Genomic DNA, 906,801 nt, shown 5'->3' on the forward strand with positions numbered 1-906,801 from the left:
GCCCTGGCCGTGGGCGGCGTGGTCGCCGGCTCGGCGCTCACCGCCGCCTACAGCGCTCGCTTCGCCTGGGGCCTCAGCGGGCGAGGGGCCACGGCACCGTTCGACGTGGTGCCCGCTGCGGTCCGCCCGGCGCCGGGGTTCGTGGCGCCGGCTGCCGTCCTGGCCGCCGCCACCGTGCTGCTCGGCGTCGTGCCCGGCGTGGCCGACCGCCTGGTCGGTGCGCACCTGGCGGTGTGGCACGGCGCCAACGCCGCGCTCGGCCTGTCGGCGGTGGCCATCGCCTCTGGCGCCGCCCTGTTCGTGCTCCGTCGCCGGGTCGGCCGCGCCCTGGCCACCGGCCGGAACCTGCCCGACGGCGGCCGGGCCTACGTCGGCGCGCTGCGCGGCCTCAACGTCCTCGCCGACCGGGTCACGGCGATCGCCCAGCCCGGCTCGCTCCCGATCTACGCCGGGGTCATCCTCCTCACCGCCGCCGTGCTCCCGCTGTGGGCGCTCACCACCGGCGCCTCGTGGCCCGGGCTGCCCCGGTGGGTGGAGACCCCGGCGCACGTCCCGGTGGCGATCGTCCTGGTCGGCGCCGCCCTCGCCGCCTCGGTGGTGCGCCGCCGCTTCTCCGCCGCGCTGTTCCTGGGCGTGGCCGGCTACGCCATGGCCGCGCTGTTCGTGGTGCAGGGAGCGCCCGACCTCGCCCTCACCCAGGTGGCCATCGAGACCCTCTCCACCGTGCTCTTCGTCCTCGTCCTACGGCGCCTGCCCGACCGGTTCGGGTGGGCCGGCGGCGCCGCAGCCGGGAGCGGCGATCCCGCTGACGGCACGACGCCGCACGACTCGCGGATGACGGGTCGCCAGCGGGCCCTGCGGGTGGGCGTGGCGGTGGCCGTGGCCGGCTCGGTGTTCGTGCTGGCCCTGGTGATGGCCGCACCGGAGCACCCCACCCCCACCACCGAGCAGGTGGTCGCCCGGGCCGAGCCCGACGGGCACGGGCGCAACGTCGTCAACGTGATCCTCGTCGACTTCCGCGGCTTCGACACCCTCGGGGAGATCTTCGTGCTGGCCTCCGCCGCCATCGGCACGGTGGCCCTGGCCCGCGCCGGCCGTCGGCCGGGCACCGCGTCGTCGCCCTCGGCCGCCAGCACCGCGGCGGCCACCGGGCCACCGGGCAGGGGCGGCGACGGCGAGCCGGGCGACCGCACCGCGCCCGCCATCCGGCTGGGGCGCCTGGTGACCCTCGACGTCTCGGTTCGGGTGGTGTTCGCGGCGGTGATGGTCGGCTCGGTGTACCTGCTCTTCGCCGGCCACAACCAGCCCGGCGGCGGCTTCGTGGGCGGCATCCTCGCCGGTGCCGCGGTGGCCCTGCGCTACGTGGCCGGCGGCATCGGCGACGTGCGCCGCCTGTCCCGCGCCCGGCCGTGGACCGTGCTGGGCGCTGGTCTGGTGACCTCGGTGGGCACGGCCGTGGCGCCGCTGCTGCTCGGCGACCCCGTGCTCTCCAGCGCCTACCGCAAGGTCGACCTGCCCGTGCTCGGCTCCGTGTCGCTGTCCTCGGCGGCCATCTTCGACATCGGGGTGTACCTCGTGGTGCTGGGCCTGGCCCTCATGGTCTTCGAGTCCTTCGGCGACGACCCCGTCGACGAGGCGTTCGAGCCGCCCGTCTCGCCCACCGGCGAGGTCCCCGTCGGCGCCGATCCCATCGACGTCGTCGGCGCCACCGCCCTCGGCCAGCAGGCCCCGTCGTGAGCGTCCTCCTCGCTGCCACCGCGGCCGCCCTGTTCGGCATCGGCACCTACCTCGTGCTCCAGCGCAAGCTGTCGCGGGTGATCGTCGGCGTCGGCCTCATGGGCCACGGCGCCAACGTCCTGCTCATCACCGCCGGGCGGCGGGGCCGCTCGCCGATCATCGGCTCGAGCGACCCGTCGGGCTTCGCCGACCCCGTGCCCCAGGCGCTGGCGCTCACCGCCATCGTCATCAGCTTCGGCGTCACCGCCCTCCTCCTCGCCCTCGCCTACCGCAGCTGGCTGCTCACCCACGACGACGAGATCGCCGACGACGCCGAGGACCGCGAGGTGGCCCGCCACGGGCACCGCGACGCCGAGCTGGTCGACGCCGCCGCCGTCGAGCCCGTCGACCCCGAGGGCGACCCGACGCCGGGCGAGGGCACGCCGTGAACGTCCTCCTCGCCCTGCCCGTGGTCCTGCCCCTGCTCGGCGCCGGCGTCTCGATCCTGGTGGGTCGGTCGCGCCTGGCCCAGCGGGTGGTGGGCATCTCGGTGCTCACCGCCGTGACCGGCGTGGCGGTGGCGATCCTGGTCCACGTCGACCGCCACGGGCCCACGTCCACGCAGTCCGGCGGCTGGCCCGCACCGCTGGGCATCACCCTCGTGGCCGACCGCCTGTCGGCCCTGCTGCTGGTGGTGGCGTCGTCGATGCTGCTGGCGGTGCTGCTCTACGCCATCGGCCAGCCCGGCGCCGAGCGCAGCCACGTGGGCTTCCAGTCCGTCTACCTGGTGCTCGCCGGCGGCGTGGCCGCGGCGTTCCTCACCGGGGACCTGTTCAACCTGTTCGTGGCCATCGAGATGATGCTCACGGCCAGCTACGTCCTCATCACGCTGGGCGGCCGGCTCGAGCAGGTGCGCTCCGGCATGACCTACATCGTCATCAGCCTGCTCGCCTCGATGCTGTTCCTGGCCGCGCTGGCCTTCACGTACTCGGCCACCGGCACGGTCAACCTGGCCGAGCTGGCCCGCCGCGTGCCCGAGCTCCCCTTCGGCACCCAGGCGGCGCTGGCCGCCCTCTTCCTGGTGGTGTTCGGCATCAAGGCCGCCCTGTTCCCCCTCTACTTCTGGCTGCCCGACAGCTACCCGACGGCGCCCTCGCCGGTGACGGCGATCTTCGCCGGGCTGCTCACCAAGGTCGGCGTCTACGCCATCATCCGCACCCAGACGCTGCTGTTCCCCCACGTGCTGCCGGCCGGGCTCTTCTACGGCATCGCGGCGGCCACCATGGTCGTCGGCGTGCTCGGCGCCATCGCCCAGGACGACGTGAAGCGGATCTTGTCCTTCAACATCGTCGGGCAGATCGGCTACATGGTCATCGGCATCGGGCTGTTCGACGTGGCCGGGCTGGCCGCGGTCATCCTCTCGCTGGTGCACCACATCGTGGTCAAGACCTCGCTGTTCCTGACCGAGGGCCTGATCGAGCTGCACGGCGGCAGCAGCCGGCTCAACCGCCTCGGCGGCATGGTCCGCACCGCCCCCGGGATCGCCGTGCTGTTCGGCGTCGCCGCCCTCGCCCTCGCCGGCATCCCGCCGCTGTCGGGCTTCGTGGCCAAGTTCTCGCTCATGGCCGCCATCACCGCCCAGCACGAGTGGTGGGTGCTCGCCGTGGCGATCCTCGTCAGCCTCCTCACCCTGTTCTCCATGGTGAAGATCTGGGTGGGCGTGTTCTGGGCGCCCGCGGGGCCGGCCGGCGGCGAGGGACCGGCCGAGGTCGAGGTCGCCCCGGGGCCGAGCGCCCCGCTGCTCATGCTGGCGCCCACCGCCGTGCTGGTGGCCGGCACCGTGGCCATCGGGGTGTTCGGCGGGCCGCTGTACGAGCTGGCCGGCCGGGCCGCCACCGACCTGCTGCACCCGCAGCCCTACCTCGACGCGGTGGCGGGACGGTGACCGCCGTGGGCCTCGGCGGCCTCCTCCTCGCCATCTGGCTGCTCCTCTGGGGGTCGGTCACGCCGGCCAACGTGCTCAGCGGCGTGGTGGTCATCGCCCTCGTGCTGCGCTTCATCCCGGACGCCCGCTTCCGGTTCCGGCGGCCGACCGTGCGCGTGGGCCCGGCCCTGCGCTTCGCCGGCCTGGTGCTGGTCGACCTGTTCCGCGCCAACCTCGTCGTCACCCGCGAGATCCTGAGCCGCGAGTCGTCCATCAACACCGGCGTGGTGGCGGTGCCGCTCCCCCTGTGCTCCGACGGGCTGCTCACCCTGGTGGCCAACGTCCTCTCCCTGACCCCGGGGACCATGCCCATCGAGGTCACCCGGGAGCCGCCGGTGATCTACGTCCACGTGCTGCACCTGCGCGACGTCGAGGCCGTGCGCCGGGACGTGCAGCGGCTCAGCGCCCTCGCCATCCGCGCCTTCGGCTCGCCCGAGGCCGTGGCCATCCTCGACCACCCCGACTGGACCCGGCCCACCGAGGTCACCGACCGCCTCGTCGACGCCGGCCCGTCGGCCGGTCGCCCCGAAGGCGAGGACCAGCCGTGATCGTCGCCACCCTCGTGCTCCTGGCCCTCGCCTTCGTCCTGTTCGCCTTCCGCCTCCTCGTCGGCCCATCCCTGGCCGACCGGGTGCTGGCGCTCGACGGGATGATCGTGAGCGGCATCGCCACCCTGGTGGTGCGCGCCGTCGACACCGGTGACGGCACCTTCCTGCCGGTGGCCGTCGTGTTCACCCTGGTGGGCTTCATCGGCACCGCCGTGGTGGCCCGCTTCATCGAGGGGCAGGGCGGGTGATCGCGGCCCGGATCCTCATGCTGGCCGGCGCCGCGCTGGTCCTGCTCGCTGCGGTGGGCGTGGCGCGGTTCCGCGACGTGCTGGCCCGCATGCACGCTCTCGAAGGCGTCGACGCTGGGCCTGGTGCTGGTCCTGGTGGGCGCGGGCATCGCCCTCGACCACCCCAACGACGTCAGCTTCGTGGTGCTCGCCGGGCTGCTCCAGGTCCTCACCTCGCCGGTGGGCGCCAACCTGATCGCCCGGTCGACCTATCGCGCCGCAGGGATCCGCCACCGGCTCGACGGCATCGACGAGCTGGCCAGCCCGCCCCCGCGCACCGAGCCGGGAGCCCCAGCGGCGGACGACCGGACCCGAGCCGTTCAGGGTGACGAAACCGTTGCGTAACGGACGGCAACTACGCTCGCCCCTCGTGGAGCACCTTCGCCTCGACCGTGAGCAGGCCCGTCGCCTCCTCGCCGCGGGGCTGGCGCTGGCGGTGCTCGCCGCCTTCTGGACGCTGGTCACCACCACCCCGCTGGTACGCACCATCGCCGACCACACGCCGCACGCCCGGTCGATCGAGCTCCCCGCCGGCGCCCAGGACAGCGTGCAGTACCGCAGCGGCGCCCTGCGCACCGGCCCCCGCCTCACCCTCCGCAACGATCTCGACCAGCTGGCTTCGCGCCTGCTGGCCACCTGGGCGGCGGCGGCGTTCCTGGTGCTGGCCGGGAGCTGGTGGACCCGCCTGGGCCGCATCGACGTGGTGCGCACCAGCGTGGTGCCGCGCGTCGGTCTGCGGCTGCGCGGCCCTCCGGCCTGACGCGCGCCGACCTCGCCCCTCCCCACCGGCGAACCTGCGCTCCTCGACGCGCCCGTCCCGTCACCGCCGCCCACGCGGCGCTGACCGGCGCACCTCCGGCGACGGCCCGATCCGTCGCCCGACGTCACGAGCACGCCCGGCCGCCCCGCGCCGCCCGGCACCCCCGAGCGCCCGCGCGACGCGGCGCCGACCCAGGAGCACCCATGAGCCTCTCCACCAGCCCCTTCTCCCTGTCCGACCACCTCGAGCTCGACCGCCACCGCTACACCGACGACGACGTCCTGGTCATCCACCTCCCCGAGCAGAACGAGCTGCGCTTCTCCCTCGACGGCAGCGACCGCGCCCGCCTGCTGGTGATCGCCGCCGACGCCGCCCCGCCGGTCTGTCCCGATCCCCTCGAGGACTGGGTCCGGGCCGACGCCGGCGACCTCGAGCTGTCGGCCCGCGTGGCCTCGCTGCGCACCCGGCTCCAGCGCCGGGTGGAGCGCCCGTGCATCGACGAGTGGGACCTGCTCACCTTCCGCGACGACTGGATCGCCCTGTCGCCCACCGAGGCTGCCGCCGCCCGCGTGCTGCTCGCCAACTTCGGCGAGCTCACCCTCTACGAGCAGCTGCCCGACACCGACGAGTCGGGCGACCGCAGCACCCGCGCCGCCCGCATCAAGCGGCTCCGGGCACGGTTGCTGCCGATCGGCCTGTCGATCACCACCGTCCGCGGCCGCGGCCTGGTGCTGCAGGCGGGCTAGCTACCCCTGCGGGTCGCCGGTCCGGCGCACCGGATCGGCGACCACCGTGGGGGCGCTGACCACCATCCCGTAGGGCAGCTCGAGGCGGTGGGCGGCCATCAGGTCGCGGTTGGCCAGCAGCGCGGCGGTGGGCCCGTCGGCGGCGATCCGGCCGCGGTCGAGCACCACCGACCGGGGGCAGAGCTCCAGGGCGAGCGGCAGGTCGTGGGTGACCACCACGGTGGTCACCTCCAGCCCCCGCACCACCTCCACCAGGTCCCGACGCGACGCCGGGTCGAGGTTGGCGGTGGGCTCGTCGAGCACGAGCACCTCCGGGTGGGTGGCCAGCACGCCGGCCAGCGCCGCCCGGCGACGCTCGCCCAGGCTGAGCTGGTGCGGGGCGCGGTCGGCGAGGTCGGTGAGGCCCACGACGTCGAGGGCCCGCTCCACCCGCTCGGCCAGCTCGTCGCCGGCCAGCCCCTGGGCCGCCGGGCCGAAGGCGACGTCGTCGCGCACCGTCGGCAGGAAGAGCTGGTCGTCGGGGTCCTGGAAGACCAGGCCGACGCGCCGGCGGACCGCGGCCAGGTTGGGCCTGGTGACCGGGAGGCCGCCGACGGCGATGGTGCCCCCGGCCCGCTCCAGGGCGCCCACCAGGTGGAGCACGAGGGTGGTCTTGCCGGAGCCGTTCGGGCCGAGCACCGCCACCCGCTCGCGGTTGGCGACCGTGAGGTCGACGCCGGCCAGGGCGACGGTGCCGTCGGGCCAGGCGTGGCGGAGGCCGACCACCTCGATGGCCGGCGCGCCGCGGTCGGGCGACGGCGGGGCGCCGAGGCGCCGACCGAGCCCGACGCGAGGCCGTTCGCGGCGCTCGGAGGCCTTGGACGCCGCCTGGTTCGCCGCCCGCCGGGCCCGCCAGCCGCGCGCCTCCCGCTCGGGCGGGGCCAGCGACAGCGGGGTGCCGACCTTCTCCTCGAACCCGGGGAGGCGCACGCGGTAGGCGCAGACGTCGCAGTTCATGCGCACGTCCCCCTCGCGGGCCTCGCGCTGGCGCTCCACCACCAGGGCGGCCAACCGGGGGTCGACGCCGAGGTGCTCGGCGAGGGTCACGGACAGCCCGTCGTGCTCGGCGGCCCAGGCGGCGGCCTTCTCGCCGATGCGCTCCACCAGCACGCCGGTGAACAGGAACAGGGGCAGGACCGAGATGTCGGTGGCGCCGAGCCGGCGGCAGCGCTCCAGCGCCTCCTCCAGCGACGGCGTGCTCATGGCCTGGAACGCCGGCTCGACCAGGCCGAGGCCGCGCCCGTCGGCGAGCAGCCGCACCAGCTTCACCTGGTCGGCGCAGGCGTCGGGGTCGGTGGAGCCGCGGCCGATGGCCACCACCGCCTCGGTCCCGGCCTCGTCGTCGGCCCAGCTGGGGCCGCGCGACTCGCGCACCCGGTCCTCGGCCACATCGAGCACCGCCGGGTGGACGCCGAGGTCGCGGGCCAGGCGGAAGGTGACGCCGGGGTGGCGGCGGCGGGCCCGGTCGAGCACGGCCGGGCCGTCGTCCTTGAGGTGGCCGGCGCCGAAGAGCACGTAGGGCACGGCCACGACGTCGGTGGCGCCGTCGGCCACCAGGGCATCGACCGCGTCGTCGATGGGCGGGTCGGCCAGCTCCAGGAACCCGCCCCGCACCGGCTGGTCGCCGGCCGCCACCCGGACCAGCTCGAGCAGGGCGCCGAACTCGGCGGCGGCCCGGGGGTCGCGGCTGCCGTGGCCGATGATCACGAGGCCCGGGCGGCCGGCGGCGCCGTGGTCGTGGCGGTGGTCGGCGATCGGGGCGGTCACCGCAGCACCCCGGCGAGCAGCGCAGCGGCCGCCAGCAGCGCCGGGACGGACGCCACCGCCCACTGGCGCGAGGTGGCCACGGGCGACGCCGCGCCGCCGGCGGGCGCCAGGACCAGCGGGCCGTCGCCGCCGCCGGAGCGGACGGCCACCGACGTGGCGAGGCGCTCGGCCCGGGCGGCGCCCTGCACGAACAGGGTGCCGAGGCTGCGGGCCACGGCCCGCCACGTGTCGATGCGACCCGGACCGCCTCGGAGCTCGGCGGCCAGGCGGACACGCGCCGCCTCGGCGCGGAGCACCTCGACCTGGCGGGCCGACAGGGCGACGAGGTCGCAGAACCAGGTGGGGACGCGGAGGCGGGCCAGGCCCCGGACCAGCTCGGTGGCCGTGGTGGACGCCGCCACCACCGACACCGCCACCACGCCGATGGTGGCCTTGGCCAGGACGCCGAACGCCACCACCAGCCCGGGGCGGGAGAGGGTGAGCCCGGCCAGGACCTCGACGCGCGGCGCCCGGCCGAAGGCGGCGTAGGTGGCGGCCAGGGCGAGCACCGGGATCTCGAAGACCAGGCGGGTGGCGAGCGTGCGCAGCGGCACCAGGGCCACCACCGCCACGGTCAGCACCACGGCGGCGTGCGCGGCGAAGGCCCAGGGCCGCTGGGGCGGGGTGAGGGCCACCGCCACCAGGAAGGCCACCAGGGCCACGACCTTGACCTCGGGGGCCAGGCGGGTGAGCGGCGACTCCAGCCGCTCACCGGCCGGCTGCGCGCCGTGGGCGCTGCTCACCGGGGGCTCCGGTCGACCGGGGCCGGGGGCTCGATCGGCTCGGGCTCGGCGGTGGGCCCCGAGCCCCGGGGACCCGGCTCGGCGACGGCGACGGCGTCGGCCGCGGTGTCGGCCTCGATCGCCGTCGCCGCCGGGCGGGCCAGCAGCACGAGATCGGGGCGGAGGCGGAGCACGGTGGCGACGATGCCGGTGGTGAGGACGGCCTCGATGACCGCCACCACCACGTGGGCGCCGCCCAGGGTGGCCACGACGGTCCGGTGGGACACGACGTCGGTGCCGCCGAGCACCAGCACCAGCGCGGCGGCCAGGCCGCCGGCCAGCGCCGCCAGCCCCGAGGCGAGCCCGGCGAGCGGGGCGAAGCGATCCCGGCGACGCCCCACCAACGGCCAGAGCAGCTTGACCACCGCGGCGGTAGCGAGGGCCGGGACCAGGCCGTCGTTCACGATGTTGAGGCCGATGGCGGTGACCCCGCCGTCGGCGAACACGAGGGCCTGGAGCACCACCACCGTGGCCACGCACACGATGGCCACCGCCGGGCCCACCAGGACGGTGGCCAGGCCGGTACCGATGAGGTGGGCGCTGGTGCCGAAGCCCACCGGGACCACGAGCAGCTGGCCGACCAGCAGGTAGGCGGCGACGACGGCGGGGAGGGTGGTGACCTTCTCGCGCACGACGATGGCGGCGCGGCGGGCGGCGACGCCGACGCCGGCCGCGGCGAGCACGCCGCCGGCGACGGAGGTGGGGAGGTCGACGTAGCCGTCAGGGATGTGCACGGGCACCTCCCACGACGAGGGCGGCGGGGGGCGGGAGCCGGGTGGTCCCGGCGGCGGCCAGCGCGACCGCGACGACCTGCTGGTCGGGTCGGCCGGCACCGTGGACGACGGCGGCGTGGGCGTCGGACGAGCGGCCGCCGGCCACCAGCCCGTCGGCCACCTGCTGCTGGTGTGCGCGCCCGGTCAGCACCACCACCGCGCCGCGCCCGTCGGCCTGGGCGGCGACCTCGGCCCAGCCGACCTCGGGGCCCGCCGGGTCGTGGTTGCCGGAAGCGACGGTGAAGGCTGGGCCCCGGTCGAGGCCGCTGGCGGCGCCGGCCACGGTGGCCGAGGTGACGCCGGGCGTGACGTCGACGGTGATCCCCTCGGCGGCGAGGGCCAGCGCCTCCTCGGCCCCGCGGCTGCACAGGAACGGGTCCCCGCCCTTGAGCCGCACCACGACCGCACCGGCCCGCGCCCGGTCGGCGAGCAGCGAGACGACCTCGGCGGTGGACCAGCCGGCCGCCTCGCCGCGGACCAGGCCCACGTGCACGCGCTCGGCCGAGGCCGGGGCAAGGGCGGCGACGGCGTCGAGGGACGGCCGGTCGAGGACCACGACGTCGGCGGTGGCGAGCAGGCGCGCGGCTCGGCGGGTGAGCGACCCGAGGTCGCCCGGCCCGGCGCCGACGAGGTGGACGACGGGCGCGGTCATGCCTCGACCGAGGGGACCTGGGCCAGGCGCCAGAGCGCGTTGAGCGCCGCCGCGGCGACGGCCGACCCGCCGCGCTCGCCCACGTTCGAGATGGCGGGCAGGCCGCTGGCGCGCAGCGCGGCCTTCGACTCGGCGGCACCCACGAAGCCGACGGGCAGACCGATCACGGCCACCGGGGCGAAGCGGCCGGCTTCGGCCAGGCGGATGGCCTCCTCCAGCGCGGTGGGGGCGTTGCCGACCACCACGACCGCGCCCGAGGGCCACCGGTCGGCGGCCTCGCGCATGGCGGCGGCCGAGATCGTGAGGTCGGGCTCCCCGGCGGCGCGGTCCCGCGCGGCCCGGCCCCGGCCCTCGCCGAGCAGGCTCACCGTGCCGGCCCGCTTCGAGGCCACGGCCACCATCTCGACGTCGGACACCACCGAAGCGCCGGCCCGCAGGGCGCGGACCACCGCAGCGCAGGTCTCCTCGGTGAGCACGAGCGACTCGGCAAAGGAGAGGTCGGCGCTGGCGTGGACGACCCGGGCCACCACCGCCCGGCTGAGCGTGGGCCAGCGAGAGAGGTCGAGCCGCTCGCCGAGGATGCGGTAGCTCTCGGCCTCGATGGGGTGCACGGCGGTGCCGTCGACGGTGCTCTGGGGATCGGTCACGGCTGCGGCTCGTCTCGGGCGTCGGGGTGGTGGCGGGAGGTCACGATGCGGCCGACCTCGTCGACCACGGTGTCGGCGGTGCCCACCAGGACCACCGAGCGCATGCCGGCCACGGTGGGGTCGAGGGTGGCGAGGGTGGCGGCCACCACCACCTCGTCGGGGTCGCCGGCGCCGGTGACCACGGCGACCGGGGTGGCGGGGTCGAGCAGCTCGCCCAGGACGGCCAGCGCCTTGGCCAGGTGGTCGGGACGGCCCTTGGAGCGGGGGTTGTAGAGCGCGAGGGCCAGGCCGGAGCCGGCGGCGGCGCGCAGCTGGCCCTCGATGCGGTCCCACGGCACGAGGATGTCCGACAGCGTGACGCTGGCGTGGGCGCCGGCCAAGGGCGCACCCGCCGCGGCAGCGCCGGCGTGGGCGGCGGTCACGCCGGGCACGGCCCGCACGTCGATCGGTGCGCCGGCGTGGTCGACGATGCCAGCAGCGGCGTCCAGGGCGGTGGAGGCCATGCCGAACACGCCGGCGTCGCCGGAGGACACCAGCGCCACCTGCCAGCCGGCGGCAGCGAGGGCGACAGCCGCGTCGGCGCGGTCGGACTCGGCGCCCATGGTGGAGCGGACCAGGCGCTGCCCGGGCCGGACCAGGTCGGCCACGGCGTCGACGTACGGGCCGTAGCCCACGATCGCGTCGGCGGCGCGCACGGCGTCGACCGCCGCCGGGGTGCGGTGGCGGGCCGCACCGGGGCCGAGGCCGACCACGGTGACCCGCCCGGTGGTGCGGGGCCGGTCGCTCGCCGCGATGGCCGCGGTGGCGGTGGGGCCTCGCTGCTTGGTGACCAGCAGGCGGGCGCCGGGGCCGGCGGCGAGCAGGGCGGCGGCCTCGGCCACGCTCGGCGTGCCGATGGCGTGGTCGACCACCTGGCTCGGGGTCGGCACGTCGACGGTGGCGAGCAGGCTGGAAGGGAAGGTGAGCAGCCCGGCTGCGGCGAGGCCGACGACGGCGAGGTGGTCCCGACGCCGGTCGACGGTGGCAACGAGCGCAGCACCGGCGTCGGCGTCGGAGCCGGTGTCCTGCTCGGCCCAGGCGTCGCGGGCCTGGTCGACCACGGCCCGGACCTCGGCTGCGGTGGCGTGGCTGGAGCAGCCGACGCCGATGGCGACGCGGCCGGTCGCGGTGGCCGTCGAGGGGGCCGGCTTGGTCCCCCACGCCACGAACACGGGGTTGTCGGCGGCGAAGCGGATGCCGCCGTCGGGCAGGGTGCCGGCCTGGTCGACCGACACCTGCACCAGCGAGCCGAGGCGGCGGTAGCCCTCGGCCGCCCGGTCGATGGCGGCGAAGGTGGCCACCACCACGCCACCCGGGGCCACGGCCGCCCAGGCGGCGTCGAGCACGTCGAGGCCGCCGCCACCGACGAACACCCGGTCGGGCCGGGGCAGGTCGGCCGCCACCGTGGCCGCATCGGCCACCACGACCTCGACCAGCGCGCCGAGCGCTGCGGCGTTGGCCACGGCCCGGTCGGCGTCCTGGGCGTTGCGCTCGACGGCCACGACGCGCAGGCCCGGCGCCGCGAGGGCGGCCTCGATGGCCACGCTGCCGCTGCCGGCGCCGAGGTCCCAGAGCACGCCGTCGGCCGGGAGGTCCAGCTTGCCCAGCACCACCGAGCGCACCTCGGGCTTGGTGATCATGGACGCCCGGTGGGCGAAGGTGGCGGTCGGTCGGCCGCCGAGGCGGGCCCCGCGGCGCTGGCCGTCGTGCGGCCGTCGGCCGGGGCGGGGTGGGCCACCACGAGGATCGAGCGGTGGGGGAAGTCGCCGGCGGCGATGGTGGCCAGGGTGGCCGCGGTGACCTCCTCGTCGGGCTCGGCCAGGTGGCTGGCGACGACGGCGAGGGCGTGGTGCGCGCCGTGGGCCAGCAGGGCGGCGGCCACCACCTGGGGCGGGGCGTCGGGACCGCACAGGACCGCAGCCGTCGGGGCGACGGCGACCTCGGCGGCGATGCGCTCGACGTGGCCGGTGTGGGCCGAGCGGACGACGGCGTCGTCCCAGGGCACCCCGGCGGCGGCGAAGGCGAGCGCCACCGACGACGGCGCCGGGAACACGTCGAGCGCGGCACCGGGGTCGAGGCGGGCGCGGAGGGCGCGGGCGATGCCGAAGAAGCCGGGGTCGCCCGAGGCGAGCACGCACGCCGGGCCGTCGTGGGCCAGCACGTCGTCGAGGGCGCCGAGGCCGGCGCCGACGACTGCGGTGCGGGCGTCGGCGCGGCGGCAGGCCACGGTGGCGGCGAGCTGGTCGGGGCTGCCGGCCACCAGGGTGGCGGCGCGCAGGGCGGCCTCGGCGGCCTGGCCCACGGGTCGGCCGCCGAGCAGGCCGACGACGGCGATGCGCTCGGTCACCGGGAGGCCCCTTCGAGCGGGGTGGGGCGGGCGGCGAGGTCGAGCTCGGCGACCGACCCGACCACCACGAGGCCCGGGCCGCCGCCGAGCAGGGGCTGCGCCGCGAGGGCGCCGAGGGTGGTGCGCAAGGCGGCGGCGCCCGGGCCGGCCGGCACCAGCGCGACGGGGCGGTCGGCCGCCACGGTGCCGTCGGCCGTCGGTGCGGCGAGACGGGCGGCGGTGCGGGCGAGGTCGTCGGTGCGCACGACCAGGCCGTGGGCCGGGTCGTGCGGTGGCGACGCCACGGTGGGGACGGCGGCGGTGTCGACGGCGAACGTGGTGGCCACCGAGCGGTCGCGGACCTGGAGCGGGATGCCGACGGCGCCGGCGGCCGCCAGCTCGGCGAGGACGCCGGGCAGGACCTGGCAGGCGACCCCGGCGGCCTGGAGGGCAGCGCGCTCGTCGTCGCCGGCCGGGTGGCCCCACGGGTCGCCGCGGTAGAGCCGCACGACGACGCCGGTCGTCGCGGCCGCCGAGGAGGCCAGCTCGAGCAGGGCCTCGGCGGCGGGCAGGTCGTCATCGGTGAAGCCGATGGCGGTGGTCGGGCCGAGGGCGCGCTCGGCGGTGAGCGCGCCGAGCAGCGGCTCCAGGGAGCGATCGGCGAGGATCGCCGAGGCGGCGGCCAGGGCTGCGTAGGCGTCCAGCGTCAGCAGCTCGGGATCGCCGGGCCCGGCGCCCGCCAGGAGCACCACGGGTGCGTCGCTCATCGGGGCCCGAGCTTCTCGGCGGTGCCGCCGCGCCGCCGATCAGGGGCGATGGGTCGTCCCTCGGTGGTCCCGGCCACGGAGCGCTTGCGGTGGCCGTGGGCGTAGGCGGGGTCGTAGAGCAGCGAGCGGGTGCCGCCGGCGGCGAGGGCCGGGCCGACCAGCACGAGGATGGTGGTGCGGGCGCCGGTGGACCGGATGGCCTCGGGCAGCTCGGCCACCGTGGTGGCCACCACCTGCTCGTCGGGCCACGAGGCGCGCACCACGACGGCGGCCGGGGTGGACGGCGGGTAGCCGGCGCCGTCGGCCAGGAGCTCGTTCCGCAGCGCCTCGGGCCGGGCGCCGGAGAGGTAGATCGCCATGGTGGTCTGGTGGGCGGCGAAGCCGGCCACGGTCTCGCGGTCGGGCATCGAGGCCTTGGTGCGCCCGGCCAGCCGGGTGGCCACGATCGACTGGGCCACCTTCGGCACGGTCAGCTCGCGGCCGACGGCGGCCGCGGCGGCAGCGAGGGAGCCGACGCCGGGCACCAGCTCGAACTCGCGCCCGTGGGCGACGCACCAGTCGACCTGCTCCTGGACCGCGGAGTACAGCGAGAGGTCGCCGGAGTGGAGCCGCACGATGCGGGCGTCGGGGTGGGCCTCGTAGAGGGCGAACACGTCCTCGAGGGTCATGCCGGCGGAGTCGTGGACCACGGCGTCCGGGCCGGCGTGCTCGAGGACCTCGGCGGGCACCAGCGACGACGCCCACAGCACGAGGTCGGCGTCGGCCAACCGCTGCGCGCCGCGCAGGGTGAGCAGGTCGGCGGCGCCGGGACCGGCGCCCACGAAGCAGATCACGGCGCGCCGACCGTGGGATCAGCCGGCGTCGAGCCAGCCTGGCCGTCGGTTGCGGGCGCCGCTGCCGGGCGGCGGGGCGGGACGATCACGGTCGACAGGTAGGTGACGGGGCGCCCGTCGGCCACGACCTCGGCCAGCGGGGCCAGCCGCTCGCCGGGCAGCCCGAGCAGCTCGCCGAGCACCGCGCCGTCGAGGCGGCCGTTGGCCTCGGCCTCGGCGGCCAGCTGGGCCATGCGGCGGCCGCCCTTGTAGATCACGACGGCGGCGTGGGGGTCGGCCAGCGAGCCGGTGGTGGTGGGGCCGACCTCGCGGTGGGCGGGGACCAGCACGAGGTGCTCCTCGCCGTCGACCACGACGGTGCCGGAGCGGGCGGCCAGCTCCTGGAAGGCCATGATCCCGGGCACGGTGGTGACCACGGCCTCGGGCCGGGCGGCGGCCACGCCCTCGGCCACCGACGAGAACGTGGAGTACACGTTGGGGTCGCCGAGGGTCACGAAGGCCACCCGCTCGCCGCCATCCAGGCGGGCCACCACGCGCTCGACCACCGCGGCCAGGGCGGCGTGGCGGGCGGCGGTGTCGACCTCCATGACGAACACCACGCGCTCGCAGTTGGCGCGGGGTGCCACCTCGCGCACCACGGCCTCGGCGCGGCCGACGGAGGCCTCGGAGGTCGACGGGGCGATGACGACGTCGGCGGTCTCGAGGACCTGCACGGCGCGGAGCGTGACGAGCGACGGGTCGCCGGGGCCGATGCCCACGCCGACGAGGGCGGCGCCCTCGGCGGGCCACAGGGAGCCGAGCCCGGTCATCGTCGGCCCTCGGCGCTCGAGCTCGCGCCGATGCCGATGCCGGCGCCGGTGCCGGTGCCGGTGCCGGCGCCCAGGCCCACGCCGCGCAGCACGGCTTCGAGGCGCTCGGCGGTGAGCGACCCGAGCGGCACGTGGGCGGCGCCGAGCGCGTCCGACAGGCGCTGGGCCAGGCCCATGCGGGGGCCGTTGGGGTCCTCGACGTCGACGACCACGAAGGGCAGGGTGCCGGCCACGGAAGCAGCCACGGCGAGGGCGTCGGCGACGGCCTGGGCGGGATCGAGCCCGCGGTCGGCCACGGTGGCGCGCCCGTCGGTGACCAGGACCACGACCGGCTGGAGGTCGTCGGCGGCGTGGCGGCGGGCCAGGTCGGTGGCGGTGCGCAGGCCGGCGGCCAGCGGGGTGGTGCCGCCGGTGGCCAGACCGTCGAGCCGGCGGCGGGCCAGCTCGACGCTGGCGGTGGGCTCGAGGGCCACGTGGGCCCGCTCGTCGCGGAAGGTCACCAGGGCCACGCGGTCGCGGCGCTGGTAGGCGTCGACGAGCAGGGCGAGGAGGGCGCCCTTGGCGGCGGCGAGGCGGTCGCCGGCCACGCCCATGGAGCCGGACGCGTCGACGGCGAGGACGATCAGGTGGCCGACGCGGGCCTTGCGGACCGGCTCGCGGAGGTCGGCGCCGGTGATGCCGGCGGCCGAGGTGGGGTCGGCGGTCCGGCGCTCGGCGGCGGCCTGGGCGGTGGGCACCACGGCGAGGGAGCCGGCCGGGCCCCCCGATGGCACCGGGCGGTGGCCGATGGTGCGGCCGCGGGGCCGGGGGGCGGCCTTGGTGCTGTGGTGGACGGCGGTGGGGCGGGTGGCGACGGCGGCCACGGCGCCGATGACGGCCTGGCCGGCGGGCTGGCCGTCATCGGCGGACGGGGCGACCGCCTCGCGCTCCTCGCTCGGCCCCGACCCCGGCGACGACCCCTCACCCCCGGGAGCACCTCGGCGGCGAATCGACGTCGATTCGCCGCTGATCGCACCGTCGGTGCCACCTGTGGGACCGCCGGTGGCGGGATCGGGGGCGTCGGGGTGAGCGCTGCCGTCGGCGGGGCGAGGCGCGCCGGCCGACGGGGTGACGTCGTCGACGGGTGGGGCGGCGCCCTGGCCGCCCGGGCCGGCCTGGCCGCCGTCCGCAGCGGCGCCCTGGCCGCCGCCGGGCGCCCCGCCCTCGGGCGCCCCGCCCTCGGGCGCGCCGCCCTCGGGCGCGCCGAGGCCGGCGTCGAGCACGTCGTCGAGGCCGTCGAGCCCACCGGAGGAGCCGTCGAGCGGGTTGCGCCGCCCGCGGTGGGCCAGCACCAGGTGGGCCACCGCCCGCACGTCCTCCGCGGTGGCGTCGGCGCGCCCGTCCCACCCGGCGTGGGCGGCGGCCGCCCGGGCCAGGGTCAGGTCGGCGCGCAGCCCTTCGGCGCCGGCCGCCGCGCACACCGTGCTGGCGGCCAGCAGGAGCTGGTCGGAGAGCGCGGCCGGGCGGGCGGCAGCGAGCCGGGCGGCCAGGGCCTCGGTCTCGGCGGCCCAGCGAGCGGTGAACGCCGCCGGGTCGTCGTCGAACGCCAGCCGACGGCGCACGACCTCGGCCCGGGTGGCCGGATCGGCGGGCGAGCGGACGTCGACCGCGAGGCCGAAGCGATCGAGCAGCTGCGGCCGCAGGTCGCCCTCCTCGGGGTTCATCGACCCCACCAGCACGAACCGGGCATCGTGGCTGTGCGACACGCCGTCGCGCTCCACCCGGTTGCGGCCCGAGGCCGCGGCGTCGAGGAGGAGGTCGACGAGGTGGTCGGCCAGCAGGTTGACCTCGTCGACGTAGAGCAGTCCCTCGTGGGCCAGGGCCAGCACGCCGGGCGAGAACCGCACGCCGCCGCCGCCCAGGGCCGAGGCCAGGTCGAGCGATCCGGCCACCCGCTCCTCGGTGGCCCCGAGGGGCAGCTCCGTGAGGCCGCCGCCGTCGGGCAGCAGCGCCGCCAGCGACCGGACGAGCGTGGACTTGGCCGAGCCCTTGTCCCCCCGCAGCAGGACCCCACCGAGCCGGGGGTCGACCACCGACAGCAGGAGGGCGAGCTTGGCCTCCTCGGTGCCGACCACGGCGGCGAAGGGGAAGACCGGCGCCTCGGGCGCGGCCGCAGCGGCCGGTGACGGCGGCAGCGCGACGTTGGCAGGGCGATCGGCTCGCACCGGATGGGCTCCAGGACCTCGTGGACTCTCGTTGCGCAGCCGGTCTCCTGGCTCCCGGATCGACGCTCGCCCCGCCTTCCCAGGCCGGGGCCCAGTGGCTGAAGAGGGGCTCGCTCCCCGGTCACAGTGGCGAGGGCCGCGCCGGACCTTCACCGGCTTCCCGAGCACTGCGCTGTGGGGCCGAGGGTACTCGCCCCTCCGCCGCCGCCCCCAACGGGCCGAGGCCGCGCTGGGGAGCCCTACCGGTTCCGCCGGGCCCGGCCCGCCCGTAGAACGGACGCCATGGAGATCGCCGCCCAACCCGCAGAGCTCATCACCGTCGGCCACCGCCTCCACGCCCTGTCCGGCACCATCAAGGGCACCGTCGGCGCCGCGTCGCTGAGCGGCGGCGGCACCGGCGACCCCGAGGCCGACGCCGCCCTGGGCGACTTCCAGCGCCGCTGGTCTCGCGGCCTCGAGGTGCTGGCCATCCAGGTCGCCGCCTACGGGACCACCGGCCAGGTCGTGGCCGCCGCGTTCCAGCGGGCGGGTGGTTGACGTGCCCGGCCCCGACGGCGATCCCGATGCCCTCCGCCTCGCCAGCCGGTCCTACGGCAAGGCCAGCGCCACGCTCTCGACCGCCCAGCTCCAGACCGGCAACCTCAACTTCCAGCTGGCGGCCCCCTACGCCTTCGTCGGGCCCACCGCCGAAGGCTTCAAGCACGCGGTGGCCGACGCCGCCCGCCGCCTGAACGACGCCACCGTGGCCTTCGACGTCGTCTCGGCCGCCCTCCACGACCTGGCCGATCCCATCGAGGAGTACAACGACGCCAAGCAGGCCCTGGCGGAGGCCCGCCGCCGCCTCGCGGCGGCCAAGGCGGCCTACGAGGCCAAGCAGCGCGAGGTCCTCCCCGCCCAGCTGGCCGACCCGTTCGCCGCCGTCCGCTCCCTCGGGGGCCTGCCCGCCACGGGCTCGAAGGTGGCCGGGCCGCCGGCCCCCGCCGCCAGCGCGGCCGCCGAGCAGCAGGCCTACGAGGAGGCGCAGCAAGCCGCCAGCAAGGCCGCCCACCGCTTCGAGGTGGCCGAGACCCGCAAGCGGTCGGCCGTCCGCACCTTCGTGAGCGCCTGCCAGGACGCGTCGTTCATGGCTCCGCCGCTGCCCGAGGCCCCCAAGCCGAAGTCCGGCCCGTACGGGAGCTCGACGGTCGGGAAGTTCCTCAACGGCTGGGCCAAGGTCGGCGAGGCCGAGGTCCACGCCATCACCAACCCGCAGAAGATCCCCGGCAGCGTGGCCAACGGCCTGGGCGACGCCGGCAAGGGCATCGTCGGCGGCCTCGGCTTCCTGGGCGAGCTGGCCGTCGAGAACGCCAAGGTCACCCAGGACCTCGGCATCGACGGCGACCACGACAAGACCAAGCAGCTGGCCGCCGCCGCCGACTTCGCCTACCGCCACCCCGGGAAGTTCGCCGCCGCGGTGGCCAACGTCGACGTGCTGCAGGAGGACCCGGTCCGCTGGCTGGTCAACCTGGCGCCGGAGACCGTGATGGCCGTGGCCACCGGCGGCTCCACCGCGGTGGCCACCCGCTCCGCCCGCGCCGCCGACGACGCCAAGGACGCCGCCCGCGTGGCGCGCCGCTCGGGCCGACGCCAGCAGCGCCGTGGGCACCAGCCGGGCTCGCGCCGCCAACGTCGAGGCCGCAGCGGCCAAGCGCCGGGGCGAGCTCGACGCCAGCGGCACGCCGTACGCCAGCGACGCCCAGCTCGCCACCCTCAACGCCTCGCTCGTCACCGCCCGAGACCAGATCACCAGTGCGGTCGACGCCTCCCGGGACGCCAAGCGGGCGGCCGACGCCGCCCACGCCCGGGCCACCCAGGCCCGCGATCGCTCGACCTCCGCCACCCGGGCCAAGGACCGCACCAAGGCCTTCGACGAGCGGATCTTCTCGCCCGCCTTCGGGATCGCCGACCCGCTCCGCCCCAACCCGGTCGACCCGCCCCAGGTCGCCGCCGGCAAGGACGCCCTCAACAAGCTCTTCGGCGGCACCGTCGGCGCGGTGGCCAACCCCCAGCTCGAGGGCGACCCGCCCCGGAAGTAGCCCCGGCCGGCGACCTCAGCGGGTCTCGTCGAACGACTCGGCGGCGAGCATCGCCCGCTCGATGGTGGCCCGGGCCTCGGCCGACGGGTCCTCCCACAGGCCGCGGTCCATGGCCTCGTGCAGCCGCTCGGCCATGGAGCGCAGGGCCCACGGGTTCGAGGCAGCGTAGAAGTCGAGCATCTCGGGGTCGTCGAGGTAGGCCCGGGTGACCCGCTCGTACATCCAGTCGGCCACCACGCCGGTGGTGGCGTCGTAGCCGAAGAGGTGGTCGACGGTGGCCGCCACCTCGCTGGCGCCCTTGTAGCCGTGGCGGCGCATGGCGGCCAGCCACTTGGGGTTGAGCACCCGGGTGCGCACGACGCGAGCGGCCTCCTCGGCCAGCGACCGCAGCTGGGGCCGGGACGGGTCGGCGGAGTCGCCGAACCACGCCAGCGGGGTGTGCCCGTCGGTGCTGGCCGCCCCGACGGCGGCCACGAGGCCGCCGTGCTCCTCGTAGTAGTCGGACCCGTCGAACAGGTCGTGCTCGCGGTTGTCCTGGTTCTTGACCGCCACCTCGATGGCGGCGAAGCGGCGGCGCACCGCCTCGCCGGCCGGCGCACCGTGGACGTCGCGCCCGTAGGCCCAGCCGCTCCACTGGAGGTACAGCTCGCCCAGGTCGGCGCGGTCGCGCCAGCCCTGGGTGAGGATCGCCTGCTGCACGCCCGAGCCGTAGGTGCCCGGCGCGGGGCCGAAGATGCGGGGGTCGGCCAGGCCGGTGGCCCGCACCGGGTTCTGGTCCTCGGCCTCGTCCAGCTCGCCCACCAGCCGCACGGCGTCGTCGAGCAGCGAGACGACGTCGGGGAAGGCGTCGCGGAAGAAGCCCGAGATGCGCAGCGTCACGTCGACGCGGGGCCGGCCCAGGTCGGCCAGCGGGATCACCTCGAGGCCCTCCACCCGGCCCGAGCGGTCGTGCCAGCGGGGGCGCACGCCGAGCAGGGCCAGCGCCTCGGCCACGTCGTCGCCCTGGGTCCGCATGTTGGCGGTGCCCCACACCACGAGGCCGACGGTGCGCGGGAAGCGCCCGGTCTCCGCCAGGTGCCGCTCCACCAGCCGGTCGGCCAGGGCCACGCCCACGTCCCACGCCAGCGGCGACGGGATGGCCCGCGGGTCGACCGAGTAGAGGTTGCGGCCGGTGGGCAGCACGTGGGCGCCACCCCGGGTGGGGGCGCCGCTGGGCCCGGCGGGCACGTGGCCGCCGTCGAGGCCGAGCAGCAGGTTGGCGAGCTCGTCGGGCGTGCGGGCCAGCGCCGGCACCAGGGTCGACGCCACCCACCGCAGGGTGGGGTGGTCGCCCGCCGCCTCCACGGCCCAGTCGGCAGCAGCCAGGCCCTCGACCAACCGGCGGCACTCGGCCTCCACGTCGTCCAGCTCGCGGACGCCGGCGGTGGCGACGTCGACGCCCTTGTCGGCCGCCACGGTGGCCCGCAGCGCGGGGACGGTGCCCTGCGGCTGGCGGGTGATGGCCAGCACCGTGTCGACCAGCAGGCCGCCCACCGGCGGCTCGCCGAACACGTGCAGCCCACCACGGATCTGGGCGTCCTTGAGGGCGCACAGGTAGCCGTCGACGTGGCCGATCATGGCGCCGAAGTCGTCCGGGTCGGGCATCTCCTCGACGCCCAGGTCCTGGGCCAGGTCGCTGGTCACCAGCAGGTCCCACACCTGGCCCTGGATGGCCGGGAGCTTGCCGGGGTCCAGCGCCTCGATCTGGGCGTAGGCGTCGAGCAGGGTCTCCAGCCGGGCGGTGTCGTCGTAGCTCTCGGCCCGGGTCATGGGCGGAGGCAGGTGGTCGACGATCACCGCGTGGGTGCGGCGCTTGGCCTGGGTGGCCTCGCCCGGGTCGTTGACCACGAACGGGTACAGGAACGGCAGGTCGCCCAGGGCGGCGTCGGGCACGCACGACCCCGACGGGCCGGTGGCCTTGCCCGGCATCCACTCGAGGGTGCCGTGCTTGCCGAGGTGGACCACGGCGTCGGCGCCGAAGCCCAGCTCCAGCCAGCGGTAGAACGCCAGGTAGTGGTGGGGCGGGGCCAGCTCGGGGTCGTGGTAGGTGCCGATGGGGTCCTCGCCGAAGCCCCGGGGTGGCTGCACGGCCACCACCACGCCGCCGAGGTCGATGCCGGCGAACACCAGGTGCCCGTCGTGCACCGTGACCTCGCCGGGCGCCGGGCCCCACGACTCGGTCACCAGGTCCTGCAGGTCCTGGGGCAACGTGGCGAACCACGCGGTGTAGTCCTCGACGGGCAGCCGGCCGGCGGCCAGCGCCTGCTGCTCGGGCGAGAGCGTGGGCTGGTCGTAGGTGAGCCCGTCGGCCAGGCGGGCCATGACGGCGTCGGCCAGGGCGTTGCCGGGCGCGCCGACGTCGTTGCCGTCGTCGTCGAACGTGGCCGGGGCGTCGGCGGGCCAGGCCGCCTCGGTCCGACCGGGGATGCTGCCGACGGGTGGGGCCACCGGGTAGCCGGCGCCGTGCAGCGAGGCGAGGATCCGCACCAACGTGGCCGGCGTGTCGAGGGCCACGGCGTTGCCGATGCGGGAGCGCTCGGTGGGGTACGCGCTGAGCACCAGCGCCACCTTCTTCTCGGCGGCCGGCGTTCGGCGCAGGCGGGCCAGCCGCACGGCCTGGCCGGCCAGCCGCTCCACCCGGTCGGGCACGGCGCGGTGCGCGGCCACGCTGACGCCGAGGTCGCCGCCGTCGTCGACCACCTCGGTGAAGCTCAGCGGCCCGGCGATGATCCGCCCGTCGAGCTCGGGGATGGCCACGCCCAGCGCCACGTCCAACGGCGACAGCCCGTCGCCCTCGGCCCACGTCTCCACCGACCCGGTCGACGCCTGGGTCTGCACCACCGGCACGCCCAGCTCGTCGAGCGGCGAGGCCCACCCCTTCGCCGCCCCGTCCGGTCCGGCCCCACCCACGAACCGGGCGGACTTCTCGGGGCCCTGCCCCTGCAGATCCCACCCGGTTCGAGCGGGGTCGGCGAAGCGGGTGGCGGTGGCGTCCACCGCGTCGCCGGCGTGGACGGAGCCGCCGGCGGCCCAGGTGGTGGTGACGATCACGTCGACGTCGCGCAGCAGGGCGAGGGCGGCCGGCGGCGAGCCGTCGGCCTCGGCGCGCAGCGAGTAGCACCAGACGGCGCGGGCGTTGGCGCCGCGGGCCTCGATGGCGTCGCACAGCTGCTCGATCGGCAGGGTGTCGCCGGCCAGCACGCCGGCGCGGTAGGTCACCACGGCGACGGTGGGCCGGGCCGGGTCGTGGGCCCGGTCGCCCAGCACGCCGACGGCCGGGATGTCGGCGGGCGGCTCGAAGCCGAACCCCTCCAGCAGGATCGTGTCGGCCAGGAAGCGCAGGAGGTGGGCCAGGTTCGCCGGCCCGCCGCGGGTCCAGTAGTCGTGGGCCTGGCCCACGATGCCGGCAGGCACGGTGGAGGCGCCGGCCAGGTCGGCGTCGAGCGCCGCCTCGCCGCCGGTGGCCACCAGGGCGATGCCCTCGGCACGGCACCGCTCCACCAGCTCGCCGAGCGGTCGCTCCCAGCCGGCCCGGCCCTTGAGCAGCCGCACCAGCACCACCCGCACCCCGTCGAGCTCGGGCAGGGCGCCCTCGGGATCGAGGTGGACGCCACCGTGGGCCCGCACCGGCGGGAACCCCTCGGGCAGCTCGTCGACCGCGGCGCGCAGCGCCAGCAGGTCGAGGTCGTTGTTGGTGACGACGAGGAACACGTCGACCTTTCGGGATCGCAGGATGGGTGCCGGCGACCGCTGGTCGCCCCGGTGGCGACGAGGTCGGGCTCCCGGCCGACCCAGGGGTCGATGCCGGTGACCGTGGCCTGCGGGCCGCCCTGGTCTCGCACCAGGTTCCCGTCGCAACGTGACCGCCGACGGTAGCAGCGGCCTCCGAACCCCCGCCTCAGCGGGCGGCGAGGCAGGCGCTGGTGAAGCGCTCGGCGGGGGACGGGTCGGCGCCGAGGTGGAGGTGGAGGTAGCTGGCCAGGAGCGTGGGTGAGGCGTGGCCGGCGTCGCCGCGGCCGAAGCGGCCCTCGAGGTGGAGGGCGGCGCCGGGCGGGGTGAGCTGGGAGTAGTGGAACTCGTGGCCGCGCAGCCACGAGCCCACCGGGGCGACGGGGGTGTCGACGAGGACCTCGGCGGTGCGGTAGCCGAGGCTGAGGCGGTCGGTCATCACGCCGTCGGCGGCGATCACGCCGGCCATGGCGTGGCCGTCGAGCGAGCGGGCCAGCCACAGGAGGCCCCCGCACTCGGCCCAGGTGGGCAGCCCGCCGCCGACCCTCGAGGCCACGTCGGCCAGCAGCGGGCGGTTCTCGGCCAGGGCGGCGCCGAACACCTCGGGGAAGCCGCCGCCCACCACCAGGCCGGCCACGCCCTCGGGCAGCGCCGGGTCCACGAGCGGGTCGAAGGAGACGACCTCGGCCCCGGTCTCGGCCAAGCGCTCGACGTTGTCGGGGTAGCTGAAGCTGAAGGCCGGGCCGCCGGCCACCGCGATGTGCAGGGGTGCCGCGCCGGCGGGCACCACGCGCTCGGCGGCCGGCAGCGGCGCGCCGACGACCGCGGCGGGCGCCGTGCGGGCGAGGCGCACGACGGCCTCGAGGTCGCAGCCCGCGGCCACGGCGGCGGCCAGGCGATCGACCGAGGCCGCCACCTCGTCGCGCTGCTCCACCACCGGCACCAGGCCCAGGTGCCGGTCGCGCCACGAGAAGGCATCGTCGCGGCGGAGCACGCCGAGCACCGGCACGCCGAGGGGCTCGATGGCGTCGCGCAGCAGCTGCTCGTGGCCGGCGCTGCCCACCCGGTTCAGGATCACGCCGGCCACCCGCACGTCGGGGTCGAAGGCCACGAAGCCGTGCACGATGGCGGCGACGGAGCGGCTCATCGACGCAGCGTCGACCACCAGCACCACCGGGGTGTCCAGCAGGCGGGCCACGTGGGCGGTCGAGGCGTCGTCACGCGCCGGATCGACCGCGCCGGGCACCGCCGACGCCGCACCGTCGAACAGCCCCATGACGCCCTCGACCACCAACACGTCGGCATCGCCCGCGGCCCGCTCGGCCAGCGCCGGCACCGCGGCGGCGCCGCTCATCCAGGCGTCGAGGTTGCGGCCCGGCCGGCCGGTGGCCACCGCGTGGTAGCCGGGGTCGATGAAGTCGGGCCCGACCTTGGCGGTTGCCACCCGGTGCCCGGCCGCCACCAGCGCGGCGGCCAGCCCGGTGGCCACCGAGGTCTTGCCGGCACCGGAGTGGGTGCCGGCCACCACGAGGCGCGGCGGCAGCGCCACGGTGCCCGCCACGGTCAGTACTCGATGCCCTTCTTGGCCTTGATGCCCTGCTCGTAGGCGTGCTTGACCTTCACCATCTCGGTGACGGTGTCGGCGATGTCGATGACCTCCTGCGGGCAGTCGCGCCCGGTGAGCACGACGTTGGTCTTCGGCGAGCGGGCCTGGAGGCCGGCCACGACGTCGGCCACCGGCACCCAGCCGTACTTCATGGCGTAGGTGGCCTCGTCGAGGATGAGCAGGTCGTAGTCGCCCGAGGCCAGCATCTCGTTGGCGACCTCCCACGCGTGGCGGCCCTTGGCCGCGGTCTCGTCGAGGTCGGTGGACTCCCACGTGAAGCCGTCGCCGAGGGTGTGCCACGTGATGTCGAGCTGGTCGGCCAGCTTGCGCTCACCGGTCTTCCACTTGCCGCCCTTGACGAACTGCACCACGCCGACGGTCCAGCCCCGCATGGCGCCACGGGCCATGACGCCGAACGCGGCGGACGACTTGCCCTTGCCGTGTCCGGTGTTGACGAGCAGCAGCGAGTCCGAGGCCATGGGCCGACCGTAGCGCCCACCCCCGCGGCCGCCGCTCGCCGCCCCTCAGCAGGAAGACCGCCGCGCTCTGGTGCGAAGATGGCGTCGTGGACCAGCAGGCGGAGGACGCAGCGCTCGATCGGCGGCTGTTCATCGCCATCATGCAGGCGGCCTACAGCGGCGAGCTGGCCGCCGCCCACGCCTACCGGGGCCACTGGCGGTCGCTGTGGCAGAGCCGTCGGGCCACCGTGCGGCTGGGCATCCAGGCCATCGAGTTCGAGGAGTGGCACCACCGCCGCCAGGTGGGCGAGATCCTGGCCGAGCTCGGCAGCGGCCCGCAGCGCTGGCGGGAGGTGCTGATGTGGAGCATCGGGCGCTTCTTCGGCTCGCTGTGCTTCGTGGGCGGGTGGTTCGGCCCGCTGTACGCCGCGGGACGGTTGGAGGCCGCCAACGTCGGCCAGTACGAAGCCGCCGCCCACCACGCGGCGCGCTGCGGGCTCGACCGCTTCGTCCCGCAGATCGAGGCCATGGTCGCCGTCGAGGACCGCCACGAGCGCTTCTTCGGCGACCTCGTCCGCGGCCACCCGCTCCTCCCGCTGGCCGCCTCGGTCGGCGGTTGGCGACCCCCGCCGCCGGCGGCGAGGTCGCTCCGGCGAGCTGAGCCGGTCTGCTGCCTGCTGCTACCGTCACGGCCGCAGCGCAGGGAACACCGGTGCGAGTCCGGGGCTGTCCCGCAACTGTCACCGGGTAGCCGGACCCCCACGATGGCCACGACCCCCGCCGGGGGTGGGAAGGCTCGGGGCGAGGCGCTGATCCGGGAGCCAGGACACCTGACTGCACCGGCCCCGGCCGGTCCACCTCGCCAGGACGAAGCCATTGGAACCCAAGATCCGCCTCCGCCGTGAGGGCCAGCGCGACCTCCCCGTGCTGTGCTGGCGCTTCGGCGCGCCGCAGCAGGTCATCGCCTCGTCTCCCCACGGCGGCGGCATCGGCCTGCGCCGCTGGGTGCTCAACGCCACCGTCCCTGCGTCCTACGGCCGCAAGGACCCCGACCGCCACCTCGGCAAGCTGGGCGTGTCGTTCGGCCTGCCCGGTCGCGGGGTGGGGCTCATGACCGCGGTCGACGTGAAGCTGGTGCAGCGGGCCTCCGACGGCGACGTCCACGCCTTCGCCACGGTCGGGGTGACCCGACCCACCTGGGCGGCCGAGCCCGCCGAGCAGGCCACCACGCGCGACGTCCACCAGGTCGGCACCATCAACGTCGTGGCGTTCCTGCCCGAGCGGCTGGTCGACGCCGCCCTCGTGAACGCGGTGGCCACCGTGGCCGAGGCCAAGGCCCAGGCCCTGCTGGAGCTGGGCATCGCCGGCACCGGCACGGCGTCCGACGCGGTGTGCCTCGTGTGCCCGCCCGAGGGCCGCACCCACCACTTCGGCGGCCCCCGCTCCGGGTTCGGGGCCCGGCTCGCTCGAGCCACCCACGCCGCCGTCCTCGCCGGCGCCCGCTACGCCGCCGAGCCGGGGCCGACCGAGGCCCGACCGTGACCCAGCCGCAGATCGCCCTCGTGCTCGGCGGCGCCCGCTCGGGCAAGTCGGTCGAGGCCGAGCGCCTCGTCACCGAGTGGGCCGACGGTGGACCGGTCACCTACGTCGCCACCGCGCTGCTCGACCTCGACGACCCGTCCCTGGCGGATCGGGTGGCCGCCCACCAGGCGCGGCGACCGGCGAGCTGGACGACGGTCGACGCCGGCGCCGACCTGGCCGGCGTGCTGCGGGCCACCACCGGGCCGGTGCTGCTCGACTCGCTCGGCCCCTGGGTGGCCGCCGCCTTCCCCGAGGCGCCCGACCCGGCCCCGCTGGTGGCCGCCCTGGTCGAGAGGGACGGGCCGACCGTGGTGGTGAGCGACGAGGTGGGCCTCGCCGTGCACCCGGCCACCGAGGCCGGGCGCTGGTTCGTCGATGCCCTCGGCACCGCCAACCAGGCCATCTCGGCGGTGGCCGACGACGCCCGCCTCGTGGTGGCCGGCCGCGTCCTGGTGCTCCCTCCGCACCCGTCCGCCGGCGGGCCGGCCTGATGCGCCGCGCCCTGGCCTTCCTCACCGTCGCCGGCGCCGGCGCCACGCCCGACGGCCGCACCATGCGCTGGTTCCCGCTGGCCGGCGCCCTGGTCGGCCTGGTGGTCGGCGGGTCCTGGTGGCTGGCCGCCGAGGCGTTCCCGCCCCTGCTGGCCGGCGCCATCGTGGTGGCCGTCGACCTGGCCGTCACCGGCCTGCTCCACGTCGACGGCCTCGCCGACAGCGCCGACGGGCTCCTCCCCCACCTGCCGCGCGAGCGCCGGCTCGAGGTCATGGCCGACCCCACGGCGGGAGCGTTCGCGGTCGCGGCGGTCGCCGGGGTGCTGGTGCTGCGCGCTGCCGCCCTGGGCTCCCGGCCGGTCGACGTCGGGCTCATCGTGGGCATCTGGTGCGCCAGCCGCTCGACCATGGCCCTGGTGGCGCTCACCCGTCCCTACGCCCGTCCCGGTGGCCTGGCCTCCTCGTTCCTGGGCGATCGCCTGGCGCCGGGCCTCGCGGCGGCCGGCATCGTGGCCGGGGCCGCCCTCGCCACCGCCACCGACGGCCGGGCCGGGCTGGCGGCGGTGGTGGCCCTGCTGGTGGGGGCCGCCCTCGTGGTGGCCCTGGCCCAACGCCGCCTCGGCGGCTTCACCGGCGACGTGCTGGGCGCGCTCGGCGTGGTGGGCGAGACGCTGGCCCTCGTGGTGGCGGCGGCCAAGTGGTGAGCGCTTCGACCTGGCCCGGGCGCTCGGCCGCCGCGGCCGCCGGCATCGTGGCCGACCGGTTGCTGGGCGAGCCGCCGGTCCGGCCCCACCCGGTGTCGCTGTTCGGGCGGCTCATGCGGGCCTCGGAGGCCCGCCTGTGGGCCGACCGCCGGGGCCCGGGCGTGGCCCACGCCGCGTTCGGCGTCGGGGTCGGCGCGGCGGTGGGTCGCTCGTCGCACACCGTCGCCGGCTCGACGTACCTGGCCGTCGCGGGACGGGCGCTCGACGAGGCGGCCGCCGATGTCGAGGCCGCCCTGCTGGCCGACGACCTCGACCGCGCTCGTGAGCTCCTGCCGGCGCTCGTGGGCCGGGACCCGTCGACGCTCGACGCCGGCGAGATCGCCCGCGCCGTGATCGAGTCCCTGGCCGAGAACACCATCGATGCCGTGGTGGCACCGGCCTTGTGGGCCGTGGTGGCCGGGGGCGCCGGGGCGCTGGGCTACCGCGCGATCAACACGCTCGACGCCATGGTCGGCCACCGCAACGAGCGCTACGAACGCTTCGGCTGGGCCAGCGCCCGCCTCGACGACGCGGCCAACTGGGTCCCGGCCCGGGTCGGCGCAGCGGTGGTGGTCCTGGTCCGCCCGTCGTCGGCGGCGGCCGTCGCCCGGGCCGTGCGCCACGACGCCCCCGGCCACCCGTCGCCCAACGGCGGCGTCATCGAGGCGGCCTTCGCCGCCGCCCTCGGCCTGCGCCTCGGGGGCGAGAGCCGCTACGGCGAGCGGGTGGAGCTGCGGCCCACGCTCGGCGACGGCAAGCCGCCGGCGCCCGGCGACATCGCCGCTGCCCGCCGCCTGGCCCGCGACGTCGACCTCGCCCTCGCCGCCCTCCTCGCCGCCCCCGCCCTCGCCCGAGCCGCCCGCCAGCCCGCCCGAGCCGGCGCCCGGGCTCGGCCGCCGCACCGTTCTGTCGGGAAAGCACGTCGCCCCACGACACGATTCCCCGACAGAACGGGACCAGCGCCGAGCCCTTCCGTTCTGTCGGGAAGGCACGTCGCCCCACGACGCGATCTCCCGACAGAACCGTCGCCGCGCTCGACCGGCGAGGGGCCGACGTGAGCGGGTCGACCACGCCCGGCCTCCCGGCCCCGGGCGCCCACGGGGGGTGACGGGGCGCGGGTCGCGGCCGCGCTCGGCATCCCGATCGAGGACGTGCTCGACCTGTCGGCGTCACTCAACCCGTGCGCCGCCGCCACCGGGCCCATCGTCGCCGGCCACCTCGGCGCGCTGGGCCGCTACCCCGACCCCACCCGGGCCACCGCGGCGCTGGCCGAGGCCATGGGCGTCGATCGCGACCGCTTGCTGCTCACCAACGGCGGCGCCGAGGCCATCGCCCTGGTGGGCGCGCTGCTCGGCGGCACCGTCGACGAGCCGGACTTCTCGCTGTACCCCCGCGGCCCCGCCACCTCGACCGCCCTCGCCGCGCCCGCCGGCACCACGACCACCCCGCCGCGCTGGCGGAGCAACCCGCACAGCCCGTCGGGCGTCCTCGCCGCGCCCGACGACGTCGCCGGCGTCTGGGACGAGGCGTTCTGGGCCATGGCCACCGGCACGTGGACCCGGGGCGACCACCGGTCCGGGTCCGTCGTGGTCGGGTCGCTGACCAAGCTGCTCGCCTGCCCCGGCCTGCGGATCGGCTACCTGCTCGCCCCCGAGTCCGACCTCGGCGATCGCCTGCTGGCCGCCGCCCGTGCCGCCCAGCCCGGCTGGTCCGTGGGCGGCCTGGCCTGCGAGGCGCTCCCCGACCTGCTGGCCACCGTCGACCTGGACGGGTGGCACCACGAGCTGGGCTGCCTGCGGCGCGAGCTCGTGGACCTGCTCGCCGCCTTCGGCTGGCGCAGCGAGGCCGCCGACGGCCCGTGGGTGCTGGTCCCCGACGCCGCCGACCTGCGCGACCGCCTCGCCCCCCACGGCATCGTGGTGCGCGACTGCACGAGCTTCGGCCTGGCCGGCACCGTCCGCATCGCCGTGCCCAGCGACGCCGACCGCCCCCGCCTCGGCGCCGCCCTCGGAGCCATCTCGTGAGCCCCGCCGACCGCATCGATCCCGCCGTCGTCGACTGGGCCGGGCTGCGGGGCGGCCTCACGGTCTGCGGCACCACCTCCGACGCCGGCAAGAGCCAGGTGGTCACCGGGCTGTGCCGGCTGCTGCGCCGCAACGGCGTGTCGGTGGCCCCGTTCAAGGCCCAGAACATGGCCAACAACAGCTTCGTGACCCGCTCGGGCCACGAGATCGGGCGGGCCCAGGGCGTGCAGGCCCTCGCAGCGGGCGCCGAGCCCGAGGTGGCCATGAACCCGGTGCTGCTCAAGCCCACCGGCGACCGCACCAGCCAGGTGGTGGTCCTGGGCCGGCCCCTCGGCCACCTCACCGCCGCCGAGTACCACGAGCACAAGCCCCACCTGCTGGCCACCGTGCTCGACGCCCTGGCCGACCTGCGCCGCCGGTTCGACGTGGTGGTCATCGAGGGCGCCGGCAGCCCCGCCGAGATCAACCTGCTCGACCACGACATCGTGAACCTGCGCATCGCCCACGAGGCCGACCTGCACGCCGTGGTGGTCGGCGACATCGATCGGGGCGGCGTCTTCGCCGCCCTGCACGGCACGGTCGACCTCCTGCCGCCGCGCTACCGACGGCTGGTGGGCGGCTTCGTCATCAACAAGTTCCGCGGCGACCCCGCCCTGCTGCTCGACGGCACCGACCAGCTGGAGGCCCGCAGCGGCGTGCCCACCCTGGGCGTGGTGCCGTGGCTGCGCGACATCGCCCTCGACGCCGAGGACTCCCTCGCCCTCGACGGGCTCCGGCCCCGCCCGGCCGGGGAGCCTCCGGCCGGGTCCGATCGGCTCGACGTCGCCGTCGTCCGCTTCCCCCGCCTGTCGAACTTCACCGACCTCGACGCCCTCGCCATCGAGCCCGGCGTCGGCGTGCGCTACGTCGACACCGGCGCCGCCCTGGGCGCCCCCGACCTGGTGGTGCTGCCCGGCAGCAAGGCCACGCTGGCCGACCTGGCGTGGCTGCGCGCCCAGGGCCTGGCCGACGCCGTCACCGCGGCGGCCGGCGACCCCGCCGGCCCGGTCGTGCTGGGCATCTGCGGTGGCTACCAGGCCCTGGGCCGCACCATCACCGACCCCCACGGCGTCGAGTCGACCGGTGGCGAGGCCACCGACGGCCTGGCGCTGCTCGACGTGGCCACCACCTTCGATCCGGTCAAGGTCACCCGCCGCCGCTCGGGCACCGCCCTCGGCCAGCCCATCGAGGGCTACGAGATCCACCACGGCCGCGTCGCGCGCGGCCCGGCCGCCGAGGCGTGGGTCGCCCTCGCCCCCGACCCGCTCGGCCCGGTCGACCCGACCGCTTCGACCGACACCGACACCGACACCGACACCACGGCCGATACCTCGCCCGGATCCGAGGCCGAAGGCGCCCAGGCCGCCGACGGCCGCGTGCGGGGCACCACGGTGCACGGGCTGTTCGAGGAGGACGCGTTCCGGGCGGCGTTCCTGGTCGACGTGGCCCGCCGCCGGGGCAAGCGGTTCGTCCCCGCCGGGGTCAGCTTCGCCGCCGCCCGCACCCACCAGTTCGACCGGGTTGCCGACGCCCTGGAGGCCCACGTCGACCTCGCCGCCGTCGCCCGTCTGATCACCACCCGCCCGCCGCCCGAGGAGCCCTCGTGACCGCCGCCCTGCCCCTCCCCTTCGACGCCGTCGTGTTCGACATCGGCGGCACCCTCGTGGTGGAGGCCGCCCCCGGCACCCCGGTGGACCGGCTCCAGGTCACCTACCTCGACGGCGCGCCCCGCACCCTGGCGGCGCTGGCCGCCGCCGGCCTCGCCCTCGGCGCCGTCACCGACACCTCGGTGATGACCGAGGCCCACGTGCGCGGCCTCATCGAGCTCGACGGCGTCTCCGCGCTGCTCACCGAGCTGGTCACCTCCTTCGACCTCGGCGTGGCCAAGCCCGAGCCCGACGGCATCGTCGAGGTGCTGCGCCGACTCGGCGTCACCGACCCGGCCCGAGCCCTGTTCGTGGGCGACCGCGACGTCGACCGTGACGCTGCGGCCGCCGCCGGCTGCAGCTTCGCCCGCGTCCACGCGGACGAGCCGGTCCCGGAGGCGCTGCGCCGGGCCTTCGTGGTGGCCGGCGCCTCCCCCACCGCAGCCGCGGCGGCCCTCGTCGCCCCGGTCGACGCCGAGGCCGCCGCGGAGGCCGACGCCCGCCAGCTCCGCCTCACCAAGCCCGCCGGTGCGCTGGGCCGGCTCGAGCAGCTGGGCACCCAGCTGGCGGCCATCGCCGGTGCGGTGCCGCCCCCGGTGCCCGAGCCGGTGGCGCTGGGCGTCTTCGCCGGCGACCACGGCGTGCTGGTCGAAGGCGTGAGCCCGTGGCCGCAGGAGGTGACCGCCCAGATGATCGCCAACGTCGCCGGTGGCGGCGCCGCCGTGAGCGTCCTCGCCCGCCAGGTGGGCGTGGCCGTGACGGTGGTCGACGTGGGCGTCGCCACCCCCTGGCCGGAGGGCGCGGCCGTGCTCGACCGGAACGTCCGGCGGGGCACCGCCAACCTGGCCGACGGCCCGGCGATGACCCGGGACGAGGCCCTCGCCGCCCTCGACGTGGGCGCCCTGCTCGCCGCCGACCTGGTGGCCGAGGGCGCGCGGGCGCTGGCCACCGGCGACATGGGCATCGGCAACACCACGCCGTCGGCCGCCCTCGTGGCCCTGTTGGCCGACCAGCCGGCGGCGGCCGTGACCGGTCGCGGCACCGGCATCGACGACCCGACCCTCGCCAAAAAGGTCGCCGTCATCGAGCGGGCCGTCGCCCGCGTCCGCCAGCAGGGCGTCGAGGGCCCGGTCGACGCGCTGGTGGCGCTGACCGAGGTGGGCGGGCTGGAGCACGCCGCCCTCGCCGGCTTCGTGATCGGCGCGGCCGCCGCTCGGGTGCCGGTGGTCATCGACGGCGTCATCGCCGCATCGGCGTTGCTCGTGGCCCACGGCCTCGTCCCCGGCGTGCTGCCCTACGTGGTGGCCGGCCACCGGTCGGTGGAGCCGGGCGCCTCGGTGGCGCTGGCCCACCTGGGCCTCGAGCCCCTGGTCGACCTGGGCCTGCGCCTGGGCGAGGGCACCGGGGCCGTGCTGGCGGTCCCCATCGTGCAGGCCGCGGCCCGCATCCTGGGCGAGATGGCCACGTTCGACGAGGCCGGCGTCACCGACGAGGACCCCGCCGGCTGAGCCCGGCCGACCGACGGCAGCCGACCGGCACCCGGGCGGTCAGCCGGCCGGCGGGTCGTCCGCCTCGACGGTGGGACCGGCGAGCAGCTCGAGGCGCGCCATCCCCTGGGCCACCTCGCCTCGCCCCTTCTGCTCGTACATGGCGGCGTCGGCCCGGCTGAGCAGGTCCCACGGCTGGTCGCCGGGCAGCGACCGGGCCAGGCCCACGCTGACGCCCACCAGCTCGCGCCGGGCGACGGGGACCGTGGCCACCGCCAGGTGGATGCGCTGGCTGAGGTCGGCGCTCTGGTCGTCGTCGACGTGGGGGGCCACGACCACGAACTCGTCGCCGCCCACCCGGGCCACGCACTCGCCGGGGTGGAGGCTGGCCTCGATGCCCTCGGCCACCGCGGAGAGCACGGCGTCGCCGGCCACGTGGCCGAGCCGGTCGTTGACCGCCTTGAACCGGTCGAGGTCGATGAACGCCACCACCAGGTCGTCGTCCTGCTCGAGCCGGACGTGCAGGTGGTCGAGCAGCCACGCCCGGTTGGCCAGCCCGGTGAGCAGGTCGTGGTTGGCCTGGTGCTCCAACCGCTGCTCGCGCTCCTGGCGGTGGGTGACGTCCTGGATGGTGAGCACCACCAGCTGCACCTCCAGCCCGCCGGACCCGGCGCGCGAGGTGAACGCAGCCTCGATCAGCCGCTCCCCGGCATCGGCGCCGTCGACCGCCAGGGTGAAGGTGTCCTGGCCCGGACGGCGCGAGAGGTCCTCGACCGTCGCCGCCACCCGGTCCCGGTCCGCTGGGGCCATGGCCTCGATGAGCGGTCCCGAGCACAGGGTGGCCACGTCGGTGCCCAGCAGCTCCGCGGCGATGTCGTTGGCGAAGACGGGACGGCCCTGGGGCGACAGCACGGCGACGCCGATGGGCAGGTGCTCGGCGAGCAGCGCGGCGCCCATGTCGGCCGGGAGCTCGGGCGAGATCGGGCCCACCGTGCCGCTCCACGGCCGGGTGCACAGGACCATGCCCTGGATCACCGGGTCGTCCTGGCGGTTGTGCACCTCGAGGTCGAAGGGGCGGAAGGAGCCGTCGGGCAGCTGGAGCCGCACCGACGTCGCCCCGCTCCAGCCCGGCTCGGTCTGGAACACCTGGCTGCCGGCCTCGAACAGGCGCAGCGCGTCGTCGGGGTGCACGTAGGTCATGGCGTGGTCGCCGGCGCGCTTGGGCCGGCCGGTGACCCCGTCGGGCGAGGTCAGGTTGGCGACCACCTCCCACCCGGCGCGCACGACCATCACCGACTCCTGGAGGAAGGGCACCAGCTTGGCCAGCATCTCGGGCGTGGCCTCGGTGCCGGGCCCGGTGGCCAGGCCGACGGCTTCGTCGTGGCGCACGTGGACGCGGGGCCCCACGGGGCCGGTGACGTGCTCGGTTCCGTCTTGCACCTGGTGCAACGCTCCTCCTCCGACACCGGCGCGCTCCGGAGGTGGTGCGCTGGTGCTCCCTTCGAGCGCCACCCCGCCCGGGGTCGTCCGAAGCGTGGGTCCTTCGACAGGGACCCCCGCTCCTCCTGCCTCGTCGGTCGGATCGGGCCCTGACCAGGACGTCACCGGGCGCTCGGGCCGGCGGCGGCCAGGAAGGACAGGACCTCGGCCTGCTGGTCGGTGCAGCAGACGTAGCGCTCGAAGTCGGCCTCGCCGAACAGGGTGCGGAGCAGGGGCAGGACCGGCAGCTGCTCGCTCCAGGCCGCCCCCGTGTCGAGGAACGCCATGGGGCTGAAGCGGTCGTGGAAGACCCGGTAGAAGTTCTGGGCGGCGTCCTGGAAGACCTCCTGCACGGTGCCCGCCCAGCCGGGGGCGAACACGATGCCGTCGCCGGCGATGGCCAGCAGCCCGTCCTCGCGCAGCGAGTTCGAGAAGTACTTGGCGATGTCGGTGGCGAACGGCGTGGGCGGCTCGTGGCCGTAGAACCAGGTGGGCACGGCCAGGCTGCGACCCCGGTGCTCGGGCGCCACCGTGTCGAGCACCTCGAACGCCGGCCGCTGCCAGGCGTGGAGGGCGGCGAGCACCTTCGGGTCGACGGCGCCGTCTGGCCCCACCAGCGGCGCCTCGTCACCGGGGAAGCGCGGCACCGTGGCCAGGTGGTCGATGGCGGCGCTCCGGGCGGCCGGGTCGGCGGGGGCCAGCAGGGCACCGAGGTGGGTGGCCTCCATGGCGCCCGGTCCGCCGCCGGAGACGACCAGGTCGCCCCGCGCCGTGAGCGCCGCCGCCAGCTCGACCACGTCCCGGTACGCCGCGTCGTCGCGTGCGAGGGCGTGGCCGCCCATCACCGCCACCACCCGCCGGTCGACCAGGAGCTCGTCGCGGGCGTCGGTGATGCACTGGTCGTGCAGGGCGCGGAGCATGCCCACCTCGCGGCTGGGCGCCGACCGGGTGGACGCGTAGGTCCGCAGGTCGAGGGTCGAGGCGTACGACGACGGGTCGTCGCCCCGGAACCCGGAGAAGAGCTCCTCAGGCGTGTAGAGCGTGGTCCGGAACGGCAGCACCGGGAACTCGGCGGTCATGGGCCGAGTCCAGCAGACTGGCCCCATGGAACCCGCCGCCGACCACCCCCTGGCCGCCGACACCGCCGCCGAGGCGGCCCACTTCGCCGAGCACGGGTGGGTCCTGACCCGGACCGTCGACCCCGACGGCGTGGCCGAGCTCCAGGGCTGGCTGGACGAGGTCGCGGCCTGGCCCGACGACGGCGACGGCTGGATGCACCACCGCGAGCTCACCGACGACGGCCCCAAGCTGTGCCGCAGCGAGAACCTGATCCCCTTCCACACCGGCATCCGGGAGCTGCTCACCACGGGGTCGATGCTCGCCACCGCCTCGGCGCTGCTGGGCGAGCCGGCGGTGCTCTACAAGGAGAAGGTCAACTACAAGCTGGCCGGCGGCGCCGGCTACGCCCCGCACCAGGACGCGCCGGCCTACCCGTTCATCGACGCCCACGTCTCGTGCATGGTCGCCGTCGACGACTCCACCGTCGAGAACGGCTGCCTCGAGGTGGTCGACGCCTGCCACCAGGAGGTGCTGGCCGTCGATGCCGGCGGCTGCATCCACCCCGACCTCGTGGCCACCTACGACTGGGTTCCCGTCGAGGTGCCCGCCGGGTGGACCCTGTGGTTCCACTCCCGGACGCCCCACCGCAGCGGCCCCAACCGCTCGGCCACGCCCCGCCGCGCCCTCTACCCCACCTACAACGCCCGCTCCGAGGGCGACCTGCGCGCCGACTACTACGCCGAGAAGCTGGCCCGCTTCGCCGCCGGCGGCCGGGCCGACGGCAAGGTGCAGGTCTCGCTGATCGACGACTTCCAGGGCCGAGCGGTCTGATGCCCGCCGCGCCGGTCGACGACGTCCTGGCGCTCTTCGACCACTGGGGCCGCGAGCGCTACGACGAGGCCGTCACCCAGCTCGACCACGCCCTGCAGACCGCCGCCCACGCCCAGGAGCAGGGGGCGGCGCCGGCCCTGGTGGCCGCCGCCCTGCTCCACGACGTCGGCCACCTGCTCGAGCTGCGCGACGGCGGGGCGGCCGACGGCGAGGTCGAGGCCGACCTGGCCCACGAGGCCCGAGGCGCCCGCTGGTTGGCCCCCGTCTTCGGCGCCGACGTGACCGGTCCCATCGCCCTGCACGTGGCGGCCAAGCGCTACCGCTGCGCCGTCGAGCCGGCGTACCACGCCGGCCTGTCGCCCGGCTCGGCGCGCAGCCTGGTGCGCCAGGGCGGTCCGATGGGGCCCGAGGAGGTCGCGCGCTTCGAGCGCCACCCCGCCCACGTCGACGCCGTCCGGCTCCGCGGCTGGGACGACGCCGGCAAGGTCACCGAGGGCGTGGCGGTGCCCGACCTCGACGCCCACCGGGCCCTGCTCGAGCAGCTCGCCCGCCGCTGACCGCACCCGCCCTCCGGCGTTCACCCCTTCGCGAAGGGACCACCCCTTCAGCACCAGCCCCTTCGGGCCGATGGAAGGACCATGAACACGCCGGGCCGCACCGCGCTGACGTGGCTGGGCCGGATCTTCCTGCTCGCCATCCCCTACGTGCTGGTGGCCAACCTCCTCTTCCCCGCCGGCATCGCCCCGCTCAGCCCGGTGCTGTGCCCGGACGGCCTCACCGTCGAGACCAACGGCGACCGCGTCGAGGTCGCCCGGGACCTGACCTCGCCGGTCGCGGTGATCTGCACGTCGGAGAACCGGCTCGCCGAGGGCACCAACCGCCTCTACGGCACCGTCGGCGTGTTCTTCCTGGTGGCCGTCGCGGCCTACGCGGTGCGCAACCGGCTCACCCCGAAGGTGACCGGTCCGGGCACGCCCGCGCGCGCCTGAGCGCCCGCCACCCGTGCGGGTGACCCCCGTCGCACCGGCCCGGGCCGCCGCTACGGTCCCGCCATGGCCCGAGCGAACGTGAGTGGATGGTGCTGGCCCCAGTCGGTGGTCCCCGGCGAGGCGGTCGACCTCCACCTGTCGGCCACCACCGGCACCGTCGACGTCGAGATCGCCCGCGTCGGCGCCACCCGCGAGGTGGTGTTCCGGGCCGAGGCCGTGCCGGTCCAGGACCTCCCGGTGCCCGAGGACGCGTCGGCCCACGGCTGCCGGTGGCCGGTCGCCCTCACCGTCGGCGTCGACCCGGACTGGGCGTCGGGCTACTACGAGGTGCTGCTGACCGTGGAGGCCGACGGCCGCCAGGTGCAGGACCGGGCCTTCGTGGTGGTGCGCGGCGCCGCCGACAGCGACCGCCGGGCCCTGCTGGTGCTGGGCACCAACACCTGGCACGCCTACAACGACTTCGGCGGGTTCAACCTCTACAACGGCGGCACCCAGGTGTCGCGCCAGCGCCCCATGGCCGCCGGCTACCTCCACAAGCCGCCGGGGCTGGGCCGGCGGGTGTCGTCGGTCCACCCGCCCGACCCGCAGATCGCCGCCCACATCGGCTACCTGGCCATCAACCGGCTGTCGCAGTGGGCCGGCTCGGCGGGGTGGCCCAACTGGGAGCAGCCGTTCGTCGAGTGGGCCGAGCGCGAGGGCTGGGCGTTCGACGTCGCCACCAACAGCGACCTCGACGCCCACCCCGAGCTGCTCGACCGCTACGCCCTGCTGCTCTCGGTCGGCCACGACGAGTACTGGAGCGGCCCGGAGCGCGACGCCGTCGAGGCGTTCATCGCGCGCAGCGGCAACGTCGCCTTCCTGTCCGGCAACACGTCGTTCTGGCAGGTGCGCTTCGAGGGCGACGACCACGAGACCATGGTCGGCTTCAAGCAGCGCTACGAGCGGGACCCGGTGTTCGGCACCGACCGGCAGGGCGAGCTCACCAGCATCTGGAGCGACCACCTCCTCGGCCGGCCCGAGAACGAGATGACCGGTGTCAGCTTCGCCCGCGGCGGCTACGCCCGCATCGGCCGCCGGGTGCCCAACGGCTCCGGCGGCTACACCGTCCACCGGCCCGGCCACTGGCTCTTCGAGGGCACCGGCCTGGAGTACGGCGACCTGCTGGGGGCCAAGGCCACCGTCGTCGGCTACGAGTGCGACGGCTGCGACTTCACCTACCGCGACGGCCTCCCGTACCCCACCCACGCCGACGGCACGCCGGAGGGGTTCGAGATCCTGGGCACCTCGCCGGCCGCGTCGTTCACCCGGGAGACCGCGGCGCGGCCGCCCAAGCCGGGTGAGCGCTCCGAGCTCGAGTTCCACGCCTACCGCCTCTTCGACGACGACGGCCCCGAGTCCCTCGCCCGCCTCGCCAACGGCCACGCCGTGCTCGGCACCTACACCCGTCCCGGCGGCGGGACCGTCGTCACCAGCGGTTGCACCGACTGGGCGATGGGCCTCGCCGAGCGCGACCCCCAGGTCGAACAGGTCACCCGCAACCTCTGGGCCCGCCTCGGCTGACCGCCGCTCTCCTCGCCCGCACGGGCACGACGACGGGCGATGGGGCAGGATCGCTCCGACGGCGGTCGAGCAGCACCAGCAGCAGGAGCCGGCCATGAGCGATGCCGTCGAGCAGCACTACTCCAGCGGGACCCTGCAACAGCGGGTGCTCGATGCCCTGGTGGCCTCGGGCCTCGACCCCGACCACCTGGCGCCCGAGGCCCTCGGTCCCATGGAGGAGTTCCACACGTTCGGCCCGCTGGCCACGATCGCCCTGGCCGATGCAGCGGGCATCACCGCCACCGACCGCGTCCTCGACGTCGGCAGCGGCCTCGGCGGGCCCGCTCGGCTGCTCGCCCGCCGCCACGGCTGCCACGTCACCGGCATCGACCTCACCCAGGAGCTGGTCGACGTGGCGGTCGACCTGACCCGGCGGGTGGGCCTGGTTGACCGGGTGGAGCTGCAGCAGGGCGACGCCCTCGACCTGCCGTTCCCCGACGCCGCCTTCGACGTGGTGTGGACCCAGCACGTGACCATGAACATCGCGGCGAAGGCCGACCTCTTCGCCGGGATGCGCCGGGTGTGCAAGCCCGGCGGCCGCCTCGCCTTCTTCGACATCCTCGCCGGCGACGTCGCCCCCATCCACCTGCCGGTCCCGTGGGCCGAGGAGCCGTCGGTGAGCCACCTCGCCACCAGCGCCGAGACGCAGCGCCTGCTGGTCGACGCCGGGTTCACCGTGCGCGCCTGGGACGACCTCACCACCGAGGCCCGCGCCTTCTACGACGAGCTCGCCGCCACCCCGCCCGCCCCGCCCCAGCCCCTCGGCCTGCACCTGCTCATCCCGGACATGGCCACCAAGGGCGCCAACCTGGCCCGCAACGTGGCCGAGGGGCGCATCGCCCTGGTCCGCTGCATCGCCGACGCCACCTGAGCCTGCCGACCGGCCCTTCCCGCCAGCGCGGGTCAGGGCGAGCGGTCGACCCGGGTGAAGCCCCAGCGGTCCGCCAGCCAGGCCGGCACGAACGCGTCGAGCGCCGCTTCCAGCGGGCCGCCGACGTGGGCGTCGACCACCCACCACGAGCACACGACCTGGGCGCCCGGCGCCGAGCGGTCGTCCGGCGGGTCCAGGTAGACGCAGCCGAGCAGCTCGGTCTCGCCCTCGTCGAACACGGCGTAGTTGAACGTGACGTGGTCGGCGATCTCCTGCTCGTGGTGGGCCAGGTCCTCGCGGTCCTGCTCGCGGGTCATGGTGGCCGGCGGCCACCCCCACGCCTCGCCGTACCGGGCCCACAACCGCTCGCGCGAACCCATCACCGCCGGCAGGTCGAGGTCGACGTCGTCGGCGCGGATGGGCCGCAGGTGGTGCCCGGTCGACAGGTCCTCGCGACGGGGGTGCTCGAAGCCCTCCGGCAGCCAGCCCACGGTGGCGGCCTTCAGGACACGCCGGCGAGCGCCACCGGCTCGCCCTTGCGGGCGTTGCGCTCGTAGGCCCAGCCGGGGCCACGGAACGTGAAGGACAGGCGCTCGCGCCACGTGCTCGCCCCCTCGACGTCGCCCAGGATGTCGGCGAGCTCGTGGGTGGCGATGCGCACCGGGTTGAACGTGTGGATGTTGCGGGTGAGCCCGTAGACCACCGGCTCGTCCTCCAGCTCGTGGGTGCCGAAGATGCGGTCCCAGATGATGAAGATCCCGGCGTGGTTGCGGTCGAGGTACTGCTTGTTCGAGCCGTGGTGCACGCGGTGCAGCGACGGCGAGTTCATGATCTGCTCGGCCGGGCCCAGCGTCCGGATGGTCTCGGTGTGGACCCAGTACTGGTAGAGCAGGTTGACGTCACGAGCGGTCTGGATGACCTCGGGCCGGAAGCCCAGGAGGGCCAGCGCCGCGAAGGGCATCGACACCGTGAAGGCGTCGGCCACCGGCTGCCGCAGCGCGGTCGACAGGTTGTAGTGCTCGCTCGAGTGGTGCACCACGTGGACCGCCCACAGGTACCGGCTCTCGTGGGCGAAGCGGTGGTTCCAGTAGTAGAGGAAGTCCCACGCCACGATGGCGCCGGCCACCACCAGGGGGCCGCTGCCCAGGTCCTTGCCCGGCCGCTTGGCGAACAGCTTGCGGGCGGTGGTCTGGTTGGCCCACGTGGTGGCCGCCGCGATGCTGCCCGCCACCAGCGCCGAGGCGGCGGCCGAGCCGGCCACCTTGCGGGCCAGCGCCGCAGCGCGGCGCCGCTTGGCCCGGTTCGAACCGGCCGGGCCCTCCGGCTGGCCCGTGACCGCAGCCGTCTCGTCCGGGTCGCCGACCGGGGGCAGCAGGGAGCGCGGCACCACGCCGGCCGGCGGCAGCGGGGCGTCGCCCTTGCGGGCCAGCACGTCGGCCACGGTGGCCACGGCCGCTGCGCCCAGCGCGCCGGCCACCAGCGCCTTGCCGTAGCGGCCCTTGCCCGGCGTGACCGGCTTGAGGACCTTGTCCCACACCACGGGGGCCAGCAGGCTGGCCGTGCCCATGGTGAGCGAGGCGATGGTGTCGCGCCGCTCGTAGTCGCCGGCGATGGGCGCGCGGCCCGCCGCGACCTGCTTCTTGAGGTACAGGTGCTCGGCGCCCATGCTCCCGAAGAACCACGGGATGGCCACCACCGTCAGATCCACCACGGTCCGGTTCCCCCCTTGCGACGTGGACCGCCATGGTGCCACCTGCCCCCACCCGACGCCCATCGCAAGCGAGCCGAGCAGGCCGGCGGCGGCCCGTCTACGTTCTCGGTCGCGCTGCGGGACGACCGTGGCCGCTGCGACCAGGGGGTCTCGAGATGGATCGATTCGTGGGCAAGGCCGTGCTCGTCACGGGGGCGGCGTCGGGGATCGGCGCCGCCACCGCCGCCCGGCTGGTGGCCGAGGGCGCGGCGGTCGTGGGCGCCGACGTGCACGAGCCGGCGGCGCCGGACCTGGGCAGCAACGGCGGCTCGTTCGTCCCGCTGGTCACCGACGTGCGCGACGACGCCGCGGTCGCCGCCGCCGTGGCCCGCACCACCGAGCTCACCGGCCGGCTCGACGGCGTGGTGAACGCCGCCGGCGTGGCCGGCGGCTCGCCGGTCCACCTGCTCGAGGCCGACGAGTGGGACCGCATCATCGCCGTGAACCTCACCGGCACCTACCGCGTGTGCCGCCACGCCCTCGTCCAGATGCTCGAGCAGGAGCCGGTCGACGGCGAGCGGGGCTCGATCGTCACCCTGGCCAGCATCGAGGGCATCGAGGGCACCGCAGGCGGCAGCGCCTACAACGCCTCGAAGGGCGGCGTCGTGCTGCTGACCAAGAACATCGCCATCGACTACGGCCGCCAGGGCATCCGCGCCAACGCCATCTGCCCCGGCTTCATCGACACCCCGATGATGAGCGCGGTCATGGACCTGCCCGGCATGGAGGACGTGCTGGCCTCGTTCGTCGACGAGCACGCCCTGCGCCGCAAGGGCCGCCCCGAGGAGATCGCCGCCACCGCGGCGTTCCTGCTCACCGCCGACGCCAGCTTCACCACCGGCCAGGCCGTCGTGGTCGACGGCGGCTACACCGCCGGCCGCGACCACGGCATCACCCAGCTGATGGGCCTGTAGCCCGCAGCCATCCGAACGGGGTGTTGGCGGGGCCGCCGGGGCGGCGCAGGCTGGGACCATGCTCCGACCGCAGCGCATCGAGCCCGGGCCCGGCCAGGAGTCGGTGTGGGACTACCCCCGCCCGCCCCGCCTCGAGCAGACGTCCCGCCGGATCCGGGTGGCGTTCCACGGCACCGTGGTGGCCGAGTCCACCCGGGCGCTGCGCGTGCTGGAGACCAGCCAGCCGCCGGCGTACTACCTGCCGCCGGACGACGTCGACCTCGACCTGCTCCGCCCCACCGCCCAGCACACGTTCTGCGAGTGGAAGGGCACCGCGTCCTACGCCGACGTCGTGGTCGGCGAGCACGTCGCCCTCGGCGCCACCTGGTGGTACCCCGAGCCCACGGCGCCGTTCGCGCCGCTCGTCGGCCACCACGCGTTCTACGCCCAGCAGCTCGAGTGCTCGGTCGACGGCGAGCCGGTCGAGCCCAACGACGGCAACTTCTACGGCGGCTGGATCACCAGCGACGTCGTCGGTCCGTTCAAGGGCGCACCGGGCACGTCCTACTGGTAGGTCCCGAGCGCGCCGACGCCCCGCCAGCGGGCGGGGCGTCGTGGTCTACTGCGTGGCAGGCCCGTCGCGGCGGGCCGGTGTCGATGGTGGGCCGGCAGGTCAGCCGGCGAGCGGCAGGGCCGGTGTGATGTTCCCCAGCTCGGCGAGGGTGCGCTCGATCTCGGCGTCGAGGGCCTCGGACTCGCCGTCGTAGGTGTCGACCATCGACTGGCGGCGGGCGACCAGCTCGATGAGCTCGAGCTCCAGGCCGACGGCCCGGTCCTCGGGGGCGGCGTGGGCCACCTCCCAGGCGAACGGGCCGTGGTCGGCGGTGGTGGGGCGGGGGGACCGGGTGGAGCGGGCGTGGATGGCGTGCATCGGAGCCTCCTGTCGGCGCGTCGTGCGGTGCCCCAACCCTGCCCCTGCGAGGTGGCGCCCAGACTTCCAGGGCGTTGCGGTTCGGCGACGATCACCCGCACGGCGGGGGTCGCCGTGATCACCAGCAACACGAGCAACACCAGCCACGGCGCTGCAGGTCACCCCGTACGCTGCACCGGTGACCGACGCCGACCTGCGGATCCTGGGTGACCGGGTCCCGGCCGAGCCGGAGCCCGAGGCCATCATCGACGCCTTCATGGGCTGGGTGGCCGACCGGGGCCTGGAGCTGTACCCGGCGCAGGAGGAGTCGCTGCTCGAGATCGTGGCCGGCTCGCACGTGATCGTGAACACGCCCACCGGCTCGGGCAAGAGCCTGGTGGCGATGGCCGCCCACTTCACGGCGCTGGCCGAGGGCCGCCGCAGCTTCTACACCGCCCCCATCAAGGCGTTGGTGTCGGAGAAGTTCTTCGACCTATCGGCCACGTTCGGCGCCGACAAGGTCGGGATGATGACCGGCGACGCGTCGGTGAACCACGACGCGCCCATCATCTGCTGCACCGCGGAGATCCTGGCCAACCTGGCGTTGCGCGAGGGGCGCACGGCCGCCGTGGGCCAGGTGGTCATGGACGAGTTCCACTACTTCGCCGACCCGGACCGCGGCTGGGCGTGGCAGGTGCCGCTGCTCGAGCTGGTCGACGCCCAGCAGATCCTCATGTCGGCCACCCTCGGCGACGTCTCCCGCTTCACCGAGGACCTGCCCCGCCGCACCGGCCGACCGGTCGCCGTCATCACGTCGGTCACCCGCCCGGTCCCGCTGTTCCACCAGTTCGAGCTGCGCCCGCTCACCGAGGTGCTCGAGGAGCTGCTGGCCACCCACCAGTCGCCGGTCTACGTGGTGCACTTCACCCAGGCCTCCGCCGTCGAACGGGCCCAGGCCCTGCTGAGCGTCAACCTCTGCACCCGCGAGGAGAAGGACGCCATCGCCGAGGCCATCGGCGGCTTCCGCTACGCCGCCGGGTTCGGCAAGGTGCTGTCGAAGTACCTGCGCCACGGCGTCGGCGTGCACCACGCCGGCATGCTCCCCAAGTACCGGCGGCTCGTGGAGCGGCTGGCCCAGGCCGGCCTCCTCAAGGTGATCTGCGGCACCGACACGCTCGGCGTCGGCATCAACGTGCCCATCCGCACCGTGGTGTTCACCGCCCTGGCGAAGTACGACGGCACCTCCACCCGGCTGCTCTCGGCGCGCGAGTTCCACCAGATCGGCGGTCGCGCCGGGCGCGCCGGCTACGACACGATGGGCACCGTCATCGCCCTCGCGCCGGACCACGTGATCGAGAACCACCGATCGGCGGCGAAGGCGGCGGCCAAGACCGCCGCCGACAAGAAGGTCCGCAAGCTGGTCAAGAAGAAGCCGCCGCCCGGCCAGATCTCGTGGGGCCAGCCCACGTTCGACCGGCTGGTGGCCGCCGACCCGGAGCCGCTCACCTCCAGCTTCCAGGTGAGCCACGGCATGCTCATCAACGTGCTCGACCGCGCCGGCGACGGCCGGGCCGCGCTGGCCGAGCTGCTGGAGGACAACTACGAGACCGAGGCCAACAAGGCCAAGCACGTGGTGCGGGCCGCCGAGATCGAGCAGGCCCTGTTCGACGCCGGCGTGGTGGAGGAGCTGGCCGAGCCGGACGACCAGGGCCGCACCATCCGCGTCACCATCGACCTGCAAGCGGAGTTCGCGCTCGACCAGCCGCTGTCGCCGTTCGCGCTGGCCGCCTTCGAGCTGCTCGACCGCGAGGCCGACACCTACGCCCTCGACATGCTCTCCATCGTCGAGTCGGTGCTCGACGACCCCCGCCCGGTGCTCGCCGCCCAGGTCTCGAAGGCCAAGGGCGAGGCCGTCGCCCAGATGAAGGCCGCGGGCATGGAGTACGAGGAGCGCATGGCGGAGCTCGAGAAGATCACCCACCCCCAGCCCCTGGTGGAGCTGCTCGAGCCCATGTTCGAGGTCTACCGGGAGGGCCACCCGTGGGTGGCCGAGTTCCCGCTGCGGCCGAAGTCGGTGGCCCGCGACCTGTTCGAGCGGGCCATGGACTTCTCCGACTACGTGCGCCACTACCAGCTCAACCGGTCCGAGGGCACGGTCCTGCGCTACCTGACCGACGCCTACAAGGCGCTGTACCGGCTCATCCCGGAGGAGGCCAAGACCGAGGACCTGCTCGACATCACCGAGTGGCTGGGCGAGCTGGTCCGCCAGGTCGACAGCAGCCTGCTCGACGAGTGGGAGGAGCTGCGCAACCCCACCGACCCCACCGTGCCGCCCGGCGAGGCGCCCCTCGACGTGGCACCCCCGCCCGTCACGGCCAACCGCCGCGCCTTCCTGGTGCTGGTGCGCAACGCCCTCTTCCAGCGGGTGGAGCTCATCGCCCACCGCCGCTGGCACGAGCTCGAGGCCCTCGACGGCGCCGACGGCTGGACCGGCGAGCGCTGGTTCGAGGCCATGGCCCCGTACTTCGAGAGCTACGACACCGTGGGCATCGGGCCCGACGCCCGCAACCCGGCCTGGCTGCTCATCGACGAGCACGCCGACCGCTGGGACGTCCGCCAGGTCATCGACGACCCCGCCGAGGACCATGCCTGGTCGATCGCCGCGGTGGTCGACCTGGCGGCCTCGAACGCCGAGGGCACCGCGGTCGTGCGCATCACCGGCGTCGGCGAGACCGGCACCCTCCCACCGCCGACCTGACCGGTCCGCCGGGAACCCCGTCGGCGCCGGCGGTCGTCGGACCGGCGCTCGATCGGTCCCGGCTGCGGGGGTGTCGACCCGCCCGGTGCCGGGCAGGCTGGCCCCTCTGCCAGCATTGGGCAGCACCCGACGGCGGAGGCCACGTGACCCAGACCTGGAACCCAGACCCCGGCCCCGGCGAGCCGCCGACCGCACCGCCCTCCGCCGTTCCCGGCTCCGGGCTGGCGGGCGGTTCGCAGGCCTTCCGGGCGCTGGTGGACCAGGTCTCGGGCGTGGTCCTCGGCAGCCCCGGGCCCATCCGCACCGCGGCGGCGGCGTTCCTCGCCAGCGGCCACGTCCTCTTCGAGGACATCCCCGGCGTGGGCAAGACGCTCCTCGCCAAGGCGCTGGCCGCCTCCATCGGCGGCACGTTCGGCCGGGTCCAGGGCACGCCGGACCTCCTGCCCTCGGACCTCACCGGCGTCACCTACCTCGACGACGACCGCCGCGAGTGGATCTTCCGCCCCGGGCCGCTGTTCAACAACGTGGTCCTGGTCGACGAGCTCAACCGGGCCACGCCCCGCACCCAGTCGGCGCTGCTCGAGGCCATGGCCGAGGGCCAGGTCACCGTCGACGGCGTCACCCACCCCCTGCCCGACCCGTTCTTCGTGGTGGCCACCCAGAACCCGCAGTCCGGCGACCTCGGCACCTTCCCGCTCGTCGGCGGCCAGCGCGACCGCTTCTCGGTGTCGCTGTCGCTCGGCCTGCCCGGCCGCGAGGCCGAGCTCCAGGTGCTGGCCGGCACCGGCGGGGACCACGCCCTCGACGCCCTGGCCCCCACCTCCAGCCTGGCCGAGTGGCTGCGCCTGCGGGCCGGCCTCCAGGAGGTGTACCTGCACCCGGTGGTCGCCGCCTACGCCCTCGACGTCATCGACACCATCCGCAACGGCACCGGCTCGCGCCAGCCGCTCTCCACCCGGGCCGGGCTGGCCCTCGTGCAGCTGGCCCGGGCCAAGGCCGTGGCCGACGGCCGCTCCTACGTCGAGCCCGACGACGTGCAGGCGGTGGCGGTGGCCGGCCTCGCCCACCGGATCATCGACGTCACCAACGACGACCTCCCCGCCGCCCGGACGTGGGTGGGCCAGCTGGTGCGCCAGGTGGCCGTGCCGCCCATGCCCACCGGCCAGGGCCGCTGAGCCCGTGGCCCTCGCTGCGCCGGGCGCCCCCGCCCCCGCCGGGCCACCGCCCGGTTGGGTGCCGGCGGTCGGGCCCACCGGCGCGACCCCGTGGCCCGGCGGCGGTCCGGGTGGGGCGGTCGGCGCCACCGGCGCGCCGACGACGTTGCGGCGCGAGCTCCCGCCTCCCGAGGCGTCCACCCGTCCCTACGTGCGCCCCACGGGAACCGCGTGGGGGCTGTTCGTCCTCGCCGTGCTGGCCGCGCTGCTCTCGCTGGCCACGAGGTCCGAGGCCCAGCTGGCGGTGGCGGTCGCCCTCCTCGCCGGCATCGTCCTCGACGCCCTGACCGCCCGCTACGCGCTGAGCGCCCTGGCCATCCGCGTCGACGGCGCCGCCGATGCGGTCGCCGGACGGCCCACCCGCTGGCAGCTGCACGTCGACGGGCTGCGCCGGCCGGTGGCGCTCAGCCCCACCCTCCTGCCCCGCCCGCCGGGCGTCCTGGTCGACCGGGGAGAGCCCGGCCTCCTGGTGCTGCCGGCCGCCTCTCGCGGCGTGCTCCACCACTTCTACCTGGACGCCCACGCCACCGGGCCCATCGGCCTGTTCGAGGCCGGCCGCCGCTTCCGGGTGTCGCCGCCCACCCCGGTGCCGCTCGGCCCCGGCCCCCTGCCCGTCGACCACGAGTGGCCCACGCCCAAGGCGGTGGGCTTCGGTCTCTCCCCGGTGGCGCCACGCGGCGACGACCTCTTCCGAGCGGTGCGCCCCTACCAGCGCGGCGACGAGCGCCGCCACATCCACTGGAAGGCCAGCGCCCACCACGGCGAGCTGATGGTCCGCGAGAGCGACGGCGTGGGCGTGGTCGGCCTACAGATCGTGGTGGACCTGGGCCAGCCCGGACCCCGCGCCGAGCTGACGGCGAGCGTGGCGGCCTTCGTGGCCGAGGAGGCCGTCCGCAAGGGCTGGCTGGTGCAGCTCGTGACCCTCGACTCCAGCTCGGCGCCACCGCCGCTCGTGCAGCTCGGTTCGCCGTTCGGCGCGCCGCCGATCCAGCCCCCGGCGCCGGTGCGCCGCCTCGAGACCCAGGCCCTGCGGGTCTCCTCGCCCACCGCCATCCGCCACCAGCTCGCCACCGCCGCCTACGGCACGCCCCAGGCCCCCGAGTGGAGCGGCCTCGTGTGCCGGATCACGCCCGACGGGGTGGTGTGGCCGTGAGCAGCCCCCCCCGATCGCCCCACCTACCCCGCCTCCCGCGCCGGCCTGGGCAACCCAGGCCAGCCAGCTGGCGGCCCGCGCCACGGTCGCCAGCCAGGTGGCGGTCTTCGCCGCCGCCGTGCTGGCCATGGCGCTGGTGTGCACCTCGGCCGGCCAGGCCCCCTACGCCGTGCTCGGTGCGGCGGCGTTGGCCGTCGGCATCCTGGTGGGCCTGAGCACGCGCCTGGGTGCGCTCGCCGAGCGGGTGCCGGGCCTGCTGCTCGCGCTCATGGCCGTGGTCCTCGTCACCGTCCTCCTCGGCGTGGCGGCGTCGTCGGGCATCGTCGTCCCACCCGCGGCCGTCCCGCTCGCCGGCCTGGCGGTCCTGGGCCTCGACTGGCGCCTCGTGGCCCGGCTCCGGCTGGTGCCGTTCCTGTCGGGGCTCGTCGTCGTGGTGGTGGTGGGCACCCGGACCGACGAGACCTGGGCCTACCCCGCCGCGGTGGTCTGGTTCGCCCTCGCCATCGGTGCCCTCTGGCTGCTGGAGAACGACCGCCGGCGCTCCCTCGACCGCCCCGAGCCCCTGGCCCACGCCGTCGGACCGCCCGAGGAGCCCCACACCGGCGACGTCCTGCGCACCATCGGCGTCGGCCTGGTGATCGGCCTCGCCGCGGCCTTCCTGCTCGGCAACCCGTCGTGCTCGCCGCACCCGAAGACGCCCAACCCGCCCGTCGACAAGCTCCCGGACCTGGGCAACCTGCCCTCGGGCGGCGAGCGGGCCCAGCCCGGCGAGGTGCCGCCCGACCGTCGCCTCGACGGTGACGCCCAGGAGCGCACGTTCGACATCGACGAGGCCGGCAACCGCTCCTTCACCGACCCGGCCACGGGCGAGCGGTTCACCGTCACCGACGAGGGCGGCCGCGACGTCGTGCGGGGCGAGGACGGCCGGGAGGTGGCCCAGATCGACCCCGACGGGGTGGTGGCCGGCAGCGGCGGGGCCGGCTCGGCCCGCTACCGGGTCGACGGTCAGGGCCGCACCTACACCGAGGACGCCAGCGGCAACCGCTACTACCTGGAGCGCTCCGGCGGCCGCACGGTGCTGCGCGACCGAGACGGCAAGGTCGTGGCCGAGGGCCGGGCCGGCGACGACCACCTGGTCATCCGCGACCCCGACGGCTCCACCCTGGTGCCCGACCCCGATGGCGACGGGCGCATCCCCGTGCCCGGCGCCGGGCTGAGCGAGCGGACGCTCGGCGACGGCGCGGGCCGCACCGTCACCCACGAAGACGGCAAGACGGTGATCACCGACGCCGACGGCGACCGCCGCACCTACGACACCGATGCCCAGGGCCACCCCCGGGTCAAGGTCGAGGAGAACGGCCGGCCCACCCGCAGCTACTCCTACGACGACTCCGGCCCCTACACGGTCGTCTCCGAGTTCGACGAGGACGGCAAGCTGCTCCGCCGGTACCGCTACGACCCGAACGGCGTGATCGTCGAGCCGGGCGGCGCCGTCGGCTCGAGCTCCGACCCGGGCGCCAGCTCCGGCTCGGGCTCCAGCGGGTCGGGCTCGAGCGACCCGGGCTCGGCCGACCCGCCCGACCAGAAGGCGGAGCACGACGTCCCGTGGGGCCCGATCGGCCTGGGAGTGCTGGCCCTGGCTGCCGTCGCCGCCCTGGTCTGGTGGCTGTCGCGCCGGCCCGGCCCCGAGGGCGAGCGCCCGTGGGCCGAGGCCCAGGTCCGCCGCATCGACGACTTCGGCACGGCCCACGGCCGGCCCCGAGCGCGCGCCACCACGGTGGTGGAGCACACCCGGGACCTCGCGTCATCGGTGGCGCCCGACGAGCGCCTCGTCGAGGTCGGCCGGGAGCTCTCCGTCGCCCTCTTCGGTCGCGGCGGGCTGGGCCCCGACCGCCAGGCCGAGGTCGAGGCCATGCTCGACGCCGTCATCGAGGCCCACCCACCGCCCAGCTGGACCGACCGCTTCCACCGCAAGAAGGACGACGCCGCTCCCGCCGCAGCCGCTGGCGGCGCCGACCCCGACCGCTCGGGAACGCCCGTCGCGTAGCGAGGCAAGGTGGTCGCCTCCGTCCGCTGACCCCGGGTCCACGGCACCGAATGGCACAGATCGGGGATGACAGCGACCGGTCCCGTCCCTACCGTGAACCGGCCCGACGGGGCGCATGGGGAGGACGGGCCGATGTCGGGTGCGATGGGTCGGAAGAGCGCCGGCAGCCGGGTGGCGAGGGTGTCGGCCGTCGTGCTCGCCAGCGTGGTCGCGGTGGCCGGGTTGCCTGGAGGTGCGCTGGCAGCGCCGACGGCGCCCGCTGCGCCCCCACCCACGAGCATCCCCTCGGCGCCGCCGGCCGCCTCGAAGGGCACGGGCCCGAGCCCGACGGTCCACGGGATCGACGCGGTCGACGACCAGCCGGCGGTGGTGGCGCAGGTCGCCGCCACGAACCACCTGACCACGTCAGCCGCCAGGAAGCTGCTCTCGGACCCCACGGTCTGGGTCCACCCCGACGGCCACCTGTACTTCGCCGACCCACCGCAGGCCCACCCGGCCACCGCCACCGCGGCCGAGGCGAACGCCGTGGCGCCGTACTCGACCACGTTCCGGCTCCACAGCCGGCCCGGCTCGAAGCGCACCATCTACCTGGACTTCGACGGCGCGACGGTGACCGGGACCGCGTGGGCCCAGGGTGCGACGATCGTCGCGAGCGCCTACGACAGCGACGACGAGGCGGGCTTCAGCGTCACGGAGCTCGACGAGATCCAGACGATGTGGCAGCGCGTGGCGGAGGACTACGTCGCGCTGGACGTCGACGTCACCACCGAGGAGCCCGCAGCCGGGGCGCTGCGGCGCGACACCGCGGCCGACGACTCCTACGGCACCCGGGTGGTCGTCACGGAGCTGGATGCCTCCGTCGTCACCGACGTGTCCGCGACCGGCGTGGCGAACTACGACGCCTTCGACGCCGTCGGCGCCCAGTGGGACGCGCTCCAGCCTGCGTGGGCGTTCCCGGACGGGCTCGGCCACAACCCGAAGTGGGTGGGTGAGGTCATCAGCCACGAGGTGGGCCACACCCTCGGGCTGTCCCACGACGGGGGTGGGAACGATGGCGAGTACTACCAGGGCCACGGCGTGTGGGGGCCGATCATGGGGGCCGCCTACACCCGCCCCGTGAGCCAGTTCAGCAAGGGCGAGTACACCGACCCCAGCAACACCGAGGACGACTTCTCGGTCATGGCGAGCCACGGCGTGACGGCCCCGGCCGACGACCACACCAGCGTCCTCGCCAGCGCGACGCCGTTGGCCTCGACGGCGACGGGCACCATCACCGCCGGCACCGACAAGGACCTGTTCTCCTACGTGGCCACGGCCACCGGGACCTGGACGTTCCGGGCGGAGCCGACGAGCTCCGCCACCAACCTCGACATCAAGCTCGCGCTGCTCTCCGCCGGGGGCACCCAGCTGGCCACTGCCGACCCCGCGGCCGTCGGCGTGGACGACGGCCACGCCGACGGCCTCGCAGCGTCGATCTCCTACGCCGTCACGGCCGGGACCACCTACTACGTCCGGGTCGAGCCTGCGCCCTACCTCACGCCCGGCACGGGGTACTCGACCTACGGCACCGTCGGCTCCTACGTGGTCTCCGCGTCCAACCAGCCCACGTGCTCGAGCCTCGACGTGGGAGAGCCCGACAGCTCGCCTGCCGAGGCCCGGGTGGCCACCTCGGGACAGGTCGCGAGCGCACGCATCTGCCGTGGCGACGTCGACTACGTGGGGCTCCCGGTCAAGGCCGGCCAGCAGGTGAGCCTCTCGCTGGGCTTCTCGCACGCAGCCGGCAACCTCGACCTCGCCTTGGTCGGGCCCGACGGGACCGTGGTCGCCTCGTCGACGTCCACCGACGACGACGAGGCCATCAGCCACACGGCCGCAACCTCGGGGATCTACGTGGCCGAGATCGCCGGCGCCACCAGGTCCGTGGCCAACACCTACGCCTTCACGATGACGGCACCCCTGTGCCCCGGCGACGACAGCCTTGAGAACAACGACAGCCTCGGCACCGCTCGTGGGCTGCAGCCGGCGACGACCTACGCCGCGGTCGCCTGCGCCGGAGACGACGACTTCTACTCGATGCCGGTGGCCGCCGACTCCGCGTACCGCATCACCGTGACCAGCGCGAGCCGCTACGGCCGCCTGGTGCTCGAGGACTACGACGCGTCCGGCGCCATCGTCGACACGCAGGGCGCGGACTTCCCCGAGGACGAGCTCACCACCTACGGCTACGCCAGCGGGCGCAGCGCCGTGCGGTTCCGCGTGCGCTCGGGCGAGGGCAAGCCGAACCTGTACTCGGTGCGGGTGACCCGGGTGCCCGACGTGCCCACCGGCATCGCCGCCACGCCGGGCTACCGGTCCGCCACGGTGTCGTGGACCCCGCCGGTCCAGACCGGCGGGGAACCCGTGACCTCCTACGACGTCGAGGCCTCCGTCGGTGGCGAGGTGGTGGGCTGGGCCTCGTCGACCGGCTCGCCAGTCACCGTCGGCTTCCTCCAGCCCGGCCAGGTGCACACCATCCGGGTCCACGCCGTCAACAGCGTGGGCCAGGGACTGGCGTCGTCGGCGGTCACCGTCACACCGTCGGCCTCGCCGTCGGTGCCCGGGATCCCCGGCGACGTCGCCGCCTTCGACGACTCCGGGACCGTGGTCCTGTCCTGGTCCGAGCCGCCCACCGACGGCGGGTCCCCCCCTCACCGGCTACGTGGTCACCCCCTACGTCGGCGGCGTGGCCCAGCCCGTGCGCCAATACCCCACGTCGGAGACGGCGCAGGCGATCACCGGGTTGGCGCCCGGCACGACCTACACGTTCCGCGTGGCCGCCAAGAACGCCCTCGGCACCGGCCTCCAGAGCGCCATGACCCAGCCGGTCCTCGCGGCGGCGACCGCCCCCGGCCCGCCCACCGGCGTGACGGCTGCCGCGTCCAACGCCGCAGCGCTCGTGTCGTGGGCGGCACCCGCTTCGAACGGCGGCTCGGCGATCACCGGCTTCGAGGTGACGACCCGAGCGGGGGGCGTGGACCTGTTCACGACCACCTACGGCGCCACGACCACGCAAGCCACGATCGCGCCGCTCGCCAACGGGACCACCTACACCTTCCAGGTGGCCGCCGTGAACGCCATCGGCACCGGCGCGCTCCGCGACATCGAACGCCGTGACGCCACAGGCGCCGGGAGCGCAGGGTGCCCTCTACGTGCCGATCACCCCGTGCCGCACCTTCGACACCCGGGTGGCCGGCGCGGGAGGGCGCCTCACCGGGGCGCGCTCGATCGCGATCACCGGTGCCGACCTCGCCGCCCAGGGCGGCAAGAGCGGCGGCTGCGGCATCCCGGCCGGAGCGGTGGCGGTGGAGGCGTCGGTCACCGCCGTCGCCCCCGCAGCCGCTGGGCGGCTCCGGGCGTACCCGGTGGGCGGTGCGGTGCCCACCTACGCGTTCCTGGAGTGGACCGCAGCCCAGAGCATCACGAACACCGGGTTGGTGAACCTCGCGACCGGCGGCTCCTCGCAGCTCGTCGTGGCGAGCGAGAGCGGCAGCGTGCACGTGGTGGTCGACGTGCAGGGCTACTTCGTGCCCAAGGCCACCGCTCCTGCGACGGCCGCCAGGTACGTGCCGCTGACGCCGTGCCGCATCGTCGACACCCGGGTGGCCGGCGGGCCGTTCTCCGATCAGGCCACGCGCTCCTACGCCGTCCGCGGCGGGAGCACGGCGTTCGCCGCCCAGGGCGGCCGGTCCGGAGGCTGCGGCATCCCGTCGGGGGCCGTCGCCGTCGAGGCATCGGTGACCGCCGTGAGCCCGGCGTCGGGCGGCTACGCCCGAGCCTGGCCCAGCGACGCCTCGCCGCCCGCCGCCACCTTCCTGAACTTCCAGGCGTCGCGCAGCCTCACCAACACCGGCACGTTCTCCCTCGCCGGCACCGCCAGCGCGAAGCCGTTGACGTTGCGGAGCTACGGCACCAAGACCCAGTACGTCATCGACGTCCAGGGGTACTTCGTGCCCCAGGCGACCGCCCCCGCCTCGGCAGCCGCCTACGTGCCGCTCGCGAACTGCGCCCTCGTCGACACCCGGGCGGCCGGCGGCGCGCTGGCCACCGACGAGGCCCGGTCGTACGTGGTCAAGGGGACCGGCGCGGCGTTCGCCGCCCAGGGGGTCTCCGGGGGCGGGTGCAACATCCCCGCCGGCGCCGTGGCCGTCGAGGTGACCCTCACCGCCCGCAGCCCCGGTGGCACGAGCTTCGCCCGGCTGTGGCCGGTGGGCGCCGCGACACCGACGGCGACGTTCCTCAACGCCCAGACGGCGCGGGACATCGCCAACACCGGCACGGTGGCCATCGCCGCCGCCGGCAGCCCGCAGCTCACCCTGCGCAACTACGGCAAGGCCACCCACTACACCCTGTCGGCCCAGGGGTACTTCGCCCCGCTGCCCTAGCGCCCCGCTGCCCTAGCGCCCCGCTGCCCTAGCGCCCCGCTCCGGGACGACCGATCGCGCTGGCCTACGATCGTCCCGCCGTGAACGGCTGCGAGAGGGTCCGCCCTCCCACGGACCTCCCGGCTCCGCCCTGCCCGCCCGCGTAGCTCAGTTGGCCAGAGCAGCCGCCTTGTAAGCGGCAGGTCGTCGGTTCGATTCCGACCGCGGGCTCCGATCGCCGTGCGCGCCAGGGACCGGCCGAAGCCGGGCCCCGACGGCGGTGCTGCTCGTTCAGCTGCGGGCGGCTTGGAGCGACTTGATCTGGTCCCGAGCGCCTCGGACCTGCTGCGCCATGGGCTGGAGCTGGGCCTTGAACTCCGGCGAGATGTCGGCGTCGAGCGCCTTCTCGAACTCCGCCACGGCGTGGTCCTCACCCTGCGCCGCGGCGTCGAGGACGCCGTCGGGGTCGGAGCCGGCGATGGCGTCCTTCACGGCCATCCAGCCCCGGTGGACCTTCGCCGCCACCGATCCGGAGTCGCTGATCTGGTCGCCGTAGCTGGCGGCGATCGCCTGCAGCTCGGTGATCAGCTTCGACCGCTGCGCGCCGAGCTCGCGGAAGGACGAGGCCAGTTCGGTCTCCCCGTCCTTGTCGAGCTTCTCGGCGGCGGAGGTGAAGCCGTCGCTTCCGTCCTGGAGGGTCTCGATGAGCTCTTTGGTCACTGCGGCGTCGTTCGACATGGGGTCCTTCGCGATCGTGGATGTGGGCAGGCGCCTACCCGGCGCCCGCCGACCACCCCGGCTCCGAACGGGTGATCGCGCGAGGCGGGCGCGTCAGGCCAGGAGCAGGCGGACGAAGTCGGCGCGGGCGGGGGCGATGCGCCAGTGGACCCAGCGGCCTCGCTTGTCCCCGGTGATGAGCCCGGCCTCGGCGAGGACCTTGGTGTGGTGGCTGACGGTGGGCTGGCTCTTGGCCAGGGGCTCGAGCAGGTCGCACGAGCAGATCTCGCCGGAGGCCGCGATGAGGCTCAGCAGCCGCAGCCGGACCGGGTCGGCCAGGGCGGCGTAGGTGTGGGCCAGGGCCTCGGCGTCGGCCTGGTCGAGCGGGGCGTCGGTGACCGACGGGCAGCACACGTCGGGGGCGTCGACCGGGATGCGGGCGGAGCTCATAGCGGAACGGTCCTCCAACACATTGACAAGGATCGATGCATGCGGCACGCTGCTCACATCGACGGCGGTCAATCTACCAGGAGCACCCCGATGTCTCGTGTCCAGCTCGCCCTGAACGTCTCGGACCTCGATGAGGCCGTGGCCTTCTACTCGAAGCTCTTCGCCACCGAGGTGAGCAAGCGCAAGCCCGGCTACGCCAACTTCGCCATCGCCGAGCCACCCCTCAAGCTGGTCCTGATCGAGGCCGCGGACGGCGGCACCCTGAACCACCTCGGCATCGAGGTCGAGACCGCCGAACAGGTCGAGGCGGCCGAGGGCCGGCTGGCCGCCGAGGGCCTGGCCACCACCGGCATCGACGACACCACGTGCTGCTACTCACTGAAGACCGAGACGTGGGTCAACGACCCCGACGGCGCGCCGTGGGAGGTCTACGTGAAGACCGGCGACGCCGACGAGATGGGCAGCGGCGCCTCGGGCGTGCCCACCGCCGAGGGCACCGGAGCCTGCTGCAGCGCCACCGCGATCAGCGCCTCGGTCGCCCTCGGCGCGGCGCCCGGCGCACCGTCGGGCTGCTGCTGAGCGTGGGCGACCGCAACCGCCGGCTGGTGGCCGAGGCCCTCGGCACCGGCTTCCTCGTGCTCACGGTCGTGGGCTCCGGCATCACCGCCAGCCGCCTCTCCCCCAGCGACGTGGGCCTGCAGCTGCTCGAGAACGCGACGGCCACTGCAGCAGCCCTCGTCGGCCTGATCCTCGTGCTCGGCCCGGTCTCTGGCGCCCACCTCAACCCGGTCGTGACCCTGCTCGACCGGCTCCACGGCGGCATCGGCACCGGCGACGCGGTCCGCTACGCCGTGGCGCAGACGGCCGGTGGGTGCCTCGGCGCCGTCACCGCCAACGCCATGTTCGAGCGGCCGGCCTTCGAGCTGGCCACGCTCGTCCGGTCCTCCGGGGCGCTCTGGCTGTCCGAGGTGGTCGCCACCGTCGGGCTCCTCCTCGTGATCCAGGGCTGCGTCCGCAGCGGCCGGGCGGCGGCGGTCCCCTACGCCGTCGGGCTGTGGATCGGCGGCGCCTACTTCTCCACCTCGTCCACCAGCTTCGCCAACCCGGCGGTCACCGTCGCCCGCACCCTCTCGGACTCCTTCGCCGGCATCGCACCGCGCTCGGTGCCCGCCTTCGTCGCCGCCCAGCTGGTCGGCGCCGCCATCGCCCACGCCCTCGGCCGCACCCTGTTCCCTGCGGCCGACGGTGCCCCCGTGCCCGCCCGGACCCAGGAGCCTGCATGAACCCCGAGTCGACCGGCCGCCCCACCGTGCTGTTCCTGTGCGTCCACAACGCCGGTCGCTCGCAGATGGCGCTCGGGTTCCTCACCAACCTCGCCGGCGACCGGGCGGTCGGCCTCTCCGGGGGCTCGGAGCCAGCCGACGCGGTGAACGCCGTCGCGGTGGCCGCCATGGCCGAGGTGGGCATCGACCTGGCCGGCCGACGGCCACAGCGCTGGACCGACGAGGTCCTCGGCGCGGCCGACGTCGTGGTCACCATGGGTTGCGGGGACTCGTGCCCGTTCGTGCCGGGCACCCGCTACGAGGACTGGCCGCTCGACGACCCGGCGGGCCGGGACCTCGACGCGGTCCGCCCCATCCGGGACGAGATCGAGCGTCGCGTGCGCGCCCTGCTGGCCGACCTCGGCATCAGCGTGGAGTAGCTGGGGCGGCTCGCCGAGAGGCACCGCCGACGCGCCAGGGCCAGGTGGTGGCGTCGCCGGGGAAGTCGGGCGTCTGGGGGCGGACGACGCAGAAGGGCTGGCCCGACGGGTCCTGCATGATCCACCAGGTCTTGACGGCCTGGAGCCGGGTGGCGCCCAGCGCCTCGAGGCGGGCGACCTCGGCCTCGACGTCGTCGGTCTCGATGTCGAGGTGGACGCGAGCCGGGCCGTCGATGCGCTGCACGAACACCTCGCGCCCGGCCACGTGGCCGACGCCGACGTAGGTGCCGTCGTCGTCGAAGGGCCCGGCGGGACCGATCAGGGCGCCGGCCCAGAAGGCCGACGTGGCCTCGTGGACCTCCGAGGGGCAGTCGATCCCGATGGCGGCGAGGCGGCTCCGGTGCACGTCGGGGACCGTACCCCCGGCCCGGGCCGCCTGCCCGGGGCTCAGGGCTGAGCGTCGAGCGGGCCGGTGGCCACCAGCGCCGGATCGACGGCGCCGGGCACGATCGGCTCGTCACCCGCGAGGGCGGCGAGGGAGGCGGTGCGGTCCTCGGCGGGGCCGGCGCGGCGGGCCTCGGCCACCAAGGCCGCCACCACGAGCAGCGCCAGCGCCGCCAGGTACCACGCCGTCACCGTGCCGAGCCCGATGCGGTCGGCGATCACGCCCGCCACCACCACCGGCAGGCTCATGGCGACGTAGCAACCGGTGAGGTACGCCGACGTCACCCCGCCTCGGGCGTGGACGGGAGCGATGCGCTGCACGGTGGCCATGGTGTGGCGCTGGGAGATGCCGGCGCCGGCGCCCGCCACCACCGCCCCGACGATCGCCACGGCCAGCGATCCCACCAGGGTCGAGCCGGCCATGAGGGCCATGCCGACCACCACCAGGCCGAGCGCCAGCCGCAGGGCCGTGGCGGAGTCCGAGCGGCGGGACGCCAGCTGGGCCGACCCGTTGGCCACCACGGCCAGGGCGGCGAAGAGCCCGGCCACCACGGGCTGGGTGATGTGGACGCCGAGCTCCTCGTGCAGGAACGAGGGCGACAGGCCGAACACCCAGCCGAGCAGCATCCAGCCGGTGGCCCCGGCCAGGGCCGTGGCCACGAAGGCCGACCGGATCTCGGCCGGCACGTGCAGCACGGGCACCCGGTGGCGGGGCGGGGCGACGTCGGGCCGCGTCTCGGGGATGCGGGACAGCGCCCCCACCAGGACCACGGCGAGGACGACGTGCAGGGCGTAGGGCGCCACCGTCGGCCACGGGGTCACGGTGGCCAGCAGGCCGCTGACGAGCGGGCCGAGGGCCAGGCCGGCGGCGGCCGACAGGGTGGCGGCGAGGGCACCGCCGGCCGTGTCCTGCTTCGGGTGCAGCTCGCGGATGGCCACCGCGACGCACGACATCACCAGCCCCCCACCGATGCCGTAGGAGACCTCGCCGGCGAAGAGCCAGCCGACGTTGCGGGCCGACGCGAACACCAGCGAGCTGGCGATGGTGACCGCGATGCCGGCCAGCAGCACCGGGCGACGGCCGACCTTGTCGGCGAAGCGGCCCAGGGTGAGCAGCGTGGGCACCAGGGCCAGCACGTAGACGGCGAAGAGCATCGTGACGGTGCTCGACGAGAAGCCGTAGCGGTGCTCGTAGGTGGGGAACAGCGGCGTCGGGAAGTTGCTGGCCGCCAGCAGCAACGCCTGGGCGCTGATCACCACCCAGAAGCTGGTGCGCCGGGACCACGTCCGCCGGGCCGTGGCCGTCGCCGCGGCGTCGAGGCAGGGCTCGTCGCAGCCGGCCGGGGTGCTGAGGGGGAGGTCGAGGGTCGACATGGAGGCTCCGAACGTCAGAACAGACAGGTCTGTCTAGGTGGCCGCACACTAGACAGACCGGTCTGTTATCGTCAACCACATGCCCGCCACCGACACCGCCGCCCGCCCATCGGCCCGAGACCGGTTGCTCGCCGCAGCCGACGAGCTCTTCTACGCCGAGGGCGTCCACACCGTCGGCATCGACCGCGTCATCGAGCGGGCCGGGGTGGCCAAGGCCACCCTCTACAGCACCTTCGGCAGCAAGGACGGCCTGGTGCGGGCCTACCTCGAGGGCCGCCACGCCGAGCGCCGGGACCGGGTCCTCGCCCACGTCGAGCGCCACACCGACCCGCGCGAGCGGGCCCTTGCCCCGTTCGACGCCCTCGACGACCGCATCGCCCAACCTGGCTTCCAGGGCTGTGCGTTCGTGAACGCCAGCGCCGAGGCCGACGAGGGGACCGCCGCCACGGAGGTGTCCCGCGAGGTGCGGGCCTGGACCCGGGCCCTCTTCACCGAGCTGGCCACCGCGGCCGGGGCCGCCGAGCCGGCCGCGGTCGGCCGCCAGCTGCACCTGCTCTACGACGGGGCCACGCTCAGCGCCCGCATGGACCGCGAGGCCGACGCCGCCCGTGCCGCCCGGGCCGCCGCCGCCGGGATCCTCGACGCCGCCATCGTGGCGGGCGCGGTGGCGCCCGGCTGACGACCGACCCCGGGTCGGTCAGCGGCGCACCCAGGCTGCGGTGTCGGCCGGCGACTCCACCTGGGGCAGGCCGTCGGCCACCTCGGTCACGGTGGCCCCGGCCGCCCGCCAGCGATCGGGGTCGCTGGCGTCGACGAAGCCCTGGCCCGAGCCCCACAGGACGTGGGGCGCGGTGGAGGCGACCTCCTCCGGATCGAGGCCGAGCGCCAGGCGGTTGGCCACGAAGGCCAGCTGCAGGTGCTTGGCGTTGCCGAGGCGGGCCACCCGTCGGGTCTCGGCCACCTCCGCCTCGGTGAGCACCGACGGGTCCCGGTAGGTCTGGTTGCGCTGGAACCAGCGCACGCTCGGCCCGGACGACAAGGCTCGCACGAAGGCGTCGCCCACTGGGGTGTGCCGCCCGAGCGAGTACGCCACGCGACCGAGCGCACCGGACGGCGCCGCCTGGGCCTCGCCCAGCCCGGTCGGCGTGATGAGTAGGAGGCGGGCCACGGGCGCGCCGGCCGCCACCGCCCGCACGGCGTGGGCCCCGGTGAGCGACGAGGCCACCACCACCGGCGGCCGCCCGTCGACGGTGGCCCCACGGATCAGCCCGTCGACCACGCCGGCCAGCACCGACGGCGACCACTCGAGGTCCGGGCGATCGCTCTCGCCCGCCCCGAGCAGGTCCGGCACGCGCACCCGCTCGTCGGCCGCCAGCAGGGGCGCCAGCTCCCGCCACTCGTACCCGCTCGCCCCGGCATAGACGCCGTGGAGCAGCAGGTGCACCGGACCGCCCGACGGTCCCGCCTCGCGCCAGCGGGCGGTGAAGGGTCCGATCGCCGTCGAGCCCTGCTCGGTGCCGAGGGTGGTGGGATCCCAGGAGGTGGCCATGGCCGGCGCCTACCCAGCCCTCGACGGAGGTCGCCTTTCCCCGCACCGCCGACGTGGGCCATGCTTCTTGTTGACCCAGGGTAAACAAGCGGGTCCCCGAGCAAGGAGCGCTACGTGAAGGACTTCTCCGGCAAGGTCGCCGCCATCACCGGCGCCGCCTCGGGCATGGGCCGCAGCCTCTCGATCGAGCTGGCCAAGCGGGGCTGCCACCTGGCCATCTCCGACGTCGACGAGGCCGGCCTGGCCGAGACCGTCGAGCGCGCCGCCAAGCACGGCGTGACCGTCACCAGCCAGCGCCTCGACGTGGCCGACCGCGAGGCGGTGCACGCCTGGGCCGACCAGGTGGTGGCCGATCACGGCCGGGTGAACCTGATCTTCAACAACGCCGGCGTGGCGCTGGGGGCCTCGGTCGAGGGCATGTCCTACGAGGACTTCGACTGGCTCATCGGCATCAACTTCCACGGCGTCGTCAACGGCACCAAGGCGTTCCTGCCCCACCTCAAGGCCTCGGGCGAAGGCCACGTCATCAACATCTCCAGCGTGTTCGGGCTGCTCGGCATCCCGTCGCAGTCGGCCTACAACGCGGCCAAGTTCGCGGTCCGGGGCTTCACCGAGTCGCTGCGCATCGAGCTCGACATGGAGGACGCCGGCGTGTCCTGCACCACGGTCCACCCCGGCGGCATCAAGACCAACATCGCCCGCAACGCGCGCATCGACCACAGCCTCGGCGACGTCGACATCGACCCCGAGGAAGCGGTCAAGGGCATGGAGAAGCTGTTCATCACCAGCGCCGACAAGGCCGCCAAGGGCATCCTCCGCGCCGTCGAGCTCGACAAGCGCCGGGCCATGATCGGCCCCGACGCCCACGTGCTCAACCTGCTGGCCAAGCTCCCGCCCAACGCCTACCAGCGCCTCATCGCCTTCGGCGTGAAGCGCCAGAGCGGCCCGATCGTCTGACGCCGCAGGCCCTTGCCCCGTCCGTGGCGTGCCTCCCGGTGATCCGGGCCTGACCGACTCCCCCGGGCCCGTCGGCGGGCGTGCCTACGCTGCGGTGTGCCCGCGCTCACGCTCTCGGACTACCTCCAGAAGATCCTGACCGCTCGGGTCTACGACGTCGCCCAGGAGACGCCCCTCGACCCGGCGCCGGTGCTCTCGGCCCGCCTCGACAACACCGTCCTGCTCAAGCGGGAGGACCACCAGCCGGTCTTCAGCTTCAAGCTGCGTGGGGCCTACAACCACATGGTCCAGCTGTCCGCGGAGCAGCTCGCCCAGGGCGTGATCTGCGCGTCGGCCGGCAACCACGCCCAGGGCGTGGCCCTCAGCGCCCAGCGGCTGGGCTGCACCGCGGTCATCGTGATGCCGGTCACCACGCCGCAGGTGAAGGTCGACGCCGTGCGGGCGCTCGGCGCCGAGATCGTGCTCCACGGCGACAGCTACTCCGACGCCGCCGAGCGCGCCGGGGAGCTCCAGGCCGAGCACGGCTACGCCTACGTCCACCCGTTCGATGACCCGGACGTGATCGCCGGCCAGGGGACCATCGCCATGGAGGTGCTGCGCCAGCACCAGGCACCCATCGACGCCATCTTCGTGGCGGTCGGCGGCGGTGGGCTGGTGTCGGGCATCGCCGCCTACCTCAAGGCGGTCCGGCCCGAGATCCGCGTCGTCGGGGTCCAGGCCGCCGACTCCGACGCCATGGCGCAGTCGGTGGCCACCGGCGAACGGGTGGAGCTGAGCGACGTGGGCCTGTTCTCCGACGGCACGGCGGTGCGCCAGGTCGGCGTCGAGACCTTCCGCCTGGCTCGCGACCTGGTCGACGAGTTCGTGCTGGTGGACACCGACGAGGTCTGCGCCGCCATGAAGGACGTGTTCCAGGACACCCGAGCGGTGCTCGAGCCGGCCGGAGCCCTGGGCGTGGCGGGCATCAAGCGGTACGTGGCCGACCACGGCACCAGCGGCGAGACCTACGTCGCCATCGCCTGCGGGGCCAACCTCAACTTCGACCGCCTGCGCTTCGTGGCCGAGCGGGCCGAGGAGCGCGAGGCGGTGTTCGCGGTGACCATCCCCGAGGAGCTGGGCAGCTTCCGCCGCTTCGCCGACCTGGTCGGCGCCCGCTCGGTCACCGAGTTCAACTACCGGATCTCCGACACCGAGGACGCCCACGTGTTCGTGGGCATCAGCACCGCCGACCGCCAGGAGGGCGCCGCGCTGGCCGCCGAGCTCACCGCCGCCGGCTTCGCCACGCTCGACCTCACCCACGACGAGCTGGCCAAGGAGCACGTCCGCCACATGGTCGGCGGCCGCTCCGCCCTGGCGGTCGACGAGCGGCTCTACCGGTTCCTCTTCCCGGAACGGCCCGGGGCCCTGGGGCGGTTCCTGGCCAGCCTCCACCCGGACTGGAACATCAGCCTGTTCCACTACCGCAACCAGGGCGCCGACTACGGCCGGGTCCTGGTGGGCCTCCAGGTCCCGCCGGGCGACGACGACGCCCTGCGCGAGTTCCTCGACGCGCTCGGCTACCCGTACGAGGACGAGACGGCGAACCCCGTCTACCGCCTGTTCCTGCGCTGAGGGGCCCGACCGCGTCAGCGGCCGAGAGCCGCCAGCAGGTGGGCGTGCGCGGCCGCCACGCGCTCGCGCCGGTCGGCCGCCAGGCCCAGGTCCCAGAGCGGGCCGGCGCCGAGCTTGCCCACCAGCCGCAGCACCTGCGGGACGGCCGCCGGCCACATGGCGGCGAACGAACCGGCCACCAGCTGGCGGCCGACGGGCGCAGCGTCGGCTGGCGCCAGGCGCGCAGCCCCTGGTGCGTGCCGCGGCAGCACCACGCCCACGAGGGGAGCCCGGCCCGGCCACAGCCACCCCGGCGGGGAGACCCGGCCCCGCCGGTCGACCGGCAGCGACGCGCCGTCGTGGGCCTCCAGCTCGGCCGGCACCCACACCGGACGTGGGATGCCCTGGACCCAGCGGGTGCCCCCGTCCTCCCAGACCAGCACCAGGTCGTCGGCCAGGACGTGCAGGCCGGCGGCGCGCGCCGCCACCGTGGTGGTCGACTTGCCGGCGCCGCTGGGGCCCACCACCAGGAGCGCGCCGCCCGCGTCGCCCACCGCCGCACCGTGCACCAGGTGCACGCCGGCCCCGAGCAGCGGCTGAGCGAGCACCGGCGGCAGCAGCCGGTGCAGGTCGGGCTCGAGGCCTGGCGGGCCGTCGGCCAGCCACGCTCCCGCACCGGTCGAGCCCCCGGAGCAGCCGCTGGCGTCGTCCCGGACCACCAGCTCCGGCCCCGACCGCCAGACCGAACCGCCCGGGTACGCTTCGTCCCGCTCGCCGACGGGCGCCGGTGGAGCAGCCAGCCGACGCAGCGCCACCGTGGCCGGTCCGGCGTGGACGGGCAGCACGCCGAGCGAGCGCTCCAGCGCCGCCACCCAGCGAGGGGTCAGGTCGATGAGCGACAGCGCGAGCGGACCCAAGGCCCGGATGTCGGGACCGGCGCTGGCTGCTGCGCTGCGTCCCGAGGGGGACGAGGGGCGCTGGCTGCCGGTCGAGGGGAGCTCCATGGGTCGGTCCATCCGGTCCGGGGCGAAGGTCGAGGTGGGTCGAGCGGTGGGCCCGCCGCGGCCGGGCGAGGTGTGGGCGTTCTGCACGCCGTCCGGTGAAGTGGTGGTGCACCGCTGCACCGCCGACGGCGGGCCACCGTACCGGTTCCGGGGTGACCGACGGCCCCGAGGCGACGGTCCCGTCGACCTCGATCGGCTGGTGGGCCCGGTTCGCGCGGTGCGTGGTCCGGGTTCGGCGCCCCTTCGGCCCGTTCCCGGCCTCGATCGGCGAGACGTGCTGGTCAGGGCCCTGTCACACCCGTCAGCCAAAGGGATGATCTTGGCGCGGAAGGCGGGCCGACGACTGCGCAGGGTGTTCACCTGAGCCGCCGGGTGCACTACCTTGCCGGCGATGGAAGCCACCCCCGCCACCCCCGCCACCGCCGACCTGGTCGCCTACGAGGCGCCGGCCATCGCCGAGCGCGAGTCCATCCTCGGCCTGCTCAAGAAGGACCCCTCCTGAGCTGAGCCCTCCGGCCCTCGGCCGGGGAACCGATCTTCGAAGGAGCGCCGGGCGGGCGGCCCGGCGCTGCTTCGCCCGTTCAGCGACGGCGGCGCTCGAGCCGGCGGTCGAGGGCTCGAACCGCCCGGGTCCGCAAGCGCTGCGCCGGCTCGGGCAGGCGGGGGCGCAGCCGGACCGAGACCCACTCGTCCACCGGGCGACCGGCGGCGTCGGCGTGGGCCACCGGATCCATCGGGTTGGAAGCGACGGGGCTGCCGCAGACGGCGAGGCCCTCGTCCCGGGCCAGCACCACGAAGGCAAGCACCATGGGCCAGGAGAGGCCCTGCCCGCGGTGGTCGGGTCGGATGGTCCCATCGGCGAGGAAGACGTGGTCCCGTCCGGCGGCGTCGCCGAACGCGGCGCCGACCACCTCGCCGTCGAGCTCGACCACCACGGCCAGCCGGTCTCGGGCCACCCGCTCGAAGTGGCGGCGGCGCGACCGCCGGCTCGGGAGGTGGCTGAGGCCGTACGACGCGAAGAGGTCGGCCAGGGCCGGTGCGTCGGCCGGCACGGCTCGTCGCGTGCGGGGGTCGACCGGCGGCAGGCCGTCGATCGCCATCGAGCTGTGGAACGGCAGGCGCACGACGCGCTCCACCCGGGTGAGCCGGTCGGCCACCGGGTCGACGTGCTCGGCGGTGCCGTAGACGCGGGTCGCGCCGCTCACCTGCGCCAGACGGGCGATCCACGGCGCCGCCTCGACATCGAGCAGGAGGGGCAGGGCGTCCCAGCGCCCCACCCCGGAGCGCTCCACGGCAAGCGCGCCGAGCAACCGCCCGCCGCCCCCCTCGACGCACGCCACGAGCAGGGTCCCCGGCCGCCGAGGCGCCCGCAGGGCGCTCGACACCGGCAGCGTGCGGGGCTCGCCGTCGGCGGCGATCCCTTCGAGCTCGGGGTGGCGGCCCAGCCGCAGCCAGCGCCCCGAGCCGATCGGCAGGCGCACCGTCACGGCCGGCGGAGCGTCGGAGCCGGCCGACGAAGGCGGGGACCGCGCTGTTCCAGCGCATCGACCAGGCGGTGTGCCCGACGGACCTGGTGATCGCGCCACTTGGCCGGACCGAGCACGCGTCGCGGCCGGAGCTGTGCCGCCACCCACTCGTCGACCGGCTCGCCCGGGCCTGCGCCGTGGATGGCGACGTGCGGCGAGACGTTCATGGGGTTGGTGTCGTCCTTGCTGGCGCACAGCCCGATGTCCAGCTCCAAGGCGAGGTCTCCCAGGCGGACGATCATCGGCCAGGCCAGGCCCTGGCCCCGGAAGTCGGGGTGCACCGCCATGTCGGCGAGGTAGGCGTGGTCGCGCCCGAGGGCATCGAGCAGGACCGCACCCACCACCCGCCCATCGACCTCGACGACCACGGCGAAGCGCTCGGCGATCGTCCGCTCGACGAAGCGCCGCTTGGCCCGTCGGCTGGGCAGCGACAGGTAGGGATACGTCTGGAGCACGTCGAGGATGGCCGGCACGTCGCCCGGTCCGGCCACGCGGGTGCGGGGGTCGACCTGCGGGCGGTCCACGCCGGCCAGCCGGTTGGCGAAGAACGGCAGCCGAGTCGTCCCGTTCAAGCGGGACAAGCCGGCCAGGAGGGGGTCGACGTGGTCGGGCATGCCGAACACGCGGCGAGCCGGTGAGCGGTCTGCCAGCCAGGCCAGGACCGGCGCCGAGCGCGCGTCGAGCACCATCGGCAGGGCGTTCCAGCGGTTGGCCGCCACCCGCTCCACCACCAGTGCGCCCAGCAGGGCACCGGACCGGTCCTCGATGCAGGCGACCAAGGTGCTCCCGGGCCGGCGCCGCTCGCGCAGCGCGCCGGACACGGCGATCGTCCACGGCTCGAAGTCGGCCGCCACCTGCTCGAGCTCGGGGTGGCGCCCGAGCCGGAGCCAGGTGCCCGCCCCGATCGGCACCCTCACCGCCGCCACCGCTTCACGGTGCGGCGGGCCTTGCGGCGGGCGCGTTGCAGGTTGCTGGGCGGCGCCGGGGGCAGCCCCCGCTCGATCCAGTCCTCGCCGGTGTAGAACGACGCGGGGTACGGGATGGGGTTGGTGGGGGCGGTGACGCCCGCCATCCGGTGGCCCAGCGAGAACGACACGCCCTGGGCCTGGCGCTCCAACGCCCGACCGATGCCGCGGCGCCGGTGCTCGGCGGGGACCGTGTAGCCGCTCCACCAATCGTGTCGCCCGGTGCGCAGCTCGCAGCGCATGGCGCCCACCAGCACCCCCTCCTCTTCCACCACCACCACCCGGCGGCTCGCCAGCAGGACGGCCAGCGCCCGGCGACGGGCGGCCCCGGCGGGGAGGAACTTCGAGCTCGAAGCGGTCGTAGAGCGCGTCGAGCGCATCGAGGTCTCCGGGCACGGCCACCCGCGCCCGGGGGTCGGGCTCGGCGAGCGGTTCGAGGTCGGCGGGGCCCACCACCGAGAGCGGCAGGCGCACCTCGGCGGCGGCCGGGAGGTGGCGCACCACGGCGTCGAGGTGCGGTGCCCCACCCGACAGCCGACGGGCCGGCGAGGCCACGAGCAGGTCGGCGACGGTGGCGCCGGCGTCCGGCTCGAAGCAGACCGCCGATGCCAGCGAGATGCCCAGCCGGGCGGGAGCCAGCACCACCACGGCGGCGGGCGCATCCGCTCCTGGCCGCTCGACGATCCAGGCCCGCAGGTGTCGAACCAGCTCGGGGGCGCTGAGCAGGCCCGTCACCATCATCGAGGCCGGTTCGAGCGGCTCGGCAGCCGCGAGGACCTCGTAGGGGTCCCGGGCCGCTCGCACCTCGAAGCCGTCCACGGGCTGACCATAACGGTCATTCGGGACCCCCCCTCGCCGTGCGCGGGCCCGGGTCACCCGTTCGGGCCCGGACCCCCTCCGTCACGCGTTCGTCATGTACGGTTTGTCGGAGTCGAACCGCCATGGGGCGGACGTGGGAGGAGCCCCGTGGCGAGCAGACCATCCAGGATCCGGAACCGCGCGCTCGCGCCGGCCGCCGCCCTCCTGCTGGCCGCCGCCACGCTCGCCTCCGGCGCCCGCCCGGGCGCCGCCGACCCGCAGCCGCCCAAGGTCGTCCCGGAGGCGGTGCCCGCCACCCCGGTGCCGTCGACGCCCGCCGGCCCCGCACCCAGCGGCCCGGTCTGGCTGCCGCTGCGTCACGACGCGAACGGCGGCGAGGTCAAGATCGGCTGCACGTATGACTCGCACGGCTCCCAGTTCGGCTACGAGTGCAGCGGCCACCACGACCGCTGGGCGCTCGACCTCATCGCCGACGCCGGCACCCCCGTCTACGCCTCCGGCGCCGGCTTCGCCACGGACGGCACCGGCGCCGCAGGCGGCAGCGGCTACGGCAACAACGTGCGCGTCGACCACGGCAACGGCGTGCAGACCATCTACGCCCACCTGTCGAAGGTCCTGGTGCCCGCCGGCGGCGCCTGGGTCGACGAGAACACCGAGATCGGCCTGGTGGGCTCCACCGGCTCGTCCTCGGCCAACCACCTCCACTACGAGGTCCGCAAGACCGCCCCCGACGGCTCGGTGAGCTCGGTCGACCCTGGCCCGCTCAAGGCCTGCGCCCTCGGCACCGTCGTCGAGTACCCGGCCATCCGTGGCTACGACTCCTGGAAGGGCCTGCCCTGGGGCGCCTTCACCCTGTTCAGCGACGGCACCGACTGCGCCCAGCCCGACGCCGCGGCACCCGCGCCGACGGACGAGGCCGCGGCCTCGGATGCCGCCTCCGGCCTGGCCGGTGGGCTGCCTTCGAACTTCCTGCTCCTCGCCCTCGCCGAGCTGGGCCACCGCCCCACCGGCGGCTGAGCGGCCGTCGCCCCGGTGGGGTGACCGATGCCTCCGGCCGGCCAGTTGCGTCTCGCAACTGAGCGTGGTTGGGTTCGGGTCCCCGCCCGATCCCCAGGAGCAACCCGTGGACCTCGCCACCCTGTCCGGCCTCGAACTGATGCAGGCGTTCCAGCAGTCGAACGCCAGCGCCGGCATCGGCGCCTTCCTCGGCATGCGCCTCGAGGAGGTGAGCGACGGGCGCGCCGTGTTCGTCCTCCCCACGCGCCCCGAGTTCTCGAACCCGCTCGGCACGCTGCACGGCGGCCTGCCGGCCACCCTGCTCGACTCCGCCATGGGCTGCGCGGTCCACGCCACCCTCCCGGCCGGCACCGGCTACACCACCGTCGACCTGAACGTGACCTTCCTGCGCCCCGGCGCCCTCGACGGCAGCGAGCTCCGCGCCGAGGGGGTGGTGGTCCACCGGGGCCGGCGCCTGTCGACGGCCACCGGCACCCTCTGGAACGCCGACGGCAAGGTGCTCGCCACCGCCACCACCAGCTGCCTGGTCCTGCCGCCGACCTGAAGCCGGCGCGAGCGGCACCGGCCCGCCCGCCGGCTCAGTCGACCGGCGACGCCTCGGCGGGGACCGCCGCTGCGGCCGCGGAGCCGTCGGGCCCGGCGGTGGTGCCGGCGTCCGCCGGGTCGGGGGCCACGGCGCCGCGGTGGCGGCCCTGGAACGTCCAGACGATGGCGGCGTTGACGAAGATCACCGCGGTGGCCAGCAGCATGGTGCGCCCGAACGCGGTGCCGAACGCCTCCTTGCCCTGCTGCACCAGCAGCTGCGCGGTGGACGAGTCGCCCCGCTTCCCGGCGGCGTCGGCGGCGTCGAAGGTGGCCACGATCGACGAGTGCGCCTTGGCCTGCACCGCCTGGGGCAGCGAGGTCAGCCGACCGCCGATCTCCGAGCGGTAGATCGACGACATCACCGAGCCCAGCACGGCGATGCCCAGCGCGCCGCCGAGCTCGCGGGACAGGTCGTTCACCGCCGAGCCCACGCCGGACTTGGCGCGGGGCACCGAGCCCATGATCAGCGTGGTCGACGGTGCCGTGGTCTGGCCGTTGCCCAGGCCCACCAGCGAGAAGCCCACGATGATCACCAGCACCGACACCGTGGCCGACGACGTGAGGCCCAGCACCAGCAGGCCCGAGCCCGACACCAGCAGACCGGTGCCCACCACCCGCCGCGGCCCGAACCGGGCCACGTTCTTCGCGCTCAGCGGGGCGCCGACCATGGCGAAGATGCCGATCGGCAGGCCGATCAGCGCCGTCTCCAACGCCGAGTACCCGTGGGCGAACTGCAGGTACTGGGCCAAGGCGAAGTACAGCCCGAACATGGCCATGTACTGCAGGGTGATCGTCGACGAGCCGATGGCGAAGGACCGGTTCTTGAACAGCCGCACGTCGAGCATCGGGTGGTCGCAGCGCAGCTCCCACCACACGAACGCCGCCAGCAGCACCACGGCGATGCCGACGGTGCCCAGGGTCTCGGGGCTGGCCCAGCCGTGGCCGGGCGCCTCGATGATCCCGTAGAGCAACGTGGCCAGGCCGGCCACCGCCAGCACCGCGCCTGGCGGGTCGAGCACCGCTTCGCTGGGGTCCGAGGAGTTCGGCACCAGCCACAGGCCGGCCACCAGCGCCACCAGGCAGATCGGCACGTTCACCAGGAACGTCGACGCCCACGAGTAGTGCTCGAGCAGGAAGCCCGACACCAGCGTGCCGAGGGCGCCGCCCAGCCCGGCGAACCCGGCCCAGATCGAGATCGCCTTGCGCCGCTCCAGGGGGTCCTTGAAGACGTTGGTGAGGATCGAGAGGGTGCCCGGCATGATGAACGCCGCCCCGACGCCCATGACCGCCCGGGCCAGGATCAGGTGCCACGTCTCGGTGCCGAAGGTGGCCACCATGGCCGCCACCGCGAACAGGACCAGGCCGCCCTGCAGAGCCGTCTTGCGGCCGAACCGGTCGGCGAAGGCGCCGGCGGGCAGCAGCAGGCCGGCGAACACCAGGCCGTAGACGTCGGCGATCCACTGCAGCGAGCTGGCGCTGGACCCGAGCCGGGTCTGGATGTCGGGCAGGGCCACGTTGAGCGACGAGTTGCCGGCCACGATGAGCAGCAGGCTCAGGCACAGCACGCCCAGCGTCAGCCACCGCCGCTCGTGGATCCGCGCCGCCGCCGGGTCGTCGACCAGGACGGCGGGACCTCCGGCGATCGGCGTGGCGGGGTCGGCAGCGTTGCCCACGGGGCTCCTTCACAGCGCTCGGTCCGGCGGGGGGTGCCGGGCCGATGGGGGGGTGGGCGCGCCGGACCGGGTCCAGGGCACGCCAAGTCAACCGAACCGTTGACAGGTGGCCGACATTCCCAGGTGCCACCCCCCGACGTCCAACCGGTTCCCGGCCCGGGTCAGGTCAGGGCGTCGGCCGCGCGCTCGAAGCGGACGACGATGCCCTTGGAGGTGGGCGTGTTGCTCTCGTCGGCCACCGAGGTCAGCGGCACCAGGACGTTGGCCTCGGGGAAGTACGCCGCGCAGGTGCCAGGGGCGACGTCGTAGGCCACCAGGCGGAACCGGGGGGCCCGACGCTCGCCGTCGGTCCACTCGCTGACGATGTCGACGTGGTCGCCGTCGGCGAAGCCGAGCTCGGCCAGGTCCTTGGCCCCGGCGAAGACCACCCGGCGCCCGTCGTGGATGCCGCGGTAGCGGTCGTCCAGGCCGTAGATGGTGGTGTTGTACTGGTCGTGGGACCGCAGGGTCTGCAGCAGGAGGCGGCCCTCGGGCACCTCGGTGGGGTCGAAGTCGTTGCGGGTCAGGTGCGCCTTGCCGCTGGGCGTCGGGAACGTGCCGTGGTCCCGTGGCGGGTGGGGCAGGGCGAAGCCGCCCGGCTCACCGATGCGGCGGTTGAAGTCGGTGAAGCCCGGCACCACCGCCTCGACGTGGTCGCGGATGCGGTCGTAGTCGGCCTCGAGGGCCGCCCAGTCGACGCCGCCCCCGTCGGGCAGCGCCCGCTGGGCCAGGCCGCAGACGATGGCCACCTCGCTGCGGACCTCGTTCGACGGCGGCTCCAGGCCCCCGGCCGACGCGTGGACCATGGTCATGGAGTCCTCGACGGTGATCCGCTGCTCCTTGCCGCCGGTGCGGTCGAGGTCGGTGCGCCCGAGCGCCGGCAGGATCAGCGCCGCCTGGCCGCCGGTCACGTGCGAGCGGTTCAGCTTGGTGCTGACCTGGACGGTCAGCTTGCAGGACGACAGCGCCTTGGCCGTGGCCTCCGTGTCGGGCGCGGCCATGAGGAAGTTGCCCCCCATGGCGAAGAACACGTCGACCTCGCCGCGCTGCATGGCGTGGATGGCCTTGACGGTGTCGAACCCGTGCTCGCGCGGCGGCTCGAAGCCGAACTCGGCGCCGAGCGCGCCGAGGAACGCGTCGGGCATCTTCTCGAAGATGCCCATGGTGCGGTCGCCCTGGACGTTGCTGTGGCCGCGCACCGGGCACACGCCCGACCCTGTCTTGCCGATGCTGCCGCGCAGCAAGACGGTGTTGACCACCTCGCGGATGGTGGCCACGGCCTGCCGGTGCTGGGTGATGCCCATGGCCCAGCAGACGATGATGCGCTGGTTGGTGGCCACCAGCTCCACCAGGCGCTCGGCCTCGCGCCGCGACAGGCCGGTGGCGCCGAGCAGGGCGTCGGCGTCGAGGGTCTCCAGGTGGGCGACCAGGTCCTCGTAGCCCTCGGTGGACCGGGCCACGAACTCGTGGTCCACGACGCCGCCGCGCTCGCGCTCGATCTCGAGCAGCCGGCGGTTCACGTACTGGAAGAGGGCGAGGTCGGCGCCGACCTTGATCTGCAGGTACTCGTCGGCCAGCTCGGTGCCGCGGCCCACCACGCCGACGGGCCGTTGCGGGTTCTTGAACCGCAGGAGGCCCGCCTCCTTGAGCGGGTTGATCGCCACGATCGTCGCCCCGTTGCCCTTCGCCTTCTCGAGCGCGGTGAGCATCCTCGGGTGGTTGGTGCCCGGGTTCTGGCCCATCACGATGACCAGGTCGGCCTCGTAGACGTCGTCGAGGGTGACGGACCCCTTGCCGATGCCGATGGTCTGGCCGAGGGCCACGCCGCTCGACTCGTGGCACATGTTCGAGCAGTCCGGCAGGTTGTTGGTGCCGAGCAGGCGGACGAAGAGCTGGTAGACGAACGCCGCCTCGTTGCTCGTGCGGCCCGACGTGTAGAAGACGGCTCGATCCGGATCGGCCGAGGCGACCAGCTCGTCGGCGATGATGCCGAAGGCGTCGTCCCAGCTCACCGGCCGGTAGTGCTCCTCCCCCGCCGCCCGGTGCATCGGCTGGGTGAGCCGGCCCTGCTGGCCCAGCCAGAAGTCGGTGCGCCCGGCCAGCTCGCCCACCGGGTGCTCGGCGAAGAACGCCGGCGTCACCCGCCGGACCGTGGCCTCCTCGGCCACCGCCTTGGCCCCGTTCTCGCAGAACTCGAAGGCCGAGGTGTGGTCGGGATCGGGCCAGGCGCAGCCCGGGCAGTCGAACCCGGTGGGCTGGTTGAGGGTGAGCAGGGTCTTGGCGGTGCGCACCGGGCCCAGCTGGGCACGGGCGTGGCGCAGGGTGGCGATCAGCGCCGGGATGCCCGCCGCCGACGACTTCGGCCGCGTCACCCGCAGGTCCGCTTCGTCGTTGTTCTCCTCGGGCGGCGGCGTCGGCATGGCGACCGTTCTACCCCCGCCTCCCCGCCCCGGGCACTCGGGCGCGATCGACCCCGCTGCCCTGGGCCGCCTTCGTGCTACGTTTCCGTAGCACCTGCCGAGAAGGATCGGCACAACCCGAAGGGAGCCAGGATGACCACCACCGATGACGCGACGGCTCGACCGAGGAGCCGGCCCGCCCGCCGCCGAGGGCTGGTGCTGTTGCTCGGCGCCCTCCTGCTGTCGAGCTGCACCTACCGGAGCGGCCAACAGATGGAGGTCGACTACCTCGGATCCCGCTACCGCTTCTACATCTACGAGAAGCCCTCGTGGTTGCTCCTGGGGCTGCGGGACGTGTGCAAGAAGCAGGCGGGCACGGGCACCGAGCGGTGGGGCCGCTGCTCGTTGACCTACCTCCGAGACCACGTCTCGGTGCCGGCGGTCGGCGCCGTCGACTGGAACCACTTCACCGAAGGGGGGCGGTGGGCCGACTACGCATCAGCCATCGGCGACGTCGGCCTGGGCGCCCGCGGGACCGACTCGTCGGGCCAGACCTACGTCACCCGGTGCCTCACCGGCGACCACCCGGCGTTCGGCAGCTACAACTGGACCTACCGCACCACCTCGGATGCGCACTGCAAGCGTGGGTCGTACCCGTCGTGAACGGTCGAGCACGTCGGCTGGCAGCCGGTGCCGCGGTCGCCGTCGTCCTGGTGATCGGGGTGGCCGCCTTCGTCCATGCACGAGGTGGCGATGGTGACGGCAGCCGGGGTGGGTCGGGGTACTGCCTGGTGCTCGCCAGACCGAGCGCCACCACCGCCACCATCCGCCACGCCGTCGCTGGGTCGCCCGACTCGCCGACGCTCGACCTCGCCGGGCTGCGATCCCTTGCCGACACGTTCTACGGCGACGACGTGATCGAGGAGGCCCCTGCCGGAGCCGAGTCCGACACGGCCGTTGCGCTGCGTGCGTTCCGAGCCGCCGTCGAAGAGGGCTCGGTCGCTCCGCTCGACCGGTCACCGGTCCGCGCCGCGCTCCGCCGGCTCGAGGCCCGGGCCCCCGAGGCCTGCCCCGACGCACCGGCGCGGTGAACGGGAGGAGCGACCGGCCGGCGATCGCCGTCTCGCACCTCACCAAGTCCCACCGCCGGAGGGGCGCCGTCGTGCACGCGCTGCAAGACGTGTCCTTCTCCGTGGCCGCCGGTGAGGCCGTGGCGCTCGTCGGACCGAACGGGGCCGGGAAGTCCTCCCTGCTCCGGGTGCTCGCCGGCCTGTCGACCCCCGATCACGGTTCGGTGGAGATCGCCGGGCACGGCCTGCCGCAGCAAGCTGCGCAGGCCGTGCTCGGCCTCGGGTGCCTGGTGGATCGACCGGGACTCCTCGGCGGGCTGAGCGGCCACGCCAACCTGGAGGTGATCGCGCGTCGGCACGGGCTCGGCGGCCGACCGGTGACCACGCTGCTCGAGCGGTGCGGCCTGGACCGCTCGGCGTGGGGGCGGCCGGTCTCGGGCTACTCCCTGGGGATGCGCCAGCGCCTCGGGCTGGCGGTGGCGCTCCTGGGCTCACCGTCCACGTTGCTGCTCGACGAGCCGACCACCGGGATCGACGTCGCCGGCACGGGTTGGCTCCGCTCGGTGCTCGAGGAGCACGTGGCCGGCGGCGGATCCCTGCTCCTCGCCAGCCACCACCTGGAGGAGGTCGAGCGGGTGTGCGGATCGACCATCGTCCTGGCCGAGGGCCGAGTGCGCTCCACCGGCTCGCTCGCCGCGATCCGCGCCGCCACGAGGCTGGCCCACGAGCTCCACCCCACGGGAGCCGTCGAGGCTGCCGCGGCGATCCTGCGCGCAGCCGGATGGCTCGTGCGCGCCCACCCCACGCACCTCGAGCTCGACCTCACGCCGTCCGAGGCGGGGGCGGTCAGCCTCGTGCTGGCCGCCCACGGCATCGGCACCACCCGGCTCGCCAGCAGCGAGGCGCTCCTCTCGCGCCTCATCGCCACGGACGAGCGGTGAAGCACCGCCCCTCGCTCGCGGCGCTGGTCGCCGCCGAGTGGACGCGCGTGCGGTGCCGTCCCGTCGTGGGCCGCCTGCCGCTCCTCCTCGGCGCCGCGACCGGCGGGAGCGCCGCGCTCCTGTTCGCCGGCGGCATCGACCTCCACGCCGCCCAGCAGCTGGACGCGGTCTCGGGCACCGTGGCGATGGCCCTCGTGGTCCTGTCGTTCGGGATCGGTGCCGCCACCGTGCAGGACACCTTCACCTCGGGCACGGCCGCCACGGACCACGCCCTCGTCGGGCGCCGCCGCGCCGAACTGGTCGCCCAGCAGGTGGGCGCGGCGGCGTGGCTCGCCGTCCTCGGCCTCGCCGTGCAGCTCGGGCTCGCCACCGGGTTCGTGCTCGGCCATGCGGCGCAGCGGGGGGCGGCCATCAGCGCCGGCGCCTGGCAGCACGCCGTCGTCCTGGCCATGCCCCGGACGGTCGCTGCCGCCGCCCTGGCCGGCGGCCTCGGCGCCAGCACGGTGCAGCTCACGAGGTCGGCACCCGCCGCCCTCGGCGCCCTCGCGACCTGCTTGCTCGTGCTCGACGGGCTGGTCGCCACCCTGGCTCCCGCCGCGGTGGGCCTGATCCTGCCGGACCACCTGTTCGCGCTCGGCAAGGGGTCCACCACCGGTCTGGCAGCCGCCGACTGGTCGGTGACCAGCTCGTCGGTGGCGGCGGTCCTCGGCGTGGTCGCCGTGGCAGGCGTCGCCGCCCTCGTGGAGGGCGCGCGAGACCTGCCCTGAGCGACGGCCGAAACCGTGGGTGCGAGCGGGAGGCCCGTGGGCCACCATGGTCGACCCATGGCCGTCATCAACGTCTCCGGCGCGGCCTACGCGCACCCCGGCGGGTCGACCCTGTTCGAGGACGTCTCCTTCAAGGTCCGCTCGGGCCAGCACGCGGCGCTGGTGGGGGCGAACGGGGTGGGCAAGTCGACGTTGCTGGGCTGCGTGCTCGGCGAGCTCCCGCTGGAGGCGGGGACGGTCAACGTCGACGCCCAGGTCGCCCTGATGCCCCAGGCCATCGGCACCGGACAGGATGCCGCCACCACCGTGCACGAGCTGCTGGTGCGCTACGCCCCCCGCCCAGGTCCGCGACGCCGGCCTGGCCCTCGCCGCGGCAGAGGCCGCCAACGCCGCGTCGCCCACCGACGCCACCGGCATGGCCCTCGCCACCGCGGTCATCGGCTGGGGCGAGGTCGGCGGCTACGACCAGGAGAGCCGGTGGGACGCGTGCTGCGTGCGGGTGCTCGGCAAGCCGCTGGCCGAGGTGGCCGAGCGGCCGATCTCGAAGCTCTCGGGCGGCCAGCGCAAGCGCCTGGTGCTCGAGTCGCTGCTCGGCTCCGATGCCGAGATCCTGCTGCTCGACGAGCCCGACAACTTCCTCGACATCCCCGGCAAGCGGTGGCTCGAGCAGCGCCTGATCGAGTCGAAGAAGACCATCCTGCTCATCAGCCACGACCGGGAGCTGCTCGCCGCCGCGGCCGACGCGGTGATCACCATCGAGGGTCGCGGCGCCTGGACCCACCCCGGGAGCTGGGCCACCTACGACGACGCCCGCACCGCCCGCAACGAGTCGCTGGGCGACGCCCTCGCCCGCTGGAACGCCGAGGAGCGCCGCCTCTTCCACCTGTTCAAGGAGATGAAGCAGCGGGCCTCCTACGCCGAGTCCAGCGCCCGCAAGGCCGAGGTCATGGAGGCCCGCTGGCAGCGCTTCGTCGACGCCGGCCCGCCGCCGCCTCCGCCCACCACCAAGACCGTCCGCATGCGCCTCGACGGTGCCGACAGCGGCAAGATCGCCCTGCGCTGCGAGGGCCTCGAGCTGCTCGGCCTCACCGACCGGTTCGACCTGGAGGTCCACCTCGGCGATCGGGTGGCCGTGCTCGGGCCCAACGGCACCGGGAAGTCCCACCTGCTCCGCCTCCTCGGCGGCGACGCCACCGTGGAGCACGAGGGCGGGTTCCGCCTCGGCGCCCGGGTGCTGCCCGGGCTGTTCCACCAGACCGACGAGCACCCCGAGTTCGCCGGCCGCACGCCCATCGCCATCGTCGGCGACCACGACCTCAACGAGCAGGCCGCCCTCGCCGCCCTCGGCCGCTACGGCATCGCGGAGTGCGGGCCCCGGCCCTACGAGACCATGTCGGGCGGCCAGCGGGCCCGGCTCCAGGTGCTGCACCTGGAGCTGCTCGGCGTGAACCTGCTCCTGCTCGACGAGCCCACCGACAACCTCGACCTCCAGTCGGCCGAGGCCCTGGAGGCGGCGCTGGCCGAGTTCACCGGCACCGTCCTCGCCGTCACCCACGACCGGTGGTTCCTCCGTGGCTTCGACCGCTTCGTGATCCTCGACGCCGATTGCTCGGTCGCCGAGGCGCTCGATCGCGACGCCGCCCTCCACGTCATCACCGACGACGCCGCCTACCCCTTCTCCCCCGCCAAGCTCGTGCCCCTTTCGGCCTGACCAGCGCCCGCCCCGCTGCCGTTCTGTCGGGAGATCCGGGCACCGAGGGGCTGCACCCCCCGACAGAACCGCACCCCTCTGGTTCTGTCGGGAGATGGGGGCGGAAGGGCCCACGTCCCCCCGACAGAACCGGGATGTGGGCAGGCTCGGGCTGTTCAGCGGTCCGACGGCGGTCCGCTCAGGCCTCGGTGTAGAGGTTGAGGCGGCCGGGGCGGGCGAAGCCGGCCAGGGAGATGCCGGCCCGGCGAGCAGCCTCGATGGCCAGCGACGACGGGGCGCTCACCGCCACGATGGTGCCGAAGCCGGCCGCCCACGCCTTCTGCACGATCTCGAAGCTGGTGCGGCCGCTGACGAACAGGCCGAGGCCGGCGGCGGGGAGCGCCCCGTCGAGCAGGAGGCGGCCCACCACCTTGTCGACCGCGTTGTGGCGGCCGATGTCCTCGCGCACCAGCAGCACCTCGCCCTCGGGGGTGAACGCCGCCGCGGCGTGGACGCCCCCGGTGGCGTCGAAGAGCTCCTGCGAGGGCGCCACCCGGTCGGCCATGGCCATCAGCACCTCGGGCTCGATGGCGGGCGCCTCGGCCAGCGGGGTGAGGCGCGCAGTGACCGCGTCGATCTCGTCGGTGCCGCACCAGCCGCAGGACGACGTGGTGGTGGTCAGCCGGGGCGTGGGCTCGGGCGCCTGTCCGCCGGTGTCGACGGTGACGACGTTGAACTTGGTGTCGACCGCGGAACCGGTGGCGCAGTAGCGCACCTGCTGGACCGGCGCCCCGGCCAGCAGCCCGTCGGTGAGGCAGAACCCGACTGCCAGCTCGTAGTCGTGGCCCGGCGTGCGCATGGTGGTGGTCACCCGCACGCCGTCGAGCCGGATCTCCAGCGGCTCCTCGACGATCACCTGGTCCGGTGCGCGCGAGCTGTCGGTCCCCGAGAAGCGCCGCACCAGCTGCTTCGACGTCCGACCCCGAGCCATGCCCGCCAACCTACCGACCACCTCGCCCGGCTCCCCAGGGCCGAACTGGTGAGGGTTCGGGCCCGAACCAGGCGCCCGCACCCACCGGTCCGCGAACCACGCCGAACTGGTGAGGGTTCGGGCCCGGAGCGGGGCCCTGAGCTACCGGTTCGGCGGGCGGCGCGGCTCGCACGCCGTAGCGTCGGGCCGATGTGGTTCTGCGACCAGTGCGGGCGGGAGGCGGCCGGCGGCGATCCCTTGGCCGGCACCGCTCCCACCTGCCCGGAGCACGGGCCGCGCTGGCGGCTGATCCGCAACGCACCGTGCGCCGGCGTCGTCATCGAGCGAGGCGGGCTGCTGCTGCTCGGGAAGCGGGCCAAGCAGCCGTTCCAGGGATGGTGGGAGGTGCCCGGCGGCTTCGTCGAGCGCGGCGAGCACCCCGCCACCGCCGCCGTCCGGGAGGTCCGGGAGGAGCTCGGCATCGACGTCGTGCTCACCGGGCTGGTGGGCATCTACCTCGAGGACAGCGCCCGGGGCGAGAGCCTGCAGGTCACCGTCTACGCCGGCACCACCGACGCCACCACGTGCGTGCCCGACCCCGCCGAGGTCAGCGACTGGGCCTGGTTCGCCCCGGCCGACGTGCCACACGAGCTGGCCGGCCGCCACCGGATCCGCATCGACGACTGGCTCGCCGGCCGCACCGTGCCGCTGCCGGCCGACGGCCTCAGCTGAGCTCGCGCACCTGGCCGGCGGCCACGTCGAGGCGGCGGGTGATCTCGACTCGCTCCAGGAACTGGCGGTCGTGGGTGACCAGCAGCAGGGTGCCGACGTAGCGGCCCAGCGCCTGCTCGAGCTGCTCGATGGCCACCAGGTCGAGGTGGTTGGTGGGCTCGTCGAGCACCAGGCAGTTCACGCCCTCGGCCATGAACAGGGCCAGGTTGGCCCGGGTCCGCTCGCCGGGGGAGAGCAGCTCGGAGGGCCGGCGCACGTGCTCGGCGCCGAGCCCGAACTTGGCCAGCAGCGAGCGGACCTCGTTGAGGGGCTGGCCGGTGGCGTCGAGCACGACGTCGAGCAGGCTGCGCTCGGTGCTGAACCGGTCCCGCCGCTGGCTCAGCTCGCCGATGACCACGCCGGGCCCGAGGTGGGCCTCGCCCGCAGAGAGCTCGGCCCGTCCGAGCAGCGCGTCGAGCAGCGTGGACTTGCCGGCCCCGTTCTCGCCGAGGATGGCCACCCGCTCGGCCCAGCCCACCTCGAGGTCCACCGGCCCGAGCCGGAACGAGCCCCGCTGCACCTCGGCGCCGCGGAGCGTCGAGACGACGTCGCCGCTGCGCTCCGCGGTGCCGATCTCGAACCGGAGCTCCCAGCCCTCCCACGGCTTGTCGACCTTCTCCAGGCGCTCCATGGCCCGCTCGGTGGCCTTGGCCTTGTGGGCCACCTTCTCCGAGTCGGCGCTGTTCTTGAACTTGATGAACTTGTCGGTCTCGCCGCTGTTCTTGGCCTTCTTGACCCCCTGCACCGACCACTCCCGCTGGGTGCGGGCCCGGTCGGTGAGCTCGGACCGCTTCGCCTGGTAGGTGGCGTAGCCCTCCTCGGCGTGGCGACGGGCCGTGGCCCGGGCCTCCTGGTAGGCGGTCCAGCCGCCGGCGTAGAGCGTGCCGGTGTGGTCGTGCTCGTCGAGCTCGTAGACGTGGGTCACCACCCGCTCCAGGAAGGCGCGGTCGTGGCTGACCACCACCGTGGCGGCGCCCAGGCCCAGGAGGAACTCCTCGAGCCGGGCGAGGCCGGCGAAGTCGAGGTCGTTGGTGGGCTCGTCGAGCAGGAACACGTCGAAGCGCGACAGCAGCGTGGCGGCCAGCGACACCCGGGCCGCCTGGCCGCCCGACAGCGTGGCGGTGGGCTGGTCGGCGGTGGCGGCGTCGAGCCCGAGGTCGGCCATCGTGGACCCGATGCGGGCCTCCAGGTCGGGACCGCCCAGGGCCAGCCACCGGTCGAGGGCGTCGGAGTAGCGGTCATCGGCACCGGGCGTCCCGGCCGCCAGGTCGGCGGTGGCCGCTTCCATCTCGGCGGTGGCGGCGGCCACGCCGGTGCGTCGCTCGATGAAGCCGACGACCGACTCGTCCGTGCGACGGTCCGGCTCCTGGGGCAGCAGCCCGACGGTGGCCGCCTTGGGTGCGGTGGCCACCGATCCGGCCTCGGGCGCCAGCTGGCCGGCCAGGACGCGCAGCAGGGTCGACTTGCCGGTGCCGTTGGGGCCGACGACGCCCACCCGCTGGCCGGGGGCCACCGTCAGGTCGAGGTCGGCCAGCACCGGGGCGGCGCCGAAGGAGAGGCTCAGGCCTCGAGCGTGGACGGTTGCCATGGGGTGGCGAGCCTCCCGCGCCGACGGCGTCGGGGCCAAGCCGGTTCCGGGGCGGGACGCCGAACGGGCCACCCGTCCGCCGCCACGAGGGGGTCGTGGCTGCGGGGACGGATGGCCCGGGTGGAGGGAACGGTGCCGCTCGCCGGTGCCAGCGAGGAAGGGGGTCGACTCAGCCGACGGCGTCGAGCACGGCCTGCTCGGCCAGGTGCTGGGACAGCTTGCGCTTCACCCGCTGGAGGGCGTTGTCGACCGCCTTCACGTGGCGCCCGACCTCCTCGGCGATCGTGTCGTACGAGGCGCCAGCCACGTAGCGGGTCAGGACCTGGACCTCGAGGTCCGACAGGTTGGCGGCCAGCACGGCGTGCGTGGCGGCCACGTCCTCGCGGTCGACGAGCTGCTCGAGCGGGTCCGACAGGGGGTCGGCGGCGATGAGCAGGTCCTCGTCGGAGCGGTCGTCGTTGTCGTCGGCCCGGGTGGCCGAGAAGGAGATCGACTGGTTGAGCGGCACGTGCTTCTTGCGGGTGGCCGTCTTGATGGCGGTGATCAGCTGGCGGTTGATGCACAGCTCGGCGAAGGCCCGGAAGGAGGCCTGCAGCTCGGGGCGGAAGTCGCGGACCGACTTGTAGAAGCCGATCAGCGCCTCCTGCTCGAGGTCGTCGCGATCGCCGCCCACCAGGAAGAAGCCCCGGCTGCGGGAGCGGACGAAGCGCCGGTAGCGCTCGACCAGCACGTCGAAGGCGTCGCTGTCGCCGGCCTGGGCGGCGGCGACGAGCTCGAGGTCGGTCGCGGTGGCGGTGATGGCCCGACGGGCCCGGCGTGCGGTCATGGGGTGCTCCTGCGAAGGCTGCGTCGTTGGGGGGTGACGATGGGGTGTGGTTTGAAGGAGTTCGTCCGCTTGGTGCGGAAGAACTAGTTCTTATCAACCACGACCGGCTTCAGGTGTCAAGCGTCACCGAGGCTCCGATTCCCGTGACCGAGCGTGGCCGAAAGGGCGCACAGCGTCACCGAAACAGCATCTGACCTGCGGAGACGCGTCAGGTCAACGACACTGACGAACCCATCAGTACGGCCAAAAGAATTTTGCAGGAATCGGCGCGCGTGGAGAAGGGGTGCCCGCCGCCGCTACGGGCCACCCGGACGGGTGACCGGCCTCAGCGACCCCGGGCGACCTCGAAGCAGGCCAGCGCGCCGGCCGTGCCCACGTTCAGGCTCGAGAGCCGGCCCCGCATGGGGATCGACACCAGCTCGTCGCAGCGCTCGCGCACCAGCCGGCTGATGCCGGGCCCCTCGGCGCCGAGGACGAGGGCGACGGCACGGGCGCCCAGGTCGAGGTCCCAGATGGGCTTCTCGGCGCGCTCGTCGAGGCCGATCACCCACACGCCCTCGGCCCGCAGGTCTCGGATGGCGGTGGGCAGCCCGCCCACGGTGGTCATGGGGATGTGCTCGACGGAGCCGGCGGCCGCCTTGGTGACCGCCGGGGTGATGTGCACGGCGCGGTGCTGGGGCAGCACGATGCCGGTGACGCCGGCGCACTCCGCCGAGCGCAGCAGCGCCCCCAGGTTCCCGGGGTCGGTGATGCCGTCGCTCAGGATCAGGAACGGGGCGGGCAGGCCCGGCTTGGTGTGGATCAGCTCGTCGAGCGACACCTCGGGGATGGGCCGGGCGAAGCCGAGCACCCCTTGCGGCGCGCCGGTGCGGGCCGCGGCGTCGAGCTTGCCCCGACCCACCAGCTTCAGCAGCACCCGGGCCTCGGCCGCCAGCTCGCGGATGTCGTCGAGCACGGGGGCCGGGTCGAGGTCCGACGCCATCCAGATCTCGCGCACCTCGCGGCGGTTGGCCAGCAGCAGCTCGCGCACGGCCTGGCGCCCCTCGACCTGCTCGCCGCCGAGGCCGAGCTTCGTCGACTGGCGGGGCTTGGTGGCCTGGGGGCCCATGGGGCTGAGCGCGTTGCGCGCCTTGCCACCGGGGCGCGGCGGCCGGTTCCGGCCCCCGCCGGCCGGTGCCGCGCTGCGGCCCCCGGCGCTGGCCCCGCCCCGCCCGGCACCACCGCTGCGACCGCCGGCGGCGGGCTTGCCCCGGCCACCAGCCGGCGCGCCCTTGCCACGGCCGCCACCACCCGCGGGGCCCTTGCCGCGACCCGACCCGCCCCGGCCACCACCGGCGGGGCTCATCGCCCGGCCTCGTTCGCGCTCGGGCACGGCGTGCTCACGGTCAGCTCCATCACGGTCTCCATCAACCTCTCGTCACGACGGCGACGGCCCAGCAGGCCACGCCCTCACCTCGGCCCAGTGCGCCGAGCCCTTCGGGCCGACGGCCCTTCACGGTGACCGGCGCGCCCACGGCGGCCGACAACCGGTCCTGCATCTCCTGGCGCACGGGCGCCAGCTTCGGGTGGTCGGTGACCACCGAGGCGTCGATGTTGCCCGGTTCCCACCCCTCCTGGCGAACCCGACGGGTGGCCTCGGCCAGGATCTCGATGCTGTCGGCGCCCGCCCAGGCCGGATCGGTGTCCGGGAAGTGCTGGCCGATGTCGCCCAGCCCGGCGGCCCCGAGGAGGGCGTCGGCGCAGGCGTGGGCCACCGCATCGGCGTCGCTGTGGCCCTTCAGGGCCCGGTCGCTCTCGAACGTGACGCCGCCGAGCACGAGGGGGCGCTCGGCGTCGTCGACGAACGGGTGGACGTCGAAGCCCTGGCCCACGCGGATCTGCACGCCGCTACCGGCTCTCGAGGAGGGCTTCGGCGACCAGCAGGTCGTCGGGCTCGGTGATCTTGAGGTTCCAGCGCTCGCCCTGCACGAGGCGCAGCCTCCCACCTCCGGCGGCCACCAGCGAGGCGTCGTCGGTGGCCTCGGGCCGGCCGGCGTGCACGCGCCGCAGCGCCTCGGCCCCGAACCCCTGCGGCGTCTGCACGGCCCGCAGCCCGTCGCGGTCGACCGGTCCGCCCTTGCTGTCGCAGACGGTGTCGACCACCGCGGTCACCGGGACCGCTGCGTCGGCCCCGGCCAGCACCGCGTCGACCACCGCCCGGAAGAGGGCGTGGGTGGCGAGCGGCCGGGCCCCGTCGTGGACCAGGACCACGGCGGCGTCGGCGGGCACGGCGGTCAGGCCGGCGCGCACCGAGCCCGAGCGGGTGTCGCCCCCGGCCACCACCACGTCGACGGCCGGCTCGGGGTCGCCGGCGTCGGCGTGCGGCACCACCAGCACGATCCCGTCGGCCACCGAGCGGGCGACGTCGATGGACCAGTCGAGCACCCGCCGGCCGGCCAGCGGGGCGTACTGCTTGGCGGCGCCGAAGCGCTGGCCGGAGCCGGCGGCGACGAGGACCACCCACACCGGGGCAGCAGGCTGGAGCGGGGCACCGGACATGGCGAGAGGCTACGGCCTGGCCCGCCGCAAGCCCGCCGAACGCCCTCCGCGCGGGGGGCTCGGCGACGCCGGTCACCAGAGACCTCCGTCACTCGGTACCATCCCTCCCGTGGTGGACATCGACCTCCTGCAGGATGTGGAGCTCTTGGCTGAGCTCACCGACGACGAGATGGCCCGCGTGGCCGCCTCGGCGATGAGCGCCCGATACCTGCGGGGCGACGTGGTGTTTGCCGAAGAGGACGAGCCCGACCGCCTGTGCGTGGTCGCCTCGGGCCGCATCGCCATCGCCAAGCGCTCCGTCGACGGGCGCGAGTCCATGGTCGCCCTCATGGAGCGAGGCGACGTGTTCGGCGAGATGGGCCTGTTCGACGGCGGCAGCCGCTCGGCCGAGGCTCGGGCCCTGGAGCCCTCCGAGCTCGTCGAGCTGCCGTACGCGCCGCTCAAGGCCGTCTACGAGAGCCGCCCGGCGCTGCTGTGGGGCGTGGTGCGCCTCCTGGCCGGCCGCCTCCGCAACACCGACTCCGCCCTGGCCGACAGCGTCTTCCTCGACGTCACCGGCCGCACCGCCAAGCGCCTGCTGGAGCTGGCCGGCGAGGCCGACGAGTTCGCCCTGCCCATCACGCAGGAGGAGCTGGCCGGCATGGTCGGGGCCTCCCGTGAGCGGGTCAACAAGGCCATCGCCAGCTTCGTCCGCCTCCGCTGGATCGAGCAGCAGGACCGCCGCTACCGCATCACCAACCGCGAAGAGCTCGAGCGCCGCGCCCGCTAGGGCTGCTCGCTAGTAGCGGTCGAGGATGGCCGACTCGGCCAGCCTCGAGAGGCCGTCCTTGATGGCCTTGGCCCGGGTGGCACCCACGCCCTCGACGTCGTCGAGGTCGTCGATGGTCGCCCGCATGACCTTCTGCAGGCTGCCGAAGCGAGCCACGATGTTCTCGGTGATCTGGTCCGGCAGCCGCGGGATGCGAGACAGGAGCCGGTAGCCCCGAGGCGCCACCGAGGCGTCGAGCGCCGCGGTGGGCAGGCGCAGGGCGTTCACCAGCTCGGCGGGATCGATGAGGTCCTCGGTGGTGAGCGCCGAGAGCGCGCCGAGCACGGAGTCGAGCGGGACGGAGCGGTCGTCGCCGCGGTAGTCGCGCACGATGTGGCGGCGGTCGTGCTCGACGCCGCCCATGAGCTCCACCAGCTGGAGGCGGACCATGCGGCCCTCCTCGCCCAGTTCGATGATGTAGCGCTCGATCTCCTCGGCGATGCGCTCGACGCCCTCGATGCGCTGGAGCACGTTCACGACGTCGCGGATGGTGACGAGGTCCTCGACCTCGAGCTGCGAGAGCGAGCCGGCGTCGACGTCGAGCCGGTTGCGGTAGCGCTCGAGGGTGGAGATGGCCTGGTTGGCCCGGTTGACCACGCGGGGGATGGGCTCGATCTCGTGCTTGTCGTCGCCGACGTAGACCGAGATGGTGTTCATCCGCTGCGACACCGTGACGACGGGGACGCCGAGCGAGCGGGCCACCCGCTCGGCGGTGCGGTGGCGGGTGCCGGTCTCGGAGGTGGGGACCGAGGAGTCCGGCACCAGGTGGACGTTGGCCCGGGCGATGCGGCTGCCGTCGCGGGCGAGGATGATGGCGCCGTCCATCTTGGCCAGCTCCGAGAGGCGCTGCGGGCTGAACGCGGCGTCGAGCAGGAAGCCGCCCGAGCAGATGTTGAGCACGTCGGGCCCGTCGCCCACCACCAGCAGCCCGCCCATGCCCGCCTGCAGGATGCGGTCGATGCCGTCCCGCAGCATCCGGCCCGGCGCGACCTGCGCCAGCGCGGCGCGGAGCTCGGGACCGTAGCGGGACTGCATCTCCAGAGGGTACTGGCCGACCCCGCTGGTCAGCTCGGATGGCCCCCGCCGTCCGTCACGCCGATCTGTCCCCTCCGCTCCGCCCGGTCACGCCTCCCCCTCCCCCGTCGACTCCCCCTCCCCCTCCGAACTTGTGGGCCCAGAGCGCCGAAAACGGAAGCGTGGGCCCACAAGTTCGGGGGGGAGGAGCGGGGCACGTCGAAGGTGCAGGGCGACGAAGGTCGGGCGCGACGGCGACCCATCGAACTTGTGGGCCCAGAGCGCCGAAAAGGGAAGCGTGGGCCCACAAGTTCGAGGGGGTGGGGCGGGGCGCGACGAAGGGGGGCGCGACGAAGGGTGGGGCCGCGGCGGCGGTGGGGCGCGACGGGCGGCGGGAGGTCGCCGGCCAGGCGGCGGGGTCAGCTCGGGAGGAGGCCGAGGCGGGACACGGCCTCCGCCAGGGTGCCGACGCGGATCTCCTGGACGCCGGCCGGCGCCGCCGGGGCCGAGATGGGCACGACGGCCCGGTGGAAGCCCAGGCGGGCCGCCTCCGACAAGCGACGGGGCGTGTGGGCCACCTGGCGCAGCTCGCCGCCGAGGCCGACCTCACCGCACGCCACGAGGTCCCCCGGCACGGGCACCCCGGTGAGCGAGGACACGATGGCCAGGCCCAGGGCGAGGTCGACGCCCGGCTCCACCACCTTCACACCGCCGACGGCCAGGGCGTAGACGTCGTGCTTGGTGGTGGACACGCCCACCCGCTGCTCCAGCACGGCCAGCAGCAGCGACAGGCGCCCGTTGTCGAGCCCGGTGGCCGAGCGGCGCGGGGAGGGGAGGTTCGAGCTCGCCGCCAGCACCTGGAGCTCCACCAGCAGCGGCCGGTGGCCCTCGATGGTGGGGACCACCACCGAGCCGGCGATGCCCACCCGCCGGTCGGCCAGGAACAGGCCGCTGGGGTCGGGCACGCCGATGAGGCCCTTCTCGGTCATCTCGAACAGGCCCAGCTCCTGGGTGGAGCCGAAGCGGTGCTTGACCACCCGCAGCAGCCGCAGGGCGTGGTGGCGATCGCCCTCGAAGGCGAGGACCGTGTCGACCACGTGCTCCAGCACCCGGGGACCGGCCAGGTTGCCGTCCTTGGTGACGTGGCCCACCAGGACGATGGCGCAGCCCCGGGCCTTGGCCTCCTGCACCAGGCGGTGGCTGCACTCGCGCACCTGCCCCACCGAGCCGGGCGCCGAGGTCAGGTCCGGGTTCACCAGCGTCTGGATGGAGTCGATCACCACGAGGTCGGGCTGGACCTGGTCGATGGCTCCCACCACCTGGGCGATGCCGATCTCGGCGGCCAGCCACAGCCGGGGGTGCAGCGCGCCCAGTCGCTCGGCCCGCAGGCGGATCTGCTGGGGCGACTCCTCCCCCGACACGTAGAGCACCTTCCGCCCCGACGACGCCACCTCGGCGGCCGCTTGGAGCAGCACGGTGGACTTGCCGATGCCCGGCTCCCCGCCGAGCAGGGTGACCGAGCCGGGAACCAGGCCGCCGCCGAGCACCCGGTCGAGCTCGCCCACGCCGGTGGGGCGGGCCACGAACTCGGTGGGGTCGACCTCGGCGATGGGGATCGGCGCGCTGGTGGGCGCCAGCAGCGAGACCCGGCCGACGGCGGGACCGTCGGTCTCCTCGACCAGGGTGCCCCACGCCTCGCACCCGTTGCAGCGGCCGGTCCACTTCGGCTCGGACGCGCCGCACTCGGAGCAGCGGAAGACGGAGCGGACCTTGGCCATGGGCACCACCGTACCGAACGGGGATGACAGGAGAACGCGTGTTCGCTCCCCGGGCGCGACGAGGCCCCGCCGGCGGGTGGCGGGGCCTCGTGAGCGCGCGGCCTGCGGGTGGGGGGGACCCGGGCTGCGGCGGTGCTGCGGCGGTCAGCTGCTGATGTTGCCGCTCTTGTCCTCGAGGTGGGCCCGGACGAACCAGTGGAACAGCTCCAGCTGGTTGGTCTGCCCGATGAGGAGGTCCTCGGTGACGGGATCGATGTCGCCGGAGATCTTGATCGCCTTGCGGTGGTCCTCGATGAGGCCGACGTAGACGTGGTCCAGGGCGGCGAGGTGCTCGTGGGTGAGCGCCCGGTCGAGCTTGTAGTCGTCCCAGGTGCGCTCGGACACGACGGCGCCGGGGGTGCCCTTGGGCGAGCCGCCCAGGGTGGCGATGCGCTCGGCCACGGCGTCGACCATGGCGGCGACCTCGGCGTACTGCGGGTCGATCATCTCGTGGACGCCGATGAAGTTCGGGCCGACCACGTTCCAATGGATGTGCTTCAGGGTGAGCTGGGTGTCGAGCAGGGCCACGAGCCGGTTCTGGAGCGCGTCGCGCACCTTGGAGGCCTCGGCTTCGTCGAGTCCAGGAGCGGTGTACGAGCTGGGCATCGGGGGTTCCTTCCGTGCGGAGGGTTGCGGGTGCAGGTCCCCCTTCCCCCCTCGCGCCGAGACATGCCTCCCGTCGCCGACTGGTCCGGGCGCGACGGGGCCCCGCTTCGCAGCGGGGCCCCGTTCGGTTCGTTCGTGCTCCAGCGGTCGGTGCGACCGCCGACCGGGGTCACTCCGGGGCGGCCTCGGCGAGCTCCGGCGTGGCCGGGGGCTCGAAGCCCTCGACCGAGCGGAACACGATCTCGTCCTTGCCGGTCTCGGCGTCCGGCTCGGCGTCGACGATGATGATCTCGCCGGCCCGGAACTGCTTGTAGAGCAGGCGCTCCGAGAGCGGGTCCTCCACCAGCCGCTGGATGGCCCGGCGCAGCGGACGGGCGCCGAGGGTGGGGTCGTAGCCCCGGTCCACCAGCACCTTCTTCGCCGCCTCGGTCAGCTCGATGCCGATGCCCTGCGCCTCGAGCTGGACGCTCGTGCGCTTGATGAGCAGGTCGACGATGACGGTGACCTCGGACTTCGACAGCTCGTGGAAGACGATGGTCTCGTCGATGCGGTTCAGGAACTCCGGCCGGAAGTGGTTCTTCAGGGCGTCGTTGACCTTCTCCTTCATCTTCTCGTAGGAGACCGCCTCGTCGTTCTTGCCGAAGCCGACGTTGGCCTTGCGCAGGTCCTGGGTGCCCAGGTTCGAGGTCATGATCAGCACGGTGTTGCGGAAGTCGACCGAACGGCCCTGGCTGTCGGTGAGCCGGCCCTCCTCCAGGATCTGGAGCAGCGTGTTGAAGACGTCCGGGTGGGCCTTCTCGATCTCGTCGAAGAGGACCACGGAGAACGGCTTGCGGCGGACGGCCTCGGTGAGCTGGCCGCCCTCCTCGTAGCCCACGTAGCCGGGGGGCGAGCCCACCAGGCGGCTGACCGTGTGCTTCTCCATGTACTCCGACATGTCGAGGCTGATCAGGCTGGACTCGTCGCCGAAGAGGAACTCGGTGAGGGTCTTGGCCAGCTCGGTCTTGCCCACGCCCGAGGGGCCCAGGAAGATGAACGAGCCGCTGGGGCGCTTCGGGTCCTTGAGGCCGGCCCGGGTGCGGCGCACGGCCTGGGAGACGGCCTTGATGGCGTTCTCCTGGCCGATGACCCGCTTGTGGAGCTCGTCCTCCATGCGGAGGAGCTTGGCGGTCTCCTCCTCGGTCAGCTTGTAGACCGGGATGCCGGTCCAGAGCGAGAGGACCTCGGCGATGGACTCCTCGTCCACCTCGTCGAACAGGTCGACGCCGGAGGCCTTGATCTCGGTCTCCTTGGCCTCCTTCTGGCCGAGGAGCTCCTTCTCCTTGTCCCGGAGGCGCCCGGCCTCCTCGAAGTTCTGGGCCTCGACGGCTTCCTTCTTCTGCTGGACGACCTGGGCGATCGAGTTCTCGAGCTCCTTGTAGTCCGCAGGGGTCTCCATGCGCTTGATGCGCAGGCGGGAGCCGGCCTCGTCGATGAGGTCGATGGCCTTGTCCGGCAGGTGCCGGTCGGCGATGTAGCGGTCGGCCAGGTTGGCCGCCGCCACGAGGGCCTGGTCGGTGATGGTGACCCGGTGGTGCGACTCGTAGCGGTCGCGCAGGCCCTTCAGGATCTCGATGGTGTGGGCCACCGTGGGCTCCTCGACCTTCACCGGCTGGAACCGTCGCTCGAGGGCGGCGTCCTTCTCGAGGTGCTTGCGGTACTCGTCGAGCGTGGTGGCGCCGATGGTCTGCAGCTCGCCCCGGGCCAGCATGGGCTTGAGGATCGAGGCGGCGTCGATGGCGCCCTCGGCGGCACCGGCGCCCACGAGGGTGTGGATCTCGTCGATGAACAGGATGATGTCGCCGCGGGTGCGGATCTCCTTGAGCACCTTCTTGAGGCGCTCCTCGAAGTCGCCCCGGTAGCGGGACCCGGCCACGAGGGCGCCGAGGTCCAGGGTGTAGAGCTGCTTCTGGTGGAGGGTCTCGGGCACGTTGTCCGCGGCGATGGCCTGGGCCAGGCCCTCGACGATGGCCGTCTTGCCGACGCCGGGCTCGCCGATGAGCACCGGGTTGTTCTTGGTGCGGCGGCTGAGGACCTGCATGACCCGCTCGGTCTCGCGGGCCCGGCCGATGACCGGGTCGAGCTTCTTGTCCTTGGCGAGCTGGGTGAGGTTGCGACCGAACTGGTCCAGCACGAGCGAGCCCGAGGGCGTCTCGCCGCTGGCCCCGCCGGTGGCGGCACCGGCCTTGTCGCCGCTGGCGCCGCCCTGGCCCGGCTGGCCGGAGCCGGAGTAGCCGGAGAGGAGCTGGATGACCTGCTGGCGCACCCGGGACAGGTCGGCTCCGAGCTTCACCAGCACCTGGGCGGCCACGCCCTCGCCCTCACGGATGAGGCCGAGGAGGATGTGCTCGGTGCCGATGTAGTTGTGGCCGAGCTGCAGCGCCTCGCGGAGCGACAGCTCGAGGACCTTCTTGGCCCGCGGGGTGAAGGGGATGTGGCCGCTGGGCGACGAGCCGCCCTGGCCGATGATCTCCTCGACCTGGCTGCGCACGCCCTCCAGCGAGATGCCGAGGGACTCGAGGGCCTTGGCGGCGACGCCTTCGCCCTCGTGGATCAGCCCGAGCAGGATGTGCTCGGTGCCGATGTAGTTGTGGTTGAGGAGGCGAGCCTCTTCTTGGGCCAGGACCACCACACGGCGGGCCCGGTCGGTAAAGCGTTCGAACATGTTGTCCTGCCTCCCAGACTTGGCGGGAAATCGTAGAGCGATCCTACCGCCCCGCCTCCCCCACCCGGTCGGCACACGTGACCGCTTCGTGAACTCCCGGTCACCTCGCTGCAGATGACCTGCTCACGGACCTGGCCGCTGGCGGACGCGCCGCCGGCCGGCCCCGATCGGTGCGGTCCGAGCGGGCCGCCGGGCCGCTCGGACCGCCCGACCCGCCGGGACCCGCCGGGGTGGGGAGCGCTCCGAAGGTAGGAGCCGCCCGGCCGGCGTCGCATGGGGGAAACCACGGAACCGGCCCCTCGGCCCGGGCGGGGTGGGGGCCGGGCGGGCGCGGCCCGTAGCCTCGCCGGATGGCCGAGAACCCCCTGCTGGCGCTGCCGCACGTCGAGACCGACCGCCTCCGGGTGGAGGAGGAGCTGCGGGCCGCGGTCAGGGCGCCCACCGAGGCCATGACCGAGATGGCGAGCCACCTCATCGGGGCCGGCGGCAAGCGGGTGCGGCCCCTGTTCGCCGTGGCCGCCGCGGCCTGCGGCGCCGGCGGCGACGGGCCCGCCTCGCTCGAGGTGGTGCGTGGCGGCGTGTCGGTGGAGCTGGTGCACCTCGGCTCGCTCTACCACGACGACGTGATCGACGAGGCCACCACCCGGCGCGGCGTCGAGAGCGTGAACTCGCGCTGGGGCAACCTCCGGGCCATCCTCGCCGGCGACTTCCTGCTGGCCAAGGCGTCGGAGATCGCCGCCTCGCTGGGCACCGAGGTGGCCGGCCTGCTCGCCGCCACCATCGGCCGCCTCTGCGAGGGCGAGGTCATGGAGCTGCAGGACGCCTACCAGGTCACCCGCACCGAGGCCGCCTACCTGGCCTCCATCGACGGCAAGACCGCGTCGCTGCTGTCGTCGGCCTGCCGCATCGGCGGCATCGTGGCCGAGCTCCCCCGCCCCGAGATCGACCGGCTCACCGAGTTCGGCACCGCCTACGGCATGGCGTTCCAGATCGTCGACGACATCCTCGACGTCATCGCCACCGACGAGCAGCTCGGCAAGCCCGCCGGCCACGACCTGGTGGAGGGCGCCTACAACCTCCCCGTGCTGCGGGCCCTGGCCGGCCCCTCGGGCGCCGAGCTGGGCGACCTGCTCGGCACGCCCATCCAGGGCGAGACCTGGGAGCGGGCCCGCACGCTGGTGCGGGAGAGCTCGGCCATCGACGAGTCGGTGGAGGTGGCGGAGCAGTACGTCGCCCAGGCCATCGACCTGCTGGCGCCGCTGGAGGACCGGCCGGCCGCGGTCGCCCTCCAGGGCGCCTCGCGCCACCTGCTCGAGAGCCTGGCCGCCGTCCGGGGCTAGGGCTTGGGGGCGAGGGCCACGCCGGGGTTGGCGGGGGTGTCGAGGACGGCTGCGGTCCGGTCGTAGGACGCCGAGAGCTCGGCGCGCAGGCCCGCCGGCGTGGCGGGGTCCTTCAGGGTGTCCACCACCGGCAGCACGCGGAACGAGCCCGGCTCCACCCAGGTCGGGATGCCCTCGACGCCGGAGACCTTCCAGCGCCCGTCCTGTCGGGTGGCGGTGACCCGCACCGTGAGGCCGTCGCGCCGCGATGCCTGGCTCTGGTTCGAGAGCTGGTTGCCCATGCCCCACACCACGAAGGTTCCTTCGACCTGCTGGATGGGCTGCACGACGTGGGCGTGGGCGCCGATGATCACGTCGATGTCGGTCGACGGCAGGAGCTGCGCGGCGACGTCGCGCTGGTACTGGTCCGGCTCGGCGTGGTACTCGGTGCCCCAGTGGAGGCTGACCACCACCAGGTCGGCCCCTTCGGCCTTGGCTCGTGCGGCGTCCGCCTCGATCATCGGCACGTCGATCTGCTTGACCGACCAGGGGGCGTCGGCCGGGATGGCGTAGCCGTTGAAGCCGTAGGCGTAGCTGAGGTGGGCCACCCGCACGCCCTGCACGTCGTAGGTGGTGATCGTGTTCGCCTCGTCCTGGGTGCGGGCCGTGCCGGCGTGCTTCAGGCCGTCCTGGTCGAAGCGGTCGAGGGTGGCCTGGATGCCGGCCCGCCCCCGGTCGAGGGCGTGGTTGGAGCCGTTCGAGCAGCCGTCGTAGCCGGTGGCGCGGGCGGCGTCGGCCAGCTCGGGCGGCGAGCCGAACGACGGGTAGCTGCTGACCGCCTGGCCCGGCGGGGCGATGGGCACCTCCATGTGGCAGATGGCGACGTCGGCCCCGCTGACGATCGGCTTCATGGGCGCCAGCATCGGGTCGTAGTCGTACGGCTTGCCGGACTGCCGCCCGTAGCGGGCGGCCTCGGCGTTGACCGGGCCGTGGGGCAGGAGGTCGCCGGCGAAGACCAGCGAGATGGCGCCCGACTTCGGCCCCTTCGACCCCTTGGGCGGCTTCGTGGTCGTGGTGGCCTTCGGCCCCGTGGTGGTGCTGGCGCCGACGGCCGACGTCCCGGGCGCGGCGTCGGTCGGTGCGGAGCCCTGTGTGGGTGGGGCGGCGGTGGTGGAGGTCCCCCTTCCAGAGGCCACCGAGGAGCCGTCGTCGTCCTGGGCGAAGGTGGCCACGGCGAGCGCCAGCAGGACCACGGCCAGCACGGCACCCACGACGACGAAGATGCGGCGGTCGTGCGGGTGCGGCTCCGTCGCGCCGCCGGAGTTCGGTCCCTCGTCGCTCCCGGCCATCGGCGATCCACGCTAACGGTGACGCTGCCGCCGAACCGGACATGGCGGTCGGCGAGGCTCGCTGCACCGACGCCCGGCCGCCGAGGCCCGGGGAGCCGTACGATCCGCCCATGGCGCTGACCAGCTCCCGGCGCACCGGCGCGGCCTCGGCCCCGACCTCGGCCCACGCCGGCCCCACCGACCTGGAGTGGGGCGTGGCGCGGGGCATCGCGGTGTTCCGGGCCCTCGCCTGGGCGTGGGCCGTCGCCGTCCTCGGCATCACGCGGGCCGACCTCTCCCACCGGCTGGTCGCCGTGGCGCTGCTGGGCGTCGCCCTGGTCTTCACCGTGGTGGGCTTCGAGGGGTCGATCCGGCGCCGTCGGTGGCTGTTCCACCCGGCCGTCGTGGCCACCGAGGTGGCCTTCGGCGCCGTGCTGCTGGTGGCCGACGGCGGGGTCTACGACCAGTTCCACGGGCAGACCTTCGGGTCGGCGTGGCCCGTGGCCGGGGTGCTCATGGCCGGCGTGGCCGCCGGCGGGTCGGGCGGTGCGGCGGCGGGCATCGTGCTCGGCTTCGGCCGGTACTACGGCAACCGGATCGCCCCGTACCCCTGGGCCTCGGCCCTCGGCCTGTGGTCGAGCGCCGTGCTGTTCACCATGGCAGGCGCCGCCGGCGGTGCGGTGATGACGTCGGTCCGCCGAGCAGAGGACGCGGTGGCCCGGGCGCGGGCCCGGGAGGAGTTCGCCCGCACCCTCCACGACGGCGTGCTCCAGACCCTGGCCGTCGTGCAGCGCCGCTCCACCGACGACGAGCTGGTGGCGCTGGCGCGCGACCAGGAGATCGACCTGCGGGCCTTCCTCGCCGGCGACCGCCCGAGCACCGACGACCTCGGCACGGCCCTGCGCGCCGCCGCCGCCCACGTCGAGCGGCGCGACGGGTTGCGGGTCTCGGTGCTCTTCGTCGACGAGGACCACGCGCCCGTCCACCCCGACGTGGTGGGGGCCCTGGCCGGGGCCGTGGGCGAGGCGCTCACCAACGCCGCCAAGCACGGCGCGGCCGCTCGGGCGACGGTCTTCGTCGACGTCGACGACCACGTCTTCTGCTCGGTGAAGGACGACGGGCGGGGCTTCGACCCGGCGACGGTCACCGAGGGCATGGGCACGGTGGGCTCCATGCGCGGCCGCCTCGCCGAGGTGGGCGGCACCACCGAGGTCGACGGGCGCCCGGGCCACGGCGTCGAGGTCCGCCTGCACGCCCCGCTCAGGCCCCGCCGAGCCGGCTGAAACCGGCTGCCGGCCGCAGCGGCACCGGGTCTACGGTCACCCGGCCGACAGGAGGCACCACCATGACCAAGATCTACCGGGCCGTGGTCCGCGGCCAGTTCCACGACCTCACCCCCGAGGCCCGGGCCACCCTGGCCGCGGAGGCCGAGGACCACACCGTGTTCCGCTCGGCCTTCACGCCCGAGGGCACCCTGACCTACGACGAGCGCCTGCACTTCTTCAACGTGCGCCACGAGCTGCGCGAGCGCGGCGACGACGGGCCCGGCGCGCTGGCGGCCGCGGCCACCGAGCGGGCCCTCGCGCTGGTGCGCGAGCGCCTCGATGCCCGAGGCTTCGGCTACAAGGACCTGAAGGTCACCCTCACCGACATGGCGTCGGTCTGGGAGTGAGCCGTCAGGAGACGGGGTCGGCCTCGCGGACGTCGGGCTCGGGGGCCGGCTCCGGGGCCAGCACCTGCAGGGCACCGGGCCGGCACCGGTAGCGCAGCGGCAGGTCCATCCACCGCACCTCGCCGTCGAGCGCCACCCGCAGCCGCCGGGCCTTGCTGGTGACGGTCACCTCGGCCAGCTGGGCGACGTCGAGGTCGCGGGCCCGGCTCGTGCCGGAGACGAGCGAGCGGGCCGCCATGGCGATCAGCCCCCACCGCGACACCACCCGGGCGACCGACAGGCCGAGCAGCCCGTCCTCCAGGCTCTCGCGGACCACCAGGCCGCCGTCGGCGTTGTCGAACACGCCGTTGCCGATGAACACGAACGGCGTCCGCACGTGGCGGCGCTCGAACCCCTCGCCCACCAGGTCGAGGCGGTGGACCGGCAGGTCGCGCAGCACGCGGTAGACCGCCACCGGCACGGCTCGCACCTTGCCCCAGCCCCGGTGCTCGCGGATGTGGTCCCGCACCGCCACCATCGCCGGGTAGACGCCCAGCGCGGAGTTGTTGACGAAGGCGTGGCCGTTGACCTCGGCGACGTCGACGGGGCGGACCGCGCCGCCGACCAGGGCGGCCGCCGCCCCTTCGAGGTCGGCCGGCAGCCCGAGGTCCTTGGCGAAGTGGTTGAACGTGCCCAGCGGCAGGACGCCGATCACCAGGTCGGTCCCGGCGGCCACGCCGGCTGCGCAGTTCACGGTGCCGTCGCCACCGGCCACGATCACCGCGTCGGGTCGCTGCGGCCCGTCCCAGCTGCGCCGCATGACGGTGGGGATCTGGTCGGCGGGCACGACCTCGACCTCGGCGTCGGCCCCCGCTGCGGCGAAGGCGTCGCGGATGGCGGCCACCTGCCCGCCCTCGTCGGACTCGTCGACCGAGCCGGCTCCTCCGTTGACCAGGACGTGCACGCGCATCGCCCCGCACTACCCGGACGGGTGACCGGCGATGCCTCGGCGCCCGAAGCCCCGCTCCCCCCGGTGGCAGACTGCACCGATGGCGGAGCTCCGTGCCCTACGAGTGGTGGTGGCCGACGACCACCAGATCTGGCGGTCGGGGCTGCGCGCCGACCTGGGCGAGAACTTCGCCGTCGTCGGCGAGGCCGGCACCGCCATCGAGGCCATCGAGGCCATCCGGCGCGAGAAGCCGGACCTCGTGGTGTGCGACCTGAACATGCCCGAGGGCGGCGGCATCAAGGTGGCCCGCGAGTGCGGCGCCGACGTGCCGATCGTGATGCTCACCGTGTCGGAGTCGGAGCGGGACCTGCTCGACGCGGTGGCGGCCGGCGCGGTGGGCTACCTCGTGAAGTCCACCCCGGTGGAGGAGCTGCGCCGGGGCCTCTGGCAGGCGGCGCAGGGCGAGCCGGTGTTCTCCCCCAGCCTCGCCGCCCTGGTGCTCGGCGAGTTCCGTCGCATGCACAAGGGCTCCGGCGGCGGGCAGGCCCTCTCCGAGCGCGAGCGCGAGGTGCTGCAGTACGTCGCCCGCGGCCACACCTACCGGGAGATCGGCGAGCAGCTGTTCATCGCCGAGAAGACGGTGGAGAACCACGTCCGCAACATCCTCGGCAAGCTCCACCTCAACCGGAAGCAGGAGCTGATCCGCTACGCCCTCGACCACGGGCTCGAGTAGCGCTCGCTAGGGGGTCACGGCGCTGCTGAGCACGCCGGGCCGGGCCTGCACCCGGGCCAGGAAGTCCGACACGAGGTGGTTGAACGTCTTGGCCTGCTCCACCTGGAACAGGTGGGCGCCGCCCCGCACGATGGCCAGCTCGGCGCCCGGGATGAGCGAGGCGATCTCCTCGCCGTCGCCCTGGGTGGTGAGCACGTCCTGGCTGCCCACCAGCACCAGGGTCGGCACCGCGATCGTGCCCAGCTCCCCGCGCAGGCCGTCGTCCATGTCGAGGATGGCCCGGATCTGGGCCACGAAGGACGAGACCGGCACGCTGAACGCGAGCGGCCCGAGCACGGCCAGCGCCGGGGCCAGGCGGCGCAGCGAGCGGGGGCCCACCAGCCAGCGCAGGTTGCGGCGCACGAACTCCCGCATGCCGTAGCCCTGGGCCTGCTCCGCCCACTCGCTGAGCAGCTCGCGACGCCACTCGAAGTGGTGGCAGGCGGTGCAGGCGAGCACCAGCGAGCGGACCCGGTCGGGGAAGCGCACGGCCAGCACCTGGCTGATGATCCCGCCCATGGAGGCGCCGATCACGTGGGCCGAGCCGTAGCCGGCGTGGTCGAGCACGGCCACTGCGTCGGCGGCCATGACCTCGAGGTCGTAGGGGCCGGGCGGGCGGTCCGAGTCGCCCACGCCGCGGTTGTCGACGAGGATCAGCCGGAAACGGGACAGGGCCCGCTTCTGCAGCGTCCAGCCCCGGGAGTCGGCGCCCAGGCCCTGGATCATGAGCAGCGGCTCACCGTCGCGGTTGCCGGACAGGTGGTAGGCGATGCGGGTGCCGTCGGCAGCGTCAGCGAAGGGCATGGGGTCGTCTCCGGTTCCGGCTCACAGCCACCACGACGCCGGGAGGGCGTCGTCGAGGAGGGTCTGGACGGCGTGGCGGGTGGTCTCGGCCAGCTCGGCGGCGGCCAGCGGCCCGCCGGCCGCCGGGATGGCCACCGGCTCGCCGATGGCGATCCGCCACGCCCGACCGGTCTCGCGGCCCACCAGGGCGACCGGCACCACGGGCGCACCGGTGGCGAGGGCGGCTTCGAGGCGGGCGACCTCGAGGGTGCCTGCGTCCACCCGGCTGCGCAGCGAGCGCGAGGTGGGCAGGCCCACCAGCTGGCCGGCGCGCAGCAGGCCGGCGATCTCGTCGGTGCGGTCGAGCACGCCGCCGAAGCGGCGCACGAACGGCCCGACGGGCGCCACGTCGGGCACCCCGACCGTGCGCACGAAGCGCCCGGTGGCCTGGCGGACGCCCCGGGCCAGCACCCACGGCTCGCTGATGCCGAAGCGGCGGTTGCAGACCAGGACGGCTCCGCCCACGGCGGGCAGCTGCTCCGCACTGGAGACCTCGATGTCCCAACGCGCCGCGAAGATCGGGTCGGCCAGGGCGACCAGGTCGGGGTCGAGGCCCCACTCGTCGATGTCGAACTCGCCCCGCGCTCGCCGCTGCAGCAGGGCGAGCGCCTGGGCGCCCGGGATGCCCCGGCGGATGGCGTCGACGTTCACGCCGCCGCCCCCTTGGAGCTCGGCGTGAGGTGGGCGACCGACGCCCACTCGTAGAGCTGGGCCACGACGTCGTCGGTGGCCCGGGGCTCGATGCCGAGCACCCGACGGGCCTCGGCGCCGTCGGCCACCCCGCCGCGCACCAGCAGCTCGCGGGTGTGCTCCGGGAGGGGGGCGCCGAGCAGCTCGGCGGTGGCGGCAGCGAGGAGCCAGCCCGGGCCGACGACCGGGACGGGGATGCGCCCGCCTCGGCGGATGGCCTGGCTGGCGGTGATGGCGCCGGGGCCGACCACGTTGAGCGGGCCGTCGTGGAGGGCGCCGGCCGCTGCGACGATGGCGTGGGCCGCGTCCTCCTGGTGCAGGAGGCAGAAGGGCAGCTCGGCCAGCGGCGGCGGGGTGGCCACCAACGGCAGCCGCAGGAAGCGGCCGAGCGGGCTGGGGAAGCTGGGCCCCACGATGGGCCCGCAGCGCAGGCCGGTGACGGGCACGCCGGCCACCTGGCCGGCCTCGACCGCCACCTGCTCGACGTGGGCCAGCGAGCGGCCGAACGGCGTGGTCGGGTCGATGCGGGCGTCCTCGTCCGGGCGCGACGGGGCGCCCCGTCGGCGGCCGTAGACCTCGATGCCCGAGCGCACGACGATGCCGCGCAGCGACGGGCACGAGGCCGCCGCGCCCAGCACGGACACCGCCGAGGCGGCCGTGCCCAGCCGGGCCTCGGTGGGCTCGAAGCGGGCGTTGGGCTCGTACACGCCGAGGTGGAGGATCACCTCGGGGTCGAAGTCGCGCACCAGCAGCACGGCCTTGCGCCGGTCCCGGGGGTCGATGCGGTGGAACTCGGCCCGGGTGGTGCGCCGCCGCGGCGGGTACCCGTCGATGCCGACGATCTCGGTGAAGCGCTCGTCGGCCTCCAGCAGGTTGGCCACGCGCGTGCCCAGCTCCCCGCCCATCCCGGTGATCAGCGCACGCATCAGGCCTCCCCTCGGTTCACGACGGCCGGCCGCCCTCTACCCCGTCGCCCTCGGTCCGGTCCGTGTCGTCCGCCACGGCGGCGCTCAGCTGTTCGGGGCGCAGCGTGGGGAACAGCACGACGTCGCGGATGGTGCCCACGTCGGCCAGCAGCATCACCAGGCGGTCGATCCCGATGCCGAGGCCGCCGGTGGGCGGCAGGCCGTAGTCGAGCGCCCGGAGGTAGTCCTCGTCGACAGCCATGGCCTCGTCGTCGCCGGCCTCGCCGGCCTTGACCTGGTCCTCGAAGCGGGCCCGCTGGTCGTCCGGGTCGAGCAGCTCGCTGAAGGCGTTGCCGAGCTCGCGCCCGGCGACGATGGCCTCGAAGCGCTCGGTCATCCCGTGCAGCTCGCGGTGGGGGCGGGCCAGCGGCGACACCTCGATCGGGTACTCGGTGGCGAACACCGGGCTCCACTGGGCGGCTTCGGCGGTCTTCTCGTAGAGCTCCAGGATGAGCTTGCCGGGGCCGTAGCTGTCCTGCCACGGCACCTCGTGCTCGTCGCACAGGGCGCGGAGCTCGTCGACGGGCGTGTCGAGGCCGACGGTGACGCCGATCTGCTCGTGGATCAGCTCGGCCAGCGACGCCCGTCGCCACGGCACCGACAGGTCGAGGTCGCGGCCCTGGTAGCTGACCGTGGTGGAGCCGGTGAGCTCCTCGGCGAGGTAGGCCACCAGCTCCTCGACCAAGGCCATGATGTCGGTCCAGTCGGCGTAGGCCTGGTAGAGCTCGAGCATCGTGAACTCGGGGTTGTGCCGCGGGGACAGGCCCTCGTTGCGGAACACCCGGCCGATCTCGAACACCCGGTCGAAGCCGCCCACCACCAGCCGCTTCAGGTACAGCTCGGGCGCGATGCGCAGGTAGAGCTCCTGGTCGAGGGCGTTGTGGTGGGTGGTGAACGGCTTGGCCAGCGCACCACCGGGCACCGGGTGGAAGATCGGGGTCTCGACCTCCATGAAGCCGCGGTCCTCGAGCCAGCGCCGGGTGAGCGACACCAGCTTCGAGCGCAGCTGGAAGGCCCGGCGCGACTCGTCGGTCACCCAGAGGTCGACGTACCGCTGGCGGTAGCGGGTGTCGGGATCGCTCAGGCCGTGCCACTTGTCGGGGAACGGGCGGCGGGTCTCCGCCAGGGTGGTCCACTCCAGGACCTTCACCGACAGCTCGCCCTTGCGGGTGGTCATGACCTCGCCGCGGACGCCGATCCAGTCGCCCAGCGACAGCTTGCCGAAGGCCTCGAAGTCGGCCGTCTCGTTGGCCGGGGCGAACAGCTGGATGCGGCCGGTGGCGTCGGCCAGCTGGCCGAACACCAGCTTCCCCTGGCCCCGGCGCAGCAGCAGCCGGCCGGCGACGGTGACGATCTCACCCGTCTCGACGCCCGGCTCCAGGTCGCCGTGGGCCGCCTTGAGCCCGGCCGCCGTGGCATCGGGATCGAAGCGGTACGGGACGGACGGGCGGTCGGGCAACGAGGACTCCGGGATCGGGCGCTGGCGGCGCAGGATCAACCAGCCTGCCGCGTGGTGCCACGTCGGACCCAACTCTTCCGGGCGACGCCGAGCGTTGGGCGAGACTCGCCGCCATGACGTTCCGCATCCGACCGCTGCAGCCTGGCGACCGCACGGCCTGGGAGCCGCTGTGGGCGGCCTACCTCGACTTCTACGCCACGGAGCTGGCCGAAGGCGTCACCGACGAGGCGTGGCGGCGCCTCGCCGACGCCCTCGAGCCGGTGGGCGCGCTGGGGGCGTTCGCCGCCTCCGACCTCGGCGACGGCGACGGGGCGCTGCTGGGCTTCGCCCACCACACGTTCCACCGTGCCACCTGGTCGCTCACCTCGTACTGCTACCTCGAGGACCTCTACACCGACCCGGCGGCACGGGGCCGGGGCGTCGGCCGGGCCCTGGTGGAGGCCACCGCTGAGCTGGCCGTCGCCACCGGCAGCGACAAGCTGTACTGGCACACCGACACCACCAACGCCACCGCCCGCTCGCTCTACGACCAGCTCGCCACCCACGACGGCGTCATCGTCTACGAGCGCACGCTCCCCTGACGCTCAGCCGTTCCGGGCGAAGACGAGGCGGAGGCCGTGGAGGGTGAGCCACGGCTCCACCCGCTGGATGCTCGACGTGTACGGCGCGATCAGCTCGGCCAGGCCACCGGTGGCCACCACGGTGGGGGCGCCGAGCTCGTCGGTGAGGCGGCGGCAGATGCCGTCGACCTGGCCGGCGAAGCCGAAGATGGCGCCGGCCTGGATCGACTCGACGGTGGTCCGCCCGATGATGCTGCGGGGCTCCACCAGCTCCACCCGGCGCAGGGCGGCAGCCCGGGTGTAGAGGGCGTCGAGGCTGATCTCGACGCCGGGGGCGATCACGCCACCGAGGTACTCGCCCTTGGCCGAGAGGGCGTCGTAGGTGGTGGCGGTGCCGAAGTCGATGACGATCGCCGGCCCGCCGAACAGGTCGAGCGCGGCGACGGCGTTGGCGATGCGGTCGGCACCGACCTCCCGGGGGTTCTCGGTCAGGATCGGCATGCCGGTGCGGACGCCGGGCTCGATCACCACCGGCCGGAAGCCGAAGTACTTCTCGGTCATCTCCCGGAAGGCCGCCGTGCTGCGGGGCACCACCGAGGAGATGGCGATCCCGTCGATGTCGTCGTCGAACGAGAAGCCGTGGAAGCCCAGGAACTCCTGCACCACCAGGGCGTGCTCGTCGGAGGTCCGCTCGGCGTAGGTGGCGATGCGCCAGTGGTCGACCAGGTCCGCCTCGGCCCGGCTCCCGCCCTCGACGTCGTCGGGACCGAAGCCGTCGTCCACCTCACCCGGCGAGCGGAACAGCCCGATCACCGTCTGGGTGTTGCCGATGTCGATGGCCAACAACATGCCCGACAGCCTGCCCCGTCCCCCCCACCCCGTCCGAATCACCCCGGCACCCAGGCGAGCCGCGAAGCCGAGGCGCCCTCTCTCCCACCAAGAAGGCGGTCACGAAGGGCAGGAGCCTGGCCCTTCCGAGCGAAGCGAGCTCGGGGGGTGTCGGGGGCGGAGCTTGCGGAGCCCCCTGACGACCAACGACGGCGGCTCCGCCGCCGTCGTTGCGAGAAGCGCCGGGCGTCAGCCCGTCAACCAGGAAGCTCGGAGGAAGGGACGGAGCGCAGCGACGTCCCTGACGACGAAGTGACCTCGATGTCCAGCCCGATGTCGAGGACGGGGGACGAGTTGGTGAGCGAGCCGCTGGAGACGACGTCGGCGCCGGTGTCGGCGTAGCTGCCGACGGTCTCGAGGGTGATGCCGCCCGACACCTCGAGCAGGGCTCGCCGCGTGCCGGCGATCGCCGCGTGCTCGTCGGCCACGGCGACGCAGGCCCGGACCTCGTCGGGGCTCATGTTGTCGAGCAGCAGGGCGTCGGCCCCGGCCTCCAAGGCCTGCACCACCTGGTCGAGCCGCTCGCACTCGACGTGGACGGTGCGGCCGGGCCACACGTGCGCGCCCGGCGGACGGCTTCGTCGATGCCGAGGGCCGTGAGGTGGTTGTCCTTGAACATCACCCAGTCGCTGAGGTTGCCGCGGTGGTTGCGGGCACCGCCGGCGCGGACGGCCGCCTTCTCCAGCGACCGCAGGCCGGGCGTGGTCTTGCGGGTGTCCCAGACGCGCAGCGGGGCGGCGGCGTCGGCGAAGGCGCGGGTGCGGGTGGCGATGCCGCTCAGGTGCCCGAGGAAGTTGAGGGCGGTGCGCTCGGCGGTGAGCACCGAGGCCAGCGGCCCGGTGACGGTGCCGAGCACGGCGCGGGGTTCGACGCGGTCGCCGTCGGCCACCGCCCACGTGCAGGCGATGGCCGGGTCGACCTGGGCGAAGGTCTCGTCGACGCACGCGGTGCCGGCGATGACGCCGGCCGTGCGCACCACGAACTGCGCCTCGGCGCGCGCCTCCGGCGGCAGCAGGGCGGCGCTGAGGTCGCCGAGCGGGGTGAGGTCCTCGGCCAGCGCGAGGGTGACCGCGGCCCGGATGGTGAACGCCGGGACCGGCGCCAGGGCGGGCGCATCGCTCACCGGGCCGCGCTCAACGGCTGTCGTCCTGCTTCAGGGCGGTGTCGACGCTGACCGCGGCGGCCACCACGAGGCTGAGGAGCGGGCCCTCGAGCGGGCGGTGGATCTGCACGACGTAGTTGTCGGCGGTGGTGAACATGGCCCGGGCCAGGCCGGCGAAGGTCTTGGTGATGCGGGCGACCTCGGTGCCGCTGGCGTCGTTGATGGCGAAGTTCCAGGCCCGCCAGTTCTCGGCGTTGATGGAGCCGACCGGCTGGCCGCCGGCCACCAGGCCGAAGCGGATCTTGCCGATCATGTTCTCCTGCAGGATCTGGCCGATCTCGGCCCCCTGGCCGTCCTGCACCAGGATCTTCGACTTCATCACCTTGGCCGGGCGGGTGAGCTGCAGCTGGATCTGCCCGTGGATGTCGACCACCTGGTACTTGTGGGTCAGGAACTGGTCGACGTTGGTGAGGACCCGCAGCACCTTCTTGGCGGTGCTCTGGCCGATCTCGCGCACGGCGCCGATCTGGGTGCCGTGCTGGTCGAGGATGGCGTACTCGTTGTTGACCTCGATGAGCTTGGCCTTCTGGTTCACCACCAGGACCGGCTCGGTGAACAGCGTGCCGCCGCCCTGGACGGCGCCGGCCTCGATGCCGGCCTTGGCCAGGCCCTTCTGCACCCGCTCCTGCTTGACGTCGCTGAGCGGCACGTGGCCCGGCCCGGTGATGGGGTCGACCGACTGCTTGCCGTGCGAGCTGACCTGGTCGGTCCAGTTGGTCCCGTCGAACCAGCGGTACTCGTGCTTGCCCATGGGGTCCGGGTACCAGTTCGGGCCGTGGCTGCCGGTGTCGCTCATCTCGGTGTTCGCTCCTCGGGGGGTGTGCTCGATCCCGCCGGAGGTTAGTGGGCGGCGAACGTCGCGCTGCCCGGGACCGACGCCGCTACACGAAGACGGTTCGGTGGGCCTGGGCGGGGTCGGTGGCGGGGAAGTCGTCGCGGGTGTGGGCGCCGCGGCTCTCCTCGCGGCGGCGGGCGGCGTCGACCACGGCCCGGCCGACGGTGGCGAGGTTGCGCAGCTCGTAGTCGGCCACCGTGTCGGCCCGGGGCGCGGCCAGGGCGGCGGCGACCACCACGGCGGCGGCGTCGAGGCGGGCGGCGTCGCGCAGGACGCCGGCGTTGTCGGTGAGCTCGCGCTGCAGGACGAGGCGGGCCTTGGCGGGGTCCTCGGGCAGCAGCGACGGGTCGGCCTCGACCGGGTCGAGGTGCACGAAGCGCCCGCCGATCACGCCGGCCGGCACGGTGTCGGGGCGGTCGGGGTCCATCCCGAGGACGGTGCGCATGGCGCCCGAGGCCTCGGGGCCCGACACCCCGGCCTCGATGGCCTCCACGGCCCGGGGGCCGAAGACCATGCCCTCGAGCAACGAGTTGGAGGCGAGCCGGTTGGCGCCGTGAACGCCGGAGCACGAGGCCTCGCCGGCGGCCCAGAGGCCGGGCAGCGACGACGCGCCCTGGAGGTCGGTCACGATGCCGCCACAGGTGTAGTGGGCGGCCGGGGCCACCGGCAGCCAGTCCTTGGCCGGGTCGAGGCCGGCGCGGGTGAGCTCGGCGGCGATGTTCGGGAACCGCTGGTCGAAGTCCTCCAGGCCGGTGGCGTCGAGGAACACGTGGTCGGTGCCCAGCTCCTGCATGCGCCAGGTCTCGGCGCGGGAGACGACGTCGCGGGGCTGGAGCTCGTCGACGAAGCGCTCGCCGTTGGTGTCGCGCAGCAGGGCGCCGTGGCCGCGCAGGGCCTCGGTCAGCAGGGGCCGCGGCATGGAGTCGACCGACAGGGCGGTGGGGTGGAACTGGATGAACTCGATGTCGGCGACCGCCACCCCGGCGCGCAGGGCCATGGCGATGCCGTCGCCGGTGGCCTCCAGCGGGTTGGTGGTGACGGCGTAGAGCTGGCCGGCGCCGCCGGTGGTGACGAGCACGTTGCGGGCCCGCACCTCCTGGATGGTGCCGTCGGGGAAGAGGGCGGTGACGCCCCGGCAGCGGCCGGCCTCGACGATCAGCTCCAGCGCGAAGGCGTGCTCGTGGAGGGCGGCGGCGGTGAGCTGCACGGCCTCGACCAGCGCCCGCTCGACCTCGGCCCCGGTGGCCGAGCCGCCGGCGTGGACGATGCGGGCCAGGGTGTGGCCGCCCTCGCGCGCCAGCTCCAGCTCGCCGCGGCTGTCGCGGTCGAAGATCGCCCCGAGGGTGATGAGGTCGTTGACCCGGGCCGGGCCCTCGTCGACGAGCACCCGCACGGCCTCGGCGTCGCACAGGCCGGCGCCGGCCTTGAGGGTGTCGGCCAGGTGGAGGTCGGTGGAGTCCGGGTCGCCGCCGAGCACGGCGGCGACGCCGCCCTGGGCCCAGCGGGTGGTGGCCTGGGGCAGCTCGCCCTTGGTGAGCACGCCCACCCGCATCTTGTGGGTGTCGGCGGCCCGCACGGCGGCGGAGAGCCCCGCCACCCCGGACCCGAGGACCAGGAGGTCCAGTTCGGCATCGACCATCTGGTCAGTCTGGCCCGTCGCTCCCCCACCCCGTCGAACCGGACACCCGTGGGCGATCGGCTCAGCGGATGGCGTCGACCTCGACGTAGCGGCGCGGCGCCGGCGTGTGCAGCGCGGCGAGCGCGGTGGCGGTTGCCTCGTCGACGATGGCGTTGGCCGTGTCGACGTGCACGATGCGCGGCTCGTAGGTGGCCAGCTCGGCCTGCTCGTAGTCGGCGTAACTGATGAGGATGACCTTGTCTCCGGGCGACACGAGGCGGGCCGCCGCACCGTTGAGGCAGACGTCGCCGGTGCCGCGCGGCCCCTCGATGACGTAGGTCTCGAGGCGGGCGCCGTTGTCGATGTCGACCACCGCCACCTGCTCGAACTCCACCAGGTCGGCGGCGTCCATCAGGTCCCGGTCGACCGTGACCGAGCCCACGTAGTGCAGGTTCGCATCGGTCACCGTGGCGCGGTGGATCTTGGACTTCATCATCCGTCGGCGCATGGCTGACGTCCTTTCGTGGTGGGCGCCGGCGAGCCGGTCGCCCCCGTCTCGGAGCCCCGCCATTGTGCCCGTACAAACCTGCCCTGCGGCAAATCGGCGCCGGTCAGGGGAGATCGACGGCGAGGTTGTCGAGGAGCCGGGTGGTGCCGAAGCGGGCGGCCACCAGGAGGCGCTGCTCGGTGCCGCCCACCACGGTGGCCGGCTCGAGGGTGAGGGCGTCGACCAGCTCGGCGTAGTCCAGCGTCGCCTCGGGCTCGGCGGCCACCGCGTCGGCGAGCGCGGCGCGCACCCGGTCGACGTTGCGCTCGCCGTCGGCGGCCGCCGCGGCGGCAGCCTGCAGGCCCCGGTGCAGCGCCGGCGCCGCCGCCCGCTGGGCCGGCGTGAGGTAGACGTTGCGACTGGACATGGCCAGCCCGTCGGGCTCGCGGACGATGGGGCACCCGACGACGTCGACGGGCATCGAGAGGTCGGCGACCATGCGGCGGACCACGGCCAGCTGCTGGAAGTCCTTGTCGCCGAAGTACGCCCGGCACGGCCCGGCGATCGAGAACAGCTTGGCCACCACGGTGGCCACCCCGGCGAAGTGCTCCGGCCGCGACGCCCCCTCGAAGCGCTCGGTGACGCCGCCCACCGAGACCGTCGTGAGCACCGGCACCGGGTACATCTCGGCCACCGACGGCGTGAACACGTGGGCCACGCCGCACTCGTCGGCCAGGGCCAGGTCCCGCTCCAGGTCGCGGGGGTAGGCACCGAGGTCCTCGTTGGCGGCGAACTGCAGCGGGTTCACGAAGATGCTCGCCACCGCGGTCTCGTTCTCGGCCGACGCCTGGCGCATCAGCGAGGCGTGGCCCTCGTGGAGGTACCCCATGGTCGGCACGAAGCCGATGCCCCGCTCGTCCTCGCGGGCCAGCTCGAGCGCCGCCCGGAAGCCGGCGATGGTCTCGTGCACCTCGGGCATGGCCGACAAGCTAGTCAGAGGCCGGGAGGGAGCCCGTGGCCGTCGACCAGGCGGCGGGCGGCGGCCGCGAGGGCGCGGTAGGCGTCGTGCTCGGAGGCGTCGAGGGCGGCGAGGTGGCGGGCGACGGTGGGCCAGTCGCCGCGAGCGACCGGGCCGGTCAACGCAGCCTCGGGGCCCAGGGCGGCGACGTTCTCGAGGGTGGCGCGGGCCAGGTCGAGGTAGGCCTCCGCCGGCACGCCGATGCCGCCGGCGATGCGGGCGACCTGGCCCATGAGGGCCACCAGGTGGTTCGAGGCCACCGCGGCAGCGGCGTGGTAGGCGGCCCGGTCCGCATCGGCCACCTCGAACCACCGACCGTCGAGGTCGGCGACGGCCCGCACGGCCAGCGGGTCGCCGGCCACCGCGAACCAGGCGCCGGCGGCCAGTCGCCGGGCGCCCACCTCGGCGTCGGGCAGCGAGACCAGCGGGTGCAGCGCGGCCACCCGCCGGTGCGGGGCCAGGACGTCGAGGCCCAGGCTCCCGGCCAGGTGCGCCACCACCGCCCGCTCGTTCGGCTGGACCCTCGACGCCACCTCGGCCACGGTGGCATCGGGCGTGGCCACCACCAGCAGGTCGGTGCCGTCGAGCGCGCCGGCCACGTCGTCGTCGCGGCCCAGGAGGCCGACGAGCTCCCACCCGGCTCGTTGCAGGGCGGCGGCCAGCGAGCGGCCGGCCCGCCCGGGGCCGATCACCCGGAGGCGGGGCGCGACCGTCACCCGTCGGCCGGCTCCCAGCCCTCGAGGTGGCCGGCGGGGTGGACCTGGCCCTGGGCTCGGTCCATGACGTCGGCGTCCACCAGCTCCGGAGCGAGGTCGGCCAGCGGCGCCAGCACGAAGAGGCGCTCGAACATGCGCGGGTGCGGGACCTCGAGGTCGGGCTCGGCGACGGTGGTGCCGTCGATCCAGAGGATGTCGACGTCGAGGGTGCGCGGGCCCCAGCGCTCGAGCCGGACCCGGCCGGCGCCCGACTCGAGGCGGTGGCAGGCCGCCAGCAGCTGGCGGGCGGTGAGGTCGGTGTCGAGCTCGACCACCAGGTTGAGGAACCGGCCCTGGTCGGGCCCGCCCACGGGATCGGTCTCGTAGACGGGCGAGACGGCCACCACCGCGGTGCCCATGGAGGCGCCCAAGGAGCCGACGGCCTCCTGCAGGTACTTGCGCCGGTCGCCCAGGTTGGAGCCCAGCGAGAGGAACGCTCGCGTCATCGGGCGCGGTGGATGCGCACGCCGGAGGTGGCGAGGGCGTGGGGCACCGGGGGCCGGAGCTTGCGCAGCCAGACGGTGACGGCGTCGATGCGGGGATCGACGGCGAGCACGGCGTCGGCGATCACCGCCGAGAGGTGCTCGAGCAGCTGCGGGGTCCCGGCGGCGACGACCGCCGCGACCGCGTCGCAGAGGGCGCCGTAGTCGACGGTGTCGGCCAAGGCGTCGGAGGCGCCGGCGGCCGAGAGGTCGGCGTGGACGTCGAGGTCGACCTGCAGGGGCTGGGCCCGCACGCGCTCCTCGGGGAGCGCGCCGCAGATGCCGACCAGCTCCAGGCCGCGCAGCTCGATGACGTCGGGCGCCGCAGGGCTCAAGACGACGCCCGGGGCAACCCGAGGGCGATGGTCACCAGCTCACGGCCCTGGGGGCCGAGCTGGCGCTGCACGAGGCGCTCGGTGAGCGAGATGGCCTTGGGCCCGGTGGGCAGCAGGCCGGCCCACACGAGGTAGCCGGCGATGATCCCCGACAGCCGGTCGCCCAGCTCCTCGCCGTGGATCAGCACCTTGTTGCCCGCCGCCAGCAGGTCGCGCAGCTCCGGGTAGAAGGCCAGGAGGTAGGTGGCGGCGTCGTCGTGGTTGCCGAACGGGCGGTGCTGCCAGTTGACGCCCAGCTCGTCGTAGTTGTGCAGGTTGGCCGGCGACGGCACGATCGAGATCACCGGCGCGAAGCCCTGCTCGCGCACCCAGATGATCTCCTCCTGGCGCCGCACGCGGCGGTGGTTCGAGCCGTAGCCGCCCGGCCGCTCGCACACCGCCAGGGCGTCCTTCATGACCCATCGGAAGTTCCGGGGCTCGATCCCCTGGGCCCACTTGCCCTTCACCGCCACGTCTGCGTCTCCTCGTTCACGTCATCGACCTCGTTCATCGGGGGCGTCGTCGCCCCTCGCGGATGCGGACCTCGTGGGGCGCTCACGCCGCCACCGTCCGCAGGGCGGCGACGGTCGCCGCCACGTCGTGGACCCGCACCAGGCCGACGCCGGCGGCAGCGGCCGCCACCGCGGTGGCCACCGAGCCCTCCAGGCGATCGCCGGCGGGGATCGGCTCGGGGGCGCCGTCGGCCTCGGCCAGCACCGCCGCGAGGAAGCCCTTGCGGCTGGTGCCGACGGCGACCGGCCAGCCGGTGGCCACCAGGTCGTCGAGGCCCGCCAGCAGGGCCCAGTTGTGCGCCGGGGTCTTGCCGAACCCGATGCCCGGGTCGATCCACACCTCGGCCACGCCGGCCTCGAAGGCCGCCTCGGCCCGCTCGACCAGGTAGGCGAGCACCTCGACCAGGACGTCGTCGTAGGTGGGCGCCACCTGCATGGTGCGCGGCTGGCCCTGCATGTGCATGGCGACCCACCCGGCCCCGGTCTCGGCGGCGACCTCGTGCAGCGAGGCGGTGATGTCGTTGACCAGCGAGGCGCCGGCCGCGACCGCAGCCCGGGCCACGGTGGGCTTGGCGGTGTCGATCGAGACCCGCACCTCGCCGGCGAGGGCCTCGATCACGGGCAGCACGCGAGCCAGCTCGTCGGCCTCGGCCACCGGGTCGGCCCCGGGCCGGCTGGACTCGCCGCCCACGTCGACGATGTCGGCGCCCTCGGCCACCAGGGCCCGGCCGTGGGCGATGGCCCGCTCGGCGTCCGAGAACCGTCCCCCGTCGGAAAACGAATCGGGGGTGACGTTCAGGACCCCCATGACCAACGGATGCACGGGAGGAAAGGTTACCGGCCCCGTCAAATCGAGCATCGGGGCAGGTCAGGGACCTGTGGCCCGCGCCCGGATCAGCGGTTCTGGACGAAGCGCATGGCCTCTTCGCGCGTGGCCACGTTGGTGCGGAACAAGCCCCGCACCGCCGAGGTCACCGTCGACGAGCCGGCCTTCTTCACGCCCCGCATGGACATGCAGAGGTGCTCGGCCTCGATGACCACCATCACGCCCTTGGGCTCCAGGCTGGCCTGGAGGGCGTCGGCCACCTGGCTGGTGAGGCGCTCCTGGACCTGGGGCCGCTTGGCGTAGCCGTCGATCAGCCGGGCGAACTTCGACAGGCCGATCACCCGGCCGTCGCCGTTGGGGATGTAGGCGACGTGGGCCTTGCCGATGAAGGGGGCCAGGTGGTGCTCGCAGAGCGAGTACAGCGGGATGTCGCGGACCATGACCATCTCGTCGTGGTCGGCCTCGAAGGTGGTGCGCAGGTGCCGGGTGGGGTCCTCGTGGAGGCCGGAGCAGATCTCGGCGTACATGCGCGCCACCCGGCCCGGCGTGGCCAGGAGGCCGTCGCGCTCGGGGTCCTCGCCGATGGCCTCGAGGATCTCGCGCACCGCGGCCTCGATGCGAGCGGTGTCGACGGTGGTGGTGGGCTCTTCGGCGTCGGTCACGATCCCGCTCCCGTGTAGGCGGCGATGTAGGGCAGGTTGCGGTAGCGCTCGCTCACGTCGAGGCCGTAGCCCACCACGAAGTCCGGCGGGATCTCGAAGCCCACGTAGCGCAGGTCGGTGTCGGTCTTCTGCAGGCCCTCGCGCACCAGCAGGGCGCACACCTCGACGCTGTTCGGGTTGCGGGCCAGCAGGTTCTTGCGGAGGTACGCCAGCGTGAGGCCGCTGTCGATGATGTCCTCGACGATGAGGACGTCCCGACCGCTGAGGTCGAGGTCGAGGTCCTTCACGATGCGCACCACGCCGCTCGACTTGGTGGCGTTGCCGTAGGACGACACGGCCATGAAGTCGAACTCGACCGGCAGGTCGATCTGGCGGGCGAGGTCGGCCATGAAGAGGAACGCCCCCTTGAGCACGCCCACCAGCAGGGGCGCCCGCCCGGCGTAGTCGGTGGTGACCTGCGCGCCGAGCTCGGCGATCCTCGCCTGCAGCGCCTCGGCGCTCACGATCACCTCGCCGATGTTCGGATCGTCGGCGTACGGGACGGCACCATCAGCCATGGCGGGCAGCATTGCAGAAGCGGCCACGGTCCCCAACCCGACCGGGGAGGCTCACGGCGCCGTCGGGCCTGGTCAGGCCGGTCAGGCCGGGCGGTCCGGCGGTTCGAGGCGCAGCCGTCCGGCGGTGCGGGCCACCCGCCACCCGCCCGCCACCTGGCAGGCCACTGCGTCGCCTGCCGCGACGGCGAGGACGCGGTCGACCGCCGCGGCCTCCGCCGGGTGGCCGTCGCCGACGCCTGCGGCCAGCAGCCAGGCCCGGATCGCCGCCCCGGCCACCGGCCGGGCGGCGGCGCGCAGGTCGGCCGCCGAGGTGGGGTCGACCAGCACCGCCAGGGCCACGAGGGCGTCGTCGACCTCGGCGAAGAGCTCGGCCTGGCGCACCAGGAGCGGCACGGGGTCGCGGCGGCCGAGGTCGGCCAGCAGCGGGAGCAGCTCGTGGCGCACCCGGTTGCGCAGGAACGCCGGGTCGAGGTTGGACGGGTCCTGCACCGGGAGCAGGCCGAGCGCCGCGCACAGCGCCTCGGTCTCCTGGCGGCGCACGTCGACCAGCGGGCGCCGCGGGCTGCGCCGGATGCCCGCCATGCCGGCCGGGCCGGCGCCGCGCGCCAGGTTCAGCAGCACGGTCTCGGCGCGGTCGTCGGCGGTGTGGCCGGTGAGCACGTCCGCCGGGAGCACGCCGTAGCGCGCTGCACGGGCCCGGGCCTCGAGGTTGGGGCCCGGGGCGACCACGACCTGCTCGGCGCGGAACCCGGCACCCAGGCGCCCCGCCACGTCGGCCACCACCTCGGCCTCGGCCGCGGAGCCGGCCCGGATCCCGTGGTCGACGTGCACCGCCACCACCTCGCACCCGGCGGCCACGGCCAGGACCAGGAGCGCCAGCGAGTCGGCGCCGCCGGAGACCGCCACGGTCACGGGCGTGCCCGGAGGCGGGAAGGGGCAGCGGGCCGCCAGCGCAGCCACGAGCGGCGCGCCGAGGTCGAGGGTGCCGGACGTGCGGGGCTCGACCGGGGAGCTCACGGTCGGCGGCGGCGCGCCGGGCTCAGGCGGCGACGACCGGGCCGACCCGGGCGATCCACAGGTCGGGGTCGCGGATCTCGGCGATGCTCGGCAGGTTGCCGGGGTCGACCCAGGCGACGTCGAGCAGCTCGGTGCCGCCGTGCTTCTCGACGACCTCGATGAACGCCTCGCCCTGCTCGTACTGCTTCATCTTGGCGTCGAGGCCGATGAGCTTCTGCAGCAGCTTGGCCGCCGGGTTGCCCTGCTGGCGCCGCTGGCGCAGCACCTGGCCGAAGCGCTCGGCGCTGGGGATCTGGTCGGCGCCGGCGCGGTCCATGGTGACGTCGCCGTGGCCCTCGAGCAGGCTCATGAGGCCGGCCACGCGGTCGAGCACCAGGCGCTGCTCGGGCGAGGCGAGGATGGCCATGATGCCGCCGTCGTCGAGCGGGTTCTTGCCCGAGCGGAGGTCGCCGGCCAGGCGGCCCAGCGCATCGGTGAGGTGCTTCGGGTCCGGGTCGACCGAGCCGACGGTCTCCTGGACGAGGCCCAGGAAGTGCTGGCGCATCCAGGGGATGCCGGTGAACTGGGCGCGGTGGGTGACCTCGTGCAGGGCCAGCCAGTGGCGGAACTCCCGCGGCGGGAAGGCGAAGCGCTTCTCCAGCCCGAGGATGTTGGGCCCGACGTAGTACACGATGTCCTGGTCGTCGGGGTTCTCGTCCTCGACCACCAGCAGGTCGTACTGGCCGAGCACCCGGCTCGACATCCAGCCGAGCATCATCCCCATCTCGGCCCCGGCCACCCGGCTGGCCACGGGGGCGAGCGGGCTGGTGGAGAGGGCGTCGAGCTTGTCGGTGATGGGTCGCAGCAGGCGCTGGAACGAGGCGATGTTGGCCCGCACCCAGCCCTGGCGGTCGGTGACGCGGGCCCGGGCGTTGCCCGACAGGCTGCGCAGGCCGGTGGCGGCGGCGACCTGGTCCTCGGCCAGCGAGGTCAGCTCCTCGAAGTCGGTGGACAGCGAGGCGTAGTGGTACGAGTCGGCGAAGGGCTCACGGCCGGCGGCGCGCACGGCCACCTTCTCGGCCAGGCCCCAGTCGACCGCACCCACGGTCAGCTCCGGCCGCGGGGCGGGTACTTGGGGCGGACGACCTTGTTCAGGTACCCGACGATCGTGGCGAGCACGAAGAGGACGGCTCCGAACACGAGCGGGAGGGCGATCCAGAAGTGCCAGACCTGGGCGAACAGCATGGGGGGCATCCTATGGTCGGGTGGACCTGCCCCCGCCAGTCGGGGCGGCCGGGCCGGCGGGCGGTGGGATCAGCCCTCGGCCTCGATGGCCTGGGCGATCCGGTTCCGCAGCGCATCGGGCACCTGGTCGGTGCACCGGTTGCGCACCACCGTGCGCAGCTCGGCCTCGAAGTCGAACGCCTCGAGGCACGGCGAGCAGTCGTCCAGGTGGTGCTGGATGTGGCTCCGGTCGTCCTCGGTGAGGTGCCCGTCGAGGTACTGGTAGAGCTCTCGAAGCGTCTTGTTGCAATCAGCCATGGGAGGTTCCTGGTCAGCGTTCGGTCGCCGGAGCGGCCGTCACGGGCTCGGGATCGGAGGGCTCATCGGCAAGCCCGTGGGTGACGGCATAGTCGAACAACCCCTTCTGCAGCGCCTTTCTTCCCCGGTGCAACCGGCTCATCACGGTGCCGATCGGGATGTCGAGGATCTCGGCGATCTCCTTGTAGGAGAAGCCCTCGACGTCCGCGAGGAGCACGGCCATGCGGAACGACTCCGGCAGGGCCTCCACCGCGGCCTTCACCTCGGCCTCGCTGAAGGTGTCCATCAGCTCGTCCTCGGCGCTGCGCCCGAGGCTCGCCGCCTCCAGGCCGCCGAGCCGCTTGTAGAGGTAGAGGTCCTCGACCTCGTCGAGCTCGGACTCCTCCGGCCGGCGCTGCTTGGCCCGGTAGGAGTTGATGTAGGTGTTGGTGAGGATGCGGTACATCCAGGCCTTGAGGTTGGTGCCCTCCTGGAAGCCCTTGAAGCCGCGGTAGGCCCGGAGGTAGGTCTCCTGGACGAGGTCGTCGGCGTCGGCCGGGTTGCGGGTCATCCGCAGGGCGCCGGAGTAGAGCGAGCTCATGAGGGGCATCGCCTGCTCCGCGAAGGTCGCTTGGTCGGCCATCGGGCCAACCTACCGGGTGCGGGCCGTGCGCAGCACCCGGTTCGGCAGGCGACGACAGGCCCCGAGAGGCGTATCGTGGCGCCGGGGTCACCACCCCTCGGGTCGGGAGAGGGCCATGGAGCAGGTGCCGGGCAACACCGAGAGCGACGGCACGCCGATCCCCCTCGGCGGCTGGGAGCAGGTGTTCGCGCGGTCCCCCATCCCGATGGGCGTGGCCCAGGGCTTCCGGTGGGTCCGGGTCAACGAGGCGCTCGCCGAGCTGATCGGCCTGCCGGCGTCGGAGATCGTCGGCCACGACTCCCGCCGGTTCCTGGGTGCCGACATCCTCGACGGGATCGCCCAGGCGATGGTGGCGGCCGCCGAGGGGGCCCGCCGCCTGCACCTCGAGGGCACGGTCGTCACGGGCGACGGCACTGAGCGGTGGGCGTCGATCGACGCCGTGATCATCTTCGGCACCGCCACCGACGGCGACGTCGACGCCGTCACCGCCGTGGTGCAGGCCACCGACCTCACCGACCTCCACGCCGCCCGCGAGTCGGTGGCCGCTTCCGAGCGGCGCTACCGCAGCCTGCTCGCCAACATCAGCGACACCGTCTCGCTCACCGATGCCGACGGCAACCTCCTGTTCTCCACCGGCCGGCAGAACCGGGCGCTCGGCTACACGGCGGCGCACTGGGAGGACCTGCACCCGCTGTCGCTGATCCACCCGGACGACCTCGAGCGGGCGACGGCCGCGTGGCAAGCCGGCCTCGAGCGACCGGGGGTCGAGCTGGGCGAAGAGGTGCGCATGCGAGGCGCCAACGGCTCGTGGGTCGACGTCGTGGTGACCGGCGTGAACCTCCTGCACGATCCCGACGTCGGCGGGATGGTCATCACCACGCGCAACATCACCGCGCTGCGGCGGGCCGAGCGGCTGGCGTCGAGCCAGGCGGCGGTGCTCGAGCTCATCGCCCGGGCGGCGCCGTTGGCCGACGTGCTCGATCGCTGCGTGGAGCTGGTGGAGGAGAACGGCATCGGCGGCCAGTCCTCGATCTACCTGCTCGACCAGGATCGGCTGGTCATGCGGGCCGGGCGGGCGCCGGAGGTGCTCAACGCCTTCATGGCCCCGCCGCCGAGGACCCCGCCGCGCTGCCTGTGCGACGTCGCCATCGCCTCCGGCGCCGCGGCCTACCTGCCGGACCTCGACCACCACCACGGGCACGGCGAGAGCCTCGATGAGCTGCTGGAGCTGGGCCACCAGCTCGGCGTCGGCGCCGCGTGGAGCCAGCCCATCGTCTCCATCGGCACCGGCGAGCCGGTGGGCACGCTCTCCACCACCTACGAGCGCCCCCACGTCCCCGACCGCCACGAGCAGCGGGTGGGCGAGCTGGCGTCGAGCCTGGTGGCCATCGCCCTGGAGCGGGTGGAGAGCGAGGCCCGGCTGGCCCACCAGGCGCTCCACGACGCCCTCACCGGGCTGCCCAACCGGACGCTGCTGCTCGACCGCCTCGACCACGCGCTGGCCCGGCGGGACCGCCACGACGAGGGCCTGGCCCTGCTCTTCTGCGACCTCGACCGGTTCAAGGTCGTGAACGACAGCCTGGGCCACGGCGTGGGCGACCAGCTGCTCGTGGCCTTCGCCGATCGCCTCCGGGCCACCCTGGCGGTCGGCGACACCGTGGCCCGCTTCGGCGGCGACGAGTTCGTGGTCCTGCTCGAAGGCGTCGAGGACCGCGCCGAGGCGACCGAGGTGGCGGCCCAGGTCGCCGCCTCACTGGAGCAGCCCTTCGTCCTGCCCGGCGGCCAGGAGGTGTACCTCACCGTCAGCATCGGCCTCGCCCACGCCGGCAGCCACGAGGGCGGCGACGCGTGGCTGCGCGACGCCGACGCCGCCATGTACCGGGCGAAGGAGCGGGGCCGGAACCGCATCGAGCGGTTCGACACCGACATGCGCGAAGCGGCCACCAAGCGCCTCCAGGTCGAGACCGACCTGCGCCGAGCCGTCCCGCTGGACCAGCTCGCCGTGCACTACCAGCCGGTGGTCGACCTCGGCTCGGGTCGCATCGTCGGCGCCGAGGCCCTCGTGCGCTGGCACCACCCCGAGCGCGGGCTGCTGGCGCCCGACGACTTCATCGCCATCGCCGAGGAGACCGGTGCCATCGAGGCGCTCGGCCGCCACGTCCTCGATCGCTCCATCGGCGACCTGAGCGGCGTCCTCCGACGCCTCGGCCCTCGGCCGTTCCAGCTCGGCGTGAACGTGTCGGCCCGCCAGCTCAGCGGCCCCGGCCTCGACCTCGTGGTGCAGGAGCTGTGCATGCGTCACGGCTGGGACCCCCACGACCTGCTCCTGGAGATCACCGAGTCGGCCCTCACGGTCGGCATCAACGGGCCGGTGGACCTGCTCGACCGGATCACCGCGCTCGGCGTCGAGGTCGCGCTCGACGACTTCGGCACCGGCCACTCGTCGCTCACCCGCCTCGGCCGCATGCCGGTGGGCCAGATCAAGATCGACCGCAGCTTCGTGGCGGCCATCGACCACGCCGGCGGGCGCCTGGTGAAGATCGTCGACGCCGTGGTCGCCATGGCCCGGGCGCTCGACCTGCGCATCTCCGCCGAGGGCATCGAGAGCCAGGAGCAGCTCGACCACCTGCGCCGGGCCGGCTGCGAGCTGGCCCAGGGCTACCTCTTCGCCAAGCCGCTCCCGCTCGACGAGTTCGAGCAGCTCCTGGCCGCCGACCCCCGCTGGTAGCCACCCGCCGCGCCGCCAGGCTCAGGACGACGGCCGCCAGCCGGGTGGGGGGTCCTCGCCGGTGCGACCGTCGACGGCCTCGCGCAACAGGTCGGCGTGGCCGGTGTGGCGGCCGTACTCCTCGATCAGGTCGCAGAGGAGGCGGCGGAGGCTGGCGTGGGTGCCGTCCGGGGCGGTCAGGTTCGTGGGCTGGTCGATGCCGCCCGCCGCGAGGGCGACAGCGAACCGGGTACGGGACCGGGCCACCGCGCCGTCCCAGAGGGCGTAGAGCTGCTCCGGGGCGTCGTCGGCGGCGGAGGTGAGCTCCCAGTCCTCGTCGTCGTCCCACGGGGCGCTGGCCCACGGTTCGCCCACCGGGTCGCCGCGCAGGCGGGCCGTGGACGCGTGGTCCTCCTGCAGGGCCAGGTGCTTGAGCAGCCCGCCCAGGGTCAGGGTGGAGGCGCCCACCCGCGCTGCGAGCCCGTCGGCGTCGAGCCCGTCGGCCTTCCAGCGGAACGTGGTCCGGAGCCGGTCCAACGCCCCGAGCACGTGGTCCACCTCGGTCCCGGCGAAGGGCGGCTCCCAGGGCCTGGCGTCGTCGTCGTCGTCAGCCATGCCGGGACCGTAGACCGGTCGCCTCCCGATGACGAGGGTGGCCTCAGCGGCCGATCTGGTCGTCGTAGACGTGGTCCAGGGGGTTGCCGTCGTGCTCCTTGTCGGAGTCGTCGTTGAGCTCCATGTCCGGGTCGAGGCTCAGGTGGCCCTCGCCGTGCTCGTCGCCCAGGCCGCTCTCGTGGTCGACGATCGTGGTGCTCAGGCCCCGGTCGTCCCGGGCCTCGATCAGGTCCTGGATGGAGTCGTCGCCCGGCTCGGCCTCGCCGAGGGCGTGGATGGTGCCGTAGTCGAAGTACTTGTTCAGGGCGTCGTCGCCGTCGTTGACCGTGACGGTGAGGGTCTTGATGCGATCCGACACGAGCGCCCCGAAGTCGTTCGCATCCTCCTCGTAGCCGTAGCGCGGGATGGCCGGCTCGATGGCGAGGTAGTCCACCTGGAAGCCGCCGTCGTCGGCCATGTCCGTCAGCGCGTTGAGGGCGACCTTGTTACCGAGGCTGTGGGCCGAGAGCTTCACGTCGGCATCGGGGTTCGACGCGTTCAGGGCGTCGAAGATCCGGGTGAGCGCCGCAGCCGCCGGGTCGGCGTTGCCCCGGGCCTCGTTCCAGTCGGTCGGGCCGCTGCCGGAGTCCCAGTCGACGGTGACGATCGTGGTGTCGTCCTCGCCCCGCTCGTGGTAGCGGGTGGCCACGTGGTGGCCGGCCGACTCCAGCGGGTCGGTGCCGGTGGTGAAGCCGTGGACCAGGAAGTGCAGCGGGCCGTCTTCGCCGTCGATGCCGTGCAGGCGGAGGATCTCCTGGACGTCCTCCTGCGAGTAGCCCTCGAGGATGCCGGGGTCGTTCAGGTTCAGCCGGATCTCCCGGGGCTCGCCGTTCGAGCCGTCGTTGTTCACGTCGACCAGGTCCTTGGAGAGCTCGTAGAGCCGATCGGTCTCCCGCTTGAGGTGGGCCAGGCGCTCGGCCGGGGTCTCCGGCGCGGTGCTGAGGAAGAACGGCGAGCTCAGGTCGAGGTGGACGGTGTCGTGGGGCTGGTGCTCCTGCCGCAGCTGCAGGAACAGGTCGAGGTAGGTCAGGTCGGGCAGCTCGCCGCTGTCGAGCTCGCCATCGGCGTCGGCATCGAGGGCCCGCAGCGCGTCGGCGTAGCCCTGGACGCTCGTGGAGGCGGCGCGGAGGTCCGAGACCGCCGAGCTGACCCGCCCCTGGATCGAGCACGGCGCACCGAGCGGCGGCGACGCCGGGGCCGTGGTGAGCGCCAGCCAGGCCACGCCGTACGCGGTGGTCGAGTGGTCGGTCAGGTCGAGCACCCCGCTGGCGTCCACGGCGTAGGCGTCGAGCACCGCCGGGTCGGCGCCGAGCACGCCGCCGTCGGTCATGCCGCCACCACCGGCTCGGGCGCGTCCCGCTTCGCCTTCCAGCGGGCGAGGTCGGTCTCGTACTGGTGCTGGCGGAGGTCGGCGGCGGCGATGGCGTGGACGAGCCAGTCGCGGTCGACCTGCAGAGCGGCGGTGCAACCGGGTGCGACCTCCTGGCCGGCCTCGATCACCCGGTCCTCGAACCGGCCCCGGGCGGTCCCGCTGAACGTGCCTCCCAGGATCAGCTCGCCGGTGAGGTGGCGGTGCTGGGTGGACGCCCGGTGCAGGTCGTCGAGGAGGGCGTCGATCGCCCGGATCGCCGCCCGGGCCTCGGCGTAGGGGAACACCGGCTCCGTCGGGGGCGGGCCCAGTGGCGGGGTCGAGTGCGGCATGGGCACCGGGCCGGGGCCCGGCCCGGGGCGGACGGGCGGCATGGGGACCGGGCTCGGCTCGGGCATGGGGTCGACCGTACGGACGCCGGGCGCCGGCGTCTCTGGGGCGCGGACCCCAACGGGGGCGGGAACCAGCCCGCCAGGTAGGTTCCCCACGGTGAAGGAGCCAGTTGGAGATGCCGCTCGACTGGCCGCCCTCAGCGCCTGCCGGGTCATGGACGGCCCGCCGCGGCCCCACCTGGACCGCATCGCCGAGCTCGTCGTCTCGTTGACCGGGGCGCCCGTGTGCCTCGTCTCGCTGGTCGACGAGCGGCGCCAGTTCTTCGCTGCCCAGATCGGGATGCGGGGCCAAGCGGCCGACGACCGGGGCACCCCGCTCTCGCACTCGCTGTGCCGCTACGTGGTCCTGTCCGACGACGCCCTGGTGATCGACGACGCTGCGGCCGACCCCGAGTTCCGGGACCACCCCGCGGTCACCGACCTGGGCGTGGCGGCGTACTGCGGTGTGCCGATCCGGGACCCGGCCGGCCACACGCTCGGCAGCCTCTGCGCCATCGACACCGTTCCGCACGCCTGGACGGCCACCGACGTGACCACGCTGCGCGCCCTGGCCGAGGCCGTCAGCGCCGAGATCGAGACCGACGTGCGCTACCGGCGGCTCACCGTCGACCTCCACCGCCGCCTGCTCCCCGCCACCCTGCCGGCGAGCACCCGGTGGGACCTCGGCGCCGCCTACCGGTCCCTCGACACCGACGTCGGCCTCGGCGGCGACTTCTACGACGCCATCGAGGGGCCCGACGGCTGCCTCACCCTCGTGATCGGCGACATCGTCGGCCACGATGCCGACGCCGCCATCGCCATGGGCCAGCTCCGTGCCGCCACCATCGCCCTCGTCCACCAGGGCGCCTCGCTCGCTGGCGTGGCCGGCACGCTCGACCGCACGTGCGCCTCCCTGCCCAACGTCTTCTGCAGCGCGTGGGTGGCCGTGCGGCTCGACGCCGACGCGCGGGGGGGCCACCTACCTCTCGGCCGGCGCCATCCCGCCGCTGCTCGTCACCGCGGCCGGTGCCAGCCGGTACCTCGAAGCGGCATCGGGCGGCCCCATCGGGGTGCGCGAGCCTCGGTCCGAGGCCCCGATCGAGCTCGGCCCCGGCGACACCCTCGTCCTCTGCAGCGACGGCCTCGTCGAGGAGCGGCGGGCCTCCATCGACCTCGGGCTCGAACGGCTGTCGGGCACCGCCGCCCGGCGCCGGACCGACGCCGCCCAGGACCTGGCCGACGCCCTGCTGGCCGACCGCACCGGCTCGTCCGATCCCGGCGACGACATCGCCGTGCTCACCTGCCGCATCGCCTGACCGCAGTGCAGCTGGGCAGAGGATCCTTGGAGCCCGAGAGGAGCACCGAGCTCCTCACCCCACCTCATGACGATGAGCCCGCCGCAGAGCAGCTGGGCAGAGGACCTTTGGAGCCCGAGAGGAGAATCGAGCTCCTCGGCCCACCTCATGACGATGAGCCCGCCGCAGAGCAGCTGGGCAGAGGACCTTTGGAGCCCGAGAGGAGAATCGAACTCCTGACCTGCTCATTACGAGTGAGCTGCTCTGCCGTCTGAGCTACCCGGGCGTGGGAACGGTCACCGTACCCGACGGCACCGGCCCCAGGCCAAGCTCGTTGGTGGGCGTCGCCCCTAACCTGCCCCGGTGCCCGTACCGCCCGCCCCGGCTCCTGCTGAGGCCCCGGACCGACGGTGGCTGGTGCAGCTGGGCCTGCTGGTGGCGCTCGGCGTGGCGCTGCGGGCCGCCTACGTGCTGCTGGTGGTGGCCCACACCAAGCCGGGCCTGGACGCCGTCTGGTACACGCTGCAGGGCGGGGCCATCGGTGACGGCAAGGGCTACGTGGTGCCCACCAGCCTGTTCGCCGAGCGCACGGTGCCCACCGCCGGGTTCCCGCCCGTGTACCCGGCGTACCAGGCGGCGTGGCAGTGGCTCTTCGGCGGCGGGCCGACCTCCGTGCGGCTGGCCGGGGTGGTGCCCGGGGCGGCCACCGTCGCCCTCGCCGGCGTGCTCGGTCGCCGAGCCCTCGGCGCCCGGGCCGGGTTGCTCGCCGCCGCCATCGTGGCGGTCGACCCGATCCTGCTGGCCGTCGACGGCGCCGCCATGAGCGAGAGCGCCACGGTGCCGCTGGTGCTGGCGGCGGTGGTGGTCGGCCACCGCATCGCTACCGACGGCGTCCGGGCGGGTCGCGTGGTCGCCCTCGGCCTCCTGTGCGGCGTGGCCGCGCTGAGCCGCCAGGACCTCCTGCTCCTGCTCCCGCTCGTGGCGGTGCCCGCCCTCGCCTGGGCCCCCGACGTGGCGCGGCTCCGCCGGGTGGCCGCCGGTGCCGTCGTGGTGCTCCTGGCGGCCGTCGTCGTGGTGCCGTGGGCGTGGCGCAACCACCGGGAGGTCGATGCCTTCACGGTCTCGACGCTCTCCCCGAGCAGCGTCCTGGCCGGCTCGAACTGCGCCCAGGTCTACGGCGGCCCGGACCTCGGCAGCTGGTCGTTCCCCTGCGTGGCCGCCGTGGGCGTCCCCGCCGGCGCGCCGGAGGCCGAGCTCGCCTCGGCCCAGCAGCACGCCGGCCTGGCCTACGCCCGCCACCACGCCGGCCGCCTCCCCCTCGTGGTGGCCGCCCGCCAGGCTCGGGTGTGGTCCCTCTGGGATCCGCGCGACCTGGCCCGGCGCGACGCCGAGGAGTCCCGTCGCTACGGCTGGCAGCTCGTGGCTCGGCCCATCGAGGCGGGCATGGCCCTCGTGGGCGTGACCGGGCTGGCGCTGCTGGTGCGCCGTCGGGGCCGGGTGGCGCTGCTCGCCCTGGTGCCGGTCGCGCTGGTCGTGGTCACGGCCACGATCACCTACGGCAACCCCCGCTTCGCCTCCATCAGCCACCCGGTGCTCGCCCTGGGCGTGGCCTACCTGGTGAGCGTGGGCAGCTTCAGGGCGAGGGCCAGCAGGTAGAGCTCTTCGCTGGGGTTGAACAGCAGGTCCTCGACGGCCTGGTGGACCGCCTCCAGCCCGGCCAGCGCGGCCGAGGGGTCGTCGGCGGCCGCCAGCTCGTCCCGGTAGGTGGCAGCCAGGGAGCCGAGGCCCATGCGCAGCTCGTCGGTGCGGAGGCGCCGAGCCTCGCGGCGGTGGCGCTCCTCGAGCACCTTGGCCCCGGAGCCGCGCTGGCCGTAGCGCTCGATGCGCTCGGCCATCTCCAGGACCTCGGCCTCGTGGCGGTCCTTGAGCGGGGCCTGGGCGTCGTCGATGGTGGCGCGCAGGTCGCTGACGGCGGCGGCGGCGGTGGCGCCGCTGCCGTCGAGGCGGCGGGGCAGGTCTCGCCACGCCGCCAGGCGCAGGGCGAGGCGCTCGTCGGTGGCCAGCAGGCGGGCCCGGTCGAGGTCGCCGCCAGCGAAAGAGGCGGCCTCGGCCGCCCGCTCCGGGTCGATGCCCTCGGCCTCCAGCCGAGCGGTGATGACCGCCGGGGCCACGGCCACGAAGTCGACACGGATGCACCGCGAGGCGATGGTGATGAGCTCCGGGGGGAGCGAATCGGCCAGCACGATGAAGAACGTGCCCGCCGCCGGCTCCTCGATGGTCTTGAGGAGCTTGGCCGCGGCCGCCGGCTGGACGAGGTGGAACTCGTCGAGCACCAGCACCTTGCGGCGGCCCTCGATGCCCGAGCGGCTGGCCCGCTCGACGATCTGCTGGGCCTGCTCGGCCGAGATCGAGGGGCCGGTGCGCTCGGCGACGATGAGGTCGGGGTGCTGCTCGGCGCGGGCCAGCGCCCGGGTGCGGGTGGCGCCGTCGACGTCGCCGGCCTCGTCGAGGTCGATGGCCAGCAGGTCCCCGGCGAACGCCCGGGCCGCCGCCCGCTTGCCCGAGCCGCGCGGCCCGACGAAGAGCCAGGCGTGCACGGCGCCGGCGCCCGAGGCACCCTGCAGGAGGGCCACCGCCGGCTCCTGGCCCACGACGTCGTCCCACGCGCTGGCGCGCCCGAGGTCGACGGAGCTCACGGGCCGGCCACCGGATCGGGCAGGCGGGCGTTGACGACCGCGGTGGCGCGCTCGGCCACCTCGTCGACCGAGCCGTCGCCGTCGACGACCACCCACCGCTCCTGGTCCTCGGCGGCCTGGTGGAGGAAGCCGGAGGCCACCCGACGGTGGAACTCGTCGCCCGCGGCTTCGAGGCGATCGGGCGCACCGGCGGCGGCCAACCGAGAAGCGGCCACCTCGGGCTCCACGTGGAGCAGCACCACCAGGTCGGGGACCAGGCCGTCGGTGGCGAAGGCCGAGAGGGCGCCCACGGCGTCGGCGCCGAGCTCGCGCCCGTAGCCCTGGTAGGCGATCGACGAGCCGACGTAGCGATCGCACACGACGTCGCGGCCCCGGTTGAGGGCGGGGCGGATGCGGGTGGCCACGTGGTGGGCGCGGTCGGCGGCCATCAGCAGCGCCTCGGCCCGGGGGTCGAGGTGGCCGGTGGCCGGATCGAGGAGGATCGACCGGAGCCGGGCGCCGACCTCGGAGTCACCGGGCTCGAAGGTGAGCTCGGCACCCCAGCGCCGGGCCAGCAGGGCGGCCTGGGTGGACTTGCCCGACCCCTCGCCCCCCTCGAACACCACGAACCGACCCATGGCGACCGACGTTACCCATCCGCTCGCGGCCGCCGGACCGACGGGACCGAGCGGCCGGCGGTCAGAACGGGGCGTCGTCGTCGGGCAGCGCGGTGGCCTCGGCCACCGCGTCGACGGCCGCCGCCGCCTTCTTGGCCGCCGCGCTCTTCTTGGCCGGGGCCTTCTTCGCCGTCGCCTTCTTGGCGGGGGACTTCTTGGCCGGCGCCTTCTTGGCGGCTGCCTTCTTCTTCGCCGGCGCCTTCTTCTTGGCCGCCTTCTTCTTCTTGGCGGGACCGGCGTCGCGACGGATCTGCAGCAGCTCGCTGGCCCGCTCGTCGGTGATGGTCTCGACCTCGTCGCCCTTGCGCAGGGAGGCGTTGGTCTCGCCATCGGTCACGTAGGGCCCGAAGCGGCCGTCCTTCAGGACCATGGGCTTCTCGGACACGGGGTCGACACCGAGCTCGCGCAGCGGGGCCGCCGCGGTCTGGCCCCGGCGCTGCTTGGGCGTGGCGAGGATGGCGAGGGCCTTCTCGAGGTCGACCTGGAAGATCTGCTCCTCGGTCTCGAGCGAGCGGGTCTCGGACTTGGTGGCCCCCCTTGTCGTCGATGAAGTCCTTCTTCAGGTACGGCCCGTAGCGGCCGTTCATGGCCAGGATCTCGTTGCCGTCGGACGGGTCGGTGCCGACCACCCGAGGCAGCGACAGGAGCTGGAGGGCGTCCTCGAGCGTGATGCGCTCGACGGTCATGGTCTTGAACAGCGACGCCGTCTTCGGCTTGTCCTCGGGCTTGATCTTGCCCTTGCCCTCGGGCATCTCGCCGACCTGCACGTAGGGCCCGAACCGGCCGGCCTTGGCCAGCACGTCCAGCCCGCTCTCGGGGTCGGTGCCCAGCACGCGGTCGCCGTTGCCGGCCGCCAGGAGCTCGATGGCCTTGAACACGTCGAGCTCGTCGGGGGCCAGGTCGTCGGGGATCGACGCGGAGTCGTCGCCCTTCTTGAGGTACGGGCCGAACTTGCCCGGCTTCACCAGGATCTCTTCGCCGTCGGGCGTGACGAACCGGCCCACCACGTTGATCTCGGCGGGGTCGATGTCCTCCTTGCCCTGCTCCACCAGGAGCTTGAGCCCCGGGGCACCGGGCGAGACGTCGGCCAGCTCGGCGGGCTGCTCGCCGGCCTCGTCGCCGAACCAGAACTGGTTCAGCCACGGCTCGCGGTCGAGCGTGCCGCCGGCGATGCCGTCGAGCTCGTCCTCCATGCGGGCCGTGAAGGCGTAGTCGACGAGGTCGCCGAAGTGCTGCTCGAGCAGGTTGATCACCGCGAAGGCCGTCCAGGTGGGGACGAGGGCCGAGCCCTTCTTCCACACGTAGCCGCGGTCCTGGATGGTCTGCATGATCGAGGCGTAGGTGGAGGGCCGGCCGATGCCGAGCTCCTCCAGGCGCTTCACCAGCGAGGCCTCGGTGTAGCGGGCGGGCGGCGAGGTGGTGTGGCCCTTGGCCTCGAGCTCGGGCGACGGCAGGTCCTGGCCGACGGTGAGCACCGGCAGCAGCGTCTCGCGGTCGTCGAGGGCGGCATCGGGGTCGTCGGTGCCCTCGACGTAGGCCCGCAGGTAGCCCGGGAAGGTGATGGAGCGGCCCGAGGCGCCGAACTCGGCGTCGCGGCCGTCGGCGGCAGTGGCCCCGATGCGCACCGAGACCGACTGGCCCCGGGCGTCGACCATCTGCGAGGCGACGGTGCGCTTCCAGATCAGCTCGTAGAGCCGCAGCGCGTCGGCGCGCAGCTCGCCGGCCAGCTGCTCCGGCGTGCGGAACGACTCGCCGGCCGGGCGGATGGCCTCGTGGGCCTCCTGGGCGTTCTTGACCTTGCGGTCGTAGGTGCGGGGCGCGGCCGGCACGTACTCCGGGCCGTAGAGCTCACGCACCTGGGTGCGCGCGGCGTTGAGCGCCGTCTCCGACAGCGTGGTGCTGTCGGTCCGCATGTAGGTGATGTAGCCGTTCTGGTAGAGGTCCTGGGCCACCCGCATGACCTGGGCCGAGGTCATGCGCAGCTTGCGACCGCCCTCCTGCTGGAGGGTGGAGGTCATGAACGGCGGCTTGGGCCGCGAGGTGAACGGCTTCTCCTCGACGCTGCGCACCGCGAAGCTCGACGACCCGAGCGCCGAGGCCAGGCCCCGGGCGGTGGGCTCGTCGACCACGGTGACGTCGCGGACCAGGTTGCCGGCGTCGTCGAAGTCGCGGCCGCTGGCCACCCGCTTGCCGTCGAGCTGCACCAGGGTGGCACCGAAGGCGGGGTCGGTGGCGAAGGTGGCGCCGAGGTCCCAGTAGTCGGCGGGGTTGAAGGCGATGCGCTCGCGCTCGCGCTCCACCACCAGCCGCACCGCCGGGCTCTGCACCCGGCCGGCGGACAGGCCGGCGTTGACCTTGCGCCACAGGACCTCGGACACCGGGTAGCCGAAGAGCCGGTCGACGATGCGCCGGGTCTCCTGGGCGTCGACCAGGCCCTCGTCGATGTCGCGCCAGTTGTCGACCGCGTGCTCGATGGCCGAGCGGGTGATCTCGTGGAACACCATGCGCTTGACCGGGACCTTGGGCTGCAGGACCTGCAGGAGGTGCCAGGAGATGGCCTCCCCTTCGCGATCCTCATCCGTCGCGAGGTACAGCTCGTCGGCGTCCTTCAGCAGCGCCTTCAACCGCTTGATGACGTCCTTCTTCGGCGCGTGCACCTCGTAGGTGGGCGTGAAGTGGTGGTCGACGTCGATGCTCAGGCCCTTGGAGGGCAGGTCGCGGATGTGGCCCACCGACGATTCGACGTGGTAGTCGTCGCCGAGGAAGCCCGCGATGGTGCGGGCTTTGGCCGGGCTCTCGACGATCACCAGTGGCTTGGGCACGCGCAGTAGAGAAAGCCATCGCAACGCCCCCTGTCAACACGTCCCCCCACGGGCCACCACCGTGGGTGACTCGCAGGAGGCCGTGGCGCGCTGCAGAATGCGCACGGACCGATCGGGTTCCACGAGCACGGGAGCGGGCGAATGCGGGCAGGGAAGAAGCAGATCGTGGCAGCGCTGTGCGCCGTCGTGGCGCTGGCGGTCGGCGCCGCGGCGCCGGGGGCCGCCTCGTCGGCGGCGCCCACCGGGACCAAGGGCCCCTACGGCGACGGCCAGATCCGCTTCACCAACGCCGACGGCACCGTCACCGCCGGTCCCGGCTTCACGCTGCCGGGGGCCCAGGTGCTCACCGGCGACTTCGTGGGCAGCGACTTCGACGACATCTTCTTCTACACACCCGGCGCCGGCGGCGACCTCATCTCCCGCTCGAACGGCGACGGCACCTTCAGCTCGATGGCCGTCTCGGTCTCGGGCACCTACACGCCCCTCGTCGGGTCCTTCGCGGACAACGACGGCAAGGACGACATCCTCTGGTACGCCCCGGGGACCGCTGCCGACTCGCTCTGGGACTTCAACGAGGACGGCACCATCACCACCACGTCGCTGACGATCAACGGCACCTACACGCCGCTGGTGGGCGACTTCTCCGACGACGTGGCCCAGGACGTCGTCTGGTACAGCCCCGGCACCGGCACCGCCTCGTGGTGGAAGGTCACCAGCTCCGGCGACGACTTCCTCTACAAGGCCATCCCACTGTCGGTCCCCAAGGACGCCCGCACCGCGGTGGCCTTCTTCGCCGGCCAGGCCTCGCCGTCGTTCGACGGCATCAGCGACATCCTCTTCTACGGGCCCGGCGCCGCCGCCGACTCGCTGTGGGACTTCAACGACGACGAGTCGATCACCAAGAGCCCCCTCACCATCGACGGCGACTACACCCTCGTGCCCGGCGACTTCAGCCACGACGGCTACAACGACGTCATCCTCTACACGCCGGGCACCGGCGCCGACCGCCTGTGGAACTTCACCGGGGCCGGCGGGGCGCACACGTCCACGGCGCTCACCATCGACGGCCGCTTCACGCCCGTGACGTGCCGGTGCATCGGCCAGAGCCCGCAGGAGACCGACATCGCCTGGTTCGGCGCCGGCTCCAGCCCCGACCGGCTGTGGGACTTCAACTACGGCACGGCCTACACGTCCCGACCGCTGACCCTCACCGGCTCGCGCCGACCGGCCGTCGGCTCCTTCAAGGGCGCCGTGGCGCCGGTGGCCGGCGACGGCACCCACTACGAGGCCGGCGACGACTTCGTGGACGTGGGCGTCAGCTGACGAGCGGCGGGTCGGCGAGGTCGAAGCCGGCCTCGTCGACCGCCTCGCGCACGGCGTCGAGCTCGAGCGGCGCGGCGCTCGTCACCGTGGCGGTGCCCGCGCCGAGGTCGACGTCGACCTGGGCCACGCCATCGAGCTTGCCGACCTCGGCGGTGACGGAGTCGATGCAGTGCTGGCAGGACATGCCGGAGACGGCGTAGGTGGCGACGGTCGACATGGCGAGCTCCTCGGCGTGGCGGACCGGGCCAGGCTATACCCCCAGGGGGCATGTCCCAACGGGGCGCCGAGCCCCGGTGGACCGGAGCCCGACCGCTAGGGTCGGGCCACGGCGATGGGGCTCGCCGCAACCGCCCACCCCCGGGCTGACGGTCCCTACCAGGTCGATGTCACCGTCGAGACCGAGGTAGCGCCATGTCCCCGAACACCCCCGAGCCCACCGCCGCAGCACCCCGCACGCTCGAGTCGCTCCGGGCCCTGCCCCGCTGGGCGGCGCTCGGCGCCGCGTCCGGCGTGCTGGCCGGCCTGGCCTGCTGGGCGTTCCTCACGGGCCTCGACGCAGCCACCGACCTCCGCCTCGACCACCCGGCGCTGCTCTACCTGCTCCCGGTCGCCGGGCTGGCCATCGGCTGGGCGTACCAGCGCTTCGGGGGCCGGGCGGCCGAGGGCAACGCCCTGCTCCTCGACCAGGTCCACCAGCCGACCGCGTGGGTCCCCCGCCGCATGGCCCCGATGGTCGCCGTCGGCACGGTCGCTTCGCACCTGTTCGGGGCCTCGGTCGGGCGCGAGGGCACCGCGCTGCAGATGTCGGGCTCGCTCACCGACGCCCTGGCCCGCCAGCTCGGCTTGCGCCACGAGGACCGCCGGGTGCTGTTGACCGCCGCCATCGGTGGCGGCTTCGGTGCCGTGTTCGGCGTCCCGCTGGCCGGCCTCGCCTTCGGCCTCGAGGTCCAGCGCGTCACGTGGCACCGCCCCTCCGGCGAGCGACGGTCGCGGCCGCTGCTCTTCGCCGGCTTCCGCGACCCAGCAGCCCTCCATCGCGTGCTCGCCACCGGCGCAGCGGCGCTGGTCGGCGATCGGGTGGTCCGAGCGCTCGGCCACCACCACCCCCGCCGACCCCAGCTGCACGTCGGCATCGACGCCGCGCTGCTCGGCCGCGCCGCCCTCGCCGGGGTGGCGTTCGGCCTGGCGGCGGTGGCGTTCGTGGCGGCCACCGACCTCGTCCGCGCCGGCGCCCGACAGCTGCCCTGGCCGCCGTTGCGCCCCGCCGTGGGCGGCGCCCTCGTCGTCGGTGCCGTCGCGCTCGTGGGCCGGAGCTACCTGGGGCTGTCGCTGCCGCTCATCGACCACGCCCTCGCCGGCGACCCGGTCGGCTGGAAGGTGCCCCTGCTCAAGCTGGCGTTCACCGCGCTCTGCCTCGGCTCGGGCTTCATCGGCGGCGAGGTGACGCCGCTGTTCGTCATCGGCACCACCCTCGGCGGCGCCCTGGCGCCGACCCTGGGCCTGCCCCCGGCGGCGGGCGCCGCCATCGGCTTCGTGGCCGTGTTCGGCGGGGCCACCAACACCCCGGTCGCGTGCACGGTGATGGCGTTCGAGCTCTTCGGCCGCGGGGCCGTGGCGCCCGCCGGGGTGGCCTGCGCGGTGGCCTACCTGTGCTCGGGGGACCGGGGCATCTACCCCACCCAGCTGCGGCCCGACGGCTGGCCGGTCAGTGCCCGTCGGGCCGGCGAGCGGTTCCGGGGTCGAGGAGCCGGCCGGGCTCGGTCGGGCCCTGGCAGCCCATCTCCGCGGTGAACGCCGGCCAGGCCACGGGGTCGTGGCCGGGGATCACCCGGTAGCCCTTCTCGGCGGCGATGGCCTTGAGCCGGCGGATCGACTCGACCGCCTCGGCCACGTCGCCGGTGGCCACCGAGCCCGGGGCCAGCTCGCCGTCGAGGTTCTCCTGGAGGTCGGCGGCGTCGAAGGCGAACACGAACCCGCCGCCGTCGGCCAGGTCCACCACGAAGCTCTGGTGGCCGACCGTGTGGCCGTAGGTGGCCACCGCGGTGATGCCGGGCGCCAGCTCCACGTCGCCGTCGCCCAACCGCCAGTCGATCCGGTGGTCGTCGAAGTCCACCCGGCACAGGGCCTGCGGCTCGGGCGCCCGCTGGGCCAGGGCGTGGTCGAGCTCGCGCTGCTGGCAGTGGATCGGCGCGTGCTCGGCGAACCAGCGGATGCCGCCGGCGTGGTCGTAGTGCAGGTGGCTCACCGCGACCTCGACCACGTCCGCCGGGTCCACGCCGACGTGCTCGAAGGCCCGCTCGATGGTGTCGCCCACGGTGCCCACCAGCTCGTCCTCGATCCCCATGTGGACCATGCGCCGCCGCAGCTGCTCGTCGAGCAGGATCGGCGTGTTGAACCCGGTGTCGAGCAGGAACCAGCCGCCATCGACCTCGAGCAGGATCCCCGGCACCGGCTCGCGCAGCCGCACCGACTCCGGCGCCCCGTGCACCGAGATGCTCTTGGGGATGTGCTCCCACCCGAAGGTCAGGGGGACGATGCGTCGGACGCCTGGTCGAGCCACGGCGGCGAACCTACCGGTGCCCCGTGTCGGCCCGGAGGCCGGTCGGTGACGGGCGCGTTGCCGGTGACCGCGATCGCCGGCTGCGGGTAGGGCCGGGCCCATGGCCAAGTACCGCATGCGCGTCCGCACCGACCAGAGCCCCGACGAGGCGTTCGACTACCTGGCGGACCTGCGCAACTTCCCCGAGTGGGACCCGGGCACGAAGTCGGCGAAGCAGGTCCGGGGCGACGGGCCGGGCGAGGGCGCCAGCTACGAGCTCGACGCCTCCGGACAGACCTTCACCTACACCGTCAAGGCGTACGACCGGGTGGGGCGACGGGTGCAGGCCGAGGCGCCCAAGAGCTGGGTCACCTCGCAGGACACCATCACCGTCGTCCCCGAGGGCACCGGCAGCGTGGTCACCTACGAGGCGATCCTCACGCTCACCGGTCCGCTCAAGCTGGGCGACCCGATCCTGCAGGTGCTGTTCAACCGCATCGGGTCGAAGGCCGCCGACGGGCTCACCGAGCAGCTCGCCGGCACCCGCCTCGAGTAGGTCAGGCCACGGCCCGCAGCTTCGGCGTGGGCACGGTGCCCACCGAACCGGGCCGGGGCACCTCGACCACCGGCTGGACCGCCGGCTCCACCGCAGGGCGGCCGGTGGGCGACCCGCTCCACGGCAGGGCCAGCTTGCAGATCTTGGCCACCACGGAGCCGAACTGCTGGGCGAGGCCGCCGGAGTTGTAGGGCAGGCCGTAGCGCTCGCAGATCTCCTGGACCTCGACGGCCATCTCCGGGTACCGGTGGGCGGGGATGTCGGGGAAGAGGTGGTGCTCGATCTGGTGGCTCAGGTTGCCGGTCATGACGTGGAACAGCTTCGAGCCGGTGATGTTGGCCGAGCCCAGGAGCTGGCGGAGGTACCAGCCGCCGCGGCTCTCCTCGTCGGCCTCTTCCTGGGTGAACGTGGCCACGCCGTCGGGGAAGTGGCCGCAGAAGATGATGGTGAAGGTCCACAGGTTGCGGGCCAGGTTGGCGGTCATGTTGCCCATGAAGGTGAGCGGCGCCGACGGGCCGGTCAGCAGCGGGAACAGCACGTAGTCCTTGAGGGTCTGGCTGCCCAGCTTCTTGCCCATCTCCGGCAGCAGCTCGGCGGTCTCGGACCAGTCCTTCTTGCCCGCCACGACCTGGTCGAGCTCGAGGTCGTGGGCCATCACGCCGTACTGGAAGAAGGTGGCGAGGAGGAAGGCGTAGACCGGGTTGCCCAGGTCGCTCGCCTTCCACTTCTGCTCCTCCGTCATCCGCAGGATGCCGTAGCCGATGTCGCGGTCCTTGCCTCGGATGTTGGTGAAGGTGTGGTGCTGGAAGTTGTGGCTGTGGCGCCACTGGTCGGCCGGGCAGGCGGTGTCCCACTCGAAGGTGTTGCCGTCGAAGGCCGGGTCCTGGAGGAAGTCGTACTGGCCGTGCATCACGTTGTGGCCGATCTCCATGTTGTCGAGGATCTTCGACAGGGAGAGGGCGGTGACGCCGCCGACCCAGGCCGGCGGCAGGAAGCCGGCGAACAGCAGGGCGCGGCCGGCGAACTCCAAGCCGCGCTGGGCCCGGACGACCTTCTCCAGGTACTCGCGGTCGCGCTCGCCGAGGTCGGCGACGGTGCGGCGGCGGAGGTCGTCGAGCTCGGCGCCGAAGGCGTCGATCTGCTCGGTGGTGAGGTGGGTGACGGGGCTGGGCACGGGTTCGGGCTCCTCGTTCGGGGCGATCAGGGGGGCGGGTCGTGGCGGGCGGCGTCGCTAGAGGGCGACGGCGACCTCGCCGCAGGCGACGGACACGCAGAGGCGGATGGGCTCGGCATCGGCTGCGGACGCCTCGCCGGTGACGACGTTGCGCACGACGCCGGCGGTCTTGGTGGTGGTGCAGGTGCCGCAGATGCCGCGGCGGCAGCCGAAGGCGGGGCTGAGGCCGGCCGCTTCGGCGGTCTCGAGCAGGGTGCCGCTGGCAGCGACCCGGGTGCCGGAGCGCTCGAAGGCCACGATGCCGTCACCGGCGTCGAGCGACGGGTCGACCGGCGGGAGGCCGAAGCGCTCCAGGTGCACCCGGTCGCTGAGGCCGAGGTCGGCGTGGTGGGCCTCGACCGATGCCATCAGCGGGGCCGGGCCGCACAGGAAGATCCGGGCATCGGCGGGGTCGTCGACGATGGCGGCGAGGTGCTCCGGGCCGTAGAAGCCCACCAGGTCGGTGCGCTCGTCGTCCTCGGTGAGCCCGAGCAGGAGGCGGCCCTGGGGCAGGGCGGCGGTCAGCATCCGCAGCTCGTCGAGGTAGCAGACGCTTCCCTCGGTGAGCCCGTAGTGGACGAACGTGACCGGTCCGGCGTGGCCCTCGTCGACGAGGGTGCGCAGCATCGAGAGGACGGGGGTGATGCCGCTGCCGCCGCTGATGAAGACGAGGTGGTCGCGCCGGTCGTCGGGCTCGGGGAGGGTGAAGTCGCCCTTCGCCTCCGACAGGCGCAGCACCATCCCGGCGCGGGCGTGGCCCACCAGGTGGCGGCTCACCCGACCGTCGGGGTTGGCCTTGACCGTGAGCTCCAGCGAGCCGTCGGCCCGGTGCGGGGAGCCCGCCAGGCTGAAGCAGCGCTGGTGGACCACGCCGTCGATGTCGACGCCCACCACCACGTGCTGCCCGGCCCGGAAGCCGGCCCAGGTGTCGTTGGGGCGCAGCGTCAGGGTGACGGTGCCATCGGTCTGGCGGACGGCGGAGGTGACCTCGGCCCGGGTCTCGCGCACCACCCAGCGGGGGTCGACCAGCTCGAGGTAGCGGTCGACGCCGTGCGGCGCCGTCAGCTTGTCGACCAGGTCGGAGGCGAGGGCCCGGCGCACGAGGCCTCGGGGCCGGGCGGGGGTCAGCGTCTGCACCATCTTGCGCTCCTCGGAGTGAGTGAACAACTGTTCACCACAGTACGGATCACCTTGCGGCGCAACAAGAGGCAAGGGTCACATCGGGTGAACGAGCGTCCACCGGAAGGGATCGTCGCCGAGCGGGGCGCCTACCCTGGAGCCGTGCCCCGGCCCCCACGATCGAGCAGCAGCGCCGGCCGCACGCCGCGCACGGTCGACAAGAGCCGCACGCGCCGGGCCCTGCTCGACGGGGCCTTGGCGCTGCTCGAGGACCGCAGCCTGGACAACCTCGGCATCCGGGAGGTCACCCGGGCCGCCGGCGTGGCGCCTGCCGCGTTCTACCGCCACTTCGCCAGCATCGACGACCTCGGCCTGGTGCTGGTCGAGGAGGCGTTCGCCACCCTGCGGGGCCTCATGCGCGACGCCCGGGACGACGTCAACGCGGCCGACGACATGATCAAGGGCTCCGTCGCGGTGCTCGTCACCCACATCCACGACAACCCGGGCCACTACCGCTTCATCGCCCGCGAGCAGTACAGCGCCGTGCTCTCGGTCCGGCTGGCCATCCGTCGGGACCTGCGCCTCTTCGCCACCGAGCTGGCCACCGACCTCGCCCGCCTCCCGCTGGTGAACACCTGGCCGACGGCCGACCTGGTGATGCTGGCGGAGCTGATCGTCGGGCTCATGGTCGACACGTCGAAGCGCCTGCTCGACGTGATCGAGGAGGGCCCCGAGCGCGAGCCGGAGCTGGTGGCCGACACCGAGCGCCGGCTCCGCTACCTCACCTTCGGGGCCACGGCCTGGAAGCCCCGGGGCAACCGCCGCACCTGAGGGCGCTCAGGCCACCGGCACGAGGTGGAAGACCCGGATGTTGCGGCCGCTCGACTCGACGTAGTCGTCGTAGGCGGGCCACACCGCGGTGAGCCGGGGCCACACCGCCGCCTTCTCGTCGTCGTCGAGCAGGTCGGCCCGCACGGCGGTGGTGGCCTTGCCGTAGGAGACGGTGGCCGACGGATCGGCCACCAGGTTCCCGGTCCACGCCGGGTGGTGCTCCTGGCCGAAGTTCGACCCGACCACCCACCAGCCGCCCTCGTCGTCCGGCACGCAGGCCAGCGGCGTCTCGCGGGGCTGGCCGCTCTTGCGACCGGTGGAGGTGAGCAGGAGGCTCGGCACCAGCATGCGGCTGACGATCACCCGACCGCCGGTGAGGCGGTGCAAGGCCTTGTCGAGCGGCGGCACCACCTTGGGGCCGACCTTGCGGAACGCCGAGCTGGTGGCGACCTTGCGGGTGGCACGCCCGACGGGACCATCGACGTCGAACACGGCCATGGCCCGAACCCTACCGAGGCTCAGTCCTTGCGGCGGCGACGGATGAGCGCCGCGATCAGGGCGCCGACCACGGCGGTGGCGAGCAGGACGACCACCAGCGGGGCCCGCACCTCGGCCACCACGAAGCTGACCTTGGTGGTGCGGGTGTTGGCCAGGGCGAAGGCCAGGAGGACCACGCCGAGGATGACCGGGGGGCGCGATGTGGGCCCAGTTGGGCCCCGACGAGTCGACCTTCTTGCCGCTGTCGTCGATCGTGTTCCCTCGTCCGTCGTCCCAAGCCATGGGGCGCTCCGTTCACTCGTCGCTCGTCCGCCCGCTCTCGTACCCCGTTCGAGGTGCGACGATGCGGGCATGGACTGGCAGGGCGCGCACGTGGTGGTCACCGGTGGGTCGAGCGGGATCGGCGAGGCGGTGGCGCTGGAAGCGGCACGCCGCCGCGCGCGGGTGACCCTGGTGGCCCGCACGTCGAGCCGGCTCGACGAAGCGGCGTCGCGCATCCGAGCCGGGGCGCGGGGCTCGGTGGTGGGCGTGGTGTCGGCCGACGTGAGCGACCAGGCCGCCATCACCGCAGCCCTCGACCGGGCCGCGGCGGAGCGAGGGCCCGTCGACGTGCTCGTCTGCTCGGCCGGCGTGACCCGGCCCGGCCGGTTCCTGGAGCTCGACGACGACGTCTTCCGCTCGATGATCGACATCGACTACTACGGCACGCTCTGGCCGGTGCGCTGCGTGGCCCCGGCCATGGTCGAGCGAGGCTCGGGCTCCATCGTCGGCGTCTCGTCGGCTGCCGGCCTGGTGGGCGTCTACGGCTACTCCGCCTACGGCGCCGCCAAGTTCGCCGTCCGTGGTCTGCTCGAGTCGCTGCGCACCGAGCTGGCACCCCACGGCGTCCACGTCGGCTGCGCGTACCCGCCCGACGTCGACACGCCGATGCTGGCCGAGGAGGAGCCGTTCAAGCCGGCCGAGACCAAGGCCATCGCCGGCGCCATCAAGCCGATCTCCGCCCAGCAGGTGGCCGCTGCCATCCTCGCCGGCATCGACGGTCACAAGGCCGAGATCTACGCCGATCCGCAGACGCGAGCGCTGGCCCGCACCGTCGCCGCCGCACCGGCGGTGTACCGCCGCCTCTTCGATCGCCGGGTGCGCCAGACCCCACTCTGACCATCGAAGGGGTCACCCGGACGGGTGGATCGGCGGCGGCGATGGGGGCCGTTCGGCCCCTTCCCGGTCGTCTTCCTTGCGGCACGGCATCCTCCGCCCGATCGAGGGGGTGCGGCCAGCCGTCGCAGGAACCCCCATGCCCACTCGCACCGAGCACCGATCCGCCGCGATCGCCGCCACCGTCGTGGCGGTCTTCGCCGCGCTCATCTTCGCCAAGGTGCCGTCGGCCCGGGCGGCGGTGCTGCTCTCGAACGTGGGCCAGTGCCTGGCTCCCGCCCTCGCGGCGGCGGCCGGCGTCCGCGCCTCGACCCGGGCGACGACCGTGCGCCTGCGCCGCGGCTGGCTCCTGCTCGGCGCCTCGGCGGCGTCCTGGTCGCTCGGCCAGGTCGTGTGGACCTACTACGAGGTGAGCGGAGCCGCCGCCCCGTTCCCGTCGCTCGCCGACGTGGGCTACCTGGCCGCGGTGCCCCTGGCCATGCTGTCGGTCGGGTTGCTCGCTGCCTCTCCCACCCGCTCGGCCCGCCTCGTGGCGGGGCTCGACGGGCTGCTGCTCGCCGGGTCGCTCCTGGCCATCAGCTGGCCGCTGGTGCTGGGCCCGAGCTGGGACGCCGGCGGCGACGACCCGCTCACCTTCGCCCTCAGCCTGGCGTACCCGGTGGGCACGCTGGTGGTGGCCTCCACCGTGCTGCTGGCCCTCATGCGCGCCGGCGGGCGGGGCTCGGTGCCCCTGGGGCGCATCGCCGCCGGCCTGCTGGTCCTGGCCGGGGCCGACAGCATCTTCGTCTGGTCGACCCTCAAGGGGACCGAGCAGCAGATCTCGCCGTCCGACGTCGGCTGGGTGGGCGGCTACGTCTGCATCCTCCTGGCCGCGCTGGCGTTCCCGACGTCGAAGGCCGACCACGAGGAGCAACCCCAGGTGCAGGAGCGAGCGGCGGAGGCGCCTTCGCTCTACCGCGCCCTTCTGCCCCTCGGCACCGCCGGGTTGGCCCTCGGCGTCCGGGTGGTGCTGCTCGTGGCCGGCCACCACGACGATCCGTTCCTCGACGGCGTGAGCGTGGCGGTGGTGGCCCTCGTGCTGGCCCGCCACCTCGTGACCATGCGGGAGAACCAGGACCTCACCCGCTCGCTGGAGGAGAAGATCCACCAGCTCACCGCTCGCGAGGAGCAGCTCAGCCACCAGGCCTTCCACGACCCGCTCACCGGCCTGGCCAACCGCCGGCTCTTCGGCGACCGCGTCGACCACGCCCTCGCTCGCAGCCGCCGGACCGACGAGCGCACGGCGGTGCTCTTCATCGACCTCGACGACTTCAAGGTCGTCAACGACAGCCTCGGCCACGCCGCCGGCGACCGCCTGCTGGTGGCCGTCGGCTCCCGCATCAGCGGCTGCGTCCGGCCCGGCGACACGGTGTCGCGGCTCGGCGGCGACGAGTTCGGCGTCCTGCTGGAGGAGCTCGAGACGCTCGACCGGGCGGTGACGGTGGCCAACCGGATCCTGGAGGCCCTCGAGGTCCCGTTCCCGGTGGACGGCCGCCAGGTGTTCACCCGGGCGAGCATCGGCCTGGCCCTCGCCGAGCAGGGTGACCGGCCCGACGGCGACCACCTGCTCGCCGACGCCGACGCCGCCCTCTACGCCGCCAAGGCCGCCGGCAAGGCGACGTTCCGCCGGTTCGAGACCGAGATGCGCTCGACGGCCATGGCCCGCCTGGAGCTGGGCCAGGACCTGCGCCGCGCCGTGCAGGAGGAGCAGTTCCTCTGCCACTACCAGCCCATCGTCGACCTGGTGAGCGGGCGGGTGGTGGCCATGGAGGCGCTGGTGCGCTGGGACCACCCGGAGCGGGGCCTGCTCAGCCCGGACACGTTCATCCCCCTCGCCGAGGCCACCGGCGGCATAAACGCCATCGGCGCCCACGTGCTGCGGACGGCCACCGGGCACGCCGCCGCGTGGCGCCGATCCGGTGCGGCCAAGCCGGACCTGGAGCTGCACGTGAACCTCTCGGGCCGGCAGCTCGAGGAGGCCGACCTGGTGGCCCAGGTCCGGCGCGAGCTCGAGCGCTCCGGCTTCCCGCCGGACCTGCTGGTGCTCGAGATCACCGAGAGCGTGGCGGTCGACGTCGGCGCCCGCCACCTGGAGCGCCTCGTGGGCTTGCAGCAGCTGGGCGTGCGGCTGGCCATCGACGACTTCGGCACCGGCTACTCGTCGCTCAACTACCTGCGCACGCTGCCCGTCGAGGTGCTGAAGATCGATCGGGCCTTCGCCCAGACCATCGACGGTGCGACCGACCCGGTGCTGCTCGAGGCGATCGTGCAGCTGGGCCACTCGCTCGGGATCGACGTGGTGGCCGAGGGCATCGAGCGCGAGGACCAGGCCGCCACGCTGCGGCGCATGGGCTGCCGCCGGGCCCAGGGCTACCTGTTCCGGGCGCCCGTCCCGGCAGCCGAGGTGCCGGCGCTGCTGGCGTCGGGCTCGCTGCTGCCGCCGCCGGCGTCGTCAGGTGGGGCGAACCAGGTGGTCACGCGGCCGTAACCACCCCGACCGGGATGGCACCGGGCTCGGGCGCGAGGATGGTCCGGTGAGCGGACCTGGCGGGCTCAAGCGACGACAGCACGCGCCCGGGCCCCCGGCGGAGGCCCCGCAGCGCCCCAGGCGCACCGCCCGGGCCGTGGGTGCGGTCGACCGCGCCACGCTCTCGCCGGGCCCACCGCCGGCTGGCGCTGGCCGGCGTGGTCACCGCGCTGCTGGTGGTCCCGGTCGCGCTCCGCGTGGAGCTGGCGGCGGCCCGGCACCAGCGGGACCGGGCCGAGCAGGCCGCCCGCCGGGCCCAGCGCGCCGAGCGGGCCGAGCGCGAGGTGCTGGCCAACGGCGCCGCCACCCTCGCCGCCCACCAGGAGCGCGCCGAGGTGGCCGCCACGGCCGTCGAGGCCGCCCGCGCTCGGCTGGCCGAGGCCGGGGTGTCCGAGAAGGCGCTGCGCGAGGTGTTGAACGAGACCAAGGGCAAGGTCGCCGGCGTCGAGGCCCAGAGCAGGGGCCTCAGCAAGGACCTCGATCGCCAGGCCGCCCAGCTGCCCGCCGCCATGGGCTGCGTCGACGAGGTCGTGCGGGTGGTGGGCCGGGCCGCCCAGGCCGCGTCGACCGGGGACGACTCGCCCGGGCTCAGCGCCGACTGCGTGGCCCTCGGCCGGGCGGTGCTCGACGAGAGCAAGCGGTGAGCCGCCGTCGCCCGTGGGCCGCACGCGTCGGCCTGGCTGCGCTGGTGGTCGCATCGGTCGCCACGAGCGTGGTGACCGTCCGGCAGCTCGAGGAGGCCCGCACCGATCGCAGCGCCGCCTTCGAGGCCCAGGCGGTGGCTCGCACCGATCGCGCCGGCATGGCCGACGAGCTCGCCGCCCTCGAGCGCTCGCTGGCGGTGGCCGACGACGATGCCGAGCGGGACGGCACGACCGCCTCGGCCCTCGACGATGCCAGCGACCAGCTGGCGCTCATGCGGGCCCGCATCGAGCAGGTGCGCAAGCAGGTCGCGGCCAAGACCGCCGAGGTCCGCAAGCGCCAGCAGCCGCTGGACCTGCTGGTCTCGTGCCAGCGGTCGCTCGACTCGGCCGCCGGCGCCCTGCGCGATCGGGCTGCGCCGGACCGGGCCTCGGCCGCGGTGGGCGCCCTCGAGGCGGGGCGGGGCACCTGCCAGCGGGCGCTGTCGCTGGTGCGGGGCGTCGGCTCGGCCGTGCACCCCTACGACTTCCCTGACCCGTTCGTGCTGCGGCTCGACGGGCTCGGCTACCTGGCCTACGGCACCAACGGGCCCGGCGGCTCGATCCAGGTGCTCGCCTCCACCGACCTGAAGGCCTGGAAGGTGCTGCGCCCGGCCCTGACCTCGGTGGCCGCCTGGGCCGAGCCCGGCTACACGTGGGCGCCGTCGGTCATGCGCTTCGGCGACCGGTGGGTGCTCTACTACGCCGCTCGGGTGCGGGGCTCCAAGCGCCAGTGCATCTCCAGCGCCACCTCCACGTCGCCGGCCGGGCCCTTCGTCGACGACACCATCCTCCCGCTCGTGTGCCAGGCCGACCTCGGCGGGTCCATCGACCCGAGCCCCTATCGGGACGAGCTGGGCTTCGCCCACCTGGCCTGGAAGAGCGAGAGCGAGGTCGGCGGCGGCCGGGCGGGCATCTGGACCCAGGTGGTGGGGGGCGACGGCCGGACCCTCTTCGGCCCGCCCCGGCGGTTGCTGCTGGCGGACAGGGGCTGGGAGTCGCGCATCGTCGAGAACCCCTCGATGGCCAAGGTCGGCGACCAGTGGGTGCTGCTCTACTCCGGCAACCGCTGGAACAGCGCCGACTACGCCATGGGCTACGCCACCTGCGCCAGCGCGATGGGGCCGTGCACCCGAGCCCGCCCCGACCCGGTGGTGCGGACCGACGCCACCATGCAGGGTCCCGGCGGTGGCGAGCTGTTCCGGGTGGGCGACGGCTCGCTGCGCGTGGCCTTCGCCGCCTGGGACCCCGGCGTGATCGGGTACCCCAACGCCCGGCGGCTCCACGTCGCCACGGTCACCGCCACCCCGCTCGGCCTCGTCATCGGCTGACCGGTCGGTCCCCCGTTCAGGTGGCGTTCAGGTCCGGACCGTACGGTCCCGGGCGGCGCCCCAGGGGGGTGCGCCGCATCCGGGGAGGACCCACATGACCACCGTTCGATCGCGCCCGACCTCGAGGGCCCGGGCCGCGCTGGCGGCCGCCGCCGTGGCGGTCGCGGCCACCGCCGCCGCGAGCAGCCTCCTCGTGCCCACCGCCGACGCGGCGACCAACGCCTACGCCGGCACGACCACCTCGGGCTCGATCGTGCTCAAGCAGGGCGACGCCACCAACGAGCGGACCTTCGCCAACCCGGCCGTCACCATCGACGGCACGGTCGACGACGTGACCGGCGCCCTCAGCGCCACCACGACCTTCGCCCCGTCCTACACCGACGTCTTCACCGGTCCCTTCAACCTCAAGCTCTACGTGGCGGCGTCGATCACCCAGGTCACGCCGGTCACCGGCACCGTCGACCCGAGCACGGGGGCGGTGGCCGCCACCTCGAAGATGAAGCTGGCGATCACGGTCTTCAACACCACCTCGGGCACGCCGAACCCCGCCACCGACGGCAAGCTCACCAACCCCGCCACCTGCTTCGTCACGCTGGACCTCGACCTCGCCGGCACCTACGACGGCGTGGGCGGCCTCTCGATCGCCGATCCCAAGTTCACGGTCCCGACCTTCCCGGCCGGCACCACCGGCTGCAACCTGGGCACCGATTCGCTGAACACCCAGCTCGCCGGGCCGAACAACGCCGTCTCGCTGGTGTTCGCCGGCACCGTGACGGCCCCGACCACCACCACCAGCACGTCGACCACCACGAGCACGACGGCACCGGCCACCACGTCCACCACGGTCGTCGACGGCTCGACGACCACCACGACCGCGGTGCCCGAGACCACCACCACGCTGGCCGGGCAGACCACGACCACGGCCGCTGCCACCGAGCCGACCCCGGTCGCGCCGACCACCACCCCGCCGGGCGGCCTCGTCTCCGGGGCCGGGGCGTCGAACGGCGGCACCGGCAGCGGTGGCACCGCCTCGCCCGTGGCCGCCGGCTCGCTCCCCCGCACCGGTGCCGAGAGCCGGTTCCCGGTGGCGCTCGGCCTCGGCCTGCTCGCCGGCGGAACCGTGCTGGTGGCCGGCAGCCGGCGCCGCCGCCTGTCGGCCTGAGCGGCGATCGATCCGTGCGCACGAGCTGGGCCATGATGCCGTCATGGCCCACCGGCGCGCCCCTGCCCTCGTGCCGTCGACGGTGAGCGGCGCCCGATGAGGGTCCTGCTGGTGGAGGACGAGCCCGGGGTGGCCCAGGCCGTGGGCCAGGCGCTGGCCGAGGAGGGCCTGGCGGTGGACGTGCGGGCCGACGGCCACGACGGCCTGGTGGCCGCCCGCGGCGGCTCCTACGACGTGATCGTGCTCGACATCATGCTGCCGGGGCTCAACGGCTTCCGGGTGTGCCGGGCGCTGCGCGAGGCGGGCGACTGGACGCCGATCCTGATGCTCACGGCCAAGGACGGCGAGCTCGATGAGGCCGAGGCGCTGGAGCTCGGCGCCGACGACTACCTCACCAAGCCCTTCCACATGGTGGTGCTGGTGGCCCGCATCCGGGCGCTGCTGCGCCGCCCCCGCTACGCCGGCTCGGCGCCGTTCACCGTCGGCGACCTGCGCCTCGACCCGGTGCGCCACCAGTGCTGGCGGGGCGAGGAGCCCATCGCCCTCACGGCGCGAGCGCGACGTGCTCGCCTACCTGATGGCCCGCAGCGGCGAGCCGGTGTCGAAGGTCCAGCTGCTCGACAACGTGTGGGGCGAGGACTTCGCCGGCGACCCCAACATCGTCGAGGTCTACGTGCGCCACCTGCGCCGCAAGGTCGACCTCCCCTTCGGCCGGGCCTCGATCGAGACCGTGCGCGGCGTCGGCTACCGCCTGCGATCAGCGCCGGCGGCGCCGTCGACGCCCTCGGTGGCCTGAGTGGGCGCCCGGCCCCGCCGCCTGCGATCGCTGCGCTTCCGCATCAGCGCGGTGGCCACGCTGGCGGTGGCGGTGATCCTCGGCGTCGGCGCCTGGTGGCTGGCCGCCTACACCGACGCCCGCCAGACGGATCAGATCGACGCCTCGCTGCGCACCGACGCCAAGGTCACCGTCCGGTTCCTCCAGTCGAAGGAGCCGGTGCCGGACTTCGGCCCCACGGGGCGGATCGTGCAGGTGGTGCTCGACAACGGTCGGGTGGTCGGCTCGAACGAAGAGAGCCAGGGCTACGCCCCGGTGCTGCGCAAGCCCTTCCCGTGGGTGGCGCACCCCGACGGCGGGTCCCTGTCGGTCGACCACCCCGACCTCGGGCCGCTGCAGGTGCACTACACCCCGTTGAAGGGCACGTCGGGGCCGTGGATCGTGGTGGCCCGCTCGTCGGAGCAGCTCGACCGGTCGATCCACTCGCTGCGCAACACGCTTCTCGCCGTCGTGCCGTTGCTCACGCTGGTGTTCGGGGCCTTGATCTGGGTGGTGGTGGGGCGGGCGCTGCGCCCGGTGGAGGCCATCCGCTCGACGGTGAGCGAGATCACCGAGCGCGACCTCGCGCAACGGGTGCAGACCCGCGGCAACGGCGACGAGGTCGACCGCCTGGCGGTGACGATGAACGCCATGCTCGCCCGGCTCGAGCGCGCCGCCGGGCGCGAGCGCCAGCTGGTGGCCGACGTGAGCCACGAGCTGCGGAGCCCGCTCGCCTCGGCCCGTGCCCTGATCGAGACCCGCCCGGCCGATCCCGCCGACGCCGCCGAGCACGACGCCGCCGCGCTCGACGCCCTGGCCCGCCTCCAGGCCCTGGTCGACCAGCTCCTGGAGCTGGCCCGCCACGAGCTGCCGACCCCGACCCCGAGCCGCTCGGTCGACCTCGACGACCTCGTGCTGCAGCACGCCGACATCCTCCGGCGCACCACCGCGCTGGCGGTCGACACCTCGGCGGTCTCCGGTGGCCAGGTGCTCGGCTCGGCCGAGGCTCTCGGGCGGTTGGTCGACAACCTGGCCTCCAACGCCGCCCGCCACGCCCGCTCCGCCGTGCAGTTCGCGGTGGCCGAGGCCGACGGGATCGTGGAGCTGGTGGTGGCCGACGACGGGGCCGGCATCCCCGTCGAGCACCGCGAGGCCGTCTTCGACCGCTTCACCCGCCTCGACGACGCCCGCGCTCGCGCCGCCGACGAGACGGGCGGCCTCGGGCTCGGCCTGGCGATCGTCGCCCGGATCGCGGAGCGCCACGGCGGCACCGTCCGCGCCGGCGCGAGGCCCGATGGCACCGGCGCCACCATCACCGTGCGCCTCCCCGTCGCTGCGCCACCCGGCCCCGACGAGCCGCTCCCCAGCGCCTGACGTCGTCGAGGCGACGGGTCCCGGCGACGGGCTCAGGCGTCGGCGCCGGCCGGGACGAGCTGCGGGTAGAGGCCCTCGATCGGCCCGGCGAGACCGGCCTTCACGAGGCGGGACACGTCGTCGGCCAGGATCTCGAAGTCGCCGGCCGCCAGGCCGTCGTAGGCCTGGGCCACGACGTCGGCCGGATCGTTCTTGGGGGCGTCGACCCCGGCGGTCATCGGCGTGTCGGTGTAGCCGAGGTGCAGGGCGCTCACCAGCGTGCCCTGGCCGGCGAGCTCCAGGCGCTGGGTGTTGGTGGCCGACCAGAGGGCGGCCTTGGTGGCGCTGTAGCCGTCGCCGATGCCGATCCAGCTGAGCACCGAGAGCACGTTGAGCAGGGCACCCCCACCGTTGGCGGCCAGGGCGGGGGTGAAGGCGTTGGCCACGTCGATCGCCCCGAAGAGGTTCACGTCGAACAGGTCGCGCAGTGCCTTGGCGTCGGTGTCGCCGAGCCGGGCGCCGTTCGACGCTCCGGCGTTGTTGACCACGATGGTCACGTCGCCGGCAGCCGCCGCGGCCGCGGCCACCGAGGCCGGGTCGGTCACGTCGAGCGCCAGCGGCACGATGCGCTCGTCGCCCCACTCCTTCGGCGTGCGGGCCGAGGCGTAGACCTTGGCCGCCCCCCGATCGAGCGCCTGGCGCACGAACTCGGTGCCCAGCCCCCCGTTCGCTCCGGTGACCAGGACGACGGACCCTTCGATGGCGACCATGGCGTGCAACTCCGAGTGCTCAGGCCCCACCGACGTTCGGCGAAGCGTGCGCCGGACGGTAGCGAAGCGAGTTGCGTGACACAACCCACGGTCCTCGTCGCCTTGCCCTCCTCCTGCGTCATGGTTCGTGCCGAGCGGGCTCCTCTTCCGACTGCTCGTGGCGCCCGCCGCGCCGCAGGCCGTCACCCCGAAGCCGGATCACCTGGAGCACGCCCATGCACGCCACCTACCGACACGCCGAAGGCGAGCGCCTCGTCGAGCGCATCGGCGACGAACTGGTCGCCTACGACGTCGCCTCCCACGAGATCTACCGGCTCGACCCTGCCGCCACCGCGGTGTGGGATGCCTGCGCGGACGGCGCCGACGAGCTCCAGGTCCGGGCGGCCACCGGCCTCGGCCCGGCAGCCACCGCCCAGGCGGTCGAAGCGCTCTGCGCCGCTGGGCTGCTCGAGAGCTCGGCCCCGGAGGCGATGAGCCGCCGGGCGTTCGGCGCCAAGGTGGCGGTGGGAGCCGCCGGCTTCGCCGGGTTGGCACTGGTCACCGGCCTCGCCGCCCCCAGCCCCGCGGCCGCGCAGAGCACGCCCGGGCCGGGCGGTGGCGGCGGCCAGTCCGGCGGCGGCTGCGAGGGCCCGGAGTGCGGCGGGTGACCCCGGACGCCGCCCACCCGGCTCGCGACCGACCGGGTGCTTCGAGAGCGCTGGTGCTGGCGATCGCGCTCGTCGCGGTGCTCGGCGCCCTGGCCGTCGGCGCCGCCCCCGCATCGGCCCACCGGTCGGGGTTCGAACGGCCGGCGCAGTACCGACCCGGCCCGCTCCCCACCACCACGACGGCGGTCGCCGTCGCCCCCGCGGCGCAGGGCCGTGGCGTCGACGCACCGAGCGGCGGCGCCCTGGCCACCACCGGCGCCGACTCGCGCACCTGGGCCGGCCGCGGCCTCGCCCTCCTGCTCGCCGGCATCGGCGTGGTCCTCATGACCCGCCGCTCCACCCGCCGCACCATCCCCACCCACCGCTGACCGCCGGCGGGCAACGGCGGGGATGGCACGCCCTCGGTTCCGGGTCTCACGGCCACCGTTGCGTTCGACGAGCTTGCGACCGCGACCTGACCCTCCCGGCGACGTCCCCCATCGCCCGCGTCCGTCTTCGATCAGGGCGACACAGCCGGCCCGTTCCGATCGACGGTGGGACGCACCTCAGGGCGCGACGAGCTGCGTGCACCGCATCGGAGCGTCCGGCACGGGTGGGAAGGTTCCGCAGCGTCCCGCAGGACGGCGCTCCACCGATCGGTCGCGTGCCGCAGAGGGCTGACATTCGACGGATCGGCTCGGCCGTGGGATGCTCCTTGGAGCCGCCGTGCGGGGGCTCGTGAGGGGGCCAGGACCATGGAGTCGGCTGGAGCGCACGGGTTTCCCCGGATCTGTGGTGAGCTCGAGTTGCCGCTCGTGCTCGTCGATCTGTCGACGTTGCACGTGCTGGCCGCGAGCCGCGTGGTCCTGAGGAGGCTCGACCTGACGCCCGAGGAGGTGCTCGGCCGTCCGGTGCTGGACCTGCTGCTCCCCGAGGACCAGCCGAAGGCGATGGCGGCCCTCCAAGCGCTCGCCGCAGGAGTCGTCGACTTCTACCGGGTCCACCGCCCGATCCCGGCCGCACCGGGCACCGAAGGCCTCGGGACGCAGTGGGTCCGCGCGGTCAGCTTGGACGGCACGCGGCAGGCCCTGATCGAGTTCGGCGACGGGTCGGCTCCGGAACCGAGTCCGTTGAACCGGTTCCTCGGTCAGGAACCGGTGCGGATGGCGATCGGGCTCGTCGGACCGGACTGGGTGGTCCGGTCGATCAGTGCCGACATCTCCGACATCATGGGTCTCGCTCCCGAGGACATGGTGGGGCGCCGCCTGATCGGCGCCGTCAGCGAGCCCGACGTCCAGCACCTCCTCGAAGCAGCGCAGAGGTCCGGGACCGACGATTCGGTCGCCCTGCGCATCGAGGTGCGCAACGGATCCGGCGACTGGCAGCTCGTGTGTTGCGCGCTGTCCTCGATCGCCGGCGAGGCCGGCCGGTTGTTCATCTTGATGCCCGAGCCTGCCCTCGCCCTGCGACCGGGACCCGGCGCAGACGAGGTCGACGCGCACCTCCAGGTGATCGCCTCCGAGTTCGGTGCCAGCGGACTGCTGGAGCGCATGGGGGTCACCCCGGAGCTGGTGCCGCTGCCCGAGATGGCGAGGCTCACGTCCCGCCAGTGGCAGGTCTTGAGCCGGCTCCTGGTCGGAGACCGGGTGCCCGAGATCGCCTCGGACCTCTTCATCAGCCAGAGCACGGTGCGCAACCACCTCCACGCGATCTACGAGCGGTTCGGCGTGCACTCCCAGGCGGAGGTCATCAACCTGGTCCGCAAGCGCTCGGCCCCGGCGTAGCGCCACCGGCGGCGCGCAAAGGGACGAAACGTCCATTCCGATCGGCGGCCGGCGTCACCAGGCTCGGACCATGGTTGCTGCAGCCGACGATCGACCGGCCCTCCGGGGCGACGGGCTGGTCCCGCTCCTCGGTGCGCTCGGCCGCGGCGATGGTTGGGCCGGCGAGGTGACCTTCGTCGGTGCTGGTGGGATCCGGGTGCCTGCGACGATCACCGCAGCTCCGATCGAGGCGAGCGAGCGGCACCGAGGGCAGCGGCCATCGCCCGGTCCTGCCGGACCCACGGAGGGCGACGGATCGAACCACGGACTGGTCCCCCGCCAGGTGTTCTTCGACGCCGTGGACGACGCGGTCGCCGCAGCGCCTGCGGTGCTCGGGGTCCGCAGCATCATCCTGCTGGAGATCTCCTCGTTCGACCTGGTGAACGAGGCGTTCGGCCCCGAGGTCGGAGAGGGGGTCATCCAGTGCTGCGCCGACCAGCTCGTCGACAGCACGCACCCCGGCGACCTGGTGGCCCAGATGTCCGACCACACGTTCGCGGTGTGGTGCCCTCATGCGCCCGGAGCGGCCGACGCCCAGACCGCTGCCGACCACCTCCGGAGGTGCCTCAGCCGGCCGAGCGGTCTCCGCCACGTCGGCGGGGCCCTGCAGGTGTCGGCCGGTGTGGCGGTGGCGACCGCCGAGGTCCACAGCGCCGCTGACCTGCTGCAGCGGAGCCGCACCGCCCTGTTCGAAGCACGATCCGAGTGCACGACCAAGCTGTACGAGGCGGCCATGCGCGACGTGCTCATGCGCCGGGTCGAGCTCGAAGCCATCGCGTCCGCCGTGATCGACCGGGGAGCCGTCGAGCTGGCCTACCAGCCGATCGTGCGCCTCGTCGACCAGCGGACCGTGGGGGCCGAAGCCCTCCTGCGCGTCACCGACAGCTCCGGGTCGCCCGTCCCCCCCCGGCGAGCTCATCGAAGCAGCCGAGCAGAGCGGCCAGATCGACGAGCTCGGCGACCTCATCCTGCAGACGGCCTGCGCCGCCGCAGCGCATTGGCGCGACCAGTTGCCGGATCTCCCGATCCAGCTCGCGGTCAACGTGTCGGGCCGGCAGCTCGACGACCCGACGCTTCCGAGCCGGGTGGCCGCCGCCCTCGATGCGTCCGGGCTCGATGCGGCCTCGCTCTGGCTGGAGATCACCGAGAGCGTGCTCATGCGCAACCCGACCAGATCGACGGCGCTGCTCGCCGAGCTCAAGGCTCGAGGGGTCCGTCTCGCCGCAGACGACTTCGGGACCGGCTACAGCTCGCTCGCCTACCTCAAGACCTTCCCGCTCGACGCGCTCAAGATCGACCGCTCCTTCGTGTCCGCCATGCCGACCGGTCCGCAGGAGGTCGCCATCACCCGCGCGGTCATCGCCGTCGCCGACGCGCTCGGCCTCGAGGTCATCGCCGAAGGCATCGAGCGCGGCGACCAGCGGGACTGCGTCACAGCACTGGGTGCTGCACTGGGGCAGGGCTACCTGTGGAGCCCCGCCGTGACTGCAGACGCGTTCGCAGCCCGCCTCTCGGCCGAGGACGACGGTGCCTCGGTCTGGTCCGAGCCAGAGCCGACCTCGTCTGGCACCCGGCTCGAACCCGGCCCTGGGAGCGAAGCCTCGGCCGACGAACGTGTCGACGCCCTCCTCGAGGAGCTCGCGCACGAGATCCGCAGTCCCCTCGCCGTCGTGTCCGGCTACGCCGGGCTCATCCAGACCAGTGATCTGGCCGAGGCCCGGATCGGAGGCGCGGCGATCCAGCGCGCCGCACATCGAATCGACGCCATCGTCGGGCAGGTGACCGGTGTGGGTCGTCGCATCGGACGATCTGACCCTGCTGCTCGACAGCCGGTCGACCTCGGTGCGCTGGTGGACGGGATCGTTGCGGACTTCGGCCTCATCACCTCGGGCGAGCTCCGATGGGTCGAGCCCGCCGGGCCAGCCATCTCCGTCTCCGCCGATGCCACCCAGATCGAGCGGGCCATCACGAACCTCATCAGCAACGCCGTGCGCTTCGGTCCCCGCGGAGCCCCCGTGGTGGTCGCGCTGCAGGCGGACAACGTCTGGGCTGACGTCGAGATCTCGGACGAAGGGCCCGGCGTGGACCCCGCCGACCTGAGCCTGCTGTTCTGCAAGTACGGCCGTGCCGATCGTGCTGGCCCCGGCTCCGGTCTCGGCCTCTACCTGGCGCGACGGATCGCCAGAGCGCACGGGGGCGACATCCTCGTCCGTCCCCGCACCGTCGGCCGAGGCTCCACCTTCACCGTGCGCCTACCCGTGGTCGCCGACCGCGCACCGCAGGCGAGGTCTCGTCCCCCACGTTCCGGGTAGGGTGTGACCGTGGCCACTCGGGTCGCGGCACTCTCTCGAAGCAGGAGCCCGTCCCATGCTCACCAAAGCCCTTCTCGTGCGTCTCGAAGCCCTGCCAGGCAAGGAAGCGGAGCTCGCCGAGTTCCTCACCGGCGCTCGGTCGATCGTGATGGATGAGCCAGGCACGGTCGCCTGGTTCGCCATCCAGTTCGGCCCCTCCACGTTCGGCGTGTTCGACGTGTTCCCCGACGACGAAGCCCGTGATGCGCACCTCGCCGGCGGGGTGGGCCAAGCGCTCGGACCGAACACCGGCGTGCTCTTCTCCGAGCCGCAGATCGAGAAGATCGACCTCCTCGCGGACAAGGTTCCGGCGTAGCCGACACCTCTCGGGGCCTCCGCCGGGGCGTCGTCACCCGAACCAGCGCTCCTGGTCATGACGAGCCGAGGACGGCCCGGGAGGCCACCGCCCAGGGCCGGGTAACGTCTTCCCTCCGGCCGACGCACCCGTTCCGAACCAGGGTTCACGCCGTTCCCGGGGCCACTAGCTCAATTGGCAGAGCATCGGACTTTTAATCCGCCGGTTCAGGGTTCAAGTCCCTGGTGGCCCACCAACGAAACCGCAGGTCAGAGGTCATGGGCACCACGTCCACGGCAGACCAGCACGGCTCGCGTCCCACGCCCGTCCCACGGGAACTGTCAGGGGGTGGGCGTAGCGTCTCGCCGCATGAAGGGGACGAAGCGCCGCCGGCCAGACCGAGGAGCCGACGCCTGGGAGCTGCGGGTGGAGCTCGGGCTGGACCCCCTCGACGGACGACGGCGGCAGCGGTCCGAGACCTTCCGGGGCACCGAGCGGCAGGCCGACACCGCGCTGGCCCAGCTGGTGGCCAAGGTGGCCGAGAATCGCCACGGCCCGGGCACCGACGCCACGCTCTCCGTGCTGCTCGACCGCTGGCTCGAGATGGTCGGCGACGACCTCTCCCCCACCACGCTGGCCGGCTACCGCTCCACCATCAAGGTGCAGATCGCCCCGGCGCTCGGCCACCGCCCGGTGGGCTCGATCACCACGCCGGAGCTGGACAGCTTCTACCGGGCGCTCCTGGCCGGGCCTGCCGGTGGCAAGGCCCGGAAGCCGGCCACGGTGCGGCAGACCCACGCCATCCTGCGCAGGGCGTTCCGGCAGGCGGTCCGTTGGGGCTGGCTCAGCACCAACCCCGCCGTCGAGGCGACACCGCCTCGGAACCGCAAGGTGCAGCTGCGCATCCCGACGCCGGCCCAGGTGGCCGCGCTCATCACCGCGGCCGACGCCAGCGACCCCGAGCTCGGATGCCTGCTCCGGCTGGCGGTGGCCACCGGCGCGCCGGGGCGAGCTGTGCGGGCTCCGCTGGTCCCGGGTCGACCTGGCCGGGGCGGCGGTGCTCATCGACCAGGCCGTCGTCGAGGTGGCCGGCGTGGTCACGGAGAAGGACACCAAGACCCACCAGGCCCGCCGGGTAGCGATCGACGCCGGCACGGTGGCCGCCCTGAAGCGGCAGGCCCAGCGCACCGCCGAGACCGCCCTCGCTGCCGGTGCAGGCCGGGACCCGGACCCGTTCGTCTTCGCCGGCCGAACCGACGGCGGGGCCCCGCTCTCACCCGACGTGGTGACCGGCCGGTTCCGCCGGCTGGCCAAGGTCCACGCGCCCGGCACGCGCCTGCATGACCTCCGGCACTTCGCCGCCACCCAGCTCCTGGCCGCCGGCGTGCCGGTGAAGACGGTGAGCGGGCGGCTCGGGCACGGCTCGGCGGCGATGACGCTCGACGTCTACGCCCACCACATCGCGGCGGCCGACCAGGTGGCCGCCGATGTGCTCGGCGACATCCTCGGGGCCTGATGGTCGAGGTGTGGGTGGAGCCTGACGGTGACGGCTGGCGGTGGGGCGTCGACGAGCAGGAGCGCGGCCGCATCGTGCGCACCGCCGACGGGCTGGCGCCGACCACCGAACCCGACCCAGCGACCGGCGGGGTGCGGCCCGGCTACGAGGTGACCGCCATGCTGATGATCCGGCAGGGCTGGGCCAGGTACGACCCGGCGAACCCTCCGGCACCGCGCCCGATGGCACCCCGGCCAGCACCGGAGCCGGCCAGGCCGTCGCCCACCCTGGCCCAGCGGGCGGCACGGGGCCGGCAGGGGTCGCTGTAACCTCCACGGCCATGAACCACGGGGGGCGGCCGCCCGCCTCTTCCCTTGCGGGTGCTCGGCAGGTCTGGACCACCCTGGCCACATCGGGGCAGCCTGCGCGACGCCTGGACCGGGCCATCGCCGACTCGGACGCTGATGGCGACCTGGTCCGCGCCACGGTCGGCCCCGTCCGGCGCTCGACGTGGCGGCAGCTGGGGCCCATGATCGTTGGCCTCACCTACGGGGCCGCTGAGCTGCCGCCGCACCCGCTGGCGGCCGATCTGGAGGCCCCCGAGATCAGCGAGATCGGCTACCTGTTCGACCCGCTCGGCGTCGAGTCCTGGGAGGCCGTGACCTTCCTGCTCGGTGTGGTGCTGGCCCGCCGCGGCCAGCCGATCCCGGTTGCAGTCGAGGCCTTGTTCGCCTCGGACGCCGGCGAGATGAGCTCCACGGAGAAGGCCCTTGTCTCGATGCTCGGTGCTGCTCTCGCTCCGTCGGTGGCGATCGAGGCTGGCACGTTCTACGGGGCCGCCACCGCTCGCCTGGCGAGGTTCTCGGATCGCGTCGTGACGATCGACTGGACGGCCGAGAACGCCCGACACGTGGAGCACCTCGCCAACGTGGCGTTCGTGCATGGGCGCGCCGAGGAGCAGCTCGTACCGGTACTCGCCGCCAACCCAGAGGCGACTCTCGTCCTCCTCGATGCCGACCACGAGGCCGAGGGCGTGGCCGCCGAGGTGCGCGCAGTCCTCGATGCGCCGACGCCTGGGGTGCGTGTCGTCGCCGTGCACGATGCGGCGGCAGCGCCGTGCTGGGCCGGTCTGACTTCAGTCGACTGGGACCGTGCTCCGGTGGTCCGCTCGACGCTGGGCACCATCGGGCACTGCCCCGTGAGCAACGGCTGGGGCGGCATGGCACTCGCGCTGCTCTCAAGCCGCCCGACCGGTGATCGCCGCATCGACCTCAGTCGATCCCCCGGGGAGTGGTGGCCGACCCGTGGGCTAGGTCCGCGCCGCCGGCGAGCTCCCGCCTGGGTGGCCGCGGACTGAGCGGCGGCCCCCGAACGCGAAGAAGCCCCCGGCACCGCTTGGGGCGCCGGGGGCTGGTCATGCTGCTGTTGTCGCTTCGTCAGCAGGTGGGCGGCGGGAGCTCCTTGTAGACCCGCTCCGAGACGTGCTGGCCGATCGCCACGCGCTGACTGCCGTCGGCGCCCAGCTCGATGGCGCCCTGGTCGACGGCGGCGTTGATGGCCCGGCGGATCGACTGGCGGGACTCGACCCGGATGGAGCACCTCTCGCCCTCGGTGCGGATCAGCGTGTAGGCGGAGAGCAGCGAGGAGCTGGCGAAGGCCAGCATGCCGACGAGGCGCCAGGCCCGCTCGGAGCGGACGAGGGCCCGGAACCGGAACCAGGCTCGGAGCCGCCACGCCGGGCGCGGGTAGAGGTGGGGGCGCCGGTGCCACCAGCGGCGGCGTTCAGCGTTCACGGTCGGGCCCGCAGTTCGTCGCGCAGCTCTTGGAGCTCGGCGGAGAATGCCTTGCGGTCGCGGTCGCGGCCGATCTCGCACTCGGCCACGTCGGCTTCGAGGGCGTCGATGCGGGCGTAGGCCCGGTCGAGCATGTTGCGCTGCTCGAGGAGCCCGGCTTGCATCTCGGTGACGGCGACGGCCCGCTCGGCCGGTGCAGCCCCGACTGCGGCGGTGCGCTCGGTGGCTTTGCCGTTGAGCCGTGCGGCGATGATGGTGGCGGCGGCGCCGATGGCGATGCCAAGGACGGGGACCCAGAGGCCTTCCACATCAGGCCCTCGCTCGGCCGGCGTTGCGGACGAGCAGCGCGACGTAGCCGGCGACGAAGACGAAGCCGCCCGGGGACTGGGAGGTGCCGTTGATGGTGGCGGCGAGCAGCCCCGCGGCCCATCCGCCGAGCAGGGCGGCGACGGCGAGCACGGCGTGGACGGACCGGGTGAGGAGCATGGCGAGCGCGGCGACGCTGAGGGCGATGCCCCACCACCGGAGCGGAGCGAGGGCGGTCACGGAGTCGTAGGTGCCGGAGGTGTAGCCCGTGGGGTAGCAGGCGACGTGCCCGAAGAACGCCAGCACCATCGCGGCCATGATCCGCCGGTTCGCCAGCATGGGTCAGGCCTGCTTGAAGCCGTCGGCCTTGTCGAGCTCCATGGCTCGGGCCCGGAGCTGGTCGACGGGGTGGCCAAGGGCCTCGGCCAGGGCGAAGAGGTAGCCGCGGGTGGAGCCGTCGCGGTCGCGCTCGTCGCGGTCGGCGCGCTGGTCGGTCTGCTCGTCGATGAGGATGCCCTTCTCGATGCGCTCGAGGCGGCTGTCCTGCTTGGCGAGGTGGTCGAGGATGTCCTGGGCGTCGGCCATGGTGAGGTCTCCTGGCGTGGTGGTGGTCGGGGGCTTGGCCGGCTTGCTGCCGGTAAGGAGGCTGGCGTAGAGGTGGGCGGGGACGACGTTGCGGTCGAGGCGGCCGCCGGAGTCCGTGTACTGCCAGATGGTGATCTCGGCCCACGGCGCCGGCGGCTTGGTGGAGCCGAACCCGGAGGGCGGCGTGGTGGCGTTGCGGTTGGGGTACCGGGCGAGCCACAGGGGGTAGCGGGCGAAGCGCTCGTCGAAGCCGACGTTGGCGCGCCACCAGAACGAGCCGGTGTAGACGATCGGGGTGCGGCCGGTGCCGGCTTCGACGAGGTCGAGGAAGCGGAGCAGTTCGGCGGCGACTGCCTGCTGGCCGAGGGTGGGGAGCCGCTTCGACGGGCCGCCGGTGAGCACGTCGGGGGTGTCCTCGGCGTCGAGCGCGTGCGGCAGGTCCCACGGGAGGCCGGCGGTGGCGGCGAGGAAGGTCTCGGCGTTGCGCTCGGGGCTGCTGTCGAAGTCGTAGTAGCAGTAGGCGCCCCGGTCGAGCCCGGCGCGGGTGAAGGCGGCGTGGTGGGTGGCGAGCTTGCTGTCTCGGCTGCCGCCCTGGCTGGCCTTGATGATCCCGAACCGGGTCCCGGCCGGCGGCGGGCCGGGGGTCTGCCAGCGCGAGACGTCGATGCCCTCGACCCAGTTCATGCGGCCCTCTCCAGGGCCTTCGGGTTCTCCCGCCCGATGGGGTGGCGGCGGCCGTGGAAGTCCTCGTTGGCGCTGCTGGTGTGCTGCACCTGGCAGTCGATGGGCAGGCCGGTGGCCTTCTGGCCCCAGAGGCTCAGCGAGAGGTTGAGCGTCTCCAGGTCGATGACCTTGGCGAGGTCGTCGTAGTGCTGGTCGTCGAGCATGATGCGGACGTCGACGTCGCGGTGGTCCCGGCGCTCCAGCGCCGAACCGACGAGGTAGGCCGTCTCGCCGAAGGTGCGGCGCAGCTCGCGGCCCCAGCCGTTGAGGAGCGACACTTCGGACTGGAGCAGGTAGGTGGCTCGCCAGGCGGCATCCTCAGCCGCGCCCATCAGCGCTTCGCTCCGGCGGCGGCGAGGATCTCGGCCTGGGCCTCGCGGATGTGCGGGCCCGAGGCGTGCAGGTCGATGATGTTCACGGCCTCGCTGGCAGGCAGCACCGGCGTCGGGTCGCCGCCGAGCGTCGGGATCAGCCCGGCCTGCTCCAGCAGGTTCTGCACGCCCACGACGAGGGCCAGCGCAGCAGCAGCGACCGCCAGCAGACCGGGGCCGCTGATCGACTCGACGCCGAGCACGTGGAGCACCTGCACCAAGGCGGGGACGATCGCCGGGAAGGCGACGAGCAGCTGCACGAGCGTGCGCAGGATGCGGAGGAACGGCGGGATGGCGGGGGTGATCATGATGACCTCCTGGGTCGTGGTTGCCTCTTCTGGCCCCTCATCTGAGGGAAGAAAATCGGTACGGGTGCTGCGTTCGCCCTGGTCAGGGAGCGGTCGGGTCGTTGATGACCCAGACGCCGGTGGACTCGTCCTCGAGGAAGATCGAGGGGCCGCCGCGGATCGTGGTCCCGGACCGGTAGCTCATGAAGACGCCCATCGCTCCGGAGCGGCAGAAGATCTTCGACCCGCCCGTCACCACGTTCGTGGAGATGGAGTTGGTCCAGTCGGCGGCACCGACCGGCGTCGACGGGCCGGTCGACGGGACCCAGCCCCACTGGCCAGTCGCGGAGTCGACCACGGCGATCCAGTGGAAGGGGTCGTCGTCATCGACCACGTTGCCGAGCGTGGCCACCAGGTCGCCCTTGACGATCTGCTGGCCGTCGTCGGTGACCGGCTGGTCCCCGTCGTCGACCGGCCCAGCGAACAGGGTCGACGAGACCGGGGCCTGGAAGTAGCCGCGGACGTGGCGCTCGTTGTCCAGGTAGCTCTCGATGTTGCCGAACGCCTGGTCGACGTTGACGATGCCGCCCATCACGCCGTGGCCGATGTAGCCGATCCGGTCAGCTGTGGCCCACTGGAAGGCTTCGCCGTCGCTGAGGGCGAACGCTCCGTCGCCGGTGAACACCACCTCTGCCGACGCCACCGCGAACGGCTCCGTCATCCCGTCGGCGGTCAGGAAGCAGACCCGCTGCTCCCCGCCGGCCAGCACGAGGAAGTCCCCACCGTCCGGGTAGTAGGCGCCGAGCAGCCCTTGCATCGACGCCAGGTCGAGCGTCGTCACCGCTCGGTAGCCGTCAGGGACGACGCCGGCCCCCGATTCGCCGGGGTCCACGGCGCACACGGTGAACGAAGTGGCGGTCCCGTCGAACGTGGTGGTGGCGAAGACGCCACCGATGTTGCGGGCCGTGTAGCCGCCAGCCCCGCCCCCGCCTTCGAGGTCGGCGAGGTCGTTCCACGCCGTGGTGCCGTCGCCGATCTTGAGAACGCCGGTGTCGGTCTCGTAGCCGGGCTCGCCTGCAGCCAGCACCGGGTTCGATGAGGCGGCCGCTGCCGCTGTGGCGCGCCGGAGTCGGATGGTCTGGGTCACAAGGTGCCTCCGTCGATGGTGGAGCTGGTGGTGGACACGGTCACCGTCGATGCCTCACCGAGCACCACGGTGACGGTGTCGGGGCCGGGGGTGGCCTGCGGGGCGGCGGGGCGGAAGGTGCCGCCGATGCGGTCGGCGCCGTTCTGGCGGATCCGGTAGCTGCCCCAGGCGAGCGCGCTGGTCACCTGGTCGCCGGTGAGCGCGACCGTGAGGTTGGCGCTCGCAGCCACCAGCGGCGCGACGACGGTGCGGCCGAGCCCGAAGTGGATGGTCCAGGCGCCGCCTGGGGCGTCGTCGAACTCGAGGCGGATGGTGCGCGACTGGCCGGCGATGGCCTCGATGTCGAGGGCGCCGATGTGGTCGTCGAGGATCACAGCGAACCCCCATCGATCACGGCTTCGAGGATGGCGAGACGGGCCTCGAGGTCCAGGCTGTTGCCGGCGATGGCGATGGTCCCGCCCAACGGCGGAGCGATGACCATGCCGGCGTGGCCCACCTGTGGAGCGGCCACGCCGCCGTCCTCGTAGCGCAGCAGCGAGACGACCTTGCCGGTGAGGGTGTCGGCGAACTCCCAGCCGGCCACGTCGGGCTCGCCGGTGGCGTCGACGGTGACGGTGGCCGGGGTGATTTTCAGCCGCTTGGTGTCGTCGTCCCAGGCGAAGGTGGCCGACGCCCGGGCGACCACCGCCGACTCGGCGCCGGGCGCCAGGGCGCCGAGCGTGGTGTCGTCGTCGGTGTCGGCGTAGGCCGAGGTGATCGCGGCGATGGTGCAGGCCCGCCCGTCGAGGGACTTCTCGTCGCCTCGGTAGTTGGCGAACAGGCGGCGAAGGGCCATCAGCGGGTCTCCAGGGGGTCGGTCACGGGGTCGGGTTCCCGGTGAGGCAGACGGCGTAGATCTGGTAGCCGGAAGTGTTGAGGGGGATCGCCGCTCCATCACGGTCCCGGCACTGCAGCGACACCTCGAAGGTCAGCGGGTCCGCATCGGTCACCACGAGGAACGTGCGCACCAGCCCGACGGTGAAGTACTTCGTCCCCGACAGCTCGTCGGGGTTGGTGACGGGGTCGTAGTTGAACGACGGCCACGACTCGAACACCGAGCTGCCCTGCAGCGGCCACGAGGTCTGATCGAAGGTGATGTTGGACTCGACGCGAGCACCCTTGACGCCTTCGTAGGTGACCCGGATGTCGCCCCACACGTCCCACGTCCCGGCAAACGGCAGCGCCAGTAGCGCCGGGTCCTCGCCCGACAGTTCCCCACCGAACGTGGTGACGTATGGATCGGGCGGGATGTAGGGCGTGGCGGTGTCGTCCGGTGGCCGCTGCCGGGGCGGGACCTTGGCGTCCACCGCTCGGATCTGCGGACCCACCGGGCCGATGAAGCCCTTCGTCAGGCCGAACTCGCGCTCCGACCATCGCTTCGTGGGGTCGCGGCCGCTCACGGCGTCACCGCCGGGTCCAGGCCCACCGTCAGGGTGCACGTCCGGGCGGCCTTCGTGAACTTCCGGTTCGCCACCCGCACCCAGCCCACCCAGCCGTGCCGCCCCGACGACAGCGCCACGGGCAGGCCGTCGCCGGTCACCACCTGGCGCCCGAAGGCCTCGTCGACGAGCAGGTCGGCGTAGCGGGCCTCCCGGGACTCCTGCTGCGCCGTCCAGAGCCCCCAGATGTAGAGCTGCAGCCACGACAGGTTCGTCGGGCCCGTCATGATCTGGCGGTTGATGCGCACCCCATCGGGCAACGGCTGGTCGTAGGCGAACCCGATGCGGCCCGGCCCGGTGCCCCACGGGGTCAGCACCCGCAGCTGGTCGATGATCGCCCCGGGGTTCGTCTCCCACGATGGGCGCAGCACGGTGTCGTTGTTCAGCGCCAGGTCCGTGCGGTTGCTCCCCCGACGCGGGGCGACCCGGACCTGGAAGTTGGGCAGCACCCAGACGTCGGCGCCGAAGATCGTGTCGTTGACCTGGGACAGCATGTCGACGGCCCGGACGTCCTCGTAGTCCTCCCACGCCAGCTGACCCAGCGAGCCGGTGAGCGCATCGACGTGCACCGAGAGGCCCAGGGCCTGGCCGTCGGGGTTGGTGGTGGCCTCGAGGCGGTCCACGATCCGGCTCGGGTAGTAGGCCCGGTCGATCGGCGAGCGCGACCCGGTGAAGCCGTCCTTCGGGTAGCGGACCTCGTCGATGTCGACCCACCCGGTGATCGAGTAGATGCGGAACGCCATGCGGATGAACGACACCCCGGTGCCGCGAGGCAGGATCCCGGACGAGGCCACGTTCTGCCAGGTCTCGTCGTCCTCGTTGGTGGCTGCGCCCTTGGCCCGGGTCTGGTCCTTGTTGATCTGGGTGGCGCCGTCGGCGTACACCTCCGTCTCGGCGACGATGTAGGACTCGGTGTGCTGCACCATCGCCGTGGTGACCCGCTCCCGGGCGAAGTGCTCATGCTGGGCCACCGGGATCACCGGGGCCCGCAGCACGCCCTTGCCTCGCACCTGAAGGCTCCGGGAGCCCGAGAACGGGGTGTAGGGGTTCCAGCGCGCCTCCAGGAGGCCGTCGGTCGGCTCCAGGCCGTCGTTGATGCTCCAGCCGTGGGCCCGCAGCCACGCGATCGGGTCGCCGCTGGCGCCCTCGAAGCTTCCAGCGCCGCCGAGGTCGTCGCTGGTGCCGGCGTCACCGATCGTGCGCTGGAAGGCCAAGGCGATGCCGGTCGCGTTCAGGCTGATCCGGTCGTCGCCGATGGTCACCGGGTCGTCGAGGTAGCCGGCGGCGACCAGCTCGCCGTTCTCCCACACCTGGAGCTCGTAGCGCCGCCAGTCGGGGTCGACCACGGTGAGGTCGTCGATGGTGGTCGACGGGGCGCCGATCACCTCCCAGCAGGGGTCCCAGGCGGACGCGCTGGCGGTGATGTGACCAAGGGTGTCGATGGTGAGCGGGTCGTCGTAGTCCTCGACCACGGCGGACTCCACGGCGGTGAGGGGGCGGTGGCTGCCGGCCTCGGCGATCACCAGCACCAGGTCGGCGGCAGCGACAGCCGGCGCCGGCGGGGACCACGGCGTGTCGGGGTCGCCTGGACCGGGGTCGGGTGGGAGCGGGGTGAGGGTGAGCAGCCCGGTGCCGGGCGCGTGCAGCGACGTCGGCGGGGCGAGTGCCGAGGGGTCGAGCGGCGGGAGCAGTTCGACAGTCACCGGGTGCTCCGGTGCTTGGCCACCACGGTGAAGGTGCCGAACTGGGCGCCGACGGTGACAGTGGACTCGCCAGGCGGGATCCTGGGCCAGCGCGGCGCCTTCGACGCCATGAGGCCGGCCAGGTTGTTGCCCCGGAGCTTGCCGTCGATGCGCTGGGACCCGATGCGCGAGATGCGCCCGGCGTCGAGCGTGAGCGTCTGGCCGGCGAGCAGGTACTCGTTCCAGGTGGTCCGCCGGCCACCGGCCTCGATGTAGACGTTGGCGCAGTTCGTGACCGCGGTGATCGCCAGCGTGAGCGCTCGACCCGGCTTGGTGGTGCGCGACCCGACGTTGTCCAGCGGGAGGGTCTGCGTCCCGGCCGGGGTGGCCCGGGTGATGACCGTCTCGGCGGAATAGAGCACCGGGTCGACGGCCGTGAAGGCGATGTCGCAGGGCGTGTTCTTCTCCGGACCCGGCCACGACGGGTCGTAGTCCGGCTGGCAGCTCGCCACCTGAGCCCACATCGACCACCCGCCGATGGTGAGCGGCAGCGGGGCCATCGACTCGGGGAAGGCCCGCTCCACGGTCAGGATGAGGTCGTCGAGCTGCGCCCGGCTCTCGGCGTGGAGGTTGAGGCCGAGTCGCGGCCCCTTGACCGGCACCCGCACCGTGCCAGCGGTGGCGCCGATGTCCCACCTGTCCGTCGTCGGGATGTCGGCCGCCTTGCCGAAGAACCCACTGAGCGACCGCACCGAAGCGCCAGGTCGGGCGCTGTTGCCGAAGACCCAGTCGTTGTAGGACCCGAGGTAGGCGTTGCTCATCGGAGATTCCTGGAGTACTGGCGCAGGGCCTCGTTGATCATCCGCCCACCCGCCTTCTCGAACTCGGCGATCGTGGCGGCGTCGGGGTTGCCGAGCACCTGGACCGGCATGTTGATGACCGGGGCCACGCCAGGGGCCTGGCTGCCCTGCACGATGCGGCCCGGCACGTCCGGCACGAACACCTCCGACGGCACCCCGTAGCGGGCCATCTCGTTCACCGAGTAGGCCCGCCCCGGGTACACCGGGCCGCCCTGGGCCCGGCCACCGTCAAGGCGCTTCGGGTTCTTCTGGGTGAGCGCGGCCTGGCCGAGGGCGACAGCCGCCACCACCGGGTCGCTGCCGTCGTAGGCAGCCCGAAGAGCCAGCAAGTCCGTGATGAACCCGCCGAGCCGCTGACGGAGCGGGTTGGCCGGATCGAGCGACACGGCCAGCCGGAAGAGCCCGTCGAGCAGGGCCTGGTTACCGGCCTCGGCGCCGAACACCTTCTCGGTGAGCTCGGCCTGCTTGTCGATGTTGTCGAGCTGGGCCTCGGTGAGCTTCGCCGTGGCCGAGCGCACCTTGTCCGCAGCATCAGCCCGAACCTTGGCCACCTGGTCCGAGGCGTCGGCCAGGCGCTTCTGGGCCTCACGCTCACCGTCGTAGGAGTCGCGGATGCGCTTCTGGGCAGCGACCACGGCGTCGGAACCCTCGATGCCCTTGGCCCGAGCGTCGGCCAGCTCCTGGGCGGTGTCGCCCTTCTTCGTCTGGGCCTCGGCGAGCGCTTGGCGGGCTTCGGCCACCTTCTGGGCGGCCTCGGCGTCGGCGAAGAAGTCGGTCCCGGGCTTCACCAGGAACTGGTCGCGCAGCGCTTCTTTCAGGGTGAGCTTTGCCCGCCCTTCGGCCACCGCGGCGCCGGCGGCGGCTTCCTCGAGGTGGCGCAGATCGTCGGCCGCCTGGGACCGGGCCTCCGAGAGCGACACCTCGGCTTCCCGGCTGGCCCGCTTGGCGTCGGCCACCGCCTTCTCGGCGCCCTCCACGCCGTCGAGGGCGTTGCGCATCTCGTCGCTGTCGCCGGCGGCAGAGCGGCGGGCGTCGGCCAGTTCTTGCTCGGCGGAAAGCACGCCGGCGGCGCTGGCGGCGGCAGCCTGCCGAGCGTCGAAGAGTCCTCGGGCCGCTGAGGCCTGGTCCTCGAGCGCCTTGGTGGCCTCCTCGCTCCGATCGGTGACCTCACCGGTGGCGCCCGCCTGGTTGCCCAGGGAGCCGGCGGCCTTGTCGCTGTCGACGCTGAGCGCCTTGTTGGCGGCGTCCAGGTCTGCCTGCCCTTGGGCGGCGCCGAGCGACTGGTCGCGGATGAGGCCGAGACTGGCGGCGAACTCGGCGTAGCCGGTGATGATCCGGCGGCGGTTCTCGGCGGAGCCCTTGCCGCCCTGCGCGTCCTCGAACCCCTGGCGCGCCCGCTCCTGGAAGGCCTTAAACTCGGCCTCGGTCCCGGCGAGGGCCTTGGCCACGTCGGCCGGATCCAGGCCCATGGCCTTCAGCACGCCGCGGAAGGCGTCGCCGGAGCCGATCAGGTTCAGCCCCCCCGACGCGCCCCCCCCAGGGTGCGGGCCAGGCGGCGGTTGAACGTCTCCTCCAGCGACTCGCCCGTGCGCTCGGCCTCCTCCCGCAGCGCCTCGGCCCCCTCCTTGGCCAGCTTGGCGCTGTTGGCCGCATCGAGGTACGACGCGATCAGCACCGCCAGGCCGGCAGCGGCGACCCCGGCGATCGGACCGAGCCCGCCGACCGCGTTGATCGCGTTGCCAGCTGAGGCGGCGAAGCCCTGGCCGGCCCCGGCCCCTTCCTTCAGCGCGGTGGAGAAGCTGAACAGGGCGTCGGACTTGGCCGCCTTCATCAGCAGGCTCACGGCGTTCGTGGCGAAGCCGGCGGTCTTGGCCACGGGCCCGATGGCCGCAGCGAGCCCGACGAAGGCCAGGAGCGAGGTCTGCACCGGCTCGGGCAGCCGGGCGAACCAACCCACGACGTCAGCCGTGTTGGCGGCCAGGTCGGCGAGCAGCGGGACCAGCTTCTGGCCGAGGGCGATGCCCTGGGCCTGCAGCTCAGCGAGGTCCCGCTTGAAGTTGGTGGCCGGGTCGTCGTCGAGCTTCTTGTAGGCGTCGGCCAGGTAGTTGGTCGAGCCGGTGACGTCGTCGATCACCTTGGCGGCGTCTGCGCCGTTGTTGCGCAGCAGGCCGAGCACGCCGTTGACGGCCTCGGTGTCCTGGAACACGGCCCGGAGCGCCTCGCGGTTGCCCCCGAGCTTGTCGTTGAGCATCTGCAGCGTGGCGATCAGGCCGTTTTCCGCCAGGAACTTCCGCACCCCATCGGAGGTGAGCCCGTACTTCTCGAGGGTGTCGTTCGCCGTGCCCACCGGGGCCAGCAGCTTCTGGAACACCCCGGCCACCATGGTGGCGCTCTGAGCGACGTCGCCGTTGGTCTGGGTGAGGAACGACACGGCCCCGGCCACCTGGTCGAAGCCGACCCCGAGGTTCTGGGCGATCGGCAGCAGCCGGCCGAGCTGCGGGGCGAAGTCGGCGGCCTCGCCCTTGCCGGCGGCGACCGCAGCGGCGAGCTGGCTGGCGGCGTCCGCAGCCGACAGGTTCTCGGCGCCGTAGGTGTTGATCGCCGAGGTGAGCACGTCGGCCACCGAGGCGGCGTCGCCGAGGCCGATCGCTGCACCCTTGGCCGAGGCGTCGAGCACGTCGAGCGCCGTCGCTCCGTCGATGCCGGCCGAGCGGATGAAGTACAGGCCCTTGGCGAGCTCGTCGGGGCTGCGCCCGGTCTCCTTGGCCAGGTCGAGGACGTGCTGCTTCAAGCCCTCGACCTCGTCGCCGGTCACGCCGGCGAGGGTCTGCATCTGGGTGAACGACGACTCGAAGTCCACGGCCAGCTTCGTCGCCGCGGTGGCGCCGGCGAGCACCGGGAGCGTCACGTTGCGGGTGAACTTCGAGCCGAGCTGGTCGGCCTTGTTGGCGAAGTCGTCGAGGGACTTCGTGTCGATCTTCGTGGAGTTGAGCCGGGTCACGAACCGCTCGGCCGCGCCCTGGGCGCGGGTCAGGTCCGTGGTGTCGAGGCGGAGCCGGGAGCGCAGCTCGGGAAGTTCACGATCGCCCACGGTCCACCTCCTTCAGCGCATCGCCGCGAGGGCGAGCAGGTCGTCGGCCGTGCCCTGTTCGGGCTTCGGCGCTTCGGGTGTCGGGGGCAGCAGGGCGGCGAGCTGGGCCACGGTCGAGGCCCAGAAGCGCTCCTCGGTGAGGTGCGCTTCGACGATGGCGAACCGCCACCAGTCGTCCCAGCGGAACGGCTCGGCCGCCCCTACGCTTTTCCCGGGTCACCGCTGGGGGCCGGGAAGGCCTCCATCCAGGCCTCGAGCAGCGCTTCGATGCACTCCGCCGGGGTCGAGCCGGCGTCGACCGGGTCAGCCGCTCCGAGCACGTGCTGGAGCATCGCAGCCACCCGGGCAGCGGTCGGCTCCGGGAACTGCAGCACCATCTGGCCCTGGAGCCAGGACAGCTCCTCGATCGTGGCGGCCCAACTGCCGTAGGCGGCCTCGCACCGAGCGATCGCCAGCAGGCTGAACCGCAGCCGGCGCTCCTCGCCCTCGACGCCCACGATGGGCATGCCGAGGGAGAGGAGCCGGTCGGCGTCGCTGGTCACGCCGAGGCGAGGGCTTCGGCGGTCTCGTGCGGGATGATGCCGAAGAGCTTCCCGTCGGCCAGCCGGAAGTTGCAGCGGGCCGTGGCGTTCAGGAGCTGGTAGTCCTCGAACGCGGTGCCCAGGTTGTGGGCGGTGACCTTGGCCTTGCCGACCTCGAAGTGGACGTCGCCGCCGATGTCGGAGCCGCCGTTGGTCGGCGTCTTCCAGGTCATGCGCCACGACGGCAGGTAGTCGCTCTGGCTGCGCGTGTACTCGGTCCCGTCCCAGGTGCCGCCGATGAACACCTCGAGCGCGGCGTAGGACAGCTTGGCGTAGTCCCAGCCGATCGTGGCGGCCACCATGACGGTGTCGCTGTCGAGCTCCTTGTTGTCGCCGCGGAGCTGCTTCGACTCGAACTCGGGGGTCAGCGTGACCTGGCGGATGCCGGGCACGTCGATCATCGGCCCGTAGGTGGGCGAGCCGCCCTCGGGGTCGGTGAGCAGGCGCTGGATCTTGCAGTCCTCCGTGGAGAACAGCTTGGTGGTGGGGGCGAGTGCCATGGTGGGGGTCTCCTGTGTGTACGGGCCGGTGGTCCCGGCCAGAACGGTCGTGGCCCGGGTGGGGCGGGCTTCAGGCCTCGCGCCGGAGGCGGAGGGTGAAGGCGTGGTGCACGGTGTTCGCCTCGCGCTCGACCAGCCGGACGACGTCGTCGACGGTGCAGGACCTGACGATCATCGGGGCGGCGGTGAGGCGGGCGCCGTGCAGAAGGGTGCGGAGCGAGCGGGGCAGGGCGTAGTCCTCGGCGGGGTCGCCATCGGTCTTGGCCCGCCACGGCTGCCAGAGGTCGAGCTGCACCAGCTCGGTGACGGGATCGCCGTCGTGGTCGCCGCTGAGCCGCTCGGTGGTGGTCGAGATGCCCTCGGCCACGGTGACGTACCGGGGGCCGGTGGGCTGGCCGGTGGCGAGGTCGTCGCGCCACACCGACAGGCCGAGGCCGGCCGGCTCGATGAGGGCCTTCAGGGCGCCGGTGAGCGAGGCGGCCATCAGCGTCGGCTCCCCGAGGTGCCCCAGCCGGCCACGGCCCGCTCGATCGACGGGCGCAGGAACGGGCGACCCGGGAAGTGCAGGGTGCCGTACTCCTGGAAGGCCAGGTAGAACGCCTTGCGGCTCGGGCCGACGTCGACGTAGAAGCCCTCGCGGTCGTGGCCTCGGACGTAGCGGATCGTCGCTCGACCAGAGGTCTTGCGCACCGGGTCGCCCGGGTTGGCCAGGCGGCGGGCCCGCTCCTCCTCGGCCATGGTCGGCGCCGAGTCGCGCATGTTCTTCGAGATCGTGGCGGCCAGGGTGGCCACCTCTTCCTCGGACTGCAGTTCCAGGCCGGCGAACGCCCGCTCGACGTCGCGCAGCCACGAGGACCCGTTCTCGACCTTCAGCGAGCCGCTCACGCCGGCACCTGCCGCACCACGACCAGTTCGATGTGGTCGTTGCTGGAGCCGACCCACCAGTCGTCCGGGTCGCCCTGGACGTCGTAGGTGGCACCCCGGAACGTGATCGTGGACCGCAGGCTGACCACGGTGTCGAGCGGGAGCCAGACGAGGCGGGCCCGCTCCCCCACCGCGACCGGTACGGCCCGGTCGGCGGCGGTCTTGGCGGTGAGGGGCTGGACGTGGCCCATCGCCTCGATGGTGGCCACCTCGGTGGTCGGGTTGCCCTCGGCGTCCGAGGTGGTGGCCCCGGTGGGCGTCTTGATCGTCACGGGCACGGTGAAGAACCGGTCGATGCTCACGACGGGACCGGCGTGGTGGTCCGCTCGAGGTCGGCGCGCAGGCCGTCGACGAGGCGCCGCATGGCCACCGGGTTGCCGGCGGCGTCGGCGTAGAGCGCCTGGCGGCCCGGGAAGACGTCGTCGGCGTCATGCGGGGCGCCCGGGTGCCAGAGGTGCCACACCGGGCCGGGGATGCGGTGCATGCCCCCACCGAAGGTCTCCAGGGCGTGACGGAGGGCGAAGTCCTCGCCGCCCCAGCCCACGAAGCCCTCATCTGCGCCGCCGAGCTCGGCCCACAGCGCAGCGGGCACGACGACCATCGACGAGCAGGTCCAGTCGAGCGACCAGGCGACGCCCGGCTCCCAAGAGCCGTCGAAGCCCTCGACCACCCGGCGGGACATGGCCTCGTCGAGGTAGCAGAACCGGTCGTAGGCCAGGGTCAGCTGGCCTGTCCGGGCGGCGGTGGCCACGGCTCGCTCCAGCTGGAGCGGCGCCACGAACGAGTCGCCGTCCGCGATGACCAGCACGTCGAACGGGCCGCCCTCGGCCACGCCGGCGTTGATCGCCGCCGAGCGGTTGAACGGGCCCTCGTCGTGGTGGCCCTCGACCAGGCGGTAGGTCGGGTGGGCGTGCTCCCAGCGCTCGCGCAGCCAGGCCCAGAGCCGGTCACGGTGGCCGCCGTCAGCCCGGCGGGGCACCACGACGAGGACGTCAGTATCCGGTGCCACGGCGCTCCCCCACGTGCTCGACCAGCGGTGCGTCGCTGCTGTGCCCCCAGAACGCCGAAGCCCGGCCGCCGACCAGCACCTCGGCCCCGAACCTGGACTCTGACCAGGCGCCCGTCGGCCACTCGTGGGTGGCCAGGAACTCCCGGGCCACCAGGTGGGGGTTCGACCAGTGGCCCTCGGTGTGCTCCACCCACTGGTGGGTGCCGTCGGACCGGTCCCTGAAGGCCTCGGGGTTGCACTCGATGATCCCGCCGGCGGCCACCTCGTTGCCCCACCACGGCTGGCGCTTCAGCACCAGCTGGGTGAGGTGCGGCTGGCTGGTGAGCACCTCGGCCATGGCGGCCAGGTCGACGGGGCGCTCCACGATGAAGTCGTCCTCGAGCCAGAACACCCAGGGCGTGTCGGCGTCGAGCGCCGCGGCCCAGGCCCGGCGGACGGCCTCGGCGTAGCCGGTGCGGTCCGGGCTGGTCACCAGGGTCGCTGCGGGGAAGGTCTCTGCCAGCCAGGCCCGGTACTCGGGCACGCCGGAGTCGTCGCAGATCACCAGCGGGCCGACGTCGAGGCCCTTCAGGTTCTCCAGGGCGGCGGGCACGGAGCGCTCGATGCACTCGCGTCGGCCGTCGGTCATCACGACCAGGGCGGCGGCGGTCATGCTGCAGCCCTCGCCGGCACCAGGGCCTCGATGGCCGACGCAAAGCGAGCCAGATCGGCGGCGGGGTCGAGTTCTGCGGCGCGCGCTGGCCCGGGCTGAGGCGGCGGCCCAAGACGGGGCGTCGAGCAGGGAGCGGATGGCGGAGCGCCAGCCCTCGACATCAGCGCGGTCCAGGAAGATCCCAGCATCGCCCAGGGACTCGCGGAGGCCCGGCGTGGGGTGAGCGATCACCGGGATGCCCGAGCACATCGCCTCGACGCCCACCATGCCCCAGGTCTCTCGCTCGGAGGGCATCAGCAGGATGCGGGTGCGCCCGTAGACGTCGTTGGCCATGTCCATCGTCGGGGCGATGACGGTGGCGTTCTTGCTCTTGTTGCTGACCTGGAGGCCGTAGCCGCCACGCACGCCGAGGAACTGCGCCTCCGGCATCGACCGGGCCAGCTCCCAGAACAGGGCGCCACCCTTGGCCTCGGCCAGGTTGACGAGCGTGACCATCGGACCCGGCGTGGTGCGCACGTCCTCCGGGTCGAACGGGGGGCGCACGACGATGCCCGGGTGGCCGACCTCGCAGGCGAGGCTCTCGGAGTTGTAGACGGCCAGGGCAGGTCGAGTGGCGGCGAGGTGGGCGGCGTTCTCGGGGCTGGATCCGTGGACCATGCGCACCGAGGGGACCAGCCGCTCGAAGGCCCAGCCGTCAGCGGCGTGGTCATCGCCGAGGTGAGAGAGCACCACATCGGGGCGGTCGAAGGCGTCCATGCTGGCCCCTGGGTGCACGTGGACGCCGTCGAGGTCGTAGGCGTAGCCCGTGCTGAGGCGGGTCACGACGTCGACATGGTGGCCGCGCTGAGTCATGTGGCTGAGGCAGGCGTGGGTGGCCAGCCAGGCGCCGACCCGGGAGGCGGGCGGGTACAGGGGCAGGGCGGCGAGGATCCTCACGCCCAGGACTCCGGGTCGAGCTGCGCTGGGCGGAACCACGGGGTGGTCGAGATGGTGCCGGGCTGTCGACCGGTGCGGTAGCGGTCGAGTGTGGCCTGCTCGGCGGGAAGCAGGCCGACCGCACCGGCCGCGGCGATGGTGCCGACGGTGAAGCCGTAGGCGCCGAGGTGCTCCTCGGAGTTCGCCCCCTGTGCGGCGTTGGTGCCGGAGGCGCGGCCGGCTACCTGGCAGACGACGGCCACGACGTCGCCCGGGATCTCCGCCCACCCGTAGTTGTAGGTGGCCGTCACCGGGGCCGAGGTCCGGACGTGGACCTTGCGGCCGCTCGACCAGCTGAACGGCACCGGGTTGCCGTCGCCGTCCAGCACCGAGGCGACGGAGACCACGGGCCCGTCAGGCAGGGTCAGGACCCCGCAGCAGGGTCGGGCGGTGAAGGTGGCGTTGGCCGTGAGGGTGAACGGCCGGCCGGCGTAGGCGCGGACCGTTGCTGAGGCATCGGCCAGCAGCGCCTCGATCCGAGGGAGCTGGTCGTCGGTGAACTCGACGCCGAGGCGGACCCCGAGGTCGGTGGACGTCGCAAGCTGTGGCAGGGGCATCACACCTCCCTTGAGGTCCGGTCGGGCATCGGCTGGATCAGCTCGAGGTGACGGGGCTGTTGCCCACGTTGGTGAGCTTGATGAAGGCGCCCGGGTCGTTGACCAGGAAGCCGTACTCGGCCTCGGCCAGGACGGCGACGAGGTTGTTCTCGAAGAGCGAGACCAGCGAGCCGTTGATGGTCACGGTGGCCTCGGTCGAGATCCGGTAGGAGATGCCGCCGACTGCGCCCCAGGCCGCCTGGGACCAGTCGCCGCCGTAGCCGACCACGGAGGTCAGGTTCGGGGAGGCGACACCCTCACCCATGAACGAGGGACGCCCGATCAGACGGCCACCGCGAGCGCTCGTGGTGTCCTCCAGCGGGGTGTCGATGTAGATGGGCCGGCCGTTGGTGTCGACCGACTGGAGCAGGGCGGGCTCCATGACGTCGTCCATGGCCCAGCCGGTGAGCCGGTAGCGCCGGTTGGCGGCGTCGTGGGACGAGACGATCTTGCCGATGGCCGACACCAGGTCGCCGTAGGTGCCGCCGCTGCCCTGGGCGGTGGCGCCGATCTCCTGGGTCTTGGTGGTCTGGTCGACGTAGGTGTCGAAGGGGCCGGCACCGGCGGTGCCGTCGGGGCCGGCGTCGTGGAGGGCCGCGTAGTCGAACGCCACGGCGAAGGTCTCCGCGAAGGAGCCCTGCATCTTGGTGACGAACTGGCCGGGGTTGAGCCGGGCGACCTCAGCCGAGACCACGAAGATCGAGGCCAGCTTCTTGGGCTGGATGACCTTCTTGTCGATCGAGCCGCTGGAGGCGGGCTTCTGGGCGGCCTCACCGACCCACCCGGCGCTGGGGCGCCCGGTGATGACGGGGATGGCGGCACCGGAGGCGCCGAGTGGGACCCGCTGGGCGAGACGCTGCACGACCGACTCGCGCGGCGCGGTCGAAGATGGGGGCCGCCTCGGCCGGGGTGATGAACCCGGAGAGGTCGCTGGTCTTGGTGGGGGCGGTGATCGCCATGGTCTGGTCTCCTTGGGAGGGTGGGCGCCGACGGCTAGATGCCGAGGGCGGACTTCAGGTCCCGTTCCAGCTGGGTGCTGTTCAGGGGAGCGGTGCTGGTGGCCCCCTGGCCGAGGTCGGGCCACGGCGTGGCGAGCTCGGCGGCGGCCTTGGGGGCGATGCGGTCGACCCATGCGCCGATGCCGGCCGTGTCGGGCTGGCCGTCTTCGGCGACGAACCGGCTCGGGTCGAGACCCTCAAGGAGGGCCTCGACGTCAACGGCTCGGCCGGCGGTGGCCACTCGGATGGCGTCGCGCACGCGGTCCCCGCCGACCTCGGCGAGAACTTCGGCGCGGGCCGCGGCCTTGGCTTCGGCGACGAGGCGCTCCTGCTCGGGCAGCGACTCGCGCTGCACGCGCTCGAACTCCTTGGCGGCGGTGGCGTTGGCCTTCGCCCGCTCCTCCCACTTCCGAGAGGCCTCGAGGCGGCCGACGATCTGCTCGGGCGTCAGCCCGAGGTCGGCCAGCGACGAGAAGTCGGGGGCGTCCGTGGCGGGCGCCTGGTCTGCGGGTGCGTCGGTGGTGGGGGCCGTGTCGGCCGGTGCATCGCTCATTGCTGGGTGCCTCCCGTGGCGGGATGGTTGGTGGTGGCCCGTGGCGGGCCGTGGTTAGGCGGGGATCTCGGAGGGTCCGGTGAAGTGCTGGCCCGCTGGGGTCAGGACTGGTCCGAGCTCGCCGTGGTGGTGGACCGTGACGTCGATGGGCGCTCGATTGCGCCAGTCGGTGTCGGGTCCATCGATCGATGAACCGAGGGGCTCGGCGGGCTTCTTGGTGAAGACGTCGCCGTCGGCGGTGACTCCGAAGCCGCGCTGGTCCCAGTACCGGGGCCCGCGTGCAGCCATGTCGGCGAGCAGGCTCCGGTTGGCGATGTCGCCGGGGTCGAGGTAGGCGCTGGGCTCGGAGCCGGTGCGGTAGATCGGCGCCATGCCGCAGTCGCAGTGCGAGTGGATCGGCATGAGGGCGTACGGGCCGTAGTCCCGGGTGGCGGCAGACGCGCAGAGGGCGCAGGAGGCGCCGGTGAGCACCCGCCGGTAGCCGGTGATCGCCGGCGTGCGCTTAGCCACCTCGGAGATGGCGGCCCGCTGGGCGAGTAGGACGTCGGTCTCAGCCAGGGTCCGGGCCCGGGTGAGCCCGGCCGTCATGGCCTCGTCGAAGGTCGAGCCGCTTGCGATAGCCACCCTCGCCTCGATGACGGCTCGGGCGTAGACGTCAGCCGGGTCGACCCCTCGAAGTGCGGTGCCGGTCAGGGCCTTCACGTCGAGGCCGACCGGCTGCGAGGAGCCGGCTTCCCGACCCAGGGTGGTGGTGAAGCCGTCCACGAGGACCACGGCTGCCGCCTCGGCGCCCTGGACGAGCGGGAGTGCGGTGCGGAGCCAGGAGTTCTGTGCTTCGTCGGTCAGGCCACCGTTGAGCGACCAGGCCTTGGTGATCTGGTCCGTGGTGGCGGCCCGGAGGCGGGCGTAGGCGCCCTGGTAGGCGGTGAGGACCGCCAGGGCGCTCACGGGACGGCTGGGGCTGCAGATGCGGCCAGGAACTGCTCCTGGGCCCGCTCGGTCTCCATGCGGTCGATCAGCTGCGGTGAGAACTGCAGGGTGTCTGCCATCCGGGTGCGCCACGGCACGCCGGCGGCCTCGGCCTTGGAGGCAGCGTCGTAGCGCTCCGAGAGCGAGACACGCTCGGGCGGCTGCCAGAGCACCTCCATGTCGGTGCGCGAAGCGCGCTGGGCGTCTCCGTTGAACAGGAAGGCCAGCGAGAGGGTGGCTTCGAGGGGGTCGGAGTCCCCGTGGATGCGGTCCCAGACCTTGAAGATCGAGCCCTCACGCATGGTCGAAGCGCCCTCGGCTGAGCCGTTGGCGGCGTCCGGGAAGAGGTAGTAGAGCGGCGTGAACGTGGTGGCGGCGACGTCGCGGATGTCGGCCTTCACCGACTCGAGCAGCGGGGTGAGGTCGACGCCGGCGGACTCCCACATGTCGACGCCCTGCGGAAGCCGCCAGAGGGCGCCAGGGTCGCTGGCGAAGACGTCGTTGTAGTCGATCGCCTCGCCGTCCTCGTCGGTGTCGGGGAGGTCGCCCTTGACCGCGCGCTGGCGGAAGGCCTGCATGACCGCGACGGTGAGCCGCTGGAGGAGCATCAGGTTGATGCGGTCCAGGTCGTCGATGACGTCCTCGAACTCGCCGAGGCAGTTGCCGGCCAGGTCCGCCCGGTTCGAGAACTTCACGACCGGCACCAGGCCCCGGCCCACCGGGATCTTCTGCGGGGCCGTGCGCCACTCCCAGCCCTCGAGCTCGAAGCTGACGCCGCTGCCAACGGCCAGTCCGTTGCGCTTCCGCTGGGCCACCAGCACGTAGCCGTCCAGGTACAGGTACGCGAGGTCGGCATCGATGATGTCGTTGGTGAAGACCTTCACGGCGGCCACCACCTTGCGGCGATTGGCGGGGTCGTGCGCTGTGTGGACCTGGCGGGGGTCCTCGAAGGTGATGAGCGGGGCGCCGATCGACGGGTCGGGCCCGCCGACGATGGCATAGCCCTCCGACATGGAGCGCGTCGACCGGGAGTGGATGGGGTACAGCCCGTCGAGGCCGTTGGCCTGCCAGATCCGCCACGCCTCACGGTCGCCGTTCTCGTCGCCCTCGGCGCCGGTCCGGAACCCGGTGGGCACCATGCGCTGCCGGGTGGCCTCGGTGATGAGCGACGCGAAGTTGGCCCGGGCCTTCTTCTGGAACTGGCGCACCACCTCGCGGCAGTTCGCCGGGCCCCAGGGCATCGGGGGGTCGCCGCGCTGGTAGGCGTCGAGCAGGTTGAGCCGCTCCTGCTTGGCTGCGAGCTCGCCCATGAGGCGCTTCAGCCACCAGCCCGGGGAGAGGGCCGTCGTCGTGTCGATCGTCAACGAGGCCCCCTTCCGGTGGGTCAGCGGATGCGGGAGGGCGCCCGAGCAGTGCGGCCGGTGATGCCGGCGGCGACCGCAGCCAGCCGGCCCTGCCAGGCGAGGGTGGCGGCCACGGCGGCATCGATCTTGTTCGGGGAGTCCTTGTGGGCCTTGCGGATCTGCATGCCGCTACGGGACGGCTCGCGGCGGGCGTTGAGCATGTGGCGGGTCAGGCTCGACTCCCCGGAGTGGGTCATCTCGCCGTCGAGGACTGCGGAGTGGAACTGCTCGAGCGCCCGGGGCATCGCTTGGGAGCGGCTGCCCATGTTCCAGCTGATCGGGTGCTCGCGGGTGGCCTTCACCCGGAGCTTCGAGCCGTAGGTGGCCTCCCAGCGGGCGATGGTGTCCCACCACAGCGCCGGGTCAGCGAAGAAGCCGACGACTCGGAGCCGGCGGAAGGCGTCGGCCACCGCCGCTTCGATCTCGGCCATGGGCGGCTTCCAGTCGGGCCAGGTGGCCGGCACGTCGGCCGCCTCCCACACGCCGAGCTCCCAGACGTGGCCGTCGGAAACCCGGCAGGCGATCAGGGCAGTGGCATCCGGCTTGCCCTGGCCTCGACCACGGGAGCCGTCGAAGCCGAGCGTGACGACATCGCGGTCGGCCACCACCTTGGAGAGGTCGACCCGGCCGGCCCACTCGGGCTGGCTGATCCACGAGTCGGAGGCGTGGGTGACCTGGTTGAGGAAGTCGGCCCGGGCGGTCTGAGGGTCGATGTCGGGGTCCCAGATGGTCGCCCGGATGACGTCGAGGTCGACGTGGCCGCCAGCACTGGCAGCGGAGTCGCCGTAGACCAACTCGAGGCCGGCCATGAGCGAAGCCTCGTCGGCCATGTCGGTGTCGGGCGGGGCCTCTCGGTGGTCGTAGAAGAGCCCGTCATCACGCGCTCGCCCGGAGACGATGGCGTCCCAGAAGGCGGCGGAGTGCTCGGCGACGGAGTCCTCGCCAGGGATGAAGGCGTTCGGCGACTCGATCGTCGAACCGCCCACCTTGGCGGCGTTGATGCGGAGCACCTCGGCCAGGCGTAGGCCGCCGTTCGAGCGCACCCACTCCTCGGTCTGATCCAGCACCACGAAGACGGGCTTGTTGCCCTTCACGGTCCGCGCCGAGCTGGTGAGCGGCTCGATGCGGCCCCGGGGCAGGTTGACGAAGGTGTCCAGGGGTTCCAGGCCCGGGTAGGCGTCGAGCACCGGGCCCTGCAGCATCTCGAGCAGCGGCGCCCAGGTGTTCTTGGTCTGCGACTCCGACACGGCGGCGACCTGCACCAGCGGGGTGCGGACCCGGTCCCAGGACATGCCCACCGGCTGCCCATCGGCGTCCCACCCGTCCGGCACCACCGGCCCGAGCGCCTCGGCGATGGCCAGCGCTCCGAGGAAGGGCGACTTGCCCCAGCCTCGAGGCCTGGAGATCACCCCACGGCGACGGCGGCGCTTCCCGGTGCGCGGATCGAGCTCGTAGAACCGCAGAACGAAGTCCTCCTGCTCGGGATAGAGCACGAACGGCTCGTAGTCGCCGCGGTCGGGCGCAGCCAGGAACTCGCTGATCCAGTCGATGACCACCCAGCCGAGCGTCGGGACCTCGCCCGGCTCGGAGGGCTTCCACGGCACCTCAGGCCTCGGCGGCTTTGGGGCCCTCGGACGGAAGCCCGTGCAGTGGGCCACGGCGGGCCTTCGCTCCGGCCGCCGGCTTCGGCGCGTTGCCCTCGGCCTGGTCGGCCTGGGCGAAGGTGATCCGCAGCCGGGCCCGGTCCTCCGGGGTGGCACCGAACTTGGCCACCCGCAGTCGCAGCTCGGCCGCCAGCGACAGGCGGCCCGACCAGAACTGAGCGTGGAGCAGAGCGGTGTCGAGCAGCTCCGACCAGTCCGTCGAGGTGAACTCGGCCGACAGCGGCGAGGCCGCCCACATCGCCCACCACTCCTCGGTGCGAGCCGGCCAGGTGAACTCGACGAGCTCGCCGTCCTTCTCGACGTGGATGCTGGGCAGCTCGGGCTGCGCCACCGGCTCGGCGGCGATCACCCGGAGCGGGATCGGGTCGGAGTTCTTGCGGGCCCGACGATCGGGTCGCTTCGGTGCTGGGCCTTGACCAGGCATGGCGTGCCTCCCGTGGCGGGAACGTCCAGGCGGCCCCGTGGCGGGTCCGACTGGCTGGATGCTCTGCATGGCTATGCAGGCCCCGGAAGTCCCAGACCCGTACGGACGGCGATCGCCAGTGCCGATAGGGGTCCTGGACCCCCCCGGGGGGAGGGTAGACCCCCGGGTCATGCAGGCTTCATGCGGAGACCTGGATGCTGCTCTCGAGGTCGAGACGCTGTGCCTCGCCGTGCTCGACCTCGGGCTTGTTCGGCTCGGGTCTTGGCCTCGTGGCAGGGCTTGGCGTGGATGGCTGCGAGGTTGGCGTCGGTGTCGCTGCCACCTTCGGCGAGGGGCACCACGTGGTCGGCTTCGGTGGCGCCGGGCTTGCCGCAGACGTGGCAGATGCCGTGGTCTCGGCGGATGATGCGGGCGGTGCGGGCCTTGCGTGCTGAGCCGCTGAGGGTGCCGGCCCTGCGCTGGTCCCTGTCGGCCCAGGCTGTCATGGCCGGGAACGAGAACGACCCGCAGCCGGGGGCCACGGGTCGCATCGAAGTCGAGCCGTACCATGCCCCAGGTCAGCGGGCATGTCAAGCACCCCGCTTGCGTCGAGCCCTGGACTGACCCTGCGCCTTCGCTTCGAGCACCATGCCGGGCGTGACCCGGTTGAGTCCGGCGTGCCAGGTGCGGATGATCCGCTCCGTGGGCAGGCAGCCGTGGGCCTGCTGGAAGTTCCCGCAGTTCCGGCACCGGTCCCGGTAGTGCTCGACGTCGACCTCGAGGCCGAAGCGGCTGCAACTGGTGCAGAGGCGCCGGGCCCGCTGCACCGGCTGGTCGCGGTCCTCGGGTCGGGCGTCGGCAAGGATCCCGGACGCCTTGGCGTGGAGCCACGCTGCAGTCTCGGCGAGCTGATCCCGCACTAGGTGCTCGACGTCGGTGTGCTGGGCGGCGCTGAGCCCGGCGAGGTACGCGTCGAGCACGGGGGCGGCGCGGTGGATGCGGGCCTCGACGGTGCGCAGGCGACCGCAGCGGCCGGTGCCCGCAGGCGGGTGCCAGCGGTCGAGGCCGAGGGCGTCGTCGACCTGGTGGCCGAGCGTGCGGCCGGCGTCGAGCAGCAGCGCGGTGGCGGCGTCGATGGACCGGACGGCTTCGGCGGCGGACTGGGCGATGCCGGCCACGGCCTGGTCGCCGGTCGGGTCGCTGTGCCCGCTGGGCCGGCTGCCGCCACCGGTGGCTGCAGCGCTGGCCATGGCGGCCTGGCGGCGGTCGCGCTGGTCGAGCTCCTGGGCGACGACGACGACGTGGTCGAGGGTGTGCGGGATGGTGCAGAGCCAGGTCAGGTCGCGGGTGGTGGCGGTGAGGGCGGCGGCGAGGGTGGTCATGCGGCGGGATCCTCGAGGTGGGCGATGGCGAGGTGGATGACGTGCTGGCGGATCACGACGGGCTTGGCGTCGGGGTGCTCGGCTCGGGCCTTGGCGGTGAGGTCGGCTTCGAGTTGGGGCTCTCGGCCGAGCAGCTCCAGGGCAGCGGTGCGCTGGGCGCGCTGGGCCTCGGCGTCGGCGGCTTCGGCGTCGAGGTGTGCCTTGTCGGCGTGCCAGGCGGCGTCGGCTCGGGCTGCGCCTCCGTCGAGCGGGCCGCAGGTCGGGTCGAGGCGTTCGGCCAGGTCGACTGGGCTGGCGGTGGGGCTCTGGCGGGCGAGCTCGGTGAGCCGGTCGAGGTTCTCGATGCGGCGACTCTCGGTGAGCTTGGCGAGGTACGGGGCCTCGGTGCGGATCGGCACGCCGTCGGCCCGGGCCCGGGCCAGGTCGCAGGCAGCCATGTGGGCGATTGCGGCCTCCGCGGTGGTCTGGGGGTTGGGCGGTTGATCTTCCTCGGTCGGCGCTCCTGCGCCGGCCACATCGGGCGGGGTGCGATCGGTTGCCCGCGGAGGACTTGAGGAGGAACTCCCATCCCATCCCATCCCATGCGATCCCTCCTGCGACGGTTCGGGATCGCACTTGCGATCGCTGTTGGGAGCGGCGCAGAGGTCGCACTCGGGGTCGGTGACGCCTCGGGCGACGTGCCAGCGGGTGTGGTTGCCGAGCGCTCCGGATCGGGACTTGGCCTCGTTGTAGGCCTCGACCTCGGCGGTGGTGGGGTTGTGCTCGGCCCAGTTCCGGATGGCGATCTCCCCGCTGTCGGTACGGGACAGGGCGCCACGATCGAGGAGCGGGGTGAGCGCCTTCTTCACGGCGCTGGCCCGGAGGCCGAGGGCGGCGGCGAGGTCTTCGTGGTGGCCGGGCATGGTGCCGTCGGTGGCGTGCTCGGTGCAGTACCCGACGGCGGCCTCGAAGACGAAGAGGGCATCGGGGGTGAGGCCGGCGAACCGCGGGTGGCGGTACCAGCCGCAGTCCATGTAGTAGCGGGGCAGGCCCTTGACCTGGCGGCTGAGCGATGGGGCTGGGCGGGGCATCAGGGGTTGGCTCCTGAGAGGTTGGCGAACTGCTTGGTGCGGGGCAGGTAGCCGACCCGGACGACGATGCCGTTCGGGCCGGTCCGGTTCTTGAGGAGGCCGAGCTCGAGCACGCCTGCGTCCTTGGTGTTGGTGTCGTAGACCTCGTCGCGGTAGAGCCCGATGACGACGTCGGCTTCCTGCTCGATGGCGCCGGACTCCCGCAGGTCGGCGAGCTGGGGGCGCTTGTCGAGCCGGCCTTCGACGCCGCGGTTGAGCTGGGCCAGGGCGACGACGGGGATGTCGAGCTCACGGGCGAGGCGCTTCAGGGCCCGGGCGAGCCGGGTGACCTCGATCTGACGGGACTCGGCGGAGGCGGTCTCGATGATCTGGAGGTAGTCGACGATGACCATGCGGGCCCCGGAGCGGCGGACGTCGGCGCGGATGGTGGCCATGGAGGTGGCTGGGTTGTCGTCGATCCAGATGGGCAGGTCCTGGAGGTCGGTGAGGGCGTCGGTGACGAGGGCCCAGCCGTGATCGCCGAGGCTGCCGTGGGTGATGGAGGTGGAGCTGAGCCCGGAGCCGTGCGCGATCCAGCGGTCGAGGAGCTCGTTCTTCGGCATCTCGATGGAGGTGACGAGCACGGCGGCGTGCTCAGCGGCAGAGCGGCCGAGGTGGATGGCCACGTCGCTCTTGCCCATGCCGGGTCGGCCGGCGATGACGTAGAGGCGGCCGTTCTGGAAGCCGCCGATGGCCTTGTCGAGGTCGAGGAACCCGGTGGAGATGCCGGCGAGGGGCTGGTCTTGGCGGAGGGCGAGCTCTTCGAGGTACTGGTCGACGACATCGCCGAGCACGTTGAGCTGGCTGGTGCCGGCGGCGGCGGCGTCGTGGACTTCGTCGAGCAGCGTCTGGGCGGCTGAGGCGGCGTCGGTGGGGCTGGTGCCGGGTGCGGCCACCATGGCGGTGATTTCGGCGCCGAGGGCTCCGAGGCGGCGGAGCTGGGCGAGGTCGCGGACGATGGTGGCGTAGCGGCCGGCGGCGCTGGTGGAGGGAGCTTGCACGAGGAGCGACATGAGCCGGTTCTTGGCGGCGCGCTCAGCCGGCACGGGCTCGTTGGGGTCTGGCGGCCCAGCGATGAGCTCGAGGAGGTTCCGGCGGCGGAGGTGGTCGGCGACGGTGAGGTAGTCGACGGCCTGCCCTTCGGCGTGGAGGTGCTGGATGGCGTCGGCGATGTGGCCGTGGGCGGGGTCGCCGAAGGCTTCGGGGGCGACGGTGGCGAGGAGGTCGCGGGCGGCGTTCGACTGGAGGGCGGCGCCGAGGAGAGCGGCTTCGGTGTCGGTGTCGTAGAGGGTGATGCGGTCGGGCACGGAGCGCAGGCGGCGCGGGGCGGTCCGCGGCGGCTCGGCCTGCTGGGCCTGGTCGGCCAGTGCGGCGGCTTCCTCCTCGGCGGTGATGGGTGGCTCTTCGTCGGTGGCGGTCACGATCGCTGGCCGGCCTCCTGTTCCCCGCTCGTGGTGGCCGGGGCGTCTCCCTCTCCCGGCTCAGGAACAGGCGAAGCGGGGCCGTGCGGGCATGTGACGCACTCGGGGTCGCTAAACGTGAGCATCACGCACCGATCGCAGGCTGCGCCGTCGTCGGTTGGCTCGCCGCGGCCGCAGACGGTGGCGGTCGGTTCGTTGCAGCAGGAGACATGGATGCTCACGGCGCCTCTTCCTCCGTCGGGGCTGCCGGCTCCGGGGCAGGACGAGCAGCGGCGGGGTCGACGCTGGTGTAGTGCGATCCAGGGCGACACCACCACAGCGAAGAGGTGATCGGCATGATCGGAACGATGATCTCGCTCGGCTTGTGACCGCACGGCAGCACCTCGTCTCGTTCCTCTGGTACGGCAGCAGCCGGAGGGGCGGCGGCGGGTCGCGGCGGGGCGTAGTCGTCGTCGGTCATGTGGCCATCGGTGTGCATCCCGAATAGCGGGCCGCCGGGCTTGTACGCCGGGTGGTCGGGGACCAGGCGCTTGCCGCTGCCCTCCCGCCCTTCGTCGGCTGGGGCCGGGGACGCAGCGAGGGCGGCGTGGAGGTGCCGCAGCTTCTCGACCTCCGCGGCGTCCATGGCCGCGATCACGTCGGGGGTGTACGGCGCGTCGGGGCCGAGGTTGATCCACGAGCGGCGGCCAGCGACCCATTCGCCCATGAGGGTGAGCACGGACTCAGCGGTCGACAGGTCGTCCACGGGTGGGCCTGGCTGCTCCACCTCCGTCGCTCCCGGTTCGGCAGGGGCAGCAGGGACGGGGCGGGCGACGATCTTGAAGCCCCTCGCTCCCATGCTCGCCTGTCGAAGCGTGGTGGACTCCCAGTCGTCGCGTCCGGGGCCGACGTAGCGCAGCCCGTTCACGGTTCGCATGTAGAGGCTGCCGAGCGAGATCACCGTGAACGGTGGAAGCGCCTTGATCTCGGCCCGCAGTGCATCGGTGTCCACGGTCGGGGTGGACGGTTCGGTGGTCACGAGGCGGCTCCGAGGTCGAGGGTGGGCTGGGTGACGGCTGTGGTGCGCACGAAGACGAAGAGCGTCGAGAGGTTCCGGGCGCGTGCAGCTGGCGGCGGGCCGAGCCGTCGAGGTTCACCGAGGGCTGCGGGCCCGGGCGGCCGACGTGCTCGATCCGGTCCTCGCAGCGGAACCCCAGCTCGAGCGCGGTGGTGAGCGTGTGGTGGGTGCCGAGGAAGAGCTGGCCGCCGTTCACGTAGTCCATGCACTTCACGAGCACGATCCCGCCGCGGCGGACGACGCGGTGGCACTCGGCGAGCCCGGCGTCGATCTGGGCCTGGTTGGTGTCGGGCCGCGCTGGGGTGGCGTGGAGGCCGAAGCGGTCGTTGAAGTCGGCCACCGAGGTGGTCTTGCGGCCGCCGGGCGCCATGTAGGGCGGGTCGAAGGTGACGGCGTCGAAGTGGCCGTCGGGGTACGGGAGGTCGGTGAAGTCGGCAGGGCCGTCGGGGGCCTTGGCCGGGTCGAGGTCGTGGGCGACGAGGCGCTCGGGGCGCCACCGGGACCACCAGACGCCGCGGCCGTGGGTGGGGTCGAGGGTGAGCCAGTCGGCGCGCAGGTAGCCGAGGCGAGCGACGTCCTCGATGAGGTGGCCGTTGGTGGGCCAGGTGCCGGCGGCGAGCACCGGGGCGGTGGCGGTCACGAGGCGGCCGCCTGGGGCACGAGGGCGATGGTGAACCGGCGGCGCTCGGGCGGCGTGAGGCCCCCGAACATGCCGTCGAGGATGCGGTTGGCGAGCGCGAACCGGAGGCAGTCGGATGCGACTGTGCACGCCTGGCAGATCGTCCGAGCGTCGGCGTAGGCCTCGTGGCTGGTCTCGAAGGGGAACCAGGGGTCGGGCGTCAGGCCGAGACAGGCAGCACGGTCGCGCCAGCCGGTGACGTCGACCAGGCTCACCTTCACCCTGGTGGCGTTGTGGCGGAACGCCGAGCGGGTGGCCTCCTGCGATCGGTGCTCGGCGCAACGAGGGCACGGGCACTCCCACCGGACGCCCATGGCCGCCATCTCGGCGAGCGAGGGCCGACCGGGGCCGCGGTCGTAGCCGTCGACTTCTTGGCGGAGGCGCCGCACGGCGCTGGTGGAGCGGCCGGACCAGATGGCGGCGACGGTGGTGCCGTGGGCGCGGGCGACCTGGAGCGCCTGTTCGTCGGGGTCGACCGGCTCTTGGTCGAGGTATCCGTCGACCTGCGGACTCACGCGGCCGTCTCCGTGGTCAGGTCAGCGCCGCAGTCGAGGCAGCGGCCGGGGTCGAGCACCGACGGGTCGTGGCCGAGGGTGCGGCAGGTCCAGTCGTCGCGGATCGGACCGGGTTCGGGAGCGAGGGTGCAGTCGCCCCAGTGGTGGAGGTCGCAGGCCGGGCAGGCGGGCCCGGTGGTGGGCAGGTCGAGGCCGACGGCGGCGGTGATCTGGCGCCAGGTGTCGGCGGCGTCGTCGAGGAAGCGGGCGAGGCGGGTCACGCGGCCAGCTCCCGGCGGATGATGGCGGTGGCCATGCCGAAGAGGTCCACCAGGGCGCTGGCCAGCACGTCGGCGTCGGCCTTCACGAACATCTGGAAGATGCCGTCCTGGTCCTTGTTGCCGGCGGCGGCCATGACGGCGGCGGCGAGCTGCATGTGCTCGGGGACCGGCATGCTCGGGTCGGTGGGGTTGTCGACCTCGACCATGAACGGGCCTGGCTGGGCGGCGAGGTCGGGGTCGGCCTGCATGGCGATCAGGCGGCCCAGGGCGACCATGGTGGAGAACTGCTCCGGGCCGGTGGTGATGCACGAGTCCAGGGCTGCGGCTGCGCCCTGGTGATCGTCCTGGGCGGCGAGCACGAGAGCGCCGAGGAGGGCGTCGGTGGCTTCCTGCGGGGTCACGCGGCCGCTCCCCCGGCCGCGGTCCGCTGCCAGCCGTACCGGGCGATCAGGGCCGCCTCGGCGCGGTCCGTGTGCTTCACCAGCTTGAACAGCTCCGAGTGCGCCGGCCACAGCTCGATGGCACGGCGGCGGCTGGTCGCCTTGTCGGCGGTGACCCGCTGGTTGGCCTTCCACTTCCCGGCCGTGGCCAGCTCGTAGGGGATGCGCAGCGCGCCGAGCACACCGAGGATCAGGCCGTAGCCGGTGCCGAACTTGAACATGGCCGAGGAGGACTGGCCGGGGCGGCCGACCTGCAGCTCGACCATGGCGGCGACGACGACCTCGTTGGCGAGGAGGTCGGCCACCAGGGCGCCGGTGAGCGGGTCGGGCATGTCCTCGACCCAGATGAGCGCGCCGGTGGCGGCGTCGAGGGCGGCGAGCGCGCCTTCCTTGCCCGGGTCGATGCCGAGGATGACGGGCGTGTTCACGGCTTCACCCGCTCGCCGCCGAGCATCAGCACGACGGCGAGCGCGGCCAGGCCCAGGCACACCCCGACGGGCCACAGGGAGGTCCAGGCCACGGCCATCAGCCGGCCGGCGTGCCGTAGAGGACGGCCAGGTCGGTGGCCTTCTCGACCTCGGCCACGATGTCGCCGAAGGCGTTGCGGAGCACGTCCTCCAGCTGGTCGAGGACCACGCCGAGGGTCAGCGTGCCGTTGGTCAGCCGCCAGCGCAGCCGGGCCGTCACCTTGTACGGGTCGCCGCCCTCGAACGGGGCCAGGCCGAGCGCGATGCGGGTCGGGATCTCCAGCTCGCCGGCCTTCCCGGCCGAGCCGTCGATGGTCTCCTCGTAGCGGACCTGGACCTGGCCGTTGTCGAGGCGCACCGCGGCCTTCATGGCGGCGCCGACGCTGGCCTGGATGCTGGTGGCCACCTCCAGGAGGTGGGCGCCGTCGGGCTCCTTCACGTCGGGGAGGTGGTCCTCGAGGAAGTCGGCGAACTCGGCCTGCGGGAGCTGGCGGCCGTTGATGCCGAGCCAGGCGGCCCACGCCGGGGTGTGCTTCAGCGCGAGGGTGGCGCGGTGGTCGCCCCGGCCCGCGGTGTCGTCCTCCTGCATGTGGCCGTTGAGCACGGCGGTGATGCGGCCGGCGTCGCGGTCGGCCCACAGCTCGGTGCCGAGCTGCTGGCCGTGGTGCCGGACGTACCGGCTGAACGAGGCGTGCTCGGTGAGGGTGAAGCGGCCGGTCTTGCGGACGGGGTCGACGCCGTTGCGGGCGTCGAGGGCGTCGAGCTGGGCGAGGTGGGCGGCCGTGGTGAGGTCGATGACCTTCACGGAGCCGTCGGCCTGGGGGGCGAGGTGGATCGTGCCCAGCTCCACCGGCGTGGTGGTGACGCCGAGGCGGGCGGCCTCGATGATGGCGTCGGTGTCGAAGCGGTTGGCGGTGTCGTACTCGGTCATCGGGCTTCCTTGAGGGTGGTGGGGCGTGCGGGCACTTCCTGGAGCGGCAGCTGGGGCTGCAGCGGGTCGTTGCGGGACAGCGAGCCGGTCTCGGCGTCGAAGAAGAAGATGGACTCGGTGCGCTTCGCCTTCGGGGCCTTCACGACGACCTCGTCGGCGACGAGCATCTGGTGGCCGCCCGACTTGGAGGCGGGCTGGATGGCGATGCGGAGCGTGAGGGTGCCGCCCTTGCCGGTCTCCATGACCTGCTCGGCCAGGGCGGCCATGCCGTCGGTGAGCTCGGCGTGGGTGGCTCCGCCGCGCTGGGCGAAGAGGAACTCGGAGAAGGGCCGGGGCGTGGGGATCGCCTGCTCTTCGGGGGTGGGCTCGGTCATGGGTCAGGACTCCTTGGTGGTGGTGGTCGAGCGGCGGGCGCGGCCGGCCGGGATCGGCTTCAGGACCCAGGTGCCGTGCGAGTCGAGGTGCAGCTCGTTCGACTTCAGCTCGAGCAGCTCGAGCGAGTCGTCCAGGTCGCGCCACTCCTCGTCGCTCAGCTCGCTGGACGAGTCGGTGCGGCCGTTCGTGATGAGCAGCAGCAGGCCCTTGCGGCGGGCCTCCTGGCCCTGCCGGTCCTCGCCGTCCCAGATCTTGGCGGTGCGGGCGAACATCTTCCGCTGCTTGGCCCGCACCTCGTCGGAGACGGGCTCGGCGCCGGCCGCCTCGATCGGGTCGCCGTGCTCGGCGGCCGAGGCCGGGGAGGATCTGTCGTCGCCGGACGTCTCGGCCTCGGCGGGCGGCAACACCTCCCCGGTCTCGGGATCGGCGGCGGCCGCGAGGGCCGGCCGCTCGGCCTCGGCATCGGGGGTGTGGGTGGCCTCGATCACGTCCTGCGGGCGCACCTGCCCGCCGAGCGGGGCCAGCACCGCCTGGCCGTCGAACTCCATCGCGGATGACTGCTCAACCGACTTCGGCAGCCACTTCGCCAGCTTGAGGAACACCGTCTTCTGCGCCATGGCGTCGAAGTGGTCGACCCACGGCCCGTAGACCTGGCCGTCGCGCTTCTTCGGGGCGAAGGCGTCACGGTGCCGCTCGGCGTCGGCCACCGACAGCACCTCGAACGACTCGGTGCCGTCCTTCTGGAGGGCGTAGGCGTACCAGCCGATCACCGGGCCCCGGTCGCCGAACCAGTCGGGCTCGTGGCGGAGCCCGCCGGCGGACCCGAGGCGGGCCTCGAAGAAGTCCTCGCGGTGGACCGGCTTCACCTCGATCTTGGCGAAGCGGCCGGTGCGCATGGCCAGCTCGAGGTGGCCGCGGTAGCCGACCTGGAAGGTGGCGACCTCGGCCCACCGTTCGCGGCCGCCCTCGACGATCTTGGTGCGGCGGGGCACCAGCCACATCTGGCCGAGGGCCGGGTCGGGGTCGAGGCCGAGGGCGGCGCCGCGGACGATGCCTTGGGCGACGGAGGTGGCTTCGCACTCCATGAGCTTCGGGGTCTGCTTGACGAGGGTGATGGCGTGGCGCTTGAAGGCGCCGGGGTCCATGCCGCGGGGCAGGGACTCGGCGATCTGCTGGACCATGTCGGGGCTGTTGAGCAGGCCGACGGGCGTCCGGGGGGCCGGCTGCTGGTCGACGTCGGTGGTGGTGGGCTGCACGGCGGCAGCGAGGGCGGCGGATGGCATGGTCAGGTCTCCTTGGCGATGAGGGTGAGGCCGGGGGCGGTGCGCAGGGTGCGGGCGCCGGGCTTGGTCGTGCTGTGGCTGGCGAGCAGCTCGTCGACGGTGACGCCGAGGGCGAGGGCGGCGTCGTGGACGGCGGCCCGGTGGTCGACGGTCTGCTTGTCCTTGGCCTGGCGCCAGGTGGCCCAGGTGCGGCCGTCGGCATCGACGAGCTCGGTGGCTTCGCCCATGAGCTGGCGGACCCGGTTCTTGGCGGTGTCGACGGCCTGCTCGGCGTCCTTGGCGACGGCGGTGTCGTGGGCGAGCTGGAGGTACATGGCTTCGACGTCGGCCTGCTCGTCGGGGTCGAGCTGGCGGGTGACGCCTTGGCGGGCCTCGATGAGCTTCAGCAGGTCGGTGGTCGGCTTGGACCCGTCGGCGGTGGGCTCGTGGCCGTCGACCACGTGGCGCTCCCACCACTCGACCTCGCGGGCGACCAGCTGCTCGATGAAGGCGTCGTCGCGCTCGATGAAGTAGGTCGGCAGGTCGTCGTACTGCTGGGTGTCGGCGGCGACGACGGCCCAGTCGAGGCCGAGCACGGCCATGTAGTGGAAGACCTGGGCCTCGTAGTAGATGGGCGGGCCGTCGGCCCAGTCCTTGGCGGCGTAGCTGTTGACGTTCTTGGCCTCGAAGATGCCGCGGCCGCGGCGGTGGTCGTGGACGGCGAGCCCGTCGACGTTGGCGAGCAGCTCGGGGTGGTCGGGGTGCCGGAGCATGTAGGGCGCCCGGTCGACGTGGAGGTGCGGCTCGGCGGCGGCGGCCTCGCGGAGGATGAACTCTTCGGCGTGCTGGCCGCGACGCATGGCGAGCACGGACTCGTCGTCGTCGGGGATGGTGCTGGTCTTCTCGGTCCAGAGCTTGTAGCTGCTGCTGTAGCTGGTGATGCCGAGGGCGGCGGCGGCGTCGGAGCCGCCGAGGCCGGTGCGGCGGAGGGCGAGCCAGTCGGGGCGGGTCAGCTCGTCGGTGTTGGCGATGATGGGGGCGGCGGTGATGACGGCGAGGTCGGCCTCGGTGAGCGTCACGGGGTGCCTCCGGGGTTGGCCGGGTCGGTGTTGGCGCAGGTCGTGCAGAGCCGAGTGGGATCGGCCCAGTCGGGGCCGGTGGGCAGTTCGGTCAGCTCGGTGACCTCGCCGCAGGACTCGCACGGGCCGGTGGTGGCGGTCCGCTCGCGCAGCGCCCGCTCGGTGGCAGCGATGACGAAGCGGAGCGACTCGCCCTGGTTCTGGAACCCCATGGCTGGGCCGCGACCGCACACGCAGTCGTCCGGCGCCGACGGGAAGTTGGTGACGCCGGAGTGGGCGACCACAGAGCGCAGCGTGCAGAGCAGAAGCAGCGCCTCGTCGACGGATGCGAGAGGCCGGTCGCTCCCCATGAAGGCGTTGAGCCGGTCCACGTCGGCCTCGAGGACCTGCGGCGAGACGATGGGCTGGAAGCCGTCGGTCACGGCCGTCCCGCCTTCGCTCGGCTGGTGGCCCGGGCCAGGGCGTCGGTGGCGTCCTGGTGCTGGGTGACCGTGGGGCACGGGTCGGGCTGGCGGCCACGGACCGCGGCGGCGAGCCGCGCGCGGGCCTCGGGGAGCCAGCGGCGGCCGGTGGCGATGTACGGCTCACCGATGGGGCTGAAGGTGGCGGCCATCAGTTGTCGAACCAGAACACGAGGCGCACCGGGGTGCGGACGGAGGCCAGAGCGTCGGTGAGGCGGGCCAGCCACTGGGCGGGCTGGCGCTCGGCGAACCTGTCCCAGTCGTAGGCGGTGACCTCGCCGAGCGAGAGCCACGAGTAGGAATGGCCATCGCCGAGCCAGCCCGCGGCGTCGGCGGCGACCGCCTGCGACAGGTCACCCGGCAGGCCCCGGGGGCTGGCGATCGGCTCGACCTCGTAGCTGTTCCGCACGCCTGCGAGGGCGGCAAAGATCAGGTAGTCGCGGCCGGTGTCCCAGCCTCCGTCGTACTGCTCGAAGCCGTCGTCATCGTTCCAGCCCCTCGGCTCCAGACCGACGTCGGCGGGCCGGACGACAGCCCATGCGTCGTCCTCGCCGAAGGTCTCGACCCACATGTGGATGTCGCACCCCATCAGGCGGCGCTCCCGATGCGGGCGCAGCCGCGGGCCTCGCCGTCGTGGCGGTCCAGGTGCAGCAGCCGCCCGGCCATCCAGAGGCGCCGGGTGGCGACCCGGTCGGGACCGGTGTCGCCCAGGGCCACCGCGGTGCGGCCGAAGGCGTAGGCGGCGCCGTTCTCGGACGGCTCCGTGTCGAGGTACTCGGCCACGGCCTCGGGCGTGGTGGGGGTCGGGAGGGTCACGGTGCGACCGCCTCGGCGTCGGGCTTGGCCCCGGTGCCACCGCAGGTCCGGCAGACCCGGTGCGAGTCGGGTCCGTCGTGCTTGTGCTGGCACCGGCCGCAGCCGTGCTCGCACCCATTGCCTCCGCAGGTGGTGCAGAGGTTGTCGCCGGTCGGCTCGTCCTCCATCACCGGCTGGTCGAAGGCGGCGAGCAGGTCGTCCACCATGAGGCCCGAGACGGCGGTCAGGGCGTTGGTGAGGGTGGCGGCCAGGTCCTCGAAGCGGCCGTGGAAGGCGAGGTTGCCGACGAGGACGTAGCCGCTCCCCTCGCGGTCGTGGTGGTGGGCGTGGGCCTCGGGCCGTTCGCCGTCGTCGAGGTGGAAGCCGATGGTTCCGTTCTGCATGTCGTACGCTCCTGCTGTTGGGCGCCCGCCCCCGGATCTGCCAGGACCGAGGGGGTGGGCGTTCTTCGTGTGCGGGGTGGGTGAGGATCGGGCCGCCATGACCGGCGGCTGACGGGTGCACCTGGCCGGATGGCGTCAGGTGCCGGGCTGAGAGGGGGACGCCCGGAGTGCCGTGGACCGACTTCACCGGGTGCCTGCACCAGCTCGACCGGGGCGGGATCCGGGAGCCGATGCAGGCGCCGAGTGCTTCGGGCCGTGGTGGTGGAGCGGGTCAGGGGCCGGTCACGCCGCGCTCCCCTGCTGCGGCTCGAACGGCTCGCCCTCGATGTACGCCTCGAGGTGCCGACGGCTGACCCGCTTCGACGTGCCGATGGTCAGCACCGGCACCGGGAAGGCGCCACGGGCAGCGAGCTCGTAGGCGGTCGAGCGGCCGATGCGCAGCTCGGCGGCGGCCTCGGCCAGCGTCAGCACGGCGGGGTCCTTGGAGGCCATCAGGCCGGGACCGCCTCGGGCTCGACCTCGACCGCCGCGAGCGAAGGGAAGAGGGTGGCCGGCTGCACCGGGATGCACCCGGCGATGCGGTGGGCCATCGGCACGGAGGCCTTGTGGTGTCCACCGAGCAGGCCGGAGAGGGTCGCCCTCGGGACCTCGGACATCTCGGCCACCTGGGTGAGCGAGAGGCCGGCGAGCCGGAGGACGTCTTCCCAGGCCGCTCGGTTGAGGGGGTGTCCTGCTGGGCGGGCCATGCCGATGACCCTACGTACGTTTACAAACGCTTGCAAGCGATTAGTAAACAAACCCATTCTTGCAGGTCAGGGCGGCTATTGCCCTGCTAATCCCACCCTTGTAGTTTTCCCTACGTTGGTAAACTCTGGTGGACGTTTGTATTGGAACCTGTGAGGGTCCACGCCATGCCCGATGAGCGCAACACCGAGGTGGTCCCCGGCATGGCCGAGGCCATCGAGCAGCGACGCAAGGAGCTGGGCATGAGCCCCGGCGACTTCACCGCGGCCACCGGGCTCACCGGCCCCGGCGTCATGCCGGTCCGCAAGGGCTACCGGCGCCAGTACCAGGACCGCGTGAAGCTCGGCGTCGCCCGCGCCCTCCAGTGGCCGCCCGACGCCATCGACCGCCTCATGGCCGGCGAAGACCCCGACCCCCGCCCACCGGGGCCCGCCCTCGCGCTCGACTCGGACGTCATCGGCCTGGCGGCGCGTGCTGGGAAGCTCAGCCCCGAGCAGCGGGCCAAGGTCGAGGGCTACATCGAGGCCCTGCTCGACGAGGACACTCCGACCTGAGCTACGTCGAGAACGGCGAGGCCTACACCCTGTTCGTCCGGCGAACCGAAGAGCTCCTCGGTTGCCGCGTAGTTCGCAGCGGCAACCTGCGAGCCGGCTTCAACATCACGGCGAACGAGACCGCCGTCGCGCTCGGCACCATCAACCCCGACGAGGAGGACTTCCGCTCCTTCATGTTGACCTTCCGCCACTTCGTCGCCGAGAAGGAGCCCGTCCTGGTGACCGGAGTGTCGAAGCGGCTCGAAGCGCGAGCTAGAAGGTGATCGCCGGCGGGCGATCCTCACCGATCGGCGCAAGGCCTACAACCAGGCGATGAAGGCTGGGCCCCTCGCGCTGAAGATCAACCACCAGACCTACTCGCCAGAGCGGGTTCTGGACCTGTGGATCAACGGCAGGTACTTCCACAGCGAGCGCTCGAAGGCCGCCGCACTCGACGCCCTGGATCCAACGTCGACCATCTTCGTACGCCACCTGCTCATGGACACCGTGGTGGAGGTCACCAGGTACGCGATCTTCTTGGCCAACGTCATCCTGACCTGCCGCCGGGAAGGCGTCCTGCAACCCGACTGAACCGTCACCCCCCTGCGTAGGTTCTCGGGGATGGAGGGCGGCGACGAGCGGCAGGGGCCAGGGCGGCAGCACCCGTTCCGCGAGTTGCGCCACCGGGACCACATCACCCTCCGCTTCGACCCGGTGGCCGACGAGGCCGGCGGCGCCATCTACGCCCGACGCGGCCGGCGCGCCGTGATCGTCCTCTCCCCCGGGCTCGACCAGGTCGAGCGTGAGGACTCCCTCGCCCACGAGCTGGAGCACGACGAGCTCGGCGTCGTGCAGCCGCCGGCCAGCGACCTCACCATGGAGCGCATCGAGAACATCGCCGACCGGCGCACCACCGCCTGGCTGGTGCCCCGCCCAGGCCTACTGGCCTTCGTCCTAGGCCGGTCCGAGGTGGAGCCGATCACGGCCGCCGTGGTGGCCGCCGAGTTCCGGGTCACCGAGGCGCGGGCGCAGGCGGCGCTCGACGACCTGCAGCGCCACCTCCTCGACCTCGAGCTGCGCCGCGCCGCCCGGGCCCACCCGGCCAATCCGTCCCACGATCCGTCCCACGGAACAGACGGACCGCTTCCGAGTTCGCCGGACGTGCCGGACGATCCCGCCGCCTGACCCCAGACGTAGCGCCGAGGGCCAGACGGACCGGACTTCTCGGACCCCTGTCAAGGCCCTTTTAATCCGCCGGTTCAGGGTTCAAGTCCCTGGTGGCCCACCACCCCGCACCCGCCTCATCGCTCGCCGAACCGGCTGCACTGGCGATCAGTCTGCGGGCGGCGCGGTGAGGATGTCGAGGTCGCGGACGGCGAAGCGGTGGTGCTCCCACTCCTCGCCGCCGATGATGCGGATGCAGTCGAGGGCGGTGACCGGGGAGCTGCACCAGGGCGGGCCGTCGTTCTCGACGGCGAGCTCCTCGGGGGTCACGGTGGCGAGGTAGTCGCGGATCTGGGCCACGCGGTCGGCCCGGACGGCGAGGACGTCCTCGAAGGGCGGGGTCGTGTCGACGGCCAGCCCCGCGGCGACCGCTTCGTCGTGCCACTCCCAGAACGGCATGCCGAGCGGGTGGAGGGCGTCGGGGTCGCCGCGCACGCCCAGGCCGAACCAGCTGTCGGTGGCCATGACCAGGTGGCGGAGGGTCTGGGCGAAGGACCACTCGTCGTCGACCGACTCGTCGACCGTGCCGGGCGGGAGGGCCGCCACCCGCTCCATGGTCGCGGCCCACATCGCTTCGAGGGCGGCCCAGCCGGCCCGGAGCTCCTCGGGCTCGGTCGCCCGGAGGATGGCCCGCTCGGGGTGCCGACGGTCGAGCTCGGCGAGGATCAGCGGCTTCACCTCGACTCCGTTGATGGTGAGACCCTCGATCTCCCCGTCGATGTCGGCGCGCCAGAGGTAGACGCCGCGCATGCGGGCCTGTGACAGGTCGACGTCGCGCAGCACGGCCTCGGCCATCCCGGTGCGGGTGATGGCGATGCCGCGCAGGTCCTCGTCGGTGATCGATCGAGCCATGCGGTCAGGGTAGGCAGCCGTGGATCGGGCCGCTGGAGGTCAGTAGGTGAGGCTGGGGTGCCAGTCGGTGCCGCGGCCCTCGGGCGTGGCGTCGAGGACCAGCCAGAGGGGGTCCATCTCGATGGCGCTGCGCGGGTCCTGGCCGGGGTCGGCCATCTCCGGGGTGATCTCGTCGGACCAGAAGTGGCGGACCACGCCGTCGCGGCGGGTGAACACGTTGAGCGCCGGGCTGTCGCCGTCGTCGGCCGAGACGTAGGCCCGGGTGTAGGCGCCGGTCGGGTCTTGGAAGATGGGCAGGTCCGTCCAGCCCCGATCGGCCTTGGCGGCGGCGAGGCGCTCGATCGGGGCACGGGCGGTGAAGGCGAGGCCCACCCGCTGGCCGACGTCGGCGACCTTGTGCTCGAACCCGCCCATGAAGGACGTGCACATCGGGCAGGGCGCCTCCCGCTCGGGGCCGAACATGTAGCTGTAGACCACCAGCGTGTCATGGTCGCCGAACAGGTCGGCGAGGGTGACCGCGCTGCCGTCCTCGGCCACGAACCCGTAGTCCTCGGGCACCTCCCCGCCCTCCGGCAGGGCCCGCCGCAGCTCGGCCACCCGCTCGGACCGTCGGCGCAGCTCCAGCTCCTCGACCAGCAGCTCCTGGCGGGCGGCTCGATATGCCTCGGACTCGTTGGGGTGGCGGGCGGCGTTGGTCGCCGCCAGCTCGGCCGCGGGCGTCAGCTCGGACATGGGGTGCAGCTCCTCGATCGGGATCGGTCCACCCATGCAGACGCCGGCGCGGTGCCCGACTCATCGGTGCCCGCCTCATCGGTGCGCCTGGTCGACGCCTTGGGTCAGAACTCGAAGCGGGTGAGCCCGCCGGGCTCGACGCCCAGCACCACCACGGAAGAGCGCGGCTCGATCCGGTAGACGTGCCACGGCGGCGGGCCCTGCGCCGGTGCGTTGAAGGGGGCGGTGATCCCGGTGCCGCTGGCATCGGGCTCGGCCGGCCAGCCGCTCTCGGCCCAGGCGTGGGCGGCCTTGGCGATGTCGGCGGGGTCGGTCACCCGCGAGGCGTGGCCGTCGATGACGACGTCGGCGTCGAGGATCGACAGCGCGATCGAGCAGCGCGGGTCGCGCTCGACGTTGCGGTGCTTCTTGGTGCCGGGCCCGGTCTGGAACCAGAAGGCACCGTCGATCCAGATCGCGCCCACCGCCGTCACGTGCGGGCTGCCGTCGCCGTTGAGCGTCGTGAGCCAGGTGGTCCGGACGTTGTTGGCGTCGGGGGCAGGCGCCGATGGCGATCCGCTCGACGATGGCGTTCCAGTCGATCGGCGGCAGGTCGTCGCCGCGTCCGAGGTTGGTGGTCTCCATGGTGGTTCCTTTCGTCAGTGGTGGAGACGAAGGACCTGCCGAGAACTCATCGCGCCGACGTCATCGGGCGCGGGTGGCGGCGAGCTCGTCGAGGGCGACGGCGGCGTGGAGGGCGACGCCGGCGGCCATGGCGCCCTCGTCGATCACCATGCGGTTGGAGTGGTTGGGGGCGGCGTCGTGGAGGGCGATCTGCGGCGGGCACGTGCCCAGGAACGCCATCGCTCCCGGGACGGCTTGGAGGACGTAGCTCCAGTCCTCGGCGCCCATCACCGGGGTCGGCATGTCGATGACCATGTTCGGGCCCACCACGCCGCCGGCGACCTGGCGGACCCAGGCGGCGGCGTCGTGGTCGTTCACGGTGACGGGGTAGCCACGCTCGATGTCGACCTCGGCGGTCATGCCGTGGGCCTCGGCGTAGCCGGTGGCGATGCGGGTCAGCTCCCGTTGCACCAGCTCGCGCGCCCGCTCGCTGGTGGTGCGGATGGTGCCGAGCAGCTCGGCCGTCTCGGGGATGACGTTGTTGGTGGAGCCGGCCCGCACGCGAGCCACGGTGACGACCGCGGGGTCGAAGACGTCGACGCGGCGCGTGACCATCGTCTGGAAGGCACCGACCATGGCACAGGCGACCGGCACCGGGTCGTTGCCGTGGTGGGGCATCGAGGCGTGGGCTCCGGCGCCGCGCACGGTCACGGTGAACACGTCGGCGGACGCCAGGATCGGGCCGCCGCGGGTGGCGACCATCCCCGAGGGGATCGACGGCGACTGGTGGATGGCGAAGGCGCGCGTCACGTCGAGCCCGTCGAGCAGGCCCTCCTCGAGCATGACCCGGGCGCCGTGGTGGCCCTCCTCGCCCGGCTGGAACATGAAGACGACCTTGCCGGTGAGCTGGTCGGCCCGGTCGACGAGGAGGCGGGCGGCCGAGACCAGCATCGCCGTGTGGGCGTCGTGGCCGCAGGCGTGCATGGCGCCGGCCACCTCCGAGCGGAACGGCTCGTCGGTGTCCTCCTCCATGGGCAGGGCGTCCATGTCGCCCCGCAGGAGCATGGTGCCACCGGGCCGGCCGGTGTCGAGGGTGGCGATCACCGACGACAGCGACTCGCCGGTGCGCACGTCCAGCCCGAGCGGGCCGATGGCGTCGAGCACCACGCCCTGGGTCCGGGGCAGGTGGTTGCCCAGCTCCGGGTGCCGGTGCAGCTCGCGCCGCAGCTCCACGGTGGCCGGCAGCTCGGCGCCAGCCGCATCGATCAGGTCCGTCTCGTCGCCCATCGCGGCGAACCTAGCGGCGGCCCGATCGCCTCGTCCGGCGAGAGGAGCGGTCAGGCTTCGCCGGGCTCGGACATGGCGGCTTGGGCGCCGTCGAGGAGCTCGTCGCGCCAGCGTCGGTACTCGTCGGGCTCGATCCCGTGGCGGACGCACACGTCGTCGACGTCACGGTCGTGGCGCAGGGCGTCGAGCACGATGGCGACCTTGTCGGGAGCGGCGAAGCGCTGGTCGCCCGGGCCCTCGGTGGGCTTGGCCGACCGGGCGCCTCGCACGAGGTGTCCGCCGCGGACCGTGGAGGACACGACCATGCCCGCCGCCACCAGCACGACGTCCTTCAGGACGTACTGCCCCTCCAGGGTCGGGACGTGGTGCGGCCCAGAGAACAGGCGGGACGTCAGCACGACGAGCGGGGAGAGCACGCCGATCAGCATGAAGGTGAGCAGCCACACCGCCGCCCGCATGTAGCGCCCGGTGGTGAACGTGAGGCCGACGGTGATCTCCGCCAGGGCGGTCGCCACCATGGCCACCCGACCAGGGACGACGCCGGAGGTGATCGCATCGGTGGTGGCGACGACGATGCTCTCGGCCGGGCTCACGCCGGGGAACAGCTTCAGCACGCCGAAGCCGAGGAAGACCACGCCGAGGCTGACGCGCAGCACGGTGATGCTGTACGCCACCAGCCAGCGGTGGATGGCGGCGTCGGCGTGGTCGATGCGATCCATCCACCTCACCACCCGATCGGTGGCGCCGCGATCGGCCAGCCGGCGAGCGGGCCCGGCGACAGGCATGTCGGCACGCACCCCGGTCGGCCCCGGGGGCTCCCTCACCGGTAGGTCGTCGTGCGCAGTGGGCCCATGCCAGGTCTACGAGGCCGAGACCGACCTCGTACGGCAGAACGGGGTTGCGAGCCGGACTCGCTGCTCAGTCGAGGACGTCGAAGCGGAGGCCGGCGTGGGCCTCGAGCCGCTCGACGAGGGCGTCGCCGAGGACGGTCGACGGGGTCCAGAAGCCGCCGGCCACGTCGTCGCCCAGCTCGCCGAGGGCGACTGCGGTCTCGCCCAGCACCTTGGCGGTGCTGCCGTAGCCGGGGTCGCGGTCGCCGGTGACCCGGGTGCGGATGGTGCGGCCGTCGGCGGTGGTGCCGTGGAAGCGTATGTCGAAGCCGCCGGCTTCCTGGGCCTGCGGGCTGGGGCCGGTGCCGGGCTTGGGCACCACCTTGCCCACCAGCTTGCGGGCGGGGCCCAGCGCGGTGAGCCCGAGGCCGGCGGCCAGTCCACCCGAGACGGCGGTGGCCTTGGCGAGGCCGAGCGGGCCCGAGCCCATGCTCATGGCCTCGTCGTAGGTGAAGGCCGGGCCCCACGGGCGACCGAGCAGGGCGTGGCTGCGCTGCACGACGCGGGTGTTGACCGCCGCCATCACGAACGGGGCCAGCCACTCGCCGGTGACCCGGTCCTTGGTGGGGCGGGTGGTGTCGGGCTGGGGCGGACCGGTGCGCAGGTCCGCCGGGGCGAGGGCGTAGGGGTCGGCCAGGAGCTTGCGCAGCTCGGGGTCGGCGGCCGCCTCCTCCACCAGGTTGAGCATCGAGGCGATGGTGCCGCCGCTGGCCCCGCCCTTCATGGTCTCGACCCGCATGGCGATGGCCGTGCACGGCTCGCCGAGTGCCTCCTGGGCCCGCTGCTGGGTGAACCACACGCCGAGGTCCGACGGGATGGAGTCGAACCCGCAGGCGTGGACGATGCGGGCGCCGCTGGCCTCGGCGGCGGCGGCGTGGGCATCGATCATCCGCCGCATCCACTGCGGCTCGCCCGTGAGGTCGGCGTAGTCGGTGCCGGCGGCGGCCACGGCTGCCACCAGCTCGGACCCGTGGAGGGCGTAGGGCCCGACGGTCGACACCACCACCCGCGTCGACGCCGCCAGGTCGGCGAGCGCCGCCGCATCAGAGGCGTCGGCCACGATCCGCTCGACGTCGGCACCGGTGTCCGCCGCCACCTGGTCCAGCTTCGACGCGCTCCGCCCGGCGATGGCCCACCGCAGCGGTCCGTCGGCGCCGTGCCGCTCCACGAGGTGCCGGCAGAGGATCTGGCCCACGAAGCTGGTGGCCCCGAACACCACGAGGTCGTACGGGCGGTCGGCGTGGCGGCGCATCCGCCGAAGGTACCCGTGACCGGACGACCCGGCGGCCGCTGCGGCCCGCCCGGCGGGCCCGAGCGTTCGTCATGGAGGCCGCCACCCGAGGTCCGTCCTGCATGCACGCCGAACGGACCGCCGAGCCACCACCCGCCATCGCCCGACCGGGAGGTGGGCGCTGATGGCGAGGCACTGGACCGACGGGGAGCTGCTCGACCACGTCCGTGCGGCCGCCGAGGCGTGCGGCCAGCCCCTGCGCATCGTCCAGTACCGCGCCTGGGCCCGCCAGTCGAAGGCCCGACCCAGCGAGAGCGCGGTGGTCCACCACCTCGGCCCGTGGGGCTCGGTCCTCGAGCAGGCCGGCCTCGTCAACGACCGCCGGTACCGCGTCTGGCGCTAGCCGTGCCGGGTACCCTCGCCCGCATCCCTGCGGACGAAAGCGACGAAACGGCCATGTCAGACGTGGACGACGAGCCCTCGGTCGACCTCCTCGCCGAGCGGCTCGGTGCCCCGCAAGGGGCCGAGGTCCGGGCGATCCTCGAGCACCACGACCTCGCGGTGCTCGACGCCGCCGACCTCGCCCGACTGCGCAAGATCGAGCGGGCCTACCAGCGCCTGGCGGCCCTGGTCACCGCGCCCGACGACCTCGCCACCTGAGCGGCTCGGGCCCGTAGGGCCCGAGCCCGCCTGCTCGGGCTGCAAGAGGACGACGAAGGGGCCGGCGCGGCCGCCGGCCCCCTCATCGATCACCGCCGCCGGCGCTCAGGCGGCACCCCGCCGGCGCCGAGCGCCGACGAGGACCACACCGCCGAAGACCAGGGAGGCGCCGGCCAGGGCCAGGCCCAGGACCGAGGCGCCGGTGACGGGCAGCGAGCCGATCCGCACCGTGGGCTTCGCCGACGAACGAGGCGCGGGCGGAGCGGCGTGGCGGTGCTCGATGGTGACCGGGACCGGTACCGGCGCGCCGACCGGGACCGTGGGCGGGGTGGTCACCGGGCCCGTGGGCGGGGCGGTGGTCGGCACGGTGGGCGGGACGGTCGTCGGGACCGTCGTCGGCACGGTGGGCGGCTCCTCGATCGGCACCCTGACCGTGCTGGGCGGCGAGGTGGCGGGCGGGCCGGTGGGCGGGACGCCGGTCGCCGTCGCCGTGTTGACGACCTGGCCAGCGGCGGTCTCGGGCCGGGTGATCACGTAGGTGACCGGGCCGCAGGTGACGCTGGCCCCCGGGGCGAGCGCCCCGGTCGGGCAGGTGACGTCGATCTTCGGGTCGTCGACGGTGATGTGCGCGAGGGTGACGTTGCCGGTGTTGGTGACCTCGAACCGGTAGTCGATCGTGTCGCCCGGGTTGCCGACGATGCCGTCGCCGTTGGCGTCGACGATGGCGCTCGCCGACTTGTCGAGCGCGATGGCGGGCGACGCCGTGCCGGTGATGGTCTTGGTGTCGGAGTCGGTCACCGTGCCGCCGGACAGGTCGGTCCCCTTCGTGGTGGCGACGTTGACGACCTTGCCGGCGTCGACGTCGGCCTGGGTGGTCTCGTACGTCGCGGTGCAGGTCATGGTGGCGCCCACGGCGAGCGACGAGGGGGCCGCCGGATCGCAGGTGAGGGCGGAGAGGCCCGGCAGCGGGTCGGTGATCGTGACGTCGGCCAGCGGGTCGCGGCCCGTGTTGGTGGCGGTGAACGTGTAGGTGATGGTCTGGCCCGCTGCGGTGAACGTGGTCGGCGAGGCGGACTTCACGAGGTCGATGGCCGGGTCGATCACGCGCAGGGGCGTGTCCGCCGGCGGGTACAGGCCGATGAGGCTGGTCATGTTGCCGGGACCGTTGACGTAGGAGCCCGCGGTGTCGGACGTGACGTCGACGGTGATGGTGCACGAGGCCTGATCGAGGCCGAGGTCACCGCCCACGGCCGAGACCTGGCCGGAGCCGGCGGCGGCGGTCACCGCGAACGAGCTGCCGGCGAGCTGGCCGCAGGTGCCGCCCACGTTCGGGGTGGCGGCCACCCGGACGTCGGCGGGGAGGGCGTCGGTGAAGGCCCAGTCGGTCTTGGCCTCGAGCTCGGCGGTGTTGGTGACGGTGAAGGTGAGCGTGGACGGGGCCCCGGCCCGGATCACCGGCGGGGAGAAGGACTTGTCGAGCTGCGGGGTGATGTCGACGATCTGCGGCAGGTCGAAGGCACCGTCGTTGCCCGTGCCCGACGCCGTCGTGTTGCGGAGCCGGAGCCCAACGACGCTGTTGGTGCCGATCGGCATCTGGATGGCGCGCGACTGGAGCTTGGCCACCCGGACGTTGCCCATCTGGACCGAGCTGGGGTCCGTGCACGGGTTGAGGTCGGTGCCGAGGACGACGGGGCTGCCGTCCACGACCAGCTCGAAGGTCAGCTTCGGCTGCGAGGCGAAGCAGTTCTGGGCGCCGAAGATGGCGGACACCGCGTAGTAGTGGCCCGGGATCGTGGCGATGCTGCCGTTCGAGGACAGCAGGACGCCGGCCGCCTGGGTGCCCCCGACGCTGTTCGTGTACGCCGACAGGATCTGGTTGGAGGCGGCTTGGGCGGGGGTCATCCCCTGGTAGGTGCCCATGTCCACCGCCATCTCGCCGAGGTTGCCGAACCCGTCGTTGCGGTCGCACTCGTCGTTGTCGGTCACCGCGGGCGTGCCGCCGTTGGCGGGGAGGGGGGTGCCCTTGGCCATGATCCAGCCGTTGCAGGCCGAGGCCCCGGGGCTCCACGCGGCATCGGCGGAGTAGGTGAGGCCCTCGGCGTCGGGCCCGCCGGTGTAGCTCCCGATGCGGATCGGTGCGCCGGAGGCGCTCTGGTTGGAGAAGTCCTCGCTGTAGATCGGGATGCCGGCCGAGGGGACACCGGGGTTGCCCGGTGCGGCGGCAGCCACCGTCGGCGCCGTGGCGTCGGTGGCCAGCGCGAAGGTGCACGCGGCGAGCACCGCCAGCGTTGCGAGGACGGCGCGTCCGCCTCGGCGCCAGGCGGCGGCGAGCCGAGGTCGGCCGGAGCGGACGGGAAGGCGCCGGGAGGCCCGGCGCCCGTGGGGTGGGGTAACGCTGTTGGTCTGCACGGGGGAGGCAACGCAGCGTGCTGGCCGTCATGACGAAAACCCCCCGATTTCGGTCACGATGTGCCCACTGTCCCACCAATCGACCACCCAGCGTGGCATCGGTCACCACCGCAGCTGGCGCTGCCGACGCACGTGTCGGCGGCCGTCCGTCATGGCGGGGCGTCGGGCTCGTTGACCACCTCGAGGGACGCGAGGGGCCCTCCCGCCCGCTCCTCGCCCCGAAGCTCGGCGCCGGGCGGCCGTCTCCCCCGACGGCTGCCCGGCCCGGGTGGACGACCGAGGCGCGCTCGTCGACCGTGGACGCCCGTGGGTGCCGGCTCGACCTGCCCCTCGCCGCCGACCACGGTCCGCGAGAACTTGACCGGCGGGTCAAGTTAGGGTCCGGCCATGGCCACCACCGACACCGCTGCCCCCGTCGATGCCGAGACCACCGTCGCTGCCCAGGTCGATCGCCTGCTCCGCGAGCACCCGCCGGAGACCACCGACGCGGTCGCCTTCCTCGGCGCCCAGTTCGACCTCGGCCTGGCGTGGGTGAACTTCCCCGCGGGCCACGGCGGCCTCGGCCTGAGCCCCAGCCTCCAGCCCGGCATCCAGGGGCGCATCGCCGAGGCCGGCGGCCCGCAGCCCTACGGCCGCAACCCCATCGGCTACGGCATGGGTGCGCCCACGGTCGTCACCCACGGCAGCGAGGAGCAGAAGGCCCGCTACCTCCGCCCGCTGTTCACCGGCGAGGAGGTGTGGTGCCAGATGTTCAGCGAGCCCGGCGCCGGCTCCGACGTCGCCTCGCTGGCCACCAAGGCCGTGCGCGACGGCGACGAGTGGATCGTGAACGGCCAGAAGGTCTGGACCACGCTGGCCCACCTCGCCCGCTGGGGGATGCTCGTCACCCGCACCGATCCCGACCAGCCCAAGCACAAGGGCATGACGTACTTCGTGGTCGACATGCAGGACCCCGGCGTCGAGGTCCGCCCGCTGTTCCAGATCACCGGCGAGGCCGAGTTCAACGAGGTGTACCTCACCGACGTCCGCATCCCCGACGCCGAGCGGCTCGGCGAGGTCGGCGAGGGCTGGCGGGTGTCGCTCACCACCCTCATGAACGAGCGCGTGTCCATCGGCGGACAGGTCCCGCCCCGCGAGGGCGGCTTCATCGGCGAGCTCATGAAGGTCTGGCGGGGCCTGCCCGAGGATCGCCGCGGCCCCGTCGAGCGCGACCGCATCACCGGCCTCTGGATCGAGGCCGAGGTCCTGCGGCTCACCAACATCCGGGCCGGCCAGAACCGCGCCGTGGGCACGCCCGGGCCCGAGGGCTCCATCGGCAAGGTCCTGTCCGCCACGCTCAACCAGCGCATCGGCGAGGCCGCCGTCGACCTGCTCGGCGCCGAGGGCCTGCTCAAGCCGGGCGGCTACCCCATGGAGCGGCCCAAGCACGCCGCCATGTGGGTCGACGCCCACCAGGCGTTCCTCCGGGCCCGCGCCAACTCCATCGAGGGCGGCACCACCGAGATCGCCAAGAACATCATCGGCGAGCGGGTGCTCGGCCTCCCCGGCGAGCCGAGGGCCGACAAGGCCGCGGCCTGGAAGGACGTCCCCCGCTCGTAGGACGCAGGCGGCGCGGCCCTCCCGGCGCTCATCATCGGCGCCCTCCCGCCGACGGAGAGGGCGTGGAGGCGGATCGGATGGACCAGCACCGGACGGGCGCGGCGGCTGCCGGCGAACGGTGGCGGGCGAGGTGACGCCGGCCGTGGCGGTGGATGCGGAGCGGGCCAACGGGCTCGGGCCGTTCGAGGACCCGGAGATGGTCCGGCGGTTGATCGACGACGGCATGGTGCTGTTCCTCGGCATCGGCGGCGACGGCCGGATCAGCTGGATCGGCCAGTCGAGCGAGGCCGTGCTCGGGCGACCGGCCGCCGAGCTGCTCGGCGCGCCGGCGCTCGCCCTGATCCACCCCGACGACCAGGACCTCGTGGTCTCGACGTTGGCCGAGTCGGCCCGCAATGCGGACGAGCGCATCCTCGCCGTGCTGCGCATCCGCCACGCCGACGGTCGCTGGCTGAACCTCGAGTTCGGCGGCATCGACCTGCGCGACGACCAGGGCCAGGGCACCTTCCTGGTCTGGGCCGCTCCTACGAGTCGGCCCACCGGCTCACCGCCTTCCTCGACTCGCTCCTCACCGCCGCCGACCGGGACGACCTGTTGCGTCAGGTGGTCGAGTGGTGCGACGCGCTCATGCCCTACAGCTCGAGCCTGGTGCTGGCCCGCTCCGACGACGGCACGTACCGGACCGCGGCCTCGGCCCCCGGGCTCCCTCTCGAGCTGGGCGCCGGCCTGGTGGTCGACCGCGACGCCCAAGGCCCGTGGGGCGAGGCGCTCGCCCAGCGCACGCCGGTGCAGGCGCCGGCCGGCGCGCTGTCGGAGGTGCTCGCCGCCGCTGCCGACGAGGCGGGGATCGCGGCGGTGTGGGCCATCGCCGTGCCGGGCGGCGACCCGGCCGAGCCCGACGGCCTCCTCGTGACCTGGCGGCTGCGGCCGGGCCCGCTGCTCGCCACCCACCTGCGCCACGTCCAGGAGGCGTCGCGGCTGAGCCAGCTGGCCTTCGACTGGGCGCGCAGCCACTCCGACCTCGTGGTGGCGGCCACCACCGACTCGCTGACCGGCGTGGCCAACCGGGCCCAGCTGCGCACCTCGGTGGACGCCGACCACTCCGCGGTGGCCGCCCTGCTCTTCTGCGACCTCGATCGGTTCAAGGTGCTCAACGACCGCCACGGCCACGCCGTCGGCGACCTCGTCCTGCGGGCCGTGGCCGACCGGCTCCAGGGCGCCGTGCGCTCGCGCGACCTGCTCGTGCGGCTGGGCGGCGACGAGTTCGCGGTGTGGTGCCCCGAGCTGCGCAGCGCAGATGACGCCACCTACGTCGCCGAGCGGATGCTCGCTTCGCTGGCACCGCCGATCCGCATCGCCGGCCGCGTCCACCGCGTCACCTGCAGCATCGGCATCGCCGTGGCCACCAGCGCGCCCGACGCCCCCGATGCCCACCCCGACCTCGAGGTCCTCCTGCGTCGCGCCGACCAGGCGCTCTACCAGGCCAAGGCCGCCGGCGGCTCCCGCTTGGAGCAGGCCCTCAGCTGAAGCGGCCGCGGCTGCGGTCGGGGCGGGGACCGGCGCCGCCCCGAGCCCAGGGCTCGGGACGGCGCACGGCGCTCAGAGCTTCGACAGGTCGAGCCAGATGAAGCGCGGCCGGTAGAGGGTGTTCTGCGGCAGGTCGGCGAACGTGCCGCCGACGCGGTCGTTGCTCCAGCCCACCAGGATCCGGTTCGGGTTGGCCGGGTCGTGCACCGCGGGGTGCGCCTGGGGGAGGTACGACGAGTAGCGGCCGACCGCACCGATGGAGGGGTCCTCCGGGATGTCGTAGGCGGCCACGGGCTGCGGGTAGTCGAACGTGTTCCACGGCCCGGTGGGGCTGGACGCCCGGTACACGACCAGCTGGTTGTTCTGCACCTGGTCCGGGTTGTAGGCGGGCAGGTTGGTGGGCCCGGCCGGCGCCATCGGGTCCGTCGCGGGGTCCAGCCCGACGGCGGGCACCACCACGAAGGTGAGGTAGCCCTGGTCCGACTTCACCACGCTGTCGATCGGGTGGTCGGCCACCGAGACCGGGTTCGCCGCGCTGGCGCTCCAGGTGGATCCCCCCGAGTAGTAGCGCCACGACGTGAAGTTGGTGAGGTTGCCGGTGGTGGTGCGGGCCACGAAGGTGCGCGAGGCGGCGAGGAAGCACTCGATGTCGGTGCAGTCCGGATCGCTCCACTGCCCGTAGACGTAGGTGTACGAGCCGTCCTCGAGGATGGCGTTGCCGAACAGGATCCGGGCCGCATGACCCGTGCTCGGATCGGTGTACAGCGGCGAGGGCGGGGTGAGGGTGGGACCCACCTGGGCGAGCGTCGAAGGGTCGAGCGAGCGGATGAGCCGCCGATCGGGGTTGGCGGCGTCGCCGTAGCCGACGTCCATCAGGAACGACCGCAGCACCGCGCTGCTCCCGGTCCCCTCCACCACGGCGGCCGCAGGCCAGAACGAGTGGCCGGCCGGCAGCCCGCTCGGCGGGAAGAAGTCACGGGCCTCCCCGGTGGCGGGGTCGGTCTTGTAGAAGCTCTGGAAGCCGGCGGTGCCGCCCGTGGTGACGACCGTGTTGTGGAGCCACGTCATGTCGAAGGAGCCGTCGGGCTTCACCCGTCGGTAGGTCCCGTCGGAGCCGGGCCACGTCTTCGTCAGGGTGCCCACGTTGGAGTCGCCCATCGACCAGTAGACCCGTCCGTCCGGGAGCAGGGTCGACCGCGCCCCGTCCCCCTGCGTGACCCCGACCGGCTTCTCGTAGCGGGTGAAGAGGTCGTCGTAGGCCGCGGCGCGCACGACGGGTGCGACCACCTGCACCCGAGCCTCGTAGGACGCCCCGCCGAGGAGGGCCACGATCACGACGGCCCGGGGCGTGGTGCCCCAGGAGGTCGCCTCGGCGGCGGTGGGCGTGCGGCGCAGCAGCCCGGTGTAGATGTTCACCAGGTCGACCTGGACGGCCGTGTCGTTCTTGAACTCGTTGCTCTGGCTCAGCGTGAGCATCATCTCGGAGCGGCTCGTGCCGGTGTTGAGCTTGTTGAGCCAGTAGGCGCCGCCGCTGGGGTCGGGCGCCCGGTGGAACACGTTCTGGTACGCCAGGTCCACGAACTGGCCGTTGTTCAGCGGCCCGTAGGTGTTCTGGAACTCCGAGGACCCTGCGAAGTTGGCCGAGACGGTGGCGAGGGTCGTGCCGGTGCGGGTCCGGTTGGTCCAGTAGGTCAGCCCGCTCGGGTCGGGCAGCCGCCCGAAGTAGGCGATGTAGAGCCGCGTGACCGGGCTCTGGACCTGCCAGTAGGCGCTGTCGATCAAGGTGCCGATGGCGGCCGCCGGCGTGAGCGTGCCGTTGGTGATGGACGTGCGCCAGGAGGTGAGCTGCGCCGACGACGGCGCCGAGCCGGTGAGGTCCTGGTGCTGCTGGGTCGTGAAGGCATCGACCGTCGTGAACGGCGGGGTCGCCGCCAGGGACTTCGGCGAGGTGGCGCTGGCCCAGGTGCTGTTCGAGGCTCGGACCGTGAACCGGTAGACCGTGCCGGCGCTGAGCCCGGTGAAGGTGGCCCGGGGCGAGGCCACCGGGAGGTCCTGGTAGGACGCCGCCGTCGTGGCCGTCCCGACGAAGAGCGAGACCCGATACGAGCTGGCGACCGGGACCAGGCTGCAGGGCTGGAGGTCGACGGTGAGCGTCGACGCCGAGGCGCCGACCACCTGCGGGGCGACCGGGCTGCACGGCGGCGGGATGGGCACCGCCGCGCCGGCGGGAGCGCCGGCCGCCGCCACGCCGAGGGCCAACGCCGCCGTCGCCAGGAGCGCCGCAGCCTTCCTCGCCCTCGTCGGACCGCCGTCCGGACGTCGTGAAACCAACATGCTGCGCATGTGCGGAACCCCCTGGTGCTCGCCGTGTCGCCTGTTGGCCCGGGTCTAACACCGCTCACCCGACCGGGCGAGGAACACCCGTTCCAACGCCGTGTCGTCGGTCGAGGGCGGCCCCTCAGCTGAAGCGGCCGCGGCTGCGGTCCGGGCGGGGACCGGCGCCGGCGTCGTCGAGCAGCGCCTCGAGCGTGCCCTGGCGAGACTCGATCGACCGCGTGGCGCCGCACGTCCTGCCAGGGGTCGCCGTCAGCCTCCAGGCGGGCGGGCACCGATTCGATGGTGAAGGTGTCGGGCCGGAGCGCGCCGTCCTCGAGCTCGTCCCACGTGATGGGCGTGGCCACCGGCGCACCCCGGCGGGGCCGCACGGAGTACGGCGCCACCACCGTCTGGGCCCATCCGTTGCGGTTGGTGTCGACGAACAGGCGGTCGCCCCGCTCGGCCTTGCGGAACTCGGCGGTGAGGGTGTCCGGGTGGCGGGTGGCCAGCAGCCGGGCCACGTCGTGGGCGAAGGTGGCCACCGCCTCGGTGTCGGCTCCGCGGTCGAGCGGCGCCACCACGTGCAGGCCCCGGGACCCGGTGACCTGGAGGTAGGCGGGCAAGTCGAGCTCGTCGAACACCGCACGGGTCTGGCGGGCCGCCTCGCGCACGTCGTCGAAGTCGTCGCCCGATGGATCGAGGTCGACGATGAGCAGGTCCGGGTGGTCGAGCTCGTCGATGCGGCTGGGCCAGCGGTGGAACGACACCGTGCTCAGGTTGGTGAGGGCGAGCAGCGCGGCCTCGTCGCCGACCAAGGGGTGCAGGACCGTGCCGCCCTCCTTGTCGACCTCGAACAGGGGGGATCCACTTGGCCACGCCTCGGCCACCGGACTTCTGGTAGAAGCCGCTCTCGCCGATGCCCTCGGGGAAGCGCTGCAGCATGAGCGGCCGATCGGCCAGGTGGCGCACCAGGTGCGGCGCCACCGCGTGGTGGTACGCCGCGAGGTCGGCCTTGGTGTAGCCGTCGCCGGGGAAGAGGACCCGCTCGGGGTGGGTGATGGTGACGGTCCGGCCGTCGACCTCGTAGGCGGGCACCCCCTCACTCCAGCACAGCGGCTCGTTCCCCGCGCCGCTCCTGCTGGTCGGCGCCCTCGGGCTCCACCTCGATGCGGACCAGCTCCACCGTCGCAGCGTCGGCGGCCGCTACGTGCTCGGCGGCCCCCGTGGGCCCGGCGAACTGGGTGCGGTGCAGCTCGGCGTAGCGGCCGTCGGCCGCCAGCAGCTCGGCGTGGGTGCCCCGCTCGACGATCCGGCCCGCCTCGACCACGAGGATGGCGTCAGCCTGGCGGATGGTCGAGAGGCGGTGGGCGATCACGATGGCCGTGCGGCCCCGGAGCGCGTGCACCAGGGCGGCCTGCACCGCGGCCTCCGAGGTCGAGTCCAAGGAGGCGGTGGCCTCGTCCAGGATGACCACGCGGGGCTCGGCCAGCAGGATCCGGGCGATGGTGAGGCGCTGGCGCTCGCCGCCGGAGAACCGGTAGCCACGCTCCCCCACCACGGTGTCGAGCCCCTCGGGCAGCGAGCGCACGAGGTCGCCGAGGCGAGCCTCGTCCAGGGCGTGCCAGATCTCGGCGTCGCCGGCTGCCGGCTGGGCGAAGCGCAGGTTCTCGCGGACCGTGTCGTGGAACAGGTGGCCGTCCTGGGTGACCAGGCCCACCGTGGCCCGCAGGGCGTCGAAGGTGAGGTCCCGCACGTCGGTGCCTCCGACCCGCACCGTGCCGGAGTCGACGTCGTAGAGCCGGGGCACCAGCGAGGCGATGGTCGACTTGCCGCTGCCGGACGTGCCCACCAGGGCCACGAGCTGGCCCGGCTCCACGGTGAAGGAGATGCCGTGCAGCACCTCGTCCCCACCTCGCCGGTCGAGCGTCGCCACCTCTTCGAGCGAGGCGAGCGACACCTTGTCGGCCGAGGGGTAGGCGAAGCGCACGTCGTCGAACGCCACCGCCACCGGTCCGGCCGGGACCACCGGCGCGGCGCCGGGGCGCTCGGTGATGAGCGGCTCGAGGTCGAGCACCTCGAACACCCGCTCGAAGCTCACCAGCGCCGACATGGTGTCCACCCGGGCCGAGGCCAGCGCGGTCAGCGGCGCGTAGAGCTGGTTCAGCAGCAGGGCGAGGGTCACCACGGTGCCGGCCCCCAGCCGCCCGCGGAGCGCCAGCCAGCCGCCCAGGCCGTAGACCAGCGCGAGCGCGAGGGCCGACACGAGGGCCAGGGCGGTCATGAACACGTACTGCCCCATGGCGGTGCGCACCCCGATCTGGGCCACCCGCTCGGCGCGGGAGCCGAACTCGTCGGCCTCACGGTCCGGGCGGCCGAACAGCTTCACGAGGGTGGCGCCGGGGGCGTTGAACCGCTCGGTCATCTGGGTCGTCATGGCCGAGTTGTGGTCGGCCGCCTCCCGCTCGAGGTGGGCGAGCCGGCTGCCCATCCGTCGGGCCGGGAGCACGAACACCGGCAGCAGGACCAGCGCCAGCAGGGTGATCGCCCACGAGAGCTTCAGCATCACCACGAGGGCCAGGGCGAGGGCGATCACGTTCGAGACGACACCGGACAGGGTCCCGGTGAAAGCGCGCTGGGCGCCGATCACGTCGTTGTTGAGCCGGCTCACCAGCGCGCCGGTGCGGGTGCGGGTGAAGAAGGCCACCGGCTGGCGCTGCACGTGCCCGAACACGGCGCGGCGCAGGTCGAGGATCAGGCCCTCGCCGATCCGGGACGACTGCCAGCGCTCGGCGATGCCGACCACCGCGTCGACCACCGCGATGAGGGCGATGAGCACCGCCAGGGTGAGGACCCTGCCCTCCCGCCGGCCGTGGGTGAGCTCGTCGACCACCTGGCCGGCCAGCACCGGGGTGGCGACGGTGAGCACGGCGCCGGCCACGCTCAGGGCGAGGAACGCGGCCAGGCTCCGGCGGTGCGGGCGGGCGAAGCCGGCGATGCGCCGCAGGGTGGCCCGGCTCACCCTCCGGTGCGGCTGGTCGCCCTTCTTGGCGCTCTCGAGGGCCATCCAGTGGTTGAAGTCCATCTGCATGGGGCCCACCCAACACCCTCAACCTCACTTGAGGTCAAGTGCGAGCTTCCGCGAACTTGTGGGCCCAGGCTGCCGCTTTCGGCGCTCTGGGCCCACAAGTTCGGAGAGGGGGGTCGTCGCTCGAACGGGTGGGCCCGCTCGGGGTGCTCACCTCGGCGCCCGGGCTGCCGACCGAACGGGGTGGACCGACGACGGGTGGTGCGACAGGTGGTGCTGGCCGGGCCCGTGCTCGCGCCCGTCGCCCTCCTGTTCCTCCTGCGCTCGGTGCCCCGCCTCGACATCGGGTACCAGGACGCCGACTTCCACCTGGTCTTCGTCTCCGCCATCGCGGCGTGCGCCCTCGCGGTGGCGGTGGTGGCCGGCTCTGCCGGTGCTCGCTCGGCGCACTACGGCCCGGTGTGGCTGGCGGTGGGGTGCCTGGCCGTCGGCACCCTCATGGTCGGCCACGGGCTCACCACGCCCGGGGTGCTCGGCCAGCCGCCGAACCTCTGGGTGGCCCGGCTCCCGTACCTCGCCATCCTGGCGTTCGCCGCCGCCCTCGCTCTCGCCAGCCGGCCCCGCAACGCGGCCTCGTCCCGCCTCGCCACGCGCTACCCGCGAGCGGTGATCGTGGTCGCCGCGGCGGCCTGCAGCACCCTCGTGGCGGCCGTCGTGTCCGACCCCGCCCGGCTCTCGGGCCTGCAGCCGCTCGGCGCCGAGGACGCGCTGCACTGGGCGGCGGTCATCCTCGGGAGCGCGGCGTTCCTGGTCCTCGCCGTCGTCCACTGGCGCCGGTGGGTCCTCGGCACCGATCCGGTGCAGGTGGCGCTGATGCTGGCCGCCAGCATGTCGGCCGCCGCCCTCTGGTCGCTGCGCTTCGGCGAGCTCTGGCAGCTCTCGTGGTGGGACTACCACGGCTTCCTGCTCGCGGGCTTCGCCGGCGCCGTCTACGCGATCACCGTGCGGTACCGGCGCACCCTCGCCGTCGAAGGCGTCCTGGCGGCCACCTTCGAGACCGACCCCATGGTCCACATCGTCGACGGCTACCCCGATGCGCTGAAGGCGCTGGTGCGATCCGTCGAGGTCAAGGACCGCTACACCCACGGCCACTCCGAGCGGACGGCTCGCTTCGCCGTGCAGCTCGGCATCCGCCTGGGGCTCCCCGAGGACCGCCTCCGGGCCCTGGCTCGGGGCGCGTACCTCCACGACGTCGGCAAGATCGCCATCCCGGACGAGATCCTCAACAAGCCCGGTCGGCTCAACCCGGAGGAGCGGACGATCATCGAGACCCACCCCGAGGTCGGGCACGGGCTGGTCGAGCCGGCTGCGTCGCTCGCCGAGGCCCTGCCGGTGGTGCTCCACCACCACGAGCGCTGGGACGGCACCGGCTACCCGCACGGCCTCGCCGGGTCGGACATCCCCCTCATCGCCCGGGTCGCGGCCGTCGCCGACGTCTGGGACGCCCTCACCTCCGATCGCAGCTACCGCGCCGGCATGGCCCCGCGGGTCGCCCTCGCCCACATCGTGGCGGGGCGCGGCACCCACTTCGAGCCCCGCGTGGTGGACGCCCTGGTCTCGCTGGCCGCCGACCTGGGCTACCGGACGGCCGACGAACCGGGCGACGTCGAGGTGGCCGAAGCGGCCACCGAGACCTGCCACGAGGCCACCGCCACCCGGGCCTGACGGTCCGCGATCCGAGCAGGTGCTCGGATTCTTCCGGCGAAAGGCTGCAGAACCCGAGCGCCCTGCCGATGGAGCGGGACCGAACGGCGACCGGGGAGGGGTCAGCGCATGAGCACGAGGAACGCACGCGCCCGGCCCCAGCGCTCCGGGCTCCGCCCCGCCCGCCGGCACGACCAGCGGGGGTGGCCCTCGTGGAGTTCGCCTTCATCGCGCCGGTCCTGGTCGTCCTGCTGCTGGGCATCGTCGACTTCGGGATCAACCTCAGCAACCAGATCTCGCTCCGCCAGGGGGCGCGCGAGGGCGCCCGCCAGGGTGTCGTGGCCAACTTCGGCACCACGACCTCGTGCGGCGCCACCTTCACCACCCCCGGCTCCACGAACATGCAGAAGCTCATCTGCCTCACCAAGGCCCGGTCGGACCTCACCGCCACCAACGTGTCGGTGGCCATCCGCTTCGACCCCGGCAGCAGCTCGTACCCCGCCGGCACCAGCACGCCGCCGGTGGGCAACGGCCTCCTCGTCTGCACCGCGGCGCCGCTCCAGAGCCTCAGCAAGCTGTTCTCGCCCGCCCTCGACGGCAAGTACTTCAAGACCAAGACCGTCATGCGCATCGAGAAGGCCTCCGGCGTCGCCGAGAGCCAAGCCAACGAGGCCGACCCGACGGGCGCGAACTGGAGCTGGTGCACGCCGTGATCGGGAACCCGCCCCGAGCCCGCCACCCCCTCGGCCACCGGCGGGCGGACCCGGGCCGCGAGCGGCGCCGCGACGAGCGCGGCGCGGTGCTGGTGCTCGCCGTCACGTTCATGCTGGCGCTGCTGGCCATGGTGGCCCTCGTGGTCGACATCGGCTACGCCAAGCAGTACCGCCGCCAGGCCCAGAACAGCGCCGATGCCGCGGCCCTGGCCGCCGCGCAGGACCTCACCGGCACCGCCAGCGGCGCCACCACGGCGGTGGCCACCGCCAAGGCCTGGGCCCTCAAGAACGACAGCCAGATCTCCGCGGCGTCCTGGGCGGGCTGCCGCGACGCGGGCGCCCTCCCCGTCACGCCCGACACGGCCAGCGACAACCGGTGCATCTCCTTCTCGGCCGACTACCTGTCGATCCGCGTCCGCGTCCCCCCTGCGCATCCAGCCGATCTTCTTCGCCCGGTCCATCGGCCGCACGAGCGGGCTCGAGGTGGACGCCGCCGCCCGCGCCGGCAAGGTGCTCGGCAACAGCACCACGGCCACGGCGGGCCCGTGCGGGCTGTGCCAGATCGGGCCGAACAACACCCTCAAGCTGGGCGGCGGGCCCACCATCACCGTCACCAACGGCGCGGTGCAGGCCCACAACCTGGCCCCCGACGGCATCAACTCCGTCAGCCCGCTGCCCATCGGGTGGTTCAACCAGCTCCAGAACGGCGGCAACTGCTCGCGCTGCACCTACACGAAGTTGGCCAGCGCGGTGCCGAACCCCTTCGCTGCGGTGACGGTCGACTACACGGGGCTCGTCGTCGACGACAGCAACATCAACCTGCCGGGCTCGATCCCGCTGCAGCCCAACCGGATCTACCGGCAGAGCGTGACGATCAACAGCGGCACCGTCACGCTGGCCCCGGGCACCTACTACTTCCGCAACGGCTTCAACGTGAACGGCGGGACCCTCCAGGGCACCGGCGTGACGCTGGTGCTGGCGTGCGAGGCGAAGTGCAACGGCTCCAGCGCCATCGGCAACTTCAACTTCAACGGCGGCACGGTGAACCTCTCGGCACCGACCACCGGCCCCTACGCCGGCCTCTCGATCGTGGCCGACCCGACCTCCGGCGACCCCGGCGTCCCGAGCCGCTTCAACGCCAACGTCACCTTGGCCGGTGGGGTGTACCTCAAGAACACCGGCTTCGAGACCGGCACCTCCGGGCGGGGCCTCACGTCCTGGACGGTGGTCAGCGGCGGCCAGGTCAACCTGAACCAGGGCTACGTGACCATCGACAACCAGGCGTACCACGACGCCGTCGGCGGCAGCTCCAGCTCGGGGTCCGCCACCGGCAGCATCGCCCTGCTCGACTGAGGCCGGGCGCGGCACGGCCCGCCCCGGAGGGCGGGCCGCAGGCGCCGGAGGTCAGGTGGGTCGGCGATCAGCTGCCGACCATCACCCGGCCCTTCATGTAGGTGTGGAAGTGGCACTCGTACTCGTAGGTGCCGGCCTTGTCGAAGGTCACCGAGTCGGAGTCGCCCTTGCCGAGGTCCTTGGTGTCGAACTCGGTGGGGCCGTCGGTGCTCTTCGCGTCGTGCATGGCGCTGTCCTCGTTCGTCCAGGTGATGGTGTCGCCCACCTTGATCGAGATCTCCTTGGGCCCGAAGGCGAAGTCGGCGATGTCGACCTTCTGGTCGCCGCCCTTGGCGTCGCCCGAGCCCTTGTCGTCGCTCGAGCCCTTGCCGCTCGAATCGTCGCCCGAGCTCGTGTCGTCGCCCGAGCCCTTGCCGCTGCTGTCCTCGTCGCCCCCGCCGCCGGCCGGCAGCTTGGAGTAGCCGATCTGGCCCTCCCAGGTGGCCTTCGAGCCGGCGTCGCCGGTGCGCGCCACCCAGGTGGTGGCCAGCCCGCCGGACAGCACGAGGAGCACCGCCAGGGGCAGGGCGGCCTTGGCGAGGCGGGCCTGGAGGTCGCCGCCGCCGCTCTCGCCGTCGACCTTGGCCTGCCGGCGGTCGACGTAGAGCGCCGCTGCGGCGAGGAGGAAGAACACGATGACCATCGGCCGCGTCTGCAGCGCGAGGTGCTCGTGGCGCTCGATGAAGTCGCTCTCCCCCAGCGTGTCCTCGAGCTCGCGTCCCGATCCGATCGCCAGCTGGACGGCGATGACGGAGGCGCCGGTGGCCCCGGCCACGAGCGGCAGCAGCCACGAACGCCACCTCGGCCGGGCCAGCGCGGCGATGGCGCCGAGCAGGGCGACGGGCACGAAGACCACGGGGACGTGGACGATCAACGGGTGGATGGGGAGGCCGTTGAGCTCCGAGGGACCGATCATGGGACATCTCCTGGGGTGCGGCGCTGAGGAGGTTCCTACTCCCCAGCCAGCACCTGTGCCGGGGAACCATCGCGTTTGGGGGGCCGGCGCGACGGGCCGGAGGACGGGAGCGCTCAGGCGGTGGGCCGCTGCAGGGCCGGGAGCAGGCCGCGACGGGCGGCCACGATCACGAGCTGGAGCGAGGAGTTGCAGTCGAAGGCGCGGTGCAGGGCCTTGATGTGGTCGCGGGTGGTGGCCACCGCGATCTGGAGCTGGCGGGAGATCTGCTGGGCGGGCACGCCGGCGCCGAGGAGCTGGAGCACCTCGTACTGCCGCGGCGTCAGGCCGGCCTCGCGAGCGGCGGCCGAGGCCCGATCGTCGTGGGCCGTCTCGGGCAGGTGGCGCTCAGCGGCACCGGGCTCGAGGGCGTCGAGGAAGGTGGGCAGCGGCACGGTCGCGCACACCACCACGTCGGCACCGGTGGCGAGCAGCAGGTCGGCCAGCGCGTGGTCGAGGTCCCCCACCACGGCGAGCACCCGCGCCCCGGGTGCGCAGCTGCGGGCCTGGGCCAACGCGTCCTCGAGGCCCGACCCGAAGGTGTTGCTGCACACCACCACGACATCGGCACCGCCATCGGCCTCACACGCCTCGTACCGGGGGTCGGCCTGCACCGCCTGGAGGAGCGCCTGGCCGAACAGGCCGCTGCGCTCCTGGACGGAGATGCGGTGGGTCCTGGTCATGGCTGCTTCATGCCTGGGGCGGTCATATGCACAGGGGTACGGACCGGGAGGGTCACCTGGATGGGACCGGGGTCACGGCAGCCCGAACGGGGGACATCCCCCTTTTTGGGGGGGACCCCGCTCTCATCCGGAGGGGTACGTCGCCCCGGACACAGCACGCACCACCGGTGACGGACCCGTCCCAACTGGTGGCTGATCGGAGTCCGTTGCGCACCCACCACCCGGTGGGGACGGAGCACCTCCGCCCCGCACTCCGCAAGCAACCCTTGGAGAAGGAACCGATGACCGTCGATGAGAGGGGCCTCCGCGAGCTGATCGTGGAATCCCAAGACCTGCAGAGCGACGCTCTGCGTGACATGAACGGGCAGATGAGCGGCCTCGCCGACATCCGCGAAGAGCGCCGCAAGAACGGCGTCGACCTGGATGCGCTGAACCGCTTCAACGTCGGCCGCCGCGACGCCATCAAGAACGGCGGCATGGGCCTCGGCGCCTTCGCCGCCCGTGGCGCCATCGTCGGCACCTTCGGCACGGCGCTCGCCGGGCTCCTGGCCGCTCCGGCCAGCGCTCAGGACGGCGGGGTGGACGTGCAGATCCTGCAGACCGCCGCCTCGCTCGAGAACCTGGCCGTCGCCACCTACAAGGCGGCCCTCGGCCTGGACTTCATCAAGAACGGCAACAAGGTCGTCGTGGCCTTCGCCGAGATGACGATGAAGCAGCACGGCGAGCACGGCGATGCGTTCAACGCCATGGCCAAGCAGCTCGGTGGCAAGGAGCAGAAGGAGGCGAACGCCAAGTACAACAAGGTGGTCTCCGATGCGCTCCCGAGCCTGACCGATGCCCCCAAGGTGGTCGACCTGGCCGCCACCCTCGAGCAGGTCGCCACCGAGACCTACGTGGCCAACATGGCCCTCCTCGAGGACAAGGACACCAAGGCCCTCATGGGCAGCGTGATGGGCGTCGAAGCCCAGCACCTGGCCGTGCTCCGGGCCGTCGGCGCCCTGCTCTCCGGCGGCGACGCCGGGGCGGCGCTCATCGCCATCCCCACCGACGTCGCCAAGCTCCCGGCCGCGGCCGGCAGCGTGAGCTTCCCCGAACCCTTCCAGGCCACTGACATGGCCAGCCCGCCCGAAGAAGGAGCGGTCAAGTGAGCAACGAGACCATGAACGACACCACCATCACCGAGGAGCCCAAGGGGCTCCACAACAAGGTGCTCGGCCGCCGGGGCTTCCTCGGCGCTGCTGGGGCACTCGGCGCAGCGGCGTTCCTCGCCGCCTGCGGCAGCGACAGCGACAGCGATGGCGGCACCGCCACCACCGCTGACAAGTCGACCACCACCGCCGCCGACGGCGGCTCCACCACCACCGCTCCCGCCAGTGGCGGCGGCGGCGACCTCAAGGTCGCGGCCTTCGCCGCCAGCCTCGAGGTCCTCGCCGTCAACACCTACGGTGCGGCGCTCGACGCTGCCGGCAAGGGCAGCCTCGGCGACGTCCCCCCGGCCGTGGCCGAGTTCGTCACCACCGCCCAGAAGCAGCACCAGTCTGCTCTGGACAAGTGGAACGAGGTCCTCAAGGGCGCCGGCGAGGACGAGGTCTCCGACCCGCCCGCCGACCTCGAGAAGACGGTCAACGACGCCTTCGGCAAGGTCAAGGACGTCGGTGGCGCCGCCAAGCTGGCACTGATGCTCGAGCAGATCGCTGCGGCGACCTACCTCTCGGCCATCCCCACGCTCAGCGACGAGGGTGCGATCAAGCTCGCCGCTTCGATCCAGCCCATCGACATGCAGCACGTCGCCGTCCTGAACTTCGTGCTCGGCGAGTACCCGGTGCCGGACACGTTCGGCTCCACCGACATGGCGGCCAGCCCGTCCTGATCCGTCCCCCGGTTGCTGACCTGTCCGGACAGCGACCACGGTGACCGGCCGGCGTGGTCGTGGCCCTTCGGGGCTGCGGCCACGCCGGCCGTCGTTTTCCGCCGATGCGTGCGGCCCCCGACTGGCGCGTGGTGCCGGTTGCCGACATGATGCACGTGGAGCTCGCCCTCCCTCCGGATCCGCCGCCGGGGGTAGAGGGCGAGCTCCACTTCGTTCCCGGCCTCTGACGCTGGTGGCTCCGTTCGATCAGCCTCGGTCGGTGAGGTCGTACTCGGCGAGGTAGTAGGGGTGCTCCGGGTCGTAGGTGGTGAGCGGCACCGGGTCGGGCACCCGCCCCACGGGCCGCCGGTCCTCACCCGCGCGGCCGGTGCGGGCATCGCCCAGCGAGCGGCGGGCCGCCTCGACGTGGACCTCGATCGCCGCCTCGACGTCGGGGTGCGCGGCGAGCACGTCGTGGGCCTCGCCCGGGTCTTCCTCGAGGTCGTACAGCTCGCGTCGGACGCTGCCGTGCTTGGCCAGGTGCAGCTTCCAACGGCCCACCCGCACCGCCTCGAGGTCGTCCATCCAGTAGTAGAGGAACGCCTCGTGCGGTGAGGTGGCCTCGGGGTCCTCCAGCAGCGCGGTGATGTCGCAGCCGTCGATGGTGCGATCGTCGGGCAGCGTCGCACCGCACGCTGCGGCCAGCGTGGGGTACAGGTCCATGGCGGTGGCCACCTCGTCGGTGGTGCGGCCCGGGGCCACGTGGCCGGGCCAGCGCACGATGCACGGCACCCGCATGCCGCCCTCCCACGTGGTGGTCTTGGCGCCCCGCAGCGGCTGGTTCGATCCGCCGTCGATGCCGCGCGACCCGTTGTCGCTGGTGAAGATCACGATGGTGTCGTCCTCGAGGCCCAGCGAGCGGAGCTCGTGCACCAGCACCGCCGTGGCCCAGTCGATGGACGCCACCGCCGCGCCGTAGGGCCCGTTCGCCGACTGCCGGGCGAAGCGCTCCTGCACGTAGATCGGCACGTGGACGTACAGGTGGGCCAGGTACAGGAAGAAGGGATCGTCGCCGCAGTCGCGGAGGAAGCGCACGGCCTCGGTGACGTAGCGCTCGGTGAGCGAGGCCTGGTCCGGCTGCTGCTCGATGACGTCGTGGTCGAGCAGCAGCGGCAGCGGCGGGAGGTAGCGCGGCTCGGCGCCGGGCGGCGGTGCGAACGGCCCCTCGGCCATGGGCGCCTGGCGGCCCATGTCGTTCGAGTACGGCAGGCCGAGGTAGTGGTCGAAGCCGTGGTTGGTGGGGAGGAAGGCGGGCTGGTCGCCGCAGTGCCACTTGCCGATCATCTGCGTGCGGTAGCCCGCCGAGCCCAGCAGCGCACCGAGGCTGATCTCGCTGGGCGGCAGGCCGAGGCCCTGGCCCGGGAACAGGACGGGCAGCCCGTCGAAGGACCCGAAGCCGATGCGGGGCGGGTAGCACCCGGTCAGCAGCGCACCGCGCGACGGCGAGCAGACCGGCGACGCCATGTAGAAGCTGTCGAACCGCAGGCCCTCGGCGGCCAGGGCGTCGAGCGCCGGCGTCTGGTTCCGCGTCGAGCCGTAGCAGCCGAGGTCGCCGTAGCCGAGGTCGTCGCAGTTGATGAGGACGACGTTGGGCCGCCGTGCGGGCGCGTCGGCGGTGGGGTCCGGAGCCATGGCCCGGAACGTAGCCCTGCGCTCAGCCCGGGGGGCGGGAGAGCACCTCGGCGAGCGCCCGGGCCTCGGCCACCGCGGCGGCGACGGCGTCGCGCACGTGGTCGGCCACCGTGCCATCATCGGCGATGTCGGCCTTGGTGGCGTACACGCCGGTGGGGGTGGTCCACCCGTCGAGGCTGGCGATCAACGGGCGGAGGCCGTGGTCGATGGCCAGGCGGTGGTCGGCCACGTAGCCGGTGGCGATCGGGATGGTGACGGTGCCGGCGAGGGCACCTTGGGGCAGCAGGTCGAAGATCGTCTTGGTCAGCGCCGTGTACGTGGCCCGGTACACCGGCGTGGCCACCACCAGCACCTCGGCTGCGGCCACCTGGTCGCGAGCGGCGTCGACCCGCGCGTCGCTGCGCAGCGCCAGCAGGGCGCCGGGATCGAGCTCGGCGAGGTCGACGACGTCGCCGCCGCCGAGCAGCCCGAGGGCCAGCTCCGCCAGCGAGCGCGAGCGCGACGGGTGCGAGGGGCTGCCGTTCACGGCCACCACGCGCCGGTCGCTCACCGTGCCGGCTCCAGGGTGCGGGGCTCGGACTCGGGGGCGGGTCCGGCGATCGGGATGGGCTGGCCGGGCTCGGCGGCGATGCCGGCGGCCCGCAGCTTCGGGATCACGCCCTCGCCGAACCAGTACGCCTCTTCGACGTGGGGCTGGCCGGACAGGATGACGTGGTCGAAGCCGATCTCGTGGTACTCGGCCAGCCGCTCGGCGACCTCCTCGTGGCTGCCCACCAGGGCGGTGCCGGCGCCGCCGCGCACCAGGCCGAAGCCGGCCCACAGGTTGGGCGAGATCACCAGCTTGTCCCGGTCGCCGCCGTGCAGGGCGGTCATGCGGGCTTGGCCGATGGAGTCGCTGGTGCCGGCCACCAGCTCCTGCGAGCGGGCCACCACCTCGGGCGGCATGGCGGCGAGCAGGCGGTCGGCCTCGGTCCACGCCGCCTCCGACGTGTCGCGGGTGATCGTGTGCAGGCGGATGCCGAACTTCACGTCGCGGCCCAGCGCCGCGGCCTGGGCCTTGACCGACGCCAGCTCGGCGGCGGCCGACTCGGGCGGCTCGCCCCACATCAGCCAGACGTCGGCGTGGCGGGCGGCCACCCGCTTGCCGGCATCGGAGGAGCCGCCGAAGAAGATCGCCGGCTGCGGGTCGGGCGCCCGGGCCACGAGGGCGTCCTCCACCTGGAAATGGTCGCCGGTGAACGTGAACGGCTTGCCGGTCCAGGCGCCCTTGAGCACGGTGAGGAACTCGTCGCAGCGGTCGTAGCGCTGGTCGTGGTCGAGGTGGTCGCCGAAGCGCCGCTGCTCGACGGCGCTGCCGCCGGTGACGATGTTGAGCAGCAGCCGCCCGGCGCTGAGCCGCTGGAAGGTGGCCGCCTGCTGGGCGGCCAGGGTCGGTGAGATCAGCCCGGGCCGGAACGCCACCAGGAAGCGCAGCCGCTCGGTGGCGGCGATCAGCGCGGCGGTGGTGAGCCAGGCGTCCTCGCAGAACGTGCCGGTGGGCGTGAGGACGGCGTCGAACCCCACCTTCTCGGCCACCTTGGCCACCTGGGTCAGGTAGTCGAGGTCCGGGTCGCGGCGCGAGACCGTGGGGCCGAAGCCGACGACGTCGCGGCTGTCGCCGGCGGTGGGCAGGAACCAGTGCAGGTCGAGTGCCATGGGGTGGGTCCTCTCGGGGGGGGATCAGGCGTGGATGGCCGCGCCGACGCGGTCGCGGTAGGCGATGAACTCCGGGGTGCTGCGCGGGTCGGCGGGCAGGTCCGCCGAGCGGCCGTACGGCGTCGGCTCGTCGAAGGTGATGCGGCCGGGGCGGGGGCTCATCACCAGCACCCGCGAACCGAGGAAGGCGGCTTCGTCGACGCTGTGGGTGATGAACAGCACGGTGGTGCCCGTCTCCAGCCACAGGCGGCGCAGCTCGTTCTGGAGGCGGAGCCGGGTGAGGGCGTCGAGCGCGCCGAACGGCTCGTCCATGAGCAGGAGCGCGGGCTCGGTGGCGAGCACGCGGGCGATCTGGGCGCGCTGCTGCATGCCGCCGGAGAGCTCGTAGGGGCGGTGGTCGCCGAAGTCCTCGAGGCCCACGAGGGCGAGGAGCTCGTCGGACCGGGCCCGGCGCTGCGCCTTGGAGGCGCCCGCCATGCGGGGGCCGAACTCGACGTTGGCCCGCACGCTGAGCCAGGGGAACAGGTTGGCCTGCTGGAACACCACGCCCCGCGAGGGGTCGGGCCCGAGCACCTCGTCGTCGCCGACGTGGACGGTGCCCTCGGACGGGTCGGTGAAGCCGGCCAGGATCTTGAGCAGGGTGGTCTTGCCGCAGCCGGACGGGCCGGCGAGGGACACGAACTCCCCGGGCTCGATGGTGAGGTCGACCCGGTCGAGGGCGCGCACGCCCGCGGTCGGAGGCGAACTCGTGGCCGACGGCCGCCACCGCCACCCGGGCGGGCCCGGGTGGCGGCGTGCGGTCGGCGCCGGAGCGGCGTCCGAGGGACAAGGTCACCCGGCGGCCTTGGCGGGGCCGGCGTCGACGCCGTCCACGTAGGCCTTGGCGTCGGCGACCTTCTCGATCTCGCCCTGCTCCTGGTTGAACTTGGCGGCCTTCTCGAGGTTGGTCGCCAGGGCGCCGCCGAGGTAGTCGGTCCCGGCCTGGTCCTTGGCGCTCACGAAGATGAGGTCGCCGATCTGGTCCTTGGCGTCCTTGGTGTCGATCTCGAGCTCGGCGCCGATGATCTCCGCCGCGGTGTCGGGATCGTCGTTGAGGAGCTTCACGGCCTTGTCCTGGGCCTTGACCCAGGCGTTGACGACGTCGGGGTACTGGTCGGCGAACTTGGTGGCCACGACACCGAGGTCGTAGGTGGTGTCGCCCTTCTCGGCCAGCTCGGCCGAGGTGATGAGGACCTTGCCACCGTCGGCCTTGATCTTGGCCAGGTTCGGGTTCCACACGTAGGCGCCATCGATGTCCCCGGCGGACCAGGCGGCGTAGATGTCGTCGGGCTCGGAGTCGATGATGTTGACCTTGGTGGGGTCGACGCCGGCGTCGTTGAGCGCGGCGAGCAGGCTGTAGTGCGCGGTGGAGGCGAACGGGGTGGCGATGGTCTTGCCCACCAGGTCCTTGATCGACGTGATGTCGGACCTCACGGCCAGCGACTCGGCGTCACCGATGACGTCGTGGATCCACACGACCTTGTAGGGGATCGCCTGCGAGAGGCCACGCGAGACGGGGCTCGAGCCGGCCAGGCCGAAGTCGATGTCGCCGGAGGTGACGGCCTCGTTCACCGCGCCGCCCGAGTCGAACAGCTTCCAGTCGATCTTGGTGTCGGGCAGGGCCTTCTCGAGCAGCTTCTGCTGCTTGACGATGAGGTCGCCGTTGGGGATGGCCTGGTAGGCGATGGTGATCTTGTCCGGTGCGTCGATGGCCTTGGTCGCGCCGCCCGACGCGTCCTTGGTGGTGGTGTCGGACGCCTTGCCACCGTCGCTGTCGCTGGAACCGCAGCCCGCCACCAGCGCGGTGAGGGCGACGAAGACGGCGACGGCGGCGAGCGGGCGCCGGAGTCGGTTGGTGGTCATGGGGTTCCCTCCCGGGGAGCGTCCCGGCGCCCGGTGGCGCCAGGGGTGGACCGACGGCTCGGGGTCGTCGGGGACTGCCGCTCAGCCACGGCCCCGCCAGGGGACGAGCTTGCGGTCGAGCGCCTTCACGAGGCCGTCCAGCACGAGGGCCGTGGCGCCGATCACGAAGATGCAGAGGATGACGGTGTCGCCGTTGCCGGTCTTCTTGGAGACCCAGGCGAGGCCGCCGATGCCGGGCAGGCCGGCGGTGGTCTCGGCGGCGACGATGGTGGTGAGGATGAAGCCCACCGCGAGGCGCAGGCCGTTGAAGAAGTCCGGCAGCACCGACGGCAGCACGAGGTGGCGGATGGTCTGCAGGCGAGACGCGCCCAGCGCCTGGGCGGCCAGCACCCGATCGCGGGGGATGCCCCGGGTGCCCGACACGATCGACAGGGCGATGGGCGCCAGGCCGGCCAGGAACAGCAGCCAGATCTTGGAGGTGTCGCCGATGCCGAACCACAGGATCAGCAGGCTGAAGTACGCCAGCGGCGGCAGGGCCCGCAGGAAGTCGAGGTACGGCTCGAAGAGGAGCCGGAACCAGCGCACCGTCGAGAGCAGCAGGCCGAACGGCACGCCGATCACGACCGACCAGAGCAGGCCCCACAGCAGGCGCTGCATGGACGCCCACCAGTGCTGCCAGAGGAAGTAGTTCTGGATGCCGTCCTTCACGATCGGGAAGTCGGCGGTGCCCTTGGTCTCGGTGTGGATGCTCTGCTGGAAGCGGTCCCAGACCAGCCCGGGCTTCGGGATGAACTTCGGGTCGATCAGCTCGAAGCGGGTGACCACCCACCAGGCCACGAAGAAGATGGCGATCGACACCAGGCGCAGCCCGAGGCGTCGCAGCTTGCTGCCGCGATCGGTGGGCAGGTCGTCGATGAGCAGCGACGCCCGCCGGCGCGGCGTGCGACGCTCGGCCGGCGGGGCCGCCGGCTGCGTCGTGCGTTCCGATGCGGGCGAGGTCACCTCGTCCGCCTGCTCATTGGCCATGTAGTCCCTAAAGGTGAGTAGGTAGGTCGACTTTAGAGGTTGGCGGGCCGCGCTCCACAACTCCGAGGTGAGCCGAGCGGTCCCGATCGCCCGCGCCTCCCGTTCGAAGAGGGCGGAAAGGGGTTGCCGGGGCCGGCAGAGGTGGCTAGCGTGCCGAACACACGTTCGATGCTGCGAGAAGAGGTCACCCATGGACCACGCCACCGCCGACCCGGCTCGTGATGCCTTCGTGGGGGACCAGGACGGGTTCGAGGCGGCGGTGGCGGGGGTGCAGACCGCGGTGGCGGAGCTGATGGGGGTGACCAACGCCTGCTACGGGCGCTTGGTGGAGCTGGTGGGTGAGGCGCTCGACGGGGAGCTGTGGAACGGGTGGGGCATCCAGTCGGCGTCGCACTGGTTGGCGTGGCAGACCGGGCTCTCCCCGGCCCGGGCCGAGGGCCTGGTCCGCGTCGCGGAGCGGCGCGAGGAGCTGCCGTGCGCGGTCGCGGCGCTGGCGGCTGGCGAGCTGTGCGTCGATGCGGTGGTGGCGATCGCCAAGGGGGCGCCGGCCGCCTACGAGGCGTCGATCACCGAGTTCGCCAAGGCCGCCACGCTCCAGCAGCTCCGGAAGTGCCTCCGCGGCTACACCTACGACCCCGACACCGAAGCAGCCCGGGCGAAGGCCAAGCGGGCCGCCGCGCAGCGGTCGGTGTCGACCGGCACCGACGACGACGGCTGGTGGCTGCACGCCCGGCTCCCCGCCGATGAGGGCGCCGTCGTCGAACAGGCCCTCGCGGTGGCGCGGGACCAGCTGTGGGACCAGGAGCGCGCCGCCACCCCCGAGGGTGGACGCCCGGCGACGGTGTCGTTCGCCGACGCCCTGGTCGGCGCCGCCGAGGGGTTCCTGCGAGCCGGCGAGGCCGCACACCCGGGGTCGGGCCGGTTCCAGGTGCTGCTCCACCTCGAAGCCGCCCCCGACGGGACTGCTGGGGGGGAACCTGTCGCTGCACCAGGGACCGGTGCTGCCGTCCACGCTGCGCCGGCTGTTGACCTGCTCCTGCGAGCTGACCCCGGTGTGGGAGCGCCACGGCACCCCGTTGAGCGTCGGGCGGGCCCGACGGGTCCCCGGCCGCAAGCTGCGCCGCCTGGTCGAGCACCGCGACGGCGGCTGCCGGGTGCCCGGCTGCGGACGGCGCGTCGGCACCGAGATCCACCACATCGAGCACTGGGAGGACGGCGGCGGCACCGACACCGCAAACCTGGTCTGCTTGTGCCGAGCCCACCACCGACAGCACCACCTCGGCGTCCTGGCCATCACCGGCAACGCCGACACACCCGCCGGTGAGCCCGGCGCCTTCGAGGTCCGCGACCGGTGGGGCCACGTCCTCGACCCCTGCGGCACCCCCATCCGGCCGCGACCCGGCCACCACCCGGCCGAGGCGGCGCGTGCGGTCGGGGTCGAGCCCGGCACCTACGTCCACCCCCTCGGGGAACGGCTCGACCGGTCCGCGGTCACGTTCAACCCCAACGGCTCCCGACCCGCCCCACGGCTCCTCCCACCGCTCGAACCCGACCCGCCTGCAGACGACCACGACCATGGCGACGAGGGTGACGGCGAGCTGGTCTACGGCACCCCCGGCTGGACCGAGCCCGACGAGCCCTGGCCCACCGGCTTCGACCCCGAGACCCTCACCGGCGCCGACCCGCCCGCAGCCCGCACCACCACCCGCGCCTGACCCCGTCCCCCGCCCGGGGCCAGACCGGCGCGCCCTGAGGCCGGCTACGGCTCGTCGAGCTCGCGGAGCACGTCGTTCATCTCGCGCCGGAAGCGGCGCAGCTCGGTGCGGTGCTGCTGGGAGAGCTCGGCCAGCTTGGCCCCGCCGTCGGGCGTGAGGGCGAGGAGGGTCCGGCGGGCGTCGTCGGGGTCGGCGGTGCGCGCCAGCAGGCCGTTGGCCTCGGCCCGAGCCACCAGCTCGCCGGCGGAGTGGAGCTTGAGCTGGAGGCGCTCCGCCACCTCGGTGACCGAGGGCGGGCCGTCGCCGTCGTGGCCCCGCACGGCCAGCAGCAGCTGGTGCTGGGCCGGGGTGAGCCCGGCGGCCCGGGCGGCGTCCTCGCTGAAGCGCTGGAACAGCCGGAGGGCGTGGCGGAACCGGGCCAGCGAGCGGTAGTCGGCGTCGGAGAGCGGCGAGGTCACGAGGTGGATCCTGGCTCCTCGTCACCGGTGAGGCGCTGGCGCTGGCTGTCGATCAGCCCGACGCTCGAGGTGAGCGCCAGGCTGACCACCGCCGCCACCAGCACCGACGGGAGCAGGGCCAGGCCGGCCATCTCGGTGACCACCAGCGTGGAACCGATGGGCGTCTTGGTCACGCCGACGTTGCACGCCACCATCAGCCCGGCGGCCAGCACCCACCGGTCGGCGCCCGGCAGGTGGGGGGCGGCGGCCTGGGCCAGGCAGAAGCCGATGAAGAACAGCGGGATGATGAAGCCGCCCTTCCAGCCGGTCACCAGGGTGACGGCCGAGGCCACCAGCTTCATGCCGGCGGCGAGCAGCAGCGTGGCCGCCGCCACCCGCACGCCGGTGAGGTGCTCGACCTGCACCTCGCCGTTGGTCAGGGCGTAGGGCGTGGCGAACGCCAGGCCGCCGAGGGCGAGGCCGCCCAGCACCGGGCGGGCATCGACGGGCACCCGCCCGACCACCCGCTTCAAGCCGACGCACAGGTACGTGAAGGCGGCGGCCACCAGGGCGCCGACGACGCCGGCCCCCACGCCGTAGCCCAGGTCGGCCAGGTGCACCTCGGTGGTCGTCGGGAAGCGGAAGACCGGCTCGAGGCCGACGCCGGTGGCGGCGGCGTAGACCACGTAGCCGCACAGGGAGCCGATCACGGCGGGGAGGAGGGCCTCGTAGTACTCGAGGCCGCGGCGGTGCAGGATCTCCAGGGCGAAGAGTGCCGAGCCCAGCGGGGCCCCGAACAGGACGGTGAAGCCGGCGGCCATGCCGGCGATGCTCACCACCCGCAGGTCGTCGCGCTCGAGCCGGGCCCGGGTGCCGATCCACGACCCGAGCGAGCCGGTGGCGGTGACCAGCGGCGCTTCCGGGCCCAGCGCACCGCCGGCACCGACGCAGAGCAGCGAGACGGGGACGAGCGAGCGGAGCGAGCGCAGGTCCTCGGCCCCGCCGAGCACGTGGATGTCGTCGACGAGCAGCTCGACGTCGGACGGGCTCCCGAGCCACCGGGTGAGCCCGGCCACCACCGCACCGACCACGACGAGGACGACCAGGTGCGCGGCCAGCGACCAGTGGGTGGGCCAGAGGCCGTGCTGCACGAGCTTCAGCAGGCCGAGGTAGGCCGCACCGACCAGGCCGCCGGCGAGGCCGGTGACCACGACGATGGACAGCAGCCGCGTGGTCGGCCGCTCCCACACCTCCCACAGCGCCTGCTTCGAGTTGGCCAGGTTGCTCGTCATCGACACAGAGAAAGATCGTACTGCGATCTATTCGGGTTGCGACCCCCACCGGGCCGCACCGACCCCGACCGACGGTCAGCGCAGGCGGGCCTTGGCCGCCTGCTTGGCCTTGGTCAGCTCCACCCGCTGCGGGTGGTCCTTGTAGAAGGGGTCGATCGGGAAGCAGCCCGACACCAGGCCGTTGCGCGGCGCCGTGGTGCAGTCGCTGAACGTGCGGCAGATCAGGCCCCGGTCGACCGAGCGACCGGCCAGGACGTCCAGCGGCAGCTCGGGGTACGAGAGCACCATGCGGCCGAGGCCCACCATGGCAGCGCCACCTCCGGCCACCACGGCCTGGCCCACGTTGGGCAGCCAGTCCTGGAGGTACGAGTAGCCCGAGCCGATCACGGTGACCTCGGGGTGGGCGGCGGCCAGCTCGGCGGTGACGGCCAGCTGGCGGGCCACGCCGACGAGGGGGTCCTCCGGGGGGCGGTAGCCGTCGGACGGCGGGAAGTAGGCCGGCCGCTGGACGTGGGGGTTGTAGTACGGGCTGCCGGCGGTGGTGCTGACCAAGCCGATGCCCAGCTCCTCGAACACGGCGAAGAGCTGGTGCACCTCGGTGAGGTCGATGCCCAGGCCGGTGCCGTCGCCGCCGAACGCGTGCCGGTAGGGGCCCTCGCCGTCGGGCACGCCGGTGCCGCCCTCGCCGGCGGTGAACGGCATGAGGTCGAACGCCGAGAGCCGCACGGCCACGGCCAGGCCCGGGGCACGGTCCCGGATGCCGGCCACCACCGAGCACAGGAAGTGGGTGCGGCCGGCGAGGTCGCCGCCGTAGGGGCCGGGGCGGTCGTGGCCGCTGAGCAGCTCGTGGAGGAAGTAGCCGTGGCAGTGCTTCACGTCGACGAACTCGAAGCCGGCCTGGGCGGTCAGGACCGCAGCGGCCACGTACTGCTCCACCAGCTCGTCGAGCTCGTCGTCGGTGAACACGGTGTGCGGCCCGGCGCCGACGCGAGCGTCGAGCACCGGGTGCTGGTAGGCCGTGCGGGGCTCGGGGGCCTGGACCGGGCGGGCGTAGCGGCCGGAGTGGGTGAGCTGCAGGCCCGCCACCTGGCCGGGAGCCAGCGAGGCACGCAGCGCGGCGATCTCGTCGACCGAGCGCTCGCCCATCACCAGCTGGTTGGGGTTGGCCCGCCCGTCGGGGCGCACCGCGGTGGCCTCGCCCCACACGATCCCGGCGCCGCTGGCGGCGAACCGGCTCCACCGGCGGCGGACCAGGTCGGTGGGCCGCCCGTCGGTGGTGCCGTCCCAGCCCTCCATGGGCAGCACGGCGAAGCGGTTGACGGCGGTCAGGGTCCCGGCCTGGCCGTCGGTGAACGAGGTGGGCGTCGAGAGCACCCCTGCGGGGTCGACCACGTCGTCGAACGGGATCTCGACGCCGAGCGAGGCGACGTGGTCCCGGAACGCCTCGGGCGTGGTGAGCCGCTTGACCTGGGTGTGGCGCTCGCTCACGACCAGGCCTCCAACCGCTCGAGCACGTCGACCAGCAGGGCTCGATCGCTGTCGGGCCGCCGCGGCGCGCCGGGCGGGGTGACGTCGCTGGAGGACCAGCCCCGCAGCTCGAACCACATGGCGGCGTCGTGGCGGTAGCCGGGCACCGGGCGGCGGAACGTGAGCTGGCCCAGGTGCTGGAGCAGGTCGTTGAGCTCGTAGAAGCCGGGGTCGCCGGCGGCCCACATGCGGTCACGCGCCGCGAACGCCTCGGGGGCGAAGGTCGACAGCCCGAGCAGGTAGTCCGAGCCGTACATGACCATGTCGATCGCCAGGTCGTTGCCGGTGAGCACCAGGAAGTCGGGCCGCACCGCGTCTCGCACGGCGAGGCGGTCCCACTCGAGCTGGCGGCTGAGCGACGAGTGCTTGGCGCCGATGCACTGCGGGATGGCGAGCATGGCGGCGTAGGCGTCGATCGACACGATGCGCCCGTAGGGCACGAACATCGTGCCCAGCTCGAAGCCGATGAACTGCGGGACCTCGGCGCCGATGGCGGTGAGGGCGTCGATCCAGCCCTCCTCGCTGACGCCGGTCAGGCCGTGGGAGGGGAACACCACCGGCGTGCCGCCCCGCCGGGTGATGGCCGCCGCCGCCCGGTGGTAGCCGTCGAGGTCGAGCGGGGCGCTCGGGTCACCCGGCTCATCGGCCACGTAGGCGCCGGCCACGAAGTCGCCGCCGGTGACCGCGGCGGCCACGTCGAGCACCCGCTCCTTGTCGGCCTCGGCCAGCAGCTGCACGTAGCCGGTGTCCATGTTCACCGCCGGGGTGAGCCCGGCGGCCACCGTGCGCTCGACGTGGGCCTCGACCGCCTTCCAGTCGATGGCGCCCTCGGCGGTGTAGGGCACCAGCACCGCCGACATCCCGGTGATCGTCCGGCGGGGCCGGATGCGGGCGACGACGTCGGGCTCGGTCACCTGTCCGTTTCTAGCGGCTGGGCCCGTCGACCGGCACAGCGACGCCCGCTGACTACGGGTCCGGGCGGCCCGGCCGCGAACCGCTTGACCTTGACGCGAGGTCAACCCCTCATGCTGGGCCCATGACCACCACCACACCAGCCATCCAGGTCGAGGGGCTGACGAAGTCCTTCGGCGACCTCGAGGTGCTGCGAGGCGTCGACCTGGCGGTCGCGCCAGGCACCGTCTTCGCCCTCCTCGGCTCCAACGGCGCCGGCAAGACCACGCTCGTCCGGATCCTCTCGACGCTCCTGCGCGCCGACGGCGGGGGCGCCCGGGTGGCGGGCCACGACGTCGCCTCGCAGGCCGCCGAGGTGCGGGCATCGATGAGCCTCACCGGGCAGTTCGCCGCCGTCGACCCCGTCCTGACCGGGCGCGAGAACCTGGTCCTCGTCGCCCGGCTCCGGCACCTCGACGACCCGCACGACATCGCCACCGCGCTGCTCGACCGCTTCTCGCTCACCGACGCCGGCGACCGCCGCGCCGGGACCTACTCGGGAGGCATGCGCCGCCGCCTCGACCTCGCCATGAGCCTCATCGGCGATCCGCCGGTGGTGTTCCTCGACGAGCCGACCACCGGCCTCGACCCCCAGGCCCGCTTGGAGGTGTGGAGCGCGGTGCGGGAGCTGGCCCAGGGCGGCACCACCGTGCTGCTCACCACCCAGCACCTCGAGGAGGCCGAGCAGCTCGCCGACCGGATCGCCATCCTCCACGGCGGCCGGATCCTGGTGGACGGCACGTCGGCCGAGCTCAAGGCGCTGCTCCCGCCGGCCGAGGTCGAGTGGGTGCGCAAGGAGCCGAGCCTGGAAGACGTGTTCCTGGCCCTCGTGGGCGCGGAAGCCTGAGGAGCGCCCGATGACCGACCACCTGCTCCGTGACACCACGACCCTGCTCGGGCGCTCGCTGCGCCACGTGCTCCGCAGCCCGGACACCATCATCACGACCGCGATCACCCCGATCGCGATGCTGCTGGTCTTCGTGTACGTGTTCGGCGGCTCCGTCGACACCGGGGGCGTGCGCTACGTGAACTACCTCCTGCCCGGGATCCTCCTGATCACCGTGGCCTCGGGCGTCGCCTACACCGCGCTGCGGATCCACACCGACGTCTCCAGCGGCATCTTCGAGCGCTTCCAGTCGATGCCCATCGCCCGCTCGGCGGTCCTCTGGGGCCACGTGGTGACGTCGGTGATCGCCAACCTGGTCTCGCTGGTCCTGGTCGTGCTGGTCGCGGTGGCCATCGGGTTCCGGTCGCCGGCGGGCCCGCTCGCCTGGCTGGCCGTGCTCGGGATCGTGCTGCTGTTCACCCTCGCCCTGACGTGGCTGGCGGTGAGCGCCGGCCTGGCCGCCACCACCCCCGACGGCGCCGGCGCCTTCGCCTACCCCCTGCTGTTCCTGCCCTTCCTCAGCTCGGCGTTCGTGCCGACCGCCGGCATGGCCGGACCGGTGCGGTGGTTCGCCGAGCACCAGCCCGTCACCGCCATCGTCGACACGCTCCGGGACCTCTACGCCGCCGAACCGGTCGGGTCCGAGCTGTGGAGCACGCTCGCCTGGTGCGTCGGCCTCCTCGTCGCCGCCCACGTCCTCGCCGCGCGGACCTACCGCCGCCGCCTGGCATGACCACCGACGACACTGGGCCCATGGAGGGCACGCGACCATGCTGACGATCAGCCAGCTCGCCGCCTCCGCCGGCGTGACCGTGCGGGCGGTCCGGCACTACCACGCCAAGGGCCTGCTGCCGGAGCCCCGGCGCGACGCCTCGGGCTACCGGCGCTACGACGCCGCGGCGGTGGTGGAGCTGATCCGCATCCGCACGCTGGCCGACGCCGGCGTGCCCCTGTCGCGGGTGCAGGAGCTGCTCTCGGCCGACGACGACGCCTTCGCGGCGGCCATCGGCGAGATCGACGAACGGCTGCGCCGGGAGATCCGGGAGCGCCGGGAGGCCCGGGTGCGCGTCGCCCGGCTGGCGGCCGGCGACCACCTCGCCCTGCCCGACGACGCGGTCGCCTACCTCCGACGCCTCCGCGAGCTGGGCGTGCCGGAGCTGGCGATCGAGATGGAGCGCGACGCCTGGATCCTGGTGGCGGCGCAGATGCCCGAGCACATGTCGGACCTCATGGCGCTCAAGCGCACGCAGATCGAGGACCCGGCGGTGGTCGCCATGTACTTCGAGCTGGTCGAGGCCTCCGCCTGGCCCCTGGACGACCCGCGGCTGCCGGCGCTCGTCGACCGCCTCGTGCGGATGTTCGAGCACGAGGAGCACGCGACCGACGACGGCCGGCCCACGGTCGAGCTCACCCTCGACGATGAGCTGGTCGCCCTGCTCGACGAGGTCTTCCTCGAAGCGGTCCCGATCGCCCGCCGCCTCCTCCAGCTGCTCGAAGCACGCGGCTGGACCGGCTGGACCGACCTCCGTCGCCTGCCCCCACCGGACCGCTGAGCCGAAGGCCCGGTTCGCGCCGCGTCAGGCGTCGGCGGGCTCGTCGGCGAGCACCGCGGCCCGGAGGTCCTTCTTGAGGAACTTGCCGGTGGCGTTGCGAGGGAGGGGGTCCGAGCGGAACCAGAGCGAGGTCGGGACCTTGTAGGTGGCGATGCGGTCGGCCAGGAAGGCGCGCAGCGCGTCCTGGTCGAGCGATGCCCCGGGGGCCAGGACCACGACGGCGGCCACCGACTCGCCGAGGCGGTCGTCGGGGATGCCGAAGACCGCGGCCTCGGCGACGTCGGGGTGGTCGTAGATGGCCGCCTCGACCTCGGAGCAGTAGACGTTCTCGCCGCCGCGCAGGACCATGTCCTTGGCCCGGTCGACGATGGTCACGAAGCCGTCCTCGTCGATGCGGGCGATGTCACCGGTCTCGAACCAGCCGTCGCGGATGGCCTCGGCGGTGGCCTCGGGCCGGTTCAGGTAGCCCTTGATCACGATGGGCCCTCGCACGCAGAGCTGGCCCAGCACGTCGGGGCCCGGGGCCAGGTCGTCGCCCGCCTCGTCGATGAGCTTGGCGTCGAGGGTGGGCACCACCGGCCCGCACGACGATGGCTTGGCCAGGTAGTAGCGCGAGGCGTTGGCGGTGATGATGCCGCTGGTCTCGGTGAGGCCGTAGCCGGTGGACGGGGCGCCCTCGGGCAGGGCGTCGTCGATCTTGCCCACCAGGTCCGGCGGCACCGGGGCACCGCCGCCGGCCATGCCGGTGAGCGTCGAGGTGTCGCGGGTGGCCCAGTCGGGGTGGGCCAGCAGCTCACGGCTCATGGTGGGCACGCCGGAGAAGTTCGTGACGCCCTCCCGCTCGATCAGCTCGAGGGCCCGGCCGGCGTCCCACTTGCGCAGGAGCACCACCCGCCCGCCGGCCAGGGTGGCGGGGTGCAGCAGGCAGTTGCACGCGGTGACGTGGAACAGCGGCGTCGACCCCATGAACACCAGCTGCTCGGGCGCCGGCTTGGCACTCGGCTCGACGCCGTCCTTGGCCGCCGCCAGGCCGCTGACCGAGGTCCAGAAGACGAGGTGCAGGATGTTGTGCACCGAGCCGCGGTGGGTGAGCTGAGCGCCCTTCGGGAAGCCGGTGGTGCCCGACGTGTAGAAGATGGTGGCGTCGTCGTCGGGGTCGATGTCGGCCGGCGGCAGCTCGGCGGGAGCGTCGGCCGCGGCGTTGGTGACCACGTCGGCCCAGTGGACGGCGTCGTCGGGGAGGTCGTCCTCGAAGCGGACGGCGATCACCGGCAGCGGGCCGGCGGCGCGCAGCTCCGAGAGGATCGGCAGGGCCCGCTCGAGCCGCTCGGCGTCGGCGATGAGCACCTTGGGCTGGGAGTCACTGAGGCCGTGGGCCATCTCCGGCGTGGTCCACCAGGCGTTCATGCCCACCACCGCGGCGCCGATCGAGACGATGGCCCAGTAGCCCACCACCCACTCGGGGTAGTTGCGCATGGCCAGCGCCACCCGGTCGCCCCGGCCGACGCCGTGCACGTCGCGCAGGTGGTGGGCGAGCGCCCGCACCTGGGCGCCGACCTCGGCGTAGGTCAGGTGCTCGTCCTCGTACACGAGGTAGGTGCGATCCGCGTAGCCCTGGGCCAGCTCCCAGATGCTGCGCATCGACGGCGGCGCCGACGCGAAGACCCGCATGGGCAGGCCCAGCACCTCGGCCTCCACCATGGCGAACGGCCCGCCCTCGCCGGTGAGCTCGGCCCACGCCTCCTGCAGGTGGTCGACGGGCGTGCTGGCGGGCTGCTCGGTGGCCATGGCCCGGAGGTTGGCACGAACGGCGCCGCCGTGCGCCGGATCTCTGCCGCCGCGGCGAGCTCGGCGCTCCGGCGTCAGGTGAAGCGGATGTCGAGGGCCGTGAGGTGGGTCAGCAGCCCGGCGTCCTGCACGGGCAGCAGGTAGGCCGGCTCGGACGACTCGTTGTGGTGGGCGTGCCAGAGGCCGGGCGGCGTGGTGAACGCGCCGCCGCCCTCCCAGTCGGCGCGCACCGGGTCGACGATGTCTCCCTCGGGCGAGAGGCTGCGGCCCACCAGCGTGTAGCAGCCGGGCGGCGCCGTGAGGATGAGGTCGAGGGCCACCGACTGGTGGCGGTGCGGCTTCTGCACGGCGCCCGAGGGCACCACGCCGTACATGGCCCACAGCACGTTGGTGACGGTGAGGGTGCGGGTCTGCTCGGCGGTGGCCATGAGCACGCTCAGCCGGTTGCGGTCGAGGGCGTGGGGGTCCGCCTCGATGCGGGCCAGCTCGGCGCGCAGGTCGGCCCCGCGGAACCGCGAGGTGGGGAAGCGCCGGGCGGTGGGGGCCACGCCCAGGTGGCGCAGGAGCGGCTCGTCGGTGACCCGGTAGAAGGTGGCCGGGGTGGTGGCGGCGTGCACCGAGCGGAGCCCGGCGGGCACCACGAACAGGTCGCCCGCCTCCCACGGCACCTGCCGGCCGGGGCCGTCGTCCACCGAGGTCGTGCCGGTGCCGGCCAGCACGAAGCACAGCTCCGAGGTGGCCACCGGCTGGGTGGTGAGCGGCTCGCCGGGCTCGACGTGGACGAACGAGGCGCTGAGCGCCGGGCTGGTGGCCGGGCCCTCGATGCCGAGCTCGCTCGAGAGGTCCAGCGGCACCACCGTGGTGGTCCGCAGGTCGGCGTGCAGCGAGGCGGGGAACTGGCGGACCGGCACCCGAGGGGCGTGGCGGCCGACCGGGTTGGCCGCTCGGCTGTACTCGTGCAGCCGGACCGAGGCGGTGAGCGGATCGGCACCGTGGTCCTCGGCGGCGTCGACGGCGAGCGGGGTGGGGGTCTCGGTGTCGGTCATGGCCCCACCAGCTTGCCGCCGACGGCCCGGCGATGCCTCTCGGGCGTCAGGAAGCGGTCAGGCGGCGGTCCCGTCCCCCCATCCCGCACATCGGTCACTTCGCCCATACGTCGCTTGATCGGCGACACCACTCCTGTGTAGAAAGCGTGCCTAACACCGGCTGCCAGTCGCCGGGACCGCCCAGGAGCGATGCCGTGCTGACCCAGGATCCCGAGACCCACGAGGCCGGCGCGGCCACGCCCCCGGGGACGGCGCCCGCCCGCGCCGCCCGGTCGGCCGCTCGCCCGCCCCGACCGAAGAGCAAGGTCCGCGCCGCCCTGCACCGGGCCTTCACCGGCAAGCGCGGCCCGCTCGTCAAGGTCCACCGCTGGGTGTCGTTCGCGCTGCTGGCGTGGGTGGTGCTCGAGAGCGTCACCGGCTCCGCCATCGTGTTCGCCCCCGAGATCGACCATGCGGTCAACCACGCCACCTTCTCCCCCACCGCCGGCGACGTCGGCCCTGGCAAGGCTCTGGCCGCCGCCCGCGAGGCCCGCCCGAACGACGTCGTGAGCTTCGTGACGACGCCGAGCTCGGGCGCCACCGGCGGCATGTACCTCGTGTACACCATCGACCGCAGCGCCGAGTACCACACCACCGTGGTCGACCCGGGCACCGGCAGGGTCACCAGCGCCGACCACCACGAGCCCCGCCTCCTCGCCTTGGCCGAGGAGCTGCACTTCGACCTGAACAGCACCTCGATCTTCGGCTTCGCCCCGCTGACGGTGATCGGCACCATGTCGGTGCTCTGGCTGCTGGTGATCGCCACCGGCATCTACCTCTGGTACTGGCCCGGCGTGAAGCGCTGGTCCCGGGCCGCCAAGGTGCGGCGCAAGCGGGGCCGGTTCACCTTCCACCTGGACCTGCACAAGGCGCTGGGCTTCCTGACCCTCGTCCCGCTGTCGATCGTGGTGATCACCGGCATCAACTTCGCCTTCCCCCAGCAGGTGGCCGACGTCTGGAACGTGGTGACCTTCGGGACCTACGACGACGGCGCCTCTGCCGCGGTCTCCAACTCGAAGCCCATCGCCGGAGCCACGCCGATCACGGCCGACGACGCCCAGGAGATCGTGCAGGACATCGACCCGAACCTGCGCATCCAGTCGGTCAGCACGCCCGGCGGCAGCCCGGTCGGCGTCTGGGAGGTGTCGGCCATCGCCGACCACTCCTTCCTCTCGTCCGCCGGCGGCAGCCGCGACGTGAGCTTCGACGTCGACCAGTACACCGGCCAGGTCCTCTCGATCGAGGACCCCCGGGACAAGGGCTTCAGCAACACGGCCTACGAGGACTGGTCCTACGACGTGCACTTCGGCACCTTCGGCGGCACCACCACCAAGGTCCTCTGGGTCGGCCTCGGCCTGACCCCCGTGGCCCTCGGCGTGACCGGCACCGTCATGTGGTTCGTGCGCCGCGGCAAGCGCAAGGCCCGCCGAGGCCGCGGCGCCGCCCCCGACGTCACCGCCACCGCTTCCACCCCCACCGCTCCCACCACCGAGGACAGCCCGTGACCACCACCCCCACCCACCGATCCGCCCGGACCGCAGCCGCCCTGGTTCTGGCCGCCGTGCTGCTGGCCTCGTGCGGGAGCACGCGCTACGTGGTCGTCCAGGGCGGAGGCGGCGCCGCCGCGGCTGCCCCCACCACCACGGTGGCCGCCGGGCCCACCTCGGCCGAGGACGAGAAGGCGGTCAAGGAGGCCGTCGAGGCCGCGCTGGGCCTGGACCCGGAGGTCGGGTTCGACGAGCGGCTGCCGTACCTCGAGGACGCCGAGGACATCGAGCCCACCTACGACGCGGTGCTCGAGCTGGTCAGCTCGGTCGACGCCGAGCTGAAGGTCGTCTCGGTGGTCGTGAACGGCGACACCGCGACCGCCACGGTCGACGTCATCGTCGCCGGCGCCCCCTACGCCGAGGGCGTGCCGGTCGAGGTCGTCAAGGACGGCGACGCCTGGAAGGTCACCCGCGGTGGCGCCTGTGCGGCGCTGGCCATCGGGAGCCCCTGCCCCGAGCAGTAGCCCCACGCCACCCTGGACCGCCCATCGGTCGTGGGGGAAGATCGGACATCGGGACCCGGCTGCGGAAATACGACTGTCAACCGGGCGGTTGGAAGCGCCGGAGGGGGACGCACCTGCACGGAACGATCCACAGGAGGGCTCTCGCGATGACGAGCACCACCACCCCGCAACGCACCCGTCGGCCCGACGGTCGCACCACCGGCGGCGCCGAGGCCGCCGCCCCGCCCGCCGCCCACGTCTCGGCCGCAGCGGCGGCCGCCGACCTGGTGGGCGTGTGGCTCGGCAACCCCCCACCCGTCCGCATCGAGTTCTGGGACGGCAGCGCGCTCGGGCCCGACGAGCCGGTCGGCACCGTCGAGGTCCGCTCCCCCGACGCCCTGCGCCGCATCCTCTGGGCGCCCGGCGAGCTGGGCGTGGGCCGGGCCTACGTGTCCGGCGACCTCGGCCTCCGTGGCGACCTGTTCGCCACCCTCGAGGCCCTCCGCGACAGCTACCACCCCACCCGGTGGTCGACGGCGGCCGCGGTGCCGGCGGGCGTGAAGGCGGCCCGCGAGCTCGGCGTGATCGGCTCGCCCCCGCCACCCCCTCCCGAGGAGCTGGTCCACCACAAGGGCTGGCGCCACACCAAGGGCCGCGACTCGCAGTCGATCAGCCACCACTACGACGTCGGCAACGACTTCTACCGCCTGGTCCTCGGGCCCTCGATGACGTACTCGTGCGCCCGCTACGAGGACCCGACGCTCACCCTCGAGGAGGCCCAGGCCTCCAAGCACGAGCTGATCTCGCGGAAGCTGGGCCTGCCCCACCGGCCCGGCGCCCGCATGCTCGACGTGGGCTGCGGATGGGGCTCGCTCGCCATGCACGCCGCCCAGCACCACGGCGCCCACGTCCTGGGCGTCACCATCTCGAAGGAGCAGGCGGCCCGGGCGCGAGCGGGTGGCCGAGGCGGGACTGCAGGAGCAGGTGGAGATCCGGGTGCAGGACTACCGCGACCTGCGCGGCGAGCAGCCGTTCGACGCCATCTCCTCGGTCGGCATGTTCGAGCACGTGGGCAGCGAGCGGATGGCGGAGTACTTCGGCACGCTGCGCAGCCTGCTGGCCCCGCAGGGCCGGCTGCTGAACCACGGGATCTCCTCCGTCGGCGGCTCGAAGCTGTCGAACCGGTCGTTCATGAACCGCTACGTGTTCCCCGACGGCGAGCTGCTCGACGTGGGCCAGGTGGTCTTGGCCATGGAGGCCGCCGGCTTCGAGGTGCGCGACGTCGAGTCGCTGCGCGAGAGCTATGCCCTCACCCTGCGGGCGTGGGTGGCGAACCTGGAGGCCGACTGGGACCGGGCCGTCGAGTTGGTCGGCGAAGCCCGCGCCCGGATCTGGCGCCTCTACATGGCCAGCTCGGCGCTGGGCTTCGCCGACGGCGGCCTCGGCCTGCACCAGGTGCTGGGCGTCGTCCCCGACGCCCACGGCGACGCCGCCGTCCCGCCCACCCGTCGCGACTGGGTCTGAGCCCGCCGCTCGGCGCCGGCCTCAGATGCGGAGGTCGGTGCCGGGCTCGGGGGCCAGCAGCAGGGCGGCCAGGCGCTCGGCCATGGCGGCGGTGTCCATGGGCTTGCCGCAGATGGCGGCGCCGTAGATGAGGATGGCGGGACCGGCCGTGGCCCGGAGGTCGAGGTCCGGGTGGTCGTCGCCCAGCACCTCGGCCAGCAGCGACCGCAGGTGGGCGTGGAGCGGGTCGAGCATGGTCTCGCGCATGATCTGCGCCACCTCGGGCTCGGACCGCATGGTGCCGAGGAAGCCGAGCATGGTCTGGGCGCCGTCGCCCGCGAGCCCTTCGGCCATCTCCACGAGGGTGTTGGTGAGGTCGGCGCGCGGGTCGCCGGTGGTGGTGAACTTCTCGCTGCCCGACGCCTCGCACTCGAGCGCGGCGCGCAGCACGTCCTGCTTGGTGGGCCACCGGCGGTAGATGGTGGAGAGGCCGACGCCGGCCTTGTCGGCCACGTCCTGCATGCGGAGCTGGTCGTAGCCGGCGTCCCGCACGATCTCGAGGACCGTGCCGAGGATGGCGTCGCTGCGGTCCTCCGACAGGCGGCGGCCGCGGCGCGGCGCCGTGCACGCTGCCGGGTCCTGGACCTCGTCGGTCGTTGCCATGGCAACCACCGTACCCCGGTCGCAGAAATTCGAGAACATTTCTTATCGGTAACGTTGATTTTCGTTTGTGGCCCCGGCATGGTGGTCCGGCACCACCGGCCGGAGCCCCCTCGACCCCGGCCCCCGCTCCCACAGCCCTGCCGCCCGCCACCCGCCTGACGGTGCGCGCCCACCAGGAGGAACCACCCATGAGCTTGATCGAACGCGCCCGCACCCAGCCACCGCCCGACCCCGTCCCCGGCGCACCCGCCGAGGCCGCCGGCCTGGAGCCCCACGAGCAGCTCTCGGTCCGCCAGCGCAACCTGGTGCTGGCGGCCATGTGCCTCGCCCTCGTGCTCGTGGTGGCCAGCGTCTCGATGCTCGCGGTGGGCCTGCCCAGCGTGAGCGAGGCACTCGGGCTCACCCAGACCACCCAGACGTGGGTGGTCGACGCCTACGCCCTCACCCTGGCATCGCTGCTGCTGGTGGCCGGTGCCCTCGGCGACCGGTTCGGCCGCCGGGGCGCCCTCCTCGTGGGCATCGCCATCCTGGCCATCGGGTCGGTGCTCTCGACCCTGGCCGACACGGGCGCCCAGCTCATCGCCTTCCGCGCCCTCACCGGCATCGGCGGCGCGCTGATCATGCCCGGCACCCTGTCCACCATCACCAGCGTGTTCCCGCCCGAGGAGCGGCCCCGGGCCGTGGGCATCTGGGCCGGCTTCGCCGGTGCCGGCGGCACCCTCGGCATGCTCGGGGCCGGGTGGCTCCTGGGCACCTGGTCCTGGCACAGCCTCTTCTACGTGACCGCGGCGGTGGCCGCCGTGACCTTCGCCGCCGTGCTGGCCTTCGTCCCCACCACCAAGGCCACCGAGCACGTCGGCCTCGACCCGCTGGGCACCGTGCTCTCGGCCCTCGGCATCGGCGGCGTGGTCCTCGGCATCATCGAGGGCCCCATCCGCGGGTGGAGCCACCCGATCACCGTCACCGGCCTCGTGGCCGGCGTGCTGCTGCTCGCCGCCTTCGTGGCGTGGGAGCTGCGCACCGACCACCCGCTGCTCGACCCCCGGCTGTTCCGCCACCGCGGCTTCGCCACGGGATCGGCGGCGCTGATGGTCCTGTTCATCGCCCTCTTCGGGATCTTCCTGGTCATCCTCCAGTACCTGCAGGTGATGCTGGGCTACAGCGCCCTCAAGTCGGCGGTGGCCCTGCTCCCCATGACCTTCGTGATGATCCCGGTGTCGGCCATCGCCGCCCCGCTGTCGGTGAAGATGGGCCAGAAGCTGGTGGGCGGCGGCGGCCTCGTCATCAGCGCCATCGGCCTCCTCGCCTTCTCGACGGTCAACCCCGACAGCGGCTACCTCCCGCTGCTCGTGGCCCAGCTGGTCCTGGCGGCCGGCGTCGGCCTCTCGATGACCCCGGCCACCAACGCCATCGTCAGCTCGCTGCCCACCTCGAAGCAGGGCGTGGCCTCCGCGGTCAACGACACCACGCGGGAGATCGGCACCGCCCTGGGCATCGCCATCATGGGCTCGATGTTCAACAGCGGCTACCGCCGGGCCATCGACGGCGACCTGCAGGGCCTGCCCACCGGCGTGGCCGGCCAGGCCCGCGAGGCGCCCGGCCTGGCGCTCGACGCCGCCAAGGGCCTCGGGCCCCGCGGCGACGCCCTGGCCAGCGCCGCTCGTGACGCCTTCACCAGCGGCATGCGCCTGTCGATGTTCGTGGGCGCCACCCTGCTGGTGCTCGCCGCCGCCTTCGTGGTCCTGCGGGGCCCGTCGCAGGGCGAGGCCGTGGCCGAGGACGTCCTCGACGACGAGCTCGTCGACGACGGGCTGGTCCTGGCCGTCGAGGCCTGACCCTCCGCTCCCCGTGGCACGAGGGGCCCCGATCCGCCCGGGTCGGGGCCCCGCCGCGCCACCGAACGGGCTACGCCCGGTCGCCGAGGGTTCGGTAGGGTGTCATCTCGTGTCTACCGGCGGCACGGTGCAGGTGGGAGGTGCGGTCTTGAGCGAGCGACACAAGCAGCTGATCCTCATCGGCTCCATCGCCGCCTTCGCGTTCCTCGTCGCCATCGAGCTCGAGGCGTTCCGGCTCCACATCGGCGGCCCCACCGCCGCCCTCGGCCACGACCTCGTGTTCGGCCCCAAGCGCGGCCGGGTCCTGTGGGCCGCCGCCGCCCTCTCCATGGTGGGCCTCAAGCGCCGCCAGGTCCTGACCTGGGTCGCCTTCGGCGCCACCATCGACGTCGTGTTCTTCCTGGGCCGGCTGGTCGCCGGCACCCGGCTCACCTTCGGCAACGGCGCGCTGTACCTCATGGCCGCGCTGGCCATCCGCACCTGGGTGGCCACCGAGGGCGAGGAGCGCTTCGAGGCGCTGCGCGGCGTCACCCTGGGCTTCCTGCTGATCATGGCCTCGAAGATCGGCGACACCTGGCTGCTGATCACCGCCCACACCCGGCCCCGCGTGCTCGACCAGTACGTGCAGACCGCAGATCACGCCCTGGGCAACCCCTCGTGGTGGATGGGCCAGCTGGTGGAGGCCGGCGGGCCGCCGGTGCACTGGCTGCTGTCCACCGTCTACATCGACCTGCCCGTCGGGGCGCTGGTGGTGGCGGTGTACCAGCTGCGCAAGGGATGGCCCTCGCACCACCTCATCCGCACCTTCCTGCTCATCGGGCTGGTGGGCCCGCTCTTCTACCTGCTCTTCCCCGTGGTCGGGCCCGTCTACGCGTTCGGCCACCTCGGCAACGGCTTCGAGCTGGCGAACCTGTGGCCCCACATCTCCCGGGTCGACATGGCGCCCGGCTCGTTCACGTTCGACACCCTCACGCCGCGCAACTGCATGCCCAGCCTGCACACCGCGTGGGTGGTGGCGATCTTCGTCCACTCGCGCAGCGGCCCGCGGTGGCTGCGGGTGTTCGGCGCCACCTGGATGACGTGCACGCTCATGGCCACCCTGGGCTTCGGCTACCACTACGGCGTCGACCTGCTCGCCGGCGTGGTCTTCTCGCTCACCATCGAGGCCGCCCTGCGCGACCCCGAGCGGGGCTGGGGCTGGTTCCGCTGGCGCCTGGTGCTGGGCGGCTCCACCGCGGTGGGCGGGCTGCTGTTCTCCTACCGGTACCTCAGCGTCCAGCTGGCCACCGACCCCGAGCTGAGCGGCGTGCTGCTCGTCGGCGTGATGGCCGCCATGATCACCGCCTTCTACGCCACCTTCTTCGCCAAGCCGGGCACGGCGCTGGCCGAGTGGGGCCAGCGCGAGCCCGGCACGGCCCGGCCGGCCGGCGCCACTCCCCTCGGCGCCTGAGCCCAGGCCTCAGCGGCCTTCGTCCGGCTCGTCGGCCGCCGCCGCCACCGCCGGGGCCGGCGCGGCGAACAGGCGGCTCGAGGACGTGCCGGCCAGGGTGATCACCACCAGCGCCAGCAGCATCGGCTGCCCGAAGAGGTCGCTGCCCAAGCGGGCCCAGCTGTCCGACAGCAAGGTCTTGTTGGCGAGGTCGTGGGACAGCACGAACCAGGTGCCGACGGTCAGCGTGAAGATCGTGTAGCCGAGGAAGAGCAGGATCCGCGACGAGCGGGGGAAGGCCGGGGACTCGGCGTTGGTCCAGCTCCCGGCGGTGAGGTAGCCCCACACCAGGCCGAAGGCCACGAAGCCCACCCCGGCGAAGCCGAGGACCAGCTCGAACGGGTTGCCCAGGAACGTCCCCTGGGCCACCAGGCCCGAGAGGAGCAGGACGAAGAGCAGCCGAGCCACGCGGTGCCGATCGAGGTCGCGTCGGGCGGTCCACCAGGCGGCCAGGCCCACCACGCCGGCCACGATCCACGGGTCGGTGTGGTCGAGGCCCGAGCCGAGCGAGGCCAGCGGGCGACCCGTCACCGCGAGCTGGCTCCAGAGGCCGACCACGCCCACCTCGGCGAGGACGAGGGCCGAGGTGCGGCCACCCGTCCGACGGGCCAGCACTCCCGATGCCGCCACCAGGACCAGCGAGAAGACGACCGGTTGCCAGCGCTCGGTCCCTGCCCCGGAGTAGCGAGCGATCAGCCGACCGACCGCCGGCGAGAGCCGGGGCGTGGCGGTGCCCGACTGGGCGTCGATCCCGGCGGCCACCACCGCCGCGACGCCCAGGGCGGTCACCGCGGCCAGGTACAGCGTGCCGAGCGGGAGGACGAGCCGCTTGGCGCCGGCCACCACGTCGGGATCGGTGGCCTCTTCGCCCTCGTAGCGGTCCACGACGGCGTCGACCACCCACCAGGTGGCGGCCACCAAGGCCAGCAGCAGGGCCCCGGCGAGCAGCTGTCGCCCCGTGGCGCCCCACCCGTCGTCGGCGCCGGACCCGGCCACCCCGACCACCACGTCGCGCAGCCGCCAGCCGCCGAAGCCCACGAGCACGACCCCTGCCGCGAGGGCGTGCACCCGCTGGTCGATCACCCGCAGCGCCCAAAGGGAGACCGACGCCCCGAACGAGACCGTGTCGAGCCCGGCCATCACCAGCCGGGGGCCGAGGAGCCCGGCGAGGCCGACGAAGAACGACGACGCCAGCCGGGCGCTGAGCGCGGCGTCGCCGACCCGGTCGAGGCGCGACAGCTCGTGGAGGCCCACCAGCAGGGAACCCGACACCAGGACGAACAGGGCGCAGAACTCCCCAGCGGGCCGGGGTCGAGCCCGCCACCGAACGGCGAAGAGCACCGGCACGGCGAGGAGCAGGACCCGCCCGCCCCACTCCACCGCCGCACTCGAACCACTGCCGTGGGCGGCGAGCGAGGCCGACGACGCCACGCCGAGGTAGACCACCACGGTGGCCACCCGCACCCACCAGGCGGCGTGCAGCGCTCCGGCCAGGACGAGGGAGAGGGCGAACGCCAGGAGGAAGAACACCAGGGGCAGCAGCGGCGCGGGCACGAACGCCCCACGGCCGGGGAGGTCTTCGCCGAGGGGCACCAGCTGGTAGCGCGCCCGCCAGTGCTGGTTGGTGAGGAACACCCCCACCAGGGCGAAGAAGACGGTGCTGGCCACCACCACCAGGGCCGTCATCCCGGCGCCGAGGCCCCGGGTGCGGATGAACCCGCTGTCGAGGTCGCCGGCGACGAACTGCTCCCACACGTCGCCCGCCACCCCCCGGGCCCGGGCCACGACGACGCGGCGTCGCGACGGGTCCGGGGCCGGCGCCGCGCTCGCGGCCGGGGGGACCGCGGCGGTCACCGGGGCCCCTCCAGCGGCAGCGCCCACAGCGCCCGGGGGCTCGCCAGCACCACCCGGTGGCCGGCCACCACCGGGGCCAGCAGCAGGTTGTACGCCGACAGGTCCTCGCCGAGCCCTCGCTCGGTCCACCGGACGCGGCCGCTGCGGGCATCGAGCACCTCGGTGCGGCCCGTGCGGTCGACGATCCAGACGTCGCCGTCGATCACCACCGCCCGCACGCCGCGCAGCAGGCCGGGCGGCCGGGACCAGCGCTGGGCCCCCGTGTCGGCGTCGAGGCCGACGATGCCGGCCACGAGGGTCGGCACCACGACGGTGTCGCCCACCACCTGGACGGCGTCCCACGGTCCCACCTCCCTCGGACCGAGCCCCACGGTCCCGGCCACGGCGCCGGTCGCAGCATCGGCCCAGGTCGCCACAGCGTGGTCGCCGTCGATGCCCACCGCCCACACCCGACCCCGTCGCTCGTCGCAGCCGAGCGATCGGACGTCCGGGGCGAACCCGCTCGCCACGGCGCTGGAGCCACCGGGCGACACCACGAGCAGGGACCCGCCTCCGGCCGGGACCACCAGGGCGCCACGGCACACCACCGGCGGCGCGCCCACCGCGTCGCTCCCCGTCGGGATGCGCCCGAGGACCGCACCATCGCGGATCGAGACCAGCAGGAGCTCCGACGACGGCCCCTGGGAGCGGAAGGCCAGCGCCGAGCCGAAGACCACGGGCGAGACGTTGGCGCTCTTGCCGTGCGGGGTGCGCCAGCGGAGGCGGCCGTCCCGCGCGCCGAGGGCCACGATCTCGTCCGCCGTGGTCAGCACCAGCAGGTCGTCGACGACCATCGCCGCCTCGACGGTCCCCAGCTTCGGCGGGAGGGCGGCGATGGGGGCCTGGACGCCGGTCTCCGGGTCGAGCGACGACACCGACGACCGGTCGACCACGAGGACGCCCCCGTCGCCGTCGGCCGTGGCGAACTGCACCGCCGGCTCCTCGCGGAGCTCGCCGACGTGGCGGACCCACGTCCGGCCGGCCACCGGGGTGGTCCGGGGTGGTCCCAGCCGCCAGAGGGTGGCGGCGTCGTCCACCATCCAGATGGCGCCGGCTCCGCCGACCGCACCGAAGGAGGCCCCCGTCATCGGGCTGGTGACCCCCAGCCGAGCGGGTTGGCGAGCCGCCGTCGACCACCGCCGCACGGTCGCGCCGCGGCGGTCGAGCTGCAGCAGCCCGCCCGAGCGCAGAGCGACCACCACCCCACCCGCGGTCGCCACCGCCGGGCCCACCGCGCCGAGGCCCTTGCGCCGATAGGAGCGGGAACCGTCGGCGAGGTCGTAGGCCGAGACCCACCCGCCGGTGTCCACGGTGACCACGGAGCCGCCGCTGGTGACCGGCCCCCCACCGCCTGGTCGACCTGCTGGGCCGTCCAGTCGGTGGAGCCGCTCGCGCCGTCGAGCCGGGTCACCGAGCCATCGGTGCTCGACACGACGACGTCGCCTCGGACCGCCAGCGGCGCGTCGACGACGGCCGAGCCCACGTCGACCTTCCACCGCTCGGCGCCGGTCCGGCCCGCCAGGCGCCGCACCACGCCGTCGTCGTCGGCGACGACGACGTCGTCGCCCAGCACGGCCGGATCGGCGACCGCCGGCGTGCCGACGTCGACCTTCCAGCGAGGCGCCCCGGTGGCGTGGTCGAAGGCCCGGATCCGACCGTCCTCCCCGGCCACGACGACCACCCGGCCCACGCGGGCGGGCGCCGCGGCCACGTTGTCGCCGGTCTGGGCGACCCAGCGCAGCAGGCCCTCCCGGGTGAAGGCGTAGGCGCGCCGGTCCGGCGTGCCGACGTAGGTGGTGCCGTCCTCGGGATCGACCCCGATGCGACCGCGCGGCAGCGCACCGAGGCCGGCGCGCCACAGCGGACGGCCGTCCGTGCTGGTGGCGAAGGCCTGGAGCGTGCGCGTGCGCCCGTCGGCGGCCACCACCAAGGGACGCTCGCCGCCGACCACCGCCGGGGGCACCTGGGGCCGCGAGCCGTACTGGTCGGTGAGCTGGGCGACCGGCTCCAGCACCCAGCCGACCGGGTCGCCGCCGGGGACCGGCGCGGCGCCGGCGCGACCGGCAGCTCCGGGCGCCCGGGCCGTGGCCCGGAACCCCGGTGCGGCGACCTGCTCGACCCGGGCGTCGTCGGTCACCTCGCGCACCGAGCCGAGGCCCGGGCAGCGGACCTCGTCGGAGTCGACGGGTCCCTCCTCCCCGATCCGGTAGCGGCTGTGGACGCGGATGCAGTCGGTCCGCCGGCCGGCGACGGTCGTCGTCGGTCCGGCGGCGGTGATCGAGGTCCGGTGCTCGTAGGTGGTCGCACCCCAGCTGCCCTTGCCGCTCCACCGATCGCCGGGCCGGGCATCGGCGCTGAGCAGCTTGAGCGGCGGATCCAGGTAGAGGTCGATGTGATCGGTGCCCTCGAAGCCGAGGAGGAACATCCCCTTCGCCGACGCCGCCAGCACCGCCACCTCCTCGCTGGTGGTGCCGTCGGCCTCCCGCGTCACGAGGTACCTCCGGACCAGCCGGGCATCGGCCAGCGTGCGCTCCGCGTCGCCGAGCAGCCGGTCGAGCGCCAGGCGGAAGCCACGGCTGGTCGACGGCCCCGCGTTGATGGTCGTGCCGACCTGGGCCGCGGTGCTGAGCCAGGCCGTCCCCTCGGGCGTGGTGCGGGTGCTGGTGTCCCAGAGCGAGGTCAGGGCCAGCTGCCGGGCCACCCGCGGGTCCGCCGAGGTGGGCCGCACCGAGAGGTCGCCGGTGGTGGTGAAGGCCACCAGGCCGGCCGCCACCACCGCCACCACGGCGGCCGCGGCGACCGCCTGGCCCCACCAGCGCCGGCCACCCACCTCAGCGCGTCTCGTAGGGCAGCGCCACGCGCGCCTGGCGGTCGGCGACGTCGGTGATGGTGAGGCCCAGGCGAGCATCGAGGCCGGGAGCGAGCGGCCCGAACCGCACCGGCAGCGTCGCGCCCAGGGTGATCGGCTGGTCGGCCGTGTCCTCGTAGGTGACGCCCTGGTCGCCCACCACCGCGAGCTGCGGCATGAGCTTCCCGCCCTGCTGCAGCGAGGTGGCGATGGCGCCACCGTCGTCGGTGTAGAGCAGTGCGCCCTGCACCGCCAGGTCGTCGAGCGACGGGCCGGAGAGCCGGAGCTCGCCGTCGGTCGCCTCGCCGCCGGGCGGCGCGTAGGACACCGGCACCGAGACGTTGAAGCCCTCGGTCGTCGGGTTCACGATGGCGGTGGCCACCACCGGGCCCGCCGGGGTGTCCAGGGTGAGGCCCTCGAGGTTCCACCCCGCGCCGACGGCCCCCTTGCCGATGATCGCTGGCTGGAGCAGCAGCACCCCCGGCGGGCGCCGCCCTCGATGCCGACGCTCACCTGGAACTTGGCGTCGGTGAGCAGCGAGCGGGTCTCGTCGTCGATCGGCGCCGACAGGGTCAGGCCGCCGTCGGTCTCGGCCAGGGTCGGGTCGGCGGCGAAGCGGAGCTCGCCCGCCGCCTTGGCCCGCGTGGCCAGCTGCTCGTGCACCGCATCGAGCAGCTTCGGCCAGGACCCGGCGTGCACGTCGGTGGCGTAGTGGTCGTACGGGCCCCCGCCGGCGTCGGCGCTCACCGGGAAGTACAGCGACAAGCCCGTGGCCGACGCCGTCGAGACGCCGGTGACCTGGTGCACCAGCGTGCGGGCCAGCTGCTCGCGGACCGCCGCCGCCCACCGCAGCACGTCGTCGGGCGGCTTGGGCGAGCCGCTCTGCAGGCGCAGCAGCAGGTCCCCGAGGTCGACCTGGGCGAAGGGGTTCTCCACGCCGGGGATGCCCAGCGCGCCGAACGTCAGCGCGTCGGCCCGGGCCGAGGCCAACGGGAGCGCGCTCGCCTCGAGGTCGTCGCCGATGGCCTGGAAGAGGCCGTCGACCTGGGTCCGCAGCCGCGGCACCTGGTCGAGGTCGAGGGCGGCGAAGCTCTGCTCCTCCTTGCCCCCGTACGTGGTGGAGTTGGCGTCGTAGGTGTCGACGAAGTCGACCGCGAGCTGCTCGGGGGTGACCCCGCCGCTCTGCAGCTCGCCCATGATCGTGCGCATGTCGAAGAGGTAGCTCAGCGAGATCTCCTCGGCCGCCACCAGGTAGCGGGCGAAGGGCTGCACCTCGGAGGCCACCTCGTAGCTGCCCATCAGGCAGGCCGAGAGGTTCAGGACGTCGAGCCGATCGATGCCGGCCGCCTGCAGGCCCTGCTGCAGCCCGGTCGACAGGTCGGCCATCGTGAGGTTCGACGGGTCCCCCCGCTCGTCGTCCGGGGCGTCGTCGTCCCAGGAGATGCCCTGCCACGCGCCGCCGTGGTCGATGACCGAGAGGCTGTAGTGCTCGGCCGGGAACCGTCGTGCCGACTCCTGGAGGAACCAGGCGAGGGTGCGGGGGTTGCCCATGTCGATCTCGCCGAGGTCCTGCAGCTCGGTGAGCTCGCCCTCGCCGACCTGCAGCAGCTTCGCCCCCGTGAAGGTGCCGACGTTCATGAGCGGCTCCGCCTCACCGGCCTCTTGCGAGCGGTCGATGAGCACCACCAAGTTCGCGGCACCGCCGTAGCGGACCTCGGCGGCGTCCTTGATCTGGTCGAGGAGGCCGATGTCGAGGTTGTTGTCGGCGTCGACGTAGAGCATGACGGTCCACGCGGCGCCCGGCGCCGCCGAGGGCGCGGCCGAGGCCACCGGTGCGCCCGATGCCGGGACCAGCAGCGCCACGGCGGTGATCGCGCCCAGCGCGGCGCGGGCCCACCCGCCGCGGCCCCGGCGTGCGATCACGACCGGGCCTCGATCGAGGCGAGGACCGACTGGACCATGAACTGCAGCTCGGCCTCGTGGTCGGCGTAGTAGCCCCGCTGCGTCGTCGTGGTGAACGTGTAGCCGCTGCCGTCGTCGAGGACGATGGCGTAGAGGTCGCCCTCCACGGCCACCGAACCGCTCTGGCTGACCATGATCCCCTCGTAGATGCGACCGGCGCCGCCGCTGACGTGGGCGGTGTTCACCGGGATCTCCTCGATGTCGGAGAACCGGAGGTCCGAGATCGAGTTGCCGCGCTTGCGGGTCTCCTCGCCGAGCAGGTCCGCCGCGGTCACCTGGTCGCTGATGTCGTAGGCCCCGACCTCGAACGCGGCACCGGGCCGGGTCACCACCGTGTAGCCGTCGCCCGTGCCGGCCGCCTCCCATCCGTCGGGCAGCGTGATCGACAGGTCCCCCGGCAGGTCGACGATCTCACCCGAGCTCGAGACGGCGGTCCCCCCCCGGGTCCTCCGCGCCCGTCCCCGGGTCCTCGGAGGCACCGGCCTCGGTGGTCGTGGTGGTGCCGTCGTCGCCGAGGTCGCTCGGCGGCTCGATGGTGGCACCCGGCCCGTCCTGGCCCAGCACCCGCACGCTCTTGCCCGGCCCGGAGCCGGACAGCCCCTTGGGCTTGGGCCCGGGGAGGTCGACCTCGTCGGGGGCGTCGACCGCCGCCGGCGGCGTCGTCAGGGCTCCCGTCGGGGTGCGGCGGGTGGGCTCGTCGGTGCTGCGGCCGCCGCCCAGGAGGGCGCCGAGCCCGCCCGCCAGGGCCACGACGGCGACCACCGCCGCCACCGTCCGCGCCGTGCGGGCGTGGTCCGAGGGCGCCGGCGCCGGGCGGTCGGCGGGGGCAGCGGCGCCAGCGGTCCGGCGCCGGTCGGTCGAAGGGGTCGGGTCGGTCGAAGGGGTCGGGTCGGTCGAAGGGGTCGGGTCGGTCGAAGGGTTCGGGTCGGTCACGTCAGGCCTCCACGGTCGCGGCGAGCGGGTCGGCGGCGGCGTTGCGCCGCCGGGTCTGGTGCGGCGTCGCCCGGGTGGCGGTGCCGCAGGCGGCGCAGAAGTTGGCCCCCTCGACGAGGGGGGAGCTCGCACGCACCGCAGTGCGCGGTGCCGTGGGCGGTGGTGCGCAGCTCGGTGCCCGAGCGGGCGGACTCGAGCGCCTCCTCGAGCACGGCCACGTGCAGCAGGCTGCGGAGGCGGAGGATGGCGGCGGCCGCCACGAGCAGGCCCCAGCCCAGGCCGACGGCCACGCCGGTGACGCCGCCCAGCCGTCCGCTCAGGTACAGCCCGGCGGCGAAGGCGACGTCGAGGACGAGGGCCTCACCGAGGCCCCGCCAGTAGCGACCGCCGAAGCCGGTCGGACGGTCGCCGAGGCCGGACCACGAGGCGACGGCGATGCCGCTCGCCGCGCCGAACACCACCGGCTTGACCAGGGCGGCGGTGACCACGAGGGGGACCCACACCGTCAGCTGCGGGTCGCGCACCCAGCCGACGCCGTCGGAGAAGAGGGTGTGGTTGGTCACCAGGGTCTCCGCGGCGGCGTAGGCGGCCCCGGCGGCGACCCCGAAGGTGAGGGCGTCGAGCATCTCCCCGAAGCGCTCCTGGCGGGCCAGCAGGAGCGGGCCCACCTGGCGCACCAGCTCGCCCGCCACCGGGGCCGCCAGCGCCAGCACCAGGAAGGTCGAGGTGTCGAAGCCGCCCACGCTGCCGGCGAGGCCGCCGCCGAGCGCGCCCTCGCGCAGCAGCACGGTGACCGCCACGCCGAGGGCCGCCGAGAGCACCACGGTCGCGCCGAGCACCGGCACCGGCTGGGACTCCCACTGGTCGACGTCGGCGAGGTACACCAGGTACACCGCCAGGACCACCACCGACGCCGCCGCCAGGGCGGCGGCCACCAGCCCGAACGCCGCCAGCGCGATCGGCACGGCCAGGCCCGCCAGCAGGGCGAAGCGGTAGGTCTGGTTGCCGTCGGTGGCGGCCAGCGGCATCAGCGACGACGTCAGGTTGAACGAGAGGACCGGCTCACCGGGCTGGAGGGCGTAGGGACGTCGGGCGCCCGAGCGCCCCTCCCACGCATCGGTCCCGCACGACGGGCAGAACCGTCCCAGCTCCGGCACCGCGGTGCCACACCGGTTGCACGCCATCTCGCCTTCCCTCCCGCGACCCGCGCCTGGGGCCGTCGGGGGTCAGGATGCGCGCCGGACCACCCGTGGACAAGGCCTCGGGCCGGTGGAGCGGGGTTGGAGCGGGTGGGTGCGGGGGCCGTCAGCGGACGGGGCGGCGGCGCTTCCAGCGGTTGCTCACCATGGGCCCGGCGTAGCCGGCGTCGGCGTAGCTGAAGTTGGTGCCGGGCGGGACGATCTCGTCGATGCGGTCGAGCACGTCGTCGCTGAGCACGACGTCGACGGCGGGGAGCTGGCTGGTGAGCTGCTCCATGGTGCGGGGCCCGATGATCGCCGCGGTCACCGCGGGGTTGCGGATGACCCAGGCCACCGCGAGCTGCGGCAGCGGGATGCCGGCCTCGTCGGCCAGGGCACCGAGGGCGTCGGCGGCGGCGAGCTTGGCCTGGTTGGTGGGCTTGGACAGGTCGTAGCGGTCCGGGGTGCGGACGGCCCGGCGGCTCTCGGCCGGCTCGGCACCGAGGCGCCACCGGCCCGACAGCCAGCCGCCGGCGAGCGGGCTCCACGGGATGACGCCCATGCCGTGGCGCTGCGCAGTCGGCAGCACGTCGGCCTCGATGCCGCGCACGAGGATCGAGTACGGCGGCTGCTCGCAGACGAAGCGCTCACGGCCGCGGCGCTCGGCGGTCCACTGCGCCTCGACGATCTCCGAGCCCGGGAAGGTGGAGCTGCCGAGGTAGCGGACCTTGCCCTGGTGCACCAGGTCCGAGAGGGCGCCCAGCGTCTCGTCGATGTCGACCGACGGGTCCGGGCGGTGCACCTGGTACAGGTCGATGTGGTCGGTGCCGAGGCGCCGGAGGCTGTCCTCGCAGGCCTTCATGATCCAGTAGCGCGACGACCCGCCCTGGTTCGGCGCCTCGCCCATGGGGGCGTAGAACTTGGTGGCCAGCACCACGTCGTCCCGGCGGCCCTTGAGCGCCTTGCCGACGATCTCCTCGGACTCGCCGGCCGAGTAGACGTCCGCGGTGTCGACGAAGTTGATGCCGGCGTCGAGCGCGGCGTGGATCACCGCCACGGAGTCGGCGTGGTCCGGGTTGCCCCAGGCGCCGAACATCATGGCGCCGAGGCAGAGGGGGCTGACCTTGAGGCCGGTGCGGCCGAGCGAGCGGTGGTCCATGGCCGGAGGGTACCGAGCAGGCCGCGCCGGCGCCGCTCGCCCCGGCGGGCCGGGTCAGAAGGGGTTGGTGATGGCCCCGGTCTCGGCGCCCTGGACCAGCTTGGCGAACTTGGCCAGCACGCCGCTGGTGTAGCGGGGCGGGAGCGGGGCCCAGCCCTCGTGGCGGCGGGCCAGCTCGGCGTCGTCGACCAGCAGGTCGAGCCGGAGGTCGCGGACGTCGATGAGGATCTGGTCGCCGTCGGCCACGAAGGCGATGGGCCCGCCGTCGGTGGCCTCGGGGGCCACGTGGCCGATGCAGAAGCCCCAGGTGCCGCCGCTGAAGCGGCCGTCGGTGACGAGCGCGCAGTCGGAGCCGCGCCCGGCGCCCTTCATGGCCCCGGTGATGGCGAGCATCTCGCGCATGCCGGGGCCGCCCTTGGGGCCCTCGTAGCGGATGACGAGCACGGTGTTGGGCTGGATCTCACCGGCGAGGATGGCGTCCATGGCGGCGTCCTCGCCGTCGAACACGCGGGCGGTGCCCTCGAAGCGCATCTGGTCCTCGGTGAGGCCGGCCACCTTCACCACCGAGCCCTTGGGCGCCAGCGAGCCGGTGAGCACGTTGATGCCGCCCTCGGCGTGGATGGGCGCGTCGAGCGGGTGGACCACCACGCCGTCGGGGGCCGGGACCTCGATGGCGGCCAGGTTCTCCGCCATCGTCTTGCCGGTGATGGTGAGGCAGTCGCCGTGGAGCAGCCCGGCGTCGAGCAGCTCCTTCAGCACGACCGGCACGCCGCCCACGCGGTCGAGGTCGCTCATGTGGAACTTCCCGCCCGGCTTCATGTCGGCGATGTGCGGGACCTTGGCGGCGATGCGGTTGAAGTCCTCGAGGTGCAGCTCGACGCCGGCCTCGTTGGCGATGGCCAGCAGGTGCAGCACGGCGTTGGTGGAGCCGCCGAGGGCCGAGGTGACGGCGATGGCGTTCTCGAACGCCTCCTTGGTGAGGATCTGCCGGGCGGTGATGCCCCGGCGCAGCTGCTCGACCACGGCCTCGCCGGCGCGCTGGGCGTCGAGCTCGCGGCGGCCGTCGATGGCCGGGGGCGAGGCCGAGCCGGGGATGCTCATCCCGAGCGCCTCGCCGATGGAGCTCATGGTGTTGGCGGTGAACATGCCGCCGCAGGCGCCCTCGCCGGGGCAGGCGGTGCGCTCGATCTCGAGCAGCTCGGCGTCGTCGATGGTGCCGACGGCGTGGGCGCCGACGGCCTCGAACACCGACGTGATGTCGGTGGCCTGGCCGCGGTGCTCCCCCGGCATGATCGAGCCGTTGTAGACGAGCGCCGAGGCGAGGTCGAGGCGGGCCGCCGCCATGAGCATGGCCGGCATGCTCTTGTCGCAGCCGGCCAGGCCCACGAAGCCGTCGAGGCGCTCGCCGAACACCACGGTCTCCACGGAGTCGGTGATGACCTCACGGCTCACCAGCGAGGCCCGCATGCCCTCGTGGCCCATGGAGATGCCGTCAGAGACGGTGATGGTGCCGAACTCGAGGGGGTAGCCGCCGGCCTCGTGCACGCCGTGCTTGGTGTGCTCGGCCAGCCTCCGCAACGTCATGTTGCAGGGGGTGATCTCGTTCCAGGCCGACGCGATGCCGATCTGGGGCTTGGTGAAGTCGCCCTCACCCATGCCCACGGCCCGCAGCATCGCCCGAGCCGCTGCCGCCTTGGGACCGTCGGTGACGTCCCGGCTGCGGGGCTTCAGGTCGACGGGGGTCTCGGCGTCTCCGGTCATGGGGCCGAAGCTACCGCCGTGGCTCGCACGGTTCGAAGCCACAGGGGCTTCGGGCGTGGCGAGCCACGCCCGGGCGCCGGCGACGAGAGGTCCCGGCGCCGACGATCGCCGACGCCTCCCTCCGTCGCCGGCGATCGCCGGGGGGTGAGCTCAGTCCTTCGGGGACGTCTCGACGACGACGGTCTCGGTGACCGTGGCCTTCGGGGTGCCGGCGGCGTCGGTGACGACGGCCTTGTGGACCGTCGTCTCGGCGCCTTCTTCCGATCCCTTCTTGAACTCGCGTTGGGCGTCACCGAGCGAGCGGGCCAGCTTGGGGAGCTTGGCTCCACCGAAGACGACCAGCACGAGTACGAGGACGATGAGTAGTTCGGGTGCTCCAAGACCTGCCATGGCAAGTGTTCGGTGCCACCCCCCGATCTGGATGGGTCCTCGTCGTCGAGGCAGGTATTTGCACGGCCACTGCGGGTTGTTTCCGACGGGGGATGTAGGTTGGCGGGCGCTCGGGGGAGGGGTTCGCCCGAGGGTCACCGGCCCACCGGCCGCCTACGCACAGGGGTTCCACATGACCGACACCATCGACGCTGCGACCAAGGGCGACGACGTCCTCGACGAGCTGCACGCCTGGCTCGAGGACAACTGGGACCCGGACCTCACCGTGGCCGCCTGGTGGGAGCGCCTGGGCCTGGCCGGCTGGGCGGCGCCCACCCTGCCCACCAACGCCTACGGCCGCGGCGTGGCCCGCAGCATCGCCGTGCAGATCGGCAACGAGATCAACGCGTTCGGCGCCCTCGGCGCTCCGGCCGGCCTGGGGCTGCTGCTCGCCGCGCCCACCATCGCCGACCACGGCTCGCAGGAGCAGATCGACACCTACGTGCGCGACATCGTCACCGGCCAGAAGGCGTGGTGCCAGCTCTTCAGCGAGCCCGGCGCCGGCTCGGACCTCGCCGGCCTCACCTGCAAGGCCACCAAGGACGGCGACGAGTGGATCGTCGACGGCCAGAAGGTGTGGACCTCGCTGGGCCAGACGGCCGACCTCGGCATGTTGATCGCCCGCACCGCCCCGGACGCCCCCAAGCACCAGGGCATCACCTACTTCGCCATCGACATGCACCAGCCCGGCGTCGAGGTCCGTCCCCTGCGGGAGATGACGGGCCACGCCATGTTCAACGAGACGTTCCTCACCGAGGCCCGCGTCCCGGACGCCGCCATCATCGGCGACCGCAACAACGGCTGGGCCGTGGCCAACTCCACCCTCGGCCACGAGCGCTCCGGCCTCGGCTCGGGCGGCGGCTCCGGCGGCGCCGGCGCGGCCACCCCCGGCACCATCGCCGGCAACCTCGAAGCGCCGGGCCGGCGACTTCGCCCCCAAGGCCTCGCCCCGCAACGCGGCGGGTGACGGCCAGGGCGACGCTGCCAAGAAGCCCCGCGGCCGGGCCGGCATGGGCGGGCTCTACACCGGGCTGGCCAAGGGCAACGGCACCATCAGCGACCCCGTCATCCGCCAGGGCCTGGCCCAGCTCCACACCCTCACCGAGATCGGGCGCTACAACGCCGAGCGGCTCAAGGCCACCCGCGCCGCGGGCGGCGACATCCCCGGCATGGCCAACATCTCCAAGCTGTCCATGAGCAACATCGTCCGCCTGCAGCGCGAGCTCGGGCTGGGCATCGTCGGCGCTCAGGGCATGCTCCACGCCTACGAGCCCGAGGCCCAGAAGGTGCTCGACGAGGCCACCGGCAACCCGTTCCTGAACGCCGTCACCACCACCGCGCTCTACGCCCAGGCCCCGCCGATCTACGGCGGCACCGACCAGATCCAGCGCAACATCATCGGCGAGCGCGTGCTCGGGCTGCCCAAGGAGCCCGGCAACGACAAGAACGTGCCGTTCTCCGAGCTGCCCAAGAACGCCTGAGCGCTCGCGGCGCTAGGCCGCCTCGGCGGCCTGCTTGCGGACCTTCAGGGCCCACGCCACCAGCGGCACCTGCAGGGGCAGCCGGGCGTAGGTGACCACGCGCTCGGCGCCGGGCTTGGCGTCGAGCGCGCCCTGGATGTTGGCGGGGAACACCCCGACGAACAGCGCAGCGGCCGCGGTGGCGCCCAGGCGGCGGGTCGACGGCTTGGCCACCGCCGCGGCCACGGCCAGCTCGGCCACGCCGCTGGCGTAGGTCCAGAAGCGCGGGTTGGGCAGCGCCTTGGGCACGATGGCGTCGAAGAAGCCGGGGGTCACGAAGTGCATGACCCCCGCGCCGGCGAGGAGGCCGGTGAGGGCCTGGGCAGAGGTGGGACGGGCCATGGGGTGTTCCTCGAGATGGGGTGGGCGGGGAGCCGGCCACCACTCTGGCCGATGGCGGGGCGGCCGGCGTTCAGGTCCGGTCGGCGAAGAGCCGGCGGGCCCGGGGGTAGTCGGCCTTGCCGTTGGGCGCCCGCGGCACCTCGTCGACCAGGACCAGGTCCCGGGGCAGCTTGTAGGACGAGAGGTGGTCTCGGAGCGAGTCGATGATCGCCGCGCCGCCCCCGTCGAGCGCCGAGGGGTGGATGCCCGGCGCCATCGACGCCACCGCCACCACCCGCTGGCCGAACCGCTCGTCGTCGACGCCGAAGACCAGGCTGTCCTCCACCGCCGGGTGGCGCTTCAGCGCCTCCTCGACCTCCTCGGGGAACACCTTCTCGCCGCCGGTGTTGATGCACTGCGACCCCCGGCCGAGCAGGGTCAGCGAGCCGTCGGCCTCCACCGTCGCCCAGTCGCCGGGGAACGAGTACCGGACGCCGTCGATGTCGCGGAAGGTCTTGTCGGTCTTGGCCGCGTCGTGGAAGTAGCCGACCGGGATGGCGCCCGGGACCCCGACCATGCCGCCCTCGCCGGAGCCGGCCGCCACCTCGCGGTCGCCGTCGGCGAACACCTTCACGCCCACGCCCGGCGAGAAGCGGCCGGTGACGGCGGGGACGTCCTTGGACGAGAGGGCGGTGCCCATCGTCCCCTCGGTGGCGGCGATGAAGTCGAGCACCAGCACCGTCGGCAGGTGCTCGCAGAGCCCGGCCTTGACCTCGGTCGAGAACATGGCGCCGGACGAGAGGATGATCAGCAGCGACGACAGGTCCCGCTCGCGCCCGGCGGCAGCCGCCTCGTCGAGGCCGCGGCGCAGCGGACGGGCGAACGGGTCGCCCACGATGGTGAGGCTGAGCACGCGCTCGCGCTCGACGAGGTCCCAGACCTCGTCGACGTCGAGGCCGCGACCGGCCAACAGCACGATGGTGCCGCCGAAGGTGAGCGAGGGGAAGGTGCCGATGCTCAGGCCGGTGGCGTGCATCAGCGGGCAGGCCGGCAGGCCGACCAGGCGGCGGTCGCTGTCGGCGAAGCGGCGGGCGAAGGCGGCGACGTCGGCCGGGTCGGTGACGGGCGCCTCGCCCACGATCGGCGGCGCCGAGCTCAGGATGGCGTCGACGCCGGGCCCGATGCGCGACATCACGCCCTTGGGCATGCCGGTGGTGCCGCCCGTGTAGGTCATGGTGATGTCGTCCGGGCTGCGCTCGATGCGCAGCGCCGGCTCGTGGCCGACCAGCACGTCGTCGTAGGCCACGGCGCCGTCGACCAGCGGGCTGCCGTCGTCGTCGACCTGGACCCACAGCCGCACCCGGCTCGCCCGCTCGCGGACCCGGGCCACGCGGTCGGCGAGGCTGGCGTGGAACACCAGCACCTCCGCCTCGGAGTCCTCCAAGAGGTAGAGCAGCTCGTCGTCGAGGTACCGGTAGTTCACGTTGACCGGCACGGCCCGCACCTTCAGGGCGGCGAAGTAGGTCTCCAGGTACTCCGAGGAGTTGTAGAGGTACTCCGCCACCTTCGCTCCCGGCGCGAGGCCGGCGGCCACGAACGCGCCGGCCAGGCGGGCGGCCCGGTCCTCGAGGTCGCGCCAGGTCCGCCGGAGCTCGCCCTGCACCACCGCCACCTCGTCGGGGACGACGTCGGCGACCGATTCCCACACCGTGGCGAAGTGGCGTTCCATCTGCCGGACGGTACGCGCCCGCTCCCCCGCCCGCTCGTCGTGGGGGCGCCGGCCCGGAAGGCGGTCAGGGCAGCTGCTGGACGACGCGTTCGAAGAGGGCGGCGGTCTGCTCGGCCAAGGGGGCCCAGTCGAGGTCGAGCTTGCGCTGGGCGGCGGCGGCGGTGGCGGTGGCCAGCTGGTCGGGGGTGAGGGCGTCGATGGCGGCGGTGATGCTCTCGGCGGTCTGGCCGACGGGGATGCCGGCGAGGCCGAGGTGCTCCACCAGGTAGCCCCAGTCCGAACGCAGGGCCGGGATGGCGACGCCGACCGCGTCGGCGGCGGCGCCGGTGGCGAGCATCTCGCCCTCGGCGTCGAACACCAGGGCGAGGACGTCGCAGGCAGCGAGGCGGGTGGCGTAGACGTTGCGCTCGACCGAGCGGTAGCGCTCGGCGATGGCGATGCGGGGATCGTCGGGCACGACCTCGTCGCCCTTCAGCGACCAGCACACCAGCTCGATGTCGTCTCGGCCGCTGGCGGCCACCGCATCGAGCACCTCCTGCACGCGCTTCTCGGCGCGGGGCGCGCCGACGATGCCGATGCGCAGCCCACCCGGCGGCAGGGCGCGCAGCCCGAGCCAGGACTCGGCGTCGGCCCGGGCGGGGAGCCCGGCCCGCTCCCACATGCGGCCGAAGTGCCCGTGGGGGATGACCTCGTGGCGGGCGTCGGGACGGAACGCGTAGCGGGCCCGGATGCGGCCCTCGCCCCAGGCGCTGTGGTGGATGACGCCGTCGGCGGCCTCGGCCCACGCCGCGTAGATGGGGTCGAACACCTCGGCCCGCTTCTCGTGCGGGGTCAGGTTGTGGGCGGTCCACACCACCGGGATGCCGTGGTCGGCCAGCTCCGCGATGATCGCCCGGTGGGCGGCGAGGTCGTCGAAGGCCAGCCACTCGGGCCAGTGCAGGTGCAGCAGGTCGAGGTGCCGGAAGCCCGGGTCGGGCACCGCTTCCCAGCCCACCGGCGACGGGCGGCCCACCACCCGGTCCTTGATCGGGCCGTAGAGCGAGCGGTCGTAGTGGTGGCCGTGGGCGGTGGAGCCCACGCGCAGCAGCGGCGTGACGCGGGCCGAGTAGCGCAGCTCGGTGGCGGGCTCGAGGTCGAGCTGGTGCACCCGCTGGATCTCCGACCACGAGCTGCGCCACTCCGACAGGCCGCCGACGTCGACGACGGTGGCCAGATGGCCGGTCGTCCCCGTGGTGCTGGTGGTGCTGGTGGTGCTGGTGGTGCTGGTGGTGCTGCCGCCGTCGACCTCCCACTCGACCCGGAGCGGGCGGTCGGCCACCTCGCCGATGGCCAGGCTGACGGCCTTGGGCGGGCGCTCGAAGGTGAGGTGGTCGCGCAGCACGAGGGAGCGGCCCTCGACCGACAGCTCGGCGGTGCGGGTGCCGTTCAGGTTCGGGCCGGGGTCGTCGCCGTCGAGGCCGCGGCCCGACACCGGAAGGCTGTCCCAGTGGGCGGTCACCCGCCGCCCGTCGGCGTCGTGATCGACGCTCGCCGGCAGGCCGGCGGCGGTGTAGCGCTTCAGGCCGTGGACCACGAGCGGCGTCCACGTCGGCAGGTCGCGGTCGACCGGCACCTCGAAGGTGCCGGGCTGGAACGGTGCCGGCAGGTAGTGGCTGCGGCTGGTGCCCACGAAGGGCACGACGAGGTCGATGCCCGGGCTGCGGTGGGCCCAGGCGCCGGCGGGGCGGGCGTCCTCGAACGGGAGCCAGCGGTCCTGGGCGGGGTAGGCGTCGGCCGCAGACGCGGCCTCGAGGCCGGGCTCGACGGTGGCCAGCGCACCGGCCGCCCAGGCGATCTTGCCGAGCAAGTCGTAGGTCAGCTGCAGCCGACGCTCGGGGCCGCGGTAGGAGTCCTGCGCCCGGTGGGCGTGGGCGCGGCTCACGCCGTCGGCGTCGAAGCCGGCCACCAGCGTCTCGGCGGCATCTGCGGCACGGCGCAGCCAGACGGCGTCGCGCTCGCGGACGCGGCCGGTGGGCGGGTCGTTGGTGAGGGCGTAGGCGGCCAGCTCCAGGGTGAGGGCGGCGGCGAGGTCGCCGGTGGAACGGCCCCACGGCACCGCCGAGCCGTCACGGCTGCCCACGGCCAGCACCAGGTCCAGCGCCTTGGCGATGCCGTCGCGCCACACCGGGCCGATCCGATCGGCCAGGGGCTCGGTGAACAGCCAGACGTCGGCCGTGTAGATGTCGTAGCGGCCGATGCGGTCGTTGGAGTCGTCCAGCGTGCCGAGCGGGTTGCCACCCAGAACGCGGCCCACGCGGGCCACGAGGTCGTCGAGCCGGGACTGGTCGGCCACCAGGCCCAGGCGCACCCGACCCAGCTCGCAGCGCGACAGCACCCCGGCGTAGTTGCGGGGCAGCACCTTGGCGTCGAGCAGCTCCAGCCAGTCGGAGCTGTCGACGGCGAGGGCCACCTCGGCCCGCTGCTCGTCGGAGAGCCCGGCGAGCAGGGGGTTGCCCTCGAAGGGGCCTCGGCGCAGGAGCGTCTCGGCGATGCGGTACGAGAAGAAGGTGTGGGTGTCGGCGCCGACCACCTCGCCCAGCAGGCGGTTCAGGATGACGTCGACGGGCTCGCCGGCCACCTGGGTGACGCCGGCCTCGGCCAGGTGGTGGAGCGTGAAGCAGACGTCGGCCCGCACGTCGGCGCCCACGAGGTGGCCGGCGAACGTGCGGGGGATGCTCCAGCCCGGCAGGTGGGCCCGCTCCCCCGCCTCCAGGGTCTCGACCGTGAACGCCAACAGCCGCTCCGCCAGGTCCCCCGCCGTGGTGGCGCTCACGCCGACGTCCCCTGCGCGCCCTGATCGCCGCGGCTGCCGGGGTCGCTCGTTGCCTGGTTCGCTCCCATCGCCCGGACCCTACCGGCACCCCCCGCTGCCGCCGGGGGCGGCGGACGCGACTCGTTGGCGCATGCGTTGGAACGTGGAGCGGGGCACCCGGCGAGCGCCGTAGGACCCCCGGCCGAGGCGCACGACCCGTCCCCTCGCCACCTCCCACCGCAGGGCATCGGAGATGACCTTCGACGGGCGACCCGCCAGCACGAAGCCGGCACGGTCCACCACGTCCACGAGCTCCTTCACGGTCGACGGCCCTGCGGCGACGAGGTGCAGCGTCAGCAGGTAGCGCAGCTCGATCCCGGCGATGACCGTCGCTCCGGCCTCGGACGGATGGAGCACGTCGGCGCTGGGGTGGGACGCGTTGGCGAGGTGGGTGGGGAGTGCGTCGGCCATGCTCCAGTCTCTGCCGCCCGAGTGACAGAACGCGAGGACGGCCTGCCACACCATGTCCGTTTGCCCACCTCGTAGCGACAGCCAACCCACCGCCGATCCAGTTGTCGCTACGAGGTGGGCAGCTGAGATCCGCCACCCTTGCGTCGTCATCAGTAGCGGCCAGCTGGTTCCTCGAAAGGTGCGGGTGAGGACGGGCGACGGATGAACGCAACGGTCGATCAGCAGGAGCCGGGCGATGTGATGGTCGGAGGTGCGCTGGACGTCGCTTCCTGGCCCGTCGGTAGGAGCGTGACACTGGACGTCTTGATGGCCGCATGCCTGTACGCCTTGCTCGCGCTCATCCAACGGATGTGGGCGATTGATCCCGGTGGCGCCAGCTCCGCCGCTGGCATCGTTCGCCCCAGCCTCGCTCTGACGATGCGCCCGGCGGATGCGGCGACCTTGCTCGCCGCATTCGGCGCCTTCATCATCGCCGGGCACCTCCGCCTCATCTCGCTCGGCCAGACGCAAGCGGGCTCCGCTGCCTCTGAGGCTGAGAAGCCGGCTGCGTTCCTCGGCACGGTCCTGGCGCTGTCGTCCATCCCCTCGCTCCTCGTGGGGATGGCGGCGTTCTTCCACGGGCCGATCCTTGAGCTCGACCTCGCCGGCTGTTTCGTTCTCGGCTGCAGCATGGGTCCCGCAGTGCTCGCAGCTGACGCGACGAACGAGCGAGCCGTGTCCGCAGCCATGTCCGAGGTCGCTCGGATCGACCGCCTCCAGCGGCATCGGCGCCTCGAGGCGGCCACCGAGACCTGGAACGAGCCACGGCGTTTGCGCACGCGGCCGTGGCTGGGCGTGGAGATCGTGGCTTCTGTCCTCCTGACCACGACAGCGTGTTGGGTGCATGGCGGGGCGGCAGCGTTCGAGTCGACGAGCGGCCTGACGGGGGTCGCCGTCGCATCGACTGTGGTGGCCTTCTCGTGCTGCTGGTTGCTCGGCATCTCGCTTGCCACCAGGAACTGGCTGAACCTCGTCGTTGCCGCGGCCGGTCTGGTGGGGTTCGGAGTGATGCTCGGCACCTTCATCGCCGAGACCGCCATCCACGACCGCTGCGATCGTGTGAGCACGGCGGCGGGCCTGGCCCCCCCTGGGATTGCCGTTCCCCCCTTGCGCTGCTGAGCCTCGCCGGCCGACTCGGCGGGCGCGGGGCCCTTCGTGGCGTCGTCGCCGCTGGGCTGACGCGGCGGCTTGACCGCGTCCACCAGCGCCGCAACAAGTCCGAGGCTCTTCGTCGGGTGCGTTCGAAGGAGCGGCAGATGGCGCGGGTGATCGGGCTCCTCCGCCGAGCATCTGGCGCATTCGCCGACCCCTGAGCCGAGCGACGCTGGTCAGTCCTTGGCGTCGGACCAGCGGGGGATGACGGAGGTGTCGGCGAGGAAGCGGACCGCGGGCTCGCCGGGCGGGGGCGGCGGGGCCCAGCGGTGGGCGGCCTCCTGGAGCGCGCCGTCGAGCAGAGCGGCAGCCGCAGCGCCGTGCTCGACCGGGACGTGGACCAGCAGCTCGTCGTGGAGGCAGAGGACGACCCGGGCATCGAGCGCGGCGCCGCGGGCCCGGACCGTGACGGCCCACACCTTGAACAGCTCGGCGGCCGCACCCTGCACCAGGGCGTTGCGGCCGTAGCGGCCGCGGGCGGCGGCCTGGGAGCGGGCCTCGCGGTCGCTCATGGCGTTGGCGTCGCCGGCGCCCATCCGCACCAGGCGACCGCCGTAGGTGCGCAGGTGCCGCCCGCCCTGGGCGGCCTGGTCGGCGCCCTCCAGGTAGGCCATGGCCACCGGATACGCCGACTGCAGGCCCCGCAGGGCCTGAGCGCCGTGGCCGGTGGTCTGGCCGTACATGGCGCCGAGCACCGCCACCTTGGCGGTGGCCCGGTCGACCGCGAGGCGGGCGGCCACCGGGGCGTAGAGGTCGTCGTCCAGCGTGGCCCGGGCCAGGGCCCGGTCGCCGGAGACCGCGGCCAGCACCCGGGGCTCGATCTGGCCCAGGTCGGCCCGCACGAACACGTGGCCCGGCTCGGCGAGCACGGCGGGGCGCAGGTCGGCGGGCATGTTGTGGAGCCCGGCCGAGGCGGTCATGCGCCCGGCGGCACCGTCGCAGCCGGTCCAGTCGCCGTGGAGCCGGCCGTCGGGGCCGAGGTGCTCGTCGAGCCAGGCGTAGCCGAACGTGGTGGCCACCCGCTCGGCCTTGCGCCACACCAGGAGCGCGTCGACCAGCGGGTGCGCGTCGCGCAGGGCTTCGAGCCGCCAGGCCCGGGTGTCGGGCACCTCGATGCCCACCCGGCGCAGCAAGGACTTCACCTGGCCGGGACTGCGGAGGTCGAAGCGGCTGCCATCGGGCGCGTGGCGCAGCACCAGCTCGTCGCGCACCGCACGCTGCTCGGCAGCTTCGGCTTCGGTGCGGGGTCGGGGGCCGACGTAGGCGGCGATGATGGCCTCGGCGGTGGGGCGATCGAGCGGGAGGCCGTCGGCGGCCAGCTCGGCGCAGAGGAGCTCGGCCGCCGACTCGGAGCGGGCCGTGGCGGGGGCCTTGGGCCGACCGTCGGGCTCGGGCGCGGCCGCCAGCGCGCCGAGCCGGTGGCGCTGGGCGTCGGCCACCTCGACGGCGAGGGCCGCCCACCGCGCCAGGCGCTCGGGGGTGGCGGCCCAGCCGCCGTCGACCCAGTCGGCGCGCAGGTGGCCGTCGTCGCGCACCGGCTCCTCGGGGTCGCCGGCGTCGCGGTCCTGGTGGCTGAACAGGTCGACCGGCCCGGTGGCCGGCGCGGTGTCGGGGGCCAACCCCCGATGGCGGGCCCAGAGCGCGCCGGCTCGGCCCGCCAACCACCGTCGAGCACGCGGGCGACGGCACCGACGTCCCAGCTGGTGGCCACCCGCACGCCCGCCGCCACCAGCGCCGCCGGGGTGGCCCCGTCCCACACCACCCACCGGGGCCGCACCGCCGCTTCGATCGCCGCGACCTCGTCGATGGTGCACCCCACGAGCGAGCCGTCGGGGAGGGCGAGCCCGGCAGTGCCGTCGGCCGCCACGGCGAGGCCCACCGGCGCACCTCGCTCCAGGGCTCCTCGCTCCAGCGCTTCGGTCCCGTCCACCCGGCAACCCTGCCACCTGCGCGCCACGACGTTCGGCGGGCGACGCCCGGGCTGGCCTTGTTACCGAGGGGTAGGTTGGTCGCCGCACCAGCGCCCAGCGCGGAACGCGAGCGAGGACCCCCATGCCAGCGATCGATCCCCCGGCCACCGAGCGCACCACGCTCAGCCTCCACGGCCACGACCTCTTCTACCGCCGCGCCGGCTCCGGGCCGCTCCTGCTCCTCGTGCACGGCATGGCCGGCAGCTCGGCCACCTGGCAGCCGGTGATCGACGAGCTGGCCGAGCACTTCACCGTCATCGCCCCGGACCTGCCCGGCCACGGCCGCTCCGACAAGCCTCGCGGCGACTACTCGCTCGGCGCCTACGCCAGCGTGCTGCGCGACCTGCTCCAGCACCTGGGGCTGGGCCCCGCCACCATCGTCGGCCAGTCGCTCGGCGGCGGGATCACCCTCCAGTTCGCCTACCAGTACCCCGAGCAGGTCCAGCGGGTGGTGCTCGTCGGCGCCGGCGGCCTCGGCGAAGAGGTCAGCCCGCTGCTCAAGGCGCTGACCTTGCCGGGCGTCGAGTACGTCCTGCCCCCGGCCTTCGCCCCGTTCATCTCCGACGCCGTCACCGGTGCCACCCGCCTGCTCGGCAAGGTCGGCCTCCGACCGTCGCCCGAGGTGGTGCAGATGTGGCTGGCGTACCACTCGCTCACCGACGGCGACACCCGCACCGCCTTCCTGCACACGCTCCGCTCGGTGGTGGACCACCGGGGCCAGCGGGTGAGCGCCCTCGACAAGCTGTACCTGGCCGAGCAGCTCCCCACCCTGATCGTGTGGGGCGACCAGGACCGCATCATCCCGGTGCAGCACGCCTACGACGCCCACGAGGCCATCCCCGGCAGCCGCCTCGAGGTGTTCGAGGGCTGCGGCCACTTCCTCCACGCCGAGGAGCCCGCCCGCTTCGCCCGGCTGCTTCGCGACTTCGTGGCCACCACCGAGCCGCCCGCCGTGGTGCCCTCGCTGGCCGGCGCCACCGCCCCGGCCTGACCGCCCTGCCTGACCGGGTGGCGTGCCGCGTCGGCGGCCGACGACGATAGAACGGTCGATTCGCGCCGCGACCAGTCGCGGCACCCACGAGGAGCACGAGACATGGCCGGTGGCCGAGGCAGGGCGACGAAGAAGCGCCACAGCGGGCGGGTGACGCTCACGCCGTGCGAGCTGCTCGACGACGACCGCACCTGCGAGCCGCTCAACCGGGTCTGGCTGCTGGCGGCCGACGGCACGGTCGCCCGCAAGTACGCCTCCTGCACCTGCGGGCGCCGCTTCAGCGGCCGGGACGTCTCCATGAAGCTGCCGGAGGCAGCGGTCGAGCACCTGGCCGCCCGCGCCGAGGGCCGCACCGGTGCCGAGCCGCTCGACGCCGAGCAGGTGGCGGCGGTGGTCGCCGGGCTGTGGCCCGTCGAGCGCACCAGCGAGTGGGCCAAGACCGGCGTGGTGCCGGTGGGCCAGTCGGTGCTGCACCAGCCCACCGCCCCGGTGGCCATCGACGCTCCCGCCGTGGCCGACCTCGCCGAGCGGCTGCTGTTCACCCAGGAGGACGCCCACGGCATCGGCCTGGCGGCCAACCAGGTGGGCGCCCCGGTGCGGGCCCTGGCCCACAACCTCCCCCAGGTGGCGCCGACCGTGCTCGTCAACCCGGTGCTGCTCGCCAGCCACGACGAGTGGATCTACGAGGAGGGCTGCCTCTCGCTCGAGATCAAGGGCACGTGGGCGAAGGTGCGGCGCCCCAAGGTGATCCTCGTCCACGCCCAGCTGCCCGACGGGACCGAGCTGGTGACCGAGGCCGACGAGCTGTTCTCGCGGGTGCTCCAGCACGAGCTCGACCACCTCGACGGCGTGGAGTACGTGCAGCGGCTCACCGGCACCGAGCGGGACCGGGTGTACCAGCTCATGCAGCGCACCGGCGTCGACACCGACTGGCTGCCGCCGCTGCCCTACGAGTGGGCGATCACCGGGAAGGTGAACTCGTAGCCCTCGGCCTTCAGGTGGTCGATGGCCAGGCCCAGCGCGTCGATCGTGGGCTGGCGCTCGGCCCCGCCACCGTCGTGCATGAGGATGATCGCCCCGGGCTCCACCTGGTCGAGGACGTGGCGGAGGATCGTGAGGGTGTTGGCGCCCTTGCGCCAGTCCTCGGTGTCGACCTTCCAGTACAGGGTCTGCTCGTGCTGGCCCCGCACCGTGGCCTTGATGGCGTCGTCGAGGAAGCCGCCGGGCGGCCGGTAGTAGGACGGCGCCGGGAGGCCGTGGTCGGTGAACGCCTTGGCCCCGCCCCCGATCTCCTCGTCGAGCTTGGCCTGCGCGGCGCCCTTCAGCCCCTCGTCGTGGTGGAGGGTGTGGTTGCAGAGCTGGTGGCCCTGGTCGACGATCGCCTTCGAGAGCTGCGGCTGGTCGGCCACCTGGGTGCCGATCTCGCAGAACGTGGCGTGCACGCCCTTGGCCTTCAGGACCGCGAGCACCTTGGCCGTCCAGAGGGCGCTGGGCCCGTCGTCGAAGGTGAGGGCCACCACCTTGCGGTCGGTGCGCTTCGGCGCAATCGGCGCCTTGATCACCCGTGAGGACACGACCTCGCCGCTGGTGGCCCCCAGGACCCGCTCGACGGTGCCGGGCACGCCCTTCTCGGTGACGTGCACCAGCACGTCGTCCATGGCGGCGGGCTCGACGGCCTCGCGCACCGTGCGGGTGGGCTCCACGCGGTCCTTGCCGTCGACGATGGCCACCACGTCGCGGGCCACCGGCACCGAGGCGGGGTCCACCCGCTTGCCGTCGACGGTGAGCACCGCGGGGTCGACCCGGGGGTCGAGCACCACGTGGTCCTTGGCCGAGAGCAGGCGCCCGTCGTGGCCCAGGGCGCCGGCGGCCAGCAGGGCGGCGGCGACGGGCTCGCCGTCGTCGATGCGCACCCACCGGTCGAGGCCGGTGGCCTGGACGCGGACGGCGATCTGGGCGGGCCGCTGGTCGGCCCGGCGGTAGGCGAAGACGGCGGTGGCGGCGGCCAGGAGCGCAGTGACCAGGAGGAACGCGACCACGCGGTAGGGGTGCCGGGTGCGGGCGCGCCGGGGGGGAGCTGTGCTTCGCCATGACCGGTCGATGCTTCCACGCGCCGACCCGAGGGAGGTCGCGCCGACCGGAGGGCGCGGATCAGCCGGGCAGCAGGCCTTCGAGGGCGTCGGCCGCAGACGGGGTGCCGCCAGCGGCGTGGAACGAGGCCTGGATCCGAGCGGCGGCCGCCCGCAGGTCGGGGTCGGCCAACGCGACGGCGATGGCGGCCCGCAGCGGTTCGGCCTTCACCCGGGCGAACTTCACCCGCACCCCGGCCCCGGCGCGGACGACCTGGTCGGCCACGACCGGTTGGTCGTCCCGGATGGGGGCGAGCACGAGCGGCAGGCCGGCCGCCAGCGACTCGCACACCGTGTTGTGGCCACCGTGGCTGACCACCGCTGCGCAGCGCTCGAGCAGGGCCAGCTGCGGCACGCGAGACCGCACCACCACGTTGGCCGGCGGGTCCGGCACCAGCTCGGCCGGCGCCACGAAGACCGCCTGCCACGGCTGGTCCCGGCACGCCTCGGCGGCCACGGTGAAGAACCGGGCGCCGGCCTCGGCGTTCAGCGTGCCCAGCGACACCAGGACCGTCGGGCGATCGGGGTCGAGGCCGTAGCCGTCGAGGTCGTCGGCCTCGGGACGGCCCAGCGTCGACGGCCCGACGAAGGCGATGGGCGCGTCGCCGGGCACCGGGCCCACCAGCGCCTCGCTGGTGTAGGCGACCACCAGGTGGGGTGAGGTGCGCAGGTCGCCCTGGGCCGCGTCGCCGGCGGCGATGCCGTGGGCGACCTGCAGGTCGACGCGGGCCTGGTGCATGGCCGCCGCCACCAGCGGCAGCCCGTCGAGGGGGTCGACCAGCTCGGCCGAGGTGGTGGCGGAGGTGGCCCACCGCAGGCCTCGGCGGCGGGCGACGATCGCGCCGGCCAGGGCCTGCTGGTCGACCACCAGCACGTCGGCGCCGAAGGCATCGACGGCTGCGTCGACCCCGTCGACCATCGCGTCCGCCAGCGGCAGCAGGACCTCCTCCTGGAGGAACTTGAACGCCGCCGCCCCGCGCAGGTCCGGGCGACGGTCGCCGGCGGCGTCGACGTAGGCCGCCACCTCCGCCGTGGTGGCCGGCAGGAAGGTCGATCCCTCGGGCAGCAGGGCCTGGGTGGCGCCGGGCAGCCCCGTCCAGGCCACGTCGTGGCCCCGCCGGACCAGCTCGGCGGCGACCGCGATGGTGGGGTTCACGTGGCCCGTGAACGGTGGGACCACGAACAGGAACCGGCTCACCGCGCCGCCGTCGTCATCGGGCCTGTAGGTCGATCCATGCCAGGGCCCGCTCCCGGACCAGGGCGCTCTGCTCGGTCAGCAGCGAGTGGCTCGAGCCCTCGACCACCTCGAGGGTGCAGCGGGGGACCTTGGCCTCCAGCTCCCGGGCACGGTCGAGGATGTCGGAGTCGCTGCCGTACATGGCGTAGGTGGGCACGGCGACCTCGGCCAGCCAGGTGATCGGCTCCTCGGCCTGCAGGTCGTCGATCAGCGAGGTCTTGGTGAGGAACCGCTCGCTGCGCTTGGCCACCCGCGACAGCTTGCGGTCGGCGTGCTCGCTGAGCCAGTCCTGGACGGCGTCCTCGTCGAGGCCGAAGGCGGCCAGGGCCAGGCTGCCGGCCATGTGCTCGCCCCAGCCCTCGACGGCGAAGTGGGCCTCGATCAGGAACAGGCTGGCCACCCGCTCGGGGTGGCGGTGGGCGAGGGCGAGGGCCACCACGCCGCCGAAGCTGTTGCCGAACAGGTGGGCCGGCTCGGTGACGCCCCAGTGGTCGAGCAGGGCCACCAGGTCGTCGACGTTGTCGGCCACCGTGTAGCCGGTGGCGGGCATCTCGCTGCGGCCGTGGCCGCGCAGGTCGTAGAGGTGCACGTCGGCGACGAGGGCCAAGGGGTGCGCCAGCGTGTAGTACCAGCTCGACAGGTTGTCGATCACCAGGCCGTGGAGCATCACCACCGGCGGGCGTGGGGCGCCGTCGGTCTCGGTGCCGTGCAGCACCTGGACGTGGAACCGCAGGCCGTTGGCCTCGACCTCGGGCACGGGCTAGCCCTCGGCCGGTGAGCCGGCTGCCGGTGCCGGCCCGGACAGGGAGGCGACCACGAAGTCGACCACCTGGCCGACGGTGAGGGCGATGATCTCGTCGAGCTCCATGCCGGCCATCCAGGTCACGAAGTCGACCCGCTCGCCGTAGGTGTCGAGCAGCTTCTCGGCCAACGCCACGAACTCGATGCTCTCGAGCTGCAGGTCCTCGTCGAACGACGTGGCCATCGACAGCGGCTCGTCGAGCAGGAGGTCGTCGCCGATGACCTCGGTGAGGATGCGCTCCAGCTCGGCCAGCACGCTGGCAGCATCGGGGGCGGTGGTGTCGACGTCGGTCATCGGTCCTGCTCTCGGTCTGCTTCGTCGGTGTCGGGATCGTCGGTCTCGGAGGTGGTCGTCTCGGTCCAGGCCACCACGAGGAGCTCCTGGCCGCCGTCGGCGGTGGGCACCTCGGCGGCCTCGGTGGCGATCCAGCGGTCGCCGATGCGCACGCGCGGACCGTCGACCTCGACCACCTCCCAGTCTCGCGGCCGGCCCTGCAGCCCGGTGCCGGCGGCCTTGGACGCCGCCTCCTTGGCGGCCCACCAGCGCGCCAGGTCGAGGTCCCGGTCGCCGGGGTCGCCGGTCGCGAGCAGGGCCCGTTCGGCGCTGGTCAGGGTGAGCGACTCGAACGTCTCGGACCGGGGCTTGACCACCTCGATGTCGATGCCGACCGGCACGCCGACCGCGGCGATGGCGGCGCCGTAGCCGGCGGTGTGGGCGATCGACACCCGCAGGTCGAGGTCGCCGGGGCCGTCGACGACCGGCCGGCCCTCGCCGTCGCTGGCCACGTGGACCTCGACGGGGAAGATCGGGCCCGAACCCCGCTCCCACAGCAGGCGGCGCACGGCGTCCTTGGCGGCGATGCGCCCGAGCAGCCACGAGCGCTGCACGTTGGGGTTGCGCGACGCGTAGTCGGCCCGCTCGGCCTGGCCCAGGAACCGGCGCATGACGACGTCGCGGGACGCCGAGTCCGGCCAGCCCTCGCGCACGAGGACCCAGCCGCCGTCGCGCGGCTCGGCGAGCAGCAGCTCCTGGGGCTTGCGCAACAGCAGGAACAGGCAGTCGTCGCTCTGGAAGCGGCGGTCCTCCCAGCCCTCGATGCGGCACCACACCTGGCCGTCGACGGTGAGCTCGAGGTCGGCCCGCACGGCCTGGTCGGTGAGCGAGGTCAGGTTCACCACGCAGTCGACGGCCACGCCCGGGGCGGGGTGCGGGCCGTAGAACGAGATCCGGTCGATGGACGTGGGCAGGACCAGGCGGTCCTTCTCGACCGCCGAGGCCATCCAGAAGCCGAACAGCTGGCCGGCGTTGTCGAGCAGCGCGCCCGGTGCGGGCTGGCTCTCGAGGCGGCCGGCCACGCCGTCGGTGCCGAAGGCGGTGAACGAGCGGATGCCCTGGTACTCGGGGCCGTGGAACAGGTGGCGCTCGGCGTAGAGGCGCTCGACGCTGACCGGCAGGGCCAGCTCGCCGGTGACCGGGCGGGCGGCGGGGGCCGGCGCCGGGGGGTAGCTCGGGGCGAGGCGGATCTGGGCCCGGGCGTGGCGGTCGATGGACGAGCGGGCCACGGTGGTGCCGCCCTCGTGGGCGCCGACCTCACCGTCGAGCACGGCGCGCACGGTGACCGCCACCGGCGGTTCGACCGCCAGCCACTTGAAGGCCCGCACCGACTCGATGGCCACGGTGACCTGGCCGGGGGCCAGCGCCTCGGCCTCGGCGGCGAGCAGCTCGATGATGGCGGTCATGGGCACCAGCGGGAAGGTGTCCTCGAGGCAGGGCCAGCCCTCGGGCTGCTCGTAGAAGGAGTGGTCGCGCCAGTGCGGCTGGGCCACCACGCCCAGGGCGTGCACCGTTTCGTGGCTGGGCGGGCCCTCGCCCGGTGCCACGGCGGCAGGGCCGAGCGGTGCGGGCGGGGTCGGCGCAGCGGGGGTCGCCACGATGGGCGCGGGCGCCGCCGCAGGTCGGGTGCGACGGACCACGCGGCGGCCCTGCTGGGCGGCGCCGAGCACCTGGTCGGCGGCGGCCGCCGCCTCGCCCAGCGCGGCCCGGTACTCGGCCAGGAGGGCGTCGTCGCCCAGGCCGGCGAGGGCGGCCAGCCCGTCGCCCAGCGCGCCGGGTGCCGGAGCGGTCGGGGCCGCGGCGTGGGCCGGCCCCAGGTCGAGCGCGGTCAGGCCGCGCACCAGGGACGACCCCAGGGCCAGCGGTAGCGGGGCGTGGTTCACCTCCGCGGCGGGGTGGACCACCCGGTGGCCGAGCGGGGCCAGGTCGACGTCGACGCCGGCGCTCCAGAGGGCGGCGGCCACCCGGCGCAGCTGGCCGAGGCCGGTCTGCTTGGCGGTGTTGGCCGACACGGTGAGCACGTCGTGGTCGTGCAGGGTGTCGTCGACGAAGCCGGTGAGGCTGCCGATGCCCACCTGGACGAAGGCCCGCACGCCCTCGGCGTGGAGGCGGTCGGTCAGCTCCCGGAACCGGACCGGCTCCACCAGGTGGCGGCCCGACAGCTCGGTGATGCTCGCCGGGTCGTCCGGGTACGGCGCCACGGCGGTGGCGGACCACAGCGGGACCGTGGCCGGCACCAGCGGGATGGCCCCGAAGTGCTCGGCCATGCCCGCCACGTAGGGGGCGAACAGCGGCGAGTGGAAGCCGGACCGGAACGGCAGCTCCTGGGCCAGGACCTTGGCCGCCTTGGCCCGCTCGACCAGCGTGGGCACCACCGCGGCCGGCGCGCAGACGACCGACTGGTGGGGGCAGTTGTCGTGCGAGACGTGGGCGTCGGCCAAGCCCTCGACCAGGGCCTCGGCGGCTTCGACGCCCGCGCCGAGCGCGAGGAACACGACGTCGGAGACCTCGATGGAGCCCGGTCGCAAGGTGGCGAGGAAGGCCTCGACGTAGGAGGCCGGGATCATCCCGGAGGCGATCTGGCCGGTCCACTCGCCCAGGCTGTGGCCGGCGATGGCGTCGGCGTGGACGCCGATGCGGCCCAGGGCCTCGTGCAGCAGGCGGCCCACCGAGACGATGCCGCGCCCCTGCACCTCGAGGTCCGAGCCCCCGGCGGGCAGGCCCTCCCAGTCCAGGCCGAACGTGGCGGCGACGTCGTCGACGTGCGGGTCGAACACCGGCTCGACGCCGGGGAACAGGAACGCCACCTTGCCGCCGCCCGAGACGAGGCCGTCGGGGTCGAACCAGACGTCGTTGCGGCCGCGGAAGGCGGTACCCCGCTCGAGGACCTTGCGGGCCAGCTGCAGGCGACGTTCGTTGGGGGCCACGACAGCGAGCCGGGCCGGGCCGCCCGTGGGCACTCGCACCGACGCGTCCCCGGTGGGCGCCCAGGCTTCGAGCTGCGCCAGCAGGTCGGCGGCATCGGCGCCGGCGAGCAGCAGCACCTCCTCGGTCGGGTCGGCCGCGGCGTCGCCGTCGCTCCGGGTGCGGGCCGGTGCCGCCGCCCGCGCCCGCAGGCCGGGCGGCTCCTCCAGCACGACGTGGGCGTTGATGCCGCCGAAGCCGAAGGCGTTGACGCCGGCCACGCGCGGGCCGGCGCCCTCCCAGGGCTCGACCTCGCCGATGAGGCGGAACCGGGTGTCGGCCACCGCGAGGTTGGGCTCGTCGACGTGCAGCGTGGGCGGCAGCTCGCCGTGGAAGACGGCCAGGGCCGCCTTGATGAGCCCGGCGGCGCCGGCGGCCGGCATGGCGTGGCCGATCATCGACTTCACCGAGCCCAACCCGGCGCGGGGGCGGGATCCGTCGGCGCCGCCGAACACCTGCCGCAGCGTGTCGAGCTCCACCCGGTCACCCACCGGGGTCGCGGTGCCGTGGGCCTCGATCAGGCCGACCGAGGCGGGGTCGAGGCCGCTGGCCCGCCACGCCTGCTCGACAGCCAGCACCTGGCCGGCCGGTGCCGGGCTCATGAGGGTGGCGCCGCTGCCGTCGCTGGCCACGCCGGTGCCCCGGATGACCGCGTAGGTCCGGTCGCCGTCGCGCTCGGCGTCGGCGAGGCGCTTCAGCACCAGCACGCCGGTGCCCTCGCCGACCAGGATGCCGTCGGCCGCCTCGCTGAACGGTCGGATGGCGCCGGTGGGCGACAGGGCCCGGAGCTGGGAGAACACGCTCCACAGGGTGAGGTCGTGGCAGTGGTGGACGCCGCCGGCCAGCACGACGTCGGCCCGCCCCGAGCGCAGCTGGTCGACCGCCTGCTCCACGGCGATGAGCGAGCTCGCGCACGCTGCGTCGACCGTGTAGGCCGGGCCACGGAGGTCGAACCGGTTGGCGATGCGCGACGCGGCCAGGTTGGGCACCAGGCCGATGGCGCCCTCGGGTCGCTCGGGGCCGAGCTGGTCCTGGAACTCGGCCTTCACCTGGGCCAGCCGGTCCTCGTCGATGCCGGGCACCAGCGTGCGGAGCGACTCGACCAGCTGCTGGGCGGTGCGCACCCGCTGGTCGAGCCGGGCCACGCCGTCACCGATGTAGCCGCCGCGACCCAGGATCACGCCGACCCGGGCAGGGTCGACGCGCTCGTGGGGCTGGCCGGCGTCGGCCAGCGCCGCCGCCGCGGTGGCCAGGGCGAGCAGCTGGTCGGGCTCGGCGGAGCCCATGGCCACCGGCATGATGCCGAAGGCCAGCGGGTCGAACGTGGCCAGGTCGTCGACGAAGCCGCCGCGGTTGGCGGTGAAGCGGTCGGCCGCCTTGGCGTCCGGGTCGAAGAACACCGGGTCCCACCGGCTGGCCGGCACCTCGGTGATGGCGTCGACCCCGGCCCGGATGTTCGCCCAGAACGACGCGAGGTCGCGCGCCGGGGAACAGCGCCGCCATGCCGACGATGGCGATGCCATCGGTGGCGGGGTCCGGGGTCGAGGACATGGACGGGTGCGGATCAGTCGGTGGCGGTGGCGGAGCGCCCGGCGAGGTCGTCGCTGGCGGCGAGGTGCTCGACGGGAGGCGCGAAGGCCTCGGGGGCGCCGCGCATCACCACGAGCTGGGACGGGCCCTCGGCCGAGGAGACCTCGTGCAGCAGGGCCAGGACGCCGTCGTCGGGGTCGACGAGGCCGATGCCGCGCCGGGCGTACTCCCGCTCGAGCTCCGGCGACACCATGCCGCCGCCGCCCCACGGGCCCCAGTCGATGCTGACCACCCGGCAGCCGTGCTGGCCGTCGTGCGCCTTGGCCAGGCTGTCGAGCGCGTCGTTGGCCGCCGCGTAGTCGGACTGGCCGCGGTTGCCGAAGACGCCGCTGACGCTGCCGAACAGGACGACGAACCGCAGCCCGGCCTGGCGGGCGAGGATGGCCCGGGCCCCGTCGACCTTGGTGCCGTAGACCCGGTCGAAGCCCTCGGTGGTCTTGTCCCGGAGGAAGTGGTCGTCGAGGACGCCGGCGCCGTGGACCACGCCGTCGAGGCGGCCGTACTCGGCCTTGAGCTCGTCGAGCAGGTTGCCGAAGGCAGGGGCCCGCACGTCGATGGCCACGTACTCCACGGTGGCGCCCAGCGACGCGAGCACCTCCATGGTGCGCCGCATCTCGCGGTCGGCCTCGATCCGGTTGCAGGCCGCTTCGATCTCGTGCGGCGTCTTGAGCTCGCCGATCTCCAGCAGCGCCCGGCGCAGGGCGTGGCGGTCGGCGGCCGACGCGGTGCGCCGGTCCTCGGCGGCGTCGGGCAGCGGCGACCGGCCCACCAGGACCAGGCGGCACGGGTTGGCGCGGGCCAGTCCCTCGGCCACCCGGGCGGTGATGCCGCGGGCGCCGCCGGTGACGACCACCACCGCGTCGGGCCCGAGGTCGAGGGGGCCGGGGACGGCGAGGTCGACGGCGTCGCCGACGACCTGGGTGCTGCGCTGGCCGCCGGCCCAGGACAGCGCCGCCGGGGCGTCGAGGTCGAGCAGCTCGTCGACGATGCTCTCGGCCAACGGGGCGGGGTCGTAGATGAGGTCCGACGCGGCGATCTCGACGGACCGCACCAGGGCGTCGTGGCGCTCGCGGGCGACGGCTCGCATGAGGCCGGGGACGCCGGTCGGGCGGCCGTCCTCGTGCACGGCCACGGTGACGGCCAGCACCCGCCGGGCCGAGCCGAGCAGGGCGGGCTGCAGGTCGGCGAAGGTGCTGCGGGCGTCGGCCGTGGTGGCGGCGTCGGTGGTGGCCAGGTCGACCAGCACGTCGAGCCCCGCCAGCACCGAGCGGCGCTCGGCCGAGGTGGCCTCGGCGGCCAGCGAGGTGACGGTGGCGCCCCGTTCGATCAGGGTCAGGGTGACGGCGTCGGTGAGCGCCGCGTGGCCGGCCACCACGCCGACGGTGGCGCCGTGCAGGTCGCCGAGCGGCACCGCCGGGCCGAGGAGCTCGGTGTGCACCTCGAAGCGCTGCGCCACCGGGGGCAGCGGGGCGTGGGCGGCCTCGGCCACCGGCTCGTGGGCCACGTGGGCGGCGTTGGTGGCCTCGGCGGTGGCCGGGCTGGCCTCGCCCCCGGCCAGGCCCTCGATCCACTCGACGATGGCCCGCAGCGACTTGTGCTGGGCCAGCTCCTCGACGACCTCTTCGTCGACCGCCGACTCGTCCAGGCCGGCCAGGCCGATGCGCTCGGCCAGCTCGCCCACGATCTCGATGCGCTTGATGGAGTCGATGCTCAGGTCGGCCTCGAGGTCGAGGTCGGGGTCGAGCATCTCGACCGGGTAGCCGGTGCGCTCGCTCACGATGGCCTGGACCTCGTGCAGCAGCGCTGCGCCGGTGAGGGCCGGCCTGGCCTCGGCCGGGGCCGCGGTGGTGGCCGCCACCGGAGCGACCGCCACCGGGACCGCCGAGGCCGTGGTGGCCAGCGCGGGGGCAGGAGCCGCCGCACCCTCGATGACGGCGGCGAAGTCGTCGAACGCCGCGCCGGCCGGCACCGCCGAGCCGAGGTAGCGCAGCATGACGTCGCGCTCGGCGGCCACGATCTGGCGGACGCTGCGGAGGTATTCGAGGACGACGTCGCTCGCGCCGTCGGTGCCGGATGCCATGGGGAGTCCTTCGAGCTCGAGGGCCGGCAGCTGGTCGGCCGGTTGGAGGCTGTTGGCCAGCGGCGTGCCGTCGGCGGTGCGCACGAACGCCCCGTCGATGAGCCAGCCGGGGGCCGGGAGGGGCAGGGCGTCGAGGTCGACCGGGGCGGTGCGGCCGTCGAACAGGGCGGCGGGGTCGACCGGGAGGCCGAGGGTGGCCAGCTCGGCCACCGCCAGCAGGAGGCGCCTGATGCCGGGCTCGCCGGCGACGTCGCAGGCGACCATGGCGTGGGGCCGCTCGCCGAGGACCTTGCCGACCTGCTGGGTGAGGACCCGGCCGGGGCCGGCCTCGACGAACACCCGCACGCCGGCGGCGTACATCGACTCGACCTGGTCGACGAAGCGGACCCCGGCGGTGACCTGCTCCTGCAGGAGGCGGGTGACGGCGCCGGCGTCGCCCTCGGGGTACGGCTCGGCGGTGACGTTGGACCACACCGGGAACGCCGGGGCGGCGACCTCCAACGAGGCCATGCGCTCGCCGAGCAGGTCGCCGGCCGCCGCGATGAGGGGGCTGTGGAACGCGCACGCGACGGGCAGGACCTTGGCGGTGGCGCCGGCCTCCTTGAGGGCGGCGACGGCCTCGTGCACCGAGGCGGTGGGCCCGGAGATGACCGCCTGCTTCGGGCCGTTGTGGTTGGCCAGCACGAGGTCGGGCCAGGCGGCGAGGCGCTCGGTGAGCTCCTCGCGGCTGAGCGCCACGGCGGCCATGGTGCCCGGATCGCCGCCGGAGCGCTCGATGGCGTCCAGGATCGACCCGCCGCGCGCCGCGCTCAGCTCGAGCAGGGTGGCGTCGTCGAACGAGCCGGCGGCGGCCAGGGCGGCCAGCTCGCCGTAGGAGTGGCCGCCGGCGACGTCGGGCGTGATGCCCAGGCGGCCGAGCAGGCGAGTGAGGGCGAGCGAGGCCAGCCCGAGGGTGGGCTGGGCGACGTCGGTGGCGGTGACCGCGGCCACCTGGGCGGCCTTGGCCTCCTTCGAGAAGGCGGCCGGCGGGAAGAGCCGGTCGGTCCAGCGCTCCCCCAGCCGCAGCAGGTCGTCGAGGCCGTCGAAGGCGACGAAGAGGTCGGCGAGCATGCCGGGTCGCTGGCTCCCCTGCCCGGGGTACAGGAACCCGACCGTGGGGGCCTCGCCCGCGGCGGCCAGGCCGGCGCCGGGCTCGGCCGCCAGGAAGACGCCGTCGCGCGGCGAGGCGCTGCCGGTGCGGGCCTGGTCGAGCTGGGCCAGCAACCCGGGCAGGGTCTCGGCCACCAGGGCCACCTGGATGGGACCGGTGCCGGACCGGGAGACCGCAGCGGCGAGGTCGCGCAGCGGGTGGCGCTGCCCGGTGGGGTCGGTGGCCACGATGGCGGCGACGGTGGCGGCCAGCCGGTCGACGGCCGCCACCGCGGCGGCCGGGGTGGCAGCACGGAAGGCGAACAGCTCGGCCGGCCACTGGACCACGCCGTGGCTGGGGCCATCGCCGGCGTCGTAGGACGAGACGATGGCGTGGAAGTTGGTGCCGCCGAAGCCGAAGGCGCTGATGCCCGCACGGCGGGTCTGCTCCGGCCAGGGACGGGCCTCGGCGAGGAAGCGGAAGGGGCTGGCCTCGGCGTCGTAGTAGGGGTTCGGGTCGGTGAGGTTGATGGTGGGCGGCAGCACGCCGTGGTGCACCGCCTTGGCCACCTTGATCAGCCCGGCCAGCCCGGCGGCGCACTTGGTGTGCCCGATCTGGCTCTTGACCGAGCCGAGCACGGCGGCGCCGGGGGCGACGCCCTCCTCGGCGAACACCTCGGTGAGGGTGGCCATCTCGGTGCGGTCGCCGACGACCGTGCCGGTGCCGTGCGCCTCGACGAGGCCGATGCTGGTGGCGGCGCGGCCCGAGCGGGCGAGGGCGCGGTGCACGGCGCGCTGCTGGCCCTCCTTGCGGGGGGCGGTGAGCCCAAGGTGGCGCCCGTCGCTGGACCCCGCCACCGCGTCGACCAGCGCGTAGATGCGGTCGCCGTCGCGCTCGGCGTCGACCCGGCGCTTGAGCACCACGCAGGCGATGCCCTCGCCGAGCGCGATCCCGTCGGCCGACGCGTCGAAGGTGCGGCAGCGCCCGGTGGGCGACAGGGCGTGCACCGACGCGAACAGCAGGTAGTCGTTGAGGCCGTTGTGCAGGTCGGCGCCGCCCACCAGCACGAGGTCGGAGCTGCCGGTCTGCAGCTCCTTGCAACCGGCGTCGAGCGCGGCGAGCGACGAGGCGCAGGCGGCATCGACGGTGTAGTTCACGCCGCCCAGGTCCAGCCGGTTGGCGATGCGGCCGGCGATGACGTTGCTGAGCACGCCGGGGAACGAGTCCTCGGTCAGCGACGGCAGCCAGTCCTCCAGGCCCGACGGCACGTCGCCGAAGAGCTGGGGCAGGAAGGCGCGGATGCCGTACGCGCCGGCCAGCTCGTTGCCGGACTCGGCGCCGAACACCACCGAGGCCCGCTCGCGGTCGAAGGGTCGATCGGCGTAGCCGGCGTCGGCCAGGGCCCGGGCGGCGACCTCCAGGGCCAGCAGCTGGACCGGCTCGATGGCAGCCAGCGACGCAGGCGGGATGCCGTAGCGCAGCGGGTCGAAGCCGATGCGGTCGAGGAAGCCGCCCCACTTCGACGGCGTGCGCTTCCCAGCCCCCTTGGTGAAGGCGTCGGCGTCGTAGTACTTGGCGACGTCCCACCGCTCGGGTCCCACCTCGGTGACGGCGTCGGTCCCCGCCACGATCTCGGCCCAGAACGCCTCGACGCCCACCGCGCCCGGCATGAACGCGTCCATGCCCACGATGGCGATGTCGAGCGGCTCCGGCGCCACCTCCCGCTCGCGGATGCGGGTGACGCCGGTGCCCACCGCGGCCACCGCGGCGCTGCCCCGGCTGACGTCGTCGTGCAGGGCCGCGACGGTGGTGACCTCGTGGCGGAGGGTGGCGACCTCGCCGATCATGTACATGCCTTCGCGGCGCTGGTGGTCCTCGTCGGCCAGCTCGAGGCCGCCGTCACCGCGGACCAGGCCCTTGGAGGCGATGCGCAGCCGCCCGAGGTTGAGGGTCTCGAGCTCGGCCCACCGCGCCTTGGCATCGACGCCCTCGGCCACCAGCTCGTCCCGCCGGGCTGCGAAGGCCCGGACGTAGTCGGTCTCGACGCAGCGGGTGGCGTGGCCCGGGGCGGTCTCGAGCAGCACGGTGGTGTCGCAGGCCACGGCCACGTCCTGGAAGGCCGGGGCGATCGCGCCGCCGGCCACGGCCTCCTGGGTGAAGAGGTAGGCCGTGCCCATCAGCACGCCGATGGACGCCCCCTTCGCCGCGAGGGGCGCCGCGGCCGCCGCCACCATGGCGGCGGAGCGGGCGTCGTGGATGCCGCCGGCGAAGAGCACCTGGAGGTGCTCGGGGTCCGGCACGTCCAGCAGGCGCTCGATCTGGGCGTCCCACAGGGCGAAGCTCGACCGAGGCCCGACGTGGCCGCCGCACTCGCGGCCCTCGAACACGAACTTGCGGGCGCCGTCCTTGAGGAAGCGGTCGAGCAGCCCCGGCGACGGCACGTGGAGGTAGGTCGAGATGCCGGCGGCCTCCAGCGGCGACGCCTGCGACGGGCGGCCCCCGGCGATGAGCGCCACCGGCGGCGCGACCTCGTGGACCACCTCGAGCTGCTCGGCTCGCAGCTCTGGCGGCACGAACCCGAGGACCCCGACGCCCCAGGGGCGATCGCCCAGCAGCTCGGCGGTCTCCAGCAGCAGCTCGCGCACCTCGTGGCCCGGCAGCAGGGCGAGGGCGAGGAACGGGAGGCCGCCGCCGTCGGCCACCGCGGCGGCGAACGCCGCCCGGTCGCTCACCCGGGTCATGGGCCCCTGGGCGATGGGATAGCGGGTGCCGTGGGCGGCCGAGACCCCGGCGCCCGGCGCCAGCGGCGGCGCCGCAGCCGCGGCGGCGAGGTGGTCGTCGATGGCCGCCTGCACGGCTTGGACCACGCCGCCCACGGTGACGAAGCGGCGGGCCAGGCCGGCGGCGAAGCCGCCGTCCTGGCCGAAGGGCACGAGGTCGGCGCGCAGGTCGGCCCCGAGCCGGGCCGCGACCTCGGCCGACGACGTGTCGTCGGCCAGCGACGCCGCCGGCAGGTCGGGCCGGGTGTAGATGCGGTGGCCGCCGACCACGCGGGTCTCGCTGCCGTCCATGGCCTCGAGCGCCCGGGCGCGTCGTGGCCGAGCGCCGACTCGCGCAGCAGCCCGAGCTGGCCGTCGAGCAGCACGCCGGCGCCACCGCCGGCCACCACGGCGGCCGCCGTGTGCAGGCCGATGCCGCCCCGCACCCACACCGGCACGTCGAGCGCCACGAGGTGCTGGAACAGGATCGACGCCTCGGTGTCGCCGACGAGCCCACCCGCCTCGTTCCCCGATGCGAGCAGGCCGGACGCGCCGGCCGCCAGCGCCGCACGGGCCTCGACGAGCGAGGAGACCTGGGCGACGACGCGGTGGCCGGCGGCCACCCACGTGGCCACCCGTCCCTCGATCGCGGCGTCGGGCCCCGCGGCGACGACCACGACGGGGAAGACCCCGAGCCCGGCCGCTGCGGCGTCGAGCACCGGGCCGGGGCGGAGCCAGCAGGAGGCCGTGCCCCGGCGAGCCAGCTCGGCCGACGCAGCGTCCAACGCCGCTCGATCGGCCACGTCGAGCACGCCGGTGCCGCCGGCGCGGACGCCTGCGGCGACGAGGGCGGGGTTGGCGGCACCGGTGGGGTCGGCGACCAGCACCCGTTCGACGGCGGGGTTCACGAGGCTCGCTCCTGGGGCTCGGGCTCCTGTGCGGGGGCCGGTGCACGTGGCACGGACGTGGCTTGGCACAGGCTCCCCCCCGGAACTGGCGTTGGTGGTCGATCGAACGGCTGGGGCCCCGCACCAACCCACGGGCTCGCACCAGCAGGCTGGTCCGAACGACCCAGAGCGTACACCGTGCTCTACGGCTGGGGCACCTCCGAACATGAGCATTTCCTGTCCTGCCGATGTACGTACGGCCATCCAGGGGCGAAGAGCCGAGTCCGTGCTCGGCTTCTGCCGCTGCAGCGACCCGGCTCGCGCCTCGGTGGCCCGCCTCGGGCAGGGCTGGCATGCTGGCGTGCGCCGACGCCGGACGCGCCGGTGCCGGCGACCTGGTCGACCGGCCTGGCACCCGGATCGGAGGGACGAGTGCGACGCCTCGCAGGCAGCGATGCCGGCTTCCTGTTCATCGAGAGCGAGTCGCAGACGTCGACCTGCGTCGACCTCGCCATCCTCTCGGCCCCGTCCGACGATGCCGGACCGCTGACCCTCGACGCCCTGCACCGCCACGTCGCGCGCCACCTCCCGGGCGTCCCCTCGCTCACGTGGCGCCTCGAGCGGATCCCGCTCGGCATCAACCACCCGGTGTGGGTCGAGGACCCGGACTTCGACCTGGGCTACCACCTGCGGGAGGTCACCGCTGCGGCCCCCGGCGGCCCGGACCAGCTCGATGCGCTAGTGGTCGGCGCGCTGCCCGACCTCCTCGACCTGCGCCACCCCGCCTGGCAGGTCGTGCTCGTCCACGGCCTGGCCGACGGCCGCCAGGCCCTCATCTTCAAGTTCCACCACGCCCTCGCCGACGGCGCAGCCCTGATCGCCACGCTCGACGCCCTGCTCGGCGACGAGCCGGCCGCCGCCGAGCTCCCGCCGGTGCCGCCGCTCCCCCGGCGCTCCAGCCTCTTCTTCGCCGGCCTGCTGGCCAACCTCCGGGCGTGGCTGGCGCTGCCCGCCATGCTCGTCCGCACCATCCGGCGGTTCCGGGCCGTGGAGAAGCGCCGCAAGGAGGCCGCCGAGCCCACCCCCCCTGCCCATGAACGACGCCCCGGCGTCGAGCCTCAACCCCGGCCCCACCGACGACCGCAGCTACGGCCGCACCCGGCTTCCCCTGGCCGACGTCCAGCGCATCCGGAAGGCCGCCGGCACCACGCTGAGCGACGTGCTCCTGGCCGTGGTGGCCGGCGCCCTGCGCGCCCACCTCCTGGCCCGTGGCGAGCTGCCGGACAAGGCCCTCGTGGTCAACGTGCCCGTCGCCGACGAGGACCCCGGCACCCCGGACCCCGACGCCGGTCCCCGGCAGTGGGGCAACCGCTTCGCCAACTACTTCTCCTTCCTGGCGACCGACGTCGAGGGCCCGGCCGAGCGGCTGGCGGCGGTGGCGGCCCGCAACGCCGAGGCCAAGCTCCAGCTCGAGATCCAGGGCACCCGCACGCTCTCGTCCTGGCTCGACCGCATCCCGCCGGCCGTCGCCGAGCCCGCGGCGCGCGGCCTCAAGCGCCGCACGGAGCGCCTGCGGGACCGGCCCGACTTCAACGTGCTCGTCTCCAACGTGCGGGTCCCCAACCCGACCTGGCGGGTGGGGAGCCAGCGCGTGGAGGAGATGTACATGTCCGGCCCCGTGGCCGACGAGTCCGGGCTCAACGTCACCCTGGTCGGCTACGGCGACCAGCTGCACGTGTCGCTGGCCACCAACCCCCTGGCGCTGGAGCGCCCGGCCGAGCTGGCCGCCCTGCTGCACGCCGAGGTCCAGGCCTTGCTGGCCGCCGTCACCTCCCCGGCGTCCTCGACCACCAGCCGGGCCCAGCCCAGCGACGAGGACCGTGGTGCACCGGCTCTCGGGTGAGGACACCGGCTTCCTGGCCATGGAGTCGCCGGCCCAGCCGATGAGCTCGATGGCGGTGGGCCTGCTGCGCCCGCCCGCCGGCCCGGACGGTCGAGCGGTCCCGCTCACCCTCGCCGACGTCCGCCGCCACGTCGAGGGGCGCCTCGACCAGCTGCCGTCGTTCCGGTGGCGCATCGTGCGGGTGCCCTTCGGCCTCCACCACCCGGTCGCGGTCCGCGACCCGCGGTTCGACCTCGCCTTCCACCTGCGCACGGCGGTGGTCGGCGGCGACGGCTCGTTGCGGGACCTCGACGCCTGCTTCGCGGCGCTAGCCGAGCGTCGCCTCGACCGCCGCCACCCGCTCTGGCAGCTCACCCTGGTGAGCGGCCTGGCCGACGGCCGCCAGGCGCTGGTGCTGAAGTACCACCACTGCCTCGCCGACGGCGTCGCCGCCTTCACCACCTTCAGTCGGGTGTACTCGGACCTGCCCTTCGACCCGCTCCCCGGCGTCGCCCTGCCGTGGGAGCCCGAGCGGCTCCCGGGCTGCGCCCGCCTCCTGGCCGACGCCCTCCGGGACCACGCCCGGGCCCTGGCGTCGATCCCTCGCCTCGCGCTGCGCACCCGGCGTCGGGTGGCCGCCGCCAAGGCCCGCAAGGCCGCCGCCACCACCGAGGTGCCGGGCTTCAGCGGCGAGGCGCCGCGCACCGCGCTGAACCAGGCGTTCACCGCGCCCCGCTCCTACGGCCGGGCGTCGATCGACCTGACGGCCGCCCGCGCCCTCAAGGACGCCGCGGGGACCACGCTCAACGACGTCTGCCTCGCCGTGGTGGCCGGCGCCGCCCGTCGCTACCTGGCCGACCACGGCGGGGTGCCCGCCGAGCCGCTCCTCACCAGCGTCCCCGTCTCCTACGAACCGTCCGACGCTCCCACCCGCCAGGCGGGCAACCGGTTCTGGAGCTTCACCACCTCGCTCGCCACCCACGTCGAGGACCCGTGGGAGCGGCTCCAGGCCATCAGCGCCACCGCCGCCGAGGCCCGCCGCCAGCTCGACGCCCTCGGCCCGGAGCTCATGCCGGCGTGGCTCGACCTGGTCCCCCCGTTCGTGGCCGAGCCGGGCGCCCGGGCCCTGGTGGCCCGGCTGCGAGCGGGCGACGGCCCGGTCGACGCCAACGTCCTCGTCTCCAACATCCGCGGGCCCGCCGAACCGTGGTCGGTCTGCGGTGCCGAGGTCGAGGACCTCTGGGTCGACGGCCCGCCCAGCAACGGCGTCGGCGTCAACGTCATGCTGTGGAGCTACGCCGGCCGCCTCCTGCTCGGCGTGCTCTGCTTCGCCGAAGCCGTGCCCGATGCCGACGAGCTGGTCGGACACCTCCACGACGCCTTCGCCGAGCTGCAAGCGGCCGTCGCGAGCCGCGCCGCAGCGCCGGCCCCTGCGCCCGCCTGAGCCGGCGGCCCAGGGTCGCGGCTTGAGGTCCGGCTCAGGCCTCGGCGAGCCAGCGGATGGTGTCGGGGATGGCCTTGGGGTCCTGGCCGAAGAAGGCGTGGCCACCCTCGTAGACGCGCAGCTCGGCGTTCGGGACCCGCTCGGCGATGGCCTCGCCGTTGACCAGCGGGGCGATGCCGTCGTAGCGGCCCGAGGCCACCAGCGTGGGGCAGGTGATGCGGCCGAGGCGGTCGACGACGTCGTGGCCCTGGCGGGCGCCGAGCTGCTCCCACTCGCCGCGGAGCACCTCGGGCAGCTTCGAGACCTGGTTGCGCGACGCCATCATCTCGGCGATGAAGCGGTCGGTCTCGTGGGCGGGGTCGGCCAGCCACTCCGGGGTGAACCGGGTGTCGAGGATGGTGGTGCCGATGCGGCTGCGCTCCTCCGGCGCCAGGCCCACCAGCTCGTGCAGCGGGTACGACGCCAGCTCCGGCCCGCCGGGCGACGTGCACAGCAGGGCGAGGCGCTCCACCCGCTCGGGCGCGGTCACCGCCAGCTCCTGGGCGACCATGCCCCCGAAGCTGATGCCGACCACCCGGCACGAGTCCCAGCCCAGGTGGTCGAGCAGCCCGAGGGCGTCGGCGGCGTAGTCGGCCATCGAGTACGGGCCCGGCGGGATGGACGTGAGGCCCAGGCCGCGCTGGTCGTGGGCCGCCACGTCGAACCGGTTGGTGAACGGGGTGAGCAGCATGCCGGTGGTGGCCAGGGTGGCCCCCGAACCGTTGAGGTAGAGCAGCCGGTCGCCCTCCCCCGAACGCTCGTAGTGGAGGTCGATCCCGTTCACGCTGGCGGTGGGCACCCGGCCATGTGAGCACACGTGCGGGCCCGCCGCCCGCCGGACTAGATGCCGACGTTGAGCTGGGCGGTGAAGCCCTCGTCGACCGAGCCGGTGATCGTCGGGACCTGGGTGGCGTAGCCGTCGCTGAACACCATGTCGGTGTCGAGCGAGGTGCGGGCCAGGTTGGCGACGCTGGCCTCGTAGCCCTCGGTGGCGTACACCAGCTCGTCGGTGGCCTGGGGCAGCGCCATCTGCGACGTGCGCAGCTTCTGCCCGCCGGAGGTGGCGGCGTCGGCGCTCTCGTAGACCTCGAAGTGGATGTGGGGCCACCGGCCGTCGTAGGCCGCCGGGTAGATGGTGGTGAAGCTCAGCTTCCCGTCGGCGTCGCTCTCCTGGACGCCCCGCAGGTAGTTCTGGTCGGTGACGCCCTGCGAGTAGAGCGAGTAGCGGCCCTCCCGGTCGCAGTGCCAGAGGTACATCGCAGCGCCGGCCAGCGGGCCGCCGCCGCCGGCCACGTCGATGAGCGTCACCTTGACGGTGAGCGGGACGCCCTCGGCGGTGCCGGAGTACTCGCCGAAGCTGGTCGTGATGTCGCTCCGGACGATGCCGCTGTCGTCGAGGACGTTCGGCCCGTTGGAGCCGTCGCCCGGGTACGGGCCGCCGGTCTCCTCGGGGATGGCCGTCGAGCCGTCGGCCGTCGCGGTGCTCGACGCCGAGGTCGAGGAACCAGAGGCGGCGGCCGTGGTGGACGAGGCCGACGAGCCGTCGGAGCTCGACGAGCCGCAGCCGACGAGCGTGGCCACGCCGCCGACGCCGAGCAGGGCGAGGGCCCGGCGCCGCCCCATGGTGCCCAGGTCGAAGCCGAGGCCACGGTCGTGGTCGTGGACCTCGCCGGCCGCGTGGCCGTGCTCGTCGAGGGCGGGGCCGGCGGCCGAGGGGGACGTCGGGGTCGTGGCGGTCGTGCGGTTCCGTCGCATCGGGGGCTCCTGGCATCGGGGGACGTCCACCACCCTGGCCGCTCGCGCTCCCACCTCGCTCAGAGCCGGCTGGGAGGTTCCTGGGAACGGCGCGCCTCGGCCGGGTCGCAAACGGTGGCCACGCCGGTAGACCAGACGCCATGCGCTTGTCGGTCCTGGACCTGTCCATCGTCGGCGAGGGCGCCACCGCTTCGGACGCCCTCGCCTCCTCCCTCCGCCTGGCCCGCGCCGCCGAGCGGCTCGGCTACCACCGCTACTGGGTGGCCGAGCACCACAACATGCCGGGCATCGCCAGCTCGTCGCCGCCGGTGCTCATCGCCCACCTCGCCGCCGGCACCACCACCCTCCGGCTGGGCTCGGGCGGCGTCATGCTGCCGAACCACTCGCCGCTGGTGGTGGCCGAGCAGTTCGGCATGCTCGAGGCGCTGCACCCCGGACGCATCGACCTCGGCCTCGGGCGAGCCCCGGGCACCGATGGCGTCACCGCCGCCGCCCTGCGCCGCACCAACCGCCTCGACCAGGGCGACGACTTCCCCAACCTGCTCGGCGAGCTGCTCGGCTACTTCAACGACTCGCTGCCGCCCGAGCACCCGTTCAGCAAGATCCACGCCACCCCGGCGCGGGGCTACCAGCCGGCCATCTGGCTGCTGGGCTCCAGCGACTACAGCGCCCACCTGGCCGGGCGCCTGGGCATCCCGTTCTCCTTCGCCCACCACTTCGCCGGCGACAACACCGAGGCGGCGGCCGAGGTCTACCGCCGGGCCTTCACGCCCTCGGACGTGCTCGACGAGCCGTACCTGATGCTCGGCGTGAACGTGCTCGCCGCTCCCACCGAGGAGGAGGCCCGCTTCCTGTCCGGGCCCTCCGCGCTGTCGATGGCCCGCCTGCGCCAGGGCCGCCCCGGCCTCTACCCCACCCCCGAGGCGGCCGCCGCCCACGAGTGGTCGCCGCAGGAGGTCGCCATCGCCAAGAGCTGGGGCAAGAACCACGTCATCGGCACCCCCGGCCTGGTCCGGCGCTCGCTCGAGGACCTGGTGGCGCGCACCGGCGCCGACGAGCTCATGGTGACCACCATGGCCCACGGCCCGGACGACCGCATCCGCTCGCTGGAGCTCACCGCCGAGGTCATGGACCTCGCCCCCGCCCACGCCTGAGGCACCTACCGCCGGTATCCGAGCGATCACTCCGAAAATGGCGACAAACGGAGCGAGAGCCGCGATGATGCCCGGATGACCGATGCACCCTGGCAAGGCGACGCCTGCTCCCTGGTCGGCGCGTTCCGCGCCGGCGACCGCTCCCCCGTCGAGGAGCTCGACGCCACCTACGCCGCCATCGAGGCCAGCGACCTCAACGCCTTCACCCACCTCGACCCCGAGCGGGCGCGGGCGGCCGCCGAGCACGCCGACCTCTCCCTGCCCTTCGGTGGGGTGCCCACCGCGGTGAAGGAGCTCGAGGCCGTCGAGGGCTGGCCCCAGACCGGTGCCTCGCTCGTCTACAAGGACCGCATCGCCGACCACACCGACACCCACATCCAGTGGCTCTTCGAGCGCGGCGGCGTGGTCCCGGTGGGCATGACCGCCGCCAGCGAGTTCGGCGGCCTCAACGTGAGCGTCACCAAGCTCAACGGCGTCACCCACAACCCGTGGCGCCACGGCCGCACCGCCGGCGGCTCGTCCGGGGGCTCCGCCTCCGCGGTGGCCGGCGGCCTGGTCAGCCTGGCCACGGGCGGCGACGGCGGAGGCTCCATCCGCATCCCCGCCGGCTACAACGGCCTGCTCGGCATGAAGGGCACCTTCGGCCGCATCACCCGTGGCCCGCACGCCTACATGCGCCCCAACACCGTGGTCGAGGGCAACCTGTCCCGCTCCGTCCGGGACGCCGCCCGCTACTACGACGTGTGCGCCGGCGTCGACGCCTTCGACCCGTCCACCCTGCCCTCCGACGGCGGCTGGGAGCGGGCGCTCGGCACCCAGGACCTGCAGGGCAAGCGGATCGCCATCGTGCCCGCCCTCGGCGGCGTCACCCTGGAGCCCGGCGTCGAGGAGCGCATCCGCTCCGAGGCCGCCGCCCTCATCGCCGACACCGGCATGGTGCAGGTCGAGGTCGACGTGCAGCCGCCGAACCTGGCCGCCCAGTGGATGATGGGCAACCTGGCGACCCTGGTCGCCGAGCTCGGTGACCGCTGGCCGCGCTGCGCCGACGACCTCACCGACGAGGTCGCCATCGGCGTGTACCTGGCCCAGTCGCTCTACAACCTCCACACCGCGGCCGAGGCCGAGAAGCTGCGCATGCACGCCAACGAGGCCGTCGCCCGCGCCTTCGAGGAGGCCGACTTCATCGTCGCCGCCACCAACCCCGGCCCGGCCTTCGCCGCCGAGGCCGCCACCAGCAACGCCGACGACGACCTCATCGACTGGGTCAAGTCCAGCCCCCTCGCCCGCTACGCCCTGCGGGGGCTGCTCTTCGGCACCCGCACCGCGGCCACCGTGGCGCCCCGGCTGCCGTCGGCGCTGCTGAGCTTCGCCAGCGGCAAGTTCCCCGAGATGGTGAACATGGGCGCGCTGACCATCATCTCCAACATCTACGGCAACCCCGCCGTGTCCATCCCGGCCGGCACCATCGACGGGCTGCCCGTGGGCATGCAGGTCCTGGGCCGCCACCACGAGGACGCGCTGCTCTTCGACGTCGCCCTCGCCGTCGAGCGCGAGCGGCCTTGGCCGATGGTCGCCCCGCGGCTCGCGGTGGCGCCGTCGGCCGCCTGAAGCCCCCCGGAACCGGATCTTCCAAACTTTTCCGACGGGCCCGGAGCGAGCACGCTCCGTGGGCCGGCCCCGCCCACCTGGGCCGATGCGTGCTCGATGCGCCACCGTGCGTGATGGCGGCGCCAGGGCGGGCTCGCAGCGCAGTTGCCGGGAACCCTTGTCCGGTAGCGTTTTCGGCCGATGGCAGGTGCAGCACGGTCGCATCGTCGAATCCCACACAACGTGGCGGGTAGACCACGATGCGCACCCGACATGGGGAGAGGATCCATGCACACCACCGAACGGGCCGCCACCGGCTCGAGCTCCGCCCCGACGGCCGCCGAGCCGAGGCGACGACACCCGGCGCGCCACGCCGTGGCGCTGTTCGCCGTCCTGGCGCTGCTGCTGAGCGGCTGCCTCAGCGAGGAGCAGCAGTCGGCGCACGACGCCATGAACAAGGACCGCAGGGCCGCCGGCGCAGCGACGCTGTCGGTCCAGAACGACGCCCAGGCCAAGGCCCAGAAGTGGGCCGAGAAGCTGGCTCGGGAGAACACGCTCTACCACTCGAAACTCAGCGACGGCATCGGCGTCCGCTGGTGCAACCTGGGCGAGAACGTGGGCTACGGCAGCTCCATCCCCGCCACCGAGGCCGCCTTCATGCGCTCCACCGTGCACAAGGGCAACATCCTGAACCGGGTGTGGAACGGCGTCGGCGTGGGCGTGGCCCACAACGGCAACCGCACCTTCATCGTGCAGGTGTTCATCAAGACCTGCTGACCCGCGGCGAACCTCGGCACCGGCGCGCCGCCACCTCCGGGTGGCGGCTCGTCCGCGCCACGGCGGGCGTGCAGACGTCCACGGTGGCGGGCAGGCGGAGGTGGCAGGATCAGCCAGCGCGGCCCGAGCTCCCAGTCGGCGCCGCAGAGGAGCGCTGCTGCATGGCCGACAAGGTCCGCCTGGAGGTCGACGGCCCGGTGGCTGTCATCACCAACGACAACCCCGACAAGCACAACGCGTTCGACGACGACATGGACCTGCGCCTCTTCGAGATCCTCGGCGAGCTGCGCGAGCGCCCCGACGTGCGGGCCGTGGTGTGGCGGGCCGAGGGCAAGAGCTTCTCGTCGGGCCGCGACGTCGCGGCCATCGGCGGCGGCCAGGTCACCATGACCCACCACGAGCTCATGACCCGGGGCCACCGCGGCATCCAGCAGATCTTCGAGCTCGACGCCCCGATCATCGTGGCCAGCAAGGGGTGGTCCATCGGTGCCTCGTTCCAGCGGGCGCTGCTCTGCGACATCCGCATCGCCGCCGAGGGGTCCCGCTTCATGCTCCCGGAGGTCACCCACGGGGTCATCCCCGACACCGGCGGGGTCGGCCGCCTGTTCCAGATCTGCGGCCACGGGGTGGCCAGCGACCTCGTGCTCACCGGTCGGGCCATGGACGCCGCCGAGGCCCACGCCCACGGCGTTGTCTCCCGCGTGGTGCCCCTCGCAGACCTCGATGCCACCGCCTTCGAGATGGCCGCCAAGATCGCCGCCGCCCCGGCCGTCACCATCAAGACCGCCCGGCGGGTCATCAAGCACCTGGCCGAGCCCGAGCTCCGCTCGAGCATGGCCGAGGAGCTCATCGGCCAGACCTTCGTCAGCCGCTCCGACGACCTCGCCGAGCTGCGCGCCGCCCGGGCCGAAGGCCGTGAACCCCGCTACACCGGAAGCTGAGCCCGCCACCGTGACCGACACCATCGGCCTGCCCCAACCTCCTGCCCTCGGCGCCTCCGCCCTGCCGGCCGGCACCTACGACGGCACCGTCGTCCTCGTGACCGGCGGCGGCACCGGGCTGGGCAAGGCCATCGCCTCCGAGTTCGCCCGCCTGGGCGCCGACCTGGTGGTGGCCAGCCGCAAGCCCGAGCACCTGGCCGCCGCCGAGGAGGCGCTGGGCGCGCTCGGCGGACGGGTCCTCACCGTGGGCTGCGACATCCGCGACGCCGAACAGGTCGCCGCCGCCTTCGACGCCGCCACCGAGGCGTTCGGGCTGCCGTCGGTGCTGATCAACAACGCCGCCGCCAACTTCCCGTCGCCCGCCGAGGACCTCTCGCCCAACGCCTGGCGCACCGTGGTCGACATCACCCTCACCGGCACCTACCTCTGCGCCCGGGAGCTGGCCCGGCGCCACCTGGCCGCCGGCACCCCGGCGTCGATCGTCAACGTCGGCGCCTCCTACGCCTGGACCGGCGGGCCGGGCTTCGCCCACTCGGCGGCCGCCAAGGCCGGCGTCAAGAACCTGACCGAGACGCTCGCCGTCGAGTGGGGGCCCTACGGCATCCAGGTCAACGGCCTGGTGCCCGGGCTCGTGCCTCACGAGGACATGACCGCCGACATCCGCGAGAACCTCGATCGCAACGAGGGCAAGGCCCGGTCGCAGCCTGCGTACCGGATCGGCCACCCCCGGGAGCTGGGCTGGGCGGCCACGTTCCTCGCCTCGCCCTACGGCCGCTTCATCTCCGGCCACACGCTGGTCGTCGACGGCGCCAACTGGCAGCGCCGCCACCTCACCAACCCCGAGGTCACCCCCCGTGCGCGACCAGCTCGGCCGCGCCCCCTTCGAGCCCTGAGGCACCGGCGACCGTGACCGGGCAGGCGTTCGCCGAGCTGCTGGCGGAGCCGGGCGTGGTCGAGGTCGGCGCGCTGCGGTCGACGTTCGGGTTCCTGGCCTTCCACGGCGGCGGGCTGGAGGAGGTCACCGACGTGGTGGCGTCCCGGGCGGCCGAGGCGTCGGGCGCGTCGTACTACGGCGTCCTGCACCCGCCGGGGTGGAAGCGGCACCTGCCGTCGATCCAGGTCGACCCCGCCGGGTCGCCGGCGCTCGCCGCGTTCCTCGCCCACGTCGACGTCGCCATCGCCGTGCACGGCTACGGCCGCAACGGGTGGTGGACGCGGCTCCTGGCCGGCGGCACCAACCGGGCGCTGGCCGAGCACGTGGCCGCCTGCCTCGCCCCCGTGCTGCCCGACTACGAGGTGGTGACCGACCTCGACGTGATCCCGAAGGAGCTGCGCGGCGTGCACGCCCGCAACCCGGTGAACCGTCCTCGGCTCGGCGGGGTGCAGCTCGAGCTGCCGCCGCGGGTGCGGGGCCGGGCCCCCTCGTCGCCGCCGCCCGGGCCCGACGGCCTCTCGCCACCCACCGCCGCGCTCATCGCCGGCTTGGCCGACGCCGCCCGCACCTGGTCCCCCTGACGCCGCACGCGCCGGGGGGACCAGGGGGAGAGCTGGCTCAGCGCGGCTCGTCGCCGCGGAGGGTGACGCGCTGGATCACGCGGTGCTGGCCGCCGAAGTCGCCGGACACGGCGTGCTGGGTGGAGCGGTTGTCCCAGAAGCCGATGTCGCCGGCCGTCCAGTGGTGGCGGACGGTGTGCTCGGGCTTGACCGAATGGGCGTGCAGGTAGGCGAGCAGGGCATCGCTCTCGTTGAGCGTGAGCTCCTTGATGCGGGACGTGAAGCCGGGGTTCACGAACAGCACCTCCTCGCCCGTCTCGGGGTGGGTGCGCACGACCGGGTGCTCGACCGGCTCGAGGGCGGTGAAGGTCTCGCCCTCCCACGTGCCCTCGCCCACCAGGTCGAGGATGCCCTGGAACTGGCGCTTGCCGTCGTGCACCGCGGTGAGGGTGCGGAGGAAGTCCTGCAGGGCCGGGCTGAGGCTCTTGAACGCCGCGACCTGGTCGGAGAACAGGGTGTCGCCGCCGAACTCCGGGACCACGACGGCACGGAGGATCGAGCCGAGCGGCGGGCGCTTCACGAAGGTCACGTCGGTGTGCCACGACACGCCCCGCTCGTAGGAGGCGACGTCGCCGTAGGTGGCGTAGAGCTCGCCGGCGGCGGTGTAGTCGATCTCGAACACCTCGGGGTTGTCCTTCACGCCCGGGATGACGGGGTGGCCCTCGGTGGGCTCGCCGAACAGGCGGGCGAAGGCCAGGTGCTCGGCCGGGTCGAGGTGCTGGCCGCGGAAGAACACCACGCGGCGCTCCAGCCAGACCTGGCGGACGGCGGCCACGGTGGCCTCGTCGAGGTTGCGGACGTCGAGGCCGGCGATCTCGGCGCCGATGGTGCCGGACAGGTAGCGGACGTCGAGCTGGACGTCGGGTCGGGGTTCGGTGAGGGTCAAGGTTTGGCTCCGGGGTTCGGGTGGGTGGGGTGCAGGTCTGGGGATCAGGTCAGGGTTCCGGCCGGTGTGGCGCCGGCCGGGCGGTTGCCCTCGGCGCCCTCGTCGACGCCGAGCTCGGCCAGCAGGCGCGAGCGCAGGGCGATGAAGCGGTCGTCGCCGCGCAGCCGGGGGCTGGGCACGTCGACCACCTCGTCGAGGGAGATGCGGCCGTCGGTGAGCACCAGCACGCGGTCGGCGAGCAGCACGGCCTCGTCGACGTCGTGGGTCACCAGCAGCACGGCCGGCGCGTGCCGGGCGTGGAGCTGCTGGACCAGGGCGTGCATGCGGATGCGGGTCAAGGCGTCGAGCGCGCCGAACGGCTCGTCGAGCAGCAGCAGGGCCGGCTCCCGGACGAGGGCGCGGGCGAGCGCCGCCCGCTGCGCCTCGCCGCCCGAGAGGGTCTTGGGCCAGTCCCGCTCGTGGCCGTCGAGGCCGACCTCGGCCAGGGCGGCGCGGCCCGCGGTGGCGGCCTCGCCCCGGGCGCCGCCCAGGCCGAGGACCACGTTGTCGAGCACGCTGGCCCACGGCAGCAGCCGCGGGTCCTGGAACACGACCGAGCGGGCCACCGGGACGTGGATCTCGCCCTCGACCCCGTCGTCGAGGCCGGCGAGCGCCCGCAGGAAGGTGCTCTTGCCCGAGCCGCTCCGGCCCAGCAGGGCCACGAACTCGCCGGGTCGCAGGTCGACGTCGAGGCCGCGCAGGACGGTTCGGTCGCCGAAGGTGCGGGTGACCCCCCGGGCGGCGACGGCCAGGCCGTCGAGGTCGACGGTGGGCTCGATGACGGCGGTCATCGGCCCGGCTGCCAGGTGAGGAGGCGGCGCTCGATGAAGCGGACGAGGCCGTCGGACAGCAGGCCCAGCACGGCGTAGGTGACCAGGCCGACCACGATGACGTCGGTCTGGAAGAACACCTGGGCCCTGGCCATCATGAAGCCGATGCCGCTGGTGGCGTTGATGGTCTCGGCGAAGACCAGCAGGAGCCAGGCGATGGCGGTGGCAAGGCGCAGCCCCACCAGGAAGCCCGGGAGCGCACCGGGCAGCACGACCCGCCGGATCAGCTGGCCCCGGCTCAGGCCGACGACGTCGCTGAGCTCCCGGTACTTCGGGTCGATGCTCTTGATGGCCACGCTGGTGTTCACGTAGATCGGGAACGCCACGCCGATGACGATCATGGTGACCTTCACCGTCTCGCCCACCCCGAGCCACACCACCAGGAGGGGCTGCAGGGCGATGATCGGGACGAAGCGCAGCATCTGCAGGTTGGCGTCCACGACGTCGTCGCCGATGCGGGACAGGCCGGCGAACAGGGCCAGCACCGTGCCGATCGGGATGCCGAGGCCCAGGCCCCAGCCCACCCGCTGCAGCGAGGCCCACAGCGACGACGGCAGGGTGCCGTCCTTCCACAGGTCGACGCCGGCGGTGAGCGCCGTCGACGGGCCGGCCAGGATGTCCGAGCGCAGCCAACCCACCTGGGCCGCCGTCTCCCACAGGGCGATGAACAGGACCACGCCCACCAGGCGCTCCACGCCACGGGGGATGCCCAGGCGCCGAGAGCTGCGGGCGGTGCGGCCGGTGGCCAGGCGGGTCAGGGCCACGGGCTCGTCGGCGGCGCTCACGGCGTGCGGTGACGTCGACGTGCCGGGCGTGCCGGTCGTGCCGGACGCCGCGGTCGTGCGTCGACGCCCCGTGCGACCCGTGGTGACGGCGAGGTCGGTCACTTCCCCTGCTCCGCCAGGATCAGGTCGTTGAAGCGGTTGTCGAACTCGGCCGAGACGTCGATCTTGGCGGGGATCTGGCCGGCGTCGACGAACAGGTCGGCCAGCTTCTGCTGCTGCTTCAAGATGTCGCCCGGCAGGGCGAAGAACTTCGTGCTGCCGTTGCCCTGGGCCACCAGCTCCTTGGCCCGCTCCGGCGAGAGGCCGTACTGCTTGACGAAGATGCCCGAGGCGAGGTCGTCCGGGTGGTCCTTCAACCAGGCGAACGCCTTGACCAACCGGGAGGCGTAGTCGGCCAGGGCGGCGGTCTTGCCCTCGTCGGCCAGCGCATCCTTCGAGGCGATCAGGAACGAGCCCCGGTCGGTGATGTCACCGGGGACGGCGGCCACCTTGGCGTCCGGGTGCCCGGCCAGGAACAGGCTGATGAGCGGCTCGGTGCTGAGGCCGGCGTCGGCGGACCCGCCCTGGAGGGCGGCGCTGATCTGGGTGATCGGCACGTCGACGGTGGTGATGTCGCTGGGCTTCAGGCCGGCCTCGGACAGGCCGGTGAGCACGGCCGCCTCGGCCGAGGTGCCCCGCTGGTACGCCACCCGCTTGCCCTTGAGGTCCTTCCACCCCTTGATGCTGGGGTCGACGGTGACCAGGCCGCCGAGGCCGCGATCGGCGGCCCAGCCGGCCACCGCCACGATGTCCTGCTTGGCGGCCTGGGCGAAGATCAGCGGCGTGGAGGCCACGAAGCCGCTGTCGATGGCGCCGCCCTTGAAGGCCTGCAGCATCGGCGGGCCGCCCACGAACGAGGCGTACTCGACGTCGTAGGGCAGGTCCTGGTCCTGGCCCGACAGCTTCAGGATCGTCTTGAGGTAGTCGAGCTGGTCGCCGATGCGCAGCTTGGTGCCGGCCGGGATGGTCTCGGGCACGGTCACCGGCGCCGCGGTCGTGGTCGGGCCCTTGTCGTCGGCTCCGGCCCGCGTGGAGGCGTCGGAGCTGCAGGCGCCGAGCAGCCCGGTGAGGAGCGTGGCGGCGAGCAGGGCGCCGAGGAGGGAGGAGCGTCTGGGGTGCAAGGTCTACCTTTTCCATAAAGCCGATCTGTTTGGTCAGGTTTTACCGTGACACGTCCGCCACCACAACCCGACACCCGTCACACGACCCTGGCACCGGCACCCGCCCCGCCGCCCCCACCCCACCCCACCACACCCCACCACACCCCGCTCTCTCGAACTTTGGGTCCCACACCGGCGCGCGCACGGACCTCAGACCCGAAGTTCCGGGCGGAAGGCCGGGGCTGAGCCCGAGGCTGATCGTGTGGGTCCAGGGGCGCGACGGCGCCGGCCCGGTCGACCCTCGAGGGAGGGGAGACCGGGCCGGCGTCAGCGATGTGGGTGGCGAGGGATCAGTCCAGGCGTTCGATGATCATGGCGTTGGCCAGGCCACCGGCCTCGCACATGACCTGGAGGCCGTAGCGGGCGCCCCGCTGCTCGAGGGCGTTGAGCAACGTGGTGGCCAGGCGGGCGCCGGAGCCGCCGAGCGGGTGGCCCAGGGCGATGGCGCCGCCGTTCACGTTGACCTTGTCGAGGTCGGCGCCGAGCTCCTTGGCCCACGCCAGCACCACCGACGAGAACGCCTCGTTGACCTCGAAGAGGTCGATGTCGTCGATGGTGAGCCCGGCCTTGGCCAGCACCTTGCGGGTGGCGGGGATCACCGCGGTGAGCATGTAGAGCGGGTCGTCGCCCTCCACCACCGTGGTGTGGATGCGGGCACGGGGGCGGAGCCCCAGCTCGGCGGCCTTCTCGGCGCTGGTGAGCAGCACGGCGGCGGCGCCGTCGGTGAGCTGCGACGAGTTCGCGGCGGTCGTGCTCCAGTCGATCTGGGGGAACCGCTCGGCGAAGTACGGGTGCTCGAAGGCCGGGCGCAGCTTGGCCAGGCCCTCGGCGGTGCTCTCGCGGATGCCCTCGTCGGTGGCCAGCTCCACCAGCTCGCCGTCGGGGCCGGCCACCTTCAAGGGGGCGATCTCGGCGTCGAAGCGACCCTCGTCTCGGGCGGCGGCCGCCAGGCTCTGGGACCGGACGGCGAAGGCGTCGAGCGCCTCCCGGTCGATCCCCCACCTGGCCGCGATCAGCTCGGCGGCGATGCCCTGCGGGATCATCGCCCCGTCGGGGTAGCGGGCGGCCAGCTTCTCGCCGACCACGTCGGCGTCCCGCGTGTTGGCGCCCATGGGCACCCGGCTCATGCTCTCGACCCCCGCGGCGACCACGACGTCGTAGGCGCCGGCCTGGATCCCCTGGGCGGCGAAGTGGATGGCCTGCTGCGACGAGCCGCACTGGCGGTCGATGGTCGTGGCCGGGACGCGCTCGGGGTAGCCGGCGGCGAGGACCGCCCGACGGGCGATGTTGAAGCCCTGCTCGTCGGCCTGGGTGACGCAGCCGGCGATCACGTCGTCGATCTGCTCGGGGTCGAGCCCGGTCCGCTCGACCAGGGCTTCGAGCGGGTGGGCCAGGAGGTCCACCGGGTTCACGCCGGCGAGGGCCCCGTTGGGCTTGCCCTTCCCGAGCGGGGTGCGCACGGCATCGATGATCACGGCGTCGGTCATGACGGTCCTCCGTTGACGGCGGCCGTCCGAGCGGACGGCCTCTGCGGCGAGCGTACGATGGTCAGTTGCATCACACAACCCGCTGCGCGACGCTGGCTCCGTGACCATCGACCCCACCGCCCCCGAGCCCCCCTTCCTCGCCGCCGTCGGCCTCGTGCTCGACTCGGCCACGCCCACCGAGTTGGTCGGCCACGTCGACGCCGGCCCGGCGCACCACACCCCGTGGGGCATCGTCCACGGCGGCCTCTACGCCACGGTCATCGAGAGCGCGGCGAGCCTCGGCGCCTCGCTTGCCGTCGAGCCCGACGGCAAGTTCGCCGTCGGCGTCAACAACCAGACCGACTTCCTCCGCCCCCACCGCGAGGGCCGCCTCACCGTCGTCGCCCGCCCCATCCAGCAGGGCCGCACCCTCCAGCTCTGGCTCGTCGAGCTCACCAACGCCGCCGGCAAGCTCGTCGCCCGCGGCCAGGTCCGCCTCGCCAACCAACCCCTCCCCGAAGCCTGACCCGACCCGGGCCGCGCTCGGGGTCGCGGCCGGCCGCCGGGCCCGTCCGTCCCGCCCGACGGTCACGTCCGGAGGGCGGACCGCGACCGGGCACCCCGGCGACCGGCGCAGAGCCGGCGGGCGGCGCGCCGGTCCGCCGGGGCCGGGGTCGCGGCACGGCCCTCGCCGCGCACCGTTCTTCAAGGGCGCGACGAGGGCCGGGTGGCCGGTCAGGTCCGGCGCACACGTCCGGGTCGATGGCCGCTCCCGTTCGAGCTCGTGCCCAAGCCCGAGGTTGGTGCACCTCTGCACACTCCTTGAGCACAGCTGCACCGACCTTGCCGCCCCTGTCCGATTCGTCGTACACGTCCGATTCCATGCCGTGGCCGGATCGAGGCGTGTGCACTTGACGCTTCGCACCGCGGTCAACTGCACACACCTCCAGCGCACGCAGGCCTGAGGCAGGCAGGCCACGCTCGCAGCGCGGAGAGGTGGTGCCCCACGAGGACCCGCCCAGGCTCGCCCTCGTCGCGCCCTTCACGACGGTGACCAGCCGAGGACGCACCGCGACCCGGGCACCCCGGTGACCAGCGAGGAGCCGGTCGGCCGAGGCGCTGGCCCGGGCAGCCGAGGCCCGGGGCGTCAGGCGTCGGCGTCGGGGGTGGGCGTCGAGCGGCGGAGGTGGTCGCGGAGGGCGGCGCCGACGGCGACGACGAGGAAGGCGGCGATGGCGATGAGCACGATCGTGCCGCCCGACGGGGTGTCGGCGTAGTACGAGGCGCCGACGCCCGAGACGGCGGCGGCGGTGCCGAGCAGGGTGGCGAGCACCACCGTCGAGCGGAAGCTCCGCGTGACCAGCTGGGCGGTGGCGATGGGGATGACCATGAGGGCGCTGATGAGCAGGAGGCCGACCACCCGCATCGAGACGACCACCGTGACCGACGTGACCACGGCCAGCAGCAGGTTGAGCCGCAGCACCGGCAGCCCCGAGGCCAGGGCGTACTCCTCGTCGTTGCTCACCGCGAACAGGTACCGGCCCAGGCCCAGCGTCACCGCCAGGACCACCAGGCTGAGCACGGCGAACACGCGGAGGTCGCCGGCGGTGGTGGTGGTGATGGCGCCGAACAGGTAGGCGTCGAGGTTCACCGTGGTGCCCGGCGGGGCCTGCGACACGATGACCACGCCCCCGGCGATGCCGCCGTAGAACAGCACGGCGAGGGCGACGTCGCCGCTGGTGCGGCCCTTCACCCGGATCAGCTCCACCACCACGGCGCCCACGACCGCGGCGGCGAGCGCAGTGAGCACCGGCGTCGTCGAGGTCACGAGGCCGACCGCCACGCCGGTGAGGGCCACGTGGCCGAGGCCGTCGCCGATGAGCGCCAGCCGGCGCTGCACGAGGTACACCCCGACCGACGGCGCGGTGAGCCCGATCAGGAGCGCGGCGAGGAGGGCGCGGCGCATGAACGCGTACTGGAGGACCTCGATCTCCATCAGGTGCACGGCCCTTCGAGGCCGAGGGCGGGACCGGGGTCGGGGTGGTCGCCGTGGTGGTGGTGCCAGTCGTCGTCGTGCTCGTCGGGCGCCTCGCTCGCGGGACCGTCGTGGACGAGGCGCCCGGCGCGCAGCACGAGGGTGCGGGTGACCAGCGGCTCGGCCGGGCCGAGCTCGTGGGTGATGAGCAGGATCGTGGTGCCCCGCTCCGCCAGCCCGGCGAGGGTGGCGGCGAGCGCGACCTGGTTGGCGCTGTCGACGCCGGCGGTGGGCTCGTCGAGCACCAGCAGGTCCGGCGCGGAGGCGAGGGCGCGGGCGATGAGGACCCGGCGCTGCTGGCCGCCCGACAGCGTGGCCATGGCGGCCTTGGCCTTGTCGGCGAGGCCGACGGCCTCGATGGCATCGACCACCGCGGCGCGCTCGGCGGCCCGGGGGCGGCGGAAGGGGCGCACGGAGGTGAGCTGCCCCGACGCCACCACCTCGCGCACCGTCGACGGGATGCCGCCGACCACGGTCTGGCGCTGGGGCACGTAGCCCACGCGCGCCCAGTCCTTGAAGCGGTGGCGGTCGACGCCGAACAGGGACACGGAGCCGCCGAGGATCGGCGCCAGCCCCAGCAGGCCGCGGACCAGGGTCGACTTGCCGGACCCGTTGGGGCCGAGCAGGCCGATGACCTCGCCGGCGTCGATGCGCAGGTCGAGCCCGGCCACCACCGGCCGACCCTCGTAGCCGATGTCGGCGCGGCGGAGCTCGACCACCGCGGGAGCGGCGGCCTCGGTCACGGACAGGGCTGCCCGGCCTGCAGGTGCTTCAGGTTGGATCGCATGACCTCGAGGTAGTCGCGGCCCTGGGAGGCGTCGGTGAGGCCCTCGATGGGATCGAGGACTGCGGTCTTCACGCCGGCCTCGCTGGCCACCGTCTCGGCCACGTCCGGGCTGACCAGGGTCTCGAAGTAGATCGTACGGACCCGGTGCTCCGCCACGAAGTCCGGCGCGCTGGCCAGCTGTGCGGCCGAGGGCTCCTGCTCCGGGGTGAGCCCGGCGATGCCGACCTGGTCCATGCCGTAGCGCTCGGCGAGGTAGCCGAAGGCCTGGTGGCTGGTGACCAGCTCCTTGGCCGAGCAGCCCTCGAGGGCCTGGCGGTACTCCCCGTCGAGGTCGTCGAGCCGGCCCACCAGGCGGGCGGCGTTGCTCCGGAAGGTCGCTGCGTGGTCCGGGTCCTGCTTCGCCAGCACGTCGGCGAAGGCGGTGGCCACCTTGGCCAGGCGGGTCGGGTCGAGCCAGAAGTGCGGGTCGACGGCCCCGGCCTCGTCGTCGTGGCCCTCGTCGGCTCCGTCCCCGCCGGCGTGGTTGGCCTCCTCGGCGAGGGTGAGGTCCAGGCGGGCGCTGGCCTTGGCGTCGAAGGTGGTGGCGCCGGACTCGGCGAGGGCGTCGTCGACGGCGGGCTGGAAGCCCGACAGGTAGACCACGACGTCAGCGTCGCTGAGGGCGGCGACGTCCTTCGGGGAGAGCTCCAGGTCGTGGGGCTCGGCGCCGGGCTTGGTCAGGTTGGCCACCGAGACCAAGTCGCCACCCACCTCCTCGGCCATCCACTGCAGCGGGTAGAACGACGCCTCCACCCGGAGCTTCCCGTCGGCTGCGGCCCCGCCGTCACCGGAGCCGCACCCGGCCAGGAGGACGGCCCCTGCCGCCAGGGCGACGACGAGGGCGAGGGGGCGACAGGCGGTGCGGGCGGGCATGTGAGAATCGTTCCCGATATGGGAATGGTTGTCAAAACCACGTCCGCCCGACCGGGCGCCGGGCGCCGCGGGGTCAGCCCGGTGCGGGGGCCTCGGTGGGCTCGGTCGGTTCGGTGTAGTACGGCCGGCCCACCTTCTCCCACTCCTCGTAGAGCTCGAAGAACGGCTCGCCGAACGGGTCCTGCCCCCGCAGCGGCATGGACCCGCGGCGGATCGTGAAGTCCCACGGTGCCAGCCGGCCCGCCTCGTCGAAGTGGGCCGCGGCAGCCTCGGTCGCACCGTGGCGGTGCAGGGACAGGGCCAGGCGGAACTCGGCCCGAGCCTGCTGGTCGTCGTCGGTCGGGAGCTGCTGCGCCTCGCGGACCGCGGCGTCGTCGTCGAACGGCTTCTCGCCGTCGACCACCCAGCGCTCCAGCGCCTCGAGGTGCGGGGCCGACGGCTGGCCGGTGAAGTCGATGAACTGGTCGTTGCCGAAGGCAGCCATGTTGGGCTGGACGATGTTGTCGTCCTCGTCGATCCACACCACGGTCGGGACGTTGCGGATGCCGTAGGCGTCGACGAAGCGGTGGTCGGCGTCGACCATGACGGGGAACGTGGCGGCCGCCTCGTCGACCCAGGGCTGGACCACCTCGGGCGTCTGGTCCACCGCCACCGCGATCACCGAGAAGCCCTTGTCCTCCCACTTCTCGTGCAGCGCCTGCCACGCCGGCAGGTCGTGGCGGCAGCCGCACCACGAGGCGAAGGAGACCACCAGCCGCTTCCGGCCGGAGAGGTCGCGCACGTTGGCGGTCCCGCCGTCGACGGTGGGCAGCGTCACATCCGGCGCCTGCAGCGAGGCGAGGGCCGCGCCGCGGGCCGCGGCCGGCTCGCCGATGGCGACCGTGGCGTTGGGGCCGTCGAGCGCCACCGGGTGGCGGACCTGGGCGGCGAAGGCTGCGACGTCGATCCATCCCTCGGGACCGAGGGCGGCGCGATCGAAGACCGGCACGCAGGCCTCGCCCTTGCACAGGCCCTGCGGCTTGAGCTGCCAACCGGTGGCGGCGGCGAGGTCGGCCTCGGCCACGAACAGCTGATCGCCGTCGCGACCGCCGTCGACCTCGACCTCTTCGTCGCCGAGCACCCGAAGTAGAACGTGTTCCATTTTTCGAGCGTAGACCCGCCTCGCTACGGCGTGCCGGGGGATCCCCAGAACGGGGGAGGTCGGCATCGGCGCAGCGGCCGGGTAGGCAGGGGCCCATGGCCGACACCACCGCACACCGAGAGCTGCTGACCGACGCCTTCGGGCGCATCCACGAGCTGGTGGCCTCCACCCTCGACGGCGCCGCCGAGGCGACGCTCACGTACCGTCCTGACGCCGAGGCCAACTCCATCGCCTGGCTCGTCTGGCACCTCTCCCGCATCCAGGACGACCACGTGGCCGGCCTGGCGGGCACCGAGCAGGCGTGGACCGCCGACGGGTGGGCCGATCGCTTCGGGCTGCCGTTCGACGCCGGGGACACCGGGTACTCCCACTCGAGCGAGGACGTCGCTGCGGTGCAGGTGGGCACCGACCTGCTCACCGGCTACCACGAGGCCGTCAACGCCCGGACCGAGACCTACCTCGCGGGGGTCACGCCCGACGAGCTGGAGCGCGTCGTCGACGAGCACTGGGACCCGCCGGTCACCGCGTCGGTGCGCCTCGTCAGCGTCATCAGCGACTGCCTGCAGCACCTCGGCCAGGCCGCCTACGTGCGCGGGCTGGCGGAGCGGGTCTGAGCGTCGGCGCGTAGGTTCCCGCCATGGCCAGCGAACGGGTGCCGTACGACGAGCTGTCGATGTTCCACGAGAACGCCGAGGAGTTCGGGATCCCCTACGACGGGCCACCGGCCGTGCGGCGCGAGGCAGCCGACCTGGGCGACGGCCGCTCGCTGAGCGCCCTGGTCTGGGGCGAGGCACCGCCCGAGCTGGTGCTGCTGCACGGCGGGGCCCAGAACGCCCACACGTGGGACACCGTCGCCCTGGCCCTCGGCCGCCCGCTGGTGGCCATCGACCTTCCCGGCCACGGCCACAGCGACGGCGGCCGCCACGGTTCGCTCGACCTCCGGTCCAACGCCGCCGACGTCGCCGTCGCCATCCGCTCGCTGGCGCCCGACGCCGCCGCCGTGGTGGGCATGTCGCTCGGAGGCATCACCACCCTGGCCCTGGCCGCCGACCACCCCGACCTGGTGCGCTCGGTCGTCCTCGTCGACATCACCCCGGGCGTCACCAGCGAGAAGGCCTCGGCCATCACCGCCTTCGTCGACGGCCCCGAGAGCTTCCCGAGCTTCGAGGACCTGCTGGCCCGCACGATCGAGTTCAACCCCACCCGCTCCGAGGCGTCGCTGCGACGGGGCATCCTGCACAACGCCCTCCAGCGCGACGACGGCTCGTGGGTCTGGCGCTACGCCCGCCACCGAGCCGAGGAGCCCGCCGGCGCCACCGACGAGCGCATCGGGTCGTTCCCCGACCTGTGGGGCGCGGTGTCCGGCCTTACGGTGCCGCTCCTGCTGGTGCGCGGGATGCGGCCCCAGTCGGTCGTAGACGACGCCGACGAGGCCGAGCTGGTGCGGCGCCAGCCCTCCGCTCGCGTGGAGCACCTCGCCGAGGCCGGCCACAGCGTCCAGGGCGACATGCCCGTCGAGCTGGCCGCCCTGCTCGACGACTTCGTGCCCCGCCCGGCCTGACCCGCCGACGACGTCAGAGGTCGTAGGTCCCGGGCTGCTCGTCCGGCCCGACCGGCCGATCGCAGGTCGGGCACCAGGGCCGCAGCTCCACCGCAGAGCCGCACGCGTCGTGGAAGCGCTCGGCCGGGAGACCCTCCTCGGCGCCGCCCCACGCCGCCAGCCCGAGCAGCGCGTCGGCGAGCTCCACCCCGGATGCGCTGAGGCGGTAGTCGAGCCGCACCGGCCGCTCGGAGTACGGCGTGGCCACCACGAGCCCCTCGACCTCGAGCCGTCGCAGCCGGTCGGTGAGGATGTTGGGCGCCGCCCCCACCCGGTCGGCCAGGTCGCCGAAGCGCAGCGGCCCGGCGGCCAGTGCGTCGACGACCAGCAGCACCCACCGGTCGCCGACGCGGTCGAGCGCGGCGCGCAGCGGCGACGTCGCACCCGACGGTGCCGCCCCGCCCGGGCGGCGGCGCGGCCGGGGCGCGGGCGACGATCCGGGGCGGCGGGGCACCGCTGGAGTCTGCCCCGTGCAAACCGGACCGGCCGACCCTAGAGTCACTTGCAACTCGCAAGTGACCAGCCAGGAGCGCACCATGACCACCACCGACCTCCTCTCCGACCTCTCCACCGCCGCTCGCGCGGCATCGGCCGCCGCCGGCCCGGCCACCGTCGCCATCGGCCGCCACGGCCGCGGCACCGGCGTCGTCGTCGCCCCCGGCAAGGTCCTGACCAACGCCCACAACCTCCGGGACCGCACCACCCAGGTCACCTTCGCCGACGGACGTGCCGTCCAGGGGCGGCTCGCCGGCGCCGCCCCGGACCACGACCTCGTGGTGCTCGACGTCGACACGGCGGGCGCCCCGTCCCTGCCCTGGTCCACCCGCACCCTCGAGGAGGGCGACCCGGTGTTCGCCGCCGGCCGCACGCTCCGGGGCCACCGCGTGACCTTCGGGCTGGTCTCGGCGGCCGACCGGGCCTTCCGCGGCCCCCGCGGCCGTCGCATCAAGGGCGCGGTCGAGCACACCGCTCCGCTCGCCAAGGGCTCCTCCGGCGGCCCGCTGCTCGACGCCGAGGGCGCCATCGTGGGCATCAACACCCATCGCCTCGGCGAGGGCTTCTACCTCGCCCTCCCGGCCGACGCCGACCTGCAGGCCCGCGTGGCCGAGCTGGTCGAGGGCCGCTCGGTCGGCGGCCGTCGCCTCGGCGTGGCGGTGGTGCCGGCCGCCGAGACCGCCCGCATCCGCCGGCGGGTCGGCCTCCCCGAGCAGGCGGGCCTGCTCGTGTCCGGCGTGCTCGAGGGCTCGCCCGCCGAGGCCGCCGGCCTGGGCGAGGGCGACCTCGTGGTGGCGGTGGGCGGCGCTGCGGTCACCAGCGTCGACGACGTGTGGGATGCGCTCGACCGGGCCGGGGACACGGTCGACGTCGAGGTCGTCCGGGGCACCGAGGCGCGCACCGTCACGGTCTCGTTCGCCGCTCCCAGCGCGCCCGCCACGAGCGAGCCGGACGACGCCGCCGACCCGGCGGCCGACGGTGGCCCCGACGCCCCCACGGCGGTGTAGCGAGGGACGATCTGCGGGGTGACCGTGGGTATCCGGTGTGGCGGGCGTCATCTCGGCCCCTCCCACCGCTTCGGATACCCGCGGTCGCCGAAGCAACGGTCGAGTGACGATCGACCGGTTTTCGCTCCGCCCGAGTGGTCTGTTCCACCGTTGGCGGGACAGAATGGTTGCCATGGCAACGATCGTGGGCTTCCTCGGCTCGGTCACCACCTCCGTCGTGGAGCTGGCCGGGCTCCCGGCCCGGCACCTGGCGTCGTTCATGGACGACGTCGACGAGGTGTGGCTCGACGACGCCTTCCTCGACCAGCCCGACCGCACCGACGCCGGCTGGTAACCCGCCGCCCGGGTCGCCCCCCCCACGCAACTTGTGGGCTGAGGGCGCCGAAAGTGGCGGTGTGGGCCCACAAGTTCGAAGGGGGGGGCACCGACCTGGCGGTCGAGGCGGCCCTGGCGGTCGAGGTCGGGCGTCAGGTCTTCGGCAAGCTGACGACCGAGATGTAGAAGTTGTCGACCTGGCGGACGACCTCGAGGAAGCGGTCGAAGTCCACGGGCTTGGTCACGAAGGCGTTGGCGTGGAGGTCGTAGCTGCGCAGCACGTCCTCCTCGGCCTGCGAGGTGGTGAGGACCACGATCGGGATGCGGCGCAGGTCGGGGTCGCCCTTCACCAGGGCCAGGACCTCGCGGCCGTCGAGGCGGGGGAGGTTGAGGTCGAGCAGGACCAGGCCCGGGCGGGGGGCGTCCTCGTAGGGCGCCTCGCGGCGGAGGAAGCGCATGGCGTCCTCGCCGTTCGACACCACGTGGAGCTGGTTCATGACCTTGCTCTCGGCCAGCGCCTCGCGGGTCATGACCACGTCGCCGGGGTCGTCCTCGACGAGCAGGACCTCGATGGGCTTCACGGTCATGGGGTGGGCTCCTTGGGGCTGGCGGGGGCGGGCGCGGCGACGGGGAGGGCGGGGACGCGGGGCACCTCGGTGGGCAGCGTCCAGGCGATGGTGGTGCCGGGTCGGTCCGGGGTCGGCACCACGCGGATGGCGCCCCCGTGGAACTCGACGATCTTGCGGCACATGGCCAGGCCGATGCCGGTGCCGTCGTAGGCCTCGCGGTCGTTGAGGCGCTGGAAGATGACGAACACCCGCTCGGCGTAGCGCGGCTCGATGCCGATGCCGTTGTCGACGCAGGTGAGCTCCCACCCGTCGTCGGTGGGTGCGGCGGTGATGGCGACCACCGGCGGGGCGTCGCCGTGGAACTTCACGGCGTTGGCGACGAGGTTCTGGAACAGCAGCTCGAGGAGGGTGGCGTCACCCTGGGTCCGGGGCAGCGGGCCGATGGACACGGTGGCCCCGGCGGCCTCGATCACGCTCTCCAAGGTGGTGACGGCCCGAGCGGCGACAACGCCGAGGTCGACCTCGGCGAAGCCCTCGGTGGTGCGGCCCACGCGGGAGAAGGCGAGCAGGTCGTTGATCAGCACCTGCATGCGCTTGGCGCCGTCGACGGCGAAGGCGATGTACTCGTCGGCCCGCTCGTCGAGCTGGCCGCCGTAGCGGCGCTGGAGGAGCTGGCAGAAGCCGGTGATCTTGCGCAGCGGCTCCTGGAGGTCGTGGGAGGCCACGTAGGCGAACTGCTCGAGCTCCTGGTTCGAGCGCGCCAGGTCGGAGGCCTGGGCCTCGAGCCGGCCCCGGGCTGCCTCCACCACGCCGAGCTCGTCGACGATCCGGCGGCGCATGGCCTCCATGTCGCCGGCCAGCGCTTCGAGGTCGGGCGGGCCGACGGGGTCGACCGCGTGCTCGAGGTCGCCGGAGGCGACGAGGCGGGCGTCGGCGCCGAGCGAGCCGAGCGGCCGGATCACCCAGCGGTTGAGCGCGATCCAGGTGGCGATCAGTCCCAGCGCCGCCACGAGGACCGCCACCACCGTGGCCTGCACGAGGTCGGTCGTGTTCCGATCGAGCTGGGTGCGGGCCGCGCCGCGGGTGACGTCGAGCCGGTCCTGCAGCAGCCGGTAGGTGGCCCGGACCTCGTCGAAGGACGCCTTCGAGCTGCTCAGCTGGGCCTCGGTGACCTTGGCGCCGGCACGGGTGTCGGCCACCAGCGGCGCAGCGACCTCCTTCCGCCAGCGGTCGGCCTCGACATCGAACCGGTCGACGATCGCCAGCAGCGACGGCTCGTCGGCGAGGAGGCTGCGGGTGGCGCGCTCGCCGGCTGCCGCGACGGCCACGCCGTCGTCGTAGGGCTGGAGGTAGGTCTCGTCGCCCGAGAGGACGTAGCCCCGCACGCCGCTCTCCTGGTCGACGACCGCGCTGATCCACTTGCGGGAGTTGGTGGTGGCCGGATCGAGCCGGTCGGCCAGGCGGTGGCGGGCGTCGAGGAGGTGGCCGAAGGTGACGCCGACGAACACCAGGCCGACGAGCCCGACCGCGCCGACGGCCAGGAACGCCACCCGCACCCGCGTCCGGAGGCCGGCGTCGGACCAGGCAGCGCGCATCACGGCACCAGGATCCCGAGGAGGGCGAGGTCGTCGGGGTGACCCGCCTCCCGGTGCGGCCGCTCCACGTGGTCGAGCAGGGCGTCGAGCCCGGCGGCGTCGACCGGGCGCGGCACCGCTGCCACCAGGTCGAGCAGGCCGGCGAGCTCGATGCGGGTGCCGTCGGGGCGCAGGCTCTCGAAGGCGCCGTCGCTGTAGAGGAGCAGCCCGCTCCCCGCCGGCAGGGGGTGGACGGCGTCGGGCCAGGCGTGGGAGCCGGGGATGCCCAGCGGGACCCCGCGGTGGCCGTTGTCGAGGAACGCCGGGCCGTCGTCGCCGAGGACGATGGGCGGCGGGTGGCCGGCCAGCCGCGAGGTGACCGACGAGCGATCGGCGGCGATGGTCAGGTCCGCCACCGTGCAGAACTGGTGGTGCTGGCGCTCGAGGTCCAGGACGTCGTCCAGGGCGCCCAGCACCTCGTCGTCCGGCGTGCTGCGCAGCACGAGGGTGCGCCAGGCGATCCGGAGGCAGACCCCGAGGGCTGCCTCGTCGGGCCCGTGCCCCGAGACGTCGCCGAGGACCACCCGGACGCTGCCGTCGGGGCGGAGCACGGCGTCGAAGAAGTCGCCGCCCAGCACGCTGGTCTCGGCTCCGGGCCGGTAGCGACGGGACCACTGCAGGCCGGATCCCTCCAGGACCGGCTTGGGCAGCAGGCCCCGCTCGAGGCGCAGGTTCTCGGCGCGGAGGAACTCGGCCTCGCGCCACCGGGCCCGGGCGGCCTCGGCGTGGGTGCGCTCCACGGCGAAGCCGATGGCGCGCACGAGGGCCTCGCCGTCGTGGTCGCCCTTCACCAGGTAGTCGGCCGCGCCGGCGGCGACCGCCTCCATGCCGGTGGCACGGTCGTCCAGGCCGGTCAGCACGATCACCGGAGCACCGTCGACCAGCTCCAACATGGCCGCCAGGGCCTCGAGCCCGGCCCGGCCCGGCAGCCCCAGGTCGACCAGGACGCAGTCCGCCCGCGCCTCCTCGACCTCGACCGGCGAGGGCACGTCGGCGTGCCAGGCCACCTCCACGGTGGCCATGCTCTCCTCGAGGGTGGCCTCCACGAGCAGGGCGTCGCCCCGATCGTCCTCGACCAGGAGGATCCGGTAGGGGCGCCCGAGCGCCGTCCACGTGGAACGGCTGTCGACGTCGGACGATGCAGCGATGGGTACCCCCTCCTTCCCTTGCGACACCGCCGGACCGAAGGAGCCACCGTAGGGCCGGACCGCGATCGGCGTCGACGGCCCGTTCGGAACGAGGGATGCCAGCCCAAGCGGCTGGGCGTCGTCAAGCGACCGCCACCCCAACCACCCGTTCGGTTGACAAACGCCGCCCGCGTCACCCGCGCGGCGGAAATGTCCCCCGTCGTGACTGCCGGGCAGCACGAGGGACAGAGAGCGGTCATGCCCACCCTGCCCCAGCCGCGCGGTCCCCTGAGCACGGCCCTCTTCCTCCACTGGTCCGGAGGCGCCGACCTCGCCGACCACCCGGCGCTCGCCGACCTGGACCGGCTCGACCCGCTGGCCGACGACGACCTGCAGCTGGCGCTGTGGTGCTGCTACGCCCCGCACTACCGCGGCTTCGACGGGCTACCGGCCGACGCCGAGTGGGACCCGGAGACCATCGCCTTCCGGAACCAGCTCGAGGCGCGCTTCGAGGCGGCCCTCCGCGACGAGCACCGGCCCGAGGCCCTGCCGGCCGACCCCGTGGTCGCCCTCCGGGTGGTCGCCACCTGGGCCGGGCCGCCCCTGGCCCGCACCATCGAAGAGGAGGGCGAGCGCTTCCACCTCGAGGAGTTCGCCATCCACCGCTCCGCCTACCAGCTGAAGGAGGCCGACGGCCACACCTTCGGCCTGCCCCGGCTGACCGGGGCCGGTCGGGCCGCCATGGTGGAGATCCAGGCCGACGAGTACGGCGGCGGCCGTCCGGGAGAGGCCCACTCCGAGCTGTTCGCGGCCGCGATGGACGAGCTGGGCCTGCGCTCGGACTTCGGCCACTACGTCGACCGGCTGCCGGGTGTCACCCTCGCCACCGACAACCTCGTGTCGCTGTTCGGCCTCAACCGACGGCTGCGAGGCGCCCTGGTGGGCCACCTCGCGCTGTTCGAGGTCTGCTCGGTGACGCCCATGTCGCGCTACCTCGCAGCGGCCCGCCGCGTCGGCGGGCTGCCCGCCCTCGAGCGCTTCTACGCCGTCCACGTGGAGGCCGACGTCCACCACGCCCGCCTCGCGCTCGACGGCATGGTCGCGCCGATGGCCGCCGCCGAGCCCGAGCTGGCGGCCGACATCGTGTTCGGCGCCGTCGCCCTGGCCCACGTGGAGAAGCGCTTCGCCCGCCACGTCCTGCAGGCCTGGGACCGGAACGAGAGCTCGCTACTCCCCGTTCCGGGCCCGGTCGACCTCCGCGTGCCCGTGCCCCGCGAGCCCCTCGCCACCGCCGCTCCCGTCGGCTGAGCGCCGGCTGTGGCGCACGCCCGGCGCGACCGCCGCTCCGCGCGCCACCATGGGCACCTGACACCCGACTCGGAGGCCGGCACATGTGGTCCATCATCACGTTCCTGTTCGTGGGGTTCCTCGCCGGGCTGATCGCCCGAGCGCTGGTGTCCGGGCCCAGCCCCTCGGGCCTGGTGAAGACCACCGTCCTCGGCCTGGTGGGGTCGCTCGTCGGCGGCTTCATCGGCTACGTCATCTTCGACAAGGACCTCACCAGCGGTCCGCTGCAGTGGTCGGGCTTCCTGGGCTCGGTCGTCGGCGCCGTCATCGTCCTGCTCGTCTACCGGCGGTCCTCCGCCGCCCGCTGAGGCCGCAGGGCCGCTTGTAGGGTGCGGCCCGTGCGGCGCCGCTCCCCCCTCGCCCCGCTGCTGCTGGCCGTGGCCCTCGTGGTGCCGCTCACCGGCTGCGGCCTGTTCGGCAGCGACGACGACGCCGCCCCGCCCTCCACCACGAGCGCCGCCCCCACCAGCACCACGCAGCCCGCCAGCCAGGTGCTCGACGCCGGCGCCGAGCCCCGCCAGGCACTGCGCCTGCGGTTCGCCGAGGGCGCCACCACCACCGCCACCATCCGCCTCGACCTCGACGTCTCGCAGCAGAGCAGCGGTCACACCCAGGCGCTCGACAGCCCGGCGGTGGTCGAGACCGTGCGCTTCACCGTCGACCGGGTGCACGCCGGCGGCGCCGACCTCTCCTTCACCTTCACCGATGCCCAGGTCGATCGGACCGGCACCTCGCTCAGCGACGGCGAGCACCTCGCCCTCACCGCCGAGGTCCACCAGCTGGTGGGCGTCGGCGGCACCGCAACGGTGACCGACCAGGGTCAGCTCGGCGACCTCTCGTACCAGCTGCCCGACGACCTCGACCCCGACCTCGCCGCCACCCTCGACCAGGCCCAGGACCAACTCGCCGCGTTGGCGGTCCCCCTGCCCGACGAGGCGGTGGGGGTCGGGGCCCGCTGGAAGACCGACGCCACGTCGACGCTGGCCGGCTTGGAGGTCCGCACCGAGACCACCTACGAGATCACCGCCATCGACGGCGACGACGTCGCCTACACCGCCACCACCGAGCAGACCGCCGACCCCCAGCCCGTCGACCTGGCCACGCTCCCGACCGGCACCACGGCCCGGCTCGTCAGCTCCGACGTCACCGGCTCGGCGAAGGGCACCCTCTCGCTCACCGCCCCCGTGGCCGGCAGCTCGTCCTCCTCCAAGGGCACCCAGGTCGTCGACGTCACCCGGGGGACGGCCGCCCCCGTCCGCCTGACCCAGCAGCTCGAGACCGCCGTCGTGGTCAAGGTCGCCGGCTGAGCCGTGGCCGCCCACGCCGAGCCGATCCTGCCGATGAAGGCGGTCTCCGGCTCGGTGCCCACCGAGCCCGGTTGGGCCTTCGAGGTCAAGTGGGACGGCATGCGGATCGTCGCCCGGGTCGACGGCGAGGTCACCCTCTCCAGCGCGGGGTGGTGACGCCACCGACCGCTACCCCGAGCTGGCGGCCCTGGCCGGCCACCTCGGTGGCCACCGGGCGGTGCTCGACGGCGAGGTGGTGGCCTTCGACGAACGCGGCCGCACCAGCTTCGGGCGCCTCCAGCCCCGCATGCACGCCAGCGACCCGGCCCAGGTCGCCCGCCTGCGCGCCGAGGTGCCCATCAGCTACGTGGTCTTCGACCTCCTCGAGCTCGACGGCATCAGCACGCTCGACCTGCCGTACCTCGACCGCCGCCGCCTCCTCGCCGACCTCGTCGAGCCGGCCGGCGCCTGGACCGTCCCCGCGCACCAGGTGGGCGACGGCCCCGACCTCTTCGCCGCCGCGGCCCAGCAGGGCCTGGAGGGCATCGTCGCCAAGCGGGTCGACAGCACCTACCGGCCCGGCGGCCGTTCCGCAGCCTGGCGCAAGTGCAAGGTCCGCCGAGAGCAGGAGCTGGTGGTCGGCGGCTGGAGCACCGGCACCGGGGGGCGCTCGACGACGCTGGGCGCCCTGCTGGTGGGCGTGCACGACCCCGCCGCTCCCGGCCGCCCGCTCCGCTTCGCCGGGGGCGTCGGGACCGGCTTCGACGACGCCACCCTCCGCGACCTCCAAGCCCGCCTGGCCGAGCTGGCCACCGACGACTGCCCGTTCACCCCCCGCCCGCCCTCGCTCGTGACCCGCACCGCCCACTGGGTGCGACCCGAGCTGGTGGTGCAGGCCACGTTCGGCGAGTGGACCGGCGACGGCCGCCTGCGCCACCCGTCCTACGTGGGCCTGCGCACCGACCGCGACCCGGCGACGGTGGTCCGCGAGCCCGGGCCCGGCGACGCCGGCTGGGACGACTCGGGTGGCCCGCCGGACGGCCTACCATCACGAACACCGTGAGTGGACAGCCCGAGGTGGACCAGGTCGAGGAGATCAAGCTCACCCTTCCCGCGCTCGTCGACTACGCCCGGGTGGCCCGGCTGGCCGTCACGGGGCTGGCGTCGAGGATGGGCTTCTCCTACGACGAGATCGAGGACCTGCGCATCGCCGTGGGCGAGCTGTGCTCGGTCCTGCTCGACGGCACCGGCGACCGGCTGGTCTTCCGGTGCACGCTCGGTGCCGGGTCCCTGGAGGTCGAGGCCTCCCGCGAGCCCGTGGGGCCGGCGCTGGCGATCAACGAGCTGACCCGGCAGATCCTGCTCGCCGTGGTCGACGAGGCGGACTTCGACCTGGACCTCGCGCGGGTGCGCGTGACCAAGCGGCGGCAGGACTAGCCCCTTGCCGATCTCCGATGACGAGCGGGCCCGGCTCCGCAGCCGCTTCGACGACTTCCGGCGCACGGGCGACCCCGCGGTCCGCGACGAGCTGGTCGCCGCCCACCTCCGCCTCGCCATCCACCTGGCCCGCCGCTTCAACAACCGCGGCGTCCCGCTTGACGACCTGATCCAGGTGGCTTCGCTGGGCCTGCTCAAGGCGGTCGAGCGCTTCGAGCCCGAGCGGGGCCTCGAAGTTCTCCACCTTCGCCACGCCCACCATCGTCGGCGAGCTCAAGCGCCACTTCCGCGACAAGGGCTGGTCGGTCCGGGTGCCGCGCCGGGTCCAGGAGCTCCACGTCCGGCTCAACGTCCTGGTGGGCGAGCTGACCCAGTCCCTCGGCCGCTCCCCCACCATCGGCGAGCTGGCCGGCGCCGCCCGGACCTCGGAGGAGGAGGTCCTCGAGGCCATGGAGGCCGCCCAGGCCTATCGATCCGCGTCGCTGGACGCCCCCGGCCCGGACGGCGAGGGCCCCGGCTCGGGCCCGGCGCAGCTCGGCCAGGCCGACGAGGGGCTCTTCCAGGTCGAGAACAAGATCCTGGTCGAACGCCTGCTCGCCACCCTCGCCCCGCGCGAGCAGCTCATGGTCCGGCTCCGCTTCTACGAGGAGATGACCCAGAGCGAGATCGCCGAGCGCCTGGACATCAGCCAGATGCACGTCTCGCGCCTGTTGGCCCGGTGCCTCCAGCAGTTCCGCGAGGTGCTGGCGGCCGGCGGGTTCGACGACATCGACCCCAGCCAACCCTGAGCGCGGCGCCGGCCTCGTAGCCTGGAGCCATGCCCACGCCCGCCGCGCCGGCGCCCGATCGCCGGGTGGTCGCCACCCTCGATCGGCTTCCCGCCGCACGGCGCAGCCTGCTCACGGCGCTCAAGCGCCGCGGCGAGGTCGGCGCCGACGAGCTGGCCGCCGACCTCGGCATCACCGTCAGCGCCGTGCGCCAGCACCTCGCCGCCCTCGCCGAGTCCGGCCTGGTCACCCACTCCGAGCTGCGCACCGGACCCGGGCGGCCCCGCCACGTCCACCGCCTCACGCCGGCCGCCTCGGAGCTGTTCCCCCGGGCCTACGGCGAGCTCACCACCGAGCTGCTGGCCTGCGTCGAGGACGAGGACCCGGCCATGCTCGAGCGGGTCTTCGAGCGCCGCCGCCGCCGCCGGGTGGAGCGCACCCTGCGCCGCATGGAGGGCCAGGCCCTGCCCGAGCGGGTGCAGACGCTGGCCGCCGTGCTCGACGAGGACGGCTACCTGGCCGAGTCCGTGGCCCAGCCCGACGGCTCCTTCACGGTGATCGAGCACAACTGCGCCATCCTCAACGTGGCGCTCCGCTACGGCATGGCCTGCGGCACCGAGCTGGCCTTCATCCGGGAGGTCCTGCCGGACGCGCGGGTCGAGCGGGTCAAGCACCTCCTCGACGGCTCCCACGTGTGCGCCTACGAGGTGCGCCCCACCGCCTGACGGCTCCCCGTGCGTCAGGTGCCGGTGGAGCCGAAGCCGCCGAGGCCACGCTCGCTGGCCGGGAGCTCGTCGACCGGCTCGAACGCCGCCTGCTCCACCCGCTGGATGACGAGCTGGGCGATGCGGTCACCTCGCGCCACCTCGAACGGCTCGGCGGGATCGAGGTTCACCAGCAGCACGCGCAGCTCGTCGCGGTAGCCGCTGTCGATCAGCCCGGGGGAGTTGAGGCAGGTGACGCCGTGGCGCAGGGCCAGCCCGCTGCGCGGCTGCACGAACCCCGCGGTGCCGACCGGGAGGGCCAGGGCGATGCCCGTGGGCACGAGCGCCCGACCGCCGCCGGGGGCGAGGGTGGCGGCCTCCCGTGCGACCAGGTCGGCGCCGGCGTCGCCCACCCGGGCGTAGCTCGGCAGCGGGAGGTCCGGGTCGAGGCGGATGACCGGTACGTGCAGCACGGCGGCGACCGTAGCGGGGCCACCCGTGCGGGGCGGCGGCTGCCGCCAGGCCCGGCGCTAGGGTCGACCGGATGCTGGTGTGGATGGACCTGGAGATGACCGGACTCGAACCGGAGCGCCACGTCATCGTCGAGATCGCCACGATCATCACCGACGACGAGCTCAACGTCGTGGCCGAGGGGCCCGACCTCGTGGTCCGCGCCACCGAGGCCGAGCTGGCCGAGATGGACGACGTCGTGATCAACATGCACACCTCCTCGGGCCTGCTGGAGCAGATCAAGGCCACCGAGGTGACCCTCGAGGAGGCCGGCGCGCAGACGCTGGCGTTCATCAAGGAGCACATCCCCGACGCCCGCTCCACCCCGCTCTGCGGCAACTCCATCGGCACCGACCGCCGCTTCCTGGCCAAGCACCTGCCGGCCATCGAGGACTACCTGCACTACCGCTCGGTCGACGTGTCCACGCTCAAGGAGCTGGCCCGGCGCTGGTACCCCCAGGTGCTGGCTGCGCAACCCCGCAAGGCCACCGCGCACCGAGCGCTCGACGACATCCGCGAGAGCATCAGCGAGCTGACCTTCTACCGCGAGCACATCCTCGTGCCCGTGGCCGAGGCGACCGACGCCCCGTCGACCGGCGCGCCCGTCGACGGGCCCGCTGCGCCCGAGGGCGACACCCCGCCTCCGGCCTGACGGCCCAGACGCGGCCGGCGCCGCAGGGATTTCTCCGGAGAATTCGGTAATTCGGTTGACGACCCCGCGCGCCGCGTGGTGCCATGGCTCCGGCGCCGCCCACGGGTGGCGCCCGAACCCCACCCGACCGACACGCACGCGGAGCAGTTCCATGGCAGCGATGACGCAGCACAACCAGGGCCTTGCGGCAGCTGGCTGCGACGCGCCCGCCCTGCGCTGGTCCGCCGCAGATGCCGCCTCGGCTCGGAACCGCCATCACGCCGTGATGTCCGTGGTCCCGAGCTATGTGGTGAAGCCGTCCGCCAAGACCTTCACCTTCAAGGGCATCACCCGTCGGCCGACGGAGGGTTCGAGCTAGGCACACCCGCCAAGATCGAACGCAGACCTCCGAACGGCCGCTGGGACATCCCAGCGGCCGTTCGCCGTTTCCGGGCCTCGTTCGATCACCGACACCCGAGAGGGCCCACCCCGAACACCCATGCAACACCGCAGACGACCACCCGACTGAACACGACGTTCCACGAGAACCAGGAGAACCCGATGCTGGCCGCACCGGAGCACGAGTACCGATACGAAGACGACGACGACCGGTCCTGGTGGGCCGACGCCTCCTGCGCCACCGGTGGCGCAGGCCTGGCGGCGCTGTTCTTCTCCGAGGAGCTGCAGGACATCGCCGCCGCGAAGCGCATGTGCGCCGAGTGCCCGGTGATGGCCGACTGCCTCGAGGGCGCCATGCGCCGTCGTGAGCCGTGGGGCGTGTGGGGTGGCCAGCTGTTCCTCAACGGGAAGATCTTGGCGTCCAAGCGTCGTCGGGGGCGTCCGCCCAAGGTGGCCCGCCCCGAGGACCAGCTGCCCGACGTGCCGATCCCCGAGCACCTGCGGTCCGCCTGAGCGATCAGGCGGGCCCAGGGCCCGGGGCCTCGGCCTCCGAGCGGCCGACCGCGGTGCCCCTACCCGGCACCGAGCGATAGGGGTGGCAGAGGGATGGCTGGCAACCATCCACGATGAGCCCCGACCCGCCTCGCGGTCACCCACACCACCGGCGCTGCCGGGGATCTCCAGGTCCCCGCGCAGCGCCGGTGGCGCGTCCGGGGCCCGACGCAGGCCCGTCCCGATGGGTGTCGCGACCCGGAGCGGCGGTACCGTCGAGGGCGTCATGGACCCGTCCGACGAGACCCCCGACGACGCCGCAGCAGCCGAGGCCGGCCAGGCTGGTGCTGGCGCTCCGACCCCGGCCGGCGCCGGAGGCGAGCCTCCCGCCCCCCGCCGCCGGCGTCGCCTCGACGCCCGGACGCTGGCCATCTGCGTCTGCGTGGCGCTGGTGGCTGCGATCGTCGCCGGCCTCGCCGCCAGCGCCCTCACCGGCTCCGACGACGACGCGGCGAACGGCGACGGCGACGACGGCGGCATCCACCTCATCGACACCAAGGCCCTGCTCGCCATCGAGCTCACCACCGTGGCGGGCAAGCCCACCACGCTGGCCGACCACCTCGGGGACCGGCCGATCCTCGTGAACCTCTGGGCGTCCAACTGCACGCCGTGCATCAAGGAGCTCCCGCTCCTCGAGGCGGCCAGCAAGGGCGGCGCCGCCGTCGACTTCCTGGGGGTCGACGTGGTGGACCAGCTCGACAAGGCCAAGGTCATGGCCAGCCGCGCCGGCGTCACCTACCCCTGGGTCCAGGACCCGCAGGGCGACTTCGGCAACGCGGTCCGCGCCTCCACCATCCCGGCCACCTACCTGTTCGACACCGACGGCACGCTCCTCGCCTCCAAGGTCGACACCGCGTTCAAGAGCCAGGCCGAGCTCCAGAAGTGGATCGATGCCTACACCTGAGGGCACCGGGGCGGTGGCGGCGTGATCGACGCCAACTTCGCCTACGCCTTCACCGCCGGGATGGTGGCCACGGTGAACCCGTGCGGCTTCGCCATGCTGCCCGCCTACCTGGGCTACTTCCTGGGCATCCAGGGCGACGACGCCACCGAGACCACCGCCGGCATGGTGCGGGCCCTGGTGGTGGGCGCGGTCGTCTCGGCCGGGTTCCTGGTCATCTTCGCCGGGGCCGGCCTGCTCGTCTCCTGGGGATCGGTGAGCGTGGGCCAGTGGTCGCCGTGGCTGACCGTGGTGATCGGCGTGGTGCTGGTGGCCGTCGGCCTGGGGCTGGCCCTCGGCTGGGAGCCCAAGGTGCTGCTGCCGCGGCTCGACAAGGGCGGCCGCGACCGGGGCCTCTGGTCGATGTTCCTGTTCGGCGTCTCGTACGCCATCGCCTCGCTGTCGTGCACCCTGCCGGTGTTCTCCAGCGTGGTGGCCTCGACGTTCTCCCGGGACTCGTTCGTGAGCGGGGTGGCCACCTTCGTGGCCTACGCCGCCGGCATGGCCCTGCTGCTCACGGTCCTGACCGTCACCCTCGCTCTGGCCCGCCGGGGGCTGGTGACCGGCCTGCGCCGGGCGCTGCCCTACGTGCAGCGGGCGTCCGGGGCGATCATGGCCCTGATGGGCGCCTACCTGACCTGGTACGGCATCTACGAGATCCGGGTCCAGCGCAACGGGCCCACCGACGGTTCGGGCCCGTTCGACCTGGTGAACCGCTGGTCGAGCAGCGCCTCGGACTCCCTGGCGAAGGTCGACCCGCTGCAGGCCGCGCTCGGGCTGGCCCTGGTGGTGGCGGTGGTGGTGCTGGTCGCGCTGCTGCGGTCGCCGCGACCCACCGAGCCCCACGACGCGCCCGAGGCCTGACCAGGCCGTCCGGCGGGATGGCGTACCGGACCGCGGACGGCCGACCGGGACGACGCAGGCGCCGGTAGCTTCCGGGCATGGAACTCCGCATCTTCACCGAGCCGCAGCAGGGCGCCACCTACGACCAGCTCCTCGCCGTCGCCCTGGAGGCCGAGCGCCTCGGGTTCGGCGCCTTCTTCCGGTCCGACCACTACCTCAACATGGGCGGCGACCCCGGCCCCGGCTCCACCGGCGCGTGGATCACCCTCGCCGGCCTGGCCCGTGACACCTCCACCATCCGCCTCGGCACGCTGGTCACCTCGGCCACCTTCCGGCTGCCCGGCCCCCTCGCGGTCAGCGTGGCCACCGTCGACGCCATGAGCGGCGGTCGGGTGGAGCTGGGCCTCGGCGCCGGCTGGTACGACGCCGAGCACACCGGCTTCGGCGTGCCGTTCCCCGCCACCGGCGAGCGCTTCGACCGGCTCGAGGAGCAGCTGGAGATCATCACCGGCCTCTGGGCCACCGAGCCGGGGGGCTCGTTCGACCACGACGGCACCCACTACCAGGTGGCCGGCGGCAACGGCCTGCCGAAGCCGGCCCAGTCGCCCCGCCCGCCGATCATCATCGGCGGGTTCGGCCCCAAGCGCACGCCGGCGCTGGCCGCCCGCTTCGCCGACGAGTTCAACGTCCCGTTCGCCAAGGTCGACGCCACCGGCGCCCAGATCGACGTGGTGCGTGCTGCGGTCGAAGCGGCGGGGCGCGATGCCGGCAGCATCAGCTACTCCGCCGCCCAGGTGGTGTGCGTCGGCAGCGACGACGCCGAGGTGGAGGCGCGAGCTGCGGCCATCGGCCGCGAGGCCGGTGAGCTGCGCGAGAACGGCGTGGCCGGCACGCCGGAGGAGGCGGTCACCCGCCTCAAGGAGCTGGAGGAGGCCGGCGCCACGCGCCTACCTCCAGGTGCTCGACCTCACCGACCTCGACCACCTGCAGCTGATCGCCGCCGAGGTCCTCCCCCACGTCTGAGCCGGCGCGGCCGGGCCGTCGATGAGTCGCGGGCCCGGTCGCCGTCTCCCCTTGCGACGAGGCTCGTGCCACCAGGGCGACGACCTCCCGACCCGAGGAGCACCCCATGGGCACCCTGCCGACCACCTTCACCGCCACCCTCCAGAAGAGCCCCGCCCCGGGCGGCTGGACCTACGTGGTCATGCCCGGCTCGGCCGAGTTCTTCGGGACCCGCGGCCTGGTGAAGGTGCGGGGCCAGGTCGACGGCCAGGCCTTCACCAGCTCCTTCATGGCGCTGGGCGACGGCACCCACAAGCTCCCGGTGAAGGCCGCCGTGCGCAAGGCGATCGCCAAGCAACAGGGCGACGAGGTGACCGTGCAGATCGAGGAGCGACTCGACGGCTGAGGGCGCCACCCGGTCGGCGGGTCTGGCCACCGGGGGCGGGGGGCAGAGCACGAGCCGTGGTGGACGTGGACCTCTCCCTCGCATCGGCCGACGCCGCCGGGCTGCGCTACGTGGTCGACGACATCGACGGCATCCGCCGCCGCAAGCGGGGCAAGGGCTTCAGCTACGAGCTCCCCGACGGCACGGTCATCACCGACCCCGCCGAGCGAGCCCGCATCGCCGCCCTCGCCATCCCCCCGGCCTGGACCGACGTGTGGATCTGCCCCGCTCCCGACGGCCACATCCTGGCCACGGGGCGCGACGACCGGGGCCGCAAGCAGTACCGCTACCACCCCGAGTGGGACCGGGTCCGCAGCGAGGACAAGTTCGGCGCCCTCCCGGCCTTCGCGAAGGGGCTCCCGACGCTGCGCCAGCAGCTCGACGCCGACCTCCGCAGGAAGGGCCTGCCCCGCGAGAAGGTGCTGGCCCTGGTGGTGCGCCTGCTCGACCGCTCGCTGATCCGAGTCGGCAACGAGGCCTACGCCGCCGAGAACGAGTCGTACGGCCTCACCACCATGCTGGCCGAGCACGTCGACGTGCACGGGTCCTGCATCGCGTTCGACTTCACCGCCAAGGGTGGGCTGGCCCGCAACGTCTACGTGGAGGACGCCAAGCTGGCCACGATCGTGCAGGGGTGCTCCGAGCTGCACGGCCAGGACCTCTTCACCTACGAGACGCCCGACGGCATCGCGGACGTGACCTCGTCCGACGTCAACGCCTACTTGCGCGACGTGCTCGGCGAGGGCACCACCGCCAAGCACTTCCGCACGTGGGGCGGCACCGTCTCGGCCGCCGCCGCCCTGGCCATCTCGCGACCTCCGGCGACCGAAGCCCAGGCCGACACCGCCGTGCTGGCTGCCTTCGACGTGGCCGCCGAGGTGCTGGGCAACACCCGCACCGTGTGCCGCCAGTCCTACGTGCACCCCGCCGTGCCCGAGGCCTACCGCTCCGGCCTGCTCGCCGAGCGCTGGCCCCACGCCCGCGAGACCAAGCACCTCACCCGACCCGAGCGCCTGGTCCAGCGCTTGCTCGAAGAGGAGTGACGACCACCCGGACTGGTGACCGGCCGGGAGGATCCGTCTAGGGCCCCGGCGCGTGGGCAGGGGACCTTGCGTACGCAACCAAGGAGTCCCCATGGCCACCGACCTCACCGGAACCACCGTCGCCTTCCTCGCCACCGAAGGCGTGGAGCAGGTCGAGCTGACCGGACCGTGGGAGGCGATCAAGGGCGCAGGCGCCACCGTGCACCTCGTCTCTCCCGAGCCCGAGGTGCAGGGCTTCAACCACCTCGACAAGGCCGACACCTTCACCACCGACCGCGAGGTCCACGACGCCAACCCCGGCAACTACGACGCCCTCGTGCTCCCCGGTGGCGTGGCCAACCCGGACGCCCTCCGCACGGACGAGGAGTCCGTCGCCTTCGTGAAGGGCTTCCTCGACGCCGGCAAGGTCGTGGCGGCCATCTGCCACGCACCGTGGACGCTCATCGAGGCCGGCGGCGTGGAGGGCCGGAAGGTCACCTCGTGGCCGAGCCTGCGGACCGATCTGCGCAACGCCGGCGCGGAGTGGGTCGACGAGGAGGTCGTGATCTGCGACGACGGCCCCGGCCGCCTCATCACCAGCCGCAACCCCGACGACATCCCCGCCTTCAACGAGGCTCTCCTCGACACCCTCGCCAACCTCGACCACAAGGTCGACCGCCCCTGAGGCCGATCCGCCTCGACCCTCCCCTACGCACCAGCGACGAGGCCCGGACCCCCCGAGGTCCGGGCCTCGTCGCGCCGTTGCACAGACGCCGACACGCCGGATCCGACCCCGAGCGTCAGCGGCGACCGGCGCGGTTCGCCGGAGGCGAGAGGGCCCGAGCGGCCCGGGACGACGCGAAGCGAGTCCCGAGAGCGGAAGGAAGAGCGAACGATCGCCGACCCCCCAGCGACGAAGGAGCCGCACGACGAGGCAACCGAGCCCCCAGCGAGGTCCGCCGGAGGCCGGCACCCAGCGGACCGGCCAGGCGCGGCTACCGCGCGGTCCGGCGGGTCACGGGCTGAGCCGGTCGATGGTCCAGCCGTCGGTGGACCGTGAGTACGAGAAGCGGTCGTGGAGGCGGTCGGGGCGGCCCTGCCAGAACTCCATGCGGTCGATGCCGATGCGGTAGCCGCCCCAGTAGGGCGGGCGGGGCACCGGCGGGCCGGAGTCGTCGTCGCCGCCGAAGCGCTCGACGGCCTCGGCTCGGTGCTGCTCGAGCTCGTCCCGGCCGGAGAGCACCTCGCTCTGGTCCGAGGCCCAGCCACCGAGCTGGCTGCCGCGAGGTCGGCTGGCCCAGTAGGCGTCGGCGGTGGCGTCGTCGATCTCGGTGACCGGGCCCTCCACCCGCACCTGGTGGTCGTCGTCGAGCCACCCGAACACCAGGGCGGCCCGTGCGTTGGCCCGCAGGTCGTGGGCCTTGCGGCTCTCGCGGTTCGTGTAGATCTCGAAGCCGCTGGCGTCCCAGCCCTTGCACAGCACCCAGCGAGCCGACGGGACGCCGGTGGAGCTGGCGGTGGCGAGGACGCACGCCGTGGCGTCGCGCCGTGGCACCGACAGCCACTCGTCCCACCACCGCTCGAACTGCTCGATCGGCTCGGCAGCCAGGTCGGCCCGACGCAGCACCGCCCGGTCGTAGCTCTCGCGGAAGCTGCCCAGGTCTCGGCTCATGGCGCCCATCCTGCCCCGCCGGGCGGCGGCTCGGACCTGCTGCTCAGCCGGCGGCGACCGGCAAGGTGGGCCGGTCGGCGTCGACGTGGGCCCGCCAGGCGCGGTAGCCGCCCACGAGGTCGGTCACCCGGTGCAGGCCGAGGGCGTTGAGGTCGGCAGCGGCCAGGCTCGACGAGTAGCCCTCGTTGCAGAACAGGACCACCCGGGTGTCGTCGTCGACGCCGTCCAGGGCGGCACCGCTGGTGCGATCGAGGCGCCACTCGAGGTGGATGCGCTCGATGACGACGGCGCCGGGGAGCTCGCCCTCGGCGGCGCGGTTGGCGTCGGGACGCAGGTCGACCAACAGGGCGCCCGCGGCCACCTCGGCGGCCAGGTCCTCGGGCGAGACGCGGTCGAGCGTGGCGCGCACGGCGGCGAGGCGCTCGTCGATCCGCGAGCCGCTCACCGGCGTGCTGCCGGGTGCAGGGCCCGGCCGGTGACGGCGGAGCTGATGATGGCGGGGACCTCTTCCACCACCTCGGTGAAGGTCGCCGTGCCGTGGTCGTCGTAGAAGGTCATGGTCCGGAGGGGGTCGGCGTAGACGTGCAGGCTCGTGGCCTCCACCGTGCCACGGTTCACGACGTCGTGGATGGCACCCGAGGCCACCGTGCCGACGTCGCCCGTCCCGAGGTGGCGGCTCCGGAGGCCGGAGGCCCCGAGGGTCAGCTCGTCGAGCTCGCCGTCGACGACCACGAAGGCGGCGTTGGCGCCGCCGTGGTCGTGCAGCTCCACCCGCTGGCCGGGGGACCAGCCGAGCAGCCAGACCTCGTAGACCGGCGTGGCCACGAGGCGGACGCTGGTGCGGCTCACGGGGTCGTGGTCGACGTGCGGGCGCCAGAGGCCATCGGCGGCGGCGAGGCCGGTGGCGATGTCGACGATGGTGTCGAGGTCGAGCTGGTCCGGCGAGGGCGTCGGCAGCAGGCGGGGGCGACCGGGCACCAGGGCCACGCGTCCGGGCCGAGGCGGGCCGCTCGCCGGCAGGGCGGCCGAAGCCGCTGCCCAGCTGGGTGAACAGGTCGGCTGCGGTGGCTCGGTGGTGGGGCTTCCTGGTGGCCCTGTCGGTGGGCGGCGTGGTGGTGGTGGGCGACATCGGGGTGCTCCTCGGAGCGGGAGACGGCGTCGGTGCCGTCGAGTGCGGGTGGTTGCGGTTCGTGCGAGGGGCGGGTGGGGCGGCAGCGACGTGCAAGGGGTCACGTCGCTGCCGCTCCACCCCGGCGCTCGGCCTGCGCTGGAGACGCAGGGGCGCGGGCCGGAGCGGCGCTCGGTGGACGAAGGGGGTTCGTGCTCCGAGCGGGCCCGGCAGAGCGGGACCGCGACCTCAGGCCGAGACGGGACCGAGGAGGCAGCCGGCGAAGCGTCGACAGCGCTCGTCGTACGAGAGCCGGGTGGTTCGGCGCTGGTCGTCGGCGGGCACGGGCTCACCCTACGGTCAATACCTGACCAATGCAATCGGAATTAGCGACTTCGTCAGGAAGTCGAGGGACGCCCCGGTCAGGGCATCGGGCGGTAGCGCGTGGTGAGGCCCACGAGGTGGTCGAGCACCTCGGGGTCGGCCGACGGGCCGAAGCCGGAGGCGAGGGTCCCGCGGGTGTCCGACGCAGGGTCGTAGAGGCCGAACACGATCATCTCGTCACCGGGGTCGCTGGGACCCTCGAAGCGGTACAGGCGCTCGACCTGCACGTCGCCCACGGTGCAGGTGGCCTGGCGGTCGCCCCACTGGAGCACCCCGCCCACCAGCTCGAAGTCCTCGCCGTAGCCCTCGGCGGCCAAGAGCTTCACGGCGTCGGTGACGGTGTCCGGGGAGTCCATCGCCCCATCATGCCCGGATGGCCGAGCGTTGGGCCACGGGCCGGCGAGGGGCTCAGAGCGGGAGGGCGAGCTGGCTGGTGGGGTCGGCAGCAGCCTTCGGCGAGCGCACCGGGCGGCGCAGCTCCACCAGGGCGGCGGGGACGGGCGGCTCCATGGCGCCGAGCTCGCCGCCGGCGGCACGGATGGCGTCGCCCAGCACCGACGCGATGCGCTCGCGATCGGCCTTGGGCGCCGCCTTGCCGAGGTAGCGGCGGTCGGTCGCGTCGGCCACCTCCGGGTGGGTCTCGCGGAGTCGGGAGAGGTACACCTCTCGGACCTCGGGGTGGCGCAGGTGCAGCACCACGTGGCCGATGGAGATCGCCCCCGCCTCGACCGCGGCGCGGCCGATGGCGGCCAGCTGGTCGTCGCCGTCGGACAGGCCGGGAAGGATCGGCGCGATCAGCACGCCGCACGGGATGCCCGCCGCCCGCAGCTGCTCGACGGCGCGGAGCCGGCGCGCCGGGGGTGGCGTGCCGGGCTCGGTGGCCCGCCACACGTCCTCGTCGACCGTGGCGATCGACAGCGACACCCGCACCAGGCCCCGCCGGGCTGCGACGGTGAGGAGGTCGAGGTCGCGCAGGATCAGCGTGCTCTTGGTGAGGATCGAGAACGGGTTGCCGGCGTCGATGAGGACCTGGATGAGCCCGCGCGTGAGGCGGTACTTGCCCTCGCAGCGCTGGTACGGATCGGTGTTGGTGCCCATGGCCACCGCCTCGCCGCGCCAGCGGCCCGGGTGCAGCTCGGCCTTCAACCGCTCCACGGCGTTGACCTTCACCACCACCCGCTGGTCGAAGTCGCTCCCCGCATCCAGCCCCAGGTACGTGTGCGTCGGCCGAGCGAAGCAGTTGTGGCTGATCACGCCGTTGGCGACGAAGTCGCCCGTGCCGGTGGTGATGTCGTACATCGGGATGGTGAAGCCCAGCCGCTCGACCGCCACCACCCGCAGGTCGGCATCGCCCTTGACGGCGAGATCGTCGAAGGTGCGCTTCCGGGTGATGCACGGGTCGACGAGGTGGAAGAAGCGCAAGCGCTCGCGGAAGCCGCCGAGGATGCGCACGTACCGCATGGCTGGCCGTTCCGATTGCGACTCCACCACGACGGCGAAGCCGAAGCGCTCCAGCGCCCGCACGGTCTCCCGGATCACGACGTCGTCGGTGTTGGCGATGCGGACGACCCCGTTCGAGGAGCCCTCGGCGTCGAAGATGCCGGCCAGGAAGCCGCGGTCCCACGACTCTCTCGGCTCCGCCGCCCACGCCACGAGGGAGGACACGCGCTCGAACGCCGCGCGTGACTGCGCCCGGATGGCTCGAACCTCCTTGCGCACATCCGTGGCGGCCGAGAAGGTGAACCGCTGGACGGCGACGTCGTGGTCGCCGAGGTACGAGGTCACCCGGTCCAGCGGCTCGTCGTCGATCAGGGCCAGGCGGAACCGGTACACCGTCTCCGGGCTCGGCCGACGCCCTTCGTAGGTGTAGGCCCCGAGGGTCCCGTCTCCCCGAACCATGCCGCACAGGTACCCGCGCTGGTAGTCCTCGTCGTGCTTCGGGGCGGCGGTGAACGCACCGACGCCGAGCAATGAGTTGTTGGTGGTGAGGTGAGGACGCTGGCCGACCGTTGCGGCCGCAACGTGCTTCCAGCCACGTTCGGTCAGGAAGCGATGGTCGCCGCTGGCGACCAGCTCGGTGCCGTCGGCCAGCGTCACCCGCCACGCTTCCTTCTCGGTCTCCCAGTGGTCGAGCACCTCGGTCGGCACGTAGCGGCGGTACATGCCCCGACGCTCGGTCCCGTACACCTGGTCGCCAGCGCGCAGGTCGGCGATCGGCTTCGTGGTGCCATCGGCGAGCAGGATCGGGGTGTCGCCCGCCAGGCAGTAGCTGCAGGCGTGGGAGCAGCCGCGGTAGGGGTTGACGGTCCAGCGGAAGGGGAGGTCGCTGGCGCCCCTGACCTCGTTCAGGAGGCGCTTGGCCTCGACGTGGAGGAACTCCATGCCGCGGAACTCGCCCCGGCCGACCTCACGGCGGACCGTCTCGAACATGGCGCCCTGGGCGGCCGGCTCGTCGGCGAGGTCCCAGCGCAGCTGGGCAGGTCCGGCCAGGGGGGACGCGGGGCGACATGCCCGCATGGTATCGAACACACGTTCGCTGGTGTCAAGGACCCCGCCGAGCGCCACCTCCCCCGAGGGCCGGCCCGACGGCGGTGACGCCGGGCGCCTGGTCAGTCGGGCCGCTCGAGCTGCTCGAGGGCGACGGCGGGGTCGGCGTAGGACTTCAGCTCGATGACGTTGCCGCTGGGGTCGCGCAGCTTGGCCTTGGTCTGCTCCTGTGGCGTGCCGGCGAAGTCGACGTGGAGCGGGTCGGCCCAGTCGACCTCGGCGGCCTCGGCCCGGGCCAGGAGCTCGCGCAGCGGACCTGCGCCCAGGGTGGCGCCGAAGTGGCGCACACCGACCTGCTCGGGCGCCAGCACCTGGTCGGGGTGCTCCTGGAGGGTCAGCTGCATGCCGAAGAACCACACGTCGAGCCACCCCTCGCGGACCCGCCCGAGCCGGCAGCCCAGCACGTCGACGTAGAAGTCCCGTGCGGCGGAGAGGTCGGCCACCGGCAGCGACAGGTGCAGGACAGGTTCCACGGGCGACCTCCGGATCGGGCCAGCGGTGGGTCCGCTCGACCGGGTCGCATCTTCCCAGGTGGACGCGGTGGGGCGGCCGTGGATTCGGGCGGGGGCGGCCGTACCGTACGGGCGTCCTCCGACCGACCGGGTCGAGGCTCGGGCTCCGGAGGTGGACGTGCGGAAGGTGATGATCGACCTCACGCCGCTGCGGGAGCACCGGGACCTCCGGCTGCTGCTGGGCGGCGAGCTGGTCTCGGTGGTGGGCACCCAGCTCACCATCGTCGCCGTGATGTTCCAGGTGTACGCCCTGACGGGATCGTCGCTCTACGTCGGCCTGGTGAGCCTGGCCGAGCTGGTGCCGCTGCTGGCGGGCGCCCTGGTGGGCGGAGCGGTGGTCGACGCCGTCGATCGGCGCAAGCTCCTGCTGGTCGTGACCGCGCTCATGGGGCTCTCCTCCGCGGCGCTGGCGCTGAACGCCGACCGGGGCGCGGTGCTGTGGCCGCTGTTCGTGTTCCCGGCGGTGACCGCAGCGCTGTCGGGGTTCGACTCGCCGGCTCGTCGGGCCACCATGACCCGGATGCTCCCGACCGAGCAGCTCTCGACCGCCAACGCCATGTTCCAGGTGCTGGCCCAGCTGGGGCTCATCGTGGGCCCGGCCATCGCCGGCCTGCTGCTCGGCGGCGTGGGCATCCGGTTCGTCTACTGGATCGACGTCGCCAGCTTCGGTGCTTGCTTCGTGGCCATCGCCGCCATGGCCCCGCAGCCGGCCGCGGCCGGGGCGGCCAAGCCCGGCCTGCGCTCGATCGTCGACGGCTTCCGCTTCGTCCGCACCCGCCCGGCGCTCCGCGGCGCCTTCCTCATCGACATCAACGCCATGGTGTTCGGCCTGCCCCGGGCGCTGTTCCCCGCCCTCGCCCTGCACCGCTTCGGCGGCGGCGCGAGCACGCTCGGCTTCCTGTACGCCGCGCCGGGCGCCGGTGCGCTGGTCGGCGCGGCCACCACCGGCTGGGTGGCCGACGTGCGCCGCCAGGGCCAGGCGGTGATCGTGGCCGTGGTGGCCTGGGGCGCAGCCATCGCGGCGTTCGGGCTGGTGGCGTGGCTGCCTGTCGCGCTGCTCCTGCTGGCGGTGGCCGGCTGGGCCGACGTGATCTCCGCGGTGTTCCGCACCACCATCATCCAGGTCGCCACGCCGGACCACCTCCAGGGGCGGCTCTCGTCGCTGCAGACCGCGGTGGTCACCGGCGGGCCCCGCCTCGGCGACATGGAGGCGGGCAGCGTGGCCAGCGCCTTCGGCAACCAGTTCTCGGTGGTCTCCGGCGGCCTGGCGTGCATCGTCTGTGCAATGGCCGTGGCCTGGCTCATCCCGGGCTTCCGGCGCCAGGGCCTCGACCCGGAGTCGCCCTCGGACCCGGCGGCCCCGGCTCTCGCCTGAGCGAGCGGGCAGCTCGCCCGTCGGCCTCAGCTCAGCGAGTGCGCCAGTGCACCGACCAGGTGCCCCAGCCGGCGACCGAGGCCACACCCTCCCAGTCGCCGGGCAGCGCGTCATCGACCTCGGCGGCGAGCAGGTGGATGGGTGTGCCGGGGCCCCGGGAGTTGACCCAGATCACCACGCCGTCGGGTGCGAGCACCCGCTCCACCTCGGTCGGGAAGAGGAAGGCGTTGGCCAGCACCAGCGCGCCGACCGAGCCGTCGGCCACCGGCAACCGGGAGGCGTCGCCCTGCACGAGGTGCGCGGGCTCGCTGGGGGCGTTGCGCAGCATCTCGAAGGAGATGTCGACCGAGGCGAGCACGGCGAAGTGGGGCGCCAGGAAGCGGCTGTGGATGCCGTTGCCGGCCCCGATGTCGATGGCGAAGCGCCGCTCGGCGACCGGCGCCGCGGCCAGGCCCCGATCGAGGGCGTCGATGACCGGCGCCTCGCGACCGGCGATGTCGCGGGTGGCCCACTCGTCGGCCAGCTCGTCGAACAGCGCCACCACCTCGGCCTTGCGCTCGGCGGTCCACCCGTCGGGCTCGAAGGCCACGGCGCGGGTGATGGCCCGCATGGGGTGGTCGGCGGCCAACCCTGGGGGGCGCGTCGCCCTCGGCTGGTGCGATGGTGCCGGGCAGTTCGGTGATCACCGGCCCATGGTGCCAGAGGGGCGCCGACCCGCCTCAGGCGATGCGGTCCTGGCCCCGGAAGTACGGGAGCAGGACCTCGGGCACGTCGATGCCGCCATCGGCGCGGTGGTAGGTCTCGACGATGGCGGCCCACACGCGGGGCACGGCCAGGGCCGAGCCGTTGAGGGTGTGGACCATGGCCGTGCCACCGCCGCCCGGGCGGTAGCGGATGTTGCCGCGGCGGGCCTGGTAGTCGGCGAACCACGACACCGACGAGACCTCGAGCCACTGGTCGGTGCCCGGCGCGTAGACCTCGACGTCGAACGAGCGGTGGTGGCTCTGGCCCATGTCCCCGGTGCAGATCTCGAAGCACGCGGTAGGCGAGGCCGAGCGAGCCGATGGTGGCCTCGGTGCGGGCCACCATCTGGTCGAGCAGGTCGGGTGCCTGCTCGGGCGTGGCGTACGAGAAGACCTCGACCTTGTCGAACTCGTGGGTGCGCAGCATGCCGCGGGTGTCGCGACCCGCCGAGCCGGCCTCGCGCCGGTAGCACGACGTGGCGGCCATGAACTTCATGGGCAGGGCCGCGGTGTCGACGATCTCGTCGCGGTGGATGGAGGTGAGCGGCACCTCGGCGGTGGGGATGGCCCACAGGTCGTCGCGCTCCACCGAGTAGGCGTCGTCGGCGAACTTGGGCAGCTGGCCGGTGGCGGTGAGCGTCTCGGTGCTCACCAGGGTGGGCGGCCGCACCTCCTCGTACTCGTCCGCGTTGCGGTCGAGGCCGTACTGCAGCAGGGCCCGGGCGAGGGTGGCGCCGCCCTTGCGCTGCATGGTGAACATGGCGCCGGAGATCTTCACGGCCCGCTCGTTGTCGAGGATGCCGTACTTCGGGCCCAGCTCCCAGTGCGGGATGCGCTGGTGCGGCTGGTAGCCGTCGGGGTCGAAGCCGACCACGCGGCGGACGGGGTTGTCGGCGTCCGATGCGCCGTCGGGGGCGTCGGGGTGGGGCAGGTTGGGGATGCGCAGGAGCAGGTCGCGGATCTCCCCGCCGACCGCGGTGGCCTCGGCCGCCAGCTCGCCCTCGCGCTCGCCGAGCGACCGGCTCTCGACCTGGGCGGCCTGGGCCTCGTCGGCCTTGCCCTCCTTGTGGAGGAGCCCGACCTGCTTCGACAGCGCCTTGATCTTGTTGCGCAGGTCGTCGCGCTCGGAGGCGAGCGCCCGCTGCCGACCGTCGAGCTCGGCCACCCGGTCGACCTCGGTGCCGTCGACGCCCCGGCGGGCCAGCGCGGCCTTGACGACGTCGGGCTCGGTGCGGATCCGGCGGATGTCGAGCATGGACTGCGACGGTAGTGCCCGGCACCGCCCGCACGGGCACCCGAATGCGCCCGACGGGGCGTGCTCCGCGGGGGCGCCCCGACCCCTTCGACCGCCCCGGGTCCGCACTAGCGTCGCCCCCGATGCCCGCCATCGAGGTCGACCGCCTCACCATCGCCTACGGCTCCACCCGAGCCGTCGACCGGCTGTCCTTCACCGGCGACTTCGGCGAGGTCCTCGCCCTGCTCGGGCCGAACGGCGCCGGCAAGACCTCGACGGTCGAGGCCATGGAGGGCTACCGCCGCCCGAACGAGGGCACCGTGCGGGTGCTCGACCTCGACCCCATCGCCCAGCAGGACCAGCTCACGCCACAGATCGGCGTGATGCTCCAGAGCGGGGGCGTCTACCCCGGCATCCGCCCGCTCGAGGCGCTCCAGCTCCACGCCAGCTTCTACGCCGATCCCGACGACCCGCAGGCCTTGCTCGACCGGGTGGGCCTCACCCACGTCCGCCGCTCCACCTGGCGCCAGCTCTCCGGCGGCGAGCAGCAACGCCTGTCCCTGGCCCTCGCCCTGGTGGGCCGGCCCCGCGTGGCGTTCCTCGACGAGCCCACCGCCGGCGTCGACGTGCAGGGCCGCCAGCTCATCCGCCGCCTGGTCCGCGAGCTCGCCCACGAGGGCGTGTGCGTGGTGCTGACCACCCACGACCTCGACGAGGCCGAGCGGGTGGCCGACCGCGTCGTGATCATCGACCACGGGCGCCTGATCAAGAGCGGCACCCCGAACGAGCTCATGTCCGCCGGCGGGAGCCGCGAGATCCGCTTCGGCGCACCCCCCGGGCTCGACACCGCGGCGCTGGGCAAGGAGATGATCGCCGCGGTCGAGGAGGTGTCGCCCGGCGAGTACCGGGTGGCCATCGAGCCCTCCCCCGCCAACATCGCCGCCCTCACCAACTGGCTGGCCGAGCGGGACCTGCCGCTGGCCGACCTGCGGGCCGGGCGCCAGCGCCTCGAGGACGTCTTCCTGCGCATGACCCAGATCACCGGCGAGGTGCCGGCGGTGCGCATCGACCCGCCGCAGCCGCCCGCCCGCTCCGGCCGCGGGCGTCGCCGCCCGGGTGCCGCGTGACCGCCCCGACCGCCACCACCGCGGCGTCGCCCGCCGGCCGGCGCTGGTGGGCCCAGACCCGCATCGAGCTGCTGCTCACGCTGCGCCGGGGCGAGTCGATCCTGCTGACCTTCGCCATCCCGGTGGTGCTGCTCGCCTTCTTCTCGCTGGTCGACGTGCTGCCCACCGGCACCGACGACCCCGTCGACTTCCTGTTCCCCGGCGTCCTGGCCCTCGCCGTGATGTCGACCGCCCTCGTGTCGGTGGCCATCGCCACCGGCTTCGAGCGCCAGATGGGCGTGCTCAAGCGGCTCGGATCCACGCCCCTCTCCCGCGGCCAGCTGCTCGGCGCCAAGACCGCGGCGGTGGTGGTCATCGAGGCGCTGCAGATCGTGGTGCTGGTGGTCGAGGGCACCCTCCTGGGCTTCCGCTTCTCGGGCCCGTCCATCGGCGCCGCCCTGCTGGCCGCCGTCCTGGCCACCATCGCCTTCGCCGGCCTGGGCTTGCTCATGGCGGGCACGCTGCCGGCGCTCACCACCCTCGCCGCCGCCAACGGGGTCTACCTCCTGCTCCTGCTGCTCGGCGGCATGGTCATACCGCTCTCGAAGCTCCCGAGCGGGCTGCGGGCCTTCTCCCAGGCGCTGCCCAGCGGCGCCCTGGCCGAGGTCTTCCACGGCGCCCTCGGCTCCGGCTCCATCCCCGGCCACGCCTGGGTGGTGCTGGCCGTCTGGGCGGTCATCGCCCCCGTCGCCGCCGCCCGCTTCTTCCGCTGGGAGTAGCCCCCGGCCGCCGGGCGCTGCCGAGCGGCGATTCCTGTCGTTCGGGGTCGCATGGCGACCCCGGGCGACAGGAACCCAGACCGCCGGCACACCGACCACCCGAGCGAGCCGCCGCCTGAGCTGGTCGCGGTGGGCGGGGTGCCTGGGACCAGGACCGCCGTCCGACCAAGGGTTTGAAGGGCGCGACGGAGGCTGGACGGGGCGATGCGTCGTGTGCGTCCGCTTCTCACCGCTCCCAGCAGCGATTCCTGTCGTCGAGGGTCGCTCAGCGACCCCGGGCGACAGGAACCCAGCCCCGCCGTCCGACCAAGGTTTCGAAGGGCGCGACGGCGGCTGGGCAGGGCGATTCGTCGTGTTCGTCTACTTCTCGCCGCTCCCAGCGGCCATTCCTGTCGTTCGAGGTCGCATACCGCCCCCAAGCGACAGGAATGCCCGCAGCTCGGGCGGTATGACCGACATGTCCGACACCCGGGCGGCCCGGCGCCAGGAGTGCGCACCCAGCAACGACAACGGACACCAATCCGAGCAACAACCCGCCAAACCGCGCGAAGCGGACATGTTGGAGTGGGCCACCGACGCACGCCCGGCTCCGCCGTCGGCGCGCCCTTCGAAACCTCGAGCAGCCACCCCGTCCCGGTCCAACCGACGACGGAAGCGAGACTCGACTCAGGCTCCGGCGTGCAGACGCCGATCGGGCCCCCGGCCCGCCGCAGCCCGCCATTCCTGTCGTCGAGGGTCGCTGAGCGACCCCGGGCGACAGGAATGCCCCCAACTCGGGCGGTATGACCGACATGTCCGACACCCGGGCGGGCCCAGCGCCAGGAGTGCGCACCCAGCAACGACAAGGGACACCGATCCGAGCGTCAGCTCGGACCGGGAGCGTCAGGCTGGCGCAGGCTGCCCGGCGGCCGGCTCGTCGACCGGGGGGTCGTCGACCGTGGCGTCCGGGGCGAGCTCGGGGAGGCGCCAGCGGTCGGGCAGGAAGGCGGCGACGAGGAGGCCGAGGCCGATGCAGCAGGCGAGGTCGAAGGGGGCGCGGAGGCGGGGCGGCGCGACGAGCAGGAGGGACAGCACGACGAAGCTGGCCACGAGGACGGAGAGCGCGATCACCCGACGGTCGCGCCACGACCGGGCCAGGCCCACGAGGCCGAGGATGGTGACCGCGAAGAAGATCGGGCGCACGTGGTCGCGCAGGGCCATGTCGCGCCCGTCGTTGACCTCGGGATAGGTGTTGAGCTCAGCGGAGATCTCGAAGTAGCCACGGAAGTTCCGGCGCACGGTGCGCCAGACGTAGTCCGGGTGGGCCTTCACGCCGTGCAGGGCGTCCTTGGTGAGCCGGTCGTTCCAGACCACCTCGTCGAACTGGGCCAGGCGGTGGTCGGGGTCGTCGTAGGCGTGGGAGAAGACGGGGTCGATGAAGGTGCCGGCGTCCTGGGCGGGTTGGGCGTAGATGGCCGCCATGGTGAAGCCGTCGGACGTGGTGGGCCGGAACGTGCCGACCTGGACCTGGTTGCGCACCAGCCACGGCACGAACACCACGAGGGTGGCGGCCACCGCACCCAGCGCCGCGCGGGTGCCGACCTTGCGCCACGCCCAGAAGGCCACCACCAGCACCACCAGGTAGCCGTTGGGTCGGGTCAGCAGGAACAGCCCGGTGAGCAGCCCCGCCGGCACCCAGCGCTCGGCGTCGGCCAGCAGCACCAGGCCGAGCAGCAGGGCGAGGGCCAGCGGCTCGGTGAGCGTGACCGTGTCGTTGGCGAGCAGCGGCGGGTACAGGGCGACGGCGGCGGCGGCGGCGTAGCCCGCGGTCCGGCCGCCGATGCGGGCGGCGAGCACGCCGGCCAGCACCACCACCAGGCTCCCCAGCAGCACGCTGAGCAGGCGGGCGGGCCACAGCGCGTTGCCGAAGACCAGGTTGGTCGGGGCCAGGAGCGCGGGGTACAGGGGCGGGCGGAACGCCGTGGCGTGCAGCTCCATCTGCGGGAACACCAGGGAGAAGCCCTTGCCGTCGGCGAGGCCCCGGCCGAGCTGCACGTACTGGTCGGCATCGGCGTTCGGCACCCACGTGGGGATCACGACCACCCAGTAGGCCACGCGCACGGCGGCGGCTGCTGCGAAGACCGGAGCCCAGCGCCTGGTCTTGCGGAGCCAGCTCTGATCCATGGCGGCCGATGCTACCGGCGCACCCCCCGCCGGCCCGGGAGGGGGTTGAGCGAAGTGACCGGTTTCGGACGCATCCGTGATGTGGGGCCTACTGGGCCTTCCACGCCCGGCGGACAGCGGTGAGCTTCCCGTCGGCGGCGACGCTGAGGGTGGCGATGTTGAGCCGCCGGGGGTGGTGCTGGTGCTCGGCCGCGCCCTGGTCGGTGCGGTTCTCGCCGGGCCAGAAGAAGGCGTAGGCCAGGCGCAGCTTGCCGGCGGTGTCGACGAACGGCGTCGCTCCACCGGGGCCGTACTCGGTCGACGTCGAGCCCAGCAGCGGGCCGTTGACCGTCTGGCGCACGCAGGCGGCGCGGGGGCCCGATGGGCAGATGGCGTAGCCCGTGGCGTAGCGGCTGTGGCCGGAGGCGTCGTCGACCCCGGAGTAGTTGCCCGAGTAGAAGAGGTAGTAGCGGCCGTTGTACCGGATCATCGAGCCGTTCTCGATGGTGAAGCCCTCCCAGCCGCCCTCGCGGGTCTCGAGCAGCTTCACCGGTGCCTTGCCGGCCACCAGCTTGCCGTTGCTGCCGATGGGGGCGGCGTAGATGGCCGACGGGTGGGGGTTGGTGACCCCGGCCAGCGCCCGCTTCCCGGCCGCCTTCCAGAGCAGGTAGTTGGCGCCGCCGTTGGTGTCGACGAACGGGAACGGGTCGATGGACCCGGCGGGGTCGGCCGAGGTGCTCTGGCACTGGACCGGGCCGGTGCCGCTGACGTCGCGGAACGGGCCGCTCGGCGAGGTGGCGGTCGCCATGGTGATGCAGAAGCGCCCGAAGCCGTTGGGGTCGTCGGACGACGTCGACGTGCGCACCGCGGAGTAGGAGAACCAGGTGGAGCCCAGCTGGGCCACGCCCGGCGCCCACACCGTGCGCTTGATCCACGGGCCCTGCGACTGGAGCAGGCCCCAGGACGACACCCGGGCTTGCGCATCGTTGTTGTCGTAGCGGCCCCAGTCGGTGTCGGTGTAGGTGCCGGCGCCCATGTTGGCCAGGCCCCGGATCTCGGCGGGGATGCCGTCGTCGTTGCGCACGGCGTAGCCGGCCCGACCGGGCGGCCCGGAGGTCGACCAGCGGGCGTGGACCTTCCAGGTCACCAGGTCGGTGGAGGTGAGCATGGGCAGGGTGCGACCGGCGGTGGGCGACGTGCGCGTAGTAGGTGCTGCCGACCTTGATGACGTGCGGATCGCCGAAGTCGCCCCACCAGGTGCTCCCGGGGGCGAACCACCCCCGGTCCTTGCCGGCGACGCCGACGCTCGAGTCCCGGTACGGCAGACCGGGGGCGACCGCCGCCGGCTTGCAGGCCACCGTGGCCAGGGACGCGACGGTGACGAGGGCGGGGAGGAGCAGGCGGCGGATGCGCATGGCAGGAGGGGTCCCGAGGTCGTGGGCGGGGGGAGCCGGTCACCGGACCCATCGGCCGACCGGGCCTCCAGCTTGAGCCATGGGCCGCTCCGGCGCCAACGGTTCGACCGATGGGGTGACGGTGGGCGCGGACGGCCCGGACGCGACGAAGGCGCCCCGGAGGGCGCCTTCGTGGAGCTCGGAGCCGCGGCGCGGCAGCCCTCAGCGGTACCCGTTGGGGGCGCTGCTGAAGATCTGGAACGTGGTCAGGGCGGCGATGTAGACGAAGATCGCCAGGACCAAGCCGGCGTAGAACACCCGGCTGAGCAGCTTGTCGTCGAACTTCAGGTGCATGAACTGGGCGGCCACGACCACGAACTTGATGGCCATCATCACCAGCAGGCCGGCGACCTCGATGAACGCCTTGAGGCCGGTGGCCCCGTCCCAGGTGGGCAGGTAGGACCACGCCACCTCGATGCCGGTGATCACGGCGAGGCCGATGGCGATGCGGTAGTAGTGCCCGTCGGTGGGGCTGTGGTGGGCGTCGGCGCCGTGGCCTTGGCCGACCGGCGGGGCGAGCGGAGCGCTGGTGTCGGTCATCCGTCGATCCTTACTTGATGAGGTAGACGACGGTGAACACGATGATCCACACGACGTCGACGAAGTGCCAGTACAGGCCCACGATCTCGACCGCTTCGGCCTTCTCCTGGGTGATGCGCCCCCGCAGCGACAGCACCAACGTCGAGATCAGCATGATGATGCCGATGGTGACGTGGGCGCCGTGGAAGCCGGTGAGGGTGAAGAACGCCGAGCTGGCCGGGCTGGTGGTGAAGCCCATGCCCTCGTTGAGGAACTCCTTGAACTCGTACACCTGGCCGGAGATGAAGACCGAGCCGAGCAGGGCGGTGACCGCCAGCCAGGAGCGCAGCGACCGGTGGTCGCCCCGCTGGATGGCCGAGACGGCGAGCACCATGGTCAGCGAGCTGATCAGCAGCACGAACGACGAGATCGAGGTGAACCCGATGTCGAAGAGGTCGTGCAGCTTGGGTCCGCTGGCGGTGCGCTCCTTGTAGAGCAGGAAGGTGGAGATCAGCCCGCCGAAGAGCAGGCACTCCGAGCCCAGGAACACCCACATGGCCAGCTTCTCGTTGGAGATGCCGGTGCTGGTGACGTGGCTGGTGCCGTGCGTCTCGTTGGGCGCGCCGACCGGGTCACCGGGCGCCGCGATCTCGTGGGGATCGGCCAGGTCAGTCAACGAGCGCTGCTCCCTCGGTGGCCACGGCGTCGCCGCTGGCATCGGACGGTTCGGGTTCGTGGTCGTCGTGGTCGCCACCGGGCTCGGTGGACGGCTCCATGATCCAGCCGTACATGGCGCCGACGATGAGGATCACGCCGACGATGCAGAACAGCAGGTTGTAGATGAGGCCGTAGGCCACCCAGGGCAGGCCGAAGGCCAGGACCAGGGGCCAGTACGACGGCGACGGGAGGTGCACGTCGGTGGCGTCGCCCTTCTGGGAGACGTCCTCGGTGGCGGCGATCCGGACCAGGCGGCCCTTCTCGTCCTCGCCGTACTTGCGGTGCCAGAAGTCGTCCAGCGACGAGATGGTGGGGATCACGTCGAAGTTGTGCGCCGGGGTGGGGCTCGGGAGCATCCACTCGAGGCTCCGGCCGTCCCACGGGTCTCCGGACATCACCAGCGCCGAGGCCTTGGCCTTGCGGCGGCTGTTGAAGATGTTCCAGAAGAACACCAGGAACGAGGCGGCGATCAGGAAGGCGCCGACGGTGGACACCAGGTTCCACAGGTTGAAGCCGTAGCCGTCCCGGTAGGTGTAGGTCCGCCGCGGCATGCCCTGCAGGCCGAGGATGTGCATGGGGCCGAAGGTCAGGTTGAAGCCGATGAGCAGGAACCAGAAGTTGACCTTGCCCACGAAGTCGTTGAGGGCGTAGCCGAACACCTTGGGCCACCAGAAGTACCAGCCGCCGATGAAGCCGAAGAGGGCGCCACCGAAGAGGACGTAGTGGAAGTGGGCGACGATGTAGTACGTGTCGGTCTGCTGGGTGTCCGACGGCGACACGGCGTGGGTCACGCCGGACAGGCCGCCGATGGTGAACATCGTGACCAGGCCGATGGAGTACAGCATCGGGGCGCTGAACTTGAGCTTGCCGCCCCACATGGTGGCGAGCCAGTTCAGGATCTTCACGCCCGTGGGCACGGCGATGAACATGGTGGACATCGAGAAGGCCGCCACCGAGATGGGGCCGATGCCCGAGGCGAACATGTGGTGGGCCCACACGCCCCAGCCCATGAAGCCGATGGCGATGCCGGAGAACACCATGAACGGGTAGCCGAAGATGGGCTTGCGGGCGAACACCGGGATGATCTCCGAGATCACCCCGAACGCCGGCAGGATCATGATGTAGACCTCCGGATGCCCGAAGATCCAGAAGAGGTGCTCCCACAACAGGGGGGTCTGCACCCTCGGACACGTCGAAGAACTTGGCGCCGAACAACCGGTCGAACATCAGCAAGAACTGCGCTGAGGTGAGCACCGGGATGGCGAAGAGCAGCAGGAACTGCGTCACCAGGCTCATCCAGGTGAAGACCGGCATCTTCATGAGCGTCATGCCGGGGGCTCGCATGTTGAGCACCGTGGTGATCAGGTTGATGGCGCCCACCAGCGACGAGATGCCGGTGATGAGCAGGCCCATGTTCCAGAAGTCGATGCCGTGGGTGGGCGAGAAGATGACGCCGTTGTTCGGGGCGTAGTTGAACCAGCCGCCGTCGGCGCCGCCGCCGAGCAGCCAGCTCGAGTTGAGGACGATGCCACCGAAGAGGAACACCCAGAACGACAGCGCGTTGAGCCGCGGGAAGGCGACGTCACGAGCACCGATCTGCAGCGGCAGCAGGTAGTTCATGAAGGCGGCGCCGATGGGCATCACCACGAGGAAGATCATCGTGGTGCCGTGCATCGTGTACACCTGGTTGTACAGGTCGGCGCTCAGCAGCTTGCCGTTGGGCTGGGCCAGCTGGAGGCGGATCAGCAGCGCCTCGGTGCCGCCGATCAGGAAGAAGAACAGCGCCGCAGCGCCGTACATGATGCCGATCTTCTTGTGGTCGACCGTGGTGACCCAGCTGCGCCAGCCCTTGGCCTCGCCCGGGCGGGCGAACACGCCCATGGGGCGCGTGCTGAGCTGACCGCCGCTGCCGAGAGCGAGGGGTCCGTCGGTGGAGGACATGGCGTGCTCCTACTTCAGGGTGGTGAGGAAGGCGACCAGATCGTTGATCTGGTCTTCGGACAGGTTGAAGTTCGGCATGCCCCGGCTCTCCGGGCTGGGAACGTCGCCGGGCTTCATGGCCTTCATCGACGGCGCGTTGCGCAGCCAGGCCTGGAGGTCGGTCCGGTTCAGGCACTTCTTGATGCCGGCGTCGGTCTGGGCCCAGTCCTCGCCGAGGTCCCGGCACGCCTTGGTGTCCTTGCGGAGGTTGAACTTGGCCCCGGCGAAGGTGGAGCGGCTCATGAAGTGGGTGAGGTTCGGCGCCTCGCCGGACACCTGGTTGACGACCGGCGGGTACTTGAAGGCACCGGTGGTCTTGCCGGGATCGCCGGCGGGCGGGGCGTCGCTCAGGCCGGTGATGCGGTGGCACGAGGTGCACTGCGAGTTGAAGGTGGTCCAGCCGGCGAGGGCGCTGTCGGAGGCCGACGACGCCCGCGGGTTGAACTCCTTCTGCTGGTGCTCGGTCCAGGCCTGGTAGTCGTTCTCGTCGAGCGCCACGACCTTGATGCGCATCTCGGCGTGGGACAGGCCGCAGAACTCGGTGCACTGCCCGATGTACTCACCGGGCGAGTTGGCCTCGATGGTGAGCGGGTGCGTGCGGCCGGGGACGGCGTCCTTCTTGCCGTTGAGCGCCGGGGCCCACCAGGAGTGGATGACGTCGCGGGACTTGATGTGCAGGGAGATCTCGCGGCCGGCGGGGATCACGAGGTCGTTGGCCGTGATGATCTCGTCGAACTTGCCGTCGTTGTTGGTGTCGTAGCGGTACTCCCACCACCACTGCTGGCCGATGACCTCGACCTGCACGGCGGTCTTCGGGTCCGGCTTCTGGGCCAGGTCGAAGATGGTGGCGACGGTGAAGCCGCCGACCACGGCGAGGATGACCGCCGGGATGGCGGTCCAGCCGATCTCGAGCTTGAAGTTGCCGTGCACCTGCGACGGGAACTCGTCGAAGTCGTCGTCGTCCTTGGCCCGGAACTTGAGCGCCACAAAGAGGGCGCCGCCGAGGATGAGCACGAACACCACGCCGGCGATGCCGAAGATGGGGTTGATCAGGTTGTTGATCTTCTCCGCCTCGGGCCCCTTGGGCTTGAGCGTGGTCTGCGGCGCGTCCTTGGCGCACGAGGCGGCGAAGACCATCACGCCCAGCACCATCGGCGCCAGCTTCAGCAGGCGGGTACGGGCTCGGCCCTTCATGGTTCCTCCTGGGTGGCTCATCGGTTCCCCACCTGGATCACGGTCTGCGAGGGGGAGGGCAGCGGGGCCAGCCCGGCTTCGCCCGACTTCTCTTCGTGCTCCTCGGCGTGCTTGCGCTCCCCGTGGATGGCGGCGGCCACGCCGCCGGCCAGCAGGGCGACACCGCCCACCAGCAGCAGCCCGGCGATCACCGACTGCGACAGCTTCGGTTTGTTCACGATCAGCAAGCCGACCAGGAAGACCAGGACCGGCACCAGGCCGAAGACGGCGTAGGAGCCGTACTTGGGCAGGGCCAGCAGCACCCGGGAGATGGCCAGCACGAGGCCGCCGACGCCGATGACGGCGAGGGCCGGGATCTCCACCGGGTACATGAACCGGTTGCGGATGGTGCGGTTGACCTCGGCGTCGCCGGTGGCCCGGTCGGACCAGGCCCGGACCGCCCACTCGACGGTCGTGATGATCAGGCCGATGAGCCCGATGGTGAACATCAGCGGGCCGATGGCCAGGCCGAGGACGAGGGCGCCCAGGGAGAAGGCGGCGACGACGGGCCAGTAGTTCACCGTGGCGGGCGGCTCGACGGCCGGGACGGCGTCGAGGCCGGCGACCTGGGCGACGGCCTCGGCGTCGCTGTCGCGCAGCGCCGCGAGGAAGATGCCCAGGAAGAGCGAGGAGGCGGAGAGGCCGACCAGGATGGTGAAGCCGACGTGCTCGCCGACGTAGCCCTTGTAGCCCAGCGTGAGCGGGCCGATCAGCGAGTCCATCCCGAGGGTGTGGTTGCCGGTGGTGCCCGCCCAGAGGAAGGCGACGGCGTAGCCGAAGCCGGCCAGGGCGAGCAGGAACTTGGAACCGGTCTTGAACATCGCTGGGTCCCTACTTCGTGACGTAGATCGCGAGCCAGATCACGGCGTGAGCAGCGATCGTGACGTACCAGAACAGGGCAGCGGCGGTGAGGCCCTCACGGTCGCGACCGTGGTACTCACCGCCGAGGGTGCGGAAGGTCATGACCGCGGCGTAGACCAGCCCGAGGATGATCATCGCCAGGTGGGCGCCGGTGACGGCGAAGATCAGGACGCCGGGGGTGGAGCTCACCGCCAGGTCCATCTGCGAGTAGAGGAACGACGTGGCGTTGATCACGGCGATGCCGAAGAAGATGGTGAGCGCCAGGGCGAGGTACGCCATCTGGCGGTCGTTCTTGCCGACGGCGTCGACCGCCCACCACATGGACACGCCCGAGAGCAGCATGGTGGCGAACGCCATGTTGCCCGGGGTGAGCGGGATGGACGACCCGGCGGGGAGCCAGGTGCCACCGGTGGCGAGGGCGTTGGTGCGGGCCGAGATGTAGACGCCCACCAGGCCGACGATGGCCATGAAGGCGCCAGCGGCGACGAGGGCGGTGCCCACCAGCAGGACCCGGGGCCGGGCGGGCTGGGGCGCGGGCGGCAGGGCGAGGGCGGCGTCGGCCATCAGTTCTCCTCAGACAGGTCGACGAGCGGCTCGGCCGACGTGACGACGGCGAGGTCGCCCTCGAAGTTGGCGAGCGGCGGGGGCGACGGGGCGAGCCACTCGAGCGTCTGGCCCTCCCACGGATCGGCGGGCACGTCGGTGCCGGCCTTGAGCAGCGGGAGGAGCGAGGCGGCGGCGGCGAGGATGCCGAGCAGCACCAGCACGGTGCCGACGACCACGACGACGTTCAGGCCCTCGATGCCACCGGTCCAGTCGGGGGCGAGCTCGGGGCCGTCGCCGAAGATCCCGGACACGACGTCGGGGATGACGATGGCGGCCGAGCCGAGGAGCAGCACCAGCGGGGCCAGGCGGCCGAGGGCCTCGTTGGCGGGCTGGAGGCCGATCTTGGTGGCCCACCAGTGGACGCCACCGAGGGAGGCGATCACCGCGGCGAGCACGGCGGCGTGGCCCACGCCGATGTCGGCGATGGAGCCGGCCGGGGACCAGGCGGGGATGGAGGCGACGGCGCCGGAGAGGGTGCCGAGCAGCAGGACGAGCAGCGCCGAGGTGGCGTAGAGCGCCCCGGCGGTGAGGCGGAAGCTGCCCCGGCGGAACAGGTCGCCGGCCAGGCCGAGGATGGCGAGGACGGGCAGGACGGCCACCAGCGCCAGGGCGATGACCAGCCACTCCTTGTAGATCTCGCCGGTGGCGCCGGCGAGGAAGGCGCCGAAGCCGAGGATGCCGAAGGCGCCGATGGCGCCCTGGGCGGCGAAGCGGGGGGCGATGCGGGTGCGGGCCGTGGTGGCCAGCACGTCACCGGCGAAGCCGAGGACCGGGACGGCGACGGTGTAGATCTGCGGGTTGCGGAGCACCCAGGCCAGCTGGCCGTAGAGGCCGGCGTTGGAGCCGAACGACGAGCCGCCGTGGCGGTGGTCGACGTACATGACCACGAGCAGGCCCACCAGGACCGGCAGGGTCAGGATCCAGAGGATGGCGGCGACCGCGACCGACCAGGCGAACAGCGGGGTGCGGTCGAGCGTGAGCCCGGTGGTGCGCAGGGCCAGGACCGTGGTGGCCAGCGAGACCGCAGCGACCAGGAGGGCGACGGTGATGAGGCCGAGGGCGGCGATCCAGAGGTTGACCCCGGAGGCGCGGCCGCCGCCGGGGCCGCCGTTCATCAGGTAGGAGGCGACGAGCAGGGCCGAGCCCATGAGCCAGCCCCAGTAGGAGGCGGCTGCGGCCCGGGGGAAGGCGATGGCCCGGGCCCCGACCTGCAGCGGCACGACCACCATGGCCACGCCGATCACCAGCGGGAGGGCCAGCAGGAACACGCCGCCCACCCGGAAGAGGGTGAAGAACTGGAAGACGGTGTCCCGGGAGAACACGTCGAGCGTGGCCGGTTGCGTGCCCTCGACGGCGAACAGGCCGCCCAGCACGATCATCGGCAGGCCGAAGGCCAGCGACGTGATGATGAACAGCCTCCCGATGACCTTGTGGTCGCCGGAGCCGAGGACCGCGGCGAGGCCACGGGGCTCGGCCCGGGGTGCCGCAAGGGCCGGCTCGGAGGCCGCCGCAACGGTCTCGGGAGGGGTCTCAGTTACAGCCATGGGCGTGCTGACCTCACCGTCATCTGGCCCGGCTGGGGACACGATGACGCCTCGTGGGGAAACGGTTCCGTACGGATCGGGACACTACACAGTCGCCCCCTCGGCCAAGAAAAGCCGGGGTAAAGCGCCTGATCTGGATCCGAGATGGCCGACGATGCGGTCATCTCGGACGGCGGGGAGGCGAGCGACCGGCTCATGCGTGGCGCACGAGCTGGTCGAGGGCCATGGCGCCGAAGAGCAGCGTCACGTAGGTGATCGAGTAGGTGAACACCTTCATGGCGAGCTTGGTGCTGGGGTCCCGGTAGAGCTTCACCGTCATGGCGGTGAACACCCCGCCGAGGACGATGGCCGCCCCCAGGTAGAGGTTCCCCATGTCCGCCACGGGCGAGAAGACCAGGGTCAGGGCCCAGAGGATGACCGTGTAGACGACGATCCGCGACGCCGTCTTCTTGAGGCTGACCACGCTCGGGAGCATGGGCACGTCGACCGACGCGTAGTCGTCCTTGTACTTGATGGCCAGCGCCCAGAAGTGCGGGGGCGTCCAGTAGAACATCACCGCGAAGAGCACGATCGGGGCCCAGCCCAGGCTGTTGGTGACCGCGGACCACCCGATCAGCACCGGCGCGGCGCCGGCGGCGCCGCCGATCACGATGTTGTGGGTGGAGGTGCGCTTCAGCCAGAGCGTGTAGATGAAGACGTAGAAGAGGCAGGCGGCCACGCCGAGCACGGCGCTCAGGAGGTTGACCAGGCCCCAGAGGTAGGCGAAGGCCAGCACCTCGATGGCGATGGCGAAGGTGAGCGCGGCCCGGGGCGTCATGACCCCGGTGACCAGCGGCCGGCCCTTGGTGCGCTCCATCACCTTGTCGATGTCGCGGTCGACGTACATGTTGATGGCGTTGGCACCGCCGGCGGCGAGGGTGCCGCCGATCACGGTGTTGAGCATCAGCCAGCCCGACGGGAGGCCCCGCTGGGCCACCACCATGGTGGGGACGGTGGTGATCAGCAGCAGTTCGATGATGCGCGGCTTGGTCAGCGCGACGTACCCGGCGACGCGCACACGCAGCGGTGACGGGGCCTGCTGGAGCACGGGTCCGACCCTAGGTGTCCGCTCCGCCGGGAAACGAGTCGACGGGAGTTGCCGTCGGGCCGCCACCTGTGCGTCGCGACCGGTCCGCCGTGCGCCCTCTGCCGCCCGTCCCGCTTTGGTCGCCAGGCGGGGACCGGCCGTAGCCTGGCCCGGTGATCGCCCGCCTGCGCCAGCCGGTGTCGCCGGAGCTGTACCGCCGGATCACGGTGGTCGCCTTGGTGCTGCTGATCTTCATCGTGGTCACGGGCGCCGGGGTGCGGCTGACCGGCTCGGGCCTCGGCTGCACCGACTGGCCGAACTGCACCGACCAGCGGTTCGTGGCCGAGCGGGGCGACGTCCACGCCATGGTCGAGTTCGTCAACCGCATGATCACCGGGCTGGTCTCCGCCGCCGTCGCGTTCGCGGTCCTCGGGTCGTTGCGCCGGGCCCCGCGCCGAGCCGACCTGGTGCGGCTGTCCTGGGGGCTGGTGGCCGGCGTCCTGGCCCAGATCGCGCTGGGCGCGGTGGTGGTCAAGACCGACCTCAACCCGTGGCTGGTCCAGGGCCACTTCGTGGTGTCGATGCTGCTCGTCCTCGACGCGGTGGTCCTGGCGCACCGGGCCCGGCTGCCCGACGACGTCGCCACCCGCCCGGCCGTGACCCCGATGCTGCTGCGGTGGGGGCAGGCGCTGGTGGGCTTCGCGGTCGTGGTCATCCTCACCGGCACCCTGGTCACCGGCTCCGGCCCGCACAGCGGCCACAACGAGGCCGAGGACGGCGCCACCGCAGCGGAGAAGCTTCGAGGCCGCCCGGGCGGTGAAGCGGCTGCCCATCGCCGTGCACGACGCGGCCCGCATCCACGGGATCGCCATGATGGCCTTCCTCGCCGCCGCCATCTGGGTGCTCGTGCAGCTCCGCCGCCACCACGCCGGCACCGCCCTCGTCAGCGCCGGCACCGGCCTGCTCACCGTGCTCGTGCTCCAGGGCGCCATCGGCTACACGCAGTACTTCACCGGCGTCCCGCCCCTGCTCGTCGCCCTCCACGTGCTCGGCGCCTCGCTCGTGTGGGTCGCGGTGCTGAACCTGGCCCTGCAGATGCGGGCGCCGGTGGTCGACGGGCCCTCCGGTCCGCGAGACTCCGACGGTGAGCAGCGCGCCGGTCATCTCTCCGACGGAGACCTCGTCCCCGGACGCTGACCTCGACCTCGACACCGACCTGCCGTGGATCGTGCTGGTCTGGAACGACCCGATCAACACCATGGAGTACGTCGCCCTCGTGTTCCGGAAGCTGTTCGGCTACTCCAAGGCCAAGGCCGAGCGCCTCATGCTCGACGTGCACGAGAAGGGCCGGGCCGTCGTCTCCTCCGGGCCGCGCGAGAAGGCCGAGATCGACGTCTTCCGCCTCCACGAGCACGGGCTCTGGGCCACCATGCAGCAGGACGACTAGCGGTGGCGCTCTTCGGCTCCCGCTCGAACCCCGTCGCGCGCCGCCGCTCCGACGGCTCGTTCGACCTGGTGCTCGCCCCGGAGCTCCGGGAGACCATCGGCGCGCTGCTCGGCGAGCTCGACGAGCTGGTGGCCGAGGGACCCGGCGACCCGAGCCTGCGCCGGCTGGCGCCGCCCGCCTACCTCGACGACGCCGACAAGGACGCCGAGTACCAGCTCCTCGCCGGCGACGAGCTGCGCAGCTCGAGGCAGCAGGCGATCGCGGCCGTGCAGGGCTCCCTCGCCAAGGACCGCCTCAGCGAGGACGACCTGTGGGCCTGGCTCCAGTCGCTCAACGCCCTCCGCCTCGTGGTGGGCACCCGGCTGGGCATCGACGACGACCACCACGAGCACGACCCCGACGCCGAGGGCCCCGACGCCGGCTTGTGGAGCATCTACGACTTCGCCACCTGGCTCCAGTACAGCGTGCTGAAGGCCCTGGGCGGCTGACCCGCTCGGCCGGGCCGGTCGGCCGGTCAGGCCGGTCAGGCCGGTCAGGCCGGTCAGGCCGGTCAGGCCGTTGGCTCAGCGGCAGCCGAGCTGCAGCTGCTGGAGCTTGGCGGCGCCCTCGGGGCTCTGCACGTAGGTGGAGCTGGTGAGCTGCTCGACGCTGAGGTTGGTGACGATGGCGTCGGCGTAGCAGGTGGCCTGCTCGGAGCTGGCCCCACCGGCGTCCATGACCTGGTCGTAGACCTGGGTGCGGGTGACCGGGACCACGAGCAGGTCCGGGGTGACCTTGCCGGCGCCCTTGGCGGCGTCGCCCGGGTCGCAGGAGCGGAACCGGACCTGGCCGTCGACGGTCTCCACCGACGCCTTGCCGGCCGGCGAGCCCTTCACCCAGTCGCCGAGCGCCGCGGCCAGCTCCTCGACGTCCTTGGGCGTGTCGCCGGCTGCGTGCACCTGCACGCACACCGTGCCCTTCTCCCGGTAGACGACGTAGCCGTCGCCGCCGAGGCCGTCGGTGGCCTTGAGGGCCACGGCGGGGCTGAGGCGCGAGGCCAGCATGAGGTACCAGGTGGTCGGGCCGAACAGGCCGTCCTCGATCTTGTCGGTGCCGGACGGGGCGGCGACGGTGAGCGGGTCGGACTCGGCGGCCGGGGTGCCGAAGATGAGCGGGTTGAACAGGACCTCTTCGTTGGGCACGTCCTCGAACGCCTTGTCGAGGTCGCCGCCGTCGAGCGCGAGGTGGGCCACCAGCTCGGGGCCGAAGATGTAGGGCGCCTGGAAGAGGGCGCTGAGCACCGGGGGCACCGACTTGTCGATGGTGTCGGAGGCGGCCTTGCCGGCGGCCTCGCTGTCCTTGGCGTAGGCCTCGCGCTCCTTGGCGGTGAGCACCTTCTGGACGTACTCGTCCTCGATCCGCTCGGCGTCGCCCTCGGCCAGCGCGCGCAGCACCGGGGCCTCGTCCTCAGGGAGGTCGGCCAGGCGCTCCAGGTCGAAGTGCTGGTCCTGCAGGACGTGGGTGAGCTCGTGGGCCAGGGTCACGCGCAGCGCCGGGGTCATCTCGGTGCCCCGGATGAACACCTTCTTCACCTCCGGGTCGTAGAAGGCGAGCGTGCCGGTGTCGCTGAGGGTGTCGTTCGCCTTGCCCAGGTCGACCTTGCCCTCGACCAGGCCCAGGGCTCGCAGCTGGGCCACGGCGTCGTCCTGCTGCGCCTGCTCCTCGGCGCTGGGCGCGGCGGCCTCGGCGCTCGCCCCGCCCGTGGAGCGGGCGCGGTAGTCGGCCTCGGAGAGGAACTGCACCTCGACCGGGTGGTCGAAGTCGAGCTTGCGGGCCTTCGCCACCCAGTCGGCGATGGGCTTCACCCGGGCGTCCCACTCGGACGGGTACTTCCGCCCGCCCTGGGTGACCACATAGGCGCCGCCGGCGACGACGGCGAGGACCACCAGGGCGGCGAGGGCCACGATCCAGCGGGGGGCGCGATCGATGCGGGGGATGGACGCGGTGTCGAGCCCGGGGAACGGTGCCCGGGGCGGGGGCGGCGGGGCGGGGATGGACTCGGCGTTGGCCCACGGGTTGGTGGCCGCCGCGGTCGTGCGGCTGACGCCGCCCGGGCCGGGCAGGGGCGGCAACGGCGTGTTGCCGGGCGGCGCGACCGGGGGGCCACCGCCCCACGGGCCGGGCTCGCGGGGCGGCTTGGGCCAGCTCGGGTCGGTCACCGGGCCACCCCGGCGGTGGCCGTCCGGCCGATCGGACGCCGGGTCGGGCTGGTGGAGCGGGGCACGCCCCCTCCGTCGGCACCGGGGTGCGTGCCCTTGAGGCTCGGGGCCCAGGGCCCGCCGTCGATCGTCGTGCGCTCCACGGGTGCGGACCCTACCGGCGCGCCCTGCGCGCCCCGAGCCGCCCACCCGTCCGGTTGACGCCGCCCGGCAGCCGGCGCGACCTGGGAGCCTGGGCCGGTGAACGTCCACGACCTGCCCACGCCGTCGCTGTTGGTCGACGCCGACGCCTTCGCCCACAACGTGGCCACCATGGCCGAGGCTCGACCGGGGGCGCAGCTGCGGCCGCACGTGAAGGCGTTCAAGTCCACGGCGCTGGCCCGCCGGCTCGACGCGGCCGGCCACCACGGCTTCTGTGCCGCCACCCCCAAGGAGGTGCTGGGCATGGCTGCCGCCGGCCTGGGCCACGACCTGCTGCTGGCCAACGAGGTGGTCGACCCGGGCCCGCTGCGAGCGATGGCCGCCGCCGATGCCCGGGTGACCGTGGCCGTCGACTCCGACGCCACCGTCGACGCGGCCGCCGCCGCCGGCATCCGCGAGGTCCTGGTCGACGTCGACGTCGGCTGCTTCCGGTGCGGCTGTCCGACCGCCGATGCCGGCCGCCTCGCCAGCCGCGCCCGACGTCTCGGCCTCGAGGTGCGCGGGGTCATGGGCTACGAGGGCCACCTGATGATGGAGCCCGGCGAGACCCGGGCCGACCGGGTGGAGGAGGCCATGGCGCTGCTGCTCGGCGCCCACGCCGACGTCGGCGGTGACGTGGTGTCCGGCGGCGGCACCGGCACCTTCCGGGAGAACACCTGGATCACCGAGCTGCAGGCCGGGTCGTACGCGCTGATGGACACCGCCTACGGCGGCCAGGGCCTCCCCTTCCAGCAGGCCCTCTTCCTGTGGCTGACCGTGGTGTCGGTGAGCCCCGGGGGCTGGGCGGTGGCCAACGGCGGGCTCAAGGCGCTGGGCATGGACCACGGCGACCCCACCGCCGAGGGGTACCGGGTCCTCTACTGCTCCGACGAGCACGTGACGCTGCTCCCGCTCGGCGACGGCGGCCTGCCGAAGGTGGGCGACCGGGTTCGCGTGGTCCCGGCCCACGTCGACCCCACCGTCGCCTACCACGAGGTGCTCCACGTGGTGCAGGGCGAGGACGTCGTCGACACCTGGCCGGTGGACCTCCGGGGCTGGTAGCTCCCCGCAGCAGACGGCTCGCAGCCCCGGCACCGCTGTCGTCCGTTCGGCTACCTTGCCGGGCGAGCACGGCGGCTCGCAGCGGATGGGCCCCGTCGATCGCGAGGGGACGACATGCGGACGAGGCGAGCAGCGGGCGTGCTGGTGGCCGGGGTGGCGGCGCTGGCGCTGGCCGCCTGCAACCCACCGGCCAGCAACGACACGGCGTGGAAGTCCGGTGGGGTCGCCACCACCGCCGCACCCGCGGCGCCCCAGAAGGCCGAGGCCCTCGCGGTGGCGCCCGGACCCGACGGCTCGACCTACGTGGCGGTGGCCACCTCGACGTACCCCACGCCGACGACGGAGCGCCGCGAGCTCACGCTGCGGAAGCTGGGCGCCTCGGGCTGGGACCTCGCCTTCGAGGCCGCCGGTCCCCTGCCCGGCAGCCTGGGGACCGACGAAGCCATCACGATCCTGCCCGCCCCCGACGGCACGATCTACGTGAAGCAGCACTCGACCAGCATCAACTGGTTCCCGCAGCTCCGGGTGTGGCACGTGCAGGCCGATGGCCACCTGGCGACCGGCTTCGGCGACGGCGGCCGCATCCAGAACACCGGGATCGACGTGAACACCACGTGGCCCGCCACCGTCGACGCCAGCAGCCGGTTGCTCGTGGCCATCCCGAACGGCAGCGTCGTGCGCTACCTGCCCGACGGCAGCCCGGACCCGGCGTTCGCCAACCCGGGCGGCACCGACGTGCTGGCCAGCACCCCCTCGACCCTGGTCCGGGCCACCAACGACGTCCTGGCGACGGTGTCCGATGGCGGCGTGGTCGGCCCGAGCTTCAGCGTGCCCGGCAGCGGCCCGGTGGTCGCCATGGCCCCGACACCGGCCGGCCAGGTCATCGTGCAGCGCGGCGCCACGCTCACCCGCCTCACCGCCGCCGGCGCCATCGACACCGGTTGGGGCACCGGGGGCTCGGTCACGCCGACCGCCGCCTTCCCTGCCGGTTCCCCGCAAGGTGCAGCGCCCGGGACCCGGGTCCAGGCCGACGGCGCCACGGTGCTGACGTGGGCCGCCACCGACGGCACCGGCGCCCTGGTCGCCAACCTCACCCGCCTGACCCCGGCGGGTGCACCGGACGCTGCGTTCGGCACCGCTGGCGTGGTCCGGCTCGACCGCACCGCCAACGCCACCCCGGCCGGCTTCGGCCTCCAGGCCACCGGCAGCCTCGGCCGCTCGGGCACCGGCCTGGTGGCCGGCACCACCGCTCCTGACGGCACCGGCCGGATCACCCGCTTCGACGCCACCGGCCAGGTCATCACGTCCTTCGGCACGAGCGGGTCGCTGGCCCTCGACGCGCCCACCGTCGGCGCCATCGCCCCCTCCAGCGCGATCACGCTCGCCGACGGCCACGCCGTGGTGGCCATGCTCGTCACGGGACCCAAGCTGGTCCTGGCCAAGTTCGCGCCGAACGGCAACCGGGCCACCAGCTTCGGGGTGCAGGGCGTGACCGCCCCGGTGGCCGTCGACCCGCAGACGCCGCCTCCGGTGCTCCGGGCCCTGCCCGACGGCAGGCTCCTCGTCGCCACCGGCACCTACTCGATCGCCCTGACCCGCTTCCTGGCCAACGGCCAGCTCGACACGTCGTGGGGCACCGGCGGCACCAAGACCGTCGACGCCGGGGGCGGCCCCGTCTTCGGCGTCCAGCGCTTCGCGGTGGCGCCCGACGGGTCCGTCGTGGTGGCGGGCCAGGTCGCGTCCGGCGGCCCGACGCTGTTGCGCATCTCCGCCGGCGGCGTGGTCGGCGAGCCGTCGCTCGTGCCCAGCGGCACGCCGCGGGCCAACCGGCTCGAGGCGCTGGCGCTCGACAGCAAGGGCCGACCGGTGGTGGTCACCACCTCTGGCAGCTACGGCGACGCCGACCTGGTGATGCGCATCAGCCGGCTCACCACCGCCCTCGCCCCGGACCCCACCTTCAACGGCGGCACCCCGCGCCAGATCGCCACCGGCCCCGTGTCGATCACCGACCTCGACATCGCCCCCGGCGACCGACCGGTGGTGCTGGTCCGCCCCTTCGGGAACCCGGCCACCTCCAGGGCCGTCCGCCTCACCGCCGCCGGCGCACCCGACGCCACGTTCGGCAGCGGCGGCACCGCCAGCCTGGCGGCCTCGCCCACCGCAGCGGCCGGCACCACGTTCAGCGCCGTCGCCCTGGCCGTCGATGCCCAGGGGGCGCGCCGTGGTCGTCGGGTCCCAACTCCGCAACGGCGCCGACGCCGCCGTGGTCCTGCGGCTCGGGGTCGACGGCAAGCCCGACAAGGGCTTCGACGGCGAGGGCTACCGCGGCTGGCCCGGCTCGGTCGCCACCAAGTGGACCGCGGTCGCCATCGGCCCCGACGGCAAGATCACCCTCTCCGGCCAGGCCGGTCCCCACGTCGCCGTCACCACCCGCCTCGCCGGCGGCTGACCGGCCGGACGCCCCCTCGGCGTGGGCAGATCTGGCGCATGGGGCTACCATGAGGGCATGGATGTAGCCACATCGCAGGTCGAGGTCGGGGTGCGCGAGCTCAAGAACAACCTCAGCCGCTACCTCGAGCGCGTCCGGGAGGGTGAGGACCTCGTCATCACCGATCGCGGGCGGCCGGTGGCTCGCCTGTCGCCGATCGACGCCCCGACGGACCGCCTCGCGGCGCTCATCGATGCCGGCCTGGTCCGTCCGCCGGTCAACCCCGTGCGCCACCGGGTGCGGCGGATCCGTGCCGCCGGACCGGTGAGCGATCTGGTGGCCGAGCAACGTCGGTGATCACCTACGTCGACACCTCGACCCTCCTGAAGGTGCTCGTCGACGAGCCGGGGTCGGACGTGGCCGAGCAGGTCTGGGAGGCGTCGCCCACGTTGGCCTCGGTGGCGCTCGTCGTCGTCGAGGCCCGGGCGGCGCTCGCCCGGGCCCACCGGACCGGACGGCTCACCACGGCGCAGCACCGGCAGGCCAAGACCGGCATGGCTGGGCTCCTGGGCGACCTCACCCTCGTCGAGGTCTCCCCCACGGTGCTCGACCAGGCCGAGGACCTCGCCGAGCGAGACGCCCTGCGCGGCTCCGACGCCGTCCACCTCGCCGCCGCGCTCCTCGTGGGAGCCGAGGTGCTGAGCAGCGCAGATCGCGAGCTGTGCGACGCCGCCGCCCGCCACGGCCTCCACGTCGCCAACCCCCTCGACGGGCTCGCCTGATCGCCACTTCGCCTTCGGGACGCTCGGAGGTCGGCTGCTACCGTGACCGGGTCCCGGCAACGGGGCAGGCCCCCATCGTCCAGTGGCCTAGGACGCCTGCCTTTCACGCAGGTAACACGGGTTCGAATCCCGTTGGGGGTGCTCCGGCCCAGGCAGTAGCTCGCCCGCAGGCACGCCAGGCCGATCCGCCAGCTTCTCGACCGATGCCAACGCAACGTTGCGCTCACCACGTTGGACCGCCTTCGGCCGTCATCGTGGCAGCGGGACGCTCGCTCTCCGTCGCGATCATTCGTGATCTACCGCCGCAGGGCCTCATCGGGGTCGATCGACGATGCACGGATTGCTGGGTAGAGACCTGCGATCAACCCGACCAGGCCACCGATGATGACCGCTGTGGGTAAGACAGACACGTCCAAGGTCGGAGTCCACTGGCGGCCAAGTGCAACCGTCGTGACCACGATGACGCCTGCTGAACCTCCGACGATCCCGCCAAGGGTTCCGAGGAGAGAGCTCTCGGCGAGTACCTGGATAGCGCTCTGAGTCCGGGTGGCCCCCAGCGAGCGACGCAGGCCGAACTCAGGGACCCGCTCCATGACCGAGACCAGGGTGATGTTGCCGATGCCGACGAGCCCGACGACGAGTGCGACCATGGCCAACACCACGAGCAGGGATGAGAGTTCGCCATCAATCGCCTGACGTAGGGCCTTGGGAGCTGGCGGTGTCGAGACTTGGACAGCTTCGGGGTTCGTTGGGCGAGCTGCAGCAGCTACCTGAGGGCCGACGACTTGGGTGGCTCCCGGTTTCGTCTCGATGACGAGCCGAGCACCGGCGATGACGTCGGCACCCCACAGACCGGTGAGGGTGGTGGCAGGGATGACTGCCGCGCTGAGCAGGTCGGAGAAGCCGGCCGTTCGGTCGAGGATGCCGATGACGGTGAAAGGGGTGTCCCCGATGAAGATGGTCGGTTGGAGCCGCAGGGGTGGTGTTGCCATGCGGCGGGCGGCGGCGACCCCAAGGATCACGACGCGATCCTTCCGTTGGAGGTGGCCCCCATCAAAGGCGCGTCCCTCGGCGATGTGGCCATGAACGGCAGCGAGCGTCTCCGGGGTGGCCCCGATGACCTGAGCGCCGTCACCCGCGGCCTCTTCGGCACGGAGGCTGGTCCGGACTGGGGTGCTGGCACCTGCAGCTGCGGTCAGCGAGCCAACCTTCGCCACCCCGTCGATGCTTGCCACGCGCTCGATGTCCGCGGCACCAAAGGGCTCGATCGCAGGTCCGTCGTTCCTCGTGCTCTCCGCGCTGACGACCCTGAGGTCGACGTCGTCGAAGGCTTGGGACACTTGGGCTGATGCGGTTTGGGTGATCCCCAGGACAGCGACGAGTGTGGCAACGCCGAGTGCTGTCCCAAGGGCGGTGAGTGCAGAACGACCTGGCCTGGCCAACACCGCAGCGAGGGCCTCGGCCATGAGCGCGTGGATCTTGGGGCGCTGTCGAGGCCCGCGACGTCGGTTCACCCGGTGGGCTGCAGGACGCCGTCGGCGATCCTGAGAGTTCGGTCTGCGGCGGCGGCAACGAGAGGATCGTGGGTGATGACCACGACGGTCGTGCCGACGGCGATCTGACGGGTGAGCAGGCTGAGCACTTCCGCGGCAGTGTGGGAGTCCAAGTCCCCAGTGGGCTCATCGCAGAGCAGCAGCGACGGTTCGCCGATGAGTGCTCTCGCAATGACCCCGCGCTGTTGTTCTCCACCTGAGAGCTGAGTGGGGCTGAACTCGGCACGCTCGGCCAAGCCGACCGCATCGAGGGCTTCCTCGGCGAGGCTCAGACGGTCGCGAGTTCGGACACCTCGATAGAAGAGGCCCATGGCCACGTTCTCGACGAGCGTCCGTTCCGGGAGGAGGTGGAAGGCCTGGAAGACAAAGCCGATCTCCCGTGCACGCAGCCCGGTCCGGGCTCGCTCGGAGAGTTCGTTGGCTTCCCGACCTTTGAACCGCAGTGAGCCGCTCGTCTGGGTGCGGAGCAGTCCGATCACGCTGAGAAGCGACGTCTTCCCAGATCCGGACCGTCCCATGATCGCTACGTGCTCACCTTGTTCGATCGACAGATCGACATTGCGGATGGCATGGACCGGATGTGCGCCGCTGTAGGTCACGGAGAGATCGCTGAGTTGCAGCAGCGGCTCCCTCATCGCCCTATCACCACCTGGTCACCGTCTGACAGGCGGCCCGTCGAGGCGAGGACCTCGATCATGCCGTCGAAGTCGCGTCCTGTCGTCACGGCAACCTTGCGCTCTCGGCTGTCACTTCCTCGCTGGACAACGATTGTGGAGCCATCGGCCTGCGCGATGAGGGCGGCGACCGGAACGGTCAACACGGGTTTCTCGGTCGAGAGGACCTCGATCTGTACGACGACATCGACGCTCACCAGATCCGCGGGCACGGCCTCTGCGGGCATCACGGTGACCGAGTAGGTGCCTTCCTTCGACGGCTCCTGCGCGACGCTCTTGACCAACCCGGCAACCGTCGAACCCCCTCGCCCGCCAAAGGTCGCCACCTGTCCAGCCTTCACCTGGCTCGCGAAGCCGGCGTCGAGCGCTCCCATGAAGACCAGCTCAGCTGAGCGGAGCACCATGACCTTGCCTTCAGCAACCGGCCGACCGAGACGAGCAGCGATCGTCTCGACCACCATCGGGAGGCGGGGAACGATGGAAACCTCGGCCTTCGGGATCAGTGGCCCCGCCCTCTCCTGGAATGCGGTCTGCGCCTGCCGTGCCTGACGACGAGCCTCCACCGCTGATCGATGCGCGACGACGTCGCCCGCATCGGCCGCGGCTTCGACCGCTGCCTGTGCTTCGACAACGGCCACACCGAGCTCCTCCAGGGATGGCCCGTCGGGCGTCACCTCGAGTGCTGTCGAGCCCGCCCGGGCGTACAGCTCTCGAACTGCCGCCTTCGTCGCATCGCCGTAGACGTCATCGGCCGGCTCTGCGAGTAGACCGAGTCGTACGAGTGCAGCCTCAAGTTGCGCAACGTCGGGGCCAGCATCGAGCGGTCGGATGTCCCGATATCCAGCCAATGCACCAACGAGCACGAGTAGCGGGCGACCGGTGACCGAGAGCAGCCGCTGCCCCTCGGTGACCTCCACGCCGGGCTTGACCGGCAGATCCGTCACCACTGGGGTGGCGCCTTCGATGACCGGCACCGACTCGACGGTGAACGACTCCACGGGTGACGACCGCATTCGTACGCTCACTCGCTGAGAAGTCCGAAGCTCCACCGCAGCGGTCAGAGCGGTCGGCTTGGGTGGTGCGGTGGCCGCAGCCCGGTCAGCGGGAGACTCGATGCTCCTCCCCGCCAACCATGCCCCAGTGGCCACGGCGACGATGAGCAACAGCACGACAGCGAGCCGACCGCCGCGCGATCTCCATCGCCGTCTCGGCGACCCGGTCACCCTCCTCCACCGGTCCGCAGCGCGTCCTCGGCCTTTGCCAAGACGGCGTCACGGGAATCCATCCAGGCGAGGATCGGCCCTTCAACCGAGGTCATCGCCTTCTGCTCCAACGGTCCTTGCACCTTCACGATCGTTTCGTTGAACTTGGCTGAACGGCGGCAAGTGGCATCGGTCGTGGCCATGTCAACCTCGACTTGAGACACTGTTCGCGCTTCTCCCATGGCCCCCTCCTTGCCAAACTTCGCAAGAGCATCGCCAATTGCTTCACCGTTGCTGGCGTAGTGGTAGCCGTCCTCCGCCATGCATCTCGACCAGCGCTTCTCGGCCTTGGTCCACTCGTCGCTCTCCTCGAAGGCTGCCGTCGCCTGGCCCGTTGCCTCTTCAATTGCTGCACGGGCAGACGACCACTCGACGAATGCGTCGCCGCCGATCACCTCTCGACCCTGGGCTAGGCACCCATCCTTCGGCACGCTGAACCCGCCGCCCTCGACCTCGACCTCTTGACGCTTCGTCCCCATGAAGGCCTTGTGGAACTCCGAGCGCTCGGCCGGTGGCAGTGCGTCCTCATACTTCTGGATCGGGCTCGCTGATGGATCCAGAGCCGATCCTCCAACGATGTCGCCATACCCCTCGGTCTTGGTGCGAGCCGGGTCCAGGTCGCCAGCCCCGAAGGGATTCGCGCCTCGTTCCACGGGCACCAGCGTTGGCTCGTAGTTGAAGCCGAGCTTGGCCATGCACTCCGCAGCCAACACGGTCGCGCCGTTCTCCAAGGTCGTAGCGTCGGCCCCTAGTTGCAGCAGAACAGCTGTCAGCGGGGGAATGTCCCCTCCGGCATCCGAGGAAAGCCAGTCGCGAGGCAGCTCCACGTCACTCGGTGGACCATCAAGCGACTGGCCTTGACCATCAGCGCTAGATCCGCAAGCAACCAGGCCTGCTGTAAGGCCCAGGGCGACGATCGTCGAAAGGGCCCCAGACCTCAGCCCCATCGGTGAGCGGTCAGGTCGTCGTCGTAGGTAGCCGTGAGCGATGCCTTGTAGCCGCCCCGAGCGATGTAGAAGTTCGAGTTCGGCGATGCCCCGTAGTAGTTGACGTAGTGCCGGGTGCCGTAGGTGACGCCATCGTTGTCGATCGAGGACACACTGTCGTTCAGCCCGCAGTTGATGAAGGCACAGCTATCGAAGCTGTTGTTGGTGTACGTGTCATCGTTACCGCTGTATCGAGCCCAGTACCCGTCGTAGTTGCCGTTCTGGAACAGGCAGACATAGGTACTGATGCACCGTGACTCCAGCGCCGAGGCCGGACTCGCCGGGGCTGCGATAGCCACGCCAACAACGCCTGCCATGAGAACCGACGCTACGAGGGCGTTCCGTACTGAACCAAGCTGCCCAGACTTCATGATTTTCTCCTTGTAGGTATGGCGGCCTGGCAAAGAGACGGGGTGAACCCCCTCGCCGTTACGTGAACTTTAGGCGAGCACCGGAAGGCACGCCAGTCATGTCGGATTTGTCTAATTCACGAGAGCTTGGCTCCGATTGTCAAGGCTATAACTCGACCAGCGGCGACTTCTACGGTGCGCTCGGCCAGTTCGTGTTCATCGTGAAGGGCGACGTGTGGATCGAACCGGCGAACGGTTCTGGCGTCGGGCCGATGCAGATCCGATACCGCAGCGGCTTCCGACGTCGACAACCTCAACTCGGCAGGCTCAACGCAGAAGCCGTTCCATGATGCTGCCGCCGAACGGTGTTTAGAAAGAGCCCTGATCAGGGGTGCTCCGATGCGGGGGCGCTCGCGGGTTTCGGAGCGAAACCAACTCGCCGACGACCCACCAGCGCCTCAGAAGCCCTCCGCCGAGGTCTGGAGAAGAGGTGACCCACCCGCCAGGCGCCTGGGCTTCAGAAGCCGGCGGGCTCGGCGACGGCGGTGGGAGAGGTGAGCTCGATGGGGTCTTCGAGGGCGGCGAGGCGGGCGGGGCGGACGACGCCGATGAGGGCGACCACGGCGAACAGGGCGATGCCCGAGAGGGCCGTCACCGGGCCGAGGCCGAGGTGGTCGGCGATGGGACCCTGGAGCGTGGCGCCCACCGGATACAGCACGCCGAGGGCCAGGAAGTAGAAGCTCAGCACCCGGCCCCGGAGCTCGGCGGGGGCCCGCAGCTGCACCACGGTGCCGATGCTGGAGAACACGAACATGTAGGTGGCGCCCACACCGAGCAGGGCGACGGTGGCCAGCAGGGCGGTGGGGGCGGCGCCGTAGAGCACCAGGGCGACCGGCAGCGCCACGAGGCTGGCGCGCAGCATGCGGTAGCGGCCGAACCGGGCGGCCAGCACCGGCAGCAGGAAGGCGCCGGCCACCGCGCCGATGCCCTGGGCGGTCACGAACCGCGACGTGAGGCTGGAGTCCCCGTCGAAGCGGACCCGGGCCATGGCCGGGATGAGGGCGATGAACGGCGAGGCCGTCAGCGCCACCACCGAGATGAGCACGATGGCCGAGCGCACGCCGGGCTCGGCCCACGCGGCGATGGCGCCGACCTTGATGCGGGCCCACAGCCGGGCTTCATCGGTGGACGGCGCCCGCTCGGCGAGGCGCAGGGCGCGCAGCGCCAGGAGCATGGCGGCGAACGAGAGGGTGTTGATGGCGAAGGCTGCGGTGTAGGAGCCGAGGGCGATGGCCACCCCCGCCAGCGCCGGGCCCACCACCCGGCCGAGGTTCCACTGCGCCTGGCTGAGCGACACCGCGGCGAGCAGGTCCTCCTCGGGCACCAGGTCCGGGAGCATGGCGCTGTAGGCGGGGAAGCCCAGGCCGGCCACGCAGCCGGCGCCGAACACGGCGAGGGCCACCATGGCCGGCGACGTGTGCCCGGTGGCGGCCAGCAGCGTGAGGAGCGCGGCGAACACCATCTGCAGGCCGTTCATGGCGATGACCAGGCGGCGGCGATCGAAGCGGTCGGCCACGGCGCCGCCGATGGGCCCGAGCAGGCCCATCGGCAGGAAGCCGGCGGCGGCCACCAGGGCGGTCCAGCCGGCCTGGCCGGTGTCGTGGGCGACCAGGTCCCCCACCGCGACGGTCTCCATCCACGTGCCGACGTTGGAGATCAGCCCCGCCGACCACACCAGGGCGAAGTTCCGGTTCCGCAACGGCGCGAGCGCCGCCCCCCCGCCGCTTCGCCGTCGTCGCCTCCCCTGGTTCGCTCACCGAACGAGGATGCCAGCAGAACGCGCCGACCCCTCCACGAGATCGGCAGAGGCGGCGCCGGCAGCCAGCAGCCAGCCCCCCCGTCGCGGTCTACGGTCCGCGACGGAGGCGCTGCCGGTCAGTTCGGGGCGTGGACCCCGTTGGCGTGGCCGTAGTCGCGCTCGAGGTTGAAGCTGCGACGCTCGAGGTCGGGCCAGGCGGCGTTGTCGGTGCTGCTGATGTGCTGGCGGACCAGGCCGGGCCCGGCCGTGGTGACCGCGCCTTCCCCGTAGGGGTCGGTGAACCACGTGGTGGGTCCGCCGGCGTTGGCGATGCGGGTGCTGTGGAGGTAGTAGTCCCGCTGGGCGCCGTTGAACGGCGAGGCCGGGTCGGGCTTGGCCATCTGCATGCCGGTGGCGTGCTCGTGCTCGGTGACCTCGTCGAACGGGTAGCCGCGGCTGGTCCCGCCGTCGGCGCTGTCGGTGAGGTCGGAGACGTCGACCAGGTCGAGGATCGAGCTGTTCACGCCGCCGGCGTGGGCCCGGGCCGGGTTGCGGATGCCGAACCAGGGGTCGAACGTCGCCAGGGTGGTGCCCTGGGGGGTGGTGAGGTCGCTCATCGACTGCCACACCTCGTAGAGGGCCCACACCGAGCTGCTCTGGCTCGGCGGGACGAGCACGTCACGGTCGATGCAGAACCGGTCCGGGATGAGCCGCGAGCCGCCGGTGCCGTTCGGCAGGTTGCTGCCGGCGGTGGTAACCGTCTGGCGGTCGCACGAGCGGTTGAACTGGTTGGCGTTGCCGAAGCGGGCCAGCGTCGACGAGATGATCGCCGTGCCGTCGGTGCAGCGGACCGCGTACAGCAGCTCGTGGGCGTTGTTGATCAGGGCATCGCCAGAGTGCGAGCCCTGGTGCACCTTGATGAGGAAGTCGCAGGTGATGGGCTGCCCGTCGACGTCGCGCAGGTACCCCCCGGGGGGACGCGGTCACCAGCTTCACGTCGTTGGCCACGATGATCTTGTGGCCCACGTTGTCCTCGTGGCGGGTCACGTTGTCCCGGGTGGAGGCGTAGGTGTCGAGCGCCTCGCTCACGTAGCCGAAGGGGATGCCCCGGCTCTCGGTGGGCTTGGCGTCGAGGAAGTCGGTGACCCAGGTGTAGAGGTCCGAGGAGCCGGGATCGTCGCCGTGCTCGTGGCCGAAGGAGCACATCAGCCCGGTGGTCGGATCGACCGCGGTGGCGGGGTGCCAGGTAGGGTACAGCTTGCCGTCGGGACCGATGACCGAGAACGAGCGGTGGAAGGCGGCGCTGCACGTGTCGTACGACGTGGGGGTCCAGTTGCGCTCGCGGTAGGCCTTCGACGTCGGCGTCTCCTCTGGCGGGAGCTCGGGGCGCTGGACGGTCACGGCGACGCCGCGGGCCTCGAGGGCGGCCGGGGCCTGCTCCTTGAGGCGGACCTGGCCGGCCACCGTGGTGCCCGGCGCCGCGGCGGCGAGCTGGGCGGTGCTGAGCTTGACCACGATGGCCGAGGTCTTGGCCGCCGCCACCGAGTAGGCCCGCACCGGACCGTCGACCGTGCCCACCCGCACGCGGGTCTCGCCGGTGCAGGCCTTGGCGCCGGCGCAGCGCAGGGTGAAGGTCACCGTGGCGTCGTCGGCCACGGGCAGCACCGTGCTGCCCGAGAGCGAGACCGCCGGCGGCGGCGGCTTGCACGCTGCGAGGGCGCCGAGCGCCACGGCGACGCTCACCACCAGCCCGGTGGTGGCCCGGGTGGTCCGGCGGCCGATCACGAGCGGGCCGTCACGGTCTTGGTGACCTCGGCGCCGCTGACCCGCACCGAGGGCGAGAACGTGACGCGGATGGTCTTGGCGCCGGTGGTGTTGAAGGCGGCGAGCAGGACCGTCGCCTTGCCGTTGGCGTCGGTCTTGACGAGGTGCAGGACCTTGCCGTTCACGTAGACCCGCACGTCGCCCTGCGGCACGGTCCCCGGGGCGGAGACCGTGATGCTGGCCGTGACCCGCTGGGTCTTCACCTTCGGGTTGGTGGGCGTCAGGGTGACGGCCACCGTGCCCTTCGCCTTGGCGATGGTGGCGGTGGTGTCGTCGGTGACCGGGCCGTGGTGCTGGTCGCCGCCGTAGGTGACGGTGAGCGCCCGGGTGCCGGGCTCCAGGGCGGTCTTGCCCAGGGTCAGGGTGTAGCGGCCGTTCCCGTTGAGCGTCGCCGTGCCCAGGACCGTCGCTCCGCTCTTGATGGTGACCGAGCCGGTGGCGGCACGGCCCTGGCCGACGACCCGACCGGTGATGGTGGCGCCGGTGAGCCCGTAGGTGCCGGTGGCGGCCTGGGGCTCGATGGTGGCGAGGCTGCCGACGGTGATCGACGAGGCCGCCGACGCAGAGCCCGCCTGCTGGGCGGTGCCGCCGTAGGTGGCGACCACCGAATACGTGGCCCGCGCGCCCCAGGCGGTGGTGCACGAGGCGTAGCCGTCGCTCACGGCCACCGAGCCGCAGCCGGCGATGGGCGTGCCACCGGCGGTGAAGGCGACGGTGCCGGCGGTGGCCCGGGCCTTGTCCGGGCCCAGGACGTGGGCCAGCAGGAGGACGACCTGGCCGGTGAACGGTTCGGTCTCGGACACCTCGAGCGAGGTGGTGGTGGCCAGCTTGGCGACGGTGAAGGCGGAGCCGGCGGACTCGGCGCCCTGGAGGACGTCGGTGCCCGCGTAGGTGGCGACGACGTCGCCGGAGGCCTCGGCCGCGAAGGTGGCCGTGCAGGTGGCGGCACCGGCGGTGACCGGGACGCTGGCGCAGCCGCTGATGGGCGAGCCGCCCAGGGTGAAGGCCACGGTGCCGCTGGCGAGGGGGGGCCGGGTCGCCGGCGCCCTTGGTGACCGCCGCAGTGAACGAGACCTCTTCGCCGGGCAGGGCCTTGGTCGGGCCGGTGAGGGCGACCTCGGTCTCGAGCCGGCCCATGAGGGCGACGGTGACCTCGCCGTTCTGGGTGCCGGGGCGGGAGGCGAAGTCGGCGCCGACCGCGAAGTCCCGCACGCCGTTCCCGTCGAGGTCGCCGAGGGCACCGACCTGGCGACCGAACCGGTCGCCGGCTGCGGTGCCGTCGATCCGGTAGCCGCCGGTCGCCGGCAGGGTGGCGAGCGACTGGGTGACGGCGGTCGGGGCGCCGTAGAGGACGTAGGTGGCGCCGGCGCCGTTGAAGGTGCCGCCGGCCGGGTTGGCCGGGTCGAAGCCGTAGGCGCCGAGGGCGAGGTCGGGGACGTCGTCGCCGTTCACGTCGCCGAGGCCGGCCACCGAGTAGCCGGTCGAGTCGCCGGAGGTGGCGCCGTCGATCCAGTAGCCCCGGCGGACCGGGGCCGGGCAGGCACCGGGGTCGGTGACCGTGCCGGCACAGGTGAAGACGGACTGGCCCGAGGTGGCGGCCGGGTCGGTGTAGACGCGATCGGTGCTGGCCGAGCCGAACACGATGGCGGCGCCGCCGTTGCGGGGGCCGGTGGTGGCGTTGGTGACGCCATCGGCGCCGATGAGCAGGTCGGCCTTGCCGTCGCCGTCGACGTCGCCGGCTGCCGAGACGGAGATGCCGAGGCGGTCGCGCTGGCGGGTGGGCCCGACGATGGTGAAGCCCTTGGCGCCGAGGTCGGCGGTGTCGACCTCACCCGTGGTGCCGCCGAACACGACGTAGGCCGCACCCGGTGCGGCGATGCTGGCGCCCCACGGGGTGGAGGTGTAGGCGCCGAGCAGGAAGTCGTCGATGCCGTCGCCGTTGACGTCGCCGACGCTGGCGATGTTGCCGATGCGCTCCTCGTTGACGGCGCCGTCGACGGTCAGCAGCAGCTGGCCGGCGGTGGGCGCCAGGAGGTCGACGTCGGAGATGTCGTCGCGCCCGGCGACGACCCACACCCGGCCGTTGTTGGTGCGGCCCTGGGTGTCGGCGGCCACCTCGGCCACCGCGAAGTCGTCCAGGCCGTCGGCGTCCAGGTCACCGACGGGCGCCATGGAGAAGCCGACGTTGCCGCTGCTCTGGCCGCCCTTCACGGTGAAGCCCCGGTCGCCCAGCGAGTCGAGCGCCAGGCCGGTGAACTGCTCGGCGCCGAAGACCACGTAGGTCTTCTGCGCCGTGTAGTGGGAGATGGCGATGTCGTCGAGGTCGTCGCCGTTGACGTCGCCGACGCAGGCCACGGCGAAGCCGGTGAAGGCGTTGGCGGTGGCCGGGCCATCGAGGCGGACCGCGCCCGCCTCGGTGGGGTTGGCGAGGGAGGCGCCCGAGACCTCGGGGCCGCCGAGGATCACGTAGGAGGCCCCGATGTTCGCCGTGGGCGTCTTGTCCCAGAACCAGGCGCCGACGACGGCGTCGTCGTAGCCGTCGCCGTTGACGTCGCAGGGCCCGTTGGCCAGCGCCGCGCCCGTGGCGCTGCTGGCGTCGCCCACGTAGCGCAGGAGCTCGGCCGGTCCGCCGGCGTCGGGCGTCGGCAGGGCGGCGCTGGCCGTCGGGGCACCGATGGCGCCGGAGGCGCTGACGACCAGCGCGATCGCGGATGCCGCGACCTTCAGGGATGCTCGCTTCACGTGGACCTCGTGCTCTGCTCGCGACGCCGGCGGGGCCGGTTCGCCCGGGGTCGTTGGTAAGTGCACCTAACAGTAGATATTCGCAGAGGCGCGCGTCAAAGGTAGGAAAGCTATCCAAATCGTCCCGCCCGGTGGTTCGCGACCGGACGGTGGCGTGGGGCGCCGACGCCGGGCCCGAGCCCCGGGCCCGCAACGTCGACAGCGAGCGCGGGCTGCTCGGCGGCTGAAGCCGTGGCACGGTCGTTCCAGGCGTTGGCATCGTTCGGACCCCTTCGACGCCATCCGGCGGCCCGCCGCACCGCCGGCGGATGGGCCATCCGGACCGTTCACCCGTTCGGTGGTGGGGATCGCTGCGGGGCCGCCGAATGGAGGCAGGAGGGAACCGGCAGGCGGCCGGTTGGAGGAGGACAGGGACATGGGCATCGAAGCATGGGGCGGGGTCGAGCGGCGCACGGCGGGATCGGGGGCGACGGCCGGGCGGCCGTGGCTCGGGTTGCGCCGACGGGCCACCGATGTGGACCTCGACCGTTTGGCCGACGTCATCGACATGACCGACGCCGCGCTGGCCCGGACCGAGGCCGAGATCCGTGGCCGCCACCCCGAGTGGTCCGACGACCAGGTGCAGCTGGCCGGCGTCCGCCTGCGGGTGGGCGACGACGTGTTCGCCCGGGCCCACCCCGGCTCGGTCCGCCTCCGGCCCTGAGGCGCCTCGGTCAGCCGGCAGCCGGAGGGTCGGCCGCAGGTGCGGCCGGGGTGACGAGGGTGGCGGCCCACAGCGCCAGCGGATCGGTCGGACCCGGGCGGGTGGCGATGAACCGCGCGAACAGGGCGCGCGACGCCTCGGTCCCCACGCCGCCGTGCACCGGCGGCAGGTACACCGACGGCAGGTCCCGTGCGTGGCGGTGCGCGTCCCAGAGCGAGGCGAGCTCGCGAGCCCCGTCGGTGGCCGAGTCGAGCGCGAACACCACCCGCTCCACCATGGCCGTGGCCGCGGCACCGAGGCACATGAGGCACGGTTCGAGCGTGGTGTAGAGCACCGCACGGCCTCGACGACCGCCGACCACCCGGTCTGCCTGGTCGAGGGCGAGCAGCTCGGCGTGCACCAGCAGCCGCCCCTGCGTGGCCTCCTGGGTGAACGCCCGCCCGATCACCTCGCCATCGGCCACCACCACCGCACCGATGGGCAGCTCGCCGATGGCCAGGCCCTTGGCCGCCATGGCCAGGGCCTCGTCCATCCACCGCCGGTCGGCCTCGACCATGTCTGCCAGCCGACCCGCCGGCAGCGGCGCCGCCAGCGGGGCGGGAACGATCGGCTCGGGCTCGGGCTCGGGCTCGGCCAGCTCGGCCCGGACCTCGGCGGCCAGCACGTCGGGCCCGGCGGCCGGTGCCGCGGGGTCCGGGCTCGCCGCTGGCGGATCGGCCTCGGGCGCCGGATCCCGACGCGAGCCCGGGTCGGGCTCCGGTGGCGGCGCGCTCACCTCCGTGGGGGCGTCCTCGGGCGGGATGGGGGTGTCGTCGGGCATGGATCCTCAGGAGCTCGGTCGGTCGAGGGCGGTGATCGGAGCCATGGCGTGGCCCCGGATCGTCGGTCGGATGAGCGCGATGGCCTTGCGAGCGCTCTCCCGGGTGAGGTCGACCGGTTCGAGGCCCGCGGCCTCGATGGCCTCGGCCGTTCGGCGGGTGAGGCGGCAGCCGCCGGCCACCCGGCGCCACACCGGGTCGAGCCGCCGCTGCCACCGCAGCCGGTCCGGTCGATCGTCGGCCGCCACGTGTTCGAGGAAGGTGAAGGTGCCACCGGGCTTGAGCACGCGGCGCACCTCGGCCAGGGCGGCGGCGGGATCGGGGACGGTGCAGAGCACGAGGGTGCCGACCACGGCGTCGAGCGAGCCGGACGGCACGCTCAGTGCGGCGGCGCGGTCGGTGCGCACCTCAGCGGCGCCGGGGGCGAACGTGCCGCCGCCTCGGGCGGCTGCGAGGCGCTCCTCGAGCTGGCGGCGCATGCCGGGGTCCGGCTCGGTGAAGACCACCCGCCGGACCGCTGCCGGGTAGTGGGCGACGTTCGCGCCGGTCCCGGCGCCGATCTCGAGCACGTCGCCCGTCAGCCCGGCCAGCAGCTCGTGGCGCCAGCCTTGGAAGCAGGCCTCCTCGGCCGGTGCGACGATCCGGTCGTAGAGGGGAGCCAGCAGCCACGCCATGGCGAGAACCTAGGACCCCGGCAGCGACCTCGCCGCCGGGCGGCCGGTCAGACCGGGGGCTTCCAGCCGGCCAGCACGGCGAAGCGCCAGTGCTTGAACAGGCAGTCGACCTGGACCAGGCCGGCGGCCCGGAACATGGCGAGCTGGTCCTCGACGCTCGCCGGGCGGTCGATCGACATGCGCTCCGCCGCCGCCGCGAGGGTGGCGTCGGTCGCGCCCAGGGCCCGGGTGTGGGCGTCCCACCGCTCGCGGTACGCGACGTCGAGGGCGGCGGTCGGACCCGCCACCTGCTCGGCGTTGAGCAGGACGCCTCCGGGCCGCAGGGCCTCCGACGCGCGGCGGTACAGGTCGGCCTTCTCGTCGTCGGCGAGGTGGTGGATGGCCAACGCCGAGGCGATGACGTCGAAGCCGCCCTCGGGCAGCGGGTCGCGCAGGTCGGCCACCAACGTTCGCACCCGGTCCTCCAGCGGGGCGAGCCGCTCCTGGGCCTTCTCGAGCATCGCCGGGGCCTCGTCGACCAGCACGAACGACGCCTCCGGCAGCGCCGCGGCCAGCGTGCCCGAGAGCAGCCCCGTGCCGGCACCGAGGTCCAGCACCCGCACCGGTCCCGAGCGACCGAGCGCGGCCGCTTCGGCGGTGGTCCCGTAGAACAGGTCGAAGCTCGGGAGCAGGATCCGGCGCTCGGCGTCGTAGGTGTCGACCCACCGGTCGAACCAGGCCTGGGCGTCGGGGACGGGAGCAGCGGGCATGGCCACGACGGTACCCCGGCGAGGCCCGCATCTCAACAGTCAATACGCATGTCTCGACATGTGGGACACTGCCGGTGACCGCTGATCGCGGGTACGGTCCGGCGATGGCGTCGGAGGCGATCACGGTCGAAGCGAGCGGGCGCGAGGTCCGCATCACCAGCCCCGACAAGGTCTTCTTCAAGACCCGGGGCGAGACCAAGCTGGACCTCGTCCGCTACTACCAGGCCGTCGAGGGGCCGCTGCTGGCCACCATCGCCGGCCGGCCGACCATGCTGCAGCGCTTCCCCGACGGTGCCCACGGCAAGTCGTTCTTCCAGAAGCGGGTGCCCGCGGGCGCACCCGACTGGCTGCAGACCACCGAGGTGTCCACCCCCAACGGCACGAGCAGCAACGCCCTCGTGGTGGCCGACCTCGCCCACCTCCTGTGGGCCGTCAACCAGGGCTGCCTCGGCTTCCACCCCTGGCCCTACCGGGCAGCCACGCCCGAGGTCACCGACGAGCTGCGCATCGACCTCGACCCCGGGCCCGGCGTCACGTTCGACATGGTGCGCGAGGCCGCCGTCGCCGTGCGGGACCTGTTCACCGGCGAGGGCATCACGTCGTACGTGAAGACCACCGGCAACCGCGGGCTGCACATCTACGTGCGGGTGGGCGGCACCCACGACTCCTACGCGGTGCGGGCGGCCGCCGTGGCGGTGGCGCGCGAGCTCGAGCGCCGTCACCCGGACCTCCTGACCGCGGCGTGGTGGAAGGAGGAGCGCGGCGAGCGGGTGTTCATCGACTACAACCAGAACGCGCCGCACAAGACGGTGTTCGGCGCCTGGTGCGTCCGGCCCCGGGTGGGCGGCCAGGTGTCCCTGCCGATCCCGTGGGACGAGGTCGCCACGGTCGACCCGGAGGTGCTGACGCTCGACGTCGTGCCCGCCAAGGTGGCCGCCGAAGGCGATCCGTGGGCGGCCATGGACGGCGAGCCCCAGGACCTCGCTCCCCTGCTGGCGTGGTCCGAGCGGGACCTCGCCGACGGGCTCATGGATGCGCCGTGGCCGCCCGTCTACCCCAAGCAGCCCAACGAGCCGCCCCGGGTGGCGCCCAGCCGGGCCAAGGCCGACCCGGACGCCGCCGGCCCCGACGCCGACGCCGGGGACGCCTGACCTCAGCCGAAGCGGGACTCGGCGAGGCGGACGGCCCGGCTGGCCAGGCCCGGTGCGTCGGCCGTCGCCACCACCTCCGCCACGTCCTTGCTCGGGCCCCGCCACCGAGCTCGTCGACGTCGGCCACGGTGGGCGCGTCGTACTCGATGGTGGCGATCCGGCGGAAGAGCACGGCGTCGGCGAAGTTGTGCTTGAGGGTGAGCGCCAGCTTCGACGCGCCCCGCACGGTGATGTCCCAATCGTGGGAGTCCGGCGGGATGTCCTCGAGGTGGCCGTAGCGGGCCAGCACCGCGCCGGCGGACTTGGCGCCCCAGCCGGGCAGGCCGGGGAAGCCGTCGGCGGTGTCGCCGACCAGGCCGAGGAAGTCCGGGATCGACTCGGGGTCGACGCCGAACTTCTCCCGCACGCCGTCGACCCCGCTGACCACGCCCTTGCGCCGGTCGAGCTGCACGACCTTGCCGCCCACGCACTGGCCGAGGTCCTTGTCCGGCGTGCAGATCAGCACCTGCTCCACCCGGTCGTCGGCCGCCGCCACCCGAGATGCCGCGCCCAGGGCGTCGTCGGCCTCGTACTCGACCATGGAGAACACCTTCACGCCGATGGCCGTGCAGAGGTCCTCGACCAGGTTGAACTGCGAGAGCAGCGCCGGCTCCACGCCGGAGCCGTCCTTGTAGCCGTCGTAGAGGTCGTTGCGGAACGACTCGATCACGTGGTCGAACGCGGCGCCGACGTGGGTGGCGCCCTCCTCCAGCAGCTGGAGCAGCGTCCCGGCGACGCCCCGCGCCGCCGCCACCTCGCGCCCGTCCTCGGTGAGGTGGGACGGGAGGGCGAAGTGGTAGCGGAAGAGCTCGTAGGTGCCGTCGACCAGGTGGACGTTCATGGCGTGCATCCTTGCCGAGGTCGGCCCGGCCCCGCTCCCGGGGCCGGGCCGGGCTACGACGCCGCCAGCTGGAAGTAGCCCTGCACGTCGACCACGTAGTGCGACGTGGCCCCGAAGTCCTTGACCGTCAGGTCGTTGGTCCCGGTCGGGGCCAGCGAGAGCGAGCCGGTGTTGGTGATGCCCGGGACCTTGGTGAAGTTCAGGAACGTGGCGTTCGGCGCCGAGGCGTTCGAGGGCCACGCCCGGAGGTAGCCCGAGCCGTCCGGCGACACCGCGGTCACCGAGGACTCCACGGCCACGGCGCCGTCGGGCACGCAGCTCGCCGCGCCACCCTGGCCGGCGATGCCCGTGCCGGCCACCTGGTAGCTGCGCTGCTCGCCGACGGCGAAGCGACCGGCGGAAGCGAAGCGGGTGTCGAGCACGCGGCACGGGGTGATCGGGACGTAGGTGGCTCCGGTGAGCCCGGACGGCACGTTGCCCGGCAGGACGAAGTAGCCCTGCACGTCGACCACGTAGTGCGACGTGGCGCCGAAGTTCTTCACCGTCAGGTCCTGGGTCCCGCTCGGCGCCAACGCCAGCGAACCGGTGTTGGTGATGCCCGGGACCTTGGTGAAGTTCAGGAACGTGGCGTTCGGCGCCGACGCGTTCGACGGCCACGCCCGGAAGTAGCCCGAGCCGTCGGGCGACGCAGCGGTCACCGATGCCTCGACCGCGACGGCACCGTCGGGCACGCAGCTGCTGGCACCGCCCTGCCCGGTGATGCCCGAGCCCGCCACCTGGTAGCTGCGCTGCTCACCGACCGCGAGGCGACCAGCGGTGGCGAAGCGGGTGTCGAGCACCCGACACGGGGTGATGGGCACGTACACCGCACCGGTGAGCCCCGACGGCACGGAGCCGGGCAGGACGAAGTAGCCCTGCACGTCGACCACGTAGTGCGACGTGGCCCCGAAGTTCTTCACCGTGAGGTCCTGGGTCCCGGTCGGGGCCAGCGACAGCGAACCGGTGTTGGTGATGCCCGGGACCTTGGTGAAGTTCAGGAACGTGGCGTTCGGCGCCGAGGCGTTCGACGGCCAGGCCCGGAAGTAGCCCGAGCCATCCGGCGACACGGCCGTGACGGAGGCCTCGACCGCCAGGGCACCGTCGGGCACGCAGCTGCTGGCGCCGCCCTGGCCGGTGATGCCCGAGCCCGCCACCTGGTAGCTGCGCTGCTCACCGACTGCGAAGCGACCGGCCGTGGCGAAGCGGGTGTCGAGCACCCGACACGGGGTGATGGGCACGTAGACGGCGCCGGGCACGGGGGGTGCGACGGGCGTGACCGACGGCGAGGCGCCGGACAGCGCTCCGGTGCCGTTGGCGTTCACGGCCGCCACCTTGAAGGTGTAGGTGGTGCCGTTGGTCAGGCCGGTCACGACGCCGCTGGTGCCCGCGCCGGAGAAGGACCGGACGGCCTGCGGGGTCACGCCGATGAAGGGCGTCACCTTGTAGCCCGTGATGGCCGACCCGCCGTTGGCCGCTGGAGCCGTCCACGACACGGTCGCCTGGGCGTTGCCCGCGGTGGCGGTGATGCCCGTGGGCGGCCCGGGGACGGTGGGGCAGGCCGCGGTGGCGGCGATGGCGGCGTCGGTGGTCACCAGGCCGGAGCCGACGGCGGCGACGCCGAAGCTGCCCACCGCCCGACCGGTCGCTCGTTGGGCCTGGATCACCTGGGCACCGGTCGCGCACGGTCGGGCCTGGCGCAGGAGCGCCGCAGCACCGGCAGCGTGCGGGGCTGCCGCCGAGGTCCCGTAGAACGGGTTCAGGCCGAGCGACGTCACCGTGGTGACCACGCCGTCGGTGGCGGCCACGTCCAGCTGCTTGGTGAGGCAACCGCCCGCCCGGGCACCTGCGGGCACGGTCCCCACGATCGGGTCCCAGCAGTAGGTGGCCGGCCCACGGGACGAGAACTCCTCGACGGTGCTGGCGTCGTCGTAGGGCACGGCGGCCACGCCGGCACCGGCGCCCATGAGGTTGTGGCCGTACGCCGTCGGGCCGATGACGTCGGTGCCGGAGGACGTGTTCCACTGCACCGTGAGCGGGCTCCCGTCGAAGGGATCCGGGTCGTAGAGGTCGAGGAGGATCGCCTTGAACCGTGGGGTGGCGGTGCCGCCCTTGCGGGCCACCACCAGCTTGTAGCTCCGAGCGCTGCCGGAGTTCGTCGCACTCATGAGCTCGAGCGCCTGGTTCGATCCGCCGGGGTTGTTGATCGCCGAGCTGGCCTTGATCGCACCGGTCACGTTGTCGACGAGGAACACGTCGAGGTTGGTGCTCAGCCCGTAGGCGGGCTCGTTCCAGCCCAGCTTGACGAAGATCTCCCCGCTGGAGGGGAGGGTGATGTCGTCGCCGCCGCTGACGCCGGCCGACGGGTCGAAGTCGTGGCAGGTGTAGGTGGCGGACAGGCTGGCGATCGCAGCCGGGCACGTGGTCGGCCGGTAGGCGGCGGCCTCGTAGGAGCCGACCTCCTTGCCGCCCACCACGATGTTCGAGTTGCCGGCCGAGGAGTAGTAGGCCACGCCGGTCGCCGCGACGTCGTCGACCGCCTTGGCGATGATGCCGTCCTGGTAGATCGGCTCGTCGAAGTAGGAGATGTCGTCGACGATCACCGAGGCGCCGTTGGTGGCGAGGTTGCGGATCTGGTCGGCGAAGTCACCGGCGCCGTTGAAGGCCGAGGCGAAGCGCAGGGTGGCGCCGGGCGCCACGTCGTGGACGATCTGGGTCATGGCCCGCCCCTCGTCGGAGGCGCCCGAGCCCACCATCTCCGACTGGACCGTGACCGGCGTCGTCCGACCACAGGGGTTGCCGGGGCCGGGCAGCTCGCCGTTGGCGACGTCGGTGGGGGCGGCGCCGAGCCGGTAGAAGGAGTCCGACAGGACGCCGACCGTGGTCCCGGCGCCGTCGACGCCGTAGGTGGTCCTCGCGTTCGAGGCGCGGATCTGGGCGTCGCCCTCGGAGATCTTGCGGGCGCTGCAGGAGGCCGCGGCGCGGGCCGGGGAGGCGGGCCGCGCCGGCCGACCGGGCCGGGCGACCCCGCCGACCATGGGCGTGAGCACCTCTTGGGCCCAGCGGACGCCGTGGGCCGAGCCGAGCGCCCCGAGGTCGGTCGGGGCGACCGACACCGTGGCCACCTGGTCCCCGTCGGTGCGAGACACCACCTTGGCGCCGGCGGCGTCGATGGCCGCGAACGTGGCGGCGTCGGTGGACGACAGCTGGAGGTCGACGAGCAGGTCGCCGCCGGCACCGTGCAGCAGGCTGCCCGGTCCCGAGGCCGGCAGCTCGGCCACCCGGTTCTGGGCAGCGACGCTCAGGCCACGGGACGACTGGGCGCTCAGCGCCTCGAGCCGGTCCGACAGGTGGCCGCCGGCGGGAGCGCCGGCCGACGCCGCCGCTCCGGGCGACGGGTCCTGCGCGGTGGCGGCCGTCGCCGGCGCCAGCGCGGCCACCAGCCCGGCCACGCCGACCGCGACCCCGATCGCGCTCCTCCGGAACCTGCCCGAGACCTGTGCCACGTCGCCCACTCCCCATCGTGCGGCGGGCCCGCGCCCACGCACCCCTCCACGCCGAGCCCGGTGCCCGGTGCGCGTGTCCGAAAGGTTAGGTCTTCGGCGGGGAGCCGGTCGACGGGACCGATCACGGGCAGCCGATCGGGCGAGCGGCGAGGATGGCCGGGTGACCCCCTTCGCCTACGACGACGCCCTGCGGGCGCGCATCGCCGCCAACCTCTCGGGCTACGAGCGCCGAACCGTCGAGCTGGAGGGCCGTCGCCACGCCGCGGTGGCCGTCGTGCTGGTCGACTCCGAGGTCGGCGAGGACCGCATCGACCCGGCGCCCGCCACCGAGGAGGCGCTGGCCGAGATCCCCGGCGGCCCCGGTGAGCTCGACGGGCGCATGGTCGACGTGTCGGGCGGCGCCGCCTTCCTCCTGTGCCGGCGATCCGCCGGGCTCAACAAGCACGCCTCGCAGTGGGCCCTGCCTGGTGGCCGCCTGGACGAGGGCGAGGATGCGGTCGACGCTGCGCTCCGGGAGACCGACGAGGAGCTGGGCGTGCGCCTCGAGCGCAGCTCGGTGCTCGGGCTGCTCGACGACTACGCCACCCGGTCCGGCTACGTGATGACGCCGGTGGTGCTCTGGGGCGGCGGCCACCTCGACCTGCGGCCGGCTCCGGACGAGGTGCTGGCCGCCTACCGGGTGGGCCTGCACGAGCTGTGCCAGGACGGCTCGCCCCGGTTCGTCGCCATCCCCGAGAGCGAGCAGCCGGTGGTGCAGGTCCCGCTCGGCGGCGACCTCATCCACGCCCCCACCGGCGCAGTCCTGGTCCAGTTCCGGTGGCTGGCCCTGGAGGGCGACCCCTCCCCCGTCGCCCACTTCGAGCAACCGACGTTCGCCTGGCGCTGACCCCCGCCCCACCCCAACCCCTCGAACGTGTCGCAGTTGTCGACCGGGGCGTCGTCCAACTGCGACGAGTTCGCTAGACGGACGCGACGGCGGCGCCGGTCATGGCGCGGGGGTCGGCGGCGCCGGCGCGGATGCCGTCGGCGCGGACCTCGATGGCGTGGGCGTGGCCGAAGCCGGCCGGATCGAAGCCGGCCACCTCGACGTCGTGGCCCCGCTCGGTGAGGCCAGGCGCCCAGGCATCGGGGGCGTGGGCCTCGATGCGGGCCCGCTGCGCGCCACCGGTCCACGTCGAGAACCCGTGCTCGCCGGCCGAGAGCACGAAGCGGGGAGCCGCCACTGCGTCGCCGGGCTCCTGGCCTGCGGCCAGCAGCCGGGCGGCGAGTTGGAGCACGACCTGGGGCTGGGAGTCGCCGCCCATGGTGCCGAACACGGCGCGCAGCGTGCCGTCGGGCCGCGTGGCCACGGCCGGCGCGAGGGTGTGCGGCGGCCGGCGGCCCGGGCCGTACTCGGCAGGGTGCCCGGGCGCGAGCGAGAAGCCGATGCCGCGGTTGTGCAGGAGGATGCCGGTGCCGGGTGCCGCCACGTGGCTGCCGTAGCCGTCGGCGTTCGACTGGATGAGGCTGACCCCCATGCCCGCCCCGTCGACCGCGCACAGGTAGATCGTGCCGCCGCCCTGCGCGGGCGCCGACGCCCCCGAGGGGCCGTGGGGGTCGAAGTGGCCGGCCAGCGCGCGCAGCCGGGCGTCGGCCAGGAGGGCGGCGCCGTCGGCGTGCTCGTGCAGCTCGGCGTGGCGCTCCCGGCCGGCCAGCCGGGCCGACTCCACCAGCAGGTGGGCCCAGGCGGCGTCGTCGGGGCTCGGGAAGGGTTCGCCGGCGGCCGCCAGCTCGGCGATGCGGGCGCCGGCCAGGGCCAGGTAGCCCTGCGAGTTCGGCGGGATGGTCCACAGGTCGTGGTCCCAGACCCGCAACCCGAGCGGCTCGACCCAGTCGGCGTAGCGCTCCTGGAGGTCGGCGGGCGAGTACTCGCCGCGGCCGGCCTCGAGCAGGGCGGTGCCGAACTCGCCGTCGTAGAACGCCTCCCGGCCACCGTCGGCCACCGCCGCCAGCTGGCGGGCGACGCCGGGTCGCCGCACGCGGTCGCCGATGCCGGGGCGGATGGTGGTGAGCTCCTCGCACCCCTCGACGCCGACGAGGCGGTCGAGGGTGAACGCCAGCATCGGCGCCGCCGGGAAGCCGCCCTCGGCCAGGCGGTGGGCCGGGGCCAGCACCTCGGCCAGCGGTCGGGAGCCGTGGCGCTCGTGCAGGGCCACCCACCCGTCGACGCAGCCGGGCACGGGGGCGCTGCGCACGTCGCCCTTGAACGGCATCTCGCGGTGGCCCTCGGCGCGGAGGCGCTCGGGATCGGCGCCCGACCCGGCTCGACCCGAGGCGTTGAGGGCGTCCGGCGGACCGTCGCCGTGGTGGACCAGGGCGAACAGGTCGCCGCCCATGCCGCACATGTGCGGGCTGGTGACGGTGAGCACGGCGCTGGCCGCGATGGCGGCATCGGCCGCCGAGCCACCCGCCGCCAGCAGCTCCGCCCCCGCCGACGAGGCGAGGTGGTCGACTGAGCAGACCAGGCCGCCGGCCGAGTAGGTGGTGGGCCAGGGCTTCGTGGTCGGTGCGGCGCTCATGCCCGGCCGAACCTATCCACGAGATCGCCGATCACGCGGGGAGCGGGACCCCGATGGGGTTGGGGAACGGGATGGCCCCGCTGGCCACGATGGCCTGCGCCAGCGGCAGGAGCCCGGCGTGCAGCCGCTCCGTGGCCTCGACGCCCAGCGAGCGCCACGGCGCGGCGGCCAGCGCGCCGGTGCGGTCCTCGACCTCCTGGCGCCCGGCGCGACCCGCGGCGGTCAGGGCGCCCTCGCCGTCGAGCCACCCTCGCTCGACCAGGCCGGCTGTGGCCGCCGCCCACTCGTCGTCGGTCCACCCCCGGGCGCCCTGCAGCCGCTCGCGGGGCACGGCGTCGGTGGCGGCGAACGTGACGTGGGCGTCGAGCCCGCTCAGGCCGGCCGCCACGCTGGCCGCCACGTGACCGTCGCCCCGGTGCTCGCGGAGCAGGGTGGCGGCGTGCCACAACCGACCGAGCGGATCGGCCGGTCGGTCCACGGCGGTCAGGGCGGCGAACAGGGCTCGGCCCTCGACCGAGCAGGCCGCGACGGCCTGCTCGGCCAGCTCTGCGGCCTCCGCCACGTCGGGACCGTCGGCCGTGGCGCCGAGCGCGGCGCGCAGCGTGGCCACCGATCCGTCGAGCCGAGCCGCCAGCACCGCAGCCGGCGTGGTCCGGTCCCACGCGTCGGGCAGCGCCCGCTCGGCCATCGACGGGCGGAAGTTGAAGAAGGTGGCGGTGGCGAGCTGCGGGGACGCCGCGCCGAACGGGGCCGACCGGCTGGCGAAGTACCCCATCCAGAACCCCTGCAGCCCGAGCGCCCGGTACCGCTCGGCGCACGCCTCGGAGAAGTAGGTGACGGCGTGGATCGGCTCGTAGACCGTCCACAGCCGTCGAGCCGCCGCCGCAGCCCAGTCCTCACCCGCATCGCTCGCTGCCATGGGAGCTGACGTTACGAGCGCAGTCGCTCAGCGGTACTCCGGGTTCGGGAAGTCGAGGCTGTCGCCGCGCTTCCATGCCTCGGGCTGGTTGCCATGGGCGGGGAACCCGCCGGCGTCCTTGAGCAGCCTGGCCAGGTGCAGGAGGTTCCAGGCCATGAAGGTGGCGTTGCGGTTGCTGAAGTCGTTCTCCGGGCCGCCGGAACCCTCGTCGAGGTAGGACGGGCCGGGCCCCACCTCGCCGAGCCAGGCGGCGTCGGCCTGCGGTGGGATGGCGTAGCCCAGGTGCTGGAGGGAGTAGAGGAGGTTCATGGCCGCGTGCTTGGCCCCGTCCTCGTTGCCGGTGACGATGCAGCCCGCCGCCTTGCCGTAGTAGGCCCACTGGCCCCGCTCGTTGACCTGGCCGGAGTTGCCGTAGAGCCGCTCCACCAGACGGTTGCAGACCGACGACTTCTCGCCGAGCCACAGGGGCGTGCCGATCACGCAGATGTCGGCGGCGATGATCCGCTCGAACAGCGCGGGCCAGCCATCGGTGGCCGCGCCGTGCTCGGTCATGTCGGGCTGCACGCCGGGCGGCAGATCGTGGTCGAGCACTCGGACGTGGTCGACCGCCACGCCGTTGGCCTCGAACACGGCGATCGGGATGCGCAGCAGGCCGTCGGTGTGGGAGGGCTCGGGCGAGGGCTTGAGGGTGCAGTTGAGCACCACGGCCTTCAGGTCGCGGTAGCTGGCCTCGGGGCGATCGTCGGTCATGGGACGAGCCTGCACCATCGGGCGCCGGCCAGGGCTTACCGGGTGGAGAACTCCGTCAGCCGCCGACGAGGCCGAGGACCTGGTCGACCGAGGCCTTGCCGTCGAAGACCACCTCGCCGTCGCGCAGGGCGATCGAGCGCTGGACCCGGTCGACGTAGGCGGGGTCGTGGGTGGCGACCAGGGTGGCGGCGCCGTCGGCGGCCACCTCGTCGAGCAGCTCGAGCAGGACGCCCTTACCGGGCTGGTCGAGGCCCACGAAGGGCTCGTCGACGAGCAGCAGGGAGAACGGCCGCACCAGGGCCAGCACGATGGAGGTCTTCTGGCGCAGGCCGCGGCTGAACCGCGACGGGAGGTCGTCGATGCGCTCGGTCAGCCCCAGCCGCTCGCAGAGGGACTCGGCGTAGTCGTCGAAGCCGGCGCCGCCGTGCAGGCGCGAGATGTACTCGGCGTGCTCGCGCAGCGACAGGTCGTCGTAGAGGACCGGGTCGTCCGGGAGGAACGACGTGGTGGCGCGGGCCTCGACGTCGCTGAGCTCGAAGCCGTGGATCTCGAGCTCGCCGTCGGTGGGGTCGAGCAGGCCGGCAGCCATGCGCAGGAACGTCGACTTGCCCGAACCGTTGTGGCCGATGAGGGCCACCGACTGGCCGGCGCCGACGGTGAGGTCGAGCGGGTGGAGGGCGACGAGGTCGTCGTAGGTCTTGGTGAGGCCGGTGGCCCGGAGGGCTGGCACGTCGTTGCTCATCGGTTCTGGTCCCTCTTCCGCCCCATGGGCTTGGCGCTGGTGCCACCGCGGAACCCGGGGGCGGGCTCGGCGGGCTTGGGCTTCGGCTTGGCCGGCGGCCGTGGCTTGGCGGTCGGCTTCTTGGCGGGATCGGGCCCGCCGCCCTTGCCCTGGCGGGCGATGCGCTTCGACTCGGCCAGCGCCTCGGCCTCGCGGGCCTCGGCGGCCTCGCGCTCGGCGGCCTGGCGCTCGATGGCCTTGGTGGGCGACATCTGCTCCCCGGCGGTCTTGATCCACTGGTGGATGGCGTCGCGGTGGCGGACCCACCCGCCCAGGAGCACGGCCACCGCGAGCAGGGGCAGGACCACGTTGACCGCGGCGCTGAGCGGAGGCGGGTCCGGCGCGCCGCGCTCGGCGGCGCGCGGCGAGGAGCGGAAGGGTGCCGAGCACGGCCATCCCGGGGGGCCACACCGTGCGGAACACGGTGCGGGTGCCGGCGATCTCGGGCGTGCTCATGGCCAGCATGTCGACGGCCTCGGGCGCGCCCTGGACGACGCTGACCACCGCACCGCAGCCGGCGAGCAGCCCGGCGACCGCGCCGACCAGCAGGGCGACGGCGGCCGGCACGTGGGTGCCCACGGGCACGAGGGCCACCACACCCGCCAGCAGGCCGGTCACGATCGACACCAGGGCGACCACCGGGAGGTGGCGCAGGAACAGCTCGCCGCGCTCCATGGGGAAGGCGTCGGTGCGGCCGGGGTGGTCGATCTCCTGGCCCAGCGGTTCGGCCGCGTCGAGGGCCGCCACCCAGAGGGCGAGCCCGGCCAACAGCACGAGGGGGGTGGTGCCGGACCAGGCGCCGCGGATGGCGAGTCCGGCGACGGCCGCCAGCACCAGCACGCGGACGAGGCGGCTGGCGGGCCAGCGGGCGACGCTGCGCAGGCCGCGCTGCCAGACCACGAACCGCGGCGAGCGGCGCATCGCCGGGATCCACGGCCGCGACCGGGGCTTCTCCTGGGCGAGCTGGCGACGCAGCACCAGCACGGTGCGCAGGTCCTGCAGGGTGACGGCGAAGCGCAGCTGGCCGACGAGGGCGGTGCGCCGCTCGGCGGCCTCGAGGGAGGTGCCGGCCACCAGGCGCATGCCGGCGGCCACCAGCACGAGGGCGGCGGCGAGGCCGACCAGGCCGAGGGGGTCGGTGCGCAGGGGCCAGATGGCGAGCCGGCCGGCGAAGGTGGCCGGCGCCGTGGGCGCCTTGTCGAACACGTCGGCCACCGACCAGGCCACGAGCAGCCCGCCCCCGAGCGTGGCCAGCCAGGCCTTGAGCCCCGTCCCGGCCGACACCAGCGCCGAGCCGAACCCGACGCCGACCACGGCCACGCCGAACAGGGCGCCGACGGCCATCCACTCGGCGGGGTTGCCGGGCAGGCGGCGCAGCGCCAGCTGGCCGGCGGTGGCGCCGACGGCGGCCGAGGCGAAGCACAGGAACCGGAGCTGGCGCCAGGCCGGGCCGCGCAGGGCGACGCCCCGGTCGACCGGCGACAGCAGCACGTGGCGCACGTCGGCCTGCTCGAGGGCGAGCGGACCGCCGCGGCTCCCCGAGCGCAGGCCCATGAACACGGCGAGGGCGAGGATGGTGCCGAGGACGGCCGGCCCGTGGGCCCGCACGTCGACCAGGGTGGCGGCGCTCACCCGGTCGTCGCCGATGGCCCCGGAGGCCAGGGTGACGGCCACGATCGCCAGCAGGCCGACGATGTACACCTGGTAGAGCGCGCCGACCCAGTGGATGGCCGACACCCGCTGCTTGCGCCTGGCGCGGCGCAGCGCGCCGACGACTTCAGCGGATTCAGCGAGGGTCATCGACACGGCTTGCGAATGTAGTGGGGGGTTGGGTTCAGCCCGTAGTCGCGAAGGCGCCGGACAGCCGGCGGATCGGTCGGTACCTTCGGGGCATGGACGCCGAGCGGACCGTGCCGGACGGGCTGGAGGTGCGGGGGTCGCGGCGGGAGGATGCCGCCGGCTTCGTCGCCCTGATGGAGGCGGTGGCCGCCGAGGGGCGCTGGATCGGCCGGGAGCTCCCGCTCGACCACGACGAGCGCCGGGAGGCGTTCCTCGCCGGCATCGAGGACCCCGAGCACCTCTCGCTGGTGGTCGTCCGCAGCGAGGAGGTGGTCGGCAGCCTGGGCCTGCACCACGACGGCATCGGCCACGCCGAGCTCGGCATGCTGCTGGCCGCCGACGTGCGCGGCCGGGGCGTGGGGTCGGCCCTGCTGGCCCAGGCGATCGCCTGGGCCGACGCCCACCCGGTGGTCCACAAGGTGACCCTGCAGGCCTGGCCCCACAACGCCGCCGCCCTGGCGCTCTACCGCCGTCACGGCTTCACCGTGGAGGGCGTCCTCCGCCGCCACTGGCGCCGCCGCGACGGCGAGCTCTGGGACGCGGTGGTGATGGGCCTCCCCGTCACCGACCGCCAGGCCTGAGCCCCGAGGTCAGTGCGTGTCGGAGCCCGGCTCGACGAGCTCCACCAGCACGCCGCCCGCGTCCTTGGGGTGGATGAAGTTGACCCGGGACCCGGCCGTGCCGTTCTTGGGGGCTTCGTAGAGCAGGCGGACGCCACGCTCGCGCAGGGTCGTGCACACCGCGTCGATGTCCTCGACCCGGTAGGCCATCTGCTGGATGCCGGGGCCGTTCTTGTCGAGGAACTTGGCGATGGTGGACTCGGGGGTGAGCGGGGCCAGCAGCTGGATGCAGCTGCCGGAGTCGCCGACGGCGAGCATCGCCTCGCGCACGCCCTGCTCCTCGTTGACCTCTTCGTGGACCGACTTCAGGTCGAAGGTCTCGGCGTAGAACTTCAGCGCGACGTCGAGATCCGGGACCGCGATGCCGACGTGATCGATGTGCGTGAACATGCCCCGCATTCTGCCCGTGCGACCGGCGCCGACCAAAGAGCCGACCAGCGCGCGACCGTCAGACCTCGACGAGCTGGATCAACGTGCCGTGGAAGGCGTCGGGGTGGAGGTAGGCGGTGGTCGTCCCGAGCACGCCGGGGACCGGCTCGTCGTCCTGCACCTCGAGGCCTCGGGCGACGACCGCGGCCAGGGCCTGGGCGCAGTCCGCCACCCGGTAGCCCACGTGGTGCACGCCCGGCCCCCACTCGTCCAGGAACTCGGCCAGGTCGGCGTCGTCGCGCGTGGGGGTGAGCAGCTGGATGGTGCTCCCGCCCAGGCGGAGCACGGCGATCTCGACCCCTTCGCCGTCGAGCAGCTCGCGGTGGTCGACCAGGATCCCGAACACCTCGCGGTACTCTTCGATGGCGTCGTCGAGGTCGGCCACGGCGTAGGCGACGTGGTCGATGCCGGTGATCAGGTCACCGAGCTCCCCGGCCTGGTCGCTCTTGTACTCGTCGTTCTCGTACGGGTTCTTGGCTTCGAGTCCCATCGCCCGATCCTCGCACGACCCCGCCCGGGCGCGGCGACGGCCCCGCCACCGCGGGGCCGTCGCCTCGTCACCTGCGTCCTCGGGCAGCCGTGCGGCCGCCCGCGGGTCAGATCTCGGACTGGTCGAAGCGTTGGAAGAGCTCGGTGCGGCGAAGCCGCACCGAGCAAGGAACCGGTGATCTCGTTTCGGCGAAGCCGAAGAACCCCCGACGTGAGCCGGTCAGATCTCGGACTGGTCGAAGCGCTGGAAGAGCGTGATCTTGTCCTCGCCGACCTTCTCGCGGAACTCGGGGTCGTCGATGCCGAGGCCCTTCTCGGGGGCGAGGCACAGCACGCCGGCCTTGCCCTCGATCTCGTTCTTGTGCACGGCCAGGGCGGCGGCGCCGGTCTCCTCGAGGGCGTAGGTGCGGCTCAGGAGGGGCTGGATCTTGCCCTCGGCGATGAGCTGGTTGGCCGCCCAGGCCTCCTTGTAGTTGGCGAAGTGCGAGGAGACGATGCTCTTCAGCTTCATCCAGAGGTGGCGGTTGTCGTACTCGATCATGTAGCCGGAGGTGGCGGCGCAGGTGACGATCTTGCCGCCGCGGGCGGCGGCGAACACCGAGGCGCCGAAGGTCTGGCGGCCCGGGTGCTCGAAGACGGTGTCGACGTCGCGCCCGATGAGCGAGCGGATGTCCTTGCCCAGGCGGCGCCACTCCTTCTCGTCCTGGGTGTGCTCGTCCTTCCAGAACTGGTAGCCGGCCTCGCGGCGGTCGATGACGTGCTCGACGCCCATCTCGTTCAGGAGGCGGCGACGCTTGTCGGAGGACACCACGCCCACCGGGGTGCCGCCGCCGTTGAGCACGTACTGCACGGCGTAGCCACCGATGCCGCCGGTGGCGCCCCACACCAGCACGGCCTGGCCCTGCTTGAGGTCACCGGCGTGGGGGCTGACGATCATGCGGTAGCTCGTGCTGTTGCACAGGGCGTTCGACGCCGCCTCCTCCCAGGTGAGGTGCTTCGGCTTGGGCATGAGCTGGTTGGCCTTCACCACGGTGAGGTCGGCCAGGCTGCCGAAGTTCGTCTCGAAGCCCCAGATGCGCTGGTTGCTGGCGAGCATGGAGTCGTCGTGGGCCGACGGGTCCTGGTCGTCGACGTGGTTGCAGTGGATGGTGACCTTGTCGCCGGCCTTCCAGTTGCGCACGGCGGAACCGGTGCGCACCACGACGCCCGCGGCGTCGGAGCCGACCACGTGGTACGGCAGGGCGTGGCGGGCGCCCCAGACGCTCTCCTTGCCCAGGCGGTCGAGGAAGCCGAAGGTCGACACCGGCTCGAAGATCGACGTCCAGACGGTGTTGAAGTTGATGGCCGAGGCCATCACCGCGACGTAGACCTCGTCGGGAGCCAGCTCGGGCGTGGCCACCTCGCCGACGTGGAGCGACTTCCGGGGGTCCTTGTCCTCCGACGCGACCCCCTCCCACATGTTCTGCTCGTCACGCTTGACGAACGCCGCCCGGTAGGACTCCGGGATCGGGAGGTTGGCAAGGTCGTCGCCGGACGCACCGGCCTGGATCGCTTCGAGGATCGCCTGCATGGCGACGGATCGTAGGGGGCCACCCGGTGCTCCACCCAGCCCACGCACGGGCGGCGGCGAGCCCGCCACGGGGTGCGGTTCGCTCAATCCGGGCCGAGAGCCGCCGATAGGCTCCCGCCGCCAACCACCGAGCACCCCGGAGCACCGCGAGATGTCGTTGACCCCTGACCAGATCGCCGAGAAGGAGTTCCTGGTCGGCCTTCGTGGCTACGACAAGGACGAGGTCCGGTCGTTTCTCACCACGGTCGCCGATGCGCTCCGGGCCGCGAGCGCTCCCGCCGGCGATGGGTCGGCTGCCCCGGCCGAGCCCGCAGCCCCCGCACCGGCCGCCGCGGGCACCGACTGGGCCAACCTCGGCGACGAGATCGCCGCCGTGCTCCGCACCGCGCACGAGCAGGCCGCCACGCTCCGCTCCGATGCCGAGACCGAGGTCGCCGCGCTGCGCCAGCAGGCCGACGCCGATGCCACCGGCACCCGCTCCGCCGCCGAGGCCCACGCCGAGGCCATCCGCGCCGAGGCCGAGCAGGCCCGTGCCGAGGCCGCCACCAAGCTGACCGCCGCCCAGGACGAGGCCCTCACCCTCGTCGCAGGCGCCCAGGACCGGGTGGCCAAGATGCTCGAGTCCTCCAAGCTCCGCGCCCAGCAGGAGGCCGAGGCCTCGGTGGCCCACCTCACCGCCCAGATCGCCGAGCTCACGTCGGCGCGCGACGCCGCCAAGGCGCACCTCGCCGACCTCCGCACCCGCCTCGACAAGGCGATCGCGGTGGCCGAGGCCCCCGTGCCCGCCGGTGCCGACGGCGGCGAGGCCCCCCAGGGCTGAGGCTCCGACGGCTCGGGCCCGTGCGCCCGAGGCCGCTCGGATGGACAGCGGACCGCCGCCCCTCGGTACGCTTGCGCCCTGTCCACGCACCACATCGCAAGGGGAACCTCAATGGCTGGATCCGTGATCGTCGCCGGCGCCCGTACGCCGGTCGGGAAGCTGTCCGGCGCGCTCGCCGGCTTCAGCGCCGCTGAGCTCGGTGGCTTCGCCATCAAGGGCGCCCTCGAGCGGGCCGGGCTCACGCCCGAGCAGGTCGAGTACGTCTTCATGGGCCACGTGCTCCAGGCCGGCGCCGGCCAGATCACGGCCCGCCAGGCCGCCGTCAACGCCGGCATCTCCATGGGCGTGCCCAGCACCACCGTGAACAAGGTCTGCCCCTCGGGCATGCACGCCATCTACCTGGCCGACCTCATGATCGGCGCCGGCGAGGCCGACGTCGTCGTCGCCGGTGGCATGGAGTCCATGACCAACGCCCCGTACCTGCTCCCCGGCGCTCGCGGCGGCTACCGGATCGGTGACCAGAAGGTCGTCGACTCGATGATGTACGACGGCCTCTGGGACCAGTTCGACCACGTCGCCATGGGCGCCAGCACCGAGGCCTACTGCGGCAAGGAGCCCCAGGGCATCTCCCGCGAGGAGCAGGATGCCTTCTCCGCCGCCTCGCACCAGCGGGCCGCGGCCGCCCACAAGAACGGGCTCTTCGACGACGAGATCGTCTCGGTGTCGGTCCCCCAGCGCAAGGGCGACCCGCTCACCGTGTCCGAGGACGAGGGCGTGCGCGGCGACACCACCGCCGACACCCTCGCCAAGCTCCGCCCGGCGTTCGACAAGGCCGGCAACATCACCGCCGGCAACGCTTCGCAGATCTCCGACGGCGGTGCTGCGGTCATCGTCATGTCCAAGGCCAAGGCCGAGTCCCTCGGCATCGAGTGGCTGGCCGAGATCGTCGGCTACGGCCAGGTGGCCGGGCCCGACGCCTCCCTCCTGCACCAGCCGTCGAACGCCATCACCAAGGCGCTCGAGAAGGCCGGCAAGTCGGTGTCCGACGTGAGCCTGTTCGAGCTCAACGAGGCGTTCGCCGCCGTCGGCATCGCCTCCATGCGCGACCTCGGCATCTCCGACGACGTCACCAACGTCAACGGCGGCGCCATCGCCATCGGCCACCCGCTCGGCGCCTCCGGCACCCGGGTCACGCTGACCCTCGCCCTCGAGCTGGCTCGCCGCGGCGGCGGCCTCGGTGCCGCCGCCCTGTGCGGCGGTGGCGGCCAGGGCGACGCCATCCTCCTCGACGTCAAGGGCTGAGCGACGCCCACCCGCTGACCGGCCGGGTCCGCCCGGCCACCAGCACGTTCCCTCAGGGGCGGCCTCCGGGCCGCCCCCGAGGCGCGTCCGGGACCAGCGTGCGCCACCGGGCCGCCCGACGAGACCGGTGCTCCATGTCGAACCGGTGACGACGAGGGCGATCGCCCAGGTCAGGCGGTCGCGAGCCCTCGGGCGGCGGCGGTTCGGCAGGGGACCGGCAGAAATGTGCGGATCTGCGGTTTCGCGGCCGGAGACCCGGGGTATCCAACCTCTGCGTCGAGAGGCCCCCCGCTCTCGTCGCAAGATCGCTTGTCACGAAACCGCAACACTGGTAACGTGACCGCAACAACCTTCGTCGAGGTTCCCTCCCCCCCGACCCTCGACGGAAACCACCGGAGCGCCGTTCCAGAACGCCCGACAGCTCGCCCGCCCGCAGGCTGTCTCGGCAGGATCGGCGCTCCGGTCCTTCCCCCTCAGAGCTCGCGGCGGCCTTCGAGCGCTCGGCCCAGGGTGAGCTCGTCGGCGTACTCCAGGTCACCGCCCACCGGCAGGCCGCTGGCGATGCGGGTGACCTTGAGCCCGAGCGGTCCCAGCAGGCGCCCGAGGTACATGGCGGTGGCCTCGCCCTCGATGTTGGGGTTGGTGCAGAGGATGACCTCGGTGATGCCCTCGGGCTCGATGCGCGTGAGCAGCTCCTTCACCCGCAGCTGGTCCGGGCCCACGCCCTCGATGGGGCTGATGGCGCCCTGGAGCACGTGGTAGCGGCCGCGGTACTCGCCGGTCTTCTCCACCGCCACCAGGTCCTTGGGCTCCTCGACCACGCAGACCATGGAGCCGTCGCGCCGGTCGTCGCTGCAGATCCCGCACAGCGGGCCCTCGGAGAGGTTGAAGCAGCGGGAGCACCAGGCCACCCGGTCCTTGGCCTCGCCGATCACCCGGGCCAGCCGGAGGGCGTCCTCCTTGGGCAGCTTCAGCAGGTGGAAGGCGATCCGCTGGGCGGACTTGGGGCCCACGCCGGGCAGCCGGCCGAGCTCGTCGATGAGGTCCTGGACCGGACCGGCGTAGGCGCCGGCCACGTTCAGCTGCCGCCGAAGAGGTTGCCGAGGTCGATCCCGCCGAGGTCGATGTCGGGCTGCTGCAGGTCGCTGAGCTGCTCGACGGCGTGGCGCAGGGCGGCCAGCACGAGGTCCTGGAGCATCTCGACGTCGTCGGGGTCGACGGCCTTCGGGTCGATGGTGACCGACTCGAAGTCGAGCCCGCCGGTGACGGCGATGCGCACCACGCCGCCGCCGGCCACGCCCTCGACGGTGGTCTCGGCCGCAGCCTGCTGCGCGGCCAGCATCTGGCTCTGCATCTGCGAGGCCTGCTCCATGAGGGCCCCGAGGTCGAGGCCGCCGGCCCCGCCGCTGCCGCCACCGAGCAGGGCAGCCAACGGGTCGTCCATCGGGACGCCGGCGAGGTGGTCGCCGTCGCCGCCGTCGGGCAGGCCGCCACCCTGGGCCACCAGGTCGGGCCGGATCGGGGTCTCGTCGTCGGGTTCGGGGGTCATCGGGTCCTCCAGGAGGCGGTCGGGATGGTCACGGGCCGTCGACGAACTCCGAGCCCGGGAAGGCCTCGGTCAGGGCGTCGAGGCCACCCGACGGGGCGTCGGGGGCGTCGTCGAGCTCGTGGACGTCGGTCACGCCGAGGTCGGCGAGGTTCTGCGGTTCGGGCTCGCTCTCCGGGCGGCCGCCGCCGCCGGGCTCGTCGTCGGCGCCCCGGTCGCCGGCTTCGTCGACCACCAGCTTGAGGTGCACCGCCGAGCCGAGCCGAGCCGACAGGGCGGACTCGACCTCGCCGCGCTTCTGCTCGCACTTCTGCTTGTGGACCTCGTTCGGGAACGCCAGCGTGGCCGTGGTGCCGCGCACGTCGACGAAGCGGCCGACGGCGTACATCGCCTTGGCCAGCCCGCCGAGCGACGGGAGGATGTGCTCGTTCCACAGCACCGTGAGCGCGTCCTTGTCGGGCAGGCCCCCGTCGGCCGCGGGGTCGGACGCGGCCGCTGCCGGTGGAGCCGCTGCGGCGGGCGCGGGGGCTTCGGGCGACGGGGCGGCAGCTGGTGCCGGTGCCGCCGCCGGGCGGGGCGGGCGCTGGTCGTCCGGGCCGCGAGACGGGCTCGGGCCCGAGGCGGGCGCCGCCGCCGGAGCGGTGGGCGCCACGGCGCCGGGACCGGCCGGGTCCGGCACCGAGGGCGCCGGACGGGCGCTCGACCCGCCCTTGGCGGCGCGGTTGGCCGCCAGCTGGGCGCGAGCCAGGTCGGCCGGCCGGGCACCGGGCCGGGGCGGGGGCGCCGGTCGACCGGAGGGCGCTTCCGGGGCGGGGGCAGCGGGCGCGGCCGCGGCCGCGGCCGGCGCAGCAGCCCTCGGCTCCGATGGGGTGACCGCAGCCGCCGGCACAGGAGGAGCGGCGGCCCGGGCGGGCGGCGGGGTCGGCGCGGCGGGCGCGGCACCGCCGGCCGGCGGGGCGGGGGCGACGCCGGAGGCGAGGGCCTCCTCGAGCCGGGCGATGCGGGTGATCAGCCCGTCGATGGAGGCGTCGGCGCCGGGTCGGGTGAGCTTCACCAGGGCGACCTCGAGCGGGATGCGCGGGTCCGGCGCCTGGCGCATCTCCTGGAGGGCGTCGCCCACCAGCTCCAGGGCCCGGGTGGTGGCGCGGTCGCCGAGCTGGTCGGCCCAGGCCCGCACCCGCTCGATGTCGCCCGGCGCCAGGTGGTCGGTGGAGCCGCCCATGCGCAAGAGGAACACGTCGCGCAGGCGGTTGAGCACGTTCTCGCCCAGCAGGCGGGGGTCGCGGCCGGTGGCGATGGCGTCGGCCACCGCCAGGAGTGCCTTGCCCGTGTCGCTGCCGGCGATGGCGTCGAGCAGGTCGTCGAGCGACTGGCCGGTGTCGATGACCCCGCCCGAGGCCGCCGCCGTCTCCAGCGCCGAGAGGGTGTCCCGGGCCGATCCGGCGCCCTGGCGCACCACGTGGGTGATGACCTCGGGCCCGAGGTCGAGCCCGGCGTCGTGGATGACCCAGGCGACGTGCTCGGAGAGCTCCTCCACCGACAGCAGGTGGAAGTCGAAGTGCTGGGTCCGGCTGCGGATGGTGGGCAGCACCTTCTGCGGGTCGGTGGTGGCCAGCACGAAGACCACGTGGTCCGGCGGCTCCTCCAGCGTCTTGAGCAGCGCGGCCGACGCCTGCGGCGTCAGCATGTGGACCTCGTCGAGGATGTACACCTTGGTGCGCCCCGGCGAGCCCAGGGCCACCCGCCCGATGAGCTCGCGGACGTCCTCGACCTTGTTGTTCGACGCTGCGTCGAGCTCCTGGACGTCGTAGGACGTGCCGGCGTCGATGGCGAGGCAGCTGTCGCAGGTGCCATCGGGCTCGCCCTCCACCAGGTGCTCGCAGTTGAGCGCCTTGGCCAGGATGCGGGCGGTGGAGGTCTTGCCGGTGCCTCGGGGGCCGCTGAACAGGTAGGCGTGGCCCACCCGCTCGTCCCGCACCGCGTTGCGCAGGGCCCGGACCACGTGCTCCTGGCCCCGCACGTCGGCGAAGCGACGGGGGCGGTAGCGGCGGTAGAGGGACTGGTAGGCCATCGCCGCTCACCCTACCGACCTCGCCCGCCGCCGTTTCGCGCCCTTCGCGCCCTTGCGGGGCACCGGGTGGGAGCCCCAGGGCCGGGGGCGCTATCGTGACCAGGTCCGCACCCGCAGGTGGCGGCCGGGTCCTGTGCATCCACAGCCCGTGAACCGGGTCAGGGCCGGAAGGCAGCAGCTCTCAGCGGAGTCTGAGGAGTGCCGCAGACCGCCCGGTCGCCTCCTGCGGGTGTGGACGAAGCAGTGCCCGGAGGGGTGCGAGAGCGGCCGAATCGGCACGCTTGGAAAGCGTGTGTGGGGAAACTCACCGTGGGTTCGAATCCCACCCTCTCCGCCAGGTTGGCCACGTTCGACGCAGGGAAGCCGCCAGTCACGCTGGCGGCTTCTGTGCGTGCGGGCACTCCAGCGTTTGCCCGTCCGGCGGGGCGGCGAGCGTCGCCACCCCTCGGCACGGGGACGAGCGCTGCGCCGGTCAGGGAGGCTCCGCAGTCCGCGACGATCCTGGTCCCGAGCCGGAGCCAGCATCCTCCTGACGTTGGGAGGCTCACGCCGTGCTGCCGACGCGCGACGGTCCAACCCGGCGTGACATCAGGACCGTGGCCGGGACGATGAGGGAGATGGTGGATGCGCGGTAGAGGTAGACCCCGCGCAGGTTGGGGCCGAGGGCCAAGAGCCAGGTCAGTCGGAACCCACAGAGCCAGCACGCCCACTGCAGGAGGCGTGTCCCCAGGCGAAGGCTCCGGACGACGGGAGCAGCGAGGCACGCTGCTGCGGTGGACGTGAGCAGTGCTGCGTTGGCGATGGAAGCGGGGCCGCCGTCTCCTTGGAACCACAACCAGTAGACGAGTGCGACCGATCTGCGGTGATCGGCGTAGGCCGCCAGCAGCACGTAGGCGATCAAGGCCGCAGCGGGCCCGAACGATGGTCTCCGCCGGTCGTCGGCCATCAGTCCACGGAGAAGGTTCGGGGGGAGGTCACCGTCCAGGTCACCGCCTCGCCTTCGACCGACACCACTCCCCCGTCGGCTGGCGGGGACCTGCGTCCGGCCGCCCCCTCCCGGGCGGTCGCAAACTCGACGGTCAGTGCGTACTCGCCAACGCCACTCGGGTTCCCGGAGGCCCCGAGGCTTGGGGTCTCCGCGCCCCCCTGGCGGCTCTGGCATGCACAGGGAGGACTCACCGTCGTTCGACACGACGGCAAAGCACGTCCCCAGCGCCCCGCGTCGGCGTACTCGGTCTTGGTGAGGCGCCACGCAACCGCTGCCCCGCTCGCTGAGGTTGCCGTTCCCGAGCCGATCTCCCTCGCTGGTCCAGCGTTCTCCTCCGCCCAGAGCGCCGCGTCAGGCTCGTTCGGAGCCGCCTGCCCGGTCGAACGATCGTCGGTCAGCACCGCAAGGGCTGCGAACGGGATGGCGAACACGGCCAACACGAGCAGCCACCACGAGAGCGGAGGCCACGGCGACAGCCGAGCCATCCTGTCGCTGCGCGCAGACTTCTTCAGCATGTGTCGAACGTCTCCCAGCTCGTGGTCTCGTAGTTCAGGCGTCCCGCCAATCGGCCGTAGTACCAACACCTCCTCGAGGGCCAGGAGCCCGAGTCGTAGAAGACGGCGCGACAGGTGTAGCCGCGTGCGACGTCGTCACAATCAGCCCGCTTCTTGTCCACGCCCGAGTCCGCGTCGATCCCGGCCTGACCTCTGGACGTGGCCTTCACCCGAGCCCGTATGTCGACCTGCCGCACCATCGGACCCCTGCGAGTGCCAGCAGTTCCCCGCATCTCGAGACGGAGCCGACCGTCCGCACTGGTCACCCAGTAGCGACCGTCGATGGAGATCGAACCTGAGCCCACGTCGTAGGACTGGTAGCCGTGATGATCTTCCCCCATCAAGCAGCTTGGCAGGAGGGTCGCACTGAGCATTGCCAGCACGATCACCCGTGATCGCATGTGGGCTCCCTTTCGCTTCGATACGCCGAGAACCATCCGTAGAGCCACCACTCGACGCCTGGTGACTCGTGGTTGGCAACGACCGGCCTCCGACAGTCCCTTTCGCTACTTGACCGTAGCGCTACGCATAGATAGCGTCGAAGGGGCCCCCACCCGGCCTCCCTCGGCGCACGCCGGCCCACCCCATCGAGCCGCTGGTGGGCGGTGGCAGCACCCGCTGTCGCCGCTGTGGCACCACCGACGATGGGGAAGCTGTGTTCACATCACCGAGGTTGGGACGGATCGCCGTCACCGTGCTTGCCGTGGCCAGCGCGCTGACGGCCTCGGCGTGCAAGCCGCCGCCCGTGCACTGCAAGATCACCACCTACAAGTACGACTACCAGACCAAGCTGGGGCCCTTCACCAAGACGTGGTTCACGCTCTACAACGAGATGCGGTTCTGTTACAACGGCTACACCGTGACGTCCATCACCGCCGGGTACACCGACAACCGCACGTCGGTCCCCACCCCGCCCTACACCCGAGATGGCGTCGACAGCACCACCCGGCTCGAGAGCTACCTCAGCGACCGCAACCGCAAGCGGGCCTACAACTCGAGCCGGCACGCCATCGGCTGCGTCAAGATCATCAACGGCTTCGACATCACCCTGAACCAGCGGGGCTATCCCGACGGGTCGGTGCAGAAGTGGCACAGCACCCCCAACGCCGCGACGGACTGCTGATGCGACGCAACTGGAACCAGATCGGCGGCGAGCTCATCGTGGTGCTGACCCTGGCGATGTGGTCCGGGCAGCTGTGGTGGCCTCTGCTGTGCGCCGTCGTGCTGCTGCCGGGGTTGCGCTCGCTGTGGCGGCACCCCCGCACCGCAGCCTGACCAGGCGGGCCCGCTCGAAGGTGACGGGCCCCCAGCCGCTAGGCCTCGGCGAGGCCGTGCCAGGTCCAGCGGGGGACGGCGGGCGCGCTCGGCAGCGGGGCGCCCTTCGGCGCGTAGGACATCATCTGGGCCACGGCCCAGGCCATGTAGTCGGCCAGGGCCGTCCGGAGCTGGCGGTCGCCGGGGATGTCGGCGTCGTCGAGGGCGGCGAGGAAGCAGGTGAGGAAGTTGGTGCCCATGGCCGCTTCGGCGTCGGTGTGGGCGTGGATCTGCACCAGCGCGCCCTGGTCCGACAGCTCGTCGGAGAAGGTCGACGGGCCGCCGAACACCTCGGCCCAGTAGGCCGCCAGGCGCTCCACGTGGTCCGGCCGCGTGCCGTGCGAGAAGGGGTGCTCGAGCACCGGGTCGGCCAGGCACCGGGCATGGTGCGCCGCCGCCAGACGTAGGAACGCCGTCGCCCCGCCGGCTGCATCGTAGATCGTCGGTCGCCCCATCCCGCCGAGCTTCGCACCCCACGGCCCCTCCCGCGCCCGAACCCCCCGCAACTTGTGGGCCCACGCTGCCGTTTTCGGCGCTCTCGGCCCACAAGTTCCAGCGGGTGAGGCCCGCCCCCCTCAACTTGTGGGCCCACGCTTCCCTTTTCGGCGCTCTCGGCCCACAAGTTCCAGGGGGTGGGGCCTGCCCCCTCAACTTGTGGGCCCACGCTTCCCTTTTCGGCGCTCTCGACCCACAAGTTCACGGAGGTGGCGGCGCGGTGCGACTGGTCGGTTGGGGTGGTTGGTCCGGTTGGTCTGATGGCTGGTCGGGGTAAGAGGGCGGCCATGGCCTCCGCCCGCCCGACCACCTCCCGCCTGCTGCTGGCCGCGGCGCTGTCGCTCGCCGTGGTGGCGTGCAGCGCTTCCGGCGAGCGCTCCGGCACCACGTTGCCGAAGCCGTCGAGCCCCAGCACCACCGCCGCTCCTGGCCGCACCACCACGACCGGCGGCAAGGACACCACGACCACCACGACCGAGCCGAGGGACGACGACGGGGTGGAGCCGGTGGCCGTCGGCACGTGCTGGGCGCCGAGCACGCCCGAGGAGCTGCGCGAGGTGTCCCAGCAGGCCGACGAGGTCGACTGCGACGAGCCCCACGGCAGCATCACGGTGGCCACCGGGACGATCCCCGACGACCTGGCCGCCAAGCTCTCGGCCAAGGTCCTCGACGGGAACCCGGACGACTCCTCCACCTACGAGCCGGTGCAGGCCGCCGGCTCGGCCGTGTGCACCGGCGAGTGGAAGCGGGTGGAGAAGCGGAGCAACTTCGACCCGAAGTCCACCTACGCCAGCAGCGTCCGCCGGGCCACCAAGCTGGTCCGCACCTTCTGGCTGCCCACCGGCGACCAGTGGGACGCCGGCGCCCGCTGGGTGCAGTGCGACCTCCAGACCGCCGACGGCACCGAGTTCGAGCTCGACCTCGACGGCCTGTCGCAGCTCGCCACCCGCAACGTGCCGGCCGACCTCGTCCTGTGCCTCACCGACGACGCCGGCGACGGCACGCCGGTCCCGTGCGACAGCTCGCTGGCCCGCTGGCAGGCCACCACCGTCCTGCAGGTGGCCGCCGACCAGCTACCCAAGGACCAGGCCGGCTACGAGGCGGTCCAGCTCAAGGGCGTGCCGGTGTGCGGCCAGCTCACCAAGCGGGCGGTGGGCGACGTGGGCCAGCGCTTCTACAAGCTCTTCGCCGACTCGTCCGTCGAGCTGTTCGACGGGTCGTTCACCTGCGCGGTGAGCGTGAAGCCCCCGGTCACCAAGCCGCTCGGCACCTGACGTCGGCCGGCCGCCGGAGGTCGGGCGCGTCCGGCCCGCCACCCTGCTCCCCCTAGGGTTTCGGCGCGAATTGTCCGAATCGGTGCGGGAGAAGAACGAATGTCCGACGGTGCGCTCACCGAGAACGCCTGGCTGCTAAAGAGCAAGGTCAACCCCTTCCCGGTGGGAGGTGAGCTGGCCTTCCAGGACGGTCGGCTGACCTTCGAGCTCGGGGCCCTGGCCGGCGAGGCCTTCGTGGGCTGGGTCGAGGAGGAGCTGGGCACCGAGGGCCTGGCCGATCGCCTCAAGGCCGGCGAGAAGGTCAAGGCCTTCGACCACGGCCTCGACGAGGTCGAGGTGTCCTGGCCGAAGCTCTACGCCGGTGCCTGGATGCAGGTCGAGCCCAAGGGCGGGGGCCGCACGTGGCTCGTGGCCTACGACTACCCGTCGGGCGGCTCGATCGGCCAGACGCTGAGCCTGATGAGCGGCCGCAAGAAGGGCAAGGCCTGGAAGAAGGCGCTCGGCGTCTGAGCCGTGCCGGGCGCGGTCGGCCCTAGCCTCACGGCGTGACCGACCAGCCGCCGCAGGACGCCGCCACCACCGAGGACGAGGCCATGGGCGTGGCCCTCGACCTGGCGCGAGGCGGCCGCCGCCGGCGAGGTGCCGGTGGGCGCGGTGGTCCTGGTCGACGGTCGGGTGGTGGCCGGCCGCCGCAACGAGCGCGAGGCCACCGGCGACCCCACGGCCCACGCCGAGGTGCTGGCGCTGCGCGACGCGGCGGCGGCCGTGGGCGAGCGGCGCCTCCACGACGCCACCCTGGTCGTCACCCTCGAGCCGTGCCCGCTCTGCGCCGGCGCGGTGTGGGCGGCCCAGGTGGACCGCGTCGTCTATGGCGCCGCCGACCTGCGGGCCGGGGCCATGGGCTCGCTCTACAACTTCGCCCAGGACCAGCGGCTGAACCACACCACCGCGGTGCGCTCGGGCCTGCGCGCCGAGGAGGCCGCCGGGCTCCTCACCGCCTTCTTCGCCGACCGGCGCTGAGCCGGCTCGAGCCCGCTGGGGAGCCCGGCACCCGGCCTCGGTGGGCGCCGCACCCCGATCGGCCTTGGGGCCGGGGTGGTCGCGTTGGCTATCGTCGTGAGCGGAGGGCTGCCAGAGCGGACGAATGGGACGGTCTCGAAAACCGTTGTGGCTGCAAGGTCACCGTGGGTTCAAATCCCACGCCCTCCGCCACCACGATCCGGTCCGGGCCGCAAGGCCCGGGCCGGGTCGCGCCCAGGGCCCGCTCAGACGCCGGCCACCGCGCCGCCGTCGACCACGTACTCGGCACCGGTGACGAACGAGGCGTCGTCCGATGCGAGGAACAGCACCACCCGGGCCACCTCGTCGGGTCGCCCGTACCGGGGGATCGGCCGGTCGACCAGGGCCTCGGGGTCGTGGAAGGCGGCGATCATGTCGGTGTCGATCGGGCCGGGGTGCACCGAGTTCACGCGGATCCCGTCGTGGCCCAGCTCGATCGCCGCGCTGCGGCTCAGGCCGCGGAGGGCGAACTTCGACATCGAGTAGGCCGACAGCCCGCCCACCCCCTGCAGGCCGGCGATGGACGAGATGTTCACGATCGACCCGCCGCCGGCGCCGCGCATGGCCGGGGCCACGGCGCGGATGCCGAGGAGCGCACCGATGAGGTTCACGTCGAGCGCGTCCCGGAACGTCGACAGGTCGGCGTCCTCGATGCGGCCCACCGGCATGATCCCGGCGTTGTTCACCAGGACGGTCGGCGGCCCGAACGCCTCGACCGCAACGGCCACCACCGCAGCCCAGGCCGCCTCGTCGCGCACGTCGAGGGCGGCGAAGCGGGCGGCGTCGCCCAACCGGTCGCCCAGCGCGGCCCCGGCGTCGGTGGCCACGTCGGCCACCACCACCCGGGCGCCCTCGGCCACGAACGCCTCGGCGGCCGCCACCCCCTGGCCGCCGGCGGCGCCGGTGATGATGGCCACCCGGCCGGCCAGGCGACCGGTCACCCGAACACCCCGACGAACAGGTCCGGGTCGGAGCGGCGGAGGCGCTCGAGGTTGGCCTCCCACATGTTCGGCAGGAAGTGCTTCTGGTACGCCGCCCGGCCGTTGCGGACCTCGGCCTCGGGCAGCTCGGTGCCGCCGATGGCCTCGCACTCCAGGTGGTAGCGGGCGGCCTCCTCGAGCATCACGGCCTCGATGGTGGCCTGCTCGAGCGACTGCGACGCCACGATGGCGCCGTGGTTCTTCATGAGCACCACCCGCTTGTCGCCCAGGGCGTCGACGACATCGAGGTGGGGGCGCACGCCGTCGTCGGCGAAGGTGGCCTGGTCCTCGTGGAACAGCACCGAGGCGACGTTGTACATGCCGATCGTGCGGTCGGTGGAGGAGAACACCGAGACGTGGTGCGAGTGCAGGTGCACGATCGCCTCGACGTCGGGCCGCCGCTGGTAGATGGCGGCGTGGAAGTTCACCGCCGGCGAGAACGCCATCTGCCCCACCCGGGCCTGCAGGTCGAAGCCGAGCTGGACCACCCGCTCCGGCGTGGTCTGGTCGAAGTACTCCAGGCCGGTGACCCAGAAGGCGTCCTCGCCGTGGGCGCGGGCGCTGACGTGGCCGCCGATGTTGCTGTCGCAGCCCTGGCGGTAGAGGATCCGCCGGGCGGCGGCGATGCGGAACCGGATGTCGGTGACGTCCACGGGAGCCTCCTCAGAACTGGTCGGGGTCGGTCCGGGCCGCCTCGGGCACCGGGTGGTCGAAGAGCTTGGACGCGTTCTCCCACGTGAGCTTGCGCACGTCCTCGGCCGGGAAGTGGCCGATCTGCTGGTGCAGCAGCTCGTGGGTGTCGGGCCACGTGCCGTCCTGGTGCGGGTAGTCGGTCTCGAGCAGCACGTGGTCGATCCCGATCAGGTGGCGCTGCTCCAGCGCCGAGGGGTCGTCGATGGCGCAGAACCAGAAGTTGCGCTGCATCACCTCGCGCGGGGTGAGCTCGATCCCCTCCCACGTGCCGTAGACCGACTGGTAGCGGGCGACGTGGTCGAGCCGGTCGAGCAGCCCGGCCACCCAGCCCAGCCCGCCCTCGGACAGGCAGATCTTGATGTTCGGGAACCGGACCGGGATCTTGGAGTACAGCCAGTCGACGGCGGCGAACATGGCCCAGCCGAAGAACAGCACCCCGATGGTGTCGGCGGGCGCGTCCGAGGAGGTGGTGGGCGCGCTCGACGAGGAGCCGACGTGCAGGCAGATCACCGTGCCCGTCTCCTCGCACGCCGCCATGAACGGGTCCCACCAGCCCGTGTGCAGCGACGGCAGGCCGAGGCGCTCGGGGAGCTCGGGGAAGGTGACGGCCCGGAAGCCGCGGGCGGCGTTGCGGCGGACCTCTTCGGCGGCCAGCTCGGCGTCGAGGAGCCACGGCACCTGGCACGGGATGATGCGCCCCGGGTGGGTGCCGGCCCACTCCTCCAGGTGCCAGTCGTTCGAGGCCCGCACCACGGCCAGGGCCAGGTCCGGGTCGCTCACCCCGAGCTGGTAGCGCTGGCCGGCGAAGCCCGGCAGCGACGAGGGGAAGTTCAGCGAGGCGTAGACCCCGTTGAGGTCCATGTCGTGCACGCGGGCATCGATGTCCCAGGCGCCGCGACGCATCTCGTCGAAGCGGCTGGGCTCGAAGCTGCGCTCCTCCATGGGCCGGCCGACCACGGCGTTCAGGCCGACCTTGTAGTGGCGCTGGCCGTCGTAGAGCCAGTACTCCATGCCCTCGTCGTCGAGCTGCACCTTGGGGGCCAGGTCCGCGTAACGGGCGGGCATGCGGCCTTCGAAGAGGTGCGGCGGCTCGACCAGGTGGTCGTCCACCGAGATCAGCGTGAACCGGCGGGGGCGGCGCTCGGGGTCGGGCAGGAACGTCACCTGCTCGGGCTTGGAGGTGACGAAGAACCCGGGGCGCTTCTCCAGGTCGTCGAAGTCGATCGAGCCGGTGCTCACAGGACGGCCACCGGGTTCACGGGGCAGCCCGTGCCGCCCGGGATGCGCAGCGGGTTGACCGCCAGCAGGAACGACCAGCGACCCCGCTCCGCGCAGGCGGCGGCGATGGGCCCGAGGTCGAGGTTGTCGATGAGGTGCAGGCCGATGGCCACGATGCCCACCTGGTGGATGGGGAACGGCCAGCCCGGGATGGTCCGCAGCGGCATGCGGTCGGAGATGCCGTCGGAGCCGAGGACCGAGATCGAGCGCTCGTGCAGCCAGGGCAGGCACTCCGGGTGGAGCCCGGCCAGCCCGGCGCCGATGGGGTCGAGGTTGCCGCGGGCGTCGGTGCGGCGGGCGTCGCGCCCGGTGGAGATGACGAGGAAGTCGCCAGCGCCGACGGTGACGCCCTGGTCGGCCTCGGCCTGCTCCAGGTCGGCGACACCGATGGTGCCGGCCCCGTCGAGGAAGTCGACGCCGCGCGCTCGGGGGATGTCGAGCAGGACGCCGCGGCCCACCAGCCCGTCGGCCAGGGTCATGACCGTGTTCGCCTGGGCGCCGTCGCTGCGGACCTCGGTGCCGGGTCGACCGCCGAACATCAGGCCGTGCACGAACATGTGGGAGAGGGCGTCGATGTGGGTGATGCCCAGCCCGTGCACCTGGGTGCCCACGTAGTCGCCGCAGGCCTCGTAGCCCGGGATGCCGGTGTGGGAGATGGCGTCGCCCGCCGCCAGCATGTGGTGGTGGGCGGGGAACGGCGTCTCGGCCGACGGCTGCAGCGGCAGGTCCCGGCCCAGGCTGACCACGGCGCCGTCGACCACCAGGGCGGCGGCGGCGGCCCGGTGCTCGGCGGTCTGGTGGTTGAGCGCGGCGCGCTCGTCGCCATCGCCCCAGCGGTCCCAGTTCTTGAGCCGCTCGAACAGCGCCTCCATGTCGGCCGCGGTCGGCTCGTCCAGCACCGCTCCGCTCGCCGGTCGCTCGTTCCCCTGCACGTGACGCTCCCCGTCTAGGCTTACAAGCGTTAGTTTACGCACGGATCCGGCGCCCGCCGGGTCGCTCGTCCGACCGGAGGTGCCGATGGCCAGGTTCGCGTTGCGGGGCGCACGGGTGGTCGACGGCACGGGGGCGCCGGCGATGGCGGCCACCGTGGTGGTGGCCGACGGGCTCATCGAGTCGGTCGGCGTCGAGCCCGACGGCGACGTCGAGGTGGTCGACCTCGACGGGATGGTGCTGGCCCCGGGGTTCATCGACCCCCACACCCACTACGACGCCCAGGTCCTGTGGGACGCCGACCTCACGCCGTCGTCCTGGCACGGGGTCACCACCGTGGTGACCGGCAACTGCGGGTTCGGCATCGCCCCCACCCGGCCCGAGCACCGCGACACCGTCATGCGGGTGCTCGAGAACGTCGAGGGCATGCCGCTCGACGCCCTGGTCGAGGGCATCCCGTGGACCTTCGAGACCTTCCCCGAGTACCTCCGGGCCCTGGACGCGCTGCCGCTCCAGCTCAACGTGGCGCCGCTGCTCGGCCACACGCCGCTGCGCTACTTCGTGATGGGCGACGACGCCACCGAGCGGGCGGCCACCACCGACGAGCTGGCCGCCATGCGGGCGCTGGTGGCCGAGGCCATGGACGCCGGCGCCATCGGCTTCTCGTCGTCGCGGTCCACCAGCCACGTCGGCGCCCACGGCCGGCCGGTGCCCAGCCGGGCCGCCACCCTCGACGAGCTCGACGAGCTGCTCGAGCCGCTGCGCGAGCGCGACGCCGGCTACTTCGAGATCACGTGGGGCCCGGACTTCCACGTCGACGAGGCCGCCGCCGTCGCCAAGCGCATCGGCCGGCCCGTCTCGTGGGCGGCGATCATGGCCAACCGCCGCCACCCCGGCGAGGCCGTGCGCACCGCCGAGCGGGTCCGCGAGGCCGGCGGCCGCGTCCACCCGCAGATCGCCTGCCGGCCGATCGTGGTGCAGGTCGCGCTGAGCGACCCGGCGTCGTTCGCCATGGCCGCCGCCTTCACCGAGGTGCTCGCCCTCCCCCGGGAGCAGCGAGCTGCGCTCTACGCCGACGCCGCCTGGCGCCGCCGCGCCGAGGCCGACCTCGAGGTCCCCTTCGGCAAGCTGCTGGACGGTGCCGTGGTCACCGAGAGCACCGTGCACGCCCACCTGGTGGGCGGCCCCACGCTCGGGGAGCTGGCCGCCCAGCAGGGCGTGGCCCCCATCGACGTCATGGTCGAGCTGTCGCTGGCCGAGCAGCTCGAGACCCGGTTCACCGTGCCCATGGTCAACGACGACGACGACCAGATCGGCGAGCTGCTCGGCGACCCCGCCCTGCTCCTCGGCCTCTCCGACGCCGGTGCCCACACCAGCCAGCTGTGCGACGCCAACTACGCCACCTGGCTGCTGAGCCACTGGTGCCGGGACCTCGGCGTGCTCACCCTCGAGCAGGCGGTGTGGCGCCTCACCGGCCACCCGGCCGAGGTGCTGGGCATCGACCGCCGCGGCCGCATCGAGGCCGGGTTCCACGCCGACCTGGTGGCGTTCGACCCCGACACGGTGGGCACCGGGCCCGCCCAGCGGGTGCACGACCTGCCCGCCGGCGTCGACCGCCTCGTGGCGCCCAGCCAGGGCATCGTCCACACCTGGGTCAACGGCACCGCCATCTGGTCCGACGGCGCTGCAGTCGTCGGCGCCGGCCCCGGCCACCTGTTGCGCGGCGGGGCCACCGCCGACGGCTACACCGGTCCCTGATGCCCACCGCCACCAACCCCCGACGGGAGCACCCCTGTGTCGCGCCGTGACGAGATCCTCGAGGTCGCCAAGGTCCACATCGCCGAGCGGGGCTACGCCAACAGCTCCATGCGCGACCTCGCCGAGGCCGCCGGCCTGCTGGCCGGGAGCCTGTACTCCCACTTCAAGTCCAAGGCCGAGCTGGTCCGCGACATCGTCATCCATTTCTACGACGAGCTCCTCCCGGCGCAGGAGGCGGTGATCGCCGCCGGGGGCACCGGGGCCGACCAGTTCGCCGCCATGCTGCGCGCCGTCCACGCCGTGTGCAGCCGCCACCGCGAGGAGCTCACGATCCTCCACTACGACTGGCACACGCTCTCCCAGCTCGACGAGCTGGCCGACGTCCACGCCCAGAGCCTGCGCACGCTCGACCTCTGGAAAGCCGTGATCCAGACCGGCCAGGCCGACGGCTCCATCCGGGCCTCCGTCGACGCCGAGTCGCTGGTGCGCATCGCCACCAGCTCGATCCACGCCCTGATCGACACCGTCCGCTACACCACGCACCCCCTGCCGGCCGAGCGCAGCGCGGAGAGCGCGGCGCTGCTGCAGGAGGTCCTGCTCACCGGGATCACCACCACGAGCACCAAGGCGGCGGCCCGCAAGCCGGCGGCGAAGCGCCGCCAGCCCGTGACCGCCACGGGGAGCGACTGATGCACGACCTGTTGATCACCGGAGGGCTCGTGGTCGACGGGACCGGCGTGCCCGGGCGGGTGGCCGACGTCGCCATCGCCGACGGGAAGGTGGTGGGGATCGGCCGCCACCGCGGCGAGCAGGCCCAGCGCACCATCGACGCCACCGGCCTGGTGGTGGCGCCCGGCATCGTCGACGCCCACACCCACTACGACCCGCAGGTCACCTGGGACGGGCTGTGCGACACCTCCACGCTGCACGGCGTCACCACCGTCGCCGCCGGCAACTGCGGCTTCGGGGTGGCCCCCTGCCACGCGGATGACCGGGAGTACCTGCTCCAGCTGTTCGCCCGAGTCGAGGGCATGGACCTCGACGCGCTCGGCCGCATCGAGGCCGGCTTCGAGACGTTCCCGGAGTTCCTGCGGAGCCGCGAGGGCCGGCTCGGCGTCAACTTCGGCATGTACGTGGGCCACTCGGCCATCCGCCGCTGGGTCATGGGCGACGCCTCGTTCGAGCGCGAGGCCACGGCCGACGAGGTGGCCGCCATGGTCCACCTGGTCGACGAGGCCCTGCAGGCCGGCGCGCTGGGCTTCTCGTCGTCGCTGGCGCCCACGCACCTCGACCTGGCCGACCGCCCGATCCCCAGCCGGCTCGCCTCGCTCGACGAGGTGCGCGCCCTGGCCGACGCCGTGGGCCGCTACGGCCGGGGGTCCATCGCCTTCGCGCCGGAGAGCGCGGTGGAGGGCATCTCGCCCGAGGACCGCGACCTGCTCATCGAGCTGGCCCGCCGGGGCGGCGTCCCCTCGATCACCCAAGGGCTCGGCGGCCGGTCGAAGGTCGACGCCCCCACGAAGACCTGGGAGGAGTCGCGCCGGTTCCTCGACCGCTCGGCCGACCTGGGCACGCCGGTGTACTCGCTGCTCATGACCCGGGCGCTGAACGGGCCCTTCACCGTGGCCGAGGGCACCTCCCGCTACGAGGGCGTGCCGTCGTGGCACCGGCTGATGACCGCGTCGCTGGACGAGAAGCGGCGCATCCTGGCCGACCCCGCCGAGCGCGAGGCCCTGCGCCACGGCATCGACCACCCCAACCTCGACCCCAGTCAGGGCACCACGCTCCCGCCGCCGTTCTGGGAGAGCCTGCGGCTGTCCGACACCCGGGTGGCCGAGGACCAGCGCTGGATCGGTCGGGCCATGGCCGACATCGCCGCCGAGCGGCGGGTCCACCCGGCCGACGCCCTGCTGGACCTGGCGGTGGCCGATGACCTCGAGGCGGTCTTCCACTGGTCGAACGAGACCCCCGCGTGGCGCGAGCTGCTGCGGGACGTGCAGCGCCACCCGCAGATGATCGTGGGCGTGTCCGACGGCGGCGCCCACCTCGACCGCGACGACGGCCAGGAGTGGTCCACCCACTTCCTGGCCACGTGGTGGCGCAGCGAGCAGGTGTGGCGCCTCGAGGAGGCCATCCGCCTGATGACCGCCATCCCGGCCTCGATCCTGGGCCTGACGGACCGGGGCGTCCTGGCCACCGGCCGCGCCGCCGACGTGTTCCTGTTCGACCCCGAGCGCATCGACGTGGGGACGTGCCGGCGCGAGCAGGACCCGGTGCTCGGCGTGCCCCGGTTCCGCGGCGTGCCGGTCGGCATCAACGCCACCATCGTCAACGGCGAGGTCGTGGTCGAGGACGGCCAGCGCATGGAGGCCCGGCCCGGTCACGTGGTGCGGCCCTCGTGAGCACGCTCCTGCTCGGCACCGACGCCCAGCCGGTGCGGGACCTGGCCCGCGCCCTGGGCGCCGAGCTGGTGGTGGTGCCCGACGTCGACGGGGCTCCGGGCCACGACGGCACCGACTGGGCCTGGGCCGACGCGCTGGAGGCGTGGCGCACCGAGGCTGCCGCCGGGCCGGCCACCGGCGCGGTCGTGGTGGCTGCCTGGACCGGGGACCTCGGAGCGCCCACGCCGCTCGACGACCTCGACCTCGGCGGCTGGGTGGCCCGCCACGAGGTGGCGTTCGGCCGCTGGTTCGCCGCCCTCGGCGTGGCGGCGGCGCGCTGCGGCGACCACGGCGCGATCGTGGCGGTGGTCGACAAGGCCGCACCGCTCGACTGCGCGGGCCGAGCGGCCGAGACCGGGGTGGCCGATGCGGTCGAGGCCCTGGCCCGGTCCCTGGCCCGCAGCGAGGGCCCTCGGGGCGTGCGGGTCAACACCGTCACCACCCCCGTCCGCCTCACCAGCCCTCCGGTGGTGCTCCCGGCGCCGCCGCTCGCCACCTTCCCCGGCACCATCGCCGTGGAGGTCGCCGGCGCGGTCCGCACGCTGCTCGGGCGGGACGCGGTGGGCATCACCGCCACCACCGTCCACGCCGACAGCGGGAGGACGGGACATTGAGCCGGGTGGTGCTGGTCACCGGGGCCACCGGCGGCGTCGGCCGGGGCATCGCCCTGGCCTGCGGCGAGGCCGGCTGGACCGTGTGGATCGCGGCGCGCCGCGAGGCCGAGGGCACCGCAGTGGCCGACGAGGTCACCGCCCTCGGCGGCCAGGGGCGCTTCGTGCGCTGCGAGGCCGGGGAGCCCGCCTCGGTGCAGGAGGCGGTGGCCACCGTGGTCGCCACCGACGGCGCCCTGCACGGCGCCGTGCACAACGCCACCAGCGGCCTCTCCCCCCGCCCCGGCTCGGTCGCCGACACCACGCTGGCCGACCTGCGCGACCACGTGGCGGTCTCGGTGCGCGGCACCTACCTGCTGGCCCGCGAGTCGCTCCCCCACCTCGAGGCCGTCGGCGGCGCGCTGCTCGTGCTCACCAGCGAGGCGGGCTTCGAGGGCAAGGCCCGCCTGCCCGCCTACGCCGCGGTGAAGGCGGCGCAGCGCGGCCTCGTGCGCGCCCTCGCCCGCGAGTGGGGGCCGAAGGGCGTGCGGGTCAACGCCCTCGCCCCGCTGGCCGCCACGCCGGCGGTGGACGAGGCGTTCCGCCGCGACCCCGCCATGTCCGAGCGGGTGCTGGGCCGCAGCCCCATGGGCCGCCTCGGCGACGCCGCCACCGAGATCGGCCCGGTCGCCCGGTTCCTGCTCGGCCCCGACGCCGCCTTCCTCACCGGCAGCACGCTGCTGGCCGACGGCGGCTCCTGCTCGATCAGCTGAGCGAGGCCACCGCGCCGGCCACCGGCGTGCCGTCGAAGAACCGCGGGTTCTGGTCCAGGAACAGCTGGGCCGGGTTGCGGAACACGAACTGGGCGAACTGGTCCTCGGTGAGGATGCCGTCCTCCACCAGCTCGTAGGCCTCCTCGACCACGCCGGTGATGTCGCCGGCGTCCCAGTGGCCGATGTCGGAGCTGAAGATCGGCTTGAGCTGGAAGCCGTGGCTGTTCGCCGGGCTGAACGCGTAGGCGATGGTGCGGTCGTCGGCCTCGCAGCCGAAGTAGAAGGAGCGGCTGAACCGCTCGATGAGCGCCTCGGGGTCGGTGGCGCCCAGGTGGCGCCACTCGTCCTGCTCCGCCGGCGGCACGCCGATGCCCGGGATGGTGGCCAGCCCGGCCCGCACGTCGTCGCCCGCCGCCAGCAGCTCCGGGCCGTGGCGGCGCATGAGCGCCTCCAGCTCGTCCCAGTCGATGCCGGCCGGGTCGAGCGGCTCGAGGCCCTCGGGCCGGCGCTTCTCCCAGTGGTCGAGGAGGTCGTTGAGCAGGATGGCGGCCCAGCCGACGCCGCACTCCAGCACCGCGAAGCCCTGGTTCGGGAAGCGGGTGGGGACGCCGCCCATGAACAGCGACTTCACCAGCGTGTGCATCCGCTGGGCGAAGGACCCGACGTGGTTGAAGCTGTAGTTGGTCACCGACGTGAAGCTGCCGGTGGGCATGTTGCCCAGACCGCCGTGGAACGTGATGGCGAAGCCGAGCTCCTGGGCCTTGGCCCACACCGGGTCGTAGTCGTGGGCGCTGTCCAGGCCGAAGCTGTCGAACCAGTGGCTCTGCCCCGGGAGCAGGAACGGCGAGCCGGCTTCGGGCTCGGGGATGGGGCGGGTGACGCCCTCGGGCAGGGCCACCACCTTGAAGCCGAGCTCCGCGCAGTGCTGCAGCTCGGCCAGCGCCTCGTCCGGCGTGTGCATGGGCACCACGCCGGCCATGGTGAGGCGATCGGCGAAGGGCCCGTAGGTGGCGGCGTAGAACTCGTTGAAGCCGCGGCACACGCCGGCCCGCAGATCGTCGTCGCCGATCCCGGCGATGCCGAAGCCCTTGGTCGGGTACAGCACGGCGAAGTCGAGCCCGAGCTCGTCCATGCGCTCGTACATCAGGGCCGGCGCCGCCGCGGTGGCCAGGTCCCGGGTGTTGCGGGCGGGCGTGCCCCACCACGCGCTCTGCGGGGTGCGGGTGGCCAGGCGACGGTCGTTGTCGGCGTCCATGATCCGGTGCAGCGGGCTGGACTGGTTCCGGTAGCGCTCGAACGCGGCGGGCCCGAGCGCCTCGCGCAGGTGGGGCTCCACCGCCGGGAGGTACTCGAGCACGTGCCCGTCGGCGTCGATGATCGGGTGGCCCAGCCGGGCCCGGATGTCCTGCGAGGTGGCCACGTCGTCGTCCCCTGCCGTGCTGCGTCTTCCGAAATACTTCCTAACACTTGTTAGCCTATGGTGCAGGCGCCGGGGACGCCGAGCGAGGGAGCAGCACCGTGGGCATCGACGCAGCAGGGGCCGCGGAGCTGGTCGATGGGCTGGCCAGCCGGGGCATGGTGGTCGGCGGCGACCGCTCGACGGTGGGCGGCGCCGGGCGCTACGAGCACCACAACCCCACCACCGGCAGGGTCCAGGCCACGGTGCCGCTGGCCGGCGCCGACGACGTCGACGCGGCCGTGCAGGCCGCTCGGGCGGCCCTGCCGGCATGGCGGGCGCTGCCGCCGAACGAGCGCATGGCCGCCCTGCACCGCCTGGCCGACCTCCTCTCGGCCCGGCGCAAGGAGGCCGGCGCCGTCAACGCCCTCGACAACGGCACGCCCGTGAGCGCCATGGACTCCGGCGGCTACGCGTCGGGCTTCGTGCGCTACTACGCCGGTTGGGTCGACAAGCTCGAGGGCGAGGTGGTGCCGGTCCACGGGGGCGGCGGCTTCGACTACGTCGTGCCCGAGCCCTACGGCGTGATCGGGGCCATCGTCCCGTGGAACGGCCCGATGATGGGCATGGGCCAGAAGTGCGGCCCGGCCCTCGCTGCGGGCAACACCGTGGTGGCCAAGCCGCCCGAGATCGCCCCGTTCGGCGCCATCGCCTTCGCCGAGCTGGCGCTGGAGGCGGGCCTGCCGCCGGGCGTGGTGAACGTGGTCCCGGGCGGCGCGGTCGCCGGCGATGCGCTGGTCCGCCACCCCGGCGTCGACAAGGTGTCCTTCACCGGCGGCACGGCCACCGCCCGCCTGGTGATGGCTGCCGCGGCCGAGACCCTCACGCCCCTCGCCCTGGAACTGGGCGGGAAGTCGGCCAACGTCGTCTTCCCGGACGCCGACCTCGACGTGGCCGTGTCGTCGGCGGCCTTCCTCGGCGCCACGCTGCTGAGCGGCCAGGGCTGCGCACTGCCGACGCGGCTCTACGTCCACGACGACGTGTACGAGGAGGTCGTCGAGCGCCTGGTCCGTCAGGTGGCGGCGGTGGCGGTGGGCGACCCGCTCGATCGCCGCACCCTCATGGGCCCGGTGGTGACCGAGGCGGCGTGCGAACGGATCCTCGGCGTGATCCGACGGGCGCAGGCCGAGGGCTCCGGCACCCTGCTCACCGGCGGCGGGCGGCTCGACGGCGACCTGGCCGGCGGGTGGTTCGTGGCCCCCACCGTGTTCGGCGACGTCGACCACGCCAGCGACCTCGCCCGCAACGAGGTCTTCGGCCCGGTCCTGTCGGTGCTCCGGTTCTCCGACGAGGACGAGGTCCTGGCCAAGGTCAACGACAGCGACTACGGCCTCGGCGCCTACCTCCACACCCGCGACGTGTCCCGGGCCCTGCGCCTGGCCGCGGCCTTCGACGTGGGCTCGGTCACGGTCAACGGCTTCCCCGGCGGCTCACCGGGCGCCCCCTTCGGCGGCGTGAAGCAGAGCGGCTTCGGCCGCGAGGGCGGGAAGGCCGGCCTCGAGGAGATGGTCCGCCGCAAGAACGTCTTCATCGCCACCTGAACCGGCTCAGCGGCCGCCGGGGGTGAGGGCGCCGAAGCGGGCGATCTCGCGGTCGAGGTCGAGGGGCTGCGGCCGCACCGAGGTGGGGGCCTCGACGCCTTCGAGGTGGGCCCGCGGCACCACCCAGCAGACCTCGAACTCGAGGCCGTCGGGGTCCTTGGCGTAGAGGCTCTTCGACGCGGTGTGGTCCGAGGCGCCCACGAGCGCCCCGGCGGCGAGGAGCTTCTGCTCGAGCTCGGCGAGGTCGGCCAGCGTGGGGACCTCCCAGGCCAGGTGGTACAGCCCGACCGTGGCCCGGCCGGCCATCGAGGGGCCCGCCCCGTCGCCGATGGTGAAGAAGGCGATGTCGTGGTCGTTCTCGGAGTCCGGCGCCCGGAGGAACTCGCCACCGGGGAACGAGGCGACGGTGGAGAACCCGAGGACGTCCCGGTAGAAGGCGGCGCTCTTGGCGGCGTCCCGGGCGTAGAGCACGGCGTGGTTCATGCGGGCGATGCCCATGGTGACCTCCTCAGGTCGGGTCGGTGTGGTCTCGGCGGGTGCAGTCGGGGAGCAAAACGAGCAGGGGCGCTGCGAGCGGAGGGGCGGGATCCTCCGTCGCAGCGCCCCAGAGCGAGATCAGCTGGCGAGGACGGCTTCGACCTCGAGGATGACCTTGATCTTGTCGCCGACGACGACGCCGCCACCGTCCATCGGGATCTCGAAGTCGACGCCGAACTCCTTGCGGGAGATCTCGGTCTCGGCGGAGAACCCGGCGCGGGTGCCGCCCCACGGGTCGGGGTGGACGCCGTTGAACTCGAGGTCCAGCACGACGGACTTGGTGGTGCCCTTGATGGTGAGGTCACCGGTGACCTTGAAGTCGCTGCCCGAGGGCTCGACCGAGGTGGAGGTGAAGGTCAGCTTGGGGTGGTTCTCGACCTCGAAGAAGTCGGCCGACTTGAGGTGGCCGTCACGGCCCTCGTCCCGGGTGTTGATCGAGGAGAGGTCGACCTCGGCGGTGACCGAGGAGGCCAGCGGGTCCTCGGCGATGGTGATGGTGCCTTCGAAGGTCTCGAAGTTGCCCTTGACCTTGGAGACCATGAGGTGGCGGACGCTGAAGCCGACCTCGGAGTGGCTGGGGTCGATGGTCCAGGTGCCGGCGGGGATCTCGGGGTTGGTCATGGTGGGACTCCTTGGGTGGGTGAAGCTTTGATCGTTGAACTGACAACCACTTTACCCGAATTCGTTGAAGTGTCAACCACTTCGCGGTACGGTGGCTCCATGGCCGACGCACCCGCACCCCCCGAGCCGGTCCGCTGGCTGTCCGACGACGAGCAGCAGGCCTGGCGCAGCTTCGTGACCGGCACCCGTCGCCTGCTCGACCGCCTCGAGCGGGACCTCAAGACCCACGGCATCAGCCACGACGACTACGGCGTGCTGGTGGCGCTCTCCGAGGCCGAGGGCGGGCGGCTGCGCATGGCCGAGCTGGCCGATCAGTCGGTCGAGTCGCGCAGCCGGCTCTCGCACCACGTCGGCCGCATGGAGGCCAAGGGCCTGGTGCGCCGCGAGTCCTGCCCCGGCGACCGCCGTGGCTTCTTCGCCGTCATCACCGACGCCGGCCGGGCGCTCATGGCCGAGACCGCCCCCCACCACGTGGCCGGGGTGCGGGCCTACTTCCTGGACCAGGTCGAGCCGGACGAGCTGGCCGTCATGGCCCGGGCCTTCGCCCGCATGGACGAGGCGATCAGCCCCGTCGGCCGCTGCCCCGGCGCCTGACCCCCGGCACCGGACAGGCGCCCGAACCCGGGCTGTGAGGGGCGGTGATCGCGCCGAGCGCTCCGTAGCCTCGCAGGGCCATGGACGCGCAGATCTACCGGATGATGAGCACCGGCGCGTCGGCGGCCAAGAGCGCCACCCTCACGCCCGGGCTCGTCCGCCGGGTGTGGTCCTTCGCCCACGCCTACCGGGCCCGCACCTTCGGCTTCCTGGCCATCGTGGTGGTGGAGTCGTTCCTGGGCCTCGCTCCCCCGCTGGTCATCAAGGCGATCATCGACGACGCCGTGCCCAAGGACGACCGCCGGCTGGTGACGGTGCTGGCCGGGATCATGATCGTGGTCGCGTTCCTGAACGCCAGCCTGTCGATGGTGGAGCGCTGGCTGTCGTCGACCATCGGCGAGGGCTTGATCTACGACCTCCGCTCGGCCCTGTTCGACCACGTCCAGCGCCAGCCCATCGCCTTCTTCACCCGCACCCAGACCGGCGCGCTGGTGAGCCGCATGAACAACGACGTGATCGGCGCCCAACGGGCGGTCACCGGCACGCTCGGCACGGTGGTCTCCAACGTCGTCACGCTGGCCACCACGCTGGTGGCCATGGCGGTGCTCGAGTGGCGCCTCACCGGCCTGTCGCTGCTCCTGCTCCCGGTCTTCCTGCTGCCCGCCAAGCGGGTGGGTCGCCGCCTCGCCGGCATCACCCGTGAGGGCTTCGACCTGAACGCGTCGATGAACACCACCATGACCGAGCGCTTCGGCGTCTCCGGCGCCCTGCTGGTGAAGCTGTTCGGCCAGCACGACCGCGAGCGCGACGGCTTCGCGGACCGGGCGGCCCGGGTGCGCGACATCGGGGTGCGCAGCGCCATGTACAGCCGCACCTTCGTGGTGGCCCTGACCATGGTCGGCGCGGTGGGCACCGCGGTGATCTACCTGATCGGCGGGCGGCTGGTGATCTCCGGCAGCATCACCACCGGGACGCTGGTCGCGCTCGGGGTGTTCGTGGCGCAGATCTACTCGCCGCTCACCAGCCTCACCAACGCCCGGGTCGACCTCATGACGGCGTTCGTCTCGTTCGACCGCGTGTTCGAGGTGCTCGACGCGCCCAACCCGATCACCGACCACCCCGACGCCGTCGAGCTGGTGGCACCCACCGGGCGCATCGACTTCGACGCCGTCACCTTCGCCTACCCCAGCGGTGCGGAGAGCTCGGTGACCTCGCTGGAGAGCGCCGCGCAGCTCGCCGCGCCGGACCTGGGCAGCGGGCCGGTGCTGCACGACCTGAGCGCCTCGATCCTGCCGGGCGAGCTGGTGGCCATCGTCGGGCCTTCGGGTGCCGGCAAGACGACGCTGACCCAGCTGGTGCCGCGCCTCTACGACACCACCGCCGGCGCGGTGCGCGTCGACGGCCACGACGTGCGCGACCTGACCCAGGCCTCGCTGCGCGCCGCCATCGGCGTGGTGAGCCAGGACCCGCACCTGTTCCACGAGACCGTCGCCGAGAACCTCCGCTACGCCAAGCCGGGGGCCACCCTCGCCGAGATGGAGGCCGCCGCCCGGGCGGCCCGGATCCACGAGGTCATCGCCGCCATGCCCGACGGCTACGACACCGTGGTGGGCGAGCGGGGCCACCGGCTCTCGGGCGGCGAGCAGCAGCGGCTGGCCATCGCCCGCATGCTGCTCAAGGATCCCGCCATCGTGATCCTGGACGAGGCCACCTCGAACCTCGACAGCGAGAACGAGGCGGCCGTGCAGGAGGCCCTCGCCCGGGCGCTCGAGGGCCGGACCTCGCTGGTGATCGCCCACCGGCTCTCCACCATCACCGACGCCGACCGCATCCTCGTGCTCGACCACGGCCGCCTGGTGGAGCAGGGCCGCCACGCCGACCTGCTCGCCGCCGGCGGCCTCTACGCCGACCTCTACCGCACCCTCGTCCGCGCCGACCGCACCGCGCCCTGACCGTTCACCGCACCGTCGCCCGTCCGGGGTTCTGCCACCGGAGACCTGGCGGTAGGGTCGAACAGGAAACGCTGTCCAAACCACGGCACCCCGTCGAAACGCAACCCAAAGGAACCCCACCATGGCCATCGAGCTGCCCCCGCTCCCCTTCGCCAAGGACGCCCTCGCCTCCAAGGGCCTGTCCGAGGAGACCATCGAGTACCACTACGGCAAGCACCACCAGACGTACGTGAACACGCTCAACGGCCTCATCGAGGGCACCGACCACGCCGACTCGTCGCTCGAGGAGATCATCCTCGCCGCCGACGCCGGGCCCCTGTTCAACAACTCGGCCCAGGTCTGGAACCACACCTTCTACTGGAACTGCCTCTCGCCCACCGGCGGCGGCGCCCCCTCCGGCGAGATCGGTGACGCCATCAACTCGGCGTTCGGTTCGTACGAGAAGTTCTCCGAGGAGTTCACCGAGGCCGCCAAGACCACGTTCGGCTCCGGCTGGGCCTGGCTGGTGGACGACGGCGGGCTGAAGATCCAGAAGACCTCCAACGCCGACCTGCCCCTCAAGCACGGCGTGAAGGCGCTCCTCACCATCGACGTGTGGGAGCACGCCTACTACATCGACTACCGCAACGCCCGCCCCGACTACATCGGGAACTTCCTCACCAACCTCGTCAACTGGGACTTCGTGGGCCAGAACCACAGCGCCAGCTGACCCGGCGCCCCGGCCCGTCGCCGGGGCACCTGCAGCACCGCCACGAGGCCCGTGCCCGCCTAGGGCACGGGCCTCGTCGCCCGGGGCCCGGGCCGGGGGGCCGAGCGAGGCGGCTACGGTCCGGGCCGTGGCCGAAGCGTCGTTGTTCGGGGACCAGGAGGTCGGCGGCCCGCCCACGCTCACGGTCGGCGAGCTGGCCGCCCGCATCGCCCGGCTCACCGCCTCGGCCTTCCCCGGCGACCTCTGGGTCGAGGGCCAGATCCGCAACCTGTCCCGCTCCGCCAACGGCCACGCCTACTTCGACCTCGCCGAGCCCACCGCCGCCGGCGAGCAGCCCCGGGCCCAGGTCTCGGTCACCCTCCTCGCACCGGAGCGCAAGCACGTCAACGAGCAGCTGAAGCGGGCCGGCGGGGCCGTGCGGATGGACGACGGCATCGAGGTGCGCATCCAGGGACGCCTGCGCTGGTACGCCCCGCGCGGCACGCTCCAGCTGCGCATGTCCGGCATCGATCCGGCGTTCACCCTCGGGCGCCTGCAGGCCGACCGGGACCGCATCCTCGCGGCGCTCGCCGCCGACGGGCTGGTGGAGGCCAACGGCCGCCTGCCGGTCCCGCTCGTGCCGCTGCGGGTGGGCCTGGTCACCAGCGTCGGCAGCGCCGCCCACGCCGACGTGCTCTCGGAGCTCACCGGCTCCGGGCTGGCGTTCGTGGTGCGCACCGCCGACGCCCGCACCCAGGGCCCCGACGCCGCCCGCTCGGTGGTCCACGCCCTGCACCGCGTGGCCCGCGACGGCGTCGACGTGATCCTGCTGGTCCGCGGCGGCGGGGCCCGCACCGACCTCGCCGGCTTCGACACCGACCTGGTGGCCCGGGCCATCGCCGCCATGCCGGTGCCGGTGTTCACGGGCATCGGCCACGAGGTCGACCGATCCATCGCGGACGAGCTGGCCCACTCGGCCCACAAGACCCCCACCGCCGCGGCCGCCGCCGTGGTCTCGCTGGTGCGGGCCTTCCTCGACCGGGTCGACGAGCGGTGGTCCCAGGCGCGCCGCGCTGCTGCGGCGTCGGCGGCGGTGGCCGACGCCCGCCTCGACCGGCGAGCAGCCCGGGTCGGGCGGGCCGCCACCCGCACCCTGGCCCGCCACACCGATCGCCTCGACGGGGCCGCCAACCGCACCGGGCGCGGCGCCGGGCGGGTGCTCGACCGGGCGGACCACGTGCTCGACGCGTCCCTGGCCGCCGCCACCGGGCGGGCCGAGCGGGGCCTGGCCCGGGCCGACCGGGCGCTGGACGCCCTCGCCGCCCAGGTGCGGGCCCACGACCCGCAGCTCGCCCTCGCCCGCGGCTGGACCATCACCACGACGGCCGACGGCCGGCCCGTCGGCCGCCTGCAGGACCTCACCGCCGGCACGGAGCTGGTCACCCGCTTCGTCGACGGCACCGCCACCAGCACGATCACCACGGTCGATGCCGCCCCACCACCGCCACCCACGAGGAGCGCACCATGAGCGAGCCCACCCCGGTCGCCGAGCTCGGCTACCCCGAAGCCCTCGCCGAGCTCGAGTCCATCCTCGATCGGCTCGAGCACGACGAGCCCGACGTCGACCGCGTGGCCACCGACGTGACGCGGGCGGCCGAGCTGGTCCAGCACTGCCGCGGCCGCATCTCCGCCGCTCGCGTCAAGGTCGAGGAGGTGGTCGGCGGGCTGACGCCCGAGGCCGCCGACCCGGAGGCCGACGGCAGCTGACGCCCGACCGGCGACGCGTCGGCGGGCCTAGCCGTCGGCGGTGTCGCAGCGGGCGTCGAGGGTGAAGGGGAACCCGGTGTCGTCGACGCCGCTGGCGCCGGCTCGCGGCTTGCCGTCGGCGTCGACGCCCACGAGGCGGCCGGACGCCTGGATGCGGCTGCCCCGGATGCGCGCCGAGGTGACGGTGCCCGGCGCCGCCCCGCTCATGCCCCGGCGCTGCCACGACTCCGAGCCGAAGCCCGCCAGCTCCAGCCCGTCGTCGATCACGCTCAGCCCGGTCGACGACGGCACGCCGGTGGCCTTGTCGGCCTTCACGCCCACGACGGCCTGCAGGATCGAGCCCGAGTCGCTGCGCCCGACCACGAACGCCGTCCGCCCGTCGAGGCCGCAGGAGTCGACCTGGTAGGTGGTCGTCTTCCCGCTGACGGTGACCCGAGCCGTCTTGTCGGCGAACTCGTCCTTGCCGCACCCGGTGAGGGCCAGCGCCCCCACGACCAGCACGAGCAGGGCGGCCGCCGTCCTGTGGCCCCGTGGGCCGCGCGATGGGAGCACCGGGCCAGCCTAGGGACGACCGCTTCGGGAGCGAGCGCCGCCCGGCTCGACACGACGACCGCCGGTACGCTGTCCGGGCCGCACCGTGAGGGGGAGGATCGTGCAGCCATCGGCAGGAGACGGTCCCGATCGGCGCCTGGCGCAGCGCGGCGCGGTGGCGGTCGTCGTGGTCGTGGTCCTGCTCGCCGGGTGGTGGCAGACCCGCGACCGGTCGAGCAGCGACCGTGCGTCCCCGGCGCGATCGGCAGCAGCCACGGCGTCCACCGCCTCCGCCACGTCGACCACCTCACCGGACCCGATGTGCGCGCCGCCGTCCATGGCGGCCATGGGCGGGCACCACGAAGGGGCGGCGACGGTCAGCCAGGTGGACGGGCGCTGGGAGCGCTCGTTCGGCAACCCCGACCCCCACGTCGACACCTCCTCTGTGCCGTTCGACGCACCGCCGACCGACGCCCAGCGCAAGGCCGCGGCCTCGTTCGTCGCTGCGGTCCGAGCACGGGCGACCACGAAGGGGTGGGCCGACCCCGCAGCGGCGCAGCGCGACGGCTACGAGCCCATGCAGACGTGCAGCAGCCACTGGGTGGACCGCCGGGCCCTGTTCGACGACCGGGTGCTCGACCCCGACCACCCCGAGTTCCTCGTGTACGCCCAGACCCCCGAGGGCTCCCGGCTCGAGTCGGTGATGTTCGCTGCGGCGACCGCCGATGCCCACGGGCCCCAGCCCTTCGGCTCGCTCGCGGTGTGGCACTACCACCGGGCCGACGGCGGGCTGTGCATGGAGCGCGGGATGCTCGTGCCGGACCAGACGACCGGCCCCGACGACTGCCCGGCGGGGACCGAGCCCCGCCAGCGGACCGAGGAGATGCTCCACGTGATGCTCGACCCGACCGGTCCGGCGTTCGCCACCGGCATGTAGCCGCGCCGACGACGGGCCACCGTCGGGCATCCCGTTAGAGTCGCCCAGATGTTGACGCTGGTGACGGGAGGAGCGGGCTTCATCGGGTCGAACCTGGCCGATGAGCTGCTCCGGCAGGGCCATGAGGTGCGCATCCTCGACGACCTCTCCACCGGACGGGCGGAGAACCTCCCCGGCGATGCCGCCTTCTTCGAGGGCTCGGTCACCGACGTCGAGCTGCTCGAACGGGCGATGGACGGGGTCGAGGTCGTGTTCCACCAGGCCGCCCTCGGCTCGGTGGCCCGCTCGGTCGACGCCCCCCCTCGTCTCCGACGACGCCAACACCCACGGCACCCTGGCCGTGCTCGACGCCGCCCACCGCCTCGGCGCCCGCCGCGTGGTCCAGGCCTCGTCCAGCAGCGTCTACGGCGGGGCCGACGTCCGGCCCACCCCGGAGTCCACCCCCCTGCTGCCGCGATCGCCCTACGCGGTCACCAAGCTGGTGGGCGAGCACTACGCCCGGGTCTTCGCCGAGCTCCACGGGCTCGAGACCGTCGCCCTGCGCTACTTCAACGTCTACGGCCCCCGGCAGCGGCCGGATGCGGCCTACGCCGCCGTCATCCCGCTGTTCATCAGCGCCCTGCGCGCCGGGACCTCGCCCCAGATCCACGGCGACGGCCACCAGAGCCGGGACTTCGCCTTCGTGAGCGACGTCGTGGCGGCCAACCTGGCCGCGGCCACCGCGCCGGCGGAGGTGTGCTCGGGCCGGGCGTACAACATCGCGGGCGGACGGGAGCAGTCGCTGGTCGAGCTGCTCGCCGTCCTCCAGCAGATCCTGGGCGTCGAGACCGAGGCCGTCCACGTCGCCCCGCGGGCGGGGGACGTCCGCCACAGCTCGGCCGACCTCTCCGCGGCCGCCGCCGACCTCGGGTACGTGCCGTCGGTGTCGTTCGAGGACGGGCTGGCCCGCACGGTCGAGCACTTCGTCGCCGCCGGCGCCTGAACCGACCGGTCCACCGGCCGCCCACGGCCGGGTGCCGATGGGGTGGTCATCTCCGACCGGCCGTAGGGTTGCCGCCATGTCCGGCCCGTCGCCGACCCCCGGAACCCAGCAGCTGCCAGCCGATCTCGTCGCCATCGCGGAGCGGGTGGAGCACCGGGTGGGCGCCCTGCTCGACGAGGAGCGCCGGCGCTGGTCGGCCCTGGACCCCGCCCTGGCCGAGCCCATCGAGGCCCTGCGCGGCCTGGTGATGGCCGGCGGCAAGCGCCTGCGCCCGGCCTTCTGCCACTGGGGCTTCGTGGGCGCCGGCGGCGACCCCGACGATCCTCGCGTGGTCGACGCGGGGGCCGCCTTCGAGCTCCTCCAGGGCTTCGCCCTCATCCACGACGACGTCATGGACGGCTCGGCGGTCCGCCGCGGCGGCCCCACCGTGCACCGCCAGTTCGTGGAGCGCCACGCCGAATCGGGCTGGGCCGCCGAAGGCCGCCGCTTCGGCGAGGGCGTCGCCGTCCTGGTGGGCGACCTCGCCCTGGTCTACGCCGACCAGCTGCTGCCGGCCGGCCCGGTCGAGCTCGGGCGCCACTGGGACGAGCTGCGCATCGAGCTCAACATCGGCCAGTACCTCGACCTGCTGGGGACGGCCATCGCCCAGCGCGACCGGGCCGCCGCCCGTCGCATCGCCCGCTACAAGTCGGGCAAGTACACCATCGAGCGGCCGCTCCAGCTCGGCGCCACGCTGGCCGGCCGCCACGACCTCACCGAGCCGCTCAGCCGCTACGGCGACCCGCTGGGCGAGGCCTTCCAGCTGCGCGACGACGTCCTCGGCGTGTTCGGCGACTCCGCCCGCACCGGCAAGCCGGTCGGCGACGACCTGCGCGAGGGCAAGCCCACCCTGCTGCTCGCCGTCGCCGACGAGCAGGCGACACCGGCCCAGCAGGTCCTGCTCGCCCAGGTGGGCGACCCGGACCTCGGCGCCCAGGCCATCGCCGACCTCCAGGGGGTGCTGGTGGCCACCGGCGCCCTGGCCGAGGCGGAGCGCCAGATCGCCGAGCTGGCCGAGCGAGCGGTCGCCGCCCTCGCCACCATCCCGGTCACCGACCCGGCTCGCGCCGCCCTCCGGGACCTCGCCGCCTTCGTCGTCGCCCGCGACGCCTGACGCCCACCCGGACCGCCGCCGACCGACCGCCCCACACCCCCCCTCCCCCGAACTTGTGGGCCCACACCGCCGGAAACGGCAGCCTCCGCCCACAAGTTGCCGAGGGAGACCGCGCCGCTCTCGAACTTGTGGGCCCACACCGCCGGAAACGGCAGCCTCCGCCCACAAGTTGCCCGGAAGGGGTGGGTGGGGTCGGTGCAGGGCCGTATCGCGGCGTGACCGGGTGGTCGGGTCGGGGTCAGGGGGCGGGGGTGGGGGTGGCGTCGGCGAAGAGGCGGAGGGCTTCGGGGAGCGTCACCGAGGCGACGCCGTGCTCGTCGGCCACCGCACTGAGCCAAGGCGGGCGCACCACGCCGGCCACCGCGATGGGGGTCTCGAGGCCGGAGAACTGCTGGGCCTGGCGGACGAAGGCGGTGGCGTAGTCGGCCGGGCGGACGTCCTGGGACAGCTCGGCCAGCGCATAGGGATCGGGGGTGGTGGGCGCGTCGCCATCCGAGCTACGGACCGGGCGCAGCGCCGAGGGCGAGTGGGGGCTCGGGCCGCCGCCGGCCAGGCCGGGCCCGTCAGTGAGGATGGCGCCGACCACCGATCGGGGCCGGGCCCCGGCGATGAGCAGGGCGACGTAGGCCCCGAGGCCCCGGCCGAGCACGGTGGCCTCCCCCAGGTGGGCCAGGGCGTGGTCGGCGTCGGCCATGAGCACCTCGGCGGTGTAGCCGCCGCCGGCCGATGACGTCGACGCGCCGTGGCCGGTGAGGTCGAGGCCCCAGACGGGCCCGGGCCACGCCGCCAGGTGGCGGGGCACCTCGTCCGGCGTGCGCTCGCCGAGGCCGTGCAGGAGCAGCAGGGCCCGGCCCTCGCCCGCCCGGAGCTGGTGCAGGGCGAGGTCGACGTTGACGTGGCGGAGCACCACGGTGGATCGCGCGCTCACGAGAGGAACCCCACGATCAGGTCGGCCACCACGGCCGGCTTCTCCACGTGCATGAAGTGGCCCACCCCGTCGAGCGGCACGAAGCGGGCGCCCGGCGGGAGGTTCGGGTGGACGTCCTCCGGCAGCGTGCCCCAGCCCATGACCTCGAGCTCGAGGCCGAGCACGCAGAGCACCGGCATGCCGAGCGAGGGCAGGCGGGCCATGGACCACTCGGGGCGCCAGGGGCCGAAGCCGCCGGGCCGCATGGCCGGGTCGATCTTCCAGCGCCAGCCGTCGTCCTCCTGGAACGCACCGATGGGCACGACGTAGCGCAGCCACGCCGGGTCGAGCCGCGGGTTCATCCGCCCCCGCCGTTCCGCGAGCTCGGCGATGGTGCCCGGGCGGCGGACCTTGGTGGTGGCCTTGCGGCGGTGGTCGAGCCAGCCCGCCAGCTCGCCGTTGAGCAGCTTGGTGCGGTGGTGCTCGGGCACGTCGGGCCACGACCGGGCCGACGGGAGCCCGTCGAGGTTGACGAGGTGCGAGACCCGGTGGGGCTGGGCGTCGGCGAGCTGGAGCATCAGCGCCCCGCCCTTCGAGTGGCCCACCACGGGCAGCGAGCGGGCGCCGGTGGCGTCCAGCACGGCGAGGGCGTCGCGCAGGTCGGCCTCCCAGGAGTACAGGTGGGCGTGCGACGAGTCGCCGTGGCCCCGCTGGTCCCAGCTGACCACCCGCCAGCCGGCGTCGGCCACCAGCGGGGCGAGCAGGTCGAAGGTGCCGGCGAAGTCGAAGCCGCCGTGGGCGAAGAGGACCGGCGGCGCCGCCTCGTCACCCCACTCCCACACGGCGAGCTGCACGCCGTCGGCGTCGATGGTGCGGTGCCGGTCGGGGCGGCGGGCACCGGGGTACGACGGCGCCGCAGCGTCGCCTCGGGTGGGCGCGAGCGACGGCGGAGCAGCGGCGGGGAGGACCACGGCGGCAGGCTACCGCCTGGACTTGACCCGTCGGTCAAGTCCCGGCGCCCGCCCGTGGCTGGCGGACCCCCTTCCCGAGCGCCCCGACCCCTACAGTGGCGGGGTTGTGACCGGACTGCACCCCGACACCGAAGCGAGCCCCTCCGAGGCCGCCGCCACCGGTGCGGAGCCGTCCCCCGCCTCCCGACGCGCCGCCCTGCTCCAGCGCTTCCGCCCTGCCGGCGCCGGTTCAGCGGCCGGTGGGCACAAGCACCTCCTCACCGGTTCCAGCGTGCTGGTGGTGGGCGCCGCGGTGCAGGGGCTCGGCGGCATGGTCTTCTCGCTGATCGTGGCCCAGTGGGACACCAAGGCCCACTTCGGCGACGCCTCGGCGCTGTTCACCTCCGTCCTCTTCGTGACCTACCTCGCCGGGCTGGGCCTGCCCGTGGCGCTGGCCCGCTACTCGGCCGACCGGTCCGAGGGCAGCCACGTCATCTTCGCCTGGGGCGCCCTGGCCACCTCCATCTCCTCGGTGGTGGCCTCGGGGCTCTACCTGGCCGTCGTGCACCCCAAGGCCGCCCACGTGCTGTGGGACTGGCACCCGATCGGCGGCTTCGTGCTGTTCGCCCTGGTGGTCATGGGCTCGGCGTTCTCGCTGGTGGTCGACGTCCGGTGCATGACCATGCGCCGCTGGAACCTCGTGCTGGCCCGCATCGGCATCGTGGCGGTGGCCAAGGTCCTCCTGCTGCCCATCGGCCAGACCTCCGAGCACCGACCGGTGCTGCTGTTCCTCTACCTCGGCGGCCCGGTGGCCATCTCCGGCTTCGTGGGGATGGCGCTGGTGAACCGCATCACCGGCGGCCGCCACCGCCTGGCGCCCAAGCCCCCCACCGCCCGCTCGGCCGTCCGCTACTCGCTCATCAACTACCTCTCCACCCTCGCCTACCAGGCGCCCTACTTCGCCCTCCCGGTGATCGTGCTGGTGCACGTCGACAGCGCCACCAACTCCAGCTTCTACGTGGCATGGGGCATCGTGGCCATCGCCTTCTACGTCCCGTCGGCCATCGGCCAGGCGCTGCTGGCCGAGGGCGGCAAGGACGGGGCGCAGCTCCGCTCGCAGATGCGCCTGGCCATGCTGCTGGCCGTCGGCCTCATGGCCGCCGGCACCGTCGTCACCTTCCTGGGCAAGGGGGTGGTGGTGGCGGCCTACGGCGAGGACTACCGCGACAGCGCCCACATCCTGCCGGCGATGATGCTGGCCGGCATCCCCTGGGCCCTCAGCTCGCTGTACCTGACCGAGGCCCGCGTCATGCACCGCCACGCCAGCACGGTGATCATCACCATCACCCTCACGCTGGCCATCATCGTGCCGGCGCTCATCCTGGTGCCGGGCACCGGCAAGGGCCACGGCCTCGACGGCGCCTCCACCTCGTGGCTGGTGGGCAACGTGTTCGCGGCCATCGTGGCCACCGGGGTCACCTGGGTCGGGCGGCGCACCACCGCCGACCGCTCGGCGGCGGCCGAGCTCGATCCGCTCCTGCCGGTCGCCTAGCTTCGGCGCCTCGACCTACGAGGTCTTGGCGGTGCCGGTGCAGGGGCCGTCGTCGGCGGCCCGGTAGGTGGGTTCGGTGGCGGCCGACGCGAAGTCCACCGTCCAGTCGGCCACCTCCGACGCCGTGACCAGCCCGCCGTCGACCAGCACCGACTTGTCGACGGGATAGGCCTGGTTGACGGCGTGGTAGCGCTCGGTGGCCAGCTTCAGGGTGCGCAGCTGGGTCTGGCAGTTGCTCGAGGACGTCTCGTGGCGGATGTTGCGCACCGAGACCGTGGCCACCACCAGCAGGCCGACCACGAAGACCAGGACCAGGGCGAGCTCGGCGAAGGTGAAGCCCGCCTGTCCTCGCCACCGCCCGTCGCTGCGTTCCACGGCGGAGACGGTACTGCACGGCCCATGCCTCCCCCGGGCGCGACGGTGCCGGGACCACGCCCGCTGGGGGCACGATCCCGGCACGGTCACGACGCCGTCAGGCGGCAGGCTTGAAGTAGCCCTGCACGTCGATCACGAAGTTCGACGAGTTGGTGTAGTTGGCGGCGCTGAGCTCCGGGTAGCCCGCAGCGAGGGCGATCGCCCCCGTGTTGGTGGTGCCCTGGCCCTTGCTGAAGTTCAGGAAGGTGGCGTTCGGCCGGCTGGCGGTCGACGGCCAGATCCGGAAGTAGCCGCCACCGGCCGGGCTGACGGCGCTGACCGAGCCCTCGATGGCCTTGGTGCCCGAGGGGATCCCGCAACCGCTCGCGGTGCCGCCCTGGGCGCTCAGCCCGGTGCCGACCACCTTGAACGTCCGTGTGGCGTCGGCAGCCATGGCGCCGCCGCCAGCCCGGGTGTCGACGATGCGGCACGGCGTGATGGGCACGTAGAGCGTGCCGCCGGCGACGGTGCCGGCGAGGGCGTAGTAGCCCTGCACGTCGATCACGTAGTGCGACCGGTTGCCGAAGTTCCGGATGGTGAGGTCCTTCGTCGCCGTGGTGCTGAGGGTCAGGGCACCGGTGTTGGTGGTGTCCTGGTTGGCGGCGTAGTTGATGAACGTGGCGTTGGGCGCCGCGGTCCCGGCCGGCCAGGCCCGGAAGTAGCCGCCGCCCGTGTGGCTGAGCGCGGTGACCGAGGCCTCCACGGCCTGGGCGTTGTCGGGGATGCCACAGCCGTTGTTCTGAGCGCCCTGGGCGCCGAACTCGGTGCCGGTGCCGCCGACCCGCACGTCGCGCTGCTCACCGGTGATGAGCGCACCGCCGCCGAAGCGGGTGTCGACCACCCGGCACGGCGTGATCGGCACGAAGACCGTGCCGTTGTCGACGGGCGGGTACGAGAAGTAGCCCTGGACGTCGATCACGTAGTGGGCCTTGGCCCCGAAGCTCCGCATGGTCAGGCCCTGGATCTGGTTGGCGGCCAGCGTCAAGGAGCCGGTGTTGGTGGTGCTCTTGCCCTTGGTGAAGTTCACGAAGGTGGCGTTCGGTGCCGCCTGGCCCGCCGGCCAGGCCCGGAAGAAGCCCGTGGACGCCGGGTCCACCGCGGTGACCGACGCCTCGACGGCCACGGCATCGGCCGGGATGTCGCAGCCGCCGGCCTTGCCGCCCTGGGCGGCGAAGTTGCCGCCGCCCCCGGCGACCTGGATGCTGCGCTGCTGGTCGGCGGCGAAGGCGCCGGGGCCGAAGCGGGTGTCCATCACCCGGCAGGGCGAGATGGCCACGTAGGCCGCACCCTGCGCGCTCGGGATGGTCCCGAGCGGAGTCACCGCGCTGCTGGCGTTCGACTGCACGCCGACGCCGGCGGAGTTCTTCGCCGCCACCCGGAAGGTGTAGGCGGTGCCGTTGGTCAGCCCCGTCACCTGCACGGAGGTGGCGGTGGTGGAGGTGACCTTGGGCGCCTGGGCGGTGGAGCCGATGTAGGGCGTCACCACGTAGCCGGTGATGGCTGCGCCGCCGTTGCTGGTGGGCGCGGTCCAGGAGACCGTGGCGGTGGTGTTGCCCGCGGTGGCGCTGACCCCGGTGGGAGCGGTGGGCACCCCGGCCTTGGTGAAGGTACGGGCAGCGGAGATGCCGATCTGGTTGCTGCTCGCATCGAGGGCCTGCACCCGCCAGTACCAGGTGCCCGCCGCCACGACCTCGATCGGGGCGTAGGAGCTCATGACCGTCACGGTCTGGTTCGCCGGCGAGGCAAAGGTGGAGGTGCTGGCCCGCTGGACGCGGTACGAGCTGGCGCCCTGCACCGGGTTCCAGGCGAGGACCAGGTCGTCGCCGACCGTTGCGGCGTTGGCCGGGGACGTGAGCTGCACGGTGGTGGCCTGCACGGTGAAGACCGGCACGCTGCCGCCGTCGCTCGACCAGGCGCCGACCTTGGAGTCGGCGTCCCGGGCCCGCACCCGCCAGGTGTAGTCACCCGGGGGCAGCACGTTGGTAGGGGTGTGGCGCACGTGCTGGGTGGTGACGCCTGCGACCCGGTTCGACGGCGAGAAGAGGGTGTCGCCGTTCTTGTACACCTCGTACTCGTAGGTGGCGGCGAAGCCGAGGGGGGACCACGCGAACGATGGGGCACCCGAGACGGTCGATCCGTTCAACGGGGAGACCAACGCCGGCGCCGGCGACTTCTTGGTGAAGACCTGCGTGTCGCTCCAGGCCAGGAAGTTGCTGTTGGGGCTGCCGTCGATCGCGCGGACCCGCCAGTAGAGCGGACCCTCCGGGTACGTGCGGTCGGCCGGCGTGTAGAAGGTCTGGTCAACGGTCTTGTCGTCCAGGATCTGGGCGAACGTGTTCACCGTCGACACCTGGATCTGGTAGGTCTTCGCCTCGAGGTCGGTGGTGCCCGGAGCCGGGTTGTCCGGGAGGCCCGACGTGGTCTCCAGGTAGTCCTGCCAGCGGAAGGTCGGGGCGTTCGCCACGTTCACGGCCAGGCCGCTGGCCGGCGAGGTCGGCACCACCTTGGCCGACACCTTCTTGAAGGTCGACGAGGGGGCGGCGGGCGAGGCCCCGTTGGGGTCGAGGCCGCAGGTCAGCGGTGAGCCGCCGCACGCCCGGACGTGCCAGTAGTAGGCCTGGCCGGCGTTGTTGTCGGGCAGCTCCTCCGGCGGCGTGTATGCCGTCTGGTTGCCCATGCTGTAGGTGCGGAGGATCGTGGTGAAGTTCACGTCCGTGGCGATGTAGAGGCGGTACTGGGTTGCGCCGGGCGTGGGGTCCCACGTGAAGGTGGGGATGGCCCGCACGGCGCAGGCGTCCGAGGCGCAGTTGGCCGGGAGGACCCGGTTCACCGGGGTCGAAGCGTTGAAGGTGCCGCCGAGCACCGGCAGCGCGGTGTGGCCGGCCTGGTGCCGGGTCGTGGACCAGAGGCTGGTGACGCCCTCGGGGCCGTCGATGCCGCGGACCCGCCAGTAGTACCCCGACGTGCCGGCCTTGGGTGCGGAGCACGACAGGCCCTGGTAGATCCGGGTCTGGGTGGTGGTGCACGTGTCGAAGACGGTGAAGAACTGGTCGTTGGAGACCTGCAGCTCGTAGCTCGAGGCGTGGTCGATCGACGTCCACTGGAACATGAGGTTGCCGCTGGTGCTGGCGTCCAGGGCGGGTGAGACGAGCGTGGGCTTCGAGAGCCACTGCTTGGTGAAGGTGCGGGCGGCGGACCAGTTGCCGAGGTTGCCCTTGGCGTCGACGGCCTGGACCCGCCAGTAGTACGTCTGGTTGTCGAGGGTCGACGGGAACGTGTAGCGGGTGCCGCGCACGTTGTTGGCGGTGACCGTCAGCGGCTGGGTGAACTCGCTGTCGAGGTCGATCTGGACGTTGTAGACGGCAGCACCGGGAACGGCGTTCCACGAGAGGTCGATGTCGGTGACCCCGGCGGCGTCGCCGGGGGTGGTGAGCGTCGGCGTGGACGGCCACGTCACGTTGTAGGTCCGGGTGGGCGACCAATCGGTGACCACGCCGCCGCCGGAGGTGGTGGACGCACCGCGGACCCGCCAGTAGTACGCCTGGCCGCTGGGCTGGGCCTCGGTCACGGTGAGCGACGTGTTGAACGTCGTGTAGCTCTTGGCGCCGTTGAAGTCGGCGGCGTCGTCAACCTCGAGCACGTAGCTCTTCGATCCGGCGGTGGGGGTCCAGGAGAACGAGGGCGGGTCGGTGGGGAAGGTCAGGGTGGCGTTGTTCGCCGGGGCCTGCGGGGTGGGGCCCGCCAGGCCCTTGGTGAACGTGGCGGTGGCGAACGGGCCGGCGTTGTTGCCGTCGTCCAGGCCGGCCACCCGCCAGTACACGGTGCCGGTGGGCAGCTCGTTGATGGGCGTGTAGTTCGAGTTCGTGGTGGTGTCGCTGAAGAGCGTGGTGCCGAAGCCCGGGTCCGTCGAGCCCTGCACGCGGTAGCGGATGGCGTCCGGGAGCCGGTTCCAGCTCAGGGGCGGGTTGCCGCCGACCGAGTCGCCGTTCGGCGACAAGCCGGTGGGCGCGCTGGTGGGCGCGACCGCGCCGACCTCCTGCGCCGCCAGGGGGACGATCGTGACCAGCAGGACTGCGGCGGCCGAAGCCACCAGTGCCCGAACCCGAAGACGCGCCATGGTCCATTCCTTCCGTCGGTGCGCCAAGAGGCGCAGACCAAGCCCCCCCGAATGGACCGACCGGGGCCGAGGCCCGCGACTGCTCCCCCCTCGGAACGACGGCCACGAGACTACCGCATGATCGCTCGCGCCCAAAGGCCCGGGTGGGTGGTTCGTCCCGGTCCGGCCGCGCCGAACCGGGACGCCCAGGTCAGCGGGCCGGCGGGGCCCCAGGGGCGGCCAGCATGCGCTTCAGCTCGTCCGGGTTGTGGGCCCGGCGCATGGCCTGGTCCGCGTTCACCACGCCGCTGCGGACCAGGCCGGCGAGCGCTTCGTCCATCAGCTGCATGCCCAGGCGCTTGCCCGAGGCCATGGCGTTGTGGATCTGGTGCACCTTGCCGTCGCGGATGAGGGCCCGGATCGCGGTGTTGGCCACCAGCACCTCGCACGCCATGGCCCGGCTGCGACCGTCGGCGGTGGGGACCAGCTGCTGGGTGGACACGCCCACCAGCGAGTTGGCGAGCTGGATCCGGACCTGGCCCTGCTGGCCGGGAGGGAAGACGTCGATGATGCGGTCGACGGTCTGGGCGGCGTCCTGGGTGTGGAGCGTGCCGAACACGAGGTGCCCGGTCTCGGCAGCGGTGATGGCGGTGGAGATCGTCTCGAGGTCGCGCATCTCGCCCACGAGGATGACGTCGGGGTCCTGGCGCATGGCCGAGGTGAGCGCTCGGCCGAAGCCGCTGGTGTCCTCGCCCACCTCGCGCTGGTTCACCAGCGACATCTGGGACCGGTGGACGAACTCGATCGGGTCCTCGATCGTGATGATGTGGCTCTGCCGGGAGCGGTTCACGATGTCGATCAGCGATGCGAGGGTGGTCGACTTGCCGGAGCCCGTCGGCCCGGTGACCAGCACGAGGCCGCGAGGCAGGTCGGCCCAGGTCCGGATGATCTCTGGGGCGCCCAGCTGCTCGAACGGGACGACGTCGTAGGGGATCACGCGGAACGCTGCGCCCACGGCGTTGCGCTGGACGAACACGTTCACCCGGAAGCGCACCTTGGCGCCCATGGCGTGCGACGTGTCGAGCTCGTTGGTCTCCTCGAAGCGCTCCTTCTGGCGCCCGGTGAGGATGGAGTACACCATCTCGCGCACCGTCGAGGCGCTGAGGACCGGCTCGTCGGGCATGCGCATCAGCTCGCCCACCAGGCGCACCATCGGCGGCTGGCCGGCGGCGAGGTGCAGGTCGGACCCGCCGAGCTCGATGGTGCGGTCGAAGAGCCGGTAGAGGTCGGGCGACGGCTGGCCGCGGTCGCCGGACTGGGCGACGGGCTCCTCGCCGCCGTACGCCGCCGCCAGGGCCGCGTCGATGCCGGACGCCTCGGCCACACCGACCTCGAGCTCGAGCTGCGCCGTCGTGCGCAGGTGCTCGGCCACGGCTTGGACGGCCGCCGCGTCGAGGGGCGACTGGAACACCACCAGCACGGCATCGCCGGCGTGGCGCAGCGGGACGGCCCGCGACGAGCGGGCGAGGGGCTCCGGCAGCAGGCCGGGTGCCTCGGGGTGCACGACCTCGTCGGTGAAGTCGATGAAGCGGGCACCGGCGGACGCCGCCCAGGCTGCGGCGAGGTCGCGGGGGTGGAGGTCGACGGCGCGGGCCAGCACCTCGGGGAACGGCGAGCCGGTGCGGGCGGCCTCGTCGAGGGCGGCCTCGACCTCGTCCCGGGTGAGCACGTGGCGGTCGATGAGCGCCGCGCCGAAGCGTCGGGCCTGGCTGCTGAGCATGCGGTTTCCCCTCCAGATCACCGGCCCCTCCGGCGCGGCGTCGAGAGACTACCCGCCGGAGGCTCGGCCGTCGGAGGCCCAGGGCAGCCCGGGTCCGAGCCGGCCCCCGGACGCGGAAGGGCCCGCCCCGAAGGGCGGGCCCGTTCCGTCAGTGCAGGTGGACCGCTATCAGGCGGGGCAGTCCGTGGTGTTGATGCCGTTGTTCTGCGACGGATCGGTGTTGATGCGCTGCAGGTCACCGGTCGAGCCGGTGATGTCCCACCACGTGGGGGAGTCCTGGAGGTACTTCTTGCCGGTGGTGAGCTGGCTGATGCTCGTGGGGTAGCCACCCTCCTGGGCGTTGTATGCCTCGACGGCGGTCTTCACGACGCTCTGCTCGGTCTTGCACGCGTTGGTCTTGCCCTTGTCGGTGATGCCGTTGACGGCGAACACCACGACCGCGGCGAGGATGCCGAGGATCACGATGACGACCAGGAGCTCGATGAGCGTGAAGCCCTTGGCGCTGAGGCTCTTCTCGTTCCAGTCCTGCTGTGACTTGATGTGCTTGAGCACGTTCCCCCCTAGGGAATTGACTTGGTTGTCGGTCCCGAAGCCGGCGGCCTCAGGTGCTGTCGGCTCCGAATCGGACCGCTTTGCGATCTTACGAAGCTTTGCTGTCTGCGTCGTGAGCCGTATGGCTCAACTTCGGCCGCAGCGGGCCGATCTCGCGGCGGTCACCGACTGGTGTCCCAGCTCACGATCTTGGGGATCGTGGCGCGTTGGGACTGGTTGGCGGCCGTCGTGTCGATCTCGAAGCGGACCCGCGCCTTGGCGACGACCCGCGTGGACGCGCCCGAGCCGCGGCAGTCGAGCAGCGCTCCGGGCGCGCCGGCCGCCGGGCCCTTGCAGGTGACCGTGATGGTGATGTCGCGCGGCTTCTGGCCGCCGTCGCCATCGAGCCCTCCGGAGCCTCCGGCCACGCTGGGGTCGCAGCTGCCGGTGGAGGTGGTGGTGGAGCACGTCGGGCCGCAGGTGACCGAGAGGACCGAACCCGCCACGAAGGTGGCCTTGGCGCCCTGGGTGGTGTCCTGCTGCATCGGGAGGTTCATGGCGCACGAGGCGTCCAAGGGCGGGGTGCCCGTGGAGGTGGCGTCGGTCCCGATCAGCGGGTTCCGCTGGAGCCGCAGCACGGTGGTCTGCAGCGCGGACTCGGCGTTGTACCGGACCACCCGCTCCTGGCGGTACGCCTTGCTCGACTTGGACCCGGAGTAGGCGAGCGAGATCAGCGAGGCGGACAGCACCCCGATGACTGCGATGAACACGATCACCAGGACCAACGAGACGCCGGACTCGTCCTCGTGGGCGGCCCGCGCGCGGTGCCGGGCGGCGGCGAAGCGGTCAGTTGACGGCACAGCTCGCCCCTCCCGTCCAGATGCGACACGCCTTGCCGGCGCTGCCGGCGTTGCCCGGCTGGGCATCGGTGAGCGCCTGGCCGCCGTTGCCGCCGCTGGCCGTGTCGTAGTTGAAGAAGAAGAAGATGGTCTGCTGGGCGCCGAGGCCGCCGGAGGCACCGGCGCCGCCGCCGCGCTTGCCGTTCGCCAGCAGAGGCCCGGTGGGCCCCGCCGCACCGGGAGTGCCGGCCGTGGCGCCGTTGAACTTCCCGGTGAACGTGCCCGACGAGGTGGCCACGCAGCCAGGGGTGCCGGCCACCAGGACGCAGACGATGGAGGTCGGCGTGCCGCTGTTGGTGAAGACGCCAGCGGAGCTGCCGGCGTCGCCGCCGTTGCCTCCGGCGCACGCCACCGCCACCGCCACCGCCACCGCCATCGGCGTTGCCGCCCTTGCCCTGGGCGCCGCCGGGACCACCGGGACCGCCGTTGCCGCCCGTGCCACCGGTGCCGCCGGGCTGGCCGTTGCCGCCCCGGTTGAGGTTGATGGCGGCATCGACCATGTTGACCGTGCCGGAGTTCCAGAGGTAGGCGCCGAACGACGAGCCGCCGCCCACGCCGCCGGTGCCGCCACCGCCACCGCCACCGCCGTGGCCGCCCGAACCACCCTGGTGGCCCGTGGCGCCACCGGCGCAGTACGTGCCGCCACCGCCACCGGACCCACCACCGCCGGAGCCGGGCGTGCCGGCCCCGCCCGTGGCACCGGTGCCGGGGGTGTAGCCGTTGGCGCCCAGCGAGGGCGCGACCAGGTAGCCGGCCACCGCAGAACCGCCGGCGCCGCCGGCACCGCCGCGACCTGCCGAACCGACGCCGGGCGAGGGGGTCACGCAGTAGCCGCCACCACCACCACCGCCACCACCACCGGCGTTGGCGCCGGCTCCGGAGCCGCCGCCGGCACCGCTGCTGCCAGAGCTGAAGAAGCTGCCGCCGCCACCGCCGCCACCGCCAGAGCCACCCGAACCGCCCGCACCGCCGGCTGCCGTGCCGTTCGAGGTGCAGTCGGTCTCGAGGGTGCTGGCGGCGCCGGTGCCCGTCGCCGGGTCGGCGCCGGTGTTGGCGCCGCCGTTCTCGGAGGCGCCCTGGCGCCCGGCGCACGCGGTCTTCCAGGACCGGGCCGTGGCGGGCTGGGCGGTCGAGAAGGTCGACGCGGTTGATACGCCGACGTCGAGGTTCTGCAGCTCCAGCTGGGTGCCGGTGGGCGTCGCCGAGTTGGAGATCATGATGCCGTAGGTGCTCAGGGCCCGAGGCGTGACGGTCGCCGCGGTGGTCCCGGAGTTGATGTTGACCTGGCGGATGCGCAGCCCCGTCACGCCGCTCATCGACAGGCCGATCGAGGGCTCGGTGGGCGGGGAGGCGGTCGTCGACGGGCCGCCGGTGAGGCGGGAGTGGCCCCACGTGGCGTTGTCGACGCTGGCGCGGAGCCACTTGTCGGTGTTGGCGCCCTGGAGGGTGGTGTTGTTGATCGCCGTGGTGGTGTCGACGCGCAGCTGGCCCGTGAAGGCTGACGTGGCGGTGGTGGACACGTAGCTGTTGATCAGGATCTCGGGCCGCTGGTCGTCGTTGGCCGCCGGCGTGGACGGGTTGTCCTTGGCGACGGCCAGGGCACGAGCCAGGGTCTTGACCGGCTTGGGGATGCCGGTCACGGCGTCGACGCGCCCGTCGGCCGTGTCGACGCCGCTGGTGCCGTTGACGAACACCACGGAGTCGGGCCGCCAGTCGATCCAGAGCGGGAACCCGTTGGCGCCGCCGTACTGCTTCGGCACGGCCGTGGCGCCTGACTCGGTCAGCTGCGTGTACACGCGGTACTCGCCACCGGCATCGACGGTGGGCAGCGTGCCGGTGGTGGCGCCGACCTGGGCCTCGGTCCCGAACGCCATCGGCACGTACCACGTCTCGGTGGCGCTGTCGTAGCTGCCCGTGACCCACGTGGCGGGGTTGGTGCCGTCGAACTTGTAGGACCCGGCCACCGACGTGAGCCACTTGCCAGTGGTCTTCTGCAGGACCCGGAACTGCACGTTCATGCCCGGGCTGCCCTCGAGGCCCGGGGCGAGCGAGAGGCGCTGGGCCGCCACCGTGTTGCCCATGGCCGGCTCGGGGCTGCCGACGATGCCGGTGAGGCTCACGTGGGCGTAGCGGAACCGGTCGAGGTTGTTGGTCTGGCCGGCGGCGAGAGCCCGGGTGTAGGCCGAGGAGTAGAGGCGACCGACCTGGAGCGGCACGCCGGCACCGAAGGTGCGACGCTGGGCCCGGAGCTCGAAGTAGTAGCGGCCGTTCATGTTGGCCTCGCACGAGAACTCGTTGCAGGGCTTGGTGCCGGCGCCGTTGGGGGCGAACACGGTGTCGGCCTGCGAGCGGCCCTTCACGCCCATGTTGCGGGCCACCACGAACTCGTGGGCGTTGGTGAGCGACAGCGAGTTGAGGGTGCCCACGCACGAGCGGCGCACGAACGACGTCGAGGTGCCGGCGCCGGTGATCCAGTAGCTGACCCTTCGCACCTGGGTGCTGCCGGCGTTGTCCAGGCGCGAGGTGTTGAACGTGACGTAGAGCGTCTCGTTGGAGCCGCCCCCGTTGCCGCGGCAAGCCCGGGCCGTGCTGTAGGAAACGCCTGTGGCGTCGACGGCCGCCACATCCGCCGCCCAACGGGCGCTGGCCTGGTCCCGGTTGATGGAGCCCTGGAGGCTGCTGCCGGTGAGGTCCACGACCTTGAACCCGGCGATCATCGCCGCGCTGATCGGGACGATGATGATCGCCAGGATCAACACCGCCACGAGGAGCTCCACCAAGGTGAAGCCCGGGTCGTCGGCGTGCCGACACGTGGCGCAGCGACCGTTGCGGAGGTGGTGGGACAGCTTCAGCATGGTCCGAGGTCCGCGTTGTTGAAGGTGGAGGGGCAGTTCGGGTTCCGACGGATCAGCACCAGGCTGTCGGTGGTCTGGAACTTGCCAGGCTTGCTCTTCACGTACAGCGTCACCCGCTGCAGGCCCTGGTCACCGCCCTGGTTGAAGCAGGAGTTGACGTCGACCCAGCTGAGCGAAGCCCAGTTCGCCGGCTGGTTGCTCGCCCCGTTCTTCGCCAGGTACTCCGTCTTGTAGCTGGCCGTCCAGCCCGACGGCAGGCCGGCGGAGTTGGCATCGGCCAGCGAGGCGGTGCACCCGACGTAGTTGTCGGTGCCGTTGCTGAGCTTCGGGGCGATGATCCGATCGCCCCAGTTCTGCAGGAAGACCGCGACCCGTGTGCGCTCGGTGTTCAGCTTGGCCGTGGCTGACGACGTGAACAGCGAGGTGATCACGGCCAGCATCCCGATGCTCATGAGCGAGATCGAGATCAGGATCTCCAGCAGCGTCTCGCCCCGCTCACGCCGGTTGCGCACCAGCTCGGGGAGGCCACCGGCGGGGGCCCGCCGGTGAGCGAGTTCAAGCACTGGTGTCGACGCCTTGGAGGACGCCGTACATGGCCGAGATGAGGGCGACGGCCACGAAGCCCACGATGAAGCCCATGAACACGACCACGGCCGGCTCGAACAGGTCGGTCAGCCGCTTCAGCTTGTACTCGGTCTCCCGGGCGTAGAAGTTCGCGGCCGACTCGATCTGCGCGTCGAGCGTGCCGGTGTCCTCGCCCACCCGGAACATCTGGATGGCGGCCGCCGGGAACAGCTCGGTGCGAGCCAGGGGCTCGGCGACGCCTTCGCCCTCGAGCATCTCCGAGCGCGCCGTGCGGAGGCTGTGCACGAACACCGGGTTGTTCGTCGATTCGATGGCGGCGGCCATGGTCTCGGGCAGCGGCACGCCCGCTCGCAGCATGGCGCCGATGATCCGGCAGAAGCGCTCGACCGCGGAGTAGCGCAGGATCGGTCCGATGACCGGCAGGTTCATGAAGAAGGCGCTGCGCCGTCGCTTCAGCGTCTCGGTGCGCCCGATGTACACCTGCGACAGCACGAAGAGGACGACGACCAGCAGGATCGCCCACCAGAAGGTGGTGACGAAGTCGGCGAAGCCGAGCAGCATGCGCGTGGGCAGCGGCAGCTTCGAGTTCAGCTCGTCGAAGAAGTCCACGAACTTCGGGAGCACGAAGCCGACCATCACGAGCATGGTGAGCACGCTCATGGCCAGGACGACCGCCGGATACGTCAGGGCCGACTTGACTGCGGAGCGGGCTTCCATGTCGCGCTCGATGTAGATCGAGAGCTGGTCGAGCACGGTGTCGAGCTGACCGGTGAGCTCCGCCGAGGCGAGGATGCTCAGGTAGTACGGCGGGAACACGGCGCGGTGCGGCTCGAGGGCCTGGGAGAACGGCACGCCGGCCACCAGGGCCTCGCGCACGTCGCGCAGGATCAGCTTGAACCGCTTGTTGGCGGTGGAGTCCTCGACCACCTGGACGGCGTCGATGATCGGGATGCCGGTCCGCACGAAGGCGGCGATCTGACGGGAGAAGTGCATGACCTCGCCACGCGGGACCCGCTGCGGCGAGATCTCGATCTGGGCGAGGCCCTTGCGCTCGCGGATCTTGACGACGCGGAGGTTCTGCCGGAGCAGGTCGTTCTCCGCCGAGACCAGGCTGATGCCCTCGACCGTGCTCTTCACCTGCTCGCCATCAGGCGTGAGGGCGGTGTACGCGTACACGGCCATTGAGCTTCCCCCCGGAACGTCGTGAGCTCGTCGTGGGCGACGAGTGCTCAGAGAATGTAGATGGTCCTCATCACTTCGGCAATCGTGGTGACGTCGTCGGCCACCAGGCGCAGCGCTTGTTCGCGCAGCGGGACCATGCCCTGATCGATCGCCAGCTTGCGGATGTCCTCCACCGGCGCGTTGCGGACCACGAGCTGGCGCATCTCGTCGGTCACCTTCAGCACCTCGTACACGCCGATGCGGCCGTCGAAGCCGGTGCCCGAGCAGGCGGTGCAGCCCTGGCCCTTCAGGTACTCGTCCTTCGGCTTGCCGCCGGCGCGCTCGTAGAACGCGAGGTCCTCGGGGGTGGGCTCGTACGGCGCGATGCACACGCTGCAGTTGCGGCGGATGAGGCGCTGGCCCACGACGGCCAGCATCGAGGACGCCAGCAGGAACGACTCGATGCCCATGTCGAGGAACCGGTGCAGGGCGCTCGTGGCGTCGGTGGCGTGGATGGTCGAGAGCACGAAGTGGCCGGTGAGCGCTGCCTGGATGGCGATGCGGGCGGTCTCGACGTCGCGGATCTCGCCCACGAGGATGGCGTCGGGGTCCTGGCGGAGGATCGAGCGGAGGCCGGCCGCGAACGTGACGCCGGCCTGCTCGTGGATGCCGATCTGGTTGATCGTCGGGAACGAGTACTCCACCGGGTCCTCGACGGTCATCACGTTGATCTCGTCGCTGTTGATGGCCATCAGCGAGGCGTAGAGCGTGGTGGTCTTGCCGGAGCCGGTGGGCCCGGCGCAGACGACCATGCCGTAGGGCGAGCGGATGATGTCGCGGTAGGCCGCGGCGGTGTCCTCGGGCATGCCGAGGGTGCCGACGTCGTAGAGGGCGCGGGCCTTGTCCAGGATCCGGAGCACGGTCTTCTCGCCGTGCACGGTGGAGGTGGTGCTCACCCGGATGTCGAGCTCGTTGCCGTCGATCGTCGTCTCGATCTGGCCGTCCTGCGGGCGCCGGCGCTCGACGATGTTCATGTCCGCCATGATCTTGATGCGGCTGACCAGCGCCTGGGACATCGACTGGGGCAGGGACAGCACCTCGTGCAGCGCCCCGTCCACCCGGTTCCGCACCCGCACCCGCTCGCCCATGGGCTCGATGTGCACGTCGGACGCCCGATCCCGCACGGCCTGGGTGAGGATCTGGGCCACGACCTGCACCACGGGGGCGTTGGCGTCGACCTCGGCCGCCGCCTCGGGAGCGGTGGTCGCCCGCTCGCTCTGGCGGGCCTCGAACACGCGGACGGCGTCGCTGACGCTGGAGGCTGCGCCGTAGGCGAGATCGATGGCGGCCTCGACGTCGGCCACGCTGGCCACCACGAGGTCCGGCTGCTTGCCGGTGGCCTCGGCGAGGTCGGCGAGGAGGTCGGGGCGCCCGGGCTCGGCCACCGCCAGCGAGATCTTGTCGCCCACCAGCACGAGCGGCACCGCGAGGAGCTCGCGGGCCCGGTCCTCGGGCAGCAGGGCGATGGCCCGCGGATCGAACGAGACGTCGTCGAGGGAGGCGACCTCGAGGCCGTGCTCCTCGGCCAGGGCCTTGAGCGCCTCGGCGATCTCGGGGCCGTCGAACGCCGCATCGGCGCCGGAGCCACCAGGGCCTTCGCCGCCTTCGAAGATCGACTCGTCGTCGACCAGCCCCTCGCCCGAGCCGGCCGCCACGAGGCCCGTGGCGCGGGCCTTCTGCCGCCTCAGCGCCACGATGCTCCCGATCGATCCAGGTTGCGTGCGGACATCGGATTCCCCCCGGGATCCCCGCTGGCGGTCGCCAGCGGCAGCAACGAACGGCGCGACCCTAGCCGCGATTTGTCCGGATCTGCCCGTCGCCGGAGCAGGAGCCGAGGATGTGCTCGGATCTGGCGGGCCGGCGGCACCGGCTGCCGGGCCGTCGGGGACAGGCACCAAGATGGCCGGATGACGACGGACCGCGCCGACGAACCGTTCGGCGTTCGAGGCGGGGCCCGGACCACCCAGCGCCGGGGGCGCATGTCCGAGGCCAAGCGCGAGTCCCTGGCCCGGTTGGCGCCCCGCTGGCTGGTCGACCCGGTCGAGATCAGCCGGCCGGGCCACCTCGACGCCGCCTTCGGGCGAGCGGCTCCCCGGCTGCTCGACATCGGCGGGGGCACCGGCGAGGCCACCCGAGCGTGGGCCGCCGAGAACCCCGACCACGACGTCGTCGCCCTGGAGCTGCACCGCCCGGGCATCGTGCGCCTGCTGCGGGTGCTCGATGCCGAGGGGCCCGCCAACGTCCGGGTGGCCGAGGCCGACGCCACCGTGGTGCTCGACGCGCTGGAGCCCGGTGCCTTCGCGTCGATCCGGGCGCTGTTCCCCGACCCGTGGCCCAAGCGGCGCCACGTCGGCCGCCGCCTGGTCGACCCGGGCTTCGTCGCCACGGTGGTCGGCCTGCTGCCGGTCGGCGGCACCCTGCACCTCGCCACCGACTGGGCCGACTACGCCGACCAGATGCGCACCTCGCTCGCCACCGACCTCCGCCTCGACGTCGAGGTCGTCCTCGGGGCACCGGCCGGCGAGGTCACCCGGGTCCCGGTGGCCGAGGTGGGATCGCTCGTCCCGGCCCCGGCGGCCGTCCCCGGCGAGGCGCCGGGCCCGCCGCCGTGGCGATCACCCCGTCCGCCGCGACCCGTGACGGCCTACGAGCAGCGGGGCATCGACGCCGGGCGCGAGATCGTCGACCTGGTGGCCCACCGGGCGCGCTGAGGCCTGCCCGGCCCTGGCACCGCTTCAGGAGCCGGCCGACTGCAGGGTGGCGACGTCCGGGCCGGCCGCATCGACCGCGGCGGTGAGCGCGGCGATGCCGCCGTCGTCGCCCTTCAGCTCGGCATCGAAGAAGTCGACCGTCGCCGTGGTGGCCAACCGGGCCACCGGCGAGCTCCCGGGGGTGAGGAAGGGCGGCGTGTGGCCTTGGCCGGGGAGGGTGATGAACCAGCGGGGCGACTCGACGCGGGCGAAGGCGCTGACCGAGGAGCCGTAGGGCACCGTCCTGTCCTCGTCGCCGTGGATCAGCAGCAGCGGACGGTCCGTGATGCCGGGCTTCGGGCTGGGCCGGCCCCGGAGCGGCAGGAACACCCCGGCCCAGGAGGCCACCGCCGCCACGCGGTCGTCGGTGCAGCAGGTCGAGTAGCCGAGGCCGAGCGACGTGATGGCGCCGAGCGAGTGCCCGACCGCCCCGATGTGGCGCGGATCGACGTGGGCGGCGACGGCCGCTGCCGGGCCGGAGCCGGCGGCGTCGGTGAAGGTGTCGATCAGGAAGGAGGCATCGGCCGGCTGGTTGCCGACGTCGGCGATGGTCGGCCCGCCCGGGCTGTTGCGGTTCGACAGCGGGTAGTCGGGCGCCACCACCACGTAGCCCGCCGAGGCGAACGCGGCCAGCTCGCCGGCGTAGAAGATCCCTCGTGCCGTGACGCCGTGGGAGAAGACGAGCAACGGGTACCGGCCGTCGCGCTCGGGCGCTCCGGCGGTGGCGCTCGGCGTGCCGCCGCCGGCCGGGGCGGTGCCCTCGGCCGGGTAGAAGGCGACCGTGGGCAGCTTGCGGCCCTTCGAGCCGGGCGCCTTGCCGTTGGCCGGCGTGTCCCGGCTCGCATCCACCAGGTCGACCTGGACCCGCCCGACCGGGTAGCCGCCGATGGGCTCGACCTCGGCGACCGTGCCGCTCGTGGAGCCGGCCGCTCCGCCGGCCGTGGTCGAGCTTCCCGGCACGGTGGTCGAGCTTCCCGGCTCGGTGGTCGACGCGGTCGATCCGCCTGCCGTGGTCGAGGTGGGCCCGGCCTCCGTGGTGCTCGAGCCGCTCGACCCGCTCGCGCCGCCCGAGTCGCTCGACGAGCAGGCCGCGCCCACGAGGGCGAGGGCGACGAGGGCGACGAGGCCGGCGGCCCGCAGCCTTCGAGCGCTCCCGAACCGGCGACGGGCGTCGGGGAGCGGGCGGCCGTGCCGACCGGTCACGATGGCGATCCCGCCGAGCCGGCGTCGGCCCGGGCCTCGAGGGCCAGCTCGGCCTCGAGCTGGTGCAGGCGATCGGCCAGGTCCTCGGGGGCGATGGTGGGCGACTCGTCCTTCACGCCCGGCCCGCCGTCGGCCCGCTCCCACCCCACGCCGGGCACGTAGCGACGGATGACCTTGGCCGGCACGCCGCCGATGACCGCGTGGTCCGGGACGTCGCCGCGGACCACCGAGCCGGCGGCCACCACGACGTTGCGGCCCAGGGTGGTGCCCGGGAGGATGACCGCACCGTGGCCGATCCAGGTGCCGCTGCCGATCCGCACGGGGTCGTGCGGACCGAGCTGGCGGCCGATGGGCGTGCCCGGATCGGAGTACCCGTGGTTGGCGTCGGTGACGTAGACGTCCTGGCCGAACCACACGTCGTCACCGATCTCGATCGACTCGTGGGCCACGATGCCCGAGCGCAGCCCGATGACGCAGCGATCGCCGATCACCAGGGCCCGCTCGGGGATGGTGGTCTGGTCCGGCGAGTAGCCGGCGGCGATGGTGCACCAGGTGCTGATCATGGTGCCGGTGCCGATGTGGATGTGGGCCTCGCCGTAGAGCACGGCCGTCGGGAAGGCGATCACGCTGCCCTCGCCGAAGGACCCGAAGCCGTCGGCGGCGTCGGTGCCGGGGGCGATGGCGCCCACGAAGCGGAGCTTGGCCCAGCCTCGCTGGATGGCCGCGTTGACCACGCGGTGGGCTCGGGCACGGAGCGGTCGGGGCAGCACGGCGCAGAGCGTACGGCGGGGCGTCCACGGCAGCCGAGCGCGACCGGCCCGGCCCGCTTTCCGATCGGGACGACCGGTCCGTATCCTGGCCGGATGGATCCCGCCCCGGTGGCCGACCGGCCCCTCCTGGCTCCCCTCCCCCCCGAGGTCGACCCGGCCCTGGCTGCGGCCGTGGCCGCCGACCGTGCCGCCATCGCCGGGCTGGCTGCCCTCGCTGCCGCCCGCACCACCGCCACCGCGACGGTGACCGAGACGCCTGCCGTCGTCCTCGCGGACGTCGACGCCCCTGCGACCAAGGCCGCCACGTGCCCCATCCCCGGCGTGTCGTCGGGTGGGGGGACCTGCCCGGTGGGGTTCGGCCCCGGCGGCTCGCGTCGCACCCCGGCCGACCTCGTGGTCCGCAAGCTCCTGCGCATCCCCGACCGCCCCGCCGACCTCACCAACAAGGCGGTCTACGCGGCGTTCCAGCGGTCGATGCTCATCTCGGCCATCCGCTGCACGCTGACCTACGTCATCTTCCCGTTCGTGCTGCCCACGCTGCACTTCCTCAAGGGCGGCGCCCCGGTCATCGGCGTGCTCGTGGGGTCCTTCGCCCTGGTGTGCGACGTGTTCACCATCCGCCGGTTCTTCGCCGTCGACCACAAGTACCGCTGGTACTTCTCCACCATCGCCTTCTGCATCATGTGCCTGGTGGCCACCCTCTGGGTCGGCGACGTCGCCGACATCGCCCGCTCCCTCCTGTCCTGAGCCCGGCGCTCACCCGCTCACCGACCCGCCGGTCGCCCCCGCCCGCTGAACTTGTGGGCGGAGACCGCTGAAAACGGCAGCCACAGCCCACAAGTTCGATCAGGACCACCACCACCCCCGCAACTTGTGGGCCCAGGCCGCCGAAAACGGAAGCCCCGGCCCACAAGTTCGGTGGGGCGGTCAGTAGGTGGCGAGGTCCCAGAGGGCGGCGGTGATGCCGTCGACCTGGGGGAGGATGGCCTGCTCGAGGGTGGGCTCGTAGGCCACGGGGGTGTCGGTGGCGCCGATGCGGCGCACGGGGGCGTCGAGGTCGGCGAAGCAGTGCTCGCCGGCCCAGGCCGCCACCTCGCCGCCGAAGCCGCCGGTGAGGGTGTCCTCGTGCACCACGAGCAGGCGCCCGGTCCGCGCCACGCTGCGGGCCACCAGCTCGTGGTCCCACGGGACGATGGTGCGGAGGTCGATGACCTCGGCCTCGACGCCTTCTCGCTCGGCCAGCCGAGCCGCGGCCTGGAGGCTCTTCTCCACCGTGGCGCCCCACGAGACGACGGTGACGTCGTCGCCGGGACGGCGGACCTCGCCGACCCCGAAGGGCAGGACCCAGTCCTCGGACGGGAACGGGTCGACGGTGTAGGGCTGGCGCAGCAGGTGCTTGTGCTCGAGGAAGAGGACCGGGTCCTCGCAGCGGAAGGCGTAGCGGAGCAGGCCGGCCGCGTCTCGGGCCCGGCTGGGCATGGCGATGGCCAGCCCCGGGAGGTGGGCGAAGATCGACTCGCCGCTCTGGCTGTGCCAGATGCTGCCGCCGGTGAGGTAGCCGCCGATGGGCACCCGGATCACCGTGGGACAGGTGAACTCGCCAGCCGAGCGCCACCGGATGGTGGCCGCCTCGGAGCGGATCTGGGTCATGGCCGGCCAGATGTAGTCGAAGAACTGGATCTCCGGGCACGGGCGCAGGCCCCGCAGGGCCTGGCCGACCGCGCGGCCGACGATGTTGGCCTCCGACAGCGGGGTGTTGAAGCAGCGCGCCTGGCCGAAGGCCCGCTGGAGCCCGTGGGTGGTGCCGAACACGCCGCCCTTGCCCTCGACCCCGGCCAGGACCAGCTCGCGGGCGTCGGCCACGTCCTCGCCGAAGACGCGGATGCGCTCGTCGGCGGCCATCTGCTCGTGGAGGGTGCGCTTGATGGCCTCGCCCATGGGCACCCGCTCGCCCTCGTCCTCGCCCGCCGTCGGTGCTGCGGGCGCGGGCAGCTCGGGCAGGGCCAGCACCTGGTGGGTGACCGTGGCCGGGTCGGGCCGCGCCCCTTCGAGGGCGCGAGCCGCCGCCTCGGCCACCGCGGCCTTGGCCTCCAGCCGGAGCTCCCGAGCCTCGCCGGCGGTGAGCACGCCGCCGTCGACGAGGTCGCGCTCGAAGCGGTCGAGCGGGTCGTGGCGGGCCTCTTCGGCCAGCTCCTCGACCGAGCGGTACTTGGCCTGGGTGTCCGCCGCCGAGTGCGAGTAGGGCCGGACCACATCCGCGTGGACCAGCGCCGGGCCCACGCCGGCACGGATGTGCTCGACGATCGACTTCGCCGCGTCGCGCACGCCGAAGTAGTCGGTGCCGTCGAGGTGGTGGACCTCGAGGCCGCGGAAGCCGCGGACCAGCTCGTGGACGGGAGCGGGGTGCTGGTCGCTCACCGGCACCGAGATGGCGAAGCCGTTGTCGGGCACCACGTAGAGCACCGGCAGGTGGAGGTTGGCGGCGGTGTTGAGGCTCTCCCAGAACTCGCCCTCGCTGCACGCCCCCTCGCCGAGGCTCACGTAGGTGAGCTCGTCGCCGTGCGCGGCGCTGGCCCCGTGCTCGGCGGTCAGGTGCGGGCGACGCACGAGGTAGCGGCCGGCCTCGGCGCAGCCCACCGCCGGGATGCACTGGCTGCCGGTCGGGCTGGACTGCGTGACGATGTTGCGCTCGCGGTGGCCCCAGTGCGACGGCATCTGGCGTCCGGCGCTGGAGGGGTCGTCGGCCGAGCCCACCGCCTGGAGCAGCACCTCGTGGGCGGTCACGCCCAGGCCCAGCACCAGCGCCTGCTCGCGGTAGTAGGGGAAGAACCAGTCGTACCCGGGCCGGAGGTGGCGGGCGAGCGCCAGCCCCAGCGCCTCGTGGCCGGCGCCGGAGATCTGGAAGAAGACCCGGCTCTGCTTCTGCATGGCGATCTCGCGGTCGTCGATGGCCCGCGACACGAACGCCAGCCGCAGGTCGGCGAGCAGCTCGTCGACGGCGTAGCCCCGGAACGTGGCCAGGCCACCGCCCCCGACGACGCCACCCCCGCCTCCGAACCGGGTGGGGGCTCCGGCGCCAGGGGGCGGTGCATCCCGCCCGGTTCGATCGGTGTCGGTGGTGGTCACGGGGCGGTCTCGGCGGGGGCGTCCACCTCGGCGGCCCAGTCGCGCTCCTGCAGGTGCTGGCGGACCCGGGCGAGGAAGGCCGCGGCGTAGGCGCCGTCGAAGGCGCGGTGGTCGAAGCTCAGGCACAGGTTGCCGACGGGGTGGACCGCCACGCCCCAGGTGCGCTGGCTGCCGGGCGCACCGTCGTCGGTGCGCACCGCCACCGGGGCCATGCGCACGCCGTCGGTGGAGAGGATCGCCACCTGGGGCTGGTTGATGATGGGCGCGGTGACGAAGGTGCCGTAGGAGCCGACGTTGGTGAGCGTGAACGTGCCGCCGACGAGGGCATCGCCGGGCAGGCGCCGGCGACGGGCCTGGTCGGCCAGGGAGGCCACCGCGTCCGACAGGGCGCGCAGCCGGAGGCCGTCGGCGTCGCGCACCACCGGCACCACCAGCGCCTCCTGCGCCACGTCGACCGCCACGCCCAGGTGGACGTGGCGGCGGACCACCAGGCGGTCGCCGTCGAAGCTGGCGTTCACGTGCGGGAACTCGCGGATGGCATCGACCACGGCGCGGGCCACGAACGGCAGGTAGCTCAGGCCGGCGGGCCGACGCACGGCCTCGATGCGGTGGTAGTCGACCTCGACGGCCACCAGGGCGTGGGCGGCCGTGGCCAGCGACCGGCTCATGTGCTCGGCGGTGGCGAGCCGGGCGCGGGACAGGTCCACCACCTCGTCGTCGTCGCCGACGTCGACGGCCGGCGCAGCCGGCGTGGCGGGGCCGGTGACGACCGGCGGCAGCCCAGGAGGCCGGACCGGTGCGGCGGGGGGTCCCGCACCGATCCGGCCCGACTGGGCGGCGGCGGCTTCGACGTCGGCCCGGGTGATCCGTCCGTCGCGGCCCGAGCCGTTGACCTGGCTCGGGTCGAGGCCGTGCTCGACGAGCAGCCGGCGCACCGCCGGGGACAGGACCCCCGCCCCGCCCCGGTCGAGCTCGGGAGCGCCACCGGCGCCGTTGCCGGTGGCGCCCCCGGACCGTGGCCCCGAGCCGGCCGACGCAGGGGGTGGGTCGGCATCGGCGGGCGCTCGGGGCGGGTCCGGCGCGTCGCCGACGCCGCCCAGGTCGACCGCTTCGTCGGCGGTGGCGGTGATGACGGCGACCGCGGTGCCGATCGGGACGGTGTCGCCCTCGGCCACCAGGATCGCCCGCAGGTACCCGGCGACCGCCGAGGGCACCTCGGTGTCGACCTTCTCGGTGGAGACCTCGAACAGGGCGTCGTCGAGGGCGACCTCGTCGCCCACCGCCTTGGCCCACAGCGTGATCGTTCCCTCGGTGACCGTCTCCCCGAGCTGCGGCATGGCGATCACGTCCATCGCCGGGACCCTAGACAGATCGCCCGCTCCGTGCTGGGAACCCTGGACGATCTGCTCGCCGCCAGCGCCGATCAGCGGACGATCTGAACAGCGACGGCGCTCAGAAGATGCTGTACCCGCCGTCGACCCGCAGCTCGTCGCCGGTGTGGAAGGTCTGGGTCGGATCGGCCAGGTAGACCGCGGCGGCGGCCAGCTCCGACGGGTCGGCCCAGCGCCGGACCGGGGTGCGGCCGACGGTGGCGTCGACGAACTTCTGGTGGCCGGCGGCCGGGGCGAGCATGTCGGTGGCGGTCCAGCCCGGCAGCAGGGCGTTGACGCGGATCCGGTGGCGGGCCAGCTCCACGGCCAGGCTGCGCATCAGGCCGAGCGTGCCGGCCTTGCTGGCGGCGTAGTGCGGCTGCCGGGGTGCGCCGAAGATGCTGGCGGTCGACGACACCACCACCATGGCCCCGCCCTCGCCTCGCTCGATCAGGTGGCGGGCACCCTCGCGCAGGGTCAGGAACGCACCGTCGAGGTTCACCGCCGTCACCCGGCGCCACTCCTCGAGGGACAGCTCGGTGATGGGGGCACCGCCGCCGACGCCGGCGTTGGCGATCACCGTGTCGACCGTGCCGAGCGCCTCGACGGTCTCGGCGAAGGCCCGCACCACCTGCTCCTCGTGGACCACGTCGCACGTGGTGGTGAACACCCGCCGGCCGGTGTCGGCCAGCGAGGCGGCCGCCGCCTCGTTCTTGGCGGCGTCCCGCCCCAGGAGGGCGACGTCGGCGCCGGCCTCGGCGCAGCCGCGGGCGGCGGCCAAGCCGATGCCCCCATTGCCGCCGGTCACCAGCACCACCCGACCCGTGAGATCCGTCATGGCCGCACGGTAGCCAGCACCTCCCCGGCGCACCCGGGGGCCCGCCCCGGAGGGACGGCGAAGGCACCGGCCGGACGCTCGGCCCGCGGTCAGGCAGCCGCTGCAGCCGGCCCGGTCAGGCGGTCGCCTTGGTGTTCGCCTTCTCGGGCAGGCCGCCCCGCACCCGGTCGAAGGCGAAGGCCACGCCGCGCTGGGCGAACAGGCGGGCCAGGCCCACGCCGATGCCCGACACCAGGGCCCACGCCAGCGCCTCGGCCCAGGTGGTGTCGCCACCGGCGGGGTTGCCGGGGACCTTGCCCTTGCGCTTCACCCAACCCTTGGTGAGCGCCTTCTTGGCCACGCTGGCGGCGGCGATCGCGGCCCCGGTGGTGGCCAGGGTCCAGATCAGGTCGTCCTCGTTGTCGGCCACAGCTCGCTCCTCGGTGCGTCGGACCGGCCGCCACCTCGGCGACCGGTCCGCACTGCCTACCCCATGGCCGACCGGGCGGTCACCGCTTCCGGAACGGCGAGGTGATCTCGGCGATCTCGGCCAGCACCTCGGGCGTGAGCTGCTCCAGGGCGTCGAGCGCCTTCAGGTTCTCGTGCACCTGGTCGACGTTGCTGGCCCCGGTGATCACGGTGGAGACGTTGGGGTTGGCGGCGCACCAGGCGATGGCGAGCTGCGAGACGGTGACGCCGAGCCGTTCGGCGATGACCGTGAGCTCCTTCACCTGCTCGTTCTTGGCCGGGTCGGTGACGAAGTCGCGCAGCCACTCGTAGCCCGGCAGCGAGGCCCGGCTGCCCTCGGGGATGCCGTCGGCGTACTTGCCGGAGAGGAGGCCGGAGGCGAGCGGGCTCCAGGTGGTGAGGCCCAGGCCCCAGTCCTCGTAGAGCCGGGCGTACTCGCGCTCGACCTTCTTGGTCTCGAACAGGTTGTACTGCGGCTGCTCCATCACCGGCTTGTGGAGGTGGTGGCGCTCGGCGATCTCGTAGGCGGCGCGCAGCTCCTCGGCGGTCCACTCCGAGGTGCCCCAGTAGAGGGCCTTGCCGGACGACACGATGTCGGACATGGCCCACACGGTCTCCTCGATGGGCGTCTCGGGGTCGGCCCGGTGGCAGTAGAGGAGGTCGACGAAGTCGAGGCCGAGGCGCTCGAGCGAGCCGTCGATGGCCTGCATGAGGTACTTCCGGTTCAAGGTGTTGGCCATGTTGACCACGTCCTTGTGGATGCCCCAGTAGATCTTGGTGGAGATGACGTAGGAGTGGCGCTCCCAGCCCAGCTCGGCGATGGCGTCGCCCATGATCTGCTCGCTCTGGCCGCCGGCGTAGGCCTCGGCGTTGTCGAAGAAGTTCACCCCGGCGTCGCGGGCAGCGGTGAGGCACTCCTTGGCGAGGGCGGTGTCGACCTGGTCGCCGAAGGTGACCCACGAGCCGAACGACAGCACGCTCACCTTCAGGCCGGATCGTCCGAGGCGGCGGTACGTCATGTCGGTCATGGGGATCTCCTGGTGCGGGTGGACAGCGACGGCCGAGCCTACGGTCGGTCCGGGCCGTTGGCTCGGGCACCGCCGGCCGGCCCACCGGTAGCCTCCGCCCCGTGACCGCCGCCGATCACGTCGCCCGAGCGGCGGAGCCCCTCCCGGACGAGGGCGAGGCCGCGAGCCGCTCGCCCGTCGACGCCCGGCCCGACGCCCGGCCCCGCGGCGAGCGCGCAGGAGCTGGGGACGGGGCGCCGGCAAGCGAGACGGCCGGCGCGGGCGAACCCTCCGGGATGGCCGGGGCCCGGGTGTCGGCCGGCGACTCGAACCCGTTCCACCGGCGGCTCAGCGCCCGCGACGGCCGGAGGCTCATCCGGCGGGTGCGGTTGGAGCTCTTCGGCGCGCTGGCCCTGGCCAACCTGGTCGGCGCCGCGCTGGTGGTGGTGTGCATCGCCTGGGTCCTGCCGGGCTCGCCGCCGGGCGGCCTCAGCACCCGGCTGCTCGTCACCAACGCCATCCTCGGCGGGGCCTTCGGCCTGGTCGTGCTGCCCGCCGCCATCGTCTGGGGCGAAGCCTGGCTCCGGGGCGGCCGCAAGTGGATCCAGGAGGGTCGCGACCCCACCGACCGCGAGGTCACCGCGGTGCTGCGCTCCCCCATGCGCCTGTTCCTCGTGCACGCCACGGCCTGGCTGGTGGCGGCCGGGCTCTTCGCCCTCCTCAACGCCCTGATCGACGTCGACCTGCTGCCCCGCGTGGCGTTCACCATCACGCTCGGCGGCTTCACGACGTCGGCCTTCGCCTACCTGCTCGCCGAGCGGATCCTGCGCCCGCTCGCCCGTGAGGCCCTGTCCATCCGCACCGTCGAGCGCCCCAAGCTCCCGGGCGTGGTGACCCGCACGCTGCTCGGTTGGACCCTCGGCACCGGCGTCCCGCTCGCCGGCCTGGCCATCACCGCCATCTTCGCCCTGACCCAGGACGACAGCAGCGCCACCCCGCTCGCGGTCACCATGCTCGTCCTGGCCGGCGTCGGGCTGGTCGTCGGCTGGTGGGTCACGGTCCTCGGTGCCCGTGCCGTGGCCGACCCCGTGTCGTCGCTGCGCTGGGGCATCGGCCAGATCGCCGAGGGGCACCTCGAGACCCGGGTTGAGGTCTACGACGGCAGCGTGCTCGGGCTCCTCCAGGCCGGCTTCAACGACATGGCCACCGGCCTCGAGGAGCGCGAGCGGCTGCGCGACCTCTACGGCCGCCAGGTCGGCCAGGACGTGGCCGAGGGCTCGCTCGACCGCGGCGTCCAGCTCGGCGGCGAGGTGCGCCAGGTCGCGGTGCTGTTCGTCGACGTCGTCGGCTCCACCCACATCGCCAGCGACCTCCCCGCCCAAGAGGTGGTCGACCTGCTCAACCGCTTCTTCGGCGTGGTGGTCGACGAGGTCCACGCCCACGGCGGCTGGATCAACAAGTTCCAGGGCGACGCCACGCTCGCGGTCTTCGGCGCGCCGGCCGACGTCGAGGACGCCGCGGGCTGCGCGCTGGCCACCGCCCGGGCCGTGGCCGCCCGCCTGCCTGCCGAGGTGCCCGAGCTGGGCGCCGGGGTGGGGGTGGCCTTCGGCAGCGCGGTGGCCGGCAACATCGGCAACGAGCGGCGCTTCGAGTTCACCGTCATCGGCGACCCGGTCAACGAGGCCTCGCGCCTCACCGAGCTCTCGAAGACGTACGACCCCATGGTCCTCGCCTCCGCCGACGCCGTCCTGGCCGCGTCGCCGGAGGAGGCCGCCCGCTGGCAGCCCTGCGGCGAGGCCGAGCTCCGTGGCCGCACGCGCACCACCCAGCTCGCCCGCCCCACCTCGCTGGCCTGACGCCGCCGCGCCGCAAGGTGGCCCTTCGGCCCGCCCAGCCCGACACCCACGGGTGCCGAACGACCGCTCGGCACCGCGACGGGGGTCGGGGTGGGTGCGGGTAGCGTCGCCCGCCGTGGCGATGCTCGAAGACCCGCCGTTCGACCTGCTGTGTCCCGGACGGCGCCCCACGGGCATCGGACCGGTGCTGCTGCCGTTCGCCGCGGACGGCGAGGTCGACTGGGACGGCTTCGCCCACCTGTTGGGCCGCACCGCCGAGACCAGCCTGATCCCCGCCATCAACCTCGCGCCCGGCGCCGGCGACCTGCTCGACGCCAGCACCCGCGCCGAGGTGCTGGCCACGGCCGGGGCGGCCTTGGGCAGCGCCACCTTCGTGGCCGGCGTGCGGGCCGAGGCCGGACCCGACGGCGGCTTCGACCCCAGCCGCCTGTCCGGTGCGGTCGCCGCGGTGTCGCGCCACGACGCCATCCCCCTGCTCCTCCCGTCGCCGGCGCTGGCGTCGCTCGACCCCGACGAGCTGGTGGGCCTCATGGCGTGGATGGGCGAGTGGTGCGACCGGTTCCTGGTGGTCGAGGCGCCGCCCGAGCGCTGGCCAGGCGGCCGCCTCTGGGGCATGGACGTGTTCGGCGCCCTCCTGGAGCTGGGCGCCTGCGTGGGCGTGGTCCACTCGTCCTGGAGCCGCGCCCCCGAGTGGGACCGGGTGCGCCTCCGTGACGACCAGCGCTCGGGGTTCCAGGTGTTCTCGGCCAACGAGCACGCGGTGGACCAGATCATGTTCGGCGCCGACCACGCCCTCGACCTGGCGGCCGCCGTGCCCGATGCCCTCGCCGACCGCGACGAGGCCTGGGAGGCCCAGGACCTCGACGTGCTGGAGCGCCACGACGCGCTCCAGGCCCTGGCCAACCTGGTGTTCCGCCCGCCGGTGGCGGCCTCTCGCCACGCCCTCGCGCGGGTGCTGCACCTGCGGGGCTGGCTCTCGCACGACCGGGTGCACCCCGGCCTCCCCCGTCGTCCCGAGAGCGACGACGAGCTGCTGCTGGCGGCGCTCGACCGCCTCGGGCTGGCCTCGGCCTAGCTGGCCTGGCCTCGCGGGCTTCGGCTAGCTGGCTTCGGCCTCGACGGCGTCGTCCTGGTCGGCGGCCGCCCGGTCGAACCGGGCGAGGAGGTCGGCCAGCTCGTCGTCGGTGAGCATCGACGACGCGAGCAGCAGGCGCATGCCGGCCGCCAGGCGGGCCCGGTCGTCGGCGCCCACGCCGGCCAGCCGGTGCAGCATCGCCCCGTCCTGGAAGGCCTGCATGGCCCAGCCGGCGTCGGTCGACTGTGGTGCGCCCCGTCGGGCCAGCTGCCAGTCGATGCGGGCGGCGAAGCGCTCCACCACGGTGGCGACGTCGGCGCGCAGGTCCTCCTGGCGCCCGGCGGCCAGGTACAGCTCGACCTGGCTTCCCTCGGCGGTGGACGTGTTCTCGAGCACCCGGTCGATCACGTGGTCGATCGCCACGTCGACGGGCTCGTCCTCGTTCAGGACCCAGCGCCGCTCGGCGTCGTCGAAGTCGGAGATGCTGCTCTGGGCGCCCCGTCGCAGGGCCTCGGTGACCAGCTCGTCGATGGAACCGAAGAAGTAGCTGGTGGTCGAGAGCGGGACGCCCGCCCGGGCGGCGACCGCCCGGTGGGTGACGGCGCCGGCGCCGACCTCGGCCGCCAGCTCGGCCGCAGCGTCGAGGAGGGCCGCTCGCCGCCGTTGGGCGCTGGCCCGGTGGGCGCGGCTGGGAGCGGTCATGGGGCGATCGTAGAACACTCGTGCCAGACAATTCGGACACCGGTCCGGACCGCTGTCCGTGTCCTCGGGGCCCCTCCGAGCGGCTTCACAGGTCGGGCAGGCCGAAGTCCAGGTTGGGCTGCTCGAGGCCGCCGTCGACCTCCACGACCTTGCCCGTCAGGTACGAACCGGCCTGCGACGCGAGGAACAGGACGGTGGCGGCGATGTCGTCGGCGTCGCCGATGCGCTTGAGCGGCGTCACCTCCTCCATGGTCGTGCGCATGGCGTCGTCGTCGAGCACGACCTCGAAGCGCGGAGGTCGCCACCGAGCCCACGGCGATGGCGTTGACCCGGATGCGCGGCGACAGGTCCCGCGCCGCAAGACGCGTGTAGTGGGCGAGCGCCGCCTTGGCCGTGCCGTAGGCCAGGAAGCCTCGACCGGTCACCCGCCCCATCACCGACGAGATGCCCACGATCGAGCCCCCGCCCGTCTCCAACATGAGCGGCACCGCCGCCCGGTTGAGGGCGTGGGCGGTGACCACGTTGAACGAGAACGCCTCGGCCAGGAAGCGGGGCGAGGTGTGCTCGAAGGGCCGGGGCATGGAGCCGCCCAGGTTGTCGACCACGATGTCGAGCCGGCCGAACGCCTCGACCGCGGTGGCCGCCAGGCCGGCCACCGTGTCGAGGTCGCTCAGGTCGGCGGCCACCACGTGGGCCCGTCGCCCGGTGGCCTCGACCTGGGCCGCCACCTCCAGGAGCTGCGCCTCGGTGCGAGCGGCCAGGAGCACGTCGGCGCCGGCCTCGGCCAGGGCGACCGCGGTGGCGGCGCCGATGCCGCGCCCTGCGCCGGTCACGATGGCGACCTGGTCGGTCACGAGGAACTTGTCGAGGATCACGGCGGGACTCCGGGGCTGGCGATCTGACGGGTCGTCAGATGTTGGCAGACGCCGACTCCACCCGCTGGCCGCCGCCCGCGGCTCGCCCCTCGTCGACGGCGAGGACCGCCGTGGCATGCTGGCCGCCGCCGATCCGGGGACACGACGCAGGGGGCCGCGCGCATGACCACCACGACCATCGACCACGCGACGGAGCTGGCCGCCCTCGTGGGCGCCGACCACGTCCTCGTCGGCGACGCCATCAACGACGACTACACCCGGGACGAGGCGCTGACCTCGCCGGCGCACCGGCCGGCCGCCGTCGTGCGCCCCGGCTCCACCGAGGAGGTGGCCGCGGTCGTCACCTGGGCCGCCGCCAACGGCGTGCCCGTCACCGCCCGAGGCTCCGGCACCGGCCTCTCGGGCGCCTGCATCCCCCAGCCCGACGGCATCCTCGTCTCCTTCGAGCGCATGGACCAGATCCTCGAGATCGACCTCCGCAACCACGTGGCCGTCGTCCAGCCGGGCGTCACCCTGGCCCAGCTCGACGAGGCCACCAAGGCCCACGGCCTCATCTATCCCGTCCAGCCCGGCGAGAACTCCGCCAGCCTCGGCGGCAACGTGGCCACCAACGCCGGCGGCATGCGGGCCGTCCGGTACGGCGTGACCCGCAGCCAGGTGCTGGGCCTCACCTGCGTGCTGGGCACCGGCGAGGTGCTCACCACCGGCGGCAAGTTCGTGAAGGCCACCTCGGGCTACGACCTCACCCAGCTCGTCATCGGCTCCGAGGGCACCCTCGCCCTGGCCACCGAGGCCATCCTGCGCCTCCACCCCCGCCCCACCCACGGCGCCACCGTCCTGGCCCCGTTCACCACGCTCGACGAGGTGGCCGCCGCCATCCCCCACATCGTCGGCTCGGGCCTGCAGCCCTCGATCCTCGAGTACATCGACCTGGTGTCCATGGCCGGCATCACCTCGAGCGCCGGCCTGGAGCTCGGCATCCCCCAGGAGATCAAGGACACCGCGCTGGCGTACCTGGTGATCGTCCTGGAGGGCACCGTCGCCTCGCGCATCGAGGAGGACACCGCCGCACTGGGCCAGCTGCTCGGCGAGCTGGGCGCGCTCGACCTCTACGTGCTCCCGCCGAGCGCCGGCGCCGCCCTGGTCGACGCCCGCGAGAAGGCGTTCTGGACGGCGAAGGCGCTCGGCGCCAACGACATCATCGACCTCGTGGTCCCCCGCGCCGAGATCCCCGGCTACCTCGCAGCGGTGAAGGTGATCGCCGACGACACCGCCTCGCTGGTGGTGGGCTGCGGCCACGCCGGCGACGGCAACGTGCACCTCTCGGTCTTCCAGGGCGACCCCGCCGTGCGCTCGGACGTGGTGGGGCGCATCCTCCGCGCCGGCGCCGACCTCGGCGGCGCCGTCTCCGGCGAGCACGGCATCGGCACCGCCAAGAAGGCCTACCTCGCCGCCATCGAGGACCCCGCCAAGCTCGACCTCATGCGCCGCATCAAGGTCGCGTTCGACCCCACCGGCATCCTCAACCCCGGCGTGATCTTCGATGCCACCAGCCCGGCGGAACACCCGTGAGCGTCGAACCGCTGCGCAGCTGAGCATCCAGCTTCACCCCCTCCACCACCTCGAAGAACCCCGAAGGACACGAACCATGAACGGTGCCCAGGCACTCATCCGCACCCTCGTCGACGCCGGCGTCGACGTCTGCTTCATGAACCCCGGCACCTCGGAGATGCACTTCGTGGCCGCCCTGGACGACGTGCCCGAGATGCACGGCGTCCTGGCCCTGTTCGAGGGCGTGGCCACCGGCGCGGCCGACGGCTACGCCCGCATGGCCGACAAGCCCGCCGCCACCCTGCTGCACCTCGGCCCCGGCCTGGGCAACGGCCTGGCCAACCTGCACAACGCCCGCAAGGGCCACACCGCGATGGTCAACATCGTCGGCGACCACGCCACGTACCACAAGCAGTACGACGCCCAGCTCGAGTCCGACATCGAGACGGTGGCCCGCAACGTCTCGGCGTGGATCCGCACCTCGGCCAAGACCGACGAGCTGGCCGCCGACGCCGCCGAGGCGGTGGCCGTGGCCTCGGGACCGCCCGCCCAGGTCGCCACCCTCATCCTCCCGGCCGACGTGAGCTGGACCGGGGGCGCCGAGCCCGTCGCGCCCGCCACGCCCGTCGCACCGGTGGCGGTCACCGCCGAGGCCGTCGCGGCGATCGCCGCCGTGCTCACCGGCGACGAGCCCGCCGCCCTGTTCATCGGCGGGCGGGCGTGCCGGGCCGATGCCCTCGTCGACGCCAGCCGCATCGCCAACACCACCGGCTCGAAGCTCATCGCCGAGACGTTCCCCGCCCGCCTCGAGCGCGGCGCCGGCCGGGTCCCGGTCGACCGGTTGGCCTACCTGGCCGAGTTCGCCGCCATGCAGCTCGACGGCCTGCAGCACCTCGTGGTGGTCGACACCAAGTCGCCCGTGTCGTTCTTCGCCTACCCGGGCAAGGCGAGCGACCTGGTGCCCGAGGGCTGCCAGGTCCACGTCCTGGCCGGCGCCGAGCACGACGTCGCCGGCGCGCTCGCCGCCCTGGCCGACGCCGTGGCCGCCCCCGCCGACGCCGCCACCATCCAGGCCGAGGCCCGCCCCCGCGCTGCCCACCGGTCCGCTCACCGCCGAAGGCGTCTGCAGCGCCCTCGGCGCCCTCATGCCCGAGGGCACGATCATCTCCGACGAGGGCAACACCTCCGGCCTGTTCGCCGCCGGGTTCACCGCCGGCGCCCCGGCCCACGACTGGCTCACCCTCACCGGCGGCGCCATCGGCCAAGGCCTCCCCGCTGCGCTCGGCGCCGCGGTGGCCTGCCCCGACCGCCAGGTGATCGCCCTGGAGTCCGACGGCTCGGCCATGTACACCCTGCAGGCCTGGTGGACGATGGCCCGCGAGCAGCTCGACGTGATCACGGTCCTGTTCAACAACTCGTCCTACGCGGTCCTGAACATGGAGCTCCAGCGGGTCGGCGCCACCACCGTGGGCGAGAAGGCTAAGGACATGCTCGACCTCACCCGCCCCGACCTCGACTTCGTGGCCCTCGCGACCGGCATGGGCGTCCCCGCCACCCGCGCCACCACCGGCGAGGAGCTCGTCGAGCAGCTCGAGGCCGCCCTCGCCGCCAAGGGCCCCCACGTCATCGAGTGCATCGTCCCCTCCATCATCTGAGTCGGCCCCCGGCCGTGGATTCCTGTCGCCAGGGGTCGGTGGGCGACCCCTGGTGACAGGAATCCGTCCGCCGTGGCGATTTGGTGGGGTTCGTCCGATCTCATCGCCGAGGACCGTGGATTCCTGTCGCCGAGGGTCGGTGGGCGACCCCGTACGACAGGAATGGCAGGCAACTGCCACCGAACCGGACGAACACCACCCGGCCGCCGGCCCAGCCTCCGTTGCGTCGGTTCCCTCCGGCCCCCGCACCGCAGCGAGAGGCCCTCGTCGCGCGAACCGGGTGACCGGCGACCAGAGCAGCCAGAGAGAGCCGAACCCCCGGCGTCGCCGAGCGGGATCAGTCGAGGGCGAGCGGTCGGGGCCAGGACTCGGGGCGGAGGGCGGCTTCGGTGCCGCCGTCCATGACGAGGAAGGCGCCGCAGAAGAAGGCGGCCTCGGGCGAGAGCAGGTAGGCGAGGAGGCCGGCGACCTCGGTGGCCTCGCCGGGGCGGCCCTGGGGCATGGGGTAGATGTCGCCGATGCTCGACACCATCTCCCACAGCCCCTCGGTGAGCGGGGTGTCGATGAAGCCGGGGGCGATGGCGTTGAGGCGGATGCCGGCGCCGGCCCAGTCCTTGCCCGGTGCGTGGCGGCGCACCCAGACGGCGAGGGCCAGCTTCGAGGCGGGGTAGGCGCCGATGCCGTCGGTGCCGGCGGCGAGCCGGGCGCGCTCCTCGTCGTCGGCCAGGCACCACTCGGCGACCTCGATCGGGTACGACGGCTGGGTGGTGACCGAGTTCGAGCTGATGGCGACCACGCTCGGCTGGGTGCCCCGCTCCAGGAGCGGCCGCAGCCCGGTGAGGGTGGCCACGGCGCCGAAGTAGTTGATCGACACCGTGGCGGCGCCGTCGTCCTTGCCCTGGATCCCGGCCCCGACGACCAGCCCGTCGAGCACGCCGTCGCAGCGCTCGTCGACCTCGCGGACCATGGCCCGGCGGCCGCCCTCGGTGGACAGGTCGGCGGTCACGTCGGCGTCGCGCACGTCGATGCCGATCACCCGGTGCCCGTCGGACTCCAAGCGCTCGGTGGTGGCGCGGCCGATGCCTCCGGCCGAGCCCGTGATGGCGATCGTGGCCAACGTGCCGTTCCTTCGTCGTGGGGTGGGCCCGATCGACCGTAGGCGAGCAGGCCGGCGTCCGCTGGGGCGGTGGCTCCGCTCCGGCCGTCGACCGGTAGCGTCGCCCCGGTGGACCTGACGGGGTGGTTGAGCCAGCCGGCGGCGCAGGTGCTGGCCCTCCAGTCGCACCGGGGCGAGCTGCTCGTGCACCTCTTGGTGGCGCTGGCGCTCACGTGGTCCATCGGCTTCGAGCGGGAGCTCCGCGGCTCGGCCGCCGGCGACCGCACCTTCTCGCTGGTCGGCCTGGGCTCCGCCGTCATCGGCTACCTCGCCCTCGACCACGCGCCGAACGCGCTGGCCGGCGTCGTCACCGGCATCGGCTTCATCGGCGCCGGCGTCATCATCCACGGGAGCAACCCGTCGCAGGCGCCCGACGGCACCGACGACGACCCACCGGGCCTGGGCGACGAGGACATGCGCATGGTCCGCGGCGTCACCACCGCCGCGACCATCTACCTCGCCGCCGCGGTCGGTGCCGCCTGTGGTCAGGGCCAGCTCCTGCTGGCCCTGCTGGCCACCGGCTTCAGCCTCTTCCTCCTCGAGGTCCGCCACGTGCGGGCCCTGCGGTGGATCGACGGCCGGCACTGGCGCAAGCGCTTCCACGACGCCGATGCCGAGGCCGAGGACCAGCTCGACGGCTGACGGGCCGCCCCGGCCTCAGCTGGCGCGCCGAGGCGGAGCGGGCGCAGGGCGTCGAAGGCGCCCACGAACTGGGCGTGGGCGGCGTCGTGGACGGCGGCCGCGGCGGGGTCCGGGTCGTAGCGCTCGCCCCACGCCGTGCCGAGACCGGGCGCACCGTCGGCGACCGAGGACCCCGTCCCGCTGACGACGGCGGACCAGGCCGCAGCGGCACGCGCCCCCGCGTGGCCGGGATCGGCGAGGGCGTGGACCGGGCGGCCGAGCACGTCGGCCAGCACCTGGCACCAGCCCGGCGAGCGGGCGGCGCCGCCGGCCAGCACGACCTCGGTGGCGGCGTGGCCGCTGAACGCCTCGACCGGCCCGACCAGCCAGCGCAGGTTGTGGGCCACGCCCTCGACGGTGGCGCGCACCAGGTCCACCCGATCGGTGTCGAGCGAGACGCCAACGAAGCCGCCGCGCACCGACGGGTCGGCCTGCGGCGCCATCGACCCCGAGAGCCAGGGCAGGAACCGGACCCCTCCCGCCCCGGGAGGCGAGGCGGCCAGCGCGTCGTCGAAGCCGGCGAACGGGTCGTCGACCCGGTGGTCGCCGAGCGCGTCGTCGGCGTGCACGAAGCGGGACAGCACGTGCTCGACGGCTCGGCCGGCCAAGCCGTTCTCGGCCCACACCAGGTACTCCCCCGGCCGCACGCCGGGCATGGCGAGCACCTCGTGGTCGAGGTCCAGGCCGAGGTGGTCGGTGGTGTCGAGCACCACCCCGGTGGTGCCGATGGCGATGCCGATGCGCCCGACCACGTCGGCCCCGGTGGCGAGGGCGGCGGCGTGGCTGTCGGTCATGCCGGCCACCACCGATACGTCAGCAGGCAGGCCGACCTGCTCGGCGACCGCAGCGAGCACGGTGCCGACCACGGCGTCGGGAGCCACCAGCTCCGGCAGGCGGCTGCGGTCGACGCCGGCCAGCGCCACCAGCTCGTCGTCGTAGGCCACCTGGCCGAGCACGCGGTTGTCGACCAGCTGGGCCGCGAACATCGAGCCCTGCGTGGCGGTGGTGCGACCGGTGAGGCGGGTGGTCACGTAGTCGACCGGTTCGAGGTACGCCGCGGTGGCGGCGTGGACCGCAGGCTCGTCGAGCTGGAACGCCAGCAGGTGGCCGAGGCTCAGCCCCCCGCCCATGGGTGGGATGGGGTGGCGCTCGATCCACGTGAGGAAGGCGTCCTCGTGGCGGGCCAGCATGGCCCGGCAGTGCGGCGTGCCCCGGGTGTCGAGGTAGAGCCGCATGGGCGCCAACGGCTTCCCGTCGGCATCGACCGGGACGATCGACGAGTACTGGCCGCACACCCCGATCGAGCCCACGCCCGCCAGCCCGCTGGGCCCCGCCTGCGCGCCGAGCTCGACCAGGGCGGCGAGCAGGGCCAGCCAGAGCGCGTCGGCGTCCAGCTCGACCCCCACGGGCGACCGGTCCCAGGCCACCCCGCGCGAGGCGTGGGCCAGGCCGGTCCCGTCGTCGTCGACCAGGACGGCCTTGACGTTGGTGGAGCCGATGTCGATCCCGATGCGCTGCACGGACACCCTTCCCTGGCGGACCCGGCGAAGCTACCCGCCCCCCACCAGCGGCCCCGGCTGCCGTGCACCCGATCTCCACACCATGCGCGGGACCCCTGCACCAGGGGTTCCGTACCGTCACCGGGACGGGCCGCATGCGTGCGGGAGCAGACGGGGAGCGGACGTGGACGACGCGACACCACCAGGACCAAGACCGGAGCCGGCGCTCCCGCCGCCACCGGCGCGACCGGTGACCGGCACCTGGGCCGCCACCGCCACCGCGCCGCGGTCGGCGACGTGGGACGCGGTGCCGCCGCCCCCAGGCCCGCCGCCTGGTCCTCCCCGCCACGCTCGGCCCGCCCGCCCGCCCCGGGCCGCCGACCCTGCGCCCGGCCGACTGCTCGCCCTGACCGTCGGGGCCGGCATCGCACTCGAGCTGGGCCTGCGCGGTGGCCTGGCCAACCTTGCGGTCACCCTCGGGCTGGGCCTCGTCGCGGCCGGCCTGGCCACGGGCGGCCGCGTGGCCCGACGGGCAGCCCGCCGGTTCGCACTCGGCGCGCTGGCCCCTGTCGCCCTGCTCTCGGTGGTGGCCAGTCCCTGGCTGATCGCCGCCGACCTGGGCGCCGTCGCCATCCTCATGGCTCTCGCCGTGATCACCGCCCGAGGCGGGCGGGTGACCGACCTGTCCCCCGCCCAGGCACTGGCCCGACTCGGTGCGGTGGTGCCCGCTGCATGGTCGGCGCCCCGTTCGCTGGCCGGGCTGGTGCCCCGGCCGTCGGCAGCGTCGGGCGACCGGGTCGGGCGCGTCCTGCGGGGCCTGCTCGTGGCGGTGCCCATGCTGGCGGTCGTCGTCGGGCTGCTCGCGTCGGCCGACGCGGTCTTCGCCAGCTTCGTCTCCCCCGACATCGACCCGGGGCCGGCCACCGGCCACCTCGTGCTCGGCGCCGTCCTCGGCCTCGCAGCGCTGGCCGTCGTGGGCGCGGCAGCTGCGTCGCCCACCGACCGAGCACGCCACGGCACCTTCGGCGCCGTCGAGGTCGTCACCATGCTCACGCTGGCGGTCGGGGTGCTCGGCCTCTTCGTGCTGTCCCAGCTGGTCGCGGCCACCGACGCCGGCCACCGCCTGGTGGCCTCCTCCGGCCAGACCCCCGCCGAGTACGCCCGCAGCGGGTTCTTCCAGCTCTGCTGGGCCACCGCCGTGCTCCTCGCCTTCCTGGCCGTGACCCGGGCCCTGGCCACCCCGGAGGCGTTCGCCGGCCGCGCCGTGCGGGCGCTGGCGGCGACGGTCCCCACCCTCGGGCTCGGCCTCGTGGTGGTGAGCCTCCGGCGCATGGCGCTCTACGACCTCGCCTTCGGCCTCACCATGCTGCGCCTCGCCGTGGTGGTGGCCACCCTGTGGTTCGCATCGGTGCTCGTGATGGTGGCGCTGCGCAACGCCGGCGTGGCCGACGGCCGAGAGTGGGTGCTGGCGGCCGCGCTCGCCTCCGCGCTCGTGCTGGTGGCAGCGGCCAACGTCGCTCGACCGGAGGCGATCGTCGTCCACCACAACCTGGCCCGCGCCCGCGCCGGCACCGACCTGGACGTCGCCTACCTCCGCAGCCTGTCCGCCGATGCCGTCGGTCCGCTGCTCGACGAGGCGGCGCGGGCGGACGACCCCGAGCTCCGCCGGGCGCTCCTCGCCGCCGCCGGCTGCGACGGCCGAGACCTGGACGGCGCCGCCGCCCTCAACCTGAGCGAGGCGAGGGCTGCCGCCCAGCGCGCCGAACGGTGCCGCATCGCCGGAGGGGCCTCGTAGAGTCTCGACGTGCCGATCCACCACCTCCAGCTCTGGGTGCCCGACCTCGAGCGGGCCGAGCGGTCCTGGGGCTGGCTGCTGGAGGAGCTGGGCTTCGAGCTCGGCCGCCGCTGGGACACCGGCTGCGTCTGGCGCCAGGACGGCACCGGCATCGTGATCGAGGCCTCGCCCGACATGGTCCCCGGCATGCTCCACTCCCGGCTCCGGCCGGGCATGAACCACGTCGCCTTCCACGCCCCCGACGCCGAGCGCCTGGCCGAGCTGGTGGCCGAGGCCCCCGACCACGGCTGGACCCAACTCGGCGACCACGCCCACCACCCGCTTCCCAGCGCCCTCACCGTCGCCTACCTCGAGGACGCCGACGGCTTCGAGGTCGAGCTGATCTGCTCGGCCTAGCCGCTCCTCGCAGCTGGTCGTCGCGGCCACGGCCGAAGTTGTTGCACTTCTGCACCGAGGGCGTGCAGGAATGCAACCGGTTCGTGGGGTGCGGGTGTGCGCCGTCGGGGTTCAACCGCAGCCCGGGGCGGAAGGGCCCCGGGCCGCGATCGGTACGCCGGCTGCAGGAGAGGGGCGCAACCGGCGCCAGGGGGTCTGACCGGTGGCCTGTGGGCCCATGACGGTCGATGCATCCGAAGTTCGCCGGTCACCCGTCACACCCCCCGGCGGCTCAGGCGACGGGCCTGAGCTGGTCGCTGGCCGTCGCGGCAGGGTCCTGAGCTGGTCGCTGGTCGCTGGGGTTCGTCGGATCACGGCTGCTGGCTGCGGCACCGGGGCCGGCGGGGAACCCCGCGACGGAGGCTGGGCAGGGCGGTTTGGTGGAGTTCGTCGGGTTTTGCAGGGGGCATGGCCGCTTCGGGTGTCAGTAGTGGGTCCTGGGCAACAACTACTGACCCCTGGGCACGACCGACCAGCCGCAGGTGTCACTACTCGTTGCTGGGCAACGAGTACTGACACCTGGCACGGGGATGCCCGAGCTCGGGCGTCTTCGAAGCGGACGAGAACGCCGCATGCGAACGAGCCCGAGCTCCGCCACCAATGACGCCGCGGCTCCGCCGTCGTCGCGCCCTTCGACGACCGAGACCCGCCACCCATCCGATCGACGACGCCGGCGGGAACCGCTCCGGCCGAACCCCAGGCAATCCCCCGCTGGCCGGGCCCGCCGGGGGTCAGGCGCGGGCGCTGCCGGAGCCCGCACCCGGCGGGGCTCAGGAGCGGGGGCGGCCGGGGTTGGGGAGGAGGAGGTCGGCGCCGTCGGGGCGGGGGAGGTTGCGGTAGGCGACGGCGACGGGCTCGAGCTCGGCGGGGGTGGAGCCGTGCATGATCACGCCGTCGACGCCGAGGTCGAACTGGGCGCGGACGGCCGTGGCGCACTGCTCCGCGGTGCCCATGGCGGCGGGGGCGAGCCACTCGTCGGGGATGAGGGTGGCGATGTGGGCGAGCTGGGCGTGGTCGGCCACCGAGTCGATGGCGCCGGGCACCGAAGAGGCGACCTCGTCAGCCCGGAAGCGGTCGAGCACGGCGGGGTCCCAGCCGTTGGTGCGGACCAGGAGATCGCCGTAGCCCTGGAGGTAGGTGGCGAGCCGGCCGACGGTGCGGCGCAGCCGGTCCTCTTCGTCGAGCGGCTCGGCCACGGTGGCGTAGCAGGACCAGATGCGCACGGCGTCCGGATCACGACCAGCCTCCTCGGCGGCGCGCCGCACGGTGGCGGCCGCGTTGGCCGTGGTCTCGTCGGTGAAGAACGTGTGGAGCACCACGGCGTCGAAGGCGCGGCCGGCCAGGGCCAGGGTCTGCGGGCCGAACGCCACGAGCAGCAGCGGGATGTCCTCGTCGAACGTGCTGTCGAGGTGCAGCACCGGCCAGTGGCCGGCCGGCCCGCGGTGGTCGAAGATCGCCTCGCCCTTCCACAGCCGGCGCAGCAGCCCGGCCACGTCCTCGAGCTGGGCGGTGGTGATGGGCGGCAGGCCGTAGGCCGCCTGGAGCGGGGCGATGCCCCGGCCCAGGCCCAGGGCGAACCGGCCCTCGGTGAGACGGTGCATGGTGGTGGCGAACGACGCCGTCACCAGCGGGTGCCGGCTGTTGTGGTTCGTGGCGGCGGTCGCCACGCCCAGCGTGGAGGTGAGCGCACCGGCGGCCGCCGAGAGCGTCACCGCCTCCTTCACGTTGTAGCGCTCGGAGACGAAGCCCGAGCCGAGGCCCACCCGCTCGGCGTCGACCACCTCCTGGCGCAGCGGCTGCGGCGTGGACGGCCCCCCGGCCAGGACGTAGAACCCGAGCTCGTTCAGCGCATCGTCACCCATGGGCGGCACCGTACCGCCCGGGGCCTGACGGGTCGTCAGGTCCTGCGGGCGGATCGATCAGGGCGAGGCGGGCGGGCCGTCGTCGGCCAGGAGGGCGTCGAGCAGGCCGGGCAGGCTGGCCTCGATGAGGTGGAGGGCCAGGTCGAAGTCGTCGTCGTTGCCGTACCAGGGGTCGGGCACCTCGCTGTCGGCCGGCGAACCGGGGTCGAAGTCCCGGAGGAGCACCACCTTGGCCGCCTCTTCGGGCGTGGGCGCGAGGCGCCGCAGGTCCTCGGCGTTCGCCCGGTCGAGCGCCACCACCAGGTCCCGCGTCGCGAAGTCGGCGGCGCGGAACTGCCGGGCGCGGTGGCCGACCGGGAGGCCGTGGCGGTCGAGCGCGGCGGTGGTGCGCGGGTCGGCGCCCTCGCCTTCGTGGTAGCCGGCGGTGCCGGCGGAGTCGACCACCAACCGGTCGGCCACGCCGTGCTCGTCGGCCAGGTGGCGCAGCGCGGCGGAGGCCAGGGGCGAACGGCAGATGTTGCCGAGGCAGACGAAGGTGACCCGGCGGACCGATGCGGTCACTGCTCCCAGGCCCCGTCGAACACGCCACGGGCCTCGGCAGCCAGCTCCTCGCACGGGCCCTCGACGATGATCGGCCGGTTGCCGCGGAGGAACACCTCGCTGGCGCTCAGCGACAGGGTGGGGACCGACCCGGGCACCAGCTCGGCCAGCTCGGCACCGGAGAGGGCGAAGACCAGGCGGCCGATGCCGGCCCAGTAGTGCGCCCCGGCGCACATGGCGCAGTGCTCGCAGCTGGTGAACATCGTGCTGGCCGCCCGCTGCTCGGGCGTGAGGTTGCGCGACGCCCATGCGGCGAGGGCCAGCTCCGGGTGCGCGGTGACGTCCTTGGCGGAGTGCACGGCGTTCTCCCGCTCGGCCAGCACCTCGCCGTCCGGGCCCACCAGGATCGACCCGAAGGGCTCGTCGCCCCGGGCCCGGGCCACCTGGGCCAGCTCGAGGCACCGCTTCAGGTGGGCGACGTCGTCGGGAGCCATGGCGGCACCCTATGGCCCGCCGAACCGCATCCGGTCCGGTCGGGCCCGTTCCACCCGAGGCCCCGGCCGAGTTTCAGAACGGCGTCCGGGCCGGGGCCCGCACCGGGCTCAGCGGCGGCCGGCCACCTCGGAGGCGAGGCTCTTCATGGCCTTGGTGAGGGTGCGCGACAGCACGCGCTGCAGCACCGGGCCGAGCGGCTTGAGCGGGAGGGTGGGGTCGAAGGCCATGCGGTAGGTGACCTTGGTGCGCCGCGGGCCGAGGTCCTCGATGGTGACCCGCTCGACCAGGGCGCGGAAGCCCGGCGGCTTCATCTCGGTGGCGGTGAAGGACCACAGCCGCTCCTCCTCCCAGGCGATGAAGCGCTCCTGGAAGGTGGACCCGCCGTGCAGCACCACCTGGCGGGTGGACCCCACGCCGGTGGCGGGGTCGGACGTGGCTCGGCACGACTTCACGCCCAGGAACCACGTCGGCCAGGCCTCGTAGTCGAGCAGCACGGCCCAGATCTCGGCCGGGCTGGCGGCGATCATCGCCGAGCCCTCGGCGCGCACCGGCGCGGTGTCGGCGAAGCCGATCTCCTGCGGGGTCATCGTGGCCATCGGAGCCTCCTCGTCACGGGCGGCCAACGTACCGGCTGGGCCGGGAGCGCTCGGCCGCTCAGTGGACGCGGGCGGCGTAGGCCGTCGAGCGCAGGACCTCGTCCATCACCGTGGCGAGCGGGGTGCCGGACGCGAGGCGGGCGGCGGTGGCGGTGAGCTCCCCGGCCGTCGGTGCCCGGCCGAGCATTGCGGCGTAGGTGGCGGCGACGTCGACCTTGGGCTGGGTGACGGCCTTGAACGCCGCGCCCTCGCTGTAGATCGCCATGACCGCGCCGCGGGTGAGGTGCTTCCCGTCCAGCGCCTTGGTCAGGTAGTCGACCGTGGCGGCGGGGCCGGCGCCACCGGTGGTGTTGGCGAAGACCCGCTGCACGTAGGCCCGGTTCGACAGCTTGCCGTAGCGAGCGGTGAAGGCGGAGCTGGTGGCGAAGCCGTCGGCGAGGACCGTGAGCGAGGTGCCCTTGCGCTTCTTGACCAGCCACGAGTTGAGCCCGGCGGGCGACGGGGCCTGCTGGAGGAACGCCTGGTAGAGCCGCAGCACCGGGTCGACGTTGGTGCGGGCGTCGCTGCCTCGACGGATCGACGCCAGGTAGTCGCCGGCCGGCTTGCCGGCGGCCAGCGCCTTGGCGTCGCCCGTCACCCACGCAGCCGGCGCCGAGCCGGTGAAGTCGGTGAGCTGGCGGCGCACGAACGCCGGCCACGTGCCGAACAGGCGCAGGCCCTTGGGCGCCACCTGCACGGGCAGCGAGGCGTCGGAGGCCTGCGGGCTCGCCCCGGCCACGTGGGCCTGGACCCGGAAGGCCAGCGGCACGCCGTCGGCCTGGTCGGCGAAGGTGGCCTGGGTGGCACCGGCGGCGACCTCGATCGGGGCGGGGGCCACGGCACCGGCCGGCGCGCCGGCGCCCAGCACGGCGCTGACCGTGTAGCCGGTGGGGGCGGCGCCGATGGTGGGCGCGGTCCACGTGACCTTCACGTCGTCGTCGGTGACGGCGGCGGTGACGGCGGTGGGCACCCGGGCCGGCAGGTACGGGCGGCACGGCTGGTTGCGCAGCGACACCGACTGGGTGGTCACGCCCGGCAGGGAGCACGGAGGCAGGGCGGCGGCCACGGCCGGCGACTGGTTGGCGGGCAGGCGGGGCAGCACGACGCGCGACGGGTGGCCCACGCTGTGGCCGATCTCGTTGGTCGACGTGCCGGGCAGGTCCTGGAAGGCCCAGAACGGCTGGTTGCCGCCCGGCGCCTCGACGTTGATGCGCAGGCGGGACCCGGCCCGGATCACGTGGGCGAACGGGAAGATCTCGACCCGCACCTTGGTGAACTCGCCGGCGGGCAGCGGCGCGGCGTCGGCGGCCTGGTGGTCCTGGTACGGCACCAGCTCGGTCGAGCGCGACGGGTCTTCCTTGCGGTGGCTGGCCCGCAGCCAGCCGCTCTGGATGTAGACCTCCTGGCCGTCGGGGCGGACCTCGGTGAGGGTGACCTCGAGGTCGGTGTCGGCGGCCGACGACCGCAGCCACAGGTCCGCGCTGCCCTGGCCGGCGTAGGCCACCTGGGTCGGGTAGGCGGGCGTGAGGAAGCTGAGCGAGTTGCCCTCCTTCAGCGGGTCCCAGGCGACGGCCGGGTGCGGGGCCCACTGGTCCTCGGTGCCGAGGGAGGAGGTCTGCGTGCGCTTCGACGTGGGGTCGTAGGTGTAGCTCGGCGCGCCGCGGGCGGCGGTGTCGGGCACGGTCGACGTCGCCGCGGTGGCCGCGCCGTCGGGCTGCAGGTAGAGCTTCTCGTTGGTGATCGAGTCGATGGGCCAGTTGGCGTAGCGGGTGGTGACCGGCGCGAGGGGCAGGCCCTCCTTGCCGGCGACGTTGCCGTTCTCCCAGCGGATGCGGACCCGGGGCTTGGACTCGTAGTACGCCTTCGCCGCCTCGTAGGTGCTGAAGTTGCCCCAGGTGTTGAGCGGCAGCCCGAACGACGACTCGTACTCCGAGCTCTTGAACAGGTCGGCGAGCTCCTTCGGCGCACCGAGGTAGAGCAGGTTCGACGTGTGCGGGACCCGCTTGGCCACGTAGAGGTCCATGAACACCATGGACTCGAAGATCTCCGAGGGGGCCATGGGCTCGACGTGCACGCCGTTGGTGAACGAGGCGAACACCTTGGTGCTCTTGGCGAAGAAGGGCACCAGGTTCGCCGAGCTCCCGCCGGTCTGCTCGTCCTGCCACTGGGCGGCGAGGAAGGTCGGGACCTCGATCTTGTTCACGAAGGTCTCGGTGTTGAGGTAGTCGAACTCGTGCTCGGCGAAGGGCGTGGTGCGGATGCGCTCGAGCAGCGGCTTGGCCTGGAGCCGCATGACCTGGTTGGCGGCGCAGCGGGTGTCGCCGCCGTTGATGCGGGTCCGGACCCAGGGGCGAGCCGCCGGCTTGGCGTTGTTCTCGCGCTCGCTGGCCCAGCCGTAGGCGAAGCCGTTGTTGAGGATGCCGCCCGGGTAGAGGATGCCGCTGTAGGTGTCGGAGTAGGGCGACAGCGGGGCGATGGCGTCGAGGTGCGGCGGGTGGGTGGCCGCCACGTAGAGCTGGCTGTAGCCCGAGTACGAGATGCCGGCCATGCCGACGTTGCCGTTCGACCAGCTCTGGTGGGCCAGGTTCTCGATCACGTCGTAGCCATCGAGGCCCTGCAGGGTCTCCATGAACTCGAAGCTGCCGCCGGAGCAGCCGGTGCCGCGCATGTTCACGCCCACCACCACGTAGCCCTGGTACGGGTAGGTGGCGGCCTCGCGCGGGGCGTCGCCGGGCTGCGACGGGTCGTAGCCCGAGTAGTTCACGATGACCGGCCAGGGGCCGGTGCTGCCGTCCTTCGGCATGGTGACGTTGACCGAGACGTCGGTGCCGTCACGGGTGGTCAGGTAGCCGAAGCCGGCGGCCAGCGGGTGGGCGGCGGCCTCGGCGGCGTACCAGCTGTCGGCGGGGTGCTGGGCCGGGGTGGTGACGGTCAGGCCGCCGACGGTCTCGCCGCCCTCGCGGACCTGGTAGCCGGACCCGGCGGTGACGGTGCGGAAGAGCTTGGCCCCGGCGGCATCGGCGGTGCCGGACTGGACGACGGTGCCGGCGGCGTCGAGCAGGTCGACGGTGGAGCCGGCCGGGTGGCCGTAGGTGTACACCTGCTCGACGCTGCCCCGAGCGGTGAACGTGGGGTCTGCGCCGGCAGGTGCGGATGCGGCCGACACCCCCACGGCAGACGCCAAGATGCACAACGCCACGATCGTCCGACGCATCGGAACCCCTCCCACAACGGAGCATTCGCTCCGCTTCTCCGCTGCGCAGTGTGGTGGCCGGCACGACCCCTTGTCGAGCCACCCCCGACGTGGCAGGGTAACAACTCCATGAGCACTGTTACATCGGTGGCCCGAGACGGCCGGAGCGGGCTGGCCGACGACCGCCGGGCGGCCGACCTCGACGGCGATCCCACCACCGACCGCATCCTGGGCGCGGCCTACGAGCAGCTCCTGGCCTTCGGCCTCCGCCGGTCCAGCATCGAGGACATCGCCAAGCGGGCCGGCCTGGCCCGGGTCACCGTCTACCGGCGCTTCGGCTCCAAGGACGAGCTCATCCGCGAGGTCCTGCTGCGCGAGGGCCGGCGCGTCTTCGCCGAGGTCGACGCCGCCGTCGCGTCGTTCGACGAGGCCGAGGACCAGCTGGTCGAGGGCTTCGTCGCCATCCTGCGCACCGCCCGGTCGCACCCGCTGCTGCAGCGGCTGCTCACCACCGAGGCCGAGGTCGCGGTGCCGTCGCTCACCACGCACGGGGCGCCCGTGGTGGCGCTCGGGCGCGAGTACCTGGCCGGCCACCTGCTCACCGCCCAGGAGCAGGGCCGCCTCGGCGCCGCCGACGTGCGGGCCGTGGCCGAGGTCCTGGTGCGGCTCACCCTGTCGTTCCTCCTCACGCCCGAGAGCGTCATCCCGCTCGCCACCGACGACGACGCCCGGGCCTTCGCCCACGCCTTCGTGCTCCCCGCCCTCCTGCTGCCCACCGCCCCCACCTCCTGACCCCGGCTCGAGCCCCGCCGGAACCACCCGGACGGGGCGCACGGCCCCGCCTCGGACCCCTCGCCGCACCGCAGACTGGAACCGCATGACCGCCACCACCCGCCCCCGTCCCACCGCCCCGGCCCGGCCCATCTCCCGGGCGGCGCTCGAGCTGCTGGCGCCCAAGCCGGTGTGGGTGCCGCCCAAGCCCAGCGCGGTGGAGCTGGCGGCGGGCATCGTGAGCGGGACGGCGGCGGCCATCGCATCGCCCCTGCTGGTGAAGCCGCTCACCGCGGCGTTCGCCCCGCTCGGCACCGACCCCACCACCTACGAGGCCACCGAGGACGAGCTGGGCGACCCCGGCTGGTTCGGGCCCGACAGCGTGGCCTGGCGGGTGCACGCCGACCACTCGCTGCTCATCGCCGGGATCGCCGCGTTCACGCTGCAGACGCTGCACCCGCTGGCCATGGCCGGCGTGGCCGAGCACTCGGCCTTCGCCGATGACTTCCTGGGTCGCACCCGCCGCACCGGCGAGTTCGTGCAGGGCGTGGTCTACGGCTCCTCGAGCGAAGCCGAGCGCCTGTGCCGCATGGTGCGCAAGATCCACACCCGCGTCGTGGGCGTCGCCCCCGACGGCCGGCCCTACGCCGCCAACGACCCCGACCTCCTCGACTGGGTCCACATCTCGGAGTACCTGGCCATCGCCGCGGCCAACCGCCGCTTCGCCGTGCAGCCCATGAACCGCCGCGAGCTCGACCGCTACGTCGACGAGGTCGCCCGGGTGGGCCTCGGCACCGGTGTGGTCGACCCGCCCCGGGACTGGGTCGGCCTCAACGCCGCCCTCGAGCACCACAGACCCAACCTCGCCGTGGCCGAGTACGCCGCGGCCGGCGTGGCGTTCCTGGACGACCCGCCCATCCTCCCCGCCGCCGCCAAGCCGGTCTGGAAGGCGCTGTGGTCCGGCGCCGTCGCCTGCCTCCCGCCGGTGGCCCGCACGCTGCTGCGCCTCCCCGAGCCCACCACCCTCGAGCTGGCCCGCTGCCGCGTGGTCCTGCGCACCATCGGCTCCCTCGGCGACACCCCGCCCCGCCTCGCCGCCGCCCGCCGCCGCCTCGGCCTCCCACCCGAGGGCTGACGGACTCGCGCTGCCCCCCCGGTCGACCCACCGCCGAACTTGTCGCAGTTGTCGACCGGGGCGTCGTCCAACTGCGACGAGTTCGGGGTTTGGCTCGCGGTCAGGGGCGGTTGGCGGCGAGGAGGGCCTCGGCGTTGGCGGCGACGACGGCGCGGAGCTCGGGGGGGACCGAGGACCTCGATGGGGCAACCGAGGCTGGCGATCCAGCGGGCGACCTGGCGCACGGTGGGCCCGCCGGCGGTGACGATGGTGGCGCCGGGGCCGTCGGGCTCGTGGAGGCCGACGGTGCGGGGGATGACCTGCTGTGCAGCCTCCGCATCGAGGGGGAGGCGGAGCCGGGCCTGCACGGCGTAGGGGTCCACGCCCATGCCGCGCGACACGAGGTCGGCCGGGTCGGGCGGGTCGACCAGCTCCACCGGTTGCCGGGTGACGTGGACCTCGCCGATGCGGTCGACGCGGAGCGTGCGCCAGGCGTCGCGATCGACGACTCGGCACGCCAGGTACCAGCGGGGACCCGACCGGACCAGGCGGTAGGGGTCGACCCGGCGCTCGTGCTCCTCGCCGTCGCGGGGCGTGTAGGTGAGGCGGACCCGCTCCCCCTGGCGGCAGGCCTGGGCCAGGGTGAAGAAGAGGCTGCCGGCCACCCGGTCCGGCGAGCGGCCCTGGAGGTCGACCACCGTCTCGTGCACCGAGCGGACCCGGGCGGCGAGCGGGGCGGGCAGCACCTGGTCGAGCTTGGTGAGGGCCGAGACGGTGGCGTCGTCGAGGCCGGCCACGCTGCCGTCGGCGGCCAGGCGCAGGCCCACCGCAACCGCCACGGCCTCGTCGTCGGCGAAGAGCAGCGGCGGGAGGTTGGCGCCGCGGCCGAGGCGATAGCCGCCGTGCGGACCGGCCTCGGCGTCCACCGGGTAGCCGAGCTCGCGCAGGCGGGTGATGTCTCGGCGGACGGTGCGCGTGGTGACCTCCAGCCGCTCGGCCAGCTCCGGCGCCGACCACGTGGGCCGGGCCTGGAGGATGGAGAGCAGGCGCAGCAGGCGGGCCGAGGTGCCCAGCCCGCCGTCGTCGCTGCCCGTCGTCCGCCCTTCGGCCATGGGTTCCAGTGTGGTCGACGATGCGGACCGAAGCTGTCCGGGTTGGCCCGTACCGTCCTTGACATGACCTCCACCACCACCCGCACCGCCAACGCCACCATGTCGTTCTCGAAGTGGGACGAGGAGCCGGGGTGGGGCCCCGACGCCCCGCTCCCCCGCCTGGCCCAGGCCGACGTCGCCTTCGGCTACGAGGGCGACCTCGTGGCCCAGGGCTCGTGCCGGTACTCGCTGTCCTACGGCGCCGACGGACGGGGCACCGCCCTCGGGTTCGAGGCCATCGAGGGCTCGCTCGACGGCGTCGAGGGCGGGTTCGTCATCCGCCACGAGGCGGCCTTCACGCCCGACGGGGTGGAGCTCTCGTTCGCCATCGTCGAGGGCTCCGGCACCGGCGGCCTGGCCGGCATCGCCGGCTCGGGCAGGTCCACCGCCGACCACGGCTCGCAGTCCTCGCCGTGGTCCCTCACCTACGAGCTCCCGTCGTGACGCGCCGCGCACCGGCCGGCGTGACCGGGGTCCGGTCCTCGGTGGTCGCTCGTGCCCACCTCGTAGCGACAACTCGCTGGGCGAGCGGCCCACCGAACGCCGCCTCCGTCGCGGACGGGTCCGAGGCGTGCGACCGTCCGGGGCGCCTCGCGGCGACGCCAGAGCACCCGATGGACCCGACCCCCACGGCCGGGCCCGACGGGTTGGTCGCTCGTGCCCACCTCGTAGCGACAACCTGCCGGACGGGCGGTCCGCTGACCGCGGCGACCGCCGTGCCGAGGCACGCGAACCCCGCGCCTGGGGCTCGGGCCGCCGCGGCGACGGACCGGGTCGACGATGGAGCGGGAAGGATGCGGGCATGAGCGACGCCATCGAGGTGACCCGGGAGCAGGCGCTGGCGTACCGGATCCAGGCCCAAGGCCTGGACCGGTCGACCGCGGAGGCGAAGGACCTGGACCTGTGGGACCTCGGCCTGCAGGACGCACCGGCCGGCTCCGCCCGCCTCTCGCTGGCCGCCCGGCTGCCGGGCGGGCTGGCCGACGTGCCCGACCTGACCGACGCCCGGTCGTGGACCTCGGTGTGGGCCACCCGGGGCGCGCCGATCGTGCTGCGGCACGGCGACGAGGCCCGCATCGCCGCCGCCCTCTGGCCCACCGACGACGCCGACGCCATCGGCCGCCTGGCCGGCAACGGCCAGCAGTTCCGCAAGCACGGCACCGACCCCATCGAGGCCATCCGGACCACCGCCAAGGCCCTGCGCGCCGCGGTGAAGGAGCCCACCACCAAGGGCAAGGTGTCGGAGAAGATCTCGCCCAAGCTTCCCGCCGAGCTCATCACCTGGTGCAAGGGGTGCCAGGCCCACCACCTGGGCGACCAGCTCATGCGGCTGGCCGGCCTGCCGGCCGGGCTGCGGCTGGTGCCCGATGCCAGCCCCGCCACGCTGACCCCCATCGCCGGCTGGAAGGGGGCACCCCGCAAGACCGCCGGCCTCGACGCGCTGGTGCTCGCCTACCTGCACCTGCACGGTCCGGCGTCGGCTGCCGACGTGGCCGCCTACCTCGGCAACACGCAGAAGCCGGTGAAGGGGGCGTGGCCCGACGGGCTGGCGGCGGTGAGCGTCGACGGCCGCAAGGCCTGGATCCCCGAGGACGACGTCGGCCGCCTCGAGCACCCCGACCGCACCGACGTGGTGCGCCTCCTCCCCCGCAGCGACCCCTGGCTCATGAGCAAGGACCGCGACGTGATCGTGCCCGACAAGGCCGCCGCCAAGGTCCTCTGGCCCGCCATCGGCTGGCCCAGCGCCGTGCTCGCCGGCACCGAGGTCGTCGCCGCGTGGCGCACCAAGGCCACCGCCAAGCAGCTCACCCTGACCGTCCAGCCCTTCACCACGCTCACCAAGGCCGTGAAGGACCAGATCGCCGCCGAGTCGATCCACGTCGCCCAGGCCAAGGGCTTCCCCGAAGCCACCATCACCTACGACACCTGACGCCGGGCCCCACCACTGAGCCGATCCGGCACCGCTGCAGACCGATTTGACCGGTTGGTCCACACTGTCGGGATGGGGAGGCAACGGCGGGCGAGCGGCGCAGGGGTCGACTCGTGACCCAGCGCCAGGATCTCGTGCAGCGGGCGCTGGCCGGCACCGACGAGTGGCACCGCGTCGTGGGCATCGCCGACCGGCTCGACCGGCACCTGCAGGAGCCGGCGGTGATGGACCGCCTGCTCACGGCCAACCAGCCGGGGCAGTCGAGCGGGCTGGTGCAAGCGACGTTCCTGCACGAGGCCATCGCCCTCGGCTTCCGCAGCGAGGCCAAGGGACTCTTCGCCGCCTACGAGTCGGGCCTACGTCCCGACTACCACCTGCCGATCGACGACACCGGCATCATCCTCGAGGTCGAGCGAGGCAAGACCACCATCAACAACATGGACCTCCTCGACTTCTGGAAGTGCCACATCTGCGAGCACGCCGACTACCTCTTCCTGATGGTGCCGATCGAGCTCCGCCAGAACCCCACGATGAGCCCGCGCCGAGAGTTCGCCACGGTGGCCCGCCGACTGGCCACCTTCTTCCGACCGGGCAACGAGACCAACGTCCGCGGCCTCGTGCTGTTCGGCTACTGACCGCATGGCCTGGCCGGTTTTGCCCCGGCCGACCAGGACCGTTGTCGCTGCGAGGTGGGCCCGAGCGATCTCGGTCGCTCCGAGGTCCGGCAGAGGGTCGGCGGTCAGGGCCTGGGTGGGGACGGGCCCTGACCGCCGGGAGGTGACCGTCAGTCGGCGACGGCTTGGGCCTGTTGGATCGTGAGGGTGAAGGTGGTGGTCCTCGGTACTGCGGGGAGGGTGCCGGCCTGGCCGTTGGTGGCGGTCCACGTGAGGGCCCAGTCGACGGTGACCTCCACGGTGAAGGTGCCGTTCCAGTCGAAGGCGTGGGCGCAGTCCGACGCCGACCAAGCGGCGTCGCGGCCCTCGACGTACGGGGTACCGCCACCGATGCAGTCGAACGAGGCGTTCTCGGTCGCCGCCTTCCCGGTGCCGCCGGAGACCTTGACGTGGGTGGTCTGCGGCGTGGCGTTGAGGGTGACCGACAGGCCCGGCACGGTGGCGGTGGTGGCCGCCGGCTGGGCGTTGGTGACCCAGAACCACACCGGCACGCCGACCAGCTGGATCGCTCCGTTGCGGGGCGGCGACGTGCGCACCTCCGGCGTCGGCAGCACCAGCTGCTGCTGCGCCACGGCCAACACCATCCCCGCCGTCGGCACCGGCGGATACGTCAGGAACGAGTCGCTCGACCCGTCATCGATCCGCTGGCAGACCATCCACCGCTTGGCCTTCGCCTTCTGGGCGGCCGTGTAGGTCTTGCTGTCCCACAGCGGCCGGCCGTTCACGGTCATCGTGCCGAGCCCCACCGGCAAGCTCAAGCACCCGTCGTACACCGGCTTCGACTTCTTCACCGACCGCCCCCCGCTGCCACCTCCCCCGGAGCCCGTCGCCGCCGTCGCCGTCCCGCCCGTCGCAGTGGAGCCAGCCGATGCTCCCGCCGTGTCGAGACCGGGGTCACTCGCTCGAGCCGGCGCAGCGCAAAGGGCAACAAGAAGGAGCGTCGCCGAGACGCAAGCTATTAGCCGCTTCACCGACCGCATCCCTTTCCGTCGGGCCACTCGCCGAGGAGCTGTTGAGAGCTGATACGCCAAAGGCCATCGCCGTAGGCCATCGAGGCACGGCTGTGTCGGCTGGCAACTGCGTCATTCAGGACGGTGCCACCGGACGTCACCTGCCTCGTGTCGTCGACCAAGCAGAAGGTGACAAGGGCTTGCGCTGGGGTTTCGAGTCGGACCTTCTCGACAGCAGGTACCGGGGCCCGCCCGTCGCCCGGGAACTCGGCGTGAGCGTCCTTCTCGACGTATCCGCGGAGATTCTCCTGCGCCCTGCCAAGGCTCGTGCCAACGAAGGACCTCGACAAGGCGGGATCCTCGGGGTCCGGTCGTCCTGTGATCTCGAAGTAGACGGCGTGAGCCTTTAGGAACGCCGCTTTGACCTTGGCTTCGGGCGACTGGGGCTCGGTCGTCGTGGTGGTGGTGGACGAGTGGTCGGTCGTCGACGAGGTCGTGCCTCGTACAGCCGAGGTGGTCGTGGTCGAGGTGGGGGTGTGGTCGATGGTGGCGGTGGGGCCCTCGCTGGTGTCGTTCGAGCAACTGCTCACGAGGAGGGGGACGGCGAGGGCCGATGCCAGCAGGAGGTGGGCGGGGAGCCTGCGGCCGGACCGGGGCCGGGGCATCCGGCGTGGGTCGGTAGCGGGCCCGGGAGCGGCGGGAAGCACGGGCATGGGGCCGAGTATGCGAGCCCTAGCCCTTCAAGGCAACAGGATCATTTTCCGCCCTTGCCAGGTTTGTCAGGCAATGTCCGGTTCAGATGTCGCATGGACTTCGGACCCAGCGGACCTGCGACCGCACGTGCCCCTCCACCCACCTTCCCAGACGTTCGCCCCTGCGGGGAGGCGGCCGCCGCTGGCCAGGGAGCACGACGAGCGATCAGCCGGTGAGGGCCTTCAGCGGTCGCAACCTTCGTCGTCCGCCCAGGTCCCGAGGGTCCGCATCGCATCGATGCGCCACAGTCCGGTGGAGTGGTGCAGCTGCGCCTTGTTGCGCTGGGAGCGAACCTGCGAGCTCACGACCCTGCCGTCGCTGGTGCGGACCAGCAGTGCGTGCTCCACCAGGCAGAAGGTGACGAAGGCCGTCTCGTCGCCCCAGAGGTCGACCTTCTCGATCGACGGCACCGGCGCGTCGCCGTTCCCGTACTCGACGTGGATGCCGTCTCGGGCGTAGCCCGCCAGGACCTCGCGCAGGCGACCGAGGCTCGGGCCGGACTGCGTGCGGGGCAGGCGCCGGTCTGCGGGGTCGGGATGCTCGGCGACGGCCATCGAGGTGGCCATCGCCTTCAGGAACGAGGCCCTGACCCGGGCCTCGGGGGACGGGGGCTGGGTCGTCGTGGGGGATCGCTCGGACGCCGAGATCGCGCTGGATGGTTCCGCGGCGGCGCTCGTCGGCAGGTCGACCGTGGCATCGCTCGAGCAGCCGCCCACGAGGAGCGGCACAGCCACCGCCGACGTCAGCAGGAGGTGGGCGGTGAGCCTGCGGGCGGACCCAGGCCAGGCAGCCCGGCGGCGGTCGGCGGCGGGCCCGGGTGCGGGGGGGGAGCACGGGCATCGCAGCGAGTATGCGGGTCCACGGCCTTCAAGGCAAACAGACCCCTATCCGTCATTGTCGGTTTTGTCCGGTATGTCTCATGTTGGGCTCGTCGCCGACATCTCCTTGAACGCGAGCCCTACGACAGGTGTCGTCGGCGAAGGCGCCAGGGCTCGGCCTCCGTACGTCCGTCGCGGCACGCCACGCCATCGGGTGCCGCCGGATCGTCCGCCGCGATCGCGTTCAGGCCGCGGGCTGGATGAGGTCCCAGCGGTTGCCGAAGGCGTCGACGAAGACCACGACCGTGCCGTACTCCTCCACCCGGGGCTCCTCGGCGAAGGTGACGCCGGCGGCGGCGTAGCGGGCGTGGTCGCGCCAGAAGTCGTCGGTCTGGAGGAAGAAGCCCACCCGGCCGCCGGCCTGGTTGCCGACGGCGGCCGCCTGGTCGGGCCCGTCGGCCTGGGCCAGCAGCAGCGACGTGCCCACCGAGCCGGGAGGCGCCACCCGGATCCAGCGCTTGCCGTCGCCCCGGTCGGTGTCCTCGAGCAGCTCGAAGCCGAGGTCGCCGCAGTAGTGGGCCACGCCGGCGTCGTAGTCGGGCACGAGGAGGGCGACGAGGGACAGCTGCTGGGTCACGCCGCCACGCTACGACCCCCCACCCGCCGCCGACCTCGGCACCTCCGCCGGCGCTGCGCCACCCGAGGCCGACCCCAGCACCGGTCCAGCGACCCACGACGCACCTGGCTGCGGAGCCGGTCGGATCGAGGGACCGAACTTTGGGTCCCACACCCCCCGCGCACCGGTCTGGGACCCAAAGTTCCCGGGGAGGTCCGAGCCGAGAACGAACGTTGCGTCCCACGCCCCCGCACGCACCGGTCTGGGAACCAAGGTCCACCGAGGGGGCGAGCGGCGTTGTCGTCGGGATCTCGGTGGCCCCGGCGGGGGCGGCGAGGGGCGGTCGGTAGCGTGGTCCGGTGAGCTGGACGGATCGACGGCACTCGCCGCTGGCGGTGGAGTGCGCCACCTACCTGGCGTTCGGCATGCCGGTGGCCATGCTCGGGGCCGGGTGGCCCGAGGCCCGCCACACCTTCGACCGACCCAGCAGCGCGCTCGGCCTCGTCGCCGCCGTCTACGGCCTCGGGCGGCTGGCCACCTCCGCCACCGCGCTCCCGCTGCTCAAGCGGTGGACCATCCGCACGGCCACGGTCGGCCTGCTCGCTGCGCTGGGTGCTGCGTGCCTGGCGGTGGGGCTGGGCCGGTCGTTCCCGCTGCTGGTGGTGGCGTTCGTGGTGGTGGGCGGCGTCTCGGGGGCCCTCGACTCGCTGGGCAACCGCTACCAGACCGTCGTCCGCCTGGTCCGCAACGCCGGGCTCATGTTCGGCGCCTACGGCGTCGGCGCCACGCTCGGGCCTGCGCTCGTGGCCGTGACCACCTGGACCACCGGCTACCTGGTCGCCGCCGCCGTCGCCCTGGCGGCGGCCGCCCTGGCCCGGTCCCACGCCGTGGCCTGGCCCGACGGCATCGAGTCGCCTGCGGCCGGGGCCGCGACGGCGCCGGCCATCGCCGACGACGGTGCCGTTCCCTTCGCCGCCACCCCCACGGTGGCCCCGACCGGCACGGACTGCGAGGGCGGCGACCCCGTCGATGCCACACGGGCGACCAGCGCGCTCGTCCCACCCGGTGCGCCCGTCGGCAGCGCCCACGGGACGCCGGTGCCGAAGGGGCCGCTGGTGCTGTCGCTGGCGTGCTTCCTGGTGTTCTGCGCGCTGGAGGTGACCACCGGGAACTGGACCACCTCGTACCTGGAGGAGCACCGGGGAGCCTCGTCGCAGCTGGCCGGGCTGGCGGTGTCGGGGTTCTGGGGCGGGGTCACGATCGGGCGGCTGGTGATGGGCCGCATCCCCGCCCACCCGCACCGCCTGCTCACCGTCGGCGCCGTGACGCTCACGGCCGCCTACCTGTCGGTGCCGTTCCTGCCCACGGCCGGGTCGATGGTGGCGATCGTGGTGGCCGGCGTGGCCCTGGCCGTCATGCTGCCGACGCTGGTCGTCACCACGGCCGAGCGGGTGGGGGTGGCCGCCACCGGCCGGGTGACCGGCTGGCAGATCCTGGCCGCCAACGTCGGCGGCACGGTGTTCTCGGGCGGCATGGGGTTCCTCGTGTCGCGGACGAACGACGGCGCGCCGATCTGGGTGCTGATCGGCCTCGCCCTCGTCGGCCTCCCCGTCCTCAACCGGGCCCTGGCCGCCCACCCGCCCGACGTCGAGCCCGCCACGCCCTGACGCCGCCTCGGCTGTGCGACCAGGACGGCGGGCATCGGCGCTGGTCGCACGAGCCAGCCGCGCACCGCCACCCATGCGACCGGAACGCCCGGCTGCGCTCTGGTCGCAGAGCGGCGGCCGAACCCTGCCGGGCAGGCTCAGGTCAGGTCAGGTCGGGTGGGAGGGGGAAGACCTCGCCGCTGGGGAAGCGGGCCATGGAGCGGTAGCGCCGGGCGGTGATCCACCAGCGGCCGTCGATGCGCCGGTAGGTGTCGCGGTAGAGGCCGTGGGCGTCGTCGCGACCGTCGACCGAGTTCACCTGGCGCAGCTCGGCCATGAAGACCCGGGCCGTGGCCACGTTCCGGTCCCCGTCGGGCCACAGCTCGATGTGGCTGTTGAGGATGACGAACTGGAAGTGCTCGAAGCGCTCGATGGCCTGGCCCACGAACGTGCCCAGCTCGCCCGGCCCGTCCATGTGCAGTGCGGGCCGGGTGACCAGGTCCAGGTCGACGGTGGCATCCCGGGTGAACAGGTCGTAGAGGCCGGGCCAGTCCCGGCGGGTGACGACGTCGGCGTAGGCCTGCTGGAGCCGGCTGATGGCCACGTGGTCGACGGTCTGCTGCAGGTCGTCCTCGGTCACCGCCGGACCCTACGTCGACCCGCCTCCCGCCGCGCCGGGCGCGACCGGCCACGAGTGGGATCAGCGATGCGGCCGCGAGCGGTCGGTAGGTTGCGGGCGTCGGCGGTGGGGGCCGCCGGCACGGGGGGGATCGGACGACGACCGAGGCACGGGAGCCCGCGAGCCATGACGACCACCACCGCCGGCCGGGATGCCCTGGCCACCGAGCTCGAGGGCCCCGTGCCCGAGGCGCTCGACCCGCTCGCCGACGAGCGGCTGGCCGAGCTGGCTGACCTGCTGGCTGCGGCCAAGGCCCGCCAGGCCGAGGACCTGGCCGCCGGCGCCGAGGAGGCGCTGCGCTTCGTGCCCCGACTGCTGCGCGGGCCGTTCCGCAGGGCGCTCGGCGCGTGAGCACCACGCTGCGGGCCCGCGCCGAGGTGGTGCGCCTCGCCCGCCTGCTCGGCACCGAGCCCGCCGAGCTCGACCACCTGGCCGACGCCCTACCGCCCGAGGCCATCCGCGAGCTGCGCGACCGCTGCGTCGAGGTGCTGTTCGACGCCGGCAGCGAGCGCCTCCGAGGTGCAGCGTCCGCCGCCGCCCTGCTGCCCACCCCCGTGGCCGCCTCGCTGGCGCAGAAGGCCATGGGGCCGGTGCTGTGCGCGCTGCTCGCCGGTTCGGTCGACCGGCGCCGCACCGTCGACATCGCCGACCGCCTGCCTCCTGCGTTCCTGGCCGAGGTGGCCATCCACCTCGACCCGCGCCGGGTGCCCGACGTGGTGGCGGCGATGGCCCCGGCCCGCGTGGCGGCGGTGACCGAGGAGCTGACCGCCCGGAGCGAGCACGTCACCATGGCCCAGTTCGTGGACCACCTCACGCCCGAGGCCCTCGACGCCGCCCTCGCCGTGGTCGACGACGATGCCCTGCTGCGCACCGCCTTCCTCGTGGACGACCCGGCGCGCATCGACCGGATCGTCACCGAGCTGCCCGACGAGCGGGTCGTCGGCCTCCTCGCCGCCGCGAGGACCTCGGCGCTGTGGTTCGAGGTGCTGGCGGTGATCGACGAGCTCGGCCCACGGGCGAAGGGCCGCCTGGCCGACCTCGCCGTCGACGCCGACCGCCAGGTCATCGAGGAGCTGGCGGCCTACGCCCAGGCCGAGGGCCTGTGGGCGTCGGTGCTGCCGCTGGTGGGATCGATCAGCCCGGACCGTCGGGGCCGGGTGGCCAAGCTGCCCACGTTCCACAAGGCGGCGGTGATCGACGCCATCGTCCTGGCTGCGGCCGAGAGCGACCGGTGGGCTGACCTCCTGCCATTGGTGGCCGAGCTGCCGGCGAAGGCGCAGCGGCGGGTGGCCGCCAGCGTGGCCCGCCTCGACGCCGACCTGGTCCAGGACGCGGTGGCGGCCGCCACCCGGGCCGGGCTGATCGACGACCTCGCCCTCGTGCTCGGCGCCATGGAAGAGCCCGACCACGACGAGGTGGTGGGCGCCGCCGTCCGCCGCACCGCTCGGGACCGGACCTGGGCCGACCTGCTGCCGCTGCTCGCCGTGCTCCCGCCCCGCACCCGCCGGCGGGTGGCCGAGCAGGCCGCGGCGCTCACCGACGGCGACCTCGTGGCGCTGGTCCGCTCGGTCGACGCCGCCGGCCTGTGGGAACCGTGGCTCGAGGTCATCGCCGAGCTCGGCCACCCCACCCAGGAGCGCCTCCGCGGCCCCATGGCCAAGCTCTCGAAGCGGGCTCTGCGCACCCTCGACCACCAGGTCGACGGCCTCGGCCTCCGGGGCCGCCTCGGCCCCCTGCACGACCTCCTCGACGGCGACCGCTGACGCGCCGCCGCCGGCAGCGGTGGGGTCAGCCGGCCTTGGCGATGAAGGTGAACTCGCCGCCGCACACCGAGCCGTCGTCCTCGCCGGAGAGGTAGAGGCCGCCGGCGAAGGAGCCGTCGGGGGTGAACGAGCCGGACAGGTCGGGGTGGTACTTGGACCCCTCTTCGGTGTGCTCGACGCTGCCGTCGGCCTTCACCTCGGCGAGGGGGATGGCGACCTTGGTGGCCCGGGTGGACGAGTCGCCGTTGTCGAGCGGCTGGCAGGCGATCTCGAGGCCGGAGACCACGAAGTCCTTGATGTCGCCGTCTCGGGTGAAGGTGACCTGGACCTTGGCGTCCTGCCCGTCGACCGGGCCCGAGTAGGCCTGCGGGCCGCCGCTCGGATCGACCGGCTTGGCCGTGGTGGTGGTCGCCTTGGCGGCCGTGGTGCTGGTGGTGCTGGGTGCCTCGGTGGTGCTGGTGGTGGTGGCCTTCGACGGCTTGGCGGCGGACGTCGTGGTGGTCGTCTTCTTCGAGCCGGCGCTGTCGCTGTCGCTGCTGCAGCCGGCGGCGGCCACGGCCAGGGCGCCGACGAGGGCGAGGCCCAGGAGGCGGGTGCGCCCGGGACGGGTCCGGATCGGGGACGGGAGCTGCAGGCTGGCCATCGCCGCAGGGTAGTGCCGAGCCGTGACCGGATCGCCGCGTCCGGCCGCCGCCGGAGGCGCCGCCGGCGGGGGCCCGATCGACGAACGCCACCGTTCGCCCGACACCCCGACCGCGTGGTCAGATGCTCGCTCGACACGTGGAGGATGCATGAGCGGGCACGGTGACCACCGGTACGAGGCGGACATCCGCTGGACCACGCACGGCGTGGCCCACGTGCGCGCCGCCGACTGGGGCGGCCTCGGCTTCGGCCAGGGCTGGGCCTGCGGACGCGACCACCTGCCCACCATCGCCGACCAGATCGTGAAGGTGCGGGGCGAGCGGGCCCGGTTCCACGGGGCCGGGCCGGAGGGCGGCCACCTGGCGTCGGACTTCGGCTACCTCGCCCTCGGCGTGCGGCGCCGGGCCGAGGCGCTGCGCGACGCCCAGGTGCCGTGGCTGCGCGACCTGGTCTCGGGCTACGTGGCCGGCCTCAACGCCCAGCTGACCGAGTCCCGCGCCGAGGGATCGCTGCCGGCGTGGTGCGCCGACGCGCTCTGGATCCGCCCGATCGACGAGCTCGACTTCTACGCCTACCTCGGCGACGTCGCCCTCATGGGCAGCGGCCGCAACCTGGTGGGCATCATCGGCCGGGCCGAGGCGCCCGGGCCCGACGGCCCCGCCGAGCCGTCACCCCTCTCCGCCCTGGGCGGCGGCGGGGCCAGCGAGGCCTCGCCCGGCGCGCCGAACGGCTGGGCGCTCGGCGGCGACGCCACCGCGTCGGGCCACGGCCTGGTGATGGCGAACCCGCACTTCCCGTGGGGCGGCGAGGCCCGCTTCTGGGAGTGCCACCTCACCATCCCCGGCGAGCTCGACGTCTACGGCGTGTCGCTCATGGGAACGCCCGGCGTGCAGATGGGCTTCAACGCGGAGGTGGCCTGGGCCCACACGTTCTCCCGCGGCAGCCGGTTCACGCTCGCCCGCCTGGACCTCGTGCCCGGCGCGCCCACCACCTACCGCTACGGCGACGAGCAGCGCGACCTGGTGCCCACCACCTACGCCGCCGAGGTCCTCCAGGCCGACGGCACGCTCCAGGCGGTGGAGCGCACCCTCTGGGAGAGCCACCACGGCCCCATGGTGAACCTGCCCCTGCTGGGCTGGGGCCTCGAGACGGCGTACACGTACCGCGACGCCAACCTCGACAACACCGTGGTGGCCCAGCAGTTCCTGGAGATGGACCGGGCCCGCTCGCTCGACGACCTGCAGGACGTGTTCGCCCGCGTGCAGGGCCTGCCGTGGGTCAACACCCTGGCCGCCGACCGCACCGGCCGCGCCTGGTACATCGACGCCTCGGCCACGCCCAACCTCTCGCCGGAGGCCCAGGCCCGGTTCACCGAGCGGGTGGCCACCGACTTCGTGGCCGGGCTGCTCTACGAGGCTCGCGTGGCGCTGCTCGACGGCAGCGACCCGGGCGACGAGTGGGTCGACGTGCCGGGCGCCCGCAGCCCCGGCCTGGTCCCCTACGACGCCCTGCCCCAGCTGGAGCGGCGCGACCGGCTGGTCAACGCCAACGACCCGCACTGGCTCACCCACCCCGACGAGCGGCTCGAGGGCTACTCCGTCCTCCACGGCTTCGAACGGACCGCCCCCAGCCTGCGCACCCGACAGAACCTGCGGGTGGCCGGACGGCTGGCCGCCACCGGGCAGGCCACCGTGCACTCGGTGATCGACGCCGTGCTCGACAACGCCAGCCTCAGCGCCGAGCTGGTGAAGGACGACGTGGTGGCCCGCTGCCGGGCCGCCGGATCGGTCGAGGTGGCCGGGACGACCGTCGACGTCGGCGCGGCCGCCGACGTGCTGGCGGCGTGGAACGGTCGCAGCGAGCTGGACGCCCCCGGCGCCGCGCTGTGGCGCGAGGCCATGGCCGGCTTCACGCCGGCGGAGCTGCGCGACGCCGGCTCCCTCTTCGCCCAGCCGTTCGACGCCGACGACCCGGTGGCCACGCCCCACGGGTTGGCCGCTGCTCCGCCGGGCGACGCACCCGACCCGGTGACCGTGGCCGTGGCCGGCGCGGTCCTCGGCCTGCAGGCCGCCGGGCTGGCCATCGACGTCACCCTGGCCGAGTGCCAGTGGGCCCAGCGGGGCGAGCACCGGGTGCCCGTCCACGGCGGCGGCGAGGGCGAGGGGCTGCTCAACATCCTCGCCCCCATCGGCGCCCTGTCGACCACCAGCATCGAGCCCTCGGCCCCCGTCACCACCGCGGTCCCCGGCCGCACCGACCGCACCGGCCTGCGCGAAGGCGGGTACCAGGTCACCTACGGCACCAGCTTCCTGATGGCCGTGGAGCTCACCGACGACGGCCCGGTCGGCGTCGGCCTGCTGGCCTACGGCGAGTCGGGCGACGACCGCTCGCCCCACCACGTCGACGGCACCGAGGCCTACGCCGCCAAGGCCGTGCGCCCCCTGCTGTTCCACGACGCCGACATCGACGCCGACCCCAACCTCGTCACCCGCACCGTCCGCGGCTGACCGCCCGCCACCGGATCGCTCGCCGCCGCCGATCGGCAGGGCGAGCCCGCCATCGCCCAACGCGGTCGGCGGTCCCGCTGCCGCGACGAGGTCCGAAAGGATGATCGGGCGGGCAGGAGCGGTCCCATGACCGACCGAAGCAGCCAGACCGTGCTCACCACCGGCGCCAACTCCGGCATCGGGCTGGCCACCGTGGTGGAGCTGGCCCGCCAGGGGTTCCGGTCGGTGGGCTCGGTCCGCTCCGACGCCAAGGCCGAGGTCGTGCACGCCGCGGCGGCCGATGCCGGGGTCGAGGTCCACACCGTCCTGCTCGACGTGACCGACGCCGAGCAGTGCGAGCGGGTGATCCAGGGCCTGCCCCCGCTCTTCGGCCTCGTGAACAACGCCGGCTACGCGGTCACCGGGGCCATCGAGGACGTGGGCGACGACGAGGCCCACCGCCTGTTCGAGACGATGGTCCACGCCCCCATGCGCCTGGCCCGCCTCGCCCTCCCGGGTCTGCGGGACGGCGGCGGCCGCATCGTCAACATCTCGTCGATCGCCGGGTTGGCCACCGCCCCGTTCGCCGGCCACTACACCGGGGCCAAGCACGCCCTCGAGGCCCTGTCCGACGCGCTGCGCATGGAGGTCGCCGGCGACGGCGTGAAGGTGGTGCTGGTGGAGCCGGGCGGGTTCAAGACCGGCATCTGGGAGGAGTTCGAGCGCGACATCGCCACCCGCGAGCAGGACGGCACCCGCCACGCCGACGCCTATCGGCGCTCGCTCCAGCTCCAGCGGCTCATGGAGCCGATCATGGGCAGCCCCGACGGCTGCGCCCGCGTGGTGGCCACCGCGCTCACGACGTCGTTCCCGCGCAACCGCTACCTCGTGGGCATCGACGCCCAGGCCATGCTCCTTGCCCAGCGCTTCACGCCCACGTTCCTCAAGGACCGCGTCATCCGGCTGGGCCTCGGGCTCTGACGGCCGGTCCTACGGCGGAGCTGGGCCCTCGGTGGATCAGCCCATCGGGAGGCGGCCGCTGCGCCGGACGAGGTCCTCGAGCTTCTCGTCGTCGATGGCCACGCCGTTGAGCGTGCCGGCGGTGCGGTGGCGACCGGCCATGGCCCGATCGTCGTCCGGGCCCCACTCCTCCCAGTGCAACATCCCACGCATCGTCATGCACTCGTCGGTGCGGAGCAGCTCTTCGTCCATGGACCACCTGAGCACGGAACCGGCGCGATAGCGAACCACGGCCGGGTGATCAGTAGGGGTGGCGGTCCGCCTTGGCCGCCCAGGCGGCGAACGACGGCCGGCCCAGGTCGGGTCGGAGCTGCTGGATGGGGAGGCGGCGCTGGTCGAGCGGGAGGGCGAAGTCCTCGTACTGGAAGGCGTCGTCGAAGCCGATGGCGCGAGCGTCCTCCCAGTCGTTCGAGAAGTGCACGGCGTCGAGCCGGGCCCAGTAGATGGCGCTCAGGCACATGGGGCACGGGGCGCCGCTGGCGTAGATCTCCATGCCCATGAGCATCCGGGCCCGGGCCGGCACCGGGTCGGCCGACCCGGGCGGTCGCGGCGCCAGGGCCAGCGTGGTGCTCGGGCGCTCGGCCACCGCGATGTCCGGCGCGGTGGGGTTCAGGGTCGCCACCGCGTTGCGGATGGCGTCGACCTCGGCGTGGCAGGTGATGTCGCCGGTGAGCAGCACCCGGTTCTGGCCCCGGGCCACGATCTCGCCGTCCCGGGCGATGACGGCGCCGAACGGGCCGCCCCAGTCGTTGGCCACCGACTCGGCGGCCAGGCGGCAGGCTTCGGCCATCAGCTCGTCGGGCGTCACGGCTGCGAGCCTGCCAGAGCGTCGGGGCCAGACCGGGCACCGGAGGCGTTGGGTAGGTTCGGCTCGTGGCCGCCAAGACCGACTGGAACCCGCTGCTGCGAGCCGAGTTCGAGAAGCCCTACTGGGGGGAGCTCCAGCGGTTCGTGGCCGAGGAGCGGGCGCACCACCAGGTCTTCCCGCCGCCGGAGGACGTGTTCGCCGCCCTGCACCAGACGCCCTTCGCCGAGGTCGAGGTGCTGATCCTGGGCCAGGACCCCTACCACGGGCCCGGCCAGGCCCACGGGCTGTGCTTCTCGGTGCGGCCCGGCGTGCCGGTGCCGCCGTCGCTGCGCAACATCTTCATCGAGCTCGAGGCCGACCTCGGGGTGACGGCACCGAACCACGGTTGCCTCGACGCCTGGACCCGCCAGGGGGTGCTGCTGCTGAACACCAGCCTGACGGTGCGGGCTCACCAAGCCGCGTCGCACCAGCGCCGCGGCTGGGAGACGTTCACCGACGAGGTGATCAAGGCCGTCGACGCCAAGCCCGAGCGGGTGGTGTTCATCCTCTGGGGTGCGGCGGCCCGCAAGAAGAAGGCGCTCATCGACACGAGCCGCCACGTCATCATCGAGTCGGCCCACCCCTCGCCGCTCTCCGCCCACAACGGCTTCTTCGGCAGCCGGCCGTTCTCGCGCACGAACGAGGCGCTGGTGGCGGCAGGGCGCGACCCCATCGACTGGACCATCCCGCCCCGCTGAACAGCCCGCCGAGCGGTTCGCGCCGCCGGCAGTACGGTGCGCCCCCATGACCGATGCGGGCCTCAGCAACTTCGAGCACACCACGTTCGCCCACGGTGGCACCGAGCGGGACGTGTTCCGCCTCGGCACCGGCCCAGCGGTGATCGTGATCGCCGAGATGCCCGGCATCACGCCCAAGGTCATCGAGTTCGCCCGCCGGGTGACGGCCATCGGGTGCACCGCGGTGCTCCCCCACCTGTTCGGCGAGCCCGGCCGGGTGGCCACCCACGGGTCCAAGCCCGACCGTGGCGACATGGTCCACATGCTCAAGACCATCGTCCCCGCGTGCGTCAGCCGCGAGTTCACGGTGCTGGCCACCGGCAAGACCTCGCCGGTGGTGACCTGGCTGCGGGCCCTGGCGAAGGACGAGCACGAGCGCTGCGGCGGCCCCGGCGTCGGTGCGGTCGGCATGTGCTTCACCGGTGGCTACGCGCTGGCCATGGCCGCCGACGACCGCCTGCTCGCCCCCGTGCTCTCGCAGCCGTCGATGCCCGTCGGCCTGACCAAGAAGCAGAAGCACAACATCGACATCTCCGCCGCCGACCTGGCCAAGGTCAAGGACCGCTGCGCCAACGCCGGCCTCGAGGTCCTCGGCCTCCGGTTCAAGAGCGACCGCCTGGTCCCCGCCGAGCGCTTCGCCTTCCTGCGCGAGGAGTTGGGTGACGCCTTCACCGGCGTCGAGCTCGACGACGACGACGCCAACCCCGACGCCGCCATGGACCCCCACTCCGTGCTCACCGAGCACCTCATCGACGAGCCCGGCTCCGCCACCCGCGCCGCCCTCGACCAGGTCCTCGACCTCTTCCGCTCCCGCCTCCTCACCTCCGCCTGAGCCAGACCTCGAGCCACGGAACCGTCCTACGACCGAGCCGGTTCGGCCGCTCGGGTCAGGTCGGGGTGAGGGTGACGTCGAGGCGCTTGATGCCGTTGATGAAGTTGGAGCGGAGGCGGCGGGCGGGCTCGCGCTGCTCCCACTTCGCTTGCTTGAGCAGTTCGGCGAAGACGACCTTCATCTCGGCGCGGGCCAGGTTGGCGCCGAGGCAGAAGTGGGGGCCGCCGCCGCCGAAGGCCACGTGGTTGGTGTGCAGGTTCGGCGAGCGCTCGACCTGGAACGAGTAGGGGTCGTCGAAGACCGTCTCGTCGCGGTTGGCGGAGATGTGCCAGAAGACGATGCCCTCGTCCTCGGGGATGTCGACCCCGGCGATGGTGACCGGCTTGGTGGTCTGACGGCGGAACTGCATGACCGGCGTGCCCCAGCGGAGGATCTCCTCGATGCCGGCGTCGAGCTTGCTCGGGTCGTCCCGCAGGATCTGCTGCTGGTCGGGGTTCTCGAGCAGGGCGAGCATCCCGTGGCTGATGGCGTTGCGGGTGGTCTCGTTGCCGGCCACGGCGAGCAGCATGAAGAAGAGGTTGAACTCGAGCTCGTCCAGGCGCTCGCCGTCGACCTCGGCCTGCAGCAGCGTGGTCACGATGTCGTTGCGGGGGTTGGCCCGGCGGTCGTCGGCCAGCTGTTGGGCGTAGGCGTACATCTCGCCAGCGGCCTCCTGGGCCACGCCCTCGTCGAGCTGGTAGTCCGGGTCCTCCGAGCCGATCATGCGGTTCGACAGGTCGAAGATGATCTTGCGGTCCTCACGCGGGACGCCCAGGAACTCGGCGATGGCGATCAGCGGCAGCTCGCTGGCGATCTCCTCGACGAACTCGACGTCGCCCTTCTCGAGGCCGTCGGCCACGATCTGGCGGGCCTCGTCGGCCAGGTGCTCCTGCAGCTCGCGGATCATGCGCGGGGTGAAGCCCTTGTTCACGATCTTCCGGAGCTTCGAGTGGTCCGGCGGATCCATGTTCAGCATCATCATGCGCTGCTGCTCGAGGGCGTCGGTGTCGTGGTCGCCGAGGGTCAGGGCGGTGCGCCGCCACGACGAGTAGGACGCAGCGTCCCGGTTGACCGTCACCAGGTCCTCGTGGCGGGTGATGCACCAGAAGTGGCCCCCGTCGGCCACCTCGTGGCGGAACACCGGGTGCTCCTTGCGGAGGTACGCGAACTGCTCGTGGGGCAGCTCGTCGACGTAGGTGTCCGGATCGAACAGGTTGATGTCGCCGAGGTCCATGCGTGCAATCCCCTTTGCCCGTGCGCTGCGGTGGCCGGTGCTCACCGCGAGAACGCGTTCTACTTGGGGACCCTACTTCCGAGCGGCTCAGCCTGCTTCGGCGATCGCCTTCAGCCGTTCGAGGGTGGCGCGCATGCCGTCGCGCAGCTCGTCCTCGTGGCCGTCGACCCCGCCCAGCACGGCGCCGGCGAACAACTTGGCCACCAGCGGCCGGGCCTTGAACTCGGCCCGGGACTCGGTGACGAGGGTGCCATCGCCCTCGGGGAGCAGGTCGTAGCGCCAGCGCACGCCGCTCTGCTTGGTCTCCCAGGCGAAGGCCGACGCGGGCTCGGCGACCACCACGGTGTTGGTGGTGGACCAACGGGCGATGCCGCGCTTGTTGCTGCCCTTGAACCGGGCGCCCACCACCGGGCCGGTGGCGCCGTCGAGCCAGCGCCCGCCCGTGCACTCCGGGCTGAGGCGGCCCATGGCGCCCACGTCGGTGATCAGCTCCCACACCCGCTCCGGCGGGGCCGCTACGTGCAGCGACACCTGGTCGGCGGGCTCGGCTCCAGCGGGGCGCTCGGTCATGGCCGGCAAGGTACCGGAGGTGCCGAACCGCCGCCCGCCCAGTGTGCGGCCGACCCACCCCGGTGAACTTGTGGGCCCTCGCTGCTGTTTTCGGCGCCCTCGGCCCACAAGTTCGAGAGGGACCGACCCGACCCGGTGAACTTGTGGGCCCACGCTGCTGTTTTCGGCGCCCTCGGCCCACAAGTTCGAGGGAGGGGGTTGCCCGACCCGGGGCGGTCAGTCGCGGGCGAGGTCGTCGGTGGGTGACGGGGTGCGCTCGACGGACTTGTGGGCGTACATGGCCTGGTCGGCCCGGTGCACCAGGACCTCGGGGCGCTCGCCGCTGCGGGCCGTGGCGGCGCCGAACGACGCCGAGACCGAGACCAGGGCCGGGCCGGCGTCGAACTCGAGCTCCATGGCCTGGCGGACCCGGGCGAGGACCTCGTCCAGCTCGCTCGGGTCGTCGACCACGACGCAGAACTCGTCACCGGCGTAGCGGGCCACCATGACGTCGCCCGGGCCGGCGGCTCGGGCCAGGCGGTCGGCGATCTCGCGGAGCACGCGGTCGCCGGCCACGTGGCCGTGCTCGTCGTTCACGGCCTTGAACCGGTCGAGGTCGACGAAGATCAGGCCGGGGAGCCGGCCGATGGCGAACAGCTCGTTGAGCCGGGCGACCATGGCGTCGCGGTTGCACAGCCCGGTGAGCCCGTCGTGGTCCACCCGGTGGCGAAGCTCGGACTCGGCGCGCCGGCGGTCGCTGACGTCTCGCCCGATCGCTCGGATGACCCCGGCCTCGAGGTCGGGCAGGAGGTCGACCTCCAGCCACACCTGGTGCCCGTCCCGGTGCACGAGGCGCAGCTCGACGAGCTGGTTGCCCTCGCGCCGGTACAGGTCCACGTCGACGTCGCCGAAGATCGGCTCGCCCGGCGCCAGCTTCGAGGTGCGGTCCAGGCCGACGAGCTCCTCCGGCGCATACCCGAGGATCGCCTGCGACGCCGGGTTCACCGCCCGGACGCGCCCGTCGAGCCCGAAGGTCACCACCAGGTCCCGGGACGCGGTGAACACCGCCTCGGCGGCTCGACGCTGCTCGTTGGCCTCACGGACGAGCATGCCGGCGAAGGAGCCGACCAGCAGGAAGACGACCACGCGGAAGCCGGCGGCGACGGCGGGCAGGTCGATCCCCAACCGGTGGTGCACGTCGATGGACCACGCCGCCGAGGCTGCGCCCGCCACCGCGCCGCCGATGATCCCGCCCAGCCGGTCCCAGCGGGCGGCGGCCTGGACCATCATCAGCAGCGGGAGGAACTGCACGGCGTCGCCCGGGTTGCTGCGGTGGCTGACCATGATCAGCGCTGCGGTGGCCACGTCGCCCACGATGCTCGTCCACACCACGGGGGTGGCGAACCGGCCGGCGTCCTCCGCCCTCGTGGCCAGCTCCACCCACGCACAGGTCAGCGCCAGCACCACCACCGCCGCCGCGCTCAGGGCCCGCGAGCTCCCCGGGTACAGGAAGACCTGGGCGGCCGCCGGCACCAGGCTGACCAGGCGGAGGTGCTGGATGGTGCGCTCGGCGTGGCGGGAGGCGCGGTGCTCGAGCAAGCGTCGACGCCGCTCAACCCCACCCACGTCGCGCGCCATCGCGCACCCCTCTTCCCGCGGCCCGCGGCGACCGCCACCCCGAACCGCTGTTGTTGTAGCCGAAAACACCTGCGTCGGACATGAGCCGAACGGCCCTCGTCCATCTGGGCGACCGCTGGCTCGGCGTGGCTGCGGGCCGGTGTTGGAGCGCCAAGACCGGTCGCTCACCCGTGGCCGAGCGGGGCCTCAGCGCCGAGCGGCTCCTGCCGGTAGAACACGTTCCATGACCTACCGCGTGATCCAGTGGGCGACCGGCGGCGTCGGCCGCGCCGCCATCGAGGGCATCCTCGCCCACCCCGAGCTCGAGCTGGCCGGGGCATGGGTGCACGGTGAGGCCAAGGACGGCCTCGACGTCGGCGAGCTGATCGGCATCGACCCCATCGGCGTGCTGGCCACCCGCGACGTCGACGCGCTGCTCGCCCTCGGCGCCGACTGCGTGCTCTACAGCCCGCTGATGGCCGACCCCGCCGAACTGCGCCGCATCCTCGCTGCGGGTGTCGACGTGGTGACGCCCCTGGGTTGGTTCTTCCCGCCCAGCCCCGAGCGCGAGGAGCTCGACGCCCTGTGCAAGGAGTCCGGCAGCACGCTGCACGGCACGGGCATCCACCCCGGCGGCATCACGGAGCGCTTCCCGCTCATGGTCTCGGCGCTCAGCGGGTCGATCACCCACGTGCGCTCCGAGGAGTTCTCCGACATCCGCACCTACGGCGCGCCCGACGTCATCAGCGACTGGATGCTGTTCGGCAAGACGCCCGAGGAGGGGCGGGCCAGCATCATGCCGGCCATGCTCGCCGGCGGGTTCGGCCAGTCGATCTGGATGATCGCCCACGAGCTGGGCCTCACCCTCGACGCCGAGCTGCGCACCACCCACGAGATGGCGGTGGCCACCGAGCCGATCGACTCCCCGATCGGGCCCATCCAGCCCGGCACCGTCGCCGCCCAGAGGTTCCGCTGGGAGGGGCTGGTCGACGGCGAGCCCGTCATCACCGCGGCGGTCAACTGGTTCATGGGCGACGAGCACCTGGACCCGCCGTGGACCTTCGGACCTGAGGGAGAGCGCTTCGAGGTGGAGGTCACCGGCGACCCCGGCACCCACGTGACCTTCCACGGCCTGCACCCCGAGAGCATCGCCGCCGGCCTGGCCCGCAACCCCGGCATCGTCGCCACCGCCCTGCACGCCGTGAATGCCATCCCCTACGTCTGCGCCGCCGAGCCCGGCGTGCAGACGTACCTCGACCTTCCCCTGGTGGCCGGTCGGGCGGCGCCGCACCTGCTGCGGTAGGGGCAGGCCCTCGGGCCGATGCGGGGTGAACCGGTGTGGCGGCGGTAGCCTTGACCTTCGCTGCTCGTGCCTCCAAGGGGTGCGGCCACCGGACCGCTTCGAGTGGGGAGACCCGCTGCCGGCCGGAGATCGATGCGGCGCAGACGAGAACCTGAGGACACGCGATGACGAAAGCCAAAGACGACGTACTGGTCATGGAAGGCACGGCCGAGGAAGCCCTCAAAGGCGGCCACTTCCGGATCTCCCTCGACAACGGGCACGTGGTGCTCGGCCACCTCGGCGGTCGCCTCCGCCGGAACCGCATCCGCATCCTCCCGGGTGACCGGGTGCAGGTGGAGCTCTCCACCTACGACCTCAAGCGCGGCCGCATCACCTACCGCTACAAGTGACCCCTCGGCCTCACGGCCGAGCCACGAAGACCTGACGAGACCCCGGGCTGGTACCGGGGTCTCTGCGCGTCTGCGGGCGGGCGCCCGGGCCTACGGGGCCGGCCGGGCCGGGCCCGGCGGGACGACCACCCGCTTCGGCAGGCCGATGCGCACGTCGACGCCGGGCGACCAGAGGACCACGGGGTCGGCGTCCGGCGCCGGGAGGCCGGCGGCGGCGAGCAGGGTCTCGTCGCACTCGAGCAACTCGGCGCGGTGCACGGCCCAGGGCGGGTGGTCCACCGCCGCCCACATGAGGCGGGAGCCGAACCGGGTGCCGAGCGCCCAGCGGGCGGTGAGGAAGTGCTCGAAGGCGCTGACCTCGCCGTCGTCGACCAGCTCACCGATGCGCACCCGCACCCGGCTGGACGCCTCGCCCCGGGGCCAGCGCCGCTTCGAGGTGTAGGTCATCACGTCGCCGTCGCGCTCGATGGCCATCTTCGCCCAGCAGTACGGCAACCGGTACGAGACCCGAGCCACCAGCGCCGGCACCAGCCGGTTGATGTCGAGGCTGCAGAACCACACCCCGCGCCGGCCCTGCGGGTCGACCAGGTAGGTGCGGACGTTGGTCTCGGGGAACGTCGAGAGCGGGCCGAAGGGCGGCACGTGGGGCAGGCGGATGCGCCGCATGTGGAACGGCAGGACGCCCACCCACGCGCTGCCCTCGAACGTGTCGACCCGGTAGCCGGCGGGCAGCAGGGCCTGCACGACCTCGGGGTCGTAGCGCCAGTGGATGGACGTGAGGTCGTGCCAGCCCTGGAGCATGATCGGCCGGCGGACGGCGGTGGGGCACCACGCGGTGACCGCTTCGGGCTGCACCTCGCCACCTGCTCGTTGGGCCATGGGTCGACGGTACCGGCGCCCGGACCGGCACGGCGGTGTCCACCGAACTAGAACGTGTTCTCGTTCTGGGTTTCGACGAGAGGCAGATCCAAGTGACGCTCGAGGGCAAGCGCATCGTGGTGACCGGAGCGACCGGGCAGGTGGCCGGGCCGCTGGCCGAGTCGCTCGCCGCCGCCGGCAACGAGGTCATCGCCGCGGCGCGGTTCTCCGATGCGGCCGCCAAGGAGCGGCTCGAGTCAGCCGGGGTCACCTGCGCCACCGTCGACCTCCAGAACGGCGACCTCTCCGCGCTGCCCCGCGAGGGCGTCGACGCCGTCCTCAACTTCGCCGTCTCCAAGACCCAGCGCTGGGACATCGACCTGCGCGTCACCGCCGAGGCCCCCGGCGACCTCATGGCCTGGTGCCGTCCCGAGCGGTTCCTGCACTGCTCAACCACCGGCGTCTACAAGCCCAAGGGCCACGAGCCCATCACCGAGAAGGACGCGTTGGGCGACAACCACGCCGTCCTCATGCCCACGTACTCGATCGCCAAGATCGCCGCCGAGACCGTGGTGCGCTTCGCGTCCCGGCAGTTCGGCGTGCCCACCACCATCGCCCGGCTCAACGTGCCCTACGGCGGCCCGGCCGGCGGCTGGCCGCTGTTCCACCTGCTGATGATGCAGGGCGGCATGGCCATCCCCGTCCACGCCGACGCCCCCAGCACCTACTGCCCCATCCACCAGGACGACATCGACGCCTCGGTCCCCGCCCTGCTCGACGCCGCCTCGCTCGACCCCACCGTCGTGAACTGGGGCGGCTCCGAGGCGGTCAGCGTCGAGGAGTGGTGCACCTACCTCGGCGACCTCACCGGCATCGAGCCGACCTTCGAGACCAGCGCCGACACCCTGGAGAGCGTCATCGTCGACACCACCAAGATGGCGTCGATCACCGGCCCCACCACCGTCGGCTGGCAGGACGGCTTCCGCCGCCTCGTCGAGGCCCACGACCCGTCCCTCCTCGTCGGCTGACCCCAGGAGCGCCCCACCCCCGACCCCAGGAACTTGTCGCAGTTGGCCGACGCATCGGTCGACAAGTGCAACAAGTTGGTGGTCTGGGTGGAGGGCGAGCCGAGGTCTAGGAGTCGAAGCCGAGGCCGAGGCGGTCGAGGGTGCGGAGCCAGAGGTTGCGGCGGCCCTGGCGCTCGTCGGCGCGGGCGAGGGACCAGCGGGTGGCCTGGATGCCGACGCTGGCCAGGGGCTCGGGCGGGAACGGCACCGGCTTGGTGCGGACCATCTCCAGCTCGGTGCGCTCGGTGGGCCGGCCGGCCAGCAGGTCGAGCATGACCTGGGCGCCGAAGCGGGTGGCGCCGACGCCGAGGCCGGTGAAGCCGGCGGCGTAGGCCACGTCCCCGCCGTGCGCGGTGCCGAAGAAGGCGCAGAAGCGGGTGCTGGCGTCGATGGGACCGCCCCAGGCGTGGGTGAACCGCAGGCCCTCCAGCTGGGGGAAGGTGTCGAAGAACTGGCGGGCGAGCAGGTCGGACGTGGCGGGGCGGTGGTCGTAGGCAGCGCGGACGCGGCCGCCGAAGTGGTAGATCGCGTCGTAGCCGCCCCACAGGATCCGGTCGTCGTCGGTGAGCCGGTAGTAGTGGAACCGGTTGGCGGAGTCGCCGATGCCCTGGCGGTTGGCCCACCCGATGGCCCGCCGCTGCTCGGCCGACAGGGGCTCGGTCATGAGGGCGTGGTCGTAGACCGGGATGGTGTGGAGCCGGGTCCGCTTCACCAGCGACGGGAACACGTTGGTGCCCAGCGCCACCTGCCGGGCCCGGACCGCGCCGCGCTCGGCGCGCAGCACCAGCCCACGGTCGGCCCGGGTGCCGTGGTCGCGCGACAGGCCGTCGACCCGGGTGTGCTCGAACACCCGCACGCCCACGCGCTCGCACGCCTCGGCCAGCCCCCAGGCCAGCCGGGCCGGGTCGACCAGGGCGGTGCCGCCTCGCTCCCACACGCCGGCCCGGTAGGTAGGCGACGCCACCTCGGCCTGCACGGCCTCCCGGTCGAGGAACTGGAGGTCGTCGCGGCCGTCGGCCCAGTCCCGCAGCTCGGCCACCTGGTGGTCCTCGGTGGCGACGGTGAGCTCGCCGGTGCGCTCGAAGGAGCAGTCGATCTCGTACCGGTCGAGCGTGGCACCGATCTGGTCGAGGTTGTCGTGGCCGAGGCGATCGAGCGTGGGGTACTCGTCCGGCCACCGCTCCAAGCCGTTGGCCTCGCCGTGGGTGAGGCTGGCGGCGCAGAAGCCGCCGTTGCGACCCGAGGCCGCCCACCCGATCCGGTCACCCTCGACCAGCACCACCGTGCGGTCGGGGTCGCGCTCCTTGGCGAGCAGCGCGGTCCACAGGCCGCTGTAGCCGCCGCCCACCACCGCGAGGTCGGCCGTGACCTCGCCCACCAGCGGCGGTCGGGCGGGTGGGCGGCCGGGCGAGTCGAGCCAGTACGACGTGGGCCGAGCGCCGCGCAGGGCCTCGTGCACCTCCCCACCCGGGCGTCGCATGGGGGGAGGGTACTGCCGACCTCGGAGCCCGATCGGCGACGGACGACCCGCCGAACCGGGCGGCGCACGAGGCGCCACCAGGGGTCGGGCCATCCGGTCACCCGTCCGGCGCCGTACGCTTCCCAGCACTGGGGCCAGCTCCTCGGCCTCGACACGAAAGCGAGCACGCCGTGACCAACCTCTCCGACTTCTCCGCCAAGGCCATCGACGGCACGGAGAAGGACCTCTCCGAGTACGCCGGCAAGGCCGTGCTGGTGGTGAACACCGCGTCCAAGTGCGGCTTCACGCCGCAGTACAAGGGCCTCGAGGAGATCTACAAGAAGTACGAGGACCAGGGCCTCGTCGTCCTCGGCTTCCCGTGCGACCAGTTCGGCCACCAGGAGCCGGGCACCGAGGACGAGATCCAGGAGTTCTGCGAGGTCAACTTCGGCGTGACCTTCCCCCTCTTCGCCAAGGTCGACGTGAACGGCGACGACGCCCACCCGCTCTACAAGTGGCTCAAGGAGGAGAAGGGCGGGGCCATCGGGTCGAAGATCAAGTGGAACTTCACCAAGTTCCTGGTGGGCAAGGACGGCGTCCCGATCAAGCGCTACGCCTCCACCACCAAGCCGGAGAAGATCACCTCCGACATCGAGAAGGCCCTCGAGGCCTGACCTTCGCCTCGCGCGGCAGCTGACCGGCTGATCGCTTCGGCGGACCGGAGCCGTCAGCGGTCAGCGGTCAGCGGTCAGCGGTCAGCGGTCAGCGGCGCAGGTAGCGCAGGGCCGAGGCGGCGGCGCCGGCCCCGCACATGCCGTGGACCCCGCCCCCGGGCGGGGTGGACGCCGAGCACAGGAACGTGCCGGGGATGCCGGTGGCGTACGGGTCGAGCGCCACCCGCGGCCGGAACACCACCTGGAGCGCGGTGTTGGCGCCGGCGGCGATGTCGCCGCCCACGTAGTTGGCGTTGACCCGCTCGACCTCGACCGGACCGGCCACGTGCATCCCCACCACCTGGTCGCGCACCCCGGGGGCGAAGCGCTCCATCTGGCGGAGGATCGCCTCGGTGGCGTCGCCCGTGTAGCCCTTCGGCACGTGGCAGTAGGCCCAGAGCGGGTGGACGTTCCCGTTCGACCGTGACGGGTCCGCCAGGTGCTGCTGGGCCACCAGCACGAAGGGCCGCTCGGGCATGTGCCCGAGCGCCACGGCCTTCTCCGCGGCTGCGACCTCCTCGATGGTCCCGCCCAGGTGCACCGTGCCCGACCGCCGGGCCGCCTCGTTGGTCCAGGGCACGGGCCCCTCGATGGCCAGGTCGACCTTGAAGGAGCCCGGCCCGTACCGGAACCGGGCGTAGGCCTTGGCGGTGCGCGGCGGCAGGGCGTCGCCGGCGATGGCCGCCAGGCTGCGCGGCGAGGTGTCGAACAGGGCCACGCGGTGGTCGGGCAGGTCGGCGAGGCGATCCACCCGGGTGCCGGTCTCGATGGTGCCGCCGAGCTCGCGCAGCAGGCGGGCGAGGGCGTCGGTGATCGAGCGCGAGCCGCCCTGGGCGACGGGCCAGCCGACGTGGTGGCCCGAGGCGATCAGCATCAGGCCCACCGACGCGGTGACCGGCTTTGCGAGCGGGTGGATGACGTGGGCGGCCACCCCGGCGAACAGGGCGCGCGCCTGGTCGGTCTTCCACCGCTGCGCCAGCACCGTCGCCGGCTGGAGCGCGTTCAGCCCGAAGCCGACCAGCCGCAGCGGGTGCTTGGGCACGTGGAGGATCGGCCGCAGCAGGTCCTCGCCGATCTCGTCGAAGCCGCTCGCCAGGCGCCCGAAGGTGCGCTTCCACATGGCGCCGTCGTCGCCCAGGCCGGCCGCCGTGGCGTCGATGTCCTGGAGCATCACGCCGGCCGAGCCGTCGTCGAGGGGGTGGGCCAGGTCGACCTCGGGGTGGCACCAGGTCAGGCCGTGCTCCTCCAGCGGGAGGCTGGCGAAGAACGGGGAGGCCAGGCCGAACGGGTGCACCGCCGAGCACACGTCGTGCAACACGCCGGGGACGGTGAGCTCCTCGGTGCGGGTGCCGCCGCCGATGGTGGGCGCCGCCTCCAGCACGGTGACCGAGTGCCCTTCGCGGGCGAGGGCCACAGCGGCCGCCAGCCCGTTGGGGCCGGAGCCCACCACCACGGCATCGACCATCTCGCTCCTCGATCCTGGAGGGCGACCGGCGGACCGACGCCCGTCGAACGGCCGGAAGCTACCCGCCGGTGCCGACGGCCAGTCAGCGCTGCTGGTCGGGGCCCCCACGCGGGGCCGGGACCGGTTCGGCGCCGTGCGCTCAGGCCGAGCCGGCGGAAGGAGGGCCGGCCGGCTCGGTGGTGGCGGCCAGCGCCTGGTTCACGGCGGCGACGCCGGCGCCCAGCAGGGCCCGGGCGCTGGTCTCGGCGCGGTCGCCGTCGCCGGCGGCCACGGCCTGGGCGACGGTGCGGTACTCGTCGAGCCGCTGCCACTCGGTGGACATCACCGCCGGGAGCACGTGGCTCACGGCGTCCGACACCGCCCGCATGGTGTTGAAGGCCAGGCGGTAGGCGATGTTGTCGGCGCCCACGACGATGGCGGACCAGAACCGGAACCCGACATCGCCCCACCGCTCCGGCTCACCGCCGGTGGCGTCCATCTCGGCCACCAGGGCCAGGAGCTGCTCGCCGGTGCCGGTGGGCGACCGCTCGGCGCACCAGCGGGCGGCGTCGGCGCCGATGATGGCGCGCAGCTCCATGATCGAGCGGGCGACCGCAGGGTCGATGCCCCGCCCTTCGCGCAGCAGGAGGATCGGGAGCAGGGCGAGGCCGGCCGAGGCCTGCCACTGCTGCACGTGGACGCCGCCCCCGTGGACGATCTCCACCAGGTCCATCTGGCGCAGGCGCTGCAGCGCCTCGCGCACGGCTTGGCGGTTCACGCCGGCCTGGGCGGCGAGCTCCCGCTCGGCCGGGAGCTGCGAACCGGCCGGCTGCTCGCCGGAGAGGATGGCATCGAGCAGCTGGTCGAACAGCTGGTCGGCCACCGACTGCCGGGCGACGCGCGTGATGGCCATGGCGGCCCACGCTACCGGCCCTCCGTCGAGCGCCCCAGGTCAGCGCCCGTGGGCCCGGGCGGAACGGACCGCTCGCCTGGTATGACCATTAGTGGACAGTTGGTCAGACCACACGTAGAGTGACCGGCCATGTACAAGCGGGCATCGGTACGGCACACCTTCCTCCTCGGCGCGCTCGGCCTGGTGGCCGCCGCGCTGGTGGCGATCGCCGGTGGTGCGACGCCGGCCGGCGCCGACGGCGACGAGCCGGACGGCTACGCCTCCTTCGTGTTCGAGCAGTACAACGGCGGCTCCGACACCGGCGAGCTGAGCGCGTGCAGGGCCCATCAACATCAACGGCCACAAGAACTTCGCCAAGTGGTCGGTGGGCTCGTCGGTGGCCGACGGCGCCGAGATCGAGGTGGGCGACACCATCAGCCTCACCGCCACCGTCTACAGCCGCAGCCCCGGCTCGTCACCCAACGACGGCCCCGATCCGCTCAAGCTCGACCTCCCGGTCACCGGCCCGGTGACCTCGGCCGCGCTCACCACCACCTACGTCAACCCGCTCGCCTACAACGGCAAGGGCTCGGTGGGCCCGATCGCCCCGGTGGGCCCCTTCGCCTACAAGTTCGACTCGAACTCCAGCCCCAAGGGCCTGTTCCAGCCCGGCGACGGCGCCTACGTGGCCATGACCATCAAGGTCAGGGCCACCGCCCCCGGCGAGATCACCGTGCCCCGGTTCAAGGTCAGCGGCTACGACGCCACGCCCACCGGCTCCAGCTTCGACTGCGGGATCGACGTCGGCTTCCACTGGACCGTCGACGACGTCGACGCGCCCACCAGCGGGGCCGACACCGCCACCACCGACGCGACCTACGGCCTCGACACGCTCGACGACGCCAACGGCGGCGCCCACGCGGTGCGCATCGACGTGCTGGCCAACGACGACGACCCCGAGGTCGCCGGCGGGCCCGGCGACCCCGCCCAGGTGCGGGTGAAGGACTGGCAGCCCGGCTCGGCCAAGGGCGGCACCGTGAGCTGCGGCACCGGCCCCCAGAAGGGCGAGACGACCTTCGCCGAGATGTCCGTCGGCCCGTGCACCTACACGCCGCCCACCGGGGGCCAGACCGGCGTCGACTCCTTCGGCTACGTGCTGCGCTCCAAGAGCGGGCTCGAGGTGTTCACCAAGGTCTACGTGACGCTGCGCCCGAACACCGCACCCCAGGGCGGCCCGGTGCAGTTCGCCGCCAACGACGAGGCGGTGGGCGTGGTGTTCGACCTGAAGCCCTCGGCCAACAGCGTCGACGGCGACCCGGTGACCTGCATCCAGGACGTGCCGTCGGTGTCGAACGGCGCCGGCTCGGCCCAGGTCCAGAGCAACTGCACCGTCACGTGGAGCTCGAACGACACCGCCACCCAGAAGAGCGGCACCTTCGCCTACCGGATCTGCGACACGCACCCGCTGCTCGGCGTCGGGGCCCACGGTGCCCTCGCCACGCCGGTGGCCGGCTACGACCAGGGCTCGCCCGACGACCTCTCGGCCACCACGAGCCGCCGCTGCAGCGATGCCGAGGCGTCGGTGCTCGTGACCCCGGTGAACGACACGTTCATCGCCCCGGTGGTGGGCGTGACCGACGTCGACACCCTCGACGCCGGCTACGCCGGTGAGGGCATCGGCGCCTACTCCGTCGACATCCCCGTGTTCGCCAACGACCTCGACCCCAACGGCCCCGCGCCGTCTGACCCGACCTCGGGCGTGGTCATCCCCACGGTGAACGGCATCCAGGGCGTCGACCCGGCGGCCGGCACCGCCGTGCGCCTCGACGCCCGCACCATCCGCTTCACGGCCGCCAGCGGTTTCAGCGGCCCGACCTCGTTCGACTACGTCGCTTGCGAGGACCCGGCCCAGCAGACGCCGGACTACCCGGCCGAGGACGACCCGAACACGCCGCAGCTCGAGGGCCTGCCCTTCTGCGGCAAGGGCAAGGTCGCCCTCTTCGTGGTGCCCAACGCCGCCCCCGAGGCGGTCGACGACGCCGTGGTCACCGACTCCTCGACGCCGGTGGTCGACCTCGACGTGAAGGCCAACGACTTCGACGCCCAGGGCGAGACCCTCGAGTGCACACCCGGCGCCCTGGTGGCGACCCCCGCGGGCCTGGTGGCGTCGGCCTCCGTCGACGCCCAGTGCCGGGTGGACCTGGTGCCGGTGGCCGGCGCCGAGGGCGTAGCGGACCTCGACTACGCGGTGTGCGACGTGCACGCCCTGGTCCACCCCACCAACCCGGCGCCCGCCTACGGCGCCGACGGCCGCCAGCCCGGCGACCTCGCCAACCGCTGCGCCACCGCCACCGTCCACGCCACCATCACCAGCCCGCCCGTCGCTGCGCCCGACCCGGACGACGACGACCCGGCACCCGTCTGCGTCGACGACGAGATCACCGTCGGCCAGGACGAGGCGGCCACCGTCGACGTGCTGGCCAACGACACCGACCTCGACCTGGGCGGCGACCCGAGCCCGCTGGAGGCGGCGGCCGCAGGCATCGACGGCCAGCAGGGCGTGACCACCGAGGGCGGCGTGGCCGAGCCGAACGACGACCAGTCGGCCGTCTCCTACACGCCGGCCGCCGGCTTCGCCGGGACCGACACCTTCCTCTACAGCGCGGTCGACACCGCCGGGAAGGGCTGCACCGCCGAGGTGACCGTGCACGTCACGTTCGACGACGAGGCGGCGCCGACCACGCCCACCGTCCCCGGTTCGGGCGTCGGCGGAGCGGGGGACGGAGCGGGGACCGGTAGCAGCAACGGCACGGGCACCTTGCCCCGCACCGGCACCGAGCCCGCCCCGCTGGTCCAGCTCGCCCTCGCCTTCGCCGCCTGCGGCACCGGCCTCGTCCTCGCCGCCCGTCGCAACCGCCGCCGCCTCGCCTGACGCTGCGCCCCCGGCCGGCTCCGTCCGGGTGGGGCGGGGAACGGGCTGGGGGTGGTGCTGGGAGGCGGTAGTACCCTGACGGGTTCCCGCGAGGGGTCGGCGCCCGTCGACGCTCGTCGGGACCAGCGCCGGGCCACGGCGCCGCCGCACGTACCGAGGAGTCCTTCCGTTGCTCACCATGCAAGCCGCCCTGCTCGGTCTCGCGGACTTCTGGGCGGCACGCGGTTGCGCCGTGGTGCAGCCGTTCAACTCCGAGGTCGGCGCCGGCACCATGAACCCGGCCACGTACCTGCGGGTGCTGGGGCCGGAGCCGTGGGGCGTGGCCTACGTCGAGCCCAGCGTGCGGCCCGACGACAGCCGCTACGGCGACAACCCGAACCGCCTGCAGGCCCACACCCAGTTCCAGGTGATCCTCAAGCCGGAGCCGGGCAACCCGCAGGAGCTCTACCTCGAGTCGCTGGCCGCCATCGGCATCGACGTCGCCGCCCACGACATCCGCTTCGTGGAGGACAACTGGGAGTCCCCTGCGCTCGGCGCCTGGGGCCTGGGCTGGGAGGTCTGGCTCGACGGCCAGGAGATCACCCAGTTCACCTACTTCCAGCAGGCCGGCGGCCTCGTGCTGGACCCGCCCGCCACCGAGATCACCTACGGCATGGAGCGCATCCTCATGGCGCTCCACGCCGTCGACCACTTCAAGGACATCCCCTACACCGAGACCCTGAGCTACGGGGAGCTGTTCGCCCAGAACGAGTTCGAGTGGAGCACCTTCTACCTCGACGTGGCCGACGTCGACCTGCTGCGCCGCCAGTTCACCGACTTCGAGGCCGAGGCCCGCCGCCTGGTGGACGCCAAGCTGCCCATCCCGGCCCACGCCCAGCTGCTCAAGTGCTCGCACACGTTCAACGTGCTCGACTCCCGCAAGGCCATGGGCACCACCGAGCGGGCCAGCGCCTTCTCGCAGATGCGGTCGCTGGCCCACGACGTCGCCGAGCTCTGGCTGGCCAGCCGCGAGGAGCTCACGTTCCCCCTCGGCCGCGCCGACGTCGCCGATGCCGCGCCCACCGTGGCCCCGGCGGCGGCCCCCACCACCGAGCCGTCCACCCTCTTCCTGGAGCTCGGCGTCGAGGAGCTGCCCGCGGCCGACGTGAGCCACGGCATCGCCCTCCTCGAGGCCGAGCTGCCCAAGCGGCTCGAAGCAGCCCGGCTCGCGCACGGCGCCGTCACCGTCATCGGCACGCCCCGGCGCCTGATCGCCACCGTCGCCGACGTCGCCCCGAACCAGGAGGACGTCGACCAGGTGGTGCGCGGCCCGAAGGTCAGCGCCGCCTTCGACGCTGAGGGCAACCCCACCAAGGCCGCCGAGGGCTTCGCCCGGTCGCGCGGCACCACCGTCGCCGAGCTGTCCCGCGTCACCGAGGACGGCAACGAGCACCTGGCCTTCGCCAGCCACGTGGCCGGCCTGCCCGCCGCCGAGGCCCTGGCCGAGCTGGTCCCCGGCCTGCTCGACTCGCTCCGCTTCGGCCGCAACATGCGCTGGCGCCCGGGCCCCGACGCCATCGCCTTCAGCCGGCCGGTGCGCTGGCTGGCCGTGCTGCTCGGCGCCGAGGTCGTGCCCGCCACCTGGGCCGGCCTGGCTGCCGGTCGCGCCACCCGCCTCTTCCGCTCCACGGGCGAGCCCACCGCCACCTACGCCGACGCCGACACGGCCGTCGCCACGCTGGCCGCCGCCGGCATCACCGCCGATCCGGCGCAGCGCCGCAGCGCCATCGTCGAGGGCGCCCTGGCCCTGGCCGCCAGCGTGGGCGGCACCATCGACACCGACCGCTGGGCCCGCCTGATCGACGAGGTCGTCAACCTGGTCGAGGACCCCACGCCGGTCCTGGGCTCGTTCCGCGAGGACCACCTCGCCCTGCCGCCCGAGGTGCTCACCTCGGTCATGACCAAGCACCAGCGCTACCTGCCGGTGTCCGACGCCGAGGGCAACCTGCTCCCCCACTTCGTCACGGTGGCCAACGGCTCCATCGAGCCCGAGGTCGTCCGTCGCGGCAACCAGGCCGTCATCGAGGCCCGCTACGCCGATGCCGCCTTCTTCGTGGCCCGCGACCTCGCCACCCCGGTGCAGCAGTTCGCCGACGAGCTGGGCTCGCTGACCTTCGACAGCCGCCTCGGCTCGGTGCGCGACCGCGTCGATCGCATCGCCGCGGTGGCCCTCGACCTCGCCGCCACCCTCGCCATCGACGGCGACGCCCTGGCCGTGGTCCAGCAGGCCGGCCCGCTGGTGAAGTTCGACCTGGCCTCGAGCATGGTCATCGAGATGTCGAGCCTGGCCGGCACCATGGCCCTCCACTACGCCCGGGCCGCCGACCTGCCCGAGGCGGTGGCCGTGGCCATCTTCGAGGACGAGCTGCCCCGCTCCTCGGGCGACCTCGTCCCGTCCACGCTTCCCGGCGCCGTGCTCGCCCTCAGCGACCGCTTCGACCTCATCACCGCGCTCTACGCCGTCGGTGCCGAGCCCACCGGCTCCGCCGACCCCTACGGCCTGCGCCGCGCCGCCCGTGGGCTGCTGGTCATCGCCATGTCCGGCATCGACCCGGCGCTCGAAGAGGTGTCGATCTCCGAGGGCATCGCCCTCGCCGCGTCGCACCTGCCGGTCGAGGCCTCGGCCGCCGACCTGCAGGCCAAGATCGGCCCGTTCGTCCAGAAGCGCTTCACCCAGACGCTCGCCGAGCTCGGCTTCCGCCACGACCTGGTGCGGGCCTCCCTGCTCCACGGCGACCACCCGGCCCGGGTCATCGCCGTGCTGCGCCAGCTCACCGACCAGGTCGGCTCGCCGGAGTTCTCGCTGGTGGCCGACGGCCTCAAGCGGGCTGGCAACCTCCTCGCCAAGACCGACCGGGCCGCGCTGCCCAAGCCGGACCCGGCCCACTTCGAGACCGCCAGCGCCGAGGTGGAGCAGGGCCTGCTCGACGCCCTGGCGGCGTTCTCGCCGGCCGGCACCGGGCTCGACGCCTTCGTCGACGCCGCCGCGCCGGTGGCCACCGCCCTCAACGCCTTCGTCGACGCCGTCAAGGTCAACGCCGACGACCCCGCCGTGAAGGCCAACCGCCTCGCCCTCGTGGCCCAGGTCCACGCCCTCGGCGAGGGCATCGTCGCCTGGTCCGAGATCGAGTAGCGATGGCCGACGCGGGCGTGGCTGCCGCCGCCGGTGCGACCGGGCTGGGCGACCGTGGTCGCGAGCCTGACGAGCGCCCGGCCGTCGGCCCGGGGGACGAGCCTGCTCGCCGCTCCCGGAGCGGTCCCGACCCCGGCTCGGTCGCCGACGAGCGTCCGCCCCGCCTGCTGGTGGTGCACCACACCCCGTCGCCCGCGCTCGACGCCGTGCTGCGCTCCGTGGTCGACGGCGCCTCGGCCCCGGAGCTGGCCGCCGTCGAGGTCGTGGTCCGCCCGGCGCTGTCGGCATCGGTGAGCGACGTGCTCGCCGCCGACGCCTACGTGCTGGGCACCCCGGCCAACCTCGGCTACCTGTCGGGCGCCCTCAAGCACTTCTTCGACACGATCTACTACCCGTGCCTCCAGGCCACCCAGCGCCGCCCGTACGCGCTCTACGTCCACGGCAACGACGACGTCGAGGGCGCGGTGCGCGGCACCGAGCGCATCGTGACCGGCCTCGGCTGGCGTGCGGTGCGCGACCCGCTCCGCCTCACCGGCGCCCCGTCCCCCGCCGACCTCGAGTCCGCCTGGGACCTCGGCGCCACCGTCGCCGCCACCCTCCTCCCCTGACCTGCCGCGCCCGGCCCCGACGACACCCCCGCAGCCTCGACCTGCGGGCCCCAGACCACCCTCGAACTTGTGGGCGCAGACCGCCGAAAACAGCAGCCTCGGCCCACAAGTTCGATCGAGGGGGTCGACTCCTCCACAACTTGTGGGCCCAGAGCGCCGAAGACGGCGGTGTCAGCCCACAAGTTCCGCCGGGGGGATGCGCCCCGGCGGTGGAGCGGGTTGGGCGAGGCGAGGTAGAGGCGGGTCGCCGGGGGGTGGGGCGGCCGTAGCCTGCGGGGCATGGGGATGCGCCGGCCGTCGACCGAGAACCAGCTGCGGCGGCTGGTCGAGGAGCTGAGCGAGGTCGGGCTGCACCTGGACGGCTCGGCGCCGTGGCACGAGGTCGCCATCGCCGAGCTGGACTACGCCCTGCGGCCCGCCGTGCACGAGCGGCGGGTGCCGAGCTACGGCGCCGTGGTGGGGCCGACCACGCCGTCGGCCACGTGGAGCGACCGGACGGAGCTGGGCATGAGCCTGCGACCGGTCGACGGGACGCCGGTGGAGCGAGCCCGGCCCTACGCCGACGGCATCGTGAGCTGGCTGCTGCGCCGCACCGACGGCTGCGACGACTGGGCCGTCTTCGACCGACCGGCCGGCTCCGAGCGGGACCTGGTGGTGCTGGCCGAGGCGTTCGGCGCGTGCATCGTGCAGCGCCACCCCTCCGGCGTGGTGCGGCTGGCCGGCGATTTCGGCGTGTACCGCTGGGACGGCCTGGCCTGGCACCACGAGCCGCTGGTCTCGGCCTGGCTCGACGCGGTGAGCGCCTGCTCGGTCGCTGGCGACCGCGACGTGCTCGAGACCCTGCTGGAGTTCGCCGTGCACGACCTGGGCGCCCGGGGCATCGGCGCCACGCTCGTCTACCGGCCCGACGATGCGCTGCCCACCAGCTTCGAGGACCGCCTGCCGATCCCGCCCCCGCTGAACATCCGCAAGGCCGCCGACCTGGCGCCGCTGCGCCACGTCCTGGCCCAGGTCGACGGCGCCACCCTGTTCGACGAGGGCGGCGTCCTGCGCCGCATCGGCGTACGGCTGGTGCCCACCCCCGAGGCCGAAGCCGAGGTCGACGGCTACCGCGGCACCCGACACACCGCCGGCCGCCGCTACAGCTACGACGACCCGTCGGCCACCGTCATCGTCGTGTCCGAGGACGGACCGGTCACCGTGCTGCGCAAGGGCTCGCTGCTCGGCGCCTCGGCCATGATCGACGAAGAGGGCGACGAGCCCGACGACTGAGCCGTCCGGTCGTCGCCCGCGCATCGGGCGCTCGGCCTTCCCATCGCCTGATCCGTTCTGTACGGAGATCTCCCTGTCTCACGACACCGATCCCCGACAGAACCGGCGATCCCACCGCCCGATCCGTTCTGTACGGAGAACTCGCTCTCCCACGACACGGATCCCCGACAGAACCGGCGGGAGGGCGGGCTGAGGCGAGAGCGCTCGCTCAGAAGGCGAGCGGGAGGGTGCGGGGACCGCGGACCTGGCCGGTGGACCAGCGGACGGCGTCGGGGTCAGCGAGCGTGAAGGTGGGGACCCGGGCGAGGAAGCGCTCGACGGCAACGGTGACCTCCATGCGAGCCAGGTTCGACCCCAGGCAGCGGTGGATGCCGAGGCCGAAGGCGACGTGGCGGTTGGGCTGGCGGTCGAGGATCACCCGGTCCGGCTCGGCGAACGCCTCGGGGTCGCGGTTCGCCGCCGGGAACGGGAGCAGCAGCGGGTCGCCGCGGTGCACGGGGCACCCGGCCAGCTCGGCGTCGCGGGTGACCTCGCGGGCCATGGTGACCGGCGCGTAGGCCCGCAGCAGCTCCTCGATGGCGGTGGGCAGCAGCTCGGGCTCGGCCCGGAGCCGGGCCTGGTCCTCGGGGTGCCCGGCGAGGTGCCAGAGGCTGGCGCCGATGGCGCTCCACGTGGTGTCGATGCCGGCCACCAGCAGCAGGAGCGACCCTCCGAACACCTCGGCCTCGTCCAGAGGTCGGCCGTCGAGCTCGGCGGTGAGCAGGAACGAGATGAGGTCGTCGCCCATGCCGTCGTGCGTCCGGCGCTCGATCTGCGCCACCAGCCACTCGCGGAAGCCGAACAGGCCGGCGGCGGCCGACTCGATGCTGGTGGGGCCGAGCTCGAGCGTGTCGCGGATCCAGCCGCGGAACAGGTCGCCGTCGCCCTGCTCGACGCCGAGCATGGTGCCGATGACGTCGACGGGGATGTGCTGGGCGTAGGCCACTGCGGCGTCGACCGAGCCGGTCCCCTCGAAGCCGTCGATCAGCTCCTCGGCGTGGGCCACCACCTGGGCGCGCAGGGCCTCGATGCGCCGGGGCGAGAAGAACGGCAGCAGCAACTTGCGGAACCCGGTGTGGTGCGGCGGGTCCGACGAGATGGGCGGCACGATGATGCTGAAGTCGCTCATGGCGCCGAACTCGGCCACCAGGGGGGCTGCGCGACGAGTACGTCTCGGTGTCGCGGGCCACGGCCTCGATCTCGGCCATCCGGGTGGGGACCAGCATCCCCCGCAACCGCTCGGAGCGGGCCACGGGGCACGACTCCCGGAGCTCGGCCCAGATGGGGAACGGGTCCTGGGCGTAGGCGGGGTCGAAGTGGTCGAACCCGGTGGCCCAGTCGGTCTCCTCCATCTCGGCGCCTTCCCCTCGAACCGTGCACCGTCGTGCCCCGACGGCACGGCGAGCGGCCAACCTACGGTTGCACCGATCCATGGGTCAACGATCGGTGCAACACCGGGCGCCGGGCAGGCGAGCGGGGCGGCCGAGCCGGCGGCCCCGGCTCCGGGCAGCGACCGCGCTCGGCTGCGCCGGTGCCTCAGCGCTGGCCGTCGGCCGGGGGGTCGAGCTCGAAGTAGAGGTCGTCGAGCCGGTGGTGCCAGGTGCGGTCTCGGCCTGCCACCTCGGGGTGCACCGCGGTGCCGGTGGTGAACCAGTCGTACATGGTGCGGCCTTCGACCTGACCCCGCTCGGTGTGGATGTCGACGGCCTCGGCGGGGATGTCGACCACCCGGTCCTCGTGCAGGACCACCTGCATGATCTCGCCCACCGTGGGGTCCTTGGGCACCGTCGCCAGGTAGCCGGCCGCCTGGGCGGCCATCTCCAGGCGCTCGTAGGTGGCGTGGCCGAACAGCTCGGCGCTGCCGTGCAGGGCGGCCACCACGGCGATGGCCTCGGGCGTGCCCAGGCCGATGTCCTCGGCGGCGATCACCCGCAGCCGCTGCCAGAGCATGTGCTCGTGGGCCTCGTCGGTGCGGGCCAGCTCCATGGCGGCGCGGACCGACTGCTCCACCCGGCCCATGCGGACGTGCTTGTGCAGGGCCGAGCGGACCAGGTCCGAGGCCAGCCCGTTGACGGTCTGGCACCCGGCGAAGGGGTCGAGGGAGAAGTGCGGGATGGGGCGCTCCCACCCGTCGGCGTCAGCGGTCACGAGACCTCCAGGTCGAGCGGCAGGCGGTGGACCAGGCCCGCGGCGTTGATCGACAACGATGCCCCGTCGGCCACCGATGCGCCCGGCCAGCGGCGGGTCACGCCGCCCACCATCTCCTGCAGCTCCATCTTCCCGAGGGCGGCGCCGAGGCAGTAGTGCCGGCCGGCGCCGAAGGCGAGCTGGGGCTTGGCCAGCGGACGGCGCACGTCCAGGGCGTGGGGGTCGTCGTACACGTCGGGGTCGCAGTGCGCGGCCGCGATGCGGACGGTGACGAACTCGCCGGCCGCCACCGCGGTGCCGTCGATGGTGGTGGGCGCCACCGCGTACTTGATGGTGTGGCGGATGGCGGGCTGGAAGCGGCCGCACTCCTCCACGGCCTGGGCCACCGCGCCGGGGTCGTCGTACACGTGCGTCCACGCATCGGGGTGCTCGGCCAGGGTGTGCAGCGCCAGCCCGGCGGTGTTGGCGGTGTTGTCGACCGAGGCGCTGAGCAGCTCCTCGAGCAGGCAGAAGGCGTCGAGCTCGTCGATGGTGCCGGCCGCCGAGGCCTCGGCCAGCACGGTGGCCAGGTCATCGGCGGGGTGGGCCCGCTTGTGGGCCAGCAGGGCGTGGGTGTACTCGGCCAGCTCGGCCTTGGCGGTGCGCACCGGTTCGACCATGGCCTCCGTGGCGGTGAAGACGAGCAGCAGGTCCTTGGACCAGTCGGCCAGCTGGCCGTCGTCGCCCTCGCCGGCGCCCACCATCCAGCAGAAGAGGCGGGCGGGCACCACGTCGACGAGCTCGCCCACCAGCTCGAGCGGCGCGGCCGGGTCGTGGGCGGCGAGCTGCTGGTCAACGAGGTCACGGGTGCGATCACGCAGGGCGGCGATGCGCCGAGCGGTGAACCAGGGGCTGACCACCCGTCGCAGCCGCGAGTGTTCCGTGCCCTCGGAGTCGGTGAGCGTGCGGCCCGGCGTGCCCCACAGCGGACCGAAGCCGAGCTGCTCGAGCAGCGGGTCGATGCCGGGGATCAGGGCTTGGTCGTGGAACGCCGCGTCGCAGCCGGCGTAGGTGATGGCCGACCAGCCGATGGGGTCGACCACCAGGCGCTGCTCCGGGCGGAGGGCGTCGTAGACCGCGTGCGGGTCGGCCAGGAACGCAGGGTCACGGGGGTCGAGCTCGAAGGTGCCGTCGACGGCCAGGGCGCTCACGGGGCACCGAGCCGGCCGCCCGGCACGGCGGTGGGGTGGTTCCGGATCATGCGGCGATCGTAAGAACCGCAGGTGCCGGGCGGACCGGCGCCGCCGTGAACGCCGCGTGAACCGCCCGACCGCGCTCGGGTCAGGCAGCGGCGGTGAGCGCCGGGCGGGGGCGGGCCGCCTCCACCAGGGCCGCCACCCGGGTGTGCAGCCAGAGCAGGTCGTGCGTGGGGGCCTCGTGGGCCTCGGCCTCGAACAGGTCGGCCTCGAGCGCCACCAGCGCCTGGGCGCCGAAGCGCACCTGGGTGGCCAGCCACCGGCGCCGTCCGCTGGACAGGTTGGCGCCCAGCGGGGCGAGGGCCTTGACGAGCGGCCCGACCTCGTAGAACCAGGCCTCGATCTCGTCCGGCGAGAAGGCGACGGCCGCGGGGGCCGCCACGAGCGGGCGGGGGTGGTGGAGCGCTGCGGAGGTCATGCCCGAACCGTACGGAGGGGGTCTGACAATTTTCCCGGGTGCGGCCGCCTGCCGCCGGGCCGGGGGCCCGGCGACCCTGGGCTCAGTCGGTGGCGGGGTCGGGGGCCTTGAAGGTGTCGACGAAGGCGGTGGCGCCGTTGATGACGGCCTTGCCGGCGGTCTTCCCCAGCTCGCTGCCGAGCAGGCCGCCCAGGACGGCGCCGGCGAACGGGCCCACCACGGGGATGGGCACCACGACGGCGCCGATCTTGGCCCCGGTGAACAGGCCGCTGCCCAACCCCGCCACCTGGCCGATGGCTTCCTTCTCGCGATCTTCCACGTCCCGCTCCTTCGTGTCGCCGTTCCGAGGGCCAAGTCTGGCCCACCGGCGGCGGCGAGGCCACGGCGGGATCGGGAAAGATCCGGCGCCGGTGTCGATCGGGCCACGCCCCGTTCGTGGTCATGGTGCGAGGGCGCAAGGGGCACCCCGCACCCCGACCCGAGGAGCTCCCATGACCGCCACCACGATCCCCACCACCACCGTCGACCAGGCACGACCCGCCCGACCCACCGTCGCCAAGGCCGGCCTGCTGGCCGGCGCGGCAGCCGCCATCGCCACCACCGCCGTCGCCGCCGCGGCCCGGGCCCTCGACGTGCCGCTCACGGTGGGCGGCGAGGCCATCCCCGTCCTCGGGTTCGGCCAGGTGACCCTGGTCTGCACGCTGGTCGGCGCCCTGCTGGCTCGCAGCCTCGGGCGCCGGGCCCGCAGCCCTCGCCGCACCTTCGTGCGGACCACCGTCGTGCTGACCGCCCTGAGCCTGGTGCCCGACCTCACCGCCCAGGCCACCACCGCCACCCGGGCCACGCTGGTGCTGACCCACCTCGTCGCCGCCGCCCTCGTGATCCCCGCGCTGGCCCGCTGCCTCCCGCTCCAGCGGGTCGCCGCCTGAGACCCGATGGCGACCGCCTCGAAGTGGTCGCCCTCGGCCGCGCAGCCCCACCGCGGCGAACTTGTGGGCCCAGAGCGCCCAAAACGGCAGCGTGGGCCCACAAGTTGCGGGGTTGGGCGGTCAGGCCTGGCCGGCGCCGACCAGCTCGGGGTCGGGCTCGGGGTCGCCCTCGACGTCGTCGGCGGCGCCCTCGACGTGGATGACCGGCAGGACCTTGTCGAGCCACTTGGGCAGCCACCAGTTGCGGTCGCCCAGCAGCTCCATGGTGGCGGGCACCGCCAGCATGCGGACGACGGTGGCGTCGAGCAGCACGGCCACGGCGAGGCCGGTGCCCATGAGCTTGATGACCCGGTTGTTCTCCAGCAGGAACGAGCCGAAGACCACCACCATGATCAGCGCCGCCGCGGTGATGACCCGGGCGGTGACGGCCAGGCCGTCGGCCACGGCCTCGGCGTTGTTGCCGGTGCGGTCGTACTCCTCCTTCATGCGGGAGAGGAGGAAGACCTCGTAGTCCATGGAGAGCCCGAAGACGATGGCGAAGAGCATCATCGGGATGAACGGCTCGATGGGCGCCGGCTGGATCCCGGTGAGGCCGGACATCCACCCCCACTGGAAGATGGCCACCACCACGCCGTAGGCGGCGCCGATGGAGAGCAGGTTCACGATGACGGCCTTGAGCGGCACCAGGACCGAGCGGAACACCGCCATCAGCAGGATGAACGACAGGCCCAGCACCGCCCCGAAGAACGCTGGGTAGCGCGACCCGAGGTAGCTGGAGAAGTCGATGCCCGTGGCGGTGAAGCTGGTCACCAGGACGTCGATGCCCGTGCCCTTGGTGACCGACGCCAGCGCCGGGCCCCGGAGGTCCTTCACCAGCTCGTCGGTGGCCTCGTCCTGCGGGGCCGTCTCCGGGGTGGCGATCCAGCGGGCGACCGTGCGGTCCTCGCTGATGAACCCGGCCGTCGCCTCGGCGGGCAGGTCGGGGCTGAACCCGGCGACGTTGGCCACGCCGTCGGTCTCGGCGATGCGGGCGGTGATGGCCGACAGCTGGGCGTCGGTGGCGCCCTTCGGCAGCTCGGCCACCAGGATCAGCGGGCCGTTGAAGCCCGGCCCGAAGGCGTCGGCCAGCAGGTCGTAGGAGTCGCGGGTGTCGGAGCCCTTCGGGAAGTTGCCCTCGTCGGAGAAGCCGAGGCGGATGCTGAGCACCGGCACCGCGAGGATCACGAGCAGGGCGAGGCCGCCGATGGCGGTGAACCAGGCGTGGTGCTGGATGAACCGGCTGTAGCGGTACCAGAACGTCTCACGGGACGGCTTCTGCTTGCGCGGGGCCAGCGGGACCTTCAGCGCCGGCAGGAAGAACCCGACCACCAGGACCAGGATCGCCAGGATGAAGAGGGCGAAGGCGATCGGCGCCGGGGCCCCGAGGCCGAGGGAGACCATGCCCACGGCGACGAAGCCGGCGGCGATCAGGCCCCGGCGACGGGTGACCTCGAGCTTGCTGCCGGCCAGGCCGAGCAGCGCCGGGAGGAGCGTGATGGACGCGAGCAGGGTGAACACCACGGCGATGGCGCAGCCGATGCCGATGCCCTGGATGAACTCGAGGCCCATCACGAGCATGCCGAGGACCGAGATCACCACGGTGATGCCTGCGAAGATGACCGCTCGCCCGGCGGTGTCGAGCGCGTGGCCGGCGGCGGCCTCGCCCTCCATCCCCTTGTGCAGGTCCTCTCGGAACCGGGTGACGATGAACAGCGCGTAGTCGATGCCCACGCCCAGCCCGATCATCACCGCCACCGTGGTGGTGAACTCCGGCATGCCGACGTAGTTCGAGACGATGCCGACCGTGGAGATGCCCACCGCGATGCCGGCCAGGGCCATGCCGATGGGCAGGCCCATGGCGAGCACCGAGCCGAAGGCGATGATCAGGATGACGATGGCGAAGCCGATGCCGAGCACCTCCGAGGACGGGGCCTCGAACTCGGCGAAGTACTGGCCGCCGAGGTAGACGTGCTCGAGGCCCTCGGCCTTCGGCAGGTCCTCGCGGATCTTCTTGGACCACTTCTGGGCCTCGGCCTGCTGGGTGTCGTCGGGCAGGACCACGCTGGCGTAGGCCACCCGACCGGCGAGGGCGCCCTTGGTGGCGATCTGCTGCGGGTTGTCGTACGGGCTGGTGACGGCGATCGGTCGATCGCCGCCGGCCTTGGCCACCCGGGCGAAGAAGGCCGTCATCGCCTTCTTGATCGCCGGGTCGTTCACCCCGTCGGCCACCGAGGAGCTGACCTCGAAGCTGATGGTGGCCGTGGCGGCGCCGGTGGCCTTGTCGTCGTCGTCCGCAGCGGCCTTGGCCTCCTTCGGCGTGAAGCCCTTCTCGATGAGGTCGAAGCCCGTGGTCGACTCGCTCTTGAAATCGCCGAAGCTGTCGGAGTAGCCGGTGCCGCGGGCGCCGCTGATGCCGCCGATCACGACGATGGCGACGATCCAGACGCCGATCACCAGCCAGTGGCGGCGGTAGGCGAACGTGCCCAGCCGGCGCAGGGCGGAGGGGTTGGAGACAGACATGGGTGGCCCTCGTTCGGGTCAGGGAGCAGGTGTGGCGAGCGGTCGGGGATCCACTCCTCGATCGGTCACGGATGGAACTGCGGCGGGGCGCGGAACTCATCGGTGGAGGCGACAGTCTCCCGCACGACGACCCGCGCCGGGCGAGGTTTCGGTCACACCACCCGATCCGGCGGGGTCCTCCCGCTTACGTTGGCCCCATGGGGAACGCAGTGGTGGCAGAGCGGGTCGAACGGCTGAACCGGATCTCGGTGAAGCGGGTGATCGAGCCCGACGCCGACCTGCCCGGCTCGGTGGGCGATGGCCAGCTCCTGCCCGACGAGCTCCTGTCGGTGCACGGCCTGGGCCTGCCGCTCACCGCCGAGCAGCGCCGCACGCTCAGCCGGGAGGAGGTGGCGTCCATCCTCGACAACGGCATCCGCTTCGAGGCCACGCTCGAGGCCGGCTTCGGCCTCCAGGTCTGCCGGGCGGGCGACATCACCGACCCCCGCGTCACGTACCTCCTCCACGAGATGGGCGAGGAGACCCGCCACCAGCGCATGTTCCAGCGGGTCATCGGCCAGATCGAGCCGCAGGCCCGCAACCCCCTGGCCGGCCACTGGCTCATGGCCCGCATCGAGCGGTTCGGCACGCTGTGGATCGTCGACCACGCCGCCCTGCTCTACGTCATGGTGCTGGCCGGCGAGGAGATCCCCGACCTGCTGCAGAAGCTGGCCTCGGAGCACCCCGACACCGACCCGTTCCTCGCCTCGGTGAACCGCTACCACCGCCAGGAGGAGGCTCGGCACCTGGCCTTCGCCCGGACCATGCTCCCCGAGGTGTGGGCCGCCGCCTCCAAGGTCGACCGCTTCCAGGTCCACCACGTGGCCCCCAAGCTCATCGCCCAGATGTACGCCTTCCTGGTTCACCCCGGCGTGTACGAGCAGGTCGGCCTCGACGGCTGGGCCACCTGGAAGGCCGCCAACAAGACGCCCGAGCGGCTCGGCCTCCTGCGCGACGCCACCCGCCCGGTGCTCGACGCGCTCCTGGAGGCCGGCGTCGTGCGCGCCGGCAGCGTGCCGAAGGCGTGGCGGGAGCTGTGCGCGGTGGACCGCCACGGCGTGCCGTCCGACTGACGCTGTCGTCAGCCTGACCTGGGGGAATAGGTCGGTCGGCCCGTTCCGCCACCGCCGCTTCACCCGTGCGCCTTCCGGCCGACAGGTGGGCCATGGGAGGGACCGGGCAGCAGGGGGACGAGGCGCCCACGGGCGCGCCCGGCGCCGGCACCGACCAGGCCGCCGAGCAGACCGGCGTGACGCCGGAGCTCATGGATCGGCTGCGGCCGTTCCTGGCCGAGTCGCTGATGGTGCTCGACGCCGACTGGACGATCCTGGCCAACCTGGCCCCGCCCGGCGGGCTGATCGGCCGGGGCCTCGGGCTGGGCCTCCACACGCTGGAGGACATGCACCCCGACGACGCGCTGGTGATCCTCGAGCTCGGCATGGAGGCGTTCAGCACCCAGCACGGCTGGCAGGCCAGCCGGGTGGTGCGCATGCGCACCGGCGACGGCACGTGGGGCCGCTACGAGATCACCGCCTTCAACCAGTTCGGCGACCCGCTCATCAACGGCATGGTCGTGCGCACCCGCGAGCTGCCCGAGGACCTGGCCGAGGATTGGCAGGGGTCCCGGCCCACCTCGGCCATCGAGACCCTCTCGGAGCTGCTGCCCGTCGGGGTGCTGCTGCTCGACCAGAACGGCCGGGTGGTCTTCGCCAACGGCGCGGCCTGCGGGATGCTCAGCCGAGAGCCCGAGGAGCTCACGCGCGACGGCTTCGAGCCCGTGGTGGACCCCGTCGACGCGCCGCTGGTGGCCGACGTCCTGCGCCGCGTCACCCAGGCCGCCGGCCGCGAGGAGTGCACCATCCGGCTGGTCGGCGCCCGCGTCGAGCGGGTGGAGTGCCGGTTCACGTCCGAGGGCCGCAGCGACGTGGCCTCGATCGTGGTCACCCTGGAGGACGTCACCGCCCGTCACGCCACCCAGCGCGACCTCGAGGCCCGAGCCAACCGCGACCCGCTGACGGGCCTGCGCAACCGGGCCTCGCTCCAGGACCTGCTCGAGGTGCGCCTCGCCGAGCGCATCCCCACCGACGTCGCCTACCTCGACCTCGACGGCTTCAAGGCCGTCAACGACACCTGGGGCCACGAACGAGGCGACGAGGTGCTGGTCCTGGTGGCCGAAGCCCTGCGCGACGGCCTCGGCCCCGACGCCGACGTCGCCCGCATCGGCGGCGACGAGTTCGTGGTGGTCACCGACCCCGGCGATCGCGAGGCCCTGGCCGCCGAGGTCCGCGACCTGGTCGCCGCCGTCTCCAGGGCCGAGGGCCTGTCGGTCACCGGCAGCGTCGGCGTCGGCCGCGCCGTCCGCGGGGACTCGCCGCACGACGCCCTCCGGCGCGCCGACCAGGCCATGTACCGCGCCAAGGGCCACCGCCCCTGAGCGCCGGATCTCGAACGGGGTGAGCGGGCCGCCGAACCCCTAGGAGGCGCGCCCCGCTCCCCCGTTCGACCGTCCCCCTCCTTCGATCGCTGGTCGGGCCGGCACGCGACAGCGACGATCGGCTCGTCCCGCAGCGGTGCACCGCGGGCCGGCGGCGCCGCTGTCAGGTGGGCAACAGGTGGTGTTCACCCGGCGGTTCCTCAGGGAGCACGTCCCCGGGCCGATCCAGTACCGGCATGGATGGGATCGGGCGACGAACCACGAGCGAGCGCGATGCGGCGGCCACCCGGCTGCTGGATCGGTTGGTCGCGCCCGGTGGGCTGCGGGCCGTGTTCCAGCCGATCGTGCGCATGGCCGACGGCGAGGTGGTGGGCTACGAGGCGCTGTGCCGTTCCGTGGAGCCCGAGCCGGTGGCGCCGTCGGACTGGTTCGTGCTGGCGTCGCGCCTCGACCGCCGGGTCGAGCTCGAGCGGGCCTGCCTGCTGGCGGTGGCCGAGCACGGCGCCCCGCCCCGCGACGCGCTGCTGTTCGTCAACGTGAGCCCGGCGCTGCTCGCCCACCCCGACTCGGTGCAGCTCCGTGACCGCCTCCCCCGGCGGCTCGTGCTGGAGCTGACCGAGCGCGAGGAGATCGACGACGTGGTGGCCCTGCGCCAGTCGTGCGCCCCGTGGCTGCGGAGCGGCGCCCGCCTGGCCATCGACGACGCCGGCGCCGGCTACTCCAGCCTCAAGCAGGTGGTGGAGCTGCTGCCGGAGTTCGTGAAGATCGACCGGTCGCTCATCGTCGACATCCACCGCGACCGCCACCGCCAGGCCCTGGTGGCCGCCCTCGTCGGCTTCGCCTCGGAGATCGGCGCCAACGTGATCGCCGAGGGCGTCGAGTCCCGGGCCGAGCTGGCCTGGCTGCGCGACGCGGATGTCGCCCTGGCCCAGGGCTTCCTGCTCGGCCGTCCAGACGCGCCGTGGCCGTCGACCACCGACCACCTCGGCCCCCGCCAGGCTCGCGAGCCGCAGCTCGACAAGCTGGCCGCCCGCATCGACGCCGCCCGCAGCCGGCGCGGCGCGTGCGAGGCCGTGGCCGCCCACCTCTTCCGCCAGGGCGGCCTCATGCCGTCGGCGTACCTGGAGGAGGGCGGGCGCCTCCGCTGCCAGGCCCAGCGCGGCCTCTGGCAGGTCCTCGACGGCATGGTGCCCACCGCCGGCATCACCGGTCGCACGTTCCGGACCGGCCTCGAGCACTACGTCGACGACATCACCGCCGCCCCGGACTACCTGGAGGCCATCCCCGGCGTCGTGTCGGAGCTGTGCGTGCCGCTGCGCACCGACGACCTCACCGTCGGCGCCCTGAACGTCGAGTCCCTCGTGCCGCTCAGCGAGGCCGTCCGCGCCGAGGTGCGGGCCTGCGCCGAGCTCCTCGGTCACCGCCTGGGCGACCTGGCCCCCGAGCAGTCCCGCGTGCCGCTGCGCCGCCTGGCCCGCACCGCCGCCTCGCTCGCCGCCGTCGAGGACGCCGGCCGCACCATCGACGCCGTGCTCGCCGCCGCCCGGGAGCTCAGCAACATGGGCTCGGCGATGCTCGTCCTGGAGGACGAGTGGTCCGACGGCGAGCGCCGCCACACCGCCGGCCCCTTGTCGGCCGCGCTGGACGCCATGACCGTGGCCGAGCTGGCCCACCTCTCGAACGTCCTCGAGCCGCTCACGTCCTGCTACACCGCCGGCGAGGCCACCGGCCGCAGCGTGACCGCCAGCGAGACGCTGCGCGACGTGGGCGCCCGGTCCTTGGTGGCGCTGCCCATCACCGCGCGCGGCCGCCGCACCGGGCTGCTCATCCTCACCGACTCCACGCCGGTGGCGCTGGGCCCCGAGCAGGTCGAGCCGCTGGAGCTGCTGGCCGTGCTGGCCGGGAGCTGCCTCGAGACGGCGGCGACGGTCGAGGAGCTGCGGCGCCAGGCCCGACGCGACGCGCTCACGGGCATCGGCAACCACTCGGCCTTCCACGAGCGCCTGCGCAGCATTCCAGCCGACGAGCCGGTCGCCCTCCTCATGCTCGACATCGATCGCTTCAAGCAGGTCAACGACACCGGCGGCCACCTGCTGGGCGACCAGGTGCTGCGCGAGGTCAGCGACGGCCTGCGCCGGGTGCTCGGCGACCCCGAGGCCGTCTACCGGATCGGCGGCGACGAGTTCGCCGTCCTGCTCTTCGCCCAGGGCGTGCCACCCGACGCCCACACCACCGCCGCCGCCATCCAGCGCCGGGTGGGCACCTTGCTGGCGGGCTACGGCTCGGCCCTGTCCATCGGCGTGGCCCACCGCCGCCACGGCGAAGCGCTGATCGACGCCCTCGAACGGGCCGACGCCCAGCTGTACCTCGCCAAGGCCACGGGTGCCGCAGGCGGCGCCTCGGTCCGCCACCGGCTCGACCGGCCGGCCGAGACCGCCTCCGCCCGCTGAGCGCCCCCGGGACCCGGTCCCTGGCGACGTAACGTCGCACGGCGCGGTGCACAGGGGCGCCGCCGGAACGGGGAGACCATGGCGCGTCCAGCAGCACGCAGGGGTGCGGGGCGGAGGACCGCGGCAACGGCCGTGGCCGCCCTGGCCCTCCTGGCCCTCGCGTCCTTGTCCGGCTGCAGCTCCGACGGCGGCAGCGACGCCTCGGTGGCGGCACCGGACGACGGCACCTACGTCTCCATCGGCGACTCCTACGCCCAGGGGTACCAGCCCACCGTCGGCGGCACCACGCCCGACTACCGCAAGGGCTACGCCTACCTTCTCCCGGCCCTCGCCAAGCCCAAGGGCTACGCCCTGAAGACGGTGAACTTCGGCTGCGGCGGCGCCACCGTGGGCTCGCTCACCGAGCAGGACGGGTGCAAGGCCGGGGCCCGTTCGCCCGGCGGCCCCACCTACGACGACGACCAGCTCGACGCCGCCCTCGGCTACCTCGAGGACCACCCGGGGCAGGTCCAGGTGGTCACCATCTCCATCGGCGGCAACGACGTCACCGGTTGCGCCCAGGCGTCGGACGCCATCACCTGCGTCACCGGCGCGGTGAAGGACATCGAGGCGGGCCTGCGCACCATCCTCCCCAAGGTCCGCAAGGCGGCCGGTCCCGACGCCGTCATCGTCGGGCTCACGTACCCCGACGTCATCCTGGGCGGCTACCTGGCGAGCGACGGGGCCGGCAAGCAGCTCGCCGAGCTCTCGGTCGTGGCCTTCCGGCAGTTCATCAACCCCATGCTGAAGGAGGCGTACGAGTCGGTCGACGGGGTCTTCGTCGACGTCACCGAGGCCACCGGCGCCTACACGCCGCTCACCGAGACCACCGACCTGGCGCCCTACGGGACCATCCCCAAGGCCGTCGCCGAGGTCTGCCGGCTCACCTGGTTCTGCGAGGTGCAGGACATCCACCCCCGCGACGCCGGCTACGCCGAGATCGCCCGCCTCATCGCCGCCGCCCTGCCCGACCGGGGCTGACGCTCAGCCGCCGCCGGGGTCGCCGTCGGTGCGCTGGGCCAGCCAGTCGGGCCACGGCACCGGTGGGTTGGGCAGCGCCTCGATGCCCCGCTCGGCCAGCAGCCGCTCGAAGCCCTCGTGGTCGGTGGGCACGGCGCGGGTCGCCGCACATGATCTCGTAGAGCAGCGCCCTCGGGCCCGGCCTCCAGCGGGCCGAACACCGCGCCCTGCTCCAGGGTGATGTGCGTGCCGGGCCCGCAGATCCGGTCGCCCACCGTGATCTCGCCGGAGAGGACGAACACGAAGTGGTCCGGACGCGTGGCCGTGGCGCTCGACCACCACGCCGGGGTCGTAGCGGGCGTAGATCACCAGGCGATCGGGCGACCACTCCAGGAACTTCTCCCAGATCGACACCCGTCGCCCGCCGTGGGACTGGGCCTTGACCTCCACCCACGGGTGCTCGTGGGCGGCGCTGATCAGCGGTCCGGGGGCGGCATCGTCGCTGGTGGCCACGATCAGTCCCGGGGCACGATCGGCAGGAGCTCGAGGGTGGGCGGCGTGGTGGCCACCCGGCCGACGACCTCCACGAACGCCGAGGACTCGGGCACGGCGAAGTGCGCGTCGAGCGCCGCACGGTCGGCCCACCGCTCCACGAAGACCAGCCGCAGCGGGTCCTCGACGTCTCGCGACACCCCGTGGGCCAGGCACCCCGGCTCGGTGCGCGAGCGGCGGACGTGGGCCAGCGCCGCTTCGAGCAGCTCCGGCATGTCCGCCTCGGTGGTCGTCACCGACCCGAGCACGATGATCTGCGGTTCTCCAGCCATCGCCGCATCCTGCTCCACCCCCGCCCCGGCCGCCGGGTGAACGAGGCGACCAGCGAGAGCGGTGAGCCGGCCGGCCGTCAGCTGTCGGCCTCGGTCAGGAGGGCGACGAGGCCGCGGGTGTCGGCGTCTTCGTCTCGGATGACCTCGATCTGGGCGTAGCCGAGGTCGGTGAGGGTGGGGGCGAGGAGGTCGGCCTCGTCGCCGCCGAGCTCGAGGAGGAGGGCCCCGCCGGGGCGCAGCAGGGTCCGCGCGTCCTGCAGGACGCGGCGGAGGATGGAGGTGCCGTCGGGGCCGCCGTCGTAGGAGCGGGGGCTCTCGAAGGCGAGGGTGTCGCGCTGGAGCAGGCCCAGGGCACCGGTCGGCACGTAGGGGACCGAGCCGACGACGACGTCGACCCGGCCGCGCAGCTCGGCCGGGAGCGGGGCGAAGAGGTCGCCGCAGCGGGCGTCGACGCCGTTGGCCCGGGCGCAGGCCACCGAGGCCTCGTCCACGTCGACGCCGATGACGGTGGCGCCGGGGTGGGCGGTGGCGAGCACCAGGGCGATGGCGCCGGTGCCGGTGCACACGTCGACCGCGGTGCCGTCGGCCGGGAGCAGCGCGGCCGCCCGCCGGGCCAGCACCTCGCTCTGCCAGCGGGGGACGTAGACGCCCGGGTCCACGCGCACGTTGAGACCGCAGAACTCGACGGTGCCCGTGATCCACGCCAGCGGCTCGCCGGTGAGGCGACGGGCCACCAGGGCGTCGAGCCGGGCGCGATCGCCGGCGGCCGCGGCGAGCAGCTCGTCGGCCTCCTCCTCGGCGGCCACGAACCCGGCGGCCCACAGCACCTCGGCCAGCGCCTCGGGGTCGGTGGGCACCGACCCTCCGCTCGCTGCTGGCTCGGCCACGGCGGCCAGGGTACGACCCGGCTCGCCGGGGCGGCGCGGCTACTGGCGCGACATCTGGGCGCGCGCCTCGGCCTCGACCGTGGCGGCGTCGTCGCGGTTCACCAGCTGGATCACCAGCTCGTGGAGCGTCCCCTGGAACGGGAACGGCGCCTCGTAGCGCGGCGAGATGGGCGAGCCGTGGTCGAAGCCGATGCTGGAGCCGACCGACGAGATCACCCGCATCAAGAGCGGCAGGTCGGCGCGGCCGGCCGAGACCCCGTCGACCAGCACCTCCACCGAGCCACCCCGCCCGTCCTCGCGCCGGAACCGAGCGGTCAGCTCGACGTCGCCCTCGGGCACCACGACGCTCGACGCCACCAGCGTGTGGTCGTCGAACGCGTTGTAGTCGACCAGCAGCCGGTCAGCCTGGACGAAGACGGAGATGCCGGAGTTCTCGGTGCCGGTGGCCCACAGCACGCCCTCGTCGCCTGCCGCCCGCGTGACCCGGGCGGTCAGGTCGAAGGCCCGACCGCCGATGGCTGCGGAAGCCTGGGCGGGGATGGGCGACATCGGCGGGCGGTAGACGTAGCGGCGGTCGACGGGGTGCGGCGAGTGGTCGCGGAAGCGGGCGCCGAACAGCTCGATGAGCCGGTCGTCGAGCGGCAGCACGCCGTGGCGGTCGGCCTCGGCCCACCACAGGTCGATCAGCTCGGCCAGCTTCTCGGGCTGGGCGGCGGCCAGGTCGTCGCACTCCGACGGGTCGGCGGCGAGGTCGTAGAGCTCCCACGCCTCGTCGTCGTAGGGCACCCGCTGGGTGTGCTTCTGCACGGCCTTCCAGGTGCCGGCCACCAGGGCGCGGCTGCCGCCCATCTCGAAGTACTGGAGCTCGTTGGTGGCCGGAGCTGCGGGGTCGGCCAGCACGGAGGCGAACGAGTGCCCGGTCACGGGGAGCTGCTCGAGGCCGCGGTAGGTGGCCGGCGGAGTGACGCCGAGCAGCTCGTAGATGGTGGGCACGACGTCGGCCACGTAGGTGAACTGGGTGCGGGTGGTGCCCCGCTGGTCGGCGGCGATCCCGGCCGGCCAGTGCACGACCATGGGCACGTGGACGCCACCCTCGTGGGTGTTCTGCTTGTACCAGCGGAACGGGGCGTTGCCGCACTGGGCCCAGCCCCACGGGTAGTTGGTGTGGCTGTGGGGGCCGCCGATGTCGTCGATGCGCTCGATGGCCTCGTCCGGCGTCTCGAGGATGCCGTTGAAGAACTTCATCTCGTGCATGACGCCGAACGGGCCGCCCTCCTGGGAGGCGCCGTTGTCGGCCATCACCACCAGGATCGTGTTCTCCAGCTGGCCCAGGTGGCGCAGGCCGTCGACCAACCTCCCGATCTGGTCGTCGGTGTGGTCGAGGAAGGCGGCGAAGGCCTCTTGCAGGCGGGCGGCCAGGCGCTGCTGCACCTCGGGCAGCTCGTCCCACGGCTCCACGCCCGGGTTGCGGGGGGCGAGCTGGGTGCCGGCGGGGACCACGCCGGCGGCCACCTGCCTGTCGAACCAGCGCTGGCGCACGACGTCCCAGCCCTCGTCGAACGCGCCCCGGTACTTGGCGAGGTACGGCGGCGGCGCCTGGTGGGGGGCGTGGGTGGCGCCCAGCGGCACGTAGGCGAAGAACGGCTTGTCGGGGCGGACGCCCTTGCTGTCGGACACCATGCGCAGGAGCTGGTCGACCAGGTCCTCGGTGAGGTGGTAGCCGTCGTCGGGCCCGGCGGGCGGGTCGACCGGGTGGTTGTCGCAGACCAGGTCCGGGTGGAACTGGTCGGTCTCGCCGTCGAGGAAGCCGTAGAAGCGGTCGAAGCCGCGGCCCAGCGGCCACTGGTCGAACGGGCCGGCGGCCGAGCACTGCTCCATGGGGGCCAGGTGCCACTTGCCGACGCAGAACGTGGCGTAGCCCTCGTCGCGCAGCACCTCGGCCACGGTGGCGGCGTGGTTCGAGATGTGGCCCAGCTGGTTGGGGAACCCGGTGCGGAAGTTCGACAGCGCCCGCATGCCCACCGCGTGCTGCGACCGACCCGTGAGCAGCGAGGCACGGGTGGGCGAGCACAGCGGCGTCACGTGGTGGTTGGTGAACTGCAGGCCGCCGGCGGCGAGGGCGTCGATGTTCGGCGTGTCGATGGTGGAGCCGTAGCAGCCGAGCTGGGCGAAGCCGGTGTCGTCGAGCAGCACGACCACGACGTTCGGGGCGTCGTCGGCCGGGTGCGGCGGCTCGTCGAACCACGGATCGGACTCGGGCACGGTGCGGGCGATGCGGCCCTCGAAGCGGCTGGCGCGGGCCACGTCAGCGACCCCCTGCAGCGGTGCGCCCCACGAGCGCGGTGGCGGTGCGGCTGGTGGTCATGGCGTTCCTCGCTGCGGTGGCGGCGCCGTCCCCTGACGGCCCCGACCATCCGACACTCTTGACACCCCAACTGTCAATAGTTTGGGGTCGCTGGAACCAGCACCCCGGGAACTTGTCGCAGTTGTCGACCGGGGCGTCGTCCAACTGCGACGAGTTCGTGGTGGTGGGTGGGCGCTTGGTCAGCCGGCGTCAGCCGGTGTAGGCGGCGCGGCCGGCGACCGGGGTGGCGGGGGCGGCGGTGCCGGGGCCGGTGGCGGCGGGGGCCGTCGTGGTGGGGGTGGGAGCGGGAGCGGGGTCGGGCAGGACGACGGGGCACGGGGTGGCGTCGGCCTCGGGGACCAGGCACACGGCGTGGGCGCCACCGGTCTTGGCGGTGGTGACGTGGATGACGCCGGCCACCGGGTCGGGCTCGGCGGACCACGTGCCGTCGGCGTCGCTGGTAACGACCTTCCACCCGTCTGCGTAGGCCGGGGGCACCACCAGGTCGGTGGGGCCGGTGGCGTCGTCGTCGGCGAAGACCACCCGCAGGCGTCGGGTGGCGGTGTCGAACCCGGCCGACGTGGGGGCGCCGGCCACGGCCTGGGCCCACGGCTGGATGATCTGGTCGAAGCCCGGGTCGGGCAGCGAGGCGGGGTCGAAGTAGAAGGCGGTCCAGCCCGAACCGATCTCGTCCATGAGCGCCACGCTCCGGTCGATGAACGCCTCCATGCCGGGCTTGGAGGCGTCGGACACGCCCCACTCGCCGAAGATCATCGGCACGTGGTTGCGCTGCGGGTAGCCGACGATGGCGGCGCGGAAGCGGGTGAAGAACGCCTCGTTCAGGACCGGCGTCCCGCCGCCGTAGGTGGCCGTCTCGATGGCCGAGTCGTACATGTGCGGGTAGTAGGCGACCTTGGTGCCGTGGATCTTCCGCAGCGCCGGGGTCAGCCCGAGCGAGGCCTCGTTGGCCGGCTCCACGAAGATCCAGCGCTCGGTGTCGACGGTGCGGATGGCGTCGGTGAGGCGCTGGTACAGGTCGGAGAGCTGGCCGCCCTCGATGCGGTTCACCGCCTCCTGCAGGGTCTCGCCGGCGCGCAGCTCACCGAACGGCTCGTTGAGCAGGTCGTAGCCGAAGACCGCCGGCTCGCTGCCGACCTGGTCGACCACCTCGAGCCAGGCGTCGACCTGGGCCTGGCGCAGGTCGGCGTCCTCGTAGAGGTGCTGCCAGGCCCGCATGAGCGCCGGCTGCACGGCGTTGAGGAACCACACGTCCTGCGGCACGAAGGGCAGCCCGTCGCTGCGGGTGGCCCACACCGGGATGCCGTTCGAGCCGAAGGCGGCGCCGAAGTTGTCCTGGTGCATGTCGAGGATGACCTTCAGGCCGTGGGCCTCCGCCCGGGCCAGCACCGTGCGCACGCCGTCGAAGTAGGCCTGGTCGTAGGTGCCCTGGGTGGGCTCGAACTGGTCCCAGTAGACGCTGATCCGGATCAGGTCGAAGCCGGCCGCCGCGGTGGCGGCGAGCCGGGCGTCGGAGGCGTCGGCGGGCAGGTCCCGGCTCTTGATGTTGATGCCACGCACCTGGCGGGCCCGGCCCTGGGCGTCGGCGAACCACGTCCGCCCGTCGGTGCCGGTGGTGGTGGTCCACCCCGCCGTCGAGTGGGCGTCGGGAGCGGGCGCCACGCGGCCGACCCGAGCGGGCCCGTCCGGCGCGGCCTGGGCGACGGGGCCGCCCACGGCCAGCCCGGCGGCGAGCGCCGCCACCCCGATCGACCGCCACCGACGTGCCCCGCTGCGCTGCTCCCCCATGGCCCGCCAACCTAGCGAGCACCACCGGGGCCGAGCCGTCCGACCTCGACCGCTCGCCCAGCCTCCTGGAGCAGGCAAGCACCACCGTGACGCAGGACCTCCTCGGAACCCCGACGGCGTTCGACCGAGGCGGCAGGGCCCACGCCGACGCCGGTACGGTCCCGGGCGTGAGCGGACCGCGAGCGGGCACCCGGAACGCAGAGGCCGATGCGCTGCTCGTGGCCCGCGGGGCCGGCGACCTCGCCCACCCGGGCGGGAACCTGCTCCACCACCTGCAGCGCACGAGCGACCTGCTGCGCGGGTGGGAGGCGCCCGAGGCCACCGTCCTGGCCGGCCGGTGCCACGCCGCCTACGGCACCGCCGGCTTCCCGGCGGCCCTTCTCGCCCTCGACGAGCGCGACGTGCTGCGCTCGGCCATCGGCGACGAGGCCGAGGCGATCGTGCACCGCTACGGCTCCTGCGACCGGGCGGCCACCTACCCGACGCTCGCCACGGCCGAGCCGGCGTTCACCGACCGCTTCGCCGGCGCGGTCGTCGAGCTCGACGCCGATGGGTGGCGGTCCTTCGCCCTCGTGTCCCTCGCCAACGAGCTCGACATCGTGCGCCACGGCGACCTCGCACCCGAGGCGCTGCACGCCATCGCCACCTTCTTCGAGCGCCTCGCCCCGTTCGCGCTCGACGAGGCCGAGGCCGCCCTCGCCGAGGTCCTCTGGCGCTGAGGCGCCGCGGTCGGATCCGGTAGACACGCAGGGCCGGCACCGACCTCGTGGTGCCGACCCACCGGAACAGGACGCTGCCATGAGCTCCCCCACCGCCTCGCCCGCCCGACCCGCCCGTGCCGGAGCCCTCCGGTGAGGGTCTCGCTCGGCCTCCCCACCCACCGGGTCGACCAGGGCGCCGACCTGGTCTCCGGCTCGGCCATCGGTGAGCTGTCGGCGGCCGCCGAGGAAGCCGGCTTCGGCGCCGTGTACGTCACGGAGCACCCGTTCCCCACCACGGCCTGGCTCGACGGCGGCGGCCACCACGCCCTCGACCCCTTGGTGGCCCTCAGCTTCGCCGCCGCCGCCACCCGGACCATCCGGCTCCACACCAACCTGTTCGTGGCCGCCTACCGCAACCCGTTCCTGGCGGCGAAGGGCCTGTCGACGCTCGACGTGCTGAGCGGGGGCCGCCTCGTGGTGGGCGTCGGCGCCGGCTACCTGGAGGGCGAGTACGACGCGCTGGGCGGGGCGTTCGCCACCCGCAACGACGACACCGACGCCGCCCTCGCCGCCTGGCGCGCCGCGTGGACCGGCGAGTCGGTGGTGGCCGAGGGCGACGGGTGGCGCGCGCCCGGCAACACGATGCTCCCCCGGCCCGCGCAGCAGCCCGGCCCGCCCATCTGGATCGGCGGCAACAGCAAGCGCGCCATCCGCCGCGCCGTCGAGCTGGCCGACGGCTGGTCGCCGTTCCCCACCTCCCCCGCCGTGGCCACCGCCACCCGCACCGCCGCGCTGCGCACGCCCGAGGACCTCGCCGGTCGCCTCGACTACGCCCGCGAGCACGCCGCGTCCATCGGCCGCACCGGGCCGTTCGACGTCGCGTTCATCCCGCGAGGGCTGCGCATGGGCGCCGGCGAGCCCGTCGACGCCGATGCCGTGGTCGCCAGCTGCGCGGCCCTGGCCGCCGTGGGGGTGAACTGGATCACCGTCGCCTTCGCCGAGGGAACCCGTGACGGCCAGCTCGCCCAGATCGCCACCTGGGCCACCGACGTGCTGCCCGCCCTGGCCGAGCTCGAGGCCACCCCCGTCCTCCCCGCGTGACGCCGCCGCCCACCGGCGACCCCGGAGCGGTCCTCAGGCCGGACGCGATCCTCGATCGAACCGAGGCCGGGCCCACAGCACCACGGCCGTGACCGCCGCCAGCCCCCAGACCACCGCCACCGCCGAGACCAGGCCGGAGCCGTAGTCCCGGGGCCGGAGCGACGCGTTGTCGGGGCGGCCCCCGAGGTCGAGCACCAGCGGCGCGGCGAACGCCACCAGCACGGCGGTGGCCAGGAGCGCCGCGCGCCGGGAGCCACGCCCAGCGGGGCAGCCAGCGTCGACCGGCCAGCCCGACAGCAGCCACCAGCGGCACCACCACCAGGTCCAGGGCGAGGGCGCCGCCTGCGAAGAACGGGATGAACGACGAGAGCCCGTTGCCCTCGCCACCGAGCAGGCCCACCAGGCCGAACAGGGCGATGGCGGCGCCGACGCCCATGCCCACCCAGAAGGCCCGCCCGGGCGACACCGATCCCTCGCTCGACCCCTCGCTCGGCTCGGGGGCGGGCTCGGTCGTCGTCGCCACGGTCATCGGACGTCCAGCTCGTTGACCCACTTGGTCTGGAACACCCCGGGCCGGTTGGGGGCGATCAGCCGCAGCGGGTAGCCGTGGTCGAGCGCCAGCGCCTCGCCGTCGAGCCGCAGCGCGAGGAGCGTGTCCGGATCGGCCGCCACCTCGGCCGAGACCGTCGAGGCGCGGTACCGGCCGCCGCCCTGGAGCGACCCCACCACCACCTCGGCCCCGTCGGCAGCGCCGGCCGCGGCGAGCAGGTCGCGCAGCGGCACGCCGGTCCACGACGCCGACGCGCTCCAGCCCTCGACGCAGGCGATGGGCAGCGTGGCGGTGCGCTGGGGCATGGCCCGCAGCTGGGCCAGCGACAGCGAGGTCGGCTGCTCCACCCGCCCCTTCACCTCGAGGCGCCAGGAGTCGTCGACCTTGGAGGCCTTGATCCCGGCGCTGCGGGCCGACTTGTTGACGGGCAGCCCCTGCGGCCCGATCTGCGGGTCCCGCGGGGCGAGCACCGACCACCGGCGCAGCGGCCCCCAGGTCTGGCCGGCGGTGGCCACCGTGACGGCCCCGGCCCCCACCGCCACGCTGCCGAGGAACCAGCGCCGCTCCGATGGGCGGGCCCGACCGGGCAGCTCGCCGCCGGTGCGCTCGCCTCGCCGCACGACGGCTGCGGTGGTGGCGGCCTTGGCGCCGATGTGGGCCACCAGGCCGCCGATGGTGATCCACGCCGCCCAGTAGTGCGCGGTCGGGAAGAAGAAGCCCCACGGGTACCACTGGAACGTGTTCAACGTGCCGGTCACCAACAGGAACGCGCTGCCGCCCACCAGGGGGGAACAGCATCGCCCGCTCGACGCCCTTGGCCACGGTGGCCGCCACCGGCTTGGCCCAGAACCGCGGCGCCACCACCCAGAGCTTGGCGACGAGGAGCGGGATGGTGGCGATGCCGGTCGCCACGTGCAGGCCTTGGGTGACCCGGTAGGCGCCGGCGGGGCGCGCCGGCCACGAGAACCACGAGTAGGGGTGCTGGATGAGGTGGGAGAGCAGCCCGGTGGCGAAGCACACCGTGAACGACATGCCGAGCGCCAAGCCCAGCCAGGCCGCCACCTTGGTGTCGTGCAGCGGTGAGGCGTAGCGCCCGGCGATGCCGTGCGGCGGGTCGTTCGGGGCCTCGGGCCCGGACGGAGCCGGGCCGGCGACCTCGGTCGCGGTCACGCCGCCGCCTCGCCGCGGCCGAGCTCCACGAACCAGCGGCCGCAGTCCTCGGTGGCCGCCATCCGGTGGAGGCCGACCTCGGCGGCCAGGCCGTCGATGGCGTCGAGGCCCACCTGGGCCCAGGGGAACCACGCCGACGCGGCGTCGCCGCGCTCCACGCGCCGCGAACCGGTGCACGCCGGTCCCCGGCGCGCCGACCTCCACCAGCAGGCGGCCCTCGGGGTCGAGCAGCTGCGCGACGCGGCGCAGGAGCCGAACCGGGTCGCCGCCGATGCCGATGTTCCCGTCGAAGAGCAGGGCGGTGCGCCAGCGGCCCACCCCGGGCATCGGGTCGAAGACCGAACGGACCAGGGCCGCAGCGTGGCGCTCGACGGCCTGGCCGACCGCCACCGGGCTGGCGTCGACGCCCATGGCCGGGATGCCCCGCTCGGAGAGGGCGACGACCAGCCGACCGGGCCCGCAGCCGATGTCGAGCACCGGACCGTGCACGTGGGCCAGCCGCCGCTGCTCGAGCGCATCGGCGGGGGCGCTCCACTGGTCGACGTCGAGGTCGATGACCGTGCCGTCCTCGCCGCAGAGGCGGGTGGCCGGCGCCGGCAGCACCGCGACGCTCATCGGTCTGCCCCCACCCGGCCGTGGGCCCGCACCGCAGCGGCGAACCGCGTGCCCGGCGCAGCGGCCGCCACGGTCACGGCATCGGCCGGCTCGTCCACGTCGGTGACCGTCGGCAGGAGCGTGGTCGTGAGCCCGAGCGACCGGAGGCGAGCGAGCTGGCGGGGGCCGGTGTCGGACCGGCTCGTGGGGATGCCGGCGAACACGCCGGGCGGGCAGCGGTGGAAGCCGATGGCCCACCAGCCACCGTCGGCCGCCGGCCCGAGCACGGCGTCGGTCCCCGGCACCTCGAGGGCGTCGAAGGCCCCGTCGAGATCGGCCGCGGTGAGCTGCGGCGTGTCCATCCCGATCTGGAGGCCGGGCCCGGCGGCGTCGGCCCAGGCGCCGGCCAGCCGCACTGCCAGGTCGCCGTGCACCTGGGGCACCACCTCGAAGGCGGCGGGGACGATGCCCGTGGGATCGCCGTCGAAGGACACGACCACCCGATCGGCCCGGCAGGCTGCTGCCGCGGCGAAGGTGTCGGCCAGGGCGGCGGCGGCCAGCGCGGCGGCGCCGTCGGCGCCGTAGGCCGGGATCAGCCGGGTCTTGGCCCGGCCCGGCAGGGGCTGCTTGGCGACGATGAGGAGGTCCACCCCTGCACCCTCCCCGACGAGTCCTTGCGGACGAACCCCTAGGTGCTTACGAAGCGGGGAACAGCGCACGGACCACCCGGCCAGGGCCGGGATCGGTCCGTAGGGTGCGGTCGTGGCCTCCCTCCAACGCCAGCGCGTGCTGGTGATCGACGACGACCCCAACGTCAGCGAGGTCGTCGCCGCGTACCTGGAGCGCGAGGGGGCCATCGTCGAGGTCCGGTCCGACGGGCTGTCCGGGCTGGAGGCTGCGCTGGCCGATCCGCCCGACCTCGTGGTGCTCGACCTCATGCTCCCGGGCCTCGACGGGCTCGAGGTGTGCCGCCGCCTGCAGGCCCTCGCTCCCGTGCCGGTCGTGATGCTGACCGCCAAGGGTGACGAGACCGATCGCATCATCGGGTTGGAGCTCGGCGCCGACGACTACGTGAGCAAGCCGTTCTCGCCACGTGAGCTCGTCGCCCGGATCAAGGCCGTGCTCCGCCGAGCCAACGCCCCGCTCGCCCCGGTGGGCGCCGGCGCCGCCCAGCTCTCCTCCGGCCCGCTCGAGATCGACGTGACCGCCCACGAGGCGCACCGCGACGGCGACCTGCTGGCCCTCACCGCCCGCGAGTTCGAGCTGCTCGTCCACCTGGTGCGCCACCCCCGGCGGGCCTTCCGGCGCGAGGAGCTGCTGGAGCGGGTCTGGGGCACGCGCTTCGGCGACACGTCGACCATCACCGTCCACGTGCGCCGCCTGCGCGAGAAGATCGAGGTCGATCCCTCGGCCCCGCAGCACCTCGTCACGGTGTGGGGCATCGGCTACCGGTGGGAACCGTGACCGCCCGCGTCGCCCGCTACGGGCCTGCCCTCGCCGTCGGCGTCGTCCTGACCCTCGCCGCTGCGGCGTTCCTCGACGCTCCCCTCGGCGACGCGCTCACGCTGGTGGGCCTGGCCGTGACCGGGGCCGCCATCGCCGCCCTCCTCGGTTCCGCCCTTGGTGCGACGGTGCGGGGCCGGCCGCTCGCCGTGCAGGTCACCGTCATCGCCGTGACGGCGATCGCCGCCTCTCTGGCCGGTGCGGTGCTGGCCGCCAACGCCATGTTCGTGTCCACCCACGACCTCCGTGCCCTCCTGGTGGTGCTGGCCGCTGGTGGCACCGCCGCCGCAGTCGCCGCGCTGCTGCTGGGCGGGCGCCTGGGCCGGGCCAGCGAGGACCTGCGCGACCTGTCCGACCAGCTCGCCAACGGCACCCTCGTCGAGCGGCCCCGGCCCCTGCCGGCGGAGCTGGCCCAGGTGGCCGACCAGCTGACCGCCACCTGGGGCCGGCTGGAGGAGGCCCGCACGAAGGAGCGGGCGATGGAGGCGTCCCGCCGCGAGCTGGTGGCCTGGGTCTCCCACGACCTGCGCACCCCGCTCTCGGGCATCCGGGCCATGGTCGAGGCGCTCGAAGACGGCGTGGTCACCGACCCGGCCACCGTCGACCGCTACCACGCCACCATCCGCCAGGAGGCCGAGCGGCTGACCCAGCTGGTCGACGACCTCTTCGAGCTGAGCCGCATCCAGGCCGGCGCCCTCGACCTCGACCTCCAGCGGGTCGGGCTGGCCGACCTCGTCTCCGACGCCCTCGCCGCCACCGGTCTGGCGGCCGACGCTCGGGGGGTCGTGCTCCAAGGCGAGCTCCACGAGCCCGCTCCAGAGGTGGCCGCCTCGGTGCCGGACCTCTCGCGCGTCATCCGCAACCTCCTCGACAACGCCATCCGCCACACCCCCGCGGCGGCGAGGTGCGCGTCGAGGCGGCGACCGTGGGGCAGCACGCCGTCCTGTCGGTGAGCGACAGCTGCGGCGGCATCCCCGACCACGAGCTGGATCGCGTCTTCGACCTCGCCTTCCGTGGCGACGCCGCCCGCACGCCGGGCCAGGGCGGGGGCGGCTTCGGCCTCGCCATCGCCCGCGGCCTGGTGGAGGCCCACCAGGGCGACATCGCGGTGGCCAACGAGCCCGGCGGCTGCCGGTTCACGGTCCGCCTGCCCCTGGGGCCCTGATGCCCCGCTCCCACCCGACCGCAGCCGGTCGAGGCTCAGGTGGTGCGGAGGATCCGGGACATGTCCCGCACGGTCCGGACGGTGCCCTTCACGGTGCCGGTCACCTTGGAGCGCCCCTCGCGCGGCCGGTACGGGACGGGCACCTCGGCCACCCGCCAGCCGGCGCGGTCCGCGCGGAGGACCATCTCGAGCGGCCAACCGAACCGGCGGTCGACCATGCCCAGGTCGAGCAGCGCCTGCCGTCGAACGGCGCGCAGCGGACCGAGGTCGCGAAGGGCGAGGTCGGTGCGGCGGCGGACCTCGAAGGCCAGGAAGCGGTTGGCGACGCGAGCGTGGGCCGGCCAGGCCCCCGCCGTGGCGATGCGCTCGCCGAGCACCAGGTCGGCGACGCCGGCCAGGACGGGGTCGGCCACCAGCGGGAGGTCGGCGGGGTCGAGCGAGCCGTCGGCGTCCATGAAGCAGACGACGTCGTCGGTGGCGGCGAGCAGACCGGCCCAGCACGCGCTGCCGAAGCCCCGCTCGGGCTCGTGCACCACGAGGGCCCCGGCCGCTCGGGCCAGGTCGGGCGAGCCGTCGGTGGACCCGTTGTCGACGACGATGGGCCGGTAGCCGGCGGGCATGGCGGCCAGGACCGCCTCGATGGCGGCGGCCTCGTCGAGCATGGGCAGCACGACGTCGGGCACGGCGCGGGACCGTACCAGCGCCTGGCCCGGTCCCGGCCGGTGCTCGCCTGGGTCGCGCTGGTCACGGTGGCATCCCTGGTGGGGATCCCGTTCCGCATCGACTGGAAGCTCAAGGCACCACCGTTCGCCGGTGCGGTCGACCTCCCCTTCCTGCCGGCCGTGCCGGTGGTGCTCGGCCTCGGCCTGGTGCTGGCCGCCCGCCTGCCCGGCTGGTGCGTCCGCCTCGGCTGGCGTCGCCTGCTCCTCACCGCCGCCCTCGTCGGCCTGGCGTGGGGTGGTGCGCTGGCGCTGGTGCGGGGGCCGTCCGGCCTCGACCGTGGGCTCGACGGGCGCTTCGAGTACCCGGCCGTGGTGGCCCAGGTCGACGACATCGGCCTCGGGCGCTTCGTCGACACCTTCACCGAGCCGACCGTCCTCGAGCGCTACCCCATCCACGTGCAGGGCCACCCGCTGGGGGCCGCCCTGCTCTTCGTCGGCCTCGACCGGGTCGGCCTCGGCGGTGCCGCGGGTGCCGCCGCGTTCCTTCTGGTGGCCGGCGCCGCCGCCACCCCGGCCGTGCTCCTCGCCGTGCGCGACGTGGCCGGCGAGCGTCGCGCCCGCCAGGCGGCGCCGTTCCTGGTGCTCGCCCCTGCGGTCCTCTGGACGGTCACCTCGGCCGACGCGCTCTACGCCTCGGTCGGTGCCTGGGCCGTGGCCCTGCTCGTCCTGGCCTCGTCGCCAGGGCGCGCCCTGGGCCGCCGAGCCGTCCTGGCCGTCGCCGGCGGCGTGCTCTTCGGCCTCGGCGTGAACCTGAGCTACGGCTTGGCGCCGCTGGTGCTGGTGCCGATCGTGGTGATCGCCGTGCGGCGGCGCTGGTCCGTGCTGGCCGGTGCCGCGCTCGGCGGGGCGGCGGTGCTCGCTGCCTTCGCCGCCGCCGGCTTCTGGTGGTTCGACGGGTTGGCCGCCACCCACGTCCGCTACCTGGCCGGCGTGGGCGCCCGCCGGTCCTTCGCCTACTTCGCGCCCCTCGGCAACCCGGCCGCGCTGGCCGTGGCAGCGGGCCCGGCGATGGCGCTGGGCCTGGCTCGCGTCCGCGACCGGAAGCTGTGGCTCCTGGCCGGCGGCGCCCTCGCCGCCGTCGTGGTCGCCGACCTCACCGGCCTGTCCAAGGCCGAGGTCGAGCGCATCTGGCTGCCGTTCGTGCCGTGGCTGCTGGTGCTCGCCGCCGGCCTGGCCGACCGTTCCGACCGTCCTGGTCGTGGGTCCGACGCGAGCCACGATCCGACGGCCGTCACTGCCGCAGAGCCGACCACCGTCGCGGCCTGGTCGCCGCTCGCCTCGCAGGCGCTGGTCCTGCAGGTCGTGGTGGCCGTGCTGGCCGAATCCGTCGTCAAGACCCTCTGGTAGGAGCAACGTGCGCATCCTCGTCACCGGTGGCCTCGGCTTCATCGGCTCCCACCTCGTCGACCGCTTGGTCGCCGACGGCCACGACGTCGCGGTCCTCGACTCGCTCGCCCCCCACGTCCACGCCACCGCGCCCGCCTACGCCAACCCCGCCGCCACCTACGTCGAGGGCGACGTGCGCGACCCCGACGCGTGGCGGCAGGTGCTGCCCGGCGTCGACGCGGTGTCGCACCAGGCGGCCCGCGTGGGCCTGGGCGTGAGCCCGGCCGACGTGCGCGGCTACGTGGAGGACAACGACGTGGGCACCGCCGTGGGCCTGTGGTGCCTCCACGAGGCCGGCTTCGCCGGGCGACTGGTGCTCGCCTCGAGCATGGTCGTCTACGGCGAAGGCGCCTACCGCTGTGCCGAGCACGGCCCGGTGCGGCCCGGCCCACGCCGGCGCGAGGCCCTCGACGCCGGCGACTTCGAGCCGCCGTGCCCCACCTGCGGCCGCCGCCTCGAGCCGGCCCTGGTCGACGAGGACGCTCCCCTCGATCCCCGCAACACCTACGCCGCCACCAAGCTCCACCAGGAGCACCTGGCCGCGGTGTTCGGGCGGGAGACCGGCGTGCCCGTCATCGCGCTCCGCTACCACAACGTCTACGGGCCCCGGATGCCCCGCGACACGCCGTACGCGGGCGTGGCCGCCATCTTCCGCTCGGCGCTCGAGCGCGGCGAAGCGCCCCAAGTGTTCGAGGACGGCGGCCAGCGCCGCGACTTCGTCCACGTGGCCGACGTGGCGGCGGCGAACGTCGCCGCCCTCACCCAGGCCGAGCCGCTGGTCGGCGCCTGCAACGTGGCCAGCGGCCACCCCCACACCGTGGGGGACCTGGCCCACGCCCTCGCCGCGGCCATGGGCGGCCCGACGCCGGTCACCACCGGCGCCTACCGCCTGGGCGACGTGCGCCACGTCACCGCCTCCCCGGCCCGAGCCGCCGAGCAGCTCGGCTTCCGGGCGGCGATCCCCTTCGCCGACGGCGTCACCGAGTTCGCCACCGCTGCGCTGCGCGACGCCTGAGTCGGAGGCCGCGCGCCTCCCCAGGTCAGGGCTCGGTCCTCGCCCCCGACCCGCAGCGGACCAGCACGGTGGAGCCGACGGCCGCAGCCAAGACCGACGCGAGGAGGATGCCGACCTTCGCATCGCCCTGGAGCGGACCGGGCTCGAAGGCGAGGCCGGCCACGAACAGCGAGACGGTGAAGCCGATCCCGGCCAGCACGGCCGCGCCGACCAGCTGCGCCCAGCTGACCCCCTCGGGCAGGCTGGCCAGCCCGATCCGGGTGGCGAGCCACGCGGCACCCGTGATGCCGACGGTCTTGCCCAGGACGAGGCCGACGACCACACCGGTCATCACCGGCCCGGCGGTGCTGAGGCTGTCGCCCCGCAGCTCGATGCCCGCGTCGGCCAGCGCGAACAGCGGGACGACGAGGTAGCTCCTCCACGGGTGGAGGAGGGCGAGGAGGCGATCGGTCAGCGGGACGGAGGTCCGGATCAGGAACGAGACGCGCTGCACCTCCTGCGCGTCGAGCTCCGGCTGGTTCTCGAGGGAGTCGACGATGGCCTCTGTCTCGAGGCGATCCTGGAGGGCGACCGCCGGCGTGAGGTCGACGTGCTCAGGTGGTCGTCTCGGTTCGATCGAGGATGGCGTCGAGCTTCAGGATCTCGCCGGTGGTGACCAGCCCGACGTAGCGGCCGTCGTCGAGGATGGGCAGCCGATCGGTGTCGGCCTCCTCCATCGCCCGCACGGCGGTGCCCAGCGACCACCCCACGTCGCCCACGGGGCCCTCGGTCCGGGCGATGTCGGAGACGGGCGTCGTGGGCCAGGCCTCACGAGCGATCGTGCCGATGTCGTGCAGCAGGACCATCCCCAGGTAGGTGGCCCCGTCGACGACCGGGACGGCGCGCATGTGCAGCTGGCTCACGTGGTGGTCGAACAGCTCGGCGATCGTCGCATCCGGAGGCACCGTGCTGGCGTCGGTGCGCACGGCGGCGGTGACCGGTAGCCGGAGCCGACGTTCGAGCAGGCTGGACCGGGTGCCCTCCTGGTACGGCGTCACCGACGCACTCCCCATCAGGAGCTGGCTCGTGGCGGCGGCGATCAGGGCCGGCACCACGAACCCCGGTCGCCCCGACGTCTCGGCCACGAAGACCACCGCGGCCAGCGGCACCCGGTAACCGGCGCCGAGGAACGCCGCCACGCCGAGGAGCGGGAAGAACGTCGGGTCCGGAGGGTGCACCAGGGCGCTGACCCCGGCTCCCAGCAGCGCGCCCTGCACGACGAGCGGCACGAACAGGCCGCCGACCCCGCCGCCGCCGACCGCCAGCGTGGTCGCCGCCGCCCGGAGGAGGAACAGCACGACGATCGCGCCGATCGCGTGGCCAGGGTCGATCGCCCAGGCCAGCGTGCGATAGCCCGACCCCGTCGAGAGGGCGTCGTCGGTGACGGCATGGGTGGCCAGGAACACCGCCACCAGACCGCCGGCGACGATGGGCAACCTCGTGGCCGGAGACACGTCGGCGGCGAGCCCCTTGGCGAAGCGGAGGATCCACGCGAAGCCTCGGGCCCCGAGCCCGGCGAGCAGGCCGAGCACGGCGGCGCCCCCGAGGTCTCGGAGGTCGAAGGGTGGTGCGCCACCGATGGGGAAGAGCGGCTCCACCCCGTTGATGGCCACGTAGACCACGTAGCTGGACGCCGACGCGAACATCGCCGGCAGCAGCATCCGCCGGGCCAGGTCCTCCCGATACGGGACCTCCAGGGCGAAGACCAGACCGGTCGCCGGCGCCTTGAAGATGGCCGCCACCCCGGCGGCGGCTCCGCACACCATCAAGAGCTTGGCGTCCTCGCGGCTGAACACCCGGCCCCAGCGCCGCTGCAGGCGCGCCCCGATCGCCGTGCCGATGTAGATGGCCGGGCCCTCGAAGCCCATCGCCGCTCCGGACCCGAGGGTTGCGGCGCTGGCGAGCAGGCGGCCCGGCACGGGCCGCTGGTCGAACTCGCCGTCACGGTCGTGGAACGCCTTGATGTACTCGTCGGCCGTCGAGGGCGATGCGCCACCCGCAAGCCACCGGAGGACGAGGTAGGCGACCAGGAGGCCGACCCCCGGGAGCACCGCTTGCGCCCAGAGCGGGAGCTCGAGGACCCGCTCGAAGGCCCCTTCGGCCACGAGCCGGTCGAACCCCGCCACGCCGAGGCCCGTGCAGATGCCCGTGACGATGGCCAACGCTCCCGCCTGGCGGGTGCGACGGCCGACGGCGCCGAGCTGGCGCAGCCGCACGCCCGAGAGCGAAGCCCCTTGCGGCCCACGGATCGGCAGAGGGGCGCTCACAGGTCCCACCCCGTCGCCCACGCCTCGTCGGGAGCCTCGCCCGCCGCGGCTCCGAAGGTCCGCATGGCCCGGACCACCGCGCTCCGCTCCCGAGGCGAGATGTTGGCCACGATCCGCTCGATCTCCACCCGTCGCAGACCGGTGACCTCGTCGACCAGGCGGCGGCCCGGCGCCGCGACGGCCACCTCGACCTCGCGCCGGTTCTCGGCGCGGACCTGGCGCTCGATCAGGCCCTTCGCCACGAGGCGATCGCACAGGCGGGTCGCCGTCGATGGCGACGACCCCAGCTCACCAGCCAGCTCACCCATGGTCATCGCCCCCTTGGCGCAGAGGACGACGACCGCTCGGTACTCCGGCAGCGTGACCTCTTCGTCCACCCCGGCGAGGGACCGGGCGGCGATGGCCACCAATGCCCGCGACGCGCTCAACACGACATCGATGATCTCGTCGACCCGGGACTCTTTCATGATGCAAGGATAGCGGGGCGGAAGGTTTCCCGGGTCGCCGGCGGCTCGCGCACTTCGGTCAGGTTCTGCACCCAGGGGAGGTGGTGAATGGAACCTGACCGTTCACCGCTCGGACATTGGCGGGAGACGGCCCCTTCTTAGGTTGCGCCCCGACCGGAGAAGGACGCACGCGGACGTGTGCGGGGATACGGGAACAAAGGAGCGCTCCATGGCTGCACGGATCGAACGACACCGGACCGGAGGGACCCCATGAGGCCCGCCGTCAAGCGCACGATCGTGGGCCTGGCCGCCACGGTCGGGGCGACCGCCCTCGGCGCGATCGCCTTCGCCGGCCCAGCCGGAGCCCAAGCCGACTCCGAGGTCGTCGTCCTCGGCAAGCAGGTCAACCTGCTGTGGGTGGTGCTCGGTGCCGTCCTGGTGGTGTTCATGCAGGCGGGCTTCGCCTTGGTCGAGACCGGCTTCTGTCGGGCCAAGCACGCCGCCCACGTCATGAGCACCAACTTCGCCATCTTCGGGATCGGCTTCGTGGCCTTCTTCCTCATCGGCTGGCCGCTGATGTTCGGCGGGTTCACCGTCCCGGCCGTCGGCTTCGACGTGCCCACCGGCACCAACCTGATCGGGTCCGGGAACTGGACGTTCCTGTGGCAGGGCGGCTGGGCCGGCTCCGGCAAGGCCTTCTACACCGCCGGCGGCATGGGGATCTTCTTCTACATGGTGGCCTTCATGGACACCGTGGCGACCATCCCCACGGGGGCCATGGCCGAACGGTGGAAGTGGAACGCCTTCGTCGGCTGGGGCTTCTTCTGCGGCGCCTTCTACTACCCGCTGTTCGGCGCGTGGACGTGGGGCGGCGGCTGGCTGGCCAAGGCCGGCAACTCGATGCACCTCGGCCACGGCTACGTGGACTTCGCCGGCTCCGGCGTGGTGCACGCAGTCGGTGGCGTGGCGGGCCTGGCCGGAGCGATCGTGCTCGGGCCCCGCCTCGGCAAGTTCAACAAGGACGGTTCGGCCAACACCCTCGCCGGCCACCACATCCCCATGGCCATGCTCGGGACGTTCATCCTCCTGTTCGGCTGGTTCGGCTTCAACGCCGCCTCGACGTTCGCGGTGACCGACATCCGGTTCGCCGTCGTCGCCCTCAACACCGCCCTCGCCGGCGCCTTCGGTGCGGTGGCGTCGATGTTCTTCATGCAGCTGCGGACGGGCAAGCCCGATCCGGGGATGATGGTGAACGGCATGCTCGGTGGGCTCGTGGCCATCACCGCCCCGTGCGCCTTCGTCCAGCCGTGGGCTGCAGCGGTCATCGGCATCATCGCAGGCGTGCTCATCCCTCTCGCCGCCGAGTTCATCGAGTCTCGGGGCATCGACGACCCGGTGGGCGCCGTCGCGGTGCACGGCGTCGGCGGCTCGTTCGGCGTGCTGTGCGTCGGCATCTTCTCCGACGGCCAGTACGGCTTCGGCTGGAACGCCACCGAGGGGCTCGACGCCCGAGGGGTCACGGGCGTCCTCTACGGCGGCGAGGGCTGGGGCCAGCTGGGCGTCCAGGCGCTCTCGGTCGTGGTCATCTGGACCGTCATCTTCGGGTTCGCCTTCGGGTTCTTCAAGCTGCAGAACAAGCTGATGAAGGGCGGCATCCGTCCCACCGAGGAGATGGAGCTCGAGGGCATGGACATGCCCGAGATGGGAGCGCTCGCCTACCCCGAGTTCCCGCTCATCGAGGACGCCGTCACCGGCCACGGCGGTGGATCCCCCACCGAGGAGGAGCTCACCACGGTCGACTGAGCCTGCCGCCGACGATTCGTCGGACGAGCCCCCTGCCCGACGCCGCTGGCCCCTGCCCCTGCAGGACCGCCAGCGGCGTCGGCCGTTCCGAGGACGAGCCTCGTTCGGAGCGGAGGCGCCCCACGCGTCCCGCCGCCCTTCGCTCGCCGCGCGGCGAAAGGTCAGGGACAGGACGGCGCACCCGAAGCGCACGGGCACCGACACGCTCACGAAACAGCCGTTCCGTACCGTCCGACCCGTCATGGAAGCCCTGGACGCCGAACGCACCGCTGCCCCGCCGGCAAAAGCCGAGACGCGAGCGGCGATCGTGGCCTGGCCGGCGAGCGCCGGGCGTCGATGCGAGCTGGCCCGGCAAGGGATCCCGTGCCTCCTGGTGCTCGAACCAGGCGACGCCCCCCCCTCCGCTGCTCTCCGGCGAGGACTGGGTGCGAAGCGACGCTGACGAGCAAGACGTCGCGGCCCGCCTGGCTCACCTCGCTGCCGGGCCACCTCCGAGGCCCACCGGGCTCCGACTGGCGCTCGCCTCGGCGCTCGACGGCGAGCGCGATGCCGACGACGGGCTGCGCGCCCTGGCCCGCCTCGCTGCCACCCCAGGTCGCCTGGTGACCCTTGGAGACCTGGCGGCGGCCATCGCCCCGGGCTCCGCCGTCGGCCGGACGCGGGTCCGCGCGGCGATCCAGGCTGCGCAGGTCCTGCTCGGCGAGCTGGTGCCGCCCGATGACCCCAGCGAGATCGTGACGGTCGGCCGGGCGGGGCACCTGCTCGACAGAGGGGCTCGGCGGTCGTGATGGTCCCTCGCCACCACCGTCCGATCCGACGCCGGTCGTCCGCCTCGGAGCCCGGTCGGCTGCGGTCCGTGGCCTCCCGTGCGGCGGCTGTCGCGTGCTCCATCGCCTTGCTCGCCATCGTCGCGACGCCATCGTCGTGCGATGCGACGGAGTCGGTGGTCGCGAACGGGCCGGCGGCTGCGGGCGCCCCGCCTGCGGCCGCCAGCCGACCATCGACCAGCGCACGAACCGCTTCCGCGCTGGCGAGCGCGAGCGTCCGCGCGACCCGCCTGTTCACGGGAGCGATACCGCCCACAGCACGCGTGAGCCGGATCGCCTCGGCGACGTCGCTGAAGGTCCAGCGCCACGAGCTGCTCACCATCGTCAGCGCCGTCACCGTCATCACTGCAGCGTTCGCCGCCCTCCGTCGCCGCCGGCGGCCGCAACCGGCGTCCTCCCCGTTGCCCCCTCGACCACGCGGACCGGACGACCCGCGTGGCCCACCCGCCGCTCCGAGCACCCATGCCTGCCGCCGCCCGGCGCCAGGTTCGGTTGCCGGCCGCCCCTGCGGCCGTGGACTCGGAGGTGAACCTTGCTCACGAAAGCTCGTCCGACGAGCGACCCCATCGCTCACGCCATCTCGTGGATCTCGACGAGGGGCATCCAGGTGGAGCGGCGCACCAGCAGCCACCTGGACCTCGACCTGACGCCGCCCGCACACCCCACCCTCTACCTGCTCGATCCGGGCGTGATGCCCCCGATGAACTGGTCAGCGCTCGAAGACTGGGTCCGCCTGCCGGCGGAGGCCTCCGAGCTCTACGACCGGGCGGACCGCCTGCTGGCGCGGGCGGCCATGTCCGGCGGCTTCCGCACCTTCGTCGACGACGACGACGTGCTGCGGGTCGGGGCCCGCCTCGTGCCGTTGAGCCCGCTGGAGGCCTCGTTGGTGCGCGAGCTGCTCGCCCATGCTGGGACGCTGGTGAGGCGAGAGGCGCTCGAAGAGGCGCTGTGGCCGGATGGCTCGGCACCCGAGGCGCGAGCCCTCGACAACCGGATCAAGCGCCTGCGCCGCCACCTGGACGGGCTGCCCCTGCGGATCCACACCGTCCGGGCCCGTGGCTTCCTCATCGAGCAGCGGCCGATGGTCGACCACGACGAGGTGGACTGGCGCAGCTGACCACGGGGCCGGCCTCCGTCGAGCGTTCAGAGCTCGTCGATGTCCGCCAACTGGTCCAGCACGGCCTCGTCGCGCTCCCACTCGCCCTGGCGGTGGGCGGCGCGCCCCACGAGGTGGGCCGCCACCGGAGCGGTGAGGAGCTGCATGGCGATCGTCAGGAGCAGCACCGGGATCACCCCCCGGCCGTCGATGCGGGCCATGGCTCCCGTGGCCACCAGCACCAGGCCGAGCGTCGACGGCTTGGTGGCCACGTGCATGCGCACGAACAGGTCGGAGAACTTCAGCTGGCCCAACCCGGCGAGCGCGCCGAACGCCGCGCCGAGCAGGATCAGGAAGGCACCCACCGCGTCCATCATCGGCGTCGCCCCTCGATGAAGCGGGCGAAGGTCGAGGTGCCGAGGAACGCCACCAGGGACACCACGACCCCGACCACCAGGTAGGTGGACCGACCGGTGTAGGCGCCCCAGGCCGTCAGCGCGGTGACCACGATCGTGAGGATCGAGTCGAGCGACACCACGCGGTCGGAGAGGTTCGGGCCGATCACCAGCTTGGCGAGGAAGCCGGCGCCGCCGATGGCGAGCAGGACGAGGGCGGCAGCGATCACGAGGGGTCCTCGATGCGATGGGGCTCAGACGGGACGGGCTCGGGCGCCGGGCCCGCGGTTCGGCCGCAGATGGCGGCCCGCTCCTCGGCGGTGCCGAAGGCGTCGACCACCCGGCGCTCGAGGTCGGCGACCTCCTCTCGGGTGGCGTCGACGCTGTCGAACGCCAGCACGTGCACGAACAGCACGGTGGGCCGGCCCCGGGCGTCGAGGGTGAGGGTGCCCGGTGTGAGGGTGATGGCGTTGGCGATGATCGTGGCCAGGCGGCCCGACCGGGTGCGCAGGGGGACCACCACCACCGCGGTCCGGATGCTGGAGCGCCGCTTCGGGACGATGACCTCGCGGGCCACCGACACGTTCGAGACCACGAGGGCCCAGGCGAACCACAGCGTGAACGAGAGGGCGGGCAGAGGGTGGACGGTGAACGGGTCGTCCCGGACCTCGGTGGGCGGGAACACGAGCACCAGCGCGGTGCCGCAGAGCAGCCCGGTCACGACGTTGGGGAACGTGACGCTGCCCCACAGCGCCAGCCAGACCACCACCAGCCAGCCCACGAGGAGGGCCCGGCCCAGGACGGGGTGCCCGGTCACCGCAGCACCGCCCGCACGTAGGCCGCGGGATCGAGGAGGTCGGCCGCCGCCCGCTGGCAGTAGCCGAACACCGGGCCGGCGGCCACCGCCAGCCCGAGCGATGCGACGACCAGCCCGCCGGTGGCCAGGAGCATCGGCAGGGTGCCGCCGAAGCGGACCGACGTCGCATCGTCGGGCTCGGCCACGAGCTCGACCTCGCCCCAGAACGCCCCCGCCCAGATCTTCGACATGGAGAAGAGCGTGAGCACGCTGACGACGAGGCTCACCGCCACCACGGCCCACTCCTCGGCCGAGAGGCCCGCCTGCACCACCGAGAGCTTGGCCACGAACCCCGAGAACGGAGGGATGCCGGCCAGGCTCAGCGCCGGCAGGAGGAACATCCACCCGAGCAGCGGGTATCGCCTCGCCACCCCGCCGATGCTCGCCAGGCGGGTGGACCCGGCGGCGTGGTCGACCAGCCCGCCCACCAGGAGCAACGTGCTCTTCAGCACGACCTGGTTGACGACGTAGAGGATGGCCGCGGCGATGCCGGCGACCGTGAACAGGCCCAGGCCGAGGACCATGTACCCGATCTGGCTCACGATGTGGAAGCTCAGGATCCGCTTCACGTCGTCCTGGGCGATGGCGCCCAGGACCCCGACGACCATGGTGATCCCGGCGATCACGAGGATGAAGCCCCCGATGCGATCGCCGGGGAGCACGATCAGGGTCTGGGTGCGGATCAGGCAGTAGACGCCGACCTTGGTCAGCAGGCCGGCGAACACCGCGGTGATCGGCGTCGGTGCCGTCGGGTAGCTGTCGGGCAGCCAGAAGAAGAGGGGGAACACGGCCGCCTTGATGCCGAACACCACGAACATCAGCAGGGCGAAGGCGACCCGAACCCCCTCGGGCACCGTGTGCATCCGCACGGCGAGGTCGGCCATGTTCACGGTTCCCAGCGACGCGTACAGCAGGGCGAGCAGCACCACGAAGAGCGTCGACGCCACCAGGTTGATGATCACGTAGGTCATGCCGCTCTGGACCTGGTCGCGTCGTCCCCCGAGGGTGATCAGGATGTAGCTCGCGGTGAGCATCATCTCGAAGGCCACGAAGAGGTTGAACAGGTCGCCGGTGAGGAACGAGAGCCCCACCCCGGCGGCCAGCACCAGGTAGACGGGGTGGAACGAGGGCTGCTCCTGCTCCGTGCCGGGCTGGCCCATGGCGAACACCAGCACGGCGAGCAGGACGGGCGACGCCACCACGAGCATCAGGGCACTGAAGCGGTCGGCCACCAACGAGATCCCCACCGGCGCGGACCAACCACCCATGAACGCCGCGCTGGGCCCGTGCCGGTCGACGTCGACGAGCATGGCGATCGACGCACCGGTCGTGATGACGAAGGCCAGGGCGCCGACGGCCCGCTGCACGTTGCGCTGCCGGGCGAAGGCCATGGAGATGCCTGCGGCGATGAGCGGGACCACCACCGGCAGGGGGAGCAGGACGCGCATCACGGGCCGTCCTCCTCGCCCAACGCGGGTCCGCCGGCCTCGGCATCGGCGCCGGCGGCGGCCATCGCCTCGATGTCGGCGACCTCCTCGTCGGCCAGCGCGGCGAGCGCCCCCGCGATGCGACGGTCTTCGACGTCGTCCTCCACCAGGTCGTCGCCGGTCAGCTGCCAGCTCCGGAAGGCGAGCGCCAGCAGGAACGCCGTGACGCCGAACGAGATGACGATGGCGGTCAGCGCCAGCGCTTGGGGCATCGGGTCCGCCACCCGCTCGCCCTTCGTCGCCCCGATGAACGGCGCCACCCCACGTCGCCCGCCGGACAGGAGGAGCAGGAGGTTGGCACCGTGGCCCATCAAGCCGAGGCCCACGATGAGCCGACTGAGCCGACGCTGGAGCAGGAGGTAGGTGCCGAGGGAGAACAGGAGGGCGGTGGAGAACGCCAGCAGCAGGCTCATCGTCCCGTCTCCTGTCGAGCCCACGAGTTCCCCAGCGAGGGCAACCGCTCGCCGAAGGCCACCAGGAGCATCAAGGTCATGCCCACCACCACGAACGCCACCCCGATGTCGAAGACGAGGGCGGTGTTGTAGTGGGCCGCGCCCATCGGCCCCAGGTGCACCTCGCCCTTGAAGTGCTCGAGCAGCTCGCGGCCCGCGAGGAGCGGGACGATGGCCGAGCCCGTGGCACAGGCCAGCCCGATGCCGAGCAGCGTCCACGCACGGACGGGCAGCGCCTCACGGACCTCGTCGATGCCACCCGCCACGTAGCGCAGGGCGAGCGCCGCTCCGGCGACGAGGCCACCGACGAAGCCGCCGCCCGGACGGTTGTGGCCGGTGAAGAGCAAGAACAGGCCGAGGAGGAAGGCCGAGTGGAAGACCACGCGCACCACGACGTCGAGGATCAGGGACCGCCTCATCGCTGGTCCTGCGGCTTGCTGCTCGGTCCACGGAGCGGCGCGAACGAGCGGAGCTCACGACCCTCGCGCCGAGACAGGCGAGCAAGGCTGTAGACGCCGATCGCGGCCACGGCCAGCACGGTGATCTCGCCCATGGTGTCGAAGCCGCGGATGTCGACGATCACCACGTTGACCACGTTGCGCCCGCCGCCCTCGGTGAGGGCCCGGTCGATGAACGCCGTGCTCACCGGCGGCTCGACCCGCACGCCCACCGCCACCACGATGAACACGAAGACGAACACGCCGACCAGGGCCGAGATGACGAGCCGAGCGGTCCGGCCGATCACGGTCGGGCGCTCGTTGAACCGCTTGGGCAGGTGGCGCAGGACCAGGACGAAGACCACGGCGCCGAGCGTGTCGATGCACACCTGGGTGAGCGCCAGGTCGGGCGCGCCCTGGAGCACGAAGACCAGGGCCATCCCGTAGCCCACCGCGCCGAGGCAGAGCACGGCCGCCATGCGCTCGCGCACCACGGTGGCCGCGACGCCACCGACGATCAGCAACCCGGCCGCGGCCCAGTCGCCCGGGCCCGTGGCCAACGGCGGCAGGTCGGGGAACGGGCTCCGCAGCAGGGCGAAGCCGGGCACCACCACGGCGGTGAGCAGGATCACGCCGGTGTAGACGGGGAGCGAGCCCGGCTGGACGAAGCCGGTGACGCGATCGGCCACCCGGTTCAGGCCCCGGACCAGGCCGAGGTACGCCGCATCGCCGTCGACCGGGTGGGGCACACGCGACTGGACCCGAGCGACGGCGACCCGCCCTGCCACCAGCAACGCGCCGAGCGCCAGCGTGAGCCCCGACAGGACCAGCGGCCGGCCGACGCCGTGCCAGAGGGCCAGGTGGACGGGGTGCACCCCCGGGTCGAGGCTGTCGGCGGCGCTCGACACCAACCCCGATGCCAGGCCGGGGACCAGGCCGAGCACCAGCGTCAGGGTCCCCAGCAGGGCGGCGGGAGCCCAGAACGCCAACGCCGGGGCGGGAGGTGGCTCGATCGGGGCGACGGCCCCGCTGGCGGGAGCCGAGCCCGGACGCGTGGGGACGAACGCCCCCAGCAGGAGGCGGCCCGTGTAGGCGAACGTCAGCACGGAGCCCGCCACCAGACCGGCCAGCACGACCCCGCTGCCGGTGACGCCCCCGTGGGCGAACGCGTCGTAGGCGGACTCCTTGGCCACGAAGCCGAAGAGGAGCGGGATGCCCGCCATCGATGCGCCTGCTGCGACCGCCACCACCTTCGGCCCGAGCCACCCCGGGCCGTACCGGCCCAGCGCCCGGATGTCGCGGGTGTGCGCCTGGTGGTCGATCACCCCGACCACGAGGAAGAGGCACGCCTTGAACAAGGCGTGGGCGAGGAGCAGGACCACACCGGCCTCGGTGGCCTCCGGCGTGCCGACGCCGAACAGCACCACCAGGAACCCCAGCTGGCTGACCGTGCCGAAGGCCAGGATGCGCTTGAGGTCGTGCTGGCGCAGCGCTCGCCAGCCGCCGGTGAGCATGGTCACCAGGCCCACCGAGAGCACCAGGGGCCGCCAGATCCCCTGGTCGGCGAACACCGGTGCCAGGCGCGCGATCAGGTAGACGCCCGCCTTCACCATCGTGGCCGAGTGGAGGAAGGCGCTCACGGGGGTGGGCGCCACCATGGCCCCGGGCAGCCACGCCGAGAACGGGAACTGCGCCGACTTGGTGAACGCACCGACCAGCACCAGGACCAGCCCCACCGAGACGGTGGTCCCGGTGGGGGGACGGGCGGCCAGCGCGGCGAGGTCGTAGGTGCCGGCCGACTGGCCGATGAGCACGAAGCCGCCGAGCATGGCGAGACCCCCGGCCCCGGTGGTCAGCAACGCCTGGAGGGCCGAGGCGCGAGCCTTCGGGTCCTCGTCGGTCCAGCCGATCAGCAGGTAGGAGGTCACCGAGGTGAGCTCCCAGGCCACGTACAGCGCCAGGAGGTTGGCCGCCGTCACCACGCCGAGCATGGCGGCGGTGAACACGAGGAGCAGACCCGCCAGCCGGTGCAACCCGGCGCGCCCGGCGGCGAAGTACTGCGAGGCGTAGAGCTGCACCAGGAGCCCGATGCCGGTGACCAGGAGCACGAGGAGGAGCGAGAACCCGTCGATGCGGAGGTCGAGCGAGAGGTGCAGCGCCGGGACCCACGTCTGCGACGCGTGGATCACGTCGCCGTCGACGATCCCACCGGCGTGGGCGACGGCCCAGGCCAGCGCTGCCGCCGGCGACAGGGCGGCCACCAGGAACGACCGACGACCCAGGCGGCGGCCACCGGCCAGCAGCGCGAGGCCGAGCGCGGCGTGCACCAGGAGCAGGACGGTCAGCGGAGCTCCTCCCGGGTCGAGGCGTCAGGCCGAGCGGAGGTCCCGGATCAGCCGGGGCGCACTGTACGAGTCGGGTTTGTCGCCCCCATTACGGCTTCCTGAACGAACTGCGCGCCACGCCGGTGCCCGAGGTGGATCCGAGCGTGCCCGGCCGCCACCGAGCGATCAGGACCGGTCGAGCACCACGGTCACCAGGTCCTCGCCCACGGTGATGCGGCCTGCGTAGCCCCCGTCGCGGAGGTCCTGGGCGAACGCGTCGGCGTCCTCGGGCCGGTCCGGCGGCGGGATCAGGTGGGTGAGCAGCACGTGGGGCACGGCGGCCCGCTCGGCCATGGCCCCCAGGGCCACGGTGTCGGCGTGGTAGCTGAAGATGGTCTCGAAGGTGGTGCCGGCGATGAGCGGGGCCAGGGCGGTGGCCCGGCACGCCTCGTGCACCAGCAGGTCGGCGCCGGCGGAGAGGTCCTCGACCTCCTGGCAAACCCGCGTGTCGCCCGAGACCACCACCACGCCTTCGGGCGTCTCCACCCGGTAGGCCACGGCGTCGGGCACCGGCTCGTGGTGGACGGCAACGGCCAGGACCCGCACCGTGCCGTCGTCGCTCGTCCAGACCACCTCCGGGGTGGCCGGCACCGCGAACGGGCGGAGGTCGACCCGGATCGGCTCGGCGCCGACGTGCGCCACCCGCAGGGCCAGGTCCTCGTCGTACGGGTCGAGCATGCGCTCGACGAAGCGGGCGGCACCCCCCTCGGGCGCCACCACCACCAGCGGGCCGGTGGCCACCAGCTGCTGCTGGATCCAGCGGGTCATGGCCACGTCGGCCAGGTCGACCACGTGGTCGCTGTGCACGTGGGTGACGAACAGGGCCGAGAGGGCGTGCGGCGCGGTCCCAGCCTCCATCAGCCGCAGCACGGTGGCGCGCCCGGCGTCGAACTGGAGCGCCACGCCGCCGCACCGCACCAAGGTGCCGGCCCCGGCCCGCCCGGGGCGCGGGTGGGGGACGCCGGTACCGGTGAGCACCACCTCGGTGGTCACGGCCGGCTCAGCCCGCCGGGGCGACGAAGTGGTTGCGGATGGTGCCGATGCCCTCGATCCAGGTCTCGAGCACCTCGCCGGCCTGGAGGAACCGGGGCGGCTTGCTGGTCACGCCGACGCCGGCCGGCGTGCCGGTGAAGATCACGTCGCCTGGCAGCAGTGGCAGCACCTTCGAGAGCTCGGCCACCAGCTGCGGGACGCTGAAGATCAGGTCGCTGGTGCGGGCGTCCTGCACGGTGGTGCCGTCGATGGAGCAGCCGAGGGCGAGGTCGTCGGGGTCGGCCAGCTCGTCGAGGCTCACCAGCCAGGGGCCGATCGGGCCGAAGCCGCGGTAGGACTTGCCCAGGGAGAACTGGCTGCCGGCGGCGAACTGCACCGTTCGCTCGGACAGGTCCTGGCCGACGGCCAGCCCGGCGATGTGCGCCCAGCCGTCGGCCTCGGCCACCCGGTCGGCGCGAGCGCCGACCACCGCCACCAGCTCGACCTCCCAGTCCACCGTCGCGCCGGCCAGCTCGACGTCGGCGAACGGGCCGGTCAGCGAGGCAGGGAACTTCGTGAAGGTGGCCGGGATCTCGGGCAGGGCCATGCCCGACTCCTCGGCGTGGCTCCGGTAGTTGAGGCCGATGGCGAACACCTGGCGGGGCCGGGGCACCGGGTTGTCGAGGTCGGCCTCCACCAGCGGGGCGCTGCCGGTCGTGACCGTGGCGGCGAACTCGGTGAACGCCGCCCAGTCGTCGAACAGGGCCATGGGGTCGGGGCCGAAGCGACCCTCGGAGACCTCGGCCACATCGGCGATCTGGTCGCCGAGGACGAGCACGGCACGGTCGTTGACGTTGGCGAGCTTCACGGTCGCTCCTTGCGGGGTGGGTGGGGGGTCAGGGCTGGCGCAGGGGCTGGTGGCCCCAGGCGCTGATCTGGTCGTAGCGGCGATCGTCGTCCCAGTCCTCGGTGATGGTGCGGGCCCCGTGGCCCACCTCGACCTGGAAGCCGGCGGGGCTGGCGACGTAGAAGCTGAACATGCCGTCGTTGTCGTGGCGACCCAGCCCGTTGGGGATGGGCAGCCCCGAGGCCCAGGCCCGATCGAAGGCGGCACCGACGTCGTCGCGGTCGTTGACCTCGAACATGAGGTGGTGGAGCTTCTGGGGGAGCTCGAAGGGCGCTCGGGCGAGGGCCACCGAGTGGTGCCGCCCGTTGCAGTGGTAGAAGCGGACCTCGAGGTCGATGCCCGGCGCCAGCTCGATCTCGAGCCAGTCCGAGCGCCCGAAGCCCAGTCCCTCGCGCAGGAAGGCGTCGGACTCGTCGAACGCGGTGGTGGCGATGACCACGTGGCCGAAGCCGACGCCATCGGTGAGGAAGCCGCCCGGCACCAGCGCCGAGGCGAAGGGCTGGGCCGCGGCTTCGGGCCCGAGCACCAGCTCCAGCGGCGTGCCCCAGGGCGCCTCGACCCGCACCAGGCGGGCGACGCGGCGGGCGGCGGCCAGCTCGGTCTCGCCCTCGACCAGCTGGTGGCCGGCGGCTCGCAGCCGCTGGGCCACGACCTCGAACGCATCGGCGTCGACCGCCTCGAGCGCCACGTAGGCGAGGTCGCCGAGCGGTCCGGCCTCCACCAGCACCCGCTGGGCTCGGTCGTCGTCGCGCCAGGTGGCGGCGCCGTCGGTCGTGGGCTCGCCAGGCTCCAGGCCGATCACGTCGCCGAAGAACGGGGCGAGGCTGGCCGGGTCCGGCACCTGGATGCCGACGTAGGCCAGCTCGAGCTCGTGCCGCACCGTGTCCCCTTGCTGCCGACGGTCGGGTCGAACCCTACGTGACGACGTTTACTGTTGCAACAGCTACTTGTCGGCCCACAGGGCCTTCTTGAGCAGGCGGTCGAGCTCGCCGACCTCGGTGGCATCCAGGTTCGACCACTGGCGGCGGTGGAAGGCCTGCAGCTCCTGGGTGACCTCGTCGAACCGCTCGATGCCCGCAGCGGTGGCGCGCACCAGCACCCCCCGCCGGTCGCTGGGGTTGGGCAGGCGCTCGGCCAGGCCGGCCTTCTCCAAGCGGTCGATGAGCCGGGTGGCGTCCGACGCCCGGTTCAGCAGCCCATCGGCCACCGCCCCGACCGGCAGGCCCGCCTCGGGATCCTCGGCCAGGCACAGCACCCACAGGGCCACGTACTGGGCGTGGGTGAGGTCGAAGCCCCGGCAGATCTCGTCGAGCTGCTCGGTGGAGCGGTTGGCCAGCAGCAGCACGTTGACGTGCACGTCGCGGCCCAGCCGCACGGCCTTGCTCTCCTTGCGGGCCACGGCCGGGGCGTGCTTCATGCCGGGAGCCTACGGCTGCCGGTGCAGATGCCGTTGCCACACCATCTGTTGCCACGGAAGCTGTGGCGTGCCCGTCCGGCGGCCCGCTGCGCTCAGAGGCGATCGGCCGGGTAGCCGGCGTAGGACTGCTTGAAGACGCCGGAGTGCAGGACCACGGTGGCGGCCGGCTCGCCGGTGGTGGCGTCGGTGAGCGTGCTGCGCACCCAGTACGACTCCGTGCGCCGGCTCTGGCCGAGCCCGATGACCTCGCGATCGATCCGGTAGTCCTGGCCCACGAAGAGCGGCGCACCCTCCAGGCGCACCTCGAGGTCGAGGAACAGGCCGACCACGGGGCCACGCAGCGGCAGGTCCGAACCCGCCTTGTAGGCGAGCACGCTGGCCATCTCCAACGGCAGGATGGCCCGGCCCCACGGGTTGTCGTCGGAGCCATACCAGGGGCTGGGCTCGGTGATGGCGTCGAGCTTCCGCCGCAGCGAGAAGGGATAGAGCTCGCCGTTCGGAGTGTCCAGGTCGACCGATGCGGTGACCGTCGCCGACGAGCGCTGCCCCACCGAGAGGCGGTCGACGATGAACAGGTCGCCCGGATCGCCCAGGCGGGCGAGGCGGCCCTCCAGCTCGGTGGGGGCGTCGCGTCCCACCGACGCCGTGCCGGTGAGGACCGTGCTGCCGTCGGCCTTGGTCGCCGTGGTGTGGGCCCACGTCCCGCCCTCGACGGGGGCCAGCGAGGCGGTGACCTCCTCGCCCTCGACCACCATGGTCGAGAAGTGGGCGCTGAGGCAGCCGGTCTCGAACCAGCGCCGGCCCCAGGCGGCCACGGCCAGCGGGTCGAACTGCGAGAAGTGGGTGGGCCCCTCGATCGGCGCGCCGGTGAGCCCGAGGTCGCCGGCGGTCGACGCGTCGTGGACGCTGGCGTGGCCGTCGTAGCTCTGGTCGTCCAGCAGCTGGCGGGGCTGGCGGGCCGGGCCCACCAGCGTGATCGGCGTGCTGAAGGGCGAGGAGCCGGCGGTGCCGTCGTCGAGCGTCATCGCCGTGTTCTACCGCCCGCCCCCCGCCACCGCTCGGACGCCACCTCTGGCGTCGCACCACCCTCGGCAGGGAGGCGCCATCCGGTGACGCCGCCCCCCCTCGCAACTTGTGGGCTGACACCGCCGTTTCCGGCAGCCTGGGCCCACAAGTTCATCGACGGACCGCCGGCCCCATCGAACTTGTGGGCCCAGAGCGCCGTTTTCGGCAGCGTGGGCCCACAAGTTCACGGAAGGGGGTGGCGGCGCGAGGGGGGCTCAGGCGGGGGTGGCGGCGTCGAGCTCGGCGAGGTCGGCGGCAGAGAGGGTGAGGTCGCCGACGGCGAGGTTGTCCTCGAGGTGGGCCACGCTCGACGTGCCGGGGATGAGCAGGATCGACTCGTCGTGGGACAGCAGCCAGGCGAGGCCGACCTGGGCGGGGGTGGCGTCGAGGCGGGCGGCGACCGCCTGCACGGTGGGCTGGTCGACCACCTTGGGCAGGTGCGGGAACGCCGAGCCCAGCGGGAAGTAGGGCACGTAGGCCACCCCGGCCGCCGAGCAGGCGGCGAGCACGTCGGCATCGGACCGGTCGACCAGGCTGAAGGCGTTCTGCACGCACACGATGCCGGCGGTGGCGATGGCGGCCTCCACCTCGGCCAGCGGCGCGGTGGAGATGCCGATGCCGGCGATCTTGCCCTCGTCGCGCAGGGCCACCATCTCCGCGAGCTGGTCCTCGAGCGGCACCACGTCGGCGCCGGACAGGTCGTGCTCGTGCATGCGCCGCAGGTTCACCGCACCCAGCTGCTCGACGTCGAGGGTGCGGAGGTTGTCCTCGACGCCGGCGCGCAGCTCGGCCGGCGTCTGGGCGGGGTGCCAGGCCCCGTCGGCGTCGCGCTTGGCGCCGACCTTCGACACCAGCAGCAGGTCGTCGGGATACGGGTGCAGCGCCTCGTGGATCAGCTCGTTGGCGACATCGGGCCCGTAGAACTGCGCCGTGTCGATGTGGTCCACGCCGAGCTCGACGGCCCGCCGCAGGACGGCCAGCGCTGCGTCACGGTCACGGGGCGGGCCGAGCACGCCGGGGCCCGGCAGCTGCATGGCCCCGAAGCCCACCCGAGCCACGGAGCGACCAGCGAGCGAACCAGCGAAGGTGAAGGAAGCCATGGCGTCCACGCTAGGAGCGCGCTCGCGCCCTGCGACCGGCGGGGACGCCGGGGTCAGCCGTCGGTGGGGGTCGGCGGGTCGATCCGGGGGTGGTGCTCGACGGCGATGTGGCGATCCATGAAGACCCGGGCGACCAGCAGCAGCGCCACCCCGTAGACCGCCGTCTGGGCGACCGGCACGAGGACGGCGCCGCCGTTGCCCGTCGCCGCTTCGATGAGCTGGCGCGGCCCGTAGAACGGCAGCACCTTGGCGACCCCGGCGTCGGGCCCCACGGCGAGCTGCATGCCCACCACGCCGATGAGCACCAGCGTGCCCTCCAGCTCGCGGGGCAGCGCCGAACCGACGGCCAGCCCGAACGGCACCGACTGCAGCGCCACGAGGGCCACGCCCAGGACCAGCACCGCCGGCCGGGCCGGGTGCGACACCGCGCTCATCAGCGCCGTGAACCCGGCGGCGATGACGAGGCCGAGCGGGCCGAGGAACAGGAGGCGGCCCACCAGGAGCTCGATCGGGCGGTACCCGCCGAGGACCAGCTGCTGGTCGACGCCCTGCGACGACAGGACCGAGAACAGCGTCGCGCCCGACACCGCGAACGCCATGCCGATGCCGCCGGCCGACAGCGCCTGGCTGCTGTCGCGGCTCGACGCCAGGTAGAAGGACAGCGGCAGGGCGACGAGGAGGCCGAGCGCCACGTGGCGCCGGGTCAGGTCGCGCCCGTGCATCTCCGCCATGATCAGGATGCGCCGCACCGACCTCACGGTCGCACCGCCCTCATCGGATCCCGTGGCTGCGGGACGGGTGGGCGGGCAGCTCCACCACCCGGTCCACGCGCTCGAGCTCGGCCAGCATGTGGGTCACCACCACGACCGACTTCCCGGCCTGCCGCCACACCTCGCAGTGGTCCCAGAAGTTCACGTAGGTCCCCCGGTCGAAGCCCTGGTACGGCTCGTCGAGCAGGAGCACGGTGGGGTCGGTGAGCAGGGCCAGCGCCAGGTTCAGCTTCTGGCGGGTGCCTCCGGAGAGGTCGCGCGTCACGGCCCGCTCGTGGAGCGGGTAGCCGAACTCCTCCAGCACAGCGTTGCCCCGCCGCAGCGACTCGGCTCGACCCAGCCCGCTGCCCCGCCCGAACATCACCAGGTGGTCATCGGCGGTGAGCAGCTCGAAGAGGCCCGGCGCCTGCGGGCAGTAGCCGATGGGCCCGCCCACCCGGACGGTGCCGACGTCGGCCTTGAGGAGCCCGGCACAGATGCGCATGAGGGTCGTCTTGCCGGCCCCGTTCTCGCCGGTGAGGGCGACCACCTCGCCCCGCCCCACCTCGAGGTCGACCGCTTCGAGGATCGTGGTGCGGCCGTAGCGCTTGCCCACCCCCGAGACCACGAGCTGGCTCATGCGCCGACCGTACCGACGCCAGCGCCGCCGCGCCCGCCGCGCGACGGGGCGCCCGCTGGCCCCGCCTCCGCCAGCCTCGCCGCTCGGCGCGCGGCGCCGCGGGCTCAGGCGGAGGTGGCGGCCTCGTAGGTCAGGAGGGCGAGACCGCCGCCGACGGTCGTCGCCTTCCGCAGGCGCAGCGGCTTGCGGGCGCTGGTCTCGCCGAACAGGCGCCGACCCGCGCCGAGCACCACCGGGAACACGAACACCCGGACCTCGTCGACGAGGTCGTGCTCGAGCAGCAGCTGGCCCAGCCGGTAGCTGGCGTAGACCACGAGCTCGCCCTCCTGCTCCTCCTTGAGCCGAGCGACCTGCTCGGCCACGTCGCCGCGCAGCGCCGTGGTCGGCCCCCACGTGGCGTCGGCGGCATCGAGCTGGGAGGAGACCACGAACTTCTGCAGGCCGTTGAGCCGGTCGGCCCAGGCGCCGTCGCGGTTCGCCCAGCGGGAGGCGAACCACTCGTAGGTGCTGCGGCCGAGCAGCAGCGCACCGGCTGCGTGGGCCTCGGCCTCGCCGTGCTCGGCCCACGCCACCCGCTCGAGGCTCCCCGGCGGCGGGAACCAACCGCCCCGGTCGAACCCCTCGGTCCCGTCGGGGTCCTGCACCACCCCGTCGAGCGAGCTGTTGGTGCTGATCGTGATCGTCGCCATGGACGTCCTCCGGTTGCGTCGCGGCCCAGGTGGCTGCGGGTCCGCCGGGTAGACGCCGGGACCGAGCGGAACTCGTCGGTCCCGGATCCGCCGGACCCCGCACTCGACCTCGGGGCCCGGGTTCCCGGCATGGCCCTCTGACCGGATCCTCGCCGGGGCCTCGGCCGCCTCAGGCGGGGATGCCGGTCCGGGAGGTGGCCGGGTGGCCGAGGCGGGCAGCGAGCTCGCGGTGCCGGACGCCGGCTACCAGGTGCACGCCGGCGAACGCGCCGGAGGTGCGGATCTGCTCCACCAACTCGGCGGCGAGCTCGACGCCGGCGGCCGGGTCGGCGGCGACGGCATCGATCCACGCCTCGGGCACCCGCAGCTCGGGCACCCGCGCCGACAGCCGCCGGGCCATGGCCGCGCTGGGGACGACCAGCACGGCGGGGTGGATCGGCCCGTCGAAGGCGACGGTCTCGCGCCAGCGCAACAGCTCGTCGATCGACCACGACACCTGGACGAAGAGCTGGTGGGCCTCGCGCTTCCACGCCGGCAGGGGACCGAGCCGGGAGGTCACGCCGACCCGGAGGTCGTCGCGGTGCGAGCGGCACTCCTCGAGCATCGAGCGCACCGTGACGCCGGGGGCCCGCTCGCCCACCTCGGGCTCGTCGCCGTAGACGAGGAGCAGGTCGTCGACGCCGCCCACCATGCAGGTGAGCAGGTCTCGACGCAGGCCGAGCAGGTTGCGGTCGCGGGCGTTGAGGCAGGCGATGGCGTGGGCGCCCGAGGCGTTCACGCGCTCGGCCACCGCGATGCTCGACACGGTGGCCCGGCCCGTGTGGTTGTCGGGCACGAGCACGGCCGTAGCGACGTCGCGGACCACATCGAGCTGGGCGTGGAGCGGACCGAGGTCGGGTCGCACCGGCGGGTCGACCTCCCAGATCACGTCGAAGCGGGTCGGGGCCATGGCGCCACGGTACGGATGGACCGCGTCCCGCAGAAGGCACAGGTGGTCCACATCTGGACCGGTACAGATCGTCCGTAGCTCACGTCTCGCGCCTTCTGTACCGGTCTAGGGTCTCGATCGTGCCCCTGGATCGCGGCCGACCGGAGCCGCTCTACGTGCAGCTCGCCGACCTGCTGGCCGAGCAGATCGACGCCGGGGTCTACCGACCCGGCGAGCGGATCCCGTCGGTCCGCCGCCTGCGCGAGCAGCACGACGTGAGCCTCACCACCGCGGTGGAGGCCGGTCGGGTCCTCGAGGCCCGGGGCCTGGTCCGCAACCGACCGCGATCGGGGGCGTTCGTGATCCGGCCGGCTGAGAGCGGGGCCCAACCGCCGGCGGCGGCCAGCGCGTCCTTGCGCACCCGCCGGGTCGACGCACCCCTCTCCCTGCGGCTGAACCTGGGCATCGGCAACCCGCAGCGCCCCACCCTCGGCGCCGCCGTCCAGGGGCCGGAGCTGATGGCGGTCCCGGCGCTCAACCGCCTCCTCTCCCAAGCCCTGCGGCTGCGGCCGACCGAGTGCCACTCCTACGACGCCCCACCCGGCAGCCCGGACCTGCGCCGGGCCATCGCCCAGCGCGGCACCGACGCCGGGTACCGCGTCACCGCCGACGACGTGGTGATCACCAGCGGCGCCAAGGAGGCGGTGTACCTCTCGATCCGGGCGGTGACCCGCCCCGGCGACACGGTGGCCATCGAGAGCCCCGCGTACTACGCCCTCCTCGAGGTCCTCGCCTCGCTGCAGCTGCGGGTGGTCGAGGTGCCGAGCCACCCGGTCCGCGGCATCGACCTGGCCGCCCTCGCCAACGTCCTCGACCGCCACGCCATCGCCGCGGTGGCGCTGGTGTCGAACTACTCCAACCCGAGCGGCTCGTGCATGGCCGACGACGACAAGCGCGCCCTCGTCGACCTGCTCGACCTGCACGACGTCCCCCTCGTCGAGGACGACGTGTACGGCGACCTGGCCTTCGACGGCGTGCGCCCCAAGGCCATCAAGGCCTTCGACACCCAGGGCCGCGTCCTCTACTGCGCGTCGTTCTCCAAGACCCTCTCCCCCGGCCTGCGCGTGGGCTGGGCCATCCCCGGTCGCCACCAGGGCGCGCTGGAGCACCTCAAGCTGGTGGTGAACCAGGCCACGGCCACCGCGCCGCAGCTGGCCGTAGCGGCCTTCCTCGAGACGGGCGGCTTCGACCGCCACCTCCGCCGGGTGCGGCGCCTCTACCGAGACCAGCTCGACCAGGTGACCCACGCCGTCGAGCGCCACCTCCCGCCCGACACCCGCCACACCGCACCGCACGGGGGCCACGTCCTCTGGGTCCAGGTCCCCGGCCTCGACGCCCTCGCCCTCTACGACACCGCCGCCGCCCAGGGCGTGCACATCGCCCCCCGGCCCCCTCTTCTCGGCCCGGCGAGGCTTCGCCGACCACCTCCGCCTCAACACCGGCTTCCCGTTCACCGACGACACCGACCGCCAGCTCGCCCTCCTCGGTCGCCTCATCGACGACCAGCGCCGAACGGCCCGCTGACCCCGGAACGGCCCGGCCCGGCGGTCACCCGCACCCGTAGCGCCACCGGGTGCGCCAAGCGGCGGGCCGCCGCCTCCAACGGACGCCTTTCCGCTGGGACGCAGGTGTGTTAGGTATGCCTAATATCGGACGGTCGTCCTGGTGGGTCCAGCTCGACCGGACGCTGGATCCCCCTCCACCCCCTTGCGGAGCACCGATGCCTGAAGCCCCTGCCGACGCGACGACCACCATCGCCGAGCAGCTGGCCGCCCAGCAGGTGATGCTGCTCGAGACCCTCAACGGCCTCTACGACGACGCCACCCTGCTCGTGGGCCGGATCCTCTGCGACCGGCGCGACGCCACGGTGGCGACGGCGCGCTCGGTCACCCTCGACGGCATCGAGCTGCACCTCACCGGGCCCGACGGCGACGACGTGGCCACCGTGCCGCTGCCCGCCCCGCTCAACCACCTCGACGAGCTGTTCCTCCTCTTCTTCGCCCTGGTCATCGAGGCCCGCGAGCGGTCCGGCGAGGAGGGCACCACCTCGGTCGAGCAGGTCATCGCCAGCGCCAGCGGCTACCGCACGTTCCTCACGTCGGTCTCCGCGGTCGAGGACGTCAACCCGCACCTGCGACAGGTGACGTTCCAGGGCGGCGGCCTGACCGACGGCTTCGCCCCGGTGGGCCCCGACACGTTCCTCTACCTGCTGCTGCCCCCGCCCGGCCGGACCGAGCTGACGATCGGCGCCGACTTCTCGTGGGAGGCGGCGCGGTCGATGCCGCCGGAGGACCAGCCGGTGGGGGCGTATTACACGCTGCGGCGCTGGCGGCCGGAGGAGGCCGAGCTCGACATCCTCATGGTCCTGCACGGCGACACCGGCCCGGCCTCGGCGTGGGCCGAGCGGGTGGCGGTCGGCGACGAGGTCGCCCTCTGGGGCCCTCGCACCTCGTGGAGCCCGCCCGCCGGCACCGACTCCTACCTCCTCGTGGCCGACGAGACCGGCCTGCCCGCCGTCGCCGTCATCCTCGAGACGCTGCCCGCCGGTGTGCCCACCCAGGTCGTGGCCGAGGTCGACGACATCTCGACCCGCCAAGAGCTCCCGTCTGGCGACCACATCACCGTCACCTGGCTGCACCGGGACGGCGCCGAGGCCGGCACCACCACCGCCCTCGCCGACACGGTCCGCTCGCTCCCCCAGCCGTCGGCGGCCACCTACGTCTGGGGCGGCGCCGAGAGCCGCGCCGTCACCCAGGTCCGCCGCCACGTCCGCGACACCTGGGGCCTCCCCAAGGACCAGGTCTCCCTCGTCGGCTACTGGCGCCACCGCGCCCACGAACACGACCCCGACCTCGAAGACTGATCTGCTGAACCGCTGACCGCCGGCCGAGCCAGCGCAGGCGACGAGGTGCGCAGGGTGGACCCGATAACGAGGAGAGGCCCCCGGAGGGGCCTCTGACCTGCGTATTGCTCTGGCGCGCTTGGAGGGACTCGAACCCCCAACCTTCTGATCCGTAGTCAGATGCTCTCTCCAATTGAGCTACAAGCGCTTGGAGGTGCCGGGTCACCCTAGTCGGGGCCTTCGGTGAGGGGCCAACGGGGATCGGTCCCGACGGCGGGATGATCGCCGCCGGCTCGGTGGTTGCACGTCTCCGTGGACGTGCTCGGGGTGTCAGGGAGCTTGCAGGCAGCGTCGAGCAACCTGCTCGTGTTGGGAACGGTGGCCGACCGCCTCCCAGCCGGCACGGCCTTCCACGTCTTCGCCAGCACCGGCGACCTGCCGGCGTTCAACCCGGACCTCGACGTCGAGCCGGCGCCCGAGGCCGTCGCCCGCTGGCGCGCCGAGCTGGCCGCCGCCGACGCCGTGGTGGTGGCCACGCCCGAGTACGCCCACAGCTACCCCGGCCACCTGAAGAACGCCCTCGACTGGGTTGTGGGCTCGGGCGAGCTAGTGGACAAGCCGGTCCTGCTCATCACCGCCGGGCCCGGCGGCGGGGTCAAGGCCCGCGAGGCGCTGTCGCCCGTGCTCAAGGTCATCTCGAGCGACCTGGTCGGCGCAATCTCCATTGCCGCCGTGCGCCAGAAGTACGACGGCACCGAGCTCGTCGACGCCGACGCCCTCGCCCTGGTCGACCAAGGCCTCGCCGCCCTCGTAGCCGCCGCCTCGGCGAGGAGCACGCCCGAGGCGTGAGCTTCGGCCCTCGGCACTGCGCCCCGGCGACGCCAGGCTCGTGCACTTCACGGCGCTGAGCGCGGTCAACTGCACACACCTTCAAGAGCGAAGCACCGTCGGCTCGCGAGAGGCCGCCCAGCTTCCGCCGAGTCGATTCCGTCCACTGCGCTGGGCGCAGCCAGAACTGTCACCCCCCCTTGCCGATGATGGTGGGACCTTCCCGGCGGACTGCGGTCTGCGGTCCGCGTCTCGACTTGAGGAGGTTTCGATGGCTCAGCCCATGCGACGGATGTGGACGACGATCGGCGGCGTCGATCTGAAGCTCTCGATCATGGTGGGCGCCGACTTCGTGCCCGGCGCCCATTGCTGGTGGCCGCTGCACCGCGCCGCTCGGGTCGCCGCCCACGACGGGCACCCGGACCTGCTCCGCCTCGACGAGTTCGCCTTCCTCGGCGTTCGGCGACGGCGTGGACGGAGCCTGGACCTGTGGGTCTACCTCCACGAACGGACAAGCGCTGAGCTGTTCGTCACCGCCGAAGGCGAGACCTTCAAGCTCACCGCCTCCCCCACCGACGTGGGCAACGGGCGCTTCACCAGCTGCCCGCCTGCGGACGCGGCGCGACACGCGGGGCTTCCGGACCTGCCGCTCGGGACCCTGCCGGAGTTCATCGTCGGCGTGCCACTCGAACGCACCGCCAAGAACTGGGGCCAGTTTCTCTCGGGCCCGCAGGCCCACCCGCACGGCCCGAAGGCCGATCGGCTGCGCGCATTGCTCACCCACGATTGCTACGCCAGCGGTCGCCTCGTCCGGTGGCCGTTCGGACCGGGGACCCACCGCCTCGGGATCGACCAACCGGTCGACGAGCTCGGACGCTGCGCCGACCATCGTTGCGACCGGTGCTACCGAGACCCGGGCCGCAGCCTCTTGCCCGAGACGCTCGTCGCCATGGGCCGGTGCCTGCAGGACATCGACCGCCTCTTCACCGAACCCCGTCAACCCGACGCCGGGGCTGGCGCCCCTCCTCCGGCCGTGGCGCCGCCCTCGTTCCGACCGCCGACACCGGTGCGGCAGCGGCCGGCCTCCAGCTCGCCCTACCGGCCGTTGCGGCTGTCGTGGCCGCCGCCGCCGTCGATGAACTGAGGCGAGCTACCAGCCGGGCGGGAGGTTGGTGAAGTCGGGGGTGCGGCCCTCGGCGAAGGCGGCGAGGGCCTCGCTGTTGGCGGGGCCGCCCATGAGCTCCACGAAGCACTGGTTCTCGCGCTCGCGGGCCGCAGCGATCTCGGCCTTGAGCGGGGCGACCATGACCCGCTTGCAGGCGGTGAGGCTGGAGATGGGCTTGGCAGCCAGCACCTCGGCGTGGCGGCGGGCCTCGGCGATGAGGTCATCGGGCTCGGCCAGCTTCCACACCAGGCCCATCTGGTGGGCCTCCTCGGCGCTGAGCCACTCGCTGCTGAGCAGCGCCCACGTGGCGGCCTGGTGGCCGAGGAGGCGGGGGAGGAGGAAGCTCGAGGCCGCTTCGGGGGCGACGGCCAGCTGCGTGAACGGGCACTTGAGCTTGGCCGTCGTGCTCATGAAGGCCAGGTCGGCGAAGCCCAGGATGGTGGTGCCGATGCCGAGGCCCAGGCCGTTGACCGCCACCACGAGCGGCTTGGGGAAGTCGACCAGGGTGTCGATGAGGCCGAGGAAGCCGTGCTTGCCCTCGACGTAGGAGTCGGGGTCCATGACCCGGCTGGCCATCTCCACCAGGTCGGTGCCGGCGCAGAACGCCCGGCCGGCGCCGGTGAGCAGCACCACGGCGATGCTCGGGTCCTCGGCAGCATCGATCAGGCCGTCGGTGAGGGCGTCGTAGAGCGCCTCGTTGCAGGCGTTGAGCTGGTCGGGCCGGTTGAGCGTGAGGGTGCGCACGCGGGCCTCGTCGGCCACCAGGAGCGGTGGGGCGTCGGTGGTGGCATCGATGGTCACGAGGGGTCCCCTGTCGGCACGGCGGCGATCTGACGGGTCGTCAGGGACCAGATGTTGGCGGGCGCAGGCTCGGTCCGCCACTCCGACCGGAGCATCCGACCGCCGTCGATCAAAACGGCGACACCCGCCCCGAGGGGCGGGTGTCGATCAGATCGTGTGAGCGGAGCCCGATCAGGCGGGGCAACCGCCGCCGCGCTGGGCGCCGCTGCCGATGCGCCAGGGCTGCCAACCGTCGCCCCAGTAGCGGAACGCCTCGTTCGAGAGGCCCTTGGCCACCCGAGCGTTCTTGTACGGGTCCTTCATCTCGGAGAACTCGTAGCCGTAGGTGGCCTTGATCCACTTGGCGTGGCTCGGCATGAGCTGGAAGAGGCCCGTGGCGCCGCTGCTCTTGTTCACCGCGCCGGCCTGGAAGTTCGACTCCCGGTCGACGATGCGCTCGGCGCAGTCGGTGTTCTTGCCCCAGTACTTCGCGATGGCGTCCTTGGCCGTCTCCTCCGGGCTGCACGCCGTGGTGGCGAAGGCGACCGTGAGCAGAGCCAGGAGCGGCAGCACCACCCGGAGGGCGGTGCGGCGACGTCGCGCCACGGTCGTGGGGACCGAGAGGTCCTCGCTGGCCGCGGTGTGCTGGGGGTTGCTCACGTTCTGGGACTCCTGGATCGAGGGACCCGTTCGCTCGGAAGCGGATGCGGCTTCCGGTCGGGACCGGGGGCGCCGCAGGCGCTGAGCGGGTGGGGGTGGGCTCCGCAACGGAGGCCCCCGCACAGCTGGACGGGTGGAACGACCGACATGATTGTCGCATCGGTAACGCAAATGCAACATCCGTCGCGGGGTCGTGACCCATGTCCCAGGTCCGTCACGGAGGTGGCCACCAGGTGTCGAGGCGGCGATCTGGCCCCCTACCAGGGCCGATCCGCAGGGACCGCCGGGCAGCCCGGCGACCGGGTGTCCGAAAGGTCCGGTGAAGAAAAATCTCGGCGTCGCCGGCAGACCCGAGCCATCGCTCCGGCGCGTGGCGGCCACCGCACGCCGGGCGCGAAGGGACCCCGGCCCGAAGGCCGGGGTCCCGTTGGCGGAGAGGGTGGGATTTGAACCCACGGACGGTTTGACCCGTCACCTCCTTAGCAGGGAGGCCCGATCGGCCTGACTCCGGCACCTCTCCGTGTTGCGCCTCGCATGGTACACAGCCCAGCCCGCCGGACTCCCACGCGATCGGCCCCGCAACGGTCTGGGGCCTCGGCCGACCGACGCCTACGATGACCGGCGGAGCGGTGGCAGAGCGGACGATTGCACCGGTCTTGAAAACCGGCGACCGAAAGGTTCGAGGGTTCGAATCCCTCCCGCTCCGCCAAGGTGGTCGTCAGTCCACACGATCGGCGGATCGAGCCCAGGACCGCCCGGTGGGGCAGGCCGAGGCCCTGCCCCACTGCGATGTCCCTCGGAGGGGCGCAAAGCTCCCGAACTGGCGCTGGCTCGTCAGGTCTGCGGCCAGCGGGAACGACCCGCGGCGGTCTCGGACCAGCGGTGGCGCCAGGACCAGCCGAAGCCGATGACGGCGAGCACCACCACCAGCGCCCAGCCCAACGCAGCCATGACGGCCGCCTCGCCGATGCCGACGCCGACGCCGATGACGCCGGCGACTGCGCTGAAGGCGCACAGGATGCGGGAACCGCCCGGCGGAGCGCTCGCCCTCAGGCGTGTCCCGGACGTGCACGGTGGCCATGGCCGCGTCCTACCCGCCGTCGGGCCGGCAGCAGCCTGGGACGACGTGCGACGGCCCACTCAGCTGGTCACCGTCAGTCGCGGGCGCCGGCGCGGACGAGGACGAGGACGCCGGCGGCGAAGCCGATGAGGCCGAACACCGCGCCGACCAGGTGGTGGGCGACGTCGAAGCCCTCCATGCCCCAGCGATCGCGGGCGTAGCCGAGCATGCCGAGGCGCAGGGCGTTGGACACGAAGGTCACCAGGACCGAGCCCACGAGGCCCTCGATGGCCCGGCGGAGGCGGAACCGGCCCACCGCCACCAAGAAGGCCGCCAGGGCGAACAGGGGCACGAGGAGCGCGGTGACCGAGCACATCGCCGTGATGCCCACGGCGTAGGGCCGGCCCGGCGCGCCGAGGTTGTAGTAGAGCCGGTCGCCGACGGCCAGCGACCCACCGGGGGTGACGAGGTCGAACAGCGGCCGGACCGCCGTGGCCTCCAGCGTCCGAGCGGCCTCGTTCCAGACGACCATGCTGAAGATCGCCGCCAGCAGGGCGACGGCCAGCACGGCCCGTCCGGCGCCCGCGGCGCCGCGACGGATGGGGTGCGCGGTGGCACCGGTGGTCAGCGCGGGGGTGGGGAGCACGGTTCGAGGTTCCCTTCGGGAGGCGGGGTCGGGCGGGCGACAGCAGCGCTTGGCCCGACGTGGTCGGTCTTGTCCCACGTGGTCACGCCGGCGGCCAGGCGCACCAGCGCCCGCAGCAGCACCACGTGGGTCAGGTACATGTACAGCCAGTAGCCCAGGCCCCATCGGAGGGCCCGGAGGCGGGAGACGTCGGGCCGGCACCGGCGGCGGTAGATGAAGGCCCAGATGGCGAACGGGGCGATGCCGGTGGCCAGGAACATCGGCCAGATCCACCACGCCGTGGCCAGCCACGGCCCCAGCCCGCCGTAGCCCTCGACGGCGTACTTCAGCACCGAGAAGGCGACGAGCGGCCACAGGAACAGGCCGACCACCCCGACCCACGGCGCGAGCAGGAAGTAGGAGGTCTCCAGCACCCCGGCGTTGGTGAAGTTGCGGGACCGCACGATGCGCGGCAGGTAGGCGGCGCACTGCATGCCCCCCCTGGGCCCACCGGGTGCGCTGGCGCAGGAACGGCCGCACGGTCGGCAGGGCTTGCTGGCGCACCGCGGTGTCGTGGACGTAGGTGGTGCGGGCCCCGGCGAGGATGGTGTGGATCCCGAGCTCGTAGTCCTCGAGCAGCGAGCCGTGCCACGGCCCGCCGTGCGCGGCCACGATGCGATCGAGCACCGAGAGCCGGGTGAACTGCCCGTTGCCGCCGAGGCCGGCCGACCCGGTCACCAGCCGCAGCGTCTGCTGGGCGGCGATGGAGGTCTGGAACTCAATGTCCTGGCAGCGCAGGAGCCAGTGGGCGCGGGCGTTGCGCCAGCGGTCCCGCCAGCCCGTGCCCTCGACGACGTCGGCCTCGGTGTTGGCGATGGCGACCCGGATCTGGGCCGCGCCGATGGTCGGGTCACCGAACACCGACGCCGAGGCGAGGACCGACAGCGCGTCGTGGTCGAGCCTCCCGTCGGCATCGAGGACGGTGACCACGGTCCGCTGCCGCTGCTCCTCGCTGCAGCCGCCCGAGCGCAGGTGGGCATCGAGCTCCCGGTAGGCGCTGTTGAGGGCCTCGCCCTTGCCCTGCTGGGCCTCGGGCCGGCGCCGGCGCACCACGTGGAGGTCGGCGTCCTTCGCCGCCAGGGCCTCGACCACCGCGAGGGTGCCGTCGGCGCTGGCGTCGTCGACGACCCAGACGTGGAGGCTCCCGAACGACGCCCGGATCCGCCGGATGGTGGCCCCGATCACCGCCTCCTCGTCGAGGCAGGGCACGAACACGTGGAAGTCGAGGTCCTCGGCGCGTCCCGGCACCACCGGACGGCGGCGCAGGAACGGGACGATGATCGCCGCCACGTACGCGAGGAACCAGACCAGCAGCACGAAGGCGGCCGACTGCGAGACGGACAGGTCGGAGTGCACGGGGTGGGTGGACGCGGCGCGAGGCCGACGGCGGCTACTCGGCGTTGCGGGCCAGGTAGCTGGTGCGCACGAGGGCGAAGCCGACCATCACGAGGACCGCGCCGATGACGGCCCACAGCCCGACCGGGCCGAGCACGCCGGTGGCGGCCAGCCCGGCTGGGAGCACCGCCGTGGAACTGGGGAGCTTGCCACCGGACATGCGATGGTCCTCTCAGGTAGGGCCCGAGGGCAGCGGACCGTCGGCCCGCCGCCCAGGAGCACGGGTCAGGTGGCGGAGCCGGCGGTCCGGCGACGGCGCGAGCGGCCGAGGAGGAGCACGCCGCCCAGACCGGCCGCGAGGCCGACCATCCAGGGCGGGGCGATCGGGCCGAGGGCCGGGTCGGGCACGCCGACCTCGGTGTCGGTGCTGTCGGTGCCGTCGGGGAGGTCGGCCTGCGTGGCCACCGCGGTGTTCTTCAGGTGGCCGTCGGCCCCGGCGGCGGCGTCCTTGTCGACCGTCACCGTGTAGCGGAGCGTCACCGACTCGCCGGCGGCGAGGTCGCCGGTCCAGGTCAGCTTCGGCGCGGCGTAGGACACCGTGCCCGTGCTGCCGCCGCTGGAGCTGGTGGCGGTGGCGTCGCCGTCGTAGGTGGCGTCGTCGAGGATGCCGGTGAGGTCGTCGGTGACGGTCACCCCGGTGCGGTCCTGGCCGGAGTCGTTGGTGACCTTCACCGTGTAGACGGCCTTGTCGCCGATGTCGATCTGGCTCGACCCGTCGGCGCTCTTGACCGCCTTGTCGACGGTGAGGCCGTCGGTGGCCGTCGCGTCAGCGGCGTAGATGCCGCCCGTCGGGACCTGCACGCCGAACATCGGGGTGGCGATGCCGCCGTGGATGGAGCCGAGCACGATGCGGGGCATGAACGGCACCGGGTTGGGCTGGCTCAGCGTGAGGTCGGCGGTGACGCCGCCGGCGCGGGCCTCGGCGTAGGTGCCGGCGGGGTCGATGCGCTCGCTCTGGTCCTCGACGTCGACGAAGGTCACCGTTCCCGACAGGATCGGGTTGGCCACGCTCGGCAGGCTCACGTTGAGGCTGACGCCGGGCTCGAGGGCGATGCGGCAGATGTCGGGGCGGCCCTGCAGGGTGCCGCAGTCGTCCTGGGCGTCGGGGGCGATGCTGGCGACGAGGTCCTTGGCGATCAGGATCTCGAAGGACGGCAGGGCCGGCTCGCTGCCGAAGGTGCCGCCGTCGATGTTGGCGCCACCGGGGGTGCCGTCGGCCACGGCCCGGATGCGGGTGGACGCGCCGGGCGGGATGGGTGCCTGCTCCCACGTGCCGTCGGAGCCGATGGTGCCGCCGGCGCCGAAGGAGATGCCGCCGTTGCCGGCGCCGCCGAACACGTCGATGCCGATCAGCGTGGGATCGATCTCCGCGTAGGCGGCCAGGCTGCCGTCGGGCTTGGCGACGGTGCCGACGGTGCCCGTCTGGTCACCGCCCGACGCCGCGATGAGGCCGCCGGCGGGGACCCCGGGGATCGGCACCAGGTCGTTCAGGCTGAAGAGGTCGACCTGGCCCATCTGGCTGTTCTCCTGGGCGATCACCGCGTCTTGGCCCGGTGCCAGCACGCCCCAGGCCGACGGGGTGCTGCCCTCCCAGTTCGCCTTGGCCCGACCCGACCAGACGCCGGTGCTGAAGATGCCGGGGATCTCGGTCCCGGCGGGCACGCCCGGGCTCTGCTCCCAGTCGGTCTCCTGGGGCAGCGACCGCTGCTCCGCTTTGTAGAGCATCGGGTTGATGGTGTTGGCGAGGGCGCCGAAGTCGAAGTGCGAGACGGCCGCCCGGCTGAACTCGCCCGGCTGCGGCGCAGGGACCGGCTCGTCCCAGGCGAGCTTGTCGAGGTCCAGCCCGAGGCCCTGCGAGTTGGCCTTGGCGTGGAGCTCGCCGATGCCCAGCTCGGCATCGATGCCCGGCAGGCCGGGGACGATGCCGCCTCCGATGTTGGCCTGCGCCCCGATGTACTCGCCGTCGACGTAGCCGCCCCAGGCGCCCATGACCCGCCCGGCGTTCGGGCCGGTGGTGACCGGGTCGGCCGGCGGGCCGGCCGCGGCCGGGGTGGCGAGCAGGGCGGCGACCACCAGGCCAGCGGCTACGCCGCCCAGCGCGGTGGCGCGTCGGGAGTGGCGGGGTCGATGCATGGTGGTGGAGCTCCTCGGTGCGCCGTGGAGCGGCGCCGGCCGGTGGCGGCGTCGCTCGCGCCCCACCGGTGTGGTGCGCCGGGTGAGGAGCACCGGACCCGACCGACCATGACGGAGCACGTCGTGGCATCCGACACAGCCGCTCGCCGGCCCGCGTTCCGGGCGCGGTCCGGCTCGACCGCCTGCGCTCGTGACCGCGACGGGGTCGGGCCGCGAGCCCCACCGGTGTCGGCGGTGGCGTCATGGAAGGGTCGCTCGGCGGTTCCCCTCCCGTGGAGATCGACGACATCGCCGTCAACGCCCGAGGGTTCCGGCGTCGGCGCGGCCTGAGCCAGGAGCAGGTGGCCGCCGCCGCCGGGTTCGACGTCTCCCTCATCTCGAGCCTGGAGCGGGGCCGCACCGTGCTGCCGTCGTCGTCGCTCGAGCGCGTGGCCGAGGCGCTCGGCGTGACGGCGAGCGCGCTGCGGCGGCCGGCGCGCCCCGGCCCGTCCGACGTCGACGCGGCGAGCTGACCCGCTCCCTGGAGGGGGCTAGAGCCGGTCGCGCCAGCGCCGCCAGGGAGGCGAGGGGGGCAGGAGCCGGCGGGTCGGGCCCGCCCGCCGGGCGACGGGGGCCGGACGGGGCGCTGGCCGGGGCGCCGGGCGGACCGGGTCGGGCACGGGGTGCGGGTCGGTGTCGAGCTGGTCCAGGAGCGCGTCGGCGGTGAGCTGGCGGTCCGCCACGCGGGGGCCCTCGACGGCGCGGACGTGCTGCAGGCCGAGGCGGACGGCGTACACGTAGGACTGGCGCACGCCGTCGCCCTCGGTGGCCACCGTCTCGATGAGCAGGTCCTCTTCGGCGAGGGCGAGGGCGGTGCGGACCTCGTCGAGCGGCAAGGCGTCGGGGCGGTCCCGCTTGTTGGCCTGCACCAGCAAGCCGGGTCGGGGCTCGGGCATGACCGCCAGCAGCTCCCGGACCTGGGCCAGCGCCGCCCGCGTGTCGCCGATGCCGGCGGCGCTGGTGTCGGCGACGAACAGCACCACGTCGGCGGTCACCAGCAGGCGGGCCCGGAGGTGGGGCAGGTGCCCGGGCACGGCCACCACCTGGGTGCGGATGGCCCGGCCGTCGCTCCGTCCGCCGACGTGGTCCATCCAGTCGAAGAGCAGCGTCCGCCCGGCCGCCTCCTCCGGGGTGACCACGGGGCGGCCCAGCCGCTCCCCGAGGGCGCGCGCCGTCGTGGTCTTGCCGGCGGTCGATGCGCCGTCGACCACGATGCGGAGGGCGATCGGTGGCGGGTCATCACGACCGCTGGCCGGACCGATCGGCCCGGCCAGCGGTGCCGGCACGCTCACGTCGGCCGCAGGGAGGCGATCAGCCGGCGCAGCGCGCTCCGGCGCTCGTCACCGTCGCCGGGCCGGGCCGGTTCGACGATCCCGGGCCGCGGTCCCGAGGCCGGGCCCGCCGCGCCGGCACCGGGCACGCCGGCCCCGAGCGGCCCCGTCGCCGGCTCCGGCGGCCGGCCGCCGACCAGGGCGTAGGCCGGTGCGGGCGGGCGGACCCCGTCGGGGTCGGGACCCCGGCCGAGGTCCGGCGACCGCAGACCGGTGCGGCCGGCGGCGAGGCGAGCCGAGGCCTCGGCGGCGGTGCCGGCGCCTGTCGGGGCGGGCGGAGCCTCGGCGAGGGTGGGTGGACGGGCCGGCGCCGGCGTGCGCTGCAGCTCCACCGGTTCGATCGACTCGACGGCCCGACGGGTGCGTGGCGCCAGGGCCCCGGCGGCGTCGAGGTCGTCGAGCGCAGCGACCAGGCGCTCCGAGCTCCACCCCAGGCGCGACCGCAGCTCGGTGGTCGCCACGGTGTCGGCCAGGGCCACCACCACCGCCCACGCCTCGCTCGACAGGGTCGGCGCGCCGTCCGGTCGAGCCGCGGCGAGGTCCACGCCGGCGTCGGCCCAGCGGCCGAGCGAGCGGTCCTCCTGCACCTGGGCGCGGGCGTCGAGCAGCAGCCCGTTGACGTCCCACTGCCAGGGCCCCCGCTCGTCGTGGCGCCCGAGCGGGTCGTGGTAGTACCAGCCGCCCTCGTCGGCCAGCGCCGCCGAGACCAGCGCCACCACCCGCCGCCGGTTGGCCCGCTCGTCGTGGTGGTCCCCGTCGACGTGCGGCTGGGCGTTCCCCGTCGGCACCCCCGCGACGGCTTGGTAGACCCGGCCGGCCCGCAGGTACACGGTCATCGCGCGCGGCGTTGAACTCGATGCTCCCCGAAGCCTGGTGCGCGCTGGCTTGGCGCAGCACCCACTCCACCGGATAGCGGTCCAGGGGACCGCGTCGCATCATGGGCATCGCCTGCTCCTCCTCCTGGCGGGCCCGTCGCCCCGCCCCCGGGGGCGGAACGGGAGGACGGACCGGCCTCCTCGCAGCGGTCGGCTCAGCCCGCGAGGGCGCCGGCGTGCTTGTTGATGGCGTTGCGGACGATGGCCAGGTTGGTGCTCGGGCGATCGGCCGCCAGGTAGAGGAACGTCGACGGCGAGACCAGGCGGATCACGTGGATCTGCTCGGTCAGCGTGAGGATCATGTCCTCGAGCTCCATGTCGAGCCCGAGCGCGGCCATGACCTTCTGCTTCTGCTTCACCAGCTCGCTGTTGAGCGCGCTGGCCGCGGGCAGGTCGAAGTCGACGTTCTTGGCGTAGACGCCGAGCGTCATGCCCGAGTCCAGGTCGACGAGCGACGCGGCGATGAAGCCGGTCATGTCGTTTGCGATGTCGCCGATCACGGCGCTGACTTGCTGTTCGCTCAACATCGGTGGTCCCTTCGGTTCTGCGGTGGTTGGTGTGGTGTGGGGGGGATGGCGGCCGGCTCAGGTCCGGTCGAGCGGTTCCACCAGGGTGGCGAGGTCGGTGCAGACCTGGCGGGCCTCGAGGTGGAGGAGAGCGAGGTTGGCGGCGGCGTTGGTGAGCACGGTCAGGACGCCGCGCTCGCCGACCGCGTAGATGACGACGTAGCCCGAGGCCGAGCGGACCACGATCTCCTGGAGGCGGCCCTCGCCGGCCAGGTCGGCCAAGCGAGCGCCGAGGCCCAGCGAGGCGGCGACGATCGCCGCGGTCGACCCGGGGTCGTGGGACGGGAGCACCGACGCCACCGGCCGCCCGTCGACCGAGGCCACCAGCGCGCCGCGCACGCCCGTGACCCGGTGCAGGAGCGCGGCCAGCACGGCCTCGGCGGGGTGGCCGGTCGTGGCGGACGTGGGGAGCGTGGCGGTCATGGCAGGTGCGGGATCCGGTCGTCGGGGTCAGGGGCCTCGCCCGGGTCGAGCCGGTCGAGGACGAGGAGCAGCACGGTCACCAGCGCCTCGCGGACGCTGGCCGGGTCGACGACCTCGCAGGCGACGTGAGGGGCGTCGAGGGCGCCGACCGCCTCGACCACCCGGTCGAAGAGGTCCACGTCGGTGCCGACCCGGTTGATGCCCACCACCAGCGGGGTGGCGTGGTGGCCGCCCAGCCGGGTGGCCATCGCCGCGGTCTCGGGCCAGGTCTCGGGGCGGCTGGCGTCCACCAGGAGGAGGAAGCCGTCGGCGCCGGCCGACACGATGTCCCAGAGGAAGCGGAACCGCTCCTGGCCGGGCAGGCCGAACAGCGACAGCTCCACAGCGAGGTCGCCGTCCCCGACGGCGAAGGTGCCGTACTCCATGCCGACGGTGGTGGTGCCCTTCACCGCCGCCTCCGCTCCCGACGTGGGGGCTTCGGTGCCCACCACGTCGGTGTCGGAGATCTCGCGGATGAGGGTGCTCTTGCCGGCGGCGAAGGAGCCGGCCACCACCACCTTGAAGGCATGGGACGCCACGATGGTGGCGGCCGCCACTACAGGGTGAGCTCGGCCTCGATGGCGGCCAGCTGGCGGCGGGCCATGGCCAGGTTCGACTGGGACTTGCTCAGCGCGAGGTAGAAGAACAGCCCCGTGCCCTTGTTCGAGGTGACCAGCCGGATCAGGTGGTACTGGGTCCCCAGGGTGATGAGGATGTCCTCGATGGTGTCGTCCAGCCCGAGCTGGCGCATGGTGGCCATCTTGGCCCGCACCACCTCGGTGTTGCCGGCTGCGGCCACCTCGAGGTCGAGCTGGGGACCTCCACCAGACGACCCCAGCATCATGCCGCTGTCGTAGTCCACGATCGCCACGCCGACGGCGCCGGTGATCTCCATTGCTTCCTTGAGTGCGATCTCGAGCTGTGCCACGGCACGGTCTCCTTGGTCCGACGGAATGATCTGGAGGTGGCTCGATCCGCCGGCGCCCGATGGCACCGTGGACCTGCCGACGGTGCCGACGATCGCCCTCCCCAGCAGGGATTACGGACGTAGACCTCGAAACCTTGAGCAGGAATCCGCGTGAAGTCTCGGCCCATCCCGGACGGCAGGTGTCGTCATCGGCCCAGGCGGATCGAGGGGTGCGCTGACAGACCGGGAGGCCATCGTTCGGCACCTCCGACGTGCTCGTCCCACCGCGTGCGCCCACATCGGCGACTGGAGCCGGCCCCGCCTCGGATACGCGGCGGCTCGACCAGCCGGACCCTGCGGCGGACCGGCGAGCGAGGGAGGGCGAGCTAGCCCTGGAGGCCCACGATGCGGCCGCGGATGCCGGCCAGCCAGGTGTCGGCAGCCCGGGCCGCCTCGTCGGCATCGAGCCGGAGGGCAGCGCCGTCGGCGATGGCCGACGGGTACGAGCCCAGGAACTTCACGTCGCCGTGCTTGGTGCGCAGCGCCTTCAGGCAGTCGGCCACCACCTCGTCGGCCACGTGGCCCTCGAGGTCCAGCAGGAAGCAGTAGTCGCCCAGGCCCTTCTTCGTGGGGCGGCTCTCCAGCTTGGTGAGGTTGATCTTGCGGGCGGCGAACTCCTGGAGGATGGCGACCAGGGAGCCGGGTCGGTCCTGGTGCTGGCCCACCACGATGGACGTCTTGTCGTGGCCGGTGGGCGCCGGCACCTCGTGCGGGCGGACGGCCACGAAGCGGGTCTGGTTCTCGGGGTGGTCCTCGATGTCGCGCGCCACGATGTCGAGGCCGTAGAGCTTGGCGGCCAGCTCGTTGCCGATGGCAGCCACCGACGGGTCGCCGAGCAGCGCCACCTGCTCGGCCGCCTCGGCGGTGGAGTTGGCCGCCTGCGTGGTGACCGCCGGCAGGTTCTCGAACAGGAACCGGCGCGCCTGCGCGGTGGCGTGCGGGATCGACGACACCGTGGTGATGTCGGCGAGGGTGGCCCCGGCGACGCCCATCAGGTGCTGCTGGATCGGGATGACCACCTCGCGCTGGATGAGCACGTCGACGTCGAACGCCAGGGTGTCGGAGGTGACGTTGACGGTGCCCTCGATGGAGTTCTCGATGGCCACGAAGCCCAGGTCGACCGCGCCGGTCTCGGTGGCGCGCAGCACGTCGGCCATGGTGGGGAAGACCACCAGCTCGGCGGCGGCGAGGTCCGGCTGGGTGAGCAGCGCCTGCTCGGTGAACGTGCCGTGGGGGCCCAGGAAGCCCACCCGCATGGGGCGGGCGTCGGTGGGCGGAGGGGTCGGCGGAGCCAGATCGGTCACGACCGTGCAGGATAGGGGCGTGGACGAAGCGGCCCTCCGGAAGTTGCTCGATGACGTGCGGACCGGGGCCACCCGTCCGGACGACGCGGTGGAGGCCCTGCGCCACCTCCCCTACAGCGACCTCGGGTTCGCCCGCGTCGACCACCACCGCCACCTCCGCCAGGGCATGGCCGAGGCCGTCTACGGCCCGGGCAAGACGCCCGACCAGGTGGTGCGGATCGTGGCCGAGCTCCTGGCCCGCTCCGGCGCGGCGCCGGTGGTGCTGACCCGTGCGTCGTCCGAGCAGGCGCGAGCCGCCATCGACGCCAACCACGGCGCCACCATCGTCGGCGGCACCCTGGTGTGGCGCGCCGCGCCCCCACGCCACGAGCGGGTGGTCCTCCTCACCGCCGGCACCGCCGACCTGCCCGTGGCCGACGAGTGCGCCGCCACGCTGACCGCCCACGGCCTGCCCCCGGTGCGCCTCACCGACGTCGGCGTCGCCGGCATCCACCGGCTGCTGGAGCACGTCGACGCCCTGATCGAAGCCGATGCCGTCATCGTGGTGGCCGGCATGGAGGGGGCCCTGGCCAGCGTGGTCGGCGGGCTCACCGGGGCGCCCGTCGTGGCCGTGCCCACCAGCGTCGGGTACGGCGCCGGGCTCGACGGCGTGACCGCGCTGCTCGGCATGCTGGCCAGCTGCGCCGCAGGGATCGGCGTCGTCGGGATCGACAACGGCTACGGCGCCGCCTGCGTGGTGGCCCGCCAGTTCCTGACGCCCGAGCGCCGCTCCCTGGCCAACCGCCGCAGCGACGAGGAGGCCGAGCGGGCCGCCGTGCTGGCGTCGCGCCAGGCTGCGGGCGGACCGGCGCCCGGGCTCACCCCGTGACCACGGCCTGGTTCCACTGCTTCTCGGGCGTGGCGGGCGACATGGCGCTCGGCGCCCTCGTCGACGCCGGCGCCGACTTCGACGAGGTGCTGCGCATGCTCGAGCACCTGCCCGTGGGCGGGTGGGCGGCCGAGGCCGAGCCGGTGCTGCGCGGCGGCATCGCCGGCACCAAGGTGCACGTCCGGGCGCGCGAGTCGAGCGTGGTGCGGACCGCATCGCACATCCAGGGCCTGGTCACCGAGGCCCGCCTCCCGCCCCGCGTCGAGCAGCGGGCCCACGCCGTCTTCGAGGCGCTGGCCGTCGCCGAGGGCCGCCTCCACCGCCGGCCACCCGACCAGGTCCACTTCCACGAGGTGGGCGGCATCGACGCCATCGTCGACGTGGTGGGCACCTGTGCCGCGCTCGAGCTCCTCGGCGTCGACACCGTCACCTGCTCGCCCATCGCGGTGGGCCTGGGCATGGTCCGCGCCGCCCACGGCATCATCCCGAACCCGGCGCCGGCCGTGGTGGAGCTCCTCCAGGGCATCCCCACGCGCGGCCTGGACCTGTCCCTCGAGCTGACCACGCCCACCGGCGCGGCCCTCATGGCCGGGCTGGCCACCGCGTTCGGGCCGCTGCCCGCCATGACGGTGGCGGCGTCGGGCTTCGGCGCCGGCAGCCGCGAGCTCGAGGGCCGCCCGAACCTGACCCAGGTGGTGGTGGGCGAGCCGGCGGCCGGCGAGCCGGTGACCGGCCAGCCGGTGCTGCTGCTGGAGGCCAACGTCGACGACGTCACCGGCGAGGTGCTCGCCCACGCGGTGGGCGCGCTGCTCGAGGCCGGCGCCCACGATGCGTGGATCACGCCCATCGTCATGAAGAAGGGACGTCCGGCCCACACCGTCCACGCCCTGTGCGACCCGGTGCTGGGCCGCCAGGTGAGCGCCGTGCTGGCGGCCGAGACCGGCACGCTCGGCGTGCGGGGCCAGCGCATCGAGCGGTGGCCGGCGGCCCGCAGCCTCGACCGGGTGGTGGTCGACGACCTCTCCGTGCGGGTGAAGGTCAGCCCCGGCCGGGTGAAGGCCGAGTTCGACGACGCCGCCAAGGTCGCCGACCGCACCGGCCGGCCCGTGCGCGAGGTGCTGGCCGAGGCCGAGGCCCGCTGGCACGCCGAGCAGCCCGCCGAGCCCGTCGAGGACGGGCCCACCACCCTCGGCCCGGTCCCCGGCCACCCCGGCGCGCACGGCTGGGCACCGGGCGCCCCCGCCTCGGCCACCGACGCCATCGCTGCCCCGTGGACCGGTGACGAGCCGTTCTCCGAGGCCGACGCCGGCTCCGGAGGCTCGGTCACCCCCATCCACGGGCACGACCACCGCCACGACGAGGGCCACCCGTCCACGCACGGCCACGAGCACGACCACTCGCACGACCACCCGCACGATCACGAGCCGTCGGGCCCCGAGCCGGTCGACTGAGCCTCACGGGGCCGTCGGGTCTCGGCACCCGCGGCCCGACCGGTGTGGTGGGATGGTCGACGGCTGCGGGATCGTCCTGGTGGCCCGGTCCTTGCGGGAGGGCGTCGCATGGTGGTGGCTGACGGTCGTCGGGCGATCCGCGTGTTCATCTCGTCCACGTTCCGCGACATGCAGGCCGAGCGCGAGGAGCTGGTGAAGCGGGTGTTCCCCGAGCTGCGCCGGCGCTGCGAGGCACGGGGCGTGGCCTGGAGCGAGGTCGACCTCCGCTGGGGCGTCACCGACGAGGAGAAGGCCGAGGGGGCGGTGCTGCCGATCTGCCTGGCCGAGATCGAGCACAGCCGCCCCTACTTCATCGGCCTCATCGGCGATCGCTACGGCTGGATCCCCGACGAGATCGACGCCGACCTGCGGGCCAGCGAGTCCTGGCTCGACGGGGCGACCGGCCGGTCGGTGACCGAGCTGGAGATCCTCCACGGCGTGCTCAACGACCCCACCATGGCCGGCCACGCCTTCTTCTACCTGCGCGACCCGGCGTGGGCGGCGGCCCAGCCGGAGGAGGCGCGCCCGACCTACCTCGAGGTGGCCTCGCCCGACGAGGTGGCGGCCCTGGGCGAGGCTGCGGCATCGACCGCCGCCGTCCAGCGCCAGGGGCTGCTGGCCGACCTCAAGGACCGGGTGCGGGCCAGCGGGTTCCCGGTGCGAGACGGCTACGCCGACCCCGAGGCGCTCGGGCCGTTGGTCCTGGCCGACCTCGGGGCCCTCGTCGACGAGCTGTTCCCGGTCGAGCTGGTCGACGACCCGCTCGACCGGGCTGCGGCCGAGCACGCCGCCTACGCCGCCGCCCGCTTCGGCCTCCACGTCGGCGGCGCCGCCGGCCACGCCGCCATCGACGCCGCCCTGGCGGACCCCGCTGGCCGACCGCTGCTGGTGACCGGGCCATCGGGCACCGGCAAGTCGGCCCTCCTCGCCACCTGGGCCCGGCAGCGGTCGGACGAGGTGGCCGCCGCCGACCCGGGCGAGGGCAACGCAGACGGCGACGTGGTCGTGACCCACTTCGTCGGCGCGTCCTCTGACAGCGCCGATGCGGCCGCGATGGTCCGCCGGCTCGCCGGCGAGGTCGCCCGTCGCACCGGCCAGCCGCTCGACCCGACCACGCTCCCCGTCGAGCCGGGCGCGCTTCGGGTGGCGTTCACCGAGGTGCTGCGCCGGGCGGGGTCCGGGCGCCGCGTGGTCCTGGTGCTCGACGGCCTGGACCAGCTCGAGGACCGCGACCAGGCCCCCGACCTGGCGTGGCTGCCCTACGACCTCCCGCCCGGCGTGGTCGTGCTGGCCTCCGCCACCGGCGGCCGCCCGCTCGAGGCCGCCCGGGCCCGGGGGTGGGCCGAGCACGAGCTGGCGCCGCTGTCGGAGGACGAGCGCCGCGAGCTGACCGTCGCCTTCCTGGCCCGCTCGTCGAAGCGGCTGGGCCCGGACCTGGCCGACCGCCTCTCCCGGCACCCCGCCGCCGCCAACCCGCTCTTCCTGCGCACCGTGCTCGACGAGCTGCGCCAGCACGGCGACCACTTCACGCTGGGCGACGTGCTCGACGGCTACCTCGCCACGGGCGACCTCCCGCGGCTGTTCGGCGCGGTCCTCGCCCGCTGGGAGCGCGACTTCGAGCGGGACCGACCGGGCCTGGTGCGCGATGCCCTCTCGCTGCTGTGGGCGGCCCGCCGGGGCCTGGCCGACAGCGAGCTCCTGGACCTGCTCGCCCCGGGCAGCGATCCGCTCCCCCACGCCACCTGGTCGCCGCTGCTCCTCGCCGCGGACGGGTCCCTGGCGTCGCGCTCCGGGCTGCTCGGCTTCCTGCACGAGCCGCTCCGCCAGGCGGTGGCCGCCCGCTACCTGGCCACGCCCGAGGACCGGGCGGCGGCCCACCGCCGGCTCGCCGGGTACTTCGCCGGGCGCGAGCTCAGCCCCCGCGTCGTGGCCGAGCTCCCCTGGCAGCTCCAGCAGGCCGGCGACTGGGCGCAGCTGGCCCAGGCCCTGGCCCGACCCGACCTGCTGGCCGCCGCCTACCGGGCCGACCTCCACGGGCTGCGCGCCGCCTGGGCAGCGGTGGAGCAGGGCGGCGGGCCCTCGCTGGCCGAGGCGTACCGCCCGGTGCTCGACGACCCGCAGGGCCACGCGGACGTCGCCTGGGAGGTGGCCCGGCTCCTCACCGACGCCGGCCACCCCGCCGAGGCGCTCGGCCTGCACCGCCACCTGGTCGCCACCAGCCGCGCCGCGGCCAACCCCGCCCGGCTGGCCGCCTCCCTGGCCAACCTCGGCACCGCGCTGCTCGGTGGCGACGACCTCGACGGCGCCATGGCCGCCTTCGTCGAACAGGAGGGCATCGCCCGCCAGCTCGGTGACGACGGCCTCCTGCAAGGGGCGCTGGGCAACGAGGGTGCGGTGCTCCGCGCCCGGGCCGACCACGCCGGGGCGCTGGCCAAGATGGCCGAGGAGGAGGCGGTGTGCCGGCGGCTGGGCGATCTGGCCGGGCTCCAGACCAGCATCGGCAACCAGGGCCTGGTGCACCTCGACCGGCGGGAGTACGACGCAGCCTCGGCCCGGTTCGCCGAGCAGGAGCGGGTGGCCCGTCAGCTCGGTGACCCCTCGCTGATCAACCGAGCGCTGGCTTCGCAGGCCCAGGTGTTGGGCGATCGGGGCCAGCCCGAGGCCGCCCTGGCGCTCCTGGCCCGCCAGGAGCGCGAGTGCCGCGAGCAGGGCGACCGCGCCGGGCTGGCCGCCAACCTGAGCAGCCAGGCGTCGATCCTCCGCACCCAGGGCCGCTTCGACGAGGCCATGGCCCGGGCCGACGAGGCCGCGACCCTGGCCCGTCGGCTGGGGAGCGACAGCGTGCTGGCCCGCATGCTGCTCCTCCAGGCCACCGTGGCCCACCAGCGCGGCGACCGGGCCACGGCGCGAGCCCTGCTGGACGAGCAGCAGCGGTGGGCCGAGGCCCTCGGGGACCGATCGGCGCTCGCGCTGGCGCTGGGCGAACGGGCCACGATCGAGCGCGAGGAGGGCGACCCCGCCACCGCGCTGGTGCTGCACGCCGAGGAGCAGCGGCTCTACACCGAGATCGGCGACCGCAGCGGCGTGGCCACCAGCCTGAGCAACCAGGCCCTCGCCCGCCACGCCCTGGGCGACCCCGCAGCGGCCGCCGCGCTGCTGGCCCAAGCCGAGGCCACCATCCGCGAGCTCGACCTCCCGAACCTGCTGCAGGTCACCCTCGGCAACAAGGGGGCGTTCCTGCTGCAGGCCGGCGACCTGGCCGGCGGGCTCGCCGCGCTGGGCGAGCAGGAGGCGATCTGCCGCGAGACGGGCAACCGGGTGGGCCTGGCGGCATCGCTGGGCAACCAGGGCCTCCTCCGCATGCAGCAGGGCGACCTGGCCGGCGCGGCCACGCTGCTCGAGGAGCAGGAGCGGATCTGCCGGGAGGTGGGCGACCGGCCCGGCCTCGTGGGGGCGCTGAGCAACCTGGTGACCGTCGCGGTGCAGCGCAACGACGCGCCGGGTGCGCTGCGGCTCCTCGACCAGCAGCTCGCCGAAGCCCGGGCGCTCGGCCCCGCCGGCTCGGCCCAGGTGGTGGCCAACCTCACGATCCAGCTCCGCATGCGGCCGGCCATGGGCGACGTCGCCGGCCTCGGCGCGCTGGCGGCCCGGCTGGAGGCGGAGACCCGCGTCGACGGCGACGCCGCCGTGCTGGCCCAGGCGCTCGCCATCCGCGGGACCATGGCCCTCGGAAGCGGTGACAGGGTGGGCGCCAGCCCGGCGCTGGCCGAGGCCGAGCACCTCGCCCGCGCCGCCGGCAACGCCCACGCCCTGCAGCTCGCGCTCGGCGGCCGAGGGCTGCTCGCGCTGCAGCAGGGCCAGCTCGACACGGCCGAGCCGCTGCTCGCCGAGCAGGTCGCGGTCAGCCGGGCCGCGTCGATCCCCGAGGGCCTGTCGGCCGGGCTCGGCAACCTGGCCACGGTGCGCCAGCAGCGCGGCGACGGGGCCGGCGCTCTGGCCCTGCTGGTGGAGCAGGAGCAGCTGTGCCGCCAGACCGGCGACGTCCAGGGACTGGTCCTGGCCCTCGCCAACCGGGGCGAGGTCACCGCCCGCCTGCCCGGCCGTCGCGCCGAGGGCCTGGCCGTCCTCGACGACGCCGCCACCACCGCCCAGCAGGTCGGCTGGAGCGCCATGGTCCCCCAGATCCAGCAGCTCGCCGCCCAGCTCCGCACCCTCAGCGACCCCTGACCCTGCTCGCCCGCCCCACCCCCGCCCCGCGCCCCACCCCGCGCCCCTTCCTCAACGCCCCTCCCTCGGCGAACTTTGGGTCCCACACGCCCGCGCGCAAGGGCCTCAGACCCAAAGTTCGAGAGGTGTGGGGGACCTGACTCACCCCACCCCACCCTCCCCACACGAACTTTGGGTCCCACACCCCCGCGCGCACGGGCCTCAGACCCGAAGTTCGAGGGGTGTGGGGCTCGAGGGGTGCCGGGGGAGGTCAGGTGGGGGTGCGGGTGGGGAGGTGGACGAGCTGGAAGCCGGCGCGGGCCAGGACGGCGGGGAGCTGGAGGGCGGCGTCACGGTTCTTCTGGCGCTCGGCCTCCGGCAGCTCGTCCCAGGCCACCAGGAGGGGGTGGTGCTTGCGGGCGTCGTCGCGCTCGGCAGCGTGGGTCCAGCCGCTGCGGCGGCGGTCGTCGGACCAACGCTCGTGCTCGCCGCGGGCCAGCTGCTCGACCTCGTCGTCGGTGAACGCGAAGCCGGCCCCGTCCCAGCCGTAGAGCGGGGCCAGCCCGCACCCCACCGAGGCCAGGGCCGCCACCAGGCCGTCGGCAGCGCGGCGGTTCGACTCCTTCGTGCCGGCGTCGAGCTCGGTCCAGCCGACCACCGACGAGGATTCCTGGCCGGCGGCGCCGGCTCGGGCCACGTAGTCCTCGTGCAGGGCGCGGGCGACCGACTCGTTGGTGCCGCCGTCGATGGCGTCGGCCGAGCAGGTCCGGTCGAACAGCGGGAAGCCGTGGATCCCGCCGACCCCGCCGGCCTCGACCTCGTCGACCAGCAGCGCCAGGCCCGCCTCCGATCGGGTCCGCACCGTGACCAGGGCATCGGTCGACCCGAGGGCCAACCGGACGAAGAGCGCGGTGGACAGCGCCTCGGTGTCGTCGTCGTGGCACACGAAGGCCGCGGTGACCGACCCGTCGGCGAGCAGCTCGCGGAACGCCTCGGCGGCATCGGGGACCGGGCGATCCGGGTCGAGGTCGATCGCCTCGGCGCTGGTGTGGGCCACCAAGGCGGGGTGGCGCAGGCGCAGGCTGCGGTAGCGGGCGGCGGCGTCGGGATCGACGAGCGTCAGCCGCAGCGGCTCGTCACCCTCGGTCGCCTGCTCGGCGAAGCGCTGGGCCACGACCACCGCCACGCTCTCGCCGAGCGACCCGACCCCGAGCACCACCACGTGGGGCGGCCGGCCGTCGTGGCGCACCGCCAACGGATCGGTCTCGGCCAGCCACAGGCGGGCGCCGCGCTGGAAGATGTTGAAGAAGTCGAGGCGCACCGACGCGGTGCCGGCGCTGAGCTCCCGGGTCCGCAGCAGGCGGGACAGCTGTGGGTCGATCAGGTGCACCGACGCCCGCAGCGCCGGGTCGCCCGGCTTGCGCACGACGTGGCTGGCCACCGCCACGATCTCGGCGTTGCTGGCGTCGTCGGCCACCACCACCAGGTCCGAGGCCCGCGCCACCCCGGCCTCGGCCAGCACCTGCGGGTCGGTCGCCGGGCCGGCCAGCACCGTCACGCCCCGGCGGGCGACCGACGCCACGTTGGGGTTGGCCGGATCGGGCTCGATGGCCACCACCTTGCGGCCGGCCGCGGCGAAGCTCATGGCCAGCCGCGAGCCCTTGTCGCCCAGGCCCGCCACGATCACGTGATCCTTGGCGAAGCGCAGCCGCAGGCGATCGAGCTGGCTCCGCAGCACGGTGGCGGTGGCGGCGTAGAAGGTCGACGCGAAGGCGAGCGGCCCGAGGAACCGGGCGAGCTGGATCCGCCAGTCGAGGTCCGCGGTGTCGTCGGAGATGCTGATGCTGAAGAAGTCCGGCAGCGAGTACAGCCGGTTCCAGATGCTGCTCTGGGGCTTGCCCCGCGCCAAGCCCCACATGGCCAGGCTGGCCACGCCCACCCACGCCAGCGTGAGGGTCAGCCATCGCCACTTCGGCGACCACGCGGCGCGCAGCACCTTCACGGCCACCGCTCCCAGGTCAGGGCGGGCGCCGGCGCGCCGGGGTCCGGGCCGGGCGACGCGACGGGACCGGGTGGCTCCGGGTCCACCGGTGCACGACGGGACACGTGGATCCACGCCAGGGGCAGGCGGCGAAGGCGGGCCTCGGCCACGATCTCGCCGGTGCCGCCGCGACCGCGGGCCGGCTCGCCGTCCCACACCACGGCCAGCGCGTCGGCGCGGTCGAGCACCGCCAGCCCAGCAGCGAGGTAGGCCTCGCGCCGGGTGGGCTGGGCCGGGACCCGGTCGACGGTGGTCGCCGCGGCGAGGAGGGAGCGGAACTCGGCGATCGACCCCTCGGCGGCGAAGTCGTCCTCGTAGTCCGCGGCATCGAGCGGCAGCACCACCTCGACGCCCCAACCGTCGCGCTCGGCGGCGAGGCGGGCGAAGAGGCGGTCGGCCCCCTCGGCCAGGCTGGTGACGACCACGCCCACCGGCCCGGCCCGGTCGAGCACCGTGCGGCCGAAGGCCTCCGTGGCCTGCGGGTCGGCTGCGTGGGCGCGGTGGCCGGACACGCCAAGCCGCACCCCTGCGGTTCCCGTCCCGACCACGGTCACGCAGCGCACGCTATTCGCTGGCCACCAAGCCGCCGGCGCTCGTCGAGGCGGCACGACTCCCGAACCCGGCCGGTCCGGCGGCGGTACCGTCGCCGGGCCATGGACAGACCCGCCACCGACCCCCGCCTGGAGCTCCGGGCCGACTGCGCCCGCTGCTTCGGCCTGTGCTGCGTGGTGCCGGCGTTCGCGGCGTCGGCCGACTTCGCCATCGACAAGCCGGCCGGGACCCCGTGCCCGAACCTCCAGGGCGACTTCGCCTGCGGCATCCACCGCGCGCTGCGCACCGAGGGCTTCCCGGGTTGCACCGTCTACGACTGCTTCGGCGCCGGCCAGCACGTCGCCCAGGTCACCTTTGCCGGCCGGGACTGGCGGTCCGCACCCGAGGGGCGGGACGAGATGTTCGCCGCCTTCCCCGTCGTGCGCGAGCTGCACGAGCTGCGCTGGTACCTCGCCGATGCCCTCGACCGCGTCGAGGCAGCGGTGCTGCACCCCGAGCTGCGCCGCGCCCGAGCCGAGGTCGAGCGGCTCGGTCGCCTCGACGGCGCCGCGCTCGCCGTGCTCGACGTGTCGGCCCTGCGCCGCACGGTCGGCGACCAGCTGGCGGCCGTGAGCGACCTGGTGCGCGGCGAGGCGGGTCGGGCGGGCGCCGACCACCGAGGGGCCGACCTGGTGGGCGCCCGCCTCCGCAGCACCGACCTCCGGGGCGCCACGTTCCGAGCGGCCTACCTGTTGGGGGCCGACCTGCGAGGTGCCGACCTCCGCTTCGCCGACCTCCTGGGGGCCGACCTGCGCGGCGCCAAGCTCGCCGGCGCCGACCTCACCGACGCCCTGTTCCTCACCGCCTTCCAGCTGGCCGGCGCCACCGGCGACCGGACGACGGTCCTCCCGCCGGCCCTCGACCGCCCGGCCCACTGGTCAGCCAGCCCGTAGCCCTGGATGGCCGGCGCGACCCCCCGGCGGCGCTGCTCCGTGGTGCGACGCACCGCCGATCGAGGTGCGGCGCGTTCCGGCCGTCGGTGCTCCCGCGGTGGCGTCGCTCCGTCGAGCGCCGCGCGGGGCGGATCGAGGTGCTGCGCCGGTCCCGCGGCTCGGCGCCCGCACGGTCGGCGCGCCGTAGGTTGGCGGGATGGAGCTTTCGGAGCTGGTGGCGCGGGAGGCGGTGCGGGACCTGGTGGCCCGCTACACGTGGGCGGGCGATCGGGGCAAGAGCACCGAGCTGGCGGCGCTGTTCGCCGTCGACGGCGTGCTCGACGTGGGCGAGCACGGCGGACGGTGGGCCGGCCGGGACGAGATCGTGGCCCAGCTGGCGGCGGTGGCCGACCGGGTGGCCGTCGCCGGCAGCTCGCCCGGCCCGGTGCGCCACCACGTGTCGAGCCTGGTGATCGACGTGCCGCTGCCGCACGAGGCCACTGCGTCGTCGTACTTCCTGGTCTTCACGGGCATCGGCGTCGACCACTGGGGCCGCTACCGCGACCGCTTCGCCCCCGGGCCCGACGGCGTGTGGCGCTTCACCGAGCGCACCGTCCGGGTCGACGGCCACGTCGACGGGTCGCTCATGGTGCGCGACCCCGGCGCCGCGTGACCGCCCGCCCGCCGCAGCCGTGATCCTCGTCGACCAGCCCATCTGGCCGGCCCACGGCCGCCACTTCGCCCACCTCGTGAGCGACGAGTCGTTCGAGGAGCTGCACGCCTTCGCCGCCGACCTCGGCCTGCCCCGCCGGGCCTTCCACCGCGACCACTACGACCTGCCCGACTTCGGCTGGGACGACGCCGTCGCCGCCGGCGCCACCCCGGTCGACCCCCGCGAGATCGTGCGCCGCCTCCGCGCCGCCGGCCTCCGCCGCCGCCGCTGACTCAGGCCCCGGCGGTGGGGCGCAGGGACGCGAGCTCGCGCCGGAGGTTGGCCGTGGCCCGCTCGCGGCGGGCGTCGCGGTCGTCGGTCGGGCCGGCGGCGTAGAGGTCCGACGCGGTGACCAGGAAGCGGGTGAGGATCGAGCCCCGGCCGGCGATCCACGCCTCGTCGCCGACGTGGGCGTACTCGGCCCGCACGTCGGCGGCGTAGCGGTCGTAGCGCTCGGGCGGCGAGGACAGGATCCAGAGGTCGGCGTCCACCAGCACCGCCCCGCTGCGGTCGTGCGGCTCGACGGCGTGGCCGACGGTGAGGCGGACCAGCCGGTCGACCTCGTCGGCCAGGCGGTCCCGGTCGGCCTCCCACAGCGCCGGCAGCCGGTCGTGGGCCAGGTGCGCGCTGGCCTCCTCGGACTCCCCCGGCCCGGCGGTGGGGTCGTAGATCGCGTCGTGGAACCAGGCGGCCAGCTCGACCGCCACCGGGTCGGCCTCCGGTTCGAGCGGCAGCAGGCGTGCCACCTCGGCCAGCACCTCGGTCACGTGCTCGAGCGAGTGGTACCGGCGCTGCGGCTCGCGGTGGCGGGCCGCCAGCTCGTCGGCCACCGAGCGAGCCGCGCCCGGCGACGCTCCCAGGTGCACCAGCAGCGACTCCATGCCCCGACCGTACCGGCGCCGCCCCATCCGCTCGCCACCGCCGACGGGACGAACCGGGCAGACCACCGGCCGCCCGGCGACCAGGTCTCAACCCCCTATGAGGTGGGGGTGGCGGGGCCGGCTGCCGCGGGCTCGGCGGGGGCCACGGGGAGGGGGCCCGTCGAGATGGCCTTCCAGAAGGCGCGGTAGCTGGGGTGCTCCAACGCCGGGGTGATCCAGCCGGCTGCCTCCAGCTCGCGGTGGTAGCGGGGGAGGTTGCGCCACGGCACGCCCATGTCGGTGTGGTGGGCCAGGTGCCAGCCGGTGTTGTACGGGGCGATCCAGAAGCGGGCCGACCAGCTCTGGCGGATGGCGTGGGTGGTGCGTCGGCGGTCGCCGGATCGCTCCATGCCGCCGTGCTCGGCGACGGCGCGCAGCCGGTTGAGCACCCGCCACACCGTCATCCACGGGCCCAGCCAGCAGACGGGGTACAGCCACCAGTGCCCGGTGAGCGCCCAGATGGCCGCCCACAGCACCAGCTGCGTGCCGAGGATCTTGGCGGCGAAGGGCCGGGAGACCTTCTTGAGCAGGGCCCGCAGCAGCGGCTTGAGGTTCTTCCACCCGCTGTTGCCGTTGGCGTCGCGCCAGAGCTTGCGCCGCCACGACGCCCGGGCCTGCGGGTAGCCGGCGTAGAGCGGGATGTCGGGCTCGCCGGGTCCGAACTCGTCCTTGTGGTGCGCGAAGTGCGAGCGGCGGTAGATGTCGAAGGGGACGAAGGCAGGGTGGTCGAGCACCCAGCGGCCGACGACGTCGTTCGCCGTGCGGTTGCGGAACAGCAACCGGTGGGCCGCCTCGTGGCCGAGGATCGCGAGGCGGGCGAACACCGGGCCCATCAGCACGAAGAGGGCGAGGTAGCCGAGCGGGTGGTCGATCCGGGCGGCCGCCGCCCACAGCGCCACGATCCCGAGCCACAGCCCGGCCACGCTCAGGGCGTTGCGGAAGCCCGCGATGCGGCGCAGGTCGGCGCGCAGCTCGGGGACCGCCTTGCCCGAGACGAGCAGCCGCTCGGTGGGCAACACGTCCGGCAGGGCCTCGGGCCCGGGCACCATCCCCCCGGTCCGGTCGGGTCGCATCATCGTGGCCATGGACCCATGTTACGTTCTGCTCGCACCCGTCGCACCAATGTAAGAGCGCCATGTCCTCCTCCCCCGCCTCGAAGACCTCCGCTCCTCGCCCTCGACGGCCGTCCTCCGCCCCGGAGCCCACGGCGCCCGCTGCGGGCCCGGCCGACGCCGGTCGCCGCCTCACCGCACGCTCGGTGCTGGCGTCGACGTTGCTCGGCGTCTCGCCGCCCGAGCTGCCCACCCGCTCGCTGGTGGCCACGGCCGAGCTCCTCGGCGTGGCGCCCGGGACCGCCCGGGTGGCCATCTCCCGGATGGTGGCGGCCGGTGAGCTGGAGGCCCGGGGCGACGGCTACCGCCTGGTCGGCGCTCCCCTCCTCGCCCGCCAGTCCCGCCAGTCCCTCTCTCGCCAGGGCCCGCCGTCGGGTTGGGACGGGTCGTGGCGCCTGCTGGTGGCGCCCGGTGAGGCCCGACCGGCGAGCGAGCGGGCCGAGCTGCGCGCCGCCCTGGCCGCGCTCCGCTTCGCCGAGCTCCGCGAGGGCGTGTGGCTGCGGCCGGCCAACCTCCCGGTCGACGTGCTGCCCGACGCCGAGGCGCTCGCCGCCGCCCGCTGCACGTCCTTCGCCACCGAGCCGGACGAGCCACGAGCGCTGGCCACGTCGCTCTGGGACCTCCACGCCTGGTCGGCGCGCCGTCGCGCTGCAGCACGACCTGGACCCGATCGCCCGCCGCCTGGCCGAGGGCGACACCGGGTCGCTGGCCGAGGGCTTCGTCCTGTCGGCCGCGGTCCTCCGCCACCTCCAGTCCGACCCCCTGCTCCCGGACGAGCTCACCGGCGCCGGGTGGCCCGGAGCGGACCTGCGGCGCGCCCACCGGGCCTACGACACCTCGTTCAAGGCCACCCTGGCCGCCTGGCTCCGCACCCAGCTCGCCGGCTGAGCGCCGGTCCGCTCACGGCGCCGCCGCAGGAGGAGCCGGAGCAGGCAGCCCCGCGGGAGGAACCGGAGCGGGCGCCGCCCGCCGGCCGGATCGGGACCTCGCCGCCTTGGGTCCGACGGGGGTGGCGCCCACGCCCAGTGCCACCAGCCCTTGGGCCACCAGCAGGGCATCGGCCGGTGGCAGCGCCAGCTTCGGCTCGATGGCCTCCAGCAGCGCCCGGTTGGCGCGGCGGGCCAGGCGCCCCTGGCTGCGCGCGGCGACGACGAGCAGGACCGCCGCGACCGGGAGCGCCCACAGCGGCTCGAGCCCCGGCACGATGCCGAAGAGCGTCAGCGACAGGAGGCACCACCCCGGCAGCATGGAGGTGATCAGCAGCTCTCGAAGTTCGGTCTCGGGCCTTGGGCGCCGCGGCCACGATCGCCGGGCCCGGTCGGGCCTCGTCGAGCGTCGCCGGGCGGGCCGCGGCGGGCGGCGGGTCACCGGCTCGCTCCCACCCCAGCAGCCAGGTGAGGGCGTCGGACACCGGGTGCACCGGACCCCCCGGCTCCGGCGAGAGGGGCGAGCCGGGCAGGAGCGTGCGGCTGCCGTCGGCCGACGTGAGGGCCACGGGCAGGCCCGGCGCCCACCCGCCGTGCAGCGCCCACGTCCCGGAGAGGTCGACGCCCTGGGTGGCGGTGCCGGGCGCCACCCAGCCGACCGACGTCCGAGCCTCGTCGGCCTGCTGCAGCTCGAGCCAGAGCCGGTGGGCCTTCCCCGTGGCGACCAACCGGGGCGCCACGGTGACGGCCAGGGTCGGCAGCGGCGAGCCCAGCGCAGCCTCCGAGGCACCGGTCGCCGCTCGCGCTCGCCGGCGGACCCGCCACAAGAGCCACAGCAGCGCGCCCATCGCCGCCACGAAGCCGAGGCTGCGCCGCAGCAGGGCCCCGACACGATCCACCCCGCCGGCGGTCGAGCCCGGCTGGCGGGGCTGGCAGGCGCAGTCGCCGGCCAGCTCGACATCGACCTGTTGGCCGACGCGGACCGGCTCGTCCCACGTCACCAGGTGCAGCGGGCCTCCGGCCTCCACAGCGAGCTCGCCGTCGAGCTGCAGCCCGATCCGCCCCGAGCCGAAGTCGTCGTACACGACCGTGGCCCGGCCACGGGGCGGCGGTTCGGCCCCGTCGAGCGCCTCCTTGCCCACCAGGAAGACCAGCAGCACCGCCAGGGCCCCGAGCAGGATCCGCTGCCGGCGCTCGCGCCGCTCGGCATCCTCATCAGGGGCCGCGCCCGCCGATCCGGTCGACCCGTCTGCCCGTCCGTCGTCCACGCCGTCCCTCGCCATCGGCACCCATCGGCCCCGCCCCGGCGACCTTGAGCAGCGACGCGACGAGCCCCACCGGCGCGCCACGCTGCCTCCCGCGCCGCCGTCAGCTCGGGTCGGGGCGCGGGCCTTCGGCGAGGCGAGCCAGTAGGCGGTCCCGCACCGAGGTCCCCGGCTCGCGGGCCTTGTCGCCGGTCACCCGCCAGCCGTGGCGGGACGAGTACAGCAGCGGCGGCTGCTCGAGGCGGCCGGTGCCGGTGGCCACCACACGGGCGAAGAAGAGGTCGTGGTCGTAGCGCCCGGTGATCACCTCCTCCACGTCGCAGTGGAGCCAGGCCACGGCGTCGCGCACCACCGGGAGGTCGCCTGAGAGGTCGAGGTACTCGGGGGCGACGTAGGCGAACCGGTGCCCCGGATAGGAGAAGTACTGGCCCTGCTCCACCTGGTCGCCCGCCAGGATCGACACCGAGAACCGGCCGCTGGCGGCGATGAGCGGGTGGGTGTCGTGCTTCGGCGACACCGACGCCATGACCACCGGCTCCTCGAACGAGACCTGGCACACCCAGTGCGAGGTGTAGGCCCGCACCAGGCCGTCGTGGGCGGCGCCCACCACCTGCACGCCCTTCACCATCTGGCCCAGGGCCCGCTTCAGCTCGCGATCGATCACCCGCCCATCCTGGCCCGCCCGGCCCGGACCGGGAGCAGGTCGGCCCCACGGCGTCACGGTCCGTGCCGCACGGCGTCCCACTGGGGTGCCCCCGCTCGACCCGCCCGACCTGCTCGCCCCGGCAGCTGCGCTGCCCCGCCGGGCCGTGTGGGCCGAGGACGCCTCGGTCGTGTTCGGGGTGGCGGGCGCGGTGCTGACCATCGGCACGCTGCTCGCTGTCGGCTGGCTGGCCCTGTGGCAGGTGCCGGTGCTGCACGAGCCCGGCCTGGCGCTGGTGGCCGGGGTCGACCTGGTGCTGGTCCTGCTCGCGGTGGCCTGCCACCAGCTCGCCCTGGAGCTGGCCGTGGTGGTGGAGCCGCTCGACCGGTCCGCCGGGGCCGCCCACGCCCACCCGGGCTGAGCCCTCACCCGGTCGAGCGACCCGCGCCCGGTGCCACGGGTGCGGCGGCCGGTCGCCCCCTACGATCCGAGCCATGTCCGCAGGCTCGTCCCGTCTCTACTTCAAGCAGCTCCTCGCCGGCCTCGACGTCGCCGAGGGCGACCGGGTGGCCGAGCAGATGGTCAACTTCGTCTACCTGGTGGGCGACCGCGAGACCGGCGAGGCCGTGGCCATCGACCCGGCCTACGACCAGCAGGCCCTGCTCGACATCCTCGAAGCCGACGGCATGCGCCTCACCGGCGCCCTCGCCACCCACTACCACGCCGACCACGTGGGCGGCAGCCTCGGGGGCATGGCCCAGATCACCGGCATCGCCGAGCTGCTCGCCCTGGCCGACGTGCCGATCCACGTGCAGGAGGCCGAGGCCGAGTGGGTGGCCCGGGGCACCGGCGTCACCGCCGACCACCTCGCCACCCACACCAGCGGGGACACGGTCATGGTCGGCGAGATCCCGATCACGCTCATCCACACGCCCGGCCACACCCCCGGCAGCCAGTGCTTCCTGGTCGACGGCCGCCTGGTGGCCGGCGACACCCTGTTCCTCGACGGCTGCGGCCGCACCGACCTGCCCGGGTCGAACCCCGAGGACATGTACCACTCGCTCACCCACCAGCTGGCCCAGGTCCCCGACGACGCCGTCCTGTACCCCGGCCACCTCTACTCCGAGAAGCCGTCGGCCTCCATGGCCGAGACCCGGCGGCGGAACGTGGTGTTCCGCCCCGACAGCCTGGAGCAGTGGATGATGATGTTCGCCCGCTGACCCGCGGGCTCTGGCCCCGCCCGACGGTCGGCCCGGTCGGGAGCGCCCGGGTCAGGCGTCGGGCTTGGCGGCCGCCAGGGCGGCGGCCTCCTCTTCCTCGTCGACGTGGAACGGGACCGAGGTGACCACGGTGTTGGGCCGGCTGCGCAGCCGGGTGCGCAGCACGAGTGCGCTCTGGTTGTGGAGCAGCTGCTGCCACCAGTGCTCGAGGGCGAACTCGGGCAGGACCACGGTGACGAAGTCGTCGTGGTGCTGGCTGTCGATGTCGTCGACGTAGCGCAGGATCGGGCGGGTGAGCTCGCGGTACGGCGAGTACAGCGTGACCAGCTCCAGCGAGATGCCGTGGTCCTCCCACTGCTGGGTGATCCGCTCCTGCTCCTCGGGGTTGGAGACCACGGTGACGGCGACCACGCGGTCGGGGTTGAGCGAGCGGGCGTAGGCGATGGCGGTGAGCGAGCCCTTGGTGACCTTGCCCACCAGCACGATCACGGTGTTGGTGCGGCGGCGCACCTTCTCGCCGGGCGACACCTGCATGCGCCGGTCCATCTTGGCGTAGTGCCGGTGGATGCGGCGGAAGACCAGCACGATCATGGGGATGACCACGACCGGGATCCAGGCGCCGATGGTGAACTTGGAGACGACCACCACGCCCAGCACCACGCCGGTGGCCGCGCAGCCGAGGGCGTTGATGGCCAGGCCCACCTGCCAGCGGGGCTCACGCAGCTTGAGGTGGTGCTTGATCATGCCGAACTGGCTGAGGGTGAAGCCGGTGAACACGCCGACGGCGTAGAGCGGGATGAGGGCGCTGACCTGGGCCTGGAAGATGACGATGAGCACGCCGGCCATGGCCGAGAGCACGAGCACGCCGTTGGAGAACACCAGCCGGTCGCCTCGGTTGGCCAGCTGGCGGGGCAGGTAGCCGTCCCGGGCGATGAGCGAGCTGAGCCGGGGGAAGTCGGCGTACGCGGTGTTGGCCGCCATGATCAGGATGGCGAAGGTGCCGAACTGCAGCCCGTAGTACATGAGGTTGGTGCCGCCGAAGATCGACTTGGCCATCTGGGAGAGCACGGTCTCGCCGCCCTCGTCGACCACCGGCCGCAGGTGGTGGGCCAGGATCGAGATGCCGAGGAAGCCGGCACCCAGGATGCCGGCCATCATCGCCAGCGTCTGCGAGGCGTTGCGAGACTCGGGCTTCTGGAAGGCGGGCACGCCGTTCGAGATGGCCTCGACGCCGGAGAGCACCACCGCGCCGGAGCTGAAGGCCCGCAGCAGGATGAACAGCGAGGCCGTCTTCATCAGCTCGTGCTCCTCCTTGAAGTGCCGAGCCAGCTCGGCGCTGGTGTGGAGCTGGTGGAGGTCGCCGTTGACGAGCTTGTAGAAGCCGGTGCCCAGGAAGATGAAGAGCATCGTCACGTAGAAGTAGGTGGGGACGGCGAAGACCTTGCCGGACTCCTTGAGGCCGCGCAGGTTGCCCACGCACATGACGCCCACGAAGAAGAGCGCCAGCCCGATGCGGATCAGCGCCTTGTCGTTGAACCCGAACGCCGAGCCGATGGCCAGCACGCCCGAGGAGATCGACACCGCCACGGTCAGCGTGTAGTCGACCAGGAGCGAGGCGCCGGCCACCAGCGCCGCGGTGGGCGAGATGTTCTCCCGGCTCACGACGTAGGCGCCACCGCCGTCGGGGTAGGCGTGGATGGTCTGCACGTAGCTGAAGCCCACGATGGCCAGCAGCACGATGGCGGCGATGGCGATGGGCACCAGGTAGCTGTGCGACATGGGGAACGCCACGCCCATCAGCAGGACGAGGAGGATCTCCTCGGTGGCGTACGCCGTCGAGGACACCGCGTCGGAGGCGAAGACCGCCAGGGCGACGGGCTTGCCGATGCGCTGGTGCTCCTCCTCGCTGCTGGCGATGGGCTTCCCGACGAGGATCCGCTTGAACGGCGAGGTCATGGCTGCTCTTCCGATGAGGGGGAGTTCGTGGGCGGGGGAACGGGGTGGGATCCTTCGGCGGCCACGCGGGCCGCCACGAGCGCCGCCCGGCCCCGGTCGACGTTGAAGGGGACGGAGGTGACGACGGTGTTGGGCCGGTTGCGCAACCGGGTCCGGAGCACCAGGGCGCTCTGGTTGTGCAGCAGCTGCTGCCACCAGTGCTCGAGGGTGAACTCGGGGACCACCACGGTGACGAAGTCGTCGTCGAACTGGTCGTCGAGGTCGTCGATGTAGCGCATGATCGGCCGGGACAGCTCGCGGTAGGGCGAGTAGAGGCTCACCAGCTCCACCGGGATCTGGTGGTCCTCCCACTGGCGGCCGATGGACTCCTGCTCCTCGGGGTTCGAGACCACCGTGACCGCCACCAGGCGGTCGGGGTTGAGCGAGCGGGCGTAGGCGATGGCGGTGAGCGAGCCCCGGGTGACGCGCCCCACGAGCACGATCACGGTGTTGGTGCGGCGCCGCACCTTCTCGTGCGGCTCGACGGTCATGAGCTCGTCCATGGACCGGTAGTGGCGGTTGATCACCTTCAGCAGGGCGACGATGGCGGGGATGATCACCACCGGGATCCAGGCGCCCTCGGTGAACTTCGAGACGATCACCACCACCAGCACCACGCCGGTCATGAAGCAGCCGAGCCCGTTGATGAACAGGCTGGTCTGCCACTTCGGCTCGCGCAGCCGCAGGTGGTGCCGGCACATGCCGAACTGGCTGAGGGTGAACCCCACGAACACGCCCACGGCGTACAGCGGGATCAGGGCGCTGACGTCGGCCTTGAAGATGACGATCAGCAGCGCCGCCATGCCCGAGAGGATGAGCACGCCGTTCGAGAACACCAGCCGGTCACCCCGGTTGGCCAGCTGCCGGGGCAGGAAGCCGTCCCGGGCGATGTTCGAGGACAGCTGCGGGAAGCCGGCGAAGGCGGTGTTGGCCGCCAGGATCAAGATGCCGAAGGTGGCGAACTGCAGGGCGTAGTAGAGGAACGTGCCGTCACCGAAGATGGCGCCGCCCATCTGGGAGAGGACGGTGTCGCCGCCCTCCTGGAAGACCGGGTGGAGGTGGCTGGCCAGGTAGCTCACGCCGAGGGTCGAGACGCCCATGATGAACGCCATCATCATCAGCGTCTGCGAGGCGTTCTTCGACTTGGGCTGGCGGAACGCCGGCACGCCGTTCGACATGGCCTCCACGCCGGCCAGCACCACGGCACCGGAGCTGAACGCCCGCAGCAGGAGCAGCAGGCCCACCGAGCCGGTGAGCTTGGACAGCTCGGCGCCCTGCTCCTTGGCGAAGTCCTCGGCGATCTTCTCGTTGCCCGGGATGGTGCCCAGGTCCTGGAAGCCGATCTTGTAGATGCCGTAGGCGATGAGCCCGCCGAGCAGCAGCGTGTACGCGTAGGTGGGGACGGCGAACACCCGCCCCGCCTCCTTGAGGCCCCGCAGGTTGCCGATGGCCATGAGCGCCACGAAGCCCAGCGCCAGCGCCACCCGCAGGGTGGACTGGTCGTTGAAGTGGAAGGCCGAGCCGATGGCCAGCACGCCCGAGCTCACCGACACCGCGACGGTGAGCGTGTAGTCGACGAGCAGCGACGCCCCCGCCACCAGCGCGGCGTTCTGGCTGATGTTCTCCCGGCTGACCTCGTAGGCCCCGCCGCCGTTCGGGTAGGCGAAGATCGTCTGCCGGTACGAGGTGGACACCACGGCCAGCAGGAAGACCGACACCAGCGCCATGGGGATCAGGTACTTGTGGGTCTGCGGGAAGGTTGCCGCAGCCAGCAGGACGAAGAGGATCTCCTCGGTCGCGTAGGCGGTGGAGGAGATGGCGTCCGAGGCGAACACGGCGAGGGCCGTCGGCTTGCCGAGCGCCTGGTGGTCCTGTTCGCTGCTGGCGAGCGGCTTGCCCACCAGGATGCGCTTGAACGTGGACGCCATGGAGCTTCTTCCGAGGACCGAGCCGGTGGACCGGGTGATCGTATGGTCCCTGCAGGGGCGCGCAACAGTCCCGACGCCCCGAAGGCGCCCACCGCGCGCCCCGGTGCCGCCCGACGTGCAGAACGTTTGCGAAAGCCTCTCGACAGGATGCGGCAGGGGCGACGGCGGGCGTAGGCTCCCCCGCCGTGCCCGTCCCGGGTGCGTCGAGTGAGGTGAAGGCCGTGCATGTCGTCGTCGTCGGTTGCGGACGGGTGGGAGCGGGGGTCGCCCGCACCCTCGAAGAGGGCGGCCACAGCGTCGCCGTCGTGGACCGCCGGGCCAAGGCCTTCGAGCGCCTTCCCGAGGGGTTCAGCGGCAACACCGTCGTCGGGGTCGGCTTCGACCGCGACCGCCTGATCGCCGCCGGCATCGAGCAGGCCACCGCCCTCGCCGCCGTCACCAACGGCGACAACTCCAACATCCTCGTGGCCCGCGTGGCCCGGGAGACCTTCGGGATCGAGCGCGTCGTCGCCCGCATCTACGACCCCCGCCGAGCCAAGATCTACGAGCGACTCGGCATCCCCACCATCGCCACCGTCGAGTGGGCCACCGAGCGGGTGCTCCAGCGGGTCCTCCCCGACCGCCCCACCTCCGAGTGGATCGACGCCAGCGCCAAGGTCCTGCTGGTCGAGCGCCCCGTGACCTCCGCCTGGGCCGGCAAGAAGGTCGTCGACCTCGACGTCCTCGGCCACGCCCGCATCTCCGCCATCACCCGCCTCGGCCAGGGCTCGGTCGCCGGGCCCGACACCGTCCTGCAGGAGGGCGACGTCCTCCACGTCACCGTCAGCGGTGACTCCATCGAACTGTTCGACCAGCACCTCGCGGGTCCCGCACCCAAGGCAGGCCACTGATATGCGCGTCGTCATCGCCGGAGCCGGCAGCGTCGGCACCTTCATCGCCGAGGACCTGGCCAAGGCCGGGCACGAGGTCATCATCGTCGAGGTCGACGCCGACCGCGTGGCCGAGGCCGAGCGCCGCGGCGAGCCCGCCGGCGTCACCTGGGTCGCCGCCGACGCCTGCGAGGTCAGCGAGTTCGCCCGCGCCGGGGTCGACAAGGCCGACGTCGTCGCCGCCGTCACCGGCGACGACGAGGACAACCTGGTCATCTCCCTGCTCGCCAAGCAGGAGTTCGCCGTGCCCCGCGTGGTGGCCCGCGTGAACAACCCCAAGAACGAGTGGATGTTCACCGAGATGTGGGGCGTCGACGTCTCCGTCTCCACCCCCCACCTCCTCACCGCCCTCGTCGAGGAGGCCGTCTCGGTCGGCAGCCTCGTCCGGCTGCTCTCCTTCGAAGGCGGGCGGGCTCGCCTGTCCGAGGCCACCCTCACCGCCGAGTCGCCCAGCGCCGGCAAGGACCTGGCCGAGCTCGGCCTGCCCCGCGACTCCACCGTCGTCGCCATCATCCGCGACAACCACGTCATCGTCCCCCGCGGCGACAGCGTGCTCCGCGCCGGCGACGAGGTCCTCGTCCTCACCACGCCGGACGCGGAGGACGACGTGGTGCGGACCTTGCTCGGCTGACGCCTCGCTCCGGTCCGCAGCGCGGGGTGCGAGCACAGCCTCCGCGGGTCACCGGCCTCCGGCGGGCCTCGCTGGGGCTCGGCTGCCGTTCCTGGGGGCTCGTTCCTCGCGCTCGGGAACGGCGATCGTTCGCTCCTCCTTCCGCTCTCGGGCTCCTTCGTCGCCCGGGCCGCTCGGGCCCTCTCGCCTTCGGCGAACCGCACCCTTCGCCGTGGACGTCTCGCCTCGGAGCCCCGTCGCACGCAGAGAGCGTTATCGCCTGCGGCGAACCGCACCCTGCGATGCGCACGTCTCCCCTCGGAACCGGCCCTCTCGCCTTCGGCGAACCGCACCGCTCGCTGTGCTCGTCTCCCTTCGGAACCAGCCCGCAGCACTCGTGAACGGGCGCGGGGCTGGTTGGGGTTGGTGGGGGTACCGTGAGCGGGTGCGGACGTCCCCCCGGAAGCGTGTTGGCCTCGTGGCCGTCGGGCTCTTGCTGCTCGGTGCGTGTGGGACGGAGACGGCGGCGCAGACGGTGACGGCGCGGGTCGAGGTGTCGGACACGCGGCCTTCGAAGCTGGATGGGGCGTGGCCGGCGCCGACCACCACCAGCACCACGACGACCACCATCCCGGTGGCCAACGACGGGCTCACGGTGTCGGGCTCGCTGGGCCCGAACTGGCCCGACCAGTTCACCGCCGCCGACGCCGCCGGCTCCCGCGTGCCGCTGTACCAGGCGCCCAACGTGCCGGTGCCCAGCGGACGGGTCCTCACCAACCCCACCAGCGAGGGCGTACCGCTCACCATGCTGGTGCGCAAGGAGCAGGGCGACTGGCTGCAGGTGCAGATCCAGTCCCGCCCCAACGGCGCCACGGCCTGGATCCGCCGCAGCGACGTCGTGCTCCGCACCGTGCCGAACCACATCCTCATCGAGCTCGGCGCCAAGCGCCTGACCGTGTTCCACGGCAAGGACGTCGTGTGGAGCGCCTCGGTGGCGCCGGGCAAGGCGTCGTCGCCCACGCCCACCGGCTCGTTCTACGTCGACGCCCTCGCCAAGCCCACCAACCCCAACGGCTCCTACGGCGCCTACCAGGTGAGCTTCACCGGGTTCTCCAACGTCTACAGCTCCTTCGGCGGCGGCAACGGCCAGGTGGCGGCCCACGGCACCAACCGGCCCGAGCTCATCGGCACCCCGGCCAGCCACGGCTGCGTCCGCCTCTCCAACCCCGACGTCACGGTGCTGGTCACCCTCGCCCGCCAAGGCACGCCCGTCGACGTCGTTCCCTGAGGCTCGGGCGACACGATCCCTCGTTCGTCGCCGGCCTCCGGCGGGCCTCGGCCTCGGGTCTCGGCTGCCGTTCCGGGCGGCTCGTTCCTCGCCCTTTCGGGACCGGCGATCGTCAGCCGTCCTCTCCGCTCTCGGGACTCGCTTCGCTTCGTCCCGGGCCGCTCGGGCCCTCTCGCCTTCGGCGAACGCCGCAGCCCTCGTCCGCAGCGCGGGGTGCGAGCAGGCTGTCGGCGACCCCGCAGACCACGAAGCGGTCGGAACCAGCTGCGTCTGGCTGAGGTCGGACGCGGGACCGCCGGCCCTTTGGGCCGGCGGTCGTCGTGAGCTTCGGTCGGCGCATGGGGTGCGCCGGGGTGGCTACTTCTTGTCGTCGAGCTTCTCGATGAGGTCCTTGGCCTTGTCGGCCGCCCCGTCGATCTGCTTCGAGTGCTTGCCACCGGTCTTGTCGTCGACGAGGTCCGCCGCCTTGTCGATGGCCTGCTCGGCCTTGTCGGCGTTGTCGCCGACGACGTCCTTGATCTTGTCGATGAAACCCATGGGGACCTCCGGGTGCGATGCGGGCGCCACGAGGGTGCGGCGCCGCTGGAGAGGACGCTACGTGGCCCGATCCATGACGGGAAGGGCCGGCGTCGTCACTCGACGATGGTGTAGCTCGGGTTGACGACGAGGATGCGGCCCCGCTCCTCGCGGCCCACGCCCTCGATGAGGACCCGTCGGCCGCAGTCGACCCCGGCGAGGCGCCGCCGACCGGTGAAGACCGCCACCGCCCGACCGCTGCCGTCGCCGATGGTGACCTCGAGCGACGGCGACCCGGCCCGGGGGACCACCTGGAGGCCCTGCACCTCGCCGCCGATGATGATCGACGTGCGGGTGGGGGCATCGGCGATGCGGGTGACGCCCAGGTCGGCCGAGCGCCCCTGCAGGCGCTCTTCCTCGATGTCGTCGATGGACTGCGAGAGCTTCTTGCGCAGGTTCTTCAGCACCGTCTCACTGTTGCAGCCAAAGCCCCCGACCACAACGTGTCCACAACAGACCCCTCGGACCGGGAGGACCGACAGCGCAGGACCGATCCGCCCGGAGGGCCCACCGCCGACGCAGACGGCGGGCGGCTCCGTGCGAGGAGGCGATGGCGAGGGGGCGCGGTTCGCCGAAGGCGAGCAGGGCCCGAGCGGCCCGGGCGACGCGAAGCGAGCCCGAGAGCGGGGAGGGCCGCTGATGATCGCCGTTCCCGCCGGGCGAGGAACGAGCCCCCAGGAACGGCAGCGGAGGCGCCAGCCGGAGCCCGCCGGAGGCCGGTGCGCGGCGACCCGGCCAGAGGCGCCCAGCTCGCCGCCCTCCCCTACAGCCCGAGCCCCGCTTCGACCTGCGCGGCGAGCAGCTCCAGCAGCCGCACATCAGATCCGAAGGACTCGAGGAGGCGGATCTGGTGGCCGGGGTGGCGATCGGTGGCCTCGGCGACGATGGCCGGCAGGTCGTCGCTCAGGTGGCGCCCGGGGTGCAGGAAGTACGGGAGCACCAGCACCGTGGCGGCCCCGGCGGCGACGGCGGCGTCGATGCCCTCGGGGATCGACGGCTGGGCCAGCTCGAGGAACGCCGGCGTGACCGGCGGGCCGATGCGGGCGTCGAGGGCGTCGACGATGTCGCGGTGGGCCAGGTTGGCGGCCTCGGCACGGCTGCCGTGGGCGGCGACCACGACGGCGACGCTGGTCGGGGCGGGCGGACCTGCGACGGCCACGGTGGGCTCCTTGGGCTACTGGTCGACGGAGATGGCGACCACGCCCGGAAGGTACACGTCGGCGGTGCTGGTGAGACCGATCGTGGTGGAGGTGGCCCCAGCGGGCAGGACGCCGGACACGTCGAAGCGGTCGAGGTCGAGGCCGAGCAGGTTGCGAGCAGCGGGCACCAGGCCGTCGACCGAGCGGCCGAGCACCGCGGCGCTGGAGTTGAAGCTGTCGCCGGCGGGGTTGGCAGCATCGGTGATGGCCCGGCCCCCGACGGTGAGCTGGTCGCCGGTCAGCCCGCGGTCGCCCTCGTAGGTCACGACGTCGACGGTGGCCGACGCACCGGTGGAGGGCACGACGAAGCCGCCCACCGAGAAGGTGTCGGTGGGGCGCGGCGTGGCCGTGACCTCGCTCAACCCGTCGAGCACCACCACGCTGCGCAGCGGGGCGGCGGGATCGGCGCACACGACCACGAGCGACCAGCCGCCGAAGGTGTTGACCCCGGTGGCCAGCTGGGCCCCGCCGAAGGTCCACGAGCCGGCACCGCCCTGGGCCACGGCGTCGGTGACGTCGGCGACGGCCTGGTAGCCCGATGCGGTGCGGTCGACCCGCTCGGCGGCGATGGTGCTGACGAGGCCCCCCGGCGAGCGGAGCACGCCCTGGTCGACGGCTCCGGGGGCCGGCGCCGGCGCGCCGCCGACCCCGGGGTCGAGGGTGCCGCCCCAGTACAGCTGGGCCGAGAGCACCGACGAGCACGAGGGCAGCAGCAGCGGGGCCGACGAGGAGTTGGTGGTGGCCGGGTCGCCGTCGACGTCGACCGGAGCCATGGCGAAGTCGCCGTTCGTGCGGTCCGGCCCGAGGCCGGCCCGGGCGTCGGCGCAGCCGATCGCGGCGTCGGGGCAGCTGAGCAGCACGTTCCCGGCCGTGGCCACTGCGGCGTGGTCGACGGTGGCGTAGCGCGCCGCCATGCCGGTGGCCGAGACCGGCAGGGGCACCGACGGCGGGGTGGTGAGGTCGACCTGGTTGTCGATGCCCTGGACCGACCGGCCGACGGCCACCGTGGCTGCCGCGCTGGTGACCTGGACGGGGACGTAGAGCGTGGTCGACGCCCCCGGTGCCAGCTCGTCGACGGTGCAGGTGAGCCGCTGCGGGCTGGTGGCCACGCAGTCCCACGACCCACCGACCGCCCGGCTGGACGGGCCACCGGGGAGGTGCGGCAGGCCGCGCAGGACCATGTCCCGCAGGTCGATGACGGCCTCGACCTGGCGGGCCACCCCGGGGCCCTGGTTGGCGACGGTGGCGACGAGCACGCCCGGCCGACCGGCCACGAGGCCGCCGGCGCTGGTGACGACCATGGTCAGGCGAGACCGCTCGACGGGGATCGGGATCGTGGTCGGCGGCGTGGTGGGCGGCGGCACCGTGGCCGGTGGGGCGAGCGTGGTGGCCGGGCCCGTCGGCGTCCGGGTGCCGGGGGGCGCGGTGGTCGGAGGTGCCGGCGCCGTGGAGCCCGGCGACCGGGCGGGGGCCGAGCTGGAGGTGGGAGCGGCGCCGCCGGACGGGCGGCCCGGGGCCGGCACCTCGGTCGACGGGGTGGGGGCGGTGGCGACGTCGGCGTCGGAGGGGGCGGTGGTCGCCGCATCGCGGTGGCCCGGCCCGCCGGCCGCGGTGGGTTGCGAGACGGCGTCGGCGCGCTGGCCGGTGTCGAGGCGGTGCTCGGGCCGCCGGGCCACGAGGACGCCGGTGACCACGGCGACCGCCACGAGGGCAGCGGCCACGGCGACCACCCGGCCACGGCTGGCCGCTCGCCGCGCCTGGCGGGATGCGGCCGCTCCGGCGCCGCCCTTCGCCGCACCGCTCCCTGCGGCGGGTGCGCCAGCGGCGGCACCCGTCGCGCCGGGCCCGGTCCCCGCCGAGCCGGTCGCACCGGAGCCGGAAGCGCTGGCCGCCCCGCTGCCGACGGCGGCGGCGCCGATGGTGGGCAGGTGCAGCTCGGCGAGGTAGGCCACGCCAGCCGGACCGAGCAGGGCCACGGCCACCACGCTGCGCAGGGAGGTGTTCACGCTCGCCAGCTCGAGGTAGGCGGCACGGCACTCGTCGCAGGACTCGAGGTGGTCGGCGACCTGGGTGGACTGCGCGGGGGTGAGCCCGTCGCGCACGTAGGCGGCGAGCCGATCCCGGGTGGTCCGGCACTCCCGGGAGTCGGCCCCGCCGTTGGGCGCGTGCTGGCCGAGGTAGGCCTGCCGCAGGCCCTCGCGCGCCCGGTAGGCCAGCGCGGCGACGGCGTTGGGCTTGATCCCGAGCAGCTCGGCCACCTGCGCCGGCGACTGGCCCTCGACCTCGGTGTGCCAGAGCACCATGCGCCACCGCTCGGGCAGCGAGGCGAAGGCCGCAGCCGCGGTGTCGCGCTCGAAGCCCTCGACCACCGGGTCGACGTGCGGGGTGGTGGGCTCGTCGAGGTCGTACTCCACCGGCGCCTCCCGCTTCTCGCGATCGGTGCGGTCGTACGCGAGGCGGCGGATGGTGCTGAGGAGGTAGGGCCGGAAGGCGACCTCCGGGCCGCTGCCCCGTTGGAGCGCGGCGAGCACGCGGGCGAACCCCTCCGCCACCAGGTCGTCGGCGTCGGCGACGGATCGGCTCATGCGCCAGGCCAGGGCCCGGGCGGAGCCGGCGTGGCGCACGTGGAGCAGGCCGTACGCATCGTGGTCGCCCGCACGGGTGCGGCGGATGAGCGCGACGTCGGAGTCGTCGGCGTAGTCGAGGTCGGAGATGGCCAAGGCCAGGTACCAGGTCTTCGTGGGCGGGATGGAGACCGACGGTGGAGCTGGGGCGGGCCGGTCGAGGGTCGAGCCTAGGGCCCTCGGCACCTCTCGGGCAGGTTCAGCGCAGCCGAGATGGGCCGACGCACCCCCGCAGCGCGCCGAGGCCGCGGGGACGCCAGGCTCAGCCGCCGAGCAGCGCCGTCGACGGCACCCACGGCCCGGCGGGCACGGTCGTCCGATCGAAGCGGCGAGCGAGCTCGATGGGACGGCCGTCGCCCGGGTCCAGGCCGAGGCTGGCGGCGAGCAGCTCCCGCACGGCGTCAGCTGTCCGACCGACGGCCGCCTGGTCAGCCAGGGTCACGGCACCGTCGCGCTTGGCCAGCCGTCGGCCGTCCGGAGCCAGCACCAGCGGCAGGTGGGCGTAGGCGACGGCCGGCAGCCCGAGCAGGTCCGCCAGGTGGCGCTGGCGAGGGGCCGAGGACGCCAGGTCGTCGCCCCGCACCACCTGCTCCACCCCCTGCGCGGCGTCGTCGACCACGACGGCGAGGTTGTACGCCGGCACGCCGTCGTTGCGTCGCAGCACGACGTCGTCGACCGCCGCGGTGATCGTCCCGAGGAGGTCGTCGGCCACGGTCGCGCTGGCCACCTGGGCGCGGAGCCGCAAGGCCGGCGGTCGGCCGGTGGCGGCCCGCTCGGCGCGCCCGGCGGCATCGAGGTCGCGGCACGTCCCCGGGTAGGCGCCTTCGGGCACCGGACCGACGTGGGGCGCCGACGCCGCCTCCTGGATCTCCCGCCGGGTGCACCAGCAGGGATAGGTGAGCCCGGCGGCGTCGAGCTGGGCGATGGCCGCCTCGTAGCGGTCGAACCGGTCGCTCTGGCGCACCACCTCGCCGTCCCAGTCCAGGCCGAGGGCGGCCAGGTCGGCCAGCTGCGACGCCTCGTGGGCGGGGCTCGACTGCACCCGGTCGAGGTCCTCCATGCGCACGAGGAACCGGCTGCCGCTCGACCGGGCGAAGAGCCAGGCGGCCAGCGCGGTGCGCAGGTTGCCCAGGTGCAGGTCGCCGGTGGGGCTGGGTGCGAAGCGGCCGGTCGGCATGGCAGAGAGCATGCCGCCTCCGGCCGAGGCGGGGCGCGGGCCCGACCTCGCCGACGACCCGGCCCGCGACGACCGGGACCGCCGTACCCTGGGCGGGTGACGGAAGCGCCCGAGGTCGAACCGCTGCGATTCGGGACCGCAGCCGGTCGCTGGGCGCTCATCGGCACGGTGCTGGGCTCGGGCATGACCATGCTCGACGGCACGGTGGTCAACATCGCCCTCCCCCGCCTCGGCGAAGACCTCCACGCCGACTTCGCCGGCCTGCAGTGGGTGGTCAACGGCTACACGCTGGCGCTGGCGTCGCTGATCCTGCTCGGCGGCTCGCTGGGCGACCGCCTGGGCCGGCGCCGCATCTTCACCATCGGCGTCGTGTGGTTCACGGTCGCCTCGCTGGCGTGCGCGCTGGCCCCCACCATCGGCGTGCTGGTGGCCGCCCGCGTGCTGCAGGGCATCGGCGGGGCGCTGCTGGTGCCGGGCAGCCTGGCCATGCTGCAGGCCTCCTTCCACCCGGACGACCGGGCCCGAGCCATCGGTGCCTGGTCGGGCCTGGGCGGCATCACCACCGCGGTCGGCCCCTTCCTCGGCGGTTGGCTGGTGGGGGCGGCGTCGTGGCGCTGGATCTTCCTGCTGAACGTGCCGCTCGGTGCGGTGGTGCTCTACGTGGTGATCGTCCACCTGCCCGAGACCAGGGACCCCACCATCGAGGGACGGCTCGACCTCTTGGGCGCCGTGCTCGGCGCCGCCGGGCTGGCCGCCGTCACCTACGGGTTCATCGAGCGGAGCTTCCCGGTGGGTGGCGTCGGCGCCGCGCTGTCCGTGGCTTTCCTGGTGGCCGAGGCGCGCGAGGCGCACCCGATGCTGAGCCTCTCGGTGTTCCGGTCCCGCCAGTTCAGCGCCGCCAACGGCGTCACCTTCGTGCTCTACGGCGGCCTGGGCATGGCCCTGTTCCTCGTGGGGATCGTCCTCCAGGAGACCATGGCGTACTCGCCGCTCGAGGCGGGCACGGCCACCCTGCCCATCACCTTCGTCATGCTGGCCTTCTCGGCCCGGGCCGGCGGCCTGGCGCGCCGCATCGGCCCCCGCATCCCCATGACGGTCGGCCCGCTCGTGATGGGCGCCGGCCTCGTCCTCATGACCCGCATCGAGCCCGGCCGCAGCTACCAGGCGAGCGTGCTCCCGGCGCTGCTCGTGTTCTCCGGCGGCCTGGCGCTCACGGTCGCCCCGCTCACCGCCACCGCGCTGGCAGCGGCCGATGCCCGCCACGCCGGGCTGGCATCCGGGGTGAACAACGCCGTCGCCCGCACCGGCCAGCTGCTGGCGGTGGCCCTCATCCCGATCCTGGCCGGGTTCGCCGCCGGCGAGGCCGTGCCCCCCCGGCGAGCTGCTCGCCGGCTTCCACCGCGTGGTGCTCTACGCCGCAGCGGCGGTGGTCCTCGCCGGCTGCCTGTCATGGGCCTTCATCCGGGCCGACGTCCTGGAGGCGCCGGTCGCCGAGCCCGGCGCCGTGGGCGGCCCCAGCGAGGGGAGCGCCCCGACGAGCGCCGACGGGGAGCCCTGCGGCGCGGGGCCGGGCAAGCCCACCTACCACTGCGGAGCCACCGCACCGCCGCTCGCCCCCGACGAGACCCCCGCCGCCCTCGCCGACTGAACCGGTGGCTCAGCCCAGGGCCCGCACACCGGCGGTGACCGCGGCGCCCAGCAGGATGACCACCGGGAACGGGGCCCGACGCCAGGCCGCCACGATGGCCGCTCCCACGCCGGCGGCGCGGGCGTCGAGCACCCAGCGATCGTCGGTGGTGAGCGTCTGCACCGCGACGAGCGCCGGGAGCAGCGCCGCGGGGAGCAGCGCCACGCAGCGAGCCACCGGCGCCGGGAGCTCGCGCCCACCCAGCACCAAGACGCCCAGGGCCTTGAGGGCGTAGGCGCCGGCGGCCAGGACGAAGATGGCCAGCCAGCTCATGCCGAGGCCGCCCGCTGGCCATCGGCGGGCGCGGTGCCGGGGTGGCGCAGGCCGAGCAGCACCGCCAGGGCCGCGGCGAGCACCGGCACGCCCACCGGCGCGACCGGCACCAGCACCAGGGCCAGCGCCACGCCGGCAGCGGCCACCACCCGGCCCTCGAACTTGGCCAGGTGCGGGACCACCAGGGCCACGAACCCGGCCGGGAAGGCGGCATCGAGCCCGTAGGTCTCGGGGTTGCCGATGGCGTCGCCACCCAGGGCGCCGAGCAAGGTCCCCAGGTTCCAGAACACGAACACCGATGCCCCGGCCAACCAGAAGCCCCGCCGTCGGTCCGCCGGCGTGCGCTGGGCCGAGGCCATGGCCGTCGACTCGTCGATCACCAGCTGCGCGCCCAGCAGGCGGGTGGGCAGCCGCCCCCGGATCACGTCCGACATGGCCAGCCCGTACGCCGCGTTGCGCGCCGCCAGCAGCAGCGCGCTGCCCAGCGCAGCGGCGGTCGAGCCGCCGGAACCGATCACGCCGACCACCGCGAACTGCGACGCGCCCGTGAAGACCAGCAGGGACATGGCGCAGGCCTGGGCCGCCGTCAGCCCGCTGGCCACCGCCAGCACGCCGAAGGAGATCCCGAACAGGCCGACCGCCAACCCGAGCACGAGGCTGCCGACCAGGGGGTCGGGAGGCGGGCCGACGGGAGCACCATCGACCGGCGGAGGAGGGGTGGCATCCGGCATCGGAACCGGGACCGTACCGGCGGCACCGCCCACGCATCCGAGGATCGGACACATCGGACCTGGGACGATCACTAGGGTCACCCGCCACATGGACCTCGCTCGCTCCTTGCGCAACCCCCGGGTGCTGTTGCTCCTGCTGGCGCTGGGCGTGCTGTGGCCGGGCACGGCGGCCGGAGCCCAGACCCCCACCACCAAGCCGGCGGCCGACGGCGTCACCGCCGCCGACGAGGCCAAGTGCAAGTTCACCAAGCAGGAGGCCATAGAGGCCAACGGCGGCCCGCTGGGGCCGTCGATCTGGGGCCGGCTGTGCCAGGTGATCGACGGCAAGGCCACCTTCGCCAAGGGAGCCACCATCACCGTCAGCCAGGGCGGCAAGGAGATCGCCGACGACACCACGGGGGCGGACGGCGTGTTCGTGGTCACCATCCCCGGCAACGGCACCTACCAGGTGGCGCTCGACCCCAAGACGCTGCCCAAGGGCTTCTCGCTCACCGACGAGGACCGCGCCGTGCTCAGCAACGTCCAGGTCAACCTGGGCGACCAGCAGTCCACCTTCCGCCTCGGCGAGGACGACCGCGGCCAGCGGGACCTCTCCGACTACGCCACCACCGTCGCCAAGGGCGTCCGCCTCGGCCTGATCCTGGCGGTGGCAGCCGTCGGGCTCTCCCTGGTCTACGGCGTCACCGGCCTCACCAACTTCGCCCACGCCGAGCTGGTCACCTGGGGCGCCATCGCCACCTACCTGGCCAACTCCGCGGGCGTGCCGTTCTGGCTGGCCGTCCCCATCGGGATGGTCGCCGGCGCCGTGGCCGGCCTGGCCAACGACCGGGCGATCTGGGCCCCGCTCCGGAAGCGGCGCATGGCGCTGCTCTCGATGATGGTCGTCTCGATCGGCCTCAGCACCGCGGTGCGCAACCTCTTCCAGGTGGCCTACGGCCCCGCCGGCAAGCGGTACACCGCCGCGAGCGGCCAGCTCGAGCGCTCCTACGGGCCCTTCCGGCTCACCCCCAACGACGTGATCATCATGGTGATCTGCGTGGCGGTGCTGATCGGGATGACCGTCCTGCTGCGCTCCACCCGGCTGGGCACCGCCATCCGGGCGGTGGCCGACAACGCCGATCTGGCCGCCTCCTCCGGCATCGCCGTCGACCGCATCATCACCACCGTGTGGGTGATCTGCGGCGCCCTCGCCGCCCTCGGCGGCACGCTCTACGGGCTCACGATCAACGTGAAGTTCGACATGGGCTTCGTCCTGCTGCTGTCGATGTTCGCCGCCATCGTCCTGGGTGGCCTGGGCAACGCCTACGGCGCGGTGCTCGGGGCCCTGGTGATCGGCGTGGTGCAGGAGACCAGCGGCCTGTTCATCGACACCGCCTACAAGTTCGTGGTGGCCCTGCTGGTGCTGATCCTGGTGCTGCTGGTCCGGCCCCAAGGCATCCTCGGACAACGGGAGCGCTTCGGATGAGTTGGCTGAGCATCCTCGCCCTGGCCCTGCAGACCGCCATCGGGTTCCAGGGAGCGTCCTACGCCCTGGCCGCCGCCGGCCTCAACCTGCACTTCGGGTACACCGGCCTGTCGAACTTCGGCCACGTCGGGTTCCTGCTGGTCGGTGCCTACGGCATGGCCATCTCCGCCGATCAGGGCTGGTCCATCTGGGTCGGCTTCGGCGTCGGCATCGCCGCCTCGGTGGTCTTGGGGCTGCTGCTCGGCATCCCCACGCTCCGCTTGCGCGGCGACTACCTCGCCATCGTCACCATCGCCAGCGCCGAGATCCTGCGCCTGGTGGCCAACGCCCGCCCCAGCGAACCGCTCACCGGCGGCTCGCGCGGGATCGGCAGCCTCACCAGCCGACTGGGCTTCTTCGACCCGAGCTTCATCCCCGAGGGCACCTACGGCGTCGGCAAGTCGTTCGTGTTCACCGACCGCCAGCTGTGGGCGATGTTGGTGTGCTGGGGGCTGGTCCTGGTGGTCACGCTCCTGCTCCGGGGGCTGGTGCGCAGCCCGTGGGGCCGGGTCCTGCGGGCCATCCGGGAGGACGAGGACGCGGCTCGGGCCCTGGGCAAGAACGTGGTCGTGTTCAAGCTGCAGTCGTTCGTGCTGGGCGGGGCCATCGGCGCCCTGGCCGGTGCGCTCATCGTGCTCAACGCCGGCAGCGTCAGCCCCACCCGCTGGATCGCCCCGTTCACCTTCGCCCTCTACACGGTGGTCATCCTGGGTGGCGCGGGCACGGTGTGGGGCCCGATCGTCGGCGCCGTCGTCTACTGGTTCGTGCTCGACCTGGCCGACGGCGTGCTCAACAACCTCTGGTTCGACGTCAGCGACACCAGCGCCGGCGCCATCCGCCTGGCCATCATGGGCGTCGGCCTCATGGCGCTGATGGTCTTCCGACCTCAGGGCATCCTGGGCTCGAAGAAGGAGATGCTCGCCAGTGGCCGCTGAGCTCCGCACCGACGCCATGGCCGCCCTCGACCTCGTCGAGGCCACCGTCGGCGTGGCCAAGCCGGACTCCATCCTGGTGGCCGACGACGTCACCCGTCGCTACGGGGGGCTCACCGCGGTGGAGGTCGACCACCTCGAGGTGCCCCGGGGCGTCATCACCGCCCTGATCGGGCCCAACGGCGCCGGCAAGACCACCTTCTTCAACCTGCTGTGCGGCTTCGACCGGGCGGACACCGGCAGCTGGAGCTTCGACGGCCAGCGCGCCGACGGGGCCAAGGCCCACGTGCTGGCCCAGCGCGGCATGGTCCGCACCTTCCAGCTCACCAAGACCCTGGGCCGCATGACCGTGCTCGACAACATGCTGCTGGCCGGGCGCCCCCAGGGCGGCGAGCACCTCCTGCGGGCGCTGTGGCGGGGCTCCTGGCGCCAGCAGGAGGCCGACCACGTCACCAAGGCCTACGACCTGTTGGCTCGGTTCAAGCTCGACAAGCTCACCGACGAGTACGCCGCCGGCCTCTCCGGCGGGCAGCGCAAGCTGCTGGAGATGGCCCGGGCCCTCATGACCGACCCCTCGCTGGTCATGCTCGACGAGCCCATGGCCGGCGTGAACCCGGCGCTCACCCAGAGCCTCCTGGGCCACGTCACCGCCCTCCGCGACGAGGGCATGTCGATCCTGTTCGTGGAGCACGACATGGACGTGATCATGACGATCAGCGACTGGGTGGTGTGCATGGCCGGGGGCCGCATCATCGCCGAGGGGCGCCCCGCGGACATCGCCGGCAACGCCGCGGTCATCGAGGCCTACCTGGGCATCGACCACGGCGCCTCCACCACCGGGACGATCTCGTGACCGACGCCCCCACCCCATCGGGCCCGACCGGCGACGACCGCCTGGTCGGCGCCGAGCTGGCCGGTGCCGTCCCCACGCCGGACCGCCCCGAGCCGGTCGTCGCCGGCGACCCGCGGGCGGCGGTGGGCGAGGTCCTGCTGCAGGCCGAGGGCCTGGTGGCCGGCTACCTCCCCGGCGTCGACATCCTCAACGGCGCCACCCTCGAGCTCCACCGAGGCGAGCTGGTCGGCATCATCGGCCCCAACGGCGCCGGCAAGTCGACGCTGATCAAGGCCCTCTTCGGCCTGGTCCCCATCCGCTCGGGCCGCGTCCTGCTCGACGGCGAGGACATCACCTCCAGGCCGGCCCACGAGTTGGTCGAGCGCGGCGTGGGCTACGTGCCCCAGACCAAGAACGTCTTCCCGTCGCTCACCGTCGAGGAGAACCTGCGGATGGGCATGTACGTCCAGCCCAGCCGCTTCGCCGAGCGCTTCGAGGCCGTCGTCGAGCTGTTCCCGCTGCTCGCCGATCGCCGCCGCCAGCGCGCCGGGCTGCTCTCCGGCGGCCAGCGCCAGATGGTGGCCATGGGTCGGGCGCTCATGACCGACCCGTCGGTCCTGCTGCTCGACGAACCGTCGGCCGGGCTCTCCCCCATCAACCAGGACGAGGTCTTCGCCCGGATCGACCAGGTGAAGCGGGCGGGCGTCTCGGTCGTCATGGTCGAGCAGAACGCCCGCAAGTGCCTGCTGATCGCCGACACCGCGTTCGTGCTCGACCAGGGCCGCAACGCCCACTCCGGGTCCGGCCAGGACCTGCTGGACGACCCCACGGTCATCCAGCTCTACCTCGGCACCCTGGCCCACGACCTCTGAGGCCGGACGCGGGAGGGGCGGGGCCTCGCGGCCCCGCCCCCCTCACGGCTCGTCGAGCGGTGGAACGGGTCGGCTAGGAGCCGACCACCACCTGCTCGTCGGTCTTGTAGGTCCCGTCGTCACCGTAGGTGTAGACGTCGTAGGAGCCGGCGGACGGCTCACCCACCGCGGTGAAGTCGAGGGCGCCAGAGGCGCCTTCGTAGTTGATGTCCTTGCCGTCGGCCAGCAGGTCCTTGCACTCCTTGTAGGTGCTGCACTTGGTGGCGTCGGCCGACTCACCCTTGGAGACGTTGGTCATCTCCTTGGCGATGTCGAACGGTGCGTCGGACTTGGCCTTCTCCGCCGCCAGGGCGAAGAGGATGACGCAGTCGAAGGACTGGGCCGAGTAGATCGGCGACTTGACCTCGGGAGCGAAGGCGGCGAAGCCCTTGGGGAAGAAGGCCGCGCCGTTCTCCGGAGCGGCCGAGGCCGCGGTGCCCCGGATGCCGGCGGTGATGTCCTTCTTGGAGGCGTCGACGGCCTCGTACAGGGTGTTCGACTGCATGCCGTCGGTGACGTACACGGTCACCTTGGACAGGTCGACGCCCTGCTTGAGCATCTCGGCGACGACCTTGCCGCCGTCCTCCGGGTAGCCGATGAGCACCACGGCGTCGGGCTCGCTGCCGACGACCTTCTCGACCTCGGAGTCGATGCCGGTGCCGGTCTCGTCGTAGGTCACGTCGGCCACGACCTTGGCGCCGCTGTCGGTGAGCGCCGGGTCGAGGAAGCGGACGAAGCCGGTGCCGTAGTCGGTGTTCTGGGCGATGATGGCCACGTTCTGGTTGCCGTCATCGGTCACGACCTTGGCCAGGGCCTGCGCCTGCAGGTTGTCCGGGGGCGGGGTGCGGAAGTACAGGCCCTTGTCGTCGGCCTGGGAGAGGTCGCTGCCGGTGTTCGACGGCGAGCACTCCGCGGTGCCGCTGGACACCACGCTGTCGAGGATGGCCTTGGTGGTGCCGGACGGGGCCGCACCGACGAGGGCGTCGATGCCGTCGTTGTTGACCAGGCTCTCGGCGTTGGTGAGCGCCAGGGCGTCGTCGCCGCCGCCGCCGTCGTCCTTGACCTCGAGGGTGACGTCCTTGCCGAGCACGCCGCCGGCCTTGTTGATCTCCTCGACGGCGTACTTGGCGCCGGAGATCATGGGCGGGCCGAGCTGGGCCAGGTTGCCGGACTGGGGCAGCACGGCGCCGAGCTGCAGGGTGCCGTCACCCTCCTTGCGCCCACCGTTGTCGGCCGGGTCGACCCCGGCGGCGGTGGTGGTGGTCGCCTCGTCCCCAGTTGTGGTGGTGGCGTCGCCCTTGGCCGTCGTGGTGGTCTTGTCGGACGCACCGTCGCTCTTGCTGTCGCTGCCGCAGGCGGCGAGTAGCAGCGCCGCGCTGATCGCGACGGCTCCGAGCCGCGCGCTCTTGCTCGTGGTTCGCATGGATCTCCCTGTTGTTCTGCTGTGTCGAAGGTTCGCTTTGGGCGAAATGTAGGCTTTTCCCTGGTGCGGTGCCGACGAAGCGTGCGCTCGACGGCGACGGGCCCCGATGTCGGTACCGTCCCTGGCCATGGAGGACGCGGGCGACAGCCAGCACCAAGAGGCCCGAACCGCCCGGCTGGAGCGGATCCTGCGGCGCGACGGCCCGGCGTGCGTGTGGTGCGGACGGCGGCTGGGCGACCCGTTGGTGCCCGCCACCACCGAGCACGTCGTGCCCCGGGTGAAGGGCGGGCCGTCCTGGATCGAGAACGAGGTCGCGGCCTGCAAGCGCTGCAACGGCGAGCGCGGCCACCGCACCCCCGCCGAGTGGCTCGACGAGTGCGAGCGTCGCGGCTGGGACCCGTCGCCCAAGCTGATCATCGCCAGCCTCGAGCGGCTGGCCCAGGCGATCGAGCGCCGCGGCGGCCAGCGCCGGGCCCGGCCCTACCTGGCCAGCCAGCTCCGCCGCCTCCACCGCCGTTCGCCGTACATCCCCCGCATCGAGGTGCGCGGCGCCCCCGACCGCCCGGCCTGAGGCGGAGGCTCGCCGCCGCCGGGGGCCGTGGGCTCAGCCGATGGCACCCGCCTCGCGGAGCTCGGCCAGCCGGGCGTCGTCGTAGCCCAGCTCGGCGGCCAGGACCTCGTCGGTGTGCTCGCCCAGCCAGGGGATGCGGGTCTCGGGGCCCTCGGCCACGTCGCTGAGCTTCACCGGGTTGCCGGGGATCAGCACCGGCTGGTCGACGCCGTCGGTGCGGGGCAGCTCCACCAGCATGTTGCGCGCGGCGACGTGCTCGTCGTGGACCACCTCCTCGTCGGAGTAGCAGGGCCCCGCGGCCACGCCGATGGCGGCGAGGGCGTCGCACGCCTCGACCTTGGTCTTGTCGGCCGCCCACGCCTCGATGGCCGGCCGGAGCACGTCGTCGAGGTGGTCGATCCAGCCTTGGCGGTCGGCGAAGCGCTCGTCGGTGGCCCACTCGGGGTGCCCGATGGCCTCCACCAGCTTGGCGAACTGGTTCTCCCGACCGACCTGGACGATGAACCAGCCGTCGCCGGCCCGGAAGCCGTGCATGATCAGCGGCCCCAGCTGGCCGTTGCGCAGCCCGAGGCTCCAGAAGTTGGGCACGAGGTCGGTGATCGCCACCATGGCGTCGAGCATGGCGATGTCGACCCGCTGGCCACGGCCGGTGGCGTCGCGGTGGCGCAGGGCGGCGAGCACGCCGATGGTGGCGAACAGCGCCGAGCCGATGTCGCCCAGGCCGCCCATGGGCGCCACCATCGGGGGCTCGTCGCCCTGGCGCTTGAACTCGTAGATGCCCGACATGGCTTCGGCGATGGGGGCGTAGGCCGGCCAGCGGTCGTACGGCGAGCCGGAGGAGCCGAACCCGTTCACCGACAGGTAGATGGTGCGGGGCGCCACCGCGGCGATCGCCTCGTAGCCGAGGCCCAGGCGCTCCAGGGCGCCGGCCTTGGAGTTCTCGGCCACGATGTCGAACTTGGGCGCCAGGTCCAGCACGAGCTGGCGGCCCTCGGCCGTCTTGAGGTCGACGCAGATCGAGCGCTTGTTCAGGTTGTTGCGCAGGAAGGTGGCGCCCACCGAGCGGCCGTCGGGGTCGGTCATGGCCGGCAGGGAGCCCCGGCCGGAGTCGCCGCCCTTGGGGTGCTCGACCTTCACCACGTCGGCGCCCAGGCGGGCCAGCAGCTGGGTGGCCCACGGCAGGGCCTGCATCTGCTCCAGCGCCAGCACCCGCACCCCGTCGAGGGGCTTGCCGAACCCCGCCGCTGCCTCGTTGGCCACATCCCCGAGCTGCACCGCTGCCTCCAACGATCCGATTCCTGACGACCCGTCAGGCTAGGGGGTGGCCGAGGGCGCGACGACGTGCCACCCCCTGGCGAGCGCCGTCGACGGCCTCGGTCGCCATACGGTGGACCCGAGGCCCACCGATCCCCGAGGCAGGAGCGACGAGCGGCATGGCGGAGCACGACGAAGCGGTCCAGGCCCGGGTGGAGGCCGCCGTGGCGGCCGCCCGGGAGCGCGACAGCCTGGTGGCCCGGGCTGCGGAAGCCGCCAAGCAGGTCCGGGCCGCCGGCGCCCAGGTCGCCCACGCCCGCTTGGCCCTCGCGGCCGAGGACGAGCAGGTGGCCAAGCTGTCGTCGTTCTCGCTGACCCGGATCGTCGCCGGCATCCGCGGCACCAGGGACGCCGACCTGAGCCGGGAGGAGGCCGAGCGCGAGGCCGCCCGCTTCGCGGTCGCCACCGCCGAGTCGCGCCGCGACGCCGCGTCCCGGGAGGCCGCCGCGCTCCAGGGCCGAGTCGCCGCGCTCGGCGACGCGGAGACCGAGCTGGGCCTGGCCCTCGCCGCCAAGGAGGCGTGGCTGGCCACCACCCAGCAGCCCGGCGCCGAGCGGTTGGTCGCCATCGCCGCCCGCCGCGGGGCCATCGCCGCCGAGCTGCGCGAGGGCTACGAGGCCACCACCGCCGGGCAGGTGGCCGAGGACCTCCTCGCCCGGGCGGCGAAGCAGCTGGGGAGCGCGGAGAGCTGGAGCGCCTACGACACCTGGTTCGGGGGCGGCATGTTCTCCAGCGCCATCAAGCACGACCACATGGACCTGGCGTCGTCGCTGGTGCGCCAGGCCGATGGCGCGCTGCTGCGGCTCCAGCAGGAGCTGGCCGACGTCGGCCGGTCCGGCGTGGCCCAGCTGCAGATGGGCTCCTGGGAGCGCACCTTCGACGTGTTCTTCGACAACATCTTCACCGACCTCAAGGTGCGGGACCGGGTGAAGGGCGCCGTCCAGAAGGTCCACGACGCCCGGGTGGCCGTGCGCCGCACGATGCAGGACCTGGCGCAGCACGCCAACGCGCTCACCGCCGAGCTCGACGCCCTCGAGCAGGAGCGCCGAGCCCTCCTCGCCGGCTGAGCCCGGGACCCAGCCGGCCCCCTCGGCGCGGCAACCGCCCCGGCTCCTGCCACACTTCGCCCGATGGACCTGGCCTTCGACCTCATCGCCCTCGTGGTGGTGGTCACCGCGGTCGGCGGGTTGGCGCGGCGCTGGAGCCTGCCGGGACCGCTGCTCCTGCTGGTGGTCGGCATCGGCGGCTCCTTCCTCCCCCGCTTCGAGGGCTTCACGCTCGACCCCGACCTCGTCCTCGTCGGGCTGCTCCCCCCGCTGCTCTACGCCGCCGCCGTGCGCACCTCGCTGCTCGACCTGCGCCACAACATCCGTCCCATCGCCTCGCTCTCGGTCGGCCTGGTGGTGGCCACCACCCTGGGCGTGGGCTACGTGGTGTGGTGGCTGCTACCGGTGCCGCTGGCCGCCGCCTTCGCCCTCGGTGCCGTGGTGGCGCCGCCGGACGCGGTGGCCGCCACCGCCATCGCCCGGCGGGTGGGGCTGCCCCGGCGGATCGTCACCATCCTCGAGGGCGAGGGCCTGGTCAACGACGCGACCGCCCTGGTCTGCCTCGGTGCGGCCATCACCGCGATCACCGGCCACATCAGCGCCCTGGAGATCAGCCGCGAGTTCGCCGTCTCGGCGGTGGGCGGCACCGCGGTGGGCGTGCTGGTGGCCGTGGCCGTCGGCAAGGTCCGGGCCCACGTCGACGACGTGCTGACCCAGACCTCGATCTCGCTGGTCACGCCGTTCCTGGCCTACCTGGTGGCGGAGGAGGTCCACGCATCGGGGGTGCTGGCGGTGGTGATCACCGGCCTGATCCTCGGCCACAAGGCGACGCTGCTGCAGTCGGCGTCCTCGCGCCTCTTCGAGCGGTCGAACTGGTCCACCATCGAGTTCCTGCTCGAGAACGCGGTGTTCCTCCTCATCGGCTTGCAGGTGCGCTCGATCCTCTCCGGCGTCGGCGACAGCGAGCTGAGCGCCGGCCGCATCGCCCTGGCCGCCGTCGCCACGTTCGGCGCCGTCGTGGTGCTCCGGGCGCTCTGGGTCTTCGCCTCGGTCGGGTTCCTCCGGCGGGGCGTCGCCGACGACGAGGACGCCGCTGCCACGTTCTCCTGGCAGGGCACCACCGTGGTCGCGTGGGCCGGCATGCGCGGCGTGGTCACCCTCGCCGCAGCGTTCGTCCTCCCCGAGGAGACGCCGCATCGCGAGGTGCTGGTGCTGATGGCCTTCGTGGTGGCCGCAGCGTCGCTGCTCCTCGAGGGCTCGTCGCTCCCCATGCTCGTCGCCCGCCTCGGCCTGGCTGCGCCGGACCACCACGAGGACGCCCTCCAGGCCGCTGCGGTCTACCAGCGGGCCGCCACCGCCGGCCTGGCCGAGCTCGACGCGCTCGACCTCAGCGAGGTGGCCCCCGAGGTCGTCGGCCGCCTGCGCCGCCGCTCGCTGGAGCGGGCCGACTCCGTCTGGGAGCGCCTGGGCGGCAGCGACGAGACGCCGAGCCAGGCCTACGCCCGCCTTCGCGCCCAGATGCTGGCGGTCGAGCGGGCCGAGGTCCTGCGCATCCGCTCCACCGGGACCGTCCCCCACGAGGTCCTCCAGCAGGTGCTCGACGCCCTCGACGTCGAGGAGAGCGTGCTCGAGCTGGCCCACCCCTCGTCCACCGCCGAGCGCGAGGTCGACCTGCAGGCACCCGGCACCGGCTCGGGCTGCGAGCACCTCGTCGCTGCCAGCGAACAGCCGATCCCGGCGCCCCTGACCCCGACCGGTTGCGAGGAGTGCCTCCGCGACGGCACCCCGTGGGTCCACTTGCGGCTCTGCCTCGCGTGCGGCCACGTGGGCTGCTGCGACTCCAGCGTCGGCAACCACGCCACGCACCACTTCGAGGGCAGCGGACACCCCGTCATGCGCAGCTTCGAGCTCGGCGAAGCCTGGCGCTGGTGCTACGAGGACGACCTCCTCGGCTGACCGGCCCACGGGCCCGGGACCGGAATGTGACGACCCGTCAGAAACGGGCCTAGCCTCCTGGGCATGCGTGGGATCATCAGCCACGGGGCCTACCTGCCCCACCGCCGCCTCGACCGCAGCACCATCGCCGCGGTGGCCGGCACGGGCGGGGGCAAGGGCACCCGGACCGTCGCCAGCTACGACGAGGACACCACCACGCTGGGGGTCGAAGCGGCCCGCCGGGCCCTCCGCGCCACCGCCACGGTGCCCGGCGCGCTGTGGTTCTCCACCGTGGTGCCGGCCTACGTCGACAAGACCAACGCCACCGCCATCCACGCCGCGCTGCGCCTGCCCGGCGACGTGATCGCCGCCGACTTCGGCGGTGCCATCCGCTCCGGCGTGGCCGCCCTCCGTGCCGCCCTGGCCGGCGGCCCGGCTGCCCTGGTGGTCACCGCTGACATCCGCACCGGGCTCCCCGGCAGCGCCGACGAAGCGGCCGGTGGCGACGCCGCCGCCGCGCTCCTGGTGGGCGACGACGCCGACGGCCCGGTGGTCGCCGAGCTGCTCGGCTCCGGCACCGCCACCGACGAGTTCCTCGACCGCTGGCGCACGCCCGGCGACGTGCGCTCGAAGCAATGGGAGGAGAAGTTCGGCGAGATGTCGTACCTCCCGCTCGGGGTAGAGGCCTTCAACGCCGCCCTCGACGCCGCCGGCATCGACGCCGCCGCCATCGACCACCTCGTGGTGGCCGGCCCCCACGCCCGGGCCGCCAAGGCCGTCGTCCGCAAGCTCGGCGTAGCCCCCGACAAGGTGGTCGACGACCTGAGCGCCACGGTGGGCAACCCCGGCGCCGCCCAGGCCGGCCTCCTGCTCAGCTCGGCGCTCGAGCGGGCCACGCCCGGCCAGGTGGTGGTGCTCCTCTCGCTGGCCGACGGCGCCGACGCCCTCGTGTTCCGCACCACCGACGCCATCGCCCAGCTCGTCCCCTCGGTCTCCGTCGCCGACCAGGCCGCCGCCGGCGCCCCGCTCCCCTACGGCAAGTTCCTCGCCTGGCGCGGCCTGCTCACCCCCGAGCCGCCCCGCCGGCCCGAGCCCGCCCGGCCGTCGGCCAGCGCCGCCGGCCGCGCCGAGGACTGGAAGTTCGGCTTCGTCGGCAGCAAGGACCGCAGCAGCGGGGCCATCCACCTGCCGCCGGCACGGGTCTCCATGACCGGCGGCGCCATCGACGACATGGAACCGATCCCCATGGCCGACGTCCCCGGCCGGGTGGTCACCTACACCATCGACAAGCTCGTCTACTCGCCCAGCCCGCCGGTCGTCTTCGCGGTGGTCGACTTCGACGGCGGCGGCCGCGCCCCCATCGAGCTCACCGACGTCGACCCCGCGGACGTGAAGATCGGCACCGCCGTCGAGATGACCTTCCGCCGGTTCTTCACCTCCGACGGCATCCACAACTACTTCTGGAAGGCCCGGCCGGTGGCCGGCGCCCCCACCGACACCGCAGAGACGGAGGCCTGACATGGCCAGCCACGGCATCAAGGACCGCGTCGCCATCGTCGGGATGGGCTGCACGCCCTTCAAGGAGCACTGGGACAAGGGCGTCGACGACCTCGCGCTCGACGCCTCGAACGAGGCCTTCGCCAGCGTCGGCATCGACAAGGACGACGTCGACGCCTACTGGCTGGGCACCGCGCAGAGCGGCATGAGCGGCATCACCCTCGCCCGCGCCCTGCAGCTCCAGAACAAGCCGGTCACCCGGGTGGAGAACTACTGCGCCACCGGCTCCGAGGCGCTGCGCCAGGCCGCCTACGCGGTGGCCTCCGGCGCCTACGACGTGGCCATGGCGGTGGGCGTCGAGAAGGTCAAGGACTCCGGGTACCAGGGCCTCAACGCCTTCCCCATCCCCAGCGACGGCACTACCCGCACCCTCACCGCCGCCGGCTCGTTCTCGATGGTGGCCCCGGCGTACGCCGAGAAGTACGGCGTCGAGATGGACCAGCTGAAGCGCACCCTGGCCCGCATCGCCTCCAAGAACCACCACAACGGCGCCCGCAACCCGCGGGCGCAGTTCCGCAAGGAGTTCAGCGTCGACCAGCTCTGCGCCATGCCCCGCGTGGCCGGCGACCTGAGCGTGTTCGACTGCGCCGGCGTGGCCGACGGCTCGGCCGCCGCCATCGTGGTCCGGGCCGAGGACGCCCTGCAGTACACCGACAAGCCGATCTACCTGAAGGCGCTCAGCTTCGTGGCCGGCAACGGCTCCGGCCTGGTCGACCCCGGCTACGACTACACCTGGTTCCCCGAGATCGCCGCCTGCGCCGCCGACGCCTACGCCCAGGCCGGCATCACCGACCCGGCCGGCCGCATCGCCATGGCCGAGGTGCACGACTGCTTCACCCCCACCGAGCTGGTCCTCATGGAGGACCTGGGCTTCTCCGAGCGGGGGATGGGGTGGAAGGACATCGAGTCCGGCCGCTTCGACCTCGACGGCGAGCTCCCGGTCAACCCCGACGGCGGCCTCAAGAGCTTCGGCCACCCCGTGGGCGCCAGCGGCCTCCGCATGATGTTCGAGGCCTACCTCCAGCTGCGCGGCGAGGCCCCCGAGGACCGCACCATCTCCTCGATCACCCCCGAGCGCAACCTCGCCCTCACCCACAACCTCGGCGGCTACCCCGGCGAGATGGTCAGCTTCGTCTCCATCATGGGCCCCACCCTCGACTGATCCGATCCGCCGGACCGGGCGGAGCTCTGGCCGCCCCAGCGACCGAAACCCAACCCACCACGGCCAACCCGCGACGACGGACGACCCGGACGCGACGGCACCCGGGCCCTGCGCGGGCCCGGGTGCCGTCGGTCGCTCGAGGAGCTGGGTGGCTCAGTCGACGAGGGAGAGCTCGTCGAGCTCGACCGGCGTCGCGTCGCCGTCGGAGGCCACGGCCTCGACGGTGCGGGGCATGGCGAAGAAGGCGATGAGGGCGGCGGCGCCGGCCACCGCCGCGCTGATCCACATCGTGGTGCTGAGGCCGTCGACGAAGGCGCCGCGGGCGACGGCCATGATCTGGTCGCCGGCGGGGCCGGCCTTGGCCGCCACCACCGAGGCACCGCCGATGCCCGAGCGGACCGCCTCGGCGGCGCTGGCCGGGAGGGCGTCGGTGGCCGAGCCGAGGCCCGACCGGTAGCCCGAGCTGAGGACGCTGCCCAGGAGGGCGATGCCGAGGGCGCCGCCGAACTCGCGGACGGTGTCGTTGAGCGCCGAGGCCACGCCCTGCTCCTCTTGGGGGAGCGAGCCGGTGATGGCCGACGTGGCGGGCGTCTGGGCCAGGCCCACGCCGACGCCCAGCACCAGCAGGCCCGGCAGGACCGACCAGTAGCCGCCCGACACGCTGGCGAAGGCCGCCATCATCCCGAGGCCGGCGGCCACCAGGCCGAGGCCGGAGACGAACATGGTCCGGAAGCCCACCCGGGTGGCGATGCGGGGAGCGACCGCCGAGAGCGGCATGAGCACCGCAGCCATGGGCATCAGGCCGAGCGAGGCCCGGATGGCCGAGTAGCCGAGGGCGGCCTGCAGGAACTGGACGATCACCAGGAACAGGCCCATCAGCAGGGCGAAGAGCACGAGCAGCACGAGCGAGCCGGCAGCGAGCGATCGGTTGCGGAAGACCCGCAGGTCGAGCAGCGGGTGCTCCTGGCGGCGCTCCCAGACGGCGAACCAGCCGGCGGCCACCAGGCCGAGGGCGAGCCCGCCCACGGTGAGGGGCTGGGTCCAGCCGTGCTCGGGGCCCTCGTGCACGGCGAGGACGAGCGCCCCGACGGCGACGGCCGAGAGGATCGAGCCCAGCACGTCGAAGCGGCCGTGCGCCTCTTCGCGAGAGCGGGGCACGAAGGCGGCGGTGAGGCCGAAGGCGGCCGCGGCCAGGACGATCGGGGCGGCGAACACCCAGGGCCAGGTGAAGCTGTCGACGACGATCGACGAGCTGAGCAGGCCCAGCACGCCACCGGCGCCGGCGAAGCCGGCCCACACGCCGACGGCCCGATCCCGCTCCTCGGCGGGGAAGGTCGAGGTGATGACCGACAGGGTGACCGGCATGATCATGGCGGCGGCGGCACCGCCGACCACCCGGGCCACCAGCAGCTGGGTCACCGTGGTGGCCAGCGAGGCGGCGACGTTGGCGACGGCGAAGAGGCCGAGCCCGCCGAGCAGCACCTGCTTGCGGCCCCACCGGTCGCCGATGGCGCCGATCGGGAGGAGCAGGGCGGCGAGGGCGATGGTGTAGCCGTTGATGACCCACAGCAGCTGGCTCTGGGTGGCGCCCAGGTCGGCGGCGAGCTGGCCCTGGGCCACGTTCAGCCCCGAGACGGAGGCCACGACGGCGATGAGGCCGGTGCAGACGGCCACCAGGACCCAGCGTCGGCGGCGGGCGCCGTCGGGGTCGGGCGGTGCCGCCGTGGTGGGGTCGAGCGTTGGTGCGGTCATCGGTCCTGCTCCTGCCTGGTCTCGTACAGTACGAGACGGTAGCGTTTCTCTAGTACGAGACGGTACGGTACTGTTACTTCGGGGATCTGGCAAGCCCCCTCCCGCGTGACACCCGTCTCCCAGTAGCTTCGAGGTCGACCATGGACGCCCGCATCACCCGCACCCGCACCGCCGTCATGGAGGCCGCCACCGAGCTCCTGCTCGAGGGCGGCCCGACGGCGATCACCATGGACGGCGTCGTGGCCCGCTCGGGCGTGGCCAAGTCGACCCTCTACCGCCACTGGCCCACGCGGGACGCGCTGGTGGCCAGCGTCTTCACCCACATCGCTCCCGAGCTGCCGGAGCCCGATCCGTCGCTCCCGTTCGAGGACGCGCTGCGGGTGCTGGCCCACGCCTTCGTCGACATCGTGGCCGACCCCTACTGGGTGCGGCTGATCCCCGCCATGCTCCTGCTCAAGGCCGACCTCTCCGAGATCGCCCAGCTCGACGCCGAGCTCCAGAAGCACCAGTCCGACGTGCTGGCGCCGGTGCTGGCGTGCGGCGCCGCCGAGGGCCTGCTGCCGGAGGGCTACGACACCGAGCTCGAGGCCACCCTGCTGATCGGGCCGATCCTCATGGCCGCGCTCACCGGTTCCACCCCGCTCACGCGCGAGTTCGCCGACCGCTGCGTCGACCACTTCCTCGCCGGCATCGGCGCCCACGCCCGGGCTTGAGCCGCGCCGTCAGCCCGCGGGCCCACGCCCTGGCGATCCGTCGGTCCCGACCTCAGCGGGCGTAGAGCTCCTCGATCTCCTTGGCGAACGCGGTGTTGACGCCGCGCCGCTTGAGCTTGGAGGTGGGGGTGAGGATCTCGGAGTCGGGCAGCCACTCCTCGCCCAGCACCTTCACCTTCTTGACCCGCTCGGCGTTGTTGAACCCGGCCATGACCTCCTCGAGGCCGGCCTCCACCGCGGCGATGACGTCGGTGTTGTCGGCCAGGTCCTGGAGCGTCTCGAAGTCGATGCCGTGCTGCTTGGCCCACACCGGCGCGGTGTCGGGGTCGAGCACCACCAGCGCGGAGACGAACGGGCGCTGGTCGCCGATGGCCGCCGCCTGGCCCACCAGCGGGATCATCTTGAGGGCGGCCTCGAGGTTGGCGGGGCTGATGTTCTTGCCGCCGGCGGTGATGATCAGCTCCTTCTTGCGGTCGACGATCTTCAGGTAGCCGTCGTCGTCGAGCTCGCCGATGTCGCCGGTGTGGAGCCAGCCGTCGTCCGAGAGCGCCTCGGCGGTCTTCTCGGGGTCGTCGAGGTAGCCACGGAACACGTGGGGGCCGCGGGTGATGACCTCGCCGTCCTCGGCGATGGCCACCTCGGTGCCGGGCGCCGCCGGGCCGACGGTGCCGGGCTTGATGCGCTCCGGGGTCCAGGTCATGAGGCCGGTGTTCTCCGACATGCCGTACACCTCCGACAGCGGGACGCCGATGGCGCGGAACCACGTGAGCAGGTCGGCGGGGATGGGAGCCGCACCGGTGACGGCGACCTCGAGCTGGTCCAGGCCGAGCAGGGCCCGCACGGGGGTGAAGGCCACCTCGTCGAGGAACGCCCAGGTGGCGTCGTCCTCGGCGGTGGCCTCGCCCCAGGAGCGACGCAGGGCGATGGGCCGGCTGGCCTCGACCGCCTCGTCGAACTGCTGGGCCTTCTCGGGATCGGCGGACAGGGCGGCCACCAGGCCGGCGTGGATCTTCTCCCAGACGCGGGGCACGCCGAAGAGCACGTTGGGCCGCACCTCGGCGCAGTAGGCGGCGATCTTCCCGGGCTCGGGGCAGCAGCTGACCTCGTAGCCCAGCACCAGGTTGGAGTAGTGGCTGACGGTCCGCTCGGCGATGTGGGCCATCGGCAGGTAGGAGACCACCCGCTTGCCGGCGGCGTCGTCGAACGCCATGAGCTGGCGGGTGGCCTCGGCCACGAAGAGCACGTTGGCGTTGGTGATCTGCACGCCCTTGGGCGGGCCGGTGGTGCCCGAGGTGTAGATCACCGTGACCAGGTCGTCGGGCGAGCCATCGGCGGCGGCGGCCGCCAGGTCGATGGGGTCGTTGGCGAGGAGGTCGTCCCAGGTGAAGTCGGCGGCCCGCTCGCCGGGCTGGACCACGCCCAGGGAGCGCAGCGACGTGAGCTGGTCGCGCACCGGTTCGAAGCGAGCCAGGAAGCTGTCGTCCTCGACGATGCCGACGGTGGCGCCGGAGTGGCCCACCAGGTACTCGATCTGGTCCGGGGCCGACGAGTTGTAGATCGAGATCGGGGTGGCGCCGATCATGAGCGCCGCCACGTCGAGGACGTGGAACTCCGGCATGTTGCGCATCATCAGCACCACCCGGTCGCCCCGCTCGACGCCCTGGGCCCGCAGGCCGGCGGCGACCCGTGCGACCTCGTCGGCGTACTGGGCGAAGGTCCGCTCGCGCCACGCATCGCCCTCCTTGCCGCGGAGCGCCACGTCGCTGCCGCGGGCCTCCACGACGTCGAGGAAGGCCTGGGCGATCGTGCGGCCGGTGGCGTGGTCGGTGGTCTGGCTCATGGTGGGCCGGGTCCCCTCGTGGCGTGGTGGTGGTCGGGCGGTGCCTCGCGGACCGGGCGACCCCTCCCCTGGAGGACCTTCCACCGTCTCGCGAGGGGCCAGAGCCTAGGGAAATCCCCGTGCGCCTGTGACCGACGCCGGGTTGCAACGGCCACGGAGGGGCGGCGAGACTGCAACTAGACCGTTCGGTCAAGAAGATCACGGACCCCGATCGGGGCCGAAAGGGGAAGCCACATGGCCACCGCAGTCATCGTCGATGCCGTCCGTACCCCGGGCGGCAAGCGCTACGGCAAGCTCTCGGGTTGGCACTCCGCCGACCTCGCCGCCGAGGTGCTGAAGGCGCTCGTCGAGCGCAACAACCTCGATCCGGCCCTCGTCGAGGACGTGATCATGGGCTGCGTCATGCAGGTCGGCAACCAGTCGGTCAACGTCGGCCGCTCGGCCGTGCTCGCCGCCGGCTTCCCCGACACCGTGCCCGCCACCACCATCGACCGCCAGTGCGGCTCCTCGCAGCAGTCGGCCCACTTCGCCGCCCAGGGCGTCATCGCCGGCGCCTACGACATCGTGATCGCCGCCGGCGTCGAGGTCATGTCCACCACCCCGATGGGCGCCTCGGTCACCCCCGGCAGCTTCCCCATGGGCCCCAAGGTCATGGAGCGCTACGCCCCGGTCGGCGGCGTGGTCATGCAGGGCACCTCGGCCGAGATCATCGCCAAGAAGTGGGACATCTCCCGCGAGGAGATGGACGAGTACGCCGTCGAGTCCCACAAGCGGGCCACCACCGCTCGCGACGAGGGCCGCTTCGACAACGAGATCATCCCGGTCAAGGAGAAGCGGTTCGACCGCGAGACCAGCCAGATCATCGAGTCCGACGAGCTGGTCACCGCCGATGAGGGCATCCGCCCCGACTCCTCCATGGAGTCCCTCGCCAAGCTCAAGCCCGCCTTCGACCCCGAGAACGGCCGCGTCACCGCCGCCAACTCGTCGCAGATCACCGACGGCGCCTCCGCCGTGCTGATCATGAGCGAAGAGAAGGCCAAGGAGCTGGGCCTCAAGCCCCGCGCCCGCTTCCACTCCTTCGCCGTCGCCGGCGTCGACCCCATCGAGATGCTCACCGGTCCCATCCCCAGCACGAAGATGGTGCTCGACAAGGCCGGTCTGAAGCTTCGAGGACATGGATCTCATCGAGATCAACGAGGCCTTCGCCTCCGTCGTCCTCGCGTGGAAGAAGGAGTACGACCCGGACATGAGCAAGGTCAACGTCAACGGCGGCGCCATCGCCCTCGGCCACCCGCTCGGCTGCTCCGGCACCAAGCTCATGGCCACCCTGCTCAACGAGCTCGAGCGCACCGGCGGCCGCTACGGCCTCCAGACCATGTGCGAAGGCGCCGGCATGGCCAACGCGACCATCATCGAGCGCCTCGACTGAGGACTTCGTCCTCTCGTCCCGCCGCTCGATGGTTCGGTTTTCGGCTGGCCTTCCAGCGTCACTCGTCCTCGACGACTCGGCTGGCGCCTCGTCGAGGGCCGTCCTTCCCGCTCTCGGGCTCCTTCGTCGCCCGGGCCGCTCGGGCCCTCTCGCCTTCGGCGACACGGTGGCGGGGCCCTGCCGGGGACGGCGGACCAGCCAGACCACGACAGCACCCCCGGTCCTCAGGGCCGGGGGTGCTGCGCGTTCCGGGGCTGGTCAGTCGGCGTAGGTGGCGGTGGGGCTGGGGGTGGCCTTGGTGGCGGCTCGCATGAGGTCGAGCATGGCCTCGGGGGTGACCACGGAGCCGGGGAGGCCGGCGGCGGGGAGGCCCTTCGCCGCCGACTCGGCCTCGGCGATGATCGCCTCGAGGTCGGCCTGGCTGCCGGGCTCCACGGGGGTGGCGTCGTCGCTCGGCACGGTCGTGGTGGTCGGGCCGTCGACATCGTCCTCGACGATCACCGGGCCCTCGGGGTCGCCCGAGGGGCCGCCGGCGGGCTGGCTGGCCAGCCACTCGGCGAACGCCGCGGTGGCCGCCTGGAAGCGGAGGTCGTCGGGCGCCTGGTCGGCCTTCGTCGCCCCGCCCAGCACGACGGGCCGCTCGGCGGTCACCGTCTTGCCGCTCGCCCCGTCGACGTAGCGGACCTTGGCGCCGCCGAGCACCGAGTCGGGAGCCAGGTCGTCGGCGCCCTTGGCCAGCCGGACCTCGTAGAGGGCGGTCACCCGGTGGCCGGCGCCGATCTCGCCGGCGTCCACCGAGGCGTCGTCGAAGTCCTCCTCGGCCAGGGCCCGGTTCTCGTAGCCGAGCAGCCGGTACGACGACACCATCGCCGGGTCGAAGCGCACCTGGGCCTTGGCGTCCTGCGCCACCACCGAGAGGGTGGAGGTGAGACGGTCCCGGAACAGCTTCTCGGCCTGGGCGTAGGTGTCGAGGTAGGCGTAGAAGCCGTCGCCCTGGTCGGCCACCTGCTCCATGAGGTCGTCGTTGTAGTTGCCCATCCCGTAGCCCACGGTCACGAGGTGGATGCCCTGCTCGGCCCGGTCCGAGATCACCCCGGCCAGCCCGTCGGGGTCGGTGAGCCCCACGTTGGCCACGCCGTCGGAGGCGAGGATCACGGCGTTCAGGCCGTCCTTGCGGAACGCCTCCTGCGCCTGGCGGTACCCGGCGCGCAGGCCGGCCTCCAGGTTGGTGCTGTTGCTGGGCTGGAGCTCGTCGATGGCGTCGACGATCCGCTTGGCGTCCTTGACCGGCGTGGGCTCGAGGACGACACCGGCCTCGTCGGAGTACTGGACGATGGCGATGGTGTCGTCGTCGCGCAGGTTGAGGACCAGGAGGCCGAGCGAGGCCTTCACCAGGCCCAGCCGCTCCCGGATGTCCATGGAGCCCGAGGTGTCGACGACGAAGGTGAGGTTGGCCGGCGGGCGGTCCTCGACCGAGAGGTCCCGGCCGGCGACGCCGACCCGCACGAGCCGGGTGTCGTCGAGCGCCGAGGGCGCCGTGTCGACCGCGACGCCGATGGCGTCCGACGGCGCCTCCTGCTGCGAGCCCAGGGCGTTGACCCACTCCTCGGTGCGGACCGAGTCCGGCGGGGGCAGCGTGCCCTCGCTGAGGAACGTGCGGCCCACGGAGAAGGAGCCGGTGTCGACGTCGAGCCCGAAGGTCGAGGTGGGCTCGGCCTTCGGCGTCACGAACGGGTGGTGGCCGGCGCCCACGAAGGTGTTGTCCTCGTAGATGGTCGGTGGCCGGGGTGCCACCGGCCCTTCGGCCTGGTCGTAGGCCACCCCGCCCCCGCTGGCGGTCGGCGAGGCGTTGGTCATCGGTCCGCCGGCCGAGCCCGCCCGCTGCTCGGGGTAGCCGGTGACGTAGCGCTCCGGGTCGAGGTCGACGCGGGGCTTGCCGTCGGCGGTGGGATACGGCTTGCCTCGCTCGACGGTGGTGGGGGGCGAGGCTGCCTCCGAGCTGCAGCCGGCCACCAGGGCGACCGCGAGGGCGAGGGCGGGAAGGGCACGGCGGGGGGTCATGGCCGGTCCGACGGCGCCGCCGCCGACCCGGTTCCCCGACGGCTCAGAGCTCGTCGGCCGGGGTGACCAGCTCCATGTCCTCCATGCAGTGGCGCGGCGGCTCGGGCACCTCGTCGTTCGCCATCGTCATGCGCACCGTGGTGGAGCAGATCGAGCACTCGTAGGTGAGGCGGACCTTGCGGAGCTCGCCCGGATCGGGCGGCTCCGGCACCGGGCGGGCGAAGCTGCCGAGGATCTTCATCCCGACCCGCAGCAGCACGAAGGCCACCACCACCGCCACCACGATGTTGAAGATCGAGAACGAGCCCACGGGCCCAGCGTAGGGCGACGGTGGCCGACGTCACCCACCGGGCCACGGGCCCGGGACCCGTTTCGCGGGCGATGCTGCGCCGGCCTCGGCACCTCGTCCACCGGTAGCTGTCGCCCGTCTGGCAGGTGGACGAGAAGTTACAAGGCTGTGACCCTCCCCAAGGTTGTCCACAGGCTGGGGAAAGGACCGGTTCGCCCTGCACCTTGTCCACAGGAGGCCGCCGAGACGACCTCAGGGGGGGTGATCCGGGGTCGCTCAGCGGTACTGCGTGGCGGCGATGATCCCGCCGAGGATGAACGCCAAGCCGATGACCAGCCGGATGTTCTCGGCGTCGCCGAACACGCCCATGTAGTTCAGCATGATGATCAGCGCGCCCACGATGAGCAGGCCGAACATGATGGCGGGCACCCACCAGGGGCTGGGGCCCGGGGCGTACTTCGGCTCCGGCGCCGTGTAGCGGTCGGCGTAGCCGAGGTCCTCGCCGTCGGCGCCCTTCGACCGAGCCGGCGTGGAGCCCTTGGGCGGGGTGACCTTCACGCCCTGCGGCGCCCCCTTGGGCGTGACCCGTTTGCTGACCACCTTCTTGCGCACCACCGCCGGGCTGGCCTTGGCCGCCGCCGGCTTGGTGGTGCCCGCCTTGGCCGGGCCCGTCGTAGGCTCCTCGTCCACAGGCGTCGCAGCGGCGTCGCCCTCGGCCTCGATCGGCTCCGCAGAGGCGGCGTCGGTCTCGGCACCGGCGTCGGCGGCGAGGTCCTCGGCGGGGTCGACCTCGGTCTCGGCGGCGGGATCGGTGGGGTCGTCGGCCATGGGGCAGGACTCTACCGAACCACCGGAGCCGGCCCGAGGCACGGGGCGTGAGACGGGCCGAACCGAGGCGGGAGCCTCGGAGGCCAACCACTACCGTGTCGGGCGATGGGACGCCGGGTGCTCGTGATCGACAACTACGACTCGTTCGTCTACAACCTCGTCCAGTACCTCGGTGAGCTCGGCGCCGAGCCGATCGTGCACCGCAACGACGCCCTCACCGTGGCCGAGGTCGAGGCGCTCGACCCGGACGGCATCCTGATCTCCCCCGGCCCCGGCACCCCGGACGACGCTGGCATCAGCAACGAGCTGATCGAGCGCTTCACCGGCCGCAAGCCCGTGCTCGGCGTGTGCCTCGGCCTCCAGTGCATCGGCCAGGTCTTCGGCGGGAGCGTGGTGCGGGCGCCGGAGATCATGCACGGCAAGACCTCGCTCATCCGCCACACCGGCACGGGGGTGTTCACCGGCCTGCCCCTCCCCCTGGAGGCCACCCGCTACCACTCGCTGGTGGTGCAGCGCGACACGGTGCCGGCCTCGCTGGAGATCACCGCCGAGACCGACGACGGCCTGGTCATGGGGCTGCGCCACCGAGACGGCCCCACCGAGGGCGTGCAGTTCCACCCCGAGTCGATCCTGACCGTCGGCGGCCACGACCTGGTGGGCAACTTCCTCGCCCAGGTCGACGCCCTCAGCTGAGCCCGGCCGCACCCGCTGACCCGGCCGCTCCGGCTGGCGGGGCGTCCGCTACTGGGTGGTGGTGGTCGTCACCGGGGCCACGGTCGATGTGGTGGCCGGCGGGCTGGAGGTCGTGGTGGTCACCGGTGGCCGCGTGGTCGTGGTGGTGGGCGGCAGCGTCGTGGTGGTGGTGGGCGCCAGCGTGGTGGTGGTCTCGGCGGTGGTCGTGGTGGCGCGCGGGATGGCGACCACCAGGACGATCGAGGCGTCCACCGGCTGGGTGCCGGGCCCGGGCTCGGAGCGGATGACGGTGCCGGCGCTGAGGTCGGACTCCTCCTCCCGCCGGGTGATCTTGGCGTCGGCGAAGCCCAGCTCCACCAGCTGCGACCGCGCTGCGGCCTCGGTGAAGCCGTTGAGGTCGGGGATGTCGGCCGTGGCTGCGCCCCCGCTGACGGTCAGCTTGACGGTGCCGCCCTCGTCGACCGAGCCGCCGGACTCCGGGTCCTGGGCGATCACCTCGTCCTTCGGCTTGTCGGATGCGGCGACCTCGAACTCCGCGGTGAGGCCGAGGTTGTCGAGCTTCTGGCTGGCCTCGTTGCGGGTCAGGCCGACGTAGTTCTCGACCGTGACCTGCTTGGTCTCGGAGTCGAACACGCCGAGCTGCTTGCCGAAGGCGAACAGCAGGCCGCCGAGCACCACGAGCAGCAGCAGGATGGCAGCGAAGAACCACCCGGTCCGCTTGCGCGGCGGCGGCTCCTCGTAGCGGGCCGCCTCGGTGGCGCCGGTGGCGGGGCCGGCCGGCACCACCACGCCCGCAGCCCGGGGGACGGCCGCGGTGGCGGCGGTGGGCGGGCCGGGCGGAGGTGCGGCGAGCGCAGCAGCGGCCTGCACGGGACGGCCCTCGCGGAAGCGCAGGAGGTCGGCCCGGAGCTCGGCGGCGTCCTGGTACCGGTCGTCGGCTTGCTTGGCCAGGGCCTTGAGGGTGATGGCCTCGTAGGCCTCGGGCACGCCGGGCACCTGCTCGCGCAGCGACGGGACCGGCTCCTGGACGTGCTTGTAGGCGATGGCCACGGGGCTGTCGGCGGAGAAGGGCGGCTTGCCCGCCGACATCTCGTAGAGCACCACGCCCAGCGAGTACAGGTCCGACCGGGGGTCGACCGGCTTGCCCTGGGCCTGCTCGGGCGAGAAGTAGGTGGCGGTGCCCATGACCGAACCGGTCTGGGTGAGGTTCTCCTCGGAGCTCTGGGTCATGGCCCGGGCGATGCCGAAGTCGGCCACCTTGACCTCGCCGTTGCTGGTGATGAGCACGTTGCCGGGCTTGACGTCGCGGTGCACCACGCCCTTGCGGTGGGCGAAGCCGAGGGCGCCGGCGACGTCGGCGGCGATGCCGGCAGCCCGCTTGGCCTCGATGGGGCCGTCGCTGCGGAGGATGTCCGACACCGACCGGCCGTCGATGTACTCCATGACGATGTAGTAGGTGCCGCGCTCCTTGCCCCAGTCGTAGACGCCCACGATGTTGGGGTGGTTCAGGTTGGCGGCGCTCTGGGCCTCGCGGCGGAACCGGGCCACGAACGAGGGATCGGTGGCGAACTCCGGGAAGAGGATCTTGATGGCCACCGGCCGGTCGAGCAGCCGGTCGCGCGCCAGGAAGACCTCGGCCATCCCGCCACGTCCCACCCGACGCTGCAACTCGTAGCGGCCGTTGAGCACGACCTGTTCACGGTTCGACATCGCCGCGCCAGCCTAAGAGGTGGCCGGGCGGCGAACGGGCGACACGGCGGTGATCGGGGCGGGGGCGGGGGTGCGGGCCATCAGTTGCCGCCCGCCGGGACGGTGGTGGTGCTGGCGGTCGTGGTGGTGGTGGCCGCCGGCGGGGCGGGCAGCGGCTTCATGGCCGCCTCGATCACGGCGCGGGCGATGGGCGCCGCCACCCGGCCACCGGTCTGCTCGCTGTTGCCGGGCTGGCCGTCGACCAGGACCGCGACCGCCACGGTGGGCTTCTGGCCGGCGGGCCCGGCCCAGGCGATGACCCAGGCGTGGGACTGCAGCGGCGAGCTGGGGCCGAACTGGGCGGTGCCGGTCTTGGCCCCGACGTCGAGGCCGTCGATCTGGAGCCGGGTCGCGGTGCCGGTGGCGACCACCTGGCGCATGGCCTGGCGCATGATGTCCGCGGTCTGCGGGCTGACGGCCCGCTTCCACTGGGTGGGGTCGTCCTTGCTGATGAGCTCGTTGTCGCCGTCGCGGATCTCGTCGACCACGTGGGGCTCGAGGACCACGCCGTCGTTGGCGATGCCGGCAGCCACCAGCGCCATCTGCAGCGGAGAAGCGGCCACCTGTCCCTGGCCGATGCCCGCCTGGGCCAGGACCGGCTGGTTCTGCTTCCAGTCGACGACCGGGAACGTCGACCTGGCGGCGGCCAGGTCGAACGGCGGCGTCTGGTTGAAGCCGAAGGCCTCGGCGCCCTTGACCATCGTGGGCCCGCCGAGGTCGAGGCCCATCTGGCCGAAGGAGCTGTTGCACGAGACGGCCAGGATCTGGAAGAGGGTGCCGCCGCAGGACTCGCCGTCGAAGTTGCTCAGGTTGCGGCTGGTCTGCGGGACGTCGAGCGAGGTGAGCACGGGGTAGCTCGGCTCGTTGACGGTGACCTTGCCGGACTCGACGCCGGTGGCGCCGGTGACGACCTTGAAGGTGGACCCGGGGGCGTAGATCTCGCGGTAGGCCTTGGCCAGCAGCGGCTTGCCCGGCGCCGCCTCGTAGAACGCCTTGGCCTGCGAGGCCTGGTCGTAGTCGTGGACCGAGAGCTTGTTGGGGTCGAAGCTGGGCCAGCTCCAGAGGGCGAGCACCCCGCCGGTCTGCGGGTCGAGCACCACCACCGAGCCCTTCTGGTCGCCCAGGGCGGCCTTGGCGGCGGCCTGCACGTCGGAGCGCACGGTGAGCTTGATGTTGCCGGTGTTGTCCTTGGACGTGAAGAGGTCGCCGATGGAGCGCACCTGCTGCTTGGCGGTGCGGCCGGAGAGCTCGTCGTTGAAGGCGCCCTCGATGCCGGTGGCGCCGAAGGAGTAGTTGAAGTAGCCGCTGATGGCCGCGTAGAGCTCGCCCTCGGGGAACTCCCGCTGGAACTTCTGGCGGTCGTTGCTGGGCACCGAGCGCGACACGATCACCCCGTCGGCCGTGCTCACCGTGCCGCGCGGGCGGCTGAAGGCCACGTCGACCGGGCGGCTGTTGCCGGGCTTGGTGTTGAGGTCCTCGGCGCGGAAGACCTGGATGTAGTTCAGCTGCACGAAGAGCACGCAGAACAGGCCCATGAGGAACACGCCGAGCCGGCGGATGGAGCGGTCCATCAGGCCGCCGCCCCGGCGGTGGCCTTGGTGCTCCGCTTGGCGGTGGTCTCCGCGGAGATGCGCAGCAGCAGCGCGAGCAGGACGTAGTTGGCCACCGTGGCCGAGCCGCCGTAGGAGATGAACGGCAGGACGACGCCGGTGAGCGGCAGCACGCGGATGACGCCGGCGATGATGACGAAGCTCTGCAGGCCCATGAGGGCGGTGAGGCCGGCGGCGAGCAGCTTGTCGAAGGCGTGCTCGGCCTGGGTGGCCACCCGCAGGCCCGAGCCCACGAAGATCAGGTACGCCATGAGCAGGCCGGTGGCACCGAGCAGGCCCAGCTCCTCGCCGATGGCGGCGAAGATGAAGTCGTTCTCCACCACCGGGATGCGGTCGGGCCGGCCGAGGCCGATGCCGGTGCCGGCCACGCCGCCCCACGCCAGGGCGTACCAGGCCTGCACCACCTGGTTGCCGCGACCGAGCGGGTCGGCCCACGGGTTGAGCCAGTTGGTGACCCGGTCCTGCACGTGGCCGAACTGGGTCCACGCGCCGTAGGCCGCCACGCCGAACAGGGCGGTGCCGCCCACGGGGTAGCCCACCCGCCCGGTGGCCACCCAGAGCATGGCCATGAACAGGCCGAAGAGCAGCAGCGACGATCCGAGGTCGGTCTCGGCGGTCATGACCAGCACCGCCACGCCCCAGGCCAGCAGGACCGGGCCGAGGTGCTTGAGGTCCGGGAGCACCGGCCGGAACTTGGGCCAGGTGGCCATGCTCAGCAGCTCGCGCTTCTCCACCAGGTACGAGGCGAAGAACAGGGCGAGGGCGATCTTGGCGAACTCGCCGGGCTGGAAGCTGATGGGCCCGAGGTGGGCCCAGATGCGGGCGCCGTTGATGGACAGGCCGAGGCCGGGCACCAGCGGCAGCACCAGGAGGCCGAGGCCGCCGAGCAGGAACGTGTAGCGGTAGCGCTCGAGGTCCCGGGTCCGCCGGACCACGGCCAGGGTGACCACGAAGGCGATGATGCCGACGCCGGTCCACGTGGCCTGGTTGGGGGCCAGCGACGGCTTGAGCCGGGCGATGAAGACGTAGCCGATGCCGTTGAGCAGCGCGGCGACGGGCAGGAGGATGCCGTCGGCCATGGGCGCCAAGCGGCGGACCGCCAGGTGCGCGGTGAGGAAGAGCACGGCGATGACGGCCAGGAACGGCCCGATGTTGGCCGGGACCGAGGCCGTCTTGCCCAGGCCCGCCAAGGTGTAGAGCGCCCCGGTGATGGCCACGGCCATCACGATCAGCCCGAGCTCTGCCCGGCGCCGGGACTGGCCCAGCACCGACGGGCCCGCGGAGGGGCGGCGCACCGCGCCGACGGCGGTCACGGCCCGGCGGTGGTGGTGGAGGTCGTGGTGGGGGCGGTGGTGGTGGAGCCGCCCGGTGGTGCGGTGGTGGTGGTGACCACGGTGGTGGTCGTGGTGGTCTCCTGCTGGGAGGCGACGTCGGCCAGGCTCAGCAGGTACCGGTCGGCGTCGGCCTTGGAGCCGAACTCCTTGCCCTTCTCGATGCCGGGTCGCAGGGCCGGCTCGACGTCGTCCCGAGTGAGCTTGGTGGTGCGCAGCAGCGTCGGGTCGAACACCAGGACGCCGCCGGGCTTGCCCCGGTACAGCGCCACCTGGTCGCCCTTGAACGTGACGTAGTAGCTGTGCTCCGACGAGTACCAGACAGCCCCGAAGCCGGCGGCGAGCAGGGCGAGCACCAGCACCACGAAGGCCACCACCCGCCAGGTGAAGCGGCGGGACCGGGCGGAGTCGAGGTTGGCGAAGAGGTCGTCGGACTCCGAGCCGAAGTCGTCGTGGGCCTCCGGCAGCGAGCTGCGGCGGTCGGCGAAGGCGGGCGGGGCATCGGCGGCGGAGACCGGCTCGGCCGGGCTCGTGGCAGCGGCCGCGGCCGGAGCGACCGGGGTGGCCAGGATCTGGGTGGGGTCGTCGACCAGCGCCGCCGACGCCGCAGCGGCCCGGCCCCCGTCGTCGACCACGTCGACCACCACGACGGTGATGTTGTCGCGCCCGCCGCCCTCGTTGGCCAGCCGCACCAGCTCGTCGGCGGCCTCGGTGGGGTCGACCAGGCGGCGCAGGACCGAGGCCATCTGGTCCTCGCTGACCTCGTTGAACAGGCCGTCGCTGCACAGCAGGAACCGGTCGCCGGTGAACGGCAGCACGGTGGCGCCGTCGACCTCGACGTCGAGGTCGATGCCCAGGGCGCGGGTGAGGATGTTGCGCTGCGGGTGCACCGCGGCCTCGGCCGGGGTGAGCTGGCCGTCGCGCACCAGGTCCTCGACCAGCGAGTGGTCGGCGCTGAGCTGGATCAGCCGGTCGTCGCGCAGGAGGTAGACGCGGGAGTCGCCCACGTTGACCCAGGCGACCTCCTGGCCCTCCGGCCCGTCGACCACCTGGACCGCCACCAGGGTGGTGCCCATCCCGTGCAGGTCGCGGTCGCTGCCGGCCTTCTCGAAGATGGTGCGGTTGGCGAGGCGGACCGCCGCCTTGAGCGACTCGAGCGTCGGCTCGGTGGCGTGCTCCTCGGTGATCTGCACGGCCATGGCCGACGCGACCTCGCCGCCCTGGTGGCCGCCCATGCCGTCGGCGACGCCGAAGAGCGACGTGCTCGTGACCACGAGCTGCGAGTCCTGGTTGTTGGACCGGACCTGGCCGACGTCGGTGGCGCTACCGGCGCGAAGGGTTGTCACACGAGCTCCATCACGGTGTTGCCGACCTGCAATCGGTCGCCACGGCGCATGACCTGGGGGCCCTGCACCTTCTTGCGGTTGAGGAAGGTGCCGTTGGTGGACCCGAGGTCCTCCACGAACAGCTGGCCGTCACGGGAGAAGACCCGGGCGTGCAGCTGCGAGGCGTAGGTGTCGTCGATGGTGACCTGGCAGCCGGCGGCCCGGCCCACCGTCAGCTCGTCGGCCAGTGGGTAGCGGCGGCCCTTGAGCGCCGGCGGCTCGACGATGGCGAGCTGCACCGCCGCAGCCTTCTTGTCGACCCGACGGGCCTCCTTCTGGGCGCGGCGCGGGGACGACTCGATCACCTTGGGGCCCCGGATCTCGGTCCACACCGCCCGCAGCACCCGCAGGAAGAACAGGTACAGGAGGCCAAGCAGACAGAGCTTGAGGATCGTGAGCAGCTGCTCGTCCATGTCGGAGGGACTCTACCGGCCGGGCTCGGACCCCTTCGGCCGCGGCCCGCTGCACCGCGGTCCACCGGCCGCGCCACGGCGAGCGATCAGGAGGCCTCGAACGTGACGATGGTGTTGCCGAAGGCGATCTCGTCGCCCTCCACCAGGTCGTGCGAGCTGACCCGCACGCCGTTCACCCGCGTGCCGTTGGTGGAGCCCAGGTCGACCAGGATCCAGCCGTTGCCCCGAGGCCGGACCTCGGCGTGGTTGCGGCTCACGTTGGGATCGGCCAGCTGCACCGTGCTCTCGGGCTTGCGGCCGAAGGTGACCACCTGCTCGCCCAGGCCCAGCCGCTCGCCGGTGGGCAGCAGGAGCGAGCCCGCCCCCACGCCGCCGGTGCCCTCGCGCATGCGCCCGGTGATCTGGAAGGCACCGGTGTGCTGGCGCTCGGACACCTCGAGGTGCACCGAGACCGGGCCCATGAAGACGTAGCCCTCGTCCCGCGCGTGCTCGCGAGCGGCCTCGGCCAGCTCGCGCTCCAGGCCGCCCGAGACCTCGGCGAAGCGCTCGTGGTCGGCCTCGCTGAGCTCGATGACGTACTGGTTGGGAACGACGGTGCGCCCACGCACGTCGACCGAGCGGTTGTCGTCCATCTCCCGCACCAGGCGGCGCCCCAGCTCGACCGGCCGGAGCCCGGAACGGAAGACCCGGGCGAAGGTGCCCTCGACCATCCGCTCGAGCCGCCGTTCGAAACCCTTCAGTGCCACGGCGGGGAGGTTACCGGTGGGAGCTGGCAGGGCGGGTGCGCTACATTCATCCAGCCCACTCGCGCGAGTGGCGGAATTGGCAGACGCGCTGGATTCAGGTTCCAGTGTCCTAACGGACGTGGGGGTTCAAGTCCCCCCCTCGCGCACCAGCGTTACGGCTCGGCCCGCTCCCCGGAGCGGGCCTTCGTCGTTCTCGGACCCGTCACGGTCGTGCCCCGATCGGCTTCTCGCCTACATGGCGAAGCGCAGGGTCACCCGTCGAGATGTCCTGCGACTGGGTCTTGGGGCGGCAGCGCTTCCCGCCGCCGCCCGCCTGCAGGGATGCAGCTCCCACGCACTGACGTGGCGGTACGGATCGGGCGAGGACCTGGTCGTCGGCCGGGGTGGCTGGTGCTGGTTCCAATCGCCGCGGGCAGCCATCGCCGCCGACGGGCGGCTCTACGTCGGGTCGTCGGTCGGGACCTCCCCCGCTACCTCGTCCGGCGCCGCCCAGGTCAGCGAGATCGACCTCGACCACCTGCGGGTCGCATCGCATCGAACGTTGGGTCGGGCCAGCGTCGACGACCACACCGCTCCGAGCGTGCTGGCGGTTGACGACGGGGTCCAAGTCGGTTGGACGCCGCACAACGGCACCGACTGGGTGGAGCTCGGTACGTATCGGGGCCCGCTGCACCGGGTCGTGGACCCCGACTCGCTCGTCGACCCGGGCGTGGGGACCAGCTATGTGTCGGCCCACGTCGTGGCCGGGCGACGGTGGGTGCTCTACCGGGGCAAGGACCTGTTCATGGAGCTCATGTCGTCGAGCGACGGCAGATCCTGGGTCCAGCACGGCGTAACGATCCAGAAGGCCCCGTCGAGCCTGGACCATCGGCCCTACCTGCTAGCTGCTTCCGACGGGCAACGGCTCCATCTGGTGGTGTCCGACGGGAACCCGTCGGACTTCCCCGGATGCAGCGTCTCCTACGCCACGATCGACCCCGATCTCAACGTGTGCGACGACGCCGGGCGTCCGGTGGGTCAGGTCGGGACCGCCCCGCCGAACCCGACGCAGCTGACCCGCCTGCGATAGGGGAGCAACCGTGGGTCGCCGGCAACGTCGACGTACAACTGGATGACCGATGTCCGCCACCTCGACTCGAGGCCCACTGCGATCCTCGCGGAACGACGTCCGTGGCCGACCGGTTCGACGCGCGTCGGTTCGTTCCAGCACCGCTACCTCTGGGCCCGCAAGCGTCCCAACGACACATGGACCATCGAGCACCTGGCCTGGGCCGGTAGCGAGCTGTACTCCGGCCAGCCCGACTACACCGGCCTCGCATCGCTCGACCCGAGCGATCCGCGTTTGGTCATCGCCTCGACGAACGTCCACCCCCAGTCCGGGGCCCCGCTTCGCTCGGAGGCCGACGGAGCGGTGCACTGGGAGCTGTGGGAGGGCTACCGGACCGGCGAGGACCGGTGGAGCTGGAACGCCGTCACCGCCAACAGCAGCGCGACAACCTCCGGCCGGTGCTGGCGGCGGGGGCCGGGCGTCGCGCCCTGGTGTGGATGCGCGGCCGCTACCCGACCTACCAGTTCTTCGACACGGAGGTCATCGTGAGGCGGCTGGCCTGACTCGTTCCCGGGTTCGCAGCGCACGCGCGGGCAGCCCGCTGGCCAAGTGCGCCGATGGCGCGATCTCGGCGGGCGGGTCGGACCCGGACCGAAGCCCCTGACGGCAGCAGCTGGTGCCCGGGAACCACCCGTCGCGCCGCTTCGTCACATCACACTTCACGAAGCACAAGGGAGAGGTCGATGGTGAAGAGGTGCGACATGAAGGCGATGCTCGTCGGCATTGGGGTGGCAACGGCAATGACGCTCGCCGCGTGCGGGGCGGGCGACGGGGGGCGAGCCCGACCCTTCGAAGCGCACCGTCGAGCGTCGAGGTCGGCTCGTACCGTGCGCTCGGCCTGCATGGCGGCGATGAGGTGGCGTCGCCCAAGACGTTTGCCGAGACGTTCCTTGCGTCGGACTTCGTTGCGGTCGGGTCGTTCGAGCACTTCGAGGTCGGTCGGATGGTCCAGGGCGACGCGGCGGAGGACCAGGTCCACTACCTGAACGGCGTGTTCAAGATCGACGACGTCCTGCGAGGTGACCTCGGCGACGAGGTCACGGTCGAGTTCCTGACCGGCGCGACCGGCAAGCGGGCGCTCGCCGATGCGGTCGAGGACCTCACCGACGATGTGGTCGGTGCCCGCAGCGTCGTGTTCCTGCACGCCAAGGGCGGCATCGGCGAGGAGGGCAAGGTCCGTCTGACCAGCTCCTACGGGCTCGTCACGGCAACCGACCGAGCCAAGGTCGACGTTCCGCTGGGCGAGGTCCCAGCGCCACCGTTCCCCCGAACCGAGGTCGAGGAACCGGCGACCGCATGGGCGACCATGGACCAGTTCGTCGAAGCGATGGCTGCGCTGCGCACCTGAGGTCCACGCCGGGCGGGCGGGGACCCTCGGGGACGACGGTTGCACGCATCCGTCGCGCTGTTCGTGCTCAGGCCGTGCCATGGTCGCACGCCGGTCGACGACTGATCGGCTCCTCCTCGAACGCTCGAGATGCGGCAGCTGCGGTGGGGCCGGCAGGGCTCCGCGGGCTGCGCTCATCAGATGACCTGGCGTGGGTAGCCACCAGCGGCGACCGAACCCCTGGAGGACCCATGACCCGCTTCGGGCTGAAGCTGATGAGCGAGCTGCGCGGACCGCGCGAGCTGGTGGCGCACGCGGTGGCCGCCGAGGAGGCCGGCTTCGGCTTCGTGGCCATCTCGGACCACATCCACCCGTGGCTGTCGGACCACGACCACAGCCCGTTCGCCTGGAGCGTCCTGGGTGCGGTGGCCCACGCCACGAGCGAGCTCGACCTGGCGACCGGGCTGACCTGCCCCATCGGCCGCTACCACCCGGTGATCGTCGCCCAGGCGGCGGCGACGGTGGCGGCCATGACGGATCGCCGCCTCATCCTCGGCGTCGGTGCCGGCGAGCGCCTGAACGAGCACGTGACCGGCGAGCCGTTCCCGGCCGTAGACGTGCGCCACGAGCGCCTCGAGGAGGCCATCGCCATCCTCCAGGCGCTCTGGACGGGCGAGTGGACCACCATCCGCGGCCGGCACCTGACCGTCGAGGACGCCCGCATCTTCGATCTGCCGACGCAGCCGATCGAGCTCGTCGTCGGCGTGAGCGGGCCGGCGTCGCTCGACCTCGCCCAGCGCACCGGCGTCGACGGCATCATGGCCACCGAGCCCGAGGCTTCACTGGTCGACGGGTGGGCCGATCGCGGCGGCGATCGCGCCGCCACCTGGACCGAGGTGCCGTTCGCCTGGGCGCCCACGGCCGAGGAGGGCCAGCGCCTCGCCCTCGAGCGCTTCCGGTTCGGCGCTCCCGGCTGGAAGGTCATGTCGGAGCTGCCAAACCCGGTGAACTTCGACGCGGCGTGCGAGACGGTACGGGCCGAGGACCTGGCCGACAGCGTGCCGAGCGGGCCCGATCCAGAGCCCTACGTCCGGGTGCTCCGCTCGTACCTCGACGCCGGCTTCGAGAACGTCTCGATCGTGCCGGTGGGCGACGACCTCGCCGGCACCATCCGGTTCTGGCAGGACGAGGTCCAGCCGGCCCTGGCGCACGCTGGCTGAGGCGGGCCCGTGACCGTCGGGGCGGCGAGGGTCGGCTGCTCGGGTTGGGTGTACCGGGACTGGCGGGGAGCCGTCTACCCCGCCGACCTGCCGCAGCGGCGGTGGCTCGAGGCCTACGCCCAGGCGTTCGACACCGTCGAGATCAACAACACCTTCTACCGGCTGCCCGACCCGTCGACCGTGCGGAGCTGGCACGACCAGGCTCCGCCAGGATTCCGCTACGCGTTGAAGGTCGGCCAGTTCGGCTCGCACCGCAAGAAGCTCAAGGACCCCGAGACGTGGCTGCCCACCCACGTCGACCGGGTCGCCGAGCTCGGCGCCTTCCAAGGGCCCAACCTCCTCCAGCTCCCACCCAACTGGCATCGGGACACCGGTCGCCTCGCCGCCTTCCTCGACGCTGCGCCCCGCTCGGCGCGCTGGGCGGTGGAGCTCCGCGACCCGTCGTGGCTCCACGACGACACCTACCGCGTGCTCGCCGACCACGGCGCCGCCCTCTGCATCCACGACCTGCTCGAGGGGGTGCCGTGGGAGCGCACGGCCGACTGGACCTACGTGCGGTTCCACGGCCCCGACGCCGGCGCGCACCCGTACCTCGGCCGCTACACCGGCCGCCGCCTCCACCGCCCGGCCGCCTGCCTCCAGGCCTGGCTCGACGACGGCAGCGACGTCTACGCCTACTTCAACAACGACCACGGGGCCAACGCCTGGCACGACGCTCGCTGGCTCGCCGACCGCCTGCACGGACCGGCCGGCTCGGCATCGCCGAGCACGGGGCCGGCGCCGACGTCATCCGCGCATCGACCGGCGCGACGGTCCGGCGCGTCGGCACCCCCGCACCCGAAGGCCGACCCCTGGCCGGACGACCGGACGCCGTCGCCCTTCGAGCGGGCCGTCATCGACGCCATCGCTGCACTGGCCCCCGGCGACCTGGCCACGTTCGGCGAGATCGCCGAAGAGGTCGGGCGACCGGGCGCCGCCCAGGCCGTCGGGAACGTGGTCCGCCACGCAGGCTCGCTCCCCTGGTGGCGCATCGTCCCCTCCGACGGGCGGATCTACTGCACGCACGAGTCCGTCCAGGTCCCGCTCCTCGAGGCCGAGGGCCACCAGATCCGGGACCGGCGGATCCTCTGACCGGTCAGCGCGCCCGATCGCTCGACCGTGCGGGCGACGTTGGCTGCCGGGCAAGCCGCTCTGGCTCGCGGTTCGCGAGGCGGTAGGCGCCGATGCCCGGGTCGCTCTGGGCTCGGCTGGCATCGGCCCCGTTTCGATGTCGCATCGAAGGCCGGCATGCCGTTCGCCGTCACCCGGGCGGTCCATGACCGAACACGGGCCCCAACCGGATGAATGTCCGGTCGGCACCTCGCAGTTGGACCGCGCCTGCCGATGGCGCAGGGCATCGATCACGGCGGCCAGGAGACCTCTTTGACCCCGCCGACCCAGCCACCCGCAACCCGTGCGATCGCCTTGGCTGCGGAGCAGGGGCTGGTGGACCTGCTCCCCATCGGTGTGGCCGTGCTCGCTCCCGGCGGCCAGCTGCAGTACGTGAACCCGGCCGCGCGGGCTCTGCTCGGGTGCGCCACGGGCCTGCCCCACCTGTCGGAGCTGCTCCCCCTCGCGGCGCAGGCGACGACCTTCGAGGCGTTGGCCAGTGCCGCCGAGACCGCCGTCAGCACGCAGCTGGTGGTCGAGCTCCTCGAGGGCGAACGCCGGGAGCTGCAGTTCAGCGTGCACCCCGGAGCCGACCGCGACCCTCTCATCATCGTCACGATCCAGGACGTCACCCTCCGCCACGAGTCCGAGCTCGAGCTCGAGCACCGCGCCAGCCACGACGGCCTGACTGGCCTGCGGAACCGGGCCTGGCTCCTCGACCACCTCCACGCCCGTCTCGCGGCGGCAGAGCAGCTCGTGATCGCCTTCGTCGACCTCGATCGCTTCAAGGCGGTCAACGACGACTTCGGCCACGACGTCGGTGACGGCCTCCTGCGCCACGTTGCCGACGCGGTCGAGAGCTGTCTCCACCCGGGCGAGGTGGCCTCTCGCGTGGGTGGCGACGAGTTCGTCGTCGTCTCGCGCGATCTGGACGACGACCAACTCGCGGACTTCGACCAGCGACTGCGCCTCGCCGTCGCCACCCTGGCGTCGGCGAGGGAACACCGGGTGGGCGTCAGCATCGGCACCGTTCGATCGGTCGAGGGCGACGAGCCCTGGTCGTTGATGCGTCGAGCCGACGAGGCGATGTACCGCCACAAGCGGGATCTGGAGCGCCGACGCCGACTGCGGCGCGGCACCTGACCTCGCACCTCGATCTGGCGACCGGACGGAGGAACGTCCGTGGCGGTCACCGTCCCACCTCGGCCCGGCGTCCCGGCGACCCAAAGGGGTGGTATGCGGTCGAGCGAGCTCACCGCACGGGCGTGCCCCTTAGCGTGGGCCGATGGAGATCACCCGTGACCAGTTCGTCGAGAACCTCAACCACGACCTGAGCCTGGAGTTCACGTCGATCGTGCAGTTCGTCCAGCACATCGCCACGGTCACGGGCCCGGAGTACACCAGCACCGTGGAGGAGCTGACCGTCCACGTCGGCCAGGAGCTCGAGCACGCCAAGGTGCTGGCCGAGCAGATCGCCTTCCTCGGCGGCATCCCGACGACGACGGTCGAACCGGTGGCCCCGGCAGCAGACTCCCGAGCCGCCTTGGCGCTGGACCTCGGTCTCGAGACCGAGCAGCTGGAGCGCTACCGGGAGCGGGTCCAGCAGGCGGCTGACCTGTCGCTCCCGGACGTCGCCGAGGCGCTGCGACCCCTCCTGACCGAGACCCAGGAGCACGTCCGGGACCTGCAGGCGGCACTGGGCCAGTAGCGCCGACGCCCGATCTCGAGCTCCGCCTCGAGATCGGGTGCAGCTCGTCTGGCGACCGATGTGCTCAGGTCGCGGACGTCGGCGCCTTCTGCCACGGCCATCGACCGGTGATCTCGAGCTCGAGGGTCACGGACAGGAAGGTCCGGATGACGACGATGACCGCGAGGACCCCGACGCTCCGGAAGGTCGGGGTGACGGCGACCGTGCGGATGATGTCGCCCACGATCAACAGCTCGAGGCCCAAGAGGATCGAACGGCCCACGCCGTGTCGGACCCGCCGGTAGGCCTCCTCGGCGGGTGCGCCACGCAGGGCACGAACGGCCTCGCGACCGAGCACGAAGGCTGCACCGGCCACCATCAGCACCACGCCGACGACGTCGACCGCCTCACCGATGTCCTCGATGAGGTGCTTCGTCGTCATCGGGCTCCGGTCGGCGACAGCGGCCCCGGCGGCTCCTCGACGACTCGCACCAGGGGACCCAACTGCATGTGAAGCCTCCACCTCGTGCGCCGAACCCTCGGGACGTACCCGCGCACCCGCCGGAGGTGAACGACCTGCCCGAGGGGGCCGACGCGAGCGGGCCGGTGGGCACTCGGCGAAGGCAGGCGACCGCGCCGGTACGCTCGGTCCGTGCTGACCGGGCGTGAGGTCGAGGTCCACGACCTGGCAGGGAGGCTGGCTGCCGGGGCCGCCACGGTGGTGGCCGGGCCGGCGGGCATCGGCAAGACCACGCTCTGTCGCGACGTGCTCGACGCCGCGGGCTCCTACGCCGAGGCGTCGGCGCTGGCGACGCTGCGGTGGTCGCCGTTGCTGCCCTTCCGGCGGCTGCTCGGCGCGAACGTCCGCGACGACCCCGACGGGGTCGTGGGCCAGGTGCTGCGCCTCCGCCTCGGCGGGTTGCTGGTCGACGACGGGCAGTGGGTCGACGAGCTCTCGTTGCAGACCGTCGAGCGCCTGGTCGGGCGCCTGCCGCTGCTGGTGTCGGTGCGCACGGGAGATCCCGATGCGGAGGCGGTCACCACCCGCCTCCGTGCCGCCGGCCTGGACCTCCTCGAGCTCGGACCGCTGGACGGGCCCGCCTCCGAGGCGGTGCTCGAGCACGCCCGGCCGGGGCTGCAGGGCGACCAACGAGGAGCGATCCTCGAACAGGCCGGAGGAAACCCCCTGCTGCTCACCCACCTGGCGCTCGACGACGGAGGGTCCCCCACGCTGGCCCGTGCGCTCCAGGCGCGCCTCGCCGACGAGCCGGACGAGGTGCGCGAGGCCATGGCCCGACTGAGCGTGCTCGGTCGTCCGGCACCGGCCGAGCTCCTCGGGCCGGGGGCCGCCGGCCTGGTGCGGGCGGGCGTGGCGGCTCGGCGCGCCGACGGCCTCCTGGCCATCGGCCATGCGCTGCTGGGCGAGCTGGTGGTCGAGGACCTGGGCGAGCAGGCCCGAGCCATCGAAGGGGCGCTGGCCGGCGAGGTGGACGGCGCCGAAGGAGCGTTCCTGCTCGCCCGGGCAGGCGACCGGGCGGCGGCCCGTCGAACCGCGCTGGCGGCGGCGCGGGGCGACGTCTCGCGCCGGACCCGGGCTGAGCTTCTCGTCCTGGCCGTCGAGTGCGGTCCGGTCGACGTGGCGGCCGGCCTCGACGACCGCATGGCTGCTGCTCGTGCCCTGACGAGCTCGGGCCAGCCAGGCCGGGGCCTGGACCTGTGCCTGGTGCCGGGCATCGACGACCTGGATCGAGCCCGACGAGGAGCCCTGCTCGCCGTGGCCGCAGAGGCGGCGTGGGATGCCGGCCGGATCGACCGGTTCCCGGACCTCATCGGCCGAGCGGTCGAGGACCTTCGGGGCACCCGGACCGGGATCGAGGTGCTGGCCCTGGCCGGCTCGACGCTCGTCGAGACCCGCATCGGCCTCGACGGGCGACCGGCGATGGAGCGAGCGCGTGCCGCGGTGGCCCTCGCCGACGAGATCGGCGAGCAGCAGGGCTTCGCCCGCTACCGCCTGGCCAGCGTGCTGCTCACCGCCGGGGAGCCCGGTTGGGAGGCGCTCTACCGCGAGGTGGTCGTCGCGGCGACGGCCGCCGGCGACACCGCACTGCGGCTGGCGGCGATGCGGAGCCTCGTCCTGGGAGCGTGGAGCGCCGGGAGCATCGACGACGCAGCCGGCGCCATCGAGGAGCTCGAGCAGGAGGGCCCGGTCGCCGGGTTCGAGACCCCGTGGCTGGGATCGGTGGCCTACGGCCCGCTGCTGGCGGTGCTCGCCGGGCACGACCGCTCCGAGGTGCTCGACCGGTGGGTGCCGCGCCTGCACGCCGAGCCGCTCTTCCAGAACCGCGCCTTCGCGTGCGCCGGCGTGGCCGTGGCCGCCGCCGACCTCGGCCGGCACGACGAAGCCGCGGCGCTGCTCGATCAGCTCGACTCGGAGGCGGGCGCCGACCCGCAGGCCCGAGCCCTGGCGGGCTGGGCGAGCGCCGAGGCGGCGTGGGCGGCAGGCCGGCCCGAGCAGGTGGAGGCCACGCTGCTCGCCGTGGAGGGGTTGGGGCTCGGGGACCACCCGGCGGTGGTCAACGCCCGGATGGTGGGCGCCCACGCCAGCCTCGACCGAGGCGTGGAGCCCGTCGGAGGCGAGCCCCGCCCGCTCCTGCCGGCCTGGGCCGGCGCACCGCTTCGAGTGGCGCGGCGTGCTGGCCCTGTCTGCCGGAGACCACGAGGGCGCGGTGGAGCTCCTCGATCGAGCGGCGGAGGCGTGGCACGGCCACGACCGTCGGAGCGAGGCCCGGGCTCGGTGGGCCGCAGCCGAGGCGGCCCGCCGGGCCTCCCTACCCGACGCTGCGGCGCGGCTGCGCGTGGTGGAGGAGCAGGCTGCGGCCACCGGCTTCCTGGCCATCGTCCTGAGGGCCCGCCGTTCCCAGCGGGCGACGGGGGCTGGTCGCGGGTCGACCCGTGCGACCGGGGCGGCCGGCCTGACCGCCCGCGAGACCGAGGTGCTGCGGCGCGTGGGGGCCGGGCTCACCTCTCGCCAGATCGCTGCGGAGCTCCACGTGTCGCCCACCACCATCGACACGCTGGCCCGGTCGGCCACCCGGAAGCTCGGCGCGGCGAACCGTCGTGCGGCGGCGGGCATGCTGGCCGGAACGACGTCGGCCGCGCCTCAGAGCCCCGACCGACCCCTCAGTCCGTGATCGGGGCGGCGGGACGGCGACGCCACCACGCCACCGCTTCGGCGGTGGTGCCGACGCCCAGGATCGACCGCGCCTCCGCCAGGCGGCGGTGGGCGGTGCGGTCGGACAGGTGCAGGGCCTGGGCGGCCACGGTGAGCGTCGACCCATCGGCAAGCGCCTCGAGCAGGAGCAGGTGGTCGCTTCCGAGCCCGGAGTCGGGGACCACCTCGGAGGCCAGCTGGACGGCTCCGAACCGGTAGAGGTCTTCGAGCAAGCGATGGCGCACATCGCCCTCGACGGTGATCGACAGCACCAGGCCGACGCCCCGGCTGAGCGCCAGGACCGCCGCCTCGGCGTCGGCCTCGTCCGCGACGGTGCCGGCACAGGACCACCGTCGGTCCCCCAGGTCCCAGGGGCTCGCAGGGAGCGAGAACCCGTTGCGGAGCCGCCAGCCCGGCGGCAGGCCGCAACCGCCCTCGGCGGCCGGGAGGGCGCCGAGCAGCACCGGTGGGCGGAGGTCGGTCATGGCAGGGCTGATCCTGGCACGCCTTCGGGCGTGCCAGCCCTAGTCGAGCGACGCTGCGGGCACCAGGACGAGGTAGCCGGTGTTCGTGCTGCTCGCGCAGCCGGCTGCGGTGCCGACCGGCGTGGCCTCCTCGGACAGCGTCCAGCGGCCCGCCAGGATCGGGTCCCCGTCCTCGGTGAGGGCCACGGGTTCGAGGTCGGCGAGCTCTTCGACGCTGGCGTAGGCCTTCGGCGTCTCCGGCGTGGTGGTGCACGGTCGCTCGACCGATGCGGTCCGTCCGGTGAAGCCGGTGCCGTCCGGGGCGAGGGCGGCCGTGCCGATGATCCCCTTCGCGTCGTAGCCCTTGCCGGATCGGGTGAGCTCGAAGCGGCCGAGCAGGCCGATGAAGCCGGGCGGCTGCGCCCCATCCGCGTCGATCTTGGTCACGACCTCGGTGCCGATGTAGGCGCCGTGCAGATCGAGCCCGGCGCCCTCGGTCAACGAGCCGGTGGGCGTGGCGACGGCCGTCCCGGTCTCCTCGTAGGCCGTGCAGCCCTCCTTGAGGCCGGCTTCGGTGGCCTCGACCTTCTCCACGTAGGTACCGGTCATCGTGGCTGGGCGGTCCGCCTCGGGCGGGTGGAACTCCATGGTGGTGGTCGTCGTGTCGGTGTAGGCGTCGGCCACGACCTTCCCGTCGACGTTCGTGCAGGAGCTCGTCCGCGGTCCGCTGACCCTCGTGTAGGTCTTGGCCGAGCCGTCCCACCGGTAGGTCGCCGGATCGGAGTTGGGCGTGTCGCGGAACGCCACGCCCTCCGGGAGGTAGGTCCCCTTGGCGCCCGCCGGGGCCACGTCCACGTCGCACGGTCCCTCGTCGCACGACGGCGTCAGGGTGGCGAGGCGGACCACGGCGACGCCGGGGTCGAGGTCGGAGACGTCGCTGCGGGCCGTGGTCGTGAGCACGAACGTCCACCGGCCCTCGGGTCGGGCCTCGTCGGTCGGGCGGGTGGTCGTGGTGGGGTCAGCGGTCGTCTTCGGCGCAGCCTTCGATCCCTCCTCGCTCGTCCCGCCGCAGGCGGCCATCGCCCCCGCCACCACGGCGAGGACGGCGAGGTGCGTCCATGGCGGACGTCGGCGGTCGAGCGGTCGAGCCATGGCGCCAGCAGACCAGGGGCCTCACCCTCCGTCATCCCCAAAGGCTGCCAACGTCGCCCTTCGCCCGGCCCCGACGCAGAGGGATCAGAGGGTGCCGTAGGCCTTGATCCCCTCGTCGGTCGAGATGTAGATCCGGCCGCCGGCCACCGAGGGTGGATCGACGGGGTAGGCGTTCACCGATGGCTGCCCACCGTCCCAGACCTGCTCGCCGGTGAGGAGGCTGAACCCCTCGAGGGACCTCAAGAGGCAGGCCGTCGGTGCCGACAGTCCTCTGTGCGGATCGACGTGGGGCTGGGACGTGGTGCGGTGGGCTGGCGGTCCCCATCGTCGGCGGTCGCGGCCGCTCGGTCGGCCTGCGAACCCTGCCGCTCCGGTGGTGGCCAGGGAGCGGACGACGACGGGGGCGGGCGTTGAGGGCCACCCGCACCCGCCGCCGCACGCCGGACCCGGCGGCGACCGCTCCCACCAGCGCCGCGGCGGCCCGCCGGGTTCGCGTGCGGGCCTGCGTCCTGGTGGGCGTGCTGGCCGGCGGCTGGCTGGTGCTGCTGGTCCTGGCCGTGCCGGCCGGGCAACCGAGGATCTCGACGTGGACGACCGTCTTCGAGCACCAGCGCTCCCGGCCCGAGGCCGTGGTGGCCCAGATGGACGGCCAAGCGTTCGCCCAGCACGCCGCGGACCCGACGATGGCCCACCTGGTCGACGAGTACCGAAGCGACCGAGACCAAGCGGCCTACCGCGCCGCGCCCGGTGCAGGGCTGGGTCGACTGGGCGGCGTCGCTCGGCGGCCAGCGGGCCCTGCTGGCGCCGGCGATCCTCACCCTCGGCGCGCTCGCCATCGGCCTCCTGCCCGCCGCCACCGGGGCGGTGGCCGACGCCCTCGGCCGCGAGCTGCGCCGGCCGGAGCTGGTGCTGCTGGCCCCGGCCTGCCTGGCGTTCCTGCGCTGGCCCGGCCTCTCGGAGCCCTTGGCGGCGGTGCTCGTGCTGGTCGGCCTGGCGCGCTGGCTGCGCGACGACCGGGGCTGGGCACTGGCGCTGTTCACGGTGGCCGCGCTGACCCGCGAGACCAGCCTCCTGGTGCCCGTCGGGATCGGCCTCTCGATCGCCTGGTCCACCCGGCGCCTCCGGCCTGCCCTGCCGCTCGCCGTCCCTGCCATCGCCTACGCCGCCTGGGCCGTGGTGGTCCGCATCCGGGTGGGCGCCTTCCCGGCCGGGTCGGCCCAGATGGGCCTACCGGTGCAGGGCCTGGTGCAGGCCATCCCGCACTGGGGCCTCCCCGAGGTGGCCACCTTCCTGGCCCTGGCCGCCTGCAGCTGGCTGACCTGGCGCAGCCGCAACCTCGTCCTGCGCAACATCGTGGTGGCCCACCTCGCGTTCCTGGCCTTCCTCGGCCCGCTCGTCTGGTGGTTCTGGTGGGGGTTCGGCCGCGTCACCCTGCCCCTGTTCCTCCTCGCCCTCGTGGGCACGAGGACCGCCGACGCCGAGAGCGCGGTGTCGTCGGAGGCCGACGCAGAGCAGCACCCGCTCCACCCGGCCCGCTGATCGATCGGGCGTTGGTACGGTCCGCTGGTGATGGGGTGGCTGCGATGGGCGTGACCGTGGAGTGGTTCGGGTGCGCGACCTTCCGGGTGCGCGTCGGGGACCTGACGATCTTCTTCGACACCTACCTGGACAAGGCGCCCGAGGTGCCGCCCGTCGGGCTCGCGGCCGCCGAGGTGGCCGAAGCCGACTTCCTCTTCATCTCCCATGCCCACTTCGACCACGTCCTCGGCGCCGACCTCATCGCCCGGGCGACGGGCGCCACCGTCGTGGGCAACCACGAGGTGGCGCACCTGATGGGCGACAACGGCGTGCCCGAGGAGCAGGTGCTGGCGGTGTCGGGCGGGGAGACGGTCGACTGCGGAGGCGAGGTCCGCGTGCGGGTCCTGCCGGCGTTGCACTCCTGCCTGTTCGCCGCCTCCGGAGCGGACAGCGGCGCCTCGTGCCTGGGCGACCTCGGGGTGAGCGCCCAGGAGCGCAAGCAGCGCACCGACGGCCTCAACGAGCTGCTGCCGACGCTGTCGGAACCGATCCGCGACTACTTCGAGCAGCACGAGGGCCACGCGTCGCACCGCGACGGCGGCCAGCTGGCCTACGTGCTCGAGACGCCCAGCGGCTCGCTGCTGGTCTCGGCCAGCTCGGGCTACTGGCACGGCATCTTCGCCACCGAGCGTCCGGACGTCGCCATCCTCGCCGCCGCCGGACGGCCCAACGTCGACGGCGAACCGCACCAGGGCTCCATGGGCGAGTTCCTCGTCGAGGAGGCTCGCGTGCTCGGGTCGCCCCGGGTGGTGCTCTGCCACCACGACCCGCTGCTCCCGCCGATCATCCCGGCGTTCGACGTCACCGCTGCCGAGGCCGCGCTGCGCGCCGAGCTCGGCGATCGCTACCGGGTCCTCCAGTACGGCGAGCCGGTCGACCTCCTGCCCTGAGCCCGCTGCGCCCGCCGGCGCGTGGTCGGGGCGGACGGGCCAGGGTCCCCGCCGCGTAGCGGGAGGGCGATGGGCGGGCCCGGACACCCCAGCGGGCAGGAGGGGTGTCCGGGCACGTCCCAGGCCGACGCGCCCCCCCTAGGTGTAGTGACCACGGACCTTGTTGACACCGGTCCGAGCATGAAGTGAGCCCCCTGGGCGAGTGTGGAGCTGTCTAGGACCCACGCTCGAACCAGGAGGCTCGAAGTGCACGGTAACGCTCGGCTCACGCCCGTTGGCCGGCTCACGTTGGTGATGCGGATCGAATCTGGCCGACCAGTCGCCCATGTGGCTGCGGAGATGGGGATCTCCCGCCCGACCGCGTACAAGTGGTGGCGGCGGTGGCAAGACGACGGCGAAGCCGGCCTCATCGACCGTTCGAGCCGGCCCCGGTCGTGTCCGCATCGCAGCCCCGTCGAGCTCGAGTCCGCAATCGAGGACCTCCGGCGGACACTGAAGCTCGGTCCGGTGCGCATCGCCGCCCGGCTCGGGGTCCCGGCGTCGACGGTCCACCGGGTGCTGTGTCGGCTCGGTCTGAACCGCCTCGCGTGGATGGACCGGCCGACAGGTCGGGTGATCCGTCGCTATGAACGGAGCGTGCCGGGCGAGCTGGTGCATGTCGACGTGAAGAAGCTTGGCCGGGTTCCCGACGGCGGCGGTTGGCGGGTCCACGGCCGAGAGAGCCGCCCGAACCGCAAGCGTGGCCCAGGATGGGACTTCATCCACTCAGCGGTCGATGACCAGTCCCGGCTCGCCTACAGCGAGATCCACCCTGACGAGAAGGCCGACACCTGCGTCGCGTTCTGGCGCAGGGCGAGAGCCTTCTACGCGGACCACGGCATCGATGTCACCGGGGTCATGACCGACAACGCCAAGGCGTACCTCTGCGCCCGCTTCCAAGACGCGATCGGCGAGGCCGGTGCTCGGCACTGGTCGATCCCGCCCTACTCGCCTCAGATCAACGGCAAGGTCGAGCGGTTCAACCGCACCTTCCTAGACGAGTGGGCCTACGTGCAGCCCTGGCCGGACAACGCCACCAGAACCGCAGCCCTGGACGACTGGCTCCACCTCTACAACCATCACCGGCACCACACCGCCGTCGGCGGCCCACCCATCAGCCGCGTCAACGACCTACCGGGTCACTACACCTAGGGGGGGGCTTCATCGGCGAGGCGGCGAGCGTCGCCACGACCGGGCGGGAGGTGGTTCGCTGTCGCCGCTCCTGGTGAACCTCGAGCGGCCCCGACGATGACGCCGGCCTCGGCCCGGACGACGAAGGAGCCCTTCACCGTCGGGCGCCTGGCGGGAGGCGAGGGGCTGTCGCGTCACGGCGGGGGTCGCGGCGGGTCGTGCATGCCATGGGAACCACCGATGTCGACCCGTCCGCCCTCGAGTCGTGGCAGCGCGCTGCGGGCACGTACTGGGGGCCGGGCGACGGCGCCGAGAGCGGGCCCTTCGCCGGGAGGGTCGAGGTGGTGGCCCGACCGGAGGCCGTCGAGCTCGACTACGAGGCCTGGGCCCCCGGGCGTGGCCTCCTGCACCGTGAGCGAGCGGTGCTCGCCGTCGGGCCGCACGGGCTCCAGCTGGCGACGGCGATCTCGGAGCTTCCCGACGAGCTGCGCTTCGTCCACGACGGCATCCGCTTCGAGCTCATCGCCGACGCCCCCTACGCCATGGCCGTCGCCCTCGACGTCGTCGACGGCTCGCTCAGCTGGGCCTGGTACTGGGCAGCCATCGGCCAGGCGCCGGTGCTGCAGTCCCGGCTGCGCGCCGCGCGAGCGATCTGAGCGGCCCGCCGGGTCGCCGGGGAGGACCAGGCGCGGAACACCAGCTCGTCGCCATCGCGGCCGGGCTCGGGGACGAGCCGTGGCATCGCGCCCCTCGCCAGGCTGGGGATGTCGTGGACCCGGACGACCTCAGCACCCGGCGTCGACGACGCCGAGCACCGCCGCCGACGTCGCCGGGGATCGGAGCTGCTGGACGTCGGGGGCCCGGCTCGGCATCCTGTTCGGTGCGGGAGGGTCACCCATCGGAGGGATGGAATGAGCGGCACCGAGGGCGGTCGAGGGCGAGGGCAGGTCGCGTGGCTGGATGCGGCCTACGAGCAGCTCGCCAAGCACGGCCCGGTGACCGACGGGAGGTCGGTCAGCCTGGCTGCGGCCGCGAAGGCGTTGGGCATGTCCCGCACGCACCTGTACCGCCTGTGGCCGACCTCGGCCGCCATGGCCGCCGACCTCGCCGTGCACCGGAGCACCCCCGCCACCGGCTGGCACGCCCAGGTCTGCCGCGACGACGGCGCACCGTTCCTCGATGCGCTGCGCCGAGCGCTCGCCTCGCCGGGCTCCGCCGCCGGGGTGTTGACCCGGGCCTCCGTGGCCACCTGGAGCGGCACCGCAGCCCACGACGCGCTGGCGACGTGGGAACGGGGCCACCTCGCCGACCTCACCGGTCGCCTGCGCCGCGAGTGGGGCCCGACGACCTCCGGGCCGTGGACCGACATCGCCGTGGCCGTGATCGCCCTCGTGGAGGGCATGCACCTGATGTGCGCTCAGTTCGCCCCCGACCCCGGCGCCCCCATGGCCCCCGACCTGGCCGAGGAGGTGACGCAGACGGCAGGGCGCATCATCGAGTTCCTGCTCGTCGAGGCCGAGGGCGACGACACCCCGCTGCGCACCACGGACGGCCAGCCCGGTGCGGCCGATGGACCTGCGCCCACGGTGCTGCCGCCGCGCGTCGCCGCGGCGGTCGCCGACGGCACCCTCGACGTCGACCCGGAGCACGACGGCGGTCGACGAGTGGTCGACATGGGCGTCCTGGCCCGCTCTCTGGGCGTCTCGGAGCGCTCCCTGTACGGCCGGTGGAACACGCCGGCCGACCTCAACGCCGACCTGTTCTTGGAGAGCGTCCAGCGGGTGCGCGGCGCCTTCGCCCGCATCCTCCTCGAGGTGTTCCAGTCCAACGCCTCCGGGGACTTCAGCCACCCGATGCCGCTCTTCGCCCGCATGAACGCCTGGTTCATGGATCCCCAGCGGTTCCCCGAGGCCACCGTGCACCTCGGCCTCGTCGACGTCCTCACCAGCCGGGCGGTGCTCGAACGGGTGCGCCAGCCCGTCCTGGAGGGGCTCCAGGTGGCCGACATGCAGACCGCGGCGCTGCTGCAGGCCAGCGGGTTCCGCCTCATCGCCGGCCTCCGCATGCGCAGCTACACGATGTTCATCGTCGGCATGGGCATGGGCAGCCACCGCACCTCCGCCACCCACCCGGAGCTCCTCGCCCGCCGCTTGCGCTACCTGGGCGAGGACCACCTGGCCAGCGGCGTGGGCCACACGGCGATGACCCGGTCGTGCACCGAGCTGGTGGACCCCGGGGCGGTGGCCGACGGCCCGGCGTCGGAGCCCCCGCTGCCCACCGCGCTCCAACCACCCGCCGGGTGACCGGCAGGCCGGACCCGGCCGGCCCGCTCGCTGCTCACCGCAGCAGCGGCGTGGCGGAGAGGACCACCGCCAGCAGCACCACCACCAGCGCCACCACCCCGACCACCTCGTAGACGAGGGGTCTGCCGGCCGGCACGCCGCCGTCCGAGCTCGCCGACCCGGGCGAGCGTGGCTCGCCCCGACCCCGCACCGCGTCGAGCAGGGCCCGGGCTCGGGCCGACGCCTCGACGAGGGCCGGCGGGACGGATCGGCCGGGGGCGGTGCGGTCGGCGGCTTCGGTCATGGGTCGCTCCTCGCGGGGGTCGGGCCGAGGCAGGAGCGGCCGGGGCCCACGGCCATGACGAACGGCTCCGGTGACGGCCGGCACGGCGTCGACCGGACGGGCCGACGTCGGCCCCGCTCGGCGCCGATCCGCGGCCCGCCGTCATGCCGACGCCGCCTCGGCGTTGTCCGCTTCGTCGCAATCGAAGAGCGGAGCACCCCATGTCCGAAACCCCCACCCCCACCACCACCACCGACCGAGCCCAGCCGCGCCGAGCGCGCCGCCGCCTGCTGGCCGTCGCCGCGCTGCCGCTCCTCGCCGCGTTCGCCGCGTGCGAGCCGACGCCGACGCCGACGACCCCCACCGCGACGACGACGGCTCCCACCACCACGACCACGGCACCGTCGGGTGGGCCGACCTGGCGGGTCGTCGGCGGTGACGAGTTCTCCGGCTCCACCCTCGATGCCACCCGGTGGAAGCCGTACCACAACACCTACGGCGACGGGAACGCCGAGGTCGCCTGCCTGACCCCCGCCAACGTCGCGGTGGGCGGGGGCAGGCTCCGGATCGCGCCGAAGCACGAGGACGCCACCTGCCCGAACGCTCCCACCGACCACTACACCTCCGGGTTCATCGGCTCCCGGGAGACCGGCACCTACTACCCGCTCGAGGCCAAGTACGAGATCCGGGCCAAGGTCCCCCACGCCCAGGGCATCTGGCCGGCGTTCTGGCTCCGCCACCGCAACGGCGCCTCCACCGCCGAGGTCGACGTCATGGAGTACTTCCACTCGGCCACCCCGGGCGCCACCACGCAGACGCTGCACCTCGACGGCGTGGCCAACGTCGCCAAGCGGAGCACGGCGTTCGAGGCCCCCACCGCCACCCCCGGCTGGCACACCTGGGGCGTCGAGATCTCCCGCGTGGACGCCGACGGCGACGGCGCCCGCGACGACGTGCGGTTCGCCTTCACGCTCGATGCCAAGCCGACGTTCTCCTACGTCGACACCACCCACCGCTGGGCCGACGCCGCACCGGCCGACGCCACGTTCGACATCGCCGTCAACCAGGCGGTCGGAGGCCGCTGGGTCGGCGACCCCGATGGCCAGCTCGGGGTGCTCCCGAGCCTGGGCCGCTGCTCCCAGGGCGGCACCATCCCCGCCTGCACCACGACCGGCATCCGCCGGGTCGACTGGGCCGACCCGGCCACCACCACCTACGAGGTCGACTGGGTGCGGGTCAGCGTGAAGCGCTGACCGCGCCGGCCCGTCCACGACGAAGGCCCGCGCCCGCTCCGAGGAGCGGGCGCGGGCGCGGGCCCCGTCCATCCGGGGCGCGGGCCCCAGGGTGGTGCCTCAGCTGCGGGTCAGCCGGGGCACGGGTCGTCCGGCTCCTCGGGGTCGCAAGCCCCTGGACCGGAGTAGATGATGTTCTCCTGGATGGCCCGCAGGCGGGGCATCGACGTCTTGAACGTGCTCTGCAGGGTCGCCCGGTACTTCAGGCGCTGGAAGCAGTAGGTGGTGTCCGGCAGGGCGTAGTCCAGCGTCGCCTCGCCCTGGTAGGCCCGGCCGCCCGCGGTACCGGTGAAGGTGATCTCCTGGCGGAAGTAGTTCGGCCCGTAGGTGCCCGACGGCAGCTGCTTCGGGGTCGTCGCGCTGGTGGTCTTCCAGTTCGACAGGCCCGAGGTGTCACGCACCGAGGCTCGCCGGGCCGGGAAGTAGGCCGCCACCGAACCGGCCAGGGTCGAGGCGGACGAGCAGATCACGGTGCCGAACGTGTGGGCCACGGCGTCGGCGCCGTTGGGCGAGCCGATGTCGATGCCGTAGGTGCTGTAGCTGGCGATGTAGTCCTTGGGACCGAACCACACCCAGTAGCTGCCGGCCTTGTGCTTGACGAAGTCGCCGGGCATGCAGGCCGACGCGACGAGGGCGGCGGCGCAGGCCACGGCCACGAAGGCGGCGCGGCGGGTGCGGCGGCGGCCCGGCGAGCGGGGCGCCTCGGTCTGGGGTTCGGACAGCGGGCTCACGGTCACCTCGAGGTGGGGGACGACGTTGACCGTCGAAGGGAACCACCCCGCCGCGAACGGGCCGCGAACGGCGCCGGGACCGCTGCGACGCCCGGCCTGCAGGCGGGTCGCGACGGTCCCGGACCGCTCGTCACACGACGGTGAGCGTGACCTCGATGTTCCCGCGGGTGGCGTTGGAGTAGGGGCACACCTGGTGGGCCCGGGCCACCAGCGCCTCGGCCGCCTCGCGGTCCAGGTTGGGCACGGTCACGTCGAGCTCGACCTCCAGGCCGAACCCGCCGTCGTCCAGGGCGCCGATGCCGACGCTGGCCGACACCTCGGTGCCGTTCACGTCGAGCTCGTCCTGGCCGGCCACCACCTTGAGCGCCGAGTGGAAGCAGGCTGCGTAGCCGGCGGCGAAGAGCTGCTCGGGGTTGGTGGCGCCGCCCGGGCCGCCCATCTCCTTGGGGATGCGCAGGTCGACGTCGACGATCCCGTCCTCGGAGGTGGCGTGGCCGTTGCGGCCGTCCCCGGTGGCGGTGGCGACGGCGGTGTAGAGGGTCTGCATGGTGCACTCCTGCGGTTGGGTCCCGCCATCATGTCGTGCACGATCGAATTGTGCAACCACTTCTTCCTGGTAGCCTGCCGCCATGGCGTCGACCTACGAGCAGCTCGAGCTGGACCGGCAGCTGTGCTTCGCCCTCCACCGGGCCAGCCGGGCGGTGGTGCGCAGCTACGGCCCCCTGCTGGAGGCCAGCGGCCTGACCTACCCGCAGTACCTCGTGCTGCTGGTGCTGTGGGAGGAGCCCGACCGGCCCTTCACCGTCGGCGAGGTCGGCGGCCGGCTCCACCTCGACAGCGGCACCCTCACCCCGCTGCTCAAGCGGCTCGAAGGCCTCGGCCACGTCCGCCGCACCCGCGACACCGCCGACGAGCGACGGGTCCTCGTGGCCCTCACCCCCGAGGGCCTGGCGCTGCGCGCCGAGCTGGCCGAGGTCCCCCTGGAGCTCTTCTCGGGCATGGGCCTCGAGCCTGACGACGCCCGCCGGCTGCACGGCGCGCTGGTGGGCCTCGCCGCCCGGCTCGAGGCCGACGAGGCCATCGGCTCGCGGTAGCGGACCTCGCTCGCACCGCGGCGCATCAGGCCGAAGGGGCGCCTGCGGGGTCCTCGTCGGCGTCGATGGCGGCCACCGGCTCCTCCTGGCGCCACACCGCGAACACCGCGGTGGCGGCGGCCAGCCACGCCAGGCCCAGCACGTAGCCGCCCACCACGTCGGACACGAAGTGCACGCCCAGGAAGAGGCGCGACGTGCCCACCAGGAGGACCAGCACCACCACCGCCACCGAGCCCACCCGGCGCAGGCGGTGCGGGAGCCACGGCCAGATGGCGATGAGCAGGGCGCCGTAGGTGACCGTCGAGGACATGGCGTGGCCCGAGGGGAAGCTCTTGCCGAGCGCCGTGGCGACCGGGTGGTCGACCACCGGGCGGGGCCGGTCGACCGCCGCCTTCACGAGGGTGTCGACGATGCCGCCGCCCAGCGAGGTCACCACGAGGTACACGCAACGCCGACGGTGCCCCGGGCGCCAGACCAGGACGACGGTGAACAGCACGACCGCCGCGAGGAGCGGCGGGCGGCCCAGCCAGCTGATGGCCTGCAGCACGCCGACCGCCCCCGCCCGACCGTGCACCCAGCGGTTGAGCGAATCGGCCACGTGCCCGTCGGCGCGGGTGAGGCCACCGCCGTCGAGCACCTGGAAGGTCAGGGTGGCGAACGGGATGGCCACCAGCACGAAGGCCACGCCCACCAGCGTGAGCCGGAGGCCGTAGCGCTCGGCGGGGTCGAGGCGGGCGCGCACGGCGGGGCAGGTCGATGCCCCCGTGGCTACCAGCCGACCGGCGGTCGGCGGTGCCCGGCGGCGCGTCGGCCGACGACTCCCGCGCCGAGCTCATGCGTGGGTCAGCTCCGAGGACTTGCGGAACGTGGCGTCGAGCACGCGGTACACGCCGAAGAGCACCAGCCCCACGGCCAGCGCCAGCAGCAGGCGGGGGCCCTGGCTGGTGGTGGCCAGCTCGCGCAGGGCCTGGTCGAGGCCACGGGTCTCGTCCGGGTCGTGCTGGAGGCCGGCGTCGACCAGGAACCAGCCGACGAGGGCGAAGGCCCCGAACCGGGCGAGGTACCCGGCCACGCCCAGCAGCTCGACGGCACGACGCCGACCGGGCGACAGCCGGCCCAGGTCCAGCGCGTCGAGGAACGAGCGGGTCACCGCCCGACGACCGTTCCAGAGCCCCGTGCCGATGACCACCAGGCCGGCCGCCACCACCAGCCACGGGCCCAGCGGCCACGACAGGACCACGGCGGTGGAGTGGCGCTCGCTCTCGCCGGAGCCGCCGGACCCCCCCGGAACCCGAGGCCGACCCGCCCGACGAGGACGTGAGCAGCCGCACGGCGACCAGCGTGAAGCTGGCGTAGATGGCCGCCCGGCCGACGTTGCCGGCCCGCTTGGCCGCCGACTTCGAGTCCTCGTCGTCGCCCACCTCGCCACGGACGGCGAGCACCAGCCGCCAACCCAGGTGGGCCACGAGCCCGACCACCAGGACCAGCAGGAGGACCCGGCCGTAGGGCTGGTGGGCCACCGTCTGGATGGCGCCCTTCTGGCTGGGCTTGGCCTCGTCGTCGCCCTGCGAGACCTGCACGGCCAGCAGGCCGACCACGCCGTAGAGCACGCCCTGGGTGGCGATGGCCACGCGGCCCAGCCGTTCGACGTTGGCGTCGGCGCGGGCGCCGGTCACCGTGAGGGTGGTCATCGGGTTCCCCTAGTCCGCCGCACGGGGAGCGGTGCGGCTGGAGCGGCCCCTACCCCGGCGAGCGAGCGGGTCGAACCAGGTTGCGCCGGGCACGACGACCCCGGGCCAGCGGGCGGACCGACCCGGGGTGCGTCGACGGGTCCACCGGTCCCCGCTCAGCGGGCGGTCCGAGCGAGGACCGGTGGGAGGGGGGGCCGGCCCCGAGCCGGGGGGAGTGGGTCGGGACCGGCCGGGCGTGGCCGTCAGAGGTCCGGGTGGTCCAGCACCCAGCTCTCGGTGGACGGCGGGAATTCGGAGACCAGCCAATCGATGACGCCGGCGGCGGCATCGGACAGGCAGGAGCGACAAGTGGCGGGGAGGGCCCCGCGCGTGGCCAGGGCGTGCTGCGAGGCCCAGACGGACTCGCTCATGGCCTGGGCGCGTTGCTGGCCCTCGGCGAGGGTGGCCTCCAGGTGGGCCGGCGCCCACTCGAGGATGGCCTCGTCTCGCGACTCCTCGGCGAGCCGGACGACGTGCTGCCAGCGGTAGGCCAGCTGGCGCGGCGCGAGCTCGGGGTTGGTGAGGATCTCGTCGATGGTGGCGGCCAGGCTCAGGAGGCGGGCGTTCGGGCCGAGCTGCGCCGGCGGGGCCCCGGGCGTGGCATCGGCCCGGAGGGCGAACGACGCGCCGTGGGCCACCTGGAGCGTGACCGGCAGGCGATCGACCTGCTCCTGGTCGAGGTACGGCAGCTCGGACCGGACGAGGAGGACGCCGTCACCATCCGCCGCGGCGATGCCTGCGTCGGCCAGGCGGCGGACGGCGGCATCGAGCTCGACCCGGTGGTTCGGCCCCACGACGCCGAGGCCGGTGGCGAGGTCCGCCCAGGCCACCTCGATGCGGCTGGCGTCCTGGGCCACCATGCGGGTCAGGAGCCGAGCGACGCTGGTGGCGGTGGGGCCCACCAGCGGGGTCCAGTAGTGGTCGACGTAGGCGGAGCGGGGATCGACGCCGGGACCGTTGCGGGGCGGTTCGAGCCAGCGGCGGACGGCCAGGTGGCCGGAGACATCGGTGGCGGTCATGACCTCGGCTCCCCTCCGTTCGGCGATCGTGCGGACGGGGATGAGGACGTGAGACGGCGCCGATCATGACGCCGCCCCGCCGGGTCGGGCTCAGCCGTGCTGCCAGACCCGGTTGGCGAGGGTGCGGGTGCCGGCCAGGGCGGCACGGTCGAGGGCGGCGAGGTCCTCGGCGCCGATCTCCCACCCGAGCGCCCCGGCGTTCTCCAGCGCCTGGGCCCGGTTCTTCGCCCCGGGGATGGGCACCGCGCCCTTGGCCATGATCCAGTTGAGCGCCACCTGGCCCGGCGCCTTGCCGCCGTTGGCCTCGCCGATGCGTCGCAGCTCGGCCACCACGCCGTCGACCACCTCCATCGGGTGGGCGGAGAAGTTGCGCTTGCCGGGCGGCGGGTTGGCCACCGAGTACTTGCCGGTGAGCCGCCCCTGCCCGAGCGGCGAGTAGGCCAGCGGCAGCACGCCCAGCTCGGCGCAGGTGCCCAGCAGGCCACCGAGCTCGGGACCGCGACGCAGCAGCGAGAACTCGATCTGGTTGGTGGCCAGCGGCAGGCCCCGCTGGGCCAGCTGGGCGTGGATGGCTCGGGTCTCCTTCGCCGAGTAGTTCGACACCCCGACCGCCTCGACCAGGCCCTCCTGGTGGGCGGCCGCCAGGGCCTCGGCCAGCGCGCCCTTGCCACGGAGGCTGATCGGGCCGTGGATCTGGTAGAGGTCGACCGATGCCACGCCCAGCCGATCGAGCGAGGCCCGCAGGGACGACAGCAGCGCCCCCTTGACGTTCAGCTTCCACGGCAGCGGCATGAACTTGGTGGCGAGCTGCACCTTGGCCGCCCGGGCGGGGTCGGCCGCCAGCAGGCCGCCGATGATGCGCTCGCTCTCGCCGTCGCCGTAGACCTCGGCGGTGTCGAAGAAGGTGGCGCCGGCATCGATGGACGCCTCCCAGGCCTCCTCGATCGTGGTCTCGGTGAGGGCGGTGTCGTAGGTCCCCATGCCCCAGGTCGACCGGTCGCCCCAGGCCCAGGTCCCCACGCCGAGCGACCCGACGGCCACCTCGGTACCGGCCAGCACGTGCTCGTGGATCGTCATGGCCCGAACCGTAGACGGGTCGGTACCGTCGGGAACCAGGGCCGGGACCACCACGTCGGAGCGGGGTGCACACACATCGGGTGGTGGTCGGGTTGCTGGCGGGCGGGCTCCTGCTCGGTGCGGTGGGGTGCGGCGCCAGCGAGGGCGGCGTGCGCACCGGCGGGGAGGGCTCGTCGACCACGGCCGGCCCGAGCACCACTAAGCCCCCGCTGGTGCCCAGCACCCCCACCACCGAGCCGGACGACGGTCCCCTGGTCCTGCCGGCCGACCAGGTGGTGTGGCAGGAGCGCTCGGGGGGCGGCTTCGTGCCCTACGGCGCGGTGGCCGCCGAGGTCCCCCAGGTGACGATCTACGGCGACGGCCGGGTGTTCGTGGCCAGCCCGGGCGACGGCTACGTCTTCGGCCAGCCCATCCCGCTGCGCACCGGTCGGGTGGCACCCGCCGCGCTGGAGGCGTTCGTGCGCGAGGTGCAGGGGTCGGGCCTCTTCACCGAGGCCGGGACCGACTTCGGCACGCCCAACGTGACCGACGGGCCCACCACCAGCGCCACCTTCCAGGGCTCGGCTGCCGCTCCCCTCACCGCCAGCGCCTACTTCCTGGGCGGCGACTTCACCGACGGCCTGAGCAAGGCGCAGCTGGGCCGGCGCCAGGCCTTCGAGCGGCTGGTGTCGGAGGCGTCCCACCTGGCGGGCGACCTCGCGGCCTGGACGCCGGACCACGTCCGCGTCGTCGACCTGACGACCGAGGGCCAGGTCCCCGACGGCGCTCCCGCCGCCTGGCCCGGCCCGGCGCTCGACTCGTTCCTCGAGACGTCCGGGGAGCCGGGCGCCACCCGTGCGTGCGGCGAGCTCACCGGCGACGCGGCGGCCCGTGCCTACGCAGCCGCGCTGGCCAACGGCTCGACCACGTGGACCGCCGACGGCCAGGTCCGCAACCTCGTGGTGGCGGCCCTGGTGCCGGGCGAGGAGGCCTGCCCCGACCGGTGAGCACCACGTCCTCGACGGGTGGGCGGGTGCGGGCGGGTTTCTGACGGTCCGTCAGACAGCCGGGCGGATTGTCGGTATCGTCGGCGCGATGGGTGACCAGGGGACCAGCCGGACCGTCGTGTGGGGCACGGGCAACGTGGGGCGGGCCGCCATCCGCGCCGTCGACGCCCACCCGGCGCTCGAGCTGGCCGGGGTGATCGTGCACGACCCCGCCAAGGTCGGGCGCGACGCCGGCGACCTCGGCGACGTGGGCCGCACCCTCGGCGTGGCGGCCACCGCCGACATCGAGGCAGCCCTGGCCGATGCCGACGCCGTGGTCTACGCCGCCTCGGGCGACATCCGACCGGATGACGCCCTCGCCGACATCACCCGTGCCATCCGAGCGGGGGCGACGGTGGTGACGCCGTCGATCTACCCGCTGTACGACCCCACCTCGGCGCCCGCGGAGCTGCGCGACCCCGTGCTGGCCGCCATCGCCGAAGGCGGCGGCTCGCTGTTCGTCTCCGGCATCGACCCGGGCTGGGGCAACGACATCCTCCCGATCCTGGCCACCGGCCTGGCCAGCACGGTCGAGCAGATCCGCTGCCAGGAGATCTTCGACTACACCACCTACGACCAGCCCGACTCGGTGCGCTACCTCATCGGCATGGGCCAGCCCATGGACTACGAGCCGCCGATGGTGGCCGCCACGGTGCCGACCATGGTGTGGGGCGGCCAGATCCGCCTCATCGCCCGGGCCCTCGGCGTGGAGCTCGACGAGATCCGCGAGACGCTGCTGCGCCGACCGCTCGAGACCACGATCGAGACGCCGCAGATGGGCACGTTCGAGGCCGGCACCCAAGGGGCGCTGCGCTTCGAGGTGCAGGGCATCGTCGACGGCGAGCCGCTGATCGTCGTGGAGCACATCACCCGCATCCACCCGTCGTGCGCCACCGACTGGCCGATGCCCCCCGAGGGCGGCGACGGCGCCCACAAGGTGATCATCGAAGGCCGCCCCCGCATCGAGATCAACGTCGAGGCCACCGACGAGGGCGGCAACCGCGCGGCAGGCGGCAACGCCACCGCGGTCGGCCGGCTGGTCAACGCCATCGGCTGGCTGCGCGCTGCCGGCCCCGGTCTCTACGACGCCCTCGACGTGCCCCTGCAACCCGCCATCGGCAAGCTCCAGAAGAAGGTCAGCGCATGAAGATCGACGTCCCCGAGGGCAAGCACCCGATCATGTACGTCTGGGGCGAGCTGGTCCCCGGCATCGGCCCGGCCGCCGCCACCTTCTCGCAGAAGGTCTACGACGACACCACGCTCGGCCTCCGCGAGTTCGAGGCGGCGCGGCTCCGCATGGCCCAGATCAACGGCTGCCTGTTCTGCCAGGACTGGCGCACCGACCGCGACGGCGAGACGGTCGAGGACGCCTTCCCCCAGGCCGTCGAGGACTGGCGCACCACCGACGCGTTCGACGACCGCACCCGCCTCGCCGCCGAGTACGCCGAGCGCTACGCCCTCGACCACCACGGCCTGGACGACGAGTTCTGGGGTCGCATGACCGCGGCCTACGACCAGCGCCAGATCGTGGAGCTGAGCATGTGCCTCGGCAGCTGGCTGGCCTTCGGCCGCCTCAACCACGTCCTCGGCCTCGACACCATGTGCGTCCTCCCCGGCCACGAGCCCTCGTAGCGGGCTGACATCGGGTCGGTCAGTCGGCGTCGGTGGCGGTGGCGGTGGCGGCGAGGAACCGCTGGAACCAGCGGCCGCTGTCCTTGACCGTGCGCTGCTGGGTGGCGAAGTCGATGTGGGTGAGGCCGAAGCGGGGGACGTAGCCCTCGGCCCACTCGAAGTTGTCCATCAGCGACCAGCAGAAGTAGCCGTCGACCGGGATGCCGTCGGCCTGGGCCCGGCGCACCTCGGCCAGGTGGGCCCGGTAGAAGGCGGTGCGCCGCTCGTCGTGGACCCGGCCGCCCTCGAGCCGGTCGGGGAACGCCGCGCCGTTCTCGGTGACCACGAGGCGGAGGTCGGGATCGTAGGCGTGGACCTTGGCCAGCGCCTCGTAGAGCCCGTCGGGCTGGACCTCCCAGCCCATGGCGGTGATCTCGTAGCGGCGGTGGTCCTTGCTCATCCAGGGGATGGCGTGCAGGCCCGGGATGGGCGCCGGCTTCACCAGCTGGCGCTGGTAGTACTGCACGCCCAGGAAGTCCCAGTCGACCTTCAGCGCGTCGTCGTCGCCCGGCTTGAGGTGCTTCTCGATGCCGCGCAGCAGCCCGGCCGCCTCGGTGGGGTAGCCGAGGCCGAGGTTGGGCTCGATGAAGATGCGGTTGGCGAAGGCGTCGATGGCGGCCCGGGCCTTGCGGTCCTTGGGCCGGTCCTGCTTCGTCCGCGGCGGGGTGATGATGTGCGTGGTCCCGACGTTGGCGTCGGGGATGCGGGCCCGCAGCGCCGAGGCACCCACCGACTGGCACAGGTTCACGTGGTGGGTGGCCGCCAGGAACTTCCGCAGGCTGCGGACGCCGGGGGCGTGCACGCCGGCCAGGTAGCCGACGAGCAGGAAGCTGCACGGCTCGTTGAACACCATCCAGTCCTGCACCCGGTCGCCGAGCCGCTCGGCCACGACGTCGACGTACTCGCCGAACCAGCCGACGACGTCGCGGTTGGCCCAGCCGCCGCGCTGGTGCAGCGCCTCGGGCAGGTCCCAGTGGTAGAGCGTGACCCAGGGCTCGACGCCGGCCTCGAGGCACTCGTCGACCACCCGGTCGTAGAAGTCGAGGCCCTTGGCGTTGACCCGGCCGGTGCCCTCGGGGAGCACGCGGGGCCAGGAGATCGAGAAGCGCTGGGCGTCGAAGCCGAGCTCGCGCACGAGCGCGGTGTCCTCGGCGGAGCGGTGGTAGAAGTCGCACGCCACGTCGCCGGTGCTGTGGTCGCGGATGCGGCCCTTGCCGTGGGTGAAGGTGTCCCAGATCGACGGGCCCTTGCCGTCGGCGTCCCACGCCCCCTCCACCTGGTAGGCGGCGTGGGCCACCCCCCACGTGAAGTCGTCCCCGAAGTCCCCTCGCGCCAGATCACCCATCGGTGCAGTCTGGCCGACCCCAGGCGGGCGGCCGACCGTGGGGCGCAGGAGCCGCTGGGCGCCGGCGCCTCCGCGGCCTCAGGTGCCCGACGCCAGGGCCGAGAGGAAGTTGGCGGCGAGGGGGGCGGCCACCGCGCCACCGAAGCCACCGTCCTCGACCAGCACCGCGAAGGCGATGTCGCCCTGGTAGCCCGTGAACCAGGCGTGGGTCTGGGGCGGGTCCTCGGTGCCGAACTCGGCCGTGCCGGTCTTGCCGAAGACGTCGCCGCCGGGGATGCCGAGCAGGGCGTTGCCGGTGCCGTCGGTGACCACGCCGCGCATGAGGTCCCGGAGCTGGGCCACTTTGTCGGCCGGCAGGGCCGCACCGGCGGCGTGGGGCTTGGCGGGGTCGACCACGAGCCGGGGCTGCAGGGACGAGCCGCTGGCCACCGAGGCCGTGGCCAGGGCCACCGCGAACGGGCTGGCCTCGACCTTGCCCTGGCCGATCATGTTGGCGGCGTGCTCGGTGGCGTCGCCGGTGGTGGGCACCGAGCCGCCGAACACGGGGATCCCGAGGTCGGGGAGCTTGCGGTAGCCGAGCAGGCTGGCGGTGATGCTGAGCTGGTCGGCGGTGATCTTGCTCGACTGGCCGACGAAGGCGGTGTTGCACGAGTCGGCGAAGTCCTTGCGGAACGGGACCGCGCCCAGCACCTCGCCGCCGGCGTTCTTGAACACCTTGCCGACGGTGACGGTGGCCGGGCAGTCGACCACGGTGTCGGGGGTGAGGCCGTTGACCAGCAGGCCCAGGGTGGAGGCCACCTTGAACGTGGAGCCGGGCGGGTACTTCCCGATCAGGGCGCGGTTGTAGGCGTCGCTGCCGGTGGGCCCGTTGGCCACGGCGAGCACGTCGCCGGTGCTGATCCGGATGGCCACCAGGGCGGAGGGGTTGGCCGTGCCGGCCAGGGTGGCATCGGCCACCGTCTGCACCCGCTGGTCGAGCGTGACGGTGACGTTCTTGCCGGGGACGGGCGGGAAGGTCTTGAGCGCTCGCGGCACCGCGCCCGGCGCCGTGGTGATGGCCTGCACGGTGACGCCGGGCGTCCCGGCCAGCACCGCGTCCTGCGAGGCCTGGAGGCCCTTGAGGCCGGTGACGTCGCCCGCCACCACACGACCCTTGGAGGCCGCCACGATCTCGGGCGTCGCCGTGCCGACCGTGCCGAGCAGCGCTCGGGCGTAGTTCTCCGGCAACCCGCTGCCGGCGCTCTCCTCCCGGAACACGGTGCCCGGGAGGGGCTGGATCTGGGCGCGGATCTTGTCGTAGTCGGCCCGCTCGAGGGTGACGACCTCGATGAACTGGTCCGGGCCGGCAGCCGCCACCTTGGCGACCAAGGCGTTCGGGTCCTGGGCGGTGAGGCCGGCGACCGTGCGGGCCAGGCCCTCCGGATCGGTGGTGCGGCTCTTCTTGATCCCGACCACGACCTTGCCCTGCGCACCCACCAGCGCAGTGCCGGTGGTGTCGACGATCTGCCCGCGGGTGGCCGCCACGCGGGCGACCTTCAGCCCCTCGTCGGGCTGCAGGCTGGGCTCGACCACCGCCGGGCTCCACCGCACCAGCCAGGTGCCCTTCGCTTCGACGAGCGGCACGACGGTGGGGTAGCTCCAGGTGAGGCCGCCATCGAGCTTCCAGGTGACGGTGGCGGTGGCCGTGGCCCGGTGGTCGTCGCCGTCGGCCCGCTTCACGGCCGTGACCTCGACGCCCGGCAGCTCGTTCTCGCCGCTGGTCAGGTTGGCCACGATGAGCGCGGTGCTCCCGGCGACGTTGGTGCTGGTGGTGCCGGCGGCGAAGCGCACCTGCTTCAGGGTGCCGCCCTGCCAGGCGGCGGCGAAGGCATCGGCCGCTTCGACGGCGGGGTCCTTCTCGTCGACCCCGGGGCGGCGGCCGGAGGTGGTGCCGCCGTCGTCGTCTCGCCAGGGACCGAACCAGGCGACGCCGCCGGCCACCGCGAAGACGACGAGGACCCCAAGCGTGACCAGCCCGACACGTTTCTTGTCCACGAAGACCTTCCAAGGCGCCAGATCGACGCCGAACCTAGCGATGCACCCCGTGACAGGACGGTCACATCGGTGACGAATGACGCGCGATCCGGTGTTGGATCGACGCTGCGGCCCCAGGCGCTGGCCCAGGACCCAGAACGTGCCCGCCCGACCCAGGCTAGACACCTCGGCCGGCCGGTCGGGTGGGCCGAACGGCCCTGCTACGAGCGGTGGCCGACCGACCACCGGGCGCCGCAGGGCGGGCTCGGACCAGGGGAAGAGCCCACCTCAGCCACGCGGGCTCGACCGGCTGGTGGCCACGAGGAGCGGGCGGGTGGCCGCCACCACCAGGGCGCCGGCCACGACCGCGGCGAGCGCCAGCAGGACCAGCTGCCCGACCGCCGGTTCGGCGATGCGCTCGGGGGCCACCGCGAAGGCCAGCAGCATCACCACCCCGGCCACGACGCCGCTGGCCATGGCCCCCGAGCTGGCGAACACCAGCGGGAGCAGGGTCTGCCAGCGCCTCGCTCGCTGCAGGACCGAGACCGGTGTGCCCACGAGGCGCAACCGGGCCAGGGTGGTCCGCTGGTCGAGGATCGAAGCCGAGGTGCTGATGGCGATGGCCGCCGAGGCCATGACCAGCGTCGCCAGGGCCATCACCACGCTGGCCCGCCCGAGGTCGTCGAGCAGCAAGGCGTACGTCAGGCCATTGTCGTAGGACGACGCCAGGGCGCCGGGGGCGGCGGCGAGCACCGCCGTGCGAGCCCGGTCGAGCTGCGCCGGCGACGACGCCTCCACGTAGCCCTGCACCTCGCCGGCCGCGAGCGCGGGGTCGCCGCCGGACCGGTCCGAGAGCACCAGGCGGCTGCCGGGGTCCGCGGCCCGCACGGCGGCGCGCACAGCCGCCCCCTGGTCCTGCGGCAGCTGGACCGCGACCTCGGCCGTGCCACCGTCGCCGAGGTCTGCGGCCCGCAGGGTGGGCACCACCGCGAACAGGAACCCGGCCACCAGGCCGGCCAGCACCATGCCGCTCACCGTGCGGTAGGCGGCGCGCGGGTCGGCCACGATGCGGCGGCCGGCGATGAGCGTGGCGGGCCGTCGGGCCAGCCGGGCCAGCGTGGCTCCGAGCGCCCAGGCGACCCAGGGCCCGATGACGGCCAGGGTGGCGATGACGGCGCCCAGGCCGGCCAGGGCGCCCAGGGTCGAGCCGCCGTCGCGCATGGTGCGGGCCGACGACACGAAGGCGACCCAGGCCACCGGCACCACGAGGAAGCGCAAGAGGCTCGGGCGCCGGCGTCCCACCGCCCGGCTCACGCCCAGCGGGCCGACGACGACCTTGCGCAGCGCGGCGACGGCGCTCCCGGCCGCCGCAACCGGCACGAAGGCCAGCGTCGCCAGCAGCCACCCGGCGCCCAGCCGTAGGTCCTCGGCGGCGAACGCCCCGCCGGCCAGGGGAACGTGCGCCGCCACCGGGACCGCCGCCACGTACCCGACCAGCCCCACGACGGTGCCCAGGAGCGCGGCGCCCAGGATCTCCAGGGCGGTCAGGCCGACCACCGACCCGGGGGTGGCGCCGGCGAGCCGCAGCACGGCGAGTCGCTGCTCGCGCTGAGCGGCGGTGAGCCGAGCAGCGGCGCCCACCAGGAGGAAGGTCGGCACCACGAGCAGGACGGCGGCCATCCGGGCGAGGGTCCGGTAGAGCTCGAGCTCGCTGGTGAGCCCGTGGCGGGCGAACCCCGCGATGGGCACGGCCACGCCGTCGGAGGTCGGGGCGGCGTAGCGGCTCTGCGCGTCGATCGAGGAGGCGAGCGACCCGGCGGGCCGGCCCACCACGACCACCAGGTCGTCCGGGTGGGCGAGGCCGATCGGCCCGATCTCGCCGACGACCTCACCGGGGTACCGATCGGCCAGGACCTCGTGGGGCTGCTCGGCCACGAGGGCGGCGAGCGCAGGCGACAGCCAGACGACGCCGGGCGCCGGGAAGGCCCGCAGGCCGGGCGGCACCGGGGGCGTGCCCCGCCCCGTCGGCGCCAGGTCGACCCGCGTGATCTGCCGGTCCCCGAAGCGATCCGCGGTCGTCCGCTGGACCGCGGTGGCCTGGTCGGCGTCGACCGCGACGGCGGTGCGCCAGGCGACGTGGTCGCCGCGGGTGGAGAGGGCAGGCCCGACGGAGAGGGCGAGCAGGGCGAGGACGACCGAGGCGGCCACGCCGGCAGCGGTGAGGGCCAACGTGGCGCGCTGGCGGGCGCCGCCGCGCTGCCAGAACAGCGCGGCGAGGCGAGGGACCACCATCACCGACGGCCGGCCGGTGTCGGGGCTGCGGGGGCGGCGAGGGCCCCGTCGCGCAGGAGCACGGAGCGGTCGCACGCCTCGGCCACCTCGGGGTCGTGGGTGACGACGAGGAGGCCGGCGCCCGAGGTCCGCGCCGCCTGCACCAGCAGGGCCACCACCTCACGGCCGGTGGTGCGGTCGAGCGCGGCGGTGGGCTCGTCGGCGAAGACCACCGCCGGCGTGGTGACGAGGGCACGGGCGATGGTCACCCGCTGGGCCTGGCCACCGGAGAGCTCGCCGGGCAGCCGGTGCTCCAGCCCGTCGATGCCGAGCGGGGCGAACCACCGGCGGGCCTCCGCCACCGCCCGACGGCGGGGATGGCCTTCGAGCATCAGTGGCAGGGCCACGTTCTCGACCGCGGGCAGCTCCGGCAGGAGGTGGCCGGACTGGAAGACGAAGCCGAACCGGCGGCGCCGCACCGCGGTGCGGCGCCGCTCGTCGAGGTGGTCGATGCGGTCGGGCCCGAGCCACACCTCGCCCCGGTCTGGTGGCTCGATCCCGGCGAGGCAGTGCAGCAGGGTCGACTTGCCCGAGCCGCTCGGGCCCATGGCCGCCACGGCCTCGCCCCGCCCGATCGCCAGCGTGACCCCGGCCAGGGCGGTCGTGGCGCCGAAGCTCCGGTGCAGGTCGCGTCCCACCAGGACGGCGGGGCCAGAGGCCGAGGCCGGGCGAGGCCGGCGGATCGCCGTCGTCGGCGCCGAGGTCCACGTGCCGGCCGGCGGCGGAGGAAGCGTGGCGGCGCTCATCGGAGCGAGCCGTGCAGGCGGGCCGTCCCGGCAGCGGCGGCGGCCCCCGGGGTCCCGGCGGTGGGGGACGCCCCGGTGCGCCGGCGGCGCCCGCCCTCGACCAGGTCGAGGCCGGAGACGTCGGTGACGGACACGACGATCCCGGCGAAGAGGAGCACCACGAGGCCGAGCAGGCCGATGGCGGTGCCGAGGCCGAGGAGGAGGGGGCTGAGGTCCATGGCGCCATGGTGCGGGGGCGAGGGCCGGTCCAGCATCGGCTGGACGGCCACTCCCCGCCCACCGTTCGGCCACCTCGTCCTGGCCGAACGGCCGAGGGAAGGCCGGCCGGTCGACCCGTAGGGTTCGGACATGGTCCTGCCCCGCCGCGACGACACCGGCGCGCCAGGACCCCGGACCCTGCCCTCGGGCGCGGCCACCTGGGAGCGGCTGAGTGCGTTCGGCCCCCACGTGGTCGACGCCGGCCTGCTGCTCGGGGTGACCCTGCTGGTGCTGGCCGACCTGTACGTGCTCTACGTGGCCGAGGGCAGCACCTCACGGCGGGCGCTGGCCCACCTGGCGGTCAGCGCCACGGCCATCCCGGTGGTGGCCGTGCGGCGGCGGTGGCCGCTGGGCTCGATGCTGGCCGCGGTGGCGGTCATCCTGGTGGCCAGCTACGAGCACGACCTGCTGGCGCCCCGCTACAGCGTCGCCCCGTTCTTCGCGCCGGTGGCCGCCCTGGGTGCGGTGACCACGCCGGTCATCCGCCGCCAGCCGGTGGGCGCCGCGATCACCGCCGGCATCTCGGGCGCCCTCGCCACGTTCAGCCTGGTGCGGGCGCCGGCGTACGGGGTCGACGTGCTGCTGCTGGCGATCCTCTTCGGCGGCACCTACGTGATCGGCGTCGGCGCCGGGGTCTACCTGCGCGACCTCGACCGCCAGCAGCTCGTGGCGGCCGAGACGGCTCGCCTCGACGAGCGGATGGACCTGGCCCGCGAGCTGCACGACCTGGTGGCCCACTACGTGACCGGCATCGTGGTGCAGGCCCAGGCGGCCCGGGTGGTGGCGGACCGGGACCCCGACGCCGCCGGCCACGCGCTGGACCAGATCGAGGGTGCCGGCAAGGACGCCCTCACCGCGATGCGCCGGCTCGTGGGCTCGCTGCGCAACGAGGGAGCGACCGCCCCCACCGCACCGCCCGTGGGCCTGGCCGGCCTCGACGACCTGGTGTCGGCCAGCAGCACCTTGGGGCTCCACGTCGACCTCCACGTGAGCGAGGATGCCCACACCCAGGTGCCCGGGGCGGTGGCCGCCTCGGCCCACCGGATCGTGCAGGAGTCGCTCACGAACGTCCGGCGCCACGCCGAAGCCGCCACGCGGGCCGAGGTCGACGTGCGGGTCCACGGGGGCGCGCTGGTGGTGACCGTCACCGACGACGGCCACCAGCCGATCGGCGGTCGCTCCGGGGCCCCCGGGTACGGTCTCGTCGGCATGCAGGAACGGGCCCACGCGCTGGGCGGCACCCTCGTCGCCGGGTCCATCGACCCGCCGGCGCACGGCTGGCGGGTCCAGGCCGTCCTCCCGCTCGACGCCCCCGCCGCGGGGACGGTCCGGTGATCCGCGTGGTCCTGGCCGACGACCAGGCCATGGTCCGCACCGGCTTCAAGATGATCCTCGAGGCCGCCGGCGACATCACCGTGGTGGGCGAGGCGGAGGACGGCCGAACGGCCGTGGAGCTGGCCCGCCACCTGCGACCCGACGTCTGCCTGCTCGACATCCGGATGCCCGAGCTCGACGGCCTGGAGGCCACCCGCCTGCTCGCCGGGCCCGACGTGGCCGACCCGCTGCGGGTGGTGGTGGTCACCACCTTCGACCTCGACGAGTACGTGCACGCCGCCCTGGTCAACGGGGCCAGCGGGTTCCTCCTCAAGGACGCCGGGCCCGCCCTCCTGGTCGAGGCCGTCCGCGCCGCGGCGCGAGGCGACGCCCTGGTGTCGCCCCAGGTGACGGTGCGCCTGCTCCAGCACGTGCGAGCCGGCGCCTCCCGGCGCGCCGCGGTGCCCGAGCCCGTCGACGGCCTGACCGAGCGGGAGGAGGAGGTGCTGCGGCTGGTGGCGCTGGGCCACACCAACGCCGAGATCGGCGAGCTGATCTTCGTGTCGCCGTCGACCGTGAAGTCGCACCTGGCCAGCCTCCAGGTGAAGCTCGGGGCCCGCAACCGGGTGGAGCTGGCGGCGTGGGCCTGGCAGTCGGGGCGCATGGACTGAGCGGGCCACGTACGGTCCGGGCCGACCACGTCCCCGACCGAGGAGCCACCGTGCCCCGCCTGCGACCGGTGCCCCGTGCCGAAGCCCCCGAGGGGATCGTCACGACCATGTACGACTTCATCTTCGGCGACCGCGACCCGGTGGCCGAGCCGGGCCTGCCCAACGGCACCACCGGGGACTGGTGGACCGTGGTGGCGCAGTCGCCGGAGCTGCTCGCCCACTGCGTGAGCGGCTTCCAGTTCTACCGCTCGCCCGAGCGCGAGCTCCCGGCGGAGCTGCGCGAGGTCAGCCAGCTGCGGGTGGGGTGGGCGCGCGGGAGCCGGTTCGTCTTCTCCCAGCACTGCAAGGCGTGCCGCGACAACGGCGTGCCGGAGGAGAAGATCGAGGCCATCAGCGCCTGGGAGACCTCCGGCGCCTACTCGGCGGCCGACCGGGCGGTGCTGGCGTGGACCGACGCCCTGGTGCTCCACGGCGGCCGCGCCTCCGACGCCACGTTCGCCGCGCTGCGCGAGCACCTGTCGGAGCTGGCCGTGCTCGAGCTGACCTACATCGCGTGCTGGTACGACCTCCACGCCACCATGAGCAAGGCCCTGCGCCTCGAGCTCGACACCGCCGAGGACCCCGTCACCGAGCTCACCGGCGACGGCATCTCCGCCTCGCTGCGCCCGCCACGCTGAGGCGACCGGGCGCAGCCGGGCCAGCGGTAGCCTCGCCCCGACATGAGCGACCCGGACGAGCTGCCCTTCGCCGACCGGCCCCTCGTGGCCGCGGAGCCCGGCGAGCGGCCGGCGATCGTGCCGCCCTCGGCACCCCGCTCGTTCCAAGCCGCGGCCGGCATCCAGGGCCGCCAGTTCGCCGAGCAGGCCGACACGCTGCTGACCCACCTCGGCTTCGAGCTGCGCGGCCGGCGGGTGCTGGCCGAGGTCGGCGTCGAGATCGACCAGGAGGCGGTCAGCCCCACCGGCACCCTGGTCTGGTTCGAGTACAAGGGCTCGGTGCAGGGCCACCGCCCCGGCCTGCGCCGCACCGACACGCTGAAGAAGGCCATCGCCAACGGCGCGCTGCTGCGCGCCCTGGCCGAGCCGGCCCCCTACGTGGTCATCACCTCGCACCTGCCGGAGGCCGGGTCCGGCGCGGCGATGCTGGCCGCCGCCACCGAGCTGGGGTACCTCACCGACGTCGTCTGCCTCTACGACCCCAGCGCCACCGCCCGCCTGAAGCGCTGGTAGCTCAGCCCGGCCGGCGGGCCAGGACGTAGAGCCGCTCGGTCTCCACCTCGGCCCCGGCGATGGGGCTGCGGCGGTACCACTCGACCTCCACCAACCCGGCGGTGGCGACCGCCCGCAGCACCTGGTCGGCGGCGTGGAGGGTGAAGTCGACGTCGACCGCGTGGTCCCACCAGTCGTCGAAGTGGCGGACCTCGGAGCCGAGGTGGAGGGCGAAGGCCAGCCAACCGCCGGGCCGGAGCGCAGCGGTGAGCAGGGCGACCGCCGGCGGCAGCTCGGAGCCGGCGAGGTGGACCAGCGAGTACCAGGCGGTGACCGCCGCCCAGCCTGCGGCCCCGCCGGCCGGGGCCGGGAGGGCCGTGAGGTCGCCGACCGCGAACCCGAGCTCCGGGAAGCGGCGCGAGGCCTCGGCCACCATGCCCGGCGAGAGGTCGAAGCCCCGGACGTCGGCACCGGCGGCGGCCAGGTGGAAGGTCACCTGGCCCGGACCGCAGCCGGCGTCGGCCACCGGGCCGCCCTCGGCGAGGTCGGCGACCCGCTCCAGCAGCCAGCGGTCGAAGGGCTTCCGGTCGAGCTCGTCGAGCAGGTGGTCGGCGTACGAGCCGGCCACCTCGTCGTAGGCCGCCACCACCTTGGCGTCGCGCGCGGCCGGACCGGCGGCGAGGACGGCCTCGGTGACGGCGGGATCGGGGCCGACGGCCGTCGCCGGGGCCGGGGCCGCACCACCGACGTCGTGCACCGCGACGGGGCCCAGCAGGTGGATCCACCGCGCCTCCTTCTGGCCCGGCCGGCGCTCCAGCTCCTGCACCAGCGGCTCGGATCGGGCGGCCAGCGAGGCGAGGGCCTGCTCGACCCCGGTGAGCTCGCGGAAGGCGTGCAGCCGCTCGGAGCGGGACCGCAGCTCGCCCGGCGTCTGCGCGCCGCGGAGCAGCAGCACGGTCAGCACGGCCCGCTCGCCCCCATCGAGCTCGAGGCGCTCGTCGAGCACCTGGCGGTGCTTCACCACGCGTGCGCCCTGGGCCGCGTGCACGAAGCGCACCAGGCCGCGGGCCTTGAGGGCGTCGAGGGCGCCCTGCACCTCGGCCTCGACGAGGTCGAGGATCGGGTCGCGGCCCGAGGACTGGTTGCACGCCGTGCGCAGCCCGTTCAGGGTCATGGGGTACGAGGCGGGCACGGTGCGCTCCTTCTCGAGGAGGCTGCCCAGCACCCGCTGCTCGACGCCGTCGAGCGTGGGCCGTTCCATCGAGGCGTCCATGGCCCGGACCCTACGAGCGCCGGCGCCGCCGTGGTGCCGGCGCGGACCTGAACGGACCCTGACGGGAACCGCCCGGGCCATCCCATTCGTCCAGGTCGGTGCCCGGCTCCTACCGTGGAGGCCGAAGGGGAGGCTGGCGTGGTCCCAAGGGTGGTGCTGCCGATGCTCGCCGTCGTGGTGCTGCTGGCGGCCGCCTGCACCCACAAGGGAACGAGCGACAAGGTCACGGTCGAGAGCAAGCCGTACGTCGCCGCCCTCGTCCGAGACCTGGTGGGCCACGGGGTCGGCGACATCGAGGTCAGCGGCACCCAGGCCCGCTGCCTGGCCCCCCGATGGGTGAACGTGCTCCAGCCCACCCGCCTCGAGGCCGCCGGGATCGAGCCCTCGGCGCTGGCCGCCGACGCCGGGATGGACGCCAAGGCGGCCAAGGTCCCGCTCACCGACGCCGAGATCGGCAAGCTGGTCGATGCCTTCGGCGACTGCGACATGGACCTCAAGGCCGCCTACATCGACCACGCCACCGCCGGGGCCACGCTCTCCGACGACGACCGCTCGTGCCTGACCGACGCCCTCTCCGACGACCTCATCCGACGCATCACCACCGTCGAGGTCACCAAGGGCGCCGCCGCGGTCGACCGGGACGCCACCCTGTCGAGCGACCTGTTCACCGCGCTCAGCGCCTGCCCGGGAGCCATCGCCCTCGACGGGGGTTGAAACGGGGCGCGCATCGGATCGGGCATCATCGGGCAGGGGGCAACGGTCCCCCACCGCCACCGAGCCGAGCTCCCGTGACCCCACCAGCCGAGAAGCCCCGCACCTCGAAGGCCCCCCTTCGCGCCGCCCACGAAGAAGCCGGGCCGGGTGCGGGTGGAGCGCCCCCGCCCCGACCTCGACGGCGGCCGCTACGCCCCCAAGCGCACGGTCGGCGATCGGGTCGAGCTCTCGGCGGAGGTCCTGCGTGACGGCCACGAGGTCCTGCGGGCCGACCTGCTGGTGCGTCCGCCCAAGGGCTCCTGGACCGTCCACCCGATGGTGAACGTCGACGCCGAGACGCTCGGCGTGCGCTGGGCGGCGTCGGTCGACCTCGACCGGCCGGGCGCCTGGACGTGGACCGTGCGGGCGTGGGCCGACGTGCTGGCGTCGTGGCGCCACGAGCTGCACCGCAAGCACGACGGCGGGCAGGACGACCTCGACAGCGAGCTGGCCGAAGGCGCCCAGCTGCTCGAGGCGTGTGCCGCCCGGGCCGACGACACCGACGGGCCGGCCATCGCCGAGGCCGCCGCTGCGGCGGCCGACACCACGCTCCCGACCGCCGAGCGGGTGGCGATCGCGCTGCACCCCGCCCTCGTCGACGCCACCGACCGGCACCCCGACCGGTCCGAGGCCAGCGACCTGTCGCCCTCGCGGACCGTCCAGGTCGCCCCGGCGCTGGCCCGCTTCGGCGCCTGGTACGAGCTGTTCCCCCGGTCGTGGGGCGGCCTGGCCGGCGTGCGCCGCCGCCTGCCGGCCCTGGCCGAGCTGGGCTTCGACGTCCTCTACCTCCCGCCCATCAGCCCCATCGGGCTCACCAACCGCAAGGGCCGCAACAACACCCTCGTGGCCGGGCCGGACGACCCCGGCTCGCCCTGGGCCATCGGCGACGCCACCGGCGGCCACGACGCCGTGCACCCGGAGCTGGGCACCGTCGAGGACCTGGAGGGCCTGGTGGCCGACGCCCGCGAGCTGGGCCTGGAGGTGGCCCTGGACCTGGCCATCCAGTGCTCGGCCGACCACCCCTGGCTCACCGAGCACCCCGAGTGGTTCCAGCACCGGCCCGACGGCACGCTCAAGTACGCCGAGAACCCGCCCAAGAAGTACCAGGACATCTACAACGTCGACTTCGACTGCGAGGACTGGCCCGGGCTGTGGTCGGCGCTCCGCGACGTGGTGCTCACCTGGATCGACCGGGGCGTGCGGGTGTTCCGCGTCGACAACCCCCACACCAAGCCGCTCTCGTTCTGGGAGTGGCTCATCGCCGGCGTGCACAAGGCGCACCCCGAGGTGGTCTTCCTCGCCGAGGCGTTCACCTACCGGGCCATGATGCAGGAGCTGGGCCGGGTGGGCTTCGACCAGGGCTACACGTACTTCACCTGGAAGCAGAGCGCCGCCGAGCTGGCCGAGTACGTCACCGAGCTGGCCGGCGACGAGCGCGAGCTCTTCCGCCCCAACTTCTTCGTCAACACCCCCGACATCCTCACCGAGCAGCTCCAGCACGGCGGGCCGAACACCTTCGTGAGCCGCCTGGTCCTGGCCGCCACCCTCTCGCCCTCCTACGGCGTCTACTCCGGCTTCGAGTCCTTCGAGCACGTGGCCGTGAAGGAGGGCTCCGAGGAGTACCTCGACTCGGAGAAGTTCGAGGCCCGGGAGCGCTCGCTCGACGGGCCGCTGCTGCCGCTGGTGGCGGAGCTCAACCGCATCCGCCGCAGCCAGCCCGCCCTGCAGCACCTCGCCGGCACCCGGGTGCTGGCCACCGAGAACGAGGCGCTGCTCGCCTACGCCAAGGTGGCGGCGGGCGACACCGTGCTGTGCGTGGTGCTGCTCGACCCCGACCACGCCCAGGAAGGGGTGTGCATCGTGCCCGACGACCTCGGCCTCCCGCCCACCTTCGAGGTGGAGGACCGCCTGACCGGCGAGCGCTTCCGCTGGCAGCTCGGCCGCAACTACGTGCGCCTCGAGCCCGGCAGCCGCCCGGCCCACGTCCTCGCCGTGGTCGGTCCCTGACGTGGCCGCCACCCCCAAGCCCACCGTGGCCAACCCGGCTCGCCCGCCGGCCACCACCACGCCCGAGGCGCTGGCCTCGTGGCTGGGTGCCCGCCGCTGGTACGCCGGCGGCGACGGCGACGGTCCCCGCACCGTCGAGCTGACGACCGTGGCGCTGCCCGTGGAGCCATCGGTCGCCATCGGCCTCGTCGACACCGCCCGGGGCGACCGCTACCAGCTGCTCGTGCCCGACCCGGCCAGCCGACCCGATGCTGCCGACGACCCCGAGGTCGCCGCCGCCCTCGCCACGTGGATCGCCGAGGGCGGTCGCTCGCCGGCCGCCCCCGCCGGCTCCGTCACCGGGCACTGGCCCTCAGCCACCGATCGCCTGGGCGACGCGGCGGCTCGCCCGCTCGGCGGCGAGCAGTCGAACACCTCGGTGGTGGTGGGCGGCACCCACGTGCTGAAGGTGCTGCGCCGCCTCCGCTCGGGGCCCCACCCCGAGATCGAGGTCGGCCGCCACCTCGCACGGGCCGCCGACGCCGGCACCGCAGCGCCCGTCGCCCGCCTCGCCGGCTGGTACGAGCTGACCGAGCCCGGCGGCCAGGCCACCGCGCTCGGTGTGGTCCAGGAGCTGGTCCCCGGCGCCCTCGACGCCTGGGGCCTCGTCCTCTCGGCGCTCGCCGGCGACCCCGAGGGCCTGCTCACCCGGTTGCGCGACCTGGGCCGGGACCTCGCCACGCTCCACGACGCGCTCGCCCTCCCTGGCGGCGATGGGGCGCCGGATCCGGGACGCGCCCGAGGCGTTCGGCGCCGTGCCCCTCGCCCGCGCCCGGCTCGCCGACCTCGCGGTCGGCGTGGCGGCCGGCGCCCAGCGCACGCTGGCCACGGGGCTCGACCGGCCCGACGCGCTCGCCTCGGTCGTCGGCCGCGCCGGCGACGTCACCGCCCTCGTCGACGGCCTGCTGCACGCACTGGGGACGGACCTCGGCGCCGCCATCCGCCACCACGGCGACCTGCACCTCGGCCAGGTGGTCCTCGGGCCGGACGGCTGGGTGATCCTGGACTTCGAGGGCGAGCCCACGCGGTCGCTCGACGAGCGCCGCCAGCGCCACTCCCCGCTCCGCGACGTGGCCGGCATGCTCCGCTCGTTCGCCTACGCCGCCGCCACCCACCGGCGCTCCGACGGCCGGCCGCTGTCGCCCGGCTGGGAGCCCGCCGCCCGGGCCGCGTTCCTCGACGGCTACCTGGCCACCGTCGACCCCGCCCTGCTGCCGTCCTCGGCGGCCGCCACCCGCACGCTGCTCACCCTGCTGGAACTGGAGAAGGTCGTGTACGAGATCGACTACGAGCTGGCCCACCGCCCCGACTGGGTCGGCCTGCCCGTCGAAGGCCTCCGACGCCTCCTGGAGGGCGGGTCGTGACCGCCCCCGATCCCGCCGGGCTGGTCGGCGAGCTCGACCGACACCTCCTCGCCGAGGGCCGCCACCTCGAGCTGCACCACCACCTGGGCGCCCACCTCCGCACCGTCGACGGCGCCGAGGGCGTGGCCTTCTCGGTGTGGGCCCCCGCCGCCCAGCACATCTCGGTGGTGGGCGACTGGAACTACTGGGACCGGGCCACCACGCCCATGGCCCGGGTCGACGGCTCCGACGTGTGGGCCGCCTTCAGCACCGATGCGCTCGAGGGCCACCGCTACAAGTTCGCCATCACCGGCCCCGACGGGACCACCGTCGAGCATGCCGACCCGATGGCGTTCCGCACCGAGGGCGCGCCCGCCACCGCCTCGCTCGTGCACACCTCTCGCCACCAGTGGGGCGACGCCGACTGGCTGGCCGGCCGCGACGCCGCCGACCAGTGGGCCTCGCCGATGTCGATCTACGAGGTCCACCTCGGCTCGTGGCGGCGCGACCCCGCCGAGCCCCTCCGCGAGCGCACCTTCCGCGAGGTGGCGCCCGAGCTGGCCGCCTACGTGAAGGACCTCGGCTTCACCCACGTGGAGCTGCTGCCGGTGATGGGCCACCCCTTCGCCGGCTCGTGGGGCTACCAGGTCACGTCCTACTTCGCCCCCGCCGCCCGCTGGGGCGAGCCCGACGACCTCCGCTTCCTCGTCGACACCCTCCACCAGGCCGGCATCGGGGTCATCCTCGACTGGGTCCCCGCCCACTTCCCCAAGGACGAGTGGGCGCTGGGCCGCTTCGACGGCACCCCCCTCTACGAGCACCCGGACCCGCGGCGCGGCGAGCAGCTCGACTGGGGCACATACGTCTTCGACTTCGGCCGCGGCGGGGTGCGGAGCTTCCTCCTCTCCAACGCCCGCTTCTGGCTCAGCGAGTACCACGTCGACGGCCTCCGGGTCGACGCCGTGGCCTCGATGCTCTACCTCGACTACTCCCGCCCGGCCGACGGCTGGCTCCCCAACGAGCACGGCGGCCGCGAGAACCTCGAGGCCGTGTCCCTGCTGCAGGAGGTCAACACCGTCGCCCACGCCGACCACCCCGGCGTGCTGTCGATCGCCGAGGAGTCCACCGCCTGGCCCGGCGTCTCGCGCCCGGTCGACGGGGGCGGGCTGGGCTTCGGCTTCAAGTGGAACATGGGCTGGATGCACGACACGCTCGACTACCTGGCCCAGGAGCCCATCCACCGCCGCTACCACCACCACGACCTGACCTTCGGGCTGCACTACGCGTTCACCGAGAACTTCGTGCTGCCCCTCTCGCACGACGAGGTCGTCCACGGCAAGGGCTCCCTGCTCACCAAGATGCCCGGCGACCGCTGGCAGCAGCTGGCCAACGTGCGGGCCCTCTACGGCTGGATGTGGGCCCACCCCGGCAAGCAGCTGCTGTTCATGGGCGGCGAGCTGGCCCAGGAGCGCGAGTGGGACCACGACCGCTCGCTCGACTGGCACCTGCTGGCCGATCCCGGCCACGGCGGCGTCCAGCACCTCGTGCGGGACCTCAACCACGGCTACCAGGCCCGCCCCGCGCTCTGGTCCTGCGACTTCGACCCCGCCGGCTTCGTCTGGCTGGTGGGCGACGACGCCGACCGCAACGTGGCCGCCTTCCTCCGCATCGGCTCGGCCGGGCAGGTCCTGGCGTGCGCCGCGAACCTCTCGCCGGAGCCCCGCTACGAGTACCTCCTCGGCCTGCCCGCCGCCGGCCGCTGGCGCGAGGTGCTGAACACCGACGCCGAGGCCTACGGCGGCTCCGGCGTCGGCAACCTCGGTGCGGTCACCGCCGACGGCCCGGCGGCGCACGGCCAGCCCACCTCTGCGCCCGTCACGCTGCCGCCCCTGGCCGTGGTGTGGTTCGAGCTCGAAGCGACCTGATGGCCGGCCCGCCCCCCGACACCGATCCCCTTCCGTTCGAGCGGCCCCTCGGCGCCCACCCGCTGCGCGGCGGCGGGTTCGAGGTGCGGATCTGGGCGCCGCGCGCCAGCGCGGTCCACGTGGTCCTCGGCGACCCCGATCGCCCCGACGACCCTGCCCGCCTCCACCGCGCCGAGCCGGAGGGCCACGGCGTGTGGACCTGTCGGCTGTCGTGGGCCCAGCCCGGGCAGCGGTACTGGATCGACCTCGACGGCTCGCGCTGGGCCGACCCGTGGTCCCGCTCGCAGCCGAGCGGCACGGCCGGCCCCTCGGCCCTGGTCGACCCCGCCGCCATCGGCGCCGTCGCCCCCGGCACCGCAGGGCGCCCGCCCCGGCCGACGCTGAGCCCTCGAGGCGCGGTGGTCTACGAGCTGCACGTCGGCACCTTCTCGGCCACCGGCGACTTCGCCGGCGTGATCGACCACCTCCCCGAGCTGGCCGCGCTCGGCGTGACCCACCTGGAGCTGCTGCCGGTCGCCGAGTTCCCCGGCCACCGCGGCTGGGGCTACGACGGCATCTTCTGGAGCGCGGCGGAATCCACCTACGGCGGCCCCGGCCGCCTGGTGCAGCTCGTCGACGCCGCCCACGAGGCCGGCCTCGGCGTCATCCTCGACGTCGTCTACAACCACGTCGGGCCCACCGGGGATCTGATCTACGACGCCTACGGGCCGTTCTTCACCGACCGCCACGGCACCCCCTGGGGCCAGGCGGTCAACGTCGACGGCGCCGGCTCGGGCGGCATGCGGGAGACGATCCTGCAGAACGCCGAGTGGTGGATCGGCGAGGTCGGCGTCGACGGGCTCCGCGTCGATGCCTGCCACGCCATCGTCGACCAGGGCGCCCGGCACGTCCTCGGCGAGCTCACGTCGCGAGCCCGGGCGGTCCACCCCCAGGCCCTGCTCGTGGCCGAGAGCGGCCTGAACGACCCGCACGTCCAGCGCGACGAGGCCCACGGCGGCTGGGGCTTCAGCGCCGACTGGAGCGACGACTTCCACCACGCCCTCCGCACGCTCCTGACCGACGACCGCCAGGCCTGGTACGCCGACTTCGGCGCGGTGGCCCAGCTGGCCAAGGCGTACCACCGGCCCCTGGTGCACGACGGCACCTGGTCGGGCTACCGGGACCGCCGCTTCGGCGCCCCTGCCGACGACCTGGCGCCCGAGCGGTTCGTGGTGTTCGCCCAGAACCACGACCAGGTGGGCAACCGCCCCCTCGGCGACCGCCTGCCCCAGCCGGTCCGGGCGCTCGCCGCGCTGTGCACGCTCTTCGCCCCCTTCACGCCGATGCTGTTCATGGGCGAGGAGTACGGCGAGGACGCCCCCTTCCTCTTCTTCTCCGACCACCAGGAGCAGTTCCTGGCCGATGCCACCCGCGAGGGCCGGCGGGCCGAGTTCGCCGACTTCACCGCCGCCACCGGCGAGGAGGTCCCCGACCCCCAGGCCGCCGACACCTTCGAGCGCTCCCGCCTCACCCGTCGCGTCGACCAGGGCCTCGCCGACCTCTACCGCCGCCTGCTCGCCCTGCGCCCGCTGCTGCCGCGCACCGAGGTCACCGTCGCCTTCGACGAAGCCGCGAGGTGGTTGCGGGTGGAACGGGGTACATCGGTGCTCCTGGCCAACTTCGCCGACGTCGCCCGCTCCGTCCCCTGCCCCCCGGGCCGGGTGGAGCTGGCCACCGACGCCTCGATCGCCTCGCCGGTCAGCCCCGCTGACCCGCACCTCCTGCTCCCCGCCCGCTCGGGCGCCCTCGTCTGGAAAGCACCCCCCACCCCATGACCCGACCAACCTGGCCGGGCCGGCCCTTCCCCGTCGGCGCCACCTGGACCGGAACCACCACCAACTTCTCGCTGTTCTCCGAGCACGCGACCGGCGTCGAGCTGTGCCTCTTCGACGACGACGGCGTCGAGGAGCGCATCCCCGTCCTCGAGCGCAAGGCGTTCCACTGGCACGTCGAGCTGCCCGACGTCGGCCCCGGCCAGCGCTACGGCTACCGCGTCCACGGTCCGTGGGCACCGGAAGAGGGCCACCGGTTCAACCCGGCCAAGCTGCTGATCGACCCCTACGCCCGGGCCATCGAGGGCGGGGTCGACGAGGCCGCCGCCTCCACGTTGCCCTACGTCCCGGGCGGCGAGGACCCCGACCTCGAGATCGACGACGAGGACGACGCCGTCGCCATCCCGAAGAGCGTCGTGGTGGACGACCACTTCGACTGGGAGGGCGTCGAGCGGCCCCGCACCCCGCTCTCGCAGAGCATCTTCTACGAGATCCACGTCAAGGGGTTCACCAAGCAGCACCCCGAGGTGCGCGAGGACCTGCGCGGCACCTACGCCGGGCTCGCCTCCGAGGCGGCCATCGCCCACCTGGTGGAGCTCGGGGTCACCGCCGTCGAGCTGCTCCCCGTGCACCACATCGCCGACGAGGGGTTCCTCCACGACAAGGGCCTCACCAACTACTGGGGCTACAGCTCCATCGGCTTCTTCGCCCCGCACTCGGGCTACGCCGCCACCGGCGAGCGCGGCGAGCAGGTCCGCGAGTTCAAGGGCATGGTCAAGGCCCTGCACCGCGCCGGCATCGAGGTCATCCTCGACGTCGTCTACAACCACACCGCCGAGGGCAACCACCTCGGCCCGTCGCTGTCGATGAAGGGCATCGACAACGTCTCGTACTACCGCTCCATGCCGGACGACCCCCGGTACTTCCTCGACTGGACCGGCACCGGCAACTCGCTGAACATCGTGCAGCCGAACGTGCTGCGCCTCGTCACCGACTCGCTCCGCTACTGGGTGGAGGAGTGCCAGGTGGACGGCTTCCGGTTCGACCTCGCCTCGGTGCTCGGCCGCGAGACCTACGACTTCGACAAGGGCTCGGGCTTCCTCGATGCCTGCCACCAGGACCCGGTCCTCTCGCAGGTGAAGCTCATCGCCGAGCCGTGGGACGTCGGTCCCGGCGGCTACCAGGTGGGCAACTTCCCGGTGCTGTGGGCCGAGTGGAACGGCATCTACCGCGACCACGTGCGCGACTTCTGGCGCGGCCAGGACTCGATCGCCAACCTGGCCGACCGGCTGTCGGGCTCCAGCGACCTCTACGGCGACGACGGCCGGCGCCCCAACGCCTCCATCAACTTCGTCACCGCCCACGACGGGTTCACCATCGCCGACCTGGTGGCCTACGACGGCAAGCACAACGAGGCCAACCTCGAGGACAACCGCGACGGCACCGACGACAACCGGTCCTGGAACTGCGGCGCCGAGGGCCCCACCGACGATCCCGCGATCTGCGAGCTCCGCGCCCGCCAGCAGCGCAACCTGCTCACCACCCTGCTGCTCTCCCAGGGCGTGCCCATGGTGCTCGGCGGCGACGAGATGGGCCGCAGCCAGGGCGGCAACAACAACGCCTGGTGCCAGGACACCGAGATCAGCTGGCTCGAGTGGGACCTGGCCGACGAGCAACGGGCCCTCCTCCACTTCACGCAGCGGCTGGTGAAGCTCCGGCGGGACCACCCGGTGTTCCGACGCCGGTCCTTCCTCCGCGGCGCCACCAGCGACAGCGGCTCGATCCCCGACGCGTGGTGGTTCGGCGCCGACGGCCGCAAGATGCCGCGCCGGAAGTGGGAGGACGGGTCCGAGAAGGTCCTGGGCCTCTTCCTCAACGGCGGCGCCATCACCGAGCGCGACCCGCGCGGGGCTCGCATCACCGACGACTCCTTCCTCCTGCTGGTCAACGGCTGGGAGGACGAGGTCACCTTCACCCTGCCGGCGGCTCGCCTCGGCCGGCAGTGGTCCTTCGAGCTGGGCACCGCCTGGCCCGACACGCCGGCCGGCGACTGGACCGTGCCGGCCCGGGCGCCCGTCGCCTGCCCGGCCCGATCCGTCACCGTCCTCCGGCGGAAGTGATGGCGGCACCGGCCCCACCGGCCTGGCGGGCCACCTACCGCCTCCAGCTCACCGCCGAGTTCGGCTTCGCCGACGCCGAGGCGGTGGTCGACCACCTCGCGGCCCTGGGCATCTCCCACGTCTACCTCTCGCCCTCGCTGGAGGCGGTGGCCGGCTCCACCCACGGCTACGACGGCACCGACCCCACCCGCGTGTCCGAGGAGCGCGGCGGCGAGGCCGCCCTGCGCTCGCTGGCCGCCGCCGCCGCCGAGGCCGGCATGGGCGTGCTGCTCGACATCGTGCCCAACCACCTGGCGGCGTCGGACGAGACGCCGTGGTGGGCCGACGAGGAGGAGCGCCTCCGCACCTTCGACGTCGACCCCGACACCGGCTGGTACCGCCGCTTCTTCGACATCGACGGCCTGGCCGGCGTCCGCCAGGAGGACCCCGAGGTCTTCGAGCGCACCCACGTGAAGATCCTCGAGCTGGTCGCCGACGGCGTCGTGCACGGGCTGCGCATCGACCACCCCGACGGCCTCGTCGACCCCGCCGGGTACCTGCACCGGCTGCACGACCGGGCCGAGGTGCCGATCTGGGTCGAGAAGATCCTGCACCCCGGCGAGGCGCTGCGCCCCTGGCCGGTGGCGGGGACGGTGGGCTACGAGTTCGCCATCGAGGCCACCACCCTCTTCGTCGACCCCGACGGCGAGGCGCTGCTCACCGAGACCTACGCCGACCTCACCGGCGACACCCGGCCCTTCGCCGAGGTGGCCTCCGACGCCAAGCGCGAGCAGCTGGCCGGGCCGTTCCGCCGGGAGCTCGACCGCCTCGTGGCGCTGGCCCCCGACGTCGGCGCCGACGCCCTCGCCGAGGCCATCGTGCGGTTCCCCATCTACCGCACCTACGTGGAGCCCACCTCGGGCCTGGTGACCAATGACGACCAGGCCGCCGTCCGCGCCACCGAGGCGCCGGAGCGCCTGACCCGCCGGCTGCTGCTCGACGAGCGCGGCCACGACGAGCTGGTCACCCGCTTCCAGCAGACCACCGCACCCGTGGTGGCCAAGGGCGTCGAGGACACCGCCTTCTACCGCTCCACCCGCCTGCTCGCGCTCAACGAGGTGGGCGGCGACCCCGAGCGGTTCTCGCTCTCGGTCGACGCGTTCCACGAGGCGTGCGCCGACCGGGCCGCCCGCACACCGTTCGGCCTGCTCGCCGCCACCACCCACGACACCAAGCGCTCGGCCGACAGCCGGGCCCGGCTCGGTGCGCTGGCCGGCATGGCCGAGGACTTCAGCCTGCACGTGCGGCGCTGGTTCGACCTGAGCGAGCACCTCGTGGGAGCCGACGGTCCGGACGGCGCCGAGCGCTGGCTGGTGTTCCAGACCCTGCTGGGCTCCTGGCCCATCACCCTGGACCGCCTCGACGACTTCCTGCTGAAGGCCCTGCGCGAGGCCAAGGTCCGCACCAACTGGGTGGACCCCGACGTCGCCCACGAGGCGGCGGTGCACCAGTTCGTCCGCGACCTCCTGGAGCTGCCGGCCTTCGTGGCCGACTTCGCCCCGTTCGCCGAACAGGTGGCCAACGCCGGCGAGTGGGCCTCGGTGGGCCAGACCCTGCTGCGGGCCACCACCCCCGGCGTCTGCGACGTGTTCCAGGGCGACGAGGACTGGTTCCTCTCGGTCGTCGACCCCGACAACCGACGCCCGCAGGACTGGGAGCGGCGGCGCCTGCTGCTCGAGCGCGTCCGCTCCGGTGCGACGCCCACCCGCTCGACGGCCAAGCTCCACGTCCTGTTCCACGCCCTCGCGCTGCGCGCCAACCGACCGGCCCCCTTCACCGAGGCGTACACGCCGATCGAGGCCGGCCGGGCCACGGTGGCCTTCCTCCGCGGCGACGCCGACGACGTGCTCGTGGTCGTGCCCGTGCGCGACGACCCCGAGGCCCGCCTCGCCGTGCCCACCGGCCGCTGGCGCGACGCCCTGCACGGGGGCGACCGCGACCTCCCTGGCGAGGCCCGCGTGGCCGAGCTGGTCGGCCCGCTGCGGGTGGGCCTGTGGGAGCGGCTCGACTGATCCGGCCCGGCTGGCCGTTCGACGGGCTGGCGGGCCGGACCGGCGGGTAGGCGGACCGGCATGGCAGATGCGCAGGACCAGGCCGTGAACCTCGACGACGACGAGCTCGACGGCGAGTACCCGCCGGACCACCTGATGGGGGCCGAGGCCTACGGCGAGGCCGGGGCCGAGCCCGGCGCCCCCGAGTCGGTCGAGAAGCGCGCCGCCCGCGAGGAGCCCGAGGAGCTGCCGCTCGACCCGACCCTCACCGTCGGCGAGGACGGTGTGGTCCTGGCGCCCGACGACGACTTCTCCGGCGACCCCACCCTGCGGGACGTGGTCCAGGAGCGAGAGGCCCCCATCCCGGCCGAGGAGGCGGCCCTCCACGTGGTGGACGAGGGCCTCGCGGACTTCGACTCCGAGGTCGACGACCCGGCGCTCGAAGCCGCCTGGGAGACCGACCCCGAGGTCGAGCGCTGACGCCGGGCGTCGAACGGGCGCGCGCCGAACACGCGCGACCCGAGCCTGTTCGCCGTCACCCCCCACCGGTAGGGTTCGGTCGTGGCTGAACGAGCGAACCGGCGCCCCGGCACCTCCACCTCCAACTTTGGGGTCGGCCGCCGCGAGAACCACGACGCATCGGGCTTCTACGAGCGCTTCAGCCTTCCGGAGGTCTCCACCGACGCCACGGTGGCCGAGCGCCGGGCGATCGACGAGGTGTTCGTCGGCCCCTCAACCGACATGCACCAGCTCGAGGACGGCTCGGTCGCGCTGGTCGTCACGTCGCCGCCGTACTTCGCCGGCAAGGCCTACGAGGAGGCCCTCGGCGAGGGACACATCCCGTCGACCTACGTCGAGTACCTCGACATGCTCGAAGCGGTCTTCGCCGAGTGCGTGCGCAAGCTGGAGCCCGGCGGCCGCATCGCGGTCAACGTCGCCAACCTGGGTCGCAAGCCGTACCGATCCCTGTCGAGCGACGTCATCGAGATCCTCCAGGACCGGCTCCACCTCCTCCTGCGGGGCGAGGTCATCTGGGTGAAGTCGCGCGGGGCGGCGGGCTCCTGCGCGTGGGGTTCGTTCCAGCGGCCCACGAACCCGGTCATCCGTGACCTCAGCGAGCGGGTCATCATCGCCAGCAAGGGCCGCTTCGACCGAGCCCTCAACCAGCGCCAGCGGAGCCAGCAGGGCCTGCCGTCAGAGGTCTCGCTGTTCCGGGACGAGTTCATGGAGGCCACCACCGACCTCTGGGAGATCGCCCCCGAGCGGGCCTCCCGCGTGAACCACCCGGCGCCCTTCCCGGTCGAGCTGCCCCAGCGCCTGATCCACCTGTACACCTACCGCGGCGACCTGGTGCTCGACCCGTTCATGGGTTCCGGCACCACCGCGGTGGCCGCCGTCGCCACCGAACGGCACTACGCCGGCTACGACACCGACGCCGACTACGTCGCCGCCGCCCGCCAGCGCATCGCCGCCGAGCAGGAGCGGGTGGCGGCCCAGCGCGCCGATGCCTCCGCACCGCCTCGGGCGGCCCTGTCGTCGCCGCCGGCCCCCGCCGACGACGACGAGGCCTTCCACGTGCGGGCCGTCCGCGAGGGTCGCGCGGCGCGCGACCTGGCCCGTGAGGCGCTGGAGCACAGCGGCTTCACCGACATCCACGAGAAGCAGGCCCTGCCCGAGGGGGTCGACATCAGCTTCACCGCCCACGACGCGGGCGGCCGCCGGTGGTTCGTCGACGTGTCCGGCGGCTTCACCTCCAGCCGGCCCGGCCTGCGCCGGGCCGACACGCTCTGGAAGGCGCTGGCCAAGGCCGCGGTGCTGCACCACGCCCACCCCGACGTCCCGCTGCTGCTCCTGACCACCGACGCCCCGGCGCCGGGCACCGCCGCCGATGCCGCGCTGCGGACGGTGGTGGGCCCCGATGCCCCCGTGTGCGACGTCGTGGTCCTCTCGTCGCCCGAGGACCTCGCTCGCCTGGCCGCCCACGGCGGCGGCGCGGCGGCCCGTGCCTGACGCCGCCCGGTCGGGCTGGCCCGGCCGCCTGGCCGTGGCCATCGTGCGGTCCGACCCGCCGCAGGTGTTCCTCGCGTCGGACCAGGAGGTGCTCGGCCGGGTGCTGGCCCTCCGCCTCGTGGCCCAGACCCGGCCCGGCGAGGTGTCGGCCGAGGCCATCCAGGAGATCCGCGACGCCCTGCTCGAGGAGCGGTGGGGCGATGCGGTCGCCGCCTGGATCGGGGCCACCGGCGAGGCCATCGACGCCTACCCGGACGACGACGTGTGGACCGAGGAGCGCTTGGACCTCGCCATGGCCACGCTCGAGCTGCGCCTGGCGCCGATCTTCGACGACGGGCCCCCCGCCGCCGACCACGACGTCGACGGCTGAAGGGCCCCGCTGCTCAGCGGATGCCGAGGGCGTTGGGCGGGATGACGCCGAGCTTGCCGGCCTCGTAGTCCTGGAACGCCTGGAGCAGCTCGGCCCGGGTGTTCATGACGAACGGCCCCTGGGCCTGCACCGGCTCGCCGATGCGGCGGCCGCCCAGGACGAGCACGTCGAAGGCGTCGGTGCGGGCATCCGGGCTGGGGCGCCCGCCGAGGGTGAGCACGTCACCCGCCGCGGTCACGGCGAGCTGTCCGGCCTCGATGGGCCGCTGGTCGGCGCCCACCGTGCCGTTGCCGGCGAGCCCGTAGACCAGGCCGTTGAAGTCGCCGGTCCACGGCAAGCGGACCTGGGCGCCGGGAGCGATGGTCAGGTGGGCCATGGTGATGGGCGTGCGGGTGGAGCCGGGCCCGGCGTGGCCGCCGAGGTCGCCGGCTATGAGGCGCACCAGCGCCCCGCCGTCGGGCGAGGCCAGCAGCGTGACGTCGTCGCCCTCCAGGCCCTGGTAGTTCGGCGAGACCATCTTCTGGGCGGCCGGGAGGTTCACCCACAGCTGGATGCCGTGGAACAGCCCGCCCTTGGCGACCAGCCACTCGGGCGGCGTCTCGATGTGGAGGAGGCCGCTGCCGGCGGTCATCCACTGGGTGGCGCCGTCGGCGATCACGCCGCCGCCGCCATGGGAGTCCTGGTGGACCATCACGCCGTCGATCATGTAGGTCACGGTCTCGAAGCCGCGGTGCGGGTGCCAGGGGGTGCCCTTGGGCTCACCGGCGGCGTACTCCACCTCGCCCATCTGGTCCATGTGGATGAACGGGTCCAGCTCGTGGAGGGGGACCCCGGCGAAGGCGCGGTGGACGGGGAAGCCCTCGCCCTCGAAGCCGCGGGGAGCGGTGGTGAGGGAGGTCACGGCGCGGTCGGTGGCCGTGGTCGGATCGGGCTCGACGAGGCGGGGGAGGGTGAGCGTGTCGGCGGTGACGGCGGGCATCGTGGGCTCCTTCTGGCCAGCCCCCGTTCGGGTGGCTCGGCTCTTGACCCAACATGGTTGCGCGCACAACCATTCCCGTCCACCGGGGTGCGCCGTCGCCCCGTCCACGTGGTGCACCGGTGTGGCACCCTGGTGCCGACCCCGCCTCGTGCGGGTGCATCGGGAGGTGGGCGTGGCGGCACCAGACGACGACGACGGCGGCGGCGGCGAGCTGCCTCCCCTGCCCGACCTGGCGCCGCTGCCGGAGCTCGTGCCGCTCCCGCCGCTCGACGCGGTGGCCCCGATGGTCGACCCCCTCCCTCCGGTCGAGCCGATCGACCCGGTCGACCCGCTGCCCCCCGGTGCCGTCCGCGGAGCCAGCCGTGGTATCGGGTCGAGGTGCGGGCCCCAGCGCCGGGGCGGGCGAGGTCCTCCCCGCCGCCGGTCCACGTCGCCGGGCCCGATCGAGGTCGGCCACCGCCGCCACCGCCCCGACCGGCGCCGCCGAGCGCCGACCACCGTCCACCGCCACCCGCCGCCCCTGCTCCACCGACGAGCTGGCGCCCCGCCGCCTGGAGCCCCACGCCCCGGTCCCGGGCCAGCGGTCCCAAGCTCCCCCTGGTGGTGGCGGCACTGGTCGTCCTCGGCGCCGTGTTCGCGATCGTCGTCTCCTCCAGCCCGAGCGACGACGCACCCCCGCCCGTCTCCATCGCCGTACCGACCTTCGACCCCACGCCGGACCCCACCTCCACGACGGTGTCCCCGGAGCAGGTCGCCGCGGCCTCGCTGGCCCGCTGCCAGGTGATCTCCGGCCTGCTCCCCGCCGCCCTGGCCACCTCAGCAGCCATCGACGGACCAGCCCTGATCGCCCAACCCGGGATCCCCGACCGCGCCACCGACGAGGGGAGCTGCATCTGGACGGCGCCCGGGGGCTCGATCGTCGTCGGCCTGCTGCGCTGGCCGAACGCCGGCCTGGCCCTGGCCACGGCCGCCACCCTCGAAGTCGTCAGCTCGCGACGGCGAGCACGTCGCCACCAAGCTCCTGGAGGCGACGCCCCGGGTTCACCTGGCGCTGCGCGACCACTCGCCGGCCGGCTCCGACGCCGCGTCCACCGACCTCGAGGTGCTGGCGGTCTCCGGTGACCGCACGCTGCGGTTCCAGTTCTACGGGCTGCCCGCCGAGGGGCGGATCAGCGACGAGCGGGCCTTCAACCTGGCCACCACCGCCCTCCTCGTCACCGGCTGACCGGCCTTCGATCGCGACCGCAGGCCCGGTGCCGACCGGAGGTCTCGCGGCCCGGGCGCGACGAGGGCCGACCCTTGCGGGTCGGCCCTCGTGGCGCTGGTGCGGGCGGGCGCTCGGGCGGGTCAGTCGAGGATCGGCGACGGGGCCAGCACGTGCTCGTCGACCAGGTCGCCGGCGGCGCCCTCTTCGGCGAGCAGGTCACCGGGCACGGCGCCGGCGGGCACCTGGCTGCCGCGGGGCAGCAGGAACCAGGAGGCGACGGCGGCCGAGATGACCACCACGGCGCCGACGATGGAGGCGGCGACGATGCCGTCGACGAAGGCCGACTTGGCCGCCGCAGCCAGGGCGGCACCCTGCTGGCCGCCGAGCTGGTCGGCCACCTTCAGGGCGCCGGTGAGGCCGGAGTCGGCCACCGTGCGGGCCTGGCCCGACAGGCCGGTGACGGCCGGGCCGAGGCTGGAGGTGAACCGCGAGGTGACCACCGAGCCGAGGATGGCCACGCCCAGGGCGCCGCCGAGCTCGCGGGTGGTGTCGTTCATGGCCGAGCCCACGCCGGCCTTGCCGAGCGGCACCGACGACATGATCAGGGTGGTGAGCGGCGTCATGGTGCTGGCCATGCCGGCGGCGAGCGGCAGGATCGCCAGGTAGACGGCCCAGATCGAGCTGTCGACGTCGACCTGGGAGAAGAAGGCCAGGCCGATGGCCACCAGGCCGAGGCCCATGGGCACCACCCGGGCGGCGCCGAAGCGGGCCACCAGCTTGGGCACCTGCGGGGCGATGCTCATCATCACCACGGCCATGGGCAGCTGCAGCAGGCCGGACTTGAACGGCGAGTAGCCGAGGACCAGCTGGAAGTACTGCGACACCAGGAAGAAGGTGCCGAACATGGCGAAGAAGACGAGCGTCATGCCGCCCGAGGCCACGCTGAAGCGGCGGTCCCGGAAGAGGCGCAGGTCGAGCATGGGGTGGCGGGCGGTGAGCTCGCGGTAGCCGAAGGCCAGCAGGGCCACGAGGGCGAGGGCGAAGGTGCCGAGGGTCTGGCTGGAGCCCCACCCCTTGATCGGGCCTTCGATGATCCCGTACACGAGGGCGCCGAGGCCCACGATCGAGAGCAGGGCGCCGGGGATGTCGAGCGGCTGCTCGTCGGGGTCCTTGGAGCTGGGCACCAGGAAGGCGCCGGCCACGAGGGCGATCACGATGATCGGCAGGTTGACCAGGAAGACCGAGCCCCACCAGAAGTGCTCGAGCAGGAAGCCCGAGGCGATGGGGCCGATGGCGGCGCCGCCGCCGGAGATGCCGGCCCAGATGGCGATGGCCTTGGGCCGCTCGTGGGCGGGGAAGACGTTGGTGAGGATCGACAGGGTCGACGGCATGACGAAGGCGGCGGCCACGCCCATGATCGCCCGGGCGCCGATGACCATGGCGGCGGTGTCGGCGACCGAGGCCACCAAGGCACCGAGGAGGAACACCCCGAGGCCGGCCTGGAGGGCGCCCTTGCGGCCGAAGCGGTCGCCCAGGGTGCCGGCGGTGAAGAGGAGGCCGGCGAAGACCAGCGAGTAGGCGTCGACCATCCACTGCAGCGAGCTGGTGGAGGCGTCGAGCTCCCGGGCCAGGGTGGGCAGGGCCACGTTGAGGCTGGTGTTGCCGATGATGACGATCATGAGGCTCGTGCACAGCACGGCCAGGATCGCCCATCGGCGGTTGTAGATCGCGGGGTCGATCTCGTGGTCGGTGGTGGCGTGCACGGCTTGCTCCCTGGTGTCGCTCGCGGCGTCTTGCGGGTTTCGCTACGCACGCGGATCAGAACTGTAGAGGGGTCAAGTCCCAGCTCCCCCCCTTTGATTCCAGCTTTCGGGGGTGACGTCGGGCACGTCCCCGGGGCGACGGGTGGAGTTCACCCAGGTTTCGCTACGATCTCGAAGCGTGGCCCGACCCCGTAGCGAGCAAGCGCACCGTGCGGCGCTGGACGCCACCGTGGAGCTCCTGTTGGAGGCCGGGGCCGAGGGCGTCACGCTCGAGGAGGTCGCCGCCCGCTCGGGCGTGGCCAAGACCACCCTCTACCGGCACTTCGAGTCCCGTCACGGGCTCATCGCCCAGGCGGCGCGGTGCTGCGTGGTCGAGCACGCCACCCCGGACACCGGGAGCCTGGCCGAGGACCTGCGGATCCTGTTCGCCCGCTTCGGCGAGGGCGCCGGCGAGCAGCGCATCAACGACCTGCTGCCCCTGCTGATCGACGCCGGCACCCGTGACCCCGAGATGCGGGACCTCGTCACCTCGATGCTCCAGGAGCGCAAGCGCCCCATCCGCACCGTGCTGCAGCTGGCCCAGCTCCGCGGCGAGGTGGGCCCCGACCTCGACCTCGACACCGCCCTGGCGATGGTCATCGGCCCCTTCACGTACCGCAAGACCGTCGAGCGCCGTGAGGTCACCCCGGCCTTCGCCGAGGCCGTGCTGGTCGGCGCCATCGCCGCCCTCCGCGCCACCGCCACCGCTCCGGCCGACCCCGCCCCGGTCTGAGCGATCGACCGGCGGCGGCCGATGGTGGAGACGATCGGAATCGAACCGACGACATCCGCCTTGCAAAGGCGGCGCTCTGCCAACTGAGCTACGTCCCCGAGGTCGCTCGGCCGGGGCCGGGCGATCGGAGGGGCCAGCGTAGACGGCGGCCTCGCGGTGGCCCACCCACGAAACCTCCGACGCTCGGCGCACGGCCACGGGGCAGGATCGGCGGCGATGACCGATGCCGCTGCCGACGACCTCACCGCTCCCATCGAGGGGACCGGCCTGCGCCTGGTGCTGGTGCCGGCCGCCGTGCTGCTCGCTGCCAGCGAGGCGGAGGGACCGGTCGACTGGCCGGGGGTCGGCACCATCAGCGAGGAGCTCGCCGTCGCCATGCCGGCCGCCATGCGCATCCGCCAGGCCGAGGCCGACCCGTCGGTGGCGGCGTGGCTGATCCGCGGCATCGTCGTCGACGACGCCGCATCGCCCACTGGCCTGCGGGTGGTGGGCCACCTCGGCGGCCACGACCGGCCCGACGGCGACGGGATGGTGGAGGTCGGCTACACGGTGGCCGCCGCCGATCGGGGGCGGGGCCTGGCCACCGAGGGCGCCCGCACCTGGTTCGCCTGGGCCCACCGGCACGGGGCGACCACCGCCCGGCTGTCGATCGTGCCGACGAACGCCCCGTCGATCGCCATCGCCGCCCGGCTGGGCCTCAAGCCCACCGAGCGGGTGTGGGACGACGACGACCAGGTGTGGGAGCAGGTGTTCGAGGCCGCGCTCCCGCTCGACCACGCACCGTGAGGCGCTGACCGCCCAGGGGACGTGGCCCTCCTCGCCTGGTCCGCCGGCACCGCCACCGTGGCCCGTTCGGGCCAGGCCTCCGTTCGTTGCTCACACAGGCTTCACGCCGGTCGGCCGCCACGGAGGGACCATCCCCGACCACTGAGCGGAGGGGCCGTACGCTCCGTGTCGGCGTCCCCGCCAGCGGAGCGATCCACTGGCGACGGGGGCACCGGTAGCCCGTAGTGTTCCAGGATCGTCGGCGCCCACAGGGAGGGCTCGGCGGCCCCCACGGTTGGATCGAGGTCCGTCCCCATGAACCCACCCTCTGCCGCCCAGCCGGGCTCCGGCGCCACCCCGCCCACGGTCGCCCCCACCACGGCCAGCGCCACCCGCCCCGTGAGCGGCCGCCCCGCCGACCTCCAGCCCGGCCACCGCCTCGTGACCGTCACCGGCGACGACGCGCTGTGGACGTCGTGCGAGGAGTTCGTCTACGAGATGTACGTCTCGATCGGGTACACCGAGCCCTCGCCCCGGCACCGCGTCGAGGAGCTGGCCCACTGGGCCGAGGTCTCCCGCTTCCACGCGGTGGTCGACGAGACCGACCGCGTGGTCGGCACGGTCCGCACCATCTACGGCCCCTACGCCGAGCTCCCGGTGAACCAGTTCGAGCGCACCGACCACACCGATCCCGATCCCGTGTGCGAGCTCTCCTCGCTGGTGGTCGACCCGCACCAGCGCAGCACCGGCGTCATCGAGCACCTCTACCGCGCCGGCTGGCTCGACGCCTGGCGCTCCGGCAGCGAGGCCGTCGTCGCCCTCATCGACGACTGGCTGTACCAGGCGTTCAAGGAGACCTACCGGCTCCCCTTCCGACAGATCGGCGTCGGCCAGCACTACATGGGCACCGACCCCGTGCCCGTGTGCCTGCCGCTGCAGGGCCACCGCTACCTCGACCTGGCTCGCGAGAACCCGCAGTTCTGGGCCTGGACCCTCGAGGCGCTCACCGCCGGCGAGGTCCGCGACTGGGACCTGCCCATCGTCTTGCTCGACGACACCGGCACCGCCACGGGGACCACCGTCCCCCACGCCACCCCCGCGCCCCGCGCCCGCTGAGCCTCGCCCTGCGCCGCCCCACCGGGCGGGGCGGACAGCTGGTCGCTCCAGCGACCGGGTCTCGACCCACGACGAGACCGAGCGGCGCAGCCTCAGGCGGAGACCGAGTCGGTCTTGGCCTTCTCGGCGCACGCGGCGGCGGATGCCGAACACGGCGTTGGCGCCGAGGCTGACCACGAACACCGTCGTGACCACGTAGACGATCACCGGGAAGGTGCCCTCGCGGCCGGCCCAGGCGATCCAGAGGTACGGGGCGAGGAAGCAGCCCGAGGCCAGCGCGCCCCAGCGAGCCGCAGCCTGGTGGTCACCGTCGACCAGACTGGTCACGAGGCGAGCCGTGCCGAGCGCGTAGGGGACCGCCGTGCCGAGGTCGAGCAGGCCGAACACCACCACGGTGACCCGGCTCTCCGACGCCAGGGCCGAGTACGCGAGGGCGAACCGGATGAGCACGAACACGACGACACCGATGACCCAGGAGGTCTCCAAGGTCCGGCGTCGCTGGGTGCGCCCCTCGAGGGGGTCGATGTCCGGGTGGTCGGTCAACGCGCGGTCCACTGCCTTCTGGTGCGAGCGTCCGGTCCCTGCGCCGGACGCGCGCCCTGACGGTACCCCAAGTGTGGTCCGACCCACGGAGCGTGGTGAGCTGCGTCGCCGCCGCCACGATTCGCGCTCGGTTCGCTCCACTTCACCCCCCGGCGGCCGATGGATGACGTCGTGAAGCAACGCGCCTGGCTCATCTACCTCGTAGTGGGGTTGCTGGTCTCGCTCGGCGCGGGCCTGACCGGGTCGTCCAGCATCAGCGGCGCGGTGACCCAGGTGGTGGGCTGGGCCTCGGTGGGCATCGGCCTGTCGATCGCCCGCCGCAGCCCCAAGGAGACCGGTCGTCCGTGGGTCTTCTTCGCCCTCGCGGCGTCTGCGTTCCTCGTGGCCGGCGCGGTGCGCACGTTGCACGGGATGATCATCGACGTCGACCGGCCGTTCCCCTCGCCGGCCGACGCCATCGCCCTGTCCGGCCACGTGATGCTCATCATCGGCGGCACGCTGCTCGGCCACCTGCGCTCGCCGGACCGGGACCGGGCGGCGATCATCGACGGCGCCATCATCGCCGGCGGGCTCCAGACCCTGGTGTGGGCCTGGCTGCTGTGGCCGTACATGACCGACAACAGCATCGTCGTCAGCGAGCGGGCCATCAACGGCGTGTACGCCGCCATGACCATGTGCGTGCTGGCCACCATCGGCCGCCTGGCGGTGGGGCCCGGCGCCCGCACCACCAGCTACCGGCTCCTGGCCGGCGCGGTGATCGTGATCTTCCTGCAGGACGTGCTCGTCACCGTCGACACCGTGGGTGGACCCGATGCCAGCCTCGGCCGCGCCCTGGCCCCGCCGATCTTCGTCCTGTTCGGTGCGGCCGCCCTGCACCCGGCCCGCCTGCGCATCGCCGAGGCCCCCGCCCGGCTCGAGGTCCGGCTCACGTGGCGGCGGGTCAGCGTGCTCATCGCCGCGCTGCTGATCAACCCGCTCGTCATCGGCATCCAGCTGGCCATGCACCGCAAGCCCACCCTGGTGGTCGCTCTGGTGAGCTCCACCGCCCTCACGCTCCTGGTGCTGGCCCGCTTCGCCCTGCTGGCCCGAGCGCAGGAGCGGGCCGTCGAGGTCCAGCGGATCCAGCGCGAGGCCAACGGCGAGCTGGCGGCCGCGTCCAGCCGCCACGCCATGCAGCGCGCCGGCCTGCGCGCCGCGCTGCGCCTCGCCGACGACCCCGACGCCCGCGTGTCGATCGCCCAGGTGGCCGGCCAGACCCTGCGGGTCATCGACGCCATCGGCGTCGATGCCGACGCTGCGGTGGGAACGTCGATCGCCATGGACCGCGTGCCCACCCCCGTCGTCGACGGGCTCGCCAACCTCGAGCCGTCGGTGGCCGACGGTGCGCTCCCCATCGACCTCGGCGGCTCGGCCGACGGCGCCCAGCGCCACGTCAGCCTCCTGGTCGCCCCGCTCGCGGCGCAGAACGACCTGTCGGGCGCGCTCGTCCTCACCACCCGCCGGCCCATCGCCGCCACCACCCGCCAGAGCATCGAGACCCTGTCGTCGACGGTGTCGCTGGCCCTCGAGAGCGCCACGCTCACCGAGAACCTGCTGCGCCGCCGCAGCGAGCGCCGGTTCCGCGCCCTGGTGGAGAACTCCTCCGACATCGTGCTGGTGGTCAACGACGAGCGGCAGATCTCCTTCGCCAGCCCCGCCGCCCACCGCCTCCTCGGCCTCCCCGAGAAGACCCTGGTGGGCAGCCACCCGGCCCGCTGGGTCCACCCGGACGACTGGCCCACCCTGGCCCGCATGCTCGACGGCGAGCCCAACCCGACCCTCGGCGACGCGGACGAGATCGAGGTGCGGATCCGCCACATCGACGGCAGCCACCGCTGGTTCGAGATCCACACCAAGGACCTGCGCCACGACCCCGAGATCGAGGGGCTCGTCGTGACCGCCCGCGAGATCACCGACCGCAAGGCCACCGAGCAGCAGCTCGCGGCCAACGAGGCCCGCTTCCGTGCGCTGGTCCAGCACTCCACCGACGTCGTCGCCGTCATCGACGCCGCCGGCCGGTTCGCCTACGTCAGCCCCGCCGTCAACGAGATGCTGGGCTTCCCGCCCGAGGAGCTCGAGGGCACCCAGGCCGTCGCCCTCCTCGGCGCCGACGACTTCGAGCGCTTCCGGGTCGCGTACCCGGAGCTCTCCCACAGCACCCTCCCCACCGAGAGCCTCCAGGTGAGCCGGGTCGAGGCCCAGGTGACGCACCGCTCGGGCGAGGTCCGCACGCTCGACATCGCCATCAGCGACCTGCGCCACGAGCCGTCGGTGGCCGGCCTGGTGCTCAACGCCCGTGACATCACGGTGCGCAAGGCGCTGGAGCACGACCTCCGCTACCAGGCGCTGCACGACACGCTCACCGGCCTGGCCAACCGCACGATGTTCACCCAACAGACGGCGTCTGCCCTCCGCGCCGCCGAACCGCACGGCGCCTCGGTGGGCGCCCTGTTCATCGACCTCGACGACTTCAAGACCGTGAACGACAGCCTCGGCCACGCCGTGGGCGACGAGCTCCTGCAGGAGGTGGCCAACCGGCTCATCGCCTCGCTGTCGAAGGCCGACCTCGCCTGCCGCCTCGGCGGCGACGAGTTCGCCGTGCTGGTGGTCGACGCCGACGGCGAGCGTGGCGTGGTGGCCGTGGCCGACCAGGTGATCGACCTGGTGGCCCAGCCGTTCCGCATCCAGGGCCGCGAGATCCGGGTGACCTGCAGCATCGGCATCGCCCTCGCCACCGGAGAGGAGGCCGACGCCGAGGTGCTGCTGCGCAGCGCCGACGTGGCCATGTACCTCGCCAAGGACCGCGGCAAGAACCGGGCCGCCATCTTCGAGGACCACCTCCACACCAGCGTGTTCGAGCGCCTCGAGCTCAAGGCCGACCTGGTGCGGGCCATCGAGGACGGCCAGCTGCGCTGCCACTACCAGCCCATCGTCTCGCTGCAGACCGGCCAGATCACCGGCGTCGAGGCCCTCGTCCGCTGGGACCACCCGGTGCGGGGCCGGCTCACGCCGGACACGTTCATCCCCCTCGCCGAGGACACCGGGCTCATCGTGCCGCTCGGCAAGTGGGTGCTGCGGGAGGCCTGCCAGCAGCTGCGGGCCTGGCAGCTCACCCTGCCGGCCACGTCGTCGCTCACCTGCAGCGTGAACCTCTCGGTGCGCCAGCTGGCCCACGAGGACATCGTGCGCGACGTGCGCGACGCCATCGAGGACGCGCAGCTCGACCCCTCCACCCTGACGCTGGAGATCACCGAGACCACGTTGATGCACGACACCGAGGTCACCCGGCACCGGCTGGCCCAGCTCCGCGAGCTCGGCCTGTCGCTGGCCGTCGACGACTTCGGCACCGGCTACTCGTCGCTGCAGTACGTGCAGCGCTTCCCGATCGACATCATCAAGATCGACCGCAGCTTCGTGACCGGCCTCGGCACCAACCCCGGCGACGGCGCCGTGGTCCAGTCGATGATCGAGCTCTCCCAGCGCCTCGGCGTGCACACCGTGGCCGAGGGCATCGACCGCCCCGAACAGGTCACCCTCCTCCAGTCGCTCGGCGCCGACCTCGGCCAGGGCTACCTGTTCTCCGAGCCCGTCCCCGCCGACAAGATCAGCGCCCTCCTCGCCAGCTCCCCCCACGAGAACCCCCGCTTCCTCCTCCACTGACCCTGCGGCAGGCAGCCGGCGCTCGTCCGTCGTCGACGACCACCGGCGCAGGCACGACGGTTGCGCTCAGGGCTCGAAGCGGTAGCCCATGCCGGGCTCGGTCAGGAAGTGGCGGGGCTGGGACGGGTCGGCCTCGAGCTTGCGGCGGATGCGAGCGAAGTAGACGCGCAGGTAGTTCGCCTCGCGCTCGTACTCGGGGCCCCACACCTCTTGCAGCAGCTGGCGCTGGCTCACCAGCTTCCCGGGGTTGCGCACCAGCAGCTCCACCAGGTGCCACTCGGTGGGGGTGAGCCGCACCTCCTCGCCGCCCCGCGTGATCCGCTTGGCAGCGAGGTCGATGGTGTGCTCGCCCATGGCGACCGAGGACCGCTCGTCGGAAGCCGGCGCCGAGCGGCGCACGGCGGCGCGCAACCGGGCGAGCAGCTCGTCCATGCCGAAGGGCTTGGTCACGAAGTCGTCGGCACCGGCGTCGAGCGCGGCGACCTTGTCGGCCTCGGACTCGCGGACCGAGAGGATGATGATCGGCACCGCGCTCCACCCCCGGATGCCCTCCACCACCTCGATGCCGTCGATGCCGGGAAGGCCGAGGTCGAGCACCACCACGTCAGGGTGGCGCTCGGCCGCCAACCGCAACGCCTCTTCGCCCGTCGGAGCCAGGTCGACGTCGTAGCCGCGGGCCTTCAGGTTGGTGGCGAGGGCGCGGCGGATCTGCGGCTCGTCGTCGACCACCAGCACGCGGGTCACGACGCCGCCTCCGGCTCGACGGGGACCTCGGGGCCGGCTGCAGCCGGCATGCGGATCACCATGGTCAGCCCTCCTCCGGGGGTCTCCTCGGCCTCGAGCTGCCCGCCCATGGCCTCGACGAAGCCTCGCGCCACCGCCAGCCCGAGCCCGACGCCGGTGTCCGACGACGCGTCGCCCAGCCGCTGGAAGGCCTGGAAGAGGTGCTCGACGCGGTCGGGCGCGATGCCCGGGCCGCGGTCGATCAGACGCAGGTCGACGCGGTCGGCCACCGCGCCGGCCTCGATCCGGACCGGCGACCCCTCGGGGCTGTAGCGCAGCGCGTTGGCCACCACGTTGGCCACCGAGCGCTCGAGCAGGGCCGGGTCGGCCAGGATCCGCGGCAGGCTCTCGGGGACCACGACCTCCACCCGCCCGGTGGGCTCGGAGATGCTGGCCAGGGCGCTGGCCACGACCTCCTCCCACCCCACGGGGTACGCCGTCACCTGGAGCACGCCGGTCTCCAGCCGGCTCATGTCGAGCAGGTTGCCCACGAGGTCGTTCAGGCGGTCGGTCTCCTCGTCGATGGTGGCGAGGAACTCGGCGGTGGCGTCGGGTTGCCAGTCGACGTCGTCCTGGAGCAGGCTCGACACCGACGCCTTGATCGACGCCAGCGGGGTGCGGAGGTCGTGGGAGACCGCCCGCAGGAGGGCGGTGCGCAGGGCGTCGGACTCGGCGGTCACCACCGCGGCGCCGGCCTCTTCGCGCAGCCGCCGCTGCTCGAGCGCCGAGCGCAGCTGGGCCACGAAGGCCTGGAGCACGCGCTGGTCCTCGGCGGCCAGCGTCGGTCCGTAGAGCACCAGCCGGGCCCGCTCCCCCAGCTCGGCGCCGTCCATGCGCCGCTCGACCTGGGGCGGCCGCACGCCGGAGGTGGACTCCTCGGTCCAGGCCCCGGTGGTCGGGTCCTGGACCTCGACCACGGTGGCGTCGAGGCCGAACGTGGAGCGCAGCCGGTCGAGCATGGGCGGCAGCGGGTCGTCGGAGCCGAGCAGCCCGGCCGCCACCCGGGCCAGCGCCTCGGCCTCGGCCCCGGCGCGCACGCCGGCCTGGGCGCGGCGCGCCGCCTGGGTGGCCAGGAAGGAGATCACCCCGCCCACCACCAGGAAGCCGCCCAGGCCGACGGCGTTCTCGGCATCGGCGATGGTGAACGTGTGGATCGGCTCGGTGAGGAACCAGTTCAACGCCAGCGATCCCGCCACCGCGGCGAAGAGCCCGGGCCCGATCCCGCCGATGGTGGCGGCGGCCACCACGAGCATGAGGAACGCCATGAGGTCGGCGGACAGGGCGACGTCGGGACGGAAGGGCACCAGCACGGCGGTGAGGAGCGGGACGCCGAGCAGGGCGATGGCCCACCCCGTGCTGCGCCGGCGGGCCGAGAGCGCGTCGCCGCCCCGCCGGACCCGCGGCAGCGCCGGCCCGTCGGCGCTGGTGTCGTAGCTGATGACGTGCAGGTCGAACGAGCCGGCCTGCCGCGCCACCGCGTTGATGACCGAGCCCTTCCACAGCTCGGCCCAGCGCGAGCGCCGCGAGGCACCCAGCACCAGCTGGGTGGCCCGCTCGGCCTCCGCGAAGCGGGTGAGCGCCGGGGCGACGTCGGTGCCCACCACCTCGTGGTAGCTCCCACCCAGGTCCTCCAGCAGCTGGCGGTGGGCGTCGAGCAGCTCGGGCGGGGCGTCCGCCAGCCCGTCGCTCGGGCGCACGTGCACGCCGAGCAGGTCGCCCTTGGCGCGAGCGGCCATGCGCGCCGCCCGCCGGATCAGCGCCTCCCCCGACGCCGAGCCGGTGACCGCCACCACCACGCGCTCCCGGGTCTCCCACGTGCCGGCGATGCCGTGGTTGGCCAGGTAGTCCTGCAGCGAGTCGTCGACCCCGTCGGCCACCCACAGCAGGGCCAGCTCGCGCAGGGCGGTGAGGTTGCCCACGCGGAAGTAGTTGCCGAGGGCGGCGTCGACCTTGTCGGCGGCGTAGATGTTGCCGTGGGCCATGCGGCGGCGCAGCGCCTCGGGGACCATGTCGACCAGCTCGATCTGGTCGGCGGCGCGCACCATGGCGTCGGGGATGGTTTCGCGCTGCTTGGTGCCGGTGATCTTCTCGACCACGTCGTTCAGCGACTCGAGGTGCTGCACGTTGACGGTGCTCACGACGTCGATGCCGGCGTCGAGCAGCTCCTGCACGTCGCGCCACCGCTTGGCGTGGCGCGAGCCCGGCGCGTTGGTGTGGGCCAGCTCGTCGACCAGCACCACCTCGGGGCGCCGGGCCAGCACGGCATCGAGGTCGAGCTCCTCCAGCTCCTGGCCGCGGTACGGGAACCGCGCTCGGGGCACGACCTCGAGGTCGCGCAGCTGGGCGACGGTCTTGGCCCGACCGTGGGTCTCGACGTAGCCGACCACGACGTCGGTGCCCCGCTCGGCCCGGCGCCAGCCCTCGTCGAGCATGGCGAAGGTCTTGCCCACGCCCGGCGCGGCACCCAGGTACACGCGCAGGCGACCGCGGCGCCGTCCCGCGGGGACCGCCTCGTCGGTCGTGCCGTCGGCCATCAGCGGACCCTACGGCGGGGCCGGTCCGTGGGGCGGCCGTCGCGGTGGGGTGCGGGGGACCGGCCGGTCGTGGACGGCCGGCCCCCCACAGCGATCGGCCCCCGGGCCTGGAGGCGCCCGAGGGCCGAGGTCACGAGGCGGCCTCGGCCACCGACAGGTTCAGCGTGAGCACGTTGACCCCCGGCTCGCCGAGGAAGCCCAGGGTGCGGCCCTGGGTGTGGGCCCGCACCAGGGCCAGCACCTCGGCCACGGGTAGGCCCCGCTCCCTCGCCACGCGGGGCGCCTGCAGCCGGGCGTTGGCCACCGAGATCTGCGGGTCGACCCCGGAGCCGGAGCCGGTGACCGCGTCGACCGGCACGGCGGTGCCCTTCGGCAGGTCGTTCTCGGCCCGGTACGCCGTCGCCCGTTCCTCCACCGCGGCGATCAGGTCGGGGTTGGTGGGCCCGAGGTTCGACGAACCGGAGGCGTCGTTGGCGACGTCGGCCACGTCGGCCGGCTCGACCTTCGGCTGCCCGTCGGCGTCGAGCACGGCCTTGCCGTCGGCATCGAGCACGGGGACCATCGACCCGGAGGCGCCGGCCCCCGCCGAGCTCGGGCGGGAGTGGAACCACTCGGCGCCGGTGAACTCCTGGCCGAGCAGGGACGAGCCGACGACCCGGCCATCGACCCGCACCAGCGAGCCGTCGGCCTTGGCGCCGAAGCCCAGCTGGGCGAGGCCGGTGAGGGCGAGGGGGTAGGCCACGCCGCAGAGCACGGTGAGGACGAGCAGCATCCGCAGGGCGGGCAGCAGTTGGCGGGTGAAGGTGCGCATGTCAGTTGACTCCGAGTCCCGTGATGAGGAGGTCGATGAGCTTGATGCCGAGGAACGGGGCGACCAGCCCGCCCAGGCCGTAGACGAGCAGGTTCCGGCGCAGGACCTCGGCGGCGCCACCGGCCCGGAACTTCACGCCCCGCAGGGCGATGGGGATGAGCCCCACGATGATCAGGGCGTTGAAGATGACCGCCGAGAGGATCGCCGAGTGCGCCGAGCCGAGGCGCATGATGTTCAGCGCGTCGAGGTCCGGGTACCGGGCCACGAACATCGCCGGCAGGATGGCGAAGTACTTGGCGACGTCGTTGGCGATCGAGAAGGTGGTCAGGGCGCCCCGGGTGATCAGGAGCTGCTTGCCGATCTCCACGATGTCGATGAGCTTCGTCGGGTCGGAGTCGAGGTCGACCATGTTCCCGGCCTCCTTGGCGGCCTGGGTCCCGGTGTTCATGGCCACGCCCACGTCGGCCAGGGCGAGGGCCGGGGCGTCGTTGGTGCCGTCGCCGGTCATGGCCACGAGCTTCCCGCCGGCCTGCTCCTCGCGGATGCGGGCCATCTTGTCCTCGGGGGTGGCCTCGGCCAGGAAGTCGTCGACGCCGGCCTCGGCGGCGATGGCCCGGGCGGTGAGCGGGTTGTCGCCCGTGATCATCACGGTGCGGATGCCGAGCGACCGGAGCTCGGCGAAGCGCTCGACCATGCCCTGCTTCACCGTGTCCTTGAGGTGGATCACGCCCAGGACCCGGCTGCCCTCCGCCACCGCGAGCGGCGTGCCGCCGTCGTTGGCGATGCGCTCGACGATCGGGGCGAGGTCGGCCGGCACGGTGCCGCCCTGCTCCTCGACCCAGCGGATGAGCGAGTCGGTGGCGCCCTTGCGGATGGACCGGGCGCCGTTCCAGTCGGTGAAGTCGACCCCCGACATGCGGGTCTGGGCGGTGAACGGCACCAGGACGGCGTCGTCGAGCGTGCGCTCGGGGTCGAGCCCGTGGCGGTCCCGGGCCAGGTCCACGATGGACCGGCCCTCCGGCGTCTCGTCGGCCAGGCTCGAGAGCAGGGCCGCCTCGGCGATCTCGTCGTCGGTGACGTCGCCCACCGGCACCAGCTCGGCCGCCATGCGGTTGCCGTAGGTGATGGTCCCGGTCTTGTCGAGCAGCAGCGTCGACACGTCCCCGGCCGCCTCGACCGCCCGGCCCGACATGGCCAGCACGTTCTTCTGCACCATGCGGTCCATGCCGGCGATGCCGATGGCCGAGAGCAGCCCGCCGATGGTGGTGGGGATCAGGCAGACCAGCAGCGCCACCAGCACCACGATGGGCTGCTCGGCGCCGGAGTAGACGGCCAGCGGCTGCAACGTGACCGTGGCCAGCAGGAAGATGATGGTGAGGCCCGAGAGCAGGATGTTGAGGGCGATCTCGTTGGGGGTCTTCTGCCGCTCGGCGCCCTCCACGAGGGCGATCATCCGGTCGATGAAGCCCTCGCCCGGCTTCTGGGTGATGCGCACCACGATGCGGTCCGACAGCACGCGGGTCCCGCCGGTGACCGCCGAGCGGTCGCCGCCGCTCTCGCGCACCACGGGGGCCGACTCGCCGGTGATGGCCGACTCGTCGACCGTCGCGATGCCCTCGACGATCTCGCCATCGCCCGGGATGAGGTCGCCGGGCTCCACCACGCACAGGTCGCCGGGGGCCAGCTGGTTCGACGGCACCTCGACCACCGAGAGGTCCGCCTGGCGGACCTTGGCCAGCGTCTCGGAGCGGGTCTTGCGCAGGCTGTCGGCCTGGGCCTTGCCCCGCCCCTCGGCCACCGCCTCGGCGAAGTTGGCGAACAGCACGGTGAACCACAGCCAGCCCGCCACCAGGCCGGCGAAGAGGTGGTCCACGCCCTGGTCCCCCAGGTCCCGCAGGAACAGGAGCGTGGTGAGCACGCTGCCGATCTCGACGATGAACATCACCGGGTTCCGCATCATCGAGCGGGGGTCGAGCTTGGCGAAGCTGTCGCCCACCGCCCGCTTGACGATGGCCGGCTCGAAGAGCGACGCCTTCGGCTTCGGGGCGGGGGTGGCGGCGGTGGGCTCGGGGACCGGGCTCGCCGGTTCGCCGGCCAACGTGGCGGTGGGGGTCATGGCAGCGGGCTCCTTCGGGAGGCTCACGAGAGGCCCAGGTGCTCGACGATGGGGCCGAGCGCCAGGACGGGGAAGTAGGTCAGGCCGACGACGATGAGGATCACGCCGGTGAGCAGGCCGGCGAAGAGCGGCGTGCCCGTGGGGAAGGTGCCGCTGGACGCCGGCACCCGCTGCTTGCGGGCGAGGGAGCCGGCGATGGCCAGCACCGGGACGATCAGCAGGAAGCGGCCGATCAGCATCGAGAGCCCGAGCGTGGTGTTGTACCAATCGGTCGCCCCGGCGAGGCCGCCGAAGGCGCTGCCGTTGTTGTTGCCGGCCGAGGTGAAGCCGTAGGCCACCTCGCTGAGGCCGTGGGGCCCCGGGTTGAGGATCGAGGCCTTGTTGCCGGTGACCAGCGAGGCGGCGGTGAAGCCGAGCACCGCGAACGGCACGGCCACGATGTAGAGCACCACCAGCTTCATCTCGGCGGCCTGGATCTTCTTGCCGAGGTACTCCGGCGTGCGGCCCACCATGAGCCCGGCGATGAACACGCCGAGCAGGGCGAAGACGAGGATGCCGTAGAGCCCGGCGCCCACCCCGCCGGGGCTGACCTCGCCCAGCATCATGTTGGCCAGCGGGGCCATGCCGCCCAGCGGCGTCATCGAGTCGTGGGCGCAGTTCACGGCGCCGGTGGACGTGCCCGTGGTGCTGGCGGCGAACACGCCGCACCCGGCCGAGCCGAACCGGACCTCCTTGCCCTCCATGTTGCCGCCGCCCTGGGTGGCGGTGACCACTTGGGTGACGCCGGCCTGGCGGAGCTCGGGGTTGCCCTTGACCTCCATGCCGGTGGCCAGCGCCACCGCACCCAGCCAGAGGACCATCATCGTGGCGAACAGCACCCAGCCCTGGCGCTGGTCCTTGATCATCCGGCCGAACGAGAACGTCACGGCGAAGGGGATGAGCAGCAGCGAGAAGATCTGCAGCAGGTCGGTGAACCCGTTGGCGTTGGCGAACGGGTGCATGGAGTTGGCGTTGAGCGTGCCGCCACCGTTGGTGCCGAGCATCTTCACCGCCTCCTGGCTGGCGAAGGGGCCGCCGGGGATGGCCTGCGTGGCCCCCTGGAGGGTGCGGGCGGTGGTGAACCCGTGGAGGTTCTGGATGGCGCCCTGGCTGATCAGGACGAGGCCCACCACGATGCACAGCGGCACCATGATCCGCAGCGTGCCGCGCACCAGGTCGACCCAGAAGTTGCCGATGGTGCCGGCCCTGCGGCGGGCCAGGGCTCGCACCAGCGCCATGGCCACGCACAGGCCCACCACCGGCGAGACGAAGTTCTGGACGGCCAGGCCGACCATCTGCGTGAACGGGCTCATGGTCGTCTCGCCGGCGTAGTTCTGCCAGTTCGTGTTGGTGACGAAGCTCACCGCGGTGTTCCAGGCGAGCGGCACCGGCACGGCGCCGAAGCCGTCGGGGTTGAACGGCAGCGAGCCCTGCAGGCGCTGGATGGCGAACAGGAGCAGGACCGACACCAGCGAGAAGGCCAGCAGGGAGAGGGCGTAGGTGTTCCACCGCTGCTCTCGCTCCTCGTCGATGCCGCAGAGCCGGTAGATGCGGCGCTCGACGGGGCCGAAGACCTTGTCGGCCCGGGAGGCCGAACCGTCGTAGACGTTGGCCACGTAGGGGCCGAGGACGCGGGTGCCGGCCACGATCAGCGCCACCAGGGCGAGCAGTTGGAACCAGGACGCAGCAGCCATCAGAACTTCTCCGGGAACACGAGGGTGAGGATCAGGTAGCCGGTGACCAGCAGGGCGATCACCAGGCCGATCACGTTGTCGGCGCTCACGACCGGGCTCCGGCGGTCGCGCGGGCCGGGGCCCCGACGGCCTCTGCGGGCGGGTCGGGCTCGCCGGCGCCCTGGGGGTCGCCGTGGTCCCGGTCCGGCCCGATGATGCGGTCGCAGAGGACGGTGAAACCGGCGGCCACGGCGAAGAACGCCACCGTGACGACGAGGAAGAGGAGATCGGCCATGGGTGCCGGTGTACGACCGGGCCACACCAGGGGGAAGGGTGTTGGCGCGCTGTTGACGCGGCGGCGGGGTTTCTTGTCGCGTTGTTTGCAGCGCTGCCGCCAGGACGGGCGTACAACGGACCCATGAGACCAGTGATGGACGACAGGGGTGTGATGGGGCTGAGCGTCGGCGTGCTCGGCTCGATCGGCGTGGCGGGGCTGCTCACCAGCTTCCGGGGCGAGATCGACCAGACGAACGTGGCCCTGGCCCTGGTCCTGGTGGTGGTGGTCGCCGCCTACACCGGCGGTCGGGCCGCCGGCTCGCTCTCCGGCGTCGTGGCGGCGGTCTCCTTCGACTTCTTCCACACCCAGCCGTACCGATCCCTGGCCATCAAGAGCGCCGACGACGTGTGGACCACGCTGCTGCTCGTGGCCGTCGGGCTGGCCGTGGGCCAGATCGCGACGTCCCGCCGGGTGGCCAAGGTCGCCGAGCGGGCCGGCACCGAGGAGGTGGCCGGCATCCACCGGGTGACCGAGCTCAGCGCCGGCGGTGCGGCCGGCCCCGAGGTGGTCGCCGCCGTCGAGGCCGAGGTCGCCGCCGTGCTGCGCCTGCGGCGCTGCACGTTCACCACCGACCCCGTCGACGCGTCGCTGGCCCGCATGGAGCCCGGCGGCCGGGTGGGCGGCGCGCCGTACGTCTTCCAGGGCGACGCCTTCGTGCTGCCCGCCGACGGGGTCGTCATCGAGGTCCGCCACGGCGAACGCCTCCTGGGATCGCTGGTCGCCACGCCGCCGTCGGAGCCCGAGGGCATCGACCGCGATCGGCGCCGGACCGCCGTCGCCCTGGCCGACGTCCTCGGCCTGGCCCTCGCCGTGGCCGGCGCGCCGGACGCCGCTCGCTGAGCGCCGCTCGCCCGCCCTGACCAGGCGGCCCGCCTCGCCGCGGTCAGGGCGCGGGGGCCGCCGGGCGGGCCATCCGAAGTAGCGTCGGCCGACGTGTCGGCCTCACCTGCGTTCGTCTCCCGCCTGGTGCGCCTGCTGCTCGTCGACGGCGACGGTGGGCCGGTCGGCCGCGTCCAGGACGTCGTGCTGGTGCCCTCCGGCCAGGACCTGCGCGTCCTCGGGTTCGTGGCCCAGTTCCAGCGCCGCCACATCTTCGTGAACGTCGCCCGGGTGAGCGAGATCAGCGCCACCGGCGTCCGGCTCCGAGGCGGCACGGTCGACATGCGCTCGTTCCAGCAGCGCCCCGGCGAGAAGCTGGCGGTCCGGGACCTGTTCGACACCCGCATCGGCGACGAGTACCTCACCGACCTCGCCATCACCCCCGGCCCGGACAACGCCTTCTGGTTCGTCACCCAGGCCGCGCTCGGGCGACGCGGGCCGCTGCGACGGCGGGCGCCGCACGTGGTCCCGTGGACCGACGTCGCCTCGCACTTCGCCAGCACGCCGGAGGAGGCGCAGGTCGCCGAGCTGCGCGACCTGCACCCCACCGACGTCGTGTCCCGCCTCCAGTCGCTCCCGCTGGCCCGGCGCCAGCAGGTCATGGCCTTGCTGGCCGACGAGCAGGTGGCCGACCTCCTCGAGGAGATGCCCGACGAGGAAGCCGTGCGCCTCATCGAGACGCTCGACCTCGACCGGGCCGCCCACATCCTGGAGGAGATGGAGCCCGACGACGCCGTCGACCTCCTGGCCGACCTCGACGAGGGCGACCGCGCCGAGCTGCTCACCCGCATGCGTCCTGAGGAGAGCACGCCCCTGCGCCGCCTCCTGGCCTACGACGAGAACACCGCCGGCGGCCTCATGACCCCGGAGCCGGTCGTGCTCGGCCACACCACCACGGTGGCCGAGGCCCTGGCCCAGATCCGCATGCGCGAGCTGCCGGCCGAGCTGGCCGCCCAGGTCTTCGTCACCCAGCCCCCCACGTCCACCCCCACCGGCAAGTACCTGGGCGTCGTGGGCTTCCAGCGCCTCCTGCGCGAGCCGCCGGCCACCACCCTCGAGCACTGCGTCAACGACACCCACGAGCCGGTGGCCCCGGACCTGCCGCTCCGCGACGTCGCCGAGCGCCTGGCGTCCTACGACCTCCTGGCCATCCCGGTGTGCGACGGCGCCGGCCGCCTCGTCGGGGCCGTCACCGTCGACGACGTGCTCGACCACGTGCTGCCCGAGGGCTGGCGTCGCAGGACGACGCGCCGATGAAGTTCCCGGCCTCCAGCTCCCCCCGCGACGGCGACGAGCTCTCGCAGCCCCGCCGCCCCGGCGCGTTCGGTCGGACCTACGACCCCGACGCCTTCGGCCGCTTCGCCGAGGCCATCGCCCGCACCCTCGGCACCGGGCGCTTCCTCGTCATCCAGACCATCATCGTCGGGGCCTGGATCACGCTGAACGCCTTCGCGTGGCAGCTCCGCTGGGACAAGTACCCGTTCATCCTGCTGAACCTGGCGTTCTCCACCCAGGCCGCCTACGCCGCGCCGCTCATCCTCCTCGCCCAGAACCGCCAGGACGACCGCGACCGCGCCCAGTCCCAGGACGACCGCGACGTGAACGCCCGCACCCAGGCCGACACCGAGTACCTGGCCCGAGAGCTCTCCTCGGTCCGCCTCACCCTGGCCGACGTCGTCACCGCCGACGACCTGCGCCAGGCCGTCGACCGCGTCGGCCAGGCGTTGGAGGACCTGAACGAGCGGCTCGACGAGCTCCTGCCCGCCCCCACCGCCGAAGACCGGCCCGACGACGGGACCCCCGCATGACCTTCGATCGCCGGTGGGCCCGCTCGGCCCTCGCCACCCTGCTCGCCGCCGGTGCCCTCGCCGCGTGCAGCACCTCGGGGAGCGACGCCACGCCGAAGACCACCACCACCGTGGCTCGGACCACCACCACCGCCGAACCGGACCGGTCGACCACCTCCACCACCGAGGCCGCCGCCACCACCACCACGGTCCCCGGCGCGAAGGAGCTCGACTGGAAGGACTGCGACGGCGGCTTCGAGTGCGCCACCCTCGAGGTGCCGGTCGACTACAAGGACCCCGAGGGCGACACCATCGCCCTCGCCCTCGCCCGCCGACCCGCCACCGACCCCTCGGAGCGCATCGGCTCGCTGCTGATGAACCCCGGCGGCCCCGGCGGCTCGGCCGTCGACTTCATCGAGGGCAGCCCGCTGCCCAGCGAGCTCACGAAGCGCTTCGACATCGTGGGCTTCGACCCCCGCGGCGTGGGCCGCAGCGACCCGCTCGACTGCCGGAGCCACCTCCAGGAGATCTACCAGGTCGACCCCACCATGGAGGACCAGGCCGACAAGGACGCCTACCTCAAGGCCTCCAAGGCGTTCGTCGACGAGTGCGCCAAGAAGTACAAGGACCTCCTGCCGTTCCTGGGGACGGTCAACGTGGCCCGCGACATGGACGAGGTCCGCAAGGCGCTGGGCGAGGAGAAGATCACCTACGTCGGCTACTCCTACGGCACGTCCATCGGCCAGCAGTACGCCAAGGCGTTCCCCACCCACGTGCGGGCGATGGTCCTCGACGGCGTGGTCGACTCCTCGGTCTCGGGCCTGCAGGCCGCGGCCGGCCAGGCCAAGGGCTTCACCCGCGCCCTCGACAACTTCGTCGCTGCGTGCGACGCCAACGACTGCGGGCTCAAGGAGCCGGCCGCCCAGGTGATCGACGAGGTCATCGCCGACGCCGAGCAGGCCCCCATCCCCGCCAAGCGAGCCGGTCGGCCGGCCACCCCCGGGGTCGTCGCCCTCGCCCTCGGCCAGGCCCTGTACTCCGAGACCCTGTGGCCGCAGCTGGCGCGAGCCCTGCAGCAGGCCGCCACCGGGAACGGCAACGGCCTCGTCGGCCTGGCCGACCAGTACCTGCAGCGCCAACCCGACGGCAGCTACCCGAACGGCTTCGAGATCTACTTCGCCGTGAGCTGCCTCGACTCGCCGTGGCCGAAGGACCCGAACGAGGTCTTCACCTACGCCAAGCTCGTCGCCGCCCAGTACCCACGGGTGGGCGAGGCGCTGGTGAACGACTACGTGCGCTGCGCCCTCTGGCCCGGCAAGCCCCAGCCGGTGACCCCGCTGACCGCGGCGGTGAAGGGCCTGCCCCCCCCGTGGTGGTCATCAGCACCACCGGCGACCCCGCCACGCCCTACGAGTCCGGCGTGAAGGTGGCCAAGCAGATCCCCGGCGCGGTGCTCATCACCAACGTCGGCGAGGGGCACACGATCTTCGCCCAGGGCAAGGCCTGCGTCGACGACGCGGTCACCACCTACCTGGTCGACCTCACCCCGCCGAAGGCGGGCCTCAAGTGCGAGTGATCAGCCGGCCTGGTCGCCGGCCACCAAGCTCTCGAGGGTGAGCTCGGGCTGGTCGGCCACCAGCCGATCGAGCCAGTAGACGCTCTCGAACAGGGCGATGAGGGTGCCGTCGGCCTTGCCGAGGACGTCGACGCCGCGCATCGAGCGCAGCGCCGCCGCGCTGGCCGCGTCGGTGCGGCGGGCCACCGAGTAGGTGGTGGGGCTCAGCTCGACGGGAGCGCCGAACTCGTTCTCGAGCCGGTGCACCGCCACGTCGAACTGCATCGGCCCGACCGCGGCCAGCACGGGCGCCTGGTCCCCGGTGTCGGGGTCGCGCAGCACCTGCACCACGCCCTCCTCGTCGAGCTGGGCGATGCCCTTGCGGAACTGCTTGAACCGGCCGGTGTCGCGCACTCGGGCCACCGAGAAGTACTCGGGGGCGAAGCTGGGGATCCGGGGGAACGTCACCGGCGACTCGAACCAGAGCGTGTCGCCCACCCGCACGTCGGTGGCGTTGACCAGGCCGACCACGTCACCGGGGTAGGCGAGGTCGACCGTCTCGCGGTCGGCGCCGTTCACCGAGTGGGCGTACTTGGTGGCGAACGGCTTGCCGGTGTCGGCGTGGGTGACCACCATGCCCCGCTCGAAGGTCCCGGAGTTGACCCGCAGGAAGGCGATGCGGTCGCGGTGGGACTTGTCCATGTTGGCCTGGACCTTGAAGGCGAAGCCGCTGAACGGCGCGCCGAGGTCGCGCACCGCACCGTCGATGTCGGGGCGGGCCGACGGCGCCGGAGCCAGGTCGATGACCGCGTCGAGCAGGAGCCGCACCCCGAAGTTGGTGAGCGCCGAGCCGAAGAAGGTGGGCGACATCTCGCCGCCCAGGAACAGCTCGTCGTCGTGGTCGAGGCCCATGGTCCCGAGCAGCTCGACCTCGTCGCGCGCCGTGAGCCAGGTCTGGCCCTCCTCGGCCTCGGCCCGCTCGGGGCTCACGACCTCCTCGGGCGCCTCGGTGGCGCCCCGGGCGGTGCGGGTGAAGCGGATGAAGTCGCCGGAGCGCCGGTCGACCACGCCGCGGAAGTCCCCGGCGATGCCGACCGGCCAGGTGACCGGGGCGGCCACCACGCCGATCTTCTGCTCGATCTCGTCGAGCAGCTCGAGCGCCTCGTAGCCGGGGCGGTCCCACTTGTTGATGAAGGTGATGAGCGGCATCTGCCGGGCCTTCACCACCTCGAACAGCTTGAGGGTCTGCGGCTCGATGCCCTTGGCCGCGTCGAGCACCATCACCGCGGCATCGGCCGCGGCCAGCACGCGGTAGGTGTCCTCGGAGAAGTCGCGGTGGCCCGGGGTGTCGAGCAGGTTGACCACGCAGTCCCGATACGGGAACTGCAGCACCGTCGACGTGATGGAGATGCCGCGCTGCTGCTCCATCTCCATCCAGTCGGAGGTGGCCGACCGGCGATCGCCCCGCGCCTTGACGGCGCCGGCGCCACCGGAGAGGGCCCCGCCGTAGAGCAGGAACTTCTCGGTGAGCGTGGTCTTGCCCGCGTCGGGGTGGGAGATGATGGCGAAGGTGCGCCGGCGGGCGGCCTCGGCGGCAGGCGTGGTCACGAAGGGAGCTCCAGAGCGGTTCGGGCGATGGCGGCGGTGGTCGCCGCTACGAGCCGCAGTCGGCGCAGCGGCCGAGCAGGTCGAGGCGGTGGTGGTCCGGGCGGAAGCCGGTGGTCTCGGCCACCCGCTCCATGGCGGCCTCGAGCGAGCGCTCGAGCCGGTCGGACACGGTGAAGTCGGTGACCAGCCCGCAGTTGGTGCAGATCAGGTGGTGGTGGTGGTGATCGGTGAGGTCCTCGGCCAGCTCGAAGCGGGCGAACTCGTCGGTGCCGGCCACCCGGTGCACCACGCCGCAGGTCTCGAGCACCGACAGGTTCCGGTACGCCGAGCTCTGCGCCAGGCCGCCCGCCACCAGGATCTCGGCTGCGGTCAGCGGCCGGTCGGCGTCGACGAGGGCATCGACGAGGCTGCGCCGACCGGAGGTGTAGCGCTGGTCGGCCCCCGTGAGCCGGGCGCTGATCGCGTGGTGGAGGTCATCGGCCACCCGTCCACCCTACCGGGGGCCACCCGGCGCGGCCGGGGCCGAACCACCCACCGGAGCCCTCCACATCGGGGCGGAGCCTGCCGATGGGAACGGGACCCGCCTGGGCCGACGCCGGTTCGTAACGCTATCGTCACATCGCCACCGCCGGCCGCGACGGCTCCCCCTGGTCCACGCCGCCCGATCACGAGGATCTCGACCCATGAGCTGTGCCTGCCACCCTGACCCCGCCGACCGTGGGCCCGCCGAAGCCGCCGGCGTGAGCCGCCGGGCCGTCATCGCCGGTGGCCTGGCCGCCGGCCTGGTGCCCGCACTGGGCTGGGCCGGCACCGCCGGCGCGGCGCCCCGGGGCGCCGACGACGGCACGGGCACCGCCGAGGGCACCGGCCCCGGGCCCACCACCAACGACTTCGGCTTCCTGCCGCCCCGCCCGGCCACCGAGGTCCACCAGCAGAACATCATGTTCCCGGTGCTGCCCGACGCCACCCTGGGCAAGGCCACCTGGACCGACACCTACCTCGCCCCCCGCAGCAACGGCCGCAAGCACGAGGGCCAGGACCTCATGGGCAAGAAGCTGCTGAAGCTGCTGGCCTGCGTCGACGGCACCGTGGTCGAGCTCCGCTACGAGACCGGCGGCAACTCCCTCTACATCAAGGGGGTCGACGGCTACTACTACTGCTACCTGCACATCAACAACGACACGCCCGGCACCGACGACGGCAAGAACCCAGCGGCCTACGCCTTCGCTCCCGGCCTCGCCATCGGCTCCGTGGTCAAGCGGGGCCAGCACGTGGCCTTCCTCGGCGACAGCGGCAACGCCGAGGCCACCGGCTCGCACTGCCACTTCGAGATCCGCCTCCCCAACGCCAAGTGGTACAACGCCGCCGCCTGCAACGCGAAGTACTCCCTGCAGGCGGCCGAGCCCGCCAAGCTGCGGGCCCCGGTCGGCCCCGAGGCCTTCGCCCCGGCCGCCGGCGCCAAGCCCTTCGCCCAGCGCCAGGCCGACGACTTCCTCGGCGCCGTGCCGTCGCAGGCGTGGCTGACCTCGGCCATCTCCAACCTCGAGGGCGGCACGATCTCGCCCGACGCGTTCATCGAGAGCCAGCTCGCCACCGGCCGGGTCCAGGCCTTCACCAACCCCGTCATGCGCCTCTACCTCGCCGCCTTCGGCGGGATCCCGGCCTACGACGGCGTCCTGTACTGGGTCCGCCAGTGCCGGGCGGGGCTCACCCTCGACAAGGCCGCCACCGGCATCGTCGACTCGGCGAAGTTCACCACCCTCTGGGGCACGCTCTCGAACCGCGAGTTCGCCCGCCGCATCGAGCTGAACCTCAAGGGCGTCGAGCCCACCGCCGCCACTCTGGCCAACCTCACCGCCAAGCTCGACGGGGGCATGACCCGCCCGGCGCTGGCCCGCGAGCGCTGCGAGGACAGCACCTACCGGCCCACCATCGCCAACAAGATCCGCGTGCTGACCATCTACCACGCCATGCTCCACCGGGCCCCCGAGGCCAACTGGTGGACCACGTGGTCCGACCGCGACCGCACCAGCGCCACCGGCCTGGGCGACCTCATCCGGTCCATCCGCACCGGCGGCGAGTACGCCAAGCGCTTCCCCGCCAAGTAGCGCCGGGCCCGGCCAGGCCGGGCCAGGCTCGGCCGATCGCCACCGCCACCTCCTGGCGAACCGGGCTGACATCTGGCCGCCCCGACGACCAGAACCCCACCCACCACGGCGGGTGTCGGCGTCGACCGCTCGGGTTCAGGGCCGCGAGCGACGGGCGATGGCCCGGGCCCAGGCGCGGGCGCCCGCCCCGCTGGAGCGCAGCGAGGCGCGGGCCTGCTGGGCCGAACGGCGGGCGCGGAGGCGGACCGCTCGAGCCTGGTCGGTCACGCCTGCGGCCCGGGTCCGGATGGCGTGCCCGACAGCACGGCGGGACGCGCCGGCGCGCTGGGCCGCCGACCGGAGGCTGGCGCCCACCGCTCGAGCCGGCGCGACCGCCGAGCGCAGCCCGGACCGGATCGCCCGTCCCGTCGACCGCACCGAGGACGTCGCGGCCCCACCAGCGCGCCGGAGCGCCGCCACCGCCGCTCGGGCACCGGCGGCGCCGGCAGCCGCAGCCGAACGGATCGGCGCCAGTGCAGCGCCGGCCAGGCGGCGGACCTGTCCCCACCCGCCCGCGATCGCCGCTGCCGACCCCCGGACCAGGCCTGCGGCGCCTCGGGCGATCGCCCGCACGGGTGCGACGCTCGCACGCAGCCCACGGCCAACGCTGCTCAGCACGACCTTCGTGCCGGCCCCGATCGCCGCCCCACCCCGCCGTACGGCTCCGACGAGGAGGACCGCGGGTCGCAGCCCGGCGCGTCCGATGGCCACCGCCGCCGCTCCGGCACGTCGGAGCCCCACGCCCGCCCCTCGTACGACGAGCGCCACCGCTCGGCCGACGGCCTGCACCGGTGCGACGATCACCCGCACCGTCGCCCGGATCGCGGATCCGGCCTGCGCCACCAGCCCCCGCACGCCCCGACCGACCGCCAGCAAGGGCGAGGCCACCGCACGAGCACCTGCCCGCACGGCCTCCCCCACCCGCTTCCCCAGCGCCCGCGCGCCGCGCCCCAACCGCCGCACCGGCACGGTGATCGCACGAGCACCCGCGGCCAACGCCGCCCCGACACCGCGCACCATCGCCACCACACCCCGACCCAGCTGCCGCAGCGGTGCCACGACGACACGGGCACCGCTGCGCAACGCCACCCCGATCCGCCGCACCACCGCCACCGCACCCCGACCCAGCTGCCGCACCGGTAGGGCCACGCCACGAGCCGCGGCCCGCAGCGCAACGCCGACCCGCCGCACCAGAGCGACCGACCCCCGACCGAACGCCCGCACCGGCAGAGCCACCGCCCGCGCCCCGGCACGCAGCGCCACCCCGACCCGCCGCACCAGAGCGACCGCACCCCGGCCCAGCTGGCGCACCGCCGCAGCCACGCCACGGGCGCCGCCCCGCAGCGCAACGCCGACCCGCCGCACCAGGGCGACCGACCCCCGGCCGAACGCCCGCACCGGCAGAGCCACCGCCCGCGCCCCGGCGCGCAGCGCCACCCCGATCCGCCGCACCAGAGCGACCGCACCCCGACCGAGCTGGCCCATCGGAGCGACGACGACACGGAGGGCGGCACGGAGGGCGACGCCGACGCGCCGCACCAGGGCGACCGCACCCCGGCCCAGCTGGCCCGCCGCCGTCGCGATGGCCCGCCCCGCCGAGCGAACGGCGTGGTCCGCTCCTCGGCCGAGGGCCGCCAGGCTCCGACCTGCTCCAGCCAGCACCGCCCATGCGGCGCGGAAGGGCCGGGCGGCGCCCCGCACGAGCGCCGAGGCGGCGCGGTCGAAGGCGTCCTCGACCCGACGGCCCAGCTCCACCGCCCCGTGGCCGATGCCGGCGACGCCTCGGCCCAGGCCCTTGAGCGCCTCCCACCCGAGCACGAACGGCAGCAACGGCACGGCGAGGATGCGCCCCACCACGCCGATCTCCTGCTCCTCACCGGCCGGCGCCACCGTCCCGCCGGCCCGGGGCTGGGTCGGCGCCGAGCCCGACGACCGTGCCGGCGCGGTCGGTGCGCTCGACGTCGGACCGCGCCGGGGTGGCGCGGCGACCTGCGCCACCGACGGGTCCGGCGCCGGCGCCACGCTCGAGGGTGCCGGCGCCGACGCGGGACCACGACGGGCCCCGACTCGCGCCGGTGGGGGCTCGAGGTCGAACGGCCCCGGCCTCCGGGTGGGCTCACCGACCTCCCCGCTCGGCGGCACCGCCGCGGTCTGGCCCACCGGCTTGCCTGTCGCGGGGCCGGAGTCGGTCGCCGCGGGCGCGGCCGGAGGCGCCAACGCACCGGGCACCGCGGCCCCGGCACCCGCTCCGTCCCCGGCGGGGGCGGTCTGGCCCTCAGCCCCGCCCACGGCGGCCGCCTCGGAGCTCGTCGCGGATGGCCTCCAGCCGACGCAGGGTGCTCGCGGGATCGAGCCGATCGAGCTCGTCGCGGGCGGCCACCACGGCGTCGGCATCCGCGGTCGCACCGGGCTCGGCGTCCGGCGCGGCAGGCAGGGCGCGGAGCTCGGCCACCAGCGCCTCGATCGCCACCGTCCGCTCCTCGACGTAGCCGACCTCGCGGTCGGTCCCCGGCGCACGGCCGTCGAGCAACGACGCCGCCTCGAGGACCGCGCCGTGGCCGGCCGCCACCGCCGCGCTCGCCGCGCCCGCCACCTCCAGCAGCGCGCCGTAGGCCGCCGCCAACCGCCGCCCGACCTCGCTGCCGACGTCGAGCGGCACCCCGGTGGCCAAGGCTGCGCTCGTCCGACGACCAGCACGCAGCTGCCGGCCCCGCCGCCAGGCGCTGCGCACCGGCAGCACGCAGCCCAGTCCGGCGGCGAGGATGCCGATCACCAGGACGAACGTCGAGCCCCCGAGCAGCCCCCACGCCACCAGGGCCAGCCCGCCCGCCACCAGCGTGGCGTCGAACCAGCCCGGGCCGCCCTCGACGTCAGGCAGCAGGTCGTCGATCAGCTCGTCGAGCTCGTCTCGTGACCGGCCGGGCGCGGTCTCGAGTGGCCGCAGCGGCCCCGGCTCGCGCGGCACCACCACCACCGCCCTGCCGTCCTGGACCCCCCGGTCGTCGTCAGCCATCGCCGCCTCCTCGCGACGACCGGTCTACCCCCTCCGCGCACCCCCGCCGACACGACTGCGGGTGAGCACGCGCGACCGCAGGTCGGCGTCGAGCTCGGGATGCTCCCGAAGGGCCCGTGGCAGGCCATCGGCGATCGCATCGGCCACCAGCCACACCGCGGCCGGGCTGGCCAACCGCTGCCGGGTGGGCCCGGGGAACTCGATGTCGAGCATCTTCACGTGCAGCAGGGCTCGAAGCCCCTTCAGCACCTCACCCATCGGTCCGCGCCCGAACACCTCGCGCAGGCCCTCCTCGATCCCCTCCTCGTGGCGGCCGCCTTCGACCGTCGACACGTAGTTCCCGTACGAACGGATGGCGGGCTTCCAGCTGCCGTCCCACCCGAGCGCCAGGTCGACCACGTTGCGGTCCCGCTCGAAGTGCAGGAGCAGGGGCGGGTCGGGGATGCGCCAGCCGTCGTGCGCCAGGATCGAGTACTCGTGGTCGTAGGCCGGTCGCAGGTCGTCGACCGGCCCGAACACCCGCCGGCCATCGGCATCGGTCGACAGCTCCGTGGTCAGCCCGGGCGTGAGGTGGGCGAGGGCGCGCAGGTGCTCGGCGAGCCCTTCGATGCTCGGCCCGGCCCCGTCGAACACCGCAGGATCGGGGAGGAACCGCACGGTGGTGCCGCTCGCCGTGGCCGGACCGACCCGCTCGAGCGCCGAGCTCCGCCACCCCTGGGCGAAGGACTGGCGGTGCGTGCCGGCCGGGCTGCGGACCTCGACCTCGAGCTCGGCGGACAGGGCGCAGACCGGGCCGAGCCCGATGCCGACGGAGAGGTGCACGTGCGGCACGTGGCCGTCGGCCGTGGCCGTGGCCGTGTCGCGGAACGAGGTGAAGCTGCGCTCCAGGAACGAGGTGCCGTCAGGGCCCGCCGCGATCGAGATCCCCGGACCGTCGTCGTCGACGGTGACCCACCCGTCCTCCGCGAGGTGGACCGCGATGCGGGTGGCGTGACCGCCGAGCACCTGGTCGAAGCTGTTCGCCACGACCTCCATCACGAGGTGGGTGAGCCCCCCTGGGCCCGTGCCCCCGATGTACATCCCGGGGCGCTTTCGCACGTGGGCCAGCTGATCCGAGAGGGTGTCGACCATGCCCCGATCGTACTCGTCCGGGGGCGTCCACGACCGGCCGGCGACGGTGTCAGATCATTGTGTCACAAGGGTTTGCGGGCAATCTGCGAGAAATCCGAAGGGTCCCTCCGAGGGCGGCCTGGGACCGGTCGAGAGGGCCCTCCAGAGCGCCTTCGGAGGGGGTGGGGGCGACGTGCGAAGATTGGCCCTTATGGCTACGCCCGTGGATCCCGAACTGCTCGACACCGCCGTCACCATCGCCCGCCAGGCCGGCGAGCTGACCCTGCAGTACTTCCGCCGGGACGACCTGGCCATCGACCGCAAGGGCGACGGCACGCCCGTCACCGCCGCCGACCGCGGCGCCGAGCGCCTCATCCGCGAGGAGCTCGAGGCCCGCTACCCGGACGACGGCATCCTCGGCGAGGAGGAGGCCGAGAAGATCGGCACCTCCGGCCGTCGCTGGATCATCGACCCCATCGACGGCACCAAGGCCTTCACCCACGGGGTGCCGCTCTACACCAACCTCTTGGCCCTCGAGGACGAGGACGGCATCGCCGTCGGCGTCATCAACGTGCCGGCCCTGGGCGAGACCGTCTACGCCGGCCGCGGCCTCGGCTGCTTCGACAACGGCGCCCCGTGCTCGGTCAACGACCGCGAGGGCATCGCCGACGCCTACCTCACCTCCAGCGGCCTCTCCCCCTGGGACGACGACTGCCTGCTGCGAGCCAAGGCCGCCAAGCTGAACCTGCGCACCTGGGGCGACGGCTACGGCTACGTCCTCGTGGCCACCGGCCGGGTGGAGGCCATGTTCGACCCCAAGGCCGAGCTCTACGACGTCGCCCCCATGCCGGTGATCCTCGCCGAGGCGGGCGGACGGTTCACGGCGCTGGACGGCAGCCTCTCGCCCGATGGCGGCAACGGCCTCGCCACCAACGGCAAGATCCACGACGAGCTGCTCGGCATCCTCAACGGCTGAACCAGCCATCGCCGGCCCTGACCGGGCCGGGCCGGACGACCGCCAAGCCGGGCCGGGCAACCGCGAGGCGGCTTCAGGCCTCGGCGGAGCCGGCCTCGTCGTCCTGCGCGGCGTCCCAGCCCACCAGGAGGTCGGCCCGGGCACGCGCCACGCGGGAGCGGATGGTGCCCACCGGGCACCCGCAGACCTCGGCGGCCTCGTGGTACGAGTAGCCCAGCAGCTGGGTGAGCACGAACGCCGTGCGGCGGTCGGGGTCCAGCAGCGCGAGCAGCTCCTGCAGCTCCAGGCCCAGCTCGTCGATCCCCGCGGAGCGCTCCACGGCCAGGACCCGCAAGCGGGCCTCGCGGGTCCGCATGCGGGTCCGGCGTCGGATGGTGTCGATGCAGGTCCGCCGGGCGATCGAGAGCAGCCACGTGCGGGCCGACGAATCGCCGCGGAACGCGTGCAGCCCCCGCAGCGCCCGCTCGTAGACCTCCTGCGTGAGGTCGTCGGCCGCCCCCCGGTCCACGAGGTGGGCGGCGAGGCGCCACACGTCGGCCTGGCTCTCCCGCACGAAGCGGGCCAGCGCCACCTGGTCGCCGTCGCGAGCCGCCAGGGCGGTGCGGGTCAGGTCGTCCACCCGTCCAGCATGGCCCCCGCGACCGGGTCGAGACGACTCCGGAGCGCCGGCCTCGGCCGACCGTCGAGCGGCCGCGGGAACCACCTGGGCCCGCCGTGCGACCCTGGGGACATGGTTCGACGTCCGCCTGCCGTGCTGCACCCGGGACCGCCCCGCGCTCGGGCTCGGCGCCTGCTGGCGTCGGCCGTGATCGTCGTGCTCTCGGTCCTCGGGACCGCCCGCCCGGCGGCGGCAGACCCCGCCAAGCCGACGGACTACCGCTCCCGCATCCTGACCGTGCACCCGGCGCTCCCCCGCGGCGTCGACCTCCGGGTGGTGGGCGGGGATGCCTTCCTCGAGCTCCAGGTCGACCGGGGCCACACCGCGGTGGTGGCCGACTACCAGCAGGGCCGCGACACCACCCCGCCGCCCTACCTCCGGGTCCGGGCCGACGGCACCGTCCAGGTCAACATCCGGTCGATCGCCTACGCGATCAACGCCTCCCGCTACGGGTCGGACTCCTCGGCCGCCCGTCCGGACGAGGCACCCCGCTGGAAGGTGGTCGCCACCGACGGCACCTACACCTGGCACGACCACCGCATCCACTGGATGTCGCCGCGCCCCCGTCGCGATCGACGGCAACCGGCGGGTCGACATGGGCGGTGCCGGCGGCACCTGGACGGTCGACGTCACTGCCGACGGCACCCCGGTCACCGTCCGCGGCGAGCTGCTCCTCTACCCGTCACCGTCGCCGCTGCCCTGGCTGGCCATCGTGGCCGTCGCGGCCGCCGTCGTGCTCGGCGTCGCCGTGGCCGCCGTGCGCCGCGGCGCGGCACCTCCCCACCGCGCCATCGCCTTCGGGCTGGCGGGCCTCGGCGGGCTGGCCACCGTCGTCGGCACGGTGCAGTGGCGGTCGATCCCGCCCGGCGCCGGGGGCAACCCGGTCACGGCGGTGGTCCCGGCCATCGCCGTGGTGGCCGCGCTGGCCGCCGCGCTCGTCGATCGCTACGTGGTCCGCCTCGCCGGGCTGGCCGCCGCCGCAGCCGCCCTCACGGGTTGGGCCGTGCTGCGCCGCCAGGTCCTGTTCCGTGCCGTGCTGCCCACCGACCTGTCGTTCCCGGTCGACCGGGTGGGCACCGCCCTGGCCCTCGGCGCCGGCGTGGCCACCGCGGCGGTGCTCGCCTGGCGACCGCCCACCAAGCGCCCAGCGTCCGCTCGAGCCGGCCGCGCCGCCTAGAGCCAGCCGCTCTGGCGGAAGCGGCGGTAGAGCACCACGACCACCAAGGCCATGAGCCCCAGGGCTACCGGGTAGCCGACCCACCAGTCCAGCTCCGGCATGTGGGTGAAGTTCATGCCCCAGATGCCGGCCAGCAGCGTGGGGGCGGCGATGAGCGCTGCCCAGCCCGAGATGGTGCGCATGTCGTCGTTCTGGCGGACGCTGACCTGGGCCAGGTTGGCGTTGAGGGCGTCGGTGAGCAGGTCCCGCACCAGCTCGGCCCGGCCGATCACCCGGCGCAGGTGGTCGGCCACGTCCCGGAAGTAGGCGTGCAGCTCGGGGTGGGCGGCGTCGGGCTCCTGCAGGTCGTCGAGCACGTCGACCACCGGGAGCACGTTGCGCAGCAGGTCGAGCACCTGGCGCTTGAGCCCGAAGATGCGCTCGGCGGGGTTCTCCCGGGCGTCGCTGAAGACCGACTGCTCCGCCTCGTCGACGTCGAGCTCCAGCTCCTGGATGACCGGGGCGTAGTCGTCGACCAGCTGGTCGGCCACCCCGTAGAGCACCGCCGCCGGGCCGCGGGCCAGCAGGTCGGGCTGGGCCTCGAGGCGCTGGCGCACCGGCTTGAGCGGGGTGGCGTCGCCGTGGCGGACCGTCACCACGAAGTTCGGGCCCAGCACCACCTGGATCTCGCCGATGGCCACCGAGTCGGGGCCGGCGTAGCGGGCCGTCTTGAGGACCACGAAGCTCACGTCGTCGGCGTAGTGCTCGAACTTGGCCCGCTGGTGGGCCTTGCACACGTCCTCCACCAGCAGCTCGTGGAAGCCGAACTCGGCGGCCACGGCGTCGATCTCGTCCATCGACGGGTCGTGCAGCCCGATCCAGGCGAAGCCACCGCCCGCCGCCGCCGTCTCCGCAGCGTCGGCCAGCTCCGTGTGCCCCTCGCGGCGGCCCGAGCGGTACACCCCGCAGTCGACGATCACCCCGGCAGTCTGCCCCAGCTCCCAGGTGATTCTGCGACCGAAGGGTTCAGCGCCGGGCCACGCCGCCGATGGATGGGGCGCATGGAGCGGATCGCAGCAGTACTCGAACGGGAGCGGGAGCTCCTGGAGCTCCTCCTCTTCAAGTTGGTCGAGACCCGACTGATCCTCGAGAGCGGCGAGGTCCGCTTCCTCTCCCGTGCCACCCGCGAAGTCGAGCGGGCCCGCACCCGCACCCGCGAGGTCGACCTCATGCGGGCCGCCACCGTGGCCCAGCACGCCGACGGCTCCACGCTCCGCCGCCTGGCCGCCACCGCGCCCGAACCGTGGCCCGGCATCTTCCGGGACCACCACGACCTCCTGGTCGCCCTGGTGGCCGAGATCGAGGTCACGGCCCACCGCAACGCCGGCGAGGCCCGCTCCGGCCTCGACTCCCTGCGGTTGGCCAAGGTCTCCGCCGGCATGACCGAGCACCCCGGCGTCGACCGCCGTGACGCCGAGCTCGTCCGCCTCGCCCAGGGCGCCGCCTACGAGACCGTGCTGGCCACCGCCAGCCGCCTCCGCATGCCCGACCTCCTCGACTTCCTCCGCTAGCCGCCAACGGGCCGGCCTGCGGCAGGTGCAGGAGGTTCCTGGCTCCCGACACGTGCGGGTGCGGCCGGGCTCCTCCCCAGGGTCCGCGGCGGGGTCCGCGCAACCCCGGTGACCCGAACCCGGTTCGGTCGACCCGAGGACGATGAGGATCGAGCCCGGGACGCGGAACGCCCCGGGCGTGAGCCCGGGGCGCTTCGACGAAGGGGGGGTTTGGTGCGGTGGCGCTAGGCGCTGGCCGCGACCTGCTGCTGCTGGGTGCCGATGCGGTCGTGCCAGTGGCTGGCCTCGCCGATGGCGGTGGCGTAGCCGGCCTTGCGGCGGGCCACGCGGCCCTGGGGCTCGGCGGCCAGGTCGGCGGCCTCATCGGCCCCGTACTGGGCGGTGATGCCCTCACGGAGCATCTCGAGGGCCTCGGAGCGCAGCTGGGAGATGCGGGACTCGGTCACGCCGAGGAACGTGGCCAGCTCCTGGGACTTGCGCCCGTCGAGGAAGTAGCCGACGACCACGAGGCGGTGGCGCTCGGGCAGCAGGTGCACGGCGTCACGCAGGTAGGCGTGCAGCTCGCGGTTCTCGAGCTCCTCGCTCGGCTCGAGCATCGAGTCGTCGGTGAGCACCTCGACCAGGGTCAGGTCCTCTTCGCCGTCGTTCACGTCGTACTCGAGGGCGAGGACGACGGAGCGGAACATCTTGTCCTGGAGGCGGCGCAGTTCTTCCTGGCTGACGCCCAGGGCCTCGGCGGTCTCCTCGGGCGACGGCATGCGGCCCAGGTTCGAGGCGAGGCGCTGCTCGATCGACTCGAGGCGGCGGGCCAGGTTGCGGACCGAGCGGGGAGCCCAGTCGGCGGCCCGGACGGCATCGAGGATCGCGCCCCGGATGCGCTGGGCGGCGAAGCGGTCGAACGGGACGCCCCGCTCCTCGTCGTAGCGGCGGGCCGCCTCGACCAGGCCGAGGGCGCCGGCGGTGGCCAGCTCCTCACGGTCGACGTGGCGGGGGAAGTTCACCGCCACCTGGAACACCACGTGCCGCACGAGCGGCAGGTGCTGTTCGATCAACTCCTGGGTCTTGGGATCGGTCCCGGTACGCATCATCGCCCTCTTCTCGTTGGAGCCCCGTGTCCAGTGGAGCTTCATCCGTTTCGGACGCTCAGCTCCGGAACTTGAGCCATAATCTCGCGAAATACGGACCCAAATGCCACTTTTCGCCCGAAATGGGCCGGACGGCCCACGCTGAATGGCGCGGGCCGCAAATGACACGCTTGGGATTCGCATGGGCCCATCGGCCTACCCCGGTGACCTGGGGATTCGCGGATCGCGCGCCTCAACCGAAGCGGGCAGCCTTGACCCCGCGACGACCCAGCTCGGCCAGGAACGATTTCGCTTCCACCAGCTCCGCCAAGCCGCCGGCACCGGCGCGCAGCGCACGGCCCGAACCCAGCTCCACCGCCGCCAGGGCAGCGACCGCACCGCCGGCCACACCCGGTCGGTCCATGGCGCCGAGGATCTCCACCCGGATCCCGTCGTCGGCCCGGCCACGGACCTCGACGCGCACGGCCCCGAGGCCGGCCTCAGGGTGCGGGCGCCGCAGCATGGGCAGCGGCGCGGTCAGGCGGTCCCGACGGGTGGCGGCGAGCCGGGCGGTGACCCGGCCCACGCCCTTGAACGCCGGGACCAGCAGCAGCGCGTCGGGAAGGGCCGCCCGGTAGCAGTCGGCCGCGCCGATGGGATCGGGGAACCAGTTCAGCTCGCGACCGGAGCCCGCCGGCCGGCGCTGCCAGCCGCCGTCGCGCCAGTCGAGGGCGGTGCCGCGCAGCGAGTCGTGGTGCTGGCGGGCGCAGGCCGGTCCCCCGGTGCCGATCCGGGCGACGTGGATCTCGTCGACGGTGTCGAGCTGGTCGGCGGCGAAGCGAGCCAGGACGCAGGTGAGCCCGGGAGCGAACGTGGCCCCGATGGCCAGCGGCACGCCCCGGGCATCGGCCTCGGGACCGAGGTCGAGCAGGGCCGAGACGTCATCGATGGCGTCGGAGGTGGTGACGACCGGCGTGCCCCGGCCCACCAGGGCGCGGGCCAGGTCGACCTGGGTGCCGGCCGGCGTGGCGATGACCACGACGTCGGCCTCGGGGACCGACGGGTACGGGCCCAGCTCCGGCCGGGCCTTGGCGCCGAGCGCCGAGGCGACCTCGGTGACCCGGGGGCTGCGCTCGTCGCGCAGCACGACCTCGGTGACGGCGTCGGTGGAGGCGAGCTGGCGGGCGGCTCGGGTGCCGACGGCGCCCAGGCCCACGACCGCGACGCGCATCAGCGCAGCTCGTCGGGCGAGAGCTCTCGCCAGCCGCCCCGCTGGGGAGGCGTGCCGCCGCTGCCCCGGAGGCGCAGCACGGCGGCGATCCCACCGGCGACCCCCACCGCGACCAGCGCTCGTCGGATCAACGTCACGGCTGGGCTCCTGCGGAGGCTCGGGGACCGGGGGGCTTTCGTGGGGCTAGCTGGAATCGAACCAGCGACCTCACCCTTATCAGGGGTGCGCTCTAACCAACTGAGCTATAGCCCCGAGCGGGTGCCGATGGTAGGAGATCGGGCACCGGTGATGCGAACCGCAAAGGCGCCACGCCGTGGCAGCCGTGGCGCTCAGCGCCGTGGCGTGACGTCTTCCTCGATGACCACCAGGCGGATGCCGCCGGTCATCTCGCTGATGACGTTGATCAGGGCTGCGGTGAGCACGGTGACCACGGTCCCGGCCAGCACCCCGACGGCACCGATGGCGGCGCAGGCCCGGAACATCTGGTCCCCGTAGAACCGGTAGTTCTCGAGGCCGACGTCGGCCAGGAACTTCTGGAGGTTCTCGATCTGGCCGCTGGAGTACGCCAGGCCCCAGACGAGGGCGATGACGCCGAGCACCGCGAGGTACAGGCAGGTGTAGAGCACGAGGGCCAGCTTCAGCACCGACCACAGCTCGACGCGGCGGACCACCCGCTTGACGCGGCGGCCACGGCGCACCGCGCCCTGGGAGCGGGCCGGCGCCGCAGCAGGGGCAGCGGGCGGCGCATCGACCATCGGCGCCGGAGGCGCCAGGACAGGTGAGGCGGTGACCGCGGTGTCGTCGTGGGAGCTTCGCTCGGCGGGTGCCGGGGCGGGCGTGGCTCGGGTGCCACGGCGGGCGGCAGCACCGCCGTTGGCCGACTTGGCCGCCGCCTTGGCGCCGGCCCGGTTGCCGCTCTTGGCGCCGATCTTGGCCGAGCCCGGGCGCTTGCCGACCGAGTCCGGGCGGGGCGTGCGCTTGGGACCGGCGCCGCCGCGGGCAGCCGTCGGCGGCCGCTCCGGCGCAGCCGACGGGGCAGCACCGGGGGGCGCTTGGGGTCCGGCCTCGCCGGGACGGTCAACAGACACGCGTGAGAGTGTACGGGATCGGGCGTGACGGCCTGCCGTCAGCCGCCACGCGCCGCCGTCGGCCGACCACCGGCCGGACCGTCGTCGGGCTCCCAACGGGCGCGAGCGCTCGCCCGGGCGCCTCGACGCTCGACCGCCACCACCACGTCGTCGCCCTCCTCGCGGTAGCGCACGAGCCGCGCCTGGTTGGCCGCAGCCACCTCCGTCGCGGCGGCCCGGCCGCCGGCCGCGCCGGCGAGCGCGGCCGCATCGGCGGCCGCCTGGGCCGCCGCCCGGCGCGAGGCGCCGGCCGCCAGGTGGACCAGGCCGAGGCCGAGCACCCCGGCGAGCAGCAGCGCCACCGCCACCAGCGGGACCACCTGGCCGCCCTGGCCGCGGCCCCGGGCCCGGGCGGGCCAGCCTCCTCGATCGACCACCGTGCACCACCTTCCCCCGCCGGGCCCGAAGGGCGGGTCGGCGGCTGCGAAACCGTCGGAGCAGGGGAAGGTGGGACCAGCGCGAGCCGGCGAGGGGGTGGGGTCAGGCCTCTTCGTTCTCGCCGGCGGTGAGCACCGGAGCCACGGCGGCCACCGTGCGATCACCCTCGACGTTCATCACCCGGACGCCGGTGGCGTCGCGGCCCTGCGAGGAGATCGTGCGGACCTCCATGCGGGTGACCACCCCGTCGGAGGCGATGGCGAAGATCTCGTCGTCGATGGCCACCATGAAGGCGGCGACCACGAACCCCTTCTTGGCGGTGAGCTTGATGCCCCGCACGCCCTGCCCGCCCCGGTTCTGGATGTTGAACTTGTCGAGCTGGGTGCGCTTGCCGTAGCCGCCGTCGGTCACGATCAGGATGGCGGTGTCGTCGCGGGCGACGTCGCACGAGACGACCTCGTCGCCCGGCTTCATCTTCATGCCGCGCACGCCGGCGGTGGAGCGGCCCATGGGGCGCACGTCCTCCTGGGTGTAGCGGATGGTCATGCCGCTGCGGCTGACCATGAAGATCTCGTCGGCGTCGTTGACGGGGATGACCTTCACCAGCTCGTCGCCGTCGCGCAGGTTGATGGCGATGAGCCCGGCCCGCAGCGACGAGTCGTACTCGCTGAAGCGGGTCTTCTTCACCTGGCCGTTGCGGGTGGCGAAGAAGAGGTACTGGTTGGTCTCGTAGTCCCGGGTGTCGATGATCGCCTTGATCTGCTCGCCCGGCTGGAGCGGCAGCAGGTTCACGATGGCGGTGCCCCGGGCCGTGCGGTCCTTCATGGGGATCTCGTGGGCCTTGAGCCGGTAGACCCGGCCCAGGTTCGAGAAGAACAGCAGGTAGGCGTGCGCCGTCGTGGTGATGATGTGGGCGATGTAGTCCTCGTCGCGGAGCTTGCCGCCCGAGACGCCGCGCCCGCCGCGGCCCTGGCTCTTGAAGGCGTCGAAGGCGACGGTCTTCACGTAGCCCTTGGCCGACATGGTGACCACCAGGTCCTCGTCGTCGATGAGGTCCTCGATGTCGATGTCGCCGACGTCGTAGGTGACCTTGGAGACGCGATCGGTGGCGTACTTCTCGCGGATGGCGACCAGCTCGGTCTTGAGGACCTCGTCCAGCACGGCGCGATCGCCGAGGATGGCCTCGTACTCGGCGATGCGGCGGCGCAGCTCCGCCATCTCCTCCTCGAGCTGGGCCCGGCCCAGTCGGGTGAGGCGGTGCAGCTGCATGTCGAGGATGTACTCGGCCTGGGTCTCGCTGAACTCGAACGGGGCCTGCTGCAGCGCCTCGCGCGCCGCGGCCTTGTCCTCCGAGGCCCGGATGGTGGCGATGATCTGGTCGATCAGGTCGAGCGCCTTGATCAGGCCCTCGACGATGTGGGCCCGGTCCCGGGCCTTGCGCAGCCGGTACTCGGTGCGGCGGGTGATGACCTCGACCTGGTGGTCGATGTAGTAGCCGAGGCACTCGCGCAGGTTCAGCGTGCGGGGCACGCCGTCGACCAGGGCCACGGTGTTGACCGAGAACGTGGTCTGCATGGGGGTGCGCTTGTAGAGGTTGTTCAGGATGACCAGGCCCGGGGCGTCTCGCTTCAGCGTGATCACGATCCGGGTGTCGTTCCCCGAGGACTCCTCGTTGGCGTCGGAGATGCCTTCGATCTCCTTGGTGGCCACCAGCTCCTGGATCTTGGAGAGGACCTGGTTCGGGCCCACCTGGAAGGGCAGCTCGGTGATGACGATCTTGTCGCCACCCCGGGTGGACTCCTCGATCTCGGCCACGGCGCGCATGCGGATGGAGCCGCGACCCGTGCGGTAGGCGTCCATGATCCCGGCGCGGCCCATGATCAGCGCCCCGGTGGGGAAGTCCGGGCCCTTGACGTGGGCCATGAGGTCGTCCGGCGTGGCGTCGGGATTGTCGAGCAGGTGGACCGTGGCATCGATGACCTCGCCGAGGTTGTGCGGCGGGATGTTGGTGGCCATGCCCACGGCGATGCCCTGGCTGCCGTTGACCAGCAGGTTCGGGAAGCGGCTGGGGAGCACGGTGGGCTCGGAGAACTCACCGGAGTAGTTCTCGGCGAAGTCGACGGTCTCCTCGTCGATGTCGGCCAGCATCGAGAGGGCCAGCGGGGACTGGCGGCACTCGGTGTACCGGGCGGCGGCGGGGCCGTAGTCGGGCGAGCCGAAGTTGCCGTGGCCCTGCACCAGCGGGTGGCGCATGGAGTGGTCCTGGGCCATGCGCACCAGCGCCGCGTAGATCGACTGGTCGCCGTGGGGGTGGTACTTGCCGCCGGCCTCGCCGGTGACGCGGGCGCACTTCATGAACGGCCGGTCGGGACGGGCACCGAGGTCGTGCATGGCCCACATGATCCGGCGGTGCACCGGCTTGAGGCCGTCGCGCACGTCGGGCAGGGCGCGGGAGACGATGACCGACATGGAGTAGTCCAGGAAGGACCGCTCCATCTCGTCTTCGATCTCGATGGGCTCGATGAGGCCGTGGGCCGTCATCGTGGGGTCGGTGCCGGTGCCCTCGCCGTCGTCGCCGCCTTCGGCGTCCGGGAGGTCGGTCGGGGGGAGCTCGTCGTCAGCCATGGGTGCGTGGTGTCCTCGGGGTCGTCAGGGTCGGTGGTGCGCGGGCGAACTGGGCGGGAGCCTCAGATGTCCAGGAAGCGCACGTCCTTGGCGTTGGTCTGGATGAAGTTCTTCCGCAGCTCGACCTCGTCGCCCATGAGCATGGAGACGACGGTGTCGGCGGTGGCGGCCTGCTCGACCGAGACCTGCAGCAGGGTCCGGGAGCCGGAGGCCATGGTGGTCTCCTTGAGCTCGTCCCAGTCCATCTCGCCGAGGCCCTTCAGGCGGGCGAACTCCTTCTTGTGGCCGGGGTTGTCGGCCTGGAAGGCGTTCTTGGCGGCATCGTCCTTCAGGTACACCTTCTCCTTGCCCACCACCGTGGAGTACAGCGGGGGCTGGGCGATGTACACGTGCTTCTGCTCCACCAGGTCCTTCATGTGGCGGAAGAAGAACGTGAGCAGCAGGGTGCGGATGTGGCTGCCGTCGACGTCGGCGTCGCAGAGCAGGATCACCCGGTCGTAGCGGATCTTGGCCACGTCGAAGTCCTCGGCACCGAACCCGGCGCCGATGGCGGCGATCAGCGCCTGGATCTCGTTGTTCTTGAGCATCTTGTCGAGGCGGGCCCGCTCGACGTTGAGGATCTTCCCGCGGATGGGGAGGATGGCCTGGACCCGGGGGTCGCGGGCCTTGATGGCGGAGCCGCCGGCGGAGTCGCCCTCGACGATGAACAGCTCGCACTCGGACCGGTTCCGGCTGGAGCAGTCCTTGAGCTTGTCCGGCATGCCGGCGCCGTCGAGCGCCGACTTCCGACGGGTGGCGTCCCGTGCGGTGCGGGCCGCAGCCCGGGCCCGCTGGGCGTCGATGCCCTTCTTGACGATCTTGTTGGCCTCCGAGGGGTGCTCCTCGAGCCAGTAGCCCAGCTTCTCGTTGGTGGCCTTCTGGACCAGGGTCTTGATCTCGGGGTTGCCGAGCTTGGCCTTGGTCTGGCCCTCGAACTGCGGCTCGCGCAGGCGCACCGAGATGATGCCGGTGAGCCCCTCGCGGACGTCCTCGCCCGCCAGGTTGGCGTCCTTCTCCTTGAGGAGGTTGTGGCCGCGGGCGTACTTGTTCAGCACCGTGGTGAGCGCGGCCCGGAAGCCCTCTTCGTGGGTGCCGCCCTCGATGGTGGCGATGCCGTTGGCGAAGCTGTGGAGCCCGTCGGTCTGGTAGCCGTCGTTCCACTGGAACGCCAGCTCGACCTCGTGCTCCTCCTCCACCTGCTCGATGTAGCCGACCCGGCTGAACAGGGGACTCTTCGAGGCGTTCACGTGCTTGACGAAGTCGACGATGCCGTTGGCGTACTTGTAGACCACGGGCTCGTGGTCGTGGCCCTCGCGCTCGTCCTTGAACCGGATCTCCAGCGCCTTGTTCAGGAAGGCCATCATCTGGAAGCGCTCGAGCATGGTGCGAGCCGCGAACTCGGTGGTCTCGAAGATGCCGGCGTCGGGCCAGAACGAGACGGTGGTGCCGGTGCGGCCGCGAGGCGAGTCCCCGATGACCTCGAGCTTGGTGCGCTTGCTGCCGCCCTCGGCGAACTCGATCTGGTGCCGCTTGCCGTCGCGGTCGACCTCGACCACCACCCGGCTCGACAGGGCGTTCACCACGGAGACGCCCACGCCGTGCAGGCCGCCGGAGACCTTGTAGCCGCCGCCGCCGAACTTGCCGCCGCCGCCGATCTTGGTCAGCGCGATCTCGACGCCGGTGAGCTTGAACTCCTTGTTCACGTCGGTGGGGATGCCGCGGCCGTTGTCGACCACCCGGCAGCCGCCGTCGGCGAGGAGCGTGATGTCGATCCGGTCGCAGAAGCCGGCCATGGCCTCGTCGACGGAGTTGTCGACGACCTCCCACACCAGGTGGTGCAGCCCGGAGATGCCGGTGCCGCCGATGTACATGCCCGGGCGCTTCCGGACGTGGTCCAGCCCCTCGAGGATGGTCATGTTGCTGGCGTTGTAAGAGGACTCTGCGGCAGCCACGCGCGGCCTTTCAGGAGTGACGGAAGGAGCGGTGTGCGACTTCTCGGCCGGCGGTTCCGCAAAGGGGTGCGGACTGCTCACCGAGGCGCATCACGATGGGTCCCAGGGTACCACGCCAACGGGTGGTTTCCGGCCATCCTCGGACGCATCGGCGAGGGCGGAGAACGAGGCCCCACAACGGTTTGCGGCCGCCACCCGCACCGCCCGGACGAGGGGTCAGCGGCGGGTGACGCGGATGCCCACGGAGGTGACCTGATCGGCCCCCACCAGGGTGGCCAAGCGGGCCACGATCTCGGCCTCGGACCACTTGAGGTGGCTGGCCCAGCCGGGCCCGTCGACGCCGATCTTGAGGTGCCCGTGCTCGATGCCGAGCGGCTTCGCGTGCGGCGCCACCTCGGCGCCGACGACCTCCTCCCAGCGCTCGTGGATCAGCACGATGGCGTCGACGGTGGGCCCGCCGAGGCTGGCCATCACCGCATCGAGCCCGGCGGCGAGCGTGGTGGGCTCGGGCCCGTCACGACCGGGGAGCGGGGACCAGGGCACCGACGCAGTCTCGCGCCGCTCAGCCCTCGGTGACGACGCCCTCGCGGACGCGGAGCACCGTGCCGGGCACCGCGCCCTCGGGCAGGGCGCTGGCGGTGCTCAACACCGTCTGGCCCTCTGGCAGCGAGTCGAGCAGGGCGGCGCTGCGCTCGGGGTCGAGCTCGGAGAACACGTCGTCGAGCAGGAGCACCGGCGGCGTGTCGGTGCGCCGGGTGACCACCTCGTGGGCCGCCAGCCGCAGCGCGAGGGCCAACGAGCGCTGCTCCCCCTGCGACGCGTGGGTCCGGGCCGGGAGCCCGCTCAGCACCAGCTCCAGCTCGTCGCGGTGCGGCCCGACCGTCGACACCCCTCGGCGCAGGTCGTCCTTGCGCGCCGCGAGCAGGGCGGCGGCCAGGCCATCGGCCAGCCACGGCGGCTGGTAGATCGCCCGCACCTCGGCGGACGTGCGGGCCACCCGGTCGTAGGCGGTCCCGAGGATCGGCTCGAGGTCCACCACCAGCTCCTGGCGGGCCCGCGCGAGGGCCTCGCCGGCGGTGGTCAGCTTGGCGTCGAAGACGTCGAGGGTGAGCTCGACCTCGGCGTTGAGCCGACCGCCCGACTGCTTGAGCAGGGCGCCGCGCTGGCGCAGGATCCGGTCGAGGTCGCTCCGCAGCTGGTCGTGCTTCGGGTGCAGCGCCACGAGGGTCTCGTCGAGGTAGCCCCGACGGTCGCCGGGGCTGCCCTTCACCAGGGTGAGGTCGTCGGGCGAGAACGCCGTGACCCGCAGCGCCCCGAGCAGGTCTCGTGCTCGGCGCAGGGGCTGCCGGTTGAGCTGGGCCCGGTTGCGCCCGTTGGCCGAGATCTCGGCCTCCAGCAGGAGCTGGCGGCCCTCCCGCTCCCCTTCGGCCCGCACGATCGCCCGGTCGGCACCGGCCCGGATCAGCGCGTCGTTCGGGGCGCCGCGGAACGAGCCCAGCGTGGCGAGGTAGCCGACGGCCTCGAGCAGGTTGGTCTTGCCCTGGCCGTTGGGGCCGACCACGGCGGTCAGCCCGGGGGCGAAGGTGACGTCGGCCTCGTGGTAGCCCCGGAAGTCGGTCAGCCAGAGCCGGCGGAGGTGCACGGGTGCGGGAGCGGCGAGCCGGCGCGGCGGAGGCCGCTCAGCTCACCCGCACGGGCATGAGCAGGTACAGGAACTCCTGCGCGCCCGCCGAGCGGATGACCGCCGGCTTCTGGGCGTCGACGGTGTCGAGGGTGATCTCGTCGCCGGGCGTCACCTCGACGCCGCTGAGGAGGTAGTCCGGGTTGAACGCCACGGTGAGGTCCTCCCCTGCGTACGCGGCGTCCAGTTGCTCGTGGGCCTGGCCCACGTCCTGGGTGATCGCCACCAGCTCCAGCCCGTCGGGGCTCATGGCCAGCCGGACCGGCGTGTTGGGCTCGCGGGCCATCAGCTTCACGCGGCGGACCGCCTCGACCAGCGCCTCGCGCCCCACGGTGAGCCGGTTCGGGTGGCTGGCCGGGATGAGGCCCCGGTAGTTCGGGAACTCGCCTTCGATCAGGCGGGTGGTGAGCCGCACGCCGCCGACCTCGAAGGTGGCCTCGCGCTCGCCGAGCCGGAGGGTGATCTCCTCGGCGGAGCCCAGGAGGCGCTCCAGCTCGCGCAGGGCCCGGCTGGGCACCAGCACGCTCTGGCCCTCGCTCAGCACCGAGGCGCCGGGCAGGTCCCGCACGGCGAGCCGGTAGGAGTCGGTGGCCACGAGGCGGAGGCCGCCGGCCTCGGCGGCCATGAGCACGCCGGTGAGGATCGGGCGGGCGTCGTCGGCGCTGGCGGCCGGCACGACCTGGTGCAGGGCGGCGGCGAAGTCCTTGGCAGCCAGCGTCACGGCGTCCTCGGCGGGCATGCCCAGGCGGGGGAACTCGTCCGCCGGCAGGAGGCGCAGCGACGACTCGAAGCGACCGGCGGTGATGCTGGCCTCGTCGCCTTCGACCGCCACCTCGACCCGAGGGTCGCCCAGCGAGCGCACCAGGTCCGAGGCGATCTTCGACGGGAGCACGGCGATGCCGTCCCGCTCACCGGCGACCTCAAGCTCGACCTCGATGGTCAGCTCCAGGTCGCTGCCGGTGAGCTTCAGGCGGTTGCCGGTGAGCTCGGCTCGGACGCCGGCCAGGACGGGCAGGGCGCCGCCCCGGTTGGCCACCGCACGGCCGGCGGCGCCGAGGGCTTCGACGAGGCTGTCACGCTCGCAGCGGAACTTCACGGCTGGCGCTCGCTTTCTCCGGTGAGGATGCTTGGAAGAGGTGGGTGGAGGTAGTAGGGCCTGTGGATTGTGGACAAGCCACCATCGCGGCAGGTCAGGAGGGTCGGGCGGTACCCACCGTTCGTCCCCAGCGTCCCACAGGTCGCGGGGCCCGCGGCGCATGGCCTGCGGACGACGGGTCCGTCATCCCCCGGCCGACCCCCGTTCATCCCCCGGTCGGCGCGGGGGTTTCCACAGGGTCGTCCCCGGTGCGATGGGCCGCTATGCCCAGGTGCCTGTGGATGACGGTGGAAAAGTCGTGTGACGGCGGGCACCACGATCTGGTCGCTTCGCCGCACCTCAGCCGCCCTTGCGGATGTGCTGGATGAGCTCGGTGACCTGGTCGTAGACCTGGCGGCGCTCCTTCATGAGGGCCTTGATCTTCTCGACCGCGTGGATGACGGTCGTGTGGTCCCGGCCGCCGAACTCACGGGCGATGGCCGGGTACGAGAGGTCGGTGAGCTCGCGGAACACGTACATGGCGATCTGGCGGGCGGTCACCAGCGGTCGGCGGCGGCTCTTGCCCTGCAGGTCCTCGATGCTGAAGTCGAACAGCTCGGAGGTGGCCTGCAGGATGAGCGCCGGCGTGATGGGGCGGGGCTGGCGATCACCGAGGATGTCGTGGAGGTGCTTCTCGGCCTCCGGGAGCGTCAACGGCTCCTTGGTGAGCTTGGCCAGCGCCGAGACCCGGTTGAGGGCGCCCTCCAGCTCACGGATGTTGTCGGTGATGTTGGTGGCGATGAACTCGAGCACGTCGTCGGGGATCGGGACCGGCTCGACCTCGGCCTTCTTGCGGAGGATGGCGAGGCGGGTCTCGAGGTCCGGTGGCTGGATGTCGGTGATCAGCCCCATCTTGAACCGGCTGCGGAGGCGGTTCTCCAGGGTGGAGATCGCGTCCGGGGGGGCGATCGGAGCTGAGCACCAGCTGGCGGCGACCCTCGTGGAGGGCGTTGAACGTGTGGAAGAACTCCTCCTGGGTCTCCTTCCGGTTCTCGAGGAACTGGATGTCGTCGACCAGGAGGACGTCGACCTCGCGGTACCGGCGCTTGAACTCCGCCGACGTGTTGAGGCGGATGCTCTCGATGAACTGGTTCAGGAAGGTCTCGCTGGTCACGTAGCGGACCACGTAGTCGGGGTAGTTCTCCTCGACGTAGTGCTTGATGGCCTGGAGGAGGTGGGTCTTGCCCAGGCCGGCGTCGCCGTAGATGAACAGCGGGTTGTAGGACCGGCCAGGGGTCTCCGCCACGGCGAGGGCGGCGGCGTGGGCGAACCGGCTCGACGGGCCGGTGACGAAGTCGTCGAAGGTGAGCGTGCGGGGGTCGGCCGGGTTGATGCCGTTGCGCTCCGCCGGCGCCTGGGCCACTGGCGTGGGGGCGACGCCGAGCAGGTCGTCCAGCGGGTCGAGCGGCTGGCTCACCTCGGCGGCGTCCGGGCGGACCGACAGGTCGATGGCGAGCGCCTCGCCGCTCAGGTCGCGCACGATGTCCTCGACGAGCGACAGGTAGCGCGTCTCGAGCCGATCCTTGACCACGCCGTTGGGGACGGCGAGGCGGAGGGTGGCCCCGTCGCGCTCGAGGGCGGTGATGTCCTGGAACGTCGACCGCCAGACGGCATCGGAGACCTGCGTCTGCAACGAGGCTTGGCACGTCGTCCACAGGTCTTGTGCGTCTGCCAACTGCGGGTCTTCCCTCTTGCTGCGGCGCTCCACAGCCGGGTCCACACGCTGTGGAAAACGCAAGGTCGTGCCGCTGGACCGGATCGGCCACGGGTTCGCTCGTGCTCTCCAGCCGGCCGAGCGGGGCGACCCGGATCGGAGCGGCAGGGGTCGGACCGTAGCACCGGTCCGTGGGCCGCGCGCAAGGGCCTGGGACCGATGGCGCGAAGTCCCAGGTCACCTCCCCGAGCGGCCGAGACCGAGGCCTGGCCGAGAGCGGGCACCGGCGCGATTGCTCGGCGCGGTCGTGGGGGCGTAGCGTTGTCGGACGCCTGTAACAGGCGCGCCGCGCGTCCGTGGCGCCCTGAGTTGCCCGTGCCGGCGCCGGCACCCGCCGGACCACTCCTGGTCCGGCCCTCGAGGAGGAACACCAGTGAAGCGCACCTTCCAGCCCAACGTCCGCAAGCGGGCCAAGAACCACGGCTTCCGCCACCGGATGTCCACCCGCGCCGGCCGCGCCATCCTGCGCAGCCGTCGGGCCAAGGGCCGGGCCAAGCTGTCGGCCTGATCGCCCCCATCCGCGATCGCCGCACCTTCGCGGCGCTGCGGACCGAGGGCACCCGGGTCCGTCGGGGCCCGTTGTCGCTGGTCTTCCTCGACGACGATCCCGCCGGCACCCCTCGGGTGGCCTATGCGATCACCAAGCGGGTCGGGGGCGCCGTCGTGCGCAACCGGCTCCGTCGGCGGTTGCGGGCCATCTGCGCCGACCTCGCCCGTCCTGGGCCGGTCGCGCTGCCCCCCCGGTGCGCTCCTGATCTCCGCCGGGCCCGAAGCGTCCCGGCGCACCCCTGTTGAACTGAGGAACGACGTGGTCCGACTCCTCGAAGCGCTCGACGCCCGCCGGCACCCGGATCGGGACGCGCCGTGAGCGGCGCGGCGCGCGCCCTGCAGGCCCCGATCCGCCTCTACCAGGCGCTCCGGGCCGGTCGGCCCTCCCCTTGTCGCTTCGAGCCGTCGTGCTCCGCCTACGCCATGGAGGCCCTCGAGGTCCACGGTGCCGGTCGGGGCGGTTGGCTCTCGCTCCGCCGCATCAGCCGGTGCCACCCCTGGGGTGGCCACGGCTGGGACCCGGTCCCCCTCCCCCCGCAGCACGGCCGACGCCGGCGCTGACCACCACCACGAACGGACGGCCGCCTGATGTACACGCTCATCGCCAAACCGCTCGAAGTTCTTCTACGGGCTCTGGCCGAACTACGCCGGCGCCATCTCGCTGCTGACGCTCAGCATCATGATCATCCTGCTGCCGCTGACCCTCAAGGGCACGCGCTCGATGCTGGCCATGCAGAAGCTGCAGCCCGAGCTCAAGAAGCTCCAGAACAAGCACCGCGACGATCGGCAGAAGCTGAACGAAGAGGTGATGAAGTTCTACAAGGAGAACAACATCAACCCGATGTCGGGCTGCCTCCCGCTCATCCTGCAGATGCCGGTCTTCTTCATCCTCTACCGCACGCTGTACCAGCTGCTGAACCGGGCGCCCTACGGCTTCGACGTCGGTGCCGCCGTGGCCCGGTCGTCGAACAAGGTCAACGGGAGCGTGTTCGAGAAGTTCGGCTACTTCCGTCCCAAGCACCTGGACACCTCGTCCAAGCTGTATCAGGACCTCAGCTCCACCCGGGAGATGCGCTCCTTCGGGATCAACCTGGCCGAGTCGGCCCAGAAGGCCTTCTCCCACGGCTTCACCAAGGCGCTGCCGTTCATCGTGCTGGTCCTGGGCGTCACGGCCACCAGCTACTACCAGCAGAAGCAGATCGCCGGCCGGAACCCGGCGGCTGCCGCCGCCAACCCGCAGCAGCAGATGCTCATGAAGATCATGCCGCTGTTCTTCGCCTTCATCTCGCTGACGCTGCCGGCCGGCATCGTCGTGTACTTCCTGGTGTCGAACCTGTTCCGCATCGGCCAGCAGGCGTTCATCACCCGAACGATGTACCGCGACAGCGATGGCGTCGTGGCCACCACCGGCAAGGAAGTTGACACTTCGTCAACAGCGAAGCCCGGGGGGCTGCTGGCCCAGCTGCGCGAACAGGGGCTCCCGAGCCCCGCCAAGGCCCGCGAGGACTACCGCGCCGGCCGCGGCACCGTCACCGGCAAGACCGGCGCCAAGACCGCCACCAAGACCAGCGCGAAGGCGCCGGCCAAGGGTGGGGCCAAGGCCACGGCTGCCGAGAAGCCCAAGACCGCCAAGCCGGCTGCGCCTTCGCGCACGGCTGCGGGCCCGAGTCGAACGGCGCCTCAGAACGCCAACCGGTCCCGCACGAAGAAGAAGAGGAAGTGATCATCCGTGCAGTGGGTTGAGACCACGGGACGAACCGTGGAAGACGCAAAGGAAGCCGCGCTGGACCAGCTCGGCATCGACGAGAGCGAAGCCGAGTTCGAGGTGCTCGAGGAGCCCAAGACCGGGCTCTTCGGTCGGGTTCGCAGCGAGGCCCGCGTGCGGGCTCGCGTGGTGCCCAAGGCTCCCCGACCGAAGCAGGAGCGCCGTCCCCGCAAGCAGCGGGCTCGTCGTGAGGACGCCGCCCCCAAGGCCACCGGCGGTCGCAAGCCCGCCGGGACCACTGCGGTCGCCGATCCCGAAGCCGAGGTCGGCGACGACACCGAGGCCGCACCGGCCGCCAAGCCGGCCGCCAAGCGGGCTCCCGCCAAGAAGCGCAGCAATCGGAGCCGTTCCGGTTCCTCCTCCGGTGGCGAGGCCACCGACAACCAGGAAGGCAACGACATGAGCGACGACGCGGTCTCGGTCGACGAGCAGGCGGACATCATCAGCGAGTTCCTCGAGGGGCTGCTGGTGGCCCTCGACGTGTCCGGTGACATCGGCCGGACCAAGGTCGACGACGACACCGTCGAGCTGGCGGTCGAGGGCAACGACCTCGGGCTGCTCATCGGCCCCAAGGGCCAGACCCTCACCGCCGTGCACGAGCTCTCCCGCACCGTGCTGCAGCGTCGGGCCACCGGTCGCCACGACGGCCGGGTCCGCATCGACATCGGCGGCTACCGCCAGCGTCGCCAGGAGGCCCTTGCCCGCTTCGTGCGGGCCCAGGCCGACGAGGTGCTCGCCCAAGGCGTGGCCCGCTCGCTCGAGCCCATGAACGCGGTCGACCGCAAGGTCGTCCACGACACCGTGAACGAGATCGACGGCGTCGAGACGCTGTCCGAAGGCGTCGATCCCGACCGCCGCGTCGTGATCGTGCCCGAGGGCGCCGACGCTTGACCGCCTCGCTGACCGAGCTCCTCACCGAGAGCCGTCAGCTGGGCTTCCTCGGCCCGGGACCGGTCGAGGACCACATCTGGAGGGCGGCGGCCTACCTGGCCGCCGCCCCCGCCCCTCCCGCCCGCGCCCTCGACCTGGGTGCGGGCGGCGGTCTTCCCGGGCTGGTGCTCGCCGCGACCGCTTGGCCGGAGACGCACTGGTGCTTCCTGGACGGCATGTCCCGGCGCACCTCCTTCCTCGAGCGAGCCGTGGCCAAGCTGGGCCTCGCCGATCGTGTCGACGTCGTGACCGAACGGGCGGAGCTCACCGGCCACGATCCTGCGCACCGCGGGGCGTACGACCTGGTGGTCGCCCGGAGCTTCGCTGCCCCGGCCGTGGCCGCCGAGTGCGCCGCTCCCCTGCTGCGGCCCGGTGGCCACCTCGTGGTCAGCGAACCACCGGAAACGCCCCTGGCCGAGCGCTGGCCCGCGGAGGGCTTGGCCGAGCTGGGGTTCGGCACTCCAGAGGCGGTCGCCGTGCCCGGACCGTCGGGCGAGGAGCCCACGCACCTGGTGCGCCTGGAGCTGGTGGCGGCCCCCGCTGATCGCTACCCCCGCCGGGTGGGCATCCCCGCCAAGCGCCCCCTCTTCTGAGCGTCGTGCGCATCCGGGGGATCGGGTTGCCGGCCCCGCCACGTCGGGTGTCCGCCGCGGCGGACCAGGACTCCCGAGGGATCGACGGAGGGTTGGGCGGCCGGTGGGGCACGCTGCGCCTGGTCCGGGTTGGTGAAGCGCCTGGCCCGTGGACGGGCTCGCACCCGATGCCGGCAGCACGTCGCCCTGCCGACGTCGGCCCGGCGCGCGCCGACCGGCGCAGATCGTTCGTCTTCGGGGCGGCCGGGATTGTCTGGGACGTTGCGCGTTGACTGCAGGGAGGGCAGCGCGGTGGGCGAGCACCCTCGACCGGCCACCCCGGTTCGGCCGGAGCGGCCCGTGTTTCACGTGGAACTGCCTGCCCTGGCGGCAGGTCCAACGATGTCGAGGTGATCCTGACGCCGGTTCCACGTGGAACTGCTACCGACACGCTGCAAGCCCCGGACGGACATGGCCGGCGATCGGCACCCGGCGCGTTCGGCGATCGGGGTCCGAGACCGAGTGGTTCGAGGTGCCTCCGCGCCGGCCACCACGCATGGGGCAGGTCGACCGTGGACCGGTCGATCACCCCATGCAACCTCCAGGGAGGGGCCCCGCCTGATGATCGAGGCGTCCGGGGGCGCATCCGGCCATTCCGGCCGGGCGTGCGCATCCTCGCCCTACGCCACTGGATCTGCCGCTCTGGGCCTGGATCGTGCGTCGCTGGGCGGCAGCGGGTCGGCCTCCTCCGGCGAGCCGTCGATGGGTGACGCGTCCGCGGACGCGCCCGCAGCGCCGTGCGGTTCCGCAGGGCGCTTGGCGTGCAGCGGCCCGTTGGCGTACCTCCCTCGAGGCGCTCGAGTCCTCAGGATGCGGGCCGATGCAGGTCGGGAGGACACCTGCAGGCCTAACGCGCCCAGGCCGGCTGGGACCGCCGGCTGGCCCTGCCACCCACGGCAGGGTCGCTCGTGTGGCGCCCTGGTCCCCCGCTTGTGGGGCGCCGATCCCGGTCGCGTCCCTGCGCTGGGCTGGGGTCGGGGGCTGGACACGTCCGGGACGCGCCGACCGCCGGGCCGTGCGCCGTTCCGGGTGGGGATGCGTCGGTGGTCTCGCTGTGGGGCGTGGGTAGCCAGCCGCGTCTCGTGCGCCGGGCCGGGGTCGGGGGGGATGGACGCGCCCGCGGACGCGTCGACCGCCGGGGCGCCGACCCCGGTCGCGTCCCTGCGCTGGGCTGGGGTCGGGGGGCTGGACGCGCCCGCGGACGCGTCGACCGCCGGGCCTTTTGGCGGTCTTCCGGGGTGGGGATGCATCGACGGTCTCGCGTCGGTGGGGCTTGGGTCGCTGGTGGTGTGCGATGCGCTGGGCTGAGGTCGGGGTGCTGGCGCGTCCGCGGACGCGCCGGGATGCATCTGTGGTCTCGCGTGGGTGGGGCTTGGGTCGCTGGTGGTGTGCGATGCGCTGGGCTGAGGTCGGGGTGGTGACGCGTCCGCGGACGCGCCGGGATGCATCTGTGGTCTCGCGTGGGTGGGGCTTGGGTCGCTGGTGGTGTGCGATGCGCTGGGCTGAGGTCGGGGTGGTGACGCGTCCGCGGACGCGCCGGGATGCATCTGTGGTCTTGCGTCGGTGGGGCTTGGGTCGCTGGTGGTGTGCGATGCGCTGGCATGAGGTTCGGGGTGCTGGCGCGTCCGCGGACGCGTCGCACCGCGAGCCTCCCTGGCCGGCCCGGCCTGGTGCGGTGCGGTGGCCGACTCGATCGCTCGCGAGCTGGGTCAGGCGGATGGCCGGCGACGGACGCGTCCGCAGGTGCGTCCGCAGGTGTGTCCGAACGGGCGCCTGGGTCGGCCTTGCAGATCGTCATGCGCGGGAAAGCGGTGCACCCGGTCCCACCTGGCCACGCCGGATGCGCCTGGCTTGCGCTGCTCGCTTCCAACTGCGCCTGGTCCGTGGCGCTCCCGAACGCGTGGCCGTCGCCTGCCGTGCTCCGAGGCATCCGCGGGGGGAGCTGATTCCCGAGGTGCCTGGATCTGCTCGTCGGCCGACACGGATGGCACCAGTCCCGCTCGTCGTCGTCCTGATCCGTCCGTAGCGGCCGGGTCCGGACCCCGGATGCCCTGGTCCCCAGGCACACCGTTGGCTGCTCCCCGGCGAGGCGAGAGCTCACGCCAACGCCGTGGCCCCGCCGGCACGGTCGGTCGGCCTCCTCGTCGATCCCACGCCACGCCGCGCCACGCTGCACCGTGCGAGGTCGGCGCAGGATCATTCGCAGAACGCTCGTGTCGACGCTCCGTCGTCCGGGCCGCACGGCGCTTCCCCCGAGTCGGGCGGGTGATCTCCCTGCGGCAGGTTGCAGGGGAGTTCGGGGGCGACGGGGCCGGTCGATGGCGTCTCGGCCCGGGCTGCTGCTCACGCAGCGGTCGGTCCTGACGGGTGGGGAGCGGGCGGCGCGTGGTTCCCGTGCGACGCCTGCGTAGCGGCTAGGCGCCGGGCGGAGGCTGCCAAGGGATCTGGTCTGACCGAGGTCCGTGGCTGCCCCGGTCTGCGACCCTCGCACCCTGCGCTGCGCATGCGGGACCTCCGCCGCACGAGGTCGTTTCACGTGGAACCCGTAGCCTGCCGCTCAGTGGCGCCGGACCTTGGCCTGAGGCTCGGCCGGTCGCCTTGTTCCACGTGGAACGTGCCCGGCCACCTTGTCGTTCGTCTCCGCAGCCCGTGCATGGTGGCGGAGGTGCCCGGCGAGGTGACCAAGCTGGCCGCATTGGCGGTCGGGGAGCGAGTCGGAGCGCACGGTGTCGATCGGTGCTTGACCCTGGGCGGTGGTGCGGGAAGGATGGGCCGCGTGACTGATTCCTCCCCGTCCACCGACGAGCTCGAGGAACGGGGCAAGGCGATCTTCGCCCGGCTGCGCGATGAACCCGATGCGGGCTCGTCGACGGCGCCGACGGAGCCTGCCGAGACGACCGATGCTCCGGTTCCCGACGCTGTCGACGCACCCGCCGAGGCCGATCTCGCGCCCAAGGGCCGGACCATCCCGCCTCTACCGCGCATCATCGCCGTGGCCAACCAGAAGGGTGGGGTGGGCAAGACCACCACGGCGGTGAACCTCGGCGCCTGCCTGGCCGACATCGGCTACCGGGTGCTGGTGGTCGACCTGGATCCGCAGGGCAACGCCAGCACCGGCCTCGGGATCAACATCCGAGGCCTGCAGGCCTCGATGTACGACGTGATCCTGAGCGACGTGCCCATCGAGGACTGCGTCGAGGCCTCGTCGGTGCGCAACCTCTTCGTCGCTCCGGCGAGCCTCGACCTGGCCGGTGCGGAGATCGAGCTGGTACCGGCCTTCAGCCGCGAGATGCGCCTCAAGCAGGCCCTGGCCGAGGTGCGCGACGACTACGACTACGTCTTGATCGACTGCCCACCGTCGCTCGGCCTGCTCACCATCAACGGCATGGCCGCCGCCACCGAGGTGCTCGTGCCGATCCAGTGCGAGTACTACGCGCTGGAGGGCCTCGGCCAGCTGCTGCGCAACGTCGGGCTGGTGCAGAAGAACCTGAACCCCACCCTGGAGGTGAGCACCATCGTGCTGGTCATGTACGACGCTCGCACGAAGCTCTCCGACCAGGTCGCCTCCGAAGTCCGCGAACACTTCAGCGAGAAGGTCTGCAAGATCATGATCCCGCGCACCGTGCGCTTGTCGGAGGCGCCGTCCTTCGGCCAGCCGATCATCGCGTTCGACCCGACCTCCCGAGGCGCCATCGCCTACAAGGAACTGGCGAAGGAGGTCGCCGGTGGCCCGGCGTAGCGGTCTCGGCAAGGGCCTGGGCGCCCTCATCCCCAGCGAGGTCGCCACCTCCGAGGACGAGGCCGCCCTGCGCGAACTCCTCGTCAGCCAGATCGAGCCGAACCCGCACCAACCGCGCGGGTACTTCGACGAGGAGGCCCTCGTGTCGCTCACGGCATCGGTGGCCGAGCTCGGCGTGTTGCAGCCGGTGCTGGTGCGCCCGGTGGGCCAGGATCGCTACGAGCTCATCGCCGGCGAGCGTCGGTGGCGGGCCGCCAAGCGGGCAGGCCTCCAGGCCATCCCCGCCGTGGTGCGCAAGATCGACGACACCGCCTCGCTCGAGCAGGCGGTGGTGGAGAACCTCCACCGCCAGGACCTCAACCCCCTGGAGGAGGCGGCGGCCTACCAGCAGCTCATCGAGGACTTCCGCCTCTCGCACGACGACGTGGCGCGTCGGGTGGGCAAGAGCCGCTCCGCGGTGTCCAACACCCTGCGCTTGTTCCAGCTGCCCCCGGGCATCCAGAAGCTGGTGGCGGAGACCCAGCTCTCGGCCGGGCACGCCCGGGCGCTGCTGGGCACCCCGGACCGCTCGTTCCAGGAGGCGCTCGCTCGCCGAGCCGTGGCCGAGTCGCTGTCGGTGCGCGAGGTCGAAGAGGCGGTGCGCGCCCGCAGCGGCCAGCTCGATGGTGACGACGCCCCCGCTGCTGGTGGGGGAGCGGGTCCGTCGGCGTCGAGCGCCGGCCGCCGTCTGCGGCCACCGGGGCTGCTCGAGCTCGAGGAGCTGCTCTCGGATCGGCTCGACACCCGGGTCAAGGTCTCCATGGGGGCCAAGCGGGGCAAGGTGACCATCGACTTCGCCACGCTCGAGGACTTGGAGCGCATCTACCGCGCCATGACCACCCCTCCCGTTGCTGAGGACTAGGACGGCAGCGCGTCCCTTCGCCGGTGGTCGAGGGTCGCACCCGACCGACGGCCCTGAGCCTGATCCACGGGTTTATCCACAGGATGTGGGAAAGGCTGTGGTCAACCCTGCGCCTCTCGCGCGAGGTGAGGCCGCCGGCATCGCCGAATGCGGGTGACTAGTTGTTGACGAAACGTCAGTAGCCCTCCACCAATCCCGCAGGCTGTGGGACGCGAAACGGGACCAGCCCGAGGGCTGGTCCCGTTTCGTTCCGGCCGCTCCCGAGGGGGGAGGGAGGGGAACGGCCGATGATCGGAGGCCTCTGTCGGCGCCAAGGGCGCCGAGGGATCAGAGGAAGTCGCCGAGGTTCTGGAGGAGGCCGGCCTTGCCGGACGCTCCCTGGAACCGGTGGGCCGGCTGGCCGTCCTTGAAGACGATGAGCGTGGGGATGCTCATGATGTCGAACTGGCGAGCCAGGTCCGGGTTCTCGTCCACGTTGACCTTGGCGACGGTGATCTTGTCGCTGTTCTCGCCGGCGACCTCGTCGAGGATGGGGGCGAGCATCTTGCAGGGACCGCACCACTCGGCCCAGAAGTCGACGACGACGGGCTTCTCGGCGGTGGCGATCTCTTCGGCGAAGTTCGTCTGGTTCAGGGTGTTGATGGCATTGGCCATGGTGTCGGTCTCCTTGGGATGTACAGGTGGTGCAACCGGATGGCTCACCCACGCATTCCCATCGGAATGGGAGCGGGGCGAGGGGTCAGGCGTGGACGTTGGCCTCGAGCCAGCGCTCGGCGTCGATGGCGGCGGAGCAGCCCGAGCCCGAGGCGGTGATGGCCTGGCGGTAGGTGTGGTCCTGGACGTCACCGCAGGCGAACACGCCCTCGATGTTGGTGGCGGTGACCTGGACGCCGTTGCCGGTGACGAGGTAGCCGCTCTCCTCCATGTCGAGCTGGCCGACGAACAGGTCGGTGTTGGGTCGGTGGCCGATGGCCACGAACAGGCCGGAGACGTCGAGGTCGGACTCCTCGCCGCTGACCGTGGACCGCACCCGGATGCCCTCGAGCTTGGTGTCGCCCTTGATCTCGGCGACCTCGTGGTTCCAGAGCATCTCGATCTTCTCGTTGTTGAGCGCCCGGTCCTGCATGATCTTCGAGGCCCGGAGCTCGTCACGACGGTGGATCAGGGTGACCTTGTCGGCGAACTTGGTGAGGAAGGTGGCCTCCTCGATGGCGGAGTCGCCGCCGCCGACCACGGCGATGTTGTGGCCCCGGAAGAAGAAGCCGTCGCAGGTGGCGCAGGTGGAGACGCCGTGGCCGATGAGCTCGTGCTCCTTCGGCAGGTCCAGCAGCAGCGACTTGGCGCCGGTGGACACGATCACCGAGTGGGCGAGGTAGGTGGGCTCGGCGCCCTCGGGCTCGCCGACCCAGATCTTGAACGGCCGCTCGGACAGGTCGACCTTGGTGACCTTCTCGAGCTTGGCCTCGGCCCCGAAGCGCACGGCCTGCTCCCGGAAGCGCTGCATGAGGTCCGGGCCCATGATCCCCTCGGGGAAGCCGGGGAAGTTCTCGACGTCGGTGGTCAGCATGAGCTGCCCGCCGGGCTGGTCCGAGGTGGAGGAGGGCTCGCCCTCCAGGATCAGCGGCTCGAGGTTGGCCCGAGCGGTGTAGATCGCCGCGGTGAGGCCGGCGGGGCCGGAACCGATGATGACGACGTTGCGGATGGCTGGCACGGTGACTCCGTTGTCTCGATGAGCTTGCAGTGCAACGCCTGGAGGCCTGCCGCTCTTCCCGCGCACGCTGGAGGCGGCCGCCCCACCCGGTGGTGGGTGGCGGGCTTCAGTCGTCCTTGGCGGGCGGGTTGTTGGCCCGCTTCAGGCAGATGAGCCCGCCGAAGATCATGGCGAGGGCAAGGCCGGCGTACAGGGGCCAGACGTTGCCGGGCACGTAGTTGGCGTACAGGCGGACGACCAGGGCCAGCAGCACGATGACCGCGACGATGCCGACGATGGCGGCGAGCAGGCCGTAGACCAGGCCGCGTGCGGCGGTGAGGGCGGGCTTGGTGGTCTTGTCCCGGACCGTCGAGATCGTCTCGACGATCTTGTCGGCCGCCTGGGCCGGCCACTCGGCGGGGATCATGCCGTTGCTGGTGGTGGGTCCGGGTGTGCCGACGGGCGCTGCCATGGCCGCTCACCCTACCCGCGGCGGCTGGCCACGGACCCGGCCCGGCTCAGCGGACGAAGGAGAGCGCGACGTTGCAGGAGTCCTGCCCGGCGGCGACCACCAGGCGGGTGGCGCTGGGCGCGGAGTCGCTGGTGTACGGGTACTCGTAGACGTAGAGCACCTCGCCGTCGACGGTGGCCACGCCGCGGCGCACCGGACCGCTGGAGATCTCGAAGATCTGCCGGGCGAGGTCGTCGCACCGGTCGACGCTGGCGTTGGTGACCGAGCGAGCGGCCTGGTCGCCGGAGTCGGCGTCGGCCTCGAACGCCGGGGCGGAGGTGGGGAAGGCGGTCTTGAGGTCGGCACGGAGCTCGGCGGTGGTGGCGAAGGTGCCCAGGTCGGCGAGGTCGGAGGCCGCCGACTGGCTGCCGGGTGCCGTGGTGGTGGTGGGTGACCCGTGGGGAGCGTCGCCGACCGTGGCCTCGGGCGCTGCGCCGTCCGTCGGCGCATCCGCCGAGGAGTTGGCGTCGGTGCCGGTGCTTGCGCCCTCGGCGGACTGGTCGGCGGTGATCTTGGCCGCGGTGTCGCCCGAGGAGCCGGTGTCGTCGCGGCCGGACCAGACGAGCACCAGGCCGAGGCCCACGAGGACGACGATGGCGGCCGCCACCAGCCAGCGGGGTACGCCGCGGGACCCGGAGCGGGTGGGCGGACGGAGGGGAGCGACCACGGCGTCGGGCTCGCCGTCGCCGGGCTGGTCGCCGGGGGCAGCGGGCACCTCGTCGGCAGCGGCCAGGGCCCGCCCCACCAGGTCGTCGATCACCGTGGGGGACAGGGCCGGCACCGAGGCAGCCCGAACGGCGGCGCTGGCGGTGCGCAGCTCGGCCAGGCGGGCCCGGGCGGCGGGGTCGGCCTCGGCGCGGGCGATGACGTCGGCCGGCGCCTCGCCGTCGAGGACGGCGGAGAGGTCTTCGTCGGTGAGAGGGGCGAGTGGATCGGTCATGAGGCTGGGGTCGGACGTTCGGCGGGGTCGGTCTGGTTCCCGGCGAGGAGGTCGGCCAGCTGGCCACGTCCCCGGGCGATGCGCGAGCGCACGGTACCGGCGGGGATCTCGAGCACCTCGGCGATCTCTGCGTAGTCCAGCTGGCACAGGTCGCGGAGCACGACGGCGGCGCGGAAGTCCTCGGGCAGCTGGGCGAGGGCGGCGTCGATCTCGAGCCGGTCGGTGACGGTGGCGTCGAACGCTCGGCCGCCGGTGTCGGGGATGTCGAGCACCTCGCCGTCGTGCTCGGGCAGGCCCACGACGGGGCGCCGCCGCCGCCGGCGGAGCTCGTCGAGGCAGGAGTTGGTGGCCACCCGGTAGGCCCACGTGGAGAAGCGGGACCGGCCATCGAAGCGGGGCAGGCCCCGCACGATGGCGATCAAGGCGTCCTGCGTGGCGTCCAGGGCGTCGGCGTCGTTGCCGGTGATGCGGCGGCAGACGGCGTGGACGCGGTCCTGGTGCAGGCGGAGCAGGCGGTCGAGGGCCTGGCGGTCACCGGCCTGGGCGGCGGCGACCAGGGCCCGGTCATCGACGGGCGTGGCTTCGGGGCTCATGACCCTCGCACCGCCAGCCCGCTGACCTGCGCCGTGTTGTCCTGGGGGCCGTTGTTCGCCAACTTCGTGAACCAGATGAGCACAGCCTTGCCGGTGCGGCCCCCCAGCTGCACCTTGACCGTGCCGGCGGCGACGTCCTTCACCGATGCGACGGGATCGCCCCACCCGGCGAGGTCGCCGGGCGGTTGGGCGGCGTCGCTCACGTAGACCCGAGCCGACCACCCGCCGACGGGCGTGTCGATGGCCACCTGGTCGAGCGTGGCGCTGGCGTCGAGGGTGGCGAGGAAGCCGACGCCTCCCTTGAGCTTCACCAGGTCGGCGTCGCGGTAGCGCTCGGTGGACCACGCCGTGCCGGGGTCGCCGTCGGTGATGGCCCCGAGCCGGTCGGGGTTCTCGGCCTTGACGTCGTCGGGGCTGTTCGGGTCGAAGTCCTTCACCGAGGCCACGGCCAGCGCCCGTCCGGTGGCGCCGCCGCCGGACGCGGAGCCGCCGCCGCGGGTGAGGGTGGCGATGCCGCCGCCGATGGCGACGAGCAGGACCAGGGCCGCCAGCACGCGCGGCCAGCGCCGTCGACGGCCCTCCGGCTCGGGCAGCTCGGGTGCCTCGTAGGCGGGGCGTGGCTCCGGCGGCGGGGTGGCCGAGCGGACGGGCGGGGGGGCCCGGGGGCGGCAGGTGCGCGGGCGGAGGCGGGGGAGGGCCGAGCCGGCTCGCCGTGGGCCGTTCACCGGTGACCGCGGCCACGGCAGCCTGGGCGGCGGCCGGAGCCTGGGCAGGGTCGGCGCCGGCGGCGAGCAGGGCGCGGCGGAAGGCGGCAGCGTCGGGGAAGCGGTCCTCTGGCCGACGGGCCAGAGCCCGGGTGACCACCAGCTCGACGCCCGCCGGGATCTGCGGCCGCAGCTGCCGAGGCGGCACCGGGTCGCGGTGGAGGCGGGCGAGCGCGGTGCCCGTGTCGGTGTCGGCCACGAACGGCGGGGTGCCGGTGAGCGCCTCGTAGAGCACGACGCCGAGGGCGTAGAGGTCGGTGCGCCCGTCGATGGGGCCGCCCTCCACCTGTTCGGGGGCCAGGTACTTGGCCGTGCCCACCATCGAGCCGTCGTTGGTGAGGTCGGCGCCCTCGGCCGCCTTGGCGATGCCGAAGTCCGCCACGAGGACCCGACCGTCTCCCGACAGGAGGATGTTGGCGGGCTTCACGTCCCGGTGGACGAGGCCGCTGGCGTGGGCGGCACCCAGGGCGTCGGCCACCTGGGCCCCGATGGCGAGCACCGCGCTGAGCTGGAGGGGCCCGTGCTGGTCGAGGTCGGCGCGCATGGTGGTGCCCGTGACCAGCTCCATCACGATGGCGTTGACCCAGCCCTCCGAGAGCGTGTCGTACACCGAGACGATCGACGGGTGGGCGAGGCGGGCGGCGGCGATGGCCTCGCCGCGGAAGCGCCGCACGAACGACTCGTCCCGCGCCAGGTGCGGGTGGAGGATCTTCACCGCGGCACGCCGGGCCAGCACCTCGTCGGTGGCTTCCCAGACCTGGGCCATGCCGCCGGACGCGATGGGGTGGTTGAGCCGGTACCGCCCAGCCAGGACCCGCCCGGTCAGGTCATCGGCCGGGGGCCCGGGGCTGGTGCTCGAGGGGGCCACGACGGCACCGAACCTACTGCGCCGCCCCGGGCGGGCCCGGAAAGCGGCGCGGCGTCCGGATCAGGACGGGTCGTGCCAGGCGAACCCGATCACGCCGGGGCCGCCGTGGGTGCCGATGACCGGCCCGATGGTCCAGATCTGGACCTCGTCGCGGGAGTAGCGCTCGGCGATGAGCTCGAGGAGCTCGTCGACGTCGTCGGCCCCACCGGAGCACAGCGCCAGCTCGTCGATCTTCGGCAGCTCGAAGATGCGGTCGCGCAGCCAGACGAGCGACTTGCGGCGGGTCCGCACCTTGCCGGCCTCCGACACCGAACCGTTGGAGATGTCGATGATGGGCTTGATGGAGAGGACCGAGCCGAGCATGGCCTGGGCGCCCCCGATGCGGCCGCCCTTCTTGAGGTTGTCGAGGGTGCTGAGGGCGCCGTACACGCGGGACCGGGTGCGCAGCTCCTCGACGAGGGCGACGACCTCCTCGGCCGACGCGCCGCTGGCGGCGGCCTCGGCCGCGTGGACGACCTTGAGGCCGAGCGTGGCGGTGATCGACTTGGAGTCGACGACGTGGACCTCGGGGCCGTCGCCGGCCTCGCGGATGGCTCGGGCGGCGTTCTCGGCCGAGGCCATGGTGGCGGAGAGGTCGCTGGAGATGTTGATGACCACCACCGGGTCGCCGTCGGTGCTGGCAGCGCGGATGGCGGCCTCGAACGTGCCCGGAGAGGGGGCGGCCGTCTCGGGCATGCCGTCGAAGGTGGCCATCTTGGCGTAGAAGGCCTCGGGGGTGAGCTCGACGCCGTCGGTGAACTCCTCGGCGCCGAAGCGGATGGTGAGCGGCACCACGGTGACGCCCAGCTCGGCGGCCCGCTCCGGGGAGATGTCGGCGGCGCTGTCGGTGACGATGTGGACGGGCATGTGGTTGGCTCCGTGGCGGGTTGCGTTCGAGAACGGTTCGGGGTGCGACCCGGAGGCTGCGGGCGCGGTTACATCGGCCTCAGGGAGACGGGGCGGGAGCGGGGCCGGCGGCCTCCTCCACGAAGTCCGTGTCGGGCAGGTCGCCGCTGGTGCCGGGCCCCGATCGGCCGTGGCGGCCCTGGGCCTTGCGGCGCGTGCGGACCCAGTGGCGGCCCCACCACAGGGCGAGGAAGCCCCCGGCGCCGACGGTCAGCAGCAGGCCGACCCCGGAGACGGCGGTGGAGCGGACGCGGTAGCGGCTCTCGGCCAGCACGACCCCGCCGTCGGGCGTGCGGACGGTGATCCGCAGCGGCGTGTCGCCGGTGGCGCGTGCGGACGGGGATCTGCACGAGCGTGCGCTCGTTGGTGAGCGTGGTCTCGATGGTGGCATCGGGGAACGACAGCCGGTCCGATGCCTCCAGGGAGATGACGACCTTGACGGGCCCGTCGAGCTTCGAGGTGATGGGCAGCGGGAAGCGGGCGTCGCGCGCCGAGGGTGACGCGGTCCTCCTCGGGGGTGGAGATGCCGGCGAACCGGCTGCGCAGCTGGTGCTCGATGCCGTCGACCTGGGCGTTGCGCTCGCTGGCGCTGAGGTCGGCGGAGGCGGTGGTGGCGAGCGGCTGGCGGAACGCCTCGCTCACCTGGGGGCGGTCGGGCACCATCGACTGGTAGCTGGCGAGGAGCTGGTCGATGGTGCCGAGCTGCGCCGCATAGCCCGTGAGCGGCGCCGCCCGGACGGGCGCGAGCGTCGCCGGCGCCGGGGCCGGGGCGACCTCGTCGAACAGCTGGGCGAGCGTGGTCGGCCGGAGGAACGGCCCGCCCTTGGCCAGGCCGGCGAGGAGGACCTGCAGCTGGGTGGGGTCGACCTTGGCCGGATCGATGCGGACGGTGAGCCCGGCGGTGCTGCTGCTGATGGAGCCGGTGGCGGCGAGGCGGGCGTAGAGCTGGTGGGCGGCCAGCACCGGGTCGTCGGGGCCGGTGCCGGTGAGGTCGAAGAACCCGGTGGCGGCAGCGGTGACGCTGCCGCGGCTGCTGGGGACGAGCACCGGCCCGGTGGACTGGTTGGCCACCACCGCCGTCTCCGGCAGCACGACCCGGGTGACGCCGAGGTCGTGCAGCGCGCCCAGGGTCTGGGCATCGACCGGGTGGTCGACCACCCAGGTGTCGGTCCGCGGGGTGCCGACCGCGAGCCGCAACGTGGCCCGACCGAGGTCGGACTGGGTGGTGAGGAGCTTGGTCAGGCCCCCGTCGACGAGTGCGGCCGGATCGAGGTCGACGAAGGGCGCGCCGAGCAGGGAGCGCGTCGCGGCCCACCTCGCGCTTGAGCGCGGCGAGGGTGTCGGCCGCGGCCGGGTCGTCGGCGAGGCGGTCGGCCGTCTCCGGGGTCACCGAGAAGCTGGCCGCGAGGTCGGGCTGGTCGGCGAACGCGGCGAGCACCGCATCGAGCCGCTCGCGGTACGAGCTGGCCACCGGCTCCGGGTCGACGGCGGCGCCCTTGGCGTCGACGGTGGTCGCCGGTGGCCGGTGCACCGAGGTCAGCAGGGCGACGTCGGCTTGGCGGACCGACTGGTCGGCCGCCGGCTGGCGCACCAGGTAGGTGACGATCGACGTGATGAGGCTGTCGTCCTCTCGGCGGAGGCGCACCCGCACCGGGTACACGCCCGGGTCGTCGAGCTCGTAGACCCAGGGCCGGGGCACGTCCGGGCGCAGGTCGTCGCCCTCGCCGTAGAGGTAGATGGTGAAGCCGCGCTGTTGCACCGCGTCGGTGGCCGTCTTCGAGAGCGGGATGGCGTCGAAGTTGTCCTTGAGGTCGTTGGGCTCGGTGGTGGCGCTGGCGGCGAGGTCGTCGACGTCCTGGATGCGGTCGTAGATGTCGACCGAGAGGTAGGCGCCGGCCGGGGCCCCGGCGATGTCGAGCAGCACCCGGAAGTCGCCCTTCGGCGCGACCTCGTAGGTCTGGGCGGTGACCGAGATGGTGGCCGGGGTGGTGGCGCCCGGCGCCGCTTGGCGGGGCGCGGCGGCAGCCGGGGTCATCCCGGACGCAGCGGCGGCGAGGACCACGAACGGCAGGGCGGCCGTGGCCAGGAGCCGGCGGGCGCGGGTCACGGGTGCGGAGGCCAGGACGGGTCGGGCTCGCCGCCGAGGTCCAGCGTGAGCACGGTGAGGCCGGCGGGCTCGGGGACGAACCCGCAGTCGCGGTAGAGGGCGAGGGCGCCGGCGTTGCGCTCCTGGGTGTTCACCACGGCGGCGCGTGCGCCGCTGCGGCGGAGCCACGTGAGGCAGTCGGCCACCAGGGCCCGCCCGATGCCGGCCCGGTGGTGGGCGGGGTCGACCGCGAGGCGCTGGAGGTAGCCGCGGTCGGCCGCTCGACCGGTGACGGCGTAGCCCGTGATGGGGCCGCGCCCGTCGGTGCTGACCCGGAACCGGCTGACCGGCGTGGCCCGCACGGCGTCGTCGAGGCCCCGCCGGTCGAGCGCCCAGAAGGCGTCGAAGGCGCGGTGGTCGATGTCGAGGACGGCGGGCTGGTCCCGGCGCCAGCCGCGGCGGAGGCGGACCGCCTCGGGTGCGTCGGGGATCACCAGCAGCTCGTGGCGCAGGAGGTGGAGGCGCTCGTGCTCCTCGAAGCCGTTGGCCAGGAACGGGCCCAGCTCGGCCTGGTGCAGCGCGCCGGTGAGGACGCGGCGGAACCCCGCGAGGCGCAGCGCGTGGACCTCGGCGGCGACGGTGTCGATGCCCGGGCCGGGCCGCTCGGGCGCGGGGCTCAGGACCGCGATGCGCTGGTCGCCGCGCCACGTGGACACCTGGAGGGCACGACGGTCCCCCCCGGCGTCGATCATCGATGGCCACGGTGCCCGGCTGGGGTGGGGTTGGAGGCGAACACGCGCTCCGACCCTACGACCTCGCGTCCCCCCGACGGAGGCGTGCCCGGGCTGCGACCGGCCTCCTCACCCCATCGGGCGGTCCGGGGCCCGTCGCTCCGCAGCGCCGTAGCGTGGCGCCCATGTCGCTCCTCTACGCCACCCACGAACGGTTCTTGGAGCACGACACCGGCACCGGCCACCCCGAGCGGCCGGCCCGCCTGACCGCGGTGGAGCGGGGCATCGACGCCGCCGGCCTGCGCGGGGCCCTGGTGCCGGTGGTGCCCGTGGCGGCCTCCGACGAGGCGATCGCCCGCATCCACCCCGAGGCCTACACGCGGGCGCTGGCCGAGTTCTGCGCCGCCGGCGGCGGCTACCTCGACGGCGACACCCACGTGGGGCGAGCCTCCTGGGACGCCGCCACCCTCGCCGCCGGGGCCGGCCTCGAGGTCATCCGCCGGCTCGAGGCCGGCGAGGGCTCGGCCGGCTTCTGCGCGGTCCGCCCGCCGGGCCACCACGCACTGGCCAGCCGGGCCATGGGGTTCTGCCTGCTCAACAACGTGGCGGTCGCCGCCGCGAGCCTGACGGCCCGGGGCGAGCGGGTGGCCATCGTCGACTACGACGCCCACCACGGCAACGGCACCCAGGACCTGTTCTGGTCCGACCCCGACGTCTTCTACGTGTCGATGCACGAGTGGCCGATGTACCCCGGCACCGGCCGGATCGACGACGTCGGCGCCGGCGCCGGCGTGGGGACCACCCTCAACCTGCCGTTTCCGGCCCGGGCCACCGGCGAGCACTACCGGGGTGCGCTCGACGACGTGGTGCTGCCGGCGCTGGCAGCGTGGGCGCCCACGTGGCTCATCATCTCGGCCGGCTTCGACGGGCACCACCAGGACCCCATCACCAACCTCGGCCTCACCGCCGGCGACTACGCCGACCTGACGCGCGACCTGGTCGAGCTGGTGCCGGCCGGGCGTCGCCTCCTGTTCCTCGAGGGCGGCTACGACCTGCAGGCGCTGGCCGACTGCACCGGGTCGGTCCTGTCGGTGCTGCTCGGTGGTGGCTACCGCCCCGAGGCCCCGTCCGCAGGCGGTCCCGGCGGGGACGTGGCGGCCGAGGCCCTCAAGATCCGGGCCCGCCTGGCCGACAGGTAGGCCACGGGCACCCGCACGCGGGCGGCCCTCGTCGATGAGGAGACCCCGTGGCCCGTGTGGTGGACCTGTTGCAGTACCTGCTGGAGGAGCGTGGCTCCGACCTGCTCGTGAAGGTCGGCTCGCCCCCGTGCATCCGGCGCAACGGTCGCCTCGAGCGCACCACCCTCGACCCGCTCGACTCGGCGGCGATCGAGCAGCTGGCGTCGGAGCTCCTGCCGCCGGAGAAGGCCGCCGAGTTCCAGGCCGACGGCGAGACCGACCTCGCCCACAGCGTCCCCGGCCTCGGCCGCTTCCGGGTGAACGTCTACCGCCAGCGGGGCTCGGTCAGCCTCGCCATCCGCCGGGTGGTCCCCGGCGCCCCCGCCATCGCCGACCTCGGCGTCCCGCCGGTGGTGGCCGACCTGGCTGCCCACCGCGACGGCCTCGTGCTGATCTCCGGCCCGGCGGCATCGGGCAAGACCACCACGGCCGCGGCGATGATCGACCACATCAACGCCAGCCAGGCCCGCCACATCGTGACCATCGAGGACCCGATCGAGGTGCTGCACGCCGATCGCATGGCCATCGTGAGCCAGCGCGAAGTGGGGGCCGACACCCCGGACGTCTCCGACGCCTTGCGCCGCGTCTCCCGCCAGGACGCCGACGTGGTCTTCGTCAGCGAGCTGCCCGACGCCGCCGCGGTGAGCGGGGCGCTCTCGGCCGCCGCCTCGGGCCGGCTGGTGCTGGCCGTGATGAACACGCTGTCGGCCACCGACACCATCGCCACGTTGGTCGACCGCTTCGAGCCCCACCAGCAGGGGCCGGTGCGCCAGACGCTCGGCCGGGTGCTGCGGGGCGTGATCTGCCAGCGCCTGGTGGACCGCTCCGACGGTCGGGGCCGGGTGGCCGTGGTCGAGTCGCTCGTGGGCACCCAGAAGGTCCGCGACGCCATCGCCGCCAACGCCGATCCCGCCGTGCTCGAGCGGCTCATGACCGAGGGCGACTACCACGGCATGGCCACCTTCGACCAGGCCCTCCTGCAGCTGTTCAACGACGAGTACGTGACCCTCGACGAGGCCCTGGAGCGGGCGTCGTACCCCGAGGACTTCCGCATCGCCGTCCAGGCCGCGGGCCTGGCCACCATCCGCTGACCGACCCCTGCGAGCGCCGGTCGGCGCACGGCAACGGGTGGCCGAGGCGGCGCGCAGAGCGTTTAGCGTCGAGGCCGTGATCCCCGCCCGCATCCAGACCGTGCTCGACGAGGTCCGGCCCCTGGCCGACGCCTTCGCCGCGGCCGGCCAGCCGCTGTACCTGGTGGGCGGCATCGTGCGGGACCAGCTCCTCGGGCGCGAGCTCGGGCCCTCCGCCGACATCGACCTCACCACCCCGGCCCGGCCCGACCAGATCAAGGCCATCGCCGGCCCGGTGGCCGACGCCCTGTGGAACCAGGGCGAGCGCTTCGGCACCATCGGCGTGAAGCTCGGCGAGCGGTCGATCGAGATCACCACCCACCGGGCCGAGGCCTACGCCCCGGACTCCCGCAAGCCCGAGGTGTCCTTCGGCGACGACATCGGCGACGACCTCGCCCGGCGGGACTTCACCGTGAACGCCATGGCGCTGCGGGTCACCGACCCCGAGCTGATCGACCCGTTCGGTGGGGCCGCCGACCTCGCCGCCGGCCTGCTCCGCACGCCGCTCTCGCCCGAGGTCTCGTTCACCGACGACCCGCTGCGCATGCTGCGCGCCGCCCGGTTCATCGCCGGCTACGGGCTGGAGCCGGACGCGGAGCTGGTCGCAGCGGTGCGGGCCAACGCCCACCGCCTCGAGATCGTCTCCGCCGAGCGCATCCGCGACGAGCTCGACAAGCTCCTGGTGGTGCCCGACCCCTCGGCCGGCCTCTGGTTCGTGGTCGACACCGGCCTCGCCGAGCTGTTCCTGCCCGAGCTCCCGGCCATGCGCCTGGAGCAGGACCCCGTCCACCACCACAAGGACGTGCTGGCCCACACCTTCGCGGTGGTGGCCAAGACCCGTCCGGAGCGCATCGTGCGCCTCGCCGCGCTGCTCCACGACGTCGGCAAGCCCAAGACGCGGTCCTTCACCGACGGCGGCGTGACCTTCCACCACCACGAGGTGGTGGGGGCCCGCATGGCCAGGGACCGCATGCAGGCGCTCAAGTACTCGAGCGACGACGTCGAGGCCGTGCGCCAGCTCGTCTACCTCCACCTCCGCTTCCACACGTACGGCATGGGGTGGACCGACAGCGCGGTGCGGCGCTTCGTCCGCGACGCCGGCGACCACCTGCGGGACCTCATCGAGCTCACGCGCTGCGACTGCACCACGCGCAACAAGCGGAAGGCCGCCGCGCTGTCGCGCCGCATGGACGAGCTCGAGGAGCGCATCGCCGTGCTCGAGGAGCAGGAGGCCGTGAAGGCGCTGCGCCCCGACCTCGACGGGCGCCAGGTCATGGACCACCTGGGCATCGGTCCCGGCCGCCACATCGGCCAGGCGCTCGACTTCCTGCTGGAGCTGCGCCTCGACGAGGGGCCGCTGGGCGAGGACGAGGCGTTCCGCCGCCTCGACGCCTGGTGGGCGGAGCAGCCCGCGCCCTGAGGCTCGGGCCACGAACGTCGTGCGGCGAAGGTCGTGCGGCGAAAGTCGTGCGGCGCCGGCCGGTGGGGCCGGGCAGGATCACCAGGCCCCCTCCCGCACCGGGGGCAGCGGCGCGCCACGGCGCGATGAGTTCCGGCCCCCGAGGTCGTCTGCCCTGGTGATCGCCCGGCCGCCGCCGGCTCGATCGCCGCCCCCGTCCCCCCGCTCCCGGAGACCTGATGACCAACGAACACGCCATCGAAGCCTTCGGCCTGGTGAAGCGCTACGGCGAGAAGGCCGCGCTGGGCGGGGTCGACATCGTCGTGCCCACCGGCACCGTCACCGCAGTGCTCGGCCCCAACGGCGCCGGCAAGACCACTGCGGTCCGGATCCTCTCCACCCTCTCGGTCCCCACCGAGGGCACGGCCACCGTCGCCGGCTTCGATGTCACCACCCACCCCACCGAGGTGCGGCGCCGCATCGGGCTCGCCGCCCAGGACGCCACCGTCGACCCGCTGCTCACCGGCCACGAGAACCTGGTGATGATCGGAGAGCTGCACCAGCTGCCCCGCAAGCAGGCCAAGGCCCGGGCCACCGAGCTGCTCGATCAGTTCGCCCTGAGCGACGCCTCCAGCAAGGTGGCCTCGGCGTTCTCCGGCGGCATGCGCCGCCGGCTCGACCTGGCGGCCACCCTGGTGGCCCGCCCGCAGGTGCTGTTCCTGGACGAGCCCACCACCGGCCTCGACCCCCGGGCCCGCAACGACCTGTGGGAGGTGCTCGAGACCCTGCTGGGCGAGGGCGTCACCATCCTCCTCACCACGCAGTACCTCGAGGAGGCCGACCGCCTGGCCGACGACATCCTCGTGGTCGACCACGGCAAGGTCATCGCCCAGGGCGACGCCCGCAGCCTCAAGCGCCAGGTGGGCGGCGACAACATCGGCGTCACCATCTCCGACAGCTCCCGACTCGACGACGTGGTCGAGATCCTGCGGCGGGTCACCGGCGCCGACCCCATCGTCGACCGCCCGGCCCGCACGGCGACCGCCCCCACCACCGGCGGCGTGGCCGGCCTGGCCGCGGTGGCCAACGCCCTGGCCGAGGCCGACCAGGAGGTCGAGGACCTCAGCCTCCGCCAGCCGACGCTGGACGAGGTGTTCCTGACCCTCACCGGCCTGCCGCTCGACGGCGACGACGATCCCGAACCCACCCCCCGCACCCCCGAGGAGGTCACCCGATGACCGCACCCACCACCTCCGAGACCGCCCTGGTCATCGACGCCGCGCCCCGCAGCGACGCCGACCTGCACCCGCCCCGCGGCGTGCTGCACGACACCTGGGTGATCGCCCGCCGCGGCCTGGTGCACATGAAGCGCCAGCCCGAGCAGCTGAGCGACGCCACCATCCAGCCGATCATGTTCGTGGTGATGTTCGCCTACGTGTTCGGCGGGGCCATCGCCGTGCCCGGCAGCCAGAACGCCAGCGCCCAGCGCTACCGCGAGTTCCTGATGGGCGGGATCATCGCCCAGACCATCGTGTTCACCGCGTTCGGCGTGGCGCTGAGCATCGCCAACGACCGCAAGAACCAGGCGGTCGACCGGTTCCGGTCCTTGCCCATCGCCCGGGGCGCCGTCCTCGGCGGCCACGCGGTGGCCAACATCATCAAGGCCCTGCTGCCCATCGTGCTCATGTCGATCACCGGTTACATCGTCGGCTGGCGCATCCGCGGCAGCATCGTCGACACCATCGGGGCCTACGGCCTCATGATCGGGTTCTCGTTCGCCATGATCTGGGTCGGGGTCCTGCTCGGCAGCCTGGTGGCCACGCCCGAGGGCGTCACCGGCATCGCCTTCGCCGCCCTGTTCCCGATCACGTTCGTGGCCAGCACGTTCGTGCCGCTCTCGAAGCTGCCCGAGCCGCTGCGCACGTTCGCAGCGTGGAACCCCACCACCACCCTCTCCGACGGGCTCCGCGAGCTCTTCGGCAACCCCAACACCCCGGTGAAGCCCGGGGACCCGTGGTCGGTGGCCCACCCTGTGGCCTACACGTGGATCTGGGTCATCGGCGTGGTGGCCGTCTGCGCCCCGCTGGCGGTCCGCGCCTACCAGCGCTCCATCGCCAGCTGACCCGCAGCTCGACGCCCCGTCGAGCAGCCCGATGCGCGAACCGGTCCCGGGCCTGCTGGCCCGGGACCGGTCGCGTGCGGGCTCAGGCCACGGCGTCGAGGGTGGCGACCTGCTCGGCGGTGAGGGTCACGTCCGCCGCACCGAGGTTGTCCTCGAGGTGGTCGATGCTCTTGGTGCCGGGGATGGGCAGCACCACCGGCGAGCGCTGGAGCAGCCAGGCCAGGGCGATCTGGCTGGGGGTGGCGCCGGTCTCGTCGACCAGGTGGTCCACCGGGCCGCCGGGCTTGGCCAGCTCGCCGGTGGCGATGGGGAACCACGGGATGAAGCCGATGCCCAGCTCGGTGCAGCGGTCGAGCACGTCCTCCGAGGCGCGGTCGGTGAGGTTGTAGCGGTTCTGCACGGTGGCGACGGGCAGCACCTCGAGCGCGGCGTCGAGCTCCTCGACGCTGACCTCCGACAGGCCGACGTGGCGCACGACGCCCTCGTCCTGCAGCTCCTTCAGCACGCCGAACTGCTCGTCGCGCGGGACCGCAGGGTCGATGCGGTGGAGCTGGAACAGGTCGAGGCGGTCGACGCCCAGGCGCCAGCGGGTGAGCTCGGCCTCCTGGCGCAGGTACTCGGGGCGGCCCAGCGGGTGCCACTCGCCGGGACCGGTGCGCAGCAGGCCGGCCTTGGTGGCGATCGTGACGCCGTCGTAGGGCTTGAGGGCCTCGGCGATGAGCTCGTCGGCCACGTACGGGCCGTAGGAGTTGGCGGTGTCGATGAAGTCGACGCCGAGCTCCACGGCGCGGCGCAGCACGGCGAGGGCGCCGGCGTGGTCGGCGGTGGGGCCCCAGACGCCGGAGCCGGGCAGCTGCATGGCGCCGTAGCCGAGGCGGTTGACGGTGAGGTCGCCGCCGATCGTGAAGGTGGGGGAGGTGGTCATCGGTGCGCTCCTGGCTGGTGGACGGCGCCAGGGTACGGAGCCCCTCGCCCGATCCCGACCCCCGGCGAGCGCTAGTTGCCCTGCTTGCGGGCGCGGAAGACGACCGTGCCCGGGACGGTGCGCATGGCGTCGGCGTAGTGCGCGCTGCGGTGGCCGGCGGCCGGCGCCGTGGGCTCGAGGATCTGGTCGACCCCGAAGCTCGAGCGGTGCAGCGTGGTGAAGACCTCGCCGATGGTGCGGGGGTGGTCGACCACGTCGTCGCCGTCGAGCTCCCAGGTGACCGGCTCGGCCTGGTCGTAGGGCCGGGCGATGCGCAGCGGGTCGGCGGCGGTGGGGTCGAGCATGGCGAAGGCGGGGTGCGGGAACGAGCACACGAGCACCGCCTCCGGCTTGAGCACCCGGTGGACCTGGCGGAACACCCGGGCCAGGTCGTCGACCGAGGTGAGGGCCAGGACGCTGATCGCGGCGTCGACGCTGTCGGAGCGCAGGAAGGCGAGGTCCGCCAGGCCGGCCTGGTGCAGCTCCACGCGGACCCCGGCCTCCTCGGCTCGGTCCCGGGCCTGGGCCAGCCGGTCGGCGCCGGGGTCGACGGCGATGACCTTGGCGCCCTGGGTGGCCAGCACGACGGCGTTGTGGCCGGTGCCGCAGCCGAGGTCGAGGATGCGGCGCCCCTCGACGGGCCCGAGCAGCCGCAGGTCGGGCTCGCCCGGGATGTCGGCGCCGTAGACCACCGCGGTGCTGGCGGCGCCCGAAGGCGCTTCCGCCGCGGTGAAGCGGTGCCAGCCGGGATCGGCTGGGGCTGCGGAGGGAGGCGGGGCCGTGGACATGGGTGCAGTCTGGCCCCGCCTGGCCCTGACGTGGGGCACCCCGTCGCTCCACCCGCGCCGGGCAGCGGCAGAGGTCGGCTCAGAGCCCCTCGGCATCCCCGGCGGCGATGGGGAACACCCGGACGATCGAGCCGCCCTCCGGCGCGTCGTCGACCGCCACGTGGTCCTCCGGCTCGAGGCCGAGGAGGTCGACCAGGGCCGCGATGTCGGACTTGGCGACGTGGGGCAGGTCGACCTCGGCCGGGTCGTCGTAGGCGCTGAACACCACGATCGGCACCTCGGGGCACGACGCCGCGAGGTCCGGCAGGAGGTCGAGGCCGTCGCCGTCGGGCAGCCGCCGGTCGAGGACCACGTGGTCGAGGTCGGGGCCCAGCAGCTCGCGGGCCTCGGCCAGCGAGTGGGCCGTGCGCACCTCGGCGCCCTCGAAGTCGAGGCAGGCGGCGACCACCACGCCGATGGACGGGTCGTCGTCGACCAGCAGCACGCGGAGGCTGCGGGTGAGGTCGATCAGCTCGTCGGCGACCGGCTCGGAGGACGGCGGGGGCTCCACGATCGGCTCTGGCATGCGCCGTTCCTACCCCATGCGGGGCGTGCCCAGGCAGGACGATCCGTCGGCCGTGCCAGGCTGCGGAGGTGCGCGTCGCCACCTTCAACATCCACCACGGCACGGTCGGCAAGCAGGGCCCGGTCGACCCCGACCGCCTGGGTGAGGTCTGCGCCGGGTTCGGGGCCGACGTGATCGCCCTCGAAGAGGTCGACCTCGGCACCTACCGCGGGCACCGGGCCGACCTGGCCGCGGCAGCGGCGCGGGCCTGCGGCATGGTCCACGTCTTCGGCCCGTCGCGCCGGTTCCCCGGCGGTTGGTACGGCAACGCCCTGCTCGTCCGGGGTGACCTCGAGAGCTGGTCGGTGACCGGGTTGCCGAAGGTGCCGTCGTGGCGGCTCTGGCAGGAGCGCCGGACCGTGCTGCAGGCTGCGGTGCGGGTGGACGGCCAGCCGTGGTCGATCGCCGCCACCCACCTCGCCGTCCCGCAGGGCGTCAACGGCCCGCAGCTCGATCGCGTCCTGGACCTGGTGGCCGACCGCCCCCGCCCGCTCGTGGTGCTCGGCGACCTCAACCGCTTCCCGTCGACGGTGGAGCCGGCCGCCCGCGCCGCCGGGCTCGCCTACGTCCCGCACGGCCCCACCAACCCGGTGCCGCACCGTCGCCTCGTGATCGACCACGTGCTGGTCTCCCCCGACGTGCGGGTCGGGGCCGTCGAGGTCCGGAGCACCCCGATGTCCGACCACGCCGCGCTCCTGGTCGACCTCGAGGTGAGCGGCCTGCCGGTCGAGGAGCGGCGCCCCGAGCGCTCTTGACCGGTCCGCCGCCCGCCGCAGGCCCGGAGCGTCGGGATCGTCCGGGCGCGGACGGGGTGGACGGTCGGTAGCCTCCGGCGGGTGAGCTTCCGACCGCAATCGGTCCGGGGCGCTGATGGCCCCGGCGAGATCGACTACCGCCTCGCGCGCCAGTCGGTCCTGTCGGAGTTCCGCAAGGGCCGCATCGCCAAGCACGAGGTGTGCGACGCCCACCCCGAGCTGGTGCGGGCGGCCCGCGAGGTCGGTGACGCCACCAACATCACCTGCCCGGTGTGCGAGGACGCCAAGGTCGTGCTGGTGTCCTACGTCTTCGGGCCGCGGCTGCCCGCCTTCGGGCGGTGCATCACCAGCCGGCAGGAGCTGCAGGCCATCGCCAAGCGGTCCGGCAACTTCTCCTGCTACGTGGTGGAGGTGTGCCCCGAGTGCGCATGGAACCACCTCGCCCGCACCTTCCTGCTCACCCCGGCCCGCACGCAGCGCGCCGCCCGCTGAGCCTCGCCCGGCGCCCACCGGCACCGGGGGCGACGAGCCGTTCCGGGGGCGGTCGCGGTAGCGTTGCGGGCTGCTCGCCGCCGGTCGTCCCGACCGCTCGTGGCGAGCCACCCCCTCCATGCGCACCCGCAAACCGGTCCCCGTCCACAACCTCAAGGTCAACCGTCGAGGCAAGGTCAAGAAGCGCAGCGTCCTCTGGCGCATGCGCCGGGCCTTCTACCTCGCTGCCCTCGCGCTCACCGTCGGGGCCGCCGGCCTGGTCTACGTCCTCGGCCAGATCGAGCTCCCGGTCGACCCCAAGGTGGCCAAGCCCCAGGACCAGACCTCGTTCATCTGCGCCTCCGAGGTGCAGGTCAACTGCAACGACTCCAACGCCATGGCCCAGCTGCACGGCACCGAGGACCGGGTGCTCGTCACCTACGAGCAGATCCCCGACATCCTGCGCGAGGCGGTGGTGTCCGCCGAGGACCGCGACTTCTTCCAGCACGGCGGGGTCGATCCCATGGGCATCGCCCGGGCCGCCATCTCGGACCTCCGCGGCAACGGCGTGCGCCAGGGCGGTTCCACGATCACCCAGCAGTACGTCAAGCAGGAGTACCTCACCTCCGAGCAGACGGCCACCCGCAAGATCAAGGAAGCGGTCATGGCGGTCAAGCTCGAGCAGCAGATCTCCAAGCAGGAGATCCTCACCCGCTACCTCAACACCGTGTACTTCGGCCGCGGCGCCTACGGCGTGCAGGCAGCGTCGCGGGCCTGGTTCAAGCACGACATCGGCGGCCTCAACGCCGGCGAGGCGGCCTTCCTGGCCGGCCTGCTGCGCAACCCGAACGGGGCCGACCCGTACCGTGGGCCGAACTCGCTCAAGGAGGCCGAGCGCCGCCGGCGTGTGGTGCTGCAGGCCATGACCGAGGAGGGCTACGTCACCAAGAAGGAGCAGAAGCTCTACCTGGCCGTGCCCATGGACCCGAACGACGCCGCGGTCCAGCCGGCCGATCGCTTCATCAAGCCGCCGCCCGTGGCCTCGACGCTCGGCGAGGAGGTCAAGGGGTCGCAGTACGGCAGCGAGTACTTCGCCGAGTACGTGCGCCAGTGGCTGGTGAAGGAGTTCGGCTCCGACGACGTCTACGGCGGCGGCCTGAAGGTGTACACGACGCTCGACCTCAACATGCAGAAGGCGGCCTACGACGCGGTCACCACCACGCTGAACCGGCCGGGCGACCCCGCGGCGTCCATCGTCGCCGTCGACGACCAGGGCCAGGTCAAGGCGATGATGGGCGGCACCGACTTCAAGAACAGCAAGGTGAACCTGGCCACCGGCAAGGCCGGCGGCGGCAGCGGTCGCCAGCCCGGCTCGACCTTCAAGATGTTCGCCCTGGCCGAGGCGGTCCGCGAGGGGTACTCCGTCGAGTCCGTCCTGCCATCGCCGCCCAAGATCGAGATCACCGACCCCACCTGCCTCAACGGCGAGGACAAGTGGAGCGTGCGGGGCGGGCCGGGCGGGGCGTCGTCGCTGGTCACCGCCACCAAGAACTCGATCAACACGGTCTACGCGCAGCTGATGCTGCGCCTCGGCCCGCAGAAGGTCCTGCAGATGGCCCACGACATGGGCGTGACGGCCGACCTCAAGCCGTACTGCTCGCTGGTGCTCGGCGGCGGCGAGGTGTCGGTGCTCGACATGGCCGCCGGCTACTCGACGCTGGCCAACAACGGTGTCTCCAAGTCGCCCATCGTCGTCACCCGGGTGGAGTTCCCCGACGGCCGCGTGGTCCGCTACGCACCGGACACCAAGGAGGTGCTCACGCCCGACCAGGCCGGCCGGGTCACCTACGCCCTCCAGCAGGTGGTGGCCGGCGGCACCGGCGCGGACGCCAACTTCGGGCACGCAGCGGCCGGCAAGACCGGCACCACCCAGAGCAACGTCGACGGCTGGTTCGTGGGCTACACGCCCAAGCTCACCGCTGCGGTCTGGATGGGCTACCCGAACGAGTCCAAGCCGATGAACGACGTGCACGGCATCAAGGTGCAGGGCGGCACGTTCCCCGCCCGCATGTGGAAGACGTTCATGGAGACCGTCACCGCCAACACCGACACCGGGGTGTTCCCCGACGTCGCCGACCTGTCGGTGGGCGCGGTGCTCGACCCGGCCCAGGGCAAGACCAGCGTGGTGGCCGGGGGCAGCTCCTACAACGGCACCACCACCAGCACCGTCCCGCGGTCCACCGTGCCGCGCAGCACCGTCCCGCAGACCACCACGCCGCGCAGCACGGTCCCGCAGACCACCACGCCCCGCAGCACCGTGCCGCAGACCACGGCTCCGGCCACCACGACGCCGGCCACCACCACGCCCGGCGGCACCGGCACGGGCGCCGGGACCAACGGCGAGGACGCAGCGGGCGCACCGCCGGACTGACGGCCTTCCACCTCGTCCCGCTACCGTGCGGGCCATGAGCGACCGGTGCGAATCCTGCGGCGACGACGGGCCCGAGCTGGCCACCGTCCAGCGGGTCTACGTGGTGTTCGACGAGGCCCACGTGCCGGTCGACGAGCGCCTGGCCGACGAGTTCGAGACCTGGTGCGCCCTGTGCCGGATCACGTACCCGCACCAGCCGGTCTCCCCCTCGTGATCCGCTCGTCCGGGCGGCCGGCGGCGGCAGCCTGACGGGAATGGAACGCGCGGAACGCGCGGTTCTAGGTTGGTGACACCGCCGGTAGCCGTCGTGGCACTGGACGGGACATCCAAGGAGGCTCACATGAGCTCGACCGCAACGTCCGCGCCATCCCGCGCGCCGATCACCGTGCCCCACGTCGCGAACCGCAAGGTCCGTGCCGGCGCCGATCCGCTCGTGATGGTGACCGCGTATGACGCCCCCGGCGCCCGGATCGCCAGCGAGGCCGGGGTCGACCTGATCCTCGTGGGCGACTCGGTGGCCATGGTGGTGCTGGGCTACGACGACACCCTCCAGGTGACCGTGGCCGACATCGCCCACCACACCGCAGCGGTCGCCCGGGCCAAGCCGGCGCCGCTGATCGTGGCCGACCTGCCGTGGCTCAGCTACCACGTCTCGGTCGAGGACACGGTCCGCAACGCGGCCACGCTCATCCGGGCCGGCGCCGAGTCGGTGAAGCTCGAGGGCGGGCGCAAGCGGCTGCCGATGATCGAGGCCCTGATCGACGCCGAGATCCCGGTTATGGGCCACCTGGGCCTCACCCCGCAGTCGGTGCACGCCATGGGCGGGTTCAAGGTCCAGGCCAAGAGCTCCGACGCCGCCCAGGTGCTGATCGCCGACGCCAAGGCCCTGGCCCACGCGGGCTGCTTCGCCATCGTGCTCGAGGGCGTCCCCACCGAGGTGGCGGCCATGGTCACCGACGCGGTGGACGTGCCGATCATCGGCATCGGCGCCGGCCACGAGGTCGACGGCCAGGTGCTCGTGTACCACGACGTCCTTGGCCTCGAGGACCGGATCGCCCCCAAGTTCGTGCGCCGCTACGCCGACCTGAAGGCGGCGTCGGTCTCGGCGATCGAGGCCTATGCGGCCGACGTGCGCACGGGCGCCTTCCCGGGCCCGGCGGAGTCGTACCACCTGTCCGCCGAGGTGGCCGAGACCCTCGGCCTCTACGGCCGCGACGGCTGAACCCCGGCGTCGTCGGCCACCGGCCAGACTTCGGTCGGTGACCGACGACGCCGACCTCCAGCGACCGGTCCGCCGGCGCGCCGTGGCCCTGGTCGTCGCGCTGGGCCTGGTGCTGGTGGCCGCCGCGTGCGCCGGCTCCAGCGGCAGCGACGCCGGACCGTCCACCACCGCTGCGGGCGCCTCGGTCGTGGCCGGCGCGACCACGGCCGGTTCGACGGCGCCCACCACCCCGAACGAGGGGCTGGGCGAGGGCTGGGCTCCGGCGGTCCGCGGTCGCACCCCGTTGCGCGGCTTCAGCGAGGTGGCGGTCACCGTGACCGCCGGCGACGGCACCACCTGCGAGGTCTGCCTGTTGGCCGCCACCACGTCCGCGCAGCGCGAGCGCGGGCTCATGGAGGTCACCGACGAGGACCTCGGCGGCTACGACGGGATGCTGTTCGAGTACGACCAGCCGGTCGACGGCGCCTTCTGGATGCGCAACACGCCGATGCCGCTCTCGATCGCCTACTTCGACGCCGAGCGCACCTTCGTGTCGGCCACCGACATGGCGCCGTGCGCCGACGTCCCCACGTGCCGCGACTACCCGGCCGACGCGCCGTTCGCCTACGCCCTCGAGGTGCCCGAGGGCCGGCTGCCGGCGGTCGGCGTGACCGGGCGGGCCACCTTCGAGATCACCGGCGTGCGCTGCCCGCTGGCCCCGGCCGCCTGACCCCGAGCCGGCTGCACCGGGCGAAACTGTCACCCCCCCCGGGGCAAGGTGGTGCCACTCGATGAGGTTCGAGGGGCAGGGGTCCGGTATCGTCACACGGTCCAAATGAAGACCCTGCCCCAGGCAACAAGGCTAGGGGCCCCGGCAACCACCGGGTCCACAGGGAGGTGATGCTCGCATGCGAGCTTATGAACTGATGGTCATCTTCGACGGGGAGCTCGACGAGAGCACCGTCGCCGGCGTGATCAACCAGGTGACGGCCCAGGTCGAATCGGCCGACGGCAAGATCGCCAAGACCGAGAAGTGGGGTCGCCGCCGCTTCGCCTACGAGATCAACCACAAGACCGAAGGGTTCTACGTGGTGTTCGAGATCGAGGCGGAGCCGGGTGCGCTCGACACCGTCGAACGGAACCTTCGACTCGCGGACGAGGTTGTCCGACACAAGAACATCCGGCTCCCCGATGCCGAGGCGCACCGCCGCGGCCTGCTCGGAGCCCCTGCCCCGGCCGTCGAGGCCGGGTAACCGCAGGAGGACACCATGGCAGACAACACCGTGACCCTCGTGGGCAACGTGACCCGCGATCCCGAGCTGCGCTACACGCCCTCGGGCCAGACCGTGGCCACCTTCGGCCTCGCCGTCAACCGCCGCTGGCAGAACCGCCAGACCCAGGAGTGGGAGGAGCAGGTCTCCTTCTTCGACGTCAAGTCCTGGTCCGGCCTCGCCGAGAACGTCGCCGAGTCGATCCAGCGGGGCACCCGCGTGATCGTCACCGGTCGCCTGGAGCAGCGCTCCTGGGAGACCGACAACGGCGACAAGCGCTCCAAGGTCGAGGTCGTGGCCGACGAGATCGCTCCCAGCCTCCGCTGGGCGACGGCCCAGGTCCAGAAGATCGAACGCTCCGGCGGCGCCCAGGGCGGCGGCGGCAGCTACGGCAACAGCAACTCCGGTGGCGGTGGCGGCGCGAGCCGCCCGGCCGCCAACGAGCCCACCAACTACGACGGGGAGGAGCCCTTCTAATGGCACCCAAGCCGAAGCGCGCCAAGAACAAAGACAACGCGCGCCGCTCCAAGAAGAAGATCAGCATCCTGACCCAGGAGACCGTCGACTACGTCGACTACAAGGACGTGAACCTGCTCCGCCGGTTCATGTCCGACCGGGCCAAGATCCGGGCCCGTCGCGTGACGGGCAACGACGCGCAGCAGCAGTCCGTGGTGGCCATGGCCATCAAGAACGCCCGCGAGATGGCGCTGCTGCCCTACGCCAACCGCGTCACGCAGCAGCGTGGCGGCCGCGACCGCGGCAACGAGCGTGGCATCCGGGCCGACGGCCCGCCGCCGCGCCCGTCCGCCCCGCCGCCCGTGGGTGGCGAGGGTGCCGAGGCCGAGTTCGACGGCGAGGCCACCTTGGCTGAGGAGGTGGAGGCCTGATGCGCCTCATCCTCCGTTCCGACGTCAGCGGCGTCGGCAACAAGGGCGACGTGGTCGAGGTCACCAACGGCTACGGCCGCAACTTCCTCCTGCCCCGTGGCCTGGCCTTCGTGGCCACCGCCGGTGCCGAGAGCCAGGCCGAGGGCATGCGCAAGTCGCGCGACGTCAAGGACGCCGCCGCTCGCCAGGCCGCCGAGGAGGTGGCCAAGAAGCTGGTCAACTCCCCGGTCACCATCCCGGCCCGCGTGGGCGCCGAGGACAAGCTCTTCGGCTCGGTCACCTCGGCCGACGTCGTCGAGGCCATCCTCGCCCAGAAGGACGTGGAGATCGACCGCAAGCAGGTCCAGCTCCACGACCCGATCCGAACCATCGGCACCCACATGGTGCCGATCAAGCTCCACGCCAACGTGGAGTTCCCGGTCACCGTCGAGGTCGTCTCCGACGCCGACTGATCGGCCTGCCCCTCGGGGCGCAGCAACACCGTGACATCGACGTCCGGGGGGGCCTCGCCCCCCGGACGTCGTCGTTCCGGCCCCTCCTCCCCCCGCTTTTCCACAGCCTGTCCACAGGTAGTCGGCACTGGTTCTCCACAGCGCGGCCGATGGACACTGGAGCTTCACCATGGATGACGACGCCCCGCCCGACTTCGACGACGACGGCCCCCCGCCGGACTACGACGACGGGCCCCCGGCGCGGGCGGCCGGGCCCCCCAGCCGAGGCGGCCGGGGCGGTGATGACCGCCCGGTCCGCACCTCCGGCGGCCGGGTGCCGCCGCACAACCTCGACGCCGAGGAGAGCCTGCTCGGCGCCATGCTCCTGTCGCGCACCGCGATCGACGTGGCGTCGGAGTCGGTGTCGCCCGACGACTTCTACAAGCCGGCCCACGGCCACATCTACGACGCCATCACCTCGCTGTCGTCGCAGGGCGAGCCGGTCGACCCGGTCACCGTGGCCGAGGAGCTGCGCCGCCACGACCTGCTGGACGCCATCGGCGGGCCCAGCACCCTGGTGGGCCTCCAGGCCGCCACGCCGGCCACCTCCAGCGCAGCCCGCTACGCCAAGATCGTGGAGGAGCATGCGCTCCTGCGCGGCCTCATCGGCGTCGCCGGCGAGATCGCCGAGATCGGCTACAGCCTGCCGGACGACGTCACCAAGGCCCTCGACGACGCCGAGACCATGATGTTCAAGGTCGCCGAGCACCGCCAGACCGACTCCATGTCCCGGTTGCACGACCTGCTCGACCAGACCCTCGACAGCCTCGAGGCGCTCTACGAGCGCGGCGACGCCATCACCGGCACGCCCACCGGCTTCACCGACTTCGACGAGCTCACCGCCGGGCTGCAGCCCAACGCCCTGATCGTGGTCGGCGCCCGTCCCGGCATGGGCAAGACCTCCTTCGCCATGGGCATGGCCGGCCACGCCGCGCTGGAGGCCCACCGCCCGGTCCTGTTCTTCTCGCTGGAGATGAGCCGGGTGGAGCTGAGCCAGCGGCTCCTGTGCTCCGAGGCGCGCGTCGACTCCACCAAGGTCCGCAACGGCCGCCTCTCCGACGACGACTGGCGCCGCATCAGCCACGCCATCGGCCGGCTCGGCGAGGCCAACCTGTGGATAGACGACAACCCGAACCTGACGGTCATGGAGATCCGCTCCAAGGCGCGCCGCCTGCAGGCCAAGGTCGGCCAGCTCGGGATGATCGTGGTCGACTACATCCAGCTCATGGGCGGCCGGGCCGGCGCCGAGTCCCGGCAGGTGGAGGTGGCCGAGATCTCCCGATCCCTCAAGATCCTCGCCCGTGAGCTGCAGTGCCCCGTGGTGGCCCTGGCCCAGCTCAACCGTGGCCTCGAGCAGCGCGCCGACAAGCGCCCCATGCTGTCCGACCTGCGTGAGTCGGGATCGCTCGAGCAAGATGCGGACATCGTGGTGTTCCTGTACCGGGACGAGCAGTACAACGCCGACTCGCCCGACCGGGGCACCGCCGAGGTGCTGGTGGCCAAGCACCGGGCCGGTCCCACCGGCATGGTCCGCCTGGCCTTCCTCGACCACTACACCAAGTTCGCCAACATGGCGCGGGAGTAGGCGCCGTACCATCGGCGCCATGCCCACCGGACTCCTGCCCGTCGCCGCTCCCACCGGGGCGGCTGCGCCCACCGAACCCCAGGCCGTGGCCGAGGCGTTCCTCGCCCACCTGGCCGCGTCGGACCTGCCGGCCGCGCTCGACCTGTTGGCCACCGACGTCGACTACGTGAACGTGGGCCTGCCCACCATCCGGGGGCGCAAGGCCGTGGGCAAGGCGCTCGGCGGGTTGAGCGGCCCGAAGTTCGGCTTCGAGGTGTACCTCCACGCCATCTCCGCCGATGGCGGCACGGTCCTCACCGAGCGCACCGACGTGATCATCGCCGGCCCGCTGCGGGCCCAGTTCTGGGTGTGGGGCCGCTTCGACGTGGTCGACGGCCAGATCACGCTGTGGCGCGACTCGTTCGACTTCGTCGACGTCCTGCGCGGCGTGGTGCGGGGCGTGGTCGGCATCGCCCTTCCCGGCCTGCGGCCCAAGGCCCCGGCGGGCCTCGACGTCGCGCCCGGCCGCTGAGGGCCGCGCTGTGGCCGCTCCCGCCGCCCGATGGTCCGGACCCGGCAAGGGGGCGGCGGCCTGTCGGCCCCCGGTCCTCCCGCCGGACCTGGACGACCTCGAGCTCGACGGGCTGCAGGACGACGACGGGTGGGTGGAGCGCTCGGTCCGGGGCACCGCCGTGGCCGCCGACGCCGAGCGGGTGGGCTTCGGCCGGTGCGCCATCGTCGGCGTCCGCTTCACCGGGGCCCGGTTCCACCGGCTCGAGCTCACCGACGCCACCCTGACCGACTGCGACCTCGCCGGGGCGGTGCTCGAGGAGTCGACGTTCGTGCGGGTGGCGCTCACCCGCTGCCGGCTGGACGGCGCCGACCTCGGCGGGGCCACGCTCACCGACGTGCGCTTCACCGACTGCCAGATGGAGGACCTCGGGCTGCGGCTGGCCAAGGCCGAGCGCCTGGTGGTCGAAGGCGGCACCGCCACCGGCCTCGACCTCTACCGGGCCCGCGTCCCCGGGAGCACCTGGCACGACGTCGACCTCACCGGGGCCGACCTCTCCGGCGCCGACCTCGCCCGGGCCCGGCTGCACGGCTCGACCATCGTCGACGTGCGGGGCGCCAAGGCCCTGGCGGGCACCGTCATCGACCCGGACCAGGTCGTGCCGGTGGGCCTGGCCCGGATCGGCGACAGCGGGATCGTGGTGGCCCCTCGCGACTGAGGGGCCGACGGGCGGAGCGCTAGAGGACGGGCTCGCGCTGGGCGCGGAGGTCGGCCAGGAACGCCTTGGCCGCCGTCGCTCGCCGAGACCGCCGGTCGGCGCGGGAGTCGGCCGTCTCGACCAGCTGGTCCTCGCGCGCCCCGACGTGGTCCGGGCCGCACTCGCCGTCGGCGTAGGCGTGGAGCCGGAGGGTGGTCGGGGTGGGATAGGTGACCGGCAGCCGGACGACGTCGGGCGAGAGGCGGCTGCGGCTGGCCTTGTCGACCACGAGGTACGTGGCGGGCTCGTGGGGCGCCGTCCGCAGCTCGATCTGGCCTGCTGCGGTGGGTCGCACGGACACCACCCGGCCGTCGAGGCGGAACAAGCGGGCCTCGCCGCTCATCCCCCAGCCGACCCGTGCCGGTCGCGTCGTCGCCGTCATCATCAACCGCCCATCTCCACCCATGGGGCGCACCCTGCCCAGCGGGCGCCCGTCCGAAACGTCTCATTCGGCAGAACGCTCCGGATCTCCTGCCGTTCGGGCGAAGATGGGCCCCCACCTGGCCCTCGACCGCCACCACGGCGGCCTGCCCGGTCAGCCGAAGCGGCGGCGGAGCGCATCTCGGGTGGCGGCGTCGCCGGGGAAGAACGACTCGATCGCCAGCTCCGAGAGGGTGATGTCGAGCGCGGTGCCGAAGGTGGCCAGGGTGCTGAACAACAGCAGCTCCTGGCCCTCGCTGCGCAGTCGCAGGGGCGAGAACAGCAGGTCGGCGGGCTCGACGGCGGCCGACGTGGCTCGTTCGACCCCGGGGTAGGAGGCCAGCTCGTCGTGGAGCTCGGTGAGCCCCGGATCGCCGGACAGCAGGGCCTGGCGCTGGAGCCGGGTCAGGAGGTGGGCGCCGTAGCCGGCCAGGTTGGCGATGCGCGGCGCCAGGCCGTCGGGGTGGAGGCTGACCCGCATGGCGTTGATCGGCGGCGCGAGCAGCGCGGGGGAGACCCCCTCGGCCAGGATCGCCAGGGCGGGCTCGTTGGCCGAGACCAGGTTCCAGCGGCCGTCGACGATGATCGCCGGGTACGGCGCGTGGCCGGCGAGGATGGCGTCGAGCGCCTCGCGCGCCGGGGCCATCACGTCGGCGTCCAGGGCGTGCTCGGGGTAGGCGGGGGCGTAGCCGGCGGCGAGGAGCAACGTGTTGCGCTCCCGGAGGGGCACCTCCAGCTCCTCGGCCAGGTGGAGCACCAGCTCCCGGCTGGGCTTCGAGCGGCCGGTCTCCACGAAGCTCAGGTGGCGCGACGAGACCGCGGCCTCCACCGAGAGGTCGAGCTGGCTGAGCCGCCGTCGACGACGCCAGTCCCGCAGCAGCTCGCCGACCGCAGGGGTGGTGCTCACGGCCATGCGAGCGACCCTACCGACGGGCTGCGAGCCCGTCGCCTACCTCTGAGGTAAGGCGATCCGCCTACCCGGGAGGTCATGGCCGGGGCTACCCGTGCGGGCGCACGGTGGGGCCGTCAACCCGACCACACCCGATCAGGAGCACCCCATGACCACCATCCCCACGACCGCCCCGGCCGAGGTCTCGGCCACCGTCGACGCCTACTTCGCCATGTGGAACGAGGGCGACCCGGCAGCCCGGGCCGAGCTGATCGCGGCGGCGTGGACGCCCGAGGGCGCCTACGCCGACCCGCTGCTGGCCGCGGCGGGGCCCGACGCCCTGAGCGAGATGGTCGACGCCGTCCACCAGCAGTACCCGGGTCGCCGCTTCCGGCGCACCACGGCCATCGACTCCCACCACGACTTCCACCGCTTCGGGTGGGAGCTCGGCGAGGGCGAGGAGCTGGTGGTGGCGGGCGTCGACGTCGCCCACACCGCAGCCGACGGCCGCCTCACCGGCGTGGTCGGGTTCTTCGGCGACCCGCCGGCCGAGGACTGACCGACCGCACCCCAGGGTCGGGCGGGTGGCCCGCCCGGCCACCTGCCCGGCCACACTGGGCCGATGACCCCCGTCGCCCCTCCGACCGGCCTGCCGGTCGAGGGCGTGGTGCCGGAGGTCCTCGCCGCCCTGGCCGAGCGCGGCCACGCCGTGCTGGTGGCCCCGCCCGGGGCGGGCAAGACCACCGTGGTCCCGCTGCGGTTGCTGGCCGCGCCCTGGCTGGGTGACCAGCGCATCGTGGTCCTCGAGCCGCGCCGGCTCGCGGCGCGGGCGGCGGCGCGCCGCATGGCCGACCTGCTCGGCGAGCCGGTCGGGCGGACGGTCGGCTACCGCACGCGGGACGAGCGGGTGGTGAGCCGGGGGACCCGCATCGAGGTGGTGACCGAGGGGATCCTGGTCCGGCGCCTGCAGGCCGACCCCTCCCTCGAGGGCACCGGGGCCGTGCTGCTCGACGAGGTCCACGAACGGAACCTGGTGACCGACCTGTCCCTCGCCTTCCTGCTCGACGCCCAGCGCAGCCTCCGGCCCGATCTGCGGGTCCTGGCCATGTCGGCCACCGTCGACGCCGGACGGCTGGCCGCCACCATCGGCGGGGATGCCGGCCCGGCCCCGGTGGTGGCCAGCGACGGTCGCCAGCACCCCGTGGCGCTGCGCTGGTGGCCGGCGGAGCCTCGAGATCGGCCCGAGCAGCACGTGGCCCGGGTGGTGGCCCGCGCCCTGGCGGCCGACCCCGAGGGCGACGTGCTGGTGTTCCTCCCCGGCGTGGCCGAGATCGGCCGAGCCTCCCGGGCGCTCTCCGGCCTGCCGAGCGCGGTCGACGTGCGACCGTTGGCCGGCGCCCTCCCGGTGGCGGAGCAGGACGCCGCCCTCGCCGCTTCGCCACCCGGGCGGCGCCGGGTGGTGCTCGCCACCGACATCGCCGAGTCGAGCCTGACCGTCGCCGGGGTGCGCATCGTGGTCGACGCCGGCCTGGTGCGCAGCCCCCGGTTCGACGCCGGGACCGGGCTCACCCGGTTGACCACCTCGCCCGCCTCCAAGGCCGCCGCCGACCAGCGGGCCGGTCGGGCGGGCCGCCTGGGGCCGGGCGTGGCCCACCGCCTGTGGTCCGAGGGCGAGCACGCCAGCCGCCAGGCGTACCCCGAGCCCGAGGTCGCGGTGGTCGACCTGGCCGGCCTGGTCCTCGAGGTCGCGGCCTGGGGGAGCTCGCGCGACGACCTCGCCTTCCTCGACCGCCCGCCGGCCCGGGCGTGGGCCGAGGCCGAGGCGCTCCTCCGCACCCTCGGCGTGCTGGACGGGGCCGGTCGCCCCACCGCCACCGGGCGCGCCGTGGTGGGCCTGCCCCTGCACCCCCGCCTGGCGCGGATGGTGGTCGACGGCCGCGCCGCCGGAGCGGGTTGGGCCGCAGCCCTGCTGGCGACGGTGCTCGACGAGCGCGACGTGTTCGGCGGTCGGCGCGACGAACGCCCCGCCGACCTGGCCGAGCGGGTCGCGGTGGTCGGCGACGACCGCCGCGACCATCCGGCCGCGAACCGCGACGCCGTGCGCTCGGCCCGGCGTCGCGCCCGCGAGCTGGCCCGCCGCCTCGACGTGGAGCGACGGGTGGTCGACCCGACCGCGCTCGGCGCGCTCGTGGCGCTGGCGTACCCGGACCGGGTGGCCCAGGCGCGCGGCGGGGGCCGCTTCCGGCTTCGTGCCGGGGGCGGCGGGTGGCTGCCCGACACCGATCCGCTGGCCTCGGCGCCGTTCCTGGCCGTGGCCGACCTGGACGTCGGCACCGGCGACGGGCGCATCCGCACCGCTGCCGGTCTCGACGAGGCCGACGTGCTCGCGGCCGTCGGCGACGACGTGCACGAGGTCGAGGTGGTGGCCTGGGACGCCGCGCGCGACGACCTCCGCAGCCGCACCGAGCGGCGGTCCGGCACCCTGCTGTTCGCCACGCACGAGGGCCGACCCGCAGCGGGCACGGCCACCACCGAGGCGCTGCTCGACCGGGTGCGGGCCACGGCCGGCGACGTGCTGCCCTGGACCGCAGGGGCTCGCGCCCTCCAGGCCCGCCTCTCCTTCCTGCGGGCGCACGACGGCGATCGGTGGCCGGCCGTGGAGGACGCCGCCCTGCTCGACGACCTCGACGGGTGGCTGGCCCCCCACCTCGTGGGCGCCACGGGCCGGCGCGACCTGGCCCGGGTGGACCTGGCCACCGTGCTGCGGTCGCTGCTCGACCACCGTGGCCGCACCGACCTGGACCGCCTGGCCCCCACCCGCCTGGCCCTCGGCAACGGCCGGTCGATCACCGTCGCCTACGACGACGGCACGCCGGTGGCATCGGCTCGGGTGCAGGACCTCTACGGGACCACCCGACACCCCACGGTGGTGGACGGGCGGGTGCCGGTGGTGGTCCACCTGCTCTCCCCGGCCGGTCGGCCGGTGCAGATCACCGCCGACCTCCCGGGCTTCTGGGCGGGCAGCTGGAACCAGGTCCGCAAGGAGATGGCCGGCCGCTACCCCAAGCACGACTGGCCGATCGACCCGGCCGCCGCTGCCCCCCGCGCCCGCGGCCGCCGGGCCGGCCGGGTGGCGGTCGGCGCTGAGCCCAGGCGATCGGCCGCGCCGCCGTCATGGGGCCGGTCGAGGCCGGTCCTCGTGGCGCGCGGCATCCCGAACCGGGGTGGACCGCACCGGTACCGTGCCCCGCAGGGGTGCTCGCGGGGCCGACTCGTCAGCGACAGAGGGAGAACACCATGGACATGCGTCGTCGATTGGGTGCCGAGGCGTTCGGCACCTTCTGGCTGGTGCTCGGCGGTTGCGGCTCGGCCGTGCTGGCGGGAGACAAGATCGGGTTCGCGGGGGTGGCCCTCGCCTTCGGCCTCACCGTGCTCACCATGGCCTACGCGGTGGGCGGGATCTCCGGGGGCCACTTCAACCCGGCGGTCACCCTCGGCCTGGTGGTGGCCGGGCGCTTCGACAAGAAGGACGCCCCGCTCTACGTGGTGGCCCAGGTGGTGGGCGCCATCCTGGCGGCGATCATCATCGCCGCCATCGCCAGCGGGGTGAAGGGCTTCGAGTTCGGCGACGGCCCGATGCACGCCCCCGGCTTCGCCTCGAACGGCTTCGGCGACCGCAGCCCCGGCGGCTACAGCTTCCTGGCCGTGGCGGTGGCCGAGGTGGTCATGACGGCCTTCTTCCTCATCGTCATCCTCGGCGCCACCGCCAAGAAGTCGGTGGCGGAGTTCGGCGGCCTGGTGATCGGCCTCGCCCTCACCTTGATCCACCTGATCACCATCCCGGTGTCGAACACCAGCGTGAACCCGGCCCGCTCCATCAGCCAGGCCCTCTTCGCCGGCGGCGACGCCCTGATCCAGCTCCCGGTGTTCATCGTCGCCCCTGCCGTCGGCGCCGCCCTCGGCGCCCTCGCCTGGAAGGCGGTCCTCGCCGGTCCCGAGGAGACCGAGCTGGCCCAGGGCGTCGAGCCCTCCTGAGGCCTGCTGCGCCGACGAGCCGTCCTGCGGGCCGTCCTGCGGGCCGTCCTGCGGGCCGGCCGCAGGACGGCTCCGGTCGGCCTCAGTGCGCCAGGGCGACCGGCGTCGGCGTGAACGGGCCCCAGGTGAAGGCCGACAGCCACGGCTCGGGGTCGGCGCCCCAGTCGTAGGCCCGGACCTGGTCCAGGCTGCGGCGGCCGGTGAGGGCGCGCAGCGCCTCGAAGCGGCTGAGGCGCACGGTGGTGGACCCACCGTCGCCCACCACCAGCTCCACGTCCCCGGCGACGAGGCGCACCGGCGCGAGGCCTCGGGCCGCCATCGTGGCGGGCCAGTGCTGCTCGACGAAGCCGAAGCCGATGGCCAGGGCGGCGCTGTCCTGGCCGCCCGGCCGATCGACCGCGCCGCGCAGGTCGTGCTCGTGGGTGACCTGGTCGAACACGGCCTGGGCCGGGAGCAGGCCCACCAGCTTCGCTTCGACCTCGGGGCCGGTCTCGTCCCACTCGTCGGCCAGCTCGGCCAGGCTGCGGCCCCGGCGGGCCTCCACCTGGGCCTGGGTCCAGGCGTCGGACCCGGCGCCGCCGACGTCGCCGGCCAGGATGTCGGCCGAGACGCCGACGGCGTGGCTGAACAGCTCCTGCACGGTCCAGCGCGGGCACGCGGGCACCGGCCGGCGGCCATCCGCCGGATCGAGGCTGCGCACGATCTCGGTCATGGTCCGTCGCGTCTGGGCGTAGGCCTCGGTGGTGTCCATGCTCGGCTCCCTCGCCGCTCCCGGGGCCCCTGCACCCGGCGGCGCCCGCCACCGTAGGTGGTCGAGCACCGAGGAGGCAGGGCTAGCGTCTCGGCCCATGCCTCCGAGCCGTCGAGCCACCGCCCGAGCCGCCGCCGGGGTGGGGGTGGTGGCCGCCGGCGCGCTGTGGCGGCGCCGGCGCGCGGCTCGGCCGGGCGCGACGGCCGGCGGTCCGTCGCCCATCGCCGCCACGTCGCGCGGCCAGCGCAACCGGGTGCTGGCCACCGCTGCCACCCGGGCCGGCACCGGCTGGGCGGCCGACCGGGCGAAGCGGGTGTTCGCCGACGCCGAGCGCCGCGAGGAGCTCGACGCCGCCAGCCAGCTGCGCACCGCCGAGCAGGTGGCCGAGACGCTCGGCAACCTCAAGGGGGCGATGATGAAGCTCGGCCAGATGGCCAGCTACCTCGACCAGGGGCTGCCCGAGCCCGTGCGGGACGCCCTGGCCCAGCTCCAGCAGGACGCGCCGCCCATGGCGCCGGAGCTGGCGGCCGGCGTGGTGCTGGCCGAGCTGGGCCAGCGGCCCGAGGTCCTCTTCGCCGAGTGGGACGAGGTGCCGATCGCGGCGGCGTCGATCGGCCAGGTGCACCGGGCCCTCACCCATGACGGGCGGGCCGTCGCCGTGAAGGTGCAGTACCCCGGCGTCGACGTCGCCATCACGGGCGATCTCGACAACGCCGGGATGATCTTCAACGCCATGAAGCTCCTCTTCCCGGGCCTCGATCCGAAGCCGTTGGTGGCGGAGCTGCGGGACCGCATCGTCGAGGAGCTCGACTACGAGCTGGAGGCCGCCAACCAGCAGCTCTTCGCCGACTACTACGAGGGCCACCCGTTCATCCACGTGCCGTCGGTGCTGCCCGAGCTCAGCGCCCGGCGGGTGCTCACCACGGAGCTGGCCACGGGCAGCCGCTTCCACGAGGTCACGTCGTGGCCGGCCGCGCAGCGGGACCTGGCCGGCGAGTCCATCTACCGGTTCGTGTTCGGCAGCCTCTACCGGCTCGGCGCGTTCAACGGCGACCCGCACCCGGGCAACTACCTCTTCGGGCCCGACGGCCGGGTCACGTTCCTCGACTACGGCCTGGTCAAGCGGTTCACCCCGGCCGAGCTGCGCCCGTTCCAGGACATGATCACCGCCATGGTGATCGACCGCGACGTGGCGGCGTTCCGTCGCATCGTCGAGAGCGTGGGCCTGCTGAAGGCCGACAACGACTTCACCGACGAGCAGATCGGCGACTACTTCGGCCACTTCTACGAGTTCGTGCTCGAGTCCGCCCCGCTGACCATGACCCAGGAGTACGCCTCCGAGACGGTCAGCCGCTTCTTCGACACCAGCGGGGAGCACGGCGAGATCATGAAGGCCGCCAACGTGCCGCCGTCGATGGTGATCATCCAGCGCATCAACCTTGGGCTCTACGCGGTGCTCGGCGAGCTGGGCGCCACGGCCGACTGGCGCCGGATCGCCGATGAGCTGTGGCCGTGGGTGGGTGGCCCGCCCACCACCGAGCTGGGTCGGCAGGAGGCCGCGTGGCGCGCCGCCACCGGCCGGGGCGCGGTGGCGCCCGGGTTCGAGGGGGCCTGAGCCCTCGCTCAGGCCTTCTCGAAGTTCACGATGAACTCGAAGCTGCCGTTGTCCTGGACCTCCACGAAGCCGCCGACGCTGGGTGCCTCGATGTCGTAGTCGGCCATCTCGACGGGGGCCGAGCCCTGCACGGTGAACACCCCGTCGGCGGAGCGGGCGGTGAGGTCGATGGTGACGGGCTTGGTGACGCCGTGGAGGGTGAGCTCGCCGGTGGCCTTCACGTCGAAGGTGTCGCCGTCCTTGATGGTGGGCAGGGCGATCGGCTCGGTGAGCTTGAACGTGCCGTCCTCGAACCGGTCGGTCTCGAGGCCTCGGCCCTTGATGGCGCCGTCCCGTCGGTCCTCGTCGCTCTTCAGGGTCGTCATGTCGACGGTGAACTCGCCGGCGGTGACCTGGTCGCCGGCGACGGTCAGGGTGCCGGTGACGTCGTTGGTGCGGCCGTTGGCGGTGACCTTGCGGGACCCGGCGGCGAAGACCTCCTTGACCCGGTACCCGGCCACGGTGGCGTCGTCGCCGGTGCCGGCGGCCACCTTCCAGGAGCCGTCGAGCGAGTCGGCGGCGACCACCTCGCCGGTGCCGGACTTGGAGTCCGAGAGCTTCAGCTCGGGATCGGACGTGTCCCGCGTGAGGTAGAAGAAGCCGCCGATCGCGGCGGCCACCACCACGACGACCACGGCGGCGATGAGGGGGAGTCGGGAGCGCTTCTGGTCGGCCATCGGCACATGGTTGCCCGCGCAACCGAAAGCTCGCTGAAAGGTCACCCTTCCACGACCTGTCAGCCGCTGGGTCAGCGCCGGCGTCGGACGCTGGGGGGCAGCTCGATCCGGGCGAACACCGCCAGCAGGCCTGCCAGCACCAGGCCCGGGAGCAGCAACCAGATCGGCCGCTGGGCCCACCAGGCGCCGGTGGGCCGGGCGAGCAGGTCGAAGCCCAGGGCCCGCCAGATGCCGATGGCTGCCACCAGCGCCGTCATGTGCCAGGTGAAGACGGTCATGGCCACCGCGTTGAGCGACACCGTCGCCTTCCACACCCGGCGGCGGGCGAGCAGCCGCTCGAGCGCAGGCCGGGCGAGCAGCACCAGGCCGAACTGGAAGACGGCCAGAGCGGCGATGCAGGCGGTGGTCGGGAACATGTTCGACACGTGCTCGCCGCGCACCGCGACCATCGAGCGGGAGTAGGTGCCGGAGGCCGTCAGGGCCACGAGGGCGAGCAGGCCGGTGGCGGCCACCGCGGCGTGGCGGGCCCGGGACCACGCCAGCGCCCGGCCGTCGCGCCACCAGAAGCCGAGCTGGTGGGCGAAGACCCAGACCAGCAGCGAGTTGGCGTAGCCGGCGGCCGTCCACCCGAGGTGGAAGCGGGCCAGGTCGAGGGCCACCACGGTCGCGGCGAGTCCGGCGAGCCCACCCCCGGCGCTGCGCCGGTGCAGCCAGGCCGTGGCCGGGGCGAGGAGGACGACGGCGAGGTAGGCGCCCAGGAACCAGAGCGGGACGAAGACCACCCGGCCCCACGTCCACACGCTGGGGGTCCCGGGCCGGAGCGTGCGGATGGCCACGTCGAGCACCGCCCACACCAGGAGGAAGGCCGCGATGGGCTTCAGCAGCCGGTCGACCCGCTTGCGGGCGTAGCCCGGCCACGTCGCGCCGCGGGACCGCACGGCGTCCCAGGCCGCCAGGTTGGCGTAGCCGCCGACGACGAAGAAGACCGGCATGATCTGCAGCACCCAGGTGCCGGCCCACAGGCCGGGGACCGTGTCGATGGGGTTGGGCATGGTCAACGCTCCCGAGCGGCTCCAGTGGGTGATCGACAGCACCCAGTGCCAGAGCACCACCACCACGATGCTCAGCCCGCGCAGCGCGCCGACGACCCGGTCACGGCTGGCGGGGGTGGCATCGACGAGGGCGTCCACCCCGGCGGGGCTCGGGGCGGGGCGGGGGACGACGGTGGTGGTGGCAGGGAGGGAGGCCATGGCTGCAGCGTGCGCCCACGGCGACCCGTGCGAGCTGGGGGCGATCCCCCAACCCTGGCTGGGAGGCCCCGGGTCAGCCCGGCGCCGGCGGGGCGGCCGCGGTGGCTTCGGCCAGCCAGCGGCGGTTGGCGCGCCGGCGGAGGCGCCACCGCAGGACCAGCTCCGTGAACAGGGCGACCAGTGCGGCGCCGGTGCCGGCGACCACCACGGCGCCCGCAGGCCGGGCGCGGTTCGCGGCCCGCTCCTGGCACGGCGTGGCGTTGTTGTCCTCGGCCTCGGCCTTGGTGGTGCCCTTGGGCGGGCTCGACGGGTCGACGAGCTCGTTGACCCGGCCGTCGAGCAGGAAGCTGGCCGCAGTGCCGCAGTCCTGGGTCGGGGTGTGCAGCGGGCGGGTGCCGGCGAAGAGGCCGAGCAGGGCCACGACGATGCCGATGGTGGCCACCACCGCGGTGGCCGTCACCGCTCGCTGGCCGGCCGGCGCCGCGGGGTGCGCCTCTGGGGCGGGGCCGGCGGTCACTGGAACAGGGAGACCAGGGCCCAGAGGGCGGCGATGCCGCCGATGCCGGCCATCACCAGGGATCGGGTGACGGGGGCCCTCTCGAGGTCGTCCTCGCCGCGGGCGGCGGCCGGTGGGCGGAGGATGGCGGCCAGGTTGCCCACCAGCAGGGCGGCGCCCATGGCCAGCACCAGGTAGACGACGAGGTCGTCGCCGAGGAACGGAGAGAAGGACTCCTCGGCCAGCACCCGTGCGATCACGGGCTCAGGTTACGGCGCGCGACGCCGATGGCCCTGGTCAGGGCGATGCCGAGCGCACCGTTGCGCCCGCTCGTGGGCGGCGGGGGCCGACGGTTGCGCGTGCAACCACGTTGCGCGGTTTTCCACTCACAATCCGTGAAATCCCCTTCAGGACCGCGGAGGCCGCGCCGATAGATCTGGAGCCGGTGGAATCATCGCCCCACCGGCGCCGGGGTTCCGGGGCGGGAGCCACTCCTCTCCCTCCATCAACACATCGCTCTCCGTGCTTGTCCAGGGCACGGCGCAATGTGGTGGCTCTCGCTCCACCCCCTGCGGCTCGGTCCCCGGCCCCGACCAGGACGCCGCCGAGCGCTCACCAGCCGGGCGCGGCCCACCCCTCGGGCGTCCAGTCCGGCGCCGCCAGCTCGAAGCCCGAGAAGTCGAACGCCGGGGCCACCGTGCAGCCGACGAGCGACCACGCGCCGAGCGGTCGCGCCGCCTGCCACGCCCGGGCCGGCACCACCGCTTGGGGCTCGGTGCCCTCGGCCAGGTCGCTGCCGAGGCGGACGACCTCGTGGTCCCCGCCCTCGGCGATGGCCAGCTCGAGCGGGTCGCCGGCGTAGTGGTGCCAGGCCTCGGCGGCATCGACGCGGTGCCAGTGGGAGCGCTCCCCGGCGGCCAGCAGGAAGTAGATCGCGCTGCCCACCCCGCGGCCGCCGTCGGCGGCGACGTCGCGCCAGTTCTCCCGGTACCAACCCCCCTCGGGGTGCGGGGCGAGCCCGAGGCGTTCGATCAGGTCTTGGGCGTCCACCGCCCAAGTCTGGCCCTGCGACCGGGGCGGGGGCGCGCACCACGGGCCATGCTGTCGACCGTGCCGCGCGAGGGTCGCCGGCCGAGAGGATCCGATGCCGTTCCTGCGCACCCCCGACGACCGCTTCGTCGACCTGCCCGACTTCCCGTTCGAGCCCCGGTACGTCGACGTGCCCGCCGGCGACGGCAGCGGCACGGCCCGCCTCGCCTACCTCGACGAGGGCCCGGCCGACGGCGAGGTCGTGCTCTGCCTGCACGGCGAGCCGTCGTGGTCGTTCCTCTACCGGCACATGGTCCCGGTCCTGGTCGAGGCCGGGCTGCGGGTGGTGGCGCCGGACCTGATCGGCTTCGGCCGCTCCGACAAGCCGGCTGCCCGCACGGACTGCACGTTCCAGTCCCACCTGGACTGGCTGCGCCACGCCCTCTTCGACCAGCTGGACCTGCAGGGCATCACCCTGGTCTGCCAGGACTGGGGCGGCCTCCTGGGCCTCCGCCTGGTGGGGGAGCACCCCGAGCGCTTCTCCCGCGTGGTGGCGGCCAACACGTCGCTGCCCACCGGCGACCGCGACCCCGGCGAGGCGTTCCTGGCCTGGCAGCGGTTCTCGCAGGAGGTGCCGGAGTTCCCGGTCGGGTTCATCATCAACGGCGGCTGCACCACCGACCTCTCGCCCGAGGTGGTGGCGGCCTACGACGCGCCCTTCCCGGACGAGACCTACAAGGAGGCGGCGCGGCAGTTCCCGCTGCTCGTGCCCAGCCGTCCCGACGACCCGGCCGCCGAGGCCAACCGGGCGGCCTGGGTGGGCCTGGCCGCGTTCCCCCGACCGTTCCTGACCGCCTTCAGCGACCAGGACCCGATCACCAAGGGCGCCGACCGCCACCTCCAGGCCGACATCGCGGGCGCCGCCGGCCAGCCCCACACCACCATCGAGGGCGGCGGCCACTTCCTCCAGGAGGACCGGGGCCCGGAGCTCGCCAAGGTGGTGGTGGACCTCATCGCTGCCACCCCCGAGGCCGCCGGCCCGCACCAGGCCTGAGCGTCCCGCGCGTCGGTCCGGGCGTGCCGGGCCGACGCCGCGGCGTCAGGCCGGGTCGGTGGACGGCGGGTTGGCCGAGGCGGCCGGTGCCTCGCCGGGCCCCCAGGACGAGCGGGGCTCGGCGGCGCTCGCCACCAGGTCCCCGTGGCCGTCGACCGCGCCGTCGCGACCGGTGGCGGCGGCGTCGAACCACAGCTGGCGACCCGCCTTGGCCCGCTTGCCGCCGCGGAAGATCACCACGCCGATCAGCACCATGCCGCCGAGCATGACGCCGAACAGGGCCAGCTGCTCGGAGCCGCCGCGGTCGGCGGCGTTCTTCGGGGCGGTGCCGCTGCCGGGCTGCGGGATGCTCTCGGGCTTGGCGGCCTCGTCGGAGACCTGGGTCGTGCGATCGGTGGCGGTGCCGTCGTCGGTGGTGAGCGCCACCACGGCCACGCCGCCGATGAGCACGAGGGCGAGGGCCAGGGCGCTGAGGACGAGGGTGCGACGGGAGAACTCGCCGCGGGCGGCGTCGTTGCGCCGCGGCGTGGGGGCGGAGGTGGCCATGGCCGTCCATGCTCCACCCTCGGCGCCCCAGTTCCAAGCCGGGAGCGGCTCCTGGCCGGGCCTCAGCGGGGGAGGTGCTTGGCGGCCCGCAGGATCTTGGTGAACCGCTTGGCGTAGCCGGTGCCGTCGGGGCCCGGGTCCTGCAGCTTCTGGGCCAGCGCCGAGCGCACGGCGATGGTCTGGGACTCGGTGTACTTGAGCAGCCCGTCCCGGCCGTGGCGCCGACCGACGCCGGACGCCTTCATGCCGCCCATGGGGGCGTCGACGCTGGCCCAGCCCGACGAGTAGCCGTCGTTGACGTTCACGGTGCCGGCCATGAGCTGCTCGGCGATGGCGGTGCCCTTCTTGACGTCGCCGCAGTAGACGCTGGCGTTGAGGCCGTACTCGGAGTCGTTGACCTCGGCGACGGCCTCGGCGACGGAGGTGTACGGGTAGATCGAGACCAGCGGGCCGAAGGTCTCCTCGCGGTGCACGGCCATCTCGGCGGTGACGTCGGCGAGGACCGTGGGCTCGAAGAACCACGGGCCGATCTCCGGGCGGGCCTTGCCGCCGGCGAGGACGGTGGCGCCCTTGGCGACGGCGTCGTCGAGGTGCTCGACCATCTTGTCGAGCTGGGCCTGGGAGGCGAGGGCGCCGACCTCGGCCCCGTAGGACTGCTCGGCGCCGAGCTTCAGCGCCTCGACCCGGGCGGCGAAGCGGGTGGTGAACGCCGGGGCGATCGACTGGTCGACGTAGATGCGCTCGATGGAGATGCAGAGCTGGCCGGTGTTGGCGAAGCAGCCGACGGTGGCGCCCTCGACGGTGCGGTCGAGGTCGGCGTCGGAGGTGATGACCATGGCGTTCTTGCCCCCGAGCTCGGCGGAGAACCCGATGAGGCGCTCCCCGGCCTGGCCGCCGATCGTGCGGCCCGTGGCGGTGGAGCCGGTGAACATGACGTAGTCGGTGGACTCGATGATGGCGGTGCCCACCGCGGTGCCGGGGCCGGTGACGATCTGGACCAGGCCGGCAGGCAGCCCTGCCTCCTCCAGCAGCTCGAAGGCGCGGATGGCCGTGAACGGCGTCTGGGAGTCGGGCTTGATGACGATGCCGTTGCCGGCCACGAGCGCGGCGAGCGCGTCCGACAGGGCGAGCACGAGCGGGTAGTTCCAGGGCGAGATGACGCCGACGATGCCCTTGGGCACGTGGTGCTCGGTGGCGCTCACCAGCCCGGGCAGGGCGGTGAGGCGGCGGTGGGGCTTGAGGGCCCGAGGCGCCAGCCGGGCGTAGTACCGGGCGGTGACGGCCTGGTCGAGGATCTCCTCGAAGGCCCACACGCGAGCCTTGCCGTTCTCGGCCTGGATGAGGTCGAGCAGCTCCTCCTGGTGGTCCAGGACGAGGTCGTGGTAGCGGAGCAGCACCGCCGCCCGGTCCTTCACCGGGGTGGCCGCCCAGCGCTGCTGGACCCGGCGGCACTCGGCGACCGCGGCGGCCACGTCCTCGGCGGTGCCGATGGGCACCTCGCCCACCACGCCGCCGTTGAGCGGCGAGGTGACCGTGCGCAGCTCCCGGCCGGCGGCGACGGCCACCCGGGCGGCGAGCCGGTCGGTCTCGGTGCGGCTGGGGCGCAGGGGTGCGCCCGAGGGCTGCGGGGCGCCGCTGGCTTCGACGGGAGCTTCGGTGGCGGTCAAGGTGGCCTCCTGGCGGGCGGCCCGGATGGTCCGGGACCGCGCTCGACGTTACCGGCGGGTAGCCGGGTGGGGCCACGGCCGTCCCGTCGGTCAGCCCCGGAGGTGGTCGACCAGGAGCAGGGGCAGCGGGTACGCCCAGTTCACCGTGGCCTGGTCGGCGGCGTAGAGCAGCGGCCACGCCAGCGAGACGAGGGCCGCCGTCCAGACCAACCCGCGCGTGGCGCGCCGGGGGAGGTGGCGCAGCCCGAGGGCGGCGAAGGGCACGACGGGGAAGAGGAAGACCACGCTCCGGCTGATGTCGAAGACGGACATGGCGACCACGATCGTCACGGCGACGCAGCCCACGCAGCCCAGGACCACGAGGCGGCTCCCGCGGTGCCACGTGGTGGCCAGCCCCGCCACGGTGAGGAACCAGTAGCCCTCGAGGGCGCCCCAGATGCCGCTCGGGTAGTTGTTGAGCTGGGCGAGCGGTTCGCCGGGCGACCGGTTGCGACCCTCGTGGATGCCGTAGCGGGCCTTGAGGGCCTGGCGGATGGCGAGGTGGCCGACGCCGGCGGCGAGCGCGGCGCCCACCGGGAGCCACGGGACGGCGCGCGCCGCGGCCTGCCAGGTCCGCCGCGCCCGCTCGGCGGCGTGGTCGTCGCGCAGCAGGTGCCAGGCCGCCACGATCGGGAGGGCGAAGACGGCGCGCTCGTCGGTGAACGTGGCGGCGAGCCCGACGAGGAACACGATCGGGGGTCGACGGCTGGCCATGGCCACCAGCAGGAGCAGGACGGCCAGGGCGTCGAAGTTGCCGCGCAGGTCCACCCACGCGCCGGCGACGGCCCACAGCCCGACGGTGCCCACGGTGGCCACCACCGCGGCCCGGCGGTCGCCCAACGCCTCGTCGAGCAGCTTGGCGAGGACCACGAGCAGCACGACCGCCGCCACGACCTGCAGCGCCACGAACGCCCACGGGCTGTCGAAGAAGAGGACCTTGCCGACCAGCCTCGGGACGAAGCGGAAGGTCAGGTTGGCCTCCCGGCTCTCGGGCCCGATGTTCGGGTCGAACAGCGACCCGCGCGAGTGCTCGATGATGTAGCGCCACTGCGCGTCCTCGCCGAAGTGCGGCGGCGGGTAGGTGCCCGCCAGCAGCACCCCGAGGACGAGGCCGACGATGGCGGTGCGCACCTGCCACCATCGCCCGGCCGCCACCCGGCTCACCAGGCGGTCGAGCCGCTCCTTGTGCGGTGCCAACGGCACCCACGGCGTCCACGGCCCCCCCCCCGGTCACGGCGCGCACCCTACCTGCCGCCCTGCACCGCCCCGGCTGGCGCCCGAACCCGCTGGCCGGGCGAGCGGCCTGCGAGCCACCATCGGGAGATGGAGCCGCTCCCGCTCGCCACCGCCTCCGACTGCCTCGTGGTGCGGGCGTGGGCGCCCGACGAGGCGCCGGCGCTGCACGCTGCGGTGGTGGCCAGCACCGAGCACCTGCGCCCGTGGATGCCCTGGATCGCCCACGAGCCGCTGGCGGTCGAGGAGCGGCGGGCCATGATCGAGGGCTGGCGGTCCGAGGCGGCCGACGGGGGCGACGTGGTCTACGGGATGTGGGCCGAGGGCGCCGTCGTCGGCGGGTGCGGGCTGCACCGCCGGCTCGGTCCCGGCGGGGTGGAGATCGGCTACTGGGTCCATGCGGACCACGTCGGCCGCGGCGTGGCCACCGAGGCCTCGCGCCTGCTGACGGAGCTGGCCTTCACCGTGGCCGACATCGAGGTGGTCGAGGTCCACCACGACGTGGCCAACGCCGCGAGCGCGCGGGTGCCGGAGAAGCTCGGCTTCGTGCGGGTGGCCGACATCTCGGTGCCGGCGGCCGAGCCCCGCGCCCCGGCCGAGACCGGCCGCCGGGGCGTCTGGCGCACCACGCGCCAGACCTGGCGCGGCTGAGCAGGGGACGTCGGCGGCTCAGCCGCCGTGGCCCGTCAGCGCCGGCTCGCCGGGGGCCAGGTCCCGGTGCTCGGGCCGCAGCTCGGCGAGCGCCTGCCGGTGGTGGGCGCTCGCCGCGTCGACGGAGAACGGTCGGACCGGCTGGCCCTGCTGGAGCCACGGGACCTGCAGCCCGCGCTCGACGTGGTCGGGGGCCACGGGGTCGGGCTCGTCGGTGGGTCCGAGCACCCGTTCCTCGACCGCGAAGCCCTGGGCGTCGAGGACGCGGGTGGCGACCTTGCGCCCACCTCGGTGGCCCTTGCCCGCCGAGGTCTTGGCCACCGGCCGCTGCGGGGCGCCGTCGCCCGGCTCGTCCGCGATCGCCACCAGCTTGTAGACGAGCTCGGCGGTGGGGGCGCCGGAGCCGGTGACCAGCCGGGTGCCCAGGAGGTACCGGTCGACGGGGGCGTCGGCCAGCGCGGCCATGGCGTGCTCGTCGAGGTCCCCGGAGACCACGATCTGGCAGCCGGGGGCGCCGAGCTCGTCGAGCAGGGCCCGGGCCCGGTGGGCCTCGTCGCCCAGGTCCCCGGAGTCGATGCGGATGGCGCCGATGCCCGGGCCGGCGGCGGCCACCGCGTTGCGGATGCCCTCGGCGACGTCGTAGGTGTCGACCAGGAATGTGGTGTCGGGCCCGAACGCGGCCACCTGGGCGCGGAAGGCCTCGGCCTCGGTGGCGTGGGCCAGGGTGAAGGCGTGCATGGTGGTGCCGGCCGTCGGGATGCCGAACCGCCGCCCCGCCTCGAGGTTGGAGGTGACGTCGAAGCCGACGATGCGCGCTGCCAGCGCAGCGGCCACCGCCGCCTCCTCGTGGGTGCGGCGCCCACCGCCCTCGATGGTGGTCCGGCCGTCCGCGGCACCGACCATGCGGGCGCCGGCCGCGGCGATGGCGGCGTCGTGGTTCAGGATGCTCAGCAGGATCGTCTCCAGCACCAGCCCCTGGCCGAAGGTGGCGTCCACGGTCAGGATCGGCGAGTACGGGAAGTAGAGCTCGCCGTCGTGGTAGCCGGTCAGGTCGCCGTCGAACCGGAAGGCGGCGAGGTGGTCCAGGGCTTCGGGGGACAGGAAGGCGCGCTTGCGGAGGTGGGCCAGCTCGGGCTCGGCGAAGCGGAAGCGCTCCACGGCGTCCACGGCGCGGGCCATCCCGGCCACGACGCCGTAGCGGCGGCCGGGCGGCAGGTGGCGGGCGAAGACCTCGAAGGTGGCCCGGTGGTGCGCCACCCCGGAGCGGAGGGCGGCGTCGAGCCCGGTCAGCTCGTAGTGGTCGGTCAGCAGGGCGGTGCTGGGCCGGCCGTCGAGCGAGGGCGGCGCCGTCCAGGTGGTCATGGCGGCGATCCTGTCGGTGCCCCTGGCCGATGGCAACCCCCGCTGGCCGCCGTCCGAGCGGCGGTCGCGCTCGCCTACGGGCGGGTCGGCGGCTCGAGGCCCTCGGGGATGCGGATGGCGGCGAGCTGGGTGGCCTGGGCCACCAGGCGCCCGGTGGCGTCCCAGAGCTCGCAGACCTCGTCGAAGCGCCCGCCGTCGACCACCTGGGCCCACTGGCGCACGATCAGCGGCCCGGGGGCGGGGCGAGCCCGGACGTACGCCGTGAGCGACAGGGTGGGGACCCAGCCGGCCTCGGCCAGCTCGAAGGTGGCCGGGGGCAGGGCGTCGATGAAGAAGAGGAGGCCGAGGGCGTCGACGGGCCGGCCGTCGGCGAAGGCGATCCACCCCCGGAGGTCGGCCTCGCCCGACGGCTTGCCGCGGGCGAAGCCGATGACGGCGGGGTCGAGGCGGAGGTCGGACCGGTCCATGATCGAGACCACGAACGGCGCGCCCTCACGGGCGGCGGGGAGCCGGACGCAGTCCTCGATCGGGGCCACCGCAGGCGGGGTGGTGCCGCTCCACCACGGGCGTGACGGCGCCGAGGTGAGGGTGGCCATGGTGAAGGTGGCCTCCACGCACGGCCGGCCGTCCTGGACCACGGTGGCGCGGACCTGGCTGGCCCCGTTGCCCACCCGCAGGACCTGGGTCTGCACCTCGGCCGGGCCGGGATCGGGCGCCCAGAGGAAGTGGGCGGTGGCCGCGATGGGGTCCCGGTGCCCGCTCTCCACCGAGGCGAGCGCCTCGCCGGCGGCGTTGGCGGCGGTGGCCAGGAGGTAGCCGCCGTTGGGCTTGGGGCCGACGGTGAAGCCGGGGTCGACGTCGATGTCGAAGGTGCCGTCGCCCCGCGGGCGGACCGTGGTGGCGACGTCGAACTCGAACGGCGGCGGATCGTCAAGCATCCGTCGAACCTAGGCCGGACGCGGCACCGCCCACCCGAGATCGGGTGGGCGGCACGGGCGGTGGCTGCCGATCAGCTGCCGGCGAGGCGCCGCAGCCAGCCGGGGAGGCTGTCGCGGAGCGGCGCGACGACCGGGCGGCTGTCGCGGAGGCGGGCATCGACGGGGTAGCCCCGCAGGGTGGGTCGGGTGGTGCTCATGGATCTCTCGTCTTCCTCGGGGCGGCGCAGGTCGCCGGCCCGTGCTTCGGGTGGAACGGCCACGGGATCCCGCCGGCTCGGCGGCACCCTCGGGTGGCGGCCCCGCCGCCGATGACCTCCGGCGGCTGCCGGCCCGGTCCCACGGTGGTGGTGCCAGGGACTGGGGGCCTTCTGGCTCGCCCGTCCCTCGCCGTCCACCGTACCGGTGGCCCCGGACCGCTCGGCCATCGGGGAGCGGTGACCCTTGGCACCGCCTCGGCCCGAGGCCGGTGGGCGGCCCTCGACGGGAGCCGGTACGGTCGCGCCGGCCACGCCCGTTCGGCCGACGACCAGTGCCGGACGCCCCCCACCCACGTCGCCCGGAGGCCCCGCCATGACCGACCCCGCCCAGCTCGTGAAGGAGCGGCTGACCCAGCTGCTCGACGAGCACGACCCCAAGGCCGAAGCCCCGGAGGCGTTCCGTGGCGCCCAGTACGACGCCGGCCTGGCGTGGGTGCACTTCCCCGAGGGCTGGGGCGGCCTCGGCCTCGCCCCGAACCACCAGAAGGACATCGACAAGGCGCTGCGCGACGCCGGCGCCCGCCCGTCGGACGCCACCCACTTCTTCGGCCTCACCATGGCCGGGCCCACCGTGGTCACCCACGCCGACGATGCCCTGCGCGGCCGGCTGCTGCGCCGCATGTTCACCGGCGAGGACTCGTGGTGCCAGCTGTTCTCCGAGCCCGGCGCCGGCTCGGACCTCGCCGGGCTCTCGACCAAGGCCGTGCGCGACGGCGACGAGTGGGTCATCACCGGCCAGAAGGTGTGGAACACGCTCGCCCACCTGGCCAACAAGGGCATGCTCGTGGCCCGCACCGACCCCGACGCCCCCAAGCACAAGGGCCTGACCTACTTCGCCCTCGACATGACCGCCCCCGGCGTCGAGGTGCGGCCGCTGCGCCAGATCACCGGCGAGGCGGAGTTCAACGAGGTGTACATGACCGAGGTCCGCGTGCCGGACGCGGATCGCATCGGCGCCGTCGGGGAGGGCTGGCGCGTGGCCATGACCACCCTGTCGAACGAGCGCACCACCATCGGCGGCGGGGGCGGCGCGCCACCCCGGGGCTCGGGCTCCATCGCCGAGGCCGTGCGCATCTGGCAGGACGAGCCCAACGTCGACAAGAGCGCAGCCGCCAAGGACCGCCTCATGCAGCTCTGGATCCGGGCCGAGGCCCTGCGCCTCACCAACATCCGCGGCTCGCAGAACCGCAAGGTGGGCAACCCCGGCCCCGAGGGCTCCATCGCCAAGCTGATGTTCGCCGAGATCAACAAGGACATCTACGAGCTCTGCGTCGACCTCCTCGGCCCCGCCGCCCTCGTCGACTACGACTACACGATGATCCGGCCCGAGAACCTGGGCCTGGTGGGCGAGCCCGGCAGCAGCCGCAAGATGTTCCTGCGGGCCCGGGCCAACTCCATCGAGGGCGGCACCTCCGAGGTGCAGCGCAACATCCTCGGCGAGCGCATCCTCGGCCTGCCGGGTGAGCCCCGGAACGACAAGGCCATCCCGTGGAAGGACGTCCCCCGCAGCTGACGGGGGCGGCCACCGACGAGCGCCCCGTGCCGGCCCGCCTCCAGCACCACCGCGGCCGGAAGCTGCCGGCCGGCGCGCTACGTCGGCCGCCCCAGCCGGTGGGGCAACCCTTACGTGTTCGACCCGAAGCTGGTGAAGGGCGAGCGGGTGCTGGTGGGGTCGCGAGCCGAGGCGGTGGCGCGCTACGAGGCCGACCTGCTGGCCGATCCCGAGCGCGTGGCGCGCGCCCGGGCGGAGCTCGCCGGCGTCGACCTGGCCTGCTACTGCCCACTCGACGGGCCGTGCCACGCCGACGTGCTGCTGCGGGTGGCCAACGGTGGGTGAGCCCACCCGGCCGTCGGTGCCCGAGGGCTACGAGGTGCGCGACGCGACCGTCGGCGACCTCCCGCAGCTGGGGCCGATCGAGGTGGCTGCCGGCGAGCTGTTCCGCACGGTGGGCATGGATGACGTGGCGGGCGACGAGGGCTTCCCGCTCGCGGACCTCGAGGCCGCCCGGGCCGACGGGCGGCTGTGGGTGGTGGCCTGCGACGGCCGGGCCGTGGGCTACGTGCTGGCGCTCGACCTGCCGGGCCAGGCGCACCTCGAGCAGCTCTCGGTGGACCCGGCGCACGGGCGGCGCGGCCTCGGCGCGGCGTTGGTGGAGCGGGTGGCCACGTGGGCCCGGGAGCGGGGCGCCGCCGACCTCACCCTGTCGACGTTCCGCGACGTGGCCTGGAACCGCCCGTACTACGAGCGGCTCGGCTTCGCGGTGGTGCCCGAGGTCGAGCTCTCGGCGACGCTGCGCGAGGTGCGGGCCCACGAGGCCGCCATCGGGCTCGACGTCGACGCCCGGGTGGTCATGCGGCGCCCGCTTCTGTGAGGGTGGGGCGATGGCCCCGCCCCGCTACACCGCCTACGACCGGACGCTGGACTTCTTCTCCGACCACCGCATGGCCATCGCCAAGGGCTTCGTGCTGCTGGCCGTGCTGGCCATCTTCGCCAGCCTCCTGGCCACCCTGCTCCTCTGAGCGGGCCAGGCGGCGGCGTTCGGCCGTCCTCAGCGCAGGACGGCCTGGGTCTGGGTGACCTTGGCCGCGAGCCGTCCCTGGGCGTCTCGGAGCTCGGTCTCCACCACGATGGTGGTGCGACCGGCGTGCAGCGGGCGGCCCACGGCCTCGACGTGCCCGTCGCGCACGGCCCGCAGGAAGTTGGTGGCCGAGCTCACCGTGGTGGTGCCGGTGGCACCCTCGGGCAGGTTGCTGAACGCCACCACTGCGCCGACGCCGTCGGCCAGCGCCATCAGCGAGCCGCCGTGGAGCGCACCGCCGAGGGTGGTCCGCTCCTCGGCCCACGGGAGCGTGGCGCGGACCTCGTCGGCGCCCACTGCGGTGAACGTGACGCCGATGGCCCGGCAGAAGGGCATGGAGTCGAGGGCTTGGTCGGTGCTGAGCGCGGCGGGCATGCCGCAGGTTCGCGTGCTCGGCGGCGCCGTGCCATGACCTCCGAGGTCAGGCCCGGGGTGGAGCGGGTCAGCTCGGCAGCGCCCGGCCCTGGCCGCCGAGGCCCTGCTGGCCCAGCCCCGCCCGGTCGGCCGCGGCGCGCCCGCTGGCGATGCCCGCGGAGGACGAGCTGGTGAAGCGGGCCGTGCGCAGGTTCGGGTACGCCTGCTTGACCGCGTCGACCACCGCCGCCGAGCGGTCGGCCAGCACCAGGCCCACCCCGGTGGCGCCGTCGGCCTCGGCCGAGGCCCGGGCGGCGGCCGCCGCCTCCTCCAGCCGGGTGCCGATCCGGAAGCTGAAGGCCAGCAGGAACGACCGGCGGAAGCGGCGGGGCGTGTCGTGGGCCGGCACCGGCGTGGCCAGCATGGCTCGCACGGCGTGGACCGACAGCGAGGCGAACAGGGTGCGCACGCTGGCGAGGTCGGACGAGTAGCCCAGCACCACGCAGCGCTGGGACCCGCCGCCGGCCGAGGACATGATGCACTGGCAGTGGTTGGCCCGGGCGACGGCGCCCAGCAGTGCCGCCTTGGCCGTGGCGTAGGGGGCGGTGACCACCACCAGCTCGGAGGTGATCTCGTCACCGGTGCGGCGGCCGGCCGCGGCGAGCATGGCGTCGTCGATGGCGTGGCGGGCCATGAGCTCCTGGGCCTTGGCCATGAGGGCCTCGGCCTCGTCCGGGAACTCGGTGCTCTCGGCCTTGGCCAAGAGGGCGTCGACCCGGTTCAGCCAGGTCTCGGTGGTGGGGGGTGTGGTCATGGGCTCCTCCGATGATGCTCGGTCCGTCGAGGGGGCGCCCAGCTTGGTGCGGGGGTCTGACACTTCGGCCGGGGGTGCGGGGCACGCGAGACTTGCCGGGCGACGACCGGTCGCCGCCCGTGGAGGTCGCAGTGAAGCAGGTGCTCGTCATCGGGATCGGGGCCGGCGACCCGGACCACGTGACCGCCGAGGCCGTGCGCGCCCTCAACCGGGCCGACGTGTTCTTCGTGCTCGACAAGGGCCGCGCCAAGGAGGACCTGGCGGCGCTGCGCCGAGAGGTGCTGGCCCGGTTCACCACCGGCGAGCACCGCACGGTGCACACCCAGGACCCCGAGCGCGTCCCTGCGCGAGGGCTCCTACCAGGAGGACGTGCGCAGCTGGCACGGCCAGCGCCTCGACCTCTACGAGGGCCTCATCGCCGACGAGCTGGCCGACGGCGAGGTCGGCGCCTTCCTCGTGTGGGGCGATCCGGCCCTCTACGACAGCACGCTGCGCATCCTCGACCAGGTGGCCGAGCGGGGCGCCGTCGAGTTCCAGGTCGAGGTCGTCCCGGGCATCAGCAGCGTCCAGGTCCTCGCTGCCCGCTTCCGGATCGCCCTGCACGGCATCGGTGCCCCGGTGCACATCACCACCGGTCGCCTCCTGGCCGCCGAGGGCTGGCCGCCCGGGGCGGGCGACGTGATCGTGATGCTCGACGGCAGCTGCGCCTTCACCACCGTCGACCCCGAGGGCGTCGACCTGTACTGGGGGGCGTACCTCGGAACGCCGGACGAGATCCTGGTGTCGGGGCCGCTGGCCCAGGTGTCCGACGAGGTCCAGCGGGTCCGGGCCGAGGCCCGCGAGCGCAAGGGCTGGATGTTCGACACCTACCTCCTGCGCCGTCGGGTCGACTGAGGTGGGCGACCCGCGGCGGCCGGCGGTGCTGGTCCTGGCCGGCACCACCGAGGCGGCGGCGCTGCTCGCTGCGCTCGACGCGGAGGGTGCGGCGCCCACCGCGTCGTTCGCCGGCCGGACGCGCACCACGGCGGCGCTCCCGCCTGGGGTGGCCGTCCGCACCGGGGGCTTCGGCGGGGTCGACGGCCTGGCCGCGGCGTTGGTCGAGGGCCGCTACGACGCCGTGGTCGACGCCACCCACCCGTTCGCCGCCCAGATGTCCCGGCACGTCGCCCTGGCCGCCGACCGGTTGGGCGTGCCGCGCTTGCGTCTGGTCCGCCCGCCCTGGACGGAGGTGGCGGGGGATCGGTGGCACCGCGTGGCCGACCTCGGCGCGGCGGCCGACGCGGTGCGGGCGCTGGGTGCCCGGCGGGTGCTGCTCACCACCGGGCGGATGGAGCTCGGGCCGTTCGCCGCGGTGGCGGGCGTGCACTTCCTGACCCGCTCGGTGGAGGCGCCGGACCCGCTGCCGCTCGCCGACGCGACGGTCCTGCTCGACCGGGGCCCGTTCACCGTCGCTGGCGAACGGGCCCTGCTGGCCGAGCACGCCATCGAGCTGGTGGTGACCAAGGACAGCGGGGGGCGCGGCCACCGCCCCGAAGCTGGTCGCCGCCCGGGAGGCCGGCCTGGAGGTGGTGGTCGTCGACCGACCCGCCGGCCCGCCCGGCGCCGAGGTGGCCACCGTCGACGAAGCGGTGGCGTGGGCCCTCGCCCAGGAGGGTCACCCTCGCGGGTGTTGACAGAAACCGTTCGACATCGAATCATTGCCCCTCGATGGAACGCCTCGGTCGACAGCTCGTCTTCACCGCCAAGGCCACCAGCGCGCGCTTCCACCGGGTGCTGGCCGACGCCGGGTCGTCGCTGCCGCACTTCGTGCTGCTGAGCGGGCTGCACCGCAACCCCGGCCTGTCCCAGCGCGAGCTGGGCGCCTTCGCCGGCCTCGAGGGCTCCACCATCACCCACCACCTCGATCGCCTCGAGCGCGACGGCACCATCACCCGCACCCGCGACGCCGCGGACCGCCGGGTCATCCGCGTGGCGCTCACCGCCGAGGGCGAGGCGCAGTTCGCCCGCCTCGACGCCGCCGCCGACGAGCACGACGCCGAGCTGCTCGCCGCGCTCGGCGAGCGCGACGCCGCCTCCCTGCGGCGGATCCTGCACCGACTCCAGACCACCTACGCCGAGGAGGGCTGATGCCCGAGCCCACGACGACCACCGCCGACCCACCCCGCATCGATCCCACCCGAGCCGCCCCCGAGGGCAAGGCCGCGGTCATCCGTGCCACCGGCCTGACCAAGACCTATCCCGGTGGCGTCACCGCCGTCGACGGCATCGACATGGAGGTGCGCGAGGGCGAGATCTACGGCTTCCTCGGCCCCAACGGCGCCGGCAAGAGCACCACGATCGGCATGCTCACCACGCGGGTGCTGCCCACCAGCGGCCACGCCGAGGTCGGCGGGGTCGACGTGGTGGGCAACCCGGCGCGGGCCAAGCAGGTCATCGGGGTGGTGCCGCAGAGCAACACGCTCGACCGGGCCATGACCGTGGCCGAGAACCTCGAGTTCCACGGCCGGTACTTCGGCATGCGGGCCAAGCCGGCCCGGATCCTGGCCGCCGAGATGCTCGAGCAGGTCCGCCTCACGGACCGGGCGTCCATGCCCGTCATGGCCCTGTCGGGCGGCATGGCCCAGCGCCTCATGGTGGCCCGGGCGATCATGCACCGGCCCCGGGTGCTGTTCCTCGACGAGCCCACCGCCGGCCTCGACCCGCAGAGCCGGCTGGCGCTCTGGGACATCCTGCGGGAGTTCCACGTCGGCGGGCAGACGATCCTGCTCACCACGCACTACATGGAGGAGGCCGACCAGCTCTGCGACCGGGTGGCCATCATCGACCACGGCCGCTTCCTCGCCCTCGACACGCCGGAGGGCCTGAAGGCCTCCACCGGCGTCGACACCCTGGTGAAGGTCACCGCCGAGGGCGGCGACCTGGCCCGCCTGGCCGACCTGCTGCGCGAGGGCATCGAGGGCACCGACGACGCCAAGGTCGGCGACGGCACGGTGACCCTGGCGGTGCAGAAGGCCAAGGGCCTGCTGCCGCGGATCATCGACCTGGCCGAGGGCGAGGGCTACTCGGTTACCGACCTCTCCTCGAGCGAGCCCACCCTCGAGACCGTCTTCATCGACCTCACCGGCAGGGAGCTGCGCGAATGACCACCACCGACACCCCCACGCCGGGCACCGCCGTCAACGCGCCCACGGCGCGCACCGAGCTCGATGCGCCGGCGGTGGCCTACCGCAAGGCGTTCCTCGCCCTGCTGGCCCGAGACCTGCACGTCCTGCTCAAGAACCTGCCGCTGTTCGTCCTCCGCACGATCATGCAGCCGCTGCTGCTGATGTTCGTCTTCACCTACGTCTTCCCCAAGATCGGCCAGGGCGTGGGCGGCAAGGGCGCCGGCGGCGAGGAGCTGTTCACCGCCGTGCTGGTGGCGGGCGTGATCGGCCTGGCCATCGTGTTCCAGGGGATCCAGGCCGTGGCCCTTCCTCTGGTGCAGGAGTTCGGCTACTCGAAGGAGATCGAGGACCGGGTCCTGGCGCCGCTGCCCACCCGCCTGGTGGGCGTGCAGAAGATCGTCACCGGCATGCTGCAGGGCCTGGTGGCCGCCGCCCTCGTGTTCCCCATCGCCGCGGTGGTCCCGGCGACCGACGTGCACCTGCACATCCGGTGGCTGGTGCTGCTGACCATGGCGCCGCTGGCCGGCTGGGTGGCCGCCTCGTTGGGGCTGGTGCTCGGCACCAAGGTGGCACCGCAGTCGGTGTCGTACCTGTTCGCGCTGGTGGTGCTGCCCCTCACCTTCCTGGGGTCGGTGTACTACCCCTGGACCACCCTGTCGCCCATCCGCTGGCTGAAGCTGGCGGTGCTGGTGAACCCGCTCGTCTACATGACCGAGGGCTTCCGGGCGGCGCTGGTGCAGGGCGTCGACCACATGGCGCTGGGGTGGATCTACGGCGCCCTGGTGCTCTTCGCCGTCGTCCTCACCTGGATCGGGGTCAGCGGCTTCGAGAAGCGGGTGGTCACGTGAGGCGGCGGGCCCGCCCCTCGAGGTGGCGCTGCTCGGGCGCGCTGGTGGTGCGGCGAGCAGCCTGGCGATAGGCGGCCCGGGCACCGTCGAGGTCACCGGCCTGCTCCAACAAGTGGGCCCGCACCGCGTCGACCCGGTGGTTGCCCGCCAGCCGCTCGTCGTCGGCCACCGTGGCGAGCAGCGCCAGGCCCGCCTCGGGGCCGTGGACCACGCCGGCGGCGACGGCCCGGTTGAGCGTCACCAACGGGTTCGGGGCCAGGCGCTCCAGGACGCCGTAGAGCGCCAGCACCTGGGCCCAGTCGGTGGATGCGTCGTCGGCGGCCTCGTCGTGCACCGCAGCGATGGCCGCCTGCACCTGGTACGGGCCCAGCGGTGCGTCGCCGCCGAGCGCGGTGGCGAGGAGCGCGGTGCCCTCGTCGATGGCGGCGCGGTCCCAGCGCGTGCGGTCCTGCTCGGCCAGCACCACCAGTGAGCCGTCGGCCGCGGTGCGGGCCGGGCGACGGGCGTCGGTGAGCAGCATGAGGGCGAGGAGCCCCGCCACCTCGCCGTCGTCGGGCAGGAGGTGGTGGACGAGGCGGGTGAGGCGCAGGGCCTCGGCGGTCAGGTCGGCGCGGGCCAGGTCGGGCCCCGAGCTGGCGGTGTAGCCCTCGTTGAACACGAGGTAGAGCACGTGCAGGACCACGCCCAGGCGCTCGGCCCGCTCGGCGGCCGGGGGCGGGCCGAAGGTGCTGCCGGCGTCGCGGATCCGGGCCTTGGCCCGGCTGATGCGCTGGGCCATGGTGGCCTCGGGCACCAGGAAGGCGCTGGCGATCTCGGCGGTGGTGAGGCCGCCGACGGCTCGGAGGGTGAGGGCGAGCTGCGACGGCGCGGTCAGGGCCGGGTGGCAGCACAGGAACAGCAGGGTGAGCGTGTCGTCGTGGGCCGGGGCACGCTCGTCGTCCGCCGCCGGCGAGAACAAGGCGTCCGACGGCACCCTCGCCGCGGTGGCGTCTTCACGGCGGCGGCGGGACTCGTCGCCGCGCAGCCGGTCCACCAGGCGCCGGGAGGCGACGGTGATCAGCCACGCCTTGGGGCGCTCGGGCCGGCCGTCGCGGGGCCACTGGGTGGCGGCGGCGAGCAACGCCTCCTGGACGGCGTCCTCGCAGGCGTCGAAGTGGCCGAAGCGGCGGACCAGGGCGCCGAGGACCTGCGGGGCCAGGGGCCGCAGGAGGTCCTCGACGCCGTCCGCGGCCATCAGGGGTTGCTGGCCGACTCGTGCATGAGCGGCCGCACCTCGACCTGGGTGAAGGCCGAGGCCGGGTTGGCCGCGGCGATCTCCAGGGCGCGGTCGAGGCTCTCGCAGTCGACGATGGTGAAGCTGCCCAGGTACTCCTTGGCCTCGATGTAGGGCCCGTCGGTCACGGCTGGGACGCCGTCGGTGACGTGCACCTGCTTGGCCATCACCTGGTCCGACACCCCGTAGGCGCCCACCAGCTCGCCGCTCTCGGCCAGGTCCCGCAGGAGGGCGTCGGTCTCGTTGACCAGCTTCTGCATGGCCTCGGGCTCGAACGAGGTCCACACGTCCTCGTTGCCGTAGATCATCAGCATGTACTTCATCGGGTGGTGCTCCTCTGGTGGGTGCGGCTCCCCGTGCGGGCGCCGCTTCGGGGGAGACGTCGGAGCCGGCACGCCTGCTTCGACACGGCCGCACGGATCTCCGGAAGCTAGCCAGGCCCACCGGCAGCGGGGGCCGGTCGCCGATGAGTTCCGCCGGTGGGCGGCGTCGAACGAGGATGACCGATCCGCTGGACCTCGCCGGGCGCCCCGTGCCCCCGTGGGCCGAGCGGCGCGTGGTGGTCATCGAGGGCGGGAGCTCGCTGCCCTACGTGCCGTCCGACTGGACCGGGGCGCTGGTGTCGGTGGAGGCCGGCGAGGTCGACCTGGCGTGCACCCACGGCGGGCGGCGCCGGTTCTCCGCCGGCGCCCTGCTGCCCCTGGAGATCCTGCCGCTGGAGGCCATCGAGAACCCCGGCATCGATCCCCTGGTGCTGGTGTCGATCCGGCGGCGGACGCCCACGTCCTGAGGTTCCGTCCCAAACCGGTCAGGGGGTGGCCGGTTTGGCGGCGCACCATGGGCTTCGTCGAGGCACCAGGCCCCGGCCCGCAACCCGAGGAGACCACCATGGACATGAAGCTCGAGCTCGTGAGCCTGCCCGTCAGCGACGTCGATCGGGCCAAGGCCTTCTACGTCGACCAGGTCGGGTTCGTGGCCGACCACGACCACGTCGTCAGCGACGAGCTGCGCTTCATCCAGCTGACCCCGCCCGGCTCGGCCTGCTCCATCACCTTCGGCGTCGGCATCGACCAGCGCGAGCCGGGCGCCGCCCAGGGCCTGCAGCTGGTGATCGCCGACGCCCACGAGGCGCGCGGAGCTGCTGGGCCGGGGCGTCGACGTGAGCGAGGTTGAGGTGCTGCCCTGGGGCGACTTCCTCTACTTCACCGACCCCGACGGCAACGGCTGGGCGCTCCAGGCGATGCCGGCCAAGGCGTGAGCGGGCGACGCCCGGACCGAACCGGATCTTTCGGACAAGCGATGAGTCCCCCCACCCGGAAGCGTCATCATGGCGTCCCCCACCTTCCAAGGAGTCTGCGATGACCACCCGAGATGCTGCACCGGCCGGTGCCCCCACCTGGATCGAGCTGTTCACCGGCGACGCCGCCAAGGCGCGCGCCTTCTACGGCGGCCTGTTCGGCTGGGAGGCCGAGGAGCCCAACGAGGAGTTCGGCGGGTACTTCACCTTCACCAAGGACGGCGTGCCGGTGGCCGGGGGCATGGTCAACGACGGCTCCACCGGCCAGCCCGACACCTGGACGGTGTACTTCGACACCGCCGACGCCCAGGCCACGGCCGACACCGCCGTCGCCGCCGGCGCCACGCTGATCGACGGGCCCGTCGAGATGATGGACCTCGGCACCGGGACCTACCTCACCGACCCCACCGGCGTGAACGTCGCCACCTGGCAGCCCGGCACCCACACCGGCCTGGGTGCGGTGGCCGAGCCGGGCGCGCCGAGCTGGTTCGAGCTCCTCTCGCGGGACTACGACACCGCCGTCGCCTTCTACTCGAAGGTCTTCTCGCTCGACGTCAACGTCGCCAGCGACACGCCGGAGTTCCGCTACAGCACCCTGAAGTCGGGCGGCGACGAGGTCGTCGGGATCATGGACGGCTCCGCCTTCCTGCCCGAGGGCGCCCCGGCCCGCTGGGCGGTCTACATCCAGGTCGAGGACGCCGAGGCCACCGCGGCCAAGGCCGTCGAGCTGGGCGGCGCGGTCGTCCAGGGCCCGGACGACACGCCCTACGGTAAGCTCGTGGTCCTGACCGACCCCACCGGGGTCGAGGTCAAGCTCCAGCAGCCCTGAGCCGGGCCACCGCCCCGCCGCCTCCGCCACCGAGCCCTCCCTCCGGGGAGGGCTCGGGCGCGCAGGGGGGAAGATCTCGGGAAGAAGTTCTGCCAGGGTGTCGATCCGGCTCGAGGCCGTTCGTCGCCATGGTGAGCGACCGGCACCGGGCCGGCGCCGACCAAGAGGAGCACCACATGACCCAGTACCTGCTTTCCGTCCACGGCACCGACGAGAGCCCCTACGCCTCCGACGAGGAGATGCAGGCGGCGTTCGCCGCCGTGGGCCAGTTCAACGAGGACCTCCAGGCCAAGGGGGCGTGGGTGTTCGCCTGCGGCCTCATGCCGGCCGACACCGCCACCGTCGTCCGGGCCCACGAGGGCACCGACGTGGTCACCACCGACGGCCCGTTCCTCGAGTCGAAGGAGCACCTCGGCGGCTTCTGGGTGATCGAGGCCGCCGACCTGGACGAGGCCCTCGCCTGGGCGACCCAGGGCTCCATCGCCTGCAAGGGCGCCGTCGAGGTCCGGCCCATGCAGGGCGAGTAGGCCGCGTGGCCGGGTTCGACCCCACGGCGATCGCTCGCACCTTCCGGGAGGAGTCCGGGCGGTGCGTGGCCACCCTGGTCCGCGCCTTCGGCGACATCGACGTCGCCGAGGAAGCGGTCCAGGAGGCGTTCCTGATCGCCACCCAGCGGTGGCCCACCGACGGGCTCCCGCCGAACCCCGGCGCCTGGATCACCACGACGGCCCGCAACCGGGCCATCGACCGGCTGCGCCGGGAGGGGACCCGGGACGACCGCCAGGCCCAGGCCGTGCGAGAAGCCGACCACGATGACGAACCACCCGAACCGGTGGGCCCGGTGAGCGACGACCGGCTCCGCCTCATCTTCACCTGCTGCCACCCGGCACTGGCCCCGGCCACCCAGGTGGCGCTCACCCTGCGCCTCCTCGGCGGCCTCGAGACCGAGGAGATCGCCCGGGCCTTCCTGGTGCCCGAAGCCACCATGGCCCAGCGCCTGGTGCGGGCCAAGCGCAAGATCCGTGCCGCCAACATCCCCTACCGCGTGCCCGGCGACGCCGAGCTGCCCGATCGCCTCCGACCGGTGCTCTCGGTGGTCTACCTGGTGTTCAACGAGGGCTACACGGCGTCGGCCGGCGACGACCTCGTCCGGGAGGACCTGTGCGTGGAGGCCATCCGCCTCGCCCGCCTGCTCGTGGAGCTCATGCCCGACGAGCCCGAGGTCCACGGCCTGCTGGCCCTGCTGCTGCTGATCGACTCCCGCCGGGCAGCCCGCACCGCGCCCGACGGCTCGATCGTGCTGCTGCCCGACCAGGACCGGTCGCGGTGGGACGCCGACCTGGTGGCCGAGGGCCAGGCCATCGTGCGGGCCTGCCTGCGCCGCGGCCTGCCCGGGCCGTACCAGGTGCAGGCCGCCATCAACGCCGTGCACAGCGACGCCCCCACCGCCGCCGACACCGACTGGGGCCAGGTCCTGGCCCTCTACGACCAGCTCCTCGTCTTCACCCCCACGCCGGTGGTGGCGCTGAACCGGGCCATCGCCGTGGCCGAGGTGCACGGTCCGGAGGCGGCGCTCGCCGAGGTCGACCGGCTCGACCTCGCCAGCTACCACCGCTTCCACGCCACCCGGGCCGAGCTGCTGGCCCGCCTGGATCGTGCGGCCGAAGCCGCGGCCGCCTTCGCCACCGCGGCCGACCTGGCCTCCAACGCCGCCGAGCGCCGGTTCCTCCTCGCCCGCCAGGCTGCCGTCGCCTGAGCCGCAAGCGCCCAGGCGCCGGCGCGGAGAAAACCTCCGGCAGATCCCTAAGGGCGGTGGCGGTCGGGGGTCAGGAGGGGCAACGAGGCCGATCCCCGGCCCCACCGCCACAGGGAGCACCGCCATGAACACCACCGCCACCTCGACCACCACCACCGTCCGCCGGGCTCGCACCGGACGCCTCGCCGTCGCCGGCCTGGCCTTCGCCGCTGCCAGCCTCATGGTCGGCTGCTCGACCTCGGGCCGCCCGAGCGACACCGCCAAGGGCCCCACCACCAAGGCCATCGCCGCCAAGACCACCGCCGGCACCGACGCCGCCGACGCCATCCTGACCACCGGGACCAACGCTCCCGACGGGGTGGCCGAGGAGCCGGTGGCCAAGGCGCCGGTCGTCGAGGCGCCCGCCCCGGAGGCTCCGGCCCCGACTCCGGCTCCGGCCCCGACGCCGGCTCCGAGCCCGGCGCCCGCCCCCACGCCCGCCCCGGCACCGGCTCCCCACGCCCCGGCGCCCCACGCCCCGAAGCCGGTGATCTACAGCTTCGACACGCCGGAGAACATCGACTGCCACAACGGCGACTTCCAGATGTTCAGCGCCAGCTGGACCACCCAGAACGCCACCAAGACCACCATCTCCATCGACGGCCCTGGGCTGTACAAGACCTACGGCCCGAACGACTCCGACTCGCTGCCGTTCAACTGCTCGACGCCGCACACCTTCCTGCTCACCGCCTACGGGCCCGGTGGCAAGGTCTCGAAGTCGATCACCCTGCAGCCCCGCAACGTGCAGCAGCCGCCCACCGACGACACCGACGCCGACCCTGCCCAGGGCGACCTCTGAAGCCGCGGCCGGCACCGCCGGCCCCCGATCGAGCACGGCCCAGGCCCTCCCCGACCCCGGAGGAGCGCCTGGGCCGCCTCGCGCGGAGCTGGAGGTCCGTGCCAACTGTGTGACGCACGTCACCTGAAGGGTTCGCTAAGGGGTCCGTGCTTCGGTGGTCAGGACTCCCATCGCCGGGGCACCCCGGTCCACCCCAAGGAGCAGATCCCATGCAGACCGACCCCACCACCGCCACCACCTCCACCTCCCGCCCGATCGCCCGAGGCCGCTGGGCCCGTCGGGCCACCGTCGCCGGCATCGCCCTCGCTGCCGCCAGCCTCCTCGTGGGCTGCTCGGGCTCGGGCTCCAAGGACGACAAGGCTGCCGACGCCACCACGTCGACCGCCACGGCCGACAGCTCCACCACCGTGGCCGACGGCTCGACCACCGTGGCGCCCGACACCGGCGACCAGGGCTCGAACGGCAGCAACGGCAGCACCGGCTCGAACGCCGGGACCGACAGCGGTTCCAACGGCTCGAACACCGGGTCGAACGGGTCGAACAGCGGCAGCACGAACAACGGTCCCAAGCCGGTGATCTACAGCTTCGACACGCCGGAGAACATCGACTGCCACAACGGCAACCTGCAGGACTTCAGCGCCAGCTGGACCACGCAGAACGCCACCAAGACCACCATCTCCATCGACGGCCCCGGCGTCTACAAGACCTACGGCCCGAACGACTCCGACTCGCTGCCGTTCAACTGCTCCAGCTCGCACACCTTCCTGCTCACCGCCTACGGCCCGGGCGGGACCACCACCAAGAGCATCACCCTGCAGCCCCGCAACGTGCAGCAGCCGTCCACCGACGACACCGACGAGGACCCGGCCGACAGCGCCACGACCACCTCCACCACCGTGGCCCCCTGACCCCAGGCGCCACCCGATCGGCCCGGGCCCACCCAGCGGGAGGGTGGCCCGGGCCTCGTCGCGCCCGGCCCCGGGCCGCGGCCGCGACCGACGGGATCGCGGTGCCAGACTCGGCCCGTGATCGAACGCGAGCTGACCGTGACCACCCCCGAGGGCGAGCTCCCCACCTTCGTCTTCCACCCCGAGCACGGCGGTCCGCACCCCGTCGTCCTGTACCTGATGGACGCGCCCGGGATCCGGCCGGCCCTGCGGGACATGGCCTCCCGCCTGGCCACCGCCGGCTACTACGTGGTGCTCCCGTACCTGTACTACCGGGGCGGCCCCTACCGGGAGTTCGGCCAGAGCGACGAGGACATGCACGCTCGCCAGGACCTGATGGGCAGCATCACGCCCACCAACATCGTCAGCGACGCCGAGGCGCTGCTCGCCGCGGTGGCCGACGACTCCGCCGCCAGCGACGGCCCGGCCGGCGCCGTCGGGTTCTGCATGAGCGGCGGCCTCGCCATCTCGGTGGCCCGGGCCTTCCCGGAGCGGGTCAAGGCGGCGGCGTCCATCCACGGCGCCTGGCTGGTGCGCGACACCGACGACTCGCCCCACCTGCACCTGGACCGCTTGCAGGCCGAGGTCCACCTGGCGTGGTGCGACCCCGACCCCACGGCGCCGCCGGAGGACCGCGAGGTGTTCGTGGCGGCGGCCGATGCCGCCGGGCTGACGTACTCGCTCGACGTCGAGACGGCGGCCCAGCACGGCTTCGCGCCGGCCGGTCCCCGCCACGACCACGATGCCGCCGAGCGCTCGTGGGAGCGCGTGCACGCCCTGCTCCGCCGCACGCTCTGACGTCGCCCGCCCCGGCAGGGCCGGGGTACCCTCACGCCGAACTCCGGTGCGGGAAGCCCAACAGAAGGACGGTCAGCGGGATGACCTCAGTGATCAAGCACGGCCTGCGCGGGCGCGGGCTCGTTCGGCAGCTACCACCCCGAGGGGTGGAGCCCGAAGCTCCGCGTGGTGCTGGCGGGGCCGTCGCCGGCCGGCGCCGAGCTGGTGTGGACCGTGGCCAGGCCCGACGGCAGCGCCTGGTTCGAGCACCGGGTCGACGCCCCGGAGCTCGACGACGGCACCGCCACCACGATCGACCTCCAGCGCTGGGAGGACGGCACCGACATCGACGATGCCGGCACGGTGGCGTTCACCTTGCGGCTGGTCTCGGAGCTCGACGGCATCGACGAGCTGCTGCACGACGGTTCGCTCACCGTGGTGGCCCTCGAGGGCGAGCACCGCTACGCGGTCGACCACGACTGGCTGCTGCCGGTGGGCCTGGTGGGCCTCGACACCGTCGACGAGCACGACGGCCCCAAGCTGCGGGTGACCGCGTTCCTCAAGGGCGAGTTCGACAGCTACCAGGTGGAGGCCTACGCCTTCCGCGACGGGACCCGCTTCGCCCAGGCCTCCTCGGTCGACAGCCGGCACACGTTCAGCGCCAACGACGGCACGGTGGTGGGCCAGGAGCTGGTGGCGGAGTTCGACGACGTCCGGGGCTGGAACAACCTGACCGACCAGGGCTGGGGCGCGGGCTGGCACCTGCTCGACGCGGCCGACGGGAGCTACGAGGTGAAGTTCACCCGCGACAAGAAGGTCGCTCGCGTGGTGCCGTTCGAGGTGGCCGACGGGCGGATCGTGCCCCCCGGGGCCATCGAGGTCGACCCGTGGGTCGGCCCGACGCTCATCGTCGACGCCGTGGTGCAGGGCGACCTCGACGGCGCCACCGACGGCGAGGGGGCGGCGTTCTACGGCGACCTGGCCAACGCCGCGGCGTGGGTCGACATCGATGCTGTCTACGCGCAGCGCACGGCGACCACCGGTGGCGGTGAGGACGCCGGCGCCGCCGGTGGCCAGCTCGACGACGAGGCGACCGAGGCGCTGCAGCGCTTCTTCGATCGGGCCGAGCGGCTGGTCAACACCTGGGCCGCCGACCTCGAGGGCGGCTCGCCGCCGTGGGAGCTGGGCGACGTGCTGCAGGCCGAGGCGCTCGAGCGCGAGCTGCCCGACTACCAGGTGCTGCGCGACGCCGTCCGCTCGGTTCCCGACGACCACCCCTTGGAGCTCAACGGGGAGGCCACCACCATCGGTGCCCTGGACGCCCGGGTGGTGCGGATGGGCGAGCTGGCCATCGCTCGCATCGGCGGTTCGGCCCAGGAGGCCGAGGATGCCCTCGCTCCGTACAGGGAGCTGCTGGCGAACGACAAGCTGGCCGTCTTCGAGGACCACCCGGCGCCCGACTTCCTCTACTACACGACCGACCGGCGGGTCATCGAGAGCCCCGAGGAGCTCTACGAGGCCGACGAGTGGTACTTCGAAGGCACCACCGAGACCCGCGGCACCGGCACCGTCGACGGCACCTCGGTCGACGTCGTGGTCGAGGGCTGGCGCGTCCTCGGCTGGGTCTTCGACGCCGACGGCAACACCGTCGACGAGTTCGAGACCCAGGGCCAGGGCACCTCCGCCCCCAAGTCCGCCTTCCAGCCCCGCTCGTAGGCACCGCTCGTTCCCGGCGGCCGGACGGTCCGGCCCGGCGTCACAGCTCGAGGCGCTGGCCGATCTCGACCACCCGGTCATCCGGCAGGTGGTAGTGGGCGGCGACGTCGGACGCGTTGCGGGCCAGGACTGCGAACAGGTGCTCGCGCCAGCGGGCCATGCCCGGGCGGTCGGTCGAGCGGATGGTCTCGCGGCCGAGGAAGTAGTCGGTCCGGGCCGGCTCGATGCGCAGGTGGGACTCGAGGTCGGTGGCCACCTGGACCTCCTCCATGAAGCCGTAGCGCAGCGTCACCTGGCGCACGCCGCCGCCCACGTCGGTGACCGACTCGCGCTGCGAAGCCGGGACCATGGGGGAGCTGGCCGTCTCCACCGCCACCACGTAGACGTCGCGGTGCAGCGCCCCGCTGGAGCGCACGTGGGCGAGCAGCGCCGGTGGGGTGGAGCCGGGGTCGGAGTACAGGAACACCGCGGTGCCGTCGACCCGCACCACCGACTTCGACCGGCCCCGGGCCAGGCCGGCCACGAAGGTCTCGAGCGGGGTGCCGGAGCGGAGGCGCTCGTGCACCAGCCGGCGGCCCGTCTTCCAGGTCGTGAGCACGGTGAGCACCACCACCCCGACCACCAGCGGGAACCAGCCGCCGTCGGGGATCTTGAAGAGGTTGGCGGCCAGGAAGGCGCCCTCGACCACCAGGATCAGGCCGGCGGCGGTCCAGACCAGCACCCGGTTCCAGCCGAAGTGCCGCTCGGCGTAGACGGCGAAGAGGATGGTGGTGATGAACATGGTCCCGGTGACCGACAGGCCGAAGGCGGCGGCCAGCCGGGCCGACGAGCCGAACCCGACGATCAGGCCGATGCACGCCACCATCAACAGCCAGTTGATGCCGGGCACGTAGATCTGGCCCTGGGCCTTCGACGACGTGTTGACGATGCGCACGCGCGGCGCGTACCCGAGCTGCACCGCCTGCACGGTGATCGAGAACACGCCGGAGATGAGCGCCTGCGAGGCGATGACCGTGGCGAGGGTGGCCAGCACCACCAACGGGATGCGCAAGCCCTCCGGAGCGAGCAGGAAGAACGGGCTCTCGATGGCGTGCGGGTCCCGGAGCAGGAGGGCGCCGATGCCGAGGTACACGAGCACGAGCGACGGCAGGACCATCGAGAACCAGCTCACCTTGATGGGGCGGCGCCCGAAGTGGCCCATGTCGGCGTACAGCGCCTCGCCGCCGGTGACCACCAGGAACAGCGAGCCCATGGAGAGGAAGCCCTTGGTGGTGTTGGTGGTGAAGTAGCGCACCCCGTGGACGGGGTTGAAGGCCTGGAGGATCTCCGGGTTGCGCAGCATGCTGGCCGTCCCGAGCACGGCCATGGTGCCGAACCACAGCACCATCACCGGGCCGAACACCTTGCCCACGAGGCCGGTGCCGAAGCGCTGGATGGCGAAGAGCCCCACGATGATGGCGATGGCCGCCGGCAGGACCCACGACTCCAGGTCGGGCTGCACCACCTTCACGCCCTCGACGGCGCTGAGCACGCTGATGGCGGGCGTGATCATGCCGTCGCCGAAGAGCAGCGCGGTGCCGAACAGGCCGAGCAGCACGAGGGCCCCGGTTCGGGCGACCGGGGCGCGGCGGTCGGTGGAGCCGGCGGGGGAGACCAGGGCGGTCAGGGCGAGGATGCCGCCCTCGCCGTGGTTGTCGGCCCGCATGACGAGCAGCACGTACTTCACGGCGATGATGACCACGAGGGTCCAGAGGGCGATGGAGATGGCACCGAGGACGTTGACCTCGTCGACGGCCAGCCGGTGGTGGTGGCTCTCGAAGGTCTCGCGGATGGCATAGAGCGGGCTGGTGCCCAGGTCGCCGAACACCACCCCCAGCGCACCGACGGCCAGCGCCACGATGCTCCCCTGGGAGGCGTGCCCGTGGCCGCCGTGGTCGGCCCCGTGGCCGGCGAGGGCCGTGGGCGGGTCGATGGCGTCGCTCACGTCGCTCACGGCGTGGTCATCCTCGGCTCGTCGTCGGAAGCGGCGCAGTCTCGCACAGCCCCTGACGCCGCCCTGTCGCGCCCGTGCCGTCCGTGGGCCCGGGCCCGCCGGTCGCTCGAACGTTCGTCAGTCGGCGCGTGCGTCCACGCCTACGCCGAGGCGCTGCCGTGCGCCGGACCGGCCTCCCAGGGCTCGGCGCAGACCTGGGTCAGGGCGTCGAGGGCGGCGGCCATCGTCGCGACGTCGCCGTCGAGGTAGCGGCAGCGGCGGGCCACGAGGCTGCGGTGCGTGGCGCAGACCCGCCAACCGCCGAGGCCGGCGCCGATGACGAGGTCGGCGTAGTCGGCGATGGCGACCTCGGGGACCAGGCGGCGCCCGGACGCCTGCAGGACGGCGGCGGCCCGCATCTGGTTGTCGTCGGACCAGCGCTGGATGAGCTCGGCGTGGCGACCCGCGGCGTCGGGGGTGTCGAGCACGTCCATGAGGGCCAGCTGCACGAGCGGCTCCTGCAGCTCGTCGAGGTCCATCAGCCGCTCGTTCACCCGGACCAGGACTGCCGCCACCTCGCTCGGGTCGGTCACCGTCGACTCGGTGAACGCCGTCATGGCCGCGAGGTCGGTGACCATGCCGAGCCGGCGCAGGCTCTCGGCGAACAGGTCGGCGTTGAAGTCGGCGGCGCTCGGCCAGATGTCGAACACGCCCCGGCTGGTGAGGCTCAGGTCCCGGGACAGGCGATCGACGTTGACCACGCGCCGCTCGGTGGTGACCGATGCGGGCAGCGCGCCGGCTCGGATGGCGGCATCCATTCGTTCGAGGAGGCGGCTCGCCCCCTCGGGGCGCGGCTCGGAGCCGCCAGGTCCGGATGGGGCGAGGGGCTCGTCCGCCGCGACGGCGTGGGTGGCGAAGTAGGCGGTGAGCGCTCGCGCGGTGTCGGCCACCAGGGTGGCGAAGGCCTCGTCGAACGGGCCGGGGGAGCCGCCGACCCGCGACCCCCGCTCGAGGAGGGTGCCGTCGACGAGGGCGGTCACCATGGCGGCGAGGGCGGTCCACGGCACGTCGGCCGCCGGTCGACCTCCCCGCAGCCGCTCGGCGAGCCAGCCGATCCCGCGGGCCTCCCACGCCGCGAGGCCGGCGTGGGTCGGAGCGTCGATCGGTTCGGCCGCGACGACGGCTCGCGAGGTGGCGCCGTCGGCTGCGTCGGGGTGCTGGAGGGCCCGGCGCAGGGCGGCGAAGACGTCGGGATCGTCGTCGGCCCGGACCCGGGCCTGCCACCCCCGATCGCTCGTCGCCCGGTGGAGCGCCAGGTCCTCCGCCAGCGCGGAGGTGGTCTCCCAGTACCGGTAGAACTGCGAGCGAGACGCGCCGATCGCCTGGGCGCTCGCCGCCACGGTCAGCCCCGGCCGGTTGGCGATGCGCCGCTCCCGGGCGAAGAGCTCGTAGGCCGCCGCGACACGATCCGCATGGGTCGCTCGATCTCCGGCCATGGCGTTGCGACCCCCGCTGGTCGACGAGCACTGGAAGGGCTGACGCTAGACCCGCGCCCCCCCATACGCGAAGTTGTTGCACTTCTGCACGCACGGCGTGCAGAAGTGCAACGACTTCCCGCTCGGCGGGCGAGCAGCTCGGTGGGTCAGTGGCGGGCGGCGAGGCTGCGGGCCACGACGGGGATGACGATGGCGGCGCCCAGGACGTGGGTGCCGTAGAGCACGACGTGGGTGGCGAGGCTGGCGTGGCCGGTGGTGGCCGGCCCGGCGAACGACACGGCGGTCAGCACGACGGTGGTGATGGTCCAGGTGCGGCTCGGGTTCTTGGCCCACCGCACGATGGCGGCGGCGATCAGCAGGCCGATGACGGTGAACATCAGCGTGCCGCTGAAGAAGCCGGCGGTGGGGATGACCTTGCCGGCGGCGTCGTTGCGGGGGCCGGCGACCATCGGGATGTCGACGGCCTTGGCGCCGGCCACGAGGGCGGTGGTGGCGCAGGCGGCCACCAGGCCGGAGAGGCCGAGCACCAGCCAGAACGGCCGGGCCGTTGCCTCGGTGGTCGAGCTCGTCGCATCGGTGGTGGTCGAGGTGGAGGGGAAGGTGGTGGTCATCGCAGGCTCCTTGCCGGTTCGCAGCGGCCGATCCGCTTGCTGCCCCAACTGACGCCGGCCCGCCCCCGAACTCATCGCGCCCGCTTCGTCCTTTTCGCTCGGCCGTCCGTCGGGGCCTCGTAGCGTTAGCGGCCATGGCGTACGACGAGGTGCTCGCGGAGCGCATCCGGGACCTGCTGGCGGCGGAGGCCGAGGTCACCGAGAAGCGCATGTTCGGCGGCCTGGCCTTCCTGCTCGAGGGCCACATGGCGTTGGCGGTGAGCGGCCAGGGCGGGCTCATGGTCCGGGTGGAGCCCGACGACACCGAGCGCCTCCTCGCCACCACCAAGGCCGAGCCCATGGTCATGCGCGGCCGCGACGTGAAGGGCTGGGTGCGGGTGGCGCCCGAGCACGTGAAGACCAAGCGCCAGCTGGTGCCGTGGGTGGAGCGCGGCCTCGCCCGGGCCCGCAGCACCGACTGAGCCGGCCTTCGAGCCGGCCGGTCGAAGCCGACCGGCCCCGTCGCTCACCGGTCAGGACCGCCGGAACCAACGGCGCTTCGGGGGCTCGGGGAGGTCGGCTTGGGCAGCGAGCCGGTAGAAGGACGGGATGTTCGCCAGCAGGTGGTCCCGGGTCCCGGGTGCCACCACCATCACGTCGAGTGTCTCGCCCTCGGTGAGCTCGCCGATCTGGAGTGAGCCGAACCCCGCCATCGCTGCGTCTCGGTCCCCGGCCAGCAGGACCATGAGGAAGCCGGTGTGCCCGTCCGGGTGGGCGATCCAGCCGAGGTGGGCAGCCTCGACGGTCGGCCGCTGGACCAGGAACCGGGCGAGGACCTCGGGCAGTGCCGGAGGCGTGTGGACGGGCACGCCGACGAGGACCTGGCGCTCGGCCTGGAGCACCTGGCGGTCGAGCCCCGGCTCGGCGCCGCGCCCGAGCGCCGCCACCTCCGACGGGAGGAAGACCTTGCCGTACGGCGCATCGGGGTTCAGCACAAGGCGCGCCCCCTTCGTCAACTCGAACAGCGCCCGGCACGGCAGTCGCAGGAACCGTGGGTCGGTGCCCGGCCGGGCGGCGACGGTCAGCTCGACGGTCGCTTCGGAGGAGAAGAACGCCGTGAAGCTGCCGTCGGCATCGGTGAAGCTCAGGAGGTTGGCCATCGCGCCCGCTTGCGCCACCCCATCCACTGGCGGCTGGTCCATCGTCCCCAGCACGAACACGTCGCTCGCCAGCAGCAGCTGGGAGAACGCTGGTCGCTCCGCAGGGTCACGTGCCGCGGCGACCAGCCTCCGCTCGAGTTCGTTCACTGCCTCGAATCCGCTCAGGCCGTCGACGCTACCCGCAGACCCTGAGCGGTGACCGTGAGGTCGAAGTCGCGCCCGGCCACCGGTGGTGGGCCCGGACCGGGCTGGTCACCGCCCATGGTCGCTCAGAGCCGTGCTTCGTAGAGCGTGGCGAGGACGATGGCGGCAGCGGTGGCCACGTTGACCGAGTCGGTGCCGGGGGTCATGGGGATGCGGACCCGGTGCTCGGCCGACGCCATCGCCTCGCCGCTCAGGCCCGGCCCCTCGGCCCCGACCACCACGGCGACCCGCTCGGGCAGGTCCGGGATGATCGACGCGAGCGGAGCCGCATCGCGAGCGGGGGTGAGCGCGAGGACTACCACGCCCTCCCGGCGGAGGTCCTCGAGGATGCTCGGCCACGCCTCGATCGAGGCGCGAGCGTACGGGACCCGGAGCACGTGTCCGAGCGACACCCGGGTCGACCGCCGGTAGAGCGGATCGGCGGTCGTCGGGTCGAGCAGCACGGCGTCGACCCCGAAGGCCGACGCGTTCCGGAACAGCCCACCCAGGTTCTCGTAGTCGTTCACGCCCTCGAGGACGAGGATGCGCCGAGCGCCGGCGAGGACCGCACCCGCGTCAAGAGCGTCGAGACGTTCGCCTACACCCAGCACCCCGCGGTGGAAGTGGACCCCCGTGACGTGCTCGAGCGCCGACTCCGCCACGGCGTACACCGGCACGAGCGGCCCCACGATCGACTGTGCTCGCGCCGCGTGCTTGGTGGCAACGAGCGCCGACCGCACCGGATACGGCGACTCGGCCAGCGCCTCGAGCGACAACCACCCCTCGACGGTGAAGATCCCCGCCTCCCGCTCGACCCGCGCCCGAACGTTCGGCTCCCGCAGGTGCCAGTAGTCCGCCAACCGAGGATCGTCCAGGTCCTCCACCACCACCAGCGCCATGCCGCGAGCCTGGCACCTCACCGCGACGGCGAGCGATCGTCATCGCCGTCCTGGCAGAGCCGTCGCCAAGATCCCAGTCTGCCGGCGTCCCGGCTCAGCGACCTCCACCGGGCACCCTGCGGCCAGACAGCGGCGTGAGCGGCCGCCCTCAGGCGGGCCCTCCGTCCTGAACGACGAAGGTCCAGGCGTCCTGAACGACCTAGGCCCAGGCCGCCCGGAAACCGGGGCTGACCTGGGCCTTTCGTGCTGGAACGGGTGAGGAGAATCGAACTCCCGTATTCAGCTTGGGAAACGCCCGAACGGCCTCCGAGAGTGAGTTGTCACAGCGATGTCTGCAGGTCAGAGCCGGTAGTTGTGCCGTCCAGTACTAGCCCGTACCGCCAGTCCCGCAGCGGGGCCTACGCTCCCCGGCATGGAGTTGATCTCGGAGGAAGAACTCCGTGTGCTGAGCTACGTCGACACCATCAACCGTGGGGGTCATTCGCCGATTGCCACACTCGTAGCAGAGTTCGAGCGGGGACGAATCGAGGCGAGGTACGGTTTTCCCGACGGGTCGCCGCTCGTCACTATGGCGAAGATGCTTCAGGTGGCGATGGCCGGCATCCATGGCCCTCGAACCCTGACCGAAGCAGCGGAATCGACCATCGACTACCTGATCCGAATCGGCGCGCTGGAGGACCCTGGAGCCCTCAGGGTCACCTCGCTTGGTCGAGCCTTGCTGGTCGGGCTCGAGGCGGTGGACGAAGGTTCTGTCGTGGAGGTGGTGGCATCCAACGACCCCCACGCCCTAGTGAAGGTCATGGGCCATATCGGCTCTGCGGGCCTAGGGGCGATGTTGGCCGACCCCTACGTGGGCCTGGAACAAGCACTGAGGCTGCTGACGTCCACGGGGGTTGACCGTGTGCTCGTCGGTGGCGGGGACGCTCGCGCCAAGGCCAACGCCGAGATGAGGGCAGCGTTAGATGTGGCGCCCATTGGGCGTGTATTCGAGGTGCGAGTCGCAGGTAGGGAACTCCACGACCGCTGCCTGGTCCCGCGATCAGGACCGGTGACCATGATCGGCGGGTCCCTCAACACGTTCGGCAAACGATCCGTAGTGCTAACGACCGTCGAGGATCGTGAGGGTGCGGTGCGTCGCACCTACGAGGATCTTTGGTCCAAGGCCGAGACTTTGGTGAAGTGCACGCCGCCCGACGAAGTGGAGCTAGACGACGCGGCAACCGCCTAGAGAGGGACCTCTGTGTCTGATAGCGGAACGGCATGGTCACTCGAGTCCTCGGTATCCGAAGCCCCAGCAAGAGGATGTGTGGATTCGATGGAGAGCCAGACGGATACGTCGAGCAGACGCAGGTCGGTGACGTAGGGAGGAACTGCTGATCCCGCACGGGCGCGCAGCGAATCGACGGCGGGGCCGAGAGCTGGCGTGCTCCATGCCGCCACCATCGGAGCCCACCATTCCGAGACCTTCCGGGCGTCGAGGGCCTCCTCGACGAAGGAGTCCCGAATCGGCACGAGCCCAGGGCGCTTCACCGCCAAGAGCTTCGAGGCCCTGGTGGGGCCGATCGACTTCATGGAGCGGAGAAGGCCGTAGAGCTCGGCCGCAGCTCCATCCGATGCGAGGGCATCCGCCGACTGGTCGTCGCGAATGCTCACGACGCTGGGAATCGCCTGGAGCAGGCCGGTACACCTCTTTGCCTCTCGGTCGAGGAGGTCGGCGCCAGTGTGCGGTTCGATCTCGGCCGACAGCAGCGCGCAGGCATAGAGGTCCCCGGCGGTGAAGCGATCTGGAGGACCCTCCATCGCGACGCGGTCGAATCCGCGACCCGAGTAGGTGGTGAAGTACGACTCCAGCCCGCTGACGGGCGCTGCGTCAGCGATCTCGCAGAGCACCTGAGCCCAGGTCATGGCTCGGTGTCCGCTGCCGGGGCTTCGGGTGCGGGTGCCACGGCATGGTCGGGGGCTGCCGACGGTGCCGGTATGGGGCGGGGCGTGTACGTCGCACCGTCCTGGGAAGAGGCCGCCGTCGACACGAGGCTGTGGTTGACACCTTGCTCCTGGGCTTCTGCATCTACCTGCTCCGGGACGGGCCGGAGCTTCGGGGCGCTGGGCGCCCAGGGCCGGAGGTTCTGGGCGGTGCTCTCGTAGAAGGACTCGAGGATGCCGAGGACCGATCCGATGAAGGTGCCCCGGCCCTTGCCCCGCTTGGCTCCCATCGGGGCGGCCAGGACGAGGCGGAAGGCTCGCAGCTCCTTTGAGGGGTCGGGGACGAGGAGGGCCGGGTTCTCCCGGACGTCTTTGAGCAGCTCCGAGGAGGCGACCGAGCGGCCGTTCACGACGTAGGTGTCGATGCGGAGGTTGTCGGGTGCGTCCTTGAGCTGGCGGACGAGCCAGTTCACCCGGGTGGTAGCTCGACCTTCCTTGGGAGCATCGATGGTGAGGGAGCAGGTGACCTTTTGCGCCCGGATGTCGGCGCCGAGCGTCAGCGGAGCAACGGAGCCGATGATCTTGATCTCTCGCTCGAGCAGGCCGTTCTGCGCCAGGCCGCCAACAAGGGATTGGTTGGCGAGGAGCGGGTCGGCCTGCTCTTTGCGGCTCAGCGCCGGCTGGACCTCGACGCCGAGCTTCTGGCCGTGCGTGAGGCAAGCGAAACGGACGAGCTGGTCCCAACGCGAGGCGACGCGAGGCGCGCCCTTGTCGGTCGGGCGGAACGTGCCGGCTTCGATGGCGTTCCGGACGGTGACCCAGTCCTCGCCCATGTCCTCGAATCCCATAGCTCCGGAACGAGGGTGTTCCAGGTAGCGGATGAGCTCACCGAGGATCCAGGCCTGGTCTGGATCAGCGACGCCACGATGCACCTTCTGCATGACCGCAGCGGTCTGCACCTCGGTCCACGAGAGGTGGTGGATCGCCACCTTGCGGAGCTTGCGCTTGTCGATGGTCGTTGGGTGGACGCCCGGCGTCGGGGCCAGCTCGTTCGAGATTGTCAGGAGCGCGTCGAAACCCTCGGCTCGGGCCACGTCCAGGTAGTCCTCGAGCTGGGGCCCGGCGAGGTCGTTCGACTGGGTCTTGACCTCCACCAGGGCGACCCACGTCTTCGACCCCCGGGACACGCGGATCAAGCCGTCGGGGAACACCTTCCGCTCCCCGAGGTCGAACGGAACCTCGATGAAGGTCTCGACGGTGCCCGATGGCGCCCCCATCGACTTCGTGATGGCGGCGCCGAACTCACGCACCGCGCTCATCACGGCGAGCAGGGCCGATGTCGCCCTCCGCTCTTGCTCCTCGGCCCCGTTGATCCCAGAAGTTGGGATCAGTCGCGCCGCGTGCCAGGTCTCTTCAGCCATGTGGCCCCCTCCGCTCGTGGACAACCGTACGCCTACAAGTCGCACAGCTTGGGGGACCAGGCCGACAGAGGTGGGGCCGAGGTAGCGGTACGGGCGAACCAGTAGGTTGCAGGCGGGAGCGGCTGGTGGGTCGCTGAGGAGGAGCATCCCCGGTGGACAGTACGAGCGAGTTCCGAACAGTCCTGGTGCAGCTCATCAAGGCCAGGAACCCGGTTCTTCTCGTGGAGACGCATGAGGAGGAACGGGTCGTCGACATCGTCCTCGGCCTCGCCGAGGACCCTGAAGCGCTGAAGACCCGGCGCAACGTCGTCGTCTACTCCCTCACGAAGGGCCTCCACCAGGCCACCGCCACCGGCACTGCGGTCGCACCAGACAAGGCGTTGGCCCAAGCAGCGAATGCCACCGAGCCGACGCTGTTCGTGTTCTTCGATCTGCATCACTCGCTAGCGGGCCAGCGTGGCGCTGAGCCCGGCACGGTTCGAGCTATCCGAGACCTGGCCGAACAGTTCAAGAACGGTGACGTCGCCTCCACGCTGATCATCGTGGCGCCGACCCTCTCCCTGCCGGTCGATCTCGAGAAGACGGTCTCGGTCGTCAACCTGCCCCTCCCCGGCGCCGCCGAGATCGAGGAGGTGTTGGAGGAAATGATCCACTCCAACCGCGACGCGATCACTGTCGATCTCAGCCCCGACGACCGTCACCGCCTGGTTCAGGCCGCCCTCGGCCTCACCCGAAACGAAGCCGAGAACGCCTTCGCCCGAGCCATCGCCATCGACGGCCGTCTCGACGCCGCCGACGTTGAGCTGGTGCTCGACGAGAAGCGCCAGACCATCCGCAAGTCCGGGCTTCTAGAGTTCATTCCGCCCTCGGGCGACCTCAACGACGTCGGCGGGCTGGAGAACCTCAAGCGCTGGCTCGGCAAGCGCAACAGCTCCTGGCAGGCGGAGGCCGAGGAATGGGCGCTTCCGTTCCCGAAGGGAATCCTCATCACAGGCGTGCCTGGCTGCGGCAAGAGCCTCACCGCCAAGTGCACCTCCAGCCTGTGGGGCATGCCGCTGCTGCGTCTCGACATCGGGCGGGTCTTCGCCGGCCTGGTGGGGTCCAGCGAGCAGAACATGCGTGGTGCCTTGGAGCTGGCCGAGGCCACCTCGCCATCGATCCTGTGGATCGATGAGATCGAGAAGGGCTTCGGCTCGGCCGGCGGCGGGGGCGACTCTGGCACCAGCCAGCGCGTCTTCGGGACCTTCCTCACGTGGATGCAGGAGAAGCAGAAGCCGGTGTTCGTCATCGCAACGGCCAACGCCATCGATCGGCTCCCGCCCGAGTTCCTGCGCAAGGGTCGCTTCGATGAGATCTTCTTCGTCGACCTCCCTACGCACGCGGAGCGCACCAGCATCTGGAACCTCCACCTTCGGCGTCGCCTGCTCCCGGGACGTGCCGTCTCGGCAAGCCTTGCCCTCGACGCTGCCTTGGTCGATCGCCTGGGAGCTTCCAGCGAGGGCTTCTCGGGAGCCGAGATCGAGCAGGTGGTCGTCAGCGCATGCTTCGACGCCTTCGCCGAACGCCGCGGCGTCACTGAAGAGGACCTGTTGCGCTCCATCCGCAACACCGTCGCACTATCGGTCACGCAGGCCGAGCAGATCGCCGCCAACCGCACCTGGGCCTCCACCCGGGCCGTGGCCGCCACCGCCACAGAGGACCTCGATCAGTACGAGAGCACCCCGCCCACCGATCCCACCACCGACGTCGGCCGTTGGCGTGGCGGCCGGACCATCGAGTTCTAGAAGCAGCCGATCCATGAGCATCGAGGTCATCCTCATCCCCATCGGCATCGCCGCCTACAGCGCCTACAAGGAGCGCCACCGCACCGATCTGTGCGAGGGCTGCCGTCAGACCCGAATCACCGACCCCGCTCTGCTCGAGCGCACCCTTGTCTCGCTTGGCGCCACTGGAGTGGTCGTCGACTTCGAGGGCCTGGTGGTCACCGGGCAACTTGGCCAAGACGTCGTGCGCTTCCAGCTCATCGGCGGCGCCTACTTGGGCCGGATCGACGACTCCACCGACGAGGCCACTGAGGCGTTCGTCAGCGCCGTGGACGCCGAGGTCGGCCGGCTCGTCCAGGCTGACAAGGTCGACGAGATGCGCACACGGGCAGCTCAGCTCGGCCTGGTGCTCGTCGGGGAAGAGGTGGCCGAAGACGGCACCGTCCAGCTGGTCTTCGAGGAGGTCGAGGCATGACCCGAAAGCGCATCACCGTCCAGGTCCTGGCCGACGGCACCCTGCGAGCCGAGACGAGCGGGGTGACCGGCCCCGGCTGCCTAGACGAGGTGGCCCGCATCGAGGCCCTCTGCGGCGAGACCGTCACCGACTCCAGCCTCACTCCCGACTACCACGCCTCCGCCACCGCCACCGCAACCGACGACCTGGCCCTCGGCCAGAACCTGGAGCAGGACGGATGAACACTCCCGCCGAGAACCTCTGCGATCGATCCTGGCGCGTTCGCAACAGTGCCTGGCTCCTGGGCCCCATCCTCTCGGTAGGACTGCTGACCTGGGCATCCCTGTGGTACGTGAGCAGAAAGACCGGGCGGGCCGACTGGCGTCGGGCAACCCAGGCCTTCGGCGTGGCCGGCGCTGTCTTGTTTGTTTCGATCCTGACGCTGGGAGACGGAAAGAAGGGGACCTCGACACCCGGTGACACGGTTGGGGCTCTCATCATGATGGTGGTCTGGATCAGCAGCATCGCCTACTGCGTGCGGGCCAATCGGCCGTGGCTGATCTGGCGGGCGCACCACACCGGGGATGCCGCCTGGTACGCCACAGCGGCGGCCACCCCGACACCTCCTCCGAATCCCTCCGGGCCTTCGGTGGACGACGTCTTGCTTGGGTCGGCTTCCACCGCCTGGGCACCTCCGCCTCCGCCGCCTCCGCTGCTTCGGCCGCCTCCTCCTCGAGACGCAGCGACGACCTCGGCGGCGTCGCCGGCCGGTCCTATCGACGCCAATCGTTCGAACGCGGCTGACCTGTCGGTGCAGCTCGGGCTGGCCCCTGAGGCCGCTCAGCGTCTCGTCGCCGAGCGGACCAGGATCGGCGGGTTCACCCACGTTGACCAGCTGATGACCGTCGGCGGCGTCCCGCCTCATGTCTTCGCCGGCATTCGGAACCGGATCACGCTCTCTCCTGCGGCCCCTCCCCCGCCGAAGGCCGCACCATCAGGTCGCGGCCGGCGGCTCGATCTCTGAACGACAACGTGACCGCCCTGTCCGTGGCCCGCGTACTACATGGCACCACCGCCGAGGGACCGTTCCTGCGGACAGCGGTATGGGTGCAGGGCTGCTCTATCCGCTGCCCCGGATGCATCAACCCGCACCTGTTCGAACCCGGCGGACCCGATGCCGACGTTGATGGTCTGGCCGACGCCATCGTGACCGCCGGCGTCGAGGGACTGACGTTGTTGGGTGGCGAGCCGTTCGACCAGGCGGACGCTTGCGGCTTCCTGGCCGAACGGGTGCGAGCCGCCGGACTCGGGGTGATCACCTTCACCGGCTACGCCGTCCAGGACCTCCGCAGTCAGCTGGCCGATTCGCCGGTCCACCGGCTCCTGGCCGCCACCGACCTTCTGGTCGACGGCCCGTACCAGCACGACGCCCCCGAGTCGGCCCGAGCTCTCGTCGGCTCGACGAACCAAGGCTTCCACCATCTCACCGAGCGCTACCGGTCCTACGACCCGGCGACCCGCCGTAACCGCATCGACATCCGCATTAGCGCTGATGGCGACACCCGCCTAGCTGGCTTCCTCACCCGCCCCGGCCTCCGGAGCCTCACGGGTTCGGCGGCAGTCAATCTTTGTGCCTCGTCTCTGAGCACGCCAAGCGAATCCCCTCCCGGGACTCAGCCTGACGGTCGATCGGAATCGAAGGCCCTCACGTCTTCGGCGACTTGGGCAAGCGCACGGCGCATGCGCTCGCCGGCGTCGAGGAACCAGTCCAGGTACTGATCCCACTGAGCCTCCTCGAGGATGTCGCCGTCTTCTCGGTAGGTGGCGATCCGGCAGGCTCGCTTGCCTTCGATCTCGTCGAACTTCGAGTTGATGGCCAAAAGCGGCCTCAAGTAGCTCGCGTCGCTCGACCAAGAGCTCGAAAAGCGCCACGTTGGCCGAGGAGTCGCCGCGATCGATGTACAGCTCGTGACGGAGGCGACGGCCTTGCGCGAACGATGGGTTGATCTGGGTCCCCTGGAACGGCCCGCCGAAGGACATCCAGTTGGCCGGTTGTGGCGATCCACGCCGACCCCAGTCGCTGTGCTCGGATGCCTGGCGCTCCAAGTATCGCTCCCAGAAAGTCCGGTACTTCTCGCTCCGGGGGCTCATCCCGCCGCCGGACCGGCTAGCGGTGCGGACGCGCTTCTGCCAGTCGTTGGGTTTCGACACGACCTCGAAGAGGGGTGCGGGCGCCGAAGTACCGATCCTCACGAGGGACAGCACGACTCCGAAGAAGTGTGTGTCCTCGCCTGTTTGCTCGTTGAGCCAGTCGAGTGCCTGCCGATGCTCGTCTCGGAAGGCCGTTGCGATCCACACGATGGTCGTGGCCCCCGTTCCGGCAGCGTACGTGAGGACTTGACCGAGATGCGTGTGATCGGTCGGCTCCAACTGGTTCTCGACCATGAGCACGGCGTCGTTGGTGAGGTCCTGTCCGATGAGGTCGAGCGAGTAGCCCCCCACGGGATGCTCCGCTGCGTGTAGTTCCAGCTCGATGCCAAGGGCTCGGCCCAGCCGCTCCGCATTCGCCAGAAGCCATGGCGTGAAGTCACGCGCTTCGTTGGCCCAGACGGATCGAGGTTGAACAGGTTCGATGTCGCCGAGTTCCACGGCGGCACCCTATTGGTGATCGACGGCCGGCGGCATTGTGCCGTCAGGGTTCGAGGTGGGGTGGGACGAGCTTGGGAGCTGCTGGTTCCGCTCGCACGACGGCAGACCGCTCTCGTTGGATGCGGACAAGATGCGCATGCATGGCGAGAGCGGACTCGTGGCTCGGCGCTCGGCTGGCGACCTCGGCCAGGGCCTCGGCGGGGTCGAGGGTGCCGGTGGGGTCGGGGATCCAGGCGTGGTTGGGGATCCAGGCGTGGTTGGCTTCTCGGCCTCTGGTCATGGCGACGTAGAGGTGCGAGCGGCTCGTGCCGGGCTCGACGACGGCGTAGGCGATGTCGGTGGTGTCGCCTTGGTTGCCGTAGCCGGTGACGGCCCAGCCGAGCTCGACGTGCCTAGCGACGTAGTCAGCCGGGAGGTGGACTGACCCATGCTCGGCATCGGTCACCACGAGGCCGTCGTCCTCGCTGACGGATCGGACGGTCCAGGTGTGGCGGTTTCGGACGGTCACGCTGGCGGTCGTCTCGAGGGTGGGCTCGTTGCGACGGGTGGCGATGCGATCGCCGATGCCGGCCTTCGTGCCGTCGGCCAGGACAGCACCGTGATCGAGCGCCGTCCCTCGCTCGTGCTGGATCGCTTCGTTGATGGAACGCGCGGTGGACACCGAGGCGGCGGTGAGGGCGACCGTCCGGCCTTCGGCTTCAGCGCGGGCCACCTCCTTGGCGAGCTGGCGGGCGAGAAGCTTGGGGTGGGTGGTGTGGAGCCGGTCGTGGGCGGCGTACTGCTCGGCGGCCTCGGGGTCGGCGGTCCGGAGGGCGATGCTGGCAGCCGCCTTCCACGGTTCCACGAAGCGGCGAGGCGTGATCAGCTCGTGGTGGGCGAGGGTGTCGCACCAGTGGGCGAAGACGCAGCCTCGGCCGACGGCGGGTAGCTGGGCGGGGTCACCGACGGCGACGAGCCGCCAGTGGTGGCGGCGGGCGAGGTCGACCAGGCGGTGGAGGTCGTCGGTGCCGGTCATGGCGGCCTCGTCGAGGATGACCGTGGTGCCCGGCCGCCACGGCCGGCGGCGGTCATCGGCGTGGTGGAGCAGGAACGAGGCGAGAGTGAGGCTGGGGCACTTTGCGTCAGTGGCCAGCACATCGGTGGCCTTGCCCGAGGGAGCGAGGCCGACGACCGGTCGACCCTGCTGGCCCAGCTCGGCGACGCCCCGGGCGATGGTGGTGGTCTTACCGGTGCCGGCAGGCCCGACGATCACCACGAGGCCGTCGTCACCAGCGATGGCGCTCGCCGCTGATCTCTGAGGATCGACGCCAGCAGTGGGTGCCGGGTCGAGGCTGGCTCGGGCCCAGTCCTGGAGGTCCTGTTCCTGCTCGATGACGTGGTGGGTGGTGAGCCGGTGGTCGGTGACGTGCTCCTCCACCGGGCGCCCGTCCCTGCGGCGGGCCCAGGAGCCGAGCACCGGCGAGAGGTTGAGGCACCGATCGGCGGCGGAGCTGGCCAGCATGTCGATGGTGGCCACCAGAGCCTGGCCCGAGCGGCCGGTGGTAGGCGGCAGGAGCGTCGCGATGTGACGGGCGAGGTCGGCTTCGAGCCACGTCGAGGACTCATCGGCAGCGAGGCGGATGGCTTCCTCGATCACGGCCTCGTGGCTGGTGTCCGGTGCCGGTTCGTGCCGGCGGATGCCGTCGGCGGTCAGCTCGTGGCACTCGAACCCCATCGCTGCGGCGTCGGAGGCCCAGAGCTGGTGGAGCTCGGTGGCGTCGACGCCGTGGGTCTTGTCGGGCCGGGAGTCGGTCACGGCCTTGCGTTCGAGGTTGGCGATTGTGCGGGCGTCCGGCTCGGCGCCATCGTGCTCGTCCTGCCAGCGCTCGAGGAGCTCGGCGAGCCGGTTGTCGACCTGCACGGTCCGCTTGGAGAACAGGTCGCGCACCTCGTCTGGGATGCAGTCCATGTCGACCGGGGCACCGGGATCGACACGCTCCCAGCCAACGCCGAGCCGGGCGGCCAGCTCGGTGCGGAGGGCGGCGTCGTAGATCCAGCCGATGGTGCGCTGCTGGTACTTCAGGAAGCGGGCGTCGAGGGCGAGCCACTTCCCGGTCTCGTCCTGGACCTTCGACGAGATCAGCGCGTGGGTGTGCAGCTGCGGGTCCATCGACCGAGAGGTGTGCTGGCGGAAGAGCGCAGCGGTGATGCCGAGCGAGTCGACCTGGTCGACACCGTCCTTCCCGCGCCGGGTGACGGCGCCGCGCTCCTCGAACCAGCCGAGGGCGGCAGTGACGGCGGCGTCGTGGGCGGCAAGGACTTCGGCCCGGACCCACCGGTCGGGTGTGAGCGCCCACAGCGCCGAGACCGACTTCGGGGCCGAGAACGTGGCGTCGAACCCTCGGGCCGAGCGGTCACCGAACCGGCGCCCGATCGAGTGTCGGGTGGACGGGTGGTGGCCGGCGAGGAGCGCACGGAGCTGCTCGCCATGGACCTCGCCGGACAGACCGAGGGCCTCGATGCCGGATCCCCACCACCTTCCCGGCGGCTCGTCGGGGTCGAGGTAGTAGTCGACCGGGCCTCGCCCGGGGCCGGATCGGTCCCGGTCCTCGGCCAGGCCGGCGTAGTAGTCGACCAGTCGGGCGAGCCGGTCGCCGGCCGCCTTCAGGGTCGTCACCCGCATCACCGGGACACCGGACCGGGACGCAATGCACCCGTCTGCTCGGATCGGTGGTTCATGCCCCCTATGCGGTGAGCGGGCCGGGATCTCTGAGGAAGCTCGGCAGATGGGGCTGGCGGGACGGCCGGGACGCTCGGCGGGACGGTTAGTGGGGCCGGAGGCCTTCCGTCGGGAGGGGCGCAGGGGTACCGTCAGGGGCGACGCGTCGTCGGGACCGCCGAGACCTGGCCAACCTCACCGCAGCTCAGGCTGCCCTCCTCGGAGGAAGTGCTCATGGCGCGTCAGCGCAGGGCGGGGGGTGGCGTCGATCGTCTCCCGTCCGGCCGGTTCCGAGTCCGCATCGTCTCGCCCGAGGGCGAACGCATCAGCATCGGGTCCTTCACCACCCGCCGTGCCGCCGAGACGGCCTACGCCCGCTCGCTGGCCGACCGCGCCGACGGCAAGTGGCGCTCCCCGATCGAAGCGACAATCACGCTCGAGGAGTGCGCCACCGGCTGGATCGAAGAACGGCTCACCAGCCGAGGCGAACCGCTCCGGCCGCGGGTGAAGGACATGTACCGGTCCCAGCTCCGCCTACACATCCTCCCGACCCTCGGCTCCATCCCCGTCCCGAAGATCACCACCGCCCGGGTGCGGTCATTTTCGGCCGAGAAGCGGGGACCCGACGGGCCCGGCGCCAGCACGGCCGCCAAGTGCTACCGGCTGCTTCGCTCGATCATGACCACCGCCACCGAGGATGGGCTCCTCGCCGCCAACCCGTGCAACATCAAGGGCGCCGGCGTCGAGCCCGCCGAGGAGCGACCGATCCCCACCGTTGCCCAGGTCCACGCCATCGCCGAGACGATCCATCCCCGGTACCGCTGCATCGTCCTGCTCGCCGGCTTCGTCGGCCTCCGCAAGGGCGAGCTGCTCGGCCTCCGCCGCTGCGACCTCGACCTCGAAGCTGGCGAGCTGTCCGTCGTCCAGCAGCGCCAGCTCGACCGCCACGGCCAACACCTCGTCGGCCCACCCAAGACCGCCGCCGGCAAGCGCACCATCGCCCTCCCCGCCAGCCTGATCCCAGACCTCCAGCACCACCTCGACGAGTACGCCGAGCCCGGGCGGTACGGCTACGTGTTCACCGGCCAGCAGGCAATCCCCTCGCACCCCACGTCCTCCACGGCGCCTGGCCACGGGCGAGAGCAGCCCACGACCTCGACCACATCCACCTGCATGACCTCCGCCACCTGGCCGGCACCCTCGCTGCCAGCACCGGCGCCGGCACCAAGGAGCTCATGTACCGCCACGGCCACGCCAGCCCCCAAGCCGCCCTCCTCTACCAGCACGCCACGAGAGAGCGTGATGTTGCGCTTGCTAGCGCGATTGACGAGTTGCTTGCCTGAGGCCGTAGCGCTCACTGAGCCAGAGACAGCGTTGGCAAGACAATCAAGGTGCGGGCGTCGCTTCACCAAGAGAGGTGAGAAGGGCTGTCTTCGTAGCATCGTCCTCACCCACCCAGAATCCCCCTGCAGGCCACGCAGCCGAAGGAGCAGGGATCAGCGCTACGAGCCGCTGCATGTACAAGTCGGAGTAGCGACGGTCACCCACCAAGTAGGCCAGCGAACAGGATGTCGCAAAGTCTGCTGCTTGAAGCAACCTCGAGTAGGTCGAGTCAGTACATAGTTCGAAGGCAACTCGGGGCGCTCGGTGTACCGGATCAGCGCAGGTCGTCGACAGATACTTCAGAAACTGCGGGCCACCCTTGCCGTACCCGTTGCTGGGGAGGTCAAATACATACGACAGGCCGAAGTCGCCGCTCACAGCGGACGAGATGCTTTCGGTCAAGAATCGATGCAAGGAAGCCCGATCCTCCTCGAGGTCTGCGACCGCTCCTGAGACGCTTAGCAATAGCTGAATCTCGAACCGCTCGAAGAGGTCACACACTGCTGCAAGAAAGGCTTGGCGAAGATCGGCATCTAGCGCATGCATCGTGGTCCCAGCCTTCGGAGACCATTTGAACTCGTCAAAGTCGCCGAATCCTGTTGTTCGACATAGCTCCCGCAGGTCCCACGCGATCTCCGGAAGCAATGCGCCTCTACACACGATACCGCCGTAGCCTTGGAGATGATCTCCCGCTCCCGGAAGAAGGTTGCGCAGACGTTGCGAGACCTTCTGCTTTGAATCGTCAACGAATAGAACGTTGAATTCCATCGTCAAGGCCGTTGACGTCCGGAGTAGTCTTTCTCGACTGGGATTTTCGCCCAGCCTGTGTCCTCAAGCATGAGGAGGGTGGCGAAGTTCTCCTCGTGAGAAGAGAGGATACGCCTAACCTCTGACTTGGATGCGCCAGCGGCGCGCATGAACAGTGCACAAGCTCTGTACTGAAGTGCGGAATTGGAGCGCCGAACAACACTCGTCGCCAGCTGGAGGGCTATGTCCTTATCCCACTCGGCATATCGACTCAGAACCGCAGTGGTAAGGGTCAAATCGTCAGATGTCGAAGCGATCTCGGCGAGCTGACCAAAGAGGCCTCTCACTCGCTTGCCCTTGCCCGCTGCGACCGTGCTTGGCACGCCGGTGGCGTACTGGCCCAAGCTCCAGGAGAACTTCGGCCACTGGCTCTGAAGATGGTCTTCCAGGAAGTCGAGGTAGGGGCCATCCCAAAGCTTGAGCTTTCGAGCCATACGTGCGAGGTGGTCGGCACCGTGAGGAAGCTGCGAAGAAACGTGAATAAGTTGGATTGCGGCCGGTTTCATCTCTAAGTCCGCAACTGATCTGGCCGTGAAGTAAATGTTGCTTCGACTAGTGGAGGCGGGGTCGGCAGCTATGCCATCTACCAACTCCGCCACCTGTCTAATCGGAAGCATTGTTCTGCCTGTGATTGGGCTGGGTTCTGCGCCGCTATGAGAGAATGTGTCGATAGCCGCCCCGATTTCCTCGCCACGAAGCAGAGATGTCTTTCCTGAATTCAGATCGAGGCCATCGGCACGTAGCGCCGAAGCCAGCGCGACTTGGGTCGAGCGCAACCATGCCTCAGATGTGGAGAAGATCCAATAGTCGTCCATCCAGCGCACGGCTGTGTTGGTGGTGAAGGTCTCGTCGAGTTCCGGGCGCACATCAAGTACGGCATCAATATCGGCAAGGTACATGTTCGCTAGGGACGAGGATGATAGGCATCGCTGGGGCAATCCTGCATTTCCCGGCTGAGAGGCAACCCCGTGCAGAAATGATTCGAGCCGACGCAGCGGCGCCAACTGTCTGCTTCGAACCCTGAGCTTCTCACCGAGAATTCCGAGGTCGATGCTGGGAAAGAAGGATGCAATGTCAGCGCGCAGCGCAAACTCGTACTGTTCGCTACATTGACGCAGGTAACTCCTGTAGCGGTCCCACTCACCGCTGTTCTTGACGTAACTGCCACGTTCGGGGTCGGCTCGGTTTGGACGCCATCCGAATACCCAGGAGTGTGTATCGCTATATAGCTCTGGCAGCAGGCGGTCGGTTAGTGCCTGCCCAGCGAGTCGGTCGATCGGATCCAGCACGACCGCAGGTCGCATCCCGAACTGCTCTTTCGGAACGGTCAGCGCAAGGGTTGGGCGTGCGCCTGTCCCGTTCAGTCGGGCGGCGACTATCTCTGGACGGTGCTTTACTGCCCACGCGACCTCTGGCCAGCCCCAGGGGTCGCGATACCAATCGCCGTAGGCGTCGTGCTCGACGTTCCGGAGGGCCCGATCGAGATCAACTAGCTCTGACCAGTTCAAAAGGTCCCTCTCCCTGAGTGTTGGATGATCGTACGCACTCGAGGACCACGGAGGGGGTGAGACGGCAACGTGAGGCCAGCCGTTGCATGGCGTGTCTCCAGACCGACCGAAGCTGTGTAGCCGGGCCGTGCGGCCCATAGGGTCACGTTAGGGTCACGAGGCCGATTTTGGGCCTGAACGGCGAAAGCCCAGGCGGCCCGGAAACCGGGGCTGACCTGGGCCTTTGTGGTTGGAGCGGGTGAGGAGAATCGAACTCCCGTATTCAGCTTGGGAAGCTGATGTTCTGCCATTGAACTACACCCGCGAGCGGCGGCAGCGGTGAGGCGGAGCCCCGGTCCGAGCTGCTCGGCGGACCCGAACCCTACCCGAGCCGGCACCCTCGCGGCCCACCGGGATCGGGCCTGGCGCCCGGCTTGGGGCGCCACCGGCGTCGCCGTCGCGAAGGACTGGTAGCGGCGGGGCCCGGACCGGGCGTCATTCCTCACCAGATGGGCACGTCGGCGGTCGCCGTCGAGGAACCGGTGGCGGAGGCGGCCCGGCCCGGCCCGGGCGCCTCTCCTCGCCGGTTCCGGGACCCGGCATCGGCAAGTCATGAGGCCCGATCCTTGACATGCAGGTAAATGCCTGCCTAAATGGCGTCGTGGCTCCGGACGTCGACCTCGTGTTCAAAGCGTTGGCCGATCCCACCCGGCGGTTGCTGCTGGACCGGCTGCGCGAGCAGGACGGCCAGACGTTGGGCGAGCTGTGCGAGCACCTCGACATGGCCCGCCAGTCCGCCACCCAGCACCTCGGCGTGCTGGAGGCGGCCAACCTCATCAGCACCCGCCGGCAGGGCCGCCAGAAGCTCCACCACCTCAACGTGGTGCCGCTCCACGAGATCCAGGAGCGGTGGATCGACCGGTTCGAGCGCCCCCGCCTGCGCGCCCTGAGCGCCATCAAGCAACGAGCAGAGGAAGCCATGTCCGACACCAAGCAAGACACCCAGACCTACGTCTACGTCACCTACATCGAGGCCAGCCCCGAAGCGGTGTGGGAGGCGCTCACCGACCCCGACGCCACCGCCGCCTACTGGGGCCACCGCAACGAGTCCGACTGGCAGCCGGGCTCCACCTGGCAGCACGTCCGCAACGACGGCTCAGGGATCTCCGACGTCGCCGGCACCGTCGTGGAGAGCGACCCGCCCAATCGGCTCGTCACCACCTGGGCCGGCGCGGATGGCAACGACCCCGACGTCTCCACCGTCACCATGGACCTCAAGGCCAGCGGCTCGGTGGTGAAGCTGACCGTCACCCACGAGGACCTCATCCCCGACCACTACCGCCAGATCTCCGGCGGCTGGCCCGTGGTCCTCTCGAACCTCAAGTCGTACCTCGAGACCGGGTCCCCGCTGCCGCCCGACCTCTGGGGCCTGTAGCCCCGAACCCGGCTCGCCCGAGGTCGTCCAGCGGGCCCGGGCGACAGCGGTCGGAACGGGTCAGGCCAGCGAGGACCAGAAGCGCTGGATGGCCTCGGCCGCCACGTCGGGCGAGTCGAGCATCCACCAGTGGCCGGCGCCGGGGAGGGTGGCCATCTCGGCGATGGTCCGGTCGGCCAGGCGCTGGGCGCGGCCGGGCACCTTGAACGGGTCGGCGTCGGCGTCGAGCACCAGGCCCGGCCCGTGGATCGAGTCGATCCCCGGCCCCCACTCGTTGCCCAGGTCCACCGACGACCGGTAGAGGGTGAGGATGCAGGCGGCCATGGTCTCGTCGAACGTGCGAGCCATGGCGGCCGCCCCCTCGGCGGGCACCCCGGCGGCGGCCAGCAGCCCGGCGCGGTCCTCCTCGGGACCGCCCACCACACCGGCCATGAAGCCCTCGCCTTCGGCGCTGATCCAGAGCTTGGCCAGGTCGTGCCACTCGAAGTCGCTGGCCAGGTCGCCGCCGTCCATCACCCACGAGCGGATGTTCTCGGGCCGGTCGGCCAGCACCCGCAGCGCCAGCAGCGCGCCCCAGTCGTGCACCACCAGGTCGACGTCGTCGTAGGCCGTGAGCTCGCCGGCCAGCCACGACGCGTAGCCCTCCATGTTCGGCTCGAAGTCCGGGGCGGGCGAGCCGAAGCCGGGCAGGCCCAGCAGCACGACGTCGTCGCGCTCCAGCCGCTCGACGAGCGGCCCCCACAGCTCGGTGGTCTCGGGAACGCCGTGGACGAAGATGGCAGGCACGGCCGCACCGTACCGCCGTCACCCGTCCGGGACCGGCCGAGCGGCGCATCTCGCGCAGCCGTCCGGTTTGCCGACGCACGCCGGCCAGGTGGCACGCTGTCGGGCCATGGGGGAGGTCATCGCACCGCGCATCGAGGGCACCGTCGGGCTGGGACGGGGGCGGCGGCTCGGCTTCGCCGAGTTCGGGCCGCCCACCGGTCGGTCCATCGTGTGGCTGCACGGCACGCCGGGCGCCCGACGCCAGATCCCCACCGAGGCCCGCGCCTACGCCGAGGTCCACGGCCTGCGCATCGTGGGCATCGACCGGCCGGGCATCGGCTCCTCGACCCCGCACCTCTACGAGAACATCCGCGCCTTCGCCTCCGACCTCGAGACCGTGGCCGACCGCCTCGGCCTCGACGAGCTCGCCGTCATCGGCCTCTCCGGCGGTGGGCCCTACGCCCTGGCCGCGGGCGCGGTGCTGCCCGATCGCGTGAAGGCCGTCGGCGTGCTCGGCGGCGTGGCCCCCACCGTCGGGCCCGATGCCATCGACGGCGGGCTGGTCTCGGTCGGCCGCCACTTCGCCCCGCTCATCTCGGTGGCCCGGGTGCCCATCGGGATCGGCCTCACCGGGGCCATCCGCCTGGTGAAGCCGCTGGCCAGCCGCGGGCTCGACCTCTTCGCCCGCCTCTCGCCCGAGGGCGACCGGGTGCTGCTCGGCCGGCCCGAGTTCAAGGCCATGTTCCTCGACGACCTGCTCAACGGGAGCCGCAAGCAGTTCTCGGCGCCGCTGGCCGACGTGCTGCTCTTCTGCAAGGACTGGGGCTTCCGCGCCGCCGACGTGCAGGTGCCGGTGCGCTGGTGGCACGGCGACGCCGACCACATCATCCCCTACGCCCACGGCGAGCACCTGGTGGCCCGGCTGCCGAACGCCGAGCTGCGCACCCTCGCCGGCGAGAGCCACCTCGGCGGCCTCGGGGTGGGCGAGGAGATCCTCGGCACCCTGCTCGACCTGTGGGGACGCGCCCCGGCCCTGAGCCAGCCTGGCCCCGCCACGGCAACGGGTAGCGTGCGAGGCCGTGATCCTCTCCGACCGCAGCATCCGCGAAGCCCTGGCGTCGGGCCGCATCGAGATCGACCCGCTGGACGAGTCCTGCATCCAGCCGTCCTCCGTCGACCTCCGGATCGACCGCTACTTCCGGGTGTTCCGCAACCACACCACGCCGATCATCGACGTGAAGGAGAACCTCGAGGACCTCACCGAGCTGGTGGAGATCCCGGCCGAGTCCGACCGCCCGTTCATGCTCCACCCCGGTGAGTTCGTGCTCGGCTCCACCGCCGAGCGCATCCGCCTCCCCACCGACCTCGTGGGCCGGCTCGAGGGCAAGAGCAGCCTCGGCCGCCTGGGCCTGCTCATCCACTCCACCGCCGGCTTCATCGACGCCGGCTGGGACGGCCACGTCACCCTCGAGCTGAGCAACATCGCCACCCTGCCCATCACGCTCTACCCCGGCATGAAGATCGGCCAGATCAGCTTCCTGATGATGACCACCGAGGCCGACGTGCCCTACGGCTCCGCCGCCGTCGGCTCGAAGTACCAGGGCCAGCGCGGCCCCACCCCGTCGCGCTACTGGGAGAACTTCAAGGACGACCCGGTCGGCTGAGCCGACCGGGCCGCGCTCAGCGGACGGTGCGCTCGGGCAGGGGGGCCTCGTGCGGGAGCGGGCCCTGCACCACCACGCTGGAGCCGTCGCTCAGGGTGACCGACGTGGGCCGGCCGTCGCGCAGGTCGATGCTGGCGACGTCGAGCCCGGTGCGGATGTCGACCAGGCCGCCGTCGTCGGCGACGGTGATGCGCTTCGGGCGGCCGTAGGCCAGGACCAGGAGCCCGAGGGTGCAGGCCAGGCCCGTGCCCCGGGCGTCGGCGGCCACCGACTCGCTCCACACCAGCACCGTCAGCAGGTTGATCACGGCGTGGCCCACGGCCATGGGCAGGACCGAGCCCGAGCGGTAGACGATCAGGGCGGCGAGCGCGGCGTAGGCCACGAACGGCAGCGCCGTGCCGAGCGAGTGCATCTGCTCGCGGTGGCCGGGGAGCAGCACGAACCAGAGGCCGGCGAAGGCCAGGCTGGCGACGCGGGCCCGGTCCGGGCGGAGGCCGACGAAGCGCAGGACCACGCCGATGACGGCGGGGATGGCGAGCCGGTAGACCAGCTCCTCGCTCATCGACGCCACGGTGAGGCTGGTGAACAGCTCGATGCGACCGTCCCGGGCGTAGACCACGGCCAGCACCGGCAGCAGCACGCAGATGGCCAGCCAGTAGACGATGGCTGCGCCCCGCTGGGTGGAGCGGCCGAGCAGGCGCTCGCCGCAGGCCACCGCCAGGCCGAGGGCCGGGATGATGGAGAGCGGGAGGTCGAGCGAGCCGAACGGGATGTTCGGGACGGCGCCGGAGATCGATGCCACCTCGACGGCCGTGGTGAAGGCCGCCATGAGCAGCACGAGGCGACGGCGGTAGCCCGCAGGGGTCTTCACCGCCGGGACCGTAGCCCGGCGGATGGGGCGGTCGGGCAGGTGGAGCGGGTGGTGCAGGACGGGCAGGACGCTCACGGGGCCACCGCCACGGCGGGGGCGCCGGTGACGGCAGCAGCAGCGAGCGGCTCGGCGGCCAGGGTGGCCTCGAGGGCGGCGACGGCCACCTCGATCATGTCGTCGGTGGGGTCGTTGGTGGTGATCCCCTGGAGCCAGGACCCGGGGGCCATCAGGACCTTGCCCACCAGCTGGTGCTGGTGGAGCCCGGCGAACTTGATGGCCTCGTAGGCCACGCCGGCCACGATCGGCAGGCCGAGGATGCGGGACGCCACCAGCAGGCCCCAGGAGGGGTGGCCGATGAGGGCGTGGGCGAACATCGTCACCAGCACCACCACCAGCAGGAAGGCGGTGCCGCAGCGGGGGTGGCGGCGGCTGAACTGGCGGATGCCCTCCGGCGTGAGCGGCACCCGGTGCTCGAAGGCGTGGATGGTCATGTGCTCGGCACCGTGGTAGGCGAACACCCGCTTGACCTGCGGCGAGCGGCCGAGCAGGGCGAGGTAGCCGACCAGGATGGCGAGGCGGATGAGGCCCTCGGTCAGCGAGAACAGCGCCGGGTTCGAGACGCCGACCGCCTTGACCAGCACCGCCGGCAGCAGGCCGAAGATGCCGAACACGCCCACCAGGGCGATGGTGACGGTGAGGACCAGGCCCTTGCGGCTGTAGCCGTCGCCCGACTCGTCGCCGCGCTCCTGGGCCGCCCACAGGGTGGCCTTGGTGCCGAGCGCCGCGGTCTCGCCGAGGGCGACCACGCCCCGGACCAGCGGCAGCTTGCGCCAGCCGTCGAGCCCGGCGGGCAGCGTGCGGCTGGTGGTGGCGATGGTGCCGTCCTGGCGACGCACGGCCGCACCCCAGGAGGCGCCCCGGCGCATCATCACGCCTTCGAGCAGCGCCTGGCCACCGATGGGGCCGACGCTCTCGTCGATGCCCTGGAGGTTGGAGGCTTGGTGCGAGTCGGGTGTCCCCCGGAGTTCAGCCACGTCGTTCCCTCTTCTTCGACCGCGGAGAGCGGTCGTCCCGCTGCGGATACTACGGATGGTGGTCGACCTTGTCTAGGTCGAACGACCTATGCCCACTGTACGGAGCGATTAGCCGCGCCGGGTGGCGGTTCCTGCACGCTTCGTGAACTCCGTGCCCGCCGTCACGGCGCAGGCCTGGTGCGTCGGCTGGGAGCAGCGACGAGGGAGGGTCGCGACGGCCCGGCTCAGACGAGGGCGGCGGCCTGGGCGTCGCGGTGGGCGGCGCGGTCGGCGTCGGGGCGGGCCAGGGCCTCGGTGAGGGCGGCCTGCAGCTCGCGGGCGTGGAACGGGCGCACCAGGAAGCCGTCGGCGCCGGCCTGCCAGGCCAGGCGGCCGTTGGCCGGCCCGGTGCCGATCACCACCACGCGGGCGCCGGTGGCGCCGGGCTCGGTGCGGGCCCGCAGCGCCTCGAGCGCCGCCAGGTTGTCCGGACCGAGGTCGAGCACGGCGCCGGTGGCACCGCTGTGCACGACGGCGTCGGCGAGGTCGGCGTCGGGGGCGAGGCGCACCGCGTCGAGCCCGACGGTCTCGACCACGCGGGCCACGACCTCCCGGACGGCTTCGTCCGGGTTGGCGACGAGGATGGTGGTGCTGCCGTCGCCCACGGGGCTCAGTCCTCGACCGTCTCGAGCAGCTCGACCCGGGCGGCCTCGCCCTTCTCGAGCGCCTCGAGGAGGTGCATCGAGATGTCGGCGACCTGGACGTCGTCGCCCTTGCCCAGGCCCTTCACGCCGTCGTCGATCATGATGTAGCAGAAGGGGCAGGCGGTGGCGACGCGGCTGGCGCCGGTGTCGACGAGCTGCTCGGAGCGGGCGTCGTTGACCTTGGTGCCGATGGTCTCCTCCATGAACATGCGGGCGCCGCCGGCGCCGCAGCACATGCCCTTGGTGCCGTTGGCCGAGGCCTCGACGACCTCGATGCCCGACAGGGACCCGATGACGTTCCGGGGCGACAGGTAGACGTCGTTGTGGCGGCCGAGGTAGCAGGAGTCGTGGTACACCACTCGCTCCTCGAGCTTGGCCTCGGTGAGGTCGAGCTTGCCGGTGTCGATGAGCCACTCCAGGAACTGGCTGTGGTGCACCACCTCGTAGTGCCCGCCGAGCTGCGGGTACTCGTTCATGAGGGTGTTGAAGCAGTGCGGGCACTGGGTGACGATCTTCTTCACGCCCATGGTGTTGAGCGTCTCGATGTTCTGGGTGGCCAGCATCTGGAAGATGTACTCGTTGCCGGAGCGGCGGGCGGGGTCGCCGGTGCAGTTCTCGTTCGGGCCCAGGATGGCGAAGTCGATCTCGGCCCGCTTCATGAGCTTGGCCATGGCCTGGGTGACCTTCTGGTTCTTGTCGTCGAAGCTGCCCGCGCAGCCGACCCAGTAGAGGTACTCGTGGTCGAACTCGGTCTCGGAGCCGTCGAGGATCGGCACGTCGTCGACCTTGGCGGTCCACGCGGCCCGGTCGCTCTGGCTCATGCCCCAGGGGTTGCCCTGGTTCTCCATGCCGACGAAGGCGCCGCCGAGCTCGCTGGGGAAGTTGCTCTCCATCAGCGTGAGGTAGCGGCGCATGTCGAGGATCTTGTCGAGGATCTCGATGTTGACCGGGCAGATCTCGTCGCAGGCCTTGCAGGAGGTGCAGGCCCAGACCTCTTCGGCGGTGACCCGCTCGAAGATGGAGCCGGAGGCGATGTTGATCTCCGGCACGGTGTTGATGGGGGGCGACACCACGGGGGTGCCGGAGGCGGCCATGACCTCACCGGTCTTGAGCACGATCTCGCGGGGGTCGAGCGGCTTGCCGGTGGCGTGCGCCGGGCAGACGCTGGTGCAGCGGCCGCACATGGTGCAGGCGTCGGTGTCGAGCAGCTGCTTCCAGGTGAAGTCCTCGATGGTGGCGGCACCGAAGTTCTCGAGCTCGGTCTCCATGAGGTTGGGCATGGGGCGCATGGCGCCCTTGGGGCGCTCGCGGTCGCGCAGGTACATGTTCAGCGGCGAGGTGAACATGTGCCGCATCATCGTGACCGGGAGGATCACCAGGAAGACGATGAAGGAGAACACGTGGGCGATCCACCAGATCTGGTGGCCGCCGTTGAGCGTGCTCGTGCCGTCGACCAGGGTGGCGATCGGGTAGCCGACGAAGGACCACTTCTCGAACGCCGGGGTGCCCTCGGCGGCGATGCGCCAGCCCTCGGCGCCGAAGCCGGTGACCGACAGGGCGAGGATGGTGCCGAGGCCCAGGGCGTGGTCGGCCTTGGTCTTGATGCGGATCCGGTACGGGCGGGCCACGTAGCGGCGGACGATCGCCCACGAGATGCCGATGAAGAGGGCGAGGCCGGCGGCGTCGCCCACTGCGGAGTACGCCTGGTAGGTGGTGCCGTGCAGGAACTTCCAGCTCACCGGGACCTGGTGGTTGATCTCCAGGATGGTGGTGACGGCCAGGAGGATCAGGAACGGGAAGTAGATGAGGCTGTGCATGATCCCGGCGGCGGGGTCGCGCAGCAGGGTCTGCATGTAGACGCCGGAGCGGAAGTCGCCGAAGCGCTTCTTGGCGTTCTTGGGGGTGGTGCGGCGGTCGTCCGGGGCGCCGCGCTCCCAGTTCTTGACCCGCATGGCGAACATGTACGAGCCGTAGACGATGAGCAGCGGGATGACGATGTAGAAGCTCAGCTTGATCCCGCTGGGGATGCCGCCGAACACCTCGCGCCCGACGGGGCTCTCGTCGTGCCACTTGGTGAAGAGGGGCAGGATCCCCGACCCGACCGAGAACAGCCCGATCGCTGTGCCCAGGCCGATGACCAGGTGATGAGGCTTGATCCGCTTCGCAGCGTCGACGGTCTCTTCGGTAGCCATACGAGCGCGAAACCTACTCGCGACGGTCGTCGATCACCGAAACCCCAACGGGTGTTGGGCCCTGCCCTGGCCTGGGTTCGCAGCCGCTCGGCGGCGCGGCCTCAGCCGTAGATCTGGCGGTCGAGCTCGCGCACCCGCTTGGCCAGCTCGATCATGAGCTTGTGGGCCAGGCCGGGCACCTCTTCGATGACGCCGCTGAACTCGCGGGCGCTGAGCACGAGCAGGGTCATGGGCGTGTCGGCGGTGACCGTCGCGGTGCGGGGGCCGTGGTCGAGCAGCGACAGCTCGCCGATGGCGTCTCCGGGGCCGAGGGTGCCGACCTTGCGGTTGTTGCGCTTCACCGTGGCGGTGCCGTCGATGATGACGAAGGCCTCGCGCCCGGCGTCGCCCTGGTCGACCAGGACGGTGCCCGCGTCGCGGTTGATCTCGTTGGACGCCTTGGCGATCCGCTGCAGGTCCCGCTTCGAGAGCGCGGAGAACAGCGGGATCTCGCCGAGGGATTCGAGGTGCTTGCTGCGCGGTGCCATGGGCGCCGAGCATACGGAGCGCGGCGCAGGTGTGCCGCGGATCACAGCGGGCTGGCCAGGCGGGACGCCGGGCCGGCCGGCGGTCAGCCTCCGGTGGCCTGCTTGGCGACGGCCTCGGCGGCGGCCTTGATGGCCTCCGGGTCACCGAGCGCCCGGGACAGCACGGGCACCGCGGTGGTGGGCCGGGCCTGGTCGTCGAGCTGGTAGACCAGCGGCACGCCGGTGGGGATGTCGAGCCCGGCGATGTCGGCATCGGCGATGCCGTCGAGGTGCTTGACCAGGGCCCGGAGGCTGTTGCCGTGGGCGGCCACCAGCACCGTGCGCCCGCCGGCGAGGTCGGGGACGATCTGGTCGAACCAGTAGGGGAGCATCCGGTCGACGACGTCGGCCAGGCACTCCGAGAGGGGCAGCACGTCCACCGGCACGCTGGCGTAGCGGGGGTCGGTGTTCGGGTCGTAGGCGTTGCCCTCGGCGGTGGGGGGCGGCGGCACGTCGTAGCTGCGGCGCCACACCTTCACCTGGGCCTCGCCGAACTCGGCGGTGGCCTCGGCCTTGTTGCGCCCGGTGAGGTCGCCGTAGTGGCGCTCGTTCAGCCGCCAGTGGCGCTTGACCGGCAGCCACAGCAGGCCCATGGCGTCGGTGGCCAGGTTGGCGGTGCGGATGGCCCGCGTCTGCAGCGAGGTGTGCACGACGTCGGGCCGGATGCCGGCCTCGGCCATGAGCGTGCCGGCGGCGGCGGCCTCGGTGCGGCCCAGCTCGGAGAGGTCGGCGTCCCACCAGCCGGTGAAGAGGTTCTCGGCGTTCCAGGTGCTCTGCCCGTGGCGCAGCAGGACGAGTGTCGAGGTCATGGCCGCACCCTAGGAGCCGCCTCCGGGGCGGGGCGAGGTGGCGCCGGTCAGCCCGCGGCGGGCCGGCGACGGCGCAGCAGGACCTCTTGGGAGATGCTCGCCACGTGGACGCCGGACTCGGTGAACACGTGGCCCATGGTCAGCCCGCGCGACGAGATGATGCCGTGGCAGACCATGGCCGTGAGGTGCCAGTCGTCGGCGCGCAGCGGGCGGTGGAACCAGATGGCGTGGTCCAGGCTGAACGCCATGAACGGGTGCTCCTCGGGCGGGGTGTCCGGCCCGGGGCGGTCGGGGTGCAGCGAGACGACGGCGTCGGTGGGGTAGTCGTCGGACATGTAGGCCAGGGCGCAGGCGTGCAGGACGGGGTCGTCGCCGAGCTCGCCGCGGATCTTCATCCAGCCGCGGGAGCGGCCGGGCAGGTCCGGCGTGGGCACGTTGGCCCGGTCGAACATCGTGGTCCAGCTGTCGTGGGGGAGGTCGGCCTGGGCGGGGACGTCGGGCAGGTCGGCGGCCTGCACCTCGGCCGCCTGCTCGTCGACCTGGAACGACACCGACATGGAGAGGATGGCGCCGGTTGCCTGGCGGGCGGTGACCGTGCGGGTCACGAACGAGCGGCCGTTGCGCACGCGGTCCACCTCGTAGCGGACCGGCTCGGTGTGGTCGCCCCGGCGGATGAAGTAGCTGTGCAGCGAGTGCACGCGGAACTGCGGCTCGACCGTGGCGGCGGCGGCCCGCAGCGCCTGGGCCACGATCTGCCCGCCGTAGAGGCCGCCCCACGGGTACCGCGGGCCCATGCCCACGAAGGTGTCCGGGCCGTGGGGCTCCAGCGTCATCATCGCCACGAAGTCGGTGGTCGGGTCACCCATGGGCCGCATCGTGCCACGGCCCAGGGGCCACCTCCGAACCCGAACCGGCGTCACCCGCCTGGGCGAGGGCCGCGTTCTCCGGCGCACGCGCCAAGCGGCTGTGGCAGGGTGCGAGTGCAACAAACTGTTTACGCACCGTTCGCCCGACGGAGACGCCCACGCCGTCCTCGCCTCCTACGGTGCGCAGCCTCGCCCTTTCCCCCCGGAGGATGAAGTGCACCGTTCACGTTCCCGCGGCTCTGCCGCGGCCGTCCTGGCCTTGGCCTTGATCGCCGGCCTGCTGGCCCTGCTGCCGCAACCGGCCGGCGCCGCCACCGACCCGTTCATCAGCGAGCTCCACTACGACGACAGCACCGCTGCCGGCGACACCGGCGAGGCCATCGAGGTGCAGGCCGATCCCGGCACCGACCTCACGGGCTGGAAGGTGTACCTGTACAACGGCGGCGCCGGGTCCACCCAGGGCAAGACCTACGACAACGATCCGCTGCCCACGCCGGTCACCACCTCCGGCGTCGTCACGCTGAGCTACGCCACCAACGGCATCCAGAACGGGCCCACCGACGGGCTGGCGCTGGTGAAGCCCGACGGCACGGTGGCCGAGTTCCTCAGCTACGAGGGCGCGTTCACCGCCACCGACGGCCCGGCGAGCGGGCTCACCGCCACCGACATCGGGGTGGCCGAGACCAACTCCACGGTGCCCGGCACCTCGCTGCAGAAAATCGATGGCGCGTGGAACGCGTCGTCCGCCGCGTCGTTCGGCACCAAGAACACCGCGGTGGTCACCCCGCCCGATCCTGACGGCACGTGCACGGCCACCGGCATCACCCACACCATCGCCCAGGTCCAGGGCACCGGCGATGCCACCCCGGTCCCCGGCCCGGTGAAGGTCACCGGCGTCGTCACCGCCGATGAGCGCACCGGTGGCTACAACGGCATCTACATCCAGACCGCCGGCACGGGTGGCGCCTCGCGCCCCGTCGCCGCCGGCACCGCCTCGGACGGGATCTTCGTCTACTTCGGCACCAACACCGCCGCGTTCCCCACCGTCGCCATCGGCGACCGGGTGGAGGTCACCGGCACCGCCACCGAGTTCAACGGCCTCACCCAGATCACCACCGCCGCCAAGGCCGACACCGCGGTGTGCGAGTCCGGGGTGGCCCTGCCCGCCCCCACCCCGTTGGCCTTCCCCCTCAGCGCTGCGGCGCGCGAGTCGGCCGAGGGCATGCTCGTCACGCCCACGGGCACCACCACCGTCTCCGACGTCTACAACACCAACCGCTACGGCGAGATCACCCTGGCCGGCGGCTCCTCCGAGCCGGCCCCGATCATCACCGACGTCGCCGTCCCGGGCTCGGCCGAGGCCGACGCCCAGAAGGCCGCCAACGCCGCCAGCCGGTTCCTGCTCGACGACGGCCGCACCACCAACCTGAGCACCGCCGGCGAGCTGCCCCCGTACTTCTCCGCCGCCGAGCCGCTCCGCGTGGGCGACCGGGTGGCCACCTGGGGCCCCACCGTCCTGTCCTACGGCTTCAGCGAGTGGCGCCTCCAGCCCACCACCGCGGTCACCGCCGCCACCCCGGCGGCCAACCGCAGCACGTTCGACCACACCAACCCCCGTCCGGCCGCGCCGGGTGAGGTCGGCGGCGACGTCAAGGTCGGCAGCTTCAACGTCCTCAACTACTTCGTGCACTACGGCGGCGACGCCCGCGGCGCGACCAACGAGGCCGGCCGGCTCAAGCAGCAGGCCAAGATCGTCGCCGCCATCGGCGGCCTCGACGCCGACGTGCTCGCCCTCGAGGAGATCGAGAACTCGATCAAGTTCGAGACCGACCCCGCCAAGGCCCAGCTCGCCCTGCAGACGCTGGTCGCCGCGCTCAACGCCGACGAGGGCGCCGGCACGTGGGACTACGTCCGCCGCCCGGCCGAGCTCCCCGGCGCGGCGTCCGAGGACGTCATCACCACCGCCATCATCTACAAGCCGACCAGCGTGACGCCCAAGGGCGTCGCCCACTCCATCAACGACGAGAGCGTCTGGTTCAACGCCCGCGAGCCCATCGCCCAGACCTTCACCGCCGGCGACGCCACCTTCACGGTGGTGGCCAACCACCTCAAGTCCAAGAGCCCGGGCGACAACCCGCCCACCACCGGCGACAACGCCGACGTGGGCGACGGCCAGGGCAACTGGAACGGCGACCGCCGCCGCCAGGCCGCCTCGCTCACCACCTTCGTCGAGGGCCTGAAGGCCTCGGCGGGCAGCGACGACGTGCTGATGTTCGGCGACTTCAACGCCTACACGCAGGAAGACCCGATGCGCGACATCTACGCCGACGGGTACAGCGACGTGGCCACCGAGTTCCCCACCGGCCACCACTCGTACGTGTTCGGCGGCGAGGAGGGCTCGCTCGACCACGCCCTGGCGTCGGCCTCGATGCTCGATCGCATCACCGGCTTCGACATCTGGGAGATCAACGCCCACGAGTCGTTCGCCTTCGAGTACGACGGCCTCGCCTCGTTCTACGACGACGGCCCCTACCGGGCCAGCGACCACAACCCCGAGCTGGTCGGCGTCCGCACCACCGACGCCGAGCCCGACACCGTCGAGCTGCAGCTGCTGGGCATCAACGACTTCCACGGCCGGCTCGAGTCGCCGTCCACCAAGCCGGCACCCGACGGTCGCCCCGTCGGCGGGGCCGCCCAGCTCGCCGGCCTGGTCGACGAGCTGCGTGCCGCCAACCCGGACACCGCCTTCGTGTCCGCCGGCGACAACATCGGCGCCTCGACCTTCATCTCGGCGGTCGACAAGGACAACCCGACGCTCGACGCGCTCGACGCCGCCGGCCTCGACGTCTCGGCGATCGGCAACCACGAGCTGGACAAGGGCTACGTGGACCTTCGCGACCGGGTGCAGGATCGAGCCGACTTCCCGTACCTCGGCGCCAACATCTACCTGAAGTCCGGCGGCCGGGCCTTCGACCCGTACTTCGTGCAGACCATCCACGGCATCCGCGTGGGCTACGTCGGCGTGATCACCAGCCAGACCCCGTCGCTGGTCTCGCCCGGTGGCATCACCGACCTCGAAGTTCCACGATCCCGTGGCCGAGGCCGAGACCGTGGCCGCCCAGCTCAAGGACGGCAACCCTGCCAACGGCGAGGCCGACGTCGTGGTGGTCCTGGCCCACGAGGGGGCGGCCGAGTCCACCACCACGGTGGCCGACCTCCAAGACGATTCCGTCTTCGGGCCGTTCACCGACCTCGGTGACGACATCGACGCCATCTTCTCCGGCCACACCCACCAGGAGTACGCCCTGGTGGTGCCCAAGCCGGGCGGCGGCACCCGGCCCATCATCCAGACCGGCGACTACGGCGAGAAGCTCGGCCGGGCCACCCTCACCGTCGACACCGCCACCAAGGCGGTCACCGGCTCCTCGGCCGAGCTGATCGAGGTGGTGGGCCACCAGCCCAACGCGGCGGTGGCGCAGATCGTGGCGACGGCCAAGACCAACGCCGCGACGTTGGGCCAGGAGGTGATCGGGTCGATCACCGCCGACATCAAGCGGGACCCGAACCGGGCCACGGAGTCGGTGGGTGCGAACTTCATCGCCGACGTGCAGCTGGCCGGGACGAAGGACACCGGTCGGGGTGGGGCGCAGATCGCGCTGATGAACCCGGGCGGGGTGCGCAACGACTTCCTGTTCGCTCCGGACGGGAAGATCACGTACTCCGAGGCGTTCGACGTGCAGTCGTTCTCCAACGACGTGTTCACCAAGAGCTACACCGGTGCCCAGCTGAAGCAGGTGCTCGAGGAGCAGTGGCAACCGGCCGGTGCGGCGAGGCCGATCCTGGCACTCGGCGTGTCGAAGGGCTTCACCTTCTCCTACAACCCGCTGGCCCCGAAGGGCAGCCACGTCATCGCCTCCAGCATGAGGCTCAACGGCACGACGATCGACCCCGCCGGCACCTACCGGGTGACCGTCAACTCGTTCCTCGCGACCGGCGGCGACAACTTCACCACCCTCGGCGGCGGCACCAACCAGACCACCCCCGGTGACAACGACCTGACCATGCTGGTCGACTACTTCCGGGCCAACAGCCCGGTCACCGCCGACACGGTCAAGCGCACCACCGCCAAGTCCGAGCTCCAGCTGCTCGACATCAACGACTTCCACGGTCGGCTCGAGTCGCCCTCGTCGAAGCCCGCCCCCGACGGCCGTCCCGTCGGCGGCGCCGCCCAGCTGGCCGGCCTCGTCGACCGGCTCCGCGGCGACAACCCGCTCACCGGGTTCGTCTCGGCCGGCGACAACATCGGTGCCTCGACCTTCATCTCGGCGGTCGACAAGGACAACCCGACGCTCGACGCGCTCGATGCTGCGGGGCTCGATGCCTCGGCCATCGGCAACCACGAGCTCGACAAGGGCTACGTGGACCTGCGGGACCGGGTGCAGGATCGGGCCGACTTCCCGTACCTGGGCGCCAACATCTACCTGAAGGGCGGCGGCCGGGCGTTCGACCCGTACGTCATCCAGGACGAGGGCTCGGTGAAGGTGGCCTACATCGGCGTCATCACCAGCCAGACCCCGTCGCTGGTCTCGCCCGGTGGCATCACCGACCTCGAAGTTCCACGATCCCGTGGCCGAGGCGGCCACCGTCGCCGCCCAGCTCAAGGACGGCAACCCCGCCAACGGCGAGGCCGACGTGGTGGTGCTGCTCGCCCACGAGGGCGCCGCGGCCTCCACCACCTCGGCTGCAGACCTGGAGGCCGACCCGGTCTTCGGGCCCTTCGTGGACCTGCCCGCCGACGTCGACGTGATCTTCTCGGGCCACACCCACCAGGAGTACGCCCTCGCCGTGGCCAAGCCCGGCGGCGGCACCCGCCCGGTGGTCCAGACCGGCGACTACGGCGAGAAGCTCGGCAAGGTCACGCTGACCCTCGACCCCACCACCAAGGACGTCACCGGCTCCACCCAGGAGCTGGTGGAGGTCGTCGGCTACCCGGCGAACGCCGCGGTGGCGCAGATCGTGGCGACGGCCAAGACCAACGCGGCGACGTTGGGCCAGGAGGTGATCGGGTCGATCACCGCCGACATCAAGCGGGACCCGAACCGGGCCACGGAGTCGGTGGGTGCGAACTTCATCGCCGACGTGCAGCTGGCCGGGACGAAGGACGCCGGTCGGGGTGGGGCGCAGATCGCGCTGATGAACCCGGGCGGGGTGCGCAACGACTTCCTGTTCGCTCCGGACGGCAAGGTCACGTACTCCGAGGCGTTCGACGTGCAGTCGTTCTCCAACGACGTGTTCACCAAGAGCTACACCGGCGCCCAGCTGAAGCAGGTGCTCGAGGAGCAGTGGCAGCCCGCCGGTGCGGCGAGGCCGATCCTGGCGCTCGGCGTGTCGAAGGGCTTCACCTTCTCCTACGACCCCGCCGCCGCCCAGGGGAGCCACATCGTGGCCTCGACGATGAAGCTGAACGGGGTCACCATCGACCCCGCCGCCACGTACCGGGTGACGATCAACTCGTTCCTGGCCACCGGCGGCGACAACTTCACCACGCTCGGCGGCGGCACCAACCAGACGACGCCGGGTGACAACGACCTGACCATGCTGGTCGACTACTTCCGGGCCAACAGCCCGGTCACCGCCGACACGGCCAAGCGCACCACGGTCTACGTGCCGCCCAGCAGCACCGGCTACGAGCCCTTCGCCTCGTGGACGGCCCTGGTGACCAAGCAGTACCAGGACCTGCTGGGCCGGGCGCCCAACAGCCTCGAGCTCTACGTCTGGGTCACGCGCCTCAGCGCCACGACCCCGACGTACACGCCCGGGGACCTGGTGGCGGCGATCCTGCCGTTCGACGTGAACGCCACGTCGAGCAAGGTGCTGCGGCTCTACGACGGCCTCCTCCACAAGGCGCCCACCGACTACTGGTACGCCACGTGGATCTCCCGCCTGAACGGGGGAGCGAGCCTGGCCGCCACGGCCAACGAGTTCCTCAAGTCGCCGAACCCCTACAAGGGCCTGGGCAACACGCCCTTCGTCGACGCCCTCTACCGCGACATCATCCGCAAGCCGGCCGACCCGGCCCTGCGGGCCGGTTGGATCGCCAAGCTGAACAACGGCAAGGCGAACCGCGGCGACGTGGCGGCGGCGTTCCTGGAGAGCGCCGGCTCGAAGGTGGCCTCCACCCCGGAGCTCAAGGGCTTCGCCGTCCACCTCCGGATGCTGGGCCGCATGCCCACCGCCACGGAGTACGGCGCCCTGCGCACCGGCTCCCGGGCCGGCACGCTCACCGTGAAGGCCCTGGCCGAAGCGGTGCTCGCCAGCGAGGAGTACGCCCAGCGCATCGCCGGCTGACCGGCACCCCAGCGCTCCCGGACCGTGCCCGGCCCCTCGTGGGCCGGGCACGGCCGCGTCCGGAAACCGGTCCTGACCTGGTCAGACGGAAATATGGCGCTGGGGTTGATAACCAAGCACTCAAGTTTCTATGCTGACCGGAGTTCAATCGTCCGCACACCCAGGAGAACCCCATGCCCAAGGCCGTCGGAATCGACCTCGGCACCACCAACTCGGTCGTCAGCGTCCTCGAGGCCGGCGACCCGATCGTGATCCCCAACGCCGAGGGATCGCGCACCACCCCTTCCGTCGTAGCCTTCGCCAAGAACGGCGAGGTCCTGGTGGGCGAGGTGGCCAAGCGCCAGGCGATCACCAACCCCGATCGCACCATCCGGTCCGTCAAGCGCCACGTGGGCACCAACTGGACCATCGACATCGACGGCAAGGCGTACACGTCGCAGGAGATCTCGGCCCGCACGCTGATGAAGCTCAAGCGCGACGCCGAGGCCTACCTCGGTGACACCGTCACCCAGGCCGTGATCACCGTCCCGGCGTACTTCGACGACGCCCAGCGCACCGCCACCAAGGAGGCCGGCCAGATCGCCGGGCTCGAGGTGCTGCGCATCATCAACGAGCCCACCGCGGCCGCCCTGGCCTACGGCCTGGAGAAGGAGAACCAGGAGCAGACCATCCTGGTGTTCGACCTCGGCGGCGGCACGTTCGACGTGTCGGTCCTCGAGATCGCCGACGGCGTGTTCGAGGTCAAGAGCACCCACGGCGACACCAACCTCGGTGGCGACGACTGGGACCAGAAGGTCATCGACTGGCTGGTCGAGGGCTTCAAGGGCGACCACGGCGTCGACCTCTCCAAGGACAACATGGCCGTGCAGCGGCTGAAGGAAGCCGGCGAGAAGGCCAAGATCGAGCTGTCGCAGGTGCAGAGCACGCAGATCAACCTGCCGTTCATCACCGCCACCGACGCCGGCCCCCTCCACCTCGACGTGAACCTCACCCGGGCCAAGTTCCAGGAGCTCACGGCCGACCTGCTCCAGCGCACCCGCAAGCCGTTCGAGCAGGCCATCTCCGATGCCGGCCTCACCAAGGGCCAGATCGACCACGTGGTCCTCGTGGGCGGCTCCACCCGCATGCCCGCGGTGACCGAGCTGGTCAAGGAGATGACCGGGTCCGAGCCCAACAAGTCGGTCAACCCCGACGAGGTGGTGGCCATCGGCGCCGCCGTCCAGGCCGGCGTGCTCAAGGGCGAGGTCAAGGACATCCTGCTCCTCGACGTGACCCCGCTGTCGCTCGGCATCGAGACCAAGGGCGGCGTGATGCACAAGCTCATCGAGCGCAACACCACCATCCCCACCAAGCGCACCGAGACCTACACCACGGCCGACGACATGCAGTCGCAGGTGGAGATCCACGTCCTGCAGGGCGAGCGCGACATGGCCCAGTTCAACAAGACGCTGGGCAAGTTCAAGCTCGTCGACCTGCCGCCCGCCCCCCGTGGCGTGCCGCAGATCGAGGTCACCTTCGACATCGACGCCAACGGCATCGTGCACGTGTCCGCCAAGGACAAGGGCACCGGCAAGGAGCAGTCGATGACCATCACCGGCCAGTCCTCGCTGTCGAAGGACCAGATCGACCAGATGGTGAAGGACGCCGAGGCCCACGCCGAGGAGGACCGCACCCGCCGCGAGGAGGCCGACGTCCGCAACCAGGCCGACTCGCTCGTCTACTCCGTCGACAAGCTGCTCAAGGAGCAGGGCGAGAAGGTCACCGGCGACGAGAAGACCGCCGCCGAGGCCTCGCTGGGCCGCCTGAAGGACGCCCTCGCCGGCACCGACCTGGAGGCCATCAAGTCCGGCCTCGAGGACCTCACCACCACCTCGCAGGCCTTCACGCAGAAGCTCTACGAGGCCACCGCCACCGAGAACGCCGGCCAGTACGACCAGGGCGCCGGCGCCACCGGGGCCAACGGCGCCGATGACGACGAGGTCGTCGACGCCGAGGTGATCGACGAGGACGACGAGGGCAAGGCATGACCGACCCCTCCGCGAACGACCCCGTGGTCGAGGCCGAGGAGGTCGAGGACCCCCTCGGCCCCCCGGCCGCGGCCGACGGCCCCGCCGGGGGCGCGGACGATGCCCCCGTCGACGGCGAGGTGCCGGCCGACGGTGCCGCCGATCGCAGCGGCGCCTCGGTCGAGGAGCTGATCGCGCTCCTCGAGCAGACCACCGCCGAGCGCGACGACTACCTCGACAAGTGGCGCCGCAACCAGGCCGACTTCGAGAACTCCCGCAAGCGCCTGGCCAAGGAGGCCATCGACGCCGGCACCCGCGCCGCCGAGGCGCTGGTCGACAAGCTGCTGCCCGTGCTCGACGCGTGCGACGGCGCGGTGGCCCACGGGGCCGCCGAGGTCGAGCCGATCTTCGCCGCCCTCTTGGGCACGTTGGAGAAGGAGGGTCTGGTCCGCATCAACCCCGCGGGCGAGGAGTTCGACCCGAACGTGGCCGAGGCGGTGCTCCACGAGCCCGCCCAGGACGGCGACGACGGCACGGTGGTGTCCGACGTGCTGCGGCCCGGCTACAGCTGGAAGGGCCGCGTGGTCCGCCCGGCCATGGTCAAGGTCCGGGGCTAGGTCCACCCATGGCTGCACAGCGCGAGTGGTTCGAGAAGGACTACTACCGGGTGCTCGGCGTCGCCGAGGACGCCGACGCCAAGGACATCACGCGCGCCTACCGGAAGCTGGCGCGGGAGAACCACCCCGACGCCAACCCCGGGGACTCGGCGGCCGAGGAGCGCTTCAAGGAGATCTCCGCGGCGTACGACGTCGTGGGCGACGCCGAGAAGCGCAAGGAGTACGACGAGGTCCGCGCCGCCGGCCCCATGGGCCCCGGTGGGCCCGGGGGGTTCGGCGGCGGGGGCCCCAGCGGCGGCTTCACGTTCAACGCCGGCGACATGGGCGGCGGCCTGGGCGACGTCTTCGGCAACCTGTTCGGGGGCGGCCGAGGCCGCGGCGGTCGGGGCCGGGCCACCGGCCCCCAGCGCGGCGGTGACCTGGAGGCCGAGCTCCACCTCGGCTTCACCGATGCTGTCGCCGGGCTCACCACCACGCTCCACCTGGTGAGCGATGCGGTGTGCCACGTGTGCAACGGCAACGGCGCCGAGCCCGGCACCACGCCCACCACCTGCCCCACCTGTGGCGGGCGCGGCGTGGTCGACGACGACCAGGGCTTCTTCGCCACCCAGCGCCCGTGCCCGCAGTGCGCCGGCCGGGGCGTCCTCATCGAGCACCCCTGCAAGAACTGCCGGGGCGTCGGCATCGAGCGCCGGCCGCGCGAGGTCAAGGTCCGCATCCCCGCCGGGGTGCACGACGGCCAGCGCATCCGGCTCAAGGGCCGGGGCGATCCCGGCCGCAACGGCGGCCCGCCGGGGGACCTGTTCGTCACCTGCAAGGTCGACCCCCACGCCCTGTTCCGCATGGACGGCCGCGACCTCCGCATCACCGTCCCCATCACCTTCCCGGAGGCCGCCCTCGGCGCCGACATCTCGGTGCCCACCATCGACGGCGCATCGGTGAAGGTTCGGCTGCCCGCCGGCACCCGCACCGGCCGCACCTTCCGGGTGAAGGGTCGTGGCGTGGCCACCACCAAGGCCACCGGCGACCTGCTGGTGACCGTCGAGGTGGCGGTGCCGGTGACGCTCAGCGACGCCGAGCGCGCCGCGGTCGAGGCCCTGGCGGCCGCGGCCGACGAGTCGCCCCGCGCCCACCTGTTCCCGCCCGCCGCTCCCGAGCCCGAGACCGAGGAGGCCTCCCGATGACCCGGTCACCGCAGCACGCGGTCTACGTGATCTCCGTGGCCGCCGAGCTGGCCGGGGTGCACCCCCAGACCCTGCGCATCTACGAGCGCAAGGGCCTGGTCGATCCCGCCCGCACCCAGGGCGGCAGCCGCCGGTACTCCGACGAGGACATCGAGCTGCTGCGCCGCATCCAGGAGCTCACCAACGAGGGCCTGAACCTGGCCGGGGTGCAGCGGGTGCTGGTGCTGGAGGCCGAGAACCAGCGCCTCCAGGCCGAGCTCGACCGCACCCGCGCCGAGGCCCAGGCCGAGGTGGCCGAGGTCGAGCGGCGCAACCGCTACGACATCGTGCCGGTGCGCCAGGCGGTCGTGCTCTACGAGGGCAAGCGCCGCCGCCGCTGAGCCCGCTTCCCGTGCGCTCGGCCCCCGGTCCCGGCGCCCGACGGTCGTCAAAACTTGAGTGCCTTGTTGTCAACTTTGGACCAGGACGGAGGTAGCCTGAACCCATGGCCATGGATCCGAACCGCTGGACCCTGAAGACGCAGGAGGCGTTCAACGCCGCCATCTCCCGGGCCCGCACCGAGAACAACCCCGAGGTCACGCCGGACCACCTGCTGAGCGCCCTGCTCGGCCAGGCCGAGGGCGTCGTCCTCCCCATCCTCGAGAAGGTCGGCGCCTCGCCGGCCGCCCTGCGAGCCACGTCGGAGGAGGCCATCGGGCGCCTGCCCAAGGCCTACGGCTCCGAGGCCCGCATCTCCCGCCCGCTCAACAACGTCGTCGACCTGGCCGACGCCCTGCGCGCCGAGCTGCACGACGAGTACCTCTCCACCGAGCACCTCCTGCTGGCCGTGGCCGAGCGGCTGGGCGCCACCAAGGAGGAGCTGCTGGTCGCCCTGCGCGACGTCCGGGGCAGCCACCGCGTCACCAGCCAGAACCCCGAGGAGCAGTACCAGGCCCTCGAGCGCTTCGGCCGGGACCTCACCGAGGCCGCCCGCCAGGGCAAGCTCGACCCCGTCATCGGCCGGGACGAGGAGATCCGCCGCACCATCCAGGTGCTGAGCCGCCGCACCAAGAACAACCCGGTCCTCATCGGCGAGCCCGGCGTCGGCAAGACGGCCATCGTCGAAGGCCTGGCCCGGCGCATCGTCGAGGGCGACGTGCCAGAGGGGCTCAAGAACAAGCGCCTCGTCAGCCTCGACATCGGCGCCCTCATCGCCGGCGCCAAGTTCCGCGGCGAGTTCGAGGAGCGCCTGAAGGCGGTCATGAAGGAGATCACCGACGCCGACGGCGAGGTCATCACCTTCATCGACGAGATGCACACCATCGTGGGCGCCGGCAAGGCCGAGGGGTCCATGGACGCCGGCCAGATGATCAAGCCCATGCTGGCCCGAGGCGAGCTGCGCCTGATCGGCGCCACCACGCTCGAGGAGTACCGCAAGTTCATCGAGACCGACGCCGCCCTCGAGCGCCGCTTCCAGCAGGTCTACGTGGCGCCGCCCTCGGTCGAGGACACCATCGCCATCCTGCGCGGGCTCAAGGAGCGCTACGAGGTCCACCACGGCATCCGCATCCAGGACGCCGCCCTGGTGGCCGCCGCCGTGCTGTCTGACCGCTACATCACCGGCCGGTTCCTGCCCGACAAGGCCATCGACCTGGTCGACGAGGCCGGCTCGAAGCTGCGCATCGAGATCGACTCGCTGCCCACCGAGATCGACGTCGTCGAGCGCCGCATCCGCCAGCTCGAGATCGAGCGGGTGGCGCTGGCCAAGGAGACCGACGCCGCGTCGGTCGACCGCCTCTCGTCGCTCGACAAGGAGCTGGCCGACCTGCAGGAGCAGAGCCTCTCCATGAAGGCCCACTGGCAGGGGGAGAAGGACGCCATCACGGCCATCCGCGCCCTCAAGGAGCAGCTGGAGGCCAAGCGCAACGAGATCGAGCGAGAGGGCGACCTCGAGAAGGCCGCCGAGATCCGCTACGGCCAGATCCCCGAGCTCGAGCGCCAGGTCGACGAGGCCACCAAGCGCCTCGCCGAGTTGCAGGGCACCCAGCAGATGCTGAAGGAGGAGGTCGACGAGGAGGACGTGGCCGAGGTCGTGTCCAAGTGGACCGGCGTCCCCGTGACCCGCCTCATGGAGGGCGAGCTGCAGAAGCTGGTCCGCATGGAGGACGTGCTCCACCAGCGGGTGGTGGGCCAGGACGAGGCGGTCGTCGCGGTCGCCAACGCCATCCGCCGCAGCCGGGCCGGCCTGTCCGATCCCAACCGGCCCATCGGCTCGTTCCTGTTCCTCGGCCCCACCGGCGTCGGCAAGACCGAGCTGGCCCGCACCCTGGCCGACTTCCTCTTCGACGACGAGCGGGCCATGGTCCGCATCGACATGAGCGAGTACATGGAGAAGCACGCCGTGTCCCGCCTGGTGGGCGCGCCCCCGGGCTACGTGGGCTACGACCAAGGCGGCCAGCTCACCGAGCTGGTGCGGCGCCGGCCCTACGCGGTGATCCTGCTCGACGAGATCGAGAAGGCCCACCCGGACGTGTTCAACATCCTCCTGCAGGTGCTCGACGACGGCCGCCTCACCGACGGCCAGGGCCGCACGGTCGACTTCACCAACACCGTGCTGATCATGACGTCGAACCTGCCGGGCGACCCGCTCACGCTGTTCAAGCCCGAGTTCGTCAACCGCATCGACGAGATCGTGCGCTTCGGCTCGCTCAGCACCGACGACCTGTCGCGCATCGTCGAGATCCAGCTCCAGGGGCTTCGTGACCGGCTGGCCCAGCGCCGCATCACCCTGGTGGTGGCACCCGAGGCCGAGGCGGCCATGGCCCGCAACGGCTTCGACCCCGCCTTCGGCGCCCGCCCGCTCAAGCGGGTGATCCAGCGGGAGATCGGCGACCGGCTGGCCCTCAAGCTGCTCGAGGGCGACGTGGCCGACGGCGACACCGTCACCGTCGGTGCCACCGCCGAGGGCGAGATCACGGTCACCGCGAGCTGATCTCGCCCCTGGTGGTCGCCGGCTTCCCGTGGGCCGGTGGCCGGCGCGGCGTCGCGGAGCCAACCACTAGGTTGAACCACGGACAACGATCTCGGCAGGTGCCCGGGCGGGCGCCCCGCTGAGGCCACTGGCCCGGCTGGTGCATCCCACGGCCGAGCCAGTGGACCGAGGGTCCTCGACATCGTCTGCCTCCGGGCGGGGGCGGCGATGTCGAGGTCCTCACCTCGCCGCTCCCGGTGCCGATGGGGGTCGGTGAACCGATCCCGGCGGAACCGCATCGTTCTCTTCCTCGCGCTGGCGACCGCAGTGGCGGGAGCTCCCCTCGTCGGGCCGGCGTCGCCGGCTGCGGCCGCTGTCGGCCGTTGTACCGGCTACGGCACGATCGCCTGGACCGGGGCGGCGGGCGATCGGTCCTGGCACACGCCAGGCAACTGGGACGCGCCGGACGGGTCCCACCGCGTGCCCAACGCAGCCGACGCCGCGTGCATCGACACGGCTGCGGGCGGGGCGGTCCGAGCCGATGGCCTCTCGGTGCGCTCGTTCGCGCTCCGGAGCAGCGTCGAGGACCCGCCGCTGGAGCTCACAGGGGACGTGCGGGCCGGCCCGATGGGTGGGACCGGCGCCATCGTGCTCTCGGGGCAGGCGCGCATCATCGGATCGAAGGACTACACCGATCTCACCTACGGGTCCTTGACGGTCGCGGCAGGGTCCGAGGCCTGGGCGGACACCCTCGTCGTCCCCCGCCGAGAGCCCGGTTCGACCGACGTGCGGGGCACCCTGCACCTGCTCAGTGCATCCTCCCTGCGCGACGTCCGCGTCCGAGCGGGCGGGCGCCTCGACTCGGCCGTGAGCTACCTCCAGGTCACCGGGGCGCTCGACATCGAGGACGGCGGGGCACTGGTCGCCAGCGGCGGTTCGTTCGCGACGACCGTCGACACGCGGCTGGTTGGCAGCCCACCGGTGCTCCGAGACATCAACATCACCCACGAAGCGCCCTTCCCGCTCACCGTCACGGGTGACATCGGCAACCTCAACGTGCGCAGAGGCGCCACGCTCGAGGTCCGGCCCGAGGGCAGCCGCCTGTCCATCGAGGGACTCGCGTCGAGGTACTCCGAGCTGCCTCCGCCCATCGAGGTCTCGGGGACCTTGGACGTCGAGGGGGTGCCCGGCGACGGCGCCTCCGGCCTTCCTCACGGGCCGATCACCGCTCGGATCGTGAACACCGGCACGCTGCGGCTCAAGGGCGTGCAGCTCGAAGGCGGCCTCGACAACCAGGGCACGGCGCAGGTCTCCGGCTCCGTCTGGGTCAAGCCCGACCAGGACCTCCTCAACAGCGGACGGCTTGAGGTGGGATCTCGGTTCGGCGGTGCCGGTCCGCTGGGCGCGTCGCTGCTGGTCTCCGGTCGGTTGCACAACACCGGGTCCATCGTCGGCACGGACCCGACGGCCGAGGTGTCGGCTGAGCGCTACGACGGTGCGGGCTCGCTCGATGCGTGGCTGAACGTCATCAGCGACGAGCCGGAAAGCGGCTTCGTGGTCGATCCCGGCGCGAGCCGCACGGTGCCGGTGCTGGGGCTGGGGCAGTCTCGTTCGGCCTTCCAGCTCGGCGGGCTCACCGAAGCGGCGAGCAGTCGCGTGGTGGCCACCAGGGCCGTGCTCGACTTCGGCGCGCCGCTCCAGCTGGACGTCGGGATCACCGAGGGCTTCGTGCCGTGCGCCGGCTCGCGGTGGCAGCTGGTGTCCTGGCCCCAGCTGCTGCTGGGGTGGCGGCCACCGAGCGCCACGCCAGCGGGCAACGTCGCGGGCGTGGTCCGCAGGGCTCGCACCCTCTCGGCATCGGGCCTGCCCGCAGGCGTGACCTTGCACCTCGAAGAGCGGGGCGACGCGTTCGTGGCGGTGGCCTCCGGCACGCCGAGCAGCGGGGCGACCTGTTCAGACACCGTGGGGACGCGACTCGTCTCTGGCTTCTTCGTCGAGGGCCTGGGTCGCCCGGCGTCGGCAGCGCAGCTCGCATCTTTGGGAGCCCGTGCCGCCACCGAGGCCGGGCGCAAGGCGGTGGCCCGTGAGGTGTTGAACGGGGCCGAGGGGGCGACGCACCAGGTGCGGGAGGAGCTGCGGCGGATCCTGGGTCGGCCGGCGTCGGCGGCTGGGGTGGCGTCGTACACGGCGCGGTTCCGGTCGGGGGTGGCGCTCGATGCGTTGCGGGCGGAGGTGTACGGGGACACGTCGTTCTGGAACTCGGCGGGCGCCACCGTCGACGGCTGGGCGAAGGCCTTCTACCGGGTGGAGCTGGGTCGGGCGCCGACGAGCGCCGAGCTGGCCACCATTCGCAAGCAGGTCGCGGGTGGGGCGAAGCGGGTGACGCTGGCCCGGTTCCTGCTGGCCGGCGTCGAGGCGGATCGTGCGCTGGCCGGTCGTCAGATCGCCCTGTGGTGGGCTCGCCCGTCGACTGCGGCGGAGCGGGTGACGTGGGGGGGCTCGCTACCAGTCGGGCTCCGAGACCGGGGTCACCGCCGACCTCGCCGCCGCCAACCCCCTCACCTGAGGTCGCCCACGCGGTCCCGGCGACGTCAGCGGCGATTCGACGTCGATTCGCCGCCGAGGTCGACGCCCACCACCACGGTGGTGCTGACCAGGGCGATGTCGGAGATGTCGTACATGCCTCCCGAGGCATGGATCGGCGACGGACATCGGTGGCGACGGGCTCCGAGGGGCCGCAGCCATCCACCCGACCCCGGCGAGCCCGCTTCGGTAGGTTCTGCGCCGTGGCCGACCTGACGAACCATCAGATCCTGTTGCAGCGCCGTCCGAACGGCCTGCTCGAGCCCGAGGACACCGAGCTCGTGGCCCGGCCGGCGCCGGAGCCCGCCGACGGCGAGGCCCTCGTGCGCACCACCTACATCGGCATCGACGCCGCCGTCCGCACCTGGCTCAACGACCAGCCCGGCTACCTCCCCCGGTGGGCATCGGCGAGGTCATCCGGGCGGCCGGCGTGGGCGAGGTGGTGGCCTCCCGCTGCGACGCCTACGCGGTGGGCGACGTGGTGACCACGCTGTCGGGCTTCCAGGAGTACTCCATCGTCAAGGACGACCTCTTCACGACGGTCATCCCCGGCGTGGTCGACCAGCTCGCCATGCTCTCCGTCTACGGCTCCACCGGGGCCACGGCGTACTTCGGCATGACCGACATCGGCCAGCCCCAGGCCGGTGAGACCGTCGTGGTCTCGGCGGCCGCGGGCGCCACCGGCTCGCTGGCCGGCCAGATCGCCAAGATCGCCGGCGCCCACGTGGTGGGCATCGCCGGCGGGCCCGAGAAGTGCCGGGTGGTGGTCGAGGACTTCGGCTTCGACTCCTGCATCGACTACCAGGCCGGCGACCTCAAGGCGGCCCTGAAGGAGCACTGCCCCAAGCGCGTCGACGTCTACTTCGACAACGTCGGCGGCCCGATCCTCGACGCCGTCCTGGGCCGGCTCGCCCAGAAGGCGCGGGTGGCGCTCTGCGGCGTGATCTCGAGCTACCTGACCGGCGACCACCCCGGCCCGGCCAACTACGTCAACCTCCTGGCGAAGAGCGCACGGATGCAGGGCTTCAACACCCTCGACCAGTGGGGCCGCTTCGAGGAGGCGTTCGGCCACCTCAAGCAGTGGGAGGCCGAGGGCCGCCTCGTGCACCGCGAGCAGGTCTTCGAGGGGGTCGCCTCCTCGGTCGACGCCCTCAACGGCCTGTTCACCGGGGCCAACATCGGCAAGACCGTGGTGAAGGTCGGCGAGCCCACGCCGGCCTGAGCCCGGAGCGTCGCGCCGCGCTTGCCGCGGCCGGGCGGGACCGGGTCCGTACGCTGGTCCGGTCTGCACCGGGCGGTGCTGGGAGACCGGTCCGCCGCCCGTTGTGCCCCGAGAGGATCACGACGCACCGATGAGCACCCCCGACGAACCCCGCCGCGGCCCCCGCCGCCCGCCCCGTCCCGGCGACGGCGCCCGCCCTGCGGCCGGTGGCCCCCGCCGTCCCCCCGGCCCGGGCGGCACCGCGCCCAGCGGCCCCCGCCGCCCGCCCCGCCCCGGCGGCCCGCGCCCCCCGCAACCCGGCCGCCCCCCGCAGGCCGGCCGGCCCCCGCAGGCCGGCCGTCCGGCTCGCCCCCAGCCCACCGGCGTGCGGCCCACCGGCGGCCGCCCCGCCGATCCCGGCGCCCGGCGCCCCGCCGCGGGCGTCGGTGGCGGCGTCGGCGCCCGGTCCGGAGCCGCCGCCCGTCGCCCGACGAGCGGCCCCGGCTCGCAGCTGCGCCCGCCGGGCGACTCCGCCCGCACCGTCCAGGGCTTGGTCGAGCACACCCGCAGCAACCCGCGGCCCCGCTCGCCCCGCGAGCAGCAGATCCAGCGCCAGCGGCTCCTGGTGGGCGGCGGCGTCCTGGCGGTGCTGGTGCTGGTGGTCGGCTTCTGCACCCAGCGCGGCGACGACCGCGGCAAGCAGTCGACCAAGGGCGGCACCGAGCAGGCGTCCGGCGGCACGAAGGGCACCGGCTCCGGGAGCACCAAGACCACGAGCGGCCTCGCCGAGGAGCCGGCCAAGGCCTACGACGGCTGGGTCGACCCCAAGACCTCGGGCGAGCCGTGGAGCACGAAGGTGGTCGGCCAGATCACCTTCCGGGGCAACCCCACCCGCAGCTACTACGGCCTCGGCCCCGTGCCCAAGGCGCCGGTGGTCCAGTGGCACTACCCCGAGTCCGGTGGCATGTGCGGCAACTCGCCGGTGGGCGGCCAGAACAAGACCTGGTGCGGCAGCGGCTGGACCGGCCAGCCGTCGGTCTGGGAGCAGGACGGCAAGACGTGGGTGGCGGTCGGCACCTACGACAAGAACATCCACTTCTTCGACGCGTCCAACGGTGAGAACCTCATCGGCAACCACGACATGGGCGACATCATCAAGGGCTCGGTCACCCGCGACCCCGACGGCTTCCCGCTCCTCTACAGCGGCAGCCGCCACAACTTCGAGATCCTGGCGCTCGACCGCGACGACAAGGAGCCAGAGACGCTCTGGACGCTCAAGGCCGACGACGTCTCGCCCACCAAGTGGAACGACGACTGGGACGGCTCGTCGCTGATCCTCGACGACTACCTCTTCGAGGGCGGCGAGAACGGCCAGTTCCACATCGTGAAGCTGAACCGGAAGATGGGCGCCGACGGCAAGGTCAGCGTCGACCCGAAGATCGTGTTCCACGCGCCGGGCTGGGACCAGGAGCTGCTCACCGACCTGGCCGGCTCGGGCGAGCGGGTCAACGACGTCTCGATCGAGAACTCCGTCGCCATCTCCGGCAACACCGTGTACTTCTCGAACTCGGGCGGCCTGCTCCAGGGCTGGGACATCACCGACCTCAAGAAGGACCCGTCGAGCGTCAAGCAGACGTTCCGGTTCTGGACCGGCGACGACACCGACGCCTCGGTGGTCATCGACAAGGAGGGGATGCTCTACGTGGCCCAGGAGCGTGAGCGGGCCAGCACCTACGCCCACTCCGACGAGGTCGGCCAGCTCATCAAGGTCGACCCCACCAAGCCCGACGACCCGGTGGTCTGGAAGGTGAACGACGACCGCGGCCTCTGGGCCACCCCGGCCATCTCCGGCGGGGTGGTGGTGGCGCCTACCGACGGCGGCTTCATCAACGGGGTCGACATGGCGAGCGGCAAGGTGCTCTGGAAGAAGAAGCTCCCCGGCCCCACCTGGTCGTCTCCGGTGATCGTCGACGGGGTGTGGATCCAGGGCGACTGCAACGGCGTGCTCCACGGCTTCGACTTCTCCAAGCCCAAGGACCCCGGCACCGACACCGACGGCGACGGGGTGGGCAACGGCCCGAAGGAGCTGTGGAAGGTGCAGCTCGAGGGCTGCGTCGAGAGCACCCCCACCGTGTTCAAGGGCCAGATCTTCGTGGGCGCCCGCGGCGGCCAGTTCTACGCCCTGGCCGACCCGAAGTAGGTCGACCAGGGCGCCGAGTCGGCAGCCGGTGCCGGCGCCGGGCTCACTCGGTGGAGATCGCCTCGAGCACGTTGAGCTTGCTGGCCTTCCAGGCCGGCCGGAGGGCGGCGATCACGCCGAGGGCGGCGCCGAAGACCACCACGAACACCATGCCGCCGATGGGCACGTCGAAGCTGTTGAAGCCCTGGCTCTTGAGCGCCTGCACCAGCGTGTAGCTGAGGCCCAGGCCGAGCAGCAGGCCGAGGCCGGTGCCCATCAGGGCCACGATGACCGCCTCCCACCGCACCGACGAGCGCAGCTGGCTCCGGGTCATGCCCATGGCCCGCAAGAGGCCGAGCTCCCGGGTGCGCTCGTGGATCGACAGCGACAGGGTGTTGGCGATGCCGATCAGGGCGATCACGATCGAGACCGCCAGCAGGCCGTAGATGACGTTCAGCAGGGCGCTGATCTGGGCGACGATCGAGCCGGTGAACTGCTTGCGGTCCTGGAGCTTCATGGTCGGGTACGCCTTGGCGACCTTCTTGAGCTCGGGCCGGATGCCCTCGACGGAGGTGCCCTGGTCGAGCTTGATGGCCACCAGGAAGTCGTCGGGCTTGGCCCGCAGCGCCTTGGCGTCGTCCCTGGTGATGGTCCAGTCGCCGAGCAGCACGTTGTCGTCGCTGATGGCGGCCACCCGGAAGGAGGCCCGGCGGCCGTCGGCGCTGAGCACCTTGACGGTGTCGCCGATGGCCAGGGACTCCTTCTTGGCGGTCTGGCGGCCGACCACGATCTGGCCCTTCTTCAGGTCCGACAGGTCGCCCTCGCTCATCTTGACGTCGAAGAGCTTGGTGTAGGTGGGCGGATCGATGCCGGCGATGTTGGTCCCCGGCTTGGAGCCGTCGGGCAGCGTCAGCTGGGCGGGCACGCCGGAGATGGCGGTGACGGTGTCGACGCCGTCGACCTTCGCCACCGCGTCGGCCAGCTTGAAGCTGGCCCCGGTGAAGCTCTGCTGGTTGGCCGGCTGGAGGATGTAGTCGCCTTCGAAGCCACCGCTGATCGATGCGGTCACGGACGTCTGCGCCGAGCTGGCGAAGATCGTGATGAAGCCCACCAGGGTGACGCCGATGATCAGGGCGGCGGCGGTGGAGGCCGTGCGGCGGGGGCTGCGCATGGCGTTCTCCCGAGCGAGCCGCCCGGTGACGCCCTTGATGGCGGGCAGCGGCGAGCCGACCACGCGGGACAGCGGGCGGGCCAACACCGGGCCAAGTACCAGCACCGCCACCACGATGAGCGCCATCCCGATGCCGACCTTGGGGAGCTGGTCGGTGGTGGGGTCGGTGCCGAAGGCGGGGATGGTGAGGACGGCACCGACCACCAGGAACAGCACGCCGAAGATCGCTCGGAGCCGCGAGCGGTCCGACGTGTCGATGGCGACGTCGCGCAGGGCGGCGATGGGCGGGACCCGCGTGGCGCGCACTGCGGGCAGCACCGCCGAGGCGGTGGTGATGGCGAGGCCGACGAAGATGGCCACCGCCGCGGTGCCGCCGGTGATGGTGAGGCTGGCGCTCGGCAGGTCGAGGCCCACGCCCCGCAACAGCGCCAGGGCGGCCGCCGCCAGACCCACGCCGCTGAGGAAGCCCAGCACGGCCGAGACGACGCCGATGATGCCGGCCTCCAGCAGCACCGAGCCGAGCACCTGGAACCGGGTGGCGCCGATGGCCCGCAGCAGGGCCAGCTCCTTGGTGCGCTGGGCCACGAGGATGCCGAAGGTGTTGGAGATGATGAAGACGCCGACGAACAGGGCGATGAAGGCGAAGGTCAGGAGGATCTTCGAGAAGAACCCGAACAGGTCCTTGAGCTCGTTGGCCTGCTCCTTGGCCGCCTGCTCGCCGGTGAGGACGTCGGCCTTGCTGGTGACCTTGGCGGCCTCGATGCGCTTCACGAGCTCGGTGGGCGACACCCCGGCGTCGCCCCGGACGTCGACGGTGTCGAGCTTGCCGGGCTCGCCGGCGTAGTCCTGGGCCTGGCGCAGGGTGGTGCCCACGAAGATCACGCCGCCGGCGCTGTCGGCATCGCCGAAGCGGGTGATGCCCACCAGCTTCAGGGAGGTGGGACCGTCGGCGGTGACCAACTTCAGCGAGTCGCCCACCTTGAACGGCCCGTCGTTGGCGGCGGCGCGGTCGATGACCGCCTCGCCCTCGCGCTCGGGGGCGCGGCCGGAGATGACGGTGTAGGGGTTCAGCTGGGCGTCGGTGCCCCACGAGCCCACGAAGGTGGGCGGGCCCTGGCCACCCATCGGGTCGCCCTTCTTGTCGAGGAGGGTGATCGACTCGGTGGCGATGGACGGGCTGACCGCCGCGACGCCCGGCACGGCCAGGACCTTCTCGGCGGTGGCCTCGGGGATGGTGTCGCGCTGGGTGCCGGCCTGGTCGGACTTGAACAGCTCCGGGCCGCGCACGATGGCGTCGGTGTTCTTGTTGACGTTGGCGAACAGGTCGTCGAAGACGCTGTTGATCGTGCTGGTGAGCACGAGGGTGCCGGCCATGAAGGCCACGCCCAGGATCACCGCGATGCAGGTGGAGATCAGGCGGCGCTTGTGGGACCACAAGGAGCGGAGGGTGGTGCGGATCATGCGGGGGCCTCGGTGGGAGCGGCGAGCAGGCGGCGAGCGGGGGGGAGGGGAAGCGACGGGGGCGGGGGCCCCGTCAGTCGCCGAAGGTCTTCATGAAGTCGACGACGGAGTCGGTCGTCGGCTCGAGCATCTCGTGGACGATGTTGCCGTCGGCGAGGATCAGGACCCGGTCGGCGTACGACGCGGCGACGGGGTCGTGGGTGACCATCACGATGGTCTGGCCGTAGTCGGTGACCGCTCGGCGCATGAAGCCGAGGATCTCGGCGCTGGCCCGGGAGTCGAGGTTGCCGGTGGGCTCGTCGGCGAAGATGATCGCCGGCTTCGAGGCCAGGGCGCGGGCCACGGCCACGCGCTGCTGCTGGCCGCCGGAGAGCTCGCTCGGGCGGTGCTGGAGGCGGTCGGCCAGGCCGACGGTCTTGACGACCTCGTCGAACCACGCCTGGTCGGGGTCGTTGCCCGCCAGAGACAGCGGGAGGGTGATGTTCTCCTCGGCGGTGAGCGTGGGGATCAGGTTGAAGGCCTGGAACACGAAGCCCACGCGGTCCCGGCGCAGCCGGGTGAGGTCCTTCTCGCGGAGCTCGGTGAGGTTGGTGCCCTCGATCCAGACGCTGCCGCTGGTGAGCTCGTCGAGCCCGGCGAGGCAGTGCATGAGGGTGCTCTTGCCGGAGCCGGAGGGGCCCATGATGGCGGCGAACTGGCCGGCGGCGAAGTCGACGGTGACGCCGTCGAGGGCCTTCACGACCGTCTCGCCCTCGCCGTAGACCTTGTGGGCGTCGATGGCCCGGGCGGCGACGGCGCCCCCGGCCGAGGCGGGCGGGGGAGGAGGCGGGGTGCTGGTCATGGTCATGGCGTCAATCCTGGTCTGGGGGCGGTGGTGCTGTCATCGGACTTCGGGTCGATCATCGTGTCATCCCGGAGGATGACCCCGACGTACCCGATCCGGGGACCACCAAGCCGTGCTCGTAGGCCAGGACCACGGCCTGGACCCGGTCCCGGAGCTGCAGCTTGGCGAAGATGCGGCCGACGTGGGTCTTCACGGTGGTCTCCGACACCACCAGGTCCGCGGCGATCTCGGTGTTGGTTCGCCCGCCGGCGACGAGCAGCAGCACCTCGCGCTCACGGTCGGTGAGCGTGTCGAGCGCCGGGGGTGGTTCGGCGGTGGTCGGCGAGCCGGGCCCGGCGGTGAACGCCTCGACCAGCACCCGGGTGGCGCTCGGTCCCAGGAGGGCGTCGCCGGCGGCTACCACACGGATGGCTCGGACCAGGTCCTCGGGCGGGGTGTCCTTGAGCAGGAAGCCGGAGGCGCCGTGGCGCAGGGCGTCGTACACGTGCTCGTCGAGGTCGAAGGTGGTGACCACCAGGACCCGGGTGCAGGCGGTGCCGGCCTCGCCCGTCCCGCCGGCGGTGGTGCCGGTGATCGCCGCGGTGGCCTCGATGCCGTCCATGCGGGGCATGCGGATGTCCATGAGGACGACGTCGGGCTGCAGGCTGCGGACCGCCTCGACGGCCTCGAAGCCGTCGGCGGCCTCGCCCACCACGGTCAGGTCGTCCTCGGCGTCGACGATCATGCGGAACCCGGTGCGCACCAGGGCCTGGTCGTCGACGACCAGCACGCGGATGGGGCCGGTCACGTCGCCAGCCCGGCCGGACCCAGGGCCGGCTCGTTCGGGCTGGCGGTGGCGGGGCGGCGGTCGAGCGGCAGCGAGGCGCGGACCTCGAAGCCGCCCCCGGCCCGGGGCCCGACGCGCAGCGTGCCGCCGTAGAGCGACACCCGCTCCTGCATGCCCACCAGCCCGTGGCGAGGGCCGTCGCCGAGCGGGGCGTTGGCCGCCGCGCCGCGGCCGTCGTCGACCACCGAGGCGGTGAGGTAGTCCGGGCCGTAGCCCAGGGTGACGTGCACCCGGGCCGGGCCGGCGTAGCGGCGGGCGTTGGTGAGCGCCTCCTGCACGATCCGGTACGCCGCCAGGTCGACGCCCGCCGGGAGCGGGCGCGGGTCGCCGACGATCTCGAGGGTGATGGGGAGGTCGGGCACCGAGGAGGTGGCCACCAGGTCGGTGATCCGCTCCAGCGACGGCTGCGGGGCCCGATCCGCCAGGCCGGCGTTCTCGCGCAGCACGCCCACCAACCGGCGCATCTCCGAGAGGGCTTCGCGCCCCGTGGACTCGATGGTGGCCACGGCCGCCTCGGCGTCGTCGGGCTGGCGGCGCAGCACCCGGCGGGCGGCACCGGCCTGGATCACCATCACCCCCATCGCGTGGGCCACCACATCGTGCAGCTCGCGGGCGATGCGGGTCCGCTCGGCGGCGACGGCGCGGCCGGCGGCCCCGGCCCGATCCTCCTCGGCGCGCCGGGCCCGGGCCTCGAGCTCAACCTCCAGGGCCCGCCGGGTGCGGAGGTTGTCGCCCAGGAACCAAGGGATGGTGAACAGCGAGTAGTTCGACACCACGTCGACCCAGGTCACCTCGGGCCAGTAGCTGCTGAGCACGCAGGCCACCACCACCATGGTCCCCGCCAGCGACAGGATCGACTGCCGCCGGGACCCGTAGGCCGCCTCGGAGTAGAGGGTCACGAGCACCGCGAACGGGGGCAGCGGCGCGGTGAAGTGCCCGATCCCGGCGATGGCGGCGGCCACGCCGGCGATGGTCATGGCCGCCGACGGGTGGCGGCGCCGCAGGGCGATGCCGAGGCCGGAGGCCACGCCGAGGGCGTGGGACCAGCCCGAGGGGCCCCGCATGTCCGGCGGCACCTCCACGCTGAGCGAGGTGAGGACGCTGAGCACCGCGAACGCGGCGCCGAAGATGGCGTCGGCCCGGAACGGGTCGGCCTGCAGCCAGGCCCGCACCGGACCGGGCGCGGCCGTGGTCGGCGACGGGGTGGAGGTCGGGGCAGGGCGGTCCACGCCCGCACGGTACCGATGCCTCCTCCGGGCGTCGTCCTCCCAGGGGACGGTCACGCCTCCACCCCCGGTCGGACCCGTTTCGGCCGCCGGTGCCGCCACCCCCGGCCACTAGTGTCGCCCGACGTGTCAGCAACCGTGGTGGTCGGTACCCAGTGGGGTGACGAGGGCAAGGGCAAGTTCACCGACCTCGTGGCCAAGGAGATGCAGCTGGTCGTGCGCTTCCAGGGCGGCCACAACGCCGGCCACACCCTGGTGGTCGACGGCGAGAGCTTCGCCCTGCAGCTGTGCCCCAGCGGCATCCTCTACGACCACATCACCCCGGTCATCGGCAACGGCGTGGTGGTCGACCCTCGCGTGCTCATCGCCGAGATGGACATGCTCAGCTCTCGCGGCATCGACCCGTCGCGGCTCAAGGTCAGCGGCAACGCCCACCTGATCCTCCCGTACCACCAGGAGATCGACCGCCTCACCGAGCGCCGCCTGGGCAAGTCCAAGCTCGGCACCACCAAGCGCGGCATCGGCCCGGCCTACGCCGACAAGTCCTCCCGCGTGGGCCTGCGGGTGCAGGACCTCCTCGACCCCAAGATCTTCCGCGAGAAGCTGGAGGTGCTGGCCAAGGAGAAGAACGCGATCCTGGCCAAGGTCTTCAACCAGCTCCCGCTGGACCCCGGCGAGATCGCCGACGAGTACCTCGACGTGTGCCGGCCCCGGCTCGAGCCGCACATCGCCGACACCGTCTCGTTCGTGCACGAGGCGCTCGAGCGTGGCGAGCACGTGCTCTTCGAGGGCGCCCAGGCCACCTTCCTGGACCTGGACCACGGCACCTATCCCTTCGTGACCTCCTCGAACCCGGTGGCCGGCGGCGTCTGCACCGGCGCCGGCGTCGGGCCCCGCTACATCGACCGCGTGATCGGCGTGGCCAAGGCCTACGTCACCCGCGTGGGCACCGGCCCGTTCCCCACCGAGCTGGCCATCTCCGGCGAGGCGGTGGGCGGCAAGGACCGGGCCCTGGCCGACGACGCCGAGGTGGCGCTGGGCGACCACTTCGTCAACGTGGGCCGCGAGTACGGCACCAACTCCGGTCGCCGCCGCCGTCCCGGCTGGTTCGACGCCGTCATGCTGCGCCAGGCGGTGCGCCTGAACTCCCTGTCGGAGCTGGCCATCACCAAGCTCGACATCCTCGACACCCTCGACACCGTGAAGGTGTGCGTGGCCTACGACGTGAACGGCGAGCGGGTCACCCACCTGCCGTACCACCAGAGCGACCTGCACGCCGCCAAGCCCATCTACGAAGAGCTGCCGGGCTGGAACACGCCGCTCACCGAGATCACCGAGACCCACCAGCTCCCCGCGGCGGCTGAGGCCTACCTCGCCTTCCTGGAGGAGCAGGTCGGGGTGCCGGTCACCCTCGTCGGCGTGGGCCCCGGGCGCGAGCAGTTCGTCCACCGCAACGCCGGCTGAGCCGGGAGGTCACCAGGTGAAGGTCGTCGTCGTCGGATCGGGCGGGCGCGAGCACGGCCTCGCCGTCGTGCTGGGCCGCACCGCGGAGGTGGTGGTCACGCCGGGCAACCCGCTGATCCCCGGATCGGTGGCCACGCCGGTCGAGGAGCTGGTGGCCGACGGCTCGGTCGACCTGGTGGTGGTCGGGCCCGAGGTGCCGTTGGTCGACGGCCTCGCCGATCGGCTGCGGGCGCTCGGCGTGCGGGTGTTCGGCCCCGGTGCCGACGGCGCCCAGGTCGAGGGCTCGAAGGCCTACATGAAGGACCTGGCCCAGGAGGCCGGCCTGCCCACCGCCCGCTACGGCGCCTTCACCGAGGTCGAGCCGGCCCTGGCCTTCCTGGCGGAGCTGCCGGGCCCCTGGGTGGTGAAGACCGACGGCCTGGCCGCCGGCAAGGGCGTGCTGGTCACCACCTCGCTGGCCGAGGCCGAGGCCGACGTGCGCGACAAGCTGGCCGGCACCGCGTTCGGCGACGCCGGCCGCCGGGTGATCATCGAGGAGGGCCTCGACGGCCCCGAGGTCAGCGTGTTCGCGGTGTGCGACGGCACGCGGACGGTGTGCCTGCCGGCGGCCCAGGACGTGAAGCGGGTGGGCGACGGCGACGTCGGCCCCAACACCGGTGGCATCGGCGCGTGGTCGCCGCTGCCGTTCCTGGCCCCCGGCTTCGAGGCCGATGTCGCCGAGCGCTTCATCGAGCCCACCCTGGCCACCCTGCGCGCCCGCGGGATCGACTTCCGAGGCGTGCTCTACGCCGGGTTCATGGTTACCGCCGAGGGCCCCAAGCTGCTCGAGTACAACATCCGCTTCGGCGACCCCGACTCCCAGGTGGTGCTCCTCCGCCTCACCTCCGACCTGGTCGAGCTGCTCGTCGCCGCAGCCGACGGCGACCTCTCGGCCGTCCCGGCCCCGACCTTCGCCGACGACGCCGCGGTGCTGGTGGTGGCGGCCAGCGAGGGCTACCCCGTGGCGCCCCGGACCGGAGACGTGATCGAGGGCCTCGATGCCGCCCGTGCCGTCGACGGCGTGACCGTCCTGGGCGCAGGCGTGGGCCTCGACGACGAGGGCCGGCTGGTCACCGCCGGCGGCCGCGTGCTGAACGTGATCGGGCGCGGGCCGGACGCGGCCGCCGCCCGCGCCACGGCCTACGGCGCCCTGGCGCACGTGCGCTGGCCCGGCGAGCACCACCGCACCGACATCGCCACCTGACCTCGCTTCGCCCGAGGCACCGGCGCCCGCCTACCTTCGGGGGTCCCGACGACGGCCCGAGGAGCGTGCAGTGACCGAGTACAAGGTGGCGATCATCATGGGGTCGCCCAACGACCGCCCGAAGATGGCCCCCGCGGCCGAGACCCTCGAGGGCTTCGGCATCACCGCCGACGTCCACGTGATGTCCGCCCACCGCACCCCGGCCAAGGTGGCCGAGTTCGTGGGCGGGGCCCGTGACGCCGGCTACGCCGCGGTGATCGCCGGGGCCGGCATGGCCGCCCACCTGGCCGGTGCCGCCGCCGCCCACACCACGCTGCCGGTCATCGGCGTGCCGCTCTCGGGCGGCGCCCTCAACGGCGTCGACGCCCTCTACGCCACGGTGCAGATGCCCAAGGGCATCCCGGTGGCCACCGTCGCCGTCGACGGCGCGGTCAACGCCGCCCTGCTCGCCGTGCAGATCCTGGCGGTCAGCGACGCGGAGCTCGCCCAGGCCCTGGTGGCCGACCGAGAGGCTCGCGCCGCGGTCGTCTGACCCGAGGCCCCGCTCAGACGGGGTGGGTGCTGCCGGCGGCGTGGCCCGAGGCGGTCATCAGCGCGCTCGGGGCCGGGACCCGGGTGGCCCGGACGGCCTCGGCGTCGAGCAGCGGCGGGGCGCCGATGTCGAGGCCCTTCTGGGGCTTGCGGGCGGCCTTGCGGGCCGCCTTGGTGGCGGCCTTCACCGCGTCGCGCTCGGCGCGCCGCAGGGCGCGCTCCATGCGGCGGTCCTGGGTGGCCGGGGCCGCCGCGGCGGCGCCGGCGAGGGCCGGCTCGATGGCCGGGGCGGGCGGCGCGGCCACCTGGCGGACCCCGTTGCGGATGCCCGAGGCGTGCAGGGCGCAGCCCACGCAGTACGGCGGCTTCTTGGCGCCGAAGGCGAAGACCAGGCAACGGGTGCAGAACGGCTGGTTGCAGCTGCGGCACACGCCGGCGATCGCTTCTTCGTAGTGGCGCAGGCAGTGGTTCACCGCAGGTCTCCGTCCAGGGGGTCCAGACCTCCTCTGTCGGCAGGTGGGGCCCGATCCTGAAGGGGCGAACCGAACTTTCGGCCGGTCCGCCGCCTGGGGGTCCGCCGGAGCCGACCTCGTAAGGTCGACGCCGTGAAGCCCACGATCACCAACGTCCTGGCCGGCCGCTACGCGAGCGACGAGATGGTCGCCCTCTGGTCGGCCGAGCACAAGATCGTGCTGGAGCGGAAGCTGTGGATCGCGGTGCTGCGGGCCCAGCAGGAGCTGGGCGTCGAGGTGCCCGACGGCGTCATCGAGGCCTACGAGGCGGTGGTCGACACCGTCACCCTGGGCTCCATCGCGGCGCGGGAGCGGATCACCCGCCACGACGTCAAGGCCCGCATCGAGGAGTTCAGCGCCCTCGCCGGCCACGAGCACATCCACAAGGGCATGACGTCTCGCGACCTCACCGAGAACGTCGAGCAGCTCCAGGTCCGCGACGCCCTCGTGCTGGTGCGGGGACGGATGCTCGCCACGCTGGTCCGCCTGGCCGAGCGGGCCGCCGAGCACGCCGAGGCGGTGATGACCGGCCGCAGCCACAACGTGCCGGCGCAGGCCACCACCCTGGGCAAGCGCTTCGCCAACGCCGGCCAGGAGCTCCTGGTGGCCCTGCAGCGCGTCGACGAGCTGCTCGACCGCTACCCGCTCCGCGGCATCAAGGGCCCGGTGGGCACCCAGCAGGACATGGTCGACCTCCTGGGCTCGAGCGAGGCCGCCGACGAGCTGGAGCAGCGGGTGGCCGCCCACCTCGGCTTCGGCGCCACCCTCACCAACGTGGGCCAGGTGTACCCCCGGTCGCTCGACCTCGACGTGGTGTCGGCGCTGCTGCAGGCGGCGTCGGGCCCGGCCAGCCTGGCCACCACCATCCGCCTCATGGCCGGCCAGGAGCTGGTGACCGAGGGGTTCAAGGCCGGCCAGGTCGGGTCCTCGGCCATGCCCCACAAGATGAACTCCCGCTCCTGCGAGCGGGTGTGCGGCTTCCACGCCATCCTCTCCGGCCACCTGGCCATGGTCTCCCACCTCGCCGGCGACCAGTGGAACGAGGGCGACGTGAGCGACTCGGTCGTCCGGCGCGTGGCCCTGCCGGATGCGTGCTTCGCCGCCGACGGCCTGTTCGAGACCATCCTCACCGTGCTCGACGAGTTCGGCGCCTACCCGGCGGTGATCGAGCGCGAGCTGCGCCGCTACCTGCCGTTCCTCACCACCACCAAGGTCCTGATGGCCGCGGTCCGAAACGGCGCCGGGCGCGAGGCGGCCCACGAGGCCATCAAGGAGCACGCCGTGGCGGTGGCGCTCGGCATGCGCGAGGAGGGGGCCGAGGGCAACGACCTCCTCGAGCGCCTGGCGGCCGACCCCCGCCTCGGCCTCACCCCGGACGACCTCGCCCGCGTGGTGGCCGAGCCCATCACCTTCGTGGGCAACGCCACCGGCCAGGTGGCGGCGTTCGTGGCCGAGGTCGGGCGCCTGGCCGCCGCCGACCCCGAGGCGGCCGCGTACCGCCCGGGCGACATCCTCTAGCCGGACGGGCCGAGGGGCCCCTGGGCCGCCACGCGGTCCGCTGGCTCGTGGTCAGCGGCCGGCGCGGGCCCGCTTGTCCTCGTACATGGCGGCGTCGGCCTCGCGCAGCAGGGCGTCGATGTCGTCGCCCTCGGCGGCGCGGGCGCTGCCGATGCTGAAGCCCACCGAGACGGGCTGGCCGTGGACGGTGATGGGCTGGGCCACGACGTCCCGGAGACGGTCGAGCAGGCCGTCGGCGTGGTCGGCGGGCGTGTCGGGGCACAGCACGGCGAACTCGTCGCCGCCCAGCCGGGCCACCAGGTCCTCGGGGCGGGTCGCGGCGCGCAGCCGGTCGGCCACCACGCGCAGCACCTCGTCGCCGGCGGCGTGGCCGTGCTCGTCGTTGACCGCCTTGAAGCCGTCGAGGTCGCCGAACACCAGCAGGTCACCGGCGGGGCCGGTGTCGGAGGTCAGCCGGCCGTCGACCACGCCGGTGAACCGGCGGCGGTTGGCCAGGCCCGTGAGGGCGTCGTGGGCCGCGAGGTGGTCGAGCTCGGTGAGCGTCGCGGTGAGCTCGTCGGCGTGGCGGTGCAGCTCGAAGAGCTGCACGGCTTGGGCGGCGAGGTCGTCGAGCGCCTCCCGCTGGTTGGCGGTCAGCGCGCGGACCTCGGTGTCCACCACGCACAGGCTGCCGATGGCGTGGCCGTCCGGGGTGGTGATCGGGGCGGCCGCGTAGAGCCGGAGCTCGGCGATCTCGCCGGTGACGAAGGGGTTGTCGACGAACCGCTCGTCGTCGCGGGCGTCGGTCACGTAGATGGAGGCGCCCTCGCTGATGGCGTGGTTGCACATCGAGTCGTCCCGCGGCACCGAGCGCCGCTGGAGGCCGACGGTTGAGAAGCTAACCTGGCGGTCGGCGTCGATCAGGTTGATCGCCGAGGCGGGGGCGCCGGTGACCACCGAGGCCAGGCGGACCAGGCCGTCGAAGTCCGGCGTGGGGGGGCTCGTCGATGATGCCGTAGCGGTGGAGCGCGTCGAGGCGTCCCTGCTCGTCGGGGGGGAGCGGAGGGGTGGGCACGAGGGTGTTCGGTACCCGGCCCCCGCCCGGATGACACCTTCGTCACCGGACGAGGTCGAAGCGGCCGGCGAGGCCTTGGTAGGTTCGCCGCCGATGGCTGCCAACCCCCTTCCCCACCTGTCCTCCGGCAAGGTCCGCGAGATCTACGACGCCGGCGACGACCGCCTCCTGATGGTCACCTCGGACCGCATGTCGGCGTTCGACGTCGTCATGGCCGAGCCCATCCCCAACAAGGGCCGCGTGCTCACCGCCATGTCGGCGTTCTGGTTCGAGCAGTTCGCCGACATCGTCGGCGGCCACCTGCTCTCCACCGACCTGGCCGACGTGCCCTACGACGACCCCGATCCGGACCTGGCGGGCCGGATCATGCTGTGCCGCAAGGCCGACATGCTCTCCATCGAGTGCATCGTGCGGGGCTACCTCACCGGCTCGGCGTGGAAGGAGTACCGCACCTCCGGCACCATGCACGGCACGGCGCTCCCCGAGGGGCTGCTCGAGTCCTCCCAGCTGCCCGAGCCGGTCTTCACCCCGTCCACCAAGGCCGAGGTCGGCGACCACGACGAGAACGTCAGCTTCGAGCAGGCCGTCGACATCGTGGGCCGCGAGCTGGCCGAGAAGGCCCGGGACGTGTCCATCGAGCTCTACCGCCGGGGCTCGGAGTGGGCCGCCGAGCGGGGCATCATCATCGCCGACACCAAGTTCGAGCTCGGCCTCATCGACGGCGAGCTGATCCTGGCCGACGAGGTCCTCACGCCGGACTCGTCGCGCTTCTGGGCCGCCGAGCACTGGGCGCCCGGCTCCACGCCGCCCTCCTTCGACAAGCAGCCGCTGCGCGACCACCTGGAGGCCACCGGTTGGGGCAAGACGCCGCCGCCGCCCGCCCTCCCCGACGACATCGTGGCCGCCACCAGCGCCCGCTACGTCGACGCCTACGAGCGGGTCACCGGCCGCACCTTCGCCGACTGGCCCGGGGTCCAGTAGCGGGTTCCAGCGGCGCCTCCGGCGTCTGCGAAGATGGCCCCATGCTGTTCTCGGTGCAGGTCGAGGTGTCGCTTCGCGAGGGGGTGGCCGACCCGCAGGGCGCCACCATCGAGCGGTCCCTCCCCCATCTCGGCTTCGACGGGGTGAAGGGGGTGCGGGTCGGCAAGGCCATCCGCTTCGCCATCGAGGCCGCCGACGAGGGCGCCGCCCGCGCCGAGGTCGAGGACCTGTGCCAGCGCTTCCTCACCAACCCGGTCATCGAGGACTCGACGGTCACCATCACGGCGGCCGACGCCGCGCAGGGGAGCTGATGGCCCCCCCGGATCGGCGTCATCCAGTTCCCGGGCTCGAACTGCGAGCTCGACGTCATGGAGGCCGTCGGTGCCCTCGGCGCCGAGGCCGAGATCCTGTGGCACGGCGACGACGACCTGCGCGGCGTCGATGCCGTGGTGGTCCCGGGAGGCTTCGCCCACGGGGACTACCTGCGCCCCGGCGCCATCGCCCGGTTCTCGCCGGTGATGGGTGCGGTGGTGGCCTTCGCCGCCGACGGCGGCCCGGTGGTGGGCATCTGCAACGGCTTCCAGGTGCTGACCGAGGCCGGTCTGCTGCCCGGTGCGCTGCAGAAGAACCGCGGGCTCAAGTTCCTGTGCACCACGGTGGAGCTGCGGGTGGAGACGACGGCATCGGTGCTCAGCACCGGCGCCGAGGTCGGATCGATCCTGCGGGTGCCCATCAACCACTTCGAGGGCAACTACACCTGCTCGGCCGAGACGTTGGCGGAGCTGCAGTCCGAAGATCGCGTGGTGGTGCGCTACGTCGACAACCCCAATGGGTCCGTCGACGACATCGCCGGCATCACCAATGCCGGCCGCAACGTGGTGGGCCTCATGCCCCACCCCGAGCGGGCCAGCAGCGCGCTGCTGGGCTCGGCCGACGGGGTGCCGCTGCTGCGCTCGCTGGTCGACGCCGCCGCGGGGGCCGCGGCGCCGACCTGAGCAGGATCAGGCGGTGCGGGGCACGCCGGCCTTGCGCAGCACGGCGGGGGAGACCCCGACGGCCCGGAAGGCGGCGTAGCTGATGCCCTTGCGCTCGGCGTAGCCGGCGGCGGCCTCCACGAAGCCGGCCTCCAGCGCGTCGAGGTCGACGGTGGGCCCGTCGGCCGCGGCCAGCTCGGACTCGAGGTCGAACTTCTCCTGGGTCAGCTGGAGCTTGCTCAAGGGGTCGGCGGTGAGCAGCTCGACCTCGACCGCCTCGAGGCGCTTCTTCACGTTCTCGGTGGTCCGCTTGCGGCCCCGCTTCGGCTTGTTGGCGGCCAGGGCTTCGAGGTACACGCGCACGGCGCGACCCTGGGAACGGCCTTCGGCCAGGGCGGCCTTGTGCTCGTCGGACATGGAGCGGGCGGGCTTCTTCTTGGGGGCCATCGGTTCAGGAAAGCACGTTCCATTGATTCGTACAAGTCAGCGACCCACGGTATCTCCAGGCATCGCTCCTTTCCTGACATGCGCATCAGCCCAGGTGGACATTTCTCCTCAAACCGACGGTTGAATTGCCGATAGGCGAAGCATCGGTTTTCGAACAACCGCGCCGGGCGGCCCCGGTGCCTAACGTCGCCGGGGTGACCGGGAGCCAGAAGTCGGAAGTCCTGCCGTGACGGACCTGCGCCTGGGCCAGGCCGCAGAGCTCCTCGGCGTCAGCGTCGACACCGTCCGCCGCCTGCTCGACCGGGGGAGGTGGCCGGCGATCGCTCGCCCGGCGGCCAGCGCTCCGTCGACGGCGCCGACCTGGCCCGGTACCTCGCCGAGCACGCCGACGCCCCCGAGGCGGCCCCCGCCGCGGCCCGCTCGGCCCGCAACCGCTTCACCGGGCTGGTCACCCGGGTCGCCGTCGAGGGCCTCGTCGCCCAGGTCGAGCTGCAGGCCGGACCGTTCCGCGTGGTGTCGCTGCTCACCCGCGAAGCGGTCGAGGAGCTGGGCCTCGAGCCGGGCATGGTGGCCACCGCGAGCGTCAAGGCCACCAGCGTCGTCATCGAGGTCTGAGCGGCCCGCGCCGGCTTCCTGGCCCGTCGGCCCCGGCCGGTAGCCTCGCCCCGTGACCGACGCCGACGCCACGCCGATCCACCGGGCCCTCGGGCTCACCGACACCGAGCTCGATGACATCATCGAGATCCTCGGTCGGGAGCCGAACCGGCTGGAGCTGTCGATGTACTCGGTGATGTGGTCCGAGCACTGCTCCTACAAGTCGTCGAAGGTCCACCTCCGTCGGCTGCCCACCACCGGTGAGGGCGTCCTGGTCGGCCCCGGGGAGAACGCCGGCGTCATGGACGTGGGCGACGGCATCGCCGCGGCCATCCGCATCGAGAGCCACAACCACCCGTCGTTCATCGAGCCCTACCAGGGCGCGGCGACCGGCGCCGGCGGCATCCTCCGGGACATCTTCACCATGGGCGCCCGGCCCATCGCGCTGATGGACCCGCTGCGCTTCGGCCCGCTGGACGATCCCCGCAGCCGCTGGGTGGCCGAGGGCGTGGTGTCGGGCATCTCGGGCTACGGCAACTCCGTCGGGGTGCCCACCGTCGGCGGCGAGGTGGTCTTCGACGAGTGCTACAAGGGCAACCCGCTGGTCAACGTCCTGTGCCTCGGCATCCTCCCGGTCGAGCGGCTCGTGCTGGCCAAGGCCACCGGCACCGGCAACCTCGCCGTCCTGCTCGGCTCGGCCACCGGCCGCGACGGCATCGGCGGCGTCAGCGTGCTGGCCTCGGCCGGCTTCGAGGAGGGCAGCGAGGACAAGCGCCCTGCGGTCCAGGTGGGCGACCCGTTCGAGGAGAAGCGCCTCATCGAGGCCTGCCTCGCCCTGCTCGACGCCGGCCTCGTGGTCGGCATCCAGGACCTCGGCGGTGCCGGCCTGACCTGCGCCGCGAGCGAGACGGCGGCCAACGGCAAGATGGGCATGGACTTCGACGTCTCGGCCGTGCCCCGGCGCGAAGACGGCATGGAGCCCTTCGAGGTCATGACCTCGGAGTCCCAGGAGCGGATGCTGGCCATCGTCACCCCGGATGACCTCCCCGAGGTGCTGCGGCTCTGCGAGCGCTGGGAGGTCCTGGCCACCGTGGTCGGCAAGGTCACCGACCCCGACGAGCACGGCGTCGGCATGCTGCGCATCGTAGACGGCTTCGACGGCGAGGTCCTGGCCGACGTGCCCGCCTCCAGCCTCCACGACGCCGCGCCCGTCTACGAGCGCCCCCTCGCCGAGCCCGCCGACCGGGCCGCTCGCCAGAGCGACGCCCCGGCGGCGCCCACGGCCGCAGATGCCACCGAGGCGCTGCTGGGCCTGCTCTACGACACCACCTGGGTGTCGTCGCAGTACGACCACCAGCTCTTCCTCAACACCGTCGAGGGCCCGGGCGGCGATGCCGTGGTCCTGCGGCTCAAGCACCCCACCACCGGCGTCGACACCGGTCGGGGCCTGGCCCTCACCACCGACGGCAACCACCGCTGGTGCGCCGTCGACCCCCGCCAGGGCACCGCCCTCACCCTGGCCGAGTCCATCCTGAACCTGGCGTGCGTCGGGGCCCGCCCCATGGCCGTGGTCAACTGCCTGAACTTCGGCAACCCCGAGCACCCCGAGGTCATGTGGCAGCTCTCGGAGTCGGTCGACGGGCTGAGCGAGGCCTGCCTCGCCTTCGGCCTCCCGGTCATCGGCGGCAACGTCAGCCTCTACAACGAGTCCCGCGGCACCGACATCGACCCCACCCCGGTCATCGGCCTGCTCGGCGTGGTCGACGAGCTCACCCGCCGGCCCCCCGGGGTCACCCTGGCCGAGGGCGACCAGCTCCTGCTGCTGGGCGACGACCTCGCCGGCCCGGCCCCGTCGCTGGCCGGTTCGGCCCAGGCGTGGGCGGCCGGGAGCAAGGGCGGTGCGCTGCCGGCCTTCGACCCCCAGCTCCACAGCCGGGTGGCCGACCTCGTCCGCAACCTGGTCACCGGTGAGGTGCTCAGCGGCGTGCACGACGCCTCCTCCGGCGGGCTCGGCGTGGCCCTCGCCGAGCTCAGCGTCCGCTCCGGCGTGGGCGTCGACGTGACCGGCCTGCCCGGCACCGCCCACCTGTTCGCCGAGGCGCCGTCCCGCGTGGTGGTGGCCGTGGCCGCCGACCACGTCGATGCCGTCCTGGCCGCGGCTGCCGGCGCGCAGGTGCCTGCCGTCGCCCTGGGCACCGCCGGGGGCGACCGCTTCGCCCTCTCCGGCCCCGACGGGACGCTGGTCGAGGTCGGTGTCGCCGACCTCACCGCCACCTGGCGGGATCGCCTCCCGGACGCCCTCGGCGCCGGCACCACGCAGGCCTGATCGGGACGGCCCCAGGGCCGACCCAACGATCCGCCGGCGCCAGGGCTCTGGTGTCCGTGGCGACTCGACAGCGGTGGCAGGCGTGGGCAGGCGTGGCGGCCGCAGTGGTGGGCGCGCTCCCGCTGGTGAGCGGGACGTCGGCGGGGGCGGCCCCCGTGCGGGAGCTGGCGCCGGAGACCACGACGGTCCCCATCGGCCAACCCCTCCGCGTGGCCACCGGCTGCCCGCCGCTCAGCCAGCACCGGGTGGTGGAGCAGCACCCCGAGGTCAGCCTGGTGGTGGGCACCGGCGCGACCTCCCGTCGGGCCGCTCGCGGCGTGGCGCCCGACGCCGACGGCGTCGTCACGATCACCGTGCCGGCCTGGGTCGACCCGACCGAGCCGGCCACCCTGGTCGGCCGGTGCTCCGGCTCGGGCACCAGCACCACGACGACCTACGACCCGGTCCCGGTCGACGTGATGGCCGGCTCGCCGGCCTGGCCGGGACCGGTGCTCGACCCGGCGCCGGCCACCCGTGAGGGCGGCCAGCTCTTCGTCGTGCGCGGCGGGGGCTGCCCGCCCGGCGCCGACGCCCAGGTCCGGCTCAGCGACGACACCGGCACGGTGCGCTACCAGCAGCAGGAGTCCGTCGACGCCGCCGGTCGGTTCGTGGTGGAGGTCTACCTCTACGACGAGCTCGCCGGATCGTTCTCCGGCGAGCTGTCCTGCACCTCCGGCGCCTTCGAGCTGCTGTCGCCGCCCTTCGCCCTCACCGTGGTGCCCCGGCCGCAGCTGGGCGAGCTGTCGGTGGGCTACGACCCGATCACCGGCGTCCGCTCCTACGGCGGCACCGGCTGCGGTCCGGGCGACCGAGTCACCCTCGACGTCTCCGGCGAGTCGCAGGGCAACGGGTTCCAGCCCGGCCCCCCGCAGAACTCCGCCGGCCACGTGGCGGCGCACCTCACCACGACCGTGCGCGCCGACGGCACGTTCTCGGCGACCTGGACGGGCCCGAGCGGCCCGGCCCGGGTCGCCGTCCGGACCGACTGCGGTGATCCGGCCACCACCGGCTATCGACTGCTGCCGAGCGAGCAGACCACCTCGGCCACCGGCGCGAAGGTGCTCGACCTGTCCTCGGGCGGCCACCGGCCGGGCAGCACCCTGTTCGCGGTGGTCGACTTCGCGTGCCGCTCCGAGGCCTCGGGCCTGCAGGTGACCGACCCCTACGGGGCGACCCTGTCCGAGGTGCCCCTGGCCGACGACTTCGCCCACCCGGTGCTGGTGCCGGCCACGCCCGGGGCCTACTACCTCGTCCCCACGTGCGACGGCGTGCGCGGCCGCCCCACCCTGTTCGCCGTCGATCCCGTCGAGGTCAGCCTCGAGCCCGGTGCGATCTCGGGCGGCGCCGGCCCGGCCACGCCGGCCACCGCGGCCACCGCGCTCCCGGGCTCGCCCACCTACACCGGCTGACCGGCTCCGCCGTAGCGTCGGCCCATGGCCGCTGACGTCGAACCGCCCCTGGTCCTGGCCTCGGGGTCACCCCGCCGGCGCGAGCTGCTCGCGTCGCTCGGCGTGGCGTTCACGGTGCGGCCCGCCGGCATCGACGAGACCCCGCTTCCGGGCGAGGCCGCCGAGGACCTGGTCCGGCGGTTGGCGGTGGGCAAGGCCCAGGCCGCGCTCGACGTCGCACCCGAGGCCGACGTGGTGGTGCTGGCCGCCGACACCGTGGTGGTCCTCGAGGGCGAGGTGCTCGGAAAGCCGGCCGACGCCGCCGAGGCCCGAGCGGTCCTTCGCCGGCTGTCCGGCCACCGCCACGTCGTGCTCACCGGTGTCGCCGTCGCCCGGCGCTCGATCGGGGGCGCCGGGCTGGGCCCGGCCTCCTCGCTCGATGTGGAGGTCGAGGCCACCGCGGTCGAGTTCCGCGCCCTCGACGACGACGAGGTCGACCGCTACGTCGCCACCGGCGAGCCGCTCGACAAGGCCGGCTCCTACGGCATCCAGGGCGGGGCCGGCGCCTTCGTGGCCTCGATCGAGGGCGACCGCGACAACGTGATCGGCCTCGGCCTGGCGACCGTGCGCCGGCTCCTGGCCGGCGCCGGCGTCAGCCTCCCGAGCTGAAGGCGTCGGCCGCCACGCCCAGCGGCGTGGGGTCGTCGCGGTCGCGCCAGAAGTCCTGGGGCACGGTGATGGGCTTGGGGCCGTGCTGGTGGCCGCGGGGGAGCCCGATCGACTCGACGGGCAGCTCGACGGCGGGGTCCAGCTCGTCGAGGCGCTCCTCGAACTGCTCGAGCGAGTCGGCCTCCACCAGCCGCCGGCGGGCGGCCGGGCCCACGGGGTAGCCCTGCAGGTACCAGCCCACGTGCTTGCGCAGGTCCCGCACGCCCACCGTCTCGCCGTGCCACTCCACCAGGCGGCGGGCGTGGTCCCGCATGGCCTCGACCACCTTGCCCACCGGTGGGGCCGAGTCGACGTGGCGCCCGTCGAACGCCGCGGCCAGGTCGCCGAACAGCCACGGCCGGCCGAGGCAGCCGCGCCCCACCACCACGCCGTCGCAGCCGGTCTCGGCCACCATCCGGAGCGCGTCGGCGGCCACCCAGATGTCGCCGTTGCCGAGCACGGGGATGGACGTGACCGCCTCCTTGAGGCGGGTGATGGCCGTCCAGTCGGCGACGCCGGAGTAGGCCTGGTAGGCGGTGCGGGCGTGCAGGGCGACGGCGGCCACGCCCTCGGCCTCGGCGATGGGCCCGGCGTCGAGGTAGGTCAGGTGGTCGTCGTCGATGCCCATGCGGAGCTTGACCGTGACCGGCACGTCGCCCGCGCCCGCGACCGCAGCCCGCACGACGTCCTGGAACAGCCGGCGGCGCCAGGGCAGGGCCGAGCCGCCGCCGTGGCGGGTGATCTTGCGCACGGGGCAGCCGAAGTTGAGGTCGACGTGCTCGGCACCCAGCTCGTTGACGAGCTTGCTGACGGCCTGGCCCAAGATGGCCGGGTCGGTGCCGTAGAGCTGGATGGACCGGGGCGACTCGTCGGGGCCGAACCGGGCGAGGTGGTGGGTCTTCTCGTGGCCCTCGACCAAGCCGCGGGCCGCCACCATCTCGCTGACGTAGATGCCGGCGCCCTGCGAGCGGCACAGCGCACGGAACGGGGCGTTGGTGACGCCGGCCATGGGGGCGAGCACCACCGGGGGCCAGACCTCGTGCGGCCCGATGTGCAGCGGGGCGCGCGCGGGCGCCGTGACGGCGGTGGGGGTCTCGAGCACGTCGGACATGGCCCGTCCAGGCTGCCAGACGACCTCGCCGGTGCCACCACCGGGACGCCCGTCATGGCGCGTCGGGCGGCGGCTCCTTGCTGGGTGGACCGCGAGCCCGCGGCCCGTCGCCGTCCCGAGAGCCCCCGATGTCGCCGCGCCGCCTCGCCGCCCTGTCCCTGCTCGTGGTGGTGCTGGCCGCCTGCTCGGGCTCGAAGGGGAGCGACGGCCTGGCCACGCCGCCGGTGGCCAGCGCCGATGCCTACACCCGCTCGCTGGCCGCGGGCCTCGCGGCGAAGGGCGGCAACTTCGAGCTCAGCAAGGCGGGGGCGGCGTGCACCGCCAAGGCCTGGGTGCGAGACATCGGCCCCCGACACCTCGCGGCGAGCGAGCTCCGACCGGAGGACCTCGAGGCGCAGGACCTGGTGCTGGGCCGCCTCGACCTCCCGCCCGAGCAGGCCGGCCGGGTGGTGGCGGCGCTGGAGCGCTGCGTGCCCGACGCCTTCGCCACCTTCCGCACGGGCATGGCGGCCGGCCAGGAGGCCGATGCCCGGGCCTGCTTCACCAAGGCGCTCGACGACGGGTTCGTGCGCCAGCTGCTGGTGGCCAGCCTCCAGGGCGACGAGGTGCCCGAGGCGCTCCGGGGCCGGCTGGCCACGGCCTCGCGGTCCTGCGGGATCCCCTACGCCGGTTGAGGCGTGGGCGCCGACGTCGCCTTCGGCGGTCGCTTCTTCACGTACTGGCGGCCGAGCACGAAGATGATCGGCAGGGTGAGCACCAGGGGCCCGACGAAGGCGAGCGGCCGGGTGAGCCACCACTGCAGGTCCGGACGGCGCACCTGCTCGTCGTGGAGCACGAAGTGCCCGAACGCCGCCCACAGGGCCATGCCGGTGGAGTGGAACAGGAAGAGCGGCAGCGAGAACCGGTTGATGACCTCGCTGACGGTGGCCCACCGGTTGGAGGTCTCCAGGCGGTGCAGCACCCACGGTCGCAGGAGCAGCGCCACCCCGGCCTGGAACAGCAGCAGGGCCAGGATGCAGATGGTGGGCGGCGCCATGTTCGAGACCTTCTCGCCGGGCACGCCGACCATGGAGCCGGGGTAGAGCTCCGAGCCCACCAGCGCCGCCAGGCCGAACAGGCCGGCCCACGCCATGCCCCAGGCCACCCGGCGCCCGGCCGCCACCAGCGGCTCCCAGAAGTAGCCGAGCTGGTGGCAGGTGGCCCAGATCACGACCATGTTCACCCAGCCGGCCCAGGACACGTCGTGGCTGAACCGGGCGACGTCGACGATGACCGCGATGCCGACGCCCCAGACCAGCACCAGCGCACCGAACTTCTCGTGCAGCCAGTGGGTGATGGGGAACAGCAGGATCAGCAGCAGGTACACGATGATGAACCAGAGCGGGCTGAGGATCAGCTTCACCGACCGGCCCACGCCGTCGACGTCCCACACCGCGACGGCCACCGAGCCGATGAGCCACCAGCCCGCCGCCAGGGCGAGCGCCGGCCGGGCCAGCTGGCCGGCTCGGCTCCAGGCGAAGCCCAGCGTGGTCCGGAAGCGGCCCTTCTCCTCGGCCGCCTCCCAGCTCTCGGAGTGGGCGAAGCCGCCCACGAAGAAGAACAGCGGCATGACCTGGAACAGCCAGGTGGCGATGAACAGGCCGTGGGTGAACCCGATGGGGTTGGAGGCGTGGGGCCCGTCGTCCTCCCAGATGATGATGGTGAACACCCAGTGCCAGGCCACCACCACGAGCAGGCTGAAGGCCCGCACGAAGTCGATGAAGCGGTCCCGATCGCCCACGGTGGGCGTGGGCGGGTCCATGAGGTCGGCGACCTGGTCGGCCGTGGTCCCCGCCGTCTCCTGCGCCATCCGCGGACACTACCGTCGCCGGATGGCCCGAACCCGGAGCTGGTGGCCGGTCGTGGCGCTCGTCGCCGGCCTCGTGGTGGTCAACGTGGTGAGCAACCGGGTGGTCTCCGAACGGCTCTACGTCCCGTGGGCCGTGCTCTCCTCCGCGGTCCTGCTGGCGTTCGCCGTGCGCCTCGACGGCCGGAGCTTTGCCGACCTGGGGCTGGCTCGCCGCCAGGTCCCCCGGGGCCTCCGGTGGGGCGCCGTGCTGGCCGGCACCGTGGTGGCCATCTACGTGGTGGGCCTGCTGCTGCCCGCAACCCACGACCTGTTCCAGGACGAGCGGGTGAAGGGCTGGACCCTCGGCGAGACCCTGTTCGCCGCCTTCGTGCGGGTCCCCCTCGGCACCGTGCTGCTCGAAGAGGTCGCCTTCCGCGCCGTGGTGCCCGCCGTGGTGGGGGCCCGCACCCGGCGGTGGGTGGCCGTGGCCGCCTCGGCCGTGCTCTTCGGCCTCTGGCACGTGCTGCCCTCGCTGCACCTCGACCACGTGAACCCGGTGGCCGACGACACCCTCGGGCGCCTGCCCCTGTGGGTCACGGTGGGCGCCTCGGTGCTGTCCACGGCGGCGGTCGGGGTGTGGTTCTGGTGCCTGCGCCGCTGGTCCGACAGCCTCCTCGCCCCCATGGCCCTCCACTGGGCCACCAACGGCCTCGGCTACCTGTTCGCTTGGTGGGCGTGGCGCTGACTCCACCCGCCGGCGGGCTGACCTGGGAACTGGTGGAACGGACCGGGCCGCGTGCGATGATGGGGCCCGTGCGCGAACCGGTTGAAGACGTCGTCCTGGCCCGAGACCCCGACGACGACTCGCCGAAGGAAGCGTGCGGCGTCTTCGGCGTCTACGCCCCCGGCCAGCCCGTGGCCCACCTGACCTACCTCGGGCTCTACGCCCTGCAGCACCGGGGCCAGGAGTCGGCCGGCATGGCCGTCTCCGACGGCACCGACGTGACCGTGGTGAAGGACATGGGCCTGGTGTCGCACGTCTTCGACGAGCGCACCCTCGCCCCGCTCACCGGCCACCTGGCCATCGGCCACACCCGGTACTCCACCACCGGCTCCAGCACCTGGCGCAACGCCCAGCCCGTCTACCGCGGCGTGGGCGAGACCCAGTTCGCCCTGGGCCACAACGGCAACCTGGTCAACACCGCCGAGCTGGCCGAGGAGGCCGGCATGCTGCCCGGCACCGTGGCGTCCGACTCGGACCTGGTGGCCGAGCTGGTGGCCCACGAGCTCGAGCGGGCCGACCAGCACGACGAGGTCGACCCCGACGCCGCGGTGGGCGCCTCGCTCGACGCTGCGGTGGCCAAGGTGCTGCCCCGCCTGCAGGGCGCCTTCTCGCTCACGATCATGGACGAGCACCGGGTGATCGGCGTGCGGGACCCCAACGGGTTCCGGCCGCTGTGCCTCGGCCGGCTCGACGACGGCGGCTGGGTGCTGGCCTCGGAGAGCCCGGCGCTCGACGTCGTCGGCGCCCACTTCGTGCGCGAGGTCGACCCCGGCGAGATGGTCATCATCGACGAGACCGGGGTGCGCTCGGTCATGCCGTTCCCGCCCGAGCGGCTCGACCCCAAGCTCTGCGTCTTCGAGTTCGTCTACTTCGCCCGCCCGGACACCCGCCTGTACGGCCGGAGCGTGCACCACGCCCGCGTGCGCCAGGGCGAGCTGCTCGCCGAGCAGGCGCCCGTCGAGGCCGACATGGTCATGGGCGTCCCCGAGTCCGGCCTCCCCGCCGCCGAGGGCTACGCCCGGGCGAGCGGCATCCCCTACGGCCAGGGCCTGGTGAAGAACCGCTACATCGGCCGCACGTTCATCGCCCCCAGCCAGGAGCTGCGGGCCCAGGGCGTGCGCATGAAGCTCAACCCGCTCAAGGAGAACCTGGCCGGCAAGCGCGTGGTGGTGGTCGACGACTCCGTCGTCCGGGGCACCACCCAGAAGCAGCTGGTCAAGATGCTGCGCGAGAGCGGGGTGAAGGAGGTCCACCTCCGCCTCACCTCGCCGCCCATCAAGTGGTCCTGCTTCTACGGCATCGACACCGGCCGCCGCTCGGAGCTGCTGGCCCACAACCTCACCGTCGACGAGATCCGCGACTACCTCAACGTCGACTCCATCGCCTTCATCACGCTCGACCGCCTGATCTCCTCCACCGGCACCAGCGGCGCCGGCTTCTGCGACGCCTGCTTCACCGGGAACTACCCCGTGGCCGTGCCGGTGTCGCTGACCAAGGGCGTGCTCGAGGTCAGCGAGCGGGTGGGCCACACCGGCGAGGCCGTGCCCGTCCCCGCCCCCGGCGACGACCTGTTCACCAGCACCCGGCTCCCCGCCGACGACGCCCACCAGGGCAGCTGAAGCCCTCTACTTCCCACCACCGGAGCAAGGACCACACCGATGGGCGAGACCTATGAAGCCGCGGGCGTCGACATCGCTGCCGGCGAAGAAGCCGTGCAGCGCATCAAGGACAAGGTGCGCTCGACGTTCCGCCCGGAGGTCATCGGCGACATCGGGGGGTTCGGCGGGCTGTTCAGCTTCGCCCAGCACCGCTACCGCCACCCGGTGCTGGTGTCGTCGACCGACGGCGTCGGCACCAAGGCGCTGATCGCCCAGGCGGCCGGGCGGTTCGACACCATCGGCGTCGACCTGGTGGCCATGTGCGTCGACGACCTGGTGTGCCAGGGTGCCGAGCCCCTCTTCTTCCTCGACTACATCGCGGTCGGCAAGCTCGACCCGGACCACATCGAGCAGCTGGTCGAGGGCGTGGCCGAGGGCTGCCGCCAGGCCGGCTGCGCCCTGATCGGCGGCGAGATGGCCGAGCACCCCGGCGCCATGGAGCCCGGCGAGTTCGACCTGGTGGGCTTCGCGGTCGGCGTGGCCGAGCGGGACCAGCTCATCACCGGCGAGCACGTGAAGGCGGGCGACGCCCTCATCGGCCTCCCGTCGCCCGGCATCCGCTCGAACGGCTACTCCCTGGCCCGCCACGCGCTCCTCGAGACGGCCGGCCGCTCGCTCGACGGCCCCGCGTTCGACGGCGCGAAGCACACCCTGGCCGAGGAGCTCCTCGTGCCCTCGGTCATCTACGCGCCGGCCATCCAGGCGCTCCTCAAGCAGGTCGATGTGCGGTCCGTGGCCCACATCACCGGCGGCGGCCTGGCCGGCAACCTCACCCGGGTGCTCCCCAAGGGCGTCGACGCGGTGGTCGACCCGCGGACCTGGGAGGAGCCCCGCGTGTTCGCCGAGATCCGCCACGCCGGCTCCATCTCGGTCGACGAGATGCGCAAGGTGTTCAACCTGGGCATCGGCATGGTGGTGGTGGTCCCGGCGGACGAGGCCCACCGGGCCATCGACGTCCTCCGGTCCCACGGCCAGCGCGCCGTCGAGATCGGCGCCGTGGAGAAGGGCACCGGCGAGGTCCGGTTCACCGCGCACGATCCGCGCTGAGGCTCGTCACGCACGCGCCGCCGGGCGCTCCTCGTTGTCGTGCCGCTGGCGCACCTCGGTGGTGTGCCCTCCCGCCTCTCGGCACAGCGAGGGAGCAGGTCACGTGGCAGAGCTCATCGACCGGCGCCGTGCCGGCCGGGTGGCCGCAACGGCTCCGCAGGCGGCCCTGCGCTACGAGCCGGTCGTCGACCTCGCGACCTTCGCGGTCGTGGGGGCCACCGTCGTGGCGCCGAGCGGTGCCCGCCACGACCTCGCGCTCCTGGGCCGGGCCGCGGCGGAGTTCGCCCGGTCGGCCCCGCCCGCCTGGTGGTTGGCCGTGCCGCTCTCGCTGGACGGGCACCGCGGCCGGGAGGTCGCCGGATCGGTGGGGGCGGCGGCCGTGGCGGCCGGCCTGGCCCTCGACCGCCTCCTCGTCGAGGTCGACCCGTCGTGCTTCGCCGACCGCGCCGCCGCCGACGCGGTCCGAGGGCTCTCGGGCCTCGGCATCCGGGTGGGGCTCAGCGGTCTCGGGCCGCACCGGACCACCCTGGTGCACCTCCGCTCGGCACCGGTCGAGGTCGTCGTCCTCGACACGACCTGGGTCGGCGGCGCCGACCCCGTGGGTCAGCGGACGCTGGCGGCGCAGCTCGCGGTCGCTCGGCGGCTCGGCCTGACCACCATGGCCACCGAGGTCGAGACCGGCGAGGGCGCGCTCCTCCTGGCGATGACCTCGTGCCAGCTGGCGCGTGGCCGGTGGTTCGGCGAAGCGCAGCCGATCGCCGCCCTCGCCCGCCGCCTCGCACCCGGTCGAGCCGTCTGAGGCCGCGGCGCCGCCACGGTCAGAGGACGCCCAGGCGTTGAGCCACCACCACCGCCTCGGCCCGCGACCGCACGCCGAGCTTCCGGTAGAGGTTGCGCAGGTGGGTCTTGAGCGTGTTGGGGGACAGGTAGAGGTCGCCGGCGATCGCCGCGAGCGAAGCAGGCCCGGCGATGGCCCCGAGGACCTCGGCCTCGCGGGCCGTGAGGCGGGCGGGATCGGGTTGGCCCGGGCCGGCCGGGTGCTCGAGCAGCGGGTGCCACGGGCCGGGGAGGGCGTTCAGGGCGACCCGGGCGGCGGCAGGGAGCTCGAGGAACGGCCCGGCCAGCGCCTCGGGCGCGGCCACGGCCAGGGCGGCCACGAGCTCGTCGGCGAGCGAGTCGCTCCCGACGTGAGCGGCGATCGTGGCCCGGGCGACCAACCGGTGCAACCGGGTGATCGGCCAGCTGGGGGCCCGCCAGGCCTCGACCTCCTCGGCGCGGGTCGGGTCCAGCTCGGCGAGGGCGACGACGGTGTCCGGCCCGATGGCGAGGTCGGCGAGCGCCGCCAAGGCCCGCCCTCGCTCGCCGAGGCGTCCGAGGGCCCGGGCGCGGAGTGCGCCGGCGCGCTGGTGCCAGGCGTCCCGGTGCGGCGCCCGCACCTCGTCGAGGAGCTGGAGCGCCAGGTCGGGATCGCCGGCGCGCAGGGCGGCCTGGGCCCGGATGGTGAGCGCCGCGGTGCGCCGGACCACCGAGCGCTGGCGGACGGCCACCTCGTCGGCTCGGGCCAGCGCGTCCTGGAGGAGGGCTTCGTCGCCCTGGAGGAGGCCGACCTGGGCGCGGGCCAGGTGGGCCTCGCCCAGCACGTGGTGGTCGGGCAGGCCGCGGTGGGCCGCTGCGGCGGTGGCGTCGGCAGCGTGGCGCAGGGCGGCCCGGGCCTCGCCTCGCAGCGCGTGGGCCCACGCCGCGGTGGCCTGGCCGTGGAGGCGGGGGAGGAACGCGACGGCGGGATCGTCGGCGATCGCGTCCAGTCGGGCCACGGCGTGGTCCCAGCGGTACAGCAGGACCTCGGCCCGGGCGGCGGCCACCGCCGCCAGCGGTCGGGCGTGACCTGGGGGCTCGCCCGGGCCGGCGTCGGCGACCGTGGCGAGGGCCCGCTCGGCGCGGGCGAGGGCGACGTCGGCCCGGGTCCCGTGCAGGACGGAGGAGGCGAAGGTGGTGTCGTGGCGGACCTGTTGGGCGGGCGTCAGGCGGGGACGGTCGAGCGTGGCGCTGGCGAGCACGTCGGTGGCGGCCTCGTGCTGGCCCGCGCCGAGGGCGAGGGCTGCGTAGTGGAGCGCCGGCTCCGGGTCGCCGTCCCAGATCGGGCGCGGCACCACCTCGAACAACGACCAGAGGTCGTGGTCGTCGCCCTGCTCGGCGGCGCGGAGCGACGAGGCCACCAGGAGCTCCACCGCGCCGGCCCAGAGGCCGCGATCGACCAGCAGCTGGATGGCCCGGCGGGGGTGGTCGGCCTCCTGGTGCCACGCTGCGGCAGCTCGCGCCAGCTCCTGGGGCCGGGGGTCGGAGACCACCTCGAGCCGCCGTCGGAGCCCCGTGGCGAGGAGCGTCGGCAGCACGAGGGCGTCGCGATCGGTGGGGTCGGGCTCGAGGATCGGTTCGGTGCGCGCCAGGGCCACCAGCCGAGCGCCGGCACCCGGACCGAGGAGCGCGTCGGCCAGCCGAGGGGAGAGCCCGTCGACGGCCGCAGCCACGAGCAGCACCTCCACCTCCTCGGCCGAGCACGCGTCGACGACGGCGGTGGTCAGCACCTCCGCCAGGGCGTCCACGATGGCGTCGACCTCCTCGGGGGTGGGAGCTGCCTGGCGGCGGCCCAGCTCCGCGGCGGCCTTGGCCGCCGTGGCCCAGCCGCCGCTGCGCTGCGCCAGCTCCCGCACCCACCCCGGTGGGTCGGCGACGTCCTCGCCGGCGGCGCCCGCCAGGGCGGCGGCGTCGAGCGCGAGGTCGGCGTCGCCCAGCACGCCGACGCGACCGTCGATGACCAGCCGCGCCACCGGCCAGTCGACGTAGCGGCGCGCGGTGGTGGCGGTCTGCACGCCGGCGTCCGCGTAGGCGCTGAGCTCGTCGGCGACGCGGTCGAGCTTCACGTCGTCGAGCAGGTGGAGGTCGTCGAACCCGACGAACGCCTCGGGCTCGTCGCGCAGCCGCTCGAAGAGGGAACCGGGGCCCCGCGCCTCGATGGCGGCCCAGGCGGCCTCGACGGCGGGGAGCGCCGGCAGGCCGCCGAGGGCGGGCGCCGGGCCGGCGACCACGAGCCGGGCCCCGCCGCGGTCCCACGCCTCCCACCGGGCGGGGGCCGCCTGGTGCCGGCGCTGGAACCAGGTGGTGCGCCCGCTGCCCGGCCGGGCGACGAGGACGAGCAGGCGCGACCGGACGGGGTCCTCGTCCCGCCCGCCCTGCAGCACTCGCCCGGTCCCGTACACAGGGAGAGAGGAACGATCGCGGCTCGCCACGTGACGGTGGGCGATCCGTTGTGGGCGAGAAGTGACGAACGTCGCATTCGTCCGTGTCAGAGTCGCCGGGTGATCGGCTCCTCCTGGGGTGCGATCGTCAGGCTCGCCGGCCCTTGCCGGCCCCACTGCGCCCCGGAGCGCCGCCCTCGGGGCGGTCGCTCCCCTGCGCGGCGTGGCCGCCTTCGCCTTCCTCGCCGCGGCGGTCGCGCTCCTGGCCTGGAGCGGGCTCCAGGGCGTCGAGGCTGCCACCGCCGCCCGCCTGAGCCGCTGGCTGGGCACCACGGCGAGCGCCAACGGCTCGGTCGTGCGGGTCGTCGTCGACGCCCACCCCGACGATCCGGCCATCCCGGCGGGCGGCCGCGTGGAGGGCGGCTTCACCATCGCCCCGGGCTGCAGCGTCGCCTTGTTCCTGGCCCCGATGCTCGGCGCCGCCGCCCTGCTGGTGCGCAACCGCCGGCTGGCCGTGCGCGCCGTCGTGCGCGCCGCTCTGGTGGTGGGGCCCGTGCTCCTCCTGGTGTCGCAGGCTCGCTTCGTCGCCACCGCCCTCCTGATCGACCACGTCGGCCAGGACCGCGGCTTCGGCCTCGCCCACGTGCTGGTGGGCTCGATCATCTCGACGGTCGGCCTCGTCGCCGGCCTCGGCACGTTCGTCTGGCTGTGCCTGCGCGCCGACGGATCGCCGTCCCCCTCGCCCCAACCAGCTTGATCCCCATCCAAGGAGAACCCGCCATGCCCCGCAACGCCCCACGCCGTCGGACCCGACGGTTCGTCGCCTCCGTCGCCGCCGCGGTGGCCGTGACCTCGCTCACCGGTGGGGCCGCCTCCGCGGCCCCGCTGCCCACCGACGCCCCGGCGCCGGGCATCTCCAAGGCCATGGCCAACGGGGTCAACGTCCGCCTCCTCGGCACCGACCAGCTCATCCCCACGGTCCAGGCCAACAACGACGGCACCATCCACCCGTTCGCCACCAACCCGGCCAACGCCATCGTGGCCGACCTCCCCGACGCCATCTCGGTCGGCGTGGTGGGCCAGGTCACCTACGCCTATCCCCGGGACACCACGTTCCACCCGGCGGCGCACCCGAACAACCTCCTGGTGTCGGCGGCCTGCTCCGGCTTGATCGCGGAGAACTCGCTGATCGAGATCGGCAACACCGGTGACTGCAGCTCCACCACGTCACCGTCGGACGGCATCCGCCTGGACCTGGGCGGCATCGGCCTCCGCGCCGGCGCGGCCTACTCGTCGTGCACCGTCGACAACCAGGGCTACTGGACCGGCGACTCCACGCTGGCCAGCGTGCGGCTGGTCACCCCGGCCATCCCGCCGTTCATCCCGGAGGTCACGCTGTTCGAGGTCCCCATCGATCCGGACCGCAACTTCGGCATCGACCTCGGCATCGCCCAGGTGATGATGAACAAGGCCACCATCATCGGTGGCGCCCAGGACGGCAACCTGATCACCGACTCCAACCTGCCCCTGCCCGCTGACGCCGACGGCGTCATGGTGGAGGCGCTCGACGTCACCGTGGGCGGTGCGCTGGGCGTCGAGACCGGGTTCCGGGTCGGCCAGTCGGTCTGCTACAAGAGCATCGCCGCCGCCCCGCCCCAGATCCCGCTGGTCCCCAAGCAGGGCGTGCCGGTCGCGGCCAGCACCGCAGCGGGCCTGCTCGGCCTCGCCGCCCTCGGCTACCGCCGCCGGGCCACGGCCGCCACCCGCTGACCGCTTCCCGCACGGGTGGGGCGGCAGCTCGCCGCCCCACCCGACCGCGTGGCGACCACCACCGTCGCCCTGCGATCCCCTGATCGGCGTGCTCGGCACGCACCACGAGAGGACCCCCAGATGTATCGATCGATCCGGCCCGGAGCCGGCGTCGCCGTCGCCGGCGCCAGCACCACCGCTGCCGTCAACGCCACCCACCTCCCCGTCACGGGCGCCAACGTGCTCGTCCTGTTGGTCGTCGGCCTGACCCTGGTCGCGCTCGGCTTCGTGCTGCTGCGCGCCCGGCTGCAGGCCCAGGCCTCCGCCCGTTGACCCCCCGTCGCCCCCCAGCCGACGGTCGCCGTGGGGTCGCCACGGCCGCCGGCTGATGGGCGACCTGGGGCTGCTCCCTGCGGTCAACACCCTCGCCTTCCTGCTGTGCGTGGTCTTCCTGAGCTACGTCACCATGATCGTGGTGGCGTACCTCCGGGAGGGCCCGCACGCGGCAGGTGACCCCACGTCGTTCGCCTGGCACGTGCTCGTGCCCTGCCTCGACGAAGCCCGCGTCGTCCGCCGCTCCGTCGAGCGGATGCTGGCCGACCTGCCGCAGGTGCACGTGTGGTGCATCGACGACGCGTCCACCGACGACACCCTCGCCATCCTGCGGAGCCTCGAAGGCCGGTCGCCACGGGTGCACGTCGTGGCCCGCACGCTGCCGGAGGCCCGCCAGGGCAAGGGCGAAGCCCTGAACGCCGGATGGGCGGCCATCCGCGCCTGGGTGCCGGCCACCACCGATCGGGCATCGGTCCTGGTCGGCGTGGTCGACGCCGACGGCGAGCTCGACGTCGGCGCGCTCCGGGCCCTCTCGGGCCCGGACTACTTCGCCGACCCCACCGTCGGCGCGGTGCAGCTGGCGGTGCGCATCGCCAACCGCTCCACCGGGCACCACGTCCGGACCACCGGGTGGGCCCGCCAGCTCCTCGTCGACCTCCAGGACGTCGAGTTCATCGGTCCCATCGCCGGGATGCAGCTGCTGCGCCGCCGTTCGGCCAGCGTCTCCATGGGCGGCAACGGCCAGTTCACCCGGCTGTCGATCCTCGACGACATCGCCTCGTGGGCCGGGACCCCGTGGCACGGGGCGCTCCTGGAGGACTTCGAGCTGGGCCTCCACGTCCTGCTCTCGGGGATGCGCACCGCCTACTGCCACCACAGCGCCGTCTCCCAAGAGGGCCTGAGCTCGTTGCGGCTGCTGGTCCGCCAGCGCAGCCGGTGGGCCCAGGGGTCCATGCAGTGCGCGCAGTACCTGCGGCCCGTGATGGCGAGCACCCGCGTGGGCAACCTCGCCGCGTTCGAGATCTGCTACTTCCTGCTGATGCCGTGGATCCAGCTGGTGGGCACGGTCATCTACGTCTTCGCGTACCTCATCCTCGTCTGGTACCTCGCCACCGTCGGCCTCTCGCCGGGGGCCTGGATCGACTCCGGCCAGTGGGGCGTGCTGCCGCTCCTGTTCCTCGGCGGCATCGGCCCGTTCTTCATCTGGGGCCCGCTGTACCGGCGCCGGACCGAGCCGGCCACCACCCGCCGGCGCGCCGTGGTGCTGGGCTTCGCCTCCTGGATCTACTCGAACCTGCACTACGTGGCCACCTGGTGGGCCTTCGCCCGGGTGCTCGCCGATCGGGACGACTGGAAGAAGAGCGAGCGGGTCTCGGGCCCGTCCGCCGAGGCCCCGGCGGTGGCGCCGTGAGCGCGCCGCCGAACGACGAGGTCGTGGTGGTGGCCGGCACCCGGCCGGAGGCCATCAAGGTCGCGCCGCTGGTGCACGCGCTGCGCGAGCCGGGCTCGCCCTGGCGCGCCCACCTCATCGGCACCGGCCAGCACCCGGACCTGGCCGACCAGGCCCTGGCCGACCTCGGCCTGTTCGCCGACGAGCGCCTCGCCCTCGATCCCGCCGACCGGTCCTCGCAGGGTCGGCTCCTCGCCGCCCTGCTCCCGCGCCTCGAAGCCGCCATCGGTCGTCGCCCTGCGGCGGCCGTGGTGGTCCAGGGCGACACCGCGAGCGCCCTCGCCGGCGGCCTGGCGGCCCTGTGGTCCCGGGTCCCGCTGGTGCACCTGGAGGCCGGGCTGCGCAGCGGCGACCTCGCCCACCCGTTCCCCGAGGAGGCCTACCGCCGCCAGCTCGGGACCATCAGCGCCCTGCACCTCACGCCCACACCGCGCGCCACGGCCAACCTCCTCGCCGAGGGGACCGCGCCGGAGCGGATCTGCTGCACGGGCAACACCGTCGTCGACGCCACCCGCCGCATCGGCCGCGCGCCGCTCCCGCCCGAGTTGGTCCCCGCCACCGGCCTCCGCCGGGTGCTGGTCACCGTGCACCGGCGCGAGAGCTGGGGCGAGCCGTTGGCCGCCGTGCTGTCGGCCATCGCCGCGCTGGCCGACGAGCTGCCCGACATCGAGGTCCTGGTCCCCGTCCACCCCAACCCCCGCGCGCGAGGTGGTCCACGGGCTGCTGGGCGGCCGCGACCGGATCCGGCTGGTCGAACCGCTGCCGTACCGCCAGCTCATCGGGGTGTTGGCGTCGTCGGCGCTGGTGCTCACCGACTCCGGCGGCATCCAGGAGGAGGCGCCCTCGTTGGGCGTGCCCGTCCTGGTCTTGCGCGAGGTCACCGAGCGGCAGGAGGCCGTCGATGCCGGCTGCGCCCGGCTCGTGGGCACCGACGCCGCCGTGGTCCTCGCCGAGGCCCGTCGCCTGCTGCTCGATCGCGGCGCGTGGGAGCAGATGGCGCAGGTCGCGAACCCGTTCGGCGACGGCCACGCCGCCGAGCGAGCCGTCGCGGCCATCGGCGCGCTGGTGGCCGGCGATCCGCTGCCGACCTCGTGGCAGCCGGCTGGCCGCGAGGGTGCCCGATGAGCGGCCGGGCTCGGCTGCTCGGTCCCGTCGTCGCCGTCCTGGCGACCGTGGTCGCCATCGTGCCGTCGCTGGTCGGCGGCCGGGCGGCCGACGGCGTGGGGATGGCCGGCCAGCGGGCGGGGACCTGTCACGACCTGCTCGAGATCGAGGAGCAGTACGCGGTGAGCGACGCCCGGCCACCGGTGCCGTGCGCCGCGACCCACCTCGCCGAGACCATGGCCCTGAAGCGGCTGCCGGCTCGGCTCGCCGACTCGGCCGAGCGCCCCAGCCTGGAGCGGCTGCAGCTGCTGGCGCCGGGCCTGAGCTGCGGGTACGCCGACGTCGTCCGGTACCTCGGCAGCGATCCGCTCGACCCCCACTGGTTCGTCACCACCGAGGTGCGGTTCCCCTCGGCGGCGGCGTGGGCGAAGGGCGAGCGCCGCTTCCGCTGCGACGTGGTCGGGTCCCGTCGCGACAGCGACGGCCGGCCCACCCGCCGGGGGTCGCTGCGGAAGATCATGGAGACGCCGACGAGCGCGGCGGTGCGCCCGTGCCTGCTCGAGGGCTCGATCGTCCCGTGTGACCTCCCCCACGACAGCGAGGTCGTCGCCGGCGAGGGGCCACCGGTCGGTGGCGGCGCGCCGCGCGCCGAGTTCGAGGACAGCTGCCCCATCGCGGTCTCGGCCTTCGTGGGCGGCAAGCTGCCGGCCGGCACCGCCGCGGCGGTCACCGACCTGGTGCCGGGCCACGCCTACTGCGTGCTCCGGCTGCCGCCGGCCGCCGGTCCGCAGCGCGGCACGCGGGCCGTGCAGGCGAAGGGCGGCGGGTCGTGAGGGGCCACTCGGTGCGGATGGCGCTGGTCGTGGGCGTCGTCGTCACCATCGTCGCCCTGCTCCGGCTGCTCGTGCCGACCGCCATCGGCCTGGGCGACCAGGGCGACGCCCACCGGGCCACGTGCCAGCTCGACGTCGCCATGTCGTCCACCTGGACCGAGCGCACGACGCCGGACCGCAGCGCGTCGGCCTTCGTGCCCTTCCGCTGGGAGGACCACCGCTGGTACGGCGAGACGTGTGGCGCCGACGGCACCGGTGAGACCTACCGGACCACCGAGGTCACCCTCCTCCGGGGCGCCGAGCTGCTCACCCCGCTGCTGGGCTTCGACGGCGCGCTGGACCTGCGAGCCCTTGCCGTCCTCTCGTCGGTGGTGCTCGGGGTGCTGTCGGGCGTGGCCTGCCTCGTGCTGCCGGGCCGCCCAGGCGTCCGCGCCGGCATCGTCGCCCTCCTCGTGGCCGTCCTGCTCGACCAGCAGGTCGCCGGCGTGTTCGCGTCGGGCTACAGCGAGCCGGCGGCGCTGCTCGGCCTGTTCGCCGTGGTGCTGGCGGCACTGGCCGTCCTGCGCCGCCGCGAGGCGTCGGCCACCGCGCTCCTGGCCCTGGCCGGCGCCGGGGCGTTCACCGTCCTGGCCAAGACCCAGATGGTGGCGGTCGCCCCCCTCGTGGTCGCCGCGCTGGTGTGGCGCCCCAGCCGGGCCCGCCCGGCCGGCGGGCGGGGGCGCCTCGCCGGGCTCCGGGCCCGGTCTCTCGGGCTGCTGCTGGCCGTCGGCCTCCTTGCGGTGACCGGCTGGTACGTGCAGGCCCAGCCGGCACGGTTCACCGCCCTCAACCGCCACAACCAGATCTTCGCGACCCTGCTCACCCTCGACGACCAGCCCGAGGCCGACCTGCGCTGGTTCGGCCTCGACCCGAAGCTGGCGCGTGCGGCCGGCACCAACATCACCCAGGACCCCGAGGTCACGGGCTCGCTCGCCTACGAGCAGGTGGCGGGGGTGTCCGAGGCCGATGTCGCTCGCTTCTACGCGCTGCACCCCGGTCGCCTGGGCCTGTTGCTGCGGCGGGGCCTCGACGCCGCAGCCTCACCGGACAGCACGAGCTACCTCGGCTCCTACGCCGACACCGCCCACGAGGCGCCCTACGCGCGGGAGAACCGGCTGTGGCTCTCCTCGGCGTTCTTCGAGGTCGCCGACGCCGTGCCCGCGGTGCTGGTGCTGGTGGTCCTCACGTCGCTCGGCGCCTCGATCCTGCTCGTGCGACGCACCGACGACCCGGCGGTCGAGGGCCCCGCCCTGGTCTCGGCGGGCGTGGCGATCGCTGCGGTCCTCGCCTTCGGCGCAGCCGTGTTCGGCGACGGCCTGGTGGAGCTCGGCCGCCACCTGCTCATCGCCGACGTGCTCATCGCCTGGGCCCTGCCGTTGACGGTGGCCGCCGCCCTCGGCGCCCGCAAGGCGCGTCCGGCCCCGGCCGTGCCGCCCGACGTGGCCGCCAAGCGGGGCCTGCCGGTCCCTGCGCCGGACGAGGTCGTCGTCGACGAGCCGGTCGAGGCGGTCCGCCCCCCGGTGCTGGTGCCCGCCAGCGTCGGGGCGTCGACGCTGGCCTGGCCCCCCTCCGCCGTCGAGCGTGACGACCGGGCCCCGAGCCTCGTCGCCGCCCCGCCCGCCGGCGCCGAGGCCGGCGACGGCGGCACGCGCGTCGACGGGCAGGGCGACGGCCCCACCGGGCCCGACGACGACCGGCCGGTCGACTTCGACGCCCTGCTCCGCCAGTTCCTCGACGGCGATCCCGACAGCGATCACCGGGTGCCCAGCTCGCGCGTCGGCATCCTCCGCCGCCGTCGCCGCGCTCGCCAGCGCGCCACCTCGGCCTCCGCAGGTCCGGTCCCGACCCCGTCGGCCACCGTCGTTCCGCCCGCCCCGGACCCCCTGCCCGAGCCGATCCCGGCGCCCACCCTCGAGCCCGAGCCAGAGCCGGACCCCGCGCCTCGACCCGAGCCGACACCGCCTGCGCCCGTCGTCGCGCCCGAGCCGAGCCCGGTCTCCACCCACGAGCCCGAGCCGATGGCCGTCCCGGGCTCGACCCCCGACCCGGAGCCCGTCACCGAGGCCGCCACGGTCCGCGCGCCCGTGCCCGTGTCCGCGGCGACGCCGACGCCGACGCCGACCCCCGCGGGGACCCCGGACCTCGAGCGCGAGCCGAGCCCGGACCCTGCGCCCCGGACGGATCCCGACCCCGCGCCGGTGCCGGAGCAGGGACGCGAACCCGAGCCCGAGGCGGCGCCGGTCTCGACGCCCCCCCGCCGATCCGGCACCGACCCCCGCGGTCGACCCGGACCCGGACCCCGAGCCGGTCCCGGACCCGGTGCCGACCCCGACGCGGCGCGAAGAGGCCGAACCGGTGGCCGCCCCCGCCGCCGCGCCGCGCCCGCGGCCTCGGCGACGGTTGGACCCACCGCCGGCCCCCGCCCCGGCGCGGACGCCGGCGCCCCGCGCCCGACCGGAGCCCACGTCGGCGCCGCGCGTGCCGTCCCGGCCGGCTCCCGAGCCCGAGCCGGCGCCCGAAGCCCTTCCGGCCCCCGACGTCGACTGGCTCAACGCCGACGACGACGCCTTCCTCGCCGCCCTGCGGGCCCGCCGCCCTGCGCCCACCGACCCCCACCATCCCCGCGACCCAGGAGCACGACCATGACCACCCGATCCGCCGAAGAGATCTCCAGCCAGCAGTTCCCCATGGTGCGGCGTGGCTACGACCCCGTCGCCGTGCGGGCCTTCCTCACCGAGCTGGCCGACGACGTGGGGGACCCGCAGCTGGAAGCCGCCGCCGAGCGTGCCGCAGCCGTCGAGGCGGCGGCCGAGGCCGCCGCCGCCGAGCGGCTCGCCCAGGCCGACCGGGAGGTGGGGGCGGCCCAGGCCCGGCTCGCCGAGCTCGAGGCCAAGGCGGCCGCAGCCGAGGCCTCGATCGCCGACGGGGAGCACGAGCGGGCCCGCCTGCGCGGTGGCGGCGAGCAGGAGGCCGCCGCCCTGGTGGCCGATGCCGACTCGCGTGCCGCCGCCCTGCTCGCCGATGCCGAGCAGCAGGCGGAGGCGATCGTCGCCGATGCCAAGGCCGAGGCCGAGGACGTCTACCGGGGCCGGTGGCAGGAGGCGGGCGGCATGGTCACCCGCATCCTCGAGGCTGCCGAGGCCGAGGCCAGCCAGCTGACCGAGAACGCCGAGGCCGTGGCCGTCGACATCCGCAACAGCCTCCAGGCCGAGGTGACCCGCATCCGCGCCGAGGCCGAGCGCAACGCCGCCGAGGTCCGGGCCCGGGCCGAGGAGTTCGCCGACGCCCGCCTGGCCAGCGCCGAGTCCGAGCGCGAGCAGGCGCTGGAGTCGCTGGCCGCCGCCAAGGCCGAGTCCGAGCGGGTGGAGGCCGAGGGCGTGGCCCGCGCCGCCTTCGCCCTGCGGCGCGCCGAGGACGCGGTCAAGGCCCACGTGTCGGAGCAGCTGTCGGCGGCCCGCCAGGAGATGGCGCGGCTGCGCGGCGACGAGGTCGAGATCACCGCCCGCCTGTCCCGCGTCCACGAGCTGGTGGCCACCTCCCTCGAGGTGACCGCGTCGACCCCCGAGCCCGCGGTGGCCCAGCCGGAGGCGTTCCTCCTGCGGCTCGCCGACCAGGACGAGGAGGCCGACGACGACCGGGACCCCGACGTCGATGCCGTCGTGGAGCCCGACCAGCGGGACGACGACCGTCCGTCGCGCTCGACGGCGTGGCCCGCCTGAGGAGTTCGCTCAGACCCGCTCGGCCAACCAGCGGCCGAGGTCGGCGCCCCGCTGGGCGGGCGACCAGAGGTAGCCCTGGCCGAGCGTGCAGCCCAGGGCGGCCAGGCGCGGCGGCTGCGACGGATCGTCGATCCCCTCGGCCACCAGGACCAGCCCGAGGCGGCGGCACACCAGGCCGAGCCCCTCGATGAGGGCCTCGGCCGGCGGGGCGGGCAGGTGGGCGACCACCCGTCGGTCGACCTTGAGCTCGTCGACCCGGTGGTCGACCAGGGCGTCGATGGCGCCCAGGCCCGTGCCGAAGTCGTCGAAGGAGATCCGGAAGCCGGCGGCCCGCAGGCCGTCGATGGCGGCCCGGGCGCCGCCGATGCCGGCCAGGCGGGCCGTCTCGGTGATCTCGAGGCACACCGTGCGACGGGCCCGGCCCGGCCCGCTGGCCCGGTCCCAGGTTTCCTCCAGGTCGGCGACGACGTCGGGGTGCCCGAGCTCCTGCGGAGACAAGTTGATGGCGAGGTGGAGGCGGCGGGCGGGATCGATGTCGTCGAGCTGCTCGAGGGCGGTGGCCAGCACCCGGGGCCCCAGGCCCTGGACCAGGCCGAAGTGCTCGGCCAGGTCCATGAACTGCTGGGGGTGGACCGGACCGTGCACCGGGTGGTTCCACCGCAGCAGCGCCTCGGTGCCCACGACCGAGCCATCGACGAGCTGGACCTGGGGCTGGTGGACGACCTCGAACGCGTCGGCTCCCAGCGACGACGCCAGGTCCCGGCGGATGGCGGCGGCCCGGCCGACGTGGGGCCCCCAGTGCACCGGGCCGCGGACGCCGAGGTCGCGGGCGAGGGTGCAGCACGCGCCGGCCTGGTCGACGAGGTCGGCCAGCCGGTCGCCGGGCTGGCCCTCGGCCACGCCGAGCAGGGCATCGAGGGCGTGGGCCCGGGCCCCGAGGCGGGCCGGCGCGGCCAGCAGCTCGGCCAGGTGGCGAGCCGCCGTCGGCCCGTCCTCGTCGAGGTCGACGACCGGCACGACCACGAGCAGGCGCGTCCCGGCGTCGCGGGCCGCGACCCAGCCGGCGGGGAGCGGCGCCAGCCGGGCGGCCACCTGGCGCAGGGCGTCGTCGGCGGCCCGCTGGCCGAGCTCGGCGGCGATCCGGGGCAAGCCGTCGAGCTCCGCCACGACCACCGCGAGGGACCGGGACCCCCAGGCGGGGGCCAGGTCGTCGAGCCGACGCTGGTTGGCCAGCCCGGTGAGCGGGTCGAGCCGGGACAGCTCGGTGACGGCGGCCAGCTGGCGGCGGAGGGCGGCCGCGCTGCCGACGGCGGTGGTCACCCGCGGGCCGGGTTGCCCGAGCCGGCCGCCTGGTGGGCGCGCGGCGCCGGGGCCGACCCGACCTCCGGGCACGGCTGGCCGCACTCGGCGCACGGCTCGAGCTCGTCGGCCGGGCGACCCCGGCGGGCGGCGGCCGGGCGGGAGCAGTCGGGCAGGTGCCGGGGCGTGGTGGCGGCGGCGTAGGCCTTGCGCAGGCGGGTGCGGGCCCGGTAGCTGCGGGCGGCCGCGGCGCCGGCGGTGGTGCCCAGCCACCCGCTCAGGTCGTGGGGCGTCCAGCCGTCGACCTCGGTGGCCCACAGGATGTCCTGGTCCTGGCGGCTGAGCCCGGCGAGGACGTCGTTGGTGGGGCCCTCGGGCAGGTCGATCTCCAGCGGCGGGGCGGCCTCGGCGAGGTGCCGGTGCAGCTCGAGGTCGTCCATCGGCTGCTCGTGGCGGGTGCGGGTGGCGTAGAGCCGTGCCGCGAGGCGGCGGATGGCCACCGCGACGTAGTGGTCGTAGCGCTCCGACGGGCCGTGGCCGTTCGAGAGGGCGCGCAGGGTGTTCTCGACGGCCACCGCGACGAGGTCCTCGGCGTCGCTGCGGCTCGATGCCACCGACAGCGCCACGCCCAGGGCGAAGCGGCGGTGGCGCTCGAACAGCTCGCCGTAGGCCTGGGCGTCGCCCACGCGCGATCGTGCCAGCAGCTCGCTCTCGGTCAGCGCCCGCAGGCCCTGCCGATCGCGCTGGTGGTTGGTCTCCCGACCGTGCATCTCCCTGTGCCCCTCCTCGTGCGACGACGCGGGAAGGGACGGGGCCGTCGGCCGATGACGACGGTCAGCTGAGTGATCTCACCTCAAGGATCACCCTTGGGGTGAGGAGCGGGCGGCTACTCCTGCCAGCCGACGGCGCACCAGGTGCGGTGCCCGCAGCTGGGGCAGCGCATCCAGTGGCCGTGCTTGCGACCGGGGATCCAGGCGGAGCCGGTGAGCCAGCGCAGCCCGAGGTCGCTGAGGTTGATGCGCGACCGCGCCTCGCAGGACGAGCAGGTCACCACCACGGTCCCCGGCTGGCGGGGACCGCTCGAGAACAGCGTCGCGCCCGTCGCGCGGGGTGCCCGAGCGGATGGTGTCGCGCGCCGCGCTGACCGGCGTCTCGAACAGGGCGCGCCGGCCCTGGGGGTCGAGCGAGCGCCGGCGGCCCGAGGCCTTGCGGCCGGCGGGGGCGCGATCGACCGGCTCCGAGCCGGGCTCGGGCTCGCTCACGTCCGCTTGGCCTTGCGGGCCAGGAGCTGGGCGGCGAGGTCGCGGTAGGCCTCGGCGCTGCGCGAGCGGGGAGCGTGGGTGAGCACCGAGCGCCCCTTGGCCGGGGCCTCGGCCACCTTCACGGACTTGGGCACGAACGGCTCGAGCACGGCCACCCCGTACTCGCGGCGGACCTGCTCCACCACCTGGTGGGCCAGCTTGGTGCGGCCGTCGAAGAGGGTGGCGATCGCGCCGCGGACCTGGAGGTCCTCGTTGGTGTAGTCCCGGACGTCCTCGATGGTGTCGAGCAGCTGGCCCACCCCGCGCTGGCTGAGCGACTCGCACTGCAGCGGGATGACCACCTCGTCGGCGGCGGTGAGGCCGTTGATGGTCAGGATGCCGAGCGACGGCGGGCAGTCGATGAGCACCCGGTCGTAGTCGTCGACCACCTTGGCCAGCGCCTTGCGGAGCACGTACTCCCGCCCGGTCTTGGTCAGCAGGTGGAGCTCGGCGCCGGCGAGGTCGATGGTGGACGGCAGGAGGTGCAGGGTGCCGGTCCGACCGGCCTTGCCGTCGACCTCCAGCGGGGCCGGCGGCTCGAGGACGTGGAGCACGTCGGTGACCTTGGCCCGCTTGAGCAGCACGTCGTGGATGGACGCCTCGAGCGCATCGGGGTCGACGCCGCACGCCCAGGTCAGCGAGGCCTGGGGGTCGAGGTCGACCAGCAGGATGCGCTTGCCCCGCTCGGCCATGCCGACGCCGAGGGCGTGCACGGTGGTGGTCTTGGCCACCCCGCCCTTCTGGTTGGCGACCGCCACCGTCGTCATGGGACCGAGCATGCCACCTCCGGCGACCCGGCAGTACGGTCGCCCGCGACCCACCACCCGAGGAGCACGAACATGGCCCACGACGAGCTGGTCGCCCACCTGCTGGAGCACGCCGTGAGGCGCGGGGACTTCGTGCTGAAGTCGGGCAAGGCCACCACCTGGTTCATCGACGCCAAGCAGACGACGTGCCGGCCCGAGGGCATGCTCCTCGTGGCCGAGGCGGCCCTGGCGGCGCTGCCCGACGACGTCACCGCGGTGGGCGGCCTGACCATGGGGGCCGACGCCGCCGCCTTCGCCATCGCCGCGGTCGCCGCCACCCGGGGCCGCCGGCTGCGGGCCTTCAGCGTCCGCAAGGAGGTCAAGGACCACGGTGGCGGCGGGCGCATCGCCGGGGCCCTCGAGCCCGGCGACCGGGTGGCGATCACCGAGGACGCGGTGACCCGCGGCGTGTCGATGCTGGAGGCGGCCGACGCGGTCATCGAGGCCGGCGCCGAGCCCGTGCTCCTGCTGCCGGTGGTCGACCGGGGCGGCACCGTGACGGCGATGGCCGCCGAGCGGGGCATCCCCGTCCTGGCGCTGGTCACGGCGCCCGACCTCGGCTTCCCGTACGAGGGCCCGTCATGATGGGAGCGGTTCCGACTCTGGATGTTCGTCCCGACTTTTCGGACGAGTCGGGCGAACGTCCAGCCCAGCGTCGCCGGTGTCCGCCCGTGCCGTCGACCGCGTCGAGCAGTGGAAAGAGCCCCCCATGTCTCCCCGCCGTGCCAACCTCGCCGCCGTCCCCGCTCCCGAGGCCGAGGACGACCCGTCCGACGTCCTCCTGACCCCCGGTGAGGTGGCGCTCCTCTTCCGGGTGACGCCCAAGACCGTCACGCGCTGGGCGGAGGCGGGCAAGCTCCCGGCCATCCGCACCCTCGGCGGTCACCGTCGCTTCCGGGTGGCCGACGTCGACCGGGTCCGCGCCGAGGTCGCCTCCCGCCTGCGGCCCGCCCTCCGGTGACGGCGAAGGGGTTGGGGCGCCTCCCAGGGTGAGGACTACCGTCGATCCCATGGTCTCGCCCACTGCAGCCTTCTCCGTGTCCGTCCGCGTGCGGTTCGACAACCAGCCCGGCGTGCTCGGTCGGCTGGCCGCCGCCATCGGCGACGTGGGTGGCAACATCGTGGCGTTCGAGGGCTTCGAGGCCCGGGACGAGTACCTCGACGAGGACCTCATCGTGAACTGCACCTCCGAGGCGCACATCACCGAGGTCGCCGACGCCATCCGCAACCTGGAGGGCGTCGAGGTGCTCCAGGTGAGCGACCGGACCTTCGACATGCACCAGGGCGGCAAGATCGAGGTCCTCGCCCGCATGGACGTCAAGGACCGCGACGACCTGTCGATGGCCTACACGCCGGGCGTGGCCCGGGTCTGCACGGCCATCGAGGAGCAGCCGGCGCTGGTCCACGAGCTGACCATCAAGAAGAACACCGTGGCCATCGTCACCGACGGCACCGCCGTGCTGGGCCTCGGCGACATCGGGCCGGAGGCGGCGCTGCCGGTCATGGAGGGCAAGGCCCTCCTGTTCAAGAACTTCGCCGGCGTCGACGGCTTCCCGATCTGCGTCGACGTGCCGCGGGACGCCTCGGTGCAGGAGCGCATCGACATCATCGTCGAGACCGTGCAGCGCATCGCCCCGGTCTTCGGCGGCATCAACCTCGAGGACATCGCCGCCCCGGCCTGCTTCGAGGTCGAGGACCGGCTGCGGGCCTCGCTCGACATCCCGGTCTTCCACGACGACCAGCACGGCACCGCGGTCGTCACCCTGGCCGCCCTCGAGAACTCGCTCAAGATCGTCGGCAAGTCCTTCGCGGACGTCCGGGTGGTCATCGCCGGGGCCGGCGCCGCCGGCGTGGCGATCGCCAAGATCCTCATGAACGCCGGAGTCGGCAACGTGGTGGCCACCGACCGCAAGGGCGCCATCCACAAGGGCCGCACCGACCTCAACGACGTCAAGAAGGTGTTCGCCGAGATCACCAACCCGGAGGGCATCAGCGGCTCGCTGAGCGACGTGCTCCCCGGCGCCGACGTGTTCATCGGCGTGAGCGCCCCGGACCTCATCGGCCAGGACGACCTCCGCAAGATGGCGTCGGACCCGATCGTCTTCGCCATGTCGAACCCGAACCCGGAGATCCGGCCCGAGCTGGCCCGGGACCTGGTCGCCGTGATGGCCACGGGTCGCAGCGACTACCCGAACCAGATCAACAACGTGCTGGCCTTCCCGGGCATCTTCCGCGGTGCGCTCGACGCCGGTGCCACCGACATCACCGAGCACATGAAGGTCGCGGCCGCCAACGCCATCGCCTCGGCGGTGTCGCCGGAGGAGCTGCGTCCGGGCTTCATCATCCCCTCGGTGTTCGACACCCGGGTGGCCGAGCTGGTCGCCACCGCCGTCGCCGAGGCCGCGGTGGTCGACGGCGTCTGCCGGTGAGGTCGACGCCGCCCCGGGCGGTCACGTTCGACTTCTGGAACACGCTCATCCGGGCCGACGACGCCGGGGTGCGCGACCGCCGGCTCGCCGCCTGGCTCGGCCTGCTGGCCGGCGAGGGCTACGAGGTCGACCAGGCGGCCATCGCCGAGGCCATGGCCCACGCCGGGCGCCGCTTCGACGACGGCTGGCTCAACAACCGGATCTACGTCGCCCACGAGGCCGTGGCCGACATGGTCGAGCACCTCGGCATCGACGCGCCGCCGGACCTGCGGGCCCAGCTGCTGGCCTCGATCACCGATCCCGACCCGGCCCACGACCCCCAGCCCGCCCCCGGCGTGGGCGACGCCCTCGAAGCCCTGCGCTTGGCCGACATCCGCATCGGGATCATCTGCGACGTCGGCCTGGCGCCGTCGAGCACCCTGCGGCGCTACCTCGCCACCCACGGCCTGCTCGATGCGTTCGACCACGTGTCGTTCAGCGACGAGGTGGGCGTGTTCAAGCCCGACCCGGCCATCTTCCGCCACGCCCTCGCCGGCCTGGGCGGGATCGACCCGGCCGACGCGGCCCACATCGGCGACCTGCGCCGCACCGACGTCGCGGGCGCCCTGGCGATGGGCATCTACGCCATCCGCTACACGGGGGTCTACGACGACCCGGGCTCGGTCGAGGCGGGCACCGACGGCATCGAGGGCGATGCCGTGGTCGACGACTACGCCGACCTGCCCGCCGTGCTGGCCCTGGCGTGAGCCCCGAAGGCGCCGCCCCGCCGGTGGTCGGCGCGGTGGCCCCGGGGTTCGAGGCGGTGGCGGAGGCCCTGGGTCGCGAGGTCGCCGGCCAGGGCGGCGGTGGCGCCCAGCTCGCCGTGCGCCACCACGGCCAGTGGGTGCTCGACGTGGCGGCCGGGTCGCTGGGCCCCGACTCGCTGGTGCACACGTGGAGCGCCGTGAAGCCGGTGACCGCCACGGCCCTGCTGCTGCTGGTGGCGCGGGAGCAGGTGGCGCTCGACACCCCGGTCCGCGACGTGTGGCCCGAGCTGCGCGCCGCGGGGGACGGTCGGCTCCGGGTGCGCCACGTGCTGGCCCACGGCGCCGGCCTGGCGCGTGCCGAGCCCGGGCACCTTCGAGCTGCTGCTCGACGGGCCCGCTGCCGAGGCCGGGCTGGCCGCCGCCGAGCCCGACTGGCCGCCCGGGACGGCCGTCGGCGAGCACGCTTGCACCTACGGCCACCTCGTCGGCGGCCTGGTGCGGCGCCTCGACGGCCGTTCGATCGGCCGGGTCATCGCCGACGACCTCGCCCGGCCGCTGGGCCTCGACGTGCACGTCGGCGTCGGGACGGCCGACCTGGCCCGCTGCGTCGACCTCGGGCTGCCCGAGCGCTGGTGGGCCGAGCGGCGGGCTCGGGACGGCGGGGCCGGCGTGGTGCCGGCGGGCGACGTCGCCATCGTCAACACCAAGCGCTGGCGGCGGGCCGAGGTCGCGGCCGTCAACGGCCACGCCACCGCGCGGGGCCTGGCGGGGTTCTGGGCCGCGCTGCTCGATGGCGCCCTGCCCGACGGCGTCGACGTGGTGGGCCAGCGGGGCCGCGACCTCGTGCTGGGCGAGGACGTCGCGTGGACCCTCGGGAGCGCCCAGGTCGAGCACCGCCTCGGCAGCCTCGAGGTGGGGATGGGCGGGCTCGGCGGGCAGTACGGCTGCGCCCGGCCGGACGACGGCCTGGCCTACGCGTTCCTCACCACCGAGATGGGCACCTTCGATCGCCTGGAGCGGATCGAGGCGGTCCTCTACGGGTGCTGCGGGGTGGCGCCGGCCTGACCGGACCCGTCAGGTGGCGGTGGAGGTGTCGCCGAGCACGCCGCCCTCGGCCAGCCAGTTCGCCGCCCGGTGGCGCTCCAGCACCGTGGAGGTGAGCAGGCGCAGCGCGGCCGGCTCGGCCGCCGAGATGGCGCCGTCGCCCACGGCGAGGTCGCCGTCGACGAGGCGGAGGCCGGCGGGGTCGAGCGGGAGGTCCTCGGCGGCGGCGAGGGCCACGAGGTCGATCGCCTCCGGCCTCCGCACCAGCTCGCGCACCCGCCAGTGGACGGTGGCGAGGGCCCTGCGCAGCTCGTCGAGCTCGGCCGACGGCCGCAGCCGGGCGGAGGCGAGCACCGCGATGGTGCGGGTCGCATCGGGGAAGCCGACGGCGCGGATCAGCTCGCCGGGGTCGACCAGGCGATCGACCTCGGGCAGCGGGAGCAGCGACAGGGCCCAGGCCAGGACGGCGGCCGCCTCGACCGACCAGCTGCCGTCGATCACCGCCTCGGCGGTGACGTCGCCGCCGGGTGCCTGGAGGAGCTGCACCTCGGCCGGCTCCAGCTCGGCGTCGATCCCGACGGCGGCGCACCAGGCCAGCACGGCGGCGCGGACGCCCGGGTCGTGGTGGCCGTCGCGCTCGCTGAGCGAGCGCGCCGACACGGCGACGAGGGCCAGGAGGCGGGCGACCACCCGGCCCAGCGAGGGGCCGGTCCGGTCGGGGTCGCCGTGGTCGGGCGCGGCGGCGGGCCCGCCCTCGGCCGGTGCCGTCGCCCCGCCGTCGAGGGGCGCCGCGGCCGGGCGTGCGGCCTCCGGGCCCGTGGCCCACACGCTGCCGTCCGGGCCGCGGAGCTCGGCGAGGTCCGGGGCCACCGAGAAGCCCTCGACCCAACCGGCGACCACGCTCGCGAGGTCCCACATCCCGGCGAGGGTGGCGTCGTCGGGGACGCCCTCGGGCACGAGCGACACCGCGACCTGCAGCTCCGGGACGAGGTCCACGGCGGTGCCCAGGCCCGGGCCCTCGAGGGCCCCGCTGCGGAGGGCCTCGGCGAGCTGGCGCCGCTCCTGCTCGCCGGCCACGCCCGTGAGCGACGGGGTGCCGATCTCGATGGCCACGAGGTGCGTGGAGCCGGGCGGCAGCGGCGACACCACGAGGGCGCGACCGGAGCGCCGGGAGACCGAGGCCTCGGGGAGGTGCTCGAGGAGCCGGTCGGCCACCAGGTCGACGCCGCCGGTCCGTCCGAAGACCCTCACCGACGCGTCCGCCATCGCTGCACCCCCCCCGCTCCGCTCGTTCCGACCGCTGGACCTTACCGGCGGTCGACGGGTGCGGCGTCAGCTGGCTCGGCTCCCGTGGTTGTCCCCGTGCGCCCCGATCCCGGGGCCGAGACGGAGGAGCGTCGTGGGGCGAGCAGCACGGGTGGGGGCGGTGGGTGCGTGCTTCGAGGAGCGGCGGGGGGACCTCTTGCGCTACGCCCGCTCCCGGGTGGGACCGGCGGCGGCCGAGGACGTGGTGGCCGAGGCGGTGGCCGCCACCCTGGCCGCCATCGACCGCGGCGCCGGACCACGGGAGCGGGTCGACCGGTACCTCTTCGTGGCGGTCAAGCACGGCTGCCACGTGGCCATCCGCCGCCGGGTGCGGGAGCGGGAGCTGCTGGCGGCGCAGCGTGCGGCGGCCCGCATCGGCGCCGACGCCGATGGCCATCCGACGTCGTCGGCCGAGGTGCTCGAGCTGCTCGAGGGCCGCCAGCAGCAGGTGCTCGCGCTGCGGGCGCTCGAGGGCTGGTCGCGCGACGAGGTGGCCGACCACCTCGGGATCTCGCCGGACGCGGTCTCGGCCATCACCTACCGGGCTCGGACCCGCTTGCGCTCGCTGGGCGTGGCGTCGTGAGCGGCCGGTCCGGAGGTCCCTAGCCTGGGCCCATGAGCCCCCAGATCGCCACCACCACCCGCGTCGAGCTCCCGGAGCTGCTCGCCTTCGTGGCCGAGCGGCACCACGTGGTGCTGCTCACCCAGCGGGCCGACGGCTCCCCGCAGCTGTCGCCGGTCACCGCCGGCGTCGACGACGGGGCCATCGTCATCGCCACGTACCCCGAGCGGGCCAAGGCCGTGAACCTCCGCCGCAACGCCACCGCCAGCGTGCTGGTCCTCTCCGACGAGTGGAACGGCGCCTGGGTGCAGGTCGACGGGGAGGCCGAGGTCATCGACCTCCCGGACTCGGTGGAGCCGCTGGTGGGCTACTTCCGCAGCATCGCCGGCGAGCACTCGGACTGGGACGAGTACCGCGAGGCCATGGTCCGCCAGGGCAAGTCGCTCATCCGGGTCACGCCCACCCGGTGGGGACCGGTCGCCACCGGCGGCTTCCCCGCCCGCCTGGCCTGAGCGGACCTGCCAGGATCGCCGTGTGGATCAAGGCGCCCGGTGACCGGCCCGTCGCTCCGCGACCAGTTGCTCGCGGCGGCCGAGGACCTGTTCGCCCAGCGCGGCATCGACGGCGTGAGCCTGCGCGAGATCAACGCCGCCGCCGGGGCGCGCAACGCCAGCGCGCTCCAGTACCACTTCGGTGATCGGGCGGGCCTGCTGCGCGCCGTCCTCGCCAAGCACCGCCCCACCGTCGAGGCCCGGCGCCACGCCCTGCTCGACCAGTACGACGCCGAGGGCCGCCCGGACCTGCGGGGCCTCGCCGGTGCGCTGGTCCGGCCGCTGGCCGCCACCCTCGCCGACCCCGGGGGCCCGGGCTACCTGCAGGTGTCGAGCGACCTGGCCAACCGGCCCCGGCCGGCCATCGACCCCGCCAACCTGGAGGACCCCACCGACTCGCTGTTCCGGTGGCGGGCCACCGTCGAGCCGCTGCTGTCGGCCGAGGCGCTGGTTCGGCACCGGCGCTTCGTCGCCATCCGCTTCACCCTGGCCGAGCTGGCCCGGCGCACGCGGGACCGCCGCCGACCGGACGACCAGCTGTTCACCAGCGACCTGGTGGACCTGGTGACCGGCCTCCTCGCGGCGCCGGTGTCGTCGGAGACCAACCGCATCGCCGAGGCCCGGCCGCCGTCGAGCCCCCGGTAGACGCCTTCCATACCTCAGGGTATGGTCGGCTCGTGACCGACCTCGACATCGATCCGCTCGACCTCGTCCTCCCCGAGCGCTACGGCCTCGGCGCCTTCCCCCACGAGGCGTGGGCCCGCCTCCGCGCCGAGGACCCGGTGCACTGGTGCGAGCCGGAGGGCTACCGCCCGTTCTGGGCGATCACCAAGCACGCCGACATCAAGGCGGTGTCCTCGCAGCCGGAGCTGTTCTCGTCGGTGCCGCGCCTCGCCCTCCAGCCCATCGCCTACGAGGAGAAGATGTTGGAGGTGTTCCCGGACGCCGCCGACCAGGGCGGCCAGCCGCTGCGGATGCTGGTGACCATGGACCCGCCCGACCACCGGGCCTATCGCAACCTGGCGGGGCCCTACTTCCGGCCGCGTGTGCTGAAGGCCCTCGAGGACCGCGTGGCCGAGGTGACCACGCTGCTGCTCGACCGCTACGCCGGCACCGACGTCGAGCTCGACTTCGTCACCGACGTCGCCTCGCTGCACCCCCTCCGGATGATCTGCGAGATCCTCGGGGTGGCGCGGGCCGACGAGCACGTCATCCTCCAGCTCACCAACGAGCTGTTCGCCGCCGAGGACCCCGAGTTCGCCCGCGACGACAAGCTGGCGATCATCCCGGACCTCTTCGACTTCTTCTTCGAGCTGGTGGAGGAGAAGCGGGCCGCCCCCGGCGAGGACCTGGCATCAGTGCTGGCCAACGGGGAGATCGACGGGCAGCCGCTGCCCCACGTCGAGCTGCTGAGCTACTTCGTGCTGGTGGCCACCGCCGGCCACGACACCACCCGCAACGCCCTCAGCGGCGGCCTGCAGGCCCTCATCGACCACCCCGAGGAGCTGGCCAAGCTCCGGGCCGACCCGTCCCTGGCGAAGTCGGCGGCCGACGAGCTGGTGCGCTGGACCAGCCCGGTCATCCACTTCATCCGCACCGCCACGGCCGACACCGAGCTCGGGGGCAAGCAGATCCGGGCCGGCGACAACCTGTGCCTCTACTACCCGTCGGCCAACCGCGACGAGGCCGTGTTCGACGACCCGTTCGCGTTCCGCGTCGACCGCGACCCCAACCCGCACCTCGGCTTCGGGGTGGGCGAGCACTTCTGCCTCGGCGCCAGCCTGGCCCGCATGGAGCTGCGCACGTTCCTCGAGGCGTTCGCGTCCCGCATCGGATCGGTGGAGCTGGCCGGCGAGCCGCTGCGCACCCACGCCAGCTTCGTCGGGGGCTACAAGCACCTGCCCATCCGGTGGACGCTCACCTGACGCCACCGATCCCGGCGGTGGGGTAAACCGCTCGGGCCGCACCGGCGAGTGTGCGCCGTGACGAGCGCGTGGAAGGCAGCAGACCGGATGGCAGGTGAGGCCCCGTTGCGGGTGGTGGGCCGGGGCGAGGTCGGCTTCGACGACCTCTACCGGCAGGAGTGGTCCGGCCTGGTGGCCCTCGGCTGGTCGCTGACCGGGAGCTGGGTGGCGGCCGAGGAGCTCGCCCAGGACGCCTTCGCCGACGCCTACCGCCGCTGGGACGAGGTCGGCCGCTTGGAGCGGCCGGGCGCCTGGGTGCGGCGGGCCGTGGTCAACCGGGCGGCGTCCCTGCACCGCCACCGCGCCGTCGAGCGCCGCGGGCTGGCCCGCCTCGACGCGAGGGCCGGCTCCGAGGCCGACGCCGCCGGCGCCGATCGCACCGGCGAGCGAGCCGCCGACCGGGTGGACGACCCCGCCTTCTGGGCCGCCGTGCGGGCGCTGCCCGAGCGCCAGGCCGCCTGCGTGGCGCTGCACTACCTGGAGGACCGCTCCGTGGCCGAGATCGCCGAGGTCCTCGGCTGCCGGGCCGGCACCGTCAAGGTCCACCTCCACCGCGGCCGCCAGGCCCTGGCTCGGCAGCTGGCCGCCCTGGCCGACGCCCCCGACCCCCGAACGACCCCCGACCACCGGGAGGAGCAGCGATGAGCGAGCGCGACCTGGACCAGGAGCTCCTGCGGGGGCTCGACGAGCGGGCGGCCCGCGCCGCCACCGACCTGCGGACCCGTGCCGCGGCCCGCCCGGCGCCGGCCTTCGACCCGGAGCGCCCGGTGGCGCTGGCCGCCCCGCAACCGGTGGGTGACCGCACCGGCCTCGGCCCCCGTCGGTTCCTCGCCGCTGCGGCGGTGCTGGCCCTGGTGGCCGGCGCCGTCGGCTGGTGGGCCGTCGGTCGCAACGACGACGGCGCGGACCGCACGACGAAGACCGTCGACGCGCTGCAGCCCTACGTGGCCACCGACCTCCCCGACGGTGTGGTGCTCGGCGGGGCGTACCACCTCGACGGCTCCACCGGCGGGGCCGGCGGCGGCCAGGGCGCCGGCCTGCCGATGGCCTTCTACGGCCCCACCGACGACGACCCCGAGGTGGGCGTGGTCTCCGCCGAGGACCTGGGCCAGGACGAGCGGGAGCTGGGCGCCCCGATCGGCCTGCCCGACGGCCGCACGGCCCGACCCCTGGACGTCGCCTACCTGGGTTCGCGCTCGCTGCTGGTGACCGGGGGGGAGCGGGCCGCCGGTGGCGTTGACCACCCGCACCCGCTCCCAGGCGGAGCTGCTCGACCTGGCCGCCGGCGCGGCGGTGCGCGACGGGAGGGCGACCATCGCCGCCGATGCCCTGCCCGACGGGTG

General features: G+C 73.4%; 843 protein-coding genes, 13 tRNA genes, 1 other RNA gene, 49 pseudogenes and 4 riboswitches (2 of these 910 cut by a window edge). Of the genes and pseudogenes, 411 read left to right on the forward strand and 495 right to left on the reverse strand.

The genetic code is table 11. The features are described 5' to 3' along the window. From mbhE (KSP35_RS12185) to KSP35_RS12220, 8 genes and pseudogenes are all read left to right on the forward strand, one after another. Positions 1-1,737 carry the 3' portion of a hydrogen gas-evolving membrane-bound hydrogenase subunit E gene (mbhE, locus tag KSP35_RS12185; protein ID WP_216995733.1) on the forward strand. Its footprint begins 1,209 nt before the window's first position, so 1,737 of the gene's 2,946 nt are visible here — the last part of the coding sequence; the start codon falls outside the window, past its left edge; it ends in the stop codon at positions 1,735-1,737. Then, the gene (locus tag KSP35_RS12190; RefSeq protein WP_216995735.1) at positions 1,734-2,165 is read left to right on the forward strand and encodes a sodium:proton antiporter; all 432 of its coding nucleotides are present in this window, start codon (positions 1,734-1,736) and stop codon (positions 2,163-2,165) included. The genes mbhE (KSP35_RS12185) and KSP35_RS12190 overlap by 4 nt, the downstream gene beginning before the upstream one ends. Next, entirely contained in the window at positions 2,162-3,661 is a 1,500-nt protein-coding gene (locus KSP35_RS12195) for a Na+/H+ antiporter subunit D (RefSeq protein WP_216995737.1), read from the forward strand. The genes KSP35_RS12190 and KSP35_RS12195 overlap by 4 nt, the downstream gene beginning before the upstream one ends. Next, a complete protein-coding gene (locus tag KSP35_RS12200) occupies positions 3,658-4,248 on the forward strand; it encodes a Na+/H+ antiporter subunit E (protein WP_216995739.1) in 591 nt (196 codons plus the stop codon). The genes KSP35_RS12195 and KSP35_RS12200 overlap by 4 nt, the downstream gene beginning before the upstream one ends. Further along, on the forward strand, positions 4,245-4,496 hold the full coding sequence (locus KSP35_RS12205; RefSeq protein WP_216995740.1) for a monovalent cation/H+ antiporter complex subunit F: 252 nt from the start codon (positions 4,245-4,247) through the stop codon (positions 4,494-4,496). The genes KSP35_RS12200 and KSP35_RS12205 overlap by 4 nt, the downstream gene beginning before the upstream one ends. A 17-nt stretch (positions 4,497-4,513) precedes the next feature. Continuing rightward, positions 4,514-4,880 (forward strand): annotated as a pseudogene (gene mnhG, locus KSP35_RS12210) (monovalent cation/H(+) antiporter subunit G). A gap of 25 nt (positions 4,881-4,905) precedes the next feature. Further along, positions 4,906-5,295 (forward strand): hypothetical protein, encoded by a 390-nt coding sequence (locus KSP35_RS12215; protein WP_216995744.1) that lies wholly within the window; start codon positions 4,906-4,908, stop codon positions 5,293-5,295. Between the two features lie 203 nt (positions 5,296-5,498). Next, complete coding sequence (locus tag KSP35_RS12220; protein ID WP_216995746.1) at positions 5,499-6,041, forward strand: helix-turn-helix domain-containing protein; 543 nt, start codon at positions 5,499-5,501, stop codon at positions 6,039-6,041. On the opposite strand, the gene KSP35_RS12225 is transcribed toward KSP35_RS12220, so the two are convergent. From KSP35_RS12225 to KSP35_RS12275, 11 genes are read right to left on the reverse strand one after another with little or no spacing between them, the layout of a single operon-like run. Then, on the reverse strand, positions 6,042-7,847 hold the full coding sequence (locus tag KSP35_RS12225) for a CbiX/SirB N-terminal domain-containing protein (RefSeq protein ID WP_216995748.1): 1,806 nt from the start codon (positions 7,845-7,847) through the stop codon (positions 6,042-6,044). It abuts the gene before it with no gap. After that, entirely contained in the window at positions 7,844-8,629 is a 786-nt protein-coding gene (locus tag KSP35_RS12230) for an energy-coupling factor transporter transmembrane protein EcfT (RefSeq protein WP_216995750.1), read from the reverse strand. Before KSP35_RS12230 ends, KSP35_RS12225 begins: the two co-directional genes overlap by 4 nt. After that, on the reverse strand, positions 8,626-9,402 hold the full coding sequence (locus tag KSP35_RS12235; RefSeq protein ID WP_216995752.1) for an energy-coupling factor ABC transporter permease: 777 nt from the start codon (positions 9,400-9,402) through the stop codon (positions 8,626-8,628). The genes KSP35_RS12230 and KSP35_RS12235 overlap by 4 nt, the downstream gene beginning before the upstream one ends. Next, the gene (locus KSP35_RS12240; protein WP_216995754.1) at positions 9,389-10,093 is read right to left on the reverse strand and encodes a uroporphyrinogen-III C-methyltransferase; all 705 of its coding nucleotides are present in this window, start codon (positions 10,091-10,093) and stop codon (positions 9,389-9,391) included. Before KSP35_RS12240 ends, KSP35_RS12235 begins: the two co-directional genes overlap by 14 nt. Further along, the gene (locus tag KSP35_RS12245) at positions 10,090-10,740 is read right to left on the reverse strand and encodes a precorrin-8X methylmutase (protein ID WP_216995755.1); all 651 of its coding nucleotides are present in this window, start codon (positions 10,738-10,740) and stop codon (positions 10,090-10,092) included. Before KSP35_RS12245 ends, KSP35_RS12240 begins: the two co-directional genes overlap by 4 nt. Further along, the gene (cbiT, locus tag KSP35_RS12250; RefSeq protein ID WP_216995757.1) at positions 10,737-12,419 is read right to left on the reverse strand and encodes a precorrin-6Y C5,15-methyltransferase (decarboxylating) subunit CbiT; all 1,683 of its coding nucleotides are present in this window, start codon (positions 12,417-12,419) and stop codon (positions 10,737-10,739) included. Before cbiT ends, KSP35_RS12245 begins: the two co-directional genes overlap by 4 nt. Then, positions 12,416-13,126 carry a precorrin-6y C5,15-methyltransferase (decarboxylating) subunit CbiE gene (cbiE, locus tag KSP35_RS12255; protein ID WP_216995759.1) on the reverse strand — a complete coding sequence of 237 codons (711 nt, stop codon included), beginning with the start codon at positions 13,124-13,126 and terminating at the stop codon, positions 12,416-12,418. The genes cbiT and cbiE overlap by 4 nt, the downstream gene beginning before the upstream one ends. After that, a complete protein-coding gene (locus KSP35_RS12260) occupies positions 13,123-13,872 on the reverse strand; it encodes an SAM-dependent methyltransferase (protein ID WP_216995761.1) in 750 nt (249 codons plus the stop codon). Before KSP35_RS12260 ends, cbiE begins: the two co-directional genes overlap by 4 nt. Then, positions 13,869-14,705: a precorrin-4 C(11)-methyltransferase gene (gene cobM, locus KSP35_RS12265; protein WP_216995764.1), complete on the reverse strand. Its 837-nt coding sequence runs from the start codon at positions 14,703-14,705 to the stop codon at positions 13,869-13,871. The genes KSP35_RS12260 and cobM overlap by 4 nt, the downstream gene beginning before the upstream one ends. After that, the gene (gene cobI, locus KSP35_RS12270) at positions 14,702-15,514 is read right to left on the reverse strand and encodes a precorrin-2 C(20)-methyltransferase (RefSeq protein WP_216995766.1); all 813 of its coding nucleotides are present in this window, start codon (positions 15,512-15,514) and stop codon (positions 14,702-14,704) included. The genes cobM and cobI overlap by 4 nt, the downstream gene beginning before the upstream one ends. Further along, positions 15,511-17,718, reverse strand: coding sequence for a VWA domain-containing protein (locus KSP35_RS12275; protein WP_216995768.1), 2,208 nt, complete (start codon positions 17,716-17,718; stop codon positions 15,511-15,513). Before KSP35_RS12275 ends, cobI begins: the two co-directional genes overlap by 4 nt. A gap of 19 nt (positions 17,719-17,737) precedes the next feature. Continuing rightward, a riboswitch (cobalamin riboswitch) is annotated at positions 17,738-17,910 on the reverse strand. Between the two features lie 90 nt (positions 17,911-18,000). Between KSP35_RS12275 and KSP35_RS12280 the strand changes: the two genes are divergently transcribed. Beyond that, a complete protein-coding gene (locus tag KSP35_RS12280) occupies positions 18,001-18,255 on the forward strand; it encodes a hypothetical protein (RefSeq protein WP_216995770.1) in 255 nt (84 codons plus the stop codon). Between the two features lie 471 nt (positions 18,256-18,726). Here the strand turns inward: KSP35_RS12280 and KSP35_RS12285 are convergent, their stop codons facing one another. Beyond that, on the reverse strand, positions 18,727-18,993 hold the full coding sequence (locus tag KSP35_RS12285) for a hypothetical protein (RefSeq protein ID WP_216995772.1): 267 nt from the start codon (positions 18,991-18,993) through the stop codon (positions 18,727-18,729). A 362-nt stretch (positions 18,994-19,355) separates the two neighbouring features. On the opposite strand from KSP35_RS12285, the gene KSP35_RS12290 reads away from it, so the two are divergent. Next, complete coding sequence (locus KSP35_RS12290) at positions 19,356-19,793, forward strand: hypothetical protein (RefSeq protein WP_216995774.1); 438 nt, start codon at positions 19,356-19,358, stop codon at positions 19,791-19,793. 15 nt (positions 19,794-19,808) lie between these two features. On the opposite strand, the gene KSP35_RS12295 is transcribed toward KSP35_RS12290, so the two are convergent. The 4 genes from KSP35_RS12295 to KSP35_RS12310 form a co-directional block, all read right to left on the reverse strand. Continuing rightward, on the reverse strand, positions 19,809-23,543 hold the full coding sequence (locus KSP35_RS12295; protein WP_216995776.1) for a cobaltochelatase subunit CobN: 3,735 nt from the start codon (positions 23,541-23,543) through the stop codon (positions 19,809-19,811). A 61-nt stretch (positions 23,544-23,604) separates the two neighbouring features. Next, positions 23,605-23,683, reverse strand: a riboswitch (cobalamin riboswitch). 47 nt (positions 23,684-23,730) lie between these two features. Next, positions 23,731-25,122 carry a cobyrinate a,c-diamide synthase gene (locus KSP35_RS12300; RefSeq protein WP_216995777.1) on the reverse strand — a complete coding sequence of 464 codons (1,392 nt, stop codon included), beginning with the start codon at positions 25,120-25,122 and terminating at the stop codon, positions 23,731-23,733. Between the two features lie 2 nt (positions 25,123-25,124). Continuing rightward, positions 25,125-25,646: a cob(I)yrinic acid a,c-diamide adenosyltransferase gene (gene cobO / locus KSP35_RS12305; protein ID WP_216995779.1), complete on the reverse strand. Its 522-nt coding sequence runs from the start codon at positions 25,644-25,646 to the stop codon at positions 25,125-25,127. Positions 25,647-25,827: 181 nt separating this feature from the next. Then, complete coding sequence (locus KSP35_RS12310) at positions 25,828-25,995, reverse strand: hypothetical protein (RefSeq protein WP_216995781.1); 168 nt, start codon at positions 25,993-25,995, stop codon at positions 25,828-25,830. A gap of 331 nt (positions 25,996-26,326) precedes the next feature. Then, positions 26,327-26,457, forward strand: a riboswitch (cobalamin riboswitch). Positions 26,458-26,501: 44 nt separating this feature from the next. Here KSP35_RS12310 and KSP35_RS12315 point away from each other — a divergent pair. The 8 genes and pseudogenes from KSP35_RS12315 to cobT all read left to right on the forward strand — a co-directional run bounded on the left by KSP35_RS12315 (position 26,502) and on the right by cobT (position 33,657). Then, the gene (locus KSP35_RS12315) at positions 26,502-27,167 is read left to right on the forward strand and encodes an adenosylcobinamide amidohydrolase (RefSeq protein WP_216995783.1); all 666 of its coding nucleotides are present in this window, start codon (positions 26,502-26,504) and stop codon (positions 27,165-27,167) included. After that, the gene (locus tag KSP35_RS12320) at positions 27,164-27,697 is read left to right on the forward strand and encodes a bifunctional adenosylcobinamide kinase/adenosylcobinamide-phosphate guanylyltransferase (protein WP_216995785.1); all 534 of its coding nucleotides are present in this window, start codon (positions 27,164-27,166) and stop codon (positions 27,695-27,697) included. The genes KSP35_RS12315 and KSP35_RS12320 overlap by 4 nt, the downstream gene beginning before the upstream one ends. Further along, positions 27,697-28,401, forward strand: coding sequence for an adenosylcobinamide-GDP ribazoletransferase (locus KSP35_RS12325; RefSeq protein ID WP_216995787.1), 705 nt, complete (start codon positions 27,697-27,699; stop codon positions 28,399-28,401). The genes KSP35_RS12320 and KSP35_RS12325 overlap by 1 nt, the downstream gene beginning before the upstream one ends. Then, entirely contained in the window at positions 28,398-29,498 is a 1,101-nt protein-coding gene (locus tag KSP35_RS12330) for a CobD/CbiB family cobalamin biosynthesis protein (RefSeq protein ID WP_216995789.1), read from the forward strand. Before KSP35_RS12325 ends, KSP35_RS12330 begins: the two co-directional genes overlap by 4 nt. A 93-nt stretch (positions 29,499-29,591) precedes the next feature. After that, on the forward strand, positions 29,592-30,464 hold the full coding sequence (locus KSP35_RS12335; protein ID WP_216995791.1) for an aminotransferase class I/II-fold pyridoxal phosphate-dependent enzyme: 873 nt from the start codon (positions 29,592-29,594) through the stop codon (positions 30,462-30,464). A 44-nt stretch (positions 30,465-30,508) separates the two neighbouring features. Next, positions 30,509-32,110 (forward strand): cobyric acid synthase, encoded by a 1,602-nt coding sequence (locus KSP35_RS12340; RefSeq protein ID WP_371748978.1) that lies wholly within the window; start codon positions 30,509-30,511, stop codon positions 32,108-32,110. Positions 32,111-32,193: 83 nt separating this feature from the next. After that, a pseudogene (locus KSP35_RS25885) lies at positions 32,194-32,463 on the forward strand (HAD family hydrolase); the annotation flags it as partial. 105 nt (positions 32,464-32,568) lie between these two features. Next, positions 32,569-33,657, forward strand: coding sequence for a nicotinate-nucleotide--dimethylbenzimidazole phosphoribosyltransferase (gene cobT / locus KSP35_RS12345; protein ID WP_371748979.1), 1,089 nt, complete (start codon positions 32,569-32,571; stop codon positions 33,655-33,657). 39 nt (positions 33,658-33,696) lie between these two features. Here cobT and KSP35_RS25255 read toward each other — a convergent pair whose 3' ends face one another. Together KSP35_RS25255 and KSP35_RS12355 are read right to left on the reverse strand one after the other, a co-directional pair. Further along, on the reverse strand, positions 33,697-35,076 hold the full coding sequence (locus KSP35_RS25255) for a GGDEF domain-containing protein (protein WP_216995797.1): 1,380 nt from the start codon (positions 35,074-35,076) through the stop codon (positions 33,697-33,699). Positions 35,077-35,237: 161 nt separating this feature from the next. Continuing rightward, complete coding sequence (locus KSP35_RS12355; protein ID WP_216995799.1) at positions 35,238-36,194, reverse strand: LOG family protein; 957 nt, start codon at positions 36,192-36,194, stop codon at positions 35,238-35,240. Positions 36,195-36,219: 25 nt separating this feature from the next. Between KSP35_RS12355 and KSP35_RS12360 the strand changes: the two genes are divergently transcribed. The 5 genes from KSP35_RS12360 to KSP35_RS12380 all read left to right on the forward strand — a co-directional run bounded on the left by KSP35_RS12360 (position 36,220) and on the right by KSP35_RS12380 (position 40,464). After that, complete coding sequence (locus KSP35_RS12360; RefSeq protein ID WP_216995801.1) at positions 36,220-37,005, forward strand: phytanoyl-CoA dioxygenase family protein; 786 nt, start codon at positions 36,220-36,222, stop codon at positions 37,003-37,005. Then, entirely contained in the window at positions 37,005-37,562 is a 558-nt protein-coding gene (locus KSP35_RS12365) for an HD domain-containing protein (RefSeq protein ID WP_216995803.1), read from the forward strand. Before KSP35_RS12360 ends, KSP35_RS12365 begins: the two co-directional genes overlap by 1 nt. Before the next feature lie 81 nt (positions 37,563-37,643). Further along, positions 37,644-37,994 carry a hypothetical protein gene (locus KSP35_RS12370; RefSeq protein ID WP_216995805.1) on the forward strand — a complete coding sequence of 117 codons (351 nt, stop codon included), beginning with the start codon at positions 37,644-37,646 and terminating at the stop codon, positions 37,992-37,994. 63 nt (positions 37,995-38,057) lie between these two features. After that, positions 38,058-39,554 carry a N,N-dimethylformamidase beta subunit family domain-containing protein gene (locus tag KSP35_RS12375; RefSeq protein ID WP_216995807.1) on the forward strand — a complete coding sequence of 499 codons (1,497 nt, stop codon included), beginning with the start codon at positions 38,058-38,060 and terminating at the stop codon, positions 39,552-39,554. A 94-nt stretch (positions 39,555-39,648) separates the two neighbouring features. After that, on the forward strand, positions 39,649-40,464 hold the full coding sequence (locus KSP35_RS12380; RefSeq protein WP_216995809.1) for a class I SAM-dependent methyltransferase: 816 nt from the start codon (positions 39,649-39,651) through the stop codon (positions 40,462-40,464). A gap of 32 nt (positions 40,465-40,496) precedes the next feature. Here the strand turns inward: KSP35_RS12380 and KSP35_RS12385 are convergent, their stop codons facing one another. Further along, on the reverse strand, positions 40,497-40,955 hold the full coding sequence (locus tag KSP35_RS12385) for a GNAT family N-acetyltransferase (RefSeq protein ID WP_216995811.1): 459 nt from the start codon (positions 40,953-40,955) through the stop codon (positions 40,497-40,499). Between the two features lie 11 nt (positions 40,956-40,966). After that, a complete protein-coding gene (locus KSP35_RS24380; protein ID WP_254126738.1) occupies positions 40,967-42,175 on the reverse strand; it encodes a sterol desaturase family protein in 1,209 nt (402 codons plus the stop codon). 155 nt (positions 42,176-42,330) lie between these two features. On the opposite strand from KSP35_RS24380, the gene KSP35_RS12395 reads away from it, so the two are divergent. Beyond that, complete coding sequence (locus tag KSP35_RS12395; RefSeq protein WP_216995813.1) at positions 42,331-43,128, forward strand: SDR family NAD(P)-dependent oxidoreductase; 798 nt, start codon at positions 42,331-42,333, stop codon at positions 43,126-43,128. Positions 43,129-43,186: 58 nt separating this feature from the next. Continuing rightward, positions 43,187-43,681, forward strand: coding sequence for a DUF427 domain-containing protein (locus KSP35_RS12400; protein ID WP_216995815.1), 495 nt, complete (start codon positions 43,187-43,189; stop codon positions 43,679-43,681). A 99-nt stretch (positions 43,682-43,780) separates the two neighbouring features. Here the strand turns inward: KSP35_RS12400 and KSP35_RS12405 are convergent, their stop codons facing one another. After that, positions 43,781-44,038, reverse strand: a complete 258-nt coding sequence (locus KSP35_RS12405) for a hypothetical protein (protein WP_216995817.1) — start codon at positions 44,036-44,038, stop codon at positions 43,781-43,783. A 256-nt stretch (positions 44,039-44,294) separates the two neighbouring features. Between KSP35_RS12405 and KSP35_RS12410 the strand changes: the two genes are divergently transcribed. From KSP35_RS12410 to KSP35_RS12440, 8 genes and pseudogenes are all read left to right on the forward strand, one after another. Next, a complete protein-coding gene (locus KSP35_RS12410; protein ID WP_217002226.1) occupies positions 44,295-46,775 on the forward strand; it encodes an RNA helicase in 2,481 nt (826 codons plus the stop codon). A 143-nt stretch (positions 46,776-46,918) separates the two neighbouring features. Next, positions 46,919-47,950, forward strand: coding sequence for a MoxR family ATPase (locus KSP35_RS12415; protein ID WP_216995819.1), 1,032 nt, complete (start codon positions 46,919-46,921; stop codon positions 47,948-47,950). A gap of 4 nt (positions 47,951-47,954) precedes the next feature. Then, the gene (locus tag KSP35_RS12420; protein ID WP_216995821.1) at positions 47,955-49,142 is read left to right on the forward strand and encodes a DUF58 domain-containing protein; all 1,188 of its coding nucleotides are present in this window, start codon (positions 47,955-47,957) and stop codon (positions 49,140-49,142) included. A 97-nt stretch (positions 49,143-49,239) separates the two neighbouring features. Beyond that, complete coding sequence (locus KSP35_RS12425; RefSeq protein ID WP_216995822.1) at positions 49,240-51,189, forward strand: hypothetical protein; 1,950 nt, start codon at positions 49,240-49,242, stop codon at positions 51,187-51,189. A 2,073-nt stretch (positions 51,190-53,262) separates the two neighbouring features. Beyond that, positions 53,263-53,547 (forward strand): annotated as a pseudogene (locus KSP35_RS25890) (hypothetical protein); the annotation flags it as partial. A 364-nt stretch (positions 53,548-53,911) separates the two neighbouring features. Further along, a pseudogene (locus tag KSP35_RS25895) lies at positions 53,912-54,259 on the forward strand (fibronectin type III domain-containing protein); the annotation flags it as partial. A gap of 118 nt (positions 54,260-54,377) precedes the next feature. Then, complete coding sequence (locus KSP35_RS12435) at positions 54,378-55,610, forward strand: hypothetical protein (RefSeq protein WP_216995826.1); 1,233 nt, start codon at positions 54,378-54,380, stop codon at positions 55,608-55,610. A gap of 136 nt (positions 55,611-55,746) precedes the next feature. Beyond that, positions 55,747-55,820 (forward strand) — tRNA-Thr (locus KSP35_RS12440). Positions 55,821-55,880: 60 nt separating this feature from the next. Here the strand turns inward: KSP35_RS12440 and KSP35_RS12445 are convergent. Together KSP35_RS12445 and KSP35_RS12450 are read right to left on the reverse strand one after the other, a co-directional pair. After that, complete coding sequence (locus KSP35_RS12445) at positions 55,881-56,309, reverse strand: PA2169 family four-helix-bundle protein (protein WP_254126740.1); 429 nt, start codon at positions 56,307-56,309, stop codon at positions 55,881-55,883. Between the two features lie 111 nt (positions 56,310-56,420). Continuing rightward, a complete protein-coding gene (locus KSP35_RS12450; RefSeq protein ID WP_216995830.1) occupies positions 56,421-56,756 on the reverse strand; it encodes a helix-turn-helix transcriptional regulator in 336 nt (111 codons plus the stop codon). Positions 56,757-56,846: 90 nt separating this feature from the next. On the opposite strand from KSP35_RS12450, the gene KSP35_RS12455 reads away from it, so the two are divergent. From KSP35_RS12455 to KSP35_RS12465, 3 genes and pseudogenes are all read left to right on the forward strand, one after another. After that, on the forward strand, positions 56,847-57,335 hold the full coding sequence (locus KSP35_RS12455) for an ArsI/CadI family heavy metal resistance metalloenzyme (RefSeq protein WP_216995832.1): 489 nt from the start codon (positions 56,847-56,849) through the stop codon (positions 57,333-57,335). Between the two features lie 2 nt (positions 57,336-57,337). Continuing rightward, positions 57,338-58,039 carry an MIP/aquaporin family protein gene (locus tag KSP35_RS12460; protein WP_254126741.1) on the forward strand — a complete coding sequence of 234 codons (702 nt, stop codon included), beginning with the start codon at positions 57,338-57,340 and terminating at the stop codon, positions 58,037-58,039. 11 nt (positions 58,040-58,050) lie between these two features. Further along, positions 58,051-58,458: pseudogene (locus tag KSP35_RS12465) on the forward strand (phosphotyrosine protein phosphatase); the annotation flags it as partial. Here KSP35_RS12465 and KSP35_RS12470 read toward each other — a convergent pair. Both KSP35_RS12470 and KSP35_RS12475 read right to left on the reverse strand, forming a co-directional pair. Next, complete coding sequence (locus KSP35_RS12470) at positions 58,445-58,864, reverse strand: VOC family protein (protein ID WP_216995836.1); 420 nt, start codon at positions 58,862-58,864, stop codon at positions 58,445-58,447. The pseudogene KSP35_RS12465 and the gene KSP35_RS12470 sit on opposite strands and share 14 nt — an antisense overlap. 41 nt (positions 58,865-58,905) lie before the next feature. Beyond that, a complete protein-coding gene (locus KSP35_RS12475) occupies positions 58,906-60,276 on the reverse strand; it encodes an MFS transporter (protein WP_216995837.1) in 1,371 nt (456 codons plus the stop codon). Positions 60,277-60,355: 79 nt separating this feature from the next. On the opposite strand from KSP35_RS12475, the gene KSP35_RS25260 reads away from it, so the two are divergent. Further along, entirely contained in the window at positions 60,356-60,955 is a 600-nt protein-coding gene (locus KSP35_RS25260) for a TetR/AcrR family transcriptional regulator (RefSeq protein ID WP_216995839.1), read from the forward strand. 18 nt (positions 60,956-60,973) lie between these two features. On the opposite strand, the gene KSP35_RS12485 is transcribed toward KSP35_RS25260, so the two are convergent. After that, positions 60,974-61,825 carry an alpha/beta fold hydrolase gene (locus KSP35_RS12485; RefSeq protein WP_216995848.1) on the reverse strand — a complete coding sequence of 284 codons (852 nt, stop codon included), beginning with the start codon at positions 61,823-61,825 and terminating at the stop codon, positions 60,974-60,976. A 114-nt stretch (positions 61,826-61,939) separates the two neighbouring features. Between KSP35_RS12485 and KSP35_RS12490 the strand changes: the two genes are divergently transcribed. Continuing rightward, complete coding sequence (locus KSP35_RS12490) at positions 61,940-62,782, forward strand: SDR family oxidoreductase (RefSeq protein WP_216995850.1); 843 nt, start codon at positions 61,940-61,942, stop codon at positions 62,780-62,782. A gap of 96 nt (positions 62,783-62,878) precedes the next feature. Further along, a complete protein-coding gene (gene ilvA, locus KSP35_RS12495; RefSeq protein ID WP_216995852.1) occupies positions 62,879-64,393 on the forward strand; it encodes a threonine ammonia-lyase, biosynthetic in 1,515 nt (504 codons plus the stop codon). A gap of 14 nt (positions 64,394-64,407) precedes the next feature. Here ilvA and KSP35_RS12500 read toward each other — a convergent pair whose 3' ends face one another. From KSP35_RS12500 to KSP35_RS12515, 4 genes are all read right to left on the reverse strand, one after another. Next, positions 64,408-65,376, reverse strand: coding sequence for a hypothetical protein (locus KSP35_RS12500; protein ID WP_216995854.1), 969 nt, complete (start codon positions 65,374-65,376; stop codon positions 64,408-64,410). Positions 65,377-65,957: 581 nt separating this feature from the next. Continuing rightward, entirely contained in the window at positions 65,958-66,863 is a 906-nt protein-coding gene (locus KSP35_RS12505) for a GNAT family N-acetyltransferase (protein WP_216995856.1), read from the reverse strand. Continuing rightward, positions 66,860-67,828 carry a GNAT family N-acetyltransferase gene (locus tag KSP35_RS12510; RefSeq protein ID WP_216995858.1) on the reverse strand — a complete coding sequence of 323 codons (969 nt, stop codon included), beginning with the start codon at positions 67,826-67,828 and terminating at the stop codon, positions 66,860-66,862. The genes KSP35_RS12505 and KSP35_RS12510 overlap by 4 nt, the downstream gene beginning before the upstream one ends. Continuing rightward, entirely contained in the window at positions 67,816-68,247 is a 432-nt protein-coding gene (locus KSP35_RS12515) for a GNAT family N-acetyltransferase (RefSeq protein WP_216995860.1), read from the reverse strand. The genes KSP35_RS12510 and KSP35_RS12515 overlap by 13 nt, the downstream gene beginning before the upstream one ends. A gap of 586 nt (positions 68,248-68,833) precedes the next feature. On the opposite strand from KSP35_RS12515, the gene KSP35_RS12520 reads away from it, so the two are divergent. Together KSP35_RS12520 and KSP35_RS12525 are read left to right on the forward strand one after the other, a co-directional pair. Beyond that, positions 68,834-69,703 (forward strand): M23 family metallopeptidase, encoded by an 870-nt coding sequence (locus KSP35_RS12520; protein WP_216995862.1) that lies wholly within the window; start codon positions 68,834-68,836, stop codon positions 69,701-69,703. A gap of 106 nt (positions 69,704-69,809) precedes the next feature. Beyond that, complete coding sequence (locus KSP35_RS12525; protein WP_216995864.1) at positions 69,810-70,247, forward strand: PaaI family thioesterase; 438 nt, start codon at positions 69,810-69,812, stop codon at positions 70,245-70,247. A 34-nt stretch (positions 70,248-70,281) separates the two neighbouring features. Here the strand turns inward: KSP35_RS12525 and KSP35_RS12530 are convergent, their stop codons facing one another. Continuing rightward, complete coding sequence (locus KSP35_RS12530; RefSeq protein WP_216995866.1) at positions 70,282-71,961, reverse strand: DHA2 family efflux MFS transporter permease subunit; 1,680 nt, start codon at positions 71,959-71,961, stop codon at positions 70,282-70,284. 161 nt (positions 71,962-72,122) lie between these two features. Beyond that, on the reverse strand, positions 72,123-74,420 hold the full coding sequence (locus KSP35_RS12535; RefSeq protein ID WP_216995875.1) for an FdhF/YdeP family oxidoreductase: 2,298 nt from the start codon (positions 74,418-74,420) through the stop codon (positions 72,123-72,125). 132 nt (positions 74,421-74,552) lie between these two features. On the opposite strand from KSP35_RS12535, the gene KSP35_RS12540 reads away from it, so the two are divergent. The 6 genes and pseudogenes from KSP35_RS12540 to KSP35_RS12565 all read left to right on the forward strand — a co-directional run bounded on the left by KSP35_RS12540 (position 74,553) and on the right by KSP35_RS12565 (position 78,888). Then, entirely contained in the window at positions 74,553-75,062 is a 510-nt protein-coding gene (locus KSP35_RS12540) for a hypothetical protein (RefSeq protein WP_216995877.1), read from the forward strand. 128 nt (positions 75,063-75,190) lie between these two features. Then, on the forward strand, positions 75,191-75,490 hold the full coding sequence (locus KSP35_RS12545) for a hypothetical protein (protein WP_216995879.1): 300 nt from the start codon (positions 75,191-75,193) through the stop codon (positions 75,488-75,490). Positions 75,491-75,561: 71 nt separating this feature from the next. After that, entirely contained in the window at positions 75,562-76,410 is an 849-nt protein-coding gene (locus KSP35_RS12550; RefSeq protein ID WP_216995881.1) for an ABC transporter ATP-binding protein, read from the forward strand. After that, positions 76,407-77,177 carry a hypothetical protein gene (locus KSP35_RS12555; protein WP_216995883.1) on the forward strand — a complete coding sequence of 257 codons (771 nt, stop codon included), beginning with the start codon at positions 76,407-76,409 and terminating at the stop codon, positions 77,175-77,177. The genes KSP35_RS12550 and KSP35_RS12555 overlap by 4 nt, the downstream gene beginning before the upstream one ends. Before the next feature lie 57 nt (positions 77,178-77,234). Then, a pseudogene (locus KSP35_RS25900) lies at positions 77,235-77,375 on the forward strand (ATP-binding cassette domain-containing protein); the annotation flags it as partial. Positions 77,376-77,469: 94 nt separating this feature from the next. Then, the gene (locus tag KSP35_RS12565) at positions 77,470-78,888 is read left to right on the forward strand and encodes an ATP-binding cassette domain-containing protein (protein ID WP_216995885.1); all 1,419 of its coding nucleotides are present in this window, start codon (positions 77,470-77,472) and stop codon (positions 78,886-78,888) included. A 178-nt stretch (positions 78,889-79,066) separates the two neighbouring features. Here KSP35_RS12565 and fdhD read toward each other — a convergent pair whose 3' ends face one another. Beyond that, a complete protein-coding gene (gene fdhD, locus KSP35_RS12570) occupies positions 79,067-79,858 on the reverse strand; it encodes a formate dehydrogenase accessory sulfurtransferase FdhD (RefSeq protein ID WP_216995887.1) in 792 nt (263 codons plus the stop codon). Between the two features lie 189 nt (positions 79,859-80,047). On the opposite strand from fdhD, the gene KSP35_RS12575 reads away from it, so the two are divergent. After that, entirely contained in the window at positions 80,048-80,569 is a 522-nt protein-coding gene (locus tag KSP35_RS12575; RefSeq protein WP_216995889.1) for an NUDIX hydrolase, read from the forward strand. Here KSP35_RS12575 and KSP35_RS12580 read toward each other — a convergent pair. The 5 genes from KSP35_RS12580 to ispD all read right to left on the reverse strand — a co-directional run bounded on the left by KSP35_RS12580 (position 80,562) and on the right by ispD (position 85,560). Next, on the reverse strand, positions 80,562-82,196 hold the full coding sequence (locus tag KSP35_RS12580; protein ID WP_216995891.1) for an ABC-F family ATP-binding cassette domain-containing protein: 1,635 nt from the start codon (positions 82,194-82,196) through the stop codon (positions 80,562-80,564). The two genes, KSP35_RS12575 and KSP35_RS12580, sit on opposite strands and share 8 nt — an antisense overlap. 169 nt (positions 82,197-82,365) lie before the next feature. Next, the gene (sigH, locus tag KSP35_RS12585) at positions 82,366-83,022 is read right to left on the reverse strand and encodes an RNA polymerase sporulation sigma factor SigH (RefSeq protein WP_216995893.1); all 657 of its coding nucleotides are present in this window, start codon (positions 83,020-83,022) and stop codon (positions 82,366-82,368) included. Positions 83,023-83,347: 325 nt separating this feature from the next. After that, complete coding sequence (rlmB, locus tag KSP35_RS12590) at positions 83,348-84,130, reverse strand: 23S rRNA (guanosine(2251)-2'-O)-methyltransferase RlmB (RefSeq protein WP_216995895.1); 783 nt, start codon at positions 84,128-84,130, stop codon at positions 83,348-83,350. A gap of 298 nt (positions 84,131-84,428) precedes the next feature. Then, positions 84,429-84,905, reverse strand: a complete 477-nt coding sequence (gene ispF / locus KSP35_RS12595; RefSeq protein WP_216995897.1) for a 2-C-methyl-D-erythritol 2,4-cyclodiphosphate synthase — start codon at positions 84,903-84,905, stop codon at positions 84,429-84,431. 4 nt (positions 84,906-84,909) lie between these two features. Continuing rightward, complete coding sequence (ispD, locus tag KSP35_RS12600; protein ID WP_216995899.1) at positions 84,910-85,560, reverse strand: 2-C-methyl-D-erythritol 4-phosphate cytidylyltransferase; 651 nt, start codon at positions 85,558-85,560, stop codon at positions 84,910-84,912. A gap of 109 nt (positions 85,561-85,669) precedes the next feature. On the opposite strand from ispD, the gene KSP35_RS12605 reads away from it, so the two are divergent. Next, positions 85,670-86,329: a Crp/Fnr family transcriptional regulator gene (locus KSP35_RS12605; RefSeq protein ID WP_254126742.1), complete on the forward strand. Its 660-nt coding sequence runs from the start codon at positions 85,670-85,672 to the stop codon at positions 86,327-86,329. 9 nt (positions 86,330-86,338) lie between these two features. Here KSP35_RS12605 and disA read toward each other — a convergent pair whose 3' ends face one another. The 4 genes from disA to KSP35_RS12625 form a co-directional block, all read right to left on the reverse strand. Beyond that, positions 86,339-87,403, reverse strand: a complete 1,065-nt coding sequence (gene disA, locus KSP35_RS12610; RefSeq protein ID WP_216995901.1) for a DNA integrity scanning diadenylate cyclase DisA — start codon at positions 87,401-87,403, stop codon at positions 86,339-86,341. 398 nt (positions 87,404-87,801) lie between these two features. Continuing rightward, the gene (gene radA / locus KSP35_RS12615; protein ID WP_216995903.1) at positions 87,802-89,160 is read right to left on the reverse strand and encodes a DNA repair protein RadA; all 1,359 of its coding nucleotides are present in this window, start codon (positions 89,158-89,160) and stop codon (positions 87,802-87,804) included. 144 nt (positions 89,161-89,304) lie between these two features. Next, positions 89,305-89,805 carry a Dps family protein gene (locus KSP35_RS12620; protein WP_216995905.1) on the reverse strand — a complete coding sequence of 167 codons (501 nt, stop codon included), beginning with the start codon at positions 89,803-89,805 and terminating at the stop codon, positions 89,305-89,307. Between the two features lie 169 nt (positions 89,806-89,974). Further along, the gene (locus KSP35_RS12625) at positions 89,975-92,509 is read right to left on the reverse strand and encodes an ATP-dependent Clp protease ATP-binding subunit (protein ID WP_216995907.1); all 2,535 of its coding nucleotides are present in this window, start codon (positions 92,507-92,509) and stop codon (positions 89,975-89,977) included. Positions 92,510-92,859: 350 nt separating this feature from the next. Here KSP35_RS12625 and KSP35_RS12630 point away from each other — a divergent pair, with 350 nt between their 5' ends. Beyond that, entirely contained in the window at positions 92,860-93,849 is a 990-nt protein-coding gene (locus KSP35_RS12630) for a polyprenyl synthetase family protein (protein WP_216995909.1), read from the forward strand. On the opposite strand, the gene KSP35_RS12635 is transcribed toward KSP35_RS12630, so the two are convergent. Next, positions 93,846-95,177: a CapA family protein gene (locus tag KSP35_RS12635; protein WP_216995910.1), complete on the reverse strand. Its 1,332-nt coding sequence runs from the start codon at positions 95,175-95,177 to the stop codon at positions 93,846-93,848. The genes KSP35_RS12630 and KSP35_RS12635 overlap by 4 nt on opposite strands. Positions 95,178-95,287: 110 nt before the next feature. Here KSP35_RS12635 and KSP35_RS12640 point away from each other — a divergent pair, with 110 nt between their 5' ends. Beyond that, entirely contained in the window at positions 95,288-96,439 is a 1,152-nt protein-coding gene (locus KSP35_RS12640) for a sensor histidine kinase (protein ID WP_216995912.1), read from the forward strand. 62 nt (positions 96,440-96,501) lie between these two features. Further along, on the forward strand, positions 96,502-96,828 hold the full coding sequence (locus KSP35_RS12645) for a DUF6204 family protein (protein WP_216995914.1): 327 nt from the start codon (positions 96,502-96,504) through the stop codon (positions 96,826-96,828). 4 nt (positions 96,829-96,832) lie between these two features. Here the strand turns inward: KSP35_RS12645 and KSP35_RS12650 are convergent, their stop codons facing one another. Continuing rightward, positions 96,833-97,777: a diacylglycerol kinase family protein gene (locus tag KSP35_RS12650; RefSeq protein WP_216995916.1), complete on the reverse strand. Its 945-nt coding sequence runs from the start codon at positions 97,775-97,777 to the stop codon at positions 96,833-96,835. A 79-nt stretch (positions 97,778-97,856) separates the two neighbouring features. Between KSP35_RS12650 and KSP35_RS12655 the strand changes: the two genes are divergently transcribed. After that, positions 97,857-98,489, forward strand: coding sequence for a response regulator transcription factor (locus KSP35_RS12655; protein ID WP_216995918.1), 633 nt, complete (start codon positions 97,857-97,859; stop codon positions 98,487-98,489). A gap of 6 nt (positions 98,490-98,495) precedes the next feature. Here KSP35_RS12655 and KSP35_RS12660 read toward each other — a convergent pair whose 3' ends face one another. From KSP35_RS12660 to lysS, 4 genes are read right to left on the reverse strand one after another with little or no spacing between them, the layout of a single operon-like run. Further along, positions 98,496-99,332 carry an alpha/beta fold hydrolase gene (locus tag KSP35_RS12660; protein ID WP_216995920.1) on the reverse strand — a complete coding sequence of 279 codons (837 nt, stop codon included), beginning with the start codon at positions 99,330-99,332 and terminating at the stop codon, positions 98,496-98,498. Positions 99,333-99,353: 21 nt separating this feature from the next. Next, on the reverse strand, positions 99,354-100,022 hold the full coding sequence (locus tag KSP35_RS12665) for a hypothetical protein (protein WP_216995922.1): 669 nt from the start codon (positions 100,020-100,022) through the stop codon (positions 99,354-99,356). Beyond that, positions 100,019-100,987, reverse strand: a complete 969-nt coding sequence (locus tag KSP35_RS12670; RefSeq protein ID WP_216995924.1) for an NAD-dependent epimerase/dehydratase family protein — start codon at positions 100,985-100,987, stop codon at positions 100,019-100,021. The genes KSP35_RS12665 and KSP35_RS12670 overlap by 4 nt, the downstream gene beginning before the upstream one ends. Positions 100,988-101,003: 16 nt before the next feature. Further along, positions 101,004-102,524, reverse strand: coding sequence for a lysine--tRNA ligase (gene lysS / locus KSP35_RS12675; RefSeq protein ID WP_216995926.1), 1,521 nt, complete (start codon positions 102,522-102,524; stop codon positions 101,004-101,006). Between the two features lie 74 nt (positions 102,525-102,598). On the opposite strand from lysS, the gene KSP35_RS12680 reads away from it, so the two are divergent. Further along, complete coding sequence (locus KSP35_RS12680; protein ID WP_216995928.1) at positions 102,599-103,066, forward strand: GNAT family N-acetyltransferase; 468 nt, start codon at positions 102,599-102,601, stop codon at positions 103,064-103,066. A 3-nt stretch (positions 103,067-103,069) separates the two neighbouring features. Here the strand turns inward: KSP35_RS12680 and KSP35_RS12685 are convergent, their stop codons facing one another. From KSP35_RS12685 to KSP35_RS12775, 19 genes are all read right to left on the reverse strand, one after another. Further along, positions 103,070-103,894 carry a type III pantothenate kinase gene (locus KSP35_RS12685; RefSeq protein ID WP_216995930.1) on the reverse strand — a complete coding sequence of 275 codons (825 nt, stop codon included), beginning with the start codon at positions 103,892-103,894 and terminating at the stop codon, positions 103,070-103,072. A gap of 236 nt (positions 103,895-104,130) precedes the next feature. Next, positions 104,131-104,430 (reverse strand): hypothetical protein, encoded by a 300-nt coding sequence (locus KSP35_RS12690; protein ID WP_254126744.1) that lies wholly within the window; start codon positions 104,428-104,430, stop codon positions 104,131-104,133. Continuing rightward, the gene (locus tag KSP35_RS12695; protein WP_216995933.1) at positions 104,391-105,056 is read right to left on the reverse strand and encodes a hypothetical protein; all 666 of its coding nucleotides are present in this window, start codon (positions 105,054-105,056) and stop codon (positions 104,391-104,393) included. The genes KSP35_RS12690 and KSP35_RS12695 overlap by 40 nt, the downstream gene beginning before the upstream one ends. Before the next feature lie 10 nt (positions 105,057-105,066). Next, positions 105,067-105,891 carry a phospholipid scramblase-related protein gene (locus KSP35_RS12700; protein WP_216995935.1) on the reverse strand — a complete coding sequence of 275 codons (825 nt, stop codon included), beginning with the start codon at positions 105,889-105,891 and terminating at the stop codon, positions 105,067-105,069. 85 nt (positions 105,892-105,976) lie between these two features. Beyond that, on the reverse strand, positions 105,977-107,569 hold the full coding sequence (gene nadB / locus KSP35_RS12705; protein WP_216995937.1) for an L-aspartate oxidase: 1,593 nt from the start codon (positions 107,567-107,569) through the stop codon (positions 105,977-105,979). A 61-nt stretch (positions 107,570-107,630) separates the two neighbouring features. Next, positions 107,631-108,056 (reverse strand): aspartate 1-decarboxylase, encoded by a 426-nt coding sequence (panD, locus tag KSP35_RS12710; protein ID WP_216995940.1) that lies wholly within the window; start codon positions 108,054-108,056, stop codon positions 107,631-107,633. Between the two features lie 103 nt (positions 108,057-108,159). Then, a complete protein-coding gene (gene panC / locus KSP35_RS12715) occupies positions 108,160-109,014 on the reverse strand; it encodes a pantoate--beta-alanine ligase (protein ID WP_216995942.1) in 855 nt (284 codons plus the stop codon). Positions 109,015-109,028: 14 nt separating this feature from the next. Then, positions 109,029-109,769: a DUF2520 domain-containing protein gene (locus KSP35_RS12720; RefSeq protein WP_216995944.1), complete on the reverse strand. Its 741-nt coding sequence runs from the start codon at positions 109,767-109,769 to the stop codon at positions 109,029-109,031. Next, positions 109,766-110,254, reverse strand: a complete 489-nt coding sequence (gene folK, locus KSP35_RS12725) for a 2-amino-4-hydroxy-6-hydroxymethyldihydropteridine diphosphokinase (RefSeq protein ID WP_216995946.1) — start codon at positions 110,252-110,254, stop codon at positions 109,766-109,768. The genes KSP35_RS12720 and folK overlap by 4 nt, the downstream gene beginning before the upstream one ends. Further along, the gene (folB, locus tag KSP35_RS12730; protein ID WP_216995951.1) at positions 110,251-110,625 is read right to left on the reverse strand and encodes a dihydroneopterin aldolase; all 375 of its coding nucleotides are present in this window, start codon (positions 110,623-110,625) and stop codon (positions 110,251-110,253) included. The genes folK and folB overlap by 4 nt, the downstream gene beginning before the upstream one ends. After that, positions 110,622-111,137, reverse strand: a complete 516-nt coding sequence (locus tag KSP35_RS12735) for a hypothetical protein (RefSeq protein ID WP_216995953.1) — start codon at positions 111,135-111,137, stop codon at positions 110,622-110,624. The genes folB and KSP35_RS12735 overlap by 4 nt, the downstream gene beginning before the upstream one ends. 82 nt (positions 111,138-111,219) lie before the next feature. Next, positions 111,220-112,035: a dihydropteroate synthase gene (folP, locus tag KSP35_RS12740; protein WP_216995955.1), complete on the reverse strand. Its 816-nt coding sequence runs from the start codon at positions 112,033-112,035 to the stop codon at positions 111,220-111,222. A gap of 35 nt (positions 112,036-112,070) precedes the next feature. After that, positions 112,071-112,664, reverse strand: a complete 594-nt coding sequence (gene folE / locus KSP35_RS12745; RefSeq protein WP_216995957.1) for a GTP cyclohydrolase I FolE — start codon at positions 112,662-112,664, stop codon at positions 112,071-112,073. Further along, a complete protein-coding gene (hpt, locus tag KSP35_RS12750; protein WP_216995958.1) occupies positions 112,661-113,221 on the reverse strand; it encodes a hypoxanthine phosphoribosyltransferase in 561 nt (186 codons plus the stop codon). The genes folE and hpt overlap by 4 nt, the downstream gene beginning before the upstream one ends. A gap of 81 nt (positions 113,222-113,302) precedes the next feature. Further along, positions 113,303-114,238, reverse strand: a complete 936-nt coding sequence (gene tilS, locus KSP35_RS12755) for a tRNA lysidine(34) synthetase TilS (RefSeq protein WP_216995959.1) — start codon at positions 114,236-114,238, stop codon at positions 113,303-113,305. A gap of 22 nt (positions 114,239-114,260) precedes the next feature. Beyond that, on the reverse strand, positions 114,261-115,322 hold the full coding sequence (locus tag KSP35_RS12760) for a zinc-dependent metalloprotease (RefSeq protein ID WP_216995960.1): 1,062 nt from the start codon (positions 115,320-115,322) through the stop codon (positions 114,261-114,263). Positions 115,323-115,324: 2 nt separating this feature from the next. Next, complete coding sequence (locus tag KSP35_RS12765) at positions 115,325-115,462, reverse strand: hypothetical protein (protein ID WP_216995961.1); 138 nt, start codon at positions 115,460-115,462, stop codon at positions 115,325-115,327. Positions 115,463-115,531: 69 nt separating this feature from the next. Next, positions 115,532-115,759 carry a mycothiol system anti-sigma-R factor gene (rsrA, locus tag KSP35_RS12770; RefSeq protein WP_216995962.1) on the reverse strand — a complete coding sequence of 76 codons (228 nt, stop codon included), beginning with the start codon at positions 115,757-115,759 and terminating at the stop codon, positions 115,532-115,534. A 13-nt stretch (positions 115,760-115,772) separates the two neighbouring features. Beyond that, complete coding sequence (locus KSP35_RS12775; RefSeq protein WP_216995963.1) at positions 115,773-116,381, reverse strand: sigma-70 family RNA polymerase sigma factor; 609 nt, start codon at positions 116,379-116,381, stop codon at positions 115,773-115,775. Positions 116,382-116,496: 115 nt separating this feature from the next. Between KSP35_RS12775 and KSP35_RS12780 the strand changes: the two genes are divergently transcribed. Then, positions 116,497-119,109 carry an EAL domain-containing protein gene (locus KSP35_RS12780; RefSeq protein WP_216995964.1) on the forward strand — a complete coding sequence of 871 codons (2,613 nt, stop codon included), beginning with the start codon at positions 116,497-116,499 and terminating at the stop codon, positions 119,107-119,109. Between the two features lie 21 nt (positions 119,110-119,130). Here KSP35_RS12780 and KSP35_RS12785 read toward each other — a convergent pair whose 3' ends face one another. Genes KSP35_RS12785 through KSP35_RS12795 form a run of 3 tightly spaced genes read right to left on the reverse strand, consistent with a single transcriptional unit; the run spans position 119,131 to position 121,509 of the window. Then, complete coding sequence (locus tag KSP35_RS12785) at positions 119,131-119,703, reverse strand: DUF664 domain-containing protein (protein WP_216995965.1); 573 nt, start codon at positions 119,701-119,703, stop codon at positions 119,131-119,133. Between the two features lie 43 nt (positions 119,704-119,746). Beyond that, on the reverse strand, positions 119,747-121,072 hold the full coding sequence (locus tag KSP35_RS12790) for an alpha/beta hydrolase (protein WP_216995966.1): 1,326 nt from the start codon (positions 121,070-121,072) through the stop codon (positions 119,747-119,749). Further along, complete coding sequence (locus KSP35_RS12795; protein ID WP_216995968.1) at positions 121,069-121,509, reverse strand: hypothetical protein; 441 nt, start codon at positions 121,507-121,509, stop codon at positions 121,069-121,071. The genes KSP35_RS12790 and KSP35_RS12795 overlap by 4 nt, the downstream gene beginning before the upstream one ends. A gap of 148 nt (positions 121,510-121,657) precedes the next feature. Here KSP35_RS12795 and KSP35_RS25905 point away from each other — a divergent pair. Together KSP35_RS25905 and KSP35_RS12805 are read left to right on the forward strand one after the other, a co-directional pair. Beyond that, positions 121,658-122,362, forward strand: a pseudogene (locus KSP35_RS25905) (PP2C family protein-serine/threonine phosphatase); the annotation flags it as partial. Next, positions 122,283-122,798 (forward strand): PP2C family protein-serine/threonine phosphatase, encoded by a 516-nt coding sequence (locus KSP35_RS12805; RefSeq protein ID WP_216995970.1) that lies wholly within the window; start codon positions 122,283-122,285, stop codon positions 122,796-122,798. The pseudogene KSP35_RS25905 and the gene KSP35_RS12805, both read left to right, overlap by 80 nt. Positions 122,799-122,987: 189 nt before the next feature. On the opposite strand, the gene KSP35_RS12810 is transcribed toward KSP35_RS12805, so the two are convergent. After that, a tRNA-Thr gene (locus tag KSP35_RS12810) sits at positions 122,988-123,063 on the reverse strand. Positions 123,064-123,140: 77 nt separating this feature from the next. Between KSP35_RS12810 and KSP35_RS12815 the strand changes: the two genes are divergently transcribed. Then, positions 123,141-124,433, forward strand: a complete 1,293-nt coding sequence (locus tag KSP35_RS12815) for a glycosyltransferase family 39 protein (RefSeq protein WP_216995972.1) — start codon at positions 123,141-123,143, stop codon at positions 124,431-124,433. On the opposite strand, the gene KSP35_RS12820 is transcribed toward KSP35_RS12815, so the two are convergent. The 3 genes and pseudogenes from KSP35_RS12820 to topA all read right to left on the reverse strand — a co-directional run bounded on the left by KSP35_RS12820 (position 124,388) and on the right by topA (position 128,975). Then, the gene (locus KSP35_RS12820; protein WP_216995974.1) at positions 124,388-125,473 is read right to left on the reverse strand and encodes a hypothetical protein; all 1,086 of its coding nucleotides are present in this window, start codon (positions 125,471-125,473) and stop codon (positions 124,388-124,390) included. The two genes, KSP35_RS12815 and KSP35_RS12820, sit on opposite strands and share 46 nt — an antisense overlap. After that, positions 125,470-126,090: a dTMP kinase gene (gene tmk, locus KSP35_RS12825; RefSeq protein ID WP_216995976.1), complete on the reverse strand. Its 621-nt coding sequence runs from the start codon at positions 126,088-126,090 to the stop codon at positions 125,470-125,472. Before tmk ends, KSP35_RS12820 begins: the two co-directional genes overlap by 4 nt. Before the next feature lie 61 nt (positions 126,091-126,151). Continuing rightward, a pseudogene (gene topA / locus KSP35_RS12830) lies at positions 126,152-128,975 on the reverse strand (type I DNA topoisomerase). Between the two features lie 141 nt (positions 128,976-129,116). Between topA and KSP35_RS12835 the strand changes: the two are divergent. Continuing rightward, positions 129,117-130,274: a hypothetical protein gene (locus tag KSP35_RS12835; RefSeq protein ID WP_216995978.1), complete on the forward strand. Its 1,158-nt coding sequence runs from the start codon at positions 129,117-129,119 to the stop codon at positions 130,272-130,274. Here the strand turns inward: KSP35_RS12835 and KSP35_RS12840 are convergent. Then, entirely contained in the window at positions 130,267-130,491 is a 225-nt protein-coding gene (locus KSP35_RS12840; protein WP_216995980.1) for a heavy-metal-associated domain-containing protein, read from the reverse strand. The two genes, KSP35_RS12835 and KSP35_RS12840, sit on opposite strands and share 8 nt — an antisense overlap. A gap of 101 nt (positions 130,492-130,592) precedes the next feature. After that, a riboswitch (Fluoride riboswitch) is annotated at positions 130,593-130,656 on the forward strand. 29 nt (positions 130,657-130,685) lie between these two features. Here KSP35_RS12840 and KSP35_RS12845 point away from each other — a divergent pair. After that, the gene (locus tag KSP35_RS12845) at positions 130,686-132,065 is read left to right on the forward strand and encodes a chloride channel protein (protein ID WP_216995982.1); all 1,380 of its coding nucleotides are present in this window, start codon (positions 130,686-130,688) and stop codon (positions 132,063-132,065) included. Here the strand turns inward: KSP35_RS12845 and KSP35_RS12850 are convergent. Continuing rightward, a complete protein-coding gene (locus KSP35_RS12850) occupies positions 131,980-132,834 on the reverse strand; it encodes an N-acyl homoserine lactonase family protein (protein ID WP_216995984.1) in 855 nt (284 codons plus the stop codon). The genes KSP35_RS12845 and KSP35_RS12850 overlap by 86 nt on opposite strands. Before the next feature lie 100 nt (positions 132,835-132,934). Between KSP35_RS12850 and KSP35_RS12855 the strand changes: the two genes are divergently transcribed. Continuing rightward, entirely contained in the window at positions 132,935-133,369 is a 435-nt protein-coding gene (locus KSP35_RS12855; protein WP_216995986.1) for an SRPBCC family protein, read from the forward strand. Between the two features lies 1 nt (position 133,370). Here the strand turns inward: KSP35_RS12855 and KSP35_RS12860 are convergent, their stop codons facing one another. Further along, positions 133,371-134,543 (reverse strand): acyl-CoA desaturase, encoded by a 1,173-nt coding sequence (locus tag KSP35_RS12860; protein WP_216995988.1) that lies wholly within the window; start codon positions 134,541-134,543, stop codon positions 133,371-133,373. Between the two features lie 57 nt (positions 134,544-134,600). Further along, positions 134,601-135,722 (reverse strand): ferredoxin reductase, encoded by a 1,122-nt coding sequence (locus KSP35_RS12865; RefSeq protein WP_216995990.1) that lies wholly within the window; start codon positions 135,720-135,722, stop codon positions 134,601-134,603. A 141-nt stretch (positions 135,723-135,863) separates the two neighbouring features. On the opposite strand from KSP35_RS12865, the gene KSP35_RS12870 reads away from it, so the two are divergent. Further along, positions 135,864-136,532, forward strand: a complete 669-nt coding sequence (locus KSP35_RS12870; protein ID WP_216995992.1) for a TetR family transcriptional regulator — start codon at positions 135,864-135,866, stop codon at positions 136,530-136,532. Between the two features lie 6 nt (positions 136,533-136,538). Here KSP35_RS12870 and KSP35_RS12875 read toward each other — a convergent pair whose 3' ends face one another. Both KSP35_RS12875 and KSP35_RS12880 read right to left on the reverse strand, forming a co-directional pair. Next, positions 136,539-137,030 carry a nitroreductase/quinone reductase family protein gene (locus tag KSP35_RS12875; protein ID WP_216995994.1) on the reverse strand — a complete coding sequence of 164 codons (492 nt, stop codon included), beginning with the start codon at positions 137,028-137,030 and terminating at the stop codon, positions 136,539-136,541. A 20-nt stretch (positions 137,031-137,050) separates the two neighbouring features. After that, positions 137,051-137,206, reverse strand: coding sequence for a lipopolysaccharide assembly protein LapA domain-containing protein (locus tag KSP35_RS12880; RefSeq protein WP_216995996.1), 156 nt, complete (start codon positions 137,204-137,206; stop codon positions 137,051-137,053). Between the two features lie 175 nt (positions 137,207-137,381). On the opposite strand from KSP35_RS12880, the gene KSP35_RS12885 reads away from it, so the two are divergent. The 7 genes and pseudogenes from KSP35_RS12885 to KSP35_RS12915 all read left to right on the forward strand — a co-directional run bounded on the left by KSP35_RS12885 (position 137,382) and on the right by KSP35_RS12915 (position 146,112). Continuing rightward, positions 137,382-138,188, forward strand: coding sequence for an SDR family oxidoreductase (locus tag KSP35_RS12885; protein ID WP_216995998.1), 807 nt, complete (start codon positions 137,382-137,384; stop codon positions 138,186-138,188). Between the two features lie 136 nt (positions 138,189-138,324). After that, a complete protein-coding gene (locus KSP35_RS12890) occupies positions 138,325-140,712 on the forward strand; it encodes a bifunctional diguanylate cyclase/phosphodiesterase (protein WP_216996000.1) in 2,388 nt (795 codons plus the stop codon). Positions 140,713-140,909: 197 nt separating this feature from the next. Next, positions 140,910-141,395, forward strand: a complete 486-nt coding sequence (locus KSP35_RS12895; protein ID WP_216996002.1) for a hypothetical protein — start codon at positions 140,910-140,912, stop codon at positions 141,393-141,395. Next, entirely contained in the window at positions 141,392-142,762 is a 1,371-nt protein-coding gene (locus tag KSP35_RS12900) for a glycoside hydrolase family 43 protein (RefSeq protein WP_216996004.1), read from the forward strand. Before KSP35_RS12895 ends, KSP35_RS12900 begins: the two co-directional genes overlap by 4 nt. A gap of 94 nt (positions 142,763-142,856) precedes the next feature. Then, the gene (locus tag KSP35_RS12905) at positions 142,857-143,924 is read left to right on the forward strand and encodes an LPXTG cell wall anchor domain-containing protein (RefSeq protein WP_216996006.1); all 1,068 of its coding nucleotides are present in this window, start codon (positions 142,857-142,859) and stop codon (positions 143,922-143,924) included. A gap of 96 nt (positions 143,925-144,020) precedes the next feature. After that, positions 144,021-144,720, forward strand: a pseudogene (locus KSP35_RS25910) (response regulator transcription factor). Next, the gene (locus KSP35_RS12915; RefSeq protein WP_216996008.1) at positions 144,721-146,112 is read left to right on the forward strand and encodes a cell wall metabolism sensor histidine kinase WalK; all 1,392 of its coding nucleotides are present in this window, start codon (positions 144,721-144,723) and stop codon (positions 146,110-146,112) included. It begins immediately after the preceding pseudogene. Between the two features lie 32 nt (positions 146,113-146,144). Here the strand turns inward: KSP35_RS12915 and KSP35_RS12920 are convergent, their stop codons facing one another. Beyond that, positions 146,145-146,861 (reverse strand): SDR family oxidoreductase, encoded by a 717-nt coding sequence (locus KSP35_RS12920; protein WP_216996010.1) that lies wholly within the window; start codon positions 146,859-146,861, stop codon positions 146,145-146,147. A gap of 215 nt (positions 146,862-147,076) precedes the next feature. On the opposite strand from KSP35_RS12920, the gene KSP35_RS12925 reads away from it, so the two are divergent. The 10 genes and pseudogenes from KSP35_RS12925 (at position 147,077) to KSP35_RS12965 (ending at position 154,808) form a co-directional block, all read left to right on the forward strand. Further along, entirely contained in the window at positions 147,077-147,508 is a 432-nt protein-coding gene (locus KSP35_RS12925; protein WP_216996012.1) for a hypothetical protein, read from the forward strand. A 53-nt stretch (positions 147,509-147,561) separates the two neighbouring features. After that, positions 147,562-147,876, forward strand: a complete 315-nt coding sequence (locus KSP35_RS12930; protein ID WP_216996014.1) for a hypothetical protein — start codon at positions 147,562-147,564, stop codon at positions 147,874-147,876. A gap of 165 nt (positions 147,877-148,041) precedes the next feature. Beyond that, a complete protein-coding gene (locus KSP35_RS12935; protein WP_216996016.1) occupies positions 148,042-149,271 on the forward strand; it encodes a LuxR C-terminal-related transcriptional regulator in 1,230 nt (409 codons plus the stop codon). A 70-nt stretch (positions 149,272-149,341) separates the two neighbouring features. After that, a pseudogene (locus KSP35_RS25915) lies at positions 149,342-149,965 on the forward strand (diguanylate cyclase domain-containing protein); the annotation flags it as partial. A gap of 289 nt (positions 149,966-150,254) precedes the next feature. Next, the gene (locus KSP35_RS12945) at positions 150,255-151,622 is read left to right on the forward strand and encodes an EAL domain-containing protein (RefSeq protein WP_254127222.1); all 1,368 of its coding nucleotides are present in this window, start codon (positions 150,255-150,257) and stop codon (positions 151,620-151,622) included. A 55-nt stretch (positions 151,623-151,677) separates the two neighbouring features. Beyond that, complete coding sequence (locus tag KSP35_RS12950; protein ID WP_216996019.1) at positions 151,678-151,977, forward strand: putative quinol monooxygenase; 300 nt, start codon at positions 151,678-151,680, stop codon at positions 151,975-151,977. A gap of 159 nt (positions 151,978-152,136) precedes the next feature. Continuing rightward, positions 152,137-152,212 (forward strand) — tRNA-Lys (locus KSP35_RS12955). Between the two features lie 347 nt (positions 152,213-152,559). Then, positions 152,560-152,760, forward strand: a pseudogene (locus KSP35_RS25920) (hypothetical protein); the annotation flags it as partial. Between the two features lie 253 nt (positions 152,761-153,013). After that, positions 153,014-153,472, forward strand: a complete 459-nt coding sequence (locus tag KSP35_RS25925; RefSeq protein WP_254126748.1) for a tyrosine-type recombinase/integrase — start codon at positions 153,014-153,016, stop codon at positions 153,470-153,472. A gap of 319 nt (positions 153,473-153,791) precedes the next feature. Beyond that, positions 153,792-154,808 (forward strand): class I SAM-dependent methyltransferase, encoded by a 1,017-nt coding sequence (locus KSP35_RS12965; protein ID WP_216996023.1) that lies wholly within the window; start codon positions 153,792-153,794, stop codon positions 154,806-154,808. A gap of 79 nt (positions 154,809-154,887) precedes the next feature. On the opposite strand, the gene KSP35_RS12970 is transcribed toward KSP35_RS12965, so the two are convergent. The 49 genes from KSP35_RS12970 to KSP35_RS13210 form a co-directional block, all read right to left on the reverse strand. Next, complete coding sequence (locus KSP35_RS12970) at positions 154,888-155,244, reverse strand: hypothetical protein (protein ID WP_216996025.1); 357 nt, start codon at positions 155,242-155,244, stop codon at positions 154,888-154,890. Then, positions 155,241-155,552, reverse strand: coding sequence for a hypothetical protein (locus tag KSP35_RS12975; protein ID WP_216996027.1), 312 nt, complete (start codon positions 155,550-155,552; stop codon positions 155,241-155,243). Before KSP35_RS12975 ends, KSP35_RS12970 begins: the two co-directional genes overlap by 4 nt. A gap of 1 nt (position 155,553) precedes the next feature. Further along, the gene (locus tag KSP35_RS12980) at positions 155,554-155,889 is read right to left on the reverse strand and encodes a hypothetical protein (protein WP_216996029.1); all 336 of its coding nucleotides are present in this window, start codon (positions 155,887-155,889) and stop codon (positions 155,554-155,556) included. 3 nt (positions 155,890-155,892) lie between these two features. Next, the gene (locus KSP35_RS12985) at positions 155,893-156,819 is read right to left on the reverse strand and encodes a glycoside hydrolase family 25 protein (protein ID WP_216996031.1); all 927 of its coding nucleotides are present in this window, start codon (positions 156,817-156,819) and stop codon (positions 155,893-155,895) included. Continuing rightward, positions 156,816-157,190: a hypothetical protein gene (locus KSP35_RS12990; RefSeq protein WP_216996033.1), complete on the reverse strand. Its 375-nt coding sequence runs from the start codon at positions 157,188-157,190 to the stop codon at positions 156,816-156,818. The genes KSP35_RS12985 and KSP35_RS12990 overlap by 4 nt, the downstream gene beginning before the upstream one ends. Next, positions 157,190-157,537: a hypothetical protein gene (locus KSP35_RS12995; RefSeq protein WP_216996035.1), complete on the reverse strand. Its 348-nt coding sequence runs from the start codon at positions 157,535-157,537 to the stop codon at positions 157,190-157,192. The genes KSP35_RS12990 and KSP35_RS12995 overlap by 1 nt, the downstream gene beginning before the upstream one ends. A gap of 82 nt (positions 157,538-157,619) precedes the next feature. Further along, on the reverse strand, positions 157,620-158,603 hold the full coding sequence (locus tag KSP35_RS13000) for a hypothetical protein (protein ID WP_254126749.1): 984 nt from the start codon (positions 158,601-158,603) through the stop codon (positions 157,620-157,622). A 56-nt stretch (positions 158,604-158,659) separates the two neighbouring features. After that, entirely contained in the window at positions 158,660-159,037 is a 378-nt protein-coding gene (locus KSP35_RS13005) for a hypothetical protein (protein ID WP_216996038.1), read from the reverse strand. Next, positions 159,034-159,498, reverse strand: coding sequence for a hypothetical protein (locus tag KSP35_RS13010; RefSeq protein WP_216996040.1), 465 nt, complete (start codon positions 159,496-159,498; stop codon positions 159,034-159,036). The genes KSP35_RS13005 and KSP35_RS13010 overlap by 4 nt, the downstream gene beginning before the upstream one ends. Before the next feature lie 22 nt (positions 159,499-159,520). Next, positions 159,521-160,102 carry a hypothetical protein gene (locus KSP35_RS13015; RefSeq protein ID WP_216996042.1) on the reverse strand — a complete coding sequence of 194 codons (582 nt, stop codon included), beginning with the start codon at positions 160,100-160,102 and terminating at the stop codon, positions 159,521-159,523. Continuing rightward, positions 160,099-161,844 (reverse strand): hypothetical protein, encoded by a 1,746-nt coding sequence (locus tag KSP35_RS13020; protein ID WP_216996044.1) that lies wholly within the window; start codon positions 161,842-161,844, stop codon positions 160,099-160,101. The genes KSP35_RS13015 and KSP35_RS13020 overlap by 4 nt, the downstream gene beginning before the upstream one ends. Then, entirely contained in the window at positions 161,841-162,644 is an 804-nt protein-coding gene (locus tag KSP35_RS13025) for a hypothetical protein (protein WP_216996045.1), read from the reverse strand. Before KSP35_RS13025 ends, KSP35_RS13020 begins: the two co-directional genes overlap by 4 nt. Beyond that, positions 162,641-164,164 carry a hypothetical protein gene (locus tag KSP35_RS13030; protein ID WP_216996047.1) on the reverse strand — a complete coding sequence of 508 codons (1,524 nt, stop codon included), beginning with the start codon at positions 164,162-164,164 and terminating at the stop codon, positions 162,641-162,643. The genes KSP35_RS13025 and KSP35_RS13030 overlap by 4 nt, the downstream gene beginning before the upstream one ends. Before the next feature lie 32 nt (positions 164,165-164,196). Then, positions 164,197-165,774 carry a phage tail tape measure protein gene (locus tag KSP35_RS13035; RefSeq protein WP_216996049.1) on the reverse strand — a complete coding sequence of 526 codons (1,578 nt, stop codon included), beginning with the start codon at positions 165,772-165,774 and terminating at the stop codon, positions 164,197-164,199. A gap of 200 nt (positions 165,775-165,974) precedes the next feature. After that, positions 165,975-166,316, reverse strand: coding sequence for a hypothetical protein (locus KSP35_RS13040; RefSeq protein WP_216996051.1), 342 nt, complete (start codon positions 166,314-166,316; stop codon positions 165,975-165,977). After that, positions 166,313-166,855: a hypothetical protein gene (locus tag KSP35_RS13045; RefSeq protein ID WP_216996053.1), complete on the reverse strand. Its 543-nt coding sequence runs from the start codon at positions 166,853-166,855 to the stop codon at positions 166,313-166,315. Before KSP35_RS13045 ends, KSP35_RS13040 begins: the two co-directional genes overlap by 4 nt. Positions 166,856-166,925: 70 nt before the next feature. After that, complete coding sequence (locus KSP35_RS13050; RefSeq protein WP_216996060.1) at positions 166,926-167,339, reverse strand: hypothetical protein; 414 nt, start codon at positions 167,337-167,339, stop codon at positions 166,926-166,928. After that, the gene (locus KSP35_RS13055; protein ID WP_216996062.1) at positions 167,339-167,740 is read right to left on the reverse strand and encodes a hypothetical protein; all 402 of its coding nucleotides are present in this window, start codon (positions 167,738-167,740) and stop codon (positions 167,339-167,341) included. The genes KSP35_RS13050 and KSP35_RS13055 overlap by 1 nt, the downstream gene beginning before the upstream one ends. Beyond that, positions 167,737-168,081 (reverse strand): hypothetical protein, encoded by a 345-nt coding sequence (locus KSP35_RS13060; RefSeq protein ID WP_216996064.1) that lies wholly within the window; start codon positions 168,079-168,081, stop codon positions 167,737-167,739. Before KSP35_RS13060 ends, KSP35_RS13055 begins: the two co-directional genes overlap by 4 nt. Then, on the reverse strand, positions 168,078-168,788 hold the full coding sequence (locus tag KSP35_RS13065; protein ID WP_216996065.1) for a hypothetical protein: 711 nt from the start codon (positions 168,786-168,788) through the stop codon (positions 168,078-168,080). The genes KSP35_RS13060 and KSP35_RS13065 overlap by 4 nt, the downstream gene beginning before the upstream one ends. Further along, complete coding sequence (locus tag KSP35_RS13070; RefSeq protein ID WP_216996067.1) at positions 168,772-170,376, reverse strand: glycosyltransferase; 1,605 nt, start codon at positions 170,374-170,376, stop codon at positions 168,772-168,774. Before KSP35_RS13070 ends, KSP35_RS13065 begins: the two co-directional genes overlap by 17 nt. Continuing rightward, positions 170,373-170,972 carry a hypothetical protein gene (locus KSP35_RS13075; RefSeq protein WP_216996069.1) on the reverse strand — a complete coding sequence of 200 codons (600 nt, stop codon included), beginning with the start codon at positions 170,970-170,972 and terminating at the stop codon, positions 170,373-170,375. Before KSP35_RS13075 ends, KSP35_RS13070 begins: the two co-directional genes overlap by 4 nt. A gap of 37 nt (positions 170,973-171,009) precedes the next feature. Continuing rightward, complete coding sequence (locus tag KSP35_RS13080) at positions 171,010-171,873, reverse strand: phage major capsid protein (protein ID WP_216996071.1); 864 nt, start codon at positions 171,871-171,873, stop codon at positions 171,010-171,012. Positions 171,874-172,004: 131 nt separating this feature from the next. After that, positions 172,005-172,562: a hypothetical protein gene (locus KSP35_RS13085; protein ID WP_216996073.1), complete on the reverse strand. Its 558-nt coding sequence runs from the start codon at positions 172,560-172,562 to the stop codon at positions 172,005-172,007. A 54-nt stretch (positions 172,563-172,616) separates the two neighbouring features. Next, positions 172,617-173,510: a hypothetical protein gene (locus KSP35_RS13090; RefSeq protein WP_216996075.1), complete on the reverse strand. Its 894-nt coding sequence runs from the start codon at positions 173,508-173,510 to the stop codon at positions 172,617-172,619. Next, positions 173,507-174,895 (reverse strand): phage portal protein, encoded by a 1,389-nt coding sequence (locus KSP35_RS13095; protein ID WP_216996077.1) that lies wholly within the window; start codon positions 174,893-174,895, stop codon positions 173,507-173,509. The genes KSP35_RS13090 and KSP35_RS13095 overlap by 4 nt, the downstream gene beginning before the upstream one ends. A gap of 20 nt (positions 174,896-174,915) precedes the next feature. Beyond that, positions 174,916-176,538, reverse strand: coding sequence for a hypothetical protein (locus KSP35_RS13100; RefSeq protein WP_216996079.1), 1,623 nt, complete (start codon positions 176,536-176,538; stop codon positions 174,916-174,918). A 1-nt stretch (position 176,539) separates the two neighbouring features. Beyond that, positions 176,540-177,022 (reverse strand): hypothetical protein, encoded by a 483-nt coding sequence (locus KSP35_RS13105; RefSeq protein ID WP_216996081.1) that lies wholly within the window; start codon positions 177,020-177,022, stop codon positions 176,540-176,542. A 167-nt stretch (positions 177,023-177,189) separates the two neighbouring features. Beyond that, the gene (locus tag KSP35_RS13110) at positions 177,190-177,507 is read right to left on the reverse strand and encodes an HNH endonuclease (RefSeq protein ID WP_216996089.1); all 318 of its coding nucleotides are present in this window, start codon (positions 177,505-177,507) and stop codon (positions 177,190-177,192) included. Between the two features lie 84 nt (positions 177,508-177,591). Beyond that, positions 177,592-178,383 (reverse strand): hypothetical protein, encoded by a 792-nt coding sequence (locus KSP35_RS13115; RefSeq protein ID WP_216996091.1) that lies wholly within the window; start codon positions 178,381-178,383, stop codon positions 177,592-177,594. Beyond that, the gene (locus KSP35_RS13120; protein WP_216996093.1) at positions 178,380-179,453 is read right to left on the reverse strand and encodes a hypothetical protein; all 1,074 of its coding nucleotides are present in this window, start codon (positions 179,451-179,453) and stop codon (positions 178,380-178,382) included. The genes KSP35_RS13115 and KSP35_RS13120 overlap by 4 nt, the downstream gene beginning before the upstream one ends. Then, positions 179,453-180,913, reverse strand: coding sequence for a replicative DNA helicase (locus KSP35_RS13125; RefSeq protein ID WP_216996095.1), 1,461 nt, complete (start codon positions 180,911-180,913; stop codon positions 179,453-179,455). The genes KSP35_RS13120 and KSP35_RS13125 overlap by 1 nt, the downstream gene beginning before the upstream one ends. Positions 180,914-181,130: 217 nt before the next feature. After that, positions 181,131-181,658 carry a hypothetical protein gene (locus tag KSP35_RS13130; RefSeq protein WP_216996104.1) on the reverse strand — a complete coding sequence of 176 codons (528 nt, stop codon included), beginning with the start codon at positions 181,656-181,658 and terminating at the stop codon, positions 181,131-181,133. Then, positions 181,636-182,610, reverse strand: a complete 975-nt coding sequence (locus KSP35_RS13135) for a hypothetical protein (RefSeq protein WP_216996106.1) — start codon at positions 182,608-182,610, stop codon at positions 181,636-181,638. Before KSP35_RS13135 ends, KSP35_RS13130 begins: the two co-directional genes overlap by 23 nt. Beyond that, entirely contained in the window at positions 182,607-183,164 is a 558-nt protein-coding gene (locus KSP35_RS13140; RefSeq protein ID WP_216996108.1) for a WhiB family transcriptional regulator, read from the reverse strand. Before KSP35_RS13140 ends, KSP35_RS13135 begins: the two co-directional genes overlap by 4 nt. Further along, entirely contained in the window at positions 183,161-183,424 is a 264-nt protein-coding gene (locus tag KSP35_RS13145) for a hypothetical protein (RefSeq protein ID WP_216996110.1), read from the reverse strand. The genes KSP35_RS13140 and KSP35_RS13145 overlap by 4 nt, the downstream gene beginning before the upstream one ends. Continuing rightward, complete coding sequence (locus KSP35_RS13150) at positions 183,421-183,825, reverse strand: hypothetical protein (RefSeq protein WP_216996112.1); 405 nt, start codon at positions 183,823-183,825, stop codon at positions 183,421-183,423. Before KSP35_RS13150 ends, KSP35_RS13145 begins: the two co-directional genes overlap by 4 nt. Beyond that, the gene (locus KSP35_RS13155) at positions 183,822-184,292 is read right to left on the reverse strand and encodes a hypothetical protein (RefSeq protein WP_216996114.1); all 471 of its coding nucleotides are present in this window, start codon (positions 184,290-184,292) and stop codon (positions 183,822-183,824) included. Before KSP35_RS13155 ends, KSP35_RS13150 begins: the two co-directional genes overlap by 4 nt. A 97-nt stretch (positions 184,293-184,389) precedes the next feature. After that, on the reverse strand, positions 184,390-185,262 hold the full coding sequence (locus KSP35_RS13160; protein WP_216996116.1) for a DUF2303 family protein: 873 nt from the start codon (positions 185,260-185,262) through the stop codon (positions 184,390-184,392). After that, positions 185,259-185,636 (reverse strand): hypothetical protein, encoded by a 378-nt coding sequence (locus KSP35_RS13165; protein WP_216996118.1) that lies wholly within the window; start codon positions 185,634-185,636, stop codon positions 185,259-185,261. Before KSP35_RS13165 ends, KSP35_RS13160 begins: the two co-directional genes overlap by 4 nt. Before the next feature lie 3 nt (positions 185,637-185,639). Further along, complete coding sequence (locus tag KSP35_RS13170) at positions 185,640-186,920, reverse strand: recombinase RecT (protein ID WP_216996120.1); 1,281 nt, start codon at positions 186,918-186,920, stop codon at positions 185,640-185,642. 2 nt (positions 186,921-186,922) lie between these two features. After that, positions 186,923-187,978, reverse strand: coding sequence for a YqaJ viral recombinase family protein (locus KSP35_RS25060; protein ID WP_216996122.1), 1,056 nt, complete (start codon positions 187,976-187,978; stop codon positions 186,923-186,925). Further along, positions 187,975-188,400 carry a hypothetical protein gene (locus tag KSP35_RS13180; protein WP_216996124.1) on the reverse strand — a complete coding sequence of 142 codons (426 nt, stop codon included), beginning with the start codon at positions 188,398-188,400 and terminating at the stop codon, positions 187,975-187,977. Before KSP35_RS13180 ends, KSP35_RS25060 begins: the two co-directional genes overlap by 4 nt. Then, complete coding sequence (locus tag KSP35_RS13185) at positions 188,397-188,591, reverse strand: hypothetical protein (RefSeq protein WP_216996126.1); 195 nt, start codon at positions 188,589-188,591, stop codon at positions 188,397-188,399. Before KSP35_RS13185 ends, KSP35_RS13180 begins: the two co-directional genes overlap by 4 nt. Next, positions 188,591-189,028 (reverse strand): hypothetical protein, encoded by a 438-nt coding sequence (locus KSP35_RS13190; RefSeq protein WP_216996128.1) that lies wholly within the window; start codon positions 189,026-189,028, stop codon positions 188,591-188,593. The genes KSP35_RS13185 and KSP35_RS13190 overlap by 1 nt, the downstream gene beginning before the upstream one ends. Beyond that, positions 189,028-189,255 (reverse strand): hypothetical protein, encoded by a 228-nt coding sequence (locus KSP35_RS13195; RefSeq protein WP_216996130.1) that lies wholly within the window; start codon positions 189,253-189,255, stop codon positions 189,028-189,030. Before KSP35_RS13195 ends, KSP35_RS13190 begins: the two co-directional genes overlap by 1 nt. Further along, positions 189,252-189,638, reverse strand: coding sequence for a hypothetical protein (locus KSP35_RS13200; RefSeq protein WP_216996132.1), 387 nt, complete (start codon positions 189,636-189,638; stop codon positions 189,252-189,254). The genes KSP35_RS13195 and KSP35_RS13200 overlap by 4 nt, the downstream gene beginning before the upstream one ends. Positions 189,639-189,920: 282 nt before the next feature. Next, positions 189,921-190,130, reverse strand: coding sequence for an AlpA family transcriptional regulator (locus KSP35_RS13205; protein WP_216996134.1), 210 nt, complete (start codon positions 190,128-190,130; stop codon positions 189,921-189,923). Continuing rightward, a complete protein-coding gene (locus tag KSP35_RS13210) occupies positions 190,130-190,384 on the reverse strand; it encodes a helix-turn-helix transcriptional regulator (RefSeq protein ID WP_216996136.1) in 255 nt (84 codons plus the stop codon). Before KSP35_RS13210 ends, KSP35_RS13205 begins: the two co-directional genes overlap by 1 nt. A gap of 165 nt (positions 190,385-190,549) precedes the next feature. On the opposite strand from KSP35_RS13210, the gene KSP35_RS13215 reads away from it, so the two are divergent. From KSP35_RS13215 to KSP35_RS13225, 3 genes are all read left to right on the forward strand, one after another. Next, positions 190,550-190,936, forward strand: coding sequence for a hypothetical protein (locus KSP35_RS13215; RefSeq protein ID WP_216996138.1), 387 nt, complete (start codon positions 190,550-190,552; stop codon positions 190,934-190,936). A 312-nt stretch (positions 190,937-191,248) separates the two neighbouring features. After that, positions 191,249-191,506, forward strand: a complete 258-nt coding sequence (locus KSP35_RS13220) for a hypothetical protein (RefSeq protein WP_216996140.1) — start codon at positions 191,249-191,251, stop codon at positions 191,504-191,506. 30 nt (positions 191,507-191,536) lie between these two features. Then, entirely contained in the window at positions 191,537-192,100 is a 564-nt protein-coding gene (locus KSP35_RS13225) for an ImmA/IrrE family metallo-endopeptidase (protein ID WP_216996142.1), read from the forward strand. Positions 192,101-192,247: 147 nt separating this feature from the next. On the opposite strand, the gene KSP35_RS13230 is transcribed toward KSP35_RS13225, so the two are convergent. The 6 genes from KSP35_RS13230 to KSP35_RS13255 all read right to left on the reverse strand — a co-directional run bounded on the left by KSP35_RS13230 (position 192,248) and on the right by KSP35_RS13255 (position 197,755). Beyond that, positions 192,248-192,991 (reverse strand): DinB family protein, encoded by a 744-nt coding sequence (locus KSP35_RS13230; protein WP_216996144.1) that lies wholly within the window; start codon positions 192,989-192,991, stop codon positions 192,248-192,250. Between the two features lie 39 nt (positions 192,992-193,030). Next, positions 193,031-193,723, reverse strand: a complete 693-nt coding sequence (locus tag KSP35_RS13235) for a DUF899 family protein (RefSeq protein WP_216996146.1) — start codon at positions 193,721-193,723, stop codon at positions 193,031-193,033. Positions 193,724-193,827: 104 nt separating this feature from the next. Continuing rightward, positions 193,828-194,187 (reverse strand): pyridoxamine 5'-phosphate oxidase family protein, encoded by a 360-nt coding sequence (locus tag KSP35_RS13240; RefSeq protein ID WP_254126751.1) that lies wholly within the window; start codon positions 194,185-194,187, stop codon positions 193,828-193,830. 220 nt (positions 194,188-194,407) lie between these two features. Beyond that, positions 194,408-195,613 (reverse strand): M20 family metallopeptidase, encoded by a 1,206-nt coding sequence (locus KSP35_RS13245; RefSeq protein WP_216996148.1) that lies wholly within the window; start codon positions 195,611-195,613, stop codon positions 194,408-194,410. Positions 195,614-195,663: 50 nt separating this feature from the next. Then, positions 195,664-196,332, reverse strand: a complete 669-nt coding sequence (locus tag KSP35_RS13250) for a transposase (RefSeq protein WP_216996150.1) — start codon at positions 196,330-196,332, stop codon at positions 195,664-195,666. Positions 196,333-196,531: 199 nt separating this feature from the next. Then, positions 196,532-197,755, reverse strand: a complete 1,224-nt coding sequence (locus KSP35_RS13255) for a trans-acting enoyl reductase family protein (protein WP_216996152.1) — start codon at positions 197,753-197,755, stop codon at positions 196,532-196,534. Between the two features lie 163 nt (positions 197,756-197,918). Here KSP35_RS13255 and KSP35_RS13260 point away from each other — a divergent pair, with 163 nt between their 5' ends. Continuing rightward, positions 197,919-198,137, forward strand: coding sequence for a homing endonuclease associated repeat-containing protein (locus KSP35_RS13260; RefSeq protein WP_216996154.1), 219 nt, complete (start codon positions 197,919-197,921; stop codon positions 198,135-198,137). 53 nt (positions 198,138-198,190) lie between these two features. Beyond that, positions 198,191-198,394, forward strand: coding sequence for a hypothetical protein (locus KSP35_RS13265; RefSeq protein ID WP_216996156.1), 204 nt, complete (start codon positions 198,191-198,193; stop codon positions 198,392-198,394). Between the two features lie 105 nt (positions 198,395-198,499). Here the strand turns inward: KSP35_RS13265 and KSP35_RS13270 are convergent, their stop codons facing one another. Beyond that, positions 198,500-200,674, reverse strand: a complete 2,175-nt coding sequence (locus KSP35_RS13270) for a DUF11 domain-containing protein (protein ID WP_216996161.1) — start codon at positions 200,672-200,674, stop codon at positions 198,500-198,502. Between the two features lie 516 nt (positions 200,675-201,190). Between KSP35_RS13270 and KSP35_RS13275 the strand changes: the two genes are divergently transcribed. From KSP35_RS13275 to KSP35_RS13285, 3 genes and pseudogenes are all read left to right on the forward strand, one after another. Next, positions 201,191-202,402, forward strand: a complete 1,212-nt coding sequence (locus KSP35_RS13275) for an acyl-CoA dehydrogenase family protein (RefSeq protein ID WP_216996162.1) — start codon at positions 201,191-201,193, stop codon at positions 202,400-202,402. A 223-nt stretch (positions 202,403-202,625) separates the two neighbouring features. Further along, a pseudogene (locus tag KSP35_RS25930) lies at positions 202,626-202,856 on the forward strand (PAS domain-containing protein); the annotation flags it as partial. A 149-nt stretch (positions 202,857-203,005) separates the two neighbouring features. Continuing rightward, positions 203,006-203,929, forward strand: coding sequence for a GGDEF domain-containing protein (locus KSP35_RS13285; RefSeq protein ID WP_254126752.1), 924 nt, complete (start codon positions 203,006-203,008; stop codon positions 203,927-203,929). A 72-nt stretch (positions 203,930-204,001) separates the two neighbouring features. On the opposite strand, the gene KSP35_RS13290 is transcribed toward KSP35_RS13285, so the two are convergent. From KSP35_RS13290 to KSP35_RS13295, 4 genes and pseudogenes are all read right to left on the reverse strand, one after another. Next, positions 204,002-206,272 (reverse strand): DUF4214 domain-containing protein, encoded by a 2,271-nt coding sequence (locus tag KSP35_RS13290; protein ID WP_216996164.1) that lies wholly within the window; start codon positions 206,270-206,272, stop codon positions 204,002-204,004. A gap of 290 nt (positions 206,273-206,562) precedes the next feature. Then, positions 206,563-207,132 (reverse strand): annotated as a pseudogene (locus KSP35_RS25935) (DNA primase small subunit domain-containing protein); the annotation flags it as partial. Between the two features lie 16 nt (positions 207,133-207,148). Then, positions 207,149-207,340, reverse strand: a pseudogene (locus KSP35_RS25940) (hypothetical protein); the annotation flags it as partial. 4 nt (positions 207,341-207,344) lie between these two features. Continuing rightward, positions 207,345-209,309: an ABC transporter ATP-binding protein gene (locus KSP35_RS13295; RefSeq protein WP_217002229.1), complete on the reverse strand. Its 1,965-nt coding sequence runs from the start codon at positions 209,307-209,309 to the stop codon at positions 207,345-207,347. A gap of 219 nt (positions 209,310-209,528) precedes the next feature. On the opposite strand from KSP35_RS13295, the gene KSP35_RS13300 reads away from it, so the two are divergent. Together KSP35_RS13300 and KSP35_RS13305 are read left to right on the forward strand one after the other, a co-directional pair. Then, entirely contained in the window at positions 209,529-210,995 is a 1,467-nt protein-coding gene (locus tag KSP35_RS13300) for an HD-GYP domain-containing protein (protein WP_216996165.1), read from the forward strand. 182 nt (positions 210,996-211,177) lie between these two features. Further along, the gene (locus KSP35_RS13305; protein ID WP_216996166.1) at positions 211,178-211,687 is read left to right on the forward strand and encodes a TadE family protein; all 510 of its coding nucleotides are present in this window, start codon (positions 211,178-211,180) and stop codon (positions 211,685-211,687) included. Positions 211,688-211,841: 154 nt separating this feature from the next. On the opposite strand, the gene KSP35_RS24420 is transcribed toward KSP35_RS13305, so the two are convergent. Beyond that, positions 211,842-212,069 (reverse strand): hypothetical protein, encoded by a 228-nt coding sequence (locus KSP35_RS24420; protein WP_254126754.1) that lies wholly within the window; start codon positions 212,067-212,069, stop codon positions 211,842-211,844. Positions 212,070-212,170: 101 nt separating this feature from the next. On the opposite strand from KSP35_RS24420, the gene KSP35_RS24425 reads away from it, so the two are divergent. Beyond that, positions 212,171-213,040 (forward strand): hypothetical protein, encoded by an 870-nt coding sequence (locus KSP35_RS24425; protein WP_254126755.1) that lies wholly within the window; start codon positions 212,171-212,173, stop codon positions 213,038-213,040. A gap of 67 nt (positions 213,041-213,107) precedes the next feature. Here the strand turns inward: KSP35_RS24425 and KSP35_RS13315 are convergent, their stop codons facing one another. Together KSP35_RS13315 and KSP35_RS13320 are read right to left on the reverse strand one after the other, a co-directional pair. Then, on the reverse strand, positions 213,108-213,995 hold the full coding sequence (locus KSP35_RS13315; RefSeq protein ID WP_216996167.1) for a cupredoxin family copper-binding protein: 888 nt from the start codon (positions 213,993-213,995) through the stop codon (positions 213,108-213,110). A gap of 113 nt (positions 213,996-214,108) precedes the next feature. Continuing rightward, on the reverse strand, positions 214,109-214,714 hold the full coding sequence (locus tag KSP35_RS13320; RefSeq protein ID WP_216996168.1) for a LuxR C-terminal-related transcriptional regulator: 606 nt from the start codon (positions 214,712-214,714) through the stop codon (positions 214,109-214,111). A gap of 281 nt (positions 214,715-214,995) precedes the next feature. On the opposite strand from KSP35_RS13320, the gene KSP35_RS13325 reads away from it, so the two are divergent. Further along, positions 214,996-215,862: a ferritin-like domain-containing protein gene (locus KSP35_RS13325; RefSeq protein WP_216996169.1), complete on the forward strand. Its 867-nt coding sequence runs from the start codon at positions 214,996-214,998 to the stop codon at positions 215,860-215,862. Beyond that, positions 215,859-216,584, forward strand: a complete 726-nt coding sequence (locus tag KSP35_RS13330) for a ferritin-like domain-containing protein (RefSeq protein ID WP_216996170.1) — start codon at positions 215,859-215,861, stop codon at positions 216,582-216,584. Before KSP35_RS13325 ends, KSP35_RS13330 begins: the two co-directional genes overlap by 4 nt. Before the next feature lie 246 nt (positions 216,585-216,830). On the opposite strand, the gene KSP35_RS13335 is transcribed toward KSP35_RS13330, so the two are convergent. From KSP35_RS13335 to KSP35_RS13360, 6 genes are all read right to left on the reverse strand, one after another. Continuing rightward, positions 216,831-218,255, reverse strand: coding sequence for a sulfatase (locus tag KSP35_RS13335; RefSeq protein WP_216996171.1), 1,425 nt, complete (start codon positions 218,253-218,255; stop codon positions 216,831-216,833). Positions 218,256-218,277: 22 nt separating this feature from the next. Continuing rightward, a complete protein-coding gene (locus KSP35_RS13340; RefSeq protein ID WP_216996173.1) occupies positions 218,278-218,805 on the reverse strand; it encodes an NAD(P)H-dependent oxidoreductase in 528 nt (175 codons plus the stop codon). After that, positions 218,802-219,950 carry an LLM class flavin-dependent oxidoreductase gene (locus KSP35_RS13345; RefSeq protein WP_216996176.1) on the reverse strand — a complete coding sequence of 383 codons (1,149 nt, stop codon included), beginning with the start codon at positions 219,948-219,950 and terminating at the stop codon, positions 218,802-218,804. The genes KSP35_RS13340 and KSP35_RS13345 overlap by 4 nt, the downstream gene beginning before the upstream one ends. Before the next feature lie 24 nt (positions 219,951-219,974). After that, complete coding sequence (locus KSP35_RS13350; protein ID WP_216996178.1) at positions 219,975-220,676, reverse strand: ABC transporter ATP-binding protein; 702 nt, start codon at positions 220,674-220,676, stop codon at positions 219,975-219,977. Positions 220,677-220,781: 105 nt separating this feature from the next. Further along, positions 220,782-221,852: an ABC transporter substrate-binding protein gene (locus KSP35_RS13355; RefSeq protein WP_216996180.1), complete on the reverse strand. Its 1,071-nt coding sequence runs from the start codon at positions 221,850-221,852 to the stop codon at positions 220,782-220,784. An 81-nt stretch (positions 221,853-221,933) separates the two neighbouring features. Beyond that, positions 221,934-222,878, reverse strand: a complete 945-nt coding sequence (locus tag KSP35_RS13360; protein ID WP_216996181.1) for an ABC transporter permease — start codon at positions 222,876-222,878, stop codon at positions 221,934-221,936. A gap of 292 nt (positions 222,879-223,170) precedes the next feature. Here KSP35_RS13360 and KSP35_RS25945 point away from each other — a divergent pair. The 3 genes and pseudogenes from KSP35_RS25945 to KSP35_RS13365 all read left to right on the forward strand — a co-directional run. After that, positions 223,171-223,863: pseudogene (locus tag KSP35_RS25945) on the forward strand (DUF222 domain-containing protein); the annotation flags it as partial. Positions 223,864-224,032: 169 nt separating this feature from the next. Beyond that, positions 224,033-224,101: pseudogene (locus KSP35_RS25950) on the forward strand (hypothetical protein); the annotation flags it as partial. A gap of 24 nt (positions 224,102-224,125) precedes the next feature. Beyond that, positions 224,126-224,593, forward strand: a complete 468-nt coding sequence (locus KSP35_RS13365; protein ID WP_254126757.1) for a hypothetical protein — start codon at positions 224,126-224,128, stop codon at positions 224,591-224,593. Positions 224,594-224,637: 44 nt separating this feature from the next. Here KSP35_RS13365 and KSP35_RS13370 read toward each other — a convergent pair whose 3' ends face one another. The 4 genes from KSP35_RS13370 to KSP35_RS13385 all read right to left on the reverse strand — a co-directional run bounded on the left by KSP35_RS13370 (position 224,638) and on the right by KSP35_RS13385 (position 228,763). Continuing rightward, entirely contained in the window at positions 224,638-225,051 is a 414-nt protein-coding gene (locus KSP35_RS13370; RefSeq protein WP_216996185.1) for a MarR family winged helix-turn-helix transcriptional regulator, read from the reverse strand. Then, positions 225,048-226,322 carry a chloride channel protein gene (locus KSP35_RS13375; RefSeq protein ID WP_254127224.1) on the reverse strand — a complete coding sequence of 425 codons (1,275 nt, stop codon included), beginning with the start codon at positions 226,320-226,322 and terminating at the stop codon, positions 225,048-225,050. The genes KSP35_RS13370 and KSP35_RS13375 overlap by 4 nt, the downstream gene beginning before the upstream one ends. A 75-nt stretch (positions 226,323-226,397) precedes the next feature. After that, positions 226,398-227,810: an NADH:flavin oxidoreductase gene (locus tag KSP35_RS13380; protein WP_216996189.1), complete on the reverse strand. Its 1,413-nt coding sequence runs from the start codon at positions 227,808-227,810 to the stop codon at positions 226,398-226,400. After that, complete coding sequence (locus KSP35_RS13385) at positions 227,807-228,763, reverse strand: dihydrodipicolinate synthase family protein (protein WP_216996191.1); 957 nt, start codon at positions 228,761-228,763, stop codon at positions 227,807-227,809. The genes KSP35_RS13380 and KSP35_RS13385 overlap by 4 nt, the downstream gene beginning before the upstream one ends. 122 nt (positions 228,764-228,885) lie before the next feature. Here KSP35_RS13385 and KSP35_RS13390 point away from each other — a divergent pair, with 122 nt between their 5' ends. From KSP35_RS13390 to KSP35_RS13400, 3 genes are read left to right on the forward strand one after another with little or no spacing between them, the layout of a single operon-like run. After that, positions 228,886-229,647, forward strand: coding sequence for an ABC transporter ATP-binding protein (locus KSP35_RS13390; protein ID WP_216996193.1), 762 nt, complete (start codon positions 228,886-228,888; stop codon positions 229,645-229,647). 10 nt (positions 229,648-229,657) lie between these two features. Further along, positions 229,658-230,419: an ABC transporter permease gene (locus tag KSP35_RS13395; RefSeq protein ID WP_216996195.1), complete on the forward strand. Its 762-nt coding sequence runs from the start codon at positions 229,658-229,660 to the stop codon at positions 230,417-230,419. A gap of 37 nt (positions 230,420-230,456) precedes the next feature. Further along, positions 230,457-231,239: a MerR family transcriptional regulator gene (locus KSP35_RS13400; RefSeq protein WP_216996198.1), complete on the forward strand. Its 783-nt coding sequence runs from the start codon at positions 230,457-230,459 to the stop codon at positions 231,237-231,239. Between the two features lie 24 nt (positions 231,240-231,263). On the opposite strand, the gene KSP35_RS13405 is transcribed toward KSP35_RS13400, so the two are convergent. Then, positions 231,264-233,027, reverse strand: coding sequence for a class I adenylate-forming enzyme family protein (locus KSP35_RS13405; protein ID WP_216996200.1), 1,764 nt, complete (start codon positions 233,025-233,027; stop codon positions 231,264-231,266). A gap of 74 nt (positions 233,028-233,101) precedes the next feature. Beyond that, complete coding sequence (locus tag KSP35_RS13410; RefSeq protein WP_216996201.1) at positions 233,102-234,073, reverse strand: cupin domain-containing protein; 972 nt, start codon at positions 234,071-234,073, stop codon at positions 233,102-233,104. Between the two features lie 194 nt (positions 234,074-234,267). Here KSP35_RS13410 and KSP35_RS13415 point away from each other — a divergent pair, with 194 nt between their 5' ends. From KSP35_RS13415 to KSP35_RS13425, 3 genes and pseudogenes are all read left to right on the forward strand, one after another. Next, on the forward strand, positions 234,268-235,617 hold the full coding sequence (locus KSP35_RS13415; RefSeq protein WP_216996203.1) for a PepSY domain-containing protein: 1,350 nt from the start codon (positions 234,268-234,270) through the stop codon (positions 235,615-235,617). Next, complete coding sequence (locus KSP35_RS25065; protein WP_216996205.1) at positions 235,614-236,123, forward strand: hypothetical protein; 510 nt, start codon at positions 235,614-235,616, stop codon at positions 236,121-236,123. The genes KSP35_RS13415 and KSP35_RS25065 overlap by 4 nt, the downstream gene beginning before the upstream one ends. A gap of 263 nt (positions 236,124-236,386) precedes the next feature. Further along, positions 236,387-237,626 (forward strand): annotated as a pseudogene (locus KSP35_RS13425) (class I SAM-dependent methyltransferase). Positions 237,627-237,647: 21 nt separating this feature from the next. Here KSP35_RS13425 and KSP35_RS13430 read toward each other — a convergent pair. Beyond that, complete coding sequence (locus tag KSP35_RS13430) at positions 237,648-238,268, reverse strand: TetR/AcrR family transcriptional regulator (RefSeq protein ID WP_216996206.1); 621 nt, start codon at positions 238,266-238,268, stop codon at positions 237,648-237,650. A 188-nt stretch (positions 238,269-238,456) separates the two neighbouring features. On the opposite strand from KSP35_RS13430, the gene KSP35_RS13435 reads away from it, so the two are divergent. Both KSP35_RS13435 and KSP35_RS13440 read left to right on the forward strand, forming a co-directional pair. Further along, positions 238,457-240,103, forward strand: coding sequence for an MFS transporter (locus tag KSP35_RS13435; RefSeq protein WP_216996208.1), 1,647 nt, complete (start codon positions 238,457-238,459; stop codon positions 240,101-240,103). Between the two features lie 148 nt (positions 240,104-240,251). Further along, positions 240,252-241,553 (forward strand): phosphatase PAP2 family protein, encoded by a 1,302-nt coding sequence (locus KSP35_RS13440; RefSeq protein ID WP_216996210.1) that lies wholly within the window; start codon positions 240,252-240,254, stop codon positions 241,551-241,553. A 9-nt stretch (positions 241,554-241,562) separates the two neighbouring features. Here the strand turns inward: KSP35_RS13440 and KSP35_RS13445 are convergent, their stop codons facing one another. From KSP35_RS13445 to tatA, 11 genes are all read right to left on the reverse strand, one after another. Beyond that, positions 241,563-243,446 (reverse strand): hypothetical protein, encoded by a 1,884-nt coding sequence (locus KSP35_RS13445; RefSeq protein ID WP_216996212.1) that lies wholly within the window; start codon positions 243,444-243,446, stop codon positions 241,563-241,565. Beyond that, positions 243,443-244,573 carry a PQQ-binding-like beta-propeller repeat protein gene (locus KSP35_RS13450; RefSeq protein ID WP_216996214.1) on the reverse strand — a complete coding sequence of 377 codons (1,131 nt, stop codon included), beginning with the start codon at positions 244,571-244,573 and terminating at the stop codon, positions 243,443-243,445. The genes KSP35_RS13445 and KSP35_RS13450 overlap by 4 nt, the downstream gene beginning before the upstream one ends. After that, complete coding sequence (locus tag KSP35_RS13455; RefSeq protein WP_216996216.1) at positions 244,570-246,315, reverse strand: PQQ-binding-like beta-propeller repeat protein; 1,746 nt, start codon at positions 246,313-246,315, stop codon at positions 244,570-244,572. The genes KSP35_RS13450 and KSP35_RS13455 overlap by 4 nt, the downstream gene beginning before the upstream one ends. A gap of 1 nt (position 246,316) precedes the next feature. Continuing rightward, entirely contained in the window at positions 246,317-246,715 is a 399-nt protein-coding gene (locus KSP35_RS13460) for a hypothetical protein (protein WP_216996218.1), read from the reverse strand. Next, a complete protein-coding gene (locus KSP35_RS13465; protein ID WP_216996220.1) occupies positions 246,697-248,256 on the reverse strand; it encodes a clostripain-related cysteine peptidase in 1,560 nt (519 codons plus the stop codon). Before KSP35_RS13465 ends, KSP35_RS13460 begins: the two co-directional genes overlap by 19 nt. Next, positions 248,253-248,624, reverse strand: coding sequence for a hypothetical protein (locus tag KSP35_RS13470; RefSeq protein WP_216996222.1), 372 nt, complete (start codon positions 248,622-248,624; stop codon positions 248,253-248,255). Before KSP35_RS13470 ends, KSP35_RS13465 begins: the two co-directional genes overlap by 4 nt. An 82-nt stretch (positions 248,625-248,706) precedes the next feature. Further along, positions 248,707-249,057 carry a hypothetical protein gene (locus KSP35_RS13475; RefSeq protein ID WP_216996223.1) on the reverse strand — a complete coding sequence of 117 codons (351 nt, stop codon included), beginning with the start codon at positions 249,055-249,057 and terminating at the stop codon, positions 248,707-248,709. A 167-nt stretch (positions 249,058-249,224) separates the two neighbouring features. Further along, positions 249,225-250,412 carry a zinc ribbon domain-containing protein gene (locus KSP35_RS13480; RefSeq protein WP_216996225.1) on the reverse strand — a complete coding sequence of 396 codons (1,188 nt, stop codon included), beginning with the start codon at positions 250,410-250,412 and terminating at the stop codon, positions 249,225-249,227. Between the two features lie 121 nt (positions 250,413-250,533). Further along, a complete protein-coding gene (locus KSP35_RS13485; protein WP_216996227.1) occupies positions 250,534-251,565 on the reverse strand; it encodes an aldo/keto reductase in 1,032 nt (343 codons plus the stop codon). A gap of 54 nt (positions 251,566-251,619) precedes the next feature. Beyond that, positions 251,620-253,326, reverse strand: coding sequence for a dihydroxy-acid dehydratase (gene ilvD / locus KSP35_RS13490; RefSeq protein ID WP_216996229.1), 1,707 nt, complete (start codon positions 253,324-253,326; stop codon positions 251,620-251,622). Positions 253,327-253,476: 150 nt separating this feature from the next. Further along, positions 253,477-253,716 (reverse strand): twin-arginine translocase TatA/TatE family subunit, encoded by a 240-nt coding sequence (gene tatA / locus KSP35_RS25265; RefSeq protein WP_216996231.1) that lies wholly within the window; start codon positions 253,714-253,716, stop codon positions 253,477-253,479. Between the two features lie 172 nt (positions 253,717-253,888). Between tatA and KSP35_RS13500 the strand changes: the two genes are divergently transcribed. Continuing rightward, the gene (locus KSP35_RS13500; RefSeq protein ID WP_216996233.1) at positions 253,889-254,722 is read left to right on the forward strand and encodes an acyl-CoA dehydrogenase family protein; all 834 of its coding nucleotides are present in this window, start codon (positions 253,889-253,891) and stop codon (positions 254,720-254,722) included. Between the two features lie 43 nt (positions 254,723-254,765). Beyond that, the gene (locus KSP35_RS13505) at positions 254,766-255,236 is read left to right on the forward strand and encodes an acyl-CoA dehydrogenase family protein (protein WP_216996235.1); all 471 of its coding nucleotides are present in this window, start codon (positions 254,766-254,768) and stop codon (positions 255,234-255,236) included. A 12-nt stretch (positions 255,237-255,248) separates the two neighbouring features. Here the strand turns inward: KSP35_RS13505 and KSP35_RS13510 are convergent, their stop codons facing one another. The 4 genes from KSP35_RS13510 to KSP35_RS13525 all read right to left on the reverse strand — a co-directional run bounded on the left by KSP35_RS13510 (position 255,249) and on the right by KSP35_RS13525 (position 260,587). Next, positions 255,249-255,617 (reverse strand): hypothetical protein, encoded by a 369-nt coding sequence (locus KSP35_RS13510; RefSeq protein ID WP_216996237.1) that lies wholly within the window; start codon positions 255,615-255,617, stop codon positions 255,249-255,251. Between the two features lie 70 nt (positions 255,618-255,687). Continuing rightward, complete coding sequence (locus KSP35_RS13515) at positions 255,688-257,325, reverse strand: AMP-binding protein (protein ID WP_216996239.1); 1,638 nt, start codon at positions 257,323-257,325, stop codon at positions 255,688-255,690. 64 nt (positions 257,326-257,389) lie between these two features. Beyond that, positions 257,390-260,137, reverse strand: coding sequence for a glycosyltransferase (locus tag KSP35_RS13520; protein WP_216996241.1), 2,748 nt, complete (start codon positions 260,135-260,137; stop codon positions 257,390-257,392). A 78-nt stretch (positions 260,138-260,215) separates the two neighbouring features. Beyond that, on the reverse strand, positions 260,216-260,587 hold the full coding sequence (locus tag KSP35_RS13525) for a hypothetical protein (RefSeq protein ID WP_254126758.1): 372 nt from the start codon (positions 260,585-260,587) through the stop codon (positions 260,216-260,218). 201 nt (positions 260,588-260,788) lie between these two features. Here KSP35_RS13525 and KSP35_RS13530 point away from each other — a divergent pair, with 201 nt between their 5' ends. Continuing rightward, the gene (locus tag KSP35_RS13530) at positions 260,789-261,745 is read left to right on the forward strand and encodes a hypothetical protein (protein WP_216996243.1); all 957 of its coding nucleotides are present in this window, start codon (positions 260,789-260,791) and stop codon (positions 261,743-261,745) included. A gap of 209 nt (positions 261,746-261,954) precedes the next feature. On the opposite strand, the gene KSP35_RS13535 is transcribed toward KSP35_RS13530, so the two are convergent. Beyond that, the gene (locus tag KSP35_RS13535; protein ID WP_216996245.1) at positions 261,955-263,397 is read right to left on the reverse strand and encodes a DNA polymerase; all 1,443 of its coding nucleotides are present in this window, start codon (positions 263,395-263,397) and stop codon (positions 261,955-261,957) included. A gap of 433 nt (positions 263,398-263,830) precedes the next feature. Here KSP35_RS13535 and KSP35_RS13540 point away from each other — a divergent pair, with 433 nt between their 5' ends. Further along, entirely contained in the window at positions 263,831-264,739 is a 909-nt protein-coding gene (locus tag KSP35_RS13540) for an alpha/beta fold hydrolase (protein WP_216996246.1), read from the forward strand. 102 nt (positions 264,740-264,841) lie between these two features. Next, on the forward strand, positions 264,842-265,723 hold the full coding sequence (locus KSP35_RS13545) for a peptide deformylase (protein WP_216996248.1): 882 nt from the start codon (positions 264,842-264,844) through the stop codon (positions 265,721-265,723). On the opposite strand, the gene KSP35_RS13550 is transcribed toward KSP35_RS13545, so the two are convergent. The 6 genes from KSP35_RS13550 to KSP35_RS13575 all read right to left on the reverse strand — a co-directional run bounded on the left by KSP35_RS13550 (position 265,687) and on the right by KSP35_RS13575 (position 280,074). After that, a complete protein-coding gene (locus KSP35_RS13550; protein WP_216996250.1) occupies positions 265,687-266,778 on the reverse strand; it encodes a polysaccharide deacetylase family protein in 1,092 nt (363 codons plus the stop codon). The two genes, KSP35_RS13545 and KSP35_RS13550, sit on opposite strands and share 37 nt — an antisense overlap. A gap of 112 nt (positions 266,779-266,890) precedes the next feature. Further along, entirely contained in the window at positions 266,891-268,066 is a 1,176-nt protein-coding gene (locus KSP35_RS13555) for a glycosyltransferase (protein WP_216996252.1), read from the reverse strand. Positions 268,067-268,079: 13 nt separating this feature from the next. Further along, positions 268,080-268,862 carry an alpha/beta fold hydrolase gene (locus KSP35_RS13560; RefSeq protein WP_216996254.1) on the reverse strand — a complete coding sequence of 261 codons (783 nt, stop codon included), beginning with the start codon at positions 268,860-268,862 and terminating at the stop codon, positions 268,080-268,082. 3 nt (positions 268,863-268,865) lie between these two features. Further along, positions 268,866-269,201, reverse strand: coding sequence for an acyl carrier protein (locus KSP35_RS13565; RefSeq protein ID WP_216996255.1), 336 nt, complete (start codon positions 269,199-269,201; stop codon positions 268,866-268,868). Further along, positions 269,198-273,727 carry a type I polyketide synthase gene (locus KSP35_RS13570; RefSeq protein WP_216996257.1) on the reverse strand — a complete coding sequence of 1,510 codons (4,530 nt, stop codon included), beginning with the start codon at positions 273,725-273,727 and terminating at the stop codon, positions 269,198-269,200. The genes KSP35_RS13565 and KSP35_RS13570 overlap by 4 nt, the downstream gene beginning before the upstream one ends. A gap of 41 nt (positions 273,728-273,768) precedes the next feature. Further along, the gene (locus KSP35_RS13575) at positions 273,769-280,074 is read right to left on the reverse strand and encodes a type I polyketide synthase (RefSeq protein ID WP_216996259.1); all 6,306 of its coding nucleotides are present in this window, start codon (positions 280,072-280,074) and stop codon (positions 273,769-273,771) included. A 1,007-nt stretch (positions 280,075-281,081) separates the two neighbouring features. Here KSP35_RS13575 and KSP35_RS25955 point away from each other — a divergent pair. The 3 genes and pseudogenes from KSP35_RS25955 to KSP35_RS13590 all read left to right on the forward strand — a co-directional run. After that, positions 281,082-281,675: pseudogene (locus KSP35_RS25955) on the forward strand (wax ester/triacylglycerol synthase domain-containing protein); the annotation flags it as partial. A gap of 67 nt (positions 281,676-281,742) precedes the next feature. After that, positions 281,743-282,552, forward strand: coding sequence for a WS/DGAT domain-containing protein (locus tag KSP35_RS13585; RefSeq protein ID WP_216996261.1), 810 nt, complete (start codon positions 281,743-281,745; stop codon positions 282,550-282,552). Continuing rightward, a complete protein-coding gene (locus tag KSP35_RS13590; RefSeq protein ID WP_216996263.1) occupies positions 282,533-283,975 on the forward strand; it encodes a wax ester/triacylglycerol synthase family O-acyltransferase in 1,443 nt (480 codons plus the stop codon). The genes KSP35_RS13585 and KSP35_RS13590 overlap by 20 nt, the downstream gene beginning before the upstream one ends. 34 nt (positions 283,976-284,009) lie before the next feature. Here the strand turns inward: KSP35_RS13590 and KSP35_RS13595 are convergent, their stop codons facing one another. Next, positions 284,010-284,813, reverse strand: a complete 804-nt coding sequence (locus KSP35_RS13595; RefSeq protein WP_216996265.1) for an alpha/beta fold hydrolase — start codon at positions 284,811-284,813, stop codon at positions 284,010-284,012. A gap of 41 nt (positions 284,814-284,854) precedes the next feature. Further along, on the reverse strand, positions 284,855-285,769 hold the full coding sequence (locus tag KSP35_RS13600) for a hypothetical protein (RefSeq protein WP_216996267.1): 915 nt from the start codon (positions 285,767-285,769) through the stop codon (positions 284,855-284,857). A gap of 140 nt (positions 285,770-285,909) precedes the next feature. On the opposite strand from KSP35_RS13600, the gene KSP35_RS13605 reads away from it, so the two are divergent. The 6 genes and pseudogenes from KSP35_RS13605 to KSP35_RS13630 all read left to right on the forward strand — a co-directional run bounded on the left by KSP35_RS13605 (position 285,910) and on the right by KSP35_RS13630 (position 291,743). After that, positions 285,910-286,923 carry an LLM class flavin-dependent oxidoreductase gene (locus tag KSP35_RS13605; protein ID WP_216996269.1) on the forward strand — a complete coding sequence of 338 codons (1,014 nt, stop codon included), beginning with the start codon at positions 285,910-285,912 and terminating at the stop codon, positions 286,921-286,923. A gap of 75 nt (positions 286,924-286,998) precedes the next feature. Continuing rightward, on the forward strand, positions 286,999-288,531 hold the full coding sequence (locus KSP35_RS13610; protein WP_216996271.1) for an amidase: 1,533 nt from the start codon (positions 286,999-287,001) through the stop codon (positions 288,529-288,531). Between the two features lie 267 nt (positions 288,532-288,798). Then, entirely contained in the window at positions 288,799-289,287 is a 489-nt protein-coding gene (locus KSP35_RS13615; RefSeq protein ID WP_216996273.1) for a CAP domain-containing protein, read from the forward strand. Positions 289,288-289,448: 161 nt separating this feature from the next. Then, positions 289,449-290,228, forward strand: coding sequence for an enoyl-CoA hydratase/isomerase family protein (locus tag KSP35_RS13620; protein ID WP_216996275.1), 780 nt, complete (start codon positions 289,449-289,451; stop codon positions 290,226-290,228). A 10-nt stretch (positions 290,229-290,238) separates the two neighbouring features. Continuing rightward, a pseudogene (locus KSP35_RS13625) lies at positions 290,239-291,121 on the forward strand (SDR family oxidoreductase). 13 nt (positions 291,122-291,134) lie between these two features. Then, on the forward strand, positions 291,135-291,743 hold the full coding sequence (locus KSP35_RS13630; protein WP_216996279.1) for a poly-gamma-glutamate hydrolase family protein: 609 nt from the start codon (positions 291,135-291,137) through the stop codon (positions 291,741-291,743). A gap of 37 nt (positions 291,744-291,780) precedes the next feature. On the opposite strand, the gene KSP35_RS13635 is transcribed toward KSP35_RS13630, so the two are convergent. The 5 genes from KSP35_RS13635 to KSP35_RS13655 form a co-directional block, all read right to left on the reverse strand. Beyond that, complete coding sequence (locus KSP35_RS13635; protein WP_216996281.1) at positions 291,781-292,668, reverse strand: TauD/TfdA family dioxygenase; 888 nt, start codon at positions 292,666-292,668, stop codon at positions 291,781-291,783. 44 nt (positions 292,669-292,712) lie between these two features. Beyond that, entirely contained in the window at positions 292,713-293,498 is a 786-nt protein-coding gene (locus KSP35_RS13640; RefSeq protein WP_216996283.1) for an ABC transporter ATP-binding protein, read from the reverse strand. Then, positions 293,495-294,424: an ABC transporter permease gene (locus KSP35_RS13645; RefSeq protein WP_216996285.1), complete on the reverse strand. Its 930-nt coding sequence runs from the start codon at positions 294,422-294,424 to the stop codon at positions 293,495-293,497. Before KSP35_RS13645 ends, KSP35_RS13640 begins: the two co-directional genes overlap by 4 nt. After that, positions 294,421-295,482 (reverse strand): ABC transporter substrate-binding protein, encoded by a 1,062-nt coding sequence (locus tag KSP35_RS13650; RefSeq protein WP_216996287.1) that lies wholly within the window; start codon positions 295,480-295,482, stop codon positions 294,421-294,423. Before KSP35_RS13650 ends, KSP35_RS13645 begins: the two co-directional genes overlap by 4 nt. A gap of 329 nt (positions 295,483-295,811) precedes the next feature. Further along, on the reverse strand, positions 295,812-297,008 hold the full coding sequence (locus KSP35_RS13655; protein ID WP_216996288.1) for a thiolase family protein: 1,197 nt from the start codon (positions 297,006-297,008) through the stop codon (positions 295,812-295,814). 100 nt (positions 297,009-297,108) lie between these two features. Between KSP35_RS13655 and KSP35_RS13660 the strand changes: the two genes are divergently transcribed. Beyond that, entirely contained in the window at positions 297,109-297,513 is a 405-nt protein-coding gene (locus KSP35_RS13660) for a PaaI family thioesterase (protein ID WP_216996290.1), read from the forward strand. A gap of 621 nt (positions 297,514-298,134) precedes the next feature. On the opposite strand, the gene KSP35_RS13665 is transcribed toward KSP35_RS13660, so the two are convergent. The 4 genes from KSP35_RS13665 to KSP35_RS13680 form a co-directional block, all read right to left on the reverse strand. Then, positions 298,135-298,983 carry a metal ABC transporter permease gene (locus KSP35_RS13665; RefSeq protein ID WP_216996292.1) on the reverse strand — a complete coding sequence of 283 codons (849 nt, stop codon included), beginning with the start codon at positions 298,981-298,983 and terminating at the stop codon, positions 298,135-298,137. Next, positions 298,983-299,765, reverse strand: coding sequence for a metal ABC transporter ATP-binding protein (locus tag KSP35_RS13670; protein WP_216996293.1), 783 nt, complete (start codon positions 299,763-299,765; stop codon positions 298,983-298,985). Before KSP35_RS13670 ends, KSP35_RS13665 begins: the two co-directional genes overlap by 1 nt. After that, entirely contained in the window at positions 299,762-300,721 is a 960-nt protein-coding gene (locus KSP35_RS13675; protein ID WP_216996295.1) for a metal ABC transporter solute-binding protein, Zn/Mn family, read from the reverse strand. The genes KSP35_RS13670 and KSP35_RS13675 overlap by 4 nt, the downstream gene beginning before the upstream one ends. A 73-nt stretch (positions 300,722-300,794) precedes the next feature. After that, complete coding sequence (locus KSP35_RS13680) at positions 300,795-301,862, reverse strand: TlpA disulfide reductase family protein (protein WP_216996297.1); 1,068 nt, start codon at positions 301,860-301,862, stop codon at positions 300,795-300,797. 95 nt (positions 301,863-301,957) lie between these two features. On the opposite strand from KSP35_RS13680, the gene KSP35_RS13685 reads away from it, so the two are divergent. Beyond that, complete coding sequence (locus tag KSP35_RS13685; protein WP_216996299.1) at positions 301,958-302,476, forward strand: DUF664 domain-containing protein; 519 nt, start codon at positions 301,958-301,960, stop codon at positions 302,474-302,476. A 23-nt stretch (positions 302,477-302,499) separates the two neighbouring features. Continuing rightward, a complete protein-coding gene (locus tag KSP35_RS13690) occupies positions 302,500-303,423 on the forward strand; it encodes an alpha/beta fold hydrolase (RefSeq protein ID WP_216996301.1) in 924 nt (307 codons plus the stop codon). Positions 303,424-303,436: 13 nt separating this feature from the next. Here KSP35_RS13690 and KSP35_RS13695 read toward each other — a convergent pair whose 3' ends face one another. Next, a complete protein-coding gene (locus tag KSP35_RS13695) occupies positions 303,437-303,916 on the reverse strand; it encodes a helix-turn-helix domain-containing protein (RefSeq protein WP_216996303.1) in 480 nt (159 codons plus the stop codon). A gap of 82 nt (positions 303,917-303,998) precedes the next feature. Here KSP35_RS13695 and KSP35_RS13700 point away from each other — a divergent pair, with 82 nt between their 5' ends. Together KSP35_RS13700 and KSP35_RS13705 are read left to right on the forward strand one after the other, a co-directional pair. Next, a complete protein-coding gene (locus KSP35_RS13700) occupies positions 303,999-304,964 on the forward strand; it encodes a S1C family serine protease (protein ID WP_216996305.1) in 966 nt (321 codons plus the stop codon). Positions 304,965-305,136: 172 nt separating this feature from the next. Next, positions 305,137-305,298: a hypothetical protein gene (locus KSP35_RS13705; protein ID WP_216996307.1), complete on the forward strand. Its 162-nt coding sequence runs from the start codon at positions 305,137-305,139 to the stop codon at positions 305,296-305,298. 133 nt (positions 305,299-305,431) lie between these two features. Here the strand turns inward: KSP35_RS13705 and KSP35_RS13710 are convergent, their stop codons facing one another. From KSP35_RS13710 to KSP35_RS13720, 3 genes are read right to left on the reverse strand one after another with little or no spacing between them, the layout of a single operon-like run. Further along, the gene (locus tag KSP35_RS13710; RefSeq protein ID WP_216996309.1) at positions 305,432-305,866 is read right to left on the reverse strand and encodes a response regulator; all 435 of its coding nucleotides are present in this window, start codon (positions 305,864-305,866) and stop codon (positions 305,432-305,434) included. Then, on the reverse strand, positions 305,863-307,443 hold the full coding sequence (locus KSP35_RS13715; RefSeq protein WP_254127226.1) for an ATP-binding protein: 1,581 nt from the start codon (positions 307,441-307,443) through the stop codon (positions 305,863-305,865). The genes KSP35_RS13710 and KSP35_RS13715 overlap by 4 nt, the downstream gene beginning before the upstream one ends. Beyond that, positions 307,443-308,657 carry a PP2C family protein-serine/threonine phosphatase gene (locus tag KSP35_RS13720; protein WP_216996313.1) on the reverse strand — a complete coding sequence of 405 codons (1,215 nt, stop codon included), beginning with the start codon at positions 308,655-308,657 and terminating at the stop codon, positions 307,443-307,445. The genes KSP35_RS13715 and KSP35_RS13720 overlap by 1 nt, the downstream gene beginning before the upstream one ends. Before the next feature lie 210 nt (positions 308,658-308,867). Between KSP35_RS13720 and KSP35_RS13725 the strand changes: the two genes are divergently transcribed. The 9 genes and pseudogenes from KSP35_RS13725 to KSP35_RS13765 all read left to right on the forward strand — a co-directional run bounded on the left by KSP35_RS13725 (position 308,868) and on the right by KSP35_RS13765 (position 314,171). Continuing rightward, positions 308,868-309,917, forward strand: coding sequence for an iron-containing redox enzyme family protein (locus tag KSP35_RS13725; RefSeq protein WP_216996314.1), 1,050 nt, complete (start codon positions 308,868-308,870; stop codon positions 309,915-309,917). Positions 309,918-310,000: 83 nt separating this feature from the next. Then, positions 310,001-310,264: a GlsB/YeaQ/YmgE family stress response membrane protein gene (locus tag KSP35_RS13730; RefSeq protein WP_216996316.1), complete on the forward strand. Its 264-nt coding sequence runs from the start codon at positions 310,001-310,003 to the stop codon at positions 310,262-310,264. Positions 310,265-310,294: 30 nt separating this feature from the next. Next, positions 310,295-311,263 carry a hypothetical protein gene (locus KSP35_RS13735; protein ID WP_216996318.1) on the forward strand — a complete coding sequence of 323 codons (969 nt, stop codon included), beginning with the start codon at positions 310,295-310,297 and terminating at the stop codon, positions 311,261-311,263. 3 nt (positions 311,264-311,266) lie between these two features. Further along, entirely contained in the window at positions 311,267-311,419 is a 153-nt protein-coding gene (locus KSP35_RS13740) for a hypothetical protein (RefSeq protein WP_216996320.1), read from the forward strand. A gap of 31 nt (positions 311,420-311,450) precedes the next feature. Further along, positions 311,451-312,305 carry a hypothetical protein gene (locus KSP35_RS13745; protein ID WP_254127228.1) on the forward strand — a complete coding sequence of 285 codons (855 nt, stop codon included), beginning with the start codon at positions 311,451-311,453 and terminating at the stop codon, positions 312,303-312,305. Beyond that, complete coding sequence (locus KSP35_RS13750; RefSeq protein WP_216996322.1) at positions 312,302-312,679, forward strand: hypothetical protein; 378 nt, start codon at positions 312,302-312,304, stop codon at positions 312,677-312,679. The genes KSP35_RS13745 and KSP35_RS13750 overlap by 4 nt, the downstream gene beginning before the upstream one ends. 4 nt (positions 312,680-312,683) lie before the next feature. Further along, positions 312,684-312,848, forward strand: a pseudogene (locus tag KSP35_RS25960) (RNA polymerase sporulation sigma factor SigE); the annotation flags it as partial. A 91-nt stretch (positions 312,849-312,939) separates the two neighbouring features. Beyond that, complete coding sequence (locus KSP35_RS13760; protein WP_217002234.1) at positions 312,940-313,467, forward strand: sigma-70 family RNA polymerase sigma factor; 528 nt, start codon at positions 312,940-312,942, stop codon at positions 313,465-313,467. Positions 313,468-313,496: 29 nt separating this feature from the next. Beyond that, positions 313,497-314,171: a metalloregulator ArsR/SmtB family transcription factor gene (locus KSP35_RS13765; protein WP_216996324.1), complete on the forward strand. Its 675-nt coding sequence runs from the start codon at positions 313,497-313,499 to the stop codon at positions 314,169-314,171. 14 nt (positions 314,172-314,185) lie between these two features. Here KSP35_RS13765 and dut read toward each other — a convergent pair whose 3' ends face one another. Further along, complete coding sequence (gene dut, locus KSP35_RS13770; protein ID WP_216996326.1) at positions 314,186-314,623, reverse strand: dUTP diphosphatase; 438 nt, start codon at positions 314,621-314,623, stop codon at positions 314,186-314,188. Between the two features lie 71 nt (positions 314,624-314,694). Here dut and orn point away from each other — a divergent pair, with 71 nt between their 5' ends. The 9 genes and pseudogenes from orn (at position 314,695) to KSP35_RS13815 (ending at position 321,179) form a co-directional block, all read left to right on the forward strand. Further along, entirely contained in the window at positions 314,695-315,312 is a 618-nt protein-coding gene (gene orn, locus KSP35_RS13775) for an oligoribonuclease (RefSeq protein ID WP_216996328.1), read from the forward strand. A gap of 160 nt (positions 315,313-315,472) precedes the next feature. Beyond that, positions 315,473-315,670, forward strand: a complete 198-nt coding sequence (locus tag KSP35_RS13780; protein ID WP_216996330.1) for a hypothetical protein — start codon at positions 315,473-315,475, stop codon at positions 315,668-315,670. A gap of 182 nt (positions 315,671-315,852) precedes the next feature. After that, positions 315,853-316,203 (forward strand): WhiB family transcriptional regulator, encoded by a 351-nt coding sequence (locus tag KSP35_RS13785; RefSeq protein ID WP_216996332.1) that lies wholly within the window; start codon positions 315,853-315,855, stop codon positions 316,201-316,203. A gap of 265 nt (positions 316,204-316,468) precedes the next feature. Next, positions 316,469-317,146 carry a TlpA disulfide reductase family protein gene (locus tag KSP35_RS13790; protein WP_216996334.1) on the forward strand — a complete coding sequence of 226 codons (678 nt, stop codon included), beginning with the start codon at positions 316,469-316,471 and terminating at the stop codon, positions 317,144-317,146. 21 nt (positions 317,147-317,167) lie between these two features. Further along, a complete protein-coding gene (locus tag KSP35_RS13795) occupies positions 317,168-318,046 on the forward strand; it encodes a cytochrome c biogenesis CcdA family protein (RefSeq protein ID WP_216996337.1) in 879 nt (292 codons plus the stop codon). Between the two features lie 77 nt (positions 318,047-318,123). Beyond that, positions 318,124-319,048 (forward strand): annotated as a pseudogene (locus KSP35_RS13800) (LLM class F420-dependent oxidoreductase). Between the two features lie 106 nt (positions 319,049-319,154). Then, entirely contained in the window at positions 319,155-319,433 is a 279-nt protein-coding gene (locus KSP35_RS13805) for a DUF1905 domain-containing protein (RefSeq protein WP_216996338.1), read from the forward strand. A gap of 65 nt (positions 319,434-319,498) precedes the next feature. Continuing rightward, on the forward strand, positions 319,499-320,515 hold the full coding sequence (locus KSP35_RS13810) for a DNA topoisomerase IB (protein WP_216996340.1): 1,017 nt from the start codon (positions 319,499-319,501) through the stop codon (positions 320,513-320,515). A gap of 91 nt (positions 320,516-320,606) precedes the next feature. Next, on the forward strand, positions 320,607-321,179 hold the full coding sequence (locus tag KSP35_RS13815; protein WP_216996342.1) for a type 1 glutamine amidotransferase domain-containing protein: 573 nt from the start codon (positions 320,607-320,609) through the stop codon (positions 321,177-321,179). Between the two features lie 330 nt (positions 321,180-321,509). On the opposite strand, the gene pdxH is transcribed toward KSP35_RS13815, so the two are convergent. From pdxH to KSP35_RS13845, 6 genes are all read right to left on the reverse strand, one after another. Continuing rightward, a complete protein-coding gene (gene pdxH / locus KSP35_RS13820; protein ID WP_216996344.1) occupies positions 321,510-322,166 on the reverse strand; it encodes a pyridoxamine 5'-phosphate oxidase in 657 nt (218 codons plus the stop codon). A gap of 43 nt (positions 322,167-322,209) precedes the next feature. Next, positions 322,210-322,611, reverse strand: coding sequence for a rhodanese-like domain-containing protein (locus tag KSP35_RS13825; protein ID WP_216996345.1), 402 nt, complete (start codon positions 322,609-322,611; stop codon positions 322,210-322,212). Then, positions 322,608-323,144 carry a cysteine dioxygenase family protein gene (locus KSP35_RS13830; RefSeq protein WP_216996347.1) on the reverse strand — a complete coding sequence of 179 codons (537 nt, stop codon included), beginning with the start codon at positions 323,142-323,144 and terminating at the stop codon, positions 322,608-322,610. The genes KSP35_RS13825 and KSP35_RS13830 overlap by 4 nt, the downstream gene beginning before the upstream one ends. Before the next feature lie 552 nt (positions 323,145-323,696). Continuing rightward, complete coding sequence (locus tag KSP35_RS13835; protein ID WP_216996349.1) at positions 323,697-324,014, reverse strand: hypothetical protein; 318 nt, start codon at positions 324,012-324,014, stop codon at positions 323,697-323,699. Positions 324,015-324,066: 52 nt separating this feature from the next. Beyond that, entirely contained in the window at positions 324,067-326,175 is a 2,109-nt protein-coding gene (locus KSP35_RS13840; RefSeq protein ID WP_216996350.1) for a radical SAM protein, read from the reverse strand. Positions 326,176-326,267: 92 nt separating this feature from the next. Further along, positions 326,268-326,678, reverse strand: a complete 411-nt coding sequence (locus KSP35_RS13845) for a VOC family protein (RefSeq protein WP_216996359.1) — start codon at positions 326,676-326,678, stop codon at positions 326,268-326,270. 151 nt (positions 326,679-326,829) lie between these two features. Here KSP35_RS13845 and KSP35_RS13850 point away from each other — a divergent pair, with 151 nt between their 5' ends. Then, positions 326,830-328,092 carry an MFS transporter gene (locus KSP35_RS13850; RefSeq protein ID WP_216996361.1) on the forward strand — a complete coding sequence of 421 codons (1,263 nt, stop codon included), beginning with the start codon at positions 326,830-326,832 and terminating at the stop codon, positions 328,090-328,092. Positions 328,093-328,123: 31 nt separating this feature from the next. Here KSP35_RS13850 and KSP35_RS13855 read toward each other — a convergent pair whose 3' ends face one another. The 3 genes and pseudogenes from KSP35_RS13855 to KSP35_RS13860 all read right to left on the reverse strand — a co-directional run. After that, positions 328,124-328,702 (reverse strand): class I SAM-dependent methyltransferase, encoded by a 579-nt coding sequence (locus KSP35_RS13855; protein WP_216996363.1) that lies wholly within the window; start codon positions 328,700-328,702, stop codon positions 328,124-328,126. A gap of 109 nt (positions 328,703-328,811) precedes the next feature. Next, entirely contained in the window at positions 328,812-329,105 is a 294-nt protein-coding gene (locus KSP35_RS24450; protein WP_254126763.1) for a hypothetical protein, read from the reverse strand. Between the two features lie 70 nt (positions 329,106-329,175). Beyond that, positions 329,176-330,090, reverse strand: a pseudogene (locus tag KSP35_RS13860) (aminoacyl--tRNA ligase-related protein); the annotation flags it as partial. A 122-nt stretch (positions 330,091-330,212) separates the two neighbouring features. Here KSP35_RS13860 and KSP35_RS13865 point away from each other — a divergent pair. Next, positions 330,213-331,196 (forward strand): ABC transporter ATP-binding protein, encoded by a 984-nt coding sequence (locus KSP35_RS13865; protein ID WP_216996365.1) that lies wholly within the window; start codon positions 330,213-330,215, stop codon positions 331,194-331,196. Continuing rightward, positions 331,193-331,954, forward strand: coding sequence for an ABC transporter permease (locus tag KSP35_RS13870; protein ID WP_216996367.1), 762 nt, complete (start codon positions 331,193-331,195; stop codon positions 331,952-331,954). Before KSP35_RS13865 ends, KSP35_RS13870 begins: the two co-directional genes overlap by 4 nt. An 882-nt stretch (positions 331,955-332,836) precedes the next feature. Here KSP35_RS13870 and KSP35_RS13875 read toward each other — a convergent pair. From KSP35_RS13875 to KSP35_RS13920, 11 genes and pseudogenes are all read right to left on the reverse strand, one after another. Continuing rightward, on the reverse strand, positions 332,837-334,117 hold the full coding sequence (locus tag KSP35_RS13875; RefSeq protein WP_216996369.1) for a glycosyltransferase family 39 protein: 1,281 nt from the start codon (positions 334,115-334,117) through the stop codon (positions 332,837-332,839). Positions 334,118-334,205: 88 nt separating this feature from the next. Continuing rightward, positions 334,206-335,264 (reverse strand): family 43 glycosylhydrolase, encoded by a 1,059-nt coding sequence (locus KSP35_RS13880; protein WP_216996371.1) that lies wholly within the window; start codon positions 335,262-335,264, stop codon positions 334,206-334,208. 448 nt (positions 335,265-335,712) lie between these two features. Beyond that, entirely contained in the window at positions 335,713-336,090 is a 378-nt protein-coding gene (locus KSP35_RS13885) for a cytochrome C oxidase subunit IV family protein (RefSeq protein ID WP_216996373.1), read from the reverse strand. 10 nt (positions 336,091-336,100) lie between these two features. Further along, positions 336,101-336,745: a cytochrome c oxidase subunit 3 gene (locus KSP35_RS13890; protein ID WP_254126764.1), complete on the reverse strand. Its 645-nt coding sequence runs from the start codon at positions 336,743-336,745 to the stop codon at positions 336,101-336,103. Next, a complete protein-coding gene (locus KSP35_RS24455) occupies positions 336,738-337,967 on the reverse strand; it encodes a cbb3-type cytochrome c oxidase subunit I (protein ID WP_254126765.1) in 1,230 nt (409 codons plus the stop codon). The genes KSP35_RS13890 and KSP35_RS24455 overlap by 8 nt, the downstream gene beginning before the upstream one ends. Positions 337,968-338,022: 55 nt before the next feature. Further along, positions 338,023-338,727, reverse strand: a pseudogene (locus KSP35_RS24460) (cbb3-type cytochrome c oxidase subunit I); the annotation flags it as partial. 9 nt (positions 338,728-338,736) lie between these two features. Next, on the reverse strand, positions 338,737-339,960 hold the full coding sequence (coxB, locus tag KSP35_RS13900) for a cytochrome c oxidase subunit II (protein WP_216996377.1): 1,224 nt from the start codon (positions 339,958-339,960) through the stop codon (positions 338,737-338,739). A gap of 17 nt (positions 339,961-339,977) precedes the next feature. Further along, positions 339,978-340,820, reverse strand: coding sequence for a hypothetical protein (locus KSP35_RS13905; protein WP_216996379.1), 843 nt, complete (start codon positions 340,818-340,820; stop codon positions 339,978-339,980). 10 nt (positions 340,821-340,830) lie between these two features. After that, entirely contained in the window at positions 340,831-341,424 is a 594-nt protein-coding gene (locus KSP35_RS13910) for a cytochrome c oxidase subunit 3 (RefSeq protein ID WP_216996381.1), read from the reverse strand. Then, on the reverse strand, positions 341,424-343,010 hold the full coding sequence (locus KSP35_RS13915; protein WP_216996383.1) for a cbb3-type cytochrome c oxidase subunit I: 1,587 nt from the start codon (positions 343,008-343,010) through the stop codon (positions 341,424-341,426). Before KSP35_RS13915 ends, KSP35_RS13910 begins: the two co-directional genes overlap by 1 nt. 193 nt (positions 343,011-343,203) lie before the next feature. Continuing rightward, positions 343,204-344,097: a heme o synthase gene (locus KSP35_RS13920; RefSeq protein ID WP_216996385.1), complete on the reverse strand. Its 894-nt coding sequence runs from the start codon at positions 344,095-344,097 to the stop codon at positions 343,204-343,206. A 254-nt stretch (positions 344,098-344,351) separates the two neighbouring features. Between KSP35_RS13920 and KSP35_RS25965 the strand changes: the two are divergent. The 4 genes and pseudogenes from KSP35_RS25965 to KSP35_RS13935 form a co-directional block, all read left to right on the forward strand. Further along, a pseudogene (locus KSP35_RS25965) lies at positions 344,352-344,759 on the forward strand (heme A synthase); the annotation flags it as partial. 133 nt (positions 344,760-344,892) lie between these two features. After that, the gene (locus tag KSP35_RS24465; protein WP_254126766.1) at positions 344,893-345,273 is read left to right on the forward strand and encodes a hypothetical protein; all 381 of its coding nucleotides are present in this window, start codon (positions 344,893-344,895) and stop codon (positions 345,271-345,273) included. Further along, the gene (gene clpS / locus KSP35_RS13930) at positions 345,221-345,523 is read left to right on the forward strand and encodes an ATP-dependent Clp protease adapter ClpS (protein WP_254126767.1); all 303 of its coding nucleotides are present in this window, start codon (positions 345,221-345,223) and stop codon (positions 345,521-345,523) included. Before KSP35_RS24465 ends, clpS begins: the two co-directional genes overlap by 53 nt. Positions 345,524-345,525: 2 nt before the next feature. After that, complete coding sequence (locus tag KSP35_RS13935) at positions 345,526-346,011, forward strand: DUF2017 family protein (RefSeq protein ID WP_216996388.1); 486 nt, start codon at positions 345,526-345,528, stop codon at positions 346,009-346,011. Between the two features lie 75 nt (positions 346,012-346,086). On the opposite strand, the gene KSP35_RS13940 is transcribed toward KSP35_RS13935, so the two are convergent. Together KSP35_RS13940 and KSP35_RS13945 are read right to left on the reverse strand one after the other, a co-directional pair. Next, on the reverse strand, positions 346,087-347,721 hold the full coding sequence (locus KSP35_RS13940; RefSeq protein ID WP_216996390.1) for a hypothetical protein: 1,635 nt from the start codon (positions 347,719-347,721) through the stop codon (positions 346,087-346,089). After that, positions 347,718-347,864: a hypothetical protein gene (locus KSP35_RS13945; protein WP_216996392.1), complete on the reverse strand. Its 147-nt coding sequence runs from the start codon at positions 347,862-347,864 to the stop codon at positions 347,718-347,720. The genes KSP35_RS13940 and KSP35_RS13945 overlap by 4 nt, the downstream gene beginning before the upstream one ends. Positions 347,865-347,961: 97 nt before the next feature. Between KSP35_RS13945 and KSP35_RS13950 the strand changes: the two genes are divergently transcribed. From KSP35_RS13950 to KSP35_RS13970, 5 genes are all read left to right on the forward strand, one after another. Then, positions 347,962-348,963 (forward strand): alanine racemase, encoded by a 1,002-nt coding sequence (locus KSP35_RS13950; RefSeq protein ID WP_254126768.1) that lies wholly within the window; start codon positions 347,962-347,964, stop codon positions 348,961-348,963. 114 nt (positions 348,964-349,077) lie between these two features. Continuing rightward, entirely contained in the window at positions 349,078-351,465 is a 2,388-nt protein-coding gene (locus KSP35_RS13955; RefSeq protein ID WP_216996394.1) for a hypothetical protein, read from the forward strand. A gap of 4 nt (positions 351,466-351,469) precedes the next feature. Next, positions 351,470-351,748 carry a type II toxin-antitoxin system Phd/YefM family antitoxin gene (locus tag KSP35_RS13960; RefSeq protein WP_216996396.1) on the forward strand — a complete coding sequence of 93 codons (279 nt, stop codon included), beginning with the start codon at positions 351,470-351,472 and terminating at the stop codon, positions 351,746-351,748. Continuing rightward, positions 351,745-352,173 carry a type II toxin-antitoxin system VapC family toxin gene (locus KSP35_RS13965; protein ID WP_216996398.1) on the forward strand — a complete coding sequence of 143 codons (429 nt, stop codon included), beginning with the start codon at positions 351,745-351,747 and terminating at the stop codon, positions 352,171-352,173. The genes KSP35_RS13960 and KSP35_RS13965 overlap by 4 nt, the downstream gene beginning before the upstream one ends. A 68-nt stretch (positions 352,174-352,241) precedes the next feature. Beyond that, positions 352,242-352,314 (forward strand) — tRNA-Glu (locus tag KSP35_RS13970). 155 nt (positions 352,315-352,469) lie between these two features. Here KSP35_RS13970 and KSP35_RS13975 read toward each other — a convergent pair. The 5 genes from KSP35_RS13975 to KSP35_RS13995 all read right to left on the reverse strand — a co-directional run bounded on the left by KSP35_RS13975 (position 352,470) and on the right by KSP35_RS13995 (position 356,947). Next, positions 352,470-353,639 (reverse strand): ABC transporter permease, encoded by a 1,170-nt coding sequence (locus KSP35_RS13975; RefSeq protein WP_216996400.1) that lies wholly within the window; start codon positions 353,637-353,639, stop codon positions 352,470-352,472. A gap of 44 nt (positions 353,640-353,683) precedes the next feature. Next, positions 353,684-354,361, reverse strand: coding sequence for an ABC transporter ATP-binding protein (locus tag KSP35_RS13980; protein ID WP_216996402.1), 678 nt, complete (start codon positions 354,359-354,361; stop codon positions 353,684-353,686). Then, entirely contained in the window at positions 354,358-355,398 is a 1,041-nt protein-coding gene (locus tag KSP35_RS13985; protein ID WP_216996403.1) for a peptidoglycan-binding domain-containing protein, read from the reverse strand. The genes KSP35_RS13980 and KSP35_RS13985 overlap by 4 nt, the downstream gene beginning before the upstream one ends. A 221-nt stretch (positions 355,399-355,619) precedes the next feature. Then, positions 355,620-356,393, reverse strand: a complete 774-nt coding sequence (locus KSP35_RS13990) for a hypothetical protein (RefSeq protein ID WP_216996405.1) — start codon at positions 356,391-356,393, stop codon at positions 355,620-355,622. 206 nt (positions 356,394-356,599) lie between these two features. Then, complete coding sequence (locus KSP35_RS13995) at positions 356,600-356,947, reverse strand: hypothetical protein (RefSeq protein ID WP_216996407.1); 348 nt, start codon at positions 356,945-356,947, stop codon at positions 356,600-356,602. Positions 356,948-357,117: 170 nt separating this feature from the next. On the opposite strand from KSP35_RS13995, the gene KSP35_RS14000 reads away from it, so the two are divergent. Then, complete coding sequence (locus KSP35_RS14000; protein WP_216996409.1) at positions 357,118-357,348, forward strand: hypothetical protein; 231 nt, start codon at positions 357,118-357,120, stop codon at positions 357,346-357,348. 167 nt (positions 357,349-357,515) lie between these two features. On the opposite strand, the gene KSP35_RS14005 is transcribed toward KSP35_RS14000, so the two are convergent. The 5 genes and pseudogenes from KSP35_RS14005 to KSP35_RS25970 form a co-directional block, all read right to left on the reverse strand. Continuing rightward, positions 357,516-358,757 (reverse strand): MFS transporter, encoded by a 1,242-nt coding sequence (locus KSP35_RS14005; RefSeq protein ID WP_216996411.1) that lies wholly within the window; start codon positions 358,755-358,757, stop codon positions 357,516-357,518. A gap of 176 nt (positions 358,758-358,933) precedes the next feature. Continuing rightward, positions 358,934-359,473 carry a hypothetical protein gene (locus tag KSP35_RS14010; RefSeq protein ID WP_217002322.1) on the reverse strand — a complete coding sequence of 180 codons (540 nt, stop codon included), beginning with the start codon at positions 359,471-359,473 and terminating at the stop codon, positions 358,934-358,936. A gap of 1 nt (position 359,474) precedes the next feature. Continuing rightward, complete coding sequence (locus tag KSP35_RS14015) at positions 359,475-360,581, reverse strand: hypothetical protein (protein WP_217002323.1); 1,107 nt, start codon at positions 360,579-360,581, stop codon at positions 359,475-359,477. Continuing rightward, the gene (locus KSP35_RS14020) at positions 360,578-361,630 is read right to left on the reverse strand and encodes an Ig-like domain repeat protein (RefSeq protein ID WP_216996413.1); all 1,053 of its coding nucleotides are present in this window, start codon (positions 361,628-361,630) and stop codon (positions 360,578-360,580) included. The genes KSP35_RS14015 and KSP35_RS14020 overlap by 4 nt, the downstream gene beginning before the upstream one ends. A gap of 184 nt (positions 361,631-361,814) precedes the next feature. Further along, positions 361,815-362,792, reverse strand: a pseudogene (locus KSP35_RS25970) (integrin alpha); the annotation flags it as partial. A gap of 985 nt (positions 362,793-363,777) precedes the next feature. On the opposite strand from KSP35_RS25970, the gene KSP35_RS14035 reads away from it, so the two are divergent. Next, positions 363,778-364,065, forward strand: a complete 288-nt coding sequence (locus tag KSP35_RS14035) for a hypothetical protein (RefSeq protein WP_216996415.1) — start codon at positions 363,778-363,780, stop codon at positions 364,063-364,065. Positions 364,066-364,075: 10 nt separating this feature from the next. Here the strand turns inward: KSP35_RS14035 and KSP35_RS14040 are convergent, their stop codons facing one another. From KSP35_RS14040 to KSP35_RS14050, 3 genes are read right to left on the reverse strand one after another with little or no spacing between them, the layout of a single operon-like run. After that, entirely contained in the window at positions 364,076-364,885 is an 810-nt protein-coding gene (locus KSP35_RS14040) for a nucleoside deaminase (protein ID WP_216996417.1), read from the reverse strand. Between the two features lie 6 nt (positions 364,886-364,891). After that, on the reverse strand, positions 364,892-365,557 hold the full coding sequence (locus tag KSP35_RS14045; protein ID WP_216996418.1) for a class I SAM-dependent methyltransferase: 666 nt from the start codon (positions 365,555-365,557) through the stop codon (positions 364,892-364,894). A gap of 47 nt (positions 365,558-365,604) precedes the next feature. Beyond that, positions 365,605-366,306, reverse strand: coding sequence for a trans-aconitate 2-methyltransferase (locus tag KSP35_RS14050; RefSeq protein ID WP_216996423.1), 702 nt, complete (start codon positions 366,304-366,306; stop codon positions 365,605-365,607). Between the two features lie 104 nt (positions 366,307-366,410). Here KSP35_RS14050 and ligD point away from each other — a divergent pair, with 104 nt between their 5' ends. Beyond that, entirely contained in the window at positions 366,411-367,457 is a 1,047-nt protein-coding gene (ligD, locus tag KSP35_RS14055) for a non-homologous end-joining DNA ligase (protein WP_216996425.1), read from the forward strand. A gap of 166 nt (positions 367,458-367,623) precedes the next feature. Here the strand turns inward: ligD and KSP35_RS14060 are convergent. Together KSP35_RS14060 and KSP35_RS14065 are read right to left on the reverse strand one after the other, a co-directional pair. Then, positions 367,624-368,346, reverse strand: a pseudogene (locus KSP35_RS14060) (5'-3' exonuclease H3TH domain-containing protein); the annotation flags it as partial. A gap of 44 nt (positions 368,347-368,390) precedes the next feature. Continuing rightward, positions 368,391-371,825 carry a fibronectin type III domain-containing protein gene (locus KSP35_RS14065; RefSeq protein ID WP_254126770.1) on the reverse strand — a complete coding sequence of 1,145 codons (3,435 nt, stop codon included), beginning with the start codon at positions 371,823-371,825 and terminating at the stop codon, positions 368,391-368,393. Positions 371,826-372,039: 214 nt separating this feature from the next. Between KSP35_RS14065 and KSP35_RS24475 the strand changes: the two genes are divergently transcribed. Further along, positions 372,040-372,765 (forward strand): CoA pyrophosphatase, encoded by a 726-nt coding sequence (locus tag KSP35_RS24475; protein WP_254126771.1) that lies wholly within the window; start codon positions 372,040-372,042, stop codon positions 372,763-372,765. A gap of 73 nt (positions 372,766-372,838) precedes the next feature. Here the strand turns inward: KSP35_RS24475 and KSP35_RS14075 are convergent, their stop codons facing one another. Genes KSP35_RS14075 through KSP35_RS14090 form a run of 4 tightly spaced genes read right to left on the reverse strand, consistent with a single transcriptional unit; the run spans position 372,839 to position 378,687 of the window. After that, positions 372,839-374,437, reverse strand: a complete 1,599-nt coding sequence (locus KSP35_RS14075; RefSeq protein ID WP_216996436.1) for a gamma-glutamyltransferase family protein — start codon at positions 374,435-374,437, stop codon at positions 372,839-372,841. 31 nt (positions 374,438-374,468) lie between these two features. After that, positions 374,469-375,356, reverse strand: coding sequence for a hypothetical protein (locus KSP35_RS14080; protein ID WP_216996437.1), 888 nt, complete (start codon positions 375,354-375,356; stop codon positions 374,469-374,471). Positions 375,357-375,383: 27 nt separating this feature from the next. Then, positions 375,384-376,106 carry a flavodoxin family protein gene (locus tag KSP35_RS14085; protein ID WP_216996439.1) on the reverse strand — a complete coding sequence of 241 codons (723 nt, stop codon included), beginning with the start codon at positions 376,104-376,106 and terminating at the stop codon, positions 375,384-375,386. Positions 376,107-376,161: 55 nt separating this feature from the next. After that, positions 376,162-378,687 carry an ABC transporter ATP-binding protein gene (locus KSP35_RS14090; RefSeq protein ID WP_254127229.1) on the reverse strand — a complete coding sequence of 842 codons (2,526 nt, stop codon included), beginning with the start codon at positions 378,685-378,687 and terminating at the stop codon, positions 376,162-376,164. 92 nt (positions 378,688-378,779) lie between these two features. Between KSP35_RS14090 and KSP35_RS14095 the strand changes: the two genes are divergently transcribed. Continuing rightward, on the forward strand, positions 378,780-379,307 hold the full coding sequence (locus KSP35_RS14095) for a GNAT family N-acetyltransferase (protein WP_216996442.1): 528 nt from the start codon (positions 378,780-378,782) through the stop codon (positions 379,305-379,307). Between the two features lie 9 nt (positions 379,308-379,316). Here the strand turns inward: KSP35_RS14095 and mce are convergent, their stop codons facing one another. From mce to ccrA, 3 genes are all read right to left on the reverse strand, one after another. Continuing rightward, on the reverse strand, positions 379,317-379,736 hold the full coding sequence (gene mce, locus KSP35_RS14100; RefSeq protein ID WP_216996443.1) for a methylmalonyl-CoA epimerase: 420 nt from the start codon (positions 379,734-379,736) through the stop codon (positions 379,317-379,319). Positions 379,737-379,794: 58 nt separating this feature from the next. After that, positions 379,795-380,265, reverse strand: a complete 471-nt coding sequence (locus tag KSP35_RS14105) for a VOC family protein (RefSeq protein WP_216996444.1) — start codon at positions 380,263-380,265, stop codon at positions 379,795-379,797. A gap of 219 nt (positions 380,266-380,484) precedes the next feature. Beyond that, positions 380,485-381,834, reverse strand: a complete 1,350-nt coding sequence (gene ccrA, locus KSP35_RS14110; RefSeq protein ID WP_216996445.1) for a crotonyl-CoA carboxylase/reductase — start codon at positions 381,832-381,834, stop codon at positions 380,485-380,487. Between the two features lie 151 nt (positions 381,835-381,985). Here ccrA and KSP35_RS14115 point away from each other — a divergent pair, with 151 nt between their 5' ends. Together KSP35_RS14115 and KSP35_RS14120 are read left to right on the forward strand one after the other, a co-directional pair. Beyond that, entirely contained in the window at positions 381,986-382,654 is a 669-nt protein-coding gene (locus KSP35_RS14115; protein WP_216996446.1) for a DivIVA domain-containing protein, read from the forward strand. Between the two features lie 111 nt (positions 382,655-382,765). Further along, complete coding sequence (locus tag KSP35_RS14120) at positions 382,766-383,956, forward strand: acetyl-CoA C-acetyltransferase (protein WP_216996447.1); 1,191 nt, start codon at positions 382,766-382,768, stop codon at positions 383,954-383,956. 473 nt (positions 383,957-384,429) lie between these two features. Here KSP35_RS14120 and recR read toward each other — a convergent pair whose 3' ends face one another. Genes recR through dnaX form a run of 3 tightly spaced genes read right to left on the reverse strand, consistent with a single transcriptional unit; the run spans position 384,430 to position 387,573 of the window. Then, a complete protein-coding gene (gene recR / locus KSP35_RS14125) occupies positions 384,430-385,032 on the reverse strand; it encodes a recombination mediator RecR (protein WP_254126772.1) in 603 nt (200 codons plus the stop codon). 2 nt (positions 385,033-385,034) lie between these two features. After that, complete coding sequence (locus tag KSP35_RS14130; protein ID WP_216996448.1) at positions 385,035-385,505, reverse strand: YbaB/EbfC family nucleoid-associated protein; 471 nt, start codon at positions 385,503-385,505, stop codon at positions 385,035-385,037. 28 nt (positions 385,506-385,533) lie between these two features. Next, entirely contained in the window at positions 385,534-387,573 is a 2,040-nt protein-coding gene (dnaX, locus tag KSP35_RS14135) for a DNA polymerase III subunit gamma/tau (RefSeq protein ID WP_216996449.1), read from the reverse strand. Positions 387,574-387,695: 122 nt separating this feature from the next. Between dnaX and ffs the strand changes: the two genes are divergently transcribed. Next, an RNA gene (gene ffs / locus KSP35_RS14140) (signal recognition particle sRNA small type) lies at positions 387,696-387,794 on the forward strand. A 28-nt stretch (positions 387,795-387,822) separates the two neighbouring features. Beyond that, positions 387,823-387,910 (forward strand) — tRNA-Ser (locus tag KSP35_RS14145). Positions 387,911-388,117: 207 nt separating this feature from the next. On the opposite strand, the gene KSP35_RS14150 is transcribed toward KSP35_RS14145, so the two are convergent. From KSP35_RS14150 to KSP35_RS14160, 3 genes are read right to left on the reverse strand one after another with little or no spacing between them, the layout of a single operon-like run. Further along, the gene (locus KSP35_RS14150) at positions 388,118-388,519 is read right to left on the reverse strand and encodes a hypothetical protein (protein WP_216996450.1); all 402 of its coding nucleotides are present in this window, start codon (positions 388,517-388,519) and stop codon (positions 388,118-388,120) included. Next, the gene (locus tag KSP35_RS14155; RefSeq protein ID WP_216996451.1) at positions 388,519-389,076 is read right to left on the reverse strand and encodes a hypothetical protein; all 558 of its coding nucleotides are present in this window, start codon (positions 389,074-389,076) and stop codon (positions 388,519-388,521) included. Before KSP35_RS14155 ends, KSP35_RS14150 begins: the two co-directional genes overlap by 1 nt. After that, positions 389,070-389,285, reverse strand: a complete 216-nt coding sequence (locus KSP35_RS14160; protein WP_216996452.1) for a hypothetical protein — start codon at positions 389,283-389,285, stop codon at positions 389,070-389,072. The genes KSP35_RS14155 and KSP35_RS14160 overlap by 7 nt, the downstream gene beginning before the upstream one ends. Before the next feature lie 533 nt (positions 389,286-389,818). Here KSP35_RS14160 and KSP35_RS14165 point away from each other — a divergent pair. Further along, complete coding sequence (locus KSP35_RS14165; RefSeq protein ID WP_216996453.1) at positions 389,819-390,238, forward strand: hypothetical protein; 420 nt, start codon at positions 389,819-389,821, stop codon at positions 390,236-390,238. Then, positions 390,238-390,390, forward strand: coding sequence for a hypothetical protein (locus tag KSP35_RS14170; protein ID WP_216996454.1), 153 nt, complete (start codon positions 390,238-390,240; stop codon positions 390,388-390,390). Before KSP35_RS14165 ends, KSP35_RS14170 begins: the two co-directional genes overlap by 1 nt. A gap of 38 nt (positions 390,391-390,428) precedes the next feature. Here the strand turns inward: KSP35_RS14170 and KSP35_RS14175 are convergent, their stop codons facing one another. Beyond that, a complete protein-coding gene (locus KSP35_RS14175) occupies positions 390,429-390,884 on the reverse strand; it encodes a hypothetical protein (protein WP_216996455.1) in 456 nt (151 codons plus the stop codon). Positions 390,885-391,211: 327 nt separating this feature from the next. Here KSP35_RS14175 and KSP35_RS14180 point away from each other — a divergent pair, with 327 nt between their 5' ends. From KSP35_RS14180 to KSP35_RS14195, 4 genes are all read left to right on the forward strand, one after another. Further along, positions 391,212-392,198, forward strand: coding sequence for a septum formation family protein (locus KSP35_RS14180; RefSeq protein ID WP_216996456.1), 987 nt, complete (start codon positions 391,212-391,214; stop codon positions 392,196-392,198). Positions 392,199-392,297: 99 nt separating this feature from the next. After that, entirely contained in the window at positions 392,298-392,708 is a 411-nt protein-coding gene (locus KSP35_RS14185) for a hypothetical protein (RefSeq protein ID WP_216996457.1), read from the forward strand. A gap of 135 nt (positions 392,709-392,843) precedes the next feature. Next, positions 392,844-393,218: a nucleoside deaminase gene (locus tag KSP35_RS14190; RefSeq protein ID WP_254126773.1), complete on the forward strand. Its 375-nt coding sequence runs from the start codon at positions 392,844-392,846 to the stop codon at positions 393,216-393,218. Positions 393,219-393,320: 102 nt separating this feature from the next. Next, positions 393,321-393,410: transfer RNA gene (locus tag KSP35_RS14195), tRNA-Ser, on the forward strand. Between the two features lie 53 nt (positions 393,411-393,463). Here KSP35_RS14195 and KSP35_RS14200 read toward each other — a convergent pair. The 4 genes from KSP35_RS14200 to KSP35_RS14215 are packed head-to-tail and all read right to left on the reverse strand — an operon-like array spanning position 393,464 to position 397,140. Beyond that, positions 393,464-394,198 carry an SDR family NAD(P)-dependent oxidoreductase gene (locus KSP35_RS14200; protein WP_216996459.1) on the reverse strand — a complete coding sequence of 245 codons (735 nt, stop codon included), beginning with the start codon at positions 394,196-394,198 and terminating at the stop codon, positions 393,464-393,466. Next, positions 394,195-394,890 (reverse strand): class II aldolase/adducin family protein, encoded by a 696-nt coding sequence (locus tag KSP35_RS14205; protein ID WP_216996460.1) that lies wholly within the window; start codon positions 394,888-394,890, stop codon positions 394,195-394,197. Before KSP35_RS14205 ends, KSP35_RS14200 begins: the two co-directional genes overlap by 4 nt. Positions 394,891-394,900: 10 nt before the next feature. Next, complete coding sequence (locus tag KSP35_RS14210) at positions 394,901-396,169, reverse strand: amidohydrolase family protein (protein ID WP_216996461.1); 1,269 nt, start codon at positions 396,167-396,169, stop codon at positions 394,901-394,903. Then, positions 396,166-397,140 (reverse strand): cyclase family protein, encoded by a 975-nt coding sequence (locus KSP35_RS14215; RefSeq protein WP_216996462.1) that lies wholly within the window; start codon positions 397,138-397,140, stop codon positions 396,166-396,168. Before KSP35_RS14215 ends, KSP35_RS14210 begins: the two co-directional genes overlap by 4 nt. 85 nt (positions 397,141-397,225) lie before the next feature. Here KSP35_RS14215 and KSP35_RS14220 point away from each other — a divergent pair, with 85 nt between their 5' ends. The 5 genes from KSP35_RS14220 to KSP35_RS14240 are packed head-to-tail and all read left to right on the forward strand — an operon-like array spanning position 397,226 to position 402,700. Beyond that, complete coding sequence (locus KSP35_RS14220) at positions 397,226-398,896, forward strand: amidohydrolase family protein (RefSeq protein ID WP_216996463.1); 1,671 nt, start codon at positions 397,226-397,228, stop codon at positions 398,894-398,896. Between the two features lie 36 nt (positions 398,897-398,932). Beyond that, entirely contained in the window at positions 398,933-399,586 is a 654-nt protein-coding gene (locus KSP35_RS14225) for a TetR/AcrR family transcriptional regulator (protein ID WP_216996464.1), read from the forward strand. Beyond that, positions 399,586-401,298 (forward strand): amidohydrolase family protein, encoded by a 1,713-nt coding sequence (locus KSP35_RS14230; protein ID WP_216996465.1) that lies wholly within the window; start codon positions 399,586-399,588, stop codon positions 401,296-401,298. The genes KSP35_RS14225 and KSP35_RS14230 overlap by 1 nt, the downstream gene beginning before the upstream one ends. Beyond that, positions 401,295-401,951, forward strand: a complete 657-nt coding sequence (locus KSP35_RS14235) for a hypothetical protein (RefSeq protein ID WP_216996466.1) — start codon at positions 401,295-401,297, stop codon at positions 401,949-401,951. The genes KSP35_RS14230 and KSP35_RS14235 overlap by 4 nt, the downstream gene beginning before the upstream one ends. Before the next feature lie 5 nt (positions 401,952-401,956). Next, positions 401,957-402,700 carry an SDR family NAD(P)-dependent oxidoreductase gene (locus tag KSP35_RS14240; RefSeq protein ID WP_216996467.1) on the forward strand — a complete coding sequence of 248 codons (744 nt, stop codon included), beginning with the start codon at positions 401,957-401,959 and terminating at the stop codon, positions 402,698-402,700. Here the strand turns inward: KSP35_RS14240 and KSP35_RS14245 are convergent. Next, positions 402,693-404,120, reverse strand: a complete 1,428-nt coding sequence (locus KSP35_RS14245; RefSeq protein WP_216996468.1) for an amidohydrolase family protein — start codon at positions 404,118-404,120, stop codon at positions 402,693-402,695. The two genes, KSP35_RS14240 and KSP35_RS14245, sit on opposite strands and share 8 nt — an antisense overlap. A 155-nt stretch (positions 404,121-404,275) precedes the next feature. Here KSP35_RS14245 and KSP35_RS14250 point away from each other — a divergent pair, with 155 nt between their 5' ends. Further along, positions 404,276-405,697, forward strand: a complete 1,422-nt coding sequence (locus KSP35_RS14250; RefSeq protein WP_371748980.1) for an aldehyde dehydrogenase — start codon at positions 404,276-404,278, stop codon at positions 405,695-405,697. A 6-nt stretch (positions 405,698-405,703) separates the two neighbouring features. Here KSP35_RS14250 and KSP35_RS14255 read toward each other — a convergent pair whose 3' ends face one another. Beyond that, positions 405,704-406,195, reverse strand: a complete 492-nt coding sequence (locus KSP35_RS14255; protein WP_216996470.1) for a VOC family protein — start codon at positions 406,193-406,195, stop codon at positions 405,704-405,706. 117 nt (positions 406,196-406,312) lie between these two features. Beyond that, on the reverse strand, positions 406,313-406,855 hold the full coding sequence (locus tag KSP35_RS14260; RefSeq protein ID WP_216996471.1) for a YceI family protein: 543 nt from the start codon (positions 406,853-406,855) through the stop codon (positions 406,313-406,315). Positions 406,856-406,954: 99 nt separating this feature from the next. On the opposite strand from KSP35_RS14260, the gene KSP35_RS14265 reads away from it, so the two are divergent. The 5 genes from KSP35_RS14265 (at position 406,955) to xseB (ending at position 411,856) form a co-directional block, all read left to right on the forward strand. After that, positions 406,955-407,449, forward strand: a complete 495-nt coding sequence (locus KSP35_RS14265) for a MarR family winged helix-turn-helix transcriptional regulator (protein ID WP_216996472.1) — start codon at positions 406,955-406,957, stop codon at positions 407,447-407,449. Between the two features lie 80 nt (positions 407,450-407,529). Continuing rightward, positions 407,530-409,401: an ABC transporter ATP-binding protein gene (locus KSP35_RS14270; protein ID WP_254126774.1), complete on the forward strand. Its 1,872-nt coding sequence runs from the start codon at positions 407,530-407,532 to the stop codon at positions 409,399-409,401. A gap of 121 nt (positions 409,402-409,522) precedes the next feature. Then, a complete protein-coding gene (locus KSP35_RS14275; RefSeq protein ID WP_216996473.1) occupies positions 409,523-410,110 on the forward strand; it encodes a superoxide dismutase in 588 nt (195 codons plus the stop codon). A 127-nt stretch (positions 410,111-410,237) separates the two neighbouring features. Beyond that, positions 410,238-411,617, forward strand: coding sequence for an exodeoxyribonuclease VII large subunit (gene xseA, locus KSP35_RS14280; RefSeq protein WP_216996474.1), 1,380 nt, complete (start codon positions 410,238-410,240; stop codon positions 411,615-411,617). Next, positions 411,614-411,856, forward strand: coding sequence for an exodeoxyribonuclease VII small subunit (xseB, locus tag KSP35_RS14285; RefSeq protein ID WP_216996475.1), 243 nt, complete (start codon positions 411,614-411,616; stop codon positions 411,854-411,856). Before xseA ends, xseB begins: the two co-directional genes overlap by 4 nt. A 27-nt stretch (positions 411,857-411,883) precedes the next feature. Here xseB and KSP35_RS14290 read toward each other — a convergent pair whose 3' ends face one another. Next, positions 411,884-412,408 (reverse strand): hypothetical protein, encoded by a 525-nt coding sequence (locus KSP35_RS14290; protein WP_216996476.1) that lies wholly within the window; start codon positions 412,406-412,408, stop codon positions 411,884-411,886. 100 nt (positions 412,409-412,508) lie between these two features. On the opposite strand from KSP35_RS14290, the gene KSP35_RS14295 reads away from it, so the two are divergent. From KSP35_RS14295 to KSP35_RS14305, 4 genes and pseudogenes are all read left to right on the forward strand, one after another. Continuing rightward, positions 412,509-413,324 carry a hypothetical protein gene (locus tag KSP35_RS14295; protein ID WP_216996477.1) on the forward strand — a complete coding sequence of 272 codons (816 nt, stop codon included), beginning with the start codon at positions 412,509-412,511 and terminating at the stop codon, positions 413,322-413,324. A gap of 48 nt (positions 413,325-413,372) precedes the next feature. Beyond that, positions 413,373-413,561 (forward strand): annotated as a pseudogene (locus tag KSP35_RS25975) (NAD-dependent epimerase/dehydratase family protein); the annotation flags it as partial. Then, a complete protein-coding gene (locus tag KSP35_RS14300; protein ID WP_254126775.1) occupies positions 413,503-414,306 on the forward strand; it encodes an NAD-dependent epimerase/dehydratase family protein in 804 nt (267 codons plus the stop codon). The pseudogene KSP35_RS25975 and the gene KSP35_RS14300, both read left to right, overlap by 59 nt. Before the next feature lie 76 nt (positions 414,307-414,382). Continuing rightward, positions 414,383-415,459 carry a polyprenyl synthetase family protein gene (locus tag KSP35_RS14305; protein WP_216996479.1) on the forward strand — a complete coding sequence of 359 codons (1,077 nt, stop codon included), beginning with the start codon at positions 414,383-414,385 and terminating at the stop codon, positions 415,457-415,459. 238 nt (positions 415,460-415,697) lie between these two features. On the opposite strand, the gene KSP35_RS14310 is transcribed toward KSP35_RS14305, so the two are convergent. Further along, positions 415,698-416,387 (reverse strand): alpha/beta fold hydrolase, encoded by a 690-nt coding sequence (locus KSP35_RS14310; RefSeq protein WP_216996480.1) that lies wholly within the window; start codon positions 416,385-416,387, stop codon positions 415,698-415,700. After that, entirely contained in the window at positions 416,384-417,337 is a 954-nt protein-coding gene (locus tag KSP35_RS14315) for an alpha/beta fold hydrolase (RefSeq protein WP_216996481.1), read from the reverse strand. The genes KSP35_RS14310 and KSP35_RS14315 overlap by 4 nt, the downstream gene beginning before the upstream one ends. A 106-nt stretch (positions 417,338-417,443) precedes the next feature. Between KSP35_RS14315 and KSP35_RS14320 the strand changes: the two genes are divergently transcribed. Further along, the gene (locus KSP35_RS14320; RefSeq protein ID WP_216996482.1) at positions 417,444-418,868 is read left to right on the forward strand and encodes a lipopolysaccharide biosynthesis protein; all 1,425 of its coding nucleotides are present in this window, start codon (positions 417,444-417,446) and stop codon (positions 418,866-418,868) included. 15 nt (positions 418,869-418,883) lie between these two features. Here the strand turns inward: KSP35_RS14320 and KSP35_RS14325 are convergent, their stop codons facing one another. The 9 genes from KSP35_RS14325 to KSP35_RS14365 all read right to left on the reverse strand — a co-directional run bounded on the left by KSP35_RS14325 (position 418,884) and on the right by KSP35_RS14365 (position 432,943). Next, positions 418,884-419,243 carry a hypothetical protein gene (locus KSP35_RS14325; RefSeq protein ID WP_216996483.1) on the reverse strand — a complete coding sequence of 120 codons (360 nt, stop codon included), beginning with the start codon at positions 419,241-419,243 and terminating at the stop codon, positions 418,884-418,886. A 97-nt stretch (positions 419,244-419,340) separates the two neighbouring features. Beyond that, the gene (locus KSP35_RS14330; protein WP_216996484.1) at positions 419,341-423,399 is read right to left on the reverse strand and encodes a fibronectin type III domain-containing protein; all 4,059 of its coding nucleotides are present in this window, start codon (positions 423,397-423,399) and stop codon (positions 419,341-419,343) included. Positions 423,400-423,589: 190 nt separating this feature from the next. Continuing rightward, positions 423,590-425,158, reverse strand: coding sequence for a PilT/PilU family type 4a pilus ATPase (locus KSP35_RS14335; protein ID WP_216996485.1), 1,569 nt, complete (start codon positions 425,156-425,158; stop codon positions 423,590-423,592). A gap of 168 nt (positions 425,159-425,326) precedes the next feature. Beyond that, a complete protein-coding gene (locus KSP35_RS14340; protein ID WP_216996486.1) occupies positions 425,327-425,710 on the reverse strand; it encodes a type II secretion system protein in 384 nt (127 codons plus the stop codon). Positions 425,711-425,871: 161 nt separating this feature from the next. Further along, the gene (locus KSP35_RS14345; RefSeq protein ID WP_216996487.1) at positions 425,872-426,465 is read right to left on the reverse strand and encodes a hypothetical protein; all 594 of its coding nucleotides are present in this window, start codon (positions 426,463-426,465) and stop codon (positions 425,872-425,874) included. Then, positions 426,462-429,443: a prepilin-type N-terminal cleavage/methylation domain-containing protein gene (locus KSP35_RS14350; protein WP_216996488.1), complete on the reverse strand. Its 2,982-nt coding sequence runs from the start codon at positions 429,441-429,443 to the stop codon at positions 426,462-426,464. Before KSP35_RS14350 ends, KSP35_RS14345 begins: the two co-directional genes overlap by 4 nt. Then, positions 429,437-430,006, reverse strand: coding sequence for a prepilin-type N-terminal cleavage/methylation domain-containing protein (locus KSP35_RS14355; RefSeq protein ID WP_216996489.1), 570 nt, complete (start codon positions 430,004-430,006; stop codon positions 429,437-429,439). Before KSP35_RS14355 ends, KSP35_RS14350 begins: the two co-directional genes overlap by 7 nt. Then, positions 429,999-431,204, reverse strand: coding sequence for a type II secretion system F family protein (locus KSP35_RS14360; protein ID WP_216996490.1), 1,206 nt, complete (start codon positions 431,202-431,204; stop codon positions 429,999-430,001). The genes KSP35_RS14355 and KSP35_RS14360 overlap by 8 nt, the downstream gene beginning before the upstream one ends. Before the next feature lie 53 nt (positions 431,205-431,257). Beyond that, on the reverse strand, positions 431,258-432,943 hold the full coding sequence (locus KSP35_RS14365) for a GspE/PulE family protein (RefSeq protein WP_216996491.1): 1,686 nt from the start codon (positions 432,941-432,943) through the stop codon (positions 431,258-431,260). Positions 432,944-433,156: 213 nt separating this feature from the next. Between KSP35_RS14365 and KSP35_RS14370 the strand changes: the two genes are divergently transcribed. Next, positions 433,157-433,960 (forward strand): tRNA (guanosine(46)-N(7))-methyltransferase TrmB, encoded by an 804-nt coding sequence (locus KSP35_RS14370; protein WP_216996492.1) that lies wholly within the window; start codon positions 433,157-433,159, stop codon positions 433,958-433,960. 24 nt (positions 433,961-433,984) lie between these two features. On the opposite strand, the gene KSP35_RS14375 is transcribed toward KSP35_RS14370, so the two are convergent. Further along, positions 433,985-435,202 carry a hypothetical protein gene (locus KSP35_RS14375; protein WP_216996493.1) on the reverse strand — a complete coding sequence of 406 codons (1,218 nt, stop codon included), beginning with the start codon at positions 435,200-435,202 and terminating at the stop codon, positions 433,985-433,987. After that, a complete protein-coding gene (locus tag KSP35_RS25270) occupies positions 435,199-435,972 on the reverse strand; it encodes an acyltransferase (RefSeq protein ID WP_305853080.1) in 774 nt (257 codons plus the stop codon). The genes KSP35_RS14375 and KSP35_RS25270 overlap by 4 nt, the downstream gene beginning before the upstream one ends. Before the next feature lie 93 nt (positions 435,973-436,065). Between KSP35_RS25270 and KSP35_RS14385 the strand changes: the two genes are divergently transcribed. Continuing rightward, positions 436,066-436,719 carry a hypothetical protein gene (locus KSP35_RS14385; protein ID WP_216996494.1) on the forward strand — a complete coding sequence of 218 codons (654 nt, stop codon included), beginning with the start codon at positions 436,066-436,068 and terminating at the stop codon, positions 436,717-436,719. Between the two features lie 180 nt (positions 436,720-436,899). Here the strand turns inward: KSP35_RS14385 and KSP35_RS14390 are convergent, their stop codons facing one another. The 5 genes from KSP35_RS14390 to KSP35_RS14410 all read right to left on the reverse strand — a co-directional run bounded on the left by KSP35_RS14390 (position 436,900) and on the right by KSP35_RS14410 (position 442,772). Then, positions 436,900-439,098 carry a thiamine pyrophosphate-dependent enzyme gene (locus KSP35_RS14390; protein ID WP_216996495.1) on the reverse strand — a complete coding sequence of 733 codons (2,199 nt, stop codon included), beginning with the start codon at positions 439,096-439,098 and terminating at the stop codon, positions 436,900-436,902. Next, positions 439,095-440,450: a dihydrolipoamide acetyltransferase family protein gene (locus KSP35_RS14395; protein ID WP_216996496.1), complete on the reverse strand. Its 1,356-nt coding sequence runs from the start codon at positions 440,448-440,450 to the stop codon at positions 439,095-439,097. Before KSP35_RS14395 ends, KSP35_RS14390 begins: the two co-directional genes overlap by 4 nt. Before the next feature lie 100 nt (positions 440,451-440,550). Next, entirely contained in the window at positions 440,551-441,306 is a 756-nt protein-coding gene (locus KSP35_RS14400; protein ID WP_216996497.1) for an SDR family NAD(P)-dependent oxidoreductase, read from the reverse strand. A 115-nt stretch (positions 441,307-441,421) separates the two neighbouring features. Next, positions 441,422-441,715, reverse strand: coding sequence for a DUF4235 domain-containing protein (locus tag KSP35_RS14405; RefSeq protein WP_216996498.1), 294 nt, complete (start codon positions 441,713-441,715; stop codon positions 441,422-441,424). A gap of 79 nt (positions 441,716-441,794) precedes the next feature. Next, positions 441,795-442,772 carry an aldo/keto reductase gene (locus tag KSP35_RS14410; protein ID WP_217002240.1) on the reverse strand — a complete coding sequence of 326 codons (978 nt, stop codon included), beginning with the start codon at positions 442,770-442,772 and terminating at the stop codon, positions 441,795-441,797. A 110-nt stretch (positions 442,773-442,882) separates the two neighbouring features. Between KSP35_RS14410 and KSP35_RS14415 the strand changes: the two genes are divergently transcribed. Further along, the gene (locus KSP35_RS14415; protein WP_216996499.1) at positions 442,883-444,616 is read left to right on the forward strand and encodes an adenylate/guanylate cyclase domain-containing protein; all 1,734 of its coding nucleotides are present in this window, start codon (positions 442,883-442,885) and stop codon (positions 444,614-444,616) included. Between the two features lie 115 nt (positions 444,617-444,731). Next, positions 444,732-445,691: a dihydrodipicolinate synthase family protein gene (locus KSP35_RS14420; RefSeq protein ID WP_216996500.1), complete on the forward strand. Its 960-nt coding sequence runs from the start codon at positions 444,732-444,734 to the stop codon at positions 445,689-445,691. Between the two features lie 24 nt (positions 445,692-445,715). Here the strand turns inward: KSP35_RS14420 and KSP35_RS14425 are convergent, their stop codons facing one another. Both KSP35_RS14425 and KSP35_RS25980 read right to left on the reverse strand, forming a co-directional pair. Next, positions 445,716-446,393: a TetR/AcrR family transcriptional regulator gene (locus KSP35_RS14425; RefSeq protein WP_216996502.1), complete on the reverse strand. Its 678-nt coding sequence runs from the start codon at positions 446,391-446,393 to the stop codon at positions 445,716-445,718. Positions 446,394-446,478: 85 nt separating this feature from the next. Then, positions 446,479-447,268: pseudogene (locus tag KSP35_RS25980) on the reverse strand (SDR family oxidoreductase). 162 nt (positions 447,269-447,430) lie between these two features. On the opposite strand from KSP35_RS25980, the gene KSP35_RS14435 reads away from it, so the two are divergent. Both KSP35_RS14435 and KSP35_RS25985 read left to right on the forward strand, forming a co-directional pair. Next, positions 447,431-448,840 carry an FAD-binding oxidoreductase gene (locus KSP35_RS14435; RefSeq protein ID WP_216996505.1) on the forward strand — a complete coding sequence of 470 codons (1,410 nt, stop codon included), beginning with the start codon at positions 447,431-447,433 and terminating at the stop codon, positions 448,838-448,840. Between the two features lie 76 nt (positions 448,841-448,916). Beyond that, positions 448,917-450,474, forward strand: a pseudogene (locus tag KSP35_RS25985) (acetolactate synthase large subunit). A 337-nt stretch (positions 450,475-450,811) separates the two neighbouring features. Here the strand turns inward: KSP35_RS25985 and KSP35_RS14450 are convergent. Beyond that, a complete protein-coding gene (locus KSP35_RS14450) occupies positions 450,812-451,591 on the reverse strand; it encodes an SDR family oxidoreductase (protein WP_216996510.1) in 780 nt (259 codons plus the stop codon). A 108-nt stretch (positions 451,592-451,699) separates the two neighbouring features. Here KSP35_RS14450 and KSP35_RS24515 point away from each other — a divergent pair, with 108 nt between their 5' ends. Beyond that, the gene (locus KSP35_RS24515) at positions 451,700-452,272 is read left to right on the forward strand and encodes an MgtC/SapB family protein (RefSeq protein ID WP_254126780.1); all 573 of its coding nucleotides are present in this window, start codon (positions 451,700-451,702) and stop codon (positions 452,270-452,272) included. A gap of 209 nt (positions 452,273-452,481) precedes the next feature. Here the strand turns inward: KSP35_RS24515 and KSP35_RS14455 are convergent. Further along, positions 452,482-453,837: pseudogene (locus KSP35_RS14455) on the reverse strand (FGGY family carbohydrate kinase); the annotation flags it as partial. A gap of 223 nt (positions 453,838-454,060) precedes the next feature. Here KSP35_RS14455 and KSP35_RS14460 point away from each other — a divergent pair. Together KSP35_RS14460 and KSP35_RS14465 are read left to right on the forward strand one after the other, a co-directional pair. Then, positions 454,061-455,605: a DUF4153 domain-containing protein gene (locus tag KSP35_RS14460; RefSeq protein ID WP_216996513.1), complete on the forward strand. Its 1,545-nt coding sequence runs from the start codon at positions 454,061-454,063 to the stop codon at positions 455,603-455,605. Between the two features lie 9 nt (positions 455,606-455,614). Continuing rightward, a complete protein-coding gene (locus tag KSP35_RS14465; RefSeq protein WP_216996515.1) occupies positions 455,615-456,001 on the forward strand; it encodes a VOC family protein in 387 nt (128 codons plus the stop codon). Between the two features lie 809 nt (positions 456,002-456,810). On the opposite strand, the gene KSP35_RS14470 is transcribed toward KSP35_RS14465, so the two are convergent. The 5 genes from KSP35_RS14470 to KSP35_RS14490 all read right to left on the reverse strand — a co-directional run bounded on the left by KSP35_RS14470 (position 456,811) and on the right by KSP35_RS14490 (position 462,672). Continuing rightward, positions 456,811-457,902, reverse strand: a complete 1,092-nt coding sequence (locus KSP35_RS14470) for a TIGR03857 family LLM class F420-dependent oxidoreductase (RefSeq protein WP_216996517.1) — start codon at positions 457,900-457,902, stop codon at positions 456,811-456,813. Between the two features lie 57 nt (positions 457,903-457,959). After that, positions 457,960-458,463, reverse strand: coding sequence for a low molecular weight protein-tyrosine-phosphatase (locus KSP35_RS14475; RefSeq protein WP_216996519.1), 504 nt, complete (start codon positions 458,461-458,463; stop codon positions 457,960-457,962). Further along, the gene (locus KSP35_RS14480; protein ID WP_216996521.1) at positions 458,460-458,936 is read right to left on the reverse strand and encodes a nucleoside deaminase; all 477 of its coding nucleotides are present in this window, start codon (positions 458,934-458,936) and stop codon (positions 458,460-458,462) included. The genes KSP35_RS14475 and KSP35_RS14480 overlap by 4 nt, the downstream gene beginning before the upstream one ends. A gap of 108 nt (positions 458,937-459,044) precedes the next feature. Next, entirely contained in the window at positions 459,045-459,533 is a 489-nt protein-coding gene (locus KSP35_RS14485; RefSeq protein WP_216996523.1) for an SRPBCC family protein, read from the reverse strand. A 58-nt stretch (positions 459,534-459,591) separates the two neighbouring features. Beyond that, entirely contained in the window at positions 459,592-462,672 is a 3,081-nt protein-coding gene (locus KSP35_RS14490) for a CocE/NonD family hydrolase (protein WP_216996524.1), read from the reverse strand. A gap of 222 nt (positions 462,673-462,894) precedes the next feature. On the opposite strand from KSP35_RS14490, the gene KSP35_RS14495 reads away from it, so the two are divergent. Together KSP35_RS14495 and KSP35_RS24520 are read left to right on the forward strand one after the other, a co-directional pair. Continuing rightward, a complete protein-coding gene (locus KSP35_RS14495) occupies positions 462,895-463,557 on the forward strand; it encodes a TetR/AcrR family transcriptional regulator (RefSeq protein WP_216996525.1) in 663 nt (220 codons plus the stop codon). An 85-nt stretch (positions 463,558-463,642) separates the two neighbouring features. Beyond that, positions 463,643-464,671 (forward strand): oxygenase MpaB family protein, encoded by a 1,029-nt coding sequence (locus tag KSP35_RS24520; RefSeq protein ID WP_305853081.1) that lies wholly within the window; start codon positions 463,643-463,645, stop codon positions 464,669-464,671. 170 nt (positions 464,672-464,841) lie between these two features. Here the strand turns inward: KSP35_RS24520 and KSP35_RS25990 are convergent. Next, a pseudogene (locus tag KSP35_RS25990) lies at positions 464,842-465,762 on the reverse strand (helix-turn-helix transcriptional regulator); the annotation flags it as partial. Between the two features lie 63 nt (positions 465,763-465,825). Between KSP35_RS25990 and KSP35_RS14505 the strand changes: the two are divergent. The 3 genes from KSP35_RS14505 (at position 465,826) to KSP35_RS14515 (ending at position 468,366) form a co-directional block, all read left to right on the forward strand. Next, positions 465,826-466,245 carry a DUF3224 domain-containing protein gene (locus tag KSP35_RS14505; protein ID WP_216996527.1) on the forward strand — a complete coding sequence of 140 codons (420 nt, stop codon included), beginning with the start codon at positions 465,826-465,828 and terminating at the stop codon, positions 466,243-466,245. Positions 466,246-466,603: 358 nt separating this feature from the next. Next, on the forward strand, positions 466,604-467,731 hold the full coding sequence (locus tag KSP35_RS14510; RefSeq protein WP_216996528.1) for a DNA glycosylase AlkZ-like family protein: 1,128 nt from the start codon (positions 466,604-466,606) through the stop codon (positions 467,729-467,731). A gap of 113 nt (positions 467,732-467,844) precedes the next feature. Next, a complete protein-coding gene (locus KSP35_RS14515; protein ID WP_216996529.1) occupies positions 467,845-468,366 on the forward strand; it encodes a hypothetical protein in 522 nt (173 codons plus the stop codon). Between the two features lie 149 nt (positions 468,367-468,515). Here the strand turns inward: KSP35_RS14515 and KSP35_RS14520 are convergent, their stop codons facing one another. The 4 genes from KSP35_RS14520 to KSP35_RS14535 all read right to left on the reverse strand — a co-directional run bounded on the left by KSP35_RS14520 (position 468,516) and on the right by KSP35_RS14535 (position 471,563). Beyond that, complete coding sequence (locus KSP35_RS14520) at positions 468,516-469,163, reverse strand: hypothetical protein (protein ID WP_216996530.1); 648 nt, start codon at positions 469,161-469,163, stop codon at positions 468,516-468,518. Positions 469,164-469,372: 209 nt separating this feature from the next. Continuing rightward, positions 469,373-470,020 (reverse strand): hypothetical protein, encoded by a 648-nt coding sequence (locus tag KSP35_RS14525; protein ID WP_216996531.1) that lies wholly within the window; start codon positions 470,018-470,020, stop codon positions 469,373-469,375. Between the two features lie 270 nt (positions 470,021-470,290). Next, a complete protein-coding gene (locus tag KSP35_RS14530; RefSeq protein ID WP_216996532.1) occupies positions 470,291-470,674 on the reverse strand; it encodes a hypothetical protein in 384 nt (127 codons plus the stop codon). Between the two features lie 496 nt (positions 470,675-471,170). Further along, entirely contained in the window at positions 471,171-471,563 is a 393-nt protein-coding gene (locus KSP35_RS14535) for a VOC family protein (RefSeq protein ID WP_254126781.1), read from the reverse strand. Positions 471,564-471,901: 338 nt separating this feature from the next. Between KSP35_RS14535 and KSP35_RS14540 the strand changes: the two genes are divergently transcribed. After that, complete coding sequence (locus KSP35_RS14540) at positions 471,902-473,209, forward strand: sugar MFS transporter (RefSeq protein ID WP_216996533.1); 1,308 nt, start codon at positions 471,902-471,904, stop codon at positions 473,207-473,209. A gap of 142 nt (positions 473,210-473,351) precedes the next feature. Here the strand turns inward: KSP35_RS14540 and KSP35_RS14545 are convergent, their stop codons facing one another. Further along, positions 473,352-473,828, reverse strand: a complete 477-nt coding sequence (locus KSP35_RS14545) for a nuclear transport factor 2 family protein (RefSeq protein ID WP_216996534.1) — start codon at positions 473,826-473,828, stop codon at positions 473,352-473,354. Positions 473,829-473,993: 165 nt separating this feature from the next. Here KSP35_RS14545 and KSP35_RS14550 point away from each other — a divergent pair, with 165 nt between their 5' ends. Continuing rightward, a complete protein-coding gene (locus KSP35_RS14550; protein ID WP_216996535.1) occupies positions 473,994-474,218 on the forward strand; it encodes a hypothetical protein in 225 nt (74 codons plus the stop codon). After that, positions 474,215-475,630, forward strand: a complete 1,416-nt coding sequence (locus KSP35_RS14555) for a hypothetical protein (protein WP_216996536.1) — start codon at positions 474,215-474,217, stop codon at positions 475,628-475,630. The genes KSP35_RS14550 and KSP35_RS14555 overlap by 4 nt, the downstream gene beginning before the upstream one ends. A gap of 25 nt (positions 475,631-475,655) precedes the next feature. On the opposite strand, the gene KSP35_RS14560 is transcribed toward KSP35_RS14555, so the two are convergent. Next, on the reverse strand, positions 475,656-476,273 hold the full coding sequence (locus KSP35_RS14560; protein ID WP_216996537.1) for a hypothetical protein: 618 nt from the start codon (positions 476,271-476,273) through the stop codon (positions 475,656-475,658). 148 nt (positions 476,274-476,421) lie between these two features. Here KSP35_RS14560 and KSP35_RS14565 point away from each other — a divergent pair, with 148 nt between their 5' ends. Both KSP35_RS14565 and KSP35_RS14570 read left to right on the forward strand, forming a co-directional pair. After that, complete coding sequence (locus KSP35_RS14565; protein ID WP_216996538.1) at positions 476,422-478,779, forward strand: penicillin acylase family protein; 2,358 nt, start codon at positions 476,422-476,424, stop codon at positions 478,777-478,779. Positions 478,780-478,905: 126 nt separating this feature from the next. Further along, positions 478,906-479,739, forward strand: a complete 834-nt coding sequence (locus tag KSP35_RS14570) for an SDR family NAD(P)-dependent oxidoreductase (protein ID WP_216996539.1) — start codon at positions 478,906-478,908, stop codon at positions 479,737-479,739. 36 nt (positions 479,740-479,775) lie between these two features. On the opposite strand, the gene KSP35_RS14575 is transcribed toward KSP35_RS14570, so the two are convergent. Together KSP35_RS14575 and KSP35_RS14580 are read right to left on the reverse strand one after the other, a co-directional pair. Continuing rightward, positions 479,776-479,970 carry a hypothetical protein gene (locus KSP35_RS14575; protein WP_216996541.1) on the reverse strand — a complete coding sequence of 65 codons (195 nt, stop codon included), beginning with the start codon at positions 479,968-479,970 and terminating at the stop codon, positions 479,776-479,778. Positions 479,971-480,019: 49 nt separating this feature from the next. Further along, complete coding sequence (locus tag KSP35_RS14580) at positions 480,020-480,586, reverse strand: nucleoside deaminase (protein ID WP_216996542.1); 567 nt, start codon at positions 480,584-480,586, stop codon at positions 480,020-480,022. 65 nt (positions 480,587-480,651) lie between these two features. On the opposite strand from KSP35_RS14580, the gene ung reads away from it, so the two are divergent. Both ung and KSP35_RS14590 read left to right on the forward strand, forming a co-directional pair. Further along, complete coding sequence (gene ung, locus KSP35_RS14585; RefSeq protein ID WP_216996544.1) at positions 480,652-481,323, forward strand: uracil-DNA glycosylase; 672 nt, start codon at positions 480,652-480,654, stop codon at positions 481,321-481,323. Positions 481,324-481,369: 46 nt separating this feature from the next. Beyond that, on the forward strand, positions 481,370-482,194 hold the full coding sequence (locus KSP35_RS14590) for a dienelactone hydrolase family protein (RefSeq protein WP_216996545.1): 825 nt from the start codon (positions 481,370-481,372) through the stop codon (positions 482,192-482,194). A gap of 55 nt (positions 482,195-482,249) precedes the next feature. Here the strand turns inward: KSP35_RS14590 and KSP35_RS14595 are convergent, their stop codons facing one another. The 3 genes from KSP35_RS14595 to KSP35_RS14605 all read right to left on the reverse strand — a co-directional run bounded on the left by KSP35_RS14595 (position 482,250) and on the right by KSP35_RS14605 (position 485,654). After that, the gene (locus tag KSP35_RS14595; protein WP_216996546.1) at positions 482,250-483,467 is read right to left on the reverse strand and encodes a cytochrome P450; all 1,218 of its coding nucleotides are present in this window, start codon (positions 483,465-483,467) and stop codon (positions 482,250-482,252) included. An 87-nt stretch (positions 483,468-483,554) separates the two neighbouring features. Beyond that, a complete protein-coding gene (locus KSP35_RS14600) occupies positions 483,555-484,037 on the reverse strand; it encodes an SRPBCC family protein (RefSeq protein WP_216996547.1) in 483 nt (160 codons plus the stop codon). Positions 484,038-484,253: 216 nt separating this feature from the next. After that, complete coding sequence (locus tag KSP35_RS14605) at positions 484,254-485,654, reverse strand: sensor domain-containing diguanylate cyclase (protein WP_216996552.1); 1,401 nt, start codon at positions 485,652-485,654, stop codon at positions 484,254-484,256. A 223-nt stretch (positions 485,655-485,877) separates the two neighbouring features. Between KSP35_RS14605 and KSP35_RS14610 the strand changes: the two genes are divergently transcribed. Next, the gene (locus KSP35_RS14610) at positions 485,878-486,936 is read left to right on the forward strand and encodes a hypothetical protein (protein WP_216996553.1); all 1,059 of its coding nucleotides are present in this window, start codon (positions 485,878-485,880) and stop codon (positions 486,934-486,936) included. 164 nt (positions 486,937-487,100) lie between these two features. Then, positions 487,101-487,325 (forward strand): translation initiation factor IF-1, encoded by a 225-nt coding sequence (infA, locus tag KSP35_RS14615; RefSeq protein WP_216996555.1) that lies wholly within the window; start codon positions 487,101-487,103, stop codon positions 487,323-487,325. Between the two features lie 90 nt (positions 487,326-487,415). Here the strand turns inward: infA and KSP35_RS14620 are convergent, their stop codons facing one another. Further along, a complete protein-coding gene (locus tag KSP35_RS14620) occupies positions 487,416-488,204 on the reverse strand; it encodes a YqjF family protein (protein WP_216996557.1) in 789 nt (262 codons plus the stop codon). A 92-nt stretch (positions 488,205-488,296) separates the two neighbouring features. On the opposite strand from KSP35_RS14620, the gene KSP35_RS14625 reads away from it, so the two are divergent. Beyond that, a complete protein-coding gene (locus tag KSP35_RS14625) occupies positions 488,297-489,211 on the forward strand; it encodes an NAD(P)-dependent oxidoreductase (protein ID WP_216996558.1) in 915 nt (304 codons plus the stop codon). A gap of 106 nt (positions 489,212-489,317) precedes the next feature. On the opposite strand, the gene KSP35_RS14630 is transcribed toward KSP35_RS14625, so the two are convergent. Continuing rightward, on the reverse strand, positions 489,318-490,730 hold the full coding sequence (locus KSP35_RS14630; protein ID WP_216996559.1) for an FAD-binding oxidoreductase: 1,413 nt from the start codon (positions 490,728-490,730) through the stop codon (positions 489,318-489,320). A 170-nt stretch (positions 490,731-490,900) separates the two neighbouring features. On the opposite strand from KSP35_RS14630, the gene KSP35_RS14635 reads away from it, so the two are divergent. Further along, entirely contained in the window at positions 490,901-491,383 is a 483-nt protein-coding gene (locus KSP35_RS14635; RefSeq protein ID WP_216996560.1) for a glutathione peroxidase, read from the forward strand. Between the two features lie 88 nt (positions 491,384-491,471). On the opposite strand, the gene KSP35_RS14640 is transcribed toward KSP35_RS14635, so the two are convergent. After that, a complete protein-coding gene (locus KSP35_RS14640; protein WP_216996561.1) occupies positions 491,472-492,887 on the reverse strand; it encodes an NAD(P)/FAD-dependent oxidoreductase in 1,416 nt (471 codons plus the stop codon). Between the two features lie 139 nt (positions 492,888-493,026). Then, positions 493,027-493,779 (reverse strand): FadR/GntR family transcriptional regulator, encoded by a 753-nt coding sequence (locus KSP35_RS14645; RefSeq protein WP_216996562.1) that lies wholly within the window; start codon positions 493,777-493,779, stop codon positions 493,027-493,029. Between the two features lie 376 nt (positions 493,780-494,155). Between KSP35_RS14645 and KSP35_RS14650 the strand changes: the two genes are divergently transcribed. From KSP35_RS14650 to KSP35_RS14665, 4 genes are all read left to right on the forward strand, one after another. Continuing rightward, the gene (locus KSP35_RS14650; RefSeq protein WP_216996563.1) at positions 494,156-496,690 is read left to right on the forward strand and encodes an Ig-like domain-containing protein; all 2,535 of its coding nucleotides are present in this window, start codon (positions 494,156-494,158) and stop codon (positions 496,688-496,690) included. 178 nt (positions 496,691-496,868) lie between these two features. Further along, positions 496,869-499,862: a glycine--tRNA ligase subunit beta gene (glyS, locus tag KSP35_RS14655; protein ID WP_254127233.1), complete on the forward strand. Its 2,994-nt coding sequence runs from the start codon at positions 496,869-496,871 to the stop codon at positions 499,860-499,862. A gap of 164 nt (positions 499,863-500,026) precedes the next feature. Further along, complete coding sequence (locus KSP35_RS14660; RefSeq protein ID WP_217002242.1) at positions 500,027-500,470, forward strand: flavodoxin family protein; 444 nt, start codon at positions 500,027-500,029, stop codon at positions 500,468-500,470. Between the two features lie 279 nt (positions 500,471-500,749). Next, positions 500,750-501,742: a diadenylate cyclase gene (locus KSP35_RS14665; protein WP_216996565.1), complete on the forward strand. Its 993-nt coding sequence runs from the start codon at positions 500,750-500,752 to the stop codon at positions 501,740-501,742. Between the two features lie 208 nt (positions 501,743-501,950). Here KSP35_RS14665 and KSP35_RS14670 read toward each other — a convergent pair whose 3' ends face one another. The 5 genes from KSP35_RS14670 to KSP35_RS14690 all read right to left on the reverse strand — a co-directional run bounded on the left by KSP35_RS14670 (position 501,951) and on the right by KSP35_RS14690 (position 505,901). Then, a complete protein-coding gene (locus KSP35_RS14670; RefSeq protein ID WP_216996567.1) occupies positions 501,951-502,928 on the reverse strand; it encodes a cytochrome P450 in 978 nt (325 codons plus the stop codon). 389 nt (positions 502,929-503,317) lie between these two features. Further along, entirely contained in the window at positions 503,318-503,929 is a 612-nt protein-coding gene (locus KSP35_RS14675; RefSeq protein ID WP_216996568.1) for a hypothetical protein, read from the reverse strand. Beyond that, complete coding sequence (locus KSP35_RS14680) at positions 503,926-505,119, reverse strand: cytochrome P450 (RefSeq protein WP_216996570.1); 1,194 nt, start codon at positions 505,117-505,119, stop codon at positions 503,926-503,928. The genes KSP35_RS14675 and KSP35_RS14680 overlap by 4 nt, the downstream gene beginning before the upstream one ends. A gap of 130 nt (positions 505,120-505,249) precedes the next feature. Then, positions 505,250-505,582, reverse strand: coding sequence for a hypothetical protein (locus KSP35_RS14685; protein ID WP_216996572.1), 333 nt, complete (start codon positions 505,580-505,582; stop codon positions 505,250-505,252). A gap of 82 nt (positions 505,583-505,664) precedes the next feature. Continuing rightward, entirely contained in the window at positions 505,665-505,901 is a 237-nt protein-coding gene (locus tag KSP35_RS14690; protein ID WP_216996574.1) for a hypothetical protein, read from the reverse strand. A 172-nt stretch (positions 505,902-506,073) separates the two neighbouring features. Here KSP35_RS14690 and KSP35_RS14695 point away from each other — a divergent pair, with 172 nt between their 5' ends. After that, positions 506,074-506,511, forward strand: coding sequence for a DUF6069 family protein (locus KSP35_RS14695; protein ID WP_216996576.1), 438 nt, complete (start codon positions 506,074-506,076; stop codon positions 506,509-506,511). 120 nt (positions 506,512-506,631) lie between these two features. Here KSP35_RS14695 and KSP35_RS14700 read toward each other — a convergent pair whose 3' ends face one another. After that, the gene (locus tag KSP35_RS14700; RefSeq protein ID WP_216996578.1) at positions 506,632-509,070 is read right to left on the reverse strand and encodes an MMPL family transporter; all 2,439 of its coding nucleotides are present in this window, start codon (positions 509,068-509,070) and stop codon (positions 506,632-506,634) included. Between the two features lie 197 nt (positions 509,071-509,267). Between KSP35_RS14700 and KSP35_RS14705 the strand changes: the two genes are divergently transcribed. The 4 genes from KSP35_RS14705 (at position 509,268) to KSP35_RS14720 (ending at position 515,013) form a co-directional block, all read left to right on the forward strand. After that, positions 509,268-510,182 (forward strand): diiron oxygenase, encoded by a 915-nt coding sequence (locus KSP35_RS14705; RefSeq protein WP_216996580.1) that lies wholly within the window; start codon positions 509,268-509,270, stop codon positions 510,180-510,182. A 92-nt stretch (positions 510,183-510,274) separates the two neighbouring features. Beyond that, on the forward strand, positions 510,275-511,543 hold the full coding sequence (locus KSP35_RS14710) for a GGDEF domain-containing protein (protein ID WP_216996581.1): 1,269 nt from the start codon (positions 510,275-510,277) through the stop codon (positions 511,541-511,543). A gap of 329 nt (positions 511,544-511,872) precedes the next feature. Then, a complete protein-coding gene (locus tag KSP35_RS14715) occupies positions 511,873-513,993 on the forward strand; it encodes an EAL domain-containing protein (RefSeq protein ID WP_216996582.1) in 2,121 nt (706 codons plus the stop codon). Between the two features lie 132 nt (positions 513,994-514,125). Further along, positions 514,126-515,013 carry an SGNH/GDSL hydrolase family protein gene (locus KSP35_RS14720; protein WP_216996583.1) on the forward strand — a complete coding sequence of 296 codons (888 nt, stop codon included), beginning with the start codon at positions 514,126-514,128 and terminating at the stop codon, positions 515,011-515,013. A gap of 3 nt (positions 515,014-515,016) precedes the next feature. Here the strand turns inward: KSP35_RS14720 and KSP35_RS25070 are convergent, their stop codons facing one another. The 5 genes from KSP35_RS25070 to KSP35_RS14740 all read right to left on the reverse strand — a co-directional run bounded on the left by KSP35_RS25070 (position 515,017) and on the right by KSP35_RS14740 (position 520,853). Next, positions 515,017-515,145, reverse strand: a complete 129-nt coding sequence (locus tag KSP35_RS25070) for a hypothetical protein (RefSeq protein WP_256444491.1) — start codon at positions 515,143-515,145, stop codon at positions 515,017-515,019. Between the two features lie 362 nt (positions 515,146-515,507). Continuing rightward, positions 515,508-515,816, reverse strand: a complete 309-nt coding sequence (locus tag KSP35_RS14725) for a putative quinol monooxygenase (protein WP_216996584.1) — start codon at positions 515,814-515,816, stop codon at positions 515,508-515,510. A gap of 77 nt (positions 515,817-515,893) precedes the next feature. Continuing rightward, positions 515,894-516,703, reverse strand: a complete 810-nt coding sequence (locus KSP35_RS14730; RefSeq protein ID WP_216996585.1) for a HemK/PrmC family methyltransferase — start codon at positions 516,701-516,703, stop codon at positions 515,894-515,896. A 39-nt stretch (positions 516,704-516,742) separates the two neighbouring features. After that, positions 516,743-519,007, reverse strand: coding sequence for an arylsulfatase (locus KSP35_RS14735; protein WP_216996586.1), 2,265 nt, complete (start codon positions 519,005-519,007; stop codon positions 516,743-516,745). A gap of 250 nt (positions 519,008-519,257) precedes the next feature. Continuing rightward, a complete protein-coding gene (locus KSP35_RS14740; protein WP_216996587.1) occupies positions 519,258-520,853 on the reverse strand; it encodes a cellulase family glycosylhydrolase in 1,596 nt (531 codons plus the stop codon). A 167-nt stretch (positions 520,854-521,020) separates the two neighbouring features. On the opposite strand from KSP35_RS14740, the gene KSP35_RS14745 reads away from it, so the two are divergent. Together KSP35_RS14745 and KSP35_RS14750 are read left to right on the forward strand one after the other, a co-directional pair. After that, positions 521,021-521,572, forward strand: coding sequence for a DUF6817 domain-containing protein (locus tag KSP35_RS14745; RefSeq protein WP_216996588.1), 552 nt, complete (start codon positions 521,021-521,023; stop codon positions 521,570-521,572). 132 nt (positions 521,573-521,704) lie between these two features. Continuing rightward, on the forward strand, positions 521,705-522,655 hold the full coding sequence (locus tag KSP35_RS14750) for a TIGR03619 family F420-dependent LLM class oxidoreductase (RefSeq protein WP_216996589.1): 951 nt from the start codon (positions 521,705-521,707) through the stop codon (positions 522,653-522,655). Positions 522,656-522,688: 33 nt separating this feature from the next. Here the strand turns inward: KSP35_RS14750 and KSP35_RS14755 are convergent, their stop codons facing one another. From KSP35_RS14755 to KSP35_RS14775, 5 genes and pseudogenes are all read right to left on the reverse strand, one after another. Further along, positions 522,689-522,871, reverse strand: a complete 183-nt coding sequence (locus tag KSP35_RS14755; protein ID WP_216996590.1) for a hypothetical protein — start codon at positions 522,869-522,871, stop codon at positions 522,689-522,691. Between the two features lie 309 nt (positions 522,872-523,180). Then, the gene (locus KSP35_RS14760) at positions 523,181-523,987 is read right to left on the reverse strand and encodes a molybdopterin-dependent oxidoreductase (RefSeq protein ID WP_216996591.1); all 807 of its coding nucleotides are present in this window, start codon (positions 523,985-523,987) and stop codon (positions 523,181-523,183) included. A gap of 384 nt (positions 523,988-524,371) precedes the next feature. Continuing rightward, positions 524,372-524,533 (reverse strand): hypothetical protein, encoded by a 162-nt coding sequence (locus KSP35_RS14765; protein ID WP_216996592.1) that lies wholly within the window; start codon positions 524,531-524,533, stop codon positions 524,372-524,374. A 97-nt stretch (positions 524,534-524,630) separates the two neighbouring features. Next, positions 524,631-524,990, reverse strand: a pseudogene (locus KSP35_RS25995) (class I SAM-dependent methyltransferase); the annotation flags it as partial. Beyond that, positions 524,987-525,619 carry a DUF2064 domain-containing protein gene (locus KSP35_RS14775; RefSeq protein WP_216996593.1) on the reverse strand — a complete coding sequence of 211 codons (633 nt, stop codon included), beginning with the start codon at positions 525,617-525,619 and terminating at the stop codon, positions 524,987-524,989. The pseudogene KSP35_RS25995 and the gene KSP35_RS14775, both read right to left, overlap by 4 nt. A 112-nt stretch (positions 525,620-525,731) precedes the next feature. Between KSP35_RS14775 and KSP35_RS14780 the strand changes: the two genes are divergently transcribed. From KSP35_RS14780 to KSP35_RS14790, 3 genes are read left to right on the forward strand one after another with little or no spacing between them, the layout of a single operon-like run. Further along, a complete protein-coding gene (locus tag KSP35_RS14780) occupies positions 525,732-526,433 on the forward strand; it encodes a response regulator transcription factor (RefSeq protein WP_216996594.1) in 702 nt (233 codons plus the stop codon). Next, on the forward strand, positions 526,430-527,425 hold the full coding sequence (locus KSP35_RS14785; protein WP_216996595.1) for a cell wall metabolism sensor histidine kinase WalK: 996 nt from the start codon (positions 526,430-526,432) through the stop codon (positions 527,423-527,425). The genes KSP35_RS14780 and KSP35_RS14785 overlap by 4 nt, the downstream gene beginning before the upstream one ends. Continuing rightward, on the forward strand, positions 527,398-527,637 hold the full coding sequence (locus tag KSP35_RS14790) for a sensor histidine kinase KdpD (RefSeq protein ID WP_216996596.1): 240 nt from the start codon (positions 527,398-527,400) through the stop codon (positions 527,635-527,637). Before KSP35_RS14785 ends, KSP35_RS14790 begins: the two co-directional genes overlap by 28 nt. A 35-nt stretch (positions 527,638-527,672) precedes the next feature. Here the strand turns inward: KSP35_RS14790 and KSP35_RS24535 are convergent, their stop codons facing one another. Next, a complete protein-coding gene (locus KSP35_RS24535; RefSeq protein ID WP_254126783.1) occupies positions 527,673-528,320 on the reverse strand; it encodes a glycosyltransferase in 648 nt (215 codons plus the stop codon). Positions 528,321-528,359: 39 nt separating this feature from the next. Here KSP35_RS24535 and KSP35_RS24540 point away from each other — a divergent pair, with 39 nt between their 5' ends. Further along, entirely contained in the window at positions 528,360-529,706 is a 1,347-nt protein-coding gene (locus tag KSP35_RS24540) for a hypothetical protein (protein WP_254126784.1), read from the forward strand. A gap of 7 nt (positions 529,707-529,713) precedes the next feature. After that, the gene (locus KSP35_RS14800; protein ID WP_216996597.1) at positions 529,714-530,760 is read left to right on the forward strand and encodes an NAD-dependent epimerase/dehydratase family protein; all 1,047 of its coding nucleotides are present in this window, start codon (positions 529,714-529,716) and stop codon (positions 530,758-530,760) included. A gap of 25 nt (positions 530,761-530,785) precedes the next feature. Here the strand turns inward: KSP35_RS14800 and KSP35_RS14805 are convergent, their stop codons facing one another. The 3 genes from KSP35_RS14805 to KSP35_RS14815 all read right to left on the reverse strand — a co-directional run bounded on the left by KSP35_RS14805 (position 530,786) and on the right by KSP35_RS14815 (position 533,533). After that, on the reverse strand, positions 530,786-531,253 hold the full coding sequence (locus KSP35_RS14805) for a Na+/H+ antiporter NhaA (RefSeq protein ID WP_216996598.1): 468 nt from the start codon (positions 531,251-531,253) through the stop codon (positions 530,786-530,788). Positions 531,254-531,353: 100 nt separating this feature from the next. Further along, entirely contained in the window at positions 531,354-533,015 is a 1,662-nt protein-coding gene (locus tag KSP35_RS14810; RefSeq protein WP_216996599.1) for a chloride channel protein, read from the reverse strand. 47 nt (positions 533,016-533,062) lie between these two features. Beyond that, positions 533,063-533,533, reverse strand: coding sequence for a MarR family winged helix-turn-helix transcriptional regulator (locus tag KSP35_RS14815; protein ID WP_216996600.1), 471 nt, complete (start codon positions 533,531-533,533; stop codon positions 533,063-533,065). 249 nt (positions 533,534-533,782) lie between these two features. On the opposite strand from KSP35_RS14815, the gene KSP35_RS14820 reads away from it, so the two are divergent. The 3 genes from KSP35_RS14820 to KSP35_RS14830 all read left to right on the forward strand — a co-directional run bounded on the left by KSP35_RS14820 (position 533,783) and on the right by KSP35_RS14830 (position 537,259). Continuing rightward, positions 533,783-535,315 (forward strand): ammonium transporter, encoded by a 1,533-nt coding sequence (locus KSP35_RS14820; RefSeq protein WP_216996601.1) that lies wholly within the window; start codon positions 533,783-533,785, stop codon positions 535,313-535,315. Between the two features lie 425 nt (positions 535,316-535,740). Then, positions 535,741-536,103, forward strand: a complete 363-nt coding sequence (locus KSP35_RS14825; protein WP_216996602.1) for a hypothetical protein — start codon at positions 535,741-535,743, stop codon at positions 536,101-536,103. Between the two features lie 571 nt (positions 536,104-536,674). Further along, a complete protein-coding gene (locus tag KSP35_RS14830; protein WP_216996603.1) occupies positions 536,675-537,259 on the forward strand; it encodes a helix-turn-helix domain-containing protein in 585 nt (194 codons plus the stop codon). A gap of 26 nt (positions 537,260-537,285) precedes the next feature. On the opposite strand, the gene mnhG (KSP35_RS14835) is transcribed toward KSP35_RS14830, so the two are convergent. From mnhG (KSP35_RS14835) to KSP35_RS14915, 17 genes are all read right to left on the reverse strand, one after another. Further along, entirely contained in the window at positions 537,286-537,615 is a 330-nt protein-coding gene (gene mnhG, locus KSP35_RS14835; protein ID WP_216996604.1) for a monovalent cation/H(+) antiporter subunit G, read from the reverse strand. Continuing rightward, positions 537,612-537,863: a monovalent cation/H+ antiporter complex subunit F gene (locus KSP35_RS14840; RefSeq protein ID WP_216996605.1), complete on the reverse strand. Its 252-nt coding sequence runs from the start codon at positions 537,861-537,863 to the stop codon at positions 537,612-537,614. The genes mnhG (KSP35_RS14835) and KSP35_RS14840 overlap by 4 nt, the downstream gene beginning before the upstream one ends. Continuing rightward, positions 537,860-538,450, reverse strand: a complete 591-nt coding sequence (locus tag KSP35_RS14845) for a Na+/H+ antiporter subunit E (protein ID WP_216996606.1) — start codon at positions 538,448-538,450, stop codon at positions 537,860-537,862. Before KSP35_RS14845 ends, KSP35_RS14840 begins: the two co-directional genes overlap by 4 nt. After that, positions 538,447-539,937 (reverse strand): proton-conducting transporter membrane subunit, encoded by a 1,491-nt coding sequence (locus tag KSP35_RS14850; protein ID WP_217002244.1) that lies wholly within the window; start codon positions 539,935-539,937, stop codon positions 538,447-538,449. The genes KSP35_RS14845 and KSP35_RS14850 overlap by 4 nt, the downstream gene beginning before the upstream one ends. Then, on the reverse strand, positions 539,937-540,389 hold the full coding sequence (locus KSP35_RS14855; protein ID WP_216996607.1) for a sodium:proton antiporter: 453 nt from the start codon (positions 540,387-540,389) through the stop codon (positions 539,937-539,939). Before KSP35_RS14855 ends, KSP35_RS14850 begins: the two co-directional genes overlap by 1 nt. Beyond that, positions 540,386-540,847: an MnhB domain-containing protein gene (locus KSP35_RS14860; RefSeq protein ID WP_216996608.1), complete on the reverse strand. Its 462-nt coding sequence runs from the start codon at positions 540,845-540,847 to the stop codon at positions 540,386-540,388. The genes KSP35_RS14855 and KSP35_RS14860 overlap by 4 nt, the downstream gene beginning before the upstream one ends. Next, positions 540,844-543,192 carry a hydrogen gas-evolving membrane-bound hydrogenase subunit E gene (gene mbhE / locus KSP35_RS14865; RefSeq protein ID WP_216996609.1) on the reverse strand — a complete coding sequence of 783 codons (2,349 nt, stop codon included), beginning with the start codon at positions 543,190-543,192 and terminating at the stop codon, positions 540,844-540,846. The genes KSP35_RS14860 and mbhE (KSP35_RS14865) overlap by 4 nt, the downstream gene beginning before the upstream one ends. 183 nt (positions 543,193-543,375) lie before the next feature. Continuing rightward, the gene (locus KSP35_RS14870; RefSeq protein WP_216996610.1) at positions 543,376-544,242 is read right to left on the reverse strand and encodes an MBL fold metallo-hydrolase; all 867 of its coding nucleotides are present in this window, start codon (positions 544,240-544,242) and stop codon (positions 543,376-543,378) included. 7 nt (positions 544,243-544,249) lie between these two features. Then, positions 544,250-545,089: a fumarylacetoacetate hydrolase family protein gene (locus KSP35_RS14875; protein ID WP_216996611.1), complete on the reverse strand. Its 840-nt coding sequence runs from the start codon at positions 545,087-545,089 to the stop codon at positions 544,250-544,252. Between the two features lie 28 nt (positions 545,090-545,117). Next, positions 545,118-546,008 (reverse strand): VOC family protein, encoded by an 891-nt coding sequence (locus KSP35_RS14880; RefSeq protein ID WP_216996612.1) that lies wholly within the window; start codon positions 546,006-546,008, stop codon positions 545,118-545,120. A 63-nt stretch (positions 546,009-546,071) separates the two neighbouring features. Next, the gene (locus tag KSP35_RS25075; RefSeq protein WP_216996613.1) at positions 546,072-546,545 is read right to left on the reverse strand and encodes a MarR family winged helix-turn-helix transcriptional regulator; all 474 of its coding nucleotides are present in this window, start codon (positions 546,543-546,545) and stop codon (positions 546,072-546,074) included. A 92-nt stretch (positions 546,546-546,637) separates the two neighbouring features. Next, positions 546,638-547,570 (reverse strand): hypothetical protein, encoded by a 933-nt coding sequence (locus KSP35_RS14890; protein ID WP_216996614.1) that lies wholly within the window; start codon positions 547,568-547,570, stop codon positions 546,638-546,640. Positions 547,571-547,825: 255 nt separating this feature from the next. Continuing rightward, positions 547,826-548,710, reverse strand: coding sequence for an oxidoreductase (locus tag KSP35_RS14895; RefSeq protein ID WP_216996615.1), 885 nt, complete (start codon positions 548,708-548,710; stop codon positions 547,826-547,828). A gap of 53 nt (positions 548,711-548,763) precedes the next feature. After that, positions 548,764-549,459, reverse strand: coding sequence for an ABC transporter permease (locus tag KSP35_RS14900; protein WP_216996616.1), 696 nt, complete (start codon positions 549,457-549,459; stop codon positions 548,764-548,766). A gap of 22 nt (positions 549,460-549,481) precedes the next feature. After that, complete coding sequence (locus KSP35_RS14905) at positions 549,482-550,099, reverse strand: ABC transporter ATP-binding protein (protein WP_216996617.1); 618 nt, start codon at positions 550,097-550,099, stop codon at positions 549,482-549,484. Positions 550,100-550,203: 104 nt separating this feature from the next. Further along, entirely contained in the window at positions 550,204-550,788 is a 585-nt protein-coding gene (locus KSP35_RS14910) for a dihydrofolate reductase family protein (protein ID WP_216996618.1), read from the reverse strand. A gap of 169 nt (positions 550,789-550,957) precedes the next feature. Continuing rightward, the gene (locus KSP35_RS14915) at positions 550,958-551,737 is read right to left on the reverse strand and encodes a hypothetical protein (protein WP_216996619.1); all 780 of its coding nucleotides are present in this window, start codon (positions 551,735-551,737) and stop codon (positions 550,958-550,960) included. A gap of 119 nt (positions 551,738-551,856) precedes the next feature. Here KSP35_RS14915 and KSP35_RS14920 point away from each other — a divergent pair, with 119 nt between their 5' ends. Together KSP35_RS14920 and KSP35_RS14925 are read left to right on the forward strand one after the other, a co-directional pair. Beyond that, positions 551,857-553,413, forward strand: a complete 1,557-nt coding sequence (locus KSP35_RS14920) for a PLP-dependent aminotransferase family protein (protein WP_216996620.1) — start codon at positions 551,857-551,859, stop codon at positions 553,411-553,413. Positions 553,414-553,496: 83 nt separating this feature from the next. Beyond that, positions 553,497-554,639, forward strand: a complete 1,143-nt coding sequence (locus KSP35_RS14925; RefSeq protein ID WP_216996621.1) for a siderophore-interacting protein — start codon at positions 553,497-553,499, stop codon at positions 554,637-554,639. Positions 554,640-554,749: 110 nt separating this feature from the next. On the opposite strand, the gene KSP35_RS14930 is transcribed toward KSP35_RS14925, so the two are convergent. Then, positions 554,750-554,826 (reverse strand) — tRNA-Arg (locus KSP35_RS14930). A gap of 119 nt (positions 554,827-554,945) precedes the next feature. On the opposite strand from KSP35_RS14930, the gene KSP35_RS14935 reads away from it, so the two are divergent. Further along, on the forward strand, positions 554,946-555,467 hold the full coding sequence (locus KSP35_RS14935; RefSeq protein WP_216996622.1) for an NADPH-dependent FMN reductase: 522 nt from the start codon (positions 554,946-554,948) through the stop codon (positions 555,465-555,467). Between the two features lie 250 nt (positions 555,468-555,717). Beyond that, positions 555,718-556,590 (forward strand): hypothetical protein, encoded by an 873-nt coding sequence (locus KSP35_RS14940; RefSeq protein ID WP_216996623.1) that lies wholly within the window; start codon positions 555,718-555,720, stop codon positions 556,588-556,590. Positions 556,591-556,596: 6 nt separating this feature from the next. Here the strand turns inward: KSP35_RS14940 and KSP35_RS14945 are convergent, their stop codons facing one another. The 3 genes from KSP35_RS14945 to KSP35_RS14955 all read right to left on the reverse strand — a co-directional run bounded on the left by KSP35_RS14945 (position 556,597) and on the right by KSP35_RS14955 (position 558,571). Beyond that, entirely contained in the window at positions 556,597-557,412 is an 816-nt protein-coding gene (locus tag KSP35_RS14945; RefSeq protein WP_216996624.1) for an enoyl-CoA hydratase/isomerase family protein, read from the reverse strand. 171 nt (positions 557,413-557,583) lie between these two features. Continuing rightward, positions 557,584-558,051, reverse strand: coding sequence for a transglycosylase SLT domain-containing protein (locus tag KSP35_RS14950; RefSeq protein ID WP_216996625.1), 468 nt, complete (start codon positions 558,049-558,051; stop codon positions 557,584-557,586). A gap of 428 nt (positions 558,052-558,479) precedes the next feature. After that, a tRNA-Ser gene (locus KSP35_RS14955) sits at positions 558,480-558,571 on the reverse strand. Positions 558,572-558,674: 103 nt separating this feature from the next. On the opposite strand from KSP35_RS14955, the gene KSP35_RS14960 reads away from it, so the two are divergent. After that, positions 558,675-558,760 (forward strand) — tRNA-Ser (locus KSP35_RS14960). Between the two features lie 125 nt (positions 558,761-558,885). On the opposite strand, the gene KSP35_RS24555 is transcribed toward KSP35_RS14960, so the two are convergent. From KSP35_RS24555 to KSP35_RS14975, 4 genes are all read right to left on the reverse strand, one after another. Next, the gene (locus KSP35_RS24555) at positions 558,886-559,191 is read right to left on the reverse strand and encodes a DUF5325 family protein (protein ID WP_254126785.1); all 306 of its coding nucleotides are present in this window, start codon (positions 559,189-559,191) and stop codon (positions 558,886-558,888) included. A 14-nt stretch (positions 559,192-559,205) separates the two neighbouring features. Then, positions 559,206-561,152: a glycosyltransferase gene (locus KSP35_RS14965; protein ID WP_216996626.1), complete on the reverse strand. Its 1,947-nt coding sequence runs from the start codon at positions 561,150-561,152 to the stop codon at positions 559,206-559,208. 34 nt (positions 561,153-561,186) lie between these two features. Continuing rightward, positions 561,187-561,351, reverse strand: coding sequence for a hypothetical protein (locus tag KSP35_RS14970; RefSeq protein ID WP_216996627.1), 165 nt, complete (start codon positions 561,349-561,351; stop codon positions 561,187-561,189). Positions 561,352-561,416: 65 nt separating this feature from the next. Next, entirely contained in the window at positions 561,417-563,324 is a 1,908-nt protein-coding gene (locus KSP35_RS14975; RefSeq protein ID WP_216996628.1) for an isopeptide-forming domain-containing fimbrial protein, read from the reverse strand. A gap of 272 nt (positions 563,325-563,596) precedes the next feature. On the opposite strand from KSP35_RS14975, the gene KSP35_RS14980 reads away from it, so the two are divergent. Beyond that, complete coding sequence (locus KSP35_RS14980) at positions 563,597-563,836, forward strand: helix-turn-helix domain-containing protein (protein ID WP_216996629.1); 240 nt, start codon at positions 563,597-563,599, stop codon at positions 563,834-563,836. An 18-nt stretch (positions 563,837-563,854) separates the two neighbouring features. Here KSP35_RS14980 and KSP35_RS14985 read toward each other — a convergent pair whose 3' ends face one another. From KSP35_RS14985 to pheA, 7 genes are all read right to left on the reverse strand, one after another. Further along, a complete protein-coding gene (locus tag KSP35_RS14985) occupies positions 563,855-564,655 on the reverse strand; it encodes a hypothetical protein (RefSeq protein ID WP_216996630.1) in 801 nt (266 codons plus the stop codon). Then, positions 564,652-565,530 carry a hypothetical protein gene (locus tag KSP35_RS14990; protein WP_216996631.1) on the reverse strand — a complete coding sequence of 293 codons (879 nt, stop codon included), beginning with the start codon at positions 565,528-565,530 and terminating at the stop codon, positions 564,652-564,654. Before KSP35_RS14990 ends, KSP35_RS14985 begins: the two co-directional genes overlap by 4 nt. A 194-nt stretch (positions 565,531-565,724) precedes the next feature. Continuing rightward, a complete protein-coding gene (locus KSP35_RS14995) occupies positions 565,725-566,096 on the reverse strand; it encodes a hypothetical protein (protein WP_216996632.1) in 372 nt (123 codons plus the stop codon). A gap of 57 nt (positions 566,097-566,153) precedes the next feature. Beyond that, entirely contained in the window at positions 566,154-566,558 is a 405-nt protein-coding gene (locus KSP35_RS15000; protein WP_216996633.1) for a roadblock/LC7 domain-containing protein, read from the reverse strand. After that, positions 566,555-567,154 (reverse strand): ATP/GTP-binding protein, encoded by a 600-nt coding sequence (locus tag KSP35_RS15005; protein ID WP_216996634.1) that lies wholly within the window; start codon positions 567,152-567,154, stop codon positions 566,555-566,557. Before KSP35_RS15005 ends, KSP35_RS15000 begins: the two co-directional genes overlap by 4 nt. After that, positions 567,154-567,525: a hypothetical protein gene (locus tag KSP35_RS15010; protein WP_254126786.1), complete on the reverse strand. Its 372-nt coding sequence runs from the start codon at positions 567,523-567,525 to the stop codon at positions 567,154-567,156. Before KSP35_RS15010 ends, KSP35_RS15005 begins: the two co-directional genes overlap by 1 nt. Before the next feature lie 365 nt (positions 567,526-567,890). Continuing rightward, the gene (gene pheA, locus KSP35_RS15015; protein WP_216996635.1) at positions 567,891-568,868 is read right to left on the reverse strand and encodes a prephenate dehydratase; all 978 of its coding nucleotides are present in this window, start codon (positions 568,866-568,868) and stop codon (positions 567,891-567,893) included. 19 nt (positions 568,869-568,887) lie between these two features. On the opposite strand from pheA, the gene larB reads away from it, so the two are divergent. The 3 genes from larB to KSP35_RS15030 all read left to right on the forward strand — a co-directional run bounded on the left by larB (position 568,888) and on the right by KSP35_RS15030 (position 575,453). Further along, positions 568,888-569,736, forward strand: coding sequence for a nickel pincer cofactor biosynthesis protein LarB (gene larB, locus KSP35_RS15020; protein ID WP_254126787.1), 849 nt, complete (start codon positions 568,888-568,890; stop codon positions 569,734-569,736). After that, the gene (gene larC / locus KSP35_RS15025; protein ID WP_216996637.1) at positions 569,733-571,187 is read left to right on the forward strand and encodes a nickel pincer cofactor biosynthesis protein LarC; all 1,455 of its coding nucleotides are present in this window, start codon (positions 569,733-569,735) and stop codon (positions 571,185-571,187) included. Before larB ends, larC begins: the two co-directional genes overlap by 4 nt. Positions 571,188-571,295: 108 nt before the next feature. Beyond that, positions 571,296-575,453 carry a DUF4062 domain-containing protein gene (locus KSP35_RS15030; protein WP_216996638.1) on the forward strand — a complete coding sequence of 1,386 codons (4,158 nt, stop codon included), beginning with the start codon at positions 571,296-571,298 and terminating at the stop codon, positions 575,451-575,453. A gap of 250 nt (positions 575,454-575,703) precedes the next feature. Here KSP35_RS15030 and KSP35_RS15035 read toward each other — a convergent pair whose 3' ends face one another. Both KSP35_RS15035 and KSP35_RS25280 read right to left on the reverse strand, forming a co-directional pair. Beyond that, on the reverse strand, positions 575,704-577,434 hold the full coding sequence (locus tag KSP35_RS15035) for an NAD-binding protein (RefSeq protein ID WP_216996639.1): 1,731 nt from the start codon (positions 577,432-577,434) through the stop codon (positions 575,704-575,706). Beyond that, complete coding sequence (locus KSP35_RS25280; RefSeq protein WP_216996640.1) at positions 577,431-578,027, reverse strand: hypothetical protein; 597 nt, start codon at positions 578,025-578,027, stop codon at positions 577,431-577,433. Before KSP35_RS25280 ends, KSP35_RS15035 begins: the two co-directional genes overlap by 4 nt. A gap of 99 nt (positions 578,028-578,126) precedes the next feature. On the opposite strand from KSP35_RS25280, the gene KSP35_RS15045 reads away from it, so the two are divergent. The 3 genes from KSP35_RS15045 to KSP35_RS15055 all read left to right on the forward strand — a co-directional run bounded on the left by KSP35_RS15045 (position 578,127) and on the right by KSP35_RS15055 (position 579,880). Next, positions 578,127-578,957 (forward strand): pentapeptide repeat-containing protein, encoded by an 831-nt coding sequence (locus KSP35_RS15045; protein WP_216996641.1) that lies wholly within the window; start codon positions 578,127-578,129, stop codon positions 578,955-578,957. Between the two features lie 196 nt (positions 578,958-579,153). Then, complete coding sequence (locus tag KSP35_RS15050; protein WP_216996642.1) at positions 579,154-579,609, forward strand: nuclear transport factor 2 family protein; 456 nt, start codon at positions 579,154-579,156, stop codon at positions 579,607-579,609. A gap of 19 nt (positions 579,610-579,628) precedes the next feature. Continuing rightward, positions 579,629-579,880: a DUF4031 domain-containing protein gene (locus KSP35_RS15055; protein ID WP_216996643.1), complete on the forward strand. Its 252-nt coding sequence runs from the start codon at positions 579,629-579,631 to the stop codon at positions 579,878-579,880. A gap of 1 nt (position 579,881) precedes the next feature. On the opposite strand, the gene KSP35_RS15060 is transcribed toward KSP35_RS15055, so the two are convergent. Both KSP35_RS15060 and KSP35_RS15065 read right to left on the reverse strand, forming a co-directional pair. Then, complete coding sequence (locus tag KSP35_RS15060; RefSeq protein WP_216996644.1) at positions 579,882-580,529, reverse strand: hypothetical protein; 648 nt, start codon at positions 580,527-580,529, stop codon at positions 579,882-579,884. Positions 580,530-580,624: 95 nt separating this feature from the next. Next, positions 580,625-581,653, reverse strand: coding sequence for a fatty acid desaturase (locus KSP35_RS15065; protein ID WP_216996645.1), 1,029 nt, complete (start codon positions 581,651-581,653; stop codon positions 580,625-580,627). Between the two features lie 50 nt (positions 581,654-581,703). On the opposite strand from KSP35_RS15065, the pseudogene KSP35_RS26000 reads away from it, so the two are divergent. Next, positions 581,704-582,201 (forward strand): annotated as a pseudogene (locus KSP35_RS26000) (hypothetical protein); the annotation flags it as partial. Positions 582,202-582,580: 379 nt separating this feature from the next. Here the strand turns inward: KSP35_RS26000 and KSP35_RS24565 are convergent. Both KSP35_RS24565 and KSP35_RS15075 read right to left on the reverse strand, forming a co-directional pair. Next, the gene (locus KSP35_RS24565) at positions 582,581-582,928 is read right to left on the reverse strand and encodes a hypothetical protein (protein WP_254126788.1); all 348 of its coding nucleotides are present in this window, start codon (positions 582,926-582,928) and stop codon (positions 582,581-582,583) included. A 1,046-nt stretch (positions 582,929-583,974) separates the two neighbouring features. Next, complete coding sequence (locus tag KSP35_RS15075) at positions 583,975-584,535, reverse strand: flavin reductase family protein (RefSeq protein ID WP_216996647.1); 561 nt, start codon at positions 584,533-584,535, stop codon at positions 583,975-583,977. An 85-nt stretch (positions 584,536-584,620) separates the two neighbouring features. On the opposite strand from KSP35_RS15075, the gene KSP35_RS15080 reads away from it, so the two are divergent. Together KSP35_RS15080 and KSP35_RS15085 are read left to right on the forward strand one after the other, a co-directional pair. Then, positions 584,621-584,935, forward strand: a complete 315-nt coding sequence (locus tag KSP35_RS15080; protein ID WP_216996648.1) for a hypothetical protein — start codon at positions 584,621-584,623, stop codon at positions 584,933-584,935. A gap of 73 nt (positions 584,936-585,008) precedes the next feature. Further along, complete coding sequence (locus tag KSP35_RS15085; protein ID WP_216996649.1) at positions 585,009-585,734, forward strand: MBL fold metallo-hydrolase; 726 nt, start codon at positions 585,009-585,011, stop codon at positions 585,732-585,734. Between the two features lie 51 nt (positions 585,735-585,785). Here the strand turns inward: KSP35_RS15085 and KSP35_RS15090 are convergent, their stop codons facing one another. Continuing rightward, the gene (locus KSP35_RS15090; protein WP_216996650.1) at positions 585,786-587,690 is read right to left on the reverse strand and encodes an APC family permease; all 1,905 of its coding nucleotides are present in this window, start codon (positions 587,688-587,690) and stop codon (positions 585,786-585,788) included. Next, the gene (locus KSP35_RS15095) at positions 587,687-589,657 is read right to left on the reverse strand and encodes an APC family permease (protein ID WP_216996651.1); all 1,971 of its coding nucleotides are present in this window, start codon (positions 589,655-589,657) and stop codon (positions 587,687-587,689) included. Before KSP35_RS15095 ends, KSP35_RS15090 begins: the two co-directional genes overlap by 4 nt. A gap of 221 nt (positions 589,658-589,878) precedes the next feature. On the opposite strand from KSP35_RS15095, the gene KSP35_RS15100 reads away from it, so the two are divergent. The 3 genes from KSP35_RS15100 (at position 589,879) to KSP35_RS15110 (ending at position 592,484) form a co-directional block, all read left to right on the forward strand. Beyond that, positions 589,879-590,547: a TrkA family potassium uptake protein gene (locus KSP35_RS15100; RefSeq protein WP_256444492.1), complete on the forward strand. Its 669-nt coding sequence runs from the start codon at positions 589,879-589,881 to the stop codon at positions 590,545-590,547. 1 nt (position 590,548) lies between these two features. After that, entirely contained in the window at positions 590,549-591,217 is a 669-nt protein-coding gene (locus KSP35_RS15105; RefSeq protein WP_216996653.1) for a TrkA family potassium uptake protein, read from the forward strand. 514 nt (positions 591,218-591,731) lie between these two features. Continuing rightward, positions 591,732-592,484, forward strand: a complete 753-nt coding sequence (locus KSP35_RS15110; protein WP_216996654.1) for a L,D-transpeptidase — start codon at positions 591,732-591,734, stop codon at positions 592,482-592,484. A 357-nt stretch (positions 592,485-592,841) separates the two neighbouring features. On the opposite strand, the gene KSP35_RS15115 is transcribed toward KSP35_RS15110, so the two are convergent. The 5 genes from KSP35_RS15115 to gluQRS form a co-directional block, all read right to left on the reverse strand. Continuing rightward, positions 592,842-593,021 carry an antitoxin gene (locus KSP35_RS15115; RefSeq protein WP_216996655.1) on the reverse strand — a complete coding sequence of 60 codons (180 nt, stop codon included), beginning with the start codon at positions 593,019-593,021 and terminating at the stop codon, positions 592,842-592,844. 95 nt (positions 593,022-593,116) lie between these two features. After that, entirely contained in the window at positions 593,117-593,467 is a 351-nt protein-coding gene (locus tag KSP35_RS15120) for a hypothetical protein (RefSeq protein WP_216996656.1), read from the reverse strand. Positions 593,468-593,823: 356 nt separating this feature from the next. Continuing rightward, the gene (locus tag KSP35_RS15125; RefSeq protein ID WP_216996657.1) at positions 593,824-594,219 is read right to left on the reverse strand and encodes a sirohydrochlorin chelatase; all 396 of its coding nucleotides are present in this window, start codon (positions 594,217-594,219) and stop codon (positions 593,824-593,826) included. Positions 594,220-594,234: 15 nt separating this feature from the next. Next, complete coding sequence (locus tag KSP35_RS15130; RefSeq protein ID WP_216996658.1) at positions 594,235-596,979, reverse strand: sigma-70 family RNA polymerase sigma factor; 2,745 nt, start codon at positions 596,977-596,979, stop codon at positions 594,235-594,237. A gap of 166 nt (positions 596,980-597,145) precedes the next feature. Next, positions 597,146-598,060: a tRNA glutamyl-Q(34) synthetase GluQRS gene (gluQRS, locus tag KSP35_RS15135; protein ID WP_216996659.1), complete on the reverse strand. Its 915-nt coding sequence runs from the start codon at positions 598,058-598,060 to the stop codon at positions 597,146-597,148. A gap of 96 nt (positions 598,061-598,156) precedes the next feature. On the opposite strand from gluQRS, the gene KSP35_RS15140 reads away from it, so the two are divergent. Continuing rightward, positions 598,157-599,746 (forward strand): MFS transporter, encoded by a 1,590-nt coding sequence (locus tag KSP35_RS15140; protein WP_216996660.1) that lies wholly within the window; start codon positions 598,157-598,159, stop codon positions 599,744-599,746. Here KSP35_RS15140 and KSP35_RS15145 read toward each other — a convergent pair. Together KSP35_RS15145 and KSP35_RS15150 are read right to left on the reverse strand one after the other, a co-directional pair. Further along, positions 599,718-600,020 (reverse strand): AzlD domain-containing protein, encoded by a 303-nt coding sequence (locus tag KSP35_RS15145; protein WP_216996661.1) that lies wholly within the window; start codon positions 600,018-600,020, stop codon positions 599,718-599,720. The two genes, KSP35_RS15140 and KSP35_RS15145, sit on opposite strands and share 29 nt — an antisense overlap. Further along, positions 600,017-600,751, reverse strand: a complete 735-nt coding sequence (locus KSP35_RS15150; RefSeq protein WP_216996662.1) for an AzlC family ABC transporter permease — start codon at positions 600,749-600,751, stop codon at positions 600,017-600,019. The genes KSP35_RS15145 and KSP35_RS15150 overlap by 4 nt, the downstream gene beginning before the upstream one ends. A gap of 88 nt (positions 600,752-600,839) precedes the next feature. On the opposite strand from KSP35_RS15150, the gene KSP35_RS15155 reads away from it, so the two are divergent. The 4 genes from KSP35_RS15155 to KSP35_RS15170 all read left to right on the forward strand — a co-directional run bounded on the left by KSP35_RS15155 (position 600,840) and on the right by KSP35_RS15170 (position 604,891). Beyond that, complete coding sequence (locus KSP35_RS15155) at positions 600,840-602,216, forward strand: branched-chain amino acid ABC transporter permease (protein WP_216996663.1); 1,377 nt, start codon at positions 600,840-600,842, stop codon at positions 602,214-602,216. Beyond that, positions 602,213-603,190: a branched-chain amino acid ABC transporter permease gene (locus KSP35_RS15160; protein WP_216996664.1), complete on the forward strand. Its 978-nt coding sequence runs from the start codon at positions 602,213-602,215 to the stop codon at positions 603,188-603,190. Before KSP35_RS15155 ends, KSP35_RS15160 begins: the two co-directional genes overlap by 4 nt. Positions 603,191-603,206: 16 nt before the next feature. After that, positions 603,207-604,040, forward strand: a complete 834-nt coding sequence (locus KSP35_RS15165) for an ABC transporter ATP-binding protein (RefSeq protein WP_217002246.1) — start codon at positions 603,207-603,209, stop codon at positions 604,038-604,040. A gap of 122 nt (positions 604,041-604,162) precedes the next feature. Further along, positions 604,163-604,891, forward strand: a complete 729-nt coding sequence (locus KSP35_RS15170) for an ABC transporter ATP-binding protein (protein ID WP_371748981.1) — start codon at positions 604,163-604,165, stop codon at positions 604,889-604,891. 73 nt (positions 604,892-604,964) lie between these two features. On the opposite strand, the gene KSP35_RS15175 is transcribed toward KSP35_RS15170, so the two are convergent. Beyond that, entirely contained in the window at positions 604,965-606,353 is a 1,389-nt protein-coding gene (locus KSP35_RS15175; RefSeq protein WP_216996665.1) for an ABC transporter substrate-binding protein, read from the reverse strand. A gap of 127 nt (positions 606,354-606,480) precedes the next feature. On the opposite strand from KSP35_RS15175, the gene KSP35_RS15180 reads away from it, so the two are divergent. Further along, on the forward strand, positions 606,481-606,924 hold the full coding sequence (locus KSP35_RS15180; RefSeq protein WP_216996666.1) for an HNH endonuclease: 444 nt from the start codon (positions 606,481-606,483) through the stop codon (positions 606,922-606,924). 33 nt (positions 606,925-606,957) lie between these two features. On the opposite strand, the gene KSP35_RS15185 is transcribed toward KSP35_RS15180, so the two are convergent. Next, positions 606,958-608,199 (reverse strand): CaiB/BaiF CoA-transferase family protein, encoded by a 1,242-nt coding sequence (locus KSP35_RS15185; RefSeq protein ID WP_254126791.1) that lies wholly within the window; start codon positions 608,197-608,199, stop codon positions 606,958-606,960. Between the two features lie 158 nt (positions 608,200-608,357). Here KSP35_RS15185 and KSP35_RS15190 point away from each other — a divergent pair, with 158 nt between their 5' ends. The 4 genes from KSP35_RS15190 to KSP35_RS15205 all read left to right on the forward strand — a co-directional run bounded on the left by KSP35_RS15190 (position 608,358) and on the right by KSP35_RS15205 (position 613,938). Further along, complete coding sequence (locus KSP35_RS15190; RefSeq protein WP_216996667.1) at positions 608,358-609,305, forward strand: hypothetical protein; 948 nt, start codon at positions 608,358-608,360, stop codon at positions 609,303-609,305. Positions 609,306-609,368: 63 nt separating this feature from the next. Then, positions 609,369-611,240, forward strand: a complete 1,872-nt coding sequence (locus KSP35_RS15195; RefSeq protein WP_216996668.1) for a Na+/H+ antiporter — start codon at positions 609,369-609,371, stop codon at positions 611,238-611,240. 63 nt (positions 611,241-611,303) lie between these two features. Further along, on the forward strand, positions 611,304-612,737 hold the full coding sequence (locus KSP35_RS15200; protein WP_216996669.1) for an OB-fold domain-containing protein: 1,434 nt from the start codon (positions 611,304-611,306) through the stop codon (positions 612,735-612,737). A gap of 1 nt (position 612,738) precedes the next feature. Continuing rightward, positions 612,739-613,938 carry an acetyl-CoA acetyltransferase gene (locus KSP35_RS15205; protein WP_216996670.1) on the forward strand — a complete coding sequence of 400 codons (1,200 nt, stop codon included), beginning with the start codon at positions 612,739-612,741 and terminating at the stop codon, positions 613,936-613,938. Between the two features lie 153 nt (positions 613,939-614,091). Here the strand turns inward: KSP35_RS15205 and KSP35_RS15210 are convergent, their stop codons facing one another. Beyond that, the gene (locus tag KSP35_RS15210) at positions 614,092-615,690 is read right to left on the reverse strand and encodes an MFS transporter (protein ID WP_216996671.1); all 1,599 of its coding nucleotides are present in this window, start codon (positions 615,688-615,690) and stop codon (positions 614,092-614,094) included. A 140-nt stretch (positions 615,691-615,830) separates the two neighbouring features. On the opposite strand from KSP35_RS15210, the gene KSP35_RS15215 reads away from it, so the two are divergent. Then, positions 615,831-616,403, forward strand: coding sequence for a TetR/AcrR family transcriptional regulator (locus tag KSP35_RS15215; RefSeq protein WP_216996672.1), 573 nt, complete (start codon positions 615,831-615,833; stop codon positions 616,401-616,403). Positions 616,404-616,455: 52 nt separating this feature from the next. On the opposite strand, the gene KSP35_RS15220 is transcribed toward KSP35_RS15215, so the two are convergent. Further along, positions 616,456-618,243, reverse strand: a complete 1,788-nt coding sequence (locus KSP35_RS15220) for a long-chain fatty acid--CoA ligase (protein WP_216996673.1) — start codon at positions 618,241-618,243, stop codon at positions 616,456-616,458. Between the two features lie 234 nt (positions 618,244-618,477). Here KSP35_RS15220 and KSP35_RS15225 point away from each other — a divergent pair. Further along, positions 618,478-619,672 (forward strand): annotated as a pseudogene (locus KSP35_RS15225) (acetyl-CoA C-acyltransferase). A 258-nt stretch (positions 619,673-619,930) separates the two neighbouring features. Here the strand turns inward: KSP35_RS15225 and KSP35_RS15230 are convergent. From KSP35_RS15230 to KSP35_RS15240, 3 genes are all read right to left on the reverse strand, one after another. Further along, positions 619,931-621,733, reverse strand: a complete 1,803-nt coding sequence (locus tag KSP35_RS15230; protein ID WP_216996674.1) for a von Willebrand factor type A domain-containing protein — start codon at positions 621,731-621,733, stop codon at positions 619,931-619,933. Positions 621,734-621,776: 43 nt separating this feature from the next. Beyond that, positions 621,777-622,043, reverse strand: coding sequence for a hypothetical protein (locus KSP35_RS15235; RefSeq protein ID WP_216996675.1), 267 nt, complete (start codon positions 622,041-622,043; stop codon positions 621,777-621,779). Between the two features lie 255 nt (positions 622,044-622,298). After that, on the reverse strand, positions 622,299-622,850 hold the full coding sequence (locus KSP35_RS15240) for a cell division protein CrgA (protein WP_216996676.1): 552 nt from the start codon (positions 622,848-622,850) through the stop codon (positions 622,299-622,301). A gap of 105 nt (positions 622,851-622,955) precedes the next feature. On the opposite strand from KSP35_RS15240, the gene KSP35_RS15245 reads away from it, so the two are divergent. After that, positions 622,956-623,543, forward strand: a complete 588-nt coding sequence (locus KSP35_RS15245) for an aminodeoxychorismate/anthranilate synthase component II (RefSeq protein WP_216996677.1) — start codon at positions 622,956-622,958, stop codon at positions 623,541-623,543. Between the two features lie 48 nt (positions 623,544-623,591). Here KSP35_RS15245 and pknB read toward each other — a convergent pair whose 3' ends face one another. From pknB to KSP35_RS15275, 6 genes are all read right to left on the reverse strand, one after another. Then, complete coding sequence (pknB, locus tag KSP35_RS15250; protein ID WP_216996678.1) at positions 623,592-625,253, reverse strand: Stk1 family PASTA domain-containing Ser/Thr kinase; 1,662 nt, start codon at positions 625,251-625,253, stop codon at positions 623,592-623,594. An 80-nt stretch (positions 625,254-625,333) separates the two neighbouring features. Continuing rightward, positions 625,334-626,863 (reverse strand): penicillin-binding protein 2, encoded by a 1,530-nt coding sequence (locus KSP35_RS15255; RefSeq protein ID WP_216996679.1) that lies wholly within the window; start codon positions 626,861-626,863, stop codon positions 625,334-625,336. Continuing rightward, the gene (locus KSP35_RS15260; RefSeq protein WP_216996680.1) at positions 626,863-628,215 is read right to left on the reverse strand and encodes an FtsW/RodA/SpoVE family cell cycle protein; all 1,353 of its coding nucleotides are present in this window, start codon (positions 628,213-628,215) and stop codon (positions 626,863-626,865) included. Before KSP35_RS15260 ends, KSP35_RS15255 begins: the two co-directional genes overlap by 1 nt. Further along, positions 628,212-629,579, reverse strand: a complete 1,368-nt coding sequence (locus KSP35_RS25080; RefSeq protein WP_216996681.1) for a Stp1/IreP family PP2C-type Ser/Thr phosphatase — start codon at positions 629,577-629,579, stop codon at positions 628,212-628,214. Before KSP35_RS25080 ends, KSP35_RS15260 begins: the two co-directional genes overlap by 4 nt. Further along, positions 629,576-630,031 carry an FHA domain-containing protein gene (locus KSP35_RS15270; protein ID WP_216996682.1) on the reverse strand — a complete coding sequence of 152 codons (456 nt, stop codon included), beginning with the start codon at positions 630,029-630,031 and terminating at the stop codon, positions 629,576-629,578. Before KSP35_RS15270 ends, KSP35_RS25080 begins: the two co-directional genes overlap by 4 nt. Before the next feature lie 86 nt (positions 630,032-630,117). Continuing rightward, positions 630,118-630,777, reverse strand: coding sequence for a DUF3662 and FHA domain-containing protein (locus KSP35_RS15275; protein ID WP_216996683.1), 660 nt, complete (start codon positions 630,775-630,777; stop codon positions 630,118-630,120). A gap of 61 nt (positions 630,778-630,838) precedes the next feature. Here KSP35_RS15275 and KSP35_RS15280 point away from each other — a divergent pair. The 8 genes from KSP35_RS15280 (at position 630,839) to KSP35_RS15315 (ending at position 637,289) form a co-directional block, all read left to right on the forward strand. Then, positions 630,839-630,926, forward strand: a tRNA-Leu gene (locus tag KSP35_RS15280). Positions 630,927-631,012: 86 nt separating this feature from the next. Beyond that, positions 631,013-631,846 carry a hypothetical protein gene (locus KSP35_RS15285; protein WP_216996684.1) on the forward strand — a complete coding sequence of 278 codons (834 nt, stop codon included), beginning with the start codon at positions 631,013-631,015 and terminating at the stop codon, positions 631,844-631,846. Positions 631,847-632,232: 386 nt separating this feature from the next. After that, on the forward strand, positions 632,233-632,388 hold the full coding sequence (locus tag KSP35_RS15290; protein ID WP_216996685.1) for a hypothetical protein: 156 nt from the start codon (positions 632,233-632,235) through the stop codon (positions 632,386-632,388). Between the two features lie 113 nt (positions 632,389-632,501). Further along, complete coding sequence (locus KSP35_RS15295; RefSeq protein ID WP_216996686.1) at positions 632,502-633,233, forward strand: hypothetical protein; 732 nt, start codon at positions 632,502-632,504, stop codon at positions 633,231-633,233. Between the two features lie 230 nt (positions 633,234-633,463). Next, positions 633,464-634,432 (forward strand): TIGR03557 family F420-dependent LLM class oxidoreductase, encoded by a 969-nt coding sequence (locus KSP35_RS15300; RefSeq protein WP_216996687.1) that lies wholly within the window; start codon positions 633,464-633,466, stop codon positions 634,430-634,432. Positions 634,433-634,441: 9 nt separating this feature from the next. Beyond that, positions 634,442-635,563, forward strand: coding sequence for a DUF72 domain-containing protein (locus tag KSP35_RS15305; protein WP_216996688.1), 1,122 nt, complete (start codon positions 634,442-634,444; stop codon positions 635,561-635,563). 354 nt (positions 635,564-635,917) lie between these two features. Beyond that, complete coding sequence (locus KSP35_RS15310) at positions 635,918-636,724, forward strand: sensor domain-containing diguanylate cyclase (protein WP_216996689.1); 807 nt, start codon at positions 635,918-635,920, stop codon at positions 636,722-636,724. Positions 636,725-636,866: 142 nt separating this feature from the next. Further along, positions 636,867-637,289 carry a ferritin-like domain-containing protein gene (locus tag KSP35_RS15315; RefSeq protein ID WP_216996690.1) on the forward strand — a complete coding sequence of 141 codons (423 nt, stop codon included), beginning with the start codon at positions 636,867-636,869 and terminating at the stop codon, positions 637,287-637,289. A 64-nt stretch (positions 637,290-637,353) separates the two neighbouring features. Here the strand turns inward: KSP35_RS15315 and KSP35_RS26005 are convergent, their stop codons facing one another. Further along, positions 637,354-637,710: a DUF1622 domain-containing protein gene (locus tag KSP35_RS26005; RefSeq protein ID WP_371748982.1), complete on the reverse strand. Its 357-nt coding sequence runs from the start codon at positions 637,708-637,710 to the stop codon at positions 637,354-637,356. A gap of 2,248 nt (positions 637,711-639,958) precedes the next feature. Between KSP35_RS26005 and KSP35_RS15325 the strand changes: the two genes are divergently transcribed. Beyond that, complete coding sequence (locus KSP35_RS15325; protein ID WP_216996692.1) at positions 639,959-640,459, forward strand: helix-turn-helix transcriptional regulator; 501 nt, start codon at positions 639,959-639,961, stop codon at positions 640,457-640,459. Here KSP35_RS15325 and KSP35_RS15330 read toward each other — a convergent pair. The 3 genes from KSP35_RS15330 to KSP35_RS15340 all read right to left on the reverse strand — a co-directional run bounded on the left by KSP35_RS15330 (position 640,449) and on the right by KSP35_RS15340 (position 642,338). Then, entirely contained in the window at positions 640,449-640,964 is a 516-nt protein-coding gene (locus tag KSP35_RS15330) for a LysR family transcriptional regulator (protein WP_216996693.1), read from the reverse strand. The genes KSP35_RS15325 and KSP35_RS15330 overlap by 11 nt on opposite strands. A 39-nt stretch (positions 640,965-641,003) precedes the next feature. Continuing rightward, entirely contained in the window at positions 641,004-642,095 is a 1,092-nt protein-coding gene (locus tag KSP35_RS15335) for a hypothetical protein (RefSeq protein ID WP_216996694.1), read from the reverse strand. A gap of 84 nt (positions 642,096-642,179) precedes the next feature. Next, complete coding sequence (locus KSP35_RS15340; RefSeq protein WP_216996695.1) at positions 642,180-642,338, reverse strand: hypothetical protein; 159 nt, start codon at positions 642,336-642,338, stop codon at positions 642,180-642,182. A 504-nt stretch (positions 642,339-642,842) separates the two neighbouring features. Between KSP35_RS15340 and KSP35_RS15345 the strand changes: the two genes are divergently transcribed. From KSP35_RS15345 to KSP35_RS15365, 5 genes are all read left to right on the forward strand, one after another. Beyond that, complete coding sequence (locus tag KSP35_RS15345; protein WP_216996696.1) at positions 642,843-643,634, forward strand: hypothetical protein; 792 nt, start codon at positions 642,843-642,845, stop codon at positions 643,632-643,634. Positions 643,635-643,678: 44 nt separating this feature from the next. After that, positions 643,679-644,563, forward strand: a complete 885-nt coding sequence (locus tag KSP35_RS15350; RefSeq protein WP_216996697.1) for an MBL fold metallo-hydrolase — start codon at positions 643,679-643,681, stop codon at positions 644,561-644,563. Positions 644,564-644,857: 294 nt separating this feature from the next. After that, positions 644,858-645,754, forward strand: coding sequence for an IS481 family transposase (locus tag KSP35_RS15355; protein WP_254126793.1), 897 nt, complete (start codon positions 644,858-644,860; stop codon positions 645,752-645,754). 206 nt (positions 645,755-645,960) lie between these two features. Then, a complete protein-coding gene (locus KSP35_RS15360; protein ID WP_216996699.1) occupies positions 645,961-646,389 on the forward strand; it encodes a hypothetical protein in 429 nt (142 codons plus the stop codon). Between the two features lie 255 nt (positions 646,390-646,644). After that, positions 646,645-648,036 (forward strand): TetR/AcrR family transcriptional regulator, encoded by a 1,392-nt coding sequence (locus KSP35_RS15365; protein ID WP_216996700.1) that lies wholly within the window; start codon positions 646,645-646,647, stop codon positions 648,034-648,036. 34 nt (positions 648,037-648,070) lie between these two features. Here KSP35_RS15365 and KSP35_RS15370 read toward each other — a convergent pair whose 3' ends face one another. Continuing rightward, positions 648,071-648,319: a hypothetical protein gene (locus tag KSP35_RS15370; RefSeq protein WP_216996701.1), complete on the reverse strand. Its 249-nt coding sequence runs from the start codon at positions 648,317-648,319 to the stop codon at positions 648,071-648,073. 200 nt (positions 648,320-648,519) lie between these two features. On the opposite strand from KSP35_RS15370, the gene KSP35_RS15375 reads away from it, so the two are divergent. Beyond that, positions 648,520-649,551 carry a family 16 glycosylhydrolase gene (locus tag KSP35_RS15375; protein ID WP_216996702.1) on the forward strand — a complete coding sequence of 344 codons (1,032 nt, stop codon included), beginning with the start codon at positions 648,520-648,522 and terminating at the stop codon, positions 649,549-649,551. A gap of 110 nt (positions 649,552-649,661) precedes the next feature. Here the strand turns inward: KSP35_RS15375 and KSP35_RS15380 are convergent, their stop codons facing one another. After that, positions 649,662-650,321, reverse strand: a complete 660-nt coding sequence (locus tag KSP35_RS15380; protein ID WP_216996703.1) for a hypothetical protein — start codon at positions 650,319-650,321, stop codon at positions 649,662-649,664. Positions 650,322-650,451: 130 nt separating this feature from the next. Further along, positions 650,452-650,868 carry an organic hydroperoxide resistance protein gene (locus KSP35_RS15385; protein WP_254126794.1) on the reverse strand — a complete coding sequence of 139 codons (417 nt, stop codon included), beginning with the start codon at positions 650,866-650,868 and terminating at the stop codon, positions 650,452-650,454. A gap of 82 nt (positions 650,869-650,950) precedes the next feature. On the opposite strand from KSP35_RS15385, the gene KSP35_RS15390 reads away from it, so the two are divergent. Next, entirely contained in the window at positions 650,951-651,415 is a 465-nt protein-coding gene (locus tag KSP35_RS15390; protein WP_216996705.1) for a MarR family winged helix-turn-helix transcriptional regulator, read from the forward strand. Positions 651,416-651,440: 25 nt separating this feature from the next. Here the strand turns inward: KSP35_RS15390 and KSP35_RS15395 are convergent, their stop codons facing one another. From KSP35_RS15395 to KSP35_RS15415, 5 genes and pseudogenes are all read right to left on the reverse strand, one after another. Then, complete coding sequence (locus tag KSP35_RS15395; protein WP_216996706.1) at positions 651,441-652,157, reverse strand: phosphatase PAP2 family protein; 717 nt, start codon at positions 652,155-652,157, stop codon at positions 651,441-651,443. Between the two features lie 90 nt (positions 652,158-652,247). Then, positions 652,248-652,655 carry a DUF1206 domain-containing protein gene (locus KSP35_RS15400; RefSeq protein WP_254126795.1) on the reverse strand — a complete coding sequence of 136 codons (408 nt, stop codon included), beginning with the start codon at positions 652,653-652,655 and terminating at the stop codon, positions 652,248-652,250. 199 nt (positions 652,656-652,854) lie between these two features. Continuing rightward, positions 652,855-653,106, reverse strand: a pseudogene (locus KSP35_RS26010) (DUF1206 domain-containing protein); the annotation flags it as partial. Between the two features lie 242 nt (positions 653,107-653,348). Then, on the reverse strand, positions 653,349-654,164 hold the full coding sequence (locus tag KSP35_RS15410) for a hypothetical protein (protein ID WP_216996708.1): 816 nt from the start codon (positions 654,162-654,164) through the stop codon (positions 653,349-653,351). A gap of 90 nt (positions 654,165-654,254) precedes the next feature. Beyond that, on the reverse strand, positions 654,255-655,241 hold the full coding sequence (locus tag KSP35_RS15415) for an aldo/keto reductase (RefSeq protein ID WP_216996709.1): 987 nt from the start codon (positions 655,239-655,241) through the stop codon (positions 654,255-654,257). 80 nt (positions 655,242-655,321) lie between these two features. On the opposite strand from KSP35_RS15415, the gene KSP35_RS15420 reads away from it, so the two are divergent. The 3 genes from KSP35_RS15420 to KSP35_RS15430 all read left to right on the forward strand — a co-directional run bounded on the left by KSP35_RS15420 (position 655,322) and on the right by KSP35_RS15430 (position 657,898). Continuing rightward, positions 655,322-656,227 (forward strand): hypothetical protein, encoded by a 906-nt coding sequence (locus KSP35_RS15420; protein WP_216996710.1) that lies wholly within the window; start codon positions 655,322-655,324, stop codon positions 656,225-656,227. Positions 656,228-656,315: 88 nt separating this feature from the next. Beyond that, positions 656,316-657,413 (forward strand): hypothetical protein, encoded by a 1,098-nt coding sequence (locus tag KSP35_RS15425; RefSeq protein WP_216996711.1) that lies wholly within the window; start codon positions 656,316-656,318, stop codon positions 657,411-657,413. Then, the gene (locus tag KSP35_RS15430; RefSeq protein WP_216996712.1) at positions 657,410-657,898 is read left to right on the forward strand and encodes a carboxymuconolactone decarboxylase family protein; all 489 of its coding nucleotides are present in this window, start codon (positions 657,410-657,412) and stop codon (positions 657,896-657,898) included. The genes KSP35_RS15425 and KSP35_RS15430 overlap by 4 nt, the downstream gene beginning before the upstream one ends. Before the next feature lie 19 nt (positions 657,899-657,917). On the opposite strand, the gene KSP35_RS15435 is transcribed toward KSP35_RS15430, so the two are convergent. From KSP35_RS15435 to KSP35_RS15455, 5 genes are all read right to left on the reverse strand, one after another. Beyond that, the gene (locus KSP35_RS15435; protein WP_216996713.1) at positions 657,918-659,282 is read right to left on the reverse strand and encodes a GH1 family beta-glucosidase; all 1,365 of its coding nucleotides are present in this window, start codon (positions 659,280-659,282) and stop codon (positions 657,918-657,920) included. 78 nt (positions 659,283-659,360) lie between these two features. Beyond that, positions 659,361-661,316 (reverse strand): penicillin-binding transpeptidase domain-containing protein, encoded by a 1,956-nt coding sequence (locus KSP35_RS15440; RefSeq protein ID WP_216996714.1) that lies wholly within the window; start codon positions 661,314-661,316, stop codon positions 659,361-659,363. A 267-nt stretch (positions 661,317-661,583) separates the two neighbouring features. Further along, the gene (locus KSP35_RS15445) at positions 661,584-663,587 is read right to left on the reverse strand and encodes an FtsX-like permease family protein (RefSeq protein WP_216996715.1); all 2,004 of its coding nucleotides are present in this window, start codon (positions 663,585-663,587) and stop codon (positions 661,584-661,586) included. Then, the gene (locus KSP35_RS15450) at positions 663,587-664,372 is read right to left on the reverse strand and encodes an ABC transporter ATP-binding protein (RefSeq protein ID WP_216996716.1); all 786 of its coding nucleotides are present in this window, start codon (positions 664,370-664,372) and stop codon (positions 663,587-663,589) included. Before KSP35_RS15450 ends, KSP35_RS15445 begins: the two co-directional genes overlap by 1 nt. Then, on the reverse strand, positions 664,369-664,590 hold the full coding sequence (locus KSP35_RS15455) for a hypothetical protein (protein WP_216996717.1): 222 nt from the start codon (positions 664,588-664,590) through the stop codon (positions 664,369-664,371). The genes KSP35_RS15450 and KSP35_RS15455 overlap by 4 nt, the downstream gene beginning before the upstream one ends. 130 nt (positions 664,591-664,720) lie before the next feature. Between KSP35_RS15455 and KSP35_RS15460 the strand changes: the two genes are divergently transcribed. From KSP35_RS15460 to KSP35_RS15475, 4 genes are read left to right on the forward strand one after another with little or no spacing between them, the layout of a single operon-like run. Beyond that, on the forward strand, positions 664,721-665,965 hold the full coding sequence (locus KSP35_RS15460) for a sensor histidine kinase (RefSeq protein ID WP_216996718.1): 1,245 nt from the start codon (positions 664,721-664,723) through the stop codon (positions 665,963-665,965). Further along, positions 665,962-666,615, forward strand: a complete 654-nt coding sequence (locus KSP35_RS15465) for a response regulator transcription factor (protein ID WP_216996719.1) — start codon at positions 665,962-665,964, stop codon at positions 666,613-666,615. Before KSP35_RS15460 ends, KSP35_RS15465 begins: the two co-directional genes overlap by 4 nt. Positions 666,616-666,665: 50 nt before the next feature. Then, the gene (locus KSP35_RS15470; RefSeq protein ID WP_216996720.1) at positions 666,666-667,292 is read left to right on the forward strand and encodes a carboxymuconolactone decarboxylase family protein; all 627 of its coding nucleotides are present in this window, start codon (positions 666,666-666,668) and stop codon (positions 667,290-667,292) included. A gap of 42 nt (positions 667,293-667,334) precedes the next feature. Then, positions 667,335-667,844, forward strand: coding sequence for a hypothetical protein (locus KSP35_RS15475; RefSeq protein ID WP_216996721.1), 510 nt, complete (start codon positions 667,335-667,337; stop codon positions 667,842-667,844). A 1-nt stretch (position 667,845) separates the two neighbouring features. On the opposite strand, the gene KSP35_RS15480 is transcribed toward KSP35_RS15475, so the two are convergent. Further along, positions 667,846-669,096 (reverse strand): DUF480 domain-containing protein, encoded by a 1,251-nt coding sequence (locus KSP35_RS15480; protein ID WP_216996722.1) that lies wholly within the window; start codon positions 669,094-669,096, stop codon positions 667,846-667,848. 138 nt (positions 669,097-669,234) lie between these two features. Here KSP35_RS15480 and KSP35_RS15485 point away from each other — a divergent pair, with 138 nt between their 5' ends. Both KSP35_RS15485 and KSP35_RS15490 read left to right on the forward strand, forming a co-directional pair. Then, positions 669,235-669,810 (forward strand): hypothetical protein, encoded by a 576-nt coding sequence (locus tag KSP35_RS15485; protein ID WP_216996723.1) that lies wholly within the window; start codon positions 669,235-669,237, stop codon positions 669,808-669,810. Between the two features lie 147 nt (positions 669,811-669,957). Beyond that, positions 669,958-671,856, forward strand: coding sequence for an alpha-1,4-glucan--maltose-1-phosphate maltosyltransferase (locus tag KSP35_RS15490; protein WP_216996724.1), 1,899 nt, complete (start codon positions 669,958-669,960; stop codon positions 671,854-671,856). 352 nt (positions 671,857-672,208) lie between these two features. Here the strand turns inward: KSP35_RS15490 and KSP35_RS15495 are convergent, their stop codons facing one another. Then, positions 672,209-672,583, reverse strand: coding sequence for a hypothetical protein (locus KSP35_RS15495; RefSeq protein ID WP_216996725.1), 375 nt, complete (start codon positions 672,581-672,583; stop codon positions 672,209-672,211). Between the two features lie 459 nt (positions 672,584-673,042). On the opposite strand from KSP35_RS15495, the gene glgB reads away from it, so the two are divergent. The 7 genes from glgB to KSP35_RS15535 all read left to right on the forward strand — a co-directional run bounded on the left by glgB (position 673,043) and on the right by KSP35_RS15535 (position 683,504). After that, on the forward strand, positions 673,043-675,163 hold the full coding sequence (glgB, locus tag KSP35_RS15505) for a 1,4-alpha-glucan branching protein GlgB (protein WP_371748983.1): 2,121 nt from the start codon (positions 673,043-673,045) through the stop codon (positions 675,161-675,163). Further along, the gene (treZ, locus tag KSP35_RS15510; protein WP_216996728.1) at positions 675,163-676,977 is read left to right on the forward strand and encodes a malto-oligosyltrehalose trehalohydrolase; all 1,815 of its coding nucleotides are present in this window, start codon (positions 675,163-675,165) and stop codon (positions 676,975-676,977) included. The genes glgB and treZ overlap by 1 nt, the downstream gene beginning before the upstream one ends. Further along, entirely contained in the window at positions 676,974-679,094 is a 2,121-nt protein-coding gene (gene glgX, locus KSP35_RS15515; RefSeq protein ID WP_216996729.1) for a glycogen debranching protein GlgX, read from the forward strand. The genes treZ and glgX overlap by 4 nt, the downstream gene beginning before the upstream one ends. Further along, complete coding sequence (locus KSP35_RS15520; protein ID WP_216996730.1) at positions 679,094-681,145, forward strand: alpha-amylase family glycosyl hydrolase; 2,052 nt, start codon at positions 679,094-679,096, stop codon at positions 681,143-681,145. Before glgX ends, KSP35_RS15520 begins: the two co-directional genes overlap by 1 nt. Positions 681,146-681,205: 60 nt before the next feature. After that, positions 681,206-681,604 carry a hypothetical protein gene (locus KSP35_RS15525; protein ID WP_216996731.1) on the forward strand — a complete coding sequence of 133 codons (399 nt, stop codon included), beginning with the start codon at positions 681,206-681,208 and terminating at the stop codon, positions 681,602-681,604. Between the two features lie 81 nt (positions 681,605-681,685). After that, positions 681,686-683,134 (forward strand): site-specific DNA-methyltransferase, encoded by a 1,449-nt coding sequence (locus tag KSP35_RS15530; protein WP_254126796.1) that lies wholly within the window; start codon positions 681,686-681,688, stop codon positions 683,132-683,134. Continuing rightward, complete coding sequence (locus tag KSP35_RS15535; protein ID WP_216996732.1) at positions 683,127-683,504, forward strand: hypothetical protein; 378 nt, start codon at positions 683,127-683,129, stop codon at positions 683,502-683,504. The genes KSP35_RS15530 and KSP35_RS15535 overlap by 8 nt, the downstream gene beginning before the upstream one ends. Positions 683,505-683,517: 13 nt before the next feature. On the opposite strand, the gene KSP35_RS15540 is transcribed toward KSP35_RS15535, so the two are convergent. After that, entirely contained in the window at positions 683,518-684,483 is a 966-nt protein-coding gene (locus KSP35_RS15540; protein ID WP_216996733.1) for a pirin family protein, read from the reverse strand. A gap of 600 nt (positions 684,484-685,083) precedes the next feature. Here KSP35_RS15540 and KSP35_RS15545 point away from each other — a divergent pair. Both KSP35_RS15545 and KSP35_RS25085 read left to right on the forward strand, forming a co-directional pair. After that, on the forward strand, positions 685,084-685,605 hold the full coding sequence (locus KSP35_RS15545; RefSeq protein ID WP_216996734.1) for a hypothetical protein: 522 nt from the start codon (positions 685,084-685,086) through the stop codon (positions 685,603-685,605). After that, positions 685,586-685,708 (forward strand): hypothetical protein, encoded by a 123-nt coding sequence (locus KSP35_RS25085; protein WP_256444493.1) that lies wholly within the window; start codon positions 685,586-685,588, stop codon positions 685,706-685,708. The genes KSP35_RS15545 and KSP35_RS25085 overlap by 20 nt, the downstream gene beginning before the upstream one ends. 122 nt (positions 685,709-685,830) lie before the next feature. Here KSP35_RS25085 and KSP35_RS15550 read toward each other — a convergent pair whose 3' ends face one another. Further along, positions 685,831-687,453 carry an MFS transporter gene (locus tag KSP35_RS15550; RefSeq protein WP_216996735.1) on the reverse strand — a complete coding sequence of 541 codons (1,623 nt, stop codon included), beginning with the start codon at positions 687,451-687,453 and terminating at the stop codon, positions 685,831-685,833. 178 nt (positions 687,454-687,631) lie between these two features. Here KSP35_RS15550 and KSP35_RS15555 point away from each other — a divergent pair, with 178 nt between their 5' ends. Next, a complete protein-coding gene (locus KSP35_RS15555; protein WP_216996736.1) occupies positions 687,632-688,225 on the forward strand; it encodes a TetR/AcrR family transcriptional regulator in 594 nt (197 codons plus the stop codon). A 22-nt stretch (positions 688,226-688,247) separates the two neighbouring features. Here the strand turns inward: KSP35_RS15555 and KSP35_RS15560 are convergent. Beyond that, positions 688,248-688,323: transfer RNA gene (locus KSP35_RS15560), tRNA-Ala, on the reverse strand. Positions 688,324-688,441: 118 nt separating this feature from the next. Between KSP35_RS15560 and KSP35_RS15565 the strand changes: the two genes are divergently transcribed. The 3 genes from KSP35_RS15565 to KSP35_RS15575 all read left to right on the forward strand — a co-directional run bounded on the left by KSP35_RS15565 (position 688,442) and on the right by KSP35_RS15575 (position 694,348). Beyond that, positions 688,442-689,011 (forward strand): GNAT family N-acetyltransferase, encoded by a 570-nt coding sequence (locus KSP35_RS15565; protein WP_216996737.1) that lies wholly within the window; start codon positions 688,442-688,444, stop codon positions 689,009-689,011. A 294-nt stretch (positions 689,012-689,305) separates the two neighbouring features. Further along, a complete protein-coding gene (locus KSP35_RS15570; protein ID WP_216996738.1) occupies positions 689,306-690,106 on the forward strand; it encodes a hypothetical protein in 801 nt (266 codons plus the stop codon). 714 nt (positions 690,107-690,820) lie between these two features. After that, on the forward strand, positions 690,821-694,348 hold the full coding sequence (locus KSP35_RS15575) for a bifunctional diguanylate cyclase/phosphodiesterase (RefSeq protein ID WP_216996739.1): 3,528 nt from the start codon (positions 690,821-690,823) through the stop codon (positions 694,346-694,348). A 66-nt stretch (positions 694,349-694,414) separates the two neighbouring features. Here the strand turns inward: KSP35_RS15575 and KSP35_RS15580 are convergent, their stop codons facing one another. From KSP35_RS15580 to KSP35_RS15610, 7 genes are all read right to left on the reverse strand, one after another. Further along, complete coding sequence (locus KSP35_RS15580) at positions 694,415-695,092, reverse strand: response regulator (RefSeq protein ID WP_216996740.1); 678 nt, start codon at positions 695,090-695,092, stop codon at positions 694,415-694,417. After that, positions 695,089-697,665 carry a sensor histidine kinase KdpD gene (locus KSP35_RS15585; protein ID WP_216996741.1) on the reverse strand — a complete coding sequence of 859 codons (2,577 nt, stop codon included), beginning with the start codon at positions 697,663-697,665 and terminating at the stop codon, positions 695,089-695,091. The genes KSP35_RS15580 and KSP35_RS15585 overlap by 4 nt, the downstream gene beginning before the upstream one ends. 130 nt (positions 697,666-697,795) lie before the next feature. Beyond that, complete coding sequence (gene kdpC / locus KSP35_RS15590; protein WP_216996742.1) at positions 697,796-698,476, reverse strand: K(+)-transporting ATPase subunit C; 681 nt, start codon at positions 698,474-698,476, stop codon at positions 697,796-697,798. A 1-nt stretch (position 698,477) separates the two neighbouring features. Continuing rightward, on the reverse strand, positions 698,478-700,592 hold the full coding sequence (kdpB, locus tag KSP35_RS15595) for a potassium-transporting ATPase subunit KdpB (protein WP_216996743.1): 2,115 nt from the start codon (positions 700,590-700,592) through the stop codon (positions 698,478-698,480). 23 nt (positions 700,593-700,615) lie between these two features. Continuing rightward, complete coding sequence (gene kdpA / locus KSP35_RS15600) at positions 700,616-702,325, reverse strand: potassium-transporting ATPase subunit KdpA (protein ID WP_216996744.1); 1,710 nt, start codon at positions 702,323-702,325, stop codon at positions 700,616-700,618. Continuing rightward, positions 702,325-702,414 carry a potassium-transporting ATPase subunit F gene (locus tag KSP35_RS15605; RefSeq protein WP_216996745.1) on the reverse strand — a complete coding sequence of 30 codons (90 nt, stop codon included), beginning with the start codon at positions 702,412-702,414 and terminating at the stop codon, positions 702,325-702,327. Before KSP35_RS15605 ends, kdpA begins: the two co-directional genes overlap by 1 nt. Further along, positions 702,411-702,599 carry a hypothetical protein gene (locus KSP35_RS15610; protein ID WP_216996746.1) on the reverse strand — a complete coding sequence of 63 codons (189 nt, stop codon included), beginning with the start codon at positions 702,597-702,599 and terminating at the stop codon, positions 702,411-702,413. Before KSP35_RS15610 ends, KSP35_RS15605 begins: the two co-directional genes overlap by 4 nt. A 135-nt stretch (positions 702,600-702,734) precedes the next feature. Here KSP35_RS15610 and KSP35_RS15615 point away from each other — a divergent pair, with 135 nt between their 5' ends. The 5 genes from KSP35_RS15615 (at position 702,735) to KSP35_RS15635 (ending at position 706,883) form a co-directional block, all read left to right on the forward strand. Next, the gene (locus KSP35_RS15615) at positions 702,735-703,481 is read left to right on the forward strand and encodes a DUF4118 domain-containing protein (protein WP_216996747.1); all 747 of its coding nucleotides are present in this window, start codon (positions 702,735-702,737) and stop codon (positions 703,479-703,481) included. 93 nt (positions 703,482-703,574) lie between these two features. Further along, positions 703,575-704,777 carry a magnesium transporter MgtE N-terminal domain-containing protein gene (locus KSP35_RS15620; protein WP_216996748.1) on the forward strand — a complete coding sequence of 401 codons (1,203 nt, stop codon included), beginning with the start codon at positions 703,575-703,577 and terminating at the stop codon, positions 704,775-704,777. Continuing rightward, positions 704,774-705,328 carry a DUF1003 domain-containing protein gene (locus KSP35_RS15625; RefSeq protein WP_216996749.1) on the forward strand — a complete coding sequence of 185 codons (555 nt, stop codon included), beginning with the start codon at positions 704,774-704,776 and terminating at the stop codon, positions 705,326-705,328. The genes KSP35_RS15620 and KSP35_RS15625 overlap by 4 nt, the downstream gene beginning before the upstream one ends. Then, on the forward strand, positions 705,325-706,731 hold the full coding sequence (locus KSP35_RS15630) for an alpha/beta fold hydrolase (protein WP_216996750.1): 1,407 nt from the start codon (positions 705,325-705,327) through the stop codon (positions 706,729-706,731). The genes KSP35_RS15625 and KSP35_RS15630 overlap by 4 nt, the downstream gene beginning before the upstream one ends. Continuing rightward, complete coding sequence (locus tag KSP35_RS15635) at positions 706,680-706,883, forward strand: alpha/beta hydrolase (protein WP_216996751.1); 204 nt, start codon at positions 706,680-706,682, stop codon at positions 706,881-706,883. The genes KSP35_RS15630 and KSP35_RS15635 overlap by 52 nt, the downstream gene beginning before the upstream one ends. On the opposite strand, the gene KSP35_RS15640 is transcribed toward KSP35_RS15635, so the two are convergent. Continuing rightward, positions 706,884-708,470 carry a peptide chain release factor 3 gene (locus KSP35_RS15640; protein ID WP_216996752.1) on the reverse strand — a complete coding sequence of 529 codons (1,587 nt, stop codon included), beginning with the start codon at positions 708,468-708,470 and terminating at the stop codon, positions 706,884-706,886. 46 nt (positions 708,471-708,516) lie between these two features. Next, positions 708,517-708,954, reverse strand: coding sequence for a Fur family transcriptional regulator (locus tag KSP35_RS15645; RefSeq protein WP_216996753.1), 438 nt, complete (start codon positions 708,952-708,954; stop codon positions 708,517-708,519). A gap of 199 nt (positions 708,955-709,153) precedes the next feature. On the opposite strand from KSP35_RS15645, the gene KSP35_RS15650 reads away from it, so the two are divergent. Continuing rightward, positions 709,154-710,578 carry a M23 family metallopeptidase gene (locus tag KSP35_RS15650; protein ID WP_216996754.1) on the forward strand — a complete coding sequence of 475 codons (1,425 nt, stop codon included), beginning with the start codon at positions 709,154-709,156 and terminating at the stop codon, positions 710,576-710,578. 135 nt (positions 710,579-710,713) lie between these two features. Here KSP35_RS15650 and KSP35_RS15655 read toward each other — a convergent pair whose 3' ends face one another. The 3 genes from KSP35_RS15655 to KSP35_RS15665 all read right to left on the reverse strand — a co-directional run bounded on the left by KSP35_RS15655 (position 710,714) and on the right by KSP35_RS15665 (position 714,761). Continuing rightward, positions 710,714-712,474 (reverse strand): hypothetical protein, encoded by a 1,761-nt coding sequence (locus tag KSP35_RS15655; RefSeq protein WP_216996755.1) that lies wholly within the window; start codon positions 712,472-712,474, stop codon positions 710,714-710,716. A 418-nt stretch (positions 712,475-712,892) separates the two neighbouring features. Further along, the gene (locus KSP35_RS15660; protein ID WP_216996756.1) at positions 712,893-713,630 is read right to left on the reverse strand and encodes a hypothetical protein; all 738 of its coding nucleotides are present in this window, start codon (positions 713,628-713,630) and stop codon (positions 712,893-712,895) included. A 24-nt stretch (positions 713,631-713,654) separates the two neighbouring features. After that, positions 713,655-714,761: an ATP-binding protein gene (locus KSP35_RS15665; RefSeq protein ID WP_216996757.1), complete on the reverse strand. Its 1,107-nt coding sequence runs from the start codon at positions 714,759-714,761 to the stop codon at positions 713,655-713,657. 202 nt (positions 714,762-714,963) lie between these two features. On the opposite strand from KSP35_RS15665, the gene KSP35_RS15670 reads away from it, so the two are divergent. After that, a complete protein-coding gene (locus tag KSP35_RS15670) occupies positions 714,964-715,716 on the forward strand; it encodes an inositol monophosphatase family protein (RefSeq protein WP_216996758.1) in 753 nt (250 codons plus the stop codon). Positions 715,717-715,789: 73 nt separating this feature from the next. Here KSP35_RS15670 and KSP35_RS15675 read toward each other — a convergent pair whose 3' ends face one another. Beyond that, the gene (locus KSP35_RS15675) at positions 715,790-716,335 is read right to left on the reverse strand and encodes a sigma-70 family RNA polymerase sigma factor (protein ID WP_216996759.1); all 546 of its coding nucleotides are present in this window, start codon (positions 716,333-716,335) and stop codon (positions 715,790-715,792) included. A 634-nt stretch (positions 716,336-716,969) separates the two neighbouring features. On the opposite strand from KSP35_RS15675, the gene KSP35_RS15680 reads away from it, so the two are divergent. Continuing rightward, complete coding sequence (locus KSP35_RS15680) at positions 716,970-717,551, forward strand: hypothetical protein (protein WP_216996760.1); 582 nt, start codon at positions 716,970-716,972, stop codon at positions 717,549-717,551. Here the strand turns inward: KSP35_RS15680 and KSP35_RS15685 are convergent. Next, complete coding sequence (locus KSP35_RS15685) at positions 717,548-718,510, reverse strand: magnesium and cobalt transport protein CorA (protein WP_216996761.1); 963 nt, start codon at positions 718,508-718,510, stop codon at positions 717,548-717,550. The genes KSP35_RS15680 and KSP35_RS15685 overlap by 4 nt on opposite strands. Positions 718,511-718,591: 81 nt before the next feature. On the opposite strand from KSP35_RS15685, the gene KSP35_RS15690 reads away from it, so the two are divergent. Further along, positions 718,592-719,101 (forward strand): hypothetical protein, encoded by a 510-nt coding sequence (locus tag KSP35_RS15690; protein ID WP_216996762.1) that lies wholly within the window; start codon positions 718,592-718,594, stop codon positions 719,099-719,101. Between the two features lie 224 nt (positions 719,102-719,325). Here the strand turns inward: KSP35_RS15690 and KSP35_RS15695 are convergent, their stop codons facing one another. The 13 genes and pseudogenes from KSP35_RS15695 to KSP35_RS24585 form a co-directional block, all read right to left on the reverse strand. Then, positions 719,326-720,189 carry a sigma-70 family RNA polymerase sigma factor gene (locus KSP35_RS15695; protein ID WP_216996763.1) on the reverse strand — a complete coding sequence of 288 codons (864 nt, stop codon included), beginning with the start codon at positions 720,187-720,189 and terminating at the stop codon, positions 719,326-719,328. 229 nt (positions 720,190-720,418) lie between these two features. Further along, positions 720,419-721,396, reverse strand: coding sequence for a Gfo/Idh/MocA family oxidoreductase (locus tag KSP35_RS15700; RefSeq protein WP_216996764.1), 978 nt, complete (start codon positions 721,394-721,396; stop codon positions 720,419-720,421). Beyond that, positions 721,396-721,533, reverse strand: a complete 138-nt coding sequence (locus KSP35_RS15705; RefSeq protein ID WP_216996765.1) for a hypothetical protein — start codon at positions 721,531-721,533, stop codon at positions 721,396-721,398. Before KSP35_RS15705 ends, KSP35_RS15700 begins: the two co-directional genes overlap by 1 nt. Positions 721,534-721,574: 41 nt before the next feature. Then, positions 721,575-721,648, reverse strand: a tRNA-Ile gene (locus tag KSP35_RS15710). A gap of 77 nt (positions 721,649-721,725) precedes the next feature. After that, positions 721,726-722,484, reverse strand: a complete 759-nt coding sequence (locus KSP35_RS15715; protein ID WP_216996766.1) for a DUF3566 domain-containing protein — start codon at positions 722,482-722,484, stop codon at positions 721,726-721,728. A 38-nt stretch (positions 722,485-722,522) separates the two neighbouring features. Beyond that, positions 722,523-722,900 (reverse strand): hypothetical protein, encoded by a 378-nt coding sequence (locus tag KSP35_RS15720; RefSeq protein WP_216996767.1) that lies wholly within the window; start codon positions 722,898-722,900, stop codon positions 722,523-722,525. 103 nt (positions 722,901-723,003) lie between these two features. Beyond that, a complete protein-coding gene (gene gyrA / locus KSP35_RS15725; RefSeq protein ID WP_216996768.1) occupies positions 723,004-725,526 on the reverse strand; it encodes a DNA gyrase subunit A in 2,523 nt (840 codons plus the stop codon). A 62-nt stretch (positions 725,527-725,588) separates the two neighbouring features. After that, positions 725,589-727,481 (reverse strand): type IIA DNA topoisomerase subunit B, encoded by a 1,893-nt coding sequence (locus KSP35_RS15730; RefSeq protein WP_371748984.1) that lies wholly within the window; start codon positions 727,479-727,481, stop codon positions 725,589-725,591. A gap of 252 nt (positions 727,482-727,733) precedes the next feature. After that, positions 727,734-728,060, reverse strand: coding sequence for a DciA family protein (locus tag KSP35_RS15735; protein WP_216996770.1), 327 nt, complete (start codon positions 728,058-728,060; stop codon positions 727,734-727,736). A gap of 19 nt (positions 728,061-728,079) precedes the next feature. Beyond that, on the reverse strand, positions 728,080-729,159 hold the full coding sequence (locus KSP35_RS15740) for a DNA replication/repair protein RecF (RefSeq protein WP_216996771.1): 1,080 nt from the start codon (positions 729,157-729,159) through the stop codon (positions 728,080-728,082). Between the two features lie 37 nt (positions 729,160-729,196). Beyond that, positions 729,197-730,294 carry a DNA polymerase III subunit beta gene (gene dnaN, locus KSP35_RS15745; protein ID WP_216996772.1) on the reverse strand — a complete coding sequence of 366 codons (1,098 nt, stop codon included), beginning with the start codon at positions 730,292-730,294 and terminating at the stop codon, positions 729,197-729,199. Positions 730,295-730,633: 339 nt separating this feature from the next. Next, a complete protein-coding gene (locus KSP35_RS24580; RefSeq protein WP_371748985.1) occupies positions 730,634-731,086 on the reverse strand; it encodes a helix-turn-helix domain-containing protein in 453 nt (150 codons plus the stop codon). Between the two features lie 202 nt (positions 731,087-731,288). Beyond that, positions 731,289-732,053, reverse strand: a pseudogene (locus KSP35_RS24585) (DnaA ATPase domain-containing protein); the annotation flags it as partial. Positions 732,054-732,420: 367 nt separating this feature from the next. Here KSP35_RS24585 and rpmH point away from each other — a divergent pair. The 8 genes from rpmH to KSP35_RS15790 all read left to right on the forward strand — a co-directional run bounded on the left by rpmH (position 732,421) and on the right by KSP35_RS15790 (position 740,563). Next, the gene (rpmH, locus tag KSP35_RS15755; RefSeq protein WP_216996773.1) at positions 732,421-732,555 is read left to right on the forward strand and encodes a 50S ribosomal protein L34; all 135 of its coding nucleotides are present in this window, start codon (positions 732,421-732,423) and stop codon (positions 732,553-732,555) included. A gap of 35 nt (positions 732,556-732,590) precedes the next feature. Then, complete coding sequence (locus KSP35_RS26015; RefSeq protein WP_371748986.1) at positions 732,591-732,842, forward strand: ribonuclease P protein component; 252 nt, start codon at positions 732,591-732,593, stop codon at positions 732,840-732,842. Between the two features lie 69 nt (positions 732,843-732,911). Further along, positions 732,912-733,157, forward strand: coding sequence for a membrane protein insertion efficiency factor YidD (gene yidD, locus KSP35_RS25285; protein ID WP_216996774.1), 246 nt, complete (start codon positions 732,912-732,914; stop codon positions 733,155-733,157). A 118-nt stretch (positions 733,158-733,275) separates the two neighbouring features. Then, positions 733,276-734,319: a YidC/Oxa1 family membrane protein insertase gene (locus KSP35_RS15770; protein WP_216996775.1), complete on the forward strand. Its 1,044-nt coding sequence runs from the start codon at positions 733,276-733,278 to the stop codon at positions 734,317-734,319. Between the two features lie 36 nt (positions 734,320-734,355). Then, positions 734,356-735,252, forward strand: a complete 897-nt coding sequence (locus KSP35_RS15775) for a protein jag (RefSeq protein WP_216996776.1) — start codon at positions 734,356-734,358, stop codon at positions 735,250-735,252. Beyond that, positions 735,249-735,884, forward strand: a complete 636-nt coding sequence (locus KSP35_RS15780) for an RsmG family class I SAM-dependent methyltransferase (protein WP_216996777.1) — start codon at positions 735,249-735,251, stop codon at positions 735,882-735,884. The genes KSP35_RS15775 and KSP35_RS15780 overlap by 4 nt, the downstream gene beginning before the upstream one ends. Positions 735,885-738,483: 2,599 nt before the next feature. Then, the gene (locus tag KSP35_RS15785) at positions 738,484-739,662 is read left to right on the forward strand and encodes a ParA family protein (protein WP_371748619.1); all 1,179 of its coding nucleotides are present in this window, start codon (positions 738,484-738,486) and stop codon (positions 739,660-739,662) included. Further along, positions 739,649-740,563: a ParB/RepB/Spo0J family partition protein gene (locus KSP35_RS15790; protein ID WP_216996778.1), complete on the forward strand. Its 915-nt coding sequence runs from the start codon at positions 739,649-739,651 to the stop codon at positions 740,561-740,563. Before KSP35_RS15785 ends, KSP35_RS15790 begins: the two co-directional genes overlap by 14 nt. Before the next feature lie 327 nt (positions 740,564-740,890). On the opposite strand, the gene trxA is transcribed toward KSP35_RS15790, so the two are convergent. From trxA to KSP35_RS15835, 11 genes and pseudogenes are all read right to left on the reverse strand, one after another. Beyond that, the gene (gene trxA / locus KSP35_RS15795) at positions 740,891-741,217 is read right to left on the reverse strand and encodes a thioredoxin (RefSeq protein ID WP_216996779.1); all 327 of its coding nucleotides are present in this window, start codon (positions 741,215-741,217) and stop codon (positions 740,891-740,893) included. Between the two features lie 85 nt (positions 741,218-741,302). Next, entirely contained in the window at positions 741,303-742,274 is a 972-nt protein-coding gene (trxB, locus tag KSP35_RS15800; RefSeq protein WP_216996780.1) for a thioredoxin-disulfide reductase, read from the reverse strand. A gap of 106 nt (positions 742,275-742,380) precedes the next feature. Then, complete coding sequence (locus KSP35_RS15805) at positions 742,381-742,725, reverse strand: hypothetical protein (protein ID WP_216996781.1); 345 nt, start codon at positions 742,723-742,725, stop codon at positions 742,381-742,383. A 46-nt stretch (positions 742,726-742,771) separates the two neighbouring features. Continuing rightward, positions 742,772-743,704, reverse strand: a complete 933-nt coding sequence (locus KSP35_RS15810) for a hypothetical protein (RefSeq protein WP_216996782.1) — start codon at positions 743,702-743,704, stop codon at positions 742,772-742,774. Next, entirely contained in the window at positions 743,701-744,297 is a 597-nt protein-coding gene (locus KSP35_RS24590; RefSeq protein WP_254126798.1) for an RNA polymerase sigma factor, read from the reverse strand. The genes KSP35_RS15810 and KSP35_RS24590 overlap by 4 nt, the downstream gene beginning before the upstream one ends. Further along, entirely contained in the window at positions 744,294-744,851 is a 558-nt protein-coding gene (locus KSP35_RS24595; RefSeq protein ID WP_254126799.1) for a hypothetical protein, read from the reverse strand. Before KSP35_RS24595 ends, KSP35_RS24590 begins: the two co-directional genes overlap by 4 nt. Before the next feature lie 283 nt (positions 744,852-745,134). Next, positions 745,135-745,929 (reverse strand): annotated as a pseudogene (locus tag KSP35_RS26020) (protein kinase); the annotation flags it as partial. Between the two features lie 60 nt (positions 745,930-745,989). Next, positions 745,990-746,835: a DegV family protein gene (locus KSP35_RS15820; protein ID WP_216996784.1), complete on the reverse strand. Its 846-nt coding sequence runs from the start codon at positions 746,833-746,835 to the stop codon at positions 745,990-745,992. Between the two features lie 79 nt (positions 746,836-746,914). Next, positions 746,915-747,148, reverse strand: coding sequence for a hypothetical protein (locus KSP35_RS15825; RefSeq protein WP_216996785.1), 234 nt, complete (start codon positions 747,146-747,148; stop codon positions 746,915-746,917). Continuing rightward, positions 747,085-748,032: a hypothetical protein gene (locus KSP35_RS15830; RefSeq protein WP_216996786.1), complete on the reverse strand. Its 948-nt coding sequence runs from the start codon at positions 748,030-748,032 to the stop codon at positions 747,085-747,087. The genes KSP35_RS15825 and KSP35_RS15830 overlap by 64 nt, the downstream gene beginning before the upstream one ends. Before the next feature lie 945 nt (positions 748,033-748,977). Beyond that, positions 748,978-749,712, reverse strand: a complete 735-nt coding sequence (locus tag KSP35_RS15835) for an N-acetyltransferase (RefSeq protein WP_216996787.1) — start codon at positions 749,710-749,712, stop codon at positions 748,978-748,980. A 164-nt stretch (positions 749,713-749,876) separates the two neighbouring features. Between KSP35_RS15835 and KSP35_RS15840 the strand changes: the two genes are divergently transcribed. From KSP35_RS15840 to KSP35_RS15860, 5 genes are all read left to right on the forward strand, one after another. After that, positions 749,877-750,890, forward strand: a complete 1,014-nt coding sequence (locus KSP35_RS15840) for a histone deacetylase (protein WP_216996788.1) — start codon at positions 749,877-749,879, stop codon at positions 750,888-750,890. A gap of 47 nt (positions 750,891-750,937) precedes the next feature. Then, the gene (locus KSP35_RS15845) at positions 750,938-752,020 is read left to right on the forward strand and encodes a type IV pilus twitching motility protein PilT (protein WP_216996789.1); all 1,083 of its coding nucleotides are present in this window, start codon (positions 750,938-750,940) and stop codon (positions 752,018-752,020) included. Positions 752,021-752,096: 76 nt separating this feature from the next. Then, positions 752,097-753,479 (forward strand): CCA tRNA nucleotidyltransferase, encoded by a 1,383-nt coding sequence (locus KSP35_RS15850; RefSeq protein ID WP_216996790.1) that lies wholly within the window; start codon positions 752,097-752,099, stop codon positions 753,477-753,479. A 218-nt stretch (positions 753,480-753,697) separates the two neighbouring features. Further along, positions 753,698-754,696, forward strand: coding sequence for an ATP-binding cassette domain-containing protein (locus KSP35_RS15855; RefSeq protein WP_216996791.1), 999 nt, complete (start codon positions 753,698-753,700; stop codon positions 754,694-754,696). Continuing rightward, complete coding sequence (locus KSP35_RS15860) at positions 754,693-755,580, forward strand: ABC transporter permease (protein WP_216996792.1); 888 nt, start codon at positions 754,693-754,695, stop codon at positions 755,578-755,580. Before KSP35_RS15855 ends, KSP35_RS15860 begins: the two co-directional genes overlap by 4 nt. Before the next feature lie 82 nt (positions 755,581-755,662). Here the strand turns inward: KSP35_RS15860 and KSP35_RS15865 are convergent, their stop codons facing one another. From KSP35_RS15865 to KSP35_RS15875, 3 genes are all read right to left on the reverse strand, one after another. After that, complete coding sequence (locus KSP35_RS15865) at positions 755,663-756,505, reverse strand: aldo/keto reductase (protein ID WP_216996793.1); 843 nt, start codon at positions 756,503-756,505, stop codon at positions 755,663-755,665. 71 nt (positions 756,506-756,576) lie between these two features. Next, a complete protein-coding gene (locus KSP35_RS15870; RefSeq protein WP_216996794.1) occupies positions 756,577-757,332 on the reverse strand; it encodes a class I SAM-dependent methyltransferase in 756 nt (251 codons plus the stop codon). A 79-nt stretch (positions 757,333-757,411) separates the two neighbouring features. Then, positions 757,412-757,897: a response regulator gene (locus KSP35_RS15875; protein WP_216996795.1), complete on the reverse strand. Its 486-nt coding sequence runs from the start codon at positions 757,895-757,897 to the stop codon at positions 757,412-757,414. 68 nt (positions 757,898-757,965) lie between these two features. On the opposite strand from KSP35_RS15875, the gene KSP35_RS15880 reads away from it, so the two are divergent. The 13 genes and pseudogenes from KSP35_RS15880 to KSP35_RS15940 all read left to right on the forward strand — a co-directional run bounded on the left by KSP35_RS15880 (position 757,966) and on the right by KSP35_RS15940 (position 768,236). Beyond that, positions 757,966-758,691: an endonuclease/exonuclease/phosphatase family protein gene (locus KSP35_RS15880; RefSeq protein ID WP_216996796.1), complete on the forward strand. Its 726-nt coding sequence runs from the start codon at positions 757,966-757,968 to the stop codon at positions 758,689-758,691. Positions 758,692-758,772: 81 nt separating this feature from the next. Further along, entirely contained in the window at positions 758,773-759,183 is a 411-nt protein-coding gene (locus KSP35_RS15885; RefSeq protein WP_216996797.1) for a DUF5318 family protein, read from the forward strand. Positions 759,184-759,301: 118 nt separating this feature from the next. Further along, positions 759,302-761,593, forward strand: coding sequence for a transglycosylase domain-containing protein (locus KSP35_RS15890; protein WP_216996798.1), 2,292 nt, complete (start codon positions 759,302-759,304; stop codon positions 761,591-761,593). Between the two features lie 34 nt (positions 761,594-761,627). Beyond that, on the forward strand, positions 761,628-761,807 hold the full coding sequence (locus KSP35_RS15895; RefSeq protein ID WP_216996799.1) for a hypothetical protein: 180 nt from the start codon (positions 761,628-761,630) through the stop codon (positions 761,805-761,807). A gap of 126 nt (positions 761,808-761,933) precedes the next feature. Next, the gene (gene panB, locus KSP35_RS15900) at positions 761,934-762,815 is read left to right on the forward strand and encodes a 3-methyl-2-oxobutanoate hydroxymethyltransferase (RefSeq protein ID WP_216996800.1); all 882 of its coding nucleotides are present in this window, start codon (positions 761,934-761,936) and stop codon (positions 762,813-762,815) included. A gap of 37 nt (positions 762,816-762,852) precedes the next feature. Continuing rightward, positions 762,853-763,524: a DUF192 domain-containing protein gene (locus KSP35_RS15905; protein WP_216996801.1), complete on the forward strand. Its 672-nt coding sequence runs from the start codon at positions 762,853-762,855 to the stop codon at positions 763,522-763,524. Between the two features lie 178 nt (positions 763,525-763,702). Continuing rightward, positions 763,703-764,047, forward strand: coding sequence for a 30S ribosomal protein S6 (gene rpsF, locus KSP35_RS15910; RefSeq protein ID WP_216996802.1), 345 nt, complete (start codon positions 763,703-763,705; stop codon positions 764,045-764,047). 15 nt (positions 764,048-764,062) lie between these two features. Continuing rightward, on the forward strand, positions 764,063-764,542 hold the full coding sequence (ssb, locus tag KSP35_RS15915; RefSeq protein ID WP_216996803.1) for a single-stranded DNA-binding protein: 480 nt from the start codon (positions 764,063-764,065) through the stop codon (positions 764,540-764,542). Further along, positions 764,542-764,790, forward strand: a pseudogene (rpsR, locus tag KSP35_RS26025) (30S ribosomal protein S18); the annotation flags it as partial. The gene ssb and the pseudogene rpsR, both read left to right, overlap by 1 nt. A 161-nt stretch (positions 764,791-764,951) precedes the next feature. Next, complete coding sequence (gene rplI / locus KSP35_RS15925) at positions 764,952-765,404, forward strand: 50S ribosomal protein L9 (RefSeq protein WP_216996805.1); 453 nt, start codon at positions 764,952-764,954, stop codon at positions 765,402-765,404. 169 nt (positions 765,405-765,573) lie between these two features. After that, positions 765,574-767,028: a replicative DNA helicase gene (gene dnaB / locus KSP35_RS15930; protein WP_216996806.1), complete on the forward strand. Its 1,455-nt coding sequence runs from the start codon at positions 765,574-765,576 to the stop codon at positions 767,026-767,028. A gap of 19 nt (positions 767,029-767,047) precedes the next feature. Continuing rightward, a complete protein-coding gene (locus KSP35_RS15935) occupies positions 767,048-767,539 on the forward strand; it encodes a limonene-1,2-epoxide hydrolase family protein (RefSeq protein ID WP_216996807.1) in 492 nt (163 codons plus the stop codon). Positions 767,540-767,549: 10 nt separating this feature from the next. Continuing rightward, complete coding sequence (locus KSP35_RS15940; protein ID WP_216996808.1) at positions 767,550-768,236, forward strand: pentapeptide repeat-containing protein; 687 nt, start codon at positions 767,550-767,552, stop codon at positions 768,234-768,236. 19 nt (positions 768,237-768,255) lie between these two features. Here the strand turns inward: KSP35_RS15940 and KSP35_RS15945 are convergent, their stop codons facing one another. Together KSP35_RS15945 and KSP35_RS15950 are read right to left on the reverse strand one after the other, a co-directional pair. Then, positions 768,256-768,618 carry a hypothetical protein gene (locus tag KSP35_RS15945; RefSeq protein WP_216996809.1) on the reverse strand — a complete coding sequence of 121 codons (363 nt, stop codon included), beginning with the start codon at positions 768,616-768,618 and terminating at the stop codon, positions 768,256-768,258. 192 nt (positions 768,619-768,810) lie between these two features. Beyond that, positions 768,811-769,608, reverse strand: coding sequence for a helix-turn-helix domain-containing protein (locus KSP35_RS15950; protein ID WP_216996810.1), 798 nt, complete (start codon positions 769,606-769,608; stop codon positions 768,811-768,813). A gap of 145 nt (positions 769,609-769,753) precedes the next feature. Here KSP35_RS15950 and KSP35_RS15955 point away from each other — a divergent pair, with 145 nt between their 5' ends. From KSP35_RS15955 to aqpZ, 3 genes and pseudogenes are all read left to right on the forward strand, one after another. After that, positions 769,754-770,143 (forward strand): nuclear transport factor 2 family protein, encoded by a 390-nt coding sequence (locus tag KSP35_RS15955; RefSeq protein WP_216996811.1) that lies wholly within the window; start codon positions 769,754-769,756, stop codon positions 770,141-770,143. A gap of 63 nt (positions 770,144-770,206) precedes the next feature. Next, positions 770,207-772,645: pseudogene (hrpB, locus tag KSP35_RS24605) on the forward strand (ATP-dependent helicase HrpB); the annotation flags it as partial. Positions 772,646-772,887: 242 nt separating this feature from the next. After that, complete coding sequence (gene aqpZ / locus KSP35_RS15960; RefSeq protein ID WP_254126800.1) at positions 772,888-773,619, forward strand: aquaporin Z; 732 nt, start codon at positions 772,888-772,890, stop codon at positions 773,617-773,619. A gap of 82 nt (positions 773,620-773,701) precedes the next feature. Here aqpZ and KSP35_RS15965 read toward each other — a convergent pair whose 3' ends face one another. Beyond that, complete coding sequence (locus KSP35_RS15965; protein WP_216996813.1) at positions 773,702-774,370, reverse strand: maleylpyruvate isomerase N-terminal domain-containing protein; 669 nt, start codon at positions 774,368-774,370, stop codon at positions 773,702-773,704. A 97-nt stretch (positions 774,371-774,467) separates the two neighbouring features. Between KSP35_RS15965 and KSP35_RS15970 the strand changes: the two genes are divergently transcribed. Next, positions 774,468-775,985, forward strand: a complete 1,518-nt coding sequence (locus KSP35_RS15970) for an AarF/ABC1/UbiB kinase family protein (RefSeq protein WP_216996814.1) — start codon at positions 774,468-774,470, stop codon at positions 775,983-775,985. Between the two features lie 8 nt (positions 775,986-775,993). Here the strand turns inward: KSP35_RS15970 and KSP35_RS15975 are convergent, their stop codons facing one another. The 5 genes from KSP35_RS15975 to KSP35_RS15995 all read right to left on the reverse strand — a co-directional run bounded on the left by KSP35_RS15975 (position 775,994) and on the right by KSP35_RS15995 (position 779,497). Further along, positions 775,994-776,701, reverse strand: coding sequence for a YceI family protein (locus tag KSP35_RS15975; protein WP_216996815.1), 708 nt, complete (start codon positions 776,699-776,701; stop codon positions 775,994-775,996). 71 nt (positions 776,702-776,772) lie between these two features. Beyond that, positions 776,773-777,951: an acyltransferase gene (locus KSP35_RS15980; RefSeq protein ID WP_216996816.1), complete on the reverse strand. Its 1,179-nt coding sequence runs from the start codon at positions 777,949-777,951 to the stop codon at positions 776,773-776,775. 73 nt (positions 777,952-778,024) lie between these two features. Then, the gene (locus KSP35_RS15985; protein ID WP_216996817.1) at positions 778,025-778,468 is read right to left on the reverse strand and encodes a hypothetical protein; all 444 of its coding nucleotides are present in this window, start codon (positions 778,466-778,468) and stop codon (positions 778,025-778,027) included. Continuing rightward, positions 778,465-778,707, reverse strand: a complete 243-nt coding sequence (locus KSP35_RS15990; RefSeq protein WP_216996818.1) for a hypothetical protein — start codon at positions 778,705-778,707, stop codon at positions 778,465-778,467. The genes KSP35_RS15985 and KSP35_RS15990 overlap by 4 nt, the downstream gene beginning before the upstream one ends. Positions 778,708-779,059: 352 nt before the next feature. Further along, the gene (locus KSP35_RS15995; protein WP_254126801.1) at positions 779,060-779,497 is read right to left on the reverse strand and encodes a cupin domain-containing protein; all 438 of its coding nucleotides are present in this window, start codon (positions 779,495-779,497) and stop codon (positions 779,060-779,062) included. 94 nt (positions 779,498-779,591) lie between these two features. Between KSP35_RS15995 and KSP35_RS16000 the strand changes: the two genes are divergently transcribed. After that, the gene (locus KSP35_RS16000) at positions 779,592-780,530 is read left to right on the forward strand and encodes a haloalkane dehalogenase (protein WP_216996819.1); all 939 of its coding nucleotides are present in this window, start codon (positions 779,592-779,594) and stop codon (positions 780,528-780,530) included. A gap of 45 nt (positions 780,531-780,575) precedes the next feature. On the opposite strand, the gene KSP35_RS16005 is transcribed toward KSP35_RS16000, so the two are convergent. From KSP35_RS16005 to KSP35_RS16015, 3 genes are all read right to left on the reverse strand, one after another. Then, entirely contained in the window at positions 780,576-781,076 is a 501-nt protein-coding gene (locus KSP35_RS16005; protein ID WP_216996820.1) for a hypothetical protein, read from the reverse strand. A 62-nt stretch (positions 781,077-781,138) separates the two neighbouring features. Beyond that, positions 781,139-782,683 carry a succinic semialdehyde dehydrogenase gene (locus KSP35_RS16010; protein WP_371748987.1) on the reverse strand — a complete coding sequence of 515 codons (1,545 nt, stop codon included), beginning with the start codon at positions 782,681-782,683 and terminating at the stop codon, positions 781,139-781,141. Between the two features lie 150 nt (positions 782,684-782,833). Further along, entirely contained in the window at positions 782,834-783,985 is a 1,152-nt protein-coding gene (locus KSP35_RS16015) for a hypothetical protein (RefSeq protein WP_216996822.1), read from the reverse strand. Between the two features lie 120 nt (positions 783,986-784,105). Here KSP35_RS16015 and KSP35_RS16020 point away from each other — a divergent pair, with 120 nt between their 5' ends. Further along, positions 784,106-784,666, forward strand: coding sequence for a GNAT family N-acetyltransferase (locus tag KSP35_RS16020; protein ID WP_216996823.1), 561 nt, complete (start codon positions 784,106-784,108; stop codon positions 784,664-784,666). An 18-nt stretch (positions 784,667-784,684) separates the two neighbouring features. On the opposite strand, the gene KSP35_RS16025 is transcribed toward KSP35_RS16020, so the two are convergent. From KSP35_RS16025 to KSP35_RS25090, 3 genes are all read right to left on the reverse strand, one after another. Then, positions 784,685-786,028, reverse strand: coding sequence for a nicotinate phosphoribosyltransferase (locus tag KSP35_RS16025; protein WP_216996824.1), 1,344 nt, complete (start codon positions 786,026-786,028; stop codon positions 784,685-784,687). A gap of 74 nt (positions 786,029-786,102) precedes the next feature. After that, positions 786,103-786,966, reverse strand: coding sequence for an acyl-CoA thioesterase II (locus KSP35_RS16030; protein ID WP_216996825.1), 864 nt, complete (start codon positions 786,964-786,966; stop codon positions 786,103-786,105). A gap of 71 nt (positions 786,967-787,037) precedes the next feature. Then, positions 787,038-787,163 carry a hypothetical protein gene (locus KSP35_RS25090; protein ID WP_256444494.1) on the reverse strand — a complete coding sequence of 42 codons (126 nt, stop codon included), beginning with the start codon at positions 787,161-787,163 and terminating at the stop codon, positions 787,038-787,040. 373 nt (positions 787,164-787,536) lie between these two features. Between KSP35_RS25090 and KSP35_RS16035 the strand changes: the two genes are divergently transcribed. The 4 genes from KSP35_RS16035 (at position 787,537) to KSP35_RS16050 (ending at position 789,743) form a co-directional block, all read left to right on the forward strand. Further along, positions 787,537-788,736, forward strand: a complete 1,200-nt coding sequence (locus KSP35_RS16035) for an acyl-CoA dehydrogenase family protein (RefSeq protein ID WP_216996826.1) — start codon at positions 787,537-787,539, stop codon at positions 788,734-788,736. Between the two features lie 114 nt (positions 788,737-788,850). After that, on the forward strand, positions 788,851-789,060 hold the full coding sequence (locus tag KSP35_RS16040) for a DUF4326 domain-containing protein (protein ID WP_217002253.1): 210 nt from the start codon (positions 788,851-788,853) through the stop codon (positions 789,058-789,060). Beyond that, the gene (locus KSP35_RS16045; RefSeq protein WP_216996827.1) at positions 789,053-789,595 is read left to right on the forward strand and encodes a GNAT family N-acetyltransferase; all 543 of its coding nucleotides are present in this window, start codon (positions 789,053-789,055) and stop codon (positions 789,593-789,595) included. The genes KSP35_RS16040 and KSP35_RS16045 overlap by 8 nt, the downstream gene beginning before the upstream one ends. 10 nt (positions 789,596-789,605) lie before the next feature. Continuing rightward, positions 789,606-789,743: a hypothetical protein gene (locus tag KSP35_RS16050; protein WP_216996828.1), complete on the forward strand. Its 138-nt coding sequence runs from the start codon at positions 789,606-789,608 to the stop codon at positions 789,741-789,743. A gap of 29 nt (positions 789,744-789,772) precedes the next feature. On the opposite strand, the gene KSP35_RS16055 is transcribed toward KSP35_RS16050, so the two are convergent. Together KSP35_RS16055 and KSP35_RS16060 are read right to left on the reverse strand one after the other, a co-directional pair. Beyond that, positions 789,773-790,177, reverse strand: a complete 405-nt coding sequence (locus KSP35_RS16055; protein WP_216996829.1) for a PaaI family thioesterase — start codon at positions 790,175-790,177, stop codon at positions 789,773-789,775. 67 nt (positions 790,178-790,244) lie between these two features. Then, on the reverse strand, positions 790,245-790,970 hold the full coding sequence (locus KSP35_RS16060) for a DUF2786 domain-containing protein (protein ID WP_216996830.1): 726 nt from the start codon (positions 790,968-790,970) through the stop codon (positions 790,245-790,247). Positions 790,971-791,101: 131 nt separating this feature from the next. Here KSP35_RS16060 and cobF point away from each other — a divergent pair. The 5 genes and pseudogenes from cobF to KSP35_RS16090 all read left to right on the forward strand — a co-directional run bounded on the left by cobF (position 791,102) and on the right by KSP35_RS16090 (position 794,982). Beyond that, a pseudogene (cobF, locus tag KSP35_RS16070) lies at positions 791,102-791,864 on the forward strand (precorrin-6A synthase (deacetylating)). 25 nt (positions 791,865-791,889) lie between these two features. Next, positions 791,890-792,643 (forward strand): annotated as a pseudogene (locus KSP35_RS16075) (cobalt-precorrin-6A reductase). Between the two features lie 97 nt (positions 792,644-792,740). Further along, positions 792,741-793,097 carry a MarR family winged helix-turn-helix transcriptional regulator gene (locus tag KSP35_RS16080; RefSeq protein ID WP_216996832.1) on the forward strand — a complete coding sequence of 119 codons (357 nt, stop codon included), beginning with the start codon at positions 792,741-792,743 and terminating at the stop codon, positions 793,095-793,097. Further along, entirely contained in the window at positions 793,097-794,113 is a 1,017-nt protein-coding gene (locus KSP35_RS16085) for an ABC transporter ATP-binding protein (RefSeq protein ID WP_216996833.1), read from the forward strand. Before KSP35_RS16080 ends, KSP35_RS16085 begins: the two co-directional genes overlap by 1 nt. Beyond that, entirely contained in the window at positions 794,110-794,982 is an 873-nt protein-coding gene (locus tag KSP35_RS16090) for an ABC transporter permease (RefSeq protein ID WP_216996834.1), read from the forward strand. The genes KSP35_RS16085 and KSP35_RS16090 overlap by 4 nt, the downstream gene beginning before the upstream one ends. On the opposite strand, the gene KSP35_RS16095 is transcribed toward KSP35_RS16090, so the two are convergent. Both KSP35_RS16095 and KSP35_RS16100 read right to left on the reverse strand, forming a co-directional pair. After that, positions 794,975-796,216, reverse strand: a complete 1,242-nt coding sequence (locus tag KSP35_RS16095; RefSeq protein WP_216996835.1) for an RNA polymerase sigma factor — start codon at positions 796,214-796,216, stop codon at positions 794,975-794,977. The genes KSP35_RS16090 and KSP35_RS16095 overlap by 8 nt on opposite strands. Further along, on the reverse strand, positions 796,216-796,578 hold the full coding sequence (locus tag KSP35_RS16100) for a YciI family protein (RefSeq protein ID WP_216996836.1): 363 nt from the start codon (positions 796,576-796,578) through the stop codon (positions 796,216-796,218). The genes KSP35_RS16095 and KSP35_RS16100 overlap by 1 nt, the downstream gene beginning before the upstream one ends. A gap of 176 nt (positions 796,579-796,754) precedes the next feature. Here KSP35_RS16100 and KSP35_RS16105 point away from each other — a divergent pair, with 176 nt between their 5' ends. The 9 genes and pseudogenes from KSP35_RS16105 (at position 796,755) to KSP35_RS16145 (ending at position 804,415) form a co-directional block, all read left to right on the forward strand. After that, complete coding sequence (locus tag KSP35_RS16105; RefSeq protein ID WP_216996837.1) at positions 796,755-797,045, forward strand: hypothetical protein; 291 nt, start codon at positions 796,755-796,757, stop codon at positions 797,043-797,045. 98 nt (positions 797,046-797,143) lie between these two features. Beyond that, a pseudogene (locus tag KSP35_RS16110) lies at positions 797,144-797,513 on the forward strand (glyoxalase superfamily protein). A 100-nt stretch (positions 797,514-797,613) separates the two neighbouring features. Further along, on the forward strand, positions 797,614-798,381 hold the full coding sequence (locus tag KSP35_RS16115) for a VOC family protein (protein ID WP_216996839.1): 768 nt from the start codon (positions 797,614-797,616) through the stop codon (positions 798,379-798,381). Positions 798,382-798,557: 176 nt separating this feature from the next. Then, positions 798,558-798,908 carry a YciI family protein gene (locus KSP35_RS16120; RefSeq protein ID WP_216996840.1) on the forward strand — a complete coding sequence of 117 codons (351 nt, stop codon included), beginning with the start codon at positions 798,558-798,560 and terminating at the stop codon, positions 798,906-798,908. Positions 798,909-798,913: 5 nt separating this feature from the next. Beyond that, a complete protein-coding gene (locus KSP35_RS16125; protein ID WP_216996841.1) occupies positions 798,914-800,137 on the forward strand; it encodes an RNA polymerase sigma factor in 1,224 nt (407 codons plus the stop codon). A gap of 124 nt (positions 800,138-800,261) precedes the next feature. Continuing rightward, positions 800,262-800,975: a hypothetical protein gene (locus KSP35_RS16130; protein WP_216996842.1), complete on the forward strand. Its 714-nt coding sequence runs from the start codon at positions 800,262-800,264 to the stop codon at positions 800,973-800,975. A gap of 209 nt (positions 800,976-801,184) precedes the next feature. Continuing rightward, positions 801,185-801,883, forward strand: coding sequence for a hypothetical protein (locus KSP35_RS16135; RefSeq protein WP_216996843.1), 699 nt, complete (start codon positions 801,185-801,187; stop codon positions 801,881-801,883). 117 nt (positions 801,884-802,000) lie between these two features. After that, complete coding sequence (locus KSP35_RS16140; RefSeq protein ID WP_216996844.1) at positions 802,001-802,720, forward strand: dienelactone hydrolase family protein; 720 nt, start codon at positions 802,001-802,003, stop codon at positions 802,718-802,720. Positions 802,721-802,888: 168 nt separating this feature from the next. Then, complete coding sequence (locus KSP35_RS16145) at positions 802,889-804,415, forward strand: hypothetical protein (protein ID WP_216996845.1); 1,527 nt, start codon at positions 802,889-802,891, stop codon at positions 804,413-804,415. Between the two features lie 40 nt (positions 804,416-804,455). Here the strand turns inward: KSP35_RS16145 and KSP35_RS16150 are convergent, their stop codons facing one another. From KSP35_RS16150 to KSP35_RS16160, 3 genes are all read right to left on the reverse strand, one after another. Further along, positions 804,456-806,408, reverse strand: coding sequence for a potassium transporter Kup (locus KSP35_RS16150; RefSeq protein WP_216996846.1), 1,953 nt, complete (start codon positions 806,406-806,408; stop codon positions 804,456-804,458). Positions 806,409-806,548: 140 nt separating this feature from the next. Continuing rightward, positions 806,549-807,883: a TetR/AcrR family transcriptional regulator gene (locus KSP35_RS16155; protein WP_216996847.1), complete on the reverse strand. Its 1,335-nt coding sequence runs from the start codon at positions 807,881-807,883 to the stop codon at positions 806,549-806,551. A gap of 146 nt (positions 807,884-808,029) precedes the next feature. Then, positions 808,030-808,494 carry a DUF6069 family protein gene (locus KSP35_RS16160; RefSeq protein WP_216996848.1) on the reverse strand — a complete coding sequence of 155 codons (465 nt, stop codon included), beginning with the start codon at positions 808,492-808,494 and terminating at the stop codon, positions 808,030-808,032. 134 nt (positions 808,495-808,628) lie between these two features. Between KSP35_RS16160 and KSP35_RS16165 the strand changes: the two genes are divergently transcribed. After that, positions 808,629-808,955 (forward strand): TfoX/Sxy family protein, encoded by a 327-nt coding sequence (locus tag KSP35_RS16165; RefSeq protein WP_216996849.1) that lies wholly within the window; start codon positions 808,629-808,631, stop codon positions 808,953-808,955. Positions 808,956-809,006: 51 nt separating this feature from the next. Here the strand turns inward: KSP35_RS16165 and KSP35_RS16170 are convergent, their stop codons facing one another. Together KSP35_RS16170 and KSP35_RS16175 are read right to left on the reverse strand one after the other, a co-directional pair. After that, positions 809,007-809,780 carry an enhanced serine sensitivity protein SseB C-terminal domain-containing protein gene (locus tag KSP35_RS16170; RefSeq protein ID WP_216996850.1) on the reverse strand — a complete coding sequence of 258 codons (774 nt, stop codon included), beginning with the start codon at positions 809,778-809,780 and terminating at the stop codon, positions 809,007-809,009. Between the two features lie 122 nt (positions 809,781-809,902). Beyond that, positions 809,903-810,715, reverse strand: coding sequence for an RNA methyltransferase (locus tag KSP35_RS16175; RefSeq protein WP_216996851.1), 813 nt, complete (start codon positions 810,713-810,715; stop codon positions 809,903-809,905). 412 nt (positions 810,716-811,127) lie between these two features. On the opposite strand from KSP35_RS16175, the gene KSP35_RS16180 reads away from it, so the two are divergent. Then, positions 811,128-811,943 (forward strand): hypothetical protein, encoded by an 816-nt coding sequence (locus KSP35_RS16180; protein WP_216996852.1) that lies wholly within the window; start codon positions 811,128-811,130, stop codon positions 811,941-811,943. Here the strand turns inward: KSP35_RS16180 and KSP35_RS16185 are convergent. Both KSP35_RS16185 and KSP35_RS16190 read right to left on the reverse strand, forming a co-directional pair. Next, entirely contained in the window at positions 811,940-812,605 is a 666-nt protein-coding gene (locus KSP35_RS16185) for a DUF6308 family protein (RefSeq protein WP_216996853.1), read from the reverse strand. The genes KSP35_RS16180 and KSP35_RS16185 overlap by 4 nt on opposite strands. An 11-nt stretch (positions 812,606-812,616) precedes the next feature. Next, positions 812,617-814,059: a hypothetical protein gene (locus KSP35_RS16190; RefSeq protein WP_216996854.1), complete on the reverse strand. Its 1,443-nt coding sequence runs from the start codon at positions 814,057-814,059 to the stop codon at positions 812,617-812,619. 152 nt (positions 814,060-814,211) lie between these two features. Here KSP35_RS16190 and KSP35_RS16195 point away from each other — a divergent pair, with 152 nt between their 5' ends. From KSP35_RS16195 to KSP35_RS26030, 5 genes and pseudogenes are all read left to right on the forward strand, one after another. Then, positions 814,212-815,843, forward strand: coding sequence for an AAA family ATPase (locus tag KSP35_RS16195; protein WP_371748620.1), 1,632 nt, complete (start codon positions 814,212-814,214; stop codon positions 815,841-815,843). Positions 815,844-815,856: 13 nt separating this feature from the next. Further along, entirely contained in the window at positions 815,857-816,297 is a 441-nt protein-coding gene (locus tag KSP35_RS16200; protein ID WP_216996856.1) for a hypothetical protein, read from the forward strand. Next, a complete protein-coding gene (locus KSP35_RS16205) occupies positions 816,294-816,518 on the forward strand; it encodes a DUF2997 domain-containing protein (protein ID WP_216996857.1) in 225 nt (74 codons plus the stop codon). The genes KSP35_RS16200 and KSP35_RS16205 overlap by 4 nt, the downstream gene beginning before the upstream one ends. Then, positions 816,515-817,300, forward strand: coding sequence for a helix-hairpin-helix domain-containing protein (locus KSP35_RS16210; RefSeq protein ID WP_216996858.1), 786 nt, complete (start codon positions 816,515-816,517; stop codon positions 817,298-817,300). Before KSP35_RS16205 ends, KSP35_RS16210 begins: the two co-directional genes overlap by 4 nt. 83 nt (positions 817,301-817,383) lie before the next feature. Next, positions 817,384-817,689, forward strand: a pseudogene (locus KSP35_RS26030) (4Fe-4S cluster-binding domain-containing protein); the annotation flags it as partial. Positions 817,690-817,949: 260 nt separating this feature from the next. On the opposite strand, the gene KSP35_RS24610 reads toward KSP35_RS26030, so the two are convergent. From KSP35_RS24610 to KSP35_RS16245, 7 genes and pseudogenes are all read right to left on the reverse strand, one after another. Then, positions 817,950-818,156, reverse strand: a complete 207-nt coding sequence (locus KSP35_RS24610) for a DUF4268 domain-containing protein (protein WP_254126803.1) — start codon at positions 818,154-818,156, stop codon at positions 817,950-817,952. A gap of 40 nt (positions 818,157-818,196) precedes the next feature. Then, positions 818,197-818,721, reverse strand: a pseudogene (locus KSP35_RS26035) (DUF4268 domain-containing protein); the annotation flags it as partial. Between the two features lie 247 nt (positions 818,722-818,968). Then, positions 818,969-821,581, reverse strand: a complete 2,613-nt coding sequence (gene mobF / locus KSP35_RS16225) for a MobF family relaxase (RefSeq protein ID WP_216996860.1) — start codon at positions 821,579-821,581, stop codon at positions 818,969-818,971. Positions 821,582-822,220: 639 nt separating this feature from the next. Continuing rightward, entirely contained in the window at positions 822,221-822,661 is a 441-nt protein-coding gene (locus KSP35_RS16230) for a hypothetical protein (protein WP_216996861.1), read from the reverse strand. A gap of 348 nt (positions 822,662-823,009) precedes the next feature. Beyond that, a complete protein-coding gene (locus KSP35_RS16235; RefSeq protein ID WP_216996862.1) occupies positions 823,010-823,774 on the reverse strand; it encodes a hypothetical protein in 765 nt (254 codons plus the stop codon). 2 nt (positions 823,775-823,776) lie between these two features. Continuing rightward, positions 823,777-825,459, reverse strand: a complete 1,683-nt coding sequence (locus tag KSP35_RS16240; protein ID WP_216996863.1) for an RNA-directed DNA polymerase — start codon at positions 825,457-825,459, stop codon at positions 823,777-823,779. A 92-nt stretch (positions 825,460-825,551) separates the two neighbouring features. Next, positions 825,552-825,625, reverse strand: a tRNA-Gly gene (locus tag KSP35_RS16245). Between the two features lie 306 nt (positions 825,626-825,931). On the opposite strand from KSP35_RS16245, the gene KSP35_RS16250 reads away from it, so the two are divergent. Then, positions 825,932-826,735, forward strand: coding sequence for a metalloregulator ArsR/SmtB family transcription factor (locus KSP35_RS16250; RefSeq protein ID WP_216996864.1), 804 nt, complete (start codon positions 825,932-825,934; stop codon positions 826,733-826,735). Positions 826,736-826,795: 60 nt separating this feature from the next. Here KSP35_RS16250 and KSP35_RS16255 read toward each other — a convergent pair whose 3' ends face one another. Continuing rightward, on the reverse strand, positions 826,796-827,521 hold the full coding sequence (locus KSP35_RS16255; RefSeq protein ID WP_216996865.1) for an alpha/beta fold hydrolase: 726 nt from the start codon (positions 827,519-827,521) through the stop codon (positions 826,796-826,798). Between the two features lie 106 nt (positions 827,522-827,627). Here KSP35_RS16255 and KSP35_RS24615 point away from each other — a divergent pair. Both KSP35_RS24615 and dcd read left to right on the forward strand, forming a co-directional pair. Next, a pseudogene (locus tag KSP35_RS24615) lies at positions 827,628-828,524 on the forward strand (alpha/beta fold hydrolase); the annotation flags it as partial. 55 nt (positions 828,525-828,579) lie between these two features. Further along, complete coding sequence (gene dcd, locus KSP35_RS16260; protein ID WP_216996866.1) at positions 828,580-829,164, forward strand: dCTP deaminase; 585 nt, start codon at positions 828,580-828,582, stop codon at positions 829,162-829,164. A 16-nt stretch (positions 829,165-829,180) separates the two neighbouring features. On the opposite strand, the gene KSP35_RS16265 is transcribed toward dcd, so the two are convergent. From KSP35_RS16265 to KSP35_RS16295, 7 genes are all read right to left on the reverse strand, one after another. Beyond that, entirely contained in the window at positions 829,181-830,110 is a 930-nt protein-coding gene (locus KSP35_RS16265) for a type II CAAX prenyl endopeptidase Rce1 family protein (RefSeq protein ID WP_216996867.1), read from the reverse strand. Beyond that, positions 830,107-831,069 carry a DUF1385 domain-containing protein gene (locus KSP35_RS16270; RefSeq protein ID WP_216996868.1) on the reverse strand — a complete coding sequence of 321 codons (963 nt, stop codon included), beginning with the start codon at positions 831,067-831,069 and terminating at the stop codon, positions 830,107-830,109. The genes KSP35_RS16265 and KSP35_RS16270 overlap by 4 nt, the downstream gene beginning before the upstream one ends. 224 nt (positions 831,070-831,293) lie before the next feature. Next, positions 831,294-831,713 (reverse strand): hypothetical protein, encoded by a 420-nt coding sequence (locus KSP35_RS16275; RefSeq protein ID WP_216996869.1) that lies wholly within the window; start codon positions 831,711-831,713, stop codon positions 831,294-831,296. Between the two features lie 5 nt (positions 831,714-831,718). Further along, positions 831,719-833,944, reverse strand: coding sequence for a heterodisulfide reductase-related iron-sulfur binding cluster (locus tag KSP35_RS16280; RefSeq protein WP_216996870.1), 2,226 nt, complete (start codon positions 833,942-833,944; stop codon positions 831,719-831,721). A gap of 101 nt (positions 833,945-834,045) precedes the next feature. Then, positions 834,046-834,471 (reverse strand): cyclic nucleotide-binding domain-containing protein, encoded by a 426-nt coding sequence (locus KSP35_RS16285; RefSeq protein ID WP_216996871.1) that lies wholly within the window; start codon positions 834,469-834,471, stop codon positions 834,046-834,048. A gap of 83 nt (positions 834,472-834,554) precedes the next feature. Beyond that, a complete protein-coding gene (gpmA, locus tag KSP35_RS16290; protein ID WP_216996872.1) occupies positions 834,555-835,319 on the reverse strand; it encodes a 2,3-diphosphoglycerate-dependent phosphoglycerate mutase in 765 nt (254 codons plus the stop codon). A gap of 47 nt (positions 835,320-835,366) precedes the next feature. Then, positions 835,367-836,185, reverse strand: coding sequence for an acyl-CoA thioesterase II (locus KSP35_RS16295; RefSeq protein WP_216996873.1), 819 nt, complete (start codon positions 836,183-836,185; stop codon positions 835,367-835,369). Between the two features lie 259 nt (positions 836,186-836,444). On the opposite strand from KSP35_RS16295, the gene KSP35_RS16300 reads away from it, so the two are divergent. From KSP35_RS16300 to KSP35_RS16350, 12 genes and pseudogenes are all read left to right on the forward strand, one after another. Beyond that, positions 836,445-839,444: an ExeM/NucH family extracellular endonuclease gene (locus tag KSP35_RS16300; RefSeq protein WP_216996874.1), complete on the forward strand. Its 3,000-nt coding sequence runs from the start codon at positions 836,445-836,447 to the stop codon at positions 839,442-839,444. A 322-nt stretch (positions 839,445-839,766) separates the two neighbouring features. Then, positions 839,767-840,141: pseudogene (locus tag KSP35_RS26040) on the forward strand (5'-nucleotidase C-terminal domain-containing protein); the annotation flags it as partial. A 637-nt stretch (positions 840,142-840,778) separates the two neighbouring features. Further along, entirely contained in the window at positions 840,779-842,533 is a 1,755-nt protein-coding gene (locus tag KSP35_RS16310; RefSeq protein ID WP_216996876.1) for a 5'-nucleotidase C-terminal domain-containing protein, read from the forward strand. A 173-nt stretch (positions 842,534-842,706) separates the two neighbouring features. Further along, the gene (gene dnaK, locus KSP35_RS16315) at positions 842,707-844,560 is read left to right on the forward strand and encodes a molecular chaperone DnaK (RefSeq protein ID WP_216996877.1); all 1,854 of its coding nucleotides are present in this window, start codon (positions 842,707-842,709) and stop codon (positions 844,558-844,560) included. Next, entirely contained in the window at positions 844,557-845,156 is a 600-nt protein-coding gene (locus tag KSP35_RS16320; RefSeq protein WP_216996878.1) for a nucleotide exchange factor GrpE, read from the forward strand. The genes dnaK and KSP35_RS16320 overlap by 4 nt, the downstream gene beginning before the upstream one ends. A gap of 8 nt (positions 845,157-845,164) precedes the next feature. Further along, positions 845,165-846,340 carry a molecular chaperone DnaJ gene (gene dnaJ, locus KSP35_RS16325; protein ID WP_216996879.1) on the forward strand — a complete coding sequence of 392 codons (1,176 nt, stop codon included), beginning with the start codon at positions 845,165-845,167 and terminating at the stop codon, positions 846,338-846,340. Beyond that, positions 846,337-846,720, forward strand: coding sequence for a heat shock protein transcriptional repressor HspR (locus KSP35_RS16330; protein WP_216996880.1), 384 nt, complete (start codon positions 846,337-846,339; stop codon positions 846,718-846,720). Before dnaJ ends, KSP35_RS16330 begins: the two co-directional genes overlap by 4 nt. Before the next feature lie 110 nt (positions 846,721-846,830). Beyond that, a complete protein-coding gene (gene clpB, locus KSP35_RS16335) occupies positions 846,831-849,311 on the forward strand; it encodes an ATP-dependent chaperone ClpB (RefSeq protein ID WP_371748988.1) in 2,481 nt (826 codons plus the stop codon). A 459-nt stretch (positions 849,312-849,770) separates the two neighbouring features. After that, on the forward strand, positions 849,771-852,089 hold the full coding sequence (locus KSP35_RS16340; RefSeq protein ID WP_216996882.1) for a hypothetical protein: 2,319 nt from the start codon (positions 849,771-849,773) through the stop codon (positions 852,087-852,089). Beyond that, positions 851,984-852,348, forward strand: a pseudogene (locus tag KSP35_RS24620) (hypothetical protein); the annotation flags it as partial. The gene KSP35_RS16340 and the pseudogene KSP35_RS24620, both read left to right, overlap by 106 nt. Before the next feature lie 141 nt (positions 852,349-852,489). Continuing rightward, positions 852,490-853,095 carry an NADP-dependent oxidoreductase gene (locus KSP35_RS24625; protein WP_254127237.1) on the forward strand — a complete coding sequence of 202 codons (606 nt, stop codon included), beginning with the start codon at positions 852,490-852,492 and terminating at the stop codon, positions 853,093-853,095. A gap of 130 nt (positions 853,096-853,225) precedes the next feature. Beyond that, entirely contained in the window at positions 853,226-855,274 is a 2,049-nt protein-coding gene (locus tag KSP35_RS16350; protein WP_216996883.1) for a PQQ-binding-like beta-propeller repeat protein, read from the forward strand. A 43-nt stretch (positions 855,275-855,317) separates the two neighbouring features. Here KSP35_RS16350 and KSP35_RS16355 read toward each other — a convergent pair whose 3' ends face one another. From KSP35_RS16355 to KSP35_RS16370, 4 genes are all read right to left on the reverse strand, one after another. Further along, entirely contained in the window at positions 855,318-857,885 is a 2,568-nt protein-coding gene (locus KSP35_RS16355) for an ABC transporter permease (protein ID WP_216996884.1), read from the reverse strand. A gap of 73 nt (positions 857,886-857,958) precedes the next feature. Next, positions 857,959-858,726 (reverse strand): ABC transporter ATP-binding protein, encoded by a 768-nt coding sequence (locus tag KSP35_RS16360; RefSeq protein ID WP_217002255.1) that lies wholly within the window; start codon positions 858,724-858,726, stop codon positions 857,959-857,961. Positions 858,727-858,784: 58 nt separating this feature from the next. Beyond that, entirely contained in the window at positions 858,785-859,453 is a 669-nt protein-coding gene (locus KSP35_RS16365) for a response regulator transcription factor (protein ID WP_217002256.1), read from the reverse strand. 59 nt (positions 859,454-859,512) lie between these two features. Continuing rightward, positions 859,513-860,784 (reverse strand): sensor histidine kinase, encoded by a 1,272-nt coding sequence (locus KSP35_RS16370; RefSeq protein ID WP_216996885.1) that lies wholly within the window; start codon positions 860,782-860,784, stop codon positions 859,513-859,515. A 123-nt stretch (positions 860,785-860,907) separates the two neighbouring features. Here KSP35_RS16370 and KSP35_RS16375 point away from each other — a divergent pair, with 123 nt between their 5' ends. From KSP35_RS16375 to purE, 3 genes are all read left to right on the forward strand, one after another. Continuing rightward, complete coding sequence (locus KSP35_RS16375; RefSeq protein WP_216996886.1) at positions 860,908-862,245, forward strand: adenylosuccinate synthase; 1,338 nt, start codon at positions 860,908-860,910, stop codon at positions 862,243-862,245. Positions 862,246-862,261: 16 nt separating this feature from the next. Then, entirely contained in the window at positions 862,262-863,488 is a 1,227-nt protein-coding gene (purD, locus tag KSP35_RS16380; RefSeq protein ID WP_216996887.1) for a phosphoribosylamine--glycine ligase, read from the forward strand. Positions 863,489-863,558: 70 nt separating this feature from the next. Next, entirely contained in the window at positions 863,559-864,020 is a 462-nt protein-coding gene (gene purE, locus KSP35_RS16385; protein ID WP_254126806.1) for a 5-(carboxyamino)imidazole ribonucleotide mutase, read from the forward strand. Positions 864,021-864,033: 13 nt separating this feature from the next. Here purE and KSP35_RS16390 read toward each other — a convergent pair whose 3' ends face one another. Continuing rightward, on the reverse strand, positions 864,034-864,492 hold the full coding sequence (locus tag KSP35_RS16390) for a hypothetical protein (RefSeq protein ID WP_216996888.1): 459 nt from the start codon (positions 864,490-864,492) through the stop codon (positions 864,034-864,036). A 183-nt stretch (positions 864,493-864,675) separates the two neighbouring features. Here KSP35_RS16390 and purB point away from each other — a divergent pair, with 183 nt between their 5' ends. Continuing rightward, the gene (gene purB, locus KSP35_RS16395; RefSeq protein WP_217002258.1) at positions 864,676-866,049 is read left to right on the forward strand and encodes an adenylosuccinate lyase; all 1,374 of its coding nucleotides are present in this window, start codon (positions 864,676-864,678) and stop codon (positions 866,047-866,049) included. A 51-nt stretch (positions 866,050-866,100) separates the two neighbouring features. Here purB and KSP35_RS16400 read toward each other — a convergent pair whose 3' ends face one another. Continuing rightward, positions 866,101-866,985: a sensor domain-containing diguanylate cyclase gene (locus tag KSP35_RS16400; RefSeq protein WP_216996889.1), complete on the reverse strand. Its 885-nt coding sequence runs from the start codon at positions 866,983-866,985 to the stop codon at positions 866,101-866,103. Positions 866,986-867,196: 211 nt separating this feature from the next. On the opposite strand from KSP35_RS16400, the gene KSP35_RS16405 reads away from it, so the two are divergent. From KSP35_RS16405 to purQ, 3 genes are read left to right on the forward strand one after another with little or no spacing between them, the layout of a single operon-like run. Beyond that, complete coding sequence (locus tag KSP35_RS16405) at positions 867,197-868,084, forward strand: phosphoribosylaminoimidazolesuccinocarboxamide synthase (protein WP_216996890.1); 888 nt, start codon at positions 867,197-867,199, stop codon at positions 868,082-868,084. A 41-nt stretch (positions 868,085-868,125) separates the two neighbouring features. Continuing rightward, positions 868,126-868,395: a phosphoribosylformylglycinamidine synthase subunit PurS gene (gene purS, locus KSP35_RS16410; protein WP_216996891.1), complete on the forward strand. Its 270-nt coding sequence runs from the start codon at positions 868,126-868,128 to the stop codon at positions 868,393-868,395. A gap of 57 nt (positions 868,396-868,452) precedes the next feature. After that, positions 868,453-869,079, forward strand: coding sequence for a phosphoribosylformylglycinamidine synthase subunit PurQ (gene purQ, locus KSP35_RS16415; protein ID WP_254126808.1), 627 nt, complete (start codon positions 868,453-868,455; stop codon positions 869,077-869,079). 6 nt (positions 869,080-869,085) lie between these two features. Here purQ and KSP35_RS16420 read toward each other — a convergent pair whose 3' ends face one another. Then, a complete protein-coding gene (locus KSP35_RS16420) occupies positions 869,086-869,505 on the reverse strand; it encodes a hypothetical protein (protein WP_216996892.1) in 420 nt (139 codons plus the stop codon). Between the two features lie 309 nt (positions 869,506-869,814). On the opposite strand from KSP35_RS16420, the gene KSP35_RS16425 reads away from it, so the two are divergent. The 4 genes from KSP35_RS16425 (at position 869,815) to KSP35_RS16440 (ending at position 874,521) form a co-directional block, all read left to right on the forward strand. Further along, positions 869,815-870,120 carry a molybdopterin-binding protein gene (locus KSP35_RS16425; protein ID WP_216996893.1) on the forward strand — a complete coding sequence of 102 codons (306 nt, stop codon included), beginning with the start codon at positions 869,815-869,817 and terminating at the stop codon, positions 870,118-870,120. 52 nt (positions 870,121-870,172) lie between these two features. Then, the gene (gene purL, locus KSP35_RS16430) at positions 870,173-872,425 is read left to right on the forward strand and encodes a phosphoribosylformylglycinamidine synthase subunit PurL (RefSeq protein WP_216996894.1); all 2,253 of its coding nucleotides are present in this window, start codon (positions 870,173-870,175) and stop codon (positions 872,423-872,425) included. A gap of 92 nt (positions 872,426-872,517) precedes the next feature. Continuing rightward, positions 872,518-873,873, forward strand: coding sequence for a hypothetical protein (locus tag KSP35_RS16435; protein WP_216996895.1), 1,356 nt, complete (start codon positions 872,518-872,520; stop codon positions 873,871-873,873). A 24-nt stretch (positions 873,874-873,897) separates the two neighbouring features. Continuing rightward, positions 873,898-874,521: a nucleoside triphosphate pyrophosphatase gene (locus KSP35_RS16440; RefSeq protein WP_216996896.1), complete on the forward strand. Its 624-nt coding sequence runs from the start codon at positions 873,898-873,900 to the stop codon at positions 874,519-874,521. On the opposite strand, the gene dusB is transcribed toward KSP35_RS16440, so the two are convergent. Further along, on the reverse strand, positions 874,505-875,671 hold the full coding sequence (gene dusB / locus KSP35_RS16445; protein ID WP_216996897.1) for a tRNA dihydrouridine synthase DusB: 1,167 nt from the start codon (positions 875,669-875,671) through the stop codon (positions 874,505-874,507). The two genes, KSP35_RS16440 and dusB, sit on opposite strands and share 17 nt — an antisense overlap. Positions 875,672-875,799: 128 nt before the next feature. On the opposite strand from dusB, the gene KSP35_RS16450 reads away from it, so the two are divergent. Next, positions 875,800-876,345 carry a hypothetical protein gene (locus KSP35_RS16450; protein WP_216996898.1) on the forward strand — a complete coding sequence of 182 codons (546 nt, stop codon included), beginning with the start codon at positions 875,800-875,802 and terminating at the stop codon, positions 876,343-876,345. Here KSP35_RS16450 and KSP35_RS16455 read toward each other — a convergent pair. Then, complete coding sequence (locus KSP35_RS16455) at positions 876,333-877,520, reverse strand: acyltransferase (RefSeq protein ID WP_216996899.1); 1,188 nt, start codon at positions 877,518-877,520, stop codon at positions 876,333-876,335. The two genes, KSP35_RS16450 and KSP35_RS16455, sit on opposite strands and share 13 nt — an antisense overlap. 22 nt (positions 877,521-877,542) lie before the next feature. Here KSP35_RS16455 and KSP35_RS16460 point away from each other — a divergent pair, with 22 nt between their 5' ends. From KSP35_RS16460 to KSP35_RS16475, 4 genes are all read left to right on the forward strand, one after another. After that, the gene (locus KSP35_RS16460; RefSeq protein WP_216996900.1) at positions 877,543-878,244 is read left to right on the forward strand and encodes a CPBP family intramembrane glutamic endopeptidase; all 702 of its coding nucleotides are present in this window, start codon (positions 877,543-877,545) and stop codon (positions 878,242-878,244) included. A 59-nt stretch (positions 878,245-878,303) separates the two neighbouring features. After that, entirely contained in the window at positions 878,304-879,902 is a 1,599-nt protein-coding gene (gene purF, locus KSP35_RS16465) for an amidophosphoribosyltransferase (protein WP_217002260.1), read from the forward strand. Positions 879,903-879,941: 39 nt separating this feature from the next. After that, a complete protein-coding gene (purM, locus tag KSP35_RS16470; RefSeq protein ID WP_216996901.1) occupies positions 879,942-880,988 on the forward strand; it encodes a phosphoribosylformylglycinamidine cyclo-ligase in 1,047 nt (348 codons plus the stop codon). A 103-nt stretch (positions 880,989-881,091) separates the two neighbouring features. Continuing rightward, positions 881,092-881,787: an EAL domain-containing protein gene (locus KSP35_RS16475; protein ID WP_216996902.1), complete on the forward strand. Its 696-nt coding sequence runs from the start codon at positions 881,092-881,094 to the stop codon at positions 881,785-881,787. A gap of 19 nt (positions 881,788-881,806) precedes the next feature. On the opposite strand, the gene KSP35_RS16480 is transcribed toward KSP35_RS16475, so the two are convergent. Next, positions 881,807-884,227 (reverse strand): LuxR C-terminal-related transcriptional regulator, encoded by a 2,421-nt coding sequence (locus tag KSP35_RS16480; protein WP_216996903.1) that lies wholly within the window; start codon positions 884,225-884,227, stop codon positions 881,807-881,809. A gap of 220 nt (positions 884,228-884,447) precedes the next feature. Here KSP35_RS16480 and KSP35_RS16485 point away from each other — a divergent pair, with 220 nt between their 5' ends. From KSP35_RS16485 to KSP35_RS16510, 7 genes and pseudogenes are all read left to right on the forward strand, one after another. Beyond that, complete coding sequence (locus KSP35_RS16485) at positions 884,448-884,981, forward strand: exosortase/archaeosortase family protein (RefSeq protein ID WP_216996904.1); 534 nt, start codon at positions 884,448-884,450, stop codon at positions 884,979-884,981. Between the two features lie 23 nt (positions 884,982-885,004). Then, positions 885,005-885,994 carry a hypothetical protein gene (locus KSP35_RS16490; RefSeq protein ID WP_216996905.1) on the forward strand — a complete coding sequence of 330 codons (990 nt, stop codon included), beginning with the start codon at positions 885,005-885,007 and terminating at the stop codon, positions 885,992-885,994. A gap of 120 nt (positions 885,995-886,114) precedes the next feature. Then, entirely contained in the window at positions 886,115-886,306 is a 192-nt protein-coding gene (locus KSP35_RS16495; protein ID WP_216996906.1) for an LPXTG cell wall anchor domain-containing protein, read from the forward strand. A gap of 55 nt (positions 886,307-886,361) precedes the next feature. Next, on the forward strand, positions 886,362-887,717 hold the full coding sequence (locus KSP35_RS16500) for a glycosyltransferase family 2 protein (RefSeq protein WP_216996907.1): 1,356 nt from the start codon (positions 886,362-886,364) through the stop codon (positions 887,715-887,717). Positions 887,718-887,788: 71 nt separating this feature from the next. After that, positions 887,789-888,881, forward strand: a pseudogene (wecB, locus tag KSP35_RS24630) (non-hydrolyzing UDP-N-acetylglucosamine 2-epimerase). Next, positions 888,878-889,693: a septum formation family protein gene (locus tag KSP35_RS24635; protein ID WP_254126810.1), complete on the forward strand. Its 816-nt coding sequence runs from the start codon at positions 888,878-888,880 to the stop codon at positions 889,691-889,693. The pseudogene wecB and the gene KSP35_RS24635 overlap by 4 nt, the downstream one beginning before the upstream one ends. Before the next feature lie 17 nt (positions 889,694-889,710). Next, the gene (locus KSP35_RS16510) at positions 889,711-893,451 is read left to right on the forward strand and encodes a DivIVA domain-containing protein (protein ID WP_254127238.1); all 3,741 of its coding nucleotides are present in this window, start codon (positions 889,711-889,713) and stop codon (positions 893,449-893,451) included. A 9-nt stretch (positions 893,452-893,460) separates the two neighbouring features. Here KSP35_RS16510 and KSP35_RS16515 read toward each other — a convergent pair whose 3' ends face one another. The 4 genes from KSP35_RS16515 to KSP35_RS16530 all read right to left on the reverse strand — a co-directional run bounded on the left by KSP35_RS16515 (position 893,461) and on the right by KSP35_RS16530 (position 896,818). Then, positions 893,461-894,771 (reverse strand): GGDEF domain-containing protein, encoded by a 1,311-nt coding sequence (locus tag KSP35_RS16515; RefSeq protein ID WP_216996910.1) that lies wholly within the window; start codon positions 894,769-894,771, stop codon positions 893,461-893,463. Beyond that, entirely contained in the window at positions 894,768-895,520 is a 753-nt protein-coding gene (locus KSP35_RS16520; RefSeq protein ID WP_216996911.1) for an RNA polymerase sigma factor, read from the reverse strand. The genes KSP35_RS16515 and KSP35_RS16520 overlap by 4 nt, the downstream gene beginning before the upstream one ends. Positions 895,521-895,636: 116 nt before the next feature. Further along, positions 895,637-895,801, reverse strand: a complete 165-nt coding sequence (locus tag KSP35_RS16525; RefSeq protein ID WP_216996912.1) for a hypothetical protein — start codon at positions 895,799-895,801, stop codon at positions 895,637-895,639. Positions 895,802-896,008: 207 nt separating this feature from the next. Beyond that, positions 896,009-896,818: a ParA family protein gene (locus tag KSP35_RS16530; RefSeq protein ID WP_216996913.1), complete on the reverse strand. Its 810-nt coding sequence runs from the start codon at positions 896,816-896,818 to the stop codon at positions 896,009-896,011. Between the two features lie 72 nt (positions 896,819-896,890). Here KSP35_RS16530 and pyrE point away from each other — a divergent pair, with 72 nt between their 5' ends. The 5 genes and pseudogenes from pyrE to KSP35_RS24640 all read left to right on the forward strand — a co-directional run bounded on the left by pyrE (position 896,891) and on the right by KSP35_RS24640 (position 901,097). After that, the gene (gene pyrE / locus KSP35_RS16535; protein WP_216996914.1) at positions 896,891-897,442 is read left to right on the forward strand and encodes an orotate phosphoribosyltransferase; all 552 of its coding nucleotides are present in this window, start codon (positions 896,891-896,893) and stop codon (positions 897,440-897,442) included. 124 nt (positions 897,443-897,566) lie between these two features. Then, complete coding sequence (locus tag KSP35_RS16540; protein ID WP_216996915.1) at positions 897,567-897,818, forward strand: BldC family transcriptional regulator; 252 nt, start codon at positions 897,567-897,569, stop codon at positions 897,816-897,818. A 49-nt stretch (positions 897,819-897,867) separates the two neighbouring features. Continuing rightward, positions 897,868-899,286 carry an NAD-dependent malic enzyme gene (locus KSP35_RS16545; RefSeq protein WP_216996916.1) on the forward strand — a complete coding sequence of 473 codons (1,419 nt, stop codon included), beginning with the start codon at positions 897,868-897,870 and terminating at the stop codon, positions 899,284-899,286. Next, positions 899,283-900,032, forward strand: coding sequence for an HAD family hydrolase (locus KSP35_RS16550; protein ID WP_216996917.1), 750 nt, complete (start codon positions 899,283-899,285; stop codon positions 900,030-900,032). The genes KSP35_RS16545 and KSP35_RS16550 overlap by 4 nt, the downstream gene beginning before the upstream one ends. 137 nt (positions 900,033-900,169) lie before the next feature. Beyond that, a pseudogene (locus KSP35_RS24640) lies at positions 900,170-901,097 on the forward strand (serine hydrolase domain-containing protein). Positions 901,098-901,106: 9 nt separating this feature from the next. Here the strand turns inward: KSP35_RS24640 and KSP35_RS16560 are convergent. After that, a complete protein-coding gene (locus KSP35_RS16560) occupies positions 901,107-902,327 on the reverse strand; it encodes a DUF4272 domain-containing protein (RefSeq protein WP_216996918.1) in 1,221 nt (406 codons plus the stop codon). Between the two features lie 148 nt (positions 902,328-902,475). On the opposite strand from KSP35_RS16560, the gene KSP35_RS16565 reads away from it, so the two are divergent. From KSP35_RS16565 to KSP35_RS16590, 6 genes are all read left to right on the forward strand, one after another. Further along, complete coding sequence (locus tag KSP35_RS16565) at positions 902,476-902,964, forward strand: sigma-70 family RNA polymerase sigma factor (protein WP_216996919.1); 489 nt, start codon at positions 902,476-902,478, stop codon at positions 902,962-902,964. Between the two features lie 32 nt (positions 902,965-902,996). Further along, complete coding sequence (locus tag KSP35_RS16570) at positions 902,997-903,455, forward strand: PPOX class F420-dependent oxidoreductase (protein ID WP_216996920.1); 459 nt, start codon at positions 902,997-902,999, stop codon at positions 903,453-903,455. Positions 903,456-903,494: 39 nt separating this feature from the next. Next, the gene (locus tag KSP35_RS16575; RefSeq protein WP_216996921.1) at positions 903,495-904,139 is read left to right on the forward strand and encodes a TetR/AcrR family transcriptional regulator; all 645 of its coding nucleotides are present in this window, start codon (positions 903,495-903,497) and stop codon (positions 904,137-904,139) included. Between the two features lie 32 nt (positions 904,140-904,171). Further along, positions 904,172-905,419, forward strand: a complete 1,248-nt coding sequence (locus KSP35_RS16580) for a cytochrome P450 (protein WP_216996922.1) — start codon at positions 904,172-904,174, stop codon at positions 905,417-905,419. Positions 905,420-905,506: 87 nt separating this feature from the next. Then, the gene (locus KSP35_RS16585; RefSeq protein ID WP_216996923.1) at positions 905,507-906,103 is read left to right on the forward strand and encodes an RNA polymerase sigma factor; all 597 of its coding nucleotides are present in this window, start codon (positions 905,507-905,509) and stop codon (positions 906,101-906,103) included. A gap of 585 nt (positions 906,104-906,688) precedes the next feature. Further along, positions 906,689-906,801 carry the 5' end (the start) of a hypothetical protein gene (locus tag KSP35_RS16590; RefSeq protein WP_216996924.1) on the forward strand. Its footprint extends 967 nt past the window's final position, so only the first 113 of its 1,080 coding nucleotides appear in the window; its start codon is at positions 906,689-906,691; its stop codon lies beyond the right edge, outside the window.

The organism is Aquihabitans sp. G128 (assembly GCF_019048865.1).
GTDB lineage: Bacteria > Actinomycetota > Acidimicrobiia > Acidimicrobiales > Iamiaceae > Aquihabitans.

What these genes read in the sequence shown, in the direction of transcription:
- KSP35_RS15445 (WP_216996715.1), bottom strand. Translation starts at nt 663,587, where the DNA reads ATGGTGGTCCCTCGCCTCGCCGCGCTGTTCTGGCAGCGCGGCGGCGCC.
- KSP35_RS16460 (WP_216996900.1), top strand. Translation starts at nt 877,543, where the DNA reads ATGGCCCGAACCCGGAGCTGGTGGCCGGTCGTGGCGCTCGTCGCCGGC.
- KSP35_RS15805 (WP_216996781.1), bottom strand. Translation starts at nt 742,725, where the DNA reads ATGGCAGCGCCCGTCGGCACACCCGGACCCACCACCAGCAACGGCATG.
- kdpC (WP_216996742.1), bottom strand. Translation starts at nt 698,476, where the DNA reads ATGCGCACCTTCACCCGCCAACTGCTGCCCGCCCTGCGGATGCTGCTC.
- KSP35_RS15865 (WP_216996793.1), bottom strand. Translation starts at nt 756,505, where the DNA reads ATGACCACCTCCCCCACCTTCACGATCGGCGGCGACCTCACCGTCAAC.
- KSP35_RS13200 (WP_216996132.1), bottom strand. Translation starts at nt 189,638, where the DNA reads ATGCAGAACGGAACCATCGGCTTCCACCTCGACGACGGCGAACGGCCC.
- KSP35_RS16330 (WP_216996880.1), top strand. Translation starts at nt 846,337, where the DNA reads ATGACCCGGTCACCGCAGCACGCGGTCTACGTGATCTCCGTGGCCGCC.
- KSP35_RS15270 (WP_216996682.1), bottom strand. Translation starts at nt 630,031, where the DNA reads ATGGACGAGCAGCTGCTCACGATCCTCAAGCTCTGTCTGCTTGGCCTC.
- KSP35_RS16035 (WP_216996826.1), top strand. Translation starts at nt 787,537, where the DNA reads ATGACCGACCCCGCCCAGCTCGTGAAGGAGCGGCTGACCCAGCTGCTC.
- KSP35_RS24420 (WP_254126754.1), bottom strand. Translation starts at nt 212,069, where the DNA reads ATGCACCGGTTGTCGCTGGCCGTGTCGGGCGTGACGGGGAGGGCGCCC.
- KSP35_RS15205 (WP_216996670.1), top strand. Translation starts at nt 612,739, where the DNA reads ATGGCCAGCCACGGCATCAAGGACCGCGTCGCCATCGTCGGGATGGGC.
- KSP35_RS13290 (WP_216996164.1), bottom strand. Translation starts at nt 206,272, where the DNA reads ATGCGCAGCATGTTGGTTTCACGACGTCCGGACGGCGGTCCGACGAGG.
- KSP35_RS24625 (WP_254127237.1), top strand. Translation starts at nt 852,490, where the DNA reads ATGACCGACATCGGCCAGCCCCAGGCCGGTGAGACCGTCGTGGTCTCG.
- KSP35_RS15430 (WP_216996712.1), top strand. Translation starts at nt 657,410, where the DNA reads ATGAAGATCGACGTCCCCGAGGGCAAGCACCCGATCATGTACGTCTGG.
- gluQRS (WP_216996659.1), bottom strand. Translation starts at nt 598,060, where the DNA reads ATGCCGACCGGCCGCTTCGCACCCAGCCCCACCGGCGACCTGCACCTG.
- KSP35_RS16295 (WP_216996873.1), bottom strand. Translation starts at nt 836,185, where the DNA reads ATGGGTGACCCGACCACCGACTTCGTGGCGATGATGACGCTGGAGCCC.
- glgX (WP_216996729.1), top strand. Translation starts at nt 676,974, where the DNA reads ATGACCCGACCAACCTGGCCGGGCCGGCCCTTCCCCGTCGGCGCCACC.
- KSP35_RS14940 (WP_216996623.1), top strand. Translation starts at nt 555,718, where the DNA reads ATGGCTCAGCCCATGCGACGGATGTGGACGACGATCGGCGGCGTCGAT.
- KSP35_RS15980 (WP_216996816.1), bottom strand. Translation starts at nt 777,951, where the DNA reads ATGGCCTCCCTCCCTGCCACCACCACCGTCGTCCCCCGCCCCGCCCCG.
- KSP35_RS16405 (WP_216996890.1), top strand. Translation starts at nt 867,197, where the DNA reads ATGGCTGCCAACCCCCTTCCCCACCTGTCCTCCGGCAAGGTCCGCGAG.
- KSP35_RS14505 (WP_216996527.1), top strand. Translation starts at nt 465,826, where the DNA reads ATGACCTCCACCACCACCCGCACCGCCAACGCCACCATGTCGTTCTCG.
- KSP35_RS15660 (WP_216996756.1), bottom strand. Translation starts at nt 713,630, where the DNA reads ATGGCTGACGACGACCGGGGGGTCCAGGACGGCAGGGCGGTGGTGGTG.
- KSP35_RS13600 (WP_216996267.1), bottom strand. Translation starts at nt 285,769, where the DNA reads ATGCGACGGAACCGCACGACCGCCACGACCCCGACGTCCCCCTCGGCC.
- KSP35_RS13075 (WP_216996069.1), bottom strand. Translation starts at nt 170,972, where the DNA reads ATGCCCCTGCCACAGCTTGCGACGTCCACCGACCTCGGGGTCCGCCTC.
- KSP35_RS15935 (WP_216996807.1), top strand. Translation starts at nt 767,048, where the DNA reads ATGCCCACCGGACTCCTGCCCGTCGCCGCTCCCACCGGGGCGGCTGCG.
- KSP35_RS15855 (WP_216996791.1), top strand. Translation starts at nt 753,698, where the DNA reads ATGACCAACGAACACGCCATCGAAGCCTTCGGCCTGGTGAAGCGCTAC.
- KSP35_RS16030 (WP_216996825.1), bottom strand. Translation starts at nt 786,966, where the DNA reads ATGCTTGACGATCCGCCGCCGTTCGAGTTCGACGTCGCCACCACGGTC.
- rpsF (WP_216996802.1), top strand. Translation starts at nt 763,703, where the DNA reads ATGCGAGCTTATGAACTGATGGTCATCTTCGACGGGGAGCTCGACGAG.
- KSP35_RS13025 (WP_216996045.1), bottom strand. Translation starts at nt 162,644, where the DNA reads ATGAGCAACGCCTACCTCGGGTCCTACAACGACTGGGTCTTCGGCAAC.
- treZ (WP_216996728.1), top strand. Translation starts at nt 675,163, where the DNA reads ATGGCCGGCCCGCCCCCCGACACCGATCCCCTTCCGTTCGAGCGGCCC.
- KSP35_RS15810 (WP_216996782.1), bottom strand. Translation starts at nt 743,704, where the DNA reads ATGACCGATCCACTCGCCCCTCTCACCGACGAAGACCTCTCCGCCGTC.
- KSP35_RS12240 (WP_216995754.1), bottom strand. Translation starts at nt 10,093, where the DNA reads ATGACCGCGCCCGTCGTCCACCTCGTCGGCGCCGGGCCGGGCGACCTC.
- KSP35_RS12360 (WP_216995801.1), top strand. Translation starts at nt 36,220, where the DNA reads ATGGAACCCGCCGCCGACCACCCCCTGGCCGCCGACACCGCCGCCGAG.
- KSP35_RS15360 (WP_216996699.1), top strand. Translation starts at nt 645,961, where the DNA reads ATGGGAACCACCGATGTCGACCCGTCCGCCCTCGAGTCGTGGCAGCGC.
- KSP35_RS14890 (WP_216996614.1), bottom strand. Translation starts at nt 547,570, where the DNA reads ATGACGCTCGACGACGGCACCGCCGGCTCCTCGCCCTTCAGCACGCCG.
- KSP35_RS14630 (WP_216996559.1), bottom strand. Translation starts at nt 490,730, where the DNA reads ATGCGACGCCCGGGTGGGGAGGTGCACGAGGCCCTGCGCGGCGCTCGG.
- KSP35_RS13010 (WP_216996040.1), bottom strand. Translation starts at nt 159,498, where the DNA reads ATGGCCCTTCGCCGCCTGTTCGCCAACTACCGAGGCGACGAGAAGTCC.
- KSP35_RS12875 (WP_216995994.1), bottom strand. Translation starts at nt 137,030, where the DNA reads ATGGCCGTGTTCGACGTCGATGGTCCCGTCGGGCGTGCCACCCGCAAG.
- KSP35_RS14860 (WP_216996608.1), bottom strand. Translation starts at nt 540,847, where the DNA reads ATGAGGCGGTCCCTGATCCTCGACGTCGTGGTGCGCGTGGTCTTCCAC.
- KSP35_RS15460 (WP_216996718.1), top strand. Translation starts at nt 664,721, where the DNA reads ATGGTCCTGCCCCGCCGCGACGACACCGGCGCGCCAGGACCCCGGACC.
- KSP35_RS13320 (WP_216996168.1), bottom strand. Translation starts at nt 214,714, where the DNA reads ATGACCAGGACCCACCGCATCTCCGTCCAGGAGCGCAGCGGCCTGTTC.
- purQ (WP_254126808.1), top strand. Translation starts at nt 868,453, where the DNA reads ATGGAGGCCGTCGGTGCCCTCGGCGCCGAGGCCGAGATCCTGTGGCAC.
- KSP35_RS15060 (WP_216996644.1), bottom strand. Translation starts at nt 580,529, where the DNA reads ATGGAGTCGCTGCTGGTGCACCTGGGAGCGTCGCCGGGCGCGGCTCGC.
- KSP35_RS12515 (WP_216995860.1), bottom strand. Translation starts at nt 68,247, where the DNA reads ATGCGCTCGACGCGCTCTACGACCGCTTCGAGCTCGAAGTTCCTCCCC.
- KSP35_RS15480 (WP_216996722.1), bottom strand. Translation starts at nt 669,096, where the DNA reads ATGGACGCCTCGATGGAACGGCCCACGCTCGACGGCGTCGAGCAGCGG.
- KSP35_RS13910 (WP_216996381.1), bottom strand. Translation starts at nt 341,424, where the DNA reads ATGGCCGACGCCGCCCTCGCCCTGCCGCCCGCGCCCCAGCCCGCCCGG.
- clpB (WP_371748988.1), top strand. Translation starts at nt 846,831, where the DNA reads ATGGATCCGAACCGCTGGACCCTGAAGACGCAGGAGGCGTTCAACGCC.
- KSP35_RS15085 (WP_216996649.1), top strand. Translation starts at nt 585,009, where the DNA reads ATGTCCGCAGGCTCGTCCCGTCTCTACTTCAAGCAGCTCCTCGCCGGC.
- KSP35_RS14815 (WP_216996600.1), bottom strand. Translation starts at nt 533,533, where the DNA reads ATGAAAGAGTCCCGGGTCGACGAGATCATCGATGTCGTGTTGAGCGCG.
- KSP35_RS13700 (WP_216996305.1), top strand. Translation starts at nt 303,999, where the DNA reads ATGACCACCACCGACCTCCTCTCCGACCTCTCCACCGCCGCTCGCGCG.
- KSP35_RS16205 (WP_216996857.1), top strand. Translation starts at nt 816,294, where the DNA reads ATGACCCGAAAGCGCATCACCGTCCAGGTCCTGGCCGACGGCACCCTG.
- KSP35_RS16440 (WP_216996896.1), top strand. Translation starts at nt 873,898, where the DNA reads ATGGCCGCTGACGTCGAACCGCCCCTGGTCCTGGCCTCGGGGTCACCC.
- panD (WP_216995940.1), bottom strand. Translation starts at nt 108,056, where the DNA reads ATGCGCCGACGGATGATGAAGTCCAAGATCCACCGCGCCACGGTGACC.
- KSP35_RS15950 (WP_216996810.1), bottom strand. Translation starts at nt 769,608, where the DNA reads ATGGCCGTGAGCACCACCCCTGCGGTCGGCGAGCTGCTGCGGGACTGG.
- KSP35_RS15540 (WP_216996733.1), bottom strand. Translation starts at nt 684,483, where the DNA reads ATGCCCGCCGTCACCGCCGACACGCTCACCCTCCCCCGCCTCGTCGAG.
- xseB (WP_216996475.1), top strand. Translation starts at nt 411,614, where the DNA reads ATGAGCGAGCCCACCCCGGTCGCCGAGCTCGGCTACCCCGAAGCCCTC.
- KSP35_RS13980 (WP_216996402.1), bottom strand. Translation starts at nt 354,361, where the DNA reads ATGAGGGAGCCGCTGCTGCAACTCAGCGATCTCTCCGTGACCTACAGC.
- KSP35_RS16500 (WP_216996907.1), top strand. Translation starts at nt 886,362, where the DNA reads ATGGGCGACCTGGGGCTGCTCCCTGCGGTCAACACCCTCGCCTTCCTG.
- KSP35_RS15975 (WP_216996815.1), bottom strand. Translation starts at nt 776,701, where the DNA reads ATGGCCGACCAGAAGCGCTCCCGACTCCCCCTCATCGCCGCCGTGGTC.
- KSP35_RS12670 (WP_216995924.1), bottom strand. Translation starts at nt 100,987, where the DNA reads ATGCGTGCGCTGATCACCGGGATGGGCGGGGAGCTGGGCACGCGCGTG.
- KSP35_RS15890 (WP_216996798.1), top strand. Translation starts at nt 759,302, where the DNA reads ATGCGCACCCGCAAACCGGTCCCCGTCCACAACCTCAAGGTCAACCGT.
- orn (WP_216996328.1), top strand. Translation starts at nt 314,695, where the DNA reads ATGCTGGTGTGGATGGACCTGGAGATGACCGGACTCGAACCGGAGCGC.
- KSP35_RS15050 (WP_216996642.1), top strand. Translation starts at nt 579,154, where the DNA reads ATGGAGCTTTCGGAGCTGGTGGCGCGGGAGGCGGTGCGGGACCTGGTG.
- KSP35_RS13880 (WP_216996371.1), bottom strand. Translation starts at nt 335,264, where the DNA reads ATGCTCACCTCCACCGACCTGGTGACCTGGAAGGTCCACGCCCGCTGG.
- KSP35_RS14565 (WP_216996538.1), top strand. Translation starts at nt 476,422, where the DNA reads ATGAGCGGGCACGGTGACCACCGGTACGAGGCGGACATCCGCTGGACC.
- KSP35_RS14090 (WP_254127229.1), bottom strand. Translation starts at nt 378,687, where the DNA reads ATGACCCTCGCTGAATCCGCTGAAGTCGTCGGCGCGCTGCGCCGCGCC.
- KSP35_RS15215 (WP_216996672.1), top strand. Translation starts at nt 615,831, where the DNA reads ATGGACGCCCGCATCACCCGCACCCGCACCGCCGTCATGGAGGCCGCC.
- KSP35_RS12985 (WP_216996031.1), bottom strand. Translation starts at nt 156,819, where the DNA reads ATGAACTGGGTCGAGGGCATCGACGTCTCGCGCTGGCAGACCCCCGGC.
- KSP35_RS15625 (WP_216996749.1), top strand. Translation starts at nt 704,774, where the DNA reads ATGAAGTTCCCGGCCTCCAGCTCCCCCCGCGACGGCGACGAGCTCTCG.
- KSP35_RS14895 (WP_216996615.1), bottom strand. Translation starts at nt 548,710, where the DNA reads ATGGCTTCCTTCACCTTCGCTGGTTCGCTCGCTGGTCGCTCCGTGGCT.
- KSP35_RS15230 (WP_216996674.1), bottom strand. Translation starts at nt 621,733, where the DNA reads ATGACCCCCCGCCGTGCCCTTCCCGCCCTCGCCCTCGCGGTCGCCCTG.
- KSP35_RS25260 (WP_216995839.1), top strand. Translation starts at nt 60,356, where the DNA reads ATGCCCGCCACCGACACCGCCGCCCGCCCATCGGCCCGAGACCGGTTG.
- ligD (WP_216996425.1), top strand. Translation starts at nt 366,411, where the DNA reads ATGGCGTCGGAGGCGATCACGGTCGAAGCGAGCGGGCGCGAGGTCCGC.
- KSP35_RS14905 (WP_216996617.1), bottom strand. Translation starts at nt 550,099, where the DNA reads ATGAGCCAGCTCGTGGTCTCGGGGGTGGGCAAGCGCTACGGCCGCACC.
- KSP35_RS15240 (WP_216996676.1), bottom strand. Translation starts at nt 622,850, where the DNA reads ATGGCCGACGACCCCACCGATCCCGCCGCCGAGACCGAGGTCGACCCC.
- KSP35_RS15335 (WP_216996694.1), bottom strand. Translation starts at nt 642,095, where the DNA reads ATGGCTCGACCGCTCGACCGCCGACGTCCGCCATGGACGCACCTCGCC.
- KSP35_RS16360 (WP_217002255.1), bottom strand. Translation starts at nt 858,726, where the DNA reads ATGACCAGCACCCCGCCTCCTCCCCCGCCCGCCTCGGCCGGGGGCGCC.
- KSP35_RS25090 (WP_256444494.1), bottom strand. Translation starts at nt 787,163, where the DNA reads ATGAGCACCACCCGACCCACCCTGCGGGGCTACCCCGTCGATGCCCGC.
- KSP35_RS14270 (WP_254126774.1), top strand. Translation starts at nt 407,530, where the DNA reads ATGGACGCGCAGATCTACCGGATGATGAGCACCGGCGCGTCGGCGGCC.
- KSP35_RS13840 (WP_216996350.1), bottom strand. Translation starts at nt 326,175, where the DNA reads ATGCGGGCATGTCGCCCCGCGTCCCCCCTGGCCGGACCTGCCCAGCTG.
- KSP35_RS13205 (WP_216996134.1), bottom strand. Translation starts at nt 190,130, where the DNA reads ATGGCCTCCAAGGACCCCGCCGTGCTGACGCTGGCCGAGGCCGCCGCC.
- KSP35_RS15115 (WP_216996655.1), bottom strand. Translation starts at nt 593,021, where the DNA reads ATGGGTTTCATCGACAAGATCAAGGACGTCGTCGGCGACAACGCCGAC.
- purF (WP_217002260.1), top strand. Translation starts at nt 878,304, where the DNA reads ATGGGGCCCGTGCGCGAACCGGTTGAAGACGTCGTCCTGGCCCGAGAC.
- KSP35_RS15155 (WP_216996663.1), top strand. Translation starts at nt 600,840, where the DNA reads ATGGACCTCGCTCGCTCCTTGCGCAACCCCCGGGTGCTGTTGCTCCTG.
- KSP35_RS12680 (WP_216995928.1), top strand. Translation starts at nt 102,599, where the DNA reads ATGACGTTCCGCATCCGACCGCTGCAGCCTGGCGACCGCACGGCCTGG.
- KSP35_RS13685 (WP_216996299.1), top strand. Translation starts at nt 301,958, where the DNA reads ATGGCCGACACCACCGCACACCGAGAGCTGCTGACCGACGCCTTCGGG.
- KSP35_RS14665 (WP_216996565.1), top strand. Translation starts at nt 500,750, where the DNA reads ATGGGGATGCGCCGGCCGTCGACCGAGAACCAGCTGCGGCGGCTGGTC.
- hpt (WP_216995958.1), bottom strand. Translation starts at nt 113,221, where the DNA reads ATGGCTGATGGTGCCGTCCCGTACGCCGACGATCCGAACATCGGCGAG.
- KSP35_RS13220 (WP_216996140.1), top strand. Translation starts at nt 191,249, where the DNA reads ATGAAGGCTGGGCCCCTCGCGCTGAAGATCAACCACCAGACCTACTCG.
- KSP35_RS12865 (WP_216995990.1), bottom strand. Translation starts at nt 135,722, where the DNA reads ATGGTGCAGACGCTGACCCCCGCCCGGCCCCGAGGCCTCGTGCGCCGG.
- KSP35_RS14480 (WP_216996521.1), bottom strand. Translation starts at nt 458,936, where the DNA reads ATGGCTCCCGACGACGTCGCCCACCTGAAGCGGTGCCTCGAGCTGGCC.
- KSP35_RS14105 (WP_216996444.1), bottom strand. Translation starts at nt 380,265, where the DNA reads ATGGGACTCGAAGCCAAGAACCCGTACGAGAACGACGAGTACAAGAGC.
- KSP35_RS12395 (WP_216995813.1), top strand. Translation starts at nt 42,331, where the DNA reads ATGGATCGATTCGTGGGCAAGGCCGTGCTCGTCACGGGGGCGGCGTCG.
- KSP35_RS13275 (WP_216996162.1), top strand. Translation starts at nt 201,191, where the DNA reads ATGGCCACCACCGACACCGCTGCCCCCGTCGATGCCGAGACCACCGTC.
- KSP35_RS13510 (WP_216996237.1), bottom strand. Translation starts at nt 255,617, where the DNA reads ATGGCCCGTCCCACCTCTGCCCAGGCCCTCACCGGCCTCCTCGCCGGC.
- KSP35_RS16090 (WP_216996834.1), top strand. Translation starts at nt 794,110, where the DNA reads ATGACCACCACCGACACCCCCACGCCGGGCACCGCCGTCAACGCGCCC.
- folP (WP_216995955.1), bottom strand. Translation starts at nt 112,035, where the DNA reads ATGCTCGATTTGACGGGGCCGGTAACCTTTCCTCCCGTGCATCCGTTG.
- KSP35_RS12575 (WP_216995889.1), top strand. Translation starts at nt 80,048, where the DNA reads ATGTGGTTCTGCGACCAGTGCGGGCGGGAGGCGGCCGGCGGCGATCCC.
- KSP35_RS15190 (WP_216996667.1), top strand. Translation starts at nt 608,358, where the DNA reads ATGGCGGAGCACGACGAAGCGGTCCAGGCCCGGGTGGAGGCCGCCGTG.
- dusB (WP_216996897.1), bottom strand. Translation starts at nt 875,671, where the DNA reads ATGTCCGACGTGCTCGAGACCCCCACCGCCGTCACGGCGCCCGCGCGC.
- KSP35_RS13690 (WP_216996301.1), top strand. Translation starts at nt 302,500, where the DNA reads ATGGCCAGCGAACGGGTGCCGTACGACGAGCTGTCGATGTTCCACGAG.
- KSP35_RS13260 (WP_216996154.1), top strand. Translation starts at nt 197,919, where the DNA reads ATGGCGAGGCACTGGACCGACGGGGAGCTGCTCGACCACGTCCGTGCG.
- KSP35_RS14035 (WP_216996415.1), top strand. Translation starts at nt 363,778, where the DNA reads ATGGGCATCGAAGCATGGGGCGGGGTCGAGCGGCGCACGGCGGGATCG.
- KSP35_RS16180 (WP_216996852.1), top strand. Translation starts at nt 811,128, where the DNA reads ATGGAGTTGATCTCGGAGGAAGAACTCCGTGTGCTGAGCTACGTCGAC.
- trxA (WP_216996779.1), bottom strand. Translation starts at nt 741,217, where the DNA reads ATGGCCAATGCCATCAACACCCTGAACCAGACGAACTTCGCCGAAGAG.
- KSP35_RS13605 (WP_216996269.1), top strand. Translation starts at nt 285,910, where the DNA reads ATGCGCTTGTCGGTCCTGGACCTGTCCATCGTCGGCGAGGGCGCCACC.
- KSP35_RS15245 (WP_216996677.1), top strand. Translation starts at nt 622,956, where the DNA reads ATGGGACGCCGGGTGCTCGTGATCGACAACTACGACTCGTTCGTCTAC.
- KSP35_RS13430 (WP_216996206.1), bottom strand. Translation starts at nt 238,268, where the DNA reads ATGGCAACGACCGACGAGGTCCAGGACCCGGCAGCGTGCACGGCGCCG.
- ilvD (WP_216996229.1), bottom strand. Translation starts at nt 253,326, where the DNA reads ATGACCGGAGACGCCGAGACCCCCGTCGACCTGAAGCCCCGCAGCCGG.
- KSP35_RS12325 (WP_216995787.1), top strand. Translation starts at nt 27,697, where the DNA reads ATGCGCCGCGCCCTGGCCTTCCTCACCGTCGCCGGCGCCGGCGCCACG.
- KSP35_RS13215 (WP_216996138.1), top strand. Translation starts at nt 190,550, where the DNA reads ATGCCCGATGAGCGCAACACCGAGGTGGTCCCCGGCATGGCCGAGGCC.
- KSP35_RS16050 (WP_216996828.1), top strand. Translation starts at nt 789,606, where the DNA reads ATGGCCCCGCCCCGCTACACCGCCTACGACCGGACGCTGGACTTCTTC.
- KSP35_RS12655 (WP_216995918.1), top strand. Translation starts at nt 97,857, where the DNA reads ATGGCGGAGCTCCGTGCCCTACGAGTGGTGGTGGCCGACGACCACCAG.
- KSP35_RS15330 (WP_216996693.1), bottom strand. Translation starts at nt 640,964, where the DNA reads ATGACCGACCTCCGCCCACCGGTGCTGCTCGGCGCCCTCCCGGCCGCC.
- purB (WP_217002258.1), top strand. Translation starts at nt 864,676, where the DNA reads ATGGTCGCCCTCTGGTCGGCCGAGCACAAGATCGTGCTGGAGCGGAAG.
- KSP35_RS14095 (WP_216996442.1), top strand. Translation starts at nt 378,780, where the DNA reads ATGGACGCCGAGCGGACCGTGCCGGACGGGCTGGAGGTGCGGGGGTCG.
- KSP35_RS14155 (WP_216996451.1), bottom strand. Translation starts at nt 389,076, where the DNA reads ATGCTGAAGAAGTCTGCGCGCAGCGACAGGATGGCTCGGCTGTCGCCG.
- ssb (WP_216996803.1), top strand. Translation starts at nt 764,063, where the DNA reads ATGGCAGACAACACCGTGACCCTCGTGGGCAACGTGACCCGCGATCCC.
- KSP35_RS12280 (WP_216995770.1), top strand. Translation starts at nt 18,001, where the DNA reads ATGGAGATCGCCGCCCAACCCGCAGAGCTCATCACCGTCGGCCACCGC.
- KSP35_RS14645 (WP_216996562.1), bottom strand. Translation starts at nt 493,779, where the DNA reads ATGGCCATCACGCGCGTCGCCCGGCAGTCGGTGGCCGACCAGCTGTTC.
- KSP35_RS16235 (WP_216996862.1), bottom strand. Translation starts at nt 823,774, where the DNA reads ATGGAATTCAACGTTCTATTCGTTGACGATTCAAAGCAGAAGGTCTCG.
- KSP35_RS13725 (WP_216996314.1), top strand. Translation starts at nt 308,868, where the DNA reads ATGCCCACCCTGCCCCAGCCGCGCGGTCCCCTGAGCACGGCCCTCTTC.
- KSP35_RS16320 (WP_216996878.1), top strand. Translation starts at nt 844,557, where the DNA reads ATGACCGACCCCTCCGCGAACGACCCCGTGGTCGAGGCCGAGGAGGTC.
- rplI (WP_216996805.1), top strand. Translation starts at nt 764,952, where the DNA reads ATGCGCCTCATCCTCCGTTCCGACGTCAGCGGCGTCGGCAACAAGGGC.
- KSP35_RS14600 (WP_216996547.1), bottom strand. Translation starts at nt 484,037, where the DNA reads ATGACCGAGCGCCCCGCTGGAGCCGAGCCCGCCGACCAGGTGTCGCTG.
- KSP35_RS13905 (WP_216996379.1), bottom strand. Translation starts at nt 340,820, where the DNA reads ATGTTCAAGACCGGTTCCAAGTTCCTGCTCGCCCTGGCCGGCTTCGGC.
- KSP35_RS15585 (WP_216996741.1), bottom strand. Translation starts at nt 697,665, where the DNA reads ATGGCCGACGGCACGACCGACGAGGCGGTCCCCGCGGGACGGCGCCGC.
- KSP35_RS15045 (WP_216996641.1), top strand. Translation starts at nt 578,127, where the DNA reads ATGGACAGACCCGCCACCGACCCCCGCCTGGAGCTCCGGGCCGACTGC.
- KSP35_RS13115 (WP_216996091.1), bottom strand. Translation starts at nt 178,383, where the DNA reads ATGACCACCCTCGCCGCCGCCCTCACCGCCACCACCCGCGACCTGACC.
- KSP35_RS13780 (WP_216996330.1), top strand. Translation starts at nt 315,473, where the DNA reads ATGACGCAGCACAACCAGGGCCTTGCGGCAGCTGGCTGCGACGCGCCC.
- KSP35_RS13390 (WP_216996193.1), top strand. Translation starts at nt 228,886, where the DNA reads ATGACCACCACCACACCAGCCATCCAGGTCGAGGGGCTGACGAAGTCC.
- KSP35_RS15385 (WP_254126794.1), bottom strand. Translation starts at nt 650,868, where the DNA reads ATGCAGACCCTCTACACCGCCGTCGCCACCGCCACCGGGGACGGCCGC.
- KSP35_RS13620 (WP_216996275.1), top strand. Translation starts at nt 289,449, where the DNA reads ATGGCCGACAAGGTCCGCCTGGAGGTCGACGGCCCGGTGGCTGTCATC.
- KSP35_RS12805 (WP_216995970.1), top strand. Translation starts at nt 122,283, where the DNA reads ATGCCGACGCCGCCATCGCCATGGGCCAGCTCCGTGCCGCCACCATCG.
- KSP35_RS15090 (WP_216996650.1), bottom strand. Translation starts at nt 587,690, where the DNA reads ATGACCTCGCCGTTCAAGCGGATCCTCGTCGGGAAGCCCATCGCCAGC.
- KSP35_RS16100 (WP_216996836.1), bottom strand. Translation starts at nt 796,578, where the DNA reads ATGAAGTACATGCTGATGATCTACGGCAACGAGGACGTGTGGACCTCG.
- KSP35_RS14990 (WP_216996631.1), bottom strand. Translation starts at nt 565,530, where the DNA reads ATGACCGTGTACCTGCGGGCCGGCCGGGTCTACCAAGCCGTCGCGGGG.
- KSP35_RS13565 (WP_216996255.1), bottom strand. Translation starts at nt 269,201, where the DNA reads ATGACCGACGTCGACACCACCGCCCCCGATGCTGCCAGCGTGCTGGCC.
- KSP35_RS12785 (WP_216995965.1), bottom strand. Translation starts at nt 119,703, where the DNA reads ATGGCTGACGACGACGACGACGCCAGGCCCTGGGAGCCGCCCTTCGCC.
- KSP35_RS14685 (WP_216996572.1), bottom strand. Translation starts at nt 505,582, where the DNA reads ATGACCTCCGCAGCGCTCCACCACCCCCGCCCGCTCGTGGCGGCCCCC.
- KSP35_RS15525 (WP_216996731.1), top strand. Translation starts at nt 681,206, where the DNA reads ATGGCAGATGCGCAGGACCAGGCCGTGAACCTCGACGACGACGAGCTC.
- KSP35_RS12885 (WP_216995998.1), top strand. Translation starts at nt 137,382, where the DNA reads ATGGACTGGCAGGGCGCGCACGTGGTGGTCACCGGTGGGTCGAGCGGG.
- KSP35_RS16455 (WP_216996899.1), bottom strand. Translation starts at nt 877,520, where the DNA reads ATGGCGCAGGAGACGGCGGGGACCACGGCCGACCAGGTCGCCGACCTC.
- KSP35_RS15145 (WP_216996661.1), bottom strand. Translation starts at nt 600,020, where the DNA reads ATGAGCTGGCTGGCCATCTTCGTCCTGGCCGCCGGCGCCTACGCCCTC.
- mnhG (WP_216996604.1), bottom strand. Translation starts at nt 537,615, where the DNA reads ATGATGGACGCGGTGGGTGCCTTCCTGATCCTGCTCGGCGCGGCGTTC.
- KSP35_RS15665 (WP_216996757.1), bottom strand. Translation starts at nt 714,761, where the DNA reads ATGGTCGACACCCTCTCGGATCAGCTGGCCCACGTGCGAAAGCGCCCC.
- KSP35_RS14275 (WP_216996473.1), top strand. Translation starts at nt 409,523, where the DNA reads ATGGCCATCGAGCTGCCCCCGCTCCCCTTCGCCAAGGACGCCCTCGCC.
- KSP35_RS14040 (WP_216996417.1), bottom strand. Translation starts at nt 364,885, where the DNA reads ATGCCCGACGACACCCCCATCCCGCCCGAGGACGCCCCCACGGAGGTG.
- gpmA (WP_216996872.1), bottom strand. Translation starts at nt 835,319, where the DNA reads ATGACCTCGACACTCGTCCTGCTGCGCCACGGGCAGAGCACCTGGAAC.
- KSP35_RS15365 (WP_216996700.1), top strand. Translation starts at nt 646,645, where the DNA reads ATGAGCGGCACCGAGGGCGGTCGAGGGCGAGGGCAGGTCGCGTGGCTG.
- KSP35_RS14560 (WP_216996537.1), bottom strand. Translation starts at nt 476,273, where the DNA reads ATGGCCAGCCTGCAGCTCCCGTCCCCGATCCGGACCCGTCCCGGGCGC.
- KSP35_RS13765 (WP_216996324.1), top strand. Translation starts at nt 313,497, where the DNA reads ATGCCCACGCCCGCCGCGCCGGCGCCCGATCGCCGGGTGGTCGCCACC.
- KSP35_RS15105 (WP_216996653.1), top strand. Translation starts at nt 590,549, where the DNA reads ATGCGCGTCGTCATCGCCGGAGCCGGCAGCGTCGGCACCTTCATCGCC.
- KSP35_RS24520 (WP_305853081.1), top strand. Translation starts at nt 463,643, where the DNA reads ATGACCGCCACCACCCGCCCCCGTCCCACCGCCCCGGCCCGGCCCATC.
- KSP35_RS15150 (WP_216996662.1), bottom strand. Translation starts at nt 600,751, where the DNA reads ATGCCGGATGCCACCCCTCCTCCGCCGGTCGATGGTGCTCCCGTCGGC.
- KSP35_RS13335 (WP_216996171.1), bottom strand. Translation starts at nt 218,255, where the DNA reads ATGGCTCCGGACCCCACCGCCGACGCGCCCGCACGGCGGCCCAACGTC.
- KSP35_RS16490 (WP_216996905.1), top strand. Translation starts at nt 885,005, where the DNA reads ATGCCCCGCAACGCCCCACGCCGTCGGACCCGACGGTTCGTCGCCTCC.
- KSP35_RS15195 (WP_216996668.1), top strand. Translation starts at nt 609,369, where the DNA reads ATGGACCTGGCCTTCGACCTCATCGCCCTCGTGGTGGTGGTCACCGCG.
- fdhD (WP_216995887.1), bottom strand. Translation starts at nt 79,858, where the DNA reads ATGGCTCGGGGTCGGACGTCGAAGCAGCTGGTGCGGCGCTTCTCGGGG.
- purM (WP_216996901.1), top strand. Translation starts at nt 879,942, where the DNA reads ATGGGCGAGACCTATGAAGCCGCGGGCGTCGACATCGCTGCCGGCGAA.
- KSP35_RS13540 (WP_216996246.1), top strand. Translation starts at nt 263,831, where the DNA reads ATGCCAGCGATCGATCCCCCGGCCACCGAGCGCACCACGCTCAGCCTC.
- disA (WP_216995901.1), bottom strand. Translation starts at nt 87,403, where the DNA reads ATGCAGTCCCGCTACGGTCCCGAGCTCCGCGCCGCGCTGGCGCAGGTC.
- KSP35_RS16450 (WP_216996898.1), top strand. Translation starts at nt 875,800, where the DNA reads ATGTCGCCGCGCCGCCTCGCCGCCCTGTCCCTGCTCGTGGTGGTGCTG.
- KSP35_RS15615 (WP_216996747.1), top strand. Translation starts at nt 702,735, where the DNA reads ATGGACGACAGGGGTGTGATGGGGCTGAGCGTCGGCGTGCTCGGCTCG.
- KSP35_RS15860 (WP_216996792.1), top strand. Translation starts at nt 754,693, where the DNA reads ATGACCGCACCCACCACCTCCGAGACCGCCCTGGTCATCGACGCCGCG.
- KSP35_RS15350 (WP_216996697.1), top strand. Translation starts at nt 643,679, where the DNA reads ATGGGCGTGACCGTGGAGTGGTTCGGGTGCGCGACCTTCCGGGTGCGC.
- KSP35_RS12620 (WP_216995905.1), bottom strand. Translation starts at nt 89,805, where the DNA reads ATGCCCAGCTCGTACACCGCTCCTGGACTCGACGAAGCCGAGGCCTCC.
- KSP35_RS12990 (WP_216996033.1), bottom strand. Translation starts at nt 157,190, where the DNA reads ATGGGCGCGGCTGAGGATGCCGCCTGGCGAGCCACCTACCTGCTCCAG.
- KSP35_RS16085 (WP_216996833.1), top strand. Translation starts at nt 793,097, where the DNA reads ATGCCCGAGCCCACGACGACCACCGCCGACCCACCCCGCATCGATCCC.
- KSP35_RS12645 (WP_216995914.1), top strand. Translation starts at nt 96,502, where the DNA reads ATGACCAAGATCTACCGGGCCGTGGTCCGCGGCCAGTTCCACGACCTC.
- KSP35_RS13835 (WP_216996349.1), bottom strand. Translation starts at nt 324,014, where the DNA reads ATGGACTCCCCGGACACCGTCACCGACGCCGTGAAGCTCTTGGCCGCC.
- KSP35_RS15650 (WP_216996754.1), top strand. Translation starts at nt 709,154, where the DNA reads ATGAGCTGTGCCTGCCACCCTGACCCCGCCGACCGTGGGCCCGCCGAA.
- KSP35_RS15835 (WP_216996787.1), bottom strand. Translation starts at nt 749,712, where the DNA reads ATGATCGACGCCGGGGGGGACCGTCGTGCCCTCCAGGTGTCCACGTGG.
- KSP35_RS14410 (WP_217002240.1), bottom strand. Translation starts at nt 442,772, where the DNA reads ATGACGTACCGCCGCCTCGGACGATCCGGCCTGAAGGTGAGCGTGCTG.
- rsrA (WP_216995962.1), bottom strand. Translation starts at nt 115,759, where the DNA reads ATGGCTGATTGCAACAAGACGCTTCGAGAGCTCTACCAGTACCTCGAC.
- KSP35_RS16175 (WP_216996851.1), bottom strand. Translation starts at nt 810,715, where the DNA reads ATGGCGCTGGTGGTGGTGGAGGACCTGGACGATCCTCGGTTGGCGGAC.
- KSP35_RS13165 (WP_216996118.1), bottom strand. Translation starts at nt 185,636, where the DNA reads ATGACCGAGCCCACCCCCGAAGAGCAGGCGATCCCCACGCCCCGGCCC.
- KSP35_RS12220 (WP_216995746.1), top strand. Translation starts at nt 5,499, where the DNA reads ATGAGCCTCTCCACCAGCCCCTTCTCCCTGTCCGACCACCTCGAGCTC.
- rlmB (WP_216995895.1), bottom strand. Translation starts at nt 84,130, where the DNA reads ATGGGCCCCCAGGCCACCAAGCCCCGCCAGTCGACGAAGCTCGGCCTC.
- KSP35_RS13245 (WP_216996148.1), bottom strand. Translation starts at nt 195,613, where the DNA reads ATGGGCGACGAGACGGACCTGATCGATGCGGCTGGCGCCGAGCTGCCG.
- KSP35_RS14970 (WP_216996627.1), bottom strand. Translation starts at nt 561,351, where the DNA reads ATGTCCGGTGGCAAGCTCCCCAGTTCCACGGCGGTGCTCCCAGCCGGG.
- KSP35_RS13865 (WP_216996365.1), top strand. Translation starts at nt 330,213, where the DNA reads ATGCCCGCCATCGAGGTCGACCGCCTCACCATCGCCTACGGCTCCACC.
- KSP35_RS15300 (WP_216996687.1), top strand. Translation starts at nt 633,464, where the DNA reads ATGACCCGCTTCGGGCTGAAGCTGATGAGCGAGCTGCGCGGACCGCGC.
- KSP35_RS16115 (WP_216996839.1), top strand. Translation starts at nt 797,614, where the DNA reads ATGACCACCCGAGATGCTGCACCGGCCGGTGCCCCCACCTGGATCGAG.
- KSP35_RS13235 (WP_216996146.1), bottom strand. Translation starts at nt 193,723, where the DNA reads ATGTCCGAGCTGACGCCCGCGGCCGAGCTGGCGGCGACCAACGCCGCC.
- KSP35_RS14255 (WP_216996470.1), bottom strand. Translation starts at nt 406,195, where the DNA reads ATGGGCATCGCCCGCATGAACCACGCCGTGCTCTACGCCCGGGACGCC.
- KSP35_RS15945 (WP_216996809.1), bottom strand. Translation starts at nt 768,618, where the DNA reads ATGAGCGGCGAGGCCCGCTTGTTCCGCCTCGACGGCCGGGTGGTGTCC.
- KSP35_RS13355 (WP_216996180.1), bottom strand. Translation starts at nt 221,852, where the DNA reads ATGACCACCAACCGACTCCGGCGCCCGCTCGCCGCCGTCGCCGTCTTC.
- KSP35_RS16285 (WP_216996871.1), bottom strand. Translation starts at nt 834,471, where the DNA reads ATGGCACCGCGCAGCAAGCACCTCGAATCCCTCGGCGAGATCCCGCTG.
- KSP35_RS13120 (WP_216996093.1), bottom strand. Translation starts at nt 179,453, where the DNA reads ATGCCCCGCCCAGCCCCATCGCTCAGCCGCCAGGTCAAGGGCCTGCCC.
- KSP35_RS12845 (WP_216995982.1), top strand. Translation starts at nt 130,686, where the DNA reads ATGTCCCCGAACACCCCCGAGCCCACCGCCGCAGCACCCCGCACGCTC.
- KSP35_RS12765 (WP_216995961.1), bottom strand. Translation starts at nt 115,462, where the DNA reads ATGCTGTTCGCCCAGGTCTGGCACTTCTGGATCGCCCTCCCGCTCGTG.
- KSP35_RS13185 (WP_216996126.1), bottom strand. Translation starts at nt 188,591, where the DNA reads ATGGCCGCCACCTTCAGCCCCATCGGTGAGCCGTACATCGCCACCGGC.
- KSP35_RS14700 (WP_216996578.1), bottom strand. Translation starts at nt 509,070, where the DNA reads ATGTCTGTCTCCAACCCCTCCGCCCTGCGCCGGCTGGGCACGTTCGCC.
- KSP35_RS12535 (WP_216995875.1), bottom strand. Translation starts at nt 74,420, where the DNA reads ATGCCGACGCCGCCGCCCGAGGAGAACAACGACGAAGCGGACCTGCGG.
- KSP35_RS16420 (WP_216996892.1), bottom strand. Translation starts at nt 869,505, where the DNA reads ATGGCCCCCAAGAAGAAGCCCGCCCGCTCCATGTCCGACGAGCACAAG.
- KSP35_RS14550 (WP_216996535.1), top strand. Translation starts at nt 473,994, where the DNA reads ATGACGACCACCACCGCCGGCCGGGATGCCCTGGCCACCGAGCTCGAG.
- KSP35_RS13045 (WP_216996053.1), bottom strand. Translation starts at nt 166,855, where the DNA reads ATGGCACTCGCCCCCACCACCAAGCTGTTCTCCACGGAGGACTGCAAG.
- KSP35_RS14975 (WP_216996628.1), bottom strand. Translation starts at nt 563,324, where the DNA reads ATGCATCGACCCCGCCACTCCCGACGCGCCACCGCGCTGGGCGGCGTA.
- KSP35_RS13915 (WP_216996383.1), bottom strand. Translation starts at nt 343,010, where the DNA reads ATGGCTGTAACTGAGACCCCTCCCGAGACCGTTGCGGCGGCCTCCGAG.
- KSP35_RS13485 (WP_216996227.1), bottom strand. Translation starts at nt 251,565, where the DNA reads ATGGACCACCGCTCGCTCGGCCGCACCGGCCTCAAGGTCAGCCCCCTC.
- KSP35_RS12630 (WP_216995909.1), top strand. Translation starts at nt 92,860, where the DNA reads ATGGCCGAGAACCCCCTGCTGGCGCTGCCGCACGTCGAGACCGACCGC.
- coxB (WP_216996377.1), bottom strand. Translation starts at nt 339,960, where the DNA reads ATGAAGGGCCGAGCCCGTACCCGCCTGCTGAAGCTGGCGCCGATGGTG.
- purS (WP_216996891.1), top strand. Translation starts at nt 868,126, where the DNA reads ATGCTGTTCTCGGTGCAGGTCGAGGTGTCGCTTCGCGAGGGGGTGGCC.
- KSP35_RS15695 (WP_216996763.1), bottom strand. Translation starts at nt 720,189, where the DNA reads ATGATGCGTACCGGGACCGATCCCAAGACCCAGGAGTTGATCGAACAG.
- pdxH (WP_216996344.1), bottom strand. Translation starts at nt 322,166, where the DNA reads ATGAGCCGAGACCTGGGCAGCTTCCGCGAGAGCTACGACCGGGCGGTG.
- KSP35_RS16240 (WP_216996863.1), bottom strand. Translation starts at nt 825,459, where the DNA reads ATGGGCCGCACGGCCCGGCTACACAGCTTCGGTCGGTCTGGAGACACG.
- KSP35_RS14605 (WP_216996552.1), bottom strand. Translation starts at nt 485,654, where the DNA reads ATGGCGCGCGACGTGGGTGGGGTTGAGCGGCGTCGACGCTTGCTCGAG.
- KSP35_RS14400 (WP_216996497.1), bottom strand. Translation starts at nt 441,306, where the DNA reads ATGACGGATCTCACGGGTCGGGTGGTGCTGGTGACCGGCGGCAATGGG.
- KSP35_RS16350 (WP_216996883.1), top strand. Translation starts at nt 853,226, where the DNA reads ATGAGCACCCCCGACGAACCCCGCCGCGGCCCCCGCCGCCCGCCCCGT.
- KSP35_RS13855 (WP_216996363.1), bottom strand. Translation starts at nt 328,702, where the DNA reads ATGCGGGCCATCACCCGCGCCGTGGCCTTCGAGCCCGACGGGTGGACC.
- dnaX (WP_216996449.1), bottom strand. Translation starts at nt 387,573, where the DNA reads ATGGCCTACCAGTCCCTCTACCGCCGCTACCGCCCCCGTCGCTTCGCC.
- KSP35_RS16130 (WP_216996842.1), top strand. Translation starts at nt 800,262, where the DNA reads ATGAACACCACCGCCACCTCGACCACCACCACCGTCCGCCGGGCTCGC.
- KSP35_RS13680 (WP_216996297.1), bottom strand. Translation starts at nt 301,862, where the DNA reads ATGGAACACGTTCTACTTCGGGTGCTCGGCGACGAAGAGGTCGAGGTC.
- KSP35_RS14575 (WP_216996541.1), bottom strand. Translation starts at nt 479,970, where the DNA reads ATGGACGAAGAGCTGCTCCGCACCGACGAGTGCATGACGATGCGTGGG.
- KSP35_RS14850 (WP_217002244.1), bottom strand. Translation starts at nt 539,937, where the DNA reads ATGCGCGTCCTGCTCCCCCTGCCGGTGGTGGTCCCGCTCATCGCCGCA.
- radA (WP_216995903.1), bottom strand. Translation starts at nt 89,160, where the DNA reads ATGGCCAAGGTCCGCTCCGTCTTCCGCTGCTCCGAGTGCGGCGCGTCC.
- KSP35_RS15475 (WP_216996721.1), top strand. Translation starts at nt 667,335, where the DNA reads ATGAGCGACCCGGACGAGCTGCCCTTCGCCGACCGGCCCCTCGTGGCC.
- KSP35_RS13615 (WP_216996273.1), top strand. Translation starts at nt 288,799, where the DNA reads ATGCACACCACCGAACGGGCCGCCACCGGCTCGAGCTCCGCCCCGACG.
- KSP35_RS15180 (WP_216996666.1), top strand. Translation starts at nt 606,481, where the DNA reads ATGGAGGACGCGGGCGACAGCCAGCACCAAGAGGCCCGAACCGCCCGG.
- KSP35_RS15820 (WP_216996784.1), bottom strand. Translation starts at nt 746,835, where the DNA reads ATGCCCGTCCACATCGTCACCGACAGCGCCGCCGACATCTCCCCGGAG.
- KSP35_RS16250 (WP_216996864.1), top strand. Translation starts at nt 825,932, where the DNA reads ATGCAGGTAAATGCCTGCCTAAATGGCGTCGTGGCTCCGGACGTCGAC.
- KSP35_RS13395 (WP_216996195.1), top strand. Translation starts at nt 229,658, where the DNA reads ATGACCGACCACCTGCTCCGTGACACCACGACCCTGCTCGGGCGCTCG.
- KSP35_RS12580 (WP_216995891.1), bottom strand. Translation starts at nt 82,196, where the DNA reads ATGGCAACCGTCCACGCTCGAGGCCTGAGCCTCTCCTTCGGCGCCGCC.
- KSP35_RS12475 (WP_216995837.1), bottom strand. Translation starts at nt 60,276, where the DNA reads ATGTCGACCCTCGACCTCCCCCTCAGCACCCCGGCCGGCTGCGACGAG.
- KSP35_RS12565 (WP_216995885.1), top strand. Translation starts at nt 77,470, where the DNA reads ATGCCGCCACCACCGTGCACGAGCTGCTGGTGCGCTACGCCCCCCGCC.
- KSP35_RS12840 (WP_216995980.1), bottom strand. Translation starts at nt 130,491, where the DNA reads ATGTCGACCGTCGCCACCTACGCCGTCTCCGGCATGTCCTGCCAGCAC.
- KSP35_RS13360 (WP_216996181.1), bottom strand. Translation starts at nt 222,878, where the DNA reads ATGGCCAATGAGCAGGCGGACGAGGTGACCTCGCCCGCATCGGAACGC.
- KSP35_RS14045 (WP_216996418.1), bottom strand. Translation starts at nt 365,557, where the DNA reads ATGGCGTGGCTGCTGGCTCCCCTCTACGACCGGATCGTCGCACCGGCC.
- KSP35_RS16530 (WP_216996913.1), bottom strand. Translation starts at nt 896,818, where the DNA reads ATGACGACGGTGGCGGTCGCCAACCAGAAGGGCGGGGTGGCCAAGACC.
- KSP35_RS15210 (WP_216996671.1), bottom strand. Translation starts at nt 615,690, where the DNA reads ATGACCGCACCAACGCTCGACCCCACCACGGCGGCACCGCCCGACCCC.
- KSP35_RS13805 (WP_216996338.1), top strand. Translation starts at nt 319,155, where the DNA reads ATGGGCACCCTGCCGACCACCTTCACCGCCACCCTCCAGAAGAGCCCC.
- KSP35_RS14910 (WP_216996618.1), bottom strand. Translation starts at nt 550,788, where the DNA reads ATGGCGACGATCACGATCAGCACCAACAGCTCGCTCGACGGGGTGGTG.
- KSP35_RS14220 (WP_216996463.1), top strand. Translation starts at nt 397,226, where the DNA reads ATGGCCAGGTTCGCGTTGCGGGGCGCACGGGTGGTCGACGGCACGGGG.
- KSP35_RS14050 (WP_216996423.1), bottom strand. Translation starts at nt 366,306, where the DNA reads ATGCCCGCTGCTCCCGTCCCCGACGCCCAGGCCTGGTTCGACCGGTGG.
- KSP35_RS15450 (WP_216996716.1), bottom strand. Translation starts at nt 664,372, where the DNA reads ATGAGCGCCGCCACGCTTCCTCCGCCGCCGGCCGGCACGTGGACCTCG.
- KSP35_RS24590 (WP_254126798.1), bottom strand. Translation starts at nt 744,297, where the DNA reads ATGAGCCCCGAAGCCACGCCCGTCGATGACCGGGCCCTGGTCGCCGCC.
- KSP35_RS15520 (WP_216996730.1), top strand. Translation starts at nt 679,094, where the DNA reads ATGGCGGCACCGGCCCCACCGGCCTGGCGGGCCACCTACCGCCTCCAG.
- KSP35_RS14230 (WP_216996465.1), top strand. Translation starts at nt 399,586, where the DNA reads ATGCACGACCTGTTGATCACCGGAGGGCTCGTGGTCGACGGGACCGGC.
- KSP35_RS13655 (WP_216996288.1), bottom strand. Translation starts at nt 297,008, where the DNA reads ATGACCGACGCCGTGATCATCGATGCCGTGCGCACCCCGCTCGGGAAG.
- KSP35_RS13225 (WP_216996142.1), top strand. Translation starts at nt 191,537, where the DNA reads ATGGAGGGCGGCGACGAGCGGCAGGGGCCAGGGCGGCAGCACCCGTTC.
- tatA (WP_216996231.1), bottom strand. Translation starts at nt 253,716, where the DNA reads ATGGCAGGTCTTGGAGCACCCGAACTACTCATCGTCCTCGTACTCGTG.
- KSP35_RS15355 (WP_254126793.1), top strand. Translation starts at nt 644,858, where the DNA reads ATGCGGATCGAATCTGGCCGACCAGTCGCCCATGTGGCTGCGGAGATG.
- KSP35_RS14425 (WP_216996502.1), bottom strand. Translation starts at nt 446,393, where the DNA reads ATGACCGCTCCCAGCCGCGCCCACCGGGCCAGCGCCCAACGGCGGCGA.
- KSP35_RS13265 (WP_216996156.1), top strand. Translation starts at nt 198,191, where the DNA reads ATGTCAGACGTGGACGACGAGCCCTCGGTCGACCTCCTCGCCGAGCGG.
- KSP35_RS12855 (WP_216995986.1), top strand. Translation starts at nt 132,935, where the DNA reads ATGGCCAAGTACCGCATGCGCGTCCGCACCGACCAGAGCCCCGACGAG.
- ccrA (WP_216996445.1), bottom strand. Translation starts at nt 381,834, where the DNA reads ATGCAGGCGATCCTCGAAGCGATCCAGGCCGGTGCGTCCGGCGACGAC.
- cobO (WP_216995779.1), bottom strand. Translation starts at nt 25,646, where the DNA reads ATGGCCTCGGACTCGCTGCTGCTCGTCAACACCGGACACGGCAAGGGC.
- sigH (WP_216995893.1), bottom strand. Translation starts at nt 83,022, where the DNA reads ATGACCGCACGCCGGGCCCGTCGGGCCATCACCGCCACCGCGACCGAC.
- tmk (WP_216995976.1), bottom strand. Translation starts at nt 126,090, where the DNA reads ATGGGTCGGTTCGTGGTGTTCGAGGGGGGCGAGGGGTCGGGCAAGTCC.
- KSP35_RS15285 (WP_216996684.1), top strand. Translation starts at nt 631,013, where the DNA reads ATGGCGAAGCGCAGGGTCACCCGTCGAGATGTCCTGCGACTGGGTCTT.
- KSP35_RS14485 (WP_216996523.1), bottom strand. Translation starts at nt 459,533, where the DNA reads ATGGCCACGATGACCCCGCAGGAGATCGGCTTCGCCGACACCGCGCCG.
- KSP35_RS13585 (WP_216996261.1), top strand. Translation starts at nt 281,743, where the DNA reads ATGAACGACGCCCCGGCGTCGAGCCTCAACCCCGGCCCCACCGACGAC.
- KSP35_RS14705 (WP_216996580.1), top strand. Translation starts at nt 509,268, where the DNA reads ATGGGGAACGCAGTGGTGGCAGAGCGGGTCGAACGGCTGAACCGGATC.
- nadB (WP_216995937.1), bottom strand. Translation starts at nt 107,569, where the DNA reads ATGGTCGATGCCGAACTGGACCTCCTGGTCCTCGGGTCCGGGGTGGCG.
- gyrA (WP_216996768.1), bottom strand. Translation starts at nt 725,526, where the DNA reads ATGGCTGACGACGAGCTCCCCCCGACCGACCTCCCGGACGCCGAAGGC.
- KSP35_RS15955 (WP_216996811.1), top strand. Translation starts at nt 769,754, where the DNA reads ATGACCACCATCCCCACGACCGCCCCGGCCGAGGTCTCGGCCACCGTC.
- KSP35_RS13715 (WP_254127226.1), bottom strand. Translation starts at nt 307,443, where the DNA reads ATGCGCGCTGCCTGGTCCGACGCCGGCCTCCGGACGCGGGTGCGGGTG.
- KSP35_RS15970 (WP_216996814.1), top strand. Translation starts at nt 774,468, where the DNA reads ATGCCTCCGAGCCGTCGAGCCACCGCCCGAGCCGCCGCCGGGGTGGGG.
- KSP35_RS12925 (WP_216996012.1), top strand. Translation starts at nt 147,077, where the DNA reads ATGCACGCCACCTACCGACACGCCGAAGGCGAGCGCCTCGTCGAGCGC.
- cobI (WP_216995766.1), bottom strand. Translation starts at nt 15,514, where the DNA reads ATGACCGGGCTCGGCTCCCTGTGGCCCGCCGAGGGCGCCGCCCTCGTC.
- KSP35_RS14250 (WP_371748980.1), top strand. Translation starts at nt 404,276, where the DNA reads ATGGTGGTCGGCGGCGACCGCTCGACGGTGGGCGGCGCCGGGCGCTAC.
- KSP35_RS12625 (WP_216995907.1), bottom strand. Translation starts at nt 92,509, where the DNA reads ATGTTCGAACGCTTTACCGACCGGGCCCGCCGTGTGGTGGTCCTGGCC.
- KSP35_RS13405 (WP_216996200.1), bottom strand. Translation starts at nt 233,027, where the DNA reads ATGGCCACCGAGCAGCCCGCCAGCACGCCCGTCGACCACCTGCAGGAG.
- KSP35_RS16155 (WP_216996847.1), bottom strand. Translation starts at nt 807,883, where the DNA reads ATGGCCGGAGATCGAGCGACCCATGCGGATCGTGTCGCGGCGGCCTAC.
- KSP35_RS16020 (WP_216996823.1), top strand. Translation starts at nt 784,106, where the DNA reads ATGGAGCCGCTCCCGCTCGCCACCGCCTCCGACTGCCTCGTGGTGCGG.
- KSP35_RS13525 (WP_254126758.1), bottom strand. Translation starts at nt 260,587, where the DNA reads ATGGCCGACGCACTCCCCACCCACCTCGCCAACGCGTCCCACCCCAGC.
- KSP35_RS12540 (WP_216995877.1), top strand. Translation starts at nt 74,553, where the DNA reads ATGACCACCACCGATGACGCGACGGCTCGACCGAGGAGCCGGCCCGCC.
- KSP35_RS25075 (WP_216996613.1), bottom strand. Translation starts at nt 546,545, where the DNA reads ATGAAGCACGCCCCGGCCGTGGCCCGCAAGGAGAGCAAGGCCGTGCGG.
- KSP35_RS14820 (WP_216996601.1), top strand. Translation starts at nt 533,783, where the DNA reads ATGAGGCCCGCCGTCAAGCGCACGATCGTGGGCCTGGCCGCCACGGTC.
- KSP35_RS13710 (WP_216996309.1), bottom strand. Translation starts at nt 305,866, where the DNA reads ATGACCGTGAAGCCCATCGAGGTCCTGCTCGTCGAGGACGACCCCGGC.
- KSP35_RS13640 (WP_216996283.1), bottom strand. Translation starts at nt 293,498, where the DNA reads ATGACCGCCGTCATCGAGCCCACCGTCGACCTCGACGGCCTGGCCGTC.
- KSP35_RS13975 (WP_216996400.1), bottom strand. Translation starts at nt 353,639, where the DNA reads ATGGCCGAGGCCCTCGCTGCGGTGTTGGCCAGGCCAGGTCGTTCTGCA.
- KSP35_RS15065 (WP_216996645.1), bottom strand. Translation starts at nt 581,653, where the DNA reads ATGGCCACGATGATGCGACCCGACCGGACCGGGGGGATGGTGCCCGGG.
- KSP35_RS13230 (WP_216996144.1), bottom strand. Translation starts at nt 192,991, where the DNA reads ATGGCTCGATCGATCACCGACGAGGACCTGCGCGGCATCGCCATCACC.
- KSP35_RS13085 (WP_216996073.1), bottom strand. Translation starts at nt 172,562, where the DNA reads ATGAGCGATGCACCGGCCGACACGGCCCCCACCACCGACGCACCCGCA.
- KSP35_RS13515 (WP_216996239.1), bottom strand. Translation starts at nt 257,325, where the DNA reads ATGGAACGCCACTTCGCCACGGTGTGGGAATCGGTCGCCGACGTCGTC.
- KSP35_RS12950 (WP_216996019.1), top strand. Translation starts at nt 151,678, where the DNA reads ATGCTCACCAAAGCCCTTCTCGTGCGTCTCGAAGCCCTGCCAGGCAAG.
- KSP35_RS15165 (WP_217002246.1), top strand. Translation starts at nt 603,207, where the DNA reads ATGGCCGCCCTCGACCTCGTCGAGGCCACCGTCGGCGTGGCCAAGCCG.
- KSP35_RS15770 (WP_216996775.1), top strand. Translation starts at nt 733,276, where the DNA reads ATGATCATCCTGCTGCCGCTGACCCTCAAGGGCACGCGCTCGATGCTG.
- KSP35_RS15200 (WP_216996669.1), top strand. Translation starts at nt 611,304, where the DNA reads ATGCGTGGGATCATCAGCCACGGGGCCTACCTGCCCCACCGCCGCCTC.
- KSP35_RS14180 (WP_216996456.1), top strand. Translation starts at nt 391,212, where the DNA reads ATGGCCTCCGCCCGCCCGACCACCTCCCGCCTGCTGCTGGCCGCGGCG.
- KSP35_RS14510 (WP_216996528.1), top strand. Translation starts at nt 466,604, where the DNA reads ATGAGCGACGCCATCGAGGTGACCCGGGAGCAGGCGCTGGCGTACCGG.
- dnaB (WP_216996806.1), top strand. Translation starts at nt 765,574, where the DNA reads ATGGATGACGACGCCCCGCCCGACTTCGACGACGACGGCCCCCCGCCG.
- KSP35_RS15840 (WP_216996788.1), top strand. Translation starts at nt 749,877, where the DNA reads ATGTCGCTCCTCTACGCCACCCACGAACGGTTCTTGGAGCACGACACC.
- cbiT (WP_216995757.1), bottom strand. Translation starts at nt 12,419, where the DNA reads ATGATCACCAAGCCCGAGGTGCGCTCGGTGGTGCTGGGCAAGCTGGAC.
- KSP35_RS14080 (WP_216996437.1), bottom strand. Translation starts at nt 375,356, where the DNA reads ATGGCAGCGAGCGATGCGGGTGAGGACTGGGCTGCGGCGGCGGCTCGA.
- KSP35_RS12405 (WP_216995817.1), bottom strand. Translation starts at nt 44,038, where the DNA reads ATGCACGCCATCCACGCCCGCTCCACCCGGTCCCCCCGCCCCACCACC.
- KSP35_RS14530 (WP_216996532.1), bottom strand. Translation starts at nt 470,674, where the DNA reads ATGGCCACCTCGATGGCCGTCGCCGAGCATCCCGACCCCGCAGACCGG.
- KSP35_RS14435 (WP_216996505.1), top strand. Translation starts at nt 447,431, where the DNA reads ATGACCACCACGACCATCGACCACGCGACGGAGCTGGCCGCCCTCGTG.
- KSP35_RS12260 (WP_216995761.1), bottom strand. Translation starts at nt 13,872, where the DNA reads ATGAGCGACGCACCCGTGGTGCTCCTGGCGGGCGCCGGGCCCGGCGAT.
- KSP35_RS13665 (WP_216996292.1), bottom strand. Translation starts at nt 298,983, where the DNA reads ATGGAGATCGAGGTCCTCCAGTACGCGTTCATGCGCCGCGCCCTCCTC.
- KSP35_RS13315 (WP_216996167.1), bottom strand. Translation starts at nt 213,995, where the DNA reads ATGATCGGTCCCTCGGAGCTCAACGGCCTCCCCATCCACCCGTTGATC.
- KSP35_RS15390 (WP_216996705.1), top strand. Translation starts at nt 650,951, where the DNA reads ATGGCGTCGACCTACGAGCAGCTCGAGCTGGACCGGCAGCTGTGCTTC.
- KSP35_RS16520 (WP_216996911.1), bottom strand. Translation starts at nt 895,520, where the DNA reads ATGCACGGTCGGGAGACCAACCACCAGCGCGATCGGCAGGGCCTGCGG.
- KSP35_RS16570 (WP_216996920.1), top strand. Translation starts at nt 902,997, where the DNA reads ATGAGCCCCCAGATCGCCACCACCACCCGCGTCGAGCTCCCGGAGCTG.
- KSP35_RS16280 (WP_216996870.1), bottom strand. Translation starts at nt 833,944, where the DNA reads ATGGCTACCGAAGAGACCGTCGACGCTGCGAAGCGGATCAAGCCTCAT.
- KSP35_RS16005 (WP_216996820.1), bottom strand. Translation starts at nt 781,076, where the DNA reads ATGGCCACCTCCGCCCCCACGCCGCGGCGCAACGACGCCGCCCGCGGC.
- KSP35_RS14265 (WP_216996472.1), top strand. Translation starts at nt 406,955, where the DNA reads ATGGCCGACGCACCCGCACCCCCCGAGCCGGTCCGCTGGCTGTCCGAC.
- KSP35_RS13160 (WP_216996116.1), bottom strand. Translation starts at nt 185,262, where the DNA reads ATGACCGAGTACGACACCGCCAACCGCTTCGACACCGACGCCATCATC.
- KSP35_RS15030 (WP_216996638.1), top strand. Translation starts at nt 571,296, where the DNA reads ATGGTGGTGGCTGACGGTCGTCGGGCGATCCGCGTGTTCATCTCGTCC.
- KSP35_RS16105 (WP_216996837.1), top strand. Translation starts at nt 796,755, where the DNA reads ATGACCGATCCGCTGGACCTCGCCGGGCGCCCCGTGCCCCCGTGGGCC.
- KSP35_RS12890 (WP_216996000.1), top strand. Translation starts at nt 138,325, where the DNA reads ATGCCCACTCGCACCGAGCACCGATCCGCCGCGATCGCCGCCACCGTC.
- KSP35_RS14525 (WP_216996531.1), bottom strand. Translation starts at nt 470,020, where the DNA reads ATGCCCCGGCCCCGGTCCGGCCGCAGGCTCCCCGCCCACCTCCTGCTG.
- KSP35_RS24635 (WP_254126810.1), top strand. Translation starts at nt 888,878, where the DNA reads ATGAGCGGCCGGGCTCGGCTGCTCGGTCCCGTCGTCGCCGTCCTGGCG.
- KSP35_RS16200 (WP_216996856.1), top strand. Translation starts at nt 815,857, where the DNA reads ATGAGCATCGAGGTCATCCTCATCCCCATCGGCATCGCCGCCTACAGC.
- KSP35_RS13815 (WP_216996342.1), top strand. Translation starts at nt 320,607, where the DNA reads ATGGCCACCGACCTCACCGGAACCACCGTCGCCTTCCTCGCCACCGAA.
- KSP35_RS15630 (WP_216996750.1), top strand. Translation starts at nt 705,325, where the DNA reads ATGACCTTCGATCGCCGGTGGGCCCGCTCGGCCCTCGCCACCCTGCTC.
- KSP35_RS14175 (WP_216996455.1), bottom strand. Translation starts at nt 390,884, where the DNA reads ATGGGGCGACCGACGATCTACGATGCAGCCGGCGGGGCGACGGCGTTC.
- KSP35_RS12965 (WP_216996023.1), top strand. Translation starts at nt 153,792, where the DNA reads ATGAACCACGGGGGGCGGCCGCCCGCCTCTTCCCTTGCGGGTGCTCGG.
- KSP35_RS15425 (WP_216996711.1), top strand. Translation starts at nt 656,316, where the DNA reads ATGGGTGACCAGGGGACCAGCCGGACCGTCGTGTGGGGCACGGGCAAC.
- panC (WP_216995942.1), bottom strand. Translation starts at nt 109,014, where the DNA reads ATGCCCGAGGTGCACGAGACCATCGCCGGCTTCCGGGCGGCGCTCGAG.
- infA (WP_216996555.1), top strand. Translation starts at nt 487,101, where the DNA reads ATGACGAAAGCCAAAGACGACGTACTGGTCATGGAAGGCACGGCCGAG.
- KSP35_RS12980 (WP_216996029.1), bottom strand. Translation starts at nt 155,889, where the DNA reads ATGCTGGCGAACCGGCGGATCATGGCCGCGATGGTGCTGGCGTTCTTC.
- KSP35_RS14120 (WP_216996447.1), top strand. Translation starts at nt 382,766, where the DNA reads ATGGCTGGATCCGTGATCGTCGCCGGCGCCCGTACGCCGGTCGGGAAG.
- KSP35_RS13885 (WP_216996373.1), bottom strand. Translation starts at nt 336,090, where the DNA reads ATGACCGACACCAGCGCTCCGCTCGCCCCGCCGGTCGGCCAAGGCCAC.
- KSP35_RS13960 (WP_216996396.1), top strand. Translation starts at nt 351,470, where the DNA reads ATGGATGTAGCCACATCGCAGGTCGAGGTCGGGGTGCGCGAGCTCAAG.
- KSP35_RS15565 (WP_216996737.1), top strand. Translation starts at nt 688,442, where the DNA reads ATGACCGATGCCGCTGCCGACGACCTCACCGCTCCCATCGAGGGGACC.
- KSP35_RS12380 (WP_216995809.1), top strand. Translation starts at nt 39,649, where the DNA reads ATGAGCGATGCCGTCGAGCAGCACTACTCCAGCGGGACCCTGCAACAG.
- KSP35_RS13730 (WP_216996316.1), top strand. Translation starts at nt 310,001, where the DNA reads ATGTGGTCCATCATCACGTTCCTGTTCGTGGGGTTCCTCGCCGGGCTG.
- KSP35_RS26005 (WP_371748982.1), bottom strand. Translation starts at nt 637,710, where the DNA reads ATGACGACGAAGCACCTCATCGAGGACATCGGTGAGGCGGTCGACGTC.
- KSP35_RS12455 (WP_216995832.1), top strand. Translation starts at nt 56,847, where the DNA reads ATGTCTCGTGTCCAGCTCGCCCTGAACGTCTCGGACCTCGATGAGGCC.
- KSP35_RS14695 (WP_216996576.1), top strand. Translation starts at nt 506,074, where the DNA reads ATGACCGCCACCACGATCCCCACCACCACCGTCGACCAGGCACGACCC.
- KSP35_RS24450 (WP_254126763.1), bottom strand. Translation starts at nt 329,105, where the DNA reads ATGGGCCAGAGCCACCACCGCTCGTTCGACGTCGAGGTCTACGCGCCG.
- aqpZ (WP_254126800.1), top strand. Translation starts at nt 772,888, where the DNA reads ATGCGTCGTCGATTGGGTGCCGAGGCGTTCGGCACCTTCTGGCTGGTG.
- KSP35_RS16160 (WP_216996848.1), bottom strand. Translation starts at nt 808,494, where the DNA reads ATGACCACCACCTTCCCCTCCACCTCGACCACCACCGATGCGACGAGC.
- KSP35_RS15220 (WP_216996673.1), bottom strand. Translation starts at nt 618,243, where the DNA reads ATGAGCCAGACCACCGACCACGCCACCGGCCGCACGATCGCCCAGGCC.
- KSP35_RS14855 (WP_216996607.1), bottom strand. Translation starts at nt 540,389, where the DNA reads ATGAGCCTGCTGCTGGCGTTCTCCACCGCCCTCCTGTTCTCCCTCGGC.
- KSP35_RS14350 (WP_216996488.1), bottom strand. Translation starts at nt 429,443, where the DNA reads ATGCTGAAGCTGTCCCACCACCTCCGCAACGGTCGCTGCGCCACGTGT.
- KSP35_RS12700 (WP_216995935.1), bottom strand. Translation starts at nt 105,891, where the DNA reads ATGAGCGACACCGGCAGCCACGGCCCGAACTGGTACCCGGACCCCATG.
- folK (WP_216995946.1), bottom strand. Translation starts at nt 110,254, where the DNA reads ATGACGCGAGCGTTCCTCTCGCTGGGCTCCAACCTGGGCGACCGGCGC.
- KSP35_RS12635 (WP_216995910.1), bottom strand. Translation starts at nt 95,177, where the DNA reads ATGGCCGGGAGCGACGAGGGACCGAACTCCGGCGGCGCGACGGAGCCG.
- KSP35_RS13255 (WP_216996152.1), bottom strand. Translation starts at nt 197,755, where the DNA reads ATGCGCCGCCACGCCGACCGCCCGTACGACCTCGTGGTGTTCGGGGCC.
- KSP35_RS14385 (WP_216996494.1), top strand. Translation starts at nt 436,066, where the DNA reads ATGGATCCCGCCCCGGTGGCCGACCGGCCCCTCCTGGCTCCCCTCCCC.
- KSP35_RS13105 (WP_216996081.1), bottom strand. Translation starts at nt 177,022, where the DNA reads ATGCCTGGTCAAGGCCCAGCACCGAAGCGACCCGATCGTCGGGCCCGC.
- KSP35_RS16545 (WP_216996916.1), top strand. Translation starts at nt 897,868, where the DNA reads ATGGTCTCGCCCACTGCAGCCTTCTCCGTGTCCGTCCGCGTGCGGTTC.
- KSP35_RS15255 (WP_216996679.1), bottom strand. Translation starts at nt 626,863, where the DNA reads ATGGACCGCTCCATCCGCCGGCTCGGCGTGTTCCTCATGGGCCTGTTC.
- KSP35_RS13210 (WP_216996136.1), bottom strand. Translation starts at nt 190,384, where the DNA reads ATGGCCCGCCCAGCAGGACACCCCCTCAACCGAGCGGCCTGGGAAGAC.
- KSP35_RS16095 (WP_216996835.1), bottom strand. Translation starts at nt 796,216, where the DNA reads ATGGCCGCGGACGGCGTCGAGGACCTCCTGCGGCCCCTGGCCCCGCAG.
- KSP35_RS12400 (WP_216995815.1), top strand. Translation starts at nt 43,187, where the DNA reads ATGCTCCGACCGCAGCGCATCGAGCCCGGGCCCGGCCAGGAGTCGGTG.
- KSP35_RS12775 (WP_216995963.1), bottom strand. Translation starts at nt 116,381, where the DNA reads ATGGCCGACCAAGCGACCTTCGCGGAGCAGGCGATGCCCCTCATGAGC.
- kdpA (WP_216996744.1), bottom strand. Translation starts at nt 702,325, where the DNA reads ATGGCTGCTGCGTCCTGGTTCCAACTGCTCGCCCTGGTGGCGCTGATC.
- KSP35_RS16585 (WP_216996923.1), top strand. Translation starts at nt 905,507, where the DNA reads ATGGCAGGTGAGGCCCCGTTGCGGGTGGTGGGCCGGGGCGAGGTCGGC.
- KSP35_RS13400 (WP_216996198.1), top strand. Translation starts at nt 230,457, where the DNA reads ATGCTGACGATCAGCCAGCTCGCCGCCTCCGCCGGCGTGACCGTGCGG.
- KSP35_RS12640 (WP_216995912.1), top strand. Translation starts at nt 95,288, where the DNA reads ATGGCGCTGACCAGCTCCCGGCGCACCGGCGCGGCCTCGGCCCCGACC.
- KSP35_RS16120 (WP_216996840.1), top strand. Translation starts at nt 798,558, where the DNA reads ATGACCCAGTACCTGCTTTCCGTCCACGGCACCGACGAGAGCCCCTAC.
- KSP35_RS15870 (WP_216996794.1), bottom strand. Translation starts at nt 757,332, where the DNA reads ATGTCCACGGCCCCGCCTCCCTCCGCAGCCCCAGCCGATCCCGGCTGG.
- KSP35_RS16060 (WP_216996830.1), bottom strand. Translation starts at nt 790,970, where the DNA reads ATGACCACACCCCCCACCACCGAGACCTGGCTGAACCGGGTCGACGCC.
- KSP35_RS12355 (WP_216995799.1), bottom strand. Translation starts at nt 36,194, where the DNA reads ATGACCGCCGAGTTCCCGGTGCTGCCGTTCCGGACCACGCTCTACACG.
- KSP35_RS14330 (WP_216996484.1), bottom strand. Translation starts at nt 423,399, where the DNA reads ATGGCGCGTCTTCGGGTTCGGGCACTGGTGGCTTCGGCCGCCGCAGTC.
- KSP35_RS12685 (WP_216995930.1), bottom strand. Translation starts at nt 103,894, where the DNA reads ATGTTGTTGGCCATCGACATCGGCAACACCCAGACGGTGATCGGGCTG.
- KSP35_RS14000 (WP_216996409.1), top strand. Translation starts at nt 357,118, where the DNA reads ATGTCGGATTTGTCTAATTCACGAGAGCTTGGCTCCGATTGTCAAGGC.
- KSP35_RS13170 (WP_216996120.1), bottom strand. Translation starts at nt 186,920, where the DNA reads ATGCCATCCGCCGCCCTCGCTGCCGCCGTGCAGCCCACCACCACCGAC.
- KSP35_RS12660 (WP_216995920.1), bottom strand. Translation starts at nt 99,332, where the DNA reads ATGCCCTTCGCTGACGCTGCCGACGGCACCCGCATCGCCTACCACCTG.
- KSP35_RS12410 (WP_217002226.1), top strand. Translation starts at nt 44,295, where the DNA reads ATGGGCTGGGTGGCCGACCGGGGCCTGGAGCTGTACCCGGCGCAGGAG.
- KSP35_RS13570 (WP_216996257.1), bottom strand. Translation starts at nt 273,727, where the DNA reads ATGGCATCGCCATCGTCGGCATGGCGGCGCTGTTCCCCGGCGCGCGAC.
- KSP35_RS14595 (WP_216996546.1), bottom strand. Translation starts at nt 483,467, where the DNA reads ATGGACCTCGGCGACATCAACCTGTTCGATCCGGACACCTACGTCGAC.
- KSP35_RS15730 (WP_371748984.1), bottom strand. Translation starts at nt 727,481, where the DNA reads ATGACCATCCTCGAGGGGCTGGACCACGTCCGGAAGCGCCCGGGCATG.
- KSP35_RS13325 (WP_216996169.1), top strand. Translation starts at nt 214,996, where the DNA reads ATGACCGTCGATGAGAGGGGCCTCCGCGAGCTGATCGTGGAATCCCAA.
- KSP35_RS16025 (WP_216996824.1), bottom strand. Translation starts at nt 786,028, where the DNA reads ATGACCACCTGGACGGCGCCGCCCTCGCTCGACGGCCGGCCCAGCACC.
- KSP35_RS15680 (WP_216996760.1), top strand. Translation starts at nt 716,970, where the DNA reads ATGGGCGGTGCCGGCGGCACCTGGACGGTCGACGTCACTGCCGACGGC.
- KSP35_RS13435 (WP_216996208.1), top strand. Translation starts at nt 238,457, where the DNA reads ATGAGCTTGATCGAACGCGCCCGCACCCAGCCACCGCCCGACCCCGTC.
- KSP35_RS14395 (WP_216996496.1), bottom strand. Translation starts at nt 440,450, where the DNA reads ATGGACGTGATCGCCATGCCGCAGCTCGGGGAGACGGTCACCGAGGGA.
- KSP35_RS12450 (WP_216995830.1), bottom strand. Translation starts at nt 56,756, where the DNA reads ATGAGCTCCGCCCGCATCCCGGTCGACGCCCCCGACGTGTGCTGCCCG.
- KSP35_RS15160 (WP_216996664.1), top strand. Translation starts at nt 602,213, where the DNA reads ATGAGTTGGCTGAGCATCCTCGCCCTGGCCCTGCAGACCGCCATCGGG.
- KSP35_RS13295 (WP_217002229.1), bottom strand. Translation starts at nt 209,309, where the DNA reads ATGGCCCTCGAGAGCGCCAAGAAGGGCGACCAGCCGCACCGGAGGGTG.
- KSP35_RS15375 (WP_216996702.1), top strand. Translation starts at nt 648,520, where the DNA reads ATGTCCGAAACCCCCACCCCCACCACCACCACCGACCGAGCCCAGCCG.
- KSP35_RS16190 (WP_216996854.1), bottom strand. Translation starts at nt 814,059, where the DNA reads ATGGCTGAAGAGACCTGGCACGCGGCGCGACTGATCCCAACTTCTGGG.
- KSP35_RS12650 (WP_216995916.1), bottom strand. Translation starts at nt 97,777, where the DNA reads ATGCGCGTGCACGTCCTGGTCAACGGAGGAGCCGGCTCGGTCGACGAG.
- KSP35_RS16540 (WP_216996915.1), top strand. Translation starts at nt 897,567, where the DNA reads ATGTCTCCCCGCCGTGCCAACCTCGCCGCCGTCCCCGCTCCCGAGGCC.
- KSP35_RS13190 (WP_216996128.1), bottom strand. Translation starts at nt 189,028, where the DNA reads ATGGGGTGCGACATCCACATGTGGGTCGAGACCTTCGGCGAGGACGAC.
- KSP35_RS15455 (WP_216996717.1), bottom strand. Translation starts at nt 664,590, where the DNA reads ATGGACCTCAGCCCCCTCCTCCTCGGCCTCGGCACCGCCATCGGCCTG.
- KSP35_RS13500 (WP_216996233.1), top strand. Translation starts at nt 253,889, where the DNA reads ATGACCGACACCATCGACGCTGCGACCAAGGGCGACGACGTCCTCGAC.
- KSP35_RS14710 (WP_216996581.1), top strand. Translation starts at nt 510,275, where the DNA reads ATGGGAGGGACCGGGCAGCAGGGGGACGAGGCGCCCACGGGCGCGCCC.
- KSP35_RS16495 (WP_216996906.1), top strand. Translation starts at nt 886,115, where the DNA reads ATGTATCGATCGATCCGGCCCGGAGCCGGCGTCGCCGTCGCCGGCGCC.
- KSP35_RS12370 (WP_216995805.1), top strand. Translation starts at nt 37,644, where the DNA reads ATGAACACGCCGGGCCGCACCGCGCTGACGTGGCTGGGCCGGATCTTC.
- KSP35_RS13610 (WP_216996271.1), top strand. Translation starts at nt 286,999, where the DNA reads ATGACCGATGCACCCTGGCAAGGCGACGCCTGCTCCCTGGTCGGCGCG.
- KSP35_RS15570 (WP_216996738.1), top strand. Translation starts at nt 689,306, where the DNA reads ATGAACCCACCCTCTGCCGCCCAGCCGGGCTCCGGCGCCACCCCGCCC.
- KSP35_RS14995 (WP_216996632.1), bottom strand. Translation starts at nt 566,096, where the DNA reads ATGTTGAGCGAACAGCAAGTCAGCGCCGTGATCGGCGACATCGCAAAC.
- KSP35_RS14075 (WP_216996436.1), bottom strand. Translation starts at nt 374,437, where the DNA reads ATGAGCGCCGCACCGACCACGAAGCCCTGGCCCACCACCTACTCGGCC.
- KSP35_RS15410 (WP_216996708.1), bottom strand. Translation starts at nt 654,164, where the DNA reads ATGACCGCCACCGATGTCTCCGGCCACCTGGCCGTCCGCCGCTGGCTC.
- KSP35_RS14740 (WP_216996587.1), bottom strand. Translation starts at nt 520,853, where the DNA reads ATGGGGGAGCAGCGCAGCGGGGCACGTCGGTGGCGGTCGATCGGGGTG.
- KSP35_RS13955 (WP_216996394.1), top strand. Translation starts at nt 349,078, where the DNA reads ATGCGGACGAGGCGAGCAGCGGGCGTGCTGGTGGCCGGGGTGGCGGCG.
- KSP35_RS15315 (WP_216996690.1), top strand. Translation starts at nt 636,867, where the DNA reads ATGGAGATCACCCGTGACCAGTTCGTCGAGAACCTCAACCACGACCTG.
- KSP35_RS15435 (WP_216996713.1), bottom strand. Translation starts at nt 659,282, where the DNA reads ATGGGTGATCTGGCGCGAGGGGACTTCGGGGACGACTTCACGTGGGGG.
- KSP35_RS13530 (WP_216996243.1), top strand. Translation starts at nt 260,789, where the DNA reads ATGAACGCAACGGTCGATCAGCAGGAGCCGGGCGATGTGATGGTCGGA.
- KSP35_RS16135 (WP_216996843.1), top strand. Translation starts at nt 801,185, where the DNA reads ATGCAGACCGACCCCACCACCGCCACCACCTCCACCTCCCGCCCGATC.
- KSP35_RS13675 (WP_216996295.1), bottom strand. Translation starts at nt 300,721, where the DNA reads ATGCCCGCCCGCACCGCCTGTCGCCCCCTCGCCCTCGTCGTCGCCCTG.
- KSP35_RS15610 (WP_216996746.1), bottom strand. Translation starts at nt 702,599, where the DNA reads ATGGCCGATCTCCTCTTCCTCGTCGTCACGGTGGCGTTCTTCGCCGTG.
- KSP35_RS14305 (WP_216996479.1), top strand. Translation starts at nt 414,383, where the DNA reads ATGTCCGGCCCGTCGCCGACCCCCGGAACCCAGCAGCTGCCAGCCGAT.
- KSP35_RS15895 (WP_216996799.1), top strand. Translation starts at nt 761,628, where the DNA reads ATGAGCGACCGGTGCGAATCCTGCGGCGACGACGGGCCCGAGCTGGCC.
- KSP35_RS13505 (WP_216996235.1), top strand. Translation starts at nt 254,766, where the DNA reads ATGGGCGGGCTCTACACCGGGCTGGCCAAGGGCAACGGCACCATCAGC.
- ispD (WP_216995899.1), bottom strand. Translation starts at nt 85,560, where the DNA reads ATGTCCGGTGCCCCGCTCCAGCCTGCTGCCCCGGTGTGGGTGGTCCTC.
- KSP35_RS13785 (WP_216996332.1), top strand. Translation starts at nt 315,853, where the DNA reads ATGCTGGCCGCACCGGAGCACGAGTACCGATACGAAGACGACGACGAC.
- KSP35_RS14170 (WP_216996454.1), top strand. Translation starts at nt 390,238, where the DNA reads ATGCGACGCAACTGGAACCAGATCGGCGGCGAGCTCATCGTGGTGCTG.
- KSP35_RS12365 (WP_216995803.1), top strand. Translation starts at nt 37,005, where the DNA reads ATGCCCGCCGCGCCGGTCGACGACGTCCTGGCGCTCTTCGACCACTGG.
- KSP35_RS14130 (WP_216996448.1), bottom strand. Translation starts at nt 385,505, where the DNA reads ATGACCCCCGAACCCGACGACGAGACCCCGATCCGGCCCGACCTGGTG.
- KSP35_RS14085 (WP_216996439.1), bottom strand. Translation starts at nt 376,106, where the DNA reads ATGACCGACGATCGCCCCGAGGCCAGCTACCGCGACCTGAAGGCCGTG.
- KSP35_RS16055 (WP_216996829.1), bottom strand. Translation starts at nt 790,177, where the DNA reads ATGCCCGCCGCGCTCAGCACCGACCAAGCCCTCGACTCCATGCCCTTC.
- KSP35_RS14570 (WP_216996539.1), top strand. Translation starts at nt 478,906, where the DNA reads ATGACCGACCGAAGCAGCCAGACCGTGCTCACCACCGGCGCCAACTCC.
- KSP35_RS12790 (WP_216995966.1), bottom strand. Translation starts at nt 121,072, where the DNA reads ATGACCGACGGCGGCGTGCTCGGCGCCGACCCGGCGGTGCTCGACGCC.
- KSP35_RS12795 (WP_216995968.1), bottom strand. Translation starts at nt 121,509, where the DNA reads ATGCCCGAGCCGAGCCCGGTCCCCATGCCGCCCGTCCGCCCCGGGCCG.
- pknB (WP_216996678.1), bottom strand. Translation starts at nt 625,253, where the DNA reads ATGTCGAACCGTGAACAGGTCGTGCTCAACGGCCGCTACGAGTTGCAG.
- KSP35_RS16210 (WP_216996858.1), top strand. Translation starts at nt 816,515, where the DNA reads ATGAACACTCCCGCCGAGAACCTCTGCGATCGATCCTGGCGCGTTCGC.
- KSP35_RS15095 (WP_216996651.1), bottom strand. Translation starts at nt 589,657, where the DNA reads ATGGCGTCCACGTTCAAGCGCATCCTGGTGGGCAAGCCGCTCGCCAGC.
- KSP35_RS14610 (WP_216996553.1), top strand. Translation starts at nt 485,878, where the DNA reads ATGACCTACCGCGTGATCCAGTGGGCGACCGGCGGCGTCGGCCGCGCC.
- KSP35_RS16510 (WP_254127238.1), top strand. Translation starts at nt 889,711, where the DNA reads ATGGCGCTGGTCGTGGGCGTCGTCGTCACCATCGTCGCCCTGCTCCGG.
- KSP35_RS14370 (WP_216996492.1), top strand. Translation starts at nt 433,157, where the DNA reads ATGACGACGGACCGCGCCGACGAACCGTTCGGCGTTCGAGGCGGGGCC.
- KSP35_RS12780 (WP_216995964.1), top strand. Translation starts at nt 116,497, where the DNA reads ATGGAGCAGGTGCCGGGCAACACCGAGAGCGACGGCACGCCGATCCCC.
- KSP35_RS15875 (WP_216996795.1), bottom strand. Translation starts at nt 757,897, where the DNA reads ATGCCAGAGCCGATCGTGGAGCCCCCGCCGTCCTCCGAGCCGGTCGCC.
- KSP35_RS16365 (WP_217002256.1), bottom strand. Translation starts at nt 859,453, where the DNA reads ATGATCGTCGACGCCGAGGACGACCTGACCGTGGTGGGCGAGGCCGCC.
- KSP35_RS12995 (WP_216996035.1), bottom strand. Translation starts at nt 157,537, where the DNA reads ATGATCACCCCCGCCATCCCGCCGTTCCTCCGCATCCTGCGCACGCTC.
- KSP35_RS13375 (WP_254127224.1), bottom strand. Translation starts at nt 226,322, where the DNA reads ATGACGAGCAACCTGGCCAACTCGAAGCAGGCGCTGTGGGAGGTGTGG.
- KSP35_RS13110 (WP_216996089.1), bottom strand. Translation starts at nt 177,507, where the DNA reads ATGACAGCCTGGGCCGACAGGGACCAGCGCAGGGCCGGCACCCTCAGC.
- KSP35_RS14335 (WP_216996485.1), bottom strand. Translation starts at nt 425,158, where the DNA reads ATGCTCAGCAGCCAGGCCCGACGCTTCGGCGCGGCGCTCATCGACCGC.
- kdpB (WP_216996743.1), bottom strand. Translation starts at nt 700,592, where the DNA reads ATGACCCCCACCGCCACGTTGGCCGGCGAACCGGCGAGCCCGGTCCCC.
- KSP35_RS14925 (WP_216996621.1), top strand. Translation starts at nt 553,497, where the DNA reads ATGCCTGAAGCCCCTGCCGACGCGACGACCACCATCGCCGAGCAGCTG.
- KSP35_RS16355 (WP_216996884.1), bottom strand. Translation starts at nt 857,885, where the DNA reads ATGATCCGCACCACCCTCCGCTCCTTGTGGTCCCACAAGCGCCGCCTG.
- KSP35_RS13410 (WP_216996201.1), bottom strand. Translation starts at nt 234,073, where the DNA reads ATGACCGACACCGAGACCCCCACCCCGCTCGCCGTCGACGCCGCCGAG.
- mce (WP_216996443.1), bottom strand. Translation starts at nt 379,736, where the DNA reads ATGTTCACGCACATCGATCACGTCGGCATCGCGGTCCCGGATCTCGAC.
- KSP35_RS12310 (WP_216995781.1), bottom strand. Translation starts at nt 25,995, where the DNA reads ATGCTCCACATCAGCACCTCCCGCCAGCGCTGCGGGCCGCTGCCGAGC.
- dnaJ (WP_216996879.1), top strand. Translation starts at nt 845,165, where the DNA reads ATGGCTGCACAGCGCGAGTGGTTCGAGAAGGACTACTACCGGGTGCTC.
- KSP35_RS12500 (WP_216995854.1), bottom strand. Translation starts at nt 65,376, where the DNA reads ATGGAGCTCCCCTCGACCGGCAGCCAGCGCCCCTCGTCCCCCTCGGGA.
- KSP35_RS15700 (WP_216996764.1), bottom strand. Translation starts at nt 721,396, where the DNA reads ATGCGCGTCGCGGTCGTGGGCCTGGGCGCCGTCGGCACCCGAGCCGCC.
- KSP35_RS12375 (WP_216995807.1), top strand. Translation starts at nt 38,058, where the DNA reads ATGGCCCGAGCGAACGTGAGTGGATGGTGCTGGCCCCAGTCGGTGGTC.
- KSP35_RS14495 (WP_216996525.1), top strand. Translation starts at nt 462,895, where the DNA reads ATGAGCACTGTTACATCGGTGGCCCGAGACGGCCGGAGCGGGCTGGCC.
- KSP35_RS24565 (WP_254126788.1), bottom strand. Translation starts at nt 582,928, where the DNA reads ATGCTGCCGGGGTGGTGCCTCCTGTCGCTGACGCTCTTCGGCATCGTG.
- KSP35_RS15175 (WP_216996665.1), bottom strand. Translation starts at nt 606,353, where the DNA reads ATGCGAACCACGAGCAAGAGCGCGCGGCTCGGAGCCGTCGCGATCAGC.
- KSP35_RS14640 (WP_216996561.1), bottom strand. Translation starts at nt 492,887, where the DNA reads ATGGTCGATGCCGTGGTGGTGGGCTCCGGCCCCAACGGGCTGGCGGCC.
- KSP35_RS13450 (WP_216996214.1), bottom strand. Translation starts at nt 244,573, where the DNA reads ATGACGGGGGCCTCCTTCGGTGCGGTCGGCGGAGCCGGCGCCATCTGG.
- KSP35_RS13050 (WP_216996060.1), bottom strand. Translation starts at nt 167,339, where the DNA reads ATGGCCGCCTCGCTCACCGGCGCCCTGAAGGCCCTCATCGAGCCGGCC.
- KSP35_RS14115 (WP_216996446.1), top strand. Translation starts at nt 381,986, where the DNA reads ATGTCGTTGACCCCTGACCAGATCGCCGAGAAGGAGTTCCTGGTCGGC.
- panB (WP_216996800.1), top strand. Translation starts at nt 761,934, where the DNA reads ATGAGCTCGACCGCAACGTCCGCGCCATCCCGCGCGCCGATCACCGTG.
- KSP35_RS16000 (WP_216996819.1), top strand. Translation starts at nt 779,592, where the DNA reads ATGCCGTTCCTGCGCACCCCCGACGACCGCTTCGTCGACCTGCCCGAC.
- KSP35_RS12485 (WP_216995848.1), bottom strand. Translation starts at nt 61,825, where the DNA reads ATGGCCACCTCCTGGGATCCCACCACCCTCGGCACCGAGCAGGGCTCG.
- KSP35_RS14590 (WP_216996545.1), top strand. Translation starts at nt 481,370, where the DNA reads ATGACCGATGCGGGCCTCAGCAACTTCGAGCACACCACGTTCGCCCAC.
- KSP35_RS13705 (WP_216996307.1), top strand. Translation starts at nt 305,137, where the DNA reads ATGGCAACGATCGTGGGCTTCCTCGGCTCGGTCACCACCTCCGTCGTG.
- KSP35_RS14300 (WP_254126775.1), top strand. Translation starts at nt 413,503, where the DNA reads ATGCCGCCTTCTTCGAGGGCTCGGTCACCGACGTCGAGCTGCTCGAAC.
- KSP35_RS15415 (WP_216996709.1), bottom strand. Translation starts at nt 655,241, where the DNA reads ATGACGATCCACGAGCACGTGCTGGCCGGTACCGAGGTGGCCGTCGGG.
- dnaK (WP_216996877.1), top strand. Translation starts at nt 842,707, where the DNA reads ATGCCCAAGGCCGTCGGAATCGACCTCGGCACCACCAACTCGGTCGTC.
- KSP35_RS13790 (WP_216996334.1), top strand. Translation starts at nt 316,469, where the DNA reads ATGGACCCGTCCGACGAGACCCCCGACGACGCCGCAGCAGCCGAGGCC.
- KSP35_RS12905 (WP_216996006.1), top strand. Translation starts at nt 142,857, where the DNA reads ATGACCACCGTTCGATCGCGCCCGACCTCGAGGGCCCGGGCCGCGCTG.
- KSP35_RS14915 (WP_216996619.1), bottom strand. Translation starts at nt 551,737, where the DNA reads ATGGCCCCGACCCGCTTCGACGTGATCTGGGAGGTCGACCCGCCGGTG.
- KSP35_RS14260 (WP_216996471.1), bottom strand. Translation starts at nt 406,855, where the DNA reads ATGACCAACCCCGAGATCCCCGCCGGCACCTGGACCATCGACCCCAGC.
- KSP35_RS14470 (WP_216996517.1), bottom strand. Translation starts at nt 457,902, where the DNA reads ATGGGTGACGATGCGCTGAACGAGCTCGGGTTCTACGTCCTGGCCGGG.
- KSP35_RS13875 (WP_216996369.1), bottom strand. Translation starts at nt 334,117, where the DNA reads ATGGATCAGAGCTGGCTCCGCAAGACCAGGCGCTGGGCTCCGGTCTTC.
- KSP35_RS13250 (WP_216996150.1), bottom strand. Translation starts at nt 196,332, where the DNA reads ATGGATCGCATCGACCACGCCGACGCCGCCATCCACCGCTGGCTGGTG.
- KSP35_RS14725 (WP_216996584.1), bottom strand. Translation starts at nt 515,816, where the DNA reads ATGGCTGGAGAACCGCAGATCATCGTGCTCGGGTCGGTGACGACCACC.
- KSP35_RS15370 (WP_216996701.1), bottom strand. Translation starts at nt 648,319, where the DNA reads ATGACCGAAGCCGCCGACCGCACCGCCCCCGGCCGATCCGTCCCGCCG.
- glyS (WP_254127233.1), top strand. Translation starts at nt 496,869, where the DNA reads ATGCAAGCCGCCCTGCTCGGTCTCGCGGACTTCTGGGCGGCACGCGGT.
- KSP35_RS14150 (WP_216996450.1), bottom strand. Translation starts at nt 388,519, where the DNA reads ATGGCCGACGACCGGCGGAGACCATCGTTCGGGCCCGCTGCGGCCTTG.
- KSP35_RS15965 (WP_216996813.1), bottom strand. Translation starts at nt 774,370, where the DNA reads ATGGACACCACCGAGGCCTACGCCCAGACGCGACGGACCATGACCGAG.
- KSP35_RS14185 (WP_216996457.1), top strand. Translation starts at nt 392,298, where the DNA reads ATGTCCGACGGTGCGCTCACCGAGAACGCCTGGCTGCTAAAGAGCAAG.
- KSP35_RS13545 (WP_216996248.1), top strand. Translation starts at nt 264,842, where the DNA reads ATGGCCGGTGGCCGAGGCAGGGCGACGAAGAAGCGCCACAGCGGGCGG.
- KSP35_RS12920 (WP_216996010.1), bottom strand. Translation starts at nt 146,861, where the DNA reads ATGGTCGCCATCGAAGGGTCCGTCGTCCTGGTCACCGGAGCGAACGGG.
- KSP35_RS13575 (WP_216996259.1), bottom strand. Translation starts at nt 280,074, where the DNA reads ATGGACGGCAGCGAGACCCGCGTGGTCGGCGGCCACCGCATCTACACC.
- KSP35_RS15000 (WP_216996633.1), bottom strand. Translation starts at nt 566,558, where the DNA reads ATGACCGCCACGCTCCCCACGTCCGCCACGACCGGCCACCCCGCCGAG.
- KSP35_RS16165 (WP_216996849.1), top strand. Translation starts at nt 808,629, where the DNA reads ATGGCGTACGACGAGGTGCTCGCGGAGCGCATCCGGGACCTGCTGGCG.
- KSP35_RS15690 (WP_216996762.1), top strand. Translation starts at nt 718,592, where the DNA reads ATGGAGCGGATCGCAGCAGTACTCGAACGGGAGCGGGAGCTCCTGGAG.
- KSP35_RS14620 (WP_216996557.1), bottom strand. Translation starts at nt 488,204, where the DNA reads ATGGCCCAACGAGCAGGTGGCGAGGTGCAGCCCGAAGCGGTCACCGCG.
- KSP35_RS13480 (WP_216996225.1), bottom strand. Translation starts at nt 250,412, where the DNA reads ATGGCGTGCAACCGGTGTGGCACCGCGGTGCCGGAGCTGGGACGGTTC.
- KSP35_RS13345 (WP_216996176.1), bottom strand. Translation starts at nt 219,950, where the DNA reads ATGGCACTCGACCTGCACTGGTTCCTGCCCACCGCCGGCGACAGCCGC.
- pyrE (WP_216996914.1), top strand. Translation starts at nt 896,891, where the DNA reads ATGGCCCACGACGAGCTGGTCGCCCACCTGCTGGAGCACGCCGTGAGG.